The organism is Streptomyces purpurascens, from assembly GCF_045040895.1.
GTDB lineage: Bacteria > Actinomycetota > Actinomycetes > Streptomycetales > Streptomycetaceae > Streptomyces > Streptomyces purpurascens.
In genome coordinates, this window is sequence record NZ_CP108341.1 from 3,183,200 (window position 1) to 4,097,853 (window position 914,654).

The following is a 914,654-nucleotide window of genomic DNA, read 5'->3' on the forward strand; positions in this document are numbered from 1 at the left end:
CCTCTTCCAACTCGGCCCCGCGGCGCACCATCGTCCCCAGCCGCCGCACACAGACCTCAACGACCTGGGCCGTCACGATACCGAGGATGGTGATCACGAGGATCGGGGTGCGGAGATACGCGTGATCCGGGTTCAGGCCGTCCAGATCGGCGGCCGGTTTCCCCATCACCACTCCTTCAATCGACCCACGATGGAAATCTATCGAAACTCGATAGATAACGCAATGGGGCGGCCCTACCTGGGGAAACGTGACAACGTGGGCAGAGAGCACGCCGAGGCGACGATCGAGGGAGAAGCACCGTGGAATGGCGCGTGTTCGCGCAGCAGATGGCCTTCATGGCACGGGACCTGCTCGCTCAGCACTCGGTCGATGCCACCCTCGAGCACATCACCGACTCGGCCACGAAGCTCGTGGCGGGATGCGACGCGGCCGGCATCCTCCTCCTGCACGGCAAACGGGTCGAGACGCTCGCTCCCACCGCAGACCTGGTCGTCAAGAGCGACCAGTTGCAGGAGCGCCTGGCGGAGGGCCCCTGCTTCGACGCGGCCCGCAGCGGCACAGCGGAGCGGGTGTACCGCATCACCGACTTCACCGACGAGCAGCCGCGCTGGCCCGCGTATGCCGAGCAGGCCCGTGACCTGGGCGTGGGCAGCATGATGGGCTTCCTGCTGTACACCGAGGACGAGGATCTCGGCGCCCTCAACCTCTACTCCGGCCGCCCGGGATCCTTCACGGAGGACAGCGAGACGGCGGGCTGGCTGCTGGCCTCGCACGCCGCCGTCGCCTTCTCCAGCGCCCGCAGTCACGCCCAGCTGGAGCAGGCCGTCGCCACACGTCACGTCATCGGCGAGGCCATGGGCATCATCATGGGCAGCCACCACCTCACCGAGAAGGAGGCCTTCGACGTGCTGCGCCGCTTCTCCCAGGAGAAGAACATCAAGCTCCGCGAGGTCGCCCGGCGCGTCTGCGAACAGGGCCGCCTCGCCTGACGGCTCCCCCAGCACATGGCTGAACTGGGGGAACCTTGGCCGGGCCGGTCCCCCGGGGGAGCGTCACCGACCCCGCCTGCTCAGCGGGTCCCCCGGAGGAACGACCTCACCCCTCGGTCCGCTCAGTCTTCTCGCGCGTACGGCACGACGGTGATCCGGTCGATCAGCGGCGCGTAGCGGGAGCGGAGCAGCACCCCGGGGAAGGTGTCCGAGGCGTAGGTGGTGCCGTCGTAGTTCGGCAGTTCCTCGCAGCGGAAGCCGACCGTGTTCTTCCCCTTCTTGAGCTGGACCGGGACGGTCAGCTCCCAGAAGTTGTTCTGGTGGAAGCTGTGCGGGAAGCCGACGCGCCGCGGCGCGCCGCCGTTGACACTGATGTCGGCGTGGCGGGCCAGCGGGTCCGGGTTGTAGTGCGTGGCCTCGGACTGCTCCGGGTTGGAGTAGCGGACGCGCAGCGCGTACAGGCCGGCCCGGTCGGCCGTGACGGTGAACGTCGCGGTGTTGCCGTTGCCGGGGTCGCCGCCGATGCCCGTGATCGCCGTGCCGTCGGTGGCCAGGGAGAGCGGGGTGAGCGTGGCCGAGCCCGCGAGCCTGGCGTCGCCGGCCTCGTAGGTACGCGTGGGCAGCTTGCCCTCGGTCGGTGTGACCGTCAGACGGTCGAGGAGGGTAGTGGCCTGGCCGCCGGTCACGGTCACCTTGTTGACGCCGCCCGAGAGGGACACGGCCACGCTGCTCCGTTTCCCGGCCAGGCGCAGGACGTCGTGCCCGTTGACGGAGAGCCGGGCGCCGGTGCCGCCGAGGGTGTCGGCCCTGAGGGTGGCCTCGCGGTCGGCGGGTGAGTAGACCCAGAACGTGGCCGTCTGGCCCTTCGCCAGCCGGAGCGCGCCCGAACCCGACTGGTTCGGCAGGTCGTAGACGGGCCGTGCCCCGCCGGCCGGCCAGGCCAGCTCGCCCTCGTACACCTGGGTGCGGGCCGAGGCGTCCGGCAGGGACAGGGTGAGGCGGTCGACGATGGCGTCACCCCGGGTGGCGCGCTTGCCGTCGAGGCTCTTCGCGGCGAGCGTCAGGGTGTGCCTGCCCTTGGTGAGCTTCACCTCGGTGTCGGTGTGGTCCCAGACCACCCACTTGTAGCCGAGCGGCAGGTGCAGCTCCCGCTCGCTGTCCGCCTTGCCGTCCACGCGCAGGAAGACATTGGTCGGGCCCTGCTCCTTCACCTTGTCGAAGGTGTTGAGGGAGTTGGCGAAGACGCTCAGGTCGTAGGTGCCGTCCTCGGGCACGTCCACGGTGAAGTCCAGGGTGACGTCCGAGCCGGTGCGCAGACCGCCCACGTCGTAGCCGCCGGAGGTGTAGAACTTCGACACGTCGCGGGGCGAGCCCTCCGGGCCGTTCTTCGACCAGCCGGACCCGGTGTGGGCGGCGTCCTCCGCCTCGTACGAACCCTGCCAGCGCACCGGCGGGGACTGGGTGCTCTTCGCCTTCCCGGCCGGGCTGAGGACGATCTCGTAGGCCGAGGACTCCTTCAGCGCCGGCAGCCCGCCGTCGCCGAAGTCGACGACGACCGTGCCGTCGTCAGCGACCTTGAGGTTCCGCTCGGTGAGCAGCTTCGGGCCGGAGTTGTCGCCGACCTGCCCGCTCCACTCGACCTCCTTCACCCAGGCGTGCACGCGGTCACCGAAGAGCTTCTTCGGGACCTTGTCGAAGGTGATGTGGCCCTTGCCGGTGGAGCCGCCGAAGAGCAACCGGGCCTGCTTCTTCTTCTCGTCGAGCGTGGCGACGCCCTGCATCGTGTAGTTCTCGCCCGGGAAGGGCGGAGTCACCTTCAGGGTGTGGCCGCTCATCGACGCGTACGAGTTCAGCAGCCACCACTGGCCGTTGCCGCGGTTCGACTGCACCGCGGAGTCGGAGAGGTTGCCGTCGATGTTCCAGTACGCGATGTCGGCGTCGACCTTGGACTCCTCGATCGCGGACACCCACTGGATCATCTGGCCGGGCACCGAGGTGTGGTAGTTGAAGGCGTACTCGTTGATGTTGACGGGCAGTTCGGTGCCCGCCTTGTCGGTGCCCTTGAACAGCTCCTTCTCCCACGCCCGGTACTTGGCGACGCTCGCCCGCACCGCCTCCGGGTGGCTCAGCTCGTGCCAGGTGATGACGTCCGGGAGGGTGCCCGCGGCCAGGGTGTGGGTGAGGAAGCCCTTCACCTGGTCGTACAGGACGCTGGTGTTGGGGCCGGCGATACGGGCCTCGGGCATCTTGCCCTTGATGAGCCGGTAGAAGTCGTCCCAGGCGGCGAGGAAGTCGTCGGGGTCGTCGAGCCAGCTGACCTTGTCGTAGCTCCACTCGCCGGTGCCGAACATGTTGCCCTCGGGCTCGTTGAACGGCACGAAGACGATGTTGTCCTGGTACTGCTTCGGCAGCTTCAGGACCTGGTCGACCTGCTGGGCGACCTTCTCCCGGTAGAGCTTGAGCTTCTCCCCGGGCGTGTCGCCCGGCCACTGGTACGGGAAGCCGCGGTGGATGTCGGTCATGTAGATGTACACATCGCCGTCGGTGGAGTCGGCCAGCGGCTTCACCACCTCCAACGCGTCGGCACCGGGGTGCTGCGGGCCGTCCTGGGCCTTGGTGGAGACCGTGCGCAGGCCCATGCCCTCCATGAGGTTGTTGGTGGGCACGTCCGGTCCGTACACGCCGTAGAGGGTGCCGGAGGCGCCGCCGTGGAACGCGCCGGTGTCCGAGGCGAGGTCGACGGTGAGCTGCCCCTCGCGGACCACGGTGACGGTGGCCTTCACCGCGCGTCCGGCCGCGGTCCCGGCGACGGTGAACGTCCCGGGCTTCGCGTACTTCTCGGACGGTACGGCGTCCCAGGTGACCGGTATGTCCCGGTCGTAGCCGTCGGAGAAGGAGGCGCGGGCGGCGGCCGGGAGGGACGGGGCGGTCCCGGTGGTGGTACGGACCTCGAAGGACGTCTTCGAGAGTTCCTGGACGGTCGGCACGGCACCGACCGTACCGGCCACCTGCTCGGCGCTCAGTGCCGCGTGCCACACGGTGAAGTCGTCGATCGCGCCCTTGAGCAGCGGGTCCGGGTAGAGGGACTTGCCGATGTAACCGGCGGCGGTGGCCGAACTCTCCAGCAGGTCCTTGGCCTTGATGCCCGTCTCGGCGGAGGAGACCGCCACGCCGTCGAGGTAGGTGGTGAGCCGGCCCGCGGAGGTGTCGAGGGTGACGGTCACCGTCCGCCACTCGTCCGCGGGGAGCGGCGCGTAGCCGCGGACCTGCGCCTCCGCACCCCCTCCGCCGGTGGTGACGGAGGTCTGGAGCAGCCCGCTGCCGTTGTACGGGGTGCTGAAGAGGTACTTGGTGGTGTTGGTGCCCAGGTCGAAGATCCGCTGCCAGGGCGACGTGCCGCCGCTCCACTTCAGGCGCGCGGAGACCGTCAGGTCGGCCGCGTCACCGACCACTTCGCGGGGCAGGCGGACGTACGCACCGCTGGAGTCGGCCGCACCGCCGGGCAGGGCGAGGGCCTTGCCCCCGGCCGTGCCCTCGACGGACCGGGCGGTGGAGGCGTTCACCAGGTCTGCCGTCAGGCCGTTGCCGGAACTGTCGGCGATCTTCCCGGAGGCCATGTCGTCCTGGTCGAAGGTGTAACGGGCGGCGGGCCGGGGCGGCTCCGCCGCGTGCGCGGGGGCGACCGGTGCGGCCAGCAGGCCCGCACCGAGGGTCAGCGCCACGGCGGCCGGGGCCCGGCGCCGCGTGGATCTGTCAGCGGATGGCATGGAGGGCGTCCTCATCGTCGGGGATCGTCAAAACGTCGGGGATCGTCGAACCGGTTCGATCAGGGCTGCGCGCAGGGACGCGATACGGGTGACGGTGGTGGGCTCGGGGAGGGAGAGGGCAGGCCGGGGAACGGGATCGCCGTGTCGAACCGGTTCGGGAAGCTAGCACCGGTACCTCCGGCCAGCAATCCCTTCGACACCGGGATCTTTTCGGCTCCCCCGCCCGGCCAGGGAAGTTCGATCCAGGTGTTGACAGGCGTCCGGGCAGTTCCTACGTTCCCTCCATGCGAACCGGTTCGACAACGGCCGGTCGAAGTCGAACCGGTTCGGTCTGCGAGCAAGGAGTTGCCGTGAACATCGGTGAGATCGCCCGCCGGGCCGGTGTCTCGCGGAGCACCGTGTCCTACGCGCTGAGCGGCAAGCGCCCGGTGTCGGACGACACCCGCCGGAAGATCCAGCAGGTCGTCGACGAACTCGGGTACCAGCCCAGCGCCAGCGCCCGCGCCCTGGCCAACGGGCGGACCAGCACCCTCGGCCTGGTCTTCCCGCCGGCCGGAAACCACTACACGGGGATGCAGCTGGACTTCATCGGCAGCGTGGTGGAGGCCGCCGCGGTCTACGACTACGACGTGCTGCTGTCCCCCAGCGGCGTGGACAGCGACCGTTCCTTCCAGCGACTGCTGGGTGAGCGGCGGGTCGACGGCGCGATCCTGATGGAGATCAGGCTGGAGGACGACCGGGCCGACCATCTGGCCGCCCTGGACTTCCCCTCCGTCGCCATCGGCCGTACCGCCCGCCCCGAGGGCAGTTGGTGGGTGGGCCTGGACCACATCGCGCTCGTGGAGGCGTGCGTCCATCACCTGGCGGATCTCGGCCACCGCCGGATCGCCTTCGTCAACCGTCCGGAGCAGCTGCTGCGGGCCGGCTACGAGTCCGCGCACCGCGGCCTCGACGGTTTCACCAAGGCCGCGGCCGAGCGCGGGCTGACCGTCCGCACCTACTGCTGCGGGGACGACGCCGCCTCGGGCCAGACGTGTGTGGAACGGATCCTGCACGACGACCCGGCCACCACCGGCCTGGTCACGCTGAACGAGGCCGCGCTGGGCGGCCTGTACCGGGGGCTGGCCCAGGCCGGCCGCCATGTCCCGCGCGACTTCTCCGTCACCGGGGTCGTGGCCGCCCGCTGGGCGGAGACGGTGACCCCGCAGCTCACGGCGGCGGACGTACCCGCGGCCGACCTGGGCCGGCTCGCCGTCGACCTGCTGGTGGAGCGGCTCGACCACCCCGGCGCCCCGCCCCGGAACCACCTCCTCACCCCGCCCATCTCCCTGCGGGCCAGCACCGGGCCCGCGGGGGTCACGCCCGCCGTGGGCACCGGGGCCGATACGACGCCCTGATCAACACCCCTGACCTCCTCCTTCACCTCGTCACATGCCCGAACGCTCAGCAGTGCCGTTCGGCGTGCCCACCTTCAGCAGCCCTCGCCTCGGCACCCGCATGCCCGAAACAAAGGACCCCGCGATGAACAGCTTCTCCAGACGGCGCCGACTGACCGCAGCGGCCCTGACCGCCCTGGCCGTCGCCACCAGTGCCACCGCCTGCGGATCCGGCTCGACAGGCACCGGGACCAAGGCGGCGGACGACGGCACCTACACCATCTGGGACCCGTACCCGCAGTTCGCCAAGGGCTCCGCGTGGGTGAAGCTGCTGGACGCCTGCGGCAGCGAGGCCGGAGTGAAGATCAAGCGGACCGGCTTCGACACCAGCGACCTGGCCGGCAAGACGCTGCTCGCCGCCCAGCAGGGCAACTCCCCGGACGTCCTCATCGTCGACAACCCGGTGGTGTCGACCCTGGCCGAGGCGGGCGTGCTCACCACCACCGACGACAGCGAGCTCGACACCTCGGGCGTGGACCCCAACCTGCTCGCGGCCGGCCAGTCGGGCGGCAAGACCTACGGCACCCCGATCGGCGCCAACACCCTCGCCCTCTACTACAACAAGAAGGTCCTGAAGGAAGCCGGGGTGGACATAGCCACCGTCAAGGACTGGGCGTCACTGACGGCCGCGCTGGCCAAGGTCGGGCAGGCCGGGAAGAAGGGCATCACCTTCTCCGCGATCGGCACCGAGGAGGGCAGCTTCCAGTTCCTGCCGTGGTTCTGGGGCTCCGGTGCCGAGCTGACCGACGTCGACTCCCCCGCGGCCGTCTCCGCGCTCTCCCTCTGGAAGGGCTGGCTGGACAAGGGCTACGCCCCCAACTCGGTGCTCAACAACACCCAGACCACCAGCTGGCAGGAGTTCGCGACCGGCGACTACGCCTTCGCGGAGAACGGCACCTGGCAGCTCGCGGCCGCCAAGAAGGCCGGCTTCGACTTCGGTGTCCTGCCCATCCCCGCGTCCGAGGGAGGCAGCGCCGCGGCCCCGACGGGCGGCGAGTTCGTCACCCTCCCGGTGCAGGGCGACACCGGCCGCTACACCACCACGCGCAAGCTCGCGACCTGCCTGACCAGCACCAAGAACCTGTACGACACCGACACCACCCTCTCCTACGTCGCTCCGACCGCCGAGGTCCAGGACAAGCAGGTGGCGGCCGACCCCGCCCTCAAGCCATGGGTGGACGCGGTCAAGTCGGCCAAGGGCCGCACCAGTGACGACCTCGGCACCAAGTACCCCAAGATCTCCGAGCAGTTGTGGAAGGCCGTGCAGTCCGCGCTCAGCGGCTCCAAGTCGCCGAAGGACGCGCTCACCACCGCCCAGTCCGCGGCCAAGTGACCGTGAACCGGGGCCTTTCGACGATCCACACGAGGCAGTGGGCCGCCTGGGCCTTCCTCACCCCGGTGACGCTGTACCTCGTCCTCTTCTACGCCTATCCGCTCTACCGCAACCTCGACCTGAGCCTGCGCGACTACACCGTCCGCTCCTTCGTCCAGGGTGACGCGCCCTTCACCGGCCTGCACAACTACCGGACCGTCTTCGACGACCCGGCCTTCGCACCCGCCCTGCTCCACACCGTGGTGTTCACCGCCGTGTGCCTGGTCTTCCAGTACGTCATCGGCCTGGCGCTCGCGGTCTTCTTCCACCAGCACTTCCGGCTCTCCGCCACGCTGCGGGCCCTGTTCCTGGTGCCCTGGCTGCTGCCGCTGATCGTGTCGGCCTCCACCTGGTCGTGGCTGCTCAACAGCGACTCCGGGCTGGTCAACGCCCTGCTGAGCGCCGTCGGCATCGGACCGGTGAACTGGCTGACCTCACCGTCCTGGTCGCTCGCCTCCGTGATCATCGCCAACATCTGGATCGGCATCCCGTTCAACCTCGTGGTGCTCCACAGCGGCCTGCAGTCCATCCCGGCCGGCCTGTACGAGGCCGCCGCCCTCGACGGGGCGGGTGCCTGGCGGCGGTTCTGGAGCATCACCTTCCCGCTGCTGCGGCCGGTGTCCGCGATCACCCTGCTGCTCGGGCTGGTCTACACGCTCAAGGTCTTCGACATCATCTGGATCATGACCAAGGGCGGCCCGGCCGGAGCGTCCACGACCTTCGCCACCTGGTCCTACCAACTCGGCTTCGGCAATCTGCTGCCCGCCTTCGGCCCGGGCGCGGCCGTCGGCAACCTGCTGGTGGTGGCCGCCCTGGTGTTCGGCCTGGTCTACGTCCGGGTGCAGAGAAAGCAGGCGCTCTCATGAGCCGGAACGGCAAGCGCACGGGCGTGAACAGAGCGGGAAAGACGGCCCTCGGTGTCCTGCTGACCGGGCTCATGCTCTTCCCGGTCTACTGGATGCTGAACGTGTCCCTCACCCGCCCCCAGGACCTGCGCAAGAGCCCGCCGGACCTGTTCCCCGTCCACGGCACCCTGGCCGGCTACCGCACCGTCCTCGACGAGCAGTTGCCCTACCTCGGCACGAGCCTCGTCATCGGCCTGGGCACCGTCGCCCTGACCGTGGCCCTGTCCGCCCCCGCCGGCTACGCGCTGGCCAAACTGCGCCCACGCGGCGGCGGCATCCTCACCTTCGTCCTGCTCGCCGCCCAGATGATCCCCGGGATCATCATGGCGATGGGCTTCTACGCCATCTACCTGCAGCTCGGCCTGCTCCAGTCCGTCCCCGGCCTGATCGTCGCCGACTCCACCCTGGCCGTCCCCTTCGCGGTTCTCATCTTCACCGCGTTCATGTCCGGCATCCCCGACGAACTGCTCCAGGCGGCGCGAACGGACGGGGCAGGACCCTGGCGCACCTTCCGGTCGATCGTCCTGCCGATGAGCCGCAACGCCGTCGTCACCGTGTCGCTGTTCGCGTTCCTGTGGTCCTGGTCCGACTTCGTCTTCGCGAGCACCCTCGTCAACGGCGGCGCTCGGGAGCCGATCACCCTCGGCATCTACCACTACATCGGCAACAACAACCAGGAGTGGAACGCCATCATGGCCACCGCCGTCGTGGCCTCGCTGCCGGCCGCGGTGATCCTCGTCCTGGCCCAGCGCTATGTCGCCGCCGGCGTGACAGCCGGCGCGGTCAAGGACTGACCCGGTGTGGTCAAGGACCGACCTGGTGTGGTCACGGACCGACCTCCACACGATCCCTGCTCGAGAAACGAGTGCCCCTTCATGACCGCCGACCGCTCCGGCCCGGCCTTCTCCGTCCAGGACATCCCGTTCAGCACGTACGGGTCCTGGTTCGACATCTCCCCCGTGGTGGCGGAGAAGACGTACGCCGAGGACCTCCACCTCGTCTCGCACCAGAACGGCATGCACGCCGTCCTGACCCTGACGCCGCTCGACCGGGCGACGGGCGAGCGGGCAGAGACCCGGGTGGAGGCCGCCCCGGGCCTGCTGAGCTGGACCAGCGTCGGCGGGGCCGGCCGCGTCGACCTCGCCTACGAGTCGCCGGACACCGTACGCCTGCGCGGCACGGCACTGTCGCTGCGCGTCTCCGCGGCAGCCCGCACCCTGACCCCCTTCAGCGGCACGTACTTCTTCCGCGACAGGGCCACCGACGCGTACGTCTTCACCTCGTACGAGACCGGCCGCCGCTACCGCGTCACCGTCCTGTCCGGCACGGTGACGCACACCTACGGCGACCAGACCCTGGGCACCTCCGACCGCGGCCTCACCGTCACCGCCGACCCGGACGACTCCTGGGAGATCGCGGTCGAGGAACTCGACACGGCCCGCCCGCCGTACGTATCGACGGCACTCTTCGGCAAGATCGTCGAGGCGGCGCAGAACGCCTTCGCGGACTTCGTCGACGCGGTGGCCCCTTGGCGCTCTCCGGCCACCCCGGCCGCCGAACTGGCCGCCTACGTCGTGTGGTCAGCGACCGTACGCCCGGCGGGGCTGGTCCCCCGGCCCGCCGTCCTGATGTCCAAGCACTGGATGGACAAGGTCTGGAGCTGGGACCACTGCTTCAACGCGCTGGCCCTGGCCCCCGGCTGCCCCGAACTGGCCTGGGACCAGTACCAGCTGCCCTTCGACCACCAGGACGAGACCGGGGCGCTCCCCGACTCGGTCACCCACTCCGAGGTCCTGCACAACTTCGTCAAACCGCCCATCCACGGCTGGGCACTGGGCCTGCTGCGCCGCCGCCTGCCCACACCCCCCGACCGCACGGAACTGGCACGCACCTACGACCGGCTGGAACGCTGGACGACCTTCTGGCTCACCGCCCGGCGCACTCCCGGCGCGGCACTCCCCCACTACCACCACGGCAACGACAGCGGCTGGGACAACGCCACCACATTCGACCCCGAACGCGTGGTCGTCACCGCGGACCTGGCCGCCTTCCTCATCCTCCAGCTGCACGAACTCGCCGCCCTGGCAGCGCACCTGGACAGACCCGACGACGCCGCACGGTGGACACGAACCGCCGAGGCGACCCAGGCGGCCCTGCTGGACGAACTGTGGACCGGCGACCGCTTCACGACCCGAGGCGTCCACAGCGGGAACACCTGGACCGGCTCCAGCCTCCTCGACCTGATGCCCATCGTGCTGGGCGAGCACCTCCCGCCCGAGATCAGCGCCCGCCTGGCCGACCGCATCGCGGCCCACCTGACCCCCCACGGCCTGGCCACGGAGCTGCCGACCTCACCGCACTACCTCTCCGACGGCTACTGGCGCGGCCCGATCTGGGCCCCCGCCACGGTCCTCATCGAAGACGGCCTGCGCCGCGCCGGCCACCACCGACTGGCAGCCGACATCAGCACCCGCTTCCGCACCCTGTGCGAAACCCACGGCTTCGCCGAGAACTTCGACGCCCTGACCGGCACGGGCCTACGGGACCGCGCCTACACCTGGACCGCCGCCGGCTACCTCCTCCTCGCGGAGGCAGCCGCCGACGACACACTCAGTGCGCGTGCCCACTCGCGGCAGGCGCCGGACCGGCGTTCTTGACCGTCAGAGGCAGGAGCTTCTTCCCCGTCGGGCCGATCTGGATCTCCGTGTCCATCTGCGGACACACCCCACAGTCGAAGCACGGAGTCCACCGGCAGTCCTCGACCTCCGTCTCGTCGAGGGAGTCCTGCCAGTCCTCCCAGAGCCAGTCCTTGTCCAGGCCGGAGTCGAGGTGGTCCCAGGGGAGGACCTCCTCGTAGGTGCGCTCGCGGGTGGTGTACCAGTCGACGTCGACGCCGAACGGCTCCAGGGCCTTGTCGGCGCACGCCATCCAGCGGTCGTACGAGAAATGCTCGCGCCAGCCGTCGAAGCGGCCGCCGTCGTCGTAGACCGCGCGGATGACCGCGCCGATGCGGCGGTCGCCGCGGGAGAGCAGGCCTTCGACGATGCCGGGCTTGCCGTCGTGGTAGCGGAAGCCGATGGAGCGGCCGTACTTCTTGTCGCCGCGGATCTTGTCCCGCAGCTTCTGCAGCCGGGCGTCCGTCTCCTCGGCGGAGAGCTGCGGGGCCCACTGGAAGGGCGTGTGGGGCTTGGGGACGAAGCCGCCGATCGAGACCGTGCAGCGGATGTCGTTGGAGCGGGAGACCTCGCGGCCCTTGGCGATGACCTTGGTCGCCATGTCGGCGATCTGCAGGACGTCGTCGTCGGTCTCCGTGGGCAGGCCGCACATGAAGTACAGCTTCACCTGGCGCCAGCCGTTGCCGTACGCGGTGGAGACCGTGCGGATCAGGTCGTCCTCGGAGACCATCTTGTTGATGACCTTGCGGATGCGCTCCGAGCCGCCCTCGGGGGCGAAGGTGAGGCCGGAGCGGCGGCCGTTGCGGGTCAGTTCGTTCGCCAGGTCGATGTTGAAGGCGTCCACGCGGGTGGAGGGGAGGGACAGGCCGATCTTGTCCTCCTCGTAGCGGTCCGCCAGGCCCTTGGCGACGTCGGCGATCTCCGTGTGGTCCGCCGAGGAGAGGGACAGCAGGCCCACCTCTTCGAAGCCCGTCGCCTTCAGGCCCTTGTCGACCATGTCGCCGATGCCCGTGATGGAGCGTTCGCGGACCGGGCGGGTGATCATGCCGGCCTGGCAGAAACGGCAGCCGCGGGTGCAGCCGCGGAAGATCTCCACCGACATGCGCTCGTGGACCGTCTCGGCCAGCGGGACGAGGGGCTGCTTGGGGTACGGCCACTCGTCCAGGTCCATGACGGTGTGCTTGGAGACCCGCCACGGGACACCGCTGCGCTTCGGTACGACACGGGCGATCCGGCCGTCCGGCAGGTACTCGACGTCGTAGAAGCCGGGGACGTACACCCCGCCCGTCCGGGCCAGGCGGAAGAGGAGTTCCTCGCGGCCGCCGGGGCGGCCTTCCGCCTTCCAGGCGCGGATGATCGCGGTGACCTCGAGGACGGCCTGCTCGCCGTCACCGATCACCGCGCAGTCGATGAAGTCCGCGATCGGCTCGGGGTTGAACGCGGCGTGCCCGCCGGCCATGACGATCGGGTCGTCCAGGCCGCGGTCCTTGGACTCCAGCGGGATGCCGGACAGGTCCAGGGCCGCCAGCATGTTCGTGTAGCCGAGCTCCGTGGAGAAGGACAGGCCGAACACGTCGAAGGCCTTGACCGGCCGGTGGCTGTCCACCGTGAACTGCGGGACGGCGTGCTCCCGCATCAGCTCCTCGAGGTCCGGCCACACGCTGTAGGTGCGCTCGGCGAGGACGCCCTGCTGCTCGTTCAGGACCTCGTAGAGGATCATGACGCCCTGGTTGGGCAGACCGACCTCGTAGGCGTCCGGGTACATGAGCGCCCAGCGGACGTCACAGGAGTCCCACTCCTTGACCGTGGAGTTGAGCTCCCCGCCGACGTACTGGATCGGCTTCTGCACATGCGGGAGCAGAGCTTCGAGCTGCGGGAACACCGACGCAGCGACTTCGGCAGGCATGTCGCGCACCTTCGTGAGCTGGACTGTAATGACAGGGGTGACCATCCAGCCTAACGTGACCGCGGGGTGTCTCCGTACGCCCGAGGCTCAGAGGCCGGCCGTCCCGTCCTTGATCCCGTCCCAGAACCCGGGCAGTTCGGCCTCCACGCGCGCGGCCCGCTGCTCCTCCCGCCCGTGGAGCAGGCCGTAGGTGAAGGCGCTCTCCCCCGCCGCGTGGGCGACCGCCGACAGCTCGCGCAGGGTCTGCCGGGCCATCACGCTGTCCTGGTGCTCGCCGAGCAGGTTCTGCAGCGCCTTCATGGACTTGACCAGGTTCTTGGCCGGCTTGCCGAGGGCAGGTCCGCCCGCCTCCGCCGCGTAGCGGGTGCGCTTGGTCTTCTTGCGGGCCTCGTGGATCGCGACGTCCCGGTCGGTGCCGGGCGCCAGTTCCCGTGCCTGCTGGACCAGCCCGGTGACCTTGCGGAAGTCCTTCTTCACGGCCTTGGCGATCACCTTGCGGGGCTTCTTGCCGGCCGCCTCGAGCAGCGGCGGGTCGGCGATCAACGCGTCCAGGGTGTCGAGCAGGGCGAGATAGCGGTGGGAGTCCAGGACGCCGAGGAGCCGGCCCCGGGCCCCGCCGTGCTCGGCGCTCGACCAGGTGCGCAGCCGCTCGGACACCGGGCCGCGGACCAGGTCGGCGGGCACCTCGTCGAGGGCCGCCGTCAGCCGTTCGGTCAGCACCTCGCGGTCCCGGTCCCGGCCCAGCTCACCGGCCAGCCACTTCAGCTCGTCGCCGACCGGGTCGGTGGCGGCCCGGTCGAGGACCTCGCCGTACGACTTGAAGGTGCTGCGCAGCCGCCGGGTGGCCACGCGCATGCTGTGCACGGAGTCCTCGGCGTCCCGGCGGACGGCAGGGTCGAGCTCGACGATCGCGTCGCGCTGGGTGCGCGCGTAGGCGAGCACGTGGTCCCCGGCGGTCACCGGTTCCCCTGCGGAGGCGGACGGGCGCTTCTCGGCCGGTACCGTCTCCGCGAGGGCGCGGGCCAGCTTCGATGCCGACGCCGACGGCCGTACGCCCGCTTTGCGCAGCCGTTTCTCCACCTTGTCGAGCACGGCCGGGTCGCCACCGTCGGCGAGTTCCACCTCGATCTCGGTCCACTGTGTCTCGGCGCCACCGGGGGTGAGCCGCTCGGCGTGTACGGCGTCGACGGCGACCTCGGCGAGCAGTCCGCCGTCGGCGTCGACGAGGTGGCGTACGTCACGGACGGAGCGCAGCCGGACGACGGGCAGCAGCTCGCTGCCGCGGACGCGGGAGCGGACGAACCCGGCGAGGTCGTCGGGGAGGGTGTCGGAGAGCGGGGCGTGCAGCTCGTCGCGGACGCCCGGGGCGACCGGGAACTTCAGGTGCCAGCCCGCGTCGGAACCGCCGGTGCGGCGGCGCAGGGTGACGGACGACGCGGCGAGGCGTTCGTCGACGGTGTCGTAGTAGGTGGCGTCGAGGTGGGCAACGCCCTTGTCGACAACGGCCGCGACCCCGGCGACGCCGGTCAGGTCGGGAAGCCCGCTCTCGTCGGATTCGTACTTGCGCTCGATCTCGCGTTTCGTCTCCGCCATGAAACAAATCTAGTGGCTGACCGGCCGGGACAGCAGTGGTGAGCGCCCCCCGAGAGGGTCGTGACGTTCAGGTCGTCAGCAGGGCCCGCATCTCCTCGCCGTCCGGGAAGGGCACCTCCTTCGCCGTCCGGGAGACGAGGTACACATGGGCGTCCTCGAACTGGTGGTACGACAGCGGCTCCGGGCCCTGTCCGACGATCAGCACGTTGTGCTCCAGGCGCCAGCTGACGTACCGGGTGTCGTACCTGGGTTGCCGGATGTCATGGTTCGGCAGGCCCAGCCGCTCGGTGAAGCGCTGCACGACGGTGCCGAAGTGGGCGTCGAACTCCGGCCGCCAGGCGCCCTCCTCGCTGGTCCAGCCGGGGAGGGCGCCCCAGCAGTCCTCGTCGAGCAGGCCGCCGTCGACCGAGTAGAGGTAGGCGAACGGCAGGTAGAGGGAGCCGTCGCCGTCGCAGGTGACGAAGTGGCCCTGCGGGGTGACGTGGGTGGCGTCGGGGACATCGGGGGTGTCCTCGTACGCCGGTCCCCGCACCGCCTGCGACCACTCGGGCCAGCCGGCCTCACGCAGCCGCGCCTCGATGGCGTCGTCGTCGGTCAGGTCCAGCTCCGCCAGCGCCAGGAGATGGCTCACCAGTTCCTCGGTCACCAGGCACTGGGCCACATACTCCCCGGACATTCCGCTCCCCCGTTCAGGTCGCTAGGCCGACATCGGCCGCTGCACCCGGATCGACTGCAACAACCCGACCGCTATCCACACGGCGAACATCGACGAACCGCCGTACGACACGAAGGGCAGCGGCAGGCCGGTGACCGGCATGATGCCGAGCGTCATGCCGACGTTCTCGAACGTCTGGAAGCCGAACCAGGCGACGATGCCCGCGGCCACGATCGTGCCGTACAGGTCGCTGGTGTCCCGGGCGATGGCGCAGGCCCGCCACAGGACGATGCCGAGCAGCAGGATGATCAGGCCGCCGCCGAGGAAGCCCAGTTCCTCCCCCGCCACGGTGAAGACGAAGTCCGTCTGCTGCTCGGGCACGAACTGGCCGGTGGTCTGCGAGCCGTGGAAGAGGCCGGAGCCGGTCAGTCCGCCGGAGCCGATGGCGATCCGGGCCTGGTTGGTGTTGTAGCCGACGCCTGCGGGGTCGAGTTCGGGGTTGGCGAAGGCGGCGAAGCGGGCGATCTGGTAGTCGTCGAGCACCCCGAGCTGCCAGACGGCGACCGCCCCGAGGGTGCCCGCGCCGAGCAGGCCGAACACCCACCGGTTGGACGACCCGGAGGCGAGCAGCACGCCGAGCACGATGATGACCATGACCATGACCGACCCGAGGTCGGGCATGAGCATCACGATCAGCATGGGCACGGCGGCCAGGCCCAGGGCCTGCACGACCGTGCGGTGATCGGGGTACTGCTTGTCGCCCGCGTCGACCCTGGCCGCGAGCAGCATCGCCATGCCCAGGATGATCGTGACCTTCACGAACTCCGAGGGCTGCAGGGAGAAGCCGCCGGGGAGCTTGATCCAGGAGTGGGCGCCGTTGATCGTGGAGCCGAGCGGGGTGAGCACCAGCAGGATCAGCAGGACCGAGAGGCCGTACAGGATCGGCACGGCCGTGCGCAGGGCGCGGTGGCCGAGCCAGATCGTGCCGGCCATCAGGGCGAGGCCGATGCCGGTGTTCAGCAGGTGCCGGACGAGGAAGTAGTACGGGTCGTCCTGGTTGAGCTCGGTGCGGTTGCGGGTCGCCGAGTAGACGAGGAGCGTGCCGAGCAGCGACAGGGCCAGCGCCGACAGCAGGATCGGCCAGTCGAGCCGCCGCACGACCGAGTCACGGGCGAGGAGCCGGGTCCAGCCGGAGCGCTCGGGCCCGTAGCCGGAGACCTGGAAGCTGTTCACACCGCCGGTCATGCCGCCCACCCCCGGTTTCCCCTCCGGCGCCGCCGCCTTCGGGTGTCGCGGTTCTCCGGCGTCGGCGGGGCGGCCGTCGCCGGCTGGAGCGGGTCGGCCGGGGCGTTGGGGTCCTTCTTCTTGGCCTGCTGGTCCTTGGCCGGGTCCTTGGAGACCTTCGGGGAGAAGATGGTGCCGTCGGTCTTGACCTTCGGCAGGGCCTCCTGCGGGGTGGGCAGCAGGGCCTTCTTCTTGTCGATCTTGCCGTCCTCGGAGACGCCGTACAGCGCGTTGTAGATGTTGCGGACGGCGGGGCCCGAGGCGCCGGAGCCCGTACCACCCTGCGCGATGGTCATGACGACCGTGTAGTCCTTGGTGTAGGTGGCGAACCAGGAGGTCGTCTGCTTGCCGTAGACCTCGGCCGTACCCGTCTTGGCGTGCATCGGGATCTTGTCCTGCGGCCAGCCGCCGAACCTCCAGGCGGCCGTACCGCGGGTGGCGACTCCCGCGAGGGCATCGTCTATCCGGTCGCGTGTCGTCTTCGTCATCGGCAGCCTGCCGTGCGACTTGGGCTTGATCGGCGAGACGGTCTTGCCGTCGGCGCTGATGACGGCCTTGCCGACGGAGGGGTCGTAGAGGGTGCCGCCGTTGGAGATGGCCCCGTAGATGGTGGCCATCTGGATCGGCGTGACGAGGGTGTCGCCCTGGCCGATGGAGTAGTTGACGGAGTCACCGGCGCGCAGGCGGTTGCCCTCGAGGCAGTTCTCGTAGGCGATCTTCTCGGCGTAGCTGCCGTTGCGCTTGCCGGTGCGGCACCAGACGTCCTTGTTGGCCTTCCAGTAGTCCAGCTTCCACTGGCGGTCGGGGATGCGGCCGGTGACCTCGTTGGGCAGGTCGATGCCGGTCTCCTTGCCGAGGCCGAACTGGTGGGCGGTCTTGTAGAACCAGTCGTTGGTCTTCTTCTTCGGCTTGGCTCCGCCGTCGCGCTTCCACTCCTCGTGGGAGAGCCGGTAGAAGACGGTGTCGCAGGAGACCTCCAGGGCACGGCCGAGGCTGATCGGGCCGTATCCCTTGGACTCGAAGTTCTTGAAGACCTGGCCGCCGAGGGAGAACGAGCTGGAGCACTGGTAGGGGCCGTCGAAGGAGTAACCGGCGTTGATCGCGGCGGCGGTCGGGACGACCTTGAAGATCGAGCCGGGCGCCGACTGGCCCTGGATCGCGCGGTTCAGCAGCGGGTAGTTGGAGCTCTTTCCGGTGAGCCGCGCGTAGTCCTTGGCGGAGATGCCGCCGACCCAGGCGTTCGGGTCGTAGTTCGGGTTGGACGCCATGGCGACGACCCGGCCGGTCTTGGCCTCCATCACCACGACGGCACCGGAATCGGCCTTGTAGTTGGTGCCGGTGTTCCGGTCGTTCTGCTTGCGGGCTTCCTTCATGGCCTCGTTCAGCTGGTACTCGGCGATCCGCTGGACGCGGGAGTCGATGCTGGTGACGAGGTTGTCGCCCGGGTGGGTGGGGTCGGCCTCGGCCTGGCCGATGACGCGGCCGAGGTTGTCGACCTCGTAGCGCGTGACGCCGGCCTTGCCGCGCAGCTCCTTGTCGTACTGGCGTTCCAGCCCGGAGCGGCCGACCTGGTCGGAGCGCAGATACGGCGAGTTGGTGTTCTGCGCCTGCTTGATCTCCTCGTCGGTGACCGGCGAGAGGTAGCCGAGGACCTGGGCGGTGTTGGCCTTGCCCGGGCTCGGGTAGCGGCGCATGGCCTCCGGCTCGGCGGTGATGCCGGGGAAGTCCTCGGCGCGCTCGCGGATCTGCAGGGCCTGCTTGGCGGTGGCCTCGTCGGTGATGGGGATGGGCTGGTAGGGCGAGCCGTTCCAGCAGGGCTGGGGCGTCTCGGAGTCGCACAGCCGGACCTTCGCCATGACCTCCTTGGGCTTCATGCCCAGGACCTTGGCGAGCTTGGTGAGGACGTCCTTGCCGTCGTCCGGCATCTTCAGCAGGTCGGTACGGGAGGCGGAGACGACCAGCCGGGTCTCGTTGTCGGCGAGGGCCACACCGCGCGCGTCCAGGATCGAACCCCGGACGGCGGGCTGGACGACCTGCTGGACGTGGTTCCCGGACGCCTCCTTGGCGTACGCCGCGCCCTCACGGATCTGGAGGTACCACAGGCGTCCGCCGAGCGTGAGCAGGAGAGAGAGGACGAGAACCTGGATGACGACGAGCCGGATCTGGACCCGGGTGTTCCGGCCGGTCTCGGGAATGTTGGTCACGGGTGCTGCCTCCCCCTCTCCCTACGCGTACGAGTCTGTGATGACGGGATGAAGTCCCCTGCGTTCACAGCCGCTTGACCCCCTTGATGCGCCCGGCCCGCGCCATCCGGGCCCGGGCGGCCTTCACCCGCAGCCCGTTGCGCTGGCTGCCGATCTTCAGGCCGGTGCCGCCGGAGAGCCAGCCGGAGGAGATGTCGGTGGCCTTGGCGCCGGAGCCGGAATCGGCGAGCGGATCGTTCTCGGCGCGCCGGGCCAGGGCCATGATCCCCGGCACGACGAACGGGGCGAGCAGCAGGTCGTACAGGGCGGCCGTGAACAGCAGGCTGCCCAGGCCCACATGGCGGGCGGCGGTGTCACCGACGAGGGCGCCGACCCCGGCGTACAGCAGGGTCGAGCCGATGGCGGCGGCGACCACCACGACCATGGGGCCGGTGGCGGACTTCAGCCGGCCCGACTCGGGCTTCGCCAGGCCGGCGAGATAGCCGATGACGCACAGCACGAGGGCGTACCGCCCGGCGGCGTGGTCGGCGGGCGGGGCGAGGTCGGCCAGCAGGCCCGCGCCGAAGCCGACGAGGGCGCCACCCATATGGCCGTACACCAGGGCCAGGCCGAGGACGGTGAGGAGCATCAGGTCGGGCACGGCACCCGGCAGGTGCAGGCGGGCGAGGACGCTCACCTGGATCACCAGGGCGACGACGACCAGGGCGGAGGAGAGCAGGATCCGGTTGACGCGCATGAGGTGACAGCTCCTACTGCTCTTGCTGGTTCTGGCCGTCTGCGGGTGCCTCGGCGGACGGCGTCACGGTCACCGTCACCGTCGGCCTGGGGGTGGGCTTGGGTTTGGGCGGGAGCACCGTGTCGCGCGGGTCCTTCTTCGGGACGTCGACGACGACACCGACGATGTCGAGCTTGGTGAAGCTCGCGTACGGCGTGACATAGAGCGTGCGGGTCAGGCCGCCGCCGGACGGGTCGACACGGGAGACCACGCCGACGGGCACGCCGGGCACGAACGGCCGGTCGGCCTGCGAGCCGAAGGTGACCAGGCGGTCGCCCTTCTTCACCTCGGCCTTGCCGTTGAGGAGTTCCACGCGCAGCGGGCGGTCGCCCTGCCCGGAGGCGAAGCCGAGCTCGTCGCCGGCCTCCATCCGCGTACCGACCGTGAAGTCAGGGTCGCTGGCCAGCAGGACCGTGGCGGTGTGGGGCCCGACGGTGGTGACCCGGCCGACGAGCCCGTCCCCGTTCAGGACGGTCATGTCGCGCTTGATGCCGTCGTTGGCGCCGACGTCGATGGTGATGGTCCAGGAGAAGCCCTGCGCGGCCCCTATGGCGATGACCTGGGCGCCCTTGATGCCGTACTGGCCGGTGCCTGCGACCTTCAGCATCTTGTCGAGCTGCTTGAGGCGGCTGCGGCTGCGGTCGTCGCTGCCGAGTCTCGCCTTCAGGGCCGCGTTCTCCTCTTCCAGCACGGCGAGCCGGTCGTGCCGTTCGCCGGATTCACGGATGGCGGATACCGCGTTGCCGACCGGGTCGACCGCGGCCGAGACACCGCTCTCGATCGGGCCGAAGACCGTCGCCGCGCCCTGCCGGGCACCGTCGACGGGCGAGTCCTCTCCACCGCGGATGTCCACCGTGATCAAAGCGAACGCGATGGCGATCAGCAGCACCAGGAGCAGCCGACTCTCTCGTGTGTCCCTCACGTGCGGCGGCCGTGCCCTTCCTCATAGGAATTCGGGGAGCCCCAGGGAAACCCAAGGGGCTGCTTTGTGGGAGCTTATGCCTCTATATCAACGATCCGCCGCACGAGAGGAGATCGTCCCGTACGGCGGAATCGAAGAGTTATGTCATCTGCGCGGCTGGGCGTCCAGCACCTGCTGGAGCGCCTCGAACTCCTCGACACACTTACCGGAACCGAGAGCCACACTGTCCAGCGGATCCTCGGCGATATGGATCGGCATGCCGGTCTCCCGGCGCAGCCGCTCGTCCAGGCCCCGCAGCAACGCCCCGCCGCCGGTCAGAACGATTCCTCGGTCCATGATGTCGCCGGACAGCTCCGGCGGACACTTGTCGAGGGTCGTCTTGACGGCGTCGACGATCGCGTTGACCGGTTCCTCGATCGCCTTGCGGACTTCGCCGGCGGAGATGACGACGGTCTTCGGCAGCCCGGACACCAGGTCCCGGCCGCGGATTTCGGTGTGCTCGTCGGAGTCGAGGTCGTACGCCGAACCGATCGTGATCTTGATTTGCTCGGCCGTCCGCTCACCCAGCAGGAGGGAGTACTCCTTCTTGATGTGCTGGATGATCGCGTTGTCCAGTTCGTCGCCCGCCACGCGGATGGACTGGGCGGTGACGATGCCGCCGAGGGAGATGACCGCGACCTCCGTGGTGCCGCCGCCGATGTCGACCACCATGTTGCCCGTGGCCTCGTGGACCGGCAGGCCGGAGCCGATGGCCGCGGCCATGGGCTCCTCGATGATGTGCACCTGGCGGGCGCCGGCCTGGGACGACGCCTCGATGACGGCGCGGCGCTCGACGCCCGTGATGCCCGAGGGCACACAGACGACGACCCGCGGACGAGCCAGATACCTCCGCTTGTGGATCTTCAGGATGAAGTAGCGGAGCATCCGCTCGGTGATCTCGAAGTCGGCGATCACGCCGTCCTTCAAAGGACGTACGGCAACGATGTTGCCGGGCGTGCGCCCGATCATCTTCTTCGCTTCGGCCCCGACCGCGAGGATGCCACCGGTGTTGGTGTTGATCGCGACGACGGACGGTTCGTTGAGTACGATCCCGCGACCCCTGACGTACACCAGCGTGTTGGCGGTCCCGAGGTCGACAGCCATGTCACGGCCGATGAACGACATTGAGTTCCCCATCAGGATTCGTCTGGCCTTCCCACTAGCTTTTGAGGGCTTTTCAGGTAGGCAAAGGTGGGTGCTGTGACGTGAAGGCTTCCATCGTAGACGCGCCTTCGCGAACACTGCGGGAGGGTCTCCGCCAATGTCAGCAGATGCTGTGCGGGTTCGCTTGTGGAGACGGGCGTTCGGGGGCGATCGTTCCCTCGATCGGCACGTATATGCCAGGAAAGTCCGGGAGCGCCGCTCCCGGACTTTGCTCGCCCTTCGCGCTTTAGGCGCGACCCGGGAAGAAGATCTTCACTTCCCGCTCGGCGGACTCCTCCGAGTCCGAGGCGTGGATCAGGTTCTCGCGGACGATGACGCCGTAGTCGCCGCGGATGGAACCGGGCGCGGCCGCGATCGGGTCGGTCGGGCCGGCGAGCGCGCGCAGCCCCTCGATGACCCGCTCACCCTCCACGATCAGCGCCACCACCGGACCGGAGGCCATGAACTCCACCAGCGGCTCGTAGAAGGGCTTGCCCTTGTGCTCGCCGTAGTGCTGCTCCAGCGTGTCCTGGTCCAGGGTGCGCAGTTCCAGCGCGGTGATCCGCCAGCCCGCCTTGCGCTCGATGCGGCCGATGATCTCGCCGGTCAGGCCACGCCGGACGGCGTCGGGCTTGAGCAGGACGAGGGTGCGCTGGGTCACGACGGGCTCCTTATGCGTCAAGGTTTTACGGAAAGACGAGATTACCCGGCGTGTCGGGGCGCTCGTTACGCAGCGTCAGGTGTGGAGGAGCCCGAGGGACCCGCCTGGGCCGCGAATCTCGCCTTCGCCTCGTCCACCTTCCGCCCGTAGTGCACGGACGCCCACCACAGGGCCGCGAAGATCGCGCCCAGGAAGAACATGATCGGCACGACGAAGCCCGACGCGATGAGCGCGAGCTGCAGCGCCCAGCCGAGCACGACCCCGCCGGGGCGCGTCACCAGTCCGCACAGCACCAGGCACAGGAACATCGCGACACCGCTGACCGTCCACACCGTCGCCATGGACAGATCGGGATCCTTCATGGCGACCAGACCGGCGAAGCCGATGACGAAGAACTCGCCGATCAGGGTCGAAGAACAGAGCGTACGCACGGGTCTCAGCCCTTCCCCAGGAGCAGTCGGGCCTCGCCGACGGTGATGACGGAACCGGTGACGAGCACACCGCCGCCCGCGAACTCGCCCTCCTCCTCGGCGAGCGTGATCGCGGCCTCCAGCGCGTCGGGCAGCCGCGGCTCGACCTGGACGCGGTCGTCGCCGAACACCTCGACGGCGATACCGGCCAGCTCGTCGGCGTCCATCGCACGGTGGCTGGAGTTCTGGGTGATCACGACTTCGGCGAACACCGGCTCGAAGGCCTCCAGCAGTCCCCGTACGTTCTTGTCGCCGCTCGCGCCGACGACCCCGATGAGGCGGCTGAACTGGAAGGCCTCCCCGATCGCCTCGGCCGCCGCCCGGGCACCCGCCGGGTTGTGGGCGGCGTCGAGCACGACGGTCGGCGACTTCCGCACGACCTCGAGCCGCCCCGGCGAGGCCACGGCGGCGAACGCCTTGCGGACCGCGTCCAGGTCCAGCGGCTCGGCCCGCTGCGCGCCGACCCCGAAGAACGCCTCGACTGCGGCGAGCGCGACGGCCGCGTTGTGCGCCTGGTGCGCGCCGTGCAGCGGCAGGTACACCTCCGGGTACTCACCACCGAGGCCACGCAGTGTCACCAGCTGCCCGCCGACGGCCACCTGCCGGTCGACGACGCCGAACTCCAGACCCTCCCGGGCCACAGTGGCGTCCACCTCGACGGCCTTCTTCAGCAGCACCTGCGCCGCATCGACCGGCTGCTGCGCCAGGATGACGGTCGCGCCCTGCTTGACGATGCCGGCCTTCTCCGTGGCGATCTCGGCGTGCGTGGAGCCGAGCCGGTCGGTGTGGTCGAGGTCTATGGGCGTGACGACGGCGACGTCACCGTCGATCACGTTGGTGGCGTCCCAGGAGCCGCCCATGCCGACCTCGACGACGGCGACGTCCGCGGGCGCGTCGGCGAAGGCCGCGTAGGCCATACCGGTGAGCACCTCGAAGAAGGACAGCCGGTACTCCTGCTGCGCGTCGACCATCTCGATGTACGGCTTGATGTCCTGGTACGTCTCGATGAACCGCTCGGCGGAGATGGGGGCGCCGTCGAGGCTGATGCGCTCCGTGATCGACTGCACGTGCGGCGAGGTGTAGCGGCCGGTGCGCAGCTCGAAGGCGCCGAGCAGGGCCTCGATCATGCGGGCGGTGGAGGTCTTGCCGTTCGTCCCCGTGATGTGGATCGACGGGTACGACCGCTGCGGCTCGCCCAGGATGTCCATCAGCGCGGCGATACGGCTGACGGAGGGCTCCAGCTTGGTCTCGCCCCAGCGCGTGGCGAGCTCCGCCTCGACCTCGCGCAGGGCCTTGTCCACCTCGGGGTCGGCGGGCCGGGTCGGGATGTCGGCCTCGGGCGGGCCGCCCTGGGTGCGGAGGGTTCGGCTGCCGGCTTCGATGACCGCGAGGTCGGGGTCGCGGGTGGTCTCCTCCGCGATGATCTCGTCGAAGTTGTCGAGGGGGTCGGGCTGGTCGTCGCTGTGGTCTGGAGGGAGCTCGCTCACGGGGCCCAGTCTACGGAGGGGCGGTGACATTGTTCGCTGTGGGCGGGTGCGGGTCCGTGGGGGCTGGTCGCGCAGTTCCCCGCGCCCCTGACCACGTGGAGGCCCCGGCGCTGACAGCACCGGGGCCTCCACGACCGTACGAACCCTTACGCCTGCGGCAGGCGATCCAGCTGTGCCTGGATCCGGGCGATGTCCTCCTCCGCCTTGGCGAGGCGGGTGCGGATCTTGTCCACGACGTGGTCGGGGGCCTTCGCCAGGAACGCCTCGTTGCCGAGCTTGCCGGTCGCCTGCGCCTTCTCCTTCTCCGCCGCCGCGAGGTCCTTCGCGAGGCGCTTGCGCTCCGCCGCGACGTCGATCGTGCCGGAGAGGTCGAGGGCGACCTCGGCGCCCGCGACCGGAAGGGTCGCCGTGGCCGTGAAGGCGTCGCCCTCCGGCTGGAGCCGGAGCAGCTGCCGGATGGCCGCCTCGTGGGTCGCGAACGGCGTGCCGTCCAGCGTCAGCCGGGCCGGAACCCGCTGGCCCGGCTGGAGGCCCTGGTCGGCGCGGAAGCGGCGGACCTCGGTGATGACCGACTGGAGGCTCTCGATCTCCCGCTCGGCACCGGCGTCCCGGAAGCCGCTGTCCTTCGGCCAGTCGGCGATGACGACCGACTCGCCGCCGGTGAGCGTGGTCCACAGGGTCTCGGTGACGAAGGGAACCACCGGGTGCAGCAGCTTCAGCGTGACGTCGAGGACCTCGCCCAGGACCCGCTTGCTGACCTCGGCCGCCTCGCCGCCCGCCTGGAACGTCGTCTTGGACAGCTCGACGTACCAGTCGAAGACCTCGTCCCACGCGAAGTGGAACAGGGCGTCGGACAGCTTCGCGAACTGGTAGTCCTCGTAGAACGCGTCGACTTCGGCGACGACCGAGTTGAGCCGGGACAGGATCCAGCGGTCGGTCGACGACATCTTCGCCGGGTCCGGCAGCGGGCCGTCCACCGTCGCGCCGTTCATCATCGCGAAGCGCGTCGCGTTCCAGATCTTGTTGGCGAAGTTGCGGGACCCCTGGACCCAGTCCTCACCGATCGGGACGTCGACGCCGGGGTTGGCGCCCCGGGCCAGGGTGAAGCGCAGGGCGTCACTGCCGTACTTGTCCATCCAGTCCAGCGGGTTGACCGCGTTGCCGAAGGACTTCGACATCTTCTTGCCGAACTGGTCGCGGACCATGCCGTGCAGGGCGATGGTGTGGAACGGCGGGGTGCCGTCCATCGCGTACAGGCCGAACATCATCATCCGGGCGACCCAGAAGAAGAGGATGTCGTAGCCGGTGACCAGGACGGAGTTCGGGTAGAACTTCGCGAGCGACTCGGTCTGTTCGGGCCAGCCCATCGTGGAGAACGGCCACAGGCCGGAGGAGAACCAGGTGTCGAGGACGTCGGTGTCCTGGCGCCAGCCCTCGGCCTCGGTCCCGGGCGGCTCCTCGCCGGCGCCGACGCAGACGACCTCGCCGTTCGGCCCGTACCAGACCGGGATGCGGTGGCCCCACCACAACTGCCGCGAGATGCACCAGTCGTGGAGGTTGTCGACCCAGTCGAAGTAGCGCTTCTCCATCTCCTGCGGATGGATCTTGACGCGCCCGTCGCGGACGGCGTCACCGGCGGCCTTCGCGAGCGGACCGACCTTGACCCACCACTGCATGGACAGGCGCGGCTCGATGGTGGTCTTGCAGCGCGAGCAGTGGCCGACGGAGTGGACGTAGGGCCGCTTCTCGGCGACGATCCGCCCTTCGGCGCGCAGGGCCGCGACGATCGCCGACCGCGCTTCCAGCCGGTCCAGGCCCTGGAAGGGGCCGTGCGCCGTGATGACCGCGTGCTCGTCCATGATCGTCAGGGCCGGGAGGTCGTGGCGCTGACCGATCTCGAAGTCGTTCGGGTCGTGCGCCGGGGTCACCTTGACGGCGCCCGTGCCGAACTCCGGGTCGACGTGCTCGTCGGCGACGACCGGGATGGAGCGGTCGGTCAGCGGCAGCTTGACCAGCTTGCCGATCAGGTGCTTGTACCGCTCGTCCCCGGGGTGAACGGCGACGGCCGTGTCACCGAGCATCGTCTCGGCGCGGGTGGTGGCGACGACGATGGTGTCGTCCCCGTCGCCGTACTTCATGGAGACGAGCTCGCCGTCGTCGTCCTGGTACTCCACCTCGATGTCCGAGATGGCCGTCAGACACCGGGGACACCAGTTGATGATGCGCTCGGCGCGGTAGATGAGCTCGTCGTCGTAGAGCCGCTTGAAGATGGTCTGGACGGCCTGGGACAGGCCCTCGTCCATGGTGAAGCGCTCGCGCGACCAGGCGACGGCGTCGCCGAGGCGGCGCATCTGGCCGCTGATCTGGCCGCCGGACTCGCCCTTCCACTGCCAGACCCGCTCGACGAAGGCCTCACGGCCCAGGTCGTGCCGGGACTTGCCCTCCTTGGCGAGCTCCCGCTCGACGACGTTCTGCGTGGCGATACCGGCGTGGTCCATGCCGGGCTGCCAGAGCGTCTCGTAGCCCTGCATGCGCTTACGGCGCGTCAGCGCGTCGATGAGGGTGTGCTCGAAGGCGTGCCCGAGGTGCAGGCTGCCCGTGACGTTCGGCGGCGGGATGACGACGGTGTACGGGGGCTTGTCGCTCTTCTCGTCCGCCTCGAAGTAACCCCGCTCTACCCAGCGCTCGTACAGCGGCCCCTCTACGTCGGCCGGCGCGTACTGGGTCGGCAGGTCGGTGCTGGGCGCTGGTGGCTGCTGCTGAGCGTTCTCGGTCACGGGGGTCAGTTTAGAGGTGTCACTCCCCCGTCCCGAAACTCGTTTGCTTTGTAACGGTGGGGGCCCCGATGCCATGCACACGACGGGTCTGCGCCAGGATGTCTGGAACACATAAGCATCTGGAGGGGAACCCAGAACATGAGCTACAACCAGCCGGGCCCGTACGGCGGGCAGCCCCAGCAGCCCGGACCGTACGGCCAGCCCGGTCCGTACGGCCAGCAGCCGCAGGCGCCCCAGCCCGGCTACGGCTACCCCCAGCAGGCCCCTCCGCCCCAGCCCGGCTACGGCTACCCGCAGGGTGCCCCGCCCCAGCAGCCCGGCCCCTACGGCCAGCAGCCCCCGTACGGCCAGCAGCCGCAGCCACCCTACGGCCAGGCCCCCTACGGCGTCCCGCAGCCCCCGGCCCCGGGCGGCGGTAAGAAGAAGACGGGCATCATCCTCGGCGCGGTCGCGGTCGTCGCGGCCATCGGCGTGGGCGCGTACTTCGTGATCGGCGGGGGTGGCGGCCTGGAGGACGACGGGCCGCACAAGCTGTCGACCCCGGCGACGGTGCTCAGCGAGTACAAGCGCACCACGAAGGACGGGCAGACCGCCGGAAACGCCTCGGATTTGGAGAAGAGCGGCGTCAAGGGCGCCAAGACCGCTGCGGGCCTCTACTCCACGGTGGACCTGAGCAACTACGACCCCGACGATCCCTCGTCCGCGGCGAAGATGGCGTCGGCCAAGACCCTGACGGTGGCCGGTGCCTACGGTGAGATCTCCGACCCGGAGGCGACGCTGGACCTGTTCTTCGCCAACTTCAAGAAGTCGTCCGAGAAGGAGGCCGCGTCCGGGTCCACGAAGCCCGAACTGATCGGGGAGCCCGAGGAGGCCGACCTCGACGGCGCGGCCATGAAGTGCCAGTCGGCCAAGTCACAGGACCAGCTGACCAAGAAGGAGAAGGTCAACTGGTTCTGCGCGTGGGCCGACTACAGCACCATCGCCATCGTGTCGCCGGCTGAGGCGGCGCAGGGCGTCACCCAGGACGTGGCGATCGACCTCACCACCAAGGTCCGCGAGGAAGTCCGCGTCAAGGCCTGACGCCGGCAACGACGAAGGCGCCCGGCACAAGCTGTGCTGGGCGCCTTCGCGTGCAGTGGGTGACTAGGCGGTCTTCTGCTCGCCCGGGCCGCGTCCGCGCGCGTCCCGCGGAATCAGCGTCGGGTTGACGTTCGACTGGACGACGTCCGCCGTGATGACGACCCGGGCCACGTCCTTGCGGGACGGGACCTCGTACATCACGCCCTGGAGGACCTCCTCCATGATGGCCCGCAGGCCACGCGCGCCGGTCTGGCGGAGGATCGCCTGGTCGGCGATGGCCTCGAGGGCCTCACGCTCGAAGTCCAGCTCCACACCGTCGAGTTCGAAGAGGCGCTGGTACTGCTTGACGAGCGCGTTGCGCGGCTCGACGAGGATCTGCAGCAGGGCCTCGCGGTCGAGGTTGTGGACCGAGGTGATGACCGGGAGCCGGCCGATGAACTCGGGGATCATGCCGAACTTGACCAGGTCCTCCGGCATGACCTCCTGGAACTGGTCCTTGGACTCCATCTCGCGCTTGGAGCGGATCTGCGCGCCGAAGCCGATGCCCTTGGCACCCGCCCGGGACTCGATGATCTTCTCAAGACCGGCGAAGGCACCGCCCACGATGAACAGCACGTTCGTCGTGTCGATCTGGATGAACTCCTGGTGGGGGTGCTTACGGCCGCCCTGCGGCGGGACCGAGGCCGTGGTGCCCTCCAGGATCTTCAGCAGGGCCTGCTGGACGCCCTCGCCGCTCACGTCGCGCGTGATCGACGGGTTTTCACTCTTCCTCGCGACCTTGTCGATCTCATCGATGTAGATGATCCCGGTCTCGGCCTTCTTGACGTCGTAGTCGGCGGCCTGGATCAGCTTGAGGAGGATGTTCTCGACGTCCTCGCCGACGTATCCCGCCTCCGTCAGCGCCGTGGCGTCGGCGATCGCGAAGGGGACGTTCAGCATGCGCGCGAGGGTCTGCGCGAGGAGGGTCTTCCCGGAGCCCGTGGGGCCGAGGAGGAGGATGTTGGACTTCGCCAACTCGATGGCGTCGTCGCGGCCGTTCCCCCCGCCGTTCTCACCGGCCTGGACGCGCTTGTAGTGGTTGTACACCGCTACGGAGAGGGCCTTCTTGGCGGCCTCCTGGCCGACCACGTACCCCTCGAGGAACTCGTAGATCTCGCGAGGCTTCGGGAGTTCCTCCCAGCGGACCTCGCTGGTCTCGGCCAGCTCTTCCTCGATGATCTCGTTGCAGAGGTCGATGCACTCGTCGCAGATGTACACACCGGGCCCTGCGATGAGCTTCTTGACCTGCTTCTGGCTCTTGCCACAGAACGAGCACTTGAGCAGATCGCCGCCGTCACCGATGCGTGCCACGGTGTGCTTCCCCTTCGCCTGGGAGACGACTGGACGTCGACGTCCAGCGGCTCCTGGTGCAGCCTTATGTCCGACGGTACCTTGCCGGGCCCCTCGTTCGGGCCCCCCTTGGCGCGGTTCACTTTGACGTGGACCGTGCCAAACCGTGCCAAGGGGCGGCAGACGATACAGCCTCTCGCCTCAGCGCAGGCTCGAGTTGTCCATCTTCCGGGTGCTGATGACCTGGTCGATCAGTCCGTAGCTCAGCGCGTCCTCGGCCGTGAGGATCTTGTCGCGCTCGATGTCCTCGCGGATCTTCTCGACCGGCGTGGTGGAGTGCTTGGCCAGCATCTCCTCCAGCTGCGAGCGCATCCGCAGGATCTCGTTCGCGGCGATCTCCAGGTCGGACACCTGGCCGCGGCCGGTCTCGCTGTACGGCTGGTGGATCAGCACGCGCGCGTTCGGCAGGGCCATGCGCTTGCCCGCCGTGCCGGCGGCCAGCAGGACGGCGGCGGCGGAGGCGGCCTGGCCCATGCAGACCGTCTGGATGTCCGGCTTCACGTACTGCATCGTGTCGTAGATCGCGGTGAGCGCCGTGAAGGAGCCGCCGGGGCTGTTGATGTACACCGAGATGTCACGGTCGGGGTCCATCGACTCCAGGCACAGCAGCTGCGCCATGACGTCGTTGGCGGAGGCGTCGTCGATCTGGACGCCGAGGAAGATCACGCGCTCCTCGAAGAGCTTCGCGTACGGGTCGTACTCGCGGATGCCCTGGGAGGTGCGCTCGACGAAGCGCGGAATGATGTAGCGGGACTCGGCCTGCGGGCCGGTGTAGCGGCCCTGCGAGGCGCTCATGTCCTGCACGGCGTTCATACGGTCGTAGATCCCGCTGCCGGGGAACTGGTTCACGGTGTCTCCTGAAAAGGGCTGAGGCGGTCGGCTGGGGCTGTCTGGGGTCGCTGGGGCCCGGGAGGGCTCCGGGGGCCTCACGGGGCGCCACAGGCCCCGTGGGGACCTCTCAGGCCCCGGTGCCGCCGCCGCCCGGCATACCTGCGGCCGTGGGGATGACGTCGTCGATGAGGCCGTACTCCTTGGCCTCGAAGGCGTCGAACCAGCGGTCGCGGTCCGAGTCGCGGGTGATCTGCTCGACCGACTGCCCCGTGTGCTGGGACGTGAGCTCGGCCATGCGCTTCTTGGTGTGCAGCAGCCGCTCGGCGTGGATCTTGATGTCCGAGGCCGAGCCGGCCAGGCCGGCGGAGGGCTGGTGGATCAGGATCTCGGCGTTCGGCAGCGCGAAGCGCTTGCCGGGGGTGCCCGCGCTGAGCAGGAACTGGCCCATCGAGGCCGCGAGACCCATGGCGATCGTCACCACGTCGTTCTTGATGAACTGCATCGTGTCGTAGATCGCCATACCGGCCGTGATCGAACCGCCGGGGCTGTTGATGTAGAGGTAGATGTCCTTGTCGGGATCCGCGGCAAGGAGCAGCAGCTGTGCGGTGATCTTGTTCGCGATGTCGTCGTCGACCGGCTGGCCGAGGAAGATGATCCGCTCGTTGAGCAGCCGGTTGTAGACCTGGTCACCGAGGCCACCACCGATGGAAGGCTCGCCGGCGGCGGAGGGCATCAGATTCGTCACGTATCCACCTGCTCGTCTTACGACGGCGCCGGGCCGTCTCACGTTTCCCTGCGGGGCTGGAGCCGTTCGCAGACTCCACTGCCCTCGTATTCATGGACCCTAACGCGCGGGTCCCTTCGGGGAATCCCGGAGATGGGAGTGTTCGCCGGGGGCGTAGCGACTTGGGCGCTTCGGTCCGCACCTGGGTCAGTGACGCCGACGGGCCCCGAGAGGCACTGTGTGTCTCTCGGGGCCCGTCCTTACGGCGTTATCAACCAGGTACCGGGGCTCAGCCCTCGGTCTTCTCCTCGGCGGACTCGGCGGCCTCGGCCTCGGGGGCCTCGGTCTCCTCGTCCTCGTCGTCCAGGTCGACGACCTCGCCGTTGGTGTCCTTGACCGCGGCCTTCTCGACCACGACGGCCAGGGCCTTGCCGCGGGCGACCTCGCCGACCAGGAGCGGAACCTGACCGCCCTCGACGACGGCCTGGGCGAACTGGTCGGGGGACATGCCGGAGGAGGCGGCGCGCCGCATGAGGTGCTCGGTGAGCTCCTCCTGGCTGACGTTCAGCTTCTCCTGCTTGACGAGCTCGTCGAGCACGAACTGCGTCTTGATGCCCTTGACCGCGGCTTCCTTGGTCTCGGCGTCGAACTCCTCGACCGTCTTGCCCTGGATCTCGAGGTACTTCTCGAGGTCGAGGCCCATCTGGCCGAGCTGGTGGTGCTCGAGGTTGTGCTTGCGAGTGTTGACCTCGTCCTCGAGCAGCTTGTCCGGGACCGGCACCTCGACCAGCTCGAGCAGCTTCTCCAGGACACGCTCCTGAGCCTGCGTGGCCTGGTCGTACTGCTTCATGTTCTCCAGGCGCTTGCGGCTGTCGGCGCGCAGCTCCTCGATGGTGTCGAACTCGGAGGCGAGCTGCGCGAACTCGTCGTCCAGCTCGGGCAGTTCACGCTTGGCGACCTGGGTGACCTTGACGGTGACCTCGGCCTCCTTGCCGGCCGCCGAGCCGCCCTTGAGCTCGGAGGTGAAGGTGGCCTCGCCACCGGCCTCCACGCCCTTCACGGCGTCGTCGATGCCGTCGAGCAGCTCGCCGGAGCCGATGGTGTAGGAGACGCCGTCCGCGACGCCGTCCTCCAGGACCTCGCCCTCGACCTTGGCCTCGAGGTCGATCGTCACGACGTCGCCGTCCTCGGCGGCACGCTCGACCGGGGCGGTGGAGGCGAAGCGCTCGCGCAGCTCCTCGACCGCCTTGTCGACGTCCTCCTCGGTGACCTCGACCGCGTCGACCTCGACCTCGATGCCGGAGTAGTCCGGGATCTCGATGGAGGGACGGATGTCGACCTCGGCGGTGAAGTTCAGCGTCTCGCCGTCCTTCAGCTCCGTGATGTCGACCTCGGGCTGACCCAGCGGGTTCAGCTCGGCCTCGTTGACCGCGTCGGTGTAGAACTTCGGCAGCGCGTCGTTGACGGCCTCCTCCAGCACCGCACCGCGGCCGAACCGCTGGTCGATGACCCGGGCCGGGACCTTGCCCTTGCGGAAGCCCTTCACCGTGACCTGCTGGTTGATCTTCTTGTACGCCGCGTCGAGGCTGTCCTTGAGCTCCTCGAAGGGCACCTCGACAGTGAGCCGAACCCGAGTCGGGTTCAGGGTCTCCACGGCGCTCTTCACGGTTCGGTCTCCTTGTGGCTGACTTCTTGGGTTCTGCCGGGGCCAGAACGGCCCGGCGGATTTCGCCGCCCGGAGACTTCAGACGCTGAGACACACGGGCGTGCAGCTTGCATAGTAACGGCAGCGACTACACCGCCCAAAAGGCGATCACATGAGTGACCGGGCGACGATCACTCAGGTGACTCGAGATGATCGGATGGCTGGTCGGGGTGGCGGGATTTGAACCCACGGCCTTCCGCTCCCAAAGCGGACGCGCTACCAAGCTGCGCCACACCCCGTCTGGTGCGACACGTAGGGTACATGGCGCGAGGCCGTACGGCCGCCGTATTTCCCCTGCGTCGGCGCCGGGAAGGTCCGGATGCGAATGCGGTGTGCGACGAGGGCGCACAACCCGCTACGATGCTTGCGTGCCGAGGTCACCCGACCTGGGCGCGCACCGTGCGGGCGTAGCTCAATGGTAGAGCCCTAGTCTTCCAAACTAGCTACGCGGGTTCGATTCCCGTCGCCCGCTCTGAACGGCTCGGGCCCGGTTCTTCGGAACCGGGCCCGAGGTGTTTTCCGGTGCCTGAGGGATTTCGGGTGCCCAGGGGATTTCCGGGGATTCAGAGGTGCCGTACGTCCACCGTGTAGACGGAGCGGACGCCGTACGGGACGTACAGGGCGTCGCCGACCAGGACGAGCGGGGCGCCCGAGGTGACGAGCATGCTGTCGGTTCTGCCGCCGTCGTCGCGGCCGGGCCGGGTGGCCTCGACCTCGCCGGTGCTCGCGTCCAGGGCGGCCAGGCGGCCGCTGGGGGACGCGACGTACACGTGGGTGGCGGAGGCGGTCGGCGGCCCCTGCTGCTCCACGGTGGAGTTGGATTCCCACAGTGTCCGGCCGGTGCGCGGCGAGACCGCGCGGATGCCGCCGCTTTCGCGCGTGAAGTAGACCGTGCCGCGGATCAGGTACGCCTGCGCGTCCTCGGGCCGGGGCTGTGCGAGCCGTCGCACGGTGAGCACGCGCGAGGAGACGTCGATCAGGGTCAGGCCGCGGTCCGTGGAGAAGGTGTCCGCGAGTACGAGGCGTCCGTCGTGCTGGCCGAGCAGGTACTGGGCGCCCTTGGCCTCGACGGTCCAGCGGGCCTCTCCGGTGGCCGGGTCGATCTGGGAGACGGTGGTCCGGGAGGCTCCTTTTTCCGACAGGCCGATCACGCAGACGAGGTAGGCGCGGTCGGCCGCCGGGCGCAGCAGGCAGTCGGCCGGGGCGTCGGGGCCGTGCGGCTTCGGTTGTCTCCAGCGGACGTCGCCGGTCTCGGCGTCGAGCAGGGCGTACTGGTCACCCCCGGAGCCGTAGAAGGTGACCACACCCTCGGGGACGGCCGTGGCGGCGTCCTGTGTGCTGTCGGGGAGGGACGCCGACTCGCCGGTGCCCGTTACGGTCCGCCAGAGCTCCTTGCCGGTGCCGGCGGCCAGGGCGTACACCGTGTAGCTGAACCGGGGGCCGGCCGCCGTCTCCCCCTCCTCCGCCTCGTAGGCGTAGACGTGATGGTCGGCGGTGCCGATGAGCGCGCCCTCGCTGCTGCTGGACGAGCCGTCGGGTGTGGGGTCGACGGGCCGGTCCCAGGTGTTACGGCCGCCGGCGAGATCGAAGCGGGTCGCCATGAGGCCGGAGCCGGCGCACACGAGGGAGGTGTCGACGGCCGCGCAGCCCGCGAGAGCGCTGTCGGCGCCGCCCAGGAGGCGCTCGCTGCCCTTGGGGGCCTTCGCGGCGGTGGCCCAGGACTTCCAGCCGTCGGGGAGGTCGCTGGGGGCGGCGGCCGAGGGGCCGGGGTCGCTGTCGCGGGAGAGGGCGACGGTGAGGACCACGGTGGTGGCGGCCAGTACGGCGGCCACGGCCGTCCCGGCTGCCGCGGTGAGGAGGTACCGGCGTCTGCGGCCGCCGCGCGGCCCGGCGGGCTCGGGCGGCGGGTCGGCGAGCGGGGTGTCGCGCTGCGGCGCGGCCGCGGGGGCACGCCGGGGCGGAACGGTTCTCGACTCCTCGGCGGCCGGGGGCACCGCGCCCGGGTCTCCGTCGCGCAGCAGGGTCAGGAGTTCGTCGGCGGTCACGCGGGACTTGGGGTGCTTCTCCAGGCAGAGGCGTACGAAGGGGAGCAGTTCGTCCGGTACGCCGGCGAGGGCCGGTTCGCCCTCGACGACCCGGACCGCCGTCTCGTAGGGGCTCGGGCTGTCGAAGGGGCCGCGGCGGGTGGCGGCGTAGGCGAGGACCGAGCCGAGGGAGAAGATGTCGGCGGCCGGGCCGACGTCCTGCGGGGAGGAGAACTGCTCCGGCGACATGTAGGGCGGGGTGCCCATGACGCGCCCGGTCTGGGTGAGGACGTCGGCGGCGGCGAACTCGGCGGCGCGGGAGATGCCGAAGTCGATGACGCGGGGGCCGTCCTCGGCGAGCATCACGTTGGCCGGCTTCAGATCGCGGTGGACGACTCCGGCGCGGTGGATGTCGCGCAGCGCCTCGGCGAGGCCGGCGGCGAGTTCACGCAGCCGGGGTGCGGGGAGCGGGCCGTGCTCGCGGACGTGGGTGCCGAGGTCCGCTCCCGGTATGTAGAGCGTGGCCATCCAGGGGCGCGACGCGTCGGCGTCCGCGTCCACGACGGGAGCTGTGAAGGCGCCGCTGACCTGTCGGGCCGCGGCCACCTCGCGGCGGAAACGGGCGCGGAACTCGTCGTCGTCGGCGTACTGGCCGTGCACCACCTTGACGGCGAGGCGCCGGCCGGAGGCCGAGCGGGCCAGATAGACCACACCCATGCCGCCGGAGCCGAGGCGGTCCTCGATGCGGTAGCCGCCCACCTCCACCGGGTCAGAATCGCGCAGCGCCATCCCCGTACGTTCCCCCCGTCACGCACTGTCCCGTCGGGAGGAGGGTATCCGCACGCCCCTCGGGCCCGTGGCACCGGCCCGGGAGGGGTGCTCCCGGGCCGGTCAGAAGCTGATGGAGTTGACCGTCTCCGCTATCGAGTTGAGGAAGCGCTGGATGGACGGGGCCATGCCGGTCGAGGCGAGGAAGAAGCCGAAGAGGATCGCCACGATCGCGGGGCCTGCCTTGATGGATCCCCCTCTCAGCAACACCACAAGGATGATCGCCAACAGCAGAACCACAGACAGTGAAATGGCCACAACTGATCACACCCTCGGTCGGTCCGCTCTCCCGGCCGGGGGCGCCACTGCGCGCACCCCGCCAGAACCATCGTGCCACCAACGCGGCCGGGCTATGCGGCCGGTGACGCATCGACCGCCCCGGTGTCGTCCGGGCCCGTGTACGCCGCGTGCGGGAGGGGACCCGACGGCGGGGACTCGTACGGCAATTCGAAGCGCCACCCGCGCAGGGAATTGGGGCGGATCGTTTCCGTCTCCACACAACGCGTTCGCAGCTAATTCGAATTACTGCCCAAGGCTCCTCAACAACCCTGGGGAGAGGCTTCCGAAGAGCGCTGAAGCGGACATTCCACTGGAGTCGCCTGCTGGTCTTATGCACCGCTTAGTCCGGAAGTATCCCGACAAGCAGGGCACCTGTGACGGACACAACTCGGCACCGAAGATGTGTTGGTCATCACGCCGACAGTGACGTCAACTACCCGAAATCCGGGGTACCCACAGCGAATAGCCAGGAATCACGTCCGGCGTTTTACGAATAGAGGCAGGGAAGGCTAGGGTGCCTCAGATGTTCCACGCTGCCTCGTCCCCCGCAAGCGCAGCGAGGTCCCGGATCGTCTCCCCGAGCTCCTGGTGGGAGGGTCTGTGACGAACTCGCTGCGACCGAACGGCGACCGCAAGGCGCCACTTCCCCCGGCACAGTCGCCGGCAGGCGGAGTGCCGAGCCCGCGCTCGCCGCAGAGCCCCCAGAAGAAGCAGAACGGCAAGCAGCGCGACGCGTTCTTCGACAACGCGAAGTACCTCGCGATCGTGCTGGTGGCCATGGGCCACGCCTGGGAGCCGCTCAAGGGCGACAGCCGGATACTCGAGGCCGCGTACCAGGTCGTCTACGCGTTCCACATGCCGGCGTTCATCCTCATCTCCGGCTACTTCTCGCGCAGTTTCGACATGCGGCCCGACCGGCTCAAGCGCCTGATCACCGGCGTGGCCGTGCCGTACATCATCTTCGAGACGGCCTACCCGCTCTTCAAGCGGTGGATCGACGACGACCCGGGGCAGGACATCAGTCTCCTCGACCCGTGGTACCTGACCTGGTTCCTGGTCGCGCTGTTCATCTGGCGGCTGACCACCCCCATCTGGAACATGGTGCGCTGGCCGCTGCCGCTCGCGCTCGGCCTCGCGATGCTGGCGACCGTCACCCCCGAGATCGGTGACGACCTGGACCTGCAGCGCGTCCTGCAGTTCCTGCCGTTCTTCGTGCTGGGCCTGGTGATGAAGCCCGAGCACTTCCACATGGTGCGCCGCCGTTCGGTGCGGATCGCCTCGGTGCCCGTGTTCGCCGCCGCCCTGGCCTTCAGCTGGTGGGCCGTGCCGCGCATGAACACCGCGTGGTTCTACCACCGTGACGCCGCGCAGGAGCTGGGCGCGCCGTGGTGGGCCGGCCCGGTCATGGTGCTCGCGATGTTCGGCTGCTCCCTGGTGCTGACCGCGTGCTTCTTCGCCTGGGTGCCGCGTCGCCACATGTGGTTCACCGCGCTCGGCGCGGGCACGCTCTACGGCTACCTGCTGCACGGCTTCCTCGTGAAGGCCGGCGACTACCAGGGCTGGTTCGAAGCGAGCTGGTTCCACCAGCCGGCCGGACAGATCGCCGTGACCGTCCTCGCGGCCGCCGTCGTGACGGTGCTGTGCACCAAGCCGGTGCAGCGCATGTTCCGGTTCGCGATGGAGCCGAAGATGGAATGGGCCTTCAAGCGGGACGCGGCCGAGCTGGCCCGCGAACGCCAGAGCGCCGAGCGGCGCGAGCGCGAGAAGGTCAGCGCCTAGGCGCCTTTCAGCACCTTTCAGACCGCATCCGACTGACCGAGAAGTGCGCGCATCCGTGCGTACTTCTCGGTCAGTCGCATGCGGGTGGCCTCGTCGAGGATCGCGAGGCGGGCCGGATCCGCGTTGTGCGCCAGGTCCGCCTCCTTCACCAGCGCCGCGCCCGGGGTGGCGAGGATACGCGCGGCGTACGCCTCGGGCGGCTCCCCGGCCCGCTTGGTGACCGCGAGGACGATGTCCTTCGTACGGCTGCTCAGCGCGGCCTCGCGCAGCCACTGGGGCGAGAGGGCGTCGTCCTCGACGGCGTCGTGCAGCCAGGCCGCCGCGATCTGGTCCTCGTCGCCGCCCCGTTCCCGTACCCCCTCCGCCACGGCCCGCAGGTGTTCGGCGTAGGGCCGCCCCGCCTTGTCGGTCTGGCCGGCGTGCGCGGCGCGGGCGGTGGCCTCGACCTGGGCCAGGGTCAGCGGGGTGCGGGGTGTCTCGGTCACCGCTCCAGTGTCTCCCCGCGCAGCGCCGCCCGGGCCGGCAGGGTCGCGGCGGCCATGCCGAGGACGAGGATCGACGCCGCGAACGAGCCGTACACCAGCGGGGGTATGTACGGTCCCTGGCCCGTCAGCCCCCGCATCATCGGGACGAGCGTGGCCAGGGCGATCGCCGTGCCGAGCGCGATGCCCGCGACGGCGACCAGGAGGGCTTCCCAGCGGACCATGCGCAGCACCTGGCGGCGGGTGGAGCCGAGCAGGCGGAGCGTGCCGAGTTCGCCGCGGCGGTCGAGGACCGTCATGACCAGCGTGTTGACGGCGGCGACGGCCGCGAAGCCGCCGAGTACGGCCGCCATCACCCGGTTCGCCCAGCCGTTGAGTTCGCGGTCGAGGGACGCGGCGGTCGTGTAGTCGGCGCGGTCCAGGACCCGGCCGAGCGGTGCGAGTGCCTTCGCCGTGCCGCCCTTGACCCACAGTTCGGTGTCGAAGGACGAGCTGACGTGGCGGGCCAGGTCGGTGCGGTTCAGGGTGACCTGGGACAGGCCCATGCCGCGTCCGTACGTCGCCGCCACCAGCGGGGTGGCCCTGGTGCCGTCGGGCAGGTGGATGCGGATACGGTCGCCGACCCGGACGTTCGCGTTGTCGGCGACGGACGCGTCCACGGCTATCTCGCCCGGTTTCAGGGTGAGTTGTCCCCGCTCGACGTCCAGGTCCTGTACGGCGGTCAGGGCGCGGGCGGTGCCGGTGACGCCCTGTGCGGAGACGGGGGTCAGGACGCCGGTGGCCGGGACGAGCACGGATGTCCTCAGCAGGCCGACGGCGGCGGTGACGTCGGGCGTCCGCTCGGCGCGTCGTACGGCCTCCGGGGGCAGGGCGCCCTGGTCGGCCGTGACGATGTGGTCGGCGACGATGCCCGCCCGCTGCTGTTCGCCGGTGACCTTGTCCTCGCTGGTCTGCAGGAAGACGAGGACGGAGGAGAAGGCCATGGCGAGCACGATCGGGGTGATCGCGGAGGCCAGACGCCGGGCGTTGGTGCGGGAGTTGGCCGCGGCGAGCGCGGCGGGGGCGCCTGCCCCGCGCAGCGGGAGTCCGAACAGGGCGGCGCAGGCGCGGGCCACCAGTGGGCCCAGCAGCGCGACGGCCAGCATGAAGAGCATCACGACTCCGAGCGCCGCGTTGGCCGCCTCCTCGCCGGTCAGCGAGGCGGCCAGGCCCGCGCACACGAACCCGCCGGCCGGCGGCGGCCACACCGAGCGGGGTGCGGATCCAGCCCGGGCGCAGCCGCTCCACGGACGCCTCGCTCAGCGCCTGGCCCGGCTTGATGCGCGAACTGCGGTGCGCGGCGGTGTATCCGGCGAGCAGGGCCGTGGCCAGGACCGTCCCGGCCGTGGAGACCAGCGGGATCCAGGAGACGGCTAGGTCGACGGCGTCCGGGACGGCGCCCTTGTCCTTGAGCCGGCCGAACCACCAGGCGGCCAGGGCGATTCCGGGCAGACAGCCGAGCGCGCCCGCGACCGGGGCGACGAGCAGGGCCTCGGTGGCGATGGTGCGGCGGATCTGGCGCGGGGTGGTGCCGATGGCGCGCAGCAGGGCGAACTCGCGGGCGCGCCGGCCCACGGCGAGGGCGACGGTGCCGGCCGCGGTGAAGACGGCGACCAGGGTGGCGATGCCGCCGAAGGAGCCGCCGATTCCGGTGAGGACCTCCCTGGCCTCGATGAGGAGGGGATCCTCGACGGCGCCCCGGTCGTCGCCGGTGTGGAGTTCGGCCCTGGTGCCCAGGGCGTGCGCGACCCTGGCCTGAAGGGTTCCGGTGCTGATGCCGGGCTCGGGGAGGACGGCGATGGTGTCGACGCGGTGCGGGTGTCCGGAGACGCGTACGGCTTCGGTGTCGGCGAACCAGACGGTGGGCTGCGCCGTGTCCTGGGCGTCCTGCGCGGACGTGGTTCCGGAGACGCGGTAGGCGCGGGCGCCCTCCGGAGTGGTGAGGGTGACGGAGTCGCCGACGGAGGCCCGCGGGCCGTGAGCGAGGACGACCTCGCCCGGGCCGGGGGCGCGTCCGGCGGTGAGGCGTTCACCGGTGAAGGCGGTGGAGCCCCAGCCGTGGGCGGTGAGCGTGACCTCGGGGGTGAGCACCGGGAAGGTGACGTCGGGGATCGCCGCGCGCGCCCCGGGCACCGCGGCGGCCTTCGCCACCAGGGAGTCGTCGAGGCGGGCCCGGTCCGGCACGGCATCGCTCTCGTCCGGCTTCCCGGCCCGCTGCTCGGCGGCCGCCACGACGGGGACGTGCGCGTAGCGCCGGGGCGGGACCTCGGCGCGCACACCCGTCTCCAGCAGGATGCCGCAGGCCGACACGATCGTCGCGGCCAGCATCAGGGCGACGAACGTGCCGACGAACGCGGCGGGGCGGAAGCGGAGGGCCGCGCGGGCGAGGCCGTTGGGAACGAACATCAGGCTGCCGCTCCCGCACAGGTGGGCGCTGTGGTCAGAGAGGTCATCCGGGCGGCGATGCGGTCGACGTGGCTGCGGGCGGGAGGGGCACCGTGGAGGTGGTGCGTACCGGCGTCGCGGTCGAGGTGGTCGATGATCTCGCCGTCGGCCAGGAACAGGACGCGGTCCGCCCAGGCGGCGGCCGCCGGGTCGTGGGTGACCATGACGACCGTGGCGCCCTGGGTGTCGACGGACCGGCGGAGCAGGGTGAGGATCTCGGAGGCCGTGGTGGTGTCCAGGGCGCCGGTCGGTTCGTCCGCGAAGACGACGTCGGGGCGGGTGACCAGGGCGCGGGCGATGGCCACGCGCTGCTGCTGGCCGCCGGAGAGCTGGCCCGGGCGGCGGCGGGCCTGGTCCGCCAGGCCGACCCGGGCCAGGACCTCGGCGGCGCGGCGACGGTCGGGGCGGTGGCCGGCCAGGCGCATCGGGAGGACGACGTTCTGCTCGACCGTGAGGGACGGCAGGAGGTTGAAGGCCTGGAAGACGAAGCCGATGCGGGTGCGGCGCAGGGCGGTGAGCTTGTTCTCCTTCATGCCGGTGATCTCCGTGCCGCCCAGGCGGACCGCGCCCGCCGTGGGGCGGTCGAGGCCTGCCGCGCACTGGAGGAACGTGGACTTGCCGGAGCCCGAAGGGCCCATCACCGCGGTGTAACTGCCGTGCCGGAGCGTGAGATCGATGCCGCGCAGGGCGTGGACGGCGGTGCGACCGCGGCCGTAGCGCTTGCGGACGCCGTGCAGTTCTACGGCCCAGTCGCCTGCCATGTCTGTCCTTCCGGATCCGTGTCGCTCGGTCGCCGTGCGGCGTTCGCCGGCGATGTGTCGAACGTACGGAAACGGAGGGTGCGCGGACCATGAGGACGACCGCCGGACCGACCTGGGGAAAACCCCACCTCAGCGGGGGGCGGACGTCGCCGTCGGGCCCTCTCGGCAGATCAGCAGGAGGGCCCGGTCGTCGTTGACGTCCTTGGCCACCGCCTCGATGAGGTGCCAGGCGGCGCCGTGGAAGCCGCCGGCCACATAGCGGTCGGCCTCGCCGGTGAGGCGGTCGATGCCCTCGACGATGTCGCGGTCGGAGGTCTCCACCAGGCCGTCCGTGAACAGCATCAGCACGTCGCCCGGGCGCAGCGAGCCCTTCACGGGGTCGAACTGGGCGCCGTCGTACACACCGAGGAGCGGGCCCTCGGCCGCCTTCTCCTCCCAGCGTCCGGTGCCCGCGCTGAGCTGCAGGCCCGGCGGATGGCCGGCCGAGTAGAGCTCGTAGTCGCCGGAGTCCAGGTCGAGGACCAGGTGGATGGAGGTGGCGAAGCCCTCGTCCCAGTCCTGGCGGAGCAGATAGCCGTTCGCGGCGGGGAGGAAGGCGTGCGGCGGGAGGGAGCCCAGCAGGCCGCCGAACGCACCGGACAGGAGCAGGGCGCGGGAGCCCGCGTCCATGCCCTTGCCGGAGACGTCGGTGAGGACGACCTCGAGCGTACGGCCGCCGTTGGTGCGGGCCGCCACCACGAAGTCGCCCGAGAAGGACTGCCCGCCCGCCGGGCGCAGCGCCATCTCCTGGTGCCAGCCGCCCGGCAGGTCGGGCAGCTGGCTCTGCACCCGGATACGTTCGCGCAGGTCGAAGAGCATGGTGCCGCCGCGCCGCCAGGGCACACCGACCCGGCTGCGGAACTGGGCCAGCAGCAGCCCGAAGAAACCGCAGGCCGCGACCACCAGCACGATGCCCGGAGTGACCCTGGAGGGCCCCTCCGTGTACGGGCCCAGTTGCACCGACTCCACGATCAGCGCCGTGGCCGCCGCCGCGTACAGGCCGAGCAGGCTCGCCGGGCGCAGCACCAGGCCGCCCACGACGACGGGCAGGACGAGCGCGGCCGGCGAGAACCACACCGAGTTCCCCAGCGTCGCCGCCGCGATCAGCGGGACGGTCAGGAGCAGACCGGCCAGGGCGATCCAGTCCGAGCCGTCACCGCGGAAGTAGTCCACGGCGGCTCGGCGCACGCCGACGCGGGCCCGGTGCCACTGCTTCTTCAACCGGGCCGTGAACGTGTCGGCTTCCGCGCGCCGCTCTCGTCCTGATGCCATTAGTTCGGGACCCTATCCATCGGACCAGCCGCTTGGCACGGGAGGTCCCACTTGTCCCCCGTCCGAGGGCCGACTTCACAGTGAACTTCACAGCGTGCCGCCCCGCCGCCACCTGAGAGAAATTTGCTCGCTCGTCCCGCATTGCCCTGGTAGGCATGGCCCATGGCGACTGACGCGAGCGGCTCCGCGCTCGACCTGCGGGTGCTGCGGCGGGACGATTGGGACAAGTGGTACGAGACCCTGATCCGGGGCTTCGGCGGGGTGCCGGAGTCCGCCGAGGAACGGGAGTTGTGGAACTCGCTGACCGAGCTCGACCGTTCACTCGGCGCCTGGGACGGGGACGAGTGTGTGGGGACGGCCGGGGCGTTCAGCTTCCGGCTCACGGTGCCCGGCGGTGCCTCGGTGCCGGCCGCGGGCGTCACCATGGTCAGCGTGGCCGCCACGCACCGCCGGCGCGGAATTCTGACGTCGATGATGCGGCGGCAGCTGGACGACGTCCGTGCCTGGGGTGAGCCGCTGGCCGTGCTCACGGCCTCCGAGCCGGCGATCTACGGCCGGTTCGGATACGGGAGCGCCACTTTCCAGTTGAACGCCGAGATCGACACGACCCGGGTGCGGCTCACGTCGCTGCCGGCGGGTACGGACGACGTGCGCGTGCGGTACGCCGTTCCGGCCGATGTCCTCGACGTGTGCGAGGCGGTGTACGCCCGGCTGGTTCCGTCGCGGCCGGGGATGCTGGCCCGGCAGCCCGGCTGGGAGCGGCTGGGGCTGCTCGATCCGGAGAGCGAGCGGGAGGGGGCGTCGCCGCTGCAGTGCGTCGTCGCCGAGCGGGACGGCGAGACCGTCGGGTACGCGCGGTATCGCGTCAAGCCGGGCTGGGAGGCCAGCGGGCCCAACGGCACGGTGATTCTGGAGAACTCGGCGGCGCTGGACCCCGCGGCGGACGCGGCGCTGTGGCGCTTCCTGTTCGGCATCGACCTGACGTCGTCGCTGGTGGTGCGGGGGCGGGGGCGGCCGGTGGACGACGCGTGGCGGCACTGGGTGTCCGACATCCGGCGGTGCCGGCCGCGGTTGGGGGATTCGCTGTACGTACGGCCGGTGGATCTGGGCGCCGCGCTGGAGGCGCGGACGTATCAGGCGCCGGTGGATGTGGTGTTCGAGGTGGAGGACGCGTTCTGCCCCTGGAACGCCGGGCGTTGGCGGCTCAGCGGGGACGCGAAGGGGGCGTCCTGCGAGCGTACGGCGGACGCGGCGGATGTCGCCCTGTCCGTACGGGAGTTGGGTACGGCGTACCTCGGGGGTGTGTCGCTGGCCTCGTTGGGGACGGCGGGGCGTGTGCGGGAGGTACGGCGGGGGGCGTTGGCGGAGGCCTCGCTGGGGTTCGGGGCCGGTGTGGCGCCGTGGTTGCCGTACAGCTTCTGAGCTTGTTCCTTAACCTCCGTCCCTACTCTGACGGTCCCCTTAATGGGGTGATCATGACGAGCTGATCCGACACACTGGTTCGATGCGGCATGATGATGAACAGCCTTTGTCCGGTGGCAACGTCAGTGATGGTGTCGTTCGCGTCGGGGACACCGTTCGCCGTCCGGCCGGAATATGGACTCCCGCTGTGCATGCCCTGCTTGCCCACCTGCACGAGGTGGGATTCGGCGCGGCGCCTCGTCCGCTCGGCATTGACGATCAGGGGCGTGAGGTCCTGACCTTCATGCCGGGACATGTGGTCTGGCCCGACCGGTTCTCGCTGATGGAACCCGCTCGACAACTGGCTCGCGTGGCACGGCTGATCCGGGACTTCCACGACGCCGTGCAGGACTTCACGCCGCCGTCCGATGCGCGGTGGCAGACGCTGATTCCCGCTGAGGGCAGTGACATCATCGCCCATAACGACTTGGCCCCCTGGAACCTCGTGGTCGCAGACGAGGCGCGGTGGGCCTTCATCGACTGGGACGCTGCAGGTCCCGGCTCGCGCCTGTGGGATGTCGCATACGCCATTCACGGGTTCATTCCGCTGTCCGCGCATCCGGACTGGCAGAGCCCGGACGCGGCGGACCGACTGCGAGTCTTCGCCGACGCCTACGGTCTGGATGAGTCCGAACGCCGTCGGTTGGTCCCTCTACTGGGGCGCCGTACGCGTTCCATGCACGACTTCCTGCGCGACCAGGCAGCCCAAGGAGCCCAGCCCTGGGCAAGGCTGTGGGCTGAAGGCCACGGCGACGCCTGGCGAAACGACGCCGAGTACATCGAGCAACGCGAAGACCAGTGGATGCAGGCCCTGCTCGCCGGCTGAGGCATCAGTGCCCGTGCCTGACTCCTGGCATCGAACGACATCTCGCACGCCGGGAGGACTTATTCGACTGTCTGACCGGGCGCGGGGACGAATTGTTCGACCTCGTGGACGCGTTGTTGTGCGCGGACGGTTGGGTGACCTCGCCGGTGGACCTGACGCTGGTGGCCGAGCACCGGCGCGGGCACGGCGCGATGTACAAGGCGTTGAACTGCGGGAACGTGGATGTGCCCCGGCTGCGGCACGTGCTTGCCGGTCTGCCGATGCCGCGGGCCGCCGACGGCCGCTTGGTCCTGGCGGTCGTGTCGGGGGTTCCTCAAGGGCGTTGGCAGGTCGGGCACCAGAAGAGGTTGCGGGCGGCGAGGTCGGCGGTGCGGATCTCGGTGCCGCAGAGGTGGCAGGGCTGGTTGGCCCTGCGGTAGACGTACACCTCGCCGCCGTGGTCGTCCACGCGGGGTGGGCGGCCCATGGCCTCCGGGGTGTGTTCCGGGCGGACGGTGTCGATGCGGTTGTTGCGGACGCCCTCGCGCATGAGCGCGACCAGGTCGGTCCAGATCGTGTGCCACTCGGACGGGGTGAGGTCCTTGCCGGGGCGGTACGGGTCGATGCGGTGCCGGAAGAGGACCTCCGCGCGGTAGACGTTTCCCACGCCTGCGATGACCTTCTGGTCCATGAGGAGGGCGGCGATCGTCGTACGGCTGCGGGCGATACGGCGGTACGCGGCGTCCGGGTCGGCGTCCTCGCGGAGGGGGTCGGGGCCGAGGCGGTCGTGTATCGCCTGCTTCTCCGGGGGTGTGATCAGGGCGCAGGTGGTGGGGCCTCGGAGGTCTACGTACGCGGTGTCGTTCGCGAGGCGGAGGCGCACGGTGTCGGTGGGTGGGGGTGCGGGGGCCGGGCCGAAGGTGACCTTGCCGAAGAGGCCGAGGTGGATGTGGATCCAGTCGCTGTCGCGGAAGCCGAGGAAGAGGTGTTTGCCGTGGGCTTCCGTGTGGGTGAGTTCCGTGCCGGTGAGGAGGGCGGCGGCGTCGGTGAACTTGCCCTGGGGGCTGGTGGTTCGGGGGGTTGTGCCGAGGAAGGCGGCGGCGTAGTCCTGGGCCAGGCGGTGGATGGTGTGGCCTTCTGGCACGGGTTCTCCCTGTGATCGTTGCCTTTGCCCACCCACCCGCCCGACTCGGTCGGTCAAGAGACCGGACTCGAACAGCCTCGGGGCTCCGCCCCGGACGGGGCTTTCCCACCCACCCACCCGAAGCAGTTCGTCAAGGGGTTGAGGTCGAAAGGCATCGGGGCTCCGCCCCGGACCCCGGCGGCGACTGCGTCCCCCGCACCCCTCGCGGGGCTCCGCCCCCACACCCCGCCAGGGGCTGCGCCCCTTGGCCCCCCTGGGCCGGGGCTCGGACACTGGGCCTGCGTCCGACTCGGCACTGAGCCGGCATCCAACTCACCACTGACCTGGGTCTGACTCTTCTACTGGCCTGCGCCTGACTCGGCACTGGCCCGACGGTGGGCTCGGACACTGAGCCTGCGACCGACTCAGCACTGGACTCGTAGCGGGCTTGGGCCATGTCCGGGTCCGGGGCGGGGTGGAACCGTGGGGCTTGGCCGAAGGCGCGGGGCGGGTGCTGGGGCCGCGGTGGGCTCGGGCTGGACCCCGCCTTGCGCCCTCGCGCCGGTGTGCCGCGAGCCCGGCTCACATGGTCGGTCTCAGCGGCTCAGGCGTCGGGGCCCTGCTGGGGGTGGTGCGGCGGGATCGGGGGGAGGGCAGCCGTCGTTTCGTACTCGTTGAGCATGTCGATTCGGCGAATGTGACGTTCGTCACCGGAGAACGGTGTCGCGAGGAACGTCTCGATGAAGGCCGTCGCCTCGTCCTGCGAGTGCATGCGCGCGCCCACGGCGACGACGTTGGCGTTGTTGTGCTGACGGCCGAGGGCCGCCGTCTCCTCGCTCCAGGCGAGGGCCGCGCGGACGCCCTTGACCTTGTTCGCGGCGATCTGCTCGCCGTTGCCGGAACCGCCGATGACGACGCCGAGCGCGTCGGGGTCCGCGGCCGTGCGCTCCGCTGCGCGGAGGCAGAAGGGCGGGTAGTCGTCCTGGGCGTCGTAGATGTGCGGGCCACAGTCGACGGGGTCGTGACCCGCCGCCTTCAGCCAGTCGACGAGGTGGTTCTTGAGTTCGTAGCCGGCATGGTCCGAGCCGAGGTACACGCGCATGGGATGAGTGTGACACGGGTGTTTCGGGGAAGGCGCGCGGGGTGGCGCTCATGAAAACGTGAGGCGAATGTGAGCCGCATTACGGAACCTCAGGAAAACCTCAAGTAACAATCTGGATTCAAAGGTTCTCGAAAACGTTCGCCTCCGATTCACTGGACCGGCTCGTACACCCGCTCGTACGAGGACCCGTACACCGTCATGCCGCGACACACCCCGTTCGTACGGCTGGTGCGGCTCCGTACGGAAGAACAACTCCCCGGCGCAAAGGAAATCCGTTCCATGACCTCGCAGCCGACACTGAAGACGACCGGAAACGACCCCGGAGGGCCCGGAGAACCCGGCGGACCGGACGGCAGCTCCGGACTGCAGGCCGGGCTCAAGAACCGGCATCTGTCGATGATCGCCATCGGTGGCGTCATCGGGGCCGGGCTCTTCGTGGGGTCCAGCTCCGGTATCGCCACCGCAGGCCCCGGCATTCTCCTGTCGTACGCCCTCGTCGGCACGCTCGTGGTGCTGGTGATGCGGATGCTCGGTGAGATGTCGGCCGCCAACCCGACCTCGGGTTCCTTCTCCGCGCACGCCGACCGGGCGCTCGGCCCCTGGGCCGGTTTCTCCATCGGCTGGCTGTACTGGTTCTTCTGGGTCGTGGTGCTCGCGGTCGAGGCGACCGCCGGTGCCGTGATCCTGGAGGGCTGGATCCCGGCCGTGCCGCAGTGGGCCTGGGCCCTGATCGTGATGCTGGTGCTCACCGCCACCAACCTGGTCTCCGTCGGGTCGTACGGCGAGTTCGAGTTCTGGTTCGCCGGGATCAAGGTCGTCGCGATCGCCGCGTTCATCGTCATCGGTGGGCTTGCCGTCTTCGGGCTGCTGCCCGGCGTGGACAGTGAGCAGGCCGGGCTGAGCAACCTCACTCAGCACGGCGGCTTCCTGCCCCATGGCGCGGGCGCCATCCTCACCGGTGTGCTCCTGGTCGTCTTCTCCTTCATGGGCAGCGAGATCGCCACCCTGGCCGCCGGTGAGTCCGAGAACCCGCAGCAGGCCGTCACCAAGGCCACCAACAGCATCATCTGGCGAGTCGGCGTCTTCTACCTCGGTTCGATCTTCGTTGTGGTCGCCCTGCTGCCGTGGGACAGCAAGTCCATCACCGACGACGGCTCCTATGTCGCCGCGCTCGACTCCCTGGGCATTCCGCACGCCGGTCAGATCATGAACTTCATCGTGCTGACCTCGGTGCTGTCCTGTCTCAACTCCGGTCTCTACACCGCCTCCCGCATGGCCTTCTCCCTCGGCCAGCGCGGCGACGCGCCGAAGTCCTTCGCCCGCACGACCGGCAACGGCGTGCCGCGGACCGCGATCCTCGCGTCCGTCGCGTTCGGCTTCGTCGCCGTCTTCTTCAACTACAAGTTCCCGGACTCCGTCTTCCTCTTCCTCGTGAACTCCAGTGGCGCGGTCGCCCTGTTCGTGTGGCTGGTGATCTGCTTCTCCCAGCTGCGGATGCGGAAGATCATCCAGGCGGAGGCGCCGGAGAAGCTCGTCGTCAAGATGTGGCTGTACCCGTATCTGACCTGGGCGACGGCCGGACTGATCGTGTTCATCCTCGGCTACATGCTCACCGACACCGAGCACGACGGGCGCCAGACCATCCTGCTGTCGCTGCTCGTCGCGGCCGTGGTGCTCGTCATCGCCTTCGTGAAGCAGAGGGGCCGCGGTCGGCGGGGCGCCGACGCCGCGCGGGTCGAGGTTCCGGACGAGGGCCGGGACGAGGTCTCGGCCGGCTGACCGGCGGGCGCTCGCCTCTTCGATGTGTGGGGCCTGCGGTGCGTGTTCTTCCTTTCAGGACGCGCGCCGCAGGCCCCTTTTTGTGTCCCTACAGCACCGTGAAGCTGTCCTTGACCTTCTCGTACGTGCTCAGGGCCTCCTCCTCGATCCCTGCCTGGTACCAGGTGTTGACCTGGTACGACTTGCCGCCCACGTTGAAGCCGAGCAGACGGGCGTGCCAGCGGACGCCCTCCAGCGTGAAGGTGTACTCCCAGACCACCGCCGGGTGGCCGCGGAACGTCGTCTCCTCCAGGCGGATCTTGCGGTAGTCCTGGCCCTGGTGGGCGTTGCGTTCCGAGGTCTGCCAGGTCTCCAGGAGGTCGCCGCGCGCCAGGGCCGACTTGCCGACCAGTTCCTGGGCGCCGTCCGGGGAGGTGTAATGCACCTCCGCGCCCGTCTTCACGTCCCGTCGCCAGCCGTCCGGTGTCGCCCAGGCGAACCCACCGGCCTCCCGGTGCGTGCCCGGCGGCAGGCTCTGCGGCCGGGCTGTGCCCTCGACGGTGGGTGTGGGTGTGGTGGTGGCTGTCGGGGTGGGGCCGGTGGTGGGGGGTGCGGAAGTGGAAGAGCCTGCGCGGGTGTCGTCGTCGCCCGGTGAACCCGATGATGTCGCCAGGATGATTCCTACGACGGCACCGGCCGTCGCGATCGTGGCCGCCGCGGCGGCGAGCATCCTACGGCGGTGACCTGCGCGGGGGCGGGACACGGCCGGGACGGCGGGGCCGGGGAGCTCGCCCGGCGGCATCGGGCCGGGTGCCGGCGTGGGGTGGGGGCGGCACTCGGTCGCCGCCTGTGCGCGGGTGAGGGAGACGGGGCTCGGGCGGTGGGCGGTGGTGGCGCGGCGGTCGGGACGTGACGTGTTCGGCTGCGCCTTCGCGGCGGCTTCCGTGGTGGCGGCCGCGGGGTGGTGGTCGGGGAGTTGGTGTCGTGCCGCGTCCAGGACGGGGGCGGGCTGGCGGGGGTCCTGGGGTGCAGCCGTCGTGGGGGCCGAGGTCCGTGGCTCCGGTTCCGGGGCGGGTTGCTGGTCCTTCTCGGGTTCCGGGTGCGGTTCCGGGATGCGTTGCTGGTCCGGCTCCGACTCCGGCTCCGGTTCCGGTTCCGGTTCCGGCTTCGGTTCCGATTCCGTGTGCAGGTCCCGCTCCGGCCGTCCCTGCTCAAGCCCCCCTCCCCCCAGGGTTTCCTCGAGGCCGGCCGCGCCCCACCCCACCGGCACCGTCGGCGTGGGAACCGGGAACGCCACCGCTTCCAGGGCCGTTTCCAGGTCCTCCAGGTTCGGGCGGGTCGACGGGTCCTTTTCCAGGAGGGCCGTCAGGATGTCGCGCAACGGGCCGGAGGCGGCGGGGAGTTCGGGTTCCTCGTAGAGCACCGCGTGCAGGGTCGCCAGCGTGGTGTCGCGGGCGAAGGGGGAACGGCCGCCCAGGGCCGCGCAGAGGGTCGCGCCGAGGGACCAGTTGTCGGAGGGCGGGCCCTGTGGACGGCCGGAGATCCGCTCGGGGGCCATGTAGTCGGGCGAGCCGACCAGCATCCCGACCATCGTGAGTGCTTTGGCGTCCTGGATCGCGGCGATGCCGAAGTCCGTGAGGACGACGCGTCGTTCCGGGGAGCCGGGGTCCGGGCCCTGGCCGGAACCCGTGCCGCCGCGGCGCCCTGATCCGGCCGGCCCGGCCGCGTTCTCCACCAGGACGTTCCCGGGCTTGATGTCCCGGTGCAGGACGCCCCGCGCATGCACTTGCCGTAGCGCCGCGACCAGGCCGAGCCCGATCCGGGCCGTCTCGCCGGGGCTCAGGGGGCCGTCCTCCGCGAGGATCCGTTCGAGGGAGCGGCCGGCCACCAACTCCATGACGATCCACAGGCGTTCGCCCTCGTCGACCACGTCGTAGACCCGTACGACGTTGGGGTGGTCGATCCGGGCCGTGGCCCTGGCCTCGCGCAGGGTGCGTTCGCGGCGCGTCCTGTTGTCCTCCGCGTCGATACCGTCGATCCGCATTTCCTTGACGGCGACCGGCCGGTCGAGCATTTCGTCGGCGGCTCGCCACACCCGCCCCATTCCCCCCTGGCCGATACTTTCGACCAACCGATAGCGCCCCGTCACCAATACCCCTGGAACACCGCCGCTATTCGCATTCCCCGGCAATCCGCTGCACCCCCTCCACGACGCCGCGACCGCCTCCAGTGAAACACAACGGTCACACTTCGCGCCGTACCAGGATAGTGCGGCGAAATCTTGTGGTACCTCTTTCAGTGCTGCGAATTCAGGCGCAGCCCAGGGGGACGCAAGGGGGGCGAACATGAGTTCTCGTCGTACGGCCGTGGTCGTGGGGCCGCTGGTCGCGGCATCATTCTCGGCGGTGCTGATCCTTTCCGGCACTGCCGGCGCGGAGGACGGAGGGCCCGCAAGCAGCAAGGGAGGAAAGGCAGTCGACGAAGCACCGGCCGGGGTGAAGCTCACCACGCTGCTGCCCGAGAAGATCTCGGTCGACAACGGTTCGAAAAAGACGGCGATTACCGCCACCGTGAAGAACGAGGGGAGCAAGGACAGCGGGAAGATCAGGCTGCTGGTCGTCGGTTTCGACGGGCTTGTGGTGAAGAACGTCGAGGGCTGTTCCGCGATACCCGAGAACGGCCTTCCGGAGGGTTCTAACAGCGGTTTCGCCTGCGCCGTCGACAATCTCGCGGCCGGTAAGTCGAAGTCCTATGCCGTCGACGCGACGTACGACCTGAGCAAGGCAGGAAAGATCTGCCTGCCCGTCCAGACCGGCGACGGGAAGAAGACGTTCTGGCAGCAGGGCCCGGTGCCGTTCGGCACGACCAACCCGTCGCCGGACGCCCCGGCCACGCCCCTGCTGCTCGGCACCGACAACAAGCCGGTGTCCCCGGGCGGCAAGGAGTTGGCGGAGACCGGTCCGGCACGTGATCTGCTGCCGCTGGGCGCGGCCGGGGCCTCGCTGCTCGCGGCGGGCGCGGCCGGAATGTGGTGGTCCAGGCGGCAGTCGGGGCCGCAGGCGGACTGAAACCCCGGCCTCGGGCGGTCTGAACCAGCCGCACAGCGCCACAACGCACGAGAGGCTCGCCGGGCTGAGGGAACACCCCCGGCGAGCCTCTCGTGCGCGACCGTCGCGTCAGCGCTTGTCGGCGAGCTTCCAGGCCGTCGGCAGCGCGCCCATCGCCAGGGCCGCCTTCAGCGCGTCGCCGATCAGGAACGGCGTGAGGCCGGCCGCGATCGCGGCGGTGGCGGACATGCCGGTGGCCAGGGCCAGGTAGGGCACGCCGATGGCGTAGATGATGACCTCGCCCACCAGCATCGTGCCCGCCATGCGCAGCATCGAGCGGTCGGCACCGCGGCGGGCCAGGGCGCCCACGACGGTGGCGGCGAGGATCATGCCGAGGATGTAGCCGAAGGAGGGGAGGATGCCCGAGGTGCCCTGCGCGAACCACGGCACGCCCGCGACGCCCGCCACGGCGTACAGCGCGAGCGCGAGGAGGCCGCGGCCGGCACCGAGGGACGTGCCGACGAGCAGCGCGGCGAAGGTCTGGCCGGTCACCGGCACCGGGGAGCCCGGCACGGGCACCGAGAGCTGGGCGGCGAGACCGGTGAGCGCGGCGCCGCCGAGCACGAGGGCCGCGTCCCGGACACGAGAAGAGGGGAGCAGGTCGGCGAGGACCTGTCCGCTCGAGCCCTTTCGAGAGTGGGGGAGGGCGGGGACGGCAGCGGTGCTCATGGGGACTCCGCGAGGGTGAGGGTCGGTCGGGACACGGTGACGCTATCCCAGCGCCCTCGCCCTGATCACCGTCAGCGCTCGACAAAGGGGCGAACGCGCGATTGGTTGGCTCCGGACAAAAGGTGGGCGTTACACCAAGCATGACGTGATGCCGGTCACGGTGGCAGCGAGGCTTCGGTCACGGACCCGGCGGAGAAGCGGACTGTAGGGTTTCGCCAAATAGCCGCCAGGACGGGTGCCCGTGGCTTCCGCGACGGGCGTCCACCCTCCGTTCCCGGGGCCTCACGGCGTGCGTTCCATGTGTCCGCATGCTGGACACCCCTCCCTCCCGGGCGAAGGGACCACCCAGACTGGCGGCGTTTTTGCCCTCTCTCGCCTCTCACGCATTGGACGAGCCGCGCCCATGCCCAGCACCACCACCGGGACGCCGCCCCGCACGGACGACGCCTCCCTCTCCCATGGCCTGAAGCAGCGCCACCTTTCGATGATCGCCCTCGGCGGGGTGATCGGCGCCGGTCTGTTCGTCGGCTCCGGCGCGGGCATCGCCGCGGCCGGTCCGTCGATCGTGGTCGCCTACGCCCTCTCCGGTCTCCTCGTGATGCTGGTGATGCGGATGCTCGGCGAGATGTCGGCCGCGTATCCCTCGTCGGGGTCGTTCTCGGCGCACGCGGAGCGGGCGATCGGCCCCTGGGCCGGGTTCACCGCCGGGTGGGCGTTCTGGGTCCTGCTCTGTACGGCCGTCGGCCTGGAGGGCATCGGGGCCGCGAAGATCGTCAGCGGCTGGCTGCCGGGCACCCCGGAGTGGGCGTGGGTGGCACTGTTCATGGTCGTCTTCTGCGGCACGAACCTCGCGGCCGTGAAGAACTTCGGCGAGTTCGAGTTCTGGTTCGCGGCCCTGAAGGTCGGCGCGATCACGCTGTTCCTGGCGCTCGGCGTCCTGGCGATCGCCGGCGTCCTGCCCGGCACGGACTCGCCGGGCGCGAGCCACCTCACCGACTTCATGCCGAACGGCGGTGAGGGCCTCGTCATCGGCCTGCTCGCCTCGGTCTTCGCCTACGGCGGCCTGGAGACGGTCACCATCGCGGCGGCCGAGTCGGAGAACCCCGTCAAGGGCGTGGCGAGCGCGGTCCGTACGGCGATGTGGCGCATCGCGCTGTTCTACGTCGGCTCGATGGCCGTCATCGTCACCCTGGTGCCGTGGGACTCCAAGGAGGTCGTCGAGAAGGGCCCGTACGTCGCCGCCCTGGACGAGCTGGGCATCCCCGGCGCCGGGCAGCTGATGAACGTGGTCGTGCTGGTGGCCCTGCTGTCCGCCATGAACGCCAACGTCTACGGCGCCTCGCGCATCGCCTACTCCCTGGTGGAGCGCGGCCAGGGCCCGAAGGTGCTGGGCCGGGTCTCGGGCGGGGTGCCGCGGATCGCCGTACTGGCGTCCTCCGTCTTCGGGTTCCTGTGCGTGCTGCTGAGCTACTGGCGGCCGAACGACGTCTTCGCCTGGCTGCTGAACATGATCGGCGCGGTGATCCTGGTCGTCTGGATCTTCATCGCCGTCTCGCAACTGCGGCTGCGCCGCCGGCTGGAGCGCGAGACGCCGGAGAAGCTCGTCGTACGGATGTGGGCGTTCCCGTGGCTGACCTGGATCGCCCTGGCCGGCATGGCCGCCGTCTTCGTCCTGATGGCCCGGGAGCCGGACACGCGGGTGCAGTTGTACTCGACGGGCGGGATGACGCTGGTGCTGGCGGCTGTCGGGTACGCGTGGCAGAAGGCGCGCGCCACCAAGGGCTGATCAGCCCCGGGCCTCGACCTGCCAGGTGGCGACCCAGGCCCGGTCGTGGGCGGCGAACGGGTGCTCGTGGCCGAGCACCCGCGCCCGGCGTTCGGACAACTCCTTCATGGTCCCGATGGCCTCGTCGATCCTTCCCAGGCCGTGGGCGATGCGGGCGGTGAGGGAGGTGGCCGACAAGGTGAGAGGATGCTCCGGGCCCTGGAGCCGGGTCCGGTCGGCCAGCACCCGGCGCGCCAGAGGTTCGGCCTCTTCGTGGCGGCCGAACTGGAACAGGCCACCGGCGTAGTCGTGCCGGGCCAGCACCGTCGTGGGATGGTCCGGGCCCAGGGCACGCTCGGCGGCCTCGATGAGCGCGGGGCCCTCCTCCGCGAACTCCCTTTCCTTGCCGAGCTGGGGCAGGAGCTCGATCAGCCCGCACCAGATGAACAGCGCCTCCGTGCTCTCCTCGCCCAGCACCCGCCGGTAGCCGTCGAGCGCCCGCCTGCCCCAGCTCTCGGCCTCCTCGTCCCGGTCGAGCAGGTCGAGCGACTGGGACAGCGCGGCACAGCTGTGGAGCGTGTCCACATCATCGGCACCGAGCAGAGTCTCCCGGCGTTCCAGCACCTCGCGGTGTGATGCCTCGGCCTCGGCGAACCGTCCCATCCGGAACAGCGCCGTGCCCCTCAGGTGCCGGGCGTCCAGGACCAGGCGGTGGTCAGCACCCAGGACGCCCCGGACGGATGCGACGACCGCGGGCGCGAGCGCCAGCGCCGCCGCGTAGTCCCCCGAGTCGTAGACCTGCCGCAGGACCCGCACCGCGAGAAACGCGGTCCGTTCGTCCGCGGCCACCGCGAGCAGTCTCGTCGCGTGCGGTGCCAGCAACGCGAGCTGGCTCCGGGTCTCGGGAGAGTCGGAGCCCTGGCCGGGCAACGCGGCCTCCAGGAGCGAGGCCGCCGCTTCTGCGACGATCGCCCGCCGGTCCTGCGGCACTCCCCCGGCCACGCTGTCGAGCAGCACCCCGTGGGCCCGGACGCAGCGCGCCCCGTCCACACTCACCAGCTCGGCCAGCGAGTGGTCGATCAGCCCCTTCAGCGCCGGCTCCAACCGCTCTGCCCGCAGGGCGGGTTCGAGTCCCACCAGCGTCACCTCACCGCGGGCCACCGGCACCAGCACGCTCAACGGCACGGGATCGGCGGCCAGGAACGACAGCAACCGCAACAGCGTCGTCGCCTCGGGAAGCCCTTGTTCCGCCAGCGCGTCCAGCGACAACTGCCAGGTCCGGCCGACCAGTTGACGGGACTGGCTGCCACCGTGCCCGGCCGCGCCCCGGTCGACGATCGCCGTCGACTCCTCACCGAGCTTGCGGTCGTACTCGTCCATGGACCACGACTCCAGAAGTTGGTGGGCGAGATGGGACCCGGCCAGCGTGAGCGCGAGCGGCAGACGCCCCAGGCGCTCGGCGACCTTCCGTGCGGACTCCAGGTCCCCCGCTTCCGGCGCCAGGTCGCGCAGCACCTGGGCAGCCTCCTCCAACGGCAGGACACCCAACGCGTGTCGGCGGACGCCCGGCCCCCGCCACAGCGGCGACGTGGCGTGCCGGGTCGTGACCAGCACGGTGCCGCGATCGCTGGACCGGAGCCACGCACCGCCCTCCAGGACCGCCGGGTCGTCGGCGTTGTCGAGGACGAGCAGCCAGGGGTCGGTGGAGTGGTCGAGATGGTGCCAGACCAGGTCGGCGGCAGCGCGCCGGCCCGCTGCCGCGGCGGCGAGCTCGCCGGCCTCCGCACCGCGGTCCCCCGCCACCGCCAGCATCCCGGCGCGCAGGGACATCAGCTCGGACGCGTTGACCCAGAAGCCGACGCGGCCGTGCTCGCGCACCGCCTCGTTGAACAGCCAGTGCGCCAAGGCGGTCTTGCCGCAGCCGCCCATGCCGTGCACGACGTGAACCTCCCCGCCGGGTCCGGCGACCGCCGCGCCAAGGGCCTCGCGGAGTTCTTCACGGTTGCGCAGGATGCCCGGCGCCCGGCCGACCAGCGGCATCCGCACGGAATCAGGAGCGGCCGGCCCGGACCCCGCCGGGGGCACGACCTGGCGTCCGAAGAGCGGTCCGCCGGCGCCGGCGTCGTAGTGATGGTGGTGTTCCTCGATGTACTGATCGCCGGAGGTCTGGAAGATCCGCCCCTGCCCCGAGGCCCGGGCGCCGAGTTCGCTCATCGCTCGGTGATGTGCTGGTCGCGTCCGGCCTGGTAGACCCGGCCGCTGCCGGAGACCTCGGCGCGCAGCCGGACGTCCACCGCCGTATGCGCCTGGGGGGACTCGGGGTTCAACTCGGCGAGGATCCGGCGGAGTTCGTCCGCGACCTCAGGCCGGGCCACCAGGAGCCGGCGCAGCCTCGCCTGCCATTCGGCGGTGAGTTCGGCCTCGGTGTCGGTGTCTCCCGACTCGCGGGCGAGAAGCAGATCCTCGCGGGTGGCCTCGAGTTCACCGCCCACGGTGTCGGCGCGGTCGGGCTGGAAGCGCTGCCACAGGGCGAGAACCCCCTCGCGGGTGGACTCCCAGGCCTGGGTGGCCATCAGCGTCACCATCGTCGTGCCCGCCGTCCTGGCGAGCTCGGCCATCTCCGGACCCACGGCATCCCCCTGTCGCGTACACACCGATGGTAGATCGCGTTCTCGGCCCTGCCGAACGCATTCACGCAACGCTTGCGACCCTCCCCCCTCCGCCGCCTTGATGCTGCTAGCCTGCACTTGCAAGCTAATTGCAATAAGAGGTTCGAAGGGGTCCCGCCTTGCCCGTCTACACGTTGCCCGAGCTGCCGTACGACTACTCCGCGCTCGCCCCCGTGATCAGCCCCGAGATCATCGAGCTGCATCACGACAAGCACCACGCGGCCTATGTGAAGGGTGCCAACGACACGCTGGAGCAGCTTGCGGAGGCGCGGGACAAGGAGACCTGGGGGTCGATCAACGGGCTGGAGAAGAACCTGGCCTTCCACCTCTCCGGGCACATCCTGCACAGCATCTACTGGCAGAACATGACCGGCCCGAAGGACGGGGGCGGGGAGCCGCTGGCCGCCGACGGGGTGGGGGAGCTCGCGGACGCGATCGCCGAGTCCTTCGGCTCCTACGCGAACTTCAAGGCGCAGCTGACCAAGGCCTCCGCGACCACACAGGGGTCCGGCTGGGGTGTGCTCGCCTACGAGCCGCTGAGCGGGCGGCTGATCGTGGAGCAGGTCTACGACCACCAGGGCAACGTCGGCCAGGGCGCCACCCCGATCCTCGTGTTCGACGCCTGGGAGCACGCCTTCTACCTGCAGTACCGCAACCAGAAGGTCGACTTCATCGAGGCGATGTGGCAGGTCGTCAACTGGCAGGACGTGGCCCGGCGTTACGAGGCCGCCAAGTCCCGCGCGGACGTGCTGCTGCTGGCGCCCTGACGGCGTGCCGTCGAGTCGTCCTGCCTCGTGATCGTCTTCTCACCCTTCACGGCGGCAGGCGGAAAGAAGGAAGCCCCCGCGAGGACCTGACTCGCGGGGGCTTTCCCGTGCGCGGGCCTACGGCTTGCGGCCCAGGCCGCCGTGCTGGCCGATCGGTTCCGCGGGAGCGCCCGGCTCGGGGTGCCACAGCGGTACCGAGACCACGCCGGGTTCCACCAGCTCCAGGCCCTCGAAGAATGCCTCGATCCGCTCGACCGGCCGCAGGAAGTAGGGGACCGCGCCGGTCTCGTTGTAGGCGTCCTGGGCCTGTTCGTAGGCCGGGTCGGTGCCGCGGGAGCCCTCGTTGAGGGAGAGGTAGCTGCCGGCGGGCAGGCCGGCCAGGAGGCGGCGGACGAGGTCGCGGGCCTGTTCGTAGTCGGCCACGTGGCCCAGGATGCCGCTGAGGATGAGCGCGGTGGGGCGGGTGAGGTCGAGCGTCTTGCCGGCGGCCTCGACGATGGCCTCCGGCTCGTAGAGGTCGATGGGCTCGTAGGCCGTCGCGCCCTCGGGCGTGGAGGTAAGCAGGGCGCGGGCGTGCGCGAGGACCAGGGGGTCGTTGTCGACGTAGACGACACGCGACTCGGGGGCGAGGCGCTGCGCCACCTCATGGGTGTTGTCGACGGTCGGCAGGCCGGTGCCGACGTCGAGGAACTGCCGTACGCCCGCCTCCTGGACGAGGTGGCGGATGGTGCGGCCGAGGAAGGCGCGGCTGCCGCGGGCGATGGTGACGATGCCGGGGAACACGGCGGTGTAGGCGTCACCGGCCGCCTCGTCCACCGGGTAGTTGTCCTTGCCGCCCAGCCAGTAGTTCCAGATCCGGGCCGAGTGCGGCACCGAGGTGTCGATCTGCGTCATGGGCCCATGGTGCTACGGCACATCGGCCTCGCAGGGCACATTGAGTGAGAGGAGTGCGGCGGAACCGTCGGAGTTCATGCGCAGTTCGCTGATCGCCGCGTTCCGCAACCGCGGGAGCACTCTGCGGTACTCCCGGGGCGGGATCGACAGCAGCGTGCACAGCACCAGCCGCAGCAGGGTGTTGTGGGCGACGACCAGGACGCGTCCGCCGGCGTGCTCGGCGGCGATGCGGCGCAGGGCGGTGGCACCGCGGGCCGCTGCAGCCGCCGGGTTCTCGGCGCCGGGGAAGGGATGGGCCACCGGGTCGGCGCGGAACGCCGCGGCCCACTCGGGGTCCTCGGCCTCGAACTCGGCGAGCGTCCGGCCCTCCACCACCCCGAAGTCGCATTCGACGAGGCCGGGTTCGCGCCGCGGCGTGAGGCCCAGGGCGCGGCAGGCGGGCTCGGCGGTGGCCCCGGCCCGGGACAGCGGGGACGTCCAGATCGCGTCGACGGGGTGGGCGGCGGCCCACCGGCCGAGGGCCTCGGCCTGGGCACGGCCGGTGTCGGTGAGGTCGATGTCGCTGACCCCGGCGTACCGGTTCTCGGCGTGCCAGACGGTCTGCCCGTGGCGGGCCAGCAGGAGAGTCGTGGTGGTCATGGCTTTCCGGGGTCCAGGTGCAGGCGGGTACGGGCGTCGTGCGCGACGGAGGGGGGCAGCCAGCCGCGTTCCTCCAGCGCGTCGACGAGGCGAGCGTACGGCTCCGCGAAGCGGGCGGTGCGCTCGGCGCGGGGTTCGAGCACCGTACGGACGCGGACCATGCGCTCGGCGACATCGGCGAGCACTCCGGCCCCCGACACCCCGTACGCCGCCAACGCCGCCATGCCCAGGGCCGGTTCCGTCTGCTCCGGGATGCGGGCCGGGCGGCCGAGGATGTCGGTGCGCAGCTGGTTCCAGTACGGGCTGCGGGCGCCGCCGCCCGTGAAGGTGAGCGGGCCGTCGAGGGGGGCGCCGAGGTGGTGCAGATAGTCCAGGCACAGGCGTTCCGCGAAGCCCACGCCCTGGAGCAGCGCGGCCCACAGCTCGGCGTCGTCGCCGGGGTCGCCGAGGACGAAGCCGGTGGCCTCGGGTGCCCGGAAGGGGAACCGCTCCCCCGGCGACACCAGCGGGTACGCCACCGCACGGGACGGCTCGAAGGCCGCCGCCCGCTCGTCCATGGCCGCCGGGTCGGCCTCCGGGAAGTGCGCGGCGAGCGCCCCGGCGCCCACGCTCGACGCCCCGCCGGGCAGCCAGGTGCCGTCGGGGGCGCGGTGGTTGTAGACCACGCCGGTGGGGTCCCGGACCGGGTCCCGGGCGGCTCCCTTGAGCACGAGCGTGGTGCCGAGCACCGAGTTCCAGGAGCCGGGCCGCAGCGCGCCCGAGGCGATCTGGGCCGCGCAGCCGTCGGTCATGCCGGCGAGCACCGGGGTGCCGGCGGGGATGCCGGTGGCTTCGGCGGCCTGCGCGCAGACCTCGCCGAGGCGGGTGCCCGGGCGTACGACGTCGGGCAACAGGCGGTCGGGGACGCCCAGTTGGGCCAGGGCGGCCTCCGGCCAGGCCTCCCGGCGCAGGTCGTAGCCCGTCTTGAGGGCGTGGCTGGAGTCGGCCGGGGGCGGTTCGCCGGTGAGGCGGGTGACGACCAGGTCGGGCTGGTGGGCGAGGCGCAGGCCGGGGCCGTACTCCCCCACCAGCCACAACGCCTTCGGCAGCGCCCAGGTGTCCTGCACCGCGATCCCCGCGTCCCGGGCCCGTGCCGCCTCCGCCGCCGCCCGCCCGTCGTCGTACATCAGCGCGGGGCTCACCGGTCGGCCCGAGCCGTCCGTGAGCAGGACCGTGCCGGACGTGCCGCACACCGCGAGTCCGCCGATCGGCGGGGCGGAGCCGAGTGCCGCCCGGGACGCCGTGCACAGCGCCTGCCACCAGCGCTCCGGGTCCTGTTCGTGCCGCACCCCCTCGCGCCGCCCGGCCAGCGGGGCCGAGCCGCTGCCGAGGACCGTGCCGTCCGCGGTGACGAGCAGCACGCGAACGCTCTGCGTGCCCAGGTCGACGCCCAGCCAGCCCGCACCCTCGTCCACCATCCGGAACCTCCCACGCCGTCGCAGCCGGATCTGTGAACTTCTCACTGTGCCCCGATATTTTCCCGTGCGCGAGGGATTGACGCCCAACTTCAGCCGTTCCACCCTCTGTTAACGAGTCGACTCGACGTGTTAACCAGGCTCCACGTGGAGGTACGGATGGACACGCACGTGCACGACCGCCGGCGCTTCCTCGCCCTGGCCGCCGGGGCTGCCGCGGCCCCGCTGCTTACGGCCTGCGGCTCCGGATTCGGCGGGAACGACAGCAAGAGCGACGGGTCAGCGGCGGACGACATCACCGGCTCCTTCGACTGGAAGCGGGAGAAGGGCACCACCGTCAAGGCGCTGCTGAACAAGCACCCGTACACGGACGCCCTGATAGCCGACCTGAAGTCCTTCACCGAGAAGACCGGCATCAAGGTCGAGTACGACGTCTTCCCCGAGGACAACTACTTCGACAAGCTCACCGTGGACCTGTCCAGCGGGCGTGCCTCCTACGACGTGTTCATGCTCGGCGCGTACATGGTGTGGCAGTACGGGCCGCCGAACTGGCTGGAGGACCTCGGGCCCTGGATGCGCAACTCCTCGGCGACGGGCTCCGAATGGGACCAGGGAGACTTCTTCCCGAACCTGCTCCAGGCCGACCAGTGGTCGCTGAAGGCGGGCGCGCCACTCGGCCAGGGCGGGCAGTACGCGCTGCCGTGGGGCTGGGAGACGAACGTCGTCGCCTACAACACCGAGGTCTTCAAGAAGCTCGGTGTGAAGCCCGCCGAGTCCTTCGACGAGCTGGCCGAACTCGCCGGGACCATCAAGCGCAAGGCGCCGGGCGCCGGTTTCGACGGGATGTACGGGATCGCCGTACGCGGATCCAGGAGCTGGGCCACCATCCACCCCGGCTTCATGACGATGTACGCCCGCAACGGTCTGAAGGACTTCACGGTCGACGGCGGGAAGCTCACTCCCGCCATGAACAGCCCCGAGGCCGTCGCCTTCACCGAGGACTGGGCCCGGATGGTCAAGCGGGGCGGGCCGCCGTCCTGGACGTCGTACACCTGGTACCAGTGCTCCAGCGACCTGGGCGCGAAGAAGGCCGGGATGCTGTTCGACGCCGACACGGCCGCCTACTTCCAGGCGGTGAAGGGGGCCAGTCCCGCCTCCGGGAAGATCGCCTTCCACCCGGGGCCGAAGGGGCCGGACGGGTCGCTGGCCACCAACATGTGGATCTGGTCGCTCGGCATGAACGCCAAGAGCAAGAAGAAGAGCGCCAGTTGGCTGTTCCTGCAGTGGGCGACCGGCAAGGAGCACCTGCGCAAGAGCGCGATCACGCACAACCACATCGACCCGGTGCGCAAGTCGGTCGCCGACGACGCCGCGTACAAGGACAAGATGCGGCATCTGCCGGGCTTCCTGGAGACCTTCGAGACGGTCGTCGACCAGACGAAGATCCAGTTCACCCCGCAGGCGCAGTTCTTCGACGCGACGACCAGCTGGGCGGCGGCCCTCCAGGAGATCTACGGCGGCGAGGGCGCGAAGTCGGTCCTGGACGGGCTGGCGGACGACCTCGCCGGCAAGGTGGGCTAGCCGATGGGGTGGCGGCTCACCCTGCGCCCGTACGTCCTGATCGTCCCCGCGCTGCTGCTGACCTGCGGGATCCTCTACCCCTTCGGACTCGGGCTGTACTACACGCTCTTCGACTTCTCGGCGAGCAAACCGCAGCCGGACATGGTGCGGTTCGAGAACTACACGACCGTCTTCACGCAGGAGGCCTTCTGGAACTCGGCGTGGGTGACGGTGCTGTACGCGGTCGGGGCGGCCCTCGTCGAGACCGTGCTCGGGGTGGCAGTCGCCCTGCTGCTGCACCGCTCGACCCTGCTGGGCCGGGTCCTGGAGAAGATCCTGATCCTGCCGCTGATGATCGCCCCGGTGATCGCGGCGATCATCTGGAAGCTGATGCTCCAGCCGTCGGTCGGGGTGGTCAACCACCTGCTGCGGCCCTTCGGCCTGGGCGGGGTGCAGTGGACCGACACCCCGACGGGCGCGCTGCTGTCGTCGATCGCCGTGGACGTGTGGGTGTACACGCCGTTCGTGGCGATCCTCGCCCTCGCCGGTCTGCGGTCGCTGCCCACCTCCCCGTTCGAGGCGGCGGCCGTGGACGGCGCGGGGTGGTGGTACACGTTCCGGCGGCTGACGCTGCCGATGCTGTGGCCGTATGTGCTGGTCGCGGTGATCTTCCGGTTCATGGACTCGCTGAAGGTGTTCGACATCATCTACGCCCTGACGGAGGGCGGGCCGGGTGACTCGACGGTGGTGCTCCAGATCCGGGCGTATCTCGAGGCCATCCGCTTCCAGCGGTACTCCTTCGGGATCAGCTACACGATCGTGCTGTGGGCCGTGGTGTATCTGGCCGCGATGGTGCTGGTGAAGCACCTGGGGAAGATCCAGCGGAAGGCCGCGGAGGTGACCACATGAGGAAACGCCTGGTGGGGTGGCTGTGCGACGCCGCCCTGATCCTCTACTTCGTCTTCGCGCTGTTCCCGATCGCCTGGATGGTGATCCTGTCACTGAAGCCGACCGACCAGCTCTTCTCCACCTACTTCTCCTTCTCCCCCACCCTCGACGGCTACCGGACGGTCCTCGGCGACAGCGAGGGCATCCCGTTCGTGCGGTTCTTCGTCAACAGCCTGGTGGTGTCGGTGGGGGCGGTCGCGCTGTCGCTGGTGGTGGGGCTGCCGGCGGCGTACGCCTCGGCGCGGTGGCGGTTCAAGGGCTCCGAGAACCTGATGTTCACGCTGCTGTCGTTCCGCTTCGCGCCCGAACTCACCGTGATCATCCCGCTGTTCGTGCTGTACCAGAAGCTCGGGCTGTTCGACACGTACGTCGGCATGGTGTGGGTGCTGCAACTGGTCACGCTGCCGCTGATCGTGTGGATCATGCGGTCCTACTTCGCCGATCTGACACCGGAGCTGGAACAGGCGGCCCTGCTGGACGGCTACACCCGCAAGCAGGCGTTCTTCCGCGTCGCCCTGCCGCTGGTCAAGCCGGGCATCGCGGCCGTGTCGCTGCTGGCCTTCATCTTCGCCTGGAACAACTTCGTCTTCCCGCTGATCCTCACCTCCAACGAGGCCCAGACGGTGACCGTGGGCGCGCTGTCCTTCCTCGGCGGGGACCGGCCCAAGTACAACCTGACGGCCGCCGCGGCACTCGTGTCCGTCGTACCGCCGCTGCTGCTGGCGCTGACGATCCAGCGGTATCTGGTGCGCGGTCTGTCGTTCGGGGCGGTGAAATCGTGATCACGCTGAGCGGGATACGGAAGGCGTACGGCAAGGCCGTCGCGCTCGACGAGCTCGAACTGGAGGTCAGGGAAGGCGAGTTCTTCTGTCTGCTGGGCCCGTCGGGGGCCGGCAAGACGACGACGCTCAAGACGATCGCCGGGCTCGAACAGCCCGACTCCGGCACGGTCGTGCTCGACGGCAAGGACATGCGGGGCGTGGAGCCGTACGACCGGGGCGTGGCCATGTGCTTCGAGAGCTACGCGCTCTACCCGCACCGCTCGGCCTACGACAACCTGGCCTCGCCACTGCGCTCCCCCCGGCACCGGCTGCCCGCCGCCGAGGCCCGGCAGCGCATCGGCGCGGTCGCCGAGCTGCTCGGCATCTCCGCCCTGCTGGACCGTCCGGTGGGCCAGTTGTCCAACGGCCAGCGGCAGCGGGTCGCCCTCGGGCGGGTGCTGGTGCGGCCGGCCCGGGCCTTTCTGCTCGACGAGCCGCTGTCCCACCTGGACGCCAAGCTGCGCCAGCAGATGCGGGCCGAGCTGAAGGCGATCGGGGCCGTGCAGCACACCACCACGCTGTACGTCACGCACGACTCCGTCGAGGCGCTGGCGCTCGGCGACCGGATCGGGGTCATCCGTCAGGGCCGGATCGTGCAGACGGGCACCCGGGAGGAGATCTGGTACACGCCGTACGACACGGAGGTCGCCCGGGCCTTCGGGCGGCCCCGGATCAATCTGCTGCCCGGGGTGGTGACGGAGAGCGGGGTGCGGGCGGACGGCGGGGTGGAGCTGCCGGTCCGGGCGTCGGCCGCGCCGGGCACGGACGTGCTGGTCGGTCTGCGGCCCCGGGACATCGCCCTGCACGGCGACGGGCACGAGCTCACCGGGACCGTGTACGTCACCGAGGTGCTCGGGCGGTCCGTCGAGGTCACCGTCCGGCTCGGGACCGGGGAGCAGCGGGTGTCGCTGGTGGCGCCCCGGGCGGACGCGGCACGCCTTCGTGCGGACGATCCCGTACGGCTCGCGGTCCGGCCTGAGAACCTGCTGCTGTTCGAGGCCGACCGGCCGGAGCGACCGGGACGACGGATAGAGACACGATCATGAGCAGCAGCAGTGGTGGACAGCAGGGGCCCGCGGCGCGGCAGGCCGCCATGGCCGAGCAGGTGCTGGCCGACGGCTCGGCGACGGCGGCGGAGCTGGCCGAGCGGTTCGGGGTGAGCCTGATGACCATCCACCGCGACCTCGACGAGCTCGAACGGCAGGGCATCGTCCGGAAGTCCCGGGGCGGGGTGACCGCGCAGCCGTCGGGGGTCTTCGAGTCGAACGTGCAGTACCGGCTGAAGACCATGCGGGCAGAGAAGGCCGCCGTCGCCGACCGGGCGCTGCGGATGGTGGAGCCCGGCATGGCGATCCTGCTGGACGACTCCACGTCCACCCTGGAGATAGCCAGGCGGCTGCGCACGGGCGAGGTCACGCCGCTGACGGTCGTCACCAACTTCCTGGAGGCGATCAACCTGCTGTCCGACCAGCGGGGCATTCACCTGATGGCGCTCGGCGGCGACTACGACCCGCTGCACTCCTCCTTCCTGGGGGTGTCCTGCGTGGAGGCGGTCGAGCAGCTGCGCGTGGACGTGTGCTTCGCGTCGACGTCGGCCGTGCACGGGGGTTACGCCTACCACCAGGAGCAGCACATCGTGTCCGTGAAGCGGGCGATGCTCGACGCGGCGGCACGGAACGTCCTGCTGATCGACCACACCAAGCTCGGCCGGGTCGCCCTGCACCGGGTCGTCCCGCTGTCCCGCTTCGACACGCTCCTGGTGGACGACGGGGCGTCGTCGGAGGCACTGCGGGATCTGGACGAGCACAAGGTCCGTTACGAGGTTTGCCCGACGCCCGGAAAAGGGGACGGCCATGACGGGAACCGGACTGGAGCTACGTGAACTCCGCAAGACGTACCGGTCGCGGGGGCGGCCTTCGGTGGATGCCGTTCGCGGGATCGACCTGAGCCTGCGTTCCGGGGAACTGCTCGGGCTGCTCGGGCCCTCGGGGTGCGGCAAGTCGACGACCCTGCGCATGATCGCCGGGCTGGAGTCGGTGACCGGCGGGGACATCCTGGTCGGCGGGGACTCGGTGGTCGAACGGCCTGCCCAGCAGCGGAACATCGGGGTCGCGTTCGAGAACTACGCGCTGTATCCGCCGCTGTCGGTCGCGGAGAACCTGGCGTTCGGGCTCAAGGCGCGCAAGAAGGCCGCCCGCGGTTCCCGGGGTGACGTCGACCGCAAGGTGAAGGAGATCGCCGAGCGGGTGGGCCTGACCGACCTCCTCGGTGCCCGCCCGGCCGGGCTGTCCAGTGGCCAGAAGCAGCGCGTCTCCCTGGCCCGGGCCCTGATCCGCGAACCGGACGTGCTGCTCCTCGACGAGCCGCTGTCCCATCTGGACGCGGCCCAGCGCGACACCACCCGCCGTGAACTCAAGCGCATCCAGAAGGATCTGGGCCACACCACGATCCTGGTCACCCACGACCAGGAGGAGGCCCTCTCGCTCGCCGACCGGATCGCCGTGATGAAGGACGGCGTGATCCAGCAACTCGGCACGCCGTACGAGATCTACGACAGCCCGGCCAACCTGTTCGTCGCGGACTTCGTCGGCGAGCCCGCGATCACCCTGCTGCCCGGCATCGCCACCGGCGACGGCGAGGCCCGCCTCTCCGGCTCGGTGCGGATCGCGCTGCCCGTGCCGGTGGAGCAGGGGCGGGAGGTCGTGGTCGGGATCCGCCCGGAGGACGTGTCGCTCACCGCCGAAGGCGGCCTGCCCGCCCGGGTCGTCGCGCACGAACCGCTCCTGGAGTCGGGCCTGGCGACCCTCGCCCTCGACGGGGTCGAACGGAATCTGGTCGTCCTCACCGACCCCGAGGTACGGCTCGCCCACGACGAGCGGGTCCGGGTCGCCGCCGACCCCCAGCACACCCATGTCTTCGACGCCGAGACGGGAGATGCCCTGCGATGACTGACGGAAACAGCGTGCGTGTCGTGGCCGCCGGTGACCACTTCGTTCTGCCGTCGCTGATCACACGGGCGGTGGAGCGCGAGGTGGAGCGGGCCGAGGTGACCGAGCTCGAACTGGGCTGGCCGCTGGAGCCGTTCGGGCCGGTCGCCGAGGTGCAGGAGGCCAGTGACGCCGAGGACGAGATGATCGAGGCGCTGGCCGGGGCGGAGGTCCTGGTCACGCAGATGGGCCCGGTCACCGAGCGCGTGCTCGCCGCCTGCCCGGATCTGAGGCTGGTCGTGGTGTGCCGGGGCGGGCCGGTGAACGTCAACCTGGACGCGGCCAAGAACCGTGATGTGCGGGTGTGCTTCGCGCCGGGCCGCAACGCCGCCGCCACGGCCGAGTTCACCGTCGGCCTGATGCTGTCGGCCCTGCGCCGCATCCCGCAGGCCCACGACCCGCTGGCCCGGCAGGGCAGCTGGGAGGGCGCGACGTACTACACGTACGAGCAGAGCGGTCTGGAGCTGGAGGACCTGCCCGTCGGGCTGGTCGGATACGGGGCCGTCGGCAGCCGGGTCGCGCGGGTGCTGTGCGCGTTCGGGGCGCGGGTGCTGGTGTACGACCCGTATGTGCACGGGGAGATCCACGGCCTGCGCGTGGCCTCGCTCGACGAACTCCTGCGCGGCTCCCAGGTGATCACCCTGCACGCCCGGCTCACCCCCGAGACCCGGGGGTTGATCGGTGCCCGGGAGCTGGGGCTGCTGCCGCCCGGCGCGGTGGTGGTGAACGTGGCCCGGGGCCCTCTGCTGGACGAGGGCGCGCTGTGCGACGCGCTGGAGAGCGGACAGCTGTCGGCGGCGGCGCTCGACACGTACGAGCGGGAGCCGCTGCCGGCGGAGTCCCGGCTGCTGGGGCTGGGTGACCGTGTCGTGCTGACCCCGCATCTGGGCGGGGCGTCGCGCGCGGTGGCGGAGAAGGCCGCGCGGATCGCCGCCGAAGAGGTGGGCCGCTGGGTGCGCGGGGAGCCGCTCGCGCACTGCCTGACCTGAGGACCGGGAGGAGAGCCGCATGTACGTCGGTATCGATGTGGGCACGTCCATGGTCAAGGCGGCGGCCTTCGACGCGGCGGGCCGCCAACTGGCCGTGGAATCCCGGTCGGTGGCCCTTTCGCTGCACGGCGGGGTCGTCGAGCAGGACATGGAGGAGGTGTACGGGGCGGTCGTCGAGGTGCTCGGCGCGCTGACCGCCGCCGTGGCGGAGCCGGTCGAGCTGGCCGGGCTCACCGGGCAGGGCGACGGGGTGTGGCTGGTCGACGGCGAGGGGCGTCCCGTGCGGCCGGCGGCCTCCTGGATGGACGGGCGGGCGCACGAACTGGTCGACCGGTGGCTGGCCGACGGCACGTTCGAGACGGTGTTCCGGCGGACGGGGAGCGCGATGTTCCCCGGCTGTCCGGGGCCGCTGCTGGCCTGGCTGGACAGCAACGAACCGAAGGCGCTGGATGCCGCGAAGGCAGCCCTGTACTGCAAGGACATGGTGTTCCAGCGGCTGACGGGGGCCGGTCCGACGACGGATGTGTCGGACGCCTCGATGCCCTTCCTGGACCCGCGGACGCGGTCGTACGACAACCGGGTCGTCGAGCTGCTGGGGCTGACGCACCGGCGGGGTCTGCTCGCCCCGGTCAGCGACCCCGTCGCGACGGCCGAGGCGTGGGGCGAGGGCCTGCCGTCCGGCACCCGGATCGCGAACGGCCCGTACGATCTGCCGGCCTGCGCGCTGGGCGCCGGGGTGACGTCCCCCGGCGACGGTCTGCTGATCGTCGGCACCTGTCTGGCCAGCCTGGTCGCCACGACCGAGCTGGACCTCACCGGCGAGCCGGCGGGCCTGTACATCTCCACGGACCGGCCCGGCCACTGGCTGCGCGCCATGCCCGCGATGGTGGGCACGGCGGCGCTGGACTGGGTGCTGTCGACGACGGGGGTGCGGCACGACGAGGTGGACGGCCTGCTGGCCGAGACCCCGCCGGGCGCGAACGGCGTCCGGGTGCTGCCGTACTTCGCGCCCTCCGGTGAACGCGCCCCCTTCGTGGAGCCACGGCTGCGGGCCGAACTCCTCGGTGTCTCCCTGGAGTCGAACCGGGGCGATCTGGTCCGCGCGACCTGCGAGGGCATCGGGTACGCGGCCCGGCACTGTCTGGAGGCGGCGGGCCTCGACGGGAACCTGGCCGTCTGCGGCGGCGGCACCCGCAGCCCCGCCTGGATGCGGCTGCTCGCCGATGTGCTCGGCCGGCCCCTGCGGGTCGTCGAGGGCGAGGTGGGCGCGCGGGGCGCGGTCCTGGCGGCGGCCGAGCGGTACGGGGTGCCGCTGGAGGCGGAGGTGTGGACGCGGCCGACGGAGGTCGTCGAGCCGGATCCGGGGCGGGCCGCGTTCTACACGCGGGGCTACGAGGAGCACCTGGGCCGGCTCGCCGAGGCACGGGCCCGCGCGAGGACCTGAACACCCTTACGACGAGAGGGACTTGGATGCACCTGAGACGCCGATCTCTCCTGCTCGCGGCCGCCGCCACGCCGACGGTCGCGGCCGTACCCGCACACGCTGCACCCGCCGAGCGGCGCCCGGTGGTCATCGGCCATCGCGGCGCGGCCGGCTGGCGCCCCGAGCACACGGCCGCCTCGTACACCTACGCCGTGCAGACGGGCGCGGACTGGATCGAACCGGACCTGGTGCCGACGAAGGACCATGTGCTCGTCGTCCGGCACGAGAACGAGATCTCCCAGACGACCGACGTGGCCGCCCATCCCGAGTTCGCGGACCGCCGTACGACGAAGACGGTCGACGGCCGTGCCGTGACGGGATGGTTCACGGAGGACTTCACCCTCGCCGAGCTGAAGACGCTGCGAGCGGTGGAGCGGCTGCCGCAGGTCCGCAACCGCAACACGGTCTTCGACGGCCGTGAGGAGGTGATGACCTTCCAGGAGGTCGTGGAGCTGGCGCGGCGGCTGTCGCGGACGCACGGCCGGACGATCGCCGTCTTCCCGGAGACCAAGCACCCGACGTACTTCCGGTCCATCGGGCTGCCGTTGGAGCCGAAGCTCGCGGCCGCGATCCGCCGCAACCGGCTCGGCCGGCGCGAGTGCGTCGTGCAGTCCTTCGAGCCGACGAGCCTCAAGCGCATGACGGGCCTGGGTGTGCCGCTGTGGCAGGCGCTGGGGACGACGGGCGGGCCGTACGACCTGCCCGGGAGGACCTACAAGGAGATGATGACGCCGGCGGGGCTGGCGGAGATCGCGGAGTACGCGGACTGGATCGGTCCTGACAAGTCGTCGGTCGCCGCCACTTCCCTCGTCGCGGACGCGCACGCGGCGGGGCTGCGGATCGGGCCGTACACCTTCCGCGCGGAGAACCAGTTCCTGCCGGCAGAGTTCCGGCGCGGGAGCGGAGCGAACGATTTCGGGGACGCGTTCGCCGAATACGCGCTGTACTACCGCTTGGGAGTCGACGCGGTGGTGACCGACTTCCCTGACCTGGCGGTGATGGCTAGGAGGGGTTGATGTTCTTCAAGGACAAGCACTGCCCGACCTGTGGCGGCAGCGGCACGCAGGTGTTCACGCAGCTCAAGCCCGAGGAGAGGAAGGCGCTCGGGACGCACCGCACGGACCTGTGGCGCTGCACCGCTCCGGGCTGCCGGTGGTATCAGCCCTGGGGTCATACGGGCGGCGGGGGACGGCTCCCGGAGGAACTGCAGAACCCGGGAGCCGACGCCGCGGAGTGAGCCCTACAGGTTGGAGAAGTCAGGACCCTTGGTGCGCGTGCGCTTGATCTCGTAGAAGCCGGGGACCGAGGCCACCGCGAGGGTGCCGTCCCAGAGGCGGCCGGCCTCGTCGCCCAGCGGGGTGGGCGTGACGACCGGGCCGAAGAAGGCGATCTGCTCGCCGTCGGAGCCGGGCACGGCGATGACCGGGGTGCCGACCTCCTGGCCGACCTTGTCGATGCCCTCCTTGTGGGAGGCGCGCAGCTCGGCCTCGTAGGGGGTGGAGTCCCAGTGCTCGATGAGGGACGCGGGCAGGCCGGCGTCCTTCAGGGCGGCGGCGACGATCTCCTTGCCGGGGCCCCCGCCCTGGTTGTGGATGCGGGTGCCGAGGGCGGTGTAGAAGTCGCCGAGGACCTCGGCGCCGTGCTCCTGCTGGGCGGCTATGACGACCCGGACGGGGCCCCACGCCTTGGTCTCCAGCAGCTCGCGGTACTCCTGGGGCAGGTCGTCGAGCTTGTCCTCGTTGAGGACGGCGAGGCTCATGACGTGCCAGCGCACCTCGATGTCCCTGACCTTCTCGACCTCCAGCACCCAACGGGAGGTCATCCATGCCCAGGGGCACAGCGGGTCGAACCAGAAGTCGACGGGGGTCTTGTCCGACATGTCTCTCCTCATGAGGAAACCGTTTCCTCCGGGAACGCCGGTGCTCGCTCCGGTCATTCCCGGCCCCTGGTGTCAGGGGCACGTGGCAGGATCGGTGCAGTTCAGCAGTACCCCCACGACATACGAGGAGTGCCGCCCGTGCCCGGTGAGAATCTGTCCCGCGACGAGGCCCGGGAGCGGGCCGCCCTGCTGAGCGTCGACGGGTACGAGGTGTCCCTCGACCTGCGGTCCGCGGTCGGTGAGGACGAGGGCGCCGGGCCCCGCACCTTCCGCTCGGTGACGACGCTGCGCTTCCGCTGCAACGAGCCCGGGGCGAGCAGCTTCGCCGACCTGATCGCGCCGAGTGTGACGGCCGTCTCACTCAACGGCCGTGATCTGGACCCCGGTGAGGTCTTCGACGGCTCCCGGATCACGCTGGAGGACCTGGCCGCCGACAACGAGCTGGTCGTCGACGCCCAGTGCGCCTACTCCCGCACCGGCGAGGGCCTGCACCGCTTCGTCGACCCCCAGGACGGCGAGGTGTACCTGTACACGCAGTACGAGCCGGCCGACTCCCGCCGGGTCTTCGCGAACTTCGAGCAGCCCGACCTCAAGGCCCCGTTCCGCTTCGAGGTGCGGGCGCCGGAGGGCTGGACGGTGTGGAGCAACGGCGTCGGTGAACTCGGCGACGGGGTCTGGCGGTTCGCCGAGACCAAGCCGATCTCGACGTACATCACGTGTGTGGTGGCGGGCCCGTACCACTACGTGACGGACTCCTACTCCCGTACGTTCCCGGACGGCACGACGCTGGAGATCCCGCTCGGCGCGCTGTGCCGCAAGGGCCTCGCGCCCCACTTCGACTCCGACGACGTCTTCCTGGTCACCAAGCAGGGCCTGGACTTCTTCCACGACCACTTCGACTACCCGTACCCGTTCGGGAAGTACGACCAGGCGTTCGTGCCCGAGTACAACCTGGGCGCGATGGAGAACCCGGGCCTGGTGACGTTCCGGGAGGAGTTCATCTTCCGCGGGAAGGTGACCCAGGCGTCCTACGAGGGCCGGGCCAATGTCATCTTGCACGAGATGGCGCACATGTGGTTCGGCGACCTGGTCACCATGGAGTGGTGGGACGACCTGTGGCTGAAGGAGTCCTTCGCGGACTTCATGGGCGCGTTCTCGCTGGTGGGCGCGACCCGCTTCGTCAACGGCTGGATCACCTTCGCCAACCGCCGCAAGGCCTGGGCCTACCGCGCCGACCAGCTGCCCTCCACGCACCCGGTCACGGCGGACATCCGCGATCTGCAGGACGCCAAGCTGAACTTCGACGGCATCACGTACGCCAAGGGCGCGTCGGTGCTGAAGCAGCTCGTGGCGTACGTCGGGCAGGACGCGTTCCTGGAGGGCGCCCGGCGCTACTTCAAGCGGCACGCGTACGGCAACACGCGCCTGGGCGACCTGCTGTCGGTGCTGGAGGAGACCAGCGGCCGGGACATGAGCGCGTGGGCGCGGTCCTGGCTCCAGACGGCCGGGGTGAACTCGCTGACGCCGCAGGTGCTGCTCGGCCCGGAGGGCCGTGTCGAGGAGCTGGCGGTGGTGCAGGAGGCCGCCGAGTCGCATCCGGAACTGCGGCCGCACCGGGTGGCGGTGGGCCTGTACCGGGTGACGGACGGCGGCACGCTCGAGCGGTACGCGCGTACCGAGACCGACGTCGACGGCGCGCGGACGGTGGTGGCGGAGCTGGCGGGTGCCGAGGCTCCCGACCTGGTGCTGGTCAACGACGACGACCTCACGTACTGCAAGATCCGCTTCGACGCGACCTCGCTGGCGACGCTGCGCGAGCACCTGGGGTCGGTGACCGATCCGCTGGCGCGTGCCCTGTGCTGGTCGGCGCTGTGGAACATGACGCGGGACGCGCTGCTCCCGGCGCGGGACTTCGTGGATCTGGTGCTGCGGTTCGCGGGGCGCGAGTCCGAGATCGGCGTGCTCCAGATGCTGCACGCGTGGGCCGAGTCGGCCGTCACGCACTACACGGCGCCGGGCCGGCGGGACGCGGCCGGGCGCCTGCTCTCCGAGGGCGCGCGGCGCGAGCTGTACGCGGCCGGGCCGGGCAGCGAGCACCAGCTCGCGTGGGCGCGGTTCTTCGCCCGGGTGGCCGACGCCGACGCCGACTTCGAGCTGCTGCGGAACCTGCTGACGGGCGCGGTGGCGGTCGAGGGCCTCGATCTGGACCAGGAGCTGCGGTGGGTGTTCCTGGAGCCGCTGGCCGCGCACGGGGTGGTGGACGAGAAGGTGCTGGCCGAGGAGCTGGCCCGGGACGACACCGCCTCCGGCAAGCGTCACCAGGTGCGCTGTCTGGCCGCCCGCCCGTCGGAGGCGGTCAAGGCCCAGGCGTGGGCGCAGCTCGTGGAGTCGGACGCGCTGTCCAACGCCATGGTCGAGGCGACCATCTCGGGCTTCGAGCAGGGCTCACAGCGGGAGTTGCTCGCGCCGTACGCGGAGAAGTACTTCGCGGCGATCGAGCGGGTGTGGGCCGACCGGTCGATCCAGATCGGGATGCACGTGGTGCAGGGCCTGTTCCCGTCGCTCCAGCAGTCCCAGGAGACGCTCGACGCCACGGACGCCTGGCTGGAGTCCCACCGGGAGGCGGCCCCGGCCCTGCGCCGGCTGGTCCTGGAGGCCCGGGACGATCTGGCGCGGGCCCTGCGGGGGCAGGCGTGCGACGCGGCGGCCGGGTAGCCGGGCACGCGGGCCCTGCGGGGGCAGGCGTGCGACGCGGCGGCCGGGTAGCCGGGCACTGACACCTTTGGCCTGAGATTCGGGGTTCCGTCACCGTTACGGAATACAGGCAATCACAGCCGTAACCCCTGGTCCGCACCCGAACGGACCAGGGGGTTTCGGCATCCGAACATCCGTCCTTTAGTGCCGGATTGTCCGTATGTGTCGACGGGCCTGTAACAGGGGTTAAAAGGCGGGCCGGGCGCGGGAAATTGCCGGTCATGACGCACAACACCCCGCTCTCCCCCCGCCCCCTGCACGACCTGTCCGGCCGCGGCCGGCTCCGGGTGATGACGGTCGCGCAGCTCCGCGCGCACGGTGTCTCGACGGCCCAGGTGGCCGAGCAGTGCACCCCCGGCGGCCCCTGGCAGCAGCTCCTCCCCGGCGTCGTCCTGCTCCACCCGGGACCGCCGACCAGCGAGGAGCGACTGCACGCGGTGCTGAGGTACGCGGCACGGGAGCGCTGCACGGGCGTTCCAGCCCAGCCCGGCGCGGACGGCTCCGGCGCCCCCGCCCACCCCGAGGCGATGATCACGGGCCTGGCCGCGCTGACGCTGCACGGCTTCTCCTCCACTCCCCCGCTGCCGGCCCTGGACGCGATCGACGTCCTGGTCCCGCGGATGCGCCGGCTGCGCTCGACGGGCTGTGCGCGCATCGTCCGGGGTGTCGCGCTGCCGGCCCCCGAGCAGGTCACCGGCCTGCCCGTCGCGCCCGTCGCCCGCGCGCTGGCCGACGCGGTGGCGGGCCTCGCGGACGCCGCCGTCGTGCGCCGGCTGATGACGGAGGCGGTGCGCGGCGCGTACTGCGAGCCGGCCGCGGTGGTGCGGGAGCTGAACCAGGCCCGGCTGCTGAGCCGCCCGCACGTGGTGGACGCGGTGGATTCCCTGCTGGCCGAGGGCCGGGCGATCGCGGAGGACCGCCTGTACCGGATGGTGCGCGAGTACGGCCTGCCCGACCCGGTGTGGAACGTGGACCTGCGCCTGCCCGGCGGCCCCTACCTCGGCGGCCTGGACGCGTACTGGCCGGACCAGGCGGTGGCGCTGGAGCTGGACACCCGGGCGCCCCGGCAGAACGACGAGGCGCAGTGGTCGGAGTATGCCCGCAAGCGCGAGCACCTGGAGCGGCTCGGCATCACGGTCGTCCACATCACGCCCAGGAAGCTCCGCGACTCGGTGGAGCAGCAGGCGACGGTGGTCCGCACGGCCCTGATGGCGGCGGCCGACCGCGAACCGGCCGCGTACGTCGTGGTGCTGCCCCGGTAGGGACGGACCCGGGGGCGGGACCAGGAGGGGGGAGGAGGGGCCGCCGGAGTCGCCGGCGGCCCCTCCTCGTGCTCCGGTGGCAGCTGATCTTGATCTGCCGGGCCGGCGGCTACGAACCAGCAGTGGACAACGCGCCGCGTCGCCGCGCGTGAGACCCGCCGGCCGTCTGCTGCGGCAGACAGGTGAATCTGTCAGACGGACGGCTTTGGACCGGATGCGCTCCGCGGAGAACAGGGCCAGTGTCGAGCTGAGCCGAGGAGGCGCGATGGACCGAGGAGCCGGAGCTCAGAGGGAAGGTGACACACAAGGGGGACGATCAGGGACCGCGGACGACCCCGCGCTGGACCGGTTGCTCATCCGCGCCGCCGACGGCGACGAAGGGGCCTTCGCCGAACTGTACGACGCCCTGGCGCACACGGTGCTGGGACTGGCCTGCCGCGTGATCAGGGACAAGGCCCAGGCGGAGGAGGTGACCCAGGACGTGATGGTGGAGGTGTGGCGGACCGCCGACCGGTTCCGGCCGGCGCGCGGAGCCGCCCGGAACTGGGTGCTCACCCTCGCGCACCGCCGCGCGGTCGACCGGGTACGGTCCGTCGCCGCGGGCCGCGCCCGCGAGCTGCGCGCCGCCGTCCGGGAGCAGGAGCGGTCCTTCGACACCGTCGCCGAAGAGGTCGAGACGCGGGAGGAGCAGCGGGTGGTCTTCCGCTGCCTGGCCCACCTGACCCGCGAGCTGAGGCTGCCCCTGGTGCTGGCCTACTACGAGGGGTTGACGTACGCGGAGGTCGCCGAGGCGCTCTCGATGCCGGCGGGCACCGTCAAGTCGCGGATGCGTCAAGGGCTGCGGCGCCTGCACGACTGTATGGAGGCCGGCTCGTGAACCTCACCGACGACCCCCACCTCGATGTCGGCGCGTACGTGCTGCACGCGCTGCCGGCCGAGGAGGAAGCCGCCTTCGAGGAGCACCTGGCCGGTTGCGAGCCCTGCCGTGCGGAGGTCGATCAGCTGTCCGGGGCAGCCGTCGAGATGGGGGCGGCCGAGACGAACGCGCCCTCGGCGGACCTGCGCCGCCGGGTGCTCGACCGGATCGCGGCCGTACCTCAGGGCCGGTCCGGCTCAGCCGAGGCCCGGCGCCGGCCGCAACGGGGGCTCCAGCTGGCGCTGGCGGCGTCCGTGGCGGCAGCAGCGGCTCTCGGAGGTGTCGCCTGGTGGCAGAGCTCCGAGGCCGACAACGCGCGTGAGCAGTCCGCCGAGGAGCGCGCCGAGTACCGGCAGCTCGCCGATGTCCTGACCGCCCCCGACGCCACGATCAGCACCAAGGAGCTCGCGCACGGCGGGACGGCGAGCGTGGTCGCCTCCCGGGCGGAGAACCGGTCCGCGGTGTTCGCGTCGAGGCTGCCGCCGCTCGCCGACGACCGGGTCTACCAGCTCTGGTACGCCCGATCGGGGCAGTTCCGGCCGGCCGGACTGCTGTCCACAGCGGACGGAGGTCATGCGGATGTGCTGGACGGGCGCCTCGGCGGGGCCACCGCCGTCTGTCTCACGGTGGAACCGGCCGGCGGCTCCCGGCAGCCCACCACCCGCCCCGTCGGCGTCATCTCCGTCCCCGCGTGAACGAACACCGCCGCATGACGAGCACCGCCGCGTGACGATCACCGCTCGGCCACCGCGACGGCGGCCGCGTGCCCCCTGCCCACCGCCACGTCGTCGACCGTCCAGCCCGGCATCCGGCGGGGCCCGCGCGGGGAGGAGCCGAGGTGGTCGGAGCGGAGGTCACGTCCGAGTCCGGTGCCGAGCCCTTTCAGATACGCCTCCTTGCGTGTCCACACCCGGGCGAAGGCGGCCGGGCGCCCCTGCGGCGGACACGCGGCGAGCTCGGCGGCCTCCCGGGGGTGCAGCGTGTCCGTGAGGGCGGCGACGACGTCCGAGCCGGGCAGCCGCTCGATGTCCGCGCCGACCGCGGTGTCCGCGAAGGCGAGAAGGCAGAGGCCTTCGGTGCGGGAGACGGAGAAGCACAGGGGCACGCCGGGCACGTCGGGGCGGCCGTGCGGGCCCCGGCACACCGGGCAGGGGCGCCGTACGAACGTCACGTCCGACGGCTCGACGCCCAGGTAGGCGCCGAGGAGCAGGCGCAGGCACACATGGGCGACCCGGTAGCCGTCCCTGTCCGCCGCCCGGTGCAGTGCCGCGGCCCGCGCCCGTTCCCCGCTGTCCAGCAGCGTGCCGGCGAGCGGGGCCACGGCGTCGCGGAGGTCCTCCACCCGGGCCAGCCACACGCGGGGCCGGCCGGCGCGAGGCGGCTCCGGAGGCCGGGTCCAGGCGGCGGACGTCAGCCGCTCGGGACGCAGGACCGGTCGCGCGGGGAGGAGGCACATGGCACGGCCGTCCTCGGTCAGTCGGAGGACGCCCGCACGGCGCGGGGGTCAGCGATGGCGTCGCCGCCGTACAGGGCCTGCACCCAGTTGCTCTGGTAGATCGTGTCGAGATAGCGCTCACCGAGGTCCGGGGCGATCGCGACGGGCGTGAGGCCCGGCGTTCCGTGCCGGGCGAGCCAGCTCGTCGCCCCGCTGACGACCGTGCCGGTCGACCCGCCGAACAGGAAGCCCCGCCTCGCGAGGTTCCGGCAGGTACGGATGGCATCGGCCTCCTCGACGCGGACCGCCTCGTCGACGTAACTCTCGTCGAGCAGCGGAGGCCTCAGGCTCATGCCGAGGCCGGGGATCATCCGCCGTCCTGGCGGGTCGCCGAAGATGGCGGAGCCGACGCTGTCCACCGCGACGATCCGCACGGGCCGGTGCCAGGAACGGAACCAGCGGGCGCAGCCCATCAGGGTGCCGGTCGTGCCGACGCCGATGAACAGGACGTCCAGGCGCGGGAACCAGCGGGCGATGGCCGGGGCCGTCCTGAAGTAGTGCGCCCTCCAGTTGTCGGGGTTGGTGTACTGACTCAGCCACACATAGCGGTCGTCCGCGGCGCACAGGGCGCGCAGGTGCGCCAGCCGCGCGCCCAGCAGGCCGCCGGTGGCGTGCTCGTCGGAGACGACGTGGACCTGGCTGCCCAGGGCCTCCATCATCAGCCGGGTGGCGAGGTTGCACCGGGAGTCCGTCACGCAGACGAAGCGGTATCCCTTGCTCGCGGCGATCATGCTCAGTGCGACGCCGAGATTGCCGGAGGAGGACTCGACCAGGATCGAGTCCGGCCTGAGGGTTCCGCCGCGCTCGGCGGACTCCACCATCTCGGTCGCGGCCTTCAGTTTGATCGAACCGGCGAAGTTGAAGCCCTCGCACTTGAGGAAGAGCCGGTGTCCCGTCATCGGCCCGAGGTCGACGTACAGGTCCTCCTCGTTGAAGGCGTGGGGGACGGATATGACTGGCACGATGGTCTCCTCGTACAGGGCCGGGCGGTGGACGGGTTCGTCCTCAGCCGTGCCGGCTCAGTTCGTGAAAGAAGTGGTCGATGACCCGCAGTCCGCCGGATCGGGCCACCTCGTCGTAGACGTAGCCGCCGACCGCGAGGTCCAGTACGCCCAGGCCGAACGGTGAGAAGACCGCCGGGCGGTCGGCCGGGACCGTCACACGGCCGGCCATCACGTCGTCGAGCGTGCCGAGCAGGAAGTCGCGGTTGCCGGTGAGGCGTTCGGTGAGGTGCGGTGAGGTGGCGGCCCGGAGGCAGTGGTCGATGTCGTCGACGACGTTGGTGGCGCCGAGCAGCACCTCGGGTGCGAGGTCGCGCAGCGACACGTGCAGCACCACCGGGTTGTGCCGGAACCACGACGGCTCGGTGATGTGCGGCCGGTCGGCGACCGTCGCGAAGACGATCAGGTCGCTGAGGCGGATCAGTTCCTCGGCGCTGCCGTGCACGGTGACGCGTCCGACGGCCCCGGACTGCTCCAGGTAGGTGCGGAAGCCGGCGGCGCTGTCGGGGGACAGGTCGTGGACGCCGATGGCGTCGAAGGACCAGCCGGTGCCCTCCAGATAGGTGTGGATGTAACGGGCGATCAGACCCGCCCCGACGAACCCCAGCCGGGCCGGGCGCGGCCGTCCCCTGCTGAGCCGGTCGGCCGCCGACGCGGCGGACGCGGCGGTCCTGGCGGCGCTGATGATCGAGCTCTCCATGCAGGCGAAGGGGTAGCCCGTGACGGGGTCGTTGAGGATGAGGACGGCGGACGCCCGGGGGATGCCCGAGGCGACGTTGGCCGGGAAGCTGGAGATCCATTTCAGGCCGTCCACCCCGCCCTCGCCGCCGAGCGAGGCGGGCAGGGCGATGATCCGCGACGTCGGCCGGTCGGGGAAGCGCAGGAAGGAGGACGGCGGATTGACCGTACGGCCGGCGCCGTGCAGGCGGTACGTGGCCTCGACGACCTCCACCACGGTCTTCTCCCGGCCCTGGAGCACCTCCTTGACCTGGTTTCCGGGGATGACGGCGAAGGACGGCACCACCGGGGCGTCCGCCCGGGCGGTCCGCGGGACGGTGTGCACGGTGGTCATGCCGCTTCACTCCCCCTCTGCGGCCCGGGAAGGCCGGGACGCACGGGGTCGGCCATCGCCACCACGACGTTCCGCGGCCCCCGGTACGCCTCCCGGCTGTGCGCGGTGCGGATGTTGTCCACGAGCGTCAGGTCCCCGCGCTGCCAGGCCCGGCGTACGGTGTGGGCCTCGTAGGTCTTGTTGATCTGCTCGACGACGTCCGGGGGCACCGGATCGCCGTTGCCGTACAGGGTGTTGAAGGGCAGGCCGTTCGGTCCGTACTCCTCAACCAGGAACTCCCTGACCTCCGACGCCATCGTCCACTCGTTCAGGAACGCGATCTGGTTGAACCAGCAGGGGCGGCCGGACACCGGGTGCCGCACGACGGCGTGCCGGTGCTGCCAGGTCCGCAGCGAACCGTCCGGCTGCCAGGACCAGTCGATCGCGTGGGCGCGGCAGTAGGCCTCGACCTCGCCGCGGTCGTCGGTGCCGAAGGACTGGCCGAGTGTCGCGCCGATCCCCTCGTTGTAGGCCCTGGTGAGCAGCCAGCCCTCCCGGGTGAAACGGTCGACGAGGTCGGCGGGCAGCGCGTGCAGCACGGCGGTCGCGTCGGCCAGGGCGGTGGCACCGCCTTCGACGGGCGGCTCCAGGCACGCGAACAGCAGCAGGCCGGGACACTCGAGGGCGTAGCTGAGTTCGTGGTGCATGCACATGGGCTGGTTGGGCGGCCAGGCCGACGACGAGTAGACGCCGTCCGCGTGGCGGTCGCGGGCGGCGAACGCCTCGCGTTCGGCCAGGGGGCGCTCGGCCACCCGGCGGAGGACCGACTCGACGTCGGCCGGGGTACGCAGGCCGAGGCCCCGGACGGTGACCGCCCCGTGCTCGGCGACGAGTTCGCGCAGCGTGCCCCGGGCATCCTGAATGTCTTCCGCGTCGAGTACCGGAAGGCTCCCAGGGGCCTCTGTCGTGGTGGCCCTGTTCTTGCGGAAGAGTGCCGACAGCATGTCGATCTCACCTCTCGCAGCTCGTACGGGTGTCGATCAGCCGGGCCAGGTCGGCCAGTACGGGGCGGCCGGCGAGGTCGCGCGGGGAGATCACCCGGTCCAGCGAGACCGCGAGCCGTACCGCCGACAGGGACGTGCCGCCCAGATCGAAGAAGTTGTCGTCGCGGCGGATCCGTCCGGGGGGCAGGCCGAGTTCCGTGGCCCACTCCGCCGCGAGCCGCCGTTCGGACGGTGTCCGCGGGGCGCCGTGGGAGTCCCGGGCCGGGCCGAGATCCTCGGCGAGCGCCTCGAGTGCCTTGCGGTCGGTCTTGCCGTTGGCGGTGAGCGGCAGGCGCTCCAGCCGGTGGAAGGTCGCCGGGACCATGTACGCGGGGAGCAGGTCCGCGAGCCGCTCCCGCAGGTCCTCGGCGGTCACCGCGCCCTCGCTCGCGCAGAAGGCGGCCAGCTGGCGGCCGTGCCCTTCCGCGCCGGTCACCACGACCGCGCAGTCCGTGACACCGGGCACCCGCAGCAGCGTGTTCTCGACCTCGCCGATCTCGACCCGGAACCCCCGGATCTTGACCTGCGCGTCCCGGCGGCCGAGGAACTCCAGCTTTCCGTCCGGCCGCCAGCGGCCGAAGTCGCCTCCCCGGTACAGCCGTTGGCCGGGACGGTGGGGGTCCTCCAGGTAGGCGAGCGCGGTGCGCTCGGCGTCGTTGACGTAGCCGCGGCCGACGCACACCCCGGAGAAGACGATGGCGCCGGGCGCGCCGAGCGGCACCGGAAGCAGGTTCTCGTCGACGACGTACTGGCGGACGTTGGCGATGGGCCGCCCGATCGGGATCCTGTCGCCGGCGGGCGCCCGGTCCATCACCTCGTGGTGGGTGTCGTCGGACGTCTCGGTCAGCCCGTAGGCGTTGATCAGGCGCACGGCGGGTCCGCCGGCGAACCACCGCTGGACCAGCTCACCGCGCAGCGCCTCGCCGGTGACGGAGACGCACCGCAGGTCCGGCAGGTCCCGGGGGACGCGTTCCAGCGCGGACAGGATGACGTCGAGATAGGACGGCACCACTTGGAGGACGTTGACGCGTCCCTCGGCGATCCGGTCCAGGAACCGGTCCGCGTCGAGGATGGCGTCCTGCTCGACCAGCAGGGTCCGCCCGCCGGTCAGCAGCCCGGCGAGCAGCTGCCACAGCGAGATGTCGAAGCACTGCGAGGCCGTCTGCGCCACCACGGTGCCCTCGCCGATGCCCAGATCGTCGATCTTGGCGTACAGGTGGTTGAGCAGGCCGCCGTGCTCGCACAGCGCGCCCTTCGGCTCTCCGGTGGAGCCGGAGGTGAAGAAGACGTACGCGAGCCGGTCCGCCGGGATGTCCAGGCCGAGGTCCGTTCCGTCGGTGGCCCGGTCGGTGAGGTCCGGGACGAGCAGCCGCCGGGTTCCGGGCAGCGTGGCGAGCGCCCGGTCCAGCTGACCGGTGCTGCCGGGTGTGGTGAGGACGTACGAGCAGCCGGCGCGGGTGAGCATCGCGCCGATGCGGCCGGGCGGGTGATGCGGGTCGACGGGCAGGTACACGCCGCCGGCCTTGAGGACGCCGAGCACGCCGGCCGCCCAGTGGAGGTCGCGCTCGGTCACCACGGCGACCGTGTCCTCCGGGCAGAGCCCCTCGGCCAGCAGGGACCGGGCCACCCGGTTGGCCCGGGTGTCGAGGTCCGCGTACGTCAGGCCGAGGCCCCGGTGGACCACGGCGACGGCGTCCGGATGCCCGCGCGCCCGCTCCTCGAACAGTTCGTGGAACCGGCGGTCCGGCAGCGCACGGCGCGGCCCCGCCCCCAGCCCGTCGAGCTGGAACCGGAGTTCGTCCGCGGACAGCAGGCTGCCCCGGTCGTGAGGGGCGTCGGGGTCGGCGGCGATCGCCTCCAGCGCGGCGCGGTGGTATCCCCCGATACGGGCGGCACAGTCGGCGTCCAGCAGGTCCGTCCGGTGCCGTAGGCGCAGCAGCTCCTCACCCGCTGAGATGCCGAGCAGCACAGTGCCGTCCAACGGGACGTCGGCCTCGTGCCCTGCGGGGGCGAACACCGCCTCGGGGCCACCGGCCGGGGACGGTGAGCCGGTCCCGGGCGACAGCGCCGCCGCCTCGGCCCGCCGGGCGTCCAGCACCAGTCGGCGCCAGGTGCCGGGCCCGACCGTCAGCTCGAAGGGCAGCGGCGCGGTCCGGCCCGGGGCCAGGTAGCCGCTGCGCACCTCGGGGTCGCCGGAGAGCAGGGCGAGCACCTTCGCGTGGGCCGCGAGGAGGACCGCGGTGAGCGGCACGCCGAGTTCACGGGCCCGTGCCCTGAGGGCCGCCGTCACCTCGCCGGGGACGCGGCTGATGTGCTCCCCGGTGCCGGGCACCGGATCCCGCGCCCATCGGGGCACGGCCGTGAAGCCGCCCTCGGCACGGCGGTCGCTTCCGGGGACGCGGGCCTCGGTCACTGTCGCCGCCATCACCGCGCACCTCCCCTTTCGTCCCTTTCGTCGAGGGCCGGGCGGGCGGGATTGCCCGCCCAGCGGGTGTGCTCGGGGACCGTCTCGCCCTTCATGAGGAAGGAGTCCGCCGCCAGCACGGCGCCGTCCCCGACCGTCACGCCGTAGTGCACGAACGCTCCGACGCCGAGGGTGCAGCCGGCACCGAGCGCGCTGCGGTCCGACTTGAACGTGCCGTCCTCCTGCGAGTGGCACTGCAGGACGCTGCCCGCGTTGAGGGTGCAGTCGTCCCCGATGGCGGCCATGCGGCGCTCCGTCACAGCGCAGCCGTCGTCGAAGACCCGCGCCCCGATCCGGACGCCGAGCAGGCGCCATACGACGCTCTTGAACGGCGTGCCGTCGAGGATGTGCAGATACGTCTCGGAGGGGACCTTCCAGTACCGCTCACGACGCCAGAACCGGCGGTCGTAGATCGAGCAGAACAGCGGCCCCGGTGGGTGCACGGCCGTGACGGCCCGTTCGAGGAGGACGAAGTACAGCAGGGTGAACGGCAGCACGACGGCGTTGGCGAGCGCCAGGACCGCCGTGCCCCACACCGGGTACTGGCTCGCGGCGAGCGCGAACAGCAGGACGACGCAGAAGAAGAACAGCCATGTCGTGAGCAGGTGCCAGGCCATGGTGACGGCGTTGTGCCGGTTCTTGGCCGCGAGGCGGCGGCCGAAACCGTTCCCGTCCTTGAGGTCGTCGAAGGTGCTGTCCCGCGCCACCGACCGCGGGATCTCGAAGCAGGGGGAGCCGAGCAGTCCCACGTCGTGCCGGAGCGGCCCGCTGACGGGGACCGCCACCTTGGTACCGAGCAGGCAGTTGTCGCCGGTCCGGCCGCCGACCGGGTAGGCGATGCGGTTCCCGAGGAAGTTGTGCGCCCCGATCGCGGTCGGCGACAGCCGGAAGGAGGTGCTGGAGTACTCGGCGTTCATCAGGGACAGCCCGTCGGCGACCATGGTCCCGGTGCCGATCCTGCTCAGGAAGGGGCTCTCGTGCTTGACCCCCGTGCCGAAGTTGGAGCCGGTCTGCTCCACCGGGGAGAGGCGGTAGCCGATCCAGCGCAGGTAGTGCACGATGCAGCTGCTGTCGCCGAACAGACGGGTCAGGGACTTCCTGTTCGTCATCAGGACGATCGTCCGGTGCACGGTGTGGCGGAAGCCGAAGAGCGGGTACGTCCGGCCGGGCGGGACGAACCTGCCCAGCAGCCGGGGGACGGTGGCCAGGACCACCAGAGCGGCGAGCACCCCGCCGAAGAAGAGGACGACCGTGACGACCAGCAGGTCGACGTAGAGCACCGTCGCCCCGCCCTTCAGTACGCCGGATCCCTCCAGCATCCGGGAGAGCAGCACGTCCAGGCAGCCCACCGCGAGCGGCAGATACACCAGCAGCGCCGTGAGCAGCATCAGGAAGCCGTGCACCGCTCGCCGTGCTGTGCCGCACCGGGCGGGCTCCACCTCCGGGAAGGCCCCTTCCGCGGGCTGGGCCGGAGAGCCGTGCCAGTGCTCGCCCCCGGGGACCGTCTGGCCGGTGTGCAGGGAGGACGCGTGCCCGAGCCGGGATCCGTCGCCGAGCCGGGTCCCGATGTCCAGCACCGTCACCTCGCTGACGACCGCGCCCCGGCCCAGGGTGACCGGCCCTGTCTCGATCACACCGTCGACCGCGTGGTAGCAGCTGAGCAGCGCGTCCTTGCGGACGAGTGCGCCGTCACCGACGGTCAGCAGATCGGTGCAGACGGGGGCGCTGCGCGAAAGGATCGTCACCCCTGTGCCGATCCGCGCGCCCAGGGCCCTCAGATAGAGCGGGTAGAGCGGCGATCCGGCGAACAGGACCAGCGGGCTCGACCGGATCAGCGTCTTGACCAGCCAGAACCGGAAGTAGGTGAGGCTCCAGACGCGGAACCGCCGTGGCGTGAACCGGCCGATCAGCACCCACTTGGCGACCACGGGCAGGGCGCACAGCACGACGAACAGCGCGGCGCCGAAGACGACGCTCCGCAGATAGGCGTCGAGCAGGTGCCCTTGCGCGGAGATCCATTCGTAGCCCCGGGCGGCGACGGCCGCGAGGAGGAAGGCATAGCCGAGGAAGGCCAGCAGCTGGAGTGCCCCGCAGAGCACGCGGTGCGGGCGGCCGGTCGGCGGCGCCGGTACCGGTACCGGCGCCGCGGGCAGTCCCGATGGGCTGCGCGCCTCGGATTCGGGTGGTGGCGGCGGGGTGCTGTCGACCAGTGCGGCCGCCAGTCCGCCGGCGGTCGGATGCCGGTAGACATCGCGCATCGACACCGCCGGCAGGTCCGGCCGGTTCCGCACCCGCGCGCAGAAGTGCGCCATCACCAGGGAGTCGGCACCGAGATCATCGAAGAAGTCGCTGTCGACCCGCACCTCGTCCAGGTGCGCGACCTCCGCCAGCAGCGCGGCGAACCGCTCCGCGGCAGCGGATGTCGCTGGATCCGGCGGCGCCGCGCAGGGCCGGGCCTCCTCCACGAGGCCCTTGACCGCCTCCTGGAGCTGCTGTCCCGTCATGGGGACCCCCTCGACTGCCGACTGTCGCGTGCTCTGCCTCACCAGGGGTTCGTAGCCAGGCAGCCGAGGTATGGAAGGTCCGGCCTACTTCTCGAAACGTGAGCGGGTGTCTCACCAAGTGGGAGGACGGCACCGCCCTACTTGCCGCAGAACTCCGCCTCGATGATCCCGCCGGTGCTCCCCGACCAGTCCCCGTTGAGGTTGACGGCCAGGGAGTGCCGGCCGTCCTCGGTCGTCACCACGTCCGACCTGGAGCCGGTGATGCCGCCGTCGTGGCCCCAGACGTGGACGCCGCAGCTGAGCTTGCGGTCGACGAGCCCCAGACCGTAGCGGCTGGTGTCGCGGCTGGAGGGGACCGTGGTCTTCATCTCCTTCAGCTGCTCGGGCGGGAGCAGCCTGCCCCGGAGCAGCGCCGAGTAGAAGCGGTTCAGGTCGGCGGAGCTGGAGACCATCTGGCCGGAGCCGTAGGCCAGGCGCGGGTTCAGCTCCGTGACGTCGTACGTCGGGCCCGTGGCCGTCTGGGCCAGCTTGGAGTAGGCGCGGCTGCTGGGCCGGGGCAGGGTGACCCGGGTGGGGACCGATGTGGAGGCCAGCTTCAGCGGGCCGATGATCCGGCGGTCGATCTCGTCGCCGTAGTCGTCGCTGCCCGTGGCCTTCTCGATCACCCTGGCGGCCAGGATGTAGTTGGTGTTGGAGTACCTGAACGACGTGCCCGGCGTGAAGTACGGCTTGTTCGCCATGGCGATGGCGAGCAGCTCCTCGGGGGACGCCTGGTCGAAGCGGTGCTTCATGAAGCCGTCCGCGGTCATGTACGTCTCCTGGAACCCGGGATCGCCCAGGTAGTCGAAGATGCCGCTGGTGTGGTTCAGGAGCTGGCGCAGGGTGATCCGCCGGCCGTCGTGGCCGTTGCCCCGGACCAGGCCCGGCAGCCACTTCTCCACCGTGTCGTCGAGCGAGAGCTTCCCCTCCGCCTCCAGTTGCAGGACGACGGTCGCGACGAACGTCTTCGAGATGCTGGCGACGCGGTAGTGGTCCGCTGTCGAACGCGGCTTGCCCGTCTCCAGGTTGCCGACACCGGCCGTGGCCGCCCAGGTGCCGTGCCCCCGCCGCACGGTCACGGTCACGCCCGGCACCCCGCCGGCGACCACGGCCCGCACCGCCTGCCGGGTCGCGTCCTGCCCACCGGGCGCCTCGCCGGGAGCGGCCGCGAGCGCCGGGGCGGCCAGCGCCGCCGTCAGCGCCACGGCCGTCGCCGCCGTCAGGGTCGTGCGTATGCGTCTCTTCATGTCCCCGTTTCCCCTTGTCATGTCGCGCTGTCAGGTCGCGTTGTCAGGTCGAGCCGGAATGGCTCAGCGGTCGCCGCAGTACTCCGCCTCGACGACGGCTTTGGTCTCCCCCGACCAGTCGCCGTTGAAGTTGACGGCCAGCGAGTGGCGGCCGTCGCCGGTGGTGACGGCCATGGAGGAGGAGCCGTGGATGTCGCCGCCGTGGCCCCAGACGGTCGTGCCGCAGGTCAGCTCCCACGAACGCAGGCCGAGGCCGTAGCCCTCGTTCTCCTTCGTGGTGGGAACCGTGCGCTTCATCTCCTTCAACTGCCGCGGCGGGAGCACTTCGCCGCGCAGGAGCGCCCGGAAGAAGGTGTTCAGGTCGGCGGAGTCGGAGATGATCTCGCCCGAGTAGGCGAACGAGGGCCGGAACTCCGTGACGTCGTAGGTCGGGCCGCTCGTCGTGCGCGCCAGCTTGCCGTAGGCGCGGCTGCTGGGCTGTGGGACGGTGATCCGGTTGCGCGGGACGGACGTGGCCGTCAGGTTCAGCGGCTCGATGACGCGCTGCTCCACCGCGTCGCCGTACGGGTGTCCCGTGATCTTCTCGATCACCATCGCGGCCAGGATGTAGTTGGTGTTGGAGTACTTCCACGAGGTGCCCGGCTCGAAGTCCCGCTGGTTGGACAGGGCCATGGCGACCAGTTCCCGTGGCGTCTTCCTGTCGAAACGGTGCCGGAAGAAGCCTTCCTTGAGCATGTAGGTCCGCTGGAAGGTCTCGTCGGCCAGCAGGTCGTGGACGCCGCTGGTGAGGTTCAGCAACTGACGGATCGTGATGCCCCTGCCGTCGTGGTCGCCTCCGCGCACCACACCCGGCAGCCACTTCTCCACCGTGTCGTCGAGCGAGAGTTCCCCCTCCGCCTCCAGTTGCAGGACGACGGTGGCGATGAACGTCTTGCTCGCGCTGCCGATGCGGTAGTGGTCCCGCTTCGAACGCGGCTCGCCGGTTCGGAGGTCGCCCACACCCGCGGTGGTCCCCCAGGTGCCGCCGTCCCTGTCCCGTACCGTCACGGTCACCCCGGGGACGCCCTCGGCGACGGCGGCCCGTACCGCCCGCCGGGTCGCGTCGTGGCCGCCGGTGGGCGGAGCCGCGAGCGCCGGGGCGGCCAGGGCCGCCGTCAGGGCCACGGCGGTCGCCGCCGTCAGGGTCGTGCGTAAGTGTCTCTTCATCCCCGCTTCCCCCTGCTCATCGAGCTGTGTCAGGGGGTGGGACCTCGGCCCCGCGGCCCGGGTTGACCGGGCCCGGACGGTTGAGCGGTAATCAGCCCTTCTTCAGCACCAGCTCGGTGTTGCGGTCCTGCGGGTCGCCGCCGAGGTTCGCGTTCGCGCCGGGGGCGTTGAGGGACAGCTCGCGGTAGAGGGCCGCCAGACCGGTCTGGGAGAGGTCGGAGAAGTCCGTGCGGTGCGGGGCCGAGGACTCCACCAGCGTGGTGAACAGCGAGATCGTGCCGTCCTTGTTGTCGGTCAGCTCGATGACCCGGGCCAGCTGGGGGAAGTCGACGTGGGAGGCGGTGGAGATCTCCCAGAAGGTGCCGCCGCCGGACATCGAGTGCGGGGTGATGACGTTCTTGTGGATGTGGCCGTTCACCCAGGCGAGCACGTTGCGGTGGCCGCCGAGGAGGGCCAGGACCTCCTGACCGTCGTGCCGGCGCTCGCCCGGCCGGGACGGGTCGTTGCGGAGGTTCGTCATCGTCTTGCTGGTGTGATGGCTGAAGATCACCGCGTGGGAGTCCTTGTTCTCCCGCAGGGTCTTCTCGAGCCACTTCATCTGGGCCGTGCCGAGGGAGCCCTCGTAGTGGCCGCCCGCGTCGGTGGTGTCCAGGCTGATGCCGATGACGTCGTCGGAGATGCGGAAGGCGTAGTACTGGGTGCCCGCGTCGAGGTTGGCGGAGGAGTAGCCGTGACCGGCCGGGCCGATGCCGCGGAAGGCCGGGTCCAGGTGGGCCTGGAGGTATTCGGCCTGGGTGAAGGGGGCGCGGCTCTCGTCCGGCGTGACCGAGCGCATCGAGCGGGCGTGGGACTTGAGGAAGTCGTGGTAACGGACGCCCTGGGGGTCCCGGGCCTTCTTGATCTGCGCCTGGAGCTGCTGCGCCTCCGCCGCGGACACGTCCATCAGCTTCTTGCCGCCGACGGCGAGTTCGGTGAGGTAGGAGTCGCCGTGCGAGGCGTAGCAGCCCATCGGCAGGGAGTCGTGGTTGCCGACCGTGGAGTACCAGGGCAGGTTGAGGCCGGGGCTGCGGACCTCCCGGACGGCGGCCTTGAGGAAGCCGTCGAGCTTCGGGAAGCCGACCTGCTTGTCGCTGTCGCGGACCGCGGCGTCCGGCTGCCAGTACTGCTTGAGGCCGCTGTTCTGGACGCCCTCGTACTGGCGCGGGTCCCCGGTGTTGGGCGTGATGCGCCCACCGCTCATGATCTTCAGGAACCAGTCCAGCTCGGACTTGGCGTTGTTGTCCGTGTTGTCGCCGGTGGTCATGGCGAAGTGCAGCGGGGCGCCGGTGACGGGGGCGCCGCGCAGCGCGTTGATCCGCTCCACCAGCGCGATGGCGCCCTGCACGGTCAGCGCCTCGTGCGGCCGCCAGGCGTGGATGTCGGCCGAGCGGAGGTACTCCAGGCGCAGCGGGTGCTGTGCGTCGATGATGTGCAGGTCGGTGAGCTGCACGAACGCCGCGAGCGGGGTACGCCGCCCGGCACGGCCGGACTTGGGCGCGGCCAGGTCGGAGCGCACGACGCGCTGCCAGCCGGCTCCGTCGCCCAGGCGCCGGTAGCCGGAGCTGCCGCGCGGGGTGGCGACGGAGGCGAGGGTGGTGCCCTTGGTGTAGGGGGCCAGCGGCGCGGCCGGCGCCTGACGCGAGGAGGCGGCTACGGCCTCGGTCGCCTCCTTGGCCGTGGCGGCCTGGCTCTCGCTGGGCCGCAGGGCGTAGCCGACGCCCGCGGAGAGGGCGACCGCGCCGCCGGCGGCGAGGACGGAACGACGGTGGATGCCCTGGCCGGATCCTGCGACTGAGCGTGTGCGCGACATGCGCTTCTCTCCCCGAGTACGAACGCGTCGGCAGTGGTCGCGGGGCGTTCGTCCGACGAACACCCCGCTCACACTGGATCGTTGGCTCGGGGAATGACCTGCGCGTAAACGCGGTGGCAACGGGCAGCGCCGATCACCGTACGTGGATCTTGGACTACCCCGCGCGTCGACGACCGCTCCGGGAACGGCCCGGAGTCGGTCACTCGGTGTTCATCTTCCGGGGTACTGCACCTATTCCGGGCCCCTTCCTGACCTATTCCGGAACGCCGTTGAGCCGACCACCGGCCGGGCGCTCCCGCCACAGCCGCAGCGCCGTGTCGACCAGCCCGATGCGGACCAGACCGGGCACCGCGTCCAGGTTCTGCCAGGCGGCGAGGTCGGTGGAGCCACCCACCTCGTTGCGCAGTTCGCCGCCGGTGATACGGCCCTCGTAGACGAACCGGACGCCGTGATGGTCGACGGGGCGTCCGAAGCCGTCGCGGAAGACGCGGTGGGAGGAGTCCACGCCGAGCAGCCCGGTCACTTCTATCCGGTACCCGGTCTCCTCCTCCACCTCCCGTCGCACGGTGTCGTAGGGGTCCTCGCCGTGCTCCATGCCGCCGCCCGGCATGACCCACTCGGGGGTGCCGTCCTGGGCGGGTGAGCGGGCGAGCAGGATCTGTCCGTCACGGACGCATACGGCGTAGGCCGCCACCCTCAACTTCTCTCGCACTCCGGGACGTTAACCGATTTCGCCGCCTTCAGGACTCATGCCCGCAAAACGCATCGCGGGTTTTCCCCATACATCCATCTCGTTTCGGTCAACAGTCCCCAAAGAGCGTGCCCTTACGCAAAGCTGTGCGATCGTCCGGGCTCGCGTTCGGACCGTTGCGACCAGGGCCGATCGGTCCTGGTCGTTCCCGCTCGTTCCTTTACCTACAAGGGATGCCGATGACCCTCACCCCCCAGCGCGACCCGATATCGGGCCCGAGACGCGTGGCGCGCATAGCCGTGGCCGCCGGTCTCGTCGCCGCGCTCTCCGCGGCCGGACCGATCCCCCTGGCCTTCGCCGCCGACGGCCCGGGCGCCTCCGCCCCCGCCGACGCGGACGTCAAGTCCGGGCCCGACAAGCTCGGTTCGGACGACGCGGACCTCCTCGCGGAGGCCAAGGCCGACGGCGACAAGACCGTCACCATGATGATCGCCACCGCGCCCGGGAAGACCGAGCAGGTCGCCGGGCAGCTGGACGCGGTCAAGGGCGGCTCGGTGGGCCGGGCCGACGACAAGCTGGGCTACGTCCGCGCCACCGTCCCGACCTCCGGGGCGGACTCGGCCATCGCCGCCGCCGCCAAGCTCTCCTCCGTGCACGGCATCGACCTGCGCGAGGAGATCCCGCTGGACGATCCGACGCCGAGCGCGGACGCGGCCAAGGGCGCCAAGGCCACCGGTGCCTACCCGGCCCCCGGGAAGAAGACCCCGGCCGAGAACCCGTACAACCCGTCCTTCGAGACGGGCGCGGTCGACTTCGTCGAGGACCACCCGAAGGCGGACGGCCGCGGCATCACCATCGGCATCCTGGACTCCGGCGTGGACCTCGGCCACCCGGCGCTGCAGAAGACCACCACCGGTGAGCGGAAGATCGTCGACTGGGTGACGGCGACGGACCCGGTCGTCGACAACGACCGCACCTGGCGCCCGATGACCACCACCGTCTCCGGGCCCACCTTCACCTACGGCGGGAAGACCTGGACGGCCCCGGCGGGTTCCTACCGGGTCAGCACCTTCCTGGAGTCGTACACCACCGGCGGCGACGCGGCGGGCGACGCCAACCGGGACGGCGACACCACCGACGCCTGGGGCGTCCTGTACGACGCGGCGTCCGGCACGGTCCGCGTCGACCTGAACAACAACAACGACTTCGGTGACGACACCGCGATGAAGCCGTACAAGGACGGCTTCCAGATCGGGTACTTCGGCACCGACGACCCGGCCACCGACATCGCGGAGCGCCAGCCGTTCGTCGTCGAGATCCGCAAGGACGTCGTCGTCAACGCGTCCGGTGCGAAGGCCGACTTCGTCAACATCGGCGTCATCGAGTCCGAGCACGGCACGCACGTCGCCGGCATCACCGCCGCGAACGGCCTGTTCGGCGGGAAGATGAACGGCGCGGCTCCGGGCGCCAAGCTGGTCTCCTCGCGCGCCTGCACCTGGTCGGGCGGCTGCACCAACGTCGCGCTCACCGAGGGCATGATCGACCTCGTCACCAAGCGCGGCGTCGACATCGTCAACATGTCCATCGGCGGCCTGCCGGCGCTGAACGACGGCAACAACGCGCGCGCCGAGCTGTACACGCGCCTGATCGACGAGTACGGCGTCCAGCTGGTGATCTCCGCGGGCAACTCCGGCCCCGGCACCAACACCATCGGCGACCCGGCCCTGGCCGACAAGGTCATCTCGGTCGGCGCGTCCGTCTCCAAGGAGACCTGGGCCGCCAACTACGGCTCGGTCGTGGAGAAGAAGTACGCGCTGATGCCGTTCTCCTCGCGCGGCCCGCGTGAGGACGGCGGCTTCACCCCGACCCTGATCGCCCCGGGTGCCGCGATCAACACCATCCAGACCTGGATGCCGGGCGCCCCGGTCGCCGAGGCGGGTTACACCCTGCCGGCCGGCTACGGCATGCTCCAGGGCACCTCGATGGCCTCCCCGCAGGCCGCCGGCTCCGCCGCGCTGCTGCTGTCGGCCGCGAAGCAGAAGAAGATCGACCTCACGCCGGCGACCCTGCGCACCGCCCTCACCTCGACCGCCGACCACATCAAGGGTGTGCAGGCGTACGAGGAGGGCGCGGGCCTCATGAACATCGAGGACGCCTGGGACTCGATCCGCGACGACGCCACCTCCCACGCCTACACGGTCAAGGCGCCGGTCGACACCGCGATCGACCAGTTCCTGAAGACCCCGGGCTACGGCACGGGCCTCTACGACCGTGAGGGCGGCCTGAAGGCCGGCCAGAAGAAGACCTACGAGGTCACCGTCACCCGTACGTCCGGCGCCGACAAGGCGATCCGGCACGAGCTGCACTTCGAGAACAACGAGGGCGGCACGTTCCGTATCGTCGGCTCCGACGAGGTGAAGCTGCCGCTGAACCAGCCGGTGACCGTCAAGGTCCAGGCCGCGCCGAAGTCCGCCGGTATCAAGAGCGCGATCCTGGAGGTCGACGACCCGAAGACCGAGGGCATCGACAAGCAGGTGCTGAGCACGGTCGTCGTCTCGGCCCCGCTGAAGTACACCTTCTCCGCCTCCGATTCGGTGCAGCGCAACAGCTCGCGGCACTACTACGTCACCGTGCCCGAGGGCGCGAAGACGCTCGAGGTCGCGATGAGCGGGCTGAAGGACAAGAGCCAGACCCGGTTCATCTCCATCCACCCCTTCGGCGTCCCGTCCGACCCGACGTCGACGATCAACTGCTACCCGAACTACGCCAATCCGGCCAACACCTGCCGCCCCGACCTGCGTTCGTACGCGGACCCGCAGCCGGGCGTGTGGGAGATCGAGGTCGAGTCGCGCCGTACGTCGCCGCTGCTCGACAACCCGTACAAGCTGGATGTCGCCGTGCTCGGCGCGGCCTTCGACCCGGAGACCGTGACCGTGCCCGAGGCGAAGGTCGGCACCCCGGCCACCGCCTCCTGGAAGGTGACGAACGGCTTCGCCGCCCTCGACGGCAAGCTGGTGGGCGGCCCGCTCGGCTCGGCGAAGACGACCCGTCCGTCGATCAAGCAGGGCGAGACGCAGACCACGACGGTCGAGGTGCCCGCGGGCGCGAAGTCCCTGGACGTCGCCATCGGCGGTGTCTCGGACACGGGCGCCGACCTGGACCTCGCGGTCTACGACGCCGCCGGCACGCAGGTCGGCAGCTCCGCCGACGGCGACTCGGAGGAGTCGGTCTCCGTGCCCTCGCCGGCCGCCGGGAAGTACACCGTCGAGGTCGTCGGCTACTCGGTGCCGGCCGGCACGACCGCGTACGACTACCAGGACGTGTTCTTCTCCGCGTCCCTCGGCAGCGTCGGCGTCGACGGGTCGGCGCCGGTGAAGCTCGGCACGGGCGCGTCGGCCACGGTCTCGGGCAGCGTCACCGCCGCGGCGGCCGCTCCCGAGGGGCGTGAGTTCTTCGGGCAGGTCCAGCTGGTCAACGCGCGCGGCACGGTCGCGGGCCTGGGCAGCGTGAAGATCGAGAAGGTCGTGCCGTAACAGCGGTAGACGGTCTTTGTGGGCGGGCGTCCGTACGGGCGCCCGCCCTTCTTCATGTGCCTCTACGGGCAGGGGATCGTGCGCGACTCGGGCAGGGCCGCGGTGATCCAGGCCCGTTCGCGGGCGATCTCCTTCTCCCCGACGCTCCACAGGTCCGGTGCGGCCTGACTGCCCGTGATCCCGACGAGGACGTGGTCGCCCGGCCGCAGCCGGGGGTCGACGTCCTCGCCCATCGGGAAGACGACCCGCTGCTGGCCCTTGGCGGGCTTGTAGGAGCGCTCCACGTCGAGGGTGACGCGGTCCTGTCCGGTGCCGGGGACCGGTTCGACCTCGGCGACGGTGCCCTCGACGACGATCCGGGCACAGGCGAGATAGCCGGCGTGACCGAGCTTGGCGCCCTCACTGCCGTGCTGCGGACTCGCCGCCGTATCCGCGGCCGAGCTGCCCGCCGAGTCGTCCCCGGAACCGGCCCCGACACCGCCCTGCACGACGAGCCACCCCATGCCCACGACGACCGTGGCGGCCGCGGCGGCGACGAGGCCGCGCAGGGCCATGGAGAGGGGCCGGGGACGGTTGCGCCGCGGCGCGGCCCCCCGCGACCTCACAGGCAGCGCCCTCACCGACGGGTCGGCGGCCGTCCCCGGCCCGGCGGCGTGCGCGGCAGCCCGCGGGCCTGCTGCCGGCCCTGCCGCCGGGGTTCGCCCCGCCGGATCTGCCGCTTCCCCCGGAGCCTCGAGCCGGGCCTCGTCGCCGCGCGCCAGCGTGTCCCCCAGCAGCGTGAGCTGCTCCCGCAGCAGCGCGACGTCGGTCGCAGCCGCGCGGTGGGCCGCCATGTAGTCGGCGTCCCGGCGGGCAGCCTCCGGTACGGGGTCGCCGACGATGGCCGCCATCAGCGCGTCCATGCCGTCGTACTCGCCACCGCCACAACCGTCACTGGCGTCACGCCGGGCGGCAGCGTTGTCGCTGTTCTCGCTGTTCTCGTTGTTCTCGTTCCGGGCGGTCACGTCACACCACCTCGTCCTCGTGCAGGCGGACGCGCAGGGCACGTACCGCCGTGTGCAGCCTGCTCTTGACCGTGCCCTCCGGGACGCCGAGCTGCTCGGCGATGGACCGCACCGGCAGATCGGCGTAGAAGCGCAGGACGACGACCTGACGCTGGGCGTCGGGCAGCTCGTCCAGGCCCTGGGCGACGGCGACGGACAGCACGCTGCTGTCCTCGCCGGAGGGATGCGTCTGCTGGCGCAGGGCGGCCAGCCGCTCCCCGAGCCGCTCCTGGCGGCGCTTGGCCCGGTGCCAGTCCATGGCCAGGTTGGAGGCGACGACCGCCGCCCACGCCGAGACGTCCCGCGGCGCCTCCCGTCCGCTCGCGGCCCGCTCCAGCAGCCGCAGGCGGACCTGCTGCACCCCGTCCGGCAGGTCCGCCTGCGGCACCCCGCCCAGCGCGAGCACCGCCCGCACCCGGCGTTCCTGTGCCGCGTCCAGCGGATCGGCCGCGTTCAGCGGATCGTCACCGGCACCCGTACCGGCGGTCGCCTCCCGGCCGCGCCGGGCCCTTCCGCGCAGCAGCACAAGCCACCCCCTCCCTCGCGGTGTTTCTCCTACGACGCCGGCTCGGCCCGGAACGTTCGGACGTCCGTCGAAGGAATCCCGGCAGGGCGACAGAGGTATACGTCACACTCCCGTGTGGCGGAGTGCGGGAGGGGCAGGTGAGCTTGCGGCGCACGACCCCTGTCGAACGAATTTCTCCAGCTCAGAGCGGTTGACACCGCAGGTCCGCAACCGGTGAGCGGGACACGTCGTCCCACTCACCGGACTGCCCGGGGAAAGAAGTGGACAGATGGGCCGTGGTCGGCCGCATGATGGAAAAGCCTCGGCCAAGCAACGAGCATGTGAAGAGACGCAGGAGAGGGAGTCACCGTGAGGGTCGGAATCGTCGGAGCCACCGGACAGGTGGGCACGGTCATGCGCAGGATCCTCAAGGAGCGGAACTTCCCGGTCACCGAGCTGCGCCTGTTCGCCTCGGCCCGCTCGGCGGGCTCGGAGCTGGACGGCGTGACGGTGGAGGACGCGGCGACCGCCGACTACACCGGCCTGGACATCGTGCTGTTCTCCGCGGGCGGTGCCACGTCCAAGGCGCTGGCCGAAAAGGTCGCCTCCCAGGGCGCCGTCGTGATCGACAACTCCTCCGCGTGGCGCAAGCACCCCGAGGTGCCCCTGGTCGTCTCCGAGGTGAACCCGCACGCGATCAAGGACCGCCCCAAGGGCATCATCGCCAACCCGAACTGCACGACGATGGCCGCGATGCCGGTCCTGCGTCCGCTGCACGACGAGGCGGGCCTGGAAGCGCTGGTCGTCGCCACGTACCAGGCGGTCTCCGGCTCCGGTCTCGCGGGCGTCGCCGAGCTGCACGGCCAGACGCAGAAGGTCGTCGCCGACGCCGACAAGCTCACCCACGACGGCGAAGCGGTCGACTTCCCCGAGCCGGGCGTCTACAAGCGCCCCATCGCCTTCAACGTGCTGCCGCTCGCGGGCAACATCGTCGACGACGGCCTGAACGAGACCGACGAGGAGCAGAAGCTCCGCAACGAGTCCCGCAAGATCCTGGAGATCCCCGAGCTGAAGGTCTCCGGCACCTGCGTGCGCGTCCCGGTCTTCTCCGGCCACTCCCTCCAGGTCAACGCCCGGTTCGCCCGGCCGATCTCCCCCGAGCGGGCGACGGAGCTGCTGGCGGACGCCCCGGGCGTCGTCGTCACCGACATCCCCACCCCCCTCCAGGCCGCCGGCCAGGACCCCTCCTACGTCGGCCGCATCCGGCGCGACGAGACGGTGGACAACGGCCTGGCCCTCTTCCTCTCCAACGACAACCTCCGCAAGGGCGCGGCCCTGAACGCGATCCAGATCGCGGAGCTGGTGGCGGCGGAGCTGAAGGGCTAGTCCCCGCGCACCTCCTGATCCCGGCGCACCTCATAGAGGAAGCACCCGTATTCGACGGCCCGGACGTGGACGAGCTCCACGGCCGGGTCGTCGAACGCTTCCGTGAGGGCCTCCTCGAAGACAGCGGGGTCCTCGACCAGCCGGCCGCCCAGGATGCGGCCCTCGGCGGAGTAGCGGCGGACCGTGCGGTGGCTGTTGGTGAAGGGCAGGGCGCCGGTGTCCGGCCCCCCGCACTCCTCGGCGTGGATGAAGACCGGGCCCTGTTCGTCGTAGGCGCCCGGGTCGACGTCCTGCTCCGACGCCCAGCGGCGCAGCGGGGCGTACGAGACCAGGGCGATGCGCTCGCCCGGTTCGGCGCGGCGCAGGCAGCAGCGGAGCGGTGCTCCGCCCTCGGCGTCGGTGAACGGGGTGGTGAGGCGGCCCGCGTCGTCCGTCGTGCGGAGGTCCTTGAGGGCGCGCGGGGTGATGGGCAGTGCGCTGTGGTTCGTCGTCGTCATACTCATCAGGCTCGCTCGCGCGGGCCCGGGGCACCGGCGGATTCCGGACGTCGCGTTCCCGCCGGACAGCGGCCTGCCGAGGGGTAACCCTAGGAGACGCCCAGATCGTCGATTGATGCCAGGCTGCCGTGGAAAGATGACGCAACCCACCCATAACGAGGAGATGACCGCGTGCCTGGCACAAACCTGACCCGCGAAGAGGCGCAGCAGCGGGCGCAGCTGCTCGCCGTTGACTCGTACGAGATCGAACTCGATCTCTCCGGCGCGCAGGAGGGCGGCACCTACCGGTCCGTGACCACGGTGCGCTTCGATGTGACCGCCGAGAACGGTGCCGAGTCGTTCATCGACCTCGTCGCCCCGGCGGTGCACGAGGTGACCTTGAACGGGGACTCCCTCGACCCCGCCGAGGTCTTCGCGGACTCCCGGATCGCCCTGCCCGAGCTGCTCCAGGGCCGCAACATCCTCCGGGTGGTCGCCGAATGCGCGTACACCAACACCGGTGAGGGCCTGCACCGGTTCGTCGACCCGGTCGACGACCAGGCCTACCTCTACACCCAGTTCGAGGTTCCGGACGCCCGCCGGGTGTTCGCGAGCTTCGAGCAGCCGGACCTCAAGGCGACCTTCCAGTTCACCGTGAGGGCGCCGGAGGGATGGACCGTCATCTCCAACTCGCCCACTCCCGAGCCCCAGGACAACGTCTGGGCGTTCGAGCCGACGCCGCGCATCTCGTCGTACATCACGGCGCTGATCGTCGGCCCGTACCACTCCGTGCACAGCGTGTACGAGAAGGACGGCCAGTCCGTCCCGCTCGGCATCTACTGCCGTCCCTCGCTCGCCGAGTACCTCGACTCGGACGCCATCTTCGAGGTGACCCGGCAGGGCTTCGAGTGGTTCCAGGAGAAGTTCGACTACCCGTACCCGTTCAAGAAGTACGACCAGCTGTTCGTGCCGGAGTTCAACGCGGGCGCGATGGAGAACGCGGGCGCGGTGACCATCCGCGACCAGTACGTGTTCCGGTCGAAGGTGACGGACGCGGCGTACGAGGTGCGCGCGGAGACCATCCTGCACGAGCTGGCCCACATGTGGTTCGGCGACCTCGTGACCATGGAGTGGTGGAACGACCTGTGGCTGAACGAGTCGTTCGCCACGTACACGTCGATCGCCTGCCAGGCGGCCCACCCCGAGTCCCGCTGGCCGCACTCCTGGACCACCTTCGCCAACTCCATGAAGACGTGGGCGTACCGCCAGGACCAGCTGCCGTCGACGCACCCGATCATGGCCGAGATCAACGACCTGGACGACGTGCTCGTCAACTTCGACGGCATCACGTACGCCAAGGGCGCGAGCGTGCTGAAGCAGCTGGTCGCCTACGTCGGCCAGGACGAGTTCTTCCGGGGCGTGCAGGCGTACTTCAAGGCGCACGCGTTCGGCAACACGCGCCTGTCCGACCTGCTGGGCGCCCTGGAGGAGACCTCGGGGCGTGACCTGAAGGCCTGGTCGAAGGCGTGGCTGGAGACGGCCGGCATCAACGTCCTGCGCCCGCGGATCGAGACGGACTCCGATGGTGTCGTGACGTCCTTCGCCATCCGCCAGGAGGCCCCGGCCCTGCCCGCGGGCGCGAAGGGCGAGCCGACCCTGCGGCCGCACCGGATCGCCGTCGGCCTGTACGAACTGGACGACGACAGCGGCAAGCTGGTGCGCGAGGAGCGCATCGAGCTGGACGTGGACGGCGAGCTGACGGCCGTACCGCAGCTGGTGGGCAAGCGCCGCCCGGCCGTGATCCTGCTCAACGACGACGACCTGTCGTACGCGAAGGTCCGCCTGGACGAGCGGTCCCTGGCGGTCGTCACGGAGCACCTCGGCGACTTCCAGTCCTCCCTGCCGCGTGCCCTGTGCTGGGCCTCGGCCTGGGACATGACCCGCGACGCGGAGCTCGCGACCCGCGACTACCTGGCCCTGGTGCTGTCCGGCATCGGCAAGGAGTCCGACATCGGCGTGGTGCAGTCGCTGCAGCGCCAGGTGAAGCTGGCGATCGACCTGTACGCCGACCCGGCCGCCCGCGAGGCGCTGCTGGCCCGCTGGACCGACGCGACGCTGGCCCATCTGCGGGCGGCGGCGCCGGGCAGCGACCACCAGCTGGCGTGGGCGCGCGCGTTCGCCGCGACGGCCCGCACACCCGAGCAGCTGGACGTGCTGGACGCGCTGCTGGACGGCTCGCAGACCGTCGAGGGCCTGGTCGTCGACACGGAGCTGCGGTGGTCGTTCGTGCAGCGGCTCGCGGCCGTCGGCCGGTTCGACGAGGCGGAGATCGCGGGCGAGTACGACCGTGACCGTACGGCCGCCGGTGAACGGCACGCCGCCACCGCCCGGGCGTCCCGCCCGACCGAGGAGGCCAAGGCGGAGGCGTGGGCTTCGGTCGTCGACTCCGACAAGCTGCCCAACGCCGTGCAGGAAGCGGTCATCGGCGGTTTCGTCCAGACCGACCAGCGTGAGGTGCTCGCCCCGTACGCGGACCGGTACTTCGAGGTGGTCAAGGACATCTGGGAGTCCCGCTCCCACGAGATGGCCCAGCAGATCGCCGTCGGCCTCTACCCGACCGTCCAGGTCTCCCAGGAGACCCTGGACAAGACGGACGCCTGGCTGACCGCGACCGCCCCGAACGCGGCCCTCAGGCGCCTGGTCTCGGAGTCCCGCGCGGGCGTGGAGCGCGCGCTGCGCGCCCAGCGGGCGGACGCGGCGGCCGGCCAGTAGGCAGCGGGTACGACTGAGGGGCGCCCGGCGATGTGCCGGGCGCCCCTTCTCATGTGCCGGACGCCCGCACCCCCGTGCCGGGCGCCCGCTCCCCGCCGTGCGCCGCTAGGGGCGTGCGCCAGGCTTGTTCACCACGCCCCAGGCGGCGCGGGCGCTGACCATCGCGGCGGAGTCGTAGCCGGACGGGCTGGGCAGCGTCTGCCCCCTGGTCGGTTCGATCGGCGCGGCGTGTTCGGCCTCGCCGAGGTAGGCGTAGGTCTTCGGGTCGAAGAGGATCTCTTGCGTGCCCTGGGCGCCCGACGCCGTGCGCTCGGCGTAGTGGACGCTGACGCTGATCGCCGCACGGCCGAGGGGATCCCTGACGCCCTTCGTGACGCGGGCGTCCGGGATCTTCGCCAGCGCCCGGAACAGCCCCGCCTGGACGTTGGACGGGATGAGCACGGAACGGTAGAGGACGTGGATCTCCCGCCAGTCGCGTTCCGCGGGCGTCTCGCCCTCGATGTCGCCGATGGCGTGCTCCTCACGGATGCGCCGCATCATGCGGTCCGGGTCGCCGGGCAGGGTGACGAGGAAGCGCCAGAACTGCCGCTGGGACCGGTCGTCGTAGCCCTCCTTCTTCCATTTCTCCTCCTGGTTGGGCCCGTACCAGACCTGAAGCTCGTTCGGGTCGAAGTCCGAGACGGGGCCCGACGGAGGAATGCCGGGCAGCCTGGCGTGGCCTGTGCCGTCCCAGCGGGTCCACGACTCCGCGCTCTGCGGTTTGCCCTGGACGAAGACCGTGGTCTCTTCGTACACCCACTGCTTCGGCTCGGGTTCGACGACCGGCGTCTTCTCCACGGTCGCCGCGGCCAGTTCGAGGGCGGCGGCGGAGGCCCGCGCCGACAGGAGCTGACGGCCGGCGGGAGCGTCTGCGGGGGTGTCGCCGGGGAAGGTCGCGACGATGCCGCCGGTCACGGAGAGGGCCGCGGTCGCCGCGACGCCCACCAGGACGACCCGGCGACGCGGGAGGGCATGCCGCACGCCGCCCGGGGCTGCCTCCCGGAACACCTCGGTGACCCGGACCCGAGCGGGGGCGAGGCGATCACTGTCGGGCAGAGGGGCGTCGGCGCGCAGTTCACCGAGCGCGGTCAGCTCGTTCATGCGGGGTCACCTTCGTGTACACGGGGTTCGAGGACCGGACCGTGCGCCTCCGTCACGGCGCGCAGCTTCCTGCGGGCCCGGTTGAGCCGGGACCGTACGGTTCCTACGGGGATGTCGAGGGCCTGGGCTATCTCCTGGTAGGTGAAGTCGGCCCAGGCGAACAGCAGCAGGGTGTGCCGGTCACCTGCGGACAGCTTGGCCAGGGCCTCGGCCAGGGGCCGGGACACGGCCTGTGCGGCGACGCGGTCGTCCGCGGAGTCGGTCCAGCTCTCGGCGACCGGGTCGCTGCCGGTGCGGGCAAGGATCTTCAGAGCCCTGACCTCCTCACGGCGGTGCCGACTGATCTGCTTGGCGGCGATTCCGTGCAGCCAGGGCCGCACACCGGCCCGCTCCGCGTCGAACCGCTCGCGTATCCGGAAGGCCGTCAGAAAGGTCTCCGCTGTGACGTCATCGGCCGCGTCCCGCCCGAGCCGCCGGGCGACGTACCGGTGGATGGCGGGCGCGTGCCGGTCGAAGAACACGGCGAAGCGCTCCGGTTCCTCGAGGGACGCCGCGATCAGAGCGGCGTCGTCGTCCGCGGTATCGCCTTCTGCTGAAGGGCGACACGGTGCATCAGTCATGGACGGTCCGTGGGGTGTCGTGGGTGAGAGGGTCAGCGTTCACCCGTACTTGCCCGGCGGACGGGAAAGGGTTCACGGTCCGCTCCGAGCGCATCGAGAGGCAGTGGGGGGTGTCCGGGTCGCTCAGCCCTCTTCCGCACCGCCGCGGCGACCTGCCGCGGCGGCGTGGGCCGAGCCCCGATCTGCCCCGCCACCGTCGCCCCGAACGCCAGCCCCATGCCCACCAGCTGCACCGGCGTCAGCGCCTGCCCGAGCGCCGCCCAGCCGACGACTGCCGCGGTCAGCGGGGAGAGGGGGCCGAGGAAGGTGACCTGGGTGGCGGTGAGGCGGCCGATGCCGCGGAACCACAGCCAGTACGCGACCGCCGTGTTCGCGACGGCGAGGTAGAGGTAGCCGCCGGCCGCCCGGCCGTCCAGTGCCGGCGGCGCGCCCTCGACCAGGAAGGCGAGCGGCGCGATGAGCAGGCCTCCGGCGGTCAGCTGCCAGCCGGTGAGGGCGAGCGGGCCGGCACCGGCGGGGCGCCCCCACCGCTGGGTGAGGACGGTTCCGGCGGACATGGAGACGGTGGCGGCGAGGGCCGCGAGCAGGCCGAGCGCGTCCAGCGCCCCGGCCGCCCGCAGGACGACGAGGCTGACGCCGAACGCGGCCACGGCCCCGGTCAGCAGCGTGCGCGGGGCCGGCCGCTGCCCGAGCAGCAGCGCCGCGAGGCCGGCCACGAACAGCGGCCCGGCCGAGCCGACGACCGCCGCCATGCCGCCGGGCAGCCGGTACGCCGAGAGGAACAGCAGCGGGAAGAAGGCGCCGATGTTCAGCGCGCCGAGCACCGCCGACTTCCACCACCAGGCACCGCGCGGCAGCACCCGGGCGAGGGCGAGCAGCAGCAGACCGGCGGGCAGGGCGCGCATCAGTCCGGTGAACAGGGGGCGGTCGGCCGGGAGGAACTCGGTGGTGACCGCGTAGGTCGTGCCCCAGGAGACGGGAGCGAGGGCGGTGAGGGCGATGAGGGCGGGGCGGGAGGAGGCCATGGGAGGCACCCTTCAAAGTAGGTCGGTAGAAAGTAGCTTAGCCCTAAGCAACTTTCCGTCAAGCTACTTTCTTGCGGGTGACCGAGAGGCGGCCGATACTCGTGCCATGAACGAACGCCCCGAGCAGCGCAGGGACCCTGTCGACGCGATCATCGACCAGTGGGGGACGGTCCGGCCCGAGCTCGACACCCGGGCGATGGAGGTCTTCGGCCGGGTCTCCCGGCTCGCCCGCGCGATGGCCGACCGTCTGGAGGACACCTACGGACGGTTCGGGGTCTCACGCGGCGAGTTCGACGTCCTGGCGACCCTGCGCCGCTCCGGCGAGCCCTACACGCTCTCACCGCGCCGGCTGTCGGAGACGCTGATGCTCACCACGGGCGGGATGACCGGGCGCCTGGACAAACTGGAGCGGGCCGGACTCCTGCGCCGCTCCCCCGATCCGCACGACCGGCGGGGCCTGCAGGTGACGCTCACCGAGGAGGGACTGCGCCTCATCGACGAGGCGGCCGTCGCGGGACTGACCGTCCAGACGGAGGCCCTGTCCGGCCTCGACGAGAAACAGGCCGGCCAACTGGCCGGCCTGCTGCGGGAACTGCTGGCGGGGACGGAGGGGACAGCCGGGCGGTGACGCCCCCTCCACAACGCCCCTGATCAGGCCTTGGAGCCGGCCTCGGCCTCGGCTTTGGCCTTGGTGTTGATGTTGGAGCTGGTCGTGTCCTTCTGCTTGTGCGTCTTGTCGCTGATCATCACCAGACCGTGGATGACCAGGTACAGCACGATGGGAGCCACGACGAAGAGGCCCAGCGTCTCGATGACGCTCAGGCCCGGGCCGGGGTCGTCACCGTCGTCGCGGCTGAGCGCGGAGGCGGGGGACGACATGAGCAGCATCATGAGCGTCGTACCGGCTGCCAGGGCGCCGGCGCGCAGGGCGTTCTTCTTGTCCACGGTGTCAAAAGTATCCAACGCCCCTCGGGGCCGCGCGCCCGGGGTGCCGTAAGAGTCGCCCTCAGCCGCCGGACGGGCCGGCCGGTTCCCGCAACACCTCGATGAGGGCGTGCAGTCGGGGCGACGCCGCCAGTTCCTCCAGCGTCACGGGGCGGCCCCCCGCGTCCGCGATCGGGAGCCGCCAGTTCGGGTACTGGTCCCAGGTGCCCGGGAGGTTCTGCGGGCGGCGGTCGCCGACCCCGTCCGGGAGCCAGACGCCGACCATGCGGGCCGGGGTGCGCAGCAGGAAGCGGTGGACGGCCTGGATCTCGGCCTCCTCCGAGGAGGTGTCGGTGCCGCCGCCGCTGCCCTGCAGCAGGCCGAGGCGGGCGAGCAGGGACAGCCACTCGCCGGTGTCGGCGGCGGCCTCGGCGCGCTCCTCCTCGAGCGGGCGGGCGAGCAGGCCGAGGCTGTCGCGGAGTTCGACGTGCTCGCCGGTGAGGCGGGCGGCCGTGGAGGGCAGGTCGTGGGTGGTGGCGGTGGCCAGGCAGTCGGCGCGCCAGCTGTCGGGGGGCAGGGGGCGGCCGTCGCCCTCCCAGTCGCGTTCGAACCACAGCACGGACGTGCCGAGCACCCCGCGCTCGCGCAGCGCGTCGCGGACGCCGGGTTCCACGGTGCCCAGGTCCTCGCCGATCACCGGCGCCCCGGCCCGGGAGGCCTCCAGGACGAGCACGGCGAGCATGGCCTCGGCGTCGTAGCGGACGTAGGTGCCCTCCGTCGGCGGCCGGCCCTGCGGCACCCACCACAGCCGGAACAGGCCCATGACGTGGTCGATGCGCAGCGCTCCGGCGTAGCGGAACAGGGCCCGCAGCAGCTCGCGGAACGGTGCGTAGCCCGAGTCGGCGAGGCGGTCGGGGCGCCAGGGCGGCAGGCCCCAGTCCTGGCCGCGCGCGTTGAAGGCGTCCGGGGGCGCGCCCACCGACATGCCGGCGGCGAAGTACTCCTGCTGTGCCCAGGCGTCGGCGCCGCCGGGGTGGACGCCGACCGCGAGGTCGTGCACGACCCCGACCGGCATCCCGGCCTCGCGGCCTGCGCGCTGCGCCGCGGTCAGCTGGGTGTCGGTGAGCCAGGCGAGCCGGGACCAGAAGTCCACCCGGTCCATCAGGCCGTTGCGGGCGCGGACGGTGTCGGCCGAGCGGGGATCGCGCAGGCCGGTCGGCCAGCGGTGCCAGTCCGGGCCGTGCACCTCGGCGAGCGCGCACCAGGTGGCGTGGTCCTCCAGGGCCTGGCCCTGAGCGGCGAGGAAGTCGCAGTAGGCGGCGCGTCTGCCGGGGCCGAGCGGCACGTCGCACAGCAGCGCGAGCGCCTCCCGCTTGAGCTCCCAGACGGCGTCCCGGTCGATCAGCGCGCCCTGCTCCAGCACCGCTTCGCGCAGCCGGCCGGATCTCTCCAGCAGTGCGCGCAGTCGCTGGGGGTCCTCGACGTAGGCGCACTCGGGGATGTCCTCGATCCGCAGGTGCACGGGGTCGGGGAAGCGGCGCGAGGAGGGGCGGTACGGGGAGGGGTCGGTGGGGGCACCGGGCACGGCCGCGTGCAGCGGGTTGACCTGGACGAACCCGGCGCCGAGCGAGCGCCCGGCCCAGCCGGCCAGTTCGGCGAGGTCGCCGAGGTCGCCCATGCCCCAGGAGCGGCGGGAGAGGAGGGAGTAGAGCTGGACGAGCAGTCCGTACGAGCGTCCCGGGGGCGTGGGCAGACGGGCCGGGGCGATGATCAGGTGGGCGTCCGCGGTGCGGCCGTCGGGGGCCGTGGCGGTCAGCCGGTGGACGCCGGGCGGGAGCCGCTCGGCCGAGGCGCGTGTCTCGCCCTGCTCGGTCTCGATGCGCAGCAGGGTGCCCTCGGGGAGCGAGGCCAGGGCGGCCGGGGGGCTGGTGCCCCAGCCGGCCACCGTGGGCGGCAGCAGTCGTGCGCCCTGTTCCCGCTCCCGGGCGGCGAGCGCGGCGCGGACGGCGCCGGGCGTGCTCGCGTCCACACCGAGAGCGGCCAGGGTCAGGGTGACCGCGGTGGCCGAGGCCGCGACCGTACGGTCCGGGGACGGGCTGTAAGAGGTCGCGACGCCATGCAGGTCGGCGAGGCGGGACAGGTCCTCGGAGGGCGGTTCGGCGGGCCGCGGTGCGGTCATCTAGGTCCTCTAGATCGGGAAGTCCGGGATGAAGGCGGAGGGCTCGCTGGTCAGCGGGGCGGACTCGGCGAGCGGCGGCTCGCTGGTGAGGGGCTCGGCGTCGGGGAGCGGCGGCTCGCTGGTGAGCGGGGGCTCGGCACAGGTGTTCTCGGAGCTGAAGACGCAGTAGTGGGGGTCTTCGTAGCGCGGATCGTCATAGTGGGGGTCGAGGTCGGCGGACGTGTCCGCCACGGGTTTGGACGGGGCCGGGAGCGGAAGGAAAGTCATCGCAGCCACGGGGGCCTCCTAGTCGAGCTTGTCGGGTTCAACTTTCGATGGTTATCGCAGCCCTACCCAGTCGACGCGATGACAGACGTCCCAGGCCGAACATCGTGCTCCTGCTCACATTCCACTCCCCTCTACTCTGTCAGGATTCCGGTAAATCGGTCACACCGGCCACTCTCGTTGACACCTTCACCGGGCGGGTGGTGGGCTCGTGGTCCCGGTCGGACATACCTGGAGGGGGCCTGTGGGACTGCGGCGTGGGAAGCGGGCCGTCGCCCTCGCGGTCGCCGTCGTCGCCGGAAGCCTCGGCGCCCCGCCCGCCGCGGTGGCGGCTCCGCCCGCCCCCGGCACGACCGCCACACCGACTCACGACACGGCCGGAGCCGACCTCTCCGTGTGGCCGCGCCCGCAGTCGCTGCGTGCGAACGGCGCCCCGGTCGCGGTCACCGACGAGGTCGCGCTGCTCGCGGACCCGTCGGCGGATCCCCATTCCGTCGAGGCCCTGCGCGCGCTGCTGCGGCAGGCCGGGGCCCGCCGCGTGACGGACTCCGCCGGGCCCGGCGCCCTGGTCGTGCGGGCGGGGACGGATCCGGCCCGCCGGAACGACCGCCACGCCCTCCCCTCCGGGGGCTACGAGCTGTCCGTCGGCCGGGGCGGCGTCTCCCTCAACGGAACCGGCGAGGACGGACTGTTCCACGCCGTACAGACGCTGCGGCAGCTGCTGCGTCCCGACGGCACGATCGCGGCGGCCGTCGTACGCGACTGGCCCGGCACCGCCGTACGCGGCATCACCGAGGGTTTCTACGGCACCGCGTGGACACACCGGCAGCGGCTGGCGCAGGTCGGCTTCATGGGGCGCACCAAGCAGAACCGTTACCTGTACGCCCCGGGCGACGATCTCTACCGGCAGGCCCGCTGGCGTGAGCCGTACCCGGCGAGGCAGCGGGCCGAGTTCCGGGAGCTGGCCGAGCGGGCCCGCGGCAACCACGTGAAGCTCGGCTGGGCGGTGGCCCCGGGCCAGGCGATGTGCTTCGCCTCGGACGCCGACGTGCGGGCGCTGACGCGCAAGCTCGACGCGATGTGGGCGCTGGGCTTCCGGGCCTTCCAGCTCCAGTTCCAGGACGTCAGCTACAGCGAGTGGCACTGCGACGCGGACGCCGAGCGGTTCGGCTCCGGCCCGCGGGCGGCGGCGCGGGCGCAGTCCCGGGTGGCGAACGCGGTGGCCCGGCACCTGGCGGCACGGCACCCCGGCGCCGCCGGCCTGTCGCTGATGCCGACGGAGTACTACGAGGACGGCACGACCGACTACCGGCGGGCGCTGGCGAGCGAGCTGGACAAGGCTGTCGAGGTCGCGTGGACGGGCGTCGGGGTGGTGCCCCGCACCATCACGGGCGGTGAACTGGCCGACGCGCGGGAGGCGCTCGGGCACCCGCTGGTCACGATGGACAACTACCCGGTCAACGACTACGACCCCGGCCGTATCTTCCTCGGCCCCTACCAGGGCCGTGAGCCGGCCGTCGCGACCGGCTCCGCCGCCCTGCTCGCCAACGCGATGCAGCAGCCGGAGGCGTCCCGCATCCCGCTGTTCACCGCCGCCGACTACGCGTGGAACCCGCGTTCCTACAGCCCCCGGGAGTCCTGGCGCGCCGCGATCGCCGACCTGGCGGGCGGGGATCGGCGCCGCGAGCAGGCCCTGGCGGCGCTCGCCGGGAACGACGCGTCGTCGGTGCTGGACGCCGAGGAGTCGGCGTATCTGCGCCCGCTGACCGAGGCGTACTGGCGGGACCGTACGTCGGGCGGTGACGCCGCGCGGCGGCTGCGCGAGGCCTTCACCGTGCTGCGCGAGCTGCCCCGGCGGCTCTCGGACACCGCCCTCGCCTCCGAGGTCGCCCCCTGGTCCGAGCAGCTGGCCGGCTACGGCGAGGCGGGCACGGCCGCGCTCGACATGCTGGACGCGCAGCACGCCGGGGACACGGCGGCGGCCTGGACGGCGTACCGCAGGCTGGGCGCCCTGCGGGCCGGGCTGGAGTCGGCGCGGGTCGAGGTCGGCACGGACGTCCTGGACCCCTTCCTGCAGCGGGCGCAGAAGGCGTACGCGTCCTGGGCGGGCATCGACCACGAGCCGCCCCGCAACCCCGGCGACCCGTCGGACGACCGCACCCTGCACTTCCCCCGCCCCCGCCCCCTGACAGCCGTGACGGTCCTCACCGACCCCGGCACCGGGGGCACGGTCGAGGCACACGTCCCTGGCCAGGGCTGGCGCCCGATCGGCCGGTTGTCGGGGTCGGGCGCGACCGAGGTGCGGGTGCGGGGCCGGGACGCCGACGGGGCCGCCGATTCAGGCGCGGGCGAGGCGCGGACGCCGGGACGGCATGAGCGGGACTCCGGCTCGCCGGTGGATGCCGTGCGCGTCGTCGGTCCCGCTCCCTCCCGGGTGCGCCACCTCGTCCCCTGGTTCACCGACTCCCCCGCCACCTCCCTGGAGCTGGAGCGCGACGAGGTGGACGCGGAGACCGGCCGGGCTCTGAGGCTGACGGCCGGGCTGGGCTCGCTGCGGCCCGCCGACGCCCGGGGCAGGCTCACCGTCGAGGCGCCCGAGGGCGTGCGGGTCCGGGTGCCGAAGGGCGAGCTGACCGTGAAGCGCGGCTCGGCCGTGGAGGTCCCGGTCGAGGTGACCGTCGAGCGCGGCACGCCGATCCGGTCGTACGACATCCGGCTGGGCTTCGCGGGGGCGACCCGCACGCTCACCGTCCGCGCCTTCCCGCCCACCGGCGGCCCCGACCTGGCCCGCACCGGCACGGCGCGTTCCTCGGCCGACGAGACGCCCGACTTCCCGGCGTCGGCGGCGAACGACGGCGACCCGGACACGCGCTGGTCGTCCCCCGTCGACGACGGCGCCTGGTGGCAGGTCGAGCTCCCCCGCCCGGCGCGGCTCGGGCAGGTCGCGCTGCGCTGGCAGGACGCCCACCCCTCGGCGTACCGCGTCCAGGTGTCGGCGGACGGGCGCCGCTGGCGCACGGCGGCGGCGGTACGGGACAGCCGGGGCGGCCGGGAGAGCCTCCGCATGGACGAGCGGGACGTGCGTTTCGTGCGGGTGCAGGGCGAGAAGCGGGCGACGCGGTTCGGGTATTCGCTGTGGTCGGCGGAGGCGTACGCCATCACGGAGTGATCCCCGGGGGGCTCTCAGTCCCTCGGTCCGGAACCGAATCACCGAGAACTATTCACTCAGTACATGTACTCAGTACATAATGATCCGCATGAGCACCCGCCACATCCTGCTGGGCCTGCTCGCCTCGGGTCCGAGCCACGGCTACGACCTCAAGCGACGCCACGACGACCGCTTCCCGCAGGCCCGCCCGCTGGCCTACGGGCAGGTCTACACGACCCTCCAGCGCCTCGTCCGGGACGGCCTCGCCGAGATCGAGGGCACCGACTCGGACGGCGGCCCGGAGCGGACGATGTACCGCGCGACGGACGAGGGGGCCGGCGAACTGGCCCGCTGGGCCGGGGAGATCGCACCGCCCGCCCCCTTCGTGGCGAACGAGATCTTCGCCAAGGTCGTCGTCGCGATCCTCTCGGGCGGCGACCCGGCCGGGTACCTGAGCGCCCAGCGCGCCGCCCACATGGAGCGGATGCGGGAACTCACGGCGCTCAAGGCCGCCAAGGGCGCGGACCTGGCGACCGTGCTCTCGGCGGACTACGCCGTCAACCACCTCGACGCCGACCTCCGCTGGATGACCACCACGGCGGCCCGGCTCACCACCCTGACCGCGGAGGTCGACGCAGCATGAGCAGACCCGTGCCCCTCCTCACGGCCCGTGGCCTCACCAAGGCGCACGGCAGGACACCCGCCCTGCGCGGCGCGTCGGTCGAACTGCGCCCCGGCGAGATCCTCGCCGTGACCGGCGCGAGCGGCAGCGGGAAGTCGACGCTGCTGCACTGCCTCGCCGGGATCGTCCGCCCGGACGAGGGCTCGGTGACGTACGACGGCCGGCGTCTGGAGGACCTGCCCGAGAAGCGGCTGAGCGAGCTGCGCCGCACCGAGTTCGGCGTGGTGTTCCAGTTCGGGCAGCTCATCCCCGAGCTGACGGCCCTGGACAACGTCGCCCTCCCGCTGCTGCTGGCCGGCACCGACCGCACCCGGGCGCGGGCCCGGGCCGGTGAGTGGCTGGAGCGGTTCGGGGTGCGCGGCCAGCAGGACCTGCGGCCGGGCGAGCTGAGCGGCGGCCAGGCGCAGCGGGCCGCACTGGCCCGGGCCCTGGTCACCGGCCCGAGGGTGGTCTTCGCCGACGAACCGACGGGCGCGCTGGACTCACTGGCGGGCGAGCAGGTCATGACGGCCCTGGTGCACACGGCCCGCGAGTCGGAGACCGCGGTCCTGCTGATCACCCACGACGCGCAGGTGGCGGCGTACGCGGACCGGGAAGTGCAGCTGCGGGACGGCAGCGTGGCGCCGACGGGGGTGGCGGCATGAGCTCCTCCCCGCGATCCCCGCGATCCCCGCGCTTCCTGCGCTTCCTGCGCTTCCTGCACTCCCCGCGCGCCGATCTGCGCCTCGCCTGGGAACTCACCCGCGGTTCCGACCGCGGGGAGTGGTGGCGGGTCACCCTGACGGCGACGGGCGCGGCGCTCGCGACGGGCTTCGCGCTGACCGCCGTGGCCCTGGCCTCGCTGCGGGGCTACCACGACGTGCCCTACGCCGCCGGCCTGCTGGACCAGCCCGGCACGCGCTCCGGCGTGATCGTCAGCCTGCTGCTCCTGCTCGTGCCGGTGCTCGGGTTCCTCGGGCAGTGCGCCCGGATCGGGGCGGTGCACCGCGACCGGCGGCTGGCCGGGCTGCGGCTGGCCGGGGCGACGCCCTGGCAGGTGCGGCGGATCGCCGCGCTGGAGACCGGGCTCGCCTGTCTGCTGGGCTCGGCGGTCGCCACCGTCTTCTCGGTGCTGCTCCTGCTGCGCCTGTGGGACCGGCCGACCGCCCTGGCCTGGGCGGGGATCGCCCTGGTCGCCGTCGCCGTACCGCTGCTGGGCGCGACGGCGGGCGCGCTGGCGCTGCGCCGGGTGGTGGCCTCGCCGCTCGGCTGGGTGCGCCGGGTCGGGCCGCGCTCGGGGCGGGGGCCGGGGCTGCTGTTCCTGGGCGGTGTCCTGCTCGTCGCGGCGCTGGCGCTGCTGGCCGTGAACACCACCGCCACGCCCGCCGCCAACCGGCCGAACGGCGGACCGCCGCTGATGATGGCGGGCGCGGTCCTCGCGGTCGGCGCGGGCGCCGTGTGGCTCTCCGGGGCGGCCGCGAAGGCGACCGGGCGGCTCCTCGCGGTCCGGGCCCGCTCGGCGGCGACGCTGATCGCCGCCGAGCGGCTGCGCGACGACCCCTGGTCGGCCGCCCGCACGCACGCGGCGGTGCTGCTGGTGACGGTCGTCGGGACCGGCTTCATGGGCATCCGGCAGGTGCTGGGGGACGTGGTGCGCACCAGGAAGGATCTCGCCGAGTCCGTGACCTACTACACCACCGGCCTCGACCTCACCGGCGCCGCCATCGTGGTCGCCTTCGTGATCACGATGTCCGGGCTCGCCGTCGGGACCGCCGAGTCCCTGGCCACCCGCCGCCGCGGCCTGGCCGCACAGACCGCCGCCGGAGTGCCCCGCACGGTGCTGGGCCGGGCCCTGCTGCTGGAGACCGCGCTGCCGCTGGCCCCCGCGGTGCTGCTCGCCGGACTGGGCGGCCTGGCCATCGGCACCTGGTACGCCCTGCTCTCCGGCCGTCCGGTGCCCTGGGCGACCTCCCTGGTGCCCCTCGCCGTCTACGCCGCCTGCCTGCTGGCCGCGGCCACCTCCCTGCCCCTGGTGCGCCGCTCGGTGCGCCCCGGGGAGCTGCGGTACGCGTAGGCGCCCTCCTGATGGCCGGCCCGGGGGAACGGGGGTTCCCCGGGCCGGTCGGGTCGGCCGCACGCGGCAATACGAAAGCCCGGATCGTCGTCAGGCAGGAATGCCGTCGATCCGGGCCATGGCGTCCTCCGCGCCGTACGGTTGCAAGTACGGCAGCCAGCGCGGGTCCCTGTGGCCGGTCCCGATGATGCGCCAGGCGAGACCGGAGGGCGGGGCGGGTTTGTGGCGCAGCCGCCAGCCGATCTCGAAGAGATGCCGGTCGGCCTTCACGTGGTTGCAGCGGCGGCAGGACGCCACCACGTTGTCCCAGACGTGTTTGCCCCCGCGGCTGCGCGGGATGACGTGGTCGACGCTGGTTGCGACGCCACCGCAGTACATGCACCGGCCCCCGTCACGGGCGAACAGCGCCCGGCGGGTCAGTGGAACGGGCCCCCGATAGGGAACCCGGACGAATCGCTTGAGCCGGACCACGCTGGGTGCGGGGACTGTGACGGTCGCGCTGTGCAGAAAGGCGCCGGACTCCTCGAGGCATACGGCCTTGTTCTCGAGGACGAGGACGAGCGCGCGGCGGAGCGGTACGACACCTAGCGGCTCGTACGACGCGTTGAGGACCAGGACATGCGGCACGGATGCCTCCTTGGACGCCGGCGGCGCGTGGCTCGCGCCGGGACGATTCGTAGTCAGTCTCTCCTCATGCCTGGTGGAAGCGCCACCATGTCCCGGTAACGGGCTGGGAGTGTTTTCGACCACATCTGATTCATCCCCCAGATCATGGCCTGTTCAAGCCCAGGTGAGCACGGTCTCTCCTTCACACATTCCGAGGGAGCACACACAATGCCCCGTTAGTGTGGTGGTTCTGCCCCATTGGTGACCCAGTCGTGACCTTGACCCCCCGAACCACCCACCGGGGCAGACCGCTGCACCTGGAGGTACCCGCCGTGTCCATGTCCCCTGCGGACGCCGTTCTGATGGCCGCCGACCCTACGCCGTCGCCGACCCCCTCGGATTCGCAGAGCCCGAGAGTGCCCTCGCTGCAGGACGCCCATGAGAGCGCGACGAACGCCGCCGGCTGGATCGAGCAGAACTGGTCGACGTGGCTCGCGATCGGCCTGCGGGTGCTGCTCATCGTGGTCATAGCGGTGGTGCTGAGGGTCGCCGTACGGCGGGCGATCACCAAGCTGATAGACCGCATGAACCGGAACGTCCCGTCCCTGGACGGCGGCGCGATCGGCGGACTGCTGGTCAACGTCGAACGCCGCCGCCAGCGTTCGCAGGCGATCGGCTCGGTGCTGCGCTCGGTGGCGTCGTTCCTGATCATCGGCACGGCCGCGCTGATGATCCTGGGCACCTTCCAGATCAACCTGGCCCCGCTGCTGGCCTCGGCCGGTGTCGCCGGTGTGGCGATCGGCTTCGGCGCCCGCAACCTCGTCACGGACTTCCTGTCCGGCGTCTTCATGATCCTGGAGGACCAGTACGGCGTCGGCGACACGATCGACGCGGGCGTCGCCTCCGGCGAGGTGATCGAGGTGGGCCTGCGCGTGACCAAGCTGCGCGGCGACGGCGGCGAGATCTGGTACGTCCGCAACGGCGAGGTCAAGCGCATCGGCAACCTCTCCCAGGGCTGGGCCACCGCCAACGTCGACGTCACGGTCCACTCCGGTGAGGACCTGGACAAGGTCAAGGCCACACTCGACGAGGTCGCCGAGAAGATGGGCGCCGAGGAGCCCTGGAACGAGCTGCTGTGGGGCCCGATCGAGGTCCTCGGCCTGGACAGCGTCCTGCTGGACTCCATGGTCGTGCGCGTCTCGGCCAAGACGATGCCCGGCAAGTCCCTGACCGTGGAGCGCGAGCTGCGCTGGCGCATCAAGCGGGCCTTCGACGCGGCGGGCATCCGGATCGTCGGCGGCGCCACGGCCCCGGCGGAGGAGCAGATCGCCGATCCGACGGCGGGGATGGCGGCTCCGTCGGTGTACGCGAACGCCACGTCTCCGCAGTCGGCGGCGGCGTCCCCGCTCGCGCCCGCGGCGCCGACGAGCACCACGAAGTAGCGAAGCAGCGGCCTCCCGGGAGGGCGGCATCCGGCTCGGGCCGGGTGCCGCCCTTTCGCATGTCCGGATCATGTCCGGATAAAGACAAGGCGTCCCCTATTGACGCCCGCGCGGCGCCGGGCTTACCTTCCTCCCCACCGATAGGAAACTTTCCTAACAGTGATCCGGGAGTCCCGCCGACGCCGGTCGTCCGATGGACTTCCCCGTCTGATCACTGAGAAGCTGAGCAGCCGAAGGGCAGGTGTGGACACGCATGGCAGGAACCGCCGGTACGCCGGGCACCCCACGCGTCCTGCGCGCCATGAACGACCGGGCCGCCCTCGACCTGCTGCTGGAGCACGGACAGCTGTCCCGTACGCGGATCGGCAAGCTCACCGGCCTGTCCAAGCCGACCGCCTCCCAACTCCTGGCCCGCCTGGAGGCGGCGGGCCTCGTCCTGGCCACCGGCACCACCGAAGGCCGGCCGGGCCCGAACGCCCAGCTCTACGAGGTCAATCCGGCCGCCGGTTACGCCGCCGGGCTCGACGTCACCCCCCAGCGGATCCTCGCCGCGGTCGCCGACATCACCGGCCGCACGGTCGGCCGGCACGAACTGCCCACCCCCGGCAGGCGCACCGGCACCCCGGTCGTCCAGCAGGTCACCGACGCCCTGGACGGCGCGGTGAAGGCGGCGGGCCTCGCCCGGGGCGACATCCACCGCCTCGTGATCGGCACCCCCGGCGCCTTCGACCCCACCACGGGCCGCCTGCGCTACGCCTCCCACCTCCCCGGCTGGCACTCCCCCACCCTCCTGGACGAGCTCGCCGCCGCCCTGCCGATGCCGTTCGAGTACGAGAACGACGTCAACCTGGTCGCCCTCGCCGAACAGCGGCTCGGCGCGGCCCGGGGCCACGCGGACTTCGTGCTGCTGTGGAACCAGGAGGGCCTGGGCGCCGCCCTGGTCCTCGGCGGCCGGCTGCACCGCGGCTGGAGCGGCGGCGCCGGCGAGGTCGGCTTCCTGCCGGTGCCGGGCACCCCCCTGGTCCGCCAGGTCACCAAGGCCAACAGCGGCGGCTACCAGGAGCTGGCCGGCTCCCAGGCCGTACCGCGGCTGGCCCGTGAACTCGGCATCGAGGACATCCCCCCGGACCCGTACGCCGAGGCCGCCGCACACCTGGTGGCCCGGGCCGCGGAGGCCGACGACGCACCGCACCGCCACCTCCTCCAGACCTACGCGACCCGGCTGGCCACCGGTCTGGCCTCCCTCGTCTCGGTCCTCGACCCCGAGCTCGTCGTGCTGAGCGGCGCGTCCCTCACCTCGGGCGGCGAGACACTGCGCGCCCTCGTCCAGGCCGAACTGGAAGAACTGGCCGCGTCACGCCCCCGCCTGGTCGTGGGCGACGTCCGTGAACATCCCGTGCTGCGCGGCGCACTGGAGAGCGCGCTCGCGACGACGCGCGACGAGGTCTTCGACACCTCCCGCTGACCCCACCCCCCTCCCCGCGTTTCCCTTCTTCCCCCGTGCCTCAGGGAGCTCTGCCATGCCCGGAATATCCAGAAAAGCAGCCATCTCGCTCGCCGCCTCCGCCTCCCTCGCCCTCCTCGCCACCGCGTGCACCGGCCAGTCGGATTCCGCCGCGAGCGACGACGCCTCGAAGGAGACGACCATCAACTTCTGGCACGCCTGGAGCGCGCCGAACGAGGTGAAGGCCGTCCAGTCCCTGGTCGACGGCTTCGAGAAGGCGCACCCCAACATCCACGTCAACGTCGTCGGCAACATGACCGACGACAAGATCAACCAGGCCCTGCGCACCGGCGGCGCCAAGGCCCCGGACGTGATCTCGTCCTTCACCACGAACAGCGTCGGGAAGTTCTGTTCCTCCGGCGCCCTGGTGGACCTCAACCCGTTCTTCGAGAAGTCCGGCGTCGACCCGGAGAAGACCTTCCCGAAGGCGATGAACGAGTACACCCAGTTCGACGGAGACCGCTGCGCGGTCCCCCTCCTCGGCGACGCGTACGGCCTCTACTACAACAAGACGGCGTTCAAGAAGGCCGGCATCACAAGCCCGCCGAAGACCTGGTCCGAGTTCGAGCGGGTCGCCAAGAAGCTGACGATCACCCAGGGCGACACCTACAAGCAGCTCGGCTTCATGCCGAACTACCACGGCTGGGAGACCACCACCGAGCACTACCTCGGCCAGTTCTCCCCCACGTACTTCGACAAGAGCGGCAAGTCGAACGTCGGCAAGGACCCGGCTTTCGAGGCCGCGTTCACGGTCCAGAAGAAGCTGGTCGACGAACTCGGCGGCTACCGCAAACTGGAGACCTACCGCTCCAAGCTCGGCGACGAGTGGGGCCCCAAGCACCCCTTCCACACCGGCCAGGTCGCCATGCAGCTCGACGGCGAGTGGCGTCTGGGCATGGCCCTGGACACCAAGCCGAAGTTCGACATCGGCGTGGCCCCGCTGCCCGTCCCCGACGACCAGGCCGACCAGTACGGCAAGGGCTACATCACCGGCACCATCGCGGGTATCGCGGCGACCAGCAAGAAGCAGAACGCGGCCTGGGAGCTGGTGAAGTACATGACCACGAACACGGACGCGGTGGTGAACTTCTCCAACGCCATCCACAACGTCCCGTCGACGCTCGCGGCGCTGAAGTCCCCGAAGCTGAAGTACGACCCGCGCTTCAAGACGTTCCTGGAGATCGCCGCCAACCCGAACTCCACCACCGCCCCCGCCTCCGTCAACGGCGGCGTCTACCTCGCCACGGTCCAGGAGTTCGGCTACGACTACGAGAGCGGCAAGGCGACCGATCTCAAGGCCGGCCTGAAGAAGACGGCCGCGCAGATCGACACGGACATCGCGCAGGCGAAGTAAGCGATGAGCACCTACACACTCCGCGCGAAACACCGCCGCTCAACGATCCGCACCCTCGCGTTCCTTTCCCCCTGGCTGATCGGCTTCACGGTCTTCTTCGCCTACCCCCTGCTCTCCACCGTCTACTTCTCCTTCATGCACTACGACGGCTTCAGGCCGCCGGCCTGGACGGGCACGAGGAACTGGACGTACGTCTTCGCGCACTACCCCTTCTTCTGGCCCGCCCTGCGCAACACGCTGTGGCTGGTCGTCATCATGGTCACGCTCCGGGTCGCCTTCGGCCTGGGCGTGGGCCTGCTGATCACCAAGATCAAGACAGCGACAGGCGTCTTCCGCACCCTCTTCTACCTGCCCTACCTGGCCCCGCCCGTGGCGGCCACCATGGCCTTCGCCTTCCTGCTCAACCCCGGCACGGGCCCGGTCAACTCCCTCCTGGAGAAGGCCGGGCTCCCCACCCCCGGCTGGTTCAACGACCCCACCTGGTCGAAGCCGGCCCTCACCCTGCTGGCCCTGTGGGGCATCGGCGACCTGATGGTCATCTTCATGGCCGCGCTGCTCGACGTACCGAAGGAGCAGTACGAGGCGGCCGAACTGGACGGCGCGACGCCCTGGCAGCGCTTCCGCTACGTCACGCTCCCGAACATCTCGCCGATCGTCATGTTCGCGGTCGTCACCGGCGTGATCCAGACGATGCAGTACTACACACAACCGCTGATCGCCGGAAAGGTCGCGTCGGGCGTGATCCAGGGCGCGGGAACGCAGTTCGAGCCCGGCTACCCGGACAAGTCCACGCTCACCCTGCCCCAACTCGTCTACAACCTGGGCTTCCAGCGCTTCGACTACGGCTCCGCCTGTGTGGTGGCCCTGGTGCTCTTCGCCCTCTCCATGGCCTTCACCGCACTCCTGATGCGCCGCAAGGGCGGCCTGATCAACGCAGGTGAACGATGACGCAACTGCTCGACAGACCCCTGGATCTGAAGGCGCCGCCTTCCCCCGCGGAACGCACGGCCCACCGAAGGGCGTTGCTGGAATGGATCGCGATCCACTCCCTGGGCATCGCGGCGGCCCTGTTCTTCACCCTCCCCTTCGTCTTCGTCTTCCTCACCTCGCTCATGAGCGACTCCCAGGCGCTCAGCCGCGACCTGATCCCGCACACCTGGGAGTGGGACAACTACCGCAGGGTCTTCGACACCCCCGGCTTCCTCACCTGGTGGAAGAACACCCTGTTCTACGCGTTCCTGGGCACGGCGCTCACGGTGATCTCCTCGATCCCGGTGGCCTACGCCCTGGCCAAGTTCCGCTTCCGGGGCCGCAATCTGGCGCTGATGCTGGTCATCTCGATGATGATGCTGCCGCCGCAGGTCATCATCATCCCGATGTACCTGTTCTGGGCGAAGCAGCTGGACCTGTCCGGCACGCTCTGGCCGCTGATCATCCCCATGGCGTTCGGCGACGCGTTCTCGATCTTCCTGCTGCGCCAGTTCCTCACCACGATCCCCGACGAATACCTGGACGCGGCGAAGGTCGACGGCTGCGGCGACCTGCGCACCCTGCTCAAGGTCGTCCTCCCGATGGCGAAACCGGGCATCGCCGCAGTGGCCCTCTTCCAGTTCTTCTACGCGTGGAACGACTACTTCGGCCCTCAGATCTACGCCTCGGAGAGCCCGGGCGCCTGGACGCTCTCCTACGGCCTGGAGTCGTTCAAGGGCGCCCACCACACCGACTGGAACCTCACCATGGCCGCCACCGTGCTGGTCATGGCCCCCGTGATCCTCGTGTTCTTCTTCGCCCAGAAGGCGTTTGTAGAGGGTGTCACGCTCACCGGAGTAAAGGGTTAGACACACATGAAACTCACCGTGGTCGGCGGAGGCTCGACCTACACCCCCGAACTCGTGGACGGCTTCGCCCGCCTCAGGGACACCCTGCCCATCGAGGAACTGGTCCTGATGGACCCGGCGGAGGACCGCCTGGCCCTGGTCGGAGGCCTGGCCCGCCGCATCTTCGCCCGCCAGGAGCACCCCGGCCGCATCACCACCACGACCGACCTCGACCGGGCGGTCGACGGCGCGGACGCGGTCCTCCTCCAACTCCGCGTGGGCGGCCAGGCGGCCCGCGAACAGGACGAGACCTGGCCCCTCGACTGCGGCTGCGTGGGCCAGGAGACCACGGGTGCCGGCGGCCTGGCGAAGGCCCTGCGCACGGTCCCGGTCGTCCTCGACATCGCGGACCGCGTCCGCCGCACCAACCCGGACGCCTGGATCATCGACTTCACGAACCCGGTCGGCATCGTGACCCGCGCCCTGCTCGAGGCGGGCCACAAGGCGGTCGGCCTGTGCAACGTGGCGATCGGCCTGCAGCGCAAGTTCGCGGCCCTGCTGGGCGTGGCGCCCCCGGAGGTCCACCTGGACCACGTGGGCCTCAACCACCTCACCTGGGAGACAGGAGTACGCCTCGGCGGCCCGGAGGCCGAGGACGTCCTGCCCGAACTCCTGACGGACCACGGCGACACGATCGCGAGCGACCTGCGCCTCCCACGCGCTCTGCTGAACAATCTGGGCGTGATTCCGTCGTACTACCTGCGCTACTACTACGCGCACGACGAGGTCGTAAGAGAACTGCGGACGAAACCGTCGCGGGCGGCCGAAGTAGCGGCAATGGAGAAGGAACTGCTGACGATGTACGCGGACCCGGCCCTCTCCGAAAAGCCGGAGCTGCTCGCCAAGCGGGGCGGCGCGTACTACTCGGAGGCGGCGGTGGACCTGGCGGCGGCGTTGCTGGGCGGTGGCGGCTCGCCGTACCAGGTGGTGAACACGTACAACCGGGGCACGCTCCCGTTCCTCCCCGACGACGCGGTGATCGAGGTACAGGCGGCGGTCGGCGCCAAGGGCGCGTCCCCCCTCGCCGTCGCCCCGGTGGACCCCCTCTACGCGGGCCTGATGGCGAATGTGACGGCCTACGAGCACCTGGCCCTGGAGGCGGCCCTGCACGGCGGCCGGACGCGCGTCTTCCAGGCCCTCCTCTCGCACCCCCTCATCGGCCAGTACGAGTACGCCGAGGCGCTCACGGACCGGCTGATCGCACACAACCGGGAGCACCTCGCGTGGGCCTGACCGCATCCGTCCTCGCCATCGACGCCGGCAACAGCAAGACGGACGTAGCGATCGTGACGGCGGACGGAGAGGTCCTGGCCACGGCACGCGGGGCCGGCTTCCGCCCACCCGCGGTCGGCCTGGACACCGCGATGGACACGCTCGCCGACCCGGTCGGCCGGGCCCTCACCACGGCAGGCCTCGCCTCCGTCACGCACGTCTCGGCGTGCCTCGCCAACGCCGACTTCCCCGTCGAGGAGGACCAGTTGGCGACGGCGCTGCAGGCCCGCGCCTGGGGCACGACGGTGACGGTCCGCAACGACACGTTCGCGATCCTGCGCGCGGGGGTGACGGAACCCCGGGGCGTCGCGGTCGTCTGCGGCGCCGGCATCAACTGTGTGGGCATGCACCCCGACGGCCGCACGGCCCGCTTCCCGGCCCTCGGCAGGGTCTCCGGCGACTGGGGCGGCGGCTGGGGCCTCTCGGAGGAGGCGATGTGGCATGCGTCACGTGCGGAGGACGGCCGCGGGCCTGCCACGGCCCTGTCCCGGACCCTCCCCGCCCACTTCGGTCTCCCCTCCATGTACGCGCTCATCGAGGCGCTGCATCTGGGCCAGGTAGCGCAATCCCGCCGCCACGAGCTGACGCCGGTCCTCTTCGCGACGGCGGCGGACGGCGACACCATCGCCCGCGTGATCGTCGACCGTCAGGCGGAGGAGGTGGTCTCCATGGCCGTGGTGGCCCTCACCCGCCTCGACCTGGTGGACGAACCGGCCCCGGTCCTCCTGGGCGGCGGCGTCCTGGCCGCCGAGCACCCCCAACTGAACACCATGATCCAGAACTTGCTGGCCGACCAGGCCCCCAAGGCGATCCCGCAGGTGGTCACGGCCAGTCCTGTCCTCGGCGCGGCCCTGCTCGGGCTGGACAGGGTGGGGGCGAGGGAGGGGGCGCAGGGGCGATTGCGGGCGCATTTCGGGGTGTGAGACGGGGCTGGGCGGGCGGGCGCTCGAACCCCCTCCGTGGACGGCCGCTGTGACTGGGGTACCCGCGGGCGCATACTGAGGCAATGACAAAGCCTTCCGCGAAGCGTCACCTGCCCACCAGCCCCTTCAAGCCCCCGGTCGTGCCGGCTCCCAAGCACTTCGCCGTCGGCGACCAGGTCACCCACGACATCTACGGTCTCGGCCGGGTGGTCGGCATCGAGGAGGGAATCGCGGCGCTCGTGAACTTCGGCGGCTCGGTGGAACAGCGGATCCTGAGCCCGTACGCGAAGATGACCAAGCTCTAGGACCGCAGCACCCGCTCACCGCACGCCAGGTCCCAACGGGGGGCTTGGATTCAAAGGGAGACCTCTCATCGACCTGACCTCGCCGTTCTCCGCACCGGACGGACCGCCCCACTGCCCTGCCACCGCATCGCCCCCTCCGGCCAGGAACCCGTTCCAGGCCCCGGACTTCGGAGAGGACGAGCCCTACGTGTCCGAGGACGGGCAGTAACCCGCCACACATAACGCAGGTGAACGGCCTCCGAAGTCGCTGGGCGAGATCTTCCTGCCGGACTGCGCCCAGCGGCTTGACGCGGCGGCGGCATTTCGCGCGCGGCCGATAGTGAAACCCCAGGCCAAAGGCCCGGCCCGCGAGAAGGCGTCCGGGCCATGCCGCTCTCCTCCTGGCCGCCGCCGAAGAGGCCGGACTAACACCGCTGCACCACGACCGGCACTTCGAGACCAGTACCACCGGCCAACCGGTACGGATGATCGACCTCCGATGACAGATCTCGTAGATCAGTAGATCAAGGGAGAGTCGACGGGCACCGCGTCTACGTCCGTCAGGTCATCCCACCCACCAGTCGACAGCCGCGAACCCCCAGTTCAGCCGCCCACAGCCATACGCGTTTCCGCCCAGGGGTGGCGGTACGGCAAGATGGGGTGTATCTGCCCACTGCCAGTTTCAAGCTGCCGGACGGTTTCTCTTGGCTGAGTTCATTTACACCATGCGCAAGGCGCGCAAAGCGCACGGCGACAAGGTGATCCTCGACGACGTGACGACGAGCTTCTACCCGGGAGCGAAGATCGGCGTCGTCGGCCCGAACGGCGCCGGCAAGTCGACGATCCTGAAGATCATGGCGGGTCTGGAGCAGCCGTCCAACGGTGACGCCTTCCTCACCCCCGGTTACACCGTCGGCATCCTGCTGCAGGAGCCGCCGCTGACCGAGGACAAGACCGTCCTGGAGAACGTCCAGGAGGGTGTCGCCGAGGTCAAGGGCAAGCTCGACCGGTTCAACGAGATCGCCGAGCAGATGGCGACCGACTACACCGACGCGCTCATGGACGAGATGGGCAAGCTCCAGGAGGAGCTCGACCACGCCAACGCCTGGGACCTCGAGGCGCAGCTGGAGCAGGCCATGGACGCGCTGGGCTGCCCGCCCGGCGACTGGCCCGTCACCAACCTGTCCGGCGGTGAGCGCCGCCGCGTCGCGCTGTGCAAGCTGCTGCTGGACCAGCCCGACCTGCTGCTGCTCGACGAGCCCACCAACCACCTCGACGCCGAGTCGGTGAACTGGCTGGAGCAGCACCTGGCCAAGTACCCGGGCACCGTCGTAGCGGTCACTCACGACCGGTACTTCCTCGACAACGTCGCCCAGTGGATCTGTGAGATCGACCGCGGCCGCCTCTACCCCTACGAGGGCAACTACTCCAAGTACCTGGAGACCAAGGCCGCGCGCCTCAAGGTCGAGGGCCAGAAGGACGCCAAGCGGCAGAAGCGTCTGAAGGAAGAGCTCGAGTGGGTGCGGTCCAACGCCAAGGGACGTCAGGTCAAGTCCAAGGCGCGTCTGGCCCGCTACGAGGAGATGGCCGCCGAGGCCGAGAAGATGCGGAAGCTGGACTTCGAGGAGATCCAGATCCCGCCGGGCCCGCGTCTGGGCAGTGTCGTCGTCGAGATCAACAACCTCAGCAAGGCCTTCGGCGAGAAGGTCCTCATCGACGACCTCAGCTTCACGCTCCCGCGGAACGGCATCGTCGGGATCATCGGCCCGAACGGTGCCGGTAAGACGACCCTGTTCAAGATGATCCAGGGCCTGGAGGAGCCGGACTCCGGTTCCATCAAGGTCGGCGACACCGTCAAGATCTCGTACGTCGACCAGAGCCGCGAGAACATCGACCCGAAGAAGACCCTGTGGGCCGTGGTCTCCGACGAGCTCGACTACATCAATGTCGGCCAGGTCGAGATGCCCAGCCGTGCCTACGTCTCCGCCTTCGGCTTCAAGGGCCCGGACCAGCAGAAGCCGGCCGGGGTGCTCTCCGGCGGTGAGCGCAACCGTCTCAACCTCGCGCTCACCCTCAAGCAGGGCGGCAACCTGCTGCTCCTCGACGAGCCGACCAACGACCTGGACGTCGAGACCCTGAGCAGCCTGGAGAACGCGCTGCTCGAGTTCCCCGGCTGCGCCGTGGTCGTCTCCCACGACCGGTGGTTCCTGGACCGCGTCGCCACGCACATCCTCGCCTACGAGGGCGAGTCCAAGTGGTTCTGGTTCGAGGGCAACTTCGAGTCGTACGAGAAGCACAAGATCGAGCGGCTCGGCCCGGACGCCACCCGTCCGCACCGCGCCACTTACAAGAAGCTGACCCGGGGCTGATCGATCTTGCGGCACATCTACCGCTGCCCGCTGCGTTGGTCGGACATGGACGCGTACGGCCATGTCAACAACGCGGTCTTCGTGCGCTACCTGGAGGAAGCCCGTATCGACTTCCTCTTCCGGCCGGAGAAGGATTTCCAGCAGGGGTCCGTGGTGGCACGCCATGAGATCGACTACAAGCGGCAGCTCGTCCACCGGCACCACCCGGTGGACATCGAGCTGTGGATCACCGAGATCAGGGCCGCGTCCTTCACCATCACCTACGAGGTGAAGGACGACGACGTGGTCTACGTGCGGGCCTCCACGGTGGTCGTGCCGTTCGACTTCGAGGCACAGCGTCCGCGCCGGATCACCGCGGAGGAACGGGAGTTCCTCCAGGAGTACACGGACGACGCCGAGGATGAGGCCGTCGCCGCATGACGGTCCTGCACCTTGTCGACGAGGGGGAGGCGGCGGATCTCGCGGCCTTCCTCTCCCGGCTGCTCCACTACGACCGTGGGGCCGCGGTGCGCCTGCAGGCGGCGGGCACCGCACTGGCCGTCTTCGGACGGCCGCCGTCCTTCGAGGTGCTGGCCGTGCGTGCGGTGCGGCTGGCGAAGCCGTACGAGAACGGGCTGGACGTCACGCTGGACGTGACCGTGTCCGCCGGTGAGCTGCTGGAGGCGGTGGACGAGAAGGCTGCCACGGCTGTCGTGCCGGGTGCCGTGACCGGGCCTCCGTGGGCGGGCGTGCTGCCGCCGCGCGGCGGGTGGCGGCCCGAGCCGGGGCTGCCGGCGCCGGACGCCCTGCGGTCCCTGGTCGCCGCCGTGGTCGCCGAGTTCCGGTCCCGTACGCAGGAGTTGCCGTCCGAGCGGCGCACCAGGGCCGAGCTGGATGGGATCGGGCGGGACATCTGGTCCCGTACCGTCGGCGACACCCGCCTCCCCGTGCGGGTCGTGCACGCCGCGCAGTCGCTCGGCTTCCTGCGGCCGGGGGTGCCGCTGGGGCTGTTCTCCTCGGGCGCGTGGCTCCGGCTGCGCACGCCGTACGGGTCGATCGCCGTACGGCGCGCCGGGCTCGGGGCGCTGGACGTCAGCGTCCGCTGACCACCACCCCCTCCCCCGCCGGTCAGTCCGGCGCGTTCACCATCGAGGCCGCCGCGTACGTCAGGTAGTTCCACAGCGTGTGCTCGTGCTCCTCGGACAGCCCGAGTTCGTCGACGGCGACCCGCATGTGCTTCAGCCAGGCGTCGTGCGCCGCACGGTCGACCGTGAAGGGCGCGTGCCGCATCCGCAGGCGGGGATGGCCGCGGTTGTCGCTGTACGTCGTCGGACCGCCCCAGTACTGGATGAGGAACAGCACCAGGCGCTCCTCGGCCGGGCCCAGGTCCTCCTCTGGGTACATGGGCCGCAGCAGCGGGTCCTCGGCGACTCCCTCGTAGAAACGGTGAACGAGCCGGCGGAAGGTCTCCTCCCCGCCGACCTGCTCGTAGAAGGTCTGCTCCTGAAGCGTGCCGCGCCGAATCTCATTCACGCCCTCCATGCTCTCAGACGCGGGGACATAGGACTCAAGGCCTAGGACCGCCCCCTGCTGCCCTTACTGTGGGGGTATGGGCGGGCATGCTCCCGACAGGGAACCGGAACCGGACGGGCTCGCCGCCTCCGCGCGGGCGGCACTGGTGCACCGGATCGACGCGAGCGGGGCCTGGGCCGCCGACCCGGTGTGGCGCGAGGCGTTCGCGGCGGTCCCGCGCCATCTCTTCGTGCCGTACTACTACGTCGGCGTCGCCGGCGGCTACGAACGACGCTGGGGCGAGAGCCCCGACCCTCGGGCGCGTGAGCGATGGGTGCGCGGTGCCTACGAGGACACCCCGCTGGCGACCCGGCTGCGCGACGGCGAACTGCTCTCCTCCAGCAGCCAGCCCTCCCTGATGGCGGACATGCTGGCCGCGCTGTGCGTGACGGAAGGGAACACGGTCCTGGAGATCGGCGCCGGCACCGGCTACAACGCCGCGCTGCTCGCCCACCGGCTGGGCGACGACAAGGTCACCACCGTCGATCTCGACCCGGAGATCACCGAGTCGGCCCGCCGGCACCTGGCCGCGGCCGGATACCACCCGGTCGTCGTCACCGGCGACGGCGCCCGGGGCGTGCCCGAGCGTGCGCCGTTCGACCGGATCATCGCCACCTGCGCCCTGAGCACCGTGCCGCGCGCCTGGCTCGCGCAGAGCCGTCCCGGCGGCCGGATCCTCATGCCGCTCGGCACCGGCCTGATCGTGCTCACGGTGAGCGACGCCGGGCATGCCGAGGGGCGGTTCCTGCACACGCCCGCCTACTTCGTGCCGCTGCGCGGCGGGAGCCGGCCCTGGGGTGAACCCGCCCAGTTGGGCGGGGTACCGCGCAGGGCCAGGGAGGACGACCTGTTCCGCTTCCTGCTGACGCTGACCCGCGGCAGCCTCGACCCGCAGGAGGCGCACGCGCTGTGGGAGCAGGAGGGCATGCCGCAGCGGGAGCGCTACGGCATCACGGTCAGCGGCGACCATGAGTGGGCCTGGCTGGACGACCCGGAGGGGCCGTACGCCTGGCCCCTCCCGTCCTGACCCGGAAGGGCTCAGCCCCGGCGGATCGTGATCGTCGTCCAGGCGCCCACGTGCACACGGTCGCCGTCCTGCAGCGGGACGGGGACGAACGGCTGGATCGGCTCGTCCGAGCCGTTGACCGTCGTGCCGTTCGTCGAGTTCTGGTCGACGACCGCCCAGTTGCCATCCGGCTGCTGGACCAGCACCGCGTGCTGGTGCGAGACGCCCGGGTCCTCCGGCGGCACCGCCAGGTCGACGTCGGGGGTGTCGCCGGTGGAGTGCCGGCGGCGGCCGATCGTGATCTGGTTGCCGGTGAGCGTGCGCTGCTGCTCGGGCGAGTACGCGGGCAGGTTCAGGCCCGCGGCCTCGGGGCCGGAGCGCTGCATCATCGCCATGAAGTAGTCGCGGTCCGGGCCGATGGTCGCGGTCCAGGTCGCCGGTCCCTGCGGCGCCTGGGGCTGCTGCGGGAAACCGCCCTGGCCGGGGCCGGGAGGGGCCTGGGTCGCGCCGGGCTGCGGGTAGCCGTAGCCGCCCTGACCAGGACCGGGAGGGGCCTGCGTCCCACCGGGCTGCGGGTAGCCGTAGCCGCCCTGACCAGGACCGGGAGGGGCCTGCGTCCCACCGGGCTGGGGGAAGCCGTAGCCGCCGCCCTGACCGGGACCGGGGCCGCCGGGGCCACCGGGGCCGCCCGGGCCGGAGGTCGGCGGGGAGATCACCCAGTCGTCTTCACCGCCGCCGAACGGACCACCCTGCTGCGGCGGCCGCTGGGTCTCCTGCGGGAATCCGGGCGGGGCCGGCGGGCCGGACTGCTGGAAGGCCTGCGGAGCGCCGGGCGCACCGGGGCCGCCGGGACCACCAGGTCCGCCGGGGCCGGGGGGCGGCGGGACCGGCCGCGAGGGGTCGGCACCGAATCCGGGCGGGCCGGGAGGGCCGCCGGGTCCGGAGGGACCGCCTGGGCCGGGAGGACCACCAGGTCCGGGAGGGCCGCCGGGACCGGGAGGGCCACCGGGACCGGGGTAGCCGCCGGGGCCACCGGGGCCGCCGGGTCCGCCCGGTCCGGGGAAGCCGCCCCCGGGAGGAGGGGGAGGGCCCGAGGGATCGCTGCCGAACGGCGGGATCGGCTCGGCCGGGCGGTTCATCTGCGACGGACGGGAGCCCTGGTACTCGTACGAGTCACCGCCGCCGTAGGACGGACCCGACGGGCCGGGACCGGGCTGGCCCGGAGGCTGGAAACGCACACCCGGGCCGGGCGCCTGCGGGGGCGGGGCCGCGGGGGTGTACGAAGTCGCCGTGTTCGTCAGGAAGTTCCACCGGCACTCCTCGCAGAACGGTGCGCCGCCCTCACGCGGCGTACGGCACTGCGGGCAGAGCTCCGGCTCGGCGTTCGGTACGGCGGACAGGTGCGGAGGGCGCCCACCGGGACCGCCGGGCGGGCCACCGGGGCCGCCGGGGCCACCCGGACCGCCGGGCGGCGGGAAGCCGTAGCCGCCGGGCGGGGGCGGTGGAGGGGGCGGAGGCACGGCACCCGCCATGCGGTGACCGCAGACCTCGCACCAGTCGTCGGAACCCGACTGGTGTCCGTTCGGGCAGGTCGGCATGTCGGCCCGTCCCTCCTTCGATCTCTTCTAGGTCACTTCTTTACACGAACAGTCTTGGTGGACCGGGTCTCGAGCGTCATCTCGTCGGCCTCCTGAACCTTCGCCTTCAGTCGCACAGTACCGGTCGCGGCATCGACCACGTCCACCACCTTCGCAAGCAGTTTCGCAGTATCGGCGTTCCCGGAGGCACTCGCGAGCTGAACGGCCCGGCCCAGTTTGGCCGTTGCTCCATCCATATCCCCCGCTTTGCGAAGGTCCAGCCCGTGCTGGATGGCCTGTGCCAGTTCGGCCTGCCCGGTGTAGTGGGCGACCTGGGGGTTGATCGACGTCGAGGCGACCATGTCGTCGGTCCACACTGCCCTCACCAGACCCTGCGCGCCGAGGTTCTGGACGCTGCCGTCGGGCTGCGGAATGACCAGCGAGACCCGGGCCGCCAGCATCTCCTGCCCGATGTGCGCGGCCGGGACCTCGACACAGACGTGGTAGTCACGGGACTCGTCTCCCCAGGAACCAAGGGGGTAGTCGCCCGCGCGGGGGCCCGCCTCGGTGCGCCTGCCGGTCAGCTCCTCGACCGTCGGCGCGACCTGCTTGACGAACTTCACGGTGGTGTCGACCGGGGTCCACAGCCGCAGGGAGACGTCCGCGACCTCCTTGCCCATCGCCGTCTCCATCATCTGTGTGAAGTCGGCGGCGAGCCCGGCCGGATCGGCGACGATGTCGGCGGTGCCGAGCAGGGCGGAGGCGATCCCTGTGACTTCTTTCACTTCCCAGTCGGTGCCCACGCCGCGCGCGTCACAGGTGAAGCGCCCGGCGCACGCGTCGAGCGCGGCCTTCAGATCCTCGGGCGATTCGTGCTCATTGCGGCCGTCGGTGAGCAGGATGCCGTGCCGGATGGCGACGTCCGCGGAGGAGAGCAGGCGGTCGGCGAGTTTCAGCCAGGTGCCGATGGCCGTGCCGCCGCCCGCGCTGAGCGAGCGCAGCGCCTGCTTGGCCTGCTCACGGGTGGTGGCGTCGGCGACCGCGACGCGCCCGCCGCCCGGGTAGACCTCCTTGGCCACGTGCGTCCCGCCGATCACCGCGAAGTGCACGCCGTCGCGCAGGGTGTCGATCGCGGCGGCCGTGGCGTCCCGGGCGTTGCGCATCTTGGTCGGCGGGTAGTCCATCGACCCCGAGCAGTCGACCATGACCGCCACGGCCGCGGACGGGCCCTGGCCGGGCGAGTAGAGGTGGGGTGCCGCCACCGCGCTGCCGATCGTGCCGCCGCCGGTCGCCGTCACCGTGACGATGGCGTTGACCTCGCCGGCGCCTTCCGGCAGGTACTCGTTCTGGTACACGTCCACCGAGAACTGCGGCACGTTCGACTTCGAGAAAATGGCCATGCCTGCTTCGATCCCCCTCGAAAGCCCCCACCGGAGCGGGGTGATGACGGTAGGCGGACCGGTCCCCTCCGGTCCGCCGAGGCGTCCCCGTACGTGGCCTCAGGCCGATCCTGCCCCCTGGGGCACGGCGGGGAACGGCACGAGGGCCACTGTTACGTTGTCGTGGCCCCCGCCGTCCAGGGCGTGCCCGACGAGCACCCGGGCGCTGTGCAGCGGATGCGCGGCGGCGTCGAGCGGGAGGACCCGGGCCAGCTCCTCGGCCGCCTCCGCGTAGTTCCACAGGCCGTCCGTGCAGACCACCACCACGCCCGGCCGGTCCGGCTTGAACGCGGCGGTGTGCGGTTCCAGCTCGTAGGCGTCCGCGCCGAGCCAGCCGGTGATCGCGTGGGCGCGCTCGTCGGCGTAGGCCTCGGCCTCGTTCATCAGGCCCGCGGCGACCATCTGCGCGGCCCACGAGTCGTCCTCGGTGAGCCGGGCGGGGGGAGCGCTCCGGTCGACCGGGACCCAGTAGGCGCGGCTGTCGCCGACCCAGCCGACGATCAGCAGGCCCGACGTCACCACGGCGCCGACGATGGTGCACGCGGGGGCGTTCTGGTGCGGGGCCTGCTCGAGTGCCGTGGCGGGCTCCGCGGCGAGCGAGTTGACGGCGCGTGAGGCGGCGACGATCGCGTCGTGCATCGCCTGCTGCGGGTGCGCGCCGCGCGGCAGGGCGGCCAGCACCGCCTCGCTCGCGGCCCGCGACGCGGCCTGGGAGGCGTCGTCGGGGCGGGTCGCCGAGGAGACGCCGTCGCAGACGATCGCCACGGAGGCGGGAGTGCCGTCGGGCAGCGCGGTGGTGCCGATGGCGAACGCGTCCTCGTTGCGGTGGTGGCGCAGGCCGCGGTCGCTGACCGCGGCCACCGGGCCGGACTCCTGCTCCATGTGGTCCCGTTCACGCGGCTGGGCGTGGCCGCAGTTCTCGCAGTAGCCGTCGTCGTCCACGCGGCCGGCACGGCAGGCCACGCAGACCTTGCCGCCGGCGCCGGCGGCCGGGGCCGCGGGCTCGGCGGACACCCGTGGGTCCGGTGCCTGGAGGAGGTACTCGTCGGGCTGCATCTGATCGGGCTGGGTCTGGTACGTCTCCGGCGGCGCGGCCTGTCCGTCGGGCTGCGGCCTCCGGTCGAACCGCACGCCTGCGGCCGGGGGCGCCTCCGGTGGCATGGGGCCGCCCGCGGCCGGGGCCTGGGGGTCCGCCGGCCCTGGCGCCTGCCAGGGCGCGCCGGCGGGTGGCGCCGGCGGGCGCTCGGGATACTCACCGGCCGGAGCGCCCTGGGCGGGCACCGAGCCGTTCATGGTGATGGTCGGGTTGTCCTGCGGCCGTTCGGGCACGGCGGACAGGTCATATCCGCACGCGCCGCAGAAACGGTCACCCGATTCGAGGGGTTCCTCGCAACTCGGGCAGGCGGACAACTGGGGCATCTGCGACATCAACTACACCCACGTCCGGGGGCGGTAACGATTGGCACGTTCCACCAGGTCGATCCTCTCCTCGCCGCCCCGCGCCAGCCGGGCCAGCGTGCGGTACGAGCGTTCCAGGCCGAAACGCAGGCCCCGCTCGTCCAGGCCGCTGCCGAGCAGCGTCCGTCCCCCGGCGGCGGGAGGGACGGAACCCTGGCCCCCGGAGAGTACCCAGTCCAGCGCGCTGCCGAGGACTTCGGCCGACAACTGCTCCCGCCGCGCCGGATCCAGACCGTACGCCTCCAGCGCCTCGACCTGCGCCGCGGCGGCCGTGAGATCCTCCAGGAACGGTACGTCGGAGGCGGCCGCCGTGCGCTGCCTCAGCCGCGCCCGTACGGCCGCCACGCGCGCGGCCGTGTAGTGGATGGAGGACTCCGGGACCGACTCCAGCGTCCGTACGGCGCTGCGCCGGTCCCCGGCGGCCAGTTGTACGCGGGCCAGCCCGAAGGCGGCGCTCACATAGCTCGGGTCGGTCGACCACACCAGCCGGTAGTACTCGGCGGCGTTGTCGAGCTGGCCCAGTACCTCCGCGCACAGGCCCAGCGCCAGCTTGGGCGCGATCTCGCCGGGGAAGGCGTCGTAGATCGCGTCGAAGGCGAGCGCGGCACCCTCGTCGTCGCCGGTGACCAGCGCGGTCACGCCCCGGTACCAGACCACCCGCCAGTCGTCGGGCCGCTCGCCCTCCAGCGTGACCAGGGCCTCCAGCGCGGCGGCCGGCTCACCGGTCTCCAGCCAGGCCCGGATCTGCCGCAGCCGCGTCTCGGTCGACGGGGCCGGGGCCGCCGCGAGGGCCCCGAGCAGCTCGGCCGGCGCGGAGGTCATCAGGCCCGCCAGGAAACCGGCGTTGGGGTCGGACGGGTCGACCCGGGGAACGGGCAGGGCGAGGGCGGCGGCGGGGGCGTCGACGGCTCTGACGAGGCCGGCGGGAAGCGGAGCGTGCGGTTGCGCCCCGCCGGCGGGAAGCTGAGCGGCCGCCACGCCGGTAGCGGCGGCGGGCAGCGCGGCAGCGGTCGGGGAACCGCGCCGCGTCCGCACCACCCGCGCCCCCAGCCGGGACACCTCACCGTCCAGCCGTGGGAACAGCTCCGTGTCCGTGACCCGCAGTTCGGGCCCGAACAGGGTGGACAGAGCGGGCCGGGCGCGGCCCGTCTGCAGGGAGACGACCTCCCGCAGGACTCCGGTCAGCTGCTCGGTCATCTCCTGCGCGGAGGCGAACCGGCGGGCCGGATCGGGGTCGGTGGCGCGGACCAGCAGGCGGTAGAACGACTCGTACTGCCGGAAGACCTCGATGTGGTCCGGGTCGGGCAGGGAGTCCGCGTAGACGTTCGTGTAGCCCTGGAAGTCGAAGGTCAGGACGGCGAGCGTGCGGGCGACGGTGAAGAGGTCGCTCGCCACCGACGGACCGGCCTCGGCCACCTCCGGCGCCTGATAGCCCACCGTGCCGTAGATGGCCGACTCCTCGTCGTCCATCCTGCGCACCGCGCCCATGTCGATCAGCTTGAGCTGGTCCTCGGTCTGGATCGCGTTGTCGACCTTGAAGTCGCAGTACAACAGGTTGCGGCTGTGCAGATGACCGAGCGCCTCCAGCGCCTCGATGCCGTACGCGCAGGCCTGCTCCACCGGCAGCGGATCGCGCCTGCCCTGCGCTGTGCGGCGGCCGTTGGCGATCTCCTTCAGCGACTTGCCGCCGACGTACTCCATGACGATGTAGCCGTCGAGGGAGCCCGTGCGCTGGTCCAGGTGCTCCACGAAGTTGTAGATCCGCACGATGTTGGCGTGCTCGATCTCCGCGAGGAAGCGCCGCTCGGAGATCGCCGCGGCCATCGCGTCCTGGTCACCGGTGTCCAGCAGGCCCTTGAGGACCACCCAGCGGTCCGAGACCGCCCGGTCGACGGCGAGGTAGATCCAGCCGAGGCCGCCGTGCGCGAGGCAGCCGACCACCTCGTACTGGCCGTGCACGACGTCCCCGGCCTTGAGCTTCGGCACGAACGAGTACGGGTGGCCGCACTTGGTGCAGAACCCCTCCGTGCGCCCCGGCCGGTCACCGCGCGCCCGGCCCACCTGAGCGCCGCAGTCGGAGCGCGAGCAGAACCGCTTCCGCTCGGGCACCTCGGGGTTGTCCAGGACCATCTCGCGCGGGTCGGGCCGCGGGATCGGCGGCACCTGCACCAGCCCGGCGCCCAGCCTGCCCCGGGACGAGGAACCGGCGCCGGAGCCGGAGCTGCGCACCGACACGGAACGGCTCGTCGACTTGCCCGACAGGGAGCGCGAGAGGCGTCCGGACACCGAGCGGCGGGACTTCGACGACTGGGACGACGTACGGGAACTGCGGCTGCTGGAGCGGGAGCTGCCGCTGGCGCCCGAGCCCCCCTTGCCGCCGGCGGTGATGCCGGTGGGGGGTGAGGCGACCATGCCGTTCGCTGCGACGACCGGGGCGAGGCCGCAGGTGTCGCAGTACAGTTCGCCGCCGCCCACGTCTTCGTAGGTGCCCGTGCAGGTGGGGCGTTGACATGTGCGTGCCTCGGTCATGGACTCCCCCTTGTCGCTCATGCGCCCGGCCCCCTCCGGTCGTCCTCGCGTACGCCCTGGTCCGGCACTCGCGGGCCGCCGAGCAGCTCCGCGGCCGCGTGCTGGTAGCGCAGCACGGCCCCTTCGGCGGCGCGCAGATCGCAGGGGGCGCTCCACAGCATGCGGCGTGCCTTCTCGTACCGCTCCACCAGCAGCGCGTCCTCCGCGAAGCCGTGCCGGGCGACCTTCGCCTTGTACGCGTCGAGCCGGCCGCGCAGCTCGGCTCGCACCGCCAGGGGCGCGGTGACCGCGGTCAACGACTCGCGGGCGCGCAGCAGTTCGTCCTCGGCCTTCTGTTCCAGCGACTCCAGCAGCGGGGACAGCCGGTGCCACTGCCCGTGCCTGCGGTACTCGGCGGCCGCCGCCACCTGCTCCTGCAACACCGTCGGCGGCCCGCTGACGACCGGCACCTCCGTCGCCGCGATCTTCGCGAGGACCTCGCCGCGGGCGGTGCGCGCCTCGGCCAGCGTGCGGTCCGCGCGGCTGAGGATGTCCCGCAGCCTGACGATCCGTTTCTCGGCGTCCTGCCGGACCGTCAAGACCGCGTCGATCTCCCGGCGTACGTCCTCCAGGGCGCGCGCCTCGCGGTCGTACACCGTCGTGTCCGGCCGGCCGCCGCCGGGAGCCGAGCTGCCCTCCGCGCCCAGCCAGAACTCCAGCGGGTCCGAGATCACCTGCTCGCGCAGCTTCGTCAGCGTGCGCGTGATGCGCTCCAGGTCGTCGCCCGCCGGGTGCTCGCCGGGGCGCACGCCCACCGAGTGCGCGAGCCTGCGGGTGCGCTGGAGCTCGGCCGCCAGCAGGTCGATCCGGGCGGGCAGGGCCGACCAGACCGCGTCGGCGGCGACGACCATGTCCAGGCTCGTCGCGTACAGCTCGTTCATCCGGTCGACGAGGGTGGTGAGCGAGTAGCGCTCGCTGAGTTTGTTCGCAGCGCCGTGCAGGGTGGGGGCGTTGGCCGTCGCGGTGGCACTGCCCGCGACGGTGACGGACTCGCCGGTCAGCAGTTCCGTCAGCTCCATCAGGTCCTCGCGGCTGGACCAGCGGCGGCGGGAGCGGATGTCGCGTGCGGTGCGCAAGGCGTCCGTGTACGCGTCGAAGTAGGTCCACAGCAGCGTGATCGACGCCTCCGTGGACGTCCAGCGCTCCTGGGTGACACCGGTGAGCTCGGCGCCCTCCAGGAGTCTGCGGCCCGCGTGGTCCTGCAGGGCGAGGAGCGAGGTCTCGATCGCCTCGTGCTCCGCGCCGAGGCGCGCCAGCGCACGGTCCACCTCGTCCCGGTCCATCACCGGCCCGGTGGATCCCGTGACGCCCATCGATCACCTCTCGCTGCGGTAGTGCCGGTTGGGTTGGCGGTTGGGTTTCGGTCGGGTTGTCGGTTGAGCGTCGGTCGGGTGGTCAGGTGCTGCGGAGGTACTGCGGAGCCGGTGGTTCCGACTTCTTCGCATCCTTGCCCAGTGTCGCCGACAGCCATTTGTCGTACGACGCCTGCCAGCCGTTCGCGGTGTCCTTGCGGTAGTCCACCAGGATCTGGTTGACCCGGCGTACCAGATCGTCGGCGTCCTTCTTCATCGCCACGCCGTAGTACTCGGCAGTGAAGGCGTCGCCCTTGAGCTGGACCGTCGGATCCTGTGCAGCCTGGCTCGCGGCGAGGGCGCCGTCGGTGACCACGGCGTCGACCTCGCCGAGCTGGAGCCTTACCAGGCAGTCGAGTTGGTTCGGGACGGTCGTGGAGATGTCGGTGGTGGCGGGGAGTTTGCCGTCCTTCTGGTCGGCCTCCAGCGTGGAGTACGCCGTCGAGCCGGCCGCCGTGCAGATCCTGCGGTCCGCGAGCGTGTCGTCGTAGCCCTTGACGGGCGAGGACTTCGGGGCCAGGACCTGCTGTCCGGTCTTGAAGTAGGGCGCGGAGAAGGCGACGTCCGCGATGCGCGCGCAGTTGATCGTCATCGTGCGGACGACCATGTCCACGCGGCCGTCCTGGATCGCCGGGATGCGCTGGTCGGTGGGGATCGCCTTGAACTGGACGGCGTCCGGGTCGCCGAGTATGTCCTCGGCGATGCGGTGGACCAGGTCGATGTCGAAGCCCTCGAGCTCCGCGGTCTTGCCGCTGTTGGGGTTGCGGTAGCCCCAGCGGTAGCTGTTCTGGTCGACGCCGACGATCAGCTTGCGCTTCTCGCCCTCGCGGTCCTTGATCGCCTGGATGGTGTCGCCGTCGGCGGAGGAGGGGGACAGCGTCTGCTTCTCGGGGGCCTCGCAGTCCTCTTCGGCCTTCTCGACCGTGGCCTGGGAGGCTTGGGTGACGGCCCGGCCGTCACCGATGCCCGGTCCGGACAGCGGGACGCACAGCGCGAAGACCGCCACCAGGGCGCAGACGACCGCCATCGTGGCCACCCCGCCCCAGCCCTTCAGGCTGGCCCGCAGACGTCGTGCTCGCATGCTCACGCCCCCTTTCACGTCTCCCCTTGTATCCCGTGCCCCGTTCATCGGTACTCCGACAGCCTGCGGCCGATGCCCAGCACCGCGCCCGCGGCGCCCAGCACCGCGAGGACGGCCGCGCCCGCCGACAGGCCCGTCAGGGCGTCCCGGCCGTCGCCGGCGGCGCGCTTGAACTCGGTCTCCTCGTGCGCGAGTGCCGTGCGCAGGTTCTCGTCGACGCTGTCGAAGCACTCGCCGGTCGCGCCCTTGGTTCCGATGACCCTGTCCAGCGCCTGCTGGTAGTTGCCGTTCGCGTCCTGCTCGCGGGCCGCGGTGTGGCGCTTCTTCCACTCCGTCATGTTGCCGACGGCGGCGGTGACGGGCTGTTCGCCCGATGTGTCGTCGGCGAGGCTCGCGGCGTCCGCCAGGTACTTGCCGAGGTCGGCCATGTCCGTGCGGAAGTCGTAGTCGTAGGCGTCGTAGGTCTGCGCGCCGACCTTCTTCGTCTCGGCGCCGCGGGCCACCAGGGTCAGGTTCTCGTTGCCCCGTGCCTTGAGGGAGGCGATGCGGGCGTCGTGCAGCACGTTCAGGGAGCGGACGCCGTGGTCGTAGGAGTCGTTCAGGCCCGCGCGGGCGACGCTGTGGCCGACGACCAGCCAGAGCAGGACCACCGTCGCGGTGGCGGTGGCGGCGACCAGGCCCTGGTTCAACACCCGGTTCGTGCGCCGGTAGTTGCGGTGCTGGGCCCAGGCGAGGGCGGCCAGGGCGGCGACGCCCAGGGCGATGGCCGCCCAGGGGTAGGGCGTGGCGTCCGCGTAGTCCGCGCGCAGGCGCTGGTTCTCCTTCTTGTACAGGTCCTCCGCTGCCGGGAGCATCTGCTGCTGCATCTTCTCGTTGGCGTAGCGGAGGTAGGCGCCGCCGACCGGGAAGCCCTGGCGGTTGTAGGTGCGGGCGCGTTCGACCAGGCCCTTGTACTCCGGGAGGAGCTTGTTGAGCTTGGCGATCGTCGCGGTGGACGGGGAGTCCGGGTCGGCGTTGGCGGCGGCGTTGACGAGTTTGTCGGCGGCCGTGCGGATGTCCTTCTCGTAGCGGTCGCGGGAGGCGGCCGTCTCCTGGCCGCCGGCGAGGAAGCCGCTGGAGGCGGCGGTGTTGGCGTCCGCGAGGGAGCGGTAGATGTCGGCCGCGTCCGAGCTGAGGGGCTGGCTGCTGGTGAGGACGTCGTCGGCGGCGGCCGCGCGGTCGGTCATCTGCCAGGCGGTGACGGCGCCGAAGGCGACGACGAGGAGGGCCAGGAGGGCGCCGATGATGCGCAGGCGGCCGGGCTCGGTGGTGGCGGCGGCGCGGAGTTGGTCGAAGCCCTCCGCGAAGGCGGTGCGGCGGGGCGCCGGGGGTGGGGAGGCGGCCGGGCCGCTGCCGGGAGGCCGGGCCGGTGGTGCCGGCTGCGCCGGAACGGCCGGGAGAATGGGCAGGCTCGGGCCCGGTGGTGGTGGGCTGCTCTTCGGCAGGTGTGTCACTGTGACCTCCCCCATGGTCATCCGTCACCGCAAGTATCGCTGCCGACACTGACATCCGCACCGGCCTTGCCTCGATCTTGATCGGATCGCAGCGTGAACCACCACCCCTGCACAGGAACACGTCAGGGCGATCGGTTCGGTTCCCCGCGCGGATGCGCGCGGCTACTCGACGTAGCGGCGGAACCCTTGCGCCAGGGCTTTGAAGCCGCACGCTTCGTAGAAGCTGTGGACGTACGCGTCGTCCGCCGCCAGCAACTGCACCTTGTAGCAGCCGGCGGACTCCCCCAGCCGCACGGCCGCCTCCATCAGCTGCCGTCCGACGCCACGCCGCTGGAAGCCACCCGCGACCACGACGTTCTCCACGAACAGGATGGCCCGGCCCCCGCGCGTGAGGTTCGGCATGACGACGCAGTCGGCCGTCCCGGCCACGGTGCCGTCGGCATCCGCCACCAGAACGGTCCTCCCCTGCTGCCCGGATATGGCCGCCCAAACGGCATCCGCAGCCGCCCCGGACAACGGCGCGTCGTCCGGGTTCAGTTCCCGGTAGAGGACCAACAGCGCCGCCAGGTCCGCCTCGGCTGCTGATCGCACCGTGATCTTCATGGGCTGAGCCCAGGGCGAGCGCGGCTCACTGAGAACCGGCGTCCCCGTCGAGCTGCCACAGGCCCGTCCCGCCCGGTCAGTCGTTCGTCGGGGTCGCCTTGCGCCGGAGGACGACCAGGGTCGCTCCGCCGATGACGACCAGGGTGAGGGCGATGCCCGCGATGAGCGGGGTGACGCCGGTGGAGCCGGTTTCGGCGAGGTTGGTGTCGGATGCCGTGCCGCCCACCGTGGCCGGGCTCGGTTCGCTGAGGGTCTGCGTGGCCGTGCCCGTCTCGCTGCTCCGGGTCTGGCAGTCCAGCATGCCGGTGAAGCGCTGGGTGAAGCCGCCGGGGCCGTGGATCGTGAAGTCGTACGCCTGGTCCTCCTGGAGCGGGACCGTCACCGTCCTGGTCTCGCCCGCGGCGATGGTGTGCTCAAGTCCGGCCAGTTCGAAGGTGTACGGCTCGTCGCCCTTGTTGGCCGCGATGATGTCCACACCGCCCTTGGCGCAGTTCTTCGCCGCCGACAGTGCCGGTATCGCACCCTGCTTCGCCCAGGTCGCCCCGGCCGTCGCTGACACCGTCGACTCGCTGGAGCCGGCCAGGATCTGCGTCTGACTCCGGCTCTCGGAGGCGAAGGCCCGCCCGACCGGGACGCTGGTCGAGGCCTGCACGGTCAGTTCGGCCGTGCCGGCCGCCGCGTCCTCGGGAACGTCGAAGAACACCTGCCCGCCGTCGGCCGCGGACGTGATGGCCCTGCCCTGCTTGTCGACGATCCGCACCCCGCTCGTGGCGGCGTCTGCGGGCGGCGCCACCGTCACGCCGCTCGCGTTGGTGTGCACCGTGACCGGGCCGAGCCGCTCGCCCGGCCGGCCGGAGACCGCCGGCGGGTCGAGGGTGAGCGAGGCCCTGGGTTCGGGCATGTTCCGGGCGTTCTTCTCCAGGAAGTCCGCGAGCTGTTCGGCCTGCGGGTCGAGGGCGTCGACGGCCACGTCGTCCGAGTAACGCCAGATCGCCACCTGGGTGCCGGACGCCGCGTCCTGCTCGGTCAGCGCACCGCGCACGCCCGCCTTCCGCGCGAGCGCCGCGAGGTCGTTCACCTGCGGGTAGGAGTTCTGCAGGATCCAGCGGATCCGGCCGGCGTCCTTGTTGGCGCCCAGGGACGTGCCGCCCCAGGGCGTCTCGTGGTACTTGGCGTCCCGCTGCGTGGGGTTGTGGAGGTCGACGCAGTACGTCTGCAGCATGCCGCCGCCCTCGACGGACATCTCGAACAGGCCGGCCGACACCTGCTGGTCCCCGGTGCCGCCGTGTATCACCGCGGTGCCGAACGTCTTGAGTCCGGCTATGGTCGCGGTCGCACCGCCCTCACCCTGGGTCGTCTCGTCGGCGGCCGCCTGGCCGGCACCGGCCAGCACGCCCGCGGCGACGAGCCCTGACACCAGCGTCGCGGCGCCGAGACGGGCCGCCCCTCGCCTGCGTACGAACACCGCCGAGAACGAAGCAAACACCAAATTTCCTTTCGAGCAGGACCCGTTGACGTGGGGGGTACGGTCCCACCAGCAGAAATCAGAAGCCTCACAGGCATCGAGAGCCCCGAGAGCCATGTCCGGCATCCTAGGGAGGCGTCGGACCCCGCCCGCCGGTCAGACGGTCGGATGAGTGATCCGACTCGGAATCGTTATCGCCAAGATCCCTTGCGGGCAGGGCTTATCGACAAATCCACCCTTGGTCGTACGGTGCGCACTCGTCGATAAGCCGCAGTCCGGACAGAGCGACAGTGACTGACGTCACGTCAATAGAGCTGGCTCCGGCTGTTGTTGCGCGGATGCGTCCGAAGGCGCCGCTGAATCGTCCGGCGGAGTCTCCCAGTTGGGCTCCGGTGATGTCGGCGAGGCCGCCGTCTCCGGTTTGCCCGCGCGCCGGAAGGCCGAGGTGCCCCAGGCGAGATCGTGGCCGATCGCGACCGCGTCGAGGTCCGCCGAGGTCCAGCTCTGCCCCTCGCGCACATCGGTCCGCACCTTCAGCCTGCCCTGCACGATCACGGGCTCGCCCACCGTCAGCGACGCCGCCGTGTTCGTGGCGAGCTGGCGGTTGGCCCACACCGTGAAGAAGTTGGTGTGCCCGTCCGTCCACGTGTTCTTCTCGCGGTCCCAGTAGCGCGCGGTCACCGCCAGCCGGAACCTCGCCGACGGGCCTGACGCCATCTCCCGGTACACCGGCTGCGTCGCCACCCTGCCGACCGCGCAGACCATGGTCTCGTTCATCGCGAACCCCTCCCTCGCCCGGACTCAGACACCGGGCTGCCCTCGTACGGGCCCGTCCCGTACGGCTGTGTCCGCCAGACTGCCGCGACCGGGCCGAGTCCGCTGAGCGCTGTGGATCACCGTCCGCCTGTGGACAACGCCGCCACCCCCACGGGTGACGCCGAGCCACACACGGACACGGCGAGGGCGACGCCCGACCGGACGCCGCCCTCGCCGTACCCGCGCATGCGGCCCGTCACAGCCGCCACGCCCCGCGGTCATCGCCCAGCCCCCACCACCCTCCCGTACTGCTCCCGTACCTCCAGGTACCGCAGCAGCTCAGCTGCCACCGGATCCAGCACCCGGGCCCTTCCGCACCCGGCCGCCGCCTTCCGTAGTCGGCGTTCCGCCTCCAGGCCGTAGCGGCGGGCCGGGCCGCGGGCCGCCATCCGGCAACTCCACTCGACCAGCGGACCGCCGACGATGCCGATCACCATCAGCAGCACCGGAACGCCCAGGTTCGGCGACATGATCTGGAAGATCTGGCCCAGCAGCCACAGCCCGCCCAGGAACTGAAGGATCGTCATGGAGGCCTGGGACAGCACAGCCACCGGCCACCATCCCGGCCGCGGCGGCCGCCCCGTCGGCACTCCCGCGCGCACGGTCAGCTCGTCCAGCGCCTCGGGCAGCCCCTGGGAGCCGCGGACGGCCGCCTCGCGCACCGCCTGCGCCCAGGGCGCGGGCAGCCCGGCAGAGGCCCGGTCGGCCACCGTACGGACCGCCTGCTCGACCCGCTGCCTGGCGGTGGCCTCCTCGTCGGCCTGCGTGCGCGAGGGCAGCCGGCCCGTGGTGGGCTCGCTGTGGTCCTGGTACCAGCGCCACAGCCGCAGCCAGGGCGTACCGCACGCGCGGTTGGCGTTGCGCAGCCACGCCCGTTCGGCCGCCTCCCCGGCCGCCGTGGCGCCCACGGCGTCGGCGAGCCGGTCCGCGAACTCCTCCCGGGCCTGTTCGCTGAGCCCCGTCCGCCGCCGGGTGGCGTAGACGGGCCACAGCCGCGCCGCCGCGATGTCCACATCGGCCGAGACACGACGGGCCGGCGCCCCGCGCTCCCCTACGAACTGGCCGAGCGCCTCGCGCAGGTCCGCGATGCCGTCCCCGGTGAGCGCGGACACCGGGAGCACGGTCGTACCCGGTTCGCCGTACTCCCCGAGGGCGATGCCGTCCTCGTCCAGGAGTCGCCGCAGATCGTCGAGGACCTGATCGGCGGCCTCCCCGGGCAGCCGGTCGATCTGGTTGAGGACGACGAACATGACCTCCGCGTGGGCCGCCATCGGCCGCAGATAGCGCTCGTGGAGGACGGCGTCGGCGTACTTCTCCGGGTCGACGACCCAGATGACCGCGTCGACGAGCGCCAGGATGCGGTCCACGTGCTCGCGGTGCTGTACGGCCGCCGAGTCGTGGTCGGGCAGGTCGATCAGGACGAGCCCCTGCAGCCGGGACTCCGCGTCCCCGGTCGGCAGCGGCCGGCGGCGCAGCCGGGGCGGGATGCCGAGCCGTTCGATGAGGCTCGCCGCCCCGTCGCTCCAACTGCACGCGATGGGCGCCGCGGTGGTGGGACGGCGCACTCCGGTCTCCGAGATGGCCACGCCGGCGAGCGCGTTGAACAGCTGTGACTTGCCGCTGCCGGTGGCGCCCGCGATGGCGACGACGGTGTGCTGCCCGGAGAGCCTGCGCCGCGCGGACGCCTCGTCGAGCACCCGGCCCGCCTCCGACAGCGTCCTGCTGTCGAGCCGGGTACGGGAGAGCCCCACCAGTTCGCGCAGCGCCTCGAGGCGGGAGCGCAACACCCCGTCGTACACCAGTGGTCTCATCGCGGGCGGGGCGGCGGACCGGCTGTCCACGGCGGCGAACTGGCTTCCGTCCGTCGTCTCGTTGACGCGGCGCGCGATGAGCCCGTCGTCCCAGGCGCCGGTGGAGTCCGTACGGGCGTCCTGCACGCGCGCGTGGGAGCCGTTCTGGGCAGCCTGAGGGTGCTGCGCGGAGGGACTTCCGGCGGAACCGCCGGCGGATCCTGCCTTGTCCCCGTCGCCCGGCTGATCGGCGTGCTCGGTGTGGTCCTGGTCAGTGACGGCGGTCACCGGTCACCTCTCCTTCTGCAGTACGGACAGCGCGGCGATGAGTTCGGCCTGGTGCTCGGGGTGGACGTCGAGCGCGTCGAGCGGGGCGAGCCGGCGCTCGCGTTCGGCGTACAGGACCCGGTCGACGTGCTGGCTGAGCAGCCGACCGGCCCGGTCGCGCAGCCGCAGTGCGCCGTGGGCGCCGATCCGCTCGGCGAGCCCCTCCCCCGCCATCCGGCCCCGGCGGCCGCCCAGCAGCCCGGTGGCGACCAGGGCGGCGACCAGCTCCGGGTCGGGCGCGACGTTCCGCTCGAGCTCGCTCACCTCGTCGTCGGCGTACTCCTCGAGCTCCCGCCGCCACCGCCGTACGGCCAGCCCGATCCGGTGCTCGGCGCTCTCCGCCGCGGAATCGCGCGGCGTGAGCTCCGGGGCGGCCGCCGCCGGTTCGCGCCGCCAGGCGTCGTCGACGCGCTCGTCGGCGGCGGTGACGGCGCACAGCAGCAGCGCGCTGAGGCTCTCCACGAGCGCGTCGAGGAGTTCACCGGCGGTGCAGTCCAGGGGGAAGGCGCGCCACCGCTTGAGCGCGTCCCCGGCGAGCACCGCCCCGCTCTGCAACCGGCCCCGCACGCGCTTGTGCTCGCTGTCGTACGCCCCCTCGACGGCGCTGGTGAGCCGCAGCGCGGCCGAGTACTGCGCGGCGGCGGCGCCGGCCAGCTCGGGCATCCGGGACTTGAGCGAGTCGAGGACGCCGTACGCCGTGCGGGCCAGGACCTGCTGCCGGGCCGCCGGCTCCTGGGCCTGGTGGATCAGCCAGGTGCGCAGCTGGGCGACGGCGGTGAGCGGCAGGAGGCCGCCGCCGAAGGCCGACTCGGGCAGTTCGGGGACGGTGAACCGCGGCACGTGTCCGAGACCGGCCTTGGTGAGCAGGGCTCCGTACTGCCGCGACACCTCGGCGACCACCTGGTGGGGCACCCGGTCGAGCACGGTGACGAGGGTGACGTCGTACTCCTTGGCGGTGCGCAGCATGTGCCAGGGCACGGCGTCGGCGTAGCGGGCGGCCGTGGTGACCATGACCCAGATGTCTGCCGCGCAGATGAGCTCGGCGGCCAGGACGCGGTTGTCGGAGACCAGGGAGTCGATGTCGGGAGCGTCGAGCAGGGCGAGGCCGGGCGGCAGGGTGTCGGCGCTCTCGACGCGCAGCACGCGCGCGGGGTCCTCGCCGGGGAGCAGCAGGTCGTCCGTGTCGTTCTGCTGGGGCGCCCACACGCGCGTGAGGTCGGGCAGCACCCTCATCCCGCCGAACCAGTGATGGTCCTCCGGATGGCAGACCAGCACGGGGGTCCGTGTCGTCGGCCGCAGCACCCCCGCCTCGCTGACCCGCCGCCCTACGAGGGAGTTCACCAGGGTCGATTTACCGGCTCCGGTCGATCCGCCCACGACGGCCAGAAGCGGCGCTTCGGGCTCCCGCAACCGGGGCACCAAGTAGTCGTCGAGCTGCGCGAGCAGTTCGTCGCGGTTGGCACGCGCGCGTGGGGCCCCCGCCAGGGGCAGCGGGAAGCGTGCGGCGGCGACACGGTCGCGCAGGGCGGAGAGTGCGTCGAGCAGCTGAGGCCTTACGTCCAAGGTCACCACATGTGAAGAATGCCCAATTTTAGGGGAATTCTGAAGCATATGAGCATGTCTGCGCGCCGACAGGACACAAGGGATGGAAGGGGCGACTGGGACACAGGCACACTCCAGGCATAACGAGTGCACAACACCCGATGCCTCTGACGCCAAAAGCGGTGCACGATTCGTACCTGCCTGCGATTATCAGGACCGCTTCACCGAACCTCCACATCGAGCCACGGAGGCGAAGCAACAGGGACAAGGACGCGGGAGCCCTATCCTTGTCCCCGGCAACGTCACGGATCAGCCCACACCAGGGCACCACGACAGAGGCCACCACACCGGCCCCCGTAGCTCAGTGGATAGAGCAGGCGCCTTCTAAGCGCTTGGCCGCAGGTTCGAGTCCTGCCGGGGGCGCAAGTCTCCGCCCTCCCGTTCGGGAGGGCTTTTTGCTGGTCAGAGTGGTGACGCTGGACACAGCGAGGCCCCGGAAACCCTCTTGATGATCAAGGGCGGAATCCGGGGCTGTCCGGCTGTCACCGAGGATGCGGTGGTTGCGCTTGCGGGACCAGGCCGCCGCTTGCCTGCCGTCGAGGCGCGTGTCGATGGCACGCAGGACCTGATCGACCTTCTCCGGGTCCTCCCAGGCCGAGACGGGCAGGGAGTTCCGCTCCACCCATCGGAGGATGGCCACCACGTCTCGGGGTGCGTCGGGGCGTCGGTTCGTGTTGAAGGCCCACTCACGTAGAGCAGTGCGCACGGCGGGAGGTGCGAACTGGGTGGGCTTGGCCCGCAACAGCGCGATGGTGGTCGCGGTCAGGGGCTTGGCGATGTCCTTGCGGCTGTTGCCGCCCAGCTGGCTGCGTTCACTTCAAGCGGCAGCGTTTGTCTGTCGGTTCGGACAGCAGTTGTGGACCTTGAGGTCCGTGGATGTTCACGAGAAATGGCAGCACCGGCTCAGAGGGTTGCTGAGCTGGTTGATGCGGAGCCCGGGCCAGGCAAGTGACCGTGCGGTGACGCCTTGGCGAACCGTGAGGTCAATACCCCTGTGACAGAACGAAGACGTCACGGAGGACCGCCTGTAACTCGGTGCGAGATACAAATACTTTTGACCGCATGCACCGCGCTAATCCTGGGGGAACACCGTGAAGTACACCCGCATCGCTACTCTCGCCGCCATCGGCGTCGCCGCCACCCTCTCGCTCACCGCCTGTGGCAGCGACGGCTCCGGGAAGGACTCGCCCTCCAAGCACTCCTCGTCCTCGTCTTCTTTGTCCTCGGGCGGTGGCTCGAAGTCGGAGGGTGACTCGGGCTCTGGCGACTCGGAGGCCAGCGACGCGAAGTCGGGCTCCGGTGAGGACACCGAGGCCACCGCCAACACCGCGAGCGGTGCGACGAAGACCGGCGGCAAGGTCACGTTCTGCAAGACGGAGGACCTGGCCATCGACGCCAGGGACGCCGCGCCCGACGAGAACTCCGGCAGGATCGACATCACCATGATCAACCGGGGTTCTACCACCTGCTCGGCGACAGGCTTCGCGGGCGTCGACATCAAGGACGCCGACAACACCTCGAGCCCCATCGAGCGCGGCCACGCCCAGCCGCGTATCACCACCCTGAAGCCGGGCGACGCCGCTGTCTTCAACCTCGCCTACGACATCGACAACACCGGCGACAGCCTCGCGCACCCGACCAACATTCAGGTGACGCCCCCGAACGAGACCCACACCGTGAGCCTGAAGTGGCCCGCGGCCGCAGGGGAGATCAAGGGCGCCTACACCGACGTTCAGGTCTACCCCACGCACACGACCAAGTAGGGGCGATGCGCGAACCGACGGCAGCGGGGCTGCTCGACAGCGTGCTGCCCTGGCAAGAACCGCAGTGCTGTCAAAACTCGTGAACATCACCCAACCGGGGGCCGGGGTGCCTCCCAAACCCGTGAACAGCCGCTGCCGCTACCCGCGAACAAAGCACCCGCTGTCGATGACGAACGCCTCGCTCTTGCAGTGGCCCGGATGAGTTCGGAGCGGAACCCCTCGGCGAGGGCGACGGTGTCGAAGGGCTCACGCCAGCGCTTCGTACGTCGTCTCCATCGGGCGGCGTCCTCGCGGTCGTCGAGCCAGTGGTCGAGGTCGCTCCGCCGGATTCTGAGGTCGTCGTCCGGGAGCTTGATGCAACGCGGTGCGCGACGCTTGGCCCGCCAGTCGTAGAAGGTCGAGCGCGAGACGGCCAGTTCCTCGCAGACCTCCGCGAGGGTGAGCATGGTGCGTGACCGGGTGGCCGTGGTCATTCCCCACTCCCTTCGGTCAGGAGGGCGTCGCGGGCGGTCTCGCGGTTGGTCTGGAGGTCGCGGGCGATGGTCGCGGCGAGGGCGGCTTCGCCCGGCGTGTGGCCGTGGCCGGCGTACTGCCAGTCCGTCAGTACGAGGACGGTGTCCGGCTCGCGGTCGTCGAGGCCGAGGACGGGCGCCTCCTGGGCGGCTCGGTATTCGGCGCGTTCCTGACGCAGCGCGCCGAGAAATGGCGTCCTTTGGAGGTCGTAGCGCATGAGTACGTGGTTCCACGCCTCGACCCAGGGCGGGTCGGCTCGCCTCGTCGGCACGCAGGCACCACTGGACGTTGGTCAGGCACAGCCCCTGAGGATGCGGACGGCCGAAAGACAGGGTGTGAGCGGGTGCATGACGGAGGTAGTGGACAGCATCGGGTCCGACGGGGCGACAGGAGGACAGTCGTCCCACATAGAGTCGGTCTCCCGAACATGGGCCGTGGAAAGGAAGCGACGTGCGGCTGCGCTGTGCTGTGCTGGACGACTTTCAGAAGGTGGCGACCGAGGTCGTCGACTGGTCGGCGATCGCGGGTGAGGTGGAGGTCGTTTCGTTCGACACCCATCTGGACGGCGAGGACGCCCTGGCCGCCGCGCTGGCCGAGTTCGACATCGTGGTGACCCTGCGCGAGCGCGTGTCGTTCCCCGGGTCGCTGATCGCGCGCCTGCCCCGGCTGAAGCTGATCGTCGCCTCCGGGATGCGCAACTCGGTCATCGACTACGCGGCCGCCGAGGAGCACGGCGTCACCGTGTGCGGTACGGCCAGTTCCTCCACCCCGCCCGTGGAGCTGACCTGGGCGCTGCTGCTCGGTCTCGCCCGTGGTCTCGTCGAGGAGAGCAACGCCCTGCGCTCCGGCGGCCCCTGGCAGTCCACCGTCGGCGCCGACCTGCACGGCCGCCGCCTCGGGCTCCTCGGTCTCGGGAAGATCGGCAGCCGTGTGGCCCGGGTCGGCCTGGCCTTCGGTATGCACGTCAGCGCGTGGAGTCAGAACCTCACCGAGGAGCGCGCCGACGAGGTCGGCGTCGAACTCGCCCCCTCCCGGGAGGACCTCCTCGCGAGCAGCGACTTCGTCTCGGTCCACCTCGCGCTGAGCGACCGCACCCGCGGACTGCTCGGGCCCGCCGAACTCGCGCTCCTCAAGCCGACGGCGTATCTGGTCAACACCTCGCGCGCGGCGATCGTCGACCAGGAGGCCCTCCTCGCCGCCCTGCACGAGGGCCGGATCGCCGGCGCCGGTATCGACGTCTTCGACATCGAGCCCCTGCCCGCCGACCACCCGATGCGCACCGCCCCCCGCCTCCTCGCCACCCCGCACCTGGGCTACGTCTCCGACGCCAACTACACGACGTACTACGGCCAGGCGGTGGAAGACATCCGCGCGTTCCTCGCGGGCGCGCCCGTACGGCGGCTGCCCTGAGGCCCGTGCGACATACGGACACGACAATGGCCGGGACCCGGTATTCGGGTCCCGGCCATACTCCGCTGCGCGGGTGGACTCACGCGAGGGGCGCCGCCGTGGACAAGGCGCCTCGGACTCGGCGGGAGTCAGGCCCTCTTGCCGGGGACGACGGTGCTGCTGACGCAGGAGACCTGGCTGTGCGCCGTCGGGCAGTCCTGCGACGAGTTGTTGGTGACGGTGACCTTGCCACCCTTGTCGGTGGTGTACGTGTACTGGCTCAGTTCCACGCAGCGAACCTGACCGTTGCCGTCGTCGACACACTTGCCGGGGTCACCGAGGGCGGAGGCCTGGGCGGCACCGACACCGATCAGAGCGAAGCTCCCCAGAATTCCCGCTACCGCCGCGATCTTCTTCGAATTGAGCATTTACCTTTTCCTTTGCGGTCGACTGCCTGCCGCTGGACGAGGAGTCGTTCCGGACGCATAAACCGGCTGAGAAGCCAAGAGGCAGGCCCCGCGGCTCGGACACCTGGTTCGAGCCCCGGGGCCTGCCCGCATCACCTGGTGGGTGATTACTTGCCCAGGGAGAAGGTCTGCGAGCAGGTCACAGACTCGCGCTCGCTGTTGTCCTGGTTGGCGAGACCCAGGATGGCGAGGTTGACGTTGATGTCGTCGATGTTGATGAGACCCTCACGCGAGTCGTTCTGCTCGCACGACTGGGCCTGCTTGTTGTCGAGCTTGAACTGCTCGTCGCCGTCCGCAGCGTGACCAACGCCAGCGCCGAGGAAGCTGACGCTGCCGAGCATGGCCACGACGACCGCGGCCTTCTGGTACTTGCGCATTACTTCTCCGATTTCTCGAGTTGACACAGACCGTAATGGACTGGTCACCGACAGTTGCCAACTTTAGGCGGCGTGTGCGCCTCTCGACGGGCGAAACGCCCAATCACGTAATTTTCTGGATAAAACCTGTTGTACGACCGCGCCGACCGACGGAGTCGTCAGCCCCTCCCGGAGGGGGCCGTGACACTGTCGACGCAGCTGACCTGGCCGTGAGAGGACGGGCAGGTCTGCGTCGAGTCGTTGACGACGGTGACGTTGCCGACCTTGTCCGTGACGACCTGGTACTCGGTCATCTGCACACAGCGGATGTTGCCCTTGCTGTCCTGGACGCACGTGCCGGGACCACCCTGCGCGGAGGCCTGGACGGCACCGACGCCGATCAGGGCGAAGCTCCCCAGGATCCCCGCTGCCGCCGCGATCTTCTTCGAGTTGAACATCTACCTTTTTCCTTTAGCCAGGCGGCAGGCCCCGGGGCTCGGTTCGAGCCCCGGGGCCTGCCTGGATCAATTTGATCAGTGGCCGCCGCGCAGCGAGAAGGCCTGCGAGCAGTTCAGCGACTCGCGCTCACTGTTGTCCTGGTTGGCCAGGCCGAGCAGGGCGGCGACATTGACGTTGACGTCGTCGATGTTGACCAGACCCTGAGTGCTGTCGTTCTGCTCGCAGGACTGGGCCTGCTCGTTGTCGAGCTTGAACTTCCCGTCCCCGCCCGCAGCGTGACCAACGCCGGCGCCGAGGAAGCTGACGCTGCCGAGCATGGCCACGACGACCGCAGCCTTCTGGTACTTGCGCATTACTTCTCCGATTTCTCGAATCGACACAGACCGTTATGGTCCGGTCACTGACAGTCGCTAAGATAAGCGTCGTTTGCGACTTTTGCCACACGAAACGCCTCGTGGCGTGGCTTTCTTGTGAAAGTGCACGTCGCAGCGCTGCGGCGGTTCCACCAGGTAGGCCATCCGAGGCCGCCACGCCGAACCAACTCCCGTTCGGGCAGCCGCCGCCCACGACGATCGGGACCTGCCCCGCTGCACGCGCGGAGACGACAGTCCCGGCCAGTAGACAGGTCGGGGGGCGGGGATACGCAGACGGCCGCCCACAGCACCCATTTGGCGGAGCCCCTGTTCAAGATGGGTGATCCGGAGAAGATTTCTCGTGACCGGTCGGGGGCCACGGCGTTGAACGGGCAGTGCGGCAGCGCGTACTGCTGCCGCACTTACCTAGTCAGTAAGGGAGAACGTGATGTCTCGCATCGCGAAGGTTGGCGCTGTTGCTCTCGGCACGAGCGCCGTGGTGCTCAGTGGGGCCGGTCTCGCCGCGGCGGACGCCGGCGCCAAGGGCGCGGCCATCGGCTCGCCCGGCGTCCTGTCCGGCAACGTGGTTCAGGTGCCGGTCCACGTTCCGGTCAACGTGTGCGGCAACACCGTGAACATTCTCGGCGCCCTCAACCCGGCCGTCGGCAACGAGTGCAAGAACAACGACGGCCACAAGAAGGACAGCAAGAAGCACGGCAAGAAGCACGGTCACCGCCACTGACCTCCGCTTGACCCGAGAGCCCCGGCCCCCCGAATGCCGGGGCTCTCCCCATGTCCCCTCACGCGTAGCGGTAGATCCGGCCGACGTCCTCCAGCTCCTGCGGCGTCACGTCCCACGGCGGCAGGCTCTGGCGCCGTGCCACGATCCGGCCGTGCTGCCGGTCGCCCCGGCCCGGCGGCGTGGCCGGGAGGTAGCGGGCACCACGGTGCCGGCGTTGCCAGCGATACCACTGCAGGTCGATGAAGGCGTGGTGCAGCCAGAACACGGGGTCGTTGACGGAGGCGCCGCCGAGCATGTCCCCGCCGACCCAGCCGTGCACCCGGTTGTGGTTGCGCCAGGACGTGTTGTCCCGGCCGGTGCCCCAGCCCTCCAGCTTGTTGCGGAAGCCCCGCGTGACCGTCGAGTCCCAGGGCGCCACGTCGTAGACGGGGTCCCTCAGCGCCCAGGCCAGCTCGCTCTTGGTGGGCAGGTCCATCGGTCTGCGGGGGCGTCCGAGCTCCCGGGTGAGGAAGTCCCTGTCGGTCACGTTCACCTTGATGGTCCAGTTGCCGTGCCGGTAGGCGAACGGACCGGTCATCACCTGGTGGTCGGAACGGCGCCCGTCGCCCCCGAGGAGACGCTCCGTCCAGGGCGCGGAGGTGGTCGTACGGTCACGCGTCCAGTCCCAGTACGGCACCGTCACCGAGGAGTCCACCCGGCGCAGCGCGCGCTCCAGGTCGAGCAGGAACCGGCGGTGCCAGGGCAGGAAGGAGGGCGCCATGTGCGCGGCGCGCAGCCCGTGCTCGCCGTCCGCGGAGAAGTACTCGACGTGCGTCCGGACGAACTCGTCGTACTCGCCCCGCCGTTTGACCTCCAGCAGCGCCTTGACGAACCGGCGCTGCTCGGCCCGGGTGAGCGTGGCGGCGTCCTTACGTACGTACGCCACGCCGGTCCTCCGTGTGCACGTGCCCCGCGCTTCCCGGTCCCGGAGCCGGCGCGCGCAGCCGCTGACCGGTACCGAGTGCGTCGACGGCGGCGCGGGCGGCCTCGAGCGGTGTCCGGTAGGAGCAGTAGTGGTCGATCATGCTCAGCCAGGTGCCGTCGGCCCGGCGCATCAGATGCAGCGGGCGGCCGTCCACGGTGACGTGCCACCGGCCCTGCCCGGCCGGGCCGTGCGACGGGGTCCACGCCACGCCGATGCGTCGGCCGCGGTAGGTCTCGGCGAAGGCGGTGTCCTTCCGAACGCCTTCGGGGCCGAGGCGTCGCGGCCAGAAGGCCAAGGCCGAGGCCAGGGCCGAGGCCACCGGGGCCGCCAGGCCCGCGGCGAGGGCGCAGACACGCAGACCGCGGGTCACCTCCCGCCGTGTCACCTCCCGCCGTGTGCTGCCCGCCGGCAGGGGGCCCGCCGGGGCCGGCGCCCCGTCCCCCGCCGGTCCTCCGCCGATGCTGACGGCCATGGCTCACTCCTCGTCCGGTTCCGGTGTCGTAGCCGTAACCGCCGGACGTCCCGCGCGGTCACCGCCGCGCGGCCAGACAAGTGATCACCGATGTCCGTCCCGGCGGGGAGGGGCCCGCGTCAGTGGCCGGACACAGCGGAGGGCCGGTCCTCGGACTTTCCGAGGACCGGCCCTCCGCAGGGCGTGGTTCCAGCCCTAGAACCACAGGTTGCCGTGCAACGGCTTGGCGTCGTTGACCGCGGACGCGGCGTTCTTCGCCGTGTGGACCAGCGACTCCTTGCCTTCGGCGGTCACGTCCAGGGGGACCTTGGTGCTCACGCCGCCGGTGAGGTCGGTGGACGCAAGGTCGCGAGAGTTCTGAGCGGCCGGAGCGGGCTCGGGGGCGGGGGCCGGCTGAGCGGCCGGAGCGGGCTGCGGAGCAGGCGGAGCGACCGGAGCACTCTGCACAGCCGGGGCAGGCTGGGGAGCCGGAGCAGGCTGAGCGACCGGAGCGGGCTGCGGAGCGGGCTGCGGAGCGGCCTGGGCAACCGGAGCACTCTGCACAGCCGGAGCGCTCTGCGCGACGGGAGCGCTCTGCGCCGGAGCGGACTGGGCAACCGGGGCGGCCTGGGCGACCGGGGCGGCCTGGGCAGCCGGAGCACTCTGGGCCACCGGAGCGCTCTGCACATCCGGAACGCTCTGAGCGGCGGGGGCGCTCGGGGCGACCATGGCGTCCTGGGCGAACGCCGGGCTGGCGGAACCAGCGGCGATCAAGGACCCGGCAAAGACGGCGGCAGCCTTCAGAGACTTCATCGTGTTCCTTTCTTCGGCAACGCACGTCGCCGGAGTGGTTTCTGTCGCCGTGCCTAACGAGCCCTGGCCTGGGCGGAAACCGGAACTGCCGAAGATTGCCAATACCTCATACGAGATCTATTAAAAGACCGGGCCTCCGGCTGAAAAGGAACAACAGTCGTGGCGCCGCTCCCTGAGGCCGGCACCACGACTGGACGGGCTCAAGGGGCCGGCGGCAGCAGCGGCGTCAGCACCGAGATCCGGGGCGAGAAGAAGGAGTCGGGCTCCGCCGCCGAGGTCGACGTCGTGCTGGACGTCACCGTCGGAACGGCGTCCTCGTCCTGGAGCGCGGGGTCGCCCGAGGTCAGTTCGGCGAGGAGTTCGTCCGCCCCGCCCAACAGGTCGTCGACCAGGGGAAGGAGGCCTCCGGCACCACCGGTGATCCCTTGCAGGAGGCCGTCGACAGCCCCCAGCACGAGGTCCAGAAGGTCGGTCACGGGGTCGGCGGCGCGCTCCTCGGGCACCAGGGCGGGAGCGGGCAGGACGGGAGCCGGCAGCACGACCGGCGCCGGGGTCAGGGGCGCCACGGGGGCCGGGGTCTGCACATCCTCGGCGGCCGCCTCGGCCAGGGCGGCCTTCGCGGCGTCACCCAGCTTCGTCGCCTCGGCCGCGGACAGTCGGCCGTTGTCCCGGAGTACGGCGTTCAGCAGGTCGGCGACGGGGGTGAGCGTGCCCCAGTTGATTTTCCCGATCTGCACGAGGCGCACATCAGCGCCGGGAAGCCGGGCATCGGAGGCCACATGGCCGTGCCCGCGGGCCGAGTCGGCCGCCATGGCGACGGGGCCGGTGATCCCGACCAGAAGGGCGGCGCACAGTGCGCTGGACGCGATGCGCCGTGCGGGCAGAGCACGCATGGAGATTCCTTTCGACGGCGATGGATCTTGAGCCCACCGTGAAAGCGCCAAGGACTTCCCGCAACCGCTCATACGCTTTTCGGGAATCCATAAATCCCTCTTTCGCCGCGTCCAGCCTGATCAGACGCTTTGTCAGGTCGCATCGACTCGACCCCTGACGGAGTAAAGGCCCGGCCACCGCCGTGCGGAGGCGCGGCCCGGCACCGGGGCGGCAGCCAGAACCAGCAAACATTTGCGATTTCACGATTCCGACACACTTGTCAGACTTCACCGAATTTCATCGACTATGTCCGATTGATGACTAGAGTTGCGAACCGCCCGACGCACTCCTCAGCGCGGACACATCGCACTCGTGGCGCTGCTGCCACGGCCACCTGTTCCGAAAGGGCAACGACCGGTCATGCGCCATTCCCTGGGCCCGCTGTTTCGCCGCGCGACCGTGGGCGCCCTCGCCCTTGCCGCCGTGTGGGCAGCCAGCAGTTCCCCGGCCGCCTCGCCGGCCGCGGCGCCCTCGCCGGAGGCCGAGTCCCTCGCCTTCGCCGAGCGGTACCGCGCGCTCCAGCACGGCGGCATCGTACGCGCTGCCAACGCCTCGATCACCTGCCGCGCGGCCCAGGGGCCTTCCTGCCCGGACGCGCAGGCGGGCGGTATGGCGGTGAACGGCGACTTCGACATGTTCTACGTCGACGTCGACCGCGACCCCAACACCTACAACTCCTCCCGCTCCGAGGTGCGCCTGCCCAGCGGCTCCCGGGTGACGTACGCGCGCCTCTACTGGGGCGGCAACCTGCGGGTGGGCGAGCAGAAGCCGCCGGAGGACAACGGGCGCGTGCTGATCGCCGAACCCGGCGGAGAGTACAAGCAGTTGCTCGCCGACACGATCGTCGGCCACCGCGTGCTGGACGGCATGGACGCCTTCCAGGCCTCGGCGGACGTGACGGGACTGGTGCGGGAGGGCGGATCGGGCCTGTACACCGTGGCGCAGATCAATATCGCCATGGGCAGGTCGGCGGCCGGGGCATGGGGCGGCTGGACGCTCGTGGTGGCCTACGAGAACCCGTCGGAGCCGCTGCGGAACCTCGCGGTCTGGGACGGCTTCACCCCGCTCAGGTCCGGTGCCCAGGAGGTCCGCGTGACCAGCCTGGGTTTCGCCGCGGGCGCGTGGGGCCGTGCGGGCCTGGTGACGTACAACGGCGACCGCGGCACCGGCGGCGACTCGCTCACCGTGGCGACCGGCCAGTCCGGGACCGCTCTCAGCAACAACGCCAACCCCCGCGACGACGTCCTCAACTCCACCATCAGCGAGCCCGGGGCGGACGTGTCGCGGGTGCCCGCCCACGCCAACACCCTCGGCTACGACTCCGATGTGTTCGACCTCGGAAACGGTCTGCAACAGAGCGGCGACCAGGCGACCTTCCGGATCCAGTCCCAGCACGACGCGGCGTGGGCCGGCGTGCTCTTCGTCGCCGTCGACGCACGGCGGTGAGTCCGACGCCGTACGCCCCGAACGCCTTCGCGAGCGAGGAATCCGCGCACATGCATCTGTCATCCACCGCCCCCAACCCCAGAGTCCTGCACCTCACCCAACCGGTGGACGGGGGCGTGGCGCGCGTCGTGACGGACCTGGTCGCGGCACAGCTGTCGGACGGCCTGGACGTCACCGTGGCCTGCCCCGACAGCGTGCTCACCGCGAGACTGCGAACGCTCGGCGCGCGCGTACGGCACTGGCACGCGACGCGGTCGCCGGGCACGTCGCTCATCCGGGAAGTACGGCATCTGGCACGGGTGATCGACGAGGTGCGTCCCGATCTGGTGCACGCGCACAGCGCGAAGGCCGGACTCGCCGGACGCCTCGCGGTACGCGGGCGGATCCCGACGGTCTTCCAGCCGCACGCCTGGTCGTTCGAGGCGGTCGGCGGAGGCACCGCGGCCCTGGCGCTCATGTGGGAGCGCTGGGGGGCGCGTTGGGCCTCACGCACCGTGTGTGTGAGCGAGGCGGAGCGGGCGACCGGCATGGGCGCCCGGATCACCGGCCGGTGGACCGTCGTTCCCAACGGCATCGATCCGCAGCGCTTCCACCCGGCCACCGCCGGCCTCGTGCGCTCCGGGCTCGCGCCGCTGGCCGGCCTCCACCCGGCGGCACCGCTCGTGGTGTGCGTGGGGCGGCTGTGCCGGCAGAAGGGGCAGGACGTCCTGCTGCGGGCCTGGGACGACATCGTCCGCAGGGTGCCCGACGCCCGCCTCGTCCTGGTCGGCGACGGGCCGGACCAGGACCGGCTGCGCGAAGGCGCCCCGGAATCCGTGGTGTTCGCAGGAGCCGTCACCGACGCCTCCCCCTGGTACCAGGTCGCCGACCTCGTCGTCCTGCCGTCCCGCTGGGAGGGCATGGCCCTGGCGCCGCTGGAGGCGATGGCCTGCGGGCGGCCCGTGGTGGTCACGGACGTCGACGGTGCCCGCGAGAGCCTGCCGCCCTCCTTCTCCACCCGGTGCCTGGTCCCGCCGGAGAACCCGGCGGCGCTGGCCGGGGCCGTCACCGAGCTGCTGATCGACCCGCTGCTGCGCGAGTCGCTCGGCGACCAGGGCCGCCGGCACGTGCTGTCGACCCACGACGTGCGGCACACCGCCGAGGCCGTCTCGGACGTCTACCGCGATCTGCTCGGCCCTTGGACCGCCGCCACCCCCAGCGCTGAGCACGGTCAGCGGCTCGACACCGGACGTGGCGCCGAGCCGAACCGGACAACGCAGCGCGTCGAGCCCACCGAGTACAGGGAGTCCATCCACTCGTGACCGCCGAACGTACCGTGCCCTCCCCCGGCGTACCGCCACGGGAGCACGGATCCTCACCAGTCTCGGTCATGCCGCCGCGCGGCAACGCCACCGGTTTCCGCCTGTCCGCCCCACGGCGCCCGGCCCGGCCGGCCTCGCCCGTCCCGCTGCTCGCCGCGGACGGCGTCGCCGCCCTGGCGGGCGCGCCGGTGCTCGCCGAGGTCCCGCGCCAGCCACTGCTCGTCACCCTGCTGATCGTCCTCTCACTGCTGCTGCGCCGGCGCGACGGGCGGCCACCGGTGCCGGGGCTGCTGGAGGAACTGCCCGCCGTGTGCGGCCGCGTCGCGGTGGCCTGGCTGGCGCTCGCGGCGCTCCTCGCGGCGTACCGGCCGGAGCACGCGCTGTCCCTCCGTACCGTGCTGACGGGGCTCGCGCTGCAGGCGACGGCGGGCTGTGTGCTGCGCGGAGCCGTGCACGCGCGGCGGCGCGCCGCGCTGCTGCGCCACCCGGACACCGCACTCGTCCTCGGCCCGGTCGCGACCGCGCAGCGCGTGGCCGCCGCCGTCCTGCGTCAACCGCGATGCGGCGTACGGCCGGTGGGGATCGTCGCCGAGCAGCCGGACGGCACCGAGACCCTGCCGGTGCTGACGACCGCCGAGGAGGTCGAGCGGGCGGTCATCCAGAACGGGGTGCGGGCGGTGCTGGCCGTGCACCCCTCGGTACGCGCCGAACAGGAGCCGCTGCTGCGGGCGCTGGCCGAGTCGGGATGCGTGGTCTGGGAAGTCGACGCCGACTCCCCGTCGTACGCGACGCGGGAGCGGCTGGCCGGGTTCTCCTGCCGGCGTCTGGACATGTCCCCCGCCCGGCACGGCAGCGCGGGCAAGCGGGCCCTCGACATCCTGGTGTCGGGGGCACTGTTGCTTCTGGTCGGCCCGCTGCTGCTGGCCTTCGCCGCGGCGCTGCGGCTCAGCGACGGGCCGGGCGTGGTGTTCCGGCAGGAGCGCATCGGAAGGAACGGGGAGCCTTTCACCCTGCTGAAGTTCCGTACGCACCGCCCGGTCGACGAGCACGAGTCGGCGACCCGGTGGAGCGTGGCGAACGAGGACGAGATGCGCTGGTTCTGCCGGATGCTGCGGCGTACCTCGCTCGACGAACTGCTCCAGCTGTGGAACGTGCTCCGGGGCGACATGAGCCTGGTCGGGCCACGGCCCGAACGCCCCTACTTCGTCGCGCAGTTCGGCCAGAGCTACCCCGGCTACTCGGTCCGCCACCGGATGCGGACCGGCATCACCGGCCTCGCCCAGATCCACGGACTGCGCGGCGACACCTCGATCGAGGACCGCTGCCGGTTCGACAACGCCTACATCGACGACTGGTCCCTGTGGCAGGACGTGTGCATCCTGCTGCGCACCGCGGCCACGGTGGTACGTCCGACGGGGAGCTGAGAGGTGAGCCTCGCACTGACACCGCTTCCGCCCCGCGTCGTCGCGCTGGCGCCGGCCCTGCCCGTGGTGGCCGTACCCGCCCTGCTGGCTCTGCCCCGGACACCGGACGGCGCGGGGCCCGCCGATGTGCTCTCCGGGCTCGTGGTGGTCTACTGCGTGATCCGTCTCCTGCGCGAGCGGCGGCGCCCGCTGTCGCCCGCCGCGGCGGTGGTGCTGGGCCTGCCCGTCGTGGGGCTCGCGATCGCCGCCATGGGGGCGTTCTCGCCCCAGGCCGGTCTCACCGGCCTCGGCCGCTATCTGCAGACCTTCGTCCTCGTCCCGGCGGCCGTGCTGCTCCTGCTCCGCGACCGGGCCGGCTTCCGGATGGTGGCCTGGTCCTTCGTGGGGCTCGGGCTGTGTCAGGGGGCCGTCGGCGTCCACCAGTTCGTGACCCGGACCGGCGCCTCCTACCAGGGCGCGAACATCCGGGCGGTGGGCACCTTCGGGCCGCAGGACGTGATGGGCATGGCGACGGCGGTCTCGCTCGGCCTGGTGTGCGCGGTCGGGATCGCGCTGGGCCGGGTGTCCGCACGGCAGCGGGTCGTCGCCGCCGGGTGCGCGCTGGTGCTGCTGCTGCCGCTCGCGCTCTCCTTCAGCCGCGGAGCCTGGATCGCGACCGTCCTGACCTGCACCATGCAGCTCGTGCTGGCGGGATGGCGGCGCGCGCTCAAGGTGGTCGCGGCCGCGGTCGCGTCGGGCGTGATCCTGGTGGGCGGGTTCGGCGTGGGCTCGGCGCTGCTGCAGCAGCGGATCGACAGCATCGCCCAGGTCGCCGACACCCCCGACCAGTCCGTCGTCGACCGGTACACCCTGTGGGCGTCCGCCACGGACATCTGGCGCGGGCACCCGCTGACCGGTGTCGGGCTGAAGGGCTTTCCCGAGTACCGGGACGGGCACGCCACGCTGGCGCTGTCGTCGGGCAGCGAGACCGACGGCGCGGGAGTGGCGTACCAGCGGCAGCCGCTGCTGTCGCCGCACAACATGTACCTGCTGGTGCTGAGCGAGCAGGGCCTGATCGGGCTGCTGGCGCTCGTCGGGAGCTGGCTGGCGCTGCTGGTGTGCGGGGTGCGGCGGCTGCTGCGCGTCCGCGCCCGCGGCCCGGGACTCGACTGCGGGCTCGTCGCCTGCGGACTGCTGGTCTGGCTGCTGACCGACTTCGTGTACGGAGACATCGGCGGTCCCTCGACCGTGCTGATCGCCGTGGGCATGGGGCTCGTGGCGTGGTGGGCGCTGGCCGGCGAAGCGCGTGCGGACCTGCCCCGGGCCGGGGTGCGCGAGCGCGCCGAGGAGGCCATGGCGCGATGACGGTGGTGCCTTCGCAAACCCCCGGTTCCGAGACGGACGGCGCGACGACCGTGCCCCCGGCGCGTGCCGCCGTCAAGGCCGGGGACGGTGCCGACCCGGCCGCCTCGGCGTCGGCGCAGGCCTCCGGAAGCTTCCTGGCCAGGGCCGCGCTGGTGACGGCTTCGCTGTCCATCGCCGGCTCGCTGCTCGGCCTGGTGCGCGACCAGTCGCTGGCGCGGCTGTTCGGCGCCGGGAGCGACACGGACGCCTTTCTGGTCGCCTGGACCGTGCCGGAGTTCGCCGCCACGCTGCTCATCGAGGACGGGCTGGCGATCGCGCTGATCCCGGCGTTCAGCATGGCGCTGGCCCGCCGCGCCCGGGGCGCCCCGGGCGACCCGGTCCGCGCCCTGGTCGGCGCCACCCTGCCCCGGCTGTGCCTCGCCCTGACCGCGGTGGCCGCGCTGGTCGCCGGCACCGCTCCCTATCTGGTCCAGGCTCTGGCACCCGGCCTGCCCGACCCGCGGCTCGCCGCCGACTGCACCCGGATCACGGCGACCTGCGTGCTGGCCTTCGGGCTCGCCGGGTACTGCAGCGCCGCCCTGCGGGCACACCGCTGCTTCCTCGCGCCCGCGGCGATCTACGTCGCCTACAACACCGGCATCATCGCCGCGATGTTCCTCCTCGGCGAGGGCTGGGGCGTGCGCTCCGCCGCGGTCGGGGTGGCGGCGGGCGGCTGTCTGATGGTGGCGGTGCAGGCCCCGTCGCTGTGGCGGCGACTGGCCTCGCGTACGCAGCCGCTCGCCAAGGCCGGGGCCGCTGTCGAGGAGCGGCCGATGCAGGTCGCCCTGGTCGCCGCCGTCCTCCTCTTCGCGCTGTGCCGCCAGTCGCAGGTCCTCGCCGAACGCTTCCTCGCCTCCGGTCTGCCCGCCGGCGCCATCTCGCACCTGAACTACGCGCAGAAGGTCGCCCAGATCCCGATGACGCTGTCGCTGATGGTGTGCACGGTCACCTTCCCGGTGGTGGCGCGTGCGCTCGCGGACGGCGACATCGCCCGGGCCCGCAGCCGTGTGGAGCGGGATCTGGCGCTCGCCGCCTGTCTGGTGCTGCTGGGCATGTGCGCGGTGATCGCCTGCGCCCCGCAGATGATCGAACTGCTCTTCCAGCGGGGCGCGTTCACCGCGAGCGACACCGCGGCGACGGCGGACGTCATGCGCGTCTACGCCCTCGGGCTGCTGAGCCAGACCCTGGTGGGCGCTCTCGTGCGTACCTATTTCTCGGCCGGCCGGGCCAGCTGGTATCCCCTCGGCGCGATGGCGGCGGGCATCGCCGTGACCTCCTGGATCGGCGCCGCGACCGTGCACTCCTGGGGCGTGGCGGGGATCGCCGCCGCCAATGCCCTCGGCATCACCGTCACGGCCGCCCTGCTCCTCACCGGGCTGCGCACGGGTCGGCTGAACAGCCCGCACAGCGTCTCGGTCCGTGTCCCGCAGGTCCTGGCCGAGCTGAGCAGGCTGGTGGGCGCGGCCGTCGTCGCCACGCTCGCGGGGGCGTTCGCCGCGAGCAGGCCGGACTCCCCGGCGGCGGGCCTCGCGGCCGGCTTCCTGACCGTGACCTTCGTCTTCGTCCCGCTCACCTGGGCCCTCGGTGCCCAGGGCTCCGCGTCCGCTCTGCGCTCCCTACGCGCCGTCACACGAAGGCTCACACATGGCCGCTTCCGTTGATTCCCTCGACACCGGCAGACCCCCGGCCCCGCACAAGGGCCCCGTCCCCTGGGTGGCGATGTACCACTCGGTGGGCGACTGCTCGGACGACCCGTACCGCATCACGGTCACGCCCGAGCGGCTCGACCGGCAACTGGCGTGGCTGCGCCGCCGGGGGCTGCGGGGCGTGTCCGTGGCCGAGCTGCTCGCCGCCCGCGCCCGGGGCGAGGCACGGGGCCTGGTCGGGCTCACCTTCGACGACGGGTACGCCGACTTCGTCACCGAGGCCCTGCCGCTGCTGCGCCGCTACGACTGCCGCGCGACCCTCTTCGTGCTGCCCGGGCGGCTCGGCGGCGACAACGCCTGGGACCCGCTCGGCCCGCGCAAGCCGCTGCTCACCGCGGACGGCATCCGGCACGCGGCCGCCGAGGGCGTGGAGATCGGCTCGCACGGACTGACGCACGTCGACCTCACCCGGGCGGACAACCTCACCCTCAGGGCAGAGGTCGGCGAGAGCCGGGCGCTGCTCACGGAGCTGACGGGCGCCTGGGTCGACGGCTTCTGCTATCCGTACGGCACGGTCGACGCCCGCGCCGTCGAGGCCGTACGGGAAGCGGGATACACCTACGCCTGCGCCATCGACCCGGGTCCGCTGACCGGTCCGCACGCCCTGCCGCGTGTGCACGTGGGCCAGAACGACACGGCCATGCGCCTGCACCTCAAGCACCGTCTGCACCGGCTGCGCCGGCGCCCGGTGGAAGGCCTGTGAGATGAGAGCCCTGCACATCATCACCGGCCTCGGTGTCGGCGGCGCCGAGCAGCAGTTGCGGCTCATGCTGCGTCATCTGCCCGTCGACTGCGACGTCGTGACGCTCACCAACCCCGGCGCGGTCGCCGAGGGCCTCACCGCCGACGGGGTCCGCGTCACGCATCTCGGCATGGGCGGCAACCGCGACCTGGGCGCGCTGCCGCGGCTGGTCCGGCTGATCCGCGCCGGCGGCTACGACCTGGTGCACACCCACCTGTACCGGGCCTGTGTCTACGGGCGGTTCGCCGCACGCCTCGCCGGGGTCCGGGCGGTCGTCGCCACCGAGCACTCCCTGGGCGACTCGCAGATGGAGGGCCGCAGGCTGACGGCCGGGGTGCGCGGGCTGTACCTCGCCAGCGAGCGGCTCGGTTCGGCGACGGTCGCCGTCTCCCCGACGGTGGCCGGACGCCTGGAGCGCTGGGGCGTGCCCGCGCCGCGCATCGAGGTCGTCCCGAACGGCATCGACCTGGAGCGGTTCCGCTTCGACGCGGAGCGGCGCGAGGACACCCGCCGGCACCTCGGTCTGCCGGAGGGCGCGTGGGTCGTCGGCGGCGTCGGCCGGCTCAACCGGGGAAAGCGGTTCGACGTCCTGATCCGCGCGCTCACGCTGCTCCCGAAGGACCACTGGCTGCTGCTGGTGGGCGGCGGCCCCGAGGAGCCCGTCCTGCGCCGCACGGCCCAGGAGGCCGGTGTGGCAGGCCGTGTCGTGTTCACCGGCGAGCGTCCCTACGTGCCCGACGGTTCGCCCGGGCCCGACCTGCCCTCGCTCACCTCGGCGATGGACCTGCTCGCCTCCCCGTCCACCGAGGAGGCCTTCGGCCTGGCGGCCGTGGAGGCACTGGCGGCCGGCCTGCCCGTGCTCTACGCCTCCTGCCCGGCCATCGAGGACGTGGGGCCGCCCGCCGCCGCCGGTGCCCGGCGGGTGAGCGGCGGCCCCGAGGCATACGCCCGCGCGATCGCCGAGGTCCGGGCGGCCGGTGCCCGGCCGCGCACGGCCTCGGAGGTCGCGCACCACTACAGCATCACCCACTGCGCGGCCCGTCTCACGGACGTGTACGCGGCAGCGGTCTCCAGTTCGACGTCCCCTTCTTCTCCGGGAGCCAACTCCTCATGACCGACACTCCGATCCGTCAGCCCCGCCTGTCCCTGGCTCGTCTCAGGGAGCTTCCCCTGTGGTCCGTGGTCGCGGCAGGCACCCTCCTCGGGGGCCTGCTCGGCGGTTCGTACGGCCTGCTCACACCTTCGACGTACACGGCCACCAGCTACGTCATCGCCGTGCCCGCGGGGAAAGCCTCGCCGGACGCCGCCCTCGGGTTCGCCCAGGCGTACGGCCGGGTCGCCACGCAGCTCGCGGTGCTCGGGGACGCGCAGGTGTACGCGGGCGTGCCGGTGCGCACCCTGCAGCGCAGTGTGCGCACGGCGACGTCGCCGGACGCGCCGATGGTCGCCGTCTCGGCCACCTCCTCGCGCCCGGGCCTCGCCGTCGACATGGCCAACGCGGTCACCCGCTCGCTGACCCGGCACGCGGACGACACCCGGGGCAACACGCACGTGCGGCTCGTGCAGTTCTCGCGGGCGGTGGAGCCGAGCGAGCCGACCTCCGCGTCAACGGCGGTGACCGGTCTGGTCGGTGCGAGCGCGGGTGGTCTGCTGGGCGGCCTGGCCCTGCTGGCGCGGCCGCGGCGGAAGGGCCAGGAGGACGATCCCGCCCCGGCCCCGTCGGTGCCGAGCCCGGCCGCCGCCGCCGATGTCCGCGGACAACGGTGACGACGGCGGGCCTGAGCGGATCACTCGGACTACCACCAGTCGAAGCGCAGGCAGAGCTTCCCGCCGAGCCACTCCTCCACCCAGCTGCCGAGGTCCAGCGGCGTGCAGTCCGCCGGGGGCGGCGGTGTGCCGGGCGGGGTCGGCTTCGGCGTGGGCTCGAGGGGCGGGGTCGCCTGGTCGGTACGGCCGAACAGGACGGACCGGTAGAGCTGGGACGACTTCGGGTTGGCCCCGCACTGCCACACACCGTGCGGGCAGTAGTCGGTCAGCGTGTTGTAGAGCGGCTTGTGCTCCTCCATCCAGGCGAGCATGTCCCGCATGTAATCGGCATTGTCACCGTTGCGGAAGAGCCCCCATTCCGGATAGGAAATGGGCTTGCCGTGAGCCTTGGCGAAATCCACGTGGTCCTGCAACCCGTAGGGCTCTTTCACCTGCTGTTCGAACGACATCCCGGCCGGCTGGTCGTAGGAATCCATGCCAATGATGTCGACGGTGTCATCCCCCGGATAGCATTTCGTCCAGGGAACGGCGTCGCGGCCACGGCTCGGCGTGAAATCGAACCGAAAATTCTGGCCCGGCACGGAACGCATGGTGGTGACGATCCTGTTCCAGTACTTCTTCCAGGCCTCCGGGTCCGGCCCACAGCGATGGGTGTACGTGGTGCCGTTCATTTCCCAGCCGAGCACGAGGACCGTGTCCGGCACCTTCAACTCCACCAGCCGCTCGGCGAGGACACGGAAGTGGTGATCGAACTCCCCGGCCGCGCCCCGTTGCAGCAGCCGCCGGACCTCGCTGTCGGAGACGCCCTCCTCGTTGCGCTCCTGCATGGGGACGTTGAGGACGAGCATCCGGTCGGCCTTCTTGTTGCGCCAGTGCGCCCACACGTCCAGGAACCCGGGAGCACCCTCGATGTCGCGCCAGCGGTGGCCCGGCAGATAGGTGTGGCCTGCGCGCAGCTCCGTACCGCCCAGCCAGTGGCTGAACAGCGGCATCCGGGCCACGCCACGGGCGTCGGACTTGAGGAAGACACCGACGGCCGGGGCCTCCTCGCCCGGCGCCGGGGTGGTGGTGGCCGGGGCCGGTGCCGACTGCTCGGGGACGGCCGGCGGAGTGAGGGCCGAGGGCGTGGCCACGGGCGGCGGCGGGGTCGGCGCCGGAGCCCGGGGTTCGGCGGCTCGCGCCACCCCCACCCCGGCCACGGGGCCGGACGCCAGGGCGGCCGACGCGGCGACCGCCGCCGCCCCCAGGGCCAGCCGGCGGACCCCGGCCCGCTTGTGCTGTGGGGCCATGCCTGCTCCTTTTTTCGCTCTCGTCCGGACTACTGCCTTGGCTTTTGTTATTGACGGGCAGTCATATGAAGTCAGTCACAGAAAGGACAATGACGCCACTGCCGTTGCGGCTTTCGAGTGCCGGGCTCGCCCGTGCGGGTGAGCCGAACGAAGAGAAAGAGAGAATTCGTGTCGCTGCTCGACACCCGCGTCCCCGCTGTAGTACTGCGGATCGACCGGAACCCTTTTCATCACGGAACGCTGGGGGCCGCGCGTTCACTCGGCAGGGCGGGCGTGGACGTACACGTAGTCGCGGATTCCGCGGGAAGTCCCGTCGGCGCGTCACGATACGTACGCCATATGCATTCCCCGCCGCTCCCGGGAGCCTCCCCGGACGACATCCTCGCCGTGCTGCGGCGCGTGGCCGACGACATCGGGCGGCCCGCCGTCCTGGTCCCGATGGACGACGCCGGCGCGATCGCCGTGAGCCGGATGCGGGACGAACTCGCGCCCTCCTATCTGCTGCCCGCGATGCCGGGCACCCTGGCCGAGCGCGTCGCCGACAAGGCGGAACTGGCCGCCCTGTGCGCGGCCACCGACGTCCCGTACCCGGAGACGCTGGTCCCGGACAGCCCGGCGGAGGTCTCCGACGCCATGCGGCGGCTCGGGCTGCCGGTGGTGGCGAAGTGGAGCCGGCCCTGGCTGCTGCCCGCCGGCAGCGGGCTGCGCAGCACGGTGCTGGTGCGGTCCGTGCAGCAGGCCCGGGAGCTGTTCGTGCGCACCGGCGAGGCGGGCAGCCGGCTGCTGCTCCAGGCGTATCTGGCACCGGGGCCGGACCGGGACTGGTTCTTCCACGGCTACGCCGACCACGCGGGGACCGTGCGCGGGGGCGGTCCCGGCCGCAAGCAACTGGCCTGGCCGCGCGGGGCGGGGCTGACCGCGGTGGGCTGCTGGACGCCCAACTCCCAGGTGCAGGCGCTGGCCGAGCGGCTCGTCGACGCGCTGGGCTACCGGGGCATCTTCGACCTCGACTTCCGCCGCTGCGGCACGACGGGCCGCTACCACCTGCTCGACTTCAACCCGCGCACCGGCGCCCAGTTCCGGCTCTTCGCGGACAGCGCGGGTCTCGACGTCGTCCGGGCCCTGCACCTGGACATGACGGGCTGTCCGCTGCCGGACGGGTCCCCGCTGCCCGGGCGGACCTTCGTGGTGGAGAACTACGCGCCGCTGGCCGCCCTGAGCGCGGCGCCGGGCGGACGCGAACGCGAACTGGCCTGGTACGCCGGGGACGACCGCTCCCCCGGACGGGTCATGTGGGCCCTGTGGTGCCGGCATGTGTCCCGCCGGCTGCGTGAACGGCTGGGCACGACGACGCCGGCGGTGCCGGAGCCGGCGCCGCGGCTGATCCCCCGGGCAGCCTCGCCCTCCCTGACCGACAACGAGAAAGCGAGCAGTTGATGGTGTACGACCTTCTGGTGGTGGGCGCAGGCCCGTACGGCCTGTCGATCGCGTCCCACGCCGCGGCCGCCGGGCTGAACCTGCGCGTGTTCGGCCGGCCCATGGCGTCCTGGCGGGACAACATGCCCCGCGGCATGTTCCTGAAGTCGGAGCCGTGGGCGTCCAACCTCTCCGACCCGGCCGGGCGGTGGCGTCTGGACGTCTACTGCGCCGAGCAGGGGCTGACGGCACGGCACGCGAAGCCGATCCCGGTCGAGGCGTTCGCGCAGTACGGCCTGTGGTTCGCGCGCAACGCCGTTCCGGGGGTGGACGAGCGCACGGTGACCCGTGTGTCGGCCGGGCCCGGCGGCTTCACGGCGATCGCCGAGGACGGGGAGGAGGTGCACGCGCGGGCGGTGGCCCTGGCGGTCGGTGTGATGCCGTTCGTCGAGGTACCGCAGGCCCTGCGCGGACTGCACCCCGCGCTGGTGACGCACAGCAGCCACCACAGCGACCTCGAGCGCTTCCGCGGCAAGGACGTCACGGTGATCGGCGGCGGCCAGGCGGCCCTGGAGACGGCGGCGCTGCTCGCCGAACAGGGCACGCGCGTGCGGGTGCTGGCCCGGGCGGAACAACTGGTGTGGAACGACGTGCCGCCGGCCTGGGAGCGCCCCTGGTGGCAGTCGGCGCGCTCCCCGCACAGCGGGCTCGGCCCGGGCTGGCGGAACTGGTTCTACGCGGAGCGTCCGGGCCTGTTCCGGCGGCTGCCGGAGCCGACCCGGGCCCGCATCGCGACCACGGCGCTGGGGCCGGCGGGCGCCTGGTGGGTGCGGGACCGGGTGGAGGGCGTGGTGGAGCTGCTGCCGGGCCATGAGGTGGCCGCGGCGTCCGCGGTGCCGGGCGGGGTCCGGCTGGACACGGTGAGCCGTACGGGCGCCCCGCGCAGCCTGGAGACCGAACACGTCATCGCCGCCACGGGGTTCCGGGCGCGCTGCGACCGGCTCGGACTGCTCGCCCCCGAGCTGCGCGGAACGCTGGCGGCACTGCCCGACGGCTCCCCGTTGGTCGGGCACAGCTTCGAGTCCTCCCACCCGGGCCTCTTCCTCGCGGGCCTGGTGACGGCCTCGGGCTTCGGCCCGGCCATGCGCTTCGTCCAGGGCGCGGCCTTCACGGCGTCGACGCTCGTCGGAGGCGTACGCCGCCGGCTCGGTGCGATGCCGGCGGGCGGCACCGTCCCCGCACCGGTGGACGGCAACCGGAGCGAGTCGGTCTCGCCGGTACGCCACTGACGGGGAACCGCAGCCGGCCCAAGGGCCGCTGACGGCTACGGAGCCGTCAGCGGCCCGTTTTCCTGTGCGGGGACCCGCGGGCCGGGGCATGGGGGGTGCCGGGACGGCCGACACCCCCCGGATCGCGATCGACGGGGGGTGCGGGTGGGGCGGGGTGCGGGTGCCGGACGGATCACGCCCGGCACCCGGGAGCGGCTACCGGGACGAGGTGGTGCGCCCGCGGCGGTACATCATCACTCCGCCGACGATCAGCGCGGCGCTGGCGGCCGACGCGGCGGCCATGGCCTCACTGCCGGTCTCGGCCAGCTGGGGGACCGTGCCCTCCTCCACTTCCTCTTCCTCGGAGGTGGACGACGTCTCGGTGTCCGGAGTCGTGGAGTCCGGGGTCTCGTGGTCCGGCCTGGAGGGGACCTCCTTGACCGGAGGCGTCTTCTCCTCGTCCGTCGACGGAGTGTCGTGGTGGTGGTCGTGGCCGTAGCCACCGCCGGACGACTCGTTCTCGCAGTCGTTGCCGTACGCCGTGTTGAACAACGCGCCGCCGTTGACGGAGTTGCCGCACACGTTCGTGGGCACGTCGACCGGCAGCTGCACGTTGTTCCCGGAGCCCACACCGGGAGAACCCTTCACGACCGCGGACGCGTCCGCGCCCCCGCCCGCGTCGTGGTGCTTCGGCTTGTGCGAGGTGTTCTCGCAGGAGTTGCCGATCGCCTTGTTGAACGCCGCGAGTCCGTTGACGGTGTTGCCGCACAGGTTCACCGGCACGTGGACCGGCGCCTGCACGCTGTTCCCGGAGAGCACACCAGGGGAGTCCTTCGCCACTCCTGACGCATCGGCGTCAGCCAGGGCGGGGCTGCCGTACAGGGACAGAATCCCCGTGGCGGCGGCGGCCGCCGCGAACGCTCCCTTGCTCAGGGTCTGTCGCAATGTAGTCGTCCTCCTGCTTGAAGAATGGGGCAGCGGTGAAAATCGCAGCGCCGCATGCTCTACTGCCTCATCAACCCGGCGCGGGAGGATTGGTTCCGCAGGTTCACCCGGTTGGCCCGCCGTGCGGGTCAAGGCCGAGAGGCTTCTCAGCCCCGCCTGCGGGCCGCCTGTCCGATGGCCTCGGCGAGTTCGTCCACCGCCCCGTCCCCGGTGCGGTCGGCCAACGCCCGGGCGCGGTCGGCGAGTTCCCCGAAGCCGCCCGGTGCTCCCGGGACGCGGTCGCCTCCCGAGCGCAGGGCGTCGGCGAAGTATGCCGCCACCGCGGTGACCTGGAAGCGGCTCGGGGCTTCACGGAGAGAGTCGTGGAGGGCGTCGGTCTCGAGGTCGCCGGACTCCTCGTGGGGGTCGCGGGTGTCCGGGTCGAGCCAGCGGACGGTGGCGGTGGCGAGATGGCCTTCGGCGCCCGGCTCGGTGCGGACGGCGTACAGGGCGGTGACGGTGTGGCCGGGGCCGACCTCGCCGCCGTCGACCCGGTCGTCGCGGAAGTCCTCGTCGGCGACGCGGCGGTTGTCGTAGCCGATCAGGCGGAACTCCTCGACCGTCTCGGGGTCGAAGGCGACCTGGGCCTTGGCGTCGCGGGCGGTGAGGTCGATGTGGCGCGGGAGTTGCTCGCAGAAGGCCTTGCGGGCCTCGCCGGGGTCGGACACGTAGACGGTGTGGCCGTCGCCCTTGTCGGCGAGGTTCTCCATGAGGGCGTCGCCGTAGTCGCTGCCCACGCCGACGCCGAAGAGGGTGATGCCGTGCTCGCGGCGTTCGCCGGAGATCCGCTCCAGGATGGCGTCCGCGTCGGTGTCGCCGGTGTTGGCGAGGGCGTCGGAGACGAGGACGACCCGGTTGGTGGCGCCCTCGCGGAGGCCCTCGACGGCCTGTTCGTAGCCGGTCTCGACGCCCGCGCCGAGGTTGGTGGAGTTCCGGATCTCCAGCTCGGCGATGGCGTCGTGGATCTCGTCGCGGTTGCCGTCGAGGCGGGTCATGGGCAGGACGGTCTCGGCCTCGTCGCTGAAGGCGACGAGCGCGACCGAGTCGTCGTCGCGCAGCCGGTCCGTCATCACGGCGAGGGACTCCTGGGCGAGGTCCAGGCGGCCCGGTTCGGCCATGGAGCCGGAGACGTCGATGACGAAGGTGAGCGCGGCGGGCGGGCGTTCGCCGGTGCGTTCCGCGGTGCGGGTGGCGAGGCCGACGCGGACCAGGGACCAGTCCTCGTCGTCGGTGCGGGCGCCGTCGACGGTCACCGAGAAGCCGTCGCCGTCCGGGCGTTCGTAGTCCTGGCGGAAGCTGTTGACGAACTCCTCGGGGCGGACCGTCGAGGGGTCGGGGAACCGGCCGTCGGCGAGGGCGCGGCGCGCGTAGTCGTAGGAGGCGGTGTCGACGTCCAGGGCGAAGGTGGAGAGGTGGCGGGGGTTCTCCCGGCGGTCGTCCTCCTGTTCGCTGAGTTCGTCGCCCCGACTGGGCGCGCTGTAGCCGTCGCGGTCGGCCGCCTTGCGGTCCCCGCTGCTGTCGGCGCCTCCGCTGCACGCGGTGAGTAGCAGTCCGCTCGCCGCCGTGAGCGCGAGCAGCAGGTTTCGTGTCCGGTACCGCTCCATCGTCCGTGCCCCCTGGGTCCGTTGGTGTCGGCTTCTTGCGACTGTGACGGCGCAGGGGGTGAGAACGTGCGGTACGGGGCGTTGCGGAAGCGTCTCGAAGCGGCCACGGAGGCCGCCCGTCGAGACCGGTGGGTGATCCTCCGTTGACCTAGGAGACGACGTCCTTGCGGGCGAAACCGCGGAAGGCCAGGGCGAACAGCACGAGCGCGTACGTTACGGAAATCGATGTGCCCTGGATCATGTCCGACCACTCCAGCTGCGGCCGGACGGCGTCGAGCCAGGCGTACTGCCAGTGCGCGGGCAGGAAGTGGCGCCAGTCGCCGAGGGCCGTCACCTCGTCGAGGACGCTGCCGATGATGGTCAGGAACACCGCGCCGCCGACCGCGCCGAGCGGTGCGTCGGTACGGGTCGACAGATAGAACGCGAGGGCCGCGGTGACCAGTTGGGACACCATGATGTAGGCGACGACGATCAGGATGCGCTGGGCCGACGTGCCCGTGGACAGACTGCCGCCGGTGGGGAGTTCGAGCGGGCCCCAGCCGTAGGCGGCCGTGCCGACGGCGAGGGCGACGACCGGAAGCAGGACCATCGCCGCGAGGCTCAGGCTGAGTCCGACGGCGAGCTTGGACCACAGCAGCCGGGCCCGGGGCACGGGCGCCGCGAGCAGATAGCGCAGGGAGGACCAGCTGGCCTCCGAGGCGACCGTGTCGCCGCAGAACAGGGCGACGGGGATGACGAGCAGGAAGCCGGCGGCGGAGAAGAGGTTGACCGCGGCGAAGTTCGCTCCGGACGCGGTCGCCGTGTCCATGAGGTTCACCCGGTTGTTGTTGCCGCCCGGGTTGCCGCCGACCTGGAAGGCGATCAGCAGGATGATCGGCAGGGCGAACAGGACGCCGCCCATGACCATCGTGCGGCGCCGCTTCAGCTGCCGGACCAGCTCGACCCGCAGGGGCAGGGTGCGGCCCGCGCGGTAGCCGTCGGCGACCTCGACGGGCGGCTCGGCGAGCTTGCTCATGCTTCGGCTCCGATCAGGGTCAGGAAGGCGTCCTCCAGGCGGCGGTGCGGGCCGACCGACCGCACCGGCACGTCAAGACGTACGAGTTCGGCGACCAGGCGCTGCGGGGAACCGTCGGTGTCGAGCTGGACCAGGAGGCCCTCGTCGGTGCGCACGGCCGAGGCGACGCCCGGCAGGGCGGTGACCTTCTCCACGACAGGCTCGTCCACGGGCGTGGCCGTGCCCACCAGGAGGGTGTCGCCCGAGCCGACGATGTCCTCGACCGGGCCCGCCTGGACGAGCTGTCCGTGGTCCATCACGACCAGGTGGGTGCAGGTCTGCTCGACCTCCGCGAGGAGGTGGCTGGAGACGATGACCGTGCGGCCGGCGGCGGCGTAGCGGATCATCACCTCGCGCATCTCGCGGATCTGGGGCGGGTCCAGGCCGTTGGTCGGTTCGTCGAGGATGAGCAGGTCCGGCAGGCCGAGCATGGCCTGGGCGATGGCGAGGCGCTGGCGCATGCCCTGGGAGTAGGTGCGCACCGCGCGGGCGAGCGCGTCGCCCAGGCCCGCGATCTCCAGGGCCTCCTCCATGTGCGCGTCCTCGGCGGGGCGGCCGGTGGCGCGCCAGTACAGCTCCAGGTTCTCGCGGCCGGACAGGTGCGGCAGGAAGCCCGCGCCCTCGACGAAGGCGCCGACCCGGGAGAGGACCGGGGCGCCCGCGCTGATGGCGTGGCCGAAGACGCGGATCTCGCCGCCGTCCGGCTTGATCAGGCCCATCAGCATGCGCAGGGTGGTCGTCTTGCCCGCTCCGTTGGGGCCGAGGAGGCCCAGCACCTGGCCCTTCTCCACACGGAAGGACAGGTCCTTGACGGCGTACCGGTCGGACGACTTGGCGTACCGCTTGGTCAGGTCCGTGATCTGGAGCGGGACTTCGGCCATCTCGGGGTCGGGCGGGGCGGGGGCCGCGGTGCGGCGGCGGCCCGTGATGATCAGGCCCAGGGCGATCACGGCGCCGGCGATCGGCATCCACCACACCCAGGCGGGCAGCCCGCCCTCGGTGTCGCGCTGGCCGAGGGCCGAGGGAACCTTCAGATCGCCCTTGAGGGAGACGGTGTACGTCGCCGGGGAGACCGGGGAGGCGTAGCCGAGGTCCGTCGAGGCGAGGACCAGGCGCAGCCGGTGGCCGTCGTCGATCTCGTGGTCGATCGCCGGGAGGGTGATCGTGACGTCCTTGCCGGCCTTGGCGCCCTCGACCCTGAGGGGCGTGACGAGCTGGGAGGGCAGGACCTGCTGGGAGCCGCCGCCCGGGCCGACGTCGTAGACCTTGGCGAAGAGCACGGCGTCGTCGCTGGTGGACTTCACGTGGACGGTGGCCGTGGGCGAGCCGGTGATCTGGACGTCTTCGCTGAAGGGCTTCGACTCGAACGCGGCGAACTGGCCGGGGAAGTCCAGCGAGATGCCGATGCCGAGCGTGGAGAGCTGGCTGAGGCCGCCGGCGCCGCCGAGGCCGGGCAGGGCGGAGACGCCGGGCGGGCTGGCGCCGGGCGGGTTGTCGAAGCTCTGCTCGCGGCCGGCCAGGGCGATGGAGCGCTGCTCGGCCTCCAGGCCGGGGTAGCGGTCCGAGGTCACGCCGGTCAGGCGGGGTTCGCCGTCGCCGGAGCCCGTGCCGAGGGTGCGGGTGACGCGGAAGGCGGGGCCGGTGTCGGCGGCCTTGTCGTCCTTCAGGTAGCGGTCGAACCAGGTCGTGACACGGTCCTGGACGCGGCCGGTCTCCATGTCGCCGCCGTCGTGCCCGCCCGCGATCCAGTCGACGTCGACGGGGGCGCCGTTGGCGCGGATCGCCTTCGCGGCCTGGTCGGCCTGGCCGAGCGGGAAGAGGGAGTCGGACTGGCCCTGCATCAGCAGGGTCGGCACGTCGATGTCCTTCCCCACGGCGGACGGTGAGCGCTCCTCCAGCAGCTTGCGCGCCTCGGCGTCCGGCCGGCCCGACTCGGCGACCCGCTCGTACATCCGGCACAGCGCGGGCTCGAACTTCTCGCAGCCGCCGCCGGAGTTGACGAAGATGCCGGCCCACAGCTTCTTGAACACGCCGTTCGGGAACAGCGCGTCGGCGAGGTTCCAGTACGTGATCGCCGGGGCGATGGCGTCCACCCGGTCGTCGTGCCCCGCCGTCAGCAGCGCGATGGCGCCGCCGTAGGAGCCGCCCGCCATGCCCACGCGCGGATCTCCGGGCTTGTCGAGCTCGACCTGGGGCTGCTTCGCCAGCCAGTCGAGGAGCTTCGAGACGTCGGCGACCTCGCCCTTCGGGTCGTTCAGGCCGATCTTCCCGTTCGACTTGCCGAAGCCGCGCGCCGACCAGGTCAGCACCGCGTAACCGTCTCTGGCGAGGCCCTCGGCCTGCTGACGTACGTCGTTCTTGCTGCCGCCGAAGCCGTGGCCGAGCAGCACGGCGGGGCGGCGGCCGTCGCCGCCGGAGGTGAAGTACGACGTGTCGACGCGCACGCCGTCGCCGGTGGCCAGGGTCCGGTCTTCGCGGTGGACCGGGGGCGTCTCGTCGTTCGCGACGGCCGTCCACGTTCCCGCGCCCGCGAGCACGACGACGGCGGCCCCGGCGGCGAGGAGCCTCCGGGGTCGCCGAAGCAGCCCGTTCAGTCCGGGCAGTCGAAGATCCATGCGTCAACGGTACGGGGTTAACCTGTCGAACAGTTGTCGACTTGAGGCTGAAGTGGGTGTACTGCGAGTGCGGTACGGCGGGCAGCTCGGGTGGTCCTGTGGTCTGCCGGGTGCGGGTTTGTGTGGTTGTTCGCGCAGTTCCCCGCGCCCCTACAGGAAGGCCCTTACGCCTCCGGCAGTGACACCAGCCACCGCGTCTCCCTGCGCGGGCGGAGGTACAACGCCCAGTACAGGGTGGCTGCCGCTGTGATGCCGCCTGTCCAGAGGAGGTACGTCGGATCCTGCTGGATCAGGACGTAGACCAGGACCACGATCAGCAGGAGTGGGGCCGCGGGCCACAGGGGCATGCGCCAGGCCCGGGTGTGGCGGTGGGGGGCGCGGCGGGTGAGCAGGGCCGCGATCGCGACCAGGAGGTACATGCCCGTCACCGAGACGCCCGTGACGCCGTACAGGGTGTCCAGGTTCACGAAGCACAGGGCCGCGCCGGGAACGCCCACGGCGAGGGTGGAGACCCAGGGGGAGCCGAAGCGGCCCAGGCGGGAGAAGAGGGTGTTCACCGGGGCGGGCCAGGCCTTGTCGCGGGCCGAGGCGAACAGGACGCGGGAGTTCTGGATGACCATGACGATCCCGGCGTTGATGATCGCGAGGGCCACGCAGAGGCTGACGAACGTGCCGACGGCCGAGTTGGACCAGGCCGTGACCATGGTGCCGATGTCTCCGCCGGTCAGTGCGGCGAGGTCCGGGGCGCCCAGGGTGATGGCGGCGACCGGGACCAGGATGATCACGGCCGAGATGCCGAGGGTGGCGAGGACGGTGCGCGCGACGTTGCGGCGTGGGTTCTCCAGTTCCTCGGAGAGGTAGACGGCGGTCGAGAAGCCCTGGGTGACGAACAGGGCGATCGCGAGGCCGGAGACCACGAGCAGGGCCGTGACGGTGTCCGGGGCGCCGCTCGGGCCGGCCACCTGCATCGAGACCAGACTGTCCGGGCCGCGCTCGGCGTGAGTGAAGCCCAGTACCGCGACCACGGCCGCCGCGATGACCTCCAGGACCAGGAAGACACCGGTGATCCAGGCGTTGGCGCGCAGGTCCAGCAAACCGGCGAGGGTGGCGAGCAGCATGACCGAGGCGCCCGTCCAGGACGGGTCGAGGTGGGCGACCGGGGCGAGGTAGTCGGCCGTGCCCATCGCGATGACCGGCGGGACGATCATCACGACCAGGAGCGAGAGGACGAAGACCAGCCAGCCCGCCAGACGGCCGGCCAGTGTCGAGACCATGGCGTACTCGCCGCCGGCGCTGGGGATGAGGGTGCCCAGCTCCGCGTAGCAGAACGCCACCGCGACGCAGAGCAGCGAGCCGATGGCGATGGTGAGGGCGGTGGCGGTGCCGAGCGAGCCGAACAGGTCGGGGACCACCACGAACAGCGTGGAGGCGGGGGTCACACAGGAGAGGGTGAGGAGGGTGCCGCCGACGACTCCGATGGAGCGCTTGAGCGTCCTGGGATGACGGTCCGGCGGGTGCGCGACGGCTGTCTCGACAGGACGGAGCGTGTCGGTCATGCGGCGGTTCCCATCGGCTCGGCGGTGGATGTGCGCAGCATCGAACCCCGACGAAAAGCAGCCCGTCAATGCCCCTTTGCCTGCGAAATCCGCAGCAGAAACGCGATCTGACTGTCCTTTTGAGCACCTGAGGGTCAGTGGGAACAGGTCCGGGGGCGCCTGCGAGAACCGCAGACGCCCCCGGAGAAAAAACCTCAGTGGTTGCGCGGGAAGCCCAGGTCCACGCCCGCCGGGGCGTCGGCCGGGTCCGGCCAGCGGGTGGTGACGACCTTGCCGCGGGTGTAGAAGTGCGTGCCGTCGTTGCCGTAGATGTGGTGGTCGCCGAAGAGCGAGTCCTTCCAGCCGCCGAAGGAGTGGTAGCCCACGGGGACCGGGATCGGGACGTTCACGCCGACCATGCCGGCCTCGACCTCCAGCTGGAAGCGGCGGGCCGCGCCGCCGTCCCGGGTGAAGATCGCGGTGCCGTTGCCGAACGGCGAGGCGTTGACGAGGTCCAGGGCCTCCTCGTAGGTCTCGGTGCGCAGCACGCACAGGACCGGGCCGAAGATCTCGTCCTGGTAGGCCTTCGCCGACGTGGGCACCTTGTCGAGCAGCGAGATGCCGATCCAGTGGCCGTCCTCGAAGCCGTCGACCGTGTAGCCGGTGCCGTCCAGGACCACCTCGGCGCCCTCGGCCGCGGCGCCCTCGACGTACGACGCCACCTTGTCGCGGTGGACCTTGGTGATCAGCGGGCCCATCTCGGAGGTCGGGTCGTCGCCGGGGCCGATCTTGATCTTCTCGGCGCGCTCTCGGATCTTCTCCACCAGTTCGTCGCCGATCGAGCCGACCGCGACGACGGCGGAGATGGCCATGCAGCGCTCGCCCGCCGAACCGTAGGCGGCGGACACGGCGGCGTCGGCCGCAGCGTCCAGGTCGGCGTCCGGGAGGACCAGCATGTGGTTCTTGGCGCCGCCCAGGGCCTGGACGCGCTTGCCGTTCGCGGAGGCCGTGGTGTGGATGTAGCGGGCGATCGGGGTCGAGCCGACGAAGGAGACGGCCTTGACGTCCGGGTGCTCCAGGAGGCGGTCGACAGCCACCTTGTCGCCGTGCACGACGTTGAACACGCCGTCCGGCAGCCCGGCTTCCGCCAGCAGTTCGGCGATCTTGAGGGACGCCGACGGGTCCTTCTCGGACGGCTTCAGCACGAACGTGTTGCCGCAGGCGATGGCGATGGGGAACATCCACATCGGCACCATCGCCGGGAAGTTGAACGGCGTGATGCCCGCGACGACACCGAGCGGCTGGCGGATGGACGAGACATCCACACGGCTCGCGACCTGCGTCGACAGCTCTCCCTTCAGCTGGACGCTGATGCCGCAGGCCAGGTCGACGATCTCCAGGCCGCGGGCCACCTCGCCGAGCGCGTCGCTGTGCACCTTGCCGTGCTCGGCGGTGATCAGCTCGGCGATGGCGTCCCGGTTGGCATCCAGCAGCGCCCGGAACTTGAAGAGGATCGAGGTCCGCTGGGCCAGCGAGGACTGGCCCCAGGTGGCGTAGGCCTCCTTGGCGGCGGCGACCGCCGCGTCGACCTCGTCGACCGAGGCGAACGCGACCTTCGTCGTCACCGCGCCGGTCGCCGGGTTCGTCACCGGCCCGTGCGTGCCCGAGGCGCCTTCGACGGTCTTGCCGCCGATCCAGTGGTTGACGATCTTCGTCATGGCCGGGAACTCCTTCACAGATGGCGGCGTCGGGTGGAGACGTGCCGTTCGTACAGCTCACGGGCCTTGACCGCGGACGGTCGTGTCGCGGTCTCGGCCACAGGTACATCCCACCAGGCCTGGGCGGGAGGCGCGCCCGACACTGTGTCTGCCGTTTGGGTCTCGACGTAGACACATGTGGGAGTGTCGGCGGCCCGGGCCTCGGCGAGTGCCTCGCGCAGGTCCCGTACGGTCTTCGCGCGCAGCACGCGCATGCCGAGGCTGGCCGCGTTGGCGGCGAGGTCCACCGGCAGGGGCGACCCGGTGTAGGTGCCGTCCTCGGACGGGAAGCGGTAGGCGGTGCCGAACCGCTCGCCGCCCACCGACTCGGACAGGCCGCCGATGGACGCGTAGCCGTGGTTCTGGATGATCAGGACCTTGATCGCGATGCCCTCCTGCACGGCCGTGACGATCTCGGTCGGCATCATCAGATACGTGCCATCGCCGACCAGCGCCCATACGGGCCGGTCTGGGGCGGCCAGCTGCACGCCGATCGCGGCCGGGATCTCGTAGCCCATGCAGGAGTAGCCGTACTCCAGGTGGTACTGGTCGTACGAGCGCGTCCGCCACAGTTTGTGCAGGTCGCCGGGGAGGGATCCGGCGGCGTTGATGAGGATGTCCGACTCGTCGACGAGCTCGTCCAGGGCGCCGAGGACCTGCGGCTGGGTGGGGCGGGTGTCCGGTTCGTCCACCTCGTAGCAGGCGTCGACGCGCTGCTCCCAGCGCTCCTTGTCCTCGGTGTACTCGGTGGCGTAGGAGCCGGCGACCCGGTACGCGTGCAGGCGGAGGGCCTCGGTGAGTTCCGTCAGGCCGCTGCGGGCGTCGGCGACGAGGGGGTGCCCGGCGAGCTTGTGGCCGTCGAAGGGGGCGATGTTGAGGTTGAGGAACCGGACGTTCTCGCCGGTGAAGAGGGTGCCGGAGGCGGTGGTGAAGTCGGTGTACCGGGTCCCGACTCCGATCACCAGGTCGGCGGTGCGGGCGAGTTCGTCCGCCGTCGCCGTGCCGGTGTGGCCGATGCCGCCGACGTCCTGGGCGTGGTCGTGGCGCAGGGAGCCCTTGCCGGCCTGGGTGGAGGCGACCGGGATGCCGGTGGTCTCGGCGAACTCGGCGAGTGCCTCCTCGGCGCGGCTGTGGTGCACGCCGCCGCCCGCGACGACCAGGGGCCTGGTCGCCGAGCGGATGATCCGTACCGCCTCGGCGAGTTCCGTCGGGTCGGCGCCGGGACGCCGTACGGTCCAGGTGCGCTCGGCGAAGAACTCCTCGGGCCAGTCGTAGGCCTCGGCCTGCACGTCCTGGGGCAGTGCGAGGGTGACGGCGCCGGTCTCGACGGGGTCGGTGAGGACGCGCATCGCGTTCAGGGCGGAGGGGATCAGGGCCTCCGGCCGGGTGATCCGGTCGAAGTACCTCGACACCGGGCGCAGGCAGTCGTTGACCGACACGTCGCCCGCGTACGGCACTTCGAGCTGCTGCAGGACCGGGTCGGCGGGGCGGGTCGCGAACACGTCGCCGGGCAGGAGCAGCACCGGCAGGTGGTTGATCGTCGCGAGGGCGGCGCCGGTGACGAGGTTGGTGGCGCCCGGGCCGATGGAGGTGGTGACCGCGTGTGTGGACAGCCGGTTGGACTGCCGGGCGTAGCCGACCGCGGCGTGCACCATGGCCTGTTCGTTGCGGCCCTGGTGGTACGGCATCGCGTCGGGGTGCTCCAGCAGCGCCTGGCCGAGGCCGGCGACGTTGCCGTGGCCGAAGATGCCCCAGGTGGCGCCGATGAGCCGCTGCCGTACGCCGTCGCGTTCGGTGTACTGGGCGGACAGGAAGCGTACAAGCGCCTGTGCGACCGTCAGCCTCGTCGTCATCGGTGTCCCTCCCGCCTTGTGTGGGGGACCTCCGGCGCGGGGCCGTAGCGGGCGGGGAGTTGTCGCTCGCACTTCGCTCCTGCCAAAGCAAAGCGGCCTCCCGCGCCGGAGGCGATCTGGGCCCGGGCGTCACGGGGCGCGTACGCGAAGCCGGGGGCGGCCCACGCGTACACACTCTCCCCGCCCGGGAGGGGGGAGTTCTCCTTGAGGACGTACGGCTCACCGGTCATGAAGCGGCCCTCACAGCAGTCCTACGGCGGTGTCCACGGCGGCGGCCACGTCGCCGTCCGCCGGATACAGCAGGGAACGGCCGACCACCAGCCCGCGCACGGTGGGCAGTTGGAGGGCGCCGCGCCACTTCTCGTACGCCCCGTCCTGATCGTCGCCCACCTCCCCGCCGAGCAGTACGGCGGGCAGCGTGGAGGCCGCCATGACCTCGGCCATGTCGTCGGGGTTCGCGGTGACCGGCACCTTCAGCCAGGTGTAGGCCGAACTGCCGCCCAGGCCCGAGGCGATGGCGATGGACTTGGTGACGGCCTCGGCGGAGAGGTCGTTGCGCAGCCGGCCCGTCTCGTCGCGGCGGGAGATGAAGGGCTCGACGAAGACGGGCAGCCGCCGGGCGGCCATGGCGTCGACGGCCCGGGCGGTGGACTCCAGGGTGGTGAGGGAGCCCGGGTCGTCGTAGTCGATGCGCAGGAGCAGCTTGCCCGCGTCGAAGCCGAGGCGCTCGATGTCCTCGGGACGGTGGCCGGTGAAGCGGTCGTCGAGTTCGAAGCTCGCGCCCTGGAGGCCGCCGCGGTTCATCGAGCCCAGGACGACCTTGCCGTCGAGGGCGCCGAGCAGCAGCAGGTCGTCGAGGATGTCGGCGGTGGCGAGGACGCCGTCCACGCCGGGGCGGGACAGGGCCAGGCAGAGGCGTTCGAGGAGGTCCGCGCGGTTGGCCATGGCCATGCTGCGGCCGCCGACGCCGAGGGCGCCGCGGGCCGGGTGGTCGGCGGCGACGATCATCAGCCGGCCGTTGTCGTTCAGCAGGGGCCTGCGGGAGCGGCGGGCGGCGGCCTCGGCGATCGCCTCCGGGCGGTGGCTGCGCAGGCGGACGAGTTCGGAGACGTCGACGGTCACTTGACGGCCCCCGCGGTGACGGCCGCCTCGATCTCGCCCGGGGTGGGCATCGCGGAGGAGCACTCCAGGCGGGAGGCGACGATGGCGCCGGCGGCGTTGGCGTGCCGCATGGTCTTCTCCAGGTCCCAGCCGGCCAGGAGGCCGTGGACCAGGGAGCCGCCGAAGGCGTCGCCGGCGCCCAGGCCGTTGAGGACGTTCACGGGCAGCGGCGGGACCTCGGCGCTCGCGCCCTCGCGGTTGACGGCCAGGACGCCCTTGGGGCCCTGCTTGACGACGGCCAGTTCCACGCCCGCGTCGAGGAGGGCGCGGGCGGCGGCGTGGGGTTCGCGCACGCCCGTGGCGACCTCCACCTCGTCGAGGTTGCCGACCGCGACGGTGGTGTGGCGCAGGGCCTCCTTGTAGAAGGGGCGGGCCGCGTCGGGGTCGGTCCAGAACATCGGGCGCCAGTCGAGGTCGAAGACCGTCGTGCCGGACTTGGCGCGGTGGGCGAGGGCCGCGAGCGTCGCCGTACGGCTCGGTTCCTCGCTCAGGCCCGTGCCCGTGACCCAGAAGACGCGGGCGTCTCGGATGCCGTCGAGGTCGAGCTCGTGGGCGTCGATCTCCAGGTCGGGGGCCTTGGGCCGGCGGTAGAAGTACAGCGGGAAGTCGTCCGGCGGGAAGACCTCGCAGAAGGTGACCGGGGTGGGCAGGCCGGGGACCGGGGTGACCCAGCGGTCGTCCACGCCGAAGTCCTTCAGGGCCTCGTGGAGGTAGGTGCCGAAGGGGTCGTCGCCGGTGCGCGTGATCACCGCGGTCCGCCGTCCCAGGCGGGCCGCGGCCACCGCGACGTTCGTCGCCGAGCCGCCGAGGAACTTGCCGAAGGACGTGACCTGCGGCAGCGGGACGCCCGTCTGGAGCGGATACAGATCCACTCCGATCCGCCCCATGGTGATCAGGTCGTACGCCATCGGATACCCCTCGGTGTCGGCTCTCCCCGGTTTTGTAGCCCCCTTCCCGAAGCCCTGTCAATGTTTTGTCCGGACATTCGGACCAGATCATGACAGCGCTTTCCGTATGCCCTGGTCCGGGTTCCCACCGCTCGACGACTGAGGCACCGTGGACGAGCCGACGCCCCGGTGCCGCGTCAAGGCGCCCCGCCGACGGTCCGGCGCGTACCTTTGCCCCGGCTGTGTCACAAACACCCCCTTCCTGTCACACATGTCGCGCGTGCGCAGGTCTTCCGTCACACCCGGCCCACAGGCCCTGACCCGTGTGACCGAGCGTCGTTGACCGGCCACAGGCTTGTTGATCGCCAGCGCAGCGCCCGGCTCCCCCGGACGGCCGTCCCCGGCCCCCGCCGTGGTGCGCGCGGGGAGGTGCATGTCATGTCCGACCGAAAGCTCTGGTCCTACAAGGAGATCGCGGCACACATCCGGGTGCAGCCCGACACCGTGCGGTCCTACCGCAAGCACGGTCTGCTGCCGCCGCCCGACCATGTCGAGAGCGGCAAGCCCTACTGGTACGCCGACACGGTCCGGGCCTGGGTCGCCTCCAGGCCCGGCAACCGGGGGCGAAGAGACGACTGACCGGCCTCGCGCACCGACCCCGTGCCCCACCCTCGCGTGGGGCACAGTCTTCTGTCCTTCGGCGGGGGCGTCAGCTCCACGGCTCGATGACCGTGGCCCCCGCTCCCGGCGCCGTCCCCATCGCCGCCAGCGCGGCCGGGGCCTCGTCCAGCGTGATCGTGGACGTCACCAGCAGGTCGGGGCGCAGCACACCGCTGCGGACCAGCTCCAGCATCGGCGGGTAGCCGTGCGCGGCCATGCCGTGGCTGCCGAGGAGTTCGAGCTCCAGGGCGATCGCGCGGGCCATCGGGACGGGTGTCGTGCCGGTCGGAGAGGGCAGCAGACCGACCTGAACGTGCCGGCCGCGGCGGCGCAGGCCGTTCACGGAGGCGGCGCAGGTGGCGGGTGAGCCGAGGGCGTCGAGCGAGAGGTGGGCGCCGCCGCCGGTCAGGTCGCGGACCGCCGCCGCGGTGTCCGGCACCGCTGTCGCGTCCAGGCACCGCGCGGCCCCGAACCTCCGCGCCAGGTCCAGTGCCTGGGCCGATACGTCGACGGCCACGACCCGCGCTCCCGACGCCGCCGCGATCATCACCGCCGAGAGCCCCACCCCGCCGCAGCCGTGCACCGCGACCCACTCCCCCGCCGCGACCCGGCCCTGCCGCACCACCGCCCGGTACGCCGTGGCGAACCGGCAGCCGAGGGAGGCCGCCGTCGCGAAGGACATGTCCCCGGGGAGCGCCACGAGGTTCACGTCGGCGTGGTCCAGCGCCACGTACTGGGCGAAGGAACCCCAGTGCGTGAAGCCGGGCTGGGTCTGGCGCTCGCACACCTGATGGTCGCCCTCCGCACAGGACGGGCAGGTGCCGCAGGCGCAGATGAACGGCACGGTGACCCGGTCGCCGGGCCGCCATCCGGTCACCCGGGCGCCCACCGCCTCGACGACACCGGCGAGTTCGTGCCCGGGCACATGCGGCAGTGCGATGTCCGGGTCGTGGCCCTGCCAGCCGTGCCAGTCGCTGCGGCACAGGCCGGTGGCCTCGACCCGCACGACGACGCCGTGCTCCGCGGGCTGCGGATCCGCGACCTCCCGCACCTCGGCCGTCTCCCCGTACCGCTCGAACACCACGGCCCGCATGACCCACCCGCCTTTTCGTTCACGCCCGGTTCGCGCATGTCCGGTTCGCGCATCTCCGGGATTCCGAAGGGCTCCTACCTTCCCGGGCGATCAAGCATGCGACGCTCCGACCTTGTCTCTGGCCTCTTCCGTCTCCTTCGACGGGCCCGGTGCGCTCTCGCTCAGACCGAAGCGCTCGTGGAAGCGGCGCAGCGGGCCCGGGGCCCACCAGGTGGCGCGGCCCGTGAGGCGCATGACCGCGGGGACCAGGAGGCTGCGGACGATCATCGCGTCCATCAGGACCGCCAGAGCGATGCCCAGGCCGAGCATCTTGGTGTTGGTCACCCGGGAGGTGCCGATCGCGACCATGACCACGGCCAGGATGACCGCCGCCGCGGTGATCAGCCCGCCCGTGCGCGCCAGGCCGTGCCGGACGGCCTGGTCGTGGTCGCCGGTGTGGTCGTACTCCTCCTTGATGCGGGAGAGCAGGAACACCCCGTAGTCCATGGACAGACCGAAGGCCACACAGAACATCAGGACCGGCAGGGTCGTCTCTATGGAGCCGGGACTGGTGAAGCCGAGCAGGCCGGACAGATGACCGTCCTGGAAGACCCAGACGACCGCGCCGAACATGGCTGTCAGGCTGAGCGCGTTGAGCACGACCGCCTGGATCGGTATCAGCACGCTGCCCGTGAGGAGGAAGACCAGGAGCAGGGTGACGATCGTGATGAAGACGGCCGCGAGCGGCAGGCGCTCCCCTATGGCGTCCTTGGAGTCGACCAGGACGGCCGCCATGCCGGTCACCTCGGTGTCGAAGGGGGCCCGGAGCTCGCGCAGTTCACCGACCAGGCGCTGGGCCGGATCGTCGACCGCCTCGCCCTTCGGCAGCACCGTGAAGTACGCCGAGTCGCCCTTGACCAGCGGCCCGTCGACCCGCTGCACCTCGGGCAGTTCGGCGATCCGCTCCTTGTAGGCGCCGTACTGCGCCTCGGTCGCGCGGCCCTGGGCGAGCACTTCGAGGCCGCCGTCGGGGCTGCCGGGGAAGCCGTCCCGGATGTGCTGCTGCACGACATGGGACTCGGAGGTCGAGGGCAGCTGACGGTCGTCCGCGGTGCCGAACCTCACGCCCAGGAAGGGCAGTCCGAGCAGGACGAGGACGGCTGTGGTGCCCAGGGCGAAGAACGGGGCGCGGCGCATGACGAGCGTCGCCGTACGCGCCCATGTTCTGCCCTCTTCCCCGGCGGGCTTCGGCCGGTGTCCGCGCCGGAACACGCGGCGCAGGTCCAGGGCGTTGACCCGGTGCCCGAGCAGCGTCAGCGCCGCCGGGAGCAGGATCAGCGCGGCCGCCGCGGCCAGCAGCACCACGGCGATCCCGGCGTAGGCGAAGGACCGCAGGAAGTACTGCGGGAAGACCAGCATCGCGGCCAGGGACACCGCGACCGTGAGGGCGGAAAACAGCACCGTACGGCCGGCGGTGCGCAGGGTGGTGCCGATCGCCGTCAAGGGCTCGGCGCCCGTGGACAGTTCCTCGCGGTAGCGGCGGACGATGAACAGCGCGTAGTCGACGGCGAGGCCGAGGCCGAGGGCCGTGGTGAGGTTGATCGCGAACACGGACACGTCGGTGAGCTCGGTGAGGCCGCGCAGGATCGCGTTGGTCCCGAGGATGGCGACGATGCCGATGCCGAGCGGCAGCAGGGCCGCGACCGCGCTGCCGAAGACCATCACCAGCAGCACGAGCGTCACCGGCAGGGCGATGAGCTCGGCCCGGGTCAGGTCCTCCTGGATGATCGTCTGCATCTCGTGCCGCACGGCGACCGGGCCGCCGACGGTGACCTCCACCGGGCCGTGCACGCCGCGGTAGTGGGGCGCGATGCGCTCCAGGGTCTCGGCGGCGGTCTTCTCGTCACCGGTGATGCGGGCGGCTATCAGCGCCTCGTGGCCGTCCTCGGCGCGCAGGGCCGGGGTGCCGGACTGCCAGTAGGAGCCGATGCCGGTGACGCCCCGCTCGCTCGCCAGCCGCTCGGCGAGACGCTTGGCCCGGGCGGCGACGGCCGGATCGTCGACCGAGGCGTCGCCCGCGTCGACCAGGAGCAGCAGGTTGGGCTGGGAGCCGGGGAACTCGCGCTCCAGGACCTTGGTCGCACGGGTGGACTCGGCGGCCGGATCCTCCCAGCCGCCGGCGCCGAGCCGGTCGGCGACGCCGCTGCCGGCCAGCACCGCGAGGGCGGTGATCACCAGTGCCACCAGCAGCGACAGTCTGGGCCTCGCGGTGACGAAGCGGGTCCAGCCGCCGACGCGTGGTGGTGTGTTGACTTCGGTCATCGTGCGGTGTCCCCTTCACCGTGACCCGTGTCCAGGCGCAGCCTGACAGCGCGGGGCTGCCATAGACTGGCAAACACGAGAGTTCGCTCGCATTTCTGCCGACTCCAGAATGCGAGCGACCACTCGCGTTTGTCAATCGCGTGATGAGACCTGGGGATAACGCGTGCCCGAGAAGACCGAGAAACCCGCGACGGAGACCACGACAGCGGCGGCCGAGGACCGGCCGCGCCGTCGCCAAGCCCGCGGCGAGCGCCGGATCACCCAGCTACTCGAAGCCGCTGCCACGGTCTTCGCCACGACCGGCTACACGGCCGCCAGCACCAACGCCATCGCCCGCGAGGCGGGCGTCTCGCCGGGCACGCTGTACCAGTTCTTCCCGAACAAGGAAGCGATCGCGATCGAGCTGGGCGGGCGGCTCATGCACGAGATGCGGCAGTCCTACGACGAGGTCCTCAGCCCGATCGACCCCGCGGTGACCCCGATCGAGGAGGCGATCACCGGGACCGTCGACCGCTTCATCGAGTTCAACTGCCTCCACCCGGCCTTCTTCGTGCTGATGCACGGCCCCGACATCCCGGGGCGCATCGCCGAGGAGCACGACGCGCTGCACACGACGCTGGTCACCCGGGTCGAGACACTCCTCGCCCCGTTCGTGCCCGACGCGCCCGCCCCGGCCGTCACCCGCACCGCCCAGATGTGCGTCGGCATCTACAAGGCCGGCCTGGAGCTGATCCTGGCCCACGAGGGCGCCGAGCGGGAGGCGTACATCCAGGAGCTGAAGGACGTCCTCCTGCGCTACCTGCGACCCCTGGCCGAGGGCGTCGTGTACTAATACCCCCTAGGGGTACAGTGGAGAGGTGTGCGGGCCCCTCGTGGGTCCCCACAGCCCCACATGCCTCGACGAGGAGTAACGACATGACCGCCCAGACCGACACCACGGGCTCCGTCACCACCGTCTACAAGGTGAGCGGCATGAGCTGCGGACACTGCGAGGGCGCCGTCTCCGGCGAGATCTCCGAGATCTCCGGCGTCAGTTCGGTGACGGCCGTCGCCAAGACCGGCGAGGTCACCGTCGTCTCCGCGGCCCCGCTCGAGGACGAGGCCGTACGCGCCGCGGTCGACGAGGCCGGTTTCGAGCTGGCCGGCCGGGCCTGACCCCCACCTTCGCCGAGTTGCCGGGCCCGAGAGCCCGGGACGCCGGGGCCTGAGACGCTCCAGACCTGGCACTCGTACCGACGTACGGGCCGTACGGCCGCCGCCCCGGCCCGTACGGCCCGTTCCGCTTCCCGGGCGCCCCGCCACCTCCTGGAGTGAAGGACATGACCAGCACCACCGCCCAGGCGCCGCCGGACCCCGAACCGGCGCTCGCCGAGGTCGAGCTGCTCATCGGCGGGATGACCTGCGCCTCCTGCGCGGCCCGCGTCGAGAAGAAGCTCAACCGCATGGACGGCGTCTCGGCCACGGTGAACTACGCGACGGAGAAGGCCAGGGTCAGCTACCCCGCGGGCACCGAGGTCGCCGATCTGATCGCCACCGTGGTGAAGACCGGGTACACCGCCGAGGAGCCCGCACCCGCGCCCGAGGAGGAAACCGCCGCGGACGAGGACCCCGAGCTGTCGGCCCTGCGCCGGCGCCTGGCCGTCTCCGCCGCCCTCGCGGTGCCCGTCGTCCTGCTGGCGATGGTCCCGGCCCTCCAGTTCGACAACTGGCAGTGGCTCTCGCTCACCCTCGCCGCGCCGGTCGTCGTCTGGGGCGGACTGCCCTTCCACCGGGCCGCCTGGACGAACGCCCGGCACGGCGCCGCCACCATGGACACGCTGGTCAGTCTCGGCACGCTGGCCGCGTTCGGCTGGTCCCTGTGGGCGCTGTTCCTCGGCGACGCGGGCATGCCGGGCATGCGGCACCCCTTCGAGCTCACGGTCTCGCGCGGCGACGGTGCCTCGCAGATCTATCTGGAGGTCGCCTCAGGCGTCACCGCCTTCATCCTGCTGGGCCGCTATCTGGAGGCCCGCTCCAAGCGCCGCGCCGGGGCCGCGCTCCGGGCGCTGCTGGAGCTGGGCGCCAAGGACGTGGCCGTCCTGCGGGACGGGCGCGAGGTGCGGATCCCGGCGCAGCGGCTGGCGGTCGGCGACCGGTTCGTCGTACGGCCCGGCGAGAAGATCGCCACCGACGGCACCGTGGTCGAGGGGGCGTCCGCGGTGGACGCCTCGATGCTGACCGGCGAGTCGGTGCCGGTGGACGTGGCGGCCGGGGACACGGTCACCGGCGCGACGGTCAACGCCGGTGGCCGGCTGGTCGTCGAGGCCACCCGGGTCGGCGCCGACACGCAGCTCGCGCGGATGGCGAAGCTGGTGGAGGACGCGCAGAACGGCAAGGCCGAGGTGCAGCGGCTCGCCGACCGGATCTCCGGGATCTTCGTGCCGGTGGTCCTGCTGATCGCCGTCGCCACGGCCGGGGCGTGGCTCGGGCTGACCGGCGACGGTGTCGCCGCCTTCACGGCCGCCGTCGCCGTGCTGATCATCGCGTGCCCGTGCGCGCTTGGCCTGGCCACCCCGACCGCGCTGATGGTCGGCACGGGCCGCGGCGCGCAGCTCGGCATCCTCATCAAGGGCCCGGAGGTCCTGGAGTCCACGCGCCGGATCGACACGGTCGTCCTGGACAAGACCGGCACGGTCACCACGGGCCGGATGACCCTCCAGGAGGTGTACGTCGCCGAGGGCGCCGACGAGAAGGAGGTGCTGCGGCTCGCGGGCGCCGTGGAGCACGCCTCCGAACACCCCGTCGCGCGGGCGATCGCGCTGGGCGCCGAGGAGAGGGCCGGACGGCTCCCGGAGGTCGAGGGGTTCCGGAGCGTCCCCGGGCGGGGCGTACACGGGCGCGTGGAGGGACGTGAGGTCGCCGTGGGGCGGCTCTTCGACGACGTACCGCCGGAGCTGGCCCGCGCGCGGGACGAGGCCGAGCGGGCCGGGCGTACGGCCGTCCTGGCGGGCTGGGACGGGACGGCGCGGGCCGTGCTGGCCGTGGCGGACGCGGTCAAGGAGACCAGCGCCGAGGCGGTGCGCGAGCTGCGCGCGCTGGGGCTCACGCCGGTGCTGCTGACCGGGGACAACCGGGCCGTGGCCGAGACGGTGGCGAAGGCCGTGGGGATCGACCAGGTGGTCGCGGAGGTCCTGCCCGAGGACAAGGTCGACGCCGTGCGGCGGCTGCGGGCCGAGGGGCGGGTCGTCGCCATGGTGGGCGACGGCGTCAACGACGCGGCCGCGCTCGCCACCGCCGATCTGGGCCTGGCCATGGGCACCGGCACGGACGCGGCGATCGAGGCGGGCGATCTGACGCTGGTGCGCGGCGACCTGCGGGTGGCCGCGGACGCGATCCGGCTGTCGCGCCGGACGCTGACCACGATCAAGGGCAATCTCGTGTGGGCCTTCGGCTACAACGTGGCCGCGCTGCCACTGGCCGCCGCGGGGCTGCTGAACCCGATGATCGCGGGGGCCGCGATGGCCTTCTCGTCCGTCTTCGTCGTCACGAACAGTCTGCGACTCCGGACATTCCGGTGAAGTCCCCTGAATTCGCCCTAAGTTCGCGGCGAACCTGATATGAGCCCCTCTGGAGTCCCGAGCCCGGCTCACATAAGCTCTTCACAAGGCTCGCGCATCATCCTTACGCTTGAGTCCCGGACGGCATTTCCGGGCTCTTGCGTAGCTAACGGACATATGCAAGAGACGCAGATCACAGTGATGTGAACGTAACCATCGAAGGGGTTCGAAGGTCTAAGTTGACGATGTCAGGGAGCGTCTTGGGGGGCGTGACCTGACATCTGGAGATGTCTTGGGGGACTTCTCCAGAGATGCGTTGCCGGGGCACGCACACCGGGAAGCTTTGAGCGGCCCTCCCGGACGTGCGCTGTCCCGGCAGATCGCACACGACAGAGGCACGACGAGTTTTGCTCGTTGTGCTCACAGCGATTCAGGCGCTGTCCTCACAGACGCCCGGCCGGATCCCGTGGGGGGAATCCGCACCGGGACTGAGAAGGCGCCCTGGCCGTCGGCCCGTGGGGGGACCGGCGTTCCGGGGCGCCTTCTTCATTGCGTAAGAAATCATGTAAGAGATCGCCTCCCCGCAGGATCACGCGAAAACGCGGGAGACCACACGCGGGTCACGCAAGGGATCACGCGAGAGCCCCCGCATCCGGCAGTCGGATGCGGGGGCTCCTGCGGTACGCGCTACGCCTCAGCGGCCCTCGACGGGAACGAAGTCGCGCTCGACCACGCCCGTGTAGATCTGGCGCGGGCGGCCGATGCGGGAGCCCGGCTCCTTGATCATCTCGTGCCACTGGGCGATCCAGCCCGGCAGCCGGCCGAGTGCGAACAGGACCGTGAACATCTCGGTCGGGAAGCCCATGGCCCGGTAGATCAGGCCGGTGTAGAAGTCGACGTTCGGGTAGAGGCTGCGCGAGACGAAGTAGTCGTCGGAGAGCGCGTGCTCCTCCAGCTTCAGCGCGATGTCCAGCAGCTCGTCGGACTTGCCGAGCGCGGACAGGACGTCGTGCGCGGCGGCCTTGATGATCTTGGCGCGCGGGTCGAAGTTCTTGTAGACCCGGTGGCCGAAGCCCATCAGGCGGACGCCGTCCTCCTTGTTCTTCACCTTGCGGATGAAGGTGTCGACGTCGCCGCCGGAGTCGCGGATGCCCTCCAGCATCTCCAGCACCGACTGGTTGGCGCCGCCGTGCAGCGGGCCCCACAGGGCGTTGATGCCGGCGGAGATCGAGGCGAACATGTTCGCCTGCGAGGAGCCGACCAGGCGGACCGTGGACGTCGAACAGTTCTGCTCGTGGTCCGCGTGCAGGATCAGCAGCTTGTCGAGCGCGGAGACCACGGTCGGGTCCAGGTCGTACTCCTGCGCGGGGACCGAGAAGGTCATGCGGAGGAAGTTCTCGACGTAACCGAGGTCGTTGCGCGGGTAGACGAACGGGTGACCGATCGACTTCTTGTACGCGTACGCCGCGATCGTCGGGAGCTTGGCGAGCAGGCGGGTCGTGGAGAGGTTGCGCTGGCGCTCGTCGAACGGGTTGTGGCTGTCCTGGTAGAACGTGGACAGCGCCGAGACGACCGAGGACAGCATGGCCATCGGGTGGGCGTCACGCGGGAAGCCCTTGTAGAAGTTCTTGACGTCCTCGTGCAGCAGGGTGTGCTGCGTGATGTCGTTCTGGAACGTCGAGAGCTCGTCGACGGTCGGCAGCTCGCCGTTGATCAGCAGGTAGGCGACCTCCAGGAAGGTGGAGCGCTCGGCCAGCTGCTCGATCGGGTAGCCGCGGTACCGCAGGATGCCCGCTTCGCCGTCCAGGTAGGTAATGGCGGATTTGTACGCGGCGGTGTTGCCGTAACCGCTGTCCAGTGTCACCAGACCGGTCTGGGCGCGGAGCTTCCCGATGTCGAAGCCCTTGTCCCCGACGGTGCTGTCGATCACCGGGTAGGTGTACTCGCCGTCGCCGTACCGCAGTACTACAGAGTTGTCGCTCACGTCTTCCCTCACCGACGTTGTGCCTCATCTTCGAGGTTGCCCTGACTGTCTCTACCATCCCCCACTTGGCTCAGGAGAGTGCACTCGGGGTCGACCATCGGGCCTATTGACGGCACTGAGTGCCGCCAACTTGCTCATCCTGCCCCCTGTGTTCCCCATCCGGAAGCCTCTGTGACCTTCACGACTCGTTTGATCGATCATTTTTTCGCGATCCGTGCGATCCGAGCCTGAAATCGAGTGCCGTGCAGCGCCGGCCCGCCGACACCGTGCGCACCGCCTGGCCGATCGCCTTGCGCGAACCGACGAGGACGACCAGCTGTTTGGCCCGGGTGACCGCCGTGTAGAGCAGGTTCCGCTGGAGCATCATCCAGGCGCCCGTGGTCACCGGGATGACGACCGCCGGGTACTCGCTGCCCTGGGAGCGGTGGATCGTCACGGCGTACGCGTGGGCCAGCTCGTCGAGCTCGTCGAAGTCGTACGGAACCTCCTCGTCCTCGTCCGTCAGCACGGTCAGACGCTGGTCGACCGGGTCGAGCGAGGTCACCACGCCCACGGTGCCGTTGAAGACGCCGTTCTCGCCCTTCTCGTAATTGTTGCGAATCTGGGTGACCTTGTCCCCGACCCGGAAGACCCGGCCGCCGAAGCGCTTCTCGGGCGTGTCGGGGCGGCCGGGGGTGATGGCCTGCTGGAGCAGTCCGTTCAGCGTGCCCGCGCCCGCCGGGCCCCGGTGCATGGGGGCGAGCACTTGGACGTCCCGGCGCGGGTCCAGCCCGAACTTGGCGGGGATACGACGCGCCGCCACGTCCACGGTGAGCCGCCCTGCGGCCTCCGTGTCGTCCTCGACGAAGAGGAAGAAGTCCTTCATGCCGTCGGTGACCGGGTGTTGGCCGGCGTTGATCCGGTGGGCGTTCGTCACCACGCCCGACTGCTGGGCCTGCCGGAAGACCCGGGTCAGGCGGACGGCGGGGATCGGCCCTCCGTCGGCGAGCAGATCCCGCAGCACCTCCCCCGCACCCACACTCGGCAACTGGTCCACGTCGCCGACGAACAGCAGATGCGCCCCAGGCGGCACGGCCTTCACCAGCTTGTTGGCCAGCAGCAGGTCCAGCATCGACGCCTCGTCGACCACCACCAGGTCGGCGTCGAGCGGACGGTCCCGGTCGTAGGCCGCGTCGCCGCCGGGCTTCAGCTCCAGCAGGCGGTGGACCGTGGAGGCCTCGGCGCCGGTGAGCTCGGACAGGCGCTTGGCGGCCCGGCCGGTCGGGGCGGCGAGCACGACCTTCGCCTTCCTGGCGCGGGCCAGCTCCACGATCGAGCGGACCGTGAAGGACTTGCCGCAGCCGGGGCCGCCGGTGAGGACGGCGACCTTCTCGGTCAGCGCCAACTTGACGGCGGCCTCCTGCTCCGGGGCGAGGTCGGTGCCGGTGCGCGCCTTGAGCCAGGTGAGGGCCTTGTCCCAGGCCACCGTACGGAAGCCCGGCATCCGGTCCTCCTCGGTGCGCAGCAGGCGCAGCAGCTGGGCGGAGAGGGAGAGTTCGGCGCGGTGGAAGGGCACGAGGTAGATGGCGGTGACGGGTTCACCGCCGTCGGGTCCCGGGACCTTCTCCCGTACGACGCCGGGCTCCTCGCCGTCCTCCCCCGGCTCGGCGAGCTCGGCCAGGCACTCGATGACCAGGCCCGTGTCGACCTGGAGGAGCTTGACCGCGTCCTTGATCAGCTGCTCCTCCGGGAGGAAGCAGTGGCCCTGGTCGGTGGACTGCGACAGCGCGTACTGCAGGCCCGCCTTGACGCGCTCCGGGCTGTCGTGCGGGATGCCGACGGACTGGGCGATCTTGTCGGCGGTGAGGAAGCCGATGCCCCAGACGTCGGAGGCGAGGCGGTACGGCTGGTTCTTCACGACCCCGATCGAGGCGTCGCCGTACTTCTTGTAGATGCGCACGGCGATGGACGTGGACACCTCGACGGTCTGGAGGAAGAGCATGACCTCCTTGATGGCCTTCTGTTCCTCCCAGGCGTCGGCGATCTTCTTCGTCCGCTTGGGGCCGAGGCCCGGGACCTCGATCAGCCGCTTGGGCTCCTCCTCGATGATCTGGAGGGTGTCCAGCCCGAAGTGCCGGGTGATCCGGTCGGCGAAGACCGGGCCGATGCCCTTGACCAGACCCGAGCCGAGGTAGCGGCGGATGCCCTGGACGGTGGCCGGCAGGACGGTCGTGTAGTTCTCCACGTGGAACTGCTTGCCGTACTGCTGGTGCGACCCCCAACGGCCCTCCATACGCAGGGACTCGCCGACCTGCGCGCCGAGCAGTGCGCCGACGACCGTGAGCAGGTCGCCGCCGCCTCTGCCGGTGTCGACCCGGGCGACCGTGTAGCCGTTCTCCTCGTTGGCGTACGTGATCCGCTCGAGTACGCCTTCCAGCGTGGCCAGTCGCCGCTCGCCCTGATCGGTCATGAGGGGACCGTACCGCCCGGGTAGGACAACGCCCTTGAATAAAGCGACCGATCAGTATGCGGAGAGCCGGTCACCTTTCACGGCGAATTCACAACAACAGCCCGAAGCTTTACAGTTCAAGCATCTTAGCTGTCCTTTTCGGCCGCCATTCCCGTGGGAGAATTCAGGCTTGATTCGCCGTGAATTGAGGAATGATGTCACCTCAGGCCCAGAGCGTCGCCCTGTGGATCCTGGCCCTGGCCGTCAACACGACGGCGGCGTGCGCCGGGATCGTGTGGGGCTGGACGGCGTTCACGCAGTTCCTCGTGCCGGCTTTCGGCTCGGTGGTGGGGGCGTCGGTGGTCAGTTACAGCTTGCGGCGGTGAGATGGCCGTCTTTGACGGCGGTTACGAAGGCGGTCCAGCCGGTTGCCGAGAAGGTGAGGGTGGGGCCGGGGGTGGTTTTGCTGTCTCGGACGGGGATGTCGGGGTGGCCGTGGGCGACTTCGAGGCATTCACCTTGGTCGCCGCCGCTGTAGCTGGACTTGTACCACCCGGTGACGGTGCGCTCATTGGTGACCATTCGCGTGTTCCTCCGCTGCCGCCCTGACTAGGGACAGTGACTCCTGCTGCGACAACGCGTCGCTCAGGGCCAGAGCGTAAGCGGTCTGACAGGCGCTCACCAGGGCAGGATCGTCCATCAAGTTCCCGGTCTGAAAGCCCTCGACGTAGGCCACCGGAGCCGAGTCCTCGAATGTCATGAGCGTGAGCAGACTCTGCATGAGCGCGTGCGCCCCCACGCCGTAGGGAAGGACGTGCAGGCGCAGTCGTCCCGACTCGGCCATGTCCGCAATCCTGTGCAACTGCTCGGCCATGACCTGCGGCCCGCCCACACAACGGCGAAGAACCGCCTCGTCAAGCAGTGTCCAGACCACGGGCTGCGCTGGTCCGTCGAGGATTCGGCGACGCTTTGTTCGGATGACAACGAGCTCGTCAAGTTGCTCGGGCGTGTGATTCGGTCGGTACGCACGGAAGAGAGCGCGTGCGTAGTCGTCGGTCTGCAGCACTCCGGGAACCAGCGAGAGTGCGAACTGCTGGATCAGCAGGGCCAGTTGCTCAAGCTCGGCCACGGCGGCGAAGTGATCGGTGTATTTCGACTCCAGATCCTCCAGCCACCGCGCGAAGAACCCGTCCGTCCCCAGCGCCCGGTCGATCCGCAGCGCGTCATCCGGCTTCGGAAGGCGCCTCCCGGCCTCGAAGTGGCTGATGAGCGTGGGCGAGCACACGACCTGGTCGCCCAGTTCCTCCTGCGTGAGGCCGACGGCTGTCCGCCGCAGCCGCAGTTCCTCTCCGTACTTCTGACGCGGCGTTCGAAGCGCGCGGCGTTCGTCCATGCGGCCAACTCCTCTTCTTGACAAGCGCGATGTCAAGCTCCGACCCCTGGCAGCGTAGCGAGGGCCGACCCCACTCTGTGAGTGATTCACCACAGACCGCAGTCACCGCAGGTGGGAAGGCCGACAGACATGACAGACCTCATCGCCCGGCTCCTCGAGCCGCTCCTCCGCTTCCTGTTTCCGCCTCGCGGGCGGCGACGGCGATCGTCGGCATCAACCCCGTGCCCGTACGCGTGCCCGTACTGCCACGACGGCGTCAGGGTCACGACGGCCCGCCGCCCCGAGGTGCGCCCGCTGCGCGGTGAGGACAACCAGTTGGTGCGCCCGTACCTGATGGCGGAGACCGGCGTATGACCAGCGGAGCGCCCGGGCGACTGCTGCCGTGGACGAGCCCCGAGGGCAGGCCGTGCTACCTCGTGGGCGACGGGACCGGATACGTCGCGCGTATCGCAGACGACATCGAGGATGTGCAACTCGGCATGGCGGACGACCTTCTCGGCCACGCCGACGAACTCCTCGCGGAACGCCGGGTGACGAGTGCGGAACTGCACTACCTGGCCCGGCGGCTCACCGAGTCCCTGCGGGACGTCAGGCGGGTCGCGGAAAGCAGAGGGGCACGCCTCTGCCCGCGCGAAGGACCATGATCTGAAAGGGCGTGGGCCGGCTCAGCCGGCGGGGCCGGTCAGGAAGTCGGTGATGCGGCGGCTCGCTTCGGCCGGGGCGGCGTGCGGCAGGGCGTGGTGGGAGACGTTCGGCAGTGTGGCCGTCGTGGCGTGTGGCAGCAGTTTCCCGGCGCGGGCGGCCACCTTGGACGGGTTGTGGGTCCGGGTGTTCTCGGCGAGGAGCACGAGGACCGGCAGGTCCAAGGTGCGCAGCGCGCCCGGCTTCGGGCGTGGTCCCACCACCGGCCGCACGGAGGGGAAGCCCGCGGCCGCCTCCTGGAGGGCGAGCCAGTCGGGGTCCAGGGGGACGCCCCCGGTCTCCCATTCCAGGAAGGTCCGGACCCGGCGGGGCGTGGGCCGCAGCGCCATCCGCACCGCGTGCAGTCCGTAGGCCGACTTCAGCTTGGCGAAGCACAGGGTCGGGTCCAGGAGGACCAGATGCCGTACCCGGTGGGGCGAGCGCAGGGCGTACCGCAGCGCGATCCAGGCGCCGTACGAGTGCCCGCCGAGGTCGGTCTCCGCGAGGCCGAGGCCCTTGAGGAGCGCGTCCAGCCAGGACACGAGGTCGGCGGTCGTACGGGGGTGGCGACCGGGGGCCGGTGTGCTGCGGCCCGGGGCGCCGATCAGGTCGACGGCGTACACCCGGTGGACGCGGGAGAGTTCGGCGGCCTGCCGGTACCAGGAGGCCGAGGTCGCGCTTCCGCCTCCCGGCAGCAGGAGGAGTGGAGGACCGTCGGCCGGGCCGCACACGTTCACGTGCGTCGCACCGAAGGGCGTGGGCACGGTCACGGCCTCACGCGAGGTCGGCCACTTGGCCATGACCCTGTCGTAGGCGGCGAGGAAGCCGTCCATGTCGTACGTACCGCGAGCGCTCATGAGCCAGGTCCCCTTATTATCTCGCTCAGTGAGATACTTGTTGAGCGAGATGATAGTCGGAGGCCGCGGGTGCCCGACCAGAGGTACGAGGAGATGGAGATCGTCCATCTGTTGCGCGCTGTGGCCGTCGACCTGGGGCGGCACAGCGCCCGGTTCGCCCAGCGCAACGGCATGCATCCCACCGATGTTCGGGCGCTGATCGTCCTGATGGACGCCTACCGCGCGGGCGAGGAGACCACGGCGGGGCGACTCGGTGCCGCGCTCGGGCTGAACTCGGCGGGGACCACGGCACTGGTCGACCGGCTTGAGCGGGCCGGGCATGTGCGGCGAGTGCGCGGCGAGCGGGACCGTCGCAAGGTCACCATCGAGGTGGACGAGCGCGCCATCGCCCTCGGCCGGCAGCACTTCGGCCCGCTGATCGACCGGGCGGTGGGCCTGTTGAGCGGGTACGACGAGCGGGAACTGGCCGCGATCAGGGGCTTTCTGGCCGGGGTGCGGGAGGCCGCGGCCGAGGAAGGCGACTAGCGGCACGCGGCGAGAATGGGCAAGTGGAGCGATCGGGCCGTCCCTGGCCGCGAAAGCCCAGGTAGACAGACTCCCCGTTGTCCCGAACGCTCCACTCGCCTCACCGCCTCCAGAACAAGTGGTGCGTCACCCCGCTCGGGCTCGGCACCACATCGCAGTGGAAGCGGTCGAGCAGCTCGTCGGGCGACTCCCAGAGCCGTGAGCCGGATCCGAGCTTCACGGCCGGCGAGACGGCCACATGCAGCGTGTCGACCAGGTCCGCGTCGAGGAACTGCCGGATGGTGGCGGCCCCGCCGCCGAGGCGGACGTCCTTGCCCCGCGCCGCCTCCCGCGCCTGCGCGAGGACCTCGGCCGGGTCTCCGCCGACGAAGTGGAAGGTGGTGTCGGAGAGCGTGAACGAAGGCCGCGGGTGGTGGGTCATCACGAACACCGGCGTGTGGAACGGCGGTTCCTCGCCCCACCAGCCCTTCCAGTCGTGATCCTGCCAGGGGCCGCGCTGGGGACCGAACTTGTTGCGGCCCATGATCTCGGCGCCGATGTTGTGCGCGAAATCGCGCGTGAGGTAGTCGTCGAGGCCGCGGCTGCCGCCGGGGGCGGTGCGGTTCGGCCAGCTCGCCGTCGCCCCGGCCCACGCGAACATCGTGCCGGGATCGGCGTGGCCGAACGGCCGTTCCAGGCTCTGGTTCTCACCGGCGCCGAATCCGTCGCTGGAGACGTTGAAGTTCTGCACGCGCAGTAGCTGGGGCACGGGGCTCCTCCTGTGGTCGATGAGGGGTGGACCGCTCCGGCCGGCGGAACTCATCGGTCCTCGACTACTCCCCTTCTCGTCTCACCCGGACTGCGCCACCACGTGCTCGATCACCTGCTTGAAGTCGTCGGTCGGGGAGAACTCCACCAACTCGCTGTCCTCCAGCGCGAGCGGCACATGGCCCGGAGCCCAGTAGTACGCCTGCCCCGCCTCGTACTCCTCCTCGCCGGAGGGCGTGCGCATCCTGATCCGGCCCTTCAGCAGGTAGCCCCAGTGGGGGCACTGGCACGCGTCGTCGGGCAGGCCCTTGAGGGCCGGGCCCATGTCGGTGCCCCGGGGCAGGCTGATGTAGCTGACCGACATATCGCCCCCGATCGGCATGTTGCGCACCTCTACACCGTCGCCGCCGAGGGTGACGGGTACGTCGTTCCGGGTCGCCGCCGTCATGGCTCCTCCGCTCGCCCTGGAAACGGACCTCCTCCTTCCACCCTGAACCGCCGGGGAGCCTCCCGCGACATCACGATCCTGTTTCGACGTGCCCCAGGGGTCTTGATTTACCGGCGTGTAATCGATTCCATCCACCCGTCGATGTAATCGATTCCATGCGTGACCCGAGTGCCCGCACGGGCGCTCCCACGACTGATCCACAAGGAGGTGGAGCGGCGGTGGCCAGCATCAAGGACGTCGCTGCCGAGGCCGGCGTCTCCGTCGCCACGGTCTCGCGCGTCCTGAACGACCACCCGTCGGTCAGCGCCGACGCACGCGCACGCGTGCTGGCCGCCGTCGGGGCCCTGGGCTACCGCCCGAACGCCGTCGCCCGCTCCCTGCGCACCGACCAGACCCACACCCTCGGCCTGGTCATCAGCGACGTCCTGAACCCCTACTTCACCGAACTGGCCCGCTCCGTCGAGGAAGAGGCCCGCGCGCTCGGCTACAGCGTCATCATCGGCAACGCCGACGAGCGGCCCGACCTCCAGGACCACCACGTACGGAACCTGCTGGACCGGCGCATCGACGGGCTGCTCGTCTCCCCCACGGACGGCGGCTCGCCGCTGATGCTGGACGCCGCGCGGGCCGGGACGCCCATGGTCTTCGTGGACCGGTGGATCCCGGGCGTGGACGTACCGGTGGTGCGGGCGGACGGCCGGACCGCCGTACGGGATCTCGTGGCGCATCTGCACGGGCTCGGGCACCGGCGGCTCGCGATCATCGCGGGACCGGCGGCGACCACGACCGGCCGGGAGCGCGTGGAGGCCTTCCGGGAGGCACTCGGCGCGTACGGCCTCGAACTCCCCGACGCCTACATAGGGCAGGGCGACTTCCAGGCCGAGAGCGGACGCCGGGTCACCGAGGGCTTCCTCGACCTGGCCGAGCCGCCCGAGGTCGTGTTCGCGGCCGACAACCTGATGGCGCTCGGCGCGCTGGACGCCGTACGCGCGCGTGGCGTGCGCGTGCCGGACGACATCGCGCTGGCCGCCTTCGACGACATCCCTTGGTTCGTGCACACCGATCCGCCGATCACGGCGATCGCCCAGCCGACCGGTGAGCTGGGGCGTGCCGCCGTGCGCGCGCTGGTCGCCCGGATCGAGGGCCGGCCCGGGGAGTCCGTCACCCTCCCCGCCCGGCTCGTCGTACGCCGCTCGTGCGGCGAGCCGTACCCGGCCTCCCCGGAGCCGGACCCTGCACAGGCCCCCGCTGTGCAGCACCCCGTTAAGAACAGGAGCCACACGTGAGCAACGCGGACGAGTTGCTGCGCATCGAGGGCATACGGAAGACCTTCCCGGGTGTGGTCGCGCTGGACGGCGTGGACTTCGACCTGCGCCGGGGCGAGGTGCATGTGCTGCTCGGTGAGAACGGCGCGGGCAAGAGCACCCTCATCAAGATGCTCTCCGGCGCCTACACGCCCGACGCCGGGCGGATCCTGGTGGGCGGCGAGGAGACGCGCATCCAGGGTGCGCAGGACTCCGAGCGGCTCGGGATCGCCACCATCTACCAGGAGTTCAACCTCGTTCCCGATCTGACGGTCGCCGAGAACATCTTCCTGGGGCGCCAGCCGCGCCGGTTCGGGATGATCGACCGCAAGCGGATGGAGACCGACGCCGAGGTGCTCCTCGCGCGCGTGGGTGTGAAGGTGTCGCCCCGCGCGCGGGTGCGCGAACTCGGTATCGCGCGCCTGCAGATGGTCGAGATCGCCAAGGCGCTCAGCCTCGACGCGCGCGTGCTGATCATGGACGAGCCGACCGCCGTGCTCACCTCCGAGGAGGTGGAGAAGCTCTTCGCGATCGTGCGCAAGCTGCGCGAGGACGGCGTCGGGATCGTCTTCATCACGCACCACCTGGAGGAGATCGCCGCCCTGGGCGACCGGGTCACGGTCATCCGGGACGGGAAGAGCGTCGGGCAGGTGCCCGCCGCCACGCCCGAGGACGAGCTCGTACGGCTCATGGTGGGGCGGTCGATCGAGCAGCAGTACCCGCGCGAGCGGCCCGAGAAGGGCGACGCGCTGCTCACCGTCGAGGGGCTGACCCGGGACGGGGTCTTCCACGACGTCGGCTTCGAGGTGCGTGCCGGTGAGGTCGTCGGCATCGCCGGGCTCGTGGGCGCCGGTCGCACCGAGGTCGTGCGGGCGGTCTTCGGGGCCGATCCGTACGACAAGGGAGCCGTGAAGGTCTCCGGGGCCGCCCTGAAGGGTCACGACGTCAGCGCCGCCATGACCGCCGGTATCGGCCTCATCCCCGAGGACCGCAAGGGCCAGGGCCTGGTGCTGGACGCGTCGGTCGAGGAGAACCTCGGCCTGGTGACGCTGCGGTCGGCCACGCGCGCGGGGCTCGTCGATCTGAAGGGCCAGCGCGAGGCCGCCGCGCGGATCGCCGAGCAGCTGGGCGTGCGGATGGCGGGTCTCGGCCAGCACGTGCGCACGCTGTCCGGCGGCAACCAGCAGAAGGTCGTCATCGGCAAGTGGCTGCTCGCCGACACCAAGGTGCTGATCCTCGACGAGCCGACGCGCGGTATCGACGTCGGCGCCAAGGTCGAGATCTACCAGCTCATCAACGAACTGACGGCGGCCGGTGCCGCCGTACTCATGATCTCCAGCGATCTGCCCGAGGTGCTCGGCATGAGCGACCGGGTGCTGGTGATGGCCCAGGGCCGGATCGCGGGCGAACTCTCCGCCGACGAGGCCACCCAGGACGCCGTGATGGCGCTCGCCGTAAGCAACCCCAGCACTGAGAAGGAGACCTCCCGTGGCCACTGACACGCTCAAGAGCACGACGGGCGCGGAAGCCGCCTCGGGAGGACTGCGCCGCCTCCTGCTCGACAACGGCGCGCTCACCGCGCTCATCGTCCTCGTCATCGCGATGTCGGCGCTGTCCGGCGACTTCCTGACGACGGACAACCTCCTGAACGTCGGCGTCCAGGCGGCCGTGACCGCCATCCTCGCCTTCGGCGTGACCTTCGTGATCGTCTCGGCGGGCATCGACCTGTCGGTCGGCTCGGTCGCCGCGCTGTCGGCCACGGTGCTCGCCTGGACCGCCACCTCGGCGGGCGTCCCCGTCGTCGTAGCCGTCCTGCTGGCCATAGCCACCGGTATCGCGTGCGGCCTGGTCAACGGCATCCTGATCTCCTACGGCAAGCTGCCGCCGTTCATCGCGACGCTGGCCATGCTGTCGGTGGCCCGCGGTCTGTCCCTCGTCATCTCCGAGGGCTCGCCGATCGCCCTGCCCGACTCGGTCTCCCACCTCGGGGACACGCTCGGCGGCTGGCTGCCGGTGCCGGTGCTCGTGATGGCCGTGATGGGGCTGATCGCGGCGTTCGTGCTCGGCCGTACCTACATCGGCCGCTCGATGTACGCGATCGGCGGCAACGAGGAGGCCGCGCGGCTGTCCGGCCTGCGCGTGAAGAAGCAGAAGCTCGCCATCTACGCCCTGTCCGGCGTCTTCGCCGCCGTCGCCGGTGTCGTCCTCGCCGCCCGGCTCTCCTCCGCGCAGCCGCAGGCCGCCGACGGCTACGAGCTGGACGCGATCGCGGCGGTCGTCATCGGCGGTGCGTCCCTGGCCGGCGGTACGGGCAAGGCGTCCGGCACGCTGATCGGCGCGCTGATCCTGGCCGTGCTGCGCAACGGGCTGAACCTGCTGAACGTGTCGGCGTTCTGGCAGCAGGTCGTCATCGGCGTCGTCATCGCGCTGGCCGTGCTGCTCGACACCGCGCGCCGCAAGGCCGGGGCGACGCCGCTCGCGGCCGGCACGGGCGGCGGCAACAAGGGCAAGCAGGCGACGACGTACGGGCTCGCGGCCGTCGTCACCGTCGCGATCGTCGGCGCCACGTCGTTCCTGCACAACGGCTCCTCCGCCACGAGCAGCCCGAAGATGGGCCTGTCGCTGTCCACCCTCAACAACCCCTTCTTCGTGCAGATCCGGGCGGGCGCCCAGGCCGAGGCGAAGAAGCTGGGCGTGGACCTGACCGTCACCGACGCGCAGAACGACGCCTCCCAGCAGGCCAACCAGCTGCAGAACTTCACCAGCTCCGGGCTCGGCGCGATCATCGTCAACCCGGTGGACTCGGACGCGGCGAGCAACTCGGTGAAGGCCGCCGACAAGGCGGACATCCCGGTCATCGCCGTGGACCGCGTCGTCAACAACGCCAAGCTGGACACGCTGGTCGCCTCCGACAACGTCGCCGGCGGTGAGCTCGCCGCCAAGTCGATCGGCGAGAAGCTCGGCGGCAACGGCAAGATCGTGATCCTCCAGGGCCAGGCGGGCACCTCCGCCGCCCGTGAGCGCGCCCAGGGCTTCGCGAACGGCCTCAAGGCCTACCCGGGCATCCAGGTGGTGGCCCAGCAGCCCGCCGACTTCGACCGCACCAAGGGCCTCGACGTCATGTCGAACCTGCTCCAGGCCCACCCGGACGTCCAGGGCGTCATCGCCGCCAACGACGAGATGGCGCTCGGCGCGATCAAGGCCCTCGGCTCCAAGGCCGGCAAGTCGGTCTCCGTGGTCGGCTTCGACGGCACGCCTGACGGACTGAAGGCGGTCGAGGGCGGCACCCTGTACGCGTCCGTGGCGCAGCAGCCGTCGCAGCTCGGGAAGATCGCCGTGGACAACGCCCTGCGGGCCCTGAAGGGCAAGAAGGTCGAGGAGACGGTGAAGGTGCCGGTGAAGGTGGTCACGAAGGAGAACGTGGCCGGCTTCAGCGGCTGACATCGGGGAACGGCCGGGCGGCGCCCCGCTCATGGGGACGCCCGGCCATGTCACTCAGTGGGGAGACAACTCATGTACGACTACGACCTCCTGGTCGTCGGGTCGGCCAACGCCGACCTCGTGATCGGTGTCGAGCGCCGGCCCGGTGCCGGCGAGACCGTGCTCGGCTCCGATCTGGCCGTCCACCCGGGCGGCAAGGGCGCGAACCAGGCGGTCGCGGCCGCCCGGCTCGGGGCCCGTACGGCTCTGCTGGCCCGGGTCGGCGACGACGCGCACGGCCGCCTGCTGCTGGAGTCGCAGCGGGAGGCCGGCGTCGACACGGTGGGTGTCCTGGTGGGCGGCGCGCCGACCGGGGTCGCTCTGATCACGGTCGACCCGTCCGGGGACAACAGCATCGTCGTCTCGCCGGGCGCCAACGGGCGGCTGGCCCCGGAGGACGTGAGCGCCGCCGGGTGCCTCTTCCAGGGCTCCCGGGTGGTGTCGGCGCAGCTGGAGATCCCGCTGGAGACGGTGGCGGCGGTCGTACGGAACCTGGCTCCGGACAGCCGGTTCGTACTGAACCCGTCGCCGCCGCGCCCCCTCCCGTCGGAGGTGCTGGCGGCCTGCGACCCACTGATCGTCAACGAGCACGAGGCGAAGGTGATCCTGGGTTCGGCGGCGGTGGGGGACAGCCCGGAGGACTGGGCCCGGATACTGCTCGCGAAGGGGCCGCGGTCGGTGGTGGTGACGCTGGGCGCGGAGGGTGCGCTGGTGGCGTCGTCGGAGGGGGTCTCCCGGGTCCCGTCCGTGAAGGTGAGCGCCGTGGACACGACCGGCGCGGGAGACGCGTTCACCGCGGCGCTGGCCACCCGGCTGGGGGCGGGCGAGTCCCTGGCGGAGGCGGCGGAGTACGCGGCCCGGGTCGGGGCGGCGACCGTGACGAAAAAGGGCGCGCAGGCGTCCTTCCCCACGGCGGCGGAGGTCGCCGCGCTGTGCAGTGCCGACCCGGGGGACAACCCCCGGACCCCCGGCCACCGGGCGGACGGCACCGGCGCATCGGGTTCGCAAGGTGGGTCCAGGTGAAGAAGGCCGGAATACTGAACCGTCACCTCGCCGGTGCGCTGGCCGAACTGGGCCACGGGGACGGGGTGCTGGTGTGCGACGCGGGCATGCCCATCCCCGACGGCCCCCGGGTGGTGGACCTGGCCTTCCGGGCCGGGGTGCCGGCGTTCGCCGAGGTGCTGGAAGGGCTGCTGGCCGAGCTGGTGGTCGAGGGGGCCACGGCGGCGACAGAGGTGCGGGAAGCGAACCCGGAGGCTTCGGCGCTCCTGGAGAGCCGCTTCCCGTCGCTGGAGTTCGTGTCGCACGAGCGGCTCAAGGAGCTGTCGGCGGGTGCGCGGCTGGTCGTCCGCACGGGCGAGGCGCGGCCGTACGCGAATGTGCTGCTGAGGTGCGGCGTCTTCTTCTGAGGTGTCGTGAAAGGTTTCGAGGGGGCCCGGTCCGTCGACCGGGCCCCCTCGGCTTTTCCCCTCCCGTCAGGAGCCCCGCGATCCCCCCAGATCTCCCCCCAGAAGTCCTGACACCATGTACGACCCACGGAGGGCGGAAAGGGTTGCACGGTCGGGTAAGAATTTCTTGCCGGTTTCTTGAGGAGATCACCGAGCCCGTCGGGTGAGCACCCGCGTGAGGCTCCCGTCGTCCTCCTCGATGTCCCTGACGTACGCGAATCCGATCCTGCCGAGGAGGTGCAGCGAGGCTGTGTTCCGTGCGTCCACGGTGGCGTGCACCTCGCTGAGCCGGAGCGTCCGGAACCCGTACCCCACGAGTGCCTCCGCCAGTTCCGTCCCGAAGCCGCCGCCCCAGGCCTCGGGAGCCAGCGCGTAGACGATCTCGTGGCCGTCCACCGCGTCGGTCCGCTTGATCTCCGCGTGCCCGACCAGCAGCCCGTCGCGCCGGACCGCCCACACGTCGAACAGCTCCCCCGCGTACACCTTGCTGAAGATCCGCCCGAACAGGGCCCGGTCCTCCGCCTCGGACTTCGGCCCGTCGCCCATCCACCGGGACACCCGGGTGTCCTGGAACAGGGCGACGAAGCGCTCTTCGTCCTCCGGGGCGTAGGGGTCCAGGAGGAGACGGGGGGTGCGGAGGGTCGGGGGCATGAAGGGGGACGCTAGTGACGTGGGGGCGGGGCGGCAACGCGGTTTCCGCCGAACCGCCCCGTCACGCCGAGTCGTTCAGCAACCTGCTCAGATGCTCGCTCCCGGCACCCAGCAGGTCCGGCAGCGGCGCCGCCGTCTCGTACCAGCGCTTCTCGTACTCCCAGCACAGCCAGCCGTCCCAGCCGTGGCGGGAGAGGACCTCGACGCATTCGGCCAGGGGGAGGACGCCCGCGCCGAGGGGCAGCGGTGTGGTGTCCTCGGCGGAGGCGATGTCCTTGACCTGGACGTAGCCGAGGTGGGGGGAGAGCGCCGCGTAGGTCTCCGAGGGCTGTTCGCCGCCCAGCCAGGTGTGCATGACGTCCCAGAGCGCGCCGACCTGGCGGTGGCCGACGAGGCCGAGGACGCGCATGGCGTCGGCGGCGGTGCGGTGCGAGTCGTGGGTTTCCAGGAGGATGCGTACGCCCAGGTCGTTCGCGTACTCGGCGGCCGTGCCCAGACGCCGGGCGGCCGTCGCGTCGGCCTCCTCGGGGGTCTGGACGTCCAGGTCGCCGCCGGGGAAGACCCGGATGTACGGGGCGCCGAGGTCGCGGGCCAGGTCGAGGAGGGTGCGGATCTCGGCCAGGACGGGTTCGTCGTCGCCCGGCGCGGCGACGCGCGCGTATCCCGCCAGGCCGAGGATCTCTACGCCCGACCCCTTGAACTCGGCCGCCACCTCGGCCCGCTGAGACGGGTCGAGGTCGGTGTGGACCTGTTCCTCCGGGTGGGTGCGCAGCTCCACGCCGTGGTAGCCGTGCGCGGTCGCGAGCCGCAGGACGTCGGGCAGGGGCATGCCGGGGACACCGAGGGTGGAGAACGCCAGCTTCATGTGATTCCTCCGTGGATACCCCCGCCTTCAGGCAGGGGAGGAAACGGACTCCTGCGGCGACAGGGCGAAGAACTGCGATTCGTCGCCAGACAGATCAACAGTGCCCCAACCCGCAGCTTTATTCATCGCACGCATTCATTACACGTATCCACGCTAGTTTGTGAGCGTGGCCACGAACCATGTGAAGCGGGCGTTCAGGTACCGCTTCTATCCGACTGATGCGCAGGCAGCCGAGCTGTCGCGCACGTTCGGGTGCGTGCGCAAGGTCTACAACCTCGCCCTGGCCGCCCGCACCGAAGCATGGACACGGCAGGTGCGGGTCAACTACAACGCCACCTCGGCCATGCTGACGGCGTGGAAGAAGACCGAGGAACTGGCATTCCTCAACGACGTCTCGTCGGTGCCGTTGCAGCAGACACTGCGGCACTTGCAGACGGCGTTCACCCACTTCTTCGCCAAGCGGGCCAAGTACCCGCGCTTCAAGTCGCGGAAAAGATCGAGGAAGTCCGCCGAGTACACCACCAGCGGTTTCCGCTTCCACGACGGCAGGCTGACCCTGGCAAAGATGGCTGACCCGCTGGACATCGTGTGGTCCCGGCGGCTTCCCGAAGGCGCCAAACCGTCCACCGTGACCGTGTCGCAGGACGCGGCGGGACGATGGTTCGTGTCCATGCTGTGTGAGGACCCCGCCATCAAGCCGCTTCCCGCCACCGATGAGGCCGTCGGGGTGGATGTCGGCCTGGACCATCTGCTGACCCTCTCCACGGGAGAGAAGGTCGCCAATCCGAGGCACGAGCGCCGTGACCGCACCCGTCTGGCCAAGGCCCAGCGGGAGCTGTCCCGCAAGGTCAGGGGAGAGGGCGCCAACCGGCGCAAAGCCCGGCGCAAGGTCGCCAAGATCCACGCCCGGATCGCCGACCGGCGCCGTGACCACCTCCACAAGCTCACCACACGTCTCGTTCGTGAGAACCAAACGATCGTGATCGAGGACCTGACCGTCCGCAACATGGTCAGGAACCGTCCCCTGGCCCGCGCCATCTCGGATGCCGCGTGGGCCGAGTTCCGAAGCCTTCTGGAGTACAAGGCCGCCTGGTACGGGCGGGAGGTGATTGCCGTAGACCGGTTCTTCCCCTCTTCCAGGCTGTGCTCCGCCTGCGGCACCCTCCAGGAGAAGATGCCACTCAACGTCCGCACCTGGACGTGCGGCTGCGGCACCACTCACGACCGCGACACCAACGCGGCGTGCAACCTTCTGGCCGCCGGGCTGGCGGTGTCGGCCTGTGGAGCCGGCGTAAGACCTCAACGGAGCACTCCGGGCGGGCAGCCGGTGACGAAGCAGGAATCCCTACGACGCAAGCCGTAGGAATCCCCCTCGTCACGAGGGGGAGGAAGTCAAGTGGACGGACCCTACCCCGGCACTCGCGCCGACGACTCCCTTTCTTCACTCGGGTGTTGCGTGAAGATCCAGTCGCCAGTCCTGGCCGTTCAGGTCCTGGCCGAAGGAGCGGTGCGGCTTCTCCGCGACCAGCACGAAGCCGTGGCGCTGGTAGATGCGGCGGGCCGCGCCGAGGATGTCGTTGGTCCACAGGACCACCTCGCGGTAGCCGACCTCGCGGGCGAAGTCGACGAGGGCTCCCACCAGCCGGTCACCGATGCCCAGGCCGCGTGCGTCCGGCTCGACGAGCAGCAGCCGGAGCCGGGCCGCCCCGGGCGCGTCGTCCCGTACGCACATCACGCACCCCACCCGCCGGCCGTCCAGCTCGGCGATCCAGGTGCGGTCCAGACGCGGGTCGTGATCCTCGCCGTAGTCCGCGACGATACGGGCGACGAGGCCCTCGTACTCGAGGTTGAAGCCGTACTCGGCGGCGTACAGCGCGGCGTTGCGCTCCACGATCCAGCCGAGGTCTCCGGGGGTGGGCTCACGCAGGACGACGTCCTCGGGACGCGGGGCACGGCCGTCGCCGAGGAGGGTCCGAACGGTCCGCAGGGCCTCGGCCAGCCGGGGCCGGTCCTCGGCCCGCACGGTGTCCAGCATCGCCCCGACCGTCTCCCGGGCCCGCTCGTCGAGCAGTGCGGCGGCCTCACGGCCGGGCGCGGTGAGCGTGATGCGGCGGCGGCGCGAATCCGTCTCGGACGGTCCGCGCGCTACCAGTCCGTCCTGCTCGAACTTGTTCAGGATGCGGGTCAGGTATCCGGCGTCCAGATGCAGCTGGGCCCGCAGGTCGGCGGCGTCCGTGCGCGGCGCGTGGGCGAGCTCGTAGAGCACGCGGGACTCGGTGAGGGTGTAGGGGGCGTACATGTGGCGGCCGTAGTCGAGCGCGCCGATGACGTTCGTGTAGAAGCGGTTGAAGGAGCGGATGTCCTGGACGGTCATGGGACACAACCCCCGGTATCGATAGTTGACTCAGTCAGAGATCCGATGGGGCCGAGCCTAGACCGTCCGGAACTCCCGGGGCTAGCCCTCCGTCGGGGCCGCCGGCCGGTACACGCACACCTGGGCGCCGGTCTTGGCGGTGGTCGTGGAGACCAGCTCCATCGGGCGCTTCGCCCCGTCCCCGGGGAAGATCGTCTTGCCGCCGCCGAGGATCACCGGCATGACGACGAGCTGGAGCTCGTCGACCAGGCCCTCGGACAGCAGCGTCCGCACCAGCGTCGGGCTGCCCATCATCGCGAGGTCGCCGCCCTCGGCCTCGCGCAGCTCCCGGATCCGGGCGACGGCCTGGTCGCCGGGGATGAGCGCGGTGTTGTTCCAGGTCAGGTCGGCCTCGCCGAGCGTGCTGGAGACGACGTACTTCTTGAGCGAGTTCATCCGATCGGCGAACGGGTCACCGGCCCGCTCGGGCCACGCTCCCGCCATCGTCTGCCACGTACGCCGCCCGAACAGCAGCGCCTCGGCTCTGCCGAGACCGGCGTCGAAGGCGCCGCCCAGCACCTCCTCGTCGAAGTACGGGTGCGACCAGCCGCCGTGCGCGAAGCCCCCGTCGGTGTCCTCCTGCGGCCCGCCGGGCGCCTGCACGACGCCGTCCAGGCTGATGAACTCGGTGATCACGATGCGCATGGGACTCACTCCGCTTTTCTCGCTCGGGCGATGACGGCACTGCAGACCGGCCTACGACGCGAAAGTCATCGGTGCCGGGCACCCGGGTGCGTCACGCTCGCGGCGAACGCCTCCGCGGGACTCGCGCGCGGGCATTGGCGTCCGGGCCATGGTGACCTCGAGGACGACGGCCGTGTACGACGAACACGTCGATTGGTACAACGAGTTCATGTCCCCGGCGGGCGGCGGCGACTGCATCCGTCGCGTCCATGCCACCCTCGGCGACCTGCTGGGCCGCGGCGACGGAGGCACCTGCCTCGACGTGTGCTGCGGCACCGGCGCCCACGCGCCGACCGTCGCCGCCCTGGGCTGGAGCCCTGTAGGCGTCGACCTCTCCCGCAACCAGCTGCGCCACGCCGCCCACCGCCTGCCCGTTGCCGTCGCCGACGCGACCGCACTACCCCTGGCCGACCGCTCGGTGCCCGCAGCGGTATGCGTCCTGGCCGGCACGGACGTGCCCGACTACGCCGCCGTCCTCCGCGAGATCGCCCGCGTTCTCGCCCCCGGCGGCCGCTTCGTCCATCTCGGGGTGCACCCGTGCTTCGTCGGCGCCTTCGCCGACCGCAGGGACGCGTCCAGGACGGTGATCGACGCGGGTTACGCCGACCGGTCCCGCACCTTCGCCTCCTGGAACACCACCGGCGTACGCGCCCGCCTCGGCGCCTGGCACGTCCCGCTGTCCGACCTGCTCAACGGCGCGATGACAGCGGGCCTGCGCATCGAACGGACGGTGGAGGCGGGGCCGGACGGGGTGCCGGACCTGTTCGGATTCACAGCGACTGCCAGCCCGTCCGGCGACTGACACAGATCAGCCACACCCAGCCCGTCCGGCGATTGAGGACGAGGCCGTTCAGGCCGAAGCGGGGGCCTGGGGGCGGCAGCCCCCAGCAGGGCCCGGGCAGCAACGCCCAGCACTAGGAAACCCGCGGCACCCCGGAGGACCCCCGCACCATCAACTCCCCCCGCACCGAAGCGATCCCCCCGGGCGGCGCCTCCTCCCGCCCCATGGCGATCCGCCCGGCCCGCGCCCCGGCCTCCCCCAACGGCAACCGCACCGTCGTGAGCGAAGGCACCGCGTCGATGCTGAACGGCAGATCGTCGAACCCGGCCACCGACACGTCCTCCGGGATCCGCAGCCCGGAGTCGCGCAGCGCCGCGCACGCCCCCAGCGCGACGGAGTCGTTCGCGGCGACGACGGCCGTCAGCGACGGGTCACGCCGCAGCAGCTCCAGCGTCGCCTCGTAGCCGGACCTGCGGTCGTAGCGCCCGTGCACCGTCCACCGAGGGTCCTCCTCGATCCCGTGCACGGCCAGCGCGGCCCGGTGCCCCTCCAGCCGGTGCCGGGTGGTGGTCCGCTCCTCGGGGCCCGCGATGTAGCCGAGCCGCCGGTGCCCGAGACCGATCAGGTGCTCGGTCAGTTCCTGCCCGCCCCCGCGGTTGTCGAAGGTCAGCGCGATCGCCCCGGTCTCCGGCGCCGGCGGCCGCCCGCACAGCACCACCCGCGTCCCCGCCTCCGTGAGCTTGCGCACCTTGGTGTCCATCGCCGTCTTGTGCGCCGTGTCCTCGATCGCCCCACCGGTCAGCACCACGGCCGCCGCACGCTGCCGCTGCAACAGCGTGAGATACGTCAGCTCCCGCTCCGGGGAACCGCCCGTGTTGCAGACCACCGCGAGTCTCTCCCCGCCCGCACGGCCGCCCGGGCCACCGATCTCCGCCTGGATCGCGCTCGCCATGATCCCGAAGAACGGGTCGGCGATGTCGTTCACCAGGATCCCGACCAGGTCGGAGGTGGCGGCGGCCAGGGCGCTCGCGGGCCCGTTGAGCACATAGTCCAGCTCGTCCACGGCCTTCAGCACCCGCTCGCGGGTTGAGGCGGCAACGGGATAGTTCCCGTTCAGCACGCGCGACACCGTCGCGGGCGAGACCTGCGCGCGGGCCGCCACGTCCGCCAGGGTCACCGTCATCTCGTCGTCCTCCGGTCGCGCATCTCGTCGTCGCCCTCGTACACACCCGGAGCCATGACTACGGTTCCGAGCAGGCCAACAGCCCCGGCCTCACCGAATCCATGGCCAAGGTTCCGACCAGACCTTAAGCCCCCGACCCCTGGTTGTTCGCCCCCTCGAACAACTCGTCCTGGTCACGGTCTTGTCCGGACCACGGTTCAGAGGCTAGCTTCTCCGTATGTAGAAAGCGCTTGCTGCAACGCTCACCAGTGGGCGTACGCGGCGCGACGACCGCGTACGAAGGGAACGACGTGACACGCAAGACGGTGCGTATCGCCATGAACGGCGTGACCGGGCGCATGGGCTACCGCCAGCACCTGGTCCGCTCCATCCTGGCCCTGCGCGAGCAGGGCGGCCTCGACCTCGGCGACGGCACCGTGCTGTGGCCCGAGCCGATCCTGGTCGGCCGCCGTGAGCACGCGCTGAGGGCGCTGGCGGAGCGGCACGGGCTGGAGCACGTCTCGACCGATCTGGACGCGGTCCTCGCCGACGAGACCGTGGACATCTACTTCGACTCCCAGGTCACCTCCGCCCGCGAGGAGGCTCTGAAGAAGGCGATCGCGGCCGGCAAGCACATCTACACCGAGAAGCCGACCGCCACCGGCCTCGCCGGCGCCCTGGACCTGGCCCGGCTGGCGGACGAGGCCGGCATCAAGCACGGCGTCGTCCAGGACAAGCTCTTCCTCCCGGGCCTGCTCAAGCTCAAGCGCCTCATCGACGGCGGCTTCTTCGGCCGCATCCTCTCCATCCGCGGCGAGTTCGGCTACTGGGTCTTCGAGGGCGACTGGCAGGACGCCCAGCGCCCGTCCTGGAACTACCGTGCCGAGGACGGCGGCGGCATCGTCGTCGACATGTTCCCGCACTGGGAGTACGTGCTGCACGAGCTGTTCGGCCGCGTGAAGTCCGTCCAGGCCCTCACCGCCACCCACATCCCGCAGCGCTGGGACGAGAACGGCAAGCCGTACGACGCCACCGCCGACGACGCCGCCTACGGCGTCTTCGAGCTGGAGGGCGGCGCGATCGCCCAGATCAACTCCTCCTGGGCCGTCCGCGTCAACCGCGACGAGCTGGTGGAGTTCCAGGTGGACGGCACGGAGGGCTCGGCCGTGGCCGGTCTGCGCAACTGCCGCGTCCAGCACCGCTCCGCCACCCCCAAGCCGGTCTGGAACCCGGACATCCCCGCCACGGAGGTCTTCCGCGACCAGTGGCAGGAGGTCCCGGACAACGCCGAGTTCGACAACGGCTTCAAGGCCCAGTGGGAGCTGTTCCTGCGGCACGTGTACGCCGACGCGCCCTACCACTGGGACCTGCTGGCCGGTGCCCGCGGTGTCCAGCTCGCCGAGCTGGGTCTCGCGTCCTCGGCCGAGGGCCGTCGTATCGACGTACCGGAGATCTCGCTGTGACCATCCAGCTTCCGGACGCGAGCGGGTCCTTGAGGGCGTACGAGCCCCGCCAGGAACCGCTCGCCCTCACCACCGGTTCCCCGTTCACCTCCCGCACGGTCTTCTCGGCGGCGCACGTCGTCGCCGACCCGTTCGCGGACGGGTCCCCCGACTCGCCCGCCGCGGTCGACTGGGACGCCACCCTCGCCTTCCGACGCCATCTGTGGTCGCACGGGCTGGGTGTCGCCGAGGCCATGGACACCGCGCAGCGCGGCATGGGCCTGGACTGGGCGGGCGCGGCGGAACTGATCCGCCGGTCGGCGGCCGAGGCCAAGTCGGTGGGCGGTCACATCGCTTGCGGCGTGGGCACCGACCAGCTCACCGGCCCGGCGTCCCTGGCCGAGGTCCGCGCGGCCTACGAGGAGCAGCTCGCGGTCGTGGAGCAGTCCGGCGCCCAGGCCATCCTGATGGCGTCCCGGGCGCTCGCGGCGGCCGCCTCCGGCCCCGGGGACTACCTCGAGGTCTACGGCCAGCTGCTCCGCCAGTCCGCCGAGCCGGTCGTCCTGCACTGGCTCGGCCCGATGTTCGACCCGGCGCTGGAGGGCTACTGGGGGTCCTCCGACCTGGACGCGGCGACGGACACCTTCCTCGAGGTGATCTCGGCCCACCCCGACAAGGTCGACGGCATCAAGGTCTCCCTGCTGGACGCCCAGCGCGAGGTCGACCTGCGCCGCCGGCTCCCCGACGGGGTCCGCTGCTACACCGGCGACGACTTCAACTACCCCGAGCTGATCGCGGGCGACGAGCAGGGCTTCAGCCACGCCCTGCTCGGCATCTTCGACCCGCTGGGCCCGCTGGCGGCGGAGGCGGTCCGGGTGCTCGACACCGGGGACGTCGCGGGATTCCGCGCGCTCCTCGACCCGACGGTCGAGCTCTCCCGCCACCTCTTCCAGACCCCGACCCGCTTCTACAAGACGGGCGTGGTGTTCCTGGCCTGGCTGGCGGGCCACCAGTCGCACTTCACGATGGTCGGCGGCCTGCAGTCGGCCCGTTCGCTCCCGCACTTCGCGAAGGCGTACGAACTCGCCGACGGCCTCGGTCTGTTCCCCGACCCGAAGCTGGCCGAGGAGCGGATGAAGACACTGCTGAGCGTGTACGGGGTGAACCAGTGAGCGCCGCCGGGTTGGAACGCTTCTCCATCAACCAGATGACGGTGAAGCAGCTGTCGATGCCAGAACTGGTCGATTCCTGTGCCCAGTTGGGCATCGGCAATGTCGGCCTGTGGCGCGAGCCGGTCGAGTCGTACGGTCTGGAGGCCACGGCGAAGCTGGTCCGTGACGCGGGCCTGACGGTGACAACGTTGTGCCGGGGCGGCTTCTTCACGGCGATCGACCCGCGGGAGCGGGCGGAGGCCCTGGCCGACAACCGCCGCGCGATCGACGAGGCGGCGACGCTCGGCACGGACACGCTGGTCCTGGTCTCGGGCGGCCTCCCGGCCGGCTCGAGGGATCTGCACGGCGCCCGTGAACGCATCGCGGACGCGTTGGCGGAGCTGGGGCCGTACGCCGAGGAACATGGCGTCCGCCTGGCCATCGAGCCGCTCCACCCGATGTACGCCTCCGACCGCTGCGTGGTGTCGACGCTGGCCCAGGCCCTGGACCTGGCCGAACGGTTCCCGGCCCAGCAGGTCGGGGTCACCGTCGACACGTACCACATCTGGTGGGACGACACGGCCCCCGCGCAGATCGCCCGCGCGGGCGCGTCCGGCCGCATCCACACCTTCCAGCTCGCCGACTGGACGACTCCCCTCCCGGAGGGCGTGCTGACCGGCCGGGGCCAGATCGGCGACGGCGCGATCGACATGCGGGAGTGGCAGCGGTACGTGGAGGCGGCCGGGTACACCGGCGCCATCGAAGTGGAGCTGTTCAACGACGGCCTGTGGGCACGCGACGGCCGCGAGGTGCTGGCCGAGACGGCGGCGAGGTTCGTCGAGCACACCTTGTGATCCAGCCCTGAACCGCGCTCACGCTGCCCCGTCCGGATGTTCCGGGCGGGGCAGTGGCCGTGTGCGGTCGCCGGGGGAAACCGGACGTCAGCGCCACCCCGCCCACCAGCAGCGCGGCGGCGCACCACCGCAGCGGGCTCACCGGCTCCCCCAGGAACAGCGCCGCCGACGACATCCCGAAGACCGGGACCAGGAGGGAGAAGGGGGCCACCGTGGAGGCGGGGTGGTGGCGCAGGAGCAGGCCCCACACGCCGAAGCCGAAGACGGTCGTGATCCAGGCGACGTAGACGACCGTGCCCGCGCCCTGCCAGTCCATCGCGCGCAGTGCCGCCAGGTCACGGGACGGGCCCTCCACGAGGAGGGAGAGGGCCAGCAGGGGCAGGACCGGGACGGTGCTCACCCAGACCATGAAGTTCAGGGCGTCGCGGGGTGCCGCCTTGCGGGTGAGGACGTTCGAGGCGCCCCAGCAGGCCGCCGCCGCGACGACCAGCGCGAAGGCGCCGAGCGGGCCCGAGGCGCCCTCGTCCACGGCCGCCACGGCGATCCCGGCCAGGGCGATCAGCATGCCCAGCAGCCGGGTGCGGGAGGGCCGTTCGCCGAGAGTGAGGGCGGCGATGACCGCCGTGAAGACGGCCTGTATCTGCAGGACCAGGGACGACAGACCGGCCGGCATCCCGGCGTCCATGCCGACGAACAGCAGGCCGAACTTCGCCACGCCCAGGACCAGGCCGACCGCCACGATCCACTTCCACGCCACCTTCGGGCGGCCCACGAAGAACACCGCGGGCAGGGCCGCCGCGAGGAAGCGCAGGGCCGAGAAGAGCAGGGGCGGGAAGTGGTCCAGGCCGATCTCGATGACCGTGAAGTTGACGCCCCAGACGGCGGCGACCAGCACGGCGAGGGCGAGGTGTGAGGGGCGCATGCCGTGAGCATCGCTTCCGGCGACCATGAAGCACCAGCGATGATTGCTGCAGAGTTGGATGAAGCATCGCTGAATCATGGAAGTGGGGAGTCCCATGCTCGACCTCCAGCGGCTGCGCGCCCTGCACGCCGTCTCCGTGCACGGCACGGTCGGGGCCGCCGCCGTCGCGCTCGGGTACACGCCCTCCGCTGTGTCCCAGCAGATCGCCAAGCTGGAGCGGGAGACGCGGACCGTGCTGATGGAGCGGGAGGGCCGGGGTGTGCGGCTCACCGACGAGGCCCGTCAACTGGCGGCGACCGCGAAGGAGTTGCTGGCCATCGTGGAGCGGGCGGAGACCGACCTGGAGGAGCGGCGGGGGCTGCCTGCCGGGCGGCTGACCGTCGCCGCGTTCGCGTCGGCGGCGCGCGGGCTGCTGCCGGGCGTGCTGGCCGAGCTGGGCCGCAGGCATCCGGCCCTGGACGCCCGGCTCACGGAGGTCGACCCGCATCTGTCGGTCGACCTCGTGGCGAAGGGAGCCGTGGACCTCGCCGTGGCGCACGACTGGGACATCGCGCCGCTGCCCGCCCCGCCGGGCGTGGAACAGGCGGTCATCGGGGACGACCTGTGCGATCTGCTCGTGCCGGAGGGTCATCCCTTCGCCGGGCGCACGGCCGTACGGCGGGAGGAGCTGGGCGGTGAGCGGTGGATCTGCCAGCCGCCGGGGCGGGTCTGCCACGACTGGCTGCTGCGGACGCTGCGCACGGCCGGGCACGAGCCGGACATCGTCCACCGGGCCGAGGAGAATCCGACGCTCGTCGCCCTCGTCGCGGCCGGTCTCGGTGTCGCGCTGATCCCGCGGCTGGGGCGCGGGGCGCTGCCCGCCGGGGTGGTGGAGGTGCCTCTCGACCCCATGCCGGTGCGGCGGCTGTACGCGCTGTGGCGGACGGGGGCGGCGCGGCGTCCGGCCATCGCGGAGACCGTGCGGGTGCTGGGCGAGCAGTGGCCGAAAGTGTCGGCTCACACGCCCCGCTGAAGCACCGGTTCACCCTGAGTACCGACTTCCGGAAATCCGGCCCGCCCCGGGAACCCGGTCCGGATCCGGCCCGTCCAATGCGCAGGCCTCCGGAGAGTCACCACGGTGCGGTGTCGGCCCTCGCTGCTGGCTGCGATCGCTGACCACCCTCTCCGCCGTACCGCGGCCGGCGGCCCCACCGCCATCGGCGCGTCCCCCTCCAACCGCGCCGGTGGCGGCCCTCACGCGGTTACTGTGCATTCCCTTGACTGGCAGAAACTTCCCGGTTATTGGTGACCTCTTGGAAGTTTCCTTCAGCGGATCCGAACGGATCACCTCCGGAAGGAGCGCACGTGCACGACACCGGCACGGGAAGCACGGGAAGCACCGCACAGCCCTCCAGACGCACCGTTCTCGCCGCCACGGCCGGCGTCACCGCCGCCCTCGCGGCCGCCGGGCCCTCGTACGCCTCCGACGCCCCGGACGACAGGCGGCTGCGGGCGCTCATCTCGCGGATGACGCTGGAGGAGAAGGTCGGCCAGCTCTTCGTGATGCGGGTCTACGGCCACTCCGCCACCGCCCCCGACCAGGCCGACATCGACGCCAACCTCAAGGAGATCGGGGTCCGTACGGCCGCCGAGCTGGTCGCGAAGTACCGGGTCGGCGGCATCATCTACTTCGCCTGGGCGCACAACACCCGCGAGCCGCACCAGATCGCCGACCTCTCCAACGGCATCCAGCGGGCCTCCCTGGAGCTGCCGCGCGGGCTGCCCGTGCTCATCTCCACCGACCAGGAGCACGGCATCGTCGCCCGGGTGGGCGAGCCCGCCACGCTCTTCCCGGGCGCCATGGCCGTCGGCGCGGGCGGGTCGCGGTCCGATGCGCGCACCCTCGGCCGGATCGCGGGCGCCGAGTTGCGGGCGATGGGCATCCGGCAGGACTACTCCCCCGTGGCCGACGTGAACGTCAACCCGGCCAACCCGGTCATCGGCGTACGGTCCTTCGGTGCCGACCCGCGGGCCGTGGCCGCCCTGGTGGCCGCCGAGGTCGCCGGGTACCAGGGCTCCGGGGTCGCCGCGACCGCCAAGCACTTCCCCGGGCACGGGGACACCAACGTCGACAGCCACACCGGCTTCCCCACCATCACGCACAGCCGGGAGCTGTGGGAGAAGCTGGACGCACCGCCGTTCCGGGCGGCGATCGCCGCGGGCATCGACTCGATCATGACCGCCCATCTGATGGTCCCGGCCCTCGACGACTCCGGCGACCCGGCGACCCTCTCCCGCCCCATCCTCACCGGCATCCTGCGCGAGCGGCTCGGCTACGACGGGGTCGTGGTCACCGACTCCCTCGGCATGGAGGGCGTACGGACCAAGTACGGCGACGCCCGGGTGCCGGTGCTCGCGCTGAAGGCCGGCGTGGACCAGCTGCTCAACCCGCCGCATCTGGACCTGGCCTGGAACGCCGTCCTGACAGCCGTGCGTGAGGGCGAGCTGACGGAGGCTCGGCTCGACGAATCGATCCTGCGGTTGCTGCGGCTGAAGGCGAAGCTCGGGCTGTTCCGTTCGCCGTACGTCAGCCAGGGCGGCGTCGACCGGACCGTCGGCATCCGCACGCACCTGAAGGCGGCCGACCGGATCGCCGAGCGGACGACCACGCTGCTCGTCAACGAGGGCCGGCTGCTGCCGCTGTCCCGGCGCCGCCACCCCAGGGTGCTCGTGGTCGGAGCCGATCCGGCCTCGCCGTCGGGGACGACCGGACCGCCCACGGGAGTGCTCGCCGGCGCGCTCTCGGAACTGGGCTTCACCGCCACCGCCCTGCCGACCGGCACCGCCCCCTCTGCGGCGACCATCGCGAAGGCGGTCGCGGCCGCCCGGGACGCGGACGCCGTGGTGGCGGCCACGTACAACGTCACGGCCGGCAGCAGCCAGAAGACGCTGGTCGAGCAGCTCGTGGCGACCGGGAGGCCGGTCGTGGCGGTCGCCATCCGCAATCCCTACGACGTGGCCCAGCTGCCGTCCGCCCCGGCCTGCCTGGCCGCCTACTCCTGGACGGACGTCGAACTGCGGGCCGCCGCACGGGTGATCGCGGGCCGGGTGAAGCCACGCGGGAAACTGCCGGTCGCCGTGCAGCGGGCGGATGATCCGGATCAGGTGCTGTACCCGGTCGGGCACGGTCTGTCGTACTAGACGTACGCCACGGACCGGGCGCACCACCCCCAACGTGCGCAAACCGCCCCATATGCCTGGCGTGACCCGCGATCGCGGGTCACGCTGGGTCAGGGCCCCGGGGCCCTGAGCACTCAGGGGGACGGCAATGCGCAAGAGGAGTTCGGCGGGGGTGATGCGCGGGCTGCTCATGCTGGTCGCGCTGCTGGCCGGGTGTCAGAGCCCGTCGGCGGGCGTGGCGGAGGACGGCCGGCTGGGCGAGCCGGCGACGGGGACGAGTACCGCGGCCTCACCGTCGGCGACCCGGCCGTCCGGATACGGGGCGGTGTTCCTCGCGGTCGACGAGTGCAGTTCGTTCGGTACGACGAGCTTCACCGAGGTGCCGTGCGCCGGTGAGCGGGCGGCGGCGCGCGTCGCGGCGCGGCACGACGGCGCGGTGCGTGACGGACCGCGCTGCCCGGCGACCACGGACTTCGTGCTGCACATCAGCGAGCAGCGGCCCGCGTCCGACGAGGACGGCGACGGAGCGGTGCCGCGGGGCTACGCCTGTATGCGCAACCTCCAGCCGCCGCACCCCGGCGACCCGGGCGGCGGGGGCGGGCCGCGCACCGTCGTCGGCGACTGCGTCTACAGCTCCGGCGACGGGCAGGTCCGCGAGACCGCGTGCGACGGGAAGGGCGAGCGGAAGCCGGAGTACCGGGTGACCCGGGCGGTCGCCGGACGGGCCGACTGCCCCGGCCCGACCGCGCTGTACGTCCGGCTCGGCGGCGATCGGCCCGTGGGGTGTGCCCGGCCGCTGTGAGCGACGGCCGGGCACACCTCCCGCGTTACGGCCGCAGCGTCATCTCCCGCTGCGTGTCCCGCTTGTCGAGCTTGGCGTCGAACTTCGCCAGCGGCTTCGCCGCCTGCGGGTCGGCCTGCACCGCGCCGGAGGCGACGCCCGCCCAGTCGAGGATGCGGGCGGTGGCGAGGGCCTTCTGCTCGGGCACGAGGCCCGCGACGTTGGCCCCGTGGTTCATGCCCGGAGCGGTCATGACGTAGGAGTCCTTCGCGCCCTTGCCGACGTGGAACGGCTCCGCGCCCCACGGGTCGTTCTGGCCGTAGACGAAGAGCATCTGACGGGCGTTGTGCCGGACCCAGGTGTCGACGTCCCGCATCGCCCCCGGCTGGAACTTCATGGGGATGTCACGCGGGACGAAGTTGCGCGGCGGCTGGTAGCCGTAGCGGATGTACTTCTTCTCGATGTGCGGGAACTGGATCGTCGGCGCGCCGAGCTGCGTCCCGGCCTGGTAGTAGTACGGCGTGTAGGTCGCCAGGCCCTGGTCGGCGTAGGCGGAGAAGCCGGAGATCGTGTCGACGGAGGTCCAGATGTCGTCGTCGGTGGCGTTCTTGGCGTCGGCCGGGATCTGGTCGCAGTCCTTCAGCAGGCTGTACTGCCAGTAGCCCCACACGTAGTCGAGGACGGTCGCCTCGTAGGCCTTGTCCAGGCTGCCGATGGTCTCGAAGGTGAGGCCCTCCTCCTTCGCGTAGGCCGCGTACTTCTTCTCCAGCGGCTCGCGGCGGACCAGTGCCTCGCGCTGCACGGCGTTCAGCCGGTCGCGGCACTCCTTGGTGCCGACACGTGCGAAGAAGCGGTCGTAGGCCGCGTCCTGCTTGTTCACGACGTCGTTGGGGGCGACGTAGGCGACGACGCCGTCCATGTCGCGCGGGTAGAAGCGCTCGTAGTACGTGGCGGTCATGCCGCCCTTCGAACCGCCCGTGGAGAGCCAGTTCTTGCCGTAGACGCTCTTCAGGGCCGTGAAGACGCGGTGCTGGTCGCTGGCCGCCTGCCAGATGTCCAGCTTGGACCAGTTCGCCGGGTCGGGGCGGGACGGGGTGAAGAAGCGGTACTCCAGGGAGACCTGGTTGCCGTCCACGATCTGGGTGGGCTCGCTGCGGCGGGGCGTGGTGGAGACGTTGTAGCCGCTGGTGAAGAAGACCGTCGGGCGGGAGATGTCCTTGTGCAGCACGGTGATGCGCTGCTGGAACGTGCCCTTGGACGGCTTCCGGTGGTCGACCGGCTGGGTGTAGTTCAGGACGAAGAAGCGGTAGCCGGTGTACGGCTTCTCCTCGACCAGGCTCATGCCCGGTACGGAGAGCAGCCTCTCCTTGATGTCAGTGGTGCTGCCGGTGCCGGTGGCCTCCGGCTCGGCGGCGGTGGCCGCTGACGCCGTGCCCACTGTGCCTATGAGCACCGTGAGCGCCAGCAGCCATCTGAGCGCCTTGCGCATGCGCACTCCCCTGTGAGACAGATGTGCGCCGGAAGCTAGCGGACCAACTCACCGGAGCACCAGGGGACATAGGGAAAACCCTGTGCGCGGACGGGGAATCAGCACAGGATCCAGCCGGTGCTGACGGACTTGGGGCCGACCCTGCCCTTGAGCCAGACACAGCGGCGCCCGGCGTGCACGGTGACCGGGCCGGCGAGGTACGAGTACCGTCCCTCGTCGACGACCGGCCGGTTCCCGCGCGCCTGCACGCTCACCGACATCTTCCGCTTCACGCCGGGCTTCTTGGCCACGGTCACGGCGCAGACGTAGCCGCCGCGCTTGTAGACGTAGACGGTCCCGGTGGAGAACGGCAGGGCCCGGACCTTGCGGCCGGGACAGGACGCGGTGGTGGCGGCCTGCGCCTCGCCCGGCGCCGCCACGGCGAGCAAGCCGGAGGCGGTCAGCACGGCCAGGCCGAGCGCGAGCCGCCGGCGTATCGCTCCACTGTCCACTGTTGTCCTCCCGTACCGCGTCGTGCGCGACCATCGGCGTATGGCTGTACGGACGCATGACGTATGTCGGACGGTTGCACGACCGTCACCGACACACCGCTCCGGCCCCGTCAGCGGGACGCGCCGACCGGCTCCTCCGGCTCGGCGGTGCCGATGAACGTCCGCCACAGGTCGGCGTACCGGCCGCCGTGCGCGAGCAGCTCCTCGTGCGTGCCGTCCTCGGCGACCCCGCCGCGGTCCATGACGACGACCCGGTCGGCGCGGGCGGCGGTGGTGAGCCGGTGGGCCACGACGAGGGTCGTACGGCGGCCCGCCAGGCGGTCGGTGGCCTGGTTGACCTGGGCCTCCGTGGCCAGGTCCAGCGCGGCCGTCGCCTCGTCGAGCAGCAGGACGTCCGGGTCGACCAGCTCGGCACGGGCCAGGGCGATCAGCTGGCGCTGACCGGCGGACAGATTGCGGCCGCGCTCGGCGACCTCGTGGAGATAGCCGCCGTCCAGCGTGGCGATCATGTCGTGCGCGCCGACCGCGCGGGCCGCCGCCTCGACCTCGGCGTCGGTGGCGTCCGGGCGGCCGTAGGCGATGGCGTCGCGGACGGTGCCCTGGAAGAGGTACGCCTCCTGCGGGACGACCCCCAGACGGTGCCGGTACGAGGTGAGGTCCAGGGAGCGCAGATCGGTGCCGTCGACGGTGACCCGGCCGCCGGTGGGGTCGTAGAAGCGGGCCACGAGCTTGACCAGGGTCGACTTCCCGGCGCCGGTCTCGCCGACGAAGGCGACGGTCTGCCCGGCGGGGATGCGCAGGTCGACTCCGCCGAGGGCCGCCTCGCCCTCGCCGGCAGCGCCATATTCGAAGTGCACGTCCTCGAAGGCGATCTCGCCCCGCAGGGACAGCACTTCCAGGGGTTCGTCGGCGGACTTCGTCGACGTCGGCTCCTGAAGCAGCTCCTGGATGCGGCCCAGCGAGACGGTCGCCTGCTGGTAGCCGTCGAAGACCTGGGACAGCTGCTGCACGGGCGCGAAGAACAGGTCGATGTAGAGCAGGTACGCCACCAGCGAGCCGATCGCCAGCGTGCCGTCGTCGACCCGGGCGCCGCCCACGATCAGCACGGCCGCCGCCGCCACCGACGACAGGAACTGCACGAACGGGAAGTAGATCGAGATCAGCCACTGGCCCCGGATACGCGCCTGGCGGTAGCTGTCGCTGCGCCCGGCGAACCGCCGCCCGCCGTCCCGCTCGCGCCGGAACGCCTGCACGATCCGCAGCCCCGACACCGACTCCTGGAGGTCGGCGTTGACCACCGACACCCGCTCACGGGCCAGTTCGTACGCCTTCACACTCGCCCGGCGGAAGAAGAACGTGGCGATGATCAACGGCGGCAGCGTCGCGAAGACGACCAGCGCGAGCTCCACGTCGATCACCAGCAGGGCGACCATGATGCCGAAGAAGGTGACGACCGAGACGAAGGCCGTGACCAGGCCCGTCTGCAGGAACGTCGACAGCGCGTCGACGTCGGTCGTCATCCGGGTCATGATCCGGCCGGTCAGCTCCCGCTCGTAGTAGTCGAGCCCGAGGCGCTGGAGCTGGGCGAAGATCTTCAGACGGAGCGAGTACAGGACCCGCTCCCCCGTGCGTCCGGTCATCCGGGTCTCGCCGATCTGCGCCGCCCACTGCACGACCACCGTCAGCAGCCCGAGCAGGGCGGCCGCCCAGACGGCGCCGAGCGCGGCCTGGGTGACGCCGGAGTCGATGCCGTGCCGGATCAGCACGGGCAGCAGCAGGCCCATGCCGGCGTCGGTGGCGACCAGGGCGAGGCTGACCAGCAGCGGCAGCCCGAAGCCGCGCAGCAGCCGGCGCAGGCCGTAGGACTCCTCGGGCTGGACGGCCCGTGACTCGTCGATGTCGGGGACGTCGGTGGCCGGGGGCAGCGCCTCGACCTGGGCGAGGAGCTCGGGGGTGGCGGGGCTCTCGGCGAGGGCGAGGTCCTTGCGCTCGCGGTCGCCGGTCCACAGCCGTGGCGTGACCCCGCGCTCGGCGTCGAACTCCGCGTCCAGCTCGTCCCGTACGGAGGTGTCCTCCTGGGGACAGGCCGGCGGGGTGTGCCCCGGGGAGACCGCGCCCAGCTCGTCGGGGTCGGTGAGCAGCCGCCGGTAGAGGGCGGAGCGCCGCTGGAGCTCGTCGTGGGTGCCGATGTCGGCGAGCCGGCCGCCGTCCAGGACGGCGATGCGGTCGGCGAGGTTCAGGGTGGAGCGACGGTGGGCGATCAGCAGGGTCGTACGGCCCCGCATGACGCCCTTCAGCGCCTCGTGGATCTCGTGCTCGACCCGGGCGTCCACGGCGGAGGTGGCGTCGTCCAGGACCAGCAGGCGCGGGTCGGTGAGGATCGCGCGGGCCAGGGCGACGCGCTGGCGCTGGCCGCCGGAGAGGGTGAGGCCGTGTTCGCCGACGGTGGTGTCGTAGCCGTCGGGGAGTTCCCTGATGAAACGGTCCGCCTGGGCGGCTCGGGCGGCCTTCTCGATCTCCTCCTGGGTGGCGTCCGGGCGGCCGTAGGCGATGTTGTCGCGGACCGTGTCGGAGAAGAGGAACGAGTCCTCCGGGACCAGCCCGATCGCGGACCGCAGCGACTGAAGGGTCAGCTCGCGCACGTCGTGGCCGCCTACGAGGACGGCACCGCGCGTGACGTCGTAGAAGCGCGGCAGCAGCAGCGAGACGGTGGACTTGCCGGAGCCGGAGGAGCCGACCACCGCGAGGGTCTCGCCGGGGCGGATCTCGAAGGAGAGCCCGTCGAGGACGGGGCGGTCGGTGTCGTAGCCGAAGGAGACGTCGTCGAACTCGACCGTCGCGGGGGCGTCGGCAGGCAGGTCCTTGGAGCCGTCCTGGAGCGAGGGCTCGGTGTCGATCAGCTCCAGGACGCGCTCGGTACCCGCCCGGGCCTGCTGGCCGACGGTGAGGACCATGGCGAGCATGCGGACCGGGCCGACCAGCTGGGCGAGGTAGGTCGAGAAGGCGACGAACGTGCCGAGCGTGATGTGCCCGCGTACCGCCAGCCAGCCACCGAGGGCCAGCATCGCGACCTGGCCGAGGGCGGGGACCGCCTGGAGGGCCGGGGTGTAGACCGAGTTCAGGCGGACGGTGCGCAGCCGGCCCGCGAAGAGCCTGCGGCCGACCTCCCTCAGCTTGCCGGTCTCCTGCTCCTCCTGCCCGAAGCCCTTCACCACGCGCACGCCGCTGACGGCGCCGTCGACCACGCCCGCGACGGCGGCGGCCTGGGCCTGGGCGTACCAGGTGGAGGGGTGCAGCCGGGTGCGGCTGCGCTTCGCGATGTAGGCGAGGGCGGGGGCGACGGCCAGGGCGACGAGGGTGAGCGGCCACGACAGCCAGGCCATGATCACCAGGGAGATCAGGAAGAGGAGCACGTTCCCGATCGTCATCGGGAGCATGAAGAGCAGGCCCTGGATCAGCTGGAGGTCGCTGGTGGCCCGGCCGACGACCTGGCCGGTGGACAGCTCGTCCTGGCGGCGGCCGTCGAGCCCGGTGATCGTGCCGTACATCTCCGTGCGCAGGTCGTGCTGGACGTCGAGGGCGAGGCGGCCGCCGTAGTAGCGGCGGATGTAGGTGAGGACGTAGACGACCAGGGCGGCGGCGATGAGGAGGCCGGCCCAGGTGGTCATGTCCCTGGTGTGGTCGCTGATGACGTCGTCGATGATCACCTTGGTGATCAGGGGGACGAGGGCCATGACGGCCATGCCCGCCAGGGAGGAGCCGAGGGCGAGTACGACGTCCTTCGGGTGGCGCCATGCGTAGGCCCACAGTCGTCGTGCCCATCCCCGTTTCGGTGTCACACCGGTGCCTTCCAGTCGTCCTGAGCTGCCGGAAGGCACCAACGCGGTTGGGTGCGGATTTCTTCCGCCGTGGAGGGATCGGCTGTTCTTCGGGTGCGGCGGTGTGGGGGTTGATCGCGCGGTTCCCCGCGCCCCTAAAGGAAGGGCGTTAGCCCTACCCGCAAGTAATAGAAGCGGGTCGTCTGGGTCGGGTTCTGGTTGTCGTCGCTGGCCAGGAGGACCTTCAGGGTGTTCTTCGTGCGGGCCGTGATCACCATGGCCTCGATGTTGTCGAGGAGGGGGTTCGGCTGGGGTTGCTTGGCCGTGGCGCCCAGGGTCGGGCAGGTGGCGAGGTCGGTGAGCAGGGTCTTCCGCATCGCTCGACGGGGGTCGGCCAGGTAGAGGCGGACCGTGTTGCCCACGCCCGAGGTGAAGCCGCGTTCCAGGACCAGGAGGCGGCCGTCGGGGGTGGCCTGGATCTCGGAGACGCCGAGGCCGGGGTCCGTGCGGTAGGCGTACTGGCGCCCGAGCCGGAAGTGGCCCCGGTGGCGGTCCCAGGTCTGGAAACGGACGGTGTCGGCGCTGTCGCCGGAGAGGGCGTACTCCATGGACGCGACCAGGGTGCGGCCACCGGGCAGCAGGGTCAGGCCCTCGAAGGTGCCGTTGGGCCGGCCGCGGCCCGCGGGGGTCACGCGCAGGTCGTCCGGGACCGGGAGGCGGTCGAGGATCCTGCCGGTGCGGGAGTAGCGGCGTACGGACGGCTCGGTCTCCGAGGTGACCAGGCGGGTGCCGTCCCTGTCGACGACCAGTCCCTCGGAGTCCAGCGCGGTCCCGGTCTCGTCGGTGAGCGGGACGACGGACTGGGGCTGCAGCGTCCTCGCGTCCAGGCGGAACAGCGACGAGCGGTCGGACAGGGCGGCCAGTGAACCGTCGCCGTCGACGGCGAGCGCGGAGATGTTGCCGACGAAGGTGTCCTCGTACGTCGTCTTGTCGAGCGCGTCGGAGAAGCGGTCGATGGAGACGGACGGCGAGCAGGCGTGCGAGGTCTGAGAGGTGTGCGAGGTGTGTGCCTGGGCGGGGCCGGCGGCGGTCAGGCAGGTGGCCGCCGTCAGGCCTGCGGTGAGAAGGGCGAGACGGGTTCTCAGGGGCATGGGCGTCACCGTAGGGCGGGCCGGTGACGCCGGGTAGGCCGCGTGGTGAAGGGTCAGCTCGCGGCCAGGTCCTTGTGGATGACCTTGGCCACGGCCTGGATGGTGGTGATGCCGTAGTTCATGGTGCTGTTGCCGTGGGTGAGCACGGTCATCACGTAGTCGTGGCCGCCGCCCTTGAACGCGCCGACGCTGTGCACCCGCCAGCCGTTCGTGGAGCGCTGCAGCCAGCCGTTCTTGACGGCCACGGTGACGCCCGAGGGCACCCCGTACGGTGTGCCCCAGCGCTGGGACGAGACGACCTGGCCCATCAACTTCAGGATGTAGGAACGGGAGTTGTCGCTCAGGACCGCGTTCTTGGCGGTGAGGAGCTTCAGCAGCTTCTGCTCGTCGGTGACGGTGATCTGGGTCAGGCCCCAGTAGCCGTTCGCGCCGGGCTTGGTCTGGGTCATGCCGGCGGCCGTGAGGAAGTTCTTGATCTTCGTCATGCCGAGCTGCTTCCACAGGGTGGAGGTCGCCGCGTTGTCCGACTTGGTGATCATGGCCTTGGCGAGGGTGTTCTCGCGGTCGGTGAGATACCGGTTCGTCTTCTTCGCGTCCCAGAGCAGCGTGGCGAGAACGGTCACCTTGACGACGCTGGCCGAGTCGTAGGCGGAACTCGCGCGCAGCGTGCAGGTGGTGTTGGTGCTGCGGTCGTAGAGGCCGACGGCGACGGTGCCCTTGCGGGTGGCGAGCGCGGCGGTGATGTCCTTCTTCAGCTTGGCGGCGAGGCCGGCCTTGGCCGAGGTGCAGGTCACGGTCGGCGTGGCAGCGGCGGCGGGCGTGGCGGCGGCGACGAGCGGCACGAGCACACCCGTACCCACGGCTGCCGCCAGCACTCTCGCGCGGCGGGATATCCCAGAAGTCATGCACCCTTGACTCACGGACGTGGGGCAAAGGTTGTAGGCGTTGGTGAAGGCTTGTACGAGTCGTTACCGGGCGCTGTGCGTTTCACAGGCGGCGGCCAGCTTCGGCACAGCGGCCACCCATCGGGGCTGTCCACCATGCTCGGGTGACATCTGCCACCGAACCCCAGCTCCGCACCGCAGCCGTGCCTCCCTCACCCGCGCCGGGGGAACGGGCCGCCCCGCGCTGGTCGCTGCCCGTGCTGCTCGCGATCCTCGCCCTGGCCGCGGTGCTCTACTCCTGGAACCTGTCCGGCTCCAGCCTCAACAGCTTCTACAGCGCGGCCGTGCTGAGCGGCACGCAGAGCTGGAAGGCTTGGTTCTTCGGCTCGCTGGACGCCGGGAACTTCCTCACCGTCGACAAGCCGCCGCTCGCGCTGATGGTCATGGGCCTGTCGTGCCGGGTCTTCGGGTACGGCACCTGGCAGATGATGCTGCCGATGGTCGTGGCGGCGCTGGCCACGATCTGGATCCTGCACTCCTCCGTGAAGCGGGTGTTCGGGCACGCGGCGGCTGCCGTCTCCGCCCTCGTCCTGGCCCTCACCCCGATCACGGTCGCCATCAACCGGGACAACAATCCCGACACGCTGCTGGTGTTCCTGATGGTGTCGGGCGCCGCCCTCGGTCTGCGGGCCGTGCGGAACGGGCGGCTGCTTCCGCTGCTCGGCTCGGCCGCCTGCTTCGGGCTCGCCTTCAACACGAAGATGCTCCAGGGGTATATCGCGCTGCCCGCCGTTTTCGCGGTGTATCTGTACGCGGCGAAGCCGAAGCTCGTGAAGCGCGTCGTCAACCTCCTCGTCGCGGGCGTCGCTCTGGCCGTCTCCAGCTTCTGGTGGGCGGCGGCGGTCTCGCTCGTCCCGGCCGACGACCGCCCCTACATCGGCGGTTCGACGGACGGCACGGCCTGGGACCTGATCATGGGCTACAACGGCCTGGGCCGGATCCTCGGCGGCGAGGGCAACGGCGGAGGCGGCGGTGGCGGAGGCGGAGGCTTCTCCGGTACCGCGGGGCTCGGCCGGATGTTCAACGACATTCTCGGCGGCCAGATCTCCTGGCTGCTCCCCTTCGCGGCCCTCGCGCTCATCGGCGGCCTGGTGCTGTGCGGCCGCGCCCCGCGTACGGATCTCACCCGGGCCGCGCTCGTGCTCTGGGGCGCCTGGACGGCCCTGCACTATCTGACCTTCGCCCTGGCCGAGGGCACGATGCACCCGTACTACACGACCGCGCTCGCCCCGGGCATCGCGGCGCTGTGCGGAGGCGGCGGCGTGCTGCTGCTGCGCGCCTTCCGGGCCGACCGGCGGTGGGCCTGGGTGCTGCCGCTCGGGCTGAGTGTCACGGCCGTCTGGGCCGCGGTGCTGCTGCGGCGGGCCTCCGGCTGGAACACCTGGCTGTGGCCGGCGATCGCCGTCGTCATGGGGCTGGCGGTCGTGGGACTGCTCGTCTTCCGGTCCGCGTCCGGGACACGGGTACGGCTGCTGGCGGCATCCGTGGTGGCGGCGGTCGTCGCCGCCGTGGCGGGTCCGGCGGCGTACGCCTGGTCGGTGCCGTCCGGTTCGGGCGGCGGCATGGGCGGTACGAACCCGACTGCGGGCCCGTCGACGGGCAGTGGCTTCGGCGGGCCCGGGGGCGGCCGGGGGTTCCCGGGCGGTGGCGGGTCCGGCGTGCCCGGCGGTGCGGGGATGCCTGACGGTGGGACGCAGCAGGGCGGGAACGCCCAGGCGGGCGGTGGCTTCCCGGGTGGCGGGATGCCGTCCGGCGGGCAGAGCGAACAGGACGGGCGGAGCGGGCAGGCCCCCGGCGGCAGCGGTGGGACCGGCGGCACGCCCCCGAACGGCACGAGCGGTGGCCAGTCGGGCGAAGCGGGCACCCAGCCCGGGCGTACGGGCGGCGGCATGGGCGGCGGACCCGGCGGTGGCGGCATGGGCGGCGGCGCGAGCAGTGAGCTCATCTCGTACCTGAAGAAGCACCAGGACGGTGCCGAGTGGCTGCTGGCCGTGTCCAGTTCGCAGGGCGCCGCCCAGCTGATCGTGAGCAGCGGGGAGCCCGTCATCTCCATGTGGGGCTGGTCCGGCTCCGACAAGGCGATGACCCTGGCCAAGCTCAAGGAGCTGGTGAAGAAGGGCGAGTTGCACTACATCCAGCTCGGTGGCGGCATGGGCGGCGGCCCCGGCGGCGGCAGCAGTGTCAGCTCCGAGGTGACGGCGTGGGTGCAGAAGCACGGCACGGCGGTGAAGGAGAGCGAGTACAGCGAGACCGCGACCTCCACCTCCGACTCCTCGTCGCAGTCGAACCAGTCGAACCAGTCGAACCAGTCGGCGATCTACCGCCTGGACCCGTCCGACGTCAGCTGATCGCACACAACTCCGATTGAACGGCCCCCGACCACTCGGTCAGGGGCCGTTCGTTCGTCCCCGATCATGGACACCGGTGTCCGGCGAACGGGTGAAGGGAAACGCAGGCGTGGGCTACTGCCTGGAGATGAGCACCGGCGACATGCGGACGGTGGTGCGGCTGCTCACCGCGGTGGAGCGGAGCGAGCGGCAGGAGCGCACGCTCGCCCGGGTGCGCACGGAGTGCGAGCGGACCGACGTCCGGTTCCGGGAGCAGGGCATCGACCTCGACGTCTCCATCGCCCAGGCCCTGGACGAGCTGGTCGAGGGCACCCCGAGCACCGACCTCTGTCCCTCGTACAGCTACGCCTTCTACCAGGCCGTCGCGGCGCACTTCTCCGACCCGACCGATCTCGGCGCCTGGCGGCGGCCTTCGTGGTTCTACGCCATGGACGACGAACTGGCCCGGCACGGCGTACCGTCCGACCTGCTCCCCGGCACGTTCCTGTTCAGCGGCCCGCCGCTGCGCCTCCCCCACCCCGGCGACGCGGTGCCCGCCATCGGGACCCTGCCGGCCCAGCGGGCGGCGGCTCTCGCCGACGCCTACGCGTCCGTGCTCGGCCGTCTCGATCCCGAGTACCGCGACGCGGCCCGCCGGTTCGCCGAGGTCATGCGGTTCGAGGCGGAGGAGTGGGAGAGTTCGCGGACGCTCGGGACGAACCCGGACACGATCCTCTTCTGGTTCCACTGACCTCTGCTGACCTCTGCGGGAACTCTTGACGCCGTCTTTCCCATCGGGATACTTGCGGTCGACAGCGCGCCAACTGCCGTGTCCGCGAAGAGAGTTCGTTTCCTTCGAGCTGATACCGCCGGCGGCTCCGCATGTCCGAGATCCCGAACGCCGTACGAAGTTTCGCCCCCACGCGTCACGGCCACCCCCCACAGGAGGATCCACCATGAGCCCACGCAAGGCAGTCGTCGCCGCCTTGGCCGCCGCGCTGCTGGCCGGCCCCGGCGTCGCCCAGGCCGCCACCCCGCAGACCACCGCGGCACCCGCCCCGGCCCGCGACCGCGCCGCGGCGGCCACCATCACCTGGTCCCTCGTCCGCGCGAGCAACCCCACCGAGGACCAGCGCTCGGCCTACGACCTGATCACCAGGGCCATGAACGCGGCCGTGGCCCGCTACAACAACCTCAGCGACCTGGGCAAGACCCTCACGGTCCGCTACGAGCCGGGCGTCCCCACCGCCGACGGCAACATCAACGGGACGATCCGCTTCGGCAGCAACCGCAGCTACATGAACGAGCGGACGGCCCTGCACGAGATCTCCCACACCATCGGCGTGGGCACCAGCTCGGGCTGGTCCCGCCTCGGCGGCAGCGGCACCTGGACCGGCGGACAGGCCACCGCCCTCGTCAAGCAGTACGACGGCTCCGGCGCCAAGATCTCCACCGGCGGCGGGCACTTCTGGCCCTACGGCCTGAACTACGACAACGAGTGGTCGGCCACGGCGGCCGACCGGCACGTCCACATCGTCGCCGCGATGGTCCGCGACGGCCTGTAGGCCGTGCTCGAGACCCGGCGTCCGCAGGCCTGTTGCCGCGGGTGCCGGGTACCCGGTTCGGGCACGGGCTGCTGTGCGGTCGAAGACGGGAGGTCGGGGCGGTGGCAGTGAAGGCGATGGGGTGGGCGCACTCGTTCCCCATGTCCGAGGGAGTGCGCGCCGGGCGGCAGTGGACACGGGGGCGTCTCGCGTCCCTGCCCTGGGCCGCTGCCGAGCCGGACACGGTGGACGCCATCGTGCTGGCCGTGTCCGAGCTGATCACCAATGCGCACATCCACGCGCACAGCGACGCGCATCTGGTCCTCACCTGGGACGGTGACTGCCTTCATGTGAGCGTCCACGACGAGGATCCGACGCTGCCGCGCCGGCGCGAGGCGGAGCCGGGGGATGTCGGCGGCCGCGGAGTGGCCATCGTGCGGAAGCTCGCCGACGAGTGGGGGATGAGGTGCCAGCGGCACGGCAAGACGGTGACGGCATGCTTCCGCCCCGCCGGCACCGGCACCGATGAATGAGTGTCAGTCGGTCCCGGGGTGCTTGCCGGGGCCGTCGGCGCCGGGGGACAGCGGAGTGGGTGACAGTGTGGTGTCCTCCTCGCCGGGCTCCAGAAGGGTGTCGGCGGCGCCGACGATGAGAGGGTCGGGCATGCCGACCGCCTCGCGGTCCTTGCTGGCGTAGTCGATGCGCGACAGCAGACTCCGCATGGTCTCCAGCCGGGCGCGTCTCTTGTCGTTGCTCTTGACGACGGTCCAGGGGGCGTGCGCGGTGTCCGTGGCGCGGAACATGTCGACCTTCGCCTCGGTGTAGTCGTCCCAGAGGTCCAGCGAGGCCAGGTCGGTGGAGGAGAGCTTCCACTGGCGCACCGGGTCGACCTGCCGGATCGCGAAGCGGGTGCGCTGCTCGGAGCGGGACACGGAGAACCAGAACTTCACCAGCACGACGCCGTCGTCGACCAGCATCCGCTCGAAGGCCGGGCACTGGTCGAGGAACAGCTCGTACTCGTCCTTGGAGCAGAATCCCATCACGCGCTCCACGCCGGCCCGGTTGTACCAGGAGCGGTCGAACAGGACGATCTCCCCGGCCGTCGGCAGCTGCGCGATGTACCGCTGGAAGTACCACTGGCCCGTCTCGCGTTCGGTGGGCTTGTCCAGGGCGACCACGCGTGCGCCGCGCGGGTTGAGCCGCTCGGTCAGCCGCTGGATCGTGCCGCCCTTGCCCGCCGCGTCACGCCCCTCGCACACGACGACCACGCGGGCGCCGGTGTCCTTGACCCACCGCTGGAGCTTGAGCAGTTCGATCTGCAGGACGCGCTTGGTCCGCTCGTACTCCTTGCGGCCCACCCTGCGGTCGTACGGATGGTTCTCCTGCCAGGTCCGGAGGGGACGCCCGTCCGCGTCCAGCAGGATCGGCCGCTCTCGGCGGCTGGTATCCACGGTCAGCCCGTCCAGCAGCCTGTCCGCGTCGCCGGTGTCGCCGGTGGCTTCGGTGTCTTCGGTGTCTTCGGTGTTCATCACCGCGCTCCCCGCTCGGTCCCCACCGTCGGTCAGAAGGGCATGCGGCGCCGGGTGCGGCGACCCGCGGAACCACTGCGGCTCACCGCGCGCGAGCTGGTGTGGAAGGGCTTGCTGAAGAGCCGGCCCAGAACGCCGGGCGCCTTGCCACCGGCCCGCGCCCCGGCCCCGAGCGTACGTTGTGTGCCGCGCTCGGGATGGCGGGAGAGACGGGGCACGAAGAAGGCCAGGACGGCCAGGACCGCACACACGCCGATGACTACGGCGACTACCATGATCGACTCCCCTCGCAGGTGGACTGACACACGAGTGCCCCGCCCTGCCCCGCCCATGTGAGGAGCGAGGAAACACGACCTGGCCGGTCCGGCCGCGGCTCAGTCCAGATGCGTCGGCGCGAACATCCGCAGCACGGCCGGGAGCAGGACCACCGAGGGCCCGGGCGAGGCGAGTGCCTTCGCGAGGTCCTGCTCCAGGGTCTCCGGGGTCGTACGGACCCCGGGGACGCCGAAGGACTCCGCCAGTGCCACGTAGTCCGGCCGGGTCAGTTCCGTCGCGGTCGCCTCGCCGAACGCGTCGCTCATGTACTCGCGCAGGATGCCGTAGCCGCCGTCGTCGACGATCAGCCAGGTGACGTTCAGGTCGTACTGGCGGGCCGTCGCCAGTTCGGCGATCGAGTACAGGGCGCCGCCGTCGCCGGAGACCGCGAGGACCGGCCGGGTCGGGTCGGCCGCCGCGGCGCCGAGTGCCGCCGGGAAGCCGTAGCCGAGGCCGCCCGCGCCCTGGGCGGAGTGCATGTGGTTGGGGCCCTTGGCGTCGAAGGCCGACCAGGCCCAGTACGCGAGGATCGTCATGTCCCAGAAGGACGGGGAGTCGGCGGGCAGCGCCCTGCGGACGGACGCCAGCACGTCCTGTTCCAGGGTGAGTTCCTGGGAGGCGATGCGCTCGGCGACCTTCCCGAGCACCTCACGCACGCGCTCCGGAGCGTCCGGGTCCCGGCGTTCGGACACCGTCTCCAGCAGCGCCTGCAGCGCGAGGCGGGCGTCCGCGTGGATGCCCAGGGCCGGGTGGTTGGACTCCAGCTTGCCGAGGTCGGCCTCGATCTGGATCACTCGGCCGCGCGGCTTGAACGTGTGGTAGTTCGAGGAGAGTTCCCCGAGTCCCGAGCCGACCACCAGGAGGACGTCCGCGTCCTCCAGGAAGTCCGTGGTGTGCCGGTCCTCGATCCAGGACTGGAGCGACAGCGGGTGCTTCCAGGGGAAGGCGCCCTTGCCGCCGGGGGTCGTGACGACCGGTGCCTGGACCAGCTCGGCCAGCTGCCTCAGCTTGCCGGAGGCGTCCGCCCGTACCACTCCCCCGCCCGCGATGATCGCCGGGCGTTCGGCATGAGACAGCAAGTGGGCGGCCACGGCGGTCAGTTCGGGGCGCGGCGGCAGCTCCTCGGGGAAGGCGTCGCCGCCCGTCACCACCGGGATCGCCGTCGGCGCGAGCAGCACGTCCTGCGGGATCTCCACCCACACCGGGCCGTGCGGGGCGGTCAGGGCCGACTTCCAGGCCGCCTCGATGGCGGACGGGATCTGCGACTGGGTGCGGACGGTGTGGACCGACTTCACCACGCCCCGGAACGAGGCGGCCTGGTCGGGCAGTTCGTGCAGATAGCCGTGCCGGCCGCCGCCCAGGCCGGCGCTGGGGATCTGGCTGCCGATCGCCAGCACGGGCGCGGAGGCGGCCGCCGCCTCCTGGAGTGCGGCTAGGGAGGTCAGGGCGCCCGGTCCCGTCGACAGCAGCAGGGGCGCGGCCTCGCCGGTGATCCGGCCGTAGGCGTCCGCGGCGAACCCGGCGTTGTTCTCCACCCGCAGGCCGATGTACCTGAGGTCCGAGCGGCGCAGGGCGTCGAACATGCCGAGCGCGTGCTGGCCGGGCAGACCGAAGACGGTCGTCGCGCCCAGCCCGGCCAGCGTCTCCACGACCAGGTCTCCGCCGTTGCGGCCGGGTGGCGGGTTGAGGGCGGCCTCCGTCTGGGCGGGCGTCGGGCGGAGTACCAGGTCGTGGTCGTGAGTCACTTCGCTTCGGAGTCCTTCCGGGCCGCGGCGATCTGGCGGGACATGATCGTGGTCAGTTCGTACGCGGTGTGGGAGGCCGCCACCGACGTGATCTCCGCGTGGTCGTACGCGGGGGCCACCTCGACGACGTCGGCCGACACCAGGTTGCAGGATGCCAGGCCGCGCAGGATCTCCAGCAGTTCGCGCGAGGTCATGCCGCCCGCCTCGGGCGTGCCGGTGCCGGGCGCATGGGCCGGGTCGAGGCAGTCGATGTCGATGGAGATGTACAGCGGCCGGTCGCCGATGCGCTGGCGGAGCTGGTCGGCGACCTCGTCGGCGCCGCGCCGGTAGACGTCCGCCGAGGTGACGATGCCGAAGCCCATCTTCTCGTCGTCGGTCAGGTCCTGCTTGCCGTAGAGCGGGCCGCGGGTGCCGACGTGGGACAGGGCGGAGGTGTCGAGGATGCCCTCCTCCACCGCACGCCGGAAGGGGGTGCCGTGCGTGTACTCGGCGCCGAAGTAGGTGTCCCAGGTGTCGAGGTGCGCGTCGAAGTGGAGCAGGGCCACCGGGCCGTGCTTCTTCGCCACCGACCGCAGCAGGGGCAGCGCGATGGTGTGGTCACCGCCGAGGGTCATCAGACGGGCGCCGGTGTCCAGCAGGTCGTCCGCCGCCGCCTCGACCGTCTCCACCGCCTCGTTGATGTTGAACGGGTTGGCGGCGATGTCACCGGCGTCCGCGACCTGCGCGAGGGCGAAGGGCGAGGCGTCCTGCGCCGGGTTGTACGGGCGCAGCAGCCGGGACGCCTCGCGGATCGCGTTGCCGCCGAAGCGGGCGCCCGGCCGGTACGAGACACCCGAGTCGAACGGCACGCCCACCACGGCGACATCGGCCCGCCCGCCGACCTCGTCCAGCCGGGGCAGCCGGGCGAAGGTCGCGGGGCCCGCGTACCGCGGCACGCGGGAGGAGTCGACGGGCCCGCGGGGAGTCTCGTTGCTGCTCATGAAGAAATGCCTTCTTTCCTACGCTTCATCGCGTATGTACTGCTTGTCTTATGACCTTACCGGGGAGTCGCGGCCGGTTCGGACGCGAGTTCGGACTCGGGTTCGGGTGCCCGTCCCGCGAGCCGCTCGCGCCAGGCGGCGAGGACGGCGGCGTCGGTGGCCGGGGTGGCGAAGGAGACGACCAGATAGGCGGCGAGCGAGGCGAGCAGCCCGTAGTAGACGGGCTCGTTGGCGAGGATGCCGTACGTCGCCATCAGGCCGACGACCGCGAGTCCGCCGACCACGACCGAGGCGAGAGCGCCGTGGACCGTGCCCCGCTTCCACACAAGACCGCCGAGGATCGGCACGAGCAGACCGCCGACGAGGAGGTTGTACGCGACGGTCAGCGCCTCCACCACGTTGTCGATCGCGATGGCCGTGCAGATGACCGCGAGGCCCATGATCAGGATGAAGACGCGGTTGCCCTTCACCTCGTCATGGCCGTCGGCGTGCTCGGCGTTCTCGGCCGGCGCCTTGCCGATCCCTCGCAGCCGGGACCAGATGTCGTTGTTGGCGACGGTGGCGCAGGCGATCAGCGCGCCGGAGGACGTCGACATCACGGCGGCCAGGGCTGCGGCCAGCACCAGCCCGCGCACTCCAACGGGCAGTTCCTCCTTCACGATCGTCGCGAAGGCGTCGTCCGGGCTGGCGAGCTTCGGGTACAGCACCTTGGCCGCGGTACCGATGACGGCACCGGCGAGGGCGTACGCGAGGCAGTAGGTACCGGCGACGGTTCCGCCCCACTTGGCGGTCGTGTCGCTGCGGGCGGTGAAGACGCGCTGCCAGATGTCCTGCCCGATGAGCATGCCGAAGGTGTAGATCAGCACGTAGGTGAAGATCGTCTCGCCGCCGATGCCCAGCGGGTCGAAGTACTCGGTGGGCAGCTGGGCCTTCATCTCGCTGAACCCGCCGGCCTTCACGACGGCGATCGGCAGCAGCAGGAGCAGCACGCCGATGGTCTTCACGACGAACTGCACCATGTCGGTCAGGGTGATCGACCACATCCCGCCGAGGGTGGAGTACGCGACGACGATCGAGCCGCCGAGGACGATCGCGAGCGTGCGGTTCATGTCGAACAGGACGTCGAAGATCGTGGCGTACGCGATGGTCGAGGTCACCGCGAGCATGAGGGTGTACGCCCACATGACGACACCGGAGATCACTCCGGCCCGGCCGCCGTAGCGCAGGTCGAGCATCTCGGAGACGGTGTAGACCTTCAGCCGGGCGATGCGGGCGGAGAAGAAGACGGACAGGGCGAGCAGGCCGAGGCCGATGGTGAAGACCATCCAGGCGCCGGAGAGGCCGTACTGGTAGCCGAGCCCCACACCGCCGATGGTGGAGGCGCCGCCGAGGACGATCGCCGCCATGGTGCCGGAGTACATGGCCGGGCCGAGCCGGCGGCCCGCCACCAGGAACTCGCTCTTGGAGCGGGCGCGGCGCATGCCCCACCAGCCCATGGCCAGCATTCCGGCCAGGTAGACGAAGATCACGAGGTAGTCGACGGCCATGGGGCCTCCTTCGCGCACGCACAGGGCGCAGGGCTCGGTCGCGGGGGACGAGGTTGACGAGGACTGACACTAGGTGGCCGGAAAGCGACTGCGAAGTGTACGTTTCATCTATTCGAGCGGCCTTGGCTGGAGGGAACGCACACCATGCCGGACCCGGCGGTCCCCCCGACACCCCCCGTCCTCCTCACGTCCCTCCTGGCCCGGGAGGACCTCTCCCTGCGCCGGATCGCCGGTCCGGTGGACGCCGGCACCGTCGTCCACTGGGTGCACACCTCGGAGATGGCGGACCCGTATCCGTATCTGCTGGGCGGGGAGCTGCTGCTCACGGCGGGCGTGCACATCCCGGAGGCGGCGGGCTCCGATGGGGGTGCCCCCGGTCGAGCGAAGCCGAGACCGGGGGACTACTTCGACGGCTACGTGTCCCGGATCGTGGCGGCGGGCGGCGCGGCCCTCGGCTTCGGGGTGGCGCCGGTGCACGACACGGTGCCGAGGGCGCTGGTCGCGGCCTGCGAGACACACGGCCTGCCGCTCCTTGAGGTACCGCCGCAGACCACCTTCTCGGGCGTGGCCCGGGCGGTCTGGCAGCTGATGGCCCAGGCCCGCCTGGCCGAACTCCGCCGCGTCACCGAGGCCCAGCAGAGCCTCGCCTCCGCCGCCTCCCGCCCCGACCCGGTCCCGTCGGTCCTCCGCCAGCTCGCCCAGCGGCTGGGCGGGTGGGCGGTGCTGTACGGGCCGGAGGGGGCGGAGATCGCGGGGGCGGGGCGGCGGCCCGGGGAAGAGGTGGCGTCGGCGCTGGCGGGGTTGGCGGGAGTGGTGCGGCCCGACCGCCCCGCGCCTCCCTCGGGTGCGGCAGCGCAGACCGGCTCCGTATCGCGCGCGCACTCGACCGGGACCCGGCCAGGTGAGCCCGAGGCGGCACCCTCCCGCTCGGCCCACGGCCCCGCCTCGCCGGCCGGCCATCAGCCACCGACCGACCCCGGCCGCCCCGCCCCCACCTCCGCCACCGACACCACCGCCGGCCTCCACCTCGCCGCGTACGCCCTCGGTGCCGGGCACGGCTTCGTGCTCGGGGTCGCGACGCCGCAGCGCGCGCCGGGGGACCACACCGTCGTCTCCGTCGCCGCCGTGCTCCTCTCCCTCCTCACCGGCGAGCAGCAGAGCGGCACCGGTGCCGCCCGTTCCTCGGCGCTGGTGCGGCTGCTGCTGGGCGCGCCGCCGGAGGAGGTCGCGCCGCTGCTCGGCGGTGAGCGGTGGGTCGTCGTGCGGGCCCGGCCGGACGGTTCGGGCCCTGCGGACGCCGTCGCGGCGTCCGCGCTGGGCGCCGCGCTCGGCTCCGCCCTGGTCGACCCGGCGGGCGACGTCGTACGGGTCCTGGTCCCGGCCGAACGGGCACCGGCCCCGCTGCCCGGCTGGACCCTGGGCGTCAGCGCCGCCGTCGCCCCGCACGACTGGCCCGCCGCCGACACCCAGGCGGCCCGCGCCCTGGCCCGGGCCCGCGCCACCCGGACCCCGCTGCTGCGGCACGGCCCGCGCCCCGCCCTGGCCGACCTGGTCCCGCCCGACGAGGCGGCGGCCCACGCCCGCGCCCTTCTCGCCCCCGTCACGGCACACCCCGCGCTCACCGAGACCCTGCGCACCTGGCTGTCCCTGCACGGCAGTTGGGACCGCACGGCCGTCGCCCTGTCCGTGCACCGCAACACCGTGCGGCAGCGCATCACCCGGTGCGCGACGCTGCTGGAGACGGACCTGGAAGACCCGGACGTCCGGATGGAACTCTGGTTCGCGCTCCGGCACATCTGAGTACGTGAGCGGTGCCCCACTGAGTACGTGACGCACATCCCAGCGTTCGATACGCCAGGGACGCCCACAGGCGGCTGCTCCACAATGGTTGTCATGCCGATACCCGGGACACCCAGCCGCGCCGAACTCGTCGACCACCTCGTCAGGACGCGCATCGCGGGCGACGTCGCCACCCCCCGCGAGAACAACCTCTCCCACTACCGCAAGCTGGCGAACAACGACCGCCACTACTGGCTCGGCCTGGAACTCGGCGCCCGCTGGACCGACGAGCAGGACGTCCTCGCGGTGATGGCGGAACGGGTGGGCGTGAACGACGATCCCGAGCACCGGTACGGCCAGGACACCATCGACCCGGAGCTGACCGTCGCCGGGCTCGAGCGCATGGCCGGGCGGCTGCGCAAGGCGGCGGACGGGCAGCAGCGGGTGCTGTTCGCCACCGGCCACCCCGGCGGCCTGCTGGACGTGCACAGCTCGACCGCGGCGGCGCTGCGCGCGGCGGGCTGCGAGATCGTCGTCATCCCGGAGGGCCTGACGACGGAGGAGGGCTACGTCATGCAGTTCGCGAGCGTGGCGGTGCTGGAGCACGGCGCCACCCTGTGGCACACCCACTCGGGCGAGCCGATGAAGGCGATCCTGACCGCCATGGAGCGCGAGGGCCGCCCCCTGCCCGACCTGGTCGTCGCCGACCACGGCTGGGCGGGATACGCGGGCCAGCACGGCGTCGACTCCGTCGGCTACGCCGACTGCAACGACCCGGCCCTCTTCATCGCCGAGGCCGAGGGCACCGTGCAGGTGACGGTGCCCCTCGACGACCACGTGGTCAGCCCGCGCCACTACGACCCGATGACGGCGTACCTGCTGGCGGAGGCGGGCCTCAGCTAGCGCCCTGATCACGCGGGACGCGGACCACGCCCTCCTGGATCACGGAGATGGCGAGGCGCCCGTCCTGCGTGTAGATACGAGCCTGTCCCAGTCCCCGGCCGCCGTACGCGGACGGGGACTCCTGGTCGTAGAGCAGCCATTCGTCGGCCCGGAACGGCCGGTGGAACCACATCGCGTGGTCCAGCGAGGCCCCGACCACGTCACCGACGGCCCAGCCGCCCCGCCCGTGCGCGAGCAGCACGGAGTCGAGCAGCGTCATGTCGGAGACGTAGGTGGCGAGGACGACGTGCAGCAGCGGCTCGTCGACCGCTCCGCCCAGCTTGCCGTTGGTCCGGAACCACACCTGGGAGTGCGGTTCACGCGGCTCGCCGAACCTCCCGTACGGCGGCTCCTCGACGTACCGCAGATCGACGGCCGCCCGTGCCTCCGCGAACTTCTCCACCACCGCCGGGTCGATATGGCCGTACCCGCGCAGCCGTTCCTCCCCGGTGGGCAGCGTGGCGGGATCGGGCGCGGCCGGCATCGGCTCCTGATGGTCCAGCCCGTCCTCGTAGACCTGGAACGACGCCGAGAGATGGAAGATCGGCTTGCCGTGCTGGACGGCGACCACCCGGCGGGTGGTGAAGGAGCGGCCGTCGCGGATCCGGTCGACGGTGTAGACGATGGGCGCGCCGGGATCCCCGGGGCGCAGGAAGTACGCGTGCAGGGAATGCGCGGGCCGGTCCTCGGGGACCGTGCGCCCGGCGGCGACGAGCGCCTGCGCCGCGACCTGCCCGCCGAAGACCCGTGGGACGACGGCGGACCGGGACCGGCCGCGGAAGATGTCCTCCTCGATCTGCTCGAGGTCGAGCAGATCGAGGAGATCCTGAAGTGCCTTACTCATGACAACTGTTGTACCGGCCAGTCACTACGGTCGGTTTACAGGCCCATGTCCTTCGCGATGATCGACTTCATGATCTCGCTGGTGCCGCCGTAGATGCGGTTGACGCGGTTGTCCGCGTACAGGCGGGCGATCGGGTACTCGTTCATGTATCCGTAGCCGCCGTGCAACTGGAGGCAGCGGTCGATGACACGGTGGGCGACCTCGGTGCAGAACAGCTTCGCGGAGGCGGCCTCGGCGGGGGTGAGCTCACCGGCGTCCAGGGCCTCGGTCGCGCGGTCGGCGACGGCCTCGGCCGCGTCCACCTCGGACTGGCAGGCGGCCAGCTCGAACTTGGTGTTCTGGAAGTGGGCGACCGGCTTGCCGAAGACGGTGCGGTCCTGCACGTACTGCTTGGCGAACCGTACGGCGGCCTTGGCCTGGGCGTAGGCGCCGAAGGCGATGCCCCAGCGCTCGGAGGCCAGGTTGTGGCCGAGGTAGTAGAAGCCCTTGTTCTCCTCGCCGAGGAGGTCCTCGACGGGCACCTTGACGTCGACGAACGCCAGCTCGGCGGTGTCGGAGGTCTTGAGGCCGAGCTTGTCGAGCTTGCGGCCGACGGAGTAGCCCTCGGACTTGGTGTCCACGGCGAAGAGGGAGATGCCGTGGCGGCGGTCCTCGGCGGTCGGGGCGGAGGTGCGGGCGCAGACGATCACCCGGTCGGCGTGCACGCCGCCGGTGATGAAGGTCTTGGCGCCGTTGAGGACGTAGTGCGTGCCGTCCTCGCTCAGCTTGGCGGTGCTCTTCATGCCCGCGAGGTCGGAGCCGGTGCCCGGCTCGGTCATCGCGATGGCCCACATCTCCTCACCGGAGACGAACTTGGGCAGGAACCGCTTCTTCTGCTCGTCGGTGGCGAGCATCTTGATGTAGGGCAGGGCGAGCAGCACGTGCACGCCGGAGCCGCCGAACTGGACGCCCGCGCGAGCGGTCTCCTCGTACAGCACGGCCTCGAACTTGTGGCTCTCCAAGCCCGCGCCGCCGAACTCCTCCGGCACGTTGATGCCGAAGATGCCCAGGTCGCCGAGCTTGTAGTAGAAGTCGCGCGGCGCCTGGCCGGCAGCGAACCACTCGTCGTACACCGGCACGACCTCGGCCTCGATGAAGGCGCGGATGGTCTCCCGGAACGCCTCGTGATCCTCGTTGAACACCGTACGGCGCACGCCGCCACCTCCACGGACCTCGGTATGTCTAAGCGCTTGCTCACCCCAAGATACCGGCGAGTATCAACAAGCGTCCAGGGTGGGGGCGGGGTAACGCTCGTCACGGTACGGGGGAGTGTGGCGAGCGGGTGGGCAAAGCCAGGGCCCCCCACCCGCTACCCTTCCGCCGCCGCGAACGCCCCCCGCGCCATCCGGTGCAGCAACTCCGCCACAGCCCCCCGCCCGGCCAGCGCCCCGGCCCTCCCCAGATGCGGCGTCGAGTTCAGCAACCCGAACACCGAATGCACGGCCGACCGCGCGGCGGGCTCCCCCAACCCGGGATACACCTGCCGCACCACACCCACCCACAGCTCCACGTACTGCCGCTGCAACTGCCGCACCATCTTCCGGTCACTGTCCCGGAGGCGGTCCAGCTCCCGGTCGTGCAGGGTGATCAGTGGACGGTCGTCGAGCGCGAAGTCGATATGCCCCTCGATCAGCGAGTCGAGGACCACCCCCGCCCCCACACCCCCGTCCGCCTCCGCCTCCGACAGCCGCCGCTTCGCCCCGGTCAGCAACTGCCCGCTGATCCCCACCAGCAGCTCCGCGAGCATCGCGTCCTTGCCCGCGAAGTGCCGGTACAGCCCGGGTCCGCTGATCCCCACCGCGGCACCTATCTCGTCGACTCCGACCCCATGGAAGCCCCGCTCGGCGAACAGCCGGGCAGCCTCCTTGAGGATCTGCTCGCGGCGGGTGGGTGCGTCGGTCCTGGTTGCCATGAAAACAATTCTAGACAGGGAGGTTAGCGGTCGTTAACCTGAAGGAAATGCGTTAACGCTCATTAACAAGGTGAGGGGACCCGCAGGATGCACGAGGCACCGGAGCTCACGACCGCGGCAGACCCCGCGTCGGAGCCCTTTCGGGCCAACGAGGAGGCACACCGCACCCTCGTCGACGAGCTGCGCGCCAAGCTGGCCACAGCCGCCCAGGGCGGCGGCGAGAAGTCCCGCGCCCGCCACACCGCGCGCGGCAAGCTGCTCCCCCGCGACCGCGTCGACACCCTCCTCGACCCGGGCTCACCGTTCCTGGAGCTGGCCCCGCTCGCGGCCGACGGGATGTACGAGGACCAGGCCCCGGCCGCGGGCGTCATCGCCGGCATCGGCCGGGTCAGCGGCCGCGAGACCGTGATCATCGCCAACGACGCCACGGTCAAGGGCGGCACGTATTACCCGATGACGGTCAAGAAGCACCTCCGCGCCCAGGAGGTCGCCCTCGACAACCGCCTCCCCTGTGTCTACCTCGTGGACTCCGGCGGCGCCTTCCTCCCCATGCAGGACGAGGTCTTCCCGGACCGCGACCACTTCGGCCGGATCTTCTACAACCAGGCCCGCATGTCCGGCGCCGGCATCCCCCAGATCGCCGCCGTCCTCGGCTCCTGCACGGCCGGCGGGGCGTACGTCCCGGCGATGAGCGACGAGGCGGTGATCGTCCGCGACCAGGGCACGATCTTCCTGGGCGGCCCGCCCCTGGTGAAGGCGGCCACCGGTGAGGTCGTCACGGCGGAGGAGCTGGGCGGCGGCGAGGTCCACTCCCGTGTCTCGGGCGTCACCGACCACCTCGCGGAGAACGACGCGCACGCCCTGCGCATCGTCCGCACCATCGTCTCCACCCTCCCCGCGCGCGGGACGCTCCCCTGGGAGGTCACGGAGGCGACGGAACCCAAGGTCGACCCGCACGGCCTCTACGGCGCGGTCCCGGTCGACTCCCGCACGCCGTACGACGTACGGGAGATCATCGCGCGCGTGGTGGACGGCTCCCGGTTCGCCGAGTTCAAGTCCGAGTTCGGCCAGACCCTGGTCACCGGCTTCGCCCGGATCCACGGCCACCCGGTGGGAATCGTCGCCAACAACGGCATCCTGTTCTCCGAGTCCGCCCAGAAGGGCGCCCACTTCATCGAGCTGTGCGACCAGCGCGGCATCCCCCTCGTCTTCCTCCAGAACATCTCCGGCTTCATGGTCGGCAAGGACTACGAGGCGGGCGGCATCGCCAAGCACGGCGCCAAGATGGTCACAGCGGTGGCCTGCACCCGCGTACCGAAACTGACGGTCGTCGTGGGCGGCTCCTACGGCGCGGGGAACTACTCGATGTGCGGCAGGGCGTACTCCCCCCGCTTCCTGTGGATGTGGCCGAACGCCAAGATCTCCGTCATGGGCGGCGAGCAGGCCGCCTCGGTCCTCGCGACCGTCAAGCGGGACCAGCTGGAGGCGCGCGGCGAGTCCTGGCCGGCGGCGGACGAGGACGCCTTCAAGGCCCCGATCCGCGCCCAGTACGAGCGGCAGGGCAGCGCCTACTACGCGACGGCCCGCCTCTGGGACGACGGCGTGATCGACCCGCTGGACACCCGTCAGGTCCTGGGCCTGGCCCTGACCGCGTGCGCCAACGCGCCCCTGGGTGACCCCCAGTTCGGCGTCTTCCGGATGTGAGGGGACGGACGACGATGTTCGAGACAGTGCTTGTGGCCAACCGGGGCGAGATCGCCGTACGCGTCATCCGTACGCTGCGGTCGATGGGCGTGCGCTCGGTGGCCGTCTTCTCCGACGCGGACGCCGACGCCCGGCACGTCCGCGAGGCGGACACGGCGGTCCGGATCGGACCGGCCCCCGCGTCCGAGAGCTATCTGTCGGCGGAGCGCCTGCTGGAGGCCGCCGCCCGCACGGGCTCCCAGGCCGTCCACCCCGGCTACGGCTTCCTCGCCGAGAACGCCGCCTTCGCGCGCGCCTGCACCGAGGCCGGCCTGGCCTTCATCGGCCCTCCGGCGGACGCGATCTCCCTCATGGGCGACAAGATCCGCGCCAAGGAGACGGTCATGGCCGCCGGAGTCCCCGTGGTCCCCGGCGGACGCGACCCGGACCTGGCCGAGGCGGCCCGCGAGCTGGGCGCGCCCGTGCTGCTGAAGCCGAGCGCGGGCGGCGGCGGCAAGGGCATGCGGCTGGTGCGGGACCTGACCCGGCTGGAGGAGGAGATCGCCTCGGCCCGCCGTGAGGCCCGCGCCTCCTTCGGCGACGACACCCTCCTCGTCGAGCGCTGGATCGACCGCCCCCGGCACATCGAGATCCAGGTCCTGGCCGACGCCCACGGCCATGTCGTGCACCTCGGGGAGCGCGAGTGCTCCCTCCAGCGCCGCCACCAGAAGATCATCGAGGAGGCGCCGAGTGTCCTCCTCGACGAGGAGACGCGCGCCGCGATGGGCGAGGCGGCGGTCCAGGCGGCCCGCTCCTGCGGCTACCGGGGCGCGGGCACGGTGGAGTTCATCGTCAACGGCGGCGACCCGTCCTCGTACTACTTCATGGAGATGAACACCCGCCTCCAGGTGGAGCACCCGGTCACAGAGCTGATCACCGGCCTGGACCTGGTCGAGTGGCAGCTGCGGGTAGCGGCCGGCGAGCCGCTCGGCTTCGCGCAGGAGGACGTACGGCTGACCGGCCACGCGGTGGAGGCCCGCATCTGCGCCGAGGACCCGGCCCGCGGCTTCCTCCCCTCCGGCGGCACGGTCCTGCGACTGCGCGAACCCCAAGGCGACGGCATCCGCACCGACTCGGGCCTCACGGAGGGCACTGAGGTCGGCAGCCTCTACGACCCGATGCTCTCCAAGGTCATCGCGTACGGCCCCGACCGCGCGACCGCCCTGCGCAAACTCCGCTCGGCCCTGGCGGAGACGGTCACGCTAGGCGTGCAGACGAACGCCGGGTTCCTGCGCCGCCTGCTCGCCCACCCGGCGGTCATCGCGGGCGACCTGGACACCGGCCTGGTCGAGCGCGAGGTCGAGGGGCTGATCCCCACGGACGTACCGGAGGAGGTCTACGAGGCGGCGGCGGCCGTACGCCTGGACGCCCTGACACCCGAACCCGGCGGCTGGACGGATCCCTTCTCGGTCCCGTCCGGCTGGCGCCTGGGCGGCCGGCCGAAGCCACCGGCCTTCCATCTGAGGGCGCAAGAGGCGCTGGAGTACACCCCACGCGGCACCGCCGCGGTCACCGGCGACCACGTCTCGGTCACCCTGGACGGCGTCCGCCACACCTTCCACCGCGCCGCCGACTGGCTCGGCCGCGACGGCGACGCCTGGCACGTACGCGACCACGACCCGGTGGCGGCGTCGCTCAGCCGCGCGGCCCACGCGGGCGCCGACTCCCTCACCGCGCCCATGCCCGGCACGGTGACGGTGGTGAAGGTCGCCGTCGGCGACGAGGTGACCGCGGGCCAGAGCCTGCTGGTCGTGGAGGCGATGAAGATGGAGCACGTCATCTCCGCCCCGCACCCCGGCAAGGTCACGGAGCTGGACGTGGCACCGGGCTCGACGGTCGCCATGGACCAGGTCCTCGCGGTCATCGCACCCCACGAGGAGGCGGAGTGATGACAGCCCACGGTCTCCCGATGACGGTCCCGGCCGAGGACCTCCCCACCCGCGTCCGCATCCACGAGGTAGGCGCCCGCGACGGCCTGCAGAACGAGAAGGCGACGGTCCCCACGGAGATCAAGGCGGAGTTCATCCACCGCCTGGCCGCCGCGGGCCTGACGACCATCGAGGCGACGAGCTTCGTCCACCCCAAGTGGGTCCCCCAACTGGCGGACGCGGAACAGCTGTTCCCGATGGTGAGCGATCTCGACGCCGCCCTCCCGGTCCTGGTCCCGAACGAACGCGGCCTGGACCGCGCCCTGGCCCTGGGCGCGCGGCGGGTCGCGGTCTTCGCCAGCGCCACGGAGTCCTTCGCCAAGGCCAACCTCAACCGCACGGTGGACGAGGCACTGGCGATGTTCGACCCGGTCGTCACCCGCGCGAAGGCGGAGGGGGCCCACGTCCGCGGCTACCTCTCCATGTGCTTCGGCGACCCCTGGGAGGGCGCGGTCCCGATCCCCCAGGTGGTGAAGGTCTGCAGGGCCCTGGTGGACATGGGGTGCGACGAGCTGAGCCTGGGCGACACGATCGGGGTCGCGACCCCCGGCCACGTGGTCGCACTCCTCGCGGCGCTGGACGAGGCGGGCATCCCGCCCACCACCCTCGCCGTCCACTTCCACGACACCTACGGCCAGGCCCTCGCCAACACGCTCGCGGCACTCCAGCAGGGCGTGACGACGGTCGACGCCTCCGCGGGCGGCCTGGGCGGCTGCCCGTACGCGAAGTCGGCGACCGGCAACCTCGCCACCGAAGACCTCGTGTGGATGCTGCGGGGCCTCGGCATCGACACCGGAATCGACCTCGGCCGCCTCGTCGCCACGAGCGCGTGGATGGCCACCCACCTGGGCCGACCCAGCCCGTCCCGCACCGTCCGAGCCCTGTCCCACGAGGACCTCGTGGACATCGAGGAGCACTGATCACGATGGATTACCGTCTCTCCCCCGAGCTGGAGGAACTCCGCCGCACGGTCGAGGAGTTCGCGCACGAGGTGGTGGCGCCGAAGATCGGCGACTTCTACGAGCGGCACGAGTTCCCGTACGAGATCGTCCGCGAGATGGGCCGCATGGGCCTGTTCGGCCTGCCGTTCCCCGAGGAGTACGGCGGCATGGGCGGCGACTACCTGGCGCTGGGCGTGGCCCTGGAGGAACTGGCGAGGGTCGACTCGTCGGTCGCGATCACGCTCGAAGCCGGCGTCTCGCTCGGCGCGATGCCGGTCTACCGCTACGGCACGGAAGCCCAGAAGCGCGAGTGGCTCCCCCGCCTCTGCTCGGGCGAACTCCTGGGCGCGTTCGGCCTGACGGAACCGGACGGCGGCAGCGACGCGGGCGCGACCCGCACGACGGCCCGCCTGGACTCCGCCACGAACGAATGGGTGATCAACGGCACCAAGTGCTTCATCACCAACTCGGGCACGGACATCACGGGCCTGGTGACGGTCACGGCGGTCACCGGCCGCTCGGCGGACGGCAAACCGCACATCTCCTCGATCATCGTCCCGTCGGGCACCCCCGGCTTCACGGTCGCGGCCCCGTACTCGAAGGTCGGCTGGAACGCCTCGGACACCCGCGAGCTGTCCTTCTCGGACGTCCGCGTCCCGGCCGCGAACCTCCTGGGCGAGGAGGGCCGCGGCTACGCCCAGTTCCTCCGCATCCTCGACGAGGGCCGCATCGCCATCGCGGCCCTGGCTACGGGCCTGGCACAGGGCTGCGTGGACGAATCGGTCAAGTACGCCAAGGAACGCCACGCCTTCGGCAAGCCCATCGCCTCCAACCAGGCGATCCAGTTCAAGATCGCCGACATGGAGATGAAGGCCCACACGTCCCGCCTCGCCTGGCGCGACGCGGCAGCCCGCCTGGTCACCGGCGAGCCCTTCAAGAAGGAGGCGGCCCTCGCGAAGCTCCACTCGTCGACCGTGGCGGTGGACAACGCCCGCGAGGCCACCCAGATCCACGGCGGCTACGGCTTCATGAACGAGTACCCGGTCGCCCGCATGTGGCGCGACTCCAAGATCCTCGAAATCGGCGAGGGCACGAGCGAGGTGCAGCGGATGCTGATCGCGCGGGAGTTGGGGTTGGTGGGCTGACCGAGCGAGCCGGGCCTGTGCACCCCTGGCACAGGCCTCCCGCCAAGGTGATCGCAGGACTACGCAGGGAAGCCGTCAGTACCTGGACGAGCAGCTCGCCGACACCCGGCGATCGGCCGCAACCGAGATCGTGTCGCCGTCGAACCCGAACAACGACTATGGCGCATGATCGTCAACCCGCGAACCGGCACCATCGAGGTCCGCTCCGAACCGTGCGCGAAACACCACGGCATTCCGCCACTACGGCCGACCTGAAGCCTCATAGACGGCCAAGCCCGGTCCGCTCGCGCCGGCCCCGGCTCCGCGATGTTCGTCGAACTGCGCGCCGGCCACGGCGATGACCAGTACGGCGATGCCGACGAGCACCTGGAGGCAGGCGCTGACGAGGGCGCGGAGCCGGAACAGCAGCGCAGCGGTCAGCAGCATGACGCCGGCGGCGATGCCCACGTACAGCCAGTTGGGGGTGAGGGCGATGTCGGAGTTGTCCGCGCCGGGATCGAACGGCTTCCAGCCGCTGTAGTCGATGCCGAGCAGGAAGGCCGCGACGGCCCCGATCCCGTCGAGGACGAGCAGCCCGACGGCCAGGGCGATGTCCCCGGCGAGGGGCAGCCACCGGCGTCCGGTTCGCGGGGGCGGCACATTGTCACCGCGGAACTGCGGCAGACCGGATGGGCCTGAAGAGGCGGGGTCGGGCATGGGACAAGTTTCCCTCGGGAGCGGGGCCGGGCCCCGAGCGGAAGAGCTCGGGACCCGGCGCGTGCGGATGTCAGCCGTGGATCAGGGGCGAGCCCAGGGTCTCCTGGGTGACGGCGCCCTTGCCGTCACCCTCGATGTCGTAGACGATCGTCGCGTCGGTCGACCACCACAGCCCGCCGTCGTACACCGCGGACGGCGCGACGCAGGTGTTCGCGGGATCCACCGCGAACCACGAGTAGTTGTCGTTGACGAGCTTGGTCAGGTCGCACGTCTTCGACGTGACGACATGGTCCCCGCTGGTCTTGGTCAGACGCTCCTCGATCCTCGTCGTTATCTTGAAGCTGGTGAACCGCTTGGAGTTGTCGACGACCTGGTCGTCGATGATCCCCCAGCTCACGACCGACTTGCCGGTCACGCCGCCGGACACGTTCCCGGTGTTCTCGACGTAGTACGTGGTCTGCGGCTTCTGGCCGGGGAAGACCACGTCGAACTGAGAATCGGCGGTACCGGCCGCGGCCGGCGCCGCGGCCAGGGCGACAAGTGCAAGGGCGGCGGCGCCGCCCGCGACAGTGGTGGACAGAAGCTTCCTCATGAGGGTGTCCCTTTCCGGGTGAGCGAGTGGGGGCCCCGCCCGAGCGGGGCCCCAGAGGACGGCAGCGGGTTACAGGCCCATGCCGGTGAAGGTGCGCTCCAGGGAGTCGGCGTAGAGGCGGGCGCCGCCGATCTTCGGGTGGAACGACTGGGCCGACAGGCCGTAGCTGCTGATGATCGGGTAGTCCAGCGCCGGCTGGTCGGAGTCCACGAGGGTCTTGACGATGCCGTGGACGGTTTCGGGGCTGCCGCAGACGGCCTTGCCCGCGAAGTTCTGCTTCGGGTTGGAGAACCAGGCCTTGATGCCCTTGGCCTTGGCATCGTCCACGGCCCCTTGCATCGAGGCGGCGAGCGTGTCGGCCACGCTGTTGAGCCAGTCCGTGGAGGACGCGGACAGACCGATCTGGCCGATGCCCGGGACCGTGATGCTCATGCACGCGCCCCGGTCCTCGATCAGCGGCGGGTACCCCATCAGCGCGATCTTGGCGTTGGGGGCCTTCTCGCTGATCTCCGTCAGAACCTTGGCGATGTCCGGCCGGACGACCTCGTTGATGATGCCGGCCGCGGCCTTCTCCAGCGGCTGCCCGATGAACTTGCGGTCGCGGCCGCCGACCGACTGGTCGACATCGCCGTCCTCGAAGGTCTTGTCCTTGCAGTTGCCGCCGTTGAACGCGACCAGGCACTTCTGGATGACATCCGCGAAGCGGGCGTCGTTGCCGCCGATGGAGATGGTGACCAGGGTGGTGTTCTGGTCCAGGTAGCCCTTGTCGATCTGGGTCACCTCACCGCCGTTGGACTGCACGATGCCGTTGTGCACCACGTTGTAGGTGCGGGCTCCCGAGCAGGCGATCAGGTGGTAGTCCATGCCACTGCCGTAGCTGTCGGCGAGGGCGCCGACGGACTGGGAGCGGCCCGGGATCGTCGCCTGGCGCGACCACGCCTGGGTGGAGCGGTGGCAGGCGTTACGGGTCTTCTTGTTCTGCTCGTCGAGGTAGTTGGTCTCCGGGTAGTAGTCCCGGTTGCCCTCGGACGCGCCTTCACCGGAGGAGTACGAGTCGCCCATGGCGACGACGAAGTCCTTCGGCTTGGCCGACAGCGGCTGGAAGGCCACCGAGTCCCAGGCGATGTCCTCGTCGCCGGTGCCGTCCTCGGCGTCGGTGTCGAGGGTCACCGACGGCGTGCCGGTGAAGTTGAACACGCCCAGGTCGACCCACTTGTTCGAGCGGATCCGCTGCGGGTGCACCCGGACCGGCGACTTGGAGTCGGTACCGCCGACCCGGTAGGCGGCCTGCCGGGTGTGGGCGCCGTGGTCCGGCATGTGCACGAAGACACGCATCCACCCGCGCTGGCTGCCGCTCAGCGTCCACTTGCCGGAGACGTTCAGGCGCTTGCCGTCCGCGGTCGCGAGCCAGCGGGTGTGCCCCATCCAGAAGTGGTTGTTGTTGCCCGCGCCGATCTGGTGCAGGTCGATCTTGGACGGGTACTTTCCGCCCTCACCCGCGAAGGTGAACTGGAAGGTTCCCTTCGACGCCACCGCGCAGCTGCGTCCCGAGGATCCCGCGGGAACGGTGCCGTTCGGCAGGTCGTCCACGATCAGGGAGCCGGACGGCAGCCCGGTGTTGCAGCGCGGCGGGTAGGAGCTCTCGTCGGGCTGCTCGGGATAGGTGTCGTCGAACCGGTGGACCGGGTTGCCGCACCGCGCCTCGGTGGTGCAGTTCTTCCATGCGACCGGCTCGTTCCACCAGCACTTCAGGTACAGCGGGTTGTCGCTGTGCGGGTCACCGGGCAGGGCGCAGGGGCCCTTGCCGTCGTCGTTGGAGGCGCCTTCGCCGATCTTCGTGGGCACGCAGGAGTTCTGCGAGCCGCAGAAGGTGAAGATGGGCGGCTTGGCGGAGGTCCGGGCGTCGTTGGAGTTCCACCACGCGGCGCGGTAGCCCGCCTGCATGTCGCCCGGCTTGAACATGGCGGCGATCGGACGGGCGGCCCAGCCGATCACCTTCTCCTCGTACGGCCAGTCCTGCGGGTGAGCGGCGTGGCTGTAGTCGTCCTTGCCCGCGGAGTTCTCCAGGAACGGGGTCCGGTTCTCCTTCCACAGCGGGTTGGCCGGGTTGTTCGTCCAGCCCACGCCCCACTTGCCGTTCTGCGGCGACGACTTGGGGTAGTAGCCGGAGTTGTACGCCCACAGCGCGTAGAACCAGTTCTCGATGTACTTCGGGTGGCCTTCGTTGATCGTCAGGCCGTCCTTGCGGGTGTCGTTCCACTTCTCGATGAGGATGTTGACACCCGAGGCGATGTTCGCGGCGTAGTCCAGCGCGATGGCTTCCTGCTGCACCGCGGTCTTGGGCTTCTCGTCCTTCTTCTCCTTGCCGTGCATCCGCATGCCGTCGGTGACCTGCGTGATGCCGTAGCCGCAGTCGGCCTCGGCGAAGTCGATCGCCCAGGGGTCCTGCTGCTCGCCGCTCGACTCGTACTCGATGCCGTAGAAGTTGCCGATCAGCGAATTGGCCGTGACGCCGGGCACCGCCAGGCGGGTGGCCTGCCACATGTTCGACTCCTGCGCCGTGATGCCGAGCATCACCTGCGCGGGCACGTGCCAGTCCGCGCCGGATCCGCCGGCCAGCGGCGTCAGCGGGAAGAGCGTCTGCGGCGCGTAGGCCGCCATGCCGGTGTTCTTCCAGTTCGCCGACCGGGTCGCGCCCTTGTTGAGCTTGCCGACGATGGCCTGGTCGACGGCCCACTCGACCTGGCGGGGGGTGGGCTGGAACGCCTGCTTCTTGGGGTCGTTGCGCGGGACCGAGCAGTAACGGTCGTCCTCGACGGTGTCGTTGACCGCCGCTCGTGTGCTGACCTGGGTCTTGGCACCCTGCGCGAGCAGGACCGGGCTCGTCTGTGTTCCCTGCGCGGCCTCGCGCTGCCCGCCGACGGGCAGGGAGCCGGGGGGAGCGTCCAGGACGACTGTCTTACGGGTGTCCAGGGCCTTCACCGTGGTACGGACGGTGCGGGCTTCCAGTGCCTCCTGCGGGCGGATCCGGGAGTCCTTGCCGTCGGCCCAGCGGGCGGTGACGACGGCCTGACCCTTGCTGGAGACTCGGGCGTCCTTGAGGAGGCCGCCGGGGTTGTTCAGCTCGCCGTCCGCGGCGCGGGCGGTGGAGGTGGCCTTGCCGGTCACGTACACCCTGCCCGAGGGTGTGGCGGTGAGGTCGAACTCGTCGAGCTTGCCCTGCGCGAGACCGGCGGGCCTGCTCCGGCCGTTGGCCTTCTCGATCTGTTCGGCGCTGACGCGCGAGACCGTGGCGGTGTTCCGCGCCGCCGCGGCGCTACGGGCCTTCGAGGCCTTGGGCGCCGGGTCGATGAACGTCACACCGCCGTCGGCGTCGGCCTTGAGCTGGAACGGCCAGGCCTTCGTGGTGGCGATCTCGCGGGTCTTGCCGTCCTCGACGGTCACGACGTGGTTGCCTGCGGCGGCGACGATGCCCTGGTCGGTGGGGACCGCCGAGGTCACCTGTCCGGTGACCGTCTGCTTGGTGGCGACCTTCCCCGTCCTGGCGTCGACCGTGATCAGCCGGGTCTGGTTCTTCGCCGACCGGTCATCGGTCAGTGCCGTGAACACCGCCTCCTCACCCTGGCCGCAGCCCGGAGAGAAGTAGCCCAGCGTGGCCTGGAACGGCAGTTTGGTGACCTGACCGTCGGTCAGGTCGACGAGGGCGGTGAACGCGCCGCGCGTCATCATCTCGGGCTTGTTGGTGAAGGTGCGGGGCGCGTAGGCGACGGCCGCGTACTTCCCGGACTCGGTCAGACAGGCGTTGCCGATCCAGGAGTCAGTGTCGAAGCCGGGCTCGGACAGGGTCGCCGCCGTCTTCCAGGCGTACCCCTGCTTCTCGTCCGCGATGAGGACGTGGAAGCCGGTTCCGTCACCGGAGGTGGTGTAGGCCTGGTCGGACGACTTCTTGTAGTCCTCGCCAAGGACCTCCGGGCGTTGGTCCGTCGGGACGGCGACGGGTTGGTCGCCGGGCTTGGTCCCCGGATCCTGGGCGGCCGGTGCGGACCAGCCCTTGGCTTCCCCCTGCGGGTCTGCCGCAGCGTATGCCTGTGTCGTGGCGACACCGGAGGACAGAGCCAGGGTGAGGGCTGCCGTCACAGGTATCCGCGCACGCCTCAGCATGGCGTTGCGTCTCAAGTGAGATCTCTTTCTACAGAGTTGTGCCTTCCACGCGCGAGGAAGGCACGGCGCCGTCTGCGAAGGAGGGAGGCTGTCAAGGCGAAGCGAATGGTCGCGTGGTCACCCGGCCGCGTCGGTCTGAGGCGGCCGCGCCGGGCACATGTGTGCAACGGGCAGCAAGATGACACTCAAGGCGTCGCCAGACATAGCGCAGCATTCCCCCGTGAAAGCGCGCATTGAGAACCGATGTTCGGTTCAGTGGTCACTTGGAACGTATCAGTCCGCCACGCTGCGTGTCACCCACAATCTTCACGGCAGACTCACATGCGTCTCAGGTCACACACGATCCGGCCGGCCACGGAGGCATCGCCGAGCCACTCCGGTGTCCGCGCAATCCCCCCTGCGAACAGCCCAGTTGCACGAAGAGTCGCCATCGAGGCATCGAAGCGAGCGTCCATGGCCCGGATCACCGCCCGGCCATGCATCACCACCCCCACCCCCGGGCACACACCCCAGGGGCCCCTGGACACATGCTGAGGTTAGGCTAGCCTAAGCTTGATTCCAGCCAAGCGGCTTCAGCCGTGCCCGCAGTGGCTCCGTACGCACGAAAGCAGACTCAGCCATGTCGAACGCCAGAACCGCCCGCCTCTCCCGCCGCGGCATCCTCGCCGCCGGGGGTGCCCTCGGACTCGGCGCCCTCGTGACCGCCTGCGGCAGTGGAGACTCCAAGGACGGCGACTCGGACGCGGCGGCGGGCGGCAAGTCCGGCCCGTGGTCCTTCAAGGACGACCGCGGCAAGTCCGTGCAGCTGAAGCAGACCCCCGCGAACATCGTCGCCTTCACCGGCGTCGCCGCCGCCCTCCACGACTACGGCGTCTCCGTCAAGGGCGTCTTCGGCCCGACCAAGACGCAGGACGGCAAGCCCGACGTCCAGGCCGGCGACATGGACATCAGCAAGGTGACCATCCTCGGCAACACCTGGGACCAGTTCAGCATCGAGAAGTACGCCGCCCTCGCCCCCGACGTGCTGATCAGCACGATGTTCGACGACGCCGGCACCCTCTGGTACGTCCCGGAGGCCTCGAAGGACAAGATCGCCAAGCTCGCCCCGAGCGTCGGCATATCCGTCTACGACCGTCAGCTCACCCAGCCGCTGCAGCGCATGTGGGAGCTGGCCGAGTCCCTCGGCGGCGACGTGAAGTCCGCCAAGGCCACCGACGCCAAGAAGCGGTTCGAGGAGGCCTCCGAGCGGCTGCGCAAGGCCGCCAAGGCGCACCCCGACATCAAGGTGCTGGTCGGTTCCGCGAGCCAGGAGCTCTTCTACGTCTCCGGCACCAACCTCTCCGTCGACCTGGAGTACTTCAAGGCCCTCGGCGTGAACTTCGTCGAGCCGCCGGAGAAGGCCAAGGCGCAGGGTGGCGGCTGGTTCGAGAGCCTGAGCTGGGAGAACGTCGACAAGTACGGGGCCGACGTCATCATGATGGACGACCGTTCCTCGGCGATCCAGCCGGCGGACATCACCGAGGCGACATGGAAGAAGCTGCCGGCGGTGAAGGCCGGGCAGGTCATCTCGCGGTCGGCCGAGCCGATTCTGTCGTACGACAAGTGCGTGCCGTTGGTGGAGAACCTGGCGAAGGCCATCGAGAGCGCGAAGAAGGTCGCCTAGCGCATTCCGTGAGTGGGGCGCGCTGCGCCGCGTCGGCGTCTGCGGGCCGGACTGTGGCTGGTCGCGCAGTTCCCCGCGCCCCTTTCAGGTGCGTCCGCCCACTCCCTGACCACAACTCAGGAGCCCCCATGACCACCGCCGTGGCCGCCCCGTTCCGTTTCTTTTCCCTCCAGGTCGTGCGGACGAGGCGGCTCGGTCCGTCTCTGGTCCGTGTCACCTTCGGTGGGCCCGATCTGCACGCCTTCCATTCCGACGGGCGTGACCAGTCGCTGTCGCTGTTCCTGCCGCATCCCGGGCAGCCCGAGCCGGTCGTGCCGCTCGAGCTCGGGGACGGCTGGTGGCAGGGCTGGCGCGAACTCCCGGACGACGTACGCGCCGTGATGCGCTCGTACACCCTGCGCGCACTGCGCCGCGACCCGGACGAGATCGACATCGACTTCGCCCTGCACGGCATCGAGCCGGGGGCCTCGGTCCAGGCCGGTCCCGCCTCCCGCTGGGCCGACCGGGCCGCCGCCGGGGACCGGGTCCTGATGCTCGGCCCGGCCATCGCCGACAACCGGGCGATCCGCTTCCGGCCGCCCGGGGACACCGACCTCGTGGTCGTCTGGGGCGACGAGACCGCCGTACCGGCCGCCTCGGCCATCGTCGAGGCACTGCCGGCCGGCACCCGTGCCCGGGTCTGGCTGGAGGTCCCGCACGCCGGGGACATCCAGGACCTGGTGACCGAGGCCGACGCCGAGATCACCTGGCTCGTCAAGAACGAGACCCCCCAGACCCCCCAGACCGTCGAGGGCTCCCCCATGGTCCTCGACACCCTCCGCAACGCCCAGCTCCCGCCCGCCGAGCGGCCGTACGTCTGGATCGCCGGAGAGTCCGGCTGCGTGAAGCAGCTGCGCCGGCACTTCGTGCGGGAGCGCGGGATCGACCGCCGCCGGGTGACGTTCGTCGGTTACTGGCGCAGCGGCGTGAGCGAGGAGCAGCTACGCGCGGAAGGATGACCGGCATCCGTCGATGACCCACGCGTGACCACAGTCACGGCAGAGCCAACTCTCCCCCCATTTAACTTAGGTTAGGCTTACCTAAGTTCAACCTCGCGGCTCAGCCCACCCCTGTCCCGACCGGACTGTCCCCACCGGAGGACCCCCACATGCGCTCGCACCTGCTCAACGACACCACCGCGGAGCAGTACCGCCGCTCCGTGACCGACGGAGTCGAGCGGGTGGCCGCCAAACTCGCCGCCACCGACCGGCCCTTCACCGGCGTCAGCGTCGACGCCCTCTCCCCCCGCATCGAGGAGATCGACCTCGACCAGCCGCTGCACGACACCGCCGCGGTGCTCGACGAACTGGAGGACGTCTACCTCCGGGACGCGATCTACTTCCACCACCCCCGCTACCTCGCCCACCTCAACTGCCCGGTCGTCATCCCGGCCGTGCTCGGCGAGGCGGTCCTCTCCGCCGTCAACTCCTCCCTCGACACCTGGGACCAGTCGGCCGGCGGCACGCTCATCGAGCGGAAACTGATCGACTGGACGAACGAGCGCATCGGCCTCGGCCCCGCCGCCGACGGTGTGTTCACCTCCGGCGGCTCCCAGTCCAACCTCCAGGCCCTGCTGCTCGCGAGGGAGGAGGCCAAGACCGACAGCCTCGCCAAACTGCGTATCTTCGCCTCCGAGGTCAGCCACTTCAGCGTGAAGAAGTCCGCGAAGCTGCTCGGACTCGGCCAGGACGCCGTGGTCTCCATACCCGTCGACCACGACAAGCGCATGCAGACCGTCGCCCTCGCCCGCGAGCTGGAGCGTTGCAAGGAGGCCGGCCTCGTCCCCATGGCCGTCGTCGCCACCGCCGGCACCACCGACTTCGGCTCCATCGACCCGCTGCCCGAGGTCGCCGAGCTGTGCGAGCAGTTCGGCACCTGGATGCACGTCGACGCCGCCTACGGCTGCGGCCTGCTCGCCTCCGTGAAGCACCGGGACCGCATCGACGGCATCGAGCGCGCCGACTCCGTCACCGTGGACTACCACAAGTCCTTCTTCCAGCCGGTGAGTTCCTCCGCCGTGCTCGTCCGGGACGCGGCCACCCTCCGGCACGCCACCTACCACGCGGAGTACCTCAACCCGCGCCGGATGGTGCAGGAACGTATCCCCAACCAGGTGGACAAGTCCCTGCAGACCACCCGCCGCTTCGACGCCCTCAAGCTGTGGATGACCCTGCGGACCATGGGCGCCGACGGCATCGGGCAGCTCTTCGACGAGGTGTGCGAGCTGGCCCGGGAGGGCTGGCAGCTGCTCGCCGCCGACCCGCGCTTCGACGTCGTCGTTCAGCCGCGCCTGTCCACCCTGGTCTTCCGCTACATCCCGGCGGCCGTGACCGACCCGGCCGAGATCGACCGCGCCAATCTCTACGCCCGCAAGGCCCTGTTCGCCTCCGGTGACGCCATCGTCGCGGGCACCAAGGTCGGCGGCCGCCACTACCTGAAGTTCACCCTGCTCAACCCCGAGACGCAGGCGTCCGACATCGCCGCCGTCCTCGATCTGATCGCCGGCCATGCCGAGCAGTACCTGGGAGAGTCCCTTGACCGCGCGTCCTGAAAACCCCACCAAAACCCATGACTTCGTGGGGATCGGGCTCGGCCCCTTCAACCTCGGACTGGCCTGCCTCACCGAACCCATCGACGCACTCGACGGCGTCTTCCTGGAGTCGAAGCCCGACTTCGAGTGGCACGCGGGGATGTTCCTCGACGGCGCCCACCTCCAGACCCCGTTCATGTCGGACCTGGTCACCCTCGCCGACCCGACGTCCCCGTACTCCTTCCTGAACTACCTGAAGGAGAAGGGCCGGCTGTACTCGTTCTACATCCGCGAGAACTTCTACCCGCTGCGCGTCGAGTACGACGACTACTGCCGCTGGGCCGCGAACAAGCTGAGCAGCATCCGCTTCAACACGACGGTGACGGAGGTCCGCTACGAGGACGACCTCTACGTCGTGCAGACCGAGGCCGGAGACGTCTACCGCGCCCGCCGGCTCGTCCTCGGCACGGGCACCCCGCCCTACATCCCCGAGGCCTGCCAGGACCTCGGCGGCGACTTCCTGCACAACTCCCGCTATCTGAGCCACAAGGCGGAGCTGCAGAAGAAGGACTCGATCACGCTGATCGGCTCGGGCCAGTCGGCCGCCGAGATCTACTACGACCTGCTCAGCGAGATCGACGTCCACGGCTACCGGCTGAACTGGGTCACCCGCTCCCCGCGCTTCTTCCCGCTGGAGTACACCAAGCTCACGCTGGAGATGACGTCCCCGGAGTACGTCGACTACTTCCGCGAGCTGCCGGAGGCGACCCGCTACCGCCTCACGGCCGAGCAGAAGGGCCTGTTCAAGGGCATCGACGGCGACCTGATCAACGAGATCTTCGACCTGCTCTACCAGAAGAACCTCGGCGGCCCGGTGCCCACGCGACTGCTCACCAACGCCTCGCTGAACAGCGCGACGTACGAGAACGGCACGTACACGCTGGGCTTCCGCCAGGAGGAGCAGGGCAAGGACTTCGAGCTGGACTCGCAGGGCCTGGTCCTGGCCACCGGCTACAAGTACGCCGAGCCGGAGTTCCTCGCACCCGTGAAGGACCGCCTGGTCTACGACGCGCAGGGCAACTTCGACGTCGCCCGCAACTACGCGATCGACGTCACGGGCCGGGGGATCTTCCTGCAGAACGCCGGCGTCCACACGCACAGCATCACCAGCCCCGACCTGGGCATGGGCCCGTACCGGAACGCGTACATCATCCGGGAGCTGCTGGGCAGCGAGTACTACCCGGTCGAGAAGACCATCGCCTTCCAGGAGTTCGCGGTATGAGCGCCACGACCGGCATCGGCACCCTGACCGTCCGCCCGCTCGACCCCCTGAAGGACGCCGAGCTGCTGCACTCCTGGGTCACACACCCCAAGGCGTCCTACTGGATGATGCAGGACGCGAAACTGCAGGACGTCGAGCGCGAGTACATGCGCATAGCGGCGCACGAGTACCACCACGCGTGCCTCGGTCTGCACGAGGGCCGCCCGGCGTTCCTGATGGAGTCGTACGACCCCCGGTACGTCGAGCTGGAAGGCCTGTACGACCCGGAGCCCGGCGACGTCGGCATGCACTTCCTGGTCGCGCCGACCGACCGGCCGATCCACGGCTTCACCAGGGCCGTCATCACCGCCGTGATGGACGAGCTGTTCGCCGACCCGCGCACCCGCCGGGTCGTGGTGGAGCCCGACGTGAGCAACAAGGCAGTACACGCGCTCAACGAGGCCGTCGGCTTCGTGGCCGAGCGCGAGATCGACAAGCCGGAGAAGCGCGCGTTGCTCAGCTTCTGCACGCGTGACCAGTACCTGGCTGCCCGAGGAGTGGCGATATGACCCTGTCCGACGCCGTGGCGCACCTGTCCCCCGAGCGCTGGGAGCAGGCCAACCGACTGCTGATCCGCAAAGCGCTCGCCGAGTTCGCGCACGAGCGGCTGCTCGCACCCGAGAAGGACGGGGAGCGCTTCGTCGTCCGCAGCGACGACGGCCTCACCCAGTACGCCTTCTCCGCGACCCGCCGGGCCCTGGACCACTGGCAGGTGGACGCCGGCTCGATCACCCGGCACCGTGACGGTACGGAACTCCCCCTCGCCGCCCTGGACTTCTTCATCGAACTGAAGGACACCCTGGGCCTGAGCGAGCAGATCCTGCCGGTCTACCTGGAGGAGATCTCCTCCACCCTCTCCGGCACCTGCTACAAGCTCACCAAGCCGAAGATCACGGCCGCCGAGCTGGCACGCGGCGACTTCCAGGCCATCGAGACCGGCATGACCGAGGGCCACCCCTGCTTCGTGGCCAACAACGGGCGGCTCGGCTTCGGCATCCACGAGTACCTGTCGTACGCGCCGGAGACGGCGAACCCGGTCCGGCTCGTCTGGCTCGCGGCCCACCGCTCGCGGGCGGCGTTCACGGCCGGTGTCGGCATCGAGTACGAGTCGTTCCTGCGCGAGGAACTGGGCAAGGAGACCGTCGAGCGCTTCCACGGCATCCTGGCCGACCAGGGCCTGAACCCCGAGGACTACCTCCTCATCCCGGTCCACCCCTGGCAGTGGTGGAACAAGCTCGCCGTCACCTTCGCCGCCGAGGTCGCCCGCGGGCACCTGGTCTGCCTGGGCGAGGGCGGCGACGAGTACCTGGCCCAGCAGTCCATCCGGACCTTCTTCAACAAGACGAGCCCCGAGAAGCACTACGTCAAAACCGCGCTGTCGGTCATCAACATGGGCTTCATGCGCGGTCTGTCGGCCGCCTACATGGAGGCCACCCCGGCGATCAACGACTGGCTGGCCCAGCTCATCGAGGGCGACCCGGTGCTGAAGTCCACGGGCCTGTCGATCATCAAGGAGCGCGCGGCGGTCGGCTACCGGCACCTGGAGTACGAGCAGGCGACCGACCGCTACTCGCCGTACCGCAAGATGCTCGCCGCGCTGTGGCGCGAGAGCCCGGTGCCCTCGCTCCAGGAGGGCGAGTCCCTGGCCACGATGGCGTCCCTGGTCCACGTCGACCACGAGGGTGCCTCGGTCGCGGGCGCGCTGATCGAGCAGTCGGGTCTCGCCCCCACGGAGTGGCTGCGCCACTACCTCAAGGCCTACTTCACGCCCCTCCTCCACAGCTTCTACGCCTACGACCTCGTCTTCATGCCGCACGGCGAGAACGTCATCCTCGTGCTGGAGGACGGGGTCGTGCAGCGCGCGATCTACAAGGACATCGCCGAGGAGATCGCCGTCATGGACCCGGACGCGGTGCTGCCGCCGACGGTGGAGCGGCTGCGCGTCGAGGTCCCGGAGGACAAGAAGCTCCTGTCGATCTTCACGGACGTCTTCGACTGCTTCTTCCGCTTCCTCGCGGCGAACCTCGCCACCGCGGGGATCCTGGAGGAGGACGACTTCTGGCGCACGGTCGCCGAGGTCACCCGTGCCTACCAGGAGTCGAGGCCCGAACTCGCCGACAAGTTCAAGCAGTACGACATGTTCGCCCCCGAGTTCTCCCTCTCCTGCCTCAACCGCCTCCAACTGCGCAACAACGAACAGATGGTCGACCTGTCGGACCCCTCCGGCGCCCTCCAACTGATCGGCACCCTGCAGAACCCGATCGCCGAGTTCTGACCACCAAGCAGACGGGCACCCCGGAGTACGGTCCTCCGGGGTGCCCGTCATTTCTTTAACCTTCAGGGGCGCGGGGCACTGCGCACCTTTCAGGGGCGCGCGGAACTGCGCAATCTTTTCAGGGGCGCGGACACCTGCGCGCCTTAATTGGGGGCGCGGGGAACTGCGCATCTTTCAGGGGCGCGGGGAACTGCGCGACCAGCCCCCACGCACCCGCAGACACATCACCGCCCGGCGGATCCCCACGGCACCTGCGGCGACCGATACCACTCAATCCCCAGGGCATCCCACCGCTCAGCCTGCGCAGCAAGCCGCACCTTGTACCGCTCCCAGTCATGCGAACCCGCCGTCGACCACCCCAGCTCGGCAACCCCCGGCAACCGCGGAAACGCCATGTACTCGATATGCCCGGAGTTCTCGATCGTCTCCGTCCACAACGGCGCTTCCACACCCTTCACGGCCCCGCCCGGCACCCCCGGCAGATACGCCCCGGGATCCCAGTCGTAAGACCGCCGCACCTCGACATACCCCGCCCACGACAGCCCCAACGGCGTGTCCTTGGTGTACTTCATATCGAGATAGACCCGGTCGGCCGGCGACAGAATCAGCCCCGTCCCGCTCTGCGCGGCCTTCGCGACCCGCGCCTTCTCCTCGGCACTCGTGCTGTCGAGCCCCCAGTACTGCGCGAGAGCGCCCTTCGCCGGGGTCGCACCGGTCAACTGGTGCCAGCCGACGACCGTCTTGCCGTACTTCGCGACGACCGGCTGCACCCGGTCCATGAACGCGACGTAGTCCTCATGGCTGGTGGAGTGCGCCTCGTCGCCGCCGATGTGGAGGTACTTGCCCGGCGTGAGCGCGGCGAGCTCCCGGATCACGTCGTCCACGAAGTCGTACGTGATCTCCTTGCCGACGCACAGCGAGCTGAAGCCGACCTCGGTCCCGGTGTACAGCGGGGGTGCGACGCCGTCGCAGTTGAGGTCGGCGTAGGAGGCGAGGGCCGCGTTGGTGTGGCCGGGCATGTCTATCTCGGGGACGACCTCGAGATAGCGGGAGGACGCGTACCGGACGATCTCCTTGTAGTCGGCCTTGGTGTAGAAGCCGCCGGGGCCGCCGCCGACCTGGGTGGAGCCGCCGTACGTCGCCAGGCGCGGCCAGGAGTCGATGGCGATCCGCCAGCCCTGGTCGTCACTGAGGTGCAGATGCAGCTTGTTGATCTTGTAGAGGGCCAACTGGTCGATGTAGCGCTTGACCTGGTCGACGGTGAGGAAGTGCCGGGAGACATCGAGCATGGCGCCGCGCCAGCCGTAGCGCGGGGTGTCCGTGACGGTGCCGCCGGCGACCAGCCAGGGGCCGGGCTGGACGGAGTCCTTCTCGACGGCCGCCGGGAGCAGCTGGCGCAGGGTCTGCACTCCGTGGAAGAGACCGGCGGGCCCCGCCGCGGTGATGGTCACGCCCTTGCGGCCGCTGTCGAGGCGGTAGCCCTCGGTGCCGAACGGGCCTTGGGCGAGCCGCAGCTGGATGCCTCCGGCGCCGTGGGCGGTGACGGGGAGGCGGTAGCCGGTGGAGGGGCGGAGGATCTTCGCGAGGTACTCGCCGACGCGTCGGGTCTCGCGGGAGCCGTCGACCCGTATGTGCGTGCCCCGGGTGATCCGGTAGACGGACCCGCTCGGGGCGACCGAGGCGGGCGCGGGGACCACACGGTCGAGCGGGGTGGGCGACGCCGCCGGTGCGGGGGCGGCCCCGGTCACGGAGACGCCCATCGCGACCAGCAGCAGGGAACCGACAAGGCGGAGCGTTCTGTGGTGCTGTCTCACACGGCCATCTCTCACAAGCGTGTCCCTTCCATGAGCCGTTGAGCTCCAAGAGGTCTGGACCACTATCGCGGGACACTGGTGGAACAATCCACCCCATGGCGGAAATCATCCAGCGGGACGGCTCCTGGACCTTCGACGGCGACGCCCTGCGACTGACCCCCGGGCGGGACAAGAACGTCAGTCTGCTGCGCAAGGAACTGGGTGAACTGGTCGTCCCGCTGGGGGCGTTGGCGGGGATCTCGTTCGAGCAGGGCAAGAGGAGCGGGCGGCTGCGGCTGCGTCTGCGCGACGGCGCCGATCCGCTGCTGCACGCGACCGGCGGGCGCCTCACCGAGCCCCATGACCCGTACCAGCTGCTCGTCGAGTCCGACCGCTACGGGGTCGCCGAGTACGTCACGGAGGAGGTACGGAGCGCGCTGCTCCTGGACCAGGTGCCGGCCGACCCGGTGACCGCGTACCTGCTGCCGGGGCCCGCCGTGCCGCTCTCGGTCTCCGCCGGGGACGGCACGGCGAGTTTCGACGGCGAGCGCATACGCCTGGAGTGGAACTGGAAGACGGAGGACGCCAAGGCCGCCGCCGGCGCCCGCACGCTCGCGCTCACCGACATCACGGGCGTGGAGTGGCAGCCGGCGGCCGGCCTGGAGAACGGCTACGTCCGCTTCACCGTGCGGAACGCGCCCACCAAGGCACCGCCCAAGTACGACCCCAACGCCGTGGAGCTGTGGGGCTTCAAGAAGGACCCGCTGATGGCACTGGTCGCGGCGGCGGTCCAGGCCAGGCTTCCGCACCCGGCCGGGGCCGCCCCCGACGTGCCGGCCGCGCGACCGGAAATGCCTTCCCTCCCGGTCGCGCCCGCGGAGGACGACCACGACGCCCTGCTGCGCCGCCTGCGCGAGCTCGGTGAACTGCACCGCACGGGCGTGCTGACGGACGACGAGTTCGCGTTGGCGAAGCAGGCGATCCTCAAGCGCATGTAACACCCCGGGGCGTTACTTCGCGCGGCGCGCCACCGTGAAGTGGTCCACCTGCTCACCGCTCTCGGCGATACCGCGCACCTTCAGCGTGGCCGTCCGCCCCTTCGGCGCGGGGGTGACGTCCACGCGCAGGAAGGAGTAGTCGAGGTAGCGCACCCGGGACCAGGCGACGGTCTCGTTCTGCTTGCCGCCCTTGACGTTGACGAACGAGGCCACGGAGTCCACGTCCTGCTCGTTGCCCTCGTACGACAGCGGGGCGCTGAAGGCGTAGAGGCTGCGGCCCGCCGCACCGGCCGTCACGTACACGACGCCGTCGGTCTCGGGGTAGGCCGTGCCGCCGATCGGCAGCTTCTTGGCGACCTTGTTCCCCTTGATGACGTCCGTGCGCTCGTACTGGTGGTTGTGGCCGTTGATGACCAGGTCCACGGTGTACTTCTCGAACAGCGGCACCCACTCCTGCCGGACCCCGCCCTCGGAGGCGTGGGAGGTGGAGGTGCAGTAGGCGCAGTGGTGGAAGAACACGACGATGAAGTCGACGTCGTGCGAGGCCCGGTACTTCTTCAGCTGCGCCTCGAGCCACTTGGTCTGGGTGCCGCCGGAGATGCCGAGGTTGGCCGGGATCTCGAAGGAGATGTCGTTGGCGTCGAGCGAGATGACCGCCGTGTTGCCGTAGACGAAGGTGTAGACGCCCGGCAGGTTCTTCTTGTCGGGGCCGTTGCCCGGGAGGTTCCAGCGGGCCTCCTCGCCGCCGTAGCCGTTGGGCGAGTACCAGGCCTCCATGTCGTGGTTGCCGTAGGCGGGCATCCACGGGACGGACTTGGCGACGGACTCGGTCTGGGCGAGGAACTGGTCCCAGATCCGCGAGTCGAAGCCGGTGTCGGAGGTCTGGCCCGAGCCGGACGGGTCGGCGTAGGCGATGTCGCCGGCGTGCAGATGGAAGGCCGGGTTCTGGCCGAGCAGCAGGCTGTTGTTGGCGAGGCCGTGGTAGCTGACGCCCTCGTCGCCGAAGGCCGTGAAGGTGAACGGCGCCTTGTACGCGGGGGCGGTGGTGAAGGTGCCGAGGGTGCCCAGCAGGTGCGGCTCGGCCGGGTCGAAGCCCTGGTGGCCGACGCCGTAGTAGTACGTCCGGCCCGGGCGCAGGTGCGTCAGCTCGGCGTGCACGTAGTACTGGGTGTGGTTGCCGCTCGCGCCGACACCGGCGGGCGTGAAGAGGGTGCGGACCTCGGCGTCGATCTTCCGGGACAGGTCCGTGGGGTGGGCGCCGATGCGGATGAACGGCTTCTTGACGGCGACCGGGACCTGCCAGGAGACGGTCATCTCGGTGCGCGGGTCGGCGCCGTAGGCGAGGTGGCGGCCGAAGGGGGCGACGAAGGCGCCGTCGACGGTCTCGGCCGCGGGGGCGGTGCGGGCGGTCGGTACGGCCGCCTGGGCGGTGGCTCCGGGAACGAAGGCGCCACCCGCGACGGCGCCGAGTGTGACGGCACCGCCTCTGATCATCGTGCGCCGGGAGAATCTGGCGCGCAGGTACTCGTGCTGCTCAGCCATGCTCATGCGCTCGGCGAGCCGCTCGGGTACGCCCATACGAGGAATGTCCATGGCGCCACAAGCTGCTCGCCTTACACATCCACCCGGGGAACAACCGCCCATCAGACTCCCATGGACGTCCCATAAGTGTTCCAACACTCATCTGCCCGAAACCGGGCAGATTTCTTGCGAAAGTGCTGCCGGTGCCTCAGGATCTAGCGAGTGCACGACGAACTCGTTGATCATCTGACGCGGTCCAGCCCCCTCAACCGGGGCGAGGCACTGCGCGTGATCCAGGACGTGCTCGCGTACTTCGACGAGACGACCGAGGAGTACGTCCGTCGCCGCCACCGTGAGCTCCAGGCCCAGGGCCTGGTGAACACGGCGATCTTCGAACGGATCGAGGCGGATCTCAAATATCGCGCGGTGGCCCCGCCGGAGCTCTCGCTCCGGCAGCTGCGGCGCATCGTCTACGGCTAGGAATGCGTATATATGTGCGGAATCGTCGGTTACATCGGGAAGCGTGACGTCGCCCCCCTCCTGCTGGAGGGCCTCCAGCGCCTGGAGTACCGCGGCTACGACTCCGCGGGCATCGTCGTCACGTCCCCGAAGACGTCCGGCCTGAAGATGGTCAAGGCCAAGGGCCGCGTGCGCGACCTGGAGGCCAAGGTCCCGGCCCGCTTCAAGGGCACGACCGGCATCGCCCACACCCGCTGGGCCACCCACGGCGCCCCCTCCGACGTCAACGCCCACCCGCACCTGGACGCCGAGGGCAAGGTCGCCGTCGTCCACAACGGCATCATCGACAACGCCTCCGACCTGCGCCGCAAGCTGGAGGCGGACGGCGTCGAGTTCCTCTCCGAGACCGACACCGAGGTGCTGACCCACCTCATCGCCCGCTCGCAGGCCACCAAGCTGGAGGACAAGGTCCGCGAGACCCTCCGGCTCATCGAGGGCACGTACGGCATCGCCGTCATGCACGCCGACTTCCCCGACCGGATCGTCGTCGCCCGCAACGGCTCCCCGGTCGTCCTCGGCATCGGCGAGAAGGAGATGTTCGTCGCCTCGGACATCGCCGCGCTGGTCGCCCACACCCGCCAGATCGTCACCCTGGACGACGGCGAGATGGCCACCCTCAAGGCCGACGACTTCCGCACCTACACCACCGAGGGCACCCGCACCACGGCCGAGCCCACCACCGTGGAGTGGGAGGCGGCGTCGTACGACATGGGCGGCCACGACACCTACATGCACAAGGAGATCCACGAGCAGGCCGACGCCGTGGACCGCGTGCTGCGCGGCCGCATCGACGACCGCTTCTCCACCGTGCACCTGGGCGGCCTCAACCTGGACGCCCGCGAGGCCCGCCGGATCCGCCGCGTGAAGATCCTCGGCTGCGGCACCTCGTACCACGCGGGCCAGATCGGCGCCCAGATGATCGAGGAACTGGCCCGCATCCCCGCCGACGCCGAGCCCGCCTCCGAGTTCCGCTACCGCAACGCGGTCGTCGACCCCGACACCCTCTACGTCGCGGTCTCCCAGTCCGGCGAGACCTACGACGTCCTCGCCGCCGTGCAGGAGCTCAAGCGCAAGGGCGCACGGGTCCTGGGCGTGGTGAACGTGGTCGGCTCGGCGATCGCCCGCGAGGCCGACGGCGGCATCTACGTCCACGCCGGGCCGGAGGTCTGCGTGGTCTCCACCAAGTGCTTCACCAACACCACGGTCGCCTTCGCCCTGCTCGCCCTCCACCTGGGCCGCACCCGCGACCTCTCGGTCCGCGACGGCAAGCGGATCATCGCGGGCCTGCGGAAGCTGCCCGCCCAGATCGCCGAGATCATGGAGCACGAGGAGGACGTCAAGAAGCTGGCCCTGCAGTTCGCCGAGGCCCGCTCGATGCTCTTCATCGGCCGGGTGCGGGGCTACCCGGTGGCCCGCGAGGCCTCCCTGAAGCTCAAGGAGGTCTCCTACATCCACGCCGAGGCCTACCCCGCCTCCGAGCTCAAGCACGGCCCGCTGGCCCTGATCGAGCCGGCCCTCCCCACGGTCGCGATCGTCCCCGACGACGACCTGCTGGAGAAGAACCGCGCGGCCCTGGAGGAGATCAAGGCCCGCAGCGGCAAGATCCTCGCGGTGGCCCACCAGCACCAGGAGAAGGCCGACGAGACGCTCGTCGTCCCCAAGAACGAGGACGAACTCGACCCGATCCTGATGGGCATCCCCCTCCAACTCCTCGCGTACCACACGGCTTTGGCGCTCGGGCGGGACATCGACAAGCCGCGCAACCTGGCCAAGTCGGTGACGGTTGAGTAGTTGGCCTCTCAGGGGCGCGGGGACCTGCGCGAGCACCCCCCACGCACCCGCACAGGCCAAACAATGAGGACGGACCCCCACGTGCTGCCACCAGCGCACAGGGGGTCCGTTTTCACACGCCGGGGCCGCCCAATACCCCAGCGCCGGCTGCCAGTTTCAGCCGGTGGCCGTCACGCCCCGACCGGCAGCACGCCGTCGCGGAACCGCCGTGGGCCAGTGCGCCAGAGCCGCGGTCGCCGCATACCAGGCCACCGCCCCCGCAGCGACGGCGAACCAGCCCCCGACCTTCGCAAGCCCGTCGTTCTCAGCGAACACGGCGATCGCGAGCAGCAGCAGCGACACGAAGAACAGCCCGTACATCCCCTGCCCGAGCTGGTCACCACCGGCGAGCGTCAGAGACAGCGCCACCAGCGCGAACAACAGCAGGAACAACCCTGCCGCGTTGGCGGACGCCTCCCCCGCCACGGCCCACGTGAACCAGAGCGCCCCGAGCACCGAGAACGCCGTACCACCGGCGGAGTCCCCCTCCCGGAGGGCCATCAGCCCGGCGACGAAGAGGGCGATACCGCCCACGTACTGAGCGATTGACGCCGCGTCAGTTGCTGACACACCGTCGATCACGGCCGTGTGCCCCAACCCGAAGGCCAACAGGGTGATTCCGAGGGCGAGTCGACCGACCACGGTCGTGATTCCGCTTCCCGCGGAGACGTCTTTGTCCACGGCGGGCTCCCTTCGTGCATGTGCAGTTGTGCGGTGCCCCGTATATGCCCTTCACAAGGGCACAAACACCTCTACGCGCAAGTAGTTTTACGCGCTGCACAGGGGAAGCCCGTACACGGGGAACGCTCAGGGAGCCGGAGAATCAGGGAATGACGATGACCGGCCGCTGTGCCCGCTTGGCGAGCCGCCCCGCGACCGAGCCGAAGATGCGCCCCACGATGCCGTGACTCGACCCGACGACGATCGCGTCGGCCTCGTACTCCCGGCCGACCTCTTCGAGTTCGTGGCAGATGTCCCCGCCCCGCTCGACGAGGATCCAGGGCACCTCGGCGAGGTACTCCGCACACGCCAGCTCCAGCCCGAGCACCTCGGTCCGGTGGTCCGGCACGTCCACGAAGACGGGCGGCTCGCAGCCGGCCCACACCGTGGTCGGCAGCCGGTTGGCGACATGGACGATGATCAGGCCCGACCCGGAGCGATGGGCCATCCCGATCGCGTAGGCCAGGGCGCGCTCACTGGACGTGGAGCCGTCGAATCCGACGACTACGCCGTGCTTGAAGGCGGGATCGCAGGAATGGCGTGGCTCTTGTGCCGCCAGGGGCTCAGCCGCCGTGGGATCGGCGACGGGCCGCTTGCGGTCCGCTGGTTCGAAGAATTCGTGACCGGCCATGGCTGTCTCGGCGTTGTGATCCTTATATGGGGGACAACAGTGTGCGGCGGAGCTGTGTCCGGGAATGGTCTTCCCAACCCCATACCCCCAAGGGTACGGCGGCACGCCTCCTTAGCCCAGATCCCGCTCACGGTGCGTGCGGGTTCCAGGGAGCATGCACGAGGCGACGCCCGTAACGCAATGGTTGCTGCGTTGTACAGGCGGTTTGCACAGGATTCACTTACCCGTGGGGGTGATCCGCTCACCCAGTGACCGACGCCCCCGCCACGCGTTGAACCCCGTGAGTCACGCCACAGGGAGCACCCATGTCCGGACCCAGCATCGCCGCCGAGGCGGACCGCGCGGCGCCGCCGCCGCGGGACACCGCGACGGATGTGGTTCGCTGGGCGGCCTTCAGCTGCCTGCTCGTCCCGGTCGTGCTCCTCGGCTACGGCAGCTCCCTGGCCGGTGCCGCCGGCACGGCCCTCGGGCTCGCCGCCGTCACGGGCGCCTGCCGGGTGCTGCTGCGCCAGTCCGAGCGCGGCGCCGCCCGGCTGGCGGCCGAGGACCGGGCGCCCCACCGGGGCCGGCACCACCGCACCGGAACGGGGTCGCACCGGGGCGGACGGCACACTGGAGGAGATACACCGGTCGGCTGACCGGTTTCAGTGCACGTGCACGATGGTTTTCAGCCAACTTCTCGCACCTGTGCATCACCCTGCCGAAGCACCCCCCAACCCCCGTTCGACCTGCACGGAAAGGGCCTCCGGGGACCTGCGCACCCTACGCGGATTGGCCACTGCGACAAGGCGCACTTCCCTGCACGCTCCACGAGTGCAACGCTTCGTGATCGAATGCTTCACGCCAAGTTGCCAAGTCGACAATGTGCCGAGTGCCGAACCGGCCACCTCGGCGCGACGGGACACAGTAGATTCGATCTTGACTGTCTACGGCGGGGGACTCGTGCAGGACCGAGGGGAAACGTGCAGGAGCGACACAACCGAGGAGCCGCGACCACCGAGGGGGGCTTAGCAGTATGAGCCACGACTCCACTGCCGCGCCGGAAGCCGGCGTCCGGAAGCTTTCCGGGCGACGCCGCAAGGAGATCGTCGCGGTGCTGCTGTTCAGCGGCGGCCCCATCTTCGAGAGTTCCATACCACTGTCGGTGTTCGGGATCGACCGCCAGGACGCTGGCGTACCGCGCTACCGACTGCTGGTGTGCGGCGGTGAGGACGGCCCGCTGCGGACCACAGGGGGCCTCGAACTCAGCGCGCCACATGGCCTGGAAGCGATCTCACGCGCGGGCACGGTCGTCGTGCCGGCCTGGCGTTCGATCACTTCTCCGCCACCGGACGAGGCGCTCGACGCGCTGCGCCGCGCCCACGAGGAGGGTGCCCGCATCGTCGGACTGTGCACCGGCGCCTTCGTCCTCGCGGCGGCGGGCCTGCTGGACGGCAGGCCCGCGACGACACACTGGATGTACGCGCCGACGCTGGCCAAGCGCTACCCGTCGGTGCACGTCGATCCGCGCGAGCTGTTCGTCGACGACGGGGACGTGCTGACGTCGGCGGGCACCGCGGCCGGAATCGATCTCTGTCTCCACATCGTGCGGACGGACCACGGCAACGAGGCGGCCGGCGCGCTGGCCCGCCGCCTGGTGGTCCCGCCGCGCCGGTCGGGCGGCCAGGAGCGCTACCTCGACAGGTCTTTACCAGAGGAGATCGGCGCCGACCCGCTCGCGGAGGTCGTCGCCTGGGCGCTGGAGCACCTCCACGAACAGTTCGACGTGGAGACGCTGGCGGCACGCGCGTACATGAGCCGTCGTACGTTCGACCGCCGCTTCCGCTCGCTGACCGGGAGTGCCCCGCTGCAGTGGCTGATCACGCAGCGGGTCCTCCAGGCGCAGCGCCTGCTGGAGACGTCGGACTACTCGGTGGACGAGGTGGCGGGACGCTGCGGCTTCCGGTCGCCGGTCGCTCTGCGCGGGCACTTCCGCCGCCAGCTGGGCTCGTCCCCGGCCGCCTACCGGGCGGCGTACCGCGCCCGGCGTCCGCAGGCCGAGCGGCCCCAGGACGTCGACGGCGGACCGGGCGGTCCCGGGGGCGGCATGCCCGGCCACACGGGGCATCCCGGCCAGGCGCCCGCCGCGCTCCACCCGGAGCACCCGGTGCCGCTCCAGTCCCGCCGTACGGCGGCCGCGAGCGCGGTCGGGTCGTCCCCGGCCCTGTCGGCGTCGACCGCGTCCGACAACGGGCGGGAGGCCTACATATCGGCCCGGGCGAGTCTGCCGGGACAGCGCAGCGCGACGTGAGCCGGTGACCGGGCCCGCGGGGAGGAAGCCCTCCCCGCGGGCCCGGCGCCGTTTCCGGGGCGGGCGGACCTTCGACCACAAGGTCACTGCACGGCCGGGCCGAGCCCGGGGCAGTGGGCCGTAAGGTTAGACACATGAACGATCGCATGGTGTGGATCGACTGCGAGATGACCGGCCTCTCGCTGTCGGACGACGCGCTCATCGAGGTGGCCGCCCTCGTGACCGACTCCGAGCTGAACGTGCTCGGCGAGGGCGTGGACATCGTCATCCGGCCGCCGGACCGGGCGCTGGAGACGATGCCGGATGTGGTGCGTCAGATGCACACCGCGTCCGGGCTGCTCTCCGAGCTGCCGGACGGCACGACGCTGAAGGACGCCGAGGAGCAGGTCCTGGCGTATGTGAGGGAGTTCGTCAAGGAGCCGGGCAAGGCCCCGCTGTGCGGCAACTCCGTCGGCACGGACCGCGGCTTCCTGCTGCGCGACATGCCGACGCTGGAGGACTACCTCCACTACCGGATCGTCGACGTCTCGTCGGTCAAGGAGCTGGCCCGCCGCTGGTACCCGCGGGCGTACTTCAACAGCCCGCAGAAGAACGGCAACCACCGCGCGCTCGCCGACATCCGCGAGTCGATCGCGGAGCTGCGCTACTACCGCGAGGCCGTCTTCGTCCCGCAGCCCGGGCCCGACTCGGACACCGCGAAGAAGATCGCCGCGAAGCACGTCCTGCCTGCTCAGTAAGGACATCCGGGGGCCCGTCGGGGGGCGCCGCGAAAGCCTGGCGCGAGCACCCCTTCGGACCCTGTACACTTTTTCTCGGCCGGTCAGGGAAGTCACTGACCTCCAAGCCGGTCATGGTGGGTGTAGCTCAGCTGGTAGAGCACCTGGTTGTGGTCCAGGATGCCGCGGGTTCAAGTCCCGTCACTCACCCTGAGTAATCAGCCGGTGGCTTCGATGAAGCCACCGGCTGAAGCTTTTTGCGCGCCTCTCCGGGGCTGCCCGGCAGGCGGGGCTACCGTCGGCGGCATGGACCGTGGACGCCCAGGGTGGCGCGCGTGTGTGCTCAGCGGGGTGGTGTTCGCCGTCTGCATGGCCGGCACCACGCTGCCGACCCCCCTCTACCCCCTCTATCAGGGCAAGTTCGGGTTCTCCGAGCTGACGGTGACCGTGGTGTACGCCCTCTACGCCTTCGCGGTCATCGGCGTGCTGCTGCTGGTCGGCGACGCCTCGGACGCCGTGGGAAGACGCCCGGTGCTGCTGTGCGGCCTCGGCTTCGCCGCGGCGAGCGCCGTCTGTTTCCTGTGCGCCACCGGGCTCGGCTGGCTGTACGCGGGGCGGCTGCTGTCGGGGCTGTCCGCCGGGCTGTTCACCGGGGCGGCCACCGCCTACGTGATGGAGCTGGCGCCCGAGGGCGGCGCCTCCCGGGCCACGTTCGTGGCGACGGCCGCCAACATGGGCGGACTGGGCTGCGGCCCCCTGCTGTCCGGGGTGCTCGCGCAGTACGCCCCCTGGCCGCTGTATCTGCCGTTCGTCACGCACCTCGTCCTGGTGGCCGGTTCGGCCGCCGTCCTGCTGCGGCTCGCGGAGACCGTACGGGAGCGGCGGCCGCTGCGGACCGTACGGCCGCAGCGGCCCACTCTGCCCGCGCAGGTGCGGGCGGTGTTCGGACCCGCGGCGACCGCCTCGTTCGTGGGGTTCGCGCTGTTCGGGGTGTTCACGTCGGTCAGCCCGGAGTTCCTCGCCGAGTCCCTGGGCGTGACCGACCACGCCGTGAGCGGGCTGATCGTCGCGCTGGCCTTCTTCGCCTCGACCGCCGGCCAACTCGCGGTCGGCCGGGTCGGGGTACGGCGCTCCCTCCCCCTGGGCTGCGCCGGGCTCCTCGCCGGTCTTGCCCTGCTCGCGGGCGCGCTGCGGTGGGACCTGATGGCGCTGGTGGTGCTGAGCGCGCTCATCGGCGGGGCCGGGCAGGGACTGGCGTTCCGCGGCGCGCTGTCCGAGGTGGCCGGGGCCTCGCCCGAGCACCAGCGCGCCGCGGTGATCTCGTTCCTGTTCGTGGTGGCCTACGCGGGCATCTCGGTCCCGGTGATCGGCGTGGGCCTGCTGACGGGCCCCATCGGCCTGGAGGGCGCGGGTCTGGTGTTCATCGCGTGCATGGCGGTCCTGGTCTCGACGGCGGCCGCCTATCTGCTGCGACGGCCGGCGCCGGCCAGGACATGACTCCCGCGGTCGGCCCCGTCACGACGACGACCGGGGCACCAGCTCCGTGGCCAGGACCATCTGGCGTCGTTCCAGGCCCCGGGATGCCGAGGGGCGGCGGTCGGCGATCTCCGTGAGCAGGAGGTCGATCATGCCGTGGCCCATCTCCTCGATGGGCTGGCGGACGCTGGTGAGGGGCGGGTCCATATGGCGGGCGATGGCGGAGTCGTCGTAGCCGACGAGCGCGACGTCGTCCGGGATGCGGCGGCCCGCCTCGCGCAGGGCCTGGCGGGCACCGGCCGCGGTGACGTCGGAGGCGGCGAAGACGGCGTCCAGGGTGGGGCGGCGCTCCAGCAGGGCCGCCATGGCGCGGCGGCCGCCCTCCTCCGTGAAGTCACCCGCCTCGATCAGTGCCTCGTCCGCCTCGTGGCCCGCGTCGCTCAGCGCGTCGCGGTAGCCCTCGATACGGCGCTGGGCACCGTAGACGTCGAGACGGCCGGTGATGTGGGCTATCCGGCGGCGGCCACCGGACAACAGGTGCTCGACGGCTTGGCGGCCGCCCCCGTAGTTGTCGGAGTCGACCGACGGGAGGGTCTCCGCCGACGAGCGGGGGCCGCTGATCACCGCAGGTATCTCCAGCTGGGCCAGCAGGTCGGGCAGCGGGTCGTCCGCGTGCACGGAGACCAGCAGGACGCCGTCCACCCGGTGGGCCGCCAAGTACTGGGCGAGGCGGCGGCGTTCGCGGTCGCTGCCCGCGAAGATCAGCAGCAGCTGCATCTCCGTGTCGGAGATCGCCGCCCCGACGCCCTTCAGCATGTCCGAGAAGTACGGCTCCGCGAAGAACCGGGTCTCCGGCTCGGGCACGACCAGCGCGATCGCGTCCGTACGGTTCGCCGCCAGGGCACGCGCGGCGGTGTTCGGGACGTACCCGAGCTCCGCGACCGCCGCCTCGACGGCCGCGCGGGTCGCGTCGCTGACCCGGGGCGAGCCGTTGATCACCCGGGAGACGGTGCCGCGGCCGACACCGGCGCGCGCCGCCACCTCTTCGAGGGTGGGCCGGCCACCGCTTCGGCCCCGCGCTCCGTGGCTTGCCATGGGCTCCGCCTTCCCGTCCACACCCGCACTCTGCGGCTGGCCTGGAATTTAACAGGCTCGTCAGCTGTAGTGACCGCCGCCGAGGGCTTGCCGCCCTCGGCCCTCCGCTTGGGCCGGCGAGCCGGTCCGACTGGCTCGATACCGCCGGCCCGGGCCGCAACGGGCCCCGGCCCGGGTCCAGTTAACGGCCCGATAACTGAACGCATCTCTCCCTGTCCGGTCCCTTGACACCCCCGCCCCGACCCGCGAACCTTCAACACATCACTGGTGGGAGCGCTCCCACAGTACCTGACACATACACAACCCGCACGTTCCCCGCCCGAGCCGAAGCGAGTAAAAACGGGTCCAACAATGCAGTTGGCCGGGGGGTCGGCACGTCAGGGCAACAGGAGGACGCAATGCGAGCACGTACCCGATCCGCCCGCAACCGGGCGGTTGTCCTCGCGGCAGTGGCGTCGCTGGGCGCCGGGCTGCTGGCCGGCTGTGCCGACGACGGCGGCGACGACAGTTCCGGCTCCTCGTCCGGCGACAGCAGCGGCAAGACCACGATCTCGGTGGGGCTCTTCGGCACCATGGGCTTCAAGGAGGCCGGCCTCTACGACGAGTACGAGAAGCTCAACCCGAAGATCAAGATCGCTCAGAACGTCGTCGAGCGGAACGAGAACTACTACCCGGCGCTGCTGAACCACCTCACCACCAACAGCGGCCTGCTCGACGTCCAGGCCGTCGAAGTCGCCAACATCGCCGAGGTCACGGCCACCCAGGCCGACAAGCTCGAGGACATGTCCAAGATCTCGGGCGTGAGCGAGAGCAACTGGCTGGACTGGAAGTGGCAGCAGGCCACGACCAAGGACGGCAAGACGATCGGCCTCGGCACCGACGTCGGCCCGATGGCGATCTGTTACCGCACGGACCTCTTCAAGCAGGCCGGTCTGCCCACCGACCCGGCCGAGGTCGGCAAGCTGTGGACCGGTGACTGGGCCAAGCTCGTCGACGTCGGCGAGCGCTACAAGTCGAAGGCGCCCGAGGGCACCTTCTTCATGGACTCCCCCGGCGGTCTGATCAACGCGATCCTGGGCAGCGAGAAGGAGAAGTTCTACGACTCCTCCGGCAAGGTCATCTACAAGACCAACCCCGCCGTGAAGGCCGCCTTCGACCTGACCTCCGAGGCCGCCGAGAAGGGTCTGGTGCAGTCGCAGACGCAGTTCCAACCGTCCTGGAACTCCACGATCGCCAACAACAAGTTCGCCACGATCGCCTGCCCGCCGTGGATGCTGGGCACGATCAAGGGCAACGCGAAGCCGGACGCGGCCGGCAAGTGGGCCGTGGCCGAGGCGCCCAAGGGCGGCAACTGGGGCGGCACCTTCCTCACCGTGCCGAAGAGCGGCAAGCACGTGAAGGAGGCCCAGAAGTTCGTGGCCTGGCTGACCGCGCCGGAACAGCAGGCGAAGCTGTTCAAGGTGCAGGCCAGCTTCCCGAGCGCCCCGTCCTCCTACACGATGCCCGAAGTGACGGGCGCCACGAACGAGATGACGGGTAAGCAGGAGATCGGCCCGATCTTCGCGGAGGCCGCCAAGGCCGCCCCGGTCCAGGTGATCGGCCCGAAGGACCAGATCATCATGCAGGGCCTGTCGGACAACGGCGTGATCCTGGTGACGAAGGGCAAGTCGGCCAAGGATGCCTGGGAGTCCGCGGTCAAGACCATCGACAACAAGCTGGACCAGTGACCCGGATGACCACCCGTCACGACACCGCCGCGCCCCCCATGGAGGGGGGCGCGGCCCCGGGCCGCCCGCCCGGGGCCGCCGCGGGGGCGGAGAAGGAGCGGCGGCGCCGGGACCGGCTGTCCCGCCGCTGGCAGCGGGACATCCGCTGGAGCCCGTACGCCTTCGTGTCCCCGTTCTTCCTGCTGTTCGTCGCGTTCGGCCTGTTCCCGCTGATCTACACGGGCTGGGCCTCGCTGCATCAGGTGGAGCTGACCGCGCCGACCGACATGAACTGGGTCGGGCTGCGCAACTACACCCGGATCTTCGACGACGACTTCTTCTGGAACGCGGCGAAGAACACCCTGACCATCGGCATCATCTCCACCGTCCCGCAGCTGCTGATGGCGATGGGCATCGCCCACATCCTCAACTACAAGCTGCGGGCCTCGACCTTCTTCCGGGTCGCGATGCTCGCGCCGTACGCGACGTCGATCGCCGCAGCCTCGCTGGTCTTCGTGCTGCTCTTCGGCCGTGACTACGGCATGATCAACTGGGTCCTCGACATGGTCGGCATCGACCCGCTCGACTGGCAGAACGACAAGTGGCCCTCGCAGATCGCCGTCTCGACGATCATCATCTGGCGCTGGACCGGCTACAACGCGCTGATCTACCTGGCCGCGATGCAGGCGATCCCCCATGATCTGTACGAGTCGGCGGCCCTGGACGGGGCCAGCCGCTGGCAGCAGTTCATCCATGTGACGCTGCCCTCGCTGCGCCCGACGATCCTGTTCACCTGCGTGGTGTCGACGATCGGCGCGAGCCAGGTGTTCGGCGAGCCGCTGCTGTTCGACGCCAACAAGGGCACCTCCGGCGGCGCGGAGCACCAGTTCCAGACGCTTGGCCTGTATCTGTACGAGCAGGGCTGGGTCGCCCAGCACCTGGGCCGAGCCTCGGCGATCGCCTGGACGATGTTCCTGATCCTGATCGTCATCGGCATCGTCAACTACGTCATCTCGCGCCGGCTGCGCGCCAGTAGTTAAGGAGTGGTGGCCGTGACGACGACTGTGACGCCCCCCGACGCGCCGCCGCCCGGTGCGCCCGTGAAGGAGTCCAAACGCCCGCGCCTGCCGAAGTCCGCACGGGCCGGCGGGCAGCTGCACGGCGGCCCGATCGCCTACGCGATCCTGATCGTGTTCACGATCGTCTCGCTGTTCCCGCTGGTGTGGACGGCGATCGCCGCCTCGCGTGACAACCAGCGGCTCGCCGAGACGCCGCCGCCGTTCTGGTTCGGCTCCGGCCTCTTCGACAAACTGGAGATCGCCTGGAAGGACGCCAACCTCGGCGAGGCGTTCCTCAACACCACGATCGTGGCGGGGGTTTCGGCGGCCACCATCGTCGTCCTGTCGACGATCGCCGGTTTCGCCTTCGCCAAGCTGCGGTTCAGGGGCCGCGGCGCGCTGATGCTGATCGTGATCGGCACGATGATGGTGCCGCCGCAGCTCAGCGTGATCCCGCTGTACATGATGGTCGCCAAGCTCGACTGGACGGACCAGTTGCAGGCGGTGATCTTCCCGTCGCTGGTGAGCGCGTTCGGTGTGTTCTTCATGCGGCAGTACCTGATCCAGGCGCTGCCGGACGAGATCATAGAGGCCGCCCGGGTCGACGGGGCGAGCAGCTGGCGCGTGGTGTGGCACGTGGTGTTCCCGGCGGCGCGGCCGGCGATGGCCGTGCTCGGGATGCTGACGTTCGTGCAGACCTGGAACGACTTCATGTGGCCGTTCCTGGTGCTGACCCAGATGGGCAACCCGACCGTGCAGGTCGCGGTCGCGGGCCTGGGCCGCGGATACACCCCCGACCAGTCCCTGATCATGGCGGGCGCGCTGCTGGGCACGCTGCCGCTGCTGCTGGTCTTCGCGATCTTCGGCAAGCAGATCGTGGGCGGCATCATGCAGGGTGCCGTGAAGGGCTGACGCCCTCGTTCGTTCTCCAGGGGGCCGGATCAGTGCCGCTCCGGCCCCTGCTCCTCCCCGTCCCTCCCTCCCGTCCCCCTCCACCCGTAGGTCTCCACGACCCCCAATGGGAGCGCTTCCATGCCTGATTCCGAGAACTCGGCCACTCCGGTGACCTTCCCTCCCGCCTTCGTATGGGGCGCGGCCACCTCCGCGTACCAGATCGAGGGTGCGGTGCGGGAGGACGGCCGTACGCCGTCGATCTGGGACACCTTCAGCCATACGCCGGGCAAGACCGTCGGCGGCGACCACGGTGACATCGCTGTCGACCACTACCACCGCTACCGCGAGGACGTGGCGATGATGGCGGACCTGGGCCTGGGCGCCTACCGCTTCTCCGTCTCGTGGTCGCGGGTGCAGCCGACCGGCCGGGGCCCGGCGGTCCAGAAGGGCCTGGACTTCTATCGCCGGCTGGTCGACGAGCTGCTGTCCAAGGGCATCAAGCCGGCCGTCACGCTCTACCACTGGGATCTGCCGCAGGATCTGGAGGACGCGGGCGGCTGGCCGGAGCGCGACACGGCGTACCGCTTCGCGGAGTACGCGCAGATCGTCGGGGAGGCGCTGGGCGACCGCGTCGAGCAGTGGATGACGCTCAACGAGCCGTGGTGCAGCGCGTTCCTCGGCTACGCGTCCGGTGTGCACGCCCCGGGCCGTACGGATCCGGCGGCCTCGCTGCGTGCCGCGCATCATCTGAACCTGGCGCACGGGCTGGGCGCGTCGGCGCTGCGGTCGGTGATGCCGGCCCGCAACCAGGTCGCGATCGCCCTCAACTCCGCGACCGTGCGGCCGCTTTCGCAGAACCCGGCGGACCTGGCGGCGGCCCGGAAGATCGACGACCTGGCCAACGGCGTCTTCCACGGCCCGATCCTGCACGGCGCCTACCCGGAGTCGCTGTACGTGGCGACGTCGGAGCTCACCGACTGGGACTACGTCCTGGACGGCGACCTGACGCTGATCAACCAGCCGCTGGACGCGCTGGGCCTCAACTACTACACGCCCGCGCTGGTCTCGGCGGCGGACGCGGCGGCGCGGACGCCGCGTGCCGACGGCCACGGGGCGAGCGACCACTCGCCGTGGCCGGCCGCGGGCGACGTCGCCTTCCACCAGACGCCCGGTGACCGCACGGAGATGGGCTGGACGATCGACCCGACCGGTCTGCACGAGCTGATCATGCGCTACACCCGGGAGGCACCGGGCCTGCCGCTGTACATCACCGAGAACGGCGCGGCGTACGACGACAAGATCGACTCGGACGGCCGGGTGCACGACCCGGAGCGGGTCTCCTACCTCCACGGCCATCTGTCCGCGGTCCGCCGCGCGATCACCGACGGCGCCGATGTCCGCGGCTACTTCCTGTGGTCCCTGCTGGACAACTTCGAGTGGGCGTACGGCTACGGCAAGCGCTTCGGCGCGGTGTACGTGGACTACGCGACGCTTCAGCGGACGCCGAAGTCCAGCGCCCTGTGGTACGGGAAGGCGGCGCGCACCGGGGCGCTGCCGCCACTGGAGCCGGCCGCTTAGGCCGCCCCTGGGGGAGCGGGGAAAGGGGCGCGGCACCCGACGGGGGGTGCCGCGCCCCGCTGTCTTTGGAATTCCACATTCCGGTAATTCACAATGACCTGAATTCGTTTCCCGATTTGATCATCATGTGTCTAAGGTCGATGTCGATCAGGGCGGGGGGCCGTGGGGCTGCTCCGCAGTCCTGCGGTGAAAGGGAAGCTCAGTGATCAGATCGTTCACCCGTATAGCCGTGGCCGGTGCGGCTGTGGCCACGGTCTTCGCCGGCACCACGTCGACGGCTCAGGCCTCCGATTTCTCCACTCTCGACGAGGACAAGAAAATCTCGCTTCCGGGCGGCCGGGGCACGATGACCTTCATCGACGACGGAGACATGTTCAAGGTCTGTGACACGAAGGCGGACGGCCACGGTGTCTCGGGTCGTCTGATCGACAACAACTACAACGAGAAGCTCTATATCACCGACGGCGGCGACTCCAACTGCGGCAAGAAGGGCTACGACGTCGGTCAGTCCGGCTCGTACCAGATGCAGCTCTCGTGGAACGGCGACGGCTACGACGTGAAGTCCGAGTGGTTCAACGAGTAAACCGGAATCTCATCGGCGATTGCCGTGAGAGTGAAGGCGCCGGCATGGAGCAGTCCACTGCCGTGCCGGCGCTGTCGGACAGCTGATCCCGGAGGCAGCCATGAAGACGGTCCGAGGCATCGTGGTGACCGGCGCCGTCGCGGCGGTCGTCGCGTGCGGCGTAGCGGTGTCGCTGGCCACAGCCGGCGATGACGGTGCGCCGAAGCGCTCCGCGGGCGGGCTTCCGGCCCCGGGCGTCATGGCACATCCGGATCAGTCGCCGCCCCGGGAACGCATCGCCGCGGGGAGGGTCGCCCTCTCGGCGTACTTCACCGCGAGATCCGTGCAGCGGCCGCAGGGGGACGGCGCCGTCGCGTACGAGTGGAGTCTGCTCAACACGACCACCGGCCGCTACCGGAAGACCGACTGGGCCTGGCTCGACGTGGCTCCCGGGATGAAGACCGCCGCGGTGCTGGAGCGGGATCTGCCGGTCGATCGCATCGGACTGCTGAACCTGGCGACGGACAAGGTGGAGCGCTGGATCAAGGTGGACCGGGGTGTGGGCGGGGTGCGGTTCTCCCCCGACGGCAAGCGCCTCGTGGCGACCGCCTACGGCCGCGACCCGGATGGTCTGTTCAAGGACGCGTCGTATCGGCTGAACGGCAAGAAGGTGCCAGGGCCCAAGCCGAGCCGGACCGGCTTCTATGTCGTCGACGTCGCCTCCGGACGGGCGGACTTCACCGAGCGCCCGCCCAGGAAGGACGACCGCGGATCCCTCTCCCGCGGCGGACGCCAGGATTTCCTGTGGAGCCGAGACAGCACGTTGCTGTGGGAGCCCTGGGCGAACAAGACGGGCAAGGTGTTCTACGACGTGGCCGGCAAGGAGGTGCCCGTTCCGGAGCGGGAGGCGAAACTGGGCTCTCCCGGGGCGCTCCTCTCCCCCGACAAGAAGCTCGTGACGGGGAAGTTCGCAGGCGATGACGGCCAGATCGTCTCCGAGGTGCTGAACGCGAGCAACGGCAAGCGGGTCGCCCTCGTGCCCGGTCAGCAAATGCTCGCCTGGGCCGACGACGACTCGCTCATCGCATGGAGATGCGACCCCCTGCGGTGCGACCCCGGCAAGGGCGAGTTCCGCAACCAGCTGGTCCTGGTGAGCCTGGACGGGAAGAGCGTTACGCCGCTGTCCGGCTTCCGGAAGGCCGACCTCCACTACAGCGGCCGCTGGACGCCGATCTTTTCCAGGCGCTGAGTCAGCCCTTGTTGGCCCCCAGGGTCAGGCCGCTGACGAACTGGCGCTGGAGCACGAAGTACACGATCAGCGTCGGGATCGCGGTGAGCAGGGCGCCGGCAGCGACCAGGTTGGGGTCGGTGAAGTACTGGCCGGAGAGGTTGTTCAGCGCCGAGGTGATCGGCATGTTCTCGCCGGTGGAGATGAGCACGATGGCCCAGAAGAAGTCGTTGTAGATCCAGATGGAGAGCAGCGTCGCGAGGGCGGCCATCGCGGGCTTGCACAGGGGCAGCACGATCTGCCAGTACAGCCGCCAGACGGAGGCGCCGTCGACCAGCGCCGCCTCGGTCAGCTCGTGCGGCAGCGAGCGCATGTAGTTGCTGAGCACGAACGCGCAGAAGCCGGACTGGAACGCCACATGGATCAGCACCAGGCCGAGCGCGGAGTCGTACAGCTTGCCGCTCATCGTGATGCCGGGCAGGTCGATCAGCAGGTACAGGCGGTAGAGCGGGGTGATGATGACCTGCTGCGGCAGCAGGTTGCCCGCTGTGAAGAGCAGCAGCAGCGACAGGTTGACCCGGAAGTCGAAGCGGCTGACGTAGAAGGCGACCATCGACGACAGCAACAGCGTCAGCAACACGGCCGGCACCGCGATGAGCAGTGTGTTGCCGAAGTAGTGCAGCATGTCCGACTGCTGGAAGGCGTTGGTGAAGTTGTCGAAGGTCAGCTTGTCGGGCCAGGAGACATAGCCCTTCTCGCTGGTCTCCGCGTACGGCCGCATCGCCGCGAGCAGCGCCCACAGCAGGGGCGCGAGCCAGGCGAGCGCCGTGACGACGAGGAAGGTGTGCAGCAGGACCCGGGCCGGGCGGATCGGGGTGCGCTGCTGGGGAGCGCCTGCGACGGTGCTCATGCGCGCCGCTCCTTCCGGAAGGTGGCGATCAGATACGGGATGATCACCGCGAGCGAGATCACCAGCAGGACGACGGCGATGGCGGAGCCGTATCCGACGCGGCTGGACTCGCCGATGATGTTGTTGGTCACCAGGATCGACAGCAGTTCGGTGCCCTGGGCGCCCTTGTTGAAGACGAAGACCAGGTCGAAGGCGCGCAGTGCCTCGATGATGGTGACGACCAGGACGACGGTGTTGGTCGGGCGCAGCGTCGGGAAGACGACGTTCTTGAACGTCTGCCACTCGTTGGCCCCGTCCAGGGCGGAGGCCTCGCGCAGGGCGGGGTCGACGCCCTTCAGGCCGGCCAGGTACAGGATCATCATGTAGCCGGCGTGCCGCCAGGAGGCGGCGATCAGCACGGCCCACAGGTTGAGGTCCGGGTCGCCGATCCAGTCGATGTAGTGGCCGGGCTTGTTGGCGCCGATGACGCTGTTGATCAGGCCCGTGTCGGGGTTGTAGACCAGCTGCCAGACGAACCCGATGACCGCCAGCGACATCACGACCGGCAGAAAGAACGCGGTCTGGTAGACGCGGCTGAAGCGGATGCTCTTGTCCAGCTGCACGGCGAGGAACAGCCCGAAGGGCGTGGGCAGCAGGATGAGCACCACGAACCAGACGACGTTGTGCTCGACGGCCGGCCAGAACTGCGGGTTGCTGGTGAACAGTTCCCTGAAGTTCTGCAGGCCGACCCACTGGATGGAGTCGAAGCCGATGCCGTTCCAGCTGGTGAAGGCCAGCGCGATGGAGGCAAGTGCCGTCAGCCAGACCAGGGCGACGTGCAGGATCGTCGGAAGGCCCGCCATCAGACCGAGCGTGATCCGGTCGCGGCGGGTGAGGAGGCGACGGTGGCCCGTCGGGCTCTTGCGGGGAGCGGCTCCCGGAGACGGCTCAGCGGCCGCCTCCGGGTTCTCGGTGGTGGTGTCGGTGCTCATGCGGAGGCGAAGATCGTCTTCTTCTGGCGCTCGATCGACGAGAGGATGCTGTCGACGTTCTTGGGGTTGCGGACGAAGTTCTGCAGCGCCGGCTGCATCACCGTGGAGGTGAAGTCCGGGCGGGAGTCGCGGTCCATGAACTGCGTCAGACTCTTCGCGCTGGAGATCATCTCGAAGGACTTCTTCTGCAGCGCGGTGTAGGAGGAGGTGTCGGCCTTCGTCGAGGCGGCCACCACGCTGGAGTCGGCCTTGAGGTAGATCTGCTCGGCCTCGGGGGTGCCGAGGTACTCCAGCAGCTTGACCGCACCCGACCTGTTCTTCGGCGCCTTGGAGAGCATGAAGCCGTCGGTGGGCGCCTCGACCGTGTCCTGCCCGAAGGCCGGGTCGATCTCCGGGAAGGCGAAGAAGTCCAGGTCGTCCAGGTCGGCCTTGTTGGTGAACTGCTGGCCGACGAAGGTGCCCAGCAGATACATGCCCGCCTTCTTGGCCACCAGCGTCTGCGCCGCGTCCTGCCAGGTGCGGCCCACCGCGCCCTCCTGGTGGAAGGGCAGGATCTCCGTCCAGTGGTCGAAGACCTTGCGCACCTTCGCATCGGTCCAGGAGGCCTTGCCCGCCATCAGCTCGACATGGAAGTCGTAGCCGTTGGTGCGGAAGTTGATCTGGTCGAAGGTGCCCATCGCGGGCCAGGCGTCCTTGTCGCCGAAGGCGATCGGGACCAGCCCGTCCTTCTTCATCCGCTTGCACAGGGCGACGAAGTCGTCCCAGGTGGTGGGGACCTCGTAGCCGTGCTGGGCGAAGACGCTCTTGCGGTAGAAGACCGCCCAGGGGTAGGTGTACAGCGGCACGAAGTAGTACTTACCGTCCTCACCCTTGCTGAGCTTCTTCATCGCCTCGGGGAAGTCCCCGCCGATCTTCTGCCACACGTCGTCGATCGGGGTGGCGAGCTTCTTCGACGCGAAGAACTGCATCCGGTAACCCGCGAACCAGGTGAAGACGTCGTCCGGCGCGCCCTGCAGATAGGAGTTGATCTGCTCCTGGAACGTGTTGTGGTCCTTGGTGTTCACATCGACCTTGATGCCGGACTTCTTCGTGAAGGCGGCGTAGATCTCGGCGAACGCCTTCTTCGGCACCGCGTCAGAGGAGTTCGACCCGAGACTGACCGTCTTCGGATCGGCGGCCGCGCCGCTGCCGCCGCAGGCACTCAGCAGGGGTATGCCGGCGCCGAGCAGGGCCGCGCCGCCTATGCCGCGCAGCAGGGTCCGGCGGCCGGGAGCGGGGAGGGCGAGTCCCGAGGGAGAGAGGTCGTGCATGAACGGCTCCTGAGGGCAGGGTTCGGCCACGAGGGTGTGGCGTGAAACCCGGTCGTAATCGACCAGAAATCAACTTGACCGAACACGGTGGCGCAATAACAGCCGTATGTCCGGTCATGCGTCAAGAGTCGTTGACTTCATTTGTCGAAACGTGACCGTCCCGTGCACGGGACGTTTCGGCAGGGTCACCGAGACCGGGAGCGGTGGTACGCGGTGGCCAGCCTGCCGGGCCGCCGGCGTCGCACCGCCCCACGGTGCCCCCTGCCGACCGGTGCCCTCCCGGCCGGCTGGATCCAGATCCGCACCTCGGTCCCGCCGAGCACCGAGGAGCCGATCCGTACGTCCCCGCCGGTCGACTCGGCGAGCCGGCGCACGATGTCCAGGCCGAGGCCGGTCGAGCCGTCGCTCCCGGAGCCGCGGCCCCGCGCCATCGCGGCCTCCGGGTCGGGTATGCCGGGGCCCGCGTCGGACACGAGGACGATCACCGCGTCCTCGCCGTTGTGCAGGTCGACCGCGAAGGCGGTGCCCTCCGGGGTGTGCCGGAAGACGTTGCCGAGCAGCGCGTCGAGCGCGGCGGCCAGGTCGGCGCGGGCCACGGGCATACGCACCGGCCGCTCGGCCCCGGCCACCCGCCACTTGCGGCCCTCGTCCTCCGCCAGCGCGGACCAGAACGCCATCCGCTCCCGGACCACCTCGGCCGCGTCGCACCCGGCGCCCGGACCGGCCGCTGCCGTCTGCGGCTTGGCCTCCCGGGCCGTACGGATGATGGTGTCGACCTCGCGCTCCAACTGCTCGACCGCGGTCCGGGTCTGGTCGGCGGCCGGTCCCTCGCCGAGTGAGGCGGTGTTCAGCCGCAGCACGGTCAGGGGCGTACGCAGCCGGTGGGACAGGTCGGCCGCCAGCTCCCGCTCGTTCGCCAGCAGTTGGACGACCTGGTCGGCCATGGAGTTGAACGCGACCGCCGCGAGCCGCAGTTCGGTCGGGCCCTCCTCGGGCACACGGGCGCCGAGCTGGCCCTCCCCCAGTTCACGCGCCCCCTCGACCAGGCGTTGCGCGGGCCGGACCATCCGCACGCCCAGCCGGTCGGCGACCGCGACCGAGCCGAGGATCAGCGCGACCCCGACCGCGGCGAGCACCGCCCAGGCCGTGCCCAGGCCGTTGGTGACCTCGGACTCCGGCACATACACCTCGACGACCGCGATCTCGCCGGTGCTCAGCGCGACCGGCTGGAGCAGCGTCGAGCCGCCGGTGACGCCGGTGGTGGAGGCACGGCCCAGCTTCCGCACGGCGGCGATGTCCTGGTCGGCGGCGCGCTGCCGACCGAGCTCGATGGCGTCCTGACCGTCGCCCGCCGGTATGTGCACGGCCATCCCGGCATCCGAGCCGGCGGAGGCGACGACCCGTTCGAGCTGGTCGCGGTCGGTGGTGATGGACAGGGCGGGGGCGACGGCCGCGGCCTCCCGCTCGGCGTTGGAGAAAGCGCGGTCCCGGGCCATCTCGCGGATGACGAGTCCGAGCGGCACCGCGAAGGCGAGCACGACCATGGTGGTCACCGCCAGCGACACCTTGACCAGGGCCCACCTCATCGCGGCGCCTCCGCCCCCGGCGGTTCGAGCTTCACACCGACGCCCCTCAGGGTGTGCAGATAGCGCGGGTTCGCGGCCGTCTCACCCAGCTTCCTGCGCAGCCAGGACAGATGGACGTCGATGGTCTGGTCGTCGCCGTACGACTGCTGCCACACCTCGGCGAGCAGCTCCTTGCGGGGGACGACGACACCGGGCCGGCGGGCCAGGAAGGCGAGCAGGTCGAACTCGCGGCGGGTGAGGTCGAGCCGCGCGCCGTCCAGCTCGGCCTGGCGCCGCAGCGGGTCGACGGCCAGACCGCCGACCCGGATCACCGGGGACGGCTCCCCTTCTCCCGCTCCGGAGCGGGCCCGCCGCAGCACGGCCGCCATGCGGGCCGACAGGTGCTCGACCGAGAAGGGCTTGGTCAGATAGTCGTCCGCTCCCGCGTTCAGCAGCCGGACGATCTCCGTCTCGTCGTCCCGGGCCGTGGCGACGATCACCGGCACGTCCGTGATGCCGCGCAGCATCTTCAGGGCCTCGGAGCCGTCGAGATCGGGCAGTCCGAGGTCCAGGATCACCACGTCGAAGCGGACATGGGCGACCTCGCGCAGCGCCTCCAGGGCCGTCCCCACGCTGCGCACGGTGTGCGAGGCGTCGGTCAGGTGCCGGATGAGCGCCGAGCGTACGAACTGGTCGTCCTCGACCACGAGTACACGTGCCATGCGCCGCACCGTACGCCATCTCGAACAGCCCGGTGCGGGCCTGTGGACAACTCTCGCTTGTGGACAACTCGTGGGACTCGTGCGGCAGTATGGCCCGCGATGCGCAGAGGACTCGTACACGTACTGGCCTGGCTGCTCGCCACGGGCGCGGCGGTCACGCTGTCGTGGTGGGGCGTCCACACGGTGATGGCGGGCACGGCCTACGATCCGCCGCGCGCCCTGCCCATCAAGGCCGCCGACGCGACCAGGCAGAAGCCGGAGCCGTCGGCCACGCCGACGCGGCGGCCGAGTCCGCCGCAGCGCACCCCGAGCGCACCGCCCGCCGCCAGGAAGCCGAGCCCCACCCCCACGAAGCCGCCCGGCCCCTCCCGCGCGGCCCCCGCCTCCGCCTCCGCCTCGGGAGAGGTCAAGAGCTACGACACCGACGGCGGCCGGGCCGTCTTCGACCTCGGGCGGACCTCCGCCTCCCTGGTCTCGGCGACCCCGGGGGCGGGCTGGTCGATGCAGGTGTGGAAGACGGAGTCGTGGATCCGCGTGGAGTTCTCCTCGGGCGCGGACCGGGTGTCGGTGTTCTGCACCTGGCACGACGGACCGCCGCGCGTGGAGATCGGGAACTACTGAGAGAAGTACGGAGTGCCGTACGGGCTCACCGGAACACCGACGCGGGCGGCGCCGGGGACGCCACCGCAGCGAAGTCCGTCACGGGCACGGCCCCGCCGGTGAAGTCGGTGAGCGTCCTGCCGTGCTCGACCCGGCCGGGATGCGGGTCGGAGGCGGCGCGGCGGGTCAGTTCGGCGACGGGCAGCGGGTGGTCGGAGGCGACCAGGACGGCGTTCCCGAAGCGCTTGCCGCGCAGCACCGTCGGGTCGGCGACCAGCGCGAGCTGCTCGAAACGGGCGGCGGCGGTGGCGATCTGGCCGCGCAGGTGGGCCAGCGGCGGCCCGTCGGCGAGGTTGGCGGCATAGACACCGCCGGGCCTGAGGGCCCTGCGGACATCGTCGAGGAACTCGGTCGAGGTCAGGTGGGCCGGTGTCCGGGCCCCGCTGAACACATCCGTGACGACGAGATCGGCCCAGCCGTCCGGCACCTTGGCGAGGCCGTCGCGGGCGTCGACGGACCGCACCCGGATCCGCGCGTTCGGGTCCAACGGCAGCTCTCGGCGGACCAGTTGCACGAGGGCGGCGTCCCGTTCGACGACCTGCTGGGTGGAGCGGGGCCGGGTGGCGGCGACGTAGCGGGCGAGGGTGAACGCGCCGCCGCCGAGATGTACGGCGTGCACGGGCCGGCCCGGCGGAGCGGCGAGGTCGATGACGTGCCCGAGCCGGCGCTGGTACTCGAAGGACAGATACGCCGGGTCGTCCAGGTCGACATGCGACTGCGGGGCTCCGTCGATCACCAGGGTCCAGGCGCGGGCCCGCTCACGGTCGGGGATCAGCTCGGCGAGCCCGCCGTCGACACTCTCGACGACGGCCTCCGCGTCGGCCTGTCTGCGCCGGCCGCTCCTCGACTTTCCCATGGGGTCATTATCGGGGTCGGGCCGGTAAGCGGGGCGTACGCTCCGGGGCGGCCGCTGCGGCGCCTCAGGACCGCCGATTCCCTGCGGCCTGATCCGAACGACAGACCCTAGCGGCAGCTGTCCGCGGCCTTGATCATCCGGGCCGCCTCCCCCAGGGCCTCGCGCAGGACCGCGGGGTCCGTCGCCAGGTCCGCCTCCCCGGGCGGCAGCAGCCAGTCCGAGCCCTCCACCGGGGGCTCGGGGGCCAGGGTCAGGCCGCGCCCGTCGGTCCCGGTGCAGGTGCTCCCCGGCATGTCCCACGCCGCGGCCGTCCCCGGCGGCACCAGGAAGCCCAGTGTGCCGCCGCCGTCGTCGTGCAGGACGGGCCCGACCGCTTCCGCGGTGGCGCGCCGCAGGATGTCGACCGCCTCCAGCCCCTGCCGGGCCGGCACCGTCACGACATCGCAGCAGGCCGCCGGCGTGCTCGACGGCGTACAAGGATCGTTGATCCGGTCGATCCGGCTGATCTCCATCCCGGCCTCCACCGCGGAACCCCTGCTTGGACGAGTGGTCGGAAGTCGGGGGCCTCCCGGTCCGTGGAGTTCAACGCGGCCGTCCGTCAACGGCTACGGCGGAAGTCAGCCGCAAAGGATGGCAGTTCATGGCAGATCACGCATGAGATATCCGGTTTGTAGCCAAACCCAGCGTGACGACTCCTGCACAGCAGGTACGTTCTTGCTCGCCGGACGCAAGGCGAGGCCTTACGGGCAATACGTACAAGTCTCCCCATTTCCGGCATGGTTCGACGGTTCGCACGAGAGGACCCGGCCATGGCGTCGTCAACAGTGACCTCGTCTCAACCCGAACGGCCACCGCGGCCGAACCTCGCCTTCCGGCAGCTGCGCGGACAGCGCTCGCCGGCCGAGTTCGCCGCGGTGATCCGCCGGGCCGCCCTCGAGATCGGCGAGCAGGTCAGCTGTGACGCCCGGTACATCGGCCGGGTCGAGGCGGGCGAGATCCGCTGCCCCAACTACGCGTACGAACGGGTGTTCCTGCATATGTTCCCAGGCCGCACGCTCACCGACCTGGGGTTCGCGCCCCGCTCGTCGGTACGCGGACGCCGGGCGCGCGACACCGAGGACGCGCCCCTGACGTGCACCACGAACCCGGCGAACGCCACGAGTGAGACCAGCGGGGCGTGCGAGCCGTATGAAACGCAGAACCCGTACGACCCGTACCACCCGCACGACACCTACGAGGAGAGCGACGTGCTACGTCGCGCATTCATGACCAGCGGGGGCGCCACCGTGGCCGCCGCCTCGCTGGGACCCGTCGGCCTCGCCCTCGACGCCGCGGCGGCACAGCGCCCCGTGCGCCGCGCCGGGGCGAGTGACGCGGGTGCCCTGGAAGAAGCCGTCCGCCGCATCCGGCTGCTCGACGACCGGCACGGAGCCGACGGTCTCTACCGCCGCGCGGCCGACCCGCTGCGTGCCGCCTACGCCCTGCTGGACGCCGGCGCGACCCGGCAGACCACAGCGGACCGGCTCTACTCCGGCGCCGGTGAACTGGCCATCTCCGTGGGCTGGCTGGCCCACGACTCGGGACGCTTCGACGACGCCCGCTCCCACTACGCGGAGGCGCTGGCGACCGCCCGGATGACCGGCGATCCGGGCCTGGAGGCGCACGCCTTCTGCAACACGGCGTTCCTCGCGCGCGACGCGGGCCGGCCACGCGAGGCGGTCCGGGCGGCCCAGGCCGCGCAGCGCGTCGCCCGGCCCGTGGGATCGGCCCGGCTGATGTCGCTGCTCGCGCTGCGCGAGGCGGGCGGCTGGGCGGGACTCGCCGACCGCGTCGGCTGCGAGCAGGCACTGGTCCGGGCGCAGGCCCTCTTCGAACGGGGCACCTCGGAGGCCGACCCCGAGTGGATGAGCTTCTACGGAGAGGCCGAACTGGAGGGCCTGGAGGCGCAGTGCTGGTCCGCGCTCGGCGACTGGCGCCGGGCGGCACGGCACGCGCGGCGGGCGGCGGACCTGCAGGATCCGCACTTCACGCGGAACATCGCGCTGTACACGGCGGAGCTGGCGGACGACCTCGCGCGGGGCGGACGGCCCGACGAGGCGGCGATGGCGGGCATGCGGGTGCTGGATCTTCTGGAGGAGGTCCAGTCGTCCCGGATCCAGACGATGCTCGCGGCCACGGCACGCGTGCTGTTGCCCCATCGCCGGGCTTCGGGGGTGTCGGCGTTCCTGGAGCGGCACACGTCGACGCCGAGGGTCACCTAGCTACCCGAGGTGCCCGAGGTCGTTCCAGCTCTCGATCGCCGGCTCCCCGTACGCCCACCCCAGTACCGACAAGGACGTCGGGTTCAGCCGTATCCGCGCCGCGAAGTCGATCGGCAGGCCCAGCCATCGCGCCCCGAGGGTGCGCAGGATGTGCCCATGGGCGAAGACCAGGACGTCACGGTCCTCGGAGCGGGCCCAGGAGACCACCTCGTCCGCCCGGGCCGTCACCTCGGCGAGGGTCTCGCCCTCGGGGACGCCGTCTCGCCAGATCAGCCAGCCGGGCCGGACGGCCTGGATGTCCGCCGGGGTCATGCCCTCGTAGGCCCCGTAGTCGACCTCGAGCAACGCGTCCCAGGCACGCGCGCGGTCGCCGAAACCGGCCAGTTCACATGTTTCACGCGCGCGTGCCAGCGGGCTGGTGCGCACCTCGACGCCGGGCAGGCCGTCGTACGGGGCCCGGTGCAGACGTTCGCCGAGCAGCTTGGCACCACGCCTGCCCTCCTCCAGGAGGGGTACGTCGGTCCTGCCGGTGTGCTTGCCGGACAGGGACCACTCGGTCTGTCCGTGCCGGGCCAACAGGATGCGCGGAGCCATGGGGGACCTTTCCGGGAGAAAAACGCGAGCGGAACTCCTCCATCATCGCGCACGCTGGTGACGGGCAACCCGGGGGGCGATCTCTGCGTCTTTGAGGTCCGGAGGGCGCCCCCAGGGCGCGCACATGCGCCGTAAGGTGGCACGACCGGCCGGCGGGGAGCCGTGACGACGAAGGGGGAGGGCGATCGGATGCCGCACACCGAGACACCGGGCACCGAGGCGGCCCCTGTGCCCCGGCTGCGCTGGTGGACGGAGCTGCCGCTCATCCTGCTGGTGTACGCGTGCTACTCGGCGGGCCGGCTCCTCGTGCGGGGCGACGTCTCCGGGGCGGTCGACAACGGCCTGACGATCCTGCGGATCGAGAAGGCGCTGTTCCTCAACGCCGAGCACCCGCTCAACCGCCTCTTCACGCGCGAGCCTTGGATAGGCATACCGGCGGACTTCTGGTACGCGTCGCTGCACTACCTGGTCACGCCGGCGATCCTCATATGGCTCTTCCGCTCCCGGACCGTACGCTACCGCGCCGCGCGCACCTGGCTGTGGACGTCGACGTTCGTCGGCCTGATCGGCTTCACCCTGCTGCCGACCTGCCCGCCCCGGCTCCTCGACGCGAGCCACGGCTTCGTGGACACGATGGCGCAGTACAGCTCGTACGGCTGGTGGGGCGGCGAGGCGAGCGCCCCGCGGGGCCTGGGGGGAATGACCAACCAGTACGCGGCCATGCCGAGCCTGCACGTGGGCTGGGCCCTGTGGTGCGGAGTGATGCTGTGGCGCTACGGCGGTACGCGCACGGCGAAGGCGGCCGCCGTCGCCTACCCGCTGATCACCACGATCGTGGTCATGGGCACCGCCAACCACTACTTCCTCGACGCGGTCGCGGGTGCGGCCGTCATGGGCGTCGGACTGCTGCTGGCGCCGCTGGTGATGCGCACGGCGGACCGGGTCAGGGCACGGTTCGTGCCGCGGTTCGCGGCGGTCCCGGCGGTCTCGGCGGACTCGGCGGGCTCCTCTTCCGCAGCCACTTCCGCATCCGCCTCCGCAGCCACTTCCGCGGTCTCTTCCGCCGCGGGTTCCTCGGATGTCAGTGCCGGATGCCAGACTTCCGCGGGTGAGCGAATTCCACGGCAGCGCGATGCGCGGTTCGGAGCGGGAGCCGAGCCGAGTGCCTCTCCCCAGGACGCGGGGGACGGCGCTCCGGCAGCGGCTCGCTGAGCTGCGCGGGCCCGACGTACCCGCGAAGGCACTGGACGCGCGCGCTCTGGCGGCACTGGCCGCCAACCCCGGTTGTGCGCGACGCGCGATCCTCGACGGTGCCGGGGTGAACAAGGCGGAGCTGGCGAGCGCGCTGGGTGCGCCGTCGGCCTTCGGGCAGTCCCAGTTCGCGCTCACGCGGGGCAACGCGTTCGAGGCGCGGGTCAAGGCCGACGGCGGCGCGGAGCTGCTGCGGCTGGTGCACGAGAAGCTGGACCGGACCGCCGAGCCGCCCGCCGACGCGCGCGTGCCCGACCTGACCGCGACCGGCCCCCAGGGGCGTACGGCCCGTACGGCGCTGGAGCTGCGCGAGGCCACCGAGCATCCTGGCGCGTGGACGCTGCTCGACCACCCGATGCTCGCGCTGGACGTCGCGGGCTCCCCGGCGTTCCTGGAGCCGGACGCGGTGGTGGTGCATCCCGACGGCAGCTGGACCGTGGTCGAGATCAAGTCCTTCCCGCTGCTGGACGGTTCGGCGGATCCGGCGAAGGTCGGGGCGGCGGCCCGGCAGGCGGCGGTGTACGTGCTGGCCCTGGAGGAGGTCGCGGAGCATCTGGATCCGGCCCCGCGCGTGCGGCACCGGGTCCTGCTCGTCTGTCCCCGGGACTTCTCCAATCTGCCGGCCGCGTCCGCCGTCGACATCCGCAAGCAGCGCGCGGTGACGGCCCGTCAGCTGGCCCGGCTGACCCGTATCGAGGACATCGCCGACACCCTCCCCGAGGGCACGTGCTTCTCCCCCGAGCTGCCCGCCGACGAGCTGGAGTCCGCCGTGGAGTCGGTCCCGGCGACCTACGCGCCCGAGTGCCTGTCCGCGTGCGAGCTGGCCTTCCACTGCCGGGGCCGGTCCCGGGAGGCGGGCGCCGTGACGACGCTCGGCCGCCCGGCGCGGGCGGAACTGGGCGGCCTCGAAACCGTCGAGGACGTCCTCGCGGCGGCCCGCGGGGAGGCCGGGGATCCCGGTGACCCGGCGGTGGCGGCGCTGCGGCGGGCGGCGGCCCTGCGGGCCGAGGCACTGGAGGCGGCGTGTCGCTGATCTCCACCCTGGCCCGGCTCGAGGCCGTCAGCACCGGGCGCGCCCAGCCCGCCGCCACCGTCCGGCACCGGCATCTCGGCGACCGCCCGCTGGTGTTCGTGCCGCTCATCACCGCCGGTGAGGCCGGCGCACCGCTCGGCGCGCTGGTCGGCACCGACCGGGACGCGCCGCGCCTGCTGGTCGTCCCGCAGCCCCGCGACCGCGACCTCAGGTTCGCGTTCCTGGCCGAACTGGCCGACGTGGTGCTGCCGTACGTCGACGCCTACGCCGAGGTCGTGGAGGCCGCCGAGCGCAACGAGACCGACCCGGAGACCGGCAAGCGCGTCAAGGTCGAGGTCGACCTGTGCGCGGACGCCCCGCAGCTGATCGTGCCGAGCCGCGCGGGCATCGACCTGGTGCGGCTGCTCGGACGCTCCACGCGCTTCCGGCGTACGGCGGAACAGGACCCGGAAGCCCCGTATCCGGCCCCGCCCCGGGTGCCGTTGCTCGGGCGGTGGCTGACGCACTTCGGGGAGCGGGCCCGGGTGCCCGGCTCCTCACTGCTGCTGGCGATGACCGATGTCCTGGGCCGGCACTGGGCGACCGGGCAGTCCACCCTGGAGGACCAGCACCTGGGGGCGCTGCTCGCCTGGATCGACCCGCCGGAGGGCCTGTCCGGCGCCGAGGCCGCGCTGCGGGCCGAGCTGGAGCGGGACGACCGGGGCCAGCTGACGTGCCCGCCGGCCGGTCCGGCGACCGACCCGGCGTTCGACAACAAGCTGCTCGCCCCGGCCATCGAGCGCTACGACCGGGCCCGCACCGCCCACGCCGTCTCCGAGGACGGTCTGGAGGCCGACGACCGGCTCGGCTCGCTGACCGGCGCCGAGCGGGAGATCCGCGACCTGGTGCTCAGCCGCACCCGGCCCACCTGGGACGCGATCTGGCGGGGCCTGGACCTGCTGCGGGAGCTGCCCGAGGGCGCGCATGCCGAGGAGCGGTGGACGCGCGACCGCTGGTCCTTCACCGGCCACCGCGACCGGGTCCTGGCCGGCGAACCCCCGCAGCCGCGTCGCGACGACGCGGTCACCGCGGCGAACAAACTCGCCACGCGCGAGCGCGAACAGGCCCGGCTGGAGGCGCAGGAGGCCCTCGACGATCCGCTGGTGATGGCCGGACGGCGGCTGTCCGGGGAGGCGTTCGCGGGCGAGGTCACCGATGTCGTGATGGCGTACAGCGAGAGCAAGCGGCCCAGCCCGCGCCCCCTGGTCACGGTCCGCACGGACGACCGGCCGCATCTCGGGGAGCGGACGAAGGTGTACCGGTCGCTGGGCGGGAAGCCGCAGTCGGCGGAGTTCGTCGGGGACGAGGAGGACGGCGCGTACGTCGTGCTGCGGGTCCTCGACAAGATGGGCCGCGGCAAGGAGCCCGAGCCGGGGTCGGTGCCGGAGAAGGGCGACCGGGTCTGCTTCACGCTCTTCGAGCACGAGCAGCGGGGCGGCGCGAAGCTGCCCGACCCGGAGGAGACGCCCTGGACGCACGGCGGGCCCCCCGGCGAGCCGACCCTGGAGACGGCCGACCCGGTGACCGAGGAGGACGTGCTGTGACGACGGTCTTCGACCCCTCCGCCGCCGCGACACAGGCCACCGACGCGATCCTCCACGACACGCTGCACGGCACCGCGCGCGGTGTGGTCGTCGACTCCCCGCCCGGTGCCGGCAAATCCACGCTCGTCGTCCGCGCGGCCCTCGAACTCGCCGAGGCCGGCCACCCGTTGATGGTCGTCGCGCAGACCAATGCCCAGGTCGACGACCTGGTCCTGAGGCTCGCCGAGAAGAACCCCGAGCTGCCGGTGGGCCGGCTGCACAGCAGCGACGCCGACGCGTACGACAAGGCGCTCGACGATCTGCCGAACGTCCGCACGTCGGCGAAGGCGGGCGACCTCGCGGGGCTGGCCGTGGTGCTCTCGACGGCGGCGAAGTGGGCGCATGTGAAGGTCGACGAACCGTGGCGGCACGCGATCGTCGACGAGGCGTACCAGATGCGCTCGGACGCGCTGCTCGCCGTGGCCGGGCTGTTCGAGCGGGCGCTGTTCGTGGGCGACCCGGGGCAGCTGGACCCGTTCGCGATCGTGGGCAGCGAGCAGTGGGCGGGCCTCGCGTACGACCCGTCGGCCTCGGCGGTGACGACGCTGCTCGCGCACAACCCGGAGCTGCCCCAGCACCGCCTGCCGGTCTCCTGGCGGCTCCCGGCCTCCGCCGCTCCCCTGGTCTCGGACGCGTTCTACCCGTACACGCCGTTCCGCAGCGGTACCGGCCCGGACGACCGCGCCCTGTCCTTCGCCGTGCCTTCCGACGGCTCGGGCCCGGACCGGGTGATCGACGAGGCGGCCGTATCGGGCTGGGGCCTGCTGGAACTGCCCGCGCGGCACACCCCGCGCACGGACCCGGAGGCGGTACGGGCGGTGGCGACGGTCGTACGGCGCCTGCTGGACCGGGGCGGCGCGGCGACGTCGGAACGCTCACCGGACCCCTCGCCCCTCACCGCCGACCGCATCGCCGTCGGCACGGCGCACCGGGACCAGGCGGCGGCGGTACGTGCCGCCCTCGCCGACCTCGGCGCCACCGACGTGGTCGTGGACACGGCGAACCGGCTGCAGGGCCGCGAGTACGACGTCACGGTGGTCCTGCACCCCCTCTCCGGCCGCCCCGACGCCACGGCCTTCCACCTGGAAACAGGCCGCCTCTGCGTCCTGGCCTCCCGCCACCGGCACGCGTGCATCGTGGTGTGCCGGGCGGGGGTGAGCGACCTGCTGGACGACTATCCGTCGACGGAGCCGGTGCAGCTGGGGACGGTGGTGAAGTTTCCCGATGGGTGGGAGGCGAATCACGCGGTGCTGGCACATTTGGCCGAACATCGTGTGTCCTGGCGGCCCTGACGAACGCCTGGTGGTGTGGCGGCCGTATCCACTCCCGCGATGCCCACTTGCGCGCCCGCGAGACAATGGACGGTGGCCCACTCCACCTGGAGGGCCGTGCGCGACGTACGAGGAGGAGAAGACATGGCGGAGCCCACGCCGCGTCGGAACGAACCGCGGCTACGCCCCGCGCCCCTGCTTTTCGAGCCCGCGGAGGCGGCCTCCGACCCTGAGCACTTCTTCGACCTCGAGTCGATCGACGATCCACGGGCACTGCTGGCCCGGTCGACGGAGCTGACACTGGCGTTCCGGGCCGCGGCGGACCGCGCCTTGGAGTTCCAGGCGATCGCGGCGGCGCAGCTGGCCGATCCACGGCGGTTCGACCGGCTGACGACCGCGGACATCGCCGAGCGGGCCGAGTGGACCGAGGACTACGCCAAGAAGATGGTCGAGTTCGGCCGGGATCTGCTGCGGGGCGGCGTCGAGGGCCGGGGGCCTGTCGACCCGGTGTGATCTACGTGGCATATGCCAGGCGGGCAAGATACTCCCTCCCACCCCCTCCTGTCCCGGTTTCCCGCAACCCTCGGGAACCGCACGCTCACGGCCGGTAGATGTAGATGTCATGAGCAGCGGATGGAACGCCTCCCATGTCACCCCGGACGGAGCCGCCTGGCTCGCTTCGGCAGGAACGTATCCGCGAAGCACGCTCGCCCTCTGGGCGGAGCGGCCCGACGCGCCGATCGTGCTGCCCTGCGGGGCGGTCTTCGACGTGGTCAGCGCGCCCTCGATGTTCGGGCGGCGGATGCTCGACCGGCTGTGGGACGACGGCCCCGGCTCGGGCCCGGTTGCGGAGTTCCGCGGCCGCATGCTGCTGTTCGCCGCGCCGGGCACGGCCCAGCGGCTGCCGGCGCTGCTGGAGTGGGAGGAGTGGGGCACGCACGGCCGCGACGGCGGGGAGACCGGCCGCACGGGCGCCGTACCGCCCCTGCTGTGCCACGGCACGGGCGACGCCGTGACCATCCCCGCACCGACGGAGCCCGCCTCCCCCGCCCGCTCCGGCTGCCGCTGGCTCGTCGCCCCGGACACCCGGCAGCCCTGGCTTCCGGGCCCGGAAGTACTGCTGTGGGCGGCCGTGCGGGCCGCCCGTTCGGCGGTGCGGATTTCGATTTTTCCTCCCGCCGACCAGGGTGCTAAGGTCTACGACGTCAGCAGGCGCCGCTAGCTCAGTTGGTTAGAGCAGCTGACTCTTAATCAGCGGGTCCGGGGTTCGAGTCCCTGGCGGCGCACAGACGGTGAAAGACCCCCTCGCGAGAGCGAGGGGGTCTTTCGCGTGTCCGCGACGCCCTCAGCGGCCCACCGTGATCTTCACCGTCCACGCCCCCGAAGCCGTGCGCCCCTCCACCTCCACCCGCACCCCCTCCCCCGGCACCGTGAAGCTCTCGCCGAGGGCGATCGGCGCGTCCGCGAGGGGCGGGTACACCGAGTCCTCCCAGCACGCCTCGGTCCGCGGATGGGCGTCGATCACCTCGATGGGACCGCCCCCGGACTGCGCCTCGCCCCGCACCCGGTACACGAGCACCCCCTGCCGGCACGCGGCCGTGTCGTTGCCCACCGGCCCCCGCGCCTCGAAGGCGAGCACACTGTCGGGGCCCGTGCGCACCACCGCGAGCTTGGTGCCCCGCCCGAGGCCGAAGGCCGGCGCCCCGGCCGCGCCCGAGAGCGGCACCCCGGGCGCCGCCGCCAGCGGCTCCAGGGTCAGCCGGGCGGGCCCGGCGTCCTGCACGCACCGCACCTGCCGCGGATGCAGCCAGCCCAGCTTCCACTTGTGCCAGCCGAACAGGTCCGGGGCGAGTCCGAACTGGCTGCCCATCAGGTCCCAGTCGCCGACATGCGTGTCCCAGTCGCCCTTGCCGTCGGCGGGCCGGTGGTAGAGGTCGGGCAGATCGAAGACGTGCCCGGTCTCATGGGCGAGGACGAGCCGGTCCGGCGGATGCTGCTCGAACACCGTGACGACCCGGCGCAGGTCGGCGCCGTCGGCCCGCATCGGGCTGGTGAGGTTGACGACCTTGGTCGCGTCGGAGTCCACGCCGGGCGCGTCCGGGTCGGCGACGAAGTACACGACGTCGTAGCGCGAGAAATCGACCTGCGGGTCGGCCGCGGAGAGCGCGTCCCGCAGGTACGTGGCCCGGTGCTCGGCGCTCCAGTCGCGCCGTATGGCGTACGCCGTGGACGGCCGCGGCATCTGGATCCAGTGCCCGAGCGGGTGCGGGCGCAGGGTGAAGCGGCCGTAGGAAGCCCGTTCGAAGAAGCGGGTGGTGTCCGGGAAGTGGTCGGCGGTCAGTTCCTGCGGCGTGGTCAGCGGACGGGCGTCCGGGAAGGACAGGAAGACCATGACCGCGTCCAGGGAGCGGGCCGGGCGCGGATAGGCGGCGTTCCAGGTGTCCAGGCCCTCCGAGTGGTGGGCGTCGGTGCGGGTCAGGGCGCAGGGCTCGGCCGAGTCGGGCCCCGCGGCCGAGTGGCCGGTGCCGAGTGAGGTGGCGGCGAGGGCCGACATGGTGGTGAACACGGCCGCGGTACTGCGCAGTCGGGCGCGCGAGAACTGACGCGGCACGGATACCTCCGGGTACGGTTCGCGGGACACCGCACCCAGCCTGTGGCGATTTGTAGTACTGCGCCCTGTTTGCCTGCACCAGTCGGGTGAAGGAGCCGAAAAATCGCGGAAGCCGACATCCCAGAAGCACTCACGGAATGTCACAACTGGTCGGGGGCCTGAAGAAGCCGTCCAGGTGCGAGCAGAAACGATCTGGCAGAAGGGCCGGTTGGTCGGGAACACTGGACACCGGCTGGAAGGCCCTGGGGCCAGCCTCTATGATCGGCACACTTTCCTGACCTTTCCTGCACGGACAGAGATCGAATACATGCGGGAGCGAGCGGTGAGCGGAACCTCCGAAGGGCCGGCGCCCGCGGCAGACCTGGACCGGCCGGTCGTCACAGAGAGTGAGATCGATACGTCCCCCCGTACCGAGCACGTGTCGCAGCCGCCCTATCGCTCCGTCTTCACGGCCGCCCCGCTCGCCATGGCCGTCGTGGACCGCGAGGGCACGGTCGTCAGCGCCAACGACTCACTCGCCGCGCTGCTCGGCACCGCCCCGGACGAACTCGCCGGGGCCGTCGCCGCCGATCTGGTCGACCTCACCTCCGACGCCCGCACCTGGCACGCCTACCGCGAGGTGCTGCGCGGCCGGCAGTCCCGGCTGCGCTGCACCCGCCGCCTCAAGCACCCCGACGGGCACTCGCTGTGGGTGCAGGTGACGGTCGCCCCGCTGCCCGCCGACGACCGGGGCGTGCTCATGTCCGTCGCCGACATCAGCTCCCGCCGGGAACTCCAGGCCCGGCTGCGGCACTTGCAGATGCACGACGCGGTGACCCGGCTGCCCAACCGCACCCTGTTCTTCGAACGCCTGTCTGCCGCGCTGGAGGCGGAGTCGTACGAGCAGAGCGGCACGGGCCGGATCGGGCTGTGCTATCTGGACCTGGACGGCTTCAAGGCCATCAACGACACCCTCGGCCACCGCGTCGGCGACCGGCTGCTGGCCGCCGTCGCCGAGCGTCTGATGCGCTGCGCGGACGAGACGGGTTTCGCCCGCACCAGCACCCCGCTGGTGGCCCGGCTCGGCGGCGACGAGTTCGCGCTGCTCGTCGAGGACTCCACGGGCACCGAACAGCTGGCCGAGCTGGCCGAAGCCGTACTGCGGGCGATCCAGGACCCCTTCGACATCTCCGGCCAGCGGCTGTCGGTCTCGGCGTCGATCGGGGTCGTGGAACGGCACGCGGCCGGCACCACCCCCACCGCCCTGGTGCAGGCGGCGGACACGACGCTGTACTGGGCGAAGGCCGACGGCAAGGCCCGCTGGACGCTGTTCGATCCGGAGCGCAACGCCCACCGCATGACCCGCCAGGCCCTCGCCTCCACGCTCCGGCCGGCCATCGACCGGGGCGAGTTCCGGCTGGAGTACCAGCCGCTGGTCGGCATGGAGGACGACCGGCTGCACGGGGTCGAGGCGCTCATCCGCTGGAATCATCCTCAGTTCGGCGTACTGACGCCGAATCGGTTCATCGGACTTGCCGAAGAGGACGGCTCGATCGTCCCGCTGGGCCGCTGGGTGCTGCGTACGGCCTGCCGGCAGGCCCGCCGCTGGCAGCGGGAGCACCCGGACGAGCCGCCGATCTTCGTCAGCGTCAACGTGGCGGTCCGCCAGGTCTGGGACTCGGACCTGGTCGCGGACGTCGCCGAGACCCTGGCCGAGACGGGCCTCGCGCCACACCTGCTCCAGCTGGAGCTCACCGAGTCGGCGGTGATGGGCTCGGGCGGCCGGCCGCTGCAGGCCCTGAAGGCGCTCAGCGACATGGGCGTGCGCATCGCCATCGACGACTTCGGCACGGGCTACTCGAACCTCGCGTATCTGAGCCGGCTGCCGGTGTCGGTGCTGAAGCTGGACGGTTCCTTCGTGCGCGGCTTCCAGTACGACGACCGGGACACGGCCGCGCGCCCGAACCCCGCCGACGAGGTCGTGGTCGAGGCGATGATCCAGCTCGCGCACCGGCTCGGGCTGACCGTGACGGCCGAGTGCGTGGAGACCTCGGCCCAGGCGGTCCGGCTGCGGCGCATCGGCTGCGACACCGGACAGGGCTGGCTGTACTCCCGTCCGGTGTCGCCGGACCGTATCTCCGAGCTGCTGGGCACGCCGGATGTTCAGGCGGGCGTCGGCAACCCGTAGGCGTCGGCGATGAGTTCGTAGCTGCGGACGCGCACGTCACCGCCGTGCGCGTTGGCCGTGATCATCAGCTCGTCGGCGCCGGTGCGCTTGGCGAGGTCGTCGAGGCCGGAGCGGACCTCGTCCGGGGTGCCGTGGATGACGTTGGCGTTCCAGGAGTCGACGAAGTCGCGCTCCATGGGGCTGAACTCGTAGGCCGCCGCCTCCTCGGGGCTGGGCACGAGGCCGGGGCGGCCGGTGCGCAGCCGGACCATGCTGAGGGCGGCGGCGAGCACCTGCCGGCGGGCCTCCTTCTCCTCGTCGGCGGCGAGGGCGGAGACGCCGATGAGGGCGTACGGCCGGTCGAGCACGGCGGACGGCTGGAAGGACTCCCTGTACAGGTCCAGGGCCGGGACGGTGTTCTGCGCCGAGAAGTGGTGCGCGAAGGCGAAGGGCAGCCCGAGGACGCCGGCGAGGCGGGCGCTGAAGCCGGAGGACCCGAGCAGCCAGATCGGCGGCCGGTGCGGGGACTGGACGCCGCCGGGGGACGTGGCCTGGATCGGACCCGGTACGGCGTGGATTCGGCGGTACCGGTGCCCGTCGGGGAAGTCGTCGTCGAGGAAGCGGGTCAGCTCGGCGAGCTGCTCGGGGAAGTCGTCGGCGCCCTCGTTCAGCCGGTCGGTGCGGCGCAGGGCGGCGGCCGTGGCGCCGTCCGTGCCGGGGGCGCGGCCGAGGCCGAGGTCGACACGCCCCGGGGCCATCGCCTCCAGCGTGCCGAACTGCTCGGCGATCACGAGCGGGGCGTGGTTGGGCAGCATCACGCCGCCCGAGCCGAGCCGGATGCGGTCGGTGTGGGCGGCGAGGTGGGCCAGGATCACGGCGGGGGACGAGGAGGCCACGCCCGGCATGGAGTGGTGCTCGGCGACCCAGTAGCGGTGGAAGCCGCGCGCCTCCGCGAGGCGGGCCAGGTCGACGCTGGTGCGCAGCGCGTCGGAGGCGGTGCGGCCGGCCCCTACGGTGACCAGGTCCAGTACGGAGAGGGGGACGGGGGCGCTGCCCTGCGCCGCGCCGCGTATCTCGTCGCCGCGTGTCTCGTCTGCCGCCACGATGGGGTGCCTCCTGCTGTGGGCCGTGTGCTGTCGTCCCGGCTCTAACAGGGGACTGTCTCCGGTTATTCCCCGGGGGGACGGGCTCGACAAAGAGGTGTGGCCGATTCCGGCCCTTATGGCAGGCGCGTTCGAGGGCACCGCTCTCTGATGGCAAGGAACGGGTCCAGCCTGCGCGACCGTGGCCGTGGCGCGTCGCCGGAGACGACGCCCCGTTCCACCACCACCGCCGTATCCTCCGCCCCGCCCCCCGAACAAAGGACATGAACCCATGTCGGTTCCGATGGCTCACGACGACGTCACGCTGGCCTACAAGGGCATGGGGCTGCTGCCCGACTGGGCGGCGATCGCCATCGCCGTGCTCGTCTGTGTCTGGCTGGTCGTTGTCCTGGTCCGGCGCAAGCGGTCATAGGCCGGCTCGTCCTCGCCGCCCGGGCAACGGCCCGGGGCGGCGAGGACGGCACTCGTCGATCACGCCTGCACGATCGGCTCCCTCGTGAACAGCGCCCCCAGTTCCGGCGCGTTCACGCGCCGGTCGGCCAGGCGCAGGCACTCCCAGACCGTGACCTGGTTGGCGGTGAGGATCGGCTTGCCGAGCTCCTTCTCCAGGGCCGGGATGTGCGCGGCCGTGTGCAGGGCCGTGTCCGGGAGGAGGAGGGCCTCGGCGTCGGGGTGGTCGGAGTTGCGGGCCAGGGCGAGGAGTTCGGCCTCGCCCCAGGTGCCGACCTCGGCGGCCGTGATGATGCCGGAGCTGTTGACCGACACGACCTCCACACCGTCCGACCGCAGGAACTCGGCGAAGAGCCGCGCCACGTCGTCCGGGTACGTCGCGCCGATCGCGACCCGCCGCGCTCCCAGCTCCTTCACCGCGTGCGCGAAGGCGAAGGACGTCGAGGAGGCGGGCATGCCGGCCGTCTGCGCCAGGGAGCGGACCTGCTCCTGGGCGCCGTCCCAGCCGTAGACGAAGCTGCCGCTCGTGCAGGCCCACACGACCGCCTCCGCGCCCGCGTGCCGCAGCTCCTGGACGCCCGCAGCCAGCCGGCCGGCGGAGCCCATCTCCAGCAGCGCGTCGACCCGGTGCGCGTCCTCACCGATATCGGTGTGCACCAGGTCCACCCGGATGTCGCTGCCCAGCAACTGCTCGATGCGCGGATAGTCGTCCTCTGCGGAGTGGCCCGGGTAGAGAAATCCCAGTGCTGTCATGTCCAGCCTTCCTGCTGCTCTTCTTCCGGCACTACAGGGCCGGGGTCCGCCCCCGGCGATCCGAGACCGGCGCGCGCCTCCGGGTTGATCAGCGCTTGATACGGTCCCACCGCACGGGTACCCAGTCGGCGCAGCGCAGCCCACATCGTCACTTGGTTGGCCGAGATCACCGGGATCCGCAGCTCGGCCTCCAGCTGCGGGATGACGTCGTAGGTGGGCAGGTTGGTACAGCTGATGAACAGGGCGTCGGCGTCGCCGCGTACGGCCTCCCGCGCCATGTCCACCACCTCACGGTAGGGGACCTTCCAGATGTGCCGGGTCAGGCCCATGAAGGCGCATCCGGAGATCGTGACGCCCGCCTGGGCGACGTACGCCTCCAGCGACTGCGTCACCGACACCGTGTACGGCGTCACCAGCGCGACCCGCCGTACGTCCAGCTCCACCAGGGCCTCCAGCAACCCGCCCGAGGTGGTGATCGCCGGTACGGCACCCGCCCGGCTCATCGCCTCGCACATCGCGCGCTCGCCCATGACGCCGCCGACGAAGCTGCCCGACGTACAGGCGTAGGCGATGACCTCGGGGGCGATCGCGTTGATCGTGCGGACCGCCTCGCTCAGCGTCTCGTGCTCGCTGACCAGGCGGGCCAGATCGAGGCTCACCTCGACCGGCACGAACGGTGTTCGTGTCATGTGCAGGGAGACCTCGTCCGGCACCCAGCGCCACAGCTCGCGGTCGAGTGCGAAGTCGAAGGGGGCGACAACGCCGACCCCGCGCTGCGGGCTGGGCCCGCCGAGAAAAGAGACGTCCATGGCAGGCACCGGCCTCACGCTGGGCAACTAGTGTGCAACGGATCGTGGGAACGCCCGTGTTGACGACGGTAGGTTCGGGTGCGAGCGTGGTCAATCCGCCTGGATCACTCCTTGGTCAACACCCGGTTAACTCGTCGTCACCGGCCGGCACCCGAAACCCGGCCGACCTCGCCGCACGGCTGGAGAAACGGCTGCTCATGCCCACTCCCACCCTCCTCGTCCTGGACGCCGAACCCCTCCCCCGCCTCGGCCGACTCACCGGCCGCGCGCGGATCGAACACACCGACGCGGAAGGTCTCGCCGAGCGTCTGCCGCATGCGGACGCCTTGCTGGTGTGGGACTTCACCTCACGCGCCGTGCGGGACGCGTGGCCGGGCGAGGGTCCGCGGCCACGCTGGGTGCATACGGCGAGCGCCGGTGTGGACCATCTGATGTGTCCGGAACTCGCCGCTTCCGACACGGTGGTGACGAACGCGCGCGGCATCTTCGACCAGCCGATCGCCGAGTACGTCGCCGCGCTCGTGCTGGCGATGGCCAAGGATCTGCCGCGCACGCTGGAGTTGCAGCGGGAGCGGACCTGGCGGCACCGCGAGTCGCACAAGGTCGCCGGGGGCCGGGCCGTCGTGGTCGGCTCCGGGCCGATCGGCCGGGCGATCGCCCGCACGCTCGGGGCGCTGGACATCACGACCGCGCTCGTGGGCCGCGCCCCGCGCACCGGCGTGCACGGCCCGGAGGACCTGGACCGGCTGCTGGCGCGCGCCGACTGGGTGATCGCGGCGGCGCCGCTCACCGAGCAGACGCACGGCATGTTCGACGCCCGCCGCTTCGGCGTGATGCAGCCGTCCGCCCGGTTCGTCAACATCGGCCGGGGCCAGCTGGTCGTCGAGGACGCGCTCGCCGACGCCCTGGCCAAGCACACGATCGCGGGCGCCGCGCTGGATGTCTTCGAGGCCGAACCCCTGACCCCCGACAGCCCGTTGTGGCAGCTCCCGGGCCTGATCGTGTCCCCGCACATGAGCGGCGACATCGTCGGCTGGCGGGACGAACTCGGCGCCCAGTTCGTGGACCTCTACGAACTCTGGGCGAGCGGAGAGCCACTGAAGAACGTGGTCGACAAACAACGTGGGTACGTACCTGGTCACTGACGTTCCTTGGAGGGTGGATGACCGAGCTCACCGACCTGACCGCCGTACGGCTCCTCGACGGGTACCGCAAGGGCGAGTGGAGTCCCGTGGAGGCGACCCGGGCGGCGCTGGAGCGGGCCGAAGCGATCCAGCCGGAGGTGAACGCCTTCGTCCGGCTGACCGCCGATGACGCGCTGGCCCGGGCCCGGGAGTCGGAGGAGCGATGGCGGCGCGGTGAGCCGCAGGGGCTGCTGGACGGGGTGCCCGTCACGGTGAAGGACATCCTGCTGCAGCGCGGCGCGCCGACCCTGCGCGGCTCGAAGGCCACGGATCCGGCGGGGCGCTGGGACGAGGACGCCCCGTCCGTGGCGCGGCTGCGGGAGCACGGGGCGGTCTTCATCGGCAAGACGACGACCCCCGAGTACGGCTGGAAGGGCGTGACGGACTCGCCGCTCAGCGGCGTGACCCGCAACCCGTACGACCCCTCGCGCACCGCCGGCGGGTCGAGCGGCGGCAGCGCGGCGGCCGTGGCGCTCGGCGCGGGGCCGCTGTCGCTGGGCACGGACGGCGGCGGCAGTGTGCGTATCCCGGCGTCGTTCTGCGGGATCTTCGCGCTGAAGCCGACGTACGGGCGGGTGCCGCTCTACCCGGCGAGCGCGTTCGGCACGCTGGCGCACGTCGGGCCGATGACCCGGGACGCGGCGGACTCGGCGCTGCTGATGGACGTGATCGGCCACCCGGACTCGCGCGACTGGTCGGCGCTCGCCCCGCCGCCGGGTGCGTACACGGAGGGCCTGACGGGCGGGGTGCGCGGGCTGCGCGTGGCGTACTCGCCGTCGCTGGGCGGGCAGGTGGCGGTGCGCCCGGAGGTCGCGACGGCGGTGCGGCACGCGGTGGAGCGGCTGGCGGAGCTCGGCGCGTACGTCACGGAGACCGACCCGGATCTCACCGACCCGGTGGAGGCCTTCCACACCCTGTGGTTCAGCGGGGCGGCCCGGGTGACCGAGCATCTGGGACCGCACCAGCGGGAGTTGCTGGACCCGGGCCTGCGGGAGATCTGCGCGCAGGGCGCCAGCGCCTCGGCGCTGGACTATCTGGCGGCGGTGGACGTGCGGATGGACCTGGGCCGCCGGATGGGCGACTTCCACGACACCTACGACCTGCTCGTCACCCCGACCCTGCCGATCACGGCGTTCGAGGCGGGCGCCGAGGTACCGAAGGGATCAGGCCACCGGCGCTGGACGGGCTGGACGCCGTTCACGTACCCGTTCAACATGACGCAGCAGCCCGCGGCGAGCGTGCCGGTCGGCGCGGACGGGGACGGTCTGCCGATCGGGCTGCAGCTCGTGGCCGCCCGGCACCGGGACGATCTGGTGCTGCGGGCGGCCCACGCGCTGTACGAGGCCGGGGCGGCTTCCGCCGACCCGGTCAGGCCCTCCGGAAGCTGAGCGTCTCCCCCGCCGCTCCCGACCTCCACAGGTCGTTGCACGCCTCGGCCATGTTCTGCAGGCCGTCGACGACCTGGCCCCAGACGATGCCGGGGACCCAGCCGACATCGCCGTTCAGCAGCAGGTTGTTGCGCTCGTAGAACAGGGCCAGGTCGACGAGCGTGGTCCCGGCGCGGACCTCGCGGTCGTAGCCGTAGGACTTGGTCCCCAACTCCGCACCCGCGAAGGTGAAATAACACAGATCGCCCGGAATGGGGGTTACTGTCGGGTTTTCCAGAGGTGGCTCGGTTTCGGCGAAGGGCGGGAAAAGGGCGTAGATCTCGTTGCGTGCGTACTTTGCGTGGTAGACGTCACTGGCCAGCGGAAGGGAATCCCAGACGGCCGCGCAGGTGATCGGCGCGCGATCGTCCAGCAGCTTGGCCGTGCAGGTTACGTCGCGCTTGACCAGCGAGAGTTCGATGAAGCGATCAGCCATGCCTCCATGGGAGTGCCCCTCGGCTCCGCGGTCAAGGGCGCGTCGGCAGAGTGGGGGGCTTGAAAAGATCGGCATAACTCGGGTTCGGTCGGGTAGCCGCGCGCCCATGGCTCCACCACAGAGAAGCCCCCTCAGAATTCCGGAACCCATAACCCGGACCATGTCCGGGGCTGTGTCCGGTCCTACACGCCGATCGCTGCTCGCGGGGGTCGCGGCGCTCGGCGCGCTGGGCGCCGCCGGATGCAGCCGGGTCGCCACCGCCTCGGACGTCGAGGGCGGTGACCTGCTCGGACGGCTCCGGGCCGCGGGCGTCGTCCGCCTCGGCATCGCCGGCGAGATCCCGTTCGGGTTCATCGACAAGAACGGCGAGCTGACCGGTGAGGCACCGGAACTGGCCAAGGTGATCTTCAAGCGTCTCGGCGTCGACCGGGTGCAGCCCGTGCCGACCGAGTTCGGCTCGCTCATCCCGGGCCTGAACTCCCAGCAGTTCGACGTCGTCGCGGCCGGGATGTACGTCAACCCCGAGCGCTGCGAGCAGGTCATCTTCTCCGACCCCGACTACCAGATGCTCGACGCCTTCATCGTGCGCAAGGGCAACCCGAAGGGGCTGCACAGCTACAAGGACGTCGTCGCGAAGAAGGCGAAGTTCGCCACCGGGACCGGCTACGCCGAGATCCAGTACGCCGTCGAGGCGGGGTACAAGGAGAGCGACATCCTCATCGTCCCGGACCAGGTCGCGGGTCTGAACGCCGTCGAGGCGGGGCGCGTGGACGTGTTCGCCGGTACGGCGCTCACCGCCCGTGAGGTGGTGAAGAAGTCCGCCAAGGCGGAGGCGACCAAGCCCTTCACACCGATCGTGGGCGGCAAGCCGCACGTCGACGGAGGCGCCTTCGCGTTCCGGCCGACCGAGACGAACCTGCGGGACGCCTTCAACGTCGAGCTGCGCAAGCTCAAGAAGAGCGGCGAACTGTTCCGTATCCTCCAGCCCTTCGGTTTCACCAAGGCCGAGATGACGGATCTGACCGCGAAGGAGCTGTGCGGCGGATGACCTCGGGACTCTGGGAACTCGTACTCAAGGGCGTGTGGACCACCGTCCAGCTGCTCTTCTTCAGCGCTCTGCTGGGCGCGACCGTCTCCTTCGTGGTCGGCGTCGCGCGCAGCCACCGGCTGCGGTTCGTCCGCTTCCTCGCGGGCTTCTACACCGAGGTGTTCCGCGGCACCTCCGCCCTGGTCATGATCTTCTGGGTGTTCTTCGTGCTGCCGGTCGCCTTCGGCTGGCAGCTGGTGCCTTTGTGGGCGGGCACGCTCGCGCTGGGGCTGACCTACGGCGCGTACGGCGCGGAGATCGTGCGCGGCGCGCTGAGCTCGGTCGACCCGGCGCAGCAGGAGGGCGGCATCGCGCTCTCCTTCACGCCCTGGCAGCGACTGCGCCTGATCCTGCTGCCGCAGGCGGTGCCGGAGATGATCCCGCCGTTCTCGAATCTGCTGATCGAGCTGCTCAAGGGCACCGCGCTGGTGTCCATCACGGGCATGGGCGACCTGACGTTCAGCGCGAACCTGGTGCGCCTCGCGCTGCAGGAGAGCGCGGAGATCTACACGTACATCCTGGTCATCTACTTCGTGATCGCCTTCCTGCTCACGCGGGTCATGCGCGGTCTGGAGAAGAAGCTCAAGGCCGGTGTCGGGAAGAAGCCCGACAGCAAGACCCGGGCGCCTGAGCCGGTCGTGGTGGAGGGGGTCCGATGAACTGGGACTGGAGCGCGGTCTCCGACTTCATGCCGGACTTCTGGAAGGGCCTGCTGGTCACCCTCCAGATCCTGGTGTTCGGCTCGCTGATCTCGTTCGCGCTGGGCCTGGTGTGGGCACTGCTGATGCGGGTGCCCTCGCGCTGGGTGACCTGGCCGGTCGGGGCGGTCACGGAGTTCGTCCGCAACACCCCGCTGCTGGTGCAGCTGTTCTTCCTCTTCTACGTGCTGCCCGAGTGGGGCCTGACCTTCTCGGCGCTGGCCACCGGCGTCTTCGCGATCGGGCTGCACTACTCGACGTACACGATGCAGGTCTACCGGGCCGGTATCGAGGCCGTGCCGGTCGGCCAGTGGGAGGCGGCGACTGCGCTGAACCTGCCGCTGCGGCGGACGTGGACCGCGGTGATCCTGCCGCAGGCGGTGCGCCGGGTGGTCCCCGCGCTCGGCAACTACGTCATCGCGATGCTCAAGGACACGCCGATGCTGATGGCGATCACCGTCCTGGAGATGCTCGGTCACGCGCGCCTGTTCTCTCAGGAGCACTTCCAGTTCACCGAGCCCCTCACGGTGATCGGCGCGGCCTTCATCGTCATTTCCTACCTGGCCTCCCTTGCCCTGCGAGCCCTGGAGCGACGCCTTGCCCACTGACACTCTCCCCAATCCCGAGAAGAACCCCGCCAAGAGCACCGGCGAGCTGATCCGGCTGGAACAGGTCACCAAGCGGTTCGGCCAGAACACCGTCCTGGACCACCTGGACTTCTCGGTCGACGCCGGCAAGCACGTCACCCTGATCGGGCCGTCCGGCTCCGGCAAGACCACGATCCTGCGGCTCCTGATGACCCTGCTCAAGCCCGACGAGGGCACGATCACGGTCGACGGGCAGAAGCTGTTCCCCGCCTCCGACAAGGAGGTCCGCGAGGTCCGCAAGAAGATCGGGATGGTGTTCCAGCAGTTCAACCTGTTCCCGAACATGACCGTGCTGCGCAACCTCACCGAGGCGCCGGTCACCGTCCTCGGCATGTCGAAGGACGAGGCGGTGGAGCGGGCCAAGGGCCTGCTGGACCTGGTGGGCCTGGCCGACCGGTGCGACGCCCACCCCTCTCAGCTCTCCGGCGGTCAGCAGCAGCGCGTGGCGATCGCCCGGGCACTGGCGATGCAGCCGAAGGTGCTGCTGCTGGACGAGGTGACCTCCGCGCTCGACCCGGAGCTGGTCGCGGGCGTGCTGGACCTGCTGCGGGACATCGCCCGCAGCACGGACATCACCATGCTCTGTGTGACCCACGAGATGAATTTCGCCCGGGACATCTCCGACCAGGTACTGATGTTCGACTCGGGCCGGGTCATCGAGTCGGGCCCGCCGGAGAAGATCTTCAGCGACCCGGAGCTGGACCGGACACGGGAGTTCCTCAGCGCAGTGCTGTGATTACGGCCCGTGAACAGGGCCGACGCCGGGCCCTCGGATTGGGGCATGCTCTTGGCATATGCCAGAGGGTCGATGCCCCAGCCCGAGGGCCCGAAATCTTGTCAACCCCCGCTCTCCACAACCCCTTTGCCGGTTATCGTGGAGGTGATTCGCTGTCCGGATTACGGCCCAACAGCAAGCGCAGGGGGAGACCACCGTGGCGCTGAGGAACGAGCCGACCACCCCGTACCACTCGGCCCAGGAAGCCCTGCGCGTCCTGGAGACGGTGGCGCGAAACAGTTCCGGCGTCACCGACACCGAGCTCGCCCGGCGCACCGGCATCGGACCGGAGCGGCTCACCACGCTGCTGCGCATGCTGCGCCGCGAGGGCTACGTCGAGCAGATCGCCGACGGCGCGTACGTCACAGGCGAGGCCCTGACCCGCCTCGGCTCCGCCCACCAGCGCGAGCAGGCCCTGCGCGACAAGCTCCAGCACACCCTCGACCGGCTGCGCGACTCGGTCGGCGCCGCCGTCTACATGAGCCGCTACGTCGACGGCGAGATCAGCATCACCCAGTACGCCGACAGCCCGGCCACGCCCAAGGTCAACGAGTGGGTCGACTTCCGCTCCTCGGCCCACGCCACCGCCATCGGCAAGAGCCTGCTCACCCAGCTCGACCACGCCGGCCGCCGCGACCACCTCGCCCGGCACAAGATGGCCCGCCTCACCTCGCGCACCATCACCAGCGACCGCCTGCTGCTCTCCCGGCTGGAGGCACAGCCGGCCACCGTGCCCGTCCTGGACCTCCAGGAGTACGCGGTCGGCACGGTCTGCGCGGCCGTCCCCATCACGGCCGGCTCCTCCGTCGGCTGCCTGGCCCTGTCCCTCCCGGTCGAGCACGCCCACCGCCTCCGCCAGGCCGCGGACGCCCTCAACCGCAACGCGGCACCGGTCCTGCTGTCCATGGCGATCTAGGGCCTGTCGGGGTGGTCAGGAGCACCCCCGGAGACCGGGTAGTATTTTCCCGTCGCCCACCGCGGAACATGGTTCCACCGGCCGGGCGCGAGTCATGCGCCGCTAGCTCAGTTGGTTAGAGCAGCTGACTCTTAATCAGCGGGTCCGGGGTTCGAGTCCCTGGCGGCGCACCGGTGAAGGGCCTCTCGTGGGAGCGAGAGGCCCTTCGGCGTGTTCGAGGTCCTCCCCGGTCAGCCTGCGGTAAGTGCCCTTCCCGGGCGGTCGCCACCACACCGGATCGGCGCACCGGAAGCCCTCCCCGCGTAACGCCGCCCGGTGGATCTTGTTCGTGGCCGTGACCGGCATGCGGTCCGTCACCCGGACGAAACGAGGGGCCATCTTCGTCCCCAGGTCCGGCTGGGCGAGCAGGAACTCCGCGAAGGACAGCGGGTCGAAGGTGCCGGCGATCGTCGCCATCACCTGGTCTCCGGTCACCGGGTCCGGTACCGCGTAGACGCAGACCGCCGCCGCCCCCTCGTAGCGCGCGAGGATGTTCTCGATCATCGCGGCGGCCAGGTTCTCGCCGTCGACGCGGAGGCGGTCGTCGGTGCGGCCGGCGAAGTGGAGGTAGCCGTCGGGGTCACGGCAGAAGAGGTCGCCCGTCCAGTACCAGCCTCCCCACTTGCGGCGCTCCGCCTCGGCCGCCGGGTTGCGCCAGTAGCCCTCGAAGGAGCTGGGTCCCTGGTTGACCAGTTCGCCGATCGCCTCGTCCCCGTTGAGCAGCCGGCCCGCCGCGTCGAAGCGGGCCGGTGGGCACTCCCGGCCCGTCTCCGGGTCCAGGACCACCAGCCCGGGCGCCGCCCGCCCGACCGCTCCCACCGGTGTGCCCGGCGACCACTGCACGGCCGCCCCGCCCTCCGACGAGCCGTACCCCTCGACCAGCCGCACCCCGAACCGCCGCTCGAAGGCCGCCGCGTCCACCGCGCCCGCCTCCGTGCCGAAGCCCAGGCGCAGGGGGTTGTCGCGGTCCTCGGGGTGGGGGGTGGTGGCCAGGACGTACTGGATCGCCCGGCCGACGTAGGTGAAGTAGGTCGCCCCGTAGCGGCGTACGTCCGGCAGGAAGCGGGACGCCGAGAAGCGGCGGCGCAGTGCCACGGCCGCCCCGGTGACCAGTGCCGGCGCCCAGTCGGCGATCACCGCGTTGCCGTGGAACAGCGGCATGCAGATGTAGTGGACGTCGTCCGGGCCCAGCGAGAACTGCCCGGCCAGGGAGCGGCCGGCGGCTGCCAGTCGGCCCTGGGAGCAGAGGGCGGCCTTGGGCGCGCCGGTCGAGCCGGAGGTGAAGTAGAGCAGCAGCCGGTCGTGCGGGGCGGCGCGGGAGGGGTCGGGCCGGGCGCCGGCGTACGGGGCGAGCAGGGCGTCGTACTCCTCCGAGCCGGTCAGCAGCAGGCGTACGCCGGGCAGTTCGAGACCGTCGAGCAGGTGCAGACGGGCCCGTTCGGTGACCAGCACCCGGCACTCGGTGTGCAGGATGTCCCGGGCGAGTTCGGGCCCCCGGCGGGTGGGGTTGATCCCGGCGACGGCGGCTCCCGCGAGAGCGGCCGCGCTCAGCCACATCGGGTACTCGGGGGTGTTGTCGAGCAGCACACCGATGTGCGGTTCGGCGCCGGGTGGCAGCAGGTCGGCGAGGAGCGCCGCCCGGACGGCGGCCCCGGCCGCCACCTCGTGCTGCGTGAGCACCCCGCCCTCGAACCACAGCCCCGGCCGGTGGTCACCCCACCGCGCCGCCACGAGCTCCGCGACCGTGCGCCCCGTAGTGGCTCCCATGAAGGCGCACCATAGCTGACGTACCGTCAGATGTGGAGCGCTACGGCAGCGGGGACTCGCCCACCGCGGAGAACATCGCGTACGTCACGGCCATGAAGCCGAGGAGGAAGAGGATGAAGGTGCCGAGGAAGGCGAGCAGGCATCCCGTGCCCACCGCCAGCCTCCCCCGCGCCGGGGGCCTGGCCGTGGCCTGCTCCGGACGGTCGGCCGGGTAGTGCACGGTGACGATGTCGCCCTCGAGGGTCGTCCCCGGCCCGCCCGGCTCCTCGAACCGGACGCCGCGACCGTCGCGCGTGGTGAACTCGTAGACGTGGTGCAGAGTCGTGCGCACCGAGCTGTCGCCGCCACCACTCGTCGTGGTGTACGTCCGCAGACAGCGCGCCTCGGCGGTCAGGCCGCTGTTCCAGGCGCGGCTCACCCGCACGGAGCGGCGGATCACCGCGACCACGGCACAGGAAACCACCGCGATCATGAGCGTGGGCACGATGTAGAACAGGACTTCCATGAGCTCCCCCGAAGACCCCCCGCGGCCTTCGATCGGCCGGCGTGGGAGGAACTTACCCACGCCGGCCGCGGCGGTGACTCAAGGGAACCTCAGAGGTTCGGACGGTTCAGAACGTGACGTCCGAGCACGCGTAGAACGCGTTGGCCGTGTCGGCGATCGTCCATACGGCGACGATGACGTGACGGCCGCTCAGCCCGGACGGCAGCCTGCCGCTGTGGGAGAGCGTCGACGGTGGCCGCTGTCCGTTGTACGGGACCGTGAAGAACGGGGTGAGGTTGAGGTCGGACCGGGCCAGGTTGTGGTTCTGGTTCCAGCCCGGCTTGGTGACGTAGTACCTGAAGTCGGTCGTGGCGTGCATGGCCGTGAACTGCCAGCGGAACGTGTAGTTCTGGCCGCCCGTCACCTTCGTGGCGGGCCAGGCGCCGCCGGACGGTGTCCGCGGTGCGCTGAGCTGGCCGAAGTGGCCGAGGCCGGCGTTGCATATCTGCCCGTCGGCCGGGCCGGACGCCGGGAAGCCCTTCGGGCCCTCGACGCTCTGCGGCTCCCACTGGATGGATCCGCAGTTGGTCACGGTGCCGTTCTGGCAGAGCTTCTGCCGGCTGATGGGGAGGTCGGTGTAGCCGTGGCCGCTGGCGCCGCCGGAGGAGAGTACGAGGGCTCCGGTCGTGGCCAGTCCCACCGCGGCTGCGGACAACTTGGTCCTTGTGCGCATGCTGCCGCTCCTGGAGAACGTGGGGGATGTTCAGTGAGCTGTGCAGGTAGGTCTAGACCAAGTTCGAATGTAGGGAGGTTAGTTGAACATGTCCATACCAATCACGCCCCCGTTTCTCCGCGCCCCGCGCAGAACGCCACCGTCAGGTCCTTCACCAGCACCTTCCGCTCGTGGTCGTCGAGTTCGACCAGCCCCCGCATGGTCAGCCGGGTCACCGTGTCCTCCACCGAGTCCACGACCGAGGTGAGCACGCTCGCCCGGTGCTGGGCGTCCAGCGCGGCGATCCGGCGGCGGTGCAGCGCGGCGGCGACCTCGGGGTCGTACTCCGCCCGGAGCGGCTGCACCGAGAACACCTCCAGGCCGACCGGGGCCGCCTCAGCGGTCACCAGCCGGGTCAGCACCTCGGCCGCCGCTTCCCCGGCTCCCCTCGGGCCGCCCGGCATCACCACCGGCACCCGGGCCAGTGCCGCCTCGACGCACTCGCGCAGGTACGACTCGTGGTCCTCGACGCCCAGCGTGGCCCGCGCGGTGTCCAGCACCCGCCACACCACCAGGACGACCACCCGCAGCGCGACCCCGTGCGCGTCGGTCGCGGGCACCGGCTCGCTGCGCCAGTGCCGCAGCCGTACGTCCACCCGGCGGCGCAGCAGCAGCGGGTTGACCCACAGCAGGCCGGAGCGCCGGACGGTCCCCCGGTAGCGGCCGAACAGATCCAGCACCCAGGCCCGCCCGGTCCGGCCCCGGGCCAGCCCGCCGAACCCGAACAGCGCGAGCGCCCCGGCTCCCGCGTACGCCGCCCACTGCGCGGGACCCAGCCCGGCCCCGGCGTGGGCGGGCAGCCGCAGCGCCTCCAGTGCGAGCGGCGGCAGCACCCCGGCCCACCAGGAGGTGGCCACACACCCGGCCACCCCGCACGCTCCGGCCAGCACACCCGCCGCGCCGGGCAGTACCCGCGCGGACCGCTCCACCAGGTCGGGGTCGACCTGCGGCACCGGACGCGGCGTCAGGGCGGCCGGACGCCGGAGGCGTGGCTGCTCCCCCGTGCCCTGCCGACGGCCGACGACCGCCGGCTTCAGCGGTACCGACGCCGGGTCGGGGTCGTCGCGGAACAGCAGATGGACGGGGATCTCGGTGGTCGACTCGTTCTGGATGAGCCGGGCGGCCCTGGCCGGCCCCTCGGCCGGTCCGTCGGGCTCGGACGTGTGGGAAGTGGTCGTGGTCATGCGTGCCTCCAGCCTCCGCGCCAGATGCGTCACAACGGGTGGGCCCCGTGCCGGGGTGCTAGGAGAAGAGCCGCCGCCAGGTCTCCGGCCCCGGGAAGCCGTCCGCCGCTCCGCCCCGCCAGCCCTGGGAGCGCTGGAAGGCCTCGACGGCCCGCCGGTCCGACTCGCCCCAGCGCGGCCCCGGCCGCTGCGGGTAGAACCTGCCGAACCCCTTCCGCACCAGTTGCTTCCCCAGCTTGGTGACGTACGGGTTGCTCGCACCGGGCCGGAACATCGCCCGGCCCGGGTAGCCGGGGACACCGTGGGAGGAGGGCGGCGGCCCGGCCTCCTCCGCCGTGACGTCCTTGCCCTTCCCCGTGACCAGCAGCTCCCAGGTGCGCGGGCCGGGCAGCCCGTCGGCGTCCGGGCCCTTCCAGCCCTGGGCCCGCTGGAAGGCCCGGGTCGCCCGCCGGTGGGCGTCCGTCCAGCGCGGTCCCGGCTCCGAGGGGTACGAGGCGCCGGCCCCGCGCGCGACGAGCATCCGGCCGAGCTGTGTGACGTACTTGTTGTTCGCGCCGGGGCCGAAATACGTCGCTCCCGGGTACGGGGTGGCGGCCGGTGCGCCCGGCAGCCCCCTGTTCTTTCCCGGGGCGGGCTCCTCCTGCGCGGCGACGCCCTTGTAGCGGTAGGGGATGTACCGGTCGGAGTCGCTCGAGTAGGCGTACGGGGTGGTCTGCCGGCGGGTGTGCGGGCGGGCCTGCTCGTAGGCCATGTAGGAGGTGTGCTTGGTGTTCGTCCAGCCGCCGAAAATGACGACGTGCGAGCCGCTCTCCGGGTTGGCCGGATTGTGGAACAGCAGAATGTCGCCCGGCTGGAGTTCCTCCTTGGAAATCCGTTCACCGAATTGGGCGAGGCTGCCCGTCCATTCGTTTCCGGGCAGCTGCCAGGCCATCGAGACATAGCCCGAGCAGTCCTGCCGGTAACCGTCGGACCAGTACGCGTTCATGTTGTACGGCACCTTCGCGGCGACCCAGGTCTTGGCCCGGTCCATGATCTCCGTACGGGTGATGGCGGCCGGCTCGAGGGCGTCGGAGGGCTTGCCCTCACGGCCGTCGGCGCCGTGCAGCGGGGCCGTGTCGCCCTGGGGCGTTTCGGGATCTTCATCTGCGAAAACACCCGATCGGTGGGGTGCCTGCGGGGCGGCGGCGGCCGGTACGGCATGGCCCGCTCCGAGGGTGGCGGCGGCCACGGCGGCCAGGGCGAGAGCCCGGTGCGCGGCCGGATGGGTGGTGGTGCGCCCGGCCGGGGAACGCGGCAGGACGCGGCGCCAGTGGACGCAGCCGGGGCAGTCGCAGTCGCCCCCGGGGTCGAATTCCTCGAATACCGGCGACTTCATGCGATTCCCCTCACAGTTCCGTCGGAAAAATGGCGGCGCCTGTGCGGATCCGGGCGCGCGCCGTCAGTTTCTCAACTGTCTTCCGCACTCGCATGCTGACGGTCCGAATGATGTACCCGGCGCCCTTGCGGGGGCCGTCCCCGGACCCGGCTCGGTGGTCCGGAGCACCTCCGGGCGTCCTGTAGAGTTACGACGTCAGCGCGCGCCGCTAGCTCAGTTGGTTAGAGCAGCTGACTCTTAATCAGCGGGTCCGGGGTTCGAGTCCCTGGCGGCGCACCGACTGGATAGCCCCTCGCGGAAGCGGGGGGCTTATCTGTGTCCCACTGGGCCCTTCTCTCCCTGAGGCCCCTCCCTGCCTGGCCGGAACCCGGTGCACCGTGCGATTGGCCGGATACCCTCTCGCCATGGCAGCGCGTGACCTACAAGAGCGGATCAAGAAGCTCATCATCGACCGCCGGCTGGCCTCCGGGGCCCCGCTGCCGACCGAGCCCGAGCTGATGGAGTACCTCGGCGCGAGCCGGAACTCGGTGCGTGAGGCGCTGAAGGCGCTCCAGGCGATGGGCATCGTGGAGATCCGGCACGGCTTCGGCACCTATGTCGGCCCGATGTCCCTGGCCCCGATGATCGAGGGCCTCGCCTTCCGCACGGTCGCCGGGCACTACCGGGGCGAGGACTCCCTGCTCCAGCTGCTGGAACTGCGGGAGGCCGTGGAGACGGGGCTCGTCTCCCGGCTCGCAGGGCGGATACCGGATGCGGACCTCGTTGAACTGGACGCGCTCGTCGACCGTATGGATGAGGAGGCCGCGCGCGGAGCCGGCCTCGCCGAGACCGACCGGGCCTTCCACGCCACCCTCTACCGGGGGCTGGACAACGTGCTGCTGTGCGAGGTCCTGGAGGCGTTCTGGGACGCCTTCCACCGGGTCCGTACGGACCTCGGGGGCGAGCCGCAGGACCCGAAGGTCACCTGCCGGCAGCACCGGGAGATCCTCGACGCGGTCCGGTCCGGTGACGCGATGCGGGCGGAGGAGGCCATAAGAGAGCACTTCGGCAACATCCGCGCCCGTCTGTCCACAACCGCTCCACAGAGTCCCCACACCCGTCACAATGAACGCGTATGACCGGTAAACACCGCGTTTCGCATCTTGCGATCATGATGAACGCCGTAGAACCCTGGTTATCTGGTTTTTCAAGATGCTGCGGATTCGCGGCAGTTGGGGGGCAAAAGAACCGGTTGCCGACAGAGCGGGAGTAGGGGCCCCGTTCCTGGAGCGATGCCGAGGGGGGCATCATGCAACCGGAAGGTCGCGTTGCCGTGTCTATAGGGTGTGGATGACGTGGTGACAGCGATCCACCACTGATACGTCTGTGAAGGTCGAGGGGGACCTGGCGCAGACGGTAAGAAGCGACGAAACACGCGGCTTTTCGCGTGTGGGGGGATGACTCATGACGTCGAGGCCCACGGGTGCCCGGCAGGACCACGACCCGTCCCAGACCACTCAGCTCAGGGTGCCGGGGCACCGGATGAGCACCACGGGGACATTCCGGCGGATCAAGAAGAACCTGCCGAGATACGACTACGAGCATTACAGCCGGCTCGCGGGTCCCCTCACCCAGCCCGATCCGAACAAGCCGTACAAGGTGCAGTACCGCTCGCTCATCTCACAGGAGCCGCACCGCATCAGGGTCGCCCTGATGCTGGCCGCGGCCCCGGTGCTGTCCCTGGTGCTGCTGTTCTGGCTGCTCCAGCCCGAGCACTGGACCGAGCGCGACTACCCGGCCTTCGACTGGCTGCCCGCGCTCGACATGGTCATGCTGGTCTCGATCGGTCTGATCGAGTTCTTCCGCTGTATGAACGTGCTGTCGAACGCGCACGCAACGCTCGTGGCCCGCGACCCGATCCCGGTGGTGCCCGAGACCGGCACCCGAGTGGCCTTCCTCACCTCCTTCGTGCCCGGCAAGGAGCCGCTGGAGATGGTGACGAAGACCCTGGAGGCGGCCGTGAAGATCCGCCACCGGGGCCTGATGCACGTCTGGCTGCTCGACGAGGGCGACGACCCCGACGTGAAGGCCGTCTGCCAGCGCCTCGGCGTGCACCACTTCTCCCGCAAGGGCGTCGCGAAGTGGAACCAGGCGAAGGGCCCGCACCGCGCCAAGACCAAGCACGGCAACTACAACGCCTGGCTCGAGGCGCACGGCGACAACTACGACTTCTTCGCCTCGGTCGACACCGACCACGTGCCGCTGCCCAACTACCTGGAGCGGATGCTCGGCTTCTTCCGCGACCCGGACGTCGGCTTCGTCATCGGCCCGCAGGTCTACGGCAACTACGACAACCCCATCACCAAGGCCGCCGAGTCGCAGCAGTTCCTCTTCCACGCGCTGATCCAGCGCGCCGGCAACCGCTACGGCTCCCCGATGTTCGTCGGCACGTCCAACGCCGTGCGCATCAAGGCACTCAAGCAGATCGGCGGCCTGTACGACTCGATCACCGAGGACATGGCGACCGGCTTCGAGATGCACCGCCACAAGAACCCGGCGACGGGGAAGAAGTGGCGCTCGGTGTACACGCCGGACGTGCTCGCCGTCGGTGAGGGCCCCAGCGCCTGGACGGACTTCTTCACCCAGCAGATGCGCTGGTCGCGAGGGACGTACGAGACGATCATCGGGCAGTACTGGAAGGGCTGGTACTCGCTGCCGCCGAGCAAGCTCTTCAACTACACGATGATGATCATCTTCTACCCGATGTCGGCCCTCAACTGGATCCTGGCGGCAGCGAGCTGCGCGCTGTTCCTGGGCATGGGCGCCTCGGGTGTGAACATCGACCCGGCGGTCTGGCTGATGCTCTACGGCAACGCCTCCGCCCTGCAGATCGGCCTGTACGTCTGGAACCGCCGGCACAACGTCTCGCCGCACGAGCCGGAGGGCTCCGGCGGTGTGGCCGGCATGGTGATGTCCGCGCTGTCGGCGCCGCTGTACGCGAAGGCGCTGATCGACTCGATGCTGCGGCGCAAGAGCAAGTTCGTGGTCACGCCAAAGGGCGACTCGGCCAGCCCGGACCGCTGGTTCGCCACGTTCCGCTACCACTGGTACTTCGTCGCGATCTTCGGCGCCTCGATCGCCGCCGGCTTCGTCTTCGGCCACTCCCACCCCGCGATGATCATCTGGGCGACGTTCGCGCTGCTGATCACCGCCTCGCCGGTGTTCGCCTGGCGCTGGCAGCTGCGGCAGGACGCGAAGAAGCCCGCCGAGCCCGCCGTGGAACAGCCGCAGGACTCCGCGGGGCCGCACCGGACGCAGCCGCTGCCGATTCCGCAGCAGCCTGCGGCCCACGCCCCGCACCACAAGCCCAGTTGGGCCGCCGCTCCCGGCGGTAACGGGGAGGTCGGGGGATCCGACCAGACCATGCAGATCGCCCTTGGTGGACTTGGGGGACGTAAGGAATGAACGACCGTGCAGGCCGCCGCCGGGCCCGTCGACTCGCGATCGGCACGGCGGTGGTACTCGCGCTGGCCGGGATGAACGGGCCGTGGCTCTACCGCTTCAGCACCGAGAAATACCACCAGTACCAAATCAACAAGCCGGAGTACAAAGCCGCTAACGGCAAGTGGGAGATCATCGATTTCCCCGAGGAATACCGGCAGAACACCATCCACGCGGCGCTGCTGCGCACCGGCAAGGTGCTGCTCGTCGCGGGGTCGGGCAACAACCAGGACAACTTCGACGCGAAGAAGTTCGACACCCGGATCTGGGATCCGGTCAAGGGCACCATCAAGAAGGTCCCCACGCCCGCCGACCTGTTCTGCACCGGCCACACCCAGCTCGCCAACGGCAATCTGCTGATCGCGGGCGGCACGAAGCGGTACGAGAAGCTCCAGGGTGACGTCACCAAGGCCGGCGGCCTGATGATCGTCCACAACGAGAATCCGGACGAGCCGATCACCCTGCCCGCGGGCACCAGGTTCACGGGCAAGGAGAACGGCAAGACCTTCGTCTCGAAGGACCCGGTGCTGGTGCCGCGCGCGAAGAAGGTGTTCGACAAGGCGACCGGCAGGTTCCTGCGCAACGACCCTGGCCTCGGCCGCATCTACGTCGAGGCGCAGAAGCGCGGGCAGAAGTACGAGACGGGCACGCAGGACAACTACAAGGTGCAGGGCCTGAACGGCGCCGACGCCAAGAACACCTACGGCATCGCCCAGAAGCTCGCCCTCGACAAGAAGGACTTCCAGGGCATCCGGGACGCCTTCGAGTTCGATCCCGTGGCCGAGAAGTACATCAAGGTCGACCCGATGAAGGAGGCCCGCTGGTACCCGACGCTCACCACCCTGAGCGACGGGAAGATCCTCAGCGTCTCCGGCCTCGACGACATCGGGCAGCTCGTCCCGGGCAAGAACGAGGTCTTCGACCCGAAGACCAAGAAGTGGGCCTACACGGGCAAGGTCCGGCAGTTCCCGACCTACCCGGCGCTGTTCCTCATGCAGAACGGCAAGGTCTTCTACTCGGGTTCGAACGCGGGCTACGGGCCGGACGACGTGGGCCGTGAGCCGGGCGTCTGGGACGTGGACACCAACAAGTTCACGAAGATCCCCGGGCTCAGCGACCCCAAGCTCATGGAGACGTCCGGCACGGTGCTGCTGCCGCCCGCGCAGGACGAGAAGTACATGGTGGTCGGCGGCGGTGGCGTCGGCGAGTCCAAGGAGTCCAGCGAGAAGACCCGGATCGTCGACCTGAAGGACGCGGACCCGAGCTTCGAGGACGGCCCGTCCCTGGAGAAGGGCACCCGCTACCCGAACGCCTCGATCCTGCCCGACGACAACGTGCTGATCTCCGGCGGCTCGGAGGACTACCGGGGTCGCGGCGACTCCAACATCTTCCAGGCGCACCTCTACGACACGGAGAAGAACGAGCTCAAGCGGGTCGCCGACCCGCTGGTGGGCCGCAACTACCACTCCGGGTCGATCCTGCTGCCCGACGGCCGCCTGATGTTCTTCGGCTCGGACTCGCTGTACGGCGACCAGGCCAACACCAAGCCGGGCACGTTCGAGCAGCGCATCGAGATCTACACGCCGCCGTACCTCTACGGCGACGGGGACCGGCCCTCGCTGTCCGGCGGGCCGCAGACCATCGAGCGCGGCGGGACGGGGACGTTCACCTCGTCGAGCGCGTCCTCGGTCAAGAAGGTCCGGCTGATCCGGCCGAGCGCCGCCACCCACGTCACGGACGTCGACCAGCGGTCGATCGCCCTGGACTTCAAGGCGTCCGGCGACAAGCTGACCGTGACCGTGCCGAAGAACCGGAACCTGGTCCAAGCGGGCTGGTACATGCTGTTCGTGACGGACGGCAAGGGGACGCCGAGCAAGGCCCAGTGGGTCAAGGTGCCGTAGTTCCCGGCTGATCGGGGCGCTCTCCTGTGCGGAGGGCGCCCCTTTCGCATGTCCGGCCGCATGTCCGGGTGACGGGAAACGTACTTGACCTGTGCACGTAATTTGGTGTGCTCTCGGGTACGACATCGGCAACGCGTGTGGTCAACGGTGGCGGGGGATACGGGAGATGACCGAGTCGACCACGTCGGACCCGGCGGCCGAGGATGTCCTGGCCGCCGCGACCGTCCAGGTCTCGGGCACGGACGGGCACATCGGCGGCCTGGGGGTGGTGATCGCCCCCACGCTCGTGCTGACCTGCGCCCATGTCGTACTGGACGCCCTCGGACTCCCGGTCGCTCGCGACGAGCGCCCCGACGTCCCCGTGGGTGTCCGCCTGGCCCTTCGCGAGGGCGAGACCACGGACGCCGTCGTCCGCGACTGGGTACCGGTCCGGGCGAACGGCACCGGGGACGTGGCCGTGCTGTCCCTGTCCCGCCCGCTGGAGGCGGCCCGGCCGGTCCTGATGGTGGCGCCCCGGGACGTCTGGGACCACAAGGCCATCGTTTTCGGACTGCCCAGGGACGACACGGGCGGCGGCTGGCACACGGCCCGGTTGCGCGCCCGGACCGGCACCGGCCGCTTGCAGATGTCGCCGCAGGACGGCCAGTCGGACCCGATCCAGCCCGGCTTCAGCGGCTCCGCCGTGTGGGACGACGACCTCGGTGCCGTGGTCGGCATCGTCGCCTCGATCTCACCGGCGCACCGGGGCCAGAGCTTCTGCATCCCGACCCGCACGGTCCTCGACGAGCTGCCGGACCTGGCCGAACTGCTCGCGCCCTCCTCCCCCTTCCCCGGGCTGCGCCCCTACACCGAGGAGCACAGCGCGCACTTCTTCGGCCGGGACGAGGACGTCACCGCGGTCGTCGACCTGCTGTGCCCGCACGGCTCCCTGCCCGAGGGCTGTGTCACGCTGACCGGCCCCTCCGGCTCCGGCAAGTCCTCCCTCCTCATGGCCGGCGTACTGCCCCGCCTGAGGGAACAGGACGTGGAGGTCGTCACCCTGCGCGCGGAGGGCCGCCGCCCGGACGCCTCGGCGGTCCACGAGGCCGTGCGGACGCACAGGTCGGCACGTGGGCTCGTACTGGCGCTCGACCAGTCGGAGGCGCTGCTGCTGCGCCCCGAGGAGGAGCTGCGCGCCCTGGTGGACGCGCTCCTCGACGCCTGCCGCCACCCCTCAGTCGCCGTCCTGGTGGCACTGCGGACCGACTTCCAGGACGCGGCCCTGCGCCACCCGGAGCTGAGCCGGCTGGTCGGCAGCGCGCCCGCGCACCAACTGGGCCTGATGACCCGCGAGCAGCTCACCGAGGTGGTCCGGCTGCCCCTACGGGCCTTTCCCGGTGTCGAGTACGACAGCGGCCTTGCCGACCGCCTCATCGAGGACGCGGCGGGGCGCCCCGGGGCCCTGCCCCTGCTCGGATTCTTCCTGACCACCCTGTGGGAACGGCAGCTCGGCGGCCGGCTCCGCCTGGACACCTACCGCGAACTGGGCGGCCTCGGCGGGGTGCTGAGCAGCAGGGCCGACTCGGCGTGGCAGCGGGCGCTGCGGGGTGCGGCGCCGGACGCAGCGACCGGGCTGCTCCGCGCGCTGATCCAGGTCCCGCCCGGCAGCGGCACGGCCCTGCGCGCCCGGCTGGCACGCCGCGACGCGGGCGAGGAGCGGTGGGCCGTCGCCCGCGAGCTCGCCGAGGCCCGTGTCCTGGTGGTGGGCGCGGACCCCGAGCGGGGCGAGACGGTCGAGCTGGCCCATGAGGCCCTCATCGAGCACTGGCAGCCACTGGCCGAGCAGGTGGAATCCGACCGTGCGTTCCTCACGTGGCGCGGCGAACTGCGCTACGACCGGGCCCGCTGGTGGCGGGCCGGGCGGCCGGACGGACTGCTGCTGGAGGATCCGGCGCTGTCGGCGGCGGAGCGGTGGCTCGGGGACCGGCGTGACGAACTGACGGATGAGGACCGGGAATTCATCGAGGCGGGGGCCGGGCTGCGGGACCGTAAGGCGCGAGAGGCCGCGCGGTCCGAGCGCCGGAAGCGGTATCTGCGGGTGCTGTGGGCGGTGGTCACGGTACTGGCCGTGGTGGCGGCGGCGGTGGTGTCCGTGCTGTATCTGAATCTGCTGACGGAGCAGCGGCGGCTGGCTTCGGATCGGCTGGCGCAGCAGGCGGCGAGTCTCGACGGCACGTCCCTGACCATCTCCTCGCTGTACGCGGTCGGGGCGTATCGGGCGGAGGCCCGGCCTGAGGCTCGGTCGGCGTTGCTCGCGCAGTACCTGCGGTTGCAGGACGTGGAGCGGGTGGTGATGGAGGGGCGGAACGAAGTCGAGGACGTGGCGCTGACGGAGGACGGCACCTTCGCGTTCGCCCGGCTGAGCGACGGCCAGTACGTGCGACTGGATCTGCGCGGCAAGGCCCGGCCCAAGCCATATAGGCACAACGGAGCGACCGACAACGCACGGATGGCCGTCTCGCCCGACGGCCTGATCACGGCCCGGGCGAGCGACTGGGGCGTGATCTCCCTCGTCGTGGCAGCCGCCCCGGACTCCGAGGACAGGCGGCTCGTCCGCCTGCGCGAGGGCGAAACCGTCGAGAAGAACCCGCGCTCCCCCAACGACCTGCGCTTCGACGGGGACGGAAAGCGGATCCTCGCCGCGATCCCCGGCGAGGGCGTACTCGTGTGGAACGCGGACGACGGCCGCCGCACGGGCCGGACCCTCGCCCCGCCGAAAGGCTGGGACACGGCACAGGCCTGGTTCGCCGCGGACGGCACGGTCGTGGCGCGGATCGTGCCCACCGGCGCTGAAGCTGACGACCCACAGGGCCGACTGGTCTCCTGGAACCTGACCAGCGGTTCGCTGCACCGCCCCTGGGAGGAGCGCACCACCGCCTCCGCGACGGTCAGCGGCAACGGCCGCGTCCTGGTCACCTGCACCGAACAGGGCTCGCTCGAAGCATGGCGGCTGGGTTCCACGCCCCGGCGTTTCCAGAACTGGAGCAACAGCAGCTTCCAGGGCCTGTGCCCGCTCTACACGCCCCGGCTCGACGCCACCGGCCGCTACCTGATCAATCCCACCGGGCGCATCGGCACCGACCTCGGACGCACGCGGTTCCTCGTCATCGATCTGGAGAAGGGCTGGCCGGCCACCTTCGACACCCCGGCCGGCGCTCAAGAGGACCAGAACATCACCGGCCGCGGGTTCGCTCCCCCGGTTGCCCTCGCCGGACCTCCCGACGACCTGCGCGCGGCTGTCGGAGTCGGCGGGAGCATCGTCACCGTACGCGTCAAGCCGCCGACGTCCTTCGACTCCAACTCCCTGGTCAACCGCATCCGCACACCGGACGGACCGAGCGGCAGGATGGCGGTCGTCGACTCCAGCGGCACCGGACTGCAACTGTGGAACCTGGCCGACCACCGGCTCCTCGCGACCGCGCGGCCGTCCCGGCCGCTGGCCCGCCTGTACGCCGCGTTCAGCCCGGACGGGCGACGGATGCTGACCGTCGCCCAGGACGAACGGACGGTTCTCGTCTGGCGGATCGACGGCAGCTCCCTCAAGGAGGAGCATGTCCTCGAACTGCCCGCCCCGCCCGGCATCACGGCTTCCGGAGCGGACCCCCAGACGGGGCTCATCCCGTCCTGGATCAACCTGAGCTTCTCCGACAACGACCACGCCGTGATCTCGGGGCTCTCGTACGTCTCACGCTGGCGGCTCGACACCGGTCGTATGGAGGGCAAGATCTACCAACCGCCCGTCCAGGAACGTGCCCAGCTCGCCAACGAGGCGGCCGGCACCTTCGCCACCGCCCTGCCCGGCACACGCCAGGCGGTGGTGCGGACGGTGGCCGAGATCGGCGTCTGGGACTTCACCACCGGCGAGTTCAAGAGGTGGATCGGGAGGAAGGGCGACGACCGGTCGATCCGGTCGTTCGCGCTGTCCCCCGACGGCAAGATCCTCGCCGCGCAGTACGCCGGCGGCCGCGTACAGCTGTGGGACGTCGAGAAGAAGCAGAAACTCCCCGACCTCACCTACAGCGGCGTCCACTACCTCGGCCGCTTCCTCGGCGACCGCCTGCTCCACACCACCACCGCCGCCGGCGAACAGGTCGTCTGGGACGTGGAGGACCGCCAGGACACCTACCGCTACTACGTGGGCTACGGCTCGGTCCTCTCACCGAGCACCGACAACAAGTCCCTCACGATCGTCGACGGTTCACGCACCTCCGTGATCCCCCTCGATCCGGAGCGATGGATGGACCGGCTGTGCACCCTCGCCGGGAGAGAGCCGACCAAGGCGGAGAAGAACCTGGCCGTCGCCCCCGACCAGGTCGAAGACGTCTGCCCGGACCTCTAAGAGCTGGCCTTGGTCAGTTTCAGTGCGTAGTCCGACCACCACTGGCCCGCCTTCGGTCCGCCCTTGCACTCGCCGTCCGACTCCCCGGGCCGCTTGACCCACAGGTAGGCGTCGACGAGCGGGTCGGCCGTCTTGGTCGTGGGCGTCTCGCCCAGCGCGCGGCCCGGCGGGTTGCACCAGCGCTCGTCCGGGTTGCCCTGGGTGTAGGGGCCCTTGCCGTTGCGGCTGGTGTCGATGACGAAGTGCTTGCCCCCGACCTTGGCGGAGAGCTGCTTGCCGTAGGCGATGGACTCGTCGGTGGCGTAGAAGTTGGAGACGTTGACGGAGAAGCCGTCGGCCTGCTCGATGCCGGCCCGGTTCAGGGGCTCGAAGATCTGGTCGGGGTGCCCCCAGCCGGCGTTGCCCGCGTCCAGGTACACCTTCGTGTTCTTCAGCGACTTCAGCTTGGCGACGGCCCCCTTGAGGAGGTCGTAGCGCTCCTCGTGGAACTGCTCCGGCGTGCAGCCGTCGACGAGGTGCAGCAGGGCGTCCGGTTCCAGTATGACCGCGGCCGGCCGGTCGCCGATGCCCGCCGCCACGCCGTCGAGCCATTCGCGGTAGGCGTTGCCGTCGGCGGCGCCGCCCTGTGAGTACTGGCCGCAGTCGCGGTGCGGGATGTTGTAGAGCACGAGCAGGGCCGTACGGCCGGCCTTGTCGGCGGCCTCGGTGAAGCCCTGGGTCTGCTCCCGCGGGTTGTCCGGGCCGACCCACTCGGCGACCGGCTGCTCGGCGATCTTGCGGATCTGCTCGGCCTCCCGCTTCTTGCCGGACTTCACCAGAGCGGCGACCTGCTGTGCCGCGGTGCCGTCCGGATTGACCCAGAAGGGGGCCTTTTCCTTGGGCTGTTGGGTGATCCCGGCGCCCGCGTCGGCGCCGCCGTCCGATCCGTCTCCTCCGTCGGAGGAGGAACACCCCGTGATCAGCAGTGCCGCCCCCAGCACCACTGCGGACAGCCGCCTCCCGGCGGTCGTCCCGGCCCCCCTGCTGCCGTACATCCAACTCCCCCTTGGGTGCACCGTTCCAAGTCTCAATCCTGACATACGTCCCGCGACACCCACGAGGCCGAACCCCACCTGGCCGGATGACGCAGAGCCACCGTATCGGGACTTGACGTATTCAACCTCTAGGCCGGGGCGGCCCCTTGGTTCTACAGTCTTCTCAGCAGGACCCGGCCTCCGGCCAGAGTTTCACCCACCGTGGCTCCCGTGGCCTCCCGCGCGGTTCGCCGGGTTACTCCCGCAGCCCGTGCGCGCGTGGTCGAGGACCGGCCCGGTCGTCGACTTCAGGGGGAGCGGGTCGTCGGCCGGGTCAGGTGGACGTATCCCTACAGACCGGTACCGGTGAGGTACGCCGACACCACCACGTTCGCCGTATAGCTTCCGGTCGTACGGTCGAAGCTGCCGCCGCAGGTGACCAGCCGCAGTTCGGCCCGGCCCGACCGGCGGGGACCGTAGGCCTGGTGGGCGTCGAAGCGGTCGCGGGTGAGGACCTGGACGGACTCGACGGTGAACTCGGCGACCTTGGCGTCGGCCCGGATCACCCGGATCGTCTGGCCCGGCCGCAGGGCACTGACCTTGAAGAAGACGGCGGGCCGGGTGTCGCTGTCGACATGACCGACCAGCAGCGCGGTCCCCGGCGCCCCGGGCGCGACCCCGCCCGCGTACCAGCCGACCACGCCCGGCTGGTCGTACGGCGGCGGATCGAGCGCACCGCGCCGGTCCAGGCCGCGCGCCACCACCGGCGCCTGGACTCCGATGCCGGGGATGTCGACGCGCTGCGGCAGCGCGTCGCCCAGCGGGCGGTGCGCGGGGGGCAGTTTCACGTCCGGTGGGCGTCCGGCCGCGGCCATGTCGCCCGTGGTGGGCGCGGAGATGCCGTGGCGTACGTCGGTCACCTCGCGGCCCCAGAGCCAGAGCCCGAGCAGCAGCACCACCCAGGCCACACCGGCCAGCAGACGGCCGGTGCCCGAGGGGCGGGTGCGCACCCGGTCCGGGTCGAGATCGGACATGGTCGGTCAGTCCGTTCCACGCTTGCGGCGGACACTGCCGAGCGCGACGGCCACCGCGGCCACTCCCGCGAGGACCAGACCGGTCACGCTTTGCGCGGTGCCGGGCCCGGCACCGCGGTCCTCGGCGGCGACGAGGTGGGCGGCGCCGCCACCGCCCGCCTCGACGGGAGCGACGGGCGAGGCGTGCGCGCCCGGCCGCAGGGAGGCGGACGGCTGCCCTTCCTCTTCGGGGCGGAGCTTGGACTCGGGCTCGGGCTGTAGCGATGGCCCACCGCCCTCGGGCAGGGGCTGCCGTCCGCCCGTCCCCGGCGCGGGTGGCTGCCCGGCCGCGCCGGTCGCGGCCCCGGACGCGGGCGGGCTCTCACTCTCCCGGACGGTGAACGTGCCGGTCCGTTCGGCTCCCCCGCAGGTGATCTTCACGGTGTACGTCCCCGCCTCGATCGTGGAGGGGACGCGGCTCTCGCCGACGAGTTCACCATCGGTGACGGTGAGCGGGGCGTCCGCGACGAACGCCGCCGAGGCGGCGACGGCCGTCCGCGCCGCGCAGCCGGTCACGCGGAGCGCGATGTCGCTGCCGGGTGCGGGGGTCGCCGGGGTCACCGAGACGCTTCCCGCGTCCGCCGCGAACGCCGCCGGGGTGAGGGCGGCCGCGACCAGGACGCTCGTGCAGAGAGTGACTCTCAGGGAACCCATCGTGAAACCTCCAGATGCCTGGAGCCTCCCCCGCACGGTGGGTCACCGCATCCTCAGGGACGCGGCGACTGCTCCGAACGGGTGGCGACGGGTTTGGGCGCGGGTGCGCCGCCTCCTCAGACCCGGTCGACGAGGTCCGCGATCGAGTCCAGGACCTGCGAGGGCCGGTACGGGAAGTCCTCGACCTGGTCGGGCCGGGTCAGGCCGGTGAGCACCAGGAACGTCTGCATCCCGGCCTCCATGCCGGCCAGCACGTCGGTGTCCATACGGTCGCCGATCATCGCGCTGGACTCGGAGTGCGCCCCGATGGCGTTCAGCCCGGTCCGCATCATCAGGGGGTTCGGCTTGCCCGCGAAGTACGGCTTCTTGCCGGTCGCCTGGGTGATCAGCGCCGCCACCGCGCCGGTCGCGGGCAGCGGGCCCTCGGTGGACGGGCCGGTCTCGTCGGGGTTGGTGCAGATGAAGCGGGCGCCGCCGAGGATGAGCCGCACCGCCTTCGTCATGGCCTCGAAGGAGTACGTGCGGGTCTCGCCGAGGACGACGTAGTCCGGCTCGTGGTCGGTCAGGATGTAGCCGATGTCGTGCAGCGCGGTGGTCAGCCCCGCCTCGCCGATGACGTACGCCGACCCGCCCGGCCGCTGGTCGTCCAGGAACTGGGCGGTGGCCAGGGCCGAGGTCCAGATGCTCTCGATCGGCACGTCCAGGCCCATGCGGCGCAGCCGGGCGTGCAGGTCGCGCGGGGTGTACATCGAGTTGTTGGTGAGGACCAGGAAGGGCCTCCCGGACTCACGCAGCTTCTTCAGGAAGGCGTCGGCGCCGGGGATCGGCACGCCCTCGTGGATGAGCACACCGTCCATGTCGGTGAGCCACGACTCGATGGGCTTGCGGTCTGCCATGTGCGGGATCTCCTGCCGTACGCGTCCGGTCCAGCGTGCGACCCAGCCTAAACAGTGGCCGGATCATGTGGAATGGGCCGGTCACGGCGTCCCGAGGGGCGGGACGGTGCAGGGCCCCGCGCCACGGGACGGCCGCCTCAGCGGCGCCGCCGCGCGAGGAGCAGCGCACCGCCCCCGGTCAGCAGCAGCGCCGCCGCGGCCGCGGCGACCCGGACGCCGATTCCGGTGCGGGCGAGTTCCTCGGCGAACGGGAAGCGGTCCTCGCGGGGCGGGACGGAGGCCTCCGGCTCCGGGTCAGGCTGGGAGTCGGTGCCGCCGTCGAGCTCCCCGTCACCACCGTCGATCGGCGCGTCGCTGTCGATGCCGAACCGGTAGTCGTCGGACTGCCCGACCCAGTCGCCGTCGTCGTCGTGCCGCTGTACGACGGCGGCGTTGGCGGTGACGTCGTTGGGCACGGCGTCCGAGGTGACCGCGAGCCGCACCTTCACGGTGACGGTCTTCCCCGGCCCGACGGTGAACCCGGCGAAGCGGTCCTCGTCGTCGGCCAGCGCCCCGACGAGCTCGTCCTCACCGGTCTTCTCGAACCGCACGGTGTGGGACCGCGTCCCCTCGAAGAACTCCAACCGGGGCTGGGACGGCTCCAGGGCCCGCTTGTCGTCCACGAGCACGACGACGGGATGGATCCCGGTGCAGGTCCGGTCGGTCGTGTTGGTCAGGTCGAGGTACCAGGTCCCGTACCCGCCCCCGGCCGCATAGGAGTCCGGCCCGCCGTGGATGCGGGTGGTGAGCGGGAAGGTGTGGTCGTCGGGCGCGGTACAGGCGGGCGCCGGATCGTCCGCGTACGCCGGGTGAGCACCAGGGAGCAGGACGGCGGCTGCTGCCGCCAGGCAGAGGTGAGCGGCCGTACAGAGTCGCATGGAGATGTGACATTGCCGGATGTGGGCGTTCGCGAGCGACGCGGCCCGGAAAGGCCCCCGGACGGCGGTGCGAATCCGCCCGGTCGGCGGACAGTCGCCCCCAGGCCGTTCGCCTCTGCCCTAGCGACGCCCCAGGGCCTTTGCGCGCGAGTGAGCCCAGCCGGTCAGGAGGACACCGGTGGCGGTGAGAACCGCGTAGGTGAGCAGCAGCGGCAGGAAACCACCGGGGAGCCCGTCCAGCAGCCCCCGCTCGCCCTCGTCGACGAGGAGCCGGACGAGCGCCTGGGCGCACACCACCAGCAGCACCATGCCGAGAACCTGAAGGACGTCGTACTTCATGGCCTTTCCTTCCACGGAGGGGGTGATCAGACGTTACGAACGTATCAACGGGTGAAGGTGGATTGGCCGCCTCTGGCCCAGGATTCTTCCTTTACGTCACACTTTCTCGGCGCGCTATCATGGAGGGGTGCGTGACGAAAAACGACGGGCGTGCGCGGTCTGCGGCGGGCCCATGGCCCGTCCGAGCCGAGGCCGCCCGCCGGTCTACTGCTCCCGGAGCTGCCAGGCACGGGCCTACCGCCGGCGCAGGCAGCCGCTGCCCGAGCCGGGCACGCCGCCCGTGCCCCGGCCCACGGAGGTCCGGGCGCGGCAGCGACGCCGGATCGCCGAGGCGGTGTGGCGTATCGCGGCCCAGCAGGGCCTGGACGCGGCGAGCATGCGCGGGATCGCGGCGGAGGCGAGGGTGTCGCTGCGGGTCGTGCAGTACCACTTCGACTCCAAGCAGGCCCTGCTGGTCGACGCGCTGCGCCTGCTGCACGAGGAGAACGAGCGGCTGGCCCAGGGGCGTATCCGGTACGACATGACGGAGCCGTGCGCGCTGCTGCGGGCGGTACTGGACGAGTTCCTGCCGCTGGACGAGCAACGCGCCTTCGCGCTGCGGGTGTTCACGGCGTACTACGCACGGAGCCTGACCGACCCGGAACTCGCGACGGTGTTCCTGGCCGCCGAGCAGCCGCTGGAACGGCTCGTCGCCGACGTCATCGGGGTGGGCGAGGCAGCGGGGCTCACGACACCGGGCATCGACCGGACGTACGAGGCCGACCTGCTGGTGTCGGGGGCCGTCGGGCTGGGCCTGGACGTCCTGCACGAACGCCGCTCCCTCGCGGATGTGCGGACGGTGCTGGACTACCACCTGACCCGGATCTTCCCCACGGAGACGCCCTCACCCGGACCCGGCCAACGCCGGCCGGCCGCCGAACGCCGGCACTGACCGACCCGCCCTCACGTCGCTTCCCGGGCCCCGGCCAAGGCCGCCTCACCCGGCCTCTTCCGGAGCCGGCGGGCGCCGCTCAGCCGCCTCGCGCATTCCGGTCCGCCACCGCCCGGCAACCGCCCGACCCCGACACCGGCCGAGCCGCCCTGACTTCAGCTCAAGCCGACCCTCACCCACCCCCACGCCCGAACACCGGCCCCAGCACCATCTGAGCCGCCCCCACCGCCACGACTCGCCCGCCCCCGGCGGCGACCCGCACCGGCACGGCCTCCTGACCCGTCCGCCGCGCCCAGGCCTCCAGGACCGTCCCGACCCCCCGCACGAACGCCTCCGGAGCCGTGGCCACCGTGCGGCCGCCCAGCAGGACGACGTCGATGTCGAGCAGGCCCACCAGGTTCGCCGCCCCGGCACCCAGGACCCGGGCCGCCTCCGCCGTGTCGCCGCGCGCCACCGCGCCGAGACACAGCACCTCGACGCAGCCCCGGTCGCCACAGGTGCAGGGCGGGCCGTCCAGCTGGATCACCTGGTGGCCGAACTCCCCGGCCCCGGTCCTGGCCCCCCGGTGCACGGTCCCGCCGATCACCAGACCGGCCCCCAGCCCCGTGCCGAGGTGCAGATAGGCGAAGGAGCCGCCCTCGCCCCCGGCGGCCAGGCCCAGCGCCGCCGCGTTGGTGTCCTTGTCGACCACCACCGGCACCCCGAGCCGCTCCGCCAGCGCCTCCCGCAGCGGAAAGCCGTCCCACTCGGGGAATCCGGTCACCCGGTGCAGCACCCCACGGGCGTGGTCGAGCGGCCCGGGCAGCGCGACACCGACCCCGAGCAAGGACCCGGGCCGGGCGAGCGGCATGGAGGCCGGTGCCTGGGCCGCCGTGTCCCCGGCAGACCCCGCCCCACCCGGCCGACCCTCGCCGACCACTTCCCGCGCGACCCCCGCCCCGCCCGGTGAACCGGCCCGGGCCAGCCGCATGGAGCTCGACGCCTGGCCCGCCGCGTCCCCGACGGACCCCGCCCCATCCGGCCGACCCTCGCCGACCACCTCCCCGGGCAGGGAATCCATCCGGGCGAGCGCCCCGGCGGGCAGCACCCCGGCCACCGTCTCCCGCACCGCTTCCGTCACCGCCGTCAGCACGGCCGGTGCCCCGGCCCCGAGGTCCAGCGGAGCCCGCCGCTCCCCCACCACGGTCCCCCGCAGATCCACCAGCACGGCCCGCACCTCGTCCCGGTCCAGATGGACCCCCACCGCGTGCCCCGCCTCGGGCACCAGCCGCAGCACGGTCCGCGGCTTGCCCCCCGTAGAGGCCCGTCGTCCGGCCTCCGTCGCGAGGCCGTCCTCCCGCAGCCGGGCCGTGATCTTGCTGACCGCCTGCGGGGTGAGCCCGGTCCGCTCGGCGAGTTCGAGCCGGCTGATGCCGTCGGCCCCGGCCGTCCGCAGCAGGTCGAGCACCAGCGCGGCGTTGTGACCGCGCAACACGAGAAGGTTCACCCCACCTCCGGTGCCACGCATGCCGCCTACCCCGCCCGTACGGTCGTCCGCCCTGTTCACGCCCCCCATTGTCCCCGGCGCTTGCACTTTGGCAACAGCGTTGCGAAAGTGGGTGCCATGACTGGCACACCCCTCGGCACAGCCCCCGGCTCGCCCCTCCGCGTCGGCCTCGTCGGCTACGGCCTCGCCGGCTCCGTCTTCCACGCCCCGCTGATCGCCGCCACCGAGGGCCTCACCCTCGACACGGTCGTCACCTCGAACCCCGAACGGCAGCAGCAGGCCCGTGCCGAGTTCCCGGACGTACGCTTCGCCGCCACCCCGGACGAGCTGTTCGACCGGGCCGCCGAGCTGGACCTGATCGTCATCGCGTCCCCGAACAAGACGCACGTGCCGCTCGCCACCACCGCCCTCAAGGCCGGCCTGCCGGTCGTGGTCGACAAGCCCGTCGCGGGCACCGCGGCCGAGGCCCGCGAGCTGGCCGCCCTCGCCGAGGAGCGCGGCCTGCTCCTCTCCGTCTTCCAGAACCGCCGCTGGGACAACGACTTCCTCACCCTGCGCAAGCTGCTGAACGAGGGCGAGCTGGGCGACGTCCGGCGCTTCGAGTCCCGCTTCGAGCGCTGGCGCCCGCAACTGAAGGGCGGCTGGCGGGAGTCCGGCGACCCCGCAGAGATCGGAGGTCTGCTCTACGACCTCGGCAGCCACGTCGTCGACCAGGCCCTGGCCCTCTTCGGCCCGGCGGCCTCCGTCTACGCGGAGTCGGACATCCGCCGCCCGGGCGCCGAGACGGACGACGACACGTTCATCGCGATCACGCACACGAACGGCGTCCGCTCCCACCTCCATGTCTCCGCGACGACCCCGCAACTCGGCCCCCGCTTCCGCGTCCTGGGCTCCACCGCCGGCTACGTCAAGTACGGCCTCGACCCCCAGGAGGCGGCCCTCCGGGACGGCCGGCGCCCCGGCCCCGGCTGGGGCGTCGAGCCCGAGTCGGACTGGGGCCGCGTGGGCTCCGGCGAGTCCCCCGTAACGGGCGGCGGCCGCCCCGAACCCACTCTCCCGGGCGACTACCCCGCTTACTATGCGGCCGTGGCGAAGGCCCTACTGGAGGGCGGCCCCAACCCGGTGACCGCGCTGGAGGCGGCCGCCGCCCTGGACGTACTGGAGGCCGCTCGTCGTTCGGCCCGCGAGAAGGTGACGGTGATCCTGTGACACACAAGAGCTCGCACAACCCTTCGCACCACCAGGAACTCGGCCCCAAGTTCCAGCCGGAGCTGACGCCGAGCCTGGAGGAACTGGAGACGCAGGAACGCCGCCTGGTCTTCCGGCAGTTCAGCCACGACGACGCCTGGGCGCTCGGCTCGCTCCTCGTCGAACTCGCCCGGGAACGGCAGGCCCCGCTCGCCATCGACATCCACCGGGCCGGCCAGCAGCTCTTCCACGCGGCGCTGCCCGGCTCCACCCCCGACAACGACGCCTGGATCGCCCGCAAGCGCCGGGTCGTCGAGCGCTACGGCTCCGCCTCCTACCTGGTGGGTGCCCGTTTCCGCGCCAAGGGCACGACGTTCGAGGAGTCCTCGCGCCTCGACCCCGACACCTACGCGGCACACGGCGGCTCCTTCCCGATCACCGTCGAGGGCGTGGGCGTGATCGGCGCGGTGACGGTGTCCGGACTGCCGCAGCTCCAGGACCACCGTTTCGTGGTGGAGGCGCTGGAGGAGTTCCTGAGCAAGGACCGCTAGCGAGCGAGCCGGATGAGCCGGCCGGAATGAGCGAGAGGTCCCTCTGGTTGGCACCGCCGTAGGCATGATCGAACACGGCGCCCACCCGGAGGGATCGCAACCGATGACCACCGCCCTGAAGGAAACCGTCGGCCGGTACGGCATCTGGAGCGTAGGCCTGCGCTCGGAGGACCCCGACCGGCGCGGCGAACTCGCCGAGGCCGCCGCCGAACTGGAGGAACTCGGCTACGGCGCCGTCTGGCTGGGCGGCAACAGCTCCGCCGCCAACGCCGCCCCGCTGATCGAGGCGACCTCCCGGCTCACCGTCGGCACCAGCATCCAGAGCATCTGGCAGCACGAGCCGGACGCCACCGCCACGGCCTTCGCGGAACTGGAGTCGGCCCACCCCGGGCGGTTCCTGCTGGGCCTCGGGGTGAGCCACGCCAAGCGGGTGGAGCAGTACGCCCGCCCCTACTCGGCCCTGGTCAAGCATCTCGACGGCCTGGACGCCGCCGGAGTGCCGTCGGACCGGCGCCTCCTGGCCGCCCTGGGCCCGAAGTCACTCCGCCTGGCCCGCGACCGAGCGGCGGGCTCGATCCCGTACCTGGTCACCCCGGAGCACACGGCGCACGCCCGCGACCTCCTGGGCGAAGGCCCCCTGCTCGCCCCCGAACTGGGCGTGGTCCCCGAGACGGACCCGACCCGCGCCCGCGCCCTGGCCCGCGAGTTCCTCGGCATCTACCTCCCGCTGCCGAACTACACCAACAACTTCCTCCGGCACGGCTTCACCGAGGACGACCTGCGGGACGGCGGCAGCGACCGCCTGGTCGACGCGCTGTTCGCCTGGGGCGACGACACGGCGATCCGCGCCAAGATCGACACGTTCTTCGAGGCGGGCGCGGACCACATCGCCCTCCAGCTCATCAACGACGAGCCCCGGGACGCCCTCCCGAGGAAGGCGTGGCGCGACCTGGCTTCGGTTCTGGCCTGAGGGAGGTGCCCTGAGGGGCGCGGGGAACTGCGCGACCGGCCACGGACGGCCCGCAGCCGAAGAGCACCGCAGTTCCCCGGCTCACCCAGCGGAGCGCCTACGCGTCCTTGAACTCCTGCCGCTGCCGTCCCAGCCCCTCGATCTCCAGCTCCACCACATCCCCGGCCCTGAGATACGGCTTCGGCTCAGGCTCCCCCAACGCAACCCCGGCCGGCGTCCCGGTATTGATCACATCCCCGGGATACAAGGTCATCACCTGACTGAGATACCGCACGACCTCCCCCACAGAGAAGATCTGCTCAGCCGTCGTCCCGTCCTGCTTCAACTCCCCGTTGACCCACAGCCGCAACGACAGCCGCTGCGGATCCGGCACCTCGTCCGCCGTCACCAGCCACGGCCCGAGCGGATTGAACGTCTCGCAGTTCTTCCCCTTGTCCCAGGTCCCGCCCCGCTCGATCTGGAACTCCCGCTCGGACACGTCATGCGCCACCGCATACCCGGCGACATGCGCGAGCCCTTCCTCCGCGGACTCCAGATACCTGGCCGTACGCCCGATGACGACGGCCAGCTCGACCTCCCAGTCGGTCTTCACGGACCCGCGCGGCACGAGCACCGTGTCGTGCGGCCCGACGACCGTGTCCGGCGCCTTCATGAAGACGACCGGCTCGGCGGGCGGCTCGGCACCCGTCTCGCGCGCGTGGTCGTGGTAGTTCAGCCCGATGCAGACGATCTTGCCGATCCGGCCCAGCGGCGGTCCGATCCGCAGCCCGGTGGCGTCCAGGGCGGGCAGCTCACCGGCGTCCGCGGCGGCCCGCACCCGGCCGAGCGCGGCCTCGTCGGCGAGCAGCGCGCCGTCGACATCCGCGACGACGCCCGACAGGTCCCGCAGGGTCCCCTCGGCGTCGAGCAGCGCGGGCCGCTCCGCCCCCGCCGTACCGACTCGCAGCAGCTTCATGATCACGTCTCCCTCGATCGCGGGCGCCCGACCGACGCGTGCGACCCGGATGCGGCGGGTGCAGCCATCGGAGGACTGGTCGATCCTCCAAGCTGGGAGGTCACTCCGCAATACCCAGTTCACGTACTGGACCGTCACCTGGGGACCAAGCGAGGACTACCTGTAGAGGACGGCCCGCTCGACGACACTCCACGTCGTACTGGTCACCACGTACAGCGCGGCGGCCAGCGGCACCACCGCCACGGTGACCAGCGTGAAGAAGGACATGAACGGCATGGCCTTGGTCACCGCCCCCAGCCCGGGCAGCTGCTCCCCGCCACCGCCCCCAGACGGGACGACCGGGTTCGCGGCCATCATGCGCTTGCTGAGGCGGTAGCTGAACGCCGCGACACCGGCGACGATCACGAACAGCCCGACGTAGACGAGCCCCGCGCCACTCAGCACACCGCCCCCGCCGAGCGCGTCCGTCCACCGCGCCCCCAGCGGCGCGGCGAACAGCTCATGGCCGAGCAGTTCGTTGGCCCGCCCGCCGATCGTGTCGCTGGAGAACAGGTGGTAGAGCAGGAAGAACGCGGGCACCTGGAGCAGCCCGGGCAGGCATCCGGCCAGCGGCGACACCTTCTCCTCGGCGTGCAGCTCCAGCACGGCCTTCTGCAGCTTCTCGGGGTTCTTCCCGTGCTTCTTCCGCAGCTCGGCGATCTTCGGCTGGAGCGCGGTCCGGGCCTTCTGGCCGCGTGCGGCGGCCCGGGACAGGGGGTGGACGAGAAGTCGTACGAGCGCGGTGAACAGGACGATCGCGGCGGCGGCCGCGGAGGCGCCGAACAACGGCTGGAGCAGGTCGGCGAGGTGCTCGACCAGGTTGGCGAAGACGGACATGCGTGAGCCCTCCGGGGGTCTCGTCGTGCCGGGAGTTGGTCATGGCGGCATGACGACCCACGCGGGGTCAGCGAGGTGAATGTGCCCCTACGCGAAGGTCGCCCGGAGGGCGTGTCCGGGTGCCCGGGGCCGGGGGCGCCCCTTGGCGTCCGGGTCGCGTTGCGGCAGGAAGGCCGTACGGAGGTCACGGTCGCGGATGGCCGTACGCACACGGGTGCGGGGCACGGCGGGCGCGCAGCGCGAGGCGACGAGGGCGCAGACCGCGAGCGCGGCCGAGGCCGCGGCGGTCGCCGCGAGCGCGACGGTGGCGGTGAGGCTGCCGGTGTCCAGCAGCGCCACGCCCAGGACCAGGCAGAGCAGCACGAAGGCGGGACGCGAGTTCGCCCAACTGCGGATCATCGACGGCCCCTCCTCCCGTACGCGCGTTCGCTCGACTGCCCGTTCACTGCACTCCGTTCGTTATACACGATCATCCGCACCGACCACGTCCGAGACTTCGTACACGGGTTTGAGAAAGGTTCGTCGTAACTCTCGACAACCCACCCGCCACACCCGATGCTTCTCGATGCCCTCGACTCGATGCCGTCGAGGGCCACCCCCCGCGACGCCGGGCCGGGGGGACCGGCGCCTGCCCTCATTTCCCTTGAACTCCCCTACGGAGGAGCCGTGATACGACGCAGAACCCTGCTGTCCGCAGCAGGCGGTACGTTCCTCGGCAGCGCCCTGGCGACCGGCACCGCGCACGCGGACGCCACCATCGCCGTCACCCCCTCGACCACGTACGGCACCTGGGAGGGCTGGGGCACCTCCCTCGCCTGGTGGGCCAACGTCTTCGGCGCCCGGGACGACTTCGCGGACCTCTTCTTCACCACCAAGTCGGTGACGTACAACGGCCGCTCCCTGCCCGGCCTGGGCCTCAACATCGCCCGCTACAACCTCGGCGCGTCCAGCTGGAACAGCGTGGGCGGCGAGACGATGGCGAAGTCGCCGAACATCCCGGCCTTCAAGCAGATCGAGGGCTTCTGGCAGGACTGGAACAACGAGGACCCCACCTCCTCGGCCTGGAAGTGGTCGGCGGACGCCAACCAGCGCGCGATGCTGGTGAAGGCGACCCAGCGCGGCGCGATCACGGAACTCTTCGCCAACTCCCCCATGTGGTGGATGTGCGCCAACCACAACCCCTCGGGCGCGGCGGGCGGCGGCAACAACCTCCAGACCTGGAACTACCGCCAGCACGCGAGCCACTTGGCGGCGACGGCCCTCTACGCGAAGAACAACTGGGGCGTGAACTTCGCGACGGTCGACCCCTTCAACGAGCCGGCCTCCACCTGGTGGACCGCGACCGGCACCCAGGAGGGCTGCCACATGGACCCCGCGGTCCAGGCTGCCGTACTCCCCTACATGCGCAGCGAGTTGGACAAACGCGGCCTCACGAGCCTCCGCATCGCCGCCTCGGACGAAACGAACTACGACACGGCCCGCTCGACGTGGGCGTCCTTCAACTCCGCCACCAAAGCCCTGGTCTCCCAGGTCAACGTGCACGGCTACCAGGGCTCGGGCGGCCGCCGCGACCTCCTCTACACGGACGTGGTGACGACGTCCCGCAAGAAGCTGTGGAACTCCGAGACGGGCGACAGCGACGGCACGGGCCTGACCCTGGCCTCGAACCTCTGCTCCGACTTCCGCTGGCTGCACCCCACGGCATGGTGCTACTGGCAGGTCATGGACCCGTCGACGGGCTGGGCGATGATCGCCTACGACGCGAACACCCTCCAGCCGACCACGGTCCAGACCAAGCACTACGTACTGGCCCAGTTCAGCCGCCACATCCGCCCCGGCATGACGATCCTGGACACGGGCGTCAGCTACGCGGTAGCCGCATACGACGCCACCTCCCGCCGCCTGGTCCTGGTAGCGGTCAACACCTCCACGTCCGCCCAGACCCTCACCTTCGACCTCTCCCGCTTCACGACGGTGACGGGCGGCTCGAACGGCGCCGTCCCCCGCTGGAACACGGTGACGACGGGCGGCGACGCCTACACACCCCACTCGGACACCCGCCTATCCGGAAAATCACTGAGCGTCCCATTCGCCGCAAAGTCGGTCCAAACACTCCAAGTGGACGGCGTGACGCTGTAGGCCGGCGGCCGACGGACGGCACGGCGGCGGTTCGGGGCGATCTGTAGAGCCCGGATGACAAGCATGAGGAATCCGCGCAGGCCAGCGGTCTGGCCTGCACATCTCTCACGCTCGTCACCTCCCGGCAGTACGGTGTCCCCCATGCGCCCCGACACGCCTGCCGAAAACGTCGACCACACCGCCGAAGCGGCACGCCTGGAGCGGACCGCCGGCCTGTATCCCGAGGACGCCGAGGCCCTGCTGCTACGGGCCGCGGCCCACCTGGAACTCTCCGGCGACCGCCCCACAGCGTCCACGCTCTACGACCGCCTGCTGTCCTCCACGGCCGACCTGGACAACCCCCACCTGGTACGGGCGCTCAAGGCCTCGAACCTCTGGGAGTACGGCCACGAGGCCGAGGCCAGGGCGATCATCGAGGGCGTCCGGGCAGCCTCCCCCCAGGACCCGGCCCCCTGGGTCATCGTGGCCGAATCCCTCGAATCCCACGACGAACTGGAAGCGGCCCACGAGACGTTCACGGAGGCCGTGCACCGCCTGCTGACGGACGTGGCGGAGCCCCCCTACGCCACCCACCCCCTCCTCTTCGGCCGCCACCGCGTACGGCGCATGCTGGGCGAGTCCCACGACGAATGGGACGCCCTGGCGGACACGGTCCACTCCCTCCCGATCACCCTGGACGAACTCCACGACCCCAAGCGCGTCTGGTCCCTGGGCTCGGAGAACCCGGCAGAACTGGAGGCCGAGATCCTCCGCCTCCGAGCAGAACTCGGCGCCTACAGAGAGGCCCTGTCCCGCCCGTTCCCGGTAGCGATCCTCCACTGGCCGGCCACGGAACTGACGGAACTCCTGGAGGCGTACCCCTCCCTGTCCGCGGAGTACCCGACCCACGAGTCCCACCTCGCGACCATAGAGTCCGCACTCCGGGAGCTGGCCTCCTCCGGCACCCCGAACCTGGGCATCGTCACGGGCACGGTCCCGTCGTACGAGGCCTTCGCAGCATCGGAGCTGTCGTCCCCGTCGGACGCGACGCTGCTCCCTCAGTACGCGACGACACTGGCGGCGCGGGGGCGGGCGATGGCGTGGCCGCCGCAGCAGGGGGCGGCTTGCTGGTGCGGCTCGGGGCGGACGTACGGCCAGTGCCACGGCTCGGACGCATAACCGAGTCCTGCAGAAGATGCACGACCCACTTCCTCCCACCGAGTACAGCGAGGCCTTCGGCCCATGGCTGGGACGCCAACTGCGTCGAGCGGGCATGTCGCAGGCCGACCTGGCTGACCAGGTCGGCACGACCCGCGCCACCGTCTCAGCCTGGATCACAGGTCGCGCGGAACCCCATGAAGAGACGAGGGCCCGCATCGCGGGCATCCTTGCCACGGCACAACCCTCATGACGCGCACGGTCGGCCTCCCGACGCGGCCGACCGGCGCGCTGGCCCTCGCCCTGGCACCTCGGCCACCGGCCAGTCGCCGCTAAGCCAACCCGGCGTGCCCTGAACCGCTGACGCGCCCTGCACCCCGAGTGCCTGGACAACCCGCCGTTGGACGACGAACCGATGGCCCCCGGCCCTCCTGGGCCGCCCGCTCGCTTCTCCCTCGTGCTGGAGCGGCCCGGGTCAAGGGTGGCCCGAAGGGCCATCGGCGCCAGCCGACGCGGAACGCAGCGCAGCGGAGTGAAGCGCTCTTGAGGCGGGCTGTGGAAGCACGACACTGGCCATGAAGCGGGCGGTTCAACGGCAACGGCAGCCCACCTTTCGGTACAGCCCCTCGAACGTCAGTGATTGCTGTTAGAACAGATCCACATCGTCACGCGTGATCGTGTACGAGAACCACGAGGGATCAGGGGAGCAGTCGTGGCAGAACATGGGGGCCTGTCCAAGCCGATCGCGGGTGTCTACGAGAAGCTGATCACCCATGGTTTGCATGACGAGCTGGAGCGATTCACGGCCGCGGGGTGGAAGGCAATCGATGCCGAGATCACGCCGGAGTCCACGCCCCACGTACTGGCTCGCTACATCGGTGAAGCGGTCAGTCAGAGGCTGAGCGAGCTTCCGCCCGAAGACCGTGTGGCTGTCGCGAACCGCATCCTCGATTCCCTGGACACGAGTGCCGCCGACCCGAGCGAAGCCAAAGCCGTAAGCACGAGCACTATCGCCGAAGGCCCTCGACAGCTCCTTGCTCTCGCTCAGCAGGAGGCCCCAGGCGTCTACGCACTCCGCCCCCTCACCCCCTTGTCTGAGACGTCGCTCATCACAAACTCTCCAGAAGACCTCAGTCTCGGCTCCGAGCTCAGGGCAGAACTCGCCACGGCAGACCGCATTGACCTCCTCTGCGCGTTCGTGAAGTGGTATGGCATTCGCGTCCTCGAGGATTCATTGCGCGCCGCGAAGGAGCGGGGTGTGCCGATCCGTGTCATTACGACCACCTACATCGGCGCCACCGACCGCCACGCACTTGACCGCCTCGTTCGCGACTTCGGCGCTACGGTCAAGGTCAACTACGAGATCCGATCCACGCGACTGCACGCCAAGGCCTGGCTCTTCAGGCGCCACACGGGCTTCGACACGGCGTACGTCGGCAGCTCCAACCTCTCAAAGGCCGCGCTCCTCGATGGCTTGGAGTGGAACGTCCGCCTGTCCTCCATCGCTACACCGGCGGTGCTGAACAAGTTCGAGGCGACCTTCGACGCGTACTGGAACGACTCCGCGTTCGAGACATACGACCCCGATCACCACACCGAGCGCCTCGACCATGCTCTGGCTCAGGCAAGCGGTAGCACCTCCACCACTGACCTGAAGATCAACCTCTCTGGGCTGGAGGTACGTCCCTTCCCCTATCAACAGGACATGCTGGAGCGTCTACGGGTAGAGCGCGAACTCCGAGGGCGCAATCGCAACCTGTTGGTCGCAGCAACCGGTACCGGCAAGACCGTCATGGCGGCCGTGGACTATCGGAGCCTGGCCAAGAGCTTCGATAACCGCCGACCAAAGCTGCTGTTCGTCGCACACCGCAAGGAGATCCTCAAACAGTCTCTCCGGACGTACCGAGAGGTGTTGGACGATGCCTCATTCGGCGAGCTGCTCTATGGCGGCGAGGACCCGCAAGCATGGGACCACGTGTTTGCCAGCGTCCAGTCACTGAACGTCCAACGGCTAGAAGAGTTGGCTCCCGACCACTTCGACATCATCGTGATCGACGAGTTCCACCACGCCACGGCCACCACCTACCGTCGAGTTATCGATCATTTCAAGCCCAAGGAGCTTCTCGGCCTGACCGCTACCCCCGAGCGGATGGACGGGCTCAATGTGCAGGACGAGTTCTTCGAGGGCCGCATCGCAGCCGAGATGCGGCTCTGGGAAGCCCTTGAGAACGACCTGCTCTGTCCCTTTCACTACTTCGGCATCCCCGACGGCACAGACCTGACGAACCTCACTTGGCAACGGGGCGCGTACGCGGACCAGGACCTCGGCAACCTCTACACGGGCAATGAGGCACGTGCTCGTATCGTCGTCAAACAGATCCGAGACAAGGTCTCCCAGCCCGGAGCCATGCGTGCGCTGGGCTTCTGCGTGGACAAGAAGCACGCCCACTTCATGGCGGACTTCTTCCGAAAAGCGGGCTTTCAAGCAACCGCGCTCATCAGCGACTCACCGGCTGCAGCACGTGCTCAAGCTCTCGCTGATCTACGAGAGGGGAAGCTGCAAGTCATCTTCTCTGTGGATCTCTTCAACGAGGGCCTCGACATCCCCGATGTCGACACGCTTCTGCTCCTACGCCCCACCAACAGCGCCACGGTCTTCCTCCAGCAGCTAGGCCGTGGGCTACGACGCACCGAGATGAAGCCCGTGCTCACTGTCCTCGATTTCATCGGACAGCACCGGGCAGAGTTCCGCTTCGAAGAGCAGTTTCGAGCTCTGACGAACCTCTCCAGGAACCGGCTCGTCGATCACATCGAGCACGACTTCCCGCTCCTTCCATCGGGATGCCAGATCATCCTGGAAGGCAAAGCCAAGAACTTGGTGCTGGACAACATCCGCACGCAACTGAGCGCTACCGTCAAGACCTTGGTCAACGAGGTCAAGGCCTATGAGACGCCACAGCTAGCGGACTACCTGCGGGAGAGTCGCAGGGAGATCAAGGAGTTGTACAAGAGCGACAACTCCTGGACGACCATCCTGCGCCGAGCCGGCCTGCTCAAAGCTGCTGCTCCTACTGGCGAATCGGCGCTCCTCAAACGCGTCCACGCTTTCCTGCACGTCGATGACCCCGCCCGAGCCAACGCGTACCTCCGTCTCCTCGCCGACGAAGTACCGCCATACGACGAGCTAGACCCCGCGGACCAGGCCTATGCCCGCATGCTCTTCTTCAACTTGTGGGACAACGCAGGCGGCTTCACCAGCTTCCAGCAAGGCCTCGACGCGCTCCGCGACCAACCGGTCCTTCGTGACGAGCTCCGCCAGGTCCTGTCCTACGTCATCGAGCAGGCGGACCACTTCCCGATCCCCTTGTCGGGCAGCCACAGCCAGCTCCCGTTGAAGGTCCACTCCTCCTATAACCGCTCCGAGATTCTGGCCGCCCTCGGCGTAGCACGCTTCGGCGGCCAGATGCCCAGGTCCTTCGCACAAGGCGTCCAGTGGGTCGAAGATCTCCAGACAGACGCCCTTCTGATCACTCTGGAGAAGAACGAGAAGGACTTCTCCCCTACTGTCCGGTACAGGGACTACGCGCTGAGCCCGACACTCTTCCACTGGGAGTCCCAGAACTCCACGGCCGGAAGCTCCCCAACAGGACAGCGCTACCAGCATCACGCCGAGCGGGGTAGCCACGTCCTGCTCTTCATGCGTCGCTACAAGAACACCGACATCGGTAAGTCTCAGCCTTGGATGCTTCTCGGTCCTGCCACCTACGACGGCCATACCGGCAGCAAGCCGATGGCGATCACGTGGCGCATGGAGCATGAGCTGCCAGCCGACGTCTGGTCGTACGCAGCCATCAACGCAAGCTAGTTGACCACGTTCAATGTCAGAGTGATCAGCTAACGTCAGAGCATGGACTTAGCTTCGATCAAGCCCGGGCTGATGACCACACGCGCAGCGATGAAGAAGCTGTTCGGCGGAGGGACGCAGGGAGGGATCATCCCCTCCGACACCACCCCCAACATCCTGATCTACGTAGATCACGACAGCGGCAAGAAGTACGGCTACGAGGACGGCTGGCTAGAGGAAGAGGACGACCGAGGGCCGGTGTTCGAGTACACCGGCCAGGGCACCCGCGGAGAGCAAACGTTTCTGGGGCTGAACGGCTCCCGCAACGCAGCCGTCTTGTGTCACGCAGACAGCGGAAAGTCGCTGCGCGTCTTCATGGCAGCAGGAAAAGTCCCCGATCCAACCTCTTCCGCTAAGCAACAACGGTACGTAGGCGAATTCGAGCTGGATGCAGAACTTCCGTACACAGTGCGCGAGGCACATGACGAGAACGGCGAGCGCCGTCGCATCATCGTCTTCCGCCTACGCCCTAAGGGAGACTCTGAGCGCCTCACTCAGGATGTCATCAGTCGCGCGAAGGAAACCGACACCCACAGGGTTTCCGCCAATGTGGTCGCGTGCAAGATGGCGGAGCCGAAGAAGAAACGTGCGTCCGAGACTAGGCGGGCTGCACAACCGAGCCTCATAGCCGATCTGCGCCAATCAGCGTTGCGAGAGCAGTACCTCGAGGAGCTCACAAAGCGTGAGCACGAAGTCTTCGCGTACCAGATAAAGATCTCGGGCACGACCAAGACCCTCAAGACCGACCTATACGACGCCACCACGCATGAACTTTATGCGATTAGGGGCGCCAGCAGTCGGGACGAGGTACGCATGGCCATAGGTCAACTGAAGGACTTTGCACGGCACGTCAAGCCGCGCGACCCCAAACTGACCGTACTGCTTCCGGAAAAGCCGCAGGATGACTTGCTGAATCTACTTCACACAGAGGGAATTGATCTCGTCTACGGAGATGCCGTTGGCTACACGAGATGCGCGGTCAAGTAGCAGTACCCTGCAAACCTCTTTGGAGTAATCGTGGCAGAGTCACCAGAGCATTCTTTCCTATCAGACACAGCCCTCCAGATCATGGACAGCGCATCGAACTCAACACTGTTTGGCTATACAGAAGGCCAGCGCAAGCGCTTTGACTTCTCCTGCGACTTAAAGAAGGACTGGTCCAAGGTAATTGCAGGGCAAACTCTCTGGAAGCACGACGGGGACGGAATCGACAAGGACCTAAGAACGCTTCTCCACGAGCAGGACATCGCCGCGGCGGTATACATCGCTCGACACCAGAGCCGTAGCCGTGCGCGCCTCGCCGAGGTAACACAGGACTACCTCCGCACCATGCCCGGGAGCCTGTCTCGCCTGCGCGTCTTCTGGGTGCCGGCGGACTTCGACGCGGACGACGAAAAGTCCCGCACGACCGTCCACACCCTCTTGAAGGAGGAGATCACCAAGGATCTCCTCCTCCAAGTAGCCCTAGGAGGCCTTACTCCCCCGGATGTGACCCGCTTCGCGTCCTCACGGCGCCCCGGCCTCCCGCTCAGGATCCTGTCGCACGTCAAGAAGCAGGGCTATCGCAACCATCGACACATAGCCAAGGCTCTGGACGTCAACCTGAGCGCTCTCCAGTTCGAAACAGAACGGCTCTTCATCATAGGGTTCCTGTCGAGCGACAGCCCGCAAGGGGGCCTGTACAGCGTGACGGATAGCGGAAATGCGATGCTCGATATCTGCTCGCGCCTCCGCGACTACCTTCACGGAAACCTCGGCAAAGGAAACAGGAACGAGGATTTCGAGCACATATGCAAGCTGCTGGGCATCGAATACCCATCGATACCCAAAACGGCACCCCTACTAGTCGGTGACGATGGCCGCGATATACAAGACCCCACCGCACTGCTCCTGCAGCACGTGGCCCAAGCGGACGCTGACGGGTCCGTCGAGTGGCCCGAACCCTACTTCGCAATACCTTCGAGCTCCGAGATATCCACTTCCGAGTGAGCCTGACCCGTTCGGCTAGGGCAACCCTTGGATAGTCTTTCCACATGATTCGCGCAGTGGTCTTCGACGTCGGTGAGTGCCTCGTGGACGAGACCCGGGAGTACGGCACTTGGGCCGACTGGCTGGGCGTACCGCGGCACACGTTCCATGCGATGTTCGGGGGCGTGATCGCCCAGGGCCGGGACTACCGGGAGACGTTCCAGGCGTTCCGGCCCGGGTTCGATCTCTACGAGGAGCGGGAGAAGCGGGCCGCTGCCGGGCAGCCGGAGAGCTTTGGGGAAGAAGATCTGTACGAGGACGTCCGACCGACGCTGGGGCAGCTCCGGGCCGACGGGCTGTGGCTCGGTATCGCTGGGAATCAGACCGTACGGGCCGGGGGGCTCCTGCGGGAGCTGTTCTCCGGCGACGTCGACCTGATCGGTACATCCGACGACTGGGGCGCCAGCAAGCCCGACCCCGAGTTCTTCAAGCGGGTAGCCGAGGCCGTGCCCTTCGAGGTCCGCGAGATTCTGTATGTCGGTGATCGGTGCGACAACGACATCAGGCCGGCCGTGCAGGCGGGCATGCACACTGCGCTTGTGCATCGCGGGCCGTGGGCCACCATTCAGTGGGACAGCACCGAGGCCAGGGAGCTGCCGACCTTCCGCGTCGAAGATCTGCTGGAACTGAGTGACCGAGTGCGCACGTTCAACGCCTCAGCACACTGAGCGTCGTAGACCAGTCATACAGGCGGTCGTCGAGGTCGCGGACGCAGCTCTGGTGTTGGTGAGGAGTCAGTGCACGACGGACCTCGCGTACGCGGTCCATGCCCGTGGCGTACCAGGTGAGTGCCAACTGATCGAGCGCCTTGCCCGCGTACTCGCAGGCTGCATCGGGGTTCCCGGATGCGGCCTCGACGGCTGCCAAGTCGCCGTAGACGACCGTGCGTTGTTTCTCTTCGCCGGGGGCCATGGCTTCCAGCGCCTGGAGCAGTGCCGCGCGGGCCTGCGGGAGGTGGCCGGCGAGCAGTTGGGTATTGCCCTTGAAGGCCGCCAGCCGCCCTGGGGAGAACCAGTCCATCCATTGCGGTGAGGGGTGTTCGTTGCCGTCCTCGAGGATGTCCTCGGCGTGGCCGATCAGGTGCAGGGCGGTGCGAGTGTTGCCGCACCTGGTCTCGCATTCGGCCTCGACGGCGTCCAACCACGCGAGGAATTCCGCGGAGGCAGGGGCGCGGCGCGCATAGGTACGTGCCGCGATCATGCGTTCCTGGGCTCCCTCTTGATCTCCCGCCCAACCCGGAATGAACGCCATGTGCGCGATGATCGCCGAGCCGAGCAACGGGTCGTCGGCCTCGCCTGCGGCTTGCAGGGCGAAGAGGAGCGTCTCGTGTGCGGTGGTCGGCTCGGACAGGTCGAAGAACTCGATCCGACCCGCGAGGAGGTAGGTCTCCGCCAGCGCGGCGGCGATCGTGCGCCGGGTGGAGTCCGACGTCTCCGGAAGGAGGGCGCAGCCGAGCGTCGCGTGTGCCAGGACAGCCGGGTGCAGCTTGGTCGGCGCGACCGACCAGTAGAGCCGACGGTGAGAGCGGGTCACTGCCTCGAAGTCCGTTCCGGCCGTGGCCGGTTGCGTAACGGCTGTGGCTCGGCCTGGCCCCATCGCCAGGCCCCACGCGGCCGCCCCACCGGCGACCAGCGTGCGTCGGACGGGGTCGGGTGTTGAGCCCTCCGAGCCCCATGGGGGCGTGAACCCGAGGGACTCCATGTTCTGGCCAAGCAGGTGTACGAGTACACGCTGGCAGTCCGGTTGCGGCCACGGTGGATTGTCCGACTCCCAGCGGCGGACCTGGCGGACCCCGACGGACAGGCCGCGGATGCCCAAGTCCTTCGCGTGCTCGGTGAGGGCATCGGCCAGGTCCTGCTGTGAGTTGAAGCCGACGGCCACCCGGGCAGCCTTGAGTCGAACGTTGCCTGTGGGCCTTGGCACGGGGCCACCTCCTCCTGCTGACAACTTGCCCCTCACCCTCCCACGAAGGTCCGCTACAGGACACCTACTCCCCCTCAGGGAGTCACTCAGGCCCTTCCAAGGTCCCATCAACGGCCTTTTGAAGTCCTCGAATAGGCGATGCGGTTGATGGACTCTGTTTGCCGTACCGATCGACGGACAGCAAGGGGAGCACGCTGTGGACACACACGAGGGCTTGAACAGAAAGATCTCGGAGTGGCTCGCTCGGACCCACCCGATTCCCGAGCGCGTACGGACGGAGTGGGCCTCACAGGGCGTCGCACTTCTGCCTCTCGGCGAGCGGTTCTCGGCGGTGCGTATCGCGTCCGAGGTCGTGCATGCCGCTGTTCAGTCCAAGGATCAGGACCGAGTGGCGACGGCTCTGGGCGAGTTACTGGGAGGTGCGATCATCTACGACCGCCGAGTGGCGGGTGGCACGTATTACGCACTGGTCGACGGGCATGCCGGTGCCGTGTGGGCCTGCGACAACACCGCGACGTGCCTCGGTCGCGGCACCTACTTGGGGGTGCCGCGCATCGACCGACAGCGACCACCGGGCACGTACTGGGTGGTTCCACCGCGGTACGCGGGTGACCTGTGTCCATCACGTTCAGTCGTCGGCCTGGTTGAAGCAGGCCGCTCTCGGCTGGTCATGGAGGCTGAGGTCTGTTCGCACGACGACTCGGGTGAACTCAAGACGGCTGCATCCGCTCGGCGCCCGTGGGCCATGCGCCTGGTGACCGACCGGCTGCCCGTACGCCCGCCGTCGTACGCGACCGTCGTGCTGGACGGACCTTCCCAGACGGCTCGGTATACGGATGCCGTCGGCCAGGTGGTTGAGATGGGCAAGCACGGCACATCGAGGACGACCGGTACCGCGTCTGTCTCCGGAGGCGGCGACGGGCAGAATCCGCAGCCGCAGACGCAGGACGACCAGACGACCGACTACGAGTCGGACTGATTGATGGCCTCGACTGTCCTGGTCGTCACCGCGTTGGAAGACTTCACAGCGGACCGCGTCATCGGGGCGCTGAATGACCTTGAGTTGCCCGTGGTACGAGTCGATCCTGCCGACATCGGGCCCGACCTGACCTTCGAATTCCATCTCGGACCGGACACCCCTGTATGGGGTGGGCGATTGTGCACGCCGAGTCGAGAGGTGGAGGTCCGGGAAGTGGCGGCGGTTTACTACCGGCGCCCCACCCCTTACACCACCCGTTTCGAGCTTCTGCCACAGCAGCAACGGGACTTCGCGATCGCCGAAGCCAGGCACGGACTCGGCGGTGTTCTGAATGGCCTGCGGGGGGTGCTGTACGTCAATCATCCGCACGCGGTGGCTCGCGCGGACTTCAAGCCGGCTCAGTTGCAGAAGTTCGCCGAGCTTGGGCTAAGGATTCCGCCGACCCTCATCACCAATGAGTCGGAAGCGGCACGGGAGTTCGCCGCCGACCACCGGCATGTCGTCTACAAGACGTTCCGCGGGTTGCCCCGCAACGAGGACGGACACACCGGCGCCATCTGGACCCAGCGCGTGAAGCCTGACGCCTTCGACGACACGCTGGCAGTGACCGCGCACATGTTCCAGGCCGAGCTTCCTAAGAGCGGGGACGTACGGATCACCATGGTCGGCCATCGGATCTTCGCCCAGCGAATCACTCCGCCCAACGGTGCCCTCGACTGGCGTCGAGGCGACTGGGACGAGCTGGTGCATGCCCCCATCGCCGTTCCCGCCGTGATCGAGATTGCCCTGCATGAGTACCTGGATTCTTTCGGCCTGGTCTTCGGCTGCTTCGACTTCGCACTCACCGGGGATGGGGGTGATCCCGATGACTGGTGGGCCATCGAGTGCAACCCGAACGGGCAGTGGGGGTGGCTCCCGGACGCCGCGGACATCGCCGAGGCGTTCGCCGACATTCTGAGCACGGAAGTACGGAAGGAGACGCCAGGTCATGGCGATGCCCGCCGACCCTGAGACCGACGCGGTCCGCCTGCGCGAAGCCATGGCGGACGCCGTCGCCCAAGGCGGTGTCCTTGTGGACCCGGCCTGGCGGGCGGCGGTGGAGGCGGTGCCACGGCACCGGTTCGTGCCCGGTTTCTACCTGCCCGCCGACGAGCGCGACGGGCAAGGACTGACGGTGTGGAAACCGGTCACCGCCGAGCTCGACTACGGGCGGTGGCTGGCAGCCGCGTACTCCGACACCACGCTGATCACCCAGTTCGACGGGGAAGAGCCCGATTGGAAGGCTCCGGTCGTCCGATCTGGTGGTGCGCCTACCTCGTCGTCCACACTGCCGTCCCTAGTGGTGCGTATGTGGGCCGACTCCGAAGTGGCAGAGGGTCACACAGTGCTGGAGATCGGGACCGGGACCGGTTACTCGACCGCACTGGCCTGCGAGCGCCTCGACTCCGGAGATGTCACCAGCATCGAGGTCGACCCCCGACGGTTGGAGGCGGCGGCGGACGCGCTGTACGGCTGCGGTTACACCCCGACCCTGGCCGTAGCGGACGGACTGTACGGGTACTGGCCCGAGGCCCGCTTCGATCGGATCGTGGCCGCCTGCTCCTTCCGTTCCGTCCCACCCGCGCTGCTTGCCCAGACCCGGCCGGGTGGAAAGATCCTGCTAACCCTGTCGGGATGGATCTACGGATACGCCCGTGTCCTGCTCACGGTAGCCGAGGACGGCACAGCAGAGGGGGCGCTGCTGCCCGGCGCGGTCTCCTTCATGGCCGTCCGAACTCATGCCGCACCGGCGTTCGGTAACCCGGCCCACTGGGCCGCCGGCCTGCCGGACAAGCCCCGCCCGGCCCAGCACGGTCCCGAGCGGCTCATGGCCGCGACGGACGAGGCACACCACCTGCGGTTCCTGGTGCAATGCGGGGTGCCGAACGCCCAGTTGATCACCGTCGGCGAGGTCGTACACCTCGTCGACGTCGTGAGTGGCTCCGCGGCCACTCTCACGTCTGGCGACGGCGGTTGGGACGTGCGTGAGGGCGGACCGGTGAGGTTGTGGGAACGCGTCGAGGGGATTCTGGACGCCTTCGACGCGGCAGGCCGCCCAGGTCCCGAGACATTCGTGCTGCGCGTGTGCCACGGCAGGCAGCTCTTGCAGCACCCGAAGATGCCTGGTCTGTTGCTGCCTAACCAGACCTACACGGGCCTGTGATCATCACGTTGGCTGCAAGGTGCTCACGGCCGCCCGGTTCTCCCGAGGTTGGCGGTTCCGGGGCGTTTGCCCGGCCGGGCGGCCCAGGGGTGGGGGCTGCGGGGATGGTGGGGAGGGGTGCAGGGCCGTGGCCGGGTTGGTGGTCCGTGGTGGAGGGAGCAGGCCGTTGGCCGTCGTGGTCAGCGGCGGCTGTAGCCGGTCCAGAGTGGGCCGCCTGTCCGGTCCAGGATCTCCTCGACCACTGCCGTGAAGAGGGTCGGTTCGGTCGTCGGGGTGGAGAGCGCCGCCGACGCGGACTCGGTCAGGCGCGTGTGCAGGTCGGGGTCCGCTGCTGCCAGTCGGCGGGAGAGCCATTTGCCGCCGCCGAGCCAGTGGCCGTTCGTCAGCAGGGCCAGTTCGGCGGCGCGTTGCAGGAGGTGGGTGACCAGGTACACCCGTTCCAGGGGGTCGGGGCAGCCTCGTAGGTCGTCCAGCATGTCGGTGAGTGCGTAGCGGTGGTAGTCCAGCTCCTCCGTGGAGAGGGGAGGCGGGCCGGCGGCCAGGCGTTGTCGGGAGTCGGTCTGGAGTGTGGCGCCGAGACCGTCGGAGTCGGTCAGGAGCACGCCCTCCGCGCACATGGACAGGAGCGGGGAGCGGCGTTTCGTCGTTTCGCGGTCTGCGAAGGTGTGCCAGGCCGTCTCGGTTTGCACGAACAGCTCCACCGGCCAGCCTCGGTACATCAGGCTCTCGCGGTAGGGGGCGGGCGGGCCGGGCAGCAGTACGACGATGTCCAGGTCGGACGTGGGGGTGCGGCGGTCGGTCAGTACGCTGCCGGCCAGGAAGGCGGCTCTCGCCTCGGGGAAGCGGTTCCGTACCAGCTCCCGGGCGGTCTCTGTGGGGTCGTTCATCGTCTCAGTCCGGTGCTCCTGTTCCTGCCTGGTCGTTTCGGGTCCAGCCGGTTGCCGTCAGCACTTCGCGTGCGATGTCGACGACCCGTCGCCCGTCGGTCCGTACTCGTACCGTGTCGGCCGGGACCCGTACCTCCAGCAGGCGGGCCTTGCGGGCGCTGTTCTGGAGTTCCTTGTCCAGTTCCGAGCCCAGTTCCCGGCCCGTCAGGCGTTGGTGGGTCGTGGTGTCGGTGGCGGTGAGGAGGACTCGGGTGATGTGGACGTCCGGGCCCAGGGCTCGGTGGAAGGTGGGGGCCGTCTCGGGAAGGATGCTGAGGGTGTTGGTGTAGATCAGGCGGTGGCAGCCGAGTTGGGCGTAGTTCGTCCAGATCGCTTTGAGGTTGCGCTCTGTGATCGCCGAGAGGTGGGGGTCGTGCTGTGGGGGCGGATAGACCTGGCCCATGAAGTCGCCTTCGATGATGGCGTGGGAGATGTCGGCGGCGCGGAGTTGAGCTGCTGCCTCCCAAGCCACCGTTGTTTTTCCTACGCCGGCCCGGCCTCCGATGAGGAGGACTGAGGGAGGGGCGGCGGGTGTGTCTGCGGTTCCGGCTTTGCCCATGAGGGGAGCGTGGCAGTGCTCCGTCTCGCGGTGCGAACGGATTTGAGAGGGGTGGGTCAGGGGGCGGGTTCGTCGTGCCGAAGGCTGCGGAACATTTCGGGGGTCGTCCAGCCACGCAGCGTGGCGAGGATCGTCGATCTGAATGCGGCCTCTGCTGTGGGGGCGTCGAAGGCCCCGGCGAGTTCGAGCGTCACCAGCCCGTGCAGAGTCACCCAGAGTGAGACGGCGATCGGCGTCGCTTCGCCGTCGAGGACGGACTCTGTCAGGGCCCGGTCGATCGCCGCGATGAGCGGCCGGACGGGGTCGTCGGTACCGACCGTCTCTGACGGCGTGAAGGACTGCACTCCACCGAACAACACCGAGTACAGGTGACTGTGTTCGCGTCCCCATCGTCGGTATGCCGTGGCCAGTGCGTAGATGTCGGCGAGGGGATCCTCGGAGGTCGGCACCGCCGTCACGGCCTGGAACAGGCTGGCGACAGCTCGGTCGCGTACGGCTCCGATCAGGCCTTTCTTGTCGCCGAACAGGGAGTACACCGCCGCCGTTGACGTCTCGGCGGCCGTGGCCACGGCGCGGACGGTGAGCGACTCCTGCGGACGGGTGGCGAGCAGTTCGGTCGCGCACTCCACGAGTCGCGCTTGGACGGTCGCGTCGTTCGTTCTCGGCCTACCCATGACGAAGAGCCTACCTTCTTTGATAACGTCGTTTTGAAACAGTGTTTTGAAACAACGTTCGGAAACTTCGGAGGTTCGTCGTGCCCACGTTCGCCATACGCCTTGCTCGCATCACCGGACGCTTACTGGTGGCCCTGGCCGCCGTCGCGACGCTGGTCGTCGTCTTTCTCGCTGCGCTCGTCCTCACGGACGGGGCGGGATCGGGGCTCGCCGCTTGGCTGACGGCCCTTGGAATCGGGGCTGCCGCCGCACTGTGGCGGGGCCGGCGTCGCGCCCGGGCGGCGCGGCTCGCGCCGTTCCTGCCGGTGGTGGTCGCGGCAGCGTTGACCGCGTCGGTCTGCGTCCCGACCGCTCCCACGGCACGGCGGTCCCCGCCCGCACTGCCGTTCGTGGCCACCCAGCACTGGACCCTGGACACGGGCAGCCGGGTCGCGGTGTACCACTACCCGCCCGCGAAAACCGGCACCCGACACCCCGTTCCGTTCGTGTACCTCAACGGCGGACCGGTGCGCGGCATCTCGGTTCAGGACCACCGGTTCCTGCGGCTACTGGCGCGACAGGGCCACGACGTCTACGCCTACGAACAAGCCGGCGGCGGGCGAAGCGACTTGCTCCCCATGGAGCAGTACACGATCTCGAGGACGGTGCGTGACCTCGCCGCCTTCGTCGACCGCCTGGACAAGGGCAAGGTCGACGTCCTCGGATTCTCCTCGGGCGGGGTCGTGCTCACCCGGGCCCTGGCGGACCCGCGTGTCGCCGCCCGCCTGCATCGGGCGGTCATCGCCGATCCCGGCCCGATGGACGGCCCGACCGCGCGCATCGCAGGGCACAAGGGCCGGTCGACCGCGCGCGACCTCGCGCCGGCGATGACCGGACCGCGATCGACGCACCTCCCGCGGTACGCCGTCGCGTTCGGCCTCATGCGGCTCGGGCTCCTCACCCCCGACACCGGGCTGATCGGACAGGCCGAAGGGGACAACGCCTTCACCGCCGCCGACCTCGGCAGCGACACCGCGTCCGCCTACTGCGCGCGCGACGCACACCGCATCCCCACCGAGGACACTGCTCAGAACTTCTCCTTCAGCCCAGCCGCCAGCCTCCGCGTCCAGCAGACGATCAAGGACTCACCCTCCCTGGCCCCGCGGCTGAGGCACTCCAAGACACCCGCGATGCTGATGATCGCCGAGTGCTCCTCCCAGGTCCGCCAATGGGCGACCGCCGTCCTCGCCGAAGATCCCGCCATCCAGCGCACGCAGTACATGCCTGGCGTCGGACACCACATGTGGAACGGCCTTGACGACAACAACGCCCGAGCCGCCGCCGTCATCACCGCGTTCCTCCAGGACAAGCCCGCGCCCCTGCCGAACTACCCGACGCGCGACGGGATCCCCGCCTTCCTGCGCGACCACAAGTGAGTTAGCGGGGTGACCAGCCCGCCCCGGCAGCCCGCTAGCCCAGCTCGCCCCGTTCGATGCAGAACTCGTTGCCCTCCGGGTCCGCCATGACGACCCAGCCCTTGCCGTCGGGGCGGGTGTGGTCCTTCAGCTGGCTGGCGCCCAGAGTGAGGGCTCGTTCGACCTCGGCGGCGCGGGTGCGGCCCGTGGGCTTGAGGTCGAAGTGGACACGGTTCTTGGTTGACTTGCCCTCCTCCACTCGGATGAAGAGCAGGCCGGGGCCGTTCGGGTCCTCGATGAGTACCTCCGAGTCGCCGGGTTCGTCGATGTCGGAGATCGGGTGACCGAGCAGCTCGCTCCAGAAGCGGGCGAGTTCGTACGGCTCACCCGTGCAGTCGAAGGTGATGTGGCGGATGGTCGGATTCAACGGTCTTCCCCCGTGGGTGTGTTCGCCGTGTGGTCGCGCTCCGCAGGATGGCCGGGGCGGCGGGGGCTGTCGAACTATTTTTGAGATCACCGACCAATAGGTGGCTGGGAGTTGAAGGTTCTGATCGCCTCGTAGAGGCGGTCCGGCTGGTCCAGGTGGACGTCGTGGGCCGCGTCCGGGATGCGGGTGAGGTGGGTGGCCGGGCGGTGGGTGAGCATGGTGGTGGGCTCGTCGGGGCGCATGGTGCCGTGTTCGCCTTGGACGAGGAGTGTCGGGCAGGTGATCTGTGACCACTGGGGCCAGTAGGCGGTGGTGGCCAGTTCGGCGACCGACGTGATGAGCGTGGCGCGGTCGAAGGCGGGGTACCAGCCGTCTTCTCGCCGCTCCAGGGTTCTCGTCCAGGCCTCGTGGCCCAGGAAGGCCTCCGCGGCCTCCAACGACTCGAACGGCGTCGGCCAGCCGTCCAGCCAGGTCGCGATCTGTGCGGGGAGTTCCGGGTTCGGGCCCGCCGGGCCCGCCTCGACCAGGATCAGGGACTGGACCAGGTGGGGGTGGGAGGCGGCCAGCAGCATCGCGGTGTGGCCGCCGAGGGACTGACCCAGCAGGGTGACGGGGGCCAGGGCCAGTTCCTCGATCAGGGTCACGGCGTCCTGGACGTGGGCCGCGCGGGTGGTGGTCGCGGGGGTGCGGGTGCTGGCGCCGTGGCCTCGGGCGTCGTACGTCACCACGCGGTGGCCGTCGGAGAGGAGCAGGGCGGCGAGCACGTCCCACTCGCCCTGGTGGCCGGCCAGGCCGTGCAGGAGGAGGAAGGGCGTGGCGGATTCCCGCTCGGGGCGGTGGTCGTGGTGGGCGATGCGGGTGCCGTCCGGGGTGGTGAGGGGCGTGGGGGTGGTGCGGGCGGTCTTCAACTGGCCCTCCTGGAGCGACGTGACGTGGGTCGGGCCAGCCTGTCCGTCCACGGCGGTCGCCGCCAGACGGTTGACGGGGGCCATTCCCGGAGGGCCGCGTCCGTGATTCGTACGGCCGGACGGTCACGTCACTCGATCGCGAGTTCCTCCGCCCTCGCCGCCCGCGGGAGCCGATCCTCGAAGGGGCGGCGCGTGACCAGTGCTGCCCGGATGTTCATCGTCGGGTGGGGGATGACATGACGCGGGAAGCGGAACGATGCCATGGCCTGGAGGGTCGGGCGGTGCTGTTGGCGGCCGGGCTGGCCGATCTGGCGGTGAGTACGGTGGGGTCGGCCGTGGGGACGGTGCGGGGGCTGCTGCGCCGTTCCGATGCCGTGGAGCTGGCGGCGGAGGCCGAGCACGACCTGGTGGCGCGGGGGCGGCTGGCGCTGGACCGGTACGCGGCCGTGCCGCCCGCCCACTTGGAGATCCTCGCCCGGCACGCCCAGGCCCGGAAGGCCGCCGGTGGCGTCTGACCGGTGGGAGCCGACCGCGTTCAAAGTCCGTGTCGACGAGGTGCTGCGCGAGTTCGTGGGCGAAGAGGCCGACGCGTTCGCGGCGATCGATCCGGTCCTCGGGAGCGTGGCCGAGAACCTGGAGTCGGCGGTCGCGGAGGGCAAGCGGCTTCGGGCGGCCTTCTGCTACTGGGGGTGGCGCGCGGCGGGGCAGCCGGACAGCGGCGCGCTGGTGCGGGCGGCGGCCTCCATGGAACTGGTGCACGCCGCCGCCGTGGTGCACGACGACCTGATCGACGACAGCCCGCTGCGGCACGGGCGGCCGACGGCGCACGTCGCGCTGCGGGCTGCTGTCGGGAGCCGGCCGGACGCCGACACCGCCGCCAGGTCGCTGGCGATGCTGGTGGGTGACCTGCTGATGGCGCTGGCCGGGCAGTTGTTCGCCACCAGCGGTCTGCCCGCCGCGTATCTCGTCCGGGCGCGTCCGTTGTGGTCGCTGATGGCCCGCGAGCTGATCGCGGGCGAGTGCCTGGAGATCCTGCGGACCGGGGCCGGTCCGGACACCGCCGTCTCACTGAAGGTGATCCGGTACAAGACCGCCAAGTACACCGTCGAGCAACCCCTGCTCATCGGCGGCGTCCTGGCCGGAGCGGGCGCGCGGCTGCGCGAGGGGTACTCCGCGTACGGACTGCCGCTGGGTGAGGCGTTCCAGCTCCGGGACGACCTGCTCGGCCTGTTCGGGGACCCTGACCACACCGGCAAGGCCAACACCGACGATGTGCGCGGCCGACGGCCCACAGCCCTGCTGGCGGAGACATGGCGGCTGGCCGGCGAGGAGGAGCGGGAGATGCTGCGCGCCCTGCTGGGCCGGGACGACCTGGACTCGGAGGGTCTCGCGCAGGATCTGGACGCCGTGCGCGAGGTGATGCGCCGGCTGAAGGCGCCCGACCGTATCGAGGACATGATCAGCGCACGGGTCGAGGAGGCGCTCGACGCCCTCCACGGGCTGGATGTGCCGACGCCCTCCGCCGCCGCCCTGACCGCGTTGGCGCATTCGGCGGCGGTCCGCCTGTTCTGACCGACCAGAGCACCGGCGCCTGTTCTGTCAGTCATGACCCGGCCTGGACACGAATCCGTGGATGACAAGGAGCCCTGCCATGACCTGTACCGAGGCATCGATGAACGCCCTGCGGCAGGCCGGTGACGAACTCGCCGACGCAACCGTCGCCGCGCTCTTCGAACGCGGGGAGGTGGGCAAGTTCAACACCCTGATGCGGTACGTCTCCACGGCCGGCGCTCCCCTGCCGGACGGCCTGCCCGATGTCGCCCGCGAGTACCTCGAGAGCACCCGGACCCCACCGGCCTGGGTGGACTGGGCGGAGATGGAGAAGGCCCGGCTCTTCTTCATCGACAACAACGTGCACATCTCCACCGCGCTGTCCTTCGCGTCCATGCCCGCCTGCTACCTCGTCCCGCATGTGGCGAAGCTGCTGTCGGCCACCCACGGGCTGAAGTACCCCTCCAAGCGGATGGCGGAGACCGGGCAGTTCACGGTCTATCTGATGCAGCCCGACGCCTTCGAGGCCGGCGGTCGCTTCGTCCCCGCCGCCCAGAAGGTCCGCCTCCTGCACGCGTCCATCCGTCACCACCTCGCCCGCGAGAACCGCTGGGACACCGAGGTCCACGGGACGCCGATCTGCCAGGAGGACATGATCGGCGGGCAGATGTTCTTCTCCATGCTCGTACTGGACAGCCTGCATCGCCTGGGCATCCACATGTCACAGGAGGGCGCGGACGCCTACTACTACGCGTGGCGCGTGGTCGGTGCGATGCTCGGCGTCGACCAGGACGCCGTCCCTCACACCCTCGACGAGGCCCGCCGGTTCCTCGACCTCTACATGGTCCGGCACATGGGGCCTTCCGAGGAGGGGACTCAGCTGACCCGGCAGCTGATCGACCTGTACGAGGAGGTGGTGCCCGGCACCTTCTTCGATCCGATCGTGTCCGCCCTCATCCGTCACCTCGTCGGCGACACCTGCGCCGACTGGCTCCAGGTGCCGCGCACCTCGTGGGACACCGTCGTCAAGGCCGCGCCCCATCTCCTGGGCGTCCTGGAGACCATCGAGGACCACTCCCCGTTCGGCGCCTGGGCCCTGGACCGCCTCGGCCATCTCACCAGCGTCCTGGAGCTGTCCACGCTCACCCGCGGACGCGTCATGCACTACGCGATCCCCGAACAGCTCAGGAAGGACTACGGCGTCTCCAACGCGGTGCCTCGCACCAACCGGTGGGCTCCGCCGGCCCCCACGCTCTCCTGACGCCCCCTCCGGGCCTCGCCGGCTCGGGATCGGGTGCCGGGGAACAGCCGCCGACCTGCGGAGCTAGCCTTGGAACCCGCACGAGTACAGCAGGAGGCAGGTATGGCGAAGGTTCCCAGCGCGGTGGTCGCCGCGAGCGGGCTGGTCGGCGGGTACGGCGTGGCCCGTTGGACCAGGCAGCGGCCGCTCGGCGGGGCCGTGCTCGCGGTCGCCGGGGCGGCGGCCGCGCGGCAGTGGCGGGAGCAGGCCGGCGGGGTGGCCGCGGGGGCGTTGTCGGCCGCGTATGTCGCCGCCTTCGCCGGGTCTCATCCGCTGGCCAAGAAGGTGGGCGCCTGGCCCGCCGTGTTCGGAGTGGCGGGGGCTGTGGCCGTGGCGTCCTGGGTCGTGGCTGACCGGCGCGGCTGACCCGCCCACCAGCAGGTACAGCAAAGAACCCGGCCCTGAATCCCAGGGCCGGGTTCTTGTGTGGAGCGCCGGGCAGGCCTTGCACCTGCATTTCCCCGCAGGAAGCGGGGCGTCTTTCCTTGGACCACCAACGCACGATCCTTCAGCCGGAGTTCCGGCGACCGGATGCAGATCAACTGTACCGCAGTTTTTGTTATCGCCGTCACCGCCGCCCGTCTCCTCACCGTCCCCCACAGGCACGCGACTTACGACGTTGAGGTACGAAGCTCGTGACACGACAGATCAGCCGCCGGAGCATGTTGAAAGCAGCGGGTGCGGCGGGCGCCGTCATCGGTACGACCACGCTCGCGACCCCGGCCTCCGCCGCCGACGCCCCCTTCACCCACCCGGGGTTGCTGCACACCCGTACCGACCTGGACCGGATGGCGGCCAAGGTGAAGGCGGGCGCCAAGCCCTACGCGGCGGGGTTCACCAAGCTCACCGCCAACCGGCACGCGCAGAGCGGCTGGCGGGCCAATCCGCAGGCGACGGTGTACCGGGGGGCGGGGTCACCCCAGAACTACGCGGCCCTCTACAACGACATCCACGCCGCCTACCAGAACGCCCTGCGGTACCACGTCGGCGGAGAGGACGCGCATGCCGACACCGCCGTGGCGATCCTGAACGCCTGGTCGGGGAAGCTGACGTCGATCCAGGGCTCGGCCGACCGGTTTCTGGCGGCGGGGTTGTACGGGTATCAGTTCGCCAACGCGGCGGAACTCGTGCGTGATCGTGACGACTTCGACCTCGGGCGGGCTCAGGAGCTGCTGTCGGACGTCTTCCTGCCGCTCAGTGACGGCTTCCTGAGCCATCACAACAACGCCGTCGTCACCAACTACTGGCCCAACTGGGATCTGACGGCCCTCGCCTGTGTGCTCGCGACCGGGATCTTCTGCGATGACCGGGCTGTCGTGGAGCGGGCCGTCGAGTACTTCAAGCACGGCGACGGGATGGGGTCGGTCCGGCATGCCATTCCCGTGGTGCACGACGACGGGCTCGCGGAGTGGGTCGAGGCCGGGCGCGACCAGGGGCATGCGCTGCTCGGGGTCGGGCTGATGGGCACGGTGTGCGAGATGGCGTGGAACCAGGGCATCGATCTGTACGGGTACGACGACAGCCGGTTCCTCAAGGGCGCCGAGTACGTGGCCAAGTGGAGCCTGGGCGGTGATGTGCCGTATACGGCCAACACGCGGAGTAAGGGGGCGATCGGGGGGTGGTCGGGGAGTGAGACGGCTACGGAGGCGGCTGGTGTGGATCCGGGGATGACCCGGCCCATCTGGGCGATGATCGCCAATCACTACACCAGGCGGCGGGGGTTGTCGGCGTCTTATGTGACACGTGCCGCCATCAAGGCCGCGCCTGAGGGTGGGGGCGGGGACTACGGGCCCAACAGTGGGGGGTTCGACCAGCTGGGGTTCGGGACTCTGGCGTTCACCCGGGAGCGGGCGGCCGAGGTGTCCTCCGCGCCGAGTCCGGGTCCTGCCGCGTCCGACGGGGCGGCCGGGGGTGTTCGGCCGCAGGCTTCGGCGTCGCCGGTCGCGGGTGGCGACCTGGCTGCCACGGGGTCGGCGGACACCGTCGGCTGGGCCGCGGCGGCGGGGATCACGGCCCTGGCGGGGGGACTGCTGTTGCTGCGGCGGCGGGGCCGGGCCGGGTAGCCGTGGCGGGCGGCCGGGGGCCGGTGGCACCTGTCGGGCCGGGTGGCACCTGTGGCCGTCATGTCCCTTGTGTGACGCGGTAGTTGGGGTGAGGGTGTGATCCAACTGTGAACTCCTGATCCCTGGAGGAACATCCGTGCCGTCCAACACCCCACGTGTCCCTCACGCGAGAAGAATCGGGAGACTGGCTGTCGGAGCCCTGGTCACCGCGCTCTTCGGCCAGTTGATGACCGGGACCGCGGTCGCCGCTCCCTCGGCCGAGGACAGAGCAGAGGCCCTCTTACCCGGGCGAATAGCCTGGGCACCCTGTGAGTCGCCCTCCGGCGAGGGCACCTTCGATTGCGCCACGGTCAAGGTGCCCGTGGACTGGAAGCGGCCCAAGGGTGCCACCTTCGAGCTGGCCCTCGCCCGGCACCGGGCCACCGACCCCGCCCGCAGGATCGGTTCGCTGCTGGTCAACCCCGGTGGGCCGGGGGGCTCCGGGGTTGACTTCGCGTTCCGTGCCCCGGACAGCTTCTCCCCCGAACTGCTGGAGCGGTTCGACATCGTGGGCTTCGACCCGCGTGGTGTCGGCCGCAGCAACCCGGTGGTCTGCGACCGGGACCGGGTGAACGCCCAGAACGCGTTGCTCTACCCGGACGGCGCCGCCTCCTTCGCCGCCCTCCGCGCGGCCAACCGCGCTCTCGGTGAGAGCTGCCGCGACCTCACCGGCCCGCTCGCCGACCACATGGACACCGGAAGCGTCGTCCGCGACATGGAGGCGATCCGCGCCGGCCTCGGCGAGAAACGGATCAGCTACTACGGCGTCTCCTACGGCACCGCGGTCGGCCAGCAGTACGCCGAGCGTTACCCGCACCGCGTCCGCGCGATGACGCTCGACTCGAACATGGACCACAGCCTGGGCGCGTGGGGCTTCCAGAAGACCGAGGCCGTCGGGGTGGAAGAGTCGTACGGCCAGTTCGCCGACTGGTGCGCCCGTACTCCCTCGTGCGCGCTCCACGGCCGGGACGCCCGAGCCCTGTTCGACTCGCTCTACAAGCGCGCGGAGGCCGGTGAGCTGGTCGTGCCGGGCGACCCGCCCCAGCCGGTCGCCCCGTGGGAGGTCCAGACCATCGCCCACAGAAGCGGGTACGACCCGGCGTCGTGGTTCGATTTCGCCCAGGCCCTCGCCGACCTGGACGCCGGCGCCCCCGCTGCGGCACGGATGCTCCGGAAGTACGGGGCGCCGATGGAGTACCCGTTCAACTCGGTGATGTGCCAGGACTACGACCTCGGCGTGGACTCGTACCGCACCCTCGCCCGCTTCCAGCGCGAACTCGGCCGGCTCGCGCCCGTGACCAGGTTCAGCCCTCTCGGCTGGACCGTCCAGACGGGCTGCCAGGGCTGGCCGTCCGAGGTGTCCAACCCGCAGCGCAGGCTCGATGTCGACGGCACCCCGCCGATCCTGCTGACCAACAGCCGGTACGACCCCGCCACTCCGCACTCCTGGGGCGCCAACGCGGCGCGGCAGATCGGGCGCGAGGCCGTGTTCCTCACGTACGACGGTGTCGGCCACGGCGACTACTGGCTGAGCCCGTGCGCGCGTGACGCCATCGACACCTATCTCGTGACCCTGAAGACCCCGCGCGACGGCACCCACTGCCCCGCGATATGGCCGGCCGGGCCCTCCGCCCAGCGGCAGTCGCCGTCCGGCGGCCTCGTCAACCCGCTGCCCGAGCTGCTGGGCACGGGGACGGGGACGTACGGGCGAGCCGGCTGAGGCGGACCGGCTCGGGTTCCCCTCGGGTGTGAGTGTGTGGGTGTGGCTCCGGCCGGGCCGGAGCCACACCCACACACGCGGGGGGCTTACGCCGTCGCCTTGTCCTCCGCCGCCGTCAGCGGCTTCGCGATGTCCTCCAAGGACCGGCGTTCCGCCTTCACCGCGAGGATCGCCGCCGCCAGGCCGGCCAGGCACATCAGGGTCGCGCCGATCTGGAAGGCGAGGGCCGTGTCGGCGACCTTGCCCGTGCTGGTGAGGTCGGCGAAGAGGAGCGGGCCGCTGATGCCGCCGGCGGCCGTGCCGATGGCGTAGAAGAAGGCGATGGACATGGCGCGGGTCTCCATCGGGAAGACCTCCGACACCGTCAGGTAGGCGCTGGACGCGCCCGCCGAGGCGAAGAACAGGACCGCGCACCAGCACGCCGTCATGGTGGTCGCGCTCAGCGAGCCCTGGTCGAAGAGCCAGGCCGTGCCGAAGAGGAGCAGGCCGGAGAGCAGGTAGGTGCCGGAGATCATGATCCGGCGGCCCACCGTGTCGAAGAGCTTGCCCAGGAGCAGCGGGCCGAAGAAGTTGCCGAGCGCGATGACGGCGAAGTAGTAGCCGGTGTTGCCGCTCGGGACGTCGAAGAACGTCGTCAGGATCGCGCCGAAGCCGAAGGTGATGGCGTTGTAGAGGAAGGCCTGGCCGATGAAGAGGGAGAAGCCGAGGATGGCGCGGCGGCGGTAGTCGGAGAAGACCGTGCGGCCGATCTCCAGGAAGGAGACGCTGCGGCGCTGGTGGATGGTGATCTCGCCCTCCGGGCGCGGCAGCGGCTCGTCCCGCTCCTCCTCGATCTTGCGTTCGATGGAGGAGACGATGCGTTCCGCCTCGTCGTCGCGGCCGTGGATCAGCAGCCAGCGGGGGCTCTCCGGGACGTGCCGACGGACCAGCAGGATCACCAGGGCCAGGACCGCGCCGAGCGCGAAGGTCAGGCGCCAGCCGACGTTCGCCGCGAAGATGTCGGTGTCCAGCGCGACGATCGACAGCAGGGAGCCGCCGACCGCGCCCAGCCAGAAGCTGCCGTTGATCATCAGGTCGGTGCGGCCGCGGTACTCCTTGGGGATCAGTTCGTCGATCGCGGAGTTGATGGCCGCGTACTCGCCGCCGATGCCGAAGCCGGTGAGGAAGCGGAAGAGGAAGAACCACCAGGTGTCGAAGGAGATGGCGGTCAGCGCCGTCGCCCCCAGATACACCGCCAGGGTGATCATGAAGAGCTTCTTGCGGCCCCACTTGTCGGTGAGGCGGCCCCAGAACAGGGCGCCGATGCAGGCACCGGCCACATACAGGGCCGCCGCCATGCCGGTGACCTGGCCGGAGGTGATGGGCAGGCCGCTGTCGGGCTCCGACAGGCGGCTGGCGATGTTGCCCACGACGGTGACTTCGAGGCCGTCGAGGATCCACACGGTGCCGAGGCCGAGGACGATCGTCCAGTGCCAGCGCGACCACGGGAGGCGGTCGAGGCGGGCGGGGATATTGGTGGTGACGGTTCGGCCGGTCCCGGCCTGCGCGGTGGTCATGGGCTCCCTCCCCATCGAGCGGAACCGGGGTCGAGTGCCCTGAGCGGGTTTTCTTACGCCCCGAGCCCGTCAACGCCCCCCGCACGACGCCCCGCAGGCCCCTACGCCCCCAGCGCGTGCGACACGGTGTAGATCAGCAGGCCCGCCAGCGAGCCCACCACCGTGCCGTTGATCCGGATGAACTGGAGGTCGCGGCCGATGTTCGCCTCGATCTTCCGCGTGGTGTGCTCGGCGTCCCAGCTCGCCACCGTGTCCGTGATCAGGGAGGTGATCTCCTTGCGGTAGGTGGTGACGACGTACACGGCCGCGTCCTCCACCCACTTGTCGACCTTGTCCTGCACCTTGCGCTCGGCCGCCATCCGGGAGCCGAGTGACAGCAGCGAGGACCGTACGCGCAGCCGCAGCTCGCTGCGCTCGTCCTCCGCGGCGGCGACGATCATGGATCGCACGGCCGTCCAAGCGCTGGCGATGAGGTCCTGGACCTCGCCGCGGCCCAGCACCTCGCCCTTGAGCCGCTCGACGCGGGCGCGGGTCTCGGTGTCGGACTGGAGGTCGGAGGCGAAGTCGGTGAGGAAGCGGTCGAGGGCGCCGCGCGCGGGGTGGGCGGGCATGTCGCGCATCTCGGTGGCGAAGCGCAGCAGCTCCTTGTAGACGCGCTCGCCGACCTTCTTGTCGACGAACTTCGGCGTCCAGCCGGGGGCGCCGCCCTCCACGGCGTCCATCACCTCGTCGCGGTGCAGCACCAGCCAGTCGTGCGCGCGGGTGACGACGAGGTCGACGACCCGTTTGTGGCCGCCGTCGGCGACGACCTTCTCCAGCATCTTGCCGATGCCGGGGCCGATCTCCTGGGCGTTGGCGCGCCGGGTGATGGCCTCGCCGACGACGGCCTGGACGTCGGAGTCGCGCAGGACCGTCAGGGCGCCCCGCAGGGCGGTGGAGAGCTCCGCGGTGACCCGGTCGGCGTGTTCGGGGACGGCGAGCCAGGCGCCGAGGCGGCTGCCGATGCCGACGGCGCGCAGCCGCTGCCGTACGACGTCCTCGGAGAGGAAGTTCTCGCCGACGAACTCGCCGAGGGAGACGCCGAGCTGGTCCTTCTTGGTGGGGATGATCGCGGTGTGCGGGATGGGGATGCCGAGGGGGTGGCGGAAGAGGGCGGTGACGGCGAACCAGTCGGCGAGCGCGCCGACCATGCCGGCCTCGGAGGCGGCGGCGACATAGCCCGCCCAGGGGCCGGCGCCCGAGTTCTGGGCCCACTTGGCGAGGATGTAGACCACGGCCACGAACAGCAGGAGGCCGGTGGCGGTGAGCTTCATCTGGCGTACGCCGCGCTGTTTCTCTTCGTCCGCCGGGCTGAAGCTCGTCATCGCACGGTTCACGGCGGCGCCGGGGCGGGCATGCTGCCCTTCAACGCCGCCCTTTTCTTCTGCTTTCATCCGTTCCATCCGCTCCACCCGCTCGGTGATCCCGCACACATTGTCCCTTCCTGACCGACTCCTGGAACGGAACAGGAGTTCCCGGCGTCTGTCGGAAGGGGGTAATGCCAGGGGTCCTGTCAGCTTCCCCCGGCCCATGACGCATCATGGGCACATCAGATCGGAGCCTTGGGCTCCCATCGCTGGAGGAGAACTGAACAGCATGACCCGGGGTCGTGGTTACGCCCTGCTCGCGGCGATCGTCGCAGCAGTTGTGGCCCTTTCCGCCGCCATATATGTCGGAGTGGCGACCGACGACGGCACGCAGACCCGGAACACCCGGGCCGACGGCCGTCTTCCGAACAACTCCGCCGCCCCCGCCTCAACCGGCACCTGGGTCGGCACCTGGTCCACCTCACCGGCGGGCGCCGAGCCCGGCACCGAGGCGACCGGCATGGCGGACCGTTCGGTACGCAACGTCGTCCACACCAGCGTCGGGGGTACGAGTGCCCGCGTGACGCTGTCCAATCTCTACGGCCAGTCGCCGCTGAGCATCACGCAGGCCTCGATCGCAGTGGCCGCCGCCGCGGGTACGCCCGCCGCTCTCTCGGACACCATGCGGCAGCTGACCTTCAACGGCGGCCCCACGGTGGTCATCCCGCCCGGCCGGCAGGTGATGAGCGACGTGGTCCGCGTCGCCATCCCGCACGACGCCGACATCCTGATCACCACGTACACACCGACCAGCTCCGGCCCGGTGACGTACCACCCGCACGCCCGGCAGACCTCCTACGTCGCCCAGGGCAACCAGGCCCAGGACACGACGGGCACGCCGTACACCGAGCAGAGCAGGTACTGGCGCTATCTGACGGCGCTGGACGTGCTGAGCAACGAGTCCGACGGCACGGTCGTCGTCCTCGGCGACTCCCTCACCGACGGCATCACCTCCACCGCGGGCGCCAACAGGCGGTGGACCGACGTGCTGTCCCAGCGGCTACGCGCGGAGATCGCCGCCGGGCGGGACCTGCCCCGCTACAGCGTCGTCAACCAGGGCATCAGCGGCAACCGCGTCCTCACGGACGGGCTGGGCCGCCCGGCCGACAACCCCAGCGGGCTCAACCGCTTCGGACGGGACGTGCTGGAGCGGACGAACGCCAAGGTCGTCGTCATCGACCTCGGCGTCAACGACATCCTGCGCAACCCGCGGCTCGCCGACCCGAACGCGATACTCGACGGACTGCGCACCATGGTGGGCCAGGCCCACGCACGCGGCCTGAAGGTCGTCGGCGCGACCCTGATGCCGTTCTACGGGCACCGCGGCTACACGGACCCGCGGGAGTCGGTACGTCAGCAGATCAACGCCGAGATCCGCGCGGGCCGGGTCTTCGACGCGGTGGCCGACTTCGACAGGGCGCTGCGTGACCCGTACGACCCGCGCCGACTGCGCGCCGACTACGACTCGGGCGATCATCTGCACCCCAGCGACGCGGGGTACGCGCGGATGGCCGAGGAGTTCGACCTGGAGAGCCTGAAGGGGTCGGCTCCGGCCGAGCTGTAGGAGTACGACGCCGAGTACTGGCCGACGACGCTCAGTACTCGCCGTTGCTCCGCCGCTCCAGTTTCTCCCGCCGCCGCTCCTCCTTGAGCCGCTGCTTCTCCGCCCGCGTCAGCTTCCGCTGGACCCCGACGCCGCCCCAGAAGGCGAACCCGGTCACGATCACGCGCGGCGCCCCGGGCTCCCCCGGCACACCCTCCTCGCGATGGTCGAAACCGCCCATGATCCCGATGCCGCGCACCACGACCTCGACGCCGGGCGGCACGATGACATCCACCCCGCCCATGATCGCGATCGCGTTGATCTCGACCTCGCGCTCCGCGAAGTTCGCCTCGCGCAGGTCGATCTCCCCGCCGCCCCAGAAGGCCAGACAGGTGAACCGCCGGGGCATCGTCCAGTGCCCCTTGCGCTGGAAACCGGACATCACGGCGACGGCCCACGTCGAGGATCCCTCGCCGCCGACGACCCGCCCGGGCCAGTCGGACCCCGTGGCGGGGTCCTTGCTCAGCGACACGGCGGGCACCGCGACGCCCGCGGCCGGCAGGTCCCGGGTGATCGGCACCAGTTCCCCGTACGTCCGCGCCTGGTACGTGGCGTCCAGCCGCTCCTCGAACTCCGCCATGTCGAGACGTCCCTCGGCGACGGCGTCCCGCAGGATACCGGCGACCCGTTCACGGTCGGCGTCGGAGGCGCGGAGGTCCGGGACTGCGTCGTCGGTCATGTACAGCAGCCTACGAGTTACCGGTGCCGGGCACTATGCGGTCGCGCGCTCTTCGTACATCTTTGCGATCACTGCCTCGATGTCCGGCTCCCGCACCGACAGGTCGACCAGCGGGTACTCCGCCGCGATCCGCGCCACCAGCGGCGCCGCCGACTCCGCCGCGGGGAACGCCAGCCACTGCCGCGGCCCGTCCACCCGGACGACCCGCGCGGGTGCCGGTGCCTCGATCGGGGGCAGTTCCCGCTCGAAGTCCACCACCAGCGTCCGCTCGCTCTCCCCCGCCTCGTGCAGCCCGGCGAGCGGACCGTCGTACATCATGCGCCCGTGGTCGATGACCATCACCCGCTTGCACAACTGCTCGATGTCCTGCAGATCGTGCGTGGTCAGCAGCACCGTCGTACCGCGCTCGGCGTTCATCTCCCGCAGGAACTCCCGCACCTTGGACTTGGAGACGACGTCAAGTCCGATGGTCGGCTCGTCGAGGTACAGCACCTCCGGGTCGTGCAGCAGCGCCGCCGCGATGTCCCCGCGCATCCGCTGACCGAGGGAGAGCTGACGTACCGGCACGTCCAGCAGGTCGCCCAGGTCGAGGAGTTCGACCAGGCGGTCGAGGTTCTCGCGGTAACGGACGTCCGGGATCCGGTACATGCGGTGCATCAGCCGGTACGAGTCGACCAGCGGCAGGTCCCACCACAGCGTCGTACGCTGCCCGAACACCACACCGATGCGGTGCGCGAGCCGGGTGCGCTCGCGGGAGGGGTCGATGCCCGCGACCCGCAGCCGGCCGGCGCTCGGAGTGAGGATGCCGGTCAGCATCTTGATCGTGGTCGACTTGCCGGCGCCGTTCGGGCCGATGTAGCCGACCATCTCGCCGCGTTCCACCCGGAAGGAGATCGAGTCGACGGCCCGTACCTGCCGCAGTTCCCGCTTCATGAAGCCGGTCTTCTTGCGTACGTCGAAGACCTTCTCGACACCGTCGAGTTCGATGAAGGCGCTGTCCACCTCGGTCACCTCAACTCCCTGTACTCCGGTAGGAACGAAGCCCCGTCCGCCACGCCGCCCCCGCCAGCGCGCAGCAGGCCACCGCCACCAGCGGCGAGGCGAAGGCCGCCCAGGGCGGCAGGCCGATGGGGTACGGCCGCCCCAGCACATAGGCCGCCGGAACCCAGTTGACGAAGGCGAGCGGCACCATGAAGGTCACACCGCGCACCAGGTCCTTCCCGAACACGCTCGGCGGATACTGCAGCAGCGTGGTCCCGCCGTACGTGAAGGCGTTCTGCACCTCGGAGGCGTCCTGCGCGAAGATCTGGAAGGCCGCCCCCGCCACGAACACCGCCGAGAAGATCGCCGCACCGCTGACCACCATCACCGGCACCAGCAGCACTTTCGCCGCACTCCAGTCGACGTCCACCGAGACCAGCGCCCAGCCCAGCACCACGAGGCCCTGGGTGATCCGGCCCAGCCGGCGCAGCGCGAAGCGGTCGGCGCCGACCTGGGCGAGCACCGGCGCGGGCCGCACCAGCAGCGTGTCGAACGAGCCGTCGCGCATCCGGGCGCCCAGGACGTCCATCGACCCGAGCAGCAGGTCGGCGATCCCGAACGCCGTCACCGACAGCCCGTACAGGAAGGCGACCTCGGGCAGTGACCAGCCGCCCAGCGAGTCGACCTGCGAGAACATCAGCAGGATCCCCACGAAGTCCAGGCCGGTCACCGTGAGGTTGCCGAACACCGTGACGACGAAGGAGGTGCGGTAGGTCATGCTGGACCGCATCCACATCCCGGCGATCAGGCGGTAGGCCCGCAGCCCCTCGACCAGGGCACTCCGCTCACCCACCCTGCACCACCACCCGCCGCGTCGCGGCCGACTGCAGCAGCCGTCCCGCCGCCAGCAGCGCCACCGCCCACGCCGCCTGGAAGGCGAACGCCCGCAGCGGGTCGGTCTCCCCCATCAGCACATCCGCCGGCATCTGGATCTGCGCCGCCCACGGCAGCACCCGCACGACCTCGCCGAGCGCCCCGGGGAAGGCGTTCAGCGGCAGCACCATGCCCGAGAAGAAGATCCCCGTGACCATCAGGACCTGGTTGACGCCCATGCCGTCCATCAGCCAGAACACGCTCAGGGCCGCCAGGTAGCGGATCGCGAAGCTGACCACCGTCGCCAGCAGAAGCGTGACCACGAAGGCCGCCCAGGGGGTGACCGACGTCGGCAGCGCCATGGGGAAGAAGGTCGCCCCGAACACGAACGGGATCACGCCCCGCCCCAGCATCTGGAACAACGCCCGCCCCACGTCGCCCGCCAGCCACCACAGCTGCAGATCGGCCGGCCGGTACAGATCGACGGCGATCTCACCGGTGCGGATGCGCTCCATCAGGTCCTTCTCGGCACCGCCGCCCTGGATGGCCAGCGTCGCGTAGAGACACTGCCCCAGCCACACGTACGTCACGGCCTGGGCCTGGTCGTACCCTCCGAGATGCGGCTTCTCGTCCCACAGCGCCAGATACGTGTAAACGAGGATGACACCGAAGACCGTATTGGTGAACACCCCGGCCACCGTGGCCGCCCGGTACGTCGCGTACCGCCTGAAGCCCCCCGCCGCGACGGCCGCGTACAACCGTCCCGAGCCCACATCCACAGCCCTCCTCGCCGCCGGACACCGAAGCGCAGGAGCCTAGTGGGCCGAGGATCACGCGTGCCATGGGTTTTCCCGCCCCCACGGTGAGTGCGATCACGCGTCGGTCTGCGCCCAGCCGTTGCACTTCTCCCAGACGATCCCGATCGTCGATGACCGCCCTTGGCGAGGTCAGTGACGGTGAAGACCTCGCCGTAGGTCTGGATGCGGGCCTTGCCGCCCGAGTCCGCGTGGGGCGTGAGGTTCCAGTCGGCACCCGCCCAGACGGTACGATCCGTTCCGTCCGCGTGGGCAGAGGCGCCCGTGGCCAGGGCGAGCAGCGTGGCGGCGGTGCCGGCCGGGGCGGAGCGTGCGAGCAGTCGCATCTTCGGTCGTGTCCCCCTTCAGGCGAATCTCGCGCAAGCAAGATCGCGATTCGAACAGGCGTGCAGGGCGGCTGGGTTCACCCTGCGTCCGCCTGTGCGTTCGCCCGCACGCCGCCCGCCTCACCACACGGCTCGCGACACGACCCTCGATCAGGGAACTGATCGCCGGATGGGACAGTCTTCATCACAGGGGCGCAAGAGCGAGCAGAGACGTACGGGAACGACGTACGACGCGAAACAGGAGTCCGTGCACGACATGAGTGACGAGCCTCAGCCGCAGCAGCCGAACCCGGGGCGGGAACCGAGAGAGCCGCAGCCGGACGGCGACCCGGGCACGCCACGGGCCCAGGCTGACGACGCCCCGGGCACGGCACGACCCCAGACCGACGACGCCCCGGGCGCTTCGCGGGCCGAGACGGACGGCGACCCGGGCTCGCCAGGGCCCCGGGCCGACAACGACACGGGCTCGCCCCGAGCGATGACGGACGGTGACCCGGGCACGTCCCGAGCCAAGACCGACGGCGCACCGGGCACGCCCCGAGCCAGTACTGACGGCAACCCGGGCACGCCCCGAGCCAAGACCGACGGCGCACCGGGCACGCCACGGCCTCAGGCCGACAACGACCCGGGCACCGTGCAGATCCGGGCCGTCGGCGCCGCGGGCACGGCACGGGGCCGGACGGGCGGCGTCCCTGGCACGCCATCGGCCAGGACGGACGGCGACCCGGGCACACCACGGCCCCAGGCCGACAACGACCCGGGCACGGTACAGATCCGGGCCGTCGGCGCCGCGGGCGCGGCACGGGGCCGCACGGGCGGCGTCCCGGGCGCGGCTCAGGCCCGGACGGACAGCGCCCAGGGCGCGCCGCGCCCCCAGGCCGGCGACGGCCCGGGCACGGCGCAGCTGCCGGCGGTCAGCGACCCGGGGGGCGGGCCGCAGGCCAAGTCCGGCGGGAAGCGGAAGCGGACCGGCTGGCGCCGGGTGATCCCGACCTGGCGCATGACGCTCGGCGGCTTCATCATCGTCGTCATGCTGCTGATCGGCGGCTTCTTCCTCGGCTACTCGCTCGTGCAGATCCCGCCGGCCAACGCGCTCGCCACCAAGCAGGCCAACGTCTACCTCTACGCGGACGGCTCGGTGATCGCCCGCGACGGCGAGATCAACCGGGAGAACGTCACCCTCGCGCAGATCTCCAAGGACGCCCAGCACGCGATCCTGGCCGCCGAGGACCGCGACTTCTACACCGAGTCCGCCGTCGACCCCAAGGCCATGGTCCGCGCCGCCTGGAACACCGCCCTCGGCAAGGGCAAGCAGTCCGGCTCCACGATCACCCAGCAGTACGTGAAGAACTACTACCTGCGCCAGGAACAGACCGTCACGCGCAAGGCCAAGGAGTTCTTCATCTCCATCAAGCTGGACCGCGAGCAGAGCAAGGACCACATCCTCGAGGGCTACCTCAACACCAGCTACTTCGGCCGCAACGCCTACGGCATCCAGGCCGCCGCCCAGGCCTACTACGGCATGGACGCGACCGACCTCGACCCGGCCCGCGCCGCCTACCTCGCCGCGCTCGTCAACGCGCCCAGCCAGTACGACGTCGTCGCCCACCCCGAGAACCGCAAGGCCGCCGAGTCCCGCTGGAACTACGTCCTGGACGGCATGGTCAAGAAGGGCTGGCTCAGCGAGTCGAAGCGGGCCGGCATGAAGTTCCCCATGCCGAAGGAGTCCACCCTCTCCACCGGCATGTCCGGACAGCGCGGCTACATCGTCCGGATCGTCAAGGACTACCTCACCCAGAACAACATCATCGACGAGGACAAGCTCGACGCCGGCGGCTACCGCATCACGACGACCCTGCAGAAGGGCAGGCAGGACGCCTTCGTGAAGGCCGTCAACGACAAGCTGATGTCCAAGCTGGACAAGAAGAACAACAAGGTCGACTCGTACGTACGCGCCGGTGGCGCCGCCGTCGACCCCAAGACCGGCAAGGTCGTCGCGATGTACAACGGCGTCGACTACGTCAAGCAGTACACCCCCAACGCCACCCGCAGGGACTTCCAGGTCGGCTCCACCTTCAAGCCCTTCGTGTTCACCTCGGCCGTCGAGAACGCCTCGCGGACCCAGGACGGCCGCGTGATCACCCCGAACACGATCTACGACGGCACCAACAAGCGACCGGTCCAGGGCTGGACCGGCGACCCGTACGCCCCCGAGAACGAGGACCAGCACTCCTACGGCCCCATCACCGTCACCGAGGCCACCGACAGCTCCGTGAACTCGGTGTACGCGCAGATGGCCGCCGACGTCGGCCCCCAGAAGGTCAAGCAGACCGCGATCGACCTCGGCGTCCCCGAGACCACCCCGGACCTCGCCGACGGCCCCGCCATCGCACTCGGCACGGCCACCGCCAGCGTCCTCGAGATGGCGGAGTCGTACGCCACGCTCGCCAACCACGGCCGGCACGGCACGTACACGATGGTCGACAAGGTCATGAAGGAGGGCACGCCCATCGAGCTGCCCGAGCGCCGCACCCGGCAGGCCGTGAGCCGCGAGGCCGCCGACACCACCACCTCGATGCTGCAGAGCGTCGTCCAGAACGGCACGGCCTCCGCCGCACAGGCGGCGGGCCGCCCCGTCGCCGGCAAGACCGGCACCGCCGAGGAGGACACCGCGGCCTGGTTCGCCGGCTACACCCCCGAGCTCGCCACGGTCGTCTCCGTCATGGGCCAGGACCCGGTCACCGCCGCCCACAAGTCGCTGTACGGCGCGATGGGCCTGCCGCGCATCAACGGCGGCGGGGCGCCCGCGGAGATCTGGACGCAGTTCACCCAGGACGCCCTCGAGGGCAAGCCGGTCACCGACTTCGACCTCAGGCTCCAGCCGGGCTCCGACGTCTCCGAAGCCCCCAGCCCCGAGACCCCCGTCGACCCGACCACGGGCGGCACCACCGACGGCGCCAGCTCGACCCCCGGCGGCGAGGAGACCGGCACCGAGACGCCCAGCCAGACCCCGAGCGCGCCCGAGAGCCAGACCGACGGCGGCACCACCGACGGCAGCACGGGAGGCGAGTCCCCGACCGGCGGCGGCACCGCGGACGGCGGAACCGGCGACGGCGGCACGACGGAGGGCGCCGGCGGCGCGGCCGACGGCGGCACCACGGAAGGCGGCGGCACGGCCGACGGCGGCGCCAACGGCGCTCCCACCGGCCCCGGCTGGGGCTTCGCCCCACAGGGCGCGCGCCGCGAATAGGTCAGGTCAGTGACCTGAGGTCGCCTTCAGCCCCACCACGGCGACCAGCAGCAGGCACACGAAGAAGATCCGGGCGGCGGTGGCAGGCTCCCCCAGCACGGCCATACCGACCACCGCCGCCCCGGCCGCGCCGATCCCCACCCACACGCCGTAGGCGGTACCGATGGGCAGGGTCTTGGCGGCCTGGGACAGCAACAGCATGCTGATGACGATTCCGGCACCGGTGAGAACGCTGGGGAGCGGGCGGGTGAAGCCGTCGGTGTACTTCATACCGATCGACCACCCGACTTCGAGCAGACCGGCGACGACGAGCAGAACCCAAGCCATGACGAGCACCTCCGGGAGACAGGCTGACGGTCCAGGTGCGTCGTCTTTGCCTTCGTCCCGGTACGGCGCGTCTCGTCGGGTCCCTCCAACGTAGCAAACACCACGACGAAGGGCCGGTGACAACGGTCACCGGCCCTTTCTTCGTGCTGTGGGATTACAGGTAGAGGCCCGTCGAGTCCTCCGAGCCCTCGAACCGGTCCGCGGCCACGGCGTGCAGATCACGCTCGCGCATGAGCACGTACGCGATGCCCCGCACCTCGACCTCGGCGCGGTCCTCCGGGTCGAACAGAACCCGGTCGCCCGGCTCCACGGTCCGCACGTTCTGCCCCACCGCGACGACCTCGGCCCAGGCCAGCCGCCGGCCGACCGCCGCCGTGGCGGGAATCAGGATGCCGCCACCGGAACGCCGCTCGCCCTCGCTGGTGTCCTGCCGCACGAGTACGCGGTCGTGCAGCATCCGGATGGGCAGCTTGTCCGGATGGGTGCTGTGCTCGTTTCTGTTGGCGCTCACGCCCTGAAACCTACCTGTCTTCGCCGCGAACGTACGCAGTCGGGTCAGCCCTTGCGCCGCCGCGTGCCGAGGGCGAGCAGCCCGACCACACCGACCACCACGAGGGCGACCGGCACGACCCGCTCGAGGCGCGGCGCCCCGTCCTCGCCCACGAAACGGGCCCGCACGTCGGTGACGGCCCGATTGACCCCCACGTACGCCCGCCCGAGGGTGTGATCGATATTGGACGCGACCCTGGCCTTGGCGTCCCCGACGATCGTCTTCGGGTGCACCCGCACCCCGATCTCGTCGAGGGTCTCGGCCAGGGTCTCGCGGCGGCGCCTGATGTCCGCCTCGATCTGCGCCGGGGTCCTGGTGTCCGCCGTGTCCGCCACCGTGTCGCCTCCGAAGTCGGTATAAAGCCTGTGCCGGACAGTCTGTCAGCTCCACGGCTCATCGCACTGTCAGGACCCCCGGTTACGCTGGTCCGATGAGCGAGCGACTCCAGCCGGGGGACGTGGCCCCCGCCTTCACCCTGTCCGACGCCGACGGCACCGAGGTGTCCCTGGCGGACCACAAGGGCCGCAAGGTCATCGTGTACTTCTACCCGGCCGCCCTCACCCCCGGCTGCACCAAGCAGGCCTGCGACTTCACGGACAACCTGGAGCTGCTGACGGGCGCGGGCTACGACGTCATCGGCATCTCCCCCGACCAGCCCGAGAAGCTGGCCAAGTTCCGCGACAAGGAGTCCCTGAAGGTCACACTGCTGGCCGACCCGGACAAGCAGGTCCTGGAGTCCTACGCCGCCTTCGGCGAGAAGAAGAACTACGGCAAGACCTACATGGGCGTCATCCGCTCCACGATCGTCGTGGACGAGGAGGGCAAGGTCGAGCGGGCTCTGTACAACGTCCGCGCGACGGGGCACGTGGCCAAGATCATCAAGGATCTGGGGATCTGAGGGCCCGCTTCTCCAATGTGGAACGGCTCGTACCGGGGTTGCCCGGTACGAGCCGTTCCACATTTCGTGCGTGACTGTCCGATAAACGGTTCGTTACTCCGTGCGAGGCCACGAACGGGTGGTCGAGATCGGAGGGGAACGATGGGGGTTAGGTACACGCGCGAGTTGCTCGAAGAAGCGGCGCGGGTGACATCGAACTGAGACGACGCCGTGCGGTGGTGCGGAGGTACACCAACACCGGGCAGCAGACGCTATCTGCGTCAGAAGATGGCCGAGGCGAGCGTAGATGTCTCACACTTCCCCGCGCGGTGGGCACGCCACACCGAGGAGACACTTCGAGAGGTCGTGGCGGTGTCGACCAACGTCAAGGAGGTGCTTCGCCGCCTGGGCATCAACCCGGTCGGTGGCAACCACACGCATATCAGCCGCCGCATCTCGACGCTGGGCATCGACACATCCCACTTCGTGGCACAACCACCGAGATCAAGAGGCTCTCGCGGCGATCTCCTGAGCCTCGGGACACCACAAACCGGCAGGATCCCGGGAAGTCGGCTACTTCGACACTTGCTCCACATCGGAGTACCGGAAAGCTGCGCAATGTGTGGGGTTGGGCCCAGATGGAACAACAAACCCCTCCAGCTGGAGGTCGACCACATCAACGGCGACTGGTGGGACAACCGTCCGGGGAACCTTCAGCTGCTCTGCCCCAACTGCCATGCCGTGACGGACACATACCGAGGCCGCAGGCGGAGGGCGGCCGCATGAACAGGCCGAAGTACACACACGACCTACTGAGTCGGGCTGCAGCGAAGGCCACCAGCGTGGTCGACATGATGTACATGCTGGGAGCGCCGATGGGTAGCGGCCCTCGCTGCTATCTCAGCAAGCGGCTGCAGCACTACGGCATTGATACCTCGCACTTCCGCGAGGAGCCTCTGCCGGAACGCGAACGGCGCAGCTATCCGGAAGAACTCCTCAGAGAAGCCGCCGCTCATTCGAACAGCATCAGGGAGATGCTGGAGTACATGGGGCTTCCTCCAAGCGACAGCCCGTATGGCCACATCAGAAAGAAGCTGGACAAGTTTGGGATCGACACCTCGCACTTCACCAGCGGACGCAGGTACGGCCCTGGCCGTCTTCCCCGCCCCGAACTGGCGGCTGCAGTGGAGTCCGCCACAAGCGTGGCCGGAGTTCTCGCCGCTCTTGGCCGAAGTAACAACGGTACAACGCGGGCGCTCGTGAAGCGCAGCATCGAGGCGCACGGTCTGTCGACCGACCACTTCACGGGGCAGGGGCACTATCGCGGCAGCCGTTCCCCGAACCGCAAGCCAGCAGCCGAGATCCTGGTGCGGCTCCCTCCCGGGCGTCCCCGCACCAAGACGATCCTGCTCAGGCGAGCCCTTGATGACCTCGGCGTACCGCATGTCTGCGATGAATGCAGTGTCGGGGACACATGGCAGGGCAGACGGCTCGTCCTGGAGATTGATCACGCGAACGGCGACCGTCTGGACAACCGCCGGGAGAACCTGCGCTACCTTGCCCGTCTTGCCACAGCCAGACGAGCACGTTCTCCAATCGATCGCGCCGACTTTCGGTCCCGGCGCAACCACTCGCCGAGGACCAGTAAGGTGTACGTGGGGCCGTAGCCCAATTTTGGCAGGAGGCACCACTTTTAGGTAGTGGACAGTGCGAGTTCGAGTCTCGTCGGCCCCACATTCAGGGCGCGGCGCTCAGCGAGGCGCCGCGCCCTTCCATGTTCTTGCACAACCTGGCCCTCAGCCCAAAAGCTCCCGCACCACCGGCACCAACGCCCGAAACGCCTTCCCCCGGTGGCTGATCGCGTTCTTCTCCTGCGGGGTCAGTTCCGCGCAGGTTCGGGTCTCCCCCTCAGGCTGGAGGATCGGGTCGTAGCCGAAGCCGCCGGAGCCGGAAGGCTCGTGGCGTAGAGCGCCACGCAGCTGGCCTTCGACCACCCTCTCCGTGCCGTCCGGCAACGCCAGCGCCGCCGCGCAGGCGAAGTGGGCGCCCCGGTGTTCGTCGGCGATGTCCGACAGCTGGGCGAGGAGCAGGTCCAGGTTGGCCTTGTCGTCGCCGTGTCGGCCGGACCAGCGGGCGGAGAAGATGCCGGGGGCGCCGTTCAGTACGTCGACGCAGAGCCCCGAGTCGTCGGCGACCGCGGGGAGGCCCGTCGCCTGGGCCAGGGCGTGGGCCTTGAGGAGTGCGTTCTCCGCGAAGGTGACGCCCGTTTCCTTGACGTCGGGGATGTCCGGGTAGGCGTCGGCACCGACGAGTTCGTGCGGCAGGCCGGCTTCGGCCAGGATCGCCCTGAGTTCGGTGATCTTTCCGGCGTTACGGGTGGCGAGGATCAGGCGGGTCATGGCCCCCAGTATCGCCGCCGGGCCGGGGCGCCCCTTCAGGGGCGCGGGGAACTGCGCGAGCAACCACGACGAACCCGCGGTCGACCACCGGCAGAACCCCGCACACGAGAACCCCGGCCCAGCCAGCGCAGCGTTACGGCGTGCAGACCTTCGTCAGTTCGCCCGCCGCGTCCGTGACCGGGCTGATGTCGGGCGTCTCGTCGCCGTTCTTGACCGACGTACGGACGTTGTCCACGGCCTTGTTCAGGTCGTCCACGGCCTTGTTGACGTCCGTGTTGTCGGTCTTGTCGCCGATCTCCCCGAGGTTCTTGTCGATGGAGTCGAGGGACTTGTCGAGCTGCGTCGGGTCGTTGGCCGCGTTGTCCACGGCCTGCTGGAGTTCCGTGACGCTGTCGGCGATGGCGTCGGCGGTCTGGACGCAGTCCAGCGCCTTGTCGACGGCGGCGCAGCCGGTGGTGAGTCCGGCGGTCAGCGCGACGGCCGCCAGGGTGGCGGCGACGGCTGCGGTGCGGCGTCGGCGGCTCGCGGCCATGGAACGGTCCCTCTCGTCGGTCGGGCCGTTCGGCCCGTGTGGCTGGCCGAGCGCACAGGGATGAGCCGTGCGCCCGTACCTCTTCAGACGCGAGCATGCTCGGCGCGGTTGCCCGCGCCGAGCATCTGCCTTGGTGCGCCCTTTACTTTTCGAGGACGGTATCAAGCGCGGTGCGCTGGTGGGCGGCGAGTTCCGTGCAGCCGGCCACGGCGAGGTCGAGGAGGGCGTTGAGTTCGTCGCGGGCGAAGGGTTCGGCCTCGGCGGTGCCCTGGATCTCGACGAAGCGCCCGTCGCCGGTGCAGACGACGTTCATGTCGGTGTCGGCCTTGACGTCTTCCTCGTAGCAGAGGTCGAGGAGCGGGACGCCGCCGACGATGCCGACGGAGACGGCGGAGACCGTGCCGGTCAGGGGCTGGCGGCCGGCCTTGATGAGCTTCTTGCGCTGGGCCCAGGCGATGGCGTCGGCCAGTGCCACGTAGGCGCCGGTGATGGCCGCCGTACGCGTGCCGCCGTCGGCCTGGAGGACGTCGCAGTCGAGGACGATCGTGTTCTCGCCGAGTGCCTTGTAGTCGATGACGGCGCGCAGCGAGCGGCCGATGAGGCGGGAGATCTCGTGGGTGCGGCCGCCGATGCGGCCCTTGACGGACTCGCGGTCGCCGCGGGTGTTGGTGGAGCGGGGCAGCATGGAGTATTCAGCGGTGACCCAGCCTTCGCCACTGCCCTTGCGCCAGCGGGGGACGCCTTCGTTGACGGAGGCGGTGCAGAAGACCTTGGTGTCGCCGAAGGAGACGAGGACGGAGCCTTCGGCGTGCTTGCTCCAGCCACGTTCGATGGTGATCGGGCGGAGCTGCTGGGGGGTGCGGCCGTCGATTCGAGACATGCCGCCGAGCCTAGCCGCACCTGCGGAAGGGGCTCCTCCCGCGGTGGGGAGGGGCCCTCACGGGTGACCTCAGGGGGTGAAGCCGGGGATGATCCCCGCTCTTCACATCAAGTCTTCGATCTCCGCGGCGATGGGGTCGGCGTCGGTGCCGATGACGACCTGGATGGCGGTGCCCATCTTGACGACGCCGTGGGCTCCGGCGGCCTTCAGGGCGGCCTCGTCGACCTTGGCGGGGTCGACGACCTCGGTGCGCAGGCGGGTGATGCAGCCTTCGACCTCTTCGATGTTGTCGATGCCGCCGAGCCCGGCAACGATCTTCTCAGCCTTGCTGGCCATCTCTGTTCTCCCTGATCCGAACCGCTTGGTCGCAGTAATCCAGTTGTCTACACCACAAGTCCGCCGATCGACAAAGCACCGAGGCGTGATCGTCGAGTCGGGCGGAATTGGCGGGTTCCACTCGTTCGGCCTACCGTGCTACAACTGGTCTACACCACTCACTGGTGGAGGTCGCGCGGTGGAGTCCGCGCTCCCCTTTTGAGACGCCGCCGTCCCCCATCGAACTCTTCCTGGGCGGCGCCGTGCCCCATGGAGGAAGTTCATGTCCACAGACACAGCCGCGCCCGCGAGCCCGAAGAAGGGGACTGCGGTGATGGCGGTCCTGCAGCGTATCGGCCGCAGCCTCATGCTGCCGGTCGCCGTGCTGCCGGCCGCCGCCCTCCTGGTCCGCCTCGGCAACACCGACATGCTGGGACGGGAGTCGTTCCCCGCCTTCATCACCAAGATCGCGGGCTTCATGGCCGCCGGCGGCAACGCGATCCTCGACAACATGGCGCTGCTGTTCGCCGTGGGCATCGCGATCGGCTTCGCCAAGAAGTCGGACGGCTCCACCGCCCTGGCGGCCGTGGTCGGCTACCTGGTCTTCAAGAACGTGCTCGCCACCTTCACCGACCCGAACCTGCCGCAGGTGGCGACGGCCGTCGACGGCAAAGTCGTCATGGTGGACGCGCCGGTGGACGCCAAGGTGCTCGGCGGTGTGGTGATGGGCCTCGTGGTCGCCCTGCTCTACCAGCGCTTCTACCGCACCAAGCTGCCTGACTGGGCGGGCTTCTTCGGCGGTCGCCGCATGGTTCCGATCCTGTCCGCCTTCGCGGGCCTGGTCATCGGCATCGTCTTCGGTTACATCTGGCCGGTCCTCGGCACGGCGCTGCACAACTTCGGTGAGTGGCTGGTCGGCTCCGGGGCCGTCGGCGCGGGCATCTTCGGTGTCGCCAACCGTGCGCTGATCCCGATCGGCATGCACCACCTGCTGAACTCCTTCCCCTGGTTCCAGGCCGGCACGTACGAGGGCAAGAGCGGCGACATAGCCCGCTTCCTGGCGGGTGACCCGAGCGCCGGGCAGTTCATGACCGGTTTCTTCCCGATCATGATGTTCGCCCTGCCCGCCGCCTGCCTCGCCATCGTGCACTGCGCCCGGCCGGAGCGCCGCAAGGTCGTCGGCGGCATGATGTTCTCGCTCGCTCTGACCTCCTTCGTCACCGGTGTCACCGAGCCGATCGAGTTCACGTTCATGTTCATCGCCCCGGTGCTGTACGCGATCCACGCCGTGCTCACGGGTGTCTCGATGGCGCTGACCTGGGCCCTGGGGATGAAGGACGGCTTCGGCTTCTCGGCCGGCGCGGTGGACTACTTCCTGAACCTGGGCATCGCGACCAACCCGTGGGGCCTGGCCCTGGTGGGCCTGTGCTTCGCGGCGGTCTACTACGTGGTCTTCCGCTTCGCGATCACCAAGTTCAACCTGCCGACGCCTGGCCGCGAGTCCGACGAGGAACTCGCCGAGCTGCAGAAGGCGGAGGCGAAGTAGCACGCGTCACGACGAAGGCCCCGGAACCGCCTGGTTCCGGGGCCTTTGCGCGTGTAGGCCTCATACCTCGTACGTCATCGCTCGTACGTCATACCTCGTACGTCTGCCTCGGTGCCGCGAGGTCCACCGGCCCGTCGTAGACCGCGCGGGCGTCGTCGACGTTGACCTGGGGGTCCGTCCACGGCGGGATGTGGGTGAGGACCAGGTGCCGGGCTCCTGCCCGGGCGGCCGTCTCGCCCGCTTCGCGGCCGTTGAGGTGCAGGTCGGGGATGTTCTCCTTGCCGTGCGTGAACGCCGCCTCGCACAGGAACAGGTCGGCGTCCCGGGCGAGTTCGTCCAGGGCCGGGCTGATGCCCGTGTCGCCGGAGTACGTCAGCACCTTGCCGCCGTGTTCGATGCGGATGCCGTACGCCTCCACGGGGTGGGCCACCCGCTCGGTGTGCACCGTGAACGGGCCGATCTCGAAGGTGGACGGCTTGACCGTGTGGAAGTCGAAGACCTCGCTCATGGAGGAGGCGGAGGGGGTGTCCGCGTAGGCGGTGGTCAGCCGATTCTCCGTGCCCTCGGGTCCGTAGACCGGGAGCGGATCGCAGCGGCCGCCGTCGTGGCGGTAGTAGCGCGCGACGAAGTACGCGCACATGTCGATGCAGTGGTCGGCGTGCAGGTGGCTGAGGAAGATCGCGTCGAGGTCGTAGAGACCGCAGTGGCGCTGCAGCTCGCCCAGGGCACCGTTGCCCATGTCGAGAAGCAGCCGGAAGCCGTCGGCCTCGACGAGGTAGCTCGAGCAGGCCGATTCCGCGGACGGGAACGACCCCGAGCAGCCGACGACGGTGAGCTTCATGAAGCAGAAACCTCCGCTGGCGGGAAAGTCTGTGTAGGGGCGTCGGGGGTCGTGCGGTTTGTCGAGCGTAAGGCGCAAAACCTCCGGTAGCTCCTCCGCCAGGGGCTGTTGTGGGCGAACTCACCTGTGGTGTCACCGGTTCGGGCGGCAGGGCCTGGCGTGATCCTTGTGAGGGAGGGCGCATGGGAGGGATGGCGCCGGTAACGTCTCAGTATGGACACGTCCTGGTGGCTGGCGCTCGCCGCGGTGGTACTGCTCGCGCTCATCGCGACGCTCGTCGACGGCTGGGGGCGCCGGTCGACGGCGCGGCGGGGCCGGCCGGCCGCACCGGCCACCGCGGTGGCGGGCCTGCCGCAGCCGGCGGAGATCTGGTGGGCGGACGTGCCCTACGAGGACGAGGCGCGGACCAAGGACCGGCCGTGTCTGGTGCTGGCGGTGCGCGGGGAGCGGGCGACCGTCGCGAAGATCACCACACGGTTCCGGGACGAGCGCCATGGCGTCATCCCGCTGCCGCCGGGCTCGGTCGGCGACGCCAGGGGCCGTGCGAGCTTCCTGGAGACGGACGAGCTGCGGGAGGTCCCGGTGTGGGGCTTCCGGCGCCGGGTCGGTGTGGTGGACCCGGCGCTGTGGGACCGGGTGCGGTATCTGGCGGGGTGAGACCGCCCGCCCCTTCCCGGAGAACCATCCGCCCCGTCCCGGGGAACCGGAGGAGAACCAGAAGGGCCGGAGTGAGAACTCCGGCCCTTTCGTGTGATCCGCCGTCGGCTCACGCCCAGAGCTGTCCCTGGAGCGTCTCGATGGCCTCTTCCGTCGTGGCCGCCGTGTAGACGCCCGTCGACAGGTACTTCCAGCCGCCGTCCGCGACGACGAAGACGATGTCGGCCTGCTCGCCGGCCTTCACGGCCTTGCGGCCCACGCCGAGCGCGGCATGCAGCGCGGCGCCCGTCGAGACACCGGCGAAGATGCCCTCCTGCTGGAGCAACTCCCGGGTACGGGTGACCGCGTCGGCCGAGCCGACCGAGAAGCGGCTGGTGAGGACGGAGGCGTCGTACAGCTCGGGGACGAAGCCCTCGTCGAGGTTGCGCAGGCCGTAGACCAGGTCGTCGTAGCGCGGTTCGGCCGCGACGATCTGGACGTCCGGCTTGTGCTCGCGCAGGAAGCGGCCCACGCCCATGAGCGTGCCGGTGGTGCCGAGGCCCGCCACGAAGTGAGTGACGGAGGGCAGGTCGGCGAGGATCTCCGGGCCCGTCGTCGCGTAGTGGGCGCCCGCGTTGTCCGGGTTGCCGTACTGGTACAGCATCACCCAGTCCGGGTGCTCGGCCGAGAGTTCCTTGGCGACGCGCACGGCGGTGTTGGAGCCGCCCGCGGCCGGGGAGGAGATGATCTCGGCGCCCCACATGGCCAGCAGGTCCCGGCGCTCCTGGGAGGTGTTCTCCGGCATCACGCAGACGATGCGGTAGCCCTTGAGCTTCGCCGCCATGGCCAGCGAGATGCCGGTGTTGCCCGAGGTGGGCTCCAGGATGGTGCAGCCCGGGGTCAGACGGCCGTCCTTCTCCGCCTGTTCGATCATGTGCAGGGCCGGACGGTCCTTGACCGAGCCGGTCGGGTTGCGGTCCTCCAGCTTCGCCCAGATACGGACGTCGGGGGACGGCGACAGCCGCGGCAGGCGCACCAGGGGGGTGTTGCCTACCGCGGCCAGGGGTGAGTCGTAGCGCATCGGTGATCAGACCATGCCGCCGGCCACGGCCGGCAGGATCGTGACGTTGTCGCCGTCCGACAGCTTGGTGTTGATGCCGTCGAGGAAGCGCACGTCCTCGTCGTTCAGGTACACGTTGACGAAGCGGCGCAGCTGGTCGCCGTCGACGATGCGGGCCTGGATGCCGGCGTGCCGGGTCTCGAGGTCGGTGAACAGCTCGGCGAGGGTGTCACCGCTGGCCTCCACCGCCTTCTGACCGTCGGTGTACGTGCGGAGGATGGTCGGGATGCGGACCTCGATGGCCATGGCTTCAGGGCTCCTGTCGGGAGTAGTCAGTCGGGGCGCGCGGCAGCGCAGGAACAGCGGGTTGTGCGTGTGTGCAGCGCCGCGGCTCACGGCCGTACGGCGGCAGGGACCTACGTCAACAGATGGCGCTGGCGAGCCTGCACAGGTCGACGTGCAGCCGCGCCACGAGCAGCTCGCCCGGCGTCTTGTCGCTCACGTCGTGGAAAACCATGGGGTCATCGTATCGATTCCCGGTCCGGGTACTGGAATGTGATCCCACATCGCGGACGGTTGTGGGCCGGGGAGTGAGACCGTGCTGCTCAGGCCCCGCTCAGTAGGCCTCGACGACCTGGACCTCTTCCTCCGTGACCTCGCCCTCGACGATACGGAACGAGCGGAACTGGAAGTCGCCGGCCCCGTCGGTGTCGGCGGTGGAGACGAGGACGTAGTGGGCGCCCGGCTCGTTCGCGTAGGAGATGTCGGTGCGGGAGGGGTAGGCCTCGGTCGCCGTGTGGGAGTGGTAGACGACCACCGGCTCCTCGTCGCGGTCGTCCATCTCGCGGTAGAGCTTGAGCAGATCGCCGGAGTCGAACTCGTAGAACGTGGGCGACATGGCCGCGTTCAGCATCGGGATGAAGCGCTCGGGGCGGTCCGAGCCCTCGGGGCCCGCGATCACGCCGCACGCCTCGTCGGGGTGGTCCTTGCGCGCGTGGGCGACGATCTGGTCGACGAGGGCCTGGGTGATGGTCAGCATGCTGGTCAGGATAAGCAGAAGGGCCGTTCCGTACCGAGGGTTGGTACGGAACGGCCCATATGCCGGACGCCCTGAGCGGCAGCGGCAGGGAGTGCCACGAGTACTCCCTGCCGCTGGGCGTCCTGGCTGGTTCGGTGCCGGCGGGCTTCGTCAGCCGACCTTCTCGAAGTCCGGGTCGCGGCGCTCGGCGATCTGCGGGTTGCGGCTCTTGAGGACCGCCCAGCCGATACCGAGGGCGACGGCCCAGCCGGCGGCGACGTACAGGCAGACCCGCGCGTCCTTGTCGTACGCGATCATGCAGGTCACGCCGATGAGGAAGACGAGCGCGACCCAGCTGAAGAGCGCTCCGCCGGGGGCCGGGAAGGACGAGGCGCGCAGCCGGCCCGCGTCGACCGCGGCGCGGTAGCGGATGTGGCTGACGAGGATCATCATCCAGGTCCAGATGCCGGCCGCGGTGGCGACGGAGGTGACGTAGAGGAACGCCTTCTCCGGGACGACGTAGTTCAGGACGACGCCGATGCCCATGAGCGCCACGGAGACCGTGATGCCGACGGCGGGCGTCTTGCGGGCGTTGAGCTTGCCGAACGCCTGCGGTGCCTCGCTGTTGGCGGCCAGGTCGCGCAGCATCCGGCCGGTCGAGTACATGCCCGAGTTGCAGGACGACAGGGCCGCGGTGAGCACCACGAAGTTGACAATGCCCGCGGCGAGCGGGATGCCGATCTTGCCGAAGGCGTGGACGAACGGGCTCTCGCCGGCGGAGAACTCGGTCCACTTGACGACGGAGAGGATCACCAGCAGCGCGCCGACGTAGAAGACGATGATGCGCCAGGGCAGGGTGTTGATGGCCTTGGGCAGGGTCTTCTCGGGGTTCTCGGACTCGCCCGCGGTGACGCCGACGAGTTCGACGGCGAGGTAGGCGAACATGACGCCCTGGAGCGTCATCAGGCTGGAGCCGATGCCGTTCGGGAAGAAGCCGTCGTGCGCCCAGAGGTTGGAGACGGTGGCGGTGTCACCGGCGTCGGAGAAGCCGAGGGTGAGCACGCCGAGGCCGATGACGATCATGCCGATGATGGCCGTGACCTTGATCATCGAGAACCAGAACTCGACCTCGCCGAAGATCTTGACGGAGATCAGGTTGACGCCGAAGAGCACCACCAGGAACACCAGGGCGCTGACCCACTGCGGGATCTCCGGGAACCAGAAGTGGATGTAGATCGCGGCGGCCGTGAGTTCGGCCATGCCGGTGACCACCCACATGAGCCAGTACGTCCAGCCCGTGACGAACCCGAAGAACGGGCCGAGGAACTCGCGGGCGTACTCGGCGAAGGAGCCGGAGACGGGCCGGTAGAGGAGCAGTTCGCCCAGGGCCCGCATGATGAAGAAGATGACGACGCCCGCGAGGGCGTACATGAGGATGATGCTGGGCCCGGCCTTGGCGATGTTCGCCCCGGCGCCCATGAACAGGCCGACGCCGATGGCGCCGCCGATGGCGATCATCTGGACCTGACGGCTGCCGAGTCCGCGCTCGTACCCCTCTTCGGGGACGTTTTCCGTGTCGACCTGCGCAGAGGTCATGTGTGGTGCGCCTTTCTCCATGCCGACCCGGGCCTCGCGTCGGCCTCGGATCGGGTCTCGATCCCCCCGGAATGATGGAGCTGAGCGGGCCCCGGAGGGCCGCTCGTGCCTGGCCGACGGTTGTCGGCTCGGTGGCGCACCCGGCCGAACATTCGGGTGGTGTCGGCCGGGCGGTCGTGAAGATTTATCACGGCCGCAACAGTGATCACATGGCTGATTTGTGACGCACCGCACAGGGAGAACCGGACAAAGCGCTGCCGAAGACGGCATAGAAGGCGGGCGCGGTGACGCGATCGTTATCCGGATTTGAGTGTCCTCTGAGCGAACACCGATCGGTCACCCGCCGGTCACAGGACCTGCACTGACCAGGGCATCAGCGTTCGCTGATCAAGGCATCAGCGTTCCGACCAGCGTCTCCTGGAGTCCGCCCAGCCACAGATAGGCCATCACCATCGGCTTGCGCGGGTCCTCGTCCGGGAGGCGATAGAGGAGGTCGCTGTCCTCCTCATCGGTGATTTCCAGCCGCGAGCCGATCGCGAGTCGCAGGTCGTTCAGGGCGCCCAGCCACTGCTGCGACTCCGCCGGCGACAGCTTCAGCACGGCCCCGCCCTCACCGGCCGAGGCGGAGGAGAGCGCGTCCAGGGAGCGGATCACCGCGAGGGCGCTGTCCCGCTTGCCGGCCCGCAGGTCGTTCTCGGTGTAGCGGCGGAACTCGGAGGAGTACGCCCGCTGCTCCTCGGCGTCCCGGGGCGAGGCGGGCTGCTCGGGATCGCTGTAGGCGTCCGGGAAGAGCCGCTTGAGCACCGGGTCGGTCGGCGGCTCGCTCGGGCCGTCCGCGAACAGCTCGGCGAGCGGGTCGTCGGGGGCGTCCTCGGCGGGGCCGGGGCCGATGAGCTCCAGGAGCTGGACGGCCAGCGACCGGATGATGGAGATCTCGACGTCGTCGAGGGCGACGGCCGCGCCGCCGCCGGGAAGCGGTTCGAAGGTTCCGGGCATGAACGCCTTTTCGCTGCTGGGCGGGCTGCTGGCTACTTGCGGTCCTGCTGGAGAGTGGCCCACAGGCCGTAGCCGTGCATGGCCTGCACGTCGCGCTCCATCTCCTCGCGGCTGCCGCTGGAGACGACCGCCCGGCCCTTGTGGTGGACGTCCATCATGAGCTTGGTGGCCTTGTCCTTGGAGTAGCCGAAATACGTCTGGAAGACGTACGTCACATAGCTCATGAGGTTGACCGGGTCGTTGTGGACGATGGTGACCCAGGGGAGGTCCGGCTCGGGGACGGCGAAAACCTCCTCCGCCGACTCGGTGCGTTCGATCTCCAGGGGTGCGGGTGACGTCACATGCCCATGCTGCCACCCGAGGGGGGTAGTCGCACAAACGGGCCTGGAGGCAAGGCGATCGCGTCGCCCGGAGACACAATCGTCAGACTGACGAAATGGGGGTACGATCTCGCCATGAACACAGCGGACCTTGGGCTGCCGGTGGACGTTCCCTCGACGGCGCTCTTCACGGACCAGTACGAGCTGACGATGCTGCGGGCCGCGCTCACGGCGGGCACGGCCGAGCGGCGGAGCGTGTTCGAGGTCTTCACCCGGAGGCTGCCGAACGGGCGCCGCTACGGCGTCGTGGCGGGCACCGGGCGGGTGCTGGACGCGGTGGAGAACTTCCGCTTCGACCCGGGCGTCCTCGGCTTCCTGCGCGAGCGGGAGATCGTGGACGAGCAGACCCTCGAATGGCTCGCCGGCTACCGCTTCAGCGGGGGCATCTGGGGCTACCCCGAGGGTGAGGTGTACTTCCCGGGCTCGCCGATCATGCGCGTCGAGGGCACCTTCGCCGAGTGCGTGCTGCTGGAGACGGTGATCCTCTCGATCCTCAACCACGACTCGGCGATCGCCGCGGCCGCCTCGCGGATGTCGTCGGCCGCCGGTGGCCGGCCGCTGATCGAGATGGGCGCCCGGCGCACACACGAACTGGCGGCGGTGGCGGCCTCCCGGGCCGCGTACGTCGGCGGCTTCGCGACCACCTCGGACCTCGCCGCCGGTTTCCGCTACGGCATCCCGACCGTCGGCACCTCCGCGCACGCGTTCACCCTGCTGCACGACAGTGAGCGGGACGCCTTCCAGGCCCAGGTGAACACGCTGGGCCGGGGCACGACCCTGCTCGTCGACACGTACGACGTCGCCGAGGCCGTCCGCACGGCCGTGGAGGTCGCCGGCACCGACCTGGGGGCCGTACGGATCGACTCCGGCGATCTGCTGCTGGTGGCGCACCGGGTGCGGCAGCAGCTGGACGAGCTGGGGGCGACCGACACGAAGATCGTCGTGACCTCGGACCTGGACGAGTACGCGATCGCCTCGCTGGCGGCGGCGCCGGTGGACGCGTACGGCGTCGGGACGCAGCTGGTGACCGGCTCCGGGCATCCGACGTCCTCGATGGTCTACAAGCTGGTCGCGCGGGCCGAGTCCACCGACCGGAAGGCGCCGCTGGTGCCGGTGGCGAAGAAGTCGACCGGTGGCAAGACGTCGGTGGGCGGGCGCAAGTGGGCCGCGCGGCGGCTGGACGCGTACGGGGTCGCCGAGGCCGAGGTGATCGGCACGGGGCCGGTGCCGGCCGCTCTCGCGGACCGGCAGCTGCTGGTGGAGCTGGTCAAGGGCGGTGAGGTCGTGGCCCGCGAGCCGCTGGACGCGGTCCGGGACCGGCACGCGGCCGCTCGCGCGGGGCTCCCGATGTCGGCGACGCAGCTCTCGCGCGGGGAGCCTGTCCTTCCGACGGAGTACGTGCACGGGGCTTCGGGTAGCTAATCCCGGTGTGCCGCGATGCGCCGACCCGTGCCCCCTCCCACCGTCTTTCCCTTGTCAATAGGCTCGGACGTTCACCGGCCGGGCTTGCCGACCTCCTAGCCGAAGGACACCGACCATGCGCCGCGCCTTGATCGTCGTAGACGTGCAGAACGACTTCTGCGAGGGGGGCAGTCTCGCGGTGGCCGGCGGTGCCGATGTGGCTGCCGCCGTCACGGAGCTGATCGGGCAGGCGGCCGGGTCCGGCTACCAGCACGTCGTGGCCAGCCGCGACCACCACATCGCTCCCGGCGGCCACTTCTCCACGAACCCGGACTACGTCCACTCCTGGCCCGCGCACTGCGTCGCCGGCACGGAGGGCGTCGGCTTCCACCCCAACTTCGCCCCCGCGGTCGCTTCCGGTTCGATCGATGCCGTGTTCGACAAGGGGGCGTACTCGGCGGCCTACAGCGGCTTCGAGGGAACAGACGAGAACGGCACGAGCCTGGCCGACTGGCTCCGCTCCCGCGAGGTGACCGAGGTGGACGTGGTCGGCATCGCCACGGACCACTGCGTCCGCGCCACAGCCCTGGACGCGGCCCGGGAGGGCTTCCGCACCCAGGTCCTCCTGGACCTGACGGCAGGCGTCTCCCGGGAGACCACCGAGCGGGCCCTGGAGGAGCTGCGCGAGGCGGGCGTGGAACTGTCCGGGAAGCCGGTCGTCCAGTAGGGAGCGGGCGAGCCGCGAGCCCGCCCCGGACCGGAACCGCCCGTGGGCCTTGGCTGCCGGCCGGCCATGTCCGCCGTCGCCCCGGCGGGCGCGCGGGCCGAACGGGCCGCCAGGCGGGCCCGGGCGGGGGGGGGCGTAACCGGCCGGATCGGCGGAATGATCACACTCGGCCGAACCACCGGCAGGCCCAGGTGGGGCAGGTCCCACCTGGGCGCCGTGCCCTGGCGGTGGGATCACGCCCGGTGGGGCCGCCCACCAGACGCCCGGCGGGCCCCGGCAGGGGCCCATCCGACCGTGGGCCGGGCCTCAGGCGAGGGCATCCAGGCCCGGGTCTGTCGCGGGAGGCCACGGGCCACCGGGCAAGGGGCCGTCCGGCTGGGGTCGGCGAGCCGCCAGGGCCCTGTAGCCCCGGGCGGGCCATGTCCCACCGCGGGGCCGAGCCCCGGTGCTTCCGGTACCGACCATGGCCGTGGCTGACGCCCGGCCGGCGGGTGGCCGGGCGCGCGTGGGCCCGCTCCCAATCCGTGAGGCGGTGGGGAGGGGCTGGCGTCAGGTCTGGGCCGTCGGGCGTCTCAGGAGGGATCTGATCGGGCGCCACAGTTCCGTGGTGAGGTCCGGGGACAGGACACCGTTGTCAGGGGCCGTGCGCCATATGAGGCCGTCGGGGTGGTGGAGGACCGCCGTGACCTCGTCGGGGGTCGGTGGGGCGGCGTTGCCGCGCAGGTAGACCGCCCGCAGGCCCAGGTTTCGGAGCCTGGTCAGGGCTCGGGCGCGGTTGGCCGAGTGGACGAGCACGCGGACGCAGCCGGGGCCGTCGGCGGCGGGGCGGGGCAGGTTCAGCGCCACCACCACCGTGCCGTTCGGCAGCTTGCAGAAGCCTCCTGCGGCCATGCGGTCATCCCCCCGTGTCGGTCGGTGTCAATAAGAGAACCATAGGACGCACCTAAACACGGATCGGCGGTGACCCGCCAGGGGGTCACCGCCGATCATGCCCTGAGCTGGGGAAACGCGTTTTACTTCACTGCGGGAGCGACCTCGAGCTCGATCGTCGAGCCGTCCTTCGCCTCCTTGATGATCTTGATCTTCGTGTTGGTGTCAGTGATCTTGACGCCGCCGGTCTTGTTCGTCTCGTCGTAGTAGGTGTTCGTGCGGTCGTTGAAGACCGAGACGCCCTTGGAGGACTTGATCTTGGTTGCGACGTCCGCGTTGTGCAGCGTGATGCCGTCCGTGCCGTACAGGCTGAACGGCGAGTCGTAGGCCTGGATCCGGTTGCGCATCAGCGTGCCGTCGGACCACTTCATGGCCTTCGGGTGCGCGTCGATGGGCAGCAGCAGACCCGTGCCCGGGTGGACGCTGGTGTTGTTGTCCTGCTGGGAGGTGTCCCACTTCCAGATCAACAGGCCGTTCTGGTACGCGTAGTGCTCCACCCAGTCCGGACGGGTCTTGGAGAAGCCGAAGTTGTACGGGCCGAGCTTGAGGGTCTTGTCGTACGACACGTACTGGCGGTTCTCCGCGAGGTAGTACTGCGCGTAGTCCTTGGTGAAGGACGCGCCCATGCGGGCGAAGCCGTTCGCCTTCCAGGCCGCGTCCGCGGACTCGGCGTCGTCGGAGAAGACCGCGGCACCGTCGGCGGTCACGGTGATGCGGTCGGCCGTGAAGCCCTTCTGGGCCACGCCGCCGTCGGTCTGGTAGCGGAAGCGCAGGTCGATCTTCTTGCCCGCGTAGGCGTCCAGCGGGAACGCCAGCTTCTTGTACGCGTCGACCGTGCCGGTCAGCGCCGGCTTGTCGCTGCCGTCACGCGGGATCGGCTGACCGTCCACCGTGCCGTCGAGCGCGGTCCAGTTGGCGCCGCCGTCGGTCGACACCTCGGCGTAGAGGTAGTCGTAGTTGGCCTCGATGTCGTACCAGCCGTCGAGGGTCAGCGACGCCGACTTCTTGCCGGTGAGGTCGACCGAACGGGTCAGCGAGTTCTTGAGGTTGTCGCCGCTGCCGCTCCACCACTGCGTGGCGCCCTGCGCGGGCTCCACGATCTCGGTGGTGACCTTCTTCTTGGGCAGCTCCACCACGAGGCCCTGCTTGTGCTTCGTGTTGTACTCGGCGACACCCAGCTTGTGCCACGAGTTCGTCGCGGCCTTCGCGGTGTCGTACTTGAGCCAGCCCAGCTGGAGCTTGTCCCAGGCGGTCATGTCGCCGGGCAGGTCACCGATCTCGTTCTTGCCGGTGCCGAGCCAGGAGCCGGAGGACATCAGGGTCCAGAAGCCGGTGGAATTGTCGCCGGCGCCGGTGGTGTCGTAGTGGTCCGGCAGGCCGAGGTCGTGGCCGTACTCGTGGGCGTAGACGCCGAGTCCGCCGTTCTCCGGCTGGACGGTGTAGTCGCCGACCCAGATGCCGGTGTCGCCGATCTTCGCGCCGCCGAGCTTGTTGTCCGCGGGGCCCGTGGCGCCGGCGTCGGTGCCGAAGGCGTACCAGCGGTGGGCCCAGATCGCGTCGGTGCCCTGTACGCCGCCGCCCGCGGACTCGTCCTCACCGGCGTGCACGACCTGGAAGTGGTCGATGTAGCCGTCGGACTCGTTGAAGTCGCCGTCGCCGTCGAAGTCGTAGCGGTCCCACTGGTCGTACTTCTTGACGTCCGCCTTGATCTCGGCGTCGGTCTTGCCGGCGGCCTTCTGCTGGGCGACCCACGCGTTCAGACCGTCGCTGACGACGTTCCACACGCTCGGGCAGTTGGTGTCACCACAGGCGTTGTTGCCGTAACGGGCCTCGTTGTAGGGGACCTTGACCCAGTCCGAGACCTCGCCCTCGACCGAGTAGCGGCCCGAGGACTGCTTCTCGTAGTACTTCTTGACCGACTCGGTGTTCTTGCCGGTGCCGAAGTAGAGGTCCTCGAAGTACTTCTGGTTGTAGTCCGCCCGCCAGGCCGTGGAGTTGTCCTTCTTGCGGTCCGGCTTGGCTATCTTGTTGTGCAGCGGGCCCGGGGTGCCGCCGTACTTGCTGTCGATCTCGTCGCCGAACTCGACCAGGATCGTGAAGATCTTGTCGGTCTTCTCGCGGCCGAGCTCGACGTACTTGCTGTCGCCCTTCTTGCTCTTGAGCTGGACGACCTTGGAGCCCTCACGGTTCTTGACCGTGGACTTGCCGGATATGACCTGGTTCAGGGCCTCCTGGCGCTGAGCCTCCTGGGTCTTGCTCAGCGGGCCTTCGAGGTTGTGATCGTCGTGCTTGTGCTCCGCCGGGTCGTGCCGGTCCACGGTGGTGGACCGGGGAGCGGAGGCGTCGTCGGCCTGCGCCACCGCGTAGGTGGAGACGGTGGCGGTGGCCGCCGCGAGCGCCACACCGATGGCGGCCGCTCTGAACGTCCAGGGTCTACTGGTCACTTGAGTTCCTCCCCCGCGTCCGAGCGCGCGGGGGAAGGGGTCTCGTATGTGCCGGAGTCCGCGCGCGCGTGATCAACGCGTGTAGTCAAGTGACGACATTTGACTAGAGGTTAAGCAGAAAAGACAGACCTTGACTTGGACAGGTCAAGTGCACTATGCGGAGTCCACGTTCGTTTTGCGGACAACCAACCGCATGCCCACCTGGCAGCAGGCGCGCGCATATGTCCACTCCTTGGACGTCATGACCCCGTGCGCCCCCTGTGCTCCGGACCTGTTGATTAGGTCACGCTTACCGGCCGTTCCGCTCGGGCACCCTGCCCGTGAGAATGTCACTTGGCGGAACGCTGGGTAAGCGGCGGAAAGCCAGGCCGACACCCCCGTGGACCCCCACTTTCGAGGACATGATGGCCATGCCCCGTCCGACTGCCGCTCAGCTCGCCTACGGTTCGTGCACCGTGATCTTCTCGACCCTCGCCATGCTGCTGCTGTCACAGACGAGTTCGGGTGTGGGGGTCGCGATCATCGCCCTCGCGGCGCTCGCCCTCGGGCTGCTGGTCGCCATGACGGTGCCGCTGCCCGGCAAACGCCGGACCCCGGTGGAACAGCCCGCCCCCGCGGCACCCCTACGGGCCTCGGTCCCCGCGCCGGCACCGGCCCCGGAGCCGGTGCGCGAGCGGGCGGCCTCCTGACCGCCGGCTGATCCCGCTCCGCAGTGGCGCGACCGCCTCAACCGGTGCTGACCACGACCGTCTTGGCCGCCTTGTCGTGCAGGCCCTGCTTGTAGGGCCGGTCGAAGAAGCTCCAGCCGCCGCAGACCGCGGTCCAGACACAGGCGCAGCAGAAGGCGAACGGGATCCACAGCACCGCGGCACGCATCAGCGAGTTCTGCACGGAGGGCGTGGCGCCGTTGTCGAGGTTGGCCACGCGCAGGTGCAGCAGCTTCTTGCCGAGGGTCTGGCCGGTCCTGGCGGTCAGGATGGTGTCGTAGGCGATGTAGAGGACGGCGGCGACCCCCGACTGCCAGAAGGACTTGCCGACCTCGATGCGGTCGCTGTCCACGTCGTACTCGTTGACGTCGAAGCCCCAGGTGACCAGCCAGACGACGACACCCACCAGGATCATGTCGATGATGCGGGCGAGCGTGCGCTTGCCGCTGTCGGCGAGCGGGGGCATGCCGGCGAGGGGGTCGGTGGGGTAGGAGCCGCCGCCGTACGGGTCCCCGCCGTAGGGGCCGCCGCCTGGACCACCGGACGGCCCGCCGCCGCCCTCGTACGGCGGGGGTTCGCTGCCGTAGGGCGAGCCCGCGCCCCCACCGGGCGGCTCGTTCGGGGGCTGCTTCCTGAACGGGTCGTCTTCCGGGGGCTGCTGCCCGGAGCCGGGGGGCGGTTCACTGCTCATGGCCCGAGTCGACCGCGAACCCCCCGCCTCCGCATCCGGCAGACGGCCGTACGAGGTACTCAGCCCGCCACGAACGTGTGTGCGGCCTTGTCGTGCCAGCACTGGCGCCACGGCTTGTCGAAGAGGCACCAGGCGACGCCGACGATCCCGACGACGAGCAGCCCCGGCACGCTGTAGACCAGCCAGCGGCGCAGGGCGGAACCGAAGTCCGGGGCCTCGTGGCCCTCGATGTCCCGGACGTCGAGACCCATCAGCCTCTTGCCGAGGGTGCGGCCCCACTTGGCGGTGGGCAGCACCTCGGAGACGACACCGACGAGCAGCAGGACGGCCACGATGATGCCGAGGTAGACCGACGTGGTGCCGTCGAGCAACCAGACCGTGACGGTCTCGCCGGAGAGCTTGGCCGCGTCGATCTTCTCGTTGACGTGGTCGATCGCCTTGGTGCCGAGCGGCACGGCGGCCGCGGCGGTGACGCCCAGGAGGACGACCGTGTCCAGCAGCCGGGCGGCCAGGCGCTTGCCGAGCCCGGCGGGGCGGGCCGCCGCCTGGCGCCGGGCGGCCGCCTGGAACAGGTCCTCGGTCGGCGGCTTCCAGGGCGCGACGGGCTGCTCGTCGCCGGTTCCGGCGAGCCGGTGCACCTGCTGCGCCCAGGACGACTGACCGCCGCCGGGGCCCGCGCTGAGAGGGGCGGCCCCCGGCTGGGGTCCGCCGGACTGCGGGGGGACGGTGGGGGCCGCCTGGGGTCCGGACAGCGCCGTCGGGGCGGCCGCGGAGGGCTGGACACCCGCCTGCGCGGCGGCGGCCCGGGCGGCGGCCGCCTTGCCGGCACCGAAGCCGGGCGACCCCGCGTTGGCCCCCGAACCGGCTGCCCCGGGCTGCGCGCCGAAGGCGGGCCCGGCCGGGTTGGCACCGGAGCCGGCCTGACCGCCGAAGGCGGGCCCCGCCGAGCCACTGCCGGCCGGCCCGAAGCCCCCGGCCCCCGCGCTGCCGTCGGAGGCCGCGGGGCCGCCCTGCGCACCGGAACCGGACGCCGGGCTCCCCGTGCCCTGGCGCGGCGAGACCGCGCGGAACGTCATCGTCCCCTCGTCGGGAACGTCGGCTGATGCCGCCGCCCCTCCCCCGGACTTCCCCGTCGGACGGCGGAAGACGAACGTGCTGCCGGCGGACGCGGCGTCCGCCTCCTGGCCGGCGGCCTCGCCGTCCGGCCCGCGGTCGGCGTGCGGCACCCTCGGGTCGGACCCCTGCGCGGCGGCGGCCCCTTGTGCCCCCTGCGGGGCGCCCCACGAGACACGGCGGTCCTGGTCGCCGCCGAAGCCGGACTGGCGGGAGCGGTCGGCGCCCCAGGCGGTCGCGGGTTCGGGACGGCTGCCGTGCTGGGCGTCGGCGGCGGACGGCTCCTGGGCGGGGTCCCCGGCCGGGTCCTCGTCGAAGAAGTGCGGGCCGGTCTCCTCGACCGAGGCGGCGGAGCCGGACCCCGCACCGGGCGGCGGCGCGAGCGTCTCGCCGTCCTTGGGGGCCGGACGGCTGGTGCCCGGTACCCAGGAGGCACCGTTCCAGTACCGGACATATCCGGGAATGGACGGGTCCGGGTAATACCCTTCGCGGGGCCTGTCGTCACCGGGGGCCGGGGTTGGGGCGCTCATGTCCGTCGGTCCCGTATCTGCTCGGGGGTCAACTGGGGGCCTCCACATCTATCAGACGAGGGCAAGCCCCACGGCCGCTCCCACCGGACCCACCCCATTCGAGCACCGATGTGCTACGCGGCGAAAAAACTTCCGGCAAGGCGCGTAATGCGGCCGCCCCCGCCCGCTCTCCCTCCCTGACCGGCCCTCACGGGCAGCCGTCAGGAGAAGGGAACACCGCCATGCACACCGTTGTGGAGCGGGAACTGGAGCTGAGACTCGTCCTGTCGCCGGAGCGCAGGATCCCGGTGCCGGCCCGGCTCGGGTATCTCACCGACGATCCGTACGCCGTCCACGTCACCTTCCACATCGACACCCAGCACCCGGTGCACTGGACGTTCGCCCGCGAGCTGCTCGTGGAGGGCGTGTTCCGGCCGTGCGGGCAGGGGGACGTGCGGGTGTGGCCGGCGAAGTCCGAGGGGCGCGGCGTCGTGCTGATGGGGCTGAGTTCACCCGACGGGGACGCCCTGCTGGAGGCCCCGGCGGCCCAGGTGTCGGCCTGGCTGGAGCGCACGCTGCGGGTGGTCCCGCCGGGGGCGGAAGGTGAACAGCTCGGTCTCGACGACGAGCTGGACCAGCTGCTCGCCCAGTGAGAGGGGCGGGTCAGAACAGCTTGCCCGGGTTGAGGATGTCCAGCGGGTCGAAGGCCTGCTTGACGGCCCGCTGCATCTCCAGCCCGACGGGGCCGATCTCGCGCGCCAGCCACTCCTTCTTCAGGACGCCGACGCCGTGCTCGCCGGTGATGGTGCCGCCGAGTTCCAGGCCGAGGGCCATGATCTCGTCGAAGGACTCGCGGGCGCGGCGGGACTCGTCGGGGTCCGCCGCGTCGAAGCACACGGTCGGGTGGGTGTTGCCGTCGCCCGCATGGGCGACGACCCCGATGGTGAGCCGGTACTTCTCGGCGATCCGGTCGACCCCTTCGAGCATCTCGGCGAGCCGGGAGCGGGGCACGCACACGTCGTCGATCATCGTCACGCCCTTGACGGCCTCCAGCGCGGTGAGGGACAGCCGCCGCGCCTGGAGCAGCAGTTCGGACTCGGCCGCGTCGTCGGCCGGTACGACCTGGGTGGCGCCGGCGGCCTCGCACAGCGCGCCGACGGCGGCGAGGTCGGCGGCCGGGGCCGTGGTGTCGAACGCGGCCAGGAGCAGCGCTTCCGTGCTCTCGGGCAGGCCCATCTGTGCCAGGTCGTTGACGGCCTTGACCGTCGTACGGTCCATGAGTTCGAGGAGTGACGGGACGTGGCCGCCCTCCATGACGCGGCACACGGCGTCGCAGGCGGCGGCAGCGGAGGAGAACTCGGCGGCCAGCACCAGTTGCTCGGGCGGCTTGGGGCGCAGCCCGAGGACGGCCCGTACGACGATGCCGAGCGAGCCCTCGGAGCCGACGAACAGCCGGGTGAGGTCGTACCCGGCGACGCCCTTGGCGGTGCGGCGGCCGGTGGACATGAGCCGCCCGTCGGCCAGCACGACGTCCAGGCCGAGGACGTACTCGGCGGTCACGCCGTACTTCACGCAGCACAGGCCGCCCGAGGCCGTGCCGATGTTGCCGCCGATGGTGCACATCTCCCAGCTGGAGGGGTCCGGCGGGTAGTACAGGCCGTGTTCGCCGACGGCCCGGGACAGGGCGGCGTTGATCACGCCGGGCTCGACGACGGCGATGCGGTCGACCGGGTTGATCTCCAGGATCCGGTCCATCTTCGTCAGGGAGAGCACGATGCAGCCGTCGGAGGCGTTCGCGGCTCCGGACAGTCCGGTGCGGGCGCCCTGCGGGACGACCGGGACGCGCAGGGCGGTGGCGGTGCGCATCACGTGCTGGACCTGCTCGGTCGTACGGGGCAGCACGACCACGGCCGGGGTGCCGGCCGGGCAGAAGCTCGCCATGTCGTTGGCGTAGGAGGCCGTGACGTCGGAGTCGGTGAGAACCGCCTCGGCGGGGAGGCCGCCGAGCAGGAGGTCGACCAGGTTGCCCGTCGTTCCGGTGTCCTCGGGGCTGCGCGCTTCGATACGGCTCATGATCACAGGTTCGCACCCGGGGCCATCGGTGTGAACCCCGTCTGCGGCACCCTTCGCCTGCCCGGGTGTGGTCGTCGTACTGACGCACAGTGAGCGCCATGGAGAACCATCAGGAGGGCCCGGAGCGACAGGAGAGCAGGAGTTCGAAACACCCCTTTCGCAGCCGGCGTGCGCGGAGTCGGCACGTGCTGATCGGCTCCGTCGCGGGATGTGCCGTGCTCGGCGGGGTGCTGGTGCTGCTGCCGTGGGACCGGCCCGCCCCGCCTGCTCCGCCGTCGCCGGGGGCGCAGGCCATGGCGGCGGTCGCCGGCGGGGTGCCGGCCGCGCTGCCCGGCCTGGCGGAGCTGATCGACGCGCGGGAGAAGCGGCTGCGGACGCACCCGAGGGACGCGCGGTCCTGGGCGGTGCTCGGTAGCGCCTATGTGGAGCAGGGGCGGCGGCTGGCGGACCCGGCGTACTACCCGCGTGCCGAGAAGGCACTGCGTACGTCGCTGAGGGTGCGGCCGAAGCGGAACGCCCGTGCCCTGGCCGGTCTCGCCGCGCTGGCCAACGCCCGCCGGGATTTCCCCGCCGCACGCCAGTGGGGTGAGGCGGCGCTGAAGCTCCAGCCGCGGCGCTGGACGACGTATCCGCTGCTCATCGACGCCTACACCGGGCTGGGCGAGCACCAGGCGGCCGAGCGGGCGCTGGACCGGCTGACGGAGCTGCGCTCCGGGCCCGCCGTGCTGGCGCGGGCCGCCGCCGTCTACCGGGACCGTGGCCGGCGGGAGGACGCGGCGGCCTCGCTGGCGGACGCGGCGGCGGGCGCGCAGGCCCCGGCCGAGCGGGCGGCCTATCTGGAGCGGGCCGGGCAGCTCGCCTGGGAGCGCGGGGACCTCGAGGACGCGCTGCGGCACTTCCAGGAGGCGGTGCGTCTCGACCCGGACCAGCGGGCCGCGCAGGCCGGGCAGGGCCGGGCGCTGGCGGCCCAGGGCCGGACGACGGAGGCGCTGAACGCCTACCGGGTGGCGCTCGCCAAGCAGCCGTGTCCGCAGTACGCCCTGGAGCTGGGCGAGTTGTACGAGGCGCTGGGGATGCCGGAGGCGGCCCGGGTGCAGTACGACCTGCTGCGGGAGGGGGTGCGCGGGGCGACCGCGGCCGGGGCCGACGAGGAACTGGTGCTGGGGCAGTTCGAGGCGGACCACGGCGATCCGAAGGCCGCGGTACGGCGGTTGCGTGCGGAGTGGCGACGGCAGCCGGGGACGGCGGTGGCCGACGCGCTGGGGTGGGCGCTGCACCGGGCCGGGGAGCAGGAGGAGGCGCTGGCGTTCGCGGTGCGGGCGACGGAGGAGAAGCACTCGGGCGGGGTGCGCAGCGCGGCGTACATGTATCACCGCGGCATGATCGAGCGGGAGCTGGAGCGGTACGGCCCGGCGCGGCGGCACCTCGCGGAGGCGCTGCGGATCAACCCGCACTTCTCGCCACTGCAGGTGCCCGCGGCACGGGCGGCGATGGAGGCACTGGGGGAGCCGCCGGACACGGAGGTACCGGTGATGGACGGGGACTGAGCCTGGGGGTGAGGCGGAGTCCGGGGCCGTGCGGGCGCCTGGGATCGTGCCAGTGCCCGGGGCCGAGGCGAAGCCCGGACCGGGCAGGCGCCCGGGACCGAAGCGAAGCCCCCAGACCGGGCAGGCGCCCGAGACCGAGGCAAAGCCCCCGGGCCTGGCAAGCGCCCGAGACCGAAGCGAAGCCCGGACCGGGCAGGCCCCCGGGACCGCAGCAAAGCCCCCGGGCCTGGCAAGCGCCCGAGACCGGGCGCGAGCCCAAGCCGGGCGGGTGCCCCGTGACACCCGCGCGGCCCGGGCCGGCGATCGGGCTAGAGGTTGCCGCGGCGGGCCTGCTCCCGTTCGATCGCCTCGAACAGGGCCTTGAAGTTGCCCTTGCCGAAGCCCATCGAGCCGTGGCGCTCGATGATCTCGAAGAAGACGGTCGGACGGTCCTGGACCGGCTTGGTGAAGATCTGCAGCAGGTAGCCGTCCTCGTCGCGGTCGGCGAGGATCTTCAGCTCGCGCAGGGTGTCGATCGGGACGCGGGTCTCGCCGACCCACTCCCCCAGCGTGTCGTAGTAGGAGTCCGGCGTGTTCAGGAACTCGACGCCGGCCGCGCGCATGGTGCGGACCGTCTGGACGATGTCGTTCGTGTTGAGCGCGATGTGCTGCACGCCCGCGCCGCCGTAGAACTCCAGGTACTCGTCGATCTGGGACTTCTTCTTGGCGATGGCCGGCTCGTTGATCGGGAACTTGACCTTGAGCGTGCCGTCGGCGACGACCTTCGACATCAGCGCGCTGTACTCGGTGGCGATGTCGTCGCCCACGAACTCCTTCATGTTCGTGAAGCCCATCACCTTGTTGTAGAAGCCGACCCACTCGTTCATCCGGCCGAGCTCGACGTTGCCGACGCAGTGGTCGATCGCCTGGAAGGTGCGCTGGGCGGGCGGCTCGACCATCGGCTGGGCCGCGACGAAGCCAGGCAGGTACGGGCCGTCGTAGCCGGAGCGCTCGACGAGGGTGTGGCGGGTCTCGCCGTAGGTGGCGATGGCGGCCAGGACGACGGTGCCGTGCTCGTCCTTCTGCTCGTGCGGCTCGGTGACCGAGCGGGCGCCGTGCTCGAGGGCGTAGGCGTAGGCGGCGCGCGCGTCCGGCACCTCGATGGCGAGGTCGACGACGCCGTCGCCGTGCTCGGCCACGTGCTGGGCGAGGAAGTGGCCCCAGTCGCTCGCGGGCTTGATGACCGAGGTGAGGACGAAGCGGGCGGAGCCGTTCTCCAGGACGTACGCAGCGGTCTCGCGGCTGCCGTTCTCCGGTCCGGAGTAGGCGACCAGCTTCATGCCGAAGGCGGTGGAGTAGTAGTGCGCCGCCTGCTTGGCGTTGCCCACGGCGAAGACGACCGCGTCCATTCCCTTGACCGGGAAGGGGTCGGCCTGCCGGGCGGTGTCGGGAGTGTGGTGTGTGGTCTGCGTCATAGCCGCAGGGTCTCCCCGCTCGGCAAGGTGCGCAATAGTTTGCGTTTCCGCTGGGCAATCTGTTCAGCATTACGGCCGTCGCATCGGCCTTTCTGTACAGGATGACCAACCCCGGGAGGCTGCTGTGGCGATCGATCATCTGGACGGCCGGATCATCCTGCTGCTGGCCCGGGAGCCGCGGATCGGGGTGCTGGAGATGTCCCGGCGGCTGGGGGTGGCCCGGGGCACGGCGCAGGCCCGGCTGGACCGGCTTCAGTCGAACGGAGTCATCCGCGGCTTTGGTCCCGAGGTGGATCCGGCGGCGCTCGGCTACCCGGTCACGGCGTTCGCGACGCTCCAGATCCGGCAGGGCCAAGGAGCCGACGTACGGGCCCACTTGGCGACTGTGCCGGAGGTGCTGGAGCTGCACACCACCACCGGCAGCGGGGACATGCTGTGCCGGCTCGTGGCCCGCTCCAACGCCGATCTCCAGCGTGTGATCGACCGGGTCGTCGGTTTTGATGGCATCGTCCGGGCCTCCACGGCGATCGTCATGGAGAACCCCGTTCCGCTGCGGATCATCCCGCTGGTGGAGCAGGCAGCGGAGGAGACCTGAGTCGTGGGGTGAGCGCGTGTGAACTTCCTGGAGTATCTGGGCAACCAGAAAGAGCAGCTGCTCACGGACGCCTACCAGCACGCGAGCGTCGTCTTCCAGTGCATGGTCGTGGCGACCGTGATCGGGGTGCTGATCGCCGTCGTCACCTACGGCAGCGAGTGGTCCGGGAACCTCGCGACCACGACCACCGCCACCATCCTGACCGTCCCGGCACTGGCCCTGATCGGTCTGCTCATCCCGATCGTGGGTCTCGGCGTGCCGCCCACGGTGATCGCCCTGACGCTGTACGGGCTGCTGCCGGTCGTCCGCAACGGGATCGTCGGCCTGCGCGGGGTCGACCCGTCACTGGTGGACGCGGCCACGGGCATCGGGATGTCCCGGTCGGCCCGGCTGCTGCGGATCGAGCTGCCGCTGGCCTGGCCGCCGATCCTGACCGGGATCCGGGTCTCGACCCAGATGCTGATGGGCATCGCGGCCATCGCGGCGTACGCCTCCGGCCCCGGCCTCGGCAACGTCATCTTCCGCGGCCTCGCCTCGCTGGGCAGCGCGAACGCGCTCAACCAGGTCCTCGCGGGCACGCTCGGCATCATCGTCCTGGCGCTGCTCTTCGACGCCGCGTACGTCCTGATCGGGCGGCTGACCATTCCCAGGGGGATCCGTGCCTGAGTCCGGCGACCACGGGGCCTCCATCGAGCTGGAGAGCCTGACCAAGCGGTTCCCCGGCAGCGCGCAGCCGGCCGTGGACAACGTGAGCTTGGAGATCAAGGCGGGCGAGGTCGTCATCTTCGTCGGCCCCTCGGGCTGCGGTAAGTCGACCACACTCAAGATGATCAACAGGTTGATCGAGCCGACCGGCGGCCGGATCCGCATCAACGGTGAGGACGTGACCGACATGGACCCGGTCAAGCTGCGCCGCCAGGTCGGCTACGCGATCCAGTCGGCCGGTCTCTTCCCGCACATGACGGTCGCGCAGAACATCGCCCTCGTGCCGAAGATGATCGGCTGGTCGAAGACCCGGATCAAGGAGCGGACCGAGGAACTCCTCGACCTGGTGGGCCTCGACCCCGGCGAGTTCCACGGCCGCTACCCGCGCCAGCTCTCGGGCGGTCAGCAGCAGCGCGTGGGCGTGGCGCGGGCCCTCGCCGCCGATCCCCCGGTGCTGCTGATGGACGAGCCGTTCGGGGCGGTGGACCCGATCACCCGCGACCATCTCCAGGACGAGCTGATCCGGCTGCAGCACGAGCTGCACAAGACGATCGTCTTCGTCACACACGACTTCGACGAGGCGATCAAGATCGGCGACCGGATCGCCGTCCTGCGCGAGCGGTCCCACATCGCGCAGTTCGACACCCCGGAGGCCATCCTCACCAACCCGGCGGACGACTTCGTGTCCGGGTTCGTGGGCGCCGGGGCCGCGCTGAAGCGGCTGAACCTGACCCGTGTACGGGACGTGGAGGTCACCGACTATCCGACCGTCACGATCGACGACCCGTTGCAGCAGATCTTCAACCGGCTGCGGGCCGGCGGCACCAACGAGGTCCTGCTGCTCGACAGGCGCGGCCGTCCCTACAAGTGGCTGAGGCGCGGCGACCTGATGCGGGCCCGGGGCTCGCTGGCCCGGGCCGGGACGCTGGTGCACGACACGGTCACCCGGGACGCGACGCTGCGGGACGCGCTGGAGGCGGTGCTCACCGACAACGCGGGGCGGGTGGCGGTGACCGGGCGGCGCGGCGAGTACACGGGCGTCGTCGACATGGAGACCCTCATCAACTCCGTGCACGAGATGCTGGAGGCCGACCGGCTCGACGCGATGGAGCACCAGCACGAGCTGGAGTCGCTGCGGGCCTCGCAGACGCACGCGGAGCAGGAGGGCGGCGGCGTCGCGGGCGTGGTCGGCCTCGGCGGGGAGCGGCAGGCGTGACCGCGCCCGAGGTGACGGAGGTTCCGTCCGAGCCGACGGCCGAGGAGAAGGCCGAGACACCCCGGACGCCCCCGGCTCCCCGGCCCGCACGCATCAGCTGGCAGAAGCTGACCGTCCTGCCCCTCGCCCTGGTGGCCGTGCTGCTCGCGACCTGGCTCTGGTTCGCGCAGGCCGACCTGGACGCGCTCTCCCGGAACGCCCTGTCGGGCGGCCAGGTCTCCAAGGCCCTGTGGCAGCACATCCAGCTGACCGTGATCTCCACCTTCTTCGTACTGATCATCGCGATCCCGCTGGGCATCCTGCTGACCCGCGGGGCGTTCAGCAGGGCCACCCCGGTGGCGATGGCGTTCGCCAACATGGGCCAGGCGACCCCGGCGATCGGCCTGCTGGCGCTTCTCGTCATCTGGCTGGGCATCGGCCGCAGGGCCGCCCTGATCGGCATGATCATCTACGCCATCCTGCCCGTGCTGTCGAACACGATCACCGGCCTGAAGGCGAACGACCCGACCCTGCTGGAGGCGGCGCGCGGCATCGGCATGTCCCCGCTGGGCGTGCTGCGCCGGGTCGAACTGCCGCTGGCCGTCCCGCTGATCCTCGCGGGTGTCCGTACGGCCCTGGTCCTGAACGTCGGTACGGCGACCCTGGCGGTCTTCGGCGGGGGCGGCGGCCTCGGCGTACTGATCACGACCGGCATCACCAACCAGCGGATGCCGGTGCTGGTGCTGGGCTCGATCCTCACGGTCGCGCTGGCGCTGCTGGTGGACTGGCTGGCGTCGATCGCGGAGTTGTTGCTGCGGCCGCGGGGGTTGCAGACGTGAGGGGGTGGGGGCGGGTGGGGGCGGTGGCGCTGCTGACGGCGGCCTCCGGCTGTGGGCTGACCAGCGGCTCCCCCATGACCGATGACGTGAAGCCGGGCTCGATCGGGCGGGGTGAGCCGCTGAAGGGCGCGCATCTGACGGTGACGTCGAAGTCGTTCACCGAGCAGCTGATCCTCGGCTCGATCATGGGCATCGCGTTCGAGGCGGCCGGCGCGGAGGTGATCGACCGCACCGGCATCCAGGGCTCCATCGGCAGCCGCGAGGCCGTCCGGAAGGGCGACGCGGACGCCGGGTACGAGTACACGGGCACGGCCTGGATCACGTACCTCGGCAACAGCAAGCCCATCCCCGACCCGCGCGAGCAGTGGGAGGCGGTGCGCAAGGACGACGCCCGCAACGGGGTGACCTGGCTGCAGCCCGCGGAACTCAACAACACGTACGCGCTGGCGATGAACCAGGAGAACGCGAGGAAGTACGGCACGAAGACCCTGTCGGACGTGGCGGAACTGGCGAAGTCCGACCCCGGTGCGGCGTCGCTGTGTGTCGAGGTCGAGTTCGCCAACCGGGCGGACGGGCTGCCGGGCATGCAGAAGGCGTACGGCATGAACGTACCGGCCCGGGACATCACGCAGATGGACACCGGGATCATCTACACCCAGGCGGCGAAGGGGAGTTGCACCTACGGGGAGGTGTACACGACCGACGGGCGCATCAACTCGATGAACCTCGCCGTGATGGACGACGACAGGAAGTTCTTCCCCAACTACAACGCCGCCCCGATGATCAACACGAACACGTTGAAGGAGTGGCCGGCCATCGCCGACGTGCTCGACCCGGTCACGGCGAAGCTGGACAACGCGGTGGCGCGGAAGCTGAACGCGAAGGTGGATGTGGACGGGGAGGATCCGCATCAGGTGGCGTTGGACTGGATGGTGGAGGAGGGGTTCGTCAAGGAGTGAGTTACAAAGAAGGCGTTGCAAAGGAGGCTTTGCAACGCTACCTTTGCATGGTGAGCGAGCCCGAGAACACACCGGTACGGCAACTCGACGCCCGATCCCTGCGGGGACTGGCGCACCCCCTGCGCATTCAGCTGCTGGACGCCCTGCGTTTCGGCGGCCCGGCGACGGCCTCGCAACTGGCCCAGAAGCTGGGCGAGTCCAGCGGTGCCACCAGCTACCACCTGCGTCAACTGGCGGAGTACGGCTTCGTCGAGGACGCTCCCGAGCACGGCAAGGGCCGCGAACGCTGGTGGAAGGCGACCCACCACGGCATTCGCTTCGACGACTCCCTGCTCACCGACTCGGACCCGGTCGTCCGCGGAGCGGCGGACCTGTATCTGCACGAGGTCGCCACCACGCAGACCCGGGCCCTGTCGACCTGGCTGGGCAACCGCGAGTCCTGGCCGGAGGAGTGGACCCGCTCCTGGGACATGAGCAGCGCGACGCTGAGCCTCACGCCCGAACTGACGCTGGAACTGGTCGAGAAGATGCACGAGCTGGTCGAGACCTACCGCGACCGCGCTGCCGCCGAGGACTCCGGCGTCGAGCAGGTCCGCATCCAGACCCACGCGTTTCCGATCCGAACCGACTGAAAGGTTCGCCATGCACCCGGACATCCACCTCGCCCTGCACCGCGCCCGCGCCACCGAACTCCGTGCCGAGACCGAACCCCGTCCGGCACCCCGGCATGACCTCCGTGCGCGGCTGGGCTGGACCCTCATAGAAGTCGGGCTGAAGCTCGCCACCCGGCCCGGGCCGGTCCCCGCCCACTAGCAGCTGGGGACGGAGCCCTTCCCCGTCTCCAGGGCCACCAGGGAGCTCACCGTGCTCTTCAGCGTGGTCACCGGAACCAGCCGAAGGCCCTTCGGCAGCTCGGCCCGCGCATCCCCGCACTCCGCCTTCGGGACCAGGAACACGCTCGCGCCGTCACGCCGCGCGGCCTGCGTCTTGAGGGCGACACCCCCCACCGCACCGATCGTGCCGTCCTCGGCGATCGTGCCCGTACCCGCGATGACACGGCCCCCCGTGAGATCCCCGCCGCTGCCGTCGCCGTCGAGCTTGTCGATGATCCCCAGGGAGAACAGCAGCCCGGCGCTGGGCCCGCCCACATCGGCGAGCTTCAGGCTCACCTTGACGTCCTTGGCGTTCAAGCCGAGGTAGCCCAGCGCGGCCTGCGTCGCCGCGTCCTGGGACTCCTTCATCTGCTCCTCGTTGTGCCGCTCGATCTCCTTGACGCTGTCCCCGTTCGGATAGACGGCGTCGCGCGGCATGACCGCCTGGTCGGTGCGGAACCAGCTGTCGATGACGTCGGGGAGCGAGACACGGGTGTCCGGGGAGGTCGCCTCGATGGTCGTCATGCGCAGTTGCCCGCGGGTGTCCCGGGCCGGTGCGCCCGAGATAGTGATCACCTCGGCGCCCTTGTTCTCCCCGAGCACGTTCGCCGTCATCCCCGGCTGCGCCACCGAGAACGGCAGCGGCGCGAACACCGCCGTGGCGAGCAGGGCGGCGACAGGCAGGGCACAGACGGCGATGGCCCGGGGGCGCGTGAGGCGAGAGAACACGGGATCAAATCTAACTCGGGGGTGGGATCCGGCCCGGATCAGGTCGTCCGGACCCTGCCCAGGTACACGACGGTGGGCACGGCAGAGGTCAGCGCAGCGCCTCCGCGACCTCCCGCGCCGCCTCGACGACCCGCTCCCCCACCCGCTCCGGCACCACGTCCGCCAGCATCACCACACCCACGCTGCCCTCGACGCCCGTCACGCCCAGCAGCGGCGCGGCCGCCCCGCACGCGCCCGCCTCCAGCTCCCCGTGCGTGAGGGTGTAGCCCGGGTCCGTCATCGGGTGCTGCCGGGCCGCGAGGATCGCCTTGCCGGCGGCGCCCCGGTCCAGGGGATGCCGGAACCCGGCGCGGTAGGCGACGTGGTAGTCGGTCCAGGTCGGCTCCACCACGGCCACGGCGAGCGCGTCCGCCCCGTCGACCAGGGTCAGGTGCGCCGTGGCGCCGATGTCCTCGGCCAGCGACCGCAGCGCCGGCATCGCGGCCTCCCGGACCAGGGGATGGACCTGCCGACCCAGACCCAGCACACCGAGCCCGACGCGGGCACGTCCGCCCAGGTCACGGCGTATGAGAGCGTGCTGTTCCAGCGTGGCAAGCAACCGGTACACCACGGTCCGGTTCACGCCCAGCCGGACGGAGAGCTCGGTCACGGTCAGCCCGTGATCCGTGTCGGCGAGCAGCTTGAGGACACGCAGTCCCCGGTCGAGCGTCTGGGAGGTCTCCGCGGTCACGACGCCCACTCCTTAGTGGTGAGGTCGGCGGCCCTCTGGCGGCTGGTGCGTCACCGAGTCCCGTCGGAAACGCGCTTCAGAGGCCGCCGATCGGCCGGCGGCCCGGCCAGTCCGGACCGCGTCGCTTCACGGCTGCGCTCCGCGGCGGCGCTGCCACGGGGCGTGTGCGTAGCCGGACAGTAGCGAAGGCGGTTCGCTGAGCGGAAGGCTCCGTCCAGAATCCGGGCAGTGAGCGGGGAGTAGTGCTCGAATTTGCGGCGGTATGAGCGCCCAAGAGGGGCGCGGGGAACTGCGCGAGCAACCACATACGATCCGCAGACGCAGGGTAAGCGCGTCACTTCATCCGGGTCGCCCACTCCTGCACCTTGGCGATCCGCTGCCGCAGCTGCCCCGCCGTCGCCTCCGCCGCCGGAGGCCCCCCGCACACCCGCCGCAGCTCGGTGTGGATCACCCCGTGCGGCTTGCCGCTCTGGTGGACGTACGCGCCGACCAGCCCGTTGAGCTGCCGCCGCAGCTCCATCATCTCCTTGTGGGAGACCACCGGCCGCCGCTCGGCGGGCATTTCGAGCAGGTCGGCCTCCTCGTCCGGCTTCTTGCGGCTGTGCGCGATCTGCCGGGCCTGCCGCTTCTGGAGCAGCAACTGGACCTGGTCGGGCTCGAGGAGACCCGGGATCCCGAGGTAGTCCTGCTCCTCCTCGCTGCCCGGGTGGGCCTGCATGCCGAACTCGGCGCCGTTGTACATGACCCGGTCGAAGACGGCCTCGGACTCCAGTGCCTCGAAGGAGAACTGCTCCTGCTCGCCGGTGTCCTCGTCCTGCTCCCTGTTCGCCTCGTCCATCTCCTTCTCGGACTCGGCGTAGGGGTCCTCCTCGCCCTGCTTCTTGGGCTTGTCGAGGACGTGGTCGCGCTCGCGCTCCATCTCGTTGGCGAAGGAGAGCAGGTCGGGCACGGTCGGCAGGAACACGGAGGCCGTCTCGCCGCGTCGCCGGGACCGCACGAAACGCCCGACGGCCTGCGCGAAGAAGAGGGGCGTCGAGATGGTCGTGGCATACACGCCCACCGCGAGCCGGGGTACGTCGACGCCCTCGGACACCATGCGGACGGCGACCATCCACCGGTCGTTGCTCGCACTGAAGTCGTCGATGTTCTTCGAGGCACCGGTGTCGTCGGAGAGCACGACCGTGGCCTTGCTGCCGGTGATCTCACGGATCAGCTTGGCGTAGGCGCGGGCGGAGTCCTGGTCCGCGGCGATGACGAGCGCACCCGCGTCCGGAATGGCCTTCCGCACCTCGGTCAGCCGCTGGTCGGCGGCGCGCAGCACGGAGGGCATCCACTCGCCCCGCGGATCGAGGGCGGTACGCCAGGCCTGGCTGATGGCGTCCTTGGTCATCGGCTCGCCCAGCCGCGCCGCGATCTCGTCACCGGCCTTGGTGCGCCAGCGCATGTTGCCGCTGTAGGAGAGGAAGATGACGGGCCGCACGACGTTGTCGGCGAGGGCGTTGCCGTAGCCGTAGGTGTAGTCGGCGGCGGACCGCCGGATCCCGTCGTTGCCCTCCTCGTACGTCACGAAGGGGATGGGGTTGGTGTCGGACCGGAAGGGCGTACCGGTCAGGGCGAGGCGGCGGGTGGCGGGCTCGAAGGCCTCCAGGCACGCCTCGCCCCAGGACTTGCTGTCACCGGCGTGGTGGATCTCGTCGAGGATGACGAGGGTCTTGCGCTGCTCGACCCGGTTCCGGTGCAGCATGGGCCGCACACCGACACCGGCGTACGTCACGGCGATCCCGTGGTAGTCCTTGCCGAGCGGCCCCGCGCTGTACTCGGGATCCAGCTTGATGCCGATCCGCGCGGCCGCCTCCGCCCACTGCTTCTTCAGGTGCTCGGTGGGCGCGACGACGGTGACCTGCTGGACGACGTGGTGGTGCAGCATCCAGGAGGCCAGCGTCAGCGCGAAGGTCGTCTTGCCGGCGCCGGGGGTGGCGACCGCCAGGAAGTCCCGCGGCTGCTCCTGGATGTACTTCTCCATCGCGCCCTCCTGCCAGGCGCGCAGCTTGCTGGCGGTACCCCAGGGGGCGCGGCCGGGGAACGCCGGGGACAGGTGGTGCGAGGCAGAACTGGTGCCGGCGGTGGTAGTCACGGTCTCCGTAAGGGGGTCGGGCGGCTCGTGCGAGCGAGCCAAACGGCTCGGCTACGTATGACAACCGGGCCACCCTACCGGCGGCCCGACCCCGTCAATGCGCGGACAAGCCCGGACCACCCACGGGTGGGATCCACGTCACAGCCCCCTCAACCGACCCGCGATCACGGAGATGTCGCTCTCGTCCCCGGAGGCCACATCGATGACCAGGTCGTACGCGATGTCCTGGTCGCAGCCCGCGAGATCGACGCCGTTCACGCCGAGGAGGGTCGCGGCGGCCGGCCAGGCCGTGCGCTTGTTCCCGTCGACGAGCGGGTGGTTCGTCGCGATGGCGTGCAGCAGCGCGGCCGCCTGCTCGTACAGGTCCTCGTAGGCGGCCGTGCCGAACATCCGGGCGCGCGGCCGGTGCACAGCGGAGACGAACAGTCCGTTTCCCCGGGCTCACCACTCCCGAACCGGTCCTCACCGCTCCCGCAGCCGCGTCGTCACCCAGGCCCCCACCAGCGCCACTCCCGCCATCGGCAGGAACACCGCGGCGAAGGCGGCCGGATGTGAGCCGGAGGCGTGTGCGGTCGTGTGGCTCACCGTGCCGCCGCCGAGGGCGGCGAACGCGGCGCCGCCGGCGGAGAGCAGGACGACGTTGGAGAGACCGTCGGAGATCTGCAGGGCGGCGGAGTTGGAGCCGGCTTCCGCCGGGGCGGAGAGCTGGAGCAGGAGCACGCTCGTGGAGGAGATGACGAGCCCCATGCCGAGGCAGCCGAAGGCCCAGGCGACGGCCAGGGTCCAGACGGGCACGGAGTCGATCAGCACACTCGGCGCCGTGGCGATGGCCGCCGTCACCAGGAGCATCCCGACGGTCGTCAACCGCTCCCGGTACGCCTCGAACCGCGACCGCGACTGCACCCACGAGCCCAGCGCCCACGTCCCGCCGCCCGCGGCGAGCGAGAACCCGGCCAGTGTCGGACTGAGCCCACGCTGGGTCACCAGCATCAGCGGCACGAACGACTCGGCGGCGATGAAGGACCCCGCGGCGACACCGCGCAGCAACACGACCGACGGCAGCCCGCGGGCGGCCCGGTACGTCCCCTTCGGCAACAGCCCGAGCACGGCAGGCACCAGCAGGGCCACGCCCACGGCGCCGGGCAGGAGGGAGAGGGGGCGCAGATCCTGGGCGGCGTACTGGAGCAGCCCCGCGCCGAGGGAGATGGCCAGGGCGAGACGAATACGCCGACGGTCGAAGGACTTGGGCACCGCCTCCCCGACCGGACCGGCAGCCCGGCGCCGTATCTGCGGCAGCGCGAGCGCCAGCGGGAAGACGACGAGCACCGGAATCCCGACGAACACCCATCGCCAGCCCAGTTGTTCCGTCACCGTGCCGGCGGCGAGCGGACCGACGATCGACGGTACGACCCAGCTCGCCGCGAACGCCGCCATGATCGCCGGCCGCAGCCGCTCCGGATAGGCCCGCCCGACGACGACGTACAGCGCGACGATCACCAGCCCGCCGCCGAGCCCCTGCACGGCCCGCCCCAGGATGAACAGCCACATCACCCCGGCCGTCCCCGACAACAGCAGCCCGGCCCCGAAGGAGGAGATGCCCACGGCCAACGGCCCGAGAGGCCCACGCCGGTCGGACCACTGCCCGGCGAGCACCATCCCGAACAGACTCGTGGTGAAGTACCCGGAGAACGCGAACGCGTACAGCGACACCCCGTCCAGCTCCCGCGCCGCGACCGGCATCGCCGTCCCCACGGCCGTCGCCTCGAAGGCGATGAGCAGCACGACGGACACGATCCCGACGCTCAACGCCCGATAGGCCCGCCCCAGCACGGTCTCCGCCGCCTCGGAGACCGAGGGGGCGGCGGTGGCGTCTACGACCTCTGGGTCACTCGGCTTGGGGACGGTCATGACCGCCAGCGTAAGTTCCAAGCGGCCCGTTGACCCCTGTCGCGAGACGGTGAACCACCCCGACCTTGGTCGTACGCCCCTGGCCGGACCCCCGCTCTGTAAACGCCGTATGGCAGTCCCATTGCGGCACACCCGATGCCCTTGAGCACCGCTTCCCCACCGACCTACTGTCAGTACATCGAGTTGGAACACGGCCGTGTGCCCGAGTGGTTCAGGGGCTCGCCTGCGCTGCATCCATCAGCGAGCTCCGCTCGCGGGGAGTTACACGGGTTCGAATCCCGCCACGGCGGCCGAAGTTCGGACTTGATCACGGCCGTGTGCCCGAGTGGTTCAGGGGCTCGCCTGCAAAGCGAGTTACGTGGGTTCGAATCCCGCCACGGCCTCCACAGCATCAACCCGCGTCCGGAAGCGGCTCCCGGGCGGCTTCCTCGTCGGCCTTTCGCCAAGCCCGGCGGGCGTTCTCCGCGCGTACGGCGTCCAGCCACCGCCAGAGGCCGATCTCCTCGAGTCTCAGACCAGGACAGGCGATCCGGTGCGGTACGCGGCATACGGCCCCGGGCGTGGGCTCGTCCGCGCGGCTGTTCCATGCCGTCCCGTTGGAGTCCACGTACCAGCGGTGCCAGGCGGGCACCATGTGTGCCGGCACCGGCATGTCCGGTTCGAGGAGGACGTGCCAGCCGTAGTAGGTGATGCGCCGATCACCGACAAGCCCGCAGTTGGGGCACACGGGCGGAGCGGGCGGCTCGGGACCGGTGGCACCTTCCATCGCGGCCTGGGCCCGGTCGGTCTTCTCCCACGGCTGCGGCACGCCCGGCGGCGCCTGCCGGTGTCCGTCGGGATCGGGTAACGGGATGATGCTCGACTCGGCTGTATCCCCCATGAATCGAGCATCAGGGGCTGCCCAGGACCGGGGTAGGGCGCAATAAGGGCGCAACGGGAGCAGTCGGGTGGGCAAGGAAGCAGGTCACCGCTCCGCTCCCCCGCCCCGCGGTTGACCCTGACGCACGGGCAACCCCCCAACCTGATCCGCATGCCTGCCACAAGCGACAGCACCACACGCCACCTCACCGTTCAGCACGACGGCGTCACCATCCCGGTGTCTCGTGGCGGCCGGGGAAGACCCCTGGTTCTGTGCCCGGGGCTGAACTGCACACAGGCCGACCTGCACGAGCTGATCGATCTGCTGCGGCGCGATCACGAGGTCGTGGCCTTCGATCTCCGGGGGCACGGGCTCTCCTCCGCCGCCGAGCGGTACTCCTTCGACGCGTTTCTGGGTGATCTCCGTGCCGTGATGGGGGAACTCGAGCTGCCGTCGCCGCCCTTGCTCGTGGGGTACTCCCTGGGCGCGGATCTGGCGGTGCACCACGCGGCCGAGTGTCCCGACGGCGTCGCCGGGCTCGTGCTCGTCGACGGGGCGAATCCGCTGCCCGAGCCGTTCGTCAGCGCCGTCGACCTCGCGGAGTTCCGGGAGATGGCGCGGCACGAGGCCGAGCGGAACCAAGGCAAAGAGCGAGCGCGTCGGGTGATGCTCAGTGCCCAGGAGATCTTCGAACTCGGCCTTGAGATGGATGTGGTGCGGGCCGAAATTCTCGAGCGCTACCGGAAGGCTGATGGAGCCGTGCGCATGATCATGTCGAGCGCGATCGCCGGCCGCAGCGGCGCGGGGCGCGCGCCGCGGCACAACCGGCTCTGGCGGAACGGCGTCGAGCGACTCGTCCGGGAGCGGGCGAACGTCTCCGTCTCCTGGCTCGACGCCGACCATCGGCTGGTCTTCACCCACGCACCGGACATCGCCGAGATCGTCCGGAGCGCACAGCAGCCGGTCGGCGGGCCGGCCTCCTGAGCCAGACTGGGCCCATGCTGACCATCGGCGAGCTCGCGGCCTACGCGAGAGTGACCGTGCGCGCCGTGCGGCACTATCACGCCAAGGGACTGCTGCCGGAGCCCGAACGGGATCACTCCGGCTATCGGCGGTACGACGCCGGGGCCGTGGTGGAGCTGATCAGGATCCGGACTCTCGCCGAAGCCGGGGTTCCGCTGGCGCGCGTGCGGGAGTTGCTCCAGGCCGGCGAGGAGGAGTTCGCCTCGGCCGTCGCGGACATCGACGGTCGGCTGGAAACGGAGATCCGGGAGCGGCAGCGGCACCGCGCGCGGATCGCCCGCCTCGCCTCAGGAGACAGTCTGGCGCTGCCCCCTGAGGTGGTCGGGTTTCTCGACCGGCTGCGGGCGCTCGGCGTCGACGAGCGGATCGTCCAGGCCGAGCGCGACGGCTGGATCCCGCTGGTCGCGCGCTCACCCGAGCGGGTGCCGGAGTGGATCGCACGTAAGCGGGAGCAGATCGCCGATCCGGAGTTCGTCGACTTCTATTTGGCCTTGAGTGCGGCTCTCGGGTGGAGTGACAACGATCCGCGGCTGGTGGAACTGGCCGACCGGGTGGCCGCCTACGTCACGAGGCTGGCCGAGGAGAGGGGCGAGGAATACGTCGGCGACCCGGGCGGCATCGAGCCGGTGCTCGCCGAGTTGATGGACGCGTTCGTCTTCGACACCGTGCCGTCCGCCCGTCGGCTCATCGAGCTGCTGAGGCAGCGGGGCTGGGTCGGCTGGACCACCCTCCAGCGCACAAACCCGCCCCCTACAACACCCCACCCGCCTCATCGCGAAACACATCCGTCCAGTAGTGCCGCCCCGACCTCCCCGCCATGACCCCCGTCGGGTCCACCGCCGAGAGGACCTGGAGCATCGTCATGGCCAACTGGTCGTACGTGTCGGTCGTCAGCTCATGGTCCGACTGGGAGTCGATGGCGCGCTCGCGGTGCAGGAGCCAGAGGGTGAAGGCGAGGGTCGAGACGTCCGTGTTCAGGGGGTGCAGGGTCGCTTCGGGTTCGTTCCAGTTCAGGACCGCGCCCGTCTCGCCGTCGACGACCAGGCTGTTGTCGTCGACCAGGCAGCCGATCCGTATCAAGTGGTGGGCACGGGAGGGGAGTCGCGTCGGGCCGTCCGCGTCGGCGTAGTACTCGGCCAGCGTCGCCAGTGGTACGTCCGTGTCCAGGGAGAAGACATGGGCGTCCTCGGGCAGGCCCACCTCGCGGAGGAAACGGCGGGTCGGCTCGTGGGTGAGCGTCGCGGGGAAGTCGACGTCTTCGAAGCGGGCCACCTTGCCGGGGCCGAACTCCTGGTCCAGCAGGCGGTGCGGGAGGTCCAGGGAGAGGCCTGACGCACCTCCCCGTCCCGCGACCAGGGAGAGGGGGCGGATGAGGGCCGCCATCTTCCAGAAGGGGGCCGGCTCGCCGTCCGTGCCGTCCCGGAAGACCGCCAGGAGGTGCTGGGACGCCTGCGCCACCGCCTTCGGGCCGTAGCGGCCCGCGTAGGAGGCGAACTGGCCGCGCAGGCCCGCCAGTTCGTCCGTCGCCTCCGCGAACCGCACCAGGGTCCGCAGCGAGGGGGCCAGGGGGCGGCGGTCCATCAGGTCGGGGCGGTCGTGCAGCAAGGAGGTCGTCGAGATCTCGCCCGTCGCGCCGTCCAGCAGGACCGACTCCGTCTCCAGGCCTCCGGGGCCCAGCAGTCCGCCTATCACCAGCTGCTCGCGCAGCTCCGACGACAGCCGGTCGGCCGGATCGCCCGTCGAGTCCGCCACCGTGCGCAGGCCCTCCCGGCTCAGCTCCGCGAAGCTCAGCACGCCGCTCTCGCAGGGCAGTCCGGGGCCGGTCAGCCAGTGCCGCGTCGACGCGTGCGTCACCCACGGGTCCAGGTCGGACTCGGTCAGGGTGATCACCGCGGAACCGGCGTCGGTCATACTCATGGGCTCCCCCGCATGTGCTTGCTCACCGTCCCCGTGGCGGAGCACGGCCGACCGCCCGGCCAGGCCCGGCAGCCGTCCCCCACTGCCCAGAACAGTACGCCCCACCACTGACAACGCCCCGGAACAGCGACGCGCCCATCGACTTCACGTCCGGCGACTTCACGTCGAGGGGCTGCGCGTCCACCTCACCAGACGCTCAGACACCCCTCGCGCGTTCCGTTCCCGCCGGAATCGCCTCCACGAGGACGGCCCCCTCCAGCAGGGACATCAGGACCGTTCGGTGACCACCGCGGCCTGCGGACGGATCGGCAGCCGGTTCACGGGGCGGCCCGTGGCGGCACGTACGGCGGACGCGACGGCCGCCGGGGACGTCACCACCGGCACCGCGCTGACCGCCTTCGCGCCGAAGGGGGCGACCACGTCCCGTTCCTCGACCAGCTTGACGATGCGGATGTCCGGCGCGTCGAGGGCCGTCGGGAGGGCGTAACCGGTCAGGTCCGGGTGGCGGATCAGGCCGCGCGGGGTGCGCAGGTTCTCGGTCAGCGCGATGCCCACGCCCTGGGTGACACCCGCCTCGATGCGGGCGGCCAGCTGGGCCGGGTTCAGGACCCGCCCCACGTCCTGGGCGACGGCCAGTTCCACGACCCGTACGGAACCGATCTCGATGTCGACGTCCACCACCGCGCGGATCGCGCAGAAGGACATGCCCACGAAGGCGTCCCCCTGCCCGGCCTCGTTCAGCGGCTCGGTCGGGTGCGGGCGGCACTGGGCGGTGGCCCACAGTTCCTTGCCGTCCAGCGCCTCGGTGACGGTCGTCGAGAGGACTCCGTCGTACGACGTGATCTTGCCGTCGTTGATCTGCAGCAGCTCCGTGGACATGCCGAACTTGTGGGCGAGCGGCTGGAGGAGCTGCGTACGGACCATTTTGGCCGCGCGCTCCACCGCCCCGCCCGACACCCAGGTGTGCCGGCCATGGCAGGCCGGGCCCGCCGTGGGCTGGTCGGTGTCGACCGGCGCCACGTGCACCTCGTCGACGCCGAGTGTCTCCTGGACGATCTGCCGGGCCAGGGTCGTGAAGCCCTGGCCGGTCTCGACCGCCGCGCACAGGACCGTCGCCACACCGTCGTGGACCTTCACGGTCGCCGTGGAGACCTCGTCCGCGCCCTCCGCGCCGAGCATGTGCACCATGCCCACGCCGTAGCCCACGCCCCGGCGCACCGCGCCCGGTTCGCCCGCGCCCTCGGGACCGCCCGGCAGCAGCCACTCGTCCTCGGGGGTGTCCTTGGGCAGCGGCGGCAGTGGGAAGTCCCGTACGGCCTGGAGCAGTTCGGCGACCGGGGCCGGGCACGTCACCGTCTGGCCGGTCGGGAGCACATCGCCGGTGGCCATGGCGTTGCGCAGCCGCACCTCGGCCGGGTCGATGCCGAGCTTCTTGGCGATCTTGTCCATCTGCGCCTCGTAGGCGGCGCAGACCTGCATGGCCCCTTCGCCGCGCACGTGGCCCGACGGGGGGTTGTTGGTGCGTACGGCCCAGCCCTCGATGAAGGCGTTCGGGACGACGTACGGGCCGCAGGCGAAGCCCACGGCGGCGGCGAGGGCCTCGGCGGAGCTGTCGGCGTAGGCGCCCGCGTCGAGCAGGATCTGCGCCTCGACCTTCACGAGCGTGCCCTCGGCGTCCGCGTGGTGGCGGTAGCGCAGCAGGGTGGGGTGCCGGTGGGCGTGGCCAAGGAACGACTCCTCGCGCGTGGCCGTGAGCTTCACCGGGCAGCCGGTCCGCAGCGCCAGCAGGCCGAGCGGGAGCTGGAAGCCCTGGTCCTCGCGGTCGGCCGTGGCGCCGGGGACGCCGGTGACGACGACCTTGACGCGCTCGGGCTCCAGGCCGAAGGCGGCGGCGGCCGTGTCGCGGTCGGAGTGCGGGTCGGTGGAGGCGAGGTACAGCTCCACGCCGCCGTCCGGGCGCGGTACGGCCAGGCCCGCCTCGGCGCCGATGGGCGCGGGGTCCTGGCGGCCGATGCGGTACAGGCCCTCGACGACGATCTCGCCGGCCGCGTCCGGGTCGCCGTGGTGCAGCGGGATGTGCCGGATCAGGTTGCCGTCGGGGTGCAGCGGCTCGGCCTCGAAGGCGTGCTCCGGGTCGGTCACCGGGTCGAGCACCTCGTACTCGACGATGACGGCGGCGGCGGCCATGCGCGCGGTGTCCGGATGGTCGGCGGCGACGGCGGCGATGGGCTCGCCGTGGTGGCGTACCACCTCGGAGGCGAAGACCGGGCGGTCGGCCGTGCCGCGGCCGTGGAACGGGCTGCCGGGGATGTCCTCGTGGGTGACGACGGCGCGTACGCCGGGCATCTCGCGCGCGTGGGAGGTGTCGATCGACACGATGCGCGCGTGCGGGTGCGGGGAGCGCAGCACGGCCGCCCACAGCAGTCCCTCGGCCCACAGGTCGGCGGCGTACGGGAAGGTGCCCTCCGTCTTGGCGCGGGCGTCGGCGGCCGGGAGGGAGACGCCGAGGCCGTGCGGCAGCGGTTCGGGGGCGGGGACGGCCTCCGCGGCCTGCGCGGTGGCTGCTTCGTTGCTCACGCGGGGCCTCCGTCCTGGCCGTAGGGCTGGTCGTGCGGATCGGGGGAATGCTGGTCCGGGGAACGCGCGTCCCGGGCGTGCGCGTCCGGGGGCGATCCGAAGGCCGACGGGTGGACGCCGCCGGCGCCCGGCCCCGCCTGGCGCGGGATACGGGCCTCGTCGTTGTCGCCCGCGGCGGGTCCGGCGTGTGTCTCGCGTTCGGCGACGACGTCCTTCACGGCGTCGACCACGCCCCGGTAGCCGGAGCAGCGGCACAGGTTGCCGCAGAGCGCCTGGCGGGTCTCCAGCTCGGTGGGCGCCGGGTTGCCCTCCAGGAGGTCGTGCACGGTCATCGCCATGCCCGGTACGCAGAAGCCGCACTGCACGGCGCCGCAGCGCGCGAGCGCCCGCTGTACGTCCGAGGGCTGCCCGTCCTCGGCCAGGCCCTCGACGGTGCGGACCTCGCTGCCGGCGGCGGTCACGGCCGGAACCAGGCAGGACGCGACGAGCCGCCCGTCGACCTGGACGTTGCACGCCCCGCACTCGCCCTGCGAGCAGCCGTCCTTGGCGCCGGCCAGCCCGAGCCGCTCGCGCAGCACGTACAGCAGGGACTCGCCGATCCACGCGTCGGTGACGGGGCGGTCGGCGCCGTTGACGCGCAGGACGAAGGAGGCGAGGGGGTGTTCCTCCTGCGGGAGGGTGGGTGCGTCCCGGGGTGCGGAGGCCGCGTCGTCCGGGGCGCCGGAGGGGTCCTCCGGTGCCGGGTCGTCCGGGGACTCGCCGTCGGCGGCCTCCGGTCCGGCGTCCGTGTCCGCGTCCGCCATGGCGGGGAGGGGCACGGCGACCGGCTCGGCGGGGCCGTCAACGCCCTCTGCGGCGCCCGGGGCGTCCTCGGCGGGCCCGTCGGCCTCACCGGTCCCGGGAGCGGCCTGTGAGGCGTCCTGAACGGCCTCCGGGGGCACGGCGTGTTCGGCGGCGTGCGACTCGTACGGCTGGGCGGGCGCGGGGGGCGCGGGGTGCTCGTCCGGGTGTCCGGCGGGGCCGGACGGTTCCGGTGCGTGGCCGGGTGCGCCGGACGGCTCGGCCGCGTGATCGGCGCCGTGCTCGGCCCGGTGCTCTGCCCCGTGCTCGACTCGGTGCTCGGCGAAGCCGGAGGGCTCCGATCCGTGGTCGGCGAACCCGGAGGGCTCCGATCCGTGATCGGCGAAGCCGGACGGCTCCGGCGCATGGCCGAGCCCCCCGGGCTGAGGTGCGTGGCCGCTGCCCGGCGTCTCGTGCGTCGGGGCCGTCTCCTCCTGCGGCAGGGGTCCGGCAGGCGGCTGCTCCGGGGCGTGCGCGCCCTGGTCCGGTGCGTATGCGGAGGGCGGTCCGGCGAGCCCCCGCTGCCCGTGCCCGTGGCCCGGCTCGTGTTCCTGCGGGTAGCCCGGCCCGGCCTGCTCCAGCCCCGGCGCGTCCTGCGGGACCTGCTGCCCCCACGGTTCGCCCGCCGCCTGTGACGCCCACGGCGCGGGCGCGCCGCCCGGGAGCGTGGCCGGCGGGTTGCCGCCCCACTGCTCGACCAGCGAGGACGTGGTGAACTCGCCCGACTCGTCCGGAAGGTCGCCCCCGGCGACGGGGATGGACCACTGCCCGGTCACGTCATGGCCGGGCGCGGGGTCCGCCGCCGCGGCCTCCTCGAAGTTCCACTGCCCGGTGGCTCCCGGGTTGTACGTGAACCGGTCGTCCCCGCCGTGCTGCCCCGCCCCGGGGTCGGATCCGTACGGCGTACCGGAGCCGTAGGGCGCGTCGGAGCCGTACGGCGTGTCGGCTCCGTAGGGCTGCTCCGCGAGCTCGTGGCCCTGCTGCTGGTGTGCCGCGTGCGGGTCGTGCCACTGGGCGCCGTCGACGGGCGCGCCGGGCACCGGCCACGCGCCCGGGGCGGCCGGGTCGGTTCCGGCGGTCGTGGCGGGGTCGACCGCAATCTGCGGCGGTACGTAGCCGTGGCCGGGCGCGGCGAGGGGACTGTCGGCGGCCAGCAGGGCGTCGACGCCCCCCTCGGGGAGCTCGACGAAGGCGGTCGCGCCGTCGTCGTACTCGCCCTGGGGCAGCGGGTCCCAGCGGCTGCCGCCCCGGGGTGTGCCCTGTCCGTGCTGGTCGTCGGTCACGACAGCGCCCTCCCCAGTGCTCGTCGGGCCAGCGCGGCGACGGTGCGCCGCAGGTGCAGTACGGCGGGCGGAAGCTGCGGTACGGAGCCGTCCTCGGCGGGGGCCGCGTCGGGGATGCAGGCCGCGGCGACGTACTCCCCGAAGGCGTTCAGCGCCTCCGGCACGATCGCGCGGTTGTTGTCCCAGTCGATGAGCCGGCCGACCCACTCCTCTGCCTGCAGGGGCCGCAGCGCCATCGGCGCTATGGCGCCCACCGCGCAGCGCACACCCCGGCGCGCGGGGTCCAGGACCAGGGCCACGGACGCCACCGCGCGTCCGGGGCCGGTACGGCCGGTCGCCTTGAGGAAGACCTGCGGGGCGTGCAGCAGCGGCACGCGCACGTAGCCGATGAGTTCGCCGGCGCGCAGCATGTCCATCCCGGCCAGCAGGTGCGACACCGGGATCTCCCGGCGGGCTCCGCCCGGGCCCGCGATGATCAGTGTCGCCTCCAGGGCCGCCAGGACCGGCAGCGCGTCACCGGTGGGGGCGGCCGAGGCGATGTTGCCGCCCAGGGTGCCCGCGTTGCGGATGTGCGGCGGGCCCGCGGCGCGCGCGGCGGCGGCGAGCGCCGGGATCAGGGCCGCGAAGTCGGGGCGTCCCATGCGCGCGTGGGTGAGGCCCGCGCCGAGCAGCGCGTGACCGTCCTGGTACTGCCAGCCGCGGATCTCGCTGATCCGGCCGAGTCCCACCAGCGCGGCGGGCCTGAGCTGCCCGGAGTTGACGGAGGCCATCAGGTCGGTGCCGCCCGCGACGGGCACGGCGGCGGGCACGGCGGTGAGTGCCGCGACGGCCTCGTCCAGCGTCGTGGGCAGCGTGACGGCCTGCGCCGCCTGCGGTGCGTGCGTGGTCAAACCGGCTGCCCCTTCCCGCTGCCCCACCTGGTCCCACCTGTGCTGCCGTACGGTACGTGCTGACAGGGCGGACGTGGCAACTCTGGCACATCTTGGCGAGAGCCGAAGACACGGGTCCGCTAGGAGGCATTCGCCCACCTCATCGGGGAGATGGTCCGTTTTCGCACGGGTTCACCAGTGCATGCCGATTGGCACTTTCGGTGACCCTTGTGCGCATTTTCCGTGGCCTGTTCGAGCTGTTCGGTAACCGCGAGCAGGTACTACCGGTGAGGCGGCGGACCGTCGATCGGGCGCCCCAGCACTCCGGGGCGCTGCTGCCAGGGCAGCGGTCCGGCGGGGGGCCGGTAGGCGACGCCCAGGGCGTCGAGTCGCCGGTAGTGGGCCGTCATCCGGTGCTCGAAGCCGGCGAAGTCCCGTTCCTCCGGAGCGGGCAGGGCGCTCCAGGCGACCTCGGCGAAGGCCGCGAGCCGGGGGAACGCCTGGTAGTCCACGCGCGCCTGGTCTTCCATCACCTCGGTCCACAGGTTGGCCTGGGTGCCCAGCACGTGCCGGGCCTCCTCGGGCGTCAGCTCCGGCGGCACGGGCTCGAACCGGTAGACGTCCTCCAGGGTGCGCACCCATCCGATCGGTACCGGCTCGTCGGGGCCCGGGTCCTGACGGTGGTCCAGATACACCTGCTGCTCGGGGCACATGACGACGTCGTGGCCGGCCCGGGCGGCGGCGATGCCTCCGGCGTAGCCGCGCCAGGAGGACACGGCCGCGCCCTTCGCCAGCCCGCCCTCCAGGATCTCGTCCCAGCCGATCAGCCGGCGCCCGCGCGCGGAGAGCCACGCGTCGAAGTGCCCGATGAACCAGGACTGGAGCTCGTCCTCGCCCGCGAGCCCGAGTTCCCTGATGCGCGCCTGGGCGGTCTCCGACCGCCGCCACTGGTCCTTGGGGCATTCGTCGCCGCCGATGTGGACGAACTCCGACGGGAACAGCTCGAGGACTTCCTCGAAGACGCCCTCGTAGAAGCGCAGGGTGTTGTCAGTGGGGGCGAGTACGTTCGGGTTGATTCCCCAGGTGTCCCAGACGGAGAGGCTGTTGGTGGCGATGACGTCGGTGTTGCCGAGTTCCGGGTACGCGGCGATGGCGGCCTGCGAGTGGCCGGGCACGTCGATTTCGGGGACGACGGTGATATGCCGCTCGGCGGCGTAGGCGACGATCTCCCGGATGTCGTCCCGGGTGTAGTAGCCGCCGTGCGGCTTCTCCTCCCACAGCGGCGAGGCGCGGTGGCCGGTTTTCGTACGGGCACGCCAGGAGCCGATCTCCGTCAGCCGCGGGTGCCGCTCGATCTCGATGCGCCAGCCCTGGTCGTCCGTCAGATGGAAGTGGAAGACGTTGAGTTTGTGCGCCGCCAGCAGATCGAGGTAACGCAGGACGCCTTCCTTGGGCATGAAGTGACGGGCGACGTCGAGCATCAGGCCGCGCCAGCGGAATCGGGGCGCGTCCTCGATCGTGAGGTGCGGCACGGCCCAGGCGCGGTCGCGGCTGAGCGGGGCCCTGCGGTAGGCGTCGGGGCCGAGGAGTTGCCGCAGCGTCTGGGCGCCCCAGAAGACCCCGGCCGCGCTGCCGCCCTCGACGAGGACGCCGCTGAAGTCGCTGACGAGGCGGTACTCCTCGGGGCCCAGTGCGGGGTCGAGTCGGAGCCCGATGCCGTCGTCGCCGGCGTCGTCGGGTTCCCGCCCCTCGTGGAGCGGCAGGCCGGTGGCCTGCCGGAGGGCGGTGCGCAGCCAGTGGCCGACGCCCTCCGTCCCGGTGCCGGCGCAGAGCCGGGAGTGCTGCGTCAGCCGCACCTCGCCGGGGCCGGTGACGACGCCGCGGGGTGCCGGAATCAGATCGGTCACGTCAGTCCTTCACCGCTCCGCCCAGTCCGGAGACCAGGCGCCGCTGTACGAGTACGAAGAAGACCAGGACCGGGATCGTCATCACCGTGGAGGCGGCCATGACGCCGCCCCAGTCCGGGTCGTCGGGCTTGTAGAAGACCAGCAGCGCCATGGGCAGCGTCGACTGGGAAGTGTCACTGATGATGAACGACTTGGCGAAGAGGAAGTCGTTCCAGGCGGAGATGAACGAAAACACGCTGGTGGCCACGAGGCCCGGCAGGACGAGGGGGAAAAGGATCTGCCAGAGGAATCGAGCCCGGCTCGCCCCGTCGATGTAGGCGGCCTCCTCCAGCGCCTCCGGAACACCTTTCACGAACCCCCGCAGCATCCAGATCGCGAAGGGCAGCGAGAAGGCGATGTGGGGCAGGATCAGCGAGCCGAGGGTGTTCAGCTGACCGAAGTCCCGCATGAGGAAGAAGAGGGGGATCGTGAGGGCTTCCACGGGCACCATCTGGGCCACCAGAAACATGATCAGCAGCGTGGTCCGGAGGCGGAAGCGGAATCGTGTCACGGCGGTCGCGGCGAGAAACGCGATCAGCGCGGAGGCGATCACGACACAGCCTGCGACGACGAGGCTGTTGAGGAAGTAACGGCCGAATTCCTGCTGCCCGAAGACCCGCCGGAAGGAATCCAGGGAGGGCGCGAGAGTCCACGGCCGGGGCTCGCTCGACTCGATCTCCCCGGCCGGTTTGAAGGCGCTGAGCACCATCCAGTAGAGGGGGAAGGCGACGACGACCGCGATCAGCAGGGCCGAGGCCTCGGCGGCCAGCCGCCCCGGGCGGCGGACACGGGCGCGTAGAAGATTCACAGTTCCTCCCCCTGCCGGCGCAGCAGCCGCAGGTACACCAGCGTGACGGCGAGCAGGATCAGCAGCATCACGACGCCGATCGCCGAGCCGAGGCTGTACTGCGAGGACGCGAACGCCTGCTGGTAGGCGTAGACGTTCAGGACCATGTTCTGGCCCGCGATGCCGCCGCCGTTCGTCATGACGTAGATCTGGGTGAAGACCTTGAAGTCCCAGATGACCGACTGGATGGTGACGACGACCAGGATCGGCCGGAGCATCGGGGCGAGTACGGAGCGCCAGATGCGCCACTGCGAGGCGCCGTCCAGGGCGGCGGCCTCCAGCACCTCGGCGGGCACGGCGCGGATCCCGGCGTACACGGTCACCATCACGAACGGGAAGGAGCACCACACCACTTCGAGCAGGACGAGGAAGAAGGCGCTGATCCGCCCGTACGTCCACGAGTGGTCGCCGAGGCCCAGCATCCGGTTCACCGGGCCGAAGTCCGGGTCGAAGAGGAACAGCCAGACCGTGGAGCCGGTGACGGCCGGGGTCGCCCACGCGCCCAGCGCGGCCAGCATCAGCGCGAGCCGCGGCACGGCCCGCACACGGGTGAGGAGCACGGCGAGGGCGCAGCCGACCGCGAGCGTGGAGACGACGCAGGCCGCCGCGAACAGCACGGTGGCGAGCAGCACCTGCCAGAACTGCGGGTCCCCGAACAGCTCGGCGTAGTTCGCGAACCCCTGGAACGTGGTCGGTGCGCCGCCGCTGACCTGGGCCTGGGTGTACTCGAAGAACGAGATCAGGCCGAGTTGGTAGATGGGGTAGACGAGCAGCCCGCCGAGCACGACGAGCGCGGGCGCGAGATACAGCCAGGGCGTCCAGCCGCCCGAGCGGAGCGCGGACCTGCCCGGGGCGGGCCGGCGCGTGACCGGCCGCCGGTCACGTCCGACCCGCGCGCCACCGGCCTTGGGTTTGGCCGGAGGCCGGCCCGCGGCCGGCGCCGAGTCGGCCACCGAGACCGACCCGGCCACGTCCGCCCCACCCGATTCGGTGCGGTCGTTCATCCGGGTCACCCGGCGGAGCCGAACGCGGCGTTCATCTTCTTCGCGGCGTCCTCGGAGGCGGCGGGCACGTCCTTCTTGCCCGCGATGACCTCCTGGAACATCGTCGGCAGGACGAGCGAGGAGTCGATCTGGGCCCAGGCGGGTGAGGCGGGGACGAACTTGGTGCCGGCCGAGAGCGTCTGCACGAAGGGCTTCACGAACGGCTCCTCGGTCGCGACCTGCTGCCGTACGTCCGTGAAGGTCGGCAGGAAGCCCATCGCGCCGAAAAGCTCGGTCTGCGTCTTCTTCGAGGCCAGCTGTTCCATCAGCTCGACGGCGAGCGTGCGGTGCGAGGTGCTCTTCAGGACGCCGATGTTGTTGCCACCTGCGAAGGCGGGCGCGATCGAGCCGGACTTCACGCCCGGCAGCGGGACGACGGCGTACTTGCCCTTGACCTTCCCGGCCTCGACGGCGGTGTGGCTGAAGTCGCCGCCGATCGCCATCCCGGCCTTCCCGGCGGCGAAGGCGGAGATCGTGTCGTTGCCGCCCATGCCCGCGCACTTGGCGGCCGGACAGTTGTCGTCGCCGAAGAGGGACGTGTACGCCTTGATGCCCTTCTGGGCCTCCGGGCTGTCGATGCCGGAGGCGTACGAACCGCCCTTGCCGTTGGCGAGCTCACCGCCGTTGGCCCAGACGAACGGCATCGCGCCGTAGGTGTAGGCGCCGCCGACGACGAGCCCGTAGAGGTCGGGCTTCGCGGCGCGGATCGCGCGGGCGGTGGAGGCCAGTTCGTCCATCGTCTTCGGGGGCTTCAGACCCAGCTCCTCGAAGACGTCCGTGCGGTAGTACAGGGCGCGGACTCCGACGTAGAACGGGGCGCCGTACATCTTGCGGTCCACCGTCACCGACTGCTTCGCGGTCGGGTCGGTGTCCTTCGCCTCGCTCCAGTCGCCGAAGTCCTTCGTGACGTCGAGGAGTCCGCCGTCCTTCACATAGCCGGCCGTGTCGGTGTTGCCGTACTCCATGACGTCGGGAGCGGAGGCGGGGTCGTTGAAGGCGGCCTTGACGCGCTGGGCGCGGGTGTCGATCGGGATGTACTCGACGTTGACCTTGGTGCCCTTGTGGGCCTTCTCGAAGTCGGCGACGACCGAGTCGACGACCTTCTCCTTGGGGGTGTTGCCGACCTCCTGGAAGAGCCAGACACGCAGCGCGCCGGTCTTCTCGTCCTTGTCGGAGGAGGAGTTACTGGAGGTCTGGGGCGCGCAGGCGGTGGCCAGCAGGGCGGCGAGCGCCGTGAGCCCGGCAAAACGGACGGACAGCTTCATGAAGTGCTCCTCCGAGGGAGTGTTGCAACATGCGCAATGAAGGTTTCGCTGTGCACAACACATCGGAGGCTAGGGACTGCATGAACACGACCACAAGAGGTCTCAACCACTCTGTGACCGGCTGAAGCGTCCCGCGCAACGCCCGGACAGCACAAAAGCCTCCAGGGCGCGCAAAACGCACCCTGGAGGCCTTACGCCGTACAGGCCGGGCGCTACTTGTCGCCCTTGCCCTTGTCGTCGTCGCCGGAGCCCATGGACTCGTAGATCTCCTTGCACATGGGACACACGGGGTACTTCTTCGGGTCGCGGCCCGGCACCCACACCTTGCCGCACAGCGCCACGACGGGAGTGCCGTCGAGGGCGCTCGCCATGATCTTGTCCTTCTGGACGTAATGGGCGAAGCGCTCGTGGTCACCGTCACCGTGCGAGGTCTGCGGCGTCGGCTCTACGAGGGTCCCCGTACCAGTCCCGCGCTCGGGCTCGAGAGTGCTCATAGGCCCCAGGGTACTGAAGCTCACACGCATCAGTTGAGCGAAGGGTCGTCCGGATACGTCGCCACCATCGCCAGCTCGCCCCGCTGGCGGCGCAGGACCTCGCGCCAGAGCCGCTCGGGACACGGGGACGAGACATCGCCGGGCTCCGACTCCACGACGTACCACGCGCCGTCCACCAGCTCGTCCTCCAGCTGGCCCGGGCCCCAGCCGGCGTATCCGGCGAAGATCCGCAGGGAGCCGAGGGCGGAGGCCAGCAGCTGCGGCGGGGCCTCCAGATCGACCAGACCGATCGCGCCGTGCACCCGGCGCCAGCCCAGCGGGCCGGCCTCCCCGGACGCGCCGCCGGGGACGACCGCGACCCCGAGGGCCGAGTCCAGCGAGACCGGACCGCCCTGGAAGACGACGCCGGGCTCGCCGGCGAGGTCACCCCAGCCCTCCAGGATGTCGTTCACATCCACCGGGGTGGGGCGATTGAGGACGACACCGAGGGAGCCCTCCTCGTCGTGGTCGAGGAGCAGCACCACCGCGCGGTCGAAGTTCGGGTCCGCCAGGGCGGGGGTGGCCACGAGCAACCGCCCTGTGAGCGAGGACACCTCGGTCATGGCAGACATGATCCCGCATCTTCCCTCCGCGTGGGGAGGCAATGGGGGGACGCGAGGGTACGCAGCTCAGGGCGCACCGGTGCGTTCCACGCGCACGAAAGCGACCGTGACCCCATGTGCCCGGCACGGAACGGTTCGTGTTGTGACAGAGCTATGACGTGTCTGGGTCTGACTCAGGCTTACAGATAGGGGGTGGTGGGCGATTACCCTTTCCCTTCTGGCCCCTGCCCGACTCCACGGAACGCGAGATTCATGACCGTCAACGGCAATGACGACGTACTGCTTGTCCACGGCGGAACCCCGCTGGAGGGCGAGATCCGTGTCCGCGGTGCGAAGAACCTCGTACCGAAGGCCATGGTGGCAGCGCTGCTGGGCAGCGCTCCGAGCCGGCTGCGCAATGTTCCGGACATCCGTGACGTACGGGTCGTGCGGGGTCTGCTGCAGCTGCACGGTGTGACGGTCCGTCCGGGGGACGAGCCCGGCGAACTGGTGATGGACCCGACGCGCGTGGAGAGCGCGAACGTCGCTGACATCGATGCCCACGCCGGTTCGAGCCGCATCCCGATCCTGTTCTGCGGTCCGCTGCTCCACCGCCTCGGCCACGCCTTCATTCCCGGCCTCGGCGGCTGCGACATCGGCGGCCGGCCCATCGACTTCCACTTCGACGTGCTGCGGCAGTTCGGCGCGCGTATCGAGAAGCGGGACGACGGGCAGTACCTGGAGGCGCCGCAGCGGCTGCGCGGTACGAAGATCCGGCTGCCGTACCCGTCCGTCGGCGCGACCGAGCAGGTGCTGCTGACGGCGGTCCTCGCGGAGGGCGTCACGGAGCTGTCCAACGCGGCCGTCGAGCCCGAGATCGAGGACCTGATCTGCGTTCTGCAGAAAATGGGCGCGATCATCGCGATGGACACCGACCGGACGATCCGCATCACCGGTGTGGACAAGCTCGGCGGCTACACCCACCACGCCCTGTCGGACCGGCTGGAGGCCGCGTCCTGGGCGTCGGCGGCGCTGGCGACCGAGGGCAACGTCTACGTCCGCGGCGCGCAGCAGCGCTCGATGATGACGTTCCTGAACACCTTCCGGAAGGTGGGCGGGGCCTTCGAGATCGACGACGAGGGCATCCGCTTCTGGCACCCCGGCGGCCAGCTCAAGTCCATCGCGCTGGAGACGGACGTCCACCCCGGTTTCCAGACCGACTGGCAGCAGCCGCTGGTGGTGGCCCTGACCCAGGCCACGGGCCTGTCCATCGTCCACGAGACGGTCTACGAGTCCCGCCTCGGCTTCACCTCCGCCCTGAACCAGATGGGCGCGCACATCCAGCTCTACCGCGAGTGCCTGGGCGGCTCCGACTGCCGCTTCGGCCAGCGCAACTTCCTCCACTCGGCCGTCGTCTCGGGCCCGACCAAGCTCCAGGGCGCGGACCTGGTCATCCCCGACCTCCGCGGCGGCTTCTCGTACCTCATCGCGGCCCTGGCGGCCCAGGGCACGTCCCGAGTCCACGGCATCGGCCTCATCAACCGCGGCTACGAGAACTTCATGGAGAAGCTGATGGAGCTCGGCGCGAAGGTCGAGCTCCCCGGCAAGGCGCTGGGCTGACCTCACACAGGCTCGACGCCCGCCCGACCGACGCCCGGGGGTCATCTCCCCGGGCGTCAGTCGTAGTCACGCGCACGGCGCTCGGACAGCACGCGCAGCAATGCCAAAGGGGCGGCCACCCGGTTCGGGTGGCCGCCCCTTTGATGTCACTCACTGTGGTCCGTACGCCGTCGGCGTACGAACGGCAGGGTTACTTGCCCTTGGCGGCTTCCTTGAGCTTCGAGCCCGCGGAGACCTTCACGCTGTAGCCGGCGGGGATCTGGATGGGCTCGCCGGTCTGCGGGTTGCGGGCGGTGCGAGCGGCACGGTGGGTGCGCTCGAAGGTCAGGAAGCCGGGGATCGTGACCTTCTCGTCGCCCTTGGAGACGATGTCGCCGACGACCTCGGCGAACGCGGCCAGCACGGCGTCGGCGTCCTTGCGGGTCACCTCGGCGCGGTCGGCCAGCGCGGCCACCAGCTCACTGCGGTTCATGTTGTTACTCCCGTGTTCATCTTGCCGTTGAGGCGTCAGATCGAAGCCGATGCTGCCAGGGTCCTCCGTGAGTCCCCGGACCGGGTCCGTCGTCAGACCCTCGCGCCCAGAGACGCATCCTGCCCCTACCTGCGGCGGGAAAGCCAATCCGGCACCCGCACGTGTCGTGAGTACACCCTTCAGGAGTCACACGAAAAGAGGGCCTGAGCCTGGCCGCCACGATAGGGCTCCGCTGCTCACAGAGGTCCTGCGACGCGCCGTTCCCCGGGCTGTCGTGGGGATACTCACAGTCAGAGGGCGGACGCCCCCACCGCCTTGGCGGCCTCCCGCACGGCCCCGGCGACCGCGCCCGCGACCTTGTCGTTGAAGACGCTCGGGATGATGTAGTTCGGGTTCAGCTCGTCCTCGGTCACCACGTCCGCGAGGGCGGTCGCGGCGGCCAGCATCATCTCGGTGTTCACCGTGCGCGACTGGGCGTCCAGCAGACCGCGGAAGACACCCGGGAAGACCAGCACGTTGTTGATCTGGTTCGGGAAGTCGGAGCGGCCGGTCGCGACAACGGCCGCGGTCTGGCGGGCGATCGCCGGGTCGACCTCGGGGTCTGGGTTCGCAAGCGCGAACACGATGGCGCCGTCGGCCATGGCGGCCACGTCGTCGCCGTCGAGGACGTTCGGGGCCGAGACGCCGATGAAGACGTCGGCGCCGCGCACGGCCTCCTTGAGCGAGCCCGTGAGGCCCTCGGGGTTGGTGTTGTCGGCGATCCAGCGCAGTGCGGAGTCCGGGGCGGCGTCCACCAGGTCCTCGCGGCCGGCGTGCACCACACCGTGGATGTCGGCGACGACGGCGTTCTTGACGCCCGCGGCGAGCAGCAGCTTCAGGATGGCCGTACCGGCCGCGCCCGCGCCGGACATGACGACGCGGATGTTCTCGATCGCCTTGCCGGTGACGCGAAGTGCGTTGGTCAGCGCGGCGAGGACGACGATCGCGGTGCCGTGCTGGTCGTCGTGGAAGACGGGGATGTCGAGGGCCTCGCGCAGCCGGGCCTCGATCTCGAAGCAGCGGGGGGCGGAGATGTCCTCGAGGTTGATGCCGGCGAAGCCCGGGGCGATGGCCTTGACGATCTCGACGATCGCGTCGGTGTCCTGCGTGTCCAGGCAGATCGGCCAGGCGTCGATACCGGCGAACCGCTTGAAGAGGGCCGCCTTGCCCTCCATGACGGGCAGCGCGGCCTTCGGGCCGATGTTGCCCAGGCCCAGCACGGCGGAACCGTCCGTCACGACCGCAACGGAGTTGCGCTTGATGGTGAGGCGGCGGGCGTCCTCGGGGTTCTCGGCGATCGCCATGCAGACGCGGGCCACGCCCGGCGTGTAGACCATGGACAGGTCGTCACGGTTGCGGATGGGGTGCTTCGACGCCATCTCGATCTTGCCGCCGAGGTGCATGAGGAAGGTCCGGTCCGAGACCTTGCCCAGCGTGACGCCCTCGATGCCGCGGAGTTCCTCGACGATCTCGTCCGCGTGCGCGGTCGACGAGGCCGCGATGGTGACGTCGATACGGAGCTTCTCGTGACCGGATGCGGTGACGTCGAGGCCGGTCACCGAGCCTCCGGAGGACTCCACGGCGGTGGTGAGCTGCGAGACGGCGGTTCCGCTCGCGGGCACCTCCAGCCGGACCGTCATCGAGTAGGAGACGCTGGGCGCCGTTGCCATGGCCGACTTCCTCTGCTTTCACCTGACGCTGAGTTGTGCCGTCCGATAGTCGCACCTACCGCTGGGTAGCTGGTAGCCGCCTCCGATTGCGAACTTTTTGTTCGCGGAACAGGCCAGCAAAAAGAGACCCACGTCACGTCGGACGTGGGTCTCTGCGCAAGTCCCCTGTAGAACTAGGTGGCACCGGCCCGCCATGCTCGCCTCGCGGCAAGTGGTCGCTCGTAGCGACGAAGGTTGGGCCCGGGGGCTTGGATCGGGCCGGTGCCACATCCAGGCTAACAAACAGATCCCGTAAGGCCATTCCCGTACCGGGAGTTCATTTCGCCGACAAGTGGGTATCCGGGCGCGGTCCGCCGGACGGCCCGGATCAGTCCCTCAGCAGGTCCGGGACTCCCGCCGCGTCGGGCTCGTCCCGCTCCGCCGAGACGACCGTGAGCTGCTGGGTGGCCCGGGTCAGTGCGACATACAGCACACGCAGTCCGGCCGGGGACTCGTCGGCGATCTCCGCCGGGGAGACCACGACCGTCGCGTCGTACTCCAGGCCCTTCGCCTCCAGGCTGCCGAGTGCCACCACCCGGTCGCCGAGCCCGGCGAGCCAGCGCCGGGCCTCCGCGCGGCGCTGCATGGCGACGACCACGCCGACCGTGCCGTCGACGCGCTCCAGCAGCCGGGCCGCCTCGTCACGGACGGTCTCGGCGAGGGTGTCCTCGACGACCGTGAAGCGGGGCTCGACGCCGGTGGAGCGGACCGCTTTCGGGGACTCGGAGCCGGGCATGGCCAGGGCCAGCACCTTCGAGGCCAGGTCGGCGATCTCGGCCGGGTTGCGGTAGTTCACGGTGAGCTGGAAGCGGCGGCGCGGGCGGGTGCCGAGGGCCTCGTCGCGGGCCTGGGCCGCCTCGTCCGGGTCGGACCAGGAGGACTGGGCCGGGTCGCCGACGACCGTCCAGGTGGCGTGCCGGCCGCGGCGGCCGACCATGCGCCACTGCATCGGGGTGAGGTCCTGCGCCTCGTCCACGATGACGTGCGCGTACTCGGTGCGCTCCTGGGCGAGTCGCTCGGCCCGCTCGCGCTGGGACTCCTCGCGCACCGGCATCAGCTCCTCCAGGCCGGTGAGCTGGTCCAGCGGGTCGAGCTCGCGCTTCCTCCGGGGGCGGGCGGGGGCGCCGAGGATGGCCTGGAGCTCGTCGAGCAGGGCGATGTCGTGCACGGAGCGGCCGTCGCGCTTGAGGGAGCGGGCGACCTTGCGGACCTCGCCGGGGTTGAGGATCCGCCGGGCCCAGCGGCCGAGGCGCCGCTCGTCGGTCATGGCGTCCAGGACGGCCGCCGGGGTCAGCTCCGGCCACCAGGCGTCGAGGAACGCGATGAAGGCGTCCTCGGAGGTGATGTCCTCGTCGAAGGAGGAGCGCAGCTCGGCGGCCAGCTCCGGATCGCTGTGGCGGTTGGCCGAGCCGGACTGCTCCCACAGGGCGTCCAGGAGCAGCTTGCGGGCGCGCGGGCGCAGCAGGTTGACGGGGGCGGTGCCCCCGAGGGCGGCGCGGCGGATGGCCTCCAGTTCCTGGGCCTCCAGCTCCAGGCGGCGGCCGAAGGCGACCACGCGCAGCCGGGTCGGCGCGTCGCTCAGCTCCAGGGCGCCGCGCGCGGCCTTCCGCAGCACCTTGAGCATGCGGTACGAGCCCTTGGCGCGGGCCACGGACGGGGCGTCGTAGAGCGCGGCCTCGTTGCCCTCGACGAGTGAGCCGATGGCGCGGATGGCGACCTGGCCCTCCTCGCCGAGGGAGGGCAGCACGCCTTCGGTGTAGGCGACGAGCAGCGGGGTCGGCGAGACGATCAGGATGCCGCCCGCGTACCGGCGCCGGTCCTGGTAGAGGAGGTAGGCCGCGCGGTGCAGGGCCACGGCGGTCTTGCCGGTGCCCGGACCGCCCTCGACGTAGGTCACGGAGGCGGCGGGGGCGCGGATGACCAGGTCCTGCTCGGCCTGGATGGAGGCGACGATGTCGCGCATGGTGTGGCTGCGGGCCTGGCCGAGCGCGGCCATCAGGGCGCCGTCGCCGATGACGGGCAGCTCGTGGCCGTCGAGGAAGGCCGTCAGCTCGGGGCGCATCAGGTCGTCCTCGACGCCGAGCACCCTGCGGCCCTTGGAGCGGATGACGCGGCGGCGGACGACGCGGCCGGGGTCGACGGGGGTGGAGCGGTAGAAGGGGGCGGCGGCCGGGGCCCGCCAGTCGATGACCAGCGGGGCGTAGTCCTGGTCGAGGACACCGATGCGGCCGATGTGCAGGGTCTCGGCGATGTCGGCGGTGTCGTCCTCACGGACGGCGCCCTCGGCGGGCTCCACCGCGGTGTACGCGCCGTCGGGGCCCTTTTTGCCGTCCTTGCCGGTCAGCAGGTCGATACGGCCGAAGAGGAAGTCCTCGAACTCGTTGTTGAGCCGGTTGAGGTGGACGCCGGCCCGGAAGACCTGCGCGTCCCGCTCGGCCAGTGCGCCGGGCGTGCCGACCTGGCCGCGCTGGGCCGCGTCGTTCATGAGGAACTCGGCCTCGTGGATCTTCTCCTCGAGGCGTCGGTACACCCGGTCGAGGTGTTCCTGTTCGACGCTGATCTCGCGGTCTCTCAGGGAGTCTTCGAGCGCGGTTTCCTGTTGAGCCTGAGCGGCCACCGGGCCCCCTTCTGACGTGCATGGCAGCCGTCTACCGTACGCGAAGGGGACCCCTGAAGGCTACGCGTCGACCTCGACCAGACGCTTGCCGTCGAAGGTCACGATCTCGAAGTGGTCGATCTCGTTGGGCTGGAAGGCGGCGCCGCCCTGGACGTACAGCGGCTCCTTGGCCTTCTCGGTCGTGGCGTCCGGGATGCCGTAGCCCCAGTTCGGGACGGACCAGGAGGAGAGGGTCTCGCGCTCGCCGTTCTTGCCGACCGCGACGAGGGCGCACTTCAGCGGGCCCTTGAGGTTCTTCGCCTCCAGGACCATGCCGGTGCCCCAGTCCTTCTTCTGGAGGGCGACCGTCGCGGTGACCTTGGTGGTCGGGTCGGTGGCCGTGATCTTGTCGGAGATGCCGTTGAAGGCCTCCTTGGCCGGGCTCGCGGCGAGCGGGCGGTTCTCCGCGCCCCCGCCGTCGCCGCCGCCGTTCGTCGCGACCGCGACGAAGGGACCGCCGACGATCAGCGCGGCGGACGCGGCCACCATGTAGAAGCTGCGGCGGCGCTTCTGGGCGCGGCGCTCGGCGACCTCGTCGACGAGCTTCTCCACCAGGCGGGGCCGCGGCTTCGCGGACAGCGACTCGCCGATCGCGGGCGTGCCGGAGCCGGGGAGGTCGGCGAGGGCGGCGAGCATCGGCTCCATGCCGGCCAGCTCGTCGAGCTGCTGGGCGCACCATTCACAGCCCGCGAGGTGGACTTCGAAAGCGGTTGCTTCGGCGTCGTCGAGGATGCCGAGGGCGTAGGCGCCGACGGTCTCGTGCTCGTTCGGCACCGGAGATTCCTGCATGGGGCCTGACATACCCATGCCTCCCGTACCGAACCCTTGGTTACCCCCGTAAACACTCATCACGCCGTCACCCCCCGCTCCTCCAGTGCGAGCTTCATCGAACGCAGGGCGTAGAACACCCTCGAGCGGACGGTTCCGCTGGGTATGCCCAGAGTCTCGGCCGCCTCATTGACGGTACGCCCCTTGAAGTACGTCTCGACGAGCACCTCCCGGTGGGCGGGGGTCAGGTCGTCGAGTGCGTCCGACAGAGTCATCAGCCACAGCGCCTTGTCGATCTCGTCCTCCGCGGGGATGACCTCCAGCGGCGACGGGTCGACCTCCTGCGGCCGGGCCTGCCGGCTGCGGTGGCCGTCGATGACGATGCGCCGGGCGACCGTCACCAGCCAGGGGCGTACCGATCCGGTCGCCCGATTGAGCTGACCGGCGTTCTTCCAGGCACGTATGAGGGTCTCCTGCACGACGTCCTCGGCGCGCTGCCGGTCTCCGGCGACCAGTCGCAGGACGTAAGCGAGCAGGGGTCCGGCGTGTTCTCTGTACAGAGCACGCATCAGCTCCTCGTCGGGTTCCGAGGGCTGGGACATGCGATGTCGGGCCCTCGGTGCACGTTCATTGGCCACGACGGAATCCTTGCGCACGCCCACCTCCGGTGTCCGGGGGTTCCCCCAGTCGGTCGCTCCACATGCCGTACGGAAACGAGCGGTTGGGCGTTCAAGGAGACGTGACAGATTTCTTCGAGATGACGTGACGAGCTGGACATGGAGTCACATTCCCACCCCGCGATCTTCACATTTCTGCCACATGAGCAAGATCAAGCCAGGCCTTCCCTACGGTGGCGTAGGTAAACGGTATGTAATCGAAATCACTTCGACAGTGCGTTCGCAGAAGTGTCATTTAGGACAAGGGAATTGAGTGCCGTTGCCACGCAACTGCCGTGCCGTGGTGGGCAAAAGGGACTTAAGCCCGTGCGAGTGCCGCGCGGCGGCGATGCCGGGCGACTCGTTCGCGGTTCCCGCAGACCTCACTGGAGCACCAGCGCCTCCTGCGCCCCCGGGAGGTGTCGAGGTACACGATCGGGCAGTTGTCTCCCTCGCACTGGCGCAGGGCCGCGCGGGCGACGGGGTCGGTGAGCAGGTCCACGGCGTCCCGGGCGACGGCCGCGAGCAGGGCGGCGCAGTCGGGCGGGCCGTCCAACTGCCGTATGAGCTCGCCGTCTCCGTCGCGGACGGCCCGGGGGGCGGGGGGCGCCGGAGTGGCCAGGTCGTTGACGCGCGCGAGGGCGAAGTCGTACGCCCGGGCCCGGGGCGCCGACCAGCCGCGCACCAACCTCCCGACCTGGTCGCGCAGTTCACGGAAGGCGGCCGCCCAGGCGGCGTCGGCGTGGGCCAGGACGGTGTCCGCCGGGACGAGACCGGAGCCGGTGATCCAGGCGCGCAGCACGGCCACGGAGTCGAGCCGCTCCTCCGGATGCGTGGTGGAGAGCAGATCCAGGCAGATCCGCCCGGCATCGAACCGCAGCTCGTACGGGGCCGTGGCCGTACCCAATGCCATGTGCCTGTCACCGCCTAGGGGTTCACCCCGGTCGCGAGAGGGCCGGTGAGATGCCAGTGAGAGGGCTGGGAAACCGTTCCCTCATACAGTGCCTGCCCACTCCCCCGCCGGAAACCCCTCCGCACGGGCCTGACGCGGCCGGCCGGCCCGCCGGGGTGGGCGTTCCGGCCGGGGGCCGGTGTACGGGTTCGCACGCCGGCACCTCCGGGGCGGCTCGCGCAGCGGCCACTCACGCCGGTGCGCGAATCCGGCCGTGGCCCGGCCTCGTACGCCGGGTTCCTCCAGCCCGACCGCCGACGCGGCCCTGCACACCGGTGCCTCAGCCCGGCGCGCAGCCCAGCCCCGATGCCCTCGTCCCAGTCGCAGCACAGCTCATCCGCCGGTGCCCCCAGCGCTGCCGCGCACCGGCGGCTGCCCGGCGGGACCGGCGGAGGCGGGGCGGCTGTCGTCACCGACGGGGGCTGTCGGCTGTCGCCCCCGGAGGGAGACCCTCAAGGGGCGCCCCGGGGAGGACCGTCAGCGGTTCGCCCCTCCGGGGGAGCCATCAGCGTCGCCGCGGGGGACCGTCGTCGTGTCGCCGAGGTCTTTCCGTCGGGCCGGCGCGGAGCCCTGTACAGCGGCACACATCGGCCAGAGCACACGGCGTGCGCCCATGGCGGTTTGTCGCTCAACCCCGGCGCGGCCTCACGCGTCCCCGTACTTCGTCTCCGCCGCCGGGTCCAAGGCCAGGCGGTAGCCCCGCTTGACCACCGTCTGGATCAGCTTCGGGGCGCCGAGGGCCGTGCGGAGGCGGGCCATGGCCGTCTCGACGGCGTGTTCGTCGCGGCCGGCTCCGGGCAGGACGCGCAGCAGCTCGGCGCGGGCGACGACCCAGCCGGGGCGGCGGGAGAGGGAGCGCAGGAGTGCCATGCCGGCGGGCGGTACGGGCTTGAGGTCGCCGTCGACCAGGACCGCGTGGCCGCGGATCTCCACCCGGTGCCCGGCGATCGGCAGCGAGCGCGCCCGCCCGGGCAGCTCCTGGCAGAGGAGCTGGACGAGCGGACCGAGCCGGAAGCGCTCGGGCTGGACCGTGTCGATGCCGTGGCCCTGAAGCGGCAGCGCGGTGACCGGGCCGACACAGGCCGGCAGGACGTCGTGGCCGAGTGCCGCCAGCACCTCGGGGAGCAGTCCGCGTTCCTCCGCCCGGGAGAGAAGGGAGGCCGCGGCGGGCGCGCTGGTGAAGGTCAGCGCGTCGACACCGCGGGACACCGTCGCGTCCAGGAGACGGTCGACCGGCCCGATGTCCTCCGGCGGCATCCACCGGTAGACGGGCACGCCGACGACCTCGGCACCGGCCGCGCGCAGCGACTCCACGAAGCCGGGCAGCGGCTCACCGTGCAGCTGGATCGCGATCCGCAGACCGTCGACGCCCTCCTCCAGCAGCCGGTCGAGCACCTCGGCCATGGACTCCGAGGACGGCGACCACTCCTCCGTCAGCCCGGCGGCCCGGACCGCGCCCTTGACCTTGGGCCCGCGCGCCATGATCCGTACGCCGCCCAGCCGCGCCAGCAGATCCTCGCCCAGACCCCAGCCGTCCGCGGCCTCGACCCAGCCCCGGAAACCGATCGCGGTGGTCGCCACGACGATGTCCGGCACCTGGTGGATGATCTCCTTGGTCGCGGCCAGCAGCTCGCTGTCGTCGGCGAGCGGCACGATCCGCAGGGCGGGGGCATGCAGGACGGTGGCGCCGCGCCGCTGGAGCAGCGTGCCCAGCTCCTCGGCCCGGCGCGCGGCCGTGACGCCCACGGTGAATCCCGCCAGTGGGCCGTGTTCCGGTCGCAGTTGTTCCTCGTGCATGCTCTCGTCCCGCATTCGAGTCGTCGTACTCCATGGGTTCGGCGTACGTGTATGCCGATCGAGCCTGTCAACGGCTCGTGACAGGCCCGGATCGGCATGATGTCGGCGGTGTTACGTCACACCTTGGCGTAGCTGAGCTGCGGCTTCGCCTCCGAGGTCGCCGTGCTGACGGGTACCCGCGGTGCCGTACGTCGAAGGTATACGGCCCAAGTGATCCCGAAGCAGACCACGTAGAAGGCGAGGAAGGCGACGAACGCGCCGGTCCCGGAACCGTAGGAGAGGAAGGACTGGCGGAAGGCGAGGTTGATGCCGACACCGCCGAGCGCGCCCACCGCGCCGATGAGTCCCATGGAGGCGCCGGAGAGCCTGCGCCCGTAGGCCGCGGCCTCCTCGCCCTCCAGCCCCTTGGCCAGGGCCTTGTTCTGGAAGATGCCCGGGATCATCTTGAACGTCGAACCGTTGCCGAGTCCGCTGAGCACGAACAGCACCACGAACGCCCCGGTGAACAGCGCCAGCGACTTCTCCATGGAGGCACCGATCAGGACCGCCGTCGCGACGCCCATGGCGACGTAGTTCCACAGGCTGATCTTCGCGCCGCCGTACTTGTCGGCCATCCAGCCGCCCAGGGGCCGGATCAGCGAGCCGAGGAGCGGACCGATGAAGGTGACGTACGCCGCCTCCAGCGGGGTGCGTCCGAACTGGTTCTGCAGGACCTGCCCGAAGGCGAAGCTGTATCCGATGAACGACCCGAACGTGCCGATGTAGAGGAAGGACATGATCCACGTGTGGGCGTCACGCGCGGCGTCCTTGGCGGCACCGGTGTCGTTCTTGACGTTCTCCAGGTTGTCCATGAAGAGCGCGGCCATGACGGCGGCCACGACGATCAGCGGGATGTAGATCCCGAGCAGCACACGCGGCCCGCCGCCGGCCCCGATGATCGCGAGCGCGGCCAGCTGGATCACCGGCACACCGATGTTGCCGCCGCCCGCGTTCAGGCCGAGGGCCCAGCCCTTCTTCCGCAGCGGGAAGAAGGCGTTGATGTTGGTCATGGAGGAGGCGAAGTTGCCGCCGCCGATGCCGGCCAGCAGGCCGACGAGCAGGAAGGTGGAGAAGGAGGTGCCCGGCTCCATCACGGTGAACGCGGCGACGGTCGGGACCAGCAGGAGGCCGGCGGAGATGATCGTCCAGTTCCGGCCGCCGAAGATCGCTACGGCGAAGGTGTAGGGGACGCGGACAACGGCGCCGACCAGCGTGACCATCGAGGTCAGCATGAACTTGTCGGCCGGGGTCAGCCCGTACTCCGGGCCCATGAAGAGCACCAGCACGGACCACAGGGTCCAGATCGAGAAGCCGATGTGCTCGGACAGAACCGAGAAGAAGAGGTTCCGCCGGGCGACCTTCTCTCCGGTCTCGTTCCAGAAGGTCTCGTTCTCGGGATCCCAGTGCTGGATCCAGCGTCCGCCCCTGCTCGGGGGTGCGGGTGCCGTGCCAGGGCCTGTCATGACGCCTCCACTTGCTCCGGGACTCGGTCGTACTTCGAGTGGCTCATTCCGAAGGTAGGGAGGGCGCGTTTCGTGACTGTGCCATCGAGTGACCGAGAGGGAACTTCGCTCTCACCCCGGGCTCGGGCGGGATGAGAGGTTCGGCGGCATGTGTCAGCGTTGCGGGTGCTGCCAGTGGGGGTTCTGCTCGGGGTGGGGCGGCTGCTGCGGCGCGTAGGGGCCGGGCTGCTGCTGCGGCGGATACGGCGTGGCAGGGGGCTGCGCCCCGTACGGACCGGGCGCGGGCTGAGGCGGGTACGGGCCCGGGGCGGGCTGGGCGTACGGGCCCGGGGCGGGTTGGGCGTACGGGCCCGGCGCCGGTGCCTGCCCAGGCTGCTGATGCCCGTAACCCGCCGGCGCCCCGACGGCCGGACCCGGCATCCCGGGAGCCTGCCCCGGCACCCCGCCATACCCCTGCGCTCCGCCGGCCTGCCCCGGCGCACCCGCGTACCCCGGCCCACCGCCGTACGGCCCGCCCCCGAAGGGGTTGCCGTGCCCGGGCGGCTGGGCCCCGGGCGGGAGGTAGCGCGTCCGGCCGTTCTCGTCCGTCACCGGCATGAAGCCGGCCGCCTGCAGCCGGGCGGCGAACTTCGCGTTGCGCTTGCGGGTGACCAGGAGGCCGATGCCGAAGATCGCCATGAAGAGCAGCCAGACCACGCCCGCCGCGACGAAGTCGAAGGGCTCCCCGCCCGTGCGGAGGGCGAGGATCACGCAGCCGACGGTGAGGCCGAGGGCCGCGTAGCCCATGCGCTTCTCGGCGCTCTTGCCGGTGAGGTCGAAGTTGATGCGGGCCTTGAGGAGCTCGAAGGCGTCGGGCACGAGCGGCGGGAGGGAGACGCCGTCGGCGGCGCCCGGATACTGCGCCCAGTTCTGCGCGGCCCGGCCCCGGGCGTGCGGGCTGGGGTCGGGCAGGATCAGCATCGTGAGCGCGCCGTTGCGGCCGCTGCTCTGTCGGACGTCCGCGTACTCGTAGCCGAACTGCTGGGCGACGAAGGCGAGCCGGGCGAGCTTCTTCACGGACGCCATCGGGCTGGTGAGCTCGACCGGCTCTCCGCTCGCCATCAGCCGCAGCATCTTCTGTGTCTGCCGCTTACTCATCCCACCGCTCCCCCGGTCAGTCACTGATCCCAGTCGTTCACATGCGCAACTCGGGCAGTTTTCCACACCGGGGAACGCCGGGGGAACGGGGATCAGCCGCCGCGTACCGCTCGTCTCCGACTCCCCCGAACCCTCACCCTTGGCTCACTCCTGGGCCACAACCGGGGCCTCTGCTTCGCCGCCAGGTCCTCCATCCAGCCGAACGCCAGGACGCAGCCGCCGATCAGCACCCAGACCAGGACCAGCACCGGCCAGACGCTCTCCAGCAGCCCAGGCACGTTCTGCTCCAGCACGGGGAAGCCCCACAGCCGGTCCCACAGGGTCGCGGCGACCAGGATGCAGATGTTGTGCCAGAGGTAGATCGTCACGGCCCGGGAGTTGAGCAGGGTGATCGGCCCGGACCAGCGGCGCAGCCGGCGCGGCCACTCGGACCAGGACGGGCTGACGTGCAGCAGCAGGAACACGGTGCCGAGGGACCACAGGGCCTGGGCCAGCGGCATGCTGTCCAGGTCGTTGCCCGGTCCGAAGCCGTGGTGCAGGGCGTACCAGAGGCCGGCCAGGGCGATGACGGGCGCCACCGACGGGACGATGTAGCGCGGCAGGCGCTTGAGGATGCCCTCCCGGTGGGCCATGCCGAGGATCCAGCAGGCGCCGAAGGTGGAGAAGTCGGTGAGCGCCGAGGGGAACCGCTCGCCGGGCAGTGCGAGGTAGCTCTGCTCGAAGGCGACCGCCAGGGCGATCGGCGCCAGGAGCGTGACCACCGGCAGGGCGCGCAGGGCCTTCAGGAGCAGCGGGGACAGCAGGACGTACCAGAGGTAGGCGCGGATGTACCAGAGCGGGCCCGCGAGTTCGGCGGCCCAGTCCTCGCCGATGAAGCCGTGGACGCCGGGCAGCCCCTCGGCGTACGGCGGGTCGCTGAGCGGGACGATCCAGAAGGTGAGGTGGAGCCACCACCAGCCGGGATGGCCGTCGGCGTCCGGCCCCCAGCCCTGCAGGACCATGCCGGTGACGCCGACGACGCCCAGCAGCCACAGCGGAGGCAGCAGCCGCCGCATCCGGCCGCGGATCACCTGCACGGGCGGGCGCTTGAGCGAGCGGGCCATGAGGTTGCCGGCGAGGGCGAACATCACGCCCATCGAAGGGAACACCAGCGGCAGCCAGGCCCAGCCCGTCAGGTGGTACAGCACGACACGGAACAGGGCGAGGGCGCGCAGCAGGTCGAAGTACCGGTCGCGGACGGGGCCGCCGGTGGCGGTCCGCTCCTTCTCCGGGGCCGCGGCGACGACATCGGGATGCGTGGTCATGCGACCGGCCTCCCGTCCATCTGCCGCTGGGGCGTGGCCGATCCGGCCCCGGGCAGGCCCACCGCGCCCGTGCGCCGCAGCTTCTGCCAGCGCAGCCGGCCGCCGGTGAGGGCGGTGATCCAGGACTGGAGCAGCACGACGTACATGAGCTGGCGGTAGAGGAGCTGCTGGAGCGGGAGCGAGATCAGATGAGTCATGCGTTCCTTGTCGAGGTGGAACGCGTAGGCCGCGCACACCCCCTGGACAGCGAGGACGCCCAGCCAGGCGCCGATGGTCTTCTCCGTCGGGCCGAACACCAGCCCGTACAGCAGGAACACGTCGATGAGCGGGGCCAGCAGCGGCGCCACGACCATGAACATCGACACCAGCGGCATGCCCACGCGCCCGAAGCGGCCCGAGTGCCCGCTCTCCACGAGGGACCGGCGGTGCTTCCAGATCGCCTGCATCGTGCCGTACGACCAGCGGTAGCGCTGGGACCACAGCTGCTGGACGGACTCCGGTGCCTCGGTCCAGGCGAGCGCCTTCTCCGCGTACACGACGTGCCAGCCGTCGCGGTGCAGGGCCATGGTGATGTCGGTGTCCTCGGCGAGCGTGTCGTCGCTCATGCCGCCGACGCGCTCCAGAGCGCTGCGCCGGAAGGCCCCCACCGCGCCGGGGATGGTCGGCATGCAGCGCAGCACGTCGTACATGCGGCGGTCGAGGTTGAAGCCCATCACGTACTCGATGTGCTGCCACGCGCCGATCAGCGAGTCCCGGTTGCCGACCTTGGCGTTGCCCGCGACCGCGCCCACCCGCGCGTCACCGAAGGGCTGCACCAGTTCGCGGACGGTGGACGGTTCGAAGACGGTGTCGCCGTCCATCATCACGATGAGGTCGTAGCGGGCGTTGGCGATCCCCCGGTTGAGCGCGGCGGGCTTGCCCGCGTTGAGCTGGCGGATGACGCGTACGCCGGGCAGCCCGAGGTTCTCGACGATGCGCGCGGTGCCGTCGCTGGAGCCGTCGTCGATGACCAGCACCTCGATGGGGTGGTCGCTCGCGACCAGGGAACGGACCGTCTGCTCGATGCACTTGGCCTCGTTGTAGGCGGGCACGAGGACGGACACCGGTTCCGTGACGGTCTCGCCCCAGCGGAAGCCGCGGCGGCGGACACGACGGGCGTGCGCGACGGAGAGGATCAGCATCAGCCCGAGGCGGGCGAAGACGAGCACGCCGACGACGGCGAGCCCGGCGACGAGTACGCCGGTCGTCTTCTCGGAGGCCTGGACGAGGAAGACCCACGCGTTGCCCTTCAACGCGTCGAGCCCGGCGACCGGGGTGTGCGCGCTGGGGGCGTCCAGGGCGGCGGTCAGGGTGTCGAAGCGGTAGCCCTCGTCCTGCAGCCCCGAGATGAACCGGTCGAGCGCGGCGACGGTCTGGGAGCGGTCGCCGCCGGAGTCGTGCATCAGCACGATGGCGCCGTCGCCGTTCTTCGGGGTGGCGTTGCGGATGATCTGGTCGACACCGGGACGGCGCCAGTCCTGGCTGTCGGTGTCGTTGACGATGGTGATGTAGCCCTTGCTGCCGATGTACTCGGTCACCGGCCAGGACCTGTTGTCCATGAGGTGCGAGTACGACGAGTAGGGCGGGCGGAAGAGCGAGGTGCGGATGCCCGCCGCCCCGGCCAGCGCGAGCTGGCTCTGCGACAGCTCCCAGTCGACCCGGCTCTTGCTCTGCAGGGCGAGGTCCGGGTGGTTGAAGGTGTGCAGTCCGATCTCGTGGCCCTCGTCGACCATGCGCTGGACGAGGTCCGGGTGACGGGAGGCCATGGTGCCGGTGATGAAGAAGACGGCGCGGGCGTCGTGCTTCTTCAGCATGTCGAGGACCTTGGGCGTCCACTCGGGGTCCGGCCCGTCGTCGAAGGTCAGCACCAGCTCGCGGTCCGGGACTTCCAGCGCGGTCGGCTTCTCCTCCCGGGTGTCTATGACGGGCCCGCCCTCGAGGATCTCCTTCGGGACCTGGTCGCTCGACGCGGGCGGCCCGACCCGGTGGTCGGCGAGGATCTCGCTGTGCACGTAGCCGCGCAGCATGAGCATCGCCATCAGGGCGACGAGGAGAAGCACGGGCAGCAGCAGGCGCATGGGCAGGCGGCGGCGCCTGGAGCCGTCACGGGCTCGGGACGCGCGCCCGGAACGACGGGTACGGGATGCCATGGGTGGTGGTACTCCGGGTGGTGCGGGGAGCGGGTGGTACGGGGACGGGTGCGGGCGGCGGTCCGGCAGCGCCCTGTAGGGGCGCGGGGATCTTCGCGACCGGCCACGACGGTGCCGCAGACGAACGGCGGCACCTCGCGGCGCCTTCAGCGGAGCGCTCAGGCCGCGGGCTGCTCGGCCACGGGCGACTGCGCGACCGGCTGGGTCGGGGCCGGGCCGTCGGCGACCGTGCCGGTGCCGCCGTTGTCGCCGGTGCCGGTCGTCTCGGTCGGCTCGGGCGTGGGTTCGCCGGGCGGCGTCGGGTCGGTCACCGGCGTGCTCGGCGGGTCCGCCGGCTTGCTCGGGGTCGGGTCGGTGACGCCGGTGCCCGGGGCCGGTGCGGTCCGGGACGCGGTCGGCGAGGGCTTGGCGGTCGTGCCGGTGCGGCCGGGGGTCGCGGAGGCCACGGGTTCGCCGGCGCTCACGCCGGGCGCGGGTGCCGTGCCCTCCTCGGTCGCCGGCGTGCTGCCCGGGGTGGTGGCTCCGGTGCCGTCGGTCGGTGCCGACCGCTCGGGCAGCGGCGGGGTGTCGACCTGCCCGGCCGGCGGGGCGTCCTTCTGGCCCGGTACCGGCAGCCAGGGCGCCTGGGAGTTGCCCGACATCAGCGTGGCGACGATGACGACGGCGTAGATCCCGCAGGCCAGCGCGACGGCCATGCCGATCCGGCGGAAGCGGCGGCTGCGGCGGCCGGACTCGTCGACGAACACGGGCGAGTCGGCGGCTTCGGAGCCCGCTCCGGGGCCTTGCTTGACCTGCCGGACGAACCCGTCCCCGAGCTGGACGGCGTCGAGCTGGACGGTGACCTCGTGCGGGTCGTGGCTGTGCTCGGACGGTTCCTCGAGGTCCCCGGCGAAGTCGCGGCCGTGGCCGGACGGGGCGGCTTCCTCGGGCTCCTGCCAGGGGTCGCGGACGGCGGTCCGGGGCCCGGGGTCCGGGACGAACGAGTCGGCTTCGCCCTCGCTCTGCCGGGGGATGCCGCGCAGTATCTCCGTCCCGGCGGGCAGGCGGTGACCGGTCCCCTGGAGGTCGTTCCCGGCGAAGGCCTGCGTCGCTCTCCGGTCACGGACTCTGCCGTCCGAGGGGAGGCCACCGGTTACCGACGCGGCCTCGGGCCACTCGGGTTGGGCGTCTTCTCGCCACTTTTCCACGCGCACGCACTTCCCCCCACGGGATGGTTCAGGTGCGCTGACGACCTGAGCACCCGTCGTCGGACCGGGCCCCCTCGCCCGTCCGAGCGCCCCCCATTACCACACCGTGCTCAGGCGTTGAATGTAGCGCACGCGGAGGTTCCGTGTGGACCGCGTACCGAATCGTGTCAGTGGCGAGACGCCATGCGGACATCGTCCCCGGCCGGAACCCATCCCCCTGCGGGCTTTTCCAGCCACCCCTCCTCCGCCGCGAGCCGGGCCGCCGCCCGTCGCAGCGCGTCGAACGCGGGGTGGGTCAGGCCCTTGCGCCACACCAGCGACACGGGAGACAGCGGAACGGGATCGACCAGGGGCCGGGACACCATCGACGGCAGGGCCGGGAACCCCACGACGGCCAGGACCGGGTTGCGTGTCCTGGCCATGATCCGCTGGAACTCCTCCTCGCCCACGGCCAGCGGCGCGGGTGGCGCGATCTCGATGCCCCGCCCCTCGAACAACTGCCGCGCGAGGCCGGTCCACTCCGGCGTGCGCGGATTGCCGGCCCCCGCGTAGACGGTCTCGCCGGCCAGCTCGGCGAGCGGCACCGCCTCCAGCGCGGCCAGCCGGTGGTCCTCGGGCAGCACGACCGCCATGGGCTCGTACCGCACGGGCTGGTGGTCGAGCCCGGCCCGCAGCGCCGGATCCAGCCCGGCGAACCGTCCGAACGACGCGTCCAGCCGCCCGGCCAGCAACTCCCCGGCGGCTCCGGTCAGGCCGCTCTCGTAGCGGGCCATCAGCTCGTGGCCGGGGGCGAGTTCACGCGCCCGGTGCAGCACGCGGCGCGGTGTGACCAGGCCCGGGGAGTTGAGGTCCACCAACAGGGGCCGGGCCTGGTCGAAGGCGGCGAGCAGCTCGTCCTGCGCCCGCAGCACACGACGGGCGTACGGCAGCAGACGTTCTCCCTCCGGCGTGAGCGTCACCTGCCGGGTGGTCCGCACGAACAGCTCGGCGCCCAGCTCCCGCTCCAGCCGCCGCACATCCCGGCTGAGTGCCTGCTGCGCCACGTGAAGACGCACCGCGGCACGGGTGAAGTGCAGTTCCTCGGCGACGGTGACGAAGCCACGCAGCAGACGGGGGTCGAGGTGGGCGGGCATGCGGTGAACCTACAGCGGGGAGCGGCGGGACGAGGCCGCTCCCCGACAGCGCGAGGGCTCAGGAGCCGTTGCCCCGCCCGGGAGCCTCACCCTGCCCCGCCCCCTCGCCGGCTTCGGGCACGTCCCGCGGCCCGGCCTGGCCCAGGCGGTGCCGGGGCATCGAGCGCAGGGGCGGGCGGGTCAGGGTGATCTGGCGGACGACCTGCTGGAAGCACGCCAGGGCCGCCACACCCGGCAGGGCGGCCGCCGCGGTGCCGAGCACGGTCCTCGGCGCCTGGACGACACAGAGCAGTACGGCGACGCAGGAGAAGACCAGGACCACGCACCAGGAGTGCACGGCACGGCGCTGGTGGAGCGCGGCCCGCAGCACGGACAGGGAGGCCACCAGCCAGGGCCCGTACACCAGCAGGGGCCACCAGCTGCCGAGGCTCTTCCCCTCGGGGGACACACCGACCAGACGCAGGGGGTCGTAGGCGACCAGGCCGCTCAGGAGGCTCACCGCGGAGGCGATGACGGCCGCCAGGGCGGCGACGAAGAAACTGGTGGTGCGGAGCAGGCCGGGTCTCTTGCGGATGCGGACCTTGCGGTGGCGCCGGTGGACGTCCCGCACGGGCGCCAGTTCCTCGGTGATGTCCTGGAGCCGCCGCATGTGGACACCCGAAGCGCCCGATGTCGGGGCGGCGGGCGCCGGCTCCAGGTCCGGTTCCGGGTCCGTCACCTCGTCACGAGGGGCGGGAACCCTCGCCGCCTGTTGCCCGAGGGCCTCCTCGAGGATGAACGCCAGTTCCTCGGCCGGATCCCAGGTCGGGTCCGGTGGTGTCAGGGGAGTGAAGAATTCCCGGGTCGGAGCCCGGTGCCGGCCACTGCCTTCGATTTTATTGTCATACATAGCGCGACCCGACTATTCTGCAAGCGCGAATGCGGGCCATTCCGTCGCACTGATCCACCGTCGCGCGAGATCCTTTTCGAGCACACACATGGTGTCGATGAAATCGCGCAGAACCGGCTCGGTCACCTGCAGCGTGACCGGGCAACCGCCGTTGGTGAGCGTGCCGTTGACAGTGGCCGACGAGTGCGCCGGAGCGGGAATGTAGGTGTACGGGCCGAGCGTTACCGCCCAGCCGTCTTTCCTGGTCGCCTCGGTCATGTACCGACTAACCGTCGGCCCACTTCGGCGGATGCGCGGCAAACGAGTGAAGGATTTCCCCGTTGAGCATCTTTTCCATGCGCCAATAGAAGCATCAGGACTCTCCATAGCTCTGTATGAAGAAACACAAAGCGGTCCTACAACCCAGGTGCGTGAGTCCGCACGGAACAGGTGTTGGACCGCTTGATCACCGCCGGGCGACGGTGGGGCCATGCCGCACCTCACCCCGTACCGCCGCCTCTTCCGCCTGCCGGGCGCCCGCGCGTTCACCGCAGGGAACCTGATCGCCCGGCTGCCGATGGGCATGTTCAGCGTCAGCGCGGTCGTCATGATCGCCGGGACGCGGGGCTCGTACGCCCTGGCCGGTGCCGTCACGGCGACCGGGCTCGCGGCGACGGCGATGGTCGCGCCGTGGACCGCGCGGCTCGTCGACCGGCACGGCCAGGCCCGGGTCGCCCTGCCCGCCACGGTGATCGCCGTCCTCGGCTCCCTCGCCCTCCTGCTGTGCGTGCGCTACGACGCCCCGGACTGGACCCTGTTCGCCTCCTACGCGGCCACCGCCACGACCCCCAACACCGGCGGCATGTCCCGGGCCCGCTGGGCCCATCTGCTGGCCGGCGACCCCAAGGGCCTGCACACCGCCCACTCCTTCGAGCAGGCGGCGGACGAACTGTGCTTCATGCTGGGCCCGGTGCTCGCGGCCTTCCTGTGCGGGACGTTCTTCCCGGAGGCGGGCACGCTCGTCGGCGCGGTGCTGCTGCTGACGGGGATGCTCCTGTTCACGACCCGGCGCGCGACGGAGCCGCCGGTCCGCGAGCGCATACCCGCGAAGGCGCCGCTGCGCGCCCCCGGCATGCCCCCGCTGCTCGCGGTCTGTCTGGCGATGGGCGGGATCTTCGGCTCGACGGAGGTCGTCACGCTGGCGTTCGCGGACACGCGGGGGCAGCAGTCGGCGGCCGGTGCCGTACTCGCGCTCCAGGCGGCCGGTTCCTGCGCGGCGGGCCTGCTGTTCGGCGCCGCGAAGCCCAGCGGGCCGGCCGCGGCACGTCTGCCGTGGTGCGTGGCCGCGATGACCGCGCTGCTGACCCTGCCCCTGCTCGCGGCCGTCCTCACCGGCTCCCTCCTGTTCCTCGCGGGCGCGCTGCTGGTCGCCGGGATGGCGACGGCGCCGACGATGGTCACCACCATGACGCTGGTCCAGCAGCGCACGCCCGAGGGCCGGCTGAACGAGGGCATGACCCTCGCGGTGACCGGCCTGCTGGGCGGCATCGCCGGTGGCGGCGCGCTCGGCGGCTGGACGGTGGAGCACGTGTCGGCGACGGCCGGATACATCATTCCGGTGACGGCGGCAGCTCTGGCGTTGGCGTTGTCGCTGGTCCGGGCGTCGAATCGCTTCACCGATTGCCCCACACCCCATTGACGCCCTCACGTGCCCCGCATACGTTTCGGCTGTCGAAGCGCTTCGACACCATGCGCCGGGAAGTTAGGGACCCCCACATGAAGTTCACCGACGGCTACTGGCTTCTGCGCGAAGGCGTCACCGCGGCCCACCCGGCCGAGGTCCTCGACGTCACCGAGTCGGACGACGCGCTGGAGATCCACGCGCCGACCCGGCCCGTCCGCTCCCGCGGCGACCTGATGACGGGCCCCGTCCTGACACTGCGCGCCCACACCCCCATACCCGACGTCATCGGCCTGACGCTGACGCACTTCACGGGCGGGCAGCCCCGCGGCCCGGAGTTCGAACTCACCGACTCCCGGCCGGCCGCGCGGATCGCGTACGACGACGAGCACGCGACCCTGACCTCGGGCGAGCTGTCGGTCCGGGTGGCCCGCGGCGGCCCCTGGCACGTCGAGTTCGCCGCGCACGGCCGCACACTCACCAGCAGCGGCCACAAGAGCATGGGCATCATGCGGGACGCGACCGGCGCGCACCACCTGCGCGAACAGCTGGTGCTTCAGGTCGGCACCGCCGTCTACGGCCTCGGTGAGCGCTTCGGCCCGCTGGTGAAGAACGGGCAGGTCGTCGACATCTGGCAGGCCGACGGCGGCACGTGCAGCGAACAGGCCTACAAGAACGTGCCCTTCTACCTCACGGACGCGGGCTACGGCGTCTTCGTCGACCACCCGGGCCAGGTGTCCTTCGAGGTCGCCTCGGAGGTCGTGTCCCGGGTGCAGTTCAGCGCGGAGACCCAGGAGCTGACGTACTACGTCATCTACGGCCCCACCCCGAAGGACATCCTGCGCAAGTACACGGCCCTGACCGGCCGCCCGGCCCTGCCGCCCGCCTGGTCGTTCGGCCTGTGGCTGTCGACGTCCTTCACCACCTCGTACGACGAGGGGACGGTGACATCGTTCATCGAGGGCATGAAGGAGCGCGAGCTTCCCCTCTCCGTCTTCCACTTCGACTGCTTCTGGATGCGCGAGTACCACTGGTGCGACTTCCAGTGGGATCCGCGGGTGTTCCCGGACCCGGAGGACATGCTCGCCCGGCTGAAGGCCCGGGGCCTGCGCGTCAGCGTCTGGATCAACCCGTACATCGCCCAGCGCTCCCCGCTGTTCGCCGAGGGCAAGGCGCTCGGGCATCTGCTGAAGCGCCCGGACGGCAGCGTCTGGCAGTGGGACATGTGGCAGCCCGGCATGGCTCTGGTCGACTTCACCAGCGCGGCCGCCTGTGAGTGGTACGCCGCCAAGCTGGAGGCGCTGCTCGCGCAGGGCGTCGACTGCTTCAAGACCGACTTCGGCGAGCGCGTGCCGCTCGATGTGACCTGGTCCGACGGCTCCGACCCGGAGGGGATGCACAACTACTACACGTACCTCTACAACCGCACGGTCTTCGAGGTGCTGCGCAAGCACCGCGGCGAGGAGGAGGCCGTCCTCTTCGCCCGCTCGGCGACCACGGGGAGCCAGCAGTTCCCGGTGCACTGGGGCGGCGACTGCGAGGCGACGTACGAGTCGATGGCCGAGTCCCTGCGCGGCGGCCTGTCCCTCGGCCTGTCGGGGTTCGGCTTCTGGAGCCATGACATCGGCGGCTTCGAGGGCACACCGACACCGGCCCTGTTCAAGCGGTGGCTGGCCTTCGGCCTGCTCTCCTCGCACAGCCGCCTGCACGGCAGCTCGTCGTACCGCGTGCCCTGGCTGTTCGACGAGGAGGCGGTGGAGGTCGCGCGCCACTTCACCCGGCTGAAGCTGCGGCTCATGCCCTATCTGTACGAGGCGGCCCGGACCGCCCACACCGAGGGCGTGCCGGTGATGCGGGCGATGGTACTGGAGTTCCCGGACGACCCGGGGTGCGCTCATCTGGAGCGGCAGTACATGCTCGGCCCGGACCTGCTGGTCGCGCCGGTGTTCAGCGACGAGGGCGATGTCACCTACTACGTCCCCGAGGGCACCTGGACCCACTTCCTCACCGGGGAGACGGTGACCGGCCCGCGCTGGGTGCGCGAACGGCACGGGTTCCTGAGCGTGCCGCTGCTGGTCCGGCCCGGGGCCGTGATCCCGGTGGGCGCGGTGGACGACCGACCGGACTACGACCACGCCGCCGGCGTGACCCTGCGGGCGTACGGCCTGCGGGACGGCGACCGGGTGACGGTGCCGGTCGGGGACGTGACCTTCACGGTCCTACGCGAGGGGGACATCCTGCGGGCGTCGTGCAGCGACCCGGCAGCCCCCTGGGCTCTCGCCACCGCCGACCGCGAGGCGCCGGCACCGACGGGAACCGGCTCGCTGCGGCTGGAGACACCCTGACTGCCACCCTGTCCGGCCATGACAAAGGCCCCGCCGCTCGGAAGCGACGGGGCCTGTGCCCACATGGGATGAGTGGAGATGGCGGGAATCGAACCCGCGTCCACCGGTGCAGAAGGAGGGCTTCTCCGTGTGCAGTCGGCTTCGCTTTTCTCGGCCCCGGAGATCACGCCGACAAGTCTCCGACGGGCCCAGTCACTGTTTGGTTTCCCTCTTCACCCCGTGACCGGGATCAAGGTTTAGTTCCCTAAATGATGCCAGGATCCGGGTCGGGAACACCCCCGGGCTGACACTCCCTTAAGTAGGGGAGCCGCTGCTCGCTACCTGAAAATCAGGCAGCGAGGGCGAGCTCGCCCTGGGAGACAGATCGCTTGGAATTGGCGATTATTTTTTTCGGCCTGTGGTTTACGAGATCATGGCCGCTTCCTCGACACGCTTCCCCTGCTTCGACAGCCGCTGTCGAAACCGATCATCCCCATGTTGATTTTTCAAACCGTGCGCCCTGCGTGGGGTGCAGGTGCCATCGTACGTGACCAACGCGGGTCGGTGCCAGCGTATTCCCCCACCCGCCGGAGACCCCCAGGTGACGTGCGGGGGACCTACGCCCCCTGCTTCCTGCGCACCGCGGAGACCGCCCGCTCGGTCTCGCGCCGGTCCTGCTTCTCGCGGAGCGTCTGACGCTTGTCGTACTCCTTCTTGCCCTTCGCCAGCGCGATCTCGATCTTGGCGCGGCCGTCCTTGAAGTACAGCGCGAGGGGCACGATGGTGTGACCCGTCTCCTGGGACTTGGACTCCAGCTTCTCGATCTCGAGCCGGTGCAGCAGCAGCTTCCGCTTGCGCCGGGCGCTGTGGTTGGTCCAGGTGCCCTGGCTGTACTCCGGCACATGCACGTTGTGCAGCCACGCCTCGTGCCCGTCGATCTGCACGAAGCCGTCGGCCAGCGACGCTCGTCCCTGGCGCAGCGACTTCACCTCGGTCCCGGTGAGGACCAGACCGGCCTCGTAGGTGTCGATGACGAGGTAGTCGTGCCGCGCCTTCTTGTTCTGCGCGATCATCTTGCGCCCTTTTTCCTTAGCCATAGTGCCGTCCATTTTCGCACTACGGAGGGGGCCCCGGGAAAGTCGATTACGACGGGCCGGCGAGACCGCGCAGCAGGGTCTCGGCCCGCTGGAGCGCTCCGTCGTCGGTTTCCAGGTCGGGCGTGATGCCCCGGCCGTCGACCCCGCGGCCGGAGGGGGTGCGGTAGTGCCCGACGGTCAGCTCCGCGACGGAGCCGTCGGGCAGCCGGCTCGGCATCTGGACCGAGCCCTTGCCGAAGGTGCGGGAGCCCACGACGAGGGCCCGTCCCCGGTCCTGGACGGCACCGGTGAGAAGCTCGGCCGCGCTCATCGTCCCGCCGTCGACGAGCGCGACCAGGGGTCTCGTCGTGTCGCCGCCGGGGTCGGCGTGCAGGGCGCGCTGTTCGCCGTCGACGTCGTACGTGGCGACCAGGCCGCCGTCGAGGAAGGCGGAGGCGGCGGTGACGGCCTCGGTGACCAGGCCGCCGGAGTTGGCGCGCAGGTCGAGGACGATGCCGGCGCCGCGCGGGGCCTGCCGGACGGCCGCACGGATCTGGTCGCCGGAGCCCTTGGTGAAGGTGTCGACCCTGATGACGGTGACCGAACCGGCGACCTCCCGGACGGTGACCGAGTCCCTGGACAGCTGGGCCCGGCGCAGGGTCTCGCTCCACGCGCGCGTGCCGCGCTCCAGGCCCAGGCGGACGGTGGTGCCGGCGGTGGCCTCGGTGGCGTCCCCGCGCAGTAACGAGACGACCTCGGTGACGGGCCGCCCGTAGGTCTTCTCGCCGTCGACGCTGCGCAGCAGGTCTCCGGGGCGGATCCCGGCGGTGGCCGCGGGCGAGCCGGGGCGCACCTTGGTCACCTCGATACGGCCGTCCCGTCCGCTGCGGGCCCACAGCCCGACGCCGGTGTACTGGCCGTCGAGGGACTCCTCGAACTCCTCGTACTCGCCCTGGGAGTAGACGGCACCCCAGCGGTCCCCGCTGCGGCTGACCGCGCGCTTCGCGGCCTCCATCGGGGACTTGCCGTCGGCCATGGCCTCCTCGGCGGCCCTGGCGACATCGGCGTGGCTCCCGGCCGGGGTGGCCGAACGGGCCTCGTCCGGAGCGGACTTCCGGTCGGCCTGCGGCAGGGACCCGGTGGCCGCACCGGCGACGAGCACGCTCGTGAAGAGCAAGGTCAGGGCTGCCCCGCGGCGGATGCGACGGGGCTGACAGAACGGGTCACGACCTGACATGCCGGTGAGTCTAGGACAAGGGGAAGGGCCGTACGGTCGGTTGACCGCACGGCCCCTGTTGTCATGTGTCACACCTTCAAGTACTTGCGCAGCGCGAAGAACGCGGCCAACGCGGGCATCAGCAGACTCGTGGCGAGGATGAGCGGCAGCTTGGTCAGGACCGCGTCCCAGCCGATGAAGTTGATCAGATTCAGCTTCTCGGACAGCGCCAGACCGTGGTCGATGATGAAGTACCGCGCGACCACCAGGAACCCGCAGGCGACCGTCCCGCCGATGAGCCCGGCGACCGCGGCCTCCATGATGAACGGCGCCTGGATGTAGAAGCCCGAGGCGCCGACCAGGCGCATGATGCCGGTCTCACGCCGCCGGCTGAACGCCGAGACGCGCACGGTGTTGACGATCAGCATCAGCGCGACGACGAGCATCAGCGCCATCACCGCCCGCGCCGCCCAGTTCATGCCGTTGAGCAGCCCGAACAGATTGTCCAGAATGCCCTTTTGGTCCTGAACGGACTGCACGCCGTCCCGCCCGTCGAAGGCGGTCGCGATGACCTGGTACTTCTGCGGGTCCTTCAGCTTGATGCGGTACGACTCCTGCATCTGGTCCGGCGTGAGGGAGCTGGCCAGCGGGGAGTCGCCGAACTGCTCCTTGTAGTGCTTGTACGCCTGGTCCTGCGACTCGTACGTGACCTTCTCGACCACGCCCATCTTGTCGAGGTCGGTCTTGATCTGGTTCTTCTGGTCGTCGGTCACCGCGCCCTTGGCGCAGTTGGGGTCGGACTCGGCATCGCTCTTGTTGCAGAGGAAGACCGAGACGTTGACCTTGTCGTACCAGTAGCCCTTCATGGTGTTGACCTGGTCGCTCATCAGGAGCGACCCGCCGAACAGGGCGAGCGACAGGGCGACGGAGACGATGACGGCGAAGGTCATCGTCAGATTGCGGCGGAGACCGACGCCGATCTCCGACAGGACGAACTGGGCGCGCATGGCGACTGGTTATGCCTTTCCGTGATCTAGGGTGCGGTCTCAGTGCTGGTAGCCGTAGACACCGCGGGCCTGGTCGCGGACGAGGCGGCCCTTCTCCAGTTCGATGACGCGCTTGCGCATCTGGTCGACGATGTTCTGGTCGTGCGTGGCCATCACCACGGTCGTGCCCGTCCGGTTGATGCGGTCGAGCAGCTTCATGATGCCGACGGAGGTCTGCGGGTCGAGGTTGCCGGTGGGCTCGTCGGCGATGAGCAGCTTGGGCCGGTTGACGAAGGCCCGCGCGATGGCGACGCGCTGCTGCTCACCACCGGACAGCTCGCCGGGCATCCGGTCGTCCTTGCCGCCGAGCCCGACGAGGTCGAGCACCTGCGGCACGGACTTGCGGATCTCGCCGCGCGACTTGCCGATGACCTCCTGCGCGAAGGCGACGTTCTCGCCGACCGTCTTGTTCGGCAGCAGGCGGAAGTCCTGGAAGACCGTCCCCAGCTGGCGCCGCATCTGCGGCACCTTCCAGTTGGAGAGGCGGGCGAGGTCCTTCCCCAGGACGTGCACCTGCCCGTGACTGCACCGCTCCTCGCGGAGGATCAGCCGCAGGAAGGTGGACTTTCCGGAGCCGGAGGACCCCACGAGGAAGACGAACTCGCCCTTCTCGACCTCCAGGGAGACATCCCTGAGGGCGGGGCGGGTCTGCTTGGGGTAGACCTTGGAGACATTGTCGAATCGGATCACGGATGCACCACGGGTCGCCGGGGGTAGATGAGCGTGACCATACGCGAACCGGGGAGGGCAGCGCAGTCACCGACTGTGGTTGCGCCACGGATGTTCCGTTTTGTGACGACCCCCGAGGGGCGCGATGCACCACCACCTCTTCGGCAGCGACCGCGCACCCCGCGGAGGAACCTGGCAAAGTGGAGAGGGGAACATTCCCGCCCCCACACACGTTGGACACGTGGAACCGTCGCAAGGAGGGCAAGCGCATGACGTACGACCGGCTGGTGTGCGCGAACTGCGCGGCCCCCGTCAGTGAGGGCCGCTGCCCCGTCTGCCGCGCGAACCGCGAGCGCCTGCAGCAGGAGAACTTCCTCTCGAATCTGAACCCCATGGCGCTGATCGCCCTGCTGACGATCCTGATCGCGGCCGTGGCCCTGCTCGCCCACCAGACCGCGTAACCGGCGCGAGGGGAAGACCCGGAAGCCCCCCCGAAGACAAGGCCGAGGGCCCGGAGCATTTCGCTCCGGGCCCTCGGTTTCGCGCTGTGCCTACGGTCCGTACGGACGTGGCTACCGTCAGGCGGCAGCCCCGCCGCGGCCGCCCACGAGGCGCGGCAGGAGGCGGAAGCCGACACCGCCGGCGATCATCGTGGCGGCGCCGATCACCAGGAAGGTGGTCTGCGCGGCACCCGTCTCGGCGAGCTCCGCACCGTTGCCCTGGGCCTGGGCCTGGCCCTGCGGGGCCGCCGGGGTGGAGTCCGAGCCGGTGTCCGTAATGGAGGAGGAGCCCTCCTCCTGCGGGGAGGTGCCGCCGTCGGGGTCGGTGTTGTTGCCGCCGCCGTTGTCGCCACCGTTGCCGTTGCCGCCACCGTTGCCGTTCCCGTTGCCCGGGTCGGTCGGCGCGTCGGTCGGGTCCTCGGTCGGCTCGGTGGGCTCGTCCGTGGGCTCCGTCGGCTCGTCCGTGGGCTCCTCGGTCGACGGCGGGTCGGTCGGGAGGTCCGTCGGGACGTCGGTGGGGATGTCCGTGGGGACATCCGTCGGCGTCGGGGTCGGAGTGGGCGACTCGTCGGCGCAGAGGATGCCGAGGAGGCAGTCCTCGGCCTCCGCGGCGGATGCGGCACCGGCGGCGGTCAGCGAGGCACCGGCCGCGATCACGGCGCCGGCCGCTATCCGTGCGACACGGATCCGCGTCTTCTTCGTCATGTGGTTGCTACCCCCAGTAGCTCGTCAGTGAGGCAGGGCTCGGGGCTGCGATCGACAGGGCGGCTGCGGTGAAGAAGCCCCCCGGTTCACATGCGCCCCAGAGACACGCATGCCGCGCTTTACCCTTCCCATTTTTCAAGAACACGTCAAGGGCGTTTGCGGGCGCCATGTCCAACTCTGGGGGCTATGCGGAGAGTCGAACTCTGTGAGTGTGATGTAAAACCCAGACATGCAGGCACAGAAAAGGCAACTGCCGCACTCGCGTCGGCAGTTGCCTTGTCGACAAACTTACTTCTCCTGCTGCTTGCGCCAGCGAATTCCGGCCTCGAGGAACCCGTCGATCTCACCGTTGAACACGGCCTCGGGGTTGCCGACCTCGCACTCGGTGCGCAGGTCCTTGACCATCTGGTACGGGTGCAGCACGTACGAACGCATCTGGTTGCCCCAGGAGTTGCCGCCGTCGCCCTTGAGGGCGTCCATCTTGGCCTGTTCCTCCTGGCGGCGCCGCTCCAGCAGCTTGGCCTGGAGCACGTTCATGGCCGTCGCCTTGTTCTGGATCTGCGACCGCTCGTTCTGGCAGGAGACGACGATGCCCGTGGGGATGTGGGTGAGGCGCACCGCGGAGTCGGTGGTGTTGACGCCCTGGCCGCCGGGGCCGGACGAGCGGTACACGTCGACCCGCAGTTCGGACTCGTCGATCTCGATGTGGTCGGTCTGCTCGACCACGGGCAGGACCTCGACGCCCGCGAAGGAGGTCTGGCGGCGCCCCTGGTTGTCGAAGGGCGAGATGCGCACGAGCCGGTGCGTGCCCTGCTCGACGGAGAGCGTGCCGTACGCGTAGGGCGCCTGGACGGCGAAGGTGGTCGACTTGATGCCGGCCTCCTCCGCGTACGACGTCTCGTAGATCTCGGTCTTGTAGCCGCGCTGCTCGGCCCACCGCAGGTACATGCGCTGGAGCTTCTCGGCGAAGTCGGCGGCGTCGACGCCCCCGGCCTCGGCGCGGATGTTCACCAGGGCCTCACGGGAGTCGTACTCGCCGGAGAGGAGGGTGCGGACCTCCATCTCGTCCAGCGCCTTCTTCACGGCGGTGAGCTCGGACTCGGCCTCGGCGCGGGTGTCCGGGTCGTCCTCCTCCTCGGCCATCTCGAAGAGGACGCCCAGGTCGTCGAGGCGACCGCGCAGGGCCTCGGCCTTGCGCACCTCGGCCTGGAGGTGGGACAGCTTGCTGGTGATCTTCTGCGCCTCATCGGGGTTGTCCCACAGGGACGGCGCGGCCGCCTGCTCCTCGAGCACGGCGATGTCTGCCCTCATCTTGTCGAGGTCCAGAACGGCCTCGATCGACTCCATGGTCGAGGAGAGGGACTTGAGCTCTTCGGATACATCGACGACTGCCACGCCTCCAGCGTAACGGCTCCGCCCGGCGGCCATCGCCGGGCGGGCAGAGCCGACGGCCGAAGCCGCCAGGCCCTGCGGCGCCGCCGGGGGTCAGGGGGACACGGGTGCCGAGTCCCCGGTCTCCGGCGGCACGGCGGCATCGGTCACCCGGCCTCGACAGCCGGGCCCCGGCTCCGACCGCCGCCGGCCTCGGCCCGCGCCGGTTCTCCGGAGCGGGCCGAGGCGAGCGCGGAGCCGGGTTCTCCGAGTCCGGCGGCACCGCACCATGGGCACCCCCATCGGCAGGCCCGCCCCCGTCAGGGCGACTGCGGGGCCGAGTTCCTCGTGTCCTGGGGAGGGGGGCTCGTGTCGTCGTCCGACGTGGACAGCCATGCGCCGACGCCGATCGCGGCCGCCAGGGCGATCGCGGCCGCTCCCAGTGCCACGCGGCGGCGTCGGGCGGCGGCGCGGTTGCGGGCCGAGCCGGGCCGTGGGGTGCCACTGGTGCGCGGGGCGCGGGCCGTGCCGTGGGCGCCGCCTGCCAGTTCGTCGGGGGCGGGGACGCGCATCGAGGTGTGGGTGTCGCGGTTGGAGTCGGCCGGTTTCGCACCCGGGACGAGAGGGACCGCGCCGCGCCGCCGGACCCGCTCCCCGGCCGGGGCCGGTCCGGCCGGCTGCTCCTCGCGGTCGTCCTCCTCCGCGGCCTCCGGGTCGGGCTCGTCCACCTCCAGCGGCGGCATGCCCGCCAGCATCGGCAGCAGCTCCCGCAGCCGCGCCCCGAGCTCCGAGGCCCGCAGCCGCGAGGCAGGCGCCTTGGCCAGGCACTGCACGAGCAGCTGCCACAGCTCGTCGGGGATGCCGGGCAGCGGGACGACCGTCTCCGTGACGTGCCGGCGCAGGACCGCGCCCGGGTGGCCGCCGCCGAACGGGGTGAAGCCCGCGAGCAGCTCGTACAGCACCGTGGCGAGCGCGTAGATGTCGACGGACGCGCGCGGGGGCAGGCCCTCGACGATCTCCGGGGCGAGGTAGTCCGGCGTGCCGATGATCTTCGTGGCCTTGGTCCGGCGCGGGGTGTCGATGAGCTTCGCCACGCCGAAGTCGGTCAGCAGCGCGCGGTGGGAGCCGCCGGGGCCGAGCGGGCCCTGCATGTCCAGGAGCACGTTCTCCGGCTTCACGTCCCGGTGCACGACGCCCGCGGCGTGCGCGGCCGCCAGCCCGTCGGCGATGTCGGCCGCGATCGCCACGGCCGCCTCGGGCGGCAGCCGGCGTTCCCGCTCCAGCCGGGTCCGCAGATCCGTACCGCGGACGAGGTCCATGACCAGCGCCAGGTCGTTGCCGTCCACCACCAGGTCGCGCACCGACACGACGTGCGGGTGCTCCAGGCCGAGCAGCGCGGTCCGCTCCTGCACGAAGCGTCCGACGAGTTCCTGGTCGGACGCGAGGTCCTCGCGCAGCAGCTTGACGGCGACGGGGCCTTCGGGACCCTCGCCCAGCCACACCGTGCCGGCGCTGCCCCGCCCCAGGATCTGGTGGGCGGTGTACCGGCTGCCGATCTTCCGTGCCAAGGCTGCTCCTACCGACGCGTGTTGTCGCTAAAACTACGCGCAGGAAGTGCCAACCTTCACCGCCCGGGCGGAAATCACCCGCCAGGTGTCGACAAATCACCAACCCCGCATGCCGGTTCGGGTCAGTTCGTGCCCGAACTCCCGCCGAGCTTCTCGATCCAGCCGGTCACCGTGCCGAACCAGTCGGTGAGCTGGTCCCAGTAGCCCTTGCCGGTGCCGATCCACTCCTGGAGCGGGCTCAGTTCCCAGATCAGCCAGCCGGCGACGAACAGGATGACGATCGTGAAGAGGCAGCCCTTCAGGCAGCCGAGCCCGGGGATCCGCATCGGGTTGGCGCTGCGCTGCCGCGGCTGCCGGGGCTCGCGCTGCGGCTGCTGGGGCTGCTGCGGCTGAGGAGGCGGCGGGGGCGGGGCGTAGCGCTGCGGCTGCTGGGCCTGATGCTGCGGGGCGTACTGCTGGGGCTGCTGCTGCGGATGGCCGTAGCCGGGTCCGGGCTGGGGCTGCCGGCCCCGCTGCGGAGGCTGCTGCGGCCGGGCGACCTGGCGCTGGGGGCGGCGGCGCAGCGGGTCCTGCCCCGGGTCGAGGTAGTTCTGGACCTGCGTCTGCTCGTTGCGGTCGCGGGCGGCCCGCAGCTGGTTCTGCCAGGGGTGCGGGTCCTCGGGCCCGCCCTGGCCCTGCTGACCGGGGTGGCCGGGGGACCCCGGCGGGACCGGCGGCATGACGGCGGTCGGGTCGGCAGCGCCCCGGTGGGGCAGGACCGAGGTGGGGTCGCCGGCGCCGGCCGGGCCGCCGGTGTGCGGCATGACGCTGGTCGCCGCGTTCGGGTCGTACGAACCCGCGCCCTGCGGGAGGACCTGGGTGGGGTCGGCCTCGCCGGACATGTCCGGTACGGGCGCCGGCGCCGGGTCGGGCGCCAGGAGCATGCCGACGCCCTCGGCGGCGGCGATCTGCGCGGAGTTCGCGTGCACGCCGATGCCCTCGGCGACGACGCGCAGGCCGCGGGCGAGGTTCTCGGCGCTGGGCCGCTCGTCCGGGTTCTTGCGCAGACAGCGCTCGATGACCGTCCACAGCGGGTCCGGGACCGTGGAGGGGCGGCGCGGCTCGGCGCTCAGGTGCTGGTGCAGCACCTCGAGGGCGGAGCCGCCGGCGAACGGCGGACGGCCGGTGACCAGCTCGTACATCAGGATGCCGGCGCCGTAGATGTCGACGGCGGAGGTCTGCGGACGGCCCTCTGCGCCCTCGGGCGCGACGTACGCGGGGGTGCCGACGAACTCCTGGGTGCGGGTCAGGCCCGGGGAGTCGGCGAGGCGGGCGATGCCGAAGTCGGTCAGCAGCGGGTGCATCCGGCCGTCGTACTGCTGGAGCAGGACGTTCGCCGGCTTGAGGTCGCGGTGGACGACGCCGTCGGCGTGGCTGGCCGCGAGCGCGTCGGCGATCTGGGCGGTGAGCAGGGCCGCGGCGACGGGGCTGAAGGGGCCGTTCTCGCGCAGGTAGTGGTGCAGGTCGGGGCCCTCGACGAGGTCCATGACCAGGGCCAGCAGATCGCCCTCGACCACCAGGTCACGGACCCGGACGATGTTCGGGTGGGTCAGCCGGAGCAGGACGGAGCGCTCCCGGAGGAACCGCATCACGACGTCCGCGTCGTTCGCCAGTTCCTCCTTGAGGACCTTGATGGCGACGGTCTCGCCGGGCTGTCCCGGCACGGCCGCCTCGGCGCCCGCGGTCTCGCGCTGGCGGGCTCGCCAGACGGTGCCCGTGGCGCCGCGTCCGAGCGGCTCCTCGAGCAGGTACTTGCTGCCTACCGGCCGCACGTCATGCGCTCCCTGCTGCTTGCCTTGCCTGCTGGCCTGTGTCCGACCCACTGTAGTGCCGCGATGCCGGGGACCGGCGTGTCGGCTTTCTGTGGGTCTTACGTAGCCGTTCTCACATCCGTTCGAAGCAAAGACGCTCACCTCGGTCTTGTGGTTGCCGGGAATGAACGTGACCGATCTCAAGGCGTCGCCTGTGGGTCATCTCTCAGGCACTTTTGCGGGCAGAGCCGACCAATCAAGATCACCTTTTCCCGAGCGAGGGGCGCGGTGTCAGTGGCAGGTGCGAGGATGCCTGCAGTATTGGCCGACGTGCTGGGGCGGGGTGGGGGACCCCGCGCCCGGGCAGAAGGGACCGCTGACGGCGATGCAGATCCGGCTGACCGTCGTAGACCCGCTGGGCCCGTCGGCGCCGGCGCAGGGCCGCGCCCCGCGCAGCGACGTACTGGTCACGGCCCCCGCCGGTACGGCGCTCGCGGCGGTGGCCTCGGCGCTCTCCCAGGTGGTCTCCGGCGGTGACGGCTCGGGCACCGTGGTGCTGTACGCCGGGGAGCAGCGGCTCGACGCCCAGCGCTGCACGCTCGGCGAGCCCCCGCTGACCGACGGCGCGGTGCTGTCCGTGGGCGCGCCGGGCGAGCCGGAGCCGCACCCCGAGCTGGACGACGCCCCGGCCCAGCTCCAGGTGGTCGCCGGCCCCGACGCCGGCGGCGTCCACCTGCTGCACGGCGGCGAGATCCGCATCGGCCGCTCCGCCGACGCCGACGTACCCCTGGACGACCCGGACGTCTCCCGGCTGCACTGCGCGGTGACCGTGGGCGCCGACGGCCGCGTCGCGGTCGCCGACCTGGACTCCACGAACGGCACGACGCTGGACGGCCGGCCGGTGAGCGGCCGCGCGGTCCGGTTCGCGCCCGGGGCGCTGCTGCGGATCGGCGAGTCGGCCCTGCGGCTGGCTCCCGCCGGAGGACCGGGCGCCCGGGTCGGCACCACGCCGGACGGGGAGGGGCACGTGCGCGTGCCGGGCCCTGCCGGGGACGGCACGACGACCCAGCCGCGCGCGACCAACCCGACGCCGACCGGGCTTTCCGGTCCTACGCGGCACGCCTACGGCTCGGCGGCCTGGGGCACACCGGGCACTGCCGGGCGTGACTCCGCTGACCCGGCCGTGGTGCCGGGGCAGGGCGGGGCGCCCCGGGTCGAGAGCAGAGGCGCCGGGGCGGCCGCGGAGGGGCCGGGGTCCGCTGAGCGTGGGGCGTACCCGGGGCCCGGACCAGGCAGGTCCGGTGCCGTGCCGGGTGCGCGGGGGCGGCGTGTCTCAGGGGCCCGGGGGGACGCGGCCGCCGTCTCCCCCGAGGACTCCACGCGCGCGGCGTCCCGGGAAGGGACCCGGGCGGCTTCGCCGGACGGCGTGGTCCGGGCCCCCCGGCAGCGCGGTGCCGCCGAGGGCCTGTCGCCCATGGCCTCCCCCGAGGGCCCGGCCCACGCTTCCCAGCGGGGTGCGTCGCAGGCGGGGCTCGGTGCCGGGGACACCCATGCGGGGCGCTTCGGGGTGCGGGACCTGGGCGGGACATCGGCCGACAGCAGGGGCGAGGGTGCCGGTCCGGGACGGGACGGTCGTTCCGGTGACGGCCTCGGCGCCCCGGCAGGATCCCCGGCAGGCATCCCGGCAGGCTCCCCGGACGAGCCTTCCGGGCGCGGGCGCAAGGGCACTCCCCTCCGGGGGACCGACATACCTCAAGGGCCCCGCAGGCGGGGCGGGCTCGGGGCGTGGGCCCGGCGGCTGGCCGGCGGGCGCGGCGAGCAGGGGCCGGACCCGCGCGAGACGTACGGGGACGAGCCGGCCGGTGACGCGGCGGAGCGCTCGGCCGTCGTGCCGGCGGCGCCGGAGACCTGGCCGGATCCGGCCACACTGCTGCTGACGGCCCTGGGTCCGGGGCCTCGGCTCTGGGAGCGCGGTCCTGGCCACCCGGAAGCGCTCGCGGTGCGCCTCGGCACGGCCGACCGGGCGGTGCCGGACGGCTCGGGCCTGCTGCCCGCGGTGCCGGTGACCGCCGGACTGCGCGAGGTCGGTGCTCTGGGTCTCGCCGGGCCGCGGGCGCGGCTCGGCGGGCTGGCCCGTGCCCTGCTGGCCCAGCTCACCGCATTGCACTCCCCCGACATGCTGGAGATCGTCCTGATCGCCGCGGACCGCTCCCGCCCTCTGGAGGAGCGCACCGCCGAGTGGTCCTGGCTGGGCTGGCTGCCGCATGTCCGGCCCGGGCACGGCCAGGACTGCCGGCTGCTCCTCGCCCACGACCGGGAACAGGCCGCGGCCCGCACCGACGAGCTCCTCCGCCGCCTTGAGGACCAGCTGGCGGAGGCGGGGAGCGCCGAGCCCCTCACGAGCACCCCCCTGGCTCCCGCCGGCGAGCCCTCCCCAGGCCACCGACCCCCGGACGACGTCCCTGGTACGGACGCTTCCGTCCCCTTCCCCGGCCCGTTCACCGTGCTCGTCGTGGACGGCGACCCCGGCGGGGCCGATCTGCGCGAGGCCGTGGCGCGGCTGGCGGCGGAGGGCCCGCGGGCCGGTATACACGTGGTGTGTCTGGCCGAGACGGCCGCCGCCTCCCCGGCCTCGCCGGTCACGGAGACGTACGAGGCGGCCTGCGCGGTGTCGCCGACGTTCCGGCAGTGCGGTGCGGTCGCGCTGCTCAGCGGGGATGTGGCGACGGCGCTGCGGCTGATGCGCGTGGCCCGGGCCGGAGCGGGCTCCGTACCGGCCGGTCACGGCACGGTCGCCACCGTCGACGCCGTCTCCCCCGCCTGGGCCGAGCGCTTCGCGCGGGCGCTGGCGCCCCTGCGGACGGACGCCGCGACGGGTGAGCGGCAGCCGCGCGTCTCCGCGCCGCTGCCCCAGGCGGCCCGGCTGCTGGACGAGCTGGGCCTGGCCCGGGCCACCCCGGCGTCGCTGATGGCGCGCTGGGCGGACGCGGCCGACGACGCGGACGCGCTGGGCGGTCGGGTGCGCGCGGTGCTGGGCGCCGGGCCGCGCGGCCCGGTCGGCGCGGACCTCGCGGCCCAGGGACCGCATCTGCTGATCGAGGGCCCGCCGGGCAGCGGCCGCACGGAGCTGCTGCGGGCGGTCGTCGCCTCCCTGGCCGCCGCCGAGCGGCCGGACCGCCTGGGCATCGTGCTGGTCGACGGCCGGGGCGGCCCCGGTGCGGGCGGGCACGGCGAGGGACTGCGGGTGTGTACGGACGTACCGCATGTCACCACGCATCTCTCGGCCCACGACCCGGTCCGGATGCGGGAGTTCGCGCAGTCCCTGAGCGCCGAGCTGAAGCGGCGCGCCGAGCTGCTGGGCCGGTCCGACTTCGCCGAGTGGCACAGCGGTCGCGAGCTGTCGGGCCGTATGGTCGCCCAGCGCACGGCCACGGCCCGAGGCGGTGTCCAGGCCGAGGCCGCCGCCGGGCCCGGTGCCGGGGATCTCGACTCCCCGTCCAGCTCGACCATGCGGCTGCGGCCCGGAGCGGCCCGGCGGCAGACGGAGGCGGCGTCGCCGCTGCCCCGGCTCGTCGTGGTCGTCGACGATCTGGACGCCCTGGTCTCCCCCGCGCTCGGCTCGACCGGGCGGCCCGCCGCCGGCTCGGTGATGCGCGCGCTGGAGGCCGTGGCCCGGGAGGGCGAGCGGCTGGGTGTCCACCTGGTGACGGCCTCCGGCCCGTGCCCCCGTACGGCGGAGACGGAACCGGCCCGCCGGGCCACCCTGCGCGTCGAGCTCGACGCCCCGGCACCCGGCCCGGACGAGCCCGCGCCCGGCCGGGGCAGCCTGACCTGCGCGGACGGGCGGGTCACACCGCTCCAGGGCGGGCGGGTCACCGGACGTATCCCCCGGACGGCGACCCTGCGCCCCACGGTCGTACCGCTGGAATGGCACCGCATGGGTGACCCTCCGGCCCGGCGCCCGGTGCGGGAACTCGGAAACGGCCCGACCGACCTGGCACTGTTGGCCAGCGCGCTGGAAAGGGCGGCGAGGGAGGTCTCGGCGGCAGAGGTTCCGTCACTTCTGTAGCACTCGTGAGCACGCGTACGTGGCACTGGCCGGAAGCCGACCCTGCCCGGTGATCAGAGGTTCAGCCCCTGATCACGAGGGGGTCACGATCCCCCGCTTGACAGCCGACGCCATCTTGCCGCCCCCGCACACCCGGGCGTAGACCAGTTCGCACGGGAGCGCGCTCGACGTTCGACGAGGAACGAAGAACGGGGCAGTCATGCGCATGACGAGCAGCACCATCCGGACACGCTGGTCGCCCAAGCGGGACAAGGCGACCCCCCAGCACCGCAGAGCCGCCAAGGCCGCGGCCGCCGTCGCCGCGGGAGCGCTCGCGCTCTCGCTCACCGCCTGCGGAGGCGACGGCGACAGCGGCGGTGGAAGCCAGGGCACCGCCGAGGAGACCGCCGACAACGTCACCCTGCCGAAGCTGGACGGGACGAGCCTGGAGATCGCCGCCGTGTGGACCGGCACCGAACAGGCCAACTTCAAGAAGGTCCTGCAGGAGTTCGAGAAGCGCACGGGCGCCAAGGTCACGTTCGTGCCCGCCCAGGACCCGATCATCAACTTCATCGGCTCGAAGGTGGCCGGCGGGCAGCCGCCGGACATCGCGATGCTGCCGCAGCCGGGCGCCATCAAGCAGGCCGTCGACAAGGGCTGGGCCAAGCCGCTCGGCTCCGACGCCCTCAAGGAGCTCGGCGAGAACTACTCGCAGGGCTGGCAGGACATCGGCAAGGTGGGCGGCAAGCAGTACGGCGTCTACTACAAGGCCGCCAACAAGTCCCTGATCTGGTACAACAACCAGGTCTTCGAGAACGCGGGGGCCAGCGAGCCCGAGACCTGGCCGGATCTGCTCAACACCGCGCAGACGGTCTACGACTCCGGCGTCACCCCGTTCTCCGTCGGCGGCGCCGAGGGCTGGACGCTGACCGACTGGTTCGAGAACGTCTACCTCTCCCAGGCGGGTCCGGACAAGTACGACCAGCTGGCCCAGCACGAGATCAAGTGGACGGACCCGTCCGTGAAGGACGCGCTGACCACGCTCGCGCAGGTCTGGGGCAAGCCGGACTACATCGCGGGCGGGGCGAACGGGGCGTTGCAGACCGACTTCCCGGCCTCCGTCACCCAGGTCTTCACCGGCGGGGACCAGCCCAAGGCCGCCATGGTCGCCGCGGGCGACTTCGCGCAGGTCAACATCCCCTCGACCATGAAGGTCGGCACGGACGCGAAGGTGTTCCCGTTCCCGGCGGTCGGTGACAACGGCCCGGTGGTCTCGGGCGGCGACGCGGCCGTGATCCTGGAGGACTCGAAGGGGGCACAGGCCCTGGCGACCTGGCTCGCCTCGCCCGACGCGGCACAGATCCAGGCCAAGCTGGGCGGCTACCTCTCGCCGAACAAGAACGTGCCGAACTCCGCGTACCCGAACGCGGTGCAGCAGAAGATCGCCAAGGCGCTCATCGGCGCCGGTGACGACTTCCGCTTCGACATGTCCGACCAGGCCCCGCAGGCCTTCGGCGGCACACCGGGCAAGGGGGAGTGGAAGATCCTGCAGGACTTCCTGAAAAACCCGAAGGACATCGCGGGTACGCAGGCGAAGCTGGAGGCCGAAGCGGCCGCGGCCTACGGAGACTGATGTCATGACGTCGGCCACGGCGGCAGGGGGCAACGGGCCCCCTGCCGCTCCCAAGACGCGCAAGAGTGTGACCGGCACCCGCAGGACCGTCGTGGCGCTGTTCCTGCTGCCCGCGCTCGTCCTGCTCGGCGCGCTCGTGGTGTACCCGATCGGGTACTCGGTCGTGCGCAGCTTCTACGACCAGCCCGGCGAGAGCTTCGCCGGGATAGACAACTACAAGGCCCTCTTCACCGACGAGGGCATCCGCACCGCGCTGAAGAACAACATCATCTGGGTGGTGTTCGCGCCGACGGTCGCGACGGCACTCGGCCTGGTCTTCGCGGTGCTGACCGAACGGGTGCGCTGGGGTACGGCGTTCAAGCTGGTCGTCTTCATGCCGATGGCGATCTCGATGCTGGCGGCGGGCATCATCTTCCGCCTGGTGTACGACCAGGATCCGGACAAGGGCGTGGCGAACGCGGTGTGGGTGGGCGTGCACGACACGTTCGCCCAGGCGTCGGCGTTCCCGAAGGCCCACCCGGGCCGGGAGTCGCCGCTGGAGCCGGCCGGCGGCGGCGCGTTCATCACCAAGTCGCCCGTCCGCGCGGGCGAGACCGTCTCGCTGCCCCTGGTGGGTGTGGCGCCCGATCTGATGCCCGACGGCGCGAAGGCCGCCGTGGCGCCGAAGCCCGAGCCGGACAAGATCACCGGTACGACCTGGCAGGACTTCACACGCGGCAAGGGCGTGGGCACCCTGGGCGGGGTCGACGCGGCCGAACTGGGCTACGCCGGCATGAAGGTCGAGGCGGTGAAGGACGGCCGGGTGGTGGCGTCGGCGACGGCGGCGGGCGACGGCACCTTCACGCTGCCGGCCTCGGCGGACGGGGCCCAACTGAGGCTTCCGGCAAGCAACTTCAAGGAGCCGTACAACGGCCTGGACTGGCTCGGCCCGTCCCTGGTCACCCCGTCCATCATCGGCTCGTACATCTGGATGTGGGCGGGCTTCGCGATGGTGCTGATCGCGGCCGGGCTCGCGAGCGTGCCCCGGGAACTGCTGGAGGCCGCCCGGGTCGACGGCGCGAGTGAGTGGCAGGTGTTCAGACGGGTCACGGTGCCGCTGCTGGCGCCGGTCCTCGCGGTCGTCACCGTCACCCTGATGATCAATGTGCTGAAGGTCTTCGACCTGGTCTTCATCATCGCCCCGGGCTCCTCCCAGGACGACGCGAACGTCCTGGCCCTGGAGCTGTACCGCAAGGGCTTCTCCGAGGACCAGCCGGGCATCGCCAGCGCCATCTCGGTGTTCCTGCTGCTGCTCGTGATCCCGGTGATGTGGTTCAACGTAAGGCGGCTGAGGCGGGAGGTGCGGCGATGAAGGCGAAACAGTCGCTGGGGTCCCGGCTCGCCGAGGGCGTCAGCGGTGGGCTGGTGAGGGTGGTCCTCATCGTGGTCGGCCTGTTCTGGCTGGTGCCGACGATCGGTCTGCTGCTGGCCAGTCTCCGCTCGCCGGAGGACATCGCGGCGAGCGGCTGGTGGAAGGTGTTCACGGAGCCCTCGCAGATCACCTTCGACAGCTACGCGAAGCTGCTGGAGAACGACGACATCACCAGTTCCCTGCTGAACACGGTGTGGATCACCGTCCCGGCGACCCTGCTGGTCGTGATCATCGGCTCACTGGCGGGCTACGCCTTCGCGTGGATGGAGTTCCCGGGCCGGGACTGGTGGTTCCTGGCCGTGGTCGGCCTGTTGGTCGTACCGGTGCAGGTCGCGCTGATCCCGATCGCCGAACTCTTCGGCAACATCGGCATCTTCGGCTCGGTGCTCGGCGTGGTGCTCTTCCACGTCGGCTTCGGCCTGCCGTTCGCGGTGTTCCTGCTGCGGAACTTCTTCGCGGAGATCCCGAGAGAGCTGCTGGAGGCCGCGCGCCTGGACGGAGCGGGTGAACTGCGCTTGTTCTTCCGTGTCGTGATGCCGCTCGGCGGTCCGGCGATCGCCGCCCTCGGCATCTTCCAGTTCCTCTGGGTGTGGAACGACTTGCTGGTCGCGCTGATCTTCTCGGACTCCGGGAGCCAGCCCATCACGGTCGCGCTCCAGACGCAGGTCCGGCAGTTCGGCAACAACATCGACGTGCTGGCACCCGGTGCGTTCATCTCGATGGTGGTCCCGCTGGCCGTCTTCTTCGCGTTCCAGCGGCAGTTCGTGTCCGGCGTGATGGCTGGAGCGGTCAAGTAGCCCTCGGGGCAATGCAGTTGGAGGGGCGGGCCGGTGGCGGTCCGTCCCTTCCGCATTCCCCCGGATGACGTAGCCGCCGTAACCAAGTGGCCTTCCCGGCCGTTCCCGGGCCGAACGCCCGCGCCGACCGATGGATGGCCTCTTGCCCAGGTTCAGTGTCATTGTCCCCGCGTACCAGGTTCAGGCGTACCTGCACGAGTGCCTGGAGTCGGTGCTCTCCCAGTCCTGTCCCGATCTGGAACTGATCGCCGTCGACGACTGCTCGCCGGACGCGTGCGGCGCGATCATCGACGAGTTCGCCGCCCGCGACGCGCGTGTACAGCCCGTCCATCTGCCCGAGAACGTCGGCCTGGGCCCCGCCCGCAACGCCGGCGTGGCGCACGCGAGCGGCGACTACCTGCTGTTCCTCGACAGCGACGACACCCTCACGCCGGACGCGCTGCGCTCCATCGCCGACCGGCTGAAGGAGACCGGCGAGCCGGACGTCCTGGTCTTCGACTACGCGCGCACGTACTGGACGGGCGAGGCGGTCCGCAACCAGGCGGCCCTGCAGCTCACCGAGGAGGGCCCTGCCCCGTTCCGCCTGGAGGACCGGCCGGGTCTGCTGAAGCTGCTGATGGTCGCCTGGAACAAGGCCTACCGGCGGGAGTTCGTCGAGGAGCAGGGGTTCGTCTTCCCGCCCGGCTACTACGAGGACACGCCGTGGACGTACCCGGTGCTGATGACGGCCGAGTCGATCGCGACCCTCGACCGCGTCTGCGTGCACTACCGGCAGCGGCGGATGGGCAGCATCCTGCGCACCACCAGCGAGCGGCACTTCGATGTCTTCGACCAGTACGACCGGATGTTCGCGTACCTCGAGGAGCGCCCCGAACTGGACCGGTGGCGGCCGGCGTTGTTCCGCCGCATGGTCCACCACCTGGCGATCGTGTACTCCCGGCGGGACCGGCTGCCACGCGGCTCACGGGCAGACTTCCTGCGCCGGGCCCGCACCCACTACCGCCGCTACCGCACCCCGCTCCCGCCCACCTCCCTGCGCGCCCGGGTGCACCACACCCTGATCCGCTTCGGCCTGCACCGCACCTACCGCACGCTCCAGCTGGCGTCGGCCCTGCACCGCGCCGCCGCCAGGACCACCGGCAAGCTGCTGCACGGTCTGCGGACGACCGCGCTCAGGGTCCACTACGGCGTCCAGCGCTGCCTCCCCGTGCGCTCCGACCGTGCCGTCTTCGCCGCCTACGACGGCCGCGGCCACAGCTGCAACCCGGGCGCGCTGGAGTCCTCGATCCGCGGCCTCGCGCCGCACATCCGTACGGCATGGATCGCCCGTCCGGAGCACCACCACGCCAGCCCGCCCGGCCCGCGCTGCCTCGTGCCCGGCACGGCCGCCTACTGGACGGCGCTCGCCCGCTCCCGGTACCTGGTCAGCAACACCGACTTCGACCACCGACTGGTCAAGCGCCGGGGCCAGGTCCTGATCCAGACCGGGCAGGGCACCCCGCTGGGGCACATCGGCCTGGACCTCCAGGAGCGCCCGGCGGCCGCCCGCGGCAGGGACTTCGCCCGGCTGCTCAAGGGCGTCGACCAGTGGGACTACGTGCTGTCGGCCAACCGCCACACCACCCTGACCCAGGAGCGCGTCCACCCCGGCCGCTACACCACGCTGGAGTACGGCTACCCCCGCAACGACGTGTTCCGGACGGCGACCGCGGCGGACGTGGCCCGGCTGCGCGCCTCGCTGGGCATCCCGGAGGGCACGGTGGCGATCCTCTACGCGCCGACCCACCGCGACTACCGCCGCTCCCAGCACCGCACCCTCGACCTCCAGCGGATCGTGCGCCGTCTGGGCCCGCGCTTCGTCGTCCTGGCCCGTGCCCACCACGCCTACGGCGCCCCGCTGGCCACCACCTGCGGCCGGGTCGTCGACGTCAGCGACCACCCGAGCGTGGAGTCGCTCTGCCTGGCCTCGGACGCCCTGGTCACGGACTACTCGTCCCTGATGTTCGACTACGCCAACCTGGACCGGCCGATCGTGATCCACGCCGACGACTGGGAGGCGTACGAGGCGGCCCGCGGCACCTACTTCGACCTGCGCGCCTCCCCGCCGGGCGCCCTCGCGCGCGGCGAGGACGAGCTAATCGACATCTTCGCCACCGGCCACTGGCGGGGCTCCCGCTCGACCCAGCTGCGCGCGGCGTTCCGCGAGCGGTTCTGCGCCTACGACGACGGACGGGCCGCCGAGCGGGTCGTCCGCCGCGTCGTTCTCGGGGAGTCGGAGCTGCCGCCGGTCGTCCCGCTCGACGAGCGCCGGCCGGTGCCGTCGGCGGCGGCCTCGCTGGCGCGTGAGCCGCTCGCCACGGTGCCGCGGCCGGCCGGTCCCCCGAACGTCACCGACCACCCCTGACCACGGTTCTCACTCCGGGGAGTCCCCATGCCCTCCAGCCCGTCGCGGCCGACCCCCAGCCGGCCGCCGTCCTGGCGTCCGTCCGGGCGGCCCCGCTCCTGAAAAGCCTCGAAGCCCCTCGAAGCCCGAAGCCCCCCGAAGACCCTCTTAGGCCCTCTTAGGCCCTCTTAGGCCCTCTTAGGCCCTCTTAGGCCCTCTTAGGCCCTCGACAGAAAGAGCAGAATGCCCCGCTTCAGCATCGTCGTCCCGTCCCATGGGGTCGCGGGCCGGCTGTCCCTGGCGCTGGACTCGGTCCTCGCCCAGTCGTTCGGCGACTTCGAGCTGATCCCGGTGTGCGACGCACCCGACGCACCTGCGGCCGACGTCGTCGCCGGGTACGCCGAGCGGGACTCCCGGGTGACGCCGGTGCACTCCCCGCCGTCGGCCGGACTGGCCGGGGCGCGCAACACCGGGCTGCGGGCGGCGGTCGGCGGCCATGTGCTGTTCCTCGACGGCGACGACGTCCTGGTCCCGGGGGCACTGGCGGCGCTGGACGCCCGGCTGAGCGCGGTGGGCGACGTCGACGTGCTGTACGCCGAGCACGAGCGCGCCCCCTGGTGGGAGGGCGAGCCGGCCAACCCGGCCGCGCCCCTGCTGGCCAGGACGCCGGACGGGGTCTTCTCCCCCGACCGGGCCCCGGAGCTGACGGGCGTGACGCTCCCGGCGTGGAGCGCGGTCTACCGCCGGGCCTTCCTCACCGAGCGGGACATCACCTTCCCCGGCGACCACTTCACCGACGTCGGGTTCGGCGGTCTGGTGGCCCTGCGGGCGGAGCGGGTGGCGGCCCTGCGCACGGTCGTCGTCCGGCATCTGCTGCGCCGGCAGGGCAACCGGCTGAACCTTCCGGGCGAGCACCATGCCGAGCTGCTCGACCAGGCCGAGCTGGTGCTGACCCGGGCCGCGGAGCAGGGGCTTTCGGGGGACCGGCTGAAGCCGCTGTTCACACAGCTCTTCGCCGCCGTACTGAAGACGGCCGCCCACCCCCGGCGGCTGCCGGCCGGGCGCCGCGCCTTCTTCCGCCGGGCGGGCGCGCTCTACCGGCGGCACCGCCCGGCCGGCTACCGGGCGCCCGGCGGCAGCCTCGGCGTCCAGCACCGGCTGCTGGCGGCCGGTTCGTACCCGGCGTTCCGCACCCTGCGCGCCGCCAACCAGAGGGCGCTGCGGGCCGCCGCGCTGCTCCCGCGCCCCCGGGGGCTGCGCACCCGCCTGCGCTACGCGGCGAACCTGCGCCTCCCCCTCGACAGGAACCTCGCCGTGTACTGCGCGTACTGGGGCCGCGGCTACGCCTGCAACCCGGCCGCGATCCACGCCAAGGCCCGCGAACTCGCCCCGCATCTGCGCTCGGTGTTCCTGGTGGAGCCGGACGCGGTGGACGGCATGCCGAAGGACGTGGAGTACGCGGTGATCGGCAGCCGGAAGTACTGGGAGGCGCTGGCCCGCGCCCAGTACCTGGTCAACAACGCCAACTTCGCGGACGCCGTGGTCAAACGCCCCGGCAGCACGCACCTCCAGACCCAGCACGGGACCCCGCTGAAGACGATGGGCGCCGACCAGGCGACGTATCCCGTGGTGGCCGCGGCGACGGGGAGCTTCGCCAGGCTGCTGGCCCGGATGGACCGCTGGGACTACAACCTCACCTCCAACCGGCACTCCACCGAGATGTGGGAGAAGGCGTTCCCCGGCGCGCACGAGACCCTCGAGTATGGCTATCCGCGCAACGACGTCTTCTACACGGCGTCCGCCGAGGACGTGGCCCGCGTCCGCAAGGAACTCGGGGTCCCCGAGGACAAGAAGGCGATCCTCTACGCCCCCACGCACCGCGACTACGCCACCGGCTTCGCGTCCGGCCTCGACCTGGCCGAGTTCTGCGAGGCGATCGGCGACGACTACGTGGTGCTGCTGCGCGCCCACTACTTCTACGACCAGGGGCCAGGCCGGGGCGGCGACCGGATCATCGACGTCACGGGGCATCGGTCCTCCGAGGACGTGTGCCTGGCCGCCGACGCGCTGATCACCGACTACTCGTCGATCATGTTCGACTACGCCAACCTGGACCGGCCGATCGTCGTGTACGCCGACGACTGGGACGTCTACCGGGAGACCCGGGGCGTCTACTTCGACCTGATGGAGCTCCCGCCCGGCCGGGTCGCCCGTACGCCCGAGGAGCTGGCGGCGGCCTTCGTCGACGGCGGTTACGCGGACGAGTCCGCGACGGCCCTGCGTGCCGCGTTCCGGGAGCGCTTCTGCCAGTTCGACGACGGGCGGGCCGCCGAGCGCGTCGTACGCCGGGTGCTGCTGCGGGAGCCGCCCGAGTCGATCCCGCCCGTGATCCCGCTCGCGGAGCGCGTCCCGGCCCCCGCCGCCACCCTCGTAAGGAGCTGACCGAAGAAGTGCCCCGCTTCAGCATCATCGTCCCCGTCTACAAGGTGCAGGGCTTCCTGCGCGAGTGTCTCGACTCGGTGCTCTCCCAGTCGTACGGCGACTTCGAGGTGATCGCCGTGGACGACCGCTCCCCCGACGGCAGCGGCGCGATCCTCGACGAGTACGCCGCCCGCGACACCCGGATGCGGGTGCTGCACCTGCCCGAGAACGTCGGCCTGGGCCGGGCCCGCAACGCCGGACGGGAGCAGGCGGCCGGCGACTACGTCCTGTTCCTCGACAGCGACGACCGCTACACGCCGGGTCTGCTGGCCGCCGTCGCCGCGCGTCTCGAGGCGACCGGCGACCCGGACATCCTGGTCTTCGACCACGTGCGCACCTACTGGTGGGGCAGGGGCGGGCGCAGTGAGGCGGCGGACCTGCTGGCCGCGGCGGGCACGGAGACGTTCGGCATCCGGGAGAGCCCGCAGTACCTGAACCTGTTCCTGGTCGCCTGGAACAAGGCCTACCGGCGCGCCTTCCTCCAGGAAAACGGCCTGGAGTACGCGGCGGGCCTGTACGAGGACGCGCCGGTCACCTACCGGTCGATGGTGCTGGCGGACCGCATCGCCTGTCTGGGCCGGATCGGGGTGGAGTACCGGCAGCGCCGGCAGGGCTCGATCACCAAGACGCCGGGGCGCCGGCACTTCGAGATCTTCCCGCAGTACGAAGGTCTGTTCGCGTTCCTGGAGCAGCGCCCCGATCTCGACTGGGCGCGTCCGCCGCTGCTGGAGCGGGCGCTGGACCACATGCTGTTCGTGCTGGCCCGTGAGGACCGGGTGCGGCCCGCGGACCGGGGCGACTTCTACCGCGAGATCCGCTCCTTCCACCGCCGGCACCTCCCCGAGGGCGGCTTCCCGGAGCCGGACGGCTGGCGCGGGGTCGAGATGCGGCTGCTCGCCTCGGTGCCCTACGCGTCGTACGCGGCGGTGCGGGGTCTGCGGGACCTGCGCGCGAGTGCCCTGGGCAGGAAGCGGCGGGTGGTGCGGAAGGCGTCGGGGACCGCTCTGCGCACCTGGTACGCGGCCCAGTCGAAGCGCCCGCTCGATCCGCAGCTCGCCGTCTACTCGGCGACCCACCACCGGGGTGTGTCCGGCGACCCGGCCGCGATCCACGCCAAGGCACGCGAGATCGCCCCGCACATCCGGGGCGTGTGGGTGGTCCGGGAGGACGCCGTGGACGCGCTGCCGCCCGGCATCGACCATGTGACACCGGGCTCGCGGCGCTACCACGAGGTCATGGCACGGGCCACGTACTGGGTGAACAACGTCAACTGGCCCGGCACCCTGGCCAAGCGGCCCGGCAGCGTCCACATCCACACCCACCAGGGCACTCCGCTCAAGTACATGGGCGCCGACCTGCTGACCAAGCCGGGCGCCCGGCACGGCTTCGATGTGCCGCAGATGCTGCGCCGGGCCGACCGCTGGGACTACAGCCTGGTCGCGGGACTGCACGCGGAGCGGGCCTGGGAGCGGGCGTACCCGTGCCACTTCGCCTCGCTGCGGACCGGCAGTCCGCGCAACGACGTCCTGGTCGGCGCGGGCCCGGAGCGGGGCCGGGAGGTGCGCGAGCGGCTCGGCATCCCCGCCGGTCACACGGTCGTGCTGTACGCGCCGACCCGGCGCGACTACCGGAAGGGCGGGCATGTCGACCGGTTCGACCTGGCCCGGTTCGCCGAGGACCTGGGCCCGGGCCACACCCTCGTCGTCCGGCTGCACCCCTCGCTGGCCGGGGGCGTGGCGCGCGGCCTGGGGCTGGCCGAGCTGCACCGGCGGGGTGTCCTCGTGGACACCACCGACGAGCCGCACGTCGAGGACGTGCTGCTCGCCTCCGACGCGCTGGTCACCGACTACTCGGCCCTGATGTTCGACTACGCCCTCCTCGACCGGCCGATCGTGGTCCACGCCGACGACTGGGGCGCGTTCGCGGCCAGCCGGGGTGCCTACTTCGACATCACGGCCGAAGCGCCGGGGCATGTGTCGCGCTCCTACCGGGAGCTGGCCTGGCTGTTCGCGTCCGGCACCTGGCAGGACAGGGAGGCGGAGCGGCTGCGGGCGGGCTTCCGGGAGCGGTACTGCGAGTTCGAGGACGGGCAGGCGGCCGAGCGGGTCGTACGTCTGCTGATGCTGGGCGAACGGGGCGGTGCGCTGCTGCCCGCGGCCCGCCGGACCGCGGGTGCGGGTGCGAGGTCCGAGGCGCTGGTCGAGCGATGAGAACACCCGCCACCCCCGAGGCCGTCCCCTCCCTGCCCGGCCAGCGGGCCGCCTCGGCCCGGCCGCCGGCCGCCGCCGAGCGGCCGCGGCCGGTGCACTGGTGGCACGCGGCGCTGGTCGCCGTGCCCACCGCGGCCCTGTTCGTGCTGGGCTACCGGCGGCGCTGGATCTGCGACGACGGGCTGATCTATCTGCGTCCGGTCCGGCAGATCCTGGCGGGCAACGGGCCCGTGTTCAACGTGGGAGAGCGCGCGGAGAGTTCGACCGGCACCCTGTGGCAGTGGCTGCTCGCGCTCGCCACCTGGGTCACCGGCGAGGACCCCGCGTTCCTCGCGGTGGGACTCGGGCTGCTGCTGAGCGCCGCCGGGTTCGGGCTCGCCCTGTACGCCACGTGCCGGCTGCACCGGGGCGCCCGGCTGCTGCTCCCGGCGGGTGTGTGCGTGCTGCTGGCCGTGCCGCCGTTCTGGTCGTACATGACCTCGGGTCTGGAGAGCGGCCTGGGCGCCTTCTGGACCGGCCTGTCGTGGTGGCTGCTGACGCGCACCCGGCGCGGGCAGGAGGCCCGGCCGGTGTACGCGGCCGCCTTCGTGTTCGGGCTGGGTCCGCTGGTCCGGCCCGATCTCGCGGTGGTCACGGCGTGTTTCCTGGCGGCGCAGTGGTGGGTGCTGCGTCCCTCCCGGCGCGGCACCGCCGCGATGCTGGCCTCGGCGGGAGCGCTGCCGCTGGCCTACGAGGTCTTCCGGGCGGGGTACTACGGGATCCTGGTGCCGCTGCCCGCCATCGCCAAGGAGGCGAGCGCCAGCGACTGGAGCCGGGGTGCCGGATACGTACAGGAGACGCTCGGGCCCTACTGGCTGTGGCCCGTCGTCCCCGTGCTCGGCGCGCTGGCCGTCCTGCTGGTGCGGCGCACGCGCCGGGAACGGCGGGACCGCGCCCCGGGGCGGACCTCGCTCGCGGTGGTGCTGGCTCCGCTGGCCGCGGGCCTGCTGCTGTCCGGGTACGTCATCCGCGTCGGCGGTGACTACATGCACGCGCGCATGATCCTGCCCGCCCTTCTGCTGCTGCTCCTGCCGGTGCTGGTCGTGCCGGCGAACCGATTCACCGGCGTGGCGAGCGCGCTGCTGCTGGTGTGGCTGTGCGCGGCGGTCAGCCCGCTGCGGACGCCGTTCGACGTGCGCGACACGCCCGGTTCCTTCAATGTGCGCAGCTCCGACGTGGAGGCCCTCGGCGACCACAACCCGGTGCGCACCGCCACCTGGGTGGCCAACTGGCCCGCCCTGCCGGAGGGGCGGGGCATGCTGGCGCAGGCCGTGCGCGCGCCCGGGCCGACGCTGCTGTACTTCGACGCCGGGCGGCGGCTGCACGCCACGCCGATGCGGCCGGACTCCCGGTACCACGTGGTGATCGTCGGCCGTCATCTCGGCGTCACGGGAGCCGCGGCGCCGCTCGACGCCTACGTCAACGACGCCTGGGGGCTGGCCAGTCCCGTCGGCGCGCATCTCGCGCTGGAGCGGTGGAGCTGGCCCGGGCACGAGAAGTTCCTGCGCAACCACTGGGTCTTCGCGGAGTGGGCGGCGCAGCATCCGCCGCAGCGCGATCTGCTGCGGGCCGGGTCCTCTCTGGAGACGGTCGTGGCGGCCCGGGCCGCGCTGGACTGCGGCGAACTGGCCGAACTGAAGCAGTCGGTGCGGGCCCCGCTCACCGCCGAGCGGTTCTGGCGGAACCTCACGGGGTCCGTCGAGCGGACGGGGTTCCGGTTCGCGCGCTGGCCCGCGACGGCGGAGAGGGCGCTCTGCGACTGACCCGATGAGGTGACCCGGGGTCAGAGCATGCGTAGGGCGGGAACATTCGGCGCATGCCCCAGACCCTTCCCCCAGTCCTGCGAGCAGTCCTGTGAGCAGTCCTGTGAGCGCCTCGGTCCTCGTCCGGCGGACCGTGCGCGGTGCGACGGCGCTGCGCGGCGGCCGGGTGGGGCGGCTCACCCCGTACCAGTTCTTCGGCGCCCTGTTCTGGCTGGTGATGACGCTGGCGTACTGGCGGGTCCCGCTGTGCTGCGACGCCGGACTGCACGCGGCGGTCGTGGAGCGGCTCAGGGCCGATCTGCTCCATCCGGCCCACACCATGGCGGACCTGCCGGGCGAGGGCAGCCCGTACTACGGCCCGTACGCCGTCGCGCAGGGCGTTCTGGCGCGGCTGACGGGGCTGTCCGGCTGGGGGGTCGTGAAGCTCGCGGGGCCGGTGCACCTGCTGGTGTTGCTGACGGGGCTCGGCCGTTTCGTCCGGACCCTCACCCCGCGTCCCTGGGCGCCGGTACCGGCCCTGCTGTTCATGACGCTGCTGTGGGGCACGGCGCGGATCCTGTGGAGCGGCCGGCTCGGGCTGATGCCGATGACGACGAACCTGGGCTATCCGTCCACACTCGCGATCGGGCTGACGCTCTGGGCGTGGGCCTGGACGGCCACGCGTGCGCGTGAGGACGCCCCCGCCGTGCGGTTCGTCGGTCCGAGCGGGCTCGGCGGCCGGCCGGGGTACGCGGGGCTCGGCGCCCTGTACGGGCTGATCCTGCTCACGCACTCCGTCACGGGGGCCTCGGCGCTCATCGGCGCGGTGGCGATCGTGGCGTCCCGGCAGCGCGGGTGGCGCCGGCCGGTCGTGGCGCGCTGGGCGCTCGCCGTGGCCGCCTGCGGGGCGGTCGCGGTGTCGTGGCCGTACTACGACGTCCTGGCGCTGATGGGCGACTCCGGCATGGACGGCACGCACCGGCAGCTGTACGAGGAGATGGTCGCCGACTCCTGGCTGGCGCTGCTCGGCGTGCCCGCGCTGTGGGTGCGGGCCCGGAGGTCGGTGAGGGACCCGCTGGTGCTGATGTTCCTGCTGGAGTGCTCGCTGGTGGGGTACGGCTGGGTGAGCGGGCACCACACGTATGCCATGGCCCTGTGGGCCGTCCTGGTGCCGCCGCAGTGCGCGCTCGCGGTGGAGCTGACGGCGCCCCGGCCCTGGCGGCGGGCCCGGAAGGTGCTGGGCGGGGCGGCGGCGGCCGGAGCGTGCGCCGGGTTCGTCACCGTGCACGCCGGGGCGGTCGTGCCGCGCTCGGTCGACCCGGTGGGGTTCGCACAGCCCGCGCGCTGGCCGGCGTACGACTGGGCGGCACGGCACATCGGGCCGGGCGAGGTGGTGATCACCGACGGGTATCCGGCCGGTCACTCCCTCGCCGGGTACGGGCCGAACCTCGCCGCGCCCGTCCGGCCCGACCCGGCCCTGGACGAGCGCGAGCGGGAACGCCGGGCGGCCGACGTCCGGGCCTATCTGGCCCCCGGTTCGACCCGCGCCGGGCGTGCCGCCGTCGTCCGCCGCTACCACGTGCGCTGGCTGCTGCTGACGCGCTGGCACCCGGTGCCCGAGGAGGCCGTGGTGGTGGCGTGGAGCAGGGAGACGGGGGAGGTGCTGGCGCGGGTCGGGGGGTGACGTGCCGGTGGTTACTCGATGACGAGGTCGACCTCGATGTTGCCGCGGGTGGCGTTGGAGTACGGGCAGACCTGGTGGGCCTGCTCGACCAGCTTGCGGCCGGTCGCCTCGTCCACGCTGTCGGGCAGCTCGACGCGGAGCGTGACGGCGAGACCGAAGCCCTCGCCCTGCTTGCCTATGGAGACCTCGGCGGTCACGGCGGCGTCGCTGACGTCGACCTTGGCCTGACGGCCGACGAGGCCGAGGGCGCTGCCGAAGCAGGCGGCGTAACCGGCGGCGAAGAGCTGCTCCGGGTTGGTGCCCTGGCCGTTGCCGCCCAGCGCCTCCGGCATGCCCAGCGCGAGGTCCAGCGTGCCGTCGGAGCTGACGGTGCGGCCCTCGCGGCCGTGGGTGGCGGTGGCGACAGCGGTGTAGAGCGCGTCCATGGAAATCCTTCCCTCTCACGTCACGTTCCGGCGGCCCGCTTCCGGGCCGCCTGACACCCACGATTAGAGCACACAATTAAGTTGTGCGCAATTGAATGGTGGGTGCGAGCTACCCTGGAGCCATGAACACGCCGGACGACGACTGGCTCCGCCTGGACCAGCAAATCTGCTTCTCGCTGCACGCGGCCTCCCGCGCCTTCAACGGCGTGTACCGCGTGATCCTCAAGGACCTCGGGCTCACCTACCCGCAGTACCTGGTGATGCTGGTGCTCTGGGAACAGGGCGAGCTGCCCGTGAAGAAGCTCGGGGAGCACCTGCGTCTCGACTCCGGCACCCTGTCGCCGCTGCTCAAGCGGCTGGAGGCGGCCGGTCTCGTGCGCCGGGAGCGCAGCGCGCGCGACGAACGGTCGGTGGAGGTGCGGCTGACCGAGGAGGGCACCGCGCTGCGGAAGCGGGCGCTCCAGGTGCCGCGCCGGATCGCCGGCGCGACCGGCTTCGACGCCACCGAGGTCCGCGCCCTGCGCGCCCGCCTCGACGAGCTCACCTCCGCGCTGGACGCGGCCGCGCTCTCGGAGACGCCGGGAGACGGGCGGATGTAGCGAGGCCCCGCGGTCACAGCGGGGCCGGGGGGTCGGAGCGAAGTCGGGCGGTCGCGGCGAAGCCGGGCGGTCGCAGCGGTTTCGGGCGTTTTATCGCTTTCACGCCATTCACCCGACTTACGATCCTCGTAATGAATGCCGCTGTGGATGCCGACAGGCCTCGCCCCCAGGTCGCCGTCGTGGTCATCGGCTACGACGACGCCGCCCATGTGACGGACGCCGTGCGCTCGGCGCTCGCGCAGGGCCCGGCCGTGCGCGAGGTCGTGGCCGTCGACGACTGCTCGGCGGACGGCAGCGCCGCCCTTCTCGAGCGGCTCGCCGCGTCGGAACCCCGCCTCAAGGTGATCCGCCGCCGGGTCAACAGCGGCGGCTGCGGCACCCCGCGCAACACCGGGCTCGACGCGGCGACGTCGCCGTACGTGATGTTCCTGGACAGCGACGACGTCCTGCCGCCCGGCGCGGTCGACGCGCTGCTCGGGGCCGCGACGGGCGCGCACGCGGAGGTCGCGGGCGGTCTGTGCGTACGCCGGGAGCTGCCGTCGGGGCGTGAAGTGCCCTGGCAGGCGCGCCTCTACGCGCTCCACGCCGTGGTACCGCGTCCCGCGCTGCGACCGCACCTGGTCCAGGACCCGCTCTGCGTCAACAAGCTCTACCGCACCGATTTCCTGCGCGAGCACGGCATTCGCTTCCCCGAGGGCCGCTTCCCGTACGAGGACATCGTCTTCAGCGCGCGCGTGCTGGCCGCGGACCCACGTATCGCCCTGATCCCGGACCTGGTGTACGTCTGGCACGTGCGCTGGTCCGCCGAGCGGCTGTCGATCTCCCTGGACCGAGCCGGCGTCGGCAACTGGCGGGCCCGGACGGAGGCCTGCCGGCAGGCGTACGAGACTCTGCTGGGCGCCGGGCAGAAGGCACTCGCGCGGGCCGCGCGCGCCCGGTTCCTCGACCACGAGCTGCGGATGTACGTGCGCGAGCTGGGGTTGCGTGACGCCGCCTACCGGCGCGCGTGGTGGGAACTGACGCGGGCGCATCTCGCGGAGTTCGACGCCGACGACTGGGCGCGCGACCCGGCCGCTCCGGGCCGGCTGGCCGGGCGGGTCGTCCTGGCCTCCCCGGAGCCGCGCGACCTGCCCCGGCTCGGGGAACTGGCGGCCCGTCCGGCCCGTCTGTGTCCGCCGTACGCCCGCGCCGCGGACGGCACGCCCGTCTGGTCGGACGACCTCCCGCAGGTCTCCCTGGAGCCGCTGCTGACCCGGCCGGTGCGCGCGCTGCCCCTCGCCGTCGACGCGGAGCTGCGGCCACGCGCGCGGGGCGCCCGGCTGCGGCTGCGCCTGCACGAGCTGTACGGGCGGGTGGCGCGGGCGGGCCCGGAGGCGGTGGAGGTGGAGTGGCGGCACCGGGACGACGGGGACGCCGCCGTCCGCGCCACGACTCGGTTCGCGGCCGCCGCCGGCGGCTGGTCGGCGGAGGCGGATGTCGATCTCCCCGCGCTGGCCGCGCTCGGTACGGGCACCTGGGACCTGCGCCTTCGGGTCCGCTTCCGTGACGGCGTGAGCCGCGAGGTCACGGCGCACGCGCTCGCGGGCGCCGGTCTGCTGCGCCGCAGTGCCGTCCCGAGCGCCCGGCACGGCGTGGTGCTCGTGCAGCCGTACGCCACCCACTCCGGCGCGCTGGCGCTGCGGGTGGCGCCCGGCGTACGCGGTGTGCTGTCCGTCGTACGCGCGAGACTGCACCGCCTGCTTCACTGAGAAGCCCCCTGCTTCACTGAGAACACGACGGGCCAAACTGACGAGGGGACGGCCGCACATGACCTGGTTGATCACCGGCGGCGCCGGTTACATCGGCGCGCACGTCGTACGGGCGATGACCGCGGCGGGGGAACAGGCGGTGGTCTACGACGACCTGTCCACCGGTATCGCCGGGCGCGTGCCCGAGGGGGTGCCGCTGGTGGTGGGCTCGACGCTGGACGGCGAGCGGCTCGCGCGTACCCTCGCGGACCACTCGGTCACCGGCGTCCTCCATCTCGCGGCGAAGAAGCAGGTGGGAGAGTCGGTCGAGCAGCCGCTGCGCTACTACCGGGAGAACGTCGAGGGCCTGCGGATCCTGCTGGACGCGGTGACGGCGGCGAAGGTGCCGTCCTTCGTGTTCTCCTCCTCGGCGGCGGTGTACGGCATGCCGGACGTGGACCTGGTCACGGAGGAGACGCCCTGCGTGCCGATGTCTCCCTACGGCGAGACGAAGCTGGCCGGTGAGTGGCTGGTCCGTGCCACGGGCCGGGCGACCGGCCTGTCGACCGCGTGCCTGCGCTACTTCAACGTGGCGGGCGCGGCGAGCCCGGAGCTCGCGGACGTCGGGGTCTTCAACCTGGTGCCCATGGTCTTCGAGAAGCTCACGGAGGACGCGCCGCCGCGTGTCTTCGGCGACGACTACGCGACCCCGGACGGCACCTGCGTACGCGACTACATCCACGTCGTCGACCTGGCCGAGGCCCATGTCGCGGCGGCCCGGACGCTGCGTTCCTCCCCCGGCCGCGGCCTCACGCTCAACATCGGCCGGGGCGAGGGCGTCTCCGTCCGCGAGATGATCGACCACATCAACGCGATCACCGGCTACGACCGGCCGCCCACGGTCTCCCCCCGCCGCCCCGGCGACCCGGCCCGCGTCGTCGCCTCGGCCGACCGCTCCGCCACGGAGCTGGGCTGGAAGGCCAGACACGACGTCCAGGACATGATCACATCGGCGTGGGAGGGCTGGGTACGGCAGCACCCGGAGGCGAAGCGGGGCTGATCCGCCCCGGCCGGCGGCAAGCCCCCCTCACAACGCCCGCAACGCCCCCGCCGTGGCCCGGGCCAGTGACCCCAGATACCCCTGCGGCAGCTTCGGGCTGCGGATGACCACCGAGCGCCAGTACAGCGGGCCCGAGATCAGGTCGAGGGCCAGGTCGCGGTCGAGACCCTCACGAAGCTCGCCGCGGCGTTCCGCCGCCGTGACGATGCCGGTCGCGACGCCGTCCTGGCCCTCGCGCAGGGCCTTCTGGAGGGCCTCGGCGATCTCGGCGTTGCGGGCCGCCTCGGCCTGGAGGTCGGGGATGATCTGCGAGGCGACGGGGTGGCGCAGGGCGCGGGACGTCACCTCGTACAGCAGCCGCAGGTCGCCCTCCAGGGAGCCGGTGTCAGGCGCGGGCAGGCCCTGCACGGCGAGCGCCGAGACGATGTCGAGCACGAGGTGCAGTTTCGAGCGCCAGCGGCGGTACACCGCCGTCTTCCCGACGCCCGCCCGCCGCGCGATCCCCTCGATGGACATCCGCGCGTAGCCGACGGCCGCGAGCTCCTCGAACACGGCCGCCCGGATCGCGTCCGTCACGTCCTCCCGCAGTACGGCCGCCCCCGCGGGCGCCCGGCGGCGCGGACGCGGCTGCGGCGGCTCGTCGGCGTTCGCGTTCGTCGTCATGCCGACAGCATAGGGCGTCACGACGAAACGGTTGCGTTCCGACGTCCTAAAGGCCTACGCTCACGTTGCGACGATACGGTCCCGTCCCGACGTAAGAATTCGTGAAGAGTCTGGTAAAAAACCCACTTTCCCGCTCCTCACGACCCCAGGTCCCACACCCCTCCCCCCGAACGAAAGCAGCGGATGTGAGCCAGGTCCTCGACACACCGCCCCAGCCACCGGCCCCGGCCCCCGCCGACGACGACCTCGCGGCCCTCGCCGCCCGCCACGGCCTCTCGGTCAGCGGCGCCCGGCCCTCCCTGCCCGCGTACGTCCGGCAGCTGTGGGCCCGCCGCCACTTCATCACCGCGTTCGCCACCGCCAAGCTCACCGCCCAGTACAGCCAGGCGAAGCTGGGCCAGGTCTGGCAGGTGATGACCCCGCTGCTGAACGCGGCGGTCTACTACTTCATCTTCGGCGTCCTGCTCGGCACCAAGCACGGCGTGCCGGACTACATCCCGTTCCTGGTCACGGGCGTGTTCATCTGGACGTTCACGCAGAGCTCGATCATGGCGGGCACCCGCGCCATCTCCGGCAACCTCGGCCTCGTCCGCGCCCTGCACTTCCCGCGCGCGGCCCTGCCCCTGTCGTTCTGCCTCCAGCAGCTCCAGCAGCTGCTGTTCTCGATGGGCGCCCTGGTCGTCATCCTGCTCTGCTTCGGGGTGCCGGTCGGCGTGTCCTGGCTGCTGGCGCTGCCGGCGCTGTTCCTGCAGTTCACGTTCAACGCGGGCGTCTCCATGGTCATGGCCCGGATGGGCGCCAAGACCCCGGACATCGCCCAGCTGATGCCGTTCGTGCTGCGCACCTGGATGTACGTCTCGGGCGTCATGTGGAGCATCGACAAGCTGGCCGACAAGGACAGCCTGCCGCGCGCCGTGACGATCCTGCTGGAGACCAACCCGGCCGCGATCTACATCGACCTGATGCGCTTCGCCCTGATCGACAGCTTCCACGCGAGCCAGCTCCCGGCCCACGTGTGGGCGCTCGCCGTCGGATGGGCGCTGATCGCCGGCGTCGGCGGCTTCATCTACTTCTGGAAGGCTGAGGAGACGTACGGCCGTGGCTGAGCACATGAGTGAGAAGATCCCCACCGTCGTCGCCGACGGCGTCGACATCGTCTACCGCGTCAACGGCACCGGCGCCGGACGCGGCTCCGCGACCGCCGCCCTCAACCGCATCGTGCGCCGCGAGAAGACCGAGAAGGCGGCGGGCGTACGCCGGGTGCACGCCGTGCGGAACGTGTCCTTCGTCGCGTACAAGGGCGAGGCGATCGGCCTGATCGGCACCAACGGCTCCGGCAAGTCGACCCTGTTGAAGGCCGTCGCCGGGCTCCTCCCCGTGGAGAACGGCCGCATCTTCACCCACGGCCAGCCCTCCCTGCTCGGCGTCAACGCGGCCCTGATGAACGACCTGACCGGCGAGCGCAACGTGCACCTCGGCGGCCTGGCCATGGGCATGTCCCGCGAGCAGATCAGGGAGCGCTACGAGGAGATCGTCGACTTCTCCGGCATCAACGAGAAGGGCGACTTCATCACGCTGCCGATGCGGACGTACTCCTCCGGCATGGCCGCGCGGCTGCGGTTCTCCATCGCCGCCGCCAAGGACCACGACGTCCTGCTGATCGACGAGGCGCTGGCCACCGGCGACCGCTCCTTCCAGAAGCGCTCCGAGCAGCGCATCCGCGAGCTGCGCAAGCACGCGGGCACGGTGTTCCTGGTCAGCCACAACAACAAGTCGATCCGCGACACCTGCGACCGGGTGCTGTGGCTGGAGCGCGGCGAGCTGCTCATGGACGGGCCGACGGAGGACGTCCTCAAGGAGTACGAGGCGTTCACCGGGGACAAGTCCGCGAAGCCCAAGCCGAAGGTTCCTGTTCGCTCGTGAGGCGTACTCCGGTCGGCCGTTTTGTCCTATTGATGACACGATGACCGCATACGGTGTACCGGCGTGAAGGAGCCCTCGCGATGGCCGAGCTCAGCCTCATCGTCCACGGGGCGAACGCTCAGGACCATCTGACGGAACTCCTCGACTCCCTCGCCGCGCATCCCCTCCCGGACGCCGAGGTGATCGTGGCCGCGGTCGGCGACTGGGCCCGGGAGACGGCCGAGCGGCACACCCCGGACGTCCAGGTGCTGCCGGTGCCGGACGGCATGGGCGACGCCGCGGCCCGGGCGGCGGGCGCGGCGCGGGCCTCCGGCCGCTGGCTGCACTTCGTCCACGCCAAGGACGGGCTGCCCGCCGGCGCCCCGCGCACGGTCGCCGAGCGGGTGGCCGAACTGCCCGCCGAGGTGGACGTCCTGCTCCTCGACCACGTCCGCAGCACCTGGCACACCTCCGGCATGCCTTCCCCGAACGGCTCCCTGCTGGCCCGGGCGGGCCGCGCCGATGTCGCCCTCGACGTCTGCGCACCCCTGTTGCGCCTCACCCCGCTGCTCGGCACCCGCGTCCTGCGCGCGGACTTCTGGCGGGCGCACGAGCAGCAGCTCACCACCGACGACGAGCCGCACGCCGCCCTGGCCGCCCTGCTGCTGGCCGACCGCGTCGCCTGCCTGCCGCACGTCGCCTACGAGGACCGCACCCTGCGCCCCGCGAGCTTGCCGCCGGTCACTCCCGAACAGCGCTACGGCCTCGTCGAGCGCTACGAGTCCCTCCTCGACCTCACCCGGGGCCGCCCCGCCGCCCACGCCGTGCTCTACGACGTCATGGTCCGCGACTGCCTGCGCGTCTTCGCGCGCGGCGGCATGGAGGAGGAGGTCGCGCGGGAGTTCTTCCGCCGGGCGTCCCTGGCCGCCCTGCGCCGCCGCCCCGAGGGCTACAGCCGCCCCGCCGGTCTCGAAGGCGTCCGCCGCTCCCTGCTCGAAGAGGGCGCCTACGCCAGGTACCGGGCCTTCCAGGCCGTCAACCGCACCCGCCGCACCGCCAAGTCGGCCGTACGGAGCCGAAAGCGCCAGGTCGGCGCCAAACTCCGCGACCACCAGTACCGCAGGGCACTCGCCCGCCCCGTGAACCCCCACCTCGCCGTGTTCGCGGCGTACTGGAACCGCGGCGTCGCCTGCAACCCCGCCGCGATCGCCGCCGAGCTCTCCGAACTCGCCCCGCAGATCCACCCGGTGTGGGTGGTCACCCAGGAGAACGAGGCCCTCCTCCCGCCCGGCACCGACCATGTCGTGCCCGGCAGCCGCCGCTACTGGGAGGTGCTGGCGACCGCCAAGTACCTCGTCAACAACGTCAACTTCCCCAACGCGGTGGTCAAACGCCCGGACGCGATCCATGTCCAGACCCACCACGGCACGCCGCTGAAGCGCATGGGCCTGGACCAGATGGCGTACCCGGCCGCCGCGCAGGGCCTGGACTTCAAGGCGCTGCTGGAGCGCATCGACAAGTGGGACTACAGCGTCTCCGCCAACAGCCACACCACCCGCATGTGGGAGCGCGCGTACCCCTCGCACTACGTCTCCCTCGACCACGGCTATCCGCGCAACGACGTCTACTACACGGCCACGGCCGACGACATCCGCGCCGTCCGCGACCGCCTCGGCATCGACCCGGGCCGCCGGGCCGTCCTCTACGCGCCGACCCACCGCGACTACGAGGCCGGCTGGACCCCCCGCCTGGACCTCGCCGCCCTCGCCGACCGCCTCGGCGAGGAAACGGTCCTGCTCGTGCGCGGCCACTACTTCTACGGCGGCGCGGCCTCCCCGCTCACCAATCTGCGCCGCACGGGCCGGATCATCGACGTCTCCTCCTACGACCCGGTCGAGGATCTGTGCCTGGCGGCGGACGCCCTGGTCACGGACTACTCCTCGATCATGTTCGACTACGCCAACCTGGACCGGCCGATCGTGATCCACGCCGACGACTGGGAGACGTACCGCACCACCCGCGGCGTCTACTTCGACCTGATGGACCAGGCCCCGGGCCCGGTCGCCCGCACCCAGCAGGAACTGGCGGAGATCCTCACCACCGAGGCCTGGCGCGACGAGGGCGCGGCGAAGACCCGAGCCGCATTCCGGCGCCGGTTCTGCGAGTACGACGACGGACGCGCCGCCGAGCGCGTCGTACGCCGGGTCTTCCTCGGCCAGGACGAACGCTCCCTGCCGCCGGTGCTGCCGCTCGAGGAACGCACCCCGGCCCCAACCCCGCAGGAGGCGACCGCATGAGCACCCCCGACGTCACCGTGACGGTCATCGTCTACAACGACGCCGAACGCCTCACGCGCGCGGTCGACTCGGTCCGCCGGCAGACCCACGCGAACGTCGAGATCGTCATCAGCGACGACCACTCCACGGACGGCACCCCGGAGGTGGCACGGCGGCTGGCGGACCAGGACCCCCGCGTCCGGCACCTCCGGCTGGAGCGGAACAGCGGCGGCTGCAGCGTCCCGCGCAACCGCGCCCTGGACATCGCCCGGGCGCCGTACCTGATGTTCCTCGACAGCGACGACGAACTCCCCGACGACGCCGTCGCACTGCTGCTGGCCGCGCACCGCGAACGCGAGATCGACTTCGCGATGGGGGCGGTGCAGCGGGTCCGGGTGGACAACGGCCGGCGTTCGACCTGGATGCCGCACCTGGTCGCCGAGCGCCGCACCCTCGACGGCATCGCGGCCGACCCGCGCCTGCTCTTCGAGCACCTGTCGACGAGCAAGATGTACGCCCGCGCCTTCCTCGACCGGCACGGCCTGCGCTTCCCCGAGGGCATCCATTACGAGGACCAGCTGTTCTCGGCGCGGGCGTACTGCCTGGCCAAGCGCTTCACGATCGTCCCGGAGCCGGTCTACCGCTGGTACGTGGCCCCCTACGCCACCTCCGAGGCGGCCTCGATATCGAACCAGCGGCACAAGCTGGCCAACGTCCGGGACCGTATCCACGTCCAGCACCTCATCGACGCGTTCCTGGCCGAGAGCGGGCACGAGTCGCTGCGCGAGGACAAGGACTACAAGTTCCTCAAGCACGACTTCCGGATGTACGCCGGTGACCTGCCCTACCGGGACGAGGCGTGGCTGTCGTCCTTCGCGGACCTGGTCACCCCGTACCTCGACACGCTCGCCCCCGGCGCGTTCGCCCGTCTCCCGCGCGCCGAACGCGTCGTCCTCCAGCTGATCCGCGACCGCCGCCTGCCGGAGGCCCGGCTGGCGGCACGGGGCCTGGGCCACGGCGTGGGGCCGAGGCAGATCACGACGGACGGGGAGGGCCGCACGTACTGGGGCGACCGGATCCCGGCCTCCGCATGGGCCCGCCGCGAACTGGACATCTCAGACCTGGATCTGGAGACCCGCCCCTTCCCGAGCGCGCAGTTCCGCCACGAGATCACGGAGATCACCCGAGGCCCGGGCGCCTCCGTCGACCTCGCGATCCGCACCTACGACCCGGCCCTGCGCCTCCCCGTCGGCCCCCGGCGCGCCACGCTCCTCATCGCCCCCGGCGGACACCGCCTCCATGTCCACTTCCGCCTCTCCCCCGTCAGCCCCGGCGTCTTCGAGGGCCACGCCCACCTCGACCTCGGAGCAGCCCTGCTCCCCTTCTACGGCTTCTCCGGAGTCCGCCACCCCCTGCTCCGCCTGCAGCACCAGGGCGTCTCCCACACAGGCCTCCTCCTGGCCCCCCTGGCCTTCCCGGCCTTCACCACCCAGGTCCCCCACCACCACCTGACCCTGGAACCCGAAGGCCACAACCCCGGCCGCCTGCAGATCCGCTGGGAACCGACGGGAACGACAGCCAAACTGATCCGCCCAACCGTCCGCCGCCTGGCCCGGCCCAGGGTGAAGAGAGCAGCCCGCTTGCTCGCAAGCGCACTGCGCTGAGCAGAGCTGCGGGCAATCGTGCCGCCAAGGGCGGCACGGGTGGGCGGTGGGGTTCCCCCCGCTCGAGCGAAGCCGAGAGTGGGGGAGGCACCCCGCTCCGCCGGGCTGCGGACCCACCCGGCCCCAGCACCAACGCGGGCGGCTCCTTTGTCCCCTCGTGATGGACGTACCTCACCGCACCACGGCATAAAGCACCTGCCCCCCAGGCCCCCGCCCCACCTCCCGCAACCCCACCCCAAGCCCCCCAGCCACCCCCGTATCCACCACCCACCGCACCCTGTACTCCCGCAGAATCGCCCCCCGCTCCCCCTCCGACACCCCCGCCGCGAAATACCTCCGCACCGCCTCCTCCCGCCGCCCCTCATCCGGCAGGAAGAAGTCGGGATACCCAGGCGCCACGGTGTACGCCCCATACGCCGGAATCTGCGCACTCGGCCGCCCCAACCGAGCCATCACCACATCCCCGTACTTCACCCACCGCGTCATCCACTGGTACCCCACCCAGGGTTCCCGGTACTTCTCCGCGACGGCCGCCGGCAGATCCCCCGGCCTCACCACGTACCCCACCGTCCCGACCTGCGTCCAGGCCCCCACAGCCAGCGCCACCCCCAGCACGCACCCCCACCCCACGCGCACCGCCCGCCGCCCGGCCTCCCCCACCTCCACCGCCACGGCGACCTGCGCCGGAATCAACACCGCCGGCAACGCCCTCCCCCACGCGTACTGCCCGCTCACCCCGCCCACCGCCACCACAGCAACCCCCAGCACGAAGAACAGCACCAGCGGATCCCACCGATCCCGCCACCACCGCACCCCCAGGGCCACGACCCCGAGCAACACCAGCCAGTACCGCCCGAACAGGTCCTCGTACAGAGGCCGGTGCACCGACTCCAGCCCGTCCCACGCCCCGAGCAGTGCGAAGAAGTCGTAGTACGGCCACACCAGCAGCACCACAAGCCCCAGCACCACCCCGCACCCCAGCCGCCCCCACACCGCCCGCCCCGGCCGCGCGGCGACCACCGTCGCGATCGCCCCCAGCGAGGCCACCACACCAGAGAACTGATGGCACAGCATGATCACCGCCCACAGCACCCCCAGCCCGAGCCACATCCCCCACCCTCCGTCCTCCCGCACCGCCCGCCCCAGCCAGGCCCAGAAGTGAAACGCCAGCCCCAGTGCGAACACGCTCGGATACGACACCGTCAGCGCGAGCGAGTTGAGCCCGTAGAAGCCGCTCCAGTTGAAGAGCACGGTCCCCCACAGGAACAGCAGGCTCAGCACGGCCAGCGCGGGCGCGGCCCGACGGCCGCTCAGCGTCCGCACATACCGCCACACCCCCGTCACCAGCAGCCCGAGCCCGACCAGCGCTCCGAGCCGCAGCACCCAGAAGACCGACAGATCGCTCACCCGCGCGACGCAGCCGAGCACCAGCATCCAGGGCGAGTAGTACGGACTGGGCGTGTCCGCGTCGACGAGCGGATTGCCGGGGTCGAGGAGGTTGTGCCGCAGGCGCTGGACGGTCGCCGCGTGCACACCGAGATCCCCGGCCCAGGGCAGCCGGACGATCACGAGGAGCAGCAGCACGACGACCACCGCGGCGGCGGCCTGCGCGACTAGGGCCCCTCTAGGCGCGGCGCGCATCGTGCTGGAACACCCAGGTGCGGTAGACGAGGAAGCGGAAGGCGGAGGCCAGAACGATGGAGGCCGCCTTGACCACGTTCGACTCGAAGGGACCGGCCAGGCCCAGGCCGTGGTATCCGGCGTAGAACAGCCCGCTCTCCAGGGCGACGCCGATTCCGCTGAAGCCGAAGAACAACGCGATCTGGCGCCGCGTGCGGGACGCCCTGTCGCGGTAGGTGACGTACCGGAATCCGAGGTAGTTGCCGCCCATGGCGATCAGGCTGGCCAGCACCGTCGCGACCATGGCGGCCCGGTGCAGCCCGTGCAGGAGCACGTTGAACACCAGGAAGTTCACCGCGACACCGCTCCCGCCGACCAGCGCGAAGTTCACCACTTCGAGAACGAGGCGTCTGACCGGCGGGGCGGGAGCGGCCACTCGCTCCTCGGAAAGGTTCACCGTCACGGCACAAGCCTTAGCCGGAAACGGTAAGTCCTCCACTCGAATCGCCCTAAGACCCGCCAAGAAGAAAGCGCCCCGGGCCGGCAGCGGCCCGGGGCGCCCAAGGGGCCGTACGCCCTACGAATGCGTCCGCAGCAGCGTCCTCATCGTGCGCATCGCCACCGACAGGTTGGCGAGGTCGAACGCGTCGGAGCCCTGGATCTCCTCCAGTGTGGTGCGGGCCCGGCCGAGGATCGCCGCGTTCTTCTGCTCCCACGCCTTGTAGCGCTGCTCGGGCGTCGAGGTGCCGTTGCCCACCGCCAGGACGTCGGCGGTCAGCGCCGAGTGCGCCGCGTACAGGTCCTCGCGGATCGCCGCGCGAGCCATGGACTGCCAGCGGTCGGCGCGGGGCAGCTCGATGATGCGGTCCATGAGCTGGGTGATGCGCAGCCGGTCGGCGAGGTCGTAGTAGACGTCGGCGACGTCCAGCGGCTCCCGGTCCATGCGGTCCGCGACCGAGACGATGTCGAGCGTCGGGAAGGCGGAGGAGAAACCGGCCACCCGGGTGGCGAGTTCGTCCGGGACACCGACACCCGTCAGCTCGTCGAAGATCTTCTGGTACCACTCCAGATCGGCGCCGCGCAGCAGGTTCGGCAGCTGCCCCCAGACCTGTTCGACCCGGTCGGCGAAGAAGTCGACGGTGTCAGCGAGCTCCAGCGGCTGCGGCCGGTTGTTGAGCAGCCAGCGCGTGCCCCGCTCCACCAGGCGGCGCGCGTGCAGCCGGATGCGGGTCTGGACCTCGGCCTCGACCTTGTTGTCGAGCGCCTCCACCCCGTCCCACACCGGCGACTGGCGGAAGATCGCCCGGGCCGCGGTCTGCGCCCGCACGATCTCCTCCAGCGACGCCCCGGTCTCCTCGCGCAGACGGTGCAGATACGTCGTCCCGCCCGTGTTGACCGTGTCGTTGACCAGGACGGTCGTGGTGATCTCGCGGCGCAGCGGGTGGCTGACGAGGTACTCGGGGAACTGCTCGCGCAGCTCGGTCGGGAAGTACGCGTGCAGCAGGGTGCTCAGGTACGGGTCGTCCGGCAGGGAGGTGTGCAGCAGCTCCTCGGCGACCGTGATCTTCGTGTACGCCATGAGCACGGCCGTCTCCGGGCCGGTCAGGCCCTGGCCCTGGGCGAGCCGCTCGCGGATCTGCCGGTCGGCGGGCAGGAACTCCAGCGCCCGGTTGAGGTGGCCCTCCCTGACCAGGTGCTTCATGAAGCGCTGCTGGGCGTGGAGCATGGAGCCGGACTGGGCGAGGGCGTTGGCGATCGCCGTGTTCTGCGCGTAGTTGTTGCGCAGCACCAGGTGGCCGACCTCGTCGGTCATCTCGGCGAGCAGCTTGTTGCGCTGCTTGACGGTCATGTCGCCGTCCGCGACCAGGCCGTTGAGCAGGATCTTGATGTTCACCTCGTGGTCGGAGGTGTCCACGCCCGCGCTGTTGTCGATGGCGTCGGTGTTGATCCGGCCGCCGTGCAGCGCGAACTCGATCCGGCCGAGCTGGGTCAGGCCCAGGTTGCCGCCCTCGCCGACGACCTTGACGCGCAGGTCCTTGCCGTCGACACGGATGGCGTCGTTGGCCTTGTCACCGACGTCCGCGTTCGACTCGGTCGAGGACTTGACGTACGTGCCGATGCCGCCGTTCCACAGCAGGTCAACCGGCGCCTGGAAGATCGCCTTCATCAGGTCGGCCGGGGTCAGCTTGGTGACCTTGGCCTCGATGCCGAGGGCCTCGCGGATGTGCGCGTTGACCGGGATCGCCTTGGCCGTACGCGGGAAGATGCCGCCGCCTGCCGACAGCAGTTCCTTGTTGTAGTCCTCCCAGCTGGAGCGGGGCAGCTCGAACAGGCGGCGGCGCTCGGCGTAGGAGGTGGCGGCGTCCGGGTTCGGGTCGATGAAGATGTGCCGGTGGTCGAAGGCGGCCACCAGCCGGATGTGCTCGGAGAGCAGCATGCCGTTGCCGAACACGTCACCGGACATGTCGCCGATGCCGACGACCGTGAAGTCCTCGGTCTGGGTGTCCACGCCCAGCTCCCGGAAGTGCCGCTTGACGGACTCCCAGGCGCCGCGGGCGGTGATGCCCATGCCCTTGTGGTCGTAGCCGGCGGAGCCGCCGGAGGCGAAGGCGTCGCCGAGCCAGAAGTTGTACTGCTCGGCGACCCCGTTGGCGATGTCGGAGAAGGTCGCCGTGCCCTTGTCGGCGGCGACGACGAGGTAGGTGTCCTCCTCGTCGTGCCGGACGACGTCCGCCGGGGGCACGACCTCGCCGGCCACCATGTTGTCGGTGATGTCGAGCAGCGCGGAGATGAACGTCTTGTAGCTCGCGACGCCCTCGGCCAGCCACGCGTCCCGGTCGACGCTCGGGTCGGGCAGTTGCTTGGCGACGAAGCCGCCCTTGGCGCCGACGGGCACGATGACGGTGTTCTTCACCATCTGCGCCTTGACCAGGCCGAGGATCTCGGTGCGGAAGTCCTCACGCCGGTCGGACCAGCGCAGACCACCGCGCGCGACCTTGCCGAACCTGAGGTGCACGCCCTCGACCCGCGGCGAGTACACCCAGATCTCGAACGCCGGACGCGGCGCCGGGAGGTCGGGGATGGCCTGCGGGTCGAACTTCATGGAGACGTAGTCGTGCGGCTTGCCGCCCGCCGCCTCCTGGAAGAAGTTCGTCCGCAGCGTCGCCTTGATGACCGTGAGGAACGACCTGAGGATCCGGTCCTCGTCGAGCGAGGCCACCTGGTCGAGGGCCGCGTCGACCTCCTCCAGCAGCGCGTCCACGATCTCGTGCCCCGCGCGCTGCCGGTCCGGCGACATCCGCGCCTCGAACAGGGAGACGAGCAGCCGGGTGGTGTGGACGTTGTTGCGGAGGGTGTCCTCCATGTAGTCCTGGCTGAACGTCGAAGCCGCCTGGCGCAGGTACTTCGCGTACGCCCGCAGCACCATCGCCTGGCGCCAGGTGAGCCCGGCGCTCAGCACGAGGGAGTTGAAGCCGTCGTTCTCCGCCTTGCCGGTCCAGGTGGCGGCGAAGGCGTCCTGGAAGCGCTCGCGGGCGTCGTCGCCGAGGTAGTCCCCGCTGCCGTTCTGCGAGCGGGGCATGCGCAGGCCGAAGTCGTAGATCCAGGCCACGCTGCGGTCCGGGCAGCGCAGGTCGTACGGCCGCTCGTCCACGACCTCGACGCCGAGCCGGTTGAGGACCGGCAGCACGGCCGAGAGGGAGATGGCGTCGCCCGTGCGGTAGATCTTGAAGCGGCGCTCCTCGGGGGCGGCGCCCACCGGCTCGTACAGGCTGAGCGCGAAGTCCTTGCCCTCCTCGGCGTTCAGCTGTTCGAGGTGGACGAGGTCGGCGACCGCGGCGCGCGGGTTGTGGTCGGCCTTGTAGCCCTCGGGGAAGGCGTGCGCGTACCGGCGCAGCAGTTCGGCCGCGCGCTCCTCGCCGAGCTCGGCGTTGAGCGCCTCGGTGAAGGCGTCCTCCCAGGAGCGGGCCGCCTCCACCAGCCGGGCCTCGATGCGGTCCTTGTCGGAGTCGGACAGCTCCGGCAGCTCGGTGCCCTGTGGGACCCGGACCACGAAGTGCAGCCGGGAGAGGATCGACTCGGTGTTCCAGGCGGTGAAGTCGACGCTGATGCCGCCCAGTTCCTCCTTCAGGATCTCGATGATCCTGAGGCGTACGGCCGTGGTGTAGCGGTCGCGCGGGAGGTAGACGAGGGCGGAGTAGTAGCGCCCGTACTCGTCCTGGCGCAGGTAGAGCCGGAGCCGCCTGCGCTCCTGGAGGTAGAGGACGGAGGTGACGATGGACCGCAGCTCGTCGACGGGGGTCTGGAAGAGCTCGTCGCGCGGGTACGTCTCCAGGATCTGGAGCAGGTCGCGTCCGTCGTGGCTGTTGGGCGAGAACCCGGCGCGCTCCAGGACGTCCTCGACCTTGCGCCGGATGACGGGGACGCGGCGCACGGACTCGGTGTAGGCGGCGGAGGAGAACAGCCCGAGGAACCGCCGCTCGCCGACGACGTTGCCGTCGGCGTCGAACTTCTTCACCCCGATGTAGTCCAGGTACGACGGCCGGTGCACGGTCGCCCGGCTGTTCGCCTTGGTCAGGACGAGCAGCTTGTGCTCGCGCGCCTTGGCCCGGGCGTCGGCGGGCAGCCGCTCGAACGACGGGCTGACCGGGTGGCTCTCCTCGGCGGCGTGGTGCGGGTCCGCGCGCAGTATGCCGAGCCCGGTGCCGGGGACGGCGGCCAGGGAGTCGTCGTCGCGCAGCTGGTACTCGCGGTAGCCGAGGAACGTGAAGTGGTCGTCGGCCAGCCAGCGCAGCAGCTCACGGGCCTCCTCGACCTGCGGTCCGGGCAGGTCGCCGGGGATGGACTCGTCCGGCAGCCCCTCCGCCAGCCGGATCGCCGCCTCCCGCATCTTGCCCCAGTCCTCGACGGCCTCACGGGCGTCGGACAGCACGCGCAGCAGGTCGGCGGTGATCTGCTTCAGATCGGACCGGTCCGTCTCGCGGTCGGTCTCCACGTGGATCCAGGACTCGACGTGCGCGTCGTGCGGGAGGTCGCCGGCGCCGGTCGCGGGCGTCGGCAGCACCTCGATGAGCTTGCCGGTCACATCGCGCCGCACCACGAACTGCGGGTGGATGACGACGTGGATCCCGCGCCCCTGCCGCGTCAGCTCATTGGTGACGGAGTCGACGAGGAAGGGCATGTCGTCGGTGACGACCTCGACGACGGAGTGGCTGCACGTCCACCCGTTCTCTTCCACGGTGGGGGTGTGAACCCGCACGTTGGCCGTGCCCTGGGGGCGGTTCTCGGCCAGCCGGTAGTGGGATACGGCGGCTCCGAAGACATCGACCGGGTCGCGGTCGGCGAGATCCTCCGGGGCCGTGTGCAGGTAGTAACGCTGGAGGAACGAGATCAGGGACTCGCGGTCCGGGGCTTCCTGGGCGTCTGGGGTCTCCTCGCCCGTCGACCCGGTCGGTAGGTGCCCCCCGACCGGGCTGTTCTCAGCTACCCGGGCGGCCCTCTCGAGCAACTCGGCCTTGGCTTCGTCCAGCTTGGTCTGCATTGTCCTCTGGCTCCTGTCGCGCGCCGTTGCGTGACGTAGAAGGAAGTACGGTCTCTGCGCTGACGACGTCACGCCGTGACACGGGGTATCCGGTCTGTTCCGACGCTATGCCGCCAGAGGAGAGGAGCGGGGGTGTCTGAGCCATTTTTGAGCTACCCCACGGGTGTGACGCTGCTCTCTGCGACGCCTCGGTCCCGGTGGTGCTCGGCGTCCCGGGAGTCATCGATGCCCCGTACCGCCCGCGAAGACCAGCGACCGCCGCCCGGTCACGGATGTGGTCCGTGCACTCCGGGCGCAGGGCAGGGACGACGACGTCCCCGCGAACTATCGCGCTGATCACGCCACCAAGGCTATCGCTCCTTACAGGGGCCCCGTCATGAGCCGTATGTGTACAAAACCAGGCCTGGAAGTTTGACGTTCTGCACATTTGGCTGCGGGCATGCGTGCCGCTAGGGGCGGCACGGGTGGGCGGTGGGGGTCCCCCGCTCGAGCGAAGCCGAGAGTGGGGAAGGCACCCCGCACCGCCGAGCTGCGGACCCACCCGGCCCCAGCACCGACGCCGAGCACCCGGAACCCGCCGGTTTCCGGTCAGGCCGCGAGCCGCTCAGCCTCCGCCACGGCCTCCTCCAACGTGTCCACCACCGGCACGCCCACCGCTTCAAGACTCACCCGACTGTGCGACCCACCGGTGTACAGCACCGCCCGAGCCCCCACATGCAACGCAGCCACCGCATCATCCGCCGCATCCCCGATCACCACGGTCCGCCCCGGCTCCACCCCCGTCAGCGACGCGAGATGCCGCACCATGTGCTCGGCCTTGCTGCCCCCCGACGGCCCGGTCCGCCCGTCCACCCGTATGAAGTGCGGCTCGATCCCGAACCCCCGCACCAACGGCACAAGCTCCTCATGCACATACATGCTCAGAATCGACTGGCTGCGCCCCGCCGACCGCCACCCCGACAACAGCTCCACGGCCCCCGCCGTCAGCCCGCAGGCCACCCGATGCTCGGCGTAGTACCGATGGAAGATGTCATCCATGAGCTGCCACTCGGCCTCGGTCGGCAGCCGCCCCATCAACCGCTCGTAGAACCTCGGCACCGGCACGCAGTACAGCTCCCGGTACTTCTCCAGCGTCAGCGGCTCCAGCCCCAGCTCGGCGAACGCCGCGTTCGTCGCCCCGATGATCGCGTCGATGTCATGGAACAGCGTCCCGTTCCAGTCCCAGACAATGTGCGCGCCCGTCTTCATCCCCATGCCTGAAAACGTACCCGCCCCCACTGACAATCAAGAGAACAGCGCCTCAACGCGCCCCCCGGTGCCCGGGCCCCTCAGTCCCCCTGCCCCACCAGGTTCGGGATCTCCTGCGTGGCGAACCACAGCAGCTCGTGATCCTCGGCACCGTCCACGACGAACTGCGCGTCGTCGTCCCCGGCATCCGCCGCCCCCAGCGCCGCGGCAGCGGCCGTCACATCCGCCTCCGCGTCATCCGCGTCGACATGCACCGACGCCGCCCTGGCCAGGGCCACGGCACCCGAAACCCTTACCTCCCCCAGCGCCGCCGGATCGAGCCCCCGGTCGGGATCGGCGTTCGCCGCCCGGTCGGGCACGTCCACGGCCACCACGACCCGGCGCCGCGGCACCCCCGGCTCGATCGCCAGCAGCCGCAGCGAGGCCAGCGCGGCCCGGTTCAGCGCCGCGTACTCCAGTTCCTCGATGTCGTCGGAGACGTACCACTCACGCAGCGCGGGCGTCACGGCGTACGCCACGAACGGCCCGGCTCCCAGCTCACCCGTTTTGTACGCCTCGGCGAGACCGGGGAGGGTCAGGGGCACGTAGACACGCATGGCTGGCCGCTTTCGTGGTCGGTTCAGGTCGGAGGGCTCAGGAGGGCCCCGGAGGGCCTCCAGGATACGTGCGGGGGTCCCCTTTCGAGTCCCGGCCCGTGACGCCGGACACGTCCACCCCGGGCCCGTGATTCACCCGGCGCACCCCCGCACTGACGGGCCCCTGGGCCCCCGGATCACCCGGATAGGTGAACATTCCGGCGCCCTCGGCCCGAGGCCCGCTCCCTTGCTCCTGCCCCCGTCCGCCCCGTACAAGATCACCAACCCGAAGTTACTCACCGGTATCCGCCGGCCCACGAAACGGGGACCCCCATGAACAAGGTCATGACCAGGGCACAGCACCGCCCGCCGAACCGCCCCCCGGCCCGCCGCGACCCCCGCCGCCCCGGCGGCACCGCCTCACGCACCCCTGCCACCGCAGCCCCACGCACCCCCGGCAGCACCGCTCCTCCGCGCACCTCCGGCAGCACCGCCCCTCCGCGCACCCCCGGCGGAGGCCCCACCCGCACCACGGCCGCGGGAGACCGTCCCCCGGCCGCCCGCCGCGCCGAGACGGCCCACACCCGTCCCACGGACACCCGCCCGCCAACCCCCTCCGGCACCCGCACAGCAACCCGGCCCACGCCCGGCACCCCCGCGGACACCACACCCCGCGTCCCGGCCCAAAGCCCCCGCCGGGCGATCCCCCAGCCGCTCCTGCCCACCGACCTCTTCGCCGACCTCCTGCTCGCCGTCCTCAGCGGCCGCCGCCCCGTCCACTCGATGCTCCGCCACACCCGGGGCCGCGCCTACGACGAACTGGCCTGGCTCGCCGAACGCGGCCCCCTGCGCACCCGCGGCGCCCGCCCCGTCGTCCGGGACATCGGCTGGTTCGAACCCCGCGCCGGTGCCATCGAGGCCTTCGCCCGCATCGGCGCCGGAGACCGGCTCCGCGCCATGGCCTTCCGTCTGGAACTCGGCCAGGACCTCCGCTGGCGCTGCACGGCGGTGGAACTGGGCGGCCCGCGCCCGCCCCGCGCGGAGGCCGACTGAGGGACGCGCCGGCCGAGGCCGCGGACGCCGAGCCGAGCCACCCCAAGCCGAAGGGCCGGACACCCTCGGGTGTCCGGCCCTTCAAGCCGCTACGGTGCCTCGGCCACCGTCACTTCTTACGGCGCCCCCGGCCCCGCGCCTGCTTCCGGCGCTCCGCGCGCGTGAGGCCGTCGGACTCGGAACGCACCGGCTCGCCGTCCTCGGTGAAGTCGCCCTCGATGGTGCCGCCCTCACCGTCGACCGTCGGCGCGGAGAAGTGGAGGTTGCGCCGCTGCGGGACGTCGAGCCCCTTGGCACGGATCTCCGGCCGGGAGCCCGCCTGCGCCGGCACGGCGTCCTGCTTCTCCAGGTCGGCCACCGGCTTGGTGTCCTCGACGGGGACCTCCTCGACCTGCTGCTCGACCTGGACCTCCAGGTTGAACAGGTAGCCGACGGACTCCTCCTTGATGCCCTCCATCATCGCGGTGAACATGTCGAAGCCCTCGCGCTGGTACTCGACCAGCGGGTCCTTCTGCGCCATCGCGCGCAGGCCGATGCCCTCCTGGAGGTAGTCCATCTCGTAGAGGTGCTCGCGCCACTTGCGGTCCAGGACCGAGAGCACGACCCGGCGCTCCAGCTCACGCATGATCTCGGAGCCGAGCTGCGCCTCACGCTCCTCGTACTGCTCGTGGATGTCGTCCTTGATGGAGTCGCCGATGAACTCGGCGGTCAGCCCGGCCCGGTCGCCGGCCGCCTCCTCGAGCTCCTCGACCGTGATCTTGGACGGGTAGAGCTGCTTGAAGGCACCCCACAGCCGGTCGAGGTCCCAGTCCTCGGGGAAGCCCTCGGCCGTCTCCGCCTGGACGTAGGCGTCGATGGTGTCGTCCATGAAGTGCTGCACCTGCTCGTGCAGGTCCTCGCCCTCCAGGACGCGGCGCCGCTCGCCGTAGATGACCTCACGCTGGCGGTTGAGGACCTCGTCGTACTTCAGGACGTTCTTACGGGTCTCGAAGTTCTGCTGCTCGACCTGCGACTGGGCGGAGGCGATCGCGCGCGTGACCATCTTGTTCTCGATCGGCACGTCGTCCGGGACGTTCGCCATCGACATCACGCGCTCGACCATCTGGGCCTTGAACAGCCGCATCAGGTCGTCGCCGAGCGAGAGGTAGAAGCGGGACTCGCCCGGGTCGCCCTGACGGCCGGAACGACCGCGCAGCTGGTTGTCGATCCGCCGCGACTCGTGGCGCTCGGTGCCCAGCACGTAGAGACCGCCGAGCTTCTCGACCTCGTCCTTCTCGGCCTGGACGGCCTTCTCGGCCCGCTTGAGCGCCTCGGGCAGGGCGTGCGCCCACTCCTCGATGTGCTCCTCGGGATCGAGGCCGCGCTGGCGCAGCTCCGCCTCGGCGAGGTCCTCGGGGTTGCCGCCGAGCTTGATGTCCGTACCACGACCGGCCATGTTCGTGGCCACCGTGACGGCGCCCTTGCGGCCGGCCTGGGCGACGATGGTCGCCTCACGGTCGTGCTGCTTGGCGTTCAGCACCTCGTGCTGGATGCCGCGCTTGCTGAGCTGCTGCGAGAGGTACTCGGACTTCTCGACCGAGGTGGTGCCGACGAGGATCGGCTGGCCCTTGCGGTGCTTCTCCTCGATGTCGTCGACGACGGCCTCGAACTTGGCGACCTCGGTCCGGTAGATCAGGTCCGACTGGTCCTTGCGGACCATCGGCCGGTTGGTCGGGATCGGCACCACGCCGAGCTTGTAGATCTGGTGGAACTCGGCGGCCTCGGTCATGGCCGTACCGGTCATGCCGGCCAGACCGTGCTCTTCCTTGCCGTTGTGGTCGTGGCGCTTGTAGAGGCGGAAGAAGTTCTGGAGGGTGATCGTGGCGAGCGTCTGGTTCTCGTCCTTGATCGGCACCCCCTCCTTCGCCTCGATCGCCTGGTGCATGCCCTCGTTGTAACGGCGGCCGGCGAGGATACGTCCGGTGTGCTCGTCGACGATCATGACCTCGTCGTCGATGATGACGTAGTCCTTGTCCTTCTTGAAGAGCTCCTTGGCCTTGATGGCGTTGTTCAGGTAGCCCACCAGCGGCGTGTTCACCGACTCGTAGAGGTTGTCGATGCCCAGCCAGTCCTCGACCTTGCTGACGCCGGACTCGTGGATGGCGACCGTGCGCTTCTTCTCGTCGACGTCGTAGTCGCCGGTCTCCTCGATGCCCTTGAGCGGCTGGCCGGCCTCGCCGCGCTTGAGGCGCTTGACCAGCTTGGCGAAGTCGCCGTACCACTTGGTGGCCTGGTCGGCCGGGCCGGAGATGATCAGCGGCGTACGGGCCTCGTCGATGAGGATGGAGTCGACCTCGTCGACGATGGCGTAGTTGTGGCCGCGCTGGACGAGCTCGTCCTGGGACCACGCCATGTTGTCGCGCAGGTAGTCGAAGCCGAACTCGTTGTTCGTGCCGTAGGTGATGTCGCAGGCGTACTGCTCACGGCGCTGAGCCGGCGTCATGTTGGCGAGGATGCAGCCGACCTCGAGGCCCAGGAACCGGTGGACGCGGCCCATCATCTCGGAGTCGCGCTCGGCCAGATAGTCGTTGACCGTGATGATGTGGACGCCCTTGCCCGACAGGGCGTTCAGATACGCCGGCAGCGTGCCGACGAGGGTCTTGCCCTCACCGGTCTTCATCTCTGCCACGTAGCCCATGTGCAGGGCGGCGCCGCCCATCATCTGCACGTCGTAGTGACGCTGGCCGAGGACGCGCTTGGCGGCCTCGCGGACGGTGGCGAACGCCTCGGGCAGCAGGTCGTCCAGGGTCTCGCCGTCGGCGTAGCGCTGCTTGTACTCATCGGTGAGGGCCCGCAGCTCGGCGTCGGAGAGGTCGACGAAGTCCTCTTCGATGGATGTGACCTGGTCCGCGATGCGGTGCAGCTTGCGCAGGATCTTGCCTTCGCCTGCACGCATGATCTTCGAGAGGACGGACACGGGGGTTGGTCTCCTTGCCGGTCGGGCCTGGGACGGTCGGTTACCACTTGACTTACTGAGCAACGGCCATCGTATGCGAGGACCCCACCGCGCCGGGAGGGCCTGCCGTGACGGCGACCGTGCGCCGCTTCAATTCTGATTCGTCTGCTTCAAAGGGGACAACGTCCGGGCGCCGCGGATAGTGCCGCATCCCCCGACCGAATTAAGCGAAGCGTGATATGGCGCTCACCCACCGCAAACAGATGGCACCTTCGACGGCCTCCGAGCAGAATCGGCCGATGGACCCCGTCATCCTCACCACGGACCGCCTCATGCTGCGCACGGTCGGACCCCAGGACACCGACGCGGTGTACGACGCCTGCCAGGACCCCGACATCCAGCGCTGGACCACGATTCCCTCGCCCTACCTCCGCGAGCACGCCGAGGGCTTCACGGAACAGATGGTCCCGGACGGCTGGGCGGACGGGTCCATGTTCACTCTCGGCGTCTTCCTCCACTCCGGAGAACTGGCGGGCATGCTCGGCATCACCATGCGCGCCCTGGGCGTCGGCGAGATCGGCTTCTGGGCCACCAAGCAGCACCGCGCCAACGGCTACATCACGGAGGCCGTCCTCACCGCCTGTCGCTGGGCCTTCGTCCACGCCGCGCTCGACCGCGTCGAATGGCGCGCCGAGGTGGGCAACCGCGCCTCCCGCGCCGTGGCGGAACGCTCCGGCTTCACCATCGAAGGCACCCTGCGTGCCGCCGTCAACAACAAGGGAGTACGCCGAGACTCCTGGGTCGGCTCCCTCCTCCCCTCGGACATGAGCCTCCCGTCAACGGCCCCGTACCTCCCGGCGCCGTCTTAGCTGCCGAGCTGGACCCACCCCACCCCAGCGCCAACGCCCAGCACCGACCAGCAAACCCCCAGCTCACCCACCACTGTCAGTCCCACCCCCTATCGTGCAAAACCATGACCACCCCGCGCCCCACGACAGCGCTCTCCGCAGACGAAGCCCGGAGGCTGGCGCTCCGCGCCCAAGGTTTCCTCGGCGCCCCGGACCGCCGCTCCGGCGTCCGCGGCATCCTCCGCCACCTGGGCGCGATACAGCTCGACACCATCTCGGTCCTGGCCCGCTCCCACGAGCTCGTCCCGTACGCCCGCCTGGGCGCGGTAGGCCGGAAGACCGTCGAGAACGCCTACTGGAAAGACACTCACGCCTTCGAGTACTGGTCCCACGCGGCCTGCATCCTCCCCATCGAGGAGTGGCCCCACTTCGCCTTCCGCCGCCGCTCCTACCGCAACCGCCCGCACTGGAACCAGGAACTCCCGGACGGTGTCTACGACCAGGTCATCAAGCAGCTCCGCTCCGAAGGCCCCCTCACCGCGACGGAGTTGGGCGGCGCGAAGAAGACGAACGACTGGTGGGACTGGTCCGGCACGAAGGTCGCCGTCGAACGCGCCCTGATGTACGGCGAGGTGGTCTGCGTGGAGCGCCGCGGCTGGAAGCGCCTCTACGACCTCGCCGAGCGTGCCGTCCCGCAGCCCCTGTTGCACGACGAACTCGACGACACCGAGTGCGTACGCCGCCTGGTCCGCCTGGCGGGCCAGTCCCTCGGCGTCGGCACCCGCGCGGACATCGCCGACTACCACCGCCTCAAGGGCGAACAGGTCGACGCGGTGATCGCCGACTCGGGCCTGGTCCCGGTCACGGTCGAGGGCTGGGGCAAGCCGGCCTGGGCCGACCCCGCGGCCCTGGAGACACCTCCGCGCGGCCGCCACCGCACCACCCTCCTGTCGCCCTTCGACTCCCTGATCTGGGAGCGGGCGCGCACGGAGCGGATCTTCGGCTTCACCCACCGCCTGGAGGCCTACGTCCCCAAGCAGAAGCGGGTGTACGGCTACTTCGCGATGCCGGTCCTGGCCGGCGGCCGGCTCGTCGGCCGCGTGGACCCGGCCCGCGAGGGCGGCACTCTGGTGGCCAGGCAGGTCACGCTCGACGGCCCGAAGGCGGTCCCAGCCGTGGCCCAGGCCCTGGCCGAGGCGGCGACCTGGGTGGACTGCACGGACGTACGCGTGGAGCGGGTCGACACACCGGCTCTGCGCGAGCCCCTCACGAAGGAGATCGCCCGCATCCTCGGCTGAGCTCTACCGGATCACCGATTCACCGAATCTCGAGAATCTTCTCCCGCATCGCGTACACCACCGCCTCCATCCTGGAGTGCAGCTGCAGCTTCTCCAGGATGTTGCGCACATGGTTCTTCACGGTGTTCTCGGAGATGAACAACTCCTTGGCGATGTCACGGTTGTTCATCCCCGTCGCGACGAGTTTGAGGACTTCGAGTTCGCGGTCCGTCAGCCGCGGTGCGGGCACCAGCCGGCGCTCGTCCGTGCGCTGGATCATCGACTTGAACTCGGTGAGCAGCTTCGACGCCATGGACGGACTGATCTGTGACTGCCCGTCGGCCACCGCGCGAATGGCGGTGGCCACCTCGTCCGTCGAGATCTCCTTGAGGAGATAGCCGGTCGCACCCGCCTTGATGGCGTCGTAGAGATCGGCTTCCTCGTCGCTGATCGTCAGCATGATGATCTTGGCGCTGGGCGCGACTTCCTTGATGGAGGTGCACGCCTCGATCCCGCCCCGCTTGGGCATCCGCACGTCCATCAGAACGATGTCGGGCAGCAGGTCGGCGGCCTTCTCGACGGCCTCGGCGCCGTCGCCGGCCTCCCCGATGACCTGGATGTCCTCCTCGGCCGCGAGCACGATCTCCAGGCCACGGCGGAACAGGGCGTGGTCGTCCACCACAAGGACTCTGATCGGTTCCTTGCGTGGAGAGTCCGTGTCCGGGCCCATGCCGACGACGCCATCGTCGGCATCCTCGTCACGCATCGGTCCGAAGCTGTCCGCCATCGTTCCTCCCCCTGAAGGCTGCGGCCTGTGGTCCTGAGCCATCGCCAACCCAGAGCAACGACCCACCGGTTGGGTCGTGGCCACCATGATTTCATGCCCGGACGGCACCGGGACGACCGAGCGGGGCGCGCAGTGGTCGCACAGGGGTGCCCCTGGGGGCGCACACGCGCTCCAGGGGCACCTGCTCCGCTCTGTCACCCGGCACGGTCAGCCGCCGAGCGCACCGCCCGCATCGGGGGCGTGCACCTGTGTGACCATCGTGTCCGTGCTGAGGTGGATCACGCCGTAGTCGTAGGCGTGCCGCCGGTAGACGACACTCGGTTCCTTGGTCTCGGAGTCGACGAACAGGTAGAAGTCGTGCCCGACCAGCTCCATCTCGTAGAGAGCCTGGTCGAGGGTCATGGGCGCTGCGACGTGGGTCTTCTCGCGGACGACGATGGGGCCGTCACCCTGCACTTCCAGCGAGCCGATCTTCTTCGTCGGCACGGCTGCCGGCTCTTCCTCCGGAGTCGGCACCAGGCCATTGCCGTTGAGCGTCGCCACGCCCGGGACGTGATCGGCGACCTCGGCGGCCGGAATCCGGCGCGAGCCACGGCGCGAGAACCGCTTGTCGTGTTGCCTGCGCAGCCGGGCTTCCAGCTTTTCCGCCGCCAGGTCGAGCGCCGCGTACGGATCGCTCGCCGCTGCCTCCGCCCGGATCACCGGACCGCGGGAGCGGAGCGTGATCTCCACTCGGTCGCAGCGGTCGGCCTGCCGGGGGTTGGGCTCCTTGGACACCTCGACGTCGAGGCTGATCACCTTGCCATCGAGCTTCTGGATCTTCTCCAGCTTCAGCTTCTCGGCCACGTGCTTCCGGAACCGCTCGGGCACCTCGGTCTTGCGGCCCTTGACGACGATGTCCACGCAGAACTCCGTTCCCGGATCACTCCGCTTCGGTGCGGAGCATCTCCCTTTTGCACCAGGTTCCGGTGAGGCCCGGAACCTCGGACACTCGGTGACTTCCACCTCCTCCCCCGTGAGCGAGATCTCCACTCCACCGTCGCGAGTGATGAAGAAAAACCCGCAGCACGGCATTCGGTTTTGAGAGGTGTGGCCTGCGGCTTTCCCTCTCAACCGAACATATCTCGCCCGGACGGATGTCGTCACCCTCTACTGCGGCGTACCTCCGTTCAGGTGAATAGGCCCTCTCGTTACCTGCAACGACGCAAGTACTCAGTCAGTTCCGGTTTATTTCGAAAGAGTCCGGTGATGCCGCGACCACAGCCGCGCACACCACGTCAACGACTCCGCCGGCGCCGCCCGCGCCCGTGATTCCCTGCCGGGCGGGCCATCGGCCCGTCCTCTCTCGCGTTGATCCGACGTTCTGTTCTTCTCTGCTTTCCCACGTCTCTCCCCTGTACACGGCCCCAGTCCCCGCAGCGTTCGAAACCGGCCCCGCCGCCGAGCGCACGGCACGCGCCGCTTCCGTCAGGGACGCCCCCGTGGTCATCACGTCGTCGACGAGGACGACCAGGCCTTCGGAGAGCAGCCGGGCACCACCGGGCGCCACCGCCAGTGCGCCCGCGAGATTGTCCAGCCGCTGCCGGGAGTTGAGCCCCGACTGGTCGGCCACGGCCCTCCGCTGCCGCAGCACGCCGAGCGCCCTGGCCGGCACCCCGCTCCGCCGCAGCTCACCTGCGGCCGCCAGCGCGATCCGCCGCGCCGGATCATGCCCCCGGGCCCGCACGGCCCGCCGCCCGGACGGAACGGGCACGAGCAGCACAGGCGCCCCGATGCCCCGCGACCACGCCCCTCCGGCCCCGGGCCAGGACCCACTCCGCGCTCCCGGAAGCCCCGCCCGTACCGCTCCCGCCAGAACGGCCCCGAGCGGACCGGCCAGCGCCAGAGCACCCCGTTCCTTGTGGGCCAGCAGCGTCGCCCGTACCTCGTCGGCGTACCGTGCCGCCGCGTGCACCACAGGCAGTCCCGACGGCTCCGGCACCGGCCGCACCCGGTGCGCCACGGCTCTGCTCAGCACCGCACGGCACTTCGCGCACAGCACCGTACGAGGTGCCCCGCAGCCCCCGCACTCGCCCGGCAGCACCAGGTCGGTGAGGTCCCGCCACCACCCCCGCATGGCCACCACTGTGCCAACAGCGAGGGCACCCGGCCACCCCTGTGGATAACTCCCTGTGGACAACGCACGGGGCCGTGCCGACGGCCGGCTTTCACCGGCCCCGCCAGGACGCCTCACATCCCCACCGGGACCCTCACCCCGGATAGACCGGCGCCGTCCCCTCCGTCACCTTCTGCCACTGAGCGCCCGACGGCAGCCGGACGATCCCGTCCACCGAGTACGCCACCAGCGGCAGCCGGTCGTCCTCGGCGGCGGTGACCTCCTTGACGCCGGTCAGGGCCGCGGGCGCCGGCACGTCCGGCGTGGAGCCGTCGACCTGGACGTACCGCATCTGCTCCACGCCCCCGTGCTCGCGCCCGACCACCACGAGCCGGCTGTCCCCGGCCCACGACATGGCCGTGACCTCCTCCAACTCCGGCGTCGCGGAGCGAAGTTCGACCACCCTGACGGCCGGCTTCTCCCCCGGCTTCTCCTCCCGCTCGATCAGCCCGATGAGCAGGGTCTTCTTGCCGCCCTTCTCCACCACGAGCGCGATCCGCACCCCGTCGGCGGCCACCCGCACGGACTGGATCCGCCCGTCCAGGTGCGGTGTGCGCACCTCCAGCGGATCGCCCTTGCCCTCCTCGAGCAGCAGCAGCCGGGGATCGTCCGGGTCACGGTCGGCCACCCACAGGCCGTCGTCCGCGTCCCAGCTGGGTGTCGTCAGCCGGTCCTCCTCGGTCCGGCCCTGGCTGCGCAGCACCGGCTCGCCCAGCGAGCCGCCCGAGACCAGCGACCCCACGTACAGCGACCTGCCGTCGAGGCCGACACCGGCCGCGGTGTGCTCGTCCCGCGACACCGCCACCGACCGCAGCGCCGTGTCACCCTCGCCCAGCGCCCCCGGCGCCGTGTCCGGCTTGGTGTCGCTGCTCCCCGCCGGGATCCGTACGAGCCGGTCCTTGGCGTCGACGAAGTACAGGTAGTCGGGGTGGCGCGCCGAGGTCCGGAAAGCCGCCGCATCGGCCGCTTCCTGCGTGAGCGAGCACAGCTCGGCCCCGTCGGCCCGCAGCTCGACCTCGTCCACCGCGGGGCTGAGATTCCGCAGCGTGAAGAGCGTCTGGGCCGCCATCTCCTGGCACCTGTTGGTGCCGATGCCCGCGGCCTTGTCGTTGAGCGGGACCGTCAGCTTGTTCCGCTCGTCGGGCGTCAGCGCTCCGGCATCCTTCGCCAGCGCCGTACCGGTGGGGACGCTCGACCTGACCACGGGCCCGAGCCACCGCGTGGGCCCGTTGAGCAGGGAGCGCACCATCTGCGTCGTGGGGTCCACGCGACGGCGTACGTAGACGGGGTCGGCGACCGCCGTGGGCTGCGTGTTCGCCCCGGCCGCCATGGTGTTCGAGGCGAAGTAGTACTTGCTGACGGACATGTAGTTGCGCTGGAAGTCCGACTGACCCATGAGGACGCCCTGGGGCAGCGCGTCGATCCGCCACTGCCCGCTCTTCTCGTCCTGCGTCAGGTGCACGGTCCTGCCGTAGGCCCCGGTCGCCGGCGCGTACGACTGCTGCGCGTCCACGGTGGCCACCTTGGTGCCGGTCAGCGTGTACGAGATCTCGCCGGTGTCCTCCCGGCCGCCGGCACCCTCGGCCTTGGCACCCGGCCCGTCCGTGAGCACCGTGGTGGACAGCTCCGGCCGCCAGGTCTTCGCGGCCTCGCCGGTCAGGTACTGGCGCGCGGTCTTGTAGTGCGGATCGTCGCTGGTGAGCGCCTCCAGGAAGCCCTGCACGATCTCCGAGGGCGGCGCGTCCTCCCCTGGCGGCACGGCGAACACCCGCACCTGGGTGTCCTGGCGCGGTGTCGACTCCACGCCCCGCAGATCCCCGCTGTCCGGCATCGAGGCACACCCCGCCAGCACCAGCACGCCACCGGCGGCGTACGCCATCACGCGCGCGGGCGTACGCCGACCGCGCCCCTCGCGGTCAGCGCCCACGAGATGCCTCCCCTTGCCTGTCCGCGTCTCCCGGCTCGGCTTCCCTGCCCGAGCCCGCGGAGCCGTTGTCCTTGTCCCGCGGCCCGCTCACGGCCGGTTCCCGGGGCGTCCCCGCAGGGCCACTGCCGGCCCCGTCACGAGCCGTCCCGGCCGGTTCACCCGCATCCTCGTCACGAGCCGTCCCCTCCGTACCACCCACGCCACCGGCGCCGGACGCGCCCGCCGGACCCTCCGCACCCCCGCCGCGAGCCGACTGCTCCGCTGCCGCCGGATCGTCCTGCCGCCGCGTGCCCGAGGCGGGCCGCGGCACCACACGCGCGCCGTTGCCGGGCAACGCCGTCGGATCGGCCGTGGGGGCCACGGTGGACGCCCGCGGTATCGGGTTCCGCGCCGGCCCCGGCGGCACCGGACCGCCCGCCGGCTGCGCCGGCACGGTCGCCCGCTTCTCGCCGTCCCCGCCGCCGCACGGCAGACCCGCGTCGTCGAGCCCCCGGTTGCGCCGTGAGTCCTTGGGCTCCAGCGGTATCGGGGAGCCCCGCAGCGGCTCGTCCGCGGTCCTCGGCAGCGTCAGCCGGAACTGCGAGCCGCCGCCCGGCTCACCCCACGCCTGCAGCCAGCCGCCGTGCAGCCGCGCGTCCTCCAGGGCGATGGACAGCCCCAGCCCCGTACCACCCGTGGTACGCGCGCGTGCCGGATCGGCCCGCCAGAAGCGGCTGAACACCCGGGTCGCCTCACCCGGCTTCAGCCCGACCCCGTAGTCCCGCACCGCGACGGCGACCGCGCCACCGGCCGCGGCGAGCTTGACGACGACGTCCCTGCCCTCACCGTGCTCCACGGCGTTCACGACGAGGTTGCGCAGCACGCGCTCCACACGCCGGGCATCGGCCTCGGCGACGACGGGCTGCTGGTCACCGAACACCCGGATCTGCGTGCCCTTGCGCTCCGCGAGCGGCTCGGCCCCGCTGACCACCCGCCGCACGACCTCCCTGAGGTCTATCGGCTCCGCCTCCAGCGCCGCGGCACCCGCGTCGAAACGGCTGATCTCCAGCAGGTCCGCGAGCAGCGACTCGAACCGGTCCAGCTGATCGGCGAGCAGCTCCGCCGACCGCGCGGTGATCGGGTCGAAGTCCTCCCGCGCCTCATGGATGACGTCCGCCGCCATCCGTACGGTCGTCAGCGGCGTACGCAGCTCGTGCGACACGTCCGACACGAACCGGCGCTGCATGCGCGACAGGTCCTCCAGCTGGCTGATCTTCAGCTGAAGGTTCTGGGCCATCTTGTTGAAGGCCTCGCCGAGACGCGCGATGTCGTCCTCGCCGGTGACCTTCATCCGTTCCTGAAGCCGCCCGGCCGACAGCCGCTCGGCGATCCCCGCCGCCATCCGCACCGGCGTGACGACCTGGCGCACCACCAGCCAGGCGATGGCCCCGAGCAGCACCACGACGAACAGCCCGGCCGTCGCCAGAGTCCCCTTGACCAGACTCAGCGACTTCTCCTCCTGGGTGAGCGGGAAGAGGTAGTACAGCTGGTACGGGTCCCCGTTCGGGTCGTTGACCTGCTTGCCGATGACCAGGGCGGGCTGGGAGTCCTTGGTGTCGTTGTTGTAGATCACGCGGCTGTAGCTCTGCGCGGCCGTCGTACTGCTGCCGATCCGCTCCCGCAGCGCCGCGGGCACGCTCTTGCTCCAGTCCACCTCACCGGAGGCACGCGGACCACGCCCGCCGGCACCGTCGGCGTCGGAAGCCGGGAGCGTGACCACGTCAAAAGCGCCCTGCCCGCCGCTGGACAGCGAGGACACCAGGTCACTCATCCACTGGATGACGTTCTGCGCGGGACGGCCGTCCGCCGTGGCGACATCGTCGCCGGTCCCGCTCGCCGCCTCGTCGGCCCGCTGCTTGGCCACGGCGAACCCGCCGGTGGCCTGGCTCTGGGACGCCTTCACCTTGGCGTCCAGCAGGCCGTTGCGCACCTGCCCGATGACGACGAAGCCAAGCAGCAGGACCACGCCCAGCGACATCAGCAGCGTCGTGGCGACGACCTTGAGCTGGATGTTGCGCCGCCACAGCCGCATGACGGGCAGCAGCGGCCGGCGCACCCACCGCATGAACAGGCGGATGACCGGACTGCCCTGGACTCCGCCCTGGAGCAGCAGCCCGCTCTCCAGGAACCGTCCCCAGCGGGAACCCGCCTTCTTCCGCCCGACAGGCCGCCCCGGGCGGGCCCCGGACCGTCCGGGCGCCGAAGCGGCACTGTCGCCGGACATGTCAGCTCGGTCCTGCCTTGTACCCGACACCACGGACGGTCACCACGATCTCCGGCTTCTCCGGGTCCTTCTCGACCTTGGAGCGCAGCCGCTGCACATGCACGTTGACCAGCCGCGTGTCCGCCGCGTGCCGGTAGCCCCACACCTGCTCCAGCAGCACCTCGCGCGTGAACACCTGCCACGGCTTGCGCGCGAGCGCGACCAGCAGGTCGAACTCCAGCGGCGTCAGCGCGATCGACTGCCCGTCCCGCTTCACGGAGTGCCCGGCCACGTCGATGACCAGGTCACCGATGGCGAGCTGCTCCGGAGCGGGCTCCTCCGACCTCCGCAGCCGCGCCCGGATCCGGGCGACCAGCTCCTTCGGCTTGAACGGCTTCACGATGTAGTCGTCGGCACCCGACTCCAGGCCCACCACGACGTCGACCGTGTCGCTCTTCGCCGTGAGCATCACGATCGGCACCCCGGACTCCGCCCTGATCAGACGGCACACCTCGATGCCGTCCCGACCGGGCAGCATCAGGTCCAGCAGCACCAGATCGGGCTTGGCCTCACGGAAAGCGGCCAGCGCCTTGTCACCGTCGGCCACGAAAGACGGCTCAAAACCCTCACCACGCAGCACGATGCCGAGCATCTCGGCCAGTGCGGTGTCGTCGTCGACGACAAGGACTCGTCCCTTCATAAACGACATCATCCCATTCTCATAACAGTGGCGAAGGCAGTGGTGAGGTAGGTCACCGGCCAGTGACCATAGTCGCAGCAAGCGCTACTGTCTGCCCTCGCCCGCCCACAGTTGATCTCTACGACGCCCGCTGGCCCGGGCCCCCGGCACACCGGCGAGGGACACGACAGCCGGAGCCCGCCCGCCCCGCACACGCTCCGGCAGCCGTCCGAATCAGCCCGTCGTCACCCTGCGCGACCGCGCACACACCTCGGCGAGCGCCTCAGCCGTCACCGGCGAAACCACGCCTTCCTCCGTGACGATCGCCGTCACCAGCTCGGGCGGGGTCACGTCGAACGCCGGGTTGTACGCCTGCGTCCCGAGCGGCGCCACGGGAATGCCGCCCCCTGCCTCCTGCGCACCGGCGACCGGCACCTGCGGCGCCACCACCTCGGTCACCTCGTGACCGGGACGCTGCTCGACCTCGATGGACGCCCCGTCCGGGGTGTCCGGATCCACCGTCGTCACCGGCGCCACCACGATGAACGGCACATGGTGGTACCGCGCGAGCACCGCCAGCGGATAGCTCCCCACCTTGTTCGCCACCGAACCGTCCGCCGTGATGCGGTCCGCCCCGATCAGCACGGCGTCCACCTCCCCGGCGGCGAACAGCGACCCCGCCGCGTTGTCGGTGAGCAGCGTGTACGCCAACCCGCTGCGAGCCGCCTCGTACGCCGTCAGGCGAGCGCCCTGCAGCAACGGACGCGTCTCGTCCACCCACAGCCGCCGGAGCCGCCCCGCCCGGTGCGCCGCGAGCCCCACCGCGAACGCCGTCCCCTCCCCGCCCGACACCAGCGAACCGGTGTTGCAGTGGGTGAGGATCCGGTGCCCGCCGCCGGGCAGCAACTCGTCCAGCAGCGCCAGCCCGTGCTCGGCCATCCGCGCACTGGCCTCGGCGTCCTCCCGGTGCAACTGCCGCGCCGCCGCCAGCGCCGCCGAGGCCGCCTGCCGGACATCACCGCCCTTGGCGAGCGCCGCCTCGTGAGCCGATTGCGCCCGGCGCACACCGAGGGCCAGGTTCACCGCGGTCGGCCGGGCGCTCGCCAGCGCGGCCGCGGCCTCGTCCACGTCGAAGCCCCGCACGGCGGCGAGCGCGACACCGTACGCCCCCGCGATACCGAGCAGCGGCGCCCCTCGCACGGCGAGCGAGCGGATCGCCTCCACCAGCGCGGGCGCGTCCGTACAGACCAGTTCGACCTCCTCGGCCGGAAGCCTCGTCTGGTCGAGAAGGACCAGAACGGGTCCTTCCGGTGGCTCCTCCCAACGGATCGCGGGGATCTCGGTCGGCCGCTTGTCATCGCCGCTGTACGCGTACTGATCAGCCATGCGGTCAGTCTGCCCCCTGCAGAGCGGACAATTGAAGGTACGCAGCCCATACCGCCGCCGGTCATTCCAAGACCACCCCATGGCACGATGGCTGCCAACCTGCCGCCGCGACCGCGGACGGGCACCGTGAAGGAGCGACGATGAACGACACTCCGGGCTGGGCCTCGCCCGGATCCGCCCCGTCCGACGGGCAGAAGCCGGACCAGTCCGGCGCTGCCGAGCCCACCGACCGCCCCGGCCCCGCACAGCCCGCGGACCAGCCCGGCCAAGCGGCCCAGCCGGGCCAGGCCCCGCAGGGCCCCGGCCCGCAGTGGTCCAAGGACCAGCCGCCACCCGCCCAGTGGTCCGCCCCCAGCGGCCCGACCGTCCCCGGCCAGGCTCCCCCGCCCCCACCACCCGGCCCGGGCTGGGGCACCCAGCCCCCCGGCGGCCACGGAGCCCCCGGCGGATACGGCGGATACGGAACCCCCGGCGCCTATGGCGGCTGGGGAAGCGGCTGGGGCGGCCCCCCGCCCGCCGCCAAGCCCGGCATCATCCCGCTCCGCCCGCTCGGCGTGGGCGAGATCCTCGACGGCGCCGTCTCCACCATGCGCACCTACTGGCGCACGGTCCTGGGCATCTCCCTGACCGTCGCGGTCCTCACCGAGATCATCGTCGTCCTGTTCCAGGGCCTCGTCCTCGACGACTCCAGCACCGAAGCCCTCAACGACCCGAGCGCCACCCTCAGCGAGCTGAGCCGCGCCATGAGCGACGCCATGCTCAACTCCAGCGTCGTCTTCGTGATCTCCCTGGTCGGCACCGTCATCGCGACCGCACTGCTCACCACCGTCACCAGCCGCGCCGTACTCGGCAAACCGGTGACCATCGGCGAGGCCTGGCGGGACGCCCGCCCTCAGGTCGTCAAACTGTTCGGCCTCATCTGCCTGTTGCTGCTCATCACCGCCGGCATCGTCACCGTGGGCACCCTGCCCGGCATCCTCGTCACCATCTCCGGGAACACCGGGGCAGGCGTCGCCCTCACCGTCCTGGGCGTCATCGGCGCCGGCATCGTCGCCCTCTGGCTGATGATCCGCTTCTCCCTGGCCTCGCCCGCCCTGATGCTGGAGAAGCAGGGCATCAAGAAGGCCATGAGCCGCTCCGCGAAGCTGGTCCAGGGCACCTGGTGGCGGATCTTCGGCATCCAGCTGCTCGCCACGATCATCGCGAACGTCGTCGCCTCGATCATCGTCATCCCGTTCACCTTCCTCGCCGCGGCCCTCAGCGGCGACGGCCTCACCGGCTGGCTCAACAGCGGCGGCGCCGGCCTCGGCTGGACGTTCCTCATCGTCAGCGGCATCGGCGCGGTGATCGGCTCCATGATCACCTTCCCGATCACCGCCGGCGTCACCGTGCTCCTCTACATCGACCAGCGCATCCGCCGCGAGGCCCTCGACCTCGAACTGGCCCGCGCCGCAGGCGTCCAGGACTACGGCTCCCACGCCCCCGGCGTCACCCCGGGGAGCTGATGCGGTGAGCTGGGCGGGGGAACCTCTCACAACGGCACTGCCACGCACCGCCATACGAACACTGCTGCACGCCGGCGACACCTCCGTACTGTCGTCGGCGCACTCCACCGACGAGCCGCCCCTCACCACCCCACGCGACCCCGCGCGCGAGGCGGCCCGACGCGAGCTGTCCAAGCGGATGTACCACGAGAACGACCCCAGCCTCTTCCAGCGCGCCCTCGACGCCTTCTGGGACTGGCTCGGCAAACTGTTCAACGCCGCCTCGTCCGCAACACCCGGCGGCACACTCGGCCTGCTCGTCATCATCCTGGCCGTCATCGCGGTCCTGGGCGCCCTGTGGTGGCGCCTGGGCACCCCGCGCCGCCAACCCACCTCGTCCGCCGCCCTCTTCGACGACCGCCCCCGCAGCGCCGCCGACCACCGCGCCGCCGCCGAGGCACACGCCGCCCAGGGCCACTGGAACCAGGCCGTCCAGGAACGCATGCGGGCTCTCGTCCGCGCCCTGGAGGAACGCGCACTCCTCGACGTCCGCCCCGGCCGCACCGCCGACGAGGCCGCCGCCGAAGCCGGCCGGGCCCTGCCCGCCCACACCGACCGACTGCGCGCCGCCGCCCGGGACTTCGACGACGTGACGTACGGCGGCCGCTCGGCGACCGAGCAGTCGTACCACCGCATCGCCGAACTCGACCGCGACCTGGAACGCACCAAGCCCCAGCTCGCGACCAGCAGCGCCCACAGCACGGCCCCCCACACCCGCCAGGGAGCCGCCGAATGACCACCGAGGCCACGCTCCCGTCCACCTCGGCCTCGCCCACCGCCCGCCAGGTGTGGACCCGCACCCGCGGTGTCGCGCTCGCCCTCGTACTGCTCGTCGCGGCAGCCATCGCCATCGCCGTGATCCGCTCCGACGCCCGCCACGGCGAACTCGACCCGCGCTCCGTCGACCCCAACGGCAGCCGCGCCGTCGCCGAACTCCTCGCCGACCGTGGCGTGGACACCCGCGTGGTGACCACCCTGGACGAGGCAGCCGCCGCATCCGGCCCGGACACGACCCTCCTGGTCGCCACCCCCGACCTGCTGACCCGAGGTCAGCAGTCCCGCCTGCACGACTCGTTCGCCGACTCTGGCGGCCGCACCGTCCTGGTCACCTCCGGCAGCGCCTCCGTCGAACGGCTCGCCCCCGGCGTCACCGCCGACCCCGCCACCAGCCTCGACTCGACGCTCGCCCCCGACTGCAACCTGCCCGCCGCCCAGCGCGCCGGCACCGCCGACACGGGCGGTGTCCGCTACACCACCACCCACCTCGACGCCGACCAGTGCTACCCCAGCGAGCGCCTGGCCACCCTGCTGCGCATCCCGGACACGACCGGGAACGGCGACACCGTCGCCCTCGGAGCACCCGACATCCTCCTCAACGACCGCCTCGACCAGCAGGGCAACGCCTCGCTCGCCCTCCAACTCCTCGGCTCCCGACCCCATCTGGTCTGGTACCTCCCCTCGCTCTCCGACACGTCGGCCACCGCCACCGACGACGAACGCGGCTTCTTCGACCTGCTCCCCTCGGGCTGGCTCTGGGGCACCCTGCAACTCTTCATCGCCGCAGCCCTGGCCGCCCTCTGGCGGGCACGCCGACTCGGCCCCCTCGTGCCCGAAAAACTCCCCGTGGCGATCCGCGCCTCCGAAACCGCCGAAGGCCGCGCCCGCCTCTATCGCAAGGCCGACGCCCGCGACCGCGCGGCAAACGCTCTTCGCTCCACGACCCGCACCCGCCTCGCCCCCCTCACAGGCGTCCCCGTCACCCAGGCGCACACGCCCGAGGCCCTGCTCCCCGCCCTGTCCGCCCACCTCCACGGCGACGGACAGGACCTGCACGCACTCCTCTTCGGACCACCGCCCAGCGACGACGCAGCACTCATCGCACTCGCCGACCGACTCGACGCCCTCGAAAGAGAGGTACGCCGTCCATGATGGACCCGACCACTGACAACGCCGGGCAGACCGGGGACCCGGGCACCGCCCGAGCCGCCCTGGAGGCCCTGCGCGCCGAGATCGCCAAGGCCGTGGTCGGCCAGGACCCCGCCGTGACCGGCCTCGTCGTCGCCCTGCTCTGCCGCGGCCACGTCCTCCTCGAAGGCGTCCCCGGCGTCGCCAAGACCCTCCTGGTCCGCGCCCTCGCCTCGGCCCTCGAACTCGACACCAAGCGCGTCCAGTTCACCCCCGACCTGATGCCGAGCGACGTGACCGGCTCCCTGGTCTACGACACCCGCAGTGCCGAGTTCTCCTTCCAGCCCGGCCCGGTCTTCACCAACCTCCTCCTGGCGGACGAGATCAACCGCACGCCCCCCAAGACCCAGTCGTCCCTCCTGGAGGCCATGGAGGAACGCCAGGTCACGGTCGACGGCACCCCCCGCCTCCTCCCCGACCCGTTCCTGGTCGCAGCGACCCAGAACCCGGTGGAGTACGAAGGCACCTACCCCCTCCCGGAAGCCCAGCTGGACCGCTTCCTCCTCAAACTCACCATCCCCCTCCCCTCCCGCCAGGACGAGATCGACGTCCTCACCCGCCACGCCGAGGGCTTCAACCCACGCGACCTCCACGCCGCCGGCGTACGCCCCGTAGCGGGCCCCGCCGACCTGGAGGCAGCCCGCGCGGCGGTCGCCAAGACGACCATCTCCCCGGAGATCACCGGCTACGTCGTCGACATCTGCCGCGCCACCCGCGAGTCACCGTCCCTCACTCTCGGCGTCTCCCCCCGAGGCGCCACGGCCCTCATGGCCACCGCCCGCGCATGGGCCTGGCTGACAGGCCGTGACTACGTCATCCCGGACGACGTGAAGGCCTTGGCCCTCCCCACCCTCCGCCACCGCGTACAACTCCGCCCGGAGGCCGAAATGGAAGGCGTGACAGCCGACTCGGTCATCAACGCGATCCTCACCCACGTCCCCGTCCCCCGCTGATGGCACTCACCGGACGCGCCGCCCTCCTCGCGGCCCTGGGCTCCCTCCCCGTCGGCATCTGGGAACCCAGCTGGACGGGCATCCTGACGGTCAACGCACCCCTGGCCGTGGCCTGCGCCTGCGACTTCGCGCTGGCGGCCCCTGTACGACGCCTGGGCCTGACCCGCTCCGGAGACACCTCGGTACGCCTGGGAGACACAGCAGACGTGACTCTCACGATCACCAACCCGTCCCGCCGCCCCCTCCGCGCCCGGCTGCGCGACGCCTGGCCCCCCAGCAGCTGGCAGCCAGGCACGGAAACGACGGCCTCCCGCCACCGCCTCACCGTCCCCGCAGGAGAACGCCGACGCGTGACGACCCGCCTCCGCCCCACCCGCCGAGGCGACCGCCAAGCCGACCGGGTCACCATCCGTTCCTACGGCCCCCTCGGCCTCTTCGCCCGCCAGGGCACCCACAAGGCTCCCTGGACGGTTCGGGTCCTGCCCCCGTTCACCAGCCGCAAGCACCTGCCCTCAAAACTGGCCCGCCTCCGCGAACTGGACGGCCGCACCAGCGTGCTCACCCGCGGCGAGGGCACCGAATTCGACAGCCTCCGCGAGTACGTCCCCGGCGACGACACCCGCTCCATCGACTGGCGCGCCACAGCCCGCCAGTCCACGGTCGCCGTACGCACCTGGCGCCCGGAACGCGACCGCCACATCCTCCTGGTCCTCGACACCGGCCGCACCTCGGCAGGCCGCGTGGGCGACGCACCCCGCCTCGACGCGTCCATGGACGCGGCCCTCCTCCTCGCAGCCCTCGCCTCCCGCGCCGGCGACCGGGTCGACCTCCTCGCCTACGACCGGAAGGTCCGCGCCCTCGTCCAGGGCCGCACAGCAGGCGACGTCCTTCCGTCCCTGGTCAACGCGATGGCCACACTCGAGCCGGAGCTCGTCGAAACGGACGCCCGAGGCCTCACAGCCACGGCGCTCCGTACGTCACCCCGACGCTCCCTGATCGTGCTGCTCACCAGCCTGGAAACGGCCCCCATCGAAGATGGCCTGCTCCCGGTCCTCTCCCAGCTCACCCAGCGCCACACGGTCCTACTGGCATCGGTGGCAGACCCGCACATCACCGAGATGGCCGCGGCACGCGGAAACACCGACGCCGTCTACGAGGCCGCCGCAGCAGCCCAGGCCCAGTCCGAACGCCACCGCACGGCAGAACAACTCCGCCGTCACGGCGTCACGGTCGTGGACGCGACACCGGATGACCTGGCGCCGGCGCTGGCGGATGCGTATCTGGCATTGAAGGCGGCTGGACGCCTATGACATTCAGGGCCTCGGCGAGGGGCCCTGAAACGCAGAAAACCCCGCATCCGAAGATGCGGGGTTTCCTTTGAATGATTGTTCGGCGGCGTCCTACTCTCCCACAGGGTCCCCCCTGCAGTACCATCGGCGCTGAAAGGCTTAGCTTCCGGGTTCGGAATGTAACCGGGCGTTTCCCTAACGCTATAACCACCGAAACACTATGAAACTGTAAACTGCCGCACCATACCGTGACCTGGCATGGGGCTGTTCGTGGTTTCAGAACCAACACAGTGGACGCGAGCAACTGAGGACAAGCCCTCGGCCTATTAGTACCGGTCAACTCCACACGTTACCGTGCTTCCATATCCGGCCTATCAACCCAGTCGTCTACTGGGAGCCTTACCCTCTCAAGGAGGTGGGAATACTCATCTCGAAGCAGGCTTCCCGCTTAGATGCTTTCAGCGGTTATCCCTCCCGAACGTAGCCAACCAGCCATGCCCTTGGCAGAACAACTGGCACACCAGAGGTTCGTCCGTCCCGGTCCTCTCGTACTAGGGACAGCCCTTCTCAATATTCCTACGCGCACAGCGGATAGGGACCGAACTGTCTCACGACGTTCTAAACCCAGCTCGCGTACCGCTTTAATGGGCGAACAGCCCAACCCTTGGGACCGACTCCAGCCCCAGGATGCGACGAGCCGACATCGAGGTGCCAAACCATCCCGTCGATATGGACTCTTGGGGAAGATCAGCCTGTTATCCCCGGGGTACCTTTTATCCGTTGAGCGACGGCGCTTCCACAAGCCACCGCCGGATCACTAGTCCCGACTTTCGTCCCTGCTCGACCCGTCGGTCTCACAGTCAAGCTCCCTTGTGCACTTACACTCAACACCTGATTGCCAACCAGGCTGAGGGAACCTTTGGGCGCCTCCGTTACTCTTTAGGAGGCAACCGCCCCAGTTAAACTACCCATCAGACACTGTCCCTGATCCGGATCACGGACCCAGGTTAGACATCCAGCACGACCAGACTGGTATTTCAACGACGACTCCACCCACACTGGCGTGCGAGTTTCAAAGTCTCCCAGCTATCCTACACAAGCCGAACCGAACACCAATATCAAACTGTAGTAAAGGTCCCGGGGTCTTTCCGTCCTGCTGCGCGAAACGAGCATCTTTACTCGTAGTGCAATTTCACCGGGCCTATGGTTGAGACAGTCGAGAAGTCGTTACGCCATTCGTGCAGGTCGGAACTTACCCGACAAGGAATTTCGCTACCTTAGGATGGTTATAGTTACCACCGCCGTTTACTGGCGCTTAAGTTCTCAGCTTCGCCACCCCGAAGAGTGACTAACCGGTCCCCTTAACGTTCCAGCACCGGGCAGGCGTCAGTCCGTATACATCGCCTTACGGCTTCGCACGGACCTGTGTTTTTAGTAAACAGTCGCTTCTCGCTGGTCTCTGCGGCCACCCCCAGCTCGAGGAGCAAGTCCTCTCACCAGATGTGGCCCCCCTTCTCCCGAAGTTACGGGGGCATTTTGCCGAGTTCCTTAACCATAGTTCACCCGAACGCCTCGGTATTCTCTACCTGACCACCTGAGTCGGTTTAGGGTACGGGCCGCCATGAAACTCGCTAGAGGCTTTTCTCGACAGCATAGGATCATCCACTTCACCACAATCGGCTCGGCATCAGGTCTCAGCCTTGTGTGCGACGGATTTACCTATCGCACGGCCTACACCCTTACCCCGGGACAACCACCGCCCGGGATGGACTACCTTCCTGCGTCACCCCATCACTCACCTACTAACCGCTTGGTCCGGCGGCTCCACCACTTTCCTTTCCCCGAAGGGTCCGGAACGGCTTCACGGCCTTAGCATCACGATGCTCGATGTTTGACGCTTCACAGCGGGTACCGGAATATCAACCGGTTATCCATCGACTACGCCTGTCGGCCTCGCCTTAGGTCCCGACTTACCCTGGGCAGATCAGCTTGACCCAGGAACCCTTAGTCAATCGGCGCAAACGTTTCTCACGTTTGTATCGCTACTCATGCCTGCATTCTCACTCGTGAACCGTCCACAACTCGCTTACGCGGCTGCTTCACCCGGCACACGACGCTCCCCTACCCATCACAGCAGGCGTTGGCCCTTATGCTGCAATGACACGACTTCGGCGGTACGCTTGAGCCCCGCTACATTGTCGGCGCGGAATCACTAGACCAGTGAGCTATTACGCACTCTTTCAAGGGTGGCTGCTTCTAAGCCAACCTCCTGGTTGTCTCTGCGACTCCACATCCTTTCCCACTTAGCGTACGCTTAGGGGCCTTAGTCGATGCTCTGGGCTGTTTCCCTCTCGACCATGGAGCTTATCCCCCACAGTCTCACTGCCGCGCTCTCACTTACCGGCATTCGGAGTTTGGCTAAGGTCAGTAACCCGGTAGGGCCCATCGCCTATCCAGTGCTCTACCTCCGGCAAGAAACACACGACGCTGCACCTAAATGCATTTCGGGGAGAACCAGCTATCACGGAGTTTGATTGGCCTTTCACCCCTAACCACAGGTCATCCCCCAGGTTTTCAACCCTGGTGGGTTCGGTCCTCCACGAAGTCTTACCTCCGCTTCAACCTGCCCATGGCTAGATCACTCCGCTTCGGGTCTTGAGCGTGCTACTAAAACGCCCTATTCGGACTCGCTTTCGCTACGGCTTCCCCACCCGGGTTAACCTCGCAACACACCGCAAACTCGCAGGCTCATTCTTCAAAAGGCACGCAGTCACGAGACATCAGCAAGCTGATGTCCGACGCTCCCACGGCTTGTAGGCACACGGTTTCAGGTACTATTTCACTCCGCTCCCGCGGTACTTTTCACCATTCCCTCACGGTACTATCCGCTATCGGTCACCAGGGAATATTTAGGCTTAGCGGGTGGTCCCGCCAGATTCACACGGGATTTCTCGGGCCCCGTGCTACTTGGGTGTCTCTCAAACGAGCCGCTGATGTTTCGACTACGGGGGTCTTACCCTCTACGCCGGACCTTTCGCATGTCCTTCGCCTACATCAACGGTTTCTGACTCGTCCTGTTGCCGGCAGACAACAGAAGAGAGATCCCACAACCCCGTATACGCAACCCCTGCCGGGTCTCACACGCATACGGTTTGGCCTCATCCGGTTTCGCTCGCCACTACTCCCGGAATCACGGTTGTTTTCTCTTCCTGCGGGTACTGAGATGTTTCACTTCCCCGCGTTCCCTCCACACTGCCTATGTGTTCAGCAGCGGGTGACAGCCCATGACGACTGCCGGGTTTCCCCATTCGGAAACCCCCGGATCAAAGCCTGGTTGACGACTCCCCGGGGACTATCGTGGCCTCCCACGTCCTTCATCGGTTCCTGGTGCCAAGGCATCCACCGTGCGCCCTTAAAAACTTGGCCACAGATGCTCGCGTCCACTGTGCAGTTCTCAAACAACGACCAGCCACCCATCACCCCACCCTTTCAGGCGAGTTCACTGGGGCCGGCGACTGAGGAAATTTCGTTCCCTCAGACACCCAACAGCGTGCCCGACACACTCCCCGCTCCCCTCGACGTTCCACACTCAAAAGAGCAGTACTAGAAGGAGAAGACGATCAAGTGTGCCGAATAGTCAACGTTCCACCCATGAGCAACCAGCATCAGACATTCGCTGATGTACTGGCCTCTGAACCAGGCAAGCCTGGCTTAGAAGTGCTCCTTAGAAAGGAGGTGATCCAGCCGCACCTTCCGGTACGGCTACCTTGTTACGACTTCGTCCCAATCGCCAGTCCCACCTTCGACAGCTCCCTCCCACAAGGGGTTGGGCCACCGGCTTCGGGTGTTACCGACTTTCGTGACGTGACGGGCGGTGTGTACAAGGCCCGGGAACGTATTCACCGCAGCAATGCTGATCTGCGATTACTAGCGACTCCGACTTCATGGGGTCGAGTTGCAGACCCCAATCCGAACTGAGACCGGCTTTTTGAGATTCGCTCCACCTCGCGGTATCGCAGCTCATTGTACCGGCCATTGTAGCACGTGTGCAGCCCAAGACATAAGGGGCATGATGACTTGACGTCGTCCCCACCTTCCTCCGAGTTGACCCCGGCGGTCTCCCGTGAGTCCCCAGCACCACAAGGGCCTGCTGGCAACACGGGACAAGGGTTGCGCTCGTTGCGGGACTTAACCCAACATCTCACGACACGAGCTGACGACAGCCATGCACCACCTGTACACCGACCACAAGGGGGCGCCTGTCTCCAGACGTTTCCGGTGTATGTCAAGCCTTGGTAAGGTTCTTCGCGTTGCGTCGAATTAAGCCACATGCTCCGCCGCTTGTGCGGGCCCCCGTCAATTCCTTTGAGTTTTAGCCTTGCGGCCGTACTCCCCAGGCGGGGCACTTAATGCGTTAGCTGCGGCACGGACAACGTGGAATGTTGCCCACACCTAGTGCCCACCGTTTACGGCGTGGACTACCAGGGTATCTAATCCTGTTCGCTCCCCACGCTTTCGCTCCTCAGCGTCAGTATCGGCCCAGAGATCCGCCTTCGCCACCGGTGTTCCTCCTGATATCTGCGCATTTCACCGCTACACCAGGAATTCCGATCTCCCCTACCGAACTCTAGCCTGCCCGTATCGACTGCAGACCCGGGGTTAAGCCCCAGGCTTTCACAACCGACGTGACAAGCCGCCTACGAGCTCTTTACGCCCAATAATTCCGGACAACGCTCGCGCCCTACGTATTACCGCGGCTGCTGGCACGTAGTTAGCCGGCGCTTCTTCTGCAGGTACCGTCACTTTCGCTTCTTCCCTGCTGAAAGAGGTTTACAACCCGAAGGCCGTCATCCCTCACGCGGCGTCGCTGCATCAGGCTTTCGCCCATTGTGCAATATTCCCCACTGCTGCCTCCCGTAGGAGTCTGGGCCGTGTCTCAGTCCCAGTGTGGCCGGTCGCCCTCTCAGGCCGGCTACCCGTCGTCGCCTTGGTGAGCCATTACCTCACCAACTAGCTGATAGGCCGCGGGCTCATCCTGCACCGCCGGAGCTTTCCACCATCAAAGATGCCCAAGATGGTCAATATCCGGTATTAGACCCCGTTTCCAGGGCTTGTCCCAGAGTGCAGGGCAGATTGCCCACGTGTTACTCACCCGTTCGCCACTAATCCCCACCGAAGTGGTTCATCGTTCGACTTGCATGTGTTAAGCACGCCGCCAGCGTTCGTCCTGAGCCAGGATCAAACTCTCCGTGAATGTGTACCGGTAATCCGGTGCAACACCACGAGAGCGGAACAGTCAGGCGGAATAAGCCCGACCGTTCACAGCGTCCTCGCTGTGTTTTTCAAAGGAACCTCGTCCCAGCGAATGCTGGAGACAGGGTATCAACATATCTGGCGTTGACTTTTGGCACGCTGTTGAGTTCTCAAGGAACGGTCGCTTCCTTTGTACTCACCCTCTCGGGCTTTCCTCCGGGCGCTTCCCTTCGGTCTTGCGTTTCCGACTCTATCAGATCTTTCCGATCCGATTTCCTCGGTGCTTTCCAGGTTCCCGCTTTCGCGTTTCCCTTTCCGGCGGTTCCGACTTTATCAGAAGTTTCGGGCCGTACTGACCGGCCGCTCATTTCCGAATGATCGGGGGTGGCTTCAATGAAATCAGCGTTTCAAGGAGCCGACAGATTCTCACTGTCGCCGTCTGGGGTAGAACCCGTCTATAGGCAACTGTTCAAATCTACCTCCCCGCACTTGCCGTGTCAATGGCTCCTGTGGGGCGAAGAGGAGACTAGCAGCTGAACGGACGTGGTCGCACATCCGGCGGCCGTGGGGACGTTCAGGCAGCCATCGGGACGGTGGCGCTGCGCTCTGCTGCCTCGACGTCGCCCGTGTCTCCGGCGCGGGCGGCTCGACCGCCCAAGACGTAGACGTAGGCGAGGAAGGCCAGTTCGGCGGCGACTCCAATGGTGATGCGTGCCCAGGTGGGGAGGCCGGACGGGGTGACGAAGCCTTCGATGGCGCCGGAGACGAAGAGGACCAGGGCGAGGCCGATGGCCATGCCTATGGCGGCTCGGCCCTCTTCCGCCAGAGCCGTGCGTCGCGTGCGGGGGCCCGGGTCGATGAGTGTCCAGCCGAGGCGCAGGCCGGTGCCCGCGGCCACGAAGACGGCGGTCAGTTCGAGCAGGCCGTGCGGGAGGACCAGGCCGAGGAAGGTGTCGAGTCGGCCGGCCGAGGACATCAGGCCGAAGCCGATGCCGAGGTTGAGCATGTTCTGGAAGAGGATCCAGATGACCGGGAGTCCCAGGAAGACCCCGAGGATCAGGCACAGGGCGGCGGCCCAGGCGTTGTTCGTCCAGACCTGGGCGGCGAAACTGGCAGCCGGGTGGCTGGAGTAGTAGGTCTCGTACTGGCCGCCGGGGCGGGTGAGCTCGCGAAGTTCGCTGGGGGCCGCTATGGAGGCCTGTACTTCGGGGTGGGTGCCGATCCACCAGCCCAGGAGCGCGGCCACGGCCGTGGACAGGAGCGCGGTGGGTACCCACCAGTGGCGTGACTTGTAGACGGCGGCGGGGAAGCCGTGGGCGAGGAATCGGGTGACGTCGCGCCAGGAGGCGCGTCGGGTGCCTGTCACGGCACTACGCGCGCGTGCCACCAGTTGGCTGAGCCTGCCGGTCAGCTGGGGGTCGGGGGCGCTGGACTGGATCAGGGAGAGGTGCGTGGCGGTGCGCTGGTAGAGGGTGACGAGTTCGTCGGCTTCGGCGCCGTTGAGGCGACGCTGGCGACGCAGCAGGGCTTCGAGGCGGTCCCACTCCGCTCGGTGGGAGGAGACGAAGACGTCGAGGTCCATCGGTGTGCCTGCTCCTCGGCTGTTCGTCGGAGACTCGTCGTGGATCAGCTTGTCGTACTGCGGCGCGATGCGCCCTCAGCTTGGCAGACTGGCTCTGTCTGGGGCAGGGCAGGGGAAGGACGGCGGGCGTGAGTGAGCTGGTGACGGGCGAGGCGGTGGCGTTGGAGCTGCGCCCCGCGAGGCTGCCCAGCAGGGCGCTGGCCGTGCTGCTCGATCTGGTGGCGGCCATGGCCGTCTATGTCGCGGTGACCATCGTGCTGGTGACTTCCACGGCCTCGCTGGACGAGGCGGCGCAGACGGCGTTGTCGATCGCGACGTTCGTTCTCGTGCTGGTGGGTGCGCCGATCGCGGTGGAGACGCTCAGTCACGGGCGGTCGCTCGGGAAGATGGCGTGCGGGCTGCGGGTGGTGCGGGACGACGGAGGTCCGATCCGGTTCCGGCATGCGCTGGTGAGGGGCTTGATCGCGGTGATCGAGATCCTCATGACCTTCGGGGTCATCGCCTGTATCGCCTCGTTCGTGTCGGCGCGTGGACGGCGGCTGGGAGATTTGTTCGCGGGGACCCTTGTCGTACGGGAGCGGATTCCGGTCGCGCGGACCGGCTTTGTGCCGCCTCCTCCGCCCTGGCTGGCGGGACGGTTCTCGGGGCTTGATCTTTCCGCGGTGCCCGACGGGTTGTGGCTCGCCGTCCGTCAGTACCTGACGCGTATGCAGCAGTTGGATCCGCAGGTGGGCTCGTCGATGGCGGAGCGGCTGGCTTCGGATCTCGCGGAGCGTACGGGGGCGCCGGTGCCGCAGGGTGTGCCGCCGGCGGCGTATCTGGCGGCGGTCGTGCAGGAGCGGCAGGCGCGGGAGTCCCGGCGGGCCTTCGGGAGCGGTTCGGCCTCGTCTCCCGCTCCGGCTGGGGAGGGGCCTCCGGCCGTGTACGGAGCTCCGGCCGTGAACAGAGCTCCGGCTGCTGACGTACCGCCCGTTGTGGCGCCTGGTGCGGCGTCCGGGTCGTCTGGCGGGGGCCGGCCTGTGGAGGCGCCGGAGGGGCCGGCGGGTGACCGGCCCGGCACCGGGTTCGTGCCGCCGGCTTAGTGAGGGCCGGGCTGCCCGCTCAGCTGCGGGTGCCTGGTCAGGTGAACGCCGACGGCGGTGACTCGAGGTCCTCGAGCTCGATGCCGGGGGCCGCGAGCACCACGTCGCCTGCGATGTGCACGGCGTGCTGCTCGCCCGTGTCCAGGTCTGTGACCTGGTATTCGTCCACGGTCAGAGGGCCGTTGTCAGTGGCGTGTGCTTCTCTCTTCAGCAAGGACCACGACTGGTCCACGGTGCGCGGGGCGAGGACCGGGTCCGTGAGGGCGACGAGGCGTACGCGGGTGGCGGCTGCGGAGGGGGCGAGGCGCAGGAGACGGGTGGTGGCGACGAGGAACGCCGGGGAGGTGCCGGTGAAGGCGTGGGCGCGCACATTGCCTTCGGTGGCCTCGGTCCCGGTGGGGTCGGTACGGACCCAGGTGACGCCGTCGAGGGCGGCGCCGCGGACTTGCCAGGCGGCGGCGTGGAGTTCGAGGCGAATGGGGCGGCCGAGTTCGTCGAGGGTGAGGTCGACGGAGCCGTGGTGATCGCCCGAGGGGGTGGTCAGCTGGGAGACATAGCGCCAGCCGGAGGGGCCGACGGCGCAGTGGAAGTGCTCTTCTGCGAGGGGGGTGTGATCGTGCGGATCGTGGAGCGAATAACGGCCGCGGGGCATGGGGGTCGTCCTGGGGCTTGACGGGCCGGTCCGGGCAGTGGTCCGGGAAACGGGGCAGGCCCCCGGCACGGGGGTGCGGGGGCCTGCCTCGAAGGACCTGCTGCCGAGCGGTGCGGCTCAGTAGCGGTAGTGGTCCGGCTTGAACGGGCCCTCGACCTGGACGCCGATGTACTCGGCCTGCTCGGGGCGGAGCGTGGTCAGCTTCACGCCGAGCGAGTCGAGGTGGAGGCGGGCGACCTTCTCGTCGAGGTGCTTGGGCAGCACGTAGACGCCGGTCGGGTACTCGTCGGGCTTGGTGAACAGCTCGATCTGGGCCAGGGTCTGGTCCGCGAAGGAGTTGGACATCACGAACGACGGGTGGCCGGTGGCGTTGCCCAGGTTCAGCAGGCGGCCCTCGGAGAGGACGATGAGCACCTTGCCGTCGGGGAACGTCCAGGTGTGGACCTGCGGCTTGACCTCGTCCTTGACGATGCCGGGGATCTTGGCGAGGCCGGCCATGTCGATCTCGTTGTCGAAGTGGCCGATGTTGCCGACGATCGCCTGGTGCTTCATCTTGGCCATGTCCGAGGCCATGATGATGTCCTTGTTTCCCGTCGTGGTGACGAAGATGTCGGCCTTGTCGACGACCTCGTCGAGGGTCGTGACCTGGTAGCCGTCCATCGCCGCCTGGAGCGCGCAGATCGGGTCGATCTCGGTGATGATCACGCGGGCGCCCTGGCCGCGCAGGGACTCCGCACAGCCCTTGCCCACGTCGCCGTAGCCGAAGACGACCGCGGTCTTGCCGCCGATGAGGACGTCGGTGGCGCGGTTGATGCCGTCGATGAGCGAGTGGCGGCAGCCGTACTTGTTGTCGAACTTCGACTTGGTGACGGCGTCGTTGACGTTGATCGCCGGGAACAGGAGGGTGCCGTCGCGCTGCATCTCGTACAGGCGGTGGACGCCGGTCGTGGTCTCCTCGGTGACACCGCGGATCTCCGAGGCGAGCTGGGTCCACTTCTGGGAGCCGTCGGTGATGGTGCGGTTCAGGAGTTCGAGGATGACGCGGTGCTCGTCGTTCTCGGCGGTGTCGACGGCGGGGACCTTGCCGTCCTTCTCGTACTCGACGCCCTTGTGGACGAGGAGGGTGGCGTCACCACCGTCGTCGAGGATCATGTTCGGGCCGCCGGTGGGGGTGTCCGGCCAGGTCAGCGCCTGCTCCGTGCACCACCAGTACTCCTCCAGGGTCTCGCCCTTCCAGGCGAAGACCGGGACGCCCTGCGGGTTGTCGGGCGTGCCGTTCGGGCCGACGGCGATGGCGGCCGCGGCGTGGTCCTGGGTGGAGAAGATGTTGCAGGAGGCCCAGCGGACCTGCGCGCCCAGGGCGACCAGGGTCTCGATGAGTACGGCGGTCTGCACGGTCATGTGCAGGGAGCCGGTGACGCGGGCGCCGGCGAGAGGCTGTGCCTCGGCGTATTCCTTGCGGATCGCCATCAGGCCCGGCATCTCGTGCTCGGCGAGGGTGATCTCCTTGCGGCCGAAGTCGGCCAGGGAGAGGTCGGCGACCTTGAAGTCCTGTCGGTTGTCGACAGTCGTCATTGCGAGCTGCTCCTCGGGGTTGGGTCGAGGTGGGTACGGCTGGTCTGCGCGGCGGCGGACACAGGGGTGCCCGAGGAGGACACTGGCATGCCCGCGTACACGCAGCGCAGTCCGTCGGAGGCCCTCTCTCCCTCGGCCGGTCCGCGGTGGGACCGCCCGACCGCCATCAGCAGCGACGTCTGGCTCCGTCCCAAGCTACACCGGGAGGCCGGGCCGTCCCCAGCCCGTACCCGAACAGATCGCGCCATCGAGGAGGGGCGGGCAGGAGGGACGGCCCGGAGGGCGCGGGTTCTTCAGGCGGTGGAGGCAGGTCACGGGGCGGTGGGTGTGCGGGCGATGAGCGGGCGCGATAACAGGACACCAACGAACGGCCGACAGGAGGCGACAAAGCAGAACTTTCAGGGATCTTCTGGCCTTTGAGTCTGCGGCGGCGTGGTGCAGGATGCCCGGGACATCTGAACAACTGATCGATCTTGCGGGGCGTCCGGGACGGCGATTCCGCATGACAAAGGCGTTAGGAGATCGACGTGACCAGTCCGGCCGGCCCTCCCCCCACGGGCAGCGGCGATGGTGAGCGGCAGCGGTTGAAGCTGCTCGCGGTGACCGCGTGCCCGACCGGCATCGCCCACACGTACATGGCGGCTGAGAAGCTCGCGCAGGCCGCCGAGAGTCGCGGCATCGAGATGAAGGTGGAGACGCAGGGATCCATCGGGGCTGAAAACGTCCTCGACGACAACGATGTCAAGCACGCGGACGGCGTCATCGTCGCCGCGGACAAGGACGTGGACCTGAGCCGTTTCGCGGGCAAGCGGGTCCTGACCGTCGGGGTGGCGGAGGGCATTCGTCACCCGGAGCAGCTGATCGAGCGAGTGCTGTCGGCGCCCGTGCACGCAGAGGGGGGAGCCCCCACAGCTCCCGCGACCAGTGGCGGCAAGGAGCGGAGCCTCGGGTACAAGGCGCTGATGAACGGGGTCAGTTACATGATCCCGTTCGTCGTGGTCGGCGGGCTGCTGATCGCGATCTCGCTCTCGCTCGGCGGGCACGCCGATCCGTCGGGCGGTCTGGTCATCCCGAAGGACTCCTTCTGGATGGATGTGAACAACATCGGTGTCATCGGCTTCACGCTGATGGTGCCGATCCTGTCCGGCTATATCGCGTATGCCATCGGGGACCGGCCCGCCCTCGTGCCCGGCATGATCGGTGGCTGGATCGCCAACACCGGTGAGTTGTACGACTCCAAGGCTGGCGCCGGGTTCATCGGGGCGATCGTGACCGGGTTCCTCGCCGGGTATCTGGTGATGTGGATCAAGAAGGTCAAGGTCCCGAAGTTCGCGCAGCCGATCATGCCGATCATCGTGATCCCGATCGTGGCGACGACTGCGCTCGGGCTGTTCTTCATCTATGTCATCGGCAAGCCGATCTCCTGGGTGTTCGAGCACCTGACCGACTGGCTCAGTGGGATGACCGGTACCAGCGCGATCCTGCTCGGCGCGATTCTGGGGCTCATGATCGCGTTCGACATGGGCGGGCCGGTCAACAAGACGGCGTTCCTGTTCGGCACCGGGCTCATCGCGACCGGCAACCAGACGGTCATGGGCATGTGCGCGGCCGCGATCCCGGTCATGCCACTGGGGCAGGGCCTGGCCACGCTGATACGGAAGCGGCTGTACACCGAGCAGGAGCGGGAGACGGGGCTCGCCTCGCTGTTCATGGGCTGCTTCGGCATCTCGGAGGGAGCGATCCCGTTCGCGGCCGCGCGCCCCGCGCAGGTCATCCCCGCCAACATGCTGGGTGGCACGGTCGCCGGTGCTGTCGCCGGGGTCGCCGGGGTCGAGGACGCGGTGCCGCACGGTGGGCCGATCGTGGCCGTGCTGGGTGCGGTGAGCGGCGTGCCGATGTTCTTCGTGGCCGTGGTGATCGGCTCGGTCGTCACCGCGCTCGCCACGGTCGCCCTGGTCGACCTGGGTGAGCGCCGTCGGCGCGGGGAGGCGGTCGGCGGCGTCGGCGCGGCCGGGCCCGGGCCCGTGCCGGCCGGGGTGAGTGCCGGAGCGCCGGGCGCCGGCGGTGTCGTAGCGCAGCGGGCCGTACGCGAGGTAGAGGCGGTCGGCGCGAGTGCGTCCTCCGCGGCCGCGCCCGCGGAGCCCGCGGCTCCGGAGAAGGCGGCGGCACTCGAGGGGGCCGCAGAGGCCGCGGACAGCACTCCGGCGGCGGAGAGCGGCGTGGACGAGGTTCTCTCCGGCTACCTCACCCAGCAGACCGTGAAGGTCGAACTAGATGCGGACGGCAAGGAGTCCGCGATCCGGGAGATGAGTGAGCTGCTGGCCCGTACCGGCAGGGTCGCGGACGTGGACGAGCTCGTGGCGTGTGCGCTGCGGCGGGAGGCGCAGGGCACGACCGGGCTCGGCGAGGAGATCGCGATCCCGCACGCCAAGACGGATGCGGTGACGGAGCCGGTCGTCGGTTTCGCGCGGTCCGCGCAGGGCGTCGAGTGGGGCTCGCTGGACGGGACGAAGGCGCGGCTGGTGTTCATGATCGCCGTACCGGAGGCGGCAGCGGGTGACGAGCATCTGAGGATTCTGGCGCTGCTGTCGCGGAAGTTGATGGACGCCGGGTTCCGGGAGCGGCTGCTGGCCGCGTCGGACGAATCGGCCCTGCTCGGAGTGCTGCGCGAGGTCGGGTAGGACGGGGTGGTGCGGGTCTGAGGACCGTCCGCCGAGGAAGCCCATGGGGCCCGCCGAGTGGTTCGGCGGGCCCCATGGGCGTTCGGGCGGTACTCCTGCGGGACGTCAGTGTCCGGCGTCGCTCGGCGTCGGTCCCCCGGGCGTCGCCTCGGGGTCGGGGCCCTTGGCGGCTTCGGTCTCGCTGTAGATGTCCGGCTCGAGGTAGATCACGCGGGCGATCGGGACGGCCTCGCGGATGCGGGACTCGGCGGCGTTGATCGCGGCGGCGATCTCGGTGGCCGTCTCCTCGTGGCGGACGGCGATCTTGGCGGCGACGAGGAGTTCCTCGGGGCCGAGGTGGAGCGTGCGCATGTGGATGATGCGGGTGACCGTGTCGCCGTCGACGAGGGCGGCCTCGATCTTCTGCGTCTCCTCGACGCCGGCGGACTCGCCGAGCAGCAGCGACTTGGTCTCGGCGGCGAGGACCAGGGCGATCAGGATGAGCAGGATGCCGATGCAGAGGGTGCCGATGCCGTCCCAGACGCTGTCGCCGGTGAGCAGGGCGAGGCCGACGCCGCCGAGGGCGAGGACGAGGCCGACGAGGGCGCCGAGGTCTTCCAGGAGGACGACCGGGAGCTCGGGGGCCTTGGCGTGGCGGACGAACTCCGTCCAGGAGCGGCGCCCGCGCAGGACGTTGGACTCCTTGATGGCGGTGCGGAAGGAGAAGGTCTCGGCGATGATCGCGAAGACCAGGACGCCGACCGGCCAGTACCAGTTCGTCAGCTCGTGCGGGTGCTTGATCTTCTCGTAGCCCTCGTAGAGGGCGAACATGCCGCCGACCGAGAAGAGGACGATGGAGACGAGAAAGGCGTAGATGTAGCGCTCGCGGCCGTAGCCGAAGGGGTGTTGCGGGGTGGCCTCGCGCTTCGCCTTCTTGCCGCCGAGGAGGAGGAGTGCCTGGTTGCCGGAGTCGGCGAGCGAGTGCACGGACTCGGCGAGCATCGAGGACGAACCGCTGAAGAGGAACGCCACGAACTTCGCTACCGCGATCGCGAGGTTGGCGGCCAGTGCCGCCACGATCGCCTTGGTGCCGCCTGACGCGCTCATATGTTCGCGTTGTCCCTTCGTACGCCGTTTCAGGGCCCGGGTGCTCGCCTTGGTGCGTCGCCCGTGGCTTTGCCCGTGCTTGACGGTGGGCCATTGTTGCAGCCCGCTCCGGCAGGAGCGCGCCAGGTCACCGTCTGGGGAGGTCAGGCGATGACCGTGGCCCGGAAGACCGTGCCGGTTCCGGACACTTCGGCCTTTTCGCCGGCCGGGACGAAGACGGACCGGCCCGGCGTCAGCTCGTGCTCGCCCGCCCGGACGGAGCCGGCCGTGCAGAGCAGGATCTGCGGGGTCGGGCGGGTGAGGTCGTGGGTGGTGCCGGCCTCGGGCAGGACGTAGCGGGAGAGGCGGAACTCGTCGATCGGGGTCTCGTAGACCTCTTCGCCGTCCGGGGAGGCCTCGGGGCGCAGGACGCCGGGGTCGCCGGCGCGGAAGTGGACGATGCGCAGGAGTTCGGGGACGTCGACGTGCTTGGGGGTGAGGCCGCAGCGCAGGACGTTGTCGGAGTTGGCCATGATCTCCACGCCGAGGCCCTGGAGGTAGGCGTGCGGGACGCCGGCGCCGAGGTAGAGGGCCTCGCCGGGCTGGAGCCGGACGTGGTTGAGCAGCATCGCGGCGATGACGCCGGGGTCGCCCGGGTAGTGGTGGGCGATGTCGGCGTAGGGGGCGTAGGCGCCGCCGAGGCGGTCGCAGGCGGCGGCCGCTTCCTCGACTGTCCGGGACATCTCGTCGGGGTCGGCCGTGAGGATCGCTGTGAGGACCTCGCGCAGGGCCGCGTCCTCGGGGTGGGCGTGCAGCAGGTCGACGTACGGCTTGAGGGAGTCGACGCCGAGGTCGTCGAGCAGGCCGGCGGCCTCGAGCGGGTCACGGAAGCCGCACAGGCCGTCGAACTCGGTGAGCGCGCAGATCAGTTCGGGCTTGTGGTTGGCGTCCTTGTAGTTGCGGTGCGGGGCGTCCACGGGGATGCCGCGCCGCTCCTCGTCCGCGAAGCCCTCCTTCGCCTGCGCCAGGTCGGGGTGGACCTGGAGGGAGAGCGGGGCGCCGGCGGCGAGGATCTTGAGGAGGAAGGGCAGGCGGGGGCCGAACTTGGCTACGGCGGCCGGTCCGAGTTCCTTCTCGGGGCCGGCGTCGACGACCTCGACGAGCGTGCCCCGTCCGGTGCGCGAGGGTGCGCCCGGGTGGGCTCCCATCCACATCTCCGCCTGCGGCTCGCCGGTCGGTTCGACGCCGAGCAGGCCGGGGATGGCGGTCGGGGAACCCCAGGCGTAGGGGCGGATGGTGTTGTCGAGGCGGTCCATGGGGATCTCTCCGCGTGTCCTGTGAGTGCGTACGTACGCCTGCTGCTCCCGGGCGGCTGCCGCGTGGGCGTCAGGGTGTCCCGGGCATGATCAGGCCCTCGAGGCGAGCGCCAGGTAAACGGCGGCGAAATCCGTGATGGCGATCAGTTCCGCGAGGGTCTCCAGTTCGTCGCCCGCCTCCGGTTCCAGTTCGCTGATCGGGGTGTCGTGGCTGAGGGCCAGGTCGCGGGCGCCGGGGGCGGCGGTGAGGCCGCCGATGGGGCGGTCGCGGAGCAGCACCACGCGCGCGTGGAGGGCGGGTGGTTCCTCGACGCGGTCGCGGAAGAAGTCGTCGGGGTCTGCGCTGGCGGCCAGCGGGCCCGCGAGCAGGGCGCTGTGTGCGGCGAGGGCCTCGGGGAGTTCGGCGACGACCGCCGGGGTGCCGGACAGTTCGGCCAGGGCGGCGGCGAAACGGCGGCCCGCCGGTCCGGCCGAGACGCCCTCGGTCCAGACGAGGGGGAGCGCGTCGGCGAGTTCGGCGGCCAGGGTCTTGGCGGCGTTGCTGTACGTCGCGATGGCGGGGCCGCAGCGTTCGGCGATGCGGTCGAGGCGGTCGGCGACCTTGCCGAGGGCGTCCGGCGGGGCGGTGAGCACTCCGGCACGGTCCAGGAGCGCGAGGAGCGGGGTGAGCAGGGCCCACAGGACGCCGGGGGCGGACGCGGCGAAGGGCTCGTCCTGGTCGTACGGGGCGGTCGCCATGGGGACGAACAGGCCGTGCGAGCCGTTCACGGCGTCGGCGAGCGGGGACCTGCTGGGGGCTACGGCGACGACGGTGCAGCCACGGCGGTAGGCCTGCTCGGCGAGGAGGGACAGGCCCGGTTCGGTCCCGTCCGGGGTGGTGATCAGGAGGAGGTCCACGGAGCCGACCCAGCCGGGCAGTTCCCAGCGCAGGGCGCCCGCGGCGGGGGCGACGCCGGTGGGGGCCAGGCGGGTGACCGGGCTGCCGGCGCCGGCGAGTGTGCCGAGGAGGTCGGCCGCGTGGGTGGCGGCGGCGCCCGGGCCGGCGATGAGGACGCCGCGGGGGCGGCCGTCGGGCTTGAGGTCGTTGATGCCCGCCTCGGCGGCGTGGCGGGCGGCCGTGCGGACGCGCGCGCCGGCTTCCGCGGCGCCGCGGAGCAGGTTGCGGTGGTCGGCCTCCGCGAGGCGTTCAGGGGAGTCGAGCAGCGATTCGTCGAGCATGGGGCGGCAGCCTCCGATCGCCGGGGTCCTTTATGGGGTGTCGTCCTACCTCGGTGCCCGTTGTGCCGGGAGCCATGTGCACCGGGGCTCACGCGGGTGTGTCCGCCCGCGTGTCCTACGCGGGGCGGCGGGCCTCGTCGACCAGGAGGACGGGGATGCCGTCGCGGACGGGGTAGGCCAGGGCGCAGCTCTGATCGGTGCAGATCAGTTCGGTGTCCTGCTCCTTGAGCGGGGCGTGACAGGCCGGGCAGGCGAGGATGTCCAGGAGGCCGGATTCGAGGGGCATATGGCTTCTCTTCCAGGGGTCGGAGTGCTGCGGATGTGCCTGGTCAGGGTACCGCCGGTGAAGGTGGGGCGGAGGGGCGGGAAGCTTCGCCGGCGGTCCCGTCAGCCCCTGATGATCGCCAGCGCCTCGTCCCTCACCCGGGCCATCGTCTCCGGGTCCCTCGCCTCCGCGTTCAGGCGCAGCAGCGGCTCCGTGTTGGAGGGGCGGACGTTGAACCACCAGTCGGCGGCGGAGACCGTGAGGCCGTCGAGCTCGTCCAGTTCGATGCCCTCGCGGGTCTCGTACGCGGAGCGGATCGCGGCGAGGCGGGCCGCCTGGTCGGTGACCGTGGAGTTGATCTCGCCGGAGCCCGCGTAGCGGTCGTACTGGGAGACGAGGGCGGAGAGGGGGCCTGCCTGGCCGCCCAGGGCCGCCAGGACGTGGAGGGCGGCCAGCATGCCCGTGTCGGCGTTCCAGAAGTCGCGGAAGTAGTAGTGCGCGGAGTGCTCACCGCCGAAGATCGCTCCCGACCTGGCCATCTCCGCCTTGATGAAGGAGTGGCCCACGCGGGTGCGGACCGGGGTGCCGCCGTTCTCCTTGACCACCTCGGGGACCGACCAGGACGTGATCAGGTTGTGGATGATCGTGCCCTTGCCGCCATGCCTGGCCAGTTCCCTGGAGGCGACCAGCGCGGTGATCGCGGACGGGGAGACCGGCTCGCCGCGCTCGTCGACGACGAAGCAGCGGTCGGCGTCGCCGTCGAAGGCGAGACCCAGGTCGGCGCCCTCCTCGCGGACGCGCTTCCGCAGGTCGACGAGGTTGGCCGGGTCGAGGGGGTTGGCCTCGTGGTTGGGGAAGGTGCCGTCGAGCTCGAAGTACATCGGGACCAGGGTCACCGGCAGGCCGGCGAAGACCTCGGGGACCGTGTGGCCGCCCATGCCGTTGCCCGCGTCGACGACGGCCTTCAGGGGGCGGACGGAGGCCAGGTCGACCAGCGAGAGCAGGTGCGCCGCGTAGTCCGACAACGTTTCGCGGCCGGTGATCGTGCCCGTCTTCGCGGCCGGCTCCGGGGCGCCCGACTCGCTCCAGCCCTCGACGAGTTCGCGGATCTCCGCGAGGCCGGTGTCCTGGCCGACCGGGGCGGCGCCCGCGCGGCACAGCTTGATGCCGTTGTACTGCGCCGGGTTGTGGGAGGCGGTGAACATGGCGCCCGGCAGGTTGAGCGCGCCCGAGGCGTAGTACAGCTGGTCCGTCGAGCACAGGCCGATCTCCGTCACGTCGGCGCCCTGCGCGGCGGCCCCGCGCGCGAAGGCACGCGACAGGCCCGGCGAGGAGGGACGCATGTCGTGCCCGGTCGCGATGGCGCTCGCACCGGTGACCCGGACGAAGGCCGCCCCGAAGAGCTCGGCCAGGGACTCGTCCCACTGGTCCGGGACGACTCCGCGTACGTCGTACGCCTTCACGACCTGCGACAGATCAGCAGCCACGGCCAACCTTCCCTGGAAAAGTACTGTCGGTCGGCCCAAACTACCCTCGCCCGCTGACAGCGCGCTGGGCGGACGCCGAGTGGACGCCCGGGCGTCCTCTCAGGTCAGGGCAGCATCCAGCCCAGGACCGGTGTGCTCTGGCCGACGACGATCAGGCACATGACCAGCAGCAGGCCCAGGCTCCAGGGCAGTACCTTGCGCAGCAAGTCGCCCTCCCGGCCCGCGAGTCCGACGGCCGCGCAGGCGATGGTGAGGTTCTGCGGGGAGATCATCTTGCCGAGGACACCGCCGGAGCTGTTGGCGGCGGCCAGCAGGTCGGGGGAGAGTCCCGATTCGCGGGCGGCGGTCACCTGGAGGGCACCGAAGAGGGCGTTGGCCGAGGTGTCGGATCCGGTCACGGCGACTCCGAACCAGCCGAGGACGGGTGAGAGGAACGCCAGTCCGGCTCCGGCCGCCGCGACGAAGTGGCCGATCGTCGCGGCCTGGCCGGAGAGGTTCATGACGTAGGCGAGCGCCAGTACGGAGGTCACCGTCAGGATCGCGAAGCGCAGCTCGTGGACGGTCGCGAGCCATTCCCTGACCGCCACGCGCGTGTGCACCCCGATGACGGCGGCCGTGCAGATGCCGGCGAGGAGCACCAGCGTGCCGCCGGTCGACACGATCGGCCAGGTGAAGACGTTGCCGCTGACCGGGTCGCCGTCCGGCCCGGCCACGTTCAGGAAGGGCCAGTCGTAGGTCTGGGTGGTCCTGGCCAGCCAGTCCTTGACGGCCGGGATCTGCGCGACGGAGAAGATCACGACGATCAGCGCGTAGGGGGCGTAGGCGCGCAGGACTTCGCGGGGCGCGTCCTCCTGGTCGAGTTCCTCGCTGCGGGCGCCGGTCAGCACGGAGGCGCGTACGGACTCGGCAGCGGGCACGCGCGCGTGCGGTACGGCGACCAGGGCGCCCGCGCCTGCCAGGGCGGCGCCGATGTCGGCGAGTTGGGCGGAGACGTAGTTGGATGCGGCGAACTGGGCGACGGCGAAGGCGACTCCGCATGCCAGGGCGGGCACCCAGGTCTCGCGCAGCCCGCGCCGGCCGTCCACGAGCCAGACCAGCACCAGGGGCACCACGAGGGCCAGCAGCGGCGTCTGACGGCCCACCACGGAGGCCACGGAGTCCAGCGGCAGTCCGGTGACCTGGGCGAGGGTGACGACCGGTGTGCCCATCGCGCCGAAGGCCACGGGCGCGGTGTTGGCGACCAGGGCGACGACGGCGGCGCGCACCGGTTCGAAGCCGAGGGCGACCAGCATGACCGCGCTGATCGCGACGGGCGCCCCGAAGCCGGCGAGTGCCTCCAGCAGCGCCCCGAAGCAGAACGCGATGACGAGCGCCTGGATGCGCGGGTCGTCGGACAGCCGCCCGAAGGACCGGCGCAGGATGTCGAAGTGCCGGGTGTGGACGGTCATCCGGTACACCCACAGGGCGTTGACGACGATCCACAGGATGGGGAAGAGGCCGAAGACGGCGCCCTGGGCGGCGCTGGAGAGGGTCTGGCCGAGGGGCATGCCGTACGCGAGCCAGGCGACGAGCACGGCGGCGAGGAGGCCGGTCAGGCCTGCCAGATGCGCCTTCAGGCGTACGCCGCCGAGCAGGACCAGGACGATCACGAGGGGCAGGGCGGCCACGAGGGCGGACACGCCCAGTGAGCCGGCGACGGGTTCCAGTTCCTGGACGTACAACGGGCGCCTCCCCGGTTTCCGTCATGTGAAAGCGATTTCTCGCATCCTCAAACGGAATGGTCATGTCCGCGCCAAGCTCGCGTCAATGGGTGTGCGCGAGACAGCAGCCGAACGGGGCGCTCAGTTGTCGGGGGATCGCAGGACCCGCAGATGACCTCGCCGCGCGACCTCCATCGGGTCGGCCGCACGCCCTCCGCCACCGGCCCCGGCCGCCCGCTCCTGGGGGCGGGCCGCCTCGCGCACGGCGTTGGCAAGGGCTTCCAGGTCGTCGCCGCTGGGGCGGGCCGGGGCCGAGCCGTCGAGGAGCCGGACGACCTCCCAGCCGCGCGGCGCGGTGAGGCGCTCGGAGTGCTCGGCGCACAGGTCGTAGCAGTGGGGTTCGGCGTAGGTGGCGAGCGGGCCGAGGACCGCGGTCGAGTCGGCGTAGACGTACGTCAGCGTCGCGACGGCGGGACGGCCGCAGGCGGTGCGCGAACAGCGACGTACAGGGCTCACGATGTTGGACGGTACCGCACTCTTGAGCGGGCCGCGACGACTCTCCATCAGGTCACTCCACCGTGTCGCGTTGTGAAACGCCCCACACACCCCTGTCGGCACACCCGGCTGACCTGCCCGGACACCGTCGGCCGGGGTGTCGGACGAGCCCGCAAGCGGTCAAGAGTCGTCACAAAATCCTCAATTGCCGTGACGTCGCCGGTCTCGGCGGGATACGGAATCAAGCCCAACCTTGGCTGGAATGGTCATGTAACGACATGCCACGCGGGTCGGCCGGAAGCGGTCAGTGCAGCCGCGCGGTGCCGGGCACACGCGCGTGGCGGGGACTACCCTTCAGCAGTGATGGACAAGCCCGTAACGCCCCGTGCCGCCGCCCCCGGGCCCCGCCGTCGTGATCGCCACGGCCGGGGCATGCGCGGCCCGATCGCACCGCCGCAGGTGCCGCTCGCCGCGAGCCGCGCGGAGGCGTTCGCGGATCTGGTGCAGGACTCCGTGGAGCGTCTGGAGCGGCGGTGGCCGCAGCTCGCCGACATCGATTTCCTGGTCCTGGAGGTCCCGCGCCTCGACGGGCCCGGCGAGGCGTGGAACGACGAGGCGGTTCCGCTCGGCGGCACGATCAGCGCGCGCGAGGGGCACCCCGCGCGTGTGGTGGTCTACCGGCGACCGGTCGAGATCCGCACCAAGGGGCGCGACGAGCGGGCGGCGCTGGTGCACGAGGTCGTCGTCGAGCAGGTCGCCGAGCTGCTGGGGCTGACGCCGGAGACGGTGGATCCGCGGTACGGCGAGGAACAGGGCTGAGTCGGGGGCCGCGTACGTCCCCCTCCCCCGCTCCTAATACTTCTGCAGCACCGACAGGTCCTCGTCCGCCTCCGGTACCGCCACCGTCCCCCGGTCGTCGGGGAGTGTCTGCACGGTGAAGGCGGGGACGCCGCTCTCGTTCGCCGCAAGGGTGCGGGCGCCGTAGAGCGGGCCGCCGGAGACCGGCTCGACCGTGAGCGCGTACGTGCCCTTCAGGCCGCCGGGGGCCGGGGGCTCGATGTCCTGGGTCGTGCCGGCCTTGATCGTGTACGTCTTCGACACCGGGGTGCCGCCCTCGCTGCCCGCCGAGGCGGTGACCTTGACCGTGGCGGCACGGCCGGGGGCGGTCAGGGACAGGGTGCTGCCCTTGGCGCTGTTGTCCGCGGACGTGGCGCGCGTGCCGATCGGGCGGGTGGCCGGGATGAACGCCGTCTCCTGCTTGTCGCCCTTGCCCCGTACGACCCGCAGGGCCGCCACGACCGGCACGGACCGGTCCGTCGGCGTCAGCACCAGGGAGCCCGCCTCGCCGCGTGTGACGTCGCCGAGGTCGACGGCGCTCGTCATGCCGCCCTTGACGTGCACCGTCTCGTGCCCGGCCGGGGTGATCAGCCCTGAGGGGGAGGCGAGGCGCACCTTCAGGTCCGCGTCGGCGTCGCCGGGGGTGAAGGCGACCAGGCGCACGGAGGTGGCGTCCTTGGGGATGCCGGGCAGGACCAGGCTGCCCGACGGGTCCGTGGACGCGGCCAGCCAGTCGCCGCCGAGCTTGTCGTCCAGGGCCTGCACGGAAGCGCCGACGCGTCCGCTGCGGACGTTGACGTGCACGGTGAGGTTGGTCTGCTCCTCGTCCGTGAGCGTGGACAGCAGGACCGGCTCGCTGGAGTGCGGCTGGACGGTGATGCCCTCCCCCACCGTGGACTTCAGGGAGCCGTCCTTGCCGTAGAGCTCGACGTCGACCACGGCGGCCGAGCCGTCGGGGTTCGTCAGGTGGACGTAGTCGGTGCGGTCGGCCGCGGTGCTGGCGCCCGGGAACCAGAAACTCGTGTCCGGAGCCGTGCAGTTGACGCCCTGAAGGCCGCGCCCGGTCCCGGCGGCGACCTCGGTGGTCTCCTGGACGGTCCAGCCGGGCGCGAACCTGCCGTCGGCGGTCCCGACGAGTGCCGGCGCGTCGGAACCCGAGCTGTCCCCGGTGACCGGCTTGCCGGGCTCCTTGGGGGTCAGCACGGGCTTCTCAGCCTTGTCCTTGCCTGACTTCCCGTCGCCCTTGTCCTTGTCACCGCCCGGGCCCGAGCCGTCCGCCGACGCCTCGGCCGCCGCCTGGAGTTCGGCCTTGCCGCCGCTGTCCGTGCCCTTCGTGACGGGCGTGAAGGACGTGTAGGACGTCTCGGCGAGGTCGGACGTGCTGGGTGACGGGCACAGCAGGCTCGTGCGCTCCACGGGCAGTTGGGCCGCCGCCTTGGCGGTGGCGTCCGCGCCCGGGGCGTCCGGGGCGGACAGCGCGGCGAATCCGGTGACGGCGGCGAGCGCGGTCACGCCGGCGATCAGGGACAGGGTGGTGCGGTTCACTGCTGGCTCCCGTCGGGACGCTCACTGCCCGTGCCGTGGGGGTGGTGCTGCTCCTGCGCAGGGTCGTACGGCGCGTTGTAGCCCTGGGTGTAGGTCTGGTCGTAGTCCGCCTGGTCGTACGACGGCGCCTGGGGCGGTCCGCCGTACGTGTACGGGTCGTACTGGCCGCCCTGGTACGGATCCGCCTGGTACTGCCCGCCGTAGGCGTCCGCCGGGTACGGAGCGGCCTGGTACTGGTCGCCGTAGCCCGCGTACTCGCCGCCGGCCGGGTAGCCCGCCGCGTCCCACTGACCGTGATTCTGCTGCTGCGGCACTGCCGCCGGCGGCTGCTGGGGCGGCGGGGGCGGGAACTCCCCGGGCCCGGCCGCTCCTTCGGTCGGGGGCTCGGCCTCGGCCTCGGCCTGGGCGCGCAGGCGGCGGGCGCGGCGGCCCTCGCCGGCGACCGCCTGGGCCGGGACGACCGGCTCCTCGGGCATGTCGTCGTCGACGTCGCGGCGCCGGCCGGGCAGGGCGAGCACCACGAGGACGACGGCGAGCAGGCCCTGCGTCCACAGCCACAGGGTGTGGCCGATCGGGTCCTCGTAGGTGACGTCCAGCGTGCCGCCGGTGGCGGGGAGTTCGAAGCCCTGGGCCCAGCCGTCGACCGTGGTGCGGGTCAGCGGCTTGCCGTCCAGCGTGGCGGTCCAGCCGTCGGCGGCGGTGTCCGCGAGGCGCAGCACGCGCCCGTCGGCGCCGGTCGGGATGGTGGTGTGGATGTCGACGGGCCCGGCGGCGACGGGCTCCGGAGTGCCGGATCCGGAGGCGGGGACGATGGCGGCGCGCGCGACCTCCCGGTCGATGCGCCACAGCGCGCCGCCACTCTGCTGGCTGAGCCGGGTCAGGCCGGGTGTGGCGTCCAGGACGCGGGTGACCTCGCGGGGCGCGCCCTGGTGGACGAGGACGTAGCGCACGGCGAAGCCGCCGAGCTGGTCGGCCTGGTCGGCGCCGGAGCCGGCGACGAGGTTGGCGACGACCTTGTCGAGCCTGCTGTTCTCGCCGTCGGCCGCGGCGACCTCGCCGTCGCCGAGGCGGGCGCCGGAGCCGCGCACGAGCATGTAGCCGACGTGGGCGCCGGAGTCGCTGTCGAGGACGAGGGTGCGGGCCTGGTCGCGGCTGCCGCTCTCCTCGGCGACGAACGCGGGGACCTGTGTCGGGTCGCGCCGCTCCAGCGGCCCGTCGGCGCCGCGGATCATCCAGCCGGCGGCGACGAGCAGCGGGCCCGCGGCCGAGGCGAAGGCGATCAGCACGGCGACCGGCTGGCGCCAGCCGAAGCTCTGCTCGGCCACGCGCGCCCGTGCCCCGTCGGCGCCGAGCGCGGCGGCCGCCAGGAGGGCGATGCCGTAGACGAGGGTCGCGGGGCCGGCCCAGGTGGAGCCGTTGGACAGGGCCGCGAAGACGAAGCCCACCAGGGCGACCGCCCAGGCCGTCCGGATGCCCGACTGGCGTTCCGAGCGCAGCAGGGCGGCGAGCGCGGCCAGCACGATGCCGATGAGCATCAGGCCGCTGACGGTGCCGGGGCCGCCCGGGCTGGCGCCGAGCAGGTCGAGGGCGGAGGCGGAGGCGGCTCCGTACTCCAGGCCGGCCTGGCGGAAGAAGCCGAACGGGAGCAGCGACAGCGACCAGGGCGCGAGGACCAGCAGCGGCGTGCCGAGCTGGGCGAGGAACCGCGGCCCGTACGCCGTGAGGTCCGTCCGGCGTACGGCCAGCAGCCCCACCCCGAGGATCAGCGCGACGGGCCACACGATCGGGGTGAACGATGTGGTGATGGTCAGCAGCAGTGCGTACGCCCAGGTGGCGCGCCAACTGCCCCGCGCGCCCGCCGGGTTCGCCAGGCCGGCGGCCGCGATGCCCGCGCGGGCGATGAGCGGCAGCAGCACGGCCAGGACGGCGGTGCCGAGACGGCCGCCGGCGAGAGCGCCGGTGGCGGCGGGCAGGAACGCGTAGACGACGGCCGCCCACGCGCGCAGCAGCCGGGACTCGACCAGCGGGCGGGAGGCGAAGTAGGCGGCGACACCGGCCAGCGGCACCGAGCAGACGAGCAGGACGGTGACGGCGAGGCCGGTCGAGCCGAACAGCAGGGACGCCAGCATCGCCACGAGCGCGACGTACGGCGGCGCGGAGGAGGTGCCTCCGGCGCCGACCGGGTGCCAGGCGTCCAGGTAGCGCGCCCACAGTGCGGAGGAGTCGGCCGGGGCGGGCAGCAGGGCACCGCCCGTGAGCGCGCCGCCGCCGAGGAGTTCACGGCAGGCGAGCAGGGAGACGAGCAGCAGGACGAGGAAGAGCACCGGGCCGGGCTTGCGCGCGATGCGCTTGAGCCGGGCGAACTGCTCGATCTGCAGGAAGTCCGCGTCGTCGCCGCCAGGGCCCGACTCGACGGCACCGCCGTGCCGTCCGGCACCGGCGGCGGCCTCGGGGTCTGAGCTGCCGACGAGGTTGCCCGCGACCTGCTCGACGGTCATGCGGATGGTCGCGCCGGGCGGCGGGAACAGCGGCCGCAGCTCGCCCTTGTCGACCTGGGGGGTGCCTCTGCGGCGCCGCCCGGCGAGGATCCGCTCGGGTCGCAGCAGGGTGCCCATGAGGCCGCGGATCTCGTCGACGGCCTGTCCGGGGACCTTGCCGACGAGGTAGGCGACGGTCCGCAGGAGGGTGCCGAGCACGACGCGCAGCAGCACCCAGGGGAGCACGGCCGTACGTGTGTTGACGAGCAGGCTGTAGACGGCGCCGGCCTTGTCGACCTTGTGCGGGGAGGCGGAGGTGCGGCCCACGCAGTCGACGGTGCGGCGCTCCCGCGAGGCCGCCTCGGCGTGCCGGACGACGGCTTCCGGGGCGATCAGCACGCGGTGGCCCGCGGCGTGCGCGCGCCAGCACAGGTCGAGGTCGTCGCGCATGAGGGGCAGGTGCCGGTCGAAGCCGCCGAGCTGTTCGAAGATGTCGCGGCGGACGAGCATGCCGGCGGTGGACACCGACAGCACGGTCCGGACGTGGTCGTGCTGGCCCTGGTCCTGCTCCCGGCGGTCCAGGCCGGTCCAGCGGCGGCCGGAGTTGGCGATGGAGACGCCGACCTCCAGCAGCTGCCGCCGGTCGTACCAGCCGCGGAGCTTGGGGCCCACGACGGCCACGTCCTCGCGGCCCAGCTCGTACTCGTTGTCCACGACGCGCAGCAGCTGGGCCAGGGCGTCGGGTTCCGGGGCGCAGTCGTCGTGCAGCAGCCACAGCCACTGCACCGGCTCACCGTGCGGGAGCTCGGGCATGTCGTAGGCGTCGTCGCGCCACGAGCGCGTGACCGGGTCCCAGCCGCTGGGCCGCTTCAGGTACGGCAGCTGCTCCGGGGTGAGGACCGGGGCGCTGCGGCCGCACTCCTCGACGGCCTGGCCGAAGCCGGTACGGCGGGCGAGGTGCAGCACCCGGTCGGCGCCGAGCGCGTCGGCGACCAGCTGGGCGGAGGCGTCCGCGCTGCCGGTGTCGGCCCCCATCGCGTACTGGACGGGTCGCTCCTGGCCGAGCAGCCCGGAGAGCGCGTCGGGCAGCCAGCGGGCGCCGTCGTGGGAGACGAGGACCGCGGTCACCACATGACGCGGGAACTCGGGCGGGTGGGCCGGGTCAAACACGGCTGTGGCAGCGGTGTCGTGATGAGCTGCCGGGTGGCTGTGCACGGACATCGAGGTACGGGCCCCGGTTCGGTGGACTGCGGTGGACGCCTGCGACCGGTGGGGGCCGCGGGGCGTCTCGGACGAGCGCCCACACTATCGGCAGTCCAACAGGGGCGGCGCGCAGCGCCTCGATGAGGGGTGGAGGCCGGGAGACGGGCGGGCAAGGCGGCCCGCCGCCTGTGGACAACCCACCTGCGACGGGCCGTTCGCGAACCAGGGTCCGGTCAGACCGCGGCCTTCTTCAGCCGGCGGCGCTCCCGCTCGGACAGGCCGCCCCAGATGCCGAAGCGCTCGTCGTTGGCGAGGGCGTACTCGAGGCATTCGGAGCGGACCTCGCAGGAGAGACAGACCTTCTTGGCCTCCCGGGTCGAGCCGCCCTTCTCGGGGAAGAAGGACTCGGGGTCGGTCTGGGCGCACAGCGCGCGCTCCTGCCAGCCGAGTTCCTCGTCCGCGTCGTCGACCAGCAGTTGCTGCACCAGCTCGGTCATGTGCGCCCCTCGTCTGTTCTTTTCCGCGTCCCCGTGATGTAGCCGTTACCGATTGCGGCTGAACGACACGAGTGAAATTACAAGTGTGCTGCTCCGGGCGAGTCAAGCCGAGATCTGCTATTGAGCCCCTTATTCACTCTGCGGAACCAAGGCCGTGCGGAAAGTGTTCAAATCGGCATAAACCTTGACACGCAGACGGAGCCCACGTGAGGCCCCACCGTCACCCGGGCCCCGTACGGACCTGTACGAGGAAGGACGCCCAGGAGTTCGATCTCGTTCCGGCACGCACGTCGAAGCGAATCTGATCACAGTCTGATCACGAGTGCGCAACGAGGTTTGTGTGCCCGGATGGACGCCATGTGTCCGGGCCGGCACATGAACAAACCTTTCATCTGAGCGAACGACCGGATGAGGTGAACCTCGTCCCACATACCGGGTGCCGAGTTGACAGTGGAGGTGTGACCCGGTGTCCTAGTGGGCATGCTCGCGAACTTGGCACTCACCTCGACCCGCCCCGCCGGGTCCCACGGTGCTGCCCACGCTCGCTGTAGCTGTTGCTGTTCCAGCTGTTGAGCCACACCCGCTCCAGCTGAAGGCCGAGCCACCAGTCCCTCGGCTCCCGTTCCCTCTGACCCACTTTCACTGAGGAACCACCGCACCCATGAACAGCGACAGCGACCTCCAGATCGCCGGCGACATCCTCGAGGTCCCGCACCTGCTCCAGGTGGAGCGCGAGCACCCGGCCACCGTCGCCGAGTTCGTCGGACTCGCCCGCTCCATCGCCGCCGACCGCTCCCAGTGGGAGCACCTCGTCCGCTACGACGCGGCCAGCCGCTGGTACCACCGGCTGCGCACCGGCCCGGGCTACGAGGTGTGGCTGCTGTCCTGGGTGCCCGGGCAGGGCAGCGGGCTGCACGACCACGGCCGCTCCTCCGGTGTGCTGACCGTGCTGGACGGCACGCTGACGGAGCGCACGGAGCGGGGCACGCGCGCGTTGCGGGCGGGCGCGCAGCGCGTGTTCGCGCCGGGGTATGTACACGAGGTAGTGAATGACGCACTCGAGTCGGCGGTGAGTTTGCACGTCTACTACCCGGGGCTGACGCAGATGCCGATGCACACCTCCCCGCACTGCGAGGCGGCCCGTACCGAGCCGGGCGCCCTCACTGCCTGACCGGTTGTCGTAGCCGCCGACCGGTTGTCGTAGCCGCCTGCAAGACTGGCTCCCATGCGCATTGTGGTTCTGGCAGGCGGCATCGGTGGTGCCCGGTTCCTGCGTGGTCTGAAGCGGGCCGTCCCGGACGCGGACGTCACGGTCATCGGCAACACCGGGGACGACATCCACCTCTTCGGGCTGAAGGTCTGCCCGGACCTCGACACGGTGATGTACACGCTCGGCGGCGGCATCAACGAGGAGCAGGGCTGGGGGCGTGCCGACGAGACCTTCCACCTCAAGGAGGAGCTCGCGGCGTACGGCGTCGGTCCCGAGTGGTTCGGCCTGGGCGACCGGGACTTCGCCACGCACATCGTGCGGACGCAGATGATCGGCGCCGGGTTCCCGCTGAGCGCGGTGACGGAGGCGCTGTGCGAGCGCTGGAAGCCGGGTGTGCGGCTGATCCCGATGTCCGACGACCGCGTCGAGACCCACGTGGCGGTCGAGATCGACGGCGAGCGCAAGGCGATCCACTTCCAGGAGTACTGGGTGCGGCTGCGCGCCTCGGTGCCCGCCGAGGCGATCGTGCCGGTGGGCGCCGACCAGGCGAAGCCCGCTCCGGGGGTCCTGGAGGCCATCGCCGAGGCGGACGTGATCCTCTTCCCGCCGTCCAACCCGGTCGTGTCGATCGGCACGATCCTCGCCGTGCCCGGCATCCGGGAGGCGATCGCCGACGCCGGAGTCCCGGTGATCGGCCTGTCCCCCATCGTCGGCGACGCGCCCGTGCGGGGCATGGCCGACAAGGTGCTGGCCGCCGTGGGCGTCGAGTCGACCGCGGCGGCGGTGGCCGAGCACTACGGCTCGGGCCTGCTGGACGGCTGGCTCGTGGACACGGTGGACGCGGGCGTGGTGGAGCAGGTCGAGGCGGCCGGGGTGCGCTGCCGGGCCGTGCCGCTGATGATGACCGACACCGACGCGACCGCGCGGATGGCCCAGGAGGCGCTGGCGCTGGCGGAGGAGGTGCGGGGAGCTTGAGCGAGGAGGTCTCGGACCGGCGGCGGGGCGGCGACGGATACCGGGTGTGGGCCGTGGCCGGGCTGCCCGAGGTCGCGGCCGGGGACGATCTGGCCAAGCTGATCGCGGCCGCCGAGCCCGGTCTGGCTGACGGGGACGTACTGCTCGTCACGTCGAAGATCGTGTCCAAGGCGGAGGGCCGCATCGTCCAGGCGGCCGACCGCGAGGCGGCCATCGACGCGGAGACGGTACGGGTGGTGGCCCGGCGCGGCGCCCTCCGGATCGTCGAGAACCGGCAGGGCCTGGTCATGGCCGCGGCCGGGGTCGACGCGTCCAACACCCCCTCCGGGACCGTGCTGTTGCTGCCCGAGGACCCGGACGCGTCCGCCCGCGCGATCCGTGACGGACTGCGCGACGCCCTCGGCGTCGAGGTCGGTGTCGTCGTCACCGACACGTTCGGGCGGCCCTGGCGCGCGGGGCTCACGGACGTCGCGATCGGCGCCGCCGGGGTGCGCGTACTCGACGATCTGCGCGGGGGCACGGACGCGTACGGCAATCCGCTCAGCGCCACCGTCGTCGCCACGGCCGACGAACTCGCCGCCGCCGGCGACCTGGTCAAGGGCAAGGCCGCCGGGCTGCCCGTCGCCGTCGTACGCGGGCTCCCGGACCTGGTCGCGGGGGGCGACGACGAAGAGGGGGCGCGGGCCATCGTGCGTGGCGCGCGCGACGACATGTTCCGGCTCGGCACGTCGGAGGCGGTACGGCTGGCGGTGACCCAGCGGCGTACGGTCCGGGCCTTCACGGACGAGCCCGTCGACCCCGGTGCCGTACGGCGGGCGGTGGCCGCGGCCGTGACGGCTCCGGCGCCGCACCACACCACTCCGTGGCGGTTCGTGCTGCTGGAGTCCGAGGAGTCGCGGACGCGGCTGCTCGACGCCATGCGGGACGCCTGGATCGCCGATCTGCGGCGGGACGGCAAGACGGAGGAGTCCATCGCCAAGCGGGTGCGGCGCGGCGACGTCCTGCGGAACGCTCCGTACCTCGTCGTCCCCTGCCTGGTCATGGACGGCTCGCACACCTACGGCGATCCGCGGCGGGACGGCGCCGAGCGGGAGATGTTCGTGGTCGCCTCGGGCGCCGGCGTGCAGAACTTCCTGGTCGCGCTGGCCGGGGAGCGGCTGGGGTCGGCGTGGGTGTCGTCGACGATGTTCTGCCGGGACGTGGTGCGCGAGGTGCTGGAGCTGCCGGCGGACTGGGACCCCATGGGCGCCGTGGCGGTCGGGCATCCGGCGGAGGAACCGCGACCGCGGCCGGAGCGGGACGCGGGGGCGTTCATCGAGGTGCGGTGACCGGGGCGGGGCGGCGTCTACGCTCGTAGGGCTGCTCCTCTCATCCTTCCCGGTGAGTCATGCCGGCGACTTCGTTCAGGGGCCTTGTTCATGGCAGGACGGTTCACTCCCCGGCCCACGCGTACGACGGTGCGCGGCGGCCATGTCGCCGTGGGCGCGGGCGTGCCCCGGCAGGCGGCGGGGCCGGGGCGGGTGCGCGACTGGGTGCCGGACGGGCCGCTGGATCTCGGTCTGGTGCTCGGGCCGCTGCGGCGCGGGCCGGGTGATCCGACGTTCCGGGCGACGCCGGACAGGTCGGTGTGGCGGACCGCTCTCACTCCCGCCGGGCCCGGGACGCTACGGGTGCGCGCGTCCGGCGGTGGGGTGCGCGGGGAGGCCTGGGGGCCCGGGGCCGAGTGGCTGCTGGAGCGGTTGCCGGAGCTGCTCGGGGCCGCGGATGATCCGTCCGCGTTCGTGCCGCGGCACCGGCTGGTGGCGTTGACCCGGCATCGGCGGCCGGGGCTGCGGCTGACGCGGAGCGGGCTGGTGCTGGAGTCGCTGATTCCGTCGATTCTCGAGCAGAAGGTCACGACCGATGAGGCGTATCGGGCGTGGCGGTTGCTGGTGCGGAAGTTCGGGGAGCCGGCGCCGGGGCCCGTGCCCGGGCCGATGCATGTGATGCCGGGGCCTCGGACGTGGGCGTTGATTCCGTCGTGGGAGTGGCATCGGGCCGGGGTCGACAACAAGCGGGCGTCGACGATTCTGCGTGCGGTTCGGCTGGCCGGGCGGTTGGAGGAGGCGGCCGGGATGGAGCCGGGGGCGGCTCGGGCGCGGCTGGAGGTCGTGCCGGGGGTCGGGCCGTGGACGTCGGCGGAGACGGTGCAGCGGAGTCATGGGGCGGCGGATGAGGTGACGGTGGGGGATCTGCATCTGCCGCGGATCGTGGGGTGGGCGTTGGCCGGGGATCGGGATGCGGATGACTCCGTGATGCTGGAGTTGCTGGAGCCGTATGCGGGGCAGCGGCATCGGGCGGCTCGGTTGATTTTGCTGAGTGGGAGGGTGCCGGGGCGTAGGGCGCCGAAGATGCCTCGGTGGGATATCGGGGGGTTGTGATGCACTGCCCGTTGCTCGGTGCCCTGCGTCGGTGCTGAGGGCGGGTGGGTGCGCAGCCCGGCGGAGCGGGGTGCCTCCCCCACTCTCGGCTTCGCTCGAGCGGGGGGACCCCCACCGCCCACCCGCGCCGCCCTGGGGGCACCTCCCAGGCCCTTAAGGCACTGGGGGAGGCACGCATGCCCGCAGCTCGGCTCCGCCCTAAGCCCTACTGGTCCGACGAGAAGCGGACCGCTCCTGCTGGGATTTGGGCGTCGCACCAGATGCGGGTGCCCTCCAGGAGTTCGTTGTCGGGGCCGATGGTCGCGCCGTCGCCTATGACCGTGCCGGTGAGGACGGAGCGTTCGCCGACTCGGGCCCGTGCGCCTATGAGGGAGTCGGTGACGACCGCGCCGGGTTCGATCACGGCGCCCGGCATGATCGTGCTGCCGAAGACCCGTGCGCCCTCGGCGACGAAGGCGCCCTCCCCCACCACCGTGCCGCCGGACAGCTTCGCGTCGGCCGCGACCGTCGCCGTCGGCAGCACCAGGCGGTCGCCGCAGCGGCCGGGGACGGCGGGCGACGGGGCCCGGCCTAGGACCAGGTCCGCCGAGCCCCGGACGAACGCCGCCGGGGTGCCGAGGTCCAGCCAGTACGTCGAGTCGACCATGCCCTGAAGGTGGGCTCCGGCGGAGAGGAGGTCGGGGAAGGTCTCCCGTTCCACCGACACCGGCCGGCCCAGCGGGATCGTGTCGATGACCGAGCGGCGGAACACGTACGCCCCCGCGTTGATCTGGTCGGTGACGATCTCCTCGGGGGTCTGCGGCTTCTCCAGGAACGCCAGGACCCTGCCCGTGTCGTCCGTGGGGACCAGGCCGTAGGCACGCGGGTCCGTGACCTTCGTGAGGTGCAGGGAGACGTCCGCGCCCGTCGACTCGTGGGTGTCCACCAGGGCCCGGATGTCCAGACCCGTCAGGATGTCGCCGTTGAAGATCAGGACCGGGTCGTCGGGGCCGGAGCGCAGCCGGGAGGCGACGTTGCGGATGGCGCCGCCCGTGCCGAGGGGCTCCTCCTCCGTCACGTACTCCAGGTGCAGGCCCAGCGCGGATCCGTCACCGAAGTACGGCTCGAAGACCTCGGCCAGATAGGACGTGGCCAGGACGATGTGCTCGACGCCCGCCGCTCTCGCTCTCGCCAGCTGGTGCGTGAGGAAGGGCACCCCGGCCGCCGGGACCATGGGCTTGGGCGTGTGCACCGTGAGCGGGCGCAGCCGGGTGCCCTTGCCGCCGACCAGGAGGATCGCTTCTGTCACGTGTCGTCTCTGCTTCCTGCCGGGACCGGCCGAACTGTCTTTCGGCCGGTCAGTGTATGCAGACCGTTCCGTGGCGCCTTCGCTGGCCGTGCGGCATTCCGGCCCTCCGTTCTCAGCGGCCCTGGTAGCGGGCCGCCGTGGAGCGGGCCGAGCCGAGCTTGCCGTAGAGCTTCCGTCCCGGGCAGGCCGTCTTGAAGCCGTCCCGGTGACCGGAGATCACGTTCAGTCGTACCTTCTTACCTTTGCGGTAGAGATTGCTGCCAGCCGACTTCAGGTAGGTCTTTCCCCGCGGATTCATCCGGTACAGGCCCAGCTTCCACGCCGTGACCCGGGCGATGGCCTTGACGGCGGCGGACGACGGCTTCTTGGATCCGTACGATCCGAGGACGGCGATGCCCATGCTGTTGCTGTTGAAACCAAGGGTGTGGGCGCCGAGGACCGGCCTCGCCACGCCTCCCGCGCGGCCCTCGTAGATCTTTCCGCACTTGTCGATGAGGAAGTTGTAGCCGACGTCCCGCCAGCCCATGCTCTTGACGTGGTAGCGGTAGATACTGCGGATGAGTGACGGAGACTGCGAGCAGTTGTACTTGTTGCCGCTCGCGGTGTGGTGCACGAAGGCCGCCTTGACCTTCTTCGTGTAGACGAACTTCCGCTCCCGCAGCCCCTCGTTCGCGCCCCAGCCGCGCCGCGTGACGATCCGCGGGCGCGGGCCGACGTACGGCTTCGCCCGCTGCCGCTGAGCCGCCTCGGCGGCACGGAGGGTGTAGTACTCGCGCTCGGTCGCCGCGCGGCTCAGTGCCGTGATCTCGGTGGCGCCGAGGGGGGCGAGGTCCGCGTTGGCGGCGGAGGCGTCGGTGGCGGCGGAGGCCTCGGTGTTCAGGCCGCCGGTGCGGGGGCTGTCCACGGGGCCGCCGGGGAGTGCCTCGTCGCCCTCGCCGGGGTCGACGAGTTCCAGACGGAGGCCGGAGGGGAGCGAGGGTGCGGCGACCGCGATGCTGCGGCCGCCGGTGCCCTGCAGTTCCGAACGGACCCGGAGTTCCACGCCGTCGGAGTCGCCCACCCACAGCGGCGCCGTGGCGCCGCGGACGCGGCCCGAGGTGCTCTCGGGGGTGTCCAGGTCGGCCGCGTGGTCGCCGTTGTGCGTCTCCACGTCCTGCCATCCCGACCAGGTGCCGGTGCCGGCGGCACGGGTGCGGACACGGACGCGGCCGTGCAGTTCGGCATGGGGGTCGTCCCAGATGACGCCGACGAGCGAGAAGCGGCGAACGGCACGGCGGGACAGGCCCTGTTCGGCCGAGGCGGAGGCAGAGGCTGAGGCGGAGGGGGTGGCGCGGCTGCGGGTGAGGGGTTCGAGGGGGAGGGACTGGGTGCTGCCGGCGGCGGACGGTTCGGCCGCGCGCCGGTCGGTCATGGTCGTGTCCGGCGCCCCCGCGTGGGGCGCGGGTCTCGCGGCCGTGGCGACCTCGGTGGTCGGCACCGGTCTCGCCGTCGCCGCGAGGGCGGGCGGAGTGAGGGGAAGGGCCAGAGCGGCCGCACAGGTGACACCGATCGAGGAAGCAAGGAATCCACGCATGCCCCTGATCTTTGGCATAGGCCTATAAGTCTGTCCATTTGGGATTTGACGGACTGTCGGTCGAAATGCGGCCGAACCGGTGGTGAACGCGTGGCGGGGCGGTGGCCGGGCCGTTGGGCGGAGGCCGGCGTGCCGCGTACCCTTGCGCGGGTGAACGCCACCGATCGCACCCCCGCCGACCTGCTGGGTTCCGCACTCGCTGCGGATCCGGGACGCCCCCTGGTGACCTTCTACGACGACGCCACGGGCGAACGTGTCGAACTGTCCGTGGCCACCTTCGCCAATTGGGTGGCCAAGACCGCGAACCTGCTCCAGGACGAGCTGTCCGTCGAGCCCGGGGACCGGGTCGCGCTGCTGCTGCCCGCGCATTGGCAGACGGCGGTGTGGCTGCTCGCGTGCGCGTCGGTCGGCGTGGTCGCGGACGTGTCCGGGGACGCGCGGGCCGCCGATGTCGTGGTGAGCGGGCCGGACGGGCTGGAGGCGGCCCGGGCGTGTTCCGGGGCGCGGATCGCGATGGCGCTGCGGCCGCTCGGCGGGCGGTTCCCGCAGACCCCCGAGGGGTTCATCGACTACGCGGTGGAGGTGCCGGGGCAGGGGGACCGGTTCGTGCCGTACGCGCCCGTGGATCCGGAGGAGCCCGCGCTGATCGTGGCGGGGCGGGAGTTCACTGGGGCCGAGGTTGTGGAGCGGGCTCGGGCGGGGGCGACGGAGCTGGGGCTGACCGGGCCCGGCTCACGGATCCTGTCGGGGTTGCCGTACGACACGTGGGAAGGGCTGAACGCGGGGTTGTACGGGCCGTTGGCCACGGGAGGGTCTGTGGTGCTGTGCCGGAATCTGGAGTTGGTGGGGGGCGAGGTGCTGGACAAGCGGGTGGAGAGTGAGCGGGTCACGGCGCTTGCCCGGTAGGCCGTTTCTTGGTGCGGGGCGTTGCTGCTGGAGGCGGGTGGGTCCGCAGCCCGGCGGTGCGGGGTGCCGCTCTCTCTGGGACGGGTGCCGCCCTCAGCGGCACGATTGCCCACGGCCAGGCGGCCAGCGCCCCCCGTTCGGCCCATCCCCACCCCTCCCCCACCGCCCATCCACGCCACAGTCGTAGGAGCAGTGCGCACGGCACGTTCGTACGACGTGAGGGGTGGTCCCTGTCGTGGCCGACACCGGTGGTGGGTCCTTGCCGAGGCTCGGGCCGGGTGCGGGGGCCTCGGCAAGTGGGCGGGGGCTGGCGCGGCGGCGGCGTCGGCGGTGGGTGCGGTGCACGGCGTTCGGGATCGCCGCCCTCGTCGTGGCGGCCGCCGGGGCCGGATGGGCCGTGTACGCGAAGCTCAGCGGGAACATCACGCCCGACGAGGCCGCCGCCGCCGAGCTCGCGCGGTACGAGAAGGAGCGGCCCACCTCGCTGGTCAGGGACGCGCGGAACGTCCTGCTGATCGGCTCGGACTCGCGCGAGGGTGACGACAACGCCCGCTACGGCCGGGACTCCGGGACCGAGCGGTCGGACACCACGATCCTGCTGCACCTGTCCGCGGGCCGGAGCAGCGCCACCGCCGTCTCCCTGCCCCGGGACCTGATGGTGGAGCTGCCGGGCTGCCGCCGCCCGGACGGGTCCCGCAGCGCGCCGCGGTTCGCGATGTTCAACCAGGCCTTCGCGCTGGGCGGTTCGGCCTGCACCATCCGGACCGTCGAGAAGCTCACCGACGTCCGCGTCGATCACCACGTCGTCGTCGACTTCCACGGCTTCAAGGAGATGGTCGACGCGGTCGACGGTGTCGAGGTGTGCCTGCGGGAGCCGGTCGACGACCGGGCCGCCAAGCTGAGGCTGCCCGCGGGGCGCGTGACACTCAACGGCGAGCAGGCCCTCGGCTACGTCCGTGCCCGCAAGTCCCTCGGCGACGGCAGCGACACGGAGCGGATGGAGCGGCAGCAGCGATTCCTCGGCGCACTCGTCAACAAGGTGCGCAGCAATGACGTCCTGCTGAATCCGGTGAAGCTGTATCCCGTGCTGGACGCCGCCACGTCCTCTCTCACAACGGACCCGGATCTTGCCAGCCTGCGCGGTTTGTACGAACTCGTGCGCGGCCTGCGCGACATCCCCATGGAACAAGTGCAATTCCTGACCGTCCCCCGGGAGTCGTACGCATACGACGCCAATCGCGACCAACTCGTGGAGCCCGAGGCGGAGAAGCTGTTCGAGCGGCTGCGTAAGGACTCGCCGGTGGTCGTCGCGGGGGACGTTCCGCACGGTTCTGCCCCGTTGAGGCCCACCGAATCGCGTGACGGATCGTACGGGGATCCGTATCCGGGTCCGTTCACGAAAACCGTCGTCACCGTTTCTCCTCCACCCACGTTCCGTGGAAACACGGCAGCCGAGGACACCTGCGAGTAAAGCGGACACCAAGGCCGCCTCAAGGTAACGCGCTCTTCACCGGGAAATGGGCGGATTGCCCAGGTGTAGGGACGTGGAGTTCGTCACCGTCGTCGCTCGACGCTGAACTGGGCGGTTAGTGTGAGCGACCCCGGTGCGCCCGGCTCTGAGGACGGTCCTGAGATCGCGCACTGTGTGACCGAGACCGAGCGCCTTGGAGGGGAAGGCGCCGCGTGCCCCGACGGAGGAAACAGACAACCGTGGACGCGCAAGGCCGTGGGCGGGCGGACGATATCGATCCCGCCGACCAGTGGGTGCTCAATCCGAACACCGGCGAATACGAAATGCGACTGCCCCCTTCCGCACCGCAGTCAGGTGTCCCCGGGCCCCGCAAACCACCGGCCTCCGACACGGACCCGTCGGCACTCGGCTCCACGCAGCCGCTCGGCCGTTCCGCGGCGCCCGGCCGCGCCAGGCCCGAGACGCCCGGTCGTGCGGTGCCGCCGCCGCGCAGGCGCCGCGGGGCTCCGGCTCCGGAGGAGCCGCTGCCGGGGCGGCGTGGGCGCCGGCCCGCCAAGAAGGCCGCGAAGGGCAAGAAGGTCCTGCTGTGGACCGGCGGCGTGATGGCGTTCGTGCTGGTCGCCGGGGCGGGCGCCGCGTACTTCTACATCGAGCACCTGAACAGCAACATCGCGTCGGTCTCCGACGACGGCGCGAGCACCGGTGGCTTCGAGAAGGACAAGGCCATCAACATCCTGCTGATCGGCACCGACAAGCGCACCGGCGCGGGCAACGAGAAGTACGGCGACGCGGGCAGTGTCGGGCACGCCGACACCACGATCCTGCTGCATGTCTCCAAGGACCGTTCGAACGCGACCGCGCTGAGCATCCCCCGGGACCTGATCGTCGACATCCCGGACTGCCCGACCACGCAGGAGGACGGGTCGCAGAAGGTCATCCCGGGCACGCCGCAGACCCGCTTCAACACCAGCCTCGGCCAGGACGACCGAACCCCCAGCTGCACGATGCGGACCGTGACGGAGCTGACCGGGGTCAAGCCGGACAACTTCATGGTCGCCGACTTCAACGCGGTCAAGACGCTGACCAGCGCGGTCGGCGGGGTCGAGGTCTGTCTGGGCAAGGACATCGACGACCCGGACTCGCACCTCAAGCTGTCGAAGGGCAACCACACGATCGAGGGCGAGCAGGCGCTGGCCTTCGTGCGTACGCGGCACTCGGTCGGCTTCGGCGGCGACCTGAGCCGGATCGGGCTCCAGCAGCAGTTCCTGAGCGCGCTGATGCGCAAGCTGAAGGACAACGACACGCTCACCAGCCCCTCGAAGATGCTCGATCTGGCCGAGGCGGGCACCAAGGCGCTGACCGTCGACTCGCAGCTGTCCAGCATCGGCAAGCTGAAGGACCTCGGTCTCGAGCTGGGCAAGCTCAACACCAAGAACCTGACGTTCGCCACGACCCCGGTGATCGACAACCCGGCGGAGAAGGTCCCGACCACGGTCGTCCTCAACGATTCGTCGGCCCCGCAGGTCTTCGACATGATCAAGAACGACGTCTCGTTCACCGCGGTCAAGGACAAGAAGAAGAAGGAAGCGGCCGCGGTGGCCGCCCGGCTCAAGGGCACCAAGTCCGCGGCCTCCGAGGTGCGGGTGCGGATCATGAACGGCGGTGCCGTCGCCGGCAGCGCCCAGGAGACGCTCAGCTGGCTGCAGGTCGAGGAGGGCGTGACCAAGTCGGAGAACGCCGGCAACGCCCCCGCCGAGCTGGCGAAGACGACCCTCGAGTACGCCCCCGACCAGGCCGACCAGGCCCGCCGCCTCGCCGACATCATGGGCCTGCCCGGGTCCGCGCTGAAGCCCGGCGAGAGCGTGGAGAACGCCCAGGGCGTCCCCGCGATGACCCTGACCCTCGGCAAGGACTTCAAGGGCGCGGGCGCTTCCCAGACCACCCCGGCCAAGGCGCCGGCGGACGTGGACAAGTCCACGGCGGACAAGGTCGAGTGCGCCGAGTGACCTGAAGGGCCTGTCCTACGTCTCACAGGGCGTACGGCAGGCCTTGTCCGGTGACACGGGGGTGTGGGAAGCAGATGGCGCGGAGCAGCGGTGTGTATGGGGAGGGGACGAAACCGGGTGCCGTCCCGCGTGAGCCGGCCCCGGGCAGATCCACCGGGCCGGGCGGCCGGGACCGCCGCCGAGGCCGTCGGGCCCGCCGCGGACGCCGAGTCCTGCGCTGGTCGGCGACGACCCTCTCCCTGCTGGTCCTCGGAACCGCCGGCGCCGGTTACCTCTACTACGAGCACCTGAACGGCAACATCGAGAAGGGCCAGCGCAGCAGCGGCGACTCCAAGGCGCGGCGGGCCGCTCCGAACGCGGCCGGGCAGACGCCCCTGAACATCCTGCTGATCGGCTCCGACAGCCGTAACTCCGACGAGAACGTGAAGCTGGGCGGCGCCAGGAAGGACCGCGGCACTCCGCCGCGGGGCGATGTGCAGATGCTCATCCATCTGGCCGCGGACCGCGAGAGCGCGTCCGTGGTGAGCATTCCGCGCGACACCCGGGTCGACATACCCAAGTGCACCGACCCGAAGTCCGGTCGGACGTACCCGCCGGTCAACACGATCATCAACGCCTCGCTGGCCCGGGGCGGGGCGGGCTGCACGCTGGCGACCTGGGAGAACCTCACCGGGGTCTACGTCGACCACTGGATGACGATCGACTTCGCGGGCGTGGTCAAGATGGCCGACGCCATCGGCGGGGTCGAGGTGTGCGTGGAGCAGAACGTGTGGGACCGCCCGCTGCCCCGCGTGCCCGGCGGCTCCGGACTGAAGCTGAAGGCCGGCCGGACGAAGGTCCAGGGCGAGCAGGCCTTGCAGTGGCTGCGCACCCGCCACGCCTGGGGCAGCGACCCGCTGCGGGCCAGGGCGCAGCACATGTACATGAACTCGATGATCCGCACGCTCAAGTCGCAGAACGTCTTCACCGACACCGGCCGGCTGACGGACCTGGCCGAGGCGGCCACCAAGTCGCTGCACGTGTCCGAGGAGATCGGCACGGTGAAGAAGCTGTACGACCTGGGGGCGCAGCTGAAGACGGTGCCGACGGACCGCATCACCATGACGACGCTGCCCACGGCCGCGGACCCGGAGGACGCCAACCACCTGATCCCGGCCGGCACCGACGCCGACCGGGTCTGGGAGATGATCCGCGACGACGTGCCGTTCGACGGCAAGGGCGGGAAGCCGGGCGCGAAGAAGACGGAGAAGGCCGAGAAGGCGTCCCGGGATCCGGCCGCCGCGGACGGCGAGATCGGCGTCCTGGTGCAGAACGCCACGCGCTCCAGCACCCTCGGACCGGTGAGCGGACGCGCGGGCGCCATCACCCAGTCGCTCGTGGGGAAGGGCTTCACGAAGGCCGCAGCGGACACCTCGGGCGCGCTGGCCGAGGAGCGGAGCGTCGTGCGCTATCCGAGCGCCGAGCTGGCGGGCGATGCCCAGCGCGTCGCCAAGTCGTTCGGCATTCCGCGGAGTTCCGTGCGGCAGTCCACCGACGTATCCGGCGTCACGGTCGTCGTGGGCGCCGACTGGCGTACGGGTACGGCGTATCCGAAGCAGCCGGCGCCCAAGGCCGGAGACCTGCCCGGTGACGCGGACGCGCTCAACGGCTCGGACGCCGGTAAGTGCATGAACGTGTACGCGCCCTACCGCTGGTAGAGATTCCCGGAACGGAATTGGGCTGGATTGCCCAAATGTAGGGACGCTGAATTTGTCATTCAGCGCACACCGACGTTCAACTGGGCGGATAGTGTGAGCGATCCAGTGCTTCTGTGATGACCAAGTACCCGCGCGCCTTCCGGGGGGAGAAGGCGCCGCGTGCCCCGACGGAGGAATCGGACAACCGTGGACGCGCAACGCCGTGGGCGGGGGGAACAGATGGACCCCGCAGACCAGTGGGTACTCAATCCGAACACCGGCGAATACGAACTGCGACTGAATCCATCCGCAGCGCAGTCGCGGACGGCTCCTCGTACAGCCACCGCACGTTCGACCGGCGCACGTTCGGCCGCTCCCCGTGAGGGCGCGACCCGCAGCACCCGTACCGAGGTTCCGCCGCAGCGCAGGCGGCGCGGTGCTCCCGAGGAGCCGCCGCCGGGGCGCCGCGGTGGGCGCCGGCCGGTGCAGCAGAAGCCGAACAAGGCGAAGAAGGTGCTGCTGTGGACCGGCGGCACGATGGCGTTCGTGCTCGTCGGGGTCAGTGCGGCCGGCTACTTCTACCTCCAGCACCTGGAGGGCAACGTGTCGACGACCGACGTCGGCAGCGCGGGTGCCAGCAACTTCAGCAAGGACGAGGCCTTCAGCGTCCTCATCATCGGTACGGACAAGCGCACCGGCGAGGGCAACGAGGGCTACGGCGACAAGGGCAGTTCCGGGCACGCCGACACCACGATCCTGCTGCACGTCGCCAAGGACCGCTCCAACGCGACCGCGCTGAGCATCCCGCGCGACCTGATCGTGAACATCCCCGACTGCCCGACGAAGCTGGAGGACGGCTCGGAGAAGGTCGTCCCAGGGAATCAGGGCGTCCGCTTCAACCGGAGCCTCGGGGAGGGCGGTCGGGACCCCGGCTGCACCATGCGCACGGTGAAGGAGAACACCGGCATCACCGTCGACCACTTCATGATGGCCGACTTCAACGCGGTGAAGACGCTGACCACGGCGGTGGAAGGCGTCGACGTGTGTGTGGAGAAGCCGGTCAACGACAAGGAGTCCAAACTCGTCCTGCCCGCGGGCGAGTCGACGGTGGAGGGCGAGCAGGCCCTCGCGTTCGTCCGTACACGCAAGAGCTTCGGCAACAGCGGCGACCTCGACCGGATCAAGGTGCAGCAGCAGTTCCTGGGCTCGCTGATGCGCAAGATGGCCTCCAGCGACACCCTCACGAGTCCCTCGAAGCTGCTGAACCTGGCCGAGGCCGCGACGAAGGCGCTGACCGTGGACCAGGCGATCGGCAGGGTCAGCACGCTCAAGGACGTCGCCCTCGAGCTGAAGAAGGTGCCGACGAAGAACATCAGCTTCACCACGGTGCCGGTGGTGGACAACCCTGCGGAGACGGTGAAGGCCACGGTCATCTTCGACAAGTCCAAGGCGCCGCAGGTGTTCGACATGATCGAGAACGACGTCTCCCTGACCGAGGTCAAGCAGCAGGAGAAGAAGGAGAAGGACGCCCAGGCCGCCCGGCTGAAGGGCACCAAGTCCGCGGCCTCCGAGGTACGGGTGCGGATCATGAACGGCGGTGCCGTCGCCGGCAGCGCGCAGAAGACCCTCCAGTACCTCCAGGTCGAGGAGGGCGTGGACAAGTCGGAGAACGCCGGCAACGCGCCCGCCGAGCTGGCGAGGACGACCCTCGAGTACGCCCCCGACCAGGCCGACCAGGCCCGCCGCCTCGCCGACATCATGGGCCTGCCCGGGTCCGCGCTGAAGCCCGGCGAGAGCGTGACCAACTCCCAGGGCGTCCCCGCGATCACCCTGACCCTCGGCAAGGACTTCAAGGGCGCCGGCGTGAAACTCAACGCCCCGGCCAAGGCGGCGGACGTGGAGAAGTCCACCGCGGACAAGGTGAAGTGCGCTAGTTGACCCGTTGAGGGCAACTGACAGGCCCGTCGTGCGTCTAACAGGAGGCAGGGCGGGCCTGCTGCATGCGCCGGGGGGCGGAGAGGACCGGGGAAGTGACGCAGAGCGGTGTGCGGGAGGACGGTAAGCGGCAGAGCGTCCGCCACGAACCGGACCCGGGCGAGGAGAAGCCGACGCCGGGCAGCCGGCCGCCCGACGGTGACGGCACGTCGGCAGGGGACGCGGAGACGCCCGACGACGAGGGCGTGCCGGCGGGGAGCGCGAGCACGCCCGACGTCGACGGCACATCGGCGACAGACCCGAACTCACCCGGCCGCGACGATGCGGCCGGAGGCGACGGTGGGGAAAGCGGTCGGCGGCGCGGGGGCCGGGCGCCGCGCAGGCGGCGGGTGCTGAAGTGGTCCGCCCTCGTGCTGGCCGTGCTGATACTCGGGACGGCCGGGGCCGGCTACCTCTACTACCGCCATCTCAACGGCAACATCAAGAAGGACGCCCTGAACCTCGGCGACGGCAAGGTCGCCGCTCCGACGCCCAACGCCGCCGGGCAGACCCCGCTGAACATCCTGCTCATCGGCTCCGACGCGCGGGACAGCAAGGAGAACCAGAAACTCGGCGGCGCCCGCGAGACGTTCGGCGCCACGCCCCTCGCGGACGTCCAGATGCTGCTGCACCTGTCCGCCGACCGCACCAACATGTCGGTCATCAGCATGCCCCGCGACACCCTCGTGAAGATCCCGAAGTGCACCGACCCGGACGACGGGAAGGTGTACGAGGCGACCCAGGGGCGGACGATGACCAACCAGAGCCTCGGACACGGCGGTCCGGGCTGCGCCGTCGCCACCTGGCAGGAGCTCACCGGCATCCACATCGACCACTTCATCATGGTCGACTTCGCGGGCGTGGTGTCGATGGCCGACGCCGTCGGGGGCGTCCCCGTGTGCGTCGACGCCAACATCCACTCCCGCACCTCCGACGGCAAGGGCTCGGGCCTGAGACTGGAGAAGGGCACCTCGTACATCCAGGGCGAGCAGGCCCTGCAGTGGCTGCGCACCCGCTACGGCTTCGAGGACGGCAGCGACCTCGCCCGCGCCAAGGCCCAGCACATGTACATGAACGCGATGGTCCGCCAGCTGCGCGACAACATGACCCTGAGCAGCCCGAACAAGCTCCGCAGACTGGCCGAGGAGGCCACCCGGGCCATGACGGTCGACCCGGGCCTCGACACCGTCAAGAAGCTCTACGACCTCAGCGACGAGCTGCGCAAGGTGGAGCCGAAGCGCATCACCATGACCACGATGCCCAACCGCTACGTCGGTGCCCGCGTCGAGCCCACCGAGGACGCCGAGCAACTGTTCCGGCTGGTGCGGGAGGACATCGCCCTGGACGGCAAGGACAAGGCGAAGAAGCCGACCGCCGAGAAGGCCTCCGCCGACCCGGCCGCGCCCGACGACGAGATCCCCGTCCAGGTCCGCAACGGCACCCGCACCGACACCCTGGCCGCGGCCCGCGGACGCGCCGGCACGGTGGCCGGCCTGCTGAAGGAGGAGGGCTTCACCCAGGCCGTCGCCGACACCACCGGCTCATGGACCGAGGACAGGACCGTCGTCCGCTACCCGAGCGCCGACCTGGAGGGCGACGCCCAGCGTCTCGCCAAGGCCCTGGGCATCCCACTGAGTTCGGTGCAGCGGTCCACCGACGTCTCCGGCATCACCCTCGTCGTGGGCGCCGACTGGCGGGAGGGCACGGCCTACAAGGCGCCCGAGGAGAACGACAGGACCCCGAAGTCGGCCGAGGCGCTCAACGGCGCCGACGACAAGGCCTGTATGCACGTGGACCCGGCGTTCACCTGGGACTGAACGGCGACGGGCCCTTTTCCCAACCGGGGAAAGGGCCCGTATCAAGACGCCGGTGATTCAGCTCGCGGAGGCGTCCGCGCGGACGGCGGGCCGCCGGCTCGCGATCACCTTGCGGGCCAGCGCCCGCGGACTGGTCAGAAAGCCCCAGCCCCACGACATGTGCATGGTGGCCAGCGCCACGGGAATCTGGAGCCGCGCCTTCAGCGGCAGCCCCTTGCCCGCCGGGACCGAACCGGCGAGGATCGCCGCCAGATAGCCGCCGGGCACCACGAAGCCCCACGGGGTCAGCAGCGCGCCCACCACGATCCCGGCCGCGATCGCGCACACGGCGGTCGGCGGGGCGAGGTAGCGCAGGTTGATCGAACCCTCGTGGTAGCGGGCGACCACATGCCGCCAGCGGCCGTAGTCCTTGTACTGCTTGGCGAGGGCCTTCACGCTCGGCCGCGGCCGGTACGACACCCTCAGCTCGGGCGAGAACCAGATCAGCCCGCCGGCCTCACGGATGCGGAAGTTCAGCTCCCAGTCCTGGGCGCGGATGAACTCCACGTTGTAGCCGCCCTGCTGCTCCAGCGCCTCGCGCCGGAAGACGCCGAGGTAGACGGTGTCGGCCTGCTGGGCTTGGCCGCCCGTGTGGAAGGCGGCGTTGCCGACCCCTATCTTCGAGGTCATCGCGGCGGCGACGGCGTGCTCCCAGTCGTTCTCGCCCTCGGCGTGCATGATGCCGCCGACGTTCTGCGCGCCGGTCTCCTCCAGGAGCCGTACGGCGGTGGCGATGTAGTTCGGCGAGAGCATGCCGTGCCCGTCGACGCGCACGACGATCGGGTGGCGGGAGGCGTTGATCGCCGCGTTCAGGGCGGCCGGCGTACGGCCGGTCGGGTTCGGGACGGTGTGCACACGCGGGTCGTCCGCGACGAGCTGAGCCGCGATCTCGTCCGTGCGGTCCGTGGACGGACCCAGGGCGATCACGACCTCCATCTCGCCGGCGTACTCCTGCGCGAGGATCGCTTGGACTGCTCCCCGCAGATGCCGTTCCTCGTTGAGGACGGGCATGATCACGGAAACGGCGGGGTGGCGCACGTCGGGATTGGCGTTCATAGGGGGCTCACGTTACCGCGAACGGGGGACAGCGTTGCGCGCCGCCGGGGCGGTACCGCGGGCTGCAGATCGTATCGGCCTACGGTGTCACGGATCCCACGTACGGCCCTCGTCCGGAGGTGTCCTCTTGCCCACGCCGCCGCGGTCCCCCCGGACCACCGCCGCCCCGCAGCGCCGCCCGCAGCCGCCCTCCTCCCGCCGGCAACCGCGCAGGCCCGTGCGGCGCGGGAAGCCGCGTTGGGGCATGCGGGCGGTGACCACGCTGTCCGTGGTGGTCCTCGCGTCCGCCGGTATCGGGCACGCGGTGGTCACGAGCCTGGACGCGGACATCGCCCGGGTCGACGCCTTCAAGGACATGAAGAACCGGCCCCAGGCGGGCCACGGCATGAACGTCCTGCTGGTCGGCACCGACGGCCGCGAGAAGATCAGCCAGGACGAGCGGCAGAAGTACCGGCTCGGCGGCGCGCCCTGCCACTGCACCGACACGATGATGATCGTGCACATCTCGGAGGACCGGGAGCGGGCGAGTGTGGTGAGCCTGCCGCGCGACTCGTACGCCGTGACGCCGGCGCATGTCGACCGTACGACGGGCAGACGGCACGAGGGCCACCCGATCAAGCTGAACGCGGCGTACGCCGAGGGCGGGGCGCCGCTGACCGTGCGGACGGTCGAGAACATGACCCGGGTGAAGATCGACCACTATCTGGAGGTCGACTTCACGAGCTTCATGAAGACGGTGGACGTGGTCGGGGGCGTGCAGATCTGCACGGCCGCCCCCCTGAGTGACCACTACACCGGCCTGAACCTGCCGGCCGGGCGCCACACCCTCGAGGGCGGGCAGGCGCTTCAGTATGTGCGCGCACGCCATGTCGACGGGGCGTCGGATCTGGGCCGTATGAAACGGCAGCAGCAGTTCATGGCGGCGCTCGTGGAGCGGGTCATGTCCTCCGGGATCCTGCTGAACCCGATGAAGTTCCGGGACGTGACACGGGCGGTGCTCGGCTCGGTACGGGCCGACAAGGGCTTCGGCACGGACGAGATGCTGGCCCTGGGCCGGGCCATGCGGAACTTCTCCCCCTCCTCCTCCGAGTTCACGACCGTCCCGATCGGGCAGCTGGGATACGCCGTTGAGGGCGTCGGCTCGACGCTGAAGTGGGACCCCGTGAAGGCGGAGCGGCTCTTCCACGCCCTGCGCGCGGACCAGCCCCTGTCCGTGCAGCGCGCGCGCAGCGAGGCCCGGGTCGTCCCGGTCGCCCCGCAGCAGATCAGCGTCCAGGTGGAGAACGGCACCCCCACGCCCGGCCTCGGCCGCCGGGTCGACGCGGCGCTGGTCTCGACGGGCTTCCGTACGACCGGGGCCCCGGTGAACGCCGCCACCCCCGACGTGAAACGAACGGTCGTCGTCTACGACCCCCGCTGGGACCGCTCCGCCAAGTCCCTCGCGGCGGCCCTGCCGGGCAGCGAGCTGCGCGCGGCCCCGGGCCTGGGCGCGACCCTGAAGGTCATCGCGGGCACGGACTTCGAGCGCGTACGCAAGGTGCGGGCGGAGGACGCGGGGCAGGGCGAGTCGGGGGTGGTGGTGCGGGGGGACGAGGTGGCGTGCTCGTAGCGGCTCGTAGAAGGGGAGAGGCCGGGCCCGTCAGTCCTCGAACCCCTCCGCCGCCCGCTTCTCCCGCAGTTCCATGATCGCGCGGCGGCGGGCCAGGCGGTGGGTGCGGCGGATCTGGGCCTCCTGGTTGCGGCGCTTGTCGCGTTCCGTTTCCGGGAGGACCGGTGGCACCCGGCGGGGCTTGCCGTCGGCGTCGACCCCGGCGAAGACGAGGTAGGCGGAGCCGACCTGAGTGGGCGGGGCGGACTCGTTCCAGCGTTCGGCCAGGACCCGGACGCCGACCTCCATGGACGTCCGGCCGGTCCAGTTGACCTGCGCCTTGACGTGGACCAGATCACCGACACGGACCGGTTCGAGGAACGCCATCTCGTCCATGGACGCCGTGACCGCCGGTCCGCCGGAGTGCCGCCCGGCCACGGCCCCCGCCGCGTCGTCCACCAGCTTCATGATCACCCCGCCGTGCACCGTCCCCAGCAGGTTCGTGTCGTTGTGGGTCATGATGTGGCTGAGGGTGGTGCGGGACGCCGAAGTCGGCTTGCCCGGGATATCCGGACTGCCGGAATCCGCAGCTGGGGCCTGGTCTGTCATGCGCCCCACCTTATGCCGAGGCGGCATGCGGGGGTTTTGTGTCAGCTTCGCCACAGCCGTGCTCTGATTTTCCGACGACTCTTGTATGGCGCACTACAGAGACCTGCACACTGGGGCGCATGAACACTTGGCCCGAGGGGCGGTCCGACGACAACCGCGGCAACCGCTACGGACGCGGAAGCTCGAGCGCACAGCCCGAGAGCGCCCGCGCCATGCGGCAGGTCCGCCGTGGCCCGGCGCCGTCGCCCGGGCAGGCCGGGTACGGCGGTGCCCCTCCGTACGCCGGCGGAGTACCGCAGCAGCCGTCGTACGTCGACGGCGGCTACGACAGCGGCTACAACACCGGCCAGGTCTACGGCTCCTCCGGTGGCAGAGGCCCCGGCGGCCCGGGCGACGGCATGTACGAGCCGCGTCCCGCGCCGAACTGGCGCCGCCGTATCAAGGTGACGACCATCACGCTGGTGACGGTGCTGGTGGTGACCAGCGTCGCCACGTACTTCTGGGCCGACTCCAAGCTCAACCGCGACGTCGACCTGTCGCAGGTCATCGACCGGCCGGAGGCGGGCGAGGGCACGAACTACCTGATCGTCGGCTCCGACAGCCGCGCGGGCATGTCGGCCGAGGAGAAGAAGAAGCTGCACACCGGGTCCGCCGAGGGCAAGCGCACGGACTCGATGATGATCCTGCACACCGGCAGCAACGGCCCGACGCTGATCTCCCTGCCGCGTGACTCGAACGTCACGATCCCGTCCTTCAAGGGATCCGACTCCGGGAAGGTCTACCCGGGCACGGGCCGCCAGACGAAACTGAACGCCGCGTACGCGGAGGACGGCCCGGAGCTGCTGGTCCGTACCGTCGAGGCCAACACGGACCTGCACATCGACCACTACGTGGAGATCGGCTTCGCCGGCTTCGCGAACATCGTGGACGCGGTCGGCGGCGTCGAGATGGACATCCCGCAGGACATCAAGGACACCAAGTCCGGCGCGGACTTCAAGAAGGGCAAGCAGACCCTGACCGGCGACCAGGCGCTCGCCTTCGTCCGCACCCGCTACGCGCTCGCGGGCTCCGACCTGGACCGTACGAAGAACCAGCAGAAGTTCCTGTCGGCCCTGGCCAACCAGGTCGCCACCCCGAGCACGGTCCTCAACCCGTTCAAGCTGTACCCGACCATGGGCGCGGGCCTGGACTCCCTCGTGGTCGACAAGGACATGGGCCTGTTCGACCTGGCGTCCATGTTCTGGGCGATGAAGGGCGTCAGCGGCGGCGAGGGCAAGTCGATGAACATGCCGATCTCGGGCAACTCCGCCAACGGCAACCTCCAGTGGGACACCGCCAAGGTGAAGACGCTGGTGAACCAGCTGAAGAACGACGAGACGGTCACGGTCTCCAGCAACTGAGCAGCGACGCGCGGTCGGGGGCACCCCAGGGGGTGCCCCCGACCGCTGTGAGGCGGTTCTCACATCGCGGCGGCCGACATCGAGCGGCACATCTCGGCGCAGCGACGACACGCCTCGGCACAGCGCATCATCTGGGTGTCGTCCGGCATGGACATACACGCCTCGGCGCACATGTCACAGGCCTTGGCGCACATCGCGCACATCTCGGCCGACAGCGGCGAGCGGCGCATCATCATGTCGGCGCACATGCGCGTCATCTCGGCGCAGTCCATGACGGCGCGCATGATCTGCATCTGGGCCGGGCCGCCCATCTGCAGGCAGGAGCTCATGGTCTCCTCGCACACGCTGTGGCAGGCCATGCACGCCTGGACGCAGTCCTGCATCTCCTTGCTCAGCGGGGTCGTGGTGGCGGGCTGCTGGGTCATGACTTCCTCCGGGGGGGACGGTGAGGGCCGGGGGTCGGCCCCCGTGCCTTCCGTCCTACGCCTGCGCGGCGCTGCCCGCCATGGGGCGGAGGGAAGGAATCCGCCATGCGTGCGTCAGGGCTTCCCGGAACGACGGCCGCCCTCCGGCCCGGCGGAACGGGCGGAGGGCGACCGGTGAAGGGAAGCGGCGGCCTTGCGGGCTTACGGCAGGTTGCGGGCGATGACGATGCGCTGGACCTGGTTCGTGCCCTCGTAGATCTGCGTGATCTTGGCGTCGCGCATCATGCGCTCCACCGGGTAGTCGCGCGTGTAGCCGTAGCCGCCGAGGAGCTGGACGGCGTCCGTGGTGACCTCCATCGCCACGTCCGAGGCGAAGCACTTGGCGGCGGCGCCCTGGTAAGTGAGGTCGGCGTCGCCGCGCTCGGAGGCGGCGGCGGCCTGGTAGGTCAGGGCGCGGGCGGCCGAGATCTTCATGGCCATGTCGGCGAGCATGAACTGGATGCCCTGGAAGTCGGCGATCGGCTTGCCGAACTGCTTGCGCTCCTGGACGTAGCCCTTGGCGTAGTCGAGGGCACCCTGGGCGATGCCGAGGGCCTGGGCGGCGATGGTGATGCGGGTGTGGTCGAGGGTCTTCATCGCCGTGGCGAAGCCGGTGCCCTCCTCGCCGATCATGCGGTCGGCGGGGATGCGGACGTTGTCGAGGTAGACCTCGCGGGTCGGGGAGCCCTTGATGCCGAGCTTCTTCTCGGGGGCGCCGAAGGAGACGCCCTCGTCGGACTTCTCGACGACGAAGGCCGAGATGCCCTTGGAGCGCTTGGCCGGGTCCGTGACGGCCATCACCGTGTAGTACTCGGACTCGCCCGCGTTGGTGATCCAGCGCTTCACGCCGTTGAGGATCCAGTGGTCGCCGTCGCGGACGGCCTTCGTCTTCATGCCGGCGGCGTCGGAGCCGGCGTCCGGCTCGGACAGGCAGTACGAGAACATGCCGTCGCCCTTGGCGAGCGGGGTCATGTACCGCTTCTTGAGGTCCTCGGAGCCGGAGAGGATCACCGGGAGCGAGCCCAGCTTGTTCACCGCGGGGATGAGGGAGGAAGAGGCGCAGACGCGCGCGACCTCCTCGATCACTATGACGGTGGCCAGCGCGTCCGCGCCCGACCCGCCGTACTCCTCCGGTACGTGCACGGCGTGCAGGTCGTTGCCGGCCAGCGCCTCGAGCGCCTCCTGCGGGAAGCGGGCTTCCTCGTCCACCGCGGCGGCGTACGGCGCGATCTTCGCCTCGGCCAGGGAGCGGACGGCGTCACGGAGCATGTCGTGCTCCTCGGACGGGCGGTACAGGTCGAAGTCAGCCGATCCGGCCAAGGTCTCTCACGCTCCAAAACGCTGCGATGCTGACGCTAACTACCGTTAAGTAATCAAAAGTTTATGGGGTTGTCCCCGGGAGTGATACGTGAGCTAGACGACAGCGGAGAAGTTGCCCGGTGAAGCGCGTTCCCATGCCCCGGCTATGCTCGGGCGCGCACCGCATGCCGTAGACCCCTGGAGCACCCCATGGCCCTGAAGATCACCGTGATCGGCACCGGTTATCTCGGCGCGACACACGCGGCGGCCATGGCCGAGCTGGGCTTCGAGGTGCTCGCCCTCGACGTCGTGCCCGAGAAGATCGAGAAGCTGGAGCGCGCCGAGGCCCCGATGTACGAGCCGGGTCTCGAGGAGCTGCTGCGCCGGCACGTCGCCGGCATCGAGGGCTCCAGCGGGCGGCTGCGCTTCACCCAGGACTGGGCCGAGGTCGGTGCCTTCGGGGATGTGCACTTCGTCTGCGTGAACACTCCGCAGCGGCACGGCGAGTACGCCTGTGACATGTCGTACGTCGACTCCGCGATCGCTTCGCTCGCCCCGCATCTGCACGGGCCGGCCCTGGTGGTGGGCAAGTCGACCGTGCCCGTGGGTTCCGCGGACCGCCTCGCCGCCTATCTGGCCGCGCACGCGCCCGCCGGTGAGGACGCCGAGCTGGCCTGGAACCCGGAGTTCCTGCGCGAGGGCTTCGCGGTCGACGACACGCTGCATCCCGACCGGCTCGTGGTGGGTGTGCGCAGTGAGCGGGCCGAGAAGCTGCTGCGGGAGGTGTACGCCACGCCGATCGCCGAGGGCTCGCCCTTCGTGGTGACGGACTTCCCGACGTCGGAGCTGGTGAAGACCTCCGCGAACTCCTTCCTCGCCACGAAGATCTCGTTCATCAACGCCATGGCGGAGGTGTGCGAGGCCGCGGGCGGTGATGTCGCCAAGCTGGCGGAGGCCATCGGTTACGACGACCGGATCGGCAAGAAGTTCCTGCGGGCCGGGATCGGCTTCGGCGGCGGCTGTCTGCCGAAGGACATCCGGGCGTTCATGGCGCGGGCCGGTGAGCTGGGCGCGGACCAGGCGCTGACCTTCCTGCGGGAGATCGACTCCATCAACATGCGCCAGCGCGGGCAGATGGTGGAGCTGGCGCGGCAGGCGCTGGGCGGCGGGCCGTTCCTCGGCAAGCGGGTGGCGGTGCTGGGCGCGACCTTCAAGCCGGACTCGGACGACGTACGGGACTCCCCCGCGCTGAACGTCGCCGGGCAGATCCATCTCCAGGGCGGCCAGGTGACGGTCTACGACCCGAAGGGCATGGACAACGCCCGCCGGGTCTTCCCTACCCTCGGCTACGCGGACTCGGCCCTTGAGGCCGTCCGGGGCGCCGACATAGTGCTGCATCTGACGGAGTGGCGGGAGTTCCGGGAGCTGGACGCGGAGGCCCTCGGCGAAGTCGCGGCGACCCGTCTCATCCTGGACGGCCGCAACGCCCTCGACCCGGACCGGTGGCGCAAGGCCGGCTGGACGTACCGCGCGATGGGGCGCCCCAAGGCCTGAAGACGCCTGAGGAAAGGTGACGCCGGTTCGGCCGAGGCTCAGTCGGCCGAACCGGCGTCTCGTGCATTCTGCCCCACCGGGCCCGCGCCCGTGCGGGTCACGCCCCTTTCGCCCGGTAACGGCGCATCTTCGCGCGGGCTCCGCAGACCTGCATCGAGCACCAGCGGCCGCGGCCGGCCGGGCTGCGGTCGTAGTACGCCCAGTGGCAGTCGGGGGCCTCGCAGGCCTTGAGGCGGGTCCAGGTGCCGGCGACCAGGGCCTCGGCGACGGCGGCGGCCACGCGTGCGGGCAGGGAGCGGTCCTCGGCGGGGGTGAGGGCGGCCGAGCCGTCCGTCGGGTCGACCGTGACGATGAGGGGGGCCTGGGCCAGGAGTTCGCCGAGCGGGGGCGCCTCGCGGTGCGGCGGATGGCCCGCGTGGGCGAGGAGGGTCGCGCGCAGTGACTCGCGCAGGGCGCGGGCCTGCCCGGCCTCGTCGTCCCCTGTGATCCCGAAGCGTGCCCGGCCCTCGGGCGAGTCCAGCGTGTCGGCGCCCGACTCGATGTCCAGCGTGTTCACCAGGGCCTCGACCAGGGCCAGGCCGCCGGGCGCGGGCGATCTCTCCGTCATGGCTGGACCGTACCTCTCGCGTTTTCCCTTGCGAGGTTACCGCCGATGGGGGAGCATGCAGTAACGGTTACCGGTTACCTGACTCTGTGGGTAACAGCGACTCCGAGGAGGAAGTCATGGCTCTCGCCAAGCTGGGTGTGGTCGTCCTGGACTGTCCCGACCCGCACGCGCTCGCCGCCTTCTACGCCGAGGTGCTCGGCGGCACGCCGGAGGTCGCGACCGACGGGGAGGACGAGTGGGTCGACCTGAAGGTGCCGGGCGGTACACCGCTGGCCTTCCAGGCCGCCCCCGGCTTCGTACCCCCGAGGTGGCCCTCGCCCGACGGCTCGCAGCAGTTCCACCTCGACCTGGACGTGGAGGACCTGGACGCGGCCGAGAAGGGCGTGCTGGCGCTCGGGGCGAAGCCGCTGGACACCGAGGACCGGACGCGGACCTTCCGGGTTTACGCCGACCCGGCCGGGCACCCGTTCTGCCTCTGCGCCTGCTGACACCGGGAGGCCTCATGTCCGCTGTGGCACATTTCCGTTCCGTGGTCGTCGACTGCCCCGACCCGCGCGAGCTGGCCCGCTTCTACGCGCGGCTCGGCGGCGGCACCCCCGAGGACGACGACCCCGACTGGGTGGTGCTGCGCCTCCCCGGCGGGCCCCGGCTCGCCTTCCAGCGCTCGCCCGGGTACACCCCGCCGGAGTGGCCCCGGTCCGACCGCAACGCCCAGCAGTTCCACCTGGACTTCGACGGTGGCGCGACCTGGGAGGAGATCGACGCGGCCGAGGAGCGGGTGCTGGCGCTGGGGGCGCGGGTGCTGGACAAGGAGGACGACGAGAAGAAGGACTTCCGGGTCTACGCGGACCCGGTGGGACACCCGTTCTGCCTCTGCCGGATCGCGCACGACTGATCCGGCGGAGGAGGCAGGACGGCGAGAGGGCGAAAGACGGCTATCCGTCCAGCTCCGAGATCGTCGCCTTCGACGGCGCGCGACGCTGCTGGGCGGCGCGTGCGGTGAAGTCAGCCCCGCGCAGGACGCGCTGGACGTTGCCCCAGGTCAGGAGGGCCACGTCGCCCTCCTCCCAGCCGCGCCGCAGCAGCTCCGCGATCAGCCGCGGATAGCAGGAGACGTCGCCGAGTTCCTGCGGATGGGCGGAGCCGGAGTCGTAGGTGCCGGACAGTCCCACGCACTGCGCTCCGGCCACGGTACGGATGTGGTCGAGGTGATCGGCGACGTCCCGGACGGTCGGGCCGGTCTGCTCGGCCGTCAGCGGCACCAGGCACAGCCCCTTGGCGGCGCCCAGCTCCGCCAGCAGGTCGTCGGGGAGGTTGACCGGGTGGGGGCGGATCGCGCGGGCCGCGGAGCGGCTGAACAGCACGGGCGCCCGGGAGAGGCTCAGCACGCGGCGGACGGTCTGCTCGGGGGCGCCGGAGAGGTCCGCGATGACACCGAGCCGGTTCATCTCGCGCACGACCTCCTCGCCGAACCGGGTCAGCCCCGCGTCGCTCGCCCAGGAGACGCCGGTCAGCGTCAGGGCCCGCAGGCCGAGCAGATGCAGCTGGCGCAGGGTGCCCAGCGAGTCGCCCACGGCCGAGGCCCCGGCGGGACCGAGGAGCACGGCGACACGGCCGCAGTTGCGGGCGTCGGCGACCTGCCCGGCCGTACAGGCGGGCCGCAGGCCCTCGTCGCAGGTGCGGACGATGCTCTTCGCCAGGTCGAGCTGCTCCAGGGTGGCGCCGACGGCCCGGTCGCCGTCGAGGCCCTCGGGCAGGTGCAGCGACCAGAACAGCGCGCCCACATGGCCGCGGCGCAGCCGGGGCACGTCCGTGTCGACGGTGCTCTCGCCGTCCTCGAGGTCGTAGTAGGACAGGCGCTTGAGCGCCCAGGGCAGTCCGTTGTACCCGTCGGCGACAGGGTGGGCGGCGAGGACGGCGTGGGCCCGGGTCAGGGGCGCGTCGTCCGGATCGGAGACGGGCTCGTAGGGCTCCGCCGCGACGACGCCCTCGTCGGGGTACTGCTCGGTCAGGTCGTCGAACTCTCCGGCCGCGGCGGCCGGGCGCAGGTCGTGCTGGAGATCTGCCATGGCGGCTCCGTACGGTGCTCGTGACGTACGGTCACCGTCGCACGGGGCGAGGGGCTGTTCCTGGTGAGCGGGGCGTTCGGAGTACGGATCATCTCGTCCGGGGTGTCCCGGGATGTACGTGGGCGGGGCGGGCCGGTTACACCGACTGCCCCGCCCTGGACACTCAGCCGTCGAGCGCGTCGAGTGACTCGATCGTCGCGTTGGACGCCGGCCGCGTCGCCTGAAGGCCACGGGCCACGTCCTCGGCCGCGCCCAGCACCCGTACCGCGTTCTTCCAGGTCAGTTTGGCCAGATCGGCCTTCGACCAGCCGCGCTCCAGCAGCTCGGCGAGGAGGTTCGGGTAGCCGGAGACGTCGTCGAGGCCTTCGGGGGTGAAGGCCGTGCCGTCGTAGTCGCCGCCGATGCCGAGGTGGTCGACGCCGGCGACCTCGCGCATGTGGTCGAGGTGGTCGGCGACCGTCGCCACCGTCGCGACCGGGCGCGGCCGCCGCTCCTCGAAGGCGCGGTGGACCTTCATGGCCTCCGCGGTGGTGTCGAGGTGATGGAAGCCGTGGGCGCGCATGTTCTCGTCGGCCGCGGCCGTCCAGTCCACGGCCGCCTGGAGCACGAACTTCGGCACGAACGTCACCATCGCGACACCGCCGTTGGCGGGCAGCCGCTCCAGGACGTCGTCCGGGATGTTGCGCGGGTGGTCGCACACGGCCCGCGCGGAGGAGTGCGAGAAGATCACCGGCGCGGTGCTCGTGTCGAGCGCGTCCCGCATGGTCGTCGCCGCCACGTGGGAGAGGTCGACGAGCATGCCGACGCGGTTCATCTCCCGGACGACCTCCCGGCCGAACGCGGTGAGGCCGCCGGCCCGCGGTTCGTCGGTCGCGGAGTCCGCCCAGTCCACGTTGTCGTTGTGGGTGAGGGTCAGGTACCGCACACCGAGCCCGTACAGACCGCGCAGGGTGCCCAGGGAGTTGGCGATGGAGTGGCCGCCCTCCGCCCCCATGAGGGAGGCGATACGGCCCTCCCCGCGTGCGGCCTCCATGTCGGCGGCCGTCAGCGCGGGCCGGAGGTCACCCGGGTGGCGGTCCAGCAACTGCCGTACGCAGTCGATCTGTTCGAGGGTGGCCGCGACCGGGTCCGGCGAGTCCGTACGGACGTACACCGACCAGTACTGCGCACCGACGCCGCCCGCGCGCAGCCGCGGGATGTCGGTGTGCAGGTGGGCGCTCTGGTCGGCGGCGACATCGCGGGCGTCGAGGTCGTAGCGGACCTGTTCGCGCAGCGCCCAGGGCAGGTCGTTGTGGCCGTCGGCGACCGGGAACTCGCGCAGGAGCTCCCGGGCTGACTCCAGGGAGGCCATCGCCGTCACTTCCCCGCGCCGAAGCCGAACCCGCCCGAGCCCTCGACCTTGGAGCGCAGGCGCTTGCCCTTCTCGGTGGCCTGGTCGTTCAGCTCCTGCTGGAACTCGCGCATCCGGCCGCGCAGTTCCTCGTCGTGCGCGGCGAGGATGCGGGCGGCCAGCAGACCGGCGTTGCGGGCACCGGCGACGGAGACCGTCGCGACGGGGACACCGGCCGGCATCTGCACGATCGACAGCAGGCTGTCCATGCCGTCGAGGTACTTCAGCGGCACGGGCACGCCGATGACCGGCAGCGGGGTGACCGAGGCGAGCATGCCGGGCAGATGGGCGGCGCCGCCGGCCCCGGCGATGATCACCTTGAGCCCGCGGCCGTCGGCCTGCTCGCCGTACGCGACCATCTCGCGCGGCATGCGGTGGGCCGACACGACGTCCACCTCGTAGGGGATCTCGAACTCGTCGAGGGCCTTCGCGGCGGCCTCCATGACGGGCCAGTCGGAGTCCGACCCCATGACGATGCCAACAACAGGGCTCATTCGGTGATGGTGCCTCTCAGGTAGCCGGCTGCGTGACGGGCGCGCTCCAGCACGTCGTCCAGGTCGTCGCCGTAGGTGTTGACGTGTCCGACCTTGCGGCCGGGCTTCACGTCCTTGCCGTACATGTGGATCTTCAGCTGGGGGTCGCGGGCCATGCAGTGCAGGTACGCGGAGTACATGTCCGGGTAGTCGCCGCCGAGGACGTTGACCATGACCGTCCACTCGGCGCGCGGGCGCGGGTCGCCGAGGGGCAGGTCCAGGACCGCCCGGACGTGGTTGGCGAACTGGCTGGTGACCGCGCCGTCCATCGACCAGTGGCCGGAGTTGTGCGGGCGCATCGCCAGCTCGTTGACGAGGATGCGTCCGTCGCGGGTCTGGAACAGCTCGACGGCGAGGTGCCCGACGACGTCGAGCTCCTTGGCGATGTTCAGCGCCATCTCCGACGCCCGGACAGCGAGGTCCTCGTCGAGGTCGGGGGCCGGGGCGATGACCGTGTCGCAGACGCCGCCGACCTGGCGTGACTCCACGACCGGGTAGGCGACGGCCTGGCCGTGCGGGGACCGTACGACGTTGGCGGCGAGCTCGCGCAGGAAGTCGACCTTCTCCTCGGCGAGCACGGGGACACCGGCCTTGAACGGGTCGGCGGCCTCCTCTACGGAGTCGACGACCCACACGCCCTTGCCGTCGTAGCCGCCGCGGACGGTCTTGAGGACGACGGGGAATCCCTCGCCCTCGGCGGCGAAGGCCGCCACGTCCTGCGGATCGGAAACGATCCTGTGCCTGGGGCAGGGCACGCCGATCGCGTCGAGCTTCGCGCGCATCACCCCCTTGTCCTGGGCGTGCACGAGCGCGTCGGGGCCGGGGCGCACGGGGATGCCGTCCGCCTCCAGGGCTCTGAGGTGCTCGGTGGGAACGTGTTCGTGATCGAAGGTGATCACATCGCACCCGCGTGCGAAGGAGCGCAGCGTCTCCAGGTCGCGATAGTCGCCGATGACGACATCGCTCACGACCTGCGCAGCTGAGTCCTGCGGGGTGTCACTGAGAAGCTTGAACCTGATGCCCAGCGGGATGCCCGCCTCGTGTGTCATACGAGCGAGCTGGCCACCGCCGACCATGCCGACTACCGGAAACGTCACTCCCTCAGGGTATCGGCCGCGCCAAGGTGGCCGGTTTCCTGTCCCTCCCCGGACCGGCCCGGACCATCTCCGGCCGTCCACCGGTATCCGCAGGAAGATCGCGCGGGAGGGTGGTTAGCATGGCTGCGTTGACGCCAACTGAGGGACGGGGGCCTGCACGACCATGGGACATGGTGCCTCTCGGCTCCGACGGCTCGTTCGCGAAGTCGCCAAATTCGGCGCGGTGGGCGGGGCCGGAGTGCTGGTCAACCTCCTCGTGTTCAACCTGGTGCGGCATGTCACCGACCTCCAGGTGGTGCGCGCGAGCGTCATCGCGACCGTCGTCGCGATCATCTTCAACTACGTCGGCTTCCGCTACTTCACGTACCGCGACCGCGACAAGTCCGGCCGCACCCGGGAAATGACCCTGTTCCTGCTGTTCAGCGCGGTGGGCCTGGTCATCGAGAACGGCGTGCTGTACGCGGCGACCTACGGCTTCGGCTGGAACACCCCGCTCCAGAACAACATCTTCAAGTTCGTCGGCATCGGCATCGCCACGCTCTTCCGGTTCTGGTCGTACCGCACCTGGGTCTTCGTCGCCCTCCCGGCCCGGGCACCGGCGTCGGACACCGGCCCGACGGCGGAGCAGGAGCGGAACAAGCAGCGGGTGCCGTAGCCGCACGGGCCGCCGAAGGGCCGGAGGGCCCGGACGGCCCTAGCGGACCATCGGCTCGTCCTCGTCCGTCATCGACGTCTGGGCGGCTGTGCGGGACAGGAACAGGCCGAACACCGGGGGCTTGGTCTGGAGCATCTCCAGGCGGCCGCCGTCCGCTTCCGCCAGGTCGCGGGCGACGGCCAGGCCGATGCCCGTGGAGTTCCGGCCGCTGATCGCCCGCTCGAAGATGCGTGCGCCCAGGTCGGCGGGGACGCCGGGGCCCTCGTCCGTGACCTCGATGACCGCCTGGTTGCCGGTGACGCGGGTACGCAGGGCCACCGTGCCGCCACCGTGCATCAGGGAGTTCTCGATCAGCGCGGCCAGCACCTGCGCGACCGCGCCGGGCGTGCCGACCGCCTCCAGATGCCGCTTGCCGGAGCTGACGATCGCCCGGCCCGCGCTGCGGTACGCCGGCCGCCACTCGGCGAGCTGCTGCTGGATGACCTCGTCGAGGTCGAAGGTGACGGCGGAGCCGGTGCGCGGATCGCGGGAGTTGGTCAGCAGCCGCTCGACGACGTCCGTCAGCCGCTCGACCTGCGTGAGCGCGATCGTCGCCTCGTCCTTCACCGTGTCCGGGTCGTCGGTGAGGGTGATCTCCTCCAGCCGCATGGACAGGGCCGTGAGCGGTGTCCGCAGCTGGTGGGAGGCGTCCGCGGCCAGGCGGCGTTCGGCGGTGAGCATGCGCGCGATGCGCTCGGCGGAGCCGTCCAGCACGTCCGCCACCCGGTCCAGCTCGGGCACGCCGTACCGCTTGTGCCGCGGGCGGGGATCGCCCGAGCCGAGCCGCTCGGCCGTCTCCGCGAGGTCGGTCAGCGGCGACGCCAGCCGGTTCGCCTGGCGGACCGCCAGCAGCACCGCGGCCACCACCGCCAGCAGCGCGACCAGCGCGATGATCAGCAGCGTCCGGCCGACCTCGCGGGTCACCGAGGAGCGCGGCTCCTGGACGGTGACCGTCTCGCCCTCCTCGCCGGGCGCGGTCGCGCTGATGACGTCACCGGACGGCTGGGTGCCGACCTCGATGGGCGCCTCCCCGGGGAGGCGGATCACCGCGTAGTAGCGGTCCTGGGTGACCTGCTCGCGCAGCACCTCGGCGTCGACCTGCTGGGCCCCGAAGAGCCGGCTGTCGACGATGCTGGCGAGGCGGACCGCCTCGGACTCCACCCGTTCCTGGGCGCTGTTGCTGATCGTCCGGGTCTCGACGATGACGAGCGAGACGCCGAAGACGGCGATCACGACCAGCACCACGGCGAGCGTGGACTGGATCAGTCGGCGGCGCATGTCCTGTTACCCGTGCCTGCCTGCCCCGTGGCTCAGCTCTTCTCGAAACGGAAGCCCACACCGCGCACGGTGGCGATGTAGCGGGGGTTGGCCGCGTCGTCGCCGAGCTTCTTGCGCAGCCAGGAGATGTGCATGTCGAGGGTCTTGGTCGACGACCACCAGGTCGTGTCCCAGACCTCGCGCATCAGCTGGTCGCGGGTGACGACCCGGCCCGCGTCGCGCACCAGCACCCGCAGCAGGTCGAACTCCTTGGCGGTGAGCTGGAGCTCCTCCTCGCCCATCCAGGCGCGGTGCGACTCGACGTCGATGCGCACGCCGTGTGTGGCGGGCGGCTGCTGCGGCTCGGCGGCGCCGCGCCGCAGCAGGGCCCGGACGCGGGCGAGCAGCTCGGCGAGCCGGAAGGGCTTGGTGACGTAGTCGTCGGCGCCCGCGTCGAGCCCGACGACGGTGTCCACCTCGTCGGCGCGCGCGGTCAGGATGAGGATCGGGATGGTGTGGCCCTCGCCACGCAGACGGCGGGCCACCTCCAGACCGTCCATGCCGGGCAGACCCAGGTCGAGCACGACCAGGTCGACGCCGCCCTGAAGTCCTGCGTCGAGAGCGGTGGGGCCGTCCTCACGCACCTCGACCTCGTAGCCCTCCCGGCGCAGAGCACGGGCCAGCGGCTCCGAGATGGACGCGTCGTCCTCGGCGAGCAGTACACGGGTCATGGAGTGATGGTAGACCTGCGACGCCCTGAGCTGGGGTGTGACCGGAAGCCTTGATTCTTACCGTTGGCATACCCGCTTCTTACGTTCCGGGGGAACGCGGACAAACCTCTGCCTGTGGGGTGCGATCCTGGTAAGGACCTTGGAAACGGGGCTCACGGTTCCCCCGACACCTGTGATCCTCCTCTCAAGTCCTTCCATATGCGGCCGTGTCCTGCCGTATGGTGAATCAACGCCTGTAGCCCTAGGCGACCTTCTGAGGCCCTCTGCCTCGAAGGTCTCTTTTGTGTCGGGCCTCGTCGTGCGGCGACGCGCGTAGAGGCGTGGATCCCGGTGGCGACCGCCCACCGCTCCGTCACCCGGAGCGGACCCCCGTAGGCGTCGGGCGGACGGCCGTACGCACCGGTGCCGGCAGCTCCCCACCGGGCGCACCACCGCTGTCGCGGGGCGCGTCCCGACCAGCAAGGAACGACCATGGCGTCCAGCCTGACGAAGGACTCGGCCCGTCCGGGCACCCCCGGCTCCGAGAAGACCTTCTTCGGCCACCCCCGCGGACTGGCCACTCTCTTCATGACCGAGATGTGGGAGAGGTTCTCCTACTACGGCATGAGGGCCCTGCTCCCGCTGTACCTGGTGGCCCCGGGTGGCCTGCACCTGCCCGCGGGCACGGCGACGGCGATCTACTCCGTGTACGTGTCGCTGGTGTACCTGCTCACCATGCCCGGCGGCTGGTTCGGCGACCGCGTCTGGGGGCCGCGCAAGACGGTCGCCATCGCCGGCGGAATCATCATGCTCGGCCACCTCACGCTGGCCCTGCCCTCCTCCGGCACCTTCTACGCCGGCCTCGGCCTGGTCGCGATCGGTTCGGGTCTGCTGAAGGCCAACATCTCGACGATGGTCGGCCACCTCTACGACGGACCGGACGACCCGCGCCGCGACGGTGGCTTCACCGTCTTCTACATGGGCATCAACCTCGGTGCCTTCGCGGCGCCGCTGATCATCGGCACCATCGGTGAGAGCGTCGACTGGCACCTGGGCTTCGCGCTCGCCGCGCTCGGCATGGCGCTGGGTCTCGTCCAGTTCCTGATCGGCTCGCGCAACCTGGCCGAGCGCTCCAGCGTCGTCCCGACGCCGCTGTCCGGCGAGGAGAAGGCCTCGACGCTGCGCAAGGCGGCGATCTGGGCCGGTATCGCGGTCGTCTTCTACGCGATCGCCGGCTTCTCCGGCCACTACACGCTCAACTGGATCCTGGTCCCGCTGACCCTGCTGGGCGTGATCATCCCGACGATGGTCCTGGTCCGCATCAAGCGCGACAAGGACCTGGACCACGCCGAGCAGTCGAAGATGTCCGCGTACGTCTGGTTCTTCCTGGCCGCGGCCGTGTTCTGGATGATCTACGACCAGGGCGGCTCGACGCTGTCGATCTTCGCGGACTCCTCCGCCGAGAACAGCGTCTTCGGCTGGGGGTTCCCGGTCTCCTGGTACCAGTCGGTCAACCCGGTCCTGATCATGGCGCTGGCCCCGGTCTTCGCGTGGTTCTGGCTGGCGCTGAACCGGCGCGGCAAGGAGCCGAGCACGATCGTGAAGTTCGGCTCGGGTCTGGTCCTGGTCGGCGCGTCCTTCTTCCTCTTCCTGGCCCCGCTGTCGATCGCCGAGGGCGGTCACAAGGCGGCGGCGCTGTGGCTGGTGGCGATCTACTTCACGCAGACCGTCGGTGAGCTGCTGCTCTCCCCGGTCGGCCTGTCGGTGACGACGAAGATGGCTCCCGCGAAGTACGCCTCGCAGATGATGGGCGTCTGGTTCCTGGCCGTCACCGCCGGTGACGCCACGACCGGTCTGCTCTCCATCGCCGGGGTCGACCTGAACAAGACGGGCATCGTGGCTCTGGAGGCCACGCTCGCCGTCCTCGCCGGTGGCGCGGTGTGGATGTACCGCAAGAAGGTCAAGGAGCTCATGGGCGACGTCCGCTGAGCCGCCCGGCCGGGCCATGACGCAAGGGCCGCCGCACCCTCGGGGTACGGCGGCCCTTTCGCGTGCGCGAGCACGTTCGCGCCCGTCAGGCCCGCGTCGTCGGATCCTTCCCGTACGACGCGGAGGACCGTTCCTCGTCCTCCGGGCCGGCGTCGGGGGTGACCCAGGGCAGGGCCGGGGCCGCGGAGGGGGTGCGCGTCCCTGCACGCTTCCTCGGCAGGTGCGGCAGCGGCACGGGCAGCCCCGTGCGACGGGCCGGGCGGGCCGCGTGGCCGGGTTGGCGAGGCCGTAGATGGTCCACCACTGCCAGACCGGCGCGGAACACCGCCGCCGGTACGACCAGGAGGACCAGGACCCAGAACAGGGTCACGCCCCAGGGGCGGCCCACTCCCCAGGGGTGTTCGGCGAGGACCTTGCCGCCGTACTTCAGGGACACCGTGTAGTCGCCGTGCGCCCCGGCCGCGAGCTCCACGGGCAGCTCGACGCGGGCCTCGCCGCCGGGCCGGATCGTGCCGCGCCATCGCTGGTCCTGCCACTGCGGGGCGAACACGCCGTGGGCGGTGCCGACCTGGAAGACGGGGTTCTTCACGGGGGACGTGCCGACGTTGCCGACGGTGACCTCGAGGGTCCGGGCGGGCGGGGAGCCGAACCAGGTCAGCAGCCCGCCGGAGCCCCGCAGCCGGGTGTCAGCGAGCAGGGAGAGCCGCCCGCCGGACCGTTCCGCGGGCAGCGGCTCGACCGTGTGCCCGGCGACCTGGAGGGCCGCGTCGGCCTCGGCACCGGCTCCGGTCACCGTCTCCACGTGCACCACGCAGGGGCACGGCACCGGTGGCTCGACGACGGGCAGTGCGCGGCGGAAGCGTCCTTCGGCGTCGGTGGTGACGGCCCGGCCGTCGGCGTTGGCACAGGAGTTGGTGCCCCCGGTCACGCCCCGGTCCGGCTCGGCCTGCCCGCAGACCAGCAGCGTCAGCAGGGCACGCGCCCGCCAGCCACTGCCGCTGACAGTGACCGAACCGCCCGCCCCGGCCTGCGCCTTGGACAACTCGACCCGGGGCCGATCCACCGCCCCGACGGGCCCGGCCGCCGCCAGAACCATCACAAACACCAGCAGAACCGACAGCAACAGGTACGGAAGACGTGCGACGCACGACATCGGCGGCTCCAGCGGTCGTCCGGGCAGGCACCCACCCTCGGCGGCCGGAGCAGCCGACTCCAGAGGGCGTCCGGGGCCTGCGTGCGCCGGCTCCAACGGGCGCCCGTGCGGGCGCACGGCATCCACGACCCGAGCGGTCAGCTCCACCAGGCGTCCGAGGCGGGCGGCCGGCGTCGCTTCCAGCAAGCATCCGGACGGGCCCACGGCATCGGCGGTCCGAGCAGCCGACTCCACCAGACGCCCAGGCCATGCGCACGGTGTCGCCCCCAGCAGGCCCCCGGCCCTACGCACAGCATCGACAGCCCGAGCAACCGGCTCCAACGGGCGCCCGTGCGGGCGCACGGACCCGCGCTCAGCGGCGTTCGCTCGCGCCCGCGCCAACGGCGGCAGCCGGACGGGCCGCCCCTGGGCGGCGGCCGCTCCGGCAGGCGTGCCCGGCGGGCGGGCGGCGGCTCCTGCGAACGTCCCGGGCATGCTCAGTGGCGGGCGCGGGTGCTCTGGTGACGTCGTGTCAGCCACAGGGCGCCCGCCGCGCCGGCGAGCAGGACCGTCCCGCCGAGGGTGCCGAGGGCAATGGCCGAGTCCTCGGGCCCGGTCTGCGGAAGCCCGGCGCCGGTGTCCGGGCCGGCCCCGGAGCCGCCGCCCTGGGCGGAGCCGGTGCCGCCGCCGCTCGCGGCCTTGACGTCGAGGGTCAGGGACGGGCCCGGGTCGTTCGTCGGGGTGCATGTGGTCGTCGTACCGAGCGCCTTGATGGTGAGCACACCGGCCGTGAAGGTGACCTCGCCGCTCTTCTTCGGCAGGTACGTCCCGCTCAGGTCGTTGATCTTGATCGGGGTGTTGGCCGGAAGAGCGGCGTCGTTGGCGGGTCCGGTCACCGTCAGGGTGCCGTTGTCGGCGCCGCCCAGGGCGATCGTGGCGCTCGGGGTCATCGCCCCCTTGCCCAGTTCGACCGGGCTGGAGGAGACGCCCTTCTGCCAGGACATGGTGATCTTGTAGCCGTCGCCGTCCTCGACGCCCTTGATGTCGATGGGCGAGACGGCGCTCTTGTCGCCGATCGGCGTCTTGCACTGGTAGTTGACGTCGACGACCTCGGCCCGGGCCACGGGGGCGGCCATCAACACCGCCGAGCCGGCCAGGGCCGCGGCGGACGCGAGCGCGGCGGTTCGGTTCCGGTACGACACGGTGCCACTCCCCTTCCTGTTTCCTGACGGCGCATCAGATCGGGCCGTCAAGGTACGCCCGGGGCCTTGAGGAAGGAAGACACGGAGCGCGCCGGATCTGTGGCGATCCGGCGCGCGGTGAGTGACGTATGAGGGGATGTACGGCGGAGAATCCGTGGGTACGGGGACCCGGTCAGGCAGGCGCGCCCAGTTCCGCCCACACCGTCTTGCCGGCGACTCCCGGCGTGCGCACGACACCCCAGTCCAGGCACAGCCGCTGGACGATGAACATGCCGTGGCCGCCCGGACGCCCCGCCCGGTGCGGATTACGGGGTGCCGGCTGCCCGGTGCCCTTGTCGGCGACCTCGAGGCGGATCACCTTGTTGTCGCAGGTGATCCACAACTGGTCCGGCCCCTCGGCGTGCAGGCAGGCATTGGTGACCAGCTCGGAGACGACGAGCAGCACATCCTCGGCGGCGGCCCGCTGGTCGGCGGAGGCGGCCGGCAGCCAGCCCCACGCGTACAGCGCCTGGCGGGTGAAATCGCGGGCGAGCGGAACGACACCGCTCTCCCCGTCGAAGCTCAGCCGGCGCACCTGCCGACCCCCCGGCGGCGCCGCGGCTCCGGACGGCGCGCCCGCGCCCTCGCCGGACGCCGTGGCCGCCGGTACGCCACCCTCGGACGCCCCGGAAGCGCCGCCGGGCTCCGGCCCGCGGTCGCCCGGCGGGTAAGGCCGGGTGGTGCTCATCAGCGCTTCACCTCACCGATTCACCAGTTCACGATTCAAAAGATTCTGTACACAGTCAGTCACGCAGTGCGCGGCACATCGGTTTCGCGGCACCCCCACCACCCCGGCAGCCAACAGGTTCAGGATGTCTCCTGCCCTGGCGTCCCGGCGGAACACCCCCGGATTCGGCACGAAAGGCGTGACGGACATAGGACGTCGGTCACAGGGGGAAGGCCGAGGCTCGGCGCGCCGACGCACCGCCGCTCAGCTCGACTCGTCGGCCAGGGCCGCCTCGAGCGTGTCGTGGACGGTGAAGACCGCGTCCGCGCCCGTGATCTCGAATACGCGCGCCACCACCGGCTGCATCCCGGCGAGGGTCACGCCGCCACCGGCGGCCTCCGCCTTCAGCCGTGCACCGAGGAGCACATTCAGCCCCGTGGAGTCGCAGAACTCCAGGCGCGCGCAGTCGATGACCAGGCGCTTGAATCCCTTGGCGAGGCAGTCCTCGAGTGGCTCACGCAACAAATCGGCGGTGTGGTGATCCAACTCACCCGCCGGGGTCACGACGGCACTAGAGCCCTCTTCCCGCACCTCCACCAGAAGCCGGCCAGACTGTGCGCTGCCGACCGTCCCGCGGTCCATGCCGTCTCTCTCTCCTGACGTCGAGGCTGCTTGCTGACGCCCTCGAACACTACGCCTTCCTGACACGCTTCGACACCCGAACAACTACACACAAACGGACATATGCCCACAGAACGCACTTGCGGTGGGCTCAGGAAAGCGGGTAGGCCTAGTAAGGACACGTACCCGACAGACGGCCGGCTTTGGAGGCGCCGCACACCGCAGTGCACGTAATGGCTCCGGCAGCCTTATGCCGAGAACGATGGAGGACATCATGTCACCCCGGCTCGACGCATCGCGTACCCAGAAAGCGACGTCGACACCCCCTCCGGAACATCTGGATCCCATCGAGCAGGACGAGACGCTCGTCACACAAGACGACGTTCTCGCCGGACTTCCGGACATCCCCCCGTACGAGCAGGTCGGCGCGGTCGACGCACGGGCTCTGTCCAAGACCCTCTTCGAGCGCCTCGAAGCGCTGGAGGAAGGCACGCACGAGTACTCGTACGTCCGCAACACGCTTGTCGAACTGAATCTCGCGCTGGTCAAGTTCGCCGCTTCCCGGTTCCGCTCCCGCAGCGAGCCGATGGAGGACATCATCCAGGTCGGCACGATCGGCCTGATCAAGGCGATCGACCGGTTCGAACTCTCCCGGGGTGTCGAGTTCCCCACGTTCGCGATGCCGACGATCGTCGGCGAGATCAAGCGCTTCTTCCGCGACACCTCGTGGTCCGTGCGCGTGCCGCGACGGCTCCAGGAGCTCCGGCTCGACCTGGCCAAGGCCGGTGACGAGCTGGCGCAGAAGCTGGACCGCGCCCCGACGGTGACGGAACTGGCCGAGCGGCTGGGCCTGTCCAAGGACGAGGTCGTCGAGGGCATGGCCGCCTCGAACGCCTACACCGCCTCCTCGCTGGACGCCCAGCCGGAGGAGGACGACTCCGAGGGCGCGCTCGCGGACCGCATCGGCTACGAGGACCACGGACTCGAAGGCATCGAGTACGTCGAGTCGTTGAAGCCGCTGATCGCCGAACTCCCGCCGCGCGACCGGAAGATCCTGTCCCTGCGTTTCGTCGCGGGTCTGACGCAGTCGGAGATCGGCGAGGAACTGGGCATCTCGCAGATGCACGTGTCGCGACTGCTGTCGCGGACGCTGGTACGGCTGCGCAAGGGGCTGACCGTCGAGGAGTGATCCTCGTGTGATCCCTGCCGGGTGACGTGTCCTTCGGGGGCGGACCGAACGGTCCGCCCCCGGGCGCGTGCCATGGCCCGCCCCAGCGCACCACGCCCTCGCAGTGCGCGGGCGCGTGCCATGGCCCGCCCCAGCGCACCACGCCCTCGCAGTGCTGTTCTTTCTCAGGAGACGAGGACGAGGACGGCCGTGGGGAGGAGGGGGGCCAGAACGCTCAGCACCCAGTACGCACGCGGAGCCAGCGTCGTCCGGCGCCGGAGGGGACTGTTGGCCAGCCACCAGAGCAGGCCGAACAGCGCGACGACGGGAACGACGATCACGAGCCAGAGGGCCATGCCGTCGTTCTCCGTGGGTTCCCGCACCGTCAGCCCGAGTTCGGCGAGCGGCCAGTTCACCGCGAGGTACCACAGCAACCAGATCGGCACCACCGCCGGGATCCCGAGCAGCAGGTTCACCAGGAGCGGTGCCGGCCAGTGCTTTGTCATCCGTCCCACTCCTCCGTAGACGCGGGTCGTCAGAGCACCCTTTCGCCGCGCCGCCAGACTCCGGTGACCAGGGGGACGCCGGGGCGGTAGGCCAGGTGGACGTGGCTCGGGGCGTCGAGAAGCGTCAGGTCGGCGTACGCGCCCGGGGTGATGCGGCCGATGTCGGTGCGCCGCAGGGCCGCCGCGCCGCCCGCCGTGGCCGACCAGACGGCCTCGTCCGGGGTCATGCCCATGTCCCGTACGGCGAGCGCGACGCAGAACGGGACGGAGGACGTGAAGGACGAGCCCGGGTTGCAGTCGGTGGACAGGGCCACGGTGGCGCCCGCGTCGAGGAGGCGGCGGGCGTCCGGCCACTCGGCCCGCGTGGAGAACTCGGCGCCGGGCAGCAGGGTGGCGACCGTACGGCTGTTCGCCAGGGCGTCCACGTCCGCGTCGGTCAGATGGGTGCAGTGGTCGGCGCTGGCCGCGTCGAGCTCGACGGCGAGCTGTACGCCAGGGCCGTACGAGAGCTGGTTGGCGTGGATACGGGGGTGCAGGCCGCGTTCCTTGCCGGCGGTGAGGATCGCGCGGGCCTGGTCGCCGTCGAAGGCGCCCTTCTCGCAGAAGACGTCGATCCAGCGGGCGTACGGGGCGCAGGCGTCGAGCATCTCGCCGGTGACGAGCGCGACGTAGCCGGCCGGGTCCTCGGCGAACTCGGGAGCGACGATGTGGGCGCCGAGGTAGGTGACCTCGTCGGTGTGGGCGGCGGCGACGCGCAGGGCCCGGGCCTCGTCCTCGGCGGTCAGGCCGTAGCCGGACTTGGTCTCGAAGGTCGTGGTGCCCTGGTGCAGCGCCTCGCGGAGGTAACGCGTGAGGTTGGCCTCGAGTTCCGCGTCGCTCGCGGCGCGGGTGGCGGCGACGGTCGTGCGGATGCCGCCCGCGCTGTACGGCCTCCCCGACATGCGGGCGTTGAACTCCTGCGTCCGGTCGCCCGCGAAGACGAGGTGGGAGTGGGAGTCGACGAAGCCCGGGAGGACCGCCCTGCCACCTGCGTCGACCCGATTGTCAGTGGCGGGTGCTTTGCTTTGATCACCGGTCCACACGACGCGGTCGCCTTCGATGACGACGGCCGCGTCCTGGACCAGTCCAAGGGGGGATTTGTCACCGAGGGAGGGGTCGTTGGTGACCAGGCTGGCGATGTTCGTGATGAGCGTGCTTGCGGTGCTCGCGGAGTGGGCGGGGCTGACGGTCGTCGCGTTGCTCATGGCGTCCTTGGTGGCCTGGTCGGCGGTGGGGTCGGGTTCGGGGGCGGAGGCGGGCCGCGCGGGTGTGCGGCCCGCGGTCATCCGCGCAGGGCTTCGACGGCGTCCGCGAGGGCTTTCGGCACATCCGGTACGAGTGAGTGGACCCCGTCCCGCACGACGTGCCGACCTCCCACGACCGTGTGCGACACGTCTGCTGCCGACGCGGCGAATACGGCCGTCTCGGCCCCGAGCCGCGGAAGCGGCCCAGCCGTTCTGACCGAGTCGAGGGCGACCGTCGTGAAGTCGGCGAGCGCGCCGGGCTCCAGGGCGCCCGCGTCCGCCCAGCCGAGGGCCGCGTGCCCGTCGGCCGAGGCCGCCCGCAGCAGGGCCGCGGCCGTCCAGTGACCTCGGGTGCGGGTGCGCAGGCGCTCGTTGAGCTCCATCGCGCGCGCCTCTTCGAGCAGGTCGATCACCGCGTGGCTGTCGGAGCCGAGGGAGAGCGGGGAGCCCTCGTTCTGCAGCGCGGCCGCGGGCCCGATGCCGTCGGCCAGGTCCCGCTCGGTGGTGGGGCACATGCAGGTGCCGGTGCCGCTGCCGCCGATGAGGGAGACGTCCTCGGCGGTGAGGTGGGTGTTGTGGACGCCGGTCGTGCGCGGCCCGAGGACGCCGTGCAGGGCGAGCAGCTGCGTCGGAGTGCACCCGTGGATCTCCAGGCAGGCCTCGTTCTCGGCGGTCTGCTCCGACAGGTGCACATGCAGCCGGGCCCGCCGTTCCTCGGCCCACCGCGCGACGGTCGCCAGCTGGTCGGCGGGCACGGCCCGTACGGAGTGGATCGCCGCTCCGATCCGCGCGTGATCCCGTTCCTTGAGAAGTGAACAGCGTTCGGCCCAGGCGTCCGCCGTGCCGTCGGAGAAGCGGAGCTGCTGGGCGGTGGGCGGCTGTCCGAAGCCGGAGGAGAGATAGGCGGTGTCGAGGAGGGTGATGCGGATCCCGGCTTCGGCGGCGGCCGCGATCAGGGCCTCGCCCATCGCGTTGGGGTCGGCGTAGGGGACACCGCCGGGGGCGTGGTGGACGTAGTGGAACTCGCCGACCGCCGTGATGCCGGCCAGGGCCATCTCGGCGTACACGGCGCGGGCCAGGGCGTGGTAGGTCTCCGGGGTGAGCCGGGCGGCCGTGGCGTACATGACCTCGCGCCAGGTCCAGAAGGTTCCGGAGCCGACCTGGACGGTGCCGCGCAGGGCCCGGTGGAAGGCGTGGCTGTGGGCGTTGGCCAGCCCGGGGAGGGTGAGGCCGCGCAGGACCTCGGCGCCGGGGGGCGGGGTGGTGACCTCGGTCCGGACTGCGGTGATGCGGCCGTCGTGGACGTCGAGGGCGACGCCGGGCTCGACGTGCGTGCCGAGCCAGGCGTGTTCCAGCCAGTAGGTACGGGTCTGCTGGGCGGGCGTCACGTGCAGGCCAGTCCTTCCAGTACGTCGGCGAGGGCGAGTACCCCGGCCACGCAGTCGTCCTCGGTGGCGGACTCGGCCGGGGAGTGGGAGACGCCGGTGGGGTTGCGCACGAACAGCATGGCGGTCGGGATGCTCCCGGACAGGATCCCGGCGTCGTGTCCGGCGCCGGTGCCGAGGACGGGGACCGTGAGGCCGGTGTCCTTGCCGAGGATACGGGCGAGTTCGTCGCGCAGGGCGTGGTCGAACTCGACGACGGGGGTGAAGGACTCACGGACGACGGCCAGCTCGACGCCGTGGGCGGCCGCGTACTCCCCGGCCGCCTTCTCCACACCGGTGACCACGGCGTCCAGGCTGTCCTGGTCGGCGGCACGCGAGTCGAGCCAGCCGCGTACGAGGGAGGGGATGGCGTTGACGCCGTTCGGTTCGACGGCGATCTTGCCGAAGGTGGCGACAGCACCGGCGAGTCGGGCCTCACGGCGGGCGGCGAGGACGGTCTCGGCGTAGGACAGCATGGGGTCGCGCCGGTCGGCGAGCCGGGTGGTGCCGGCGTGGTTGGCCTCGCCCCGGAAGTCGAACCGCCACCGGCCGTGCGGCCAGATCGCGCTGGCGATGCCGACCCGGTCGCCGGACAGGTCCAGGGCCCGGCCCTGCTCGACGTGGAGTTCGACGAAGGAGCCGATACGGGCGAGCCGTTCGGGGTCGGGCCCGATGGCGTCGGGGTCGTATCCGGCGGCCTCCATGGCGCGCGGCAGCGTCACGCCCTCGCCGTCGGTGAGCCGGTGCGCCTGCTCGCGGGTGAGCTGTCCGGCGGTGAGCCGGGATCCGACGCAGGCGAGCCCGAACCGGGCGCCCTCCTCGTCGCCGAAGTTCACGATGCCCAGCGGGCGGGTGAACCGCGCGTCGCGGCCGCGCAGTTCGTCCAGCGCCGCGAAGGCGGACACCACGCCGAGGGGCCCGTCGAAGGCCCCGCCGTCCGGCACGGAGTCGAGATGCGACCCGGTGACGACGGCGTCCCCGGCGGCGGGGTCGCCGAGCCAGGCCCACTGGTTGCCGTTCCGGTCGGTCTCACAGGTGAGGCCGCGCGCCCGGGCCTGCTCCTGGAACCAGGCCCGGCAGTCACCGTCGACACCGCTCCAGGCGAAGCGCCGGTAGCCGCAGGAGGCGGGGTGGCGGCCGAGCGGGAGCAGCTCGCGCCACATCCGGTGGAAGGAGCCACCGGTGCCGGTGGGGTCCGGCCGCGGGCCGGCGGGTTCCTGCGTCACGCCTCGTCACCCTCGCGCATCGGGACACGGACGCCCTTGTCCTGAGCGACCGACTCCGCGATGTCGTACCCGGCGTCGACATGCCGGATGACGCCCATGCCGGGGTCGTTCGTGAGGACCCGGCGGATCTTCTCCCCGGCCAGCTTCGTGCCGTCGGCCACCGTCACCTGCCCCGCGTGGATCGACCGCCCCATGCCGACGCCGCCCCCGTGGTGCAGGGACACCCAGGACGCCCCGGACGCCACGTTCACCATCGCGTTCAGCAGCGGCCAGTCGGCGATCGCGTCGGACCCGTCGAGCATGGCCTCGGTCTCCCGGTAGGGGGACGCGACGGATCCGCAGTCGAGATGGTCGCGGCCGATGACGACCGGCGCGGCCAGCTCCCCGCTCGCGACCATGTCGTTGAACCGCTCACCGGCCTTGTCCCGCTCGCCGTAGCCCAGCCAGCAGATACGGGCGGGCAGGCCCTGGAAGTGGACCCGCTCCCCCGCCATGCGGATCCAGCGGGCCAGGGACTCGTTCTCCGGGAAGAGGTCGAGGATCGCCTTGTCGGTCTTCGCGATGTCGGAGGCCTCGCCGGACAGCGCGGCCCAGCGGAAGGGGCCCTTGCCCTCGCAGAACAGCGGGCGGATGTAGGCGGGGACGAAGCCAGGGAAGGCGAAGGCCCGGTCGTATCCGGCGAGCCGGGCCTCGCCGCGGATGGAGTTGCCGTAGTCGAAGACCTCGGCGCCGGCGTCCATGAAGCCGACCATGGCCTCGACGTGCCGGGCCATGGACTCGCGGGCCCGGGTGGTGAATCCGGCCGGGTCCTTGGCGGCGGCGTCGGCCATGTCCTCGAAGGCCAGGCCGAGGGGCAGGTAGGCCAGCGGGTCGTGGGCGGAGGTCTGGTCGGTCACGATGTCGATCGGGGCGCCCATGGCGAGCAGCCGCGGCAGCAGCTCGGCGGCGTTGCCGAGGACGCCGATGGACAGCGGCCGGCGGGCGTCACGGGCCTCCACGGCGAGGTGCAGCGCGTGGTCCAGCGAGTCGGCCTTCACATCGAGGTACCGGTGCTCGATGCGCCGCTCGATGGCGCGCGGGTCGCAGTCGATGCAGATCGCCACACCGTCGTTCATCGTCACGGCGAGCGGCTGGGCGCCGCCCATGCCGCCGAGACCGGCGGTGAGGGTGATGGTCCCCGCGAGGGTGCCGTCGAACTTCTTCGCGGCGACGGCGGCGAAGGTCTCGTAGGTGCCCTGGAGGATGCCCTGGGTGCCGATGTAGATCCAGGAGCCGGCGGTCATCTGGCCGTACATGGTCAGGCCGAGGGCCTCCAGGCGGCGGAACTCCTCCCAGGTGGCCCAGTCGCCGACGAGGTTGGAGTTGGCGATGAGGACGCGCGGGGCCCACTCGTGGGTCTGCATGACGCCGACGGGGCGGCCGGACTGGACGAGCATCGTCTCGTCCTGCTTGAGCCCGCGCAGCGTCCGCACCATCGCGTCGAAGGAGCGCCAGTCGCGTGCCGCCTTGCCGGTGCCGCCGTAGACGACGAGCTTGTCGGGGTGCTCGGCGACCTCCGGGTCGAGGTTGTTCTGCAGCATCCGCAGGGCGGCTTCCTGCTGCCATCCCAGGGCGCTCGGTTCCGTGCCGCGCGGCGCTCGGACGGGGCGGGGTCCTGACATGGTCTGCCTCCTGGTGGGTGCGTGGTGCTCCCGGCGGTGTGTTGCTGCTGTTATTCACATCCTGGCCGCCTGAATAGAGCTAGTCAATACATCGGGAGGTCGGCGCGGCGGTGCCGTGGATGTTTGGCTGGATCCATGGATGACGACATTCAGGCAGGCGACTTGGGCGCCGGACGGGCGGCCCGGCGGGACGAGGCGGTACGGGCCGCCGTCGAGCAGGGACTGATCGGGGCCGGCAGCCCCGTCGTCGGGCTGCTGGACATCACCGGCATCCGGGAGTCGGCGGCGGAGCTGCGGGCGGCGTTCGACGCGGTCGTGGCACCGGGCACGCCCGTGCTGCACGCCTTCGCGGTGAAGGCGACCCCGCTGGTGCCGGTGCTGCGGCTGCTGCGCGAGGAGGGCATCGGAGCGGAGGTGGCGAGCCCGGGTGAGCTGGCGCTGGCACGGGCGGCGGGGCTGGGCCCGGAGATGACGGTCCTCGACTCACCCGCCAAGACACCGGCAGAACTGCGCGAGGCGCTGGAGCTGGGCATCGCCGTCAACGCGGACAACCCGCAGGAGCTGGACCGCATCGACGCCCTCATCGGCTCCGCCGACAGCCGCTCCCCCCTCGGGATCCGGGTGAATCCGCAGGTCGGCGGGGGTTCGATCGGGGCGACCTCGACGGCCACGGCGACGTCGAAGTTCGGGGTGGCGCTGCGCGACGAGGGGGCGCGGGAGTGGGTCGTGCGGGCGTACCAGGACCGCCCGTGGCTGACCCGGCTGCACGCGCACACCGGCTCCCAGGGCATTCCGCTGTCGCTGCTGGCCCGGGGAGTCGCGGAGGTGTACGCGCTCGCCGAGGAGATCAACCGGCGGATCGGGCGGCGGCAGATCGACACGCTCGACATCGGCGGCGGCCTGCCGGTGAACTTCGCGTCGGACGCGACGACGCCCACGTACGCGCAGTACGCGCGGATGCTGGCCGAGGAGGTGCCGGGGCTGTTCGACGGGCGGTACGGGCTGGTCACGGAGTTCGGGCGGTCGCTGCTGGCCAAGCACGGCACGGTGGTGGCGCGGGTCGAGTACGCGAAGTCCTCCGGCGGGCGGGCGGTCGCGGTGACGCATGCCGGAGTGCAGGTCGCCACGCGGACGGTGTACGCGCCGGAGAGCTGGCCGCTGAGGATCGCGGCGTACGACACGAAGGGGCGGGTGAAGGAGGGGCCCGTCGTCGTGCAGGACGTCGCGGGGCCGGCCTGTTTCGCGGGGGATCTGCTGGCGGAGGGGCGGTCCATGCCGGTGCTGGAGCAGGGGGATCATGCGGCGGCGCTGGATACGGGGGCGTACTACTTCGCGCATCACTACGGGTACAACTCCCTTGTCCGGCCCGGGGTTTATGGGTTCGGGCCGGATGGGGAGGGCGGCGTGGCCTTCGCGGTCGTGCGGGAGGCGCAGACGGTGGAGGAGGTCGTGGCGGAGTCTGGTGGGGCGCATGTGGAGGCGCTGTTGAGCGGCCGGGCGCCGTGGGGGCTTTCGTAGTTCCCGACGTGCGGGTGCGTTGTGGCTGTTCGCGCGGTTCCCCGCGCGCCTGAGAAGCAGGGCGTGCGCCCCCGCCCCGCTACACGAGCGCCGGTGATTTCCTTCTCGCCCCGCCCGGCGCCGCGTCCCCCGCCGCGATGCCCGTGCTGCGGTACGCCTTCACCTGCTTGCCCGCCGGGCTGCCCGCGCCCCCGCGCAGCCAGTCCACCCGCACCCACACCAACGCCTCGCCGGCCCGCTCCCGGCGGCCCAGCCACGCCGCCTTCAGCCACAGGCCCGCTCCGCAGCCGGCCAGGAGCAGGCCGCCCGCGGCCGGGAGGGCGAAGGCGGCGCCCAGGGCGGCGAGGAAGGCGAGGAGGAGCCACCAGCGGTGGTGGCGGCGCCAGTTGCGTACCGTCACCGCGCGGTCCTGGAGTACGTCGTGCTTGCCGGCGCGGGACGCGGAGGCGGCCAGGGTGACGTAGCGCTTGCGGCCGCCGTAGGCCACCACGGCCGTCGCCAGGACGAACAGCGCCGCCCCGGCCAGGACGCCGATGCGGCGGCCGGTCAGTCCCGGTGCGAGGACGCCGACGCCCGCGGCGCACACGCCCAGCCACCACAGGGGGGCGGCCCCCGCCCGTACGACGACGGCGACCCGAGCCAGCCCTTGTCCTCCGCGCGTCACGTTCAGCCTCCGTCGGTCTCCGAAGCGTCTGAAGGGTGGTGCAGGAGACGCACGTTAGCGACGCGACGTGAGACGAGTCTGAGAAGGCGACGCGCGTGCCGTCAGTCCACGAACAGGCCCCGTGCCGCCGCCTTGGCGTCGAACTCCTCCAGGCGGGACTGGGCGTCGGGCAGGTCGTCGCACATCGCCTCGAGCAGCACCCGGCCGAGCAGCATCGGCGCGCAGGCCGTGTCGAAGGCCAGGCCGGTGCCGACCGCGGCGGGGATCAGCAGGTCGGACACCTTGGCGACCGGTGCGAAGGCGGAGTCGGCGACCGTGACGACGGTCAGCCCGGCCTCCTTCGCATGGGCGAGGGTGTCGAGGACCTCGCGGGGATGCCGGGGCAGCGCGAAACAGAGCAGTGCGGTCGCACCGGCCCGGACGGCGGCGTCGATGCGGTCCTGGAGCATCGTGCCGCCCTCGTTGAGCAGCCGTACGTCGGAGTGGACCTTGGCGGCGAAGTAGGCGAAGCCGTGCGCCTGGGCTGCCGCCGCCCGCAGGCCGAGAACGGGGAGCGGACGGGAGGCCGCGAGGAGGCGCCCGGCCCGCTGCACGGGCCCGGTGTCGGCCAGGGCCTCGGCCAGGTGGCGCAGGTTCTCGATCTCGGCCTCGACGGCCTGCTGGTACTCGTTGACGGACCCGGCGTCCGCCACGGGTTCGGCCGGGGCGACCTCGCGCAGATGGCGGCGCAGGGCCGGGTAGCCGTCGAAGCCCAGAGCCACGGCGAAGCGGGTCACGGACGGCTGGCTGACCCCGGCCAGTTCGGCGAGCTCCACACTCGACAGGAACGGCACGTCGGCGGCCCGCCGCACCATGCTGTGCGCGATGCGCCGCTGGGTCGGCGTCAGCCGGTGGCCCTCGAAGAGCGCCTGGAGCCGCGCGGCAGGGCTGTCGGTCACGCTCATGACGTGCTCCCCCTCGCCTATTCAGTAGCTGAGGATTCTGCATGAGCATATGCAGACCGGCAAGCGGGAGTGGAGGGCCGCCCCCGTCCCGACAGGGGGGCTAACCCCAGTGCGGCCGGCGTCGCTTCTTTCTACCGTGGGTCTCATGACCGGAATGGACGCGCGGGACACCGAGCTGAAGAAGGAACTCGACGCCAGCCTGCACGCACGCAGGGAACTGGGCGAGGAGTACGAGTCCGCGCTGGTCGACTCGTTCCTGGAGAAGGTCGACCAGCGGATCGACGGCGCGGTGGACCGCCGGGTGCGCCGGCAGCTCGCCGAGCAGCAGATGCAGACGGCCCGGGACTCCCGGTCGCCGCGGCCCACGGACTCCTGGGGCGAGCGCTTCGGCTTCGGCATCGTCTCCCTGGTCCTCGCGGTGCCGCTGTCCGCGATCGGCGGGGGCGTGGCCCAGCTGCCCGGCATGCTCGTCGCCTGGGCCGGCATCGTGGGCGTCAACCTCGTCCAGGCCGTCCGCACCAACCCGGACCTGTTCGGCCGCCGCAGGTCCTCCCAGAACAGCGGCTGGGAGGACTGAGCGGGCGCACGCCGTTCAGGCCTGCCGGGTGGGCAGCGCGACGATCTGCCGCAGGTTGACCCGGCGCGGCCGGCTGGTCGCGTAGGCCACCAGGTCGGCCAGCTCCTCGGCGGACAGCGCGCCCACCTGCTCCCGCATGTCCTCCACCTGCCGGGCCAGTTCCGCGTCGCCGATGTGGGTGAGCAGCTCGCTCTCGACGAACCCGGGCTCGATGTTGGTGACCCGGACGTCCCGCGGCCCGAACTCGCCGCGCAGGGACTCCGACAGGTAGGTGACGGCCGCCTTGGTCGCGCCGTACACCGCGTAGTTCGGGAAGCTGATGTGCGCGGCGATGGACGAGATGTTCACGATGTCGGCCGTACGGCCGTCCGCCGCCGCGTCCACCAGGTCGCCGGTGAAGGCGCCGATGATCCGCAGCACGCCGGCGACGTTGGTGTCGAGCATCCGCTGCCACTCGTCGGCGCGCCGGGCCTCGACGGGGTGCGGCAGCATGACGCCGGCGGCGTTGACGACCAGGTCGACGGGCCCGTACTCCGTGTGGATCCGGTCGGCGGCGGCCGCCACGGACGCCTCGTCGGTGACGTCCGCGACGACGGCCAGGGCCTGACCGCCGCCGGCCCGGATCTTCCCGGCGAGCGCCGTCAGCCGTTCCTCACGCCGGGCCAGCAGGGCCACCCGTGCGCCCCGGTCGGCCAGCAGGACGGCGATGGCCTCGCCGATCCCGCTCGCGGCTCCGGTGACGACGGCGGTACGGCCTGCCAGGTTCTCGTACGACATGGGGCTTCCCCTCGATGGCTGCCGGGGCGTCTCCCCGGCCTCGTCACCACCCTCGGGGCCGTCGGCCGCCGTACCCAGGGGGGCGCTTTTCCTGGGTCTGCCAGTACCAGGTTCGCCGTGCGCGGGGCGCCTAGGCTCGAAGGCATGGACGGAGAACTGGGAGACTTCCTGCGCTCGCGCCGCGCCCGTATCCAGCCGGAGGAGGTGGGGCTGCCCTCCTACGGCCGCCGCCGTGTCCCGGGTCTGCGCCGCGAGGAGGTGGCGCAGCTGGCCGGGGTGAGCGTCGACTACTACGTACGCCTGGAGCAGGGCAGGGGCCCCGGGGACCCCTCCCGGACCAAGTCCGGGGGAGTGTCGGACGCCGTGCTGGACGCGGTCGCGCGGGTGCTGCGGCTGGACGAGGCGGAACACGCGTATCTGCGCGCGGTCGCCCGGCCCCGCCGGGCCGGGAGCGCTCCGGCCGCGTCCCGGGTGCGCCCGGGTGTCCAGCTGCTCCTGGACGGCATGGACCGCAATCCGGCGTACGTCCTGGACCACCGCATGGACGTGCTCGGCTGGAACGCGCTCGCCGACGCCCTGCTCGACTTCAGCGGCCCCGGTTCCGACGAGCGCAACATCCCGCGCCGCGTCTTCCTCGACCCCACCGCCCGCGACCTCTATCCGAACTGGGCCGCGATCGCGGGCCAGACGGTCGCCCACCTGCGCCTGCAGGCGGGCCACCACCCCGGGGACGCGGCCACCGGGGAACTCGTCGCCGAACTCTCCCGCGCCAGTGAGGACTTCCGCCGCCTGTGGGCCGACCACCTGGTCAAGCCCTGCGACCACGGTGTGAAACACCTCCGGCACCCGGTCACCGGCCTGCTGACGCTCCCGTACGAGACCCTCGCGATCCCCGGGGCCCCGGACCAGACGATCGTCGCCTACACACCGGACCCGGGCTCGGAGACGGCGGAGCGACTGGCGCTGCTGGGGAGTTGGGCGACGAGCCGGGCCGGCTGAGGCCGGGAAGAAAAATGCGCGGGGACCGCCGCACCCCCTGTTCGGGGGGGCGGGACGACGGCGGTCCCCGCGAGGGACGCGGGCCTGGTCAGGGCCGGGCTGGCGCGTCAGTAGGGTCCATGGAGGTCCGGGAGCCGCTCCGGAGGTCCTTGACGCCTACGGCGTCGGCCGGGGCGGGGAGCCGCTCCCGCCCTGCCGACACCCACCAATGTGCAGGACTCGTGTTAAGCGGGTGCTGCGCGAACGTGACGCGCTCGTACCACTTCCGCGAAGTCCACGAAGATCACGGACGCCGCAAGTTCACCCGGTTCACGGGTGGTTCACCGGGCGTTCGCCGCCACTTTCCCGGTCCTGGCGAGGAAGGAGAGCAGGTCCTGCCTGCTGACCACACCGGTCGGCTTGCCCTCGACCAGGACGATCGCGGCGTCCGCCTTGCCCAGTACGGCCATCAGGTCCTCGACCGGTTCGCCGGAGCCGACCTGGGGCAGCGGGCCGGACAGGTGCTTCTCCAGCGGGTCGTCGAGCGAGGCGCTCTTACTGAACAGCGCGTCCAGCAGCTCGCGTTCCACGACCGAGCCGACGACCTCGGCGGCCATCACGTCGGGGTGGCCCGCGCCCGGCTTGACGACCGGCATCTGCGAGACGCCGTACTCGCGCAGCACGTCGATGGCCTGGCCGACCGTCTCGTCCGGGTGCATGTGGACAAGGGAGGGCATGCGGTCGCCCTCCTTGTCGGCGAGGACGTCGGCGACGCGGGCGCTCGGGCCCGAGTCCTCGAGGAAGCCGTAGTCGGCCATCCACTCGTCGTTGAAGATCTTGCTGAGGTAGCCGCGCCCGCTGTCCGGCAGCAGCACCACCACGACGTCGTCCGGGCCGAGCCGCCCGGCGACCTCCAGCGCGGCGACGACCGCCATGCCGCAGGAGCCGCCGACCAGGAGGCCCTCCTCCTTGGCCAGGCGGCGGGTCATCTGGAAGGAGTCCTTGTCGGACACGGCGACGATCTCGTCCGCGACGGTCCGGTCGTAGGCGGTCGGCCAGAAGTCCTCACCGACGCCCTCGACGAGGTACGGCCGCCCGGACCCGCCGGAGTAGACGGAGCCCTCGGGGTCGGCGCCGACGACCTGCACCGCGCCGTCGCTGATCTCCTTCAGGTAGCGACCGGTCCCGGAGATGGTGCCGCCGGTGCCCACGCCCGCCACGAAGTGGGTGATCCTCCCCTCCGTCTGCTTCCACAGCTCGGGGCCGGTGGAGTGGTAGTGGGAGAGCGGGTTGTGGGGGTTGGAGTACTGGTCGGGCTTCCAGGCACCCGGCGTCTCACGGACCAGCCGGTCGGAGACGTTGTAGTAGGAGTCCGGGTGCTCGGGGTCCACCGCGGTCGGGCACACGACGACCTCGGCGCCGTACGCGCGCAGCACGTTGATCTTGTCGGTGCTCACCTTGTCGGGGCACACGAAGATGCACTTGTACCCCTTCTGCTGGGCGACGATGGCGAGTCCGACCCCGGTGTTGCCGCTGGTCGGCTCGACGATCGTGCCGCCGGGCTCGAGCGCGCCGCTCTCCTCGGCGGCCTCGATCATGCGCAGGGCGATGCGGTCCTTCACGGAGCCGCCGGGGTTGAAGTACTCCACCTTGGCCAGGACGGTCGCCCTGATGCCCTTGGTCACGCTGTTGAGCCTCACCAGCGGGGTGTTGCCGACGAGGCTGATCATCGAGTCGTGGAACTGCACCGTTGTCTCCGGATGCCGCAGAAGAAGTGGTCTGAGTGGTGCCGCCAGCCTATGTGCTGCCCGTGGTCCGTGAAGGTCGTTCACTCCGCGTTGAGATTGGGCGACGGCCTGTACGGGGCAAGCACTGGGTGTACGGGTTCGAGGAGGTGGCGGCGACGCATGACGAGCATGTCGAGGGCGAGGGTGGCCCGGCGGATCGCGGCCGGCGCGGCGTACGGCGGCGGCGGGATCGGTCTGGCGGGAGCGGCCGCCGTGGGTCTTGTGCTGGCGGAGGTGCAGCTGGCGCGGCGCCGGGTGGGCAACGGCACGTCCGGTCACGTGCCGAACGCGGACGGGCTGTACGGCCGTGCGTACGCCGACCCGGGTGAGGCGCCGCTGCGGCTGACGATGCTGGGCGACTCCACGGCGGCGGGCCAGGGCGTGCACCGGTCAGGGCAGACGCCGGGCGCGCTGCTGGCGTCGGGGCTCGCGGCGCTGGCGGAATGCCCGGTGGAGTTGCGCACGGTGGCGACGCCCGGGGCCCGTTCGGACGACCTGGACCGCCAGGTGGCCCTGGTGCTTGCCGACCCCGATCCGGTGCCCGACATCTGCGTGATCATGGTCGGCGCGAACGACGTCACCCACCGCATGCCCCCGACCCGCTCGGTGCGCTGCCTGGCGTCGGCGGTACGGCGGCTGCGCACGGCCGGTGCGGAGGTCGTGGTGGGCACCTGTCCCGACCTGGGCACGATCGAGCCGGTCCGGCAGCCGTTGCGCTGGCTGGCGCGACGGGCCTCCCGCCAGCTGGCGGCCGCCCAGACGATCGGAGTCGTCGAGCAGGGCGGCCGCACCGTGTCCCTGGGCGACCTCCTGGGCCCCGAGTTCGCCGAGAACCCGCGCGAGCTGTTCGGCCCCGACAGCTACCACCCGTCCGCCGAGGGCTATGCGACGGCGGCGATGGCGGTCCTGCCGAGTGTCTGCGCCTCGCTCGGCCTGTGGCCGGCCGAGGAGGAGCGCCCGGACGCCTCCCGTCGCGAGGGCTTCCTGCCGGTGGCCCGGGCGGCGGCGGAGGCCGCCTCGGAGGCGGGCACGGAGGTCGCGGCGGCGATGCCGACCGGGTCGCGGGGGCCCTGGGCCCTGCTGAAGCGCCGGCGGCGCCGGCGGGTACCCGAGCAGGAGCCGGCGCCTGCCACGCCCTCGAACTGAGGCCAGGGAAAGCAAGCGCTTAGTAAACTGCGGCCAGGGTCACACCGCGAGACCCGTGACCCAGCCCATACGTACGGGTAACTTCCCAGACAGCCCAGCCAGACCACCCGGTACGTCAATGGAGCCGTGATGCCCGAAGCCGTGATCGTCTCAGCCGCCCGCTCCCCCATCGGCCGCGCCGTCAAGGGCTCTCTCAAGGACCTCCGCCCGGACGACCTGACCGCCACGATCGTCCAGGCCGCCCTGGCCAAGGTCCCCGAGCTGGACCCGAAGGACATCGACGACCTGATGCTCGGCTGCGGCCTGCCCGGCGGCGAGCAGGGCCACAACCTCGGCCGCATCGTGGCCGTGCAGATGGGGATGGACCACCTGCCGGGCTGTACCGTCACCCGGTACTGCTCCTCTTCCCTGCAGACCTCCCGCATGGCCCTGCACGCCATCAAGGCGGGCGAGGGCGACGTCTTCATCTCGGCCGGTGTGGAGACCGTCTCCCGGTACGCGAAGGGCAGCTCCGACGGCCTGCCCGACACGCACAACCCCCTCTTCGCCGACGCCGAGGCCCGCACCGTCGAGACCGCCCAGTCCGAGGGCTCGACCTGGCACGACCCGCGCGAGGACGGCCTGCTGCCCGACCCGTACATCGCGATGGGCCAGACCGCCGAGAACCTGGCCCGCTCCAAGGGCGTCACCCGCCAGGACATGGACGAGTTCGGCGTCCGCTCGCAGAACCTCGCCGAGGAAGCCATCAAGAACGGCTTCTGGGAGCGTGAGATCACCCCGGTGACGCTCCCCGACGGCACGGTCGTCGCCAAGGACGACGGCCCCCGCGCCGGCGTCACCCTGGAAGGCGTCCAGGGCCTCAAGCCGGTCTTCCGCCCGGACGGCCTGGTCACCGCCGCCAACTGCTGCCCGCTGAACGACGGCGCCGCCGCGCTCGTGATCATGTCCGACACCAAGGCCCGCGAGCTCGGCCTCACCCCGCTCGCCCGCATCGTGTCCACCGGCGTCTCCGGCCTCTCCCCCGAGATCATGGGCCTCGGCCCGGTCGAGGCGAGCAAGCAGGCGCTGCGCCGCGCGAACCTGTCGATCGACGACATCGACCTGGTCGAGATCAACGAGGCGTTCGCCGCCCAGGTGATCCCCTCCTACCGCGACCTGGGCATCCCGCTGGAGAAGCTGAACGTCAACGGCGGTGCCATCGCCGTCGGCCACCCCTTCGGCATGACCGGCGCCCGCATCACCACCACGCTCATCAACTCCCTCCAGTTCCACGACAAGCAGTTCGGTCTGGAGACGATGTGCGTCGGCGGCGGCCAGGGCATGGCCATGGTCATCGAGCGCCTCAGCTGAGCACCGCACCGTAGCCGCCATGGCACCGGCTGTGAGGCATTGGCCCGGAACCCCGGAAGCTCCAGGGTTCCGGGCCGTTTTGTGATCCAATCTCCCCCAGGATGTGACCTATCTCCCTCCGCCCGGGGAGAAGCGCAGGTCACAGCAGCCACACCCCCTCCCCCGAGGCCGATACCCTGTCCGTTTGGTGACGTTACGCACTGACAGCTGGTTAGTCCGCCCTTCAAGCTGATGTAGGAAGTCGGGGGTCGACTTTGAACCGGGAGTACGTCAGTGAGCGCCATGCCGATCGCGTTGCTGGTCACCACGGCCGCCACGGGCGCCGTGGGTGTTGCCGTCCTGCGCACCGTCCTGCAGCTGCGGCGACAGGTCGCGGCCCTGCACACCGCGCTGGCCGAGAACCGTGCCGCCACCACCCGTGCGCTGCTGCCGGCCGCCCGCACCCAGGCCGACGCCGAGGAGATACGCGCCGCCGTGGCCGCGGCGCTCGCCGAGGAACGGGAGCGGGAGCTCGCCGAGGCGCGGGCGTTCTGGGCCGCCCAGGAGACCCGTGACGCCTCCGACGCACCGTCCCTGCTGGGTCTGCCCGACCACGATCTGTTCCTGCCCCGGCAGGCCGATTTCGCGGGTCTGGAGCCGGTGTCCGAGCCCGGCGCCGACAGCGAGGAGCCGGCCGGCGAGTCCCCGGAGCTGGCCGCGGCCCGCCGCCGTCACCCCTCCCACCCGGACTTCGTGCCGGCGCAGTCGCCCGTGGTGAACGACCACGAGCGCACGGTCGCCACCCTGGAGGAGCTGGCCTCCTCCCGCGTGGAGCTGACGGACGTCCGCCCGGGCCCGCTGGGCACCCTCGACGTCTACGTCTTCGCCGACGGCACGACCCTGTGCATGACCCCGGGCCACCGCGAAACCGCGGAGCACCTCGCCACGGCCCTGCGCGCGGGCGAGACCCCCGTCCTCCTCGGCGGCTCCGGCATCGCGGGCGCCTACACCCTGACGTTCGAGTGCGGCGAGGAGAACGTCTACATCCTGGCGGACCGGGTCATCTCGTCCCTGTAGTTCAGGGGCCGCGGGGAACTGCGCGAGCAAGCACACCGCACCCGCACCCGCGAACGGCGCTAGACCCCCGCCCGCTTCTGCGCCTCCTCCACCACCCGCACCGCGTCATCGACATCGGCATCACCGGGAATCACCACGGCCAGATCATGCCCGGCAACGGTGATCTGATCTGCGGCAGCAAACATCCCCGCATCCGGCATCTCCCGAGGCTCCACACCCGGCTCCTCGAGAGCCTGCGCCCTCCGGGCCAACTCCCGGGCCAGCCCGAGAGCCTCGGCGGCAGCGCCCCGCTGCAGCCGGCTCTGGGGCGCGGCCCTCAAACGATCGGCGAAGTGATCCACCGCACGGGTCAGAGGCGTCGTATCAACCACGCCGCGAGCGTACGCGTCGCACCGGGACTGTTGCCAACGGGCGAACACTCAGGCACGGTGACCTGAAGGACCGGCTTACATCCCAGCGTCCGGAGGCGCCGATGTCCCAAGTCTTCTCCGAAGAGACCCATCGCAACATGCTCGCCCGCATCCCGCACTGCACCGGTCGTGAGATCACCGACTGGCTTCGCACCGTCGAAGATGGCCCGGCACTCTTCCGCTTCGAGGAAAAGGTCAGCTGGCTCCGGCACGAACACAACCTGGCCTACGGCCACGCCAAGGCGATCATCCATGAGTACGACCTGAGGAGGGCCGCGCGCAAACTGCTCTAGGCGCGCACCGTCTCGACGACGACACCGTCCGGACCACGTGAGACAACGACAAGGGCCCCGGCCGAAGCCGGGGCCCTATCGCGTACGACGGTCAGGACTTGCCGTACTAGTCGCTGCTGTTGAGGATCGAGATGAGCCTCAGGAACTCCAGGTAGATCCAGACCAGCGTCAGCGTGAGGCCGAAGGCCGCGAACCACGCCTCCTCGCGCGGAGCACCGTAGGCGATGCCGTCCTCGACCTGCTTGAAGTCCAGGGCGAGGAAGCAGGCGCCGAGGATGATGCCGATGACGCCGAAGACGACGCCGAGGGCACCACTGCGGAAGCCGAGGCCGTCACCGCCGCCGAACACCGCGAACAGCAGGTTCACGGTCATCAGCAGGATGAAGCCGAGCGCGGCCGCCATCACGAAGCCGTAGAAACGGCGGTTGACGCGGATCCAGCCGGCCTTGTACGCGATCAGCACACCGGCGAAGACCGCCATGGTGCCGATCACGGCCTGCATGGCCGCGCCGTCGGCGATGCGGTTGTCGACGATGTTGGAGACGACGCCGAGGAAGACACCCTCGAACGCGGCGTACGTCAGGATCAGCGCGGGCGAGGCCTTGCGCTTGAAGGACTGCACGAACGCCAGGACCATGCCGATCAGCGCGGCGCCGATACCGATGCCGTAGCTACGGCTGATGTTGGCGTCGTCGATGGGCAGCAGGGCCCAGGAGAGCGCGGCGGTGAGGATGAGCACACCGAGCGTGCTCGCCGTGCGCAGGACGACGTCGTCGATGGTCATCCGGCCGGTGGTGGCCGGCGCCTGCGGCGGCGCGCCGTGCTGCAGGTCCTGCTGGGCGTAAGGGTTCTGCGCGTACGGGTTCTGCGCGTACTGGTCGCCCGTCGGCTGCGCGTACGGGTTGCCCTGCGTGGCGACAGCGGGACCCCCGGCCTGCGGCGCGGTGTTGAAGCCCGCGTAGCCGTTGTCGCGGCTGAACCCCCGTCGCGAGAAGACCGGGTTTCTGCTCCTCATTTCACTCCTCCATGGCCACACGTCATGGCCTTGGCTCAAGAGTAATAGGTAGGCAAAGGAATGACCCTAGTGCTTGGGGAGGATCTTTCCCTCATCGTGCTGCCCAACACGCTACGCGGCTTCGTGATTCCCCTCACCGGAGGGGGTCACTCATCACCTCGCCCGAACCTCATCCGAAGGGGAAGCCCGTGTACCCCTCCGCCAGGTCGGTCTCGGCGGCGCGGCTGGAGGCGATCCGCTCCAGCCGGGCGAGCTGGAGCCGGTCCTCGAAGCCGGTCGCGCCGGGGGCGCGGTGCAGCAGGGTCGTCATGTCGTAGGAGAACCGCTCGGCCTGCCAGATCCGGCGCAGACAGGTCCGCGAATAGGCGTCCAGCAGTTCCGCCGAACCGGTCTCCTTCCGGTGCGTCAGGGCCCGAGCGAACGTCACGACATCGCCTACGGCGAGATTCAGCCCCTTGGCGCCGGTCGGCGGCACGATGTGCGCCGCGTCACCGGCGAGGAAGAGGCGGCCGTGACGCATGGGCTCGTGGACGTAGGAGCGCATCGGGGTGACGGACTTCTGGGTGATCGGGCCGCGCTCGAGGCGCCAGTCGTCGGCGGTCTCGAAGCGGCGCTCCAGCTCGTCCCAGATCTCCTCGTCGCTCCACGCCTCGGCGTCGGTGCCGTCGGGCACCTGGAGGTAGAGGCGGGAGACGGACGGCGAGCGCAGGGAGAGGAGGGCGAAGCCGCGGTCGTGGCGGGCGTAGACGAGCTCGTCGTGCGAGGGCGGTACGTCGGCGAGGATGCCGAGCCAGCCGAAGGGGTACGTCCGTTCGAAGACCTGGGTCAGTTCGGCCGGGATCGCCTTGCGGGCCACGCCCCAGAAGCCGTCGCAGCCGACGACGTACTCGCACTCCAGGGCGTCCTCGCGGCCCTCGTGCCGGAAGCGGACGCGCGGGGCGTCGGTGCCGGCGTCCTCCACGGCCAGCGCCTCCGCCTCGAACAGCAGCGGGCCGCCCTCCTGGAGCTGGAGGGCGATGAGGTCCTTGCAGACCTCGGTCTGGGCGTAGACCATCACGGACCGGCCACCGGTGAGGGCGGGGAAGTCGACGCGGTGGCGTCGGCGGTCGAAGCGCAGTTCGATGCCGTCGTGGCGCAGGCCCTCGCGGTCCATGCGCTCCCCGGCGCCGGCCGCGCGCAGCACGTCGGCCGTGCCCTGCTCCAGGATCCCGGCCCGCTGCCGCCGTTCGACGTAGGCACGGTCGCGGCTCTCCAGGACGACGGAGTCGATGCCCGCGTTGTGGAGCAGCCGGGCGAGGAGGAGGCCGGCGGGGCCGGCTCCGATGATGCCGACGGTGGTGCGCATCGGGCACCTTCTCTCTCAGGTTCGTGAAGGCATGTTCGCGTGGTGAAAATTCTTTCACCACTGCCGGATGTGAGTTTCCGACGGCATGCGCCCGCTGTCAACGGGCGTGCCGTGAAGTCTTCAATGAACCATGCAGGAGTCGGAAGGTGCCCGGAGCCGGACTCGAACCGGCACGCCCGCGAAGGGGCAGCGAGGTTTAAGCTCGCCGTGTCTGCATTCCACCATCCGGGCAGGCCATGGGCTCCGCGTCGAGGTTCCGAGACTATCGGGACGGATCCCCCGAACAGCGGAAGCACGGACCGATGTTGTCTTATTTTATTGACGTCTGAGGGTGCATCAGCACACGGAACGCGCCATCCGCACTTGCCAATAGCCTTGCGTGCGGCGGTGGGCGCCGCATACGGAATGACGGAATTTCACCGCCCGAACGAGGGCACTCCACCTGTTCTCGACATCCGGACCTCTCAGGTTCCCGAGACCGGGGCCACTCAGGGGCGTTCGTCATCCCCAGGTATGACACTCCCCCTCGCGGTCAGACCGAAGTCGGCCCCCGGAACGGGAACTACGGGTGACTACACGGCGGCCGGGGACCCGGACGATGGATCACATCCCCCTGACCGCACCACCGTCCGACAGGAGTGCCATCCCGTGACCACCGCTTCCCTCGCCGACCGGGCCACCACCGTGGCCGCGCGCGCCACGGATCTCTCGAAGATCTATGGGCAGGGTGAGACCCAGGTGGTCGCCCTGGACCGGGTCTCCGCCGACTTCCGGCAGGCCGAGTTCACCGCGATCATGGGCCCCTCCGGCTCCGGCAAGTCGACCCTGATGCACTGCGTGGCCGGTCTCGACTCCTTCTCCTCCGGGTCGGTGCGCATCGGCGACACCGAGCTCGGCTCCCTGAAGGACAAGCAGCTGACCAAGCTGCGCCGGGACAAGATCGGCTTCATCTTCCAGGCGTTCAATCTGCTGCCGACCCTGACGGCCCTGGAGAACATCACCCTCCCGATGGACATCGCGGGCCGCAAGCCGGACAAGCAGTGGCTGGACTCCGTCATCCGGATGGTCGGCCTGGCGGACCGGCTGGGCCACCGGCCCTCGCAGTTGTCGGGCGGTCAGCAGCAACGCGTCGCCGTGGCACGGGCGCTGGCCTCCAAGCCCGAGATCATCTTCGGTGACGAGCCCACCGGAAACCTCGACTCGCGCTCCGGCGCCGAGGTGCTGGGCTTCCTGCGCAACTCCGTGCGGGAGCTGGGCCAGACGGTGGTGATGGTGACTCACGACCCAGTGGCCGCGGCCTACGCGGACCGGGTCGTCTTCCTCGCGGACGGCCGGATCGTCGACGAGATGCACGGGCCGACGGCCGACTCGGTGCTCGACCGCATGAAGGCGTTCGACGCCAAGGGCCGCACCAGCTGATCCCCCGTCAGGACCGACAGGACTGAGAAGAAGAACCCATGTTCCGTACCGCCTTGCGCAACGTGCTCGCGCACAAGGCCCGGCTCCTGATGACCGTCCTCGCCGTGATGCTCGGCGTGGCCTTCGTGTCGGGGACCCTGGTCTTCACCAACACCATCTCCGACGCCTTCCAGAAGAGCTCCGCCAAGGGCTTCGACCGGGTCGACGTCGCCGTGACATCGGACTACCAGGACTCCGAGGGCGACCGGGTCGGCAAGGTCCACGACCTGAACCGGGCCGTGCTCGACAAGAGTGAGCGGGTTCCCGGTGCCGCGTCCGCCATCGGGGTCGTGCAGGGCTTCACCGCCATCGCCGACAAGGACGGCAAGCTGATCGGCCAGGGCTTCCAGTCGCAGGGCGGCAACTACTGGGGCGACAAGGACCCCCGTTACCCGCTGGCGAGCGGGCACGCGCCCAAGGGCGCGGGTGAGATCCTCATCGACTCCGAGACGGCGAAGCGCGCCGGGTACGAGGTCGGCGACACCGTACGCATGTCGGTCGACGGGCCGGTCCTGACCCCGAAGATCGCCGGCATCTTCACCACCGACGACGGCAACGTCGCGGCCGGCGGCAGCCTGACCCTGTTCGACACGGCGACCGCGCAGCAGCAGTTCGGCAAGGCGGGCGTCTACGACCAGATCAACGTCACGGCGAAGCCGGGCGTCTCGCAGGCCGCACTCAAGGCGGAGCTGGACAAGGCGCTGCCCGAGGGAACTGTCCAGACCACCACCGGCAAGCAGCTCGCCGACGACCAGGCGGAGACCATCTCCCGGTCGATGAGCGGCATGCAGACGGCTCTGCTGGTCTTCGCCGGCATCGCCCTGTTCGTCGGCACGTTCATCATCGCCAACACCTTCACCATGCTGGTCGCCCAGCGCACCAAGGAGCTGGCGCTGATGCGGGCGGTCGGTGCCTCGCGCCGGCAGGTGACGCGCTCGGTGCTGATCGAGGCGTTCGTGGTCGGGGCGGTCGCCGCCGTCACCGGTCTGGTCGCGGGCATCGGCATCGGGGCCGGACTGCGCTCCCTGATGGGTTCGTTCGGCGCGACCGTGCCCGACGGCCCGCTGGTCATCAAGCCGGCCACGATCGCCGCCGCGTTCGCCGTCGGCATCCTGGTGACCATGCTGGCGGCGTGGCTGCCGGGCCGCCGGGCCGCGAAGATCCCGCCGGTCGCGGCCATGAGCAGCGTGCACGCCAAGGCCACGACCAAGTCGCTGGTGCTGCGCAACACGCTGGGCACCCTGTTCTCGGCCGCCGGCATCGCGGTGGTCCTGGTGGCCACGACCATGGACGGCTCGGACGGCCAGATGCCCATGGGCCTCGGCGCGGTACTGCTGATCATCGGCGTGTTCATCCTGACCCCGCTGCTGTCCCGGCCGCTGATCGCCGCCGCGGCGCCGTTGCTGCGCGCCTTCGGCGTCGCCGGCAAGCTGGCCCGGCAGAACTCGGTGCGCAACCCGCGCCGTACGGCCGCCACCGCCTCCGCGCTGATGATCGGCCTGACCCTGATCACCGGTATGACGGTGACGGCGGGCAGCCTCCAGCAGGCCATCGACAAGATGGCGGCGTCCGCGATCAAGGCGGACTACGTGGTGTCCATGGCGAACGGCAACCCGCTGTCCCCGGACGTCGAGAAGAAGCTGAAGCAGACCGACGGCGTCACCGCCACCAGCTCGATGACCAACGCCGTCGCCCGGGTCGACGGCAAGACCGACGAGTACCTGACCGGCGTCAACGGCGCCGCGATCGGCGAGCTGACCGGCCCGAAGGTCGACGACGGCTCGTTCAAGGTCGGCGGCTCCCAGGTCGTCGTGGACAGCACGACCGCCGAGTCCAACCACTGGAAGGCCGGTTCGAGCTTCAGCGTCTCCTTCGAGGACGGCAAGAAGGAGCGGCTCACCGTCGCCGGTACCTACGAGAGCAACGAATACCTCAGCGGCATCCTGCTCGACCAGTCGACGCTCGCGCCGCACACGTCCGACCCGTACGTCATGAAGGTCATGGCGAAGACCTCCGGCGGCGCGTCCGCCGCGGCGCAGGACAAGCTGGAGAAGGCCCTCGACAACAACCCGGCGATCAAGGTCCAGGACAAGAAGGACATCTCCAACGAGATCGCGCAGATGTTCACGCTGATGCTGAACATGCTCTACGGACTGCTCGCCATGGCCGTGATCGTGGCGGTCCTCGGGGTCATCAACACCCTGGCCATGTCGGTCTTCGAACGCTCCCAGGAGATCGGCATGCTCCGGGCGATCGGCCTGGACCGCAAGGGCATCAAGCGGATGGTCCGTATGGAGTCCCTGGTGATCTCGCTGTTCGGCGGGGTGCTGGGCATCGGCCTCGGCGTGTTCTTCGGCTGGGCGGCCGGTGAGCTGCTGGCCTCGAAGATGCCGACCTACGCGCTGGTCCTGCCCTGGGCGCGGATGGGTGTCTTCCTGCTGCTGGCCGCGACGGTGGGTGTCCTCGCGGCGCTGTGGCCGGCGCGGCGTGCGGCCCGGCTGAACATGCTGGAAGCGATCAAGGCGGAGTAGCGAGAACGGCGAAGGCCCCCTTTCCCGACGGCGGGAGAGGGGGCCTTCGCCGTGTCAGTTCCAGGTACGGGCGCGCAGGGGCATGCCCGACTCCCCGGATTCGGGGGCCCGCACGGCCAGGACCTGGTTGACGCCGATGCGGTTGCGCTCGAAGGCGACCGCGCAGGCGGCCATGTACAGGCGCCAGACGCGGGCGCGGCCGGGGCCGGTGAGCTGGACGGCACGCTTCCAGTCGGCCTCCAGGCGGGTGACCCACTGCCGCAGCGTGAGGGCGTAGTGCTCGCGGATCGACTCGACGTCGCGCACCTCGAACCCGGCGCGCTCCAGCAGGGAGACGGTGACGCCGACGGGCTGGAGTTCGCCGCCGGGGAAGACGTAGGAGTCGATGAACGCGTCGACCTCGTACGTCGTCTCGTCCCGCTGCGGGCGGCGGGCGATCTGGTGGTTCAGGAGCCGTCCGCCGGGCTTGAGCAGGTCGTACAGGCCGTCGGCGTACTCCAGGTACCGGTCTGCTCCGACGTGTTCGGCCATGCCGATGGAGGAGATCGCGTCGTACGGGCCGTCGCGGACGTCGCGGTAGTCCTGTACGCGGATCTCGATCCTGTCGGTGAGGCCCTCCTCGGCGACGCGCTTGCGGGCGTAGGCGGCCTGCTCCTGCGAGAGCGTGACGCCGACGACGCTCACGCCGTGCTCGCGGGCGGCGTGGATGGCCATGGAACCCCAGCCGCAGCCGACGTCGAGCAGCCGCTGACCGGGGCTCAGGCCGAGCTTGCGGCAGACGAGTTCGAGCTTGTCGTGCTGGGCCTGTTCGAGGGTGCTGTCCGGGCTGTCCCAGTAGGCGCAGGAGTACACCATGGACGGGCCGAGGACGATCTCGTAGAAGTCGTTGCCGACGTCGTAGTGGTGGCTGATGGCGCGTCTGTCGCTGCGCTTGGTGTGCAGGTGACGGCGAGGGCTGCGGGCCTCCTCGGGAGGCGGGGCGGGCGGCAGCGGGCTCCCGGCGAGCCTGACGAGTCCGCGGATCGCGGAGCGGACCTCGGGGTCGCGCAGGGCCTGGGCGAGGGTGCGGGCGTCCTCGCCGCGCTCCCAGATGTCTCCGGCGAGCAGGTCGAGGGTGGTGTAGAGGTCGCCCTCGATGTCCAGGTCGCCCGCCACCCAGGCGCGGGCCAGACCCAGTTCGCCCGGCTTCCACAGCAGGCGGCGCAGGGCGCGGCGGTTGCGTACGACCAGGGTCGGCGCGCCCGGCGGGCCCGCCTGCGAACCGTCCCAGGCGCGGACGCGCACCGGGGGCGGTGCTCCCAGCAACTGTGTGAAGAGGCCCTGCAGCCGCTGCGCGGCGTCTGCCATGGTGTACACCTCCGTGACGGGGAATCCCGGAATGTCCGACACCACGTAAACACCTGCGCGGCCTCACCGCAGTCCCCGGCACGCGTCATGTCTGAGCAAAACCGCCACTTCGCCCACCCGGCCGTGAGGGCGGTTCAACGCCGAAGGACCTCCCGCACCACGGATGGCGGGAGGTCCTTCGTCAGGCGGGTGACCGGGGGAGGGTCAGGAGGCCTTGGCCTTCTCCTCGGTCTTCTCCTTCGGCGCGGCGGCGACCGGGGCCGGCTTGGCGGCCTCGTAGAACTCCTCGCGCGGCGTCTCCATCGCGCCGAGGGAGACGACCTCGCGCTTGAGGAACATCGCCAGGGTCCAGTCGGCGAAGACGCGGATCTTGCGGTTCCAGGTCGGCATCGCCAGACCGTGGTAGCCACGGTGCATGTACCAGGCGAGACGGCCCTTGAGCTTGATCTTCATCTTGCCCATGACGATCATCGCGACGCCCTTGTGGAGGCCGAGACCGGCCACCGCGCCCTTGTTGGCGTGGGCGTAGTCCTTCTGCGGGAAGCCCCGCATGCCGGAGACCACGTTGTCGCCGAGGACCCGGGCCTGGCGCAGCGCGTGCTGGGCGTTCGGCGGGCACCAGGCGTTCTCGTTGCCGGCCTTGCGGCCGACGAGGTCCGGGACCTGCGCGTTGTCGCCGGCGGCCCAGATGTAGTCGGTGCCCTTGACCTGGAGCGTCGGCTCGCAGTCGACGTGACCGCGGGGGCCGAGGGGCAGGCCGTAGCGGGACAGGGCCGGGTTGGGCTTGACGCCGGCGGTCCAGACGATGGTGCTGGAGTCGACCTCGAGGCCGTTCTTCAGCACCACGTGGCCGTCGACGCAGGAGTCCATGGAGGTGGACAGGTAGACCTCGACGCCGCGGCCCTCGAGGTGCTCCTTGCCGTACTTGCCGAGCTTGGGACCGACCTCGGGGAGGATCTTGTCGGCGGCGTCGACCAGGATGAAGCGCATGTCCTCACGGGACACGTTCTTGTAGTACTTCGCGGCGTCGCGGGCCATGTCCTCGACCTCGCCGATGGTCTCCGCGCCGGCGAACCCGCCGCCCACGAAGACGAAGGTGAGCGCCTTGCGGCGGATCTCCTCGTCGGTGGTGGAGTCGGCCTTGTCCAGCTGCTCGAGGACGTGGTTGCGCAGGCCGATGGCCTCCTCGACGCCCTTCATGCCGATGCCCTGCTCGGCGAGGCCGGGGATCGGGAAGGTGCGGGAGACCGCGCCGAGCGCGATCACCAGGTAGTCGAAGGGCAGCTCGTAGGCCTCGCCGACCAGCGGGGAGACCGTGGCGACCTTGCGGTCCTGGTCGATGGTGGTGACCCGGCCGGTGAGAACCTCCGCCTTGGGCAGCACGCGTCGCAGCGGGACGACGACGTGGCGCGGGGAGATGTTGCCGGCGGCGGCTTCGGGGAGGAAGGGCTGGTAGGTCATGTACGACCGGGGGTCGACGACCGTGACGGTCGCCTCGCCGTAGCGCATCTTCTTCTGGATACGCCGAGCTGCGTACAGGCCTACGTACCCACCGCCTACTACGAGGATCCTGGGACGCTCCGTGGTGCTCATGCCATCGAGTATCCACCCGCCTCAGGGGGGTGGCTCGTGCGCCCCTTCACAAGCTCGGGCAGGGTGTGTGTTATCCTCCGCGGCTCGCGTGATCCATGTCATGGTGACAACCGGGCTCCTTTGTGCACCCCGGACCGTTGTCAATGCCGCGTGAGCTGCCTCTCTGGGCGGAAAGGGCCTCCGTGAGGCCACCCCGGAGTCCCGCTCCGGGCTCCTTCCCCGGCACCTCCATACCATGCTTCTGAACATGTTCAAAGGCACCTTGGGGCCCCGGATGGGTCAACCGGACCCCTCTTGTCGCTCTCGAGGGCCGAATTCCTTGTGAAGAACTTCACGAACTTTTCCGATGAGCTGCCGCCGGGGGGTTCACCGGAGCCCCCCGGACGCGCTCAAACGTGATCCATGCCTGCTCAGAAGCGGCCTACGCGACGGACCACGCGATGCCGTCGAGGATGTCGTGTTCGCTCACGACGACCTCCTCGGCGCCGATCCGCTCCATGATCGACAGCAGCACGAGGGCCCCCGCCGCGATCACGTCGACCCGGCCCGGGTGCATGGAGGGCACGGCCGCGCGCTCGGCGTGGGTGGAGCGCAGCAGCCACTCGGTGATCTCGCGGACCCGGTCGTGGGAGACGCGGGAGTGGTGGATGGCGGCCGAGTCGTACTCGGGCAGCTCCTGGGCGATCGCCGACACGGTCGTCACGGACCCGGCCAGGCCCACCAGCGTGCGGGCCTCGCGCAGCGGGACCGTCTCCTCGGCGAGGTCGAGGGCGGCCTCGATGTCCGCCCGCATCGCCGCGATCTGCTCCTCGGACGGCGGGTCGCTCACCACGCCGTCCCGGACCAGGTGACGCTCGGTCATCCGGACGCAGCCGATGTCCACCGAGCGCGCCGCGCGCACCTGGTCGTCGCCGACGACGAACTCGGTCGAGCCGCCGCCGATGTCCACGACGAGGTAGGGCTTCGGGAGGTGGTCTCCCCCGGCGAGCTCCTTGGTGGCGCCGGTGAAGGAGAACTCGGCCTCCTGGTCCCCGGAGATCACCTCGGGCTCGACGCCCAGGATGTCCAGCACGCCGCGCACGAACTCGTCGCGGTTCTCGGCGTCCCGGGACGCGGAGGTCGCCACGAACCGCAGCCGCTCCGCCCCGTGCTCCTTGATGATCCCGGCGTACTCGCGGCACGCCGCGAAGGTCCGCTGCAGTGCCTCGGGGGCGAGCCGGCCGGTGCGGTCGACGCCCTGCCCGAGCCGCACGATCGTCATCCGGCGGTCCAGGTCGACCAGCTCACCGGTGGCCGGGTCGGCATCGGCGACCAGGAGGCGGATGGAGTTCGTACCGCAGTCCACGGCGGCGACACGGGTCACTGGGCGGCCTCCTCGGCGTTCGTCACACACGGGCCCTTGCGCCACCACTCCGGCAGCATCTCGATCGCCTCGTCGCCGAGCGGGTTCACGCCGGGCCCCGCGGCCAGCGAGTGCGCCACCAGCACGTGCAGGCACTTCACCCGGTCCGGCATGCCGCCCGCGCTGGGGAAGTTCCGCAGTTCCTCGATCTCGTCCCGACGCCTGACGTAGTCCTCGTGCGCCGCCCGGTAGGCCGCAGCCAGCTCGGGGTCCGAGGCCAGCCGCTCGGTCATCTCCTTCATCACGCCGTTCGCCTCCAGCGTGCCGATCGCCGAGGCGGCGCGCGGGCACGTCAGGTAGTACAGCGTGGGGAACGGCGTGCCGTCCGGCAGCCGCGGTGCCGTCTCGACGACGTCCGGGTGCCCGCACGGGCACCGGTGCGCGATCGCGCGCAGACCGCGCGGGGGCCGACCGAGCTGCTGCTTGAAGGCCTCGACGTCCGCGTCGGTGGGCTCGGTGCGCGGGGTGGTCGGCGGGGGCGTTTCCATGACTGTCTTCAGGCTGTCTTTCTCTGAGTCAGGTATTCGAGTGTCAGATCTTCGAGTCGGTGGCCGGCTGGTCCTCGGGTTCACCGGGCGGAGGCGTCGGACTTGTCGACGCCGTCCCACACGTTCGCGTACCAGGGGCGGTCGGCCGTCCCGAGCACGGCGTGCGACTGCCGCGCCGCGTGCGGGTCGACGACGATGAATCCCGTCTCCCCCGGCATGACGTAGTGCAACCGCTGCCGGATCTGCTGTTCCGCGTACGCGTCGTCCTGCCAGCGCGCCTTCTGGTCGCGCAGCCGTTCGACACGCTGTCGGGCCTGCTGCTGTTCGCGCTGGAGATCGTCGATCTCGGCTTGCTGGGAGACGTACTCCCGCATCGGGTAGGCGAGGGCCACGATCAGCGTGCACATCACCAGGGCGAGCAGCGCGGCCCGGCCGGTGAGCCGGGAGCGGCGGGCCTGGCGCCGGGTCTGGGAGCGGTAGACCCGGGCCGCGGTCTGCTCGCCGAGCAACCGGATCCTGGTCGCGGTGGAGAAACGGTCCCGGTCCTTCACGGCCATGTCTCCCCGCTCTCCCGCTCCACCGTCCAACGCGCGTACGTCCCCGGACACGGTACGGGACCGAGTACGGGGACGTACGTACGACTGGCTCAGGGTTGACCCTTAACGGGTCAGCCCGGGTCAGCCCTTGAAGCGCGGGAAGGCGCTGCGGCCAGTGTAGACCGCCGCGTCGTCGAGGATCTCCTCGATGCGCAGCAGCTGGTTGTACTTGGCGACGCGCTCGGAGCGGGCCGGGGCACCGGTCTTGATCTGGCCGCAGTTGGTGGCGACGGCCAGGTCGGCGATGGTGACGTCCTCGGTCTCGCCGGAGCGGTGGGACATCATGCACTTGAAGCCGTTGCGCTGGGCCAGCTCGACGGCGTCCAGGGTCTCGGTCAGCGAGCCGATCTGGTTGACCTTGACCAGCAGGGCGTTGGCGGCGTTCTCGTCGATGCCGCGGGCGAGGCGCTCGGGGTTGGTGACGAACAGGTCGTCGCCGACGAGCTGGACCTTCTCGCCGAGCTTCTCGGTGATGGTCTTCCAGCCGTCCCAGTCGTCCTCGAACAGCGGGTCCTCGATGGAGACCAGCGGGTACGCGTCGACGAGCTCGGCGTAGTACTCGGTCATCTCGGCGGCGGAGCGCGTCTTGCCCTCGAAGGTGTAGGCGCCGTCCTTGTAGAACTCGGACGCGGCCACGTCGAGGGCGAGGGCGATCTGCTCGCCGGGGGTGTAGCCGGCCTCCTTGATCGCCTCGAGGATGAGGTCGAGGGCCTCGCGGTTGGAGCCGAGGTTCGGGGCGAAGCCGCCCTCGTCGCCGAGGCCGGTGGCCAGGCCCTTGCTCTTCAGGACCTTCTTCAGCGTGTGGTAGACCTCGGCGCCCCAGCGCAGCGCCTCGGAGAAGGACTCCGCGCCGATCGGCGCGATCATGAACTCCTGGATGTCCACGTTGGAGTCGGCGTGCGAGCCGCCGTTCAGGATGTTCATCATCGGCACCGGCAGCAGGTGCGCGTTCGGGCCGCCCAGGTAGCGGAACAGCGGCAGGTCGCTGGCCTCGGAGGCGGCGTGGGCGACGGCGAGGGAGACGCCGAGGATGGCGTTGGCGCCGAGGGAGCCCTTGTTGTCGGTGGCGTCCAGGTCGAACATCGCCTGGTCGATCAGGCGCTGCTCGGTGGCGTCGTAGCCGACGAGCTCCGGGCCGATCTGCTCGATGACCGCGAGGACGGCCTTCTCCACACCCTTGCCGAGGTAGCGGTTCGAGTCGCCGTCACGCAGCTCGATGGCCTCGAAGGCGCCCGTGGAGGCGCCGGACGGAACGGCGGCACGACCGGTGCTGCCGTCGTCGAGGCCGACCTCGACCTCGACCGTGGGGTTGCCTCGGGAGTCCAGGATTTCCCGGGCTACGACGACGTCGATGGACGGCACGAGCATCTCCTTCTTGATGTGACGCGGGTTCGCGGGTCGCGTGGACCCGGCGAGGTGCGGGCCGTGGTGGCTCGCGACATGAGCCTAACCGGCTCCGGCCGATCGGCCACCGGGTCGCCCACCCCATGGACAGAACCGAGAGTAAATTGTTTCCGAACGGAACAAAGCCGGAACGCAAAGACCGGCAGAAAAAACCCCGCCCCGGCGCGTACGGGGGAACACGCGCCGGGGCGGGGAGCCCGTGGGGACGGGGGTGGGCCGCTGCTTACTTCAGGTGCAGCTGCTGGCCCGGGTAGATGAGGTTGGCGTCCTCGACGATGTCCTTGTTCAGCTGGAACAGCTTCTCCCAGCCGCCCTCGACCTTCTCGTCCGCCGCGATCGAGCTCAGGGTGTCGCCCTTGGCCACCTTGTACTCGCCGTCGCCCTTCTTGACCTTCTTGCCGGTCGGGGTGGTGACGGTCTTCTTCGCGGCCGGGCGCTCGTCGGAGCGGGAGGCCGGCTGCTGCTGGGTCTCGCGGGACTCGGTGCTCTGCTGGCTCTGCTGCGAGGAGCTGCCGGAGTCGTCCGAGGAGGAGCCGCCGCCGCTGGCGTTCGACAGGCCCTTGCCGCAGACCGGCCAGGCACCCTTGCCCTGGCCCGCGAGGACCTTCTCGCCGATCTCGATCTGCTGCTCCTTGGTGGCCTGGTCGGCGGTGGCGGCGTACTTGGTGCCGCCGTAGCCGGACCAGGTGGAGGCGGAGAACTGCAGACCGCCGTAGTAGCCGTTGCCGGTGTTGATGGACCAGTTGCCGCCGGCCTCACACTGGGCGACGGCGTCCCACTCGGAGGCGGTGGCGGCGGAAGCGCCGCCGGCCGCCATCAGCGGGGCGGCGACAGCGGCGCCGGTGACACCGGCGACGGCGATGGCACGGCTGGCCTTGGACGGACGGCGGTGCTTGCCCTTGCTGGAAAACAGCATGGAAGGATCCCCTCACCGACGCCTGCGAGGTGAGCTGTCGGGTTCGGGCCGGTTGAGTTGCCCGGCCGCGTCCCTCCCGGGACACGGCTTCACCCCAAGCCCTTCCGGCGCAACTGGCCGGTCGGGCACTTACCTTGGGTCCCCCGCTCCTGCCTACGGCGCTTGACGCGACGACTGTTCCCGTACGGCCGCTGGCAGGATTCGGCGTTGCGGCAGCCGGGGCTCGTGGTGACGAGCGGTCCCGACCGTAGCCACGCGATCCGCCGAATTTCAAAGACGATCAGGGCTTCTGAGATCTATCTCTCACGTGCCCTAAACGGGACATTCGCCGCGAAACATGACGCGAACTCGCGCGGGTTCGGGGCGACTTCCGCCCCCGTTTCCGCACTGCCCGAACAGCTACTTCTCGTCCGCTTCGCCCTCTACCGTGAGCGTCTGACCGGGGCGGATGAGGTTCGGGTCGGTACCGACGGCCTTCTTGTTGCCGTCGTAGAGCTCGTGCCATCCGCCGCTGATGTCAAGGGAGTCGGCGATGGACCAGAGGCTGTCGCCGATACCCACGATGTAGGCGCCTTCCGACGAGTCGCCGGAGGCCTCGTCGCCGCGGTCGTCGCGCGAGGCGTGACGACCCGTGGACTCGTCCGTACGGCCGCTCTCGGGCGCGCGGGTCTCGTCGGCACTGGGGCCGCGGTGACGGCCGGAGCCGGAGTCGGTGCCGGTCTCGGTGAGCGCCGAAGAGTCGTCGTTCTGCTGCGAGTTGCCGGACTTGTCACGGTCGGGCGTCGCCGAGGGGGAGCTGTCGGGCTCCTGATCCTGCGAGGCGGAGTCCTCGGAGTCGGACGACCTGTCGGGCTTGGCGGAATCGTCCTTCGAGGTCGACGACTCGTCAGGGGACGGCGAGTCGGACGACGAAGGAGATGAACCGAGAGAGTCGAGCAATCCGGATGAATCCGACGAACCAGACGAGTCGGATGAGTCATCCGACTCGGACGCCTTCTTGTCCTGCTCGAGGCCGGAGAGCAGTCCGCAGGTACGCCAGGCGCCGACTCCCTGGTCGGCGAGGATTCTCTCGGCCACGGCTATCTGCTGGGAACGGCTGGCCAGGTCGGCGCTCGGGGCGTAGTCGAGGCCGCCGTGGTTCTCCCAGTCCTCCTGGGACAGCTGCAGGCCGCCGAAGTATCCGTTGCCGCTGTTCTGACTCCAGGCGCCGCCGGTCTCGCAGTCCGCGACCCGGTCCCAGGTCGTGGCGTCGGCAGCGCTGGCGCCGGAGGCCCCGAGGAGCGGGATCGCGATGGCGGAGCCGGTCACTCCGGCCGCGACGAGGAGAGCCGGAGCCTGGCGGGGGCGACGGTGCCGACCGTTCCCGGAGAGCATACGGAGACCTTTCGCGAGACAGCAGTGACCGGCGCGGCGGAGTGGATTTCCCAGGCCGCGCCGATGATGGGTGAACGTATAGGCAGACGATCACTTGTCACAAGTTAATGCCGCGTAGATCACGTGAAGATCACAAGCCTGACGGTGTGTCACCTTGAGGCGGGCGTGAACTCCACCGGCAGCGTGCGCAGCCCGCGCATGATCAGGCCGCCGCGCCACCTCAGCTCGGCCGGGTCGGCGGCGAGCCGGAGGTCCGGGAGGCGGGTGAGGAGCGTGGCGAGGGCGGTCTGGCCCTCCAGGCGGGCGAGGGGGGCGCCGAGGCAGTAGTGGATGCCGTGGCCGTATCCGAGGTGCTGGTTGTCGCGGCGGGCGAGGTCGAGCACGTCCGGATCGGCGAACCGCTCCGGGTCCCGGTCCGCGGCGGCCAGGACGACGAGCACCGGGTCGCCGGCCTCGATGTGCTGCCCGCCGATGGTGAGCGGCTGCGTCGCGAAGCGCCAGGTGGCGAGCTCGACGGGGCCGTCGAAGCGCAGGAGTTCCTCGACGCCGGTCTCCAGGAGGCCTCTCTCCCCGGCGGCGAGGGACGCCTGGAGCCGGGTGCGCTGCTCGGGGTGGGTGAGCAAGGCGTAGGTGCCGTTGCCGATCAGGTTCACGGTCGTCTCGAAACCGGCGAACAGCAGGATGAAGGCCATGGCAGCGGCCTCGTTCTCGGTGAGGTGCTCGCCGTGGTCGGAGGCGCGGATGAGACCGGAGATGAGGTCCTCGCCGGGGGTGGGTTCGGCGGGGAGCACCTCCCGCTTGCGGTGGATGAGGTCGGCGAGGTAGCCGCGCATCCTCTTCACGGACCGCGCCACGCCGCCCCGGGGGCCGCCCTGGTGACGGATCATCATGCCCGCCCAGTCCCGGAAGTCGTCCTGGTCCTCGCGGGGGACGCCGAGCAGGTCGCAGATGGCGTAGATGGGGAGCGGGAAGGCGAACTCGTGGATCAGGTCGGCGGACCCCTGCTCCGCGAACCCGTCGATGAGACCGTCGGTGAGCTCCTGCACCCGCTGCTCGAACTCGGCGACCCGGCGGGGCGTGAACGCCTTGGACACGAGCCGCCGCAGCCGGGTGTGGTCCGGCGGATCGATGTTGAGCAGATGCGTCATCAACTCGGCCTTGCGCTCACCGGGGATCCCCGTCTTGCCCTTGGCGTGCGCGGGTTCGTGATGATGCGCCGGGTTCTTGGAGAGCCGGTTGTCGGCGAGGGTCTGCTTGGCGTCGGCGTACCGCGTGACCAGCCAGGCCTCCACACCGCTGGGGAGCTTGGTCCGGTGCACGGGGGCGTGCTCGCGGAGCCAGGCGTAGGCGGGGTAGGGGTCAGTGGCGAACTCCCACGAAAACAGTTCGGGCACCCCGGGCACTTCACGTTGCATGCCCTGACCCTACGCAGCAGGCGAGGTCGCGCCGGCCACCGCTGTCAGTGGCCCCCGCTACTCTCACGGCATCCAGAATCAAGGAGGCCTCGTGCTGGAGGGCGTACTGATCGCGGAAGGACTGACCGCCGGGCACCGCGTCACGCCCGTCGGTCTCAGGACCCGCTCTCAGAGCCCTCGCTCTCCCTGATCGCGTCCCGGTACGCGCGGGCCGCCGCTCTAAGGGCCGCCTCCGGGTCCACGCCCTCCGACTCGGCGCGGACCGCCAGGGCCAGGAGGTCGTAGCCGATGCCTTCGACGGGTGGGAGCGGTATGTCCAGGTTCGCCGTGCGGGCCCGGGAAGCCAGCTTGGCGGCGAGAGCCAGGCCGGGCTGGCCGAGGGGGATGCCCTCGGTGACGGAGGTGCGCTGCTTCTCGACCGCCTTGGTGCGCAGCCAGTGCTCCTTGACCTCCTCGGGGGTGGTGGCCGTCTCGTCGCCGAAGACATGCGGGTGGCGGTGGATCAGCTTGGCGACGATGCCGCCGGCGACGTCGTCGATGGAGAAGGGCGCTTCCAGGTCCTCCTCGGCGATACGGGCGTGGAAGACGACCTGGAGGAGGACGTCACCGAGCTCCTCGCGCAGTTCGTCGCGGTCGCCCTCCTCGATCGCTTCGACGAGTTCGTACGCCTCCTCGATGCCGTACTTGGCCAGGCCCTTGTGGGTCTGCCGGGACGACCAGGGGCACTCGGCGCGGATGCGGTCCATGACCTGGACGAGGTCGAGCAGGCGGGCGCCCGGCAGGTCGTAGGAGGCGGGGAGCAGCTCCAGCTCGGGCATGTCGATGCGGCCGGTGCCGGCCAGGCGTGCCAGGCCGTCCGTCAGGGCCGGCTCGCCCTCGCCCGTCGCCACGACGACCGCCGTGCGGCCCCCGGCGCAGGCGTCGACCAGCTCCTGGGCGGCCGGGGACGCCTCGTCGACGGTTATCCCCGCCTCGCGCAGATACGGCAGCTGCGGGTGGGTGCCGTCCGCGCACAGCACCTGGTCGGCCGCGTGCAGTGCCTGCCAGGCGGGCCAGGACAGCAGGCCGGGGGCGACGCGGTGGCTGGTGGTGAGCAGGACGATGCGGCCGGGGGCGGCGGCCGTGCCGGGGGCGGCCTGCTCGGGTCGCGGGGTGGCTTCGGGGCTGTTGGCGTTCACGATTCGAAGCTATCCCACGTCGCCGACAGCCCTCGAAGTTATCCACAGGCCCCGCAGAGGAGAGCGCGCTACATGCCCTGCTGCGTCTGGGCCGCCGTCACGTCCCGCACCCACGGCGTCTTCGCGTCGGCGCGGCTGCTCTTCTGGACGTCCCACGCTCCGTAGCGCGGGTTGAGGTCGACGTTCAGGTCCTTGGAGGCGTCGGACAGGGCCTTCCAGAACTCGGGGCGGCTGGTGTCGGTGTGGAGTTCCTCGGCGAGCTTCTGGGCCTCGAGCTGGAGGCGGAGGTTCTCGTCCAGGCGCTCCGGCGGGATGCCGTACTGCTGGAGCCAGGTCGTCTCCAGCGCCTTGGCGCCGCCGGCCTGCTCCTCCAGGCCGGACCGCATCTCCTGGATCTCCCTGCGGGTGACGGTCACACCGGCGTCCTCGGCGGCGCGGTGCAGCACCCGGTCGAGGATCATGGTGTGCAGGGTGTCGCGGGTGAGGGTGCCGGTCCGGGCGATGGCCTGCTGGTACTGGGCGTCGTTCCGCACGGTCGCCCGCTGGGCCGCGCGTACCTCGCCGACCCGTTCCTCCAGCTGGGAGACGGTGATCCGCTGCCCGCCGACCACGGCCGCGGCGCCGGGATGCGCCTCGTTTCCGCAGGCGGTGAGGAGGGGCGCCGCGGCGGCGATCGCGGCGGTGAGGACGAGCGCGGTGCGACGGCGGCGGTGCAAGGGAACCTCCCGAGGAGATTGTGCGACGGTGCACAAGGTCTTGCGATGATCGATGGTAGGCAGTGGGCGAGCTCTGGCCAACCCATTCGACCAACGATTCACCAGGACTTCCGGCACCGCCGCGCCACCTCTGAGGGGCCCTAGCCGCGGACCTGCCCCAGCCACTGCAGGGTCCGGCGGATCTCCGCGCCCAGCGGGTGGCCGGTGCCGTGGGTGCGCTCCACATCGTGGAGCAGCCGGGCGAGGGTGTCGTGGGCGGCGCCGCGGTCGCCGAGGGCGAGCAGGAGATGGCCGATGCGGCGGCGGACGTCGTGCGCGAGTTCGGGGCCGCCGGCGGCGACGTACTGGTTCTCGTAGTACGGCAGCACCGCCCGGTACTCGGCGAGCGCGGCGGCCGGTTCGCCCAGCTGTTCCAGGCACTGGGCGGCCTCGTAGCGGAAGCGCAGGGACTGCGGGTCGGCCTGGCCGGCCTCGGCGGCGCGTTCGTCGGCGAGGCGGCGCAGCTCGGGCAGGGCACGCCGGTACTGGCCGTCGTCCAGGAGCGTGGCCGCGTACTGCTTGCGCAGGGTGCGTACGACCGGGGAGTGCTCGCCGTGCTGTTCGGCGGCGGCGGGCAGGGTCGCGCCGAGGATGTCGACGGCCTGGGTGATGCGGCCCTCGCCGAGCAGCCGTTTGACCTCGTCGACGGCGCGGGCGATGTCCGTCTTCCCCGGCGTCTCGGTGACGGGCGTGGCGGGCGCTGGCTGGGGCGCCGGGGTGCGCGCTCGGTCCGGCCAGGGGGCGTGCGGGCGCAGGAACGGGCGGGTGGGGTCGAGAGGCGCTCCGGTAGGCGTCCCGCGCGCGGGCAGGAGCAGCTCCAGATGCTCGTACACCTCCTGAGCGGAGGCGGGCCGGTGCTGCGGGTCCTTGGCGAGGAGGCGCAGGACGAGGGCCTCCAGGGCCTCGGGGACCTCGGGGCGGATACGGCGCACGGGCAGCGGGGGCTCGTACAGGTGCCGGTGCAGTACGCCGAGGGCGGTGGAGCCGGAGAAGGGGACGTCGCCGCTGAGCAGTTCGTGCAGGACGACGCCGAGTGCGTACAGGTCGGTGTACGGGCCGACCGCGCCGCCCATCGCCTGCTCGGGGGCCATGTAGGCGGGCGAGCCTATGGGGGTGCCGGTGTGGGTGAGGCGTGTGGTGTCCGTGTCCATGACGGAGGCGATGCCCAGGTCGAGGACGGTGACCGTGCCGTCCTGCTTCACCATCACGTTGCGCGGCTTGAGGTCGCGGTGGACGATCGGCACGGCGTGCACGGCGCTGAGCACGGCGCACAGTTGCGCGGCGACCGCCACCGCCCACTGCCAGGGGTACGGGTCGCGCTCGGCGAGATGGCCGGCGAGGTCGGCGCCGTCGATGTACTGCATGACGAGGAACAGCTCCTCGCCCTCACTGCCCGCGTCGTGCACCGTGACCAGGCCCGGGTGGTCGACCTGCGCGGTCACCCGGCACTCGCGCACGAAGCGGCGGCGCAGTTCCTCCGCGTCCTGCCCGGCCACCTTGTCGGGGCGCAGCAGCTTCACCGCCACGCGCCGGTCGAGCCGCTGGTCGTACGCCGTCCAGACCTGACCCATGCCGCCCTGGCCGAGGAGCGTGGACAGTTCGTAGCGGCCGGCGATGACACGTCCTGCCGCGGCGCTCATCTGCCGCCCTCGGGGGTGCCGTCCCGGTGGCCTTCGCCCTCGTGCCGGCGCAGGTAGTCGCTGAGTTCGTCGAGTTCGGCGCGTACCTGGTCGATACGGGCGGGGGCGGGGCGCTGCGGCGGTACGGGGCCGGGGGGCGGGGCGTCGCCGGCGACGGGTGTGTGCGGCGGCTGCTGCGGGACCGGCGTGGACGTGGGGGCGTAGGGCGGCGCGGGGTGCGGATAGCCGTACGGGGTGTGCGCCGCCGTCTGCGCGTGGGGCGACGGGTAGCCGGGGAACTGCCGCGGCTCGCTGTGGTGGCCGATGTCCACGATCAGGAACCAGATGGAGGCGCCCAGGCCGAGCAGCAGCATCACGGCCAGCGCGATGTCGGTCCGGTAGTCGCCCTCCGGCAGTACGCCGATCACCGCGAAGCACGCGATGGCCAGGGGCAGACTCACCCAGGCCAGCGCCCAGTCGAGGCCCCGTCCGCGCAGGACGGCCACCCGGAACAGCGGTACGCAGGCCAGCACGCCGCACGTGAGGAAACCGGCAGCGGCGAACAGCACGCGCAGGGAGATGACCGTTGCCGCGCTACGGGGAGGCGGCGCCGCGCCGTGGCCGTACATGACTGCTCCTGGACCGGTGTAGCCGATGGGGACGGGTGTGCGAGTGACAGAGCCCGGTGGGGAGTCCGAGCGTATAGCCCGACACGGACAACCCGTCACGGGTTGTACCGAACCGTTGTCGTGCTGATCACTTCGCGCCGTCACACCTCCAGGCCGGCGCTCACAAGGCGTGCCGCATCCACACGTTGGGCTCGACGTACACCGCGTAGCCGCGCGCGGGCTCGCAGCGCACCGGCACCAGGCCGCCGGGCACCTCGATGTCGCCCTCGGTGTCGAAGGGCAGTCCCGTCCAGCGGCGCCAGTGCGCCAGTGAGGCGGCCACCGTCATGGACGCGGGTGCCACGGAGTCGATGGTGGCGCCGGCCCGGGCGTGGACGCGCAGCCACGGGTCCTGGGGCAGGCCGTCGGGGCGTACGCGGTGGACGTACTCCTCGATGGGGGTGTGCGGTTCCAGGTGCTTGGCGTTGGGGCGGACCGGGGCGACGACCTCGCGGAAGCCGCGGGCCCGGGCGTTGTCGCGCATCGCGGAGAGCATCACCGCGGACAGGCCGCGGCCCTGGGCGTGCGGGGCTACGGATATCGAGATCGCACTGACCGTGTCGGGGCGGACCCCGCGGCGCAGGTCGGAGAAGGCCCATATGAGGACCGTGTCCCAGCCGTTGGCCGGCAGTTCGCCGCCCCTGGTGCCGAGCGCGAAGGGCACGCTGTAGGCGCTCGCCACGACCTCGCCCCGCTCGTCCTCGGCGAACAGGACGTACTCGGGGAGTTCGGCGGCGATCCGGGGGAAGTGCGCGGCACCCACGAGGTCCTGGATCACGAACTCCGGCCAGCTGTCCGCCATCCCGGCGACCCGCTCCAGCATGTCCGGGCGGTCGGCGAGGCTCGATGTCTTCGGCTGCATGCGGTCACGTTAGGCGAGCGGTTGCCTACCCGGAATCGAATTACCAGGTGGGGACCCGGTCCGCCGGCCGGGGCGACCTGGCCCGGCGTGCCGCGACCATCATGACGACGACGGAGGTCAGGGCGATCCCGGCGCCGACGTAGAGCGGTGCGGTGTAGCCGAGGCCCGCGGAGATGGCCAGGCCGCCGAGCCAGGCGCCGAGGGCGTTGCCGACGTTGGACGCGGACACGTTGGCACTGGCGGCCAGTGCAGCCCCGTGGGCGACGTCGGTGACGCGGGTGATCATGCCGGGCACACTGGCGAACCCGGTCACCCCCATCACGAACACCAGGACGACGGACGCGGCGGCGCTGTGGGCGAGCAGTCCGAACAGGGCCAGGGTGAGGGTGAGTCCGAGCAGGGACAGGACCAGGGCGCGGTCCCGGTCGCGGTCGGCCGCGCGCCCGCCGACCAGGTTTCCGACGACCAGGCCGACGCCGTACACCATCAGCAGCCAGGCGACATCCGCCGGGGCGAAGCCGCTGACCTCGGTGAAGGTGTACGCGATGTAGCTGAACGCGCCGAACATGCCGCCGTAGCTCAGTGCGGTGGCCGCCAGGGTGAGCCAGACCTGCGAGGACCGGAAGGCCCGGAGCTGGTCGCGCAGGCCGCTGGGCGGTGTCGACCGCTGCTCCCCCGCCCGGCCGGGGACGAGCGCGGCGATGCCCGCCAGTGCGAGCACGCCGATCGCGGTGACCGCCCAGAACGCCGCCCGCCAGCCCCAGCGTTCACCGACGAGCGCGCCGAACGGCACGCCCAGCACGTTCGCGACCGTCAGCCCGGCGAACATGACCGCCACGGCCCGGGACTTCCTCTCCGGCGCGACCAGGCTCCGCGCGACCAGCGAGCCGATCCCGAAGAACGAGCCGTGGCACAGCGCCGCCACGATCCGCCCGAGCAGCATCACCGGATAGTTCGGGGCGACGGCGGAGAGCAGGTTGCCGATGACGAACAGCGCGACCAGGCCGACCAGCACCGGCTTCCGGGGCAGCCGTGCCGTCGCCGCGGTCAGCGCGATCGCTCCGACCGCGACGCTCAAGGCGTACCCGGAGATCAGCCACCCGGCGGCCGCCTCGGTCACCTCGAAACTCGACGCCACCTGCGGCAGCAGGCCGGCGATCAGGAACTCGGTGAGTCCGATGCCGAAGCCGCCGAGGGCCAGGGCTATGAGTCCGGTCGGCATCCTTCGCTCCCCCTTCTCTGTCGTACGCACTATCGCGTGCGCACGAATCGGGCCCGCTCGCCCGCCGGGAGCAGCTCGGTCGCACAACGCACCGTGACGCGCGGCAGTTCGGTCTGGTGGCGTTCGAGGAACGCCACCAGCAGGGGCGCGTCCCGGCGGCCGATCTCGCGCAGCATCCAGCCGAGCGCCTTGTGGATCAGCGGTTCCGGATCCCGGCACAAGGCGCGCACCAGGCGGAGCGTCGGGTCGAAGCGCCCCTCGCGGATCAACGCCAGTGTGGCGACCACGGCGATCCTGCGGTCCCACAGCCACGCCGAGGCGGCCAGCCGGTCCAGGATCTCCAGGGCGTCCGCCGGCCCGTCCACCAGCCACGGCCCGAGCACGACATGCGCGGAAGCGTCCACCAGGTCCCAGTTGTCCACGCCGCCGGTGTGCGCCAGATAGAAGTCGACCAGCTCCGCACGCTCGGCCCCGCGCGCCGTCCGCATCCGCTCGGCCAGGACGAGGAGTCCGGCCAGCCGCTCCTCGTGGACGCGGCTGCGCAGCAGCACCTCCACGTCCTCCAGCGCGAGGTCCCGGTACGCCCGGGCCAGCCGGCGCAGCACGGGCACGCGCACACCGAGCAGTTCGTCGTCCTCCGGGGGACGGAGCACCCGCAGTTGCTGCGTTCTTACCCCCGGCTCCGCCATGACCCGGAGCTCGGTCCGCATGGCGTCGAGCGAATCGGCCGTCATGACGAAGGACGCTAGCCCCTTCACCCCCCGCACTGCCGCAGCATCATCTCCTTGTCGGCGGCCGTCACGGGCAGGTCGTACTTCTGCGACACCTGGGCGAAGCGCACCGAGTAGGAGCAGCGGATCGTCTTGTTCGGTGGCAGCCAGGACGCCGGGCCGGAGTCGCCCTTCGCGCTGTTGGTCGGGCCGTCCACCGGGACGAGATTGAGCGGGTCGTTGGCGATGGACTCCCGCTTGTCCTTGGTCCAGCGCGACGCGCCCATCTGCCAGTCGTACGACAGCGGCATGACGTGGTCGATCTGGACCTTCGTCGCACGGGACTTGGTCCACTCGATGACCTGCCCGGTGTACGGGTCGTTCAGCGTCAGTGCCATGACGACGCAGTCCGAGCCCGACCGGAAACGGAGGTCCTCCCCGTCGCGCTTCAAGAGATCGTTCCGCGAGTCACAGCCGTTGTGCGAGAAGGGAACGTCGCGCGGCGCCGAGTCCATCCAGGCGTAGCCGAACTTGTCCCGTTCGTATCCCGTCCTGGGGCCGCGCCCCTTGGTCCCCACCTTCTCGATCAAGGCGCGGGCCCTCGCCCTGTCCGCGGTGGACGTGATCGCCGCCAGCCCCGGCTTCGTGCCGTCCGGGTTGTCCAGCGGGTTCACCGCCCGTCCGTCGCCGCCGGCCGGGACACCGGAACCGGAGGGTCCACCTCCGTCCGCGGGCGGGGCCAGACCCTCGCAGCCGACCAGTGTCGAACCGGCGAACACCATGGCGACAGCCAGTGCCGCCCCGCCCCTCAGACGCGTCACCGTGCGCCCCTCCCCTGCTTGCCTGTGCCTTGCCCCACGGTAGCGAGGGAGAGGTCCAGACCACATCGGGCCTAAAGGGGCATTCCGTGCATGTCACGCGTATCGTCGATTCTGAGTCACCTCCTGAAGGAGTTCTGCATGGGCATCTTCGACAAGTTCAAGAGCCAGGCGCGGCACAAGGGCAAGCAAGGCTCCGACACCGCGGAACAGAAGGCCAACGAGAGGACCGGCGGCAAGTACGAGGACCAGGTCGACTCCGGGCAGCAGCGAGTGGAAGGCTCGCTCGGCATGGACCGCGACCGCGACCGGCCCGACCAGCAATAAGGCCTTCTGCGTCAGAATTGGCTTCCTGCATCAGAGGCCGTCCGGGGAGAGGCGTACGCACCTCCCGCGGGCGGCTTCCGACGTCCTGAGGGCGGATTCCACGCGGCACTTGACCTTGACACCGGCGTCAGGGTCGGAGGATCCCGAGGACTCGCTCGACGACGTACGCGTGTTCCTGCCGTGCCTGGACGGCGATGTCATGGCCGGACCCGCATCCGACCGGGCCGTGCGGACCGCCGCCGAGCGTCTCGCCGTACTGGACGCGCGGATCGCCGCGCAGGTCGCGGTGCGCGACCGGCTGGCGGCGGTCCTTCACACGCGGGGCGTCAGGACCCCAGCACCGACGTCAGGAACTCCCCGACCCACGCCAGCAACTCCCGCCCGACCAACGGCTTTCCGCCGACCTTCGCGGTCTTCGGGCGCGGCACCAGCACCTGGTGCACCGCCGGCTTGATGACCGTCCCGGGATACAGCCGCTTGAGCCGCAGTTCCTGCGATTCGCGCAACTCCACCGGGGCGAAGCGGATGTTGGTGCCCTGGAGCACGATCTCGCCGACCCCGCACGCGCGCGCGAGCATCCGCAGACCGGAGACGAGCAGCAGGTTCTCCACCGGTTCGGGCAGCTTGCCGTAGCGGTCGACGAGTTCCTCGCGGACGGCCTTGACGTCCTCCTCCGTGTTGGCGGAGGCGATGGCGCGGTACGCCTGGAGACGGAGCCGCTCGCCCGGCGCGTAGTCGTGCGGGACGTGCGCGTCGACGGGCAGCTCGATCTTGACCTCGAGCGGCGGCTCCTCCTCGATCTCACCGGTCTCCAGCTGGCGCCGGTAGTCCGCGACGGCCTCGCCCACCATCCGTACGTACAGGTCGAATCCGACGCCCGCGATGTGTCCGGACTGCTCGCCGCCGAGGAGGTTGCCCGCGCCGCGGATCTCCAGGTCCTTCATCGCCACGTACATGCCGGCGCCCATCTCCGTGTGCTGCGCGATGGTCGCGAGCCGCTCGTGCGCGGTCTCGGTCAGCGGCTTCTCCGGCGGGTAGAGGAAGTAGGCGTATCCGCGCTCGCGGCCTCGGCCCACCCGGCCGCGCAGCTGGTGCAGCTGCGAGAGCCCGAAGTTGTCGCCGCGCTCCACGATGAGCGTGTTCGCGTTGGAGATGTCGATGCCGGATTCGACGATGGTCGTGGAGACGAGCACGTCGAACTTCTTCTCCCAGAAGTCGACGACGACCTGCTCCAGTGCCCCCTCCGACATCTGGCCGTGGGCGGTGGCGATGCGCGCCTCGGGGACGATCTCGCGCAGCCGGGCCGCGGCGCGGTCGATCGACTCGACCCGGTTGTGGATGTAGAAGACCTGGCCCTCGCGCAGCAGTTCACGGCGGATGGCGGCGCCGATCTGCCGCTCCTCGTAGGGGCCCACGAAGGTCAGCACCGGGTGCCGCTCCTCCGGCGGGGTGGTGATCGTCGACATCTCCCGGATGCCTGTGACCGCCATCTCCAGGGTCCTGGGGATCGGGGTCGCGGACATCGTCAGGACGTCGACGTTCGCCCGGAGCTTCTTCAGCTGCTCCTTGTGCTCCACGCCGAAGCGCTGCTCCTCGTCGACGATGACCAGGCCCAGGTCCTTGAACTTCGTCTCCGACGAGAACAGCCGGTGCGTGCCGATGACGATGTCCACCGAGCCCTCGCGCAGGCCCTCGAGGACCGCCTTGGCCTCGGTGTCGGTCTGGAAGCGGGAGAGCGCCTTCACGCTGACCGGGAACTGCGCGTACCGCTCGCTGAACGTCCCGAAGTGCTGCTGCACCAGCAGCGTCGTGGGCACCAGGACGGCCACCTGCTTGCCGTCCTGGACGGCCTTGAAGGCGGCCCGGACCGCGATCTCGGTCTTGCCGTAGCCCACGTCGCCGCAGATCAGCCGGTCCATCGGGACCGTCTTCTCCATGTCGTCCTTGACCTCGGCGATGGTGGTGAGCTGGTCGGGCGTCTCCGCGTAGGGGAAGGCGTCCTCCAGCTCGCGCTGCCAGGGGGTGTCCGTCCCGAAGGCGTGCCCGGGGGCCGCCATGCGCGCGCTGTAGAGCTTGATGAGGTCGGCGGCGATCTCCTTGACGGCCTTCTTCGCGCGGGCCTTCGTCTTCGTCCAGTCGGCGCCGCCCAGGCGGTGCAGGGTGGGGGCCTCGCCGCCGACGTACTTGGTGATCTGCTCCAGCTGGTCGGTGGGGATGTAGAGGCGGTCGCCGGGCTGGCCGCGCTTGGCGGGCGCGTACTCGACGACGAGGTACTCGCGGGTCGCGCCCTGCACGGTGCGCTGCACCATCTCGATGTAGCGGCCCACGCCGTGCTGCTCGTGGACGATGTAGTCGCCCGGCTCCAGGGTGAGCGGGTCGATGGTCTTGCGGCGGCGGGCCGGCATCCGGGCGCCGTCGCGGCCCGCGGCCCGCTGGCCGGTCAGGTCGGTCTCGGTGAGCACCGCGAGTCCGAGGGCCGTGTCGACGAAGCCGTGCTCGATCGAGCCGCACGCCACATGCACCAGGGACGGGGAGATCTCGGCGAGGTCGGCGTCGAGGCGGGCCGCGATGCCCTCGCCGCCCAGCACCTCGACCGTACGGGCCGCGGGGCCGTGCCCCTCGGTGACGTACACCGTGCGCCAGCCGTCGGCGAGCCAGCCCTTGGTGTCGGCGAGGGCCTTGGCGGTGTCGCCGCGGTAGGTCTCCGGGGCGTGCATGCCGAGCTTGAGGGTGTCTTTGTCGAGCTCCTCGTCCGCGGCGAACGGCGACACCGACCACCACATCATGTCCAGCTCGCGGGCCCGGTCCCGGACGTCGGCGATGGACCACAGGGAGGCCGCGCCGACGTCGATGGGCGCCTCGCCGCCACCGGCGGTGGCCGCCCAGGAGGCCTGCAGGAACTCCTGCGAGGTGGCCACCAGGTCCGACGCGCGCGTGCGGACCCGCTCCGGGTCGCAGACGACGGCCATGGCGCCCTTGGGCAGCACGTCGAGCAGCAGCTCCATGTCGTCGACCAGGACCGGAGCGAGGGACTCCATACCCTCGACCGCGATCCCCTCGGCGATCTTGCCGAGCAGTTCACCGAGCTCGGGATGCCGTTCGGCCAGGGCACGCGCCCGCGCGCGGACGTCCTCGGTGAGCAGCAGTTCGCGGCACGGCGGCGCCCACAGGCCGTGCTCGGCGACTTCGAGGGAGCGCTGGTCGGCGACCTTGAAGTAGCGGATCTCCTCTACGTCGTCGCCCCAGAACTCGATGCGCAGGGGGTGTTCCTCGGTGGGCGGGAACACATCGAGGATGCCGCCGCGCACAGCGAACTCGCCGCGCTTCTCGACCAGCTCCACGCGCGCGTACGCGGCGGCCGCGAGGGCGCCGACGATCTCCTCGAGGTCGACGCTCTGCCCCGGCCTCAGGGAGACCGGCTCCAGGTCGCCGAGGCCCTTGACCTGCGGCTGGAGCACGGACCGGACGGGCGCCACGACGACGGAGACCGGGCCGGTCTCGGGGTCGTCGGGGCGGGGGTGGGCCAGACGGCGCAGCACGGCCAGGCGGCGGCCGACGGTGTCGCTGCGGGGGCTGAGCCGCTCGTGCGGGAGGGTCTCCCAGGAGGGGTACTCCACCACTCCCGCCGGCGGCAGGAGGGAGCGCAGGGCCGCGGCCAGGTCCTCCGCCTCGCGGCCCGTCGCCGTCACCGCCAGCACCGGGCGGCCCGTGTCCCGGGCCAGGGCGGCGACCGCGAAGGGGCGGGCCGCAGGTGGGCCGACCAGGTCGACGTGCATGCGGTTGCCGTCTGCGGCCGCGCTGATCGCTTCCGCGAGGGCGGCGTCTGTGACTACGGCGTCGAGCAGACCGTGCAGGCTCATTCGGGTCTTTTCCGTCCAGGGGTGGGCAACACGACGGGCCCGACGCGCGCTGCGGGCCGGGGGGTCTCCAGCGTACGACGATGTGCGCCCGCGCGGCGGGCCTGTGGATAACGCCCCTTCTCGAGGGTCGGAGAATGACGCGGTCCCGCCCCGGAGGCGGAAAACCTCCGGGGCGGGACCGTCCCCCGCAACCCCCGTGTGCGGTGGTTCCCTGAGACCGGCTACTCCGTCGCGATCGCGTTCAGGACGTTCATCCGGCCCGCCCGGAACGCCGGGATCAGTGCCGCGAACAGGCCCACGAAGGCCGAGCTGACGAAGACGCCGATGATCGTCGGCCAGGGGATCTCCAGGACCATCAGGCCCTCCAGCGCGAGCAGCTGCTGCGCGGTGGCGCCCCAGCCCATGCCAAGCCCGAGGCCCAGGAGGGCGCCGAAGAGGGCGATGACGACGGACTCCATACGGATCATGCGGCGCAGCTGGCGGCGGGACAGGCCGATCGCCCGCATCAGGCCGATCTCCCTGGTGCGCTCCACCACCGACAGGGCCAGGGTGTTCACGACGCCCAGGATGGCGACGATGATCGCCAGGGCCAGCAGGCCGTAGATCATGTTGAGCAGCTGGCCGATCTGGTCCTTCAGGGCTTCCTTGTAGTCGGTCTGGTCGCGCACGGTGTACTGCGGGTAGTCGTGCATGGCCGACTTCAGGGAGGTGTAGGCGGCGTCCTGCTGCCCGTCCTTGGCGCTGACGAAGAGCAGCGAGTCCAGCGGCATCTTGTCGGCCGGGACGTACTTGGCCATGGTCGAGATGGACGTGTACATCGCGCCCGCGTCGATCACGACGTCACTGCTGGTGATCGCCCGGACCGTCAGGTCGGCCGTACGGCCGTCCTTGAAGGCCACGGAGACCTTGGAGCCGAGGCTGATGCCGTGGTCCTTGGCGAACTTCTCGTGGACGGACATCGAGTCGGGCTTGTAGGCGTCGGGGAGCTCGCCGGCGACCGTCTCGGTGCGCAGGTCGGTCGCGTACGAGGGGTCGGCGGCCGTGATCGCCGTGTCCTTGAGCGTCTTGCCGTCGGGGGTGGTGAAGTCGGCCTGGGTCCACTTGTACTCGGTGACCCGCTCCACGTCCGACGCGGACTTCGCGGCCTTGACCGCCTGCGAGGTGATCAGCTGGCCGCTGTCGGACTGGATGATGAAGTCCGTGCCGACGGTCTTGTCGAGCTGGTCGGTGGCGGACGCCACCATGGAGGAGCCGACCACGGACAGGCACGCCACCAGGGCGAGGCCGATCATCAGCGCGGCGCCCGTCGCGCCGGTGCGGCGCGGGTTGCGCAGGGCGTTGCGCTCGGCCATGCGGCCCACGGGGCCGAACATGCGCAGCAGGACGGCGCCGAGGACACGGACCACAGCGCCGGCGAGCAGCGGGCCGATGACCACGAAGCCGATCAGCGACAGCACCACGCCGAGGCCGAGCCACAGCGAGCCCTCCTTGGCCTGGTCGGCCGCCGTCGCCAGATACAGGCCGACGGCGCCGCCGCCGGTGAGGACGGTGCCGATCGCGGCGCGGATCCAGCCGGCCTTGGCGTCCGCCGGGGCGCCGGCGTCGCGCAGCGCGGCCATCGGGGAGATCTTGCCGGCGCGCCGGGCGGGCAGGTAGGCGGCCAGGACGGTGACGATCACGCCGAGGACCAGGCCGACCACCGGGGTCGTCCAGGCCACCGTGAGGTCGTCGGTGGACAGTTCCATGCCCATCTGGCCCATGATCTTCATCAGGCCGATCGCGAGGCCGACGCCCGCTGCCACGCCCAGCAGCGAGCCGACGACGCCGAGCAGCAGCGCCTCGGCCAGCACGGAGCGGTTGACCTGCTTGCGGGAGGAGCCGATCGCCCGCATCAGGCCGATCTCCCTGGTGCGCTGGGCGACCAGCATGGAGAAGGTGTTGATGATCAGGAAGATGCCGACGAGGAAGGCGATCCCGGCGAAGCCGAGCATCGCGTACTTCATGACGTTCATGAAGCCCGCGACGTCCTTCTGGTTGGCGTCGGCGGTCTCCTTGGCGGTCTTCACCTGGAAGTCGCCGCCGAGCGCGGACGAGACGTTCTTCTTCAGCTGCGCGTCGCTGACGCCGGCGGCCGCGGTGACGTTGACGTTGGTGTAGACGCCGCTCTCGCCGATCAGGGTCTGCTGGGCGGTCTTCGTGTCGAGGTAGAAGATCGCGGCACCGGGGTTGGTGACGGTGAAGTCGGCGATGCCGGAGATCTTCGCGGTGTGGGTGCCCGTCGCGCTGATCACGCCGATCGGGTCGCCGAGCTTCAGCCCGTGCTTGTCGGCGGTGTCGGCGTCGACCATGATCTGGTCGGCGCTCCTGGGTGCCGCACCGGAGGTGATCTTCATGGTGCGGGCTTCGTTGCTGTTCCAGCCGCCGACGATGGTCGGGGCGCCGCTGGAGGGCGACAGGTTGGCCTTGTCGGCGTCGACGACGGTCACCGAGGTGGAGAACACCGTGCCCTCGGCGGACTTCACGCCGTCGGCCTTGCGGACCTCGGCGAGCACGGAGGCCGGCATGACCGGCGGCTTGCCGTTGTCGGCGGTCGTCTCACCGCTGTCGGAGGCGCCCTTGGGGCTCACCGTCACGTCCGAGGAGGTGGCCGCGAAGAGCTTGTCGAACGTGGTGGACATGGTGTCCGTGAAGACGAGCGTCCCGCAGACGAAGGCAACCGACAGCAGGACGGCGATCGCCGACAGCGCCATGCGGCCCTTGTGCGCGAGGAAGTTGCGCATCGAGGTCTTCATGACGGTCATGACGTGCGCCCCCGGGCGTCGAAGTCCTTCATGCGGTCGAGGACGGCGTCCGCGGTCGGCTTGTACATCTCGTCGACGATCCGGCCGTCGGCGAGGTACAGGACGCGGTCCGCGTAACTGGCGGCGACGGGGTCGTGGGTGACCATCACGATGGTCTGGCCCAGCTCGTCGACGGAGCGGCGCAGGAAGCCGAGCACCTCGGCGCCGGCGCGCGAGTCGAGGTTTCCGGTCGGCTCGTCCCCGAAGATGATCTCGGGCCGGGCGGCCAGCGCCCGGGCCACGGCGACGCGCTGCTGCTGGCCGCCGGAGAGCTGGGTGGGCCGGTGCTTGAGACGATCGGAGAGCCCGACGGTCTCCACGACCCGCCCGAGCCACTCCTTGTCCGGCTTGCGCCCGGCGATGTCCATGGGCAGCGTGATGTTCTCTATCGCGTTCAGCGTCGGCAGCAGGTTGAACGCCTGGAAGATGAATCCGATCCGGTCCCGGCGCAGTTGCGTGAGCTTCTTGTCCTTCAGTCCGGTGATCTCGGTCTCGTCGAGGTAGATCTGCCCGCCGGTGACGGTGTCGAGCCCGGCGAGGCAGTGCATGAGCGTGGACTTGCCGGACCCCGAGGGGCCCATGATCGCGGTGAACTGGCCGCGTGCGATGTCCACGTCGACGTGGTCGAGGGCGACGACTCGGGTCTCACCGGATCCGTACGCCTTCACGACCTGCCGCGCCCTCGCGGCAACGGCCGTACGCCCGCCAGTACCCCCGTGCCTGGGAATGGTTACAGCCGATGTCACGGTATGTCTCCTATATCGGTCAGCAGATGGTGAAGACGGTCGCCTGGTCGACAGCCGCTGGGTGAGGCCGGACGACGCAACCCGTCCGACGCGTTTCAGTCTCGCGGCGGGGAGGGGTCCCGCGCCCTGGTGTTCAGCGCAGTCTTTTCCTGTGGAAAACCCCACCCCCGCCGGTGTGCGCAGCCGCCCCCCGACGGCGTAAAGCCAGGTTAAGGACGGACCCCTGTGCGTCTCGTCCTCCGCCGGTACGAACCCTCCCCAGGTCGTAGTACGGAGGTACCCCTAGGGGCAGTCCACCGAAGGGTGGAGTCCGTCTCAGGGTCGACTCCACCCCGCGGCCCATTCAGGCTCCACCCTCCCGCGACTTGAATCAGACCGGGGTCGCGCGAAGCGCGTCGTTGAGGGGTGGCGGTCGGGCGACGGGCGGGCCAAGTGGGAAGCTGTCCTTCGGTAGATAGGTGCAAGGGGCAGGCAGGCGCGAGGGGGAGGCACCCGGGGTGGGCAGCACCAGTTCCGCGGCACGTGAGGCAGCACCTCCCGCGACGACCGGCCGGCGCGGAGCCGTCGTCGCCGCGCTGATGCTCTCGATGGCGCTGGCGGCGCTCGACTCCACCATCGTCTCGACCGCCGTGCCGCAGATCGTCGGCGACCTCGGCGGATTCTCCGTCTTCTCCTGGCTGTTCTCCGGCTACCTGCTGGCCGTGACCGTCACCCTGCCCGTCTACGGCAAGCTCTCCGACACCTTCGGCCGCAAACCGGTCCTCGTCGTGGGCTCGGTGGTCTTCCTCCTCGGCTCCCTGCTGTGCGCGCTGGCCTGGAACATGGAAGCGCTCATCGCCTTCCGCGTCGTGCAGGGCCTGGGCGGCGGCGCGCTCCAGGGCACGGTGCAGACGCTCGCGGCCGACCTGTACCCGCTGAAGGACCGCCCCAAGATCCAGTCGAAGCTCTCCACAGTGTGGGCGGTGTCCGCGGTCGCCGGGCCGGGTCTGGGCGGGGTGCTCGCCGCGTACGCGGACTGGCGGTGGATCTTCCTGGTCAACCTGCCGATCGGCGCGGTCGCGTTGTGGCTGATCGTGCGTCATCTGCACGAGCCGGAGCGGGAAACCGGTGCGCACGCGCGCGTGGACTGGGTGGGCGCGCTCGCGGTGTTCGCCTGCGGCGGTGTCCTGCTCGCGGCCCTGGTGCAGGGCGGAGTGGCGTGGCCGTGGCTGTCGGCGCCCTCGCTCGCCCTGTTCGGTACGGGGCTCGCCCTGGTCGCGGTGGTGGTGCTGGTGGAGCGGCGGGCGGCGGAGCCGATCATCCCGGGCTGGGTGTGGCGGCGCCGCACGATCGCCGCGGTCAATCTGGCCCTGGGCGCGCTGGGCCTGCTGATGGTGGCGCCGACGGTGTTCCTGCCCACCTACGCCCAGGGCGTGCTGGGCCTGGCGCCCATGGCCGCCGGATTCGTGCTCTCCGTATGGACGTTGAGCTGGCCCATATCGGCGGCGCTGAGCCAGCACGTGTACCGCAGGATCGGCTTCCGCAACACCGCGATGCTGGGCATCGGCGCGGCGGCGCTGATCCTGTTCGCGTTCCCCTTCCTCCCCTACCCGGGGCAGGCCTGGCAGCCGACGCTGCTGATGCTGCTGCTCGGCGCCGCGCTGGGCCTGTTCCAGTTGCCGCTCATCGTCGGGGTGCAGTCGACGGTGGGCTGGGCGGAGCGCGGTACGACGACCGCGTCCGTGCTGTTCTGCCGCCAGACAGGGCAGACGATCGGCGCGGCTCTCTTCGGCGCGGTCGCCAACGGGGTGCTGGCCGCGAGGCTCGGCGGGGCGAGCGACCTCGACTCGGTGACCCGGGCACTCGACTCGGGCAGCGCGCCCGAGGCGACCCGGCGGGCGATCGCCGACGCGGTGCACGCCGTCTATCTGGGCGCCTCGTGCGCGGCGGCACTGGCGTTCCTGGTGCTGCTGTTCCTCGCGCCCCGGAAATTCCCGGTGCTCAAGGACTGAGCGTCCGTATCCTCCCGCCCATGCTGACCTTGGAACCACTGCGCGCCGATCACGCGGACGCGCTGCTGGCCTTCGAGCGGGAGAACCGCGCGTACTTCGCCCGCACGGTGCCGGACCGCGGGGACGCCTACTTCACGGCGGCGGGGTTCGCCGAACGCCACCGCTCGCTCCTGGCGGAGCAGCACGCGCGCGTGTGCCGCTTCCATGTCGTCCTGGAGGAGGGGAACCTGATAGGCCGGGTGAATCTGATGGATCTGGTCGACGGCAGCGCCGAACTCGGCTACCGCATCGGCGAACAGGCGGCGGGCCGTGGCGTGGCGAAGGCGGCCGTCGCACAGGTGTGCCGCCTGGCCGCCACCGACTACGGACTGACGTCCCTCACCGCGGTCACGACGCTGGACAACCCGGCCTCCATGAAAGTCCTGGCCCGTAGCGGCTTCACGCGGGTGGAGGAGACAACCGTGGGCGGCCGCCCGGGAGTCCGCTACGTACTCCGCCACCTCGGCACCACCCCCGACAGCCCCTAGGGCGCGACCCCGACCCGTTTCCGGGGCCGGGCACTCGTGCGGGTGACGCGCGGCGGTGGGCGGTGCGTGTCTGCTGGTCGCATGGACTGCAACAGGCGCACGGCGATGGCGGCGGGACTCGGAGCGGTGGTGGCGGCAAGCGGTGCCACCGCCTCGGCGGCCACGCCCACGACGGTGACAGTGACGGTGCAGGGCGAGGCCGCGGCGCGGACGAACATCCCCGTCCGCCGGGACCGCAGGGCCTCCGGCGGGCGATATCTGGGGTTATGGACGACCGAGAAACCCCCGGCCCGGACCGGCTGGTACGCGACGTACACCGTGCACGTCCCGCGGGCCGGGGTGTACGCGCTGACCGCCGTGGCCACGGCACCGGTCGAGACGCCGCACACGGAAGCCGTCGCCTCCTACCCGCACCTGTCCGTGAACGACGGCCCGTTCACGGAGATCGCCCGCTCGCAACCGCACTGGTACGAGTCGCCGCCGGCCTGGGGCGACCTGTCCGTCCTGGACCTGGGCGTGATCGAACTGCGGGGCGGCACCGACACGCTCACCTTCCGCGTCACCGAACCGACCGTCGTCGACGACACGACCGCGTACGTGCTGACCCTGGACCGCTTCACCCTGCGCCCTCTGGAGGGGCACCCGGCCCTGCGCGAACTGTCGGTTCCCCGGCACCGCGCGGGCGAGCCGGCCCTGCTGCGCCTGGCCCTCGACGGGCACACCACGCACGCGTACCGCGTGCGGTACGCCGTCAGCGACCACCACGGCCGCCAAGCGGCCACCGGCCAGGCCACCATCGCCGCCGGTGACACGAGCGCGACGGTCACGCTCCCCGATCTGCCCCCGGGGCACTACCTCGTGAGGGCGGACAGCGTGACAGGCCGGTTCGCGCGGCTGCCGGCCCGGCCCGCCGTCACCGGCCCCACCAGCCGCTTCGGCGTGAACGTCTGGGCGTCCTCCCTCGTCCCGCCGTCCCGCCTCGCGGACTTCGCCGCCGCCCTGCGGGACATGGGAGCCGGCTGGGTGCGGGACGGCCAGTCCTGGCCCGCGGCCGAACCGGAACCCGGCGGGTACGACACGGCACAGCACGACCGCCGCACCCGCACCCTGCGCGCTCACGGCCTGGCCGTCCTCGATGTGCTCTCCCCCGCTCCCGAGTGGGCCATGACCGACGCCTCGCTGCCGCTCCCGGCGGACCTCAGGCACGCCTACCGCTACGCCCGCCGCCTGGCCGCTGCCGCCCCCGAGGCCCTCCAGTTGTCGAACGAACCCGACGTCGACACCACCAGCGGCACCGGCGACGCCCACGCCGCGTTCGTGAAGGCCGCCGCGCTCGGCATCAAGGACGCGGCGCCCGAGCCCTGCCTGGTCGTCCTGCCGGGCATCGCGCAGACCGGCCCCTTCCAGGACGTGATGCTCGCCAACGACGTGGTGCGGTACGCCGACGTATGGGCCTTCCACGGCTACCCGGACCCCACCGAACCGGGCGAACCGAGCTTCCCGGGCGCCGCGGACGAACAGCACGAGCTGGCACGCCGGCATCAGGCGGACGTACCGCTGTGGATGACGGAGTGCGGCGCGTTCCAGAAGGCCCGGCCGGGCGAGGACCTGACGCCCGGGCAGGAGATCGCGCAGGCCCGGTACGTGGTGCTCTCGACGGTGGAGGGCCTGGCGGCGGGGAACGACCGGCAGTTCTGGTTCGCCGGCCCGCCGCTGCACGACGACGGCGTCTACTTCGGCCTGCTCGACCGCGACTTCCGGCCCCTGCCCGCCTACAGCGCGTTCGCGGCCCTCACCTCGCTGCTCGGCGCGGCACACTTCACCGGCCCCTCGCCCCGGCTGCCGGACGGAGTGCGGGGCTTCGCCTTCGACAGCGGGCGCGGCGAGCGGGTCACGGTGGTGTGGGCGGATCGGCCCGTGCGCCTGGACCGGTATGTGACGGGGACGGCCTACGACATGATGGGCCACCGCCTCCCCACCGGCCGGCCGGTGACCGCCTCACGCGACCCCCTCTACATCGCCACCCCTGCGGACCCGCCCCCTCCGCCGGCCACCACCCGCCCGAGGGCCCGCCTCTCCCCCGCCGAACACATCGTCCTCGCCCAGCGCTTCTCCGCCCGGGACGCCGCCCCCGGCAAGGACGACGGGGACGCGCCACCACCGCACGGCTATCGCCTCGGCCGCCGTACGCGGATGACCGTCGACGTCTACAACTTCGGCGCCACCGCACGCCAGGTCACGGTCGCGGCACAGCCGGTGGGCGGCGGGTGGACCGTGCGGACGGAGCAGGGCCGGGAGGAGACCCGTATACGTGTCCCGGCCGGAGGGCGGATCGGGGTCGACTTCACGGTCCGCGCGGAGAGTTCGGTTCGGCGCCGGATCGACCGGCGGCTGGCGTTCGGCGCGATGCTCGACGATCACTCCGAGGTGCCGGCGTCCGTGGCGCTGATCCATCTCAGGTAGCCCGCCGAGCAGGCTCGAGAACCTGAGTTAACGGGGGTAACACCCGAGGTCGGAAAGGTAAGCGCATACCGACTGATCAGTTTGGCGAAACCCTCGCGCTGCCCCGGTACTGCGAAGTAACGTGCGTGGCTCCCGCCCCCCACCTCCCTGCGGCCCGCCGCACCGGATCCAACCCTCGCAAGGAGTACGGGATGTCCTTCGACCCGTCACCGTCCTATCCGTACCCACCACCCGAATCCTCGCCCTCCTACGACACCTACCCCTGGCAGCCACAGCAGCTGCCCGAAGCGCCCGAGCGGCGCCCCCAACGCCACACCGCGCTCGGGCACCACAGCGACCTGCGGGTCCTGCGCAGCGCCTACCGCTGGCAGCGACGCGTGGCCACGCTCACGGCGCTCGGCTACTTCACCCTGTTCCTCATCCTGTCGGCGTTCGCACCGTCGTTCATGACGAGCACCGTCACCGACGGCCTGCCCACCGGCCTGCTGCTCGCGCTCATCCAGGTCCCCGTGACGTGGCTGGCCATCGCCCTGTACGAGCAGACGGCCCGCCGCCGCGTCGACCCCATCGCGGACCGGATACGCAAGCAGGCCGAGCTGGACGCCAAGCGGGAGGGCGCACGGTGATCAGCGAGTTCAGCGGCAATGCCCAGGCCATGTCCCTGGTGGGCTTCACATCGGTGGCCACGATCACCCTGCTGCTGTGCGTGATGACGGGCCCGGACCGGGACGACCTCGACGAGTTCTACACCGGCTACAGCTCCCTTTCCCCCATGCGCAACGGCCTGGCGATCGCCGGCGACTACATCTCCGCCGCGACCGTCCTCGGCACCGGCGGCGTGATCGCCCTCTTCGGCTACGACGGCACCGTACTGGCCATGAGCACGGCCCTGTCGCTGATGCTGCTGATGTTCCTGCTGGCGGAACCGCTGCGCAACGCGGGCCGGTTCACCATGGGCGACGCCCTGACCCGCCGTATGCCGGGACGCGGTGTACGGATCGCGGCCTGTGCGGTGACACTGGCGGCGCTGCTGCCGCTGATGCTGGTGCAGCTGGCCGGGACCGGGCAGCTGATGGCGTTCATCCTCGGCTTCTCCGGCGAGTCGATGCAGACGGGCTGCATCATCGGCGTGGGCGCGCTGATGATCAGTTACGCGGCGATCGGCGGCATGAAGGGCACCGCCCTCATCCAGATCCTGAAGATCGTGATGCTGCTCGGTTCGGGCATGGTGGTCGCGCTGCTGATCCTGAACCGGTTCGACTGGGACCCAGGGGCCCTGTTCGGCGCGGCCGCCGACAACAGCGGCGTGGGCTCGGCGTTCCTCTCCTCGGGCCTGCAGTTCGCGGGAGGCACCAGCCCCGGCCTGGACATGATCACCTCGCAACTGACGGTGGTCCTCGGCGGTGGCGTCCTGCCGCACGTCACCATGCGCATGTACACCGCCTCCAGCGCCCGGCAGGTGCGGCGTTCGATGTCCTGGGCGGTGTCGGGCGTGGCCCTGTTCGTGCTCGTCATCACGGTCATCGGCTTCGGCGCGACCGCGCTGGTCGGCCGCGCGGCCATCGCGCAGGTCGACCCGCAGGGCAACACGGCCTATCTGCTGGGTTCGAAGGCCGCGTTCGGCGCGGAGGTGTCGACGGCGGAGACATTCCTGTTCACGACCGTCACCACGGCCGTCTTCCTCACCCTGCTCGCCTCCGTCGCCGGCATGATCCTCGCCTGCGCCAACTCCCTCGCGCACGACGTGTTCGCGGCCCGGGTGCAGGAGATGTCACCGCGCCGCGAGATGACACTGGCCCGGCTCTCGGCGCTGGCGGTGGGCATCCCGGCGATCCTGCTGGCCACGCTCGTCCAGCACCACAGCCTGCAGCCCCTGGTGACGCTGTCCTTCTGCCTGGGCGCCTCGGCCATCGCGCCCGCGCTGGTCTACAGCCTCTTCTGGCGCCGCTACACCCGGACGGGCCTGCTCAGCACCCTCATCGGCGGCTCGCTGGCCGTCCTGCTGCTGATGCCGGGCACCAACCTGGTCTCCGGCTCACCCGTCTCGGCCTTCCCCGACGCCGACTTCAACTGGTTCCCGTTCACCACCACGGGCCTGCTCTCCATACCCCTGGGCTTCGCCTGCGGCTGGCTGGGCACGATGGCCTCCGGCCGCCGCAAGTCGGAGGAACAACGCCACCAGTACGAGGCGGTGGAGGGCTGGATCCTCGCCGGCGCGGTACGAAGGAACCGCTGACCGGGAACGACACGGGTACGACGCCCCGTCAGCCTCGCGCACGAGCGGCGGTTCGGGGCGTCACCCTCATACGACCACGGACATCGGCCGTCGGCCGCCGCCCACGCACGACGGCCGATGTCACTCCCCCGTCGGCCCCGCCCACGCCGCCAGGCTGGCGTGCACGCGGTCGATGTGGGCCCGCACGTCCTCGCCCTGCTCCGCGTGCGCGCGCAGGAGCCGCTCCGTCTCCTCCTCGACGCAGTCCGCGTGTTCCCGGGCCTGGGCGACCAGCTCCGCCGCACGCTCCTGCGCCTCTTCCTGCCGGGCCCGGGCCGATTCCTCGGCGTCGGCGAGGGCCTGCTCCGCCTCGGACAGGGCCCGCTCGGCGCGGGCCACCGCCTCCGCGTGCCGCGCGTCCAGCTCCGCCGCCCGGTCCGCCTCCTCGCGCTCCACCTCCGCCCACCGCTCGGCGCGCTCCTTGTCCCGCTCGGCGAGCATCCCGGAGGAGCGCTGCCGCATCTCCCGCAGCGCGGCCAGCGCCTCACCCCGCTGTTCCTTCGCCCCGCAACGGACCGAGACACGGATCTCGTCGGCCTCGGCGCTCGCCACGAGCAGCCGCTGCCGGGCACGTTCGTCGGCGTCGGCGCGTACGGCGTCGGCCTGCGCCTGCGCGGACTCGCACAGCTCGGCGGCGGAAGCCTGCGCCTCCTCCACCAGTCGCCGCGCCTCCTCCCGCGCCCTGTCCCGGACGGCCGCGGCCTCCTCCTGGCCGAGTCGGAAGAGCCGCCGCGCCCCCTCTCCGAGAGACTCGTAGTCCTGCGGGGCGAGCCCCGCCACGGTCTCCCGCAGCAGCGCCAGCTCCGCGTCCATCTGCCGGGCCAGCACCGTCAGCCGGGCGGCCCGCTCCCAGGCCGCGTCACGATTCTGGGAGACGGCCTCGGCGTATCTGTCCACCTGCTCGGGACGGTAGCCACGCCCCCGCCCGACCACGAAGCCGTGCGGCGACACCGACGCGCTGCTCATCCTGGAACCCCTCTCCACCTCACCGACGCGAAGCCGCACAAGAAACGGGATGATTTCGCGCACATCTTGGTGGATCAGGCAGAAGTGTTCATAACGCGACACTCCGCACAGAGGTCACGGGCCCACGACCGGACCGTACGGCCGTCAGCCCCACGTGGTGCCGACGGGCTCCTGGATGGTCGTGTTGATGCGGTTGAACATGTTCGTGAGCGAGACCGTGAGAATCAGCCCGGAGAGCTCCTTCTCGTCGAAGTGATCGGCCACCTCGTCCCACAGGGCGTCCGGAACCGGCTCCTCCGAGAGGTCCGCGAGCCGGGTGACCGCCTCCGTCAGCTTCAGCGCCGCACGCTCGGCGTCCGAGAAGAAGGGCGCGTGACGCCAGGCCGCGACGGCACTGATCCGCTCCTCGCTCACCCCGGCCTTGCGGAGGTTGACGGTGTGCCCGTGCACGCAGGCGCCACAGCCGTTGATCTGGCTGGTGCGCAGCCCGACGATCTCCGCCAGCTCCTGCCGCAGGCCGCCCTCCCCGATCGCCTGGAAGATGCCGCCGATGCCCTTCATCGCGCCGGGAAGGACGTACGCCGGGTTCGTCATCCGTGCCTGCATGATCTCTGCCTCCTGTGTCGGTGGTGCGTCGCTGTCACCGCACTGACGGAGCAGCGCGCGGAGATGTGACAGCCGGCCGGGCACGAAGAAGCCGGGCCCGGTCGTACGACCGGGCCCGGCTTCTTCTCGCACGTCAGCGGCGAGGTGTCACAGCAGTCCGTCCCACATCTGCTCCAGCAGCACCGACCACCAGCTCTCCGGCGACCCCAGTGCCGCCGGGTCGAGCGCGGCCAGCTGGGCCTGGAAGTCGACGGTCCAGCGGCCCGCCTGCTCCTGGTTCAGCCCGAACCGCAGCCGCCACATCCGCCCGAGCAGCGCCAGACAGCGCGCGAACTCCGGCAGCCCGGTGTTCACGAACTGCGGCGGCACGGGCGCCCCGCCCGGCCCCGCCTCCACCGGCACGGCGACGATGTTGGCCGTGCCGTACTGCACGCAGATCGCCTTGCCGAAGTCGCTGCCCATCACCAGATAGGAACCCGCGTCCGAGGCCGGCTGCACACCGCGCTCGGCCGCCAGCTCCGCCAGCGTCGGAACGGGCCGGCCCGGCTGCGCCTGCGCCCAGAAGAACGGGCCCATGTCCATCGGCAGACCGGCCGCCACCAGCGTGTGCGCCACGACCGGCGGCACCCCCTGCCGGGACACCGCGGCCTGCTCGAACCGGAACACACCCGGCCCGAACGCCGCCCCAAGCTCCTGCGCGATGGCCTCCGGCGGGACCGGCGGAGCCGCCTGCACCGGCGGCAGCGGAGCACGCACCGGAGCCGGACGCGCCGGGCCGTCCGCCACCTGGTGCAACTCGCCCTGGTGGGCCAGCAGCTGCTGCATGCCCTGCTGCCGGCTCGCGTGGTCCGTGCCGTACGGCGCGATGCTCGTGATCCGCGCCTGCGGCCACTGCTCCCGGATCATCCGGGCGCAGTACGCACCCGGCAGCTCGCACGACTCCAGCTCGGTGTGCAGCTCCAGCACCTGGTCCGGAGGCACGTTCATGGCCCGCAGCTCGTGGAAGATCTGCCACTCCGGGTGCGGCGTACCCGGCGCCGAACGCCGGATCAGCTGCTGCTCGGAACCGTCCTGCGCGCGGTAGCGCAACACGGCCTGGTAGCCGGGACCGACCGTCGGCTGCCCGGCGGGCGGCTGCGGATAGCCGTACGCCGGCGGCGGCCCGGGGACGGGCTGACCGGGCGGCGGCACGGCACCGGGCGGCACCGCACCCGGCATCGCACCGGGCGGCATCGGCGGCGCGGCGGGTGGTGCGCCGGGAGCCTGCGGCGGCGGAGGCACGCCGGGGCCGCCCGCCGGGGGCGAGGCCAGCATGGTCTCGGCATGGTGCACGGGGCCCGCACCGGCCCCGGGCGCACCCGGGACGCCAGGAGCACCGGGAGCCCCGGGAGCACCGGGCGGATGCGGGGCACCCGGAGGCTGGGGCGCGCCAGGAACACCCGGCGCACCAGGAGGCCCCGGCGGCTGAGGCGCGCCCGGGCCCGTCCGACCGGGATCGGCAAGCATCGTGGCGGCATGGTGGACACCACCCGGGGGCGTACCACCGGGGGCACCAGGAGGCTGCGGCGCACCAGGAACACCCGGCGCACCAGGAGGCCCCGGCGGCTGCTGCGGAGGCAGCGGCGCACCCGGGCCCGCCGGAACCCCCGCCCCCGAGGAACCCCCGGGAGCCCCAGGACCCGCGGGACCCCCAGGCCCCTCAGGACCAAGCGCCGACACCATCTGCGTAGGCACATACCCGCCCGCCGGAGTCCCCGGCGCACCGGGCCCCGACGGCGGAGGCGTATCGCCCGGCCGCGCACCCGGCGTACCCGGTGCGCCCGGCGGAGGCGGCGTGGTCGGACCCGTGCCCCGCCCACGGCCCGGCGGCGGAGTCGCCTTGCTGGTCGCGGCGTCGGCGATGTCCCCGGCGTTCGGCGCGAGCGGCCGCTCGGGCGCACCCGGCCCGGCCGGCGGCTGCGGATAGCCGTACGGCTGCCCGCCCGGCACGGGCGGAGGCGTACTGCCCTGCGGCACCCCACCGGGCGGCGTACCCGGCACACCCTGGGGCGGCGTACCCGGCACACCGGGAGCGGCGCCCGGCCCACCCGGGTAGCCGTACCCCGGACCAGCCGGAGTCCCGGCACCCTGGGCGTTCGGCACATCCGCCGGAGGTCCGTCCACCGCCGGCGTGACCGCCGTCCGCGGAAGCTGGCTCCCGCCCGAGATCAGCGCCGTCTTGGCATCGGATGCCGTCGCGGGCGGCGGTGCGCTGTCGTCGGCCTCGCTCAGCGGTGGCGCGAAGACCGTCGCGGGCAGCGGCACGGAACGGTCGTCACCGCCATCGCCGTTGGTGTCCGTACCGGCCCAGGGCGTCGCCCCGGCAGGCGCGGCCGGAGCCACCGGACCCTCCGGAGCACCGGAGGCGTCCGAGTCGCTCCCCCCGGCGGCCGGCCACGACGCCCCGCTCCCGGAGGCGGAATCACCGGCCGCAGCGGAACCGGAAGCAGACGCGGAAGCAGAAGCAGAAGCAGGAGCAGCCGGCTCGGAGGCAGAACCCGCCCCGGCCCCCCGCCGATCCGGAATCCCCAGCTTGTCCGCCGCGTCCTGCAACCACTCCGGCGGAGTCAGCAGGAAGGACGTCTGGTTCAGATCCACCCGCGCGGGCGGCGCCGGCGCCGGCTCGTCCACCGCGTCCGGACGGCCGTACTCCTCCTCGTACCGCCGGATCACCTCACCCACCGGCAGCCCGGGCCACAGCGTCGCCTCACCGCTGTCCCGGGCGATCACCAACCGCTGCGCGCCCCCGTCCGAGCGGGGCCCGTCCGCGCGGTCCTCGGCCCACACCACGAACCCGAGGTCGAACTCCCGCACCCGCACCTCACGATGCTGGTACGACGGCAGGTCGCCGTTGATCCACTCTTCCGCGCGCTCCTGCGCCTGAGCGAAGGTCACCATCGCCGAAGTCACTCCCCCACAGCCGAGGACGACACCGCACCCACCGGCACCACACGCGCGAACCCGCCGTCCACCATCAGGTTCGCCACCGTCTCCAACTCCGGCGGATTGCCGGCCAGCCGCGACAGGAAGACATCGAAGTCGTCCCCGCACGGCAGCAGCAGCCGCTCCACCCGCTCCGCCGGCGGCGTCGAGGGATCCACGTCCCGCGCGTCGTCGTACGCGCAGAACCACACGGAGCCGATCCGCTCGCCCTTCACCTTCACGGCGAGCAGCCCGCCCTGGACGAAGGAGATGCCCAGGTAGTCCTTGGTCAGATGGTCACGCAGACACTTGTTGACGTACACCAGGTCATTGACCGCGGCCTCGTCCCGCACCGTGAAGAACGGCTGGTCGACCAGCAGCCCCAGCTCCGCGTCGAGCGCGGCACCCACCGGCGCGCAGCCGCCCGCCGCCTTCAGGAACGACCGGTACGCGCCCGGCAGCCGGTAGCCGAGCTCCTCCTCGGCACCCTGCACCTGCGACTCCGTCACGGCCACACCCGACTTCGGCAGCCCGAAGTGCGCCGGACGCGTCTCCTGGAGCGGCCGCGTGCCCCGCTTGCCGTGATCGACACCCGACGTGGCCACACCACCGTGATGCCGCAGCAGCGCCTTCACCTCGACCGGGACCAGCTCCAGCCGCCGCGAACCGACCGCGTGGTGCCAGGTCCAGCCGTGCGGCGTCGCCACCGCCGGCACCGTGTCCCACAGCTCATGCCCGGACGCCGACAGCGCGCTGTTCGCCGACACGTAGTCCGTCAGCCGCAACTCGTCGACACCGAACCCCTCCGGCGGCTCCGCGATCTCCGCGACCGCGCGCGCGTAGGGCGAGAAGTCGGGGTAGCCACGCTCGTCGACCCGTACCCCTCTCGGGTGACGGGCCGCCCGGACCGGGTCCGGGAAATGCACGACCTGCCCGGCGTAGGCCGCGTTCGGCGGCGCGGCTTGCTGCCCGAGCCGACCTGTCGTCATGGCGGTTGCCCCCTGCGGCACTCTGTACGACCCGTATTGACCGCCCTTGGCGCACTACGGCCCGTATCGACTGTCACGTCTGTCTGTCTCGACTTCTCTGCACTTCACTGCACACGCCGACCCCGCGGATCACCCTCCGGTTCACTGCATCGATCTCCGAACGGATCACCGCATCGCCCGCGGTGCCGACAGCCTATGCGGTACGACGACACCGGTCACCGGCACCGGTCGACGGCCCCTCCGCTTCCGTGACCAGGCGTCACCCCACCGTGACGGCATGCCCCGGAACGGGCGTGTCGCCGCGCCCCAGCTTCCGCACCAGCCACGGCATTTGGCAGTCTGTGACCCCCGGGGGGATGCACGGAGGGGAAGACGATCATGAACGCGACGCAGACGGGACCACACACCGGCAGGTCCGCCGACCCACGAAACGGCGATCCCCGGCACGGCGACCCGCGGCACGGCGACCCAAGAGGCAGCGATCCTCGCCATGGCGACCCACGAGCCGGCGACCCCCGCAACGGCGATCCCCGCATCGGCTGGAGCGCCACCGAAGCCGCCCACGCCCCCGTCCTCCACCACCGCCGCGACGGCATCCTCCCCACCGTCGCCGCCGCCCTCTCCGTCCGCGGCGCCACCCTCACCGGCACCGCCGTCCGCGGCGACACACCCCCGGCCCTGCACCCCCTCGTCCAGGACTTCCTGGACACCCTCACCAGCGCCCAGCGCGACCGCTTCACCGGCCGCTGCGCCGAGACCATCCTCATCTCCCGGCACATCGCGGCGGCCGACACCACCCGCAGCAAACGCGCCGCACGAAAACCCATGACCAACGGCGAGGCCCGCAAAGCCCTCAAGCAGGCCAAACTCACCGCCCGGCACATCCGCGAGGACGGCGACCCCCTCCACGGCACCTTCGCCACCCCCTGCCGCGCCTGCACCGCGCTCAGCGCCCACTTCGGGGTACGCATAGTCGACCCGGCGTCCCAGAACGACTGACGGCCACCCCGGCCCCCACCCCCGAAGCACCCGGCACCACGGCGCGCACCTCACGCCCGGCGCTCCGATGACCTCGACGAGACGAAGGGCAGATGCACACCGACCGCACCTCCTCCACCCGCTTCGCCGTATCCGTCGACGCCGCCCTGCGCGCCGCCGGCTGGCAACCCGGACGCTGGGACATCAAGCAGGCCGAGTACTGGGCCGACGCCCTCCGCGACCACGTCTCACCCGCAGGCCACCGGCACACCGTCTTCCCCGCCGCCGTCGAGGCCTGGGCCGAATTCGGCGGACTCCACATCGCCCCCACAGGCCCCGGCCGCCAGGTCGCCCCCGCCACCCTGCACCTCGACCCGCTGCACGGCCTCCACATGGCCCGCACCCTCGGCGACCTCGGCCGCGCCCTCGGCACCGAGGTCTGCCCCCTCGGCGCCGAGACCGACAGCCAGTCCCTCGTCGCCATCGACACCGACGGCCGCGTCTACACCCTCGACCACACCGGCGACTGGTACCTCGGCCAGGACATCGACCAGGCCCTGTCCACCCTCATCGCCGGCACGGAACCGACCCGCCTGACAGCGAGCTGACGACCACGGGGCCTACGACGCCGGAATCACCGCCGACACCCGGAAACCCCCCGCGTCCGTCGGCCCCGACACGAACACCCCGCCCAACGCGGAGACCCGCTCCTTCATCCCCACCAGCCCGTTCCCCCCGGACGGCAACCGCGCCGACGACGCCGCCTCCTCGGCCGGCTCGTTCTCCACCTGCATCGCGATCTCCGACACCCGATGCGCCAGCCGCACATAGGTCTTCGCCCCGGCCGCGTGCTTGTGGACGTTCGTCAACGCCTCCTGCACCACCCGATACGCCGTCTGCTCGACCTCCGGCGCATACGACCGCTCGTCCCCCTCCACGGACAGATCCACCACCATCCCCGCGGCAGCCGACTGCCCGACCAGCTCCTCGATCTCCGCCAGACACGGCCCCTCGTCGTCAGCCGCCCGCGAAGCCGCCGCAGCCGCAGCCGCAGCCGCACCCACCGCAGCCAACGGCACCGACGCCGCACGCTCACGCCGCTCGCCCCCACCACTGCGCAGCACCCCGAGCATCTCCCGCAACTCGGTCAGCGCCTGCCGCCCCATGTCCCCCACGAGCGCGGCGTTCCGCACGGCTTTCTCAGGATCCTTCCGCGCCACCGCCTGCAGCGCCGCGGCGTGCACGACCATCAGACTCACCCGGTGCGCGACCACGTCGTGCATCTCCCGGGCGATCCGGGTCCGCTCCTCGTTCCGGGCCCACTCGGCCCGCTCCTCCGCCCGCTCGGCGAGCAGCTGAAGCTCACGCTCCAGATCGTCCGCGCGCTCCCGCAGGCTCTCCATCAGCCGCCGCCGGGCCCCCACATACAGCCCGAGCAGCACGGGCGGCGCCGTGAACCCCACCGACATCGTGATGGCGGCGAAGGGCACGAACCAGTCCCCGATGTCCAGGTCCCCCCGCGACATGTCCTGCCGGGTCTTCACGAACGTCACGATGAGCGTCGCCACCAGCGACATCCCCGCCAGCGAGACGAGGATCCGCCGGGGCAACTCGGACGCGGCCAGCGTGTACAGGCCGACGATGCCCATCAGAAAGCCCATCTCGGCGGGCGTGATGGCGATCGACACCAGCACCACCGCGATCGGCCACCGCCGCCGCACGAGCAGCACGGAACCGGCCAGCAGGCCGAACACCACCCCCGCCGCCACCGGGATCCCGGCGTCCCTGGCGAACGGAATACCCTCGAACCCGCACTCCAGTGCGGACGCCACGGCCAGACTCACATCGAACACGGCACTGCGCCGTCTGGCCCACCACCACGGCCCTCCCCGGGCCGTCACATGGTCTTCCCCCGTCGCGGTCATGCCCTCCAGCCTAAAGGCGCCCGCCGCCGGTTTTCCGGTGAGTTTCCCGGACTGGCCCGGACCACACTCCGTGACCGTTCGGACGCAATACCACCCGATATCCCTCGAACTGCTGAATCGCTCACCGTTCGACCCCGGAGGCCTCCATTCCGCCCGGACGGTATGCGTATGACACATGCGCCTGGCAAATACGCCGACTTCGAGGGGTTGCGGGAGCGGGCGGTGGCGTTGCGACGCGCAGGGCTGAGCCGCCGCCAGATCCGCGACCGCCTGCACGTCGACAACAACGACCTCCTCAACCGCCTCCTGGAGGGCGAGCGGGCCAGGGAACTCCGGCTCCAAGGCTGGACTTACGACCAGATCCAGGTGGAGCATCCACGAGTCGGCCGATGCGCAGGAGGCCGAAGAGTTCTGGGCCGGCCTTGCCAGCGTGGCACCCGCCACGTTCCAGAAGGCCACTCTCAAGAGGCACAACCCGAAGACAAGCCGCAAGAACACCTCGGAGGCATATCGCGGCTGCCTGGTCGTCTACGTGCTCAGGAGCGCCGACTTGTATCGTCGCGTGGAAGGCGCCTGGTACGGCATAGTAGGAGGCGCCGCTCGGCGACCTGACTAAATGTCCGGTTTAGTCGGGATTATTCCCCCGTGGTGTAATTGGTAAGCACTGTGGCTTTTGGTGCCATCTGTCCGGGTTCGAGTCCTGGCGGGGGAGCACATGCTCAAGTTCGGGCCCTGGTCGGCGACAGCCAAGTCAGGGCCCGCTCTCGTGTCCCCCACAAAACCCCCCGGTATCCTGCGGATGAAACCCCACCCCATCCACAGCCGAAGGGCATCCCGTGAGCGCCAACCGCCCGGCAGCCGTCGTCGTTCTCGCAGCGGGTGAGGGCACCCGTATGAAGTCGGCCACACCCAAGGTCCTGCACGAGCTCTGCGGCCGCAGTCTCGTCGGGCATGTGCTCGCCGCCGCGGGCGAACTGCACCCCGAGAACCTGGTCGTCGTGGTCGGCCACGCCCGTGAGAAGGTCACCGCCCACCTCGGCGAGATCGCCCCCGCCGTCCGCACCGCCGTACAGGCAGAGCAGAACGGCACCGGGCACGCCGTACGGATGGGTCTCGAAGCGCTCGGCGGATCCGTCGACGGGACCGTTGTCGTCGTGTGCGGGGACACTCCCCTGCTCACCGGCGCGACCCTCGACGCCCTCGCCGCCACCCACTCCGCCGACGGCAACGCGGTGACCGTGCTGACCGCCGAGATGCCGGACGCGACCGGCTACGGCCGGATCGTCCGCGACGACGCCACCGGCGCCGTGACCGCGATCGTGGAGCACAAGGACGCCACCGACGCCCAGCGGTCGATCCGTGAGATCAACTCGGGTGTGTTCGCGTTCGACGGCCAGCTGCTCGCCGACGCGCTGAAGAAGGTGCGCACGGACAACAGCCAGGGCGAGGAGTACCTGACCGACGTGCTCGGGATCCTGCGCGAGGCCGGGCACCGGGTCGGGGCCTCCGTGGCCGGCGACCATCGGGAGATCGCCGGGATCAACAACCGCGTGCAGCTCTCCGAGGCCCGCCGGATCCTCAACGACCGGCTGCTGACCGAGGCCATGCTCGCGGGCGTCACGGTGATCGACCCGGCGACGACCTGGATCGACGTCACCGTCACCTTCGAGCAGGACGCCGTCGTCCACCCGGGCACCCAGTTGCACGGCGCGACGCATCTCGGTGAGGGCGCGGAGGTCGGGCCCAACTCCCGGCTGACCGACACCCGGGTCGGGGCGGGTGCGCGTGTGGACAACACCGTGGCCGTGAGCGCCGAGGTGGGTCGGCAGGCGTCGGTGGGGCCGTACGCGTATCTGCGTCCGGGGACCCGGCTGGGTGCCAAGGGCAAGATCGGGACGTACGTCGAGACGAAGAACGCCACGATCGGGGAGGGGACGAAGGTGCCTCATCTCTCCTACGTGGGTGACGCGACGATCGGTGAGCAGTCGAACATCGGCGCCGCGAGCGTGTTCGTGAACTACGACGGCCAGGAGAAGCACCACACGAACATCGGCTCTCACTGCCGTACGGGCTCGGACAACATGTTTGTGGCGCCTGTCACGGTGGGGGACGGTGCGTACACCGCCGCCGGGTCCGTGATCACGAAGGATGTGCCGCCCGGTTCGCTGGCCGTGGCCCGTGGTCAGCAGCGGAATATCGAGGGTTGGGTGGCTCGTAAGCGTCCGGGGAGCGCGGCCGCGAAGGCGGCGGAGGCGGCTTCCCGGGAGTCGGCCGACGAGGGCTGACCGGAAACCGGTGCCTCAAACACGGCGTACGGTGATAAGTGCACACCCGCATCCCCACCAGTTGAGACGCCCTCTCGCGAGCCCGCTGAGAGGCCCCTCGACCCCAGATCGAAACCCCAGCTGCGACACCTCTGAGGAGACAGTGCTGTGACCGGGATCAAGACGACCGGCGAGAAGAAGTTGATGTTCTTCTCCGGCCGCGCCCACCCCGAGCTTGCCGAGGAGGTCGCCCACCAGCTGGGTGTCGGGGTTGTCCCGACGAAGGCCTTCGACTTCGCCAACGGTGAGATCTATGTGCGTTATCAGGAGTCGGCGCGTGGTGCCGACTGCTTCCTGATCCAGAGCCACACGGCTCCGATCAATAAGTGGATCATGGAGCAGTTGATCATGATCGACGCGCTGAAGCGCGCGTCGGCCCGGTCCATCACGGTCATCGTGCCTTTCTACGGTTACGCGCGGCAGGACAAGAAGCACCGCGGACGTGAACCGATTTCGGCGCGTCTGATCGCGGACATGATGAAGACGGCGGGTGCGGACCGCCTCCTCACCGTCGATCTGCACACGGACCAGATCCAGGGCTTCTTCGACGGGCCGGTGGACCACCTGTTCGCGCTGCCGCTGCTGGCGGACTACGTGGGCCGGAAGGTGGACCGGGAGAAGCTGACGGTCGTCTCTCCGGACGCGGGCCGGGTGCGGGTCGCCGACCGCTGGTGCGACCGGCTGGGCGCGCCGCTGGCGATCGTGCACAAGCGGCGGGACAAGGACGTCGCGAACCAGGTCACCGTCCACGAGGTCGTGGGTGAGGTGAAGGGGCGCGTGTGTGTCCTGGTGGACGACATGATCGACACCGGTGGGACGATCTGTGCCGCTGCCGACGCGTTGTTCGCGCACGGTGCGGAGGACGTGATCGTGACGGCGACGCACGGTGTGCTGTCGGGTCCGGCGGCGGACCGTCTGAAGAACTCGCGGGTGAGCGAGTTCGTGTTCACGAACACCCTGCCGACGCCGGGTGAGCTGAGCGGGGACCTGGACAAGATCTCGGTGCTGTCGATCGCGCCGACGATCGCGAGCGCGGTGCGTGAGGTGTTCGAGGACGGTTCGGTGACGAGCCTGTTCGACGAGCAGTAAGGGCTCTCCCGGAGTTCCTGTAGATCGTTTTGGGTGCGGCCTCCCCTGCCGAGTAGACTGCTGCAGTTGCTCGGCGAGGGAGGCCGTTTCCCGTTGTGGGATCGGTGGTCCGTTATCGACGCGCTCTTCGTAGCAGGCCGTTCGTGGCCGGGTGACCACGTCCGTACCTGACTTCGAGGAGTGATTATGTCCGAGGTGAAGATCTCCGCCGCGACGCGCACCGAGTTCGGCAAGGGTGCCGCGCGCCGTATCCGTCGTGAGTCCAAGGTTCCGGGTGTCCTGTACGGGCACGGTTCGGACCCGCTGCACGTGACCCTGCCGGGCCACGACCTGCTGATGGCGCTGCGTACGCCGAACGTCCTGATCGCGCTGGACATCGACGGCAAGACCAAGGAGCTGGCGATTCCGAAGGCCGTGCAGCGTGACCCGCTGAAGGGCTTCCTGGAGCACGTCGACCTGCTGCTGGTGAAGCGTGGCGAGCAGGTCAACGTCGACATCTACGTCCACACCGAGGGTGAGCTGGCCCCGGGTGGCTTCCTGCTGGAGCACGTGCTGAACGCGCTGCCGGTCGAGGCCGAGGCCACGCACATCCCGGAGTCCGTGACGGTCTCCATCGAGGGTCTGTCCGCCGGTGACTCCATCCTCGCCAAGGACATCACGCTGCCGAAGGGCACGACGCTGGCCGTCGAGGAGGACACCGTCGTCCTTCAGGTCCTGGCCGCGCAGGCCGAGGAGGCCCCGGAGGGTGAAGAGGCCGAGGGCGAAGAGGCCGCCGAGGCCTGATCCTCTTCGTCGTCGTTTCGTCGGCCGCTGTTCCCGTGCGGAGCAGCGGCCGACGCGTATGAAGGAGACATGGACGTGACGACCGATGCCGCCGCTCCCTGGCTGATCGTGGGGCTGGGCAATCCGGGGCCGGAGTACGCGGGGAACCGGCACAACGTGGGTTTCATGGTGGCCGATCTGCTGGCGGATCGCATCGGGGGGAGGTTCAAGCGGGCGGGGAAGGCGCAGGCGCAGGTGATCGAGGGGCGGATCGGGCCGCCCGGGCCGGCGAACCGTCGGGTGATTCTGGCGAAGCCGATGTCGTACATGAATCTGTCGGGCGGGCCGGTGAACGCGCTGCGGGATTTCTACAAGGTGCCGGTCGCCCATGTGGTGGCGATTCATGATGAGTTGGACATCGATTACGGGACGTTGCGGCTGAAGCTGGGCGGCGGGGACAACGGCCACAACGGGTTGAAGTCGATGACGAAGGCGTTCGGGGCGGATTATCACCGGGTGCGGTTCGGGATCGGGCGGCCGCCGGGGCGGATGCCGGTGGCGGACTTCGTGCTGAAGGACTTCTCGTCGGCGGAGCGCAAGGAGCTGGACTACTTCGTGGACCGGGCGTCGGACGCGGTGGAGGCTCTGGTGATCGAGGGGCTGGAGCGGGCGCAGAGTACGTACAACTCCTGACTTGTCACCCCGGGGAGTTGACCGGCCGTGTGGGTATGGCCAATGATCCCGGCCATGCCCCCCACTGCCACCGCCTCTCGCCAGAGCTCTCATGCCGTGCTGCGGTTCGGTCGGTTCGCGGCGATGGGTACGGTCGCCGCGCTGATCCTGATCGCGGGTGTGTGGGCGTCGTGGGGTACGGCGCAGCATGTGATGCTGACGAAGGGCCGGGAGCGCGGCACGGTCGATGTGACGCGGTGCGGGCCGGACATGTGCACGGGTGCGTTCACGCCGTTGTCGGAGGGTGCGCAGCCGCGGGCGATGGTCGAGATCGCGAAGTCGGTCGCGGTGGAGAAGGGCCGGACCTACACGGTGGTCCTGAAGCCCGGCAGTGATGACGCGGTCCGTTCGGGTCCGGCGGGGATTCTGTACGCGTGGATTCCGCTGGGTGGTGCGCTGTTGCTGGCGTCGGTCGTGGTGGCGGGCGGGCTGTTGCGGACGCGGGCGGCGTGGGTGCTGGCGCTGTCGGGGTTCGCGCTGCTGACGGCGGCGTTCTTCGCCGTGTGAGGTCAGGTGCCGTCAGGCGAAGCAGAGGTGCCCCCGGGTTCGTACGGATACGAACCCGGGGGCACCTTCGTTGTGTGGCTCAGCCGGTGTTGCGCAGGCCCGCTGCCACGCCGTTGACGGTGAGGAGCAGGGCGCGGGCGAGGAGCGGGTCGGGCTGTTCGGCGGCGCCGACGGCGTCGCGCTGCCGCTTGAGCAGGGCGACCTGGAGGTAGGAGATCGGGTCGAGGTAGGCGTCGCGGATGGCGAAGGTCTGCTTCAGGACGGGCGCGGCGTCGAGGAGTTCCTCTTCGCCGGTCACGCGCAGCACCTCACGCACGGTCAGTTCGTGCTCGGCCTTGATGGTGTCGAAGACGTGCTTGAGTTCGTCGGGGACGAGGGTGTCGACGTAGTGCTGGGCGATCCGCAGGTCGGTCTTGGCCAGGGTCATCTCGACGTTGGAGATGAAGTTGCGGAAGAAGTGCCACTGTCCGTGCATCTCGTCGAGGACCGTGTCCAGGCCGGCCTCGCGCAGTGCCTTGAGGCCGGAGCCGACGCCGAACCAGCCGGGCACGATCTGCCGTGACTGGGTCCAGCCGAAGACCCACGGGATGGCCCGCAGCCCGTCGAGGCCGGCGCCGGTGTCCGGGCGGCGTGAGGGGCGGGAGCCGAGGTGGAGGTCGGCGAGCTGGTCGACGGGCGTGGAGGCGAAGAAGTACGCCGGGAGGTCGGGGTCTTCGACGAGCCTGCGGTAGGCGGCCTCGGCGGCCTCGGAGACGACGTCCATCGCGGCGTCCCAGCGGGCCAGGGCCTCGTCCGACTGGCGGGGGGCGGTGTGCAGGGCGGACGCCTGGAGGGTGGCCGCGACGCTCAGTTCCAGGTTTTCCCTGGCCAGGGCGGGGATGAGGTACTTGTCGGAGATGACCTCGCCCTGCTCGGTCACCTTGATCTCGCCTTCCAGGGTGCCCCAGGGCTGGGCGAGGATGGCGTCGTGGGTGGGGCCGCCGCCGCGGCCGACGGTGCCGCCGCGGCCGTGGAAGAGCCGGAGGCGGACGCCGTAGCGGTGTGCGACGTCGCGCAGGCGGCGCTGGGCGCGGTGGATCTCCCACTGGCTGGTGGTGATGCCGCCGAACTTGGAGGAGTCGGAGTAGCCGAGCATGACCTCCTGGACGTCGCCCCGCAGCGCCACGAGCCTGCGGTACGACGGGTCGGAGAGCATGTCCTCCAGGATGGTGTCGGCGGCCTTGAGCTCGTCCGTCGTCTCCAGCAGCGGCACGATGCCGATCTTGGCCCAGCCGGCGTGCAGGTCGATCAGGCCGGCCTCGCGGGCGAGGACGGCGGCGGCGAAGACGTCGTCGGCGCCCTGGCACATGGAGATGATGTACGACTCGATGACCTCGGGCCCGAAGACCTCCAGGGCCCGCTTCACGGTCCCGAAGACGCCGAAGGTCTTCTCGCCGGGCGCGTCCACCGGCGCCGGGGTGGGCGCGAGGGGGCGGCGGGAGCGCAGTTCCTTGGCGAGCAGCCTGGCGCGGTAGTCGCGGGGCATGTCCGCGTACCGCCAGGATTCCTCGCCGAGCCGGTCGAAGAGCTGGCCGAGGGCGTGGTGGTGGGCGTCGGCGTGCTCGCGTACGTCCATGGTGGCGAGCTGGAGGCCGAAGGCGGCCAGCGTGCGGATGGTGCGGGCGAGGCGGCCGTCGGCGAAGAGGCCGCCGCGGTGCTCGCGCAGGGAGCTCTGGATGATCCGCAGGTCGTCGAGGAGCTGGCTGGTGCCGAGGTAGTCGCGGCCCGGGACGTGCGCGGTGCCCTTGGCGAGGCGCTTCTTGGTGTTCTCCAGCTTCTGCCGGATGCAGGTGGCCTTGAGCCGGTAGGGCTCCTCGGCGTTGAGGCGCTTGTAGCGGGGGCTGATCTCGGGGAGGTTCTCCAGGTCGGTCTGGAGGGAGTTCAGCAGTTCCTCGGTGGCGCCGGCGTAGCGGATGGAGTTGGACAGGAAGCCGCGCAGCTCGTCGATCGTCTCGAGGGCGTCGTTGATGCCGTGCTCGTGCTGGAGGATGAGGACGTCCCAGGTCACCTGGGGTGTGACGTTGGGGTTGCCGTCGCGGTCGCCGCCGATCCAGGTGCCGAAGGTGAGCGGGCGGGTGTCGTCGGGGAGCTTGACCCCGGCGCGCTCCAGCTCGGCGGTGAGGTCCTCAAGGACGTCGCCGACGGCGTTGGCGTGCAGTTCGTCCAGGTAGTAGATGGCGTTGCGGGCCTCGTCGGCGGGCTCGGGGCGGACGACGCGCAGTTCGTCGGTCTGCCAGACGAGGTCGATGTTCTCGGCCAGCCGGATGTCGAGACGGCGGCGGTCGGACTCGATGACGGGGGTGTCCAGGAGCGCGGCGACGCGCCGGAGCTTGTTCAGGACCGACCGGCGCGCGGCCTCGGTCGGGTGGGCCGTGAACACGGGACGAATATTGAGGTTCCGGACCGTCTCGCGCAGGTGTTCGGGGTCGGCGTCCTTGAGCCGGTCGGCCGTACGGGCGAGCAGTCCGCCCTCGGCGGCGCGCCGGTTGCGCAGCTCGCGGCCGCGGTGGACCTGCTCGGTGACGTTGGCCAGGTGGAAATAGGTGGAGAACGCGCGGACCAGCTTGGCCGCGGTCTGTAGTTCCGTGCCGCGTAGCAGCTCGGCGGCGGCCTCGCCGTCCTCACGGGTGAGGCGGCGGACCTTCTCGACGAGTTCCAGGAGCTCAGGGCCCTCCTGCCGGACAAGGGTCTCCCCGAGGAGGTCACCCAGCCGGCGGATGTCGGCACGCAGCTCACTGCTCGTCGTCGTGGTCTGGTCGTCGGCACTGCTCACAGGTGCGGCTCCTTGCAGTGTTGAAGCTCGTCTGGGAGGGGAACCCGGACGGCGTCTCGCGCGGCGTGCGCCGCATACGGGCCGGACATCCGGGAAGAAATCAGAGCGGACCGCGCTGTCCGACCGACTCCAGGATAGGTGTCGGCGGGGACGCGCAGGCTCTCGGGCTCTTGCCGCCGGGCGGCGCACTGCCATACTTACGAAGCCGTAGGTTACGGAACCGTAGGAAGCACTGCGGGGTTCCCGTGGCCCGGCACCCCCTTCACCCTCCTCATACCCCCCAGGGGACGCGTATGACCAGTAGTTCCGACGTGATCGAGGACGCCCCCGAGGCGCCCGGTCAGGCCACCGACGCCGCAGCCCCCTCCGCCACGCTGGGCGGCGAGCAGAAGCGGTCCATCGAGCAGATCACCCTCCTCCTCTTCATCGCCGTCCCGTTCCTCGCGCTGCTGGCGGCCGTGCCGCTGGCGTGGGGCTGGGGGGTGAGCTGGCTGGACCTCGGTCTGCTGGTCTTCTTCTACTACCTGGGGTGCCACGGCATCACGATCGGCTTCCACCGCCATTTCACGCACGGTTCCTTCAAGGCCAAGCGGCCTTTGAAGATCGCGCTGGCCATCGCGGGCTCGATGGCGGTCGAGGGTCCTCTGGTCCGCTGGGTGGCCGATCACCGCAAGCACCACAAGTTCTCCGACGCGGAGGGCGACCCGCACTCGCCGTGGCGTTTCGGGGAGACCGTCCCGGCCCTGATGAAGGGCCTGTGGTGGGCGCACATCGGATGGATGTTCGACGAGGAGCAGACACCGCAGGACAAGTACGCCCCGGACCTGATCAAGGACAAGACGCTCCGCGCGATCTCCCGCCAGTTCATCCTGTGGACGGCCCTCTCGCTGGCGCTCCCGCCGCTGATCGGCGGCCTGGTCACGATGTCCTGGTGGGGCGCCTTCACGGCGTTCTTCTGGGGTTCGCTCGTCCGGGTGGCCCTGCTGCACCATGTGACGTGGTCCATCAACTCGATCTGCCACGCGGTCGGCAAGCGCCCCTTCAAGTCGCGCGACCGGTCGGGCAACGTGTGGTGGCTGGCGGTGCTGTCGTGCGGCGAGTCCTGGCACAACCTGCACCACGCCGACCCGACCTCCGCACGGCACGGGGTGATGCGCGGCCAGCTGGATTCCTCCGCGCGGCTGATCCGCTGGTTCGAGATGGCCGGCTGGGCGTACGACGTGCGCTGGCCGTCACGCTCGCGTATCGATTCGCGCCGTAACGACGGGGAAGGCGGCTCCCGGCGCGGGAAGGAACCCGTCGAGGCGGCATGATGGTCGCTGTGGCGACCGACTCGAGCAGCACCCCCAGCAATGACAAGCCGCGGCGAGTGCGTCGCACACGGATGACCGGTGCCGAGCGCCGCCAACAGCTGCTGGAGATCGGTCGCACACTCTTCGCGGCGAAGGGGTTCGAGGGCACGTCGGTGGAGGAGATCGCGGCGAAGGCCGGGGTCTCCAAGCCGGTGGTGTACGAGCACTTCGGCGGCAAGGAGGGGCTGTACGCGGTGGTCGTGGACCGCGAGATGCGGTGCCTGCTGGACATGGTGACGAGTTCACTCACGGCCGGTCACCCTCGCGAACTCTGCGAACAGGCGGCCTTCGCCCTCCTCGACTACATCGAGGAGTACACGGACGGCTTCCGCATCCTGGTCCGGGACTCCCCCATCCCCCAGTCGACGGGCTCCTTCGCCTCCCTGATCTCGGACATCGCCACCCAGGTCGAGGACATTCTCGGCAAGGAGTTCAAGAGCCGCGGCTTCGACCCCAAGCTGGCCCCGCTGTACGCCCAGGCCCTGGTCGGCATGGTCGCACTGACCGGCCAGTGGTGGCTGGACGTCCGCAAGCCGAAGAAGGCCGAAGTGGCCGCGCACCTGGTGAATCTGGCCTGGCACGGCCTGGACGGCCTGGAGCCGAAGCCGCATTTGATAGGGCGCCGCAAGTCCTAGCCGTCCTCCCCGATCGCCCGGTGCGTCAGCCCTCCTTCCGGGCCACGGCGAACACCCGGCGGAACGGGAACGGCGTGCCGTGCGCGCCCTCCGGGTAGGCCTCGCGCAGGGCGGCCCGGTACTCGGTGACGAAGCTCTCCCGCGCCCCGGGGTCGTCGGCGAGGGCCGTCAGCACGGGCCGCAGGCCGGTCCCCTTCACCCAGTCCAGCACCGGGTCCTCGCCCTGGAGCAGATGGATGTACGTCGTCTCCCAGACGTCGGCGGTGCAGCCGAGGGCCGTGAGGTGCTCCTGGTAGGCCTCGGGTGTGTTGACGGCGTCGGCGTGGCGCAGGGTGTCGGCGAGCCGGTCGCGCCAGCGCGGGGAGCCGGCGAGTTCGCGCATGAGCCGGTGGCTGGGGGCGTCGAAGTTCCCGGGCACCTGGAAGGCGAGGGTGCCGGACGGTTTCAGCCCGGCCACCCAGTCGGCGAACCGCTCGACGTGCCCCGGCACCCACTGCAGTGTGGCGTTGCTGACGATCAGGTCGTACGGCTCGGCCGGCGCCCAGGTGCGCACGTCGGCGTGGGCGAAGTCGAGGCGCCCGCCGCCCGCGGTGGGGCCCTGGTGATCGACGTGGGCCTTGTCGAGCATCTCGGGCGAGTTGTCGTAGCCGGTGATCCGGGCGGTGGGCCAGCGATCGGCGAGGAACCGCGTGACGTTGCCGGGGCCGCAGCCGAGGTCGGCGATGCGGGGTGCGGTGCCGGGCAGCTCGGGGACGCGGGCGAGGAGATCGGCGAAGGGGCGGGCGCGGTGGCCGGCGTGCCGGAGGTACTGGGCGGGGTCCCAGGTGGGGGCGGCAGCGGGCATGAAGTCCTCCAGATGTCCTGGTGGGTGACCGTCAGGGACGCCCACCCACCGTGACACCGACATATCTCGACGTCAAGAAAATGGACGTCAAGAGACTCTACGTCGACACAACCACTACACTGATCGCCATGGAGGACGAGGTCGACCGGCTGGTCGCAGCATGGCGCCGGGAGCGCCCGGACCTCGACGTGGAACCGCTCGAGGTGCTCAGCCGTGTGAGCAGACTGGCCCGGCATCTGGACCGGGCGCGCCGGCTGGCCTTCTCGGAGCACGGCCTGGAGCCGTGGGAGTTCGACGTCCTGACGGCCCTGCGCCGCGCGGGCACGCCGTATCAGCTCTCTCCGGGGCAGCTCCTCACCCAGACCCTGGTCACGTCGGGCACGATGACGAACCGCATCGACCGCCTGGCGAAGAAGGGCCTGGTGGAACGCCTCCCCGACCCCAGCGACCGCCGAGGCGTCCTGGTCCGGCTGACGGACGAGGGCCGGGACCGCGCGGACCAGGCCCTGGCGGGACTGCTGGACCAGGAGCGCGCGATCCTCGCGGAGCTCTCCCGGGCCCAGCGCGGCGAACTGGCGGGGCTGCTACGCCAGCTGACCGCCCCGTTCGACAACATCCCCGGCTAGGTCGACGGGCCCGACCCCGGCCCGCCGGGCCAGGGCGACGGCGGCCAGGGTGGAATGCACACCGAGCTTGCCGAGGACGTTCTGCATATGGGTCCGCACGGTGTGCGGTGACAGAAACAGCCGCTCGGCGACGGCCTTCCGGCCCAGCCCGGCGACCATGCACCGCAGCACTTCCCGCTCCCGCGGCGTCAGCGACTCGACCAGCTGCTCGCTCTCGGTGCGGTGCTTGCGGGCGGCGGTGAGCTCCCGCAGTACGCCGGTCAGCAGGGCGGGCGGCAGATGGGTCTCGTCGCGCAGCACCCCGCGGATGACGGTCAGCAGCCGGGACAGCGAGCAGTCCTTCGCCACCCACCCCGAGGCTCCGGCCTGCAGGGCCAGGGCGGCGCGCCGCGGGTCGTCCTTCTCGGCGAGCACGACGATCCGTACGTTCGGCTGCGCGGACCGCACGCCCGTGACGAGGGAGATCCCGTCGACGAGCCCGTCCTCGTTGCTCTCCTGCACCGGTACGGCCGGACGTATGCCCGGCACCATGCCGCCCAGATCGGCGTCCACGAGCAGCACGTCGAAGCGCCGCCCCTCGGCGACCGCCCGCTCCAGGCTGCGCAGCGCGGCGGGACCGCTGCCGGCCGCGGAAACGTCGACGTCGGGCTCGGCGGCCAGGGCCGCGGCGAGTGACTCGGCGAAGATGCGATGGTCGTCGACGACCAGGACTCGGATGCGAACCACGTAACCCCCTCCCCCAGTGCTCCGGAGAGCAGGGGATACCCCATCGTCGGAACACGACACCGCACGGATACGACGCCGGAGTGCCCGGCCGCTGCGTCTGTCCGTCCGTCCCGCAGCAGCCTGACGGGGTCGCCGCAGCCGCACGGCCGCCGCCGTGCAGACACTGCTACCCCCACCCCGGGCGTCGTACCCGGCTGTCTCGCCCCCTGATCGGCACCGGCCCCCACCGGTGCTGTTCATCAGAGTACGGCCGGGGGCCGGGAGCGGAAGGTTATTTGCAGAACTGACTGTCCAGCACGTTTATGGTGTGCCGCATGTTCCGTCTTGAGACAGAAGTCGACAAGGCCCGACGTGATCTGCTCCGCACACGCCTGCGGGAAGCGAACACAACCGCCTCTCCGATCCTGCGAGCCCTGCGCGGAACTCCGGACGAAAGGGACGTCCCGTTGCACGTGTGGGCTGTGAACGACGCGGATGACGATCTGGCCGGCGGCCTCGTCGGCTACACCTGGGCGACCTGGCTCCACGTCACCTACCTCTGGGTCGACGAACGCCACCGCGGCACGGGCCTAGGCGCCGCCCTGCTCCACGAGGCGGAACGCATCGCGTCCAAGAACCGCGGCTGCCGCTCGTCCCGCCTGGAGACCTGGGACTTCCAGGCCCCGCGCTTCTACGAGAAGCAGGGGTACGAGGTGGTGTGCGTGATCCCGGACTATCCGCCGGGGATCACGGAGTACACGCTGATGAAGAGGCTGGGCTGACGACCTGGTTGCCGTCGCGGTTCGGCCCCTCGATAGCGTGGGTTCGCTTGAGTTGTCCCCCCACATCAACGGGAGCACCAGTGAACCGCCCCGCTCGGCTCGTGACGGCCGCGCTCACCGCATCCGCGGCCTTGCTGCTGACCGCCTGTGGCTCGGGGGGAGGTGACGAATCGTCCTCCGACAAGATCGCGGGAGCGGATTCGGCTGAGAAGCCGTCAGCTTCGCCGTCGGTGTCCGCGTCGGCGGATGGGATCGATCGGCCGGCGATCAAGCTGCCCTCGGACATGACGCTGGATTTTGAGGGGCAGCAGACCGGGGATGCCACGAAGGACGCGATCCTGGCGGACAACGAGCGGGCCGTCAGCACCGTATGGCAGGCCGTGGCCTCCGGCGATCTGAAGAAGTCGGGTATGGGCTTCTACTACACAGACACCGCGCTGAGGGCCGTCTACGACTACGCGAAGAACAACAACGCCAACAAGACGAGCTGGGCCGGCACCCTCCGCTACTTCGACCGCCAGGTAACGGTGTTCGACAAGACGACGGCAGCCCTGACGTACTGCGTGGACGAGAGCAACGCGAACGTCAAGGACCTCAAGACCAACAAGGTGAACGTGGTCGAGACCTCGCCTGACAGCTACGTCTACTACAACACCGGCGTCAAGAAGGACAAGGAGGGCGTCTGGCACATCTGGCAGCTCCACGAAGACCGCGGTTCCAAGAGGTGCCAGCCGTGATGCGACGCCTGGGACTCGCGGCACTGACCACCGCAGCACTCTGCCTCGGGGTGGGCACGGCTGTCGCTGGAGGTATCGGCAGCAATGGAGCCCAGAAACCGAATACGTCCGGTGACTCCTCAGGACGACTGCTGCAGTCACATGTCAGCTTCAGCGTGAAGGGCCGAGCCCCCTCCAAGGACGGCGGCCCCATCGCGTCCACTGCCGTGGACTGGGAACCACCGGCCTGCTGGTACGAGCCTTACTGGAAGGCCAAGGACTTCAAGACCTACACCGAGGCCAACTGGTCGATGTACGAGTCCGCCGGTGGTGCGCCCAAGGGCATCGCGGACGACAAGGCTCGCTACAAGGGGGGCCATCCCTACGAAGACTTCAACGTCGACAAGAACGACAAGGGCATGTGGTGGGTGGCCGTCACCAACCCGAAGATGAAGGATGACCCTGGCGCCAACGACTGCAGGCGCAAGCCCTTCTGGGTGGACAACGGTAAGGACCCCGGCGTCCCCCAGGCCATCGACACCGAGACCCTCGCCGGGCTCGCGCACCAGCGGACCGTCGTGCCCCCGACCAAGATCTCCCTGGCTCCGAACGGCAAGTCGACGGTGAACGCCCCCACCTGGATCTGGCTGGACAAGGGCGCCTTCAAGCCGGTCTCGGTCACGGCGAGTCTGCCCGGTACCGGGCTGTGGGCGACCACGACCGCCAAGCCGGTGAGTCTGCACATCGACCCGGGCACGGAGGACGCGGAGAGTCTGCCGGCGTCCGGGGAGTGCGGGATCAACGACGACGGTTCGATCGGCGAGCCGTACGCCAAGGGCAAGGCGGAGCTGACGCCGCCGTGCGGGGTGCGGTACCTGCGGTCGTCGGCGGGCGACTCCTACGCCCTGGAGGCGACGCTCACCTGGGAGATCTCCTGGGAAGGCTCGGGCGGCACGGGCGGCGACCTGCCCAACGGCACGTTCGCCACGACCACCGAGGTGCCGGTCCAGGAGTACCAGGCCGTCAACCGCTGACAATTCGAGAGCGGCCCCTTGCCTGAGTGAGGGGCCGCTCTCGTCGTGTTGGGTCAGCGCACCCGCCGCGCACCCGCCGAAGGCACCGCCTCGAACACCCGCGGTGCCGTGAAGCCCGCAGCCGCGAAGGCTTCCGTCACCGCCTTGGTGATGGCGTCGACGTCCGTCTCCTCCGCGAGGACGATCGCCGAGCCGCCGAAGCCGCCGCCGGTCATGCGGGCGCCGAGGGCGCCGGAGGCGAGGGCCGTGTCGACGACCAGGTCGAGTTCGGGGCAGGAGATGCGGAAGTCGTCGCGGAGGGAGGCGTGGCCCTCGACCAGGATCGGGGCGATCGCGCGGGTGTCGTCGCCCGATTCCAGCAGCGACACCACTCGTTCGACGCGCTCGTTCTCCGTGACGATGTGGCGGACCAGGCGGCGGACCTCCTCCTCGTCGCCGAGGCGGGACAGTGCCTCGTCCAAGTCGTCATAAGGAACATCTCGTAGCGCGTTCACGCCCAGCAGGGCCGCGCCCTTCTCGCAGCCCGCGCGGCGCTTGCCGTACTCGCCCTCGCTGTGGGAGTGCTTGACCTGCGTGTCGACCACGAGGAGGCGCATGCCCTCGGCCGCCAGGTCGAAGGGGATCTGCTTCTGGGAGAGGTCGCGGGTGTCGAGGAACAGCGCGTGGCCCGCCTCGCAGCACGCCGACGCCGTCTGGTCCATGATGCCGACCGGGGCACCGACGTAGACGTTCTCCGCGCGCTGGCACAGGCGGGCCAGCTGCCAGCCACGCAGGCCGAGCGAGAACAGGTCGTTCAGGGCCAGTGCCACCACTACCTCCAGGGCCGCGGAGGAGGAGAGGCCCGCGCCCGAGGGGACCGTGGAGGAGAGGTGGATGTCCGCGCCCGTGACCGCGTGGCCGGCCTCGCGCAGGGCCCAGACCACGCCAGCCGGGTACGCCGTCCAGTTCTTGTCCGACTCCGGGGACAGGTCGTCCAAACGGAGTTCGGCAACCCCGCCCTCGACGTCCGCCGAGTGCAGGCGCAGGACGCCGTCCTCGCGGCGTGACACCGCCGCCACCGCCGTGTGCGGCAGGGCGAACGGCATGACGAAGCCGTCGTTGTAGTCGGTGTGCTCGCCGATGAGGTTGACGCGGCCCGGTGCCGCCCATACCCCGTGCGGTTCGGCGCCGTACAGCTCGCTGAACCGTGCGGCGACCGTCTCCGCCACAGCCTCGCTCATGCCTGTCCCCTGACCCTTCCGTACCTTCAGTTACCGCGCCGCTGCGCGAAGTCCCACGCGTCCGCGACGATTCCCGCGAGGTCCGCGCGGGACGGGTTCCAGCCCAGCTTCTCGCGGGCCGTGGCGGCCGAGGCCACCAGGACCGCCGGGTCGCCGCCCCGGCGGGGGGCGACCACTTCGGGGATCGGGTGGCCGGTCACGCTGCGGACCGTCTCGATGACCTCGCGGACCGAGAAGCCGGCGCCGTTGCCGAGGTTGCAGATGAGGTGCTCGCCGGGGGTGGCCGCCTTCAGGGCCAGCAGGTGGGCCTCGGCGAGGTCGGCCACGTGGATGTAGTCGCGGACGCAGGTGCCGTCCGGCGTCGGGTAGTCGTCGCCGAAGACGGAGATCGCCTCGCGCCTGCCCTGCGCGACCTGGAGGACCAGCGGGATCAGGTGGGACTCGGGGTCGTGGCGCTCGCCGTGCTCGCCGTAGGCGCCCGCCACGTTGAAGTAGCGCAGCGAGACCGCGCCCAGGCCGTGTGCCGCCGCCTCGCCGGTGATCATGTGGTCGACCGCGAGCTTCGAGGCGCCGTACGGGTTGGTCGGAGACGTCGGCGCCGACTCGACGATCGGGACCTGCTCGGGTTCGCCGTACGTCGCCGCCGTGGAGGAGAAGACGAGCCTGGCCACGCCCGCCTCGCGCATCGCGGCCAGCAGGGCCATGGTGCCGGCGACGTTGTTGTCCCAGTACTTCTCCGGCTTCACGACCGATTCGCCGACCTGCGAGAACGCGGCGAAGTGCAGGACGCCGTCGTACGAGGAATCCAGCCATTTGGCGGCATCGCGGATGTCGCCCTCGATGAAGGTGACGCCCGCCGGGACGCCCTCACGGAAGCCCGTGGAGAGGTTGTCCAGGACGACGACCTCGTGGCCCGCCTCCAGCAGGTGCTGGGCGACGACGCTGCCGACATAGCCCGCACCGCCCGTCACCAGGTACTTCCCGCTCATGAACTCGCTACCTCTCGCAGTCGCTCGGCCGCGCGCTCCGGCGGCACGTCGTTGATGAACACGTTCATGCCGGACTCGGAACCCGCGAGGAACTTCAGCTTGCCGGAAGTGCGGCGGATGGTGAAAAGCTCGAGGTGAAGCGCGAAGTCCTCACGCACGACCCCGTCGAAGTCCTCCAGCGCGCCGAACGGGGCCTGGTGCCAGGCCGCGATGTACGGCGTCGGAGGCTCGCCCTCACCGAAGATCCGGTCGAAGCGCCTCAAGAGTTCCAGATAAATCTTGGGAAACTCTGTGCGCGCGTCCTCGTCCAGACCGAGCAGGTCGGGCACACGGCGCTTGGGGTACAGGTGCACCTCGTACGGCCAGTGCGCCGCGTAGGGCACGAATGCCACCCAGTGTTCACCCTCCAGGATGACCCGCTCGTCGGCGAGTTCACGCTCCAGGACGGCGTCGAAGAGGTTCTCCCCGCCTGTCATCTCCTTGTGGGTCGCGACGGAGCGGAGCATCAGGGCGGTGCGCGGGGTGGTGAAGGGGTAGGCGTAGATCTGCCCGTGCGGGTGCTGGAGGGTCACGCCGATCTCGGCACCGCGGTTCTCGAAGCAGAAGACCTGCTCGACGGAGGGGAGATGGGACAGCTCCGACGTACGGTCCGTCCACGCCTCCAGCACCAGGCCCGCCTGCTCCTCGGTGAGGCCGGCGAAGGAGACGTCGTGATCGGAGGTGAAGCAGACGACCTCGCAGCGGCCCGAGTCCCCGGCCAGCGAGGGGAAGCGGTTCTCGAACACGACGACGTCGTACGACGAGTCCGGGATCTCGCTCAGCCGGTCGCCCTCGGAGGGGCACAGGGGGCACTCGTCGGCCGGCGGGTGGTAGGTGCGGCCCTGGCGGTGCGAGGCGATGGCGACGGAGTCGCCGAGCAGGGGGTCGCGGCGGACCTCGGACGTCGTGACGGTGCGGTCCAGGGGGCGGCGGTCGGCCGCGTCGCGCACGGTGTCGTCACGCAGGTCGTAGTAGATGAGCTCGCGACCGTCGGCCAGCCGGGTCGAGGTCTTCTTCACGCCGGACTCCTCATCCTTCAAACATAACCCAACATATAAAAACACAACTCACCACACACGTCAACATCACAATCAAACAAAGGCCGTCAGCAGACGTGTTCAATGACTGAACGCGGAGGCGTAGATTCCGCGGCGTATCGGTTCGCGCAACGAAGCGAGGGCTCATGCAGACCCCCACATATCTGTCAGCCGAGCTGCGACTCCCCACGAACTGGCTCGACTACTCGCTCCTCGGCATCTACTTCGCCGTCGTCCTCGGCATCGGCTTCGCCGCCCGCCGCTCGGTGAAGACGAGTCTCGACTTCTTCCTCTCCGGCCGTTCCCTGCCCGCCTGGGTCACCGGTCTGGCCTTCATCGCCGCCAACCTGGGCGCCACCGAGATCCTGGGCATGGCCGCCAACAGCGCGCAGTACGGCGTCTATACGACGCACTGGTACTGGATCGGCGCCATCCCGGCCATGGTCTTCCTGGGCCTGGTGATGATGCCCTTCTACTACGGCTCCAAGGTCCGCTCGGTCCCCGAGTTCCTGCTCCTGCGCTTCGACAAGGGGGCGCATCTGCTGAGCTCGATCCTGTTCGCCTTCGCCGCGATCCTCATCGCCGGCGTCAACCTCTACGCCCTGGCCATCGTCGTCGAGGCGCTGCTGGGCTGGCCGGAGTGGGTGGCGATCGTCGTCGCCGGCTTCTTCGTCCTCGCGTACATCACGCTCGGCGGCCTGTCCTCGGCGATCTACAACGAGGTCCTGCAGTTCTTCGTCATCCTCGCCGCGCTCATCCCGATCGCGGTCCTCGGCCTGAGGAAGGTGGGCGGCTGGGACGGCCTGTCCGACTCCCTCACCGAGTCCCGCGGCGCCGACTTCATGACGTCCTGGGGCGGTACGGGCATCGGCAGCGACAACCCGCTGGGAGCGAACTGGCTGACGATCGTCCTGGGCCTCGGCTTCGTCCTCTCCTTCGGCTACTGGACGACGAACTTCGCCGAGGTGCAGCGCGCCCTGTCCGCCAAGAACCTCTCGGCGGCCCAGCGCACGCCCCTCATCGCCGCGTTCCCGAAGATCTTCATCGTGTTCCTGGTGATGATCCCGGGTCTGGTGGCCGCCGTCCTGGTCCCCAAGATCGGCACTTCCGGCTCGGACCTCCAGTACAACGACGCGATCCCGTACCTGATGGCACAGCTGCTGCCGAACGGCGTGCTGGGCATCGCCGTCACCGGCCTCCTCGCGGCGTTCATGGCGGGCATGGCGGCGAACGTGTCGTCGTTCAACACCGTGTTCACGACGGACATCTGGGCGAAGTACGTCGTGCGGGGCCGCGAGGACGAGTACTACGTGCGCTTCGGCCGGCTCATCACCGTGATCGGAGTCTTCGCCTCCATCGGCACGGCGTTCCTGGCGCGGTCCTTCTCGAACATCATGGCCTACCTCCAGACGCTGTTCTCCTTCTTCAACGTGCCGATGTTCGTCGTCTTCATCATCGGCATGTTCTGGAAGCGGGCGTCGATGAAGTCGGGCTTCTGGGGGCTGCTCGTGGGCACCACCGCCGCGATGATCAACTACTTCGTCCTCTACAAGCAGGGCATCGTCGACATCCCCTCCGACCAGGGCGCCAACTTCGTCTCGGCGATCGCGGGGTTCGTGGCGGGCGCGGTCGTCATGGTGGCGGTGTCGCTCTTCACCGCGCCGAAGCCGGCCGAGGAACTCCAGGGGCTGGTCTACGGCACGACCTCGCCCGGCATGACCGAGCCGCCGGCACCGGGGGACGAGGCCTGGTATCGCAAGCCGGCGTTGCTCGGCTGGGGTGCGATCGTGCTGGCCGCGGCCTGCTACATCCCGTTCTCGTTCTGACCGTTCCTGTTCCGACCGAGGGAGGATTGACGTATGTCCGAGTTCTACTCCGACAAGGACGTGCAGCGGGAAGTCACCGAGCTGCAGGGCAAGTCGGCGACGGCCGCGCGGCTGTTCGACATCCGGCGGATCATCGGCGGGCTGTTCGTGGTGTACGGCGTAATCGTGACGATCGCGGGGTTCACGGCGTCCGATGCCGACATCGACAAGGCGGAGGGGGTCAACATCAACCTGTGGACCGGGGTGGGCATGTTGCTGCTCGGTCTGTTCTTCCTGGTGTGGCTCAAGCTGCGGCCCGCGGCTCCGCCGCCGCCGGGGGAAGAGGAGACAGTGGAGTAACCCTGCGTTGTCGTGTGCCCGGTGTCAGTGCCGGTGCCGGGTGGGTGCGCAGCTCGGCGTAGCGGGGTGCCGCTGCGCCCACCCGTGCCGCCCCCAGCGGCACGCATGCCCGCAGCGGCGGGGGGGACTACGCAAGGGGACGTGTCGGGGGGTGTCCGCCCGCAGCTGGTTGGCGCGTCAACGAACAGTCAGTCGGCGTGAGACCCCATCGCGCCGTTCCGAGGACGGACACCCCCCGACACGGCCCCGACCCACCACCACCGCGCAGCACAGGCCGCCGCTCACGGCTCTCGCGACACCGGCCCTGCCCGATCCAGCAACCCGGTCCGCGCCGCCAACGCCGCCGCCTCCAGCCGTGAACCCACCCCCAGCTTCATCAGCACCCGCTGGACATGCGTACGGGCGGTCGACGGTGCGATGCCCATGCCCGCCGCGATCAGGCGGGTGTCCTCGCCGTCGGCGACGCGGACCAGGACCTCCACCTCTCGTGGCGTGAGCATCTGGAGCAACCGCTGGCCCTCGTCGTCCGGTTGGGCCGCCGGGTTCAGCAGCTCGCTGAACGCGCCCTGCAGCAGTTGCGGCGCCACCGCCGCCTCCCCCGCCCGGGCCTTCATGATCGCCCGCTCGACACCCTCTATGCGCTCGTCATGCCGGACGTATCCGGCCGCCCCCGCCGCGAACGCCGCCGCGATCCCCCGCGGACTCGGCACCGGGCCCAGCACCAGCACCGCCACCTGCGGCCGCTCCCGCTTGATCCGCACCACCGGATCGAAGATCCCCGGCTCCGCCGGCGTGGCCGTCCCCAGCAGGCACACCTCCGGCGCCCGTGTGATCACCAGCTCCGCCGCCCCCGCGGCTGGCGCCGCCGCGGCCAGTACCCGGTGCCCCCGCAGCTTCAGCGCGGAGGCCAGCGCCTCCGCCAGCAATCGGTGGTCGTCGACCACCATGAGCCGCACTCCCATCGAGCAACCCCCCAGTCACCCCAGTCCCCCCAATGGAAGCCCCCCGGCTCCCCCGCCTTCATGCCCCCGGAAGCTACACGCTTGTTCGACGTTGCGCTCCCCTACCCGCGAGAATCGCCCCGGATCGCCGAAATTCCTCTCATTCGAGGTTGACTGAGCCAAACGCGAACGGTCCCGCCCCTGAACAGGGACGGGACCGAAAGGAACCTCAGTCGATCACCAGATGATCATCGGACGATCAGCCCGTACCGAAGCCGACCGCCAGGTACTCCTTGTCACCCGTCGAAGACCGCTTGCTCGCGTACACCTTCGACATGTACAGATGCCCCTCGGCGTACAGGAACTCCGAGTAGTCCGGCGACATGCTGGACTCCACGTCGCGCACCTGCTCCGACGCGGGGTTCTCCAGCAGCTTCGTCTCCTTGAAGCTGCCCCCGTCGATGCTCACGATCTGCCCGCCCTTGTCGTACGGCGGCCGCTTGTACGCGATCAGGTTGCCGCCGTCCATGCGCAGCGGCGAGATCGTGTAGCCGTCACCCGCGTCGGCCCGCTGCCCGGTCTGCTTGCCGGTGGCGAGGTCGAAGGCGACGATCTCGTTGGTCTGGCTGTACTCGCCCTTGCCGTCGTGCTCCTCGGTCGGGATGTACAGCCGGTCGCCGCCGACGGCCAGCTGGTTGCAGTACTCGATGCGGGTGATGCCCTCGCAGCGCGCCGCGAACTGCTCGCCCGGTGCCGAGATACGCGTCCGCAGCTTGCCGGTCTTGTTGTCGATGGAGAAGAAGTCCGAGATGCCGCTGCCGTCGCCCGCGGAGTCGCCGACGTCGGCGGCCACCACGAGCGGGTTGGTCGACACGACGCTGGCGTACTCGATGCCCTCGGCCATCTTGTACTCCGAGATCACCTTCCCGGACTTCGGGTCGATGGTCTGGATGTGCAGCTGCCGCTGCTCGTAGGAGCCGCACTTGCGCACCGCGACCAGCTTCTCGCCGCCGCCGTACCCGGCGTCGTAGCAGGAGTCGCTCGGCTTCGGGCTCCACAGCGGCTTGCCGGAGATGTCGAAGGCGGCGCCGCCGCTGCTGCTGCCGACGGCGACGGTCTTGCCGCTGACCGTGACGTTGTCGAAACTGATCAGCTGGTCACCGGTCTTGACGGTCTTGGACCACAGCTCCTTGCCCGCGTCGAGATCGATCACAGCGACCTGGCTGCACCCGTGCGAGGGGTCGGCCTTGGTCGGCATCGCGGGCTGGTAGAGGATCGCCGTCTTGTTGTCGTCGGTGACATGGCGGCTGGCCTGGCAGACGGGGCCGTCCAGCGGGATCGTCCACTGCTTGCCGCCCGTGTCGCGGTCGTAGCCGACGATCTGGGCGATGCCGCTCTTGGCATACGTCTTGTCGGTGAGCCACGAGCCGGAGACGACGACCGTGCTGTCGTTCTTCACCTCGGGCGCCGGGACCTGGAAGAGGACCTTGGCGCTGGGGTCGGACGGTGCCTTCTCCTTGCCGCCGGAGGCGGTGCCGCCGTTGTTGTCGTCCGTGCCGCCGGTGCTGCCGCCGGAGCTGGCGGTGTCGTCCTTCGTGCCGTCGTCCTTGGACGAGGAGTACCAGACACCGCCGCCGATGATCAGGGCGATCGCCACGACCGCGGCGACGATGATCGCCAGCTGCGCGTTGAACTTCTTGCCGCCGCCGGGCTGTCCCGGGTATCCGGGCTGCGGCTGGAGCGGCATGGTCCCCTGCGGATAGCCGTAACCGGGCTGACCGTAGCCCGGCTGCCCCGGCTGCCCGTATCCCGGCTGCCCTGGCTGCCCCGGCTGCCCGTAGGGCGCCTGCGGCTGCTGACCGGGGTAGCCGTAACCGGGCGGCGGACCCTGCGGGGCCTGCGGCGGCTGGGGTGGCGCCTGCGGAGCCGCAGGCGGGGGCGTCTGGGGAGCCTGCGGATAGCCGTACCCCGGCTGCGGGGGCTGGTCCTGGGGCGGCCCGAAGCCTCCCCCGGGCGGGGGCTGCTGGGGTGGCGGGGGCGGCGGCTGGGTCATGACGTGAGCACCTCGGGGAAGGGGAGGGAGGACGAAGAGGGAGGAAGAGTCACTTGCCGTAGGCGAGCATCAACTTCTCCTTCGTGTCGTCGTTTCCGCTCAGCCGGGTGGTCGAGATGTAGAAGCGGCCGTCGACCCAGTCGAGGTCCTTGGAGAAGAAGCCGTTCTCGATGTCCGCGGCGCCCTGCGGGTTCTGCAGCAACTTGACCGGCTTGTGGGCGCTGCCGCCGGTCGGTATGGACACGATCTGGCCGCCCGCGTCGTACGAGGGCTCGATGTAGGCGATGAGCTTTCCGCCCTCGATCTTCATCGGCAGCATCGACTCGTCGGACGGGGACTTGACGCGCCACTTCTCCTTGCCGTCGGCGAGGTTGACCGCGACGATCTCGTTGGCGCCGGTGGTCGCCTCGGTCGGCAGGTAGAGCGTGGTGTCGTCGACGGCGACGCCCTGGCAGCCCTGGAGGTCACGCTCGAGGATGGCCCAGCCGCACTCGGGGGCGAAGTCCTCGTCGAAGCCGACCTGCGAACGGAACTTGCCGCCATCGGTGAAGGTGGCGATGTTCCAGGCCTTCTTGTCCTCGTTGGTGCTGTAGATGACCAGCGGGCTCACGGAGTAGGCGCGCGCGACCCGCCAGCCCTTGTCGAACGGCTTGGTCCACTTGGCCTTGCCGGTCTTCGGGTCGAGCTCCTGCACCTCGTCGTGCTCGTTGTTGCCACCGGCGCCGCAGGAGGAGACGGCGATCAGCTTCTCGCCGCCCGCGAACGCGGCGGGGAAGCAGGAGTCGCCGTAGCGCTTCTTGTCGAAGAGCTTGTCGCCGTTGGTGACGTCGTACGCCGTGCCGGACTGGGAGCGGCCCACCATCAGCGTGTTGCCGGTGACGGACAGTTCGACGGAGAGCGTGGAGTCGAACAGGGCGCCGTCGGCGACCTCTTCCTTCCAGCCCTTCTCGCCGGTGTTGAGGTCGATCTCCTGGAGCTGGTTGCACTTGGCGCGGTCGCTGCTGCCGCTCATGTACGCGACGACGATCTTGTCCTCGCCCGTCTTCTCCGGAGTGGTGGCGCAGATCTTCTGGGGGAAGGTGATCGGGTCCCAGGCCGGCTTGCCGTCGCCGACGTTGTAGGCGAAGAGCTGCTTGTAGGCCGCCTTCACCGCGGACTTGTCGGTGATCCACATGCCGGGGGCGTCGGCGCCGGAGCCCGGCGCGTCGGGCGCCTCCTTGTACCAGAGGACCTTGGCCTCGCCGGCCTGGCGGCCCTCGTTGAGGTTCTCCGGGTCCTCGCCGCCGTCGCCTCGGCCGTCACCGGGGTTGACCGGGTCGGAGGCGCCGGGCTTGGAGTCCTTGCTCTGCCCGGCGACCGGCTTCTTCTTGCCCTTGCCGTCGTCGCCGGTGACCGCCCACACGGTGCCGCCGACCACGAGCAGCGCGGCGACCGCGGCGCCGATGATCAGGGCGGGCTTGCCCTTGAAGGGGTTGCCCGAGCCGCCCCCGGGCGGGGTGCCGGGCGCGCCGGGGTACTGCGGCTGGGGCGGGTAGCCGTAGCCGGGCTGGCCGTACGGTCCCGGCTGCTGCGGCTGGCCGTAGGGGCCGGAGTTGTACGGGCCCGGCTGTCCGTAAGGGCCCGGCTGCGGAGGCTGCTGCGGATAGCCGTACCCCGGCTGCGGAGGCGGCGGCGTCTGCGGCGGGCCCTGCGGGGGCGGCGGCGTCTGCGGCGGACCCTGGGGTGGTGGCGGGGTCTGCGGTGCCCCGTAGCCACCGCCCTGCGGCGGCTGGTTCTGCGGTGCTCCGAAGCCACCGTGCGGTGGCTGACTGGGCGGCTGAGTCATCAGCGGCTCCCCCGTTCGATCACTGATTTTTAGCCACGCCCTGAGGTACGCGATGGGCTCAGAGTCGTTTCATAAAGTTCTAAGACGGCTCTTTCTATCACCCCGTTCCAACAACGGACCGGGCCGTATCACCCCCTGTTCCCAAGGGAGGACCGGCCCGTGATGCCGTCGTTATGCGCCTTCACGCACCCTTCACGCGTCCTCGGCGAGTTCCAGCCAGCGCAGCTCCAGTTCCTCGCGCTGACCGGCCAACTCACGCAGTTCGGCGTCCAGTTCGGCCACCTTCGCGAAGTCCGTGGCGTTTTCGGCGATTTGGGCGTGGAGCTTGGTCTCCTTCTCGGAGACCTTGTCGAGCTGCCGCTCGATCTTCTGGAGTTCCTTCTTGGCGGCGCGCTGGTCGGCGGCGCTCTTCTCCGGGGCGGCGCTCTGCTGCGCGGCGGCGGCGGGTGCCGAGGCGGCCGCGGCCTCCTCCATGCGCCGGCGCCGCTCCAGGTACTCGTCGATGCCGCGCGGCAGCATCCGCAGGGCGCCGTCGCCGAGCAGGGCGAACACCCGGTCGGTGGTGCGCTCGATGAAGAACCGGTCGTGGGAGATGACGATCATCGAGCCGGGCCAGCCGTCGAGCACGTCCTCGAGCTGCGTCAGCGTCTCGATGTCGAGGTCGTTGGTGGGCTCGTCGAGGAAGAGGACGTTGGGCTCGTCCATGAGCAGCCGCAGCAGCTGGAGCCTGCGGCGCTCACCGCCGGACAGGTCGCCGACCGGCGTCCACTGCTTCTCCTTGGTGAAGCCGAACGTCTCGCACAGCTGCCCGGCGGTCATCTCGCGCCCCTTGCCGAGGTCGACGCGCTCGCGCACCTGCTGCACGGCCTCCAGCACGCGCGTGCTCGGCTCGAGTTCGGCGACCTCCTGGGACAGGTAGGCGAGCTTGACGGTCTTGCCGACCTTGACCTGCCCGCCCACGGGCTGCGCCTCCCCGTCGGTCCGGGACGCCTCGGCCATGGCCCGAAGCAGGGAGGTCTTCCCAGCGCCGTTGACACCGACGAGACCGATCCGGTCGCCGGGCCCGAGCTGCCAGGTGACGTGCTTGAGGAGGACCTTGGGGCCCGCCTGAACGGTGATGTCCTCCAGGTCGAACACGGTCTTGCCCAGCCGGGTGGACGCGAACTTCATCAGCTCGCTGCTGTCGCGGGGCGGCGGTACGTCCTTGATGAGCTCGTTGGCTGCCTCGACGCGGAAGCGCGGCTTGGACGTACGGGCGGGCGCCCCGCGCCGCAGCCAGGCCAGCTCCTTGCGGACGAGGTTCTGCCGCTTGACCTCCTCGGTCGCGGCGATGCGCTCGCGCTCGGCCCGGGCGAAGACGTAGTCGGTGTAGCCGCCCTCGTACTCGTAGACCGCTCCGCGCTGGACGTCCCACATGCGGGTGCACACCTGGTCGAGGAACCAGCGGTCGTGGGTGACGCAGACGAGGGCGGACCGGCGGACCTGGAGGTGCCGGGCCAGCCAGGAGATGCCCTCCACGTCGAGGTGGTTGGTGGGCTCGTCGAGGACGAGCAGGTCCTGCTCCTCGATGAGCAGCTTGGCGAGGGCGATACGGCGTCGCTCACCGCCGGACAGCGGCCCGATGACGGTGTCCAGGCCCGCGGGGAACCCCGGCAGGTCGAGCCCGCCGAACAGGCCGGTCAGCACGTCCCTGACCTTGGCGTCGCCCGCCCACTCGTGGTCGGCCATGTCGCCGATGACCTCGTGGCGGACGGTCGCCTCGGGGTCGAGGGAGTCGTGCTGCGTGAGCACGCCGCTGCGCAGTCCGCCGGAGTGCGTGACGCGCCCGGTGTCGGCCTCCTCCTGCTTGGCGAGCATCCGGATCAGCGTGGTCTTGCCGTCGCCGTTGCGGCCGACGACACCGATGCGGTCCCCTTCGGAGACGCCGAGGGAGACGCCGTCGAGCAGGGCGCGGGTGCCGTACACCTTGCTGACGTTCTCGACATTGACCAGATTGACGGCCATTACTCTCCTGACAAGGGGGACGATCGACCCTCCAGGGTAGTCGGGCGGCGGGGTGCTCCGGCCGGGGTGTTCAGGAGCCCTCGGCGTCCTCCCGGCGGCGCTGGTAGCGCCACACGTCCATCAGCCTCTCGTCGAACGGCAGCTCCGGGTCGAGGGGGCCGATCCGGTGCTCGGCCTCCACACAGCGCGGATCGTCGCGGTAGGCCAGCCCGGACACGGCACAGATGCGAATCGGCTGCCGCTCGTCACGGGTGAGGGCGACCAGCGCGTCCCCCACCTCGGGCTCGCTCCCCCGGTAGTGCCCGAGCCAACGGCACGCGGCCTCTCGCACGCCGGGATCCTCGTCGCGGGCCAGGGTGAGCACCGCGGTGAGGCTCTCGGGGCGGACCAGGGACCGGCCGTCCTCGGACTGCTCCAGGGTTTCGGGGACCAGGGCGCGCACCGCCGGGTCCGGGTGGGCGAGGTATGCCAGGCCGACGGCCTCGATCTCCGGAGCGCTGTCGTGGGTCATCGCGTGGAGCAGGACCGCCAGCACCTCCGGGTCCTGCTCCTGTTCCGCCCAGGGCACGAACTCCCGCCCCCGGTCCCAGAACGGGGCGTCTCCCTTGGCGATGTCTCCGAAGATCAGGGACAGCAGGAGGTCGGCGGCGAGCAGGCGATACAGCCGGCCGGGATGGTTGAGCAGGTCCCGGCTCCACTGCCAGGTCTCCTCGTCGACCCGGCGGCCGAGGGTGAAGACGACGTCGCTCCAGACGACGTGGTCCCGGTCGGGGTGGGCGAGGGCGCGCTCGACCAGTTCGTCGAACGGGGTGCGGATGCCGTAGCGGGCCTCCATGGAGGTGAGGATCGCCCGGTGCTCGTCGCGCACGGTGAGCTCGCCGAGTGTGAGCTGCTCGCACCACCAGCCGACCTCCTCGTCCACGACCCGGACCCGCTCGACCGGCCCGGTGAGGCCGGTTCGGCGCCGCAGTTCCGCCTCCGCGCCCGCCTCGGACCGGGTCCGGGCGCGGGCCAGCAGTTCCTCGCGGTCCGGGAGCGACAGCGGTACGCGGTGGCGTAGGAGCGCGTTGGTCAGCGCGTACGAGCCGGCGTCCACCGCCCGCAGCAGCGGGGTGCTCCCGTCGGGCAGCCGACGCAGGGGGGCGGCGCCGGCCTCGATCAGCGCCTCGGCGACCGGCTTGTCGTACGCCGCCACAGCCAGACAGAGAACCGGGAGCCCGTCAGTCCCGTCGAGGGTGTCGGGATCGGCCCCGGACTCCAGCAGAGCCCGGACCTCGTCGGCGTCTCCGCGTCGTACCGCCGCGATCAGTTCCCGCATGCCCGTGCCCCCGCCCTCGATACGACCGGCGGAGCCTAAGCGCCCGGCAGCGACTGCCGCACGCGATTAGAACCCGGCGACCGTCGCCCCGGGCGTCGGCCCCGACGCCGTCCGCACGGTCCGGCACGTGCCGGAGGACAGCAGCGCCTGCGCGACCGCGGCCGCCGACTCCGGGTCGCGGACGAGGAACGCCGTGGTCGGGCCGGAGCCGGAGACCAGGGCGGCGAGGGCGCCCGCGGCGCGGCCGGTGGCCAGGGTGCCGGCGAGGTCCGGGTAGAGGGAGAGGGCGGCGGACTGGAGGTCGTTGGAGACGGCGGCGGCGAGCGCGTCCGGGTCGCCCTTGGCCAGGGCCGCGAGGAGTTCCTGGGAGGCGACGGGCTCGGGGATGTCCGTGCCCTCGCCGAGCCGGTCGAACTCGCGGAACACGGCCGGCGTGGACAGGCCCCGCTCGGCCATCGCGAACACCCAGTGGAAGGCGCCGCCGACCTCCAGGGGCGTCAGCTGCTCGCCCCGCCCGATGCCGAGGGCCGCCCCGCCGACCAGGCTGAACGGCACGTCGCTGCCCAGCTCGGCGCAGATGGCGAGCAGTTCGTCACGGGAGGCGCCGGTCTCCCACAGCGCGTCGCAGGCCACCAGGGCGGCGGCGCCGTCCGCGCTGCCGCCCGCCATGCCGCCGGCGACGGGGATGTCCTTGGCGATGTGGAGGTGGGCGTCGGGGCTGCGGCCGTACCGCGCGGCGAGCGCTTCGGCCGCCCGCGCGGCCAGGTTCGTACGGTCCAGGGGGACCTGGTCGGCGTCCGGGCCCTCGCAGGTGACGCGGAGCTCGTCGGCCGGGGTCACGGTGACCTCGTCGTAGAGGCTGACGGCCAGGAAGACGTTGGCCAGGTCGTGGAAGCCGTCGGGGCGGGCGGCGCCCACCGCCAGCTGGACGTTGACCTTGGCGGGGACACGGACCGTGACGCTCACACGGGCTCCTTCTCCTGGTGCTGGTTCGCCTTGTGCTCGGCGATACGCGCGAACTCTTCCACGGTCAGGGACTCGCCCCGGGCCTGCGGCGACACCCCGGCGGCGACGAGGGCCTCCTCCGCTGCGGCGGCGGACCCGGCCCAGCCGGCGAGCGCGGCCCGCAGCGTCTTGCGGCGCTGGGCGAACGCCGCGTCGACGACGGCGAACACCTCTTTCTTCGAGGCCGTCGTCTTGATCGGCTCGGTCCGGCGGACCAGGGAGACCAGACCGCTGTCGACGTTGGGCGCGGGCCAGAAGACGTTCCGCCCGATGGCGCCCGCCCGCTTGACCTCGGCGTACCAGTTGGCCTTGACGGAGGGGACGCCGTACACCTTCGAGCCGGGGTCGGCGGCGAGCCGGTCGGCGACCTCCGACTGGACCATGACGAGCGTGCGGTCGATGGTCGGGAAGGTGGCGAGCATGTGCAGCAGGACCGGAACGGCCACGTTGTAGGGGAGGTTGGCGACCAGCGAGGTCGGGGCGGGGCCCGGCAGCTCCGTGACGTGCATCGCGTCGGAGTGGACGAGGGCGAACCGGTCGGCGCGCTCCGGCATGCGGGCCGTGATGGTCGCGGGCAGCGCGGCGGCGAGCACGTCGTCGATCTCGACGGCCGTGACGCGGTCGGCGGCCTCCAGCAGCGCGAGGGTGAGGGACCCGAGCCCCGGGCCCACCTCGACGACCACGTCGTCGGGGCGGACCTGTGCGGTGCGGACGATACGGCGGACGGTGTTCGCGTCGATCACGAAGTTCTGGCCGCGTTGCTTGGTGGGGCGTACGCCGAGGGCGGTCGCGAGTTCGCGGACGTCGGCGGCGCCGAGGAGGGCGTCGGGGGCGGGGCTGGTCACGGGGACAAGGGTACGGGGGGTTCGCGGGGGCCGGTTTCCTGGTTGCTCGGCGTTGGTGCTGAGGCCGGGGCGTTGCGCAGCCCGGCGGAGCGGGGTGCCGCTCTCTGCGGGACGGGTGCCGCCCTTGCGGCACGATTGCCCGCAGCCCGGTCGTCACCCGTGCAAGCGGCCCCCGCAGTGCGGCCAAGGGCTCGCGCCCCGCCGTACGTACAGCTTCTTCGCGCGGTACGTCTGTTCCGCCGCCGGGGCGTCCTGGGGGCGGCCGCTGCCGCCGAGGGACTGCCAGGTGTGGGTGTCGAACTGGTAGAGGCCGCCGTAGGTGCCCGAGGAGTCGACCGCGTCGGGGCGGCCGCCGGACTCGCAGGCCGCGAGGCCCTGCCAGTTCAGGTGGTCGGCGCCCTGCACGGACGTCGGCCGGGGTTTCGTGCCGACCTTCACCACCTGCGGGCGCGGCTCGCGCACCACCTCGGCCCTGATCCGGCGCGGCTTCTGCTTGACGCCGTTGACGGTGCGCAGGGAGTACGTGACCCGGCGCAGGCCCGCCTCGCCCGCGCGCTCCACGACCTCCGTGCCCTGGAACAGGGTCGGGTCCTCGCTGCGCCGCGTCTGGAAGGGGATCGCCTCCTCGCGGACCTCCTTGCCGCCGGTGATCCGCAGCACCGTGACGGTCTGTCCGTCGCGCGGGAAGCTCCCCTGCGGGACGGACGTGGTGTCCTGGCCGCGCAGGGTGATCCCGGCCTCGTCCACGGCCTCCCGCACGGTCGCCGCGTTGGTGCGGACGGTGCGGGCCCGGCCGTCCGCCATGATCGTGACCGTGCGCTCGGTCCGCACGTCCAGTGCGAGCCCCTCGCGGCCGATCTGCCGGGAGCGCGAGGTGGACAGGTACGCGCCCTCCTGACGCACCCCCAGCTCTCTCAGCGCCCCTGCCACCGTGTGCGCCGTCGTCCACACCTCACGCCGGTGCCCGTCGAGGGTGAGCCGCACGGGACGGGCGTAGTGCACGGCGACCTCGTCGCCGCTGGTGATCTCGGCACCGGGCCCGGGGGCCACCACGTCGTGGGCGCCGACCTCGACGCCCTCCTCCGACAGCAGCTCGGTGACGTCGTCGGCGAAGGTGTGCAGCGTGCGTGCCTTGCCGTCGACGTTCAGCTCGATCGCCTTGTCCTTGGCGACGAACGCCGTGGTGCCGCCCGCCAGGAAGGCCACGACCAGGGCCTGCGGGAGCAGCCGCCGCATGGAGCCGTCCGGGCGCTCGGCGTACCGCGCCTTGCGTCGGCGGGCGGACCTGCGATGTGAGCCGGTGCGCGCCGCGGCGCGGGCTTCGGCGCGTGCTTCGGCCCGTGACTCCGCGCGCGTGGGGCGCGCGACGGGCGCCGGTGCCGACGCGTCCTCCGGGGCGCCCTGCCGGGGCAGCCCGGGCAGGGGCGGCGGCTCCTCGTAGGCGGGCCGGTAGGTGTCCTCGTAGGCACCGTCGAATCCGCCGTACACCGGCTCCGACTGGGGCGGGCCGTACGTCTCGTGCGTCTCGTACGTCTCGTACTGCTCGTACGTCTCGTACTGCGAGTTGCTCACGCCGACACGCTCCAGGGGCCGGAGGGGGTCCAGAGGGGTCCGGATCGGGCCCCCAGAACCTAGCGGAGCGGCCGTCACTCTCCAAAGCGACGCGACTACGCACAGTCGTGCGGTGAGGTGGGAGCGTGGTCAGTAGCCGAAGGCGCGTGCCGTGTTCGCCGCGAGTGCGGTGGCCAGCGTGTCCTCGTCGACGCCGCGCACCTCGGCCATGGCCCGCACCGTGATCGGCACGAGGTACGGGGCGTTGGGCCGCCCGCGGTACGGCGCCGGGGTGAGGAAGGGCGCGTCCGTTTCCACCAGCAGCAGCTCCGGCGGGGCCACCGCCACCGCGTCCCGCAGGTTCTGGGCGTTCTTGAAGGTGACGTTGCCGGCGAAGGACATGAAGTAGCCCGCGCTCGCGCAGATCTCCGCCATCTCGGCGTCGCCGGAGTAGCAGTGGAAGACGGTCCGCTCGGGGGCGCCCTCCTCCTTCAGGACGCGCAGGACGTCGGCGTGGGCCTCGCGGTCGTGGATGACCAGGGCCTTGCCGTGCCGCTTGGCGATCTCGATGTGGGCGCGGAAGGACCTCTCCTGCGCTTCCTTGCCCTCGGGCCCGGTGCGGAAGTAGTCGAGGCCGGTCTCACCGACACCCTTGACCTGCTCCAGCGCGGCCAGCCGGTCGATCTCGGCGAGCGCCTCGTCCAGTGCGGCCGGTCCGCCCGGCTCGCGCGCGCCCTGCCTCGACCAGCCGTCGGGGTCGCCGTGCACGATGCGCGGGGCCTCGTTCGGATGCAGGGCGACCGTCGCGTGGACGGCGTCGTACGCGGCTGCCGTCTCGGCGGCCCACTGCGACCCCTTGAGGTCGCAGCCGACCTGTACGACCGTCGTCACTCCGACCGAGGCCGCCTTCGCCAGCGCCTCCTCGACCGTGCCGGACTGCATGTCCAGGTGGGTGTGGGAGTCGGCGACCGGCACCCGGAGGGGTTCCGGGAGCGGGGGCGCGGCGTGCTTGCCGGAGTCGTTCGAAGGCATGCCCCGATCCTACGAAAGGGGTACGCCCTCCCCGATGGGGGAGGACCGGGGAGGGCGTCGACAAGGGAAGCCGGACGGGTCAGCTCGCCTTGCGCTGGAAGGGGTGCAGCAGGTCGGACAGATGCCAGTGGTGGTCGTCGCGCTTCTCCTGCCCGGCCGCACCCTGCTCCTCGGCCGCACCTTGCTCCTCGGCCTCGCCGTCCGCCTTCGGCACCTCGACCGGCCCGGCGGGCGGCGGCACGCGGTGGGGCCCGCGCGCGGCGTTGCGCGCCGACTCGACCCGCCCGGGCCGCATGATCCGTACGACGTGGCCGTCGCAGTTCTGGCACGTGGGCTTGGACAGGGGGGAGGGCACGACCTTGCCGTCCGCCACGTAGAGGACGAACTCGTGCCCGGCGGCGTCCGTGTGGTGCTCTATCTCGTACGACTGCTCCCAGCCGTGCCCGCAGCGCATGCACGCGAAGGAGTACGACTCGTTGACGACGGCGGTCGCACCGGCGCGGAGCCCGGTCTGCCCTGCGATCTCAGTCATGCCAGCTCCTGTTGTCCGCTGTGGCGTGAGGACGATTCCGTCCCCGCAACCCAGTGGACTCCTCAGCCGGACCCAAGGCAGCAGACCTGTCGACTATTGGCGCCGATTTGGGCGTTCCTTGCCCCAGCACCCTTCCTGCTTTGCCCACCCATGGGGCGCACGCTCATCCGACATGCGCCCTGCTCAGAGGGTGTTTACGCCCCCCTTAGGGTGCCGCGCCCGTGCCGCGCCCCAAAGGGGCGGGGGCTGTGCTCATATGCGGCTCCGCCGCGTGGGCGCGCGACAAGCCACACACAACCGTCAGCCGGCATTCTTCGCAGCAACCACCGCATCGAAAACAACCCGCTTCGGCACCCCGACCTCCACCGCGACCGCGGCGATCGCCTCCTTGCGCCGCTCCCCCGCTTCCTCCCGCACCCGAACCCGCCGCACCAGCTCCTCGGGCCCGACCTCCTCAGGCCCCTTCTCGGGCGCGCCCTCCACCACCACGGTGATCTCCCCGCGCACCCCCTCCGCGGCCCAGGCGGCCAGCTCCCCCAGCCCCCCGCGCCGCACTTCCTCGTACGTCTTGGTCAGCTCCCGGCACACCGCGGCCCGCCGCTCCGCGCCGAACACCTCGGCCATCGCCGCCAGCGTGTCGTCGAGCCGGTGCGGAGCCTCGAAGTAGACGAGGGTGCGCCGCTCCCCGGCCACCTCCCGCAGCCGCCCCAGCCGCTCCCCCGCCTTGCGCGGCAGGAACCCCTCGAAGCAGAACCGGTCGACGGGCAGCCCCGACAGCGCGAGCGCGGTGAGCACGGCGGACGGCCCGGGCACGGCGGTGACCCGTATGTCCTGCTCGACGGCGGCCGCGACCAGCCGGTACCCGGGGTCCGACACCGACGGCATCCCCGCGTCCGTGACCAGCAGCACCCGCGCCCCGCCCGCCAGCTCCTCGACCAGCTCGGGCGTCCGCGCCGCCTCGTTGCCCTCGAAGTACGACACCACCCGCCCCTTGGGCGTGACGCCCAGCGCCTGGGTCAGCCGCCGCAGCCGCCGCGTGTCCTCGGCGGCGACGACATCGGCCCCGGCCAATTCGTCGGCGAGCCGGGGCGGGGCGTCCGCGATGTCGCCGATGGGGGTACCTGCGAGTACGAGGATTCCAGTCACCTCACCATCCTCCCAGGGGCGGAGGATGCGGACGCATACCGGCCATGCACGGGACTCACACAGAACGGTTCCCTACGATGGCGCGGTGACCAGTACCGCGTCCTCCACGGACACCCGGCAGGGCCAGGCGCCGCACGAGCAGCGGCCGTCCTGGCAGCAGCGGCTGCGCCGCTTCGGCTACCAGGGGCAGCCCAGAAGCGACGCCCGCGACGACCGTGACGTCCGTGAACGCCTGGTGCCGCCGTACACCGAGCCCGGCCCGCGCCTGTGGGCGGCGCTCGGCGTCCCGCACACCCTGGCGGGACGGCTGGTGCGCTGGTCGGCCTGGATCGGCCCGCTGCTCGTCACGCTGCTGGCGGGCGTGCTGCGGTTCTGGAACCTGGGCCACCCCAAGGCGGTGATATTCGACGAGACGTACTACGCCAAGGACGCGTGGGGTCTGGTCCACCGCGGGTTCGAGGTCAACTGGGACAAGAACGCCAACGATCTGATCCTCTCGGGCGGGCACGTCACGATCCCGACGGAAGCGGCGTATGTCGTGCACCCGCCGGTCGGCAAGTACGTCATCGGGATCGGCGAGCTGCTGTTCGGCTTCGACCCCTTCGGCTGGCGTTTCATGACGGCGCTGCTCGGCACGCTGTCGGTGCTGATGCTGTGCCGGATCGGCCGCCGGCTGTTCCGCTCCACCTTCCTGGGCTGTCTGGCGGGCGCGCTGATGGCGGTGGACGGCCTGCACTTCGTGATGAGCCGCACGGCGCTGCTCGACGGCGTGCTGATGTTCTTCGTGCTGGCCGCGTTCGGCTGTCTGCTCGTCGACCGCGACAAGGCCCGCGAGAAACTCGCCGCCGCGCTCCCGGCGGACGCCGACGGCCGGGTCCGGCCCGACCGGCACACGGCCGAGACGGCCCGCCTGGGATGGCGCCCCTGGCGCTGGGCGGCGGGTCTGATGCTGGGCCTGGCCATCGGCACGAAGTGGAACGGCCTCTACATCCTGGCCGCGTTCTGCCTGATGGCGGTCCTGTGGGACGTCGCCTCGCGCCGGGTGGCCGGCGCCCGGCACCCGTACTCGGCGGTCCTCAGGCGCGACACGGGCCTCGCGTTCCTCGCCACGGTCCCGGTCGCCGTCGTCACCTACGTCCTGGCCTGGACCGGCTGGATCTTCTCCGCGACCGACGGCTCCGGCGGCTACTTCCGCAACTGGGCCGCGACGAGCGGCAAGGGCGGCAGCTGGACCTTCCTGCCCGACTGGCTGCGCAGCCTGTGGCACTACGAGCACCAGGTGTACGAGTTCCACGTCGGCCTGTCCTCGCCGCACACGTACCAGTCCAACCCGTGGAGCTGGCTCGTCCTCGGCCGCCCGGTGTCGTACTTCTACGAGTCCCCGGCGCCCGGCAAGGGCGGCTGCCCGGCCGACGCGGGCGAGAAGTGCGCCAGCGAGGTGCTCGCCCTCGGCACGCCGCTGCTGTGGTGGGTCGCCTGCTTCGCGATCCTCTACGTCCTGTGGCGCTGGCTGTTCCGCCGCGACTGGCGCGCGGGCGCCATCGCCTGCGGCATCGCGGCCGGCTACCTGCCCTGGTTCATGTACCAGGAGCGCACGATCTTCTTCTTCTACGCCGTCGTCTTCCTGCCCTTCCTGTGCCTGGCGGTGGCGATGCTCCTCGGCGCGATCATCGGCCCGCCCCGCTCCTCCGACACCCGCCGCGTCGCGGGCGCCACGGGCGCGGGCGTCCTGGTCCTGCTGATCGCCTGGAACTTCATCTACTTCTGGCCGCTGTACACCGGCACGGCCATCCCCATCGACGACTGGCGGTCGCGGATGTGGCTGGACACCTGGGTCTAGCTGGGCAGATGCACCAAGAGGGCACGGCAGTCTGCCGCGCCCTCTTGGTCGTTGTTGGCCGTTAGCTGCTGTCGTTGGTCACCCTCGGACGGCCCAAGGGCGGCCCAGCTCTGGCCCACGGGAGATTTACAGTCTGTTGCGGCACGGGCGCTTCCGACCGTCTGACCAGTGCAGCAAGCATGGCAGCGCTGCTCTGCACCACTGCTCGTCCGCAACTCGTCCACGAAGCAGTGCAACCACGTCCCACAACTGCGGGGCATGTCGAGGGATGTTCAGGTGACTGGCCCAGGTCGCAGCACTGGGCGCCCTTACAGAGCCGCAGGACACAAGCACCATGCGTGGCTATACTTTCGACTGCCTCACGAGCACCTTGCGCAACGTAACCACTTTCACCTACGGCAACATGCGACCTGAAGGTGACTGTGAAGACATTCGGAATCTGCTGACGCAGAGCCGGGGGAACTTTGCCACGCATCCTTAAGCAGTCTGAATTTCTAGCCGATGATTTCGACCACACCGGCTTGAATGTGCATGTTCGCCCCGACAGAAGAGCGACTGCGGCAATCGTCTTCGTACATGGACTCGGAGGCGACGGGTATAGCACATGGGGTATGTGGCCAGAGCTCGTTTTCGAACAGAGCGCTACCGAACCTCTCGATGTCATTCTTTTTCGCTATGCCAGTTTCCACAAAGCCTGGCGAACGCGAAAATCCGGAGCCGACCTTCCGTTCGTCGCGGCTCAGCTTGCTGATTGGGTCAGGAGCCTCACCGAAGAACACGGGTACACTGACATCTATTTTGTTGCGCACAGCCTAGGAGGCCTCGTTGTCGAATCAGCCGTTCAACAATATTTGACCCAACTAGGAACAGGGGCGCCGCAAGTTACTCCAATAGCAGCCATTTTCGTACTTGCGGCGCCTAGGCTGGGAGCAGGACTGGCTCTGGGCGCCTTCAGGCAGCTAATACCAGAAATCGAGTGGCTACGTGACAAGTCCCCGCAACTTCTAGCTGCCGAGTCCTTTTTCAGCAGTCGCGTAGAAAGTCTCGGAACCGCTGCCTCTGCGGGTTACCGCGAGTTTTTGATTCCACGTCACTCCGCCATGGCAGGTGGCGACCGGGTCGTCTCGAAAATGAGCGGCTTGTTCGGTGTTCCAGAGCAGCAACGTCTCAGGCTAAATGGAAATCATCGCACAATCGTCAAGCCCGACAGGATGAACCAAGAGCAGCATCTTCGTCTCTTGAGGATCGTCAAGCAATCTGGTGACATCAGGCGGGCATGGCGCCGTCAGTCCCATCACGCAGAAAAATTCAAATTCAGACCTGTCCCTCATGCCCCGATCCTCGTTACAGAACTACGCAGCGACGACATCAATGTCACCTGGGAGCAGGCATATAACAGAGCAGTCTCCATGGCGTCTTCAGACGAGGTCTCCGTCTCTGATTGCCGCAACTCTACGGTCACCTCTTCACGTCGTGAGACTGACATCCTCGTCTCTGTTCATGCTGTTGAGAACATCATGAACAGAGACGAGCGCTGCGAGGCAGTCATCAGAGGGTCCTTTGCACAACACCAGCGCCAGCATGGCTTGATGTTGCTAATCGTAGTGATTGGCACAGCTCACGAGCGAGCAAGGGACGTTGTGCAATCGTGGCTGCCGGACCCACCTTATCGATCACTAAGCATTGAGGGGGTGGCTTCGCCGGGAGAATTCTCAGACCTGCTTGTCGCTTGGGCCGGAGTGATGATTGATCGCGATCCTGTCCGGTGGCCACGAAGCGCTTCAGGGCTTTCATACGGAACGGAAGGAAGTGATCTCGTATGAACCTCGCGTGGATTGCTGCCGTGCTTCAGCCCCACACTGTCGCCATTCACCCAAACTTCAGGGACGAAGAATATTCCCGAGAACCAGCAGGACAGCTAGCTGCTCTTCTTATTGGTGGCGACTGGGGCATCTCCAGCAGAGATTTGCCATCACACGACGCAGCCGTGTCTTACGCAGAGAAAATACTACGTCCGGAAACGGTCTCAGAAGGGGCAGAGGGCCTCATCAATGAAGCGTTTTCCCGCCGCAGCAAAGACATGGCCCGTTCTGCAGCACTAGCGCTTCTCGCCGCTTTCGCAACAGCAGAAATGGAGGAATACGATAAGTGCGATTCGCTTCTGACTAGAATGATTGAACTCACAGATCGAAGTCCATCGGGAAGGCTATCTAAGGCCATCCTGACGCAGCAACGTGCCCTCCGCCGTCGCGATGCAGGGTTGGACTACATTGATGACGTCTTCGATGCAGCTCGCCTCCTCGAAGACGTAAATCCAGCACAGCTCCCCACCTTCGTCGTAGGGCCGGGAGCTAACAGCAATCCTGAGTCCGCACTTGAGAAGATGATTTATTCTCTGAAGCGGTCTACGTGGAGCCTGACACCCTACGAGTACGACACTCGCAGGCCATTCGAGTCATTTCCTAACCGCATGAATCGGTTGAAGATGCCCTTGTCCGAGCGAATGCTCAGGATCTCAACTGAACGTGCGTCGGTATATGCTCGACATGTCAGAGATAGTTTCACCGCTCACTTCACCAATACGACGGTTGTCGGTAGGTCAACGCCCGACCTCTTTCACGAGACTCTCGCAGTAGAGCTACTCGGCCATGGCGACGTCTATCGAGCGAGGAAAGACCTCGCTACTCTGCGTCTAGTTCAGTACGCCGAAGGAGCGGACGCTGATAATCTCCATGCAAGTATCCGCCTCTTGCGGCAGGCTGGGGCCACTAAGGAGCTGGAATCCGCTGTAGAACGCCTTCGGGCCGCAGGTCCGCTTTCGGCCCTCAGTCGCGATGCACGCCAAATCCTTCTTCGAAGGTCCACACCTCAGCGATTGCGTGTGCCTGAGCTAGTCGTGTTGCGGGCGGCTGCGGAATTGATGTCTCCATCAGAAGCAGAGCAAGCTCTAGATGTAGTTCTAGCATCGGCTTCGACAGGAGGCCCCCCGAATGTGGCGGGCGCTTCGCAGCACCGCATCGCTAGACGTGGTATTGCCTGGCGAACGGCATCCGCGCTAGCGAGCACATGCCATAAGGGTGAGGAAATTGCTGCGCTTCTTTTGAGAGAAGTGCGAGACGTACGGCAACATACCGAGTTGCTCGATTCGAACATCGCAAAAGCCATCAACGAATTGCCTTGGAAAGACGTTCCGGATTCTATCAAATCAAAGTGGAGCGAGTGGCTGGACGACGCGGATACCCAACTTCTCGGCGATACCGCAGAAGCTGTCGCACTCGCACTGGGACTCACGGTACCGCACGAGGGAGAGCCTTCTGGACTCGACGAGATTGCCACGCGGCTGAACACTGGACTCCGCAATGAAAGCGCTCGGCTTGCTGACGCGGAGGTACTCAGAGCTGTGGATCAGGTGAGCGCAGATCTGAACGAGACGCGCGAATCCGTAACCCGCGGCTTGTTCTCGCTCAGTACACGGTCTGCGGCAGACATCGCGGCACTGCTGCTCGTGGAGTACCCAAGAGCACGTGATTTGTGGGAAAGCCTGACCCCATTCCTTATTTCCCAATCAGTTCCTCGACTGGAACGCACTCCCGCGTTGGATCGTTTGGCACGCGAAAAGCCAAAGATGCCAGACGCGATTCGTGCAATGTTCAGCACAGATATCGATCGCTTTTTGGAGAGTGGCGATGCCGGGATTCTCTGGGATGACCCCGTCGTGCCTTACCCCGCAGCTCTGAGATTCCTCATCTCATACAATCTACTCGACGATGCCAAAATCATTGCAGCTCTGGCCAGGCTTAGTGGCCACACTACTCTGCAAGCCCGCAGAGAGGCATCTCGAACACTGGGGTCTCTAACGGGACGGGCAGCAGAGCCCTGGCTGTTGCCACTCGCTCTGCAGATGAGCCACGAGTCTGACATCTCAACGAAATCTCATGCGGCTCGCTTTTTGTCCCATGTAGCTACCGGCAGTGGAGAATTCACTGCGGTAGCTACGGCACGTCTAGTGGAGCTGCTTACCGAAGAGGATGGTTTGCTTACTCCGCTCTTCGTCTTGCGTGGGTTGGAAGACGCAACGGACCTCCCCGAGCAGGTGGCACAAGCTATCGGTCGTTTGCATCACGAGCACCCATCGTGGCGGGTGCGCGCAACCGCCTCAGAGCTACTTACTGGATTGCGTCCTTGAAGAGGGTGCGTATCGCCTCACCGCGGTTGAGGTGGAAGCCGATCGCGCTCTACAAGGCGTATTCGTCGAAGCTAGTAGTCGGGGCGCCCACGCAGAGGCAGCATGAAGGGCCGTCTTCAAGGACGGACAGGCACATGCAACTCTTGGGGCTGTAGCAGGCGAAAAGAAGGGAGAGCGAGTGTCACAGCAGGCCAACCCTAGAGGAACCTTCCTGAAGATCGCCGAATCAGTGAAGAAGCGCATCGAAGACGACCCCACAATGACCCTGTTGCCATCGCTTGCTGAGGTCATGCGTGGCTACAAGGTCTCCCGGGGCGTAGCGCTGCGAGCCTTCAGTGTGCTGCGTCAGGAAGGCGTGGCCGAACCGGTGCCGGGTGAGCGGTGGCGAGTCGTACGCGCGGGGACGCTGATCGACCGGCGCCCGCTCGATCAGCGGTTGGCAGAACTCATCACGACTGAGGGACTCGAAGTGGGGGAAGCGTTCCCGAGCGCTTCCACATTGGCCGAACGGTTCGGGGTGTCACGTCCGACCGTGACCAAGGCGCTGGAGAAGTTGGAGGCCGCCGGCGTGCTGGCGGGTGGAGGACAGGGCAAGGTGCGGACGGTCCGCGCCGTGCCGGTGCGAGAGGGGCGTTCCTAGCTTGTCGACGTTGACTGAGTGGGCCTATCCCCTGGCTGAGTCCCTGCTCGCTGAGCCGTTGCCACGGCGCTGGAGGCACTGCCTCGGGGTCGCTGAGAGGGCGCGCACCATCGCGCTCATCCTCGATCAGGATGCGGACCTGTTGGAGGCTGCAGCGGTTCTGCATGACATCGGCTACGCGCCGGATCTCGCCAAGACGGGCTTTCATCCCCTGGACGGCGCACGGTATCTCCGGGACGTGGCCGATGCTGACGAGCAGGTCGTCAATCTCGTCGCTCATCACTCGTGCTCATGGCTTGAGGCTGATGCGCGCGGCTTGCGCGCTGAGCTTGACGGCGAGTTTCCCCGTGAAAGCGAACCCTTGAACGATGCGCTCTGCTACTGCGACATGAACACCACCCCGGACGGCATGCCGACCAATCCCGTGGACCGGATCAACGAGATCACCGGGCGCTACGGGCCCGACAGCCTGATCGGCACGTTCATCCGGCGCGCTGAGCCGGAGATCCTCGCGAGCACATCGCGCGTGCTCGAACGCGTCGCCGCCAAGCGTCAGCCGATGTAGGGCGTCGGCCGCGTCCGATCCATGGCGTGCTCGATCCTGAGCCGCATCGTGGGGTGGATGTCGAACGTAGACAGGTCCGCGGGGGTGACCCAGCGGACCTGTGTCGTCTCGTTGCTCGTGCGCACCTCGCCACCGACCGGCCGGGCACGGAAGCAGATGCTGAACTGCTGACGGACTTCACCGTCGTCGTACTGCATCACGTGGCCCGGGTCCGTGTAGATCCCGGACACGTCGACGACTTCGGCCTTGATGCCGGTCTCCTCCCAGACCTCGCGCACCACGGTGTCGCTGATGGACTCCCCCACGTCGTGCCCGCCGCCCGGCAGTGCCCAGCGTCCGTTGTCGGACCGCTGGATCATCAGCACCTCGCCCGCGTCGTTCTGCACGAACGCGACGACGGAGGGCACGACCGAGTTGGCCGGCGGGGCGGCAGGGTCGTGCAGGTAATCGATTCGTCCCATGGTCATGCTCCCGTGATGCTCGCAACGTCGTCGGCTGTGACCTGGCGCGCGTTCCCCCAGGTGTGATCGATGCTATTCGCGTACGTCTCGAACAGTCCGCCGTCCGACAGTCGACGCAGATGCATCACGGGAGCCATGTAGGCGCCGATGCCGTAGACGTGGGGGTTCACCAGCATCTCGTCATCTGCCCGGTAGATCGAGTTGTAGAGCGTCGAATCGTGTAGCCGGAAACCGATCTCCGGGTGGCTCTTCATGAGTGGGCGGTAGAGCACCAGGGCGTTACGAATCTTGCCGTCCATGATCTGGTGCCCCTCATCCAGGCCGCGTTGCCTGACAGCCTCACAGCCAGGGTCCCCGAGCAGGATGCGCACCTGGACGCCGGCCGCCACCTTCGCCTTGAGCAGGTCGTGAAACAGCGGGTCCTCCGACAGAAAAAGACCGGAGTAGACCAGCACGTCGAGATTCCTCTTCGCCCGGCCGTACAGCTCCCGCCAGAGGCCGGACGGCACCGTGTGCCGATGTGGGTAGACGGTAGCGATCTCAGCTTTGGTCAGGTCTGTTGCGGTGTCGACCGTGCGCGCGTCCTCCCACAGCGTCGTCACGTCGACCTTGAGCACTGCGGCGGTCGCGTACTGGTGACGCCGATACGGCACCTTCCCTTGCGTGATCCAGCGTTCGACCGTCTTCGGGTTGACCTCGATCGCTTCGGCCAGGGCCTGAACGGTCATGTTCCGGGCCAACAGGGCTGACCGCAAACGCTCGTTGGACATCTGCACCCCCGGTGGGACGTCTAGGGACTTCTTGACAGTACTCAGACGTCCGCGAGGTGTCCACACACGAGGTACCCAAGTCCCCTGACCTGCGGCGATTCTGATGGTGCGCCAGGAAGTTCCGGCGCAGAACCAAGAAGTTCCGTGCCTCTACTTGACGGAACCTTATGCAGTACCTGTAAAACAGGTACTGCAACAGCGTCCGGAGGAAAGCCCGCAGGGGTCAGTACGAAGGCAACGCCAGTTGCTTGAGAACTCAACAGCGTGCCGACCCAGCCACCTGCACACGGGTGGTCGATGGGTGCGGGTCACCATCCCGACCGCCCATGTCGGGCCGGGTGGCCTGCCCTGATCCGTCTGATGGCGGTGACGGCATTACGTGATTCGACTTTCCACAGCTCATCCGCTGTGGCCGGTTGCCTCCGCTGTTCGTCTCGCACGAGCAGCGCTGAGGGGAGCCGGGATGGCTTCGCCTCCATCAACCGAGAGGGCACCCAATGCCGAAGATCAAGTTCACTGCTTTCGCCACCGACGCCAAGTCCGGCGAGAGGGGCTACGGCTCCGGCGAGACCACGGTCAGTCACTGGATCTCGCGCCACGACTACCCCGAGTCGATCCGTCGCGACCTGGAGCGCCAGGGCTACAAGGACGTCCACGTCGACAACCTCACGACCGAGGGCTGACCGCCTGCGCGGTCCGAAGCATCACACGACACCAATTACGGCGCGCGGCCCCGGTGCTGGAACACCGGGACCGCTATTCGGGCCGTTCCACCCTGTGAGAGGAACCACGACCCAATGAAGACCATCGTCACTGTTCAGGACGTTGTTACCGCGTTCGCCGACTTCATGGAGCCGACGGCTGCGGAGCTGGACGCGATCGAGCAGGAGATGCCCGTCATCCTGGCGGACGTCGACCTGCTGGACGCGCAGATCATCACGCTGGACCGCATCCCGACCGAGCTGGACAACCGGCGCCTGCGCCGGGCCCGCCGCCGGGCGCTGGCCGCGCGTATCGCCCTGGCGGCCAACCGCACCGCCGCCGCGACGGTCCCCGGGGGTGCCGCATGAGCGCCACCACCCGGAGCCTGAAGGACGTGCACGCCGAGGTGAAGGCCGAGATCACGCGGACCGACACCAAGACCGGTCTGCTGCTGGCGTTCGTCGGCGCGGTGCTCGCCGGCGCGTGGACGGTCGCCCGCGACCTGCCCCTGACGCTCCCTGCCTATGTGGCGGGTGGGCTCGGGATGGTGCTGCTGGTCGTGGCGGCCGGTCTGCTGCTGCGCTCGACCCGGCCGAACCTGCGCGGCCGGCACGGCTTCCCGCTGTGGGCCACGCTCACCGCCGAGGAGATCACCGCCGCCGTCGCGACCGACATCGCGGCCGACATCGCCGGACTGTCCCGGCTCGCGGTCGTGAAGTTCACGTGCCTGCGCCGCGCGGTCGACCTGACCTGTGCCGGTGGGGCGCTGCTCATCCTGGCCGCGCTGCTCACGGCGGGGGGTGCGCTGTGAAGGCCGCGAACCTGCTGCGCATCACGCGGGCGAAGACGGTGCTGCCCGCTGTTGCGATGACGGCGGTGTCCATGGTGCTCACCCTTGCCGTGGTCGTGATGTGGCTCGGTGAGGCCATGCCCAAGAGTGTCGCCCTCGTGGTGGGGCTCGGCCTGGATGGCGGTTGGCTGGCCACCCTCGCCTACGAGCGGCGGCTTGCCGCGCAGGGCGACCACAGCACACCGGTGACCGTGGTCGGTTGGGTGTTCGGCGCCGCCGCGACCGGCGTCCTGGTCGCCCACGCGCTCATGGCGGAGAAGGACTCCATTGGGGCCTGGCTCGCCGTGTCCTGGCTGCCCGTGGCGGCGAAAGCGCTGTGGCTGGTCCATGGCCTGTGGGAGCGCACCGCGCTCACTCCGGATGCGCTGGATGCGATCCAGGGCATTCAGCAGGAGGCGCGCGACGAGGCGGCCGTGGCCCGTGCCCGGCTGCGGTCCGACGCTGCCACGGAGGAGACCCGGTTGACGGCCGTGACGCAGGCCGGAGCCCGCGTCGCACGCGTCCAGGCCAAGACTGCTGAGGCGCTCGCTGAGGCGTGGTCGACGCTGGAGAAGGCGCGTGCGGGTGAGGACACGTCCAGGGCGCTGACCAGCGTGACGAGCCGCGTCACGCCCGACGTCACAGCTCGCTGGGAACTGCCCGTCTGGGGTCCCTCGGAGGCGGTTCCCGCGCTGGAGTCGGGGCCTGCTCTGACCGACGAGGCGCTTGACGTTCTGGTCGACGAGATTCGCCGTAGCGAGGTTCCCGCCCTGTCCTACCGGGAGATGGCTGCCCGTTTCCGTACGGCCGGGCACTCCGCTTCTGAGGTCCGGTTGCGGGCCGCGTGGAAGCGCGTGGCGTGATGGAGGCGCTGCCGGTGTTCCGGTGGCGTCTGGCCCCGGACGGCTACGCCACCCGTCGACAGCTCCGGGCGCGCGGTCTGCGCCCCGGCGGCCAGGACGTGGCCGCTCAACTCGAGCGGCCACGCCGCCGCCGAGGGCCGCTGGTCGCCTACCTCTACCGCGTCGAAGACGCCAAGCCGGTACGTCCCATGACGCCGGCGAAGTGGGCGGCCCTGGCCAAGGCCAACACCGCCCGCCGCACCTGCCCCGAATGCGGGCGGGATGCGGGCTACGTCATCCCCACCTCACTCGGCATGTGCGTCACCTGCGCCTACCCCGACGAATCCGCCGCCTGACCTGCGGCAAGTTCCCGAGACGGAGACAGTCTTGAAGACCACGGTGAGTACGCACAAGCTGCCCGGCTACGGCTCCACCCTGCGCACCTCCAAGCGGCTGACCGAGCAGGCCGTCAAGCTCGTGGCCCGCTCCGTGTCCGGCCGCATGCCGGATGTGGAAGTCATCCTGACCAATGAGCGCGGCCTGGCCGAGTTGATGGTCGCCGCTGACATCGCTTTGGCCGGCGCCGTCGACCGCCGCGCCCTCAACCGCGCGATGCGGGAGGCCAAGCGGACCGCACGCGAGGTGCAGGCAGCGGCGATCCCGCGCCCGGACGGCTCGACGCTGATCCTGATCGACGCCGACAAGCACCCCACACCGGCGGACTTCGCGGTGACGCTCGTGCACGAGCTGGTCCACGCCATGCAGTTCAGCCGCAAGGGCGTCCTGGAACGGATCGTGCGCAACACCCGCGCCGAACTCGGCATCGAGCGCCAGTCCCGCCGCCAGGCCCGCGAACACGAGCAGCTGGTCGAGCTGGACGAGAACGAGGCACACAGCCGCGAGTACCTCGCCGACAAGCTCGTCCCCGGCGCCCGCGCCGCCTGACACCGCCCGCCCCCACATTCCTCGCGGCGGGATGGCCTCTTTCCTGCCACGGACCAGGCCACCCCGCCGCCTCCCTCAACTCCCGCCCCGCATCGGGGCAGTCAGGAGAACCCTCAGCATGTCCGACAACGTCGTACACCTCCACAAGGACCCCGAACCCGCCGCTCAGGACGCCTCCGTGACCACGCTCACCGTCGTGTCGGACGCTCCCACCCCGGCCCCGGTGCCGCTGTGGGTGCGATCCGGGCGGGCCGTGAAGCGGTTCGCCACTGACGAAAAGACCACGACCACCGTCCGTGCGGTGGCCCGCCACGGGATGTACACGTTCAACGGGGGCCGGATCGTGGCCCGCCGTACCTGGGACGGCCGCACCGGCTCCCGCTACGAACGCATGATCCGCGCCGCTGAAGCCGCGGGAAACCACGAGCTGGCCGAAGAGTGGGAAGAGCGTCTCCAGCGCTTCCGCGATGCCCGGCACCGCCGCCGCATGGACCTGCTCACCTCGCCCGTCGACGTGGCCAAGGGCGCCGCCATCGGCACCGGGATGAGCATCGGCACCCTGGTCGCCCTCGGCATCGTGATGGCCCTCAACACCAAGGACGTCGCCGACGTCATCACCCCGCTGACTGCGGTGATCGAGTTCATCGGCCTGCTCATCACCATCGTCCAGGTCGTCTGGCCCTACGCCGTCACCCTCGGCCCGCTGTTCGCCCTGCTCGCGCTGTGGTCGGTGGGCCGCAAGCAGCAGGCCGCACCGAACTGGGCGTTGCCCGACAACGTCCGCAACGGAGAGGGGGAGCCGATCACGCCGTCCATCGTCGTCAAGGCCCTGCGCGACCTCGGGGTGCCCGCCCTCGCGCGAGCCATCAAGGAGATGGGCGACGCCGGCGCCTCCATGCTCGGCCCGATCCGGATCGCCGGATGTGGAGTCGAGGTCGACGTCACCCTGCCCTCGGGGGTGTCGACGGTGGAGGTGCAGCAGCGGCGGCGCAAGCTGGCAGAGAACCTCACCCGGCACGAGCACGAGGTGTTCATCACCATCCCCCAGGCCGCACGCACGGTCCGCCTGTGGGTCGCCGACTCGGGGGCGCTGGATGAGCCGATCGGCCCGTCTCCGCTGGTCACCGACGAGACGATGACCGCCGACTACGCCAAGGGCCGCGCTCCCTGGGGCCAGGACCTGCGAGGCGATGCCGCCGCGCTGAGCCTGTATCAGCGCCACCTGCTCATCACCGGCCTGTCCAACCAGGGCAAGACCGTCGCACTCCGGTCGCTCGCGCTGTGGCTGTCGCTGGACAAGTCGGTGCAGTTCCTCATGGGCGACCTCAAGGGCGTGGGCGACTGGGCCATGTTCGACGGCTTGGCCACCACCCTGATCCAGGGACCGACCGATGAGCACGTCATCCAGGTCACGGAGATGGTTGAGGGCGCGGTGGACGAGATGAACCGCCGCATCCAGGCGCCGCCCGGAACGACGTTCCCGCCGCTGATCGTGCTGGTCGACGAGGCGCAGGTGGCGTTCATGTGCCCGGCCAAGGACGAGGACAAGCGCCCCTATGGCGGCGCCAAGGCCAACTCCCGCTATTTCATGGCCGTCCGGAAGATCCACAACCAGGGCCGTGCGGTCAACGTGCTGATGTGGCAGGGCACTCAGGACCCGACGAACGAGAACCTGCCCAAGCTGGTCCGGGAAGGTGCCCACACCCGGGCCTCCCTCGCGCTGGGCACCGAGTCACAGGCCCGCATGGCCCTGGGAGACAAGGCCGTCGACGGCGGAGCGGCGCCCAACCTGCTGCGTCCGGGCCTGGACCGGGGAACGCTCGTTGTCGCATCCGACGGCATCGCCATCCCGGCCGGACAGTCGTCCATCACCGTGCGCACGCACTACATCGACGACGACGGAGCTGAGGCCATCACCGACCGGGCCAAGGCGATCCGTGACGGCGTTACCACCCTGCACGCCATCGAGCGGGGCGAGGAGCGTGACTCGCTCGCCGACATCGCGAGCGTGCTCGGGGAGTCCTCGCGGGTGCGGACGAAGGATGTGCTCACCCGTCTGGCGAACCTGAACCAGGACGCCTACGGCGGCTGGTCGTTCATCGACCTCAAGCGCGTCCTGGACGACGCCGGCGCCGAGCCGTACAAGTCCGACGGCGTCATGGTCGTCGCCCGCGACCGCGTCGCCCGCGCCCTCGCCAACCGCGACGGAGACGGTTCCGCTTCCGCCGCCGAATGACAGGGAGCCGACCTCGTCCGGGTCAGGGAGGCAGGGAGAACTCCCTACCCCCCTCCCTGACCCGCCTCCCTGGCCCTGACCTGCACAAATGATCAGCCAGGGAGGCAGGGAGGCATCGCAGGCCAGACCCCTGAAACACCCTCCACACGGCACCCCGAAGGGGGTGTCTCAGCCTCCCTGACCAACTGCCGGAAGGGATTCCGCATGTACCCCGAACACCCCGGCCACGCGCCCGTAGAGAGGGCCGTGGAAGTCCACCAGCCCACCCCCATCACCCCCGCCGCCGTGACGCCGGCGCCGCTCTTTCCCGTCCAGCCCGGCCACGTCCCGGCCGTGGCGAGCGTGGTCCTGCCCGACGGCCGCGTGGTCACCGGCTACGCCATCGAACCCGCCAAGCCCGAACCGACCGCGCCCAAGCCGCCGATCTCCCGCGCGGCGGTGAACGTCGCCCTCGGGGGCGTCGGGTTCCTCGCGGTGTGCGGCGGCCTGCTGCTGCTCACCACGTTCATCACGGCGCTGACCGCCCTGGTCACGCAGCTCATCACCCTCGCCGCTGTCATCTTCGGCGGCTGGATCGCTGTGCAGGTCTTCAGCGCAAACGGCTCGGGTGGCAACACCTTCAACATCCGCAAGGCCGTGTTCAAGCGCAACCACTTCAACGGCTGACAGGAGCCCACGTGTTCGAGATCCGCGTCATCTGCGACCCCGCCGACTCCGACCGCGTCACCACCGCGCTGACCACCGCTTTCACCACCGGCGCCGTGCGCCGGCGCCGGCGCCGGAGCCGCGACGGTGAGAGCACCCGCCTCTACCTCACCGCCGACCACCGCCCCGACCCGGCGGACTGGCCCACCCCCGAGCAGGCCTACGCCAAGGCCCCGAGCATCGTCAGCGAGATCGGCTGGACCGCGCGCACCATCGCCACGGCCGAGTGCTTCACCGAGTTGGACCGGGACTTCTACCTGCGCAAGGCCGCCCTGCTGGACCGCATCGCGCTCATGGAGGAACCCCAGGATCTCTTCAGCGAAGCCACCGAGACCGCCCACGGGGCGGCCGTCTCCCTGCTCGACAGGGACCAGCCGGGCGTGATCTGCGACCCGCGCGCCTACGTCCGCCAGCAGTACGCCCTGATGACCGTCGACGACCAGTAGCTACGCCAAGGGCGGCCCCCGTCTCACGCCAATGAATCCGGGGCCGCCCTTGTCCACCTGCCACTGACTGACCTGTGGAGGTCTCCCAGCATGACCCAACCGACCCCCATCCGGCGAGCACCCGGCCACAAGCCCCGCCTGCTGGACACCGCTATCTCACTGGCCGCAAACGGCATCCCGCCCCTGCCCTTGCGGGCGGGGAAGCTGCCGTTCGGCAACTGCCCCGACTGCACCGGCAACGCGTGCGGCGGACGGCCCAACATGAAGAGCGCCGGTCCCTGCCGCTGCCCCGGCGTCTGCCACGCGTGGGCCGCCGCCACCACCGACCCCCACACCCTCGCCTCCACCCCGTGGGTGGCCGCGTGGCGCCAGGCCGCCGCCATCGCCTACCACCCCGGCGGCGCCGGACTGACCGTGCTCGACCTCGACAACACCGCCGCTGTGCAGTGGGCCCGCGCCACGCTGCCCGCCACACGCACCGTGCCGACCACGCGCGGCGAACACTGGATCTACCAGGGCGCCATGCGGTCTGCCAACGCGGTCCGGCCCGGAGTCGACGTCAAGTCGCACATGGCCTACGCCCGTTGGCTGGGCCACGGCACCGGCCGCATGACCGCACTGCCGCAGGCCGTGCGCGCCCTGGCCATGCGGGAAGACACCACCCCCGCCCGCGCAGGAGTGGTGTCTTCCTCCCCCGCCCCGTGGGACCGGAGCGTTGCCACCGGGTGCCGGCACACCGAGCGGTTCGTGCGCACCGGCCTGGAACGCGGCCTGACCCTCGTACGGGCCCGGACCGAATCCGGCGCCGGATCACAAGCGTTCGGCACGGCAAGGTTCCTCGCCATCCAACACACCGCCTGCCCCGGCCCCTGCGCCCTGGAAGCCCTCGGCGAGGAGATCGTGGCCGCCGCCGTCTCCGTCGGCGTCCCCGAGCCCTACGCCCGCCGCGCGGTCGCCAACGGCCTTCAGGCGCCCTCAGGGCGGGTGGCATGAACAAACCAACACAGATCCCTGTAAACAGCCCTCAGGGCGCCGTGCAGGGCCTGCCACGGCCGTGCGTGGGCGAACCGATGGTCGTCGCCCGCAAGGGCGTCCTTTCTGCCCTTCGCTCTGACCCGCAGCAGGGAGACGGCCGTTACCCCGTCGCGTGGCTGCACATCAGCGCCCCGCACGGTGCCACCCCCAGCGCCACATCACGGTGCGAGTGCGGCTGGCACCGGCGCGCGTTCGGCCGCAAGCGCGTCCTGGCCCTGATCGACGACCACACCGACCACCGCGAGCACTGCCCGCTGCGCGACCCCCAGGAAGGGAGGAACACGGCATGACCACCACCCAGACCGAGGAACTGCCGCCGCCGTCCAACCCCCTGGCCGTCGCCCGCCGCATCCTGCCCGACTGGCAGAGGGATGGACGGCTGATCGTGCGGCGCTGGCGTGGCTCGTGGATGCGCTGGAACGGCACCTGCTGGCGCGAGATGGACGATGCCCAGGTTCGCAAGGGCATGTACGAACGCCTCGAGCACGCCGTCTACCAGGCCCCCGGCAAGGACGGCGAGACCGAGGAACGCGACTGGTCACCGACCAAACCGAAGATCAGTAACCTGCTCGACGCCATGAGCGCCATCACGCTCCTGCCCACAGAAACCGACGCCCCCGCCTGGATCGACGAGCAGGGCGCCACCGGGCAGGACTACGGACCCATGGTGGCCTGTGAGAACGGGTTGCTGCGCATCGCCGACCGGGCGCTTCTGCCGCACACACCGGAGTTCTTCAACCACGTCTCCGTGCCCTTCCCCTACGACCCCGACGCCACCGCACCGACCTGGGAGGGGTTCCTGGCGCAACTCTGGCCCGACGACCCCGCCTCCATCACCGCGCTACAGGAGTGGTTCGGCTACGTCATCTCCGGCCGCACCGACCAACAGAAGATCCTTCTCATGGTCGGCCCCTCACGCTCCGGCAAAGGCACCATCGCCCGCGTACTGAAATCACTGGTCGGAAAGGAGAACCTGGCCGGGCCCACCCTGGCCGGACTCGGCACGAACTTCGGCCTGTCCACCCTGGTCGGCAAGCCCCTAGCGGTCATCTCCGACGCCCGCCTGTCCGGCAACGACAACAGCCAAGTCGTAGAGCGGCTGTTGACCATCTCCGGTGAAGACACCATCGACGTCGACCGCAAGTACCGCGAGCAGTGGACCGGCAAGCTGCCCACCCGGCTGATGATCCTGTCCAACGAACTGCCGCACTTTGGCGACTCCTCCGGCGTCATCGCCAACCGGTTCATCCTCCTCAGCACCCGCCTGTCCTGGCTGGGCAAGGAAGACCCCACCCTCACAGACCGGCTCATCGCCGAGATGCCCGGCATCATCAACTGGGCCCTTGAAGGACTCGCCCGCCTGGAACGCGCCGGCCGCATCACCGAACCCGCCTCCAGCCGCGAAGCGATCACCACCATGCGCGACACCGCATCCCCCACCAGCGCCTTCATCCGCGAGCGCTGCACCACCGGTCCGACGTGCAGCGTGCCCGTGGACACGTTGTGGAGCGTCTGGCGCGACTGGGCCGAGGACAACAACGTCAAGCCCGGCACCAAGCAGGTCTTCGGCCGCAACCTGCTCTCCGTCGTCCCCCAGCTCAACCGCACGAGGCCCCGCGACGCCTACGGCCAGCAGGTGGCCACCTACACCGGGATCACCCTCAACCAGTCCGAACCACATCCGCCTGAGTCGTGACTCATCGCGACTCAAGCCCCCGCCAACCCGCTCTGAGTCGCGATGAGTCACGACTCAAAGCAATGTGACTCCAACCCACGGAGGACGCAGTGACCCCGCCCCGCCTCCTTGAGGAGACCGACCCCCGCGCCATCCTCCGGGGCGGCCTCCCCGACCGGTACCTCAACCCCGACGACATCGCCGAGATCTTCGACGTGCCCAAAGAGACGGTCTACCAGTGGCGTAAGAAGCGCGTCGGGCCGCCCGGCTTCCGTATCGGCAAGTACGTCCGGTACGACCCCGCCGACGTGCACGCCTACGTCTCCAGCCGCAAGGACACCGACATCAACGCCGCATAACGCGGCGGGCACCGCACCGCACAACTCCCCGGGGAGGGCCACGCCGTGGCCCTCCCCGGCCCATCTCTCAGAAGGGGGCTACGCCCATATGGCAGGCCACATCCAAGACCGATGGTTCAAGACCGCCACCGGCCCTGGTGGCAAGTCCGTCAAGGTCAAGACCGACCGCCACGGAACGGGCCTCCGGTACCGCGCCCGGTACGTCGGCCCGGACGGCACTGAGAAGAGCAAGTCTTTCCGTGACAAGGAACTGCGACTCGCCAAGCAGTGGCTCGTGCAGATCGAAGCGGACATGTCGCGCGGTCAGTACGTCGACCCGCGCACCGCACGGACCACGTTCCGGCAGTACGCGGAACGCTGGGTCAACACGCATACGGGCGAGATCAACAGCCGCGAGGCTGCGGAACGTCGCCTCCGGCTGCATGCCTATCCCCACATCGGCTCGCGCCCGCTCGGCTCGTTCAAGCCGGAGCACATCCGCACCTGGATCGCCGACCTGGAAACCACCGTGCCGGCGGAGTCGCACCGCCGCATCATCGTTGGCACTGTCTCCGCAGCACTGAGCGCGGCCGTCGACGACGGGCTACTCAGCAAGAACCCCTGCCGCGCCCGCACGGTGCAACTCCCGAAGCCGGGCAAGCCGCGTGTCGTCCCCTGGACGGCCGCGCAGGTCTTCGGCGTACGGGCCGCCCTCCCCAGGCGCTACCAGGCCGCCGTAGACGTTGGCGCGGGCTGCGGACTGCGACAGGGCGAAATCTTCGGCCTGGCCGTCGAGGAACTCGACTACGAGGGCGGTTGGCTGACCGTCGGCCACCAGCTCAAGCGCATCCGCGGCAAGTACGTCTTCGCCCTACCGAAGGGCGGCAAGGTCCGGGACGTGCCGCTGCCGAAGGCCGTGGCGGCCGCTCTCGGAGGCCACTCGAAGGAGTTCGAGCCGATCGACGTGACGCTTCCGTGGCGTACGCCTAACGGCCCGCTCGTGACGAAGCGGCTCATCTTCAGCGGCCCCGAGGGCAACCACGTCCGCGTCAGCAACTTCAACGACCACCACTGGAAGCCCTCCTTGGCCGCCGCAGGCATCATCCCGGCGCGGCAGCCGGGCACGCGGTACGCATCGGCCCCCGAACACGGCATGCACGCCCTCAGGCACTTCTACGCGTCCGTTCTCCTGGACGCGGGCGAGAACATCCGGGCCCTGAGTCAGTACCTCGGTCACGCCGATCCAGGGTTCACGCTCCGGACTTACACGCACCTGATGCCGAGCAGTGAGGGGCGAACGCGGAACGCTGTGGACAGCCTCTATGTCGTCTCCGCCCCCACGCCGGCGCGATCCGTAGCAGCTTAGATTTCCGATCGGATCACTACGTAAGGAGGGAGCGGCAGCCTGATCAACAGACTGTCTGACATCGAGCCACCAGGCCGAGAGAATGCTTGGATGGATCAGGGGATTGCTGGCGTGATCGCTGGGATAGCTGGGCTCTTAGGGGCTGGCGTCGGTGGACTCGCCACCGCTTACGGTGCACGGATTGGTGCACAGAAGACGATCGAAGCTGCCCAGACTCAGGTGGCTCAGCAGTCAGCAGCACAGCATCGGCAATGGGTACGGGAGCAACGCAGGCAAGCATGCTTCGCCTTGGTTGATGCGTTCGGAACCTTCGCGCGGGTGGCTGTGGACTGCGCGACCGCTGTGGAGAACGAGCAGGCCCTTCCTGAGGGACATCGGGAGGAGTTGATGGACCATACAGAACAGTTGGTGATCGAGGGGGCCCACATGCAGCTCTGGGGGCCCGCTCAGCTAGTGGCAGCCATCGACGACATGTCGGGCGAAGTCATTGAATTTCTCGCCCTAATGACGCGCTGGGAGAGGATCCGACGAACGGGTGAGAGTCCGGCCACCCTCCAGCACCAGGAGGCATGCGAGGACCGATGGACTGCCGTCAAGGAGGCCCGTGATGCCTTCATGTTGGCGTCACAGGCCGCGCTCACGCATGACTGATGGCCGTCTCGCCGTCCATTGCCATGTCGCCCATCCATGATCACGGCCCCTAGGCGGCCCCAGGGGCATGACACGGCCCAAGGCAGCCGTAACCGCCCTGGTCAGGCTCCTGCGTTGTCCAAACGCGCGAACTTCATCTACTTCTGGCCCCTGTACACGGGCACCGCCATCCCCATCGAGGACTGGCGGTCGCGGATGTGGCTGGATACCTGGGTCTGACCTACGTTTCGGTCAAGATTCGACACACCCGTCCCGGTGGTAACCGCTTCCCCCCTAGAGTGCACCCGGGATCGAGCTTTCTGAACGCGTTCAAAGGAGCGTGTGGAGGCTCAACGGGGAGGGGACGGCCCAATGGCCAAGGGGGTCAAGGTCGCTGTCATAGGCGGCGTGTTCGCGGTGATGGTGGGCGGGGCCGGCTACGGCGCCTTCAACATCGTGAGCGCGCTGACCGGCGACGGGGGCACGAGCGGGGTGGCCGCGGAGGAGAAGTCGGGGCCGCCCGGCAAGGACGAGGTCGAGGAGACCAGCGCCAAGTTCTTCGCGGCCTGGGAGAAGGGCGAGGCCGCGCGGGCCGCGGGGTACACGAACAACGACGCGGCCGCGGAGCAGTTGCTGACCGCCTTCGGGGACGACGCGCACATCACGGACGTGAAGATCACGCCCGGCACGGCGAACGGCACCACCGTGCCGTACACGGTGAAGGCGAAGGTGGCCTACGACGGGAAGTCCGAGCCGATCGGCTACCAGAGCAAACTGAAGGTCGTGCGCGGGCTCACCACCGGGCGGGCGCTGGTCGACTGGCAGCCCGCTGTCGTCCACCCCGAGCTGAAGAAGGACGACACGCTCGTCACGGAGAAGTCGGCCAACCCGCCGATCGAGGCCGTCGGCCGTGACGGCACCGAGCTGACGAAGGAGAAGTACCCCTCCCTCGGCCCCGTCCTGGACGCCTTGCGCGCCAAGTACGGCAAGGAGGCCGGCGGCACCCCCGGCATCGAGCTGGTGATCCGGCACGCCGGCGAGGGAGTCGCCGACACCCCGCTGCTGACCCTCGCCAAGGGCAAGCCGGGCAAGCTGACGACCACGATCAGCCCGGGCGCGCAGGCGGCGGCCGAGAAGGCGGTCAAGCGGTTCGCCCAGTCGTCGGTGGTGGCCGTCAAGCCCAGCAGCGGCGAGGTCCTGGCGGTGGCCAACAACCGTACGGACGGCTTCAACGCGGCCTTCGAGGGACAGGCCGCGCCCGGCTCCACCATGAAGATCCTGACGGCCGCGATGCTCATCGACAACGGCGTGACCTCGATGAACGGCCCGGCGCCCTGTCCGGACACCGCCGTGTGGCAGGGGCAGACCTTCAAGAACCTCACCGACATGAAGCCCAACGAGGACGCGACGCTGGCCAACAGCTTCATGCGGTCCTGCAACACCGCCTTCATCAAGCTCATCGACGAGAAGCCGCTCACGGACGCCTCGCTGACACAGGAGGCCGAGCAGCGCTTCGGGCTCGGGCAGGACAACTGGAAGACCGGCATCGTCTCCTTCGACGGCAGCGTCCCCGCGGTCGGCGGACCGGACCGGGCGGCCGGCGCCATCGGGCAGGGCCAGGTCCAGATGAGCCCGCTGAACATGGCCTCGGTGACCGCGACCGCGATCACCGGCAGCTTCCGCCAGCCCTACCTGGTCCCGCCGGAGCTGGACGGCCGGCAGCTCGCGCGGGCCGAGGGCCTGCGGGCGAGCACCGCCGCCCAGCTGAAGCAGATGATGCGGCTCACCGCCACGCAGGGCACCGCCATGGAGGCCATGCGGGGACTGGGCGGCGACATCGGCGCCAAGACCGGTTCCGCCGAGGTCGACGGCAACGCCAAGTCCAACAGCTGGTTCACCGGTTTCCGGGGTGACATCGCGGCGGCGGCCATGACCGAGGAGGGCGGTCACGGCGGCGACGCGGCCGGGCCGATTGTCGCAGCCGTGCTACGAACGGGTGGCTGATCTCACCCGCGCAGGACGGGACTCTAGGGTGGTGGGCGTCGTTGGGACAGCTGAGGGCAACGGGGACCCTGGGGATTCGCGGAGGAACGGACAAGCAGTGGGCAACAGAAGGCGCGTCGCCGAGCGACGGAAGACCAGACCCGCCGTGATCGGCGGGGTGATCGCCGTGGTCGTCGGTGGCGCCGGGTTCGGCGCCTACGCGCTGTTCGGCGGCGGCGCGGCCGCCGACGACGGGAGCCGGGCATCATCGGACGAGAAGCCCAAGGTGAAGACCGGGCCGCTGTCGGCGGCCGAGGTCACCACCACCGCCCGTGCCTTCCTCACCGCCTGGCAGTCCGGGAAGGTTCCGCAGGCCGCCGCGGCCACCGACGAAGCGGCCGCGGCGACGTCCCTGCTCACCGGCTACACCAAGGACGCCCGCGTCAAGGAAGTCACCCTCACCCCGGGCAAGCCCACCGGTGACAAGGTGCCGTTCTCCGTCAAGGGCACGGTGGCGTACAAGAACACCGAGAAGCCGCTGGCGTACGAGAGCGCGCTCACCGTCGTCCGCCGCACCAGCGACGGAAAGCCGCTGGTGGACTGGCACTCGGCGGTCGTCCACCCGGATCTCAAGGACGGCGACAAGCTGGTCACCGGCGAGGCGGGCACGCCCCCGGTCAAGGCGCTCGACCGGGACGGCGGCGAGCTGACCAAGCAGAAGTACGCCTCCCTCGGCCCGGTGCTGGACGGGCTGCGCGAGAAGTACGGCAAGGAGGCCGGCGGCAAGGCCGGTATCGAGCTGCGGGTCGTGCGCGGCAAGTCCGCCAAGTCGGACGACCTCTCCGACAAGACCCTGCTGGAGCTGAGCAAGGGCACGCCCGGCACGGTGAAGACCACGCTGGACCCCGCCCTCCAGGCGGCGGCCGAGAAGCAGGTCGCGAAGAAGGCCAAGTCGTCGGTGGCCGTCATGCGGGCCTCGACCGGCGAGATCCTGGCCGCCGCCAACGCCTCGCCCGGCTTCAACACCGCCTTCCAGGGCTCGCTCGCGCCCGGCTCCACGATGAAGGTCATCACCGCCTCGCTACTGCTGGACAAGGGCCTGGCCTCGGCGGACAAGAAGCACCCGTGCCCGAAGTACTTCACGTACGGGCACTGGAAGTTCCAGAACGACGACAAGTTCGAGATCAAGAACGGCACGTTCAAGGCGAGCTTCGCCCGCTCCTGCAACACCGCCTTCATCAGCCAGGCGCCGAAGCTCAAGGACGACGACCTGACCAAGCAGGCCCAGCAGGTCTTCGGCCTGGGGATGAACAACTGGGCGATCGGTGTGCCGTCCTTCGACGGCGCCGTGCCGGTGCAGTCGGCGGCCCAGATGGGGGCCTCGCTGATCGGGCAGGGCGGGGTCCGGATGAACCCGCTGAACATGGCGTCGGTGTCGGCGACGGTCAAGGCCGGCACCTTCCACCAGCCGTACCTGGTCTCCCCGGACGTGGACGGGCGCAAGCTCGCCAAGGCCTCGCGCACGATGCCGGCGGGCACGCTCTCCCAGCTGCGTGAGCTGATGTCGTACACGGCCGCCTACGGCACGGCCGCGGAGGCGATGTCCGGGGTCGGCGGCGATGTCGGTGCGAAGACCGGGTCGGCCGAGGTCGACGGGCAGAAGAAGCCGAACGGCTGGTTCACCGCCTACCGCGGTGATCTGGCGGCCGCGGGCGTCGTCCAGCAGGGCGGCCACGGCGGCGAGACGGCCGGGCCGATCGTGGCGGCGCTGCTGAAGATGGGGAGCTGACCCGGAAGGTCAGTGGATGACCGGTTCCGCGGCGGCCATGTACGTCCGCCGCAGGAACCGCAGCAGCGCCTGCCGTTCGAACTGCACCACCAGCACGCCCTCCGGGGAGTGGAACTCGACCACGGCCTGCACCCGGCCGCACGGCCACACCCGCACCTCACCGCTGCCCGCGGGGGCCCGCAGTCCTTCCTCCAGGAGGTCACGGCCGAAGGTCCACTCGCGCGCCCCGGCACCCGGCAGCTTGATGCCCACCGCACGGGGATCGCGATCCGGGTCGTACCGCAGAGTGACCGGAACCGCCTCCAGTTCATCGATCAACGGGACGGCCGCGTCCGTGACGATATGGGCTCGCGCGTACTGCTCGACTACGGACATCGGACGGCCCCTTCACCGTGGGCAACCTGAGTGGAAACTGTGCGTCCACTTCCTCTCCAATGTCGCATATTTTCCGGATTGCGCCCTTGGGGCCGGACATATCGCGGGTGAGATAAGACAAGCGTCACGCTCTTGCAAAGCGTTCGCATCAAGCCACATCATCGAATCGTGCATGTACCTGACGGATTCATCGACGCCCCCACCTCCGCCGCCACCGGTGTGATCGCCGCGGGCGCCATCGCCGTGAGCCTGCGCGGAGCGCGGCGCGAACTCGACGAGCGCACCGCCCCGCTGGCCGGCCTCGTCGCGGCGTTCATCTTCGCGGTGCAGATGCTCAACTTCCCCGTCGCGGCCGGGACCAGCGGCCATCTACTGGGGGGCGCGCTCGCCGCGATCCTCGTGGGCCCCTACACAGGGGTCCTGTGCGTCTCCGTCGTCCTGCTGATGCAGGGCCTGCTCTTCGCGGACGGCGGCCTGACCGCGCTCGGCGTGAACATCACCAACATGGCGATCGTCACGACGGTCGTCGCCTACGCCCTCTTCCGCGGCCTGGCGAAGGTGCTCCCCCGCTCCCGCCGGTCGATCACCGCGGCCTCCTTCGTCGCCGCCCTCGTCTCCGTCCCGGCCGCCGCTCTCGCCTTCACGCTCATGTACGCGATCGGCGGCACCACCGACGTGTCGATCGGCAAGGTCGCCACCGCCATGATCGGCGTGCACCTGCTGATCGGCATCGGTGAGGCCGCGATCACCGCGCTGACCGTCGGCGCGGTCCTCGCCGTGCGCCCGGACCTGGTGTACGGGGCCCGCGGCCTCACCCCGAAGCTCAAGCTGCGGGTGAACGGCGAACTGGTCGACGCGCCCGGCGCCGAGCCCGAGCCCGCCCCCGTGGCCGCCCGGACCTCCCACCGCAGGGTGTGGGCCGCGGGCCTGGTCGCCTCCCTCCTGCTGGCCGGATTCGTCAGCTTCTACGCCTCCGCCGATCCGGACGGCCTGGAGAAGGTCGCCACCGACCACGGCATCGACAAGAAGGCCGAGGAACACGCCGCGGCCGACTCCCCGCTCGCCGACTACGGCGTCAAGGACGTCGACGACGCCCGCCTGTCCGGGGGGCTGGCGGGCGTCATCGGCGTGGGTGTCACGGTCGGCGCGGGCAGCGCGGTCTTCTGGGCCGTACGCCGGCGCCGTTCGGACGACACCTCCCCGTCGAACACGTCGGACATGCCGGACGCGACGAGCAGCACGGGCGTCTGACATGGCTGCGGGTCACGCGCACAAGCTCTACCGGCACGGGCACTCACCCGTGCACGCCCTGCCGCCGCACACCAAGCTCGCCGCCGTGTTCGCCTTCGTGCTGGTCGTGGTGGCGACGCCGCGCGAGGCGATGTGGGCGTTCGGGGGGTACGCCGTACTGCTGGGCGTCGTCGCGTACGTCGCGCGCGTGCCCGCAGGGTTCCTGCTCAGGCGGCTGCTGATCGAGGTGCCGTTCGTCGCGTTCGCGGTGCTCATGCCGTTCGTGGCGGAGGGCGAGCGGGTCGACGTCCTGGGGATGTCCCTGAGCGTCAACGGCCTGTGGGGCGCCTGGAACGTGCTCGCCAAGGGCACGCTCGGCGTCGCAGCGTCCGTGCTCCTCGCCGCCACCACCGACCTGCGCGAACTGCTCCTCGGCCTGCAACGCCTCAAACTCCCGCCGCTTCTCGTGCAGATCGCGTCCTTCATGATCCGCTACGGCGACGTCATCGCGGACGAGATGCGGCGCATGCGGATCGCCCGGGAGTCCCGCGGCTTCGAGGCGAAGGGCGTCCGGCACTGGGGCGTGCTCGCCAAGTCCGCCGGGGCGCTGTTCATCCGCTCCTACGAACGCGGCGAGCGCGTGCACCTGGCCATGGTCAGCCGGGGCTACGCCGGTGCCATGCCGGTCATCGACGAGGTGACCGCGTCCCGGACGCAGTGGTCGTACGCCCTGGCCCTCCCGGGCGCGGCCCTCGTCGTCTGTCTGCTGGGATGGTCCCTGTGACTGATGTGACCCCTTCGCTCGACGTGGCCGGACTGGCCTTCGCCTATCCCGACGGCCACCAGGCCCTCTTCGGCGTCGACTTCTCGATCGCGCGCGGTGAGCGGGTCGCGCTGCTCGGGCCGAACGGCGCCGGCAAGACGACCCTCGTGCTGCACCTCAACGGCATCCTGACCGGCGGCGCCGGCACGGTGCGGGTCGCCGGGCTGCCCGTGGACAAGCGGCACATGGCCGAGATCCGGCGCCGGGTCGGCATCGTCTTCCAGGATCCGGACGACCAGCTCTTCATGCCGACCGTCCGGGAGGACGTGGCGTTCGGGCCGGCGGCGGCCGGACTGAAGGGGCCGGAGCTCGAGGAGCGCGTGGACCGGGCCCTGGAGCGGGTCGGCATGGCGGAGTTCAAGGACCGCCCGCCGCACCACCTCTCCTTCGGGCAGCGCCGCCGGGTGGCCGTGGCGACCGTCCTGGCCATGGAGCCGGAGATCCTCGTCCTCGACGAGCCCTCCTCCAACCTCGACCCCGCCTCCCGCCGCGAACTGGCCGACATCCTGCGCTCGCTGGACGTGACGGTCCTGATGGTCACGCACGACCTCCCCTACGCCCTGGAGCTGTGCCCGCGCTCCCTGGTCCTCAGCGAGGGCGTGATCGCCGCGGACGGCCCGACCGGCGAACTGCTCTCCGACGAGGAGCTGATGCGCGCCCACCGGCTGGAGCTGCCGTTCGGCTTCGATCCGCGTTCCGTGCCGGCCGCTCCGGCCCGTCCGTGACAATGGGCGCGTGACGAACGAGGAGATCGAGGGTTCACTGCTGCTGGACGAGCAACTGTGCTTCGCGCTGTACGCCGCCCAGCGCGCGGTGACGGCCGCGTACCGCCCGCTCCTCGACGAACTCGGCCTCACCTATCCCCAGTACCTCGTGCTGCTGGTCCTCTGGGAGCGCGGCGAGACCACGGTCAAGGAACTGGCCACGGCCCTGCGCCTCGACTACGGCACGGTCTCGCCGCTGCTGAAGCGGCTGGAGGCGGCGGGTCTGCTGCGGCGTGAGCGGTCGGCGCGGGACGAGCGGTCGGTGCTCGTGGCGGTGACCGGGCGCGGCGAGGAACTCCGGGAGCGCGCGACCTGCGTGCCCGGCGCGCTGCTCGCGGCGACGGGCCTCGGCGGCACGGAGATCGCGCGGCTCCGCGAGGAGCTGTGGCACCTGGCCGAGAAGGCGGAATCGGCGGCGGACCGGGCCCGCTGATCGCGGGTTACCCCGGGTTGCAACCCCCTGGTGGCGCGGGCCGGTTACTGGCCAGTACCTTGTGCACGATGTGTTTGTGCGCACTTGTTTCCGGGGGAGGACAGCATGACTGACGGCCCCGCCGTCGACACCCGCCCGACGAAGATCATGTACGTCGCGGAGGCCACCGCCCACGGCGGCCGTGAGGGCTACGTCACCAGCCAGGACGGTCAGATCGACCTCAAGGTCGCGATGCCCCCGCAGCTCGGCGGCGACGGCAACGGCACCAACCCGGAACAGCTCTTCGCGGCCGGCTACAGCTCCTGCTTCCACAACGCCCTGATCCTGGTCGGCAACCGCGAGGGCTACGACCTGGCCGGCTCCACGGTCGCCGCGAAGGTCGGCATCGGCCCCAACGCGCAGCACGGCTACGGCCTCGCGGTCGCCCTGAGCGTCTCCCTCCCGGTCGTCGACCCCGACCTCGCGACCAAGCTGGTGGACGCGGCCCACGAGATCTGCCCGTACTCGAACGCGACCCGCGGGAACATCGACGTGACGATCCTGCTTGGCTAAGGGGGAGCACCGCAGGAGCGCAGCAAGATGAGGAGTACGGACGTGGACGTGAACGGCACAGTCGCCGAGGGCTTCGAGCCGGTCAGGGAAGCGTTCGTACGGAACTTCGAGACGCTCGGGGAGCGGGGCGCGTCGGTCGCCGTCTACCGGCAGGGGCAGCAGGTCGTCGACCTGTGGGCCGGCACGAAGGACATCGACGGCACGACCCCCTGGGAGCACGGCACCGCCCAGGTCGTGCGCTCGGCGACGAAGGGCACAGCCGCCGCCGTACTGCTCCTGCTGCACCAGCGCGGACAGCTGGACCTGGACGCGCCGGTGGGCCACTACTGGCCGGAGTTCAAGGCGCGGGGCAAGGAGCGGGTGCTGGTCCGGCACGTCCTGAACCACCGGGCCGGCCTGCCGGTCCTCGACCACCCCCTCACCCCCGAGCAGGCCCTCGACCCGCTGCGGGGCCCCGCGGCGGTCGCCGCCCAGGCCCCCGAGTGGGAGCCCGGCACCGACCACGGCTACCACGCGCTCACCTACGGCTGGATGCTCGACGAACTCGTGCGGCGCGTGACCGGGCAGGGCGCGGGCGAGTGGCTCGCGGCACAGATCACCGGCCCGCTGGGCCTGGACCTCTGGCTCGGCCTGCCCGAGTCGGAGGCCCACCGGGTGGGACGCGCGGGCCGCGTCGAGGGCCCCGAGCCGACCGGGGGCCTGCGCGCCCGCCCGAAGCGCTCGGTCACCGAGGCCTACGAGGACCCGGCCTCCCTCACCCGCCGGGCCTTCGCGGCGATCACGCCGTTCCCGGAACAGAACGACCCGGCCTACCGCGCGGCGGCCCTGCCCGCGACCAACGCCATCGCGACGGCGGACGGACTGGCCCGCTTCTACGCGACGCTGATCGGCGACACGGCCGGTGCCTCACGCCTCTTCACGCCGGAGACGGTCGAACTGGCCCGGGCCGAGGAGTCGGCGGGCCCCGACCGCGTCCTGGTGGTCGGCACCCGCTTCGGCCTCGGCTACATGCTGCACGGCAGCGCCTCGCCCTTCCTGACCCCGGGCTCCTTCGGCCACCCGGGCCGCGGCGGCGCCCTGGGCTTCGCGGACCCGGAGTCCGGGATCGCCTTCGGCTACGTCACGAACGGCTTCCGCAAGACGGTGACGGCGGATCCGCGGGCGCAGGGGCTGGTGCGGGCGGTACGGCAGGCCCTGGGGCTCTGAGGCCCCCGATCAGCCGCTCTAGACATGGATCGGGTGGGAGATCCGCCCGGACGCCTGGTCGATCTCCTCGTGCGCTTTGGTCAGTAGCCGCATGGCGAGTTCGTTGAGCGCCCGGGCCCCGGCGATCTCCTCTCCGACCCTGGGCTGATTGGTGTCGGACCGGTGCCGGTTGGCTGCACCGTGCGCCCGTACCTCGGTGCCGTCGGGCAGCCGCACCAGCGCGACCGCGCGCGTGTGCTGGTCGTCCTCCATGAACTCCATCTCGACGTGCCATCCCGCTCGGGTGTGCATCATGACGATCACCTCCGGAAGACCTAGTTCCAGGGTGCTCCTCGCACCGGCCGTACGCACCCGTCCCGACGCGCCTATCCGGCGTGCAGCATCAACCCGATCCCGACGACGAGCAGCCCGGCCGCCGCGATCCTCGGCACCCCGAACCGCTCCTTGAAGAACACGGCGCCGATCGCCGCGCCCACGATGATCGACGACTCGCGCAGGGCCGCGATGGGCGCGAGCTCGGCCTTCGTCTGGGCCCACAGGACGAGGGCGTAGGCGGCGACGGAGAGGGCGGCCCCGATGAGCCCGGTCACGGCGAACGGCCGCAGCAGGGCGACGGTCCGCCCACGCCAGCGGCTCACGGCGTACACGGGGATGACCGCCCCTTGCACGGCCATCAGCCAGGCGATGTACCCGAGCGAGGACCCCGACGCACGTACGCCCAGCCCGTCCACGACGGTGTACACGGCGATCGTCAGCCCGGTCGCCAGGGCTGCCCCGATCGCCGCCCAGTCGGGCCGGCGCCCGCGCAGCCCCCACAGGGCGACGCCGGTCAGCCCCGCGCACGACAGGGCGATACCGGCGGCGGCCCACCCGTCGGGCACCTCGTGTGCCAAGAGCGCCGCGAGCAGGGTCACGACGAGGGGCGCGGTGCCGCGCGCGATGGGATAGGCCTGCCCGAAGTCACCCAGCCGGAAGGACTTCATCAGCAGCGCGTAGTAGGCGATGTGAATGGCGGCGGACAGGAGCAGATACGGCCACGCCCCGGCCGCCGGGAACGCCACGAACGGCGCGAGCGCCAGCCCGATGACCAGCCCGCCGCCCGAGATCAGCGCGAACCCGGCGAGCTTGTCCGTGATCTTGTGCGCGAGGGCGTTCCAGCTGGCGTGGGTCACGGCGGCGAGCAGAACCGCGGCCGTGACCAGCGGCGTCACGAGACGCTCTCGCGCACGTCCACCAGAGTCGCGCCGGCGTGGGCGACGAGGTCGCGGGGCGTCATGGGGAACACGGTGTACGGCGTCCCGGCCGCCGCCCACACGGTCTCGTGCGCGAGCAGGGACCGGTCGGCGAGCACGCGCGTCTTCGTCCGGTGCCCGAAGGGCGGCACCCCACCGATGGCATAGCCGGTCGTCTCCCGCACGACATCGACCTTGGCCCGGGTGACCTTGTCCGCGCCGAGCTCCTTCCGCACCAGCTCGAGGTCGACCCGGGAGGCCCCGTCCATGAGCACCAGCACGGGCACCCCGTCCGCCGCGAAGATCAGCGACTTGCAGATCTGGCTCAGCTCACACCCGAGAGCGGCGGCGGCTTCGGCTGCGGTACGGGTGGCTTCCGGAAAACGCCGGATGAGCGGAACGACCTCGTCGAGCCCGAGCTCCCGCAGGGCCTGGGCGAAAAGGGGATGTGCTCCGGAGTTCTCGGCGTCAGTGGCGGCTGTCGTCGTCATGGGGGCACGCTAGCGGTCCGTGTATCAGGCACGCGAGGGGGACTCAGCTGACCTCGCGCCGCCTAGCCCGGGTCCGCCTTCGTACGGAGGATCTCGCGCGCCTGTTCCGCCGCGCGGGCCGTGCTCTCGCTGACGAAGTCGAGGAAGCGGGCGATGTTCTCGAGGCGGGTGGCGACCGGGGTGCCGGGGCCGAGGACGCCGACGCCCTGGCGTGCGATCTCGACGATCTGGGCGATGGACCGGGCGCTGGCCATCATCGACTGGTACCAGATGTCGTCGTCGACGATGTAGCGCTCACGGCGGCGTTCGTCGCGTTCCCGGCGGAGGAGGCCCTGGCTGTCGAGGAACGCGACCGCCTTGGAGATGGACGCCGGGCTGACCTGGAGGCGCTGGACCAGTTCGGACGCCGTGAGGCTGCCGGTGTCGCTGAGGGTGAGGCAGGCCATCACCCGGGCCGGCATCGTGGTCATGCCCGAGCCCATGAGGACGGTGGTGAACACCTCCTCGTACTCCCGCACGGCCTCGGCGTCGCGCCCGTGTGCCTGCGGGGGCGCCTCGGCCGCCCGGGGCGTGGTCTGCCGGCGCCGGTGGGCGCGGTGCTCGGTGGCGCGGTGGGCCAGGTCGGCGCGGTAGGCGGTGGGACCGCCGTTGCGCATGACCTCGCGCGTGATGGTCGAGGTCGGGCGGTCGACGCGTCGGGCGATCTCCGCGTAGGCGAGGCCGTCGGCCAGTCCCAGCGCGATCTGCTGACGTTCCTGCTGGGTGAGCCTGCCTCCCGGCATCGCGATCTCCTTCGTTCTTCTCAGGTGGCTTTCAGCATAGCGTTCACCTTCATTTCATTGCAACGAAAGCACGGGTGGCGTTGCGTTAAACCAGGAACCATTGCAACGAAATTGCTGCTTTCACCTGCACTTACGCGCTTCAATCGCAACGAGCACGTTGCCATAGCCGTGAACGCAACGTAGCGTTTCATTCATCAGAAACAACGAGCTCAAGGAGAGCACGATGCAGAAGTTCACCACCCCCGCCCCGATCTCCGCCGTCCTCGACATCCCCGCCGGACGCATCCAGTTCATCGCCGCCGACCGGGCCGACACCACCGTCGAGGTCCGGCCCGCGGTCAGCTCGAACGGCCGCGACGTGAAGGCGGCGGAGCAGATCAGCGTCGAGTACGGCGACGGCGTCCTGCGGATCGAGGCCGCACCGGCGAAGAACCGGATCCTCGGCAACTCCGGGTCCGTCGAGGTGACCGTCCAGTTGCCCGCCGGCTCCCGCGTCGAGGCGAAGGCGGCCAGCTCCGAGTTCCGGGGCGTCGGACGGCTCGGCGATGTCGCCTTCGAGGGCGCGCACGGCTCGGTCAAGCTCGACGAGACCGAGGGTGCCCGTCTCACCCTCCTCGCCGGCGACGTCTCGGTCGGCCGCCTGGGCGGACCCGCGGAGATCAGCACCCAGAAGGGCGACATCCGGGTCACCGAGGCCATGGGCGGCACGGTCGAGCTGCGCACCGAGCACGGCGAGATCTCGATCGGCGCCGGCCGCGGCGTCTCCGCCTCCCTGGACGCCGGCACCGGCTTCGGCCGGATCCACAACGCGCTCAAGAACACCGACGGCGCCGACGCGGCCCTGACCATCCACGCGACCACGTCCTACGGCGACATCAGCGCCCACAGCCTGTAAGAGGGGCGCCCCGCGGCGATCCCGTCTGTTCAGTCGAAATCCGTAACAGCTCTGAAGGAGCACACCACCATGTCCATCACTCTTACCGACCAGGACCGCCCGGAGCTGCAGAAGGCCATCGAGGAGATGGTCGAGTCCGGTTTCACCGGGGTGACGATGCGCGTGCACGACGAGCGGGGCGAGTGGGTCGGCAGCGCCGGGGTGCGCAAGCTGGGCGAGACCGCGAAGCCGACGACCAACGGGCACGTCCGGATAGGCAGCAACACCAAGACCTTCACCGCGACCGTGGTGCTGCAACTGGTGGCCGAGGGCACGGTCGGGCTGGACGCCCCGGTGGCCGACCATCTGCCCGAGTTCGGGCTGGACCCGAAGATCACGGTGCGGATGCTGTTACAGCACACCAGCGGGGTGTTCAACTTCACCGGCGAGTACTACGACGACGGGACGTTCGCGCCGGGGATCCCCGCCACGACCGCGGGCCGGGAGTGGGTGGACAACCGGTTCAAGACCTACCGGCCGGAAGAGCTGGTACGGCTGGCGTTGTCCAAGCCGGCGCGGCTTGAGCCGGGGACGGACTGGAGCTACTCCAACACCAACTACGTGCTGGCCAGGCTGCTGATCGAGAAGGTCACCGGCCGCTCGCTCGCCGAGGAGATGCAGCGGCTGATCCTGGGGCCGCTCGGGCTGTCGGACACCGTGGTGCCGGACACCAGCCCGGAGATCCCCGAGCCGCACACCCACGCCTACTACCGGTACGAGGACGTCGGCCGGCAGAAGACGGTCGACGTCACCCGCCAGAACCCTTCCTGGATCTCCACCGGCGGAGACATGATCTCGACCACCCAGGACCTCCGCACGTTCATCTCCGCGCTGATGCGCGGCAAGCTCCTGCCGGCACAGCTGCTGGCCGAGATGTGCAAGCCGCATCCCAAGGTCGGCTACGGGCTGGGGGTGTTCGTGCAGGACGCGGGCGAAAACGGCGGCACCGTCATCACCCACAACGGCGGCACGGCGGGCCACGGGGCGCTGATGTACAGCACGCCCGACGGCAGCAAGACCCTGACCGCCGCGCTGAACTATGTCGACGACGCCGCACTGTCCCTGGCCGAGGCGTTCCAGAAAGCGACGCAGAGGCTCGTCAAAGAGGTGTTCGGCGGCGGGCAGGCCGAGTCGGCTGACGCGGCAAAGCCGGCTCAGTAGACAGGGCCGAGCGGCGTGGACCCGCACGGGCCAAGCCAGCTTCTGTAGAGGAAAGCGTGGAAGAGCCGGTGAGGGCACCCCGTCCCCACGGAGCCCTCACCGGCCGGTTTCTCAGAACTGTCGGAGCGTCAGGCGCGTACCAGCTCCCGGTCCGTGTCCCCGCGGTCGGAGTCCGAGCGCAGGCCCTCGCCCTCGACGTCCACGTTGGGCAGCACCCGGTCCAGCCACTTGGGCAGCCACCAGGCCTTGCGGCCGAGGAGGGCCAGGACGGCCGGGACGATGGCCATGCGGACGATGAACGCGTCGAAGAAGACCGCGATCGCGAGGCCGAAGCCGATCATCTTGACCATCGACTCGGACGAGCCGATGAAGCCGGCGAAGACCGCCATCATGATGACCGCCGCGGCCGTCACCACCCGGGCGCCGTGCCGGAAGCCCGTCACGATCGCCTGGCCGGCCTTCTCGCCGTGGACGTAGGCCTCCCGCATCCGGGTCACCAGGAACACCTCGTAGTCCATGGCGAGGCCGAAGACCACACCGACCATGAAGATCGGCATCATCGACATGACCGGGCCCGTCTGCTCCACGCCCATCAGGTCCGACAGCCAGCCCCACTGGAAGACCGCGACCACCGCGCCGAGGGCGGCCATCACCGACAGCAGGAAGCCGAGGGCCGCCTTCAGCGGGACCAGGATCGAGCGGAAGACCACGATCAGGAGGAGGAAGGCCAGGCCGACCACCAGGACCAGGTAGGGGATCAGCGCGTCGTTGAGCTTCTCGCTGACGTCGATGTTCATCGCCGTGCTGCCGGTGACCAGGACGTTCGCGTCCGTGTCGGCCTTGATGCCCGTGCCCGCGTCCCGGATGCCGTGCACCAGGTTCTCCGTCGTCACGGAGGACGGCTGGGAGCCCGGGATCACGGTGATGGTGGCCGTGTCGCCGGCCTTGTTGGGCGCCGGCGGTGTCACCGTGACGACGTCCTCGAGGCCCTTGATCTCGTCACCGACGTCACCGAAGACCGCCTGCGGGTCGTCGCTGTCCTTGGCGTCGACGACGACCATCAGCGGGCCGTTGAAGCCCGGGCCGAAGCCCTCCGACAGCAGGTCGTAGGCGCGGCGCTGGGTGGTGGAGGTGGGCTGGGAGCCGTCGTCCGGCAGGCCCAGTTCCAGGCTCGACGCCGGGACGGCCGCCGCGCCGAGGCCGATGACACCGAGCAACAGGACCGCGATCGGGCGGCGGACGACGAAACTCGCCCAGCGCGTGCCCAGGTTGGGGCGCTCCGGCTTCTTCGACGCCCGGCCGAGCCGCTTGCCCTTCTCCCCCATCGGCTTCACCTTCCGGCCCGCGTACCCGAGCAGCGCCGGGATCATGGTCAGCGCGATCAGCACCGCGATGGCCACCGTGCCCGCCGCCGCGACGCCCATCTTCGTGAGCATCGGGATGTTGACGACCGACAGACCCACCAGCGCGATCACGACCGTCAGGCCCGCGAAGACCACCGCCGAACCCGCCGTGCCGGTGGCCCGGCCCGCCGCCTCCTCGCGGTCGCGGCCCTCGGCCAGTTCGGCGCGGTAGCGGGAGACGATGAACAGGGCGTAGTCGATGCCGACCGCGAGGCCGATCATCATCGCCAGGGTGGAGGTCGTGGAGCCCAGATCCAGGGCGCTGGCCAGGGCCGTGATCGTGGAGACGCCGATGCCCACGCCGATGAGCGCCGTCAGCAGCGGCAGTCCGGCCGCGACCAGTGAGCCGAAGGTGATGACGAGGACGACCGCGGCGACCGCGATGCCGATGATCTCGCTGCTGCCGGTGTGCGGAACGGTCTGGAGCGCGTCACCGCCGATCTCGACGGTCAGCCCGCTCTTGCGCGCGTCCTGCGCGCTGTCCTGAAGGGCGTCGCGGGAGGAGTCCTCCAGCTCCATGCCGGAGACCTTGTACGACACCTGCGCGTACGCGATCGTGCCGTCCTTGCTGACGGCCTTCGCCCGGTACGGGTCGGTGACGCGGGTGACCTCGGAGCCGTCGGCCAGTTCCTCGACGGTCTCCCGGACCGTCGCCTTGTTGCCGGGGTCGGTCATCTTCTCGCCGCTCGGCGCCTTGAAGACCACGCGTGCGGTGGCTCCGTCGGCGCTCACACCGGGGAAGCGCTGTTCCAGCAGGTCGAAGGCCTTCTGGGCCTCCGTGCCGGGGATGGAGAACGAGCTGTTGCCCGCGGCGGGGGCGCTGGCCGCGCCGACACCGGCGAGGGTCAGCAGGGCCACCCAGATCAGGGCGACGAAGTGCCGCCGCCGGAACGAGAGCCGGCCGAGTTTGTAGAGGAAAGTGGCCACGAGGGCGTACTCCCGGTCAGGTCGTGGGGTGTTTCAGGGCAGGGGTGATCAGCCCGACGACGTGAGCGGTGATCGCGTCAGGTACTGCGGTGGGGATTGCTCAGGGGTGGTTCAGGTGGTGGGGATGCCGAGGGCGGGGAGGACCACGGCGTCGATGTACGAGATGAGGAAGGCCTGCGTCGGCGGCTGGTCGTCGATCAGCGTGCGGGTGGCGAAGGCGCCCACCAGCATGTGCACGACGTAGTCCAGTGCCGGGCAGTCGGCGCGGATCTCGCCGCGGTCGACCGCCTTGCGCACCACCCGGTGGAACTCCTCCATCTCCGGCTCGATGAGCAGTTCTCTGAACGCCTGGAGAAGATCCGGGTTGGCGTGCACCGCCATGAACAGACCCCGCATCAGCGCGGCGTTCTGCTGCATGGTGCAGTCGTCCTCGCGTGAGGTGAGGGCGTGCAGGTCGCCGCGCAGGGAGCCGGTGTCGACGTCGGCGATGTTGCCCGGCTTGTTGTGCCGGACCGCCTTCGCCACCAGCTCCGGCTTGCCGCCCCACTGGCGGTAGAGCGTGGCCTTGCTGGACCGGGTGCGCGCTGCCACGGCGTCCATGGTGAGGGCGTCGTAGCCGACCTCCCGGAGCAGGTCGAGCACGGCCGCGTACAGCTCGGCCTCACGCTCGGGGGTGATCCGACTGCGACGCGCGGTGGCGACCTCAGCCATCTCTCTCACCTTCCTGCTCCGGACCGTGCCTTCGAACGACACGGTTTCGTACGCGACTTCGTACACGACGAATGTAGCGCAGCCTCTATAGAAACGAAACCGTTTCGTACGTGTGCTGCGTCACGGGGGCCCGTTTGTCATAACTTGCTGCGGTCCGCCCCCGGGCAAAGCATGGGGACGTGAGCTATCTGCGTCTGCCGCACCTCCATGACGACCTGCTGTGCTTCGTGGCCGAGGACGACCTCTGGCTCGCCCCGCTCGACGCCCCGGGCCGCGCCTGGCGGCTCACCGTCGACCGCACCAAGGTGGGCCACCCCCGCTTCTCGCCCGACGGCCGCCACCTCGCCTGCACGAGCTGGCGCACCCTGGCGCCCGAGGTCCATCTCGTCCCGGTGGACGGCGGCCCGGGCCGCCGGCTGACCCACTGGGGCAGCGCCGACACCCGGGTCTGCGGCTGGACCCCGGACGGCGAGATCCTGGCCGTGGCCTCGCACGGCGAGCCCTTCTCCTTCTTCACCTGGGGCTACAAGGTCCCCCTCGACGGCGCCCCGGGCCGCAAACTGCCCTGGGGGCCGGTCGCCGACCTCCAGGTCGCGGACCTGGACGGGGAGCGGAAGACCCTTCTCCTCACCGGCACCCCGCCGCACGAGCCGGCCTCCTGGAAGCGCTACCGGGGCGGGGCCATGGGCCGGCTGTGGCTGCACGGCGAACGGCTGCTCGAAGGCCTCGGCGGCCATCTGCACTCCCCCATGTTCGTCGGCGGCCGGATCGCCTTCCTCTCCGACCACGAGGGCGTCGGCAACCTCTACTCGTGCGCCTACGACGGCTCCGGCCTGCGCCGCCACACCGACCACGACGCCTTCTACGCCCGGCACGCCTCCAGTGACGGGACCCGGGTGGTGTACCAGTGCGCGGGCGACCTGTGGCTGGTCGACGACCTGTCGCCGGACTCCGAGCCGCGGCGGCTGGACGTACGGCTGAGCGGGCCGCGCGCGGGGCGGCGCCCGTACCAGGTGGCGGCGGCCCAGCACATCGACGGGATCTCGGTCGACGAGACCGGACGGGCCAGCGCGGTCGTCGTACGCGGCAGCCTGTACTGGCTCACCCACCGCGACGGTCCCGCCCGCACCCTCACCGACACCCCGGGCGTAAGGGTGCGGATGCCGGAGATGCTCGGCGCGAGCGGGCGGGTGGCGTATGTGACGGACGCGGAGGGCGAGGACGCGATCGAGATCGCCTCCCTGCCCCGGGCGTCCGGCGACCGCGGCCCGCGGCGGCTGGCCTCGGGCGCGCTGGGCCGGGTGCGCGAGCTGGTCTCCGACCCGGAGGGCGAGCGGCTCGCGGTCGCCTCGCACGACGGGCGGCTGCTGCTCGTGGACGTGACCGAGGACTCCGACGGTGCGGTCACCGAGCTGATCCGGTCGATCAACGGGCCCGTGCGGGACCTCGCGTTCTCCCCGGACGGGGCGTGGCTGACCTGGTCGCATCCGGGCATCGGGCGGACCCTGCGGCAGATCAAGATGGCCAGGATCAAGGGGGGTTCCGTCATCGACGTCACCAACGGCCGCTTCGAGGACGAGAACCCGGTGTTCACCCGCGACGGCCGCTACCTCGCCTTCCTGTCCTGGCGCGGCTTCGACCCCGTCTACGACGTGCACACCGGCGACCTGTCCTTCCCGCTGGGCTGCCGCCCGTACCTCGTGCCGCTGTCCTCCGCGACGCCCTCCCCGTTCGCGGTGAACCCGGAGGGCCGTCCGGCCGCCGGGGGTCTTGACCCGGTGGAGGACGACGAGAACGGGGACGGCGGGGCGGTGACCGTCGAGGCCGAGGGGCTGGAGAGCCGGGTCACGCCCTTCCCGGTGGCCGCCTCCAAGTACTCGGCGCTGCACCCGGTCGCGGGCGGCGGACTGGTGTGGCTGCGCTGGCCGATCTCGGGCGCGCTGGGCGAGACGTTCGCCAACCCGGACGACACCAGCGGCCGGCCGACCCTGGAGCACTTCGGCATCACCAAGGCCAAGAAGTCCGAACTGGTCGGGCATCTCGACTGGTTCGCGGTGAGCGGCGACGGCAGCCGGCTGGTCGTGGTCGACGAGGGCGAGCTGCGCGCGGTACCCGCCACCGAGTCGGGCGACGCCGACTCGACGGTGTGGATCGACGCGCGCCGCATCCTGCACGTGGTCGACCCGGCGGCGGAGTGGCGGCAGGCGTACGAGGAGGCCGGGCGGCTGATCCGGGCGTACTTCTGGGAACCGGGCATGTGCGGCATCGACTGGGCCGGGGTGCTGGACCAGTACCGTCCGCTGGTCGAACGGGTCGCCTCCCCGGACGAGTTCGCGGACCTGCTGCGCGAGGCGCTGGGCGAGCTGGGCACCTCCCACGCGTACGTCACCGCCGCCCGGCGCGACGAGGGCCCGCCCCACTACCAGCGCCGGCAGGGCCTGCTGGGCGCCAACTTCGTACGCCGGGACGGCGGCTGGACGGTCAAGCGGATCCTGGCCGGCGACTCCTCCGACTCCAAGGCCCGCTCCCCGCTGGCCGGCACGGGCATCCGGGAGGGCGCGGTCCTCACCCACGTCGACGGCCGCCCGGTGGATCCGGACGCGGGCCCCTATCCGCTGCTGGCGGGCGCGGGCGCCTCGACGGTGGAGCTGACCTTCACCCCGGCCGGGGACTCGGCGGAGGGCCTGGGCCCGCCCCGGCGGGTCGCCGTCGTCCCGCTGGTCGACGAGCGGCCGTTGCGCTACCAGGACTGGGTGGCCAAACGCCGGGCGGTGGTACGGGAGTTGAGCGGCGGGCGCTGCGGCTATCTGCACATCCCGGACATGGGCGGCTCGGGCTGGGCGCAGTTCAACCGCGATCTGCGCATGGAGGTGTCCCGGCCGGCGCTGATCGTGGATGTGCGCGGCAACGCCGGCGGCCACATCAGCGAGTTGGTCATCGAGACGCTGAGCCGCACGATCCTGGGCTGGGACCTGACCCGCGACGCCCAGCCCGTGTCGTACACCTCGAACGCGCCGAGGGGCCCGGTGGTGGCCCTGGCGGACGAGGCGACCTCCTCCGACGGCGACATGATCACCGCCGCCTTCAAACTGCTGAAGCTGGGCCCGGTGGTGGGGCAGCGCACCTGGGGCGGGGTCGTCGGCATGACCGGCCGCCACGAGCTGGGGGACGGCACGGTGATCACGGTGCCGATGAACGCGGCCTGGTTCGACGCGTACGGCTGGTCGGTGGAGAACAGGGGCGTCGCCCCCGACATCGACGTCCTGCGCACCCCGCTGGACTGGGCGGAGGGCCGCCACGCCCAGCTGACCGACGCGGTGGAGCTGGCCCTCGGGCTGCTGGAGAGCAACCCTCCGGCGGTGCCGCCGACGTACAGCGACGTACCGGACCGCTCCCGGCCGAAGCTGCCGCCGCGGACCTGAGGAAGACGGGGACGCGAGGAAGGGGTGCCCCGCGCGAGGCACCCCTTCCCTTCAGCACGCGTCGTCAGGCGTCGTAGTCCTGGTCGAAGCGGTCCTCCTGCTCGCGCTCCCGCTCGCGGTCACGCTGCGGGTTCTGCGGGTGCTGCGGGTTCTGCGGGTGCTGCGGCGAGTCCATGTCCTCGTCCCGCCGGCGACCGCGGCCCTGCATCTGCTCGCGGGCCTGGTCGGCCTTCTGACGGGCCTGGTTCTGCCACTGCTCGGACTTCTCCTGGAACTGGTCCTTCATACCCATGTGGGTTCACTCCCGTTGGGGGTGAGGGGATCTGGCCCGATCAGATTCACACGGGTCGTGACCCTGCGCATGTCGATCACTTACGGAGCGTAGTCCGCTGCTGCTCATCGGCCGCTCCACCTGCCCCGACGAGGCCCGTGCGCATGCCCGTGAGCCGGTCCGCGAACCGCCGCATCTCGCGCTGTCCCACCGTCCCGATGACTGCGGGCAGATGTCCGCGCACGCCCTGCATGCCGCGCAGCCACCACTGCCCGTACACATGGCTCGACCGGCTCTCTATCCCGGCCACGAGCCGGTCCACCGCCGGGCCCAGCGGATAGGTCTTGTTGGACGGCCAGGGCAGCCGCTGCCTCAACTCCCGCATGACGTCGTCCTGGTCGGCCCCGCGCACCATGTCGGTGTCGGTCCACGACAGATACCCGACGCCGACCTTCACGCCCCGGTGCCCGACCTCGGCACGCAGACTGTGCGCGTACGCCTCCACACCGGACTTGGACGCGCAGTACGCGGTCATCATCGGCGCCGGAGTGATCGCGGCGAGGGACGCGATCTGCAGCAGATACCCCCGGCTCTTGAGCAGCGACGGCAGGAAGGCGCGGCCGGTCACCGCCGAGCCGATCAGATTGACCTCGATCACCCGCCGCCAGGACTCCGGGTCGGAGTCGGCGAAGGGACCGCCGGTGGCGACACCGGCGTTGGCGACGACGATGTCGACCCTCCCGAAGCGCTCCTCGACCTCGCTCGCGACCCGGACCATCGCCTCGTGGTCGGTGACGTCGGCGTGCCAGTGGTCGCTGTCGCTGTGCAGCCGCCCGGAGACCTCCTTGAGCGCGTCCGGCTCCAGGCCGACCAGCGCCACCTTCACGCCGCGCGCGGAGAGCTTGCGGGCCAGCAGCTCCCCGACGCCACGCGCCGCCCCGGTCACCACGGCGACCTTCCCCTCGAGGCTCACCCTGCTCATGCGCTCTCCTCGGATACGACCTGGATGTGTGCGTGGACCAGTTCCCGGATCTTGCCGCCGACCAGCCCCGGCGCCTCGACCGGCGTCATGTGGCCGATGCCGGGCAGCTCGGTGAGCCCGGTGCACTGCGGCAGCGCGGCGGCCAGGGCCCGGGCCTGCACGGGCGGTGTCAGCCGGTCCGCCGTACCGACGACGACGGCCGTGGGCACGCGCAGCTCACGTACGCCGTGGTCGAGGTCCAGCAGGTCCAGCACCTGCGACCAGGAGTAACGGACCTTGCGGGGGCAGGCGTGCACGATCCGGGCACACGCCTCGACCATGTGCGGGGCCGAACCGGCGCCCATCGTCCCGTACTTGAGGATCCGGCGGGCCAGCGGTGTCACCGGGCCGAGCGGCGCCCGGGAGCCCAGGATCCGCCGCGTCAGCCAGGTCCGCGGCCGACCGGCCCGGATCGGTACGACGGTGGAGGCGGCGACCAGCTGTGAACTGCCCGTGCTGCACAGCAGGACAGCGGCCGCGTGCGCCCGGAAGCCGGCCCGCTCGGAGGCCGCCATCACGGTCATGCCGCCCATGGAGTGCCCGGCGATCACGGCCTGTTCCCCGGGCGCCAGGGTGGCTTCGAGTACGGCCTCCAGGTCGTCGGCGAGCGCCTCGGCGCTGCACGCGGGGCTCGCGGGGCTGCGCCCGTGGCCGCGCTGGTCGTAGGCGATGACCCGGTGGTCGGCGGCCAGTTCGCGGATCTGCGCCGCCCAGAAGGCGGTGGAGCAGGTCCAGCCGTGGGCCAGGACGACGGCCGGGGCGCCGTCGGGGCCGTGGATCTCGACGTGCAGCCGGGCGCCGTCGGCGGACACGGCGGTCAGCTCACGCGCGGGGGCGGGCGGGGCGTAGGGCCCGGAGTCGACGTGCAGGAGGCGGCTCACGCGTCCACCCCGGCCTTCTCGGCTTCCTTCCGCGCGGGAACGCGCAGGACGTCGTACTCCGCGAGATCCACCCGTCGTGTCGCCCGCCGGAACTCGCCGGTCGTGCCGGGCCAGATGGTGGTGTTGCGGCCGCTCGCGTCGAGGTACCAGCTGGTGCAGCCGCCGGTGTTCCACACCGTGCGCTTCATGCGCTCCTGCACCCGGTGGTTCCAGTCCCGTACGGCGCCCGGACGGGCGTCGAGGGCGACCCGGCCGCCGAGGACGTCGAGTTGGCGGACGAAGTCGGCCAGGTAGTTCAGCTGGGACTCGATCATGAGGATCATCGAGGAGTTCCCGAGGCCGGTGTTGGGCCCGATGATCGTCATCCAGTTGGGGAAGCCGGCGGCGGAAGCGCCGCGCAGGGCCTCCATGCCGCCCTTCCAGGTCTCCGCGAGGGTCCGTCCGTCGGCGCCCACGACCCGGTCCGCGATGGGCATGTCGGTGACGTGGAACCCGGTGCCGAAGACGATCGCGTCCGCCTCGGCCTCACTGCCGTCGGCGGCGACCAGGGTGGATCCGCGGACCTCGGCCAGGCCGCTCGCGACCACGTCCACGTTGGGCTGGGCGAGCGCCGGATAGTAGTCGCTGGACAGCAGGATCCGCTTGCAGCCGATGCGGTAGTCCGGGGTGAGCTTCGCCCGCAGGGCCGGGTCCTTGATGGAGCGGGCCATGTTGCGCCGGGCCATCTCCTCGACGAGGCCGAGCTGGCCCGGGTGCTTGGTGAACGCCTGCACCTGCACCTCCCGGATGCCCCACAGCAGTCCGCGCCGAAGCTGCGAGGTGAAGGGCAACTGCCGGTGCAGCCACCGCTCGGTGCCGCTGATGTTCCGGTCGACGCGGGGCATGACCCACGGCGGGGTCCGCTGGAACAGGGTCAGGCGCGAGACCTCTGGCTGGACGGCCGGCACGATCTGGGCGGCCGAGGCCCCGGTCCCCACCATCGCGACGCGCTTTCCGCGCAGGTCGTAGTCGTGGTCCCAGCGGGCCGAGTGGAAGACCTTGCCGGGAAAGGACTCCAGCCCCGGTATCTCCGGCACCTTCGGATCGGACAACGGCCCGGTCGCCGACACGACCATGTCCGCCGACAGATTCCCGCTGCTGGTCTCGATGTCCCAGCACAGCCGCTCGGCGTTCCAGCTCATCCGCTTCACCTCCGAGTCGAAGCGGATGTGCGGCCGCAGCCGGAACACGTCCGTGACGTGCTCCAGATAGGCGCGGATGTGCTCCTGCCCGGAAAAGGTGCGCGGCCATTCGGGGTTGGGCGCGAAGGAGAACGAGTACAGATGCGAGGGCACGTCACACCGGCACCCCGGGTAGCTGTTGTCCCGCCAGGTGCCGCCGACGCTGCTCGCCCGCTCCAGGACGACGAAGTCGGTGACGCCCTCGCGGCGCAGCCGCACGGCGGCCCCCAGCCCGCCGAACCCGGACCCGACCACCGCGACCCGTACATGCTCGCGTTCGTGTTCGCGCTCGCCCATGCCGACACCTCCACACACCACGAGAACCATGCCAGTGAACACTGGCGCAATGGGAGCGTAGGGCAGCGGCGTACTGATGGGTAGGGGGCAGAACGAGGAAGTTACCCGTGGTACGCCTTAAGGTGCCCAGGTGGCCGAGAAGCGTGAATACCGCATGGAAGAGCTGGCCCGCCTGGCCGGGATCACGGTGCGCACCCTGCGCTTCTACCGCGAACGCAAACTGATCCCGCCACCCCGCAGGGAAGGCCGTATCGCCTGGTACGACGACCACCACCTGGCCCGCCTGCGCACGATCACGGCCCTGCTGGAACGCGGCCACACCCTCAGCGGCATCGCGGAACTGGCGGAGGCCTTCGACAACGGCCGGGACGTCGGTGACCTGCTCGGCGTCGGGGGCGCCCCCACCGAGGAGGAGCCGGTCCACCTCACCCCCGAGGAACTCGCCGACCACTTCGCCGGCGAGACCACGCCCGAGAACCTCGCCGCCGCGATGGAACTCGGCTACCTCGGCACCGACGGCGACGAGATCGTCCACATCAGCCGCCGCCTCCTGGACGTCTCCTCGGCCCTGGTCCACGAGGGCATCCCCCTCGCCGACGTCCTCGACGCGGCCAAACAGGTCCGCACCCACGCCGACGCCCTGGCCGAACTCTTCACCGACCTGGTCCTGCGCCACGCCACCCCCCAGGACCTGCCCCGCCTGCGCCCCCTGGCACGGAGCGTGGTGGAGGCGGAACTGTCACTGGCGCTGGACCGCCGGATGCGCAGGCCCTGAGCCCTTACCTGTCCCTGTCGTACACGACGGTCACGGGCGCGTGATCGGACCACCGCTCCGCGTGCGTGGCGGCCCGCTCCACGAACCCCTTGACCGCCCGCCCGGCGAGCCCGGGCGTGGCGACGTGGTAGTCGATCCTCCAGCCGGTGTCGTTGTCGAACGCCCGTCCGCGGTACGACCACCACGAGTACGGCCCCTCGGTGTCCGGGTGCAAGGCCCGCACGACATCGACGTATCCCCCGTCCGCCTCCTGGAAGACCTGAGTGAGCCACTCCCGCTCCTCCGGCAGGAACCCGGAGTTCTTCCGGTTCCCGCGCCAGTTCTTGAGGTCGGCCTCCTGATGGGCGATGTTCCAGTCGCCGCAGACCAGGACCTCGCGCCCTTCCGCGGCGGCCCGCTCCCTGAGCCCCTTCAGATGGGTGAGGAACTCGCCCATGAAGCGCACCTTCTCGTCCTGCCGCTCGGTACCGACCTCACCCGAGGGCAGATAGAGGGAGGCGACGGTGACCCCCGGCAGGTCCGCCTCGACATACCGCCCGCTGCCGTCGAACTCCTCCGACCCGAACCCGATCCGGACCCGGTCGGGCTCGCGACGGCTGTACAGGGACACCCCGGCCCGCCCCTTGGCAGCGGCCGGCGCGTGCACCACATGCCACCCCTCGGGCGCCCTCACCTGCTCGGGCAACTGCCCCGGCTCGGCGCGCACCTCCTGCAGGCACAGCACATCGGCTTCGGTCTCCGCGAGCCACTCCACGAAGCCCTTCTTCGCGGCGGCACGCAGCCCGTTCACATTCACAGAGGTCACAGTGAGCACCCCGGCACGATACCGGCACACTGGACGAGGTCCAGTTCCGGATCGAACACACTCCCCCACGACACATGAGCTGACATACGGTACACAGCATGCATATACGCCGGGTCCCCTTCGACCACCCCGACGCCACGAAGCTCAACGACCAGGTCCAGGCCGAGTACCACGTCCGCTACGGCGACGGAGGCGACGCCACGACCATGGCCGCCTCGGACTTCGCTCCGCCGAACGGCACCTACCTGATCGCGTACGACGAGTACGACTCCCCCGTCGCCTCGGGCGGCTGGCGTACCCAGGACGCGAACGACGAGGGCAACCTGGACGGCGACGCCGAGATCAAGCGCATGTACGTGGTCGACGGCATGCGCGGCCGGGGCCTCGCGCGCCGCGTCCTGGCCGCCCTGGAGGAGGACGCGCGCGCGGCGGGCCGCTCCCGCATGGTCCTGGAGACCGGCACGAAGCAGCCGGAGGCCATAGCCCTGTACACGTCCAGCGGCTACGAGCCGTGCGGGAAGTTCGGCTACTACCGCCACTACGAGTCGAGCCGCTGCTTCGCCAAGAGCCTCTGACGCGTGGGGTGCTGAACATACGTCAGAGCCCCGGTCGGGATTCCCGACCGGGGCTCTGAGCTGCGTGGACCTGAGGGGATTTGAACCCCTGGCCCCCTCGATGCGAACGAGGTGCGCTACCGGACTGCGCCACAGGCCCTTGCAACGAGTGAAACTTTAGCACCCCGATCGGCCTGCTTGGAAATCCGTTCCCGAGGGCCGGTCACCTGCGGGTTCGGGGGTTACTCGTTGGCGGCCCGCGGCCGGTCCCCGTCCTCGTACTGGTCGAACAGCGGCGTGCGGCCGCGCTCCCGTGCCCGCCGTGCGGAGGCCGCGCGGCGGGCGTCGGTGCGCCCGTCGTCGTCCGCCCGCTCCTCGGCGTGGGGCTCCGGCTCGCCGGGGAGGTCGGCGTCGTCCTCCAGGTCCGGGGTGACGGAGCTCGACCGGGCCGAGCTCCAGGTGTCGGGGGCCCCGAGGTCGATGTCGCTGGTGGCCCGGGGGGCGACCGGCGCGGTCACATAGGTCGGCAGGGGCACCGGCACCGGATCCCAGCTGTCACCACCCTGCCCGGGGCGCCGCTGCCGCTCGCGCTGCTGGTCGACCCACTCGGCGTGGTCGGTCTGCTCGACGAGTGCGCGCCGGTCGGCCGCGAGAGCGGACAGGCCGGGGTCGGTCACCGGCTCGGGTCCGTCCTCCGGTTCGTCGGCCTCCTGGTCGGCACCGGCGCGCCGGCCGGACTGACGCTGCCGCTCCCGCAGCCGCTGGGCCGCGAGCTCGGCCCGGCGGCGGTCCATCTGGTACGTGAAGCGGCGGCGCTCCTGCGTGCGCAAGTACGCGATGTACACGCTGAGCATGACCGCGGGCACGCCGGGCGCCCACAGGAACGCCAGGCCTCCGACCGCGGCGACGATCGCGCCGAGGGTGAAGGCGAGGAACAGCATGGTGGTGGTGCGCCGACGGCGCGCGAGCACCTTCGAGCGCCGGGCACGTGCCGCGGCCGCCTGGGCCTGCGGCGACGGTCGGCGCCGGGCGGCGGGCACGCGGCCCTCTCCGCGGGCCGCGGACGCCGCGTTCGGTGCGGGTGCCGGGCGGGCCGGCTGCTCCGATCGGGCCGGCCGCTCCGGGGCGGGCGACGGTACGGGTGCCTGGGTCTGCGGACGCGTTTTGGACACGGCGAAGGCCCGGACGTCCACCGAGTCGGTGACGGCGTCCAGGTCGTCGGCGCCCTGCTCCCCCTCCTCGGTGGAGCGCGCCCGCAGGTCCTTGGCGTACCGGCGCTCCATCCCCGCCCGGCCGGAAAGCAGCCGGATGGCGGTGCTGAAGCGTTCCGTCGGACGGGCCTCGTTCAGCTCGTCCTGCCTACGGAGCCACATCGGCACCAAGTAGGCGGCCCAGGCCCCGACAATGACTGCGTAGATGAGGCCGCTGCTGCTCACGTCTCACACCGTAGAGGGGTTTGCGTGAGGCCATCTGCCAATTGCGTCGGTGTGTCGCACGATCTGGCTGATATTTCGAACTTTTTTTGTGACCGATGCGATCAGCAGACCGCCCAGGCCGGGAATTCATTGCCCTGAGACGGTCACTGGCCGATCATTTTCGAACATATATTCAATTTCCGGGGCGGTGCCGGATTCCCGGATTACTCTGCGATCGTGCCCGGTGCCAGCGCCTCAGCAACCCGTCCGGCACCTCTTCCGCCGTGAGCGCGAACACGAGGTGGTCGCGCCAGCCCCCGTCGATGTGGAGATAACGGGGCCTGAGCCCCTCCTCACGGAATCCGAGTTTCTCCACGACCCGGCGGCTGGGCCCGTTCTCGGGGCGAATGCAGACCTCGATGCGGTGCAGTCCGACGGCGCGGAAACAGTGGTCCACGACGAGCGCCACCGCCGTCGGCATCACCCCGCGCCCGGCCACCGACTCGTCCACCCAGTAACCGATGTGCCCCGAGCACATCGAGCCCCAGGTGATCCCGGCGACCGTCAACTGCCCCACCAGCCGCCCCTGGTACTCGATGACGAAGGGCAGCATCCGGCCCGCGTTCGCCTCCGACCTCAGGTGCCGCACCATCTGGCGGAAGGTCGGGCGGTGCGCGAGCGGCCCGCCGGGCGCGGGCGGCGGAATGGTCGCCTCCCAGGGGCGCAGCCAGTCGCGGTTGCGCCGGTTGACGTCGCGCCATGCCCGCTGGTCGCGCAGCTTTATCGGCCGGAGGACGATGTCGCCGTCCACCAGCTCGACGGGCCAGGATGCGCTGTTCAGCTCGCACCCCCCGTGCCGGGTCTGGGGTGGTCGCCGCCTCGGAGCTGCTCGACGGCGTGGATCAGCAGCGGCTCCAGGACGGCCAGTCCGTCCTTCACACCACCGCTGGAGCCGGGCAGATTGACGATCAGCGTTGCGCCGGCCACTCCGGCCAGGCCCCGGCTGAGCGCCGCGGTCGGCACCTTCTCCCGGCCGAACGCCCGGATGGCCTCGGCGATGCCCGGCACCTCGTGGTCGATCACCCGGCGTGTCGCCTCGGGGGTGCGGTCGGTGGGCGAGATGCCCGTACCGCCGGTGGTGACGATGACGTCGTAGCCGGTGTCGACACCGGCGCGCAGGGCCGCCTCCACGGGGTCTCCGTCGGGGACGACCTGCGGTCCGTCGACCTCGAAGCCGAAGCCCTTCAGACCGGCGGAGATCAGCGGGCCGCCCTTGTCCTCGTAGATCCCGGCGGCGGCCCGGTTGGAGGCGGTGACGACGAGAGCGCGATACGTCATGCCCGGCTCCAGTCGCCCGACTTACCGCCCGTCTTCTCTTCCACCCGTACGTCCGTGATGACCGCTCCCTTGTCGACCGCCTTGACCATGTCGATCACGGTGAGCGCGGCGACGGAGACCGCGGTGAGGGCCTCCATCTCCACCCCCGTGCGGTCCGTGGTCTTCACGGTGGCCAGGATCTCCACGGCGTCGTCCGCGACCGACAGGTCCAGTTTCACACCGGAGACCGACAAGGGGTGACAGAGCGGGATCAGATCGGGGGTCCGTTTGGCGCCCATGATTCCGGCGATCCGCGCGGTCGCGAGGGCGTCGCCCTTGGGGACGCCCTCGCCGCGCAGCAGTTCGATCACGCGGGGCGAGACGAGGACGCGTCCGCTGGCGCGGGCGGTGCGCGCGGTCACGTCCTTCTCGGACACGTCGACCATGCGGGCGGCGCCGGCGTCGTCGATGTGCGTCAGTCGGTCCTGCGTAGGGGGATCCTGCGTGCTCATGCTGTGTGGCGCTCCCGGTCCGGGCCTGCTGTGCGCGACACGGTACCCCCAACCAGCGGCTATCGGCCGAGCAGGACCACGTCGACCTCGGCGCCGGGCTCGACGGACTCGGTGTCCTCGGGGACGACGATCAGCGCGTCCGCGTGGGCGAGGGCGGCGACCAGATGGGATCCGGCGCCGCCGACCGGGGTCGCCCGTCCGTCGGCGCAGGTGGCCCGCAGGAACTGGCGGCGGCCCTTCGGCGAGGTCAGCGCCTTGTCGGCGGCCAGGGTGGCCCGGGTCGTCGGCCGGTGGACGTCCCGCAGGCCCATGAGGGTGCGGATCGCGGGGCGGACGAACAGTTCGAAGGAGACGTACGACGACACCGGGTTGCCGGGCAGGGCCAGCAGCGGGGTGTGGTCGGGGCCGATGGAGCCGAAGCCCTGGGGCTTGCCGGGCTGCATGGCGAGCTTGCGGAACTCGATGCCGCTGCCCGCCTCGTCCTCGTCGCCCACGTGGGACAGGGCTTCCTTGACGACGTCGTACGCCCCGACGCTGACACCGCCCGTGGTGACCATCAGGTCGGCGCGGACCAACTGGTCCTCGATGGTGGAGCGCAGGGTCTCGGCGTCGTCGGCGACGGCCCCCACGCGGTAGGCGATGGCGCCGGCGTCACGGGCGGCCGCGGTGAGGGCGAAGCTGTTGGAGTCGTAGATCTGACCGGTGCGCAGTTTCTCGTCGGGCTGGACGAGTTCGCTGCCGGTGGAGAGCACCACCACGCGCGGGCGCGGGCGGACGCGTACGGTGCCACGGCCGATCGCGGCGAGCAGGCCGATCTGGGGCGGGCCGAGGACGGTGCCGGCCCGCAGGGCGCGGTCGCCGGCCTTCACGTCGCTGCCCTGCGCGCGCACATGCGCGCGTGCCTCGGCCGGGCGGTACACCTGCACATGTCCGGAGGCGCCCTGGGGGCCGAGGCTGCGGGCGCGCATGCCGTGCACCGGGCCCTCGCCGAGTCCGCCGTCGGTCCACTCGACGGGCACGACGGTCTCGGCGCCGGGCGGCAGCGGGGCGCCGGTCATGATGCGGGCCGCCTGGCCGGGGCCCACGTGGACCGGCTCGGCCTGGCCCGCCGCCACGTCCCCGACGACCTCCAGGGCCGCCGGGAACTCCTCGCTCGCGCCCGCCACGTCCGCGACCCGTACCGCGTAGCCGTCCATGGAGCTGTTGTCGAACGGCGGCAGGGACACCGGCACCGTGATGTCCTCGACCAGGACGCAGCCCTGGGCGTCGAGCAACTGCAGCTCGATGGGTTCCAGGGGGCGGACGGTCGTGAGGACGTCCTCCAGGTGCTCGTCCACCGACCAGAGGCGGTCGGGGCCCGAGTGGTCCTGGACCGGGGTGCGGGGCGCGGCGCTGCTCAACGTGTTACATCTCCTCGGCTACGTAACTGCGAAGCCAGGTCCGGAAGTCCGGGCCCAGGTCTTCACGTTCGCATGCGAGTCGGACAATGGCACGCAGGTAGTCGCCGCGGTCGCCGGTGTCATAGCGGCGGCCCTTGAAGACGACGCCGTGCACCGGGCCGCCGATCTTCTCGTCGGCCGCGAGCTGCTGGAGGGCGTCCGTGAGCTGGATCTCGCCGCCGCGGCCCGGCTCGGTCCGGCGCAGTATGTCGAAGATGTGCGGGTCGAGGACGTAGCGGCCGATGACCGCGTAGTTCGACGGGGCGTCGGACGGGTCGGGCTTCTCGACGAGGCCGCCGACCTTGACGACGTCGCTGTCCTCGGTGGTCTCCACGGCCGCACAGCCGTAGAGGTGGATCTGCTCGGGGGCGACCTCCATGAGCGCGATGACGCTGCCGCCGCGCTGCTCCTGGACCTCGACCATGCGCTGGAGCAGGGGGTCGCGGGGGTCGATGAGGTCGTCACCGAGGAGGACGGCGAAGGGCTCCTCGCCCACGTGCGGGGCGGCGCACAGGACGGCGTGGCCGAGGCCCTTGGGGTCGCCCTGGCGGACGTAGTGCATGGTCGCGAGGTCGCTGGACTCCTGGACCTTGGCGAGGCGGCCGGCGTCGCCCTTCTTCTGAAGCGCCGACTCGAGTTCGTAGTTGCGGTCGAAGTGGTCCTCGAGGGGGCGCTTGTTGCGGCCCGTCACCATGAGGACGTCGTCGAGACCCGCGCCGACGGCCTCCTCGACCACGTACTGGATCGCCGGCTTGTCGACGACCGGCAGCATCTCCTTGGGAGTGGCTTTGGTGGCCGGCAGGAACCGGGTGCCGAGGCCTGCTGCGGGAATGACAGCCTTGCTGATCCGAGGGTGCGACTGAGTCATGCCCGCCACCATATCCGGTGTCTTTGGGCGGAATCTGCCGCTCCGTTTCATGGGCGCTCATATGAGCGTATTAGCACGATACGGGAGCAACCATTGAGTCACATCGGGCGTCCGGGCGAGCCTGACAAGCGGAGTTTGCGGCGAGAGCTCCTCTCGGTGAGGAACAGGTTGACGGCGGATGACCTGCGGGAAACCTCCGCCGCACTGGCCGCGCGGGCGCTGGAACTGCCGGAATTGGCGGGGGCCGGCACGGTCGCGGCGTACGTCTCCGTGGGGAGTGAACCGGGGACCCTCGCGCTCCTGGACACGCTGCGCGCCCGGGGCGTGCGCGTCCTGCTTCCGGCCCTGATGGCCGACAACGACCTGGACTGGGGCGTCTACGAAGGCGAGGGCTCGCTCGCGCGTGTCCGGCACGGCGGCGGCAGGATGGAGCTCTTCGAGCCCTCCGGCGAGCGCCTCGGACCGGACGCCGTGACCACCGCCGACGCCGTGCTGCTGCCGGGGCTCGCGGTGGACACGCGCGGAATGCGGCTCGGGCGTGGCGGCGGCTCGTACGACCGTGTCCTGGAGCGACTGGAGCGGGCGGGCGCCCGGCCTTCCCTGGTGGTGCTGTTGTACGACACGGAGGTGGTCGAGCAGGTCCCGGAGGAGGCGCACGACCGGCCGGTGCACGCGGTGGTGACTCCCTCGGGGGTGCGGCGGTTCGGGGAGCGGACCGGCTGACGACGAAACGGCCCTCCACGCGCGCGTGGAGGGCCGTTTCGTCGTGCGGGCGTCAGCGGCTCACGGCTTGAGCACCAGCTTGTCGGTCGCGCTGTCCTCGACCGCCTTGTCCGAGTAGGACCACGGCAGCAGTTCGCCCTCGGCCCACTTGTCCGTCTGGTCGACGTAGTGGGCGCTGTAGGCGTGCCCGGACGCACCGGAGAGGTTGATCCACTTCGACTTGTCGAGGTCGCCGAGGTTCACGACCATCCGCATGGACGGCACCCAGACGACGCTGTAGCCGCCGGCGGCGTTCCAGCCGGTCGCGTTGACCGTCGCCTCGCCGCCGCCGAGCTCCCACGGGCCGCGGTTGAGGGCGAACTGGACGAAACCGGGGCCCTCGGTGCCGAGGGTCTGGTTGTCCAGGAACAGGCGGTGCAGCCGGCCCCAGCTCCAGCTGTCGATGTCCTTGCCGAGCTTGGCGGTCAGCTCCCAGCGGGCGTCGATCATGGCCCGCCTGAGCAGCTGGTCGCGGTTGGCGGCAGGGGGACGGGTGCCCGCCTCGGGCGTCTTCCACCAGTCGCTGTCGGGCTGCTCCATCAGCTTGCGGACCACCTCGAACCAGCGGTCGCCGCCGTCCGGCTGCGCCTGGTCGGGGTCGCGCTGGCCGCACTCGCGGACCTTCTCGGCCTCGTCGGCGGGCCCGGTGGTGTTGACCGGATCGACGTACAGGCACTGGCCCTTGGGTCGCAGCTCCTTGGGCAGCTTGTTGCCGAAGGCGAGCTTGAGGATGTTGCGCCAGACCGCGTTGAAGTAGGCCGCGGCGGCCGAGTCGGCGTCCTGGGTGTAGTCCCAGCCCTCGAGGAGCTTCTGCGCCTCGCGGACATCCTTGTTCTCGGGGTCGATCTTCAGCAGCGTGGGCACCAGCAGCCGGGCGATCTCACTGCTGTTGTCCAGCTGCATCTGGCGCATGTCGTCCGTGGAGACCTTGCCGCCGTCCTTGATCTTCGACTGGATCAGGTCGCTTATGCGCTGGCTGCGCGTGCCGTAGCCCCAGTCCTTGGTGAGCGTGTAGGGGTACTTGTCCGGGTCGATCACGGCCTGGTTGGCGGTGACGATGTAGCCGCGCTTCGGGTTGTACTCGTACGGCAGCGCGTCCTGGTCGACGTAGCCCGTCCAGCGGTACTTGGGGTCCCATCCTGGCGCGGGGATCGAGCCGTCGTCGCCCTCCGGACGCGTGGGGATCCTCCCCGGGAGGGTGTAGCCGATGTTGTCCTGGGTGTCCGCGTAGATCAGGTTCTGCGAGGGCACCTCGAACTGCGCGGCGGCCTTGCGGAAGCCGTTCCAGTCCTTCGCCTTGTCCATGGCGAAGACGGCGTCCATGGTGGTGCCCGGCTGCAGCGCGGTCCAGCGCAGCGCGACGCCGTAGCCGTCGCCTCTGTCGGGTGCGGCGGTGTTGACTCCGGCCTTCTTGCCGACCTTCACCAGCTCTTCGTCACGGTCCGACAGCAGGGGCCCGTTGTCGGTCTCGCGGACCACGATCTTCTTGGACTCGCCGCCGGCGACCTTGATGGTCTCCTCGCGCGTCTGGAAAGGCTTGATCTTGCCGTCGTACTGGTAGCCGTTGCCGGTGATCTTCTCCAGATAGAGGTCCGTGACGTCGACGCCGGAGTTGGTCATGCCCCAGGCGATGTCCTGGTTGTGACCGATTATCACGCCGGGCATGCCCGCGAAGGTGTAGCCGGAGACGTCGTACTGGCACGAACTGGAGACGCTGCGGCAGTGCAGGCCCATCTGGTACCAGACGGACGGCAGCGAGGGACCCAGGTGCGGGTCGTTGGCCAGCAGCGGCTTGCCGGTGATGGTGTGCTCGCCGGAGACGACCCAGGAGTTGGAGCCGATGCCGTCGCCGTTCACACCGACCGCCGGTGGGAGGTCGTCCAGGACCTTGGTGAGGCCGGTGAGCTGGCTCTGGAGGCCTTGCGTGCCCGAGCTGCCGGAGGCGGTGCCCCCGGTCCCTGTGGAGGCCCCGGTCCCGGTGGAGCCGCCCGTGCCGGTGGAGCCGCCGGACGTGCCGCTCGTGCCGCCCTGTTCGAACGTGCCCGTCAGCTCGCTGTACTGGCCCTCCTGGACGATCGCCTTGTTGCGGCCGGAGGGGTACTCCGGGTACAGGTCGGCGATCTGCTTCGGGCCGAGGCGGCTGGTCAGCAGGGCGCGGTCGACCTCGTCCTGCATGTTGCCGCGCAGGTCCCAGGCCATCGCCTTCAGCCAGGAGACCGAGTCGACCGGGGTCCAGTTCTGCGGCTTGTAGTCGTTGGTGAAGCCGAGCGCCGCGTACTCCAGGGAGATGTCCTTGCCGTCCTTGCCCTGGAGGTAGGAGTTGACCCCCTTGGAGTACGCCTGGAGGTACTTCTTCGTGGAGGACGACAGCTTGGTGTCGTACTCCTTCTTGGCGACCCGGTCCCAGCCGAGCGTGCGCAGGAACTCGTCGTTGTCGACCTGGCTCTTGCCGAACATCTCCGACAGCCGCCCGGAGGCCATGTGGCGGCGTACGTCCATCTCGTAGAACCGGTCCTGCGCCTGGACGTAGCCCTGCGCCATGAACAGGTCCGCGTCGGAGGAGGCATAGATCTGCGGAATGCCGTAGTTGTCCCGCTTCACCTCGACCGGCCCCGAGAGGCCCTTGAGTGTGAGGGTGCCCTTGGTCTGCGGGAAGGAGGCCCGGACGGTACTGATGGACCAGTATCCCCCGAAGCCGACGCCCCCGATGAGGGCCAGCACCAGGACGAGCACGATCAGACGGGCTTTGCGCCCCTTTCTCCTGCCGGACTTGCCGGGCTGCTGACCCGTGGAGGCGGTGGTGTTGGGGGGCATCGCTGTCCTTGCTGTCCTAACGCGAGCGGCAGGTTCGGCTGTGCTTTTAACTGAGCGCTGGAGCAACGATAGGCGCAGGGTCCTGCGCCCCTTGACGCGGAGTCGGGAACCGGCACGGACGAACGTTCGATCTTGCCCTCGGAAGCGTCAAGAAATCGTCAAGAGTTAGGTAAGGTAACGAAGTAGTTGGCGCGGTGCGCCACAGCTTCATGTGCGATGTACGTGAGCCCACGCGCGTGTGCGGGTGGGCCAGGGAAGGATTCGGCCGCTGACTGTTCACCACCTCAACCAGCTCTTGCTCGTCTGCTCGCTCGTCCTGCTCGTCGCCGTCGCAGCGGTACGGATCTCCTCGCGCAGCGGGCTCCCCAGCCTGCTCGTCTACCTGGGCATAGGCGTCGCCATGGGCCAGGACGGCGTGGGCGACATCCACTTCGACAACGCCGAACTGACCCAGGTCATCGGATACGCGGCCCTGGTCGTGATCCTGGCCGAGGGCGGTCTGGGCACGAAGTGGAAGGAGATCAAGCCGGCCCTGCCGGCCGCCACGGCACTGGCGCTGGCCGGTGTCGCGGTGAGCGTCGGGGTCACGGCGTCGGCCGCGCACTACCTGATCGGCCTCGAGTGGCGGCAGGCGTTCATCATCGGGGCGGTCGTCTCCTCGACCGACGCGGCGGCCGTCTTCTCCGTGCTGCGCAAAATCCCCCTCCCCGCGCGCGTGACGGGCACCTTGGAGGCGGAGTCCGGCTTCAACGACGCCCCGGTGGTCATCCTCGTGGTCTCGCTGTCCACGGCGGGCCCGGTCGAGCACTGGTACGTACTGCTGGGCGTGATCCTGCTGGAGCTGGCCATCGGCGCGGCCATCGGGCTCGCGGTGGGCTGGCTGGGCTCCTGGGGACTGCGGCATGTGGCGCTGCCCGCCTCCGGCCTCTACCCGATCGCCGTCATGGCGATCGCCACGGTGGCGTACGCGGCGGGCGCCCTGGCCCACGGCAGCGGCTTCCTCGCGGTGTACCTCGCCGCGATGGTGATGGGCAACGCGCGGCTGCCGCACTGGCCGGCCACGCGCGGGTTCGCCGACGGGCTCGGCTGGATGGCCCAGATCGGCATGTTCGTCCTGCTCGGCCTGCTGGTGACGCCGCACGAGCTGGGCGACGACATCGTGCCCGCCCTCGCCATCGGGCTGGTGCTGACCATGGTGGCGCGTCCACTGAGCGTGGTGGTCTCCCTGCAGCCCTTCCGGGTGCCGTGGCGGGAGCAGGCCCTGATGTCCTGGGCGGGACTGCGCGGGGCCGTGCCCATCATCCTGGCGACCATCCCCATGGTGGAGGGCGTCGACGCCAGCCGCCGGATCTTCAACATCGTCTTCATCCTGGTCGTCGTCTACACCCTGGTCCAGGGCCCGACGCTGCCGTGGCTGGGCCGCAAGCTGCGCCTGGGCGACGGTTCGGAGGCCGCCGACCTCGGCATCGAGTCGGCCCCGCTGGAGCGGCTGCGCGGGCATCTGCTGTCCGTGGCGATCCCCGAGGGGTCGAAGATGCACGGCGTGGAGGTGGGCGAGCTGCGGCTGCCGCCCGGTGCCGCCGTGACGCTCGTCGTGCGCGCGAACGAATCGTTTGTTCCGCTCCCCACGACGGTGCTGCAACGCGGGGACGAGCTCCTGGTCGTGGCCACGGATCCGGTCCGGGACGCGACGGAGAAGCGACTGCGGGCGGTGGGCCACGGCGGCAAGCTGGCCGGGTGGCTGGGCACGGACGGGGCGAGTCGTTAAGAACTGGTTCGTGCCGTTTTGCATTTGTAAGGCGAGCGGGCCCTTGGTGCTCGCTTTCACAGGCGCGCAAGCCCTTGATCCCTGTACGATGAAGGCGTACCCAGATCGAACCAACTCTGTCTGACGCAGAGCTGGCGCGGCCGTATGGCGGTCGGGACGTCCCTCCTCACTGGGCCCCGGCATCTACCGCAGTTCCGCGCAAGAGGACAGCTCTCGGCGCCGCCCGCCTGCCGGGCCGCGCTACCAGGCGGCAGAAAGGCACGGGCCGTGGCATCCACGGTCACCTCGAAGAAGTCGAAGAACTCGACGGACGCGATGAATTCGCAGAAATCGACGGCTTCCGCCCGCCCGGGATACGGCCGGCTGCTGCGCACCCGCGGCGCCTGGACGTTCCTGCTCCCCGGTTTCGCGGCACGCCAGCCGTTCGCGATGCTGACCATCTCCATCGTGCTGCTGGTGCAGCACACCACCGGCTCCTACGGAGCGGCGGGCGCCGCCGCGGCCGTCACCGGTGTCTCCATGGCTCTGTTCGCGCCCTACAGCGGCCGCCTCGCCGACCGCCACGGGCAGCGCGCCGTGCTGATCCCCGGGGTGCTGCTGCACGCGGCCTCCGGGCTGACGCTGACGGCGCTCGCGCTGCTGGACGCCCCGTTGTGGGCGGTGTTCGCGGCGGCCGTCCCGACCGGCGCCTCGGTGCCGCAGGTCGGACCCATGGTGCGGGCCCGCTGGGGCGTGAAGCTCAAGGACTCGCCCCTGATGACCACCGCGGCGGCCTTCGAGTCCGTCACGGACGAACTGACCTTCGTCGTCGGACCGCTGCTGGCCACCGCCCTGTGCACGGCGATCGACCCGGCCGCCGGGCTGGTCACCGAGGCCTCGCTGACGCTGATCGGCGGCCTGCTGTTCGCCGCACGGAAGAGCACCCAGCCGTCCGTCGAAAGCGGCGGGCACGCGCGCGTGGAGCACACTTCCGCCCTGCGCGTCCCCGGCGTGCGCGTGCTGATCGTGACCTTCCTGGGCATCGGCGCCGTCTTCGGCGGCATGCAGGTCTCGCTGGCCGCGTTCACCGAGTCGATCGGCGAACCGGGCCTGAACGGCGTCCTCTACGGCGTCTTCGCCGCGGGCAACATGCTCTCCGGCGTCGTCTGCGGCGCGATCGCCTGGAAGGCGGCCCCGCAGCGGCGCCTGGTCATCGGCTACACGGCGCTCGCGCTCACCGCGTCGGGCCTGTGGGCCGCCCACTCGGTGCCGGTCCTGGCCGGTCTCGGCCTGCTGGTCGGCATGTGCATCGCGCCCGCCCTGATCACCGGCTACACCCTGGTCGACGGCCTGGTCCCGGCCGGTGCCCGTACCGAGGCCTTCACCTGGCTGACCGGCGCGGTGGCACTCGGCCAGGCGGCGGCCGTCAGCGTCGCCGGGCAACTGGAGGACCGCCTGTGGGGCGGTGCCGGTTTCCTGGTGCCCATGGGCGGCACCGTGCTCGCCCTGGCGACCCTCCTGGCCCTGCGTTCCCGGCTGGCGGGGCGTGCCCACGGGCGGACGGTCGCACGTGGCGTGGGTCACCGCGTGCCGGTGGCGGTGGACTGAGCGGCCGGAATACGTCACTATGGACCGTCGTTAGCACTCATCGAGTGAGAGTGCCAGGAGGAAGACAGTGCCGACCTACCAGTACCAGTGCACCGAGTGCGGCGAGGGCCTCGAGGCGGTGCAGAAGTTCACCGACGACGCCCTCACCGAGTGCCCGAACTGCGAAGGCCGCCTGAAGAAGGTGTTCTCGGCGGTCGGCATCGTCTTCAAGGGCTCCGGCTTCTACCGGAACGACAGCCGCGGCTCCTCGTCGAGCAGCTCCCCGGCGAAGTCGTCGAGCTCCTCCTCGTCGTCCTCCGACTCCGGTTCGGGCTCCGGCTCGAGTTCCGGTTCGAGCTCTTCGTCGAGCTCGTCGTCGGGCACGGGCAGCTCCACCAGCAGCAGCACCACCGCCGCGTAAGGCCTGATTCCTACGGGACCCTGCCGCCCTTCGGGCGACGGGGTCCTCGGCGTTTCCGCGTGCGGTTAGGGTGCGGACATGGCGAACAAGGCGAACGTGGCGGGCTCGGCGGACGTGGCGGGACCGGTGGACGGGCAGGGCGCCGGCATCGGCGTCATCGGCGGCTCCGGGTTCTACTCCTTCCTCGACGACGTGACCGAAGTCCAGGTCGACACCCCCTACGGGCCGCCCAGCGACTCCCTCTTCCTCGGTGACATCGCCGGCCGGCGGGTCGCCTTCCTGCCGCGGCACGGACGGGGCCACCACCTGCCGCCGCACCGGATCAACTACCGGGCCAATCTGTGGGCCCTGCGGTCGGTCGGCGTGCGCCAGGTGCTCGCCCCGTGCGCCGTGGGCGGCCTGCGTCCCGAGTACGGGCCGGGCACGCTGCTGGTGCCGGACCAGCTGGTCGACCGCACGAAGTCCCGCGCGAACACGTACTTCGACGGAGAGCCGCTGCCCGACGGGTCGGTGCCGAACGTGGTGCACGTGTCGCTGGCCGACCCCTACTGCTCCGCCGGGCGGGCCGTCGCCCTGAAGGCGGCGCGCGGCCGGGACTGGGAGCCGGTGGACGGCGGCACGCTGGTCGTGGTCGAGGGGCCGCGCTTCTCGACCCGTGCCGAATCGTTGTGGCACCAGGCGCAGGGCTGGTCGGTGGTGGGGATGACCGGGCATCCCGAGGCGGCACTCGCCCGTGAGCTGGAGCTCTGCTACACGTCCCTGACCCTGGTCACCGACCTCGACGCGGGTGCCGAGAGCGGGGAGGGCGTCTCGCACGACGAGGTGCTGCGGGTGTTCGCGGCGAACGTGGGCCGGTTGCGGGGGGTGCTGTTCGACGCGGTGGCCGGGTTGCCGGGGGAGGACGAGCGGGACTGTCTGTGTGCCGGTGCGCTGGGTGGGATGGATCCGGGGTTCGCGTTGCCGTAGTTGGGGGGCCCGGTGGTGGGCGTGTGATGGCGGGCCGTGGTGGTGGGCGTGTGATGGCGGGCCGTGGTGGTGGGCGGCGGAACTTGCCGTTCGGGTGAGGGAGTTGTCCACAGGCCGGGGTAGGTCCACAGGCCTGAGCGGGCGGCGGCGGGAAGCCTCATCGTGGGGAGCGCAAGCCGGTCCTCGTCGCAGGTGGTGGTTCCCGTGTCCCTCGCTCCGCTCACGTCTTCCCTTTTCGGCAGCTCACCCGTCGCCGCGCTCCCGCCCGGCCCCGAGGTGCCCGCGACGCGTGAGGTGCCGCGCTTCGATCCCGTGCGGGTGCGCGGGGGCCGGTACCGGTCGGGCCGGCTCGGGCGGCACCGGCGGCGGGCCCTGGCCGTCGGGCTCGCGGTCACCGCGACCGCGCTGGTGGCGGCTGGGCCGCGTGACGGTGACGGGGCCCGTGGTCAGCCCCGGGCTCAGTCTCCCGCGCACCCGGCCTCGGTGTCCGGGGAGCGGTCCGCGCGGACGCGCGGTGCCGCGGGGGCGGTTGCGACAGGGGCGGTGACGGCCCCGATCCGGATCGCCGACGCGGCGACGGTACGGCTGCTGCGGCCGGGCGACCGGGTCGACGTCATCGCCGCCGAGGGGACGGTGTCGGGCGGCGACGCCCGTGTGGTCGCGCGCGGGGCCAGGGTGACGAAGGTGCCGGAGCCCCTGGAGGGCGCGACCGACGGCGGGGCACTGGTCGTGCTCTCGGTGCCGCGTGCCACCGCCGCCCGGCTCGCCGGGGCGAGTGCCACGGCGCGATTGGCGGTGACGCTGTGGTGATGCTGTGCACGATCTCGTCAAGGCCCTCGTTCGAGGGACCCAGGTCCTCGGTGCGGCCCAAGCGTGACGTAGGTTGCGGAGCGTTTTGTTCCATAAGCTGCTCGTGCGAGGAAAGGCCCCGAGGTGAGCGAGAAGAAGGAACCGAGCCTGTGGGAGGGCTTCAAGGCCTTCCTGATGCGCGGGAACGTCGTCGATCTGGCTGTGGCGGTGGTGATCGGCGCCGCGTTCACGAACATCGTCAATGCCATGGTGAAGGGGATCGTCAACCCGGTCGTCGGGGCCATCGGGACCAAGAACCTCGACCACTACAGCTCATGCCTGAGCGCGACGTGCGAGGGCGAGCAGGGCATCCAGATCCTGTGGGGTTCCGTTCTCGGCGCCGCCATGAGCTTCGTGATCACCGCGGCGGTCGTCTACTTCCTGATGGTCCTGCCCATGGCGAAGTACCTGGCCCGGCAGGAGGCCCGCCGCAAGGCGAAGGAGGGCACGCAGGAGGTCATCGAGGTGACCGAGCTGGAGGTGCTGAAGGAGATCCGGGACGCGCTGGTCGCACAGCGTGGTGCGGGGCACGACCAGCAGGAGCGGTAGCGCCGACGGCTCAGATGTGGTGGGGCGGCTTCTCGTCGAGGAAGCGCTTGAGGTCGGCCGCGCCACCGCCTGAGTCGGTGCGCTCGCCCCAGCCGCGGTCGGTGTCGTCGGAGGACTGCTGGTCGAGCGGGTCGTCGAAGACCAGCGCCGGCTTCGGCGCGCGCGGCTCGGGATCGGGGGTGCTGCTCATGCGTCCAGGGTACGGTCGCGGAGAAAAACCCCGCGCCTTCTGTTGTGCTGGGAATCATGACGTCCAGCCCCACTCCCCCGCCCGTCCCCTCCGGCCCGCCCGGCGACCGGGGACCGCTGCGCAGGCTCAGGGCCCGCGGACGCGACGAGGCGCACCGGACGGCCTCGCCGCTGGAGCTCTTCTTCGACCTGTGCTTCGTCGTGGCCGTCGCCCAGGCGGGCATCCAGCTGGTGCACTCCGTCGCCGAGGGCCACGCCGGCGAGGGGATCCTCGACTACGCGATGGTCTTCTTCGCCGTGTGGTGGGCGTGGATGAACTTCTCGTGGTTCGCCTCGGCGTACGACAACGACGACGTGCTGTACCGGGTCGTCACGCTGGTGCAGATCGCGGGTGTGCTGGTCCTCGCGGCGGGGGTCTCGCAGGCGTTCGAGGAGCACGACTACCTCGTGGTCTGGCTGGGCTACGTGATCATGCGGCTGGCCCTGGCGACGCAGTGGCTGCGGGCTGCCCGCGCCGCCGAGGGCCCGGAGCGGACGACGGCCCTGCGCTACGCCGGCGGTGTGCTGCTGTGCCAGGTCGGCTGGCTGGGTCTGCTGCTCCTGCCCGAGGGCGCCCGGCCCTGGTGGTTCCTGGTGATGGCGCTGCTGGAGATGTGCGTGCCGCTCTTCGCGGAGCGGGGCCGTCCCACGTCCTGGCATCCCCGCCATATCGCGGAGCGCTACGGACTGTTCACCATCATCGTGCTCGGCGAGACGATCGCCGCGGCCACGATCGCCGTGAAGTCCGGTATCGACGAGAACGACGCGCTGGGCGAGCTCCTCCCCATCGCGTCGGGCGGGCTGCTGATCATCTTCGCCGCGTGGTGGATCTACTTCGTGGTGCCCATCCACGGCCATCTGCGCTCCAACCGGCAGGCGTTCCTGTGGGGCTACGGCCACTACCTGGTCTTCGCCTCGGCGGCCGCGATCGGGGCCGGACTGGAGGTGGCGGTCGAGCAGACGGTCGGCAAGGCGCACATCTCCACGCTGGCGGCGTCGGCCGCCGTGACCCTGCCGACGGCCCTGTACCTGCTGACCGTGTGGGCCCTGCACTCGCGTCACTTCAAGGCGGGCATCACCCAGCAGCTGGTGCTGCCGACGACGGCACTGCTGGTGATCTGCTGCACGTTCCTGGGCGACTGGGCGGTGCTCGCGGCGGGCGTGGTCTGCGCGCTGTCGGTGGTGGCGGGAGAGACGCTGGCCGCGCGCCCGGCGAGGGCCGAGGAGTCGTCGAGCCTGGCCGGCTGACCGCGCCGACCGGCCCGGTACGCCCACGACGGCCTGCGACTGGACAACACTGGGCGCCATGACAGTTGACGCTCTGGTGGACGCTCTGACGGATGTCTCCGGCCTGCGCGTGGGGCACGCGACCCGCGCCGGCGACGGCTGGCTCACCGGCACGACGGTCGTGCTCGCCCCGGAGGGCGGGGCCGTGGCCGCCGTGGACGTGCGGGGCGGTGGCCCCGGCACCAAGGAGACGGACGCGCTCGACCCGCGCAACGTGGTGCGGAAGGTCGAGGCGATCGTGCTGACCGGCGGCAGCGCCTACGGGCTGGACGCGGCCTCGGGGGTGATGGCCTGGCTGGAGGAACGGGGGCGCGGGATCCGGGTCGGGGCGGACCCGGCGCATGTCGTGCCGGTGGTGCCCGCCGCCTGTGTCTTCGATCTGGGGCGGGGCGGCGACTTCCGGGCCCGGCCGGACGCGGCCACCGGCCGTGCCGCGGTCGAGGCGGCAGCGGCGAGCGAGCTCGGCGCGCGGGTGGCCCAGGGCTGCGTGGGCGCCGGTACGGGGGCGGTGACCGGGGTGGTGAAGGGCGGCATCGGCAGCGCGAGCACGGTGCTGGGCTCGGGTGTCACGGTGGCCGCGCTGGTGGTGGCCAACGCGGCGGGTTCGACGGTGGATCCGGAAACGGGGGTGCTGTACGGGGAGTTGTTCCAGGGACGGGTGGAGTATCCGGAGACGGAGGTCCATGAGGCCGCGCGGCGGCGCCTCGCCGAGACGGCCGCGAGGAGTGCGCCTCCGCCGCTCAACACCACGCTCGCGGTGGTCGCCACGGACGCGGATCTGTCGAAGGCACAGGCGCAGAAGCTGGCCGGCACGGCTCACGACGGCATCGCCCGCGCGGTGCGGCCGGTGCACCTCCTCAACGACGGGGACACGGTGTTCACGCTGGCGACGGGAGACCGCGCGCTGGACGCGGCGAACCCGCTCGCCCTCAACGAGGTCCTCGCGGCGGGCGCCGATGTGGTGACCCGGGCGATCGTGCGGGCGGTGCGCGCCGCCGAGTCGGTCGACGGTCCGGGCGGGACGTGGCCGTCGTACGGGGAGCTGTACGCGGGCCGTTGAGCGGCCGGGCACCCCACAGCGGCTCCACAGCGATGCCGGACATTGTCCCGGCCATGTAACGGTGATGTCGTTCCTGGCGGTCGGACGGAACCCGAACGGCCGCCGGGCCCCTCTTCCTTCACGTACTGGAGCGGATCACTCACATCACACGAACTGGGAGCAGCCCGTGACAACGCCGGACATTGCTGCGCGGCGCACACTGGGGGCCTGTGCCGCCCTGATGGTCGGCGCCCTGACGCTCACCGCCTGTGGTGGCAGCGCCACCGCCAAGGACGACGAGAAGGGCGGCAAGGGCACGGGCAACACGTCCGTCGCGAAGATAGCCATCTCGGCGAAGGACGGTTCGACGGGCGCGTCCATCAACTCGACCGGCGTGAAGGTCAGCGACGGGAAGCTGACCGACGTGAAGATGACGGTGGCGGACGGCGGTCAGGCCGTGCCGGGCTCGATCTCCTCCGACGGCAAGGCGTGGAAGCCGAAGGAGCAGCTGGAGCGCGGGACGAAGTACCAGATATCGGCGACCGCGAAGGACACGGACGGCCGGACGGCCGCGGCCAACTCCATCTTCACAACGGTGTCGTCGTCGAACAGTTTCATCGGGACGTACACGCCGGACAACGGCACCACGGTCGGCGCGGGCATGCCGGTGTCGTTCACCTTCGACAAGGCCATCACCGAGCGGAAGGCCGTGCAGTCGCACATCACGGTCACCTCCAGCAGCGGGCAGAAGGTGGTCGGGCACTGGTTCAACGGGCAGCGGCTCGACTTCCGGCCCGAGGAGTACTGGAAGGCCGGCTCCAAGGTGACGATGAAGATCGACCTGGACGGGGTCGAGGGCGCGAACGGCGTCTACGGCGTGCAGAAGAAGACGGTCACCTTCACCGTCGGTCGCTCGCAGGTCTCCACGGTCGACGTCAACACGCAGACCATGACCGTCGTCCGGGACGGCAAGACCATCAAGACGATCCCGATCTCGGCGGGCAGCCCGGAGCACACCACGTACAACGGGCAGATGGTGATCTCGGAGAAGTTCACGCAGACCCGGATGAACAGCCGGACGGTCGGCCTCGGCGGCGAGTACGACATCCCGGACGTGCCGCACGCGATGCGCCTGACGACGTCCGGCACCTTCATCCACGGCAACTACTGGTACAACAAGGGCAATCCGCCCTTCGGGCGCCAGGGCACCAGCCACGGCTGCGTCGGCCTCGCGGACGTCCAGGGCGCCGGGGGCAGCACGCCCGCCAAGTGGTTCTACGACAACTCGCTCATCGGGGACGTGGTGATCGTCAAGAACTCCCCCGACAAGACGGTGTCGCCGGACAACGGGCTCAACGGCTGGAACATGGCATGGAGCCAGTGGGTCGCGGGCAGTGGGTCGTGAGCGGCTGAAGTACAGCCCCAACTGGGGTTTTTGACGGATCGACCGGGCCGCGCGGGAACTTTTCGCGCGGCCCGCGCGTTTCCTGGACGTACGTTTTCTCGGTTCCCGGACATGATGTCCGACCGAGGGGCTACGGTATGCACCCACAAGGTGACATGCAGCAACGCCGGGAGAAACCTTGAGCGTTCCGTACGAGACGGCAGCGTACGAACCCCACGACTCGCCCGAGTCTCCGGAGGAGCACCTCGCGCGACTCCTCGGCCGCGCCCTGAACTCCTTCGAGCTACCGGACGAGACGATAGGGCGGCTGGACTGCGCCCTGGCCCACGACGGTTCGCTGCACTCCGCGCACCACAGCGCGGGCCTGCACCGGGAGACGTACCGGCACACGTGGCTGCTCGCCGACGGTTCGGCGCTCACGCTCTGGGAGCTCGTCCACAACACCGCCCCGGGCAGCGAACCGCAGCACGAGGTCTATGTGGACGAGGAGGAGCTGCGGGCCGCGACCGCGCGTCTGCCGCTGCCGTCGGACACGCCTGACTTCGAACTGCCGGTGACGGTGCAGCTGTCATCGGTCCCCGTGCCCCGGCACGCCTATGCCGGCGACGACTCGGCGGACCACGCGCGCCGTTTACTGCGCCGGGCGGAGAACACCGACCGGCCGGGCGCGGACACGGCGGCCCTGCTGGCCACGGCGTCCGGTCACCAGATCACCCAGGCCTTCGGCCGCCCCTGCCGCGCCGGCCGGGCGGGGCTGGGCTTCTCGCTCTACGAGCACGCGTTCCTGCTGCGTGACGGCGAGGAGCTCTCCCTGTGGGAGGTCGAGCACACGGCGACGCCGGACGGGCGGCACATGTGCGAGGTGTACGTCAGCGAGGACGCGGCGCGTGAGGCGATGGAGCGGCGGGCGGCGCAGCTTTCCTAGACGCCTCGGCCACCTAGACGCCCCGGTCTCCGCCCAACTGGCGCACCAGCTCGGTGAAGGCGTCTCTCTCCTCCGTGGACAGCTCCACGGACTCCGACCGGGGGCCTGTCTGCCGCTGTTGCGGGAGAGCGGGGAGGGAGTGGCCTTCGGGCCACCCGGAGACGTGCTCGGGCATGCGCTCCAGTAGACACCACGGCCCGGGACTTCGGTCCCGGGCCGTGACTTTCGTGATCTATCTCGCAGGTGGCATGAACGGTTCACACGCCACGAAAGGGACGGACCGCAGTGGGTGTCACGCCGCCACCGGCTGCTTGGTCTCCGCCGCCGGGGCAGCGGTGCCCTCGCCGGGTGCCGCGGTGGCTCCCGGGGCCTGCTTGCGCATGCCCTTCAGGACGATCACCAGGGCCGTCGTGACGCAGACGCCCGCGGCGATGGCGACCAGGTAGAGGAACGGGTTGCCGATCAGCGGGACCACGAAGATGCCGCCGTGCGGAGCGCGCAGGGTGGCGCCGAAGGCCATCGACAGGGCACCGGTGATCGCGCCGCCCGCCATCGAGGCCGGGATGACGCGCAGCGGGTCGGCCGCGGCGAACGGGATCGCGCCCTCGGAGATGAAGGAGGCGCCGAGCACCCAGGCGGCCTTGCCGTTCTCGCGCTCGGTCGCGTTGAAGAGCTTGCCGCGCACGGTCGTGGCCAGGGCCATCGCCAGCGGAGGCACCATGCCGGCCGCCATGACCGCCGCCATGATCTTCATCGCGGAGTCGCTGGGGTCGGACACCGCGATCCCGGCCGTGGCGAAGGTGTAGGCGACCTTGTTGACCGGGCCGCCGAGGTCGAAGCACATCATCAGGCCGAGGAGGGTGCCGAGCAGGATGGCGTTGGCGCCGGACAGGCTGTTCAGCCAGTCGGTCATGCCCTTCTGCGCCTCGGCGATGGGCTTGCCGATGACGACGAACATCAGGAACCCGACGATCGCCGAGGAGATCAGCGGGATCACCACCACCGGCATGATGCCGCGCAGCGCCGCCGGGATGTTCACCTTCTGGATCGCGATCACCACGCCACCGGCGATCAGACCGGCCGCGAGGCCCCCGAGGAAACCGGCGTTGATGGTCAGGGCGATCGAGCCGCCGACGAAGCCGGGCACCAGACCGGGCCGGTCGGCCATGCCGTAGGCGATGTAGCCGGCCAGGACCGGGACGAGGAAGCCGAAGGCGACGCCGCCGATCTGGAAGAGCAGGGCCGCCCAGCTGTCGGCCTGCGTCCACAGGAAGTGGTCCATCACCGACGGGGCCTTGTTGACCTTGTAGCCGCCGATCGCGAAGCCGAGGGCGATGAGCAGACCGCCCGCCGCGACGAACGGGACCATGTAACTGACGCCGGACATCAGCCACTTGCGCAGCTTGGTGCCGTAGCCCTCGCCGGAGTCGCCGCCGCGTTCCACCGGAGTGGCCGGGGCGGACCCGGAGCTGACCTCGCCGCGCGCGGCCTTCTCGCGTACCTCGGCGATGAGTTCGGCGGGGCGGTTGATGCCCGCCTTCACACCGACGTCGACGGTCGGCTTGCCGGCGAAGCGGTCCTTCTCCCGTACGGACACGTCATGGGCGAAGATCACGCCGTCCGCCGCCGCGATGACCTCCGGGTCGAGCCGGGTGAAACCGGCCGAGCCCTGGGTCTCGACGGTGACCTCGACGCCCGCCTCACGGCCGGCGTTCTCCAGCGACTCCGCCGCCATGTAGGTGTGGGCGATGCCGGTGGGACAGGAGGTGACGGCGACGATGCGGAACGGACGCTCCTCCGCAGCACCGGCGGGGTCGCCCGCGTCCGCGTCGTCTGTGACCGTGGCGGCGGCGGGAGAGGCCGCTCCCGCCGACGCCACGGTGTCTTCGGCTCCTGCCGCAGCAGGTTCGTCGGGCTCGTCGCCCCGGACCAGCGCCGCCGCGGCCGCCGCGTCGCCCACCGAGCGCAGCGCGTCGGTGAACTCCGTGTTCATCAGCTGCCGGGCCAGCGACGACAGGATCGTCAGATGGGCGTCGTCGGCACCGGCCGGCGCGGCGATCAGGAAGATCAGGTCGGCGGGGCCGTCCGTCGCACCGAAGTCGATGCCGTCGGAGCTGCGCCCGAAGGCGAGCGTCGGCTCGGTGACGTGCTCGCTGCGGCAGTGCGGGATGCCGATGCCGCCGTCGAGGCCGGTCGGCATCTGGGCCTCGCGGGCGGCCACGTCGGCGAGGAAGCCGTCCAGGTCGGTCACCCGGCCCAGGGCCACCATGCGCTCGGCGAGGGCGCGCGCCGCCGCTTCCTTGGTGTCGGCGGACAGGTCGAGATCGACCAGGTCCGCGGTGATCATGTCGCTCATCGCGGGCTCCTTAGCTCGCGTATCGCCCGGTGCGTGGGGTGGGCGGGGGAAGGGACGGGGGTGCTGCGGTGGGGGGTGACGAGGGTGGCGGCGGGGAGTAACGGGGAGGCCCGCCGCTCAGGGTCCGGTTCGTGCGGCTCGAGGTACGTCATGACACCGGCTCCTTCAGCACACGGTCCGCCGGGACCTCCGCCGTGACCGTCACCGCAGCGGGGTCCAGGTCACCCGGCGTCGGCATGACGCTGCCGGGCAGCTGGACGGCCGCCGCGCCATGGGCGACCGCGGAGGCGAGGGCGTCGGGGCCGCTGCCGCCGGCGATCAGGAAGCCGGCGAGGGAGGAGTCACCGGCGCCCACGTTGCTGCGGACGGCGTCCACGCGGGCGCTGCCGAACCAGGCGCCCTCGTCGGACACCAGCAGCTGCCCGTCGGCGCCGAGGCTCGCGAGGACGGCCCGGGCGCCCATCGCGCGCAGTTCCTCGGCCGCCTTCACGGCGTCGCCGACGGTGGCGAGGGGGCGGCCGACGGCCCCGGCGAGTTCCTCGGCGTTCGGCTTGACCACGTCGGGCCGTTCGCGGAGCGCCTCCAGCAGCGCGGGCCCGGAGGTGTCCAGGGCGATCCGGGCACCGGCGGCGTGCGTGCGGGCGACCAGCTCGGCGTACCAGGAGGGGGCGAGGCCGCGCGGGAGGCTGCCGCAGCAGGCGATCCAGGCGGCGTCGCCGGACTGCCGCCGTACGGTCTCCAGGAGCAGTTCCCGCTCGGCCTCGGACAGTTCCGGACCCGGTGCGTTGATCTTCGTCAGGACGCCGTCGGCCTCGGCGAGGGCGATGTTGGAGCGGGTGGCCCCGGCGACCGGGACGGGAGCGACCTCGATGCCCTGCTTGTCGAGCAGGTCGGCGACGAGCGCGCCCGGGGCGCCGCCCAGGGGCAGGACCGCGACCGTGCGCTGTCCGGCCGCGGCGACCGCGCGCGAGACGTTCACGCCCTTGCCGCCCGGGTCCATCCGCTCGCCGGTGGCGCGGATGACCTCGCCGCGGTCGAGGGACGGCACCTCGTAGGTGCGGTCCAGTGACGGGTTGGGGGTGACGGTGAGGATCATGCGCGCACTACTTCCGTGCCGCCGCGCTCGATGGCGACGGCGTCTTCGGGGCTCAGCCCGCTGTCGGTGATCAGCAGGTCCACATCGCTCAGGTCGCCGAAGCGGGCGAAGTGCTCCTGGCCGTGCTTGGAGGAGTCGGCGATCAGGACCACCCGGCGGGCGGCGGCCACGGCCGCGCGCTTCACGGCGGCCTCGGCGAGGTCGGGGGTGGTCAGACCGTGTTCGGCGGAGAAGCCGTTGGCGGCCACGAACAGCACGTCGGCGCGGATCTCGCCGTAGGCCCTGAGTGCCCAGGCGTCCACGGCGGCGCGCGTACGGTGCCGCACGCGCCCTCCGATGAGGTGGAGCTGGATGCCCGGGTGGTCGGCGAGTCGGGCCGCGATGGGCAGGCTGTGTGTGACGACGGTGAGGGAGGCATCCAGCGGGAGGGCGGCGGCCATCTTGGCCACCGTCGTGCCGGCGTCGAGGATCATCGTGCCCTCGCTGGGCAATTCCGCGAGGGCCGCCTTGGCGATGCGGTCCTTCTCGTCGGCCGCCGCGGTCTCGCGCTCGGCGAGGTCCGGCTCGAAGTCGAGACGCCCGACCGGGATGGCTCCGCCGTGCACCCGGCGGACCAGGCCGGCCCGGTCGAGGGCCGTCAGATCCCGGCGGATCGTCTCCGCCGTCACCTGGAACTCCTCGGCCAGCGACACGACATCCACTCGGCCGCCGTCACGGGCGAGCCGGAGGATCTCCTGCTGCCGCTCCGGTGCGTACATGTCTGTTTCGCCTCCGCCTCGTGCCCGAACGTGTGGTTTCAGCGGGAGGCTACGCCGAGATTTCTGCGAAGTAAACAGGTTCGGGCCTAATCGGGCATGATCGGAAACAGAAACGGGCCCGGCTCCCCTTGAGGTACCGGGCCCGTACCGCGCTGTCAGACCAGCGCCGGTTCCTTCCCCGCCGCCGGCAGCGCCTCACCCTCCACGTGCTGCGCCGGCCGCTTCGGCAGGGCGAACATCAGCAGGAAGATGACGGCCATCACCGCGGCCACCCAACCGAGGGCGTTCTCGAAGGCGTTGGCGAAGGCCGGGCCCACCTGATCCCGGCTCAGATGGTCGCTGATCGAGCCGAAGAACACGACCGACACCAGCCCGAGCCCGAGCGCGTTGCCCATCTGCTGCACGGTGTTGATCAGGCCGGAGGCCGAGCCGGAGTGCTCGCGCGGCACCTCGGAGAGGATCGCGTCGGTCAGCGGCGCGACGATCAGGCCCATGCCGACGCCCATCACGACCAGCGGGAGGGCCATCTGCCAGGAGGCTATGGCGAGGCCGTAGTGCCCGGACTCCCAGATGTAGAGCAGCACCCCGGCCGCCATCACCAGCGCGCCCGCCTGGAGCACCTTGCGTCCGAAGCGCGGGACCAGCAGCTGCACCGACATCCCGGCGGCCGCCGACACGGCGATCGAGAACGGCACGCCGGTCAGTCCGGCCTTCAGCGGGCTCCAGCCCAGCCCGAACTGCATGTACAGCGTCCACACCAGGAAGAAGATGCCGAGCGCGACTCCGAAGACCGTCTGCACGGCGATCCCGGCCGCGAAGCTCTTGACCCGGAACAGCGACAGCTCGACCAGCGGGGAGCCGTCCCGCGCGGCCTTCCGCTTCTCGTACGCCACCAGCGCCGCGAGGACGACCAGCGAGCCGGCCATCGAGAAGTACCCCCACAGCGGCCAGCCCAGCTCACGGCCGCGGATGAGCGGGTAGAGCAGCATCAGCAGGCCCAGCGTCACGAGCGCGACACCCACCAGGTCCAGCTTCAGGGCCCGCGGCGCCTTGGACTCGGTGATGAACCGGCTGCCGAGGATGAGGCCCGCGACACCCACGGGCAGGTTGATCAGGAAGATCGAACGCCACTCCCACCCGAACAGGTTCCACTCCGTCAGCAGCGCGCCGAGCAGCGGACCGGACACGGCCCCGAGCCCGACGACCGCGCCGAACAGCCCGAACACCTTGCCCCGTTCGTGCGCCGGGAAGGTCGCGTGCACGATCGACAGCACCTGCGGCACCATCAGCGCCGCCATCGCGCCCTGCAGGAACCGCGAGGCCACCAGCATCTCCGGGTTCACCGCGAGCCCGCACAGCGCGGAGGCGACGGTGAAGCCGCCGATGCCGACGAGGAAGATCCGCTTGCGGCCGTGGATGTCCCCGAGCCGTCCGCCGGTGATCAGCCCGGCGGCGAACGCGAGGGCGTAGCCGGCGGTGATCCACTGGATCTCGCTGAAGGACGCGCCCGCCTCCCGCTGGATCGACGGGATGGCGATGTTGACGATCGTGACGTCGACGAGGTCCATGAAAGCCGCGGTCATCACGATCGCGAGGGCGAACCAGCGGCGGCGATCGGTGCCGCCGCCCGTGGTGCCGGGGGTGGTGTCGGTGGAGGTCATGCTTCGAAACTAGGGGGTCATTAGGTCAGATCATGACCTAGTGGTGCGGCATCCTCGTCGGTATGACGACGGACACACCGGCCCGGCTGCTCACACTCCTCTCCCTCCTCCAGACGCCCCGCGAATGGCCCGGCGGCGAGCTCGCCGACCGGCTCCGGGTCTCCCGCCGCACGGTCCGGCGGGACATCGACCGGCTGCGTGAACTGGGTTATCCCGTGCAGGCGACCAAGGGTGCCGACGGCGGCTACCGGCTGGTCGCCGGCAAGGCCATGCCGCCGCTCGTGCTGGACGACGAGGAGGCCGTGGCCATCGCGGTCGGGCTCCGCGCCGGGGCGGGGCACGCGGTGGAGGGCCTGGACGAGGCGTCGGTGCGGGCGCTGGCCAAGCTGGAGCAGGTGCTGCCGGGCAGGCTGCGCCACCGCGTGACCACCCTGCAGGCCGCTACCATGCCGCTGACCAGCGGGGACGGTCCGAGCATCGCACCCGAGACACTGACCGTGATGGCCTCGACGGTGGCCGGCCACGAGCGGCTGCGGTTCGCCTACCGGGCGGCGGACGGCACGGAGTCGAGGCGCCTGACGGAGCCGTACCGACTGGTCTCGACGGGCCGCCGCTGGTACCTGGTGGCGTACGACATCGACCGCGACGACTGGCGCACGTTCCGCGTCGACCGGGTGAGCGAACCGTTCGCCACGGGAGCCCGGTTCGTACCGCGCGAGCTGCCGACGGGGAGCGCGGCCGAGTTCCTGCGGCAGTCGATGCAACGGCAGCAGCAGACCTACGACTTCGAGGTCACGTTCGCCGCACCGGCCGACTTCGTCGCGGCCCGTTTGCCGAAGTGGCTGGGCACACCCGAGGCGTTGGACGACAACAGCTGCCGGCTGCGGGGATCCGCGGGGGACCAGGTGCAGTGGGTGGCGTTCCGGCTGGCGATGCTGGAGTGCGACTTCGTGGTCCGGGAGCCCGCGGAACTAGTGCGGGCGGTGCGGGAGTTGGGGGCGCGGTTGAGCAAGGCGGCCGGGGACGGGGACGCCGGCGAGGCGTGACCCCTGGCGCTCAGGTGGGGTTCGGCCCCCGCCGCGTCACGCCTCCCACGGGAAGTCCCGCAACGCGGTCAGGTTCCGCGACGCGAGTTCCGCCGGGCCCCCCGGGCCCTCCGCCGGGCCGTCCCCTTCCGCCCAGGCCTCCAGGGCGGCGCGTACGGCGGCACTGGCGACGGCGGCGGCGAAGCGCAGTCCGGGTGCGGCGGCAACGTTGTCGCCGCCCTTCTCGGCTCCGGTCACCCGCTCCGCCAGCACCTCCCCCAGCATCCGTTCCGAGGTCTGGCACACCTCCGCCCACACCCGGCGCAGGGACGGGTTCGCCTCGGCGAGGCGCAGGAGCGTGCGGACCCACTCCCAGGAGGACGCGGAGACGCCGACGCCCGGGGTGAGGGTGTGGCGGACGCCCTGTTCGAGGGCCTGGAGCACGCTCGCGTCGGCCGGAGCGGCGCGTACCGCCGCCACCCAGCGCTGGGCGCCGGCCGCGTAGAGCGGGGCGACGGCCTCTTCCTTGGTGGCGAAGTACCGGTAGAAGGTGCGCGGGGCGATACCGGCGGCCTGGGCGATGTCCTCCGCGCGGGTGGCGCGCAGGCCGTGCCGTACGAAGAGGCCGGCCGCGGCCCGGGCGATCTCCATCCGCGTCTCGGCCTTGCGCCGCTCGGTCAGCGAGTGCTGAGGCGGGGTCGGGGTGGTGCTGCTCACGCCCGGCAGGTTATGCCCATGTGACACAATCTGCCATCTGGCGGGCCACCCCGTGGTTCAGGTACGGGGTGCCCCGCCCTCCAAGCACCCCGCGATGCGCGAGGCGCCGGCAGGAAAAGAGCCGGACCCCGGCGCCCGGGGGGAGGGGCGCCGAAGCCCGGCCTTGGGAGAGTCCCGGCGCCGGGGGGAGTGCGACGGGACTTGGTTCTTGGGGCCCGGGGGGCGTGGCCCCGGACCCGAACTGGTGGACCCGGAAGTCTTGTTCCCCGAGCCCTGCGGGTTAAGCGGCGATACAACGCCATATTTGCGCGGTCTTTCGTCACCCGGCGTACGCGGTGTCACGCGGCCGGGTGCGAACCCGGCGTCACGCCGCCGCGTCGAAACCGGTGCTGCGCGCCAGCTTCTTCAGCTCCAGCAGCGCGTGCTTCTCTATCTGCCGGATGCGCTCGCGGGTCAGGCCGTGCTCCTTGCCGACCTCGGTCAGGGTGCGCTCCCGGCCGTCCTCGATGCCGTAGCGCATCTTGATGATGGAGGCCGTGCGCTGGTCGAGGCGGCCGATGAGGTCGTCGAGCTCCTCGCTGCGCAGCAGTGTGAGCACCGACTGCTCGGGCGACACCGCCGAGGTGTCCTCCAGGAGGTCGCCGAACTGGGTCTCGCCCTCGTCGTCCACCGACATGTTCAGCGAGACCGGGTCGCGGGCCCAGTCGAGCACGTCGGTGACGCGCTCCGGCGTCGAGGCGAGCTCGGCTGCGATCTCCGCGGGCTCCGGGTCCCGGCCGTGCTCGCGGTTGAACTCGCGCTGCACACGGCGGATCCGGCCGAGCTCCTCCACGAGGTGGACGGGCAGGCGGATCGTACGGGACTGGTCGGCTATCGAGCGCGTGATGGCCTGGCGGATCCACCACGTCGCGTACGTGGAGAACTTGAAGCCCTTGCGGTAGTCGAACTTCTCGACCGCGCGCACCAGGCCGGCGTTGCCCTCCTGGATCAGGTCCAGCAGCGGCAGACCGCTGCGGGGGTAGCGGCGGGCGACGGCGACGACCAGGCGGAGGTTGGAGCGGATGAAGATGTCCTTGGCCCGCTCCGCGTCGGCGATCAGGGCCTCGAGTTCGTCACGGGTGGCGTCGGCCTTGGTGTCCTCGAACCCGTCGAGGACCTGCCGCGCGAACACACCCGCCTCGATGACCTGTGACAGCTCGACCTCCTTGGCGGCGTCGAGCAGTGGTGTGCGCGCTATTTCGTCGAGGTACATGCCGACCAGGTCGCGGTCGGCGATCTCGCCGCCATGGGCGCGAACACTGCTTGCCGCGTCGGCCGTCTCGCCGGTGGCGGACTTACGACGGGCGACGGCACGGGTTGCCATGCGTGCTCCCTTGCGATGGTGAGGTCAGCGGGCGGTCCTTCGGACGCTGGACTCCGTCTCCGGGACTCTCCGGACTCTCCTCGGGTGCCCTGCATCCGATGGAAACAACGACTGGAATCAGGACAGAATTCCCAACCCGCCCCACGATTTTCCTGATCATGCAGTACCCTGTCCGGCCACCTAGGGAGGCAGGATGCCGTCAGAACATACAGAGGTGCAGGTCAGGCCGGGAGTCGAGGCCGACCTCGAAGCTCTCACAGCCCTCTACAACCACTATGTACGTGAGACGGCGATCACATTCGATACCGCGATCTTCACTCCGGAAGAGCGCCGCCCTTGGCTGCTCTCCCATCCAGTAGACGGCCCGCATCGCCTGATGGTTGCCACGGGCACCAACTCACAGGAAATTCTGGGCTACGCCACATCAAGCCCTTTCCGGCAGAAGCCCGCTTATGCCACCTCGGTGGAGACGACCGTGTACGTCGCCCCGCACGCCGGCCGCCGCGGCATCGGCACCCTCCTGTACGAGGCCCTCTTCAAGGCCCTGTCCGGCGAGGACCTGCACCGCGCCTACGCCGGCATCAGCCAGCCGAACGAGGCGTCCGGCCGGCTGCACGAGCGCTGCGGATTCCAGTACGTCGGCACGTACCGGGAGGTCGGCCGCAAGTTCGGCCGCTACTGGGACGTGGCCTGGTACGAGAAGCCGCTCTAACACCCGGAGCGCGGACCCCGGGCTCGCTGAGGTCGATTTCAGCCGAACTGCACGGACCGCTTGGCCAGCCCCATCCAGAACCCGTCGATCACCGACTTCTGCACATCCAGCTCACCGGCCGCGTCGGCGGCGCCCATGGTCACGAACAGCGGGGCGAAGTGCTCGGTGCGCGGGTGGGCGAGCTGCCCCGCGGGCGACGTGCGGGTGAAGTCCAGCAGGGCGTCCACGTCCCGCGCCTCCAGCGCCCGCCGGCCCCAGTCGTCGAACTCCGCCGACCAGCCGGGGATGCCGCCCTGCCGGAGCGCGGCCAGGTTGTGGGTGAAGAAGCCGGAGCCGACGATCAGCACGCCCTCGTCCCGCAGTGGGGCGAGCTTGCGGCCGATCTCCATGAGCCTGACCGGGTCGAGCGTCGGCATGGAGACCTGGAGGACGGGGATGTCGGCCTCCGGGTACATCTCGACCAGCGGGACGTACGCGCCGTGGTCGAGGCCGCGGTCGGGAACGTCCTGGACGGGCACACCGGGGGCGCGCAGCAGCTTCCGTACCGACTCGGCGAGCTCCGGTGCGCCGGGGGCCTCGTACCTCACCCGGTAGTAGTGCTCGGGGAAGCCCCAGAAGTCGTAGACGAGGGGGACGGTCTCGGTGGCGCCGAGGGCGAGCGGGGCCTCCTCCCAGTGGGCGGAGACCATCAGGATCGACTTGGGGCGCGGCAGTCCGGCGGACCAGGCGGCCAGTTCACCGGGCCAGACCGGGTCGTCCGCCAGCGGCGGGGCGCCGTGGCTGAGGTACAGAGCGGGCATGCGCTCCTGGGTGGCGGCGGACATGCTGCGACTCCCTCCAGAATGGTTCCCTGACAAAACTGTACGGGCCATTTGTTTAATCTTCAAGGAGGGGCCACGTAGAGTGGAACACATGAAGGCACCCGCATCCGCACCGACACCAGGCCCGGGCCAGGAGCCCCCGGAACCGCGCTGGCTCACCGACGAGGAGCAGCGCGTCTGGCGCTCGTTCATGGAGGGCGTCACCCTCCTCGACGACCATCTCGACCGTCAGCTCCAGCGCGACGCGGGCATGCCGCACGTCTACTACGGTCTTCTGGTCAAGCTCGCCGACGCACCCCTCAAGCGGCTGCGGATGACCGAGCTCGCCATGCTGGCGAAGATCACCCGCTCCCGCCTCTCGCACGCCATCGCGCGTCTGGAGAAGAACGGCTGGGTGCGCCGCGAGGACTGCCCCGACGACAAGCGGGGCCAGTTCGCCGTGCTCACGGAGGAGGGCTTCGAGGTCCTGCGGCAGACCGCCCCGGGCCATGTGGAGGCCGTACGGCAGGCGGTCTTCGACCGGCTCTCCCCGGAACAGCAGAAGTCCCTCGGCGAGATCATGAGGATCGTCGCCGAGGGACTTCAGCCGACCGAAGCGGGTGCGGACCTGCCCTGGCTCCGCTGAGCCGGGGCAGGTCCTGGAATCCATAGGTACGAGGCGTCCCCTTCCTCGTGCCTACGGGTGGCCCGAAGGGGTTTCCGGGTGACCCGAAGGAGCTTCACGGGTAACCCGAAGGGGTTTTCTCGGGGGCCGCCGTCAGTGGGCGACGACCGGGATCTGCACGTCGTCCGCCGCGTCCGCGTCCGAGCCGGTCACCGTGGAGCTGTCGGGCCGGCCGGCGTTGACCAGGGTCAGGGCGATCGCGGCGGCCACGACGAGGATGCCGACGGCGAACCAGATGGCACTCGTGTAGCCCTCGACCATGCCCTCCAGCTGGACCAGCTGCTGCTGGGACCGGCTGGTCGCCCCCACGATGTGGTCGGCGATGTACGACGTCGTCGCCGAGGCGGCGATGGTGTTCAGCAGGGCGGTACCGATCGCGCCGCCCACCTGCTGCGAGGTGTTGACCATCGCGGAGGCGACACCGGAGTCCCGGGGCTCGACGCCCTGGGTGGCCAGGGACATGGCCGGCATGAACGCCGTACCCATGCCGAGACCGAGCAGCAGCATCGCCGGCAGCAGCAGGGCCGCGTACGAGGAGCCGATCTCCAGCTGGGTCAGCAGCAGCATGCCGAGCGCGGCGACCAGGAAGCCGGGGCCCATCAGCAGGCGCGGCGCGACCCGGGTCATCAGACGGGTGCCGATCTGGGTCGAGCCCGTGATCATGCCCGCGATCATCGGCAGGAAGGCGAACCCGGTCTTGACCGGCGAGTACCCCTTCACGATCTGCAGGTAGTAGGTCAGGAAGAGGAACAGACCGAACATCGCGATGATCGCGAGCCCGAGGGAGAGGTAGACACCGCCGCGGTTGCGCTCGGTGACCACGCGCAGCGGCAGCAGCGGGGCCTTGACCTTGGACTCGACGAGCACGAAGGCCAGCAGCAGGACGGCGGAGGCGACGAACATGCCGACGGTCACGGAGTCGCTCCAGCCGTCGGACTCGGCGCGGGTGAAGCCGTAGACCAGGGCGACCAGGCCGAGGGTGGACAGGATCACGCCGGGGATGTCGAGCGGCGAGCGGTTGCGGCCGCCCTCCGGCTCACGGATGACGAAGTACGCACCGGCCGCGGCGACGATGGCGAACGGGATGTTCACGAAGAACGTCCAGCGCCAGTCCAGGTACTCGGTGAGGAAGCCGCCCAGGATCAGACCGACGGCACCGCCGCCACCGGCGATCGCGCCGTAGATGCCGAACGCCTTGGCGCGCTCCTTGGCGTCGGTGAACATCACGGCGAGCAGGGAGAGCGCGGCGGGCGCGAGCAGCGCGCCGAAGACGCCCTGGAGGGCGCGGGCGCCGAACATCATCGCCTCGTTGGTGGCCGCGCCGCCGAGCGCGGAGGCCGCGGCGAAGCCGCCGAGCCCGAGGACGAACGCCCTCTTGCGGCCCCACAGGTCGGCTATCCGGCCGCCGAACAGGAGCAGACCGCCGAAGGCGAGGGCGTAGGCCGTGACGACCCACTGCCGGTTGCCGTCGGAGATGCCCAGGTCCTGCTGGGCGGAGGGCAGGGCGATGTTCACGATGGTGGCGTCCAGGACGACCATCAGCTGGGCGAGCGCGATGAAGACGAGCGCTTTCCAGCGGCCGGCGTCCGGCGAGGCGGCCGGAGTGCCGAGTGCCTTTGAGGCTGTTTCAGACATGGGGGTACCCACTTCGGGACTTCGTGACGGAAAGAGATGTCGAGAGACAGCGGATCGTCTACGGGGACGGCCGCAGGGACTGTCGTCCTGGCTACAGACGGATGGGACGCGCTGAACTAATCGGTCAGGGCTGGCGCAGATCCTCCAGGGTCACGGCCGTGCCCGGCAGAACGGAGCGAGCGGGAGCCCGCAGCCCGTCCAGGAACAGCTGAAGATGGCGGTGGACGAAGGGGTCGGCACGGAAGCAGTCCGTCCCGGCCGGGGGCCGGCTGAGCTGGGCCACAGCGATCATGACGTCTCCGACACCCACGTCGGAGCGGAGCTGCCCGGCAGCACTCGCACGGTCCATGACCTCGGCGACCTGGCTCTCGACCCGTTCGCGCGCGGCTTCCAGGTCCGGGTGGTGCTTGTCGAACGTGCTGGAGACCATCGGGCACAGCGCGCTGATCCGCTCGTCGGCGGCGGCGTGCACGAAGCGCTCCAGCGCCTCGAACGCGTCGCCGGTCTCGGCGAGCGCGAGCTCGGCCGCGGCGGCCGTACGGTCCATGACGGAGCAGACGACCTCGCGGACCAGCGCGTCGCGGTCCGGGAAGTTGCGGTACACCGTGGCGTTGCCCACGCCGGCCCGGCGGGCGATCTCGTCGAGCGGCACCTCGGGGCCGTGCTCGACGAACATCTCCCGGGCGGCGGTGACGATCCGCTCCCGGTTGCGCAGGGCGTCGGCGCGAGGCCGGGGCGCCTTGCGCTGTTCGGGGGTGGCGGTCTGCACGGCGTACTCCTGGATGGATGAGGTGTGCGGTGTTCGCGATCCGGGGAGCGCGTCCCCGTTTCGCTCTGACACATGGCTAAACGGGGAGTGGGTCCCCGGTATTTCCCGTAGCCGGGATTTTTTTCTTTGTGACCTGGATCACAAGTGCCCTGAGGGGGCGCGGGGCGCTACTGATGGGAAACCCACGATCGGTCTCCTCCAACGCGCGCCCCCATCCGCCGCAACGCAGGGTGAGCGAAAGGGTGCAGCCGGAGACCGGCGGCTGCCGTGGCGCGGGAGGTCCCCTGCATGCAGCCGCAGCCTCAGCGACCCCGGCCGGGCGCGGCGGGGTCGCTCGGCCCAGGCCGTACGCAGCATCCTGGGTCGGGCCGTGCGGGGTCGACGGGGGCGGGCCGTGCGGGGTCGGGCCGTACGGGGTCGGATGGGTCCGGCCGTACGGAGTCGGGTGGCTCGGGCCGGACGGAGTCGGATGGGCCCGGCCGTACAGAGTCGGGTGGCTCGGGCCGTACGGAGTCGGATGGGCCGGGCCGTACGGAGTCGGGTGGGTCCGGCCGTGCGCAGCCGCCCCGCTGTCGGATATCCCGGCCGCCCCGGCGCCGGCTGGCCGTCCTCGCCTGCGTGACCGCGCTGACCTTCTCGGTCAGCACCTCGGCCGGCACGGGCCACCTCACCCCCGGCGCCACGGCGGCGGGAGCCGGACCGATCTCCCTGGCCCGTACCTCCTCCCACGGCCCCTGCCTGATCCGCGGCGCCCGCGAGGTCCAGATGTCCGAGGGCATCCCCACCTCCGATGGCTACACCCGCTCCACCGGCACCGTCCGCGCCCTCACTCTGATGATCGACTTCTCCGACGCCCCCGGCGACGGCGACGCCCTGGACCGCTTCCGGGAGTTCTTCCCGCAGACCCGCGAGTGGTTCCGCACCAGTTCCTACGGCCGCCTCGACTACCGCCCCGAGACCCCGATCCCGGGGTGGCTGCGGATGCCGAAGTCCTTCCGCGCGTACGGCATAGAGCGCGGCGCCCCCTTCGACCCCGGCTACCGCGCACTGGTCCAGGACCTCGTGGCCGCGGCCGACCCCAAGGTGGACTTCCGCGCGTACGACCTGGTGAACGTGCTGGTCACCCCGAACGCCGGCCCGTCCGCCCTGGACACGGTCCTGTCCGTCACCTTCGCCGGCAACCCCGAGGCCCCGACAGCCGACGGCACCCCCGTGGCCAACGCCTCGTTCGTCTACTCCCGCCAGGACGACGGTTCCGGCTCCTACGACCGCAACGGCTACCGCGTACTCCCCCACGAGAACGGCCACGTCTTCGGCCTGCCCGACCTGTACACCGCCGAGGGCGGGGGCGCGGTCGGCCACTGGGACATCATGAGCGAGGACTGGGGCGCCAACAACGACTTCCTGGGCTGGCACAAGTGGAAGCTGGGCTGGCTCGACGCGGCGCAGGTCCACTGCGTGGCGACCCCCGGCACCTCGGAGTACACCCTGACCCCGCTGGCCCACGCCGGCGGCTCCAAGCTGGTCGTCCTCCCCCTGGACAGCGGAACCGGCTACGCCGTGGAACTGCGCACCCGTGCGGGCAACGACGAGACGGTGTGCCGCCCGGGCGTCCTGATCTACAAGGTCGACGCGGAGGTGGACACGGGCATGGGCCCGGTCACGGTCTACGACTCCCGCCGCGACAGCGGCGGCTGCACCCGGGCGCCGAACGTCCACGCGGAACTGTCGGACGCGCCGTACACGCCCGGGGAGACGTTCCGGGACGCTCGCACGGGGGTGGAGATCGAGGTGGCGGGGGTGGACCTGGAGGGAGGGGGTGGGGGTGAGGGCGGGTATCGGGTGCGGGTGACGAGGGGGTAGCGACGCCAGGGGGAACGCGTCCCGGAGTCCGGATTACCGTAGGCCTGCCGCGACCGCCGTACCGGAGAGCCGATGCCAGCGAAGCCCATGAACGACGACCCCGAGGGGTCCGCCCCCTCGGCCGACGAGAACGGGGCGCCGGTGAAGGCCAGCGGGACGCCGGCAGGCGAGGCGACGGCAGAGGCCGGCGGCACGGCCACACCGGCCAGGGGGGCGACCGCACCGGACGAGGCGGTCACGCCGCTGATACGCGGCATCATGGTGCTGCGGGAGCTGACCGAGGCGGACGGCACGCTGAGCCTGAGCGGCCTGGAACGGGCCACCCGCCTCGCCCGTTCCACGGTCGACCGCATCACGGCCACGCTCGCCCGCATGGGCTACGTCCGCGTGGACGGCCGGGACGTACACCTCTCCCCCCGCCTGATGGAGCTGGGCAACGCCTACCTCGCCGCCCTGCGTCTCCCCGCCCTGCTCGCCTCTCGGGCGGACGCCCTGGCCGACGAACTGGACGAGTCGGTCTCCCTCGCGGTCGCCGACCGCGACGGCATCCGCTTCATCCACCAGGCCACCCGCCGCCGCGCGATGTCCCTGAGCTTCCGCATCGGCGACCTGCTCCCCGCCGAACGCACCGCCCCCGGCCCCCTGTTCGCGACGGAGTGGACGGCCAGCGACTGGCAACGCTGGCGCGAACGCCGGACGGCGGACCCGAGGGACCTCTCCTTCACGGCCGTACCACCCCGCAAGTACGGAGCGGACACGAGAGACGACGAGATGTTCGTGAGCCGCACGCGGGAGGCGGCCGCGAACGGCTGGGCCGTGGACGACCAGCTGATCGAACCGGGCTTGGTGGCGGTCTCGGTACCGGTCCGCTCCCCTCACACGGCCGGCGACCACCGGCCGCCGGCGTGCGTGGCCAGCGTGGTCAGCCACACGAGCCGCCATACGGCACACAGCCTGCGCACCACCCTGCTGCCGAGACTGCGGGCGGCGGTGACGCAGATGGAGCAGGAGCTGGACCGCACCCCACCTCCGCCCCCCGGCACACCACCGTCGAACCTGGCGCTCTGGACGGGCGCGTCGAAACAGCGACTCGGCCGCGACTTCATCGAATCCCTGGCGCGAGGCCTGACGGTCCTCACGGCCTTCGGCGAGGACAGGCCGGAGCTGACGCTCACCGAGGTGGCCCAGGCAACGGGCCTGGCCCGGGCGACGGCCCGCCGCGCACTGATCACCTACGAACATCTGGACCTGGTGACGCCGACAGGCGACCGCACCTTCGCCCTGACCCCCCGGGTCCTCTCCCTGGGCTTCCCGCCCCTCTCCCGCACGACCCTCCCCGACATCGCCCACCCCCACCTCGCGGACCTGACCTCCCGCATCCACGAGTCGACGTCATTGGCGGTGCTCTCGGACTCGGGCGAGGAGATCCAGTACACGGCGAGGGTGGCGACGGGCCGGGTGCTGAGCGTGAACATCACCCTGGGCACCCGCCTGCCGGCGTACGCGACGGCACTGGGCCGAGTCCTCCTGTCGGACAGGGCCGTCGGCCGGGCGGAGCAGGCCCACACCCTGACCTCGGTCCGCTCCCAGGGCTACGCCCTGGTGGACGAGGAACTGGAGGAGGGCCTCCGCTCCATCGCGGTCCCGATCCGCGACCGGTCCGGCCGGGTGGTGGCCGCCCTGAACACGGCGATGCACGCGAGCCGCCACAGCCTCCGGGAGTGCGTGACGGACCTCCTCCCCGAACTGACGACAACAGCCACCCGCATCGAATCCGACCTCCACACCGCCGCCCGCTTCACCCACGTCCCCCTGACCTGACCCCCACGGTTCACGCCGTCCGACCAGGCCACCACGCACTATCGTGAGGGAAGGAAGGCGCCTGGCCCGGGTGCGTCCGCGTGAGCCGGTCGGAGGCGACGATGAGCGGGGAACGGCCCGGTCGATCCGAGCAGCACCTGCCCAAGCTGCGGCTGGACGAACTGCTGGACGAGCTGCAGGCGCGGATCGACGCGGCACGGGGCACCCAGGACCGTGTCCACAGCCTGCTGGAGGCAGTGCTTTCCGTCGGCCGGGAGCTGGATCTGCCACAGGTGCTCCGGCGCATCGTCGAGGCGGCCGTGGTGCTCGTGGACGCCGAGTACGGGGCCCTGGGAGTCATCGGCGACGACCGCATGCTCTCCGAGTTCCACACCGTCGGTATCAGCGACGAGCAGCGGGCCCGGATCGGGGACCTGCCCAGCGGGCACGGCATTCTGGGCGAGCTGATCCGGCACCCCGAGCCGCTGCGGCTGGCGGAGATCTCCGAGCACCCGGCCTCGTACGGCTTCCCGTCGCACCACCCTCCGATGCACTCCTTCCTCGGCGTGCCCATCCGGGTACGTGACCAGGTGTTCGGCAACCTCTACCTCACGGAGAAGCGCAGCGCGGAGGAGTTCGACGCCGAGGACGAGTCGGTGCTCGCCACCCTCGCGGTGGCGGCGGGCGTGGCCATCGAGAACGCCCGTCTGTACGAGGAGACGCGGCTGCGCGAGCGGTGGCTGGGGGCGAGCTCCGAGGTCACGCGTGCCCTGCTGTCGGGTGCGCCGAGCACGGATGTCCTCGAACTGATCGTGGAGCAGGCGTGTCAGATCGCCGACGCCGATGCCGGGATGATCGCCGAGCGTGTGCCCGAGGAGAACGCACTGCGGCCGCTGCTCGCCGTCGGGCTGGACGGGGAGCGGCGCAGCGGCCTGGTGATGTCCGGCAAGGACGGATTCGTGGCCGCCGTTCTCACCACGGCGGAGCCGGCGGTGAGCGCCGACATCCGGGAGGACCGGCGGACCAGCGGGGACGCGGCGCAGTGGGCCGGGCTCGGGCCCGTGGTCGGTGTGCCGCTGGAGGCCGGAGGTAAGGCCGGCGGTGTGTTGCTGCTGGGGCGCGCGGCGGGACGTACGCCGTTCACGGACGCCGACACGCTCCCCCTGCTCGGGTTCGCCGGGCAGGCGGCACTGGCACTGGAGCTGGCCGAGCGGCGCCGGGACGCCGAGCAGATCGCGCTGCTGCGGGACCGTGACCGCATCGCCCGCGACCTGCACGACCTCGCCATCCAGCGACTGTTCGCGGCGGGGATGACGCTGCAGAGCGCCCAGCGTTTCATCGACCATCCGGAGGCTGTGGAACGGTTGTCGCGGACCGTGGACGATCTGGACGAGACCATCAAGATCATCCGGTCCACGATCTTCGGGCTGCGGACGCACGGCGGGGCGAGGCAGGGCAGCGGCCTGCGTGGCCGGGTCTCGGACGCGGTGACGGCGGCGGCCTCGTCTCTGGGCTTCGCTCCCGCGGTGCGTGTCGAGGGGCTGGTCGACACGGATGTACCGGGCGACATCGCTGATCACACGCTCGCGGTGCTCGGCGAGGCGCTGAGCAACGTGGCCCGGCACTCCGGGGCCCGCTCCGTGGACGTGCACCTGAGATGCACCCAGGGCGAGTTGACGCTCACGGTCACCGATGACGGCTGCGGGATACCGGAGGACGCCGTACGCAGCGGCCTGCGGAACATGGAGGAGCGGGCCGTCGCCCTCGGCGGCGACCTCCGGCTCGGTGAGCGCCCGGAAGGAGGCGGCGCCCGGGTGGTGTGGCGGGTGCCGGTGCGGTCGGCCCGAGGATGAAGTGGCTCGTCGGTGGCCCCGGCTCAGTGTGACGGGTGCTCACTCGTGACGGGGTGCTCCAACTGCGATGCGAGGACCGCGGCCTGAACCCGTCGCTGTACGCCGAGCTTGGCCAGGAGCCGGGAGATGTGGTTCTTGACGGTCTTCTCGGACAGGTAGAGCTTCTTGCCGATCTCACGGTTGGTGAGCCCGTCCCCGATCAGGGCGAGAATCTCCCGCTCGCGCGGCGACAGGCTCGCCAGTTCGGGGGCGATGGCCGGCTCCTCGGACGGGTCGGCGCGCAGGGAGCGCATCAGCCGGGCCGTGGTTTCCGGGTCCAGCATGGACCGCCCGGAGGCGACCGTGCGTACCGCCGAGATCAGGTCGGAGCCCTTGATCTGCTTGAGGACATAGCCGGAGGCCCCGGCCATGATCGCGTCGAGCAGGGCCTCCTCGTCGTCGAACGAAGTCAGCATCAGACAGGCCAGCCCGGGCATCCGGCTGCGCAGTTCGCGGCAGACGGTGATGCCGTCGCCGTCCGGCAGGCGTACGTCGAGGACGGCGACGTCGGGGCGGAGCGCCGGTCCGCGGGCGAGCGCGTGCGCGACGTTCTCGGCGTCCCCGACCACCGAGATGTCGGGTTCGGCGTCCAGCAGGTCGGCCAGGCCGCGGCGCACGACCTCGTGGTCGTCGAGCAGGAAGACCCGGATCGGGTGCTCTTCGCTGAAGGTGCGCGGCTCGGTCATCTCGACCCCTCGTCGGCCGGAAGGGCGGACTGCGGACCGCCCGTGACCACGATCATTACGTGCGGAGGCCGGATGCACTAGGGCCGATCGGCCCAAGGCATGTCGGGGGCGGAGTACCGAGGCGCGTGCTGTCTCGGCCCTGCGGTAGGGCCCTTCGGTCCCGGCAGGGGACCTATGGCCCCTCCACCGCGACGGCCGGTGGAGGCGACGCTCGAGTCAAGACCTTCTACTCCGGAGGTGGAGACCATGTCCCGCACGATCACCGTGGGTCTGGACGGCTCGCCCGAGAGCCGCGCCGCCGCCGAGTGGGCTGCCCGCGAGGCGGCGCAGCGCCGCCTGCCGGTGAAGCTCCTTCATGTGCGGGAGCCGGCGCCGGAGCCCATCGCGCAGGCCCCACAGCTGGGTGTCGAGACCCAGCAGGACTGGGGCGAGGAGATTCCCCGCGAATCCGCGGAAGGTGTCGGTCTGCGTCACCCCGGCGTCGAGGTGACCTCCGAGCACCTGTCCGGCCACCCCGGCAAGGTGCTGGGCGACGCCGCCAGGGACGCCGAACTGCTCGTCCTGGGATCGCGCGGTCTGGGCGGCATCGGCGGGTTCCTGATGGGTTCGGTCGGACTGGCCGTGGTGGCGCGCGCCGAGCGGCCCGTGGTCCTGGTCCGGGCCGGTGAGCAGGCGGCCGACGAGCACGAGAGGGATCCGGCGGGCATCCCGTCGGCCGCGACGCGATACCGGCCGGTCGTGCTCGGCATCGACACCGACCACCTCGAAGCTTCGGTGATCGACTTCGCCTTCGACGCGGCCGCCCGGCGCGGGACCGCCCTACGGGCCGTGCACGGATGGCACCTGCCCTCGTGGTTCGTCTACGGCAGAGGCGCCGGCGACGTGTACCGGCATGACCAGGTCGTCCGCTCGCAGGCCACCGCGCTCACCGACGCACTGCGCCTGTGGAGGGACAAGTACCCCTCCGTCGAGGTGGTCGAGATGTCCCACTCGGGCAGCGCGGCGGCTCTGCTGATCGACGCCTCTCGCCAGGCATCGCTGGTCGTCGTGGGACGGCGGATCCGCCGCAGCCCGTTCGGGACGCACATCGGCTCCGTGACGCATGCCGTGCTGCACCACGCCGCCGCCCCCGTCGTCGTCGTTCCGCACGACTGACGCGTCACCGCCTCAGCAGCACGCCGACGGCGGTCGCCGTCCGTTCCGAACAGCACGCCAAGGAGGGATCAGGGCGATGAATCTGCCCGTCATCGTCGGCGTGGACGGCTCCGAGTCCAGTCTGCGGGCGGTGGACTGGGCGACCGACGAGGCCGCGCTGCGCGGGGTACCGCTGCGCGTGGTGTACGCGTCTTTGTGGGAGCGCTACGAACACGCCGTCTTCGCCGCGGGGCCGGGAAAGACGGAGCAGATCCTCACCGATGTGCTCGTGGTGGCCGCCGCCAAGCGGGCTCGGAGGCGGGTCCCGGACATGGAGATCGCCACCGAGGTCGTGCCCGAGGGGCCGGTGCCGGTACTCCGTCGCGCGGCGCGCGGTGCCTCCGCGCTGGTCGTGGGCTCGCGCGGCCGCGGGGGCGCCGCCGAACTGCTGCTGGGCTCGGTCAGCCTCGCCGTGGCCGGACAGGCCGACGGTCCGGTGATCGTGGTACGCGGTGACCACGACGACCGAGCCGGGCCCCCGGCGCGGGGCCGCCGCATCGTCGTAGGAGTCCCGGACCATGCCGCGGACTCGGCGGCCGTGCGTTTCGCCTTCCGGGAGGCGGCCCAGCGCGCGGTACCGCTGGAGGCCGTGCGGGCCTGGCACTGCACCGCGCACGAGACCGCCGACCACCTGCTGCTCGCCGGTGAACCCGCCCATGTGCACGAGCAGAGCGCCGTCGACGCCCTGGAAACCGGGCTCCACGCCCCGGCCGAGGAGTATCCGGCTGTCGAGGTGCGCCGCCGGACCGTCGAGGGCACCGCCCGCACCGTACTGCTCGACGCCTCAGCCGATGCCGCCCTCCTCGTGGTCGGCGCCAGACGTCCCCATGGCATCGGACTCCGGATCGGCCGCGTCACGCACGCCGTTCTGCACCACGCGGCCTGCCCGGTCGCGGTCGTCCCCGAACGGGCCTGACCGCATCGCGGCCGCGGCCCTCGACGCGGCGGGCCATAGGGCCGATCGGCCCCTGGCCGACCCCGGACAGCCCATGCGGCGTTTCCTCGATCCGCCGGATGCTCGAAGCGTCGAGAGGCTCGGAGGAGACCACCATGACGCACGACGTGCTCGACCGGCCCCCGGTCCACGCGCTGCTCGGGGACGGCACGACCGTGTGCATACGCGCCGTGCGGCAGGAGGACCGCGAGCGGTCGCGGGGCCTCCACGAGGAGATGTCCCCTCGCCGGAGCGTGTGTCGAAGTCCCGGAAGGCAGCTCGCACTTGAGCGTCGCCCTGGAGGTCGAGATGAACGGCACGCTTGCCCGGTCGGCGGCCATGGCGGCGGATCGGCGGCTCGCGGCGAAGAACCGCAGACGCAGGCAGCCGCCCCGTCGGCCTCCCGGCGCTGGAACACCTGCTCCAACGGCTGTCGCGGATGGCGAGCGATCTGCCGCAGCTCGCGGAGGCCGACCTCAACCCGCTCCTGGCGACGCCCGGAACGGTCACCGTGCTCTACGCCCGCGTGCGCCTGCTGCCGCGCCGGGCCCAGGACCCCTGTCTGCGCCGGCTCCGCTGAGCCGGCCGCGCCGGCCGCATCGGTCGGCCGGTCGGAACGCGAGAGCCGGACTGTGAGAGGAGGCGGATCATGATGGCGAAGAACGTGCTGGTCGCCTACGGAACGACGAACGGTTCGACGGCGGAGATCGCCGAGAAGGTCGCGGAGGTCCTGCGCAAGGACGGACTGACGGCCGAGGCGCGTCCCGCCCGGGGGGTGCCGAGCGCGGCGGCGTACGACGCCGTCGTGGTGGGTGGCGGGCTGTACGCCGGCCGCTGGCACAAGGACGCCCGCCGCTTCGTCCGGCGGCACGGCAAAGCCCTGGCCGAACGCCCGGTGTGGTTCTTCAGCAGCGGCCCGCTCGACCCCTCGGCCTCGGAGCGGGACATCCCACCCGTGCCCGGCGTGAAAAAGGCCATAATCCGGCTCGACGCCCGGGAACACATCACCTTCGGAGGCTGCCTGAAGGAGGGCGCGAAGGGCTGGGTCGCGCGGATGATTCTCCGTAGCGGAAAGGGCGGTGACTTCCGCGACTTCGAGCGGATCGAGACGTGGGCGGCGCGGATCGGCCAGGAGCTGACGAGCTGACTCCTGCGCCGTCCGCGCCGGCCGGATCGCGAGACACAGGGATCGTCCGTCCCGTTGCCTGCGGCCGTTGTCGTGGAGGCCGGGGTCCCGCACGGGCGACGGTCACCCCGCCGCCCGAGTCTCCGAGGCGTCCGCGGTCGGGGCACCGGCCACGCCCAGGGGCAGGCACCGAAGCACCTCGAAGACGCCCGCCAGCCCCGTGTGCCGCAGAATGCGCCGGAAACCGGCGCTGTCGGAGACCAGGCGCAGCCGACCGTGCCGGGCCAGCACGCGGTTCCGCGCCCGGCACAGGATCCCCAGCCCGGTGCAGTCGATGAAGACCACCGGACGCAGGTCCAGCACCAGGTCGGAGTGAGGGCTCGCCGTCAGCGGGTCGAGGCGCGCCGTCAGACCCGGTGCCGTGAGCAGGTCCATCTCGCCGGCCAGCGTCACGACGGTGCTCTCGCCGGCCGTGCGCTCCGCAGGAGACGGCGCGGACCTGAGCGGATTGTCGGCCATGGTCCGAGCAAAGCCGGACCGACGGATCCGCGGTAGGGCCGACCGGCCCAATTGCCGGCCGGGGTCGAAGCGCCCCTGGGGCTGAATCACCGACCGCCGGCCGCGGAAGAACCCGTCCGGACACCGGATGGGGCCGACCGGCCCATGCGCCTCCCACCGGCCCGCGCCATGCTGGAATCGCGGTGCTCTCCCGGCGCCGCGCCCGCACCGGAAGGTGGGAACGCCATGAAGGGCTACGTCTTCCACGGCCCCGGACAGTCCGCCTGGGAGGACGTCCCTGACCCCGGTATCAAGGAGGCGACCGACGCCATCGTGCGGGTCGACGCCGTCACCATCTGCGGAACGGACCTGCACATCCTCAAAGGCGACGTTCCCGAGGTACGCCCCGGCACGGTGCTGGGGCACGAGGCGGTCGGTGAGATCGTCGACGTCGGCGGGGACGTGAGCACGGTGCGGCCGGGAGACCGGGTACTGGTCTCCTGCATCACCGCCTGCGGCCGCTGCCGCTACTGCCGCGAGAGCATGTACGGCCAGTGCCGGGGCGGCGGAGGCTGGATCCTGGGGCACCTGATCGACGGCACCCAGGCCGAGTACGTCCGCGTGCCGTACGCCGACCTGTCCGTGCACCCGCTGCCCAGCGCCCTGGACAGCAAGGACGCCGTACTGCTGGCCGACATCTTCCCGACCGGGTACGAGGTGGGTGTGCTCAACGGGCATGTCCGGCCCGGCGACACCGTGGCCGTCGTGGGCTCCGGCCCCGTCGGGCTCGCGGCCATCGCCACCGCCCGGCTGTTCGCACCGGAGCGGATCGTCGCCGTGGATCTTGCCGCCGCCCGGCTGGAAGCAGCCAAGCGGCTCGGCGCGGACGCGGTGGCGGACGCCCGGGAAGCCCCCGAGCAACTGGTCTCGGACCTCACCGACGGGCTGGGCGCGGACGTGGTCGTCGAGGCCGTGGGCGTCCCGGAGACGTTCGAGCTCTGCACGCGCATGGTGCGGCCGGGCGGGCACGTGGCCAACGTCGGCGTGCACGGGAAGCCCGCGAGCCTGCATCTGGAAGACCTGTGGATCAAGAACGTCACCATCACCACGGGCCTGGTGGACACGTACTCCACCCCCACGCTGCTCCGGATGGCGGCGGCCGGCCGGCTGCCCACCGGGCAGCTGGTCACGCACACCTTCCCGCCGGCCCACATGGAGGAGGCGTACGACGTCTTCGGCCGGGCCGCGGACACCGGCGCGCTCAAGGTCGTGCTGGGCGAGGAGCAGCACGAGGAGATCGTCCCCATGGGGGCGGCCTGACGAAGGAGAGAGGTGCAGGACCATGACCGAACCGGCCTCGTCCCACGCTGTGGAAGGGCGCCCGATGGGCGATCTCGCGCGGCGGATCACCCAGCGCCGTACGGAACTCGGCCTGACCCGACAGGAGACGGCCACTCGAGCGGGCATGGCTCCGGCCTACCTCCAGTACCTGGAGGAGCGGCCCGCCGCGGACCCGGGCGCCGGCACCCTGCTCCGGCTCGCGGGAGCGCTGAAGACCACCGTGCGGCACCTGACCGGCGGCGACACCGAGCTGCCGCCCGGCCTCGGACGGGCCTCCCGCACTCCCCGGTTCACGGAGCTGACCGAGGCGGAGTGCCGCTCCCTGCTCTCGCCGCACGGCGTGGGGCGTCTTGCCGTGTCCACGGCCGCCGGCCCGGTCGTCATGCCGGTCAACTACAGCGTCGTCGACGGTGAGATCGTCTTCCGTACGGCCCCCGGCTCGACACCCGCCCAAGCGGCCGGCCACCAGGTCGCCTTCGAGGTCGACCGCATTGACGAGGCGTTCAGCGAGGGCTGGAGCGTGCTGGTACGCGGCCCCGCGAGGGCCGTGACGGATCAGGACGAGGCAGCCCGTCTCGAGGAGCAGGTGTTCAGCACGCCGTGGGCGGGTGGCCGGCGCGAGCTGTGGCTGTGCGTCGAGCCCGTCGGCGTCACCGGCCGCCGGATCACGGTCTGACACGACTTCAGTGGGGTCTCTGACACGACTTCAGTGTGGTCACTGTGGCTCGCTCGGAGCGGACGCCCCGAAGAGGTGGCACTCGACGTCCACCACACCCTCGACGGAGCGGACCAGACGGGCCGCGACGGGCACGAGGGAGGTGTCCCGGACGCGGCCGGTGAGGGTGACGACTCCGTCCCGCACGTCCACGCGGATGGGCTCGACCGGGGCGGGGAAGAGGCAGGCCACGACCTCGCGGCGGATCTCCTCGGCGAGTTCCTCGTCGGCTCGCAGGAAGACCTTTTCACGGCCGGGGAGCTCATCAGCTCCTCCGCCGTCACCGCGCCCGCCTTGGCCAGGTCGGACAGCCGGCGCCGCTGCGTACAGCGGTCCGGGTCGCTGTCCCGGAACTCCTCCTTGGGCAGCAGATCGGCCTCGGAGACGACCCCGATCACCCGGCCATCGCCCTCCAGGACGGGTACCGCGCTGACCTTCCACTGCTCCATGACCTCGACGATGTCCTTGAACAGGGCCTCACGGCCGATCGCCACGACGGTGTGCGTCATGACATCGCCGACGATGTGCGGGCTGCCATGCATGGTTGCTCTCCCGGGGACGGTCAGGTCGGTCAGCACCGCGGTGGGACATGGCTCATACCGAGCTCCCGCTGCCGTACGGGGCGTACAGGTCGAGCAACCGGACGCGCGACGCGTGCAGCCGGTGGGCGACCGCACGGCCGACCCAGACCGCGATCGCCCGGCCGAACTCGGCGTCCTGGGCGCACATCGCCCGCACGGTTTCCGCGTCGAACTCGAAGGCCCGCACCGGGCCCGTCGCTTCCCCGCCCAGGTGCCATACGTGCGGCGGGAAGTGCCACGACCAGCCGACCAGTTCGCCCTGTCCCAGGGACTCGACGACAGCGGCCCGCCGGCCCGGGACATGGAGGTCGAGCACGACGGTCCCCGTGCGCACGATCCAGAACCGCTCGGCGCGCCGGCCTTCCTCAAACAGGCGTGCACCCGCGTCGAAGGACACCTCGCGGGCGATGCGCATCAGCCGCTCGCGCGGTACGGCCGGGAGAGCCTCGGCCAGGTGGGTGGTGGAGGTCATCGCTCCGACTCCTTTCCGCCGGCCTTGCTGATATCAGCGTGTGCCGGACCGCTGCGGGGCACCACGGGCCGAACGGGCCGGGCAGGGGCCGGTCGGCCCCTCGTGTCCCGTCTCCACGCCTGCGACGGTGAGAGCGGATCTGCAGGCTGCCCGGTGACGAGGCGGTGGGAACGATGACGCTGGAACTGCCACTGATCGTGGGCGTCGACGGATCGGACGGCAGTCTGACGGCGGTCGACTGGGCGGTGGACGAAGCCGCCCTGCACGGTCTTCCGCTGCGGCTGGTCCATGCCTCCCTCTGGGAGCGATACGAGGGCGTCACGCCGTCGATCGGTTCGGACCGCCCGACGGGGCAGGTGCTGGCCGACCACATCGTCGCCTCCGCCGCGGAGCACGCCGGGCGGCGCAACCCCGATGTGAAGGTGTCCACCGACGTCATCCTGGCCGAGGCGGCGGACGCGCTCCTGCACGCTGGCAACAACGCCACCGCCCTGATCACCGGGTCGCGGGGCCGCGGCGAGCTGAAGGGACTGCTGCTCGGCTCCGTGGGGCTGGCCGTCGCGGCCCGCGCGCACTGTCCGGTGATCGTGGTGCGGGGCGACAAGGCCGGCCTGGCCGGTACCCACGAGCGGATCCTTCTCGGCGCCAAAGACCCCGCGACGAGCGGGGAGGCCGTTCGGTTCGCCTTTCATGAGGCCGAGGCCCGTGGGTGCGCTCTCGACATGGTCCGGGCCTGGTGCTGCCCCGCGCGCGAGGCCGACGACACGGCCGCGCTCGCCGAGGCACCTGACCGGTACCACGAGGAGCGGGCCCGCACCGAGCTCGACGAACTGTTGCGTGAGGCGTTGGCCGAACACCCGGGTGTCCGGGTGCGCCGTACGACGGCGGAGGGACCCGCCCGCAAGGTACTGGTGCACCTGTCGGCCGCGGCCGACCTCGTGATCGTCGGAGCGCAGCGTCGGCAGGGCCACTTCGGGCTCCAGCTCGGCAGGGTGGCCCACACGCTGCTGCACCACGCCCAGTGCCCCGTGGCCGTCGTGCCTCAGCGGGTCTGAGGGCCCCGCGCCGAAGAGCGCGGCGGGCCCGGCGAGGGAAGAATGGGAGAGCGTCGGGCCTCGCCGCCCCTTGCGCAGAGGAGACAGCCTCGTGACGGACCGGACGCGGGAGCACGAGGGGACCTGGGAGCACGAGGGGACCTGGGAATACGAGGGCTACCGTCCCGCGGACGAGCGGCTGAGGGAGTCGCTGTGCACCCTGGGCAACGGCCGCTTCGCCACCCGCGGGGCGCTGCCCGAGTGTGCGGCGGACGACATCCACTATCCGGGCACGTACGTGGCGGGCTGCTACAACCGGCTCACCTCCGAGGTCGAGGGACGCCGGGTCGAGAACGAGGACCTGGTCAACGTCCCCAACTGGCTCCCGCTGCGCTTCCGGCTCACGGACGGGGAGTGGCTCACCCCCGATACGGGGACCGTCCTGGACCACCGGCAAACCCTCCACCTGGACTCGGGAGTGCTGGAGCGCCGCACCCGGTACGCCCTCGGTCAGGGGCGAGCGCTGTCCGTACGGCAGCAGCGGCTGGTGCACATGGCCGACCCGCACCTCGCGGCGCTGCGCACCGAGTTCACCGCCGAGGACTTCACCGGTGAGCTGGAGGTCGAGGCCGCGCTCGACGGCGGCGTCACCAATGCCGGGGTGCCGCGCTACCGGGACCTGGACGGTCGCCACCTGACCCATGTGCACACCGGTACGGCGGCGCCCGGCACGATGTGGCTGCGCTGCCGGACCCGCACCTCGGACATCGGGATCGCCCTGGCCGCCCGGCTCACCGCCCCCGCGCCGGTCGTGGACCTGCGCCGGCCCTCGCGCACCGTGCAGCGCCTACGGCTGTCCTTGGCCCCCGGCCGTACCGCCACCGTCGACAAGTGCGTCGCCCTGCACACCTCGCACGACCCCGCGATCAGCGATCCGCTGCAGGCCGCCGTGGACCGGATCGACGCGGCGCCCGGCTTCGAGCAGCTGCTGGAGTCCCACCGCGGGGCCTGGAACCAGCTGTGGCGGCGGGCCGAACTCGATGTCCCCGGGGAAGCGGGCCCCATCCTGCGCCTGCACCTCTTCCACGTGCTCCAGACCCTCTCCCCGCACACCGCCGACCTGGACGTGGGCGTCCCGGCCCGCGGACTGCACGGCGAGGCCTACCGCGGGCACGTCTTCTGGGACGAGCTGTTCGTCCTGCCGTACCTGAACCTGCACCTCCCCGAGGTGTCCCGCGCACTGCTCCACTACCGCCACCGGCGCCTGGACCGGGCCCGCGCCGCGGCCCGGGCCATCGGCCGACGCGGCGCGCTGTATCCCTGGCAGAGCGGCAGCGACGGACGCGAGGAGACCCAGCAACTGCACCTCAACCCGCGCTCGGGCCGCTGGCTGCCCGACCAGACCCACCTTCAGCACCACGTCGGATCGGCGATCGCCTACAACGTGTGGCAGTACTGCGAGGCCAGCCGCGACGCGGAGTTCCTGCACGCCGAGGGCGCCGAGATGCTGCTGCACATCGCGCGGTTCTGGGCGGACTCGGCCACCTGGGACGAGAACCTCGGACGGCACCGTATCCGGGGCGTGGTCGGCCCCGACGAGTACCACGAGGCCTACCCCGGCGCCGAGCGGCCCGGCCTGGACGACAACGCGTACACCAACGTCACGGCCGCCTGGGTACTCACCCGCGCCCTGGAGGTGCTGCGCACACTGCCCGAGCCCCGCCGCCGAGAACTGGCCGAACGCACCGCTCTGGACGACGGTGAAGCGGACCACTGGGAGGACGTCTCCCGCACGCTCCACGTCCCCTTCCACAACGGTGTCATCAGCCAGTTCGAGGGTTACGGCGACCTGGCGGAACTCGACTGGGACGACTATCGCGAGCGGTACGGCGACATTCGGCGCCTGGACCGGATCCTGGAGGCGGAGGGCGACACCGTCAACCACTACAAGGCGTCGAAGCAGGCCGATGTGCTCATGCTCGGCTATCTGTTCTCGCCGGCCGAACTCCAGGGACTCTTCGCCCGGTTGGGCCACCCGCTGGACGAGGACACGTGGCGGCGGACGGTCGACTACTACCTCGGCCGCACCAGCCACGGCTCCACCCTCAGCGGCCTGGTCCACGGCTGGGTCCTGGCCCGTTGCCGACGCGCCGAGGCATGGACGTTCTGCCAGGAGGCCCTGCGTGGCGACATCGCCGACCTGCAGGGCGGCACCACCGGCGAGGGCATCCATCTGGGCGCCATGGCCGGCACCCTCGACCTGGTCCAGCGAGGTCTGACCGGCCTGGAGACCCGCTCCGGTGCGCTGTGGCTGGACCCCGTTCCGCTGCCCGAGCTGTCCTCGTACGGCTTCTCCATCAGCTACCAGGGCCACTGGGGCATAGAGCTGCGGCTGACGAGCGGACGACTGGAGATCGCCGTGCCACCGTCCGACCTCATGCCGATCGACATCGAACTGCCCGACCGCACGGTCAGCGTCCAGCCGGGGGAAACGTGCCGGCTGCTCCTTGCGGACTGAGACTGAACCTGACGGGGGGTGCGTGCCTGCGACGCTGCAAAAACCTACATAAGCTGACACAAATCACACGACAGTCCCGCCATCCTCCTCGTCTGCTCCTGTACCGACGACGCTCGCCTGCGCGCATCCGCTACGCTGTCTGTGGTCGGTCTTCGGTACGTCGCGTTGTCTGCTCAGGTGACACTGCGGAGGACGTCGCACCATGCCTGACCAGCGGGCTTGTGATCCTGGCTGAAGATCCACTTCCTGGATGTTCTCCAAGGCTCTCTGCAGGCCCCCGCCTTGCCTTCGTAGCTCAGGGGATAGAGCACCGCTCTCCTAAAGCGGGTGTCGCAGGTTCGAATCCTGCCGGGGGCACCAGCGCAAAGGCCCCGGACCGATCATGGTCCGGGGCCTTTGACATGCGCCTCTGACATCAACGCGGGCGGTCGACGGCTCCCCTCGCTTCGGCTACCAGCGGACGGTCTGGCCCTCCGGGGTAACGGTGACGGTGAACTCTTCCAGCTCCGGTGCGCCGGCGGCGTACCAGCGGCCGAGCTGTTCTTCCACGCGGTCCCACAGCCCCTCCGGTCCGCCTTGCCGGACGAGCCACCGGCCGCCGTCCTCGTACACCGCGGCCCACGAACCGGAGTCGACGTCGACCAGGACGTTCTCGGTGCGCCCGTCCCGCTGCATCGTCAGCCGTTGGGCGCCCGGCACGGCGAGCTGTGTGACGAAGCGTGCGCTCCAGTTGTTCAGCACGTCGGCCCCGGTGACGGTCTCGCGTTCCTTGCCGTCGTCGAGGTCGGGGAGCATGCCGAGCGGGGGCGGCAGCTGCGGCCGGGCGAGCATGAAGGAGATCTGTCCCCCGAGCAGTTGGCCGTGGGCCACCCCGTCGTCGCCGACGGTGAGCCGGGCCAGCTCCGAGGCATACAGCCACCCGCACAGGGTGGCCAGGATGACTCCGCCCGGTGCGGTCTGCTCGATCCAGGCGTGCGGTACCTCCAGCACCCCGCAGGTGGCGACCAGCCGGTCGTACGGGGCCCCCTCCTTGTGCCCGGCGAGGCCGTCACCGACTACCAACTCGGGGAAAAAGCCGCAGGAACCCAGGGCAGCACTCGCCCTGCTGGACACCTCCGCATCCACCTCCACCGACGTCACCAACTCGTCTCCGAGTCGGTGGCACAGCAGCCCGGTCGAGTAACCGGTGCCGGTGCCGATTTCAAGCACCCGGTTGCCGTCGTCGACCTGGAGCTCTTCCAGCATCCGCACGACCAGGCTCGGCATGGTGCTGGACGACGTGGGGGTGCGCATGATCTCACCGCGGATGTCGCCCGGCACGACGGTCCCGGCGATCTGGGTGACCAGAGACTCATCCGCATAGCAGCGCTCCAGCCAGCCTGCGGTGCCGGGCAAGACCGGCCGCCAGGCGGTCGGTGCGGAGCCTTTGACCTGATCGAAGAAGCCGCCGCGCAGGAACTCATGGCGGGGCACGGTTTCGACAGCCGCGCGCCACGGCGAGGTACGCAGGAAGCCGCCATCGGCGAGTCGACCCGCCAGCGCATGGCGATGGGCTGCGGAGTCCACGAGGGTCATCAGCGCATCTTCCTTTCCAGCAGGTCGGCCATGGCCGCGAGCATCGGCAAGCCGGTCTCCGGTTCCAGCCAGTACCACTGCCCGGACGGGTTGCACTCCAGGAACCACCATTGCCCCTCGCGGTCGATGGCGAAGTCGAAAGCGCCGAAGACGAGGCCGAAGCGGGCCAGGTATGCGTGCAGAGCGTCGACGATGCCGGGCGGCGGACCGGACACGGAGTAGCGCAGACGGCTGTAGTCAGTGCGCCAGTCCAACAGGTCCGAGTCGATGCGGACAGGGAACACCTGGTCACCGATGACGGTCACGCGTACGTCCGCGGTCTTCTCGATCCGCTGCTGGAACAGGTGCGCGGTGCCGGAGACGGCCTCATCGATGTCGTCGGCCGCCACCTCGGCGACCTCCACGGTGCAGGAGACCCCGTCGATGCGGTACAGCGGCGCCGACAGAGGCTTGTAGATCACGGGTGCGTGTTGCTTGATGAACGACCGCGCGGCATCCGGGTCCGAGGTGATGACCGTCGGCGGGAGATGGAACCCCGCAGCCGCAGCGGCGGCCAGGCCGGACGGTTTGAACTCGGCGTCCCCAATGCGGTGCGGGTGGTTGACGTACAGGCAGCCGGGAAGCGACGCGAGGACTCCCCCCAGACCGTAGCGGGCCTGAGCGACCGCGAACTGGGCGTCCTGCTCGTCCAGGTGCGGGAAGGTGAAGCCGGAAGGCCGACGGTAGTACAGGGACCGGACCTGTGGCAGGTCGGCAGTCCGTGACGGCGTGGACAGCGTTCCTTCCACGCCGTTCGACGTGATCGTGGCCGTGAGCGACAGGGCGTGAGGGAAGTCCCCCGAGTCGAACCGCACGACCGGGACACCCCGGTCGTGCAGCGCGCTGATCACCACGTCGGCCGTGGGGTCGTCCAGATTGGTGACGACCAGCACCGGACCGAGATCGCTCACTGGTCGGTGTCGTTCCCGGTGTCCTGGTCACCGCCGCCGCTGCCACCGCCGCCGGAGCCGTCTGACGGGTTACCGGTGTTGGTCGCCGGATTCGTGCCACTGCTGGTGCCGTGCTTCCCCATCTCCAGCACATGGCCGTCGGAGTCGAAGTAGCGAGCCGTCTGGGTGGTTCGGTCGAGCTCCACGCGAGCGTAGCCCGGCGCCATCGCCGGATATGGAGCCATGCGCCGCACGCCCCAAGGGGACGGCGTGGCCGCGCCGGACGGCAGAGGCGTCCCGGTCGGGAGCCGATCGGAGTGAGCGAACAAGAGTTCTTCCTCTCTTCTTCAATTGCTTGACGAGCCCACCCCGGCGCTCGACCTGTCCAGGGTTTGGGGGTCGGGGGGCGGGAGTCTCCTTGGGTCAGGCGCCGCGGCGCGCGTCCCGGCATTCCCTGCTCAGCCGTACGGCTTCCGGGCACGTCAGCCGAAGGTTCGCGGCCTGGTCATCAGCGGCCGTGCACGTCGGGCACGTCATGCAGTGGTCCGCCAGGCGCTCGAACGCGGCTGCCCAGGGGGCGTCGACGGACGACGGATACTCGCGGCCGCTCATGCCTCCGGCTCCGCGGGCATGCAGTGCCGTCCGGCGGCGATCAAGCGGGCGACCTCGACGGGCGAGCACAGCGCCGAGGGCAAGTCCATGGGCGCCGACCAGTAGGTGGCGCGGGGACGAGTCCATTGCACGGCGTCCACCCTCGGCACGCCGAGGTAGCTGCCGCGGCCCAGGCAGTCAACGTCCATGGCCCGCCAGTCGTCGAGCGCCTGGTACCAGGTTCTGGGCATGCTCGCGGGGACCAGGGCGTAGTACCGGCGGAAGCGCGGATCGCAGATGACCGGGCCGCCGTCGAGGGTCTCGCGCAGGAACTGGTCCAACTTGGGGGCCTCGGTGATGCCAGTCAGGGCGACGAGAAGGCGGCCGGGGATCCGCACAGCGGAGAACAGGGTGCCCAGCGGCAGCAGCGTCACCTGGTGCTGGTCCCATTCCAGCCGAGCGCGGTCACGACTCGGTGCCGGAAGTGTTGCCAGCAGCCAGTGCTCCGAGGCCAACCGCCGGTCAGCGGTGGGATGAATGAGCACGCCGGGCGCAGCCTCGATCGGCCGTAACGCCGGATGGCTGTGATCGCTGTTCATGCTCGCGTCTCCCCTGTCGCATGTGGTCCGCCTCACACATGGGACGGTAGGACGCGGTACAACAAGGGTGGGCACGCAAAGTGCGTGCCTTGTACGGGGGCGCTGGGATGGACACTTCAGGCATCGGCCGGCGCATTGCCTACTGGCGAGCCGAGCGCGGCTACACCCAGTCGGACTTCGGTCACCTCATGGGCCAGACGAAGCGCTGGGTGCAGGACATCGAAGGCGGCAAGCGCCAACAGGACCCGCGGCTTTCGGTACTGGTGCGCGCGGCCGAGATCCTCCGCGTCCCCCTGGAGCAGCTCTTGACCGACACTGCGCCACAGCAGCCCGCAGACAACACCCCGCCCGCTGACGCCCTCCGCGTCATCGACGCCCTGTACGGCCCCGGCCGCGACGACGACGTGCCCCCGCGGGATGTTCTGCAACGTCGCCTCGACTACTGCTGCGTGGCTTTCCAGGCCTGCCACTATGCTGCGCTCTCCCGGGACCTGCCCGCATTGATCGGAGATGCCGGGCGGGCGGTGCACGCGGCGCCCGTCGGCGAGCAGGGTGAGGCGCACGCGCTGCTCTCCCGCGTGTACCAGCTCGTCACCTCGTACCTGCATAAGTACGGTGCGGCGACGGCGATCCCGGCGGCGCTCGCCGCTGACCGGGCGCTGGTCGCCGCCGAGCGGTCCGGTGATCCGGTGCAGATGGGCGCGGCTGCCCGGCGGGTCGCGAAGAGCCTCGTCTACCAGCAGCGTCCGGCCGCGGCTGTTGAGTTCGCGACAGCAGCCGCGCTGCGCCTGGCCGACGGGCTCACCGACCGCGGGGCGCTCGGCCTGTCCACCCTCGGAATGCTGTACCTGTCCGCTGCGCTCGCCGAGTCCTCGCAGGAGCGGACTCCCGGGCGCGTCGCGGCGGCGGGCGGGTACGTGGCCGAGGCCGGGGACGTAGCCGCGCGGCAGGGCGCCGACCTGGACGAGGACTACACCCAGTTCGGGCCGACGAACGTCACCTTGCACCGGATGGACGTGCTGCTCCGCTTCGAGGACGGATGGTCCGCGCTCGAAGCGGCAGAGGATGCGAGGCCCGAAGCGCTCGCGGGGATGACCCGGGAGCGGCAGGCCGGGCACCGGGTCGCCATCGCGCGCGCCTCGCTGCTGACCCGACGCAAGGGCGCCGCCGGAGCAGCCCGCCGACGAGTTGGCGCCCGAGGAGGTGCGCGGACGCCCGGAGACGGTGAACCTCGTCAAGGACGTCGTCCGCGTTACCCGGGACCCCGGACCGGCCTTGCGCAGGCTCGCCGAGCATTGTGGACTGCGGGCATGACCCAAGTGCTCTACCTCATCGCCTGCGCCGCTGGCCCGACCCAGCACATTGACGACGGCGTCCGCGCCGCGCAGGACGACGGCTGGGACGTGTGCCTCATCCTCACCCCGTCCGCAGCGACTTGGTGGGAGCCGCGCATGGAGGAACTCGTCGAGCTGACCGGGCACCCGGTTCGGTCGCGGTACAAGCTGCCGTGGGAGAAGGACGCCCTACCGAAGGCCGACGCGATGCTGGTAGCGCCGATGTCGTGCACCACGCTGAACAAGTGGGGGGCCGGCATCTCGGACACTGTCGCCATCGGTATCCCGTCGGAAGCGGTGCACATGGGCGTGCCAGTCGTAGCGATGCCCTACTTCAACCAGGCTCAGGGCGCGCAGCCAGCGGTGGCACGGTCGATTGCCGTCCTGCGCGAGCAGGGCATTCTGGTCCTCGATGGCCCGGACGGATACCAGTCGCACCCTCCGAAGCGGGGGAATCCCCAGGCGTTTCCATGGGGGAAGGCGCTCGCCGGCGTTCGGCGACAGACCGGCGATCGCTGAACCACGGACGTGACGAAACGCCCCCTCCCGCCTGAAGGCGAGAGTGGGAAAGAGCTCTTAAGGGAACTGACGGCGGAGTTCTCCCCGTCACGGAAGCCCGTACGGCCTCTGCACCTCATGCCCATACCCAATCCGATGGACGACCACGGCCACTGACAACCATCAGCTGGGACCGGAGCGTCAGGCAGCACCCGAGACAGGACATGCCCCAGCAGCCCGACTGAGTTACAACTTTCTCTACGGGTTCAAGGCGGTCCGCCTTCGGCGGCCCGCGCGCTGGGGGCCCGGGGCCGCCGCCGCTCCTTGTCTCCGCCACCGCTCCGGCGGCCCCGGCCCGCTCAGCGCGCAGCACGACCAAGCCGAGCAGCCGGATCGGAAAGCGCCCCGACCAGTTCGGGCGCCACAACAAGGACCAGGCCTACGCCGGCCACGCGACGCTGGGCCGTCCAGCCGGCCGCCATGCGATGAACAGGAGGCGTCTCGGTTGCAGGAACAGCGGTGATCTTCGGTGACCGCATCGGTCACGGCCAGGCCACAGAAAGGCGAGGTCCGTGACGATCAACGATGACTTGGCTGATGTAGGTGGATGGTTGCTGGAGGCACACGTGACGGGTGATCGCTCGGCGCACCCGCTGTCGTGGCTGACGTTCGTCGGCCAAGGTCAGAACCCCTCTCACTCGACGACTAGAGCAAGGAACAGCGGCACCCGAACCCGGACATGCCCACCGCCCCCGAAACCATCGGTGTCGGGGTCCCGAAGGGGACTTCCGTGACCGGACCACCCGGGATGCTGACCAGGCGTAGGGGTGGTCCGGTCTTCGTGTTGTCGGCGCGCGCCGTGCGAGCACCACCAGGCGGACCGGTGCGCGCATCACGGCTCAGTGCAGCGCGTCACGTACCTCAAAGATCGTGGGTCTGTCCTCGGGGACGAGGCTGAGCATGGCGTTGACCAGCTCGCCCAGGACGCCGGGCATCTACACACAGTGGCGCCTGCCCTTGGACGCAGCCTTCCTCAGCCCGGTTGGCAGAGCAGTGCTCAAGTACTCGATAGCCCGCCAGCCCACGGCGGAAATGAGCAAGGAAGTTCCGAGCGCGTACAACGCTAACTTCTGCTCAGCACATCGTGTGGACGCAACTGAGGAAGCCAACCGAGTGCGCTCAAATCTTGCCAAAGCCACTGAAGTGCGATTTTAGTCGCTGGGCGTGGACCCCAAACGCTAAGTGCCGTGCTGGTCCAAGAATAATCCGGGAAAGCAGATCGATCGGGGTTATCGCGATAGTGCCTGTCAAGCTGCCGACGGTAAGAGTCGAATGATTGCCACGTTTCCTCTCCTTCTCCCGCTAGTACAATCTCAACAGAGTTCCTTGAGTGGTCTACATCGACCTTCGGCACAAGGCGATAGGATAGTACTGGATGAATACGCTTTTCTGGGGCCGAAAGGGCAAGTTTACCTGTCAGCGTTGCAGGCATTGCGGCGGCACGACTAAGCGAAAATCCGAATCTACTGAAAAAGCTCTTCGTGATTTCTAGATAGGCTTCCAAAGCCCCCTCGTAAACAGCGGTAACTAGTTGGGTCAGTCTTGCTGGTGAGTAAAAATCCCAAACCCACCCTCCCTGCGGTTCCAAGATGTCAGCCCCGGGCCATACGGGAGAGATGCGATCGGAATCATGATTTTCGATGTACTCGAGCGTTAGCGCAAGATCGAGCTTGGTTACCTCTCTTCCCCCTAGCTTGAAAGCATAATTGTCCACCGGGCCATCAATGTCTCTGACTTGTGCTTTTAGCTGCGCGATTTTGGCCAGGATGGAATCGACACGAAATTCGAGTGTATCGAACCTTGAGCTACCCATTAGGCTGCACACAACGAACCATACATGTTCCTTTTCCACCACACTGCCCGCCGGGCACCTCAGGTGGAGCATGTGGGCGATGCTCTTCGCTAGACGCTCCTTCGCTCGATGTTGGGTCCAGTGCCATACCCAGTTCTGATTTCCAGAAATGCGGCTAAAGGAGTAAGGGAAGATAGATGTACTGGCTGGCGGGAATCTAGTAATATGCGCCACCTCGGCATCGATACGTCCTCTCCGCTCCCAGGTGTAGTTGATCGTGCACCCGTCTTCTTCTACTGCTATTCCCAGGGTCCAGTGGCGTTCGATGCTTTCACTGGCATCTACTGGAAAAGCTAAAGGGGCGGCTTGGCCGAGAGCTGAACTCCAAGTGTTGGAGATCGTGTGGATCGATTTTCCGACCTCTTTCCATGAAGGAAGTTCTGGCTCGGTTTCTCGAGAAGTGCCGAGAGAGCTAGCTACTGATGTTTTCACGAGCCAACTGGCAGCCCCGACATTCCACTCTGTCAAGGTCCTCAAAATGGCCGATGATTGGCGTTCGGTTCCTGAGCTGACCGCAAGGGCTAGAACGTATCTCCAGCGTGCGAAGGTGCCCAAGTTCTCCATTGTTTCACGTACAGGGATCTCATCCAACAGCAGAGACTGTGCTGCGAACCATTGTTCAAACACGGGAAGAGAGAATCGTACACCGCTGTTCGTGATATTAACGAAGCGTGATCGCAGCAAAGAACTCCGCAACTCTGCACCGCCGAGTTCAACAAGCTTAATCGGCCGCTGCTCGTTTACTGAAGAGACTGCCAACCGCCGCAGTACAGGCGCGCATTCTTCCCAATCTTCCTTCTGTCGAATCAACGCTTGAGTAACGCAGTGGTCCAGAAGGGCAACAGTAGTTCTCGGTACCCGTTCATCCGTTTGGTAAGCGGAACCCGCCAATAGCGCAAAGAGTGGACGCCTGACGAGTTCCTGCATTTGGGAAGGCCACGTGGACAAATGGATTGAGTGGGCGCCAGAAACCTTCCTAATCAGTTCCGCTGCGGACTCATCGTCCCATTCTGGCGCCTCGACGATGTTAGTGAACCTGGCAGGTATATCCGGACGGCTAGTTGCCAATATCTGAGAATTATTCCACTTTGCGACAAACAGTCCGCACTCTTCGATAAGGCTTGCATTGTTTGTTGCTCGTTCGTCGATTCCGTCTACGACAATTGAAACTCCTAGCTCGCGTAGAACCTCAACGTCGATCCTGCTGACGATTTCCTCTTCTAGGCTACTTCTCACATCTCGAGCGTTGATCCAGAGTGGCCATGCAGAGGTTGCGCACGCGCTGAATTCATGCACGCGATTCATCAGCCACCGAGCCGCCATGTCTGACTTGCCGCTACCGAGTCCACCCGACAAAATGATGAATGTGCCAGCCTCTGCATTTTGCAATCTCTCAGGTAGCTCAGGCTCGATATCGTAAGTGGAACTGACCTGCTCGTCGGTGAGGCCGGGAACAGAGCGAAGTATGCGACGTCGGGCATCGAGCTCCCGAGCGATCATTTCGGAGGCTTCTTCTCTTGAGATATCTGTAAGGCGAGATCTTCCGTCGCTGCGGTCGTAGACGGTTATATTCACGTCGTCCGCAGAGCCGACCTGGATATTGTGACCAGCTATTGAGGATGACGATACAGATAGAGACGGGCCGTCGTTTTCTCCACCTCTGGCGCGCCATTTCATTCCTACTGCTCCTCCAGCTCTACGTCACCGCCACTAGAGCCGATCTGCGTATTGTTTCCGCTAACCGTTGTGTTCGTCAAGGACTGAGAGGTTGTTGTTAGTGGGTTGCCTGTCTGCCCGTCTCGCGGGTTGACTACCGGTGACGTTGTAGCCGTTCCGTAGGTGATTCTTACCGCTCCGCCCGCTGAGCCGATTTGTGTGTTGCTACCAGCGATGGTTGAGTTACTCACGTGCTGTGTGGCGTTGGTTCTAGCCGCTTGCTCGCTCGGAATGAACAGGCCCCAAACAGCTACAGCCAGACTGGCAACGCCCACCATTAGCCCAGCTATGCTCGCGAGTTTGTCTGTCTTATCAAGGCCGACAGATGCTGCGTAGTATCCCCAGGCGATACCGGTCGCCACGAATAGGGATGATCCGACCCACAGTGCTGGTTTTCTTCTCACATGTGTAGTATCCACGGCCTCTGCCGTCGCGGGGGCCGAAACATCAGCGCCGTTAGCCGCTGTCTGACACGGTGCGCAGGGTTGCGGTGCGACGAACGCTGCGCTGCGTCGACGGTGACGAGGGCACACACTGACGGACGGGCGCTTACTGCAGCAGTCCAGGTGCAGGTACTCGGCGACCGGAGCGAGTACGACGCCCGATCCTTCGGATCAGAAGGTCGCACGTCCCTTGAGGTGGCCCAGTCACAGGCCGAGCCGTCTCAGTTTCCGTCTCATTCTGCACCGTTCACGGCCGTTCAGACGGGACCGAAGCCCGTAGCTACTTACACAACCGACTGCCTGTGAACGCAGGTGAACGGCCCTGTACGGGGCCGGCGAGGCACCACCACAGTTGGCAAGCGTGCACCCCCGAGCAACCTCCTTGGGCCACCGTGCACCGCTGCGCGCCGCGGTGCGCCTTCCACAGAGGACATGCGCCCGGCAATCCTGCACTGGTTCGCACAACGGTCGAGACCGGGGGTGGGAGACGTGGCTGGTACGCAGTCCAGGTGTGGAGCACTCACGGAGAAGGGCACTCGGTGCCGACGGCTGGCGATGGTCGGTGCATCGCGATGCAACCTGCACCGGGGCGAGTGGTCGTCGTACACCATCGAGAAGCGCAAGGAAGCCGAACGCAAGGCGAAGACACGCAAGCGTCGCAAGTGACTTTGGCCTGTGTGAGGTGACATCCATGGCTGACATCAACGACAGCGGACAGCAGCGGCGCGGTGCGGTCTGACACGGCCACCGGCCGCCCGCGCAGCACGGGTGGACGGGCGGTCAGACCGAACACCTAAAGCGGGTGTCGCAGGTTCGAATCCTGCCGGGGGCACAGCTTGCATAGCAGGTCAGAGAGTCACGGGCCCCCGTTTCATTCGAACGGGGGGCCTGACTCATGATCGAATGACGCATGGAGTCCAGATCCCCACGAGACCGGTTACGCAGTAGATTCCGGGACAGGCCGCTCGGGAATGCCCGCCTCTGGCAGCGGTGGGCGGTGTGGGCAGGGCTAGAGATGCACCGGTGCCGACCCGATCGGCTGGGCGCCTGCTACAGGCGGTCTAACGGCTGCGGTCCGCCCCGCGCGGCCCGTGAGGGTGGCGGCGGATGTGGACATTGCAGTCGGAGACGCGCGACATGTCGCTCTCTGCCCTGGCGGCCTCCCGTTGGCGGGCGAGCAGTTGGCACTCTGCACAGCCGCTAACGGGCTCCGGCTCGGGGAGCGGCAGCCTCCGGTCTACCGCTCTCTTGTGCCTGTTCACCGGTCTCCTCCTCGTGCGGCGGCGCGGGACGCCTGCCGGTACTCCTCGTGCAGCCGGTCCCGCTCCGCACAGGGGAGGTTCAGATTCGCGCCCTCGCCGTCCATGGCACAGCACGTCCGGCAGGTGGCGCAGTGGTCCGCGAAGCGCACGAACGCGGCTTGTTTGGGCGTCACTTGGAGGGAATCCGCGCGAGCTTCGCACGCGGTCTCGCTCACCCTTCCACCCCCGGGTCCGCGCTGCGCCGTCCGGCGGAGATCTGCCGGGCGACGGCGGGAGGGGAACACAGCGTCGCGGACGAGTTCATCGGCACCGACCAGTACGAGGCACGTGCCGGGGTGCATTCCACGGCGTCCACCTGAGGCACCCCGAGGTAGCTGCCGGGACCGAGGAGCTCCACCCCCATCGCGCGCCAGGCTTCAGCCGCGTGCTGCCACCTCTTCGGCATGCCGGCCGGCACGAGTGCGTAGTACCGAGAATGCCGTGGGTCGCACACGACCGGGCCACCGCCGAGAGCCTGCCCCATGAACGCGTCCAGCTCGGCGGTCTCGGTGCAGGCCGTCAGGGCGATCATCAGCCGCCCGGGGATCCGCACGGCGGAGAAGAGCGTGCCCAGCGGCAGCATCGCCACCTGGTGTTCCTGCCACTCCAGCCGAGCCTGGTCGCGGCTTGGTGTCGGCAGCATCGACAGCAGCCAGTGCGCTGTCGCCAAGTGCCGGTCCGCGGTGGGATGTACGAGCACCCCCGGCCCCGCGGCAACCGGACACAGCACGCCGAGCGCGCCCGACGGGCCTGCTCCTCGATGGGTACTCGCTGGCGAATCGGAGTCCACGACAGCACCTTCCTTATACGCTCAGTAGTTGAGTGGCTACATGGACGGTAGAGAGCCCTGATCAGCGATTGAAGTGACTGGCGGTACGGGTACGGACCGGGACCGCGCGGGGAGAGGTGGGTGTGGTGCCGTCGAGCTCGGGAGAAACCCGGACCGGCAGTAGGGGTAGGCCTTCACGGCCCGGGATCGGGGTCATCTCCGGCTACGTATTCCGCGTCATCCGGGAGCAGCTCGGTCACACGCAGGAGGACATCGCCGAGCAGTTGAAGGTCTCGCCGGACACGATCGCGGGCTGGGAGTCGGGGCGCAGGCCGCTGACCGCGGTGCCGTTGGGGCAGATACTCGTGCACCGGCGCCGGCTGATGCGGATGGGGACCTCGCCGTCCCTGTTGCAGGCCCTTGAGAGGGCGATCGAGGCCGATGTTCTCCTGGCGAGCGCCTTGGACGAGGAAACGCCCGCTGACGAAAGCGCACTCGGGGCCTGGGTCATGCAACGCGACCTTGTCGAGGTCCTCGCCTGGCCGCTCACACGGGTACCACCTCAGCCGGTCCGTGATCTGCCCACGCCTCCACGGCCCCGCCGCGGCCCGGTGCCGTCGGCTCCGGAGCTACCGGCCACCGACCGGCGCCGATTCTTCGCACGGATGCGGGACACCGCAGAGCAGGCGCGAGGCGAGGAACAGTTCCTGCTACGACGCCAAGCGCTGTATCTGTCCGGCTACGACGACCAGGCCGACACCTCCGAATGGCTCGCCCACCAGCAAGCCACCGAACGGCCCAGAGGTCGGCTCATCGACTGGCTCAACGCCCGCTCCGTGGCGGCGGTCGTCACGCGGCAGGGCGATCGCGACCGCATGGGCCACTTCATCGACACGGTCCTGATCGACGATGACCGCGGCGAGGCAGCGAACCTGAATTACTGGGCCTACTGGATCGGCGAGAACCAACACCTCGAGCTGTCCGACGACTTCATCGCCTCTCACACCCCCGGGCCCTGGCCGGGGGACAAACTGCTGTCGCACCTGGCCCATGGGCTGGCGCCTCACCACGGGTACGTAGAGCTGAACATCCACTCGCTCTGGTCCCTGCTCGCCATCAGGCCGAACCTTCTGAAATCGGGCGCTGCGGCCCAGGCCCTGAGCGACCGGCTGCCCGTGATGTTGGATAGCCGGGAACTGTCTGCTCGCGCTCGCCGTGAACTGGACAGCGTCAGGTACGCGATCCGCCTCGCTGAGGCGTGAGAGGGGACTCAACCGTGGCAGAAGAGCTGGCCCAGGTCGCGCGGTTCCTGTACGAAGCGGGAACGCTCAAGCAGTCCAAGCGCACCGGCTGGTGGATGGCTGGAGTACGCGACCCGGAGAGCGTGGCCGAGCACTCCTGGCGCACCTCGCTGATCGCCTCCGTCATCGCCAAGCTGGAAGGGGCGGACCCCGCGCGTGCCGCCTTCCTGGCGGTGTGGCACGACTCGCAGGAGACCCGCACGGGCGACGTCAACCACCTGTCGAAGAAGTACGCGGGCGAGGCAGACCCACAGGCTGTCACGGCCGACCAGGTGACGGGCATGCCCGAGATCCTCGCCGCCACCGTGCGAGAACTGATCGGCGAGTACGAGGCCCGGGAGTCCCCCGAGGCGATCTGCGCCCGAGACGCAGACAAGCTCGAGTGCATGCTGCAGGGCATCGAGTACAAGGCCCAGGGCTACGAACTCGCCCAGCGCTGGATCGACAACAGCCGCAACCGGCTCACCACGAAGACCGCGAACGAACTCGCCGACCAACTCCTCCAGATGGACCCCCTGGACTGGCTGCGCAGCACCATGGGGGAATAGCAACGCCTCCGGACACAACGCAAGGTCCCTCTCGCCTTCTGGAGTGAGAGGGCCTTCGCGTCCCCTGCACCACCTGGACGATTTGACCAGTGCTCTTCCTGCCCCTGGCTCACCGTCGAATCGGCGAACTCCCAGCGTGTGCATACGACTTCAAACCCCGCGCCACCGACTGAGTTACAACTTTCTCTACTGGTTCAAGGCGGCTCGCTCCGCTCCCCGCGCGCGGCCCGGCCCCCGGCCGGGCCTGCGCTCCTGTCTCCGCCCCGCTCCAGCCCGGCCGGCGCCCGTGCCGCGCAGAGAGCAATCAGCCACCTAACGCCAGAGAAGGGGTACGTCGTGGCTGGGGCGGTCGGCTCCACGGCTTTAGAGGTCGTTCTCTTTCCGAACCCCGTGTGCGGATTCCGCTGGTCAGACATGGGATCGCAGCTGTCGCGGAAGTCTCGGCTCGTTGCTGGCCGAGATGTTGTGGGGGTGGCGGATGCCGTCGATGCGGGCGGTTTTGGAAGCCCGGCGGAAGGCCGCGGTGGTGCGGGTGGAGGAGCTCGAAGCCGAACTGGAGCGGGTGCGGACGGACTTGGCGGACGCGGAAGAGGTCCTCAGGCGCCGGGTGATCGGTCTCGAGCAGTATCTGGAGGCACTGGCCGAGGACGAAGCGCCTGCGGCGGTGGCCGCCGGGGTGTCGCGGAGGAAGCCGATCGGACCGCGACGCGCGGTGCCTCATCGGGAGAACGCGTCCGGGGTCGAGGACCTGTCGGTGGACTACCAGGCGGTGATGGCCGCCGCGGCAGAGGCGAAAGCCGACGGGCTGGATGCCCGGCGGACGGCCGTGGTGCTCGGCTGGGACAGCGCCTCTGCTTCCCGCGTCGAGGGTGCGAGAGCACGTCTGAAGAGGCTGGTGGAACGGGGCTGGCTGGTGGAGGTGAAGCCGGGAAGGTTCACGCTGCCGGCATCGGAGCAGGCCCAGGATGCTGATGCTGTCGGGCGGCCAGGCGACGGTTCATGAGTGCGATCATTGACCACCGGATGAAGGCTTCGCTGGTGTCGGTGCGTCGTTCGTAGTCCCGGACCAGGCGTCGGCTGCGAAGGAGCCAGGCGAAGGATCTTTCCACGACCCAGCGGCGGGGCAGTGCCTGGAAGCCGCGGACATCGTCGCGGCGACGGACGACGTCGAGGACGAGCCCGAGGTGCTGAGCAGCCCAATCTTGAAGGTGGCCGCGGTAACCGCCGTCGGCCCAGACTCGCGAAAGCCGTCGCGAGTGACTCCTTGCCGCGGGCAGCAGGATGCGGGCAGCATCCCGGTCGGTCGTGGACGCAGGCGTGACCAGTACGTCCAGCAGGAGTCCGAAGGTGTCGGTGAGCAGATGCCGCTTGCGCCCGTTGATCTTCTTCCCGGCGTCGAATCCCCTTGCGCCGTAAGCCACGGTGGCGTCCGCCTTCACCGACTGGGAGTCCACGACCGCAGCACTCGGCTCCGGTGCACGGCCCTCCGCCCGGCGGACCGCCTGGTGCAGGCGTTCATGCAGTTCGCTCACCAGCCCTGTATCCCGCCAGCGGGCGAAGAAGGCATACACCCGAGGCCAGGGCGGGAAGTCGGACGGCATCGCCCGCCACTTGATGCCGTTGTCGACGAGGTAGCGCACCGCGTCGATCATCTGCCGGTGGCAGTAGCCCTCCGGACGGCCACCGCGGCCCGCCAGCCAGCCCGGAACCGGCAGCAGATCCCGCATCAGGAACCACTCGGCGTCGCTCATGTCCGAGCCGTACTGAGGCCGGCGATCTGGCCGGTCGGCCGCGCTCCCGAACCTGTGGGCGAGGCAGTCACACCCAGGAGTGGACGAACTGGACCCGGCAACGACGACCACGCGACACTTCGACAACAGGGCCTCTTGCTTCTCGCTGGACTCGACAACCGCGAGCTACCAAGAGGCCCTTCTTCCATGCCTGCGCACCGGCCAACTCACCCGAATCAGCATGCTGTTCGAACCCCGCCGACAACGCGAGCGGATAGCGAACAGCCAGTTACGGAGCCACTTTGGCGCGAGCCTCGAAGATCATGGCCCCAACGTCGTGCTTTACCGGGCAGGTCCACAGACTGCCCGACGCGCCGGAAGCTTATGGGGCCATGATCACTCGCGCCAAAGCAGCGCCACCCCAAAGCCGCTCCACCGACCTAGAATTGACCGCCTCACGGCAACCCGCCGCATGCCATTGCCGAGCATTTGGTTCCCACTGGTAATACGCCTGCCTGGTGGCCGACGCGCAGCGTCAGAGTGGGGCACTGTCAAGAGTTGGCAACTCTAGAGCGGCCAGTGGAATAGCTCGAGCAGGCCGCCCTCGGCGCCAAATATCCGGTGCGTACACCATCCATGGCTCACCGGCCTGGTAGAGCAACTCTTCCCACACCCATGCCCGCGTCTCATCCGACCAGAACGGGACGTTCTCTACAACCTCAAAAAGATCCCACGCGAATTCCGTCGCCGCGACAGCGCGGGCGATTTCCCGACGACTTGGCGGCTCTCCCTGGGTCGACAATAGTTTGGCCAGCGGCCAGTGAGCCTGTCCTGGATTCGCTGGTGTGATCCAGTAGGAAGTCAGCGCATCCCACGTGCGGGAGGATTTGCTCTGTCGCGCTATATTCCAACTTAGGTCATGGAAAACATTTTCGTCCAGGAGTCGATGAGCCTGTCCAATGATGTTGTGGGCTGATGGGTCCTCTGCCCTGCTTTGACCAGTCGACCATCGCCAGCGAACCACGCGTGTCGCAATTTCGGCAAATTCCTCATCACTGGGACATTGCGAGAGCGCGTGACACACGGTCGGGAAGGTGAGGTAAGTCTCCTCAGATACTGACATCGCACGAATGAGCTCGCGGACCTGGTGTGGCTCAGGGGCGCCAATTTCGTACTTCAATGCGTAATCACACATGGGCAACAGGACGTTCTCGGCGACATGGGCGCGATAAACTGGGTGCCCTTGCCGGTGGTCATGCCACATATCCCAGACATCACGAGCAAGTGTTGAAATCCGTGTGTCGCGCCTGCCCGGCAGGCTCCAATGCACAGCACCGAAGGGGAATCCACTCACTGCCGCACGATGGCCCAGCGTTCCGTGGGTCAGGTATGTCTCCACGTCGAGAAGGCTCACGCCACTTTCCCTCCAGCGGTCTTCCGCCGTGTACCAGGCGTCGACTGCGACCGCTGATGGCGGTAAAGCGCCGGCCAGCAACTCGTGAAAGGGCCATGGCACATGCTTAACAATGCCCCCGTCCTTCATGTCCGCAAACGCTCTGAGAGGAGCATCCGCTATGCCCGGACCGGAAGCCTCCAGTACCTGGCCTACCAAGGCCCAGGCCGACCAGTGGGGGTGACATTCAGCAGGAGGGGCGGAGAGTCCAGCCGTACTCGACTGCAAGCTCCGCATGGAGCGAGGGCCCGACAGGTGCCAGAGACCTTCAAGTTTCACATTGATTCGGAGCTGTGCACTGCCGCCGTGCAACACTTGCCAGGCTGAGGCGGCCCACCCCTTGGGCAGGCCGACGTCCCGGGCCCCGGATGAACCTCTCACCATGTTTGGATCGGCCTGCCGGATCAGACCGACAAGCTCTTCCGACGTCACAACCTGGGGAACCGCAATGTCCCATAGCAGTTGGGGCAGCACCTCAGGGGCGACGGAATGCACGTACTCTCGTGCAGTCTCAGCGGCCCCTACGTTTCCGTGTTCCGCCAGCTTGTTCAGGAAGCGCCACGCAGCATTCCTATCCCGATCAACGGCCGGGGGGGCATAGAGTGCGCCAGCCAGCTCGACGATGCGCCGATCATCAAAATCGGCGGCCGCCACCTTGGCGAGGGCGTCGTTCCGGTTATCGAGGTCCTCAATGGTCTGCGCGGACGGGATGAGATGGCGACGGTATCGTTCCTCTAGGTCGGGAACGTCCGACAGCAGGTCGATGGCCAGTTCCGCGCCCCGTAGTAGCAGCGCATCGACACCCGCGAACTCCTTCCGGTCGAGCTCGGCGAGCACTGTCACAATGGAGTCGCGTAGATCGCGTTCGGCCAGGCTATCGGTCTCGAATGCTGCCGCACCCATGAACCGCGCCACGTTACGCCACTGCTCCAAAGCTGCAACAGCCCGGAAACGCTCGCGAATGAGGTGCTCGTCAGACGTCCGAACGAGATGGGCTGCGGCCAGGAATTCAGTAAAGGACTTTACCTGGAAGCCAACCTTATCCGAGTCCACACCGACGATAAGGACAAGCCTCTCCCGCGCGAATCTAATTAGCTGATGGACGACATCCGTCTCTTCGTCATCCTCAGCAAGTTCCGTCTCATGTACCAACGAACGGGCGATTTTAGCGAAACTATCTGCGGATATGCCTTTGTGGCTTGAAACCTCGTCGACTGTCGCCAGAATATGGAAGGCGATGCGGCGATGCAGTTCATCTACCAGGTCCCGATATTTTTCTAGGAAGACGCCAAGTTCCCCGCCCCGCCCCTGTTCGCGCACATAGACGTGATGGTAGTAGCGACTGAAGAGGCGGTGCCGACCTGTCGGAGGCAGTCCGCTTTCGGCAAGCAGTGCGACTAGTAGAGCAACATGCAGTGGTGTGTTAAGCAGGTCCAGGATGGCACTCTCACTCCTGGCCACTCGGAAGAGATCCAACAGCCGTTCGCCGTTGTCATCTGAACCCACCAGTACGGCCGCGTGCCGCTCGGCGCCCTCGGAAGTAAGAGGCTCCAGCGACCAGGCTTCAAACTTGTGGGCACGCAGTTCGTCCTCGTATGCCTGGGGCCGCGCTGTGACGAGGATTGCAGTGTTGGCACGCATGATCTGCATGTCATCGGCGATATCCATGACGCATTCGATGACTGCTTTGCGGTGCTGAGGTGACACCTCGTCATAGGCGTCCAAAACCAGGAGTGTCGGCCGACCTTCTACTAGAGAACGGACCTTGTCGATGGAAACTGGAATGTTCAGTATTTGCTCGTGGCTTTTAGCGAGAAAGTGCCACAACGAGCGCTGAGAATCTGTGGCTCGGCTCATGTAGGCGGCCAGAGCCTCGGCCTCAACCCATAGAGGGAAGCGGCTACAGGAGGGTGGGGCAAGATTCAGCCGGTCGAGCAGCCGGCCGACGCGTTCCAGTTCCGCTGCGGCGTGCGGTGAAAGCACGTCGGGGTCAAAGTTTCTTAAGACGGCACAGCGGTGCACCTGAGCCAGCATCTGCACGGCCGTCGTCTTGCCCTGCCCCGGGCCACCCGTAAGAACTGTACGTGATGCTCCTGCTAGCAAGAGCTGCCACTGGAGGAATGGGAACACGGGGTTATCCTGCCTATCGGCGGAGGGATGACCGCCCTGGTCCGGCCGCGAGTCCGGAATGATCCGACAGTTGAGGTCCACGAAGAAATCGGCAAGACTGTACTGGCCCCGGCCCAGAGCAGGGTCAAGTAGCCGGACACGCGAACCGTTTCTCAGCTCCCTCTGGAGCAAGGCCAGCAGATGACGGTCAGTGTACTCAGAATCAGGTCCGCTAGGCGCGCTGCCAGCGGTGATCGTTACATCTCCGAAGAAAACCGCTCCTGGAGCGTTCAGTCCTGATGAGCCACTAACGCGGTTACCGAGGTCGCTTGCCTTAGCTGTCCGATCCGTCCGACTCACCGCGTGGAACTCTCCGTGGAGTCGCCGAAGTTCATCGTGATGGGAGCTGTGAAGCTGCCGCCGGGCGCATTCAGGCCCTGCGAGTCGTGTACCTTATTAATGATGGGCGCTGATGAGTAGTACTGATGGGTAAAACCCTCCAACTCCGCCCGGAATTCGGGGTCACTCTCGGCTAGCTCTCGCAACGCGCCCGAGATACGCAGCACGGTAGTTGAGTCGCTTCCGTCTCTCGCATCGAGTGCGGTTGCAACACTCGTATCGTGCGTGAATCGAGCTTTCAGCCGTTCCCACAGTACAGTGACAGCATTTTGCCCCAGCTGTCCGCTCGCTCCACCAAGCGCCGCCATAGCCAGTGCGTCAAAAGCGATGTCCATTATCACGGGCCCCCAGGGTCGTCTGCGTGTGCCAACGTACCAGCAGCAGCGCGCAGTTCAGCAGGGGTTGCGGCGGCTCGTCCTGACAAAGCGCCAACCGTAAGGTTCTGCCCATGGGGGCGGCGACAGTCCGCTAGTAGCGCTCCCGCATCCACATGGACGGCTTCCGCACCATGCCACCGGGGGAGCTGGTAGATCTTTAGCGGGAAGTCCTCGACTTCAAACAGGACGGGGACAGTTGCCGGGCGGTGAACGTCGCGCCGGGGCCCGCCCGACATCCACACTCACCACCATGGCATGCGGTGACGCTCCATAAAGCAAACTTCCATAACGGTGGTCGGCGGCCTGGCACGGGCGCAGGCCGCGCGGGTCGACGGCGCTGGCAGCGTGGTGGAGGCCGGTGAGGCCGCAGCGAGGCACACGCGCGCCTAGTCGGTCGGCGCACCCACCGTCGTGGCGGACTGTCGTCGGCTGAGGTTCGTGCCACAACCGTGCCAGATGCAGGAGTCAGCCACGGTCAGCACCGGTGCTCTGCGGTCGAGTAGCCACCCGCTTCCTCGGCGAGCGAAGCCGCAGCTCAGCTGCCAGATCACCCAGCCTCTCTCCTAAAGCGAGTGTCGCAGGTTCGAATCCTGCGGGAGGCACCAGGCAAAAGGCCCCGGACCGATCATGGTCTGGGGCTTTTGACCTCTACTTCTGATACTTCTGACATCGACGCGGGCAGTCACTCACAACCGCCCCTGATGAAGAACGCAGGGCGCCCTCCCAACAAACAGAGGGCACCCCACGTCACCTCGGCCAATGCCAAGCGCAGCGTCCGCGGCTGCTACTGAGGCGCGACCCCGTCCTTGGCGCTTTCCGGGCGCCTTCGCTCCCGGACCAGCGAGATCGCGATCACCAGAGCGGCCACGAGCAAGGAGAGCAGTACCTGGCTCCGTCCGCCGCCCTCCTTGTCGTCGGTGAGCATGTAGACGAGCACGAACGAGATCATCGCGATCGTCACCCACGTCAGATACGGGAACAGCCACATCCGGACGACGAGCTTCTCCGGGTTCTCGCGCAGGATGATCCCCCGCATCCGCAGCTGCGAGAAGCAGATGACCAGCCACACGAAGAGCGCGACCGCGCCCGAGGAGTTCAGCAGGAACTGGAACACCGTGTCCGGCCACAGGTAGTTGAAGGCGACCGCCACGAAGCCGAAGGCCACGGAGGCCAGGATCGCGGGCTGCGGGACACCTCCCGCGTTCGTCCGTACGAAGGACCGCGGGGCGTCGCCACGCTGCCCGAGGGAGAAGGCCATACGGGAGGCCGTGTAGAGGCCGGAGTTGAGACAGGACAGCACGGCGGTCAGGACGATGAAGTTCATGATCTCGCCGGCGTGCGGGATGCCGATCGAGTCCAGGGCCGCGACGTACGACCCCTTCTTCTGGATCGCGGGATCGTTCCACGGCAGCAGGGAGACCACGACGAGGATCGAGCCGACGTAGAAGACGCCGACCCTCCAGATCACGCTCCGGGTGGCCTTCGCGACCGCCTGCCGCGCGTCCGGGGACTCGGCGGCGGCGAGGGTGACGATCTCGCTGCCCATGAAGGAGAAGACGACCAGCAGGATGCCGGTGAGGATCGCTCCGGAGCCGTTCGGCAGGAAGCCGCCGTGTTCGGTGAGGTTGCCGAAGCCCGTCGCGGCGTTGTCAGAGCCGGGCAGCACACCGAAGATCGCCAGGCCGCCGAGGAGGATGAACCCTCCGATGGCGACGACCTTGATGCCCGCGAACCAGAACTCGAACTCGCCGAAGGAACCGACCGAGACCAGGTTCGTGGCGGTGAGGACCACCATCACGATCAGTGCCCAGGCCCACTGTGGGACAGCCGGTACCCACCCTTCCAGGATCACGGCACCCGCGGTCGCCTCCACGGCGAGCACGACGACCCAGAAGAACCAGTACAGCCAGCCGATCGAGAACCCGGCCCAGCGGCCCAGCGCCCGGTCCGCGTAAGCGGAGAAGGAGCCGGAGGTCGGGTTGGCCGCGGCCATCTCGCCGAGCATCCGCATCACGAAGACGACCAGGGCCGCGACCAGCGCGTACGACAGCAGGATGCCGGGCCCTGCGGCGGCGATACCGGAGGCGGAGCCCACGAAGAGGCCGGCGCCGATAACACCACCGATGGCGATCATGGACAGATGGCGGTTCTTGAGACCGGCCTTCAAACCTGCCTGCTCCGGGGGCTGACCGTCGGCAGGTGGGGCGGTGTCAGGGGCCAGAGATTCTGGGGGACGTGCGGTCATGTCGACATCCATCCGTTGAGTGGTTGGGAAGCCGTGTGGGGAGTGGCTGCCGTGGTTGCCGGGGCACTTCTTCACCGGTCGCCGGTCACCGGTCACCGGTCACCGGTCACCGGTTCACAGATCGGCGGATCTCCGGATCGCCGGATCGCCGGATCGCCGGATCGCCGGATCGCCGGATCGCCGGATCGCCGGATCGCCGGATCACCGGATCGCCCCGGCGGCGGGGATGAGCAGGCCGGTGTGGCGCAGGGAGGGGCAAATGGCCTTGACGATTTCCGAAAGTGTTCAGGGCGCGGGGCGCGGTATCCGGATGCCGTGCAGGTGAAGGGGTCGTCACCGCACGTCCGCGCTGCGCTCCGCCTCCTCATGAGAGGCGGTCCGTTTCGCTTGCGGAAGGAGATTTGCGCAAGCGTATGAGGGGTCATGGGGCGGCGGGCTTGTCCAGTACGACGAATTCGCCGCCGATGGCTGTACGGCCCGCCGATGCGGAGGGGGAGCGGGATCAGATGCCGGGCGGCAGCCGCAACTGGAGCGTGGCAAGCAGACGCTGGTCAGGACGGCTCAGGTCGAGACCGGTCAGCTCCTCGGCCCGGCGAAGGCGGTAGCGCAGCGTGTTGGGGTGCACATGCAGCTGAGCAGCGGCCGCCCGTACGTCACCGAAGGAATTCAGGTAGGTCAGAAGGGTCTCCGCCAGGCGGCCCTGGTGCCGGCTGTCGTGGGCGACAAGGGCGGTCAGCCGTGGATCCCGTATCTCGGGATGGCCGGAGAGCAGCGTCAGCACTTCACTGACCAGTACTTCCGCCTGGATGTCCGGCAACGCGGCAACCGCGGTGGGTACGTCGGCTCCCAGCATGGCATCGAGGATGCGGTCGGCCTCCCGGCGCGACTCCGTGACGTCGCCGAGCGTGGACACCACGCAACCGACCGAGCCACGCAGTGGCAGGCCCAGGTGTCGACGTACGGCGTCGGTGATCTCCTGGCCCCAGCCGCGCAGCGTGTCTATGTCGATGCTGCGCGGCAACTGGGGCAGGAGCACGTAGATGCGGGGATCGACCTGCGTGACCAGCGCGCTGCGATGCCGGGCGGCTATGTGCACGGAGACCAGGTTGGTGACTTCGGCATGGGTCAGCTCCGGTGCGGCGACGGCCTCCGCGCTTCCGTACGAGAAGCCCAGGACGGCGGCCGGGCGGGTCGCATCGAATCCCAGGTGGGTGGCGAGCGGCTGTGGCCCGGTGTTCCCCTCCAGAAGTCCGGCCAGCAGGGTCCGGGTGAACGTCAGGTTCTCCGAGAGCTCCCGGCGGCGGCGCACCAGATGGAGCACGGCGACCCGGGCGGCACCCAGCAGTGCCTGGCCCGAGCGTTCGGACAGCGGTGTCGAGCCCTCCTGCACCCAGATGGTCCCCAACTGCCGGTCCCCGGACCGAATGGCCACCGCAAGCCGACGGCGGATCCCCAGCTCGGGGTGACTGTCGATGCTGATCACCTCGTCGCTGGAGTGCAGGTGCTGGAACACACCCCACTCGCGCAGCTTCGCCAGATACGCCTCCGGTCCCTGCCAGCCGAGGATGGAGCGCCGCCGCAGGTCATCGATCTCGTCGGAGTCGGTGGAGCGGGAGTACGCCAGCACCCGGTTGGCGGCGTCCTCGATGCTGACGATGCCGCTGGTGAGGATGGCGGTGGTCTGGGCGAGCGAGAAGAGGTCGCTCTCCTCGGCTTCGCCGGAGTGGCCCGGCGGCGCGTCGTCGAGGGCGGCGCGGGCCAACGCATGCACCTGTTCCCAGCGTGCTTCGCTGCGCAACGAGAGCAGGGCGACCCCGGCCTCGGTGGCGGTCTCGCTGAGGGCCGCGGCCTGGCCGGGGCCCTCCGTTTTGACCACGACGCCGGCGGCTCCGTCGCGCCCGGCGGCCCGCAGCGCGGGATAAGCGGCTCGGCCACGGGCACCGATGACGAGAACCAGCTCGCCCGGCTGAGTGGTCGGCGGCTCCTCGGGATCGAGCAGGGCAACGCCGCGGATCTCGACGTCCAATCCGGCGGGAGCGGCCTGCACCTCCACCAGCGAATCGCCCAGAGCCATGAGCAACTCGCGCAGGCTGATGCTCGCGGGAAGCGGAGTTACCGCGGCCGGATCCATGATCGTCGCCTTTACTGGGAGCCACGCCGGAGCCCCTGATGCTATATGTCCGGCGACAAGCACCACAGTGGAGCTGTTTGTGGACCGCGGCGCGTGCGACGGCACGATGCCGTTCGAGCTGGATCAGGAATGCTGCCGAGCACCTCTGACCTGCACAGACAGCAGTGGGCTGCAGGGCAGGCGAGGCTGGTGGCCGACGACAGCCGCTCACAGCTGCGGGTGATCGCGCCGGTCGAAGACGGTGATCACCCGCGGGTCAGACCCATCTCGCCCGCGCGCAGTCCGGCCTGGAAACGGGAGCCCGCGTTGAGGGCGAGGAGCAGTTCGGCGACCCGGCGGCGGTAGGTGCGCAGCGACATGCCGAGTTCCCGTGCGGCCGTCTCGTCGGTGGCGCCGGAGGCCAGGGCGCGCAAAACCCTCGCGGTTTGAGCGTCGATCCGGGGCCATTCCGCGCTCAGGAAGGCAGCGAGGTCGGTGGCGCTCTCCCAAGCGGCTTCGAACAGCGCGTAGGCCCCGTCGACCAGGGCCGGTGTGGCGCTCATGGTGTAGGTGCGGTGTCCGTGGGCGGTCGGTGCGGATGGCATGGGGCCGGTGAGGATCATGGTTCGCCGGGACAGCGACGGGCTCCGGCACGCGCGGAGCCCTGCCCCGCGCGGAGCCCTGTCCCCGCCGGTCAGTCCTTGATCGCGGCGCGGACGAGCGCCTGCAACTGCTCCGCGGTGTGGTCCAGTGGTTGCGTGCTGCGCTTGGCCCGGCACATGGCCACCGTTCCCTCGACCGCCGCGACGATCAGCGTCGCGAGCTGTGCCGCCTGCTCGGGCTCGGCGCCGTGCTCGCGCAGCGAGGCCGCCAGCAGGCCCTCCCATTCCTCGAAGACGCCGGCGGCGGCCGCCAGGGCGATGGGTGTCTCGTCAGTGGGTGGCTCCTCGATGGAGACGGCGAGGACCGGGCAGCCCGCCCGGAAGTCGCTGTCCACGACGATCTTGCGCCACAGGTCGAGGAAGGCCCGCAGCCCGGCGACCGGGCCCGCCTCCAACTCCCTGCGCAGCCTGCGGGCGACCCACTCGCCCGTGTGGCGGACGGCCTCGGTCGCCAACTGCTGCTTGCCCTCGGGGAAGTAGTGGTACGTCGAGCCGAGCGGCGCCCTGGCGTGCTTGGCCGTCTCACGGATGCTCGTCGCGTTCAGACCGCGCCGGCTGATCATGTCGGCCGCACCGGCCACGATCCGCTCGCGCGCCGTCGGGTTGTGCTTGGTCACGTACGCGGTCCCTTCCGACCCCACTGGCTATAACGGCCGTCATAGTCTAGCGTGACCGTCGCCTATAACGACCGTCATAGAAAGGCACGTCCATGCCGATGATCCGGCTCACGGCCCCGGCCGGCGCCCTGACCGAAGAGGGCCGCCGTTCCGTCCAGCGCGACCTCGCCGGCGTACTGCTGCGCTGGGAGGGCGCACCCGACACGCCGTTCTTCCGCGCCCAGGCGTGGAGCTACCTCGCCGAACTGCCCGAAGGCGCCCAGACCACCGCCGAGGACGACGCCCCGCGGTTCCTGGTGGAGGTCACCGTCCCGCAGGGCGCCCTGTCCGAGCGCCGCAAGGCCGGCCTGGTCGAGGAGGCCACGCAGACCGTCCTGGCCGCCGCCGGGCTCACTCCGGACGACGCCTTGCGGGTGTGGGTGCTGGTGCACGAGCAGCCCGACGGCACCTGGGGCGCGGGCGGCTCCGTCATCCGCTACGCCGACCTCGTCGCCCTGGCGAAGGGGCAGAGCACCGATGCGTGAACTGACCTATGTCGCCAAGCGCACCGTCGAGTGGCGCGAGGCGCCCGACCCCACGCTCCGGTCCGGCCGGGAGGCGATCGTCGCCCCGGTGGCGGCGACGCCCTGCGATGTGGACTCCTCGATTCTCGCCGGGCACGGCTTCATCGAGCCGCCCTTCGCCCTGGGCCACGAGTGCGTCGCCCGGGTCGTGGAGACCGGCGACGCCGTCACCGCCGTAGCACCGGGTGACCTGGTCGTCGTCCCCTGGTCCATCAACTGCGGTACCTGCGACCGCTGCCGGGCCGGGCTGACCGCGCACTGCACCGCCGTCCCGTACATGGCGATGTACGGCGCGCCGATCGGCGGCAGGCGGGGCGGCCTCTTCTCCGACCTGGTCCGCGTGCCCTACGCCGACGCCATGCTCGTCCCGCTGCCGGCCGGCCTCGACCCGGTCGCCATGGCCTCCGCCAGCGACAACTGGTCCCTGGCCTGGCGCCTGGTCGCCCCCCACCTCAAGGCCCGTCCCGGAGCCCGGGTCCTGGTCGTCGCCCGCGGCAGCATCGGCCTCTACGTGTGCGACATCGCCCGCGCGCTCGGCGCCTCCGAGGTGCTCTACGTCGACCCCGACCCCGAACACCGCACGCTGGCCCGTACGTTCGGCGCCGCCACCGCCGAGACCCTGGAGCCGGTCCCCCAGAGCTTCGACATCGCCGTGGAGGCCACCGGCCGCGTCGAGCAGCTCGCCCTCGCCCTCAAGTGCCTGACGCCGGAAGCGATCTGCGAAAGCGCGGGCAACCACTTCCGGCCCGGCGAGCTGCCCCTGCTCGACATGTACCTCACCGGCGTCACCCTGCGTATCGCCCGCGACAGCGTGCGCGCGCACATCCCCGACGCCCTCGCACTCGCGGCCTCCGGCACGGTCGCCCCAGAGAAGGTGGTCTCCCACGTCATCGACTGGGAGGACCTGCCGGCCGCGCTGCCGGAGAAGCACCTCAAGCCGGTCTTCGTCCGGGCCGATGAGTGACCGCACCCGGCCCCGCACCCCACCAGCCCACCAGCCCACCAGCCCACCAGCCCACCAGCCCACCAGCCCACCGCACCGAGATACCCGATGCACACTTCCCTCACCGGCACACCACCCACCGGCACTGCCACCGAACCCACGCGAGCGACAGCCGAGGAACTGGAACACCACAAGGCGGCCATCGCCCGCCTCGGCCACGAACTGCGCGCCCTGGTGGAAGCAACCGTCCGCACCGCCGCCTCCCCGGACGCCCTGCACCTCGTGGCGGACGGGGTACGCCAGGTCGGACCGTCCTGATCGGGTGCCGCGACAGCGTGGCGGAGGAAAGGGCACTGTTTCCTGGTATGTCATGAGTGGATGACCGAGCCGTCTGCCGCCGCACAGCTCCGCCGGATCGCACGTCGACGGGCCGCCAGGGATCATCGACGGCACCGGAGCCACTCCCCCGGGCCGGGCGGCGACAGTGGTATCAGCCGACTGACGTGGTTGGCGCTCGTGGCGTCCATGCTGCCGGGACTGGCTGCGCTCGTCGCGCTGCTGTTCACGTGGATGTCGGTGGAGCAGACCAACAAGGATCTGCAGATCGCCGAGCAGGGGCAGATCACCAACCGGTTCAACGCCGCGATCACCAACCTGGGATCGGAATCGCTGGATGTGCGCCTGGGGGGCATCTACTCCCTGCAACGCATCATGCAGGACTCCTCTCGAGATCAGCGCACGGTCGTCTCGGTGTTGTCCGCGTTCGTACGCCGGCACGCTGCCGTTCCGGTCAGTGGCTTCAAGCCGGCAGAGGAATACAGGCCCCTTACCGACGTAGCGGCTGTGGTTTCCGTGCTGGGCAACCGGTCCGCCGGCCGGGAGGCGACCGAAGACGGGAAGCCGCTGTACCGAGTTGATCTGAGCAGTGTGGATCTGCGCGGTCTGGAGCGAGAAGTGGGGCTCACGGAAGGCGGCATGCCCAGACGCAGCAACTTCCGCTTCGCGTTCTTCACCGGCGCGGATCTCCGAGACGCCGGCCTCGAGAATTTCGACCTCTCAGGAGCGTCCCTCGACGACGCGAACATGTCCGGCGCGAAGCTGCCGAACGCGGTCCTGCGGCACGCGTTTCTCGGGGGCGCCGATTTGACCAACGCGTTCTTGGGCGCGGCCGACCTGACCGACGCGGACCTCGGCGGAGCGAACCTTCGCAGCGCGCACCTGAGCAGGGCCGAGGAAACCAACGAGACCCGTGAGGCCGACTCGAGCGCCAACTTGACCCGCGCGCACCTGATCGGCGCGGACCTGCGCACCGCGGATCTGCGCGGCGTGATCCTGATCGACGCGGACTTGACCGACGCGGACCTGGCCGACGCCGACCTGCGCGGCGCGGACCTGACCCGTGCGGACCTGAGCGACGCGGACTTGACCGGGGCAAGGATGTCGGGCGCGAACCTGTCGGGCGCGATCCTCGAGGGCGCACGCGGAGTGCCTGGAAGCCTCCCGAGCCGACCGAGGTCCCCGGGGGCCGGGCCATGGGCCTTCAGGCCGCCTCGGCCGGGACCCGTCCGGTCCTGATGGCGTCGACCAGGGCCTGGTGGTCCTTCTCGTTCTGGTCCGCGTACAGCTCGGCAAACGTGACGAGCGCGCGGTCGAAGGCGTCGCCGCCGCCCAGGTAGGCGGCGATCGCGATGCGGTCGCCGGAACGGGCGTGGGCGCGGGCCAGGGTGGCACCGCAGAGGCGGCCGAAGAGGGCCATCCTCTTGGGCGACATGTCCTCGGCGACGACGATGCCCTTCCAGTCCCGCAACTGGCGTACGTAGAAGTCCCGTCGTCTGCCGTCGATGCCCTGGACGCGTTCCCAGCCCAGGAAGATGTCGCTGGTGGCCTGCATGAGCCGCTGGCCGGCGACGACGCGCTCACCCTGGTTGCGGAAGTCGCTGCCGCCGACGTAGGGCGCCAGCACCGACTCGTCGGCCTCCTTGGCCTGGAGGAACAGGGGATCCTCGTCGTCCCTGCCGAGCAGGAGGACGATCCAGCAGCGGGTTCCCACACTGCCCACACCGACCACCTTGCGGGCCATGTCGGCGACGCGGTAGCCCCGCAGCAGGAACCGGCGGTCCGTCTGCAGGGTCTCGCCGTAGTGCTCTATCAGGCGGGTGATCTCCGTCTCCAGCGCGCCGCGTTCGGCGTCCGGCAGCAGGTCCTGGAGCCGGATCAGCAGTGGTGGGTCGGGCGCGATCTGCCGCCGCCCGTCGACGACGTGCGTCAGCTTGTCGAAGACCTGCACCGTGTCATGCGCACGGGCCCGCTCCTGGGCGTGCTCCCAGCGACCGCGCTGCCCGGAGGTGAGCGTCCGGCCGAGCTGCCCCTCCAGTTCGTCGGCCTCGTAACGGGTGTACCACACGTCGAGATTGCCCATTCCGGCGAAGCTCCGCATGCGTTCGCGGTAGGCCCCCACGGCCGCGCGCACCACCGTCGCCCGCTCCTTGGCGCTGAAGCCGTTCGCCCGGCCCGCGATGACGAAGCTGGCGGACAGCCGCTTGACGTCCCACTCCCACGGACCGGGCAGCGTCTCGTCGAAGTCGTTGATGTCGAACATCAGCCGCCGCTCCGGGGACGCCAGCAGCCGGAAGTTCAGCATGTGCGCGTCGCCGCAGCACTGCACCCTGATACCGGTGCGGGGCGTCTCCGCGAGGTCCGCGGCCATGATGGCGGCGGCCCCGCGGTAGAAGCGGAACGGCGCCTCGCTCATCCTGCCGTAGCGGATCGGTACGAGTTCCGGCACCCGCCTCGCCGACTGGTGCCCGATGATCTCCACCGGGTCCGTGCGCTTGGGCGGGGGCTGGAACTCGGCGTGGCTGGAGCGGGGTACGTCCACGCGTGCGGCCTTGCCGCGGGCGACCCGCTCCTGCGGGGTGAGGTGCCGTGTCTCGTCACCGGAATGGTGGTTCTCGGTCATCGCGGACACGCTCCCTCGTCTGGTGGCCGACGCGCAGCGCGTCGGTGGCTCGGCGGCCGCAGAGGTCGCGGGTCGTCCAGCATGACGTCGATGAATGGGTATATTCACCCATTTGCCTCAGGTTATCCTCGTACGGTTCTCCCAGCTACCTGGGCCCGATCGCCGCGCGAGCCGCGCTCACCTACGTGTCGCGCCTGACCACGCACAGCGCCCAGATGACGAAGGCGTACAGCGCGATCAGGGTGATCGACCACACCGGGTAGTACGGGATGGACAGGAAGCTGACGATGAGCAGCAGCCCTGCGATCCCCACCCCGATAACCCTCGCCCACACGGCGGCCGAGAACAGCCCCATGCTCACCAGGACGGCCACGGCTCCGAGGGTCAGGTGGATCCAGCCCCAGCTGGTCAGGTCGAACTTGAAGACGTAGTTCGGGGTGGTGACGAAGACGTCGTCATCCGCGATCCCCATGATGCCCCGGAAGATGCCGAGGACACCGCCGATGAAGAGCATCACCGCGGCGAAGGTCACCAGACCGCCCGCGGCCGCACTGGACGATCCCGATCGATGGGGAGTAGCAGTCGTCGCCATGGCCGTCCCTCGATTCATCCCGGGGGCCGCAGGCTCGCGGCCCCTCTCGTCCATGCTGCGCCGTTCGGACGAAAGGGGCCATTTCGGGCCAATGGGGCGCGGAGGGCCTCCCCCACACGTGTCTCAGCCGGCGGTCTTGGCGATGATGCGATCCATCTCCTCTTGGCCGAAGGCCCGCAGGGTGGTGGTACGGACGTTGCCCACTCCGCCGAGTTGCAGGAGAGCCGCGGTGGCGGTTTCGTCGTCGGGCGCTTCGACAACGGCCACCAGGTCGTACGGACCGACGGTCCAGTAGATGTTCAGGAGCTTCGCTCCGAGCTTCTGCACTCCCGAGGCGAAGGCTTCGGCACGCTTCGCGGTGTCCTTGTAGTTCCGGATCCCTTGATCGGTCCAGTTCAGCAACGCGACATACGTCGGCATGGTCTTTTCACCTTCGTGAGGGAACACATCGCGACGCCAATCCTGGGCAAAGACGCCGAAACCCGCACGATGTGCGCACCCGAATGAGCCATCAGCGTCACGCGACGGCGGTTCCCTCGAGCTCGACCAGCTGGCCGGGGATCGCCAGTCGCGTCACTCCGAGCATCGTGGTGGCCGGTGCCACCGCGGCGGCGCCCAACCGCGCCGCCAGCACGCCGTAGTGCCGGAGGAGGAGATCGACGTCGGTCGTGCAGACGTTGAGCCGGACGAGGTTCGCGAGAGACATGCCGGCCTCGCCGAGCACGGCCTCCAGGTTGTCGATGCTCAGCGCCAACTGCGCCGCCATGTCACCGTCGTGCTGAGGCTTGCCGTCGGTGCTCATCGCGGTCTGTCCCGAGATGTACAGGGTCCGGGTGTGCCCGGAGACGACCTCGCCCTGGTTGAATCCCATCTCCACGGACCACGTCACCGGGTTGACCGCCGTACGTTCCATTGCCACGTCAGCTCCATTCGATTCATGGGGAGTGCGTACGCGCATCGGCTCGGTGGCCACCGGCTTTGACGTCGTGACAAGGAGCCTCCCAACAAATCACGACACCCTTGGTCATGTATTCCGTTAGCGTCCTCGCATGCGCGCCGACCGGTTGGTCTCCCTGGTGCTACTGCTGCGTCAACGCGGCCGGCTGACCGCAGACACACTGGCCCGCGAGCTGGAGGTGTCCACCCGCACCGTGCTGCGCGACATCGAGGCGCTGTCCGCGGCCGGCGTCCCGGTCTACGCCGAGCGCGGCCGGCACGGCGGTTTCGCGCTGCTGCCCGGTTTCCGGACCGAGCTCACCGGGCTGAACCACGACGAGGCCCTCGCCCTGCTGGCCGCCGGATCGGCGCGCGGCGAGCAGGCGTTCGGCCTCGGCTCGGCGCTCGCTTCGGCCATGCGGAAGGTGGTCGACGCGCTGCCCGAGAACCACCGGGCCACCGCGAGCGACGCGGCCCAGCGATTCCTCGTCGACCCGGAGACCGACCTGCTCGCACGCCGGCTGGTCACTGATGAGGTACCCGACACGACCATGGCCGAGGTCCGGCGCGCGGTGCTCGCCGGGCACAAGCTGCGCATCCACTACGCGGCCACGGGCCAGACGCCGCGGTGGCGCACGGTGGACCCGATCGGCCTGGTCACCGTACGTGACCGGGGCTATCTGCTGGCCACGAGAGCCGGCACGGACCGCACCTACCGGCTGTCGCGGGTGCTGGCCGCCGAGGAACTCCCCGAAACGGCACAGCGGCCGAACCGGGTCGATCTGGACCGGATCTGGCGGGAACGCTCCGCGCGGTTTCTCTCCGGCGGCGACCACATCACCGTGCTGGTCCGGGTGAACCCGGCGCGGCGGGAGGAGCTGCTGGACACCGCGCTGGCCGTCCGGGCGGAAGAACCCGACGCGGACGGCCGGCTGCGGCTGGAGGTGACCTTCCAGGATTCACGGCACGCCGAATGGGCGCTGTGGCAGCTCGGCACGGACGCGGAAGCCCTGGCCCCGCGGTCGTTGCGCTCCTCCCTGCGCCACCGTGCCGCCGCGATGGTCACCCGCTACGGAGACTCAGGGAAGAGCTGAACGCCTGGCGCGGCGGGTCGTCCGGCGCGGCTCAGGACTTCTTCGTAGCCGACCGCTTCGTGTTCCTGGTCTTGCTCGTGCTCGTGCCCGTGCCCGTGGTGGTCCGGGCGGCCTTGGTGGGCGGCTTCTTTCGCTTCGGGGCTGCGGTCGGCCATGTGAGTTCGATTTCCAGCTCGATCTCCCCGTTGTCGATCTCGACCTCTATCTCGCTGCGGAGGTCGTCGGGGATGCGCAGGCTCAGCGTTCCGGGGCTGAGTTCCAGTTCGGCGTCGCCGCCTTTCCTCAGGGCGGCTGCGAGTGCCGTGAGCTGGTCGGCCGCCTCCAGGCGTGACAGCGAGCGCTTCTGCTCAAACTTGAGATCTGTCATGCGTGTCTCCGATCCGGCACAAAAGGCTGGACAACGTCCATTCTGGTGCCATGCGCGGGATGGGACATCCGCGAGGCTGTGACCTGGGGAGTCAGTCGGTGACTCGGTCGGCGTGACGGTGGGCCACGCTCCACTCGCCGTCCTCGCGGCGCTACGCCTGGGTGGCGCGCAGGGTGTGGGTGCGCGGGGCGCGGCGCTTCCAGTACGCGATGGTCAGTACGGCCAGCAGCGGGCCCCAGAGGATCAGGGGCGCGTAGCAGACGTAGAACCAGGCCGTCTCCCAACCGCCCGCCTCACCAGGGGAGTTGGCGGGCAGGGCGTCGCCGCGGATCGTGGTGCCCAGGATCTGGGTGACGAGGGTCAGGGCGGTGCCGAGTGTGAGGATCGTGGCCGCGGTGGCCGACGTGATGACCGTTGCCCTGGTCGGCACCCGGCGGCCCCGGAGGAACGGTACCCAGCGCGGGAACACCTCGCCCCAACGGGCGATCAGCCCGATCGCTGTGAACGCGAGGGCTTCGGAGAGGATCGACAGGAAGACGATGTACGCCTGTTCGCCGGGTCCGATTCCGTCGTCGAGTACGGCCGGCAGGCGCCAGATGCTGGATGGCAGGACGACCAACGGCACGGCGTAGGCGAGTAGTCGTATCGGGCGGGATACACCGGTGGTGGGCTGGTGGGCCGCCTGCCATGCGGTGCGGAGGCGCCCGGGGCGGGTCGCTGTCGGGTTCTTGGCGTGCGGGAGCGGCTGCATGCGCGGTCCTCGGTTCGGGTGGGCTGGTGGCCGGCCGGGTTCCGTCACGAGAGTCGCAGTCGCGGGGGCCGCCGAGGATCGGCCCGTGGGGCCGACTCGGCTCCGCCGTGCGGGGGATGGAGCATGCGCCCAGAGGGTGGCGGCGGAGTGTCGGACCTGCCCTGAGGCCGTCCGCCAGAGGCCGTGGTGGGCTCCTCGGCCTTCGCGGGTTCAGTCCGTGCCGAGGCCGTCGATCAGACGGTTGAGGAAGCGGGTGAAGGTGGCTTCGGGGGTCAGGGGGCGGGCGGGGGCCGAGAGGGCTTCGGCGAGTTCCGGGTGGTGGCCGTCCGCGGCGACGGTCGCGAGGTAGCGGGCCTCGGCCGCGGCCCGGTCGGGGGAGCCGGCGGCTGCCGCCTGGGCGAGTTCGTGGGTGACGTGTCCGGCGACGAAGGCCGTGAGCTGGGCGAAGACCTCCAGCTTGGCCGCGCCGTCCAGGCCCGTGGGGCGCAGGGCGGTGAGGGCGTGTTCCAGGAAGGCCAGGGTGTTGGGGCCGAGGCTGCGGCGGGTGGACAGGGCGGTGGGCAGCCAGGGGTGGCGCAGCATGTTGGCGCGCTGGAGGTGGGCGATGGTCTTCAGGTCGGTGCGCCAGTCGCCGGTGAGAGCGGCCGATGGCGTCAGTTCGCCGCTGACGTGGTCGACCATCAGTTCCAGCAGGGTGTCCTTGTCGGGGGCGTAGCTGTAGAGCGACATGACTCCGGCGCCGACCTGTGCGGCGACGCGCCGCATGGTGACCGCTTCGAGGCCCTCCGCGTCCGCCAGGGCCACCGCGGCCGTCGTGATCGCTTCCCGGCTGAAGGCAGGCTTGCGGCCCCTGCGGGCCCGGGGCTGGGCCTGGGACTGGGGCTGCTGGTGGTTCAGCCACAGCTGTTGCGGGTCGCGGCCCGGGGTGCCGGACCCGTCCTCACGCGTCACGGTCTTCGTACTCCTGTCACTGAGGGCCGCTGTCGTCGCCATCCAAGCATCCTCTATTCTCGTACAACGTACGGAAAATCGAGGAGGGGACCGACCATGGCTTCACGCACCCACGATCCCGCGGCGAAACCGGCCTGGACGCCGTCCGCCCGGAAGCCGCCGCTGTCCTCTCGGATGATGAGGGCGATCTGGCGCGGGCTTCCGGAGAAGCGGTACGACGTCGGATGGGAGCCGGGGCTGGAGGTGCCGGCCGCCGATGGCAGTCCGCTGGTCACGGACCACTACTTCCCCCGTACGGACACGGACGGCGATTTCCCCACCCTTCTGGTGCGCTCGCCGTACGGCAGGGGCCTTCCCTGGTCCCCGCAGTACGGCATGCTCTTCGCCGAGCAGGGCTTCCATGTGATCCTGCAGAGCTGCCGCGGCACCGGCGGCTCGGGCGGTGCGTTCGATCTGTGGCACAACGAGGCCGCCGACGGCCAGGCCACGGTGGCGTGGCTGCGTGAACAGCCCTGGTTCAACGGGACGCTGGGGACCATCGGCCCCAGCTACCTGGGGTACGTGCAGTGGGCACTCGCCCAGGACCCGCCGCCGGAGCTGAAGGCGATGGTGGTGCAGGTCGGTCTGCACGACCCGTACGCCCTGTTCTACGCGGACGGCGCCCTGCGGCTGGAGAACGCCCTGCTGGTGGGTCTGGGCATGACGTACCAGCATCAGGGGATCATGCCGGCCGCCAAGGCGACGCTGCGGCTGCAGCGCCGTATGCGCGACATCGTGACCGCGCGGCCGCTACGCGGGGCGTATGTCTCCGCCCTCGGGGACGTGCCGTGGCTGGACGACGTGATGACGCACCCGGACGCCGGGGACCCGTACTGGGACGGCGCGTCCCTGGCCCGGGCGGCCGAGGGACTGAGCGTGCCCACGAGTCTGGTCTCCGGGTGGCACGACGCCCTGGCCGACCAGACCTTCGAGCAGTACGCCCGGCTGCGTGAGGCCGGATGCGACACCGCCCTGCTGGTCGGTCCCTGGACGCACACCTCCGCCATGCAGCAGGGCTGGCCCGAGGTCTTCGCCGAGAGCCTCGCCTGGCTGCGTGCGCACCTGTGCGGCGATCCTTCCGGGCTGCGTCCCACGCGTGTGCGTGTCCACGTCGGCGGCGAGGACGGATGGCGGGACCTCGACGACTGGCCGTCCCTCTCCTCCCCCGTCACCACCTCATGGATTGCCGCGGCGGACGGGCACCTCGACCGGCGAGCCCTTGCGGCTCCCACTGACGGTGCGGGGTCCGCGCCCCTGGCGTCCCTTCGCTACGACCCGGCCGACCCGACGCCGTCCCTCGGCGGTCCGCTGCTGTCCCGGACCGCCGGTGCCCGCGACAACGGTGCTCTGGAGGGGCGGGAGGACGTCCTGACCTTCACCAGCCCCCCGCTGACCGAGGCCGTGGACGTCCTCGGTCCCGTCTCCGCGCGGCTGAGCGTCACCACGGACACCGGGTACGCCGATGTCTTCAGCCGTCTGTGCGACGTGGACGCGCAGGGTCGCTCCACCAACGTCTGTGACGGGCTGGCTCAGGTGGAGACGGCGGGGGAAGAGCCCTCGGCGGTCACCGTGCCGATGAGCTCCACCGCCTACCGTTTCCCGGCCGGGCACCGGATCCGCTGGCAGATCAGTGGGGGTGCGCATCCGCGGTACGCCCGCAATCCGGGGACCGGCAAGTCGGCGGTGGAGGCTGTCGACTTCACACCGATTCGCGTCACGCTGCACGACGGCTCCGTGCTGTTGCTTCCCGACGGGTCCGGGGCTGTGTGAAGCCCCGGGCACGCGGACAGGTCGTTCGCGTGCGAGTGCGAGGATGGCGGGCATGTTCGTACAGCTGCTCGCGGCGGTCGGTGTGCTCGCCGTCCTGACGATGGTTCCCGGGCCGGACATGGCGGTCGTGACGAAGCGGGCGGTGGCCTGCGGCTGGCGGGACGGTCTGCGGACGGTCGGAGGTATCACGGCCGGGCTGCTCGTCTGGGGCGTGCTCACGGTGGCCGGGCTGGCGGCGTCCGCCACGGCCTACACCGTCGTCAAGCTGGTCGGGGCCGCGTATCTCGTCGCCCTCGGGGTCCAGTCGCTGCTCGGCAGCCGGAAGAAGCGGGCGCGTGCACAAGGGGGAGCGGCGCCGGTTGGGAATCCTTGGCGGGCCCTGCTCTCCAAGGCCCGCGCCTTCTTCGAACGGCCCACCGTGCGCCGGGCCATGGACCGGGTGACCGGAGTCGTCCTGATCGGCTTCGGCGTCAAGGTCGCGGGGACGCAGCCCTGAGGGTCGGGTCGGTCGACTCCACCGGTGTCAGCGGCCATCGGAGAGCGCCGTGCCGATAGCCACCCGTGAACGTCTCAACGGGCCCGTTCCCCCAACCACCCCGCCATCGCCCGCACCCCGATGCCGATGGCCCGCTCGTCCGGGGCGAAGTCGGGGAAGTGTGGGTAGCTGGTGGTGATGGGGGTGCCCGGGGTGCGGACGCCGAGGAAGGTGTAGGTGCCGGGGACGCGGTCCAGGTAGAGGGCGTAGTCCTCGCCGCTGAAGGGCGGGAACGCGGCATGGAGGGTGGTGACGGAGTCGCGGCCCAGCCGGCGGCGCAGGTGGTGGGCCAGGGCGCGGCCGTCCGGTTCCGGGCAGCGCAGGGCGGGGAACGGCTCGGCGGGGAAACGGACTTCGGTCCCCGGGTAGGGCTCGGCCAGTCGGTGGATGTCCTCGCGTACCTCCGTGTACCGCTCCTCCGGCCAACAGCGGTAGGACACACTCACCTTGGCCTCCTGTGCCGAGGCCCGGACGGCCACGAAGCGGGCCAGCGGGCCGTCGGGAGTCTGGGCGTCGGTGATCATCCGCTCGATGTCCGCGGGTGTCTGAGGGGGCGTCACCGTGGCGAGCGCGCCGATCTCTGCGGCCAGCCGCCGCGCGGCGCCGGGTGCGTCCGGGCCCTGTAGGGTCACCTCCGCCTTGTCCTGGCCCGGCATCCCGTAGCCCGGGGTCACGGCGAACCGGCCGACGGGGAAGGGCCCGCAGTGCAGCGCGTGGATCTCCTCGACGCCGGTGCGCTCCAGCACGCCCGCCTCGATCAGGGCGCGGGCTCCGGAGAGGCTCTCCTCGGCGGGCTGGAAGAGGAACACCACCGTGCCGCCCAGGTGCTGCCGCAGCCGTGCCAGGACCTTCGCGACGCCGAGGGCGACGGTGGTGTGGACGTCGTGCCCGCAGAGATGGGCCGTGTCCCGGCCGCCCCCGACGATGTCCTTGGGCGGTACCGCGTCCATGTCCGCCCGGTACGCGACCGTCCGGCCGGGACGCGCGCCGCGCAGGACGCCGACCACACCGTGACCGCCCACTCCGGTGGTGACGGCCAGCCCGGCCGCCCGCAGCTCCCGGGCGACCACACCGGCGGTACGACGCTCCTCCCCCGGCAGCTCGGGGTGATGGTGGATGTCCCGCCTGAGCCGGATCAACCCGTCCTCCAGACGCGCCACCTCGGCGTCCACCGGTCCTTGTCCCCACGGCCCCCTCCGCCCACCGGCGGCGGCAGTCCCCGCGGTACCCCACACCGTTCCCGCGCCGGCTGCCGCGGCCATGCCGGCCAGCAGCGTGCGTCGCGCGAGTGCGTTCTTCGTAGGATGCTTCACTGTTCCCGTTCCCCCTGGGTGATCGTCGAGTGGTCGCCCGGCGAGCGGGAGACGCATCCGTACACGATCACCGCAAGCGCAGGCCCTCGCCCATCCGGTGAGCCACCGCTCGCGGGTGGGGAAGACCCCCGCCCCTCCCTTCGTGCGCCGGGAATTCCGTTGCCCGGCCCCGGGTGCGTTCGGCACCATTCCGGCATGACCACCTCTCCCCACGCCGACGGCCGGGCCGGGATCGACGCCGCCTTGGTGAGGCGGTTGATCGCCTCGCAGTTCCCGCGGTGGAGCCGGCTGAGCGTGGTGCCGGTCGAGGTCGACGGCTGGGACAACCGGACCTACCGGCTCGGCGGGACGATGACCGTGCGGCTGCCCACCGATGAGGCGTACGTCCCCGCGATCGCCAAGGAAGACCGCTGGCTTCCGGTGCTCGCGCCGTCGCTGCCCGTCCCCGTTCCGCCGATCGTGGCCCGAGGAGAGCCCGGGGAGGGCTATCCCTTCGACTGGTCGATCCGCGGCTGGCTGGACGGTGACCTGGCCCGCCCCGAACGCATCGACGACATGCCGCGCTTCGCGGAGTCGGTGGCCGGGTTCGTGCGCGCGCTGCAGGGCATCGACGCCACGGGCGGGCCAGCCGCCGGAGCGCACAGCTTCTACCGGGGAGCGCCGCCGGCCCACTACGACGGCGAGACCCGCCGGGCCCTGTCAGCCCTCGCCGGGCGGATCGACACCGACCGGGCGGCCGAGGTGTGGGACACGGCGGTGCGGGCGACCTGGGAGGGCTCGCCGGTCTGGTTCCACGGAGACATCGCCGCCAACAACCTGCTGGTCAAGGACGGCCGGTTGACCGCCGTCATCGACTTCGGCACCTCCGGCGTCGGCGACCCGGCCTGCGACCTGGTGATCGCCTGGACGATGTTCTCCGGCGACAGCCGCGAGGCGTTCCGCCGTGCCGTGGGCCAGGACGACCCGACCTGGGCCCGGGCCCGCGGGTGGGCCCTGTGGAAGGCTCTGATCTGCCTGGCACGGGACATCGACACCGATGCCGGCGAGGCCGCCGTCCAGCGCCGCGTCATCGACGAAGTCCTGGCTGATCACGACCGCTTGGCCTGAGCGGCCCGAGCGGTCCGGCAGCCTGTGAGCCTCAGCCCCGTACCGCCACGTGGTACGCCGAACCCCACAGCACCACCGCGCTGCCCAGGCCGACCACGAGCCGTACCGTCTCGCTCGCGAGGCCCGCCGCGACGAGGACGAAGCCGACGACCGCGACGGCGGTCAGCAGCACCGCCGTCCACCGGTACTGCCACTGGTCGTACAGGCGGGCGAGCGGGAAGAAGTGGAGTCCCACGACGAGGGCGATGCCGGCCGGGATGACCTCGGGCCGGCCGGCGGCGTTGGACGCGGCGATGACGGCGAAGACGGCCACCAGCTCGATGGTGTTGACGATGCCGACCCCGCGCGCCCAGTTCGCCGGCAGGCTCACCGTACGGGGCGAGGGCGCGGCGCCCTTGCGGTACCCCAGGTGGAGCGCCACCGCCGTGAGCAGCACAGCCGCCCCTTCGATGCCCAGCGGGGCGGGGTCCGTCGCCGAGCCGGTTCCGGAGGCCGCCGCGACGGCCCACACCAGGGCGAACACGGAGAGCACGAGGGTGCCGCGGCGCCGCAGGGAACGGGTGAGCGCGAGACACTCGGCGTCCGTGGCGGACGAGGTCGGGGACGTGGACGTCATCCGCGGAGAATACGTCGGCCGTCGCTTCTCCTCGACGGCTTCGGCCCAATTCGATCCGCGTCGGGAATACCCGTGAGTACGCCACCTACGGTCACCGACAGCGGGCAGGATTCAAGTGACGCGTGGTGACGAATGACCGACCGGCCGGGGGAGCCTGCCATGCCGTACAGCTCCGCGGAGTGGCCCGCGCGCAGTCTGCTGGGGGCCGTGCCGCCGGAAGCGCGCGCCGAGTTGCTCGAACTGGGCGTACCGGCGCGGTTCGAGGCCGGGAAGGTACTGCTGAGCGAGGGCGCCCGGGACCGGCATGTGCTGGTGCTGCTGTCCGGCTTCGCCAAGGTGACGGCACGGGTGGAGAACGGCGAGGAGTCTCTGCTCGCGGTGCGGGTCGGCGGGGACAGTGTCGGTGAGATGGCCGCGTTCGACGGTGCCCCGCGCTCGGCCACCGTGACGGCGTGCGGTCCGCTCACCGCGCGGCTGGTGCAACCGGGCCCGCTGCACGCCCTGTTGGTCCGGCGTCCGGAGGTGCATCTGGCGCTGACCGGGATCATCGCCCAGCGGCTGCGCTGGGCCAACCGCAGGCGTCTCGACTTCAAGGGCTACCCGGCGAAGGTACGGCTGGCCCGGCTCCTGGTGGAACTCGCCACCTCCTACGGCCGTCCCGGCGAGGGCGGCATGGTGCTCGGCTGCCGGCTGACCCAGCCCGAGCTGGCCGCGCTCACCGGGGCCGCCGAGACGACCGTCCACAAAGGGCTGGCGGAGCTGCGCCGGGACGGGCTGCTGGAGACGGGGTACGGGTCCACCGTCATCCGCGACCTGGAACGGCTCAGGGAGATCGGGGACCTCGCTCCCGAAGACTGACCGGACCTCGCTCCGAAGACCGACCGCCGGGCCGGGCACGTCAGTTCAGCACCGGACGCAGGACGACCAGCAGGCCCGCGCTCACCCCCATCACCGCCGTACACCCCACCGCCGCCGTCACGCACCGGTACTTGCGCACCGCCACCTGGGACAGGAACCGGATCGTCTGGGACAGCTCCTCGCGCTCCTGGTCCGGGTCGCCGTCGCCACCGTCGCGGGCGGGCAGGATGTCGGGGCCCGAGGCGAGGTGGACGAAGCTGTAGCGGTTGGCGCCGGCGGGGCGCAGCACCCGGGGGCGCAGGGTGGCGGCCAGGAAGCCCGCGCCGCCGAACATCGCGCAGAGGAACAGGGCGAGCAGGATGGCGGCGAGTATGCCCGCCGGGCCGCCCGCGGACGCGGAGCGCAGGGCCGGAGGGGACCAGTAGCCGGCCGTGCCGACGAGGGCGGCCTGGGCGGCGGCGAGGATCCCGGCCTTGGTGTCGGCGTGCTGGTGGGTGGTCTGCAGGGCGGTGAACATGAACTGCGCGGGACGGCTGTCGGTGCGGGTACCGGTGGAGGACGGCATGCTGCTCCTTCTGGGGCCGACGGTCTGTTCCATGCGTCCAGTACGCCCCGGAACCGGTCACGGAACCCGGGATTTCTGCGGGATTGGGGACGTCGATCGGCCACCGTCCGCACCAACTTCCCGAACCCGTCCGTAACGTGCGGCCACCGCTGTATGTTTCCGCACCTTTCCGCATCCCGTATTTCGACGGGGTTCGCGGCGGACGGCGCGTGTAGGACTGGCCTACCGGCGTCCGCGCGAGGGGGGAGCGGACGCCGGTGTCTGCCGGAGTGCGCGCCCCCGGATCCGATCCCGGGGTGCGGCTCCACTTCAGTGAGCGGGGAGTTCAGGCATGGGAACGTTCGGTCGCAGACTGCTGCTGGCGGTCGACGCGAAGGGGTACGGCGGCGTCGACGTGGTGACGCAGCGCGAATGGCAGGAGGCGATCCGGCGGCTGCTCCGGGAGGCGGCCGGCGAGGCCGGGCTCGACTGGGAGCAGTGGGCGACGCAGGTCGGCGGGGACTCGGTGTTCGCGGTCCTGCCGAAGGGGGCGTCGGAGCCGGACCTCGTGGACCCGTTCATGCGCCATCTGGAGGCCGGTCTGCGCACCTTCAACCGCAACCGGCGCGACGAGGCCCGGCTGCGCCTGCGGGCCGCCGTGCACTTCGGCACCGCCTCGCCCGCGGCCAACGGCTTCGAGGGCCGCGCCCCGGTCGAGATCGGCCGGATGCTGGACAGCCGCGTGCTGAAGGCGGCCCTCGCCGCGGCACCGGCCGCGCAGCTGGCGCTGGCGGTCTCCGCGACCGTCTTCAACGACGTGATCGGCGAGGCGTACACGACGATCCAGCCGCAGGAGTTCCGCGAGGTGCGCGTCGCGGAGAAGGAGTACGCGGGGCGGGCGTGGATCCGGGTCCCGGGGTACGACGTGACGGCCCTGGACCTCGGGGAGACCGAACGCGGCGCAGAAGGGGGCGCGGGGGGCGCGGCAGCTGTCGATGTGCGCCCCCCGAGCACCCCAACTGCTCCTGGTGACACGGTCGTTCAGGTCATAACCGGAACCGTCCATGCCCAGGGTGCCGTCTTCGGGATCTCCAAGTGACCTGAGTGACGGCCGAGGATGAACGAGGAACACGAGGAACACAGCGAGCAGCGCGCCCAGGACGCACCAGAGGCGCACCACGCGGACGATCCGCAGCCCCAGGACCAGCCCCAGAACCAGAACGAGCCCCAGCAGGACGCGTCCGAGAAGACGGACCCACCGGCCCCTGCCGAACCTGCCGGCCCTGCCGCCTCTTCGGAGCAGGTCCATCACAACAACGTCAACCAGTACTTCTACGGAGAACTCGACGCCTCCGGCGCCCAGTTCGGCATCGGCACCGCAGGCTCCGACAACGCCCGGCGCCGTGCCGTGGGCCGTCTCGACGCGGGCGAGGCGGACGCGATCCTGGCGCCCTACGTCAAGCCCGCCTGCTTCGAGCAGGCCGTGCTCGCCCTCGAACAGGACGGGGTCGTGGTCCTGGTCGCGCCTCCGGGGACGGGCAAGCGGTCCGGGGCGGTGGCGCTCGTCGACGCCCTCGCGGAGGAGTCGGAGTACGTCGTGCTCTCCCCCGGCCGCAGCCTGGACGACCTCGCGAGCGGCAAGGTCGCCTTCGAGAAGGGCGTCGGCTACGTCCTGCTCGACCGGATGAGCGAGGACAGCTCCCAGACGGCGGACTTCGACTGGCGGCGGGTGCGCGACACCGTCCGCGAGCACGACGCCCACCTGGTCGTCACCACCGTGCGCCCGGTCGAGAGCGGTGTCGTCGAGTCCGTACGGCACGTGCCCTGGCAGCTCCCGGACCTCACCGCCGTACTGCGCTTGCGGCTGGTGCGGGCCGGGTGCGCGCAGGACGCCGTGGAGCGGGCCGTGTCGCTGATGCCCGGCGGGTGCCGGATCGCTGAGGTCGCGGTGGCCGCCGAGAGGATCGCGTGCGGCGCGGCGCCGGACGAGGTCTGGCAGGACTACGGCAGCAGCGCGGCGCAGCCCGTGCGCGACTGGTTCGACCGGGACCGCACGCCGCAGGAGTGGGCCGAGGTCACCACGCTGGCCTTCGTCAACGGCGCCGGCTACCGCGACTTCGAGACCTGCCAGGAGCGGCTGGAGGGCTGGGTGGCCCCGGCGTTCCCGGAACTCGTCACCGAGGAGGAGCAGGCCGCGGCGGCCCGGCGTGCCGTCGACCGCCGGCTGTCGCTGTCCCGCAACGGCCTGGTCGCGGTGGAGCAGCGGAAGAACGGCGCGCTCACCCGTACCGCGCTGGTCTTCCCGCACCCCCAGTACCGGCAGTGGGCGCTGGAGGAGCTGTGGACCAAGCGCTCCACGCCGTACTGGAACGGCGTACGGGACTGGCTCACCGAACTCGTCGCCGCCCAGCCGGGGCTCGGGCTCCAGCTGTCCGTCGCACAGGGGCTCGCGCTGCTCACCCGGCCCGCCTTCGACGAGGTCGCCGACAACTACCTGCACCCCTGGGCGGGCGGCGCGGCCGGTCCCGCCGGGCAGTCGACGGCCGTGCTGGTGCTGCAGTGCATGTGCCTGGACGAGAGCCTCGCCGCGACCGCGCTGGGCATGGCCCGGGGCTGGGCCCGCTCCTACGACCCGGTGCTGCGGTCGACCGCGGCGGCGGCGTTCAGCGGGGCGCTCGGCGTGCGCTTCCCCACGGACGCGGTCACCAACCTGCTCCGGATGGTCCGCGGCGGCGTCCGGTCCGTGGACGCGGCGATCGCGCTGGCCGGTCTGGTCGCGGTGCTCGCGGAGTGCGGGCAGGACACGGGCGCGGTGTTCCGGCCGCTCGCGTACCGGCTGCGGGCCCAGCGCGAGACGCTGACCGGGCAGGCCAAGGAGAACATCCTCGGTGCCACGCTGACCGTCCTGCGGGCCCGTGACGCGCGGACCGGGCGGCTGGTGTGCGCGTCGCTGATGGAGCGGGACGACCGGCAGACCGCCACCATCGGCGAGCTGTGGGCGGGCGTCCTGGACAACCTGCCGCGCCGGGGCCGGGCCCTGGCCGCCCTGAACACCACCCTGCGCGAGCTGCCGGCGGTGTCGGAACGGCCCGAGCGGGTGGCCGAGCGATTCGGCCGGTCCCTGGGCGACGCCCTGACCGCGGACGAGGGCCCGCCGCTGGCCGCGGCCCTGCGGCGGATCGCCGCCCGCGCCGACGAGGCGGCCACGCTTCCCGGCGGCGCCCTCGTCGAGATCTTCCTTACCGCCGTACTGAGCACGGAGGACTGACAGCCATGGCTGAGAAATACCCGCTCGTCGAGCAGCGGGAGTACGGGCGGCCGGACCGGCGCGGCGGCATCTGGCGCAAGCGGGTGTCGCGCGGCGACGACGAGCTGCCCAGGGTCGCCGCCCACCATGTGCGGGTGTTCCGGGTCGGCGAGGAGTACGTCGAGGACCACGGGCAGCTGCGCGCCGACGACCCGGTGGTGACCGGGGCCAGCTCGGTCACGGTCGTGGACCGGCGGATCGAGGTGCCCGTCGTCGTGGAGACGCGGATCCCGTCGGCCGAGGCGGGCGACTTCACCGTACGGGCCTGCTTCTACTGCACGGTCACCGACCCGAGCGCGGTCGTGCGCGACGGCGTCACCGACGTGGAGGCGCTGCTGCTCGCCCATCTGCGCGAGGTGCCGGGGCTCACCGAGGACGGCAGCGACCTGCCCGTCGTCGACACGGCCGCCGTACGCGCCCGGATCGACGCCCGGCTGACCGCGTACCACGAGATGCGGCCGTCCCTCGTGTCCGGGATCCGGGCCCGGCACGGGTCGATCGAGGTCCTGACGCCCGAGGAGATGTCGGCGCACGTCGAGGAGATGGAGCGGGCCCGCCGGGATCGCACGCGCCGGCGTCACCAGGAGGAGATGGAGCAGCAGGCGGCCCTGGACCGGGCCCTGCGCGAGGCCGAACTGGAGCTGAAGCACGAGGAGATCCGCAATCTCCAGGCGATGCGCAAGGAGCGCAACCGGCAGGAGGAGGAGACGCTGCGCACGGGCTACGAGCGCGGTGCCGGTGCCGAGCAGCAGGACTACGAGCTGGAGATCGAGCGCCGGCGCAACCGTTTCACCCGGGCCGAGATCGAGGACGACATCAAGCTGATCGGCTCGGACCCGGTCGCCGCCGACTATCTCGCCTGGCGCAACGGCGACATCAGCGCCGACGAGCTGTCCAAGCGGCTGCACGCGGCCGAGGAGCGCTGGGACTTGCGCAAGGACGACCGGCTCCGGCTCGACCGGGACTACGAGATGACGCGCCGCGGCCTGGACCGGGAGGACCTGCGCTGGCAGGTCGAACGCGAGGACCGGCGCCACGAGCTGACCCGCAACGAGGAGCGGGAGGAGACCGCCGCGCAGCGTCACGAGGCCTCCCGGCGCTGGGACCTGGAGCACGAGGACCGGCTGCGACAGCGCCACGAGAAGCGCGAGGACACCAAGGAGATCCAGCGGGACCAGCACGAGTTGGCGAAGCAGCAGCTCACGGTCCGGGCCACGCTGGGCAAACAGGCCATCGACCGGGGCCTGTTCGACAGCACCATGTACGACGCGGGTGCCTTCATCAACAGCGTCGGCGACGTCCCGCCCGCCCAGACCCCGTCGCAGGGGGAGCTGAAGGGCGGGGTGAAGGGCGGCGTGAAGGGCGAGCTGCGCCGGGCGCCCGGGCGGACCGCCGAGGCCGCGCCCGCTCCGGCCGACGGTGATGACGCCGACGACTTCGACCCGGCGAACCAGGAGGGGAGCCTTGGCAACTGACACCCCGCTCCGCCCGGCCGACAGCGCGGCCTACGACGAGAACCGGAGCCAGTCGCGCCCGGCGCCGGCCGCCTCCGGATGGGCACCCCGGCTGCGCCGGCTGATCGGCATCGACGAACCGCTGCTGGCCTGGGTGCCGGAGGAACGCGCCCGCTACACCTGGTACGGCGCGCTCGTCGTCAACACGGCCCTGCTGGGCGCGCTCTCCATGGTCCTGGCGCTCTCCAGTTTCCGCTCCGACCTGCCCCTGGCGGCGGTCATCGGCGTCGCCGTGATCTGGTTCTGGGTGGTCCTTGCCCTGGACAGCTGGCTGGTCTCCAGCACTCACGGCACGACGGTCCGCAAGTGGACGCTGCTGGTGCGCTTCCTCCTCTCGGTGCTGCTCGGCCTGTTCATCGCCGAGCCGATCCTCTTCCAGATCTTCGACAAGGAGATCCGCCAGTCGATAGCCGTCGGGAACGAGCAGAGGGTCGCCGACTACCGGGGCATGCTCGTCTCCTGCAATCCCACCGACGGTGCCTCCACCACCGACCGCCGCGAGTGCGCCCGCTACCAGCTGAAGGTGGCGGGCTCCCCCGCCGAACTCGCCCGCCAGATCAAGAGCAACGGCGACCGCGTCAAGACCCTGAGCACCCAGGTCGCCGGCATCAACAAGACCCTCAGCGCCAAGCAGTCCACCGAACAGCGCCTGTGCGGCCCGAAGTACTGGATCTGGCGGGGCGGCGTCCGGGACGTCACCATCACCTGCGAGCGGGCCCGCGAGGCGACCTCGGAGTACGAGAGGAACAGCAAGGTCAAGACGTACGAGAAGCAGCTGGAGGGTCTGGTCGCCCAGGGCCAGAAGCTGGCCGCCCGGAAGGACGGGGCCGCCGACGACTACCAGCCGCTGCTCCAGAAGGCCGTCGACGACAAGACCCGGCAGCGGGCCGCCGATCTGGACACCGACGGCATCCTCACCCGGGCGGCCGGCCTCAAGGAGGTCGCCGAGTCGGACGGCTTCGCCCTCTTCCTGACGATCGTGCTGCACCTTCTCCTGCTCTGCCTGGACGCCATGCCCGTCCTGGCCAAGGTCCTCAGCGGCGCCACCACCTACGACACCCTCCTCGGCGCCCGCCACCGGGCGAGCCGCAAGCTGTACGCCGAGGAACTCCAGGTCCAGCACACCTGCGCCCGCATGGAGCACGACGTCCAGCGCCACCGCGTGGAGTGGGACACCAACGACCGCATGCGCCGCCTGGAGCAGGAGCACCAGCGGGCCCAGGCCGAGCGGGCCGCTCAGGAACGGGCGGAGCTGGAGGCGAGGATGGGGCGGATCATGCGGGCACGAGGCGCATGAGGACCACTTGATCCGGAAACGGTCCGAAAGATTCGAGTAGCGGAGTTCTCCATTCCGGCTGGGATGTCACCCTCTCTCCCACCACCCCCGGCCCATCCCAGCCCCAACTCACGCCGGACCAGCGGTTATACACCGCAGCACCCTCCCGCGAGCCAACGAACCTTTCGCAACAACCACCGAAACTATTGACAGTTGACAGGGTCCGGCCAACACTCCCGGGTGACAGAGCACCCCCGTCCACCCCACGAGGACGATGGAGGAAGCACGCCCATGAGCAACTCACTCAGCCGCTTACGGCTGCTCATCAGCGGTGTCTGCACGATGCTGCTGGTCGCGGTGGCCGCCCTGGCCCTGCCGGGCACCGCCCACGCCGACACGGTCGTCACGAGGAACCAGACCGGCACCCACGACGGCTACTACTACTCGTTCTGGACCGACAGCCAGGGCACGGTCTCCATGAACCTGTCCGCCGGTGGCAGTTACAGCACCTCATGGCGGAACACCGGGAACTTCGTCGCCGGCAAGGGCTGGAGCACGGGCGCCCGCCGCAGCGTGACGTACTCCGGCACCTTCAACCCGTCCGGCAACTCCTATCTGACCCTCTACGGCTGGACGGCGAACCCGCTCATCGAGTACTACATCGTCGACAACTGGGGCACGTACCGGCCGACGGGAACGTACAAGGGCACCGTCACCAGCGACGGCGGCACGTACGACATCTACAAGACCACGCGCTACAACGCCCCGTCCGTCGAGGGCACGAAGACCTTCGACCAGTACTGGAGCGTGCGGCAGTCGAAGCGGACGGGCGGCACGATCACCACCGGCAACCACTTCGACGCCTGGGCCCGGGCCGGGATGCCCCTGGGCAACTTCAAGTACTACATGATCATGGCGACCGAGGGTTATCAGAGCAGCGGCAGCTCCAGCATCACGGTGCGCTGACGATGGCAGCCACCCACCGCCTCGCGCTGCTGACCGCACTGGTGACGGCGGCGGCCACCCTCACCGCCGCCACCGCGACCGCCGCCCCGGAGCGGGCCGCCGCCTGCAACGGATACGTCGGACTCACCTTCGACGACGGCCCCTCCGGCAACACGACGAGACTGCTCGACGCGCTCCGGCAGAACGGGCTGCGGGCCACGATGTTCAACCAGGGCCAGTACGCGGCCGCCAACCCGTCCCTGGTCCGGGCCCAGGTGTCCGCCGGCATGTGGGTCGGCAACCACAGCTACACCCACCCGCATCTGACCCAGCTCGGCCAGGCACAGATCGACTCGGAGATCTCCCGGACCCAGCAGGCCGTCGCGGGCGCGGGAGGCGGCACCCCGAAACTGTTCCGCCCGCCGTACGGCGAGACCAACGCGACGGTGAAGTCGGTCGCGGCCCGGCACGGCCTGACCGAGATCATCTGGCACGTCGACTCCCAGGACTGGAACGGCGCGAGCACCGACGCGATCGTCCAGGCGGCCGGCCGCCTCACCAACGGCCAGATCATCCTCATGCACGACTGGTCCGCCAACACCCTCGCGGCCGTCCCCCGCATCGCCCAGGGCCTCACGGCCCGGGGCCTGTGCGCGGGGATGATCTCCCCACAGACGGGACGGGCCGTGGCACCCGGCTGAGGGACGCTCAGGAACGGCGCGATGGCGGGTCCGGGCCATCGCGCCGCTCTGGCGGTACGCCCACGTACCTGAGTACGCGTGCTCATGACGGAGCCGCCCCGATCCCGTGACCATGGACGTATGAAGAATCGGGGAATGCTTTCCGCAGGGGCCGCGCTCGCTCTCGGGGTGCCTGTCGCCGCTTGGGGGCTGATGGGGCAGCAGAACTACGGCGGGCTGCCGGCGAGTGAGCTCGACTATGCCTACCAGCCGTGGGGCGTCGGGGACGGTGTCGCGGCGGTCGTCGGCGGGCTCGCGCTGGTGCTGGCGGGGGCCGGTGCCGCGGTGCTCGTGCGGGCGGCGCGGCGTGGGGCGCTGGACCGGCGCTGGTGGGGGGTGCTCGGGCCGCTCGTGATCGTCGGGCTCATGGCCGGTGTGGGCTGGCGGATCCTGACCGCGGGCGTGATCGGAGCCAACATCGGGGCCGGGATGCTGATCATCTTCGGTACGCCGGTCGCCGCCGGGCTGCTGCTGTGGGCCCTGGGACGGGGCGTGTGGCTGGCGACGCGGGGGCACGGGGGCGGCAGCGGCGAGTCCGGGCGTCTGGGCGGGGTCTCACCGCGCGGCGTGTGACGGCCGGGCCGGGTGGCCGAAACACCACGGTGGTGGGCGGCGGGAGCGGACAACTTCACTGTCCGGCCAGGTGGTTCGCCTAGGTTGGTGAACCGGTCCCCCTTCCCCACCCCCAGGAGGCCCTGCCGTGCTCGACGACAGCCTGCGTGCCCGTATCGACACCTCCAAGCCGCACTCGGCCCGCTTCTGGAACTACTTCGTCGGCGGCAAGGACAACTACGAGGTCGACCGCGAGATCGGCGACCAGATCAAGTCGATCTTTCCCGGCCTGGTCGACGTGGCGGTCACGAGCCGCCGCTTCCTGGGACGGGCCGTCCGGCATCTGGCCGAGGAGCAGGGCGTCCGGCAGTTCCTGGACATAGGCACCGGGTTGCCGACCGCCGACAACACGCACGAGGTCGCCCAGCGCGTCGCACCGGACGCCCGGATCGTGTACGTCGACAACGACCCCATCGTGCTGGCCCACGCCAACGCGCTGCTCACCAGCACGCCCGAGGGCGTCACCGCGTATCTGGACGCCGACCTGTACGACCCCGAGGCCGTCCTGGAGGCCGCGGCAGGCACGCTCGACCTCTCCCGGCCGGTCGGGCTGATGATCCTCAACACGCTGGGGCATGTCGCCGACTACGGGCAGGCGCGTGAGCTGGTGCGGCGGCTGATGGCCGGGCTGCCGGCCGGCAGCCACCTGGTGATCAGCGACAGCACGGCCACGAGTGAGGGCATGATCGCGGCGTCGGAGGCGTACAACTCGAGTGGGGCGGTGCCGTATTACGTCCGTCCGGTTGCCGAGATCGCCGGGTTCTTCGACGGTCTCGAGCTGGTGAGGCCGGGGGTGGTGCGGGTTTCTGAGTGGCGGCCTGAGCTGTCCGGCGGGGCCGGTGTCGATACGGCTGTGGACGCGTACTGCGGCGTGGGGCGCAAGCCGTAGCCGGTGCGTGGTCGGGTGCCGCGGCGTGGGGGCTGGTCGCGCAGTTCCCCGCGCCCCTGAAGACAGGGGCGTTCGCCCATCCGTGGTTTATCACCTCAGCCACCTACAGTCCCCGGACGATAATCAGGGAATGATCACCCCACCCCCCGTCCCCGAACCGCGCGGCCGTCTGGTCGGGGATCTTCTGGTGGTGGGTGAGGCGTACTCGCTCGTTCTCGCGGGCGGGTACGCGGTGCTGGCGCACGGGCTGGCGGAGCGGGCCGGGCCGGACGTGGACGTGGCGACCGAGCACCCCGCAGGGATGGACGCCATCGCCGACACCGTCCGGACCGGGCTGGTGGCGCGCGGCTGGCTCGTGCAGACCCGGGAGACCGAGCCGCTGTCCGCCCAGTTCCTCGTGACGGACGCGGCGACCGAGGAGGAGTACGACGTCGGCGTCCACAAAGAGGTGCTGTGGCGCCCGCCCGTGCCGACGGAGCTCGGGCCCGCGCTCTCCCTCGACGACCTCGTCGGCACCCGGGTGCGGGACCTGGCCGACCGCGGTCTCGCCCGCGACCTGGTCGACGTACACGCCGCCTCGGCCCGCTGGAGCCACCCCGAACTCGAGGAACTCGGCCGCCGCCACGCCCCCGACACCTTCGACCTCACCGACCTCCAGGCCCGGCTGACCGGCACGGACTGGATCGACGACCGGGCGTTCACCGTCCATGGTCTCGAGGTCTCCGCCGTCGCCGGACTGCGCCGCTGGGCGCAGGAGTGGGCCGACGACATCGCGGAACGGCTCATCGAAGGTGAGGCCCCGGACGAGGAGTGACCGGTAGGCCGCCGAACCGGCCGAGGCCGGTCCTACCGCTCGGTACCCTGACCCGATGGGGAACGGGGCAGGCGGGCAGGTGGGTGTCGTCGCCGCGCTGGTGCGGGCGGCGTTCCTGGTGGACGGTGTCTACGCGGAGGCCAGCCGGGCGTACGGCCTGACGCCCCAGCAGGGACAGCTGCTGTGCGTGCTGATGCCGCAGCCGTACGGGATGGGGGAGCTCGGGGAGACGCTCGGGCTGGCGAAGTCGAGCCTGACCGGGCTGGTGGACCGGACGGTGCGCCGGGGGCTGGTACGGCGGGAGGCCGACCCGCGGGACGGCCGGGCCGTGCGGGTGGGGCTGACGGAGGAAGGCGCCGCGCTCGCCGAAAGGTTCTACGCCGAGACCGTACGCCGGATGGAGGCCCTGCCGGCCGGGCTCAACGGCGTCGAGCGGGAACGGCTGGCCGTGCTGCTGTCGCGGGTCGTGGTCGACAACGAGGTTCCCGAGGTGTTCGCGGAGGCGGAAAGGGACGGCTTCGGCGCCGAGTAGCCCGATGCGGAGCAGCCGTACGGCGGGCGTCACGACTGGCGGGCCACGGCCGGCACCGCCCGCTCCTCGCGCCGCCCCGCCGCCATCAGGGACAGCGTCACTCCCGTCGACACCGCGGCCATCGCCGTCATCGCCACGGCCGGAGAGGTCAGTTGGGCCACGGAGCCGGCCAGCACCGCGGCCACGCCCTGCATCGTGAGCATGCCCGCCGAGTGCAGGCCCAGGGCATGGCCCGTCAGGGCGTCGGGGGTCAGGGCCACCAGGCGCTCCTGCTGCACGAGGCTCGCGCCGAAGCCGACGGAGGCCAGCGTGACCGCGGCGGCCGCGAGCGGGAGCTGCGGGTGCAGGACGAAGGGCACGTACGGGACGGCCAGGAGCAGCAGGAGCGGGAAGCCCAGGCGGGGGCGCAGGCGCGGCGGGAGCAGGCGGCCCACCAGGACGTCCCCGGCCAGCATGCCCAGCGCGGCGCAGGCGAACAGGGTGCCCGCGGACTCGGGGGCGTAGGAGACGTAGAGGGATTCGCAGCCGACGATCAGGCCGTTGGGGATCCAGAGGGCCAGATAGACCTGGCGGCGGGGCGCGGACGACCACAGCAGCGCGTTGGCGCGCCAGGTCGCCGCGACCGACGGGCGGCCCGCCGTACGGGGCGGGCGGCGGGTCAGGCCCAGGCGGACGACCGCGGCCGCCGCGACGTACAGCGCGGCGGCCACCAGCAGGGACACCCGTGGGGACAGCAGCGCCACCAGGGCGCCGCCGGTCGCGTAGCCGGCGATCTGCATGAGGCCGCTCATCATGTTGAAGACCGAGCGGCCGAGCAGATAGCCGTCCTTGGAGAGGATCTCGTTCAGCAGGCCCCAGCGCACTCCCCCGCCCACCGACTCCACAAGACCCTTGGCCAGGACGATCACGAAGAGCGCCCAGACCGGCAGGCCGGGCAACGCCAGGGCGGCCGTGGCCGCCGCGAAGAGCAGGGGCAGGGCGGTCAGAGCCGCGCGCGGGGGCAGGCGATCGGCCGCCGAGAGCAGGAACGTCGCGCCCAGCACCTGCACCAGCGACGAGCCGAACATGCTCACCGCGGACAGCAGCGGCGACTCGGTCGCCCGGTACACCAGGGTGCCCAGGGCCAGGCCGCCCATCGTCTGGGCCACCGTCTGGGCCGACGCGGCCAGGAAGAACGGAGTGAACTCGGGGGTGCGGAACAGATCGCGGTAACTGCGCATGCGCGGAGTCTGTGGCGGCCCGCACGGGGTGGTTATTGTTTCGCGCGGGTGCGAAACGTCGGGGGGCCGCGATGGGCTGGTGGCAGGTCAACGCCGACACCCTGGCCGGGAGCCGGTTCGTGATCTCGCCGTTCGCCGAGGCCTTCGCCTGCCTCCAGTTGCTGCACCGAGGCACACCCGCACACCCCGGCGAACAGGCCTGGCTGCGCGACCATCTGCCCGGCTACCGGGCCCGCCTGGCCGCCGACCCCGTGACCGCGCTGCTCGTCCGGGCCGGACTGGGCCGTTCCTGGATCGCCGACTTCCTCACGCCCACCCCGAGGAGCCGGGAGACCTTCGAGGAAGGGGTGGCACGGGTGCGGGCCGCCCGTCCCGACGAGGCCCGGGCCAACCTGCGGATCTCCCTCGCCGGCCCGCTTCCCGCGGCCCTGGACCGGGACGACCTCCCCGAGCGCGCGGCCGGCCTTCTGTCCTCTGTCTGGACCGAGACCGTACGGCCGGACTGGGACCGGCGCCGGCGGGTGCTGGAGGCGGACGTGGTCGCCCGGACCGCGCAGGTGAGCCGGGGCGGCTGGGCGGCGGCGCTGGACACGCTGCGACCGGGCCGGACCCGGTGGCTGGGCGACAACCGGCTCCAGGTGAATCTGCACGAGTACCCGCCCCGCGAGATCTCGGGCGCCGAGCTGCTCTTCGTGCCGGTCACCCCGAAGACGGGCTGGGTGTCCTGGGAGGAGCCCGACCGGTACGCGGTGATCTACGCGTGCGCGGGCGCGTTCGCCGACCCCGGTGGCAAACCCGTGCCCATGAGCCTCGGCGCACTGCTCGGCACCGCCCGCGCCGGTGTGCTGGTCCGGCTCGGCTCCCCCTTGAGCACCAGCCAGCTGGTCGCCGTGACCGGGCAGGGGCTCGGCTCGGTGGGGCGGCATCTGCGGGTGCTGCTGGACGCCGGTCTGGTGGAGCGGCGGCGGGCGGGCAGGTCGGTGCTGTACTCGCGGACGGCGGTGGGGCAGGTCCTGGTGGACGCGGTGGAGGCCGGGAACCGGGCCGGCACCCCCCGGAGCTAGGCTCCGAGCATGACGACTACCAACGGTTCCTCTCCCCTCGACGTCGAGATCGGTGCACTGCAGGGCGGTTCCGCCGACCTGTCCCAGTACGCGGGCAAGGCCGTGCTCGTGGTGAACGTCGCCTCCAAGTGCGGCCTGACCCCGCAGTACACGGGGCTCGAGAAGCTCCAGGAGCAGTACGCGGAGCGCGGCTTCACCGTCCTCGGTGTGCCCTGCAACCAGTTCCTCGGGCAGGAGCCCGGCAGCGCCGAGGAGATCGCGGAGTTCTGCTCGGCGACGTACGGCGTGACCTTCCCGCTGACCGAGAAGGTCGAGGTCAACGGCGACGACCGGCACCCGCTGTACGACCGTCTGACCGGCTTCGCCGACGCCGAGGGGCACAGCGGCGACATCCGCTGGAACTTCGAGAAGTTCCTCATCGGCCGGGACGGCCAGGTGGTGGCCCGCTTCTCGCCGCAGACCGAGCCGGAGTCGGCCGAGGTCGTGACGGCGGTGGAGGCCCAGCTGGGCTGAGACCCGACCGGTTGACCTTGCCCCTGGGGCAGGCCCGAGCGTCCTCGTCACCGGGCGGAAGAGCCGCCCGGTGACGGAGGATGCCGTGGTGGACGAACCGGACCAGGAACTGCTCACCATCGGGGCGTTCGCCGCCCGCGCCCGGCTCTCGGCCAAGGCCCTGCGGCTGTACGACCGGCTGGGGCTGCTGGCCCCGGCGCACGTCGACGAGGGCACCGGCTACCGCTACTACCGTGCCGGTCAGGTCGAACGGGCCCGGCTCGTGGCCATGCTGCGGCAGCTGGACATGCCCCTCGCCCGGATCGCCGAGGTGGTCGCGGCGGGCGACGGGCCCACGGCGGCCGCTCTGCTCGGCGCGTACTGGGCGGACGTCGAGGCACGGGTCGCGGGGCAGCGGACGCTCGCCGAGTACCTCCGTGGACGACTGTCGGGGAGGAGCTCCGAGATGTACCGGAAGTTCGCGATCGAGACGGTGGACGTGCCCGCGCAGGTGGTGATCACCGAGACCCGGCATGTGCTGGCGGGCGAGTTGCCCGCGTGGATCGGGGCGTCGCTGGGCCGGCTGGAGTCGGCGGCGCGGGAGTGCGGCGGCGTCACGGCGGCGCCGTTCGTCGTCTACCACTCCGAGGTGTCGATGGAGAGCGACGGCCCCGCCGAGTCCTGCGTGCCCGTGGCCGACGAGGCGGCGGCGCGGGCGTGGGCCGAGCGGCACGGCCGGACCTGGGGGACGAAGGTGGCGGTCCACCCCGCCCAGCGGCTGGCCTACACCCGGATCACCAAGGCGCAGGTGGCCCATCCGCAGATCATCGCGGCCTTCGAGGCGGTGGAGGAGTGGATCGCCCGGGAGGGACTGGAACAGGCCGGCCCGTGCCGGGAGGTGTACTTCGCCGACTGGGAGGCGACGGGGGCACAGGACCCGGTGTGTGACGTGGCGTTCCCGGTGAGCTGAGCCCTCTGGGGAGCCGGGCACAAGCGGAGCCCTCTCGGCAAGGACGGCGATTCTGGTCGAGAGGGCTCTGTCGGTGGTGCTTGTGCTGTTGTCGCTCGCGAGGTCAGGCCTTGACCGAGGTCACGAAGGCGTTCCACGCGTCGGCGGGAAACGCCAGCTTGGGGCCCTCGGGGATCTTGGTGTCCCCGAGCTCCAGGGCCTCGTCGACGGTCGACCTGACCATCACGCACGCGCCGTTGTTGTTGGTGTAGGAGGACGTCGTCCACGTTTCCGTGGTGCCCAGACGAATTGCCATGTTCGCTCCGTAGCCAGTTGCGTTTACGCCAACCCGTGCTGGTGGGTGGCGTGATCGACGCTACTCGCCAACATCCTCGTACGGAGCAGCCATTCACTCGACCGGATGGCATATTCCAGGGGAGACTTCCAGTCAGGCGTGTCAGAGGTGTAAGATCCCGCGCTTTGCCCGCCGGAAGCCTCGCCCGAAGCCTTCGCCCGACGGCGGATCAGCGCGCGTAATCCTTCGCCATACGCTCGATGAGCTGCCGCGACTGGTCCACGTTCAGCGACTGGGCGCGCAGATGCTCGTACATCACCGTGTACTTCTGCACGTCGAGCGGCTTCTCCAGGTACAGGTCGCTGGTGACGCCCTCGATGTACACCACGCTCGAGTCGGCCGCGTCGGCGAACTCCAGGATCGAGTACTGGCCGTTGATGCCGGCGTGCGCGCCGACCTCGAACGGCAGGACCTGCACGGTGATGTGGGGCAGCTGGGACATCTCGACGAGGTGCTCCAGCTGCTCGCGCATCACCGGGCGGCTCCCGACGATCCGGTGCAGGGACGCCTCGTCCAGGACCACCCACAGCCGCAGCGGGTCCGTCTCGGCGGTGATCCGGCCCTGCCGGCGCAGCCGGACCTCGACGCGCTTGTCGTTGTCCGCCTCCGACGCCTCGGGCGAGCCGCCCCGGATGATGGCATCGGCGTACGCGCGGGTCTGCAACAGGCCGGTGATGATCTGCGGCTCGTAGACCCTGAGCGACTCGGCGTCCGTCTCCAGGCCGATGTAGACGCTGTAGGGGATGTCCCCGAAGGCATGCCACCAGCCCTGCTGCCGCGAGTCCTTGGCCATCTGCATCAGCGAGTCGACGATGCGCTGGTCCTCTACCTCGTAGACCCCGCACAGATCGCGCACGTCACGCTGGCTGATGCTGCGCCGGCCGTTCTCCAGCCTGCTGATCTTCGACTGCGACACCAGCAGCCGCTCGGCGACCTCTTCGGCCGTCATGCCCTTGAGCTCGCGGAGCCTGCGGAGCTCCTGGCCCAGCCGGCGCCGCCTGACGGTGGGATTGACATTGGACGCCACGGGACGTGCACCTCCGGCTGCGTGCCTCTACTTTGCGTATCTGCTGTTGAGCAGACTGCCACCAAGGTGCTTCCTACCGCTGGGAAACGGTGGATATGCGACGGGTACACGCCAGTTCGGACAGGCACGCCGAGCGGGGCGGGGAGAGTGTGTGCTCTCCCCGCCCCGCTCGGACAGCGGCTCCCGTGACCGGGTCGTGGGTGCGGCGTGGTGCCGGTGGTGCGGCGCGGCTCAGTGGGCCGGGACGCGGGCCATGCTTGCGCGGTGCGGCTGCATCGGAACACCGCGGGCGGGTTCCGCTGCGGACCTGGCTCCGCCGGCGGCCTGGCGGCCGGGCGGTGCCGGGTTGCGGCGCGGCTGCGCGGCCACGCCGTTCTGGACGTCCATCACCGCGTGCGCGACGAGACCGCCCATGGGGTCGTGCCTGATCAGGTCCCGCAGCCGGGACCGGGACGAACGTCCCTCGTTCCCCGGATACAGGTGCTTGCCGAGGCCGACCGCGTGTGCCAGGGCGGCGAGCGCGGCGGTCCGCGGGTCCGGCGGTACGCCGGTGCGGATCGCGGAATCCAGCCTGGCCTTGATCTCCCGGCTGATTTCGGTGTCCGTCGCCTGGTAACGAGTCGTCGGCAGCACTCCGCACATCTGGCCCGCCACGGCATGCACCATGCCGCACCGCTCCAGATGCGAGAGGTAGGTCTGGCGGAGCCCCAGTCGCGGCCCGCCAATCCAGTGGACGGCCCGCACGGGAGCGCCACGCCTTCGCAGCAACTCCAATGCGCAGTCCAGTGTTGGATCTCCAGTCGGCCGTGGTGCCACCACGGCGATACGATCCCCGTCTGGGGCTATCCGTCCGGCCAGCGCCAGCTCTACTAGCTGTGCTCCGGCCAGACCGAGGTCGAGCGACTGCGGCTGTGCAGTGGTACCCGTGGTCGGGTCCAATGCCAGCAGCAGAAGCTCCTCCGGAAGTGTTCTGCGGCTCCTGCCCATCCATGCCTCCCCGCGTGGATGACAGACAGGGTGACCCCTCTCACATTGGTCTGTCGAGGGTGCGTGACCGGTTCGTAGTGGAACCAGTAGGTATGTCGTTCTCGTCTACCGGATGGGTTCGACCCGTACACAGGACACTGGTACATGGTTCGGACAGCGCCGGGGAGCGGTGTCACGGCGGCGGTTCACGGTTCGTTACGCGTACGCGGGGAGTGCGGCGCGAGGAGGAGGCATCGGTGGCGGGCGAGTCCCCCGACAGGTCGAAGAAGCGCGAGTCGTCGGCACAACGGACGTCGGGGAGCGCGAGTCCGGTTCCAGAAGCCAGGAGCGAGGCGTCCGCGGAAGCCCGCGACCCGCGCCTCGCGGTGGCCCGGGACGCGGAGAAGTCCTCCGCCCGCGGCGGCGTCGACACGGCGACCCGCGTGTTCTCCGTCCGCACGTCGGACGATCCGACGGACACGCCGCCCGAGGCCTCCGGCCCCAAGGAGCCCGCGGACGCGACGGGTGACGCCGCGGAGGGCGACGGCGACGCGGGTGCGGCGGGCGACGCCGAGCGGGACAGCAGCGACGCGGACGCCGAGGGCGCGGCGGGTGATGCCGCGGACGGCGAGAGCGACGCTGACGCCGAGGGCGCGGCGGGCGACGCCGAGCAAGGCGAGAGCGACGCGGCGGGGGATGCCGCGGACGGCGAGAGCGACGCGGCGGGTGGCGCCGAGGACGGCGAGAGCGACACGGGCGTCGAGGGTGCGGCGGGTGACGCCGAGCGAGGCGACGGCGACGCTGACGCCGAGGGCGCGGCCGGCGACGCCGAGCGAGGCGAGAGCGACGCGGCGGGTGACGCCGAGGACGGCGACAGCCACGCGGATGCCGCGGGTACGGCGGGCGACGCCGAGCGGGGCGAGAGCGACGCGGCGGGTGGCGCCGAGGACGGCGAGAGCGGCGCGGGCGCGGCGGCCGATGAGGCCCAGGAGCCTGCGGAGGGTGCCGACGAGGCGCCCGGCTCCGCCGAGGGCAGTGAGTCCTCCGGATCCGGTCAGGGTGACGACACCGCGGGCAGTGACGGGCGGCTGCGGGACGCGGTGGCCGCGTGGGTCGCGTCGGCGGACACGGACGAGGGCAAGGAGCCCGCAGAGAGCACCGAGCAGGACTCCGCGGACGAGCCCACGAAGGCCGAGACGGACGGCCAGGAGGCCGCGAGCGCGGACGAGTCCGTGGAGGCGGACGCGGACGCCCGGGACGGCCAGGAGGCCGCCGAGAGCGCGGGCGAGAGCCCGGACGAGCCCACGGACGCCCCTGGGGCCCAGGAAGCCGCAGAGGAGGCGTCCGAGGGCGCCCAGGCGAGCCAGGACGAGGACGACGAGCCCGAGGCGGACCGTTCCGCCACCACCGACAGCGCGGACGCGGACGCCCCCGAGGCAGAGGCCAAGGCCGACGCCGACGCCGACGCCGACGCCGACAGCGAGCCGGGCACCGCCGGGTCCGAGTCCGGAGCGAAGCCCGACGAGGCCGACGAGCCCGACAGCGCGGCGGACACCGACGACGAGGCCGGCAAGCCCAAGGACCCGCGCACCTCCGACGACTCCAAGTCCTCCCCGAAGGCCGACAAGCCCAAGGACCCGCGCGCCTCCGACGACGCCGAGGACAGTTCCCCCGAAGCCAAGAAGACCGGCGACGAAGGCGAAGGCACCGGCGAGGGCCGGAAGTCGGACGACGACGGCGAGGACGGCAGCGACGGCCCCGCCGAACCCGCCGTCGATCAGCCCACGGCTGTCTTCAAGGCCCCCCGGCCGGCGGTCGACCAGCCGACCACGATGCTGAAGATCGGGGGCGCGACCAAGGACAAGGGCGCTCCCGAGAAGGACGCCGAGCGGACCAGTAAGTTCGTCGCGCTCAAGCCGCTCGACGACCCGGCGACACGGAAGCCTGCCGCACCGGCCGCACCGGCCGCCTCCGCACCCGCCCCCGCCCAAACCACCGCCCCCGTCCCCACCGTCAGCCCCGAGCGGACCACGCAGCAGCCGTTGCCGCCGCGGCCGCCGCTCGACATGCTGGCCGAGCTGACGAACACCCCGCCGCCCCCGGACACCCCGCTGCGGACGGCCGTACGGCGGGTGAAGATCTGGACGCCGCTGGCGCTGCTGCTCGTGATCGTCTTCGCGGTCGTGCAGAACGTGCGCCCGCTGCCGACGCCCACGCTCCAGCTCACCGCGAAGGACAGCTACACCTTCGAGGGCGGCAAGGTCGACATCCCCTGGCCGGCCGACGGCCAGGCCGCGCTGGACGTGCAGGGCATCGGTACGTTCGGCTCGTCCGGCGAGCAGAAGCCCGTGCCGATCGCGAGTGTCGCCAAGGTCATGACCGCCTATGTGATCCTGCGCGAGCACCCGCTCAAGAGCGGCGACGACGGGCCGAAGATCGGTATCGACCAGGCCGCCGAGGACCAGTCCGACGCCGGCCAGGAGTCCACCGTCGATGTGACCAAGGGCGACAAGATCACCCAGCGGGAGGCTCTGGAGAGCATCCTGATCGCGTCCGCGAACAACGTGGCGCGGCTGCTCGCCCGCTGGGACGCGGGGTCCGAGAAGGCGTTCGTGCAGAAGATGAACGACGCCGCCAAGGACCTCGGCATGAAGAACTCGACGTACACCGACCCGTCGGGCCTGAACAACACGACCGTGTCCACGGCCGTGGACCAGGTGAAGCTCGCCCGGGCCGCCATGGAGCAGCCCGCGTTCCGCGAGGTCGCGGCGATGATGTCGTACGTCGACTACAAGGGCACCAAGCACGACAACTGGAACCGCCTGGTCGGCTACAACGACGTCACCGGCATCAAGACCGGCACCACCACGTCGGCGCTCGGCAACCTCGTCTTCGCGGCGAAGAAGGACGTCGACGGCGAGACCCACCGGGTCATCGGCGCCGTGGTGCGCCAGCCCGCCGGCGGTCCGGACAACACGATCCTGGGCGCCGCGCTGCACGAGGGCGACAAGCTGATCCGGGCCGCGCAGGGCGCGCTGGAGTCGGCGACGATCCTGAAGAAGGGCGACATCGTCGGGTACGCCGACGACGGTCTCGGCGGCCGTACGCCGGTCGCCGTCACCGAGGACGTCACGGCCGTCGGCTGGGCGGGCCTGTCCGTCAAGCTGACCTTCGCCCCGGACGAACTGCCGCACACGGCCAAGGCCGGCAAGAAGGTGGGCACGCTCACCGTCGGTGACGGCAGCAGCAGCGCGGTCAAGGTTCCGGTCGCCCTCCAGGAGGACCTCGTGGAGCCGGGCTTCGCGGACAAGATCACGCGCATCGGCTGAGCCGGGACGCCCGCCCGCACCACCGCACCCCGCCGGTCACGGCCCGTCCGGGCTCCGCCCGGCGGGGTGCGTGCTAGCGTCCCGAATCGGGGCAGGTCGCCGTCCGCGGCGGCGCGGTCGCGAACCGAGGGTGAACGGTACGCGGCCGGGAAGCAGAAGCTGAGAACAGAAGACGGGACACGGGGAGTGCCTTTCAGTGGCCACTGCGGAGCCGACACGCACCGAGAACGCCGATCCGGGCCCGGGATCCGGCCCGCGAATAGCCATGCCCGAGACGCGGGAAGCCGACGCACGGGACGCTGACGCACGGGACGCTGACGGCACGACCGGCCGTGAGCGCGACACCCGGCTGCGGACCGCCGTACTGACACTGCGTGAGCGCATGCTGCGCCACCCGGTCCTGTCCGTCACCGGCCTCGCCGGAGTGCTCCACGTCGTCTGGTTCTTCACGTTCGCGAACAGCGGCGGCGACCTCGCCGCGCAGGACGCGTGGGCCGAGTTCGTCGGCCGGCACCCGGACTCGGCGTACAACCTCGCCTGGTACGGCGGGATGCACCCGGTGTCCTACAGCGTCGTGTCGCCGTATCTGATGTCGGTGCTCGGCGTGCGGACGACGATGATGATCGCGGGGACGGTGTCGGCCGGGCTGCTGACCCTGCTCCTCCTGCGCAGCCGGTCCGTCCGCAACCCCCTGTGGGCGTCCATGGCGGGCGTGTTCGGGCTGTTCTGCAACGCGGTCTCCGGGCGGGTGACGTTCGGCCTCGGCATGATGTTCGCGCTCGGCGCGGTCGCCGTCGTGTTCTGCTGGCCGTACAGGTGGCGTTACAAGCGCTGGGCGAAGGCCCTGTGCGCGGCGCCGCTGGCCGCGCTGGCCACCATGGCGTCGCCCGTCGCGGGTCTGTTCGTGGGCCTGGTGGCGGTCGCGCTGTTCCTGCAGAAGCGGCGGCCGGGCGCGTGGGCGCTGGGGCTGGCGCCGAGTGCGGTGGTGGGCGTGTCGGCGTTGCTGTTCCCCTTCTCGGGGACGCAGCCGATGATATTCGGCTCGGTGATCCTGCCGGTCGCGTTCTCGGCCTGCGCCTACGTCCTGGTGCCGAAGGACTGGAAGACGGTCCGGCTGACGGCGGCGGTGTACGGGCTGGGCGTGGTGCTGGTGTGGCTGATCAGCTCCCAGATCGGGTCCAACATCACGCGTCTCGCGATGCTGTTCGCCGGGGTCGCGCTGGTGGCCGCGCTGCCGTACACGGTGCCGCGCGGCCGCAGGTGGTACACGGCCGTCGTCGCGATGGTCGGCTTCACCGTGTGGATCGGCTTCAAGACCGTCGACGACATCGTGCACACCGCCCCGGCGGCGTCCTGGTCGCGCGAGCTGGCGCCGCTGCTCAACGAGTTGCAGGAGGTCGGCGCCGAGAAGGGCCGGGTCGAGGTCGTCCCCGCCCGCTCCCACCGGGAGGCCGCCGCGCTCGCCCCGTACGTCAACCTGGCCCGCGGCTGGATGCGCCAGGCCGACATGGAGCGCAACCCCCTCTTCTACGACGACACGCTCAACTCGGCGAACTACCGCGAGTGGCTGCGGCGCTGGGGCGTGCACTACGTCGTGCTGCCCAAGGGCGAGCCGGACGGCGACGGCGGGGTGCGGGAGCGGGCGCTGGTGCAGCGCGGGCTGCCGTATCTGACCCAGGTCTGGGGCGACGCCAACTGGCAGCTGTTCAAGGTCACCGACCCCACCCCGCTGGCCGAGCCGAACACCGTCGTCGAGCGGGCCGAGCAGGGCGAGATGGTGCTCCGGGTGAAGAAGCCGGGCCGGATCCTGGTCCGCATCCCGTACACGCCGTGGCTGAGCGTCGTCGACTCCGAGGGCAAGAGCCTGAAGCCGCCGCAGGAGACGGAGGAGTCCAGGAACCGGCCCGAGGGCGAGCCGAAGACGTACGTCAACGTCAACGGCTGCCTGATGGACACGGAGGAGGACGAGCAGGGCGTGCGGTGGACGGAGCTGCTCGCGCCGAAGGCGGGGACGTACCGGCTGGCGGCGCCGTATCAGTTCCCCCGGGGGCTGCCCTGCCCGCAGGAGCTGCGCTGACCCGCCGGCTCCCGGCCCCTCAGCGGAGCCGGTCCACGTAGGTGTCGGTGCCCGGCAGGGTCGGTACGAACGGTGCCACCAGCTCCACCCTGCCGAGCCCCGACTCCGCCACCACCGCGTCGAGGCCTGTGAAGCGGTCCTCCCAGCACTCCCTGGGGTCGGCCTGGAGGAACCACAGCAGGGTCAGTCGCGTGTCGACGCCCTCGACCTGCTTGACGTAGGTCATGCGGTCGCCGGGGAGCGGGGTCGGGCGGAAGACCGTCACCATCGCCGCCGGGGAGCCCGCGAGGCGCTTCGGCAGGTGGCGGGAGCGCAGCCACTCCAGCAGCTCGGCGCGCTGCTCGGGGGTCTCGGCCTCGACGACCTGGAGGACCAGGCCGGCGTAGGGGTGGTCGAGGGCGTGCTGGTCCCTCGGGCCGGCCGCGCCGTCCCGGTACACGGTCGCCTCGTGGTCCTGGAAGGCGGTGAGGACGTGCGTGCGGTCCTGGTAGACGCGGCCGTCGCGGTTGAGGCGCTTGTTGATGGCGACCGTCCAGCGCATGTGGTCGTCGTAGCGGCCCGCGGTGATCCAGTACGTGGAGAGGTAGCAGCCCGTGGTGACGGGCTGGGCGATCGCCGACTTCTCGGGGTAGCGCAGGAGTTGCAGGTCCCGGGTCGCCACCCAGCGGCGGCCCGCGTACATCCAGGGCATGGCCATCGCGCCGGCGTAGTAGTGGTCGTCCTCGTACCAGCGGTTGTAGGCGTACTCGTGGCCCGGGTGCGGTTCGACCATGGTGATCAGGGCGTGGCCGGGGTGGGTGCCGTAGGGGCCGACGGCGGCCAGTTCGGCGTACAGCTCGCTGCGGGTGTCGTCGCTCATGCCCTTCCCCTTCGTCGGTGACAGGCCCATACTCTGACGCTCCGTCAGATAAAGCGCCAGGGGTCCGGCTTCGGGGAGGTCCTGCCATGTCATTGCTCGCGGGGAAGACGGTCGTGGTGTCGGGGGTCGGGGCCGGACTGGGGCGGCAGGTCGCGGCGGCCGTGGTGCGGGACGGCGGTCGTGCCGTGCTCGGCGCCCGCACGGAGGCGAACCTGGCGAAGACGGCCGCCGAGATCGATCCCGGCGGGGCGCACACCGCCTACCGGGCCGTCGACATCACCGACGAGGCGCAGTGCGAGGCGCTGGCGGGGCTGGCGACGGAGCGGTTCGGGCGGATCGACGCGGTCGTGCATGTGGCGGCGCTGGACAGCTACTTCGGCGGTGTCGAGGACGCGGACTTCGAGAGCTGGCGCTCCGTGCTGGACGTGAACCTGCTGGGCACGCTGCGGATGACCCGGGCCTGCCTGCCGTCGCTCAAACAAGGCGGCGGATCCGTCGTGTTCGTCGGGACGCAGTCGGCGGTGGCGGCTCCGTCCCAGGTGCGGCAGGCGGCGTACGCGGCCTCGAAGGGGGCGCTGACGAGCGCGATGTACTCACTGGCGCGGGAGCTGGGGCCGTACCGGATCCGGGTCAACACCGTGCTGCCGGGCTGGATGTGGGGGCCGCCGGTGCAGGCGTACGTACGGTTCACGGCACAGACGGAGGGCGTGTCCGAGGCTGCCGTACTGGAGCGGCTGACCGGACGGATGGCACTGCCCGAGCTGGCCGCGGACTCGGATGTGGCCGACGCGGCGGTGTTCCTGGCGTCGGACCGGGCCCGGGCGATCACCGGTCAGTCGTTGCTGGTCAACGCAGGGGAGTTGATGCGATGAGTTCATGTAGATGAACTAAGGCCATCACGCCGAACATTTTTACCCCTCCTTGACCTTACCGTCACTTGTCGTGTTCACGCGGTAGCGCCCACGATGAGCGCCGGGCTGACCCCTGGGAGGGCGCACATGAACGGTCTCGACTGGGCCGTGCTTTTAGGCTATTTCGCCGTGATGGTCGCGATCGGCGTCTGGTCGCACAAACGCGTGGACAACGTCAGCGACTTCTTCACCGCCGGCGGCAAGATGCCGTGGTGGCTCTCCGGCATCTCCCACCACATGTCGGGCTACAGCGCGGTGATGTTCACCGGGTACGCGGGCATCGCCTACACCTACGGCGTCACCTCCTTCGTCACCTGGTCCTTCCCGATCGCCCTCGGCATCGCCATCGGGTCGAAGCTGTTCGCGCCGCGCATCAACCGATTGCGCTCACGCCTGCATGTGGCCTCCCCGCTGGAGTACCTGAAGAACCGTTACGACCTGAAGACCCAGCAGGCGCTGGCCTGGTCCGGCATGCTGCTGAAGATCGTCGACGTGGGCGCGAAGTGGGCGGCGATCGCGACGCTGCTGTCCGTCTTCACCGGGATCTCCCTCAACCAGGGCATCCTCATCACCGGCGGCATCACCGCGGTCTACTGCACGATCGGCGGCCTGTGGGCGGACGCGCTGACCGAACTCGGCCAGTTCATCATCCAGTTGCTGGCCGGGATCGCGATGTTCGTCGCGGTGTTCGTACGACTCGACGACCACGGCGGCTTCTTCGGGGTCTGGGACTCCCCCGAACTCCAGGGCCACGACAAGCCGCTGGTCGGCCCGTACGGCACGATCTTCCTGCTCGCGTTCCTCTTCATCAAGCTCTTCGAGTACAACGGCGGCATGCTCAACCAGGCCCAGCGCTACATGGCCACGCCGAACGCGAAGGAGGCCGAGCGCTCGGCGCGGCTCTCGGCGATCCTGTGGCTGGTCTGGCCGCTGGTGCTGTTCTTCCCCATGTGGATGTCGCCGCTGCTGGTCGAGTCGCAGAAGCAGGACGGCTCCGACTCCTACGCCCTGATGACCGAACAGCTCCTCCCCCACGGCCTGCTGGGCCTCGTCATCGTCGGCTTCTTCTCGCACACGATGGCCATGTGCTCCTCGGACGCCAACGCCATCGCGGCGGTGTTCACCCGGGACTGCGCGCCGGTGATCTGGGCCAGGGCGCGGACGTGGAACCAGGGCCAGGGACTGCGGGTCGCCCGGATCGCGACGGTCGTCTTCCTCGGTCTGTCCATGGCGGCGGCGACGCAGGTCAACTCCCCCGCGTTCAAGGACATCATCACCGTCGTCATCAAGTGGGTGGCCGGTCTGATGGGCCCGATGGCCATCCCGATGATGCTGGGCCTGCTCCGCGCGTTCCGCCGCTCCGGGCCGACGGCGGCGCTCACCAGCTGGTCGATGGGCCTGCTCGCGTTCTGGCTGGTGAACTACCCCATCCACTGGAACGTCGAGGGCGGCGTCCCGCTCCAGTACCAGGTCTCGATACCGCTGGCGGTGTCCCTGGTCCTCTACATCCTCATCGGCTTCATCAAGCCGGAGGACACCCCGGAGCGGCTGGCGCTGATCGAGAAGATCAACACGGACGGGGACGGGACGGCGGCCGCGGCGGTCCCGACGCCGGCCGGACCGGCGGACGAGGTGGTACGGACGACGACCAGGGAGTGAGCCCGCTCTCGGGGTCAGGCGCGGGGATAGCGGGCGAGCCACCCCGGCGACGACCCCCCGGGCCCGTGCAGGGCGGGCCCCTGGGTCATCTCCATGGCGAAGTCGTCGGCCAGCTCCAGCACGGTGGGGCGGCCCTCCAGCTCGGCCAGCCAGGCCGGGGGGAGGGCCGTCTCCCCGTGCAGGGCGCCGAGCAGGCCGCCGGTCAGCGCGCCGGTGGCGGCGGACGGGCCGTCGTGGTTGACGGCGAGACACAGCCCGTGCCGGACGTCGGCGGCGACGAGGGCGCAGTACACGGCGGCGGCGACGAGGCTCTCCGCCGTACCGGCCCCGCACAGCTCGCTCACGCGCTCCGGGCCGGGCATCCCCTGCCGTACGGCGCCCAGCGCGTGCTGGAGGGCGTCCGACACGGGCTGGTGCCCTGGCCTGGCGGCCAGCATCGCGAAGGCCCGCTGCACGGCACCGTCGAGGCTCTCGCCGAGGGCGAGGGCATGCACGATCACGGCGTACGCACCCGCCGCGAGCGAGGCCGTGGGGTGCCCGTGGGTCTGCGCCGCGCACTCGACGGCGAGCTGGGCGACGAGCTGCGGCTCCCAGCCCACGAGCAGTCCGAAGGGGGCGGACCGGGTGGCGGCCTCGGGCCCGGACTCACCGGGGTTCTTGGGTGTGTCCGGGGTGCCCATGATGTCGTCGCCGAGCCCCAGCAGCAGCGAGCGGTGGGGATCCCGCCGCGCGTACAGCCACTCCTCCCGCGCGAGCCAGCCGTCGTCCTTGCGGCGCTCGTCGGGTCCCCAGTCCCGCTGGGTGGCGGCCCAGCGCAGATACGCCCGGTGCACGTCGGTCGGCGGATGCCAGGCTCCGGTGTCGCGGCGCACCTGGGCCCGGATCAGTCCGTCCACGGAGAACAGGGTGAGCTGCGTGATGTGCGTGACAGCGCCGCGTCTGCCGTAGGCGGGGGCCAGATCGACCAGCCCCTCAGCCCCGTGCGCCTCCCTGATCCCGTCGATCCCCAGCCCGTCCACGGGTGTGCCCAGCGCGTCCCCCACAGCCACGCCGAGCAGCGTCCCGCGCACCCTGCTGCGGAAGTCCTGCTGCTCCGTACGGCCCCAGACGGCGCCGGCAGTCGCACCCACCTTGACCTCCCAGGGACCGTCCATACGTACGACAGCTCAGCACTGTAATCGAACGGGGACGGCGGGTTCAGTGCGCGGAATGGCGCCCTCACGACCGGCTTACGAACCGTCGCTCTGCGCACTCGAGCCCTCGGACAGATGTGCGAGGATCCCCGGGTGAATGATCTACACGCCCGCCTGGCCACCGAGGACGATCTGTCCACCCTCGTCCGCCTCCGCGACGACGCGGCCCGCTGGATGCTGACCCGTGGCATCACCGGGCAGTGGCAGCCCGGAGAGCTCGACGAGGACCACTTCCGCCGGGTCATGACCCGGGGCGAGGTCTGGCTCGCGGAGGCCGATGGGCACATCGCCGGCGCCTGGGAACTGTGGTGGGAGGACGAGGCGGCCTGGGGCCCGCAGCCGCCCGTGGCCGGATACGTGCACCGGCTCATGGTGGACCGGAACACGGCCCCGCCCGGGACGGGGCGGCTGCTGCTGGAGGCCGCGGAACACCGCGTGTCCGCTGCGGGCCGAACCCGCGTACGCCTGGACTGCCTGGCCGGCAACACCCAGCTCACCGCGTACTACCAGGACGCGGGCTACCGGGTAGTGGGCCACAAGGAGGGCAAACCGCAGCCGGGCGGAGCGCCCAAGTCCTTCACGCTGCTGGAGAAGGAACTCGAGCGGGCTGCCTGAGGGGCCTCTGCCTCTGCGGCCTCTCTTCGCCGACGTCCACGATCCGTTCCAGCTCCCATCATCAGCGCCTTGGACCAGCGGTCAAGTCACCTTAGATCCCAGCCTCAGTTCGGCCCACACCGTCTTGCCGTGAGCCGGTGCCTCCTCCACGCCCCAACGGCTCGCGTACGCCGCGACGATCCGCAGGCCCCGGCCGAACTCCGCGTCCTCCGCCACCGGTTCCGGGACTCGCGGGATCCGGTCGCCCCGGGCGTCGGTGACCTCGACGCGGAGCGTGCGGTCGGCGTGCAGCTTCAGGCCGAGCCGGAAGTCCCTGCCGCGGACGCGGCCGTGCAGCACGGCGTTGGACGCCAGCTCCGCCACCACCTGCGCGGCAGCGTCGTAGAGCTCACCCCACTCGTCGAGTTGGCGTTCGGTGAGCAGGCGAGCCAGTCGAGCGCCTCTTCGGGTAGCGGACAGCTGGATCGTGAAGTGGCGGGTGAGGAGCGGGATCTGCGTGGGGGATTTCTGACTCATGTCACCCAGCGTGGTCGTCCGTCCCTACTCTGAACAGCAATGACCCCGGTACGGAGCGTGACTGTCCGGACGGTTCACAGGGTCGTACGGCTGGTACGTCAGGAGGGGAAGGCGTGGAGGACGAGGAAGCGGCGGCCGTGCTCAGGACGGTCGGGCGGCAGATCAGGATGTGGCGCGAGGCCGCCGGGCTGAAGCAGACGGAGTTGGGGGCGGCCATCGGGTACGGGGAGGAGATGGTCTCGTCCGTGGAGCGGGCGCGGCGCGTTCCGAAGCCGGACTTTCTCGACAAGGCCGATGAGGTGCTCGGCGCGGGCGGCAAGCTCTCCGCGATGAAGGAGGACGTGGAGAAGGCTCGGTATCCGAAGAAGGTGAGGGACCTCGCGAAGCTGGAGGACGAGGCCCTTGAACTCGGGGCCTACGACAACCACCAGATCCACGGGCTCCTCCAGACCCCGGAGTACGCCGAGGCGTTGTACGCCATGCGGAGCCCTTCCTACACAGAGGACGAGATCGAGCGGCATGTCGCAGCGCGCATGGCACGGAAGGTCGTCTTCGACCGCGTACCGCGACCGCTCATCACCTTTGTCCAGGAAGAGTCGACGCTGCGGCGACCCCTCGGGGGCAGAATGGTGCTACGCCAACAGCTCGAACACCTGTTGCAGGTCGCCAAGTTGAGGCACGTGTCGATCCAGGTCATGCCGACGGATCGGGAGGACCACGCGGGCATGGCAGGTCCGTTTCGACTGCTGAAGCTCCAGGACGGCAAGACAGTGGGGCACTTCGAAGCCCAGCTGCACAATCGCGTGGTCAGCGACCCCCGGGACGTTCAGATCTTGGACATGCGCTATGGAATGATCCGGGCGCAGGCCCTCTCGCCCCGAGAGTCCTTGGCCTTCATTGAGAAAGTTCTGGGAGAAGTGACGTGACCACTGAACTCGCCTGGTTCAAGAGCAGCTACAGCAGCAATGACGGGCCCGATTGCGTCGAGGTCGCCATATCCACCCCCACCATCCACATCCGCGACTCCAAGAACAAGAACGGCGCCCGACTGGCATTCACAGGGGACGCCTGGTCCGAGTTCCTCAGCCAGATGCACGCTTAGCGCAGAGCGCCGTGTCGACCGCGGCGATGAGGGCCGTGGTGCTCGCGTCGGTGGTCGGGGACTCGTTGATGACGAGGGTCACCTGACGGCCGTCGGAGGCGACGGCCGAGATGTTGTTGTGGCCGCCCCGCACGGAGCCGGTGTGGCCGGTCCAGTGGCCTCCGCAGGACAGGGGCGAGGTGATCAGGCCGAGCCCGTAGCGGCCGTCCGGGCCCAGTCGGTCCGGGTCGCCCGGCACCGTGTTCCGCATCTCGGCCAGCCGGGAGGCGGAGAGGAGACGGCCGTTCAGCAGGGCCGCGAAGAACTTGTTCACGTCCCGGGGCGTGGAGATCAGTGCGCCGCCCACACCCCCCGCCGAGGTGTTCCACTCGGTGCCGTCCACGCGCTCGGTCGTGAAGTAGCTGCGGGAGTGGCGGCCGAGGATGTGCTCGGAGTTGCCGGGCCAGTATGTGTCGTGCAGTTTCAGCGGCTTGATGATCCGGCGTGAGATCTCCTTTTCCGCAGAATGACCCGTGACCTTTTCGATGACCAGGCCGGCAAGGATGTAGTTCGTGGTGGAGTAGTGCCATGTGCCCTTGGGGGGCGGCAGTTTCAGTGCCCGTTTCACCAGTTCCCGGGGTGTGAACCGGTTGTGGCGCAGCCAGTCGATGTCGGCCGCGGCGAGCGAGTCGCCGTGGTCGGGCAGTCCGCTGGTGTGCTGGAGAAGCTCCCGCACGGTGATGTCGTGTCCGTCGTAGCCGTTGCCCTGGACGAGGCCGGGCAGATAGTGCTCCACGGAGGCATCGAGAGAAAGGCGTCCCCTGTCCGCGAGTTGCAGGACCGTGGCTGCGGTGAAGGTCTTGGTGATGCTGCCGATGCGGAGACGGTCCTCGGCGCTCATCGGCCGTCCGGTGCGGAGATCGGCCTGGCCGCTTTTGTAGGTCCATCGGCCGCACGTCGGATCGGCCACCTCGACCGCCGCTCCGGCGAGTCCGTGTCTTCCGGTGAGTTCGTCCAGTGCGGGTCGCAGTCCCGGAGGCACCTCGCAGTCCCACGTGGCCGTATGGGAGGTGGGGGGAGACGCGGCGACTGCCACGCCGGTGAGAAGCGCCAGGAGTAAGGCAGGGATCTTCATGGCTCAGGACGCTACGGGGAGGGGTGTCGATTCTCGCTCCGGCTGTCCTCCGTCTCAGGGGTGGACCCATGTACACCCCTGAGACGCTTCGTAGGTGACGGTTGACGCCACTGGTAGGTCACCCGCCGGCCTGCTCAGATGCAGATCACTATCTTCCCTCGGGTGCGTCCGCGCTCGGCGTGCGCGTGGGCGTCGGCGATCCGGTCCAGGGGGTAGACCTGTTCGATACGGGGTGTGTAGCGGCCTTGCCCGCCCAGTTCCGCCGCAGCGGACAGGAGAGTGGAATCGTTCTCCGCGTTGACCACATGCGCGCCCAGGCGCTGCCCGCCCGCGTGGTCGGCGACCGTCGCGACGCGCTTCGGGTCGCCCGCGATCGCGACGAGGTCGTCCAGGGAGCCGGAGGCCGCGGTGTCGAGCACGATGTCGACGCCGTGCGGAGCGAGGGTGGTGAGGCGCTGTGCGAGGCCGGGGCCGTAGGTGGTGGGAACGGCGCCGAGAGAGGTGAGGAACTCGTGGTTGCGTTCACTGGCTGTCCCGATCACAGTGGCACCTTGCGCTACCGCGATCTCGACCGCCGCGCTGCCCACGCCTCCGGCGGCGCCCTCGACGAGAAGGGTGCGCCCCGCGAGGGAGCCGAGCGCGTTCAGTCCACCCATCGCGGTCACGGACGCGAGACCGGCACCAGCGGCCTGCTCGTCGTTCCACGTGGCGGGGGTGTGCGCCCAGGCCGAGAGGATGAGCAGCTCCGCGGTCGCGCCGGTGACGCCGCCCAGCCCGAAGACCCGGTCGCCGATGCTCACCCCCTGCACCCCGTCGCCGATCTCGTCGACCACACCGGCGCCGTCGCGCCCGGGAATGGCGGGCAGCTCCAGGGGAATCAGCTGGTGCAGGGCGCCGGCGCGCAGCTTCCAGTCGATGGGATTGACGCTGGCCGCCGCGACGCGGACACGGATCTCACCGGGTCCGGGGTGGGGGTCGGGGGCCTGCTCGATCACCAGGCTCTCCGCTCCGCCGTATTCGTGGAACCGGGCTGCGCGCATAGTGGTCTGCCTTACTTTGACGGGCCGGAATGACGTGTTCATCCGACGCCCGTCACTCTAGAACCTGACGTTGACGTGAGGTGCAAGTCGCAACTGCCGCCCGGGGCACGGCGCGAGGGCTGCCGTGCGTACGTGAACCGCGTGCACGCTTGCTAGCCTAAACCTGACGTCAGCGTGAGGTACGAGCGGGAAGGGAGTGGCCTGCGTCATGCGCATCGGACAGCTCGCCAGGCGGTCAGGGGTCAGCGTGCGGGCCCTGCGCTACTACGAGGAACAGCGGCTCCTGGAATCGGCGCGGACGCCCGGTGGGCAGCGTGACTATCCCGACGAAGCCCTGGAGCGGGTCCAGCTCATCCAGGACCTCTTCGCGGCCGGCCTCTCCAGCCGTACCGTCGTCGAACTCCTGCCGTGCGTGAGCACCGGCGTCGCGACCCCCGCCATGCTCGACCAGCTCATCGTCGAACGCGACCGCATCGCCGCACGCATCGAGGACCTGACCCGGGCCAAGACCAAACTCGGCCGCGTGATCGAGAACGTGACCGCGGCGAACGTGGCGCAGGACTGATCGGCGACAGTGGAACCGGCATCCCCTCGTCTCGTCCGGTCGCCTTCCGTTGTCATTCTGTCGCGCCGGCAACCGCTGCTCGGGGAGAATGATCGGCATGGCCACCTCCCCAACTTCACGCGGCGTGCTGCCTCTTGCCGCCATGCTGCTCACCGCCACCATCGCCCTCTACATGACGCTCGTCGCCTTCGGGAACATCACCGACTTCGGCACCAACCAGCAGTTCGTCCGGCATGTGCTGGCCATGGACACCACGTTCAAGGACGAGGACCTGATGTGGCGGGCCATCACGAGCGAGACGCTTCAGGACGCCGCCTACATCGCGATCATCGCGTGGGAGACCGTCGCCGCGTTCGCCCTCATAGCCGGGAGCTGGCTGTGGGCCAGACGTGATCAGCGGCGGGCCCGGCAGTTGTCGACGTACGGGCTGCTGATGGTGATGCTGCTGTTCGGGGCCGGGTTCATCGGCATCGGCGGCGAGTGGTTCTCGATGTGGCAGTCGAAGAGCTGGAACGGACTGGACGCGGCGACCCGTGTCTTCCTGTTCAGCGGTGTCGTGCTGATCGTCAACCAGCTGCCGGCCCCGCGGACGGAGACGTCCGCTACCTGACCACGGTCACCGTCGTACCGACCGTGCCGAACGCCCACAGTGCCGTGCCGTCCGCCTTCCGCATCCGGACTCCGCCCGTCTTCGTGCCGGAGGCGGCGGGCGGCGGTGAGGCCCCGTCGGCCGCGTTGGAGAAGGCGACGGAGACGCCGGACTTCGCGGCGAAGTACAGGATGTGCTCGATCTGGACGCCGTCCGAGCCGGTCGTGCCCTCATTGCGCGACGACACCGTGTACGAGCCGGGGTCGGGGCTGACCGTGCCCGGCCACACGGCGAACGTACGGCGGCTCCCCTCGCTCGCGTCGACCAGCCACACCCGCTTCTCGCCGAGGGAGTAGACGACGCGCCGGCCGGTGCCGGAGCCGTCGGGCACCCGGGTCGGCGCGGACGCGGTGGGGGTGGGCCGCACGCCCGCCGACGCCGCGCTGCTGGGCTTGGCCGACGTGGCGGTGGGGTGCGGGCCCCGGTCCGCCTGCACGGCCAGGACCGTCACCGCGGCTATCGCTCCCACGGTCAGCCCGGTCGTCCAGGCCCACGAAGGAAGTCGGGCAGGCACGGCACGCATCTCCTCGGTCACGGGACCCCGCACAGAACCGGGGTTCCGATCATCGTACTGCGAGCGCGCCCCTCTCCCGGCGGCCTCAGGGAGGCTTGCGGACCGGTACCGGGCCGGTGCCGGCGCCGTGGGCGGTGTAGCGCGGCGTGCGGGCGGGGGCCGGGTAGGAGAGATGCACGAGCCGGGACTGCTCCTGCCGCATGTGCATGAGCGACTCGAGGATGTAGCCCACGAGCAGGACGAGGGCGGCGATCGTCATGATGGCGGCGGCGAGGATGGCCGTGGGGACCCGGGGCACGGTGCCCGTCTCGATGAAGTCGGCGATGACGGGGATGCCGAGGATGACCGAGACCAGGGCCAGCACGCCCGCGATCACGGTGTGGACGAGCGAGGGGCGCTCGCGCCGCGCCAGGTCGAGGATGACCCGCAGGATGCGCCAGCCGTCCCGGTAGGTGCGCAGTTTGCTCTCGCCGCCGGCGGGCCGGACCCGGTAGTCCACGACGACCTCCGCGGTGGGGAGGCGGAGATGCAGGGCGTGGATCGTCATCTCGGTTTCCGTCTCGAACTCCCTCGCCAGCGCCGGGAAGGACTTCACGAAGCGCCGCGAGAAGACCCGGTAGCCGCTGAGCATGTCGGTCACGTCGTTGCCGAACAGGGACCGCACGGACCCGGTGAGCAGCTTGTTGCCGACCGCGTGTCCCGCCCGGTAGGCCCCGTCGACCGTCACCCGGCGGGCGCCCACGACCTGGTCGTAGGGCCCCTCGAAGAGCAGGTCCACCAGGTCCCGGGCGCGTGCGGCGTCGTAGGTGTCGTCGCCGTCGATGAGGAGCAGGGCGTCGGCGTCGACGTCGGCGAAGGCGCGCCGGATGACGTTGCCCTTCCCCTTGCGGGGCTCCTCCCGGACGATCGCGCCCGCTCCCCGGGCGATCTCCACCGTGCGGTCGGTGGAGGCGTTGTCGTACACGTAGACGACGGCCTCGGGGAGGGCCGCCCGCAGGTCGCGGACCACCTTGCCGATGGCCGCCTCCTCGTTGTGACACGGCACGACACACGCGATCGTCGGTTCCACGACCACTCCTCACTCAGAGCAATTCATCACACAGTACGAAATCATGCGATATGAGCGTGCCTGAGCGGTGAGGGCACGCCGGGTCGTTACTCTCACCGTGTGCCGGTCCTCGCATCCGTGGCGCTGCGTGCGCGTGACGCCGTCAAGGGCATCTGGCAGGAGGCCGCCAAGTTCGGGGTCGTCGGGGCCCTGGCCTTCGTCGTGGACAACGGCGGCTACAACCTGCTCGTCTTCGGCCTGCCCGGCGGCGCGGAGGGCGGGCCGATGGGGACCGCTCCCGTCCAGGCGTCCGTCCTCGCCACGGGCGCTGCGGCCCTCTTCAGCTGGGTCGGGAACCGTTACTGGACCTACCGCGACCAGCACCGCGAGAAGGTGACCCGCGAACTGGCCCTGTTCCTCGTGGCCAACGGCGTCGGGCTCGCCATCACCGCGGGCACGGTCTACGCCTCCCGGCAGCTGCTCGGGCTCGACTCGGCGCTCAGCGACAACACCGCCCGCATCTTCGGCTGGGTGCTCGCGACCCTGTTCCGCTTCTACGCCTATCGGCGCTACGTCTTCGTCGCTCCCTGACGTGCCGCCGTCCGACGAACCGTTAGCATCCGACTTATGGGACTAATGGGACGGATGTGGGGACGTGAGCAGCGCCGGCTCTGGGCACTGGCCGCCGTCGCCGGGGTCTGCTGTCTGGCCACCATCCTCGTCTTCGCCCCCGGGTACCTGAGCCCCGACAGCCTCGACCAGCTCCGCCAGGCCGAGGGAAAGCTGCCCCTGACCGACTGGCACCCGCCCGTGCTGAGCCTGGTGTGGCGCGCGCTGATCGCCGTGACCGGCTCGATCGCCTCCATGCTCGTCCTGCAGTCCGTTCTCTTCTGGGGGGCGCTCTGGGTGCTGGCCTGGTGCGTCGGGGCGCTGACCGGGAGCCGCGCCGGTTCGTTCGCCGTGCTCGGCCTCGGGCTGACCCCCTTCGTGCTGACGTTCGTCGGGGTGGTGTGGAAGGACGTCCACACGGCGTTCGCGCTGCTCGCCGCGTGCGGGGTCGCGTTCACCGGGCTGCGGCTGCGGGACCGGGACCTTCGCCGGCCCGCCCTGCGGTGGGGGCTGCTCGGGCTGGGCGTGCTGTTCCTCGCGTACGCCATGCTGGTGCGCAAGAACGCCTTCTTCGCCGCGATCCCCGTCTTCGTCCTGCTGGTCCTCGCGCTGTGGCGCGCTCCCGGACGCCGTACGTGGGTGACGTGCACGGCGGCGCTTCTGGCGGCCCTGGTCGTGCCGGCCGCCGCCATCTCCCTGTTCGCCCGGCCCCTGGAGACGAAACAGGGCGCGCAGATCATGCTCGACGACCTGGTCCACGTCCTGCGGGTGGACGAACTCCGGTCGGCGGACGTGTCACCCGGCCTCAGGGACCGGCTCGTGTCGGCCGCGGAGGAGTGCAGACGCGTCGGCGCCCTGTCGGACGCCTACTGGGCCTGCTACGCGCGCCCGGCGGACGGACTGCGCTCGGACTCGGGCGAGATCACGTCCCTGTGGCTGGACGAGATGAGCGGGCATGTGCCGCGGTATCTCCAGTACCGGCTGCGGCTCTTCGCGAGTCTGCTGTTCGAGACCGGCTACGTCTACAAAGCGGGGATCACCCGCAACGACCTGGGCGTCGAGGTGGCGCATCCCCGGCTGGAGGACATGCTCGGCACGTATGTGCGCGGCATGGCCCGGGACCTGCCGTGGCTGTTCCGCGGCTGGTTCTGGCTCGCCGTGGCGCTGGTGCTGGCCGTCCGCCCGGGCACGGGCCTGTTCTCGATGCCGGTCCGGGCGCTGGGCATCAGCTCGGCGGCCTACATCCTCGGCTATCTGCCGATCATGCCCGCGACGGACTTCCGCTACCTCTACTGGCCGGCGATCGCCTGCTCCCTCGGGCTGCTCCTGCTGTGGCTGGGCCGGGACGCGCCGCCCACGCCACCGAAGAGCCCCGGCACCCGGGCCGACCGCGCCTTGCCGGCGCATCAGCCGGCGGATGCCGGGGGCCAGTAGACCGTCGGTCGGCAGGCTGCCAGTCCGTCAGCCCCGGCAGGCCCTCAGCCCGTCAGACCGTCAGCCCCGGCAGGCCACCAGGCCCTCGGCCCGGGCACGCCGGCGGTCCGCCAGACCGCCAGACCGTCAGCCCGGGCAGACCGCCCGGCCCTCAGGCCATCAGGCCGCCCGGCCAGGCCGTCGGCCCCGGCAGACCGCCAGACCCTCAGCCCGGGCACGCCGGCGGTCCGCCAGACCGTCAGCCCGGCAGGCCGCCAGCCCGGGCAGGCCCTCAGTCCAGGACCGGCAGCAGCTCCGGCAGATGACCGTCCGACGCCTGGGCCGCCTGCTGCCGCTCCTGCGGGATGTCCCCGTAGAGGGTGTTCCGGGGCTTCGACGGGCGGCCCGCGGCGTCGGCCACCGCGATGAGGTCCTTGACCGACTTGTACGAGCCGTACGACGAGCCCGCCATACGGGAGATCGTCTCCTCCATGAGCGTGCCGCCCAGATCGTTCGCGCCGGAGCGGAGCATCTCGGCGGCGCCCTCGGTGCCCAGCTTCACCCAGCTGGTCTGGATGTTGGGGATGTGCGGGTGCAGCAGCAGCCGGGCCATGGCCGTGACCGCGCGGTTGTCCCGCATGGTCGGGCCCGGACGGGCGATCCCCGCCAGGTACACCGGCGCGTTGGTGTGCACGAACGGCAGCGTCACGAACTCGGTGAAGCCGCCCGTGCGCTGCTGGATGCCCGCGAGGGTGCGCAGGTGCCCGAGCCAGTGGCGGGGCTGGTCGACATGGCCGTACATCATCGTCGAGGACGACCGGATGCCCAGCTCGTGGGCCGTCGTCACGACCTCGATCCAGTCCGCGGCGGGCAGTTTGCCCTTGGTGAGGATCCAGCGGACCTCGTCGTCGAGGATCTCCGCGGCCGTGCCCGGGATGGTGTCCAGGCCGGCTTCCTTGGCGGCGCTCAGCCACTCGCGGATCGACATGCCGGTGCGGGTCGCGCCGTTGACGACCTCCATCGGCGAGAAGGCGTGCACATGCATGCCGGGGACGCGTTCCTTCACGGCCCGCGCGATGTCGAAGTACGCCGTGCCGGGCAGGTCCGGGTGGATGCCGCCCTGCATGCAGACCTCCACCGCGCCGACGTCCCAGGCCTGCTGGGCCCGGTCGGCGACCTGGTCGAGGGAGAGGGTGTAGGCGTCGGCGTCCGTGCGGCGCTGGGCGAAGGCGCAGAAGCGGCAGCCCGTGTAGCAGACGTTGGTGAAGTTGATGTTGCGGGTGACGATGTAGGTGACGTCGTCACCGACGGCCGACTTCCGTACGTCGTCGGCGACCCGGGCGAGGGCGTCCAGCGCCGGTCCGTCCGCGTGCAGCAGGGCCAGCGCCTCGTCGTCGGTGAGCTTCGTGGGGTCGTCGGCGGCCGTGCGCAGGGCCTCGCGTACGTCCGTGTCGATGCGCTGCGGCGCCATGCCCGGGACAGCGGCCTCGCGCAGGGCGCCCCAGTCGCCGTACACCTCGTCGAAGTCGTCCCGGCGGTCGGAGGTACGGCCCTCGGTGTCGATCGCGGAGTGCAGGTCGGTGCGGCCGGACGCCGTGAAGACCTCCTCCGGCTCCTGCCACGGCAGGCCCCGCGGAAGGGCGTCGGGGCGCGCCAGCCCGGTCTCCGGGTCGGCCAGCGCCGCCACGTGCGGGCGCAGCCGCGGGTCCAGCCACGGCTCGCCGCGCCGCACGAACTCCGGGTACACGCAGAGCCGTTCCCGCAGCTCGAACCCGGCCGCCCGGGACTTCTCGGCGAGCTGCTCGATCTGCGGCCAGGGGCGCTCGGGGTTGACGTGGTCGATGGTCAGCGGGGACACCCCGCCCCAGTCGTCGATACCGGCGCCGATCAGCCGCTCGTACTCGTCGTCGACGAGGTTGGGCGGGGCCTGGATGCAGCCCGACGGGCCCATCAGCAGCCGGGCGACGGCCACCGTGGCGACCAGCTCGTCCAGTTCCGCGTCCGGCATGCCGCGCATCGCGGTGTCCGGCTTGGCACGGAAGTTCTGGATGATCAGCTCCTGGACGCCGTGGTAGGCCCGGGTCACCTTCCGCAGCGCGAACAGCGACTCGGCGCGCTCCTCGAAGGTCTCGCCGATGCCTATGAGGACCCCGGAGGTGAAGGGGACGGAGGACCGCCCGGCGTCCTCCAGCACCCGCAGGCGCACGGCGGGTTCCTTGTCGGGAGAGCCGTGGTGGGGACCGCCCGGCTCGGACCAGAGCCGGGTCGCGGTCGTCTCCAGCATCATGCCCATGCTGGGCGCCACCGGCTTCAGGCGCTGGAAGTCGGTCCAGCTCATGACGCCCGGGTTCAGATGGGGCAGCAGGCCCGTCTCCTCCAGGATCCGGATGGAGATGGCCCGTACGTAGGCGAGGGTGTCGTCGTAGCCGTGGGCGTCGAGCCACTCGCGCGCCTCGGGCCAGCGGTCCTCGGGCTTGTCGCCGAGGGTGATGAGGGCTTCCTTGCAGCCGAGGGCGGCGCCCTTGCGGGCGATGTCCAGGACCTCGTCCGGGGACATGAACATCCCGTGGCCCTCGCGGCGCAGCTTGCCGGGGACGGTGACGAAGGTGCAGTAGTGGCACTTGTCCCGGCACAGCCGGGTCAGGGGGATGAACACGCTCTTCGAGTACGTGATGACACCGGGCCGGCCGGCCGCCTCCAGGCCGGCGTCCCGGACCCGGGCGGCCGAGGCCGACAGGTCCTCCAGCTGCCCGCCCCGGGCCTGGAGCAGCACCGCCGCCTCGGCGACATCGAGGGAGACGCCGTCCCTGGCCCGTTTCAGGGCGCGACGCATGGAGTTCTCGGTGGGGCCCGTTCCGGAGGTCGCGGAAGTCGTCATCCTTCGAGCATACGAGTGCGCTGATCAACCCGGGCGAGCCACGTCAGTGGAAGGCCAGCCACCCGATGCCCAGGGCGGACGTGAGCCCGGCGCCGGCTACGGCTGCCGGCCTGTTGCGGTGCAGCGCGAACCAGACCAGCGCGGCGGTCACGAGCACGGCCAGGGTGCCGATCGCGGCACGCGACAACCCTTGGCTGTAGCCGTATTCGTTGAAGTGCCGGACAAGCCAGACCAACCAGGCAATCCTCATGACGCTTCCCCCATGGCAGCTGGAAACCGGGCGGGTCGCACCTGCCGGCCGCGATGGTCGGTCGCGCACCGGTGCTCATCCCACCCGGTCATTTGCCCGCAGTTTACTGAGCGTTCCGGGCGCACTGCCGGGGCCTGCCGTCAGGCGGCCCAGACAAGCCAGCGCTGGGAAGGGCCGCCGGTGCACAGCGCCGTGGAGACGCGGTCGTTCGCCCCGCGCGCGAGGATGCGGCCTCGGCGAGGCCGGAGTGGCCACACCTGTACATCTGTTCCACAAGCGGCGAACTCGCCTCCCTGCAAGGGGAGTTGTCAGAGGTACTCCTGGTACGCGTCCAGCGCCTTCAGCACCTCGGCCTCCCCCGCCGGCGGCAGCTGCACCACGACCTCCTCGATGCCGAGGCCGGCGTAGTGGGCGAGCTTGCCCGGGGTCGGGTGGACGGCGTACGGAACCACCTGGAGGGCCTCGGGGTCACGGCCCGCTTCGGTCCAGGCCGTGCGCAGCCGGGGCAGGGATTCGGAGAGGCCACGGCCGCCGATGGGCAGCCAGCCGTCGGCGTACTCGCAGATGTGGGCGAACAGCTTGGGCCCGGCGGCCCCGCCGAGCAGCGTGCGCGGGCCCACGACGGGGCCGCGCGGCTTCTGCACGGGCTTGGGGTGCGCGTGGCTGGCCCGGACACCGCCGAACTCCCCCTCGTACGCGACCGGTTCCTCCGACCACAGCGCCCGCATCAGCGCCACCCGGTCCCGGCCCAGCTCGCGCCGGGTCTGCCACCGTACGCCGTGGTCGGCGGCCTCCTCGACGTTCCAGCCGAAGCCGAGCCCGAGGGTGAACCGGCCGCCGGACAGATGGTCCAGGGTCGCGACCTGCTTGGCCAGGTCGATCGGATCGTGCTGGGCGACGAGCGTGATGCCCGTGCCGAGACCGAGCCGCTCGGTGACGGCGGCGGCCTGGCCGAGCGCCACGAACGGGTCGAGGGTACGGCCGTACTCGCGCGGCAGCTCGCCGCCCGCCGGGTACGGGGTGGTCCGTTCGACGGGGATGTGCGTGTGCTCGGGCAGATACAGCCCGGCGAAACCGCGGCCCTCCAGCTCCCGGGCGAGCCGGGTCGGGGTGATCGTCTCGTCGGTGAGGAAGATCGTTACGGCGATGCGCATGGCCCATCTCTACCCGAGGGCACCCCAGGTGTCCATACCGACTGGTCGGACTTTCAGGTGACCGTGGCGAGTGCCGCATAGCCGATGCCGGTCTCGGCGGTGGCCCACAGGGCAGCGGCGGCGGTGCTGTAGGGCGCGATGCGGTGGTAGGGCAGGCGGGTGGCGCCCGCGAGGTGCGGGGTGAGGGTGCGGACCACCGGGAGGAAGCGGGCCAGGAAGACGGCTCCGCCACCGCGGCGATCCATCTGGGTCTCGGCCTGCCGCCAGGCGGCGGCCGGGATGCGGCTGCCCAGGTTCCCCGTGCGCAGGCGGTCGCCCAGCAGGGCTCCGGTGCGGTGGGCGAGGAAGTCACCGGTCACCGCCGCGGCCGTGGTGACACCGATGACCAGGGGCAGGCTCAGAGGCCCGGTGCGGGCCAGCGCCCCCGCCGCCAGCAACAGGCCGAGGCTGGGGACGAAGGCGCCGAGCAGCAGGACGGACTCGGCCAGCACCGCGGCGGCCAGCACCACGTAGGCGGCGGTGGCGGGGAGGTGACCGAGGAGGTCCGAGGGGACGGTCACCGGCCGGTTCCGGTGACGGCATGCGGCTCGCCCCGCTCTTCCCGCCCGGCACGGCACGGCTTGCGCAACTGCCAGACCCTGGCCGGCGGAAGGTTCGCCCACACCGACCAGCGGCCGGTGGCGTACCGGCGCTGGTAGGACGCCATGACCTCCTCGACGGCACGGTGCCTCCGGGTCTGCGCGCGGGAGGACAGCAGGGTGCGGGCGGACCGGGTGCCCAGGTAGGCGAAGTAGGTCAGGGTGCCGCCGGGGTGCAGCAGCTCCAGGTAGCGGGCCATGATCGCTTCGACGCCGTCAGGGGTGAAGTTGGTCAGGGGCAGGCCGGAGACGATCACGTCGTAGCGCTGTTCACCGGGGAGGTCCTCGACGTAGGAGCGGTGGACGCGAACCCGCTCGGGCTTCCCGGCCAGGTGCGGGTGGGTGTCGACGAGGCGGCGCAGCCGGTCGGCGAAGCGCGGGTTGGCCTCGACGACGTCCAGGCTGCTGCCCGGGTGCAGTTGGGGTATCAGGGCGCGGGTGACCGCCCCGGTCCCGGCGCCCGCCTCCAGTACGGTCAGCGGCCCTTGGGCCCAGGTGCGCACCGGGTCGGTCAGCGCACGGGCGAGGGCCTTGCCGCTGGGGGCGACGGCGCCGGTGGTGCGCGGATCACGGGCGGCTTCGGTGAGGAACGTCCAGTCCATGGTTCGTAGAGCCATGGTTTTGACGCTAGGAACCGGGCCGCGCCCGGAGATCATGCGTTGTGCGACCGTCTTCCCCTACGAAAGTAGGGGGTAGAAGGGGACTGAGGTCGTACGGCGGGCGGACCGTGGCCGCCTAGGATCCGATGGGTGAAACGGAGAGATGGCTTCCGGTGGGGCACCCTCGGGCGCTGGTGCCTGGTCGTGCCGCTGACCGCCCTCGCCGTGCTGAACAGCGCCAACACGGCCGGTGGCCGGTATCTGATTCCGGCCACCGTCGCGGCGGTGCTGTGCGGGGCGGCCCTGCTGGTGCGGCGGCTGCCCTGGTACGTCCCGGCCGGGATCGCGATCGTGGCGACCGGGCTGTGGGGGTGGCCGCTGCTGGTGCTGCTCCTCGTCGCGCTGTTCGACCTGGCCGAGCAGCAGCGGGTCCGATGGGCTGCGGGCTTCGCCGCGACCGCGCTCGGCGCCGGCATGATCGTCCCTTCCGAGGCGTCGCTGCGGACCCCGCAGCCGATCGGCTCCGCCCTGTTCGTGCTGCTGGTCCTCGTCGTCGGCCTGTGGGTGGGCAACCGCCGCCGGCTGCTGAAGGCACTGAACGACCAGGTCGAGCACCTGCGCGTCGAACGGGAGCTGCGCGAGGAGGCCGCCCGGTCCGCCGAGCGGTCCCGGATCGCCGCCGAGATGCACGACGTACTGGCACACCGCCTGAGCCTGATCGCCCTGCACACGGGTGTCCTGACGACCAGGAGCGAGCCGCTGCCCGAGCCGGTCGTGGAACGCCTGACCCTGCTGCGTACCGCCTCCACCGAGGCCCTGGCCGATCTCCGCGACGTCCTCGGCGCCCTGCGCGATCCCGGGGCCGAGCCCGTCGAAGCCGCTCCCGTCCCCGTCCTGCGCGATGTGGACGAGCTGGTCGAGCAGGCGCGGGCAGCGGGGCAACAGGCCGAATTGGAGAGGGCCGGGCAGCCCGAGGAGGCTCCCGCCGCGCACCGGCTGGCCGTCTACCGTCTCGTCCAGGAGGCGTTGACGAACGCCCGTAAGCACGCCGGAGGTGCCCCGGTGCGCGTCCGCGTCACCTACCGGCCGCCCGCCACCACGGTGGAGGTCACCAACACCCCCGGCAGCTCGGCCGGGCCCGCCGTCGCGTCCGGTTTCGGGCTGGTCGGGCTGCGCGAGCGGGTCACCGCCCTCGGCGGCGACCTGTATGCCGGGCCGAGCGGCGCGGGCAGCTGGCGGCTGGCCGCCCGCATCCCCCACCCCACCTCTGTCGAACAGAACGGCATCCCCACATGATCCGCGTCCTGATCGCCGACGACGACGCCCTGGTCCGCCTGGGCCTGGCCGACCTCCTCGACGGGGACCCGGGCATCGAGGTCGTCGCCCAGGCCTCCGACGGACTGCACGCCGTCGAGCAGGCCACCGCGCACCGCGCCGACGTCGCCCTGGTCGATGTCCGCATGCCCCGCATGGACGGCATCACGGCCACCGCCCGGCTGCGCGCCCTGCCCCACCCGCCGAGGGTGATCACGCTGACGACCTTCGATCTCGACGAGTACGTCTACGACGCCCTCGCGGCCGGGGCCGACGGCTTCCTCCTGAAGGACACCGACCCGGCCGAGATCCTGCGCGCCGTCCACCTCGTCGCCGCCGGCTCGGCGATGCTCCACCCCAGCGCCGCCCGCCGCCTCATCGACCGCTACCACCGGTCGGGCGGGCCGCGGGCGACCGCCGCCCGGGCCGGCCTCGACCGGCTCACACCCCGGGAACGCGACGTGCTGGCCCTGCTCGCCCAGGGGGAGACCAACGCCGACATCGCCGCCCGGCTCGGCATGCGCGAGAGCACCGTCAAGGCCCACGTCAGCCGCGTCCTCGCCGCGCTGGAGGTCACCAACCGGGTGCAGGCGGCCCTGCTGGCCCGCGACGCCGGCCTCACCACCTGAAGTCCCCGGCCCGCGCGGCCTGTTCGGCTGCCGCCCGCCGCCGGACCCCCTTCCCTTGTCCGCGAGTTCACGGCTGAATACAACGGTTGCACGCACCAACCCCTGCACCACCCATGCCTTGTCACCGACGACACCTTGGGAGCAGCAGCATGTGCGAGGACAACCACTGCGGGCTCGCCCGACGCGCTCTGTTCGTGACGGGAGCCGCCGCCGCGCTTACGTTGGGAAGCGTGAGCTTCGCTTCAGCGGCCGACGGGGACCAGGAGACCAGAACGGTGCGGGGCACCCTGCCGCCCGGCTCCCCCGACTTCGTGTACGTGCCCGTCGAGGTCCCGGCCGGGGTCCGGGAGATCAAGGTCGCCTACACCTACGACCGGCCGTCCGTCCCGGCCGGGACCACGGGCAACGCCCTCGACATCGGCGTCTTCGACGACCGCGGCACCGAACTCGGCGGCCGGGGCTTCCGGGGCTGGTCGGGCGGGGCGCGCACCGAGTTCTTCCTCCGCGCCGACGACGCGACGCCCGGCTACCTCCCGGGCCCGGTGCGCGAGGGCACCTGGCACATCGCGCTCGGCCCGTACACGGTCGCCCCGCAGGGCCTGGCGTACGAGATCACGATCACCCTGACGTACGGCGAGCCGGGCGAGGCCACCCGGCCGGTGTATCCGCCCGAGCGGGCCAAGGGGCGGGGGCGTGCCTGGTACCGGGGCGACTGCCACCTCCACTCCTGGTACTCCGACGGCCGCCGCACTCCCGCCGAGATCGGGGCCCTGGCGCGGGCGGCGGGGCTGGACTTCATCAACTCCTCCGACCACAACACGCACTCGGCGCACGCGCACTGGGCGGATGTGGCCGGGGACGACCTGCTGGTCATGCTGGGCGAGGAGATCACCACGCGGAACGGGCACGTGGTGGCACTCGGCACCGACCCGGGCACCTTCATCGACTGGCGCTACCGTGCCCGCGACAACCGCTTCGGCCGCTTCGCCCGCCAGATCCGCCGCGCCGGCGGCCTGGTCGTCCCGGCCCATCCGCACGCGACCTGCGTCGGCTGCAACTGGAAGTTCGGCTTCGGCGAGGCGGACGCGGTGGAGGTGTGGAACGGCCCCTACACGCCCGACGACGAGGTGACGCTGGCCGACTGGGACAGCATGCTCGTGGCGTCCGTGCGGGGCGAACGCGGCTGGATCCCGGCGATGGGCAGCAGCGACGCCCACCGCGACCCGGACGCCGTCGGCAGCCCCCAGACGGTCGTCCTGGCCGACGACCTGACCCGTCAGGCGATCCAGGAGGGCATCCGGGCCGGGCGGTCGTACATCGCCGAGTCCGCCAGGCTCGCACTGTCGTTCCGGGCGTCCGGCGGGCGCGGCGAACACGCGGGCATCGGCGAGCGGCTCGCCGTCGGCCGCGACACCCCGGTCACCGTCCGCCTGGAGGTCACGGGCGCCCCGCGCTGCACGGTCCGCTTCGTCACCGACCAGGGCGTGCTGCACACGAGCGCGCCGCTGCCGGTGGCGGGTGCGGGGGTCGTGGAGTGGCGCACGACGCCGTCGTACGCGGCGTACGTACGGGCGGAACTGCGGCACGAGGCGGCGGCAGGTCCGCTGCCGGGGCCGCTGGCGGCGTTCACGAATCCGGTGTTCCTGGGGCGCTGACACGGCGCACCACGTACTCGAACAGGTCGGGGCTCCAGCGGCTCATCATCGCCTCGAGCAGGTCTTCGACTCTGGCCTCCAGCTCCTTCAGCAGCCGGTCGAACAGGGAGAGGTCGCCGTCGGCCCCGAAGTACATCATCACGGCGACCGCTCCCACCAGCCTGTCGTCGGCCTCCTCGACGAGGAACACGAACAGGTCGCGGAGCGCCCGTTCGTCCAGTTCTCGCAGGCCCCGGTGGAACCGCTGGGCCACGGGCACCGCGGGCCTGAGCTTCGGGCTGTCCTGGCGGCTGACCCGCACCATGATGGTCCCGGCCATGTCGCTCAGACCGGCGCCGATCAGCCCCGCCATCACGTGGAACGGGAAGCCCGGGTCGACGGCGATGCGATAGGGCGCGGCCACCGCACCGATGGTGAGGTGGAGCCCGCCGCCGGACGGCTCCCCGCCCGTCAGGGCCGCGGTGATCAGTCCCAGGGCCTCGGACGGTGTGGTCGCGCGCCGCACCGCGGCAGCCAGCATCCGGTCGCTCAGCGAGCCGCTGGGCCCCTCGAGGGCCAGCACCTCCTGGTAGTAGCCGGCGACATTGCTCTCCGTGATGCGGGACGCCACCGCCGTCACCCACGCGTCCTGGACCGTCGTTTCGCCCAGCACCGCTCCCGGCGGGCCCGAGGCTTTGGCCAGCAGCTCCGCGGCGATCCGCAGGACGTCCCGGGCCGGGCGCAGGCGGCCGACGTCGGAGACAAGAGCGCTCACATGCTCCCGGTCCTTCCTCTGCGCCAGCCACGCCAGCAGATCCAGCACCTCGTCCAGCGGCCGCGACCACGCCGCCTCCGTCAGATCCCGCGACGCCTCGGGAAAGTTCTCCTCTTCCCACATCCGCAGCAACTGGCCCTTGAACACCTCCAGCGGGATCGCGCCCGCCGCCCCGCGCTCCGCCAGTTCCTCCTCCAGGCGCAGGACACGCTCCCGCAGCTCGCGGCTGTGCTCCTCCGCCTCGGAACGGAGTCGCTCAGCCTCCTGAAGGTCCCTCTTCAGCTGCTCGATCTCGCGTAACAGCACCTCACGCGAGGCGGACAGGGATGCCTGCTCCCTGCTCAGCTCGCCCCGTGCACCGGCGGCATCGGCCCGCTCGGCACTCCAGTCCAGCTGGAGCTGGGCCAGATCCCTGGCGGCGTCATGGGCCTGCGCCTCCCGCTGCTGCAACAGAAGGTGCAGGGCCTCGACATTGCGGTTCGCCCGCTCGGTGTCACGCCGGGACCTCGCCAACTCCCCGCGCAGACTCTCCAGCCGGAACTCGGAGGGGTCGGTCTCCTTCAGCGCCGTGAGCCACTTGGCGTGGATCGCGTCCCTGGCCGCCGGTGTGACGGAACCACCGCGTTCGGCCTCGACCTCGGAGATCAGCTGCTCGATGAAGTGCTTGGTGGGCATCCGCCGGCCGCCGAAGGCGCGCGAGACCACCGACGGATCGAGGCTGATCCGTTTCGCGTACTGCCGCTGGCTGATGCCCAGCGTGTTGAACAGCTCCTTCAACATGGTGCCGAGCTCGGCAAGTTCGGGCACCTCACCGCGTTCGATCTCCGATGAATTCCCGGAATTGCGGGCCACGACGGTCAAGGCGTCCCCCCGAAGTGTTGACTCGGTCCTGGCACCATGGTGCGCCTTTCGCAACGTACCCGACAGGACGGAGGGTTCCGGCATCGATCGCTCGTCGGCTCGAAGCCGCGACTCGAAGGGAACCCCCACATGCCTACCCGCTGGACCGGTCTCCTCGTCGGCGCCCGCTGGGCGCAGCGTGTCCTGCTCGTCCTGTTCGCGCTCGTCCCCGTGCTCGTCGTGACCCTGGCCTTCGTGCCCGCCCTGATCTTCCTGCCCTTCCTCCGGTCGCGTACGGGGCACGCGCTCACGATGGTCGGCCGGCTGGCGGCCTGGACCCGTGCGCTGCTGGTGGCCAGCCGCGAGCGGTGATCAGATGGGCACCCTGCCCTCAGCCACCTACGAAGGAGTCCACTGACGATGTCCCGCCTCGCCGACATCAGGTTCCGTGGCGCCACGGCCTTCCAGCGCCGGATCAATCCGCTGCTGCGCCGCCTCCCCCTCCAGACGGTCATCGAGACGAAGGGCCGCGTCTCCGGGCTGCCCCGGCTGACGCCGGTGGGCGGGCGGCGCGTCGGGGGCGCCTTCTGGCTGGTGTCGGAGTTCGGTGAGCGGTCGCAGTACGTCCGCAACATCCAGGCCGATCCGCGGGTACGGGTGCGGATCCGGGGGCGGTGGCACACCGAGACCGCTCAACTGGTGCCGGACGACGATCCGGTGGCGCGGCTGCGGCGGCTGCCCCGCTTCAACGGCCTGGGCGTGCGGGCCTTCGGGACGAACCTGCTGACGGTGCGGGTGGACCTGGACACCTGAGAGGCGTCAGCCCGGCCACACGATCGCCTGCACCTCGCTGTACGCGTGCAGGGCGTACGAGCCGACGTCCCTGCCGACCCCGCTCTTCTTGAAGCCGCCGAAGGGGGCCTCCATGTTGCGGCCGACGGTGTTGACCCCGACCCCGCCGGCCCGCAGCCGCCGCGCCACCCGGAAGGCGCGGGCCACGTCCCCCGACCAGACGTAGTCGATGAGGCCGTAGTCGGTGTCGTTGGCCAGTTCCACACCCTCCTCCTCGTCGTCGAAGGGGATGACGACCACGACCGGGCCGAAGATCTCCTCGCGGGCCACGCACATGTCGTTGGTGCAGTCGGCGAGCAGGGTCGGAGGGACGTAGAAGCCCTTGGGCAGGTCCGGACGTTCACCGCCCGCGACCACCACCGCGCCTTCCTTCCGGCCCAGTTCGACGTACGACTCCACGCGGTCCCGGTGTGCCGCCGAGATCACCGGACCCACCACCGTGTCCCGCTCCCTCGGGTCGCCGACCTTCAACCGGCTCGCATAGGCGGCCAGTTGCTCGACCAGACGGTCGTACACCCCACGCTGGGCCAGCACCCGCGTCGGTGCCGTGCAGATCTGGCCGCTGTAGAAGGAGAAGGTGGTCCCGATCCCGGCCACGGCCGATCCGAGGTCCGCGTCGTCGAAGACGACCGCCGCGCCCTTGCCGCCCAGTTCCATCAACTGCCGTTTCATGCCGCGCCCGCACACCTCGGCGATGCGCTGCCCGACGGCCGTCGAGCCGGTGAAGCTGACCATGTCGACGTCCGGCGACTCCACGGCCGCCTCACCGACCTCGGTCCGCGAGCCGCTGACCACGTTCACCACGCCCGGCGGCACGCCCGCCGCCTCCAGCGCCTCCGCCATCCGGTAGACCGACAGCGGGTCCTGCGGGGCGGGTTTCACCACCACCGTGTTGCCCATGGCCAGGGCCGGGGCGATCTTGCCGGCCGGGTTGGCCCAGGGGTTGTTGTACGAGGTGACGCAGGTGACGACCCCGACGGGCTGGCGGACGGCCAGGGCGCCCATCACGCCCGCCCTGCCCATCGGCCCGGCCTCGTTGATCTGCGGCTGGATGGCCCACTCGGCGGGCTCCACGCGCGCGTAGCGCCGGAAGCGGGCGGCGGCGACGCCGACCTGCATGGCGCGTGCGGTGGCCGTGGTCGCACCCGTCTCCGCCCGGGCCAGCTCCGCGTACTCCCCGATGCGGCCGGCGATGATCCGCGCCGCCCGGCCGAGGACCGCGGCCCGTTCCTCCGGGGAGGTCCGTGACCACGGCCCGAAGGCCTCGCGGGCCGCGGCACAGGCCGCGAGCACCTGATCCCGCGAGGCCTCGGGCGCCCACCCGACGGTCTCCTCGGTCGCCGGGTCGATCACCTCGTAGTGCCCGCCGTCCGGCTCCGCCCAGGAGCCGCCGACGAACAACGCCTGGCGTGCGGTGGCCCGTGTCGCCGCTCGTGTCGTCACCCCTGTCGCCCCCGTGCGGTCGCCTCTGTCGTCTCCCGCACCGCCGACCCGGTCGGCCCCCATGCGGCCTCCCGCGTCATCACCCGCACCGCCGCCCCGGTCGACCGCCGTGCGGCCTCCCGTGCCGTCACCCGCGTCGTCACCTGGTGCTCACCGTCTCCGTGTCCCGACCGGAGCGCAGCACGCGGCCGGGTACGGCACCGGTCACCACGTCGTCCCGGATCGCCTCGACGCCGTTGACCCACACGGCCCGTACGCCGAGCGCCCGGGAGTCCAGCCGCGGGCTGTCACCCGGCAGGTCGTGCACCAGGGTGGCCGGGCCCGCGTCGATCCGGTCCGGGTCGAACAGGACGAGGTCAGCGTGCCAGCCCTCCCGCACCCGCCCCCGCTCCCGCAGCCCGAAGAGCCTGGCCGGATCGTCGGTCAGCATCTTCACGGCCTGCTCCAGACCGACCAGCTTCCGGCCCCGCAGGCAGTCCCCGAGGAACCGGGTCGTGTACGGCGCCCCGCACATCCGGTCCAGATGGGCGCCCGCGTCGGACCCGCCGAGCAGCACGTCCTCGTGCTGCCAGGTCTCCGCCCGCAGCGCCCAGGACGCCGGGTCGTTGTCGGTCGGCATCGGCCACAGGACCGTACGCAGCCCGTCGGCGGCGCAGATCTCCACCAGGCACTCGAAGGGCTCCTGGCCGCGCTCCTCGGCGATGTCCCTCACCACGCGCCCGGTCAGCCCGGCGTTCGCGTCGCTGTAGGTGTCGCCGATGACGTACCGCCCGAAGTGGGAGAGCCGCCGGAAGACACCCGCCTCCTTCGACTGAGCGCGGCGCAGCAGCTCCGCCCGCACGGCCGGATCGCGCAGCTTCTCGATCCGCTCGGGCACGGGCAGCGCGAGCACCGGCCCCCACCCGGGGATCAGGTTCAGCGCGCAGAACGTACCCAGCGACATGTTCATCGGCGTGAGGATCGGCATGGTCAGCGCCACGACCCGGCCGCCCGCCTTACGGGCCTGCTCACTGGCGAGGAGCTGCCGGGGCACGCGCTCGGGGACGGCCGCGTCGACCGTCAGCACGTTCCAGTTCAGCGGCCGCCCCGCCACCGCGCTCATCTCCACGAACAGATCGATCTCGGCGTCGCTGAACTGATCCAGACAGCCCGCGACGATCGCCTCGATCTGCGTGCCCTCGTGCTCACCGACGGCCCGCGACAGCGCGAGCAGTTCGGCCGGCCCGGCATGCCGGGAGGCCACCGGCTGCCCGTCCCCGTCGGAGTGACTGGTCGACTGGGTGGTGGAGAACCCCCAGGCGCCGGCGTCCATGGCCGCACGCAGCAACCGCACCATGTCGGCGAGCTGCTCCGCACTCGGCTGCCCGCCCACCGCCTGTGGCCCCATCACATACCGCCGCAGCGCACAGTGCCCCACCATGAACCCGGCGTTGACCGCGATCCGCCCCTCCAGGGCATCCAGATACTCCCCGAAGGAACGCCAGCTCCACGGCGCCCCCTCCTCCAGCGCCACCAGCGCCATGCCCTCGACCTTCGACATCATGCGGCGCGTGTAGTCGGCGTCCTCGGGACGTTCCGGGTTCAACGGCGCGAGCGTGAACCCGCAGTTCCCACCCGCGACGGTGGTGACCCCGTGGTTGAGCGAGGGCGTGGCGTACGGGTCCCAGAAGAGCTGGGCGTCGTAGTGGGTATGGGGATCGACGAAGCCGGGCGCGAGGACGAGGCCGTGCGCGTCCTCACTGGTGCGCGCTTCCTGGGTGACCTCGCCGACGACGGCGATTCGCCCGTCCTTGATGCCCACGTCGGCGGTAATGGCGGCCGCACCGGTCCCGTCCACGACGGTCGCGCCCTTGATGACGTGATCGAGCATGAGCACTCAACTCCTCCGAGTCCGTTGTCTCTCTTGGGGGCGCGGGGAACTGCGCGACCAGCCCCCACGAACCCGCACCCGCCAACGAACGCTCAAACCCCCTGCCGGAACCGCGAAGTCCGATGCACAGGATCCGTATCGATCTTCGGAATCACGTACTCCCCGACCAACCGGATCGTCTGCAACGTCTCCTCCTTCGGCACCCCCACCGGCAACCCGAAACTCAACTGATCCGCCCCGGCCCGCTCCCACCGCTCACACTGCCGCAGCACCTCGTCCGGATCCCCGCAGATCAGCAACTCCTCCTCGATGAGCACCTCCACGAACTCCTCGGTGTACGCCGGCAGCGTCTCGGGCCACACCGGAAATCCCTCGGGCCGGGGAAACGTGTCGTGGTACCGGAACACCAGCGAGGGCAGATAGTGCAGCCCCCCGCTCGCCGCGATCCGCACCGCCTCCGCATGGGTCGGCGCACAGATCGCCGTGGTCGTCACCATCACGTTGTCGTTGACGAAGTCACCCACCGGCTCCGCGTCCACGATCGCCGTCTTGTACTGCTCCAGCACCCACTCCATGTCGGAGACCTTCTGCACGCTGAAGCCGAGCACGCCGAGCCCCTTCTTCGCGGCCATGGCGTACGACGGCGGCGACCCGGCCGCGTACCACATCGCCGGGTGGGACTTCCCGTACGGCTTCGGCAGGATCTTCCTCGGCGGCAGCGACCAATGCTTGCCCTGGAAGCCGGCGTACTCGTCCTGGAGCCACATCTTGGGGAACTCGGCGATGGTCTCTTCCCAGAGTTCCTTGGTGTGGTTCATGTCGGTGATCCCCGGCAGGAACCCGAGGATCTCGTGCGATCCGGCGCCCCGCCCGCTGCCGAACTCGAAGCGTCCCTCGCTGAGATGGTCGAGCATGGCGACCTTCTCGGCGACCTTCACCGGGTGGTTGACCGGGGCGAGCGGGTTGAAGATCCCCGAGCCGAGATGGATCCGCTCGGTGGCGTGCGCCAGGTAGCCGAGGAAGACGTCGTTGGCGGAGAGGTGCGAGTACTCCTCCAGGAAGTGGTGCTCGGAGGCCCAGGCGTACTTGAAGCCCGCCTTGTCCGCCTGGATGACGTACTCGGTCTCCTCCATCAGCGCCTTGTGTTCGGCGAGCGGGTCGGTCTCGGCCCGCTTGCCCACGTATCCCTGTACGAAGAGCCCGAATTCCACGGAGATCCACCGCCCCACGGTCACTTCTGACGAACCGTCAGATTCATGGCTCCGACTGTTCCACCGGCCCTCGGGAGCGTCAATAGCTGACGCTCCGTCAGCTGGTTGCGGTCGTTCAGATGACGCTGACGCCCGCCAGCCATCCCCCGTCGATCACGAACGGCTGCCCCGTGATGTACGACGAGTCCCGAGAGGTCAGGAACAGGGCGAGCCTGGCCACCTCCTCGGGCCGCCCGACCCGCCCCAGCGGCACGAGCTTGCGGTAGAGCCGGTCGAGGCCCTTCGCCGTCTCCTTCAGATCGGCGTCCGGGTCCAGCCGGGCCGGGTTGGACATCGCCGTGTCGATGGCGCCCGGGCAGACGGCGTTGACGCGTATGCCCCGCCCGGCCAGCTCCAGGGCGGCGACCCGGGTCAGCCCGACCACGGCGTGCTTGGTCGCCGCGTAGGAGCCCACCGCGGCCATCCCGGTCAGGCCGGTGTAGGAGGCGGTGTTGACGATCGTGCCCCCGTCGGTCATCTCCGGGGCGACCGCCCTGATGCCGAGGAAGCAGCCCACTTGGTTGACCTGGACGACCTGCATGAACTCGTCGAGGGGCGTGTCGAGGAGGGAGTTGAAGCGCAGGATGCCGGCGTTGTTGACGAGCCCGTCGACATGGCCGTAGGCGTCCTTGGCGGTGGCGACGGCGGCCTGCCAGTCGTCCTCCCGGCCCACGTCGAGATGGACGTACCGGGCGCCGATCTCCTTCGCGAGGGCCTCGCCCTGGTCGTCCAGGACGTCCGCGACGACGACCCGCGCCCCCTCGGCCCTGAACAGCCGGGCCTCCTGCTCGCCCTGGCCGCGCGCGGCGCCGGTGACGATGACGACCCGTCCGTCGAGCTTGCCCGTGGGCTCACCCATGAGAGATGTGGACACGTGGACACCCTTCCTGACGTCGTCATGCGGGTTCGGAGGATGCCCATGGTCGTATCTGACGATCCATCAGACAAGAGCCGGGGGATCGCGGGGTGTGTCGTGATGCACACGTCAAGCAACTGGCCGGTAGGGACATTTGACTCTGTCGGCTCTTTCGGCCCGAGCCAATAATCCCTTCTCGGTAAGGCAAAGAAGCCACCAAGGACGGAGTAGGACATGGGCAAGAGGGCCCTGAAGAGCAAGAAGGTCCGACTCATCGCCATCGGGTCCGCGCTCGCCACCGGTGCCGGGGTCCTGGCGCTGCTGCCGTCGGCGAACGCGGCCGAGGAGAAGACGCCGGAGCAGATCATGGGGATGTGCGAGAGGTCTGCGGTGATCGACGGTGTGAAGCGGTCGACCAGCGATTTTGGAGGCGGTCTGGGAGACGGATTCCAGGCCGACAACTGCGAGTTCGCCGAGACGAAGTTCGAGACCTTCGACGGCCCCAAGGAGAAGGCCTCGATCGACTTCCCGAACTGCGAGCCGAACGCCACCGACCCGGCAAAGGTCAGCATCACCTGGAAGGCCACCGTGGGCCAGGGCGAGGGCAAGTACACCGCGACACAACAGGGCGCCGGCGGAGGCCTCTTCGGCTTTCTGAGCGGATCCTGGCTCAAGCACAAGGGAACGACCGACCTGACGATCAGGTCGGTGACCGCCGGCGACACGGAGACGAGGGAAGTCCCGGTCGGCAAGGTCCTGCACATGGAGTTCACGCCGAAGATGCAGCGCATGACGGGCGAATGGCGCGTGCGGATCGACGCCGACCCGGGGAGCTTCGCCGTCAATCCCAGCCCCGAGCAGAACTTCGCGGCGCCCGAGGTCATCGAGGGACCCGCCGTCCTGGCCGGAGCCGCCGGCGCCCCCGGAATCGCGGACGGAGTGGCCAAGCCCGTCCTGACGGACTGCTGAGGGCTCCCGATCGCCCCTGTCGACGGGTTGCCGACAGCCCGGCCGCCCGTGGCAGACGAACCTCCCCCCCACTTCCCCCCAAGGAGACGCACGATGACACGCACCGGCCGCAAGGGACATCACCGCAGCAAGAAGAAGCGCATCGCCCTCATGCTGGCCCCGGTGGTGGCCGTCGCGGTTGCCGTTCCGCTGATGAACCAGGCGGGTGCCGCCACCCCCTCCGAGGTGTCCAAGGACTGCGCGGAGGACTCCGCGAAACTGGACAACTGTGAATTCGTCGATGTCCAGGTCAAGAGGAACAGCCTGGGCGCGAACAAGCGCGTTTCCACCGTGACGGACAACTGCGGATCCACGACCGCCGCCACGAAGGACTTCAGCGTGTCCGCCTCGGTGACGAGGTCCATCACCCTCGAGGACGGGTTCACGGCCGCCGCGGACTCGAAGCTGGGGAACTCGTTCTTCGAGATCGGCGCCAAGTTCAACACGACGGAATTCAGCATCAAGCGCGACGACACGGGAACCGGATTCGACTTCTCCAGGACCGACACCGTGAAGGCCGACCACCTCGGCTTCTTCATGTGGTCGGAGAAGCGCACCGATGTGAGCGGCTTCCTCAAGGCCACGTACAAAGAGGCGCAGGACGGCCAGAAGGTGTTCTTCTCCCCCAGCGAGGGCGGCACGAGCGTGCACGTCTTCTATCCGCAGCTCCTGAAGAACGGCACCCCTGACGGCCGCCTCTGGCTGCGCAATGTGAAGTGCGGAACTCCCGAGGCCGGCGGAATCCAGAACTCGTCGAACAGCCTCAGGGCGGAACCCGGCTTCGAAGAGGGCGGCCCGAACGTCGCGGACGTCGAGATCCCACTGTCGGAGATACCTGCGCCGTAGCGGAAACAGGAGCCGCCACCGGAGCGCCGACCGTAACGGCAGCACCGGCACCGGCACCGGCCCCGCGAACGGCAACAAGGCACAACCGCCCCCGCGCCGCACGCGGGGGCTTCATCGTCGGTGCCCGGAGCGCCGGGTCAGCGTGCGGTCGACCCCAACTGGTCGCCGGGCGTGGCCCCCAGCCACCGCAGCGCGGCGTCCGTGCCGCCACGGGCGTCGAGCTTGGCGTAGATGTTGCTGAGGTTGTTGCGGACGGTTTTCTCGGTCAGCCGTAATCTCAGGCCGATCTCCTGGGCGCCGAGACCGGTCGAGAGGAGTTCCATGATCTCCCGCTCCCGCGGCGAGAGCAGCGAGCGCAGCCGCTCCGCCTCCCCGCCGCCGGGCATCCGCTGGGCCGCGTCCCGCAGGGCGGCGCACGCGCTCGGCGAGAGGTAGGTGGAGCCGACCATGGCGGCCATGACCGCCGAGGACAGCATGTCGGTGCAGTACTCGCCCTCGACCAGATAGCCCGCTCCGCCCCGGAACACCTCGACCACCGTGTCGGGGTCCTGCCGGGGGCTGACGACGATCACCGGGACGCCCATGGCCCCCGTGGCCTTCAGGAGCCCCGCGTAGGCGGTCGACGGATCCTCGCAGCGCAGGACGACGACGTCCACCGCACCCTTCAACGGACGCTCGAGGAGCGCGTGGAAGGGCGGGGACACGGCCAGCGCCCGGCCCACGTACGGATCGTCGGGGTCCGGCCAGTCGTCGTGCGGCCAGTCGCCCTCCGCGCAGGCCAGGGCGACGGACAGCCTGCGGAACGGATCTGCTCGAACGGTGGTACTCGCGTCCTTGGAAGATCGGACGTGCCGGGGGGATCGCACTTCGCGTGTCCTTCCGCCGAAGCCATGACGCCCTTACGTACGTGGCCGGGGCGAGAGTTGTTCGAAGTTTCAAGGATGAATTGTCTGGCTGTCAGACAGGCCTCCGGGATGCCGCGCCCCCGCTTCAGGGGCACGGCACTCCCCCAGCGCTCTTACAGCAGCGGAGCCACCTCCGTCCCGAACGCGGCCATCTGATGGGTCAGTTCACTGCGGCTACGGCTCCGGAACCGCACCTGGATCTGGTGCACGCCCATCGCCCGGTAGGCCCGCAGCGACTCGGCGAGCTCCTGCGGACCGCCGGAGAGGGTCCTGCGTCCCACGTCCCAGCGGGGCGCGCCCACGTACAGCGGCTCGGTGATGGCGCCCACGGTGAACGGCCCCCGCACACCGGCCTGTTCACGCAGCTCCCGGATCCGTGCGATCTGCCCGGGCAGCCGGTCCCTCGGATCGCCCTGCGGCAGCCAGCCGTCGCCCTTGAGCGCGGCCCGTCGCAGGGCGGCGGGCGAGGAGCCGCCGACCCACAGGGGGACTCGGGCCTGCGCAGGGCGGGGCCGCTGGCCGAGTCCCTCGAAGTCGTACAGCTTGCCGTGGTGCTCGGGGAACTCGTCGGGTCCGAGGGCGGCGCGCAGGGCGTCGAGGCACTCGTCGAGCACGGCCCCGCGCTGGTGGAAGTCCACGCCCAGGGCCTCGAACTCCTCCTGGACGTGCCCGGCACCGACCCCGAGGACCAGCCGGCCTCCGCTGAGGTGGTCGAGCGTGGCGTACTGCTTGGCGGTGAGCAGCGGGTGCCGCAGCCCGACGATCGCGACATGGCTGAGCAGCCGGACGCGTTCGGTGGCGGCGGCGAGGAAGGAGAGCGTGGCGACAGGGTCGTACCAGATGGTGCTCATCGCGGCGGCCAGCCGGCGCGGGATGCCGACGTGGTCGCAGCTCGCGAGGTAGGCGAAGCCGGACCGGTCGGCGGCGCGGGCGATCTCCAGCAGGTCCTCGGGACCGGCCTCCGCCTCCCAGGGCTCGGCGTAGAGGGTGCTCTGGGACTGGACGGGAAGCTGCATCCCGTACCGCAGGCTCACCGCGCACCACCACCCGGCCACAGCCCCTCGTCCGTGAGCCCGAGCAGCTCGATGGCGTTGCCCCGCACGATGCGCTCCACGACCTCCGGCGCCAGGTGCCCCATCTGCGCCTCGCCGACCTCGCGGGACTTGGGCCAGGTGCTGTCGGAGTGCGGGTAGTCGGTCTCGTAGAGCACGTTCCCTACGCCGATGGAGTCGAGGTTCTTCAACCCGAAGGCGTCGTCGAAGAAGCAGCCGTAGACGTGCTCGGCGAAGAGTTCGGACGGCGGCCGGTGCACCTTGTCGGCGACACCGCCCCAGCCCCGGTTCTCCTCCCACACCACGTCCGCCCGCTCCAGGATGTAGGGGATCCAGCCGATCTGCCCCTCGGCGTACATGACCTTGAGGCCCGGGAACTGCTCGAACTTGCCGCTCATCAGCCAGTCGACCATCGAGAAGCAGCAGTTGGCGTAGGTGATGGTGGAGCCGACGGCGGGCGGGGCGTCGGCGGAGGTGGACGGCATACGGCTGGAGGAGCCGATGTGCATGGCGACGACCGTGCCGGTCTCCGCGCAGGCGGCGAGGAAGGGGTCCCAGCCGTCGGTGTGGATGGAGGGGAGCCCGAGGTAGGGCGGTATCTCGGAGAAGGCGACGGCGCGGGCCCCGCGCGCGGCGTTGCGCCGGACCTCGGCCGCCGCGAGCTCGGCGTCCCACAGGGGTATGAGGGGCAGGGGGATGAGCCGCCCGTGCGCCTCCGGGCCGCACCACTCCTCCAGCATCCAGTCGTTGTAGGCGCGGACGCAGAGCAGGCCCAGTTCGTGGTCCTCGGCCTCGGTGAAGGTCTGGCCGCAGAAGCGCGGGAAGGTCGGGAAGCACAGGGCGGACTGGACGTGATTGACGTCCATGTCGGCGAGCCGGGCCGGGACGTCGTAGGAACCGGGCCGCATCTGCTCGTACGTGATGACTTCGAGGCGTATCTCGTCCCTGTCGTACCCCACGGCGGTGTCGAGGCGGGTCAGAGGCCTGCGGAGGTCTTCATAGACCCACCAGTCACCGACCGGGCCGTCGTCGCCGGGCTGTCCCATCACGGGCCTGAAGCGCCCGCCGAGGAAGGTCATCTCCTTCACGGGCGCACGGACGATCCGGGGTCCGACGTCCCGGTACTTCTCCGGAAGCCGGTCCTGCCAGACGGTCGCGGGCTCCACGGTGTGGTCGTCCACGGAGATGATCAGCGGAAACGAGCTGTCGTGGGTGTCCATGGCGCTCACGGTAGCGCCGATCTGACGGATCGTCAGCTATGTGGGCGGGCGACGGCCCCGAGGCGAGAACCTGATCGGCGGGAGACGAGCCCGCAACAACCGATGAACGGTTCCGGACATGCATCGGCCGCGACGGCTCCCCCTCCGCGCCGCCGCGGCCGAACCCCGTGTGGGAGTGGCTTACTTCGTCGGCTTGAAGGGCTCCGACGTGGCGTGCAGGTCCTTCGTCTCGAGCGGCTCGTCGGTGGCGTGCAGATCCTGCTTCTTCACGGCGCCCTCGTCCGTGGCGTGCAGGTCCTCCGTCGACACCTCGCCGGCCTTCGCGTCGGTCGCGTGCAGGTCCTGCGGCTTGAGCTCGTCGCCCATGATCGTCAACTCTCCTTGGCGTGGGTCGAGTACTGAGGTCCGCGGGCCCGCCCGGTCACTCCCCCGAGGGTGACCGGGCGGGCCCGCCTGGGCCGTTCACCCTAGTTCTGAGGTGCGAGGCCCAGTGCAGTGACCCGTCTGCCCCCCGACGCGACGGATCGACTACGTCAAGCATGGCGTGGCGCGATAAACGAACGATGAACGCGGCCGGCCGGCCCCGGGACCTGTCGTCAGGCCGCCTGCACCGGGGACAGCAACGCGCGCACCTCGGCGGCCTCGGGCGAGCCCAGCTCCTCGTAGATCCCGGCCGCTTCCTGCCAGCAGACCTGGGCCCTGCCCGTCTGCCCGATGCCGCTGAGCGCGCGGCCGAGGACGGTGAGGACGTTGCCGCGCCGCCACTCCCCGCCGATGCCGCGGAGCACGGTGAGCGCCATCTCGGCGTTCGAGGCGGCCTGCGCGGGGCGCCGGGCGGCGAGATCCAGCTCGGCCAGCCGGAACAGGCTCATGCCCTCCCAGAGGCGCTGCCTGCTGTCCCGGAACACCCCCAGCGCTTCCTGGAGCCGGTCGGCCGCGTCGCCCAGCTCACCGCTCTGGGTGAGGGCGAGGCCGAGGGCGTAGCGGGCGTTGGCCCCGCGCAGGGAGTTGCCCATGCCGTCGTAGATGGCGATGCCCTCCTGGGCCAGCGCGACCGCGCTCTGGGTCCGCCCGGTCGCGAGATGGATCCGGGACAGGTTGCACAGCGCGGCGGCCTCGCCCGGACTGTTCCCCAGGGCCCGGAAGTGCTCGATGGCCCGGGACAGATGCTCCTCGCCGTCCTCATGGCGGTTCTGGTACAGCGCGATGATGCCGCGGGCGTTGCGGGCCCAGCAGACGGTGAACAGGTCGTCGGCCTCCTGCGCGAGGAGGATGGCCCGCTCCGCCTCCTGGTCGGCCCGTTCGAAACGGCCGCCCACGTGGTGGACGTTGACGAGCGTCGTCAGGGCCCGGCCCTCCGCCCGCCCGAGTTCCCGCTGCCGGGCCGCGCCCAGGAGCGCCTCGGCTGTCGTCTCGTACTCGCGGGAGTTGGCCCCGGACTCGGACAGATCGTGCGCCGCCCACAGCAGGTCGATCGCCCGGGGGAGCATGTCCGGCAGCCCCGCGGACTGCCGTACGCACGCGAGGAGGCAGATGGCCTCCGCGTACAGCCAGTCCTGCGCGGCGTGCCGGTTGCCGAAACGCAGCCCCGCGTACGAGGTGGGCTCCAGATGGTCCACCAGCCGGTCGCCCGGCCGCTCGATCGCGTACACCCCCGCCGCCGACGCCAGGTAGAAGTCCAGGAGGCGCGACAGCGCGGCCCCCCGCTCGCTCGGCGTCAGCTCGTCCCGCTCGGCGCACACACGCGCGTAGAGCCGCACCAGGTCGTGGAAGCGGTAGCGGCCGGGGGCCGCCGACTCCAGGAGCGAGGTGTCCACGAGGGACTCCAGCAGGTCCTCCGTGTTCTCGACCGGGAGGTCCAGAACCGCCGCCGCGGCCGGGAGGGACATGTCCGGGCCGTCGGCCAGGCCCAGCAGGCGGAAGGCGCGGGCCTGGGCGGGCTCCAGCTGGCCGTAGCCCAGCTCGAAGGTGGCCTTCACGGCCAGGTCGCCCGCCTGGAGTTCGTCCAGGCGGCGGCGTTCGTCGGCGAGCTTCGCCGCGAGCACCGACACCGTCCAGGTGCGGCGGGCCGCCAGCCGGGACGCCGCGATGCGGATCGCCAGCGGCAGGAAACCGCAGGCCGCCACCACGTCCAGGGCGGCCTTCCGCTCGGACGCCACCCGCTCCTCGCCCACGATCTTCGTGAACAGCGCCAGCGCCTCGTCCGGGGACATCACGTCCAGGTCGACCAGGTGGGCACCCGCCAGGTCCACCATCCGCACCCGGGAGGTGACCAGCGCGGCGCAGCCGTCCGTGCCGGGCAGCAGGGGGCGTATCTGGGCGGCGTCACGGGCGTTGTCCAGCAGCACCAGGACGCGGCGGCCCGCCAGGACCGAGCGGTACAGCGCCGCGCGCTCCTCCAGGGAGTCGGGGATCGCCGAGTCGGCCGTGCCGAGCGCGCGCAGAAACGAGCCGAGGACCGTCTCCGGCTCCGCCGACCGGGCGCCCGCGCCCTGGAGGTCGACGTACAGCTGCCCGTCCGGGAACGCCGAGCGCGCCTGGTGGGCCACGTGCACGGCGAGGGTCGTCTTGCCCACACCGCCGATCCCGGCCAGGGCCGAGACCGCCATGACGCGGCCCTCGGCGGCGGTCATGATGTCGCCGAGCTCGCGTACGAACCCGGAGCGGCCGGTGAAGTCCGGCACCGTCGCCGGCAGCTGGGCCGGGCGCACCGGCACGGAGGCGGGCTCGGCGGCCGGGGAGGAGGGCTCGGCGAGGCCCGGGTCCGCCTGGAGGATGCGCTGCTGCAGCTCGCTCAGGCCGGGGCGCGGGTCCACGCCCAGTTCGTCGGCGAGCAGGCGCCGCGTGTCGGCGTACACCGCGAGGGCCTCCGCCTGACGGCCGCTGCGGTACAGCGCCAGCATCAGCAGCTCGCGGAGCCGCTCGCGCAGCGGATGGTCGGCGGTGAGCGCCGTGAGCTCCGAGACGGCCTCCGCGTGGCAGCCCTGCTCCAGGTCCATGTCCAGGCGGGACTCGACGAGCTGGAGCCGCCATTCCTCCAGGCGGACGCGCTGCGCCTCGGCGTACGGGCCCGGTACGCCCGCCAGGGTCTCCCCGTCCCACAGGGCGAGGGAGCGCCGCAGGGTGTCGCGGGCGTGGCAGAGGTCGCCCGCCGACCGGGCCTTCTCCGCCTCGGTCGCGAGGTCCTGGGCCACGGCCAGGTCGAGGGCGCCCTCGGCGAGGCCGCGTACCGCGTAGCCGCCGGACTCGCTGACCAGGACGCCCGGGTCCAGCACCTTGCGCAGGCGCGAGGCGTACGTCCGCAGCGCCGCCAGGGCCTGCGAGGGCGGTTCCTCGCCCCACAGGGCGTCGATCAGTTCCGCCGCCGTGGCCGTACGGCCCTCGCGCAGCAGCAGGGCGGCGAGCAGGGCGCGTTGCTGGGGGGAGCCGGTGGTGATCGGCTCGTCGCCGCGCGAGGCGCGCACCGGTCCGAGCACGCTGAAGCGCAGCGTCGTCGAAACCCCCGGTTCTGCCGACTTCGTTGAGGAGTCGGGACGCCGCTGCTCCGGTACGCGCGGCACACCGTCCGGTACACCGTCCATGCAGTCCCCCTAGACATCCTGAGCAACCACGCCAGTTTGCCTTGTGCGCGGCGGATACGTCAGCCGTGGGGGACACCGATCACAGGCCGACGCACGGGAGTCCACAAGGTCCGCACACTCTCTCCGCAAGCGGCAGCGACGCCACTCGCTGCCGGGGCTTCGATGACCTCCCGAACCCTCGAGGTTGCCTTACAACGCGACGACTCGCACGCTCGCCCCGCACAGCTTTCCCATGTCGTCCTCATCGGACGTGAAGAGCACCACGCCCCCGGGCTGCCGCCCTGCGATCACCGCCAGGGCCGCGTCGATCGCGTACTTGTGGCCGTGCAGCCCCGTGTCCTGGAGCAGCGTGACAGCGGCGTCGGCGACGTCCCGCGTCACGGGTTCCACGACGACACGCGACATGGCCCACGCCCAGGCTGCACGCTGCACGCGGCCGTGGTAGGCCTCGATCAGCGTCATGGAGCTGGTCACGACACGGATGCCGGAGCGGTGGGCGTCCTTGAGTCGCGCGAGCATCGCCCGATCACCCAGTACGGCTCGTGACAACGCCTCGCAGTCCAGCACGTAACAGGACGGCAGCATCAGCTCGCCTTCCGGTGCTGCTGCCCGGCCGGAGCACCCTGCTCCGTGAAGTGGCGCTCGAACTCCCTGCGCTCAGCCTCTGCCGACGCCAGCTCGTCGTCGGTGACGGAGCCGTGTTCCTCCTCCAGCCGGGCCACCAGCTCACCGAGGCGGTCCCGCTCACGCTGACGCTCTATGGCCCGCGTGACATAGGCACTGAAGCCGCCGGATCCGACATCCTGCCGGATCTCCTCGGCGAGCTCCTCGGGCAGCGTGACGGTGTACTTCTTCGTTGCCATACCAATTACCATACCGCTCCGAGGCGTCTCCGTCCTGGCGGAGGCCCGTGCGGCCCCGGCCATCGGGTGTCAGTCCGGACATGGACTGCGGCAGCGCGCGATAGTGGGTCCGGCAGATCAGCACCAGTCGGATCGATCGTGGAGGCGGCCGCATGCCCGGCGAGCAACCCCAGTTGTACGAGACCCTCGACGAGCGGTTCCGGACGGGTCGGTGTCAGGCCGGGGACTCGCGGCTGGAGGCGTTGTACGAGGGGTGCCGGTGGGCCGAGGGGCCCGTGTACGTGCCCGCCGGGCGGTATCTCCTGTGGAGCGACATTCCCAACGACCGGCTGCTGCGGTGGGACGAGACCACCGGGGCCGTCGGCGTCTTCCGCTCCCCCGCCGGGTACCCCAACGGCAACACCCTCGACGGCCAGGGCCGGCTCATCACCTGCGAGCAGGGCAATCGGCGGGTGACCCGGACCGAGCACGACGGGTCGGTCACCGTGATCGCGGAGCGGTTCCGGGGGAAGCGGCTCAACAGCCCGAACGACGCCGTCGTGAAGTCCGACGGGTCGGTGTGGTTCTCCGACCCCGAGTTCGGGATCGCCACCGACTACGAGGGCCATCGGGGCGAGAGCGAGATCGGCGCCCGGAACGTCTACCGCGTCGACCCCGGCAGCGGTGAGGTGCGGCTGGTGGCCGACGGCTTCCAGGGCCCCAACGGGCTCGTGTTCGACCCCGACGAGCAGCGGCTGTACGTGTCGGACAGCCTCGCCAACCACATCCGTGCCTTCGACGTCCAGGACGACGGCACCCTGAGCGGCGGCGGGGTCTTCGCCGAGGGCGCGAACGGCAGCTTCGACAACATCCGGTTCGACGACGAGGGGCGGCTCTGGGCCGCCGCCATGCACGGGGGCGTGCACTGCTACGACCCCGACGGCACCCTCCTCGGCCGCGTCCTGGTCCCCGGCACCGTCGCCAACATCCGGTTCGGCGGCGCCCGGCGGAACCGGATGTTCATCGCCGCCGACACCACCCTCTACTCCCTCGTCATGTCCGTGACCGGGACACCGCCCCTGCCACCGGCCAGGCCCTGAGCCCGCAGCGCCCCCTTCAGGACCTTCCCGCTCGCGTTCCGCGGCAGTTCCGCCACGAACTCCACCGCCCGCGGGACCTTGTAGTTCGCCATCTCCCGGCGTGACCAGGCCATCAGGTCGTCGCCCGTGACCAACGCGCCCGGCCGTCGCACGACATACGCCCTGCCGACCTCCCCGAGCCGGGCGTCCGGGACGCCGATCACCGCCACGTCCGCCACGTCCGGGTGGAGGCCGAGGAGCTGCTCTATCTCGGCGGGGTAGGCGTTGAAGCCACCGACGATGAACATGTCCTTGAGGCGGTCGGTGATGCGCAGGTTGCCCTCGGGGTCCAGGACGCCGACGTCGCCCGTGCGCAGCCAGCCGTCCTCCGAGAGCACCTCGGCGGTGGCCGGCCCGTCCTCGTAGTAGCCGGTCATGACGTTGAAGCCGCGGACCAGGACCTCGCCCGGCGCACCGGGGCCCAGCAACCCGCCCTCGGGGTCCACGACCCGTACCTCCGTGCCGGGGATGGCCCGGCCCGACGTCGAGGCGATCACCGTCGGGTCGTCGCCGCGCCGGCACATCGTGACGACACCACTCGCCTCGGAGAGGCCGTACGCGGTCAGGACCGTGCCGATGCCGAGTTCGGCGCGCAGGCGCTCGACGAGCCGCAGCGGCACCACCGCCGCTCCCGTCACCACCAGGCGCAGGGCCGACAGGTCGTGCGCGTCGCGTGCCGGGTGGTCCAGGAGGGACTGGAGGAGCGTCGGCGGGCCCGGCAACACCGACACCCGTTCCGCGGCGATGTTGGCCAGGACCGTGTTCACGCCGAACACCGGCTGGGGGATCATCGTCGCGCCCCGCATCAGGCAGGCGATCACCCCGGCCTTGTAGCCGAAGGTGTGGAAGAAGGGGTTGACGATGAGGTACCGGTCGCCTTCGGCCAGGCCCGCCAGCTCGCCCCAGATGTCGTACGCCCGCAGCGTCTGGGCGTGGGTGATGACCGCGCCCTTGGGGCGGCCGGTCGTGCCCGAGGTGAAGATGATGTCCGAGGGACTGGCTCCGGCGACCGCGTCCGCCCTCGCGCGCACGTCCGCCGACCCCACCCCCTCCCCGCTCGCCAGGAAGTCCTTCCAGGTGAGGAAGTCGGCGGGAGCGTCCTCGGAGAACACGACCACGCGTTCCAGGTCCGGCAGGCCGGGCAGCGGGCCGGCGCCCGGGCCCTCCCCCGCCGCTCGCCGCAGCGACGCCACGTACGAGGTGCCGAGGAACGTGCCCGTCACGAACAGCAGCCGCGCCCCGCCGCGCCGCAGGACGTCCGCCGCCTCCGCGCCCTTGAACCGGGTGTTGAGCGGGACCAGCACGCCGCCCGCCGACACCGCGCCCAGGGCCGCGACGATCCAGTCGAGGGTGTTGGGCGCCCAGATGCCGACCCGGTCGCCCGGCTCGACCCCGTTCGCCAGGCAGGCCGCCGCCGCGCGCTCCACGCGTGCGCCCAGTTCCGCGTAGGTGATCCGGGTGCGGCCCTCGACGACCGCCTCGACGTCCGCGTACCGCTCGGCCGCCGACCGGACCAGGTCCGGAACGCTCTCCCATGCCGTATCCGCTCGCACAGCACGCCTCCAGCAGTTGCCCGAGTAGCAGCCCGCACCGTAGCTGACTGTCCGTCAGATTAGCTGTAATCTGACGACCTGTCAGCGACGGCTCGGACCGGAGGTGCGCGCGGAATGGCAGCAGGATCGGGGAGCCTCAAGGACGCCACGGCCATCGTCGGCATCGGCCAGACCCCCTTCGCCAAGCAACTCCCCGAGGACGAACGCACCCTGGCCTGCCGGGCCGTGCTGGCCGCCCTCGACGACGCCGGGATCGCGCCCGGCGAGGTCGACGCCCTCGCCTCCTACACCATGGAGGAGACGGACGAGGTCGAGCTGGCCAAGGCCTGCGGCTTCGGGGACCTCACCTTCTTCAGCAAGGTCGGCTTCGGAGGCGGCGGTTCGTGCGCCACCGTCGCCCATCTCGCCACCGCCGTCGCGGCCGGGCAGGCGAACGTCGGGGTCGCCTGGCGGTCGCGCAAGCGGGGCAGCGGACCCCGGCCGTGGACCAACACCGCCGTCCAGCTCCCGACCCCGGCCCAGTGGACCCGGCCGTACGGGCTGCTCAGGCCCGTCGACGAGATCGCCATGCTCGCCCGGCGCTATCTGCACGAGTACGGGGCCACCCGCGACCACCTGTTCAACGTCGCCCTGGCCTGCCGCAACCGCGCCAACCAGAACCCCGACGCGATCATGTACGACCGGCCCCTCACCCGCGAGATGTACATGACGTCCCGCTGGGTCAGCGAGCCGCTCTGCCTCTTCGACAACTGCCTGGAGACCGACGGGGCGTTGGCCTGTGTCGTCGTCTCCGCCGAGCGGGCCCGGGACTGCCGACGCAAGCCCGTCTACGTCCACTCCGCCGCCCAGTCGCTGCCCGCCCAGCACCACGGCATGGTCAACTACTGGAACGACGACCCCCTCACCGGCCCCGCCTGGAGCGCCGCCCGGCATCTGTGGAAGCACTCCGACCTGGCCCCCGAGGACGTGGACGTCGCCCAGATCTACGACGCCTTCACGCCCCTGGTCCTCCTCTCCCTGGAGGGCTACGGCTTCTGCGGGCGCGGCGAGGGCGGGGCGTTCACCGAGGGCGGGGCGCTGGAGACCGGCGGGCTGCTGCCCGTGAACACCGGCGGGGGCGGCCTGTCCGAGGCCTATGTGCACGGCTTCAACCTCATCAACGAAGGGGTGAAGCAGCTGCGCGGGACCAGTACCGCGCAGGTGCCGGACGCCTCCGTCTGTCTGGTCACGGCGGGTGAAGGGGTGCCGACCTCCGCCCTTCTGCTGAGGAGTTGAGATGCTGCGTCCCGTCACCGACCCCGACGGCGCCCCCTTCTGGGGGTACGCCGCCCGGGGCGAGCTCCGCGTCCAGGCCTGCGCCCGATGCGGCGAGCTCCGCTTCCCGCCCCGGCCCTGCTGCCCGCACTGCCAGTCCTTCGAGTCCGAGTGGCGCCTCGTCTCGGGTGGCGGCCATGTCTGGTCGTACGTCGTTCCGCATCCGCCGCTGCTGCCCGGCTACGCGGAGCTGGCGCCGTACAACGTGGTCGTCGTCGAGCTGGACGAGGCGCCCCGCGTCCGGCTCGTCGGCAACCTCGTCGCCGGGCCCGGTGAGCCGATCGACTCGCTGCCGGTGGAGGGCATCCGCATCGGCGCCCGCGTGCGGGTCGTCTTCGACGACGGCCTGCCGCGGTGGGTCCTGGAGCGGCCATGAGCAGCGTGCTCGTCAGCGCCGACAAGGACAGCGGGGTCGCCGTCGTCACCCTGAACCGGCCCGGCCGGCTCAACGCGATCGACCTGGAGATGGCCGGGCGACTCGCCGACGTCTGGCGGGAGTTGCGGTTCGACGACACCGTACGGGCCGTCGTGCTCACAGGGGCCGGGGAGCGCGCCTTCTGCACCGGCATCGACCGGGACGCCGTCGTGCCGCAGCCGAACTCACCGTTCGCGCAGGACGATCCGCTGCTCGGCATCGGGCCGAAGGCGAACGACCTGTGGAAGCCGGTCGTCGCCGCCGTGCGCGGGATGGCCTGCGGGGGTGCCTTCTACCTGCTCGGCGAGGCGGAGTTCATCGTCGCCGACACCACCGCCGCCTTCTTCGACCCGCACACCACCTACGGCATGGTCAGCGCCTACGAGTCCGTCCTCATGGCGCAGCGCGTGCCGTACGGGGAGGTCGCGCGGATGGCCCTGATGGGCACGGCCGAGCGGATCTCGGCGCGGCGGGCGTACGAGGTCGGGCTGGTGTCGGAACTCGCGCCGGAGGGCGGGGCGCTGGAGGCGGCGACCGCGTGTGCATCCGTCATCGCCGGGCATCCGACGGAGGCCGTGCAGGGGACCGTGCGGGCGCTGTGGGCCGCGAGCGAGGCGGGGCGGGCTCAGGGCGTCGCGCAGGCGCCGCATCTCATCGCGCTCGGGAACGCGGCGGGTGAGCGGCAGGCCCGGCTGTTCGCGGAGCGGGGGCGTGCGTACCGGTTGCGGTAGTAAAAGTCGTTTACTCATACACGCGTATGCTCGACCCGTGGTTGAGCATCGGATGATCGACGTGAACGGCATACAACTGCACATCGCGGAGCAGGGCGAGGGCCCGCTCGTGGTGCTGCTGCACGGTTTCCCGGAGTCCTGGCACTCCTGGCGGCACCAGTTCGGGCCGCTGGCCGAGGCCGGTTTCCGGGTGGTCGCGCCCGACCAGCGCGGGTACGGCGGCAGTGACCGCCCCGAGGACGTGTCCGCGTACAGCATCTTCCACCTGGTGGGCGATGTGGTCGGGCTGATCCACGCGCTGGGCGAGGAGCAGGCGTTCGTCGTCGGGCACGACTGGGGGGCGCCGGTGGCCTGGCACACCGCGCTGCTGCGGCCCGACGTCGTGCGCGGGGTCGCCGGGCTGAGCGTGCCGCCGCCCTTCCGTGGTGCGCAGCCGCCGCTCAAGACCATGCGGGAGCGGTTCGGCGGGCACTTCTACTGGAACTACTTCGAGGAGCCCGGCGTCGCGGACGCCGAGTTCGCCGCCGACACCCGCACCGCCCTGCGCAAGCTGCTGTACTCCGCCTCCGGTGACGCGCCGGACGCCGGCCGTCCCGAGCAGGCCCTGGTCGAGGACCTGGGGCGCGGCTGGCTCGCGGACGCCCCGAACCCCGAGGTGCTGCCCGACTGGCTCACCGAGGCGGACCTCGACACCCTCACCGAGAGCTTCGAGCCGGGCTTCACCGGCGCGCTCAACTGGTATCGCAACCTGGACCGCAACTGGGAGCTGACCGCCCCGTGGCAGGGCGCGGTCGTGTCCTCGCCCGCGCTGTACGTGTACGGCGACCGCGACCTGGTCCCGGCCTTCCCGGGCACGCCCGAACTGATCGAGGCACTGCCCGGGTTGATGCCGAACCTGCGGCGCGAGCCGGTCGTGCTGCCGGGCTGCGGCCACTGGACGCAGCAGGAGCGGCCCGCCGAGGTGAACAAGGTACTGATCGACTTCCTGACGGAACTGCGGGACTGAGCCCCGGTCCCGTCAGTCGTTCCCGTCAGTCGTCGACGAGGGCCTGGCGGTCGACCTCGCAGTGGTCGACCGAGTCGGCCAGGCCCGTGCCGCCGCCCACCTGGACGTCGACGGTGGCCTTGCCGTTCGCGGGGACGGTGACGTCCCCGTACCGGTCGATGACGGTGACGCCCTGAGCGTCCTCGAAGGTGACCGAGACGGAGAAGTCGGCCTCGCGGCCGTTGGGGTTGCTGACCTCGACGGTCGCGTACGGCCGGGCCGGGGTCGCGCAGCTCACCAGCTTCGCCGTGCCGTCCCGCAGCGCCTTGCGGCTGCCGGATCCGGCGGAGGACGTCGGCGTGGAGCCGTAGTTCGGCCTGCGGGTGTAGGAGCTGCCGCCACCGCTGCCGCCGCTGCCGCTGCCGCTGCTCCCGTAGGAGTCGTCGTCCGAGTCGTAGGACCCGCCGCCGTACCCGCCGCCCGAGGTCGACGACCTCGAGCTGTCGTGGTCCTGGCTGGAGCTGCTGCACCCGCCCCCACCGCTGCCACCGCCGTGACCGTGGCTACCGCCGCGGCCCCGGCCGGTCGAGAAGCCGGTCAGTGCCAGGACCACCAGGACCAGCACCGCTGTGAATTTGAGCCTGCGCCCCCGTATCTGCATGGCCGGGAGCCTAGTGATCGCCTGTCACGGTCATGTCACTGCGTGGCGACCGGCGCGTACCCGGCGTAGCGTCTTGGGTGAGAGCGGTGATCGGACCGCTCCCCGAAGCGACGGCCGCCGTCTGGAACCCTTCCGTGCGCCGGTACGACGGCCGTCCCCGGACGCGTCACGCGGTGCGTGCCGTGCCCGTGCCCTTCTCCGCGTCCAGCGCGTACACACAGCGGTCCTTGCTGCACGCGTACACCACCCCGTCCTGGACGACCGGGGAGCCGGTGATCTCGCCGCCCGTGGCGAGCTTCCAGCGCAGCCGGCCGTCGTCGGCCTTGAGGGTGTAGAGGAGATGGTCGGTGGAGCCGAAGTGGATGCGGCCCTCGGCCACCGAGGGGGCGCCCACGATGTCGCCGCCGGCCTGGAAGCGCCACTTGGGCGTGCCGGTGACCGCGTCGAGGGTGTAGAGGCCCTTGCCGCTGCCCACGTGGACATGGCCGGCGGCGACCAGGACGGGCTCGACGGAGGCGCGGGACTCGGTGGCGATGCGCCAGCGGTCGCGGCCGTCGGTGGCGTCGAGGGCGTACACCGTGCCGAGGTAGTCGGCGAGGTAGATGCCGCCGCCGGTGACGGCCGGGCCGGGGACGAAGGTGGGCGGGGAGAGGAAGACGGCCGGGGCCTCGAAGTGCCACTTCACATGCCCGGCGGCCACGTCGAGGGCCAGGACGCGGGTGCCGGCGCAGACGTACACGTAGCCGTCGGTCGCCGGGGTGATCCGGACCGGGACGCCGCCGCAGGAGGCCGCGTCGCCGATCGGGTACGACCAGCGCTCGTCGCCGGTGCGGGCGTCCAGGGCGCGCAGCCGGGCGTCCTGCCACGCGTAGACCGTGCCGTCGTGCAGGACGGGCCCGGCCTCGGGGGACTCGAAGTCGGTCTGGCAGCCGGTGATCTCCCAGAGCTTCTGGCCGGTCGAGGCCTCCCAGCCCTGGACGCCGCCGCCCCGGGTGCCGGTGACGACGGTGCCGCGGCCGGCTTGGAGCGCGTAGACCCAGGCGTCCGTCTGCAGGCGCCACAGGTCGGCGCCCTCACGGGCGTCCAGGGCGAACAGCGTGGGCCCGTCGGAGGCGTGGATACGGCCGTCCGCGACCGCCATGGACCAGGCGACGTCCCGGGTCTTGAAGCGGCGGCGGCCGGTGCCCACGTCCAGGGCGTGCACCTCGAAGGAGGTGACGTAGACGAGGTCGTCGGCGACGGAGGGGGTGCCCCAGACGTCGTTGGACATGCGGAAGCGCCAGGGCCGCCAGCCGCTCGCCTCGGGCGGCGCGACCGGGGCCGGGGGCGCGGCGACGGCGGGGCCCACGGCGGGGTCCGTGCCGTTGACGCCGGGGCGGGGCTTGGACCAGGAGGCGGCGAGGGCGGCCTCCGGAGGGGGTGCCTTGACGGCGGCGGCCCGGACGTCGGCGACGCGCGGGCCCGGGCCGATGGGCACCTGGCCGCCGGCCAGCCGGACGGGGCCGGTGTCGGGGCCGCCGCCCACGGGAGCCACCACGGACGCGGGCGCCGGGACGACGGGGTCGTGCGAGGGCGGGGGCGGGATGGGCGCGGGGCCGGGGGCCGGGACCGGGGCGGGGCGTCCGCCGCCGCTGCGGCCGGCGCCGGGGGCGGGCTTGCCGGCCGGGCGGCCGTTGCGGCGGGACTCGATCAGGCCCACGGCCCGCTCGGGCAGCCACGCGGAGGCGGTGCCGCTGTCGTCGGAGCCGGAGCCGAAGAGGTGGGGAGCCAGCTGGGCCTGGAGGTCGGCCGGGTTGGGGCGGCCCGTCGGCTCCATCTGCATACAGGACTCGATGAGCGGACGCAGCTCGTCCGGGAGGCCCTCCAGGTCCGGGCCCTCGCGCAGCAGCATGAAGACCGTCTCGACCGGGTTGGCGCCGTGGAACGGCGGGTGTCCGGTGGCGGCGAAGACCAGCATGGAGCCGAGGGAGAAGACGTCGGACGCGCCCGTGACGCTGCGGGAGTCCTTGGCCTGCTCGGGGGACATGTAGGCGGGTGTGCCGACGGCGACGTTCGTCATCGTCAAACGTGTGTTCGAAACGCCGGACGCGATGCCGAAGTCGATGACCCGGGGGCCGTCCTCGACGACGAGGACGTTGGAGGGCTTGAGGTCGCGGTGGACGAGCCCCGCACCGTGGATGGACTGGAGCGCCTCGGCCACGCCCGCCGCGAGCCAGCGCACCGCCTGGGCCGGCATCGGCCCGCAGTCGTTCACTATCTCCTCGAGGGAGGGCGCGGGGACGTAGGCGGTGGCCAGCCAGGGCACGGCGGCACGCGGGTCGGCGTCCACGACCGCGGCCGTGTAGAAACCGGAGACCGCGCGGGCCGCCTCCACCTCACGCGTGAAGCGGACCCGGAACAGCTGGTCCTCGGCCAGTTCCGTGCGGACGGTCTTGATCGCCACACGCCGGCCCGACGCCGAGCGCGCGAGATAGACCAGCCCCATGCCGCCGGCACCCAGCCGTCCCAGCACCTCGAACGGCCCGATCCGCCGCGGATCGTGCTGCGTCAGCTGATCCACCACTCTGCCTGCCACCTCCCCGTACGAGCCGCGCCAAGCCACATGTTCCACGCGACCCCGTGCAGCGTCTCACCACCGCACCGCCATGGCGGCACGCACCCCGATTCTTCCTGGCCGGAGCCGTGGTGGCGAACCCGGCGACGATTGGGGTGTCTCCGTACACACAGGGGCAAAAGATGACCATATGGCGCCAGGTCAGCGGCGCAGCAGCGCGAAGGACGCCCCCTGATCGTCCGTGACGACGGCGGCCGTGCCGTACGAGGTCTCGAACGGCGGGACCTGGACGCGGCCGCCGAGCCGGGTGACCTCCTCCAGCGCGGCCGGTACGTCCTCGACGGCGAAGTGGACGAGGAAGTGGGGCGGCATCTCGGCCGCGAAACGGTCGGAGACGGGGGCGCGGCCGAAGTCGGGCTCGGCGTCCGGCCCGAACAGGGCCTCCTGGAAGAGATCGCCGTAGAAGTCGTTGGCCGCCTCGGTGTCCCGCGCGTACAGCTCGGCCCAGGCGAAGGTGCCCGGCTCGTGCCGCTTGCCGAAACCGGCGTGCTCGTCCGGCTGCCACAGGGCGAAGACGGCCCCCTCCGGGTCGGTGACCAGGGCGGTGACACCCAGGTCACCGGCCGGTACCGGCGCCGAGACGACCTGCCCGCCGGCCGACCGGATGCGCCGGACCAGCGCCGGGGCGTCCGGGGTCGCGAAGTACACCGTCCAGACGGTGGGCAGCCGGCCGTCCACCTTGCGGACCAGGGCGGCCACGGGTTCGCCGTCCTTCAGCGCCTCGGCGAAGGAGCCGTACCACTCGTCCTCGAAGGTCCACCCGAAAAGTTCACCGTAGAACCGCTTGCCCGCCTCGACGTCGCGAAGCTGCGCGTCCACCCAGCAGGGGATGCCCTCTGCGTACACCGATGCCCTGTTTTCGGCCATGCCGCCAACGTAACCGCGACGGCCGCAGCCCGCAGACCAGGCACACCAGTCTCCGCACTCCCTTACACCCCATTTGCAGTCGGCCGAATCGCGCCTCGATCCCGCCTCGGTAAGCTGACGTCATGACAGGACAAGTGCGTACCGTCGACGGCCGCGTGGCCGGCCGGCGTGGGCAGGCGACCCGGCAGAAGCTGCTCGACTGCCTCAGCGAGATGCTCAGCTCCTCCCCGTACCGGGATGTCAAAGTCATCGATGTCGCCCGGAAGGCGGGCACTTCGCCCGCGACCTTCTACCAGTACTTCCCGGACGTCGAGGGCGCCGTCCTGGAGATCGCCGAGCAAATGGCGACCGAGGGCGCCGCGTTGACCGAGCTCCTGGAGGGCCGCTCCTGGGCCGGCAAGGCCGGCTGGCAGACGGCGCAGGAACTCGTCGACGGGTTCCTGGAGTTCTGGCGCAAGAACGACGCGATCCTCCGGGTCGTCGATCTCGGCGCCGCCGAGGGCGACAAGCGCTTCTACAAGCTCCGGATGAAGATCCTCAACTCGGTGAACAACTCCCTCGCGGACGCCGTCGCCGAGCTCCAGGCCAAGGGCAGGGTCGACAAGGACGTGAACCCGGCGGCCGTCGCCGGCTCGCTGGTCGCGATGCTCGCCGCCGTGGCCTCGCACCAGAAGGGCTTCACCTCCTGGGGCGTGAAGCAGGCCGAACTGAAACCGAACCTGGCGCTGTTGGTGCACCTGGGCGTCACCGGCAGAAAGCCGACGAAGTAGCCGCCCGCGCCTTCGGCTCTTTTCCCGCCCCAAGTCCTGTCTGCCAGGCGGCGGTCCACCCGGGTGGACCGCCGCCTGTCGCGCTCTCCGCCTTCGTGTGGCTTCTGCCTCCGCGCGACTCCTAGCTCCGTACGATCCTGAACAGCCGGATCTCCCGCTCCACCCGCGCCTGGTACGCGGCGTACGGCGGCCAGAACTCCAGCACCGCCTTCCATGCCGCCGCCCGCTCCTCCCCCTCCAGCAGCCTGGCCGTGACCGGGATGTCCTGGCCCTTCCAGCTGATCTCGGCTCTCGGATGGGCCAGCAGATTGTGGCTCCAGGCGGGGTGCCCCTCACGCCCGAAGTTGGACCCGACCAGGACCCAGCCGCGCTCCCCGTCGCTCTCCGGCATGCAGGCCAGCGGCGTACGCCGGGCCAGCCCGCTGCGCGCCCCGGTTGAGGTCAGCACCACGCCCGGCAGCAGCTGCGCGCTGAGCAGCACCTTTCCGCGGGTGAGCCGGTGCACGGCCCGGTCCAGGGCCGGGAACACATGCGGGGCCACCCGCGCGAACCCCGGAGCGGAGGACACCTTCTGCACGAACCGCACGCCCCTCATCGGCCGGCCTCCTCGAAGACATGCGCCGCGTCGGCGGCCTGCGCCCGCAGCCGGTGCACCGGCCCGAACAGCAGCTCGTCCCCTGCGGCACGCTTGAAGTACAGATGCGTCTCGTGCTCCCAGGTGAACCCGATGCCGCCGTGCAGCTGGATCCCCTCGGCGGCGGCCCCACGCAGGGCCTGCAGCGCCTGGGCGAGGGCGAGCCCGCCCGCCTTCTCGCCGTCGGCGGCGGCGCCGGCCCAGGCCGCGTAGTACGCCGCCGAGCGGGCCGCCCGCACCTGGACGTAGGCGTCGGCCAGCCGGTGCTTGACCGCCTGGAAGGAGCCGACCGGCCGCCCGAACTGCTCGCGCCGCCCCACGTACTCCACGGTCCGTTCCAGCACCCGGTCGGCCGCCCCCACGGCCTCGGCGGCGAGACAGACGGCGGCGGTGTCACCGAGCCGGGCGAGGGCGGCCAGGACGTCGTCGCCCTCACGACCCAGCAACTCGGCTTCCACCTGGCGGAGTTGAACGCGCGCCTGCGGACGGGTCGCGTCCAGCGCGGTCTGCCGTACGCGGGTGAGCCCCTCGGCGTCCGACCGTACGAGGAAGAGCAGGACGCGGGAACGGGCGAACCCCCCGGCGTGCGCGGCGACCAGGAGCAGCCCCGCGCTGTGCCCGTCGAGGACCTGCCCGGCCTCCCCGTACAGCCGCCAGCCGCCGTCCGCCTGCCGGGCCTGCACTCCCCCGGCCCGTCCGCCGCCGGCCCACGCCCCGCGCCGGTCGTGGCCGGTGAGCGCGAGGGCGGCGGTGAGGGCGGGTCCCGGTACGGCGAGGGCGGCGGTGAGTGCGCCGGAGGCGATGCGCGGGAGGAGGTCAGCCCGCTGGGCGTCGGTGCCGAGGGCCAGGAGCAGCGGGGCCACGAGGACGGCCGTGGCGAGCAGGGGCGAGGGGGCGAGGGCCCGGCCCGTCTCCTCGCAGGCGAGGGCCAGCTCGGTGACCGAGCAGCCGACACCACCGTAGGCCTCGGGGAGGGCCAGCCCGGGCAGGCCGAGCTGGTCGGCGAGGGCGGTCCACAGGGCCGGGTCGTGTCCGGCCGGGGTGTCGAGGGCGGCCCGCAGCTCCCCCGGACCGCACCGCTTGTGGAGCAGGTCGCGCAGGGTGCGGCGGATCTCGTCCTGTTCGGCGGTGAGGCGGGCGTCCATGGGCTACCTCCGCATCTGACGGTGCGTCATATTAGGGCGCCGGAGCGGGAATGCCCAGAGTCCCGGCGCTCCCGTCGGCGGCCTTATCTGATGTACCGTCAGATTCATGGTTGCCCGGAGGAAAGTGGCCGTCGTCGGCGTGGCCCTCTCGGACTGCGGCCGCGTGGACGACGCGACCCCGTACGCCCTGCACGCCCAGGCGGCCCGCCGCGCCCTGGCCGACGCGGGCCTGGACCGCTCGCTGGTCGACGGCTTCGCCTCGGCGGGCTTGGGCACGCTGGCCCCCGTCGAGGTCGCCGAATACCTGGGGCTGCGCCCCACCTGGGTCGACTCCACCTCCGTCGGCGGCTCCACCTGGGAGGTCATGGCGGCCCACGCGGCGGACGCGATCGCGGCCGGGCACGCGCGCGTGGTGCTGCTCGCCTACGGCTCGACGGCCCGCGCGGACGTCAGGGCGGGCCGCCGCACCGGGACGCTGTCCTTCGGCACCCGCGGCCCCCTGCAGTTCGAGGCCCCCTACGGCCACACCCTGATCGCCAAGTACGCCATGGCGGCCCGCCGCCACATGATCGAGTACGGCACGACGATCGAGCAGCTCGCCGAGGTGGCGGTCCAGGCCCGGGCCAACGCGGCCCTGAACCCGGAGGCGATGTTCCGCACCCCGGTCACGCCGGACGAGATCGCCTCCGGCCCGATGATCGCGGACCCCTTCACCAAGCTGCACTGCTGCGTCCGTTCCGACGGCGGGGCGGCGGTGCTGCTGGCGGCGGAGGAGTACGTACGGGACTGCCGCACGGAACCGGTGTGGGTACTGGGAAGCGGGGAGCACGTCAGCCACTCCGCGATGTCCGAGTGGCCGGACTTCACGGTGTCACCGGCGGCGGTGAGCGGACGGCTGGCCTTCGAGCGGGCGGGCGTACGGCCCTCGGATATCGACTTCGCCGAGATCTACGACGCGTTCACCTACATGACCCTGGTGACGCTGGAGGACCTCGGCTTCTGCGCGAAGGGCGAGGGCGGGGCGTTCGTGGAGAAGGGCCGGCTGCGGGTCGAGGGCGGCGAGCTGCCGGTGAACACCGACGGGGGAGGTCTTTCCGCCCAACACCCGGGGATGCGGGGGCTGTTCCTGCTGGTGGAGGCGGTTCGGCAGCTGCGGGGCGAGTGCGGCGACCGGCAGGTGCGGCGGGGCGACGGCTCCCTGCCGCGACTGACGGTGGCGTCCGGGACGGGGGGCTGGTTCTGCTCGTCGGGGACGGTGGTGCTGGGGGCGGGGTGAGGGAACACGGGCGCCGGGGCGGTGGCGCAGGGGACGGGGTGTGAGGGAACACGGGCGCCGGGGTTGGTGTTGGGTTCGTGAGAAGGATCTGAGCGAGCCGCTGGAGGAGACCCGGAATGGCCCTGACCCGCGAAGAGCGCGAACAGTTCCTGGCCGAGCCGCATGTCGCCGCACTCGCGGTCGACGCGGGGGCGGGCCGCGCCCCGCTCACGGTGCCCATCTGGTACCAGTACGAGCCCGGCGGCGACATCTGGATCATGACCGGCCTCGACTCCCGCAAGAACGAGTTGATCAGCGCGGCGGGCCGGTTCTCGCTGATGGTGGACCGGCTCGAACCCACGATCCGGTACGTGTCGGTCGAGGGCCCGGTCCTCGACACGTCCCCCGCGACCCTGGACCGGCTCCGGGAGATCTCCGCGCGCTACCTCCCGGCGGACAAGGTCGACGGCTATGTCGACTTCGCCTGGAAGAACCACGGAGAGCAGCTGGTGCTGCGGATGCGGCCGGAGCGGTGGGTGTCGTCGGACCTGGGACAGGTCTGACGAACACCCCCGGGTGACAATCGGCCCATGGCACCCGATCTTCACAAGCTGCTGAGGTCACTGCGCGTCTGGGACCCGCAGTCCACTCACCTGCCCCCCTTCGACCCGAGCGCCGCCCCCGCCACCCCGCTGCCGCTCTTCACCGAGTGGTTCGCGGCGGCGGTGGCGGCCGGGCAGACCGAGCCGCACACCATGTCCCTGGCGACGTCGGACGAGTCCGGCCTGCCCGACGTACGGATCGTCATGCTGCACGGCGCGGACGAGACCGGCTGGTCCTTCGCGTCCCACGCCGGCAGCCGCAAGGGCCGGCACCTCGCCGCCCGCCCGTACGCCGCGCTCGCCTTCTACTGGCCGGTGCTGGGCCGCCAGGTCCGGGTACGCGGCCCGGTCACGGCCGCCCCGTCCGCCGACGCCCAGGGCGACCTGCACGCCCGCTCGACAGGCGCCCTGGCAGCCGCGCTGACCGGCCGCCAGAGCGAGGTCCTGGACTCGGTGGAGGAGCTGACCCGGGCATCCGAGGCGGCCTGGGAACGGGCCCGCGGCGAGCCGGAGGCTCCCGTACCGTCCTGGACCCTCTACCGGCTGCGGCCGGAGGAGGTGGAGTTCTTCCAGGGCGACGGCGAGCGGCGGCACGTACGGCTGCGCTACCGGCGCGGGGCGGATGAGGAGAGGTGGGAGCGGGAGCTGCTGTGGCCGTGAGGGGAGTCAGCTGAAGTCGTACACCGTGAAGTCCCCCACCGCCCGGTATCCGATCCGCTGGTACAGCCCGTTGCTGGTCGGGTTCGCCAGGTCCGTGAAGAGCAGTACCTCCTGTGCGCCGGAGGCGAGGGCGGTGCGGCTGATCTCGGCCGTGGCCGCGCCCGCGTAGCCGCGGCCGCGCAGGTGGGGTGGGGTGTAGACCGGGGCGACGCGGATCTGGCCGGCGATCCGAGGGGTCCTGCCGGCCATGGCGACGGGTGTGCCGTCCGGGGCCTCCCAGAAGGTGATGCCGCCCTGTTCGATGCGGGCGTCCGCCCACTCGCCGGCGTTCCGGACGGTGCCCATGCCGATGGCCTCGGTGAACTCGCTGTGCCAGCGGATGAGTTGGGCGCGGTCCGCCTCGACGGCGATCCGGGGCCCGCCGGGCGGCGCGGGGTCGGGCACGGTCAGGGTGCCGAGACGGTAGAGCCGCTGGCGCTGACGGAGGGTGGCCGTGGCGCCCGTGTGCCGCTGCCAGGCCTCGGTGAAGGCGGCGGCGGTGTCGCGGTCGGCGTTCACGCCGGGCAGGCGCTGCCCGAGAGCGGCCAGCCGCGCCGCGAGGGTGTCGGCCTCCTCGGGGGTGAGGGCGGTGAGGTTCAGCCAGTGGGGCGGGGTGCGGAAGAACGACGCCCGGACGGTCCCGTCCCGTTCCAGTACGCCGAACTCCGGCACCCCGTCGCCGTAGACGTGCGGTCCGCGGGTGCGCAGCGTCTCCGTGACGGTCAACGGGACGGTGTGCAGGGCTGGTTGGGTGCGGAGGAAGGATCCCGCGCGGGCGAGGAAGTCGTCGAGGTCGTGGGTGAGGTGCCAGTCGTCGGTGCGCATGCCCCATGGTGCCGCCCGGGCCCCCGCCGGCACCTCCGAATTAAGCCCCCGGCCCTCGCCCCGCTTCGGCCTCTGCCTCCGCCTCTGCCTCCGCCTCCGCTTCCGCCTCTGCCTCCGCTTCCGCTTCCGTTTCCGGTTGCGGTTGCGGTTGCGGTTGCGGTTGCGGATCCGTCGCCAGCCGCGCGTGCAGGTGGGCGTCCCGGAACGCGTCGTGCCGGCCTTCCTTGAAGATCGCCCCGCGCAGGGTTCCCTCGTACGCGAACCCGCATCGCTCGGCTATCCGGCACGACGCGTCGTGGCCGACCGCGTGGTCCAACTCCAGGCGGTGCAGGCCGAGTTCGCCGAAGGCCCAGCGGCTGGCGAGCAGCAGGGCCCGGGTGGCGACGCCCTGGCCGCGGGCCTCGGGGAGCACCCAGTAGCCGACGCGGGCGACCTTCAGGTGGTACTTGATCTCGTTGACGCCGATGTGCCCCAGCGCCGTATCGCTGCGCGCGTCCGCGACCCGGAACGACAGCGACGTGCCCTCCACGGCACTCTGCGCCCGCGCGAGCAGCGACTCCCGGGCACTCGCCCGGTCCGTGACCAGCCTCAGCGGGGTGTTCCAGCGCCGGAACTCCGGGTCCCGCATGCCGCGCAGCCACGTCTCGACGTCGGCGCCGGACGTGGCGTCCCAGGGGCGCAGACGGAGGCCGTGGCCGTGGAGTTCGGGCAGAGCGGTCGAGAACGGGTCGCGTATGGGGGCCATGGGGTCATTCAAGCCCGTGGGGAGGGAGGGGTCACCTCACTTGCCCGGTCCCGGCACCTGCCCGCTCCCGGGCACGATCCGGAACACCGGGATTCCCTCCCGGAACGCCACCTCCAGCTCCGCCCCGGCCGACAGCTCCCTCTCCCCCACCACCTCCGTCATCATCCGCGGCCCCTCGGCCAGGTCGACCACGGCAGCGACGTACGGCGTGCGTTCCGCGAAGGGCGGCAGGTCGTTGCGGTGGACGACGGACCAGGTGTAGAGGGTGGCCCGGCCGCTCGCGGGCTCCCAGACGACATCCTCGCTCCAGCAGCGGGGGCAGAACTCGCGCGGGTAGTGGTGGGCCCGTCCGCAGGCCCGGCAGCGGCGGATCAGCAACCGGCCCTCGGCTGCCGCGTCCCAGTACGTCCGGGTGAAGGCGTCGGGTTCGGGCAGGTCGAGACGCCCGGTCATCAGAACAGCCCCAGCGCGCTGTCCAGCGACCACGTCTGCCAGGACATCCCGAACAGTCCGACCACGGACATCAGCGCCATCATCGAGTTCTGCCCCTGCTCGGCGACGTCGTGGATCATGAGCGTGAGATAGAAGGCGTTGAGGAGGAACCCGCCGACCAGGGCGACCGGGGTGAGGAAGCCGGTGATCAGACCCAGGCCGAGGGCGAGTTCCGCGTAGACGACGACGTACGCCATCACGCGCGGGTGGGGTGCGACGACCGCGCCGAAGCCCGAACGGACGGCGCTCCAGCGGTGCTCGGCCGCTATCCCGGCCGCCCACTTGATGCCGGTGCCCCGTTCGAACCAGGCCTTGCGGTCCTTGTGCCGCCAGCTCTCCAGCCACCACAGCCCGAGCCCGATCCGCAGTACGGCCAGCCACTCCGCTCCGCCGAGCCAGATCGTGTCCATGCGATCTGACGGTACGTCAGTTATCTGGATCCGCAAGACCCTACGACAAGGCCCGGGCGCCCCCGGAACCTGTGCGCTCCCCAGGAAGCTATGCGTTCACAATGAGTCCGACAGAATTGTTGGCAATTTTGTCAGCGACTGGCTACGTTCGCTGAGGCAAGCCCGGATCGAGTCCACGGAGGGCGTCAACGTGAAGCACAGGGCAGTCAGGCGCAGGAGCGTCATGTTGGGGATCGGAGCGAGTGCCGGTGCCGCCGCGGTCGGCGGGATCGCCCTGAACGCACAGGCGTCGAGCGGCACGAACGGCTCGTCGGCCCGGACAGGCGGCCTCGTCTTCGACACCGACGGCTACACGGAGCAGACGACCACGATCACCGACGCGAACGGCGACGACCACGAGGTCGTCTACCGCTTCTGGAAGGCCGTCACCTATGTCGCCGCGCCGGTCGACGAGAAGTACCAGAGCCTGAACGTCAGCGTGCCCGTGAAGATCGACGGCAAGTCCGTCGACGCGAGCGGCGCGCCCATCCTCTTCGCCAACTCCGTCGGCGGCTACATGCCGTCGTCCGTCGCCGACGCCACCGGCGTGGGTGCCGGCGGAACGACCGGCATGCCCGGGGGCGGGACCGGCGCTCCCTCGCCTAGCGCCTCCGCGAGCGGCTCGGGCGAGGTGCAGTCCGGTGGCAACGGCATGGTGAACGCCCTGGGGAAGATGGTCAGCCTGCCGAAGCTGGCGCTGGCCGCCGGGTATGTCGTGGTCGAGCCGGGCGCCCGCGGCCGGACCCTGAAGAACTCCGAGGGCGAGTACTACGGCACCGCCCCGGCCGCCATCGTCGACCTGAAGGCCGCCGTCCGGTACGTCCGCGCCAACAAGGGCCGCATCCCGGGCGACACCGACCGGATCGTCTCCTCCGGCACCAGCGCGGGCGGCGCCCTGTCCTCGCTGCTCGGCGCCTCGGGCGACAGCCCCCTGTACGAGAAGTACCTGAGGGAACTCGGCGCGGCCGACGCCTCCGACGCCATCTTCGCCACCGGCGCCTGGTGCCCGATCACCGACCTGGAGCACGCCGACGGCGCCTACGAGTGGAACTGGGGCGCCAGCGTCGTCCAGGGCACGGGCAAGGTCGTCGACCGGACGGTGTCGAAGGAACTGGTCTCGCAGTTCGCCGAGTACCAGGCCTCGCTGAAGCTGCGCGGCCTCGGCGGCTTCGGCGCGCTCACCGCCCGCAACTACGACACGTACCTGCTCCAGCAGTACATGGAGCCCTCGGCCACCACTTACCTCAAGGCCCTGTCGGACGCCGACCGCGCCGCCTACCTGGCCGACCACACCTTCATCACCTGGAAGAACGGCAAGGCACGCTTCAGCTGGGCCGACTTCCTCACCCACGTCGGCGCCCGCAAGAAGACCACCCCGGCCTTCGACGCCTTCGACCTGTCCACCGGCGAGAACAACCTCTTCGGCACGGGCACGACCGGGACCCGCCACTTCACCGCGTACAGCCTGAAGCACGACACGACCGGCAACACCGGCACGCGGCTCGACGGCGACATCCCCGCGAAGCTGCGGCTGATGAACCCGATGCCCTTCCTCACCGGGGACAAGCCCAACGCCCACCGCACCAAGCACTGGTGGATCCGCCTCGGCACCAAGGACTCCGACACCTCGCACACGGTCTCCGCCAACCTCGCCGCCGCAGCGGCCGCGCTGGGCGACGACGTCAGCCACCTCTACTACTGGGACGAGGGACACGGCGCGAACACCGACCCGGGCGACTTCATCCAGTGGATCGCGAAGGTGACCGGCTACCGCATCAGGTAGCCCCCTCAGGACCGCGGCCTCCGATACTCCCGTCTGTCCGTATCGGAGGCCGCACCCCGGCCCCTCCCGCACCCGTCAGAAACGATCACGAGCCCGCCACAACCAGGCCCGCTACGCCACGAGCCCCACTCGCTCCTCCTACAGCCGTGATCAATCCGCAACCAATTCCGGTCTTGACCGAGACCCATCAAGCGGGCCCGTGGTTACGCTCCCGCTCATGGCCGACTCCACGCCCTCCCCACACTCCTCCGCGCACCCCGCACCGGACCGCCCCGTCTACGTCATCGGCGGCGGCCCCGGCGGTCTCGCCGCCGCGTACGCGCTGCGCGCCCGGGGCATACGGGCCGTCGTCCTGGAGAAGTCCGACCGGGTCGGGGCGTCCTGGCGCCGCCACTACGACCGGCTGCATCTGCACACCACCCGCCGCCTGTCGGCGCTGCCCGGGCTGCCGATGCCGCGCCGGTTCGGGCGGTGGGTCTCCCGGGACAACGTGGTGCGGTACCTGGAGAAGTACGCCGAGCACCACCGCCTGGAGATCGTCACCGGCGTCGAGGTGTCCCGGATCGAGCGCGCGCCCGACGGCACGGGCTGGCTGCTGCACGCCACCGGCGGCCGAGAGCTGACCGGCTCCGCGGTGGTCGTGGCGACCGGCTACAACCACACTCCGCGCCTGCCGGACTGGCCCGGCCGCGAGGCCTTCACCGGCGAGTTCCTGCACGCCGGGGAGTATCGCGACGGAGCGCCCTACGCCGGCCGGGACGTCCTCGTCGTCGGGATCGGGAACACCGGTGCCGAGATCGCCGTGGACCTGGTGGAGAGCGGCGCCTCCCGGGTCCGGCTGGCCGTGCGCACCGTCCCGCACCTCGTACGCCGTTCGACCGCCGGCTGGGCCGCCCAGTACAGCGGTGTCCTCGTACGCCATCTCCCGGTCGGCCTCGTCGACCGGATCTCCCGGGCGCAGGCCAAGGTGGCGATCCCCGACCTGTCGGCGCACGGACTGCCGCGCCCCGACACCGGGCTGTACACCCGGGTGAAGCAGGGCGCGATCCCGGTGCAGGACGTCGGCCTGATCGACGCCGTGCGCAAGGGCGAGGTCGAGATCGTGGCCGCCGTGGAGTCCTTCGAGGGCGACGGCAAGATCGTGCTGGCCGACGGCACCCGGCTCTCCCCTGACGCCGTGATAGCCGCCACCGGGTACGTCCGCGCCCTGGAGGGCCTGGTCGGCCACCTCGAGGTGCTCGACGCCCGCGGCAAACCGGTCGTCCACGGCGCCCGCAGCCCGAAGACGGCCCCCGGCCTGCACTTCACCGGCTTCACCAACCCGATCAGCGGCAATCTGCGCGAGCTGGCGCTCGACGCGGTGCGCATCGCCAAGGCCATCGCGCGGGACACCTCGGGGAGGGTGTCCCGGCTGCCGGGCTGAGACCGGGGCGTCGCAACTTGCTGCCTGCACAGCCGTTCCTGACATCACGCAGGTTCAGTAATCTGACAGTGCGTCAGTTAGCGGCTGTCTCACAGGAGCGGGCGGAAACGATGCTTGGATCGACCCACGGCACCCTCACCACCGACTCCCGCCGGGCCCGGGCCATCGCCTGTGGCGAGCGGCCCGGGCCCGCCGTGCACGGCAGGCCCGCCCAGGAGGGCGACCTCGACGTCAGCGGGCGCCCGCTGCACGCCGACGTACCCGATCTGGACCACTTCTTCCGGCCCCGGTCCGTCGCCGTGATCGGCGCCTCGGACGCCGAGGGGCGCCCCAACACGGGCGTGACGCGCCAACTGGCCGACTGGGCCGAGCGGGTCGGGGCCCGGCTGTACCCGGTGCATCCGAGCCGCCCGGCCGTGTTCGGCCTGCCCTGCTCCCCTTCCGTCGCCGACCTGCCCGAGCAGGTCGACCTGGCGGTGGTGCTCGTCGGCGACCCCCTCCCCGTGATCGAGGAACTGGCCGAGGCCAAGGCGCGGTTCGCGGTCGTCTTCGCCTCCGGGTTCGCGGAGACCGGCCCTGAGGGCGAGGCCGCCCAGCGGCGACTCGCGGCCGCGGTCGAGCGCTCCGGGGTGCGTCTGCTGGGCCCCAACACCAACCTCAACGCCTTCGAGCACTTCCGCGACGACCTCGACGGCCCCGCGATCGCCCTGATCACCCAGTCCGGCCACCAGGGCCGCCCCGTCTTCGCCCTCCAGGAACTCGGCATCCGCCTCTCCCACTGGGCGCCCACCGGCAACGAGGCCGACCTGGAGACCGCGGACTTCCTCTCCTACTTCGCCGAGCAGCCCGGGATCGGCGCCATCGCCTGCTATCTGGAAGGCCTGAAGGACGGCCGCTCCTTCCTGCTCGCCGCCGACCGGGCCGCCCGGCGCGGAGTCCCGGTCGTCGCCGTCAAGGTGGGCCGCACCGAGACCGGCGCCCGCACGGCCGCCTCCCACACGGGCAAACTGACCGGCGCGGACACGGTGGTGGACGCGGCGCTGCGCCAGTACGGCGTGATCCGCGTCGACGGCCTCGACGAACTCCAGGACACCGCGGCCCTGCTGGCCCGGGCCAGGCCGCCGCGCGCGGACGGCGTCGTCGTCTACTCGATCTCGGGCGGCACGGGAGCGCACGTCGCGGACCTGGCGACCGAGGCGGGCCTCCGGCTGCCGGTCCTGTCCGAGGCCAGGCAGGCCGGGCTGCACCAGTGGATACCCGAGTACCTGAGCGTCGCCAACCCCGTCGACAACGGCGGGCATCCGGTCGGGGACTGGCGCGGCCGGAAGATCATCGACGCGATCCTCGACGACCCCGAGGTCGGCGTGCTGATCTGCCCGGTCACCGGCCCCTTCCCACCACTCAGCGACCGGCTGGTACGAGACCTGGTGGACGCGGCCGAGCACACGGACAAGCTGGTGTGCGTCGTATGGGGATCGCCGGTCGGCACCGAACCGGCCTACCGCGAGGTGCTGCTCGGCTCCTCCCGCGTGGCCACCTTCCGCACGGTCGGCAACTGCCTCACCGCCGTCCGCGCCTACCTCGCCCACCACCGTTTCACGACCGCCTACCGTTCCCCCTTCGACGAGGCCCCGCGCACCCCCTCGCCGTCCTACCGCAAGGCGCAGGCGCTCATGCACCCCGGCGAGCAGCTCAGCGAGCACGCCGCGAAGCAGCTGCTGCGGGCGTACGGCATCCGCGTACCGCGCGAGCAGTTGGTGACGAGCGCGGCGGGCGCCGTCCGGGCCGCCGGTCTGGTGGGCTACCCGGTGGTGATGAAGGCCTCGGGCGCCCGCATCGCCCACAAGACGGAACTGGGCCTGGTGAAGATCGGCCTGACCTCGGCGAGCCAGGTCCGCGACGCCTACCGGGAGCTGACCGACATCGCCCGCTACGAGGATGTCTCCCTGGACGGCGTACTGGTCTGCCAGATGGTCGAACAGGGCGTCGAGATGGTGGTGGGCGTCACCCACGACGACCTGTTCGGACCCACGGTGACCGTCGGGCTCGGCGGCGTCCTCGTCGAGGTCCTGCGCGACACCGCCGTAGGCGTCCCGCCCTTCGGGGAGGAACAGGCCCGGGACATGCTCGCCGGTCTGCGCGGCCGGGCCCTGCTCGACGGAGTCCGGGGCCGCCCGCCGGCCGATCTGGACGCCCTGGTCGAGGTCGTCCTGCGCGTGCAGCGCATGGCACTGGAACTCGGGGACCAGCTGGCGGAGCTGGACATCAACCCGCTGATGGTGCTGCCGCAGGGGCAGGGCGCGGTGGCGCTGGACGCGCTGGCGGTGTGCCGCTGATGCCGGCTGTGCTGCACACGACGGCCGACCAGGTCCTCACCATCACCCTGAACCGGCCCGAGACCCTCAACGCCCTCACGCCGGACCAGCGGGACGAGGTCGTCCAGCTCCTGGCGAAGGCGTCCGCGACGGCCGATGTCCGGGCGGTGGTGCTCACGGGAACGGGCCGAGGCTTCTGCGCGGGCGCGGACCTGCGAGGCGCCGCCACCACGGACGAACGCGACGTCGGCGATGTCGCCCGCACCCTCCGCACCGGCGCCCAGCGTCTGATCGCCGCCGTCCTCGACTGCGAGAAGCCGGTGATCGCGGCGGTGA

The 914,654-nt window shown here is 70.8% G+C and carries 786 protein-coding genes, 14 tRNA genes, 3 rRNA genes, 1 other RNA gene, 9 pseudogenes and 2 riboswitches (2 of these 815 running past the window's edge); of the genes and pseudogenes, 383 read left to right on the plus strand and 430 right to left on the minus strand.

What is annotated here, in order from left to right:
* Positions 1–166, minus strand: partial view of a DUF2975 domain-containing protein gene (locus tag OHU35_RS14490; protein WP_405505516.1) — the 5' portion only. Its footprint begins 8 nt before the window's first position; 166 of the gene's 174 nt are visible here — the first part of the coding sequence; it begins with the start codon at positions 164–166; the stop codon falls past the left edge of the window.
* 134 nt (positions 167–300) lie between these two features.
* Here OHU35_RS14490 and OHU35_RS14495 point away from each other — a divergent pair, with 134 nt between their 5' ends.
* Complete coding sequence (locus OHU35_RS14495) at positions 301–990, plus strand: GAF and ANTAR domain-containing protein (protein WP_229872897.1); 690 nt, start codon at positions 301–303, stop codon at positions 988–990.
* Between the two features lie 122 nt (positions 991–1,112).
* Here the strand turns inward: OHU35_RS14495 and OHU35_RS14500 are convergent, their stop codons facing one another.
* Entirely contained in the window at positions 1,113–4,757 is a 3,645-nt protein-coding gene (locus OHU35_RS14500) for a LamG-like jellyroll fold domain-containing protein (protein ID WP_405505518.1), read from the minus strand.
* A gap of 350 nt (positions 4,758–5,107) precedes the next feature.
* Between OHU35_RS14500 and OHU35_RS14505 the strand changes: the two genes are divergently transcribed.
* The 5 genes from OHU35_RS14505 to OHU35_RS14525 all read left to right on the plus strand — a co-directional run bounded on the left by OHU35_RS14505 (position 5,108) and on the right by OHU35_RS14525 (position 11,127).
* On the plus strand, positions 5,108–6,154 hold the full coding sequence (locus tag OHU35_RS14505; protein WP_189723566.1) for a LacI family DNA-binding transcriptional regulator: 1,047 nt from the start codon (positions 5,108–5,110) through the stop codon (positions 6,152–6,154).
* A 124-nt stretch (positions 6,155–6,278) separates the two neighbouring features.
* Positions 6,279–7,526, plus strand: coding sequence for an extracellular solute-binding protein (locus tag OHU35_RS14510; protein ID WP_405505520.1), 1,248 nt, complete (start codon positions 6,279–6,281; stop codon positions 7,524–7,526).
* On the plus strand, positions 7,523–8,431 hold the full coding sequence (locus OHU35_RS14515) for a carbohydrate ABC transporter permease (protein WP_189723569.1): 909 nt from the start codon (positions 7,523–7,525) through the stop codon (positions 8,429–8,431). The genes OHU35_RS14510 and OHU35_RS14515 overlap by 4 nt, the downstream gene beginning before the upstream one ends.
* Positions 8,428–9,264: a carbohydrate ABC transporter permease gene (locus OHU35_RS14520; protein WP_189723571.1), complete on the plus strand. Its 837-nt coding sequence runs from the start codon at positions 8,428–8,430 to the stop codon at positions 9,262–9,264. The genes OHU35_RS14515 and OHU35_RS14520 overlap by 4 nt, the downstream gene beginning before the upstream one ends.
* Positions 9,265–9,345: 81 nt before the next feature.
* Positions 9,346–11,127 carry an amylo-alpha-1,6-glucosidase gene (locus OHU35_RS14525; RefSeq protein WP_405505522.1) on the plus strand — a complete coding sequence of 594 codons (1,782 nt, stop codon included), beginning with the start codon at positions 9,346–9,348 and terminating at the stop codon, positions 11,125–11,127.
* Here the strand turns inward: OHU35_RS14525 and OHU35_RS14530 are convergent.
* The 12 genes from OHU35_RS14530 to OHU35_RS14585 all read right to left on the minus strand — a co-directional run bounded on the left by OHU35_RS14530 (position 11,081) and on the right by OHU35_RS14585 (position 27,061).
* Positions 11,081–13,051 carry a TIGR03960 family B12-binding radical SAM protein gene (locus OHU35_RS14530; protein WP_189723575.1) on the minus strand — a complete coding sequence of 657 codons (1,971 nt, stop codon included), beginning with the start codon at positions 13,049–13,051 and terminating at the stop codon, positions 11,081–11,083. The two genes, OHU35_RS14525 and OHU35_RS14530, sit on opposite strands and share 47 nt — an antisense overlap.
* 87 nt (positions 13,052–13,138) lie before the next feature.
* Positions 13,139–14,644, minus strand: coding sequence for a CYTH and CHAD domain-containing protein (locus OHU35_RS14535; RefSeq protein WP_189723577.1), 1,506 nt, complete (start codon positions 14,642–14,644; stop codon positions 13,139–13,141).
* A 67-nt stretch (positions 14,645–14,711) separates the two neighbouring features.
* A complete protein-coding gene (locus OHU35_RS14540) occupies positions 14,712–15,320 on the minus strand; it encodes a hypothetical protein (protein ID WP_189723578.1) in 609 nt (202 codons plus the stop codon).
* Between the two features lie 21 nt (positions 15,321–15,341).
* On the minus strand, positions 15,342–16,544 hold the full coding sequence (gene rodA, locus OHU35_RS14545; RefSeq protein ID WP_359894306.1) for a rod shape-determining protein RodA: 1,203 nt from the start codon (positions 16,542–16,544) through the stop codon (positions 15,342–15,344).
* Positions 16,541–18,787 carry a penicillin-binding protein 2 gene (gene mrdA, locus OHU35_RS14550; protein WP_405505524.1) on the minus strand — a complete coding sequence of 749 codons (2,247 nt, stop codon included), beginning with the start codon at positions 18,785–18,787 and terminating at the stop codon, positions 16,541–16,543. The genes rodA and mrdA overlap by 4 nt, the downstream gene beginning before the upstream one ends.
* 64 nt (positions 18,788–18,851) lie before the next feature.
* Positions 18,852–19,523 carry a rod shape-determining protein MreD gene (gene mreD / locus OHU35_RS14555; RefSeq protein WP_184592633.1) on the minus strand — a complete coding sequence of 224 codons (672 nt, stop codon included), beginning with the start codon at positions 19,521–19,523 and terminating at the stop codon, positions 18,852–18,854.
* A 13-nt stretch (positions 19,524–19,536) separates the two neighbouring features.
* A complete protein-coding gene (gene mreC / locus OHU35_RS14560) occupies positions 19,537–20,484 on the minus strand; it encodes a rod shape-determining protein MreC (RefSeq protein WP_405505525.1) in 948 nt (315 codons plus the stop codon).
* Positions 20,485–20,628: 144 nt separating this feature from the next.
* Complete coding sequence (locus OHU35_RS14565) at positions 20,629–21,648, minus strand: rod shape-determining protein (protein ID WP_121888712.1); 1,020 nt, start codon at positions 21,646–21,648, stop codon at positions 20,629–20,631.
* Positions 21,649–21,913: 265 nt separating this feature from the next.
* Entirely contained in the window at positions 21,914–22,327 is a 414-nt protein-coding gene (ndk, locus tag OHU35_RS14570; protein WP_184592637.1) for a nucleoside-diphosphate kinase, read from the minus strand.
* Between the two features lie 65 nt (positions 22,328–22,392).
* Positions 22,393–22,758 (minus strand): DUF4233 domain-containing protein, encoded by a 366-nt coding sequence (locus OHU35_RS14575; RefSeq protein ID WP_189723586.1) that lies wholly within the window; start codon positions 22,756–22,758, stop codon positions 22,393–22,395.
* 5 nt (positions 22,759–22,763) lie between these two features.
* Entirely contained in the window at positions 22,764–24,284 is a 1,521-nt protein-coding gene (locus tag OHU35_RS14580) for a folylpolyglutamate synthase/dihydrofolate synthase family protein (protein ID WP_189723588.1), read from the minus strand.
* A gap of 146 nt (positions 24,285–24,430) precedes the next feature.
* Entirely contained in the window at positions 24,431–27,061 is a 2,631-nt protein-coding gene (locus OHU35_RS14585; RefSeq protein ID WP_359894301.1) for a valine--tRNA ligase, read from the minus strand.
* A gap of 138 nt (positions 27,062–27,199) precedes the next feature.
* Between OHU35_RS14585 and OHU35_RS14590 the strand changes: the two genes are divergently transcribed.
* On the plus strand, positions 27,200–28,141 hold the full coding sequence (locus tag OHU35_RS14590) for a hypothetical protein (protein WP_359894299.1): 942 nt from the start codon (positions 27,200–27,202) through the stop codon (positions 28,139–28,141).
* Positions 28,142–28,204: 63 nt separating this feature from the next.
* On the opposite strand, the gene clpX is transcribed toward OHU35_RS14590, so the two are convergent.
* The 5 genes from clpX to OHU35_RS14615 all read right to left on the minus strand — a co-directional run bounded on the left by clpX (position 28,205) and on the right by OHU35_RS14615 (position 33,029).
* On the minus strand, positions 28,205–29,491 hold the full coding sequence (gene clpX / locus OHU35_RS14595) for an ATP-dependent Clp protease ATP-binding subunit ClpX (protein ID WP_020271910.1): 1,287 nt from the start codon (positions 29,489–29,491) through the stop codon (positions 28,205–28,207).
* A gap of 180 nt (positions 29,492–29,671) precedes the next feature.
* Positions 29,672–30,379 (minus strand): ATP-dependent Clp protease proteolytic subunit, encoded by a 708-nt coding sequence (locus tag OHU35_RS14600; protein WP_308400922.1) that lies wholly within the window; start codon positions 30,377–30,379, stop codon positions 29,672–29,674.
* Between the two features lie 109 nt (positions 30,380–30,488).
* Positions 30,489–31,094 (minus strand): ATP-dependent Clp protease proteolytic subunit, encoded by a 606-nt coding sequence (locus OHU35_RS14605; protein ID WP_030818448.1) that lies wholly within the window; start codon positions 31,092–31,094, stop codon positions 30,489–30,491.
* Between the two features lie 280 nt (positions 31,095–31,374).
* Positions 31,375–32,751 (minus strand): trigger factor, encoded by a 1,377-nt coding sequence (gene tig / locus OHU35_RS14610; protein ID WP_189723596.1) that lies wholly within the window; start codon positions 32,749–32,751, stop codon positions 31,375–31,377.
* Positions 32,752–32,952: 201 nt separating this feature from the next.
* A tRNA-Pro gene (locus OHU35_RS14615) sits at positions 32,953–33,029 on the minus strand.
* 162 nt (positions 33,030–33,191) lie between these two features.
* Between OHU35_RS14615 and OHU35_RS14620 the strand changes: the two genes are divergently transcribed.
* Positions 33,192–33,262 (plus strand) — tRNA-Gly (locus OHU35_RS14620).
* Positions 33,263–33,353: 91 nt separating this feature from the next.
* Here OHU35_RS14620 and OHU35_RS14625 read toward each other — a convergent pair.
* Complete coding sequence (locus OHU35_RS14625) at positions 33,354–35,603, minus strand: serine/threonine-protein kinase (RefSeq protein WP_405505528.1); 2,250 nt, start codon at positions 35,601–35,603, stop codon at positions 33,354–33,356.
* Between the two features lie 102 nt (positions 35,604–35,705).
* On the minus strand, positions 35,706–35,900 hold the full coding sequence (locus OHU35_RS14630) for a hypothetical protein (protein WP_142163958.1): 195 nt from the start codon (positions 35,898–35,900) through the stop codon (positions 35,706–35,708).
* A 693-nt stretch (positions 35,901–36,593) separates the two neighbouring features.
* Here OHU35_RS14630 and OHU35_RS14635 point away from each other — a divergent pair.
* Positions 36,594–37,700, plus strand: a complete 1,107-nt coding sequence (locus OHU35_RS14635) for an acyltransferase family protein (protein ID WP_373310120.1) — start codon at positions 36,594–36,596, stop codon at positions 37,698–37,700.
* Between the two features lie 17 nt (positions 37,701–37,717).
* Here the strand turns inward: OHU35_RS14635 and OHU35_RS14640 are convergent, their stop codons facing one another.
* From OHU35_RS14640 to OHU35_RS14655, 4 genes and pseudogenes are all read right to left on the minus strand, one after another.
* Complete coding sequence (locus tag OHU35_RS14640) at positions 37,718–38,185, minus strand: HD domain-containing protein (protein WP_189723603.1); 468 nt, start codon at positions 38,183–38,185, stop codon at positions 37,718–37,720.
* Positions 38,182–40,627, minus strand: a pseudogene (locus OHU35_RS14645) (ABC transporter permease). The gene OHU35_RS14640 and the pseudogene OHU35_RS14645 overlap by 4 nt, the downstream one beginning before the upstream one ends.
* A complete protein-coding gene (locus tag OHU35_RS14650) occupies positions 40,627–41,427 on the minus strand; it encodes an ABC transporter ATP-binding protein (protein ID WP_359894289.1) in 801 nt (266 codons plus the stop codon). The pseudogene OHU35_RS14645 and the gene OHU35_RS14650 overlap by 1 nt, the downstream one beginning before the upstream one ends.
* A 129-nt stretch (positions 41,428–41,556) precedes the next feature.
* On the minus strand, positions 41,557–42,738 hold the full coding sequence (locus tag OHU35_RS14655; protein WP_405505530.1) for a PP2C family protein-serine/threonine phosphatase: 1,182 nt from the start codon (positions 42,736–42,738) through the stop codon (positions 41,557–41,559).
* A 162-nt stretch (positions 42,739–42,900) separates the two neighbouring features.
* Between OHU35_RS14655 and OHU35_RS14660 the strand changes: the two genes are divergently transcribed.
* From OHU35_RS14660 to OHU35_RS14670, 3 genes and pseudogenes are all read left to right on the plus strand, one after another.
* A complete protein-coding gene (locus OHU35_RS14660; protein WP_405505531.1) occupies positions 42,901–44,160 on the plus strand; it encodes a GNAT family N-acetyltransferase in 1,260 nt (419 codons plus the stop codon).
* A gap of 82 nt (positions 44,161–44,242) precedes the next feature.
* Positions 44,243–45,025 carry a phosphotransferase enzyme family protein gene (locus OHU35_RS14665; RefSeq protein WP_189723611.1) on the plus strand — a complete coding sequence of 261 codons (783 nt, stop codon included), beginning with the start codon at positions 44,243–44,245 and terminating at the stop codon, positions 45,023–45,025.
* Between the two features lie 17 nt (positions 45,026–45,042).
* Positions 45,043–45,324, plus strand: a pseudogene (locus tag OHU35_RS14670) (transposase); the annotation flags it as partial.
* A 14-nt stretch (positions 45,325–45,338) separates the two neighbouring features.
* Here the strand turns inward: OHU35_RS14670 and OHU35_RS14675 are convergent.
* Both OHU35_RS14675 and OHU35_RS14680 read right to left on the minus strand, forming a co-directional pair.
* A complete protein-coding gene (locus OHU35_RS14675; protein ID WP_189723613.1) occupies positions 45,339–46,148 on the minus strand; it encodes an Fpg/Nei family DNA glycosylase in 810 nt (269 codons plus the stop codon).
* 583 nt (positions 46,149–46,731) lie between these two features.
* Positions 46,732–47,229, minus strand: coding sequence for a ribose-5-phosphate isomerase (locus tag OHU35_RS14680; protein WP_189723615.1), 498 nt, complete (start codon positions 47,227–47,229; stop codon positions 46,732–46,734).
* Between the two features lie 279 nt (positions 47,230–47,508).
* Between OHU35_RS14680 and OHU35_RS14685 the strand changes: the two genes are divergently transcribed.
* On the plus strand, positions 47,509–49,008 hold the full coding sequence (locus OHU35_RS14685; RefSeq protein WP_189723617.1) for an amino acid permease: 1,500 nt from the start codon (positions 47,509–47,511) through the stop codon (positions 49,006–49,008).
* Between the two features lie 88 nt (positions 49,009–49,096).
* On the opposite strand, the gene OHU35_RS14690 is transcribed toward OHU35_RS14685, so the two are convergent.
* Positions 49,097–51,091: a serine/threonine-protein kinase gene (locus OHU35_RS14690; protein ID WP_229872898.1), complete on the minus strand. Its 1,995-nt coding sequence runs from the start codon at positions 51,089–51,091 to the stop codon at positions 49,097–49,099.
* A gap of 241 nt (positions 51,092–51,332) precedes the next feature.
* Between OHU35_RS14690 and OHU35_RS14695 the strand changes: the two genes are divergently transcribed.
* Positions 51,333–52,055, plus strand: a complete 723-nt coding sequence (locus tag OHU35_RS14695; RefSeq protein WP_189723621.1) for a hypothetical protein — start codon at positions 51,333–51,335, stop codon at positions 52,053–52,055.
* A gap of 108 nt (positions 52,056–52,163) precedes the next feature.
* On the opposite strand, the gene OHU35_RS14700 is transcribed toward OHU35_RS14695, so the two are convergent.
* Positions 52,164–52,763, minus strand: a complete 600-nt coding sequence (locus tag OHU35_RS14700; RefSeq protein WP_189723622.1) for a biotin transporter BioY — start codon at positions 52,761–52,763, stop codon at positions 52,164–52,166.
* Between the two features lie 403 nt (positions 52,764–53,166).
* Here OHU35_RS14700 and OHU35_RS14705 point away from each other — a divergent pair, with 403 nt between their 5' ends.
* Entirely contained in the window at positions 53,167–54,549 is a 1,383-nt protein-coding gene (locus tag OHU35_RS14705; protein ID WP_405505534.1) for an amino acid permease, read from the plus strand.
* Here the strand turns inward: OHU35_RS14705 and OHU35_RS14710 are convergent, their stop codons facing one another.
* Both OHU35_RS14710 and OHU35_RS14715 read right to left on the minus strand, forming a co-directional pair.
* The gene (locus OHU35_RS14710; protein ID WP_405505536.1) at positions 54,550–56,742 is read right to left on the minus strand and encodes a tetratricopeptide repeat protein; all 2,193 of its coding nucleotides are present in this window, start codon (positions 56,740–56,742) and stop codon (positions 54,550–54,552) included.
* Positions 56,739–57,158, minus strand: a complete 420-nt coding sequence (locus OHU35_RS14715) for a hypothetical protein (RefSeq protein ID WP_359894272.1) — start codon at positions 57,156–57,158, stop codon at positions 56,739–56,741. Before OHU35_RS14715 ends, OHU35_RS14710 begins: the two co-directional genes overlap by 4 nt.
* A gap of 158 nt (positions 57,159–57,316) precedes the next feature.
* On the opposite strand from OHU35_RS14715, the gene OHU35_RS14720 reads away from it, so the two are divergent.
* Positions 57,317–57,964, plus strand: a complete 648-nt coding sequence (locus OHU35_RS14720; protein ID WP_189723627.1) for a superoxide dismutase — start codon at positions 57,317–57,319, stop codon at positions 57,962–57,964.
* Between the two features lie 117 nt (positions 57,965–58,081).
* On the opposite strand, the gene OHU35_RS14725 is transcribed toward OHU35_RS14720, so the two are convergent.
* Genes OHU35_RS14725 through OHU35_RS14735 form a run of 3 tightly spaced genes read right to left on the minus strand, consistent with a single transcriptional unit; the run spans position 58,082 to position 60,954 of the window.
* A complete protein-coding gene (locus tag OHU35_RS14725) occupies positions 58,082–58,858 on the minus strand; it encodes an SAM-dependent methyltransferase (RefSeq protein WP_405505538.1) in 777 nt (258 codons plus the stop codon).
* Between the two features lie 12 nt (positions 58,859–58,870).
* Positions 58,871–59,497: a histidine phosphatase family protein gene (locus tag OHU35_RS14730; protein WP_189723629.1), complete on the minus strand. Its 627-nt coding sequence runs from the start codon at positions 59,495–59,497 to the stop codon at positions 58,871–58,873.
* Positions 59,494–60,954, minus strand: a complete 1,461-nt coding sequence (locus tag OHU35_RS14735) for an FGGY-family carbohydrate kinase (protein WP_405505540.1) — start codon at positions 60,952–60,954, stop codon at positions 59,494–59,496. The genes OHU35_RS14730 and OHU35_RS14735 overlap by 4 nt, the downstream gene beginning before the upstream one ends.
* A gap of 156 nt (positions 60,955–61,110) precedes the next feature.
* Here OHU35_RS14735 and OHU35_RS14740 point away from each other — a divergent pair, with 156 nt between their 5' ends.
* Genes OHU35_RS14740 through OHU35_RS14785 form a run of 10 tightly spaced genes read left to right on the plus strand, consistent with a single transcriptional unit; the run spans position 61,111 to position 70,976 of the window.
* On the plus strand, positions 61,111–62,532 hold the full coding sequence (locus tag OHU35_RS14740) for a sugar ABC transporter substrate-binding protein (protein WP_189723632.1): 1,422 nt from the start codon (positions 61,111–61,113) through the stop codon (positions 62,530–62,532).
* Positions 62,533–62,535: 3 nt separating this feature from the next.
* Complete coding sequence (locus OHU35_RS14745) at positions 62,536–63,420, plus strand: carbohydrate ABC transporter permease (RefSeq protein ID WP_189723633.1); 885 nt, start codon at positions 62,536–62,538, stop codon at positions 63,418–63,420.
* Positions 63,417–64,241, plus strand: a complete 825-nt coding sequence (locus OHU35_RS14750; protein WP_189723635.1) for a carbohydrate ABC transporter permease — start codon at positions 63,417–63,419, stop codon at positions 64,239–64,241. The genes OHU35_RS14745 and OHU35_RS14750 overlap by 4 nt, the downstream gene beginning before the upstream one ends.
* Positions 64,238–65,326: an ABC transporter ATP-binding protein gene (locus OHU35_RS14755; protein WP_405505543.1), complete on the plus strand. Its 1,089-nt coding sequence runs from the start codon at positions 64,238–64,240 to the stop codon at positions 65,324–65,326. The genes OHU35_RS14750 and OHU35_RS14755 overlap by 4 nt, the downstream gene beginning before the upstream one ends.
* The gene (locus OHU35_RS14760) at positions 65,323–66,162 is read left to right on the plus strand and encodes a DeoR/GlpR family DNA-binding transcription regulator (protein WP_189723638.1); all 840 of its coding nucleotides are present in this window, start codon (positions 65,323–65,325) and stop codon (positions 66,160–66,162) included. Before OHU35_RS14755 ends, OHU35_RS14760 begins: the two co-directional genes overlap by 4 nt.
* The gene (locus OHU35_RS14765; RefSeq protein WP_189723639.1) at positions 66,134–67,228 is read left to right on the plus strand and encodes an ABC transporter ATP-binding protein; all 1,095 of its coding nucleotides are present in this window, start codon (positions 66,134–66,136) and stop codon (positions 67,226–67,228) included. Before OHU35_RS14760 ends, OHU35_RS14765 begins: the two co-directional genes overlap by 29 nt.
* Positions 67,225–68,256: a 2-hydroxyacid dehydrogenase gene (locus OHU35_RS14770; protein WP_359894257.1), complete on the plus strand. Its 1,032-nt coding sequence runs from the start codon at positions 67,225–67,227 to the stop codon at positions 68,254–68,256. The genes OHU35_RS14765 and OHU35_RS14770 overlap by 4 nt, the downstream gene beginning before the upstream one ends.
* Positions 68,257–68,275: 19 nt before the next feature.
* Positions 68,276–69,700 (plus strand): FGGY family carbohydrate kinase, encoded by a 1,425-nt coding sequence (locus OHU35_RS14775; protein ID WP_405505546.1) that lies wholly within the window; start codon positions 68,276–68,278, stop codon positions 69,698–69,700.
* A gap of 26 nt (positions 69,701–69,726) precedes the next feature.
* A complete protein-coding gene (locus OHU35_RS14780; protein WP_189723645.1) occupies positions 69,727–70,755 on the plus strand; it encodes a glycerophosphodiester phosphodiesterase family protein in 1,029 nt (342 codons plus the stop codon).
* Positions 70,755–70,976, plus strand: coding sequence for a hypothetical protein (locus OHU35_RS14785; protein ID WP_189723647.1), 222 nt, complete (start codon positions 70,755–70,757; stop codon positions 70,974–70,976). Before OHU35_RS14780 ends, OHU35_RS14785 begins: the two co-directional genes overlap by 1 nt.
* Before the next feature lie 3 nt (positions 70,977–70,979).
* Here OHU35_RS14785 and OHU35_RS14790 read toward each other — a convergent pair whose 3' ends face one another.
* Entirely contained in the window at positions 70,980–71,618 is a 639-nt protein-coding gene (locus tag OHU35_RS14790) for a DsbA family protein (protein ID WP_189723649.1), read from the minus strand.
* Positions 71,619–71,756: 138 nt separating this feature from the next.
* Here OHU35_RS14790 and pepN (OHU35_RS14795) point away from each other — a divergent pair, with 138 nt between their 5' ends.
* The 4 genes from pepN (OHU35_RS14795) (at position 71,757) to OHU35_RS14810 (ending at position 77,245) form a co-directional block, all read left to right on the plus strand.
* Positions 71,757–74,333, plus strand: a complete 2,577-nt coding sequence (pepN, locus tag OHU35_RS14795) for an aminopeptidase N (protein WP_189723650.1) — start codon at positions 71,757–71,759, stop codon at positions 74,331–74,333.
* 260 nt (positions 74,334–74,593) lie between these two features.
* Entirely contained in the window at positions 74,594–75,634 is a 1,041-nt protein-coding gene (locus OHU35_RS14800) for a hypothetical protein (RefSeq protein ID WP_405505549.1), read from the plus strand.
* Positions 75,635–75,899: 265 nt separating this feature from the next.
* Positions 75,900–76,511 carry an ECF RNA polymerase sigma factor SigK gene (gene sigK, locus OHU35_RS14805; RefSeq protein ID WP_189723653.1) on the plus strand — a complete coding sequence of 204 codons (612 nt, stop codon included), beginning with the start codon at positions 75,900–75,902 and terminating at the stop codon, positions 76,509–76,511.
* Positions 76,508–77,245 carry an anti-sigma factor gene (locus OHU35_RS14810; protein ID WP_189723655.1) on the plus strand — a complete coding sequence of 246 codons (738 nt, stop codon included), beginning with the start codon at positions 76,508–76,510 and terminating at the stop codon, positions 77,243–77,245. Before sigK ends, OHU35_RS14810 begins: the two co-directional genes overlap by 4 nt.
* A 38-nt stretch (positions 77,246–77,283) precedes the next feature.
* Here OHU35_RS14810 and OHU35_RS14815 read toward each other — a convergent pair whose 3' ends face one another.
* The 10 genes from OHU35_RS14815 to OHU35_RS14860 form a co-directional block, all read right to left on the minus strand.
* Positions 77,284–78,006, minus strand: coding sequence for a 4'-phosphopantetheinyl transferase family protein (locus OHU35_RS14815; RefSeq protein ID WP_405505551.1), 723 nt, complete (start codon positions 78,004–78,006; stop codon positions 77,284–77,286).
* A 17-nt stretch (positions 78,007–78,023) separates the two neighbouring features.
* On the minus strand, positions 78,024–79,007 hold the full coding sequence (sbnA, locus tag OHU35_RS14820) for a 2,3-diaminopropionate biosynthesis protein SbnA (protein ID WP_189723658.1): 984 nt from the start codon (positions 79,005–79,007) through the stop codon (positions 78,024–78,026).
* A 43-nt stretch (positions 79,008–79,050) separates the two neighbouring features.
* Positions 79,051–80,118: a 2,3-diaminopropionate biosynthesis protein SbnB gene (sbnB, locus tag OHU35_RS14825; RefSeq protein WP_359894245.1), complete on the minus strand. Its 1,068-nt coding sequence runs from the start codon at positions 80,116–80,118 to the stop codon at positions 79,051–79,053.
* Positions 80,115–81,101 (minus strand): TauD/TfdA family dioxygenase, encoded by a 987-nt coding sequence (locus OHU35_RS14830; RefSeq protein ID WP_359894243.1) that lies wholly within the window; start codon positions 81,099–81,101, stop codon positions 80,115–80,117. Before OHU35_RS14830 ends, sbnB begins: the two co-directional genes overlap by 4 nt.
* A gap of 7 nt (positions 81,102–81,108) precedes the next feature.
* A complete protein-coding gene (locus tag OHU35_RS14835) occupies positions 81,109–83,565 on the minus strand; it encodes a non-ribosomal peptide synthetase (protein WP_405505553.1) in 2,457 nt (818 codons plus the stop codon).
* The gene (locus OHU35_RS14840; protein WP_405505555.1) at positions 83,565–86,108 is read right to left on the minus strand and encodes a Pls/PosA family non-ribosomal peptide synthetase; all 2,544 of its coding nucleotides are present in this window, start codon (positions 86,106–86,108) and stop codon (positions 83,565–83,567) included. The genes OHU35_RS14835 and OHU35_RS14840 overlap by 1 nt, the downstream gene beginning before the upstream one ends.
* Before the next feature lie 137 nt (positions 86,109–86,245).
* Positions 86,246–87,394: a serine hydrolase domain-containing protein gene (locus OHU35_RS14845; RefSeq protein ID WP_359894237.1), complete on the minus strand. Its 1,149-nt coding sequence runs from the start codon at positions 87,392–87,394 to the stop codon at positions 86,246–86,248.
* Positions 87,395–87,457: 63 nt separating this feature from the next.
* Entirely contained in the window at positions 87,458–88,600 is a 1,143-nt protein-coding gene (locus OHU35_RS14850; protein WP_405505557.1) for a serine hydrolase domain-containing protein, read from the minus strand.
* 91 nt (positions 88,601–88,691) lie between these two features.
* Positions 88,692–90,449 (minus strand): TIGR03767 family metallophosphoesterase, encoded by a 1,758-nt coding sequence (locus OHU35_RS14855; protein ID WP_189723672.1) that lies wholly within the window; start codon positions 90,447–90,449, stop codon positions 88,692–88,694.
* A gap of 253 nt (positions 90,450–90,702) precedes the next feature.
* On the minus strand, positions 90,703–91,161 hold the full coding sequence (locus tag OHU35_RS14860) for an NUDIX hydrolase (RefSeq protein WP_229872901.1): 459 nt from the start codon (positions 91,159–91,161) through the stop codon (positions 90,703–90,705).
* 218 nt (positions 91,162–91,379) lie between these two features.
* Here OHU35_RS14860 and OHU35_RS14865 point away from each other — a divergent pair, with 218 nt between their 5' ends.
* The gene (locus OHU35_RS14865) at positions 91,380–94,673 is read left to right on the plus strand and encodes a S8 family serine peptidase (protein WP_405505560.1); all 3,294 of its coding nucleotides are present in this window, start codon (positions 91,380–91,382) and stop codon (positions 94,671–94,673) included.
* Between the two features lie 62 nt (positions 94,674–94,735).
* Here the strand turns inward: OHU35_RS14865 and OHU35_RS14870 are convergent, their stop codons facing one another.
* Together OHU35_RS14870 and OHU35_RS14875 are read right to left on the minus strand one after the other, a co-directional pair.
* Positions 94,736–95,677: a hypothetical protein gene (locus OHU35_RS14870; protein ID WP_405505561.1), complete on the minus strand. Its 942-nt coding sequence runs from the start codon at positions 95,675–95,677 to the stop codon at positions 94,736–94,738.
* A 1-nt stretch (position 95,678) separates the two neighbouring features.
* Positions 95,679–96,239, minus strand: a complete 561-nt coding sequence (locus OHU35_RS14875; RefSeq protein WP_372498744.1) for a sigma-70 family RNA polymerase sigma factor — start codon at positions 96,237–96,239, stop codon at positions 95,679–95,681.
* A 351-nt stretch (positions 96,240–96,590) separates the two neighbouring features.
* Between OHU35_RS14875 and OHU35_RS14880 the strand changes: the two genes are divergently transcribed.
* The gene (locus OHU35_RS14880; RefSeq protein WP_189723678.1) at positions 96,591–97,607 is read left to right on the plus strand and encodes an aspartate-semialdehyde dehydrogenase; all 1,017 of its coding nucleotides are present in this window, start codon (positions 96,591–96,593) and stop codon (positions 97,605–97,607) included.
* Here the strand turns inward: OHU35_RS14880 and OHU35_RS14885 are convergent.
* Positions 97,604–98,104, minus strand: coding sequence for a DUF1203 domain-containing protein (locus tag OHU35_RS14885; RefSeq protein ID WP_229872903.1), 501 nt, complete (start codon positions 98,102–98,104; stop codon positions 97,604–97,606). The genes OHU35_RS14880 and OHU35_RS14885 overlap by 4 nt on opposite strands.
* 171 nt (positions 98,105–98,275) lie before the next feature.
* Between OHU35_RS14885 and pepN (OHU35_RS14890) the strand changes: the two genes are divergently transcribed.
* A complete protein-coding gene (gene pepN / locus OHU35_RS14890) occupies positions 98,276–100,855 on the plus strand; it encodes an aminopeptidase N (protein WP_405505564.1) in 2,580 nt (859 codons plus the stop codon).
* A 105-nt stretch (positions 100,856–100,960) separates the two neighbouring features.
* Here the strand turns inward: pepN (OHU35_RS14890) and OHU35_RS14895 are convergent, their stop codons facing one another.
* From OHU35_RS14895 to OHU35_RS14905, 3 genes are read right to left on the minus strand one after another with little or no spacing between them, the layout of a single operon-like run.
* Positions 100,961–101,995 (minus strand): CU044_5270 family protein, encoded by a 1,035-nt coding sequence (locus OHU35_RS14895; protein ID WP_359894229.1) that lies wholly within the window; start codon positions 101,993–101,995, stop codon positions 100,961–100,963.
* A complete protein-coding gene (locus tag OHU35_RS14900) occupies positions 101,992–102,615 on the minus strand; it encodes an RNA polymerase sigma factor (protein WP_189723684.1) in 624 nt (207 codons plus the stop codon). The genes OHU35_RS14895 and OHU35_RS14900 overlap by 4 nt, the downstream gene beginning before the upstream one ends.
* 32 nt (positions 102,616–102,647) lie before the next feature.
* Positions 102,648–103,640: an EamA family transporter gene (locus tag OHU35_RS14905; protein WP_233878514.1), complete on the minus strand. Its 993-nt coding sequence runs from the start codon at positions 103,638–103,640 to the stop codon at positions 102,648–102,650.
* 106 nt (positions 103,641–103,746) lie between these two features.
* On the opposite strand from OHU35_RS14905, the gene OHU35_RS14910 reads away from it, so the two are divergent.
* Complete coding sequence (locus OHU35_RS14910) at positions 103,747–104,268, plus strand: MarR family winged helix-turn-helix transcriptional regulator (RefSeq protein WP_189723686.1); 522 nt, start codon at positions 103,747–103,749, stop codon at positions 104,266–104,268.
* A 23-nt stretch (positions 104,269–104,291) separates the two neighbouring features.
* On the opposite strand, the gene OHU35_RS14915 is transcribed toward OHU35_RS14910, so the two are convergent.
* The 3 genes from OHU35_RS14915 to OHU35_RS14925 all read right to left on the minus strand — a co-directional run bounded on the left by OHU35_RS14915 (position 104,292) and on the right by OHU35_RS14925 (position 107,019).
* On the minus strand, positions 104,292–104,585 hold the full coding sequence (locus tag OHU35_RS14915) for a hypothetical protein (protein WP_189723687.1): 294 nt from the start codon (positions 104,583–104,585) through the stop codon (positions 104,292–104,294).
* Between the two features lie 61 nt (positions 104,586–104,646).
* Positions 104,647–106,743, minus strand: coding sequence for a 4-alpha-glucanotransferase (gene malQ / locus OHU35_RS14920; protein WP_405505566.1), 2,097 nt, complete (start codon positions 106,741–106,743; stop codon positions 104,647–104,649).
* A gap of 9 nt (positions 106,744–106,752) precedes the next feature.
* The gene (locus OHU35_RS14925; RefSeq protein WP_184592757.1) at positions 106,753–107,019 is read right to left on the minus strand and encodes a hypothetical protein; all 267 of its coding nucleotides are present in this window, start codon (positions 107,017–107,019) and stop codon (positions 106,753–106,755) included.
* 232 nt (positions 107,020–107,251) lie between these two features.
* On the opposite strand from OHU35_RS14925, the gene OHU35_RS14930 reads away from it, so the two are divergent.
* From OHU35_RS14930 to OHU35_RS14945, 4 genes are all read left to right on the plus strand, one after another.
* A complete protein-coding gene (locus tag OHU35_RS14930; RefSeq protein WP_233878512.1) occupies positions 107,252–110,176 on the plus strand; it encodes a beta-N-acetylglucosaminidase domain-containing protein in 2,925 nt (974 codons plus the stop codon).
* 88 nt (positions 110,177–110,264) lie between these two features.
* The gene (locus OHU35_RS14935) at positions 110,265–110,798 is read left to right on the plus strand and encodes a PadR family transcriptional regulator (RefSeq protein ID WP_189723696.1); all 534 of its coding nucleotides are present in this window, start codon (positions 110,265–110,267) and stop codon (positions 110,796–110,798) included.
* Positions 110,795–111,481, plus strand: coding sequence for an ABC transporter ATP-binding protein (locus tag OHU35_RS14940; protein ID WP_189723697.1), 687 nt, complete (start codon positions 110,795–110,797; stop codon positions 111,479–111,481). Before OHU35_RS14935 ends, OHU35_RS14940 begins: the two co-directional genes overlap by 4 nt.
* A gap of 53 nt (positions 111,482–111,534) precedes the next feature.
* Complete coding sequence (locus tag OHU35_RS14945) at positions 111,535–112,890, plus strand: FtsX-like permease family protein (protein WP_233878523.1); 1,356 nt, start codon at positions 111,535–111,537, stop codon at positions 112,888–112,890.
* Positions 112,891–112,980: 90 nt separating this feature from the next.
* Here the strand turns inward: OHU35_RS14945 and OHU35_RS14950 are convergent, their stop codons facing one another.
* Complete coding sequence (locus tag OHU35_RS14950; RefSeq protein WP_189723698.1) at positions 112,981–113,517, minus strand: HNH endonuclease; 537 nt, start codon at positions 113,515–113,517, stop codon at positions 112,981–112,983.
* Between the two features lie 317 nt (positions 113,518–113,834).
* On the opposite strand from OHU35_RS14950, the gene OHU35_RS14955 reads away from it, so the two are divergent.
* The 11 genes from OHU35_RS14955 (at position 113,835) to OHU35_RS15005 (ending at position 125,606) form a co-directional block, all read left to right on the plus strand.
* Positions 113,835–114,938, plus strand: a complete 1,104-nt coding sequence (locus OHU35_RS14955) for a mechanosensitive ion channel family protein (RefSeq protein ID WP_189724043.1) — start codon at positions 113,835–113,837, stop codon at positions 114,936–114,938.
* A gap of 253 nt (positions 114,939–115,191) precedes the next feature.
* The gene (locus OHU35_RS14960) at positions 115,192–116,403 is read left to right on the plus strand and encodes an ROK family transcriptional regulator (RefSeq protein ID WP_189723699.1); all 1,212 of its coding nucleotides are present in this window, start codon (positions 115,192–115,194) and stop codon (positions 116,401–116,403) included.
* A 55-nt stretch (positions 116,404–116,458) separates the two neighbouring features.
* On the plus strand, positions 116,459–117,796 hold the full coding sequence (locus tag OHU35_RS14965; RefSeq protein WP_189723700.1) for an ABC transporter substrate-binding protein: 1,338 nt from the start codon (positions 116,459–116,461) through the stop codon (positions 117,794–117,796).
* 3 nt (positions 117,797–117,799) lie between these two features.
* Positions 117,800–118,744 carry a carbohydrate ABC transporter permease gene (locus tag OHU35_RS14970; protein WP_189723701.1) on the plus strand — a complete coding sequence of 315 codons (945 nt, stop codon included), beginning with the start codon at positions 117,800–117,802 and terminating at the stop codon, positions 118,742–118,744.
* Positions 118,741–119,634, plus strand: a complete 894-nt coding sequence (locus tag OHU35_RS14975) for a carbohydrate ABC transporter permease (protein ID WP_189723702.1) — start codon at positions 118,741–118,743, stop codon at positions 119,632–119,634. The genes OHU35_RS14970 and OHU35_RS14975 overlap by 4 nt, the downstream gene beginning before the upstream one ends.
* A gap of 6 nt (positions 119,635–119,640) precedes the next feature.
* Positions 119,641–120,906 carry a 6-phospho-beta-glucosidase gene (locus OHU35_RS14980; RefSeq protein WP_189723703.1) on the plus strand — a complete coding sequence of 422 codons (1,266 nt, stop codon included), beginning with the start codon at positions 119,641–119,643 and terminating at the stop codon, positions 120,904–120,906.
* Positions 120,897–121,868, plus strand: coding sequence for an N-acetylglucosamine kinase (locus tag OHU35_RS14985; RefSeq protein WP_189723704.1), 972 nt, complete (start codon positions 120,897–120,899; stop codon positions 121,866–121,868). Before OHU35_RS14980 ends, OHU35_RS14985 begins: the two co-directional genes overlap by 10 nt.
* Positions 121,869–121,951: 83 nt before the next feature.
* Positions 121,952–122,173: a hypothetical protein gene (locus OHU35_RS14990; protein WP_189723705.1), complete on the plus strand. Its 222-nt coding sequence runs from the start codon at positions 121,952–121,954 to the stop codon at positions 122,171–122,173.
* 683 nt (positions 122,174–122,856) lie between these two features.
* Positions 122,857–124,521 carry an energy-dependent translational throttle protein EttA gene (gene ettA / locus OHU35_RS14995; RefSeq protein ID WP_189723706.1) on the plus strand — a complete coding sequence of 555 codons (1,665 nt, stop codon included), beginning with the start codon at positions 122,857–122,859 and terminating at the stop codon, positions 124,519–124,521.
* 6 nt (positions 124,522–124,527) lie between these two features.
* Positions 124,528–124,941, plus strand: a complete 414-nt coding sequence (locus tag OHU35_RS15000) for a thioesterase family protein (RefSeq protein WP_189723707.1) — start codon at positions 124,528–124,530, stop codon at positions 124,939–124,941.
* A complete protein-coding gene (locus OHU35_RS15005) occupies positions 124,938–125,606 on the plus strand; it encodes a hypothetical protein (protein WP_189723708.1) in 669 nt (222 codons plus the stop codon). The genes OHU35_RS15000 and OHU35_RS15005 overlap by 4 nt, the downstream gene beginning before the upstream one ends.
* A gap of 22 nt (positions 125,607–125,628) precedes the next feature.
* Here the strand turns inward: OHU35_RS15005 and OHU35_RS15010 are convergent, their stop codons facing one another.
* The gene (locus tag OHU35_RS15010) at positions 125,629–126,042 is read right to left on the minus strand and encodes a globin (protein WP_189723709.1); all 414 of its coding nucleotides are present in this window, start codon (positions 126,040–126,042) and stop codon (positions 125,629–125,631) included.
* Positions 126,043–126,109: 67 nt separating this feature from the next.
* Here OHU35_RS15010 and OHU35_RS15015 point away from each other — a divergent pair, with 67 nt between their 5' ends.
* Entirely contained in the window at positions 126,110–127,099 is a 990-nt protein-coding gene (locus OHU35_RS15015; protein ID WP_189723710.1) for a methyltransferase domain-containing protein, read from the plus strand.
* Positions 127,100–127,110: 11 nt separating this feature from the next.
* On the opposite strand, the gene OHU35_RS15020 is transcribed toward OHU35_RS15015, so the two are convergent.
* From OHU35_RS15020 to OHU35_RS15075, 12 genes are all read right to left on the minus strand, one after another.
* Positions 127,111–128,676 carry an FHA domain-containing protein gene (locus OHU35_RS15020; protein WP_189723711.1) on the minus strand — a complete coding sequence of 522 codons (1,566 nt, stop codon included), beginning with the start codon at positions 128,674–128,676 and terminating at the stop codon, positions 127,111–127,113.
* 32 nt (positions 128,677–128,708) lie between these two features.
* Positions 128,709–130,055 carry a VWA domain-containing protein gene (locus OHU35_RS15025; protein WP_189723712.1) on the minus strand — a complete coding sequence of 449 codons (1,347 nt, stop codon included), beginning with the start codon at positions 130,053–130,055 and terminating at the stop codon, positions 128,709–128,711.
* A 99-nt stretch (positions 130,056–130,154) separates the two neighbouring features.
* Positions 130,155–131,522 (minus strand): PP2C family serine/threonine-protein phosphatase, encoded by a 1,368-nt coding sequence (locus tag OHU35_RS15030; protein ID WP_189723713.1) that lies wholly within the window; start codon positions 131,520–131,522, stop codon positions 130,155–130,157.
* A gap of 3 nt (positions 131,523–131,525) precedes the next feature.
* A complete protein-coding gene (locus tag OHU35_RS15035) occupies positions 131,526–134,081 on the minus strand; it encodes a tetratricopeptide repeat protein (RefSeq protein WP_405505575.1) in 2,556 nt (851 codons plus the stop codon).
* 17 nt (positions 134,082–134,098) lie between these two features.
* On the minus strand, positions 134,099–135,433 hold the full coding sequence (locus tag OHU35_RS15040) for a hypothetical protein (RefSeq protein ID WP_405505576.1): 1,335 nt from the start codon (positions 135,431–135,433) through the stop codon (positions 134,099–134,101).
* Positions 135,434–135,515: 82 nt separating this feature from the next.
* Positions 135,516–136,553, minus strand: coding sequence for a glutamate ABC transporter substrate-binding protein (locus OHU35_RS15045; RefSeq protein ID WP_405505577.1), 1,038 nt, complete (start codon positions 136,551–136,553; stop codon positions 135,516–135,518).
* 44 nt (positions 136,554–136,597) lie between these two features.
* Positions 136,598–138,046 (minus strand): hypothetical protein, encoded by a 1,449-nt coding sequence (locus OHU35_RS15050; RefSeq protein WP_229872904.1) that lies wholly within the window; start codon positions 138,044–138,046, stop codon positions 136,598–136,600.
* Positions 138,047–138,208: 162 nt separating this feature from the next.
* Positions 138,209–138,649 carry a GNAT family N-acetyltransferase gene (locus tag OHU35_RS15055; RefSeq protein WP_189723717.1) on the minus strand — a complete coding sequence of 147 codons (441 nt, stop codon included), beginning with the start codon at positions 138,647–138,649 and terminating at the stop codon, positions 138,209–138,211.
* A 76-nt stretch (positions 138,650–138,725) separates the two neighbouring features.
* Positions 138,726–140,135 carry a Cys-Gln thioester bond-forming surface protein gene (locus OHU35_RS15060; RefSeq protein ID WP_189723718.1) on the minus strand — a complete coding sequence of 470 codons (1,410 nt, stop codon included), beginning with the start codon at positions 140,133–140,135 and terminating at the stop codon, positions 138,726–138,728.
* Positions 140,136–140,414: 279 nt separating this feature from the next.
* Positions 140,415–140,891, minus strand: a complete 477-nt coding sequence (locus OHU35_RS15065) for a single-stranded DNA-binding protein (protein ID WP_189723719.1) — start codon at positions 140,889–140,891, stop codon at positions 140,415–140,417.
* 257 nt (positions 140,892–141,148) lie between these two features.
* Entirely contained in the window at positions 141,149–143,008 is a 1,860-nt protein-coding gene (locus OHU35_RS15070; protein WP_405505580.1) for a GTP-binding protein, read from the minus strand.
* Positions 143,009–143,011: 3 nt separating this feature from the next.
* Positions 143,012–144,619, minus strand: a complete 1,608-nt coding sequence (locus OHU35_RS15075; protein ID WP_405505582.1) for a dynamin family protein — start codon at positions 144,617–144,619, stop codon at positions 143,012–143,014.
* A 320-nt stretch (positions 144,620–144,939) separates the two neighbouring features.
* Here OHU35_RS15075 and OHU35_RS15080 point away from each other — a divergent pair.
* Together OHU35_RS15080 and OHU35_RS15085 are read left to right on the plus strand one after the other, a co-directional pair.
* A tRNA-Arg gene (locus OHU35_RS15080) sits at positions 144,940–145,012 on the plus strand.
* A 728-nt stretch (positions 145,013–145,740) separates the two neighbouring features.
* Positions 145,741–146,412, plus strand: a complete 672-nt coding sequence (locus tag OHU35_RS15085) for a DUF4232 domain-containing protein (protein ID WP_405505584.1) — start codon at positions 145,741–145,743, stop codon at positions 146,410–146,412.
* A gap of 86 nt (positions 146,413–146,498) precedes the next feature.
* Here OHU35_RS15085 and OHU35_RS15090 read toward each other — a convergent pair whose 3' ends face one another.
* The gene (locus OHU35_RS15090) at positions 146,499–146,885 is read right to left on the minus strand and encodes an AlpA family transcriptional regulator (RefSeq protein ID WP_308400921.1); all 387 of its coding nucleotides are present in this window, start codon (positions 146,883–146,885) and stop codon (positions 146,499–146,501) included.
* Positions 146,882–147,112, minus strand: a pseudogene (locus OHU35_RS15095) (replication initiation protein); the annotation flags it as partial. The gene OHU35_RS15090 and the pseudogene OHU35_RS15095, both read right to left, overlap by 4 nt.
* Before the next feature lie 263 nt (positions 147,113–147,375).
* Here OHU35_RS15095 and OHU35_RS15100 point away from each other — a divergent pair.
* Positions 147,376–148,335 (plus strand): D-2-hydroxyacid dehydrogenase family protein, encoded by a 960-nt coding sequence (locus OHU35_RS15100; RefSeq protein WP_189723743.1) that lies wholly within the window; start codon positions 147,376–147,378, stop codon positions 148,333–148,335.
* Positions 148,336–148,463: 128 nt separating this feature from the next.
* On the opposite strand, the gene OHU35_RS15105 is transcribed toward OHU35_RS15100, so the two are convergent.
* The 4 genes from OHU35_RS15105 to OHU35_RS15120 all read right to left on the minus strand — a co-directional run bounded on the left by OHU35_RS15105 (position 148,464) and on the right by OHU35_RS15120 (position 149,949).
* Positions 148,464–148,742 carry a hypothetical protein gene (locus OHU35_RS15105; protein ID WP_189723744.1) on the minus strand — a complete coding sequence of 93 codons (279 nt, stop codon included), beginning with the start codon at positions 148,740–148,742 and terminating at the stop codon, positions 148,464–148,466.
* A 146-nt stretch (positions 148,743–148,888) separates the two neighbouring features.
* On the minus strand, positions 148,889–149,158 hold the full coding sequence (locus tag OHU35_RS15110; RefSeq protein ID WP_184592825.1) for a hypothetical protein: 270 nt from the start codon (positions 149,156–149,158) through the stop codon (positions 148,889–148,891).
* A 158-nt stretch (positions 149,159–149,316) separates the two neighbouring features.
* Positions 149,317–149,595 carry a hypothetical protein gene (locus OHU35_RS15115; RefSeq protein ID WP_189723745.1) on the minus strand — a complete coding sequence of 93 codons (279 nt, stop codon included), beginning with the start codon at positions 149,593–149,595 and terminating at the stop codon, positions 149,317–149,319.
* Positions 149,596–149,670: 75 nt separating this feature from the next.
* On the minus strand, positions 149,671–149,949 hold the full coding sequence (locus OHU35_RS15120; protein ID WP_189723746.1) for a hypothetical protein: 279 nt from the start codon (positions 149,947–149,949) through the stop codon (positions 149,671–149,673).
* Between the two features lie 448 nt (positions 149,950–150,397).
* Here OHU35_RS15120 and OHU35_RS15125 point away from each other — a divergent pair, with 448 nt between their 5' ends.
* Positions 150,398–150,691: a chaplin gene (locus OHU35_RS15125; protein ID WP_189723747.1), complete on the plus strand. Its 294-nt coding sequence runs from the start codon at positions 150,398–150,400 to the stop codon at positions 150,689–150,691.
* A gap of 58 nt (positions 150,692–150,749) precedes the next feature.
* Here OHU35_RS15125 and OHU35_RS15130 read toward each other — a convergent pair whose 3' ends face one another.
* The 4 genes from OHU35_RS15130 to OHU35_RS15145 all read right to left on the minus strand — a co-directional run bounded on the left by OHU35_RS15130 (position 150,750) and on the right by OHU35_RS15145 (position 153,812).
* Positions 150,750–151,616 carry a tyrosinase family protein gene (locus tag OHU35_RS15130; RefSeq protein WP_189723748.1) on the minus strand — a complete coding sequence of 289 codons (867 nt, stop codon included), beginning with the start codon at positions 151,614–151,616 and terminating at the stop codon, positions 150,750–150,752.
* Complete coding sequence (locus OHU35_RS15135) at positions 151,600–152,127, minus strand: tyrosinase family oxidase copper chaperone (RefSeq protein WP_405505588.1); 528 nt, start codon at positions 152,125–152,127, stop codon at positions 151,600–151,602. Before OHU35_RS15135 ends, OHU35_RS15130 begins: the two co-directional genes overlap by 17 nt.
* 195 nt (positions 152,128–152,322) lie before the next feature.
* Positions 152,323–152,919: a hypothetical protein gene (locus OHU35_RS15140; RefSeq protein ID WP_405509439.1), complete on the minus strand. Its 597-nt coding sequence runs from the start codon at positions 152,917–152,919 to the stop codon at positions 152,323–152,325.
* A 200-nt stretch (positions 152,920–153,119) separates the two neighbouring features.
* Complete coding sequence (locus tag OHU35_RS15145) at positions 153,120–153,812, minus strand: hypothetical protein (RefSeq protein ID WP_189723750.1); 693 nt, start codon at positions 153,810–153,812, stop codon at positions 153,120–153,122.
* Positions 153,813–154,212: 400 nt separating this feature from the next.
* On the opposite strand from OHU35_RS15145, the gene OHU35_RS15150 reads away from it, so the two are divergent.
* Genes OHU35_RS15150 through OHU35_RS15185 form a run of 8 tightly spaced genes read left to right on the plus strand, consistent with a single transcriptional unit; the run spans position 154,213 to position 163,621 of the window.
* Entirely contained in the window at positions 154,213–155,298 is a 1,086-nt protein-coding gene (locus OHU35_RS15150; RefSeq protein WP_189723751.1) for a DUF3344 domain-containing protein, read from the plus strand.
* A 50-nt stretch (positions 155,299–155,348) separates the two neighbouring features.
* Positions 155,349–156,599, plus strand: coding sequence for a glycosyltransferase (locus tag OHU35_RS15155; protein WP_189723752.1), 1,251 nt, complete (start codon positions 155,349–155,351; stop codon positions 156,597–156,599).
* On the plus strand, positions 156,596–158,023 hold the full coding sequence (locus OHU35_RS15160) for an exopolysaccharide biosynthesis polyprenyl glycosylphosphotransferase (RefSeq protein WP_359894174.1): 1,428 nt from the start codon (positions 156,596–156,598) through the stop codon (positions 158,021–158,023). The genes OHU35_RS15155 and OHU35_RS15160 overlap by 4 nt, the downstream gene beginning before the upstream one ends.
* Before the next feature lie 3 nt (positions 158,024–158,026).
* Positions 158,027–159,367, plus strand: coding sequence for an O-antigen ligase (locus tag OHU35_RS15165; protein ID WP_189723754.1), 1,341 nt, complete (start codon positions 158,027–158,029; stop codon positions 159,365–159,367).
* The gene (gene murJ, locus OHU35_RS15170; protein ID WP_405505592.1) at positions 159,364–161,067 is read left to right on the plus strand and encodes a murein biosynthesis integral membrane protein MurJ; all 1,704 of its coding nucleotides are present in this window, start codon (positions 159,364–159,366) and stop codon (positions 161,065–161,067) included. Before OHU35_RS15165 ends, murJ begins: the two co-directional genes overlap by 4 nt.
* Complete coding sequence (locus OHU35_RS15175) at positions 161,051–161,815, plus strand: polysaccharide deacetylase family protein (protein WP_359894171.1); 765 nt, start codon at positions 161,051–161,053, stop codon at positions 161,813–161,815. The genes murJ and OHU35_RS15175 overlap by 17 nt, the downstream gene beginning before the upstream one ends.
* A gap of 1 nt (position 161,816) precedes the next feature.
* Positions 161,817–162,968: a glycosyltransferase gene (locus OHU35_RS15180; RefSeq protein ID WP_405505594.1), complete on the plus strand. Its 1,152-nt coding sequence runs from the start codon at positions 161,817–161,819 to the stop codon at positions 162,966–162,968.
* Positions 162,965–163,621: a lipopolysaccharide biosynthesis protein gene (locus tag OHU35_RS15185; RefSeq protein ID WP_189723758.1), complete on the plus strand. Its 657-nt coding sequence runs from the start codon at positions 162,965–162,967 to the stop codon at positions 163,619–163,621. The genes OHU35_RS15180 and OHU35_RS15185 overlap by 4 nt, the downstream gene beginning before the upstream one ends.
* Before the next feature lie 29 nt (positions 163,622–163,650).
* Here OHU35_RS15185 and OHU35_RS15190 read toward each other — a convergent pair whose 3' ends face one another.
* Positions 163,651–164,910 carry a glycoside hydrolase family 26 protein gene (locus OHU35_RS15190; protein WP_189723759.1) on the minus strand — a complete coding sequence of 420 codons (1,260 nt, stop codon included), beginning with the start codon at positions 164,908–164,910 and terminating at the stop codon, positions 163,651–163,653.
* Between the two features lie 168 nt (positions 164,911–165,078).
* On the opposite strand from OHU35_RS15190, the gene OHU35_RS15195 reads away from it, so the two are divergent.
* Both OHU35_RS15195 and OHU35_RS15200 read left to right on the plus strand, forming a co-directional pair.
* Entirely contained in the window at positions 165,079–166,347 is a 1,269-nt protein-coding gene (locus OHU35_RS15195; protein ID WP_405505597.1) for an ATP-grasp domain-containing protein, read from the plus strand.
* A complete protein-coding gene (locus OHU35_RS15200) occupies positions 166,347–167,615 on the plus strand; it encodes an NAD(P)-binding domain-containing protein (protein WP_189723761.1) in 1,269 nt (422 codons plus the stop codon). Before OHU35_RS15195 ends, OHU35_RS15200 begins: the two co-directional genes overlap by 1 nt.
* 195 nt (positions 167,616–167,810) lie before the next feature.
* Here the strand turns inward: OHU35_RS15200 and OHU35_RS15205 are convergent, their stop codons facing one another.
* From OHU35_RS15205 to iolC, 10 genes and pseudogenes are all read right to left on the minus strand, one after another.
* The gene (locus tag OHU35_RS15205) at positions 167,811–168,539 is read right to left on the minus strand and encodes a chaplin (protein ID WP_189723762.1); all 729 of its coding nucleotides are present in this window, start codon (positions 168,537–168,539) and stop codon (positions 167,811–167,813) included.
* Positions 168,540–168,685: 146 nt separating this feature from the next.
* Positions 168,686–170,182 carry a von Willebrand factor type A domain-containing protein gene (locus OHU35_RS15210; RefSeq protein ID WP_405505598.1) on the minus strand — a complete coding sequence of 499 codons (1,497 nt, stop codon included), beginning with the start codon at positions 170,180–170,182 and terminating at the stop codon, positions 168,686–168,688.
* Positions 170,183–170,330: 148 nt separating this feature from the next.
* Positions 170,331–171,197 carry an ABC transporter permease gene (locus tag OHU35_RS15215; RefSeq protein ID WP_189723764.1) on the minus strand — a complete coding sequence of 289 codons (867 nt, stop codon included), beginning with the start codon at positions 171,195–171,197 and terminating at the stop codon, positions 170,331–170,333.
* Positions 171,194–173,851, minus strand: coding sequence for a CocE/NonD family hydrolase (locus tag OHU35_RS15220; RefSeq protein ID WP_359894162.1), 2,658 nt, complete (start codon positions 173,849–173,851; stop codon positions 171,194–171,196). Before OHU35_RS15220 ends, OHU35_RS15215 begins: the two co-directional genes overlap by 4 nt.
* 164 nt (positions 173,852–174,015) lie before the next feature.
* Entirely contained in the window at positions 174,016–175,407 is a 1,392-nt protein-coding gene (locus tag OHU35_RS15225; RefSeq protein ID WP_189723766.1) for an APC family permease, read from the minus strand.
* 194 nt (positions 175,408–175,601) lie between these two features.
* On the minus strand, positions 175,602–177,104 hold the full coding sequence (mmsA, locus tag OHU35_RS15230; RefSeq protein ID WP_189723767.1) for a CoA-acylating methylmalonate-semialdehyde dehydrogenase: 1,503 nt from the start codon (positions 177,102–177,104) through the stop codon (positions 175,602–175,604).
* 14 nt (positions 177,105–177,118) lie between these two features.
* Positions 177,119–178,996, minus strand: a complete 1,878-nt coding sequence (gene iolD, locus OHU35_RS15235; RefSeq protein WP_405505602.1) for a 3D-(3,5/4)-trihydroxycyclohexane-1,2-dione acylhydrolase (decyclizing) — start codon at positions 178,994–178,996, stop codon at positions 177,119–177,121.
* Positions 178,997–179,019: 23 nt separating this feature from the next.
* Positions 179,020–179,226, minus strand: a pseudogene (locus OHU35_RS15240) (5-deoxy-glucuronate isomerase); the annotation flags it as partial.
* A gap of 10 nt (positions 179,227–179,236) precedes the next feature.
* A complete protein-coding gene (locus OHU35_RS15245; RefSeq protein ID WP_405505603.1) occupies positions 179,237–180,118 on the minus strand; it encodes a deoxyribose-phosphate aldolase in 882 nt (293 codons plus the stop codon).
* The gene (gene iolC / locus OHU35_RS15250) at positions 180,115–181,065 is read right to left on the minus strand and encodes a 5-dehydro-2-deoxygluconokinase (protein WP_189723770.1); all 951 of its coding nucleotides are present in this window, start codon (positions 181,063–181,065) and stop codon (positions 180,115–180,117) included. The genes OHU35_RS15245 and iolC overlap by 4 nt, the downstream gene beginning before the upstream one ends.
* 417 nt (positions 181,066–181,482) lie before the next feature.
* Between iolC and OHU35_RS15255 the strand changes: the two genes are divergently transcribed.
* The gene (locus OHU35_RS15255) at positions 181,483–181,683 is read left to right on the plus strand and encodes an AlpA family transcriptional regulator (RefSeq protein ID WP_189723774.1); all 201 of its coding nucleotides are present in this window, start codon (positions 181,483–181,485) and stop codon (positions 181,681–181,683) included.
* A gap of 70 nt (positions 181,684–181,753) precedes the next feature.
* On the opposite strand, the gene OHU35_RS15260 is transcribed toward OHU35_RS15255, so the two are convergent.
* Both OHU35_RS15260 and OHU35_RS15265 read right to left on the minus strand, forming a co-directional pair.
* Entirely contained in the window at positions 181,754–182,797 is a 1,044-nt protein-coding gene (locus OHU35_RS15260; RefSeq protein ID WP_189723775.1) for a zinc-dependent alcohol dehydrogenase family protein, read from the minus strand.
* A gap of 90 nt (positions 182,798–182,887) precedes the next feature.
* On the minus strand, positions 182,888–185,098 hold the full coding sequence (locus OHU35_RS15265) for an MMPL family transporter (protein ID WP_405505606.1): 2,211 nt from the start codon (positions 185,096–185,098) through the stop codon (positions 182,888–182,890).
* Between the two features lie 163 nt (positions 185,099–185,261).
* On the opposite strand from OHU35_RS15265, the gene OHU35_RS15270 reads away from it, so the two are divergent.
* The 3 genes from OHU35_RS15270 (at position 185,262) to OHU35_RS15280 (ending at position 188,655) form a co-directional block, all read left to right on the plus strand.
* Complete coding sequence (locus OHU35_RS15270) at positions 185,262–185,930, plus strand: TetR/AcrR family transcriptional regulator (protein ID WP_189723777.1); 669 nt, start codon at positions 185,262–185,264, stop codon at positions 185,928–185,930.
* Between the two features lie 83 nt (positions 185,931–186,013).
* Positions 186,014–186,253 carry a heavy-metal-associated domain-containing protein gene (locus tag OHU35_RS15275; protein ID WP_189723778.1) on the plus strand — a complete coding sequence of 80 codons (240 nt, stop codon included), beginning with the start codon at positions 186,014–186,016 and terminating at the stop codon, positions 186,251–186,253.
* 164 nt (positions 186,254–186,417) lie between these two features.
* Complete coding sequence (locus tag OHU35_RS15280) at positions 186,418–188,655, plus strand: heavy metal translocating P-type ATPase (protein ID WP_405505609.1); 2,238 nt, start codon at positions 186,418–186,420, stop codon at positions 188,653–188,655.
* 673 nt (positions 188,656–189,328) lie between these two features.
* Here OHU35_RS15280 and OHU35_RS15285 read toward each other — a convergent pair.
* Both OHU35_RS15285 and OHU35_RS15290 read right to left on the minus strand, forming a co-directional pair.
* Positions 189,329–190,618 (minus strand): citrate synthase, encoded by a 1,290-nt coding sequence (locus tag OHU35_RS15285; RefSeq protein ID WP_189723780.1) that lies wholly within the window; start codon positions 190,616–190,618, stop codon positions 189,329–189,331.
* Between the two features lie 178 nt (positions 190,619–190,796).
* Positions 190,797–193,067, minus strand: a complete 2,271-nt coding sequence (locus tag OHU35_RS15290) for an ATP-dependent RecD-like DNA helicase (RefSeq protein ID WP_359894142.1) — start codon at positions 193,065–193,067, stop codon at positions 190,797–190,799.
* Positions 193,068–193,258: 191 nt separating this feature from the next.
* On the opposite strand from OHU35_RS15290, the gene OHU35_RS15295 reads away from it, so the two are divergent.
* Positions 193,259–193,432, plus strand: coding sequence for a hypothetical protein (locus OHU35_RS15295; RefSeq protein WP_189723782.1), 174 nt, complete (start codon positions 193,259–193,261; stop codon positions 193,430–193,432).
* Here OHU35_RS15295 and OHU35_RS15300 read toward each other — a convergent pair.
* Positions 193,410–193,628, minus strand: coding sequence for a DUF397 domain-containing protein (locus OHU35_RS15300; protein ID WP_189723783.1), 219 nt, complete (start codon positions 193,626–193,628; stop codon positions 193,410–193,412). The genes OHU35_RS15295 and OHU35_RS15300 overlap by 23 nt on opposite strands.
* Positions 193,615–194,439, minus strand: a complete 825-nt coding sequence (locus OHU35_RS15305) for a Scr1 family TA system antitoxin-like transcriptional regulator (RefSeq protein WP_405505612.1) — start codon at positions 194,437–194,439, stop codon at positions 193,615–193,617. The genes OHU35_RS15300 and OHU35_RS15305 overlap by 14 nt, the downstream gene beginning before the upstream one ends.
* Before the next feature lie 129 nt (positions 194,440–194,568).
* Between OHU35_RS15305 and OHU35_RS15310 the strand changes: the two genes are divergently transcribed.
* Together OHU35_RS15310 and OHU35_RS15315 are read left to right on the plus strand one after the other, a co-directional pair.
* Positions 194,569–194,793 (plus strand): hypothetical protein, encoded by a 225-nt coding sequence (locus tag OHU35_RS15310; RefSeq protein ID WP_189723785.1) that lies wholly within the window; start codon positions 194,569–194,571, stop codon positions 194,791–194,793.
* Positions 194,790–195,083 carry a hypothetical protein gene (locus tag OHU35_RS15315; RefSeq protein WP_189723786.1) on the plus strand — a complete coding sequence of 98 codons (294 nt, stop codon included), beginning with the start codon at positions 194,790–194,792 and terminating at the stop codon, positions 195,081–195,083. The genes OHU35_RS15310 and OHU35_RS15315 overlap by 4 nt, the downstream gene beginning before the upstream one ends.
* A gap of 21 nt (positions 195,084–195,104) precedes the next feature.
* Here the strand turns inward: OHU35_RS15315 and OHU35_RS15320 are convergent, their stop codons facing one another.
* Positions 195,105–195,977: an alpha/beta fold hydrolase gene (locus OHU35_RS15320; protein ID WP_405505615.1), complete on the minus strand. Its 873-nt coding sequence runs from the start codon at positions 195,975–195,977 to the stop codon at positions 195,105–195,107.
* Between the two features lie 93 nt (positions 195,978–196,070).
* Between OHU35_RS15320 and OHU35_RS15325 the strand changes: the two genes are divergently transcribed.
* Positions 196,071–196,502 carry a MarR family transcriptional regulator gene (locus OHU35_RS15325; protein ID WP_359894391.1) on the plus strand — a complete coding sequence of 144 codons (432 nt, stop codon included), beginning with the start codon at positions 196,071–196,073 and terminating at the stop codon, positions 196,500–196,502.
* Positions 196,503–196,602: 100 nt separating this feature from the next.
* Here OHU35_RS15325 and OHU35_RS15330 read toward each other — a convergent pair whose 3' ends face one another.
* The gene (locus OHU35_RS15330; protein ID WP_189723788.1) at positions 196,603–197,250 is read right to left on the minus strand and encodes a dihydrofolate reductase family protein; all 648 of its coding nucleotides are present in this window, start codon (positions 197,248–197,250) and stop codon (positions 196,603–196,605) included.
* 81 nt (positions 197,251–197,331) lie between these two features.
* Positions 197,332–197,697 carry a hypothetical protein gene (locus OHU35_RS15335; protein ID WP_405505617.1) on the minus strand — a complete coding sequence of 122 codons (366 nt, stop codon included), beginning with the start codon at positions 197,695–197,697 and terminating at the stop codon, positions 197,332–197,334.
* Positions 197,698–197,915: 218 nt separating this feature from the next.
* Between OHU35_RS15335 and OHU35_RS15340 the strand changes: the two genes are divergently transcribed.
* The 5 genes from OHU35_RS15340 to rbsD all read left to right on the plus strand — a co-directional run bounded on the left by OHU35_RS15340 (position 197,916) and on the right by rbsD (position 203,890).
* Complete coding sequence (locus OHU35_RS15340) at positions 197,916–198,983, plus strand: LacI family DNA-binding transcriptional regulator (RefSeq protein WP_189723790.1); 1,068 nt, start codon at positions 197,916–197,918, stop codon at positions 198,981–198,983.
* A complete protein-coding gene (locus OHU35_RS15345) occupies positions 198,980–200,500 on the plus strand; it encodes a sugar ABC transporter ATP-binding protein (protein ID WP_405505619.1) in 1,521 nt (506 codons plus the stop codon). The genes OHU35_RS15340 and OHU35_RS15345 overlap by 4 nt, the downstream gene beginning before the upstream one ends.
* Positions 200,490–202,442 carry a substrate-binding domain-containing protein gene (locus OHU35_RS15350; RefSeq protein ID WP_405505621.1) on the plus strand — a complete coding sequence of 651 codons (1,953 nt, stop codon included), beginning with the start codon at positions 200,490–200,492 and terminating at the stop codon, positions 202,440–202,442. The genes OHU35_RS15345 and OHU35_RS15350 overlap by 11 nt, the downstream gene beginning before the upstream one ends.
* A gap of 72 nt (positions 202,443–202,514) precedes the next feature.
* Positions 202,515–203,504 carry a ribokinase gene (locus OHU35_RS15355; protein ID WP_359894128.1) on the plus strand — a complete coding sequence of 330 codons (990 nt, stop codon included), beginning with the start codon at positions 202,515–202,517 and terminating at the stop codon, positions 203,502–203,504.
* Positions 203,501–203,890 carry a D-ribose pyranase gene (gene rbsD / locus OHU35_RS15360; RefSeq protein ID WP_405505623.1) on the plus strand — a complete coding sequence of 130 codons (390 nt, stop codon included), beginning with the start codon at positions 203,501–203,503 and terminating at the stop codon, positions 203,888–203,890. Before OHU35_RS15355 ends, rbsD begins: the two co-directional genes overlap by 4 nt.
* Positions 203,891–204,076: 186 nt before the next feature.
* Here rbsD and OHU35_RS15365 read toward each other — a convergent pair whose 3' ends face one another.
* Both OHU35_RS15365 and OHU35_RS15370 read right to left on the minus strand, forming a co-directional pair.
* Positions 204,077–204,580: a GNAT family N-acetyltransferase gene (locus OHU35_RS15365; RefSeq protein WP_405505625.1), complete on the minus strand. Its 504-nt coding sequence runs from the start codon at positions 204,578–204,580 to the stop codon at positions 204,077–204,079.
* A 61-nt stretch (positions 204,581–204,641) separates the two neighbouring features.
* Complete coding sequence (locus OHU35_RS15370; RefSeq protein WP_189723796.1) at positions 204,642–205,445, minus strand: sugar phosphate isomerase/epimerase; 804 nt, start codon at positions 205,443–205,445, stop codon at positions 204,642–204,644.
* 166 nt (positions 205,446–205,611) lie between these two features.
* Between OHU35_RS15370 and OHU35_RS15375 the strand changes: the two genes are divergently transcribed.
* On the plus strand, positions 205,612–206,808 hold the full coding sequence (locus OHU35_RS15375) for an RNA-guided endonuclease TnpB family protein (RefSeq protein WP_359894123.1): 1,197 nt from the start codon (positions 205,612–205,614) through the stop codon (positions 206,806–206,808).
* Between the two features lie 78 nt (positions 206,809–206,886).
* Here the strand turns inward: OHU35_RS15375 and OHU35_RS15380 are convergent, their stop codons facing one another.
* Both OHU35_RS15380 and OHU35_RS15385 read right to left on the minus strand, forming a co-directional pair.
* Positions 206,887–207,819 (minus strand): bifunctional helix-turn-helix transcriptional regulator/GNAT family N-acetyltransferase, encoded by a 933-nt coding sequence (locus OHU35_RS15380; protein WP_359894122.1) that lies wholly within the window; start codon positions 207,817–207,819, stop codon positions 206,887–206,889.
* Between the two features lie 81 nt (positions 207,820–207,900).
* Positions 207,901–208,503 carry a dihydrofolate reductase family protein gene (locus OHU35_RS15385; protein ID WP_189723799.1) on the minus strand — a complete coding sequence of 201 codons (603 nt, stop codon included), beginning with the start codon at positions 208,501–208,503 and terminating at the stop codon, positions 207,901–207,903.
* A gap of 148 nt (positions 208,504–208,651) precedes the next feature.
* On the opposite strand from OHU35_RS15385, the gene OHU35_RS15390 reads away from it, so the two are divergent.
* Positions 208,652–209,344: a class I SAM-dependent methyltransferase gene (locus tag OHU35_RS15390; RefSeq protein ID WP_405505628.1), complete on the plus strand. Its 693-nt coding sequence runs from the start codon at positions 208,652–208,654 to the stop codon at positions 209,342–209,344.
* A 112-nt stretch (positions 209,345–209,456) separates the two neighbouring features.
* Here OHU35_RS15390 and OHU35_RS15395 read toward each other — a convergent pair whose 3' ends face one another.
* The gene (locus tag OHU35_RS15395) at positions 209,457–210,506 is read right to left on the minus strand and encodes a LacI family DNA-binding transcriptional regulator (RefSeq protein WP_189723801.1); all 1,050 of its coding nucleotides are present in this window, start codon (positions 210,504–210,506) and stop codon (positions 209,457–209,459) included.
* 290 nt (positions 210,507–210,796) lie between these two features.
* Here OHU35_RS15395 and OHU35_RS15400 point away from each other — a divergent pair, with 290 nt between their 5' ends.
* From OHU35_RS15400 to OHU35_RS15410, 3 genes are read left to right on the plus strand one after another with little or no spacing between them, the layout of a single operon-like run.
* Positions 210,797–211,948, plus strand: coding sequence for a Gfo/Idh/MocA family oxidoreductase (locus OHU35_RS15400; RefSeq protein WP_359894119.1), 1,152 nt, complete (start codon positions 210,797–210,799; stop codon positions 211,946–211,948).
* Positions 211,945–213,099, plus strand: coding sequence for a dihydrodipicolinate synthase family protein (locus tag OHU35_RS15405; protein ID WP_189723803.1), 1,155 nt, complete (start codon positions 211,945–211,947; stop codon positions 213,097–213,099). The genes OHU35_RS15400 and OHU35_RS15405 overlap by 4 nt, the downstream gene beginning before the upstream one ends.
* Positions 213,100–213,134: 35 nt before the next feature.
* Positions 213,135–213,932 (plus strand): sugar phosphate isomerase/epimerase family protein, encoded by a 798-nt coding sequence (locus tag OHU35_RS15410; protein ID WP_405509234.1) that lies wholly within the window; start codon positions 213,135–213,137, stop codon positions 213,930–213,932.
* On the opposite strand, the gene OHU35_RS15415 is transcribed toward OHU35_RS15410, so the two are convergent.
* Positions 213,853–214,854, minus strand: a complete 1,002-nt coding sequence (locus OHU35_RS15415; RefSeq protein WP_189723804.1) for an EamA family transporter — start codon at positions 214,852–214,854, stop codon at positions 213,853–213,855. The genes OHU35_RS15410 and OHU35_RS15415 overlap by 80 nt on opposite strands.
* Before the next feature lie 94 nt (positions 214,855–214,948).
* Between OHU35_RS15415 and OHU35_RS15420 the strand changes: the two genes are divergently transcribed.
* The 3 genes from OHU35_RS15420 to OHU35_RS15430 all read left to right on the plus strand — a co-directional run bounded on the left by OHU35_RS15420 (position 214,949) and on the right by OHU35_RS15430 (position 218,815).
* Positions 214,949–215,866: a LysR family transcriptional regulator gene (locus OHU35_RS15420; protein ID WP_405505631.1), complete on the plus strand. Its 918-nt coding sequence runs from the start codon at positions 214,949–214,951 to the stop codon at positions 215,864–215,866.
* A 332-nt stretch (positions 215,867–216,198) separates the two neighbouring features.
* Positions 216,199–218,034: a glycoside hydrolase family 3 protein gene (locus tag OHU35_RS15425; RefSeq protein ID WP_405505633.1), complete on the plus strand. Its 1,836-nt coding sequence runs from the start codon at positions 216,199–216,201 to the stop codon at positions 218,032–218,034.
* A 127-nt stretch (positions 218,035–218,161) separates the two neighbouring features.
* Positions 218,162–218,815 carry a hypothetical protein gene (locus tag OHU35_RS15430; protein ID WP_189723807.1) on the plus strand — a complete coding sequence of 218 codons (654 nt, stop codon included), beginning with the start codon at positions 218,162–218,164 and terminating at the stop codon, positions 218,813–218,815.
* Between the two features lie 25 nt (positions 218,816–218,840).
* On the opposite strand, the gene OHU35_RS15435 is transcribed toward OHU35_RS15430, so the two are convergent.
* From OHU35_RS15435 to OHU35_RS15455, 5 genes are all read right to left on the minus strand, one after another.
* Entirely contained in the window at positions 218,841–220,283 is a 1,443-nt protein-coding gene (locus OHU35_RS15435) for an aminopeptidase (protein ID WP_405505635.1), read from the minus strand.
* Positions 220,284–220,381: 98 nt separating this feature from the next.
* Positions 220,382–220,774 carry a hypothetical protein gene (locus OHU35_RS15440; protein ID WP_189723809.1) on the minus strand — a complete coding sequence of 131 codons (393 nt, stop codon included), beginning with the start codon at positions 220,772–220,774 and terminating at the stop codon, positions 220,382–220,384.
* A gap of 110 nt (positions 220,775–220,884) precedes the next feature.
* On the minus strand, positions 220,885–224,613 hold the full coding sequence (locus OHU35_RS15445) for an ABC transporter ATP-binding protein (protein ID WP_405505637.1): 3,729 nt from the start codon (positions 224,611–224,613) through the stop codon (positions 220,885–220,887).
* Between the two features lie 134 nt (positions 224,614–224,747).
* The gene (locus tag OHU35_RS15450; protein WP_405505639.1) at positions 224,748–225,743 is read right to left on the minus strand and encodes an esterase-like activity of phytase family protein; all 996 of its coding nucleotides are present in this window, start codon (positions 225,741–225,743) and stop codon (positions 224,748–224,750) included.
* Positions 225,744–225,796: 53 nt separating this feature from the next.
* On the minus strand, positions 225,797–226,648 hold the full coding sequence (locus OHU35_RS15455) for a serine hydrolase (protein ID WP_189723812.1): 852 nt from the start codon (positions 226,646–226,648) through the stop codon (positions 225,797–225,799).
* A 143-nt stretch (positions 226,649–226,791) separates the two neighbouring features.
* Between OHU35_RS15455 and OHU35_RS15460 the strand changes: the two genes are divergently transcribed.
* The 4 genes from OHU35_RS15460 (at position 226,792) to OHU35_RS15475 (ending at position 231,091) form a co-directional block, all read left to right on the plus strand.
* Complete coding sequence (locus OHU35_RS15460; RefSeq protein WP_405505641.1) at positions 226,792–229,035, plus strand: ArnT family glycosyltransferase; 2,244 nt, start codon at positions 226,792–226,794, stop codon at positions 229,033–229,035.
* Positions 229,036–229,111: 76 nt separating this feature from the next.
* A complete protein-coding gene (locus tag OHU35_RS15465) occupies positions 229,112–229,765 on the plus strand; it encodes a hypothetical protein (protein WP_405505642.1) in 654 nt (217 codons plus the stop codon).
* Between the two features lie 205 nt (positions 229,766–229,970).
* Entirely contained in the window at positions 229,971–230,579 is a 609-nt protein-coding gene (locus OHU35_RS15470; protein ID WP_189723814.1) for a hypothetical protein, read from the plus strand.
* A 101-nt stretch (positions 230,580–230,680) separates the two neighbouring features.
* Positions 230,681–231,091, plus strand: coding sequence for an ATP-binding protein (locus OHU35_RS15475; protein WP_359894102.1), 411 nt, complete (start codon positions 230,681–230,683; stop codon positions 231,089–231,091).
* 3 nt (positions 231,092–231,094) lie between these two features.
* Here the strand turns inward: OHU35_RS15475 and ppk2 are convergent, their stop codons facing one another.
* The 5 genes from ppk2 to OHU35_RS15500 all read right to left on the minus strand — a co-directional run bounded on the left by ppk2 (position 231,095) and on the right by OHU35_RS15500 (position 236,674).
* Positions 231,095–232,087, minus strand: coding sequence for a polyphosphate kinase 2 (ppk2, locus tag OHU35_RS15480; RefSeq protein ID WP_189723816.1), 993 nt, complete (start codon positions 232,085–232,087; stop codon positions 231,095–231,097).
* Positions 232,088–232,119: 32 nt separating this feature from the next.
* Positions 232,120–232,362 (minus strand): DUF6411 family protein, encoded by a 243-nt coding sequence (locus OHU35_RS15485; RefSeq protein WP_189723817.1) that lies wholly within the window; start codon positions 232,360–232,362, stop codon positions 232,120–232,122.
* Between the two features lie 99 nt (positions 232,363–232,461).
* Positions 232,462–234,147 (minus strand): thiamine pyrophosphate-binding protein, encoded by a 1,686-nt coding sequence (locus tag OHU35_RS15490; protein WP_189723818.1) that lies wholly within the window; start codon positions 234,145–234,147, stop codon positions 232,462–232,464.
* On the minus strand, positions 234,144–235,127 hold the full coding sequence (gene speB, locus OHU35_RS15495; RefSeq protein WP_189723819.1) for an agmatinase: 984 nt from the start codon (positions 235,125–235,127) through the stop codon (positions 234,144–234,146). The genes OHU35_RS15490 and speB overlap by 4 nt, the downstream gene beginning before the upstream one ends.
* A 56-nt stretch (positions 235,128–235,183) precedes the next feature.
* Positions 235,184–236,674: a sodium:solute symporter gene (locus tag OHU35_RS15500; protein ID WP_405505645.1), complete on the minus strand. Its 1,491-nt coding sequence runs from the start codon at positions 236,672–236,674 to the stop codon at positions 235,184–235,186.
* A gap of 144 nt (positions 236,675–236,818) precedes the next feature.
* Between OHU35_RS15500 and OHU35_RS15505 the strand changes: the two genes are divergently transcribed.
* Together OHU35_RS15505 and OHU35_RS15510 are read left to right on the plus strand one after the other, a co-directional pair.
* Positions 236,819–238,474, plus strand: coding sequence for a helix-turn-helix domain-containing protein (locus tag OHU35_RS15505; RefSeq protein ID WP_405505647.1), 1,656 nt, complete (start codon positions 236,819–236,821; stop codon positions 238,472–238,474).
* A gap of 93 nt (positions 238,475–238,567) precedes the next feature.
* Entirely contained in the window at positions 238,568–239,356 is a 789-nt protein-coding gene (locus OHU35_RS15510) for a phosphatase (RefSeq protein ID WP_189723822.1), read from the plus strand.
* Here OHU35_RS15510 and OHU35_RS15515 read toward each other — a convergent pair.
* The 3 genes from OHU35_RS15515 to OHU35_RS15525 all read right to left on the minus strand — a co-directional run bounded on the left by OHU35_RS15515 (position 239,349) and on the right by OHU35_RS15525 (position 242,190).
* Positions 239,349–240,239, minus strand: coding sequence for an acyl-CoA thioesterase II (locus OHU35_RS15515; RefSeq protein WP_189723823.1), 891 nt, complete (start codon positions 240,237–240,239; stop codon positions 239,349–239,351). The two genes, OHU35_RS15510 and OHU35_RS15515, sit on opposite strands and share 8 nt — an antisense overlap.
* A 35-nt stretch (positions 240,240–240,274) precedes the next feature.
* Positions 240,275–241,432 (minus strand): acyl-CoA dehydrogenase family protein, encoded by a 1,158-nt coding sequence (locus OHU35_RS15520; protein WP_189723824.1) that lies wholly within the window; start codon positions 241,430–241,432, stop codon positions 240,275–240,277.
* Between the two features lie 155 nt (positions 241,433–241,587).
* Positions 241,588–242,190: a TetR/AcrR family transcriptional regulator gene (locus tag OHU35_RS15525; RefSeq protein ID WP_189723825.1), complete on the minus strand. Its 603-nt coding sequence runs from the start codon at positions 242,188–242,190 to the stop codon at positions 241,588–241,590.
* Between the two features lie 87 nt (positions 242,191–242,277).
* Between OHU35_RS15525 and OHU35_RS15530 the strand changes: the two genes are divergently transcribed.
* The 4 genes from OHU35_RS15530 to OHU35_RS15545 are packed head-to-tail and all read left to right on the plus strand — an operon-like array spanning position 242,278 to position 247,947.
* Entirely contained in the window at positions 242,278–243,894 is a 1,617-nt protein-coding gene (locus OHU35_RS15530) for a carboxyl transferase domain-containing protein (RefSeq protein ID WP_189723826.1), read from the plus strand.
* 14 nt (positions 243,895–243,908) lie between these two features.
* Entirely contained in the window at positions 243,909–245,822 is a 1,914-nt protein-coding gene (locus OHU35_RS15535; protein WP_405505650.1) for a biotin carboxylase N-terminal domain-containing protein, read from the plus strand.
* Positions 245,822–246,781, plus strand: coding sequence for a hydroxymethylglutaryl-CoA lyase (locus OHU35_RS15540; RefSeq protein WP_405505652.1), 960 nt, complete (start codon positions 245,822–245,824; stop codon positions 246,779–246,781). The genes OHU35_RS15535 and OHU35_RS15540 overlap by 1 nt, the downstream gene beginning before the upstream one ends.
* A 5-nt stretch (positions 246,782–246,786) precedes the next feature.
* Positions 246,787–247,947, plus strand: a complete 1,161-nt coding sequence (locus OHU35_RS15545) for an acyl-CoA dehydrogenase family protein (RefSeq protein ID WP_405505654.1) — start codon at positions 246,787–246,789, stop codon at positions 247,945–247,947.
* A gap of 240 nt (positions 247,948–248,187) precedes the next feature.
* Here OHU35_RS15545 and OHU35_RS15550 read toward each other — a convergent pair whose 3' ends face one another.
* The 3 genes from OHU35_RS15550 to OHU35_RS15560 all read right to left on the minus strand — a co-directional run bounded on the left by OHU35_RS15550 (position 248,188) and on the right by OHU35_RS15560 (position 253,411).
* Entirely contained in the window at positions 248,188–248,586 is a 399-nt protein-coding gene (locus tag OHU35_RS15550; RefSeq protein ID WP_189723830.1) for a DUF6234 family protein, read from the minus strand.
* 127 nt (positions 248,587–248,713) lie between these two features.
* Positions 248,714–249,235 (minus strand): hypothetical protein, encoded by a 522-nt coding sequence (locus OHU35_RS15555; protein ID WP_189723831.1) that lies wholly within the window; start codon positions 249,233–249,235, stop codon positions 248,714–248,716.
* Between the two features lie 69 nt (positions 249,236–249,304).
* Positions 249,305–253,411, minus strand: coding sequence for an SGNH/GDSL hydrolase family protein (locus OHU35_RS15560; protein ID WP_229872907.1), 4,107 nt, complete (start codon positions 253,409–253,411; stop codon positions 249,305–249,307).
* Between the two features lie 604 nt (positions 253,412–254,015).
* On the opposite strand from OHU35_RS15560, the gene OHU35_RS15565 reads away from it, so the two are divergent.
* The 6 genes from OHU35_RS15565 to OHU35_RS15590 all read left to right on the plus strand — a co-directional run bounded on the left by OHU35_RS15565 (position 254,016) and on the right by OHU35_RS15590 (position 261,224).
* Entirely contained in the window at positions 254,016–255,059 is a 1,044-nt protein-coding gene (locus OHU35_RS15565) for an ABC transporter substrate-binding protein (RefSeq protein ID WP_359894089.1), read from the plus strand.
* A gap of 128 nt (positions 255,060–255,187) precedes the next feature.
* Positions 255,188–256,057: a siderophore-interacting protein gene (locus OHU35_RS15570; RefSeq protein ID WP_405505658.1), complete on the plus strand. Its 870-nt coding sequence runs from the start codon at positions 255,188–255,190 to the stop codon at positions 256,055–256,057.
* A 149-nt stretch (positions 256,058–256,206) separates the two neighbouring features.
* Positions 256,207–257,649: a lysine decarboxylase DesA gene (gene desA / locus OHU35_RS15575; RefSeq protein WP_189723834.1), complete on the plus strand. Its 1,443-nt coding sequence runs from the start codon at positions 256,207–256,209 to the stop codon at positions 257,647–257,649.
* Positions 257,633–258,910, plus strand: coding sequence for a lysine N(6)-hydroxylase/L-ornithine N(5)-oxygenase family protein (locus OHU35_RS15580; RefSeq protein WP_405505660.1), 1,278 nt, complete (start codon positions 257,633–257,635; stop codon positions 258,908–258,910). The genes desA and OHU35_RS15580 overlap by 17 nt, the downstream gene beginning before the upstream one ends.
* Entirely contained in the window at positions 258,907–259,458 is a 552-nt protein-coding gene (locus tag OHU35_RS15585) for a GNAT family N-acetyltransferase (RefSeq protein ID WP_405505662.1), read from the plus strand. Before OHU35_RS15580 ends, OHU35_RS15585 begins: the two co-directional genes overlap by 4 nt.
* Positions 259,455–261,224: an IucA/IucC family protein gene (locus OHU35_RS15590; protein ID WP_405505664.1), complete on the plus strand. Its 1,770-nt coding sequence runs from the start codon at positions 259,455–259,457 to the stop codon at positions 261,222–261,224. Before OHU35_RS15585 ends, OHU35_RS15590 begins: the two co-directional genes overlap by 4 nt.
* A 224-nt stretch (positions 261,225–261,448) precedes the next feature.
* Here OHU35_RS15590 and OHU35_RS15595 read toward each other — a convergent pair whose 3' ends face one another.
* The gene (locus OHU35_RS15595; protein WP_405505666.1) at positions 261,449–263,038 is read right to left on the minus strand and encodes a beta-N-acetylhexosaminidase; all 1,590 of its coding nucleotides are present in this window, start codon (positions 263,036–263,038) and stop codon (positions 261,449–261,451) included.
* Positions 263,039–263,133: 95 nt separating this feature from the next.
* Between OHU35_RS15595 and OHU35_RS15600 the strand changes: the two genes are divergently transcribed.
* Positions 263,134–264,015 (plus strand): DUF4429 domain-containing protein, encoded by an 882-nt coding sequence (locus OHU35_RS15600; RefSeq protein ID WP_189723839.1) that lies wholly within the window; start codon positions 263,134–263,136, stop codon positions 264,013–264,015.
* 12 nt (positions 264,016–264,027) lie between these two features.
* Here OHU35_RS15600 and OHU35_RS15605 read toward each other — a convergent pair whose 3' ends face one another.
* The gene (locus OHU35_RS15605) at positions 264,028–265,593 is read right to left on the minus strand and encodes a fibronectin type III domain-containing protein (RefSeq protein ID WP_405509236.1); all 1,566 of its coding nucleotides are present in this window, start codon (positions 265,591–265,593) and stop codon (positions 264,028–264,030) included.
* 165 nt (positions 265,594–265,758) lie between these two features.
* Between OHU35_RS15605 and OHU35_RS15610 the strand changes: the two genes are divergently transcribed.
* Positions 265,759–266,016 (plus strand): hypothetical protein, encoded by a 258-nt coding sequence (locus tag OHU35_RS15610; protein ID WP_261682030.1) that lies wholly within the window; start codon positions 265,759–265,761, stop codon positions 266,014–266,016.
* A gap of 12 nt (positions 266,017–266,028) precedes the next feature.
* Positions 266,029–267,846, plus strand: coding sequence for a glutamine--fructose-6-phosphate transaminase (isomerizing) (glmS, locus tag OHU35_RS15615; protein ID WP_189723840.1), 1,818 nt, complete (start codon positions 266,029–266,031; stop codon positions 267,844–267,846).
* 156 nt (positions 267,847–268,002) lie between these two features.
* Here the strand turns inward: glmS and OHU35_RS15620 are convergent, their stop codons facing one another.
* Entirely contained in the window at positions 268,003–268,566 is a 564-nt protein-coding gene (locus OHU35_RS15620) for a GPR1/FUN34/YaaH family transporter (protein ID WP_405505669.1), read from the minus strand.
* A gap of 142 nt (positions 268,567–268,708) precedes the next feature.
* On the minus strand, positions 268,709–269,236 hold the full coding sequence (locus OHU35_RS15625; protein ID WP_189723842.1) for a universal stress protein: 528 nt from the start codon (positions 269,234–269,236) through the stop codon (positions 268,709–268,711).
* A gap of 305 nt (positions 269,237–269,541) precedes the next feature.
* Between OHU35_RS15625 and OHU35_RS15630 the strand changes: the two genes are divergently transcribed.
* From OHU35_RS15630 to OHU35_RS15650, 5 genes are all read left to right on the plus strand, one after another.
* A complete protein-coding gene (locus OHU35_RS15630) occupies positions 269,542–269,874 on the plus strand; it encodes a hypothetical protein (RefSeq protein ID WP_189723843.1) in 333 nt (110 codons plus the stop codon).
* 377 nt (positions 269,875–270,251) lie between these two features.
* Positions 270,252–271,526 carry a helix-turn-helix domain-containing protein gene (locus tag OHU35_RS15635; protein WP_233878502.1) on the plus strand — a complete coding sequence of 425 codons (1,275 nt, stop codon included), beginning with the start codon at positions 270,252–270,254 and terminating at the stop codon, positions 271,524–271,526.
* Between the two features lie 134 nt (positions 271,527–271,660).
* Complete coding sequence (gene orn / locus OHU35_RS15640; protein WP_189723845.1) at positions 271,661–272,263, plus strand: oligoribonuclease; 603 nt, start codon at positions 271,661–271,663, stop codon at positions 272,261–272,263.
* Positions 272,264–272,379: 116 nt separating this feature from the next.
* Positions 272,380–272,452 (plus strand) — tRNA-His (locus tag OHU35_RS15645).
* A gap of 96 nt (positions 272,453–272,548) precedes the next feature.
* A complete protein-coding gene (locus tag OHU35_RS15650; protein ID WP_359894079.1) occupies positions 272,549–273,739 on the plus strand; it encodes an MFS transporter in 1,191 nt (396 codons plus the stop codon).
* A gap of 18 nt (positions 273,740–273,757) precedes the next feature.
* Here the strand turns inward: OHU35_RS15650 and OHU35_RS15655 are convergent, their stop codons facing one another.
* A complete protein-coding gene (locus OHU35_RS15655; protein WP_189723847.1) occupies positions 273,758–274,813 on the minus strand; it encodes a LacI family DNA-binding transcriptional regulator in 1,056 nt (351 codons plus the stop codon).
* Positions 274,814–275,211: 398 nt separating this feature from the next.
* Here OHU35_RS15655 and OHU35_RS15660 point away from each other — a divergent pair, with 398 nt between their 5' ends.
* The 6 genes from OHU35_RS15660 to OHU35_RS15685 all read left to right on the plus strand — a co-directional run bounded on the left by OHU35_RS15660 (position 275,212) and on the right by OHU35_RS15685 (position 281,860).
* Positions 275,212–276,540, plus strand: coding sequence for an ABC transporter substrate-binding protein (locus OHU35_RS15660; RefSeq protein ID WP_189723848.1), 1,329 nt, complete (start codon positions 275,212–275,214; stop codon positions 276,538–276,540).
* Between the two features lie 5 nt (positions 276,541–276,545).
* Positions 276,546–277,559: a carbohydrate ABC transporter permease gene (locus OHU35_RS15665; RefSeq protein ID WP_189723849.1), complete on the plus strand. Its 1,014-nt coding sequence runs from the start codon at positions 276,546–276,548 to the stop codon at positions 277,557–277,559.
* A gap of 12 nt (positions 277,560–277,571) precedes the next feature.
* Positions 277,572–278,489 (plus strand): carbohydrate ABC transporter permease, encoded by a 918-nt coding sequence (locus OHU35_RS15670; protein ID WP_405505671.1) that lies wholly within the window; start codon positions 277,572–277,574, stop codon positions 278,487–278,489.
* Positions 278,490–278,609: 120 nt separating this feature from the next.
* Entirely contained in the window at positions 278,610–280,049 is a 1,440-nt protein-coding gene (locus OHU35_RS15675; RefSeq protein ID WP_359894071.1) for a GH1 family beta-glucosidase, read from the plus strand.
* Between the two features lie 202 nt (positions 280,050–280,251).
* Positions 280,252–280,632: a hypothetical protein gene (locus OHU35_RS15680; RefSeq protein ID WP_189723852.1), complete on the plus strand. Its 381-nt coding sequence runs from the start codon at positions 280,252–280,254 to the stop codon at positions 280,630–280,632.
* 100 nt (positions 280,633–280,732) lie between these two features.
* The gene (locus OHU35_RS15685) at positions 280,733–281,860 is read left to right on the plus strand and encodes a hypothetical protein (protein WP_405505674.1); all 1,128 of its coding nucleotides are present in this window, start codon (positions 280,733–280,735) and stop codon (positions 281,858–281,860) included.
* Between the two features lies 1 nt (position 281,861).
* Here the strand turns inward: OHU35_RS15685 and OHU35_RS15690 are convergent, their stop codons facing one another.
* The 5 genes from OHU35_RS15690 to OHU35_RS15710 all read right to left on the minus strand — a co-directional run bounded on the left by OHU35_RS15690 (position 281,862) and on the right by OHU35_RS15710 (position 287,317).
* A complete protein-coding gene (locus OHU35_RS15690) occupies positions 281,862–282,749 on the minus strand; it encodes a carbohydrate ABC transporter permease (protein ID WP_189723854.1) in 888 nt (295 codons plus the stop codon).
* Positions 282,746–283,720 (minus strand): carbohydrate ABC transporter permease, encoded by a 975-nt coding sequence (locus tag OHU35_RS15695; protein ID WP_189723855.1) that lies wholly within the window; start codon positions 283,718–283,720, stop codon positions 282,746–282,748. Before OHU35_RS15695 ends, OHU35_RS15690 begins: the two co-directional genes overlap by 4 nt.
* Positions 283,717–285,030: an ABC transporter substrate-binding protein gene (locus OHU35_RS15700; RefSeq protein WP_189723856.1), complete on the minus strand. Its 1,314-nt coding sequence runs from the start codon at positions 285,028–285,030 to the stop codon at positions 283,717–283,719. The genes OHU35_RS15695 and OHU35_RS15700 overlap by 4 nt, the downstream gene beginning before the upstream one ends.
* Positions 285,031–285,215: 185 nt before the next feature.
* A complete protein-coding gene (locus OHU35_RS15705; protein WP_359894064.1) occupies positions 285,216–286,616 on the minus strand; it encodes a HAMP domain-containing sensor histidine kinase in 1,401 nt (466 codons plus the stop codon).
* Complete coding sequence (locus OHU35_RS15710) at positions 286,613–287,317, minus strand: response regulator transcription factor (RefSeq protein ID WP_359894063.1); 705 nt, start codon at positions 287,315–287,317, stop codon at positions 286,613–286,615. Before OHU35_RS15710 ends, OHU35_RS15705 begins: the two co-directional genes overlap by 4 nt.
* 99 nt (positions 287,318–287,416) lie before the next feature.
* Between OHU35_RS15710 and OHU35_RS15715 the strand changes: the two genes are divergently transcribed.
* Positions 287,417–287,938 carry a hypothetical protein gene (locus OHU35_RS15715; RefSeq protein WP_189723858.1) on the plus strand — a complete coding sequence of 174 codons (522 nt, stop codon included), beginning with the start codon at positions 287,417–287,419 and terminating at the stop codon, positions 287,936–287,938.
* Between the two features lie 25 nt (positions 287,939–287,963).
* Here the strand turns inward: OHU35_RS15715 and OHU35_RS15720 are convergent, their stop codons facing one another.
* Both OHU35_RS15720 and OHU35_RS15725 read right to left on the minus strand, forming a co-directional pair.
* Positions 287,964–288,833 (minus strand): spermidine synthase, encoded by an 870-nt coding sequence (locus tag OHU35_RS15720; RefSeq protein ID WP_405505677.1) that lies wholly within the window; start codon positions 288,831–288,833, stop codon positions 287,964–287,966.
* Positions 288,834–288,940: 107 nt separating this feature from the next.
* Positions 288,941–289,345 carry a hypothetical protein gene (locus OHU35_RS15725; protein ID WP_405505679.1) on the minus strand — a complete coding sequence of 135 codons (405 nt, stop codon included), beginning with the start codon at positions 289,343–289,345 and terminating at the stop codon, positions 288,941–288,943.
* 297 nt (positions 289,346–289,642) lie between these two features.
* Here OHU35_RS15725 and OHU35_RS15730 point away from each other — a divergent pair, with 297 nt between their 5' ends.
* Complete coding sequence (locus OHU35_RS15730) at positions 289,643–291,094, plus strand: hypothetical protein (RefSeq protein WP_189723861.1); 1,452 nt, start codon at positions 289,643–289,645, stop codon at positions 291,092–291,094.
* On the opposite strand, the gene OHU35_RS15735 is transcribed toward OHU35_RS15730, so the two are convergent.
* Positions 291,095–291,688, minus strand: coding sequence for a histidine phosphatase family protein (locus OHU35_RS15735; RefSeq protein ID WP_189723862.1), 594 nt, complete (start codon positions 291,686–291,688; stop codon positions 291,095–291,097).
* Positions 291,689–291,877: 189 nt separating this feature from the next.
* Here OHU35_RS15735 and OHU35_RS15740 point away from each other — a divergent pair, with 189 nt between their 5' ends.
* The 7 genes from OHU35_RS15740 (at position 291,878) to OHU35_RS15770 (ending at position 298,151) form a co-directional block, all read left to right on the plus strand.
* Positions 291,878–292,900, plus strand: a complete 1,023-nt coding sequence (locus OHU35_RS15740) for a phosphatase PAP2 family protein (RefSeq protein ID WP_405509238.1) — start codon at positions 291,878–291,880, stop codon at positions 292,898–292,900.
* Entirely contained in the window at positions 292,851–293,972 is a 1,122-nt protein-coding gene (locus OHU35_RS15745) for a hypothetical protein (protein WP_189724052.1), read from the plus strand. The genes OHU35_RS15740 and OHU35_RS15745 overlap by 50 nt, the downstream gene beginning before the upstream one ends.
* Positions 293,963–295,555 (plus strand): hypothetical protein, encoded by a 1,593-nt coding sequence (locus OHU35_RS15750; RefSeq protein ID WP_359894057.1) that lies wholly within the window; start codon positions 293,963–293,965, stop codon positions 295,553–295,555. The genes OHU35_RS15745 and OHU35_RS15750 overlap by 10 nt, the downstream gene beginning before the upstream one ends.
* Positions 295,552–296,886: an AAA domain-containing protein gene (locus OHU35_RS15755; RefSeq protein ID WP_359894056.1), complete on the plus strand. Its 1,335-nt coding sequence runs from the start codon at positions 295,552–295,554 to the stop codon at positions 296,884–296,886. The genes OHU35_RS15750 and OHU35_RS15755 overlap by 4 nt, the downstream gene beginning before the upstream one ends.
* A gap of 123 nt (positions 296,887–297,009) precedes the next feature.
* Entirely contained in the window at positions 297,010–297,378 is a 369-nt protein-coding gene (locus OHU35_RS15760; protein WP_031107874.1) for a hypothetical protein, read from the plus strand.
* Positions 297,379–297,487: 109 nt separating this feature from the next.
* Entirely contained in the window at positions 297,488–298,087 is a 600-nt protein-coding gene (locus tag OHU35_RS15765) for a bifunctional DNA primase/polymerase (protein WP_189723866.1), read from the plus strand.
* Positions 298,078–298,151: transfer RNA gene (locus tag OHU35_RS15770), tRNA-Lys, on the plus strand. Before OHU35_RS15765 ends, OHU35_RS15770 begins: the two co-directional genes overlap by 10 nt.
* 59 nt (positions 298,152–298,210) lie before the next feature.
* Here OHU35_RS15770 and OHU35_RS15775 read toward each other — a convergent pair.
* The gene (locus tag OHU35_RS15775; protein WP_405505682.1) at positions 298,211–299,506 is read right to left on the minus strand and encodes a M6 family metalloprotease domain-containing protein; all 1,296 of its coding nucleotides are present in this window, start codon (positions 299,504–299,506) and stop codon (positions 298,211–298,213) included.
* 277 nt (positions 299,507–299,783) lie between these two features.
* Between OHU35_RS15775 and OHU35_RS15780 the strand changes: the two genes are divergently transcribed.
* Entirely contained in the window at positions 299,784–301,643 is a 1,860-nt protein-coding gene (locus OHU35_RS15780; RefSeq protein ID WP_189723867.1) for a bifunctional diguanylate cyclase/phosphodiesterase, read from the plus strand.
* Here the strand turns inward: OHU35_RS15780 and OHU35_RS15785 are convergent.
* On the minus strand, positions 301,619–302,725 hold the full coding sequence (locus OHU35_RS15785) for an LLM class flavin-dependent oxidoreductase (RefSeq protein ID WP_189723868.1): 1,107 nt from the start codon (positions 302,723–302,725) through the stop codon (positions 301,619–301,621). The genes OHU35_RS15780 and OHU35_RS15785 overlap by 25 nt on opposite strands.
* A gap of 271 nt (positions 302,726–302,996) precedes the next feature.
* Between OHU35_RS15785 and OHU35_RS15790 the strand changes: the two genes are divergently transcribed.
* Positions 302,997–303,137: a hypothetical protein gene (locus OHU35_RS15790; RefSeq protein WP_189723869.1), complete on the plus strand. Its 141-nt coding sequence runs from the start codon at positions 302,997–302,999 to the stop codon at positions 303,135–303,137.
* Positions 303,138–303,196: 59 nt separating this feature from the next.
* On the opposite strand, the gene OHU35_RS15795 is transcribed toward OHU35_RS15790, so the two are convergent.
* Together OHU35_RS15795 and OHU35_RS15800 are read right to left on the minus strand one after the other, a co-directional pair.
* Complete coding sequence (locus OHU35_RS15795) at positions 303,197–303,928, minus strand: aspartate/glutamate racemase family protein (protein WP_189723870.1); 732 nt, start codon at positions 303,926–303,928, stop codon at positions 303,197–303,199.
* Positions 303,925–304,737, minus strand: a complete 813-nt coding sequence (locus OHU35_RS15800) for an aspartate/glutamate racemase family protein (RefSeq protein WP_189723871.1) — start codon at positions 304,735–304,737, stop codon at positions 303,925–303,927. The genes OHU35_RS15795 and OHU35_RS15800 overlap by 4 nt, the downstream gene beginning before the upstream one ends.
* 197 nt (positions 304,738–304,934) lie before the next feature.
* Here OHU35_RS15800 and OHU35_RS15805 point away from each other — a divergent pair, with 197 nt between their 5' ends.
* The gene (locus OHU35_RS15805; protein ID WP_189723872.1) at positions 304,935–305,882 is read left to right on the plus strand and encodes a D-2-hydroxyacid dehydrogenase; all 948 of its coding nucleotides are present in this window, start codon (positions 304,935–304,937) and stop codon (positions 305,880–305,882) included.
* 17 nt (positions 305,883–305,899) lie between these two features.
* The gene (locus OHU35_RS15810) at positions 305,900–307,309 is read left to right on the plus strand and encodes an amidase (protein ID WP_189723873.1); all 1,410 of its coding nucleotides are present in this window, start codon (positions 305,900–305,902) and stop codon (positions 307,307–307,309) included.
* On the opposite strand, the gene OHU35_RS15815 is transcribed toward OHU35_RS15810, so the two are convergent.
* Entirely contained in the window at positions 307,290–307,784 is a 495-nt protein-coding gene (locus OHU35_RS15815; RefSeq protein WP_189723874.1) for a DUF3830 family protein, read from the minus strand. The two genes, OHU35_RS15810 and OHU35_RS15815, sit on opposite strands and share 20 nt — an antisense overlap.
* A gap of 160 nt (positions 307,785–307,944) precedes the next feature.
* Between OHU35_RS15815 and ehuB the strand changes: the two genes are divergently transcribed.
* The 6 genes from ehuB to OHU35_RS15845 all read left to right on the plus strand — a co-directional run bounded on the left by ehuB (position 307,945) and on the right by OHU35_RS15845 (position 312,077).
* On the plus strand, positions 307,945–308,832 hold the full coding sequence (gene ehuB / locus OHU35_RS15820; RefSeq protein WP_189723875.1) for an ectoine/hydroxyectoine ABC transporter substrate-binding protein EhuB: 888 nt from the start codon (positions 307,945–307,947) through the stop codon (positions 308,830–308,832).
* Entirely contained in the window at positions 308,829–309,530 is a 702-nt protein-coding gene (gene ehuC / locus OHU35_RS15825) for an ectoine/hydroxyectoine ABC transporter permease subunit EhuC (protein ID WP_405505686.1), read from the plus strand. The genes ehuB and ehuC overlap by 4 nt, the downstream gene beginning before the upstream one ends.
* Positions 309,527–310,177: an ectoine/hydroxyectoine ABC transporter permease subunit EhuD gene (ehuD, locus tag OHU35_RS15830; RefSeq protein WP_189723877.1), complete on the plus strand. Its 651-nt coding sequence runs from the start codon at positions 309,527–309,529 to the stop codon at positions 310,175–310,177. The genes ehuC and ehuD overlap by 4 nt, the downstream gene beginning before the upstream one ends.
* Positions 310,167–310,952 carry an ectoine/hydroxyectoine ABC transporter ATP-binding protein EhuA gene (ehuA, locus tag OHU35_RS15835; protein ID WP_189723878.1) on the plus strand — a complete coding sequence of 262 codons (786 nt, stop codon included), beginning with the start codon at positions 310,167–310,169 and terminating at the stop codon, positions 310,950–310,952. Before ehuD ends, ehuA begins: the two co-directional genes overlap by 11 nt.
* 196 nt (positions 310,953–311,148) lie before the next feature.
* Entirely contained in the window at positions 311,149–311,907 is a 759-nt protein-coding gene (locus OHU35_RS15840; protein ID WP_189723879.1) for an IclR family transcriptional regulator, read from the plus strand.
* A 96-nt stretch (positions 311,908–312,003) separates the two neighbouring features.
* Positions 312,004–312,077: transfer RNA gene (locus tag OHU35_RS15845), tRNA-Lys, on the plus strand.
* On the opposite strand, the gene OHU35_RS15850 is transcribed toward OHU35_RS15845, so the two are convergent.
* From OHU35_RS15850 to OHU35_RS15870, 5 genes are all read right to left on the minus strand, one after another.
* Positions 312,043–313,713, minus strand: coding sequence for a long-chain-fatty-acid--CoA ligase (locus OHU35_RS15850; protein ID WP_405505689.1), 1,671 nt, complete (start codon positions 313,711–313,713; stop codon positions 312,043–312,045). The two genes, OHU35_RS15845 and OHU35_RS15850, sit on opposite strands and share 35 nt — an antisense overlap.
* A gap of 40 nt (positions 313,714–313,753) precedes the next feature.
* Positions 313,754–314,218, minus strand: coding sequence for a DUF3592 domain-containing protein (locus tag OHU35_RS15855; protein ID WP_405505691.1), 465 nt, complete (start codon positions 314,216–314,218; stop codon positions 313,754–313,756).
* Positions 314,219–314,324: 106 nt separating this feature from the next.
* Positions 314,325–314,930 (minus strand): lytic polysaccharide monooxygenase, encoded by a 606-nt coding sequence (locus OHU35_RS15860; protein WP_193478274.1) that lies wholly within the window; start codon positions 314,928–314,930, stop codon positions 314,325–314,327.
* Between the two features lie 101 nt (positions 314,931–315,031).
* Entirely contained in the window at positions 315,032–316,153 is a 1,122-nt protein-coding gene (locus tag OHU35_RS15865) for an SPFH domain-containing protein (protein WP_405505693.1), read from the minus strand.
* A gap of 58 nt (positions 316,154–316,211) precedes the next feature.
* Entirely contained in the window at positions 316,212–317,528 is a 1,317-nt protein-coding gene (locus tag OHU35_RS15870; RefSeq protein WP_189723884.1) for a peptidoglycan-binding protein, read from the minus strand.
* 202 nt (positions 317,529–317,730) lie between these two features.
* Here OHU35_RS15870 and OHU35_RS15875 point away from each other — a divergent pair.
* From OHU35_RS15875 to OHU35_RS15895, 5 genes are all read left to right on the plus strand, one after another.
* Positions 317,731–317,804: transfer RNA gene (locus tag OHU35_RS15875), tRNA-Lys, on the plus strand.
* A gap of 128 nt (positions 317,805–317,932) precedes the next feature.
* A complete protein-coding gene (locus OHU35_RS15880; RefSeq protein ID WP_189723885.1) occupies positions 317,933–318,646 on the plus strand; it encodes a FadR/GntR family transcriptional regulator in 714 nt (237 codons plus the stop codon).
* Positions 318,647–318,971: 325 nt separating this feature from the next.
* Positions 318,972–320,972 (plus strand): glycosyltransferase family 2 protein, encoded by a 2,001-nt coding sequence (locus tag OHU35_RS15885; protein ID WP_405505695.1) that lies wholly within the window; start codon positions 318,972–318,974, stop codon positions 320,970–320,972.
* Positions 320,969–322,909: a kelch motif-containing protein gene (locus OHU35_RS15890; protein WP_189723887.1), complete on the plus strand. Its 1,941-nt coding sequence runs from the start codon at positions 320,969–320,971 to the stop codon at positions 322,907–322,909. Before OHU35_RS15885 ends, OHU35_RS15890 begins: the two co-directional genes overlap by 4 nt.
* A 166-nt stretch (positions 322,910–323,075) precedes the next feature.
* Positions 323,076–327,287 carry a trypsin-like peptidase domain-containing protein gene (locus OHU35_RS15895; protein WP_405505696.1) on the plus strand — a complete coding sequence of 1,404 codons (4,212 nt, stop codon included), beginning with the start codon at positions 323,076–323,078 and terminating at the stop codon, positions 327,285–327,287.
* On the opposite strand, the gene OHU35_RS15900 is transcribed toward OHU35_RS15895, so the two are convergent.
* The 6 genes from OHU35_RS15900 to OHU35_RS15925 all read right to left on the minus strand — a co-directional run bounded on the left by OHU35_RS15900 (position 327,284) and on the right by OHU35_RS15925 (position 332,179).
* Complete coding sequence (locus OHU35_RS15900) at positions 327,284–328,321, minus strand: glycoside hydrolase family 6 protein (RefSeq protein ID WP_189723889.1); 1,038 nt, start codon at positions 328,319–328,321, stop codon at positions 327,284–327,286. The two genes, OHU35_RS15895 and OHU35_RS15900, sit on opposite strands and share 4 nt — an antisense overlap.
* A gap of 329 nt (positions 328,322–328,650) precedes the next feature.
* The gene (locus OHU35_RS15905) at positions 328,651–329,334 is read right to left on the minus strand and encodes a class F sortase (RefSeq protein ID WP_359894039.1); all 684 of its coding nucleotides are present in this window, start codon (positions 329,332–329,334) and stop codon (positions 328,651–328,653) included.
* Positions 329,335–329,340: 6 nt separating this feature from the next.
* A complete protein-coding gene (locus tag OHU35_RS15910; RefSeq protein WP_359894037.1) occupies positions 329,341–330,027 on the minus strand; it encodes a hypothetical protein in 687 nt (228 codons plus the stop codon).
* A gap of 116 nt (positions 330,028–330,143) precedes the next feature.
* Positions 330,144–330,923, minus strand: coding sequence for an HAD-IIA family hydrolase (locus tag OHU35_RS15915; RefSeq protein ID WP_189723892.1), 780 nt, complete (start codon positions 330,921–330,923; stop codon positions 330,144–330,146).
* Between the two features lie 137 nt (positions 330,924–331,060).
* Positions 331,061–331,840 (minus strand): hypothetical protein, encoded by a 780-nt coding sequence (locus tag OHU35_RS15920; protein ID WP_189723893.1) that lies wholly within the window; start codon positions 331,838–331,840, stop codon positions 331,061–331,063.
* Positions 331,841–331,960: 120 nt separating this feature from the next.
* Complete coding sequence (locus OHU35_RS15925; protein ID WP_189723894.1) at positions 331,961–332,179, minus strand: hypothetical protein; 219 nt, start codon at positions 332,177–332,179, stop codon at positions 331,961–331,963.
* 127 nt (positions 332,180–332,306) lie between these two features.
* On the opposite strand from OHU35_RS15925, the gene OHU35_RS15930 reads away from it, so the two are divergent.
* The gene (locus OHU35_RS15930; protein ID WP_405505698.1) at positions 332,307–333,110 is read left to right on the plus strand and encodes a TetR/AcrR family transcriptional regulator; all 804 of its coding nucleotides are present in this window, start codon (positions 332,307–332,309) and stop codon (positions 333,108–333,110) included.
* 172 nt (positions 333,111–333,282) lie between these two features.
* Here the strand turns inward: OHU35_RS15930 and OHU35_RS15935 are convergent, their stop codons facing one another.
* The gene (locus tag OHU35_RS15935; RefSeq protein WP_405505700.1) at positions 333,283–334,617 is read right to left on the minus strand and encodes an ROK family protein; all 1,335 of its coding nucleotides are present in this window, start codon (positions 334,615–334,617) and stop codon (positions 333,283–333,285) included.
* A 96-nt stretch (positions 334,618–334,713) separates the two neighbouring features.
* Between OHU35_RS15935 and OHU35_RS15940 the strand changes: the two genes are divergently transcribed.
* From OHU35_RS15940 to OHU35_RS15950, 3 genes are all read left to right on the plus strand, one after another.
* A complete protein-coding gene (locus OHU35_RS15940; protein ID WP_189723897.1) occupies positions 334,714–335,805 on the plus strand; it encodes a Gfo/Idh/MocA family oxidoreductase in 1,092 nt (363 codons plus the stop codon).
* Positions 335,802–336,335: a heme-degrading domain-containing protein gene (locus tag OHU35_RS15945; RefSeq protein ID WP_189723898.1), complete on the plus strand. Its 534-nt coding sequence runs from the start codon at positions 335,802–335,804 to the stop codon at positions 336,333–336,335. The genes OHU35_RS15940 and OHU35_RS15945 overlap by 4 nt, the downstream gene beginning before the upstream one ends.
* 103 nt (positions 336,336–336,438) lie before the next feature.
* The gene (locus OHU35_RS15950) at positions 336,439–337,305 is read left to right on the plus strand and encodes an LLM class F420-dependent oxidoreductase (RefSeq protein WP_189723899.1); all 867 of its coding nucleotides are present in this window, start codon (positions 336,439–336,441) and stop codon (positions 337,303–337,305) included.
* A 97-nt stretch (positions 337,306–337,402) separates the two neighbouring features.
* Here the strand turns inward: OHU35_RS15950 and OHU35_RS15955 are convergent, their stop codons facing one another.
* The 3 genes from OHU35_RS15955 to OHU35_RS15965 all read right to left on the minus strand — a co-directional run bounded on the left by OHU35_RS15955 (position 337,403) and on the right by OHU35_RS15965 (position 339,535).
* On the minus strand, positions 337,403–338,260 hold the full coding sequence (locus OHU35_RS15955) for a fumarylacetoacetate hydrolase family protein (RefSeq protein WP_189723900.1): 858 nt from the start codon (positions 338,258–338,260) through the stop codon (positions 337,403–337,405).
* A gap of 156 nt (positions 338,261–338,416) precedes the next feature.
* The gene (locus tag OHU35_RS15960; protein WP_189723901.1) at positions 338,417–339,136 is read right to left on the minus strand and encodes a YidC/Oxa1 family membrane protein insertase; all 720 of its coding nucleotides are present in this window, start codon (positions 339,134–339,136) and stop codon (positions 338,417–338,419) included.
* 87 nt (positions 339,137–339,223) lie between these two features.
* Positions 339,224–339,535, minus strand: coding sequence for a DUF6412 domain-containing protein (locus tag OHU35_RS15965; RefSeq protein WP_189723902.1), 312 nt, complete (start codon positions 339,533–339,535; stop codon positions 339,224–339,226).
* A gap of 267 nt (positions 339,536–339,802) precedes the next feature.
* On the opposite strand from OHU35_RS15965, the gene OHU35_RS15970 reads away from it, so the two are divergent.
* From OHU35_RS15970 to OHU35_RS16000, 7 genes are all read left to right on the plus strand, one after another.
* Entirely contained in the window at positions 339,803–341,275 is a 1,473-nt protein-coding gene (locus OHU35_RS15970) for a beta-1,6-galactanase (RefSeq protein ID WP_189723903.1), read from the plus strand.
* Between the two features lie 141 nt (positions 341,276–341,416).
* Positions 341,417–342,433, plus strand: coding sequence for an SEC-C domain-containing protein (locus OHU35_RS15975; protein ID WP_189723904.1), 1,017 nt, complete (start codon positions 341,417–341,419; stop codon positions 342,431–342,433).
* 16 nt (positions 342,434–342,449) lie between these two features.
* On the plus strand, positions 342,450–342,665 hold the full coding sequence (locus OHU35_RS15980; RefSeq protein ID WP_189723905.1) for a helix-turn-helix transcriptional regulator: 216 nt from the start codon (positions 342,450–342,452) through the stop codon (positions 342,663–342,665).
* Positions 342,666–343,124: 459 nt separating this feature from the next.
* On the plus strand, positions 343,125–346,277 hold the full coding sequence (locus OHU35_RS15985; protein ID WP_189723906.1) for a DUF3427 domain-containing protein: 3,153 nt from the start codon (positions 343,125–343,127) through the stop codon (positions 346,275–346,277).
* Between the two features lie 42 nt (positions 346,278–346,319).
* Positions 346,320–347,303 (plus strand): hypothetical protein, encoded by a 984-nt coding sequence (locus OHU35_RS15990; RefSeq protein ID WP_189723907.1) that lies wholly within the window; start codon positions 346,320–346,322, stop codon positions 347,301–347,303.
* A gap of 30 nt (positions 347,304–347,333) precedes the next feature.
* The gene (locus tag OHU35_RS15995; protein ID WP_189723908.1) at positions 347,334–348,305 is read left to right on the plus strand and encodes a hypothetical protein; all 972 of its coding nucleotides are present in this window, start codon (positions 347,334–347,336) and stop codon (positions 348,303–348,305) included.
* Between the two features lie 44 nt (positions 348,306–348,349).
* Positions 348,350–349,012 (plus strand): HAD family hydrolase, encoded by a 663-nt coding sequence (locus OHU35_RS16000; RefSeq protein ID WP_189723909.1) that lies wholly within the window; start codon positions 348,350–348,352, stop codon positions 349,010–349,012.
* Here the strand turns inward: OHU35_RS16000 and OHU35_RS16005 are convergent.
* The gene (locus OHU35_RS16005) at positions 348,993–350,267 is read right to left on the minus strand and encodes a transcriptional regulator (RefSeq protein WP_189723910.1); all 1,275 of its coding nucleotides are present in this window, start codon (positions 350,265–350,267) and stop codon (positions 348,993–348,995) included. The two genes, OHU35_RS16000 and OHU35_RS16005, sit on opposite strands and share 20 nt — an antisense overlap.
* Before the next feature lie 745 nt (positions 350,268–351,012).
* Here OHU35_RS16005 and OHU35_RS16010 point away from each other — a divergent pair.
* Genes OHU35_RS16010 through tgmC (OHU35_RS16020) form a run of 3 tightly spaced genes read left to right on the plus strand, consistent with a single transcriptional unit; the run spans position 351,013 to position 353,449 of the window.
* Entirely contained in the window at positions 351,013–351,246 is a 234-nt protein-coding gene (locus OHU35_RS16010; RefSeq protein ID WP_189724054.1) for a putative ATP-grasp-modified RiPP, read from the plus strand.
* Between the two features lie 3 nt (positions 351,247–351,249).
* Complete coding sequence (tgmB, locus tag OHU35_RS16015) at positions 351,250–352,257, plus strand: ATP-grasp ribosomal peptide maturase (protein WP_189723911.1); 1,008 nt, start codon at positions 351,250–351,252, stop codon at positions 352,255–352,257.
* Complete coding sequence (gene tgmC, locus OHU35_RS16020) at positions 352,235–353,449, plus strand: ATP-grasp peptide maturase system methyltransferase (protein WP_405505705.1); 1,215 nt, start codon at positions 352,235–352,237, stop codon at positions 353,447–353,449. Before tgmB (OHU35_RS16015) ends, tgmC (OHU35_RS16020) begins: the two co-directional genes overlap by 23 nt.
* Before the next feature lie 179 nt (positions 353,450–353,628).
* Here tgmC (OHU35_RS16020) and OHU35_RS16025 read toward each other — a convergent pair whose 3' ends face one another.
* Genes OHU35_RS16025 through OHU35_RS16035 form a run of 3 tightly spaced genes read right to left on the minus strand, consistent with a single transcriptional unit; the run spans position 353,629 to position 355,608 of the window.
* Positions 353,629–354,336 (minus strand): nucleotidyltransferase domain-containing protein, encoded by a 708-nt coding sequence (locus tag OHU35_RS16025; protein WP_189723913.1) that lies wholly within the window; start codon positions 354,334–354,336, stop codon positions 353,629–353,631.
* Between the two features lie 4 nt (positions 354,337–354,340).
* Positions 354,341–354,934, minus strand: a complete 594-nt coding sequence (locus OHU35_RS16030; RefSeq protein ID WP_189723914.1) for an AAA family ATPase — start codon at positions 354,932–354,934, stop codon at positions 354,341–354,343.
* 56 nt (positions 354,935–354,990) lie between these two features.
* Positions 354,991–355,608, minus strand: coding sequence for a TetR-like C-terminal domain-containing protein (locus tag OHU35_RS16035; protein WP_189723915.1), 618 nt, complete (start codon positions 355,606–355,608; stop codon positions 354,991–354,993).
* An 80-nt stretch (positions 355,609–355,688) separates the two neighbouring features.
* On the opposite strand from OHU35_RS16035, the gene OHU35_RS16040 reads away from it, so the two are divergent.
* Positions 355,689–357,023 (plus strand): alpha/beta fold hydrolase, encoded by a 1,335-nt coding sequence (locus tag OHU35_RS16040; RefSeq protein WP_189723916.1) that lies wholly within the window; start codon positions 355,689–355,691, stop codon positions 357,021–357,023.
* Positions 357,024–357,057: 34 nt separating this feature from the next.
* Here OHU35_RS16040 and OHU35_RS16045 read toward each other — a convergent pair whose 3' ends face one another.
* The 3 genes from OHU35_RS16045 to OHU35_RS16055 all read right to left on the minus strand — a co-directional run bounded on the left by OHU35_RS16045 (position 357,058) and on the right by OHU35_RS16055 (position 358,600).
* Positions 357,058–357,429, minus strand: coding sequence for a VOC family protein (locus tag OHU35_RS16045; RefSeq protein WP_189723917.1), 372 nt, complete (start codon positions 357,427–357,429; stop codon positions 357,058–357,060).
* 86 nt (positions 357,430–357,515) lie between these two features.
* Positions 357,516–358,421: an alpha/beta fold hydrolase gene (locus OHU35_RS16050; protein ID WP_189723918.1), complete on the minus strand. Its 906-nt coding sequence runs from the start codon at positions 358,419–358,421 to the stop codon at positions 357,516–357,518.
* 44 nt (positions 358,422–358,465) lie between these two features.
* The gene (locus OHU35_RS16055; RefSeq protein WP_267943081.1) at positions 358,466–358,600 is read right to left on the minus strand and encodes a hypothetical protein; all 135 of its coding nucleotides are present in this window, start codon (positions 358,598–358,600) and stop codon (positions 358,466–358,468) included.
* Here OHU35_RS16055 and OHU35_RS16060 point away from each other — a divergent pair.
* The 6 genes from OHU35_RS16060 (at position 358,574) to OHU35_RS16085 (ending at position 365,010) form a co-directional block, all read left to right on the plus strand.
* Positions 358,574–358,852 (plus strand): polyprenyl synthetase, encoded by a 279-nt coding sequence (locus OHU35_RS16060; protein WP_405505707.1) that lies wholly within the window; start codon positions 358,574–358,576, stop codon positions 358,850–358,852. The genes OHU35_RS16055 and OHU35_RS16060 overlap by 27 nt on opposite strands.
* Positions 358,842–359,909, plus strand: a complete 1,068-nt coding sequence (locus OHU35_RS16065; RefSeq protein ID WP_189723920.1) for a polyprenyl synthetase family protein — start codon at positions 358,842–358,844, stop codon at positions 359,907–359,909. Before OHU35_RS16060 ends, OHU35_RS16065 begins: the two co-directional genes overlap by 11 nt.
* Before the next feature lie 79 nt (positions 359,910–359,988).
* Complete coding sequence (locus OHU35_RS16070; RefSeq protein ID WP_189723921.1) at positions 359,989–361,149, plus strand: oxygenase MpaB family protein; 1,161 nt, start codon at positions 359,989–359,991, stop codon at positions 361,147–361,149.
* Between the two features lie 102 nt (positions 361,150–361,251).
* Positions 361,252–361,554 carry a hypothetical protein gene (locus tag OHU35_RS16075; protein ID WP_189723922.1) on the plus strand — a complete coding sequence of 101 codons (303 nt, stop codon included), beginning with the start codon at positions 361,252–361,254 and terminating at the stop codon, positions 361,552–361,554.
* A 296-nt stretch (positions 361,555–361,850) separates the two neighbouring features.
* A complete protein-coding gene (locus OHU35_RS16080; protein ID WP_405505710.1) occupies positions 361,851–363,251 on the plus strand; it encodes an alginate lyase family protein in 1,401 nt (466 codons plus the stop codon).
* Positions 363,252–363,612: 361 nt separating this feature from the next.
* Positions 363,613–365,010: an alpha/beta hydrolase gene (locus tag OHU35_RS16085; RefSeq protein WP_229872910.1), complete on the plus strand. Its 1,398-nt coding sequence runs from the start codon at positions 363,613–363,615 to the stop codon at positions 365,008–365,010.
* Positions 365,011–365,096: 86 nt separating this feature from the next.
* On the opposite strand, the gene OHU35_RS16090 is transcribed toward OHU35_RS16085, so the two are convergent.
* Positions 365,097–366,566: an MFS transporter gene (locus OHU35_RS16090; protein WP_359893980.1), complete on the minus strand. Its 1,470-nt coding sequence runs from the start codon at positions 366,564–366,566 to the stop codon at positions 365,097–365,099.
* A 101-nt stretch (positions 366,567–366,667) separates the two neighbouring features.
* Positions 366,668–368,008 (minus strand): DUF445 domain-containing protein, encoded by a 1,341-nt coding sequence (locus tag OHU35_RS16095; protein WP_229872920.1) that lies wholly within the window; start codon positions 368,006–368,008, stop codon positions 366,668–366,670.
* 193 nt (positions 368,009–368,201) lie between these two features.
* Between OHU35_RS16095 and OHU35_RS16100 the strand changes: the two genes are divergently transcribed.
* Positions 368,202–369,536 carry an SGNH/GDSL hydrolase family protein gene (locus OHU35_RS16100; protein WP_405505712.1) on the plus strand — a complete coding sequence of 445 codons (1,335 nt, stop codon included), beginning with the start codon at positions 368,202–368,204 and terminating at the stop codon, positions 369,534–369,536.
* Positions 369,537–369,567: 31 nt separating this feature from the next.
* Here the strand turns inward: OHU35_RS16100 and OHU35_RS16105 are convergent, their stop codons facing one another.
* The 4 genes from OHU35_RS16105 to OHU35_RS16120 are packed head-to-tail and all read right to left on the minus strand — an operon-like array spanning position 369,568 to position 372,881.
* Positions 369,568–370,254: a DUF1707 domain-containing protein gene (locus OHU35_RS16105; RefSeq protein WP_359893977.1), complete on the minus strand. Its 687-nt coding sequence runs from the start codon at positions 370,252–370,254 to the stop codon at positions 369,568–369,570.
* Positions 370,255–370,287: 33 nt separating this feature from the next.
* A complete protein-coding gene (locus OHU35_RS16110; protein WP_405509240.1) occupies positions 370,288–371,256 on the minus strand; it encodes an ATP-binding cassette domain-containing protein in 969 nt (322 codons plus the stop codon).
* A 10-nt stretch (positions 371,257–371,266) separates the two neighbouring features.
* On the minus strand, positions 371,267–372,088 hold the full coding sequence (locus tag OHU35_RS16115) for an ABC transporter permease (RefSeq protein ID WP_189723929.1): 822 nt from the start codon (positions 372,086–372,088) through the stop codon (positions 371,267–371,269).
* Positions 372,081–372,881, minus strand: coding sequence for an ABC-2 family transporter protein (locus OHU35_RS16120; protein WP_189724056.1), 801 nt, complete (start codon positions 372,879–372,881; stop codon positions 372,081–372,083). Before OHU35_RS16120 ends, OHU35_RS16115 begins: the two co-directional genes overlap by 8 nt.
* A 624-nt stretch (positions 372,882–373,505) precedes the next feature.
* On the opposite strand from OHU35_RS16120, the gene OHU35_RS16125 reads away from it, so the two are divergent.
* Positions 373,506–376,499: a transglycosylase domain-containing protein gene (locus tag OHU35_RS16125; RefSeq protein WP_405505714.1), complete on the plus strand. Its 2,994-nt coding sequence runs from the start codon at positions 373,506–373,508 to the stop codon at positions 376,497–376,499.
* Between the two features lie 6 nt (positions 376,500–376,505).
* On the opposite strand, the gene OHU35_RS16130 is transcribed toward OHU35_RS16125, so the two are convergent.
* From OHU35_RS16130 to OHU35_RS16140, 3 genes are all read right to left on the minus strand, one after another.
* The gene (locus tag OHU35_RS16130) at positions 376,506–376,826 is read right to left on the minus strand and encodes a multidrug efflux SMR transporter (protein ID WP_189723930.1); all 321 of its coding nucleotides are present in this window, start codon (positions 376,824–376,826) and stop codon (positions 376,506–376,508) included.
* Positions 376,827–376,860: 34 nt separating this feature from the next.
* A riboswitch (guanidine-III (ykkC-III) riboswitch) is annotated at positions 376,861–376,925 on the minus strand.
* 55 nt (positions 376,926–376,980) lie between these two features.
* On the minus strand, positions 376,981–377,337 hold the full coding sequence (locus OHU35_RS16135) for a co-chaperone GroES (RefSeq protein ID WP_094052261.1): 357 nt from the start codon (positions 377,335–377,337) through the stop codon (positions 376,981–376,983).
* Positions 377,338–377,381: 44 nt separating this feature from the next.
* On the minus strand, positions 377,382–377,711 hold the full coding sequence (locus tag OHU35_RS16140; RefSeq protein ID WP_189723931.1) for a DUF3618 domain-containing protein: 330 nt from the start codon (positions 377,709–377,711) through the stop codon (positions 377,382–377,384).
* 95 nt (positions 377,712–377,806) lie between these two features.
* Here OHU35_RS16140 and bcp point away from each other — a divergent pair, with 95 nt between their 5' ends.
* From bcp to OHU35_RS16160, 4 genes are all read left to right on the plus strand, one after another.
* The gene (gene bcp / locus OHU35_RS16145) at positions 377,807–378,274 is read left to right on the plus strand and encodes a thioredoxin-dependent thiol peroxidase (protein ID WP_184593187.1); all 468 of its coding nucleotides are present in this window, start codon (positions 377,807–377,809) and stop codon (positions 378,272–378,274) included.
* Between the two features lie 597 nt (positions 378,275–378,871).
* Positions 378,872–379,039, plus strand: a complete 168-nt coding sequence (locus tag OHU35_RS16150) for an HNH endonuclease (protein WP_308431628.1) — start codon at positions 378,872–378,874, stop codon at positions 379,037–379,039.
* A complete protein-coding gene (locus OHU35_RS16155) occupies positions 379,036–379,920 on the plus strand; it encodes an HNH endonuclease (protein ID WP_405505718.1) in 885 nt (294 codons plus the stop codon). The genes OHU35_RS16150 and OHU35_RS16155 overlap by 4 nt, the downstream gene beginning before the upstream one ends.
* Positions 379,911–379,987 (plus strand) — tRNA-Leu (locus OHU35_RS16160). The genes OHU35_RS16155 and OHU35_RS16160 overlap by 10 nt, the downstream gene beginning before the upstream one ends.
* 62 nt (positions 379,988–380,049) lie before the next feature.
* On the opposite strand, the gene rdgB is transcribed toward OHU35_RS16160, so the two are convergent.
* The 4 genes from rdgB to OHU35_RS16180 form a co-directional block, all read right to left on the minus strand.
* Positions 380,050–380,652: an RdgB/HAM1 family non-canonical purine NTP pyrophosphatase gene (gene rdgB / locus OHU35_RS16165; RefSeq protein WP_189723934.1), complete on the minus strand. Its 603-nt coding sequence runs from the start codon at positions 380,650–380,652 to the stop codon at positions 380,050–380,052.
* 133 nt (positions 380,653–380,785) lie between these two features.
* Positions 380,786–381,184: a hypothetical protein gene (locus OHU35_RS16170; protein WP_184593195.1), complete on the minus strand. Its 399-nt coding sequence runs from the start codon at positions 381,182–381,184 to the stop codon at positions 380,786–380,788.
* A gap of 142 nt (positions 381,185–381,326) precedes the next feature.
* Positions 381,327–382,064, minus strand: a complete 738-nt coding sequence (rph, locus tag OHU35_RS16175) for a ribonuclease PH (protein ID WP_189723935.1) — start codon at positions 382,062–382,064, stop codon at positions 381,327–381,329.
* 102 nt (positions 382,065–382,166) lie between these two features.
* On the minus strand, positions 382,167–382,400 hold the full coding sequence (locus tag OHU35_RS16180; RefSeq protein ID WP_189723936.1) for a glucose PTS transporter subunit EIIB: 234 nt from the start codon (positions 382,398–382,400) through the stop codon (positions 382,167–382,169).
* 262 nt (positions 382,401–382,662) lie between these two features.
* Here OHU35_RS16180 and OHU35_RS16185 point away from each other — a divergent pair, with 262 nt between their 5' ends.
* On the plus strand, positions 382,663–383,925 hold the full coding sequence (locus tag OHU35_RS16185) for a PTS transporter subunit EIIC (RefSeq protein ID WP_189723937.1): 1,263 nt from the start codon (positions 382,663–382,665) through the stop codon (positions 383,923–383,925).
* 88 nt (positions 383,926–384,013) lie between these two features.
* Here OHU35_RS16185 and OHU35_RS16190 read toward each other — a convergent pair whose 3' ends face one another.
* Positions 384,014–384,766 (minus strand): MBL fold metallo-hydrolase, encoded by a 753-nt coding sequence (locus tag OHU35_RS16190; RefSeq protein WP_189723938.1) that lies wholly within the window; start codon positions 384,764–384,766, stop codon positions 384,014–384,016.
* Between the two features lie 213 nt (positions 384,767–384,979).
* Here OHU35_RS16190 and OHU35_RS16195 point away from each other — a divergent pair, with 213 nt between their 5' ends.
* Positions 384,980–385,423 carry a type II toxin-antitoxin system PemK/MazF family toxin gene (locus OHU35_RS16195; protein ID WP_189723939.1) on the plus strand — a complete coding sequence of 148 codons (444 nt, stop codon included), beginning with the start codon at positions 384,980–384,982 and terminating at the stop codon, positions 385,421–385,423.
* 109 nt (positions 385,424–385,532) lie between these two features.
* On the opposite strand, the gene OHU35_RS16200 is transcribed toward OHU35_RS16195, so the two are convergent.
* The 7 genes from OHU35_RS16200 to clpS all read right to left on the minus strand — a co-directional run bounded on the left by OHU35_RS16200 (position 385,533) and on the right by clpS (position 390,413).
* Complete coding sequence (locus OHU35_RS16200; RefSeq protein WP_189723940.1) at positions 385,533–386,483, minus strand: PLP-dependent cysteine synthase family protein; 951 nt, start codon at positions 386,481–386,483, stop codon at positions 385,533–385,535.
* 6 nt (positions 386,484–386,489) lie between these two features.
* Positions 386,490–386,768 (minus strand): MoaD/ThiS family protein, encoded by a 279-nt coding sequence (locus OHU35_RS16205; protein ID WP_184593209.1) that lies wholly within the window; start codon positions 386,766–386,768, stop codon positions 386,490–386,492.
* A gap of 115 nt (positions 386,769–386,883) precedes the next feature.
* Complete coding sequence (locus OHU35_RS16210; RefSeq protein WP_311125941.1) at positions 386,884–386,979, minus strand: putative leader peptide; 96 nt, start codon at positions 386,977–386,979, stop codon at positions 386,884–386,886.
* Positions 386,980–387,078: 99 nt separating this feature from the next.
* A complete protein-coding gene (locus tag OHU35_RS16215) occupies positions 387,079–387,501 on the minus strand; it encodes a Mov34/MPN/PAD-1 family protein (protein WP_189723941.1) in 423 nt (140 codons plus the stop codon).
* A gap of 150 nt (positions 387,502–387,651) precedes the next feature.
* Complete coding sequence (locus OHU35_RS16220; protein WP_189723942.1) at positions 387,652–389,076, minus strand: amino acid permease; 1,425 nt, start codon at positions 389,074–389,076, stop codon at positions 387,652–387,654.
* 387 nt (positions 389,077–389,463) lie between these two features.
* Positions 389,464–390,072, minus strand: coding sequence for a DUF2017 domain-containing protein (locus tag OHU35_RS16225; protein WP_189723943.1), 609 nt, complete (start codon positions 390,070–390,072; stop codon positions 389,464–389,466).
* 32 nt (positions 390,073–390,104) lie between these two features.
* Positions 390,105–390,413, minus strand: coding sequence for an ATP-dependent Clp protease adapter ClpS (clpS, locus tag OHU35_RS16230; RefSeq protein ID WP_184593217.1), 309 nt, complete (start codon positions 390,411–390,413; stop codon positions 390,105–390,107).
* A gap of 114 nt (positions 390,414–390,527) precedes the next feature.
* On the opposite strand from clpS, the gene OHU35_RS16235 reads away from it, so the two are divergent.
* Both OHU35_RS16235 and OHU35_RS16240 read left to right on the plus strand, forming a co-directional pair.
* Complete coding sequence (locus tag OHU35_RS16235; RefSeq protein ID WP_405505723.1) at positions 390,528–391,874, plus strand: nicotinate phosphoribosyltransferase; 1,347 nt, start codon at positions 390,528–390,530, stop codon at positions 391,872–391,874.
* Between the two features lie 115 nt (positions 391,875–391,989).
* On the plus strand, positions 391,990–392,580 hold the full coding sequence (locus OHU35_RS16240) for an isochorismatase family protein (RefSeq protein WP_189723945.1): 591 nt from the start codon (positions 391,990–391,992) through the stop codon (positions 392,578–392,580).
* Between the two features lie 549 nt (positions 392,581–393,129).
* Here the strand turns inward: OHU35_RS16240 and OHU35_RS16245 are convergent.
* A complete protein-coding gene (locus OHU35_RS16245; RefSeq protein WP_189723946.1) occupies positions 393,130–393,471 on the minus strand; it encodes a hypothetical protein in 342 nt (113 codons plus the stop codon).
* Between the two features lie 122 nt (positions 393,472–393,593).
* A complete protein-coding gene (locus tag OHU35_RS16250) occupies positions 393,594–395,954 on the minus strand; it encodes an immune inhibitor A domain-containing protein (protein ID WP_405505725.1) in 2,361 nt (786 codons plus the stop codon).
* A 404-nt stretch (positions 395,955–396,358) separates the two neighbouring features.
* On the opposite strand from OHU35_RS16250, the gene OHU35_RS16255 reads away from it, so the two are divergent.
* Positions 396,359–396,643 (plus strand): hypothetical protein, encoded by a 285-nt coding sequence (locus OHU35_RS16255; RefSeq protein ID WP_372498743.1) that lies wholly within the window; start codon positions 396,359–396,361, stop codon positions 396,641–396,643.
* A 37-nt stretch (positions 396,644–396,680) separates the two neighbouring features.
* On the opposite strand, the gene OHU35_RS16260 is transcribed toward OHU35_RS16255, so the two are convergent.
* Both OHU35_RS16260 and OHU35_RS16265 read right to left on the minus strand, forming a co-directional pair.
* Entirely contained in the window at positions 396,681–397,352 is a 672-nt protein-coding gene (locus OHU35_RS16260; RefSeq protein WP_189723949.1) for an RDD family protein, read from the minus strand.
* Between the two features lie 59 nt (positions 397,353–397,411).
* On the minus strand, positions 397,412–398,995 hold the full coding sequence (locus OHU35_RS16265) for an RDD family protein (protein WP_233878497.1): 1,584 nt from the start codon (positions 398,993–398,995) through the stop codon (positions 397,412–397,414).
* A gap of 221 nt (positions 398,996–399,216) precedes the next feature.
* Here OHU35_RS16265 and OHU35_RS16270 point away from each other — a divergent pair, with 221 nt between their 5' ends.
* Positions 399,217–399,627 carry an SsgA family sporulation/cell division regulator gene (locus OHU35_RS16270; protein WP_189723951.1) on the plus strand — a complete coding sequence of 137 codons (411 nt, stop codon included), beginning with the start codon at positions 399,217–399,219 and terminating at the stop codon, positions 399,625–399,627.
* 10 nt (positions 399,628–399,637) lie between these two features.
* Here the strand turns inward: OHU35_RS16270 and OHU35_RS16275 are convergent, their stop codons facing one another.
* Complete coding sequence (locus OHU35_RS16275; RefSeq protein WP_189723952.1) at positions 399,638–401,053, minus strand: FAD-binding oxidoreductase; 1,416 nt, start codon at positions 401,051–401,053, stop codon at positions 399,638–399,640.
* Positions 401,054–401,145: 92 nt separating this feature from the next.
* Between OHU35_RS16275 and OHU35_RS16280 the strand changes: the two genes are divergently transcribed.
* Complete coding sequence (locus OHU35_RS16280; RefSeq protein WP_405505728.1) at positions 401,146–402,594, plus strand: tetratricopeptide repeat protein; 1,449 nt, start codon at positions 401,146–401,148, stop codon at positions 402,592–402,594.
* A 308-nt stretch (positions 402,595–402,902) separates the two neighbouring features.
* Here the strand turns inward: OHU35_RS16280 and hppD are convergent, their stop codons facing one another.
* Positions 402,903–404,048 carry a 4-hydroxyphenylpyruvate dioxygenase gene (hppD, locus tag OHU35_RS16285; RefSeq protein WP_405505730.1) on the minus strand — a complete coding sequence of 382 codons (1,146 nt, stop codon included), beginning with the start codon at positions 404,046–404,048 and terminating at the stop codon, positions 402,903–402,905.
* Between the two features lie 124 nt (positions 404,049–404,172).
* Between hppD and OHU35_RS16290 the strand changes: the two genes are divergently transcribed.
* The 7 genes from OHU35_RS16290 to OHU35_RS16320 all read left to right on the plus strand — a co-directional run bounded on the left by OHU35_RS16290 (position 404,173) and on the right by OHU35_RS16320 (position 409,154).
* Positions 404,173–404,643 carry an Lrp/AsnC family transcriptional regulator gene (locus OHU35_RS16290; RefSeq protein ID WP_003990570.1) on the plus strand — a complete coding sequence of 157 codons (471 nt, stop codon included), beginning with the start codon at positions 404,173–404,175 and terminating at the stop codon, positions 404,641–404,643.
* Between the two features lie 18 nt (positions 404,644–404,661).
* A complete protein-coding gene (locus OHU35_RS16295) occupies positions 404,662–405,309 on the plus strand; it encodes an ABC transporter permease (protein ID WP_189723955.1) in 648 nt (215 codons plus the stop codon).
* On the plus strand, positions 405,302–406,564 hold the full coding sequence (locus OHU35_RS16300; RefSeq protein WP_405505731.1) for a betaine/proline/choline family ABC transporter ATP-binding protein: 1,263 nt from the start codon (positions 405,302–405,304) through the stop codon (positions 406,562–406,564). Before OHU35_RS16295 ends, OHU35_RS16300 begins: the two co-directional genes overlap by 8 nt.
* Positions 406,561–407,382, plus strand: coding sequence for an ABC transporter permease (locus tag OHU35_RS16305; RefSeq protein ID WP_189723957.1), 822 nt, complete (start codon positions 406,561–406,563; stop codon positions 407,380–407,382). The genes OHU35_RS16300 and OHU35_RS16305 overlap by 4 nt, the downstream gene beginning before the upstream one ends.
* 74 nt (positions 407,383–407,456) lie before the next feature.
* Positions 407,457–408,341, plus strand: coding sequence for a glycine betaine ABC transporter substrate-binding protein (locus tag OHU35_RS16310; RefSeq protein ID WP_405509242.1), 885 nt, complete (start codon positions 407,457–407,459; stop codon positions 408,339–408,341).
* 47 nt (positions 408,342–408,388) lie between these two features.
* Complete coding sequence (locus OHU35_RS16315; RefSeq protein WP_405505733.1) at positions 408,389–408,973, plus strand: ArsR/SmtB family transcription factor; 585 nt, start codon at positions 408,389–408,391, stop codon at positions 408,971–408,973.
* A gap of 10 nt (positions 408,974–408,983) precedes the next feature.
* Positions 408,984–409,154: a hypothetical protein gene (locus tag OHU35_RS16320; RefSeq protein ID WP_405505735.1), complete on the plus strand. Its 171-nt coding sequence runs from the start codon at positions 408,984–408,986 to the stop codon at positions 409,152–409,154.
* Here the strand turns inward: OHU35_RS16320 and OHU35_RS16325 are convergent.
* The 5 genes from OHU35_RS16325 to OHU35_RS16345 form a co-directional block, all read right to left on the minus strand.
* Positions 409,151–409,942: a S16 family serine protease gene (locus OHU35_RS16325; protein WP_189723961.1), complete on the minus strand. Its 792-nt coding sequence runs from the start codon at positions 409,940–409,942 to the stop codon at positions 409,151–409,153. The two genes, OHU35_RS16320 and OHU35_RS16325, sit on opposite strands and share 4 nt — an antisense overlap.
* Positions 409,943–410,030: 88 nt before the next feature.
* On the minus strand, positions 410,031–410,672 hold the full coding sequence (locus tag OHU35_RS16330) for an IclR family transcriptional regulator (RefSeq protein WP_189723962.1): 642 nt from the start codon (positions 410,670–410,672) through the stop codon (positions 410,031–410,033).
* Positions 410,673–411,006: 334 nt separating this feature from the next.
* Positions 411,007–412,806 (minus strand): DEAD/DEAH box helicase, encoded by a 1,800-nt coding sequence (locus OHU35_RS16335; RefSeq protein ID WP_189723963.1) that lies wholly within the window; start codon positions 412,804–412,806, stop codon positions 411,007–411,009.
* Positions 412,807–412,944: 138 nt separating this feature from the next.
* The gene (locus OHU35_RS16340; RefSeq protein WP_405509243.1) at positions 412,945–413,232 is read right to left on the minus strand and encodes a type II toxin-antitoxin system death-on-curing family toxin; all 288 of its coding nucleotides are present in this window, start codon (positions 413,230–413,232) and stop codon (positions 412,945–412,947) included.
* A gap of 36 nt (positions 413,233–413,268) precedes the next feature.
* On the minus strand, positions 413,269–414,714 hold the full coding sequence (locus OHU35_RS16345) for an MFS transporter (protein ID WP_405505738.1): 1,446 nt from the start codon (positions 414,712–414,714) through the stop codon (positions 413,269–413,271).
* Positions 414,715–414,906: 192 nt separating this feature from the next.
* Here OHU35_RS16345 and OHU35_RS16350 point away from each other — a divergent pair.
* Together OHU35_RS16350 and OHU35_RS16355 are read left to right on the plus strand one after the other, a co-directional pair.
* Positions 414,907–415,004, plus strand: a tRNA-OTHER gene (locus tag OHU35_RS16350).
* A 21-nt stretch (positions 415,005–415,025) separates the two neighbouring features.
* A tRNA-Cys gene (locus tag OHU35_RS16355) sits at positions 415,026–415,100 on the plus strand.
* Between the two features lie 5 nt (positions 415,101–415,105).
* Here OHU35_RS16355 and OHU35_RS16360 read toward each other — a convergent pair.
* Positions 415,106–415,594: a DUF6083 domain-containing protein gene (locus tag OHU35_RS16360; protein WP_359893941.1), complete on the minus strand. Its 489-nt coding sequence runs from the start codon at positions 415,592–415,594 to the stop codon at positions 415,106–415,108.
* A 111-nt stretch (positions 415,595–415,705) separates the two neighbouring features.
* Between OHU35_RS16360 and OHU35_RS16365 the strand changes: the two genes are divergently transcribed.
* Both OHU35_RS16365 and OHU35_RS16370 read left to right on the plus strand, forming a co-directional pair.
* On the plus strand, positions 415,706–416,557 hold the full coding sequence (locus OHU35_RS16365) for an alpha/beta fold hydrolase (RefSeq protein WP_405505740.1): 852 nt from the start codon (positions 415,706–415,708) through the stop codon (positions 416,555–416,557).
* A 14-nt stretch (positions 416,558–416,571) separates the two neighbouring features.
* Positions 416,572–417,417, plus strand: coding sequence for a MerR family transcriptional regulator (locus OHU35_RS16370; protein ID WP_405505741.1), 846 nt, complete (start codon positions 416,572–416,574; stop codon positions 417,415–417,417).
* On the opposite strand, the gene OHU35_RS16375 is transcribed toward OHU35_RS16370, so the two are convergent.
* The 10 genes from OHU35_RS16375 to OHU35_RS16420 form a co-directional block, all read right to left on the minus strand.
* Positions 417,347–418,513 carry an SUKH-4 family immunity protein gene (locus OHU35_RS16375; RefSeq protein WP_405505743.1) on the minus strand — a complete coding sequence of 389 codons (1,167 nt, stop codon included), beginning with the start codon at positions 418,511–418,513 and terminating at the stop codon, positions 417,347–417,349. The genes OHU35_RS16370 and OHU35_RS16375 overlap by 71 nt on opposite strands.
* Positions 418,514–418,780: 267 nt before the next feature.
* The gene (locus OHU35_RS16380; RefSeq protein WP_189723968.1) at positions 418,781–421,090 is read right to left on the minus strand and encodes a xanthine dehydrogenase family protein molybdopterin-binding subunit; all 2,310 of its coding nucleotides are present in this window, start codon (positions 421,088–421,090) and stop codon (positions 418,781–418,783) included.
* A complete protein-coding gene (locus OHU35_RS16385; protein ID WP_405505744.1) occupies positions 421,087–423,213 on the minus strand; it encodes a 2Fe-2S iron-sulfur cluster-binding protein in 2,127 nt (708 codons plus the stop codon). Before OHU35_RS16385 ends, OHU35_RS16380 begins: the two co-directional genes overlap by 4 nt.
* Positions 423,210–424,103: a xanthine dehydrogenase family protein subunit M gene (locus tag OHU35_RS16390; RefSeq protein ID WP_189723970.1), complete on the minus strand. Its 894-nt coding sequence runs from the start codon at positions 424,101–424,103 to the stop codon at positions 423,210–423,212. Before OHU35_RS16390 ends, OHU35_RS16385 begins: the two co-directional genes overlap by 4 nt.
* Positions 424,104–424,363: 260 nt before the next feature.
* Entirely contained in the window at positions 424,364–425,989 is a 1,626-nt protein-coding gene (locus tag OHU35_RS16395; protein WP_405505745.1) for a beta-N-acetylhexosaminidase, read from the minus strand.
* A gap of 1 nt (position 425,990) precedes the next feature.
* On the minus strand, positions 425,991–426,836 hold the full coding sequence (locus OHU35_RS16400) for a carbohydrate ABC transporter permease (protein WP_189723972.1): 846 nt from the start codon (positions 426,834–426,836) through the stop codon (positions 425,991–425,993).
* On the minus strand, positions 426,833–427,879 hold the full coding sequence (locus OHU35_RS16405; protein ID WP_189723973.1) for a carbohydrate ABC transporter permease: 1,047 nt from the start codon (positions 427,877–427,879) through the stop codon (positions 426,833–426,835). Before OHU35_RS16405 ends, OHU35_RS16400 begins: the two co-directional genes overlap by 4 nt.
* Positions 427,880–427,884: 5 nt before the next feature.
* On the minus strand, positions 427,885–429,183 hold the full coding sequence (locus OHU35_RS16410; protein ID WP_405505747.1) for an extracellular solute-binding protein: 1,299 nt from the start codon (positions 429,181–429,183) through the stop codon (positions 427,885–427,887).
* A 212-nt stretch (positions 429,184–429,395) separates the two neighbouring features.
* A complete protein-coding gene (locus OHU35_RS16415; protein WP_010039914.1) occupies positions 429,396–429,677 on the minus strand; it encodes a DUF3039 domain-containing protein in 282 nt (93 codons plus the stop codon).
* 29 nt (positions 429,678–429,706) lie between these two features.
* Positions 429,707–430,279 carry a YqgE/AlgH family protein gene (locus tag OHU35_RS16420; protein WP_184593481.1) on the minus strand — a complete coding sequence of 191 codons (573 nt, stop codon included), beginning with the start codon at positions 430,277–430,279 and terminating at the stop codon, positions 429,707–429,709.
* Between the two features lie 252 nt (positions 430,280–430,531).
* Here OHU35_RS16420 and murA point away from each other — a divergent pair, with 252 nt between their 5' ends.
* On the plus strand, positions 430,532–431,878 hold the full coding sequence (gene murA / locus OHU35_RS16425; RefSeq protein ID WP_189723975.1) for a UDP-N-acetylglucosamine 1-carboxyvinyltransferase: 1,347 nt from the start codon (positions 430,532–430,534) through the stop codon (positions 431,876–431,878).
* A gap of 190 nt (positions 431,879–432,068) precedes the next feature.
* On the opposite strand, the gene OHU35_RS16430 is transcribed toward murA, so the two are convergent.
* The 15 genes from OHU35_RS16430 to OHU35_RS16500 all read right to left on the minus strand — a co-directional run bounded on the left by OHU35_RS16430 (position 432,069) and on the right by OHU35_RS16500 (position 450,526).
* Positions 432,069–432,350, minus strand: a complete 282-nt coding sequence (locus tag OHU35_RS16430; protein WP_003950507.1) for an HU family DNA-binding protein — start codon at positions 432,348–432,350, stop codon at positions 432,069–432,071.
* A 290-nt stretch (positions 432,351–432,640) separates the two neighbouring features.
* Positions 432,641–434,059, minus strand: coding sequence for an NAD-dependent malic enzyme (locus OHU35_RS16435; RefSeq protein ID WP_189723976.1), 1,419 nt, complete (start codon positions 434,057–434,059; stop codon positions 432,641–432,643).
* A 367-nt stretch (positions 434,060–434,426) separates the two neighbouring features.
* The gene (locus OHU35_RS16440; RefSeq protein WP_359893924.1) at positions 434,427–436,715 is read right to left on the minus strand and encodes a UvrD-helicase domain-containing protein; all 2,289 of its coding nucleotides are present in this window, start codon (positions 436,713–436,715) and stop codon (positions 434,427–434,429) included.
* A 60-nt stretch (positions 436,716–436,775) separates the two neighbouring features.
* Positions 436,776–437,603: a zf-HC2 domain-containing protein gene (locus OHU35_RS16445; RefSeq protein WP_359893923.1), complete on the minus strand. Its 828-nt coding sequence runs from the start codon at positions 437,601–437,603 to the stop codon at positions 436,776–436,778.
* The gene (locus OHU35_RS16450) at positions 437,603–438,124 is read right to left on the minus strand and encodes a sigma-70 family RNA polymerase sigma factor (RefSeq protein WP_010039908.1); all 522 of its coding nucleotides are present in this window, start codon (positions 438,122–438,124) and stop codon (positions 437,603–437,605) included. Before OHU35_RS16450 ends, OHU35_RS16445 begins: the two co-directional genes overlap by 1 nt.
* A gap of 373 nt (positions 438,125–438,497) precedes the next feature.
* The gene (locus OHU35_RS16455; protein WP_189723979.1) at positions 438,498–439,091 is read right to left on the minus strand and encodes an ABATE domain-containing protein; all 594 of its coding nucleotides are present in this window, start codon (positions 439,089–439,091) and stop codon (positions 438,498–438,500) included.
* Positions 439,092–439,775: 684 nt separating this feature from the next.
* Positions 439,776–440,927 (minus strand): uroporphyrinogen-III synthase, encoded by a 1,152-nt coding sequence (locus OHU35_RS16460; RefSeq protein WP_405509245.1) that lies wholly within the window; start codon positions 440,925–440,927, stop codon positions 439,776–439,778.
* Between the two features lie 116 nt (positions 440,928–441,043).
* On the minus strand, positions 441,044–442,429 hold the full coding sequence (locus tag OHU35_RS16465) for a NarK/NasA family nitrate transporter (protein ID WP_189723980.1): 1,386 nt from the start codon (positions 442,427–442,429) through the stop codon (positions 441,044–441,046).
* A 153-nt stretch (positions 442,430–442,582) separates the two neighbouring features.
* Positions 442,583–443,566, minus strand: a complete 984-nt coding sequence (locus OHU35_RS16470) for a hypothetical protein (RefSeq protein WP_405505750.1) — start codon at positions 443,564–443,566, stop codon at positions 442,583–442,585.
* A 92-nt stretch (positions 443,567–443,658) separates the two neighbouring features.
* Positions 443,659–444,870, minus strand: coding sequence for an acyltransferase (locus tag OHU35_RS16475; protein WP_405505752.1), 1,212 nt, complete (start codon positions 444,868–444,870; stop codon positions 443,659–443,661).
* A complete protein-coding gene (locus OHU35_RS16480; RefSeq protein WP_405505754.1) occupies positions 444,867–447,059 on the minus strand; it encodes a bifunctional polysaccharide deacetylase/glycosyltransferase family 2 protein in 2,193 nt (730 codons plus the stop codon). Before OHU35_RS16480 ends, OHU35_RS16475 begins: the two co-directional genes overlap by 4 nt.
* A 158-nt stretch (positions 447,060–447,217) precedes the next feature.
* Positions 447,218–448,246, minus strand: coding sequence for a hypothetical protein (locus tag OHU35_RS16485; RefSeq protein WP_405505756.1), 1,029 nt, complete (start codon positions 448,244–448,246; stop codon positions 447,218–447,220).
* 167 nt (positions 448,247–448,413) lie between these two features.
* Positions 448,414–449,379 (minus strand): LysR family transcriptional regulator, encoded by a 966-nt coding sequence (locus OHU35_RS16490; protein ID WP_189723984.1) that lies wholly within the window; start codon positions 449,377–449,379, stop codon positions 448,414–448,416.
* A gap of 58 nt (positions 449,380–449,437) precedes the next feature.
* Complete coding sequence (locus OHU35_RS16495; RefSeq protein WP_189723985.1) at positions 449,438–450,268, minus strand: hypothetical protein; 831 nt, start codon at positions 450,266–450,268, stop codon at positions 449,438–449,440.
* A gap of 12 nt (positions 450,269–450,280) precedes the next feature.
* A complete protein-coding gene (locus OHU35_RS16500; protein ID WP_189723986.1) occupies positions 450,281–450,526 on the minus strand; it encodes a hypothetical protein in 246 nt (81 codons plus the stop codon).
* A 211-nt stretch (positions 450,527–450,737) separates the two neighbouring features.
* On the opposite strand from OHU35_RS16500, the gene OHU35_RS16505 reads away from it, so the two are divergent.
* The gene (locus OHU35_RS16505; RefSeq protein WP_405505759.1) at positions 450,738–451,946 is read left to right on the plus strand and encodes an MFS transporter; all 1,209 of its coding nucleotides are present in this window, start codon (positions 450,738–450,740) and stop codon (positions 451,944–451,946) included.
* 77 nt (positions 451,947–452,023) lie between these two features.
* Positions 452,024–454,273, plus strand: a complete 2,250-nt coding sequence (gene yicI, locus OHU35_RS16510) for an alpha-xylosidase (RefSeq protein ID WP_405505760.1) — start codon at positions 452,024–452,026, stop codon at positions 454,271–454,273.
* Between the two features lie 70 nt (positions 454,274–454,343).
* Here yicI and ssrA read toward each other — a convergent pair.
* From ssrA to ftsE, 5 genes are all read right to left on the minus strand, one after another.
* Positions 454,344–454,747, minus strand: a transfer-messenger RNA (tmRNA) gene (gene ssrA, locus OHU35_RS16515).
* A 122-nt stretch (positions 454,748–454,869) separates the two neighbouring features.
* Positions 454,870–455,349: an SsrA-binding protein SmpB gene (gene smpB, locus OHU35_RS16520; RefSeq protein WP_189723989.1), complete on the minus strand. Its 480-nt coding sequence runs from the start codon at positions 455,347–455,349 to the stop codon at positions 454,870–454,872.
* Between the two features lie 46 nt (positions 455,350–455,395).
* Entirely contained in the window at positions 455,396–456,565 is a 1,170-nt protein-coding gene (locus OHU35_RS16525) for a S41 family peptidase (protein WP_405505762.1), read from the minus strand.
* A gap of 68 nt (positions 456,566–456,633) precedes the next feature.
* The gene (gene ftsX, locus OHU35_RS16530) at positions 456,634–457,551 is read right to left on the minus strand and encodes a permease-like cell division protein FtsX (RefSeq protein ID WP_189723991.1); all 918 of its coding nucleotides are present in this window, start codon (positions 457,549–457,551) and stop codon (positions 456,634–456,636) included.
* Positions 457,552–457,590: 39 nt separating this feature from the next.
* Positions 457,591–458,280, minus strand: a complete 690-nt coding sequence (gene ftsE, locus OHU35_RS16535) for a cell division ATP-binding protein FtsE (protein WP_184593314.1) — start codon at positions 458,278–458,280, stop codon at positions 457,591–457,593.
* A 248-nt stretch (positions 458,281–458,528) separates the two neighbouring features.
* On the opposite strand from ftsE, the gene OHU35_RS16540 reads away from it, so the two are divergent.
* Positions 458,529–458,720, plus strand: a complete 192-nt coding sequence (locus OHU35_RS16540) for a hypothetical protein (protein ID WP_189723992.1) — start codon at positions 458,529–458,531, stop codon at positions 458,718–458,720.
* Between the two features lie 117 nt (positions 458,721–458,837).
* On the opposite strand, the gene OHU35_RS16545 is transcribed toward OHU35_RS16540, so the two are convergent.
* The 4 genes from OHU35_RS16545 to OHU35_RS16560 all read right to left on the minus strand — a co-directional run bounded on the left by OHU35_RS16545 (position 458,838) and on the right by OHU35_RS16560 (position 464,214).
* Positions 458,838–459,464 (minus strand): LPXTG cell wall anchor domain-containing protein, encoded by a 627-nt coding sequence (locus OHU35_RS16545; RefSeq protein ID WP_189723993.1) that lies wholly within the window; start codon positions 459,462–459,464, stop codon positions 458,838–458,840.
* Between the two features lie 288 nt (positions 459,465–459,752).
* Complete coding sequence (gene prfB, locus OHU35_RS16550; protein WP_189723994.1) at positions 459,753–460,859, minus strand: peptide chain release factor 2; 1,107 nt, start codon at positions 460,857–460,859, stop codon at positions 459,753–459,755.
* A gap of 296 nt (positions 460,860–461,155) precedes the next feature.
* Positions 461,156–462,403 (minus strand): serine/threonine-protein kinase, encoded by a 1,248-nt coding sequence (locus OHU35_RS16555; protein WP_189723995.1) that lies wholly within the window; start codon positions 462,401–462,403, stop codon positions 461,156–461,158.
* 122 nt (positions 462,404–462,525) lie between these two features.
* The gene (locus OHU35_RS16560; RefSeq protein WP_359893904.1) at positions 462,526–464,214 is read right to left on the minus strand and encodes a serine/threonine-protein kinase; all 1,689 of its coding nucleotides are present in this window, start codon (positions 464,212–464,214) and stop codon (positions 462,526–462,528) included.
* A gap of 364 nt (positions 464,215–464,578) precedes the next feature.
* Between OHU35_RS16560 and OHU35_RS16565 the strand changes: the two genes are divergently transcribed.
* From OHU35_RS16565 to OHU35_RS16605, 9 genes are all read left to right on the plus strand, one after another.
* A complete protein-coding gene (locus OHU35_RS16565; protein ID WP_405505763.1) occupies positions 464,579–468,262 on the plus strand; it encodes an FtsK/SpoIIIE domain-containing protein in 3,684 nt (1,227 codons plus the stop codon).
* Between the two features lie 199 nt (positions 468,263–468,461).
* Positions 468,462–469,874 (plus strand): ABC transporter substrate-binding protein, encoded by a 1,413-nt coding sequence (locus OHU35_RS16570; protein WP_189723997.1) that lies wholly within the window; start codon positions 468,462–468,464, stop codon positions 469,872–469,874.
* A 4-nt stretch (positions 469,875–469,878) separates the two neighbouring features.
* Complete coding sequence (locus tag OHU35_RS16575; protein ID WP_229872914.1) at positions 469,879–471,225, plus strand: carbohydrate ABC transporter permease; 1,347 nt, start codon at positions 469,879–469,881, stop codon at positions 471,223–471,225.
* Positions 471,222–472,082 (plus strand): carbohydrate ABC transporter permease, encoded by an 861-nt coding sequence (locus OHU35_RS16580; protein ID WP_189723998.1) that lies wholly within the window; start codon positions 471,222–471,224, stop codon positions 472,080–472,082. The genes OHU35_RS16575 and OHU35_RS16580 overlap by 4 nt, the downstream gene beginning before the upstream one ends.
* A 142-nt stretch (positions 472,083–472,224) precedes the next feature.
* Complete coding sequence (locus OHU35_RS16585; protein WP_189723999.1) at positions 472,225–474,486, plus strand: bifunctional glycosyltransferase family 2 protein/CDP-glycerol:glycerophosphate glycerophosphotransferase; 2,262 nt, start codon at positions 472,225–472,227, stop codon at positions 474,484–474,486.
* A gap of 222 nt (positions 474,487–474,708) precedes the next feature.
* Entirely contained in the window at positions 474,709–476,907 is a 2,199-nt protein-coding gene (locus OHU35_RS16590; RefSeq protein WP_405505764.1) for a CDP-glycerol glycerophosphotransferase family protein, read from the plus strand.
* A gap of 8 nt (positions 476,908–476,915) precedes the next feature.
* Entirely contained in the window at positions 476,916–479,156 is a 2,241-nt protein-coding gene (locus tag OHU35_RS16595; RefSeq protein ID WP_405505765.1) for a CDP-glycerol glycerophosphotransferase family protein, read from the plus strand.
* Positions 479,153–480,958: a hypothetical protein gene (locus OHU35_RS16600; RefSeq protein WP_405505766.1), complete on the plus strand. Its 1,806-nt coding sequence runs from the start codon at positions 479,153–479,155 to the stop codon at positions 480,956–480,958. Before OHU35_RS16595 ends, OHU35_RS16600 begins: the two co-directional genes overlap by 4 nt.
* Positions 480,959–481,061: 103 nt before the next feature.
* Positions 481,062–482,621, plus strand: coding sequence for a hypothetical protein (locus OHU35_RS16605; RefSeq protein ID WP_405509246.1), 1,560 nt, complete (start codon positions 481,062–481,064; stop codon positions 482,619–482,621).
* Positions 482,622–482,632: 11 nt separating this feature from the next.
* Here the strand turns inward: OHU35_RS16605 and OHU35_RS16610 are convergent, their stop codons facing one another.
* Positions 482,633–483,046 (minus strand): organic hydroperoxide resistance protein, encoded by a 414-nt coding sequence (locus tag OHU35_RS16610; protein ID WP_189724003.1) that lies wholly within the window; start codon positions 483,044–483,046, stop codon positions 482,633–482,635.
* A gap of 95 nt (positions 483,047–483,141) precedes the next feature.
* Here OHU35_RS16610 and OHU35_RS16615 point away from each other — a divergent pair, with 95 nt between their 5' ends.
* From OHU35_RS16615 to galE (OHU35_RS16625), 3 genes are all read left to right on the plus strand, one after another.
* Complete coding sequence (locus OHU35_RS16615; RefSeq protein ID WP_372498737.1) at positions 483,142–483,645, plus strand: MarR family winged helix-turn-helix transcriptional regulator; 504 nt, start codon at positions 483,142–483,144, stop codon at positions 483,643–483,645.
* Between the two features lie 131 nt (positions 483,646–483,776).
* A complete protein-coding gene (locus tag OHU35_RS16620; RefSeq protein WP_359893888.1) occupies positions 483,777–485,393 on the plus strand; it encodes a glycosyltransferase in 1,617 nt (538 codons plus the stop codon).
* A 58-nt stretch (positions 485,394–485,451) separates the two neighbouring features.
* The gene (gene galE / locus OHU35_RS16625; protein ID WP_189724006.1) at positions 485,452–486,432 is read left to right on the plus strand and encodes a UDP-glucose 4-epimerase GalE; all 981 of its coding nucleotides are present in this window, start codon (positions 485,452–485,454) and stop codon (positions 486,430–486,432) included.
* A gap of 27 nt (positions 486,433–486,459) precedes the next feature.
* Here galE (OHU35_RS16625) and OHU35_RS16630 read toward each other — a convergent pair whose 3' ends face one another.
* Positions 486,460–487,095 carry a TetR/AcrR family transcriptional regulator gene (locus OHU35_RS16630; RefSeq protein WP_189724007.1) on the minus strand — a complete coding sequence of 212 codons (636 nt, stop codon included), beginning with the start codon at positions 487,093–487,095 and terminating at the stop codon, positions 486,460–486,462.
* A gap of 185 nt (positions 487,096–487,280) precedes the next feature.
* Here OHU35_RS16630 and OHU35_RS16635 point away from each other — a divergent pair, with 185 nt between their 5' ends.
* The 4 genes from OHU35_RS16635 to OHU35_RS16650 all read left to right on the plus strand — a co-directional run bounded on the left by OHU35_RS16635 (position 487,281) and on the right by OHU35_RS16650 (position 492,937).
* Positions 487,281–488,201, plus strand: coding sequence for an ABC transporter permease (locus OHU35_RS16635; RefSeq protein WP_189724008.1), 921 nt, complete (start codon positions 487,281–487,283; stop codon positions 488,199–488,201).
* A gap of 4 nt (positions 488,202–488,205) precedes the next feature.
* Positions 488,206–489,018: an ABC transporter ATP-binding protein gene (locus OHU35_RS16640; protein WP_189724065.1), complete on the plus strand. Its 813-nt coding sequence runs from the start codon at positions 488,206–488,208 to the stop codon at positions 489,016–489,018.
* Between the two features lie 80 nt (positions 489,019–489,098).
* Positions 489,099–491,294, plus strand: coding sequence for a CDP-glycerol glycerophosphotransferase family protein (locus OHU35_RS16645; protein WP_405505767.1), 2,196 nt, complete (start codon positions 489,099–489,101; stop codon positions 491,292–491,294).
* Positions 491,291–492,937, plus strand: coding sequence for a glycosyltransferase family 2 protein (locus OHU35_RS16650; protein WP_405505769.1), 1,647 nt, complete (start codon positions 491,291–491,293; stop codon positions 492,935–492,937). The genes OHU35_RS16645 and OHU35_RS16650 overlap by 4 nt, the downstream gene beginning before the upstream one ends.
* Positions 492,938–493,108: 171 nt before the next feature.
* Here the strand turns inward: OHU35_RS16650 and OHU35_RS16655 are convergent, their stop codons facing one another.
* The 5 genes from OHU35_RS16655 to OHU35_RS16675 all read right to left on the minus strand — a co-directional run bounded on the left by OHU35_RS16655 (position 493,109) and on the right by OHU35_RS16675 (position 501,940).
* Complete coding sequence (locus OHU35_RS16655; RefSeq protein WP_405505771.1) at positions 493,109–494,578, minus strand: hypothetical protein; 1,470 nt, start codon at positions 494,576–494,578, stop codon at positions 493,109–493,111.
* Entirely contained in the window at positions 494,562–495,020 is a 459-nt protein-coding gene (locus OHU35_RS16660; RefSeq protein ID WP_359893875.1) for a GtrA family protein, read from the minus strand. Before OHU35_RS16660 ends, OHU35_RS16655 begins: the two co-directional genes overlap by 17 nt.
* A 114-nt stretch (positions 495,021–495,134) precedes the next feature.
* Positions 495,135–500,096 carry an NAD-glutamate dehydrogenase gene (locus tag OHU35_RS16665; RefSeq protein ID WP_359893873.1) on the minus strand — a complete coding sequence of 1,654 codons (4,962 nt, stop codon included), beginning with the start codon at positions 500,094–500,096 and terminating at the stop codon, positions 495,135–495,137.
* 588 nt (positions 500,097–500,684) lie between these two features.
* Positions 500,685–501,350: an HAD family hydrolase gene (locus OHU35_RS16670; protein ID WP_189724013.1), complete on the minus strand. Its 666-nt coding sequence runs from the start codon at positions 501,348–501,350 to the stop codon at positions 500,685–500,687.
* Between the two features lie 74 nt (positions 501,351–501,424).
* Positions 501,425–501,940, minus strand: coding sequence for a DUF6912 family protein (locus OHU35_RS16675; RefSeq protein ID WP_189724014.1), 516 nt, complete (start codon positions 501,938–501,940; stop codon positions 501,425–501,427).
* A gap of 312 nt (positions 501,941–502,252) precedes the next feature.
* Between OHU35_RS16675 and OHU35_RS16680 the strand changes: the two genes are divergently transcribed.
* A complete protein-coding gene (locus tag OHU35_RS16680; protein ID WP_189724015.1) occupies positions 502,253–502,972 on the plus strand; it encodes an Rv3235 family protein in 720 nt (239 codons plus the stop codon).
* Between the two features lie 109 nt (positions 502,973–503,081).
* Here the strand turns inward: OHU35_RS16680 and secA are convergent, their stop codons facing one another.
* On the minus strand, positions 503,082–505,928 hold the full coding sequence (secA, locus tag OHU35_RS16685) for a preprotein translocase subunit SecA (protein ID WP_189724016.1): 2,847 nt from the start codon (positions 505,926–505,928) through the stop codon (positions 503,082–503,084).
* 278 nt (positions 505,929–506,206) lie between these two features.
* On the opposite strand from secA, the gene OHU35_RS16690 reads away from it, so the two are divergent.
* Both OHU35_RS16690 and OHU35_RS16695 read left to right on the plus strand, forming a co-directional pair.
* Complete coding sequence (locus OHU35_RS16690) at positions 506,207–506,776, plus strand: GNAT family N-acetyltransferase (RefSeq protein WP_189724017.1); 570 nt, start codon at positions 506,207–506,209, stop codon at positions 506,774–506,776.
* A 104-nt stretch (positions 506,777–506,880) separates the two neighbouring features.
* Entirely contained in the window at positions 506,881–508,053 is a 1,173-nt protein-coding gene (locus OHU35_RS16695; protein WP_405505774.1) for a winged helix-turn-helix domain-containing protein, read from the plus strand.
* Positions 508,054–508,072: 19 nt separating this feature from the next.
* Here the strand turns inward: OHU35_RS16695 and OHU35_RS16700 are convergent, their stop codons facing one another.
* The 7 genes from OHU35_RS16700 to mtnA form a co-directional block, all read right to left on the minus strand.
* The gene (locus tag OHU35_RS16700) at positions 508,073–508,819 is read right to left on the minus strand and encodes a response regulator transcription factor (protein ID WP_010039804.1); all 747 of its coding nucleotides are present in this window, start codon (positions 508,817–508,819) and stop codon (positions 508,073–508,075) included.
* A 207-nt stretch (positions 508,820–509,026) separates the two neighbouring features.
* On the minus strand, positions 509,027–509,722 hold the full coding sequence (gene hpf / locus OHU35_RS16705) for a ribosome hibernation-promoting factor, HPF/YfiA family (protein WP_189724019.1): 696 nt from the start codon (positions 509,720–509,722) through the stop codon (positions 509,027–509,029).
* Positions 509,723–510,035: 313 nt separating this feature from the next.
* Positions 510,036–510,935 carry a ComF family protein gene (locus OHU35_RS16710; protein ID WP_405505776.1) on the minus strand — a complete coding sequence of 300 codons (900 nt, stop codon included), beginning with the start codon at positions 510,933–510,935 and terminating at the stop codon, positions 510,036–510,038.
* 133 nt (positions 510,936–511,068) lie between these two features.
* The gene (locus OHU35_RS16715) at positions 511,069–512,901 is read right to left on the minus strand and encodes an LpqB family beta-propeller domain-containing protein (protein WP_405505777.1); all 1,833 of its coding nucleotides are present in this window, start codon (positions 512,899–512,901) and stop codon (positions 511,069–511,071) included.
* The gene (gene mtrB / locus OHU35_RS16720; protein WP_405505779.1) at positions 512,891–515,164 is read right to left on the minus strand and encodes an MtrAB system histidine kinase MtrB; all 2,274 of its coding nucleotides are present in this window, start codon (positions 515,162–515,164) and stop codon (positions 512,891–512,893) included. The genes OHU35_RS16715 and mtrB overlap by 11 nt, the downstream gene beginning before the upstream one ends.
* 1 nt (position 515,165) lies before the next feature.
* Positions 515,166–515,855, minus strand: a complete 690-nt coding sequence (mtrA, locus tag OHU35_RS16725) for a two-component system response regulator MtrA (protein WP_009188938.1) — start codon at positions 515,853–515,855, stop codon at positions 515,166–515,168.
* A gap of 201 nt (positions 515,856–516,056) precedes the next feature.
* A complete protein-coding gene (mtnA, locus tag OHU35_RS16730) occupies positions 516,057–517,208 on the minus strand; it encodes an S-methyl-5-thioribose-1-phosphate isomerase (RefSeq protein ID WP_189724022.1) in 1,152 nt (383 codons plus the stop codon).
* Between the two features lie 140 nt (positions 517,209–517,348).
* Here mtnA and OHU35_RS16735 point away from each other — a divergent pair, with 140 nt between their 5' ends.
* Genes OHU35_RS16735 through OHU35_RS16755 form a run of 5 tightly spaced genes read left to right on the plus strand, consistent with a single transcriptional unit; the run spans position 517,349 to position 522,980 of the window.
* Positions 517,349–518,713: a glycerophosphoryl diester phosphodiesterase membrane domain-containing protein gene (locus OHU35_RS16735; RefSeq protein WP_405505781.1), complete on the plus strand. Its 1,365-nt coding sequence runs from the start codon at positions 517,349–517,351 to the stop codon at positions 518,711–518,713.
* Between the two features lie 4 nt (positions 518,714–518,717).
* Positions 518,718–519,488: a DUF4129 domain-containing protein gene (locus tag OHU35_RS16740; RefSeq protein WP_405505783.1), complete on the plus strand. Its 771-nt coding sequence runs from the start codon at positions 518,718–518,720 to the stop codon at positions 519,486–519,488.
* On the plus strand, positions 519,485–520,681 hold the full coding sequence (locus tag OHU35_RS16745) for a DUF4350 domain-containing protein (RefSeq protein ID WP_405505784.1): 1,197 nt from the start codon (positions 519,485–519,487) through the stop codon (positions 520,679–520,681). The genes OHU35_RS16740 and OHU35_RS16745 overlap by 4 nt, the downstream gene beginning before the upstream one ends.
* Positions 520,681–521,670, plus strand: coding sequence for a MoxR family ATPase (locus OHU35_RS16750; protein ID WP_189724069.1), 990 nt, complete (start codon positions 520,681–520,683; stop codon positions 521,668–521,670). The genes OHU35_RS16745 and OHU35_RS16750 overlap by 1 nt, the downstream gene beginning before the upstream one ends.
* Positions 521,670–522,980 carry a DUF58 domain-containing protein gene (locus OHU35_RS16755; RefSeq protein ID WP_405505786.1) on the plus strand — a complete coding sequence of 437 codons (1,311 nt, stop codon included), beginning with the start codon at positions 521,670–521,672 and terminating at the stop codon, positions 522,978–522,980. Before OHU35_RS16750 ends, OHU35_RS16755 begins: the two co-directional genes overlap by 1 nt.
* Positions 522,981–523,057: 77 nt before the next feature.
* Here the strand turns inward: OHU35_RS16755 and rrf are convergent.
* From rrf to OHU35_RS16775, 4 genes are all read right to left on the minus strand, one after another.
* Positions 523,058–523,174, minus strand: a 5S ribosomal RNA gene (rrf, locus tag OHU35_RS16760).
* A 91-nt stretch (positions 523,175–523,265) separates the two neighbouring features.
* Positions 523,266–526,385: ribosomal RNA gene (locus OHU35_RS16765) — 23S ribosomal RNA — on the minus strand.
* A 302-nt stretch (positions 526,386–526,687) separates the two neighbouring features.
* A 16S ribosomal RNA gene (locus tag OHU35_RS16770) occupies positions 526,688–528,213 on the minus strand.
* Together the 16S, 23S and 5S rRNA genes form the textbook arrangement of a ribosomal RNA operon.
* A 573-nt stretch (positions 528,214–528,786) precedes the next feature.
* A complete protein-coding gene (locus OHU35_RS16775) occupies positions 528,787–529,794 on the minus strand; it encodes a stage II sporulation protein M (protein ID WP_189726699.1) in 1,008 nt (335 codons plus the stop codon).
* Between the two features lie 128 nt (positions 529,795–529,922).
* Here OHU35_RS16775 and OHU35_RS16780 point away from each other — a divergent pair, with 128 nt between their 5' ends.
* A complete protein-coding gene (locus tag OHU35_RS16780; protein WP_405505788.1) occupies positions 529,923–530,876 on the plus strand; it encodes an RDD family protein in 954 nt (317 codons plus the stop codon).
* A gap of 37 nt (positions 530,877–530,913) precedes the next feature.
* Here OHU35_RS16780 and OHU35_RS16785 read toward each other — a convergent pair whose 3' ends face one another.
* Together OHU35_RS16785 and ahcY are read right to left on the minus strand one after the other, a co-directional pair.
* Entirely contained in the window at positions 530,914–531,528 is a 615-nt protein-coding gene (locus OHU35_RS16785; protein ID WP_189726701.1) for a hypothetical protein, read from the minus strand.
* 117 nt (positions 531,529–531,645) lie between these two features.
* Complete coding sequence (ahcY, locus tag OHU35_RS16790; protein ID WP_189726702.1) at positions 531,646–533,103, minus strand: adenosylhomocysteinase; 1,458 nt, start codon at positions 533,101–533,103, stop codon at positions 531,646–531,648.
* A 527-nt stretch (positions 533,104–533,630) separates the two neighbouring features.
* Between ahcY and OHU35_RS16795 the strand changes: the two genes are divergently transcribed.
* The gene (locus OHU35_RS16795; RefSeq protein WP_405505790.1) at positions 533,631–535,784 is read left to right on the plus strand and encodes a fructose-specific PTS transporter subunit EIIC; all 2,154 of its coding nucleotides are present in this window, start codon (positions 533,631–533,633) and stop codon (positions 535,782–535,784) included.
* A 105-nt stretch (positions 535,785–535,889) separates the two neighbouring features.
* Here the strand turns inward: OHU35_RS16795 and OHU35_RS16800 are convergent, their stop codons facing one another.
* The 7 genes from OHU35_RS16800 to OHU35_RS16830 form a co-directional block, all read right to left on the minus strand.
* On the minus strand, positions 535,890–536,870 hold the full coding sequence (locus tag OHU35_RS16800) for a cation diffusion facilitator family transporter (RefSeq protein ID WP_189726704.1): 981 nt from the start codon (positions 536,868–536,870) through the stop codon (positions 535,890–535,892).
* A 143-nt stretch (positions 536,871–537,013) separates the two neighbouring features.
* Positions 537,014–538,165, minus strand: coding sequence for a mannose-6-phosphate isomerase, class I (manA, locus tag OHU35_RS16805; RefSeq protein WP_189726705.1), 1,152 nt, complete (start codon positions 538,163–538,165; stop codon positions 537,014–537,016).
* Between the two features lie 90 nt (positions 538,166–538,255).
* Positions 538,256–539,383 (minus strand): SIS domain-containing protein, encoded by a 1,128-nt coding sequence (locus OHU35_RS16810; protein ID WP_359893809.1) that lies wholly within the window; start codon positions 539,381–539,383, stop codon positions 538,256–538,258.
* A 115-nt stretch (positions 539,384–539,498) separates the two neighbouring features.
* The gene (locus OHU35_RS16815; RefSeq protein ID WP_184598287.1) at positions 539,499–539,669 is read right to left on the minus strand and encodes a Trm112 family protein; all 171 of its coding nucleotides are present in this window, start codon (positions 539,667–539,669) and stop codon (positions 539,499–539,501) included.
* 101 nt (positions 539,670–539,770) lie between these two features.
* Positions 539,771–541,135 (minus strand): phosphomannomutase/phosphoglucomutase, encoded by a 1,365-nt coding sequence (locus OHU35_RS16820; protein ID WP_405505791.1) that lies wholly within the window; start codon positions 541,133–541,135, stop codon positions 539,771–539,773.
* A gap of 104 nt (positions 541,136–541,239) precedes the next feature.
* A complete protein-coding gene (locus tag OHU35_RS16825) occupies positions 541,240–542,856 on the minus strand; it encodes an L-lactate permease (protein WP_189726708.1) in 1,617 nt (538 codons plus the stop codon).
* Between the two features lie 120 nt (positions 542,857–542,976).
* Entirely contained in the window at positions 542,977–543,399 is a 423-nt protein-coding gene (locus OHU35_RS16830; protein ID WP_189726709.1) for a DUF3499 domain-containing protein, read from the minus strand.
* A 294-nt stretch (positions 543,400–543,693) separates the two neighbouring features.
* On the opposite strand from OHU35_RS16830, the gene OHU35_RS16835 reads away from it, so the two are divergent.
* Positions 543,694–544,149, plus strand: coding sequence for a metallopeptidase family protein (locus OHU35_RS16835; RefSeq protein WP_189726710.1), 456 nt, complete (start codon positions 543,694–543,696; stop codon positions 544,147–544,149).
* A 33-nt stretch (positions 544,150–544,182) separates the two neighbouring features.
* Here the strand turns inward: OHU35_RS16835 and OHU35_RS16840 are convergent, their stop codons facing one another.
* From OHU35_RS16840 to OHU35_RS16850, 3 genes are all read right to left on the minus strand, one after another.
* Positions 544,183–545,712, minus strand: coding sequence for a DUF5719 family protein (locus OHU35_RS16840; RefSeq protein ID WP_405505793.1), 1,530 nt, complete (start codon positions 545,710–545,712; stop codon positions 544,183–544,185).
* Positions 545,709–549,410, minus strand: a complete 3,702-nt coding sequence (locus tag OHU35_RS16845; protein ID WP_405505795.1) for a glycosyltransferase family 2 protein — start codon at positions 549,408–549,410, stop codon at positions 545,709–545,711. Before OHU35_RS16845 ends, OHU35_RS16840 begins: the two co-directional genes overlap by 4 nt.
* A gap of 215 nt (positions 549,411–549,625) precedes the next feature.
* Entirely contained in the window at positions 549,626–549,889 is a 264-nt protein-coding gene (locus tag OHU35_RS16850) for a WhiB family transcriptional regulator (RefSeq protein WP_003990679.1), read from the minus strand.
* Positions 549,890–550,550: 661 nt separating this feature from the next.
* Between OHU35_RS16850 and OHU35_RS16855 the strand changes: the two genes are divergently transcribed.
* The 4 genes from OHU35_RS16855 to OHU35_RS16870 all read left to right on the plus strand — a co-directional run bounded on the left by OHU35_RS16855 (position 550,551) and on the right by OHU35_RS16870 (position 554,494).
* The gene (locus OHU35_RS16855) at positions 550,551–551,060 is read left to right on the plus strand and encodes a cysteine dioxygenase family protein (RefSeq protein ID WP_189726713.1); all 510 of its coding nucleotides are present in this window, start codon (positions 550,551–550,553) and stop codon (positions 551,058–551,060) included.
* Positions 551,061–551,114: 54 nt separating this feature from the next.
* Positions 551,115–552,074, plus strand: coding sequence for a 2-phospho-L-lactate transferase (gene cofD, locus OHU35_RS16860; protein ID WP_359893802.1), 960 nt, complete (start codon positions 551,115–551,117; stop codon positions 552,072–552,074).
* On the plus strand, positions 552,071–553,402 hold the full coding sequence (locus tag OHU35_RS16865) for a coenzyme F420-0:L-glutamate ligase (RefSeq protein ID WP_189726715.1): 1,332 nt from the start codon (positions 552,071–552,073) through the stop codon (positions 553,400–553,402). Before cofD ends, OHU35_RS16865 begins: the two co-directional genes overlap by 4 nt.
* Before the next feature lie 90 nt (positions 553,403–553,492).
* Positions 553,493–554,494, plus strand: coding sequence for a DNA-3-methyladenine glycosylase (locus tag OHU35_RS16870; RefSeq protein WP_189726716.1), 1,002 nt, complete (start codon positions 553,493–553,495; stop codon positions 554,492–554,494).
* Positions 554,495–554,699: 205 nt separating this feature from the next.
* On the opposite strand, the gene OHU35_RS16875 is transcribed toward OHU35_RS16870, so the two are convergent.
* Both OHU35_RS16875 and OHU35_RS16880 read right to left on the minus strand, forming a co-directional pair.
* Positions 554,700–555,782, minus strand: coding sequence for an NDP-sugar synthase (locus OHU35_RS16875; protein ID WP_189726717.1), 1,083 nt, complete (start codon positions 555,780–555,782; stop codon positions 554,700–554,702).
* Positions 555,783–555,894: 112 nt separating this feature from the next.
* Complete coding sequence (locus OHU35_RS16880) at positions 555,895–557,355, minus strand: peptidoglycan recognition protein (RefSeq protein WP_405505797.1); 1,461 nt, start codon at positions 557,353–557,355, stop codon at positions 555,895–555,897.
* A 150-nt stretch (positions 557,356–557,505) separates the two neighbouring features.
* Here OHU35_RS16880 and OHU35_RS16885 point away from each other — a divergent pair, with 150 nt between their 5' ends.
* The 6 genes from OHU35_RS16885 (at position 557,506) to OHU35_RS16910 (ending at position 567,205) form a co-directional block, all read left to right on the plus strand.
* Positions 557,506–558,261: a TIGR03089 family protein gene (locus OHU35_RS16885; protein WP_405505799.1), complete on the plus strand. Its 756-nt coding sequence runs from the start codon at positions 557,506–557,508 to the stop codon at positions 558,259–558,261.
* 235 nt (positions 558,262–558,496) lie between these two features.
* Positions 558,497–559,732, plus strand: coding sequence for an LCP family protein (locus OHU35_RS16890; protein ID WP_405505800.1), 1,236 nt, complete (start codon positions 558,497–558,499; stop codon positions 559,730–559,732).
* A 239-nt stretch (positions 559,733–559,971) separates the two neighbouring features.
* Positions 559,972–561,738 carry an LCP family protein gene (locus tag OHU35_RS16895; protein ID WP_189726721.1) on the plus strand — a complete coding sequence of 589 codons (1,767 nt, stop codon included), beginning with the start codon at positions 559,972–559,974 and terminating at the stop codon, positions 561,736–561,738.
* A gap of 74 nt (positions 561,739–561,812) precedes the next feature.
* Complete coding sequence (locus OHU35_RS16900; protein WP_405505803.1) at positions 561,813–563,435, plus strand: LCP family protein; 1,623 nt, start codon at positions 561,813–561,815, stop codon at positions 563,433–563,435.
* 186 nt (positions 563,436–563,621) lie between these two features.
* Positions 563,622–565,352, plus strand: coding sequence for an LCP family protein (locus OHU35_RS16905; protein WP_359893791.1), 1,731 nt, complete (start codon positions 563,622–563,624; stop codon positions 565,350–565,352).
* 92 nt (positions 565,353–565,444) lie between these two features.
* Positions 565,445–567,205 (plus strand): LCP family protein, encoded by a 1,761-nt coding sequence (locus OHU35_RS16910; RefSeq protein WP_405505805.1) that lies wholly within the window; start codon positions 565,445–565,447, stop codon positions 567,203–567,205.
* A 57-nt stretch (positions 567,206–567,262) separates the two neighbouring features.
* Here the strand turns inward: OHU35_RS16910 and OHU35_RS16915 are convergent, their stop codons facing one another.
* Complete coding sequence (locus tag OHU35_RS16915; protein ID WP_189726725.1) at positions 567,263–568,300, minus strand: glycosyltransferase family 2 protein; 1,038 nt, start codon at positions 568,298–568,300, stop codon at positions 567,263–567,265.
* A 244-nt stretch (positions 568,301–568,544) separates the two neighbouring features.
* On the opposite strand from OHU35_RS16915, the gene OHU35_RS16920 reads away from it, so the two are divergent.
* Positions 568,545–569,909, plus strand: coding sequence for an LCP family protein (locus OHU35_RS16920; protein WP_229873136.1), 1,365 nt, complete (start codon positions 568,545–568,547; stop codon positions 569,907–569,909).
* A gap of 30 nt (positions 569,910–569,939) precedes the next feature.
* Here OHU35_RS16920 and OHU35_RS16925 read toward each other — a convergent pair whose 3' ends face one another.
* Complete coding sequence (locus OHU35_RS16925; RefSeq protein ID WP_189726727.1) at positions 569,940–570,497, minus strand: acyl-CoA thioesterase; 558 nt, start codon at positions 570,495–570,497, stop codon at positions 569,940–569,942.
* Between the two features lie 119 nt (positions 570,498–570,616).
* Here OHU35_RS16925 and OHU35_RS16930 point away from each other — a divergent pair, with 119 nt between their 5' ends.
* Entirely contained in the window at positions 570,617–571,897 is a 1,281-nt protein-coding gene (locus tag OHU35_RS16930; RefSeq protein ID WP_189726728.1) for an LCP family protein, read from the plus strand.
* A gap of 59 nt (positions 571,898–571,956) precedes the next feature.
* On the opposite strand, the gene OHU35_RS16935 is transcribed toward OHU35_RS16930, so the two are convergent.
* Both OHU35_RS16935 and OHU35_RS16940 read right to left on the minus strand, forming a co-directional pair.
* Positions 571,957–572,322, minus strand: coding sequence for a four-helix bundle copper-binding protein (locus OHU35_RS16935; protein WP_189726729.1), 366 nt, complete (start codon positions 572,320–572,322; stop codon positions 571,957–571,959).
* 201 nt (positions 572,323–572,523) lie between these two features.
* On the minus strand, positions 572,524–573,681 hold the full coding sequence (locus tag OHU35_RS16940) for an acyl-CoA dehydrogenase (protein WP_267944151.1): 1,158 nt from the start codon (positions 573,679–573,681) through the stop codon (positions 572,524–572,526).
* Between the two features lie 189 nt (positions 573,682–573,870).
* Here OHU35_RS16940 and OHU35_RS16945 point away from each other — a divergent pair, with 189 nt between their 5' ends.
* Positions 573,871–575,214 (plus strand): UDP-glucose/GDP-mannose dehydrogenase family protein, encoded by a 1,344-nt coding sequence (locus OHU35_RS16945; protein WP_189726730.1) that lies wholly within the window; start codon positions 573,871–573,873, stop codon positions 575,212–575,214.
* A gap of 97 nt (positions 575,215–575,311) precedes the next feature.
* Here the strand turns inward: OHU35_RS16945 and OHU35_RS16950 are convergent, their stop codons facing one another.
* Positions 575,312–575,821, minus strand: a complete 510-nt coding sequence (locus tag OHU35_RS16950) for a CGNR zinc finger domain-containing protein (protein WP_189726731.1) — start codon at positions 575,819–575,821, stop codon at positions 575,312–575,314.
* A 116-nt stretch (positions 575,822–575,937) separates the two neighbouring features.
* Here OHU35_RS16950 and OHU35_RS16955 point away from each other — a divergent pair, with 116 nt between their 5' ends.
* A complete protein-coding gene (locus OHU35_RS16955; RefSeq protein ID WP_189726732.1) occupies positions 575,938–576,309 on the plus strand; it encodes a VOC family protein in 372 nt (123 codons plus the stop codon).
* A 14-nt stretch (positions 576,310–576,323) separates the two neighbouring features.
* Complete coding sequence (locus OHU35_RS16960; protein ID WP_189726733.1) at positions 576,324–576,716, plus strand: VOC family protein; 393 nt, start codon at positions 576,324–576,326, stop codon at positions 576,714–576,716.
* 40 nt (positions 576,717–576,756) lie between these two features.
* On the opposite strand, the gene OHU35_RS16965 is transcribed toward OHU35_RS16960, so the two are convergent.
* From OHU35_RS16965 to OHU35_RS16980, 4 genes are all read right to left on the minus strand, one after another.
* A complete protein-coding gene (locus tag OHU35_RS16965) occupies positions 576,757–577,890 on the minus strand; it encodes a dipeptidase (protein ID WP_189726734.1) in 1,134 nt (377 codons plus the stop codon).
* A 163-nt stretch (positions 577,891–578,053) separates the two neighbouring features.
* Positions 578,054–579,241 (minus strand): dipeptidase, encoded by a 1,188-nt coding sequence (locus OHU35_RS16970; protein WP_405505809.1) that lies wholly within the window; start codon positions 579,239–579,241, stop codon positions 578,054–578,056.
* A gap of 5 nt (positions 579,242–579,246) precedes the next feature.
* Positions 579,247–579,774: a 5-(carboxyamino)imidazole ribonucleotide mutase gene (gene purE / locus OHU35_RS16975; protein ID WP_189726736.1), complete on the minus strand. Its 528-nt coding sequence runs from the start codon at positions 579,772–579,774 to the stop codon at positions 579,247–579,249.
* Complete coding sequence (locus OHU35_RS16980; protein WP_189726737.1) at positions 579,771–580,910, minus strand: 5-(carboxyamino)imidazole ribonucleotide synthase; 1,140 nt, start codon at positions 580,908–580,910, stop codon at positions 579,771–579,773. Before OHU35_RS16980 ends, purE begins: the two co-directional genes overlap by 4 nt.
* A 163-nt stretch (positions 580,911–581,073) precedes the next feature.
* On the opposite strand from OHU35_RS16980, the gene OHU35_RS16985 reads away from it, so the two are divergent.
* Positions 581,074–581,565: a GtrA family protein gene (locus tag OHU35_RS16985; RefSeq protein ID WP_189726738.1), complete on the plus strand. Its 492-nt coding sequence runs from the start codon at positions 581,074–581,076 to the stop codon at positions 581,563–581,565.
* 39 nt (positions 581,566–581,604) lie between these two features.
* Here the strand turns inward: OHU35_RS16985 and OHU35_RS16990 are convergent, their stop codons facing one another.
* Positions 581,605–582,882, minus strand: a complete 1,278-nt coding sequence (locus tag OHU35_RS16990) for an ATP-binding protein (protein ID WP_189726739.1) — start codon at positions 582,880–582,882, stop codon at positions 581,605–581,607.
* Positions 582,883–582,914: 32 nt separating this feature from the next.
* Entirely contained in the window at positions 582,915–583,592 is a 678-nt protein-coding gene (locus tag OHU35_RS16995) for a response regulator transcription factor (protein ID WP_189726740.1), read from the minus strand.
* A 471-nt stretch (positions 583,593–584,063) separates the two neighbouring features.
* On the opposite strand from OHU35_RS16995, the gene OHU35_RS17000 reads away from it, so the two are divergent.
* Positions 584,064–585,560 carry an oligopeptide:H+ symporter gene (locus tag OHU35_RS17000; RefSeq protein ID WP_189726741.1) on the plus strand — a complete coding sequence of 499 codons (1,497 nt, stop codon included), beginning with the start codon at positions 584,064–584,066 and terminating at the stop codon, positions 585,558–585,560.
* A gap of 85 nt (positions 585,561–585,645) precedes the next feature.
* Here the strand turns inward: OHU35_RS17000 and OHU35_RS17005 are convergent, their stop codons facing one another.
* The 4 genes from OHU35_RS17005 to OHU35_RS17020 all read right to left on the minus strand — a co-directional run bounded on the left by OHU35_RS17005 (position 585,646) and on the right by OHU35_RS17020 (position 589,242).
* On the minus strand, positions 585,646–586,713 hold the full coding sequence (locus OHU35_RS17005) for a hypothetical protein (protein WP_405505812.1): 1,068 nt from the start codon (positions 586,711–586,713) through the stop codon (positions 585,646–585,648).
* 476 nt (positions 586,714–587,189) lie between these two features.
* The gene (locus OHU35_RS17010) at positions 587,190–587,894 is read right to left on the minus strand and encodes an LPXTG cell wall anchor domain-containing protein (protein ID WP_405505813.1); all 705 of its coding nucleotides are present in this window, start codon (positions 587,892–587,894) and stop codon (positions 587,190–587,192) included.
* 172 nt (positions 587,895–588,066) lie between these two features.
* Positions 588,067–588,621: an ATP-binding protein gene (locus tag OHU35_RS17015; protein ID WP_189726743.1), complete on the minus strand. Its 555-nt coding sequence runs from the start codon at positions 588,619–588,621 to the stop codon at positions 588,067–588,069.
* Positions 588,622–588,864: 243 nt separating this feature from the next.
* Complete coding sequence (locus OHU35_RS17020) at positions 588,865–589,242, minus strand: STAS domain-containing protein (protein WP_189726744.1); 378 nt, start codon at positions 589,240–589,242, stop codon at positions 588,865–588,867.
* Positions 589,243–589,483: 241 nt separating this feature from the next.
* On the opposite strand from OHU35_RS17020, the gene OHU35_RS17025 reads away from it, so the two are divergent.
* On the plus strand, positions 589,484–590,410 hold the full coding sequence (locus OHU35_RS17025; protein WP_184598226.1) for an RNA polymerase sigma factor SigF: 927 nt from the start codon (positions 589,484–589,486) through the stop codon (positions 590,408–590,410).
* 164 nt (positions 590,411–590,574) lie between these two features.
* Here OHU35_RS17025 and OHU35_RS17030 read toward each other — a convergent pair whose 3' ends face one another.
* Genes OHU35_RS17030 through hutU form a run of 5 tightly spaced genes read right to left on the minus strand, consistent with a single transcriptional unit; the run spans position 590,575 to position 596,489 of the window.
* Positions 590,575–590,895: a hypothetical protein gene (locus OHU35_RS17030; protein WP_405505816.1), complete on the minus strand. Its 321-nt coding sequence runs from the start codon at positions 590,893–590,895 to the stop codon at positions 590,575–590,577.
* A 29-nt stretch (positions 590,896–590,924) separates the two neighbouring features.
* Entirely contained in the window at positions 590,925–592,220 is a 1,296-nt protein-coding gene (gene hutI, locus OHU35_RS17035) for an imidazolonepropionase (RefSeq protein WP_189726746.1), read from the minus strand.
* A complete protein-coding gene (locus tag OHU35_RS17040) occupies positions 592,217–593,572 on the minus strand; it encodes a formimidoylglutamate deiminase (protein WP_405509247.1) in 1,356 nt (451 codons plus the stop codon). The genes hutI and OHU35_RS17040 overlap by 4 nt, the downstream gene beginning before the upstream one ends.
* Positions 593,563–594,765, minus strand: coding sequence for an allantoate amidohydrolase (locus tag OHU35_RS17045; RefSeq protein WP_405509249.1), 1,203 nt, complete (start codon positions 594,763–594,765; stop codon positions 593,563–593,565). Before OHU35_RS17045 ends, OHU35_RS17040 begins: the two co-directional genes overlap by 10 nt.
* Before the next feature lie 59 nt (positions 594,766–594,824).
* Positions 594,825–596,489 carry a urocanate hydratase gene (gene hutU, locus OHU35_RS17050; protein ID WP_359893775.1) on the minus strand — a complete coding sequence of 555 codons (1,665 nt, stop codon included), beginning with the start codon at positions 596,487–596,489 and terminating at the stop codon, positions 594,825–594,827.
* Between the two features lie 135 nt (positions 596,490–596,624).
* Here hutU and OHU35_RS17055 point away from each other — a divergent pair, with 135 nt between their 5' ends.
* Positions 596,625–598,007 (plus strand): diaminopimelate decarboxylase, encoded by a 1,383-nt coding sequence (locus OHU35_RS17055; RefSeq protein ID WP_405505819.1) that lies wholly within the window; start codon positions 596,625–596,627, stop codon positions 598,005–598,007.
* 79 nt (positions 598,008–598,086) lie between these two features.
* Here OHU35_RS17055 and OHU35_RS17060 read toward each other — a convergent pair whose 3' ends face one another.
* A complete protein-coding gene (locus OHU35_RS17060; protein ID WP_405505820.1) occupies positions 598,087–598,671 on the minus strand; it encodes a hypothetical protein in 585 nt (194 codons plus the stop codon).
* Between the two features lie 101 nt (positions 598,672–598,772).
* The gene (locus OHU35_RS17065; protein ID WP_405505821.1) at positions 598,773–599,615 is read right to left on the minus strand and encodes a MurR/RpiR family transcriptional regulator; all 843 of its coding nucleotides are present in this window, start codon (positions 599,613–599,615) and stop codon (positions 598,773–598,775) included.
* Positions 599,616–599,769: 154 nt separating this feature from the next.
* Here OHU35_RS17065 and OHU35_RS17070 point away from each other — a divergent pair, with 154 nt between their 5' ends.
* A complete protein-coding gene (locus tag OHU35_RS17070; protein WP_189727056.1) occupies positions 599,770–600,192 on the plus strand; it encodes a hypothetical protein in 423 nt (140 codons plus the stop codon).
* A 15-nt stretch (positions 600,193–600,207) separates the two neighbouring features.
* Here OHU35_RS17070 and OHU35_RS17075 read toward each other — a convergent pair whose 3' ends face one another.
* Complete coding sequence (locus OHU35_RS17075; protein WP_189726751.1) at positions 600,208–600,969, minus strand: SDR family oxidoreductase; 762 nt, start codon at positions 600,967–600,969, stop codon at positions 600,208–600,210.
* 144 nt (positions 600,970–601,113) lie between these two features.
* On the opposite strand from OHU35_RS17075, the gene OHU35_RS17080 reads away from it, so the two are divergent.
* The gene (locus OHU35_RS17080) at positions 601,114–601,968 is read left to right on the plus strand and encodes a helix-turn-helix transcriptional regulator (protein ID WP_189726752.1); all 855 of its coding nucleotides are present in this window, start codon (positions 601,114–601,116) and stop codon (positions 601,966–601,968) included.
* Positions 601,969–602,288: 320 nt separating this feature from the next.
* Here OHU35_RS17080 and OHU35_RS17085 read toward each other — a convergent pair whose 3' ends face one another.
* Positions 602,289–603,695, minus strand: coding sequence for a cystathionine beta-synthase (locus OHU35_RS17085; RefSeq protein ID WP_405505823.1), 1,407 nt, complete (start codon positions 603,693–603,695; stop codon positions 602,289–602,291).
* Positions 603,696–603,854: 159 nt separating this feature from the next.
* On the opposite strand from OHU35_RS17085, the gene OHU35_RS17090 reads away from it, so the two are divergent.
* The 3 genes from OHU35_RS17090 (at position 603,855) to OHU35_RS17100 (ending at position 607,286) form a co-directional block, all read left to right on the plus strand.
* Positions 603,855–604,880, plus strand: coding sequence for an SGNH/GDSL hydrolase family protein (locus tag OHU35_RS17090; RefSeq protein WP_189726754.1), 1,026 nt, complete (start codon positions 603,855–603,857; stop codon positions 604,878–604,880).
* A gap of 129 nt (positions 604,881–605,009) precedes the next feature.
* Positions 605,010–606,230 carry an acetyl-CoA C-acetyltransferase gene (locus OHU35_RS17095; RefSeq protein ID WP_189726755.1) on the plus strand — a complete coding sequence of 407 codons (1,221 nt, stop codon included), beginning with the start codon at positions 605,010–605,012 and terminating at the stop codon, positions 606,228–606,230.
* A gap of 273 nt (positions 606,231–606,503) precedes the next feature.
* Positions 606,504–607,286: a hypothetical protein gene (locus OHU35_RS17100; RefSeq protein WP_405505826.1), complete on the plus strand. Its 783-nt coding sequence runs from the start codon at positions 606,504–606,506 to the stop codon at positions 607,284–607,286.
* 59 nt (positions 607,287–607,345) lie between these two features.
* Here OHU35_RS17100 and OHU35_RS17105 read toward each other — a convergent pair whose 3' ends face one another.
* Positions 607,346–607,657 (minus strand): hypothetical protein, encoded by a 312-nt coding sequence (locus OHU35_RS17105; RefSeq protein ID WP_189726757.1) that lies wholly within the window; start codon positions 607,655–607,657, stop codon positions 607,346–607,348.
* A gap of 101 nt (positions 607,658–607,758) precedes the next feature.
* On the opposite strand from OHU35_RS17105, the gene OHU35_RS17110 reads away from it, so the two are divergent.
* Positions 607,759–607,989, plus strand: coding sequence for a DUF4287 domain-containing protein (locus OHU35_RS17110; RefSeq protein ID WP_142163328.1), 231 nt, complete (start codon positions 607,759–607,761; stop codon positions 607,987–607,989).
* Between the two features lie 106 nt (positions 607,990–608,095).
* Here OHU35_RS17110 and OHU35_RS17115 read toward each other — a convergent pair whose 3' ends face one another.
* The 3 genes from OHU35_RS17115 to OHU35_RS17125 form a co-directional block, all read right to left on the minus strand.
* Entirely contained in the window at positions 608,096–609,004 is a 909-nt protein-coding gene (locus OHU35_RS17115) for a Bax inhibitor-1/YccA family protein (RefSeq protein ID WP_189726758.1), read from the minus strand.
* A 169-nt stretch (positions 609,005–609,173) separates the two neighbouring features.
* Positions 609,174–610,349, minus strand: a complete 1,176-nt coding sequence (locus tag OHU35_RS17120; protein WP_405505828.1) for a 4-hydroxybenzoate 3-monooxygenase — start codon at positions 610,347–610,349, stop codon at positions 609,174–609,176.
* Between the two features lie 147 nt (positions 610,350–610,496).
* A tRNA-Leu gene (locus OHU35_RS17125) sits at positions 610,497–610,580 on the minus strand.
* A gap of 417 nt (positions 610,581–610,997) precedes the next feature.
* Here OHU35_RS17125 and OHU35_RS17130 point away from each other — a divergent pair.
* Together OHU35_RS17130 and OHU35_RS17135 are read left to right on the plus strand one after the other, a co-directional pair.
* Entirely contained in the window at positions 610,998–611,768 is a 771-nt protein-coding gene (locus OHU35_RS17130; RefSeq protein ID WP_189726760.1) for an ABC transporter ATP-binding protein, read from the plus strand.
* A gap of 38 nt (positions 611,769–611,806) precedes the next feature.
* A complete protein-coding gene (locus OHU35_RS17135; RefSeq protein WP_405505830.1) occupies positions 611,807–614,338 on the plus strand; it encodes an ABC transporter permease in 2,532 nt (843 codons plus the stop codon).
* A 54-nt stretch (positions 614,339–614,392) separates the two neighbouring features.
* On the opposite strand, the gene OHU35_RS17140 is transcribed toward OHU35_RS17135, so the two are convergent.
* The 17 genes from OHU35_RS17140 to OHU35_RS17220 form a co-directional block, all read right to left on the minus strand.
* The gene (locus tag OHU35_RS17140; RefSeq protein ID WP_405505832.1) at positions 614,393–615,685 is read right to left on the minus strand and encodes a class I SAM-dependent methyltransferase; all 1,293 of its coding nucleotides are present in this window, start codon (positions 615,683–615,685) and stop codon (positions 614,393–614,395) included.
* A gap of 204 nt (positions 615,686–615,889) precedes the next feature.
* Positions 615,890–617,278 (minus strand): NAD(P)/FAD-dependent oxidoreductase, encoded by a 1,389-nt coding sequence (locus OHU35_RS17145; RefSeq protein ID WP_184598197.1) that lies wholly within the window; start codon positions 617,276–617,278, stop codon positions 615,890–615,892.
* A gap of 421 nt (positions 617,279–617,699) precedes the next feature.
* Positions 617,700–618,641 (minus strand): exopolyphosphatase, encoded by a 942-nt coding sequence (locus OHU35_RS17150; protein ID WP_405505834.1) that lies wholly within the window; start codon positions 618,639–618,641, stop codon positions 617,700–617,702.
* Positions 618,638–619,168, minus strand: a complete 531-nt coding sequence (locus OHU35_RS17155; protein ID WP_189726764.1) for a DUF501 domain-containing protein — start codon at positions 619,166–619,168, stop codon at positions 618,638–618,640. Before OHU35_RS17155 ends, OHU35_RS17150 begins: the two co-directional genes overlap by 4 nt.
* 80 nt (positions 619,169–619,248) lie before the next feature.
* Positions 619,249–619,725 (minus strand): septum formation initiator family protein, encoded by a 477-nt coding sequence (locus OHU35_RS17160; protein WP_189726765.1) that lies wholly within the window; start codon positions 619,723–619,725, stop codon positions 619,249–619,251.
* 120 nt (positions 619,726–619,845) lie between these two features.
* Positions 619,846–621,126: a phosphopyruvate hydratase gene (gene eno, locus OHU35_RS17165; RefSeq protein ID WP_405505836.1), complete on the minus strand. Its 1,281-nt coding sequence runs from the start codon at positions 621,124–621,126 to the stop codon at positions 619,846–619,848.
* A gap of 265 nt (positions 621,127–621,391) precedes the next feature.
* Positions 621,392–622,084 carry a transglycosylase family protein gene (locus tag OHU35_RS17170; protein ID WP_405505838.1) on the minus strand — a complete coding sequence of 231 codons (693 nt, stop codon included), beginning with the start codon at positions 622,082–622,084 and terminating at the stop codon, positions 621,392–621,394.
* 4 nt (positions 622,085–622,088) lie between these two features.
* A riboswitch (cyclic di-AMP (ydaO/yuaA leader) is annotated at positions 622,089–622,255 on the minus strand.
* A 228-nt stretch (positions 622,256–622,483) separates the two neighbouring features.
* A complete protein-coding gene (locus OHU35_RS17175) occupies positions 622,484–623,458 on the minus strand; it encodes a transglycosylase family protein (protein ID WP_405505839.1) in 975 nt (324 codons plus the stop codon).
* A 149-nt stretch (positions 623,459–623,607) separates the two neighbouring features.
* The gene (locus tag OHU35_RS17180) at positions 623,608–624,873 is read right to left on the minus strand and encodes a cytochrome P450 (protein ID WP_405505841.1); all 1,266 of its coding nucleotides are present in this window, start codon (positions 624,871–624,873) and stop codon (positions 623,608–623,610) included.
* Positions 624,874–625,028: 155 nt separating this feature from the next.
* The gene (locus OHU35_RS17185; RefSeq protein WP_405505843.1) at positions 625,029–626,051 is read right to left on the minus strand and encodes a nucleoside triphosphate pyrophosphohydrolase; all 1,023 of its coding nucleotides are present in this window, start codon (positions 626,049–626,051) and stop codon (positions 625,029–625,031) included.
* A gap of 68 nt (positions 626,052–626,119) precedes the next feature.
* Positions 626,120–626,767, minus strand: coding sequence for a SurA N-terminal domain-containing protein (locus OHU35_RS17190; RefSeq protein ID WP_359893747.1), 648 nt, complete (start codon positions 626,765–626,767; stop codon positions 626,120–626,122).
* Positions 626,768–626,907: 140 nt separating this feature from the next.
* Positions 626,908–628,446 carry a protein kinase domain-containing protein gene (locus tag OHU35_RS17195; protein WP_359893746.1) on the minus strand — a complete coding sequence of 513 codons (1,539 nt, stop codon included), beginning with the start codon at positions 628,444–628,446 and terminating at the stop codon, positions 626,908–626,910.
* Positions 628,443–629,054: a hypothetical protein gene (locus OHU35_RS17200; RefSeq protein ID WP_189726773.1), complete on the minus strand. Its 612-nt coding sequence runs from the start codon at positions 629,052–629,054 to the stop codon at positions 628,443–628,445. Before OHU35_RS17200 ends, OHU35_RS17195 begins: the two co-directional genes overlap by 4 nt.
* Positions 629,055–629,214: 160 nt before the next feature.
* Positions 629,215–629,955: an N-acetyltransferase gene (locus tag OHU35_RS17205; protein ID WP_189726774.1), complete on the minus strand. Its 741-nt coding sequence runs from the start codon at positions 629,953–629,955 to the stop codon at positions 629,215–629,217.
* Between the two features lie 40 nt (positions 629,956–629,995).
* Positions 629,996–631,177 carry an MFS transporter gene (locus OHU35_RS17210; RefSeq protein WP_405505846.1) on the minus strand — a complete coding sequence of 394 codons (1,182 nt, stop codon included), beginning with the start codon at positions 631,175–631,177 and terminating at the stop codon, positions 629,996–629,998.
* A 29-nt stretch (positions 631,178–631,206) separates the two neighbouring features.
* A complete protein-coding gene (locus tag OHU35_RS17215) occupies positions 631,207–631,911 on the minus strand; it encodes a DNA alkylation repair protein (RefSeq protein WP_405505848.1) in 705 nt (234 codons plus the stop codon).
* 20 nt (positions 631,912–631,931) lie between these two features.
* Positions 631,932–632,708, minus strand: a complete 777-nt coding sequence (locus OHU35_RS17220; RefSeq protein ID WP_189726777.1) for an HNH endonuclease family protein — start codon at positions 632,706–632,708, stop codon at positions 631,932–631,934.
* A 138-nt stretch (positions 632,709–632,846) separates the two neighbouring features.
* Between OHU35_RS17220 and OHU35_RS17225 the strand changes: the two genes are divergently transcribed.
* Together OHU35_RS17225 and OHU35_RS17230 are read left to right on the plus strand one after the other, a co-directional pair.
* Positions 632,847–633,032: an antitoxin gene (locus OHU35_RS17225; RefSeq protein WP_189726778.1), complete on the plus strand. Its 186-nt coding sequence runs from the start codon at positions 632,847–632,849 to the stop codon at positions 633,030–633,032.
* 151 nt (positions 633,033–633,183) lie between these two features.
* Positions 633,184–633,345, plus strand: a pseudogene (locus OHU35_RS17230) (MerR family DNA-binding protein); the annotation flags it as partial.
* 13 nt (positions 633,346–633,358) lie between these two features.
* On the opposite strand, the gene mfd reads toward OHU35_RS17230, so the two are convergent.
* From mfd to OHU35_RS17245, 3 genes are all read right to left on the minus strand, one after another.
* Positions 633,359–636,892 carry a transcription-repair coupling factor gene (gene mfd / locus OHU35_RS17235; protein ID WP_189726780.1) on the minus strand — a complete coding sequence of 1,178 codons (3,534 nt, stop codon included), beginning with the start codon at positions 636,890–636,892 and terminating at the stop codon, positions 633,359–633,361.
* Between the two features lie 221 nt (positions 636,893–637,113).
* A complete protein-coding gene (locus tag OHU35_RS17240) occupies positions 637,114–639,693 on the minus strand; it encodes an ABC transporter permease (protein WP_405505850.1) in 2,580 nt (859 codons plus the stop codon).
* The gene (locus OHU35_RS17245; RefSeq protein WP_189726782.1) at positions 639,690–640,478 is read right to left on the minus strand and encodes an ABC transporter ATP-binding protein; all 789 of its coding nucleotides are present in this window, start codon (positions 640,476–640,478) and stop codon (positions 639,690–639,692) included. Before OHU35_RS17245 ends, OHU35_RS17240 begins: the two co-directional genes overlap by 4 nt.
* A 497-nt stretch (positions 640,479–640,975) precedes the next feature.
* Between OHU35_RS17245 and OHU35_RS17250 the strand changes: the two genes are divergently transcribed.
* The 5 genes from OHU35_RS17250 to OHU35_RS17270 all read left to right on the plus strand — a co-directional run bounded on the left by OHU35_RS17250 (position 640,976) and on the right by OHU35_RS17270 (position 647,695).
* On the plus strand, positions 640,976–642,469 hold the full coding sequence (locus OHU35_RS17250) for an MFS transporter (RefSeq protein WP_189726783.1): 1,494 nt from the start codon (positions 640,976–640,978) through the stop codon (positions 642,467–642,469).
* A gap of 20 nt (positions 642,470–642,489) precedes the next feature.
* The gene (locus tag OHU35_RS17255) at positions 642,490–642,996 is read left to right on the plus strand and encodes a GNAT family N-acetyltransferase (protein ID WP_189726784.1); all 507 of its coding nucleotides are present in this window, start codon (positions 642,490–642,492) and stop codon (positions 642,994–642,996) included.
* An 81-nt stretch (positions 642,997–643,077) separates the two neighbouring features.
* Positions 643,078–645,459, plus strand: coding sequence for a hypothetical protein (locus OHU35_RS17260; protein ID WP_189726785.1), 2,382 nt, complete (start codon positions 643,078–643,080; stop codon positions 645,457–645,459).
* Positions 645,460–645,650: 191 nt separating this feature from the next.
* Entirely contained in the window at positions 645,651–646,085 is a 435-nt protein-coding gene (locus tag OHU35_RS17265; protein WP_189726786.1) for a DUF485 domain-containing protein, read from the plus strand.
* Positions 646,082–647,695: a cation acetate symporter gene (locus OHU35_RS17270; protein ID WP_189726787.1), complete on the plus strand. Its 1,614-nt coding sequence runs from the start codon at positions 646,082–646,084 to the stop codon at positions 647,693–647,695. Before OHU35_RS17265 ends, OHU35_RS17270 begins: the two co-directional genes overlap by 4 nt.
* 120 nt (positions 647,696–647,815) lie before the next feature.
* Here OHU35_RS17270 and OHU35_RS17275 read toward each other — a convergent pair whose 3' ends face one another.
* The 4 genes from OHU35_RS17275 to OHU35_RS17290 form a co-directional block, all read right to left on the minus strand.
* Positions 647,816–648,700, minus strand: a complete 885-nt coding sequence (locus tag OHU35_RS17275) for a cellulose-binding protein (protein WP_189726788.1) — start codon at positions 648,698–648,700, stop codon at positions 647,816–647,818.
* Between the two features lie 144 nt (positions 648,701–648,844).
* The gene (locus OHU35_RS17280) at positions 648,845–649,306 is read right to left on the minus strand and encodes a carboxymuconolactone decarboxylase family protein (protein ID WP_189726789.1); all 462 of its coding nucleotides are present in this window, start codon (positions 649,304–649,306) and stop codon (positions 648,845–648,847) included.
* A 147-nt stretch (positions 649,307–649,453) separates the two neighbouring features.
* On the minus strand, positions 649,454–652,243 hold the full coding sequence (locus tag OHU35_RS17285) for an SUKH-4 family immunity protein (RefSeq protein ID WP_189726790.1): 2,790 nt from the start codon (positions 652,241–652,243) through the stop codon (positions 649,454–649,456).
* Positions 652,244–652,251: 8 nt separating this feature from the next.
* Positions 652,252–653,256, minus strand: a complete 1,005-nt coding sequence (locus tag OHU35_RS17290; RefSeq protein WP_189726791.1) for an SMI1/KNR4 family protein — start codon at positions 653,254–653,256, stop codon at positions 652,252–652,254.
* Positions 653,257–653,634: 378 nt separating this feature from the next.
* Between OHU35_RS17290 and OHU35_RS17295 the strand changes: the two genes are divergently transcribed.
* Positions 653,635–654,255 carry a YwqJ-related putative deaminase gene (locus tag OHU35_RS17295; RefSeq protein ID WP_189726792.1) on the plus strand — a complete coding sequence of 207 codons (621 nt, stop codon included), beginning with the start codon at positions 653,635–653,637 and terminating at the stop codon, positions 654,253–654,255.
* Between the two features lie 92 nt (positions 654,256–654,347).
* A complete protein-coding gene (locus OHU35_RS17300) occupies positions 654,348–654,842 on the plus strand; it encodes an SUKH-3 domain-containing protein (RefSeq protein WP_189726793.1) in 495 nt (164 codons plus the stop codon).
* A 12-nt stretch (positions 654,843–654,854) separates the two neighbouring features.
* Here the strand turns inward: OHU35_RS17300 and OHU35_RS17305 are convergent, their stop codons facing one another.
* Positions 654,855–656,159, minus strand: a complete 1,305-nt coding sequence (locus OHU35_RS17305; protein WP_189726794.1) for a sensor histidine kinase — start codon at positions 656,157–656,159, stop codon at positions 654,855–654,857.
* A gap of 168 nt (positions 656,160–656,327) precedes the next feature.
* Here OHU35_RS17305 and OHU35_RS17310 point away from each other — a divergent pair.
* The 7 genes and pseudogenes from OHU35_RS17310 to OHU35_RS17340 all read left to right on the plus strand — a co-directional run bounded on the left by OHU35_RS17310 (position 656,328) and on the right by OHU35_RS17340 (position 661,573).
* Positions 656,328–656,775 (plus strand): annotated as a pseudogene (locus OHU35_RS17310) (hypothetical protein).
* A 23-nt stretch (positions 656,776–656,798) separates the two neighbouring features.
* Positions 656,799–656,871, plus strand: a tRNA-Gln gene (locus OHU35_RS17315).
* A gap of 124 nt (positions 656,872–656,995) precedes the next feature.
* Entirely contained in the window at positions 656,996–658,444 is a 1,449-nt protein-coding gene (glmU, locus tag OHU35_RS17320) for a bifunctional UDP-N-acetylglucosamine diphosphorylase/glucosamine-1-phosphate N-acetyltransferase GlmU (RefSeq protein WP_189726795.1), read from the plus strand.
* A 147-nt stretch (positions 658,445–658,591) separates the two neighbouring features.
* Complete coding sequence (locus tag OHU35_RS17325; RefSeq protein ID WP_189726796.1) at positions 658,592–659,572, plus strand: ribose-phosphate diphosphokinase; 981 nt, start codon at positions 658,592–658,594, stop codon at positions 659,570–659,572.
* A gap of 186 nt (positions 659,573–659,758) precedes the next feature.
* Positions 659,759–660,355: a 50S ribosomal protein L25/general stress protein Ctc gene (locus OHU35_RS17330; protein WP_189726797.1), complete on the plus strand. Its 597-nt coding sequence runs from the start codon at positions 659,759–659,761 to the stop codon at positions 660,353–660,355.
* Between the two features lie 69 nt (positions 660,356–660,424).
* Positions 660,425–661,027 carry an aminoacyl-tRNA hydrolase gene (gene pth, locus OHU35_RS17335; RefSeq protein WP_189726798.1) on the plus strand — a complete coding sequence of 201 codons (603 nt, stop codon included), beginning with the start codon at positions 660,425–660,427 and terminating at the stop codon, positions 661,025–661,027.
* A gap of 42 nt (positions 661,028–661,069) precedes the next feature.
* On the plus strand, positions 661,070–661,573 hold the full coding sequence (locus OHU35_RS17340; protein ID WP_189727057.1) for a hypothetical protein: 504 nt from the start codon (positions 661,070–661,072) through the stop codon (positions 661,571–661,573).
* A gap of 79 nt (positions 661,574–661,652) precedes the next feature.
* On the opposite strand, the gene ppc is transcribed toward OHU35_RS17340, so the two are convergent.
* Entirely contained in the window at positions 661,653–664,385 is a 2,733-nt protein-coding gene (gene ppc / locus OHU35_RS17345) for a phosphoenolpyruvate carboxylase (RefSeq protein WP_189726799.1), read from the minus strand.
* Positions 664,386–664,678: 293 nt separating this feature from the next.
* Here ppc and OHU35_RS17350 point away from each other — a divergent pair, with 293 nt between their 5' ends.
* Positions 664,679–665,698 carry a fatty acid desaturase gene (locus OHU35_RS17350; RefSeq protein ID WP_189726800.1) on the plus strand — a complete coding sequence of 340 codons (1,020 nt, stop codon included), beginning with the start codon at positions 664,679–664,681 and terminating at the stop codon, positions 665,696–665,698.
* Positions 665,695–666,372 (plus strand): TetR/AcrR family transcriptional regulator, encoded by a 678-nt coding sequence (locus OHU35_RS17355; RefSeq protein ID WP_189726801.1) that lies wholly within the window; start codon positions 665,695–665,697, stop codon positions 666,370–666,372. The genes OHU35_RS17350 and OHU35_RS17355 overlap by 4 nt, the downstream gene beginning before the upstream one ends.
* Before the next feature lie 25 nt (positions 666,373–666,397).
* Here the strand turns inward: OHU35_RS17355 and OHU35_RS17360 are convergent, their stop codons facing one another.
* Entirely contained in the window at positions 666,398–667,216 is an 819-nt protein-coding gene (locus tag OHU35_RS17360; protein ID WP_405505854.1) for a trans-aconitate 2-methyltransferase, read from the minus strand.
* 128 nt (positions 667,217–667,344) lie between these two features.
* On the opposite strand from OHU35_RS17360, the gene tamR reads away from it, so the two are divergent.
* On the plus strand, positions 667,345–667,842 hold the full coding sequence (gene tamR, locus OHU35_RS17365) for a MarR family transcriptional regulator TamR (RefSeq protein ID WP_030242768.1): 498 nt from the start codon (positions 667,345–667,347) through the stop codon (positions 667,840–667,842).
* Here the strand turns inward: tamR and OHU35_RS17370 are convergent.
* The gene (locus OHU35_RS17370; protein ID WP_189726803.1) at positions 667,801–668,568 is read right to left on the minus strand and encodes a response regulator transcription factor; all 768 of its coding nucleotides are present in this window, start codon (positions 668,566–668,568) and stop codon (positions 667,801–667,803) included. The genes tamR and OHU35_RS17370 overlap by 42 nt on opposite strands.
* Positions 668,569–668,870: 302 nt before the next feature.
* Between OHU35_RS17370 and OHU35_RS17375 the strand changes: the two genes are divergently transcribed.
* From OHU35_RS17375 to OHU35_RS17385, 3 genes are all read left to right on the plus strand, one after another.
* On the plus strand, positions 668,871–669,329 hold the full coding sequence (locus OHU35_RS17375; protein ID WP_189726804.1) for an N-acetyltransferase: 459 nt from the start codon (positions 668,871–668,873) through the stop codon (positions 669,327–669,329).
* A gap of 284 nt (positions 669,330–669,613) precedes the next feature.
* Positions 669,614–670,066 carry a hypothetical protein gene (locus tag OHU35_RS17380; RefSeq protein WP_229873137.1) on the plus strand — a complete coding sequence of 151 codons (453 nt, stop codon included), beginning with the start codon at positions 669,614–669,616 and terminating at the stop codon, positions 670,064–670,066.
* A gap of 155 nt (positions 670,067–670,221) precedes the next feature.
* Positions 670,222–671,079, plus strand: a complete 858-nt coding sequence (locus OHU35_RS17385) for a hypothetical protein (RefSeq protein WP_405505856.1) — start codon at positions 670,222–670,224, stop codon at positions 671,077–671,079.
* Positions 671,080–671,132: 53 nt separating this feature from the next.
* On the opposite strand, the gene galK is transcribed toward OHU35_RS17385, so the two are convergent.
* The 3 genes from galK to galT are packed head-to-tail and all read right to left on the minus strand — an operon-like array spanning position 671,133 to position 674,346.
* On the minus strand, positions 671,133–672,299 hold the full coding sequence (gene galK, locus OHU35_RS17390; protein ID WP_405505857.1) for a galactokinase: 1,167 nt from the start codon (positions 672,297–672,299) through the stop codon (positions 671,133–671,135).
* A 26-nt stretch (positions 672,300–672,325) separates the two neighbouring features.
* A complete protein-coding gene (gene galE / locus OHU35_RS17395; RefSeq protein ID WP_359893711.1) occupies positions 672,326–673,288 on the minus strand; it encodes a UDP-glucose 4-epimerase GalE in 963 nt (320 codons plus the stop codon).
* Positions 673,285–674,346 (minus strand): galactose-1-phosphate uridylyltransferase, encoded by a 1,062-nt coding sequence (gene galT, locus OHU35_RS17400; protein WP_189726808.1) that lies wholly within the window; start codon positions 674,344–674,346, stop codon positions 673,285–673,287. Before galT ends, galE (OHU35_RS17395) begins: the two co-directional genes overlap by 4 nt.
* Before the next feature lie 164 nt (positions 674,347–674,510).
* Between galT and OHU35_RS17405 the strand changes: the two genes are divergently transcribed.
* Positions 674,511–676,190 carry a sodium:solute symporter family protein gene (locus OHU35_RS17405; protein WP_405505859.1) on the plus strand — a complete coding sequence of 560 codons (1,680 nt, stop codon included), beginning with the start codon at positions 674,511–674,513 and terminating at the stop codon, positions 676,188–676,190.
* A 33-nt stretch (positions 676,191–676,223) separates the two neighbouring features.
* Positions 676,224–676,529: a hypothetical protein gene (locus OHU35_RS17410; RefSeq protein ID WP_189726810.1), complete on the plus strand. Its 306-nt coding sequence runs from the start codon at positions 676,224–676,226 to the stop codon at positions 676,527–676,529.
* Positions 676,530–676,810: 281 nt separating this feature from the next.
* Here the strand turns inward: OHU35_RS17410 and OHU35_RS17415 are convergent, their stop codons facing one another.
* From OHU35_RS17415 to rsmI, 11 genes are all read right to left on the minus strand, one after another.
* A complete protein-coding gene (locus tag OHU35_RS17415; protein ID WP_184598126.1) occupies positions 676,811–677,491 on the minus strand; it encodes a LuxR C-terminal-related transcriptional regulator in 681 nt (226 codons plus the stop codon).
* Between the two features lie 238 nt (positions 677,492–677,729).
* Positions 677,730–679,523, minus strand: a complete 1,794-nt coding sequence (locus tag OHU35_RS17420; RefSeq protein WP_405505861.1) for a PQQ-binding-like beta-propeller repeat protein — start codon at positions 679,521–679,523, stop codon at positions 677,730–677,732.
* 49 nt (positions 679,524–679,572) lie between these two features.
* Entirely contained in the window at positions 679,573–681,348 is a 1,776-nt protein-coding gene (locus OHU35_RS17425; RefSeq protein ID WP_405505863.1) for a PQQ-binding-like beta-propeller repeat protein, read from the minus strand.
* Positions 681,349–681,540: 192 nt separating this feature from the next.
* Positions 681,541–683,352, minus strand: a complete 1,812-nt coding sequence (locus OHU35_RS17430) for an ABC-F family ATP-binding cassette domain-containing protein (RefSeq protein WP_405505865.1) — start codon at positions 683,350–683,352, stop codon at positions 681,541–681,543.
* A gap of 70 nt (positions 683,353–683,422) precedes the next feature.
* On the minus strand, positions 683,423–684,670 hold the full coding sequence (locus OHU35_RS17435) for a HEAT repeat domain-containing protein (RefSeq protein WP_405505867.1): 1,248 nt from the start codon (positions 684,668–684,670) through the stop codon (positions 683,423–683,425).
* A 66-nt stretch (positions 684,671–684,736) separates the two neighbouring features.
* Positions 684,737–685,636, minus strand: coding sequence for a 4-(cytidine 5'-diphospho)-2-C-methyl-D-erythritol kinase (locus OHU35_RS17440; RefSeq protein ID WP_405505869.1), 900 nt, complete (start codon positions 685,634–685,636; stop codon positions 684,737–684,739).
* Entirely contained in the window at positions 685,633–686,520 is an 888-nt protein-coding gene (gene rsmA, locus OHU35_RS17445; RefSeq protein ID WP_405505870.1) for a 16S rRNA (adenine(1518)-N(6)/adenine(1519)-N(6))-dimethyltransferase RsmA, read from the minus strand. Before rsmA ends, OHU35_RS17440 begins: the two co-directional genes overlap by 4 nt.
* Positions 686,521–686,673: 153 nt before the next feature.
* Complete coding sequence (locus OHU35_RS17450) at positions 686,674–688,092, minus strand: ubiquitin-like domain-containing protein (RefSeq protein ID WP_405505872.1); 1,419 nt, start codon at positions 688,090–688,092, stop codon at positions 686,674–686,676.
* 129 nt (positions 688,093–688,221) lie between these two features.
* A complete protein-coding gene (locus OHU35_RS17455) occupies positions 688,222–689,103 on the minus strand; it encodes a TatD family hydrolase (protein ID WP_189726818.1) in 882 nt (293 codons plus the stop codon).
* A 79-nt stretch (positions 689,104–689,182) separates the two neighbouring features.
* Positions 689,183–689,635 (minus strand): hypothetical protein, encoded by a 453-nt coding sequence (locus OHU35_RS17460; protein ID WP_405505874.1) that lies wholly within the window; start codon positions 689,633–689,635, stop codon positions 689,183–689,185.
* 300 nt (positions 689,636–689,935) lie between these two features.
* On the minus strand, positions 689,936–690,781 hold the full coding sequence (rsmI, locus tag OHU35_RS17465) for a 16S rRNA (cytidine(1402)-2'-O)-methyltransferase (protein WP_189726820.1): 846 nt from the start codon (positions 690,779–690,781) through the stop codon (positions 689,936–689,938).
* A gap of 85 nt (positions 690,782–690,866) precedes the next feature.
* Here rsmI and OHU35_RS17470 point away from each other — a divergent pair, with 85 nt between their 5' ends.
* From OHU35_RS17470 to OHU35_RS17490, 5 genes are all read left to right on the plus strand, one after another.
* Positions 690,867–692,621 carry a dolichyl-phosphate-mannose--protein mannosyltransferase gene (locus OHU35_RS17470; RefSeq protein ID WP_405505876.1) on the plus strand — a complete coding sequence of 585 codons (1,755 nt, stop codon included), beginning with the start codon at positions 690,867–690,869 and terminating at the stop codon, positions 692,619–692,621.
* Between the two features lie 527 nt (positions 692,622–693,148).
* Positions 693,149–694,444, plus strand: coding sequence for an esterase/lipase family protein (locus OHU35_RS17475; RefSeq protein ID WP_405509252.1), 1,296 nt, complete (start codon positions 693,149–693,151; stop codon positions 694,442–694,444).
* Positions 694,441–696,807 (plus strand): hypothetical protein, encoded by a 2,367-nt coding sequence (locus OHU35_RS17480; protein WP_405505877.1) that lies wholly within the window; start codon positions 694,441–694,443, stop codon positions 696,805–696,807. Before OHU35_RS17475 ends, OHU35_RS17480 begins: the two co-directional genes overlap by 4 nt.
* A 178-nt stretch (positions 696,808–696,985) precedes the next feature.
* Positions 696,986–697,447 carry a GntR family transcriptional regulator gene (locus tag OHU35_RS17485; RefSeq protein ID WP_405505879.1) on the plus strand — a complete coding sequence of 154 codons (462 nt, stop codon included), beginning with the start codon at positions 696,986–696,988 and terminating at the stop codon, positions 697,445–697,447.
* A gap of 1 nt (position 697,448) precedes the next feature.
* Positions 697,449–698,012, plus strand: coding sequence for an HD domain-containing protein (locus tag OHU35_RS17490; protein ID WP_405505880.1), 564 nt, complete (start codon positions 697,449–697,451; stop codon positions 698,010–698,012).
* Here the strand turns inward: OHU35_RS17490 and OHU35_RS17495 are convergent.
* Both OHU35_RS17495 and OHU35_RS17500 read right to left on the minus strand, forming a co-directional pair.
* A complete protein-coding gene (locus tag OHU35_RS17495) occupies positions 698,000–698,473 on the minus strand; it encodes an NUDIX domain-containing protein (RefSeq protein ID WP_405505881.1) in 474 nt (157 codons plus the stop codon). The genes OHU35_RS17490 and OHU35_RS17495 overlap by 13 nt on opposite strands.
* Positions 698,474–698,475: 2 nt before the next feature.
* Positions 698,476–699,243, minus strand: coding sequence for an XRE family transcriptional regulator (locus OHU35_RS17500; protein WP_405505882.1), 768 nt, complete (start codon positions 699,241–699,243; stop codon positions 698,476–698,478).
* A gap of 497 nt (positions 699,244–699,740) precedes the next feature.
* Between OHU35_RS17500 and OHU35_RS17505 the strand changes: the two genes are divergently transcribed.
* From OHU35_RS17505 to OHU35_RS17585, 17 genes are all read left to right on the plus strand, one after another.
* Complete coding sequence (locus tag OHU35_RS17505; protein WP_405505883.1) at positions 699,741–699,926, plus strand: hypothetical protein; 186 nt, start codon at positions 699,741–699,743, stop codon at positions 699,924–699,926.
* 114 nt (positions 699,927–700,040) lie between these two features.
* The gene (locus tag OHU35_RS17510) at positions 700,041–700,313 is read left to right on the plus strand and encodes a DUF6284 family protein (protein WP_405505885.1); all 273 of its coding nucleotides are present in this window, start codon (positions 700,041–700,043) and stop codon (positions 700,311–700,313) included.
* Complete coding sequence (locus OHU35_RS17515; RefSeq protein ID WP_405505886.1) at positions 700,310–700,756, plus strand: Pycsar system effector family protein; 447 nt, start codon at positions 700,310–700,312, stop codon at positions 700,754–700,756. The genes OHU35_RS17510 and OHU35_RS17515 overlap by 4 nt, the downstream gene beginning before the upstream one ends.
* Before the next feature lie 56 nt (positions 700,757–700,812).
* The gene (locus OHU35_RS17520; protein ID WP_405509254.1) at positions 700,813–701,637 is read left to right on the plus strand and encodes a protein spdB; all 825 of its coding nucleotides are present in this window, start codon (positions 700,813–700,815) and stop codon (positions 701,635–701,637) included.
* Positions 701,637–701,972, plus strand: coding sequence for an RRQRL motif-containing zinc-binding protein (locus OHU35_RS17525; RefSeq protein WP_405509255.1), 336 nt, complete (start codon positions 701,637–701,639; stop codon positions 701,970–701,972). The genes OHU35_RS17520 and OHU35_RS17525 overlap by 1 nt, the downstream gene beginning before the upstream one ends.
* A 31-nt stretch (positions 701,973–702,003) precedes the next feature.
* On the plus strand, positions 702,004–702,561 hold the full coding sequence (locus OHU35_RS17530; protein WP_405505887.1) for a hypothetical protein: 558 nt from the start codon (positions 702,004–702,006) through the stop codon (positions 702,559–702,561).
* 118 nt (positions 702,562–702,679) lie between these two features.
* Positions 702,680–704,797 (plus strand): FtsK/SpoIIIE domain-containing protein, encoded by a 2,118-nt coding sequence (locus tag OHU35_RS17535; RefSeq protein ID WP_405505889.1) that lies wholly within the window; start codon positions 702,680–702,682, stop codon positions 704,795–704,797.
* A 204-nt stretch (positions 704,798–705,001) separates the two neighbouring features.
* The gene (locus OHU35_RS17540) at positions 705,002–705,463 is read left to right on the plus strand and encodes a hypothetical protein (protein WP_405505890.1); all 462 of its coding nucleotides are present in this window, start codon (positions 705,002–705,004) and stop codon (positions 705,461–705,463) included.
* An 11-nt stretch (positions 705,464–705,474) separates the two neighbouring features.
* Complete coding sequence (locus tag OHU35_RS17545) at positions 705,475–705,948, plus strand: hypothetical protein (RefSeq protein WP_405505892.1); 474 nt, start codon at positions 705,475–705,477, stop codon at positions 705,946–705,948.
* Positions 705,949–706,038: 90 nt separating this feature from the next.
* Complete coding sequence (locus tag OHU35_RS17550; RefSeq protein ID WP_405505893.1) at positions 706,039–706,941, plus strand: DNA primase; 903 nt, start codon at positions 706,039–706,041, stop codon at positions 706,939–706,941.
* 65 nt (positions 706,942–707,006) lie between these two features.
* The gene (locus OHU35_RS17555) at positions 707,007–707,273 is read left to right on the plus strand and encodes a hypothetical protein (RefSeq protein ID WP_405505895.1); all 267 of its coding nucleotides are present in this window, start codon (positions 707,007–707,009) and stop codon (positions 707,271–707,273) included.
* A complete protein-coding gene (locus OHU35_RS17560; RefSeq protein WP_405505897.1) occupies positions 707,270–708,679 on the plus strand; it encodes a phage/plasmid primase, P4 family in 1,410 nt (469 codons plus the stop codon). Before OHU35_RS17555 ends, OHU35_RS17560 begins: the two co-directional genes overlap by 4 nt.
* Positions 708,680–708,768: 89 nt before the next feature.
* The gene (locus tag OHU35_RS17565; RefSeq protein ID WP_405505899.1) at positions 708,769–709,017 is read left to right on the plus strand and encodes a helix-turn-helix transcriptional regulator; all 249 of its coding nucleotides are present in this window, start codon (positions 708,769–708,771) and stop codon (positions 709,015–709,017) included.
* An 88-nt stretch (positions 709,018–709,105) separates the two neighbouring features.
* The gene (locus OHU35_RS17570) at positions 709,106–710,362 is read left to right on the plus strand and encodes a tyrosine-type recombinase/integrase (protein WP_405505901.1); all 1,257 of its coding nucleotides are present in this window, start codon (positions 709,106–709,108) and stop codon (positions 710,360–710,362) included.
* Between the two features lie 90 nt (positions 710,363–710,452).
* On the plus strand, positions 710,453–711,013 hold the full coding sequence (locus tag OHU35_RS17575; protein WP_405505902.1) for a hypothetical protein: 561 nt from the start codon (positions 710,453–710,455) through the stop codon (positions 711,011–711,013).
* A gap of 351 nt (positions 711,014–711,364) precedes the next feature.
* A complete protein-coding gene (locus tag OHU35_RS17580; RefSeq protein ID WP_189726822.1) occupies positions 711,365–712,996 on the plus strand; it encodes a penicillin-binding transpeptidase domain-containing protein in 1,632 nt (543 codons plus the stop codon).
* A 97-nt stretch (positions 712,997–713,093) separates the two neighbouring features.
* A complete protein-coding gene (locus OHU35_RS17585; protein WP_189726823.1) occupies positions 713,094–714,764 on the plus strand; it encodes a penicillin-binding transpeptidase domain-containing protein in 1,671 nt (556 codons plus the stop codon).
* Between the two features lie 9 nt (positions 714,765–714,773).
* On the opposite strand, the gene OHU35_RS17590 is transcribed toward OHU35_RS17585, so the two are convergent.
* Positions 714,774–715,139, minus strand: coding sequence for an SsgA family sporulation/cell division regulator (locus OHU35_RS17590; RefSeq protein ID WP_189726824.1), 366 nt, complete (start codon positions 715,137–715,139; stop codon positions 714,774–714,776).
* A gap of 168 nt (positions 715,140–715,307) precedes the next feature.
* Between OHU35_RS17590 and OHU35_RS17595 the strand changes: the two genes are divergently transcribed.
* The 6 genes from OHU35_RS17595 to OHU35_RS17620 all read left to right on the plus strand — a co-directional run bounded on the left by OHU35_RS17595 (position 715,308) and on the right by OHU35_RS17620 (position 720,147).
* Entirely contained in the window at positions 715,308–716,390 is a 1,083-nt protein-coding gene (locus tag OHU35_RS17595) for an energy-coupling factor ABC transporter permease (RefSeq protein WP_405505905.1), read from the plus strand.
* A gap of 1 nt (position 716,391) precedes the next feature.
* A complete protein-coding gene (cbiQ, locus tag OHU35_RS17600) occupies positions 716,392–717,153 on the plus strand; it encodes a cobalt ECF transporter T component CbiQ (RefSeq protein ID WP_405505907.1) in 762 nt (253 codons plus the stop codon).
* Positions 717,141–717,917 (plus strand): energy-coupling factor ABC transporter ATP-binding protein, encoded by a 777-nt coding sequence (locus tag OHU35_RS17605; protein WP_189726827.1) that lies wholly within the window; start codon positions 717,141–717,143, stop codon positions 717,915–717,917. Before cbiQ ends, OHU35_RS17605 begins: the two co-directional genes overlap by 13 nt.
* 10 nt (positions 717,918–717,927) lie before the next feature.
* Positions 717,928–718,389: a MarR family transcriptional regulator gene (locus tag OHU35_RS17610; protein WP_359893671.1), complete on the plus strand. Its 462-nt coding sequence runs from the start codon at positions 717,928–717,930 to the stop codon at positions 718,387–718,389.
* A gap of 105 nt (positions 718,390–718,494) precedes the next feature.
* Positions 718,495–718,941, plus strand: a complete 447-nt coding sequence (locus OHU35_RS17615) for an organic hydroperoxide resistance protein (RefSeq protein ID WP_189726829.1) — start codon at positions 718,495–718,497, stop codon at positions 718,939–718,941.
* Positions 718,942–718,983: 42 nt separating this feature from the next.
* Positions 718,984–720,147, plus strand: coding sequence for a serine hydrolase domain-containing protein (locus OHU35_RS17620; RefSeq protein WP_405509257.1), 1,164 nt, complete (start codon positions 718,984–718,986; stop codon positions 720,145–720,147).
* Positions 720,148–720,165: 18 nt separating this feature from the next.
* On the opposite strand, the gene OHU35_RS17625 is transcribed toward OHU35_RS17620, so the two are convergent.
* The 4 genes from OHU35_RS17625 to OHU35_RS17640 form a co-directional block, all read right to left on the minus strand.
* Complete coding sequence (locus tag OHU35_RS17625) at positions 720,166–720,441, minus strand: DUF1876 domain-containing protein (protein WP_189726830.1); 276 nt, start codon at positions 720,439–720,441, stop codon at positions 720,166–720,168.
* A gap of 71 nt (positions 720,442–720,512) precedes the next feature.
* Positions 720,513–721,358 (minus strand): EamA family transporter, encoded by an 846-nt coding sequence (locus OHU35_RS17630; protein WP_405505910.1) that lies wholly within the window; start codon positions 721,356–721,358, stop codon positions 720,513–720,515.
* A complete protein-coding gene (locus OHU35_RS17635) occupies positions 721,355–721,870 on the minus strand; it encodes a YbaK/EbsC family protein (RefSeq protein WP_405505911.1) in 516 nt (171 codons plus the stop codon). Before OHU35_RS17635 ends, OHU35_RS17630 begins: the two co-directional genes overlap by 4 nt.
* A 62-nt stretch (positions 721,871–721,932) precedes the next feature.
* Positions 721,933–722,652 (minus strand): helix-turn-helix domain-containing protein, encoded by a 720-nt coding sequence (locus OHU35_RS17640; RefSeq protein ID WP_189726833.1) that lies wholly within the window; start codon positions 722,650–722,652, stop codon positions 721,933–721,935.
* A 223-nt stretch (positions 722,653–722,875) separates the two neighbouring features.
* Here OHU35_RS17640 and OHU35_RS17645 point away from each other — a divergent pair, with 223 nt between their 5' ends.
* Together OHU35_RS17645 and OHU35_RS17650 are read left to right on the plus strand one after the other, a co-directional pair.
* Positions 722,876–723,547 (plus strand): DUF4097 family beta strand repeat-containing protein, encoded by a 672-nt coding sequence (locus OHU35_RS17645; protein WP_189726834.1) that lies wholly within the window; start codon positions 722,876–722,878, stop codon positions 723,545–723,547.
* 69 nt (positions 723,548–723,616) lie between these two features.
* On the plus strand, positions 723,617–724,747 hold the full coding sequence (locus tag OHU35_RS17650) for a serine hydrolase domain-containing protein (protein ID WP_405505912.1): 1,131 nt from the start codon (positions 723,617–723,619) through the stop codon (positions 724,745–724,747).
* 128 nt (positions 724,748–724,875) lie between these two features.
* Here OHU35_RS17650 and OHU35_RS17655 read toward each other — a convergent pair whose 3' ends face one another.
* Positions 724,876–727,077 (minus strand): MMPL family transporter, encoded by a 2,202-nt coding sequence (locus OHU35_RS17655; protein WP_405505914.1) that lies wholly within the window; start codon positions 727,075–727,077, stop codon positions 724,876–724,878.
* Positions 727,078–727,188: 111 nt separating this feature from the next.
* On the minus strand, positions 727,189–727,788 hold the full coding sequence (locus tag OHU35_RS17660) for a TetR/AcrR family transcriptional regulator (RefSeq protein WP_189726837.1): 600 nt from the start codon (positions 727,786–727,788) through the stop codon (positions 727,189–727,191).
* A 179-nt stretch (positions 727,789–727,967) separates the two neighbouring features.
* Here OHU35_RS17660 and OHU35_RS17665 point away from each other — a divergent pair, with 179 nt between their 5' ends.
* Complete coding sequence (locus tag OHU35_RS17665) at positions 727,968–731,210, plus strand: S41 family peptidase (protein WP_189726838.1); 3,243 nt, start codon at positions 727,968–727,970, stop codon at positions 731,208–731,210.
* A 64-nt stretch (positions 731,211–731,274) separates the two neighbouring features.
* On the opposite strand, the gene OHU35_RS17670 is transcribed toward OHU35_RS17665, so the two are convergent.
* From OHU35_RS17670 to OHU35_RS17685, 4 genes are all read right to left on the minus strand, one after another.
* On the minus strand, positions 731,275–731,502 hold the full coding sequence (locus tag OHU35_RS17670; RefSeq protein WP_189726839.1) for a hypothetical protein: 228 nt from the start codon (positions 731,500–731,502) through the stop codon (positions 731,275–731,277).
* A 76-nt stretch (positions 731,503–731,578) separates the two neighbouring features.
* The gene (locus OHU35_RS17675) at positions 731,579–732,463 is read right to left on the minus strand and encodes an SDR family oxidoreductase (protein WP_359893660.1); all 885 of its coding nucleotides are present in this window, start codon (positions 732,461–732,463) and stop codon (positions 731,579–731,581) included.
* Complete coding sequence (locus OHU35_RS17680; RefSeq protein ID WP_405505915.1) at positions 732,460–733,383, minus strand: alpha/beta fold hydrolase; 924 nt, start codon at positions 733,381–733,383, stop codon at positions 732,460–732,462. Before OHU35_RS17680 ends, OHU35_RS17675 begins: the two co-directional genes overlap by 4 nt.
* Positions 733,380–734,900, minus strand: coding sequence for an NAD(P)/FAD-dependent oxidoreductase (locus OHU35_RS17685; protein ID WP_189726842.1), 1,521 nt, complete (start codon positions 734,898–734,900; stop codon positions 733,380–733,382). Before OHU35_RS17685 ends, OHU35_RS17680 begins: the two co-directional genes overlap by 4 nt.
* 130 nt (positions 734,901–735,030) lie before the next feature.
* Here OHU35_RS17685 and OHU35_RS17690 point away from each other — a divergent pair, with 130 nt between their 5' ends.
* Complete coding sequence (locus OHU35_RS17690; protein ID WP_189726843.1) at positions 735,031–735,675, plus strand: MerR family transcriptional regulator; 645 nt, start codon at positions 735,031–735,033, stop codon at positions 735,673–735,675.
* A gap of 4 nt (positions 735,676–735,679) precedes the next feature.
* Here OHU35_RS17690 and OHU35_RS17695 read toward each other — a convergent pair whose 3' ends face one another.
* Positions 735,680–736,489: an exodeoxyribonuclease III gene (locus OHU35_RS17695; protein WP_189726844.1), complete on the minus strand. Its 810-nt coding sequence runs from the start codon at positions 736,487–736,489 to the stop codon at positions 735,680–735,682.
* Positions 736,490–736,578: 89 nt separating this feature from the next.
* Between OHU35_RS17695 and OHU35_RS17700 the strand changes: the two genes are divergently transcribed.
* Positions 736,579–737,055 (plus strand): GNAT family N-acetyltransferase, encoded by a 477-nt coding sequence (locus OHU35_RS17700; protein ID WP_359893656.1) that lies wholly within the window; start codon positions 736,579–736,581, stop codon positions 737,053–737,055.
* 65 nt (positions 737,056–737,120) lie between these two features.
* On the opposite strand, the gene OHU35_RS17705 is transcribed toward OHU35_RS17700, so the two are convergent.
* The 7 genes from OHU35_RS17705 to galU all read right to left on the minus strand — a co-directional run bounded on the left by OHU35_RS17705 (position 737,121) and on the right by galU (position 742,585).
* Positions 737,121–737,194, minus strand: a tRNA-Ala gene (locus OHU35_RS17705).
* An 82-nt stretch (positions 737,195–737,276) separates the two neighbouring features.
* Entirely contained in the window at positions 737,277–738,470 is a 1,194-nt protein-coding gene (gene glpR / locus OHU35_RS17710) for a gephyrin-like molybdotransferase receptor GlpR (protein WP_189726846.1), read from the minus strand.
* A 172-nt stretch (positions 738,471–738,642) separates the two neighbouring features.
* On the minus strand, positions 738,643–739,263 hold the full coding sequence (locus tag OHU35_RS17715; RefSeq protein WP_229873161.1) for a GNAT family N-acetyltransferase: 621 nt from the start codon (positions 739,261–739,263) through the stop codon (positions 738,643–738,645).
* A gap of 23 nt (positions 739,264–739,286) precedes the next feature.
* Positions 739,287–739,787: a molybdenum cofactor biosynthesis protein B gene (locus OHU35_RS17720; RefSeq protein ID WP_184598076.1), complete on the minus strand. Its 501-nt coding sequence runs from the start codon at positions 739,785–739,787 to the stop codon at positions 739,287–739,289.
* Positions 739,784–740,278 carry a cyclic pyranopterin monophosphate synthase MoaC gene (moaC, locus tag OHU35_RS17725; protein ID WP_193479936.1) on the minus strand — a complete coding sequence of 165 codons (495 nt, stop codon included), beginning with the start codon at positions 740,276–740,278 and terminating at the stop codon, positions 739,784–739,786. The genes OHU35_RS17720 and moaC overlap by 4 nt, the downstream gene beginning before the upstream one ends.
* Before the next feature lie 59 nt (positions 740,279–740,337).
* Entirely contained in the window at positions 740,338–741,678 is a 1,341-nt protein-coding gene (gene glp, locus OHU35_RS17730; RefSeq protein WP_405505918.1) for a gephyrin-like molybdotransferase Glp, read from the minus strand.
* A gap of 4 nt (positions 741,679–741,682) precedes the next feature.
* The gene (gene galU, locus OHU35_RS17735; protein ID WP_184598073.1) at positions 741,683–742,585 is read right to left on the minus strand and encodes a UTP--glucose-1-phosphate uridylyltransferase GalU; all 903 of its coding nucleotides are present in this window, start codon (positions 742,583–742,585) and stop codon (positions 741,683–741,685) included.
* A 93-nt stretch (positions 742,586–742,678) separates the two neighbouring features.
* Between galU and OHU35_RS17740 the strand changes: the two genes are divergently transcribed.
* On the plus strand, positions 742,679–743,308 hold the full coding sequence (locus OHU35_RS17740) for a 5-formyltetrahydrofolate cyclo-ligase (RefSeq protein WP_405505920.1): 630 nt from the start codon (positions 742,679–742,681) through the stop codon (positions 743,306–743,308).
* Between the two features lie 60 nt (positions 743,309–743,368).
* On the opposite strand, the gene OHU35_RS17745 is transcribed toward OHU35_RS17740, so the two are convergent.
* On the minus strand, positions 743,369–746,161 hold the full coding sequence (locus OHU35_RS17745) for a penicillin acylase family protein (protein ID WP_405505921.1): 2,793 nt from the start codon (positions 746,159–746,161) through the stop codon (positions 743,369–743,371).
* Between the two features lie 238 nt (positions 746,162–746,399).
* On the opposite strand from OHU35_RS17745, the gene OHU35_RS17750 reads away from it, so the two are divergent.
* From OHU35_RS17750 to mscL, 6 genes are all read left to right on the plus strand, one after another.
* Complete coding sequence (locus OHU35_RS17750) at positions 746,400–747,929, plus strand: potassium/proton antiporter (protein WP_405505922.1); 1,530 nt, start codon at positions 746,400–746,402, stop codon at positions 747,927–747,929.
* Positions 747,930–748,196: 267 nt separating this feature from the next.
* Positions 748,197–749,516, plus strand: coding sequence for an MFS transporter (locus tag OHU35_RS17755; protein WP_268249366.1), 1,320 nt, complete (start codon positions 748,197–748,199; stop codon positions 749,514–749,516).
* 67 nt (positions 749,517–749,583) lie between these two features.
* Positions 749,584–749,916 (plus strand): FmdB family zinc ribbon protein, encoded by a 333-nt coding sequence (locus OHU35_RS17760; protein ID WP_189726853.1) that lies wholly within the window; start codon positions 749,584–749,586, stop codon positions 749,914–749,916.
* 78 nt (positions 749,917–749,994) lie between these two features.
* On the plus strand, positions 749,995–750,882 hold the full coding sequence (locus OHU35_RS17765) for an S-methyl-5'-thioadenosine phosphorylase (RefSeq protein WP_359893641.1): 888 nt from the start codon (positions 749,995–749,997) through the stop codon (positions 750,880–750,882).
* 204 nt (positions 750,883–751,086) lie between these two features.
* Complete coding sequence (locus OHU35_RS17770) at positions 751,087–751,692, plus strand: hypothetical protein (RefSeq protein ID WP_405505923.1); 606 nt, start codon at positions 751,087–751,089, stop codon at positions 751,690–751,692.
* 123 nt (positions 751,693–751,815) lie between these two features.
* A complete protein-coding gene (mscL, locus tag OHU35_RS17775) occupies positions 751,816–752,280 on the plus strand; it encodes a large conductance mechanosensitive channel protein MscL (protein ID WP_189726854.1) in 465 nt (154 codons plus the stop codon).
* Positions 752,281–752,290: 10 nt separating this feature from the next.
* Here mscL and OHU35_RS17780 read toward each other — a convergent pair whose 3' ends face one another.
* Complete coding sequence (locus OHU35_RS17780) at positions 752,291–752,470, minus strand: hypothetical protein (protein WP_189726855.1); 180 nt, start codon at positions 752,468–752,470, stop codon at positions 752,291–752,293.
* Positions 752,471–752,526: 56 nt separating this feature from the next.
* Between OHU35_RS17780 and OHU35_RS17785 the strand changes: the two genes are divergently transcribed.
* The 4 genes from OHU35_RS17785 to OHU35_RS17800 all read left to right on the plus strand — a co-directional run bounded on the left by OHU35_RS17785 (position 752,527) and on the right by OHU35_RS17800 (position 757,164).
* Positions 752,527–753,756, plus strand: a complete 1,230-nt coding sequence (locus OHU35_RS17785; protein WP_189726856.1) for a low temperature requirement protein A — start codon at positions 752,527–752,529, stop codon at positions 753,754–753,756.
* 58 nt (positions 753,757–753,814) lie between these two features.
* Positions 753,815–754,855, plus strand: coding sequence for a P1 family peptidase (locus tag OHU35_RS17790; RefSeq protein WP_189726857.1), 1,041 nt, complete (start codon positions 753,815–753,817; stop codon positions 754,853–754,855).
* 166 nt (positions 754,856–755,021) lie between these two features.
* The gene (locus OHU35_RS17795) at positions 755,022–756,239 is read left to right on the plus strand and encodes an Ig-like domain-containing protein (RefSeq protein ID WP_189726858.1); all 1,218 of its coding nucleotides are present in this window, start codon (positions 755,022–755,024) and stop codon (positions 756,237–756,239) included.
* Between the two features lie 178 nt (positions 756,240–756,417).
* Positions 756,418–757,164, plus strand: coding sequence for a DUF6227 family protein (locus OHU35_RS17800; RefSeq protein ID WP_359893632.1), 747 nt, complete (start codon positions 756,418–756,420; stop codon positions 757,162–757,164).
* Between the two features lie 13 nt (positions 757,165–757,177).
* Here the strand turns inward: OHU35_RS17800 and OHU35_RS17805 are convergent, their stop codons facing one another.
* The 5 genes from OHU35_RS17805 to OHU35_RS17825 all read right to left on the minus strand — a co-directional run bounded on the left by OHU35_RS17805 (position 757,178) and on the right by OHU35_RS17825 (position 763,035).
* Positions 757,178–757,339 carry a hypothetical protein gene (locus OHU35_RS17805; RefSeq protein WP_189726860.1) on the minus strand — a complete coding sequence of 54 codons (162 nt, stop codon included), beginning with the start codon at positions 757,337–757,339 and terminating at the stop codon, positions 757,178–757,180.
* Positions 757,340–757,456: 117 nt separating this feature from the next.
* Complete coding sequence (locus tag OHU35_RS17810; protein WP_189726861.1) at positions 757,457–759,520, minus strand: fructose-specific PTS transporter subunit EIIC; 2,064 nt, start codon at positions 759,518–759,520, stop codon at positions 757,457–757,459.
* A 148-nt stretch (positions 759,521–759,668) separates the two neighbouring features.
* Positions 759,669–760,616 carry a 1-phosphofructokinase gene (pfkB, locus tag OHU35_RS17815; protein ID WP_405505926.1) on the minus strand — a complete coding sequence of 316 codons (948 nt, stop codon included), beginning with the start codon at positions 760,614–760,616 and terminating at the stop codon, positions 759,669–759,671.
* On the minus strand, positions 760,613–761,374 hold the full coding sequence (locus OHU35_RS17820; RefSeq protein WP_382829088.1) for a DeoR/GlpR family DNA-binding transcription regulator: 762 nt from the start codon (positions 761,372–761,374) through the stop codon (positions 760,613–760,615). Before OHU35_RS17820 ends, pfkB begins: the two co-directional genes overlap by 4 nt.
* 155 nt (positions 761,375–761,529) lie before the next feature.
* A complete protein-coding gene (locus OHU35_RS17825; protein ID WP_405505928.1) occupies positions 761,530–763,035 on the minus strand; it encodes an MFS transporter in 1,506 nt (501 codons plus the stop codon).
* Between the two features lie 62 nt (positions 763,036–763,097).
* On the opposite strand from OHU35_RS17825, the gene OHU35_RS17830 reads away from it, so the two are divergent.
* A complete protein-coding gene (locus OHU35_RS17830) occupies positions 763,098–764,081 on the plus strand; it encodes a YafY family protein (RefSeq protein WP_189726865.1) in 984 nt (327 codons plus the stop codon).
* 36 nt (positions 764,082–764,117) lie between these two features.
* Here OHU35_RS17830 and OHU35_RS17835 read toward each other — a convergent pair whose 3' ends face one another.
* Entirely contained in the window at positions 764,118–764,777 is a 660-nt protein-coding gene (locus tag OHU35_RS17835; RefSeq protein ID WP_372498768.1) for a TetR/AcrR family transcriptional regulator, read from the minus strand.
* A 364-nt stretch (positions 764,778–765,141) separates the two neighbouring features.
* A complete protein-coding gene (locus OHU35_RS17840; protein ID WP_189726866.1) occupies positions 765,142–766,140 on the minus strand; it encodes an RNA polymerase sigma factor RpoD/SigA in 999 nt (332 codons plus the stop codon).
* 193 nt (positions 766,141–766,333) lie between these two features.
* Between OHU35_RS17840 and OHU35_RS17845 the strand changes: the two genes are divergently transcribed.
* The gene (locus OHU35_RS17845) at positions 766,334–766,852 is read left to right on the plus strand and encodes a GNAT family N-acetyltransferase (protein ID WP_189726867.1); all 519 of its coding nucleotides are present in this window, start codon (positions 766,334–766,336) and stop codon (positions 766,850–766,852) included.
* A gap of 38 nt (positions 766,853–766,890) precedes the next feature.
* Here OHU35_RS17845 and OHU35_RS17850 read toward each other — a convergent pair whose 3' ends face one another.
* Entirely contained in the window at positions 766,891–767,676 is a 786-nt protein-coding gene (locus OHU35_RS17850) for a dioxygenase (protein ID WP_189726868.1), read from the minus strand.
* 88 nt (positions 767,677–767,764) lie between these two features.
* Between OHU35_RS17850 and OHU35_RS17855 the strand changes: the two genes are divergently transcribed.
* Positions 767,765–768,298: a MarR family winged helix-turn-helix transcriptional regulator gene (locus OHU35_RS17855; RefSeq protein ID WP_189726869.1), complete on the plus strand. Its 534-nt coding sequence runs from the start codon at positions 767,765–767,767 to the stop codon at positions 768,296–768,298.
* A gap of 132 nt (positions 768,299–768,430) precedes the next feature.
* Here OHU35_RS17855 and OHU35_RS17860 read toward each other — a convergent pair whose 3' ends face one another.
* The gene (locus tag OHU35_RS17860; RefSeq protein ID WP_189726870.1) at positions 768,431–769,972 is read right to left on the minus strand and encodes an MFS transporter; all 1,542 of its coding nucleotides are present in this window, start codon (positions 769,970–769,972) and stop codon (positions 768,431–768,433) included.
* 124 nt (positions 769,973–770,096) lie between these two features.
* On the minus strand, positions 770,097–770,741 hold the full coding sequence (locus OHU35_RS17865) for a TetR/AcrR family transcriptional regulator (protein ID WP_189726871.1): 645 nt from the start codon (positions 770,739–770,741) through the stop codon (positions 770,097–770,099).
* A 600-nt stretch (positions 770,742–771,341) separates the two neighbouring features.
* Between OHU35_RS17865 and OHU35_RS17870 the strand changes: the two genes are divergently transcribed.
* From OHU35_RS17870 to OHU35_RS17880, 3 genes are all read left to right on the plus strand, one after another.
* Positions 771,342–772,604: a M6 family metalloprotease domain-containing protein gene (locus OHU35_RS17870; RefSeq protein ID WP_359893833.1), complete on the plus strand. Its 1,263-nt coding sequence runs from the start codon at positions 771,342–771,344 to the stop codon at positions 772,602–772,604.
* A gap of 72 nt (positions 772,605–772,676) precedes the next feature.
* Complete coding sequence (locus OHU35_RS17875; protein ID WP_405505931.1) at positions 772,677–774,425, plus strand: IclR family transcriptional regulator C-terminal domain-containing protein; 1,749 nt, start codon at positions 772,677–772,679, stop codon at positions 774,423–774,425.
* Between the two features lie 101 nt (positions 774,426–774,526).
* Positions 774,527–776,257: a GAF domain-containing protein gene (locus OHU35_RS17880; protein ID WP_405509260.1), complete on the plus strand. Its 1,731-nt coding sequence runs from the start codon at positions 774,527–774,529 to the stop codon at positions 776,255–776,257.
* 23 nt (positions 776,258–776,280) lie between these two features.
* Here OHU35_RS17880 and OHU35_RS17885 read toward each other — a convergent pair whose 3' ends face one another.
* A complete protein-coding gene (locus OHU35_RS17885; protein WP_189726872.1) occupies positions 776,281–776,982 on the minus strand; it encodes a response regulator transcription factor in 702 nt (233 codons plus the stop codon).
* Positions 776,983–777,228: 246 nt separating this feature from the next.
* Between OHU35_RS17885 and OHU35_RS17890 the strand changes: the two genes are divergently transcribed.
* The 4 genes and pseudogenes from OHU35_RS17890 (at position 777,229) to OHU35_RS17905 (ending at position 780,257) form a co-directional block, all read left to right on the plus strand.
* Positions 777,229–778,137 (plus strand): universal stress protein, encoded by a 909-nt coding sequence (locus tag OHU35_RS17890; protein ID WP_189726873.1) that lies wholly within the window; start codon positions 777,229–777,231, stop codon positions 778,135–778,137.
* A 76-nt stretch (positions 778,138–778,213) separates the two neighbouring features.
* Entirely contained in the window at positions 778,214–779,092 is an 879-nt protein-coding gene (locus OHU35_RS17895; protein ID WP_189726874.1) for a universal stress protein, read from the plus strand.
* Positions 779,093–779,492: 400 nt separating this feature from the next.
* Positions 779,493–779,690: pseudogene (locus OHU35_RS17900) on the plus strand (acetate--CoA ligase family protein); the annotation flags it as partial.
* Between the two features lie 72 nt (positions 779,691–779,762).
* On the plus strand, positions 779,763–780,257 hold the full coding sequence (locus tag OHU35_RS17905) for a flavodoxin domain-containing protein (RefSeq protein WP_189727067.1): 495 nt from the start codon (positions 779,763–779,765) through the stop codon (positions 780,255–780,257).
* Positions 780,258–780,359: 102 nt separating this feature from the next.
* Here the strand turns inward: OHU35_RS17905 and OHU35_RS17910 are convergent, their stop codons facing one another.
* Positions 780,360–780,755, minus strand: a complete 396-nt coding sequence (locus OHU35_RS17910) for an STAS domain-containing protein (protein ID WP_189726875.1) — start codon at positions 780,753–780,755, stop codon at positions 780,360–780,362.
* 225 nt (positions 780,756–780,980) lie between these two features.
* On the opposite strand from OHU35_RS17910, the gene OHU35_RS17915 reads away from it, so the two are divergent.
* Together OHU35_RS17915 and OHU35_RS17920 are read left to right on the plus strand one after the other, a co-directional pair.
* Positions 780,981–782,054, plus strand: a complete 1,074-nt coding sequence (locus OHU35_RS17915; protein WP_189726876.1) for a zinc-dependent alcohol dehydrogenase family protein — start codon at positions 780,981–780,983, stop codon at positions 782,052–782,054.
* Positions 782,055–782,076: 22 nt separating this feature from the next.
* The gene (locus OHU35_RS17920; RefSeq protein WP_189726877.1) at positions 782,077–782,751 is read left to right on the plus strand and encodes a pyridoxamine 5'-phosphate oxidase family protein; all 675 of its coding nucleotides are present in this window, start codon (positions 782,077–782,079) and stop codon (positions 782,749–782,751) included.
* A 39-nt stretch (positions 782,752–782,790) separates the two neighbouring features.
* On the opposite strand, the pseudogene OHU35_RS17925 reads toward OHU35_RS17920, so the two are convergent.
* Positions 782,791–783,332 (minus strand): annotated as a pseudogene (locus OHU35_RS17925) (BON domain-containing protein).
* A 52-nt stretch (positions 783,333–783,384) separates the two neighbouring features.
* Entirely contained in the window at positions 783,385–783,843 is a 459-nt protein-coding gene (locus OHU35_RS17930) for a cyclic nucleotide-binding domain-containing protein (RefSeq protein ID WP_405505933.1), read from the minus strand.
* 173 nt (positions 783,844–784,016) lie between these two features.
* Here OHU35_RS17930 and OHU35_RS17935 point away from each other — a divergent pair, with 173 nt between their 5' ends.
* From OHU35_RS17935 to OHU35_RS17945, 3 genes are all read left to right on the plus strand, one after another.
* Complete coding sequence (locus OHU35_RS17935; protein WP_405505935.1) at positions 784,017–784,898, plus strand: universal stress protein; 882 nt, start codon at positions 784,017–784,019, stop codon at positions 784,896–784,898.
* Positions 784,899–784,989: 91 nt separating this feature from the next.
* Complete coding sequence (locus OHU35_RS17940) at positions 784,990–787,395, plus strand: glycoside hydrolase family 65 protein (protein WP_405505937.1); 2,406 nt, start codon at positions 784,990–784,992, stop codon at positions 787,393–787,395.
* Between the two features lie 284 nt (positions 787,396–787,679).
* A tRNA-Arg gene (locus OHU35_RS17945) sits at positions 787,680–787,755 on the plus strand.
* A 90-nt stretch (positions 787,756–787,845) separates the two neighbouring features.
* Here the strand turns inward: OHU35_RS17945 and tgmC (OHU35_RS17950) are convergent.
* The 5 genes from tgmC (OHU35_RS17950) to OHU35_RS17970 all read right to left on the minus strand — a co-directional run bounded on the left by tgmC (OHU35_RS17950) (position 787,846) and on the right by OHU35_RS17970 (position 791,089).
* Positions 787,846–788,970, minus strand: a complete 1,125-nt coding sequence (gene tgmC / locus OHU35_RS17950) for an ATP-grasp peptide maturase system methyltransferase (protein WP_405505938.1) — start codon at positions 788,968–788,970, stop codon at positions 787,846–787,848.
* Entirely contained in the window at positions 788,970–789,920 is a 951-nt protein-coding gene (gene tgmB / locus OHU35_RS17955; RefSeq protein WP_405505939.1) for an ATP-grasp ribosomal peptide maturase, read from the minus strand. The genes tgmC (OHU35_RS17950) and tgmB (OHU35_RS17955) overlap by 1 nt, the downstream gene beginning before the upstream one ends.
* Positions 789,917–790,228, minus strand: coding sequence for a putative ATP-grasp-modified RiPP (gene tgmA, locus OHU35_RS17960; protein ID WP_405505941.1), 312 nt, complete (start codon positions 790,226–790,228; stop codon positions 789,917–789,919). The genes tgmB (OHU35_RS17955) and tgmA overlap by 4 nt, the downstream gene beginning before the upstream one ends.
* Before the next feature lie 94 nt (positions 790,229–790,322).
* Positions 790,323–790,511: a hypothetical protein gene (locus OHU35_RS17965; RefSeq protein ID WP_405505942.1), complete on the minus strand. Its 189-nt coding sequence runs from the start codon at positions 790,509–790,511 to the stop codon at positions 790,323–790,325.
* Positions 790,508–791,089 (minus strand): hypothetical protein, encoded by a 582-nt coding sequence (locus OHU35_RS17970; RefSeq protein WP_405505944.1) that lies wholly within the window; start codon positions 791,087–791,089, stop codon positions 790,508–790,510. Before OHU35_RS17970 ends, OHU35_RS17965 begins: the two co-directional genes overlap by 4 nt.
* 107 nt (positions 791,090–791,196) lie before the next feature.
* On the opposite strand from OHU35_RS17970, the pseudogene OHU35_RS17975 reads away from it, so the two are divergent.
* Both OHU35_RS17975 and OHU35_RS17980 read left to right on the plus strand, forming a co-directional pair.
* Positions 791,197–791,331, plus strand: a pseudogene (locus tag OHU35_RS17975) (helix-turn-helix domain-containing protein); the annotation flags it as partial.
* A gap of 1,068 nt (positions 791,332–792,399) precedes the next feature.
* Entirely contained in the window at positions 792,400–792,942 is a 543-nt protein-coding gene (locus OHU35_RS17980) for a flavoprotein (RefSeq protein WP_405509261.1), read from the plus strand.
* 1,102 nt (positions 792,943–794,044) lie between these two features.
* Here the strand turns inward: OHU35_RS17980 and OHU35_RS17985 are convergent.
* The 3 genes from OHU35_RS17985 to OHU35_RS17995 all read right to left on the minus strand — a co-directional run bounded on the left by OHU35_RS17985 (position 794,045) and on the right by OHU35_RS17995 (position 798,963).
* Entirely contained in the window at positions 794,045–796,510 is a 2,466-nt protein-coding gene (locus OHU35_RS17985; RefSeq protein ID WP_405505946.1) for a hypothetical protein, read from the minus strand.
* A 1,740-nt stretch (positions 796,511–798,250) separates the two neighbouring features.
* Positions 798,251–798,427, minus strand: a complete 177-nt coding sequence (locus OHU35_RS17990) for a hypothetical protein (RefSeq protein WP_405505948.1) — start codon at positions 798,425–798,427, stop codon at positions 798,251–798,253.
* Between the two features lie 38 nt (positions 798,428–798,465).
* Positions 798,466–798,963, minus strand: coding sequence for a hypothetical protein (locus OHU35_RS17995; protein ID WP_405505950.1), 498 nt, complete (start codon positions 798,961–798,963; stop codon positions 798,466–798,468).
* Between the two features lie 245 nt (positions 798,964–799,208).
* Between OHU35_RS17995 and OHU35_RS18000 the strand changes: the two genes are divergently transcribed.
* From OHU35_RS18000 to OHU35_RS18010, 3 genes are all read left to right on the plus strand, one after another.
* Entirely contained in the window at positions 799,209–800,324 is a 1,116-nt protein-coding gene (locus tag OHU35_RS18000; RefSeq protein WP_405509262.1) for a helix-turn-helix domain-containing protein, read from the plus strand.
* Positions 800,325–800,338: 14 nt separating this feature from the next.
* Positions 800,339–800,911, plus strand: a complete 573-nt coding sequence (locus OHU35_RS18005; RefSeq protein WP_405505952.1) for an HD family hydrolase — start codon at positions 800,339–800,341, stop codon at positions 800,909–800,911.
* A gap of 487 nt (positions 800,912–801,398) precedes the next feature.
* Positions 801,399–801,914 carry a hypothetical protein gene (locus OHU35_RS18010; RefSeq protein WP_405509263.1) on the plus strand — a complete coding sequence of 172 codons (516 nt, stop codon included), beginning with the start codon at positions 801,399–801,401 and terminating at the stop codon, positions 801,912–801,914.
* On the opposite strand, the gene OHU35_RS18015 is transcribed toward OHU35_RS18010, so the two are convergent.
* The 7 genes from OHU35_RS18015 to OHU35_RS18045 form a co-directional block, all read right to left on the minus strand.
* Positions 801,847–802,662, minus strand: coding sequence for an IS5 family transposase (locus OHU35_RS18015; RefSeq protein ID WP_405505954.1), 816 nt, complete (start codon positions 802,660–802,662; stop codon positions 801,847–801,849). The two genes, OHU35_RS18010 and OHU35_RS18015, sit on opposite strands and share 68 nt — an antisense overlap.
* Before the next feature lie 514 nt (positions 802,663–803,176).
* Positions 803,177–806,134 carry an NACHT domain-containing protein gene (locus OHU35_RS18020; RefSeq protein ID WP_405505956.1) on the minus strand — a complete coding sequence of 986 codons (2,958 nt, stop codon included), beginning with the start codon at positions 806,132–806,134 and terminating at the stop codon, positions 803,177–803,179.
* A 425-nt stretch (positions 806,135–806,559) separates the two neighbouring features.
* On the minus strand, positions 806,560–806,943 hold the full coding sequence (locus OHU35_RS18025) for a hypothetical protein (RefSeq protein WP_405505958.1): 384 nt from the start codon (positions 806,941–806,943) through the stop codon (positions 806,560–806,562).
* Between the two features lie 820 nt (positions 806,944–807,763).
* The gene (locus tag OHU35_RS18030) at positions 807,764–809,224 is read right to left on the minus strand and encodes an amino acid permease (protein ID WP_405505960.1); all 1,461 of its coding nucleotides are present in this window, start codon (positions 809,222–809,224) and stop codon (positions 807,764–807,766) included.
* Positions 809,225–809,726: 502 nt separating this feature from the next.
* Positions 809,727–811,355, minus strand: coding sequence for a PucR family transcriptional regulator (locus OHU35_RS18035; protein WP_405505962.1), 1,629 nt, complete (start codon positions 811,353–811,355; stop codon positions 809,727–809,729).
* 245 nt (positions 811,356–811,600) lie between these two features.
* Positions 811,601–811,939: a DNA-binding response regulator gene (locus tag OHU35_RS18040; RefSeq protein WP_405505964.1), complete on the minus strand. Its 339-nt coding sequence runs from the start codon at positions 811,937–811,939 to the stop codon at positions 811,601–811,603.
* 89 nt (positions 811,940–812,028) lie between these two features.
* Complete coding sequence (locus OHU35_RS18045) at positions 812,029–812,613, minus strand: TetR/AcrR family transcriptional regulator (protein WP_405505966.1); 585 nt, start codon at positions 812,611–812,613, stop codon at positions 812,029–812,031.
* Between the two features lie 92 nt (positions 812,614–812,705).
* On the opposite strand from OHU35_RS18045, the gene OHU35_RS18050 reads away from it, so the two are divergent.
* The 4 genes from OHU35_RS18050 to OHU35_RS18065 all read left to right on the plus strand — a co-directional run bounded on the left by OHU35_RS18050 (position 812,706) and on the right by OHU35_RS18065 (position 815,694).
* A complete protein-coding gene (locus OHU35_RS18050) occupies positions 812,706–813,137 on the plus strand; it encodes a 4-oxalocrotonate tautomerase family protein (RefSeq protein WP_405505968.1) in 432 nt (143 codons plus the stop codon).
* Entirely contained in the window at positions 813,130–814,140 is a 1,011-nt protein-coding gene (locus OHU35_RS18055; protein WP_405505970.1) for a zinc-binding dehydrogenase, read from the plus strand. Before OHU35_RS18050 ends, OHU35_RS18055 begins: the two co-directional genes overlap by 8 nt.
* Positions 814,141–814,227: 87 nt before the next feature.
* Positions 814,228–814,437 carry a hypothetical protein gene (locus OHU35_RS18060; protein ID WP_189726895.1) on the plus strand — a complete coding sequence of 70 codons (210 nt, stop codon included), beginning with the start codon at positions 814,228–814,230 and terminating at the stop codon, positions 814,435–814,437.
* Positions 814,438–814,644: 207 nt separating this feature from the next.
* Positions 814,645–815,694, plus strand: coding sequence for a pentapeptide repeat-containing protein (locus OHU35_RS18065; protein ID WP_405509264.1), 1,050 nt, complete (start codon positions 814,645–814,647; stop codon positions 815,692–815,694).
* Here the strand turns inward: OHU35_RS18065 and OHU35_RS18070 are convergent.
* The 4 genes from OHU35_RS18070 to OHU35_RS18085 form a co-directional block, all read right to left on the minus strand.
* Positions 815,660–817,078: a DUF2252 domain-containing protein gene (locus OHU35_RS18070; RefSeq protein ID WP_189726897.1), complete on the minus strand. Its 1,419-nt coding sequence runs from the start codon at positions 817,076–817,078 to the stop codon at positions 815,660–815,662. The genes OHU35_RS18065 and OHU35_RS18070 overlap by 35 nt on opposite strands.
* A gap of 181 nt (positions 817,079–817,259) precedes the next feature.
* Positions 817,260–817,670: a hypothetical protein gene (locus OHU35_RS18075; protein ID WP_189726898.1), complete on the minus strand. Its 411-nt coding sequence runs from the start codon at positions 817,668–817,670 to the stop codon at positions 817,260–817,262.
* 123 nt (positions 817,671–817,793) lie between these two features.
* The gene (locus OHU35_RS18080) at positions 817,794–818,090 is read right to left on the minus strand and encodes a GYD domain-containing protein (protein ID WP_189726899.1); all 297 of its coding nucleotides are present in this window, start codon (positions 818,088–818,090) and stop codon (positions 817,794–817,796) included.
* Positions 818,091–818,187: 97 nt separating this feature from the next.
* On the minus strand, positions 818,188–818,583 hold the full coding sequence (locus OHU35_RS18085) for a RidA family protein (protein ID WP_189727070.1): 396 nt from the start codon (positions 818,581–818,583) through the stop codon (positions 818,188–818,190).
* Between the two features lie 136 nt (positions 818,584–818,719).
* Between OHU35_RS18085 and OHU35_RS18090 the strand changes: the two genes are divergently transcribed.
* Entirely contained in the window at positions 818,720–819,700 is a 981-nt protein-coding gene (locus tag OHU35_RS18090; protein WP_405505973.1) for a helix-turn-helix transcriptional regulator, read from the plus strand.
* Positions 819,701–819,731: 31 nt separating this feature from the next.
* Here OHU35_RS18090 and OHU35_RS18095 read toward each other — a convergent pair whose 3' ends face one another.
* The 3 genes from OHU35_RS18095 to OHU35_RS18105 all read right to left on the minus strand — a co-directional run bounded on the left by OHU35_RS18095 (position 819,732) and on the right by OHU35_RS18105 (position 821,769).
* On the minus strand, positions 819,732–820,067 hold the full coding sequence (locus OHU35_RS18095) for an amphi-Trp domain-containing protein (protein WP_359893593.1): 336 nt from the start codon (positions 820,065–820,067) through the stop codon (positions 819,732–819,734).
* 151 nt (positions 820,068–820,218) lie between these two features.
* The gene (locus OHU35_RS18100) at positions 820,219–820,818 is read right to left on the minus strand and encodes a hypothetical protein (protein ID WP_405505975.1); all 600 of its coding nucleotides are present in this window, start codon (positions 820,816–820,818) and stop codon (positions 820,219–820,221) included.
* 210 nt (positions 820,819–821,028) lie between these two features.
* A complete protein-coding gene (locus OHU35_RS18105; protein WP_405505977.1) occupies positions 821,029–821,769 on the minus strand; it encodes a TetR/AcrR family transcriptional regulator in 741 nt (246 codons plus the stop codon).
* Positions 821,770–821,865: 96 nt separating this feature from the next.
* Here OHU35_RS18105 and OHU35_RS18110 point away from each other — a divergent pair, with 96 nt between their 5' ends.
* Both OHU35_RS18110 and OHU35_RS18115 read left to right on the plus strand, forming a co-directional pair.
* The gene (locus tag OHU35_RS18110; RefSeq protein WP_405505979.1) at positions 821,866–823,578 is read left to right on the plus strand and encodes a CocE/NonD family hydrolase; all 1,713 of its coding nucleotides are present in this window, start codon (positions 821,866–821,868) and stop codon (positions 823,576–823,578) included.
* Between the two features lie 52 nt (positions 823,579–823,630).
* Entirely contained in the window at positions 823,631–824,074 is a 444-nt protein-coding gene (locus tag OHU35_RS18115) for a LysE family translocator (RefSeq protein ID WP_405505981.1), read from the plus strand.
* Positions 824,075–824,148: 74 nt separating this feature from the next.
* Here the strand turns inward: OHU35_RS18115 and OHU35_RS18120 are convergent, their stop codons facing one another.
* A complete protein-coding gene (locus OHU35_RS18120; RefSeq protein WP_405505982.1) occupies positions 824,149–825,285 on the minus strand; it encodes a M20 family metallopeptidase in 1,137 nt (378 codons plus the stop codon).
* A gap of 336 nt (positions 825,286–825,621) precedes the next feature.
* Here OHU35_RS18120 and OHU35_RS18125 point away from each other — a divergent pair, with 336 nt between their 5' ends.
* Complete coding sequence (locus tag OHU35_RS18125; RefSeq protein ID WP_189726905.1) at positions 825,622–826,533, plus strand: aminoglycoside phosphotransferase family protein; 912 nt, start codon at positions 825,622–825,624, stop codon at positions 826,531–826,533.
* Positions 826,534–826,564: 31 nt separating this feature from the next.
* Here the strand turns inward: OHU35_RS18125 and OHU35_RS18130 are convergent, their stop codons facing one another.
* Positions 826,565–827,149, minus strand: coding sequence for a DUF7010 family protein (locus OHU35_RS18130; protein ID WP_189726906.1), 585 nt, complete (start codon positions 827,147–827,149; stop codon positions 826,565–826,567).
* Between the two features lie 159 nt (positions 827,150–827,308).
* On the opposite strand from OHU35_RS18130, the gene OHU35_RS18135 reads away from it, so the two are divergent.
* On the plus strand, positions 827,309–828,007 hold the full coding sequence (locus OHU35_RS18135) for a Crp/Fnr family transcriptional regulator (protein WP_189726907.1): 699 nt from the start codon (positions 827,309–827,311) through the stop codon (positions 828,005–828,007).
* A gap of 40 nt (positions 828,008–828,047) precedes the next feature.
* Here OHU35_RS18135 and OHU35_RS18140 read toward each other — a convergent pair whose 3' ends face one another.
* Positions 828,048–828,572 (minus strand): Pycsar system effector family protein, encoded by a 525-nt coding sequence (locus OHU35_RS18140; protein WP_405505984.1) that lies wholly within the window; start codon positions 828,570–828,572, stop codon positions 828,048–828,050.
* Between the two features lie 331 nt (positions 828,573–828,903).
* Here OHU35_RS18140 and OHU35_RS18145 point away from each other — a divergent pair, with 331 nt between their 5' ends.
* The 10 genes from OHU35_RS18145 to OHU35_RS18190 all read left to right on the plus strand — a co-directional run bounded on the left by OHU35_RS18145 (position 828,904) and on the right by OHU35_RS18190 (position 839,180).
* On the plus strand, positions 828,904–829,650 hold the full coding sequence (locus OHU35_RS18145; protein ID WP_405505985.1) for a hypothetical protein: 747 nt from the start codon (positions 828,904–828,906) through the stop codon (positions 829,648–829,650).
* A gap of 18 nt (positions 829,651–829,668) precedes the next feature.
* Complete coding sequence (locus OHU35_RS18150; RefSeq protein ID WP_405505987.1) at positions 829,669–831,819, plus strand: hypothetical protein; 2,151 nt, start codon at positions 829,669–829,671, stop codon at positions 831,817–831,819.
* A 5-nt stretch (positions 831,820–831,824) separates the two neighbouring features.
* Positions 831,825–833,333: a hypothetical protein gene (locus OHU35_RS18155; RefSeq protein WP_405505989.1), complete on the plus strand. Its 1,509-nt coding sequence runs from the start codon at positions 831,825–831,827 to the stop codon at positions 833,331–833,333.
* A complete protein-coding gene (locus OHU35_RS18160) occupies positions 833,323–834,669 on the plus strand; it encodes a DUF4407 domain-containing protein (RefSeq protein WP_189726911.1) in 1,347 nt (448 codons plus the stop codon). The genes OHU35_RS18155 and OHU35_RS18160 overlap by 11 nt, the downstream gene beginning before the upstream one ends.
* 270 nt (positions 834,670–834,939) lie before the next feature.
* Positions 834,940–835,614 (plus strand): glycoside hydrolase family 11 protein, encoded by a 675-nt coding sequence (locus OHU35_RS18165; RefSeq protein WP_189726912.1) that lies wholly within the window; start codon positions 834,940–834,942, stop codon positions 835,612–835,614.
* Positions 835,615–835,616: 2 nt separating this feature from the next.
* Complete coding sequence (locus OHU35_RS18170) at positions 835,617–836,294, plus strand: polysaccharide deacetylase family protein (protein ID WP_189726913.1); 678 nt, start codon at positions 835,617–835,619, stop codon at positions 836,292–836,294.
* A gap of 135 nt (positions 836,295–836,429) precedes the next feature.
* Positions 836,430–836,906 (plus strand): hypothetical protein, encoded by a 477-nt coding sequence (locus OHU35_RS18175; protein WP_189726914.1) that lies wholly within the window; start codon positions 836,430–836,432, stop codon positions 836,904–836,906.
* 127 nt (positions 836,907–837,033) lie between these two features.
* Positions 837,034–837,834: an SAM-dependent methyltransferase gene (locus OHU35_RS18180; RefSeq protein WP_189726915.1), complete on the plus strand. Its 801-nt coding sequence runs from the start codon at positions 837,034–837,036 to the stop codon at positions 837,832–837,834.
* Between the two features lie 130 nt (positions 837,835–837,964).
* Positions 837,965–838,648 (plus strand): hypothetical protein, encoded by a 684-nt coding sequence (locus tag OHU35_RS18185; protein WP_189726916.1) that lies wholly within the window; start codon positions 837,965–837,967, stop codon positions 838,646–838,648.
* 55 nt (positions 838,649–838,703) lie between these two features.
* Positions 838,704–839,180 (plus strand): MarR family winged helix-turn-helix transcriptional regulator, encoded by a 477-nt coding sequence (locus OHU35_RS18190; RefSeq protein WP_189726917.1) that lies wholly within the window; start codon positions 838,704–838,706, stop codon positions 839,178–839,180.
* 29 nt (positions 839,181–839,209) lie between these two features.
* On the opposite strand, the gene OHU35_RS18195 is transcribed toward OHU35_RS18190, so the two are convergent.
* The gene (locus OHU35_RS18195; RefSeq protein WP_405505993.1) at positions 839,210–840,400 is read right to left on the minus strand and encodes an MFS transporter; all 1,191 of its coding nucleotides are present in this window, start codon (positions 840,398–840,400) and stop codon (positions 839,210–839,212) included.
* 71 nt (positions 840,401–840,471) lie between these two features.
* On the opposite strand from OHU35_RS18195, the gene OHU35_RS18200 reads away from it, so the two are divergent.
* From OHU35_RS18200 to OHU35_RS18210, 3 genes are all read left to right on the plus strand, one after another.
* Complete coding sequence (locus tag OHU35_RS18200) at positions 840,472–841,464, plus strand: ArsR family transcriptional regulator (RefSeq protein WP_405505994.1); 993 nt, start codon at positions 840,472–840,474, stop codon at positions 841,462–841,464.
* A gap of 9 nt (positions 841,465–841,473) precedes the next feature.
* A complete protein-coding gene (locus OHU35_RS18205) occupies positions 841,474–841,977 on the plus strand; it encodes a glutathione peroxidase (RefSeq protein WP_229873146.1) in 504 nt (167 codons plus the stop codon).
* A gap of 70 nt (positions 841,978–842,047) precedes the next feature.
* Positions 842,048–842,926 carry a MerR family transcriptional regulator gene (locus OHU35_RS18210; protein ID WP_405505996.1) on the plus strand — a complete coding sequence of 293 codons (879 nt, stop codon included), beginning with the start codon at positions 842,048–842,050 and terminating at the stop codon, positions 842,924–842,926.
* A 103-nt stretch (positions 842,927–843,029) separates the two neighbouring features.
* Here OHU35_RS18210 and OHU35_RS18215 read toward each other — a convergent pair whose 3' ends face one another.
* The 3 genes from OHU35_RS18215 to OHU35_RS18225 all read right to left on the minus strand — a co-directional run bounded on the left by OHU35_RS18215 (position 843,030) and on the right by OHU35_RS18225 (position 845,274).
* Positions 843,030–843,221, minus strand: coding sequence for a DUF397 domain-containing protein (locus tag OHU35_RS18215; RefSeq protein WP_189726921.1), 192 nt, complete (start codon positions 843,219–843,221; stop codon positions 843,030–843,032).
* 208 nt (positions 843,222–843,429) lie between these two features.
* On the minus strand, positions 843,430–844,287 hold the full coding sequence (locus tag OHU35_RS18220; protein ID WP_189726922.1) for a helix-turn-helix transcriptional regulator: 858 nt from the start codon (positions 844,285–844,287) through the stop codon (positions 843,430–843,432).
* A 231-nt stretch (positions 844,288–844,518) separates the two neighbouring features.
* A complete protein-coding gene (locus tag OHU35_RS18225; protein WP_189726923.1) occupies positions 844,519–845,274 on the minus strand; it encodes a GPP34 family phosphoprotein in 756 nt (251 codons plus the stop codon).
* A gap of 236 nt (positions 845,275–845,510) precedes the next feature.
* Here OHU35_RS18225 and OHU35_RS18230 point away from each other — a divergent pair, with 236 nt between their 5' ends.
* Together OHU35_RS18230 and OHU35_RS18235 are read left to right on the plus strand one after the other, a co-directional pair.
* Positions 845,511–848,582: a D-alanyl-D-alanine carboxypeptidase gene (locus OHU35_RS18230; protein ID WP_405505999.1), complete on the plus strand. Its 3,072-nt coding sequence runs from the start codon at positions 845,511–845,513 to the stop codon at positions 848,580–848,582.
* Positions 848,583–848,778: 196 nt separating this feature from the next.
* Positions 848,779–850,659: an MFS transporter gene (locus OHU35_RS18235; RefSeq protein ID WP_359893555.1), complete on the plus strand. Its 1,881-nt coding sequence runs from the start codon at positions 848,779–848,781 to the stop codon at positions 850,657–850,659.
* A 19-nt stretch (positions 850,660–850,678) separates the two neighbouring features.
* Here OHU35_RS18235 and OHU35_RS18240 read toward each other — a convergent pair whose 3' ends face one another.
* Positions 850,679–851,518, minus strand: a complete 840-nt coding sequence (locus tag OHU35_RS18240; protein WP_405506001.1) for a hypothetical protein — start codon at positions 851,516–851,518, stop codon at positions 850,679–850,681.
* An 86-nt stretch (positions 851,519–851,604) separates the two neighbouring features.
* Here OHU35_RS18240 and OHU35_RS18245 point away from each other — a divergent pair, with 86 nt between their 5' ends.
* The gene (locus OHU35_RS18245; protein ID WP_405506003.1) at positions 851,605–852,390 is read left to right on the plus strand and encodes an SDR family oxidoreductase; all 786 of its coding nucleotides are present in this window, start codon (positions 851,605–851,607) and stop codon (positions 852,388–852,390) included.
* Positions 852,391–852,516: 126 nt separating this feature from the next.
* Positions 852,517–854,088 carry a sodium:solute symporter family protein gene (locus OHU35_RS18250; RefSeq protein ID WP_405506005.1) on the plus strand — a complete coding sequence of 524 codons (1,572 nt, stop codon included), beginning with the start codon at positions 852,517–852,519 and terminating at the stop codon, positions 854,086–854,088.
* Between the two features lie 14 nt (positions 854,089–854,102).
* Here OHU35_RS18250 and OHU35_RS18255 read toward each other — a convergent pair whose 3' ends face one another.
* Positions 854,103–855,218 carry an ADP-ribosylglycohydrolase family protein gene (locus OHU35_RS18255; protein ID WP_189726929.1) on the minus strand — a complete coding sequence of 372 codons (1,116 nt, stop codon included), beginning with the start codon at positions 855,216–855,218 and terminating at the stop codon, positions 854,103–854,105.
* A gap of 138 nt (positions 855,219–855,356) precedes the next feature.
* On the opposite strand from OHU35_RS18255, the gene OHU35_RS18260 reads away from it, so the two are divergent.
* Positions 855,357–855,896 (plus strand): GNAT family N-acetyltransferase, encoded by a 540-nt coding sequence (locus OHU35_RS18260; protein WP_405506007.1) that lies wholly within the window; start codon positions 855,357–855,359, stop codon positions 855,894–855,896.
* An 81-nt stretch (positions 855,897–855,977) separates the two neighbouring features.
* Here OHU35_RS18260 and OHU35_RS18265 read toward each other — a convergent pair whose 3' ends face one another.
* Complete coding sequence (locus OHU35_RS18265; RefSeq protein WP_405506009.1) at positions 855,978–856,412, minus strand: ATP-binding protein; 435 nt, start codon at positions 856,410–856,412, stop codon at positions 855,978–855,980.
* A gap of 113 nt (positions 856,413–856,525) precedes the next feature.
* On the opposite strand from OHU35_RS18265, the gene OHU35_RS18270 reads away from it, so the two are divergent.
* Both OHU35_RS18270 and OHU35_RS18275 read left to right on the plus strand, forming a co-directional pair.
* Positions 856,526–857,338, plus strand: coding sequence for a Scr1 family TA system antitoxin-like transcriptional regulator (locus OHU35_RS18270; RefSeq protein ID WP_405506010.1), 813 nt, complete (start codon positions 856,526–856,528; stop codon positions 857,336–857,338).
* Complete coding sequence (locus OHU35_RS18275) at positions 857,335–857,514, plus strand: DUF397 domain-containing protein (RefSeq protein ID WP_405506012.1); 180 nt, start codon at positions 857,335–857,337, stop codon at positions 857,512–857,514. The genes OHU35_RS18270 and OHU35_RS18275 overlap by 4 nt, the downstream gene beginning before the upstream one ends.
* On the opposite strand, the gene OHU35_RS18280 is transcribed toward OHU35_RS18275, so the two are convergent.
* Positions 857,495–858,628: a serine hydrolase gene (locus OHU35_RS18280; RefSeq protein WP_189726935.1), complete on the minus strand. Its 1,134-nt coding sequence runs from the start codon at positions 858,626–858,628 to the stop codon at positions 857,495–857,497. The two genes, OHU35_RS18275 and OHU35_RS18280, sit on opposite strands and share 20 nt — an antisense overlap.
* A gap of 134 nt (positions 858,629–858,762) precedes the next feature.
* Positions 858,763–859,668 (minus strand): NADP-dependent oxidoreductase, encoded by a 906-nt coding sequence (locus tag OHU35_RS18285; RefSeq protein WP_405506014.1) that lies wholly within the window; start codon positions 859,666–859,668, stop codon positions 858,763–858,765.
* A 208-nt stretch (positions 859,669–859,876) separates the two neighbouring features.
* Between OHU35_RS18285 and OHU35_RS18290 the strand changes: the two genes are divergently transcribed.
* On the plus strand, positions 859,877–860,233 hold the full coding sequence (locus OHU35_RS18290) for a MerR family transcriptional regulator (protein ID WP_031104619.1): 357 nt from the start codon (positions 859,877–859,879) through the stop codon (positions 860,231–860,233).
* A 97-nt stretch (positions 860,234–860,330) separates the two neighbouring features.
* Positions 860,331–860,843 (plus strand): DUF2165 domain-containing protein, encoded by a 513-nt coding sequence (locus OHU35_RS18295; protein ID WP_189726937.1) that lies wholly within the window; start codon positions 860,331–860,333, stop codon positions 860,841–860,843.
* On the opposite strand, the gene OHU35_RS18300 is transcribed toward OHU35_RS18295, so the two are convergent.
* Both OHU35_RS18300 and OHU35_RS18305 read right to left on the minus strand, forming a co-directional pair.
* Positions 860,836–861,396: a hypothetical protein gene (locus OHU35_RS18300; protein WP_405506016.1), complete on the minus strand. Its 561-nt coding sequence runs from the start codon at positions 861,394–861,396 to the stop codon at positions 860,836–860,838. The two genes, OHU35_RS18295 and OHU35_RS18300, sit on opposite strands and share 8 nt — an antisense overlap.
* Before the next feature lie 85 nt (positions 861,397–861,481).
* On the minus strand, positions 861,482–862,471 hold the full coding sequence (locus OHU35_RS18305; RefSeq protein WP_405506018.1) for a glycosyltransferase family 2 protein: 990 nt from the start codon (positions 862,469–862,471) through the stop codon (positions 861,482–861,484).
* Positions 862,472–862,564: 93 nt separating this feature from the next.
* Between OHU35_RS18305 and OHU35_RS18310 the strand changes: the two genes are divergently transcribed.
* Positions 862,565–863,035 (plus strand): GtrA family protein, encoded by a 471-nt coding sequence (locus OHU35_RS18310; RefSeq protein WP_189726940.1) that lies wholly within the window; start codon positions 862,565–862,567, stop codon positions 863,033–863,035.
* Positions 863,036–863,071: 36 nt separating this feature from the next.
* A complete protein-coding gene (locus OHU35_RS18315) occupies positions 863,072–864,487 on the plus strand; it encodes a hypothetical protein (protein WP_405506020.1) in 1,416 nt (471 codons plus the stop codon).
* A 271-nt stretch (positions 864,488–864,758) separates the two neighbouring features.
* Here the strand turns inward: OHU35_RS18315 and OHU35_RS18320 are convergent, their stop codons facing one another.
* From OHU35_RS18320 to OHU35_RS18340, 5 genes are all read right to left on the minus strand, one after another.
* On the minus strand, positions 864,759–867,344 hold the full coding sequence (locus OHU35_RS18320; RefSeq protein ID WP_233878609.1) for a bifunctional FO biosynthesis protein CofGH: 2,586 nt from the start codon (positions 867,342–867,344) through the stop codon (positions 864,759–864,761).
* 43 nt (positions 867,345–867,387) lie between these two features.
* Complete coding sequence (locus tag OHU35_RS18325; RefSeq protein ID WP_405506022.1) at positions 867,388–867,579, minus strand: hypothetical protein; 192 nt, start codon at positions 867,577–867,579, stop codon at positions 867,388–867,390.
* Between the two features lie 323 nt (positions 867,580–867,902).
* Positions 867,903–868,748 carry an LLM class F420-dependent oxidoreductase gene (locus OHU35_RS18330; protein ID WP_359893530.1) on the minus strand — a complete coding sequence of 282 codons (846 nt, stop codon included), beginning with the start codon at positions 868,746–868,748 and terminating at the stop codon, positions 867,903–867,905.
* A 53-nt stretch (positions 868,749–868,801) separates the two neighbouring features.
* Complete coding sequence (locus tag OHU35_RS18335) at positions 868,802–869,308, minus strand: VTT domain-containing protein (protein WP_359893528.1); 507 nt, start codon at positions 869,306–869,308, stop codon at positions 868,802–868,804.
* Positions 869,305–870,003: a class I SAM-dependent methyltransferase gene (locus OHU35_RS18340; protein ID WP_405506025.1), complete on the minus strand. Its 699-nt coding sequence runs from the start codon at positions 870,001–870,003 to the stop codon at positions 869,305–869,307. The genes OHU35_RS18335 and OHU35_RS18340 overlap by 4 nt, the downstream gene beginning before the upstream one ends.
* 132 nt (positions 870,004–870,135) lie before the next feature.
* Here OHU35_RS18340 and OHU35_RS18345 point away from each other — a divergent pair, with 132 nt between their 5' ends.
* The 3 genes from OHU35_RS18345 (at position 870,136) to OHU35_RS18355 (ending at position 873,583) form a co-directional block, all read left to right on the plus strand.
* Positions 870,136–871,281 carry a sensor histidine kinase gene (locus OHU35_RS18345; RefSeq protein WP_405506026.1) on the plus strand — a complete coding sequence of 382 codons (1,146 nt, stop codon included), beginning with the start codon at positions 870,136–870,138 and terminating at the stop codon, positions 871,279–871,281.
* The gene (locus OHU35_RS18350; RefSeq protein WP_189726947.1) at positions 871,278–871,928 is read left to right on the plus strand and encodes a response regulator transcription factor; all 651 of its coding nucleotides are present in this window, start codon (positions 871,278–871,280) and stop codon (positions 871,926–871,928) included. Before OHU35_RS18345 ends, OHU35_RS18350 begins: the two co-directional genes overlap by 4 nt.
* Positions 871,929–872,077: 149 nt before the next feature.
* Entirely contained in the window at positions 872,078–873,583 is a 1,506-nt protein-coding gene (locus OHU35_RS18355; RefSeq protein WP_405506028.1) for a CehA/McbA family metallohydrolase, read from the plus strand.
* Here the strand turns inward: OHU35_RS18355 and OHU35_RS18360 are convergent.
* Positions 873,555–875,198 (minus strand): hypothetical protein, encoded by a 1,644-nt coding sequence (locus OHU35_RS18360; RefSeq protein ID WP_359893520.1) that lies wholly within the window; start codon positions 875,196–875,198, stop codon positions 873,555–873,557. The genes OHU35_RS18355 and OHU35_RS18360 overlap by 29 nt on opposite strands.
* Before the next feature lie 129 nt (positions 875,199–875,327).
* Between OHU35_RS18360 and OHU35_RS18365 the strand changes: the two genes are divergently transcribed.
* Together OHU35_RS18365 and OHU35_RS18370 are read left to right on the plus strand one after the other, a co-directional pair.
* A complete protein-coding gene (locus OHU35_RS18365; RefSeq protein WP_189726950.1) occupies positions 875,328–875,549 on the plus strand; it encodes a hypothetical protein in 222 nt (73 codons plus the stop codon).
* A 48-nt stretch (positions 875,550–875,597) separates the two neighbouring features.
* Positions 875,598–875,990 carry a nitroreductase/quinone reductase family protein gene (locus tag OHU35_RS18370; protein ID WP_405506031.1) on the plus strand — a complete coding sequence of 131 codons (393 nt, stop codon included), beginning with the start codon at positions 875,598–875,600 and terminating at the stop codon, positions 875,988–875,990.
* A 6-nt stretch (positions 875,991–875,996) separates the two neighbouring features.
* Here OHU35_RS18370 and OHU35_RS18375 read toward each other — a convergent pair whose 3' ends face one another.
* The 4 genes from OHU35_RS18375 to OHU35_RS18390 form a co-directional block, all read right to left on the minus strand.
* Complete coding sequence (locus tag OHU35_RS18375; RefSeq protein ID WP_405506033.1) at positions 875,997–877,535, minus strand: aldehyde dehydrogenase family protein; 1,539 nt, start codon at positions 877,533–877,535, stop codon at positions 875,997–875,999.
* 76 nt (positions 877,536–877,611) lie between these two features.
* Positions 877,612–879,342 carry a D-aminoacylase gene (locus tag OHU35_RS18380; protein WP_359893516.1) on the minus strand — a complete coding sequence of 577 codons (1,731 nt, stop codon included), beginning with the start codon at positions 879,340–879,342 and terminating at the stop codon, positions 877,612–877,614.
* Positions 879,343–879,434: 92 nt separating this feature from the next.
* A complete protein-coding gene (locus tag OHU35_RS18385) occupies positions 879,435–880,553 on the minus strand; it encodes an LLM class flavin-dependent oxidoreductase (protein ID WP_189727076.1) in 1,119 nt (372 codons plus the stop codon).
* Positions 880,554–880,668: 115 nt separating this feature from the next.
* On the minus strand, positions 880,669–881,451 hold the full coding sequence (locus OHU35_RS18390; protein WP_405509267.1) for an SDR family NAD(P)-dependent oxidoreductase: 783 nt from the start codon (positions 881,449–881,451) through the stop codon (positions 880,669–880,671).
* A gap of 231 nt (positions 881,452–881,682) precedes the next feature.
* Between OHU35_RS18390 and OHU35_RS18395 the strand changes: the two genes are divergently transcribed.
* Positions 881,683–882,417: a hypothetical protein gene (locus OHU35_RS18395; RefSeq protein WP_189726953.1), complete on the plus strand. Its 735-nt coding sequence runs from the start codon at positions 881,683–881,685 to the stop codon at positions 882,415–882,417.
* Positions 882,418–882,510: 93 nt separating this feature from the next.
* Complete coding sequence (locus OHU35_RS18400; RefSeq protein ID WP_189726954.1) at positions 882,511–883,302, plus strand: hypothetical protein; 792 nt, start codon at positions 882,511–882,513, stop codon at positions 883,300–883,302.
* 137 nt (positions 883,303–883,439) lie between these two features.
* On the opposite strand, the gene OHU35_RS18405 is transcribed toward OHU35_RS18400, so the two are convergent.
* The 7 genes from OHU35_RS18405 to OHU35_RS18435 all read right to left on the minus strand — a co-directional run bounded on the left by OHU35_RS18405 (position 883,440) and on the right by OHU35_RS18435 (position 890,923).
* Positions 883,440–884,168, minus strand: coding sequence for a response regulator transcription factor (locus OHU35_RS18405; RefSeq protein WP_189726955.1), 729 nt, complete (start codon positions 884,166–884,168; stop codon positions 883,440–883,442).
* Positions 884,169–884,320: 152 nt separating this feature from the next.
* Entirely contained in the window at positions 884,321–885,223 is a 903-nt protein-coding gene (locus OHU35_RS18410) for an LLM class F420-dependent oxidoreductase (protein ID WP_359893514.1), read from the minus strand.
* 14 nt (positions 885,224–885,237) lie between these two features.
* The gene (locus tag OHU35_RS18415; protein ID WP_189726956.1) at positions 885,238–886,479 is read right to left on the minus strand and encodes an amidohydrolase family protein; all 1,242 of its coding nucleotides are present in this window, start codon (positions 886,477–886,479) and stop codon (positions 885,238–885,240) included.
* Positions 886,480–886,659: 180 nt separating this feature from the next.
* Positions 886,660–886,845, minus strand: coding sequence for a hypothetical protein (locus OHU35_RS18420; RefSeq protein WP_189726957.1), 186 nt, complete (start codon positions 886,843–886,845; stop codon positions 886,660–886,662).
* Between the two features lie 230 nt (positions 886,846–887,075).
* Positions 887,076–890,060 (minus strand): BTAD domain-containing putative transcriptional regulator, encoded by a 2,985-nt coding sequence (locus OHU35_RS18425; protein ID WP_405506037.1) that lies wholly within the window; start codon positions 890,058–890,060, stop codon positions 887,076–887,078.
* A 189-nt stretch (positions 890,061–890,249) separates the two neighbouring features.
* Positions 890,250–890,645, minus strand: coding sequence for a hypothetical protein (locus OHU35_RS18430; RefSeq protein ID WP_359893511.1), 396 nt, complete (start codon positions 890,643–890,645; stop codon positions 890,250–890,252).
* The gene (locus OHU35_RS18435; protein ID WP_189726960.1) at positions 890,645–890,923 is read right to left on the minus strand and encodes a hypothetical protein; all 279 of its coding nucleotides are present in this window, start codon (positions 890,921–890,923) and stop codon (positions 890,645–890,647) included. The genes OHU35_RS18430 and OHU35_RS18435 overlap by 1 nt, the downstream gene beginning before the upstream one ends.
* Positions 890,924–891,075: 152 nt before the next feature.
* Here OHU35_RS18435 and OHU35_RS18440 point away from each other — a divergent pair, with 152 nt between their 5' ends.
* On the plus strand, positions 891,076–892,002 hold the full coding sequence (locus OHU35_RS18440; RefSeq protein ID WP_405506039.1) for an SMP-30/gluconolactonase/LRE family protein: 927 nt from the start codon (positions 891,076–891,078) through the stop codon (positions 892,000–892,002).
* On the opposite strand, the gene OHU35_RS18445 is transcribed toward OHU35_RS18440, so the two are convergent.
* On the minus strand, positions 891,945–893,594 hold the full coding sequence (locus OHU35_RS18445) for a FadD3 family acyl-CoA ligase (RefSeq protein ID WP_405506040.1): 1,650 nt from the start codon (positions 893,592–893,594) through the stop codon (positions 891,945–891,947). The genes OHU35_RS18440 and OHU35_RS18445 overlap by 58 nt on opposite strands.
* A 114-nt stretch (positions 893,595–893,708) precedes the next feature.
* On the opposite strand from OHU35_RS18445, the gene OHU35_RS18450 reads away from it, so the two are divergent.
* Genes OHU35_RS18450 through OHU35_RS18465 form a run of 4 tightly spaced genes read left to right on the plus strand, consistent with a single transcriptional unit; the run spans position 893,709 to position 897,060 of the window.
* On the plus strand, positions 893,709–894,869 hold the full coding sequence (locus OHU35_RS18450; protein ID WP_189726963.1) for a lipid-transfer protein: 1,161 nt from the start codon (positions 893,709–893,711) through the stop codon (positions 894,867–894,869).
* Between the two features lies 1 nt (position 894,870).
* Positions 894,871–895,284: a Zn-ribbon domain-containing OB-fold protein gene (locus OHU35_RS18455; protein WP_189726964.1), complete on the plus strand. Its 414-nt coding sequence runs from the start codon at positions 894,871–894,873 to the stop codon at positions 895,282–895,284.
* A complete protein-coding gene (locus OHU35_RS18460) occupies positions 895,281–896,054 on the plus strand; it encodes an enoyl-CoA hydratase/isomerase family protein (RefSeq protein ID WP_189726965.1) in 774 nt (257 codons plus the stop codon). Before OHU35_RS18455 ends, OHU35_RS18460 begins: the two co-directional genes overlap by 4 nt.
* Before the next feature lie 52 nt (positions 896,055–896,106).
* The gene (locus OHU35_RS18465) at positions 896,107–897,060 is read left to right on the plus strand and encodes an alpha/beta fold hydrolase (protein ID WP_189727079.1); all 954 of its coding nucleotides are present in this window, start codon (positions 896,107–896,109) and stop codon (positions 897,058–897,060) included.
* A 25-nt stretch (positions 897,061–897,085) separates the two neighbouring features.
* On the opposite strand, the gene OHU35_RS18470 is transcribed toward OHU35_RS18465, so the two are convergent.
* The 3 genes from OHU35_RS18470 to OHU35_RS18480 all read right to left on the minus strand — a co-directional run bounded on the left by OHU35_RS18470 (position 897,086) and on the right by OHU35_RS18480 (position 901,181).
* Entirely contained in the window at positions 897,086–897,700 is a 615-nt protein-coding gene (locus tag OHU35_RS18470) for a hypothetical protein (RefSeq protein ID WP_189726966.1), read from the minus strand.
* Positions 897,701–897,866: 166 nt separating this feature from the next.
* Positions 897,867–900,263 carry a serine/threonine-protein kinase gene (locus tag OHU35_RS18475; protein ID WP_359893498.1) on the minus strand — a complete coding sequence of 799 codons (2,397 nt, stop codon included), beginning with the start codon at positions 900,261–900,263 and terminating at the stop codon, positions 897,867–897,869.
* Positions 900,264–900,455: 192 nt separating this feature from the next.
* Entirely contained in the window at positions 900,456–901,181 is a 726-nt protein-coding gene (locus tag OHU35_RS18480) for a VOC family protein (RefSeq protein ID WP_189726967.1), read from the minus strand.
* Between the two features lie 122 nt (positions 901,182–901,303).
* Between OHU35_RS18480 and OHU35_RS18485 the strand changes: the two genes are divergently transcribed.
* Entirely contained in the window at positions 901,304–901,951 is a 648-nt protein-coding gene (locus OHU35_RS18485) for a TetR family transcriptional regulator (protein WP_229873153.1), read from the plus strand.
* Between the two features lie 121 nt (positions 901,952–902,072).
* Here the strand turns inward: OHU35_RS18485 and OHU35_RS18490 are convergent, their stop codons facing one another.
* Together OHU35_RS18490 and OHU35_RS18495 are read right to left on the minus strand one after the other, a co-directional pair.
* On the minus strand, positions 902,073–902,546 hold the full coding sequence (locus tag OHU35_RS18490) for a nitroreductase family deazaflavin-dependent oxidoreductase (RefSeq protein ID WP_189726968.1): 474 nt from the start codon (positions 902,544–902,546) through the stop codon (positions 902,073–902,075).
* Entirely contained in the window at positions 902,543–903,730 is a 1,188-nt protein-coding gene (locus OHU35_RS18495) for an acyl-CoA dehydrogenase family protein (RefSeq protein WP_189726969.1), read from the minus strand. Before OHU35_RS18495 ends, OHU35_RS18490 begins: the two co-directional genes overlap by 4 nt.
* 106 nt (positions 903,731–903,836) lie before the next feature.
* Here OHU35_RS18495 and OHU35_RS18500 point away from each other — a divergent pair, with 106 nt between their 5' ends.
* The 3 genes from OHU35_RS18500 (at position 903,837) to OHU35_RS18510 (ending at position 906,247) form a co-directional block, all read left to right on the plus strand.
* Positions 903,837–905,006, plus strand: coding sequence for a thiolase C-terminal domain-containing protein (locus OHU35_RS18500; RefSeq protein WP_189726970.1), 1,170 nt, complete (start codon positions 903,837–903,839; stop codon positions 905,004–905,006).
* 116 nt (positions 905,007–905,122) lie between these two features.
* A complete protein-coding gene (locus tag OHU35_RS18505) occupies positions 905,123–905,548 on the plus strand; it encodes a pyridoxamine 5'-phosphate oxidase family protein (RefSeq protein WP_189726971.1) in 426 nt (141 codons plus the stop codon).
* A 27-nt stretch (positions 905,549–905,575) separates the two neighbouring features.
* A complete protein-coding gene (locus OHU35_RS18510; RefSeq protein WP_189726972.1) occupies positions 905,576–906,247 on the plus strand; it encodes a pyridoxal 5'-phosphate synthase in 672 nt (223 codons plus the stop codon).
* A gap of 6 nt (positions 906,248–906,253) precedes the next feature.
* On the opposite strand, the gene OHU35_RS18515 is transcribed toward OHU35_RS18510, so the two are convergent.
* From OHU35_RS18515 to OHU35_RS18530, 4 genes are read right to left on the minus strand one after another with little or no spacing between them, the layout of a single operon-like run.
* Positions 906,254–907,111, minus strand: coding sequence for a GNAT family N-acetyltransferase (locus OHU35_RS18515; RefSeq protein ID WP_405506046.1), 858 nt, complete (start codon positions 907,109–907,111; stop codon positions 906,254–906,256).
* Positions 907,112–907,151: 40 nt separating this feature from the next.
* Positions 907,152–907,856: a GNAT family N-acetyltransferase gene (locus OHU35_RS18520; protein ID WP_405506048.1), complete on the minus strand. Its 705-nt coding sequence runs from the start codon at positions 907,854–907,856 to the stop codon at positions 907,152–907,154.
* Between the two features lie 36 nt (positions 907,857–907,892).
* The gene (locus OHU35_RS18525) at positions 907,893–908,309 is read right to left on the minus strand and encodes a Zn-ribbon domain-containing OB-fold protein (protein WP_189726975.1); all 417 of its coding nucleotides are present in this window, start codon (positions 908,307–908,309) and stop codon (positions 907,893–907,895) included.
* Positions 908,309–908,758, minus strand: coding sequence for a DoxX family protein (locus OHU35_RS18530; RefSeq protein ID WP_189726976.1), 450 nt, complete (start codon positions 908,756–908,758; stop codon positions 908,309–908,311). Before OHU35_RS18530 ends, OHU35_RS18525 begins: the two co-directional genes overlap by 1 nt.
* Before the next feature lie 223 nt (positions 908,759–908,981).
* Here OHU35_RS18530 and OHU35_RS18535 point away from each other — a divergent pair, with 223 nt between their 5' ends.
* The 4 genes from OHU35_RS18535 to OHU35_RS18550 all read left to right on the plus strand — a co-directional run.
* On the plus strand, positions 908,982–910,580 hold the full coding sequence (locus OHU35_RS18535; protein ID WP_229873154.1) for a subtype B tannase: 1,599 nt from the start codon (positions 908,982–908,984) through the stop codon (positions 910,578–910,580).
* Between the two features lie 217 nt (positions 910,581–910,797).
* On the plus strand, positions 910,798–912,003 hold the full coding sequence (locus OHU35_RS18540) for an NAD(P)/FAD-dependent oxidoreductase (protein ID WP_189726977.1): 1,206 nt from the start codon (positions 910,798–910,800) through the stop codon (positions 912,001–912,003).
* Positions 912,004–912,113: 110 nt separating this feature from the next.
* The gene (locus OHU35_RS18545) at positions 912,114–914,339 is read left to right on the plus strand and encodes an acetate--CoA ligase family protein (RefSeq protein WP_189726978.1); all 2,226 of its coding nucleotides are present in this window, start codon (positions 912,114–912,116) and stop codon (positions 914,337–914,339) included.
* On the plus strand, positions 914,339–914,654 hold the 5' end (the start) of the coding sequence (locus OHU35_RS18550) for an enoyl-CoA hydratase/isomerase family protein (protein ID WP_189726979.1). The gene runs 470 nt beyond the window's last position; only the first 316 of its 786 coding nucleotides appear in the window; the start codon lies at positions 914,339–914,341; its stop codon lies beyond the right edge, outside the window. The genes OHU35_RS18545 and OHU35_RS18550 overlap by 1 nt, the downstream gene beginning before the upstream one ends.

What these genes read in the sequence shown, in the direction of transcription:
- OHU35_RS15735 (WP_189723862.1), bottom strand. Translation starts at nt 291,688, where the DNA reads ATGGCTCCGCGCATCCTGTTGGCCCGGCACGGACAGACCGAGTGGTCC.
- OHU35_RS14710 (WP_405505536.1), bottom strand. Translation starts at nt 56,742, where the DNA reads ATGAGCGAACTCGGCGCCCGGGCCTCGGGGCAGGGGCGGATCTTCCAG.
- OHU35_RS14960 (WP_189723699.1), top strand. Translation starts at nt 115,192, where the DNA reads ATGGCAGGAACCGCCGGTACGCCGGGCACCCCACGCGTCCTGCGCGCC.
- OHU35_RS16500 (WP_189723986.1), bottom strand. Translation starts at nt 450,526, where the DNA reads ATGACCGAGGCGACCAGGAAAGACGGCTGGGCGGTAACGCTCGGCCCG.
- OHU35_RS16880 (WP_405505797.1), bottom strand. Translation starts at nt 557,355, where the DNA reads ATGCGTGGATTCCTTGCTTCCTCGATCGGTGTCACCTGTGCGGCCGCT.
- OHU35_RS17675 (WP_359893660.1), bottom strand. Translation starts at nt 732,463, where the DNA reads ATGAGCAGGGTGAGCCTCGAGGGGAAGGTCGCCGTGGTGACCGGGGCG.
- sigK (WP_189723653.1), top strand. Translation starts at nt 75,900, where the DNA reads ATGGACCGAGGAGCCGGAGCTCAGAGGGAAGGTGACACACAAGGGGGA.
- OHU35_RS18455 (WP_189726964.1), top strand. Translation starts at nt 894,871, where the DNA reads ATGCTGCGTCCCGTCACCGACCCCGACGGCGCCCCCTTCTGGGGGTAC.
- hutI (WP_189726746.1), bottom strand. Translation starts at nt 592,220, where the DNA reads ATGACCGCGGGCCGCACACCCGCGCGGCCCGCCTCCGCCCCCGAACCC.
- OHU35_RS18130 (WP_189726906.1), bottom strand. Translation starts at nt 827,149, where the DNA reads ATGACGTCCACGTCCCCGACCTCGTCCGCCACGGACGCCGAGTGTCTC.
- OHU35_RS16130 (WP_189723930.1), bottom strand. Translation starts at nt 376,826, where the DNA reads ATGGCTTGGGTTCTGCTCGTCGTCGCCGGTCTGCTCGAAGTCGGGTGG.
- OHU35_RS15290 (WP_359894142.1), bottom strand. Translation starts at nt 193,067, where the DNA reads ATGACCGATCAGGGCGAGCGGCGACTGGCCACGCTGGAAGGCGTACTC.
- OHU35_RS15700 (WP_189723856.1), bottom strand. Translation starts at nt 285,030, where the DNA reads ATGCACGACCTCTCTCCCTCGGGACTCGCCCTCCCCGCTCCCGGCCGC.
- OHU35_RS18060 (WP_189726895.1), top strand. Translation starts at nt 814,228, where the DNA reads ATGCACACTTCCCTCACCGGCACACCACCCACCGGCACTGCCACCGAA.
- OHU35_RS18140 (WP_405505984.1), bottom strand. Translation starts at nt 828,572, where the DNA reads ATGCCGTCCTCCACCGGTACCCGCACCGACAGCCGTCCCGCGCAGTTC.
- tgmC (WP_405505705.1), top strand. Translation starts at nt 352,235, where the DNA reads ATGGCGATGCCCGCCGACCCTGAGACCGACGCGGTCCGCCTGCGCGAA.
- OHU35_RS17200 (WP_189726773.1), bottom strand. Translation starts at nt 629,054, where the DNA reads ATGTACGGCCACGGCGCGGCGCCGCCTCCCCGTAGCGCGGCAACGGTC.
- OHU35_RS15555 (WP_189723831.1), bottom strand. Translation starts at nt 249,235, where the DNA reads ATGAGGAAGCTTCTGTCCACCACTGTCGCGGGCGGCGCCGCCGCCCTT.
- OHU35_RS17790 (WP_189726857.1), top strand. Translation starts at nt 753,815, where the DNA reads ATGACAGTTGACGCTCTGGTGGACGCTCTGACGGATGTCTCCGGCCTG.
- OHU35_RS18400 (WP_189726954.1), top strand. Translation starts at nt 882,511, where the DNA reads ATGACACGCACCGGCCGCAAGGGACATCACCGCAGCAAGAAGAAGCGC.
- OHU35_RS15135 (WP_405505588.1), bottom strand. Translation starts at nt 152,127, where the DNA reads ATGGCCGTCAGCATCGGCGGAGGACCGGCGGGGGACGGGGCGCCGGCC.
- OHU35_RS15910 (WP_359894037.1), bottom strand. Translation starts at nt 330,027, where the DNA reads ATGGGTTCCCTGAGAGTCACTCTCTGCACGAGCGTCCTGGTCGCGGCC.
- OHU35_RS17520 (WP_405509254.1), top strand. Translation starts at nt 700,813, where the DNA reads ATGACGGCGGTGTCCATGGTGCTCACCCTTGCCGTGGTCGTGATGTGG.
- ehuC (WP_405505686.1), top strand. Translation starts at nt 308,829, where the DNA reads ATGACCTCGGGACTCTGGGAACTCGTACTCAAGGGCGTGTGGACCACC.
- OHU35_RS15040 (WP_405505576.1), bottom strand. Translation starts at nt 135,433, where the DNA reads ATGGGCGTCACGGGATCCACCGGGCCGGTGATGGACCGGGACGAGGTG.
- OHU35_RS15090 (WP_308400921.1), bottom strand. Translation starts at nt 146,885, where the DNA reads ATGACCACGGCCACCCGGTCACGCACCATGCTCACCCTCGCGGAGGTC.
- ehuD (WP_189723877.1), top strand. Translation starts at nt 309,527, where the DNA reads ATGAACTGGGACTGGAGCGCGGTCTCCGACTTCATGCCGGACTTCTGG.
- OHU35_RS15105 (WP_189723744.1), bottom strand. Translation starts at nt 148,742, where the DNA reads ATGCTCAATTCGAAGAAGATCGCGGCGGTAGCGGGAATTCTGGGGAGC.
- OHU35_RS14535 (WP_189723577.1), bottom strand. Translation starts at nt 14,644, where the DNA reads ATGGCGGAGACGAAACGCGAGATCGAGCGCAAGTACGAATCCGACGAG.
- OHU35_RS14900 (WP_189723684.1), bottom strand. Translation starts at nt 102,615, where the DNA reads ATGACTGATGCACCGTGTCGCCCTTCAGCAGAAGGCGATACCGCGGAC.
- OHU35_RS16655 (WP_405505771.1), bottom strand. Translation starts at nt 494,578, where the DNA reads ATGCGCGCCGCGCCTAGAGGGGCCCTAGTCGCGCAGGCCGCCGCCGCG.
- OHU35_RS16430 (WP_003950507.1), bottom strand. Translation starts at nt 432,350, where the DNA reads ATGAACCGCAGTGAGCTGGTGGCCGCGCTGGCCGACCGCGCCGAGGTG.
- OHU35_RS17905 (WP_189727067.1), top strand. Translation starts at nt 779,763, where the DNA reads ATGGCGAAGAACGTGCTGGTCGCCTACGGAACGACGAACGGTTCGACG.
- OHU35_RS17170 (WP_405505838.1), bottom strand. Translation starts at nt 622,084, where the DNA reads ATGCTGTTTTCCAGCAAGGGCAAGCACCGCCGTCCGTCCAAGGCCAGC.
- OHU35_RS17860 (WP_189726870.1), bottom strand. Translation starts at nt 769,972, where the DNA reads ATGTCTGAAACAGCCTCAAAGGCACTCGGCACTCCGGCCGCCTCGCCG.
- ehuB (WP_189723875.1), top strand. Translation starts at nt 307,945, where the DNA reads ATGTCCGGGGCTGTGTCCGGTCCTACACGCCGATCGCTGCTCGCGGGG.
- OHU35_RS17110 (WP_142163328.1), top strand. Translation starts at nt 607,759, where the DNA reads ATGTCCCAAGTCTTCTCCGAAGAGACCCATCGCAACATGCTCGCCCGC.
- OHU35_RS14565 (WP_121888712.1), bottom strand. Translation starts at nt 21,648, where the DNA reads ATGTCGTTCATCGGCCGTGACATGGCTGTCGACCTCGGGACCGCCAAC.
- OHU35_RS16210 (WP_311125941.1), bottom strand. Translation starts at nt 386,979, where the DNA reads ATGGTTTTCCACGACGTGAGCGACAAGACGCCGGGCGAGCTGCTCGTG.
- OHU35_RS16090 (WP_359893980.1), bottom strand. Translation starts at nt 366,566, where the DNA reads ATGACCACCGCGCAGGCCGGGACCGGCCGAACCGTCACCACCAATATC.
- OHU35_RS16455 (WP_189723979.1), bottom strand. Translation starts at nt 439,091, where the DNA reads ATGGCATTGGGTACGGCCACGGCCCCGTACGAGCTGCGGTTCGATGCC.
- OHU35_RS14760 (WP_189723638.1), top strand. Translation starts at nt 65,323, where the DNA reads ATGAGCAGCAGCAGTGGTGGACAGCAGGGGCCCGCGGCGCGGCAGGCC.
- OHU35_RS18030 (WP_405505960.1), bottom strand. Translation starts at nt 809,224, where the DNA reads ATGACCGCACGTCCCCCAGAATCTCTGGCCCCTGACACCGCCCCACCT.
- mmsA (WP_189723767.1), bottom strand. Translation starts at nt 177,104, where the DNA reads ATGACGAAGATCGTCAACCACTGGATCGGCGGCAAGACCGTCGAAGGC.
- OHU35_RS16075 (WP_189723922.1), top strand. Translation starts at nt 361,252, where the DNA reads ATGGCGAAGGTTCCCAGCGCGGTGGTCGCCGCGAGCGGGCTGGTCGGC.
- OHU35_RS15035 (WP_405505575.1), bottom strand. Translation starts at nt 134,081, where the DNA reads ATGACCGAGGCACGCACATGTCAACGCCCCACCTGCACGGGCACCTAC.
- mreD (WP_184592633.1), bottom strand. Translation starts at nt 19,523, where the DNA reads ATGCGCGTCAACCGGATCCTGCTCTCCTCCGCCCTGGTCGTCGTCGCC.
- OHU35_RS15790 (WP_189723869.1), top strand. Translation starts at nt 302,997, where the DNA reads ATGTCGGTTCCGATGGCTCACGACGACGTCACGCTGGCCTACAAGGGC.
- OHU35_RS17660 (WP_189726837.1), bottom strand. Translation starts at nt 727,788, where the DNA reads ATGGCTGAGGTCGCCACCGCGCGTCGCAGTCGGATCACCCCCGAGCGT.
- OHU35_RS16570 (WP_189723997.1), top strand. Translation starts at nt 468,462, where the DNA reads ATGCGCATGACGAGCAGCACCATCCGGACACGCTGGTCGCCCAAGCGG.
- OHU35_RS16465 (WP_189723980.1), bottom strand. Translation starts at nt 442,429, where the DNA reads ATGACAGGCCCTGGCACGGCACCCGCACCCCCGAGCAGGGGCGGACGC.
- OHU35_RS16580 (WP_189723998.1), top strand. Translation starts at nt 471,222, where the DNA reads ATGAAGGCGAAACAGTCGCTGGGGTCCCGGCTCGCCGAGGGCGTCAGC.
- OHU35_RS18535 (WP_229873154.1), top strand. Translation starts at nt 908,982, where the DNA reads ATGTTGGGGATCGGAGCGAGTGCCGGTGCCGCCGCGGTCGGCGGGATC.
- OHU35_RS14730 (WP_189723629.1), bottom strand. Translation starts at nt 59,497, where the DNA reads ATGACCACCACGACTCTCCTGCTGGCCCGCCACGGGCAGACCGTCTGG.
- OHU35_RS16915 (WP_189726725.1), bottom strand. Translation starts at nt 568,300, where the DNA reads ATGAACGCCAATCCCGACGTGCGCCACCCCGCCGTTTCCGTGATCATG.
- OHU35_RS15020 (WP_189723711.1), bottom strand. Translation starts at nt 128,676, where the DNA reads ATGCCGACCTGCCCGAACGGACACCAGTCGGGTTCCGACGACTGGTGC.
- OHU35_RS17095 (WP_189726755.1), top strand. Translation starts at nt 605,010, where the DNA reads ATGCCCGAAGCCGTGATCGTCTCAGCCGCCCGCTCCCCCATCGGCCGC.
- OHU35_RS17180 (WP_405505841.1), bottom strand. Translation starts at nt 624,873, where the DNA reads ATGCAACGTGAAGTGCCCGGGGTGCCCGAACTGTTTTCGTGGGAGTTC.
- OHU35_RS18350 (WP_189726947.1), top strand. Translation starts at nt 871,278, where the DNA reads ATGATCCGCGTCCTGATCGCCGACGACGACGCCCTGGTCCGCCTGGGC.
- OHU35_RS16025 (WP_189723913.1), bottom strand. Translation starts at nt 354,336, where the DNA reads ATGAACGACCCCACAGAGACCGCCCGGGAGCTGGTACGGAACCGCTTC.
- OHU35_RS18035 (WP_405505962.1), bottom strand. Translation starts at nt 811,355, where the DNA reads ATGGATCCGGCCGCGGTAACTCCGCTTCCCGCGAGCATCAGCCTGCGC.
- OHU35_RS16415 (WP_010039914.1), bottom strand. Translation starts at nt 429,677, where the DNA reads ATGAGCACTCTCGAGCCCGAGCGCGGGACTGGTACGGGGACCCTCGTA.
- OHU35_RS15305 (WP_405505612.1), bottom strand. Translation starts at nt 194,439, where the DNA reads ATGGACGAACGCCGCGCGCTTCGAACGCCGCGTCAGAAGTACGGAGAG.
- OHU35_RS15885 (WP_405505695.1), top strand. Translation starts at nt 318,972, where the DNA reads ATGACGTCGAGGCCCACGGGTGCCCGGCAGGACCACGACCCGTCCCAG.
- OHU35_RS15900 (WP_189723889.1), bottom strand. Translation starts at nt 328,321, where the DNA reads ATGTACGGCAGCAGGGGGGCCGGGACGACCGCCGGGAGGCGGCTGTCC.
- OHU35_RS15650 (WP_359894079.1), top strand. Translation starts at nt 272,549, where the DNA reads ATGGACCGTGGACGCCCAGGGTGGCGCGCGTGTGTGCTCAGCGGGGTG.
- OHU35_RS15665 (WP_189723849.1), top strand. Translation starts at nt 276,546, where the DNA reads ATGACCACCCGTCACGACACCGCCGCGCCCCCCATGGAGGGGGGCGCG.
- OHU35_RS18320 (WP_233878609.1), bottom strand. Translation starts at nt 867,344, where the DNA reads ATGACGACTTCCGCGACCTCCGGAACGGGCCCCACCGAGAACTCCATG.
- OHU35_RS16240 (WP_189723945.1), top strand. Translation starts at nt 391,990, where the DNA reads ATGCGCCGCGCCTTGATCGTCGTAGACGTGCAGAACGACTTCTGCGAG.
- pfkB (WP_405505926.1), bottom strand. Translation starts at nt 760,616, where the DNA reads ATGATCCTCACCGTCACCCCCAACCCGTCACTGGACCGCACCTACGAG.
- OHU35_RS15605 (WP_405509236.1), bottom strand. Translation starts at nt 265,593, where the DNA reads ATGGGCGTACCCGAGCGGCTCGCCGAGCGCATGAGCATGGCTGAGCAG.
- OHU35_RS15715 (WP_189723858.1), top strand. Translation starts at nt 287,417, where the DNA reads ATGCGCAGAGGACTCGTACACGTACTGGCCTGGCTGCTCGCCACGGGC.
- OHU35_RS17650 (WP_405505912.1), top strand. Translation starts at nt 723,617, where the DNA reads ATGTCCATCACTCTTACCGACCAGGACCGCCCGGAGCTGCAGAAGGCC.
- OHU35_RS15185 (WP_189723758.1), top strand. Translation starts at nt 162,965, where the DNA reads ATGACCGACACTCCGATCCGTCAGCCCCGCCTGTCCCTGGCTCGTCTC.
- OHU35_RS16960 (WP_189726733.1), top strand. Translation starts at nt 576,324, where the DNA reads ATGTCCGCTGTGGCACATTTCCGTTCCGTGGTCGTCGACTGCCCCGAC.
- OHU35_RS16565 (WP_405505763.1), top strand. Translation starts at nt 464,579, where the DNA reads ATGCAGATCCGGCTGACCGTCGTAGACCCGCTGGGCCCGTCGGCGCCG.
- OHU35_RS18525 (WP_189726975.1), bottom strand. Translation starts at nt 908,309, where the DNA reads ATGACCGGGCGTCTCGACCTGCCCGAACCCGACGCCTTCACCCGGACG.
- OHU35_RS17965 (WP_405505942.1), bottom strand. Translation starts at nt 790,511, where the DNA reads ATGAGCGGCCGCGAGTATCCGTCGTCCGTCGACGCCCCCTGGGCAGCC.
- OHU35_RS15975 (WP_189723904.1), top strand. Translation starts at nt 341,417, where the DNA reads ATGCGCCCCGACACGCCTGCCGAAAACGTCGACCACACCGCCGAAGCG.
- OHU35_RS15255 (WP_189723774.1), top strand. Translation starts at nt 181,483, where the DNA reads ATGTCCGACCGAAAGCTCTGGTCCTACAAGGAGATCGCGGCACACATC.
- OHU35_RS15450 (WP_405505639.1), bottom strand. Translation starts at nt 225,743, where the DNA reads ATGCCCCTGAGAACCCGTCTCGCCCTTCTCACCGCAGGCCTGACGGCG.
- OHU35_RS17810 (WP_189726861.1), bottom strand. Translation starts at nt 759,520, where the DNA reads ATGAGCGACATGATCACCGCGGACCTGGTCGATCTCGACCTGTCCGCC.
- OHU35_RS18150 (WP_405505987.1), top strand. Translation starts at nt 829,669, where the DNA reads ATGAACGAGGAACACGAGGAACACAGCGAGCAGCGCGCCCAGGACGCA.
- OHU35_RS18145 (WP_405505985.1), top strand. Translation starts at nt 828,904, where the DNA reads ATGGGAACGTTCGGTCGCAGACTGCTGCTGGCGGTCGACGCGAAGGGG.
- OHU35_RS17880 (WP_405509260.1), top strand. Translation starts at nt 774,527, where the DNA reads ATGAGCGGGGAACGGCCCGGTCGATCCGAGCAGCACCTGCCCAAGCTG.
- OHU35_RS15045 (WP_405505577.1), bottom strand. Translation starts at nt 136,553, where the DNA reads ATGCGAGCACGACGTCTGCGGGCCAGCCTGAAGGGCTGGGGCGGGGTG.
- OHU35_RS16060 (WP_405505707.1), top strand. Translation starts at nt 358,574, where the DNA reads ATGACGCGGGAAGCGGAACGATGCCATGGCCTGGAGGGTCGGGCGGTG.
- iolD (WP_405505602.1), bottom strand. Translation starts at nt 178,996, where the DNA reads ATGACGACGAGGCTGACGGTCGCACAGGCGCTTGTACGCTTCCTGTCC.
- OHU35_RS18280 (WP_189726935.1), bottom strand. Translation starts at nt 858,628, where the DNA reads ATGAAGATCCCTGCCTTACTCCTGGCGCTTCTCACCGGCGTGGCAGTC.
- OHU35_RS17430 (WP_405505865.1), bottom strand. Translation starts at nt 683,352, where the DNA reads ATGGCCGTCAATCTGGTCAATGTCGAGAACGTCAGCAAGGTGTACGGC.
- OHU35_RS15380 (WP_359894122.1), bottom strand. Translation starts at nt 207,819, where the DNA reads ATGACCGTCCAGGACATCCGCTCCTTCAACCGCTTCTACACGAACGTC.
- OHU35_RS14785 (WP_189723647.1), top strand. Translation starts at nt 70,755, where the DNA reads ATGTTCTTCAAGGACAAGCACTGCCCGACCTGTGGCGGCAGCGGCACG.
- OHU35_RS15515 (WP_189723823.1), bottom strand. Translation starts at nt 240,239, where the DNA reads ATGAGTAAGGCACTTCAGGATCTCCTCGATCTGCTCGACCTCGAGCAG.
- OHU35_RS15870 (WP_189723884.1), bottom strand. Translation starts at nt 317,528, where the DNA reads ATGAAGTCGCCGGTATTCGAGGAATTCGACCCCGGGGGCGACTGCGAC.
- OHU35_RS18125 (WP_189726905.1), top strand. Translation starts at nt 825,622, where the DNA reads ATGACCACCTCTCCCCACGCCGACGGCCGGGCCGGGATCGACGCCGCC.
- OHU35_RS17645 (WP_189726834.1), top strand. Translation starts at nt 722,876, where the DNA reads ATGCAGAAGTTCACCACCCCCGCCCCGATCTCCGCCGTCCTCGACATC.
- OHU35_RS15855 (WP_405505691.1), bottom strand. Translation starts at nt 314,218, where the DNA reads ATGGAAGTCCTGTTCTACATCGTGCCCACGCTCATGATCGCGGTGGTT.
- OHU35_RS18185 (WP_189726916.1), top strand. Translation starts at nt 837,965, where the DNA reads ATGATCACCCCACCCCCCGTCCCCGAACCGCGCGGCCGTCTGGTCGGG.
- OHU35_RS15565 (WP_359894089.1), top strand. Translation starts at nt 254,016, where the DNA reads ATGTCGAACGCCAGAACCGCCCGCCTCTCCCGCCGCGGCATCCTCGCC.
- hppD (WP_405505730.1), bottom strand. Translation starts at nt 404,048, where the DNA reads ATGACGCAGACCACACACCACACTCCCGACACCGCCCGGCAGGCCGAC.
- OHU35_RS18240 (WP_405506001.1), bottom strand. Translation starts at nt 851,518, where the DNA reads ATGAGCGACGACACCCGCAGCGAGCTGTACGCCGAACTGGCCGCCGTC.
- OHU35_RS14700 (WP_189723622.1), bottom strand. Translation starts at nt 52,763, where the DNA reads ATGAGCACCGCTGCCGTCCCCGCCCTCCCCCACTCTCGAAAGGGCTCG.
- mtrA (WP_009188938.1), bottom strand. Translation starts at nt 515,855, where the DNA reads ATGATGTCGTTTATGAAGGGACGAGTCCTTGTCGTCGACGACGACACC.
- OHU35_RS18050 (WP_405505968.1), top strand. Translation starts at nt 812,706, where the DNA reads ATGCCGATGATCCGGCTCACGGCCCCGGCCGGCGCCCTGACCGAAGAG.
- OHU35_RS16100 (WP_405505712.1), top strand. Translation starts at nt 368,202, where the DNA reads ATGACCCGGGGTCGTGGTTACGCCCTGCTCGCGGCGATCGTCGCAGCA.
- OHU35_RS17360 (WP_405505854.1), bottom strand. Translation starts at nt 667,216, where the DNA reads ATGCCCGCTGCCGCCCCCACCTGGGACCCCGCCCAGTACCTCCGGCAC.
- OHU35_RS16370 (WP_405505741.1), top strand. Translation starts at nt 416,572, where the DNA reads ATGCTGACCATCGGCGAGCTCGCGGCCTACGCGAGAGTGACCGTGCGC.
- OHU35_RS17480 (WP_405505877.1), top strand. Translation starts at nt 694,441, where the DNA reads ATGAACCTCGCGTGGATTGCTGCCGTGCTTCAGCCCCACACTGTCGCC.
- OHU35_RS18095 (WP_359893593.1), bottom strand. Translation starts at nt 820,067, where the DNA reads ATGACAGATCTCAAGTTTGAGCAGAAGCGCTCGCTGTCACGCCTGGAG.
- OHU35_RS18395 (WP_189726953.1), top strand. Translation starts at nt 881,683, where the DNA reads ATGGGCAAGAGGGCCCTGAAGAGCAAGAAGGTCCGACTCATCGCCATC.
- OHU35_RS14530 (WP_189723575.1), bottom strand. Translation starts at nt 13,051, where the DNA reads ATGCCTGCCGAAGTCGCTGCGTCGGTGTTCCCGCAGCTCGAAGCTCTG.
- OHU35_RS14725 (WP_405505538.1), bottom strand. Translation starts at nt 58,858, where the DNA reads ATGACGCAGATCGACACCTCGGTGCCGCACTCGGCCCGGATCTGGAAC.
- OHU35_RS16265 (WP_233878497.1), bottom strand. Translation starts at nt 398,995, where the DNA reads ATGAGCGCCCCAACCCCGGCCCCCGGTGACGACAGGCCCCGCGAAGGG.
- OHU35_RS17850 (WP_189726868.1), bottom strand. Translation starts at nt 767,676, where the DNA reads ATGTCCGCCGCCACCCAGGAGCGCATGCCCGCTCTGTACCTCAGCCAC.
- OHU35_RS17030 (WP_405505816.1), bottom strand. Translation starts at nt 590,895, where the DNA reads ATGACAAAGCACTGGCCGGCACCGCTCCTGGTGAACCTGCTGCTCGGG.
- OHU35_RS15500 (WP_405505645.1), bottom strand. Translation starts at nt 236,674, where the DNA reads ATGGCCGTCGACTACCTCGTGATCTTCGTCTACCTGGCCGGAATGCTG.
- OHU35_RS17820 (WP_382829088.1), bottom strand. Translation starts at nt 761,374, where the DNA reads ATGTACGCACCGGAGCGGCAGCAGGAGATCCTCCGGCTCGCCCGTGAC.
- OHU35_RS16925 (WP_189726727.1), bottom strand. Translation starts at nt 570,497, where the DNA reads ATGACAGACCAGGCCCCAGCTGCGGATTCCGGCAGTCCGGATATCCCG.
- OHU35_RS16670 (WP_189724013.1), bottom strand. Translation starts at nt 501,350, where the DNA reads ATGGGGATGAAGACGGGCGCGCACATTGTCTGGGACTGGAACGGGACG.
- OHU35_RS14680 (WP_189723615.1), bottom strand. Translation starts at nt 47,229, where the DNA reads ATGCGCGTGTACCTCGGCTCGGACCATGCCGGCTACGAACTCAAGAAC.
- OHU35_RS14735 (WP_405505540.1), bottom strand. Translation starts at nt 60,954, where the DNA reads ATGGTGGACGAGGGTGCGGGCTGGCTGGGCGTCGACCTGGGCACGCAG.
- OHU35_RS15880 (WP_189723885.1), top strand. Translation starts at nt 317,933, where the DNA reads ATGGCAGCGCGTGACCTACAAGAGCGGATCAAGAAGCTCATCATCGAC.
- OHU35_RS16600 (WP_405505766.1), top strand. Translation starts at nt 479,153, where the DNA reads ATGAGAACACCCGCCACCCCCGAGGCCGTCCCCTCCCTGCCCGGCCAG.
- OHU35_RS14845 (WP_359894237.1), bottom strand. Translation starts at nt 87,394, where the DNA reads ATGAAGAGACGCATACGCACGACCCTGACGGCGGCGACGGCCGTGGCG.
- OHU35_RS17305 (WP_189726794.1), bottom strand. Translation starts at nt 656,159, where the DNA reads ATGACCGCGACGGGGGAAGACCATGTGACGGCCCGGGGAGGGCCGTGG.
- OHU35_RS17295 (WP_189726792.1), top strand. Translation starts at nt 653,635, where the DNA reads ATGAACGCGACGCAGACGGGACCACACACCGGCAGGTCCGCCGACCCA.
- OHU35_RS17685 (WP_189726842.1), bottom strand. Translation starts at nt 734,900, where the DNA reads ATGGGCGAGCGCGAACACGAACGCGAGCATGTACGGGTCGCGGTGGTC.
- OHU35_RS16280 (WP_405505728.1), top strand. Translation starts at nt 401,146, where the DNA reads ATGGAGAACCATCAGGAGGGCCCGGAGCGACAGGAGAGCAGGAGTTCG.
- OHU35_RS16315 (WP_405505733.1), top strand. Translation starts at nt 408,389, where the DNA reads ATGGTGAGCGAGCCCGAGAACACACCGGTACGGCAACTCGACGCCCGA.
- OHU35_RS18375 (WP_405506033.1), bottom strand. Translation starts at nt 877,535, where the DNA reads ATGGGGGCCGACCGGGTCGGCGGTGCGGGAGACGACAGAGGCGACCGC.
- murA (WP_189723975.1), top strand. Translation starts at nt 430,532, where the DNA reads ATGACCGTCAACGGCAATGACGACGTACTGCTTGTCCACGGCGGAACC.
- OHU35_RS17500 (WP_405505882.1), bottom strand. Translation starts at nt 699,243, where the DNA reads ATGTCCAACGAGCGTTTGCGGTCAGCCCTGTTGGCCCGGAACATGACC.
- OHU35_RS17495 (WP_405505881.1), bottom strand. Translation starts at nt 698,473, where the DNA reads ATGGGACGAATCGATTACCTGCACGACCCTGCCGCCCCGCCGGCCAAC.
- OHU35_RS17260 (WP_189726785.1), top strand. Translation starts at nt 643,078, where the DNA reads ATGGACTGCAACAGGCGCACGGCGATGGCGGCGGGACTCGGAGCGGTG.
- OHU35_RS17075 (WP_189726751.1), bottom strand. Translation starts at nt 600,969, where the DNA reads ATGTCGTACGAGAACCTGGCAGGCCGTACCGCCGTCGTCACCGGAGCC.
- OHU35_RS17830 (WP_189726865.1), top strand. Translation starts at nt 763,098, where the DNA reads ATGACGACGGACACACCGGCCCGGCTGCTCACACTCCTCTCCCTCCTC.
- OHU35_RS17930 (WP_405505933.1), bottom strand. Translation starts at nt 783,843, where the DNA reads ATGACCTCCACCACCCACCTGGCCGAGGCTCTCCCGGCCGTACCGCGC.
- OHU35_RS16630 (WP_189724007.1), bottom strand. Translation starts at nt 487,095, where the DNA reads ATGACGACGAACGCGAACGCCGACGAGCCGCCGCAGCCGCGTCCGCGC.
- murJ (WP_405505592.1), top strand. Translation starts at nt 159,364, where the DNA reads ATGACGGTGGTGCCTTCGCAAACCCCCGGTTCCGAGACGGACGGCGCG.
- OHU35_RS15660 (WP_189723848.1), top strand. Translation starts at nt 275,212, where the DNA reads ATGCGAGCACGTACCCGATCCGCCCGCAACCGGGCGGTTGTCCTCGCG.
- OHU35_RS16155 (WP_405505718.1), top strand. Translation starts at nt 379,036, where the DNA reads ATGAACAGGCCGAAGTACACACACGACCTACTGAGTCGGGCTGCAGCG.
- OHU35_RS16105 (WP_359893977.1), bottom strand. Translation starts at nt 370,254, where the DNA reads ATGACCGACGACGCAGTCCCGGACCTCCGCGCCTCCGACGCCGACCGT.
- OHU35_RS15675 (WP_359894071.1), top strand. Translation starts at nt 278,610, where the DNA reads ATGCCTGATTCCGAGAACTCGGCCACTCCGGTGACCTTCCCTCCCGCC.
- OHU35_RS17435 (WP_405505867.1), bottom strand. Translation starts at nt 684,670, where the DNA reads ATGCGGGAACTGATCGCGGCGGTACGACGCGGAGACGCCGACGAGGTC.
- OHU35_RS14705 (WP_405505534.1), top strand. Translation starts at nt 53,167, where the DNA reads ATGCCCAGCACCACCACCGGGACGCCGCCCCGCACGGACGACGCCTCC.
- OHU35_RS15395 (WP_189723801.1), bottom strand. Translation starts at nt 210,506, where the DNA reads ATGACGGTGACCCTGGCGGACGTGGCGGCCCGCGCGCAGGTCTCGCCC.
- malQ (WP_405505566.1), bottom strand. Translation starts at nt 106,743, where the DNA reads ATGACCGCACCGCGGCCCGCCGAACCGCCCTCCGAGGACCTGTCCCGC.
- OHU35_RS18080 (WP_189726899.1), bottom strand. Translation starts at nt 818,090, where the DNA reads ATGCCGACGTATGTCGCGTTGCTGAACTGGACCGATCAAGGGATCCGG.
- OHU35_RS14800 (WP_405505549.1), top strand. Translation starts at nt 74,594, where the DNA reads ATGACGCACAACACCCCGCTCTCCCCCCGCCCCCTGCACGACCTGTCC.
- OHU35_RS16675 (WP_189724014.1), bottom strand. Translation starts at nt 501,940, where the DNA reads ATGCGTGTCTACGTGCCCCTGACCCTCCCCGGTCTCGCCGAGGCGTAC.
- OHU35_RS16475 (WP_405505752.1), bottom strand. Translation starts at nt 444,870, where the DNA reads ATGACCACGCATCCCGATGTCGTCGCCGCGGCCCCGGAGAAGGAGCGG.
- OHU35_RS18015 (WP_405505954.1), bottom strand. Translation starts at nt 802,662, where the DNA reads ATGAGCGACGCCGAGTGGTTCCTGATGCGGGATCTGCTGCCGGTTCCG.
- OHU35_RS17375 (WP_189726804.1), top strand. Translation starts at nt 668,871, where the DNA reads ATGGTGTGCCGCATGTTCCGTCTTGAGACAGAAGTCGACAAGGCCCGA.
- OHU35_RS18355 (WP_405506028.1), top strand. Translation starts at nt 872,078, where the DNA reads ATGTGCGAGGACAACCACTGCGGGCTCGCCCGACGCGCTCTGTTCGTG.
- OHU35_RS14765 (WP_189723639.1), top strand. Translation starts at nt 66,134, where the DNA reads ATGACGGGAACCGGACTGGAGCTACGTGAACTCCGCAAGACGTACCGG.
- OHU35_RS15025 (WP_189723712.1), bottom strand. Translation starts at nt 130,055, where the DNA reads ATGGCCATTTTCTCGAAGTCGAACGTGCCGCAGTTCTCGGTGGACGTG.
- OHU35_RS16180 (WP_189723936.1), bottom strand. Translation starts at nt 382,400, where the DNA reads ATGGCCAGCAAGGCTGAGAAGATCGTTGCCGGGCTCGGCGGCATCGAC.
- OHU35_RS14685 (WP_189723617.1), top strand. Translation starts at nt 47,509, where the DNA reads ATGACCTCGCAGCCGACACTGAAGACGACCGGAAACGACCCCGGAGGG.
- OHU35_RS15210 (WP_405505598.1), bottom strand. Translation starts at nt 170,182, where the DNA reads ATGGAGCGGTACCGGACACGAAACCTGCTGCTCGCGCTCACGGCGGCG.
- OHU35_RS17605 (WP_189726827.1), top strand. Translation starts at nt 717,141, where the DNA reads ATGGTCCCTGTGACTGATGTGACCCCTTCGCTCGACGTGGCCGGACTG.
- OHU35_RS18205 (WP_229873146.1), top strand. Translation starts at nt 841,474, where the DNA reads ATGACGACTACCAACGGTTCCTCTCCCCTCGACGTCGAGATCGGTGCA.
- OHU35_RS18190 (WP_189726917.1), top strand. Translation starts at nt 838,704, where the DNA reads ATGGGGAACGGGGCAGGCGGGCAGGTGGGTGTCGTCGCCGCGCTGGTG.
- OHU35_RS18135 (WP_189726907.1), top strand. Translation starts at nt 827,309, where the DNA reads ATGCCGTACAGCTCCGCGGAGTGGCCCGCGCGCAGTCTGCTGGGGGCC.
- OHU35_RS15795 (WP_189723870.1), bottom strand. Translation starts at nt 303,928, where the DNA reads ATGACAGCACTGGGATTTCTCTACCCGGGCCACTCCGCAGAGGACGAC.
- OHU35_RS16460 (WP_405509245.1), bottom strand. Translation starts at nt 440,927, where the DNA reads ATGCACGAGGAACAACTGCGACCGGAACACGGCCCACTGGCGGGATTC.
- OHU35_RS16800 (WP_189726704.1), bottom strand. Translation starts at nt 536,870, where the DNA reads ATGAGCGCGTCAGGCGGCACCAAGGCGATCGTGGCGGCACTGGCCGCC.
- OHU35_RS15955 (WP_189723900.1), bottom strand. Translation starts at nt 338,260, where the DNA reads ATGAAGCTGCTGCGAGTCGGTACGGCGGGGGCGGAGCGGCCCGCGCTG.
- OHU35_RS18435 (WP_189726960.1), bottom strand. Translation starts at nt 890,923, where the DNA reads ATGGCAACGAAGAAGTACACCGTCACGCTGCCCGAGGAGCTCGCCGAG.
- OHU35_RS15355 (WP_359894128.1), top strand. Translation starts at nt 202,515, where the DNA reads ATGTACGACTACGACCTCCTGGTCGTCGGGTCGGCCAACGCCGACCTC.
- OHU35_RS15385 (WP_189723799.1), bottom strand. Translation starts at nt 208,503, where the DNA reads ATGCGCATCGTGATCACCGAGTTCATCAGCCTGGACGGCGTCGTGCAG.
- OHU35_RS16080 (WP_405505710.1), top strand. Translation starts at nt 361,851, where the DNA reads ATGTTGAAAGCAGCGGGTGCGGCGGGCGCCGTCATCGGTACGACCACG.
- OHU35_RS15015 (WP_189723710.1), top strand. Translation starts at nt 126,110, where the DNA reads ATGGGCGGGCATGCTCCCGACAGGGAACCGGAACCGGACGGGCTCGCC.
- OHU35_RS16870 (WP_189726716.1), top strand. Translation starts at nt 553,493, where the DNA reads ATGGCAGGACGGTTCACTCCCCGGCCCACGCGTACGACGGTGCGCGGC.
- OHU35_RS15630 (WP_189723843.1), top strand. Translation starts at nt 269,542, where the DNA reads ATGTCCGGACCCAGCATCGCCGCCGAGGCGGACCGCGCGGCGCCGCCG.
- OHU35_RS14510 (WP_405505520.1), top strand. Translation starts at nt 6,279, where the DNA reads ATGAACAGCTTCTCCAGACGGCGCCGACTGACCGCAGCGGCCCTGACC.
- OHU35_RS15430 (WP_189723807.1), top strand. Translation starts at nt 218,162, where the DNA reads ATGCGCAAGAGGAGTTCGGCGGGGGTGATGCGCGGGCTGCTCATGCTG.
- OHU35_RS16620 (WP_359893888.1), top strand. Translation starts at nt 483,777, where the DNA reads ATGAATGCCGCTGTGGATGCCGACAGGCCTCGCCCCCAGGTCGCCGTC.
- OHU35_RS16055 (WP_267943081.1), bottom strand. Translation starts at nt 358,600, where the DNA reads ATGGCATCGTTCCGCTTCCCGCGTCATGTCATCCCCCACCCGACGATG.
- OHU35_RS16830 (WP_189726709.1), bottom strand. Translation starts at nt 543,399, where the DNA reads ATGGAGAGTCGTCGCGGCCCGCTCAAGAGTGCGGTACCGTCCAACATC.
- OHU35_RS18545 (WP_189726978.1), top strand. Translation starts at nt 912,114, where the DNA reads ATGCTTGGATCGACCCACGGCACCCTCACCACCGACTCCCGCCGGGCC.
- OHU35_RS17855 (WP_189726869.1), top strand. Translation starts at nt 767,765, where the DNA reads ATGAAGGCACCCGCATCCGCACCGACACCAGGCCCGGGCCAGGAGCCC.
- OHU35_RS16200 (WP_189723940.1), bottom strand. Translation starts at nt 386,483, where the DNA reads ATGCGCTACGACTCACCCCTGGCCGCGGTAGGCAACACCCCCCTGGTG.
- OHU35_RS18265 (WP_405506009.1), bottom strand. Translation starts at nt 856,412, where the DNA reads ATGAGTCAGAAATCCCCCACGCAGATCCCGCTCCTCACCCGCCACTTC.
- OHU35_RS17115 (WP_189726758.1), bottom strand. Translation starts at nt 609,004, where the DNA reads ATGAGGAGCAGAAACCCGGTCTTCTCGCGACGGGGGTTCAGCCGCGAC.
- OHU35_RS17640 (WP_189726833.1), bottom strand. Translation starts at nt 722,652, where the DNA reads ATGCCGGGAGGCAGGCTCACCCAGCAGGAACGTCAGCAGATCGCGCTG.
- tamR (WP_030242768.1), top strand. Translation starts at nt 667,345, where the DNA reads ATGGAGGACGAGGTCGACCGGCTGGTCGCAGCATGGCGCCGGGAGCGC.
- OHU35_RS17405 (WP_405505859.1), top strand. Translation starts at nt 674,511, where the DNA reads ATGCAGACCCCCACATATCTGTCAGCCGAGCTGCGACTCCCCACGAAC.
- OHU35_RS16545 (WP_189723993.1), bottom strand. Translation starts at nt 459,464, where the DNA reads ATGACGAAGAAGACGCGGATCCGTGTCGCACGGATAGCGGCCGGCGCC.
- OHU35_RS18470 (WP_189726966.1), bottom strand. Translation starts at nt 897,700, where the DNA reads ATGCAGATACGGGGGCGCAGGCTCAAATTCACAGCGGTGCTGGTCCTG.
- OHU35_RS16525 (WP_405505762.1), bottom strand. Translation starts at nt 456,565, where the DNA reads ATGTCAGGTCGTGACCCGTTCTGTCAGCCCCGTCGCATCCGCCGCGGG.
- OHU35_RS15155 (WP_189723752.1), top strand. Translation starts at nt 155,349, where the DNA reads ATGCATCTGTCATCCACCGCCCCCAACCCCAGAGTCCTGCACCTCACC.
- OHU35_RS15295 (WP_189723782.1), top strand. Translation starts at nt 193,259, where the DNA reads ATGATGTCACCTCAGGCCCAGAGCGTCGCCCTGTGGATCCTGGCCCTG.
- OHU35_RS15935 (WP_405505700.1), bottom strand. Translation starts at nt 334,617, where the DNA reads ATGCGTGGCACCGGAGGTGGGGTGAACCTTCTCGTGTTGCGCGGTCAC.
- OHU35_RS16000 (WP_189723909.1), top strand. Translation starts at nt 348,350, where the DNA reads ATGATTCGCGCAGTGGTCTTCGACGTCGGTGAGTGCCTCGTGGACGAG.
- OHU35_RS15300 (WP_189723783.1), bottom strand. Translation starts at nt 193,628, where the DNA reads ATGGTCACCAATGAGCGCACCGTCACCGGGTGGTACAAGTCCAGCTAC.
- galE (WP_189724006.1), top strand. Translation starts at nt 485,452, where the DNA reads ATGACCTGGTTGATCACCGGCGGCGCCGGTTACATCGGCGCGCACGTC.
- OHU35_RS18415 (WP_189726956.1), bottom strand. Translation starts at nt 886,479, where the DNA reads ATGGACACCCACGACAGCTCGTTTCCGCTGATCATCTCCGTGGACGAC.
- OHU35_RS14605 (WP_030818448.1), bottom strand. Translation starts at nt 31,094, where the DNA reads ATGCCCTCCGCCGCCGGCGAGCCTTCCATCGGTGGTGGCCTCGGTGAC.
- OHU35_RS17145 (WP_184598197.1), bottom strand. Translation starts at nt 617,278, where the DNA reads ATGAGCACCACGGAGCGTCCCAGGATCCTCGTAGTAGGCGGTGGGTAC.
- OHU35_RS16955 (WP_189726732.1), top strand. Translation starts at nt 575,938, where the DNA reads ATGGCTCTCGCCAAGCTGGGTGTGGTCGTCCTGGACTGTCCCGACCCG.
- OHU35_RS16125 (WP_405505714.1), top strand. Translation starts at nt 373,506, where the DNA reads ATGAGTGACGAGCCTCAGCCGCAGCAGCCGAACCCGGGGCGGGAACCG.
- OHU35_RS18260 (WP_405506007.1), top strand. Translation starts at nt 855,357, where the DNA reads ATGTGCGAGGATCCCCGGGTGAATGATCTACACGCCCGCCTGGCCACC.
- OHU35_RS14695 (WP_189723621.1), top strand. Translation starts at nt 51,333, where the DNA reads ATGAGTTCTCGTCGTACGGCCGTGGTCGTGGGGCCGCTGGTCGCGGCA.
- OHU35_RS15940 (WP_189723897.1), top strand. Translation starts at nt 334,714, where the DNA reads ATGACTGGCACACCCCTCGGCACAGCCCCCGGCTCGCCCCTCCGCGTC.
- OHU35_RS15455 (WP_189723812.1), bottom strand. Translation starts at nt 226,648, where the DNA reads ATGACTTCTGGGATATCCCGCCGCGCGAGAGTGCTGGCGGCAGCCGTG.
- OHU35_RS16035 (WP_189723915.1), bottom strand. Translation starts at nt 355,608, where the DNA reads ATGGGTAGGCCGAGAACGAACGACGCGACCGTCCAAGCGCGACTCGTG.
- OHU35_RS18075 (WP_189726898.1), bottom strand. Translation starts at nt 817,670, where the DNA reads ATGGCGACGACTGCTACTCCCCATCGATCGGGATCGTCCAGTGCGGCC.
- OHU35_RS18225 (WP_189726923.1), bottom strand. Translation starts at nt 845,274, where the DNA reads ATGGGCAGGAGCCGCAGAACACTTCCGGAGGAGCTTCTGCTGCTGGCA.
- OHU35_RS14650 (WP_359894289.1), bottom strand. Translation starts at nt 41,427, where the DNA reads ATGGCAGGCGACTGGGCCGTAGAACTGCACGGCGTCCGCAAGCGCTAC.
- OHU35_RS14840 (WP_405505555.1), bottom strand. Translation starts at nt 86,108, where the DNA reads ATGACGGGACAGCAGCTCCAGGAGGCGGTCAAGGGCCTCGTGGAGGAG.
- tgmB (WP_189723911.1), top strand. Translation starts at nt 351,250, where the DNA reads ATGGCCTCGACTGTCCTGGTCGTCACCGCGTTGGAAGACTTCACAGCG.
- bcp (WP_184593187.1), top strand. Translation starts at nt 377,807, where the DNA reads ATGAGCGAGCGACTCCAGCCGGGGGACGTGGCCCCCGCCTTCACCCTG.
- ppk2 (WP_189723816.1), bottom strand. Translation starts at nt 232,087, where the DNA reads ATGAACACCGAAGACACCGAAGACACCGAAGCCACCGGCGACACCGGC.
- OHU35_RS15860 (WP_193478274.1), bottom strand. Translation starts at nt 314,930, where the DNA reads ATGCGCACAAGGACCAAGTTGTCCGCAGCCGCGGTGGGACTGGCCACG.
- OHU35_RS16050 (WP_189723918.1), bottom strand. Translation starts at nt 358,421, where the DNA reads ATGGCCCCCGTCAACCGTCTGGCGGCGACCGCCGTGGACGGACAGGCT.
- OHU35_RS18200 (WP_405505994.1), top strand. Translation starts at nt 840,472, where the DNA reads ATGGGCTGGTGGCAGGTCAACGCCGACACCCTGGCCGGGAGCCGGTTC.
- OHU35_RS18410 (WP_359893514.1), bottom strand. Translation starts at nt 885,223, where the DNA reads ATGCAGCTTCCCGTCCAGTCCCAGAGCACCCTCTACGCCGAGCCCTGG.
- OHU35_RS15260 (WP_189723775.1), bottom strand. Translation starts at nt 182,797, where the DNA reads ATGCGGGCCGTGGTGTTCGAGCGGTACGGGGAGACGGCCGAGGTGCGG.
- OHU35_RS15690 (WP_189723854.1), bottom strand. Translation starts at nt 282,749, where the DNA reads ATGAGCACCGTCGCAGGCGCTCCCCAGCAGCGCACCCCGATCCGCCCG.
- OHU35_RS14790 (WP_189723649.1), bottom strand. Translation starts at nt 71,618, where the DNA reads ATGTCGGACAAGACCCCCGTCGACTTCTGGTTCGACCCGCTGTGCCCC.
- OHU35_RS16750 (WP_189724069.1), top strand. Translation starts at nt 520,681, where the DNA reads ATGGACCCGACCACTGACAACGCCGGGCAGACCGGGGACCCGGGCACC.
- OHU35_RS16450 (WP_010039908.1), bottom strand. Translation starts at nt 438,124, where the DNA reads ATGTCCCAGCCCTCGGAACCCGACGAGGAGCTGATGCGTGCTCTGTAC.
- OHU35_RS16945 (WP_189726730.1), top strand. Translation starts at nt 573,871, where the DNA reads ATGGCCCTGAAGATCACCGTGATCGGCACCGGTTATCTCGGCGCGACA.
- mfd (WP_189726780.1), bottom strand. Translation starts at nt 636,892, where the DNA reads ATGAGCCTGCACGGTCTGCTCGACGCCGTAGTCACAGACGCCGCCCTC.
- OHU35_RS18250 (WP_405506005.1), top strand. Translation starts at nt 852,517, where the DNA reads ATGAACGGTCTCGACTGGGCCGTGCTTTTAGGCTATTTCGCCGTGATG.
- OHU35_RS16255 (WP_372498743.1), top strand. Translation starts at nt 396,359, where the DNA reads ATGGCCATGCCCCGTCCGACTGCCGCTCAGCTCGCCTACGGTTCGTGC.
- OHU35_RS14855 (WP_189723672.1), bottom strand. Translation starts at nt 90,449, where the DNA reads ATGTCGCGCACACGCTCAGTCGCAGGATCCGGCCAGGGCATCCACCGT.
- OHU35_RS14780 (WP_189723645.1), top strand. Translation starts at nt 69,727, where the DNA reads ATGCACCTGAGACGCCGATCTCTCCTGCTCGCGGCCGCCGCCACGCCG.
- OHU35_RS16345 (WP_405505738.1), bottom strand. Translation starts at nt 414,714, where the DNA reads ATGACCGTCCCCAAGCCGAGTGACCCAGAGGTCGTAGACGCCACCGCC.
- OHU35_RS15590 (WP_405505664.1), top strand. Translation starts at nt 259,455, where the DNA reads ATGACCCTGTCCGACGCCGTGGCGCACCTGTCCCCCGAGCGCTGGGAG.
- OHU35_RS15760 (WP_031107874.1), top strand. Translation starts at nt 297,010, where the DNA reads ATGGCGGAGCCCACGCCGCGTCGGAACGAACCGCGGCTACGCCCCGCG.
- OHU35_RS18520 (WP_405506048.1), bottom strand. Translation starts at nt 907,856, where the DNA reads ATGGCCCCCATACGCGACCCGTTCTCGACCGCTCTGCCCGAACTCCAC.
- OHU35_RS15765 (WP_189723866.1), top strand. Translation starts at nt 297,488, where the DNA reads ATGAGCAGCGGATGGAACGCCTCCCATGTCACCCCGGACGGAGCCGCC.
- OHU35_RS17015 (WP_189726743.1), bottom strand. Translation starts at nt 588,621, where the DNA reads ATGAGCACCACCCGGCCTTACCCGCCGGGCGACCGCGGGCCGGAGCCC.
- OHU35_RS16835 (WP_189726710.1), top strand. Translation starts at nt 543,694, where the DNA reads ATGGACAAGCCCGTAACGCCCCGTGCCGCCGCCCCCGGGCCCCGCCGT.
- galE (WP_359893711.1), bottom strand. Translation starts at nt 673,288, where the DNA reads ATGAGCGGGAAGTACCTGGTGACGGGCGGTGCGGGCTATGTCGGCAGC.
- OHU35_RS18175 (WP_189726914.1), top strand. Translation starts at nt 836,430, where the DNA reads ATGCTTTCCGCAGGGGCCGCGCTCGCTCTCGGGGTGCCTGTCGCCGCT.
- OHU35_RS17580 (WP_189726822.1), top strand. Translation starts at nt 711,365, where the DNA reads ATGGCCAAGGGGGTCAAGGTCGCTGTCATAGGCGGCGTGTTCGCGGTG.
- OHU35_RS17330 (WP_189726797.1), top strand. Translation starts at nt 659,759, where the DNA reads ATGTCCGAGGTGAAGATCTCCGCCGCGACGCGCACCGAGTTCGGCAAG.
- OHU35_RS15275 (WP_189723778.1), top strand. Translation starts at nt 186,014, where the DNA reads ATGACCGCCCAGACCGACACCACGGGCTCCGTCACCACCGTCTACAAG.
- purE (WP_189726736.1), bottom strand. Translation starts at nt 579,774, where the DNA reads ATGAGCCCTGTTGTTGGCATCGTCATGGGGTCGGACTCCGACTGGCCC.
- OHU35_RS16650 (WP_405505769.1), top strand. Translation starts at nt 491,291, where the DNA reads ATGAGCACCCCCGACGTCACCGTGACGGTCATCGTCTACAACGACGCC.
- OHU35_RS18085 (WP_189727070.1), bottom strand. Translation starts at nt 818,583, where the DNA reads ATGGAACGTACGGCGGTCAACCCGGTGACGTGGTCCGTGGAGATGGGA.
- OHU35_RS16680 (WP_189724015.1), top strand. Translation starts at nt 502,253, where the DNA reads ATGAACAAGGTCATGACCAGGGCACAGCACCGCCCGCCGAACCGCCCC.
- OHU35_RS17525 (WP_405509255.1), top strand. Translation starts at nt 701,637, where the DNA reads ATGGAGGCGCTGCCGGTGTTCCGGTGGCGTCTGGCCCCGGACGGCTAC.
- OHU35_RS17425 (WP_405505863.1), bottom strand. Translation starts at nt 681,348, where the DNA reads ATGACTCAGCCGCCCAGTCAGCCACCGCACGGTGGCTTCGGAGCACCG.
- OHU35_RS16920 (WP_229873136.1), top strand. Translation starts at nt 568,545, where the DNA reads ATGCGGGCGGTGACCACGCTGTCCGTGGTGGTCCTCGCGTCCGCCGGT.
- OHU35_RS16495 (WP_189723985.1), bottom strand. Translation starts at nt 450,268, where the DNA reads ATGTATGACAATAAAATCGAAGGCAGTGGCCGGCACCGGGCTCCGACC.
- OHU35_RS16435 (WP_189723976.1), bottom strand. Translation starts at nt 434,059, where the DNA reads ATGGCAACGGCGCCCAGCGTCTCCTACTCGATGACGGTCCGGCTGGAG.
- OHU35_RS18070 (WP_189726897.1), bottom strand. Translation starts at nt 817,078, where the DNA reads ATGACCGAGAACCACCATTCCGGTGACGAGACACGGCACCTCACCCCG.
- OHU35_RS15540 (WP_405505652.1), top strand. Translation starts at nt 245,822, where the DNA reads ATGACAGCCCACGGTCTCCCGATGACGGTCCCGGCCGAGGACCTCCCC.
- OHU35_RS17985 (WP_405505946.1), bottom strand. Translation starts at nt 796,510, where the DNA reads ATGAAATGGCGCGCCAGAGGTGGAGAAAACGACGGCCCGTCTCTATCT.
- OHU35_RS16260 (WP_189723949.1), bottom strand. Translation starts at nt 397,352, where the DNA reads ATGAGCAGTGAACCGCCCCCCGGCTCCGGGCAGCAGCCCCCGGAAGAC.
- OHU35_RS18010 (WP_405509263.1), top strand. Translation starts at nt 801,399, where the DNA reads ATGCGGGCGGTTTTGGAAGCCCGGCGGAAGGCCGCGGTGGTGCGGGTG.
- OHU35_RS18055 (WP_405505970.1), top strand. Translation starts at nt 813,130, where the DNA reads ATGCGTGAACTGACCTATGTCGCCAAGCGCACCGTCGAGTGGCGCGAG.
- OHU35_RS16540 (WP_189723992.1), top strand. Translation starts at nt 458,529, where the DNA reads ATGACGTACGACCGGCTGGTGTGCGCGAACTGCGCGGCCCCCGTCAGT.
- OHU35_RS17840 (WP_189726866.1), bottom strand. Translation starts at nt 766,140, where the DNA reads ATGGCAACCCGTGCCGTCGCCCGTCGTAAGTCCGCCACCGGCGAGACG.
- OHU35_RS16615 (WP_372498737.1), top strand. Translation starts at nt 483,142, where the DNA reads ATGGTGGGTGCGAGCTACCCTGGAGCCATGAACACGCCGGACGACGAC.
- mtrB (WP_405505779.1), bottom strand. Translation starts at nt 515,164, where the DNA reads ATGTCCGGCGACAGTGCCGCTTCGGCGCCCGGACGGTCCGGGGCCCGC.
- OHU35_RS16420 (WP_184593481.1), bottom strand. Translation starts at nt 430,279, where the DNA reads ATGACCGAGGTGTCCTCGCTCACAGGGCGGTTGCTCGTGGCCACCCCC.
- OHU35_RS14590 (WP_359894299.1), top strand. Translation starts at nt 27,200, where the DNA reads ATGAGCTACAACCAGCCGGGCCCGTACGGCGGGCAGCCCCAGCAGCCC.
- OHU35_RS17935 (WP_405505935.1), top strand. Translation starts at nt 784,017, where the DNA reads ATGACGCTGGAACTGCCACTGATCGTGGGCGTCGACGGATCGGACGGC.
- OHU35_RS14835 (WP_405505553.1), bottom strand. Translation starts at nt 83,565, where the DNA reads ATGGCGGCGACAGTGACCGAGGCCCGCGTCCCCGGAAGCGACCGCCGT.
- OHU35_RS17380 (WP_229873137.1), top strand. Translation starts at nt 669,614, where the DNA reads ATGACGCTGGATTTTGAGGGGCAGCAGACCGGGGATGCCACGAAGGAC.
- OHU35_RS15925 (WP_189723894.1), bottom strand. Translation starts at nt 332,179, where the DNA reads ATGAAGTACGACGTCCTTCAGGTTCTCGGCATGGTGCTGCTGGTGGTG.
- OHU35_RS18510 (WP_189726972.1), top strand. Translation starts at nt 905,576, where the DNA reads ATGGCACCCGATCTTCACAAGCTGCTGAGGTCACTGCGCGTCTGGGAC.
- OHU35_RS15180 (WP_405505594.1), top strand. Translation starts at nt 161,817, where the DNA reads ATGAGAGCCCTGCACATCATCACCGGCCTCGGTGTCGGCGGCGCCGAG.
- OHU35_RS15125 (WP_189723747.1), top strand. Translation starts at nt 150,398, where the DNA reads ATGTCTCGCATCGCGAAGGTTGGCGCTGTTGCTCTCGGCACGAGCGCC.
- OHU35_RS15810 (WP_189723873.1), top strand. Translation starts at nt 305,900, where the DNA reads ATGACCGAGCTCACCGACCTGACCGCCGTACGGCTCCTCGACGGGTAC.
- OHU35_RS14865 (WP_405505560.1), top strand. Translation starts at nt 91,380, where the DNA reads ATGACCCTCACCCCCCAGCGCGACCCGATATCGGGCCCGAGACGCGTG.
- ftsX (WP_189723991.1), bottom strand. Translation starts at nt 457,551, where the DNA reads ATGCGCGCCCAGTTCGTCCTGTCGGAGATCGGCGTCGGTCTCCGCCGC.
- OHU35_RS17000 (WP_189726741.1), top strand. Translation starts at nt 584,064, where the DNA reads ATGGCGTCCAGCCTGACGAAGGACTCGGCCCGTCCGGGCACCCCCGGC.
- OHU35_RS15470 (WP_189723814.1), top strand. Translation starts at nt 229,971, where the DNA reads ATGAGCCCACGCAAGGCAGTCGTCGCCGCCTTGGCCGCCGCGCTGCTG.
- OHU35_RS16755 (WP_405505786.1), top strand. Translation starts at nt 521,670, where the DNA reads ATGGCACTCACCGGACGCGCCGCCCTCCTCGCGGCCCTGGGCTCCCTC.
- OHU35_RS17700 (WP_359893656.1), top strand. Translation starts at nt 736,579, where the DNA reads ATGCATATACGCCGGGTCCCCTTCGACCACCCCGACGCCACGAAGCTC.
- OHU35_RS18090 (WP_405505973.1), top strand. Translation starts at nt 818,720, where the DNA reads ATGCGCGCCGACCGGTTGGTCTCCCTGGTGCTACTGCTGCGTCAACGC.
- OHU35_RS14740 (WP_189723632.1), top strand. Translation starts at nt 61,111, where the DNA reads ATGGACACGCACGTGCACGACCGCCGGCGCTTCCTCGCCCTGGCCGCC.
- smpB (WP_189723989.1), bottom strand. Translation starts at nt 455,349, where the DNA reads ATGGCTAAGGAAAAAGGGCGCAAGATGATCGCGCAGAACAAGAAGGCG.
- OHU35_RS15990 (WP_189723907.1), top strand. Translation starts at nt 346,320, where the DNA reads ATGGACTTAGCTTCGATCAAGCCCGGGCTGATGACCACACGCGCAGCG.
- OHU35_RS17240 (WP_405505850.1), bottom strand. Translation starts at nt 639,693, where the DNA reads ATGACCGTCATGAAGACCTCGATGCGCAACTTCCTCGCGCACAAGGGC.
- OHU35_RS17670 (WP_189726839.1), bottom strand. Translation starts at nt 731,502, where the DNA reads ATGGGTATGAAGGACCAGTTCCAGGAGAAGTCCGAGCAGTGGCAGAAC.
- OHU35_RS15800 (WP_189723871.1), bottom strand. Translation starts at nt 304,737, where the DNA reads ATGGACGTCTCTTTTCTCGGCGGGCCCAGCCCGCAGCGCGGGGTCGGC.
- OHU35_RS17890 (WP_189726873.1), top strand. Translation starts at nt 777,229, where the DNA reads ATGTCCCGCACGATCACCGTGGGTCTGGACGGCTCGCCCGAGAGCCGC.
- rdgB (WP_189723934.1), bottom strand. Translation starts at nt 380,652, where the DNA reads ATGACCCGCCTGATCCTCGCCACCCGTAACGCCGGAAAGATCACCGAA.
- OHU35_RS18500 (WP_189726970.1), top strand. Translation starts at nt 903,837, where the DNA reads ATGGTTGCCCGGAGGAAAGTGGCCGTCGTCGGCGTGGCCCTCTCGGAC.
- OHU35_RS17805 (WP_189726860.1), bottom strand. Translation starts at nt 757,339, where the DNA reads ATGCCCGAGCACGTCTCCGGGTGGCCCGAAGGCCACTCCCTCCCCGCT.
- mtnA (WP_189724022.1), bottom strand. Translation starts at nt 517,208, where the DNA reads ATGGCTGATCAGTACGCGTACAGCGGCGATGACAAGCGGCCGACCGAG.
- tgmC (WP_405505938.1), bottom strand. Translation starts at nt 788,970, where the DNA reads ATGACCCTCGTGGACTCCGCAGCCCATCGCCATGCGCTGGCGGGTCGA.
- OHU35_RS15420 (WP_405505631.1), top strand. Translation starts at nt 214,949, where the DNA reads ATGCTCGACCTCCAGCGGCTGCGCGCCCTGCACGCCGTCTCCGTGCAC.
- OHU35_RS15485 (WP_189723817.1), bottom strand. Translation starts at nt 232,362, where the DNA reads ATGGTAGTCGCCGTAGTCATCGGCGTGTGTGCGGTCCTGGCCGTCCTG.
- OHU35_RS15010 (WP_189723709.1), bottom strand. Translation starts at nt 126,042, where the DNA reads ATGGAGGGCGTGAATGAGATTCGGCGCGGCACGCTTCAGGAGCAGACC.
- OHU35_RS15915 (WP_189723892.1), bottom strand. Translation starts at nt 330,923, where the DNA reads ATGGCAGACCGCAAGCCCATCGAGTCGTGGCTCACCGACATGGACGGT.
- OHU35_RS14910 (WP_189723686.1), top strand. Translation starts at nt 103,747, where the DNA reads ATGAACGAACGCCCCGAGCAGCGCAGGGACCCTGTCGACGCGATCATC.
- OHU35_RS17045 (WP_405509249.1), bottom strand. Translation starts at nt 594,765, where the DNA reads ATGTGGCGCGAGCTGCTCCCGCTCGGCCGCCACCCCGCCTCCTGCGGC.
- moaC (WP_193479936.1), bottom strand. Translation starts at nt 740,278, where the DNA reads ATGAGCACGCAGGATCCCCCTACGCAGGACCGACTGACGCACATCGAC.
- OHU35_RS17455 (WP_189726818.1), bottom strand. Translation starts at nt 689,103, where the DNA reads ATGCCTTCGAACGACTCCGGCAAGCACGCCGCGCCCCCGCTCCCGGAA.
- OHU35_RS17195 (WP_359893746.1), bottom strand. Translation starts at nt 628,446, where the DNA reads ATGAGCGCCGCGGCAGGACGTGTCATCGCCGGCCGCTACGAACTGTCC.
- OHU35_RS14980 (WP_189723703.1), top strand. Translation starts at nt 119,641, where the DNA reads ATGAAACTCACCGTGGTCGGCGGAGGCTCGACCTACACCCCCGAACTC.
- OHU35_RS18460 (WP_189726965.1), top strand. Translation starts at nt 895,281, where the DNA reads ATGAGCAGCGTGCTCGTCAGCGCCGACAAGGACAGCGGGGTCGCCGTC.
- OHU35_RS17160 (WP_189726765.1), bottom strand. Translation starts at nt 619,725, where the DNA reads ATGGCCGTGAAGGACCGGGACCGTTTCTCCACCGCGACCAGGATCCGG.
- OHU35_RS16735 (WP_405505781.1), top strand. Translation starts at nt 517,349, where the DNA reads ATGAACGACACTCCGGGCTGGGCCTCGCCCGGATCCGCCCCGTCCGAC.
- OHU35_RS17615 (WP_189726829.1), top strand. Translation starts at nt 718,495, where the DNA reads ATGACTGACGGCCCCGCCGTCGACACCCGCCCGACGAAGATCATGTAC.
- OHU35_RS16215 (WP_189723941.1), bottom strand. Translation starts at nt 387,501, where the DNA reads ATGCTGACCATCACCCAGGCCCTCGTCGACCAGATCGTCGCCCACGCG.
- OHU35_RS16310 (WP_405509242.1), top strand. Translation starts at nt 407,457, where the DNA reads ATGACCGATGACGTGAAGCCGGGCTCGATCGGGCGGGGTGAGCCGCTG.
- OHU35_RS17205 (WP_189726774.1), bottom strand. Translation starts at nt 629,955, where the DNA reads ATGCAGCCGAAGACATCGAGCCTCGCCGACCGCCCGGACATGCTGGAG.
- OHU35_RS14745 (WP_189723633.1), top strand. Translation starts at nt 62,536, where the DNA reads ATGGGGTGGCGGCTCACCCTGCGCCCGTACGTCCTGATCGTCCCCGCG.
- OHU35_RS17090 (WP_189726754.1), top strand. Translation starts at nt 603,855, where the DNA reads ATGACGAGCATGTCGAGGGCGAGGGTGGCCCGGCGGATCGCGGCCGGC.
- OHU35_RS17275 (WP_189726788.1), bottom strand. Translation starts at nt 648,700, where the DNA reads ATGAGCAGCGCGTCGGTGTCGCCGCACGGCTTCGTGGTCGGGCGGGGG.
- OHU35_RS16850 (WP_003990679.1), bottom strand. Translation starts at nt 549,889, where the DNA reads ATGACCGAGCTGGTGCAGCAACTGCTGGTCGACGACGCGGACGAGGAA.
- sbnB (WP_359894245.1), bottom strand. Translation starts at nt 80,118, where the DNA reads ATGACCACCGTGCACACCGTCCCGCGGACCGCCCGGGCGGACGCCCCG.
- OHU35_RS15055 (WP_189723717.1), bottom strand. Translation starts at nt 138,649, where the DNA reads ATGAAGATCACGGTGCGATCAGCAGCCGAGGCGGACCTGGCGGCGCTG.
- OHU35_RS15980 (WP_189723905.1), top strand. Translation starts at nt 342,450, where the DNA reads ATGCACGACCCACTTCCTCCCACCGAGTACAGCGAGGCCTTCGGCCCA.
- OHU35_RS17910 (WP_189726875.1), bottom strand. Translation starts at nt 780,755, where the DNA reads ATGGCCGACAATCCGCTCAGGTCCGCGCCGTCTCCTGCGGAGCGCACG.
- OHU35_RS14965 (WP_189723700.1), top strand. Translation starts at nt 116,459, where the DNA reads ATGCCCGGAATATCCAGAAAAGCAGCCATCTCGCTCGCCGCCTCCGCC.
- OHU35_RS14940 (WP_189723697.1), top strand. Translation starts at nt 110,795, where the DNA reads ATGAGCAGACCCGTGCCCCTCCTCACGGCCCGTGGCCTCACCAAGGCG.
- OHU35_RS15150 (WP_189723751.1), top strand. Translation starts at nt 154,213, where the DNA reads ATGCGCCATTCCCTGGGCCCGCTGTTTCGCCGCGCGACCGTGGGCGCC.
- OHU35_RS16030 (WP_189723914.1), bottom strand. Translation starts at nt 354,934, where the DNA reads ATGGGCAAAGCCGGAACCGCAGACACACCCGCCGCCCCTCCCTCAGTC.
- OHU35_RS16775 (WP_189726699.1), bottom strand. Translation starts at nt 529,794, where the DNA reads ATGGACCTCGACGTCTTCGTCTCCTCCCACCGAGCGGAGTGGGACCGC.
- OHU35_RS14815 (WP_405505551.1), bottom strand. Translation starts at nt 78,006, where the DNA reads ATGTGCCTCCTCCCCGCGCGACCGGTCCTGCGTCCCGAGCGGCTGACG.
- OHU35_RS17280 (WP_189726789.1), bottom strand. Translation starts at nt 649,306, where the DNA reads ATGCAGGCACGGATGACGAACCCGGCGTACGTCCTTCCCGGCGCGATG.
- OHU35_RS16855 (WP_189726713.1), top strand. Translation starts at nt 550,551, where the DNA reads ATGAACAGCGACAGCGACCTCCAGATCGCCGGCGACATCCTCGAGGTC.
- OHU35_RS15920 (WP_189723893.1), bottom strand. Translation starts at nt 331,840, where the DNA reads ATGCGACTCTGTACGGCCGCTCACCTCTGCCTGGCGGCAGCAGCCGCC.
- OHU35_RS16010 (WP_189724054.1), top strand. Translation starts at nt 351,013, where the DNA reads ATGCGCCTGGTGACCGACCGGCTGCCCGTACGCCCGCCGTCGTACGCG.
- OHU35_RS17225 (WP_189726778.1), top strand. Translation starts at nt 632,847, where the DNA reads ATGGGCATCTTCGACAAGTTCAAGAGCCAGGCGCGGCACAAGGGCAAG.
- OHU35_RS17875 (WP_405505931.1), top strand. Translation starts at nt 772,677, where the DNA reads ATGCCAGCGAAGCCCATGAACGACGACCCCGAGGGGTCCGCCCCCTCG.
- OHU35_RS14975 (WP_189723702.1), top strand. Translation starts at nt 118,741, where the DNA reads ATGACGCAACTGCTCGACAGACCCCTGGATCTGAAGGCGCCGCCTTCC.
- OHU35_RS18245 (WP_405506003.1), top strand. Translation starts at nt 851,605, where the DNA reads ATGTCATTGCTCGCGGGGAAGACGGTCGTGGTGTCGGGGGTCGGGGCC.
- OHU35_RS16990 (WP_189726739.1), bottom strand. Translation starts at nt 582,882, where the DNA reads ATGCGCCGCCGACTGATCCAGTCCACGCTCGCCGTGGTGCTGGTCGTG.
- OHU35_RS15720 (WP_405505677.1), bottom strand. Translation starts at nt 288,833, where the DNA reads ATGGGAAAGTCGAGGAGCGGCCGGCGCAGACAGGCCGACGCGGAGGCC.
- OHU35_RS16220 (WP_189723942.1), bottom strand. Translation starts at nt 389,076, where the DNA reads ATGACCTCTGCGCAGGTCGACACGGAAAACGTCCCCGAAGAGGGGTAC.
- OHU35_RS15740 (WP_405509238.1), top strand. Translation starts at nt 291,878, where the DNA reads ATGCCGCACACCGAGACACCGGGCACCGAGGCGGCCCCTGTGCCCCGG.
- OHU35_RS15140 (WP_405509439.1), bottom strand. Translation starts at nt 152,919, where the DNA reads ATGAAGTCTCTGAAGGCTGCCGCCGTCTTTGCCGGGTCCTTGATCGCC.
- OHU35_RS15315 (WP_189723786.1), top strand. Translation starts at nt 194,790, where the DNA reads ATGACCAGCGGAGCGCCCGGGCGACTGCTGCCGTGGACGAGCCCCGAG.
- OHU35_RS17550 (WP_405505893.1), top strand. Translation starts at nt 706,039, where the DNA reads ATGACCCAACCGACCCCCATCCGGCGAGCACCCGGCCACAAGCCCCGC.
- OHU35_RS18040 (WP_405505964.1), bottom strand. Translation starts at nt 811,939, where the DNA reads ATGCCATCCGCACCGACCGCCCACGGACACCGCACCTACACCATGAGC.
- OHU35_RS18285 (WP_405506014.1), bottom strand. Translation starts at nt 859,668, where the DNA reads ATGCGCGCAGCCCGGTTCCACGAATACGGCGGAGCGGAGAGCCTGGTG.
- OHU35_RS14690 (WP_229872898.1), bottom strand. Translation starts at nt 51,091, where the DNA reads ATGGGGCGGGTGTGGCGAGCCGCCGACGAAATGCTCGACCGGCCGGTC.
- OHU35_RS18295 (WP_189726937.1), top strand. Translation starts at nt 860,331, where the DNA reads ATGGCCACCTCCCCAACTTCACGCGGCGTGCTGCCTCTTGCCGCCATG.
- OHU35_RS15005 (WP_189723708.1), top strand. Translation starts at nt 124,938, where the DNA reads ATGACGGTCCTGCACCTTGTCGACGAGGGGGAGGCGGCGGATCTCGCG.
- rph (WP_189723935.1), bottom strand. Translation starts at nt 382,064, where the DNA reads ATGTCTCGAATCGACGGCCGCACCCCCCAGCAGCTCCGCCCGATCACC.
- OHU35_RS14660 (WP_405505531.1), top strand. Translation starts at nt 42,901, where the DNA reads ATGGCGACTGACGCGAGCGGCTCCGCGCTCGACCTGCGGGTGCTGCGG.
- OHU35_RS15325 (WP_359894391.1), top strand. Translation starts at nt 196,071, where the DNA reads ATGGAGATCGTCCATCTGTTGCGCGCTGTGGCCGTCGACCTGGGGCGG.
- OHU35_RS17350 (WP_189726800.1), top strand. Translation starts at nt 664,679, where the DNA reads ATGACCAGTAGTTCCGACGTGATCGAGGACGCCCCCGAGGCGCCCGGT.
- OHU35_RS15220 (WP_359894162.1), bottom strand. Translation starts at nt 173,851, where the DNA reads ATGGATCTTCGACTGCCCGGACTGAACGGGCTGCTTCGGCGACCCCGG.
- OHU35_RS15655 (WP_189723847.1), bottom strand. Translation starts at nt 274,813, where the DNA reads ATGGCAAGCCACGGAGCGCGGGGCCGAAGCGGTGGCCGGCCCACCCTC.
- OHU35_RS16505 (WP_405505759.1), top strand. Translation starts at nt 450,738, where the DNA reads ATGCCGCACCTCACCCCGTACCGCCGCCTCTTCCGCCTGCCGGGCGCC.
- iolC (WP_189723770.1), bottom strand. Translation starts at nt 181,065, where the DNA reads ATGGCGTACGACCTGATCACCATGGGGCGGATCGGAGTGGATCTGTAT.
- OHU35_RS17980 (WP_405509261.1), top strand. Translation starts at nt 792,400, where the DNA reads ATGACCCAAGTGCTCTACCTCATCGCCTGCGCCGCTGGCCCGACCCAG.
- OHU35_RS16710 (WP_405505776.1), bottom strand. Translation starts at nt 510,935, where the DNA reads ATGCGGGGGTGGTGGCGGGACCTCACCGACCTGGTGCTGCCGGGCGAG.
- OHU35_RS14500 (WP_405505518.1), bottom strand. Translation starts at nt 4,757, where the DNA reads ATGCCATCCGCTGACAGATCCACGCGGCGCCGGGCCCCGGCCGCCGTG.
- cofD (WP_359893802.1), top strand. Translation starts at nt 551,115, where the DNA reads ATGCGCATTGTGGTTCTGGCAGGCGGCATCGGTGGTGCCCGGTTCCTG.
- OHU35_RS15320 (WP_405505615.1), bottom strand. Translation starts at nt 195,977, where the DNA reads ATGAGCGCTCGCGGTACGTACGACATGGACGGCTTCCTCGCCGCCTAC.
- OHU35_RS15365 (WP_405505625.1), bottom strand. Translation starts at nt 204,580, where the DNA reads ATGCCCCCGACCCTCCGCACCCCCCGTCTCCTCCTGGACCCCTACGCC.
- OHU35_RS14625 (WP_405505528.1), bottom strand. Translation starts at nt 35,603, where the DNA reads ATGGCGCTGCGCGATTCTGACCCGGTGGAGGTGGGCGGCTACCGCATC.
- OHU35_RS16950 (WP_189726731.1), bottom strand. Translation starts at nt 575,821, where the DNA reads ATGACGGAGAGATCGCCCGCGCCCGGCGGCCTGGCCCTGGTCGAGGCC.
- OHU35_RS16490 (WP_189723984.1), bottom strand. Translation starts at nt 449,379, where the DNA reads ATGCCCGCCCACCTCGACCCCCGTCTGCTGCGTGGCTTCGTCACCGTC.
- OHU35_RS16985 (WP_189726738.1), top strand. Translation starts at nt 581,074, where the DNA reads ATGGGACATGGTGCCTCTCGGCTCCGACGGCTCGTTCGCGAAGTCGCC.
- OHU35_RS16575 (WP_229872914.1), top strand. Translation starts at nt 469,879, where the DNA reads ATGACGTCGGCCACGGCGGCAGGGGGCAACGGGCCCCCTGCCGCTCCC.
- OHU35_RS14655 (WP_405505530.1), bottom strand. Translation starts at nt 42,738, where the DNA reads ATGGCATCAGGACGAGAGCGGCGCGCGGAAGCCGACACGTTCACGGCC.
- OHU35_RS15225 (WP_189723766.1), bottom strand. Translation starts at nt 175,407, where the DNA reads ATGACCGACACGCTCCGTCCTGTCGAGACAGCCGTCGCGCACCCGCCG.
- OHU35_RS16665 (WP_359893873.1), bottom strand. Translation starts at nt 500,096, where the DNA reads ATGCAGACCAAGCTGGACGAAGCCAAGGCCGAGTTGCTCGAGAGGGCC.
- desA (WP_189723834.1), top strand. Translation starts at nt 256,207, where the DNA reads ATGCGCTCGCACCTGCTCAACGACACCACCGCGGAGCAGTACCGCCGC.
- OHU35_RS15865 (WP_405505693.1), bottom strand. Translation starts at nt 316,153, where the DNA reads ATGACCACGACCACTTCCCACACGTCCGAGCCCGACGGACCGGCCGAG.
- OHU35_RS17265 (WP_189726786.1), top strand. Translation starts at nt 645,651, where the DNA reads ATGTCCTTCGACCCGTCACCGTCCTATCCGTACCCACCACCCGAATCC.
- OHU35_RS15065 (WP_189723719.1), bottom strand. Translation starts at nt 140,891, where the DNA reads ATGAACGAGACCATGGTCTGCGCGGTCGGCAGGGTGGCGACGCAGCCG.
- OHU35_RS17080 (WP_189726752.1), top strand. Translation starts at nt 601,114, where the DNA reads ATGGACGGAGAACTGGGAGACTTCCTGCGCTCGCGCCGCGCCCGTATC.
- OHU35_RS18505 (WP_189726971.1), top strand. Translation starts at nt 905,123, where the DNA reads ATGGCCCTGACCCGCGAAGAGCGCGAACAGTTCCTGGCCGAGCCGCAT.
- OHU35_RS17020 (WP_189726744.1), bottom strand. Translation starts at nt 589,242, where the DNA reads ATGGACCGCGGGACGGTCGGCAGCGCACAGTCTGGCCGGCTTCTGGTG.
- OHU35_RS18465 (WP_189727079.1), top strand. Translation starts at nt 896,107, where the DNA reads ATGATCGACGTGAACGGCATACAACTGCACATCGCGGAGCAGGGCGAG.
- OHU35_RS15725 (WP_405505679.1), bottom strand. Translation starts at nt 289,345, where the DNA reads ATGGAGATCAGCCGGATCGACCGGATCAACGATCCTTGTACGCCGTCG.
- OHU35_RS17510 (WP_405505885.1), top strand. Translation starts at nt 700,041, where the DNA reads ATGAAGACCATCGTCACTGTTCAGGACGTTGTTACCGCGTTCGCCGAC.
- OHU35_RS18195 (WP_405505993.1), bottom strand. Translation starts at nt 840,400, where the DNA reads ATGCGCAGTTACCGCGATCTGTTCCGCACCCCCGAGTTCACTCCGTTC.
- OHU35_RS16225 (WP_189723943.1), bottom strand. Translation starts at nt 390,072, where the DNA reads ATGCCCGGAACCTTCGAACCGCTTCCCGGCGGCGGCGCGGCCGTCGCC.
- manA (WP_189726705.1), bottom strand. Translation starts at nt 538,165, where the DNA reads ATGGACCGCCTCGACAACACCATCCGCCCCTACGCCTGGGGTTCCCCG.
- OHU35_RS15110 (WP_184592825.1), bottom strand. Translation starts at nt 149,158, where the DNA reads ATGCGCAAGTACCAGAAGGCCGCGGTCGTCGTGGCCATGCTCGGCAGC.
- OHU35_RS17120 (WP_405505828.1), bottom strand. Translation starts at nt 610,349, where the DNA reads ATGCGCACCACCGTCGGCATCATCGGAGCCGGCCCCGCCGGCCTCCTC.
- OHU35_RS17420 (WP_405505861.1), bottom strand. Translation starts at nt 679,523, where the DNA reads ATGACCCAGCCGCCGCCCCCGCCACCCCAGCAGCCCCCGCCCGGGGGA.
- OHU35_RS15525 (WP_189723825.1), bottom strand. Translation starts at nt 242,190, where the DNA reads ATGGCAACCAGGACCGACGCACCCACCCGCCGCGAGCAGATCCTCAAG.
- OHU35_RS17895 (WP_189726874.1), top strand. Translation starts at nt 778,214, where the DNA reads ATGAATCTGCCCGTCATCGTCGGCGTGGACGGCTCCGAGTCCAGTCTG.
- OHU35_RS18065 (WP_405509264.1), top strand. Translation starts at nt 814,645, where the DNA reads ATGCTGCCGGGACTGGCTGCGCTCGTCGCGCTGCTGTTCACGTGGATG.
- cbiQ (WP_405505907.1), top strand. Translation starts at nt 716,392, where the DNA reads ATGGCTGCGGGTCACGCGCACAAGCTCTACCGGCACGGGCACTCACCC.
- OHU35_RS16150 (WP_308431628.1), top strand. Translation starts at nt 378,872, where the DNA reads ATGTGTGGGGTTGGGCCCAGATGGAACAACAAACCCCTCCAGCTGGAG.
- OHU35_RS15535 (WP_405505650.1), top strand. Translation starts at nt 243,909, where the DNA reads ATGTTCGAGACAGTGCTTGTGGCCAACCGGGGCGAGATCGCCGTACGC.
- OHU35_RS18425 (WP_405506037.1), bottom strand. Translation starts at nt 890,060, where the DNA reads ATGGACGGTGTACCGGACGGTGTGCCGCGCGTACCGGAGCAGCGGCGT.
- OHU35_RS17720 (WP_184598076.1), bottom strand. Translation starts at nt 739,787, where the DNA reads ATGACGTATCGCGCTCTCGTCGTCACCGCCTCCAACCGGGCCGCCGCC.
- OHU35_RS14750 (WP_189723635.1), top strand. Translation starts at nt 63,417, where the DNA reads ATGAGGAAACGCCTGGTGGGGTGGCTGTGCGACGCCGCCCTGATCCTC.
- OHU35_RS16930 (WP_189726728.1), top strand. Translation starts at nt 570,617, where the DNA reads ATGAACACTTGGCCCGAGGGGCGGTCCGACGACAACCGCGGCAACCGC.
- OHU35_RS15635 (WP_233878502.1), top strand. Translation starts at nt 270,252, where the DNA reads ATGAGCCACGACTCCACTGCCGCGCCGGAAGCCGGCGTCCGGAAGCTT.
- OHU35_RS16375 (WP_405505743.1), bottom strand. Translation starts at nt 418,513, where the DNA reads ATGAGTATGACCGACGCCGGTTCCGCGGTGATCACCCTGACCGAGTCC.
- OHU35_RS16195 (WP_189723939.1), top strand. Translation starts at nt 384,980, where the DNA reads ATGGACACGTCCTGGTGGCTGGCGCTCGCCGCGGTGGTACTGCTCGCG.
- OHU35_RS18480 (WP_189726967.1), bottom strand. Translation starts at nt 901,181, where the DNA reads ATGGCCGAAAACAGGGCATCGGTGTACGCAGAGGGCATCCCCTGCTGG.
- OHU35_RS16700 (WP_010039804.1), bottom strand. Translation starts at nt 508,819, where the DNA reads ATGGCGGACAGCTTCGGACCGATGCGTGACGAGGATGCCGACGATGGC.
- OHU35_RS15175 (WP_359894171.1), top strand. Translation starts at nt 161,051, where the DNA reads ATGGCCGCTTCCGTTGATTCCCTCGACACCGGCAGACCCCCGGCCCCG.
- OHU35_RS18450 (WP_189726963.1), top strand. Translation starts at nt 893,709, where the DNA reads ATGGCAGCAGGATCGGGGAGCCTCAAGGACGCCACGGCCATCGTCGGC.
- OHU35_RS15905 (WP_359894039.1), bottom strand. Translation starts at nt 329,334, where the DNA reads ATGTCCGATCTCGACCCGGACCGGGTGCGCACCCGCCCCTCGGGCACC.
- OHU35_RS18170 (WP_189726913.1), top strand. Translation starts at nt 835,617, where the DNA reads ATGGCAGCCACCCACCGCCTCGCGCTGCTGACCGCACTGGTGACGGCG.
- OHU35_RS16900 (WP_405505803.1), top strand. Translation starts at nt 561,813, where the DNA reads ATGGCGCGGAGCAGCGGTGTGTATGGGGAGGGGACGAAACCGGGTGCC.
- OHU35_RS18340 (WP_405506025.1), bottom strand. Translation starts at nt 870,003, where the DNA reads ATGGCTCTACGAACCATGGACTGGACGTTCCTCACCGAAGCCGCCCGT.
- OHU35_RS18155 (WP_405505989.1), top strand. Translation starts at nt 831,825, where the DNA reads ATGGCTGAGAAATACCCGCTCGTCGAGCAGCGGGAGTACGGGCGGCCG.
- OHU35_RS17025 (WP_184598226.1), top strand. Translation starts at nt 589,484, where the DNA reads ATGGAGGACATCATGTCACCCCGGCTCGACGCATCGCGTACCCAGAAA.
- OHU35_RS18495 (WP_189726969.1), bottom strand. Translation starts at nt 903,730, where the DNA reads ATGGACGCCCGCCTCACCGCCGAACAGGACGAGATCCGCCGCACCCTG.
- OHU35_RS15215 (WP_189723764.1), bottom strand. Translation starts at nt 171,197, where the DNA reads ATGAGCAAGCTCGCCGAGCCGCCCGTCGAGGTCGCCGACGGCTACCGC.
- galK (WP_405505857.1), bottom strand. Translation starts at nt 672,299, where the DNA reads ATGAGCGAGGCTGTGGCGGAGACGGTCGCCGCACGGTTCAGCGAGCTG.
- OHU35_RS15390 (WP_405505628.1), top strand. Translation starts at nt 208,652, where the DNA reads ATGGTGACCTCGAGGACGACGGCCGTGTACGACGAACACGTCGATTGG.
- OHU35_RS15965 (WP_189723902.1), bottom strand. Translation starts at nt 339,535, where the DNA reads ATGATCCGCAGTTGGGCGAACTCGCGTCCCGCCTTCGTGCTGCTCTGC.
- OHU35_RS17575 (WP_405505902.1), top strand. Translation starts at nt 710,453, where the DNA reads ATGGATCAGGGGATTGCTGGCGTGATCGCTGGGATAGCTGGGCTCTTA.
- OHU35_RS18100 (WP_405505975.1), bottom strand. Translation starts at nt 820,818, where the DNA reads ATGCAGCCGCTCCCGCACGCCAAGAACCCGACAGCGACCCGCCCCGGG.
- OHU35_RS15310 (WP_189723785.1), top strand. Translation starts at nt 194,569, where the DNA reads ATGACAGACCTCATCGCCCGGCTCCTCGAGCCGCTCCTCCGCTTCCTG.
- OHU35_RS15415 (WP_189723804.1), bottom strand. Translation starts at nt 214,854, where the DNA reads ATGCGCCCCTCACACCTCGCCCTCGCCGTGCTGGTCGCCGCCGTCTGG.
- OHU35_RS16445 (WP_359893923.1), bottom strand. Translation starts at nt 437,603, where the DNA reads ATGAGTGTTTACGGGGGTAACCAAGGGTTCGGTACGGGAGGCATGGGT.
- OHU35_RS15960 (WP_189723901.1), bottom strand. Translation starts at nt 339,136, where the DNA reads ATGTCCGTCTTCGCCAACCTGGTCGAGCACCTCGCCGACCTGCTCCAG.
- OHU35_RS15815 (WP_189723874.1), bottom strand. Translation starts at nt 307,784, where the DNA reads ATGGCTGATCGCTTCATCGAACTCTCGCTGGTCAAGCGCGACGTAACC.
- OHU35_RS17515 (WP_405505886.1), top strand. Translation starts at nt 700,310, where the DNA reads ATGAGCGCCACCACCCGGAGCCTGAAGGACGTGCACGCCGAGGTGAAG.
- OHU35_RS16245 (WP_189723946.1), bottom strand. Translation starts at nt 393,471, where the DNA reads ATGGCCGCAGGAGGCTTCTGCAAGCTGCCGAACGGCACGGTGGTGGTG.
- OHU35_RS18440 (WP_405506039.1), top strand. Translation starts at nt 891,076, where the DNA reads ATGCCCGGCGAGCAACCCCAGTTGTACGAGACCCTCGACGAGCGGTTC.
- OHU35_RS14520 (WP_189723571.1), top strand. Translation starts at nt 8,428, where the DNA reads ATGAGCCGGAACGGCAAGCGCACGGGCGTGAACAGAGCGGGAAAGACG.
- OHU35_RS17355 (WP_189726801.1), top strand. Translation starts at nt 665,695, where the DNA reads ATGATGGTCGCTGTGGCGACCGACTCGAGCAGCACCCCCAGCAATGAC.
- OHU35_RS15730 (WP_189723861.1), top strand. Translation starts at nt 289,643, where the DNA reads ATGGCGTCGTCAACAGTGACCTCGTCTCAACCCGAACGGCCACCGCGG.
- OHU35_RS16610 (WP_189724003.1), bottom strand. Translation starts at nt 483,046, where the DNA reads ATGGACGCGCTCTACACCGCTGTCGCCACCGCCACCCACGGCCGCGAG.
- OHU35_RS17055 (WP_405505819.1), top strand. Translation starts at nt 596,625, where the DNA reads ATGGATGACGACATTCAGGCAGGCGACTTGGGCGCCGGACGGGCGGCC.
- OHU35_RS14525 (WP_405505522.1), top strand. Translation starts at nt 9,346, where the DNA reads ATGACCGCCGACCGCTCCGGCCCGGCCTTCTCCGTCCAGGACATCCCG.
- OHU35_RS16205 (WP_184593209.1), bottom strand. Translation starts at nt 386,768, where the DNA reads ATGGCCATCGAGGTCCGCATCCCGACCATCCTCCGCACGTACACCGAC.
- OHU35_RS16995 (WP_189726740.1), bottom strand. Translation starts at nt 583,592, where the DNA reads ATGACCCGTGTACTGCTCGCCGAGGACGACGCGTCCATCTCGGAGCCG.
- OHU35_RS18315 (WP_405506020.1), top strand. Translation starts at nt 863,072, where the DNA reads ATGGGACTAATGGGACGGATGTGGGGACGTGAGCAGCGCCGGCTCTGG.
- OHU35_RS18330 (WP_359893530.1), bottom strand. Translation starts at nt 868,748, where the DNA reads ATGCGCATCGCCGTAACGATCTTCCTCACCGACGAGACGATCACCCCG.
- OHU35_RS15780 (WP_189723867.1), top strand. Translation starts at nt 299,784, where the DNA reads ATGCGGGAGCGAGCGGTGAGCGGAACCTCCGAAGGGCCGGCGCCCGCG.
- OHU35_RS18380 (WP_359893516.1), bottom strand. Translation starts at nt 879,342, where the DNA reads ATGCTCGATCACGTCATCAAGGGCGCGACCGTCGTGGACGGGACCGGT.
- OHU35_RS18370 (WP_405506031.1), top strand. Translation starts at nt 875,598, where the DNA reads ATGTCCCGCCTCGCCGACATCAGGTTCCGTGGCGCCACGGCCTTCCAG.
- OHU35_RS16190 (WP_189723938.1), bottom strand. Translation starts at nt 384,766, where the DNA reads ATGAAGCTCACCGTCGTCGGCTGCTCGGGGTCGTTCCCGTCCGCGGAA.
- OHU35_RS14540 (WP_189723578.1), bottom strand. Translation starts at nt 15,320, where the DNA reads ATGTCCGGGGAGTATGTGGCCCAGTGCCTGGTGACCGAGGAACTGGTG.
- OHU35_RS16590 (WP_405505764.1), top strand. Translation starts at nt 474,709, where the DNA reads ATGCCCCGCTTCAGCATCGTCGTCCCGTCCCATGGGGTCGCGGGCCGG.
- OHU35_RS16695 (WP_405505774.1), top strand. Translation starts at nt 506,881, where the DNA reads ATGACCACCCCGCGCCCCACGACAGCGCTCTCCGCAGACGAAGCCCGG.
- OHU35_RS17255 (WP_189726784.1), top strand. Translation starts at nt 642,490, where the DNA reads ATGCTGACCTTGGAACCACTGCGCGCCGATCACGCGGACGCGCTGCTG.
- OHU35_RS16320 (WP_405505735.1), top strand. Translation starts at nt 408,984, where the DNA reads ATGCACCCGGACATCCACCTCGCCCTGCACCGCGCCCGCGCCACCGAA.
- OHU35_RS17540 (WP_405505890.1), top strand. Translation starts at nt 705,002, where the DNA reads ATGTACCCCGAACACCCCGGCCACGCGCCCGTAGAGAGGGCCGTGGAA.
- OHU35_RS16690 (WP_189724017.1), top strand. Translation starts at nt 506,207, where the DNA reads ATGGACCCCGTCATCCTCACCACGGACCGCCTCATGCTGCGCACGGTC.
- OHU35_RS14830 (WP_359894243.1), bottom strand. Translation starts at nt 81,101, where the DNA reads ATGCTGTCGGCACTCTTCCGCAAGAACAGGGCCACCACGACAGAGGCC.
- OHU35_RS18485 (WP_229873153.1), top strand. Translation starts at nt 901,304, where the DNA reads ATGACAGGACAAGTGCGTACCGTCGACGGCCGCGTGGCCGGCCGGCGT.
- OHU35_RS16970 (WP_405505809.1), bottom strand. Translation starts at nt 579,241, where the DNA reads ATGGCCTCCCTGGAGTCAGCCCGGGAGCTCCTGCGCGAGTTCCCGGTC.
- OHU35_RS15685 (WP_405505674.1), top strand. Translation starts at nt 280,733, where the DNA reads ATGAAGACGGTCCGAGGCATCGTGGTGACCGGCGCCGTCGCGGCGGTC.
- OHU35_RS17140 (WP_405505832.1), bottom strand. Translation starts at nt 615,685, where the DNA reads ATGGCAGACGCCGCGCAGCGGCTGCAGGGCCTCTTCACACAGTTGCTG.
- OHU35_RS18430 (WP_359893511.1), bottom strand. Translation starts at nt 890,645, where the DNA reads ATGCTGCCGTCCTGTTACGTGCTGGACTGCGAGGCGTTGTCACGAGCC.
- OHU35_RS17765 (WP_359893641.1), top strand. Translation starts at nt 749,995, where the DNA reads ATGGCGAACAAGGCGAACGTGGCGGGCTCGGCGGACGTGGCGGGACCG.
- OHU35_RS17745 (WP_405505921.1), bottom strand. Translation starts at nt 746,161, where the DNA reads ATGCCCCCCAACACCACCGCCTCCACGGGTCAGCAGCCCGGCAAGTCC.
- OHU35_RS15435 (WP_405505635.1), bottom strand. Translation starts at nt 220,283, where the DNA reads ATGCGCAAGGCGCTCAGATGGCTGCTGGCGCTCACGGTGCTCATAGGC.
- OHU35_RS18530 (WP_189726976.1), bottom strand. Translation starts at nt 908,758, where the DNA reads ATGGACACGATCTGGCTCGGCGGAGCGGAGTGGCTGGCCGTACTGCGG.
- OHU35_RS17210 (WP_405505846.1), bottom strand. Translation starts at nt 631,177, where the DNA reads ATGCCGACCGGACTCATAGCCCTGGCCCTCGGCGGCTTCGGCATCGGA.
- OHU35_RS14885 (WP_229872903.1), bottom strand. Translation starts at nt 98,104, where the DNA reads ATGACGACGACGAACCACAGCGCACTGCCCATCACCCCGCGCGCCCTC.
- OHU35_RS17570 (WP_405505901.1), top strand. Translation starts at nt 709,106, where the DNA reads ATGGCAGGCCACATCCAAGACCGATGGTTCAAGACCGCCACCGGCCCT.
- yicI (WP_405505760.1), top strand. Translation starts at nt 452,024, where the DNA reads ATGAAGTTCACCGACGGCTACTGGCTTCTGCGCGAAGGCGTCACCGCG.
- OHU35_RS18490 (WP_189726968.1), bottom strand. Translation starts at nt 902,546, where the DNA reads ATGAGGGGCGTGCGGTTCGTGCAGAAGGTGTCCTCCGCTCCGGGGTTC.
- OHU35_RS18515 (WP_405506046.1), bottom strand. Translation starts at nt 907,111, where the DNA reads ATGCGCACCGACGACTGGCACCTCACCCACGACCTCGACGACTTCCTC.
- OHU35_RS17825 (WP_405505928.1), bottom strand. Translation starts at nt 763,035, where the DNA reads ATGACCTCCACCGACACCACCCCCGGCACCACGGGCGGCGGCACCGAT.
- rodA (WP_359894306.1), bottom strand. Translation starts at nt 16,544, where the DNA reads ATGACCGGCGGTGTGAACAGCTTCCAGGTCTCCGGCTACGGGCCCGAG.
- OHU35_RS17920 (WP_189726877.1), top strand. Translation starts at nt 782,077, where the DNA reads ATGACCGAACCGGCCTCGTCCCACGCTGTGGAAGGGCGCCCGATGGGC.
- OHU35_RS15370 (WP_189723796.1), bottom strand. Translation starts at nt 205,445, where the DNA reads ATGAAGCTGGCGTTCTCCACCCTCGGTGTCCCCGGCATGCCCCTGCCC.
- OHU35_RS18390 (WP_405509267.1), bottom strand. Translation starts at nt 881,451, where the DNA reads ATGGGTGAGCCCACGGGCAAGCTCGACGGACGGGTCGTCATCGTCACC.
- OHU35_RS16745 (WP_405505784.1), top strand. Translation starts at nt 519,485, where the DNA reads ATGACCACCGAGGCCACGCTCCCGTCCACCTCGGCCTCGCCCACCGCC.
- OHU35_RS15625 (WP_189723842.1), bottom strand. Translation starts at nt 269,236, where the DNA reads ATGGCCGGTCACGAATTCTTCGAACCAGCGGACCGCAAGCGGCCCGTC.
- OHU35_RS16270 (WP_189723951.1), top strand. Translation starts at nt 399,217, where the DNA reads ATGCACACCGTTGTGGAGCGGGAACTGGAGCTGAGACTCGTCCTGTCG.
- OHU35_RS16235 (WP_405505723.1), top strand. Translation starts at nt 390,528, where the DNA reads ATGAACACAGCGGACCTTGGGCTGCCGGTGGACGTTCCCTCGACGGCG.
- OHU35_RS17155 (WP_189726764.1), bottom strand. Translation starts at nt 619,168, where the DNA reads ATGGAAACGCCCCCGCCGACCACCCCGCGCACCGAGCCCACCGACGCG.
- OHU35_RS14990 (WP_189723705.1), top strand. Translation starts at nt 121,952, where the DNA reads ATGACAAAGCCTTCCGCGAAGCGTCACCTGCCCACCAGCCCCTTCAAG.
- pth (WP_189726798.1), top strand. Translation starts at nt 660,425, where the DNA reads ATGGACGTGACGACCGATGCCGCCGCTCCCTGGCTGATCGTGGGGCTG.
- OHU35_RS17005 (WP_405505812.1), bottom strand. Translation starts at nt 586,713, where the DNA reads ATGTCGTGCGTCGCACGTCTTCCGTACCTGTTGCTGTCGGTTCTGCTG.
- OHU35_RS15695 (WP_189723855.1), bottom strand. Translation starts at nt 283,720, where the DNA reads ATGAGCACCGACACCACCACCGAGAACCCGGAGGCGGCCGCTGAGCCG.
- OHU35_RS17535 (WP_405505889.1), top strand. Translation starts at nt 702,680, where the DNA reads ATGTCCGACAACGTCGTACACCTCCACAAGGACCCCGAACCCGCCGCT.
- OHU35_RS16480 (WP_405505754.1), bottom strand. Translation starts at nt 447,059, where the DNA reads ATGGCATCCCGTACCCGTCGTTCCGGGCGCGCGTCCCGAGCCCGTGAC.
- hutU (WP_359893775.1), bottom strand. Translation starts at nt 596,489, where the DNA reads ATGTCAGGACCCCGCCCCGTCCGAGCGCCGCGCGGCACGGAACCGAGC.
- OHU35_RS16935 (WP_189726729.1), bottom strand. Translation starts at nt 572,322, where the DNA reads ATGACCCAGCAGCCCGCCACCACGACCCCGCTGAGCAAGGAGATGCAG.
- OHU35_RS17175 (WP_405505839.1), bottom strand. Translation starts at nt 623,458, where the DNA reads ATGCTCTCCGGGAACGGTCGGCACCGTCGCCCCCGCCAGGCTCCGGCT.
- OHU35_RS17635 (WP_405505911.1), bottom strand. Translation starts at nt 721,870, where the DNA reads ATGACGACGACAGCCGCCACTGACGCCGAGAACTCCGGAGCACATCCC.
- OHU35_RS16470 (WP_405505750.1), bottom strand. Translation starts at nt 443,566, where the DNA reads ATGAGTAAGCGGCAGACACAGAAGATGCTGCGGCTGATGGCGAGCGGA.
- OHU35_RS17290 (WP_189726791.1), bottom strand. Translation starts at nt 653,256, where the DNA reads ATGACGACAGGTCGGCTCGGGCAGCAAGCCGCGCCGCCGAACGCGGCC.
- OHU35_RS15585 (WP_405505662.1), top strand. Translation starts at nt 258,907, where the DNA reads ATGAGCGCCACGACCGGCATCGGCACCCTGACCGTCCGCCCGCTCGAC.
- OHU35_RS16405 (WP_189723973.1), bottom strand. Translation starts at nt 427,879, where the DNA reads ATGAACGACCGCACCGAATCGGGTGGGGCGGACGTGGCCGGGTCGGTC.
- OHU35_RS17845 (WP_189726867.1), top strand. Translation starts at nt 766,334, where the DNA reads ATGCCGTCAGAACATACAGAGGTGCAGGTCAGGCCGGGAGTCGAGGCC.
- OHU35_RS16070 (WP_189723921.1), top strand. Translation starts at nt 359,989, where the DNA reads ATGACCTGTACCGAGGCATCGATGAACGCCCTGCGGCAGGCCGGTGAC.
- OHU35_RS15545 (WP_405505654.1), top strand. Translation starts at nt 246,787, where the DNA reads ATGGATTACCGTCTCTCCCCCGAGCTGGAGGAACTCCGCCGCACGGTC.
- OHU35_RS15705 (WP_359894064.1), bottom strand. Translation starts at nt 286,616, where the DNA reads ATGAGGTGGGCCCTGGTCAAGGTGTCGCTGGCGGTGACCACCATGGTC.
- OHU35_RS17780 (WP_189726855.1), bottom strand. Translation starts at nt 752,470, where the DNA reads ATGAGCAGCACCCCCGATCCCGAGCCGCGCGCGCCGAAGCCGGCGCTG.
- OHU35_RS16815 (WP_184598287.1), bottom strand. Translation starts at nt 539,669, where the DNA reads ATGCCCCTCGAATCCGGCCTCCTGGACATCCTCGCCTGCCCGGCCTGT.
- OHU35_RS15200 (WP_189723761.1), top strand. Translation starts at nt 166,347, where the DNA reads ATGGTGTACGACCTTCTGGTGGTGGGCGCAGGCCCGTACGGCCTGTCG.
- OHU35_RS15190 (WP_189723759.1), bottom strand. Translation starts at nt 164,910, where the DNA reads ATGGCCCCACAGCACAAGCGGGCCGGGGTCCGCCGGCTGGCCCTGGGG.
- OHU35_RS17460 (WP_405505874.1), bottom strand. Translation starts at nt 689,635, where the DNA reads ATGACTGAGATCGCAGGGCAGACCGGGCTCCGCGCCGGTGCGACCGCC.
- OHU35_RS15505 (WP_405505647.1), top strand. Translation starts at nt 236,819, where the DNA reads ATGCCGGACCCGGCGGTCCCCCCGACACCCCCCGTCCTCCTCACGTCC.
- OHU35_RS16965 (WP_189726734.1), bottom strand. Translation starts at nt 577,890, where the DNA reads ATGGCAGATCTCCAGCACGACCTGCGCCCGGCCGCCGCGGCCGGAGAG.
- OHU35_RS14665 (WP_189723611.1), top strand. Translation starts at nt 44,243, where the DNA reads ATGCGGCATGATGATGAACAGCCTTTGTCCGGTGGCAACGTCAGTGAT.
- orn (WP_189723845.1), top strand. Translation starts at nt 271,661, where the DNA reads ATGAACGATCGCATGGTGTGGATCGACTGCGAGATGACCGGCCTCTCG.
- OHU35_RS15895 (WP_405505696.1), top strand. Translation starts at nt 323,076, where the DNA reads ATGACCGAGTCGACCACGTCGGACCCGGCGGCCGAGGATGTCCTGGCC.
- ahcY (WP_189726702.1), bottom strand. Translation starts at nt 533,103, where the DNA reads ATGACGACTGTCGACAACCGACAGGACTTCAAGGTCGCCGACCTCTCC.
- OHU35_RS17070 (WP_189727056.1), top strand. Translation starts at nt 599,770, where the DNA reads ATGGACGCGCGGGACACCGAGCTGAAGAAGGAACTCGACGCCAGCCTG.
- OHU35_RS18290 (WP_031104619.1), top strand. Translation starts at nt 859,877, where the DNA reads ATGCGCATCGGACAGCTCGCCAGGCGGTCAGGGGTCAGCGTGCGGGCC.
- OHU35_RS15890 (WP_189723887.1), top strand. Translation starts at nt 320,969, where the DNA reads ATGAACGACCGTGCAGGCCGCCGCCGGGCCCGTCGACTCGCGATCGGC.
- OHU35_RS17625 (WP_189726830.1), bottom strand. Translation starts at nt 720,441, where the DNA reads ATGATGCACACCCGAGCGGGATGGCACGTCGAGATGGAGTTCATGGAG.
- OHU35_RS17340 (WP_189727057.1), top strand. Translation starts at nt 661,070, where the DNA reads ATGATCCCGGCCATGCCCCCCACTGCCACCGCCTCTCGCCAGAGCTCT.
- OHU35_RS16645 (WP_405505767.1), top strand. Translation starts at nt 489,099, where the DNA reads ATGGCCGAGCTCAGCCTCATCGTCCACGGGGCGAACGCTCAGGACCAT.
- OHU35_RS17415 (WP_184598126.1), bottom strand. Translation starts at nt 677,491, where the DNA reads ATGGGAGTGCGGCTCATGGTGGTCGACGACCACCGATTGCTGGCGGAG.
- OHU35_RS15850 (WP_405505689.1), bottom strand. Translation starts at nt 313,713, where the DNA reads ATGGGAGCCACTACGGGGCGCACGGTCGCGGAGCTCGTGGCGGCGCGG.
- OHU35_RS15510 (WP_189723822.1), top strand. Translation starts at nt 238,568, where the DNA reads ATGCCGATACCCGGGACACCCAGCCGCGCCGAACTCGTCGACCACCTC.
- OHU35_RS14955 (WP_189724043.1), top strand. Translation starts at nt 113,835, where the DNA reads ATGTCCCCTGCGGACGCCGTTCTGATGGCCGCCGACCCTACGCCGTCG.
- speB (WP_189723819.1), bottom strand. Translation starts at nt 235,127, where the DNA reads ATGAGCAGCAACGAGACTCCCCGCGGGCCCGTCGACTCCTCCCGCGTG.
- OHU35_RS15410 (WP_405509234.1), top strand. Translation starts at nt 213,135, where the DNA reads ATGACGGTGAAGCAGCTGTCGATGCCAGAACTGGTCGATTCCTGTGCC.
- OHU35_RS15280 (WP_405505609.1), top strand. Translation starts at nt 186,418, where the DNA reads ATGACCAGCACCACCGCCCAGGCGCCGCCGGACCCCGAACCGGCGCTC.
- OHU35_RS15805 (WP_189723872.1), top strand. Translation starts at nt 304,935, where the DNA reads ATGCCCACTCCCACCCTCCTCGTCCTGGACGCCGAACCCCTCCCCCGC.
- OHU35_RS15265 (WP_405505606.1), bottom strand. Translation starts at nt 185,098, where the DNA reads ATGACCGAAGTCAACACACCACCACGCGTCGGCGGCTGGACCCGCTTC.
- OHU35_RS18365 (WP_189726950.1), top strand. Translation starts at nt 875,328, where the DNA reads ATGCCTACCCGCTGGACCGGTCTCCTCGTCGGCGCCCGCTGGGCGCAG.
- OHU35_RS16360 (WP_359893941.1), bottom strand. Translation starts at nt 415,594, where the DNA reads ATGGGGGATACAGCCGAGTCGAGCATCATCCCGTTACCCGATCCCGAC.
- OHU35_RS16640 (WP_189724065.1), top strand. Translation starts at nt 488,206, where the DNA reads ATGAGTGAGAAGATCCCCACCGTCGTCGCCGACGGCGTCGACATCGTC.
- glmS (WP_189723840.1), top strand. Translation starts at nt 266,029, where the DNA reads ATGTGCGGAATCGTCGGTTACATCGGGAAGCGTGACGTCGCCCCCCTC.
- OHU35_RS16785 (WP_189726701.1), bottom strand. Translation starts at nt 531,528, where the DNA reads ATGCCCCGCGGCCGTTATTCGCTCCACGATCCGCACGATCACACCCCC.
- OHU35_RS15120 (WP_189723746.1), bottom strand. Translation starts at nt 149,949, where the DNA reads ATGCGCAAGTACCAGAAGGCTGCGGTCGTCGTGGCCATGCTCGGCAGC.
- OHU35_RS17215 (WP_405505848.1), bottom strand. Translation starts at nt 631,911, where the DNA reads ATGACGGCCGATTCGCTCGACGCCATGCGGACCGAGCTCCGGGTCATG.
- OHU35_RS17785 (WP_189726856.1), top strand. Translation starts at nt 752,527, where the DNA reads ATGACGTCCAGCCCCACTCCCCCGCCCGTCCCCTCCGGCCCGCCCGGC.
- OHU35_RS17285 (WP_189726790.1), bottom strand. Translation starts at nt 652,243, where the DNA reads ATGGTGACCTTCGCTCAGGCGCAGGAGCGCGCGGAAGAGTGGATCAAC.
- OHU35_RS17560 (WP_405505897.1), top strand. Translation starts at nt 707,270, where the DNA reads ATGACCACCACCCAGACCGAGGAACTGCCGCCGCCGTCCAACCCCCTG.
- OHU35_RS16410 (WP_405505747.1), bottom strand. Translation starts at nt 429,183, where the DNA reads ATGAAGCTGTCCGTCCGTTTTGCCGGGCTCACGGCGCTCGCCGCCCTG.
- OHU35_RS17300 (WP_189726793.1), top strand. Translation starts at nt 654,348, where the DNA reads ATGCACACCGACCGCACCTCCTCCACCCGCTTCGCCGTATCCGTCGAC.
- OHU35_RS16095 (WP_229872920.1), bottom strand. Translation starts at nt 368,008, where the DNA reads ATGGAACGGATGAAAGCAGAAGAAAAGGGCGGCGTTGAAGGGCAGCAT.
- OHU35_RS14905 (WP_233878514.1), bottom strand. Translation starts at nt 103,640, where the DNA reads ATGGCCTCCTCCCGCCCCGCCCTCATCGCCCTCACCGCCCTCGCTCCC.
- OHU35_RS17970 (WP_405505944.1), bottom strand. Translation starts at nt 791,089, where the DNA reads ATGAACAGCGATCACAGCCATCCGGCGTTACGGCCGATCGAGGCTGCG.
- OHU35_RS18540 (WP_189726977.1), top strand. Translation starts at nt 910,798, where the DNA reads ATGGCCGACTCCACGCCCTCCCCACACTCCTCCGCGCACCCCGCACCG.
- OHU35_RS16845 (WP_405505795.1), bottom strand. Translation starts at nt 549,410, where the DNA reads ATGTCCGTGCACAGCCACCCGGCAGCTCATCACGACACCGCTGCCACA.
- OHU35_RS15950 (WP_189723899.1), top strand. Translation starts at nt 336,439, where the DNA reads ATGACCACCGCCCTGAAGGAAACCGTCGGCCGGTACGGCATCTGGAGC.
- OHU35_RS16170 (WP_184593195.1), bottom strand. Translation starts at nt 381,184, where the DNA reads ATGGCCGCGAGCCGCCGACGCCGCACCGCAGCCGTCGCCGCCACCCTG.
- OHU35_RS15115 (WP_189723745.1), bottom strand. Translation starts at nt 149,595, where the DNA reads ATGTTCAACTCGAAGAAGATCGCGGCGGCAGCGGGGATCCTGGGGAGC.
- OHU35_RS17410 (WP_189726810.1), top strand. Translation starts at nt 676,224, where the DNA reads ATGTCCGAGTTCTACTCCGACAAGGACGTGCAGCGGGAAGTCACCGAG.
- OHU35_RS17885 (WP_189726872.1), bottom strand. Translation starts at nt 776,982, where the DNA reads ATGACCGAGCCGCGCACCTTCAGCGAAGAGCACCCGATCCGGGTCTTC.
- OHU35_RS15030 (WP_189723713.1), bottom strand. Translation starts at nt 131,522, where the DNA reads ATGTCGCAGATGCCCCAGTTGTCCGCCTGCCCGAGTTGCGAGGAACCC.
- OHU35_RS15530 (WP_189723826.1), top strand. Translation starts at nt 242,278, where the DNA reads ATGCACGAGGCACCGGAGCTCACGACCGCGGCAGACCCCGCGTCGGAG.
- OHU35_RS15335 (WP_405505617.1), bottom strand. Translation starts at nt 197,697, where the DNA reads ATGACGGCGGCGACCCGGAACGACGTACCCGTCACCCTCGGCGGCGAC.
- OHU35_RS17590 (WP_189726824.1), bottom strand. Translation starts at nt 715,139, where the DNA reads ATGTCCGTAGTCGAGCAGTACGCGCGAGCCCATATCGTCACGGACGCG.
- OHU35_RS15600 (WP_189723839.1), top strand. Translation starts at nt 263,134, where the DNA reads ATGGCGGAAATCATCCAGCGGGACGGCTCCTGGACCTTCGACGGCGAC.
- OHU35_RS14895 (WP_359894229.1), bottom strand. Translation starts at nt 101,995, where the DNA reads ATGAACGAGCTGACCGCGCTCGGTGAACTGCGCGCCGACGCCCCTCTG.
- OHU35_RS14775 (WP_405505546.1), top strand. Translation starts at nt 68,276, where the DNA reads ATGTACGTCGGTATCGATGTGGGCACGTCCATGGTCAAGGCGGCGGCC.
- OHU35_RS17065 (WP_405505821.1), bottom strand. Translation starts at nt 599,615, where the DNA reads ATGAGCGTGACCGACAGCCCTGCCGCGCGGCTCCAGGCGCTCTTCGAG.
- OHU35_RS14850 (WP_405505557.1), bottom strand. Translation starts at nt 88,600, where the DNA reads ATGAAGAGACACTTACGCACGACCCTGACGGCGGCGACCGCCGTGGCC.
- OHU35_RS17135 (WP_405505830.1), top strand. Translation starts at nt 611,807, where the DNA reads ATGTTCCGTACCGCCTTGCGCAACGTGCTCGCGCACAAGGCCCGGCTC.
- OHU35_RS16810 (WP_359893809.1), bottom strand. Translation starts at nt 539,383, where the DNA reads ATGCTCGACGAATCGCTGCTCGACTCCCCTGAACGCCTCGCGGAGGCC.
- OHU35_RS15145 (WP_189723750.1), bottom strand. Translation starts at nt 153,812, where the DNA reads ATGCGTGCTCTGCCCGCACGGCGCATCGCGTCCAGCGCACTGTGCGCC.
- OHU35_RS14935 (WP_189723696.1), top strand. Translation starts at nt 110,265, where the DNA reads ATGAGCACCCGCCACATCCTGCTGGGCCTGCTCGCCTCGGGTCCGAGC.
- OHU35_RS18165 (WP_189726912.1), top strand. Translation starts at nt 834,940, where the DNA reads ATGAGCAACTCACTCAGCCGCTTACGGCTGCTCATCAGCGGTGTCTGC.
- OHU35_RS16185 (WP_189723937.1), top strand. Translation starts at nt 382,663, where the DNA reads ATGTCCACAGACACAGCCGCGCCCGCGAGCCCGAAGAAGGGGACTGCG.
- OHU35_RS17505 (WP_405505883.1), top strand. Translation starts at nt 699,741, where the DNA reads ATGCCGAAGATCAAGTTCACTGCTTTCGCCACCGACGCCAAGTCCGGC.
- OHU35_RS15710 (WP_359894063.1), bottom strand. Translation starts at nt 287,317, where the DNA reads ATGGCACGTGTACTCGTGGTCGAGGACGACCAGTTCGTACGCTCGGCG.
- OHU35_RS17915 (WP_189726876.1), top strand. Translation starts at nt 780,981, where the DNA reads ATGAAGGGCTACGTCTTCCACGGCCCCGGACAGTCCGCCTGGGAGGAC.
- OHU35_RS18115 (WP_405505981.1), top strand. Translation starts at nt 823,631, where the DNA reads ATGTTCGTACAGCTGCTCGCGGCGGTCGGTGTGCTCGCCGTCCTGACG.
- OHU35_RS14970 (WP_189723701.1), top strand. Translation starts at nt 117,800, where the DNA reads ATGAGCACCTACACACTCCGCGCGAAACACCGCCGCTCAACGATCCGC.
- galU (WP_184598073.1), bottom strand. Translation starts at nt 742,585, where the DNA reads ATGACTCAGTCGCACCCTCGGATCAGCAAGGCTGTCATTCCCGCAGCA.
- OHU35_RS15570 (WP_405505658.1), top strand. Translation starts at nt 255,188, where the DNA reads ATGACCACCGCCGTGGCCGCCCCGTTCCGTTTCTTTTCCCTCCAGGTC.
- OHU35_RS18110 (WP_405505979.1), top strand. Translation starts at nt 821,866, where the DNA reads ATGGCTTCACGCACCCACGATCCCGCGGCGAAACCGGCCTGGACGCCG.
- OHU35_RS14770 (WP_359894257.1), top strand. Translation starts at nt 67,225, where the DNA reads ATGACTGACGGAAACAGCGTGCGTGTCGTGGCCGCCGGTGACCACTTC.
- OHU35_RS18215 (WP_189726921.1), bottom strand. Translation starts at nt 843,221, where the DNA reads ATGGCAATTCGTCTGGGCACCACGGAAACGTGGACGACGTCCTCCTAC.
- OHU35_RS18420 (WP_189726957.1), bottom strand. Translation starts at nt 886,845, where the DNA reads ATGGGCGACGAGCTCAAGCCGCAGGACCTGCACGCGACCGACGCGAAG.